The 741323-nt window shown below is 46.6% G+C and carries 729 protein-coding genes, 18 tRNA genes, 2 rRNA genes, 9 pseudogenes, 13 riboswitches and 2 other annotated features (1 of these 773 running past the window's edge); of the genes and pseudogenes, 544 read left to right on the top strand and 214 right to left on the bottom strand.

The genetic code is table 11. From position 1 onward, the window contains the following. From ACWJJ5_RS10045 to thiC, 21 genes are all read left to right on the top strand, one after another. Positions 1–125: ribosomal RNA gene (locus ACWJJ5_RS10045) — 23S ribosomal RNA — on the top strand; the annotation flags it as partial. 100 nt (positions 126–225) lie between these two features. Further along, positions 226–341 (top strand): 5S ribosomal RNA (rrf, locus tag ACWJJ5_RS10040). Positions 342–350: 9 nt separating this feature from the next. Then, positions 351–425, top strand: a tRNA-Asn gene (locus ACWJJ5_RS10035). 5 nt (positions 426–430) lie between these two features. Next, a tRNA-Ser gene (locus tag ACWJJ5_RS10030) sits at positions 431–521 on the top strand. A gap of 36 nt (positions 522–557) precedes the next feature. Further along, positions 558–629 (top strand) — tRNA-Glu (locus ACWJJ5_RS10025). Between the two features lie 10 nt (positions 630–639). Then, positions 640–715: transfer RNA gene (locus ACWJJ5_RS10020), tRNA-Val, on the top strand. Positions 716–722: 7 nt separating this feature from the next. Next, positions 723–799, top strand: a tRNA-Met gene (locus ACWJJ5_RS10015). An 8-nt stretch (positions 800–807) separates the two neighbouring features. Continuing rightward, positions 808–884 (top strand) — tRNA-Asp (locus ACWJJ5_RS10010). A 10-nt stretch (positions 885–894) separates the two neighbouring features. Next, positions 895–970: transfer RNA gene (locus ACWJJ5_RS10005), tRNA-Phe, on the top strand. Positions 971–973: 3 nt separating this feature from the next. Next, positions 974–1046: transfer RNA gene (locus ACWJJ5_RS10000), tRNA-Thr, on the top strand. An 11-nt stretch (positions 1047–1057) separates the two neighbouring features. Then, a tRNA-Tyr gene (locus tag ACWJJ5_RS09995) sits at positions 1058–1142 on the top strand. Positions 1143–1152: 10 nt separating this feature from the next. Continuing rightward, positions 1153–1226, top strand: a tRNA-Trp gene (locus tag ACWJJ5_RS09990). A gap of 29 nt (positions 1227–1255) precedes the next feature. Continuing rightward, positions 1256–1331, top strand: a tRNA-His gene (locus ACWJJ5_RS09985). A gap of 9 nt (positions 1332–1340) precedes the next feature. Beyond that, positions 1341–1412 (top strand) — tRNA-Gln (locus tag ACWJJ5_RS09980). A 54-nt stretch (positions 1413–1466) separates the two neighbouring features. Beyond that, a tRNA-Gly gene (locus ACWJJ5_RS09975) sits at positions 1467–1541 on the top strand. A gap of 6 nt (positions 1542–1547) precedes the next feature. After that, positions 1548–1618: transfer RNA gene (locus tag ACWJJ5_RS09970), tRNA-Cys, on the top strand. A gap of 7 nt (positions 1619–1625) precedes the next feature. Further along, positions 1626–1714: transfer RNA gene (locus ACWJJ5_RS09965), tRNA-Leu, on the top strand. Positions 1715–1960: 246 nt separating this feature from the next. Then, positions 1961–2042 (top strand) — tRNA-Leu (locus ACWJJ5_RS09960). 399 nt (positions 2043–2441) lie between these two features. Beyond that, positions 2442–2768, top strand: coding sequence for a hypothetical protein (locus ACWJJ5_RS09955; RefSeq protein WP_223883531.1), 327 nt, complete (start codon positions 2442–2444; stop codon positions 2766–2768). An 85-nt stretch (positions 2769–2853) separates the two neighbouring features. Next, positions 2854–3552, top strand: a complete 699-nt coding sequence (locus ACWJJ5_RS09950) for a Type 1 glutamine amidotransferase-like domain-containing protein (RefSeq protein ID WP_454022383.1) — start codon at positions 2854–2856, stop codon at positions 3550–3552. 49 nt (positions 3553–3601) lie between these two features. Beyond that, positions 3602–3712, top strand: a riboswitch (TPP riboswitch). A gap of 121 nt (positions 3713–3833) precedes the next feature. Further along, on the top strand, positions 3834–5606 hold the full coding sequence (gene thiC / locus ACWJJ5_RS09945; RefSeq protein WP_069473211.1) for a phosphomethylpyrimidine synthase ThiC: 1773 nt from the start codon (positions 3834–3836) through the stop codon (positions 5604–5606). Between the two features lie 40 nt (positions 5607–5646). Here the strand turns inward: thiC and ACWJJ5_RS09940 are convergent, their stop codons facing one another. After that, positions 5647–7002 (bottom strand): FAD-binding oxidoreductase, encoded by a 1356-nt coding sequence (locus ACWJJ5_RS09940; protein ID WP_069473670.1) that lies wholly within the window; start codon positions 7000–7002, stop codon positions 5647–5649. 259 nt (positions 7003–7261) lie between these two features. Here ACWJJ5_RS09940 and ACWJJ5_RS09935 point away from each other — a divergent pair, with 259 nt between their 5' ends. The 6 genes from ACWJJ5_RS09935 to ACWJJ5_RS09910 all read left to right on the top strand — a co-directional run bounded on the left by ACWJJ5_RS09935 (position 7262) and on the right by ACWJJ5_RS09910 (position 13049). Further along, positions 7262–7441, top strand: coding sequence for an FbpB family small basic protein (locus ACWJJ5_RS09935; RefSeq protein ID WP_058906655.1), 180 nt, complete (start codon positions 7262–7264; stop codon positions 7439–7441). Positions 7442–7443: 2 nt separating this feature from the next. Further along, a complete protein-coding gene (locus ACWJJ5_RS09930) occupies positions 7444–9165 on the top strand; it encodes an ABC transporter substrate-binding protein (RefSeq protein WP_317461337.1) in 1722 nt (573 codons plus the stop codon). A 68-nt stretch (positions 9166–9233) separates the two neighbouring features. After that, positions 9234–10190: an ABC transporter permease gene (locus tag ACWJJ5_RS09925; protein ID WP_077721970.1), complete on the top strand. Its 957-nt coding sequence runs from the start codon at positions 9234–9236 to the stop codon at positions 10188–10190. 12 nt (positions 10191–10202) lie between these two features. Beyond that, positions 10203–11108: an oligopeptide ABC transporter permease gene (gene opp4C / locus ACWJJ5_RS09920; RefSeq protein ID WP_058906657.1), complete on the top strand. Its 906-nt coding sequence runs from the start codon at positions 10203–10205 to the stop codon at positions 11106–11108. After that, positions 11105–12091, top strand: coding sequence for an ABC transporter ATP-binding protein (locus ACWJJ5_RS09915; protein ID WP_165408831.1), 987 nt, complete (start codon positions 11105–11107; stop codon positions 12089–12091). Before opp4C (ACWJJ5_RS09920) ends, ACWJJ5_RS09915 begins: the two co-directional genes overlap by 4 nt. Then, positions 12084–13049, top strand: a complete 966-nt coding sequence (locus tag ACWJJ5_RS09910; RefSeq protein WP_454022382.1) for an ABC transporter ATP-binding protein — start codon at positions 12084–12086, stop codon at positions 13047–13049. Before ACWJJ5_RS09915 ends, ACWJJ5_RS09910 begins: the two co-directional genes overlap by 8 nt. Before the next feature lie 71 nt (positions 13050–13120). Here ACWJJ5_RS09910 and katA read toward each other — a convergent pair whose 3' ends face one another. Then, complete coding sequence (gene katA / locus ACWJJ5_RS09905; protein ID WP_003155420.1) at positions 13121–14566, bottom strand: catalase KatA; 1446 nt, start codon at positions 14564–14566, stop codon at positions 13121–13123. Positions 14567–14822: 256 nt separating this feature from the next. Between katA and ACWJJ5_RS09900 the strand changes: the two genes are divergently transcribed. The 6 genes from ACWJJ5_RS09900 (at position 14823) to rpsN (ending at position 20191) form a co-directional block, all read left to right on the top strand. Further along, on the top strand, positions 14823–15758 hold the full coding sequence (locus ACWJJ5_RS09900) for an amidohydrolase family protein (protein ID WP_454022381.1): 936 nt from the start codon (positions 14823–14825) through the stop codon (positions 15756–15758). 222 nt (positions 15759–15980) lie between these two features. Next, positions 15981–16748 (top strand): ABC transporter ATP-binding protein, encoded by a 768-nt coding sequence (locus ACWJJ5_RS09895; protein WP_003155413.1) that lies wholly within the window; start codon positions 15981–15983, stop codon positions 16746–16748. A 15-nt stretch (positions 16749–16763) separates the two neighbouring features. Continuing rightward, positions 16764–17753, top strand: coding sequence for an aliphatic sulfonate ABC transporter substrate-binding protein (locus tag ACWJJ5_RS09890; RefSeq protein ID WP_454022380.1), 990 nt, complete (start codon positions 16764–16766; stop codon positions 17751–17753). Further along, a complete protein-coding gene (locus tag ACWJJ5_RS09885; RefSeq protein WP_454022379.1) occupies positions 17753–18586 on the top strand; it encodes an ABC transporter permease in 834 nt (277 codons plus the stop codon). Before ACWJJ5_RS09890 ends, ACWJJ5_RS09885 begins: the two co-directional genes overlap by 1 nt. Positions 18587–18610: 24 nt before the next feature. Next, positions 18611–19747 (top strand): FMNH2-dependent alkanesulfonate monooxygenase, encoded by a 1137-nt coding sequence (gene ssuD, locus ACWJJ5_RS09880; protein WP_454022378.1) that lies wholly within the window; start codon positions 18611–18613, stop codon positions 19745–19747. A gap of 174 nt (positions 19748–19921) precedes the next feature. Beyond that, positions 19922–20191 carry a 30S ribosomal protein S14 gene (gene rpsN / locus ACWJJ5_RS09875; protein ID WP_014417259.1) on the top strand — a complete coding sequence of 90 codons (270 nt, stop codon included), beginning with the start codon at positions 19922–19924 and terminating at the stop codon, positions 20189–20191. Positions 20192–20211: 20 nt separating this feature from the next. Here the strand turns inward: rpsN and ACWJJ5_RS09870 are convergent, their stop codons facing one another. Together ACWJJ5_RS09870 and ACWJJ5_RS09865 are read right to left on the bottom strand one after the other, a co-directional pair. Continuing rightward, positions 20212–20679, bottom strand: coding sequence for a hypothetical protein (locus ACWJJ5_RS09870; RefSeq protein WP_173612596.1), 468 nt, complete (start codon positions 20677–20679; stop codon positions 20212–20214). Next, on the bottom strand, positions 20676–20879 hold the full coding sequence (locus tag ACWJJ5_RS09865; RefSeq protein WP_003155407.1) for a helix-turn-helix transcriptional regulator: 204 nt from the start codon (positions 20877–20879) through the stop codon (positions 20676–20678). Before ACWJJ5_RS09865 ends, ACWJJ5_RS09870 begins: the two co-directional genes overlap by 4 nt. A 188-nt stretch (positions 20880–21067) precedes the next feature. Here ACWJJ5_RS09865 and ACWJJ5_RS09860 point away from each other — a divergent pair. Continuing rightward, positions 21068–21141: transfer RNA gene (locus ACWJJ5_RS09860), tRNA-Gly, on the top strand. 89 nt (positions 21142–21230) lie between these two features. Here ACWJJ5_RS09860 and ACWJJ5_RS09855 read toward each other — a convergent pair. Next, complete coding sequence (locus ACWJJ5_RS09855; protein WP_022552809.1) at positions 21231–21854, bottom strand: hypothetical protein; 624 nt, start codon at positions 21852–21854, stop codon at positions 21231–21233. Between the two features lie 84 nt (positions 21855–21938). On the opposite strand from ACWJJ5_RS09855, the gene queG reads away from it, so the two are divergent. The 18 genes from queG to ACWJJ5_RS09765 all read left to right on the top strand — a co-directional run bounded on the left by queG (position 21939) and on the right by ACWJJ5_RS09765 (position 38186). Next, the gene (gene queG, locus ACWJJ5_RS09850; RefSeq protein WP_454022377.1) at positions 21939–23099 is read left to right on the top strand and encodes a tRNA epoxyqueuosine(34) reductase QueG; all 1161 of its coding nucleotides are present in this window, start codon (positions 21939–21941) and stop codon (positions 23097–23099) included. Positions 23100–23175: 76 nt separating this feature from the next. After that, positions 23176–24087: an amidase domain-containing protein gene (locus tag ACWJJ5_RS09845; RefSeq protein ID WP_454022388.1), complete on the top strand. Its 912-nt coding sequence runs from the start codon at positions 23176–23178 to the stop codon at positions 24085–24087. A gap of 36 nt (positions 24088–24123) precedes the next feature. Continuing rightward, complete coding sequence (gene trmL, locus ACWJJ5_RS09840; RefSeq protein WP_007610253.1) at positions 24124–24606, top strand: tRNA (uridine(34)/cytosine(34)/5-carboxymethylaminomethyluridine(34)-2'-O)-methyltransferase TrmL; 483 nt, start codon at positions 24124–24126, stop codon at positions 24604–24606. A 137-nt stretch (positions 24607–24743) separates the two neighbouring features. Beyond that, positions 24744–25376, top strand: a complete 633-nt coding sequence (locus ACWJJ5_RS09835) for a YhbD family protein (protein ID WP_077721979.1) — start codon at positions 24744–24746, stop codon at positions 25374–25376. Beyond that, positions 25367–26080, top strand: a complete 714-nt coding sequence (locus ACWJJ5_RS09830; RefSeq protein ID WP_071392070.1) for a polymer-forming cytoskeletal protein — start codon at positions 25367–25369, stop codon at positions 26078–26080. The genes ACWJJ5_RS09835 and ACWJJ5_RS09830 overlap by 10 nt, the downstream gene beginning before the upstream one ends. A gap of 11 nt (positions 26081–26091) precedes the next feature. Beyond that, positions 26092–26802 (top strand): hypothetical protein, encoded by a 711-nt coding sequence (locus ACWJJ5_RS09825; RefSeq protein ID WP_094247123.1) that lies wholly within the window; start codon positions 26092–26094, stop codon positions 26800–26802. A 358-nt stretch (positions 26803–27160) separates the two neighbouring features. After that, positions 27161–29056, top strand: coding sequence for a serine/threonine protein kinase PrkA (prkA, locus tag ACWJJ5_RS09820; protein WP_069473222.1), 1896 nt, complete (start codon positions 27161–27163; stop codon positions 29054–29056). 190 nt (positions 29057–29246) lie between these two features. Next, a complete protein-coding gene (gene yhbH / locus ACWJJ5_RS09815; RefSeq protein ID WP_014417268.1) occupies positions 29247–30425 on the top strand; it encodes a sporulation protein YhbH in 1179 nt (392 codons plus the stop codon). 185 nt (positions 30426–30610) lie between these two features. Continuing rightward, the gene (locus ACWJJ5_RS09810; protein WP_003155389.1) at positions 30611–31075 is read left to right on the top strand and encodes a MarR family transcriptional regulator; all 465 of its coding nucleotides are present in this window, start codon (positions 30611–30613) and stop codon (positions 31073–31075) included. A gap of 36 nt (positions 31076–31111) precedes the next feature. Further along, the gene (locus ACWJJ5_RS09805; RefSeq protein WP_007610259.1) at positions 31112–31777 is read left to right on the top strand and encodes an HlyD family secretion protein; all 666 of its coding nucleotides are present in this window, start codon (positions 31112–31114) and stop codon (positions 31775–31777) included. A gap of 40 nt (positions 31778–31817) precedes the next feature. Next, complete coding sequence (locus ACWJJ5_RS09800; protein WP_003155387.1) at positions 31818–33413, top strand: MFS transporter; 1596 nt, start codon at positions 31818–31820, stop codon at positions 33411–33413. Between the two features lie 24 nt (positions 33414–33437). Continuing rightward, on the top strand, positions 33438–33971 hold the full coding sequence (locus ACWJJ5_RS09795; protein ID WP_003155386.1) for an NAD(P)H-dependent oxidoreductase: 534 nt from the start codon (positions 33438–33440) through the stop codon (positions 33969–33971). 12 nt (positions 33972–33983) lie between these two features. Then, positions 33984–34355: a hypothetical protein gene (locus tag ACWJJ5_RS09790; protein ID WP_003155385.1), complete on the top strand. Its 372-nt coding sequence runs from the start codon at positions 33984–33986 to the stop codon at positions 34353–34355. A 119-nt stretch (positions 34356–34474) separates the two neighbouring features. Next, positions 34475–35242, top strand: coding sequence for a hypothetical protein (locus tag ACWJJ5_RS09785; RefSeq protein WP_094247121.1), 768 nt, complete (start codon positions 34475–34477; stop codon positions 35240–35242). A gap of 2 nt (positions 35243–35244) precedes the next feature. Further along, positions 35245–35622, top strand: a complete 378-nt coding sequence (locus ACWJJ5_RS09780) for a GntR family transcriptional regulator (RefSeq protein ID WP_069473671.1) — start codon at positions 35245–35247, stop codon at positions 35620–35622. Further along, a complete protein-coding gene (locus tag ACWJJ5_RS09775) occupies positions 35612–36328 on the top strand; it encodes an ATP-binding cassette domain-containing protein (protein WP_454022376.1) in 717 nt (238 codons plus the stop codon). The genes ACWJJ5_RS09780 and ACWJJ5_RS09775 overlap by 11 nt, the downstream gene beginning before the upstream one ends. After that, positions 36329–37246 (top strand): ABC transporter ATP-binding protein, encoded by a 918-nt coding sequence (locus ACWJJ5_RS09770; protein ID WP_454022375.1) that lies wholly within the window; start codon positions 36329–36331, stop codon positions 37244–37246. After that, positions 37239–38186 (top strand): ABC transporter permease, encoded by a 948-nt coding sequence (locus ACWJJ5_RS09765; protein WP_454022374.1) that lies wholly within the window; start codon positions 37239–37241, stop codon positions 38184–38186. The genes ACWJJ5_RS09770 and ACWJJ5_RS09765 overlap by 8 nt, the downstream gene beginning before the upstream one ends. Positions 38187–38277: 91 nt before the next feature. On the opposite strand, the gene cspB is transcribed toward ACWJJ5_RS09765, so the two are convergent. Further along, the gene (gene cspB / locus ACWJJ5_RS09760) at positions 38278–38478 is read right to left on the bottom strand and encodes a cold shock-like protein CspB (RefSeq protein ID WP_003155376.1); all 201 of its coding nucleotides are present in this window, start codon (positions 38476–38478) and stop codon (positions 38278–38280) included. A gap of 382 nt (positions 38479–38860) precedes the next feature. Between cspB and ACWJJ5_RS09755 the strand changes: the two genes are divergently transcribed. Further along, positions 38861–39691: a MetQ/NlpA family ABC transporter substrate-binding protein gene (locus tag ACWJJ5_RS09755; RefSeq protein WP_176283213.1), complete on the top strand. Its 831-nt coding sequence runs from the start codon at positions 38861–38863 to the stop codon at positions 39689–39691. A gap of 16 nt (positions 39692–39707) precedes the next feature. Here ACWJJ5_RS09755 and ACWJJ5_RS09750 read toward each other — a convergent pair whose 3' ends face one another. Continuing rightward, positions 39708–40787 carry a GGDEF domain-containing protein gene (locus tag ACWJJ5_RS09750; RefSeq protein WP_326355112.1) on the bottom strand — a complete coding sequence of 360 codons (1080 nt, stop codon included), beginning with the start codon at positions 40785–40787 and terminating at the stop codon, positions 39708–39710. A 151-nt stretch (positions 40788–40938) separates the two neighbouring features. Here ACWJJ5_RS09750 and ACWJJ5_RS09745 point away from each other — a divergent pair, with 151 nt between their 5' ends. Continuing rightward, a complete protein-coding gene (locus ACWJJ5_RS09745) occupies positions 40939–42330 on the top strand; it encodes an L-cystine transporter (protein WP_079898187.1) in 1392 nt (463 codons plus the stop codon). A gap of 57 nt (positions 42331–42387) precedes the next feature. Here the strand turns inward: ACWJJ5_RS09745 and ACWJJ5_RS09740 are convergent, their stop codons facing one another. Next, complete coding sequence (locus ACWJJ5_RS09740; RefSeq protein ID WP_094247116.1) at positions 42388–42960, bottom strand: hypothetical protein; 573 nt, start codon at positions 42958–42960, stop codon at positions 42388–42390. A gap of 144 nt (positions 42961–43104) precedes the next feature. On the opposite strand from ACWJJ5_RS09740, the gene ACWJJ5_RS09735 reads away from it, so the two are divergent. Together ACWJJ5_RS09735 and ACWJJ5_RS09730 are read left to right on the top strand one after the other, a co-directional pair. Continuing rightward, on the top strand, positions 43105–43644 hold the full coding sequence (locus ACWJJ5_RS09735) for a YhcN/YlaJ family sporulation lipoprotein (protein ID WP_003155362.1): 540 nt from the start codon (positions 43105–43107) through the stop codon (positions 43642–43644). A 120-nt stretch (positions 43645–43764) separates the two neighbouring features. Next, positions 43765–44709 carry a hypothetical protein gene (locus ACWJJ5_RS09730; RefSeq protein WP_003155360.1) on the top strand — a complete coding sequence of 315 codons (945 nt, stop codon included), beginning with the start codon at positions 43765–43767 and terminating at the stop codon, positions 44707–44709. Here the strand turns inward: ACWJJ5_RS09730 and ACWJJ5_RS09725 are convergent. After that, positions 44669–45334, bottom strand: coding sequence for a spore coat protein (locus ACWJJ5_RS09725; protein ID WP_014304688.1), 666 nt, complete (start codon positions 45332–45334; stop codon positions 44669–44671). The two genes, ACWJJ5_RS09730 and ACWJJ5_RS09725, sit on opposite strands and share 41 nt — an antisense overlap. 193 nt (positions 45335–45527) lie before the next feature. On the opposite strand from ACWJJ5_RS09725, the gene ACWJJ5_RS09720 reads away from it, so the two are divergent. Together ACWJJ5_RS09720 and ACWJJ5_RS09715 are read left to right on the top strand one after the other, a co-directional pair. After that, the gene (locus tag ACWJJ5_RS09720) at positions 45528–47582 is read left to right on the top strand and encodes a 5'-nucleotidase C-terminal domain-containing protein (protein ID WP_146276412.1); all 2055 of its coding nucleotides are present in this window, start codon (positions 45528–45530) and stop codon (positions 47580–47582) included. Next, the gene (locus ACWJJ5_RS09715; protein ID WP_167860013.1) at positions 47579–48175 is read left to right on the top strand and encodes a class D sortase; all 597 of its coding nucleotides are present in this window, start codon (positions 47579–47581) and stop codon (positions 48173–48175) included. The genes ACWJJ5_RS09720 and ACWJJ5_RS09715 overlap by 4 nt, the downstream gene beginning before the upstream one ends. On the opposite strand, the gene ACWJJ5_RS09710 is transcribed toward ACWJJ5_RS09715, so the two are convergent. Beyond that, positions 48172–49080: an RluA family pseudouridine synthase gene (locus ACWJJ5_RS09710; RefSeq protein WP_173612603.1), complete on the bottom strand. Its 909-nt coding sequence runs from the start codon at positions 49078–49080 to the stop codon at positions 48172–48174. The genes ACWJJ5_RS09715 and ACWJJ5_RS09710 overlap by 4 nt on opposite strands. 109 nt (positions 49081–49189) lie before the next feature. Here ACWJJ5_RS09710 and ACWJJ5_RS09705 point away from each other — a divergent pair, with 109 nt between their 5' ends. The 13 genes from ACWJJ5_RS09705 (at position 49190) to ACWJJ5_RS09645 (ending at position 63318) form a co-directional block, all read left to right on the top strand. Further along, complete coding sequence (locus ACWJJ5_RS09705) at positions 49190–49585, top strand: DUF5365 family protein (protein WP_007408448.1); 396 nt, start codon at positions 49190–49192, stop codon at positions 49583–49585. Positions 49586–49715: 130 nt separating this feature from the next. Further along, positions 49716–50138 carry a CBS domain-containing protein gene (locus ACWJJ5_RS09700; protein WP_063174151.1) on the top strand — a complete coding sequence of 141 codons (423 nt, stop codon included), beginning with the start codon at positions 49716–49718 and terminating at the stop codon, positions 50136–50138. Positions 50139–50265: 127 nt separating this feature from the next. Continuing rightward, the gene (locus tag ACWJJ5_RS09695) at positions 50266–50955 is read left to right on the top strand and encodes an HAD family hydrolase (RefSeq protein ID WP_003155347.1); all 690 of its coding nucleotides are present in this window, start codon (positions 50266–50268) and stop codon (positions 50953–50955) included. Next, positions 50948–52486 (top strand): bifunctional GNAT family N-acetyltransferase/carbon-nitrogen hydrolase family protein, encoded by a 1539-nt coding sequence (locus ACWJJ5_RS09690; protein WP_003155346.1) that lies wholly within the window; start codon positions 50948–50950, stop codon positions 52484–52486. Before ACWJJ5_RS09695 ends, ACWJJ5_RS09690 begins: the two co-directional genes overlap by 8 nt. 242 nt (positions 52487–52728) lie before the next feature. Further along, on the top strand, positions 52729–54081 hold the full coding sequence (locus ACWJJ5_RS09685; protein WP_454022373.1) for an aminotransferase: 1353 nt from the start codon (positions 52729–52731) through the stop codon (positions 54079–54081). 16 nt (positions 54082–54097) lie between these two features. Beyond that, positions 54098–54673, top strand: a complete 576-nt coding sequence (locus ACWJJ5_RS09680; protein ID WP_003155344.1) for a glycerol-3-phosphate responsive antiterminator — start codon at positions 54098–54100, stop codon at positions 54671–54673. Positions 54674–54845: 172 nt separating this feature from the next. Beyond that, positions 54846–55673 (top strand): MIP/aquaporin family protein, encoded by an 828-nt coding sequence (locus ACWJJ5_RS09675; protein WP_077721989.1) that lies wholly within the window; start codon positions 54846–54848, stop codon positions 55671–55673. Between the two features lie 16 nt (positions 55674–55689). Continuing rightward, positions 55690–57180, top strand: a complete 1491-nt coding sequence (gene glpK / locus ACWJJ5_RS09670) for a glycerol kinase GlpK (protein WP_007610291.1) — start codon at positions 55690–55692, stop codon at positions 57178–57180. A gap of 138 nt (positions 57181–57318) precedes the next feature. Beyond that, positions 57319–58986, top strand: coding sequence for a glycerol-3-phosphate dehydrogenase (gene glpD, locus ACWJJ5_RS09665; protein WP_003155341.1), 1668 nt, complete (start codon positions 57319–57321; stop codon positions 58984–58986). A gap of 139 nt (positions 58987–59125) precedes the next feature. Next, entirely contained in the window at positions 59126–60868 is a 1743-nt protein-coding gene (locus tag ACWJJ5_RS09660; protein ID WP_454022372.1) for a phospho-sugar mutase, read from the top strand. A 145-nt stretch (positions 60869–61013) separates the two neighbouring features. Beyond that, the gene (locus ACWJJ5_RS09655) at positions 61014–62150 is read left to right on the top strand and encodes a GAF domain-containing sensor histidine kinase (protein ID WP_230014214.1); all 1137 of its coding nucleotides are present in this window, start codon (positions 61014–61016) and stop codon (positions 62148–62150) included. Next, positions 62150–62797, top strand: a complete 648-nt coding sequence (locus ACWJJ5_RS09650; protein ID WP_176283217.1) for a response regulator — start codon at positions 62150–62152, stop codon at positions 62795–62797. Before ACWJJ5_RS09655 ends, ACWJJ5_RS09650 begins: the two co-directional genes overlap by 1 nt. Next, on the top strand, positions 62794–63318 hold the full coding sequence (locus ACWJJ5_RS09645) for an NADPH-dependent FMN reductase (RefSeq protein WP_071392055.1): 525 nt from the start codon (positions 62794–62796) through the stop codon (positions 63316–63318). The genes ACWJJ5_RS09650 and ACWJJ5_RS09645 overlap by 4 nt, the downstream gene beginning before the upstream one ends. A gap of 13 nt (positions 63319–63331) precedes the next feature. Here the strand turns inward: ACWJJ5_RS09645 and ACWJJ5_RS09640 are convergent, their stop codons facing one another. Continuing rightward, positions 63332–63574 (bottom strand): YhdB family protein, encoded by a 243-nt coding sequence (locus ACWJJ5_RS09640; protein ID WP_070081560.1) that lies wholly within the window; start codon positions 63572–63574, stop codon positions 63332–63334. A 191-nt stretch (positions 63575–63765) separates the two neighbouring features. On the opposite strand from ACWJJ5_RS09640, the gene ACWJJ5_RS09635 reads away from it, so the two are divergent. After that, the gene (locus ACWJJ5_RS09635) at positions 63766–64089 is read left to right on the top strand and encodes a DUF3889 domain-containing protein (protein WP_003155332.1); all 324 of its coding nucleotides are present in this window, start codon (positions 63766–63768) and stop codon (positions 64087–64089) included. 42 nt (positions 64090–64131) lie between these two features. Here ACWJJ5_RS09635 and ACWJJ5_RS09630 read toward each other — a convergent pair whose 3' ends face one another. From ACWJJ5_RS09630 to ACWJJ5_RS09620, 3 genes are all read right to left on the bottom strand, one after another. After that, entirely contained in the window at positions 64132–65586 is a 1455-nt protein-coding gene (locus ACWJJ5_RS09630) for a C40 family peptidase (RefSeq protein ID WP_017417343.1), read from the bottom strand. Positions 65587–65764: 178 nt separating this feature from the next. After that, positions 65765–66199: a nitric oxide-sensing transcriptional repressor NsrR gene (gene nsrR / locus ACWJJ5_RS09625; protein ID WP_007610306.1), complete on the bottom strand. Its 435-nt coding sequence runs from the start codon at positions 66197–66199 to the stop codon at positions 65765–65767. A gap of 133 nt (positions 66200–66332) precedes the next feature. Continuing rightward, a complete protein-coding gene (locus ACWJJ5_RS09620; protein WP_031378438.1) occupies positions 66333–67847 on the bottom strand; it encodes a mechanosensitive ion channel in 1515 nt (504 codons plus the stop codon). 169 nt (positions 67848–68016) lie between these two features. Between ACWJJ5_RS09620 and ACWJJ5_RS09615 the strand changes: the two genes are divergently transcribed. Beyond that, on the top strand, positions 68017–69423 hold the full coding sequence (locus ACWJJ5_RS09615) for a SpoVR family protein (protein WP_043866955.1): 1407 nt from the start codon (positions 68017–68019) through the stop codon (positions 69421–69423). A 37-nt stretch (positions 69424–69460) separates the two neighbouring features. Here ACWJJ5_RS09615 and ACWJJ5_RS09610 read toward each other — a convergent pair whose 3' ends face one another. Continuing rightward, positions 69461–70840, bottom strand: a complete 1380-nt coding sequence (locus ACWJJ5_RS09610) for an alkaline phosphatase (protein ID WP_033574463.1) — start codon at positions 70838–70840, stop codon at positions 69461–69463. A gap of 458 nt (positions 70841–71298) precedes the next feature. On the opposite strand from ACWJJ5_RS09610, the gene ACWJJ5_RS09605 reads away from it, so the two are divergent. Further along, positions 71299–72123, top strand: a complete 825-nt coding sequence (locus ACWJJ5_RS09605) for a C40 family peptidase (RefSeq protein WP_070081564.1) — start codon at positions 71299–71301, stop codon at positions 72121–72123. Between the two features lie 68 nt (positions 72124–72191). Here the strand turns inward: ACWJJ5_RS09605 and ACWJJ5_RS09600 are convergent, their stop codons facing one another. Further along, positions 72192–73067 (bottom strand): LysR family transcriptional regulator, encoded by an 876-nt coding sequence (locus tag ACWJJ5_RS09600; protein ID WP_146276422.1) that lies wholly within the window; start codon positions 73065–73067, stop codon positions 72192–72194. A 109-nt stretch (positions 73068–73176) separates the two neighbouring features. Between ACWJJ5_RS09600 and ACWJJ5_RS09595 the strand changes: the two genes are divergently transcribed. The 4 genes from ACWJJ5_RS09595 (at position 73177) to ACWJJ5_RS09580 (ending at position 78433) form a co-directional block, all read left to right on the top strand. Beyond that, positions 73177–74280: a citrate synthase/methylcitrate synthase gene (locus ACWJJ5_RS09595; RefSeq protein ID WP_024085068.1), complete on the top strand. Its 1104-nt coding sequence runs from the start codon at positions 73177–73179 to the stop codon at positions 74278–74280. Positions 74281–74359: 79 nt separating this feature from the next. After that, positions 74360–75229 carry an SDR family oxidoreductase gene (locus ACWJJ5_RS09590; RefSeq protein ID WP_033574464.1) on the top strand — a complete coding sequence of 290 codons (870 nt, stop codon included), beginning with the start codon at positions 74360–74362 and terminating at the stop codon, positions 75227–75229. A gap of 330 nt (positions 75230–75559) precedes the next feature. Then, positions 75560–76963: an amino acid permease gene (locus ACWJJ5_RS09585; protein WP_014304702.1), complete on the top strand. Its 1404-nt coding sequence runs from the start codon at positions 75560–75562 to the stop codon at positions 76961–76963. A gap of 114 nt (positions 76964–77077) precedes the next feature. Beyond that, on the top strand, positions 77078–78433 hold the full coding sequence (locus ACWJJ5_RS09580) for a sodium-dependent transporter (protein ID WP_014304703.1): 1356 nt from the start codon (positions 77078–77080) through the stop codon (positions 78431–78433). A 36-nt stretch (positions 78434–78469) separates the two neighbouring features. Here ACWJJ5_RS09580 and ACWJJ5_RS09575 read toward each other — a convergent pair whose 3' ends face one another. Genes ACWJJ5_RS09575 through sigM form a run of 3 tightly spaced genes read right to left on the bottom strand, consistent with a single transcriptional unit; the run spans position 78470 to position 80305 of the window. Further along, positions 78470–78760: an anti-sigma-M factor gene (locus tag ACWJJ5_RS09575; protein WP_003155315.1), complete on the bottom strand. Its 291-nt coding sequence runs from the start codon at positions 78758–78760 to the stop codon at positions 78470–78472. Further along, the gene (locus ACWJJ5_RS09570) at positions 78748–79824 is read right to left on the bottom strand and encodes an anti-sigma factor (RefSeq protein WP_088005355.1); all 1077 of its coding nucleotides are present in this window, start codon (positions 79822–79824) and stop codon (positions 78748–78750) included. The genes ACWJJ5_RS09575 and ACWJJ5_RS09570 overlap by 13 nt, the downstream gene beginning before the upstream one ends. Then, positions 79814–80305, bottom strand: coding sequence for an RNA polymerase sigma factor SigM (gene sigM / locus ACWJJ5_RS09565; protein WP_003155312.1), 492 nt, complete (start codon positions 80303–80305; stop codon positions 79814–79816). The genes ACWJJ5_RS09570 and sigM overlap by 11 nt, the downstream gene beginning before the upstream one ends. A gap of 238 nt (positions 80306–80543) precedes the next feature. Here sigM and ACWJJ5_RS09560 point away from each other — a divergent pair, with 238 nt between their 5' ends. Then, positions 80544–81143, top strand: a complete 600-nt coding sequence (locus ACWJJ5_RS09560) for a lysophospholipid acyltransferase family protein (protein WP_003155309.1) — start codon at positions 80544–80546, stop codon at positions 81141–81143. A gap of 45 nt (positions 81144–81188) precedes the next feature. Here the strand turns inward: ACWJJ5_RS09560 and ACWJJ5_RS09555 are convergent, their stop codons facing one another. Both ACWJJ5_RS09555 and ACWJJ5_RS09550 read right to left on the bottom strand, forming a co-directional pair. Then, positions 81189–82523, bottom strand: a complete 1335-nt coding sequence (locus ACWJJ5_RS09555; RefSeq protein ID WP_017417354.1) for a hemolysin family protein — start codon at positions 82521–82523, stop codon at positions 81189–81191. Positions 82524–82584: 61 nt separating this feature from the next. Further along, a complete protein-coding gene (locus ACWJJ5_RS09550) occupies positions 82585–83010 on the bottom strand; it encodes a MerR family transcriptional regulator (RefSeq protein WP_014304704.1) in 426 nt (141 codons plus the stop codon). A gap of 179 nt (positions 83011–83189) precedes the next feature. Here ACWJJ5_RS09550 and ACWJJ5_RS09545 point away from each other — a divergent pair, with 179 nt between their 5' ends. From ACWJJ5_RS09545 to ACWJJ5_RS09535, 3 genes are all read left to right on the top strand, one after another. Continuing rightward, the gene (locus ACWJJ5_RS09545) at positions 83190–84374 is read left to right on the top strand and encodes a pyridoxal phosphate-dependent aminotransferase (RefSeq protein WP_003155305.1); all 1185 of its coding nucleotides are present in this window, start codon (positions 83190–83192) and stop codon (positions 84372–84374) included. A gap of 32 nt (positions 84375–84406) precedes the next feature. Next, complete coding sequence (locus ACWJJ5_RS09540; RefSeq protein ID WP_024085071.1) at positions 84407–85651, top strand: beta-ketoacyl synthase N-terminal-like domain-containing protein; 1245 nt, start codon at positions 84407–84409, stop codon at positions 85649–85651. A 229-nt stretch (positions 85652–85880) separates the two neighbouring features. Beyond that, positions 85881–87269 carry a hemolysin family protein gene (locus ACWJJ5_RS09535; protein ID WP_454022371.1) on the top strand — a complete coding sequence of 463 codons (1389 nt, stop codon included), beginning with the start codon at positions 85881–85883 and terminating at the stop codon, positions 87267–87269. 13 nt (positions 87270–87282) lie between these two features. Here the strand turns inward: ACWJJ5_RS09535 and crcB are convergent, their stop codons facing one another. From crcB to ACWJJ5_RS09520, 3 genes are read right to left on the bottom strand one after another with little or no spacing between them, the layout of a single operon-like run. Further along, on the bottom strand, positions 87283–87642 hold the full coding sequence (gene crcB, locus ACWJJ5_RS09530) for a fluoride efflux transporter CrcB (RefSeq protein WP_121984134.1): 360 nt from the start codon (positions 87640–87642) through the stop codon (positions 87283–87285). Beyond that, a complete protein-coding gene (locus ACWJJ5_RS09525) occupies positions 87639–88034 on the bottom strand; it encodes a fluoride efflux transporter FluC (protein WP_070081569.1) in 396 nt (131 codons plus the stop codon). The genes crcB and ACWJJ5_RS09525 overlap by 4 nt, the downstream gene beginning before the upstream one ends. A 1-nt stretch (position 88035) precedes the next feature. Further along, entirely contained in the window at positions 88036–88752 is a 717-nt protein-coding gene (locus ACWJJ5_RS09520; RefSeq protein ID WP_121984135.1) for a glycerophosphodiester phosphodiesterase, read from the bottom strand. Between the two features lie 169 nt (positions 88753–88921). Here ACWJJ5_RS09520 and ACWJJ5_RS09515 point away from each other — a divergent pair, with 169 nt between their 5' ends. The 3 genes from ACWJJ5_RS09515 (at position 88922) to ACWJJ5_RS09505 (ending at position 91100) form a co-directional block, all read left to right on the top strand. Next, positions 88922–89026, top strand: a complete 105-nt coding sequence (locus ACWJJ5_RS09515) for a YhdX family protein (RefSeq protein WP_003155299.1) — start codon at positions 88922–88924, stop codon at positions 89024–89026. A 163-nt stretch (positions 89027–89189) separates the two neighbouring features. Continuing rightward, positions 89190–90305: a mechanosensitive ion channel family protein gene (locus ACWJJ5_RS09510; RefSeq protein ID WP_003155296.1), complete on the top strand. Its 1116-nt coding sequence runs from the start codon at positions 89190–89192 to the stop codon at positions 90303–90305. A 24-nt stretch (positions 90306–90329) separates the two neighbouring features. Continuing rightward, on the top strand, positions 90330–91100 hold the full coding sequence (locus ACWJJ5_RS09505; RefSeq protein WP_217904172.1) for an NAD-dependent protein deacylase: 771 nt from the start codon (positions 90330–90332) through the stop codon (positions 91098–91100). Between the two features lie 33 nt (positions 91101–91133). Here the strand turns inward: ACWJJ5_RS09505 and ACWJJ5_RS09500 are convergent, their stop codons facing one another. Then, positions 91134–91982 (bottom strand): polysaccharide deacetylase family protein, encoded by an 849-nt coding sequence (locus ACWJJ5_RS09500; protein WP_025649537.1) that lies wholly within the window; start codon positions 91980–91982, stop codon positions 91134–91136. A 256-nt stretch (positions 91983–92238) separates the two neighbouring features. On the opposite strand from ACWJJ5_RS09500, the gene dat reads away from it, so the two are divergent. Continuing rightward, on the top strand, positions 92239–93090 hold the full coding sequence (dat, locus tag ACWJJ5_RS09495) for a D-amino-acid transaminase (protein ID WP_146283673.1): 852 nt from the start codon (positions 92239–92241) through the stop codon (positions 93088–93090). Positions 93091–93131: 41 nt separating this feature from the next. Here the strand turns inward: dat and ACWJJ5_RS09490 are convergent, their stop codons facing one another. Beyond that, positions 93132–93716: a TetR/AcrR family transcriptional regulator gene (locus tag ACWJJ5_RS09490; protein WP_265210048.1), complete on the bottom strand. Its 585-nt coding sequence runs from the start codon at positions 93714–93716 to the stop codon at positions 93132–93134. Between the two features lie 108 nt (positions 93717–93824). Between ACWJJ5_RS09490 and ACWJJ5_RS09485 the strand changes: the two genes are divergently transcribed. After that, positions 93825–94376, top strand: coding sequence for a hypothetical protein (locus ACWJJ5_RS09485; protein WP_060657740.1), 552 nt, complete (start codon positions 93825–93827; stop codon positions 94374–94376). A 38-nt stretch (positions 94377–94414) separates the two neighbouring features. Here ACWJJ5_RS09485 and ACWJJ5_RS09480 read toward each other — a convergent pair whose 3' ends face one another. Then, complete coding sequence (locus ACWJJ5_RS09480) at positions 94415–94915, bottom strand: universal stress protein (RefSeq protein ID WP_003155289.1); 501 nt, start codon at positions 94913–94915, stop codon at positions 94415–94417. A 421-nt stretch (positions 94916–95336) separates the two neighbouring features. On the opposite strand from ACWJJ5_RS09480, the gene ACWJJ5_RS09475 reads away from it, so the two are divergent. Further along, positions 95337–97094, top strand: coding sequence for an ABC transporter ATP-binding protein (locus ACWJJ5_RS09475; RefSeq protein WP_071392047.1), 1758 nt, complete (start codon positions 95337–95339; stop codon positions 97092–97094). Then, a complete protein-coding gene (locus ACWJJ5_RS09470) occupies positions 97091–99112 on the top strand; it encodes an ABC transporter ATP-binding protein (protein ID WP_278071696.1) in 2022 nt (673 codons plus the stop codon). Before ACWJJ5_RS09475 ends, ACWJJ5_RS09470 begins: the two co-directional genes overlap by 4 nt. A gap of 41 nt (positions 99113–99153) precedes the next feature. Here ACWJJ5_RS09470 and ACWJJ5_RS09465 read toward each other — a convergent pair whose 3' ends face one another. The 6 genes from ACWJJ5_RS09465 to ACWJJ5_RS09440 form a co-directional block, all read right to left on the bottom strand. Continuing rightward, positions 99154–99774, bottom strand: a complete 621-nt coding sequence (locus ACWJJ5_RS09465; RefSeq protein ID WP_003155285.1) for an NAD(P)-dependent oxidoreductase — start codon at positions 99772–99774, stop codon at positions 99154–99156. A gap of 28 nt (positions 99775–99802) precedes the next feature. After that, a complete protein-coding gene (locus ACWJJ5_RS09460; protein ID WP_003155283.1) occupies positions 99803–99928 on the bottom strand; it encodes a hypothetical protein in 126 nt (41 codons plus the stop codon). Positions 99929–100029: 101 nt separating this feature from the next. Continuing rightward, entirely contained in the window at positions 100030–100236 is a 207-nt protein-coding gene (locus ACWJJ5_RS09455) for an alpha/beta-type small acid-soluble spore protein (protein ID WP_003155280.1), read from the bottom strand. A 224-nt stretch (positions 100237–100460) separates the two neighbouring features. After that, positions 100461–100676 carry a YheE family protein gene (locus ACWJJ5_RS09450; RefSeq protein ID WP_012117190.1) on the bottom strand — a complete coding sequence of 72 codons (216 nt, stop codon included), beginning with the start codon at positions 100674–100676 and terminating at the stop codon, positions 100461–100463. 82 nt (positions 100677–100758) lie between these two features. After that, positions 100759–102117, bottom strand: a complete 1359-nt coding sequence (locus ACWJJ5_RS09445) for a YheC/YheD family endospore coat-associated protein (RefSeq protein ID WP_053573527.1) — start codon at positions 102115–102117, stop codon at positions 100759–100761. Further along, the gene (locus tag ACWJJ5_RS09440; RefSeq protein ID WP_033574471.1) at positions 102107–103198 is read right to left on the bottom strand and encodes a YheC/YheD family endospore coat-associated protein; all 1092 of its coding nucleotides are present in this window, start codon (positions 103196–103198) and stop codon (positions 102107–102109) included. Before ACWJJ5_RS09440 ends, ACWJJ5_RS09445 begins: the two co-directional genes overlap by 11 nt. Before the next feature lie 237 nt (positions 103199–103435). On the opposite strand from ACWJJ5_RS09440, the gene ACWJJ5_RS09435 reads away from it, so the two are divergent. Together ACWJJ5_RS09435 and ACWJJ5_RS09430 are read left to right on the top strand one after the other, a co-directional pair. Beyond that, complete coding sequence (locus ACWJJ5_RS09435) at positions 103436–104569, top strand: DUF445 domain-containing protein (protein WP_033574472.1); 1134 nt, start codon at positions 103436–103438, stop codon at positions 104567–104569. An 85-nt stretch (positions 104570–104654) separates the two neighbouring features. Beyond that, complete coding sequence (locus tag ACWJJ5_RS09430) at positions 104655–105005, top strand: YlbF family regulator (protein ID WP_007409239.1); 351 nt, start codon at positions 104655–104657, stop codon at positions 105003–105005. Between the two features lie 38 nt (positions 105006–105043). On the opposite strand, the gene ACWJJ5_RS09425 is transcribed toward ACWJJ5_RS09430, so the two are convergent. Then, on the bottom strand, positions 105044–106183 hold the full coding sequence (locus tag ACWJJ5_RS09425; RefSeq protein WP_454022370.1) for a DNA alkylation repair protein: 1140 nt from the start codon (positions 106181–106183) through the stop codon (positions 105044–105046). 383 nt (positions 106184–106566) lie between these two features. Between ACWJJ5_RS09425 and ACWJJ5_RS09420 the strand changes: the two genes are divergently transcribed. The 3 genes from ACWJJ5_RS09420 to ACWJJ5_RS09410 all read left to right on the top strand — a co-directional run bounded on the left by ACWJJ5_RS09420 (position 106567) and on the right by ACWJJ5_RS09410 (position 110439). Then, the gene (locus tag ACWJJ5_RS09420) at positions 106567–107433 is read left to right on the top strand and encodes a Cof-type HAD-IIB family hydrolase (RefSeq protein WP_031378450.1); all 867 of its coding nucleotides are present in this window, start codon (positions 106567–106569) and stop codon (positions 107431–107433) included. A gap of 112 nt (positions 107434–107545) precedes the next feature. Further along, positions 107546–109048 (top strand): coproporphyrinogen III oxidase, encoded by a 1503-nt coding sequence (locus ACWJJ5_RS09415; protein WP_007409236.1) that lies wholly within the window; start codon positions 107546–107548, stop codon positions 109046–109048. 101 nt (positions 109049–109149) lie between these two features. After that, positions 109150–110439: a lysine N(6)-hydroxylase/L-ornithine N(5)-oxygenase family protein gene (locus ACWJJ5_RS09410; RefSeq protein WP_003155267.1), complete on the top strand. Its 1290-nt coding sequence runs from the start codon at positions 109150–109152 to the stop codon at positions 110437–110439. A 26-nt stretch (positions 110440–110465) separates the two neighbouring features. Here the strand turns inward: ACWJJ5_RS09410 and ACWJJ5_RS09405 are convergent, their stop codons facing one another. The 3 genes from ACWJJ5_RS09405 to ACWJJ5_RS09395 are packed head-to-tail and all read right to left on the bottom strand — an operon-like array spanning position 110466 to position 112566. Beyond that, positions 110466–111680 (bottom strand): cation:proton antiporter, encoded by a 1215-nt coding sequence (locus ACWJJ5_RS09405; protein WP_454022369.1) that lies wholly within the window; start codon positions 111678–111680, stop codon positions 110466–110468. 7 nt (positions 111681–111687) lie between these two features. Beyond that, positions 111688–112185, bottom strand: coding sequence for a cation:proton antiporter regulatory subunit (locus ACWJJ5_RS09400; RefSeq protein ID WP_003155265.1), 498 nt, complete (start codon positions 112183–112185; stop codon positions 111688–111690). Between the two features lie 27 nt (positions 112186–112212). Beyond that, the gene (locus ACWJJ5_RS09395; RefSeq protein WP_454022368.1) at positions 112213–112566 is read right to left on the bottom strand and encodes a hypothetical protein; all 354 of its coding nucleotides are present in this window, start codon (positions 112564–112566) and stop codon (positions 112213–112215) included. A 184-nt stretch (positions 112567–112750) separates the two neighbouring features. Here ACWJJ5_RS09395 and ACWJJ5_RS09390 point away from each other — a divergent pair, with 184 nt between their 5' ends. Then, positions 112751–113518, top strand: coding sequence for an enoyl-CoA hydratase (locus ACWJJ5_RS09390; RefSeq protein WP_007409232.1), 768 nt, complete (start codon positions 112751–112753; stop codon positions 113516–113518). A gap of 24 nt (positions 113519–113542) precedes the next feature. Here the strand turns inward: ACWJJ5_RS09390 and ACWJJ5_RS09385 are convergent, their stop codons facing one another. Further along, a complete protein-coding gene (locus tag ACWJJ5_RS09385; protein ID WP_003155259.1) occupies positions 113543–113728 on the bottom strand; it encodes a YhzD family protein in 186 nt (61 codons plus the stop codon). Between the two features lie 105 nt (positions 113729–113833). Between ACWJJ5_RS09385 and ACWJJ5_RS09380 the strand changes: the two genes are divergently transcribed. The 6 genes from ACWJJ5_RS09380 (at position 113834) to ACWJJ5_RS09355 (ending at position 121555) form a co-directional block, all read left to right on the top strand. Further along, complete coding sequence (locus ACWJJ5_RS09380; RefSeq protein WP_454022367.1) at positions 113834–114730, top strand: ABC transporter ATP-binding protein; 897 nt, start codon at positions 113834–113836, stop codon at positions 114728–114730. Then, positions 114723–115982, top strand: coding sequence for an ABC transporter permease (locus tag ACWJJ5_RS09375; protein ID WP_146276445.1), 1260 nt, complete (start codon positions 114723–114725; stop codon positions 115980–115982). Before ACWJJ5_RS09380 ends, ACWJJ5_RS09375 begins: the two co-directional genes overlap by 8 nt. A 110-nt stretch (positions 115983–116092) precedes the next feature. After that, positions 116093–117316 carry a metallophosphoesterase family protein gene (locus ACWJJ5_RS09370; RefSeq protein WP_070081578.1) on the top strand — a complete coding sequence of 408 codons (1224 nt, stop codon included), beginning with the start codon at positions 116093–116095 and terminating at the stop codon, positions 117314–117316. Further along, a complete protein-coding gene (locus tag ACWJJ5_RS09365) occupies positions 117313–120195 on the top strand; it encodes an AAA family ATPase (protein ID WP_454022366.1) in 2883 nt (960 codons plus the stop codon). Before ACWJJ5_RS09370 ends, ACWJJ5_RS09365 begins: the two co-directional genes overlap by 4 nt. Before the next feature lie 73 nt (positions 120196–120268). After that, positions 120269–121213: a 3'-5' exoribonuclease YhaM gene (gene yhaM, locus ACWJJ5_RS09360; RefSeq protein ID WP_003155251.1), complete on the top strand. Its 945-nt coding sequence runs from the start codon at positions 120269–120271 to the stop codon at positions 121211–121213. Positions 121214–121327: 114 nt separating this feature from the next. After that, positions 121328–121555 (top strand): sporulation YhaL family protein, encoded by a 228-nt coding sequence (locus tag ACWJJ5_RS09355; protein ID WP_025649547.1) that lies wholly within the window; start codon positions 121328–121330, stop codon positions 121553–121555. Between the two features lie 38 nt (positions 121556–121593). Here ACWJJ5_RS09355 and ACWJJ5_RS09350 read toward each other — a convergent pair whose 3' ends face one another. Further along, complete coding sequence (locus ACWJJ5_RS09350; RefSeq protein ID WP_003155249.1) at positions 121594–122445, bottom strand: peptidylprolyl isomerase; 852 nt, start codon at positions 122443–122445, stop codon at positions 121594–121596. Positions 122446–122603: 158 nt separating this feature from the next. Between ACWJJ5_RS09350 and yhzE1 the strand changes: the two genes are divergently transcribed. Continuing rightward, positions 122604–122690: a sporulation protein YhzE1 gene (gene yhzE1 / locus ACWJJ5_RS09345; protein ID WP_017417375.1), complete on the top strand. Its 87-nt coding sequence runs from the start codon at positions 122604–122606 to the stop codon at positions 122688–122690. A 124-nt stretch (positions 122691–122814) separates the two neighbouring features. Further along, positions 122815–122901, top strand: coding sequence for a sporulation protein YhzE2 (gene yhzE2 / locus ACWJJ5_RS09340; RefSeq protein ID WP_003155248.1), 87 nt, complete (start codon positions 122815–122817; stop codon positions 122899–122901). Positions 122902–122957: 56 nt separating this feature from the next. Here yhzE2 and ACWJJ5_RS09335 read toward each other — a convergent pair whose 3' ends face one another. Beyond that, positions 122958–123176: a hypothetical protein gene (locus ACWJJ5_RS09335; RefSeq protein ID WP_003155245.1), complete on the bottom strand. Its 219-nt coding sequence runs from the start codon at positions 123174–123176 to the stop codon at positions 122958–122960. A 60-nt stretch (positions 123177–123236) separates the two neighbouring features. After that, a complete protein-coding gene (locus ACWJJ5_RS09330; RefSeq protein ID WP_007409225.1) occupies positions 123237–123767 on the bottom strand; it encodes a DUF3267 domain-containing protein in 531 nt (176 codons plus the stop codon). 211 nt (positions 123768–123978) lie between these two features. Between ACWJJ5_RS09330 and ACWJJ5_RS09325 the strand changes: the two genes are divergently transcribed. After that, complete coding sequence (locus tag ACWJJ5_RS09325) at positions 123979–124320, top strand: YhaI family protein (protein ID WP_015388481.1); 342 nt, start codon at positions 123979–123981, stop codon at positions 124318–124320. Here the strand turns inward: ACWJJ5_RS09325 and ACWJJ5_RS09320 are convergent. Both ACWJJ5_RS09320 and ACWJJ5_RS09315 read right to left on the bottom strand, forming a co-directional pair. Further along, positions 124317–124928 (bottom strand): HTH-type transcriptional regulator Hpr, encoded by a 612-nt coding sequence (locus ACWJJ5_RS09320; protein WP_003155240.1) that lies wholly within the window; start codon positions 124926–124928, stop codon positions 124317–124319. The two genes, ACWJJ5_RS09325 and ACWJJ5_RS09320, sit on opposite strands and share 4 nt — an antisense overlap. 179 nt (positions 124929–125107) lie before the next feature. Beyond that, positions 125108–125464, bottom strand: coding sequence for a YtxH domain-containing protein (locus ACWJJ5_RS09315; protein WP_007409224.1), 357 nt, complete (start codon positions 125462–125464; stop codon positions 125108–125110). A gap of 117 nt (positions 125465–125581) precedes the next feature. Here ACWJJ5_RS09315 and ACWJJ5_RS09310 point away from each other — a divergent pair, with 117 nt between their 5' ends. Beyond that, a complete protein-coding gene (locus ACWJJ5_RS09310) occupies positions 125582–125773 on the top strand; it encodes a hypothetical protein (RefSeq protein WP_007409223.1) in 192 nt (63 codons plus the stop codon). Positions 125774–125830: 57 nt separating this feature from the next. Here the strand turns inward: ACWJJ5_RS09310 and ACWJJ5_RS09305 are convergent, their stop codons facing one another. The 3 genes from ACWJJ5_RS09305 to ACWJJ5_RS09295 all read right to left on the bottom strand — a co-directional run bounded on the left by ACWJJ5_RS09305 (position 125831) and on the right by ACWJJ5_RS09295 (position 128123). Beyond that, entirely contained in the window at positions 125831–126349 is a 519-nt protein-coding gene (locus ACWJJ5_RS09305; protein WP_003155234.1) for a tryptophan transporter, read from the bottom strand. Between the two features lie 120 nt (positions 126350–126469). Further along, positions 126470–127549, bottom strand: a complete 1080-nt coding sequence (gene serC, locus ACWJJ5_RS09300) for a 3-phosphoserine/phosphohydroxythreonine transaminase (RefSeq protein WP_441394596.1) — start codon at positions 127547–127549, stop codon at positions 126470–126472. A gap of 136 nt (positions 127550–127685) precedes the next feature. Next, entirely contained in the window at positions 127686–128123 is a 438-nt protein-coding gene (locus tag ACWJJ5_RS09295) for an HIT family protein (protein WP_057080120.1), read from the bottom strand. 489 nt (positions 128124–128612) lie between these two features. Here ACWJJ5_RS09295 and ecsA point away from each other — a divergent pair, with 489 nt between their 5' ends. Genes ecsA through ACWJJ5_RS09280 form a run of 3 tightly spaced genes read left to right on the top strand, consistent with a single transcriptional unit; the run spans position 128613 to position 131322 of the window. Beyond that, positions 128613–129356 carry an ABC transporter ATP-binding protein EcsA gene (gene ecsA, locus ACWJJ5_RS09290; RefSeq protein WP_003155231.1) on the top strand — a complete coding sequence of 248 codons (744 nt, stop codon included), beginning with the start codon at positions 128613–128615 and terminating at the stop codon, positions 129354–129356. Then, positions 129349–130575: an ABC transporter permease gene (locus tag ACWJJ5_RS09285; RefSeq protein ID WP_007409219.1), complete on the top strand. Its 1227-nt coding sequence runs from the start codon at positions 129349–129351 to the stop codon at positions 130573–130575. Before ecsA ends, ACWJJ5_RS09285 begins: the two co-directional genes overlap by 8 nt. Before the next feature lie 42 nt (positions 130576–130617). Then, positions 130618–131322 carry an EcsC family protein gene (locus ACWJJ5_RS09280; RefSeq protein ID WP_025649550.1) on the top strand — a complete coding sequence of 235 codons (705 nt, stop codon included), beginning with the start codon at positions 130618–130620 and terminating at the stop codon, positions 131320–131322. A gap of 20 nt (positions 131323–131342) precedes the next feature. Here ACWJJ5_RS09280 and ACWJJ5_RS09275 read toward each other — a convergent pair whose 3' ends face one another. The 3 genes from ACWJJ5_RS09275 to hmoB form a co-directional block, all read right to left on the bottom strand. Continuing rightward, complete coding sequence (locus tag ACWJJ5_RS09275) at positions 131343–132530, bottom strand: M20 family metallopeptidase (protein WP_058906678.1); 1188 nt, start codon at positions 132528–132530, stop codon at positions 131343–131345. Between the two features lie 68 nt (positions 132531–132598). After that, a complete protein-coding gene (locus ACWJJ5_RS09270; protein ID WP_182068759.1) occupies positions 132599–133984 on the bottom strand; it encodes a hypothetical protein in 1386 nt (461 codons plus the stop codon). 118 nt (positions 133985–134102) lie between these two features. Further along, positions 134103–134603 (bottom strand): heme-degrading oxygenase HmoB, encoded by a 501-nt coding sequence (gene hmoB / locus ACWJJ5_RS09265; protein ID WP_003155224.1) that lies wholly within the window; start codon positions 134601–134603, stop codon positions 134103–134105. 122 nt (positions 134604–134725) lie between these two features. Between hmoB and ACWJJ5_RS09260 the strand changes: the two genes are divergently transcribed. From ACWJJ5_RS09260 to ACWJJ5_RS09235, 6 genes are all read left to right on the top strand, one after another. Continuing rightward, entirely contained in the window at positions 134726–136867 is a 2142-nt protein-coding gene (locus ACWJJ5_RS09260; protein ID WP_033574485.1) for a transglycosylase domain-containing protein, read from the top strand. A gap of 123 nt (positions 136868–136990) precedes the next feature. Next, the gene (hemE, locus tag ACWJJ5_RS09255; RefSeq protein ID WP_032875175.1) at positions 136991–138052 is read left to right on the top strand and encodes a uroporphyrinogen decarboxylase; all 1062 of its coding nucleotides are present in this window, start codon (positions 136991–136993) and stop codon (positions 138050–138052) included. 115 nt (positions 138053–138167) lie between these two features. Beyond that, on the top strand, positions 138168–139103 hold the full coding sequence (hemH, locus tag ACWJJ5_RS09250; RefSeq protein ID WP_003155221.1) for a ferrochelatase: 936 nt from the start codon (positions 138168–138170) through the stop codon (positions 139101–139103). A 27-nt stretch (positions 139104–139130) separates the two neighbouring features. Beyond that, positions 139131–140564 (top strand): protoporphyrinogen oxidase, encoded by a 1434-nt coding sequence (hemY, locus tag ACWJJ5_RS09245; RefSeq protein ID WP_003155220.1) that lies wholly within the window; start codon positions 139131–139133, stop codon positions 140562–140564. Between the two features lie 148 nt (positions 140565–140712). Next, positions 140713–141285, top strand: coding sequence for a TetR/AcrR family transcriptional regulator (locus ACWJJ5_RS09240; RefSeq protein WP_454022365.1), 573 nt, complete (start codon positions 140713–140715; stop codon positions 141283–141285). 74 nt (positions 141286–141359) lie between these two features. Then, on the top strand, positions 141360–143693 hold the full coding sequence (locus tag ACWJJ5_RS09235; RefSeq protein WP_454022364.1) for a YhgE/Pip family protein: 2334 nt from the start codon (positions 141360–141362) through the stop codon (positions 143691–143693). A gap of 50 nt (positions 143694–143743) precedes the next feature. On the opposite strand, the gene fabHB is transcribed toward ACWJJ5_RS09235, so the two are convergent. Then, entirely contained in the window at positions 143744–144721 is a 978-nt protein-coding gene (gene fabHB, locus ACWJJ5_RS09230; protein ID WP_025852087.1) for a beta-ketoacyl-ACP synthase III FabHB, read from the bottom strand. Positions 144722–144858: 137 nt separating this feature from the next. Next, complete coding sequence (locus ACWJJ5_RS09225) at positions 144859–145077, bottom strand: hypothetical protein (RefSeq protein ID WP_070081583.1); 219 nt, start codon at positions 145075–145077, stop codon at positions 144859–144861. Between the two features lie 131 nt (positions 145078–145208). On the opposite strand from ACWJJ5_RS09225, the gene ACWJJ5_RS09220 reads away from it, so the two are divergent. Beyond that, a complete protein-coding gene (locus ACWJJ5_RS09220; RefSeq protein WP_007409206.1) occupies positions 145209–146240 on the top strand; it encodes a M42 family metallopeptidase in 1032 nt (343 codons plus the stop codon). 40 nt (positions 146241–146280) lie between these two features. On the opposite strand, the gene ACWJJ5_RS09215 is transcribed toward ACWJJ5_RS09220, so the two are convergent. Together ACWJJ5_RS09215 and yhfH are read right to left on the bottom strand one after the other, a co-directional pair. Further along, positions 146281–147570 carry a cation:dicarboxylate symporter family transporter gene (locus ACWJJ5_RS09215; RefSeq protein ID WP_003155211.1) on the bottom strand — a complete coding sequence of 430 codons (1290 nt, stop codon included), beginning with the start codon at positions 147568–147570 and terminating at the stop codon, positions 146281–146283. A 234-nt stretch (positions 147571–147804) separates the two neighbouring features. Next, entirely contained in the window at positions 147805–147927 is a 123-nt protein-coding gene (yhfH, locus tag ACWJJ5_RS09210) for a protein YhfH (RefSeq protein WP_370465857.1), read from the bottom strand. Between the two features lie 169 nt (positions 147928–148096). Here yhfH and ACWJJ5_RS09205 point away from each other — a divergent pair, with 169 nt between their 5' ends. The 4 genes from ACWJJ5_RS09205 (at position 148097) to ACWJJ5_RS09190 (ending at position 152237) form a co-directional block, all read left to right on the top strand. Beyond that, complete coding sequence (locus ACWJJ5_RS09205) at positions 148097–148831, top strand: MBL fold metallo-hydrolase (protein WP_182068761.1); 735 nt, start codon at positions 148097–148099, stop codon at positions 148829–148831. Positions 148832–148843: 12 nt separating this feature from the next. Further along, positions 148844–149839: a lipoate--protein ligase LplJ gene (lplJ, locus tag ACWJJ5_RS09200; RefSeq protein WP_003155205.1), complete on the top strand. Its 996-nt coding sequence runs from the start codon at positions 148844–148846 to the stop codon at positions 149837–149839. An 80-nt stretch (positions 149840–149919) separates the two neighbouring features. After that, positions 149920–150564, top strand: coding sequence for an SDR family oxidoreductase (locus tag ACWJJ5_RS09195; RefSeq protein ID WP_003155203.1), 645 nt, complete (start codon positions 149920–149922; stop codon positions 150562–150564). 131 nt (positions 150565–150695) lie between these two features. Continuing rightward, positions 150696–152237 carry a fatty acid--CoA ligase family protein gene (locus ACWJJ5_RS09190; RefSeq protein ID WP_007409202.1) on the top strand — a complete coding sequence of 514 codons (1542 nt, stop codon included), beginning with the start codon at positions 150696–150698 and terminating at the stop codon, positions 152235–152237. Positions 152238–152284: 47 nt separating this feature from the next. Here the strand turns inward: ACWJJ5_RS09190 and ACWJJ5_RS09185 are convergent, their stop codons facing one another. Next, positions 152285–152680 carry a hypothetical protein gene (locus ACWJJ5_RS09185; RefSeq protein ID WP_048368015.1) on the bottom strand — a complete coding sequence of 132 codons (396 nt, stop codon included), beginning with the start codon at positions 152678–152680 and terminating at the stop codon, positions 152285–152287. A gap of 154 nt (positions 152681–152834) precedes the next feature. Between ACWJJ5_RS09185 and ACWJJ5_RS09180 the strand changes: the two genes are divergently transcribed. Then, positions 152835–154085, top strand: a complete 1251-nt coding sequence (locus ACWJJ5_RS09180; RefSeq protein WP_326355105.1) for a M48 family metallopeptidase — start codon at positions 152835–152837, stop codon at positions 154083–154085. 44 nt (positions 154086–154129) lie between these two features. Here ACWJJ5_RS09180 and ACWJJ5_RS09175 read toward each other — a convergent pair whose 3' ends face one another. Continuing rightward, positions 154130–155278, bottom strand: coding sequence for a S8 family peptidase (locus ACWJJ5_RS09175; protein ID WP_077722018.1), 1149 nt, complete (start codon positions 155276–155278; stop codon positions 154130–154132). A gap of 487 nt (positions 155279–155765) precedes the next feature. Here ACWJJ5_RS09175 and ACWJJ5_RS09170 point away from each other — a divergent pair, with 487 nt between their 5' ends. Next, entirely contained in the window at positions 155766–156644 is an 879-nt protein-coding gene (locus ACWJJ5_RS09170; RefSeq protein ID WP_182068763.1) for an ABC transporter substrate-binding protein, read from the top strand. A 15-nt stretch (positions 156645–156659) separates the two neighbouring features. Here ACWJJ5_RS09170 and ACWJJ5_RS09165 read toward each other — a convergent pair whose 3' ends face one another. The 7 genes and pseudogenes from ACWJJ5_RS09165 to ACWJJ5_RS09135 form a co-directional block, all read right to left on the bottom strand. Next, positions 156660–157235 carry a histidine phosphatase family protein gene (locus ACWJJ5_RS09165; RefSeq protein WP_007610462.1) on the bottom strand — a complete coding sequence of 192 codons (576 nt, stop codon included), beginning with the start codon at positions 157233–157235 and terminating at the stop codon, positions 156660–156662. Positions 157236–157285: 50 nt separating this feature from the next. Next, a complete protein-coding gene (locus ACWJJ5_RS09160; protein ID WP_454022363.1) occupies positions 157286–158377 on the bottom strand; it encodes an acetyl-CoA C-acyltransferase in 1092 nt (363 codons plus the stop codon). Beyond that, positions 158365–159801, bottom strand: a complete 1437-nt coding sequence (locus ACWJJ5_RS09155) for an acyl-CoA synthetase (protein WP_454022362.1) — start codon at positions 159799–159801, stop codon at positions 158365–158367. Before ACWJJ5_RS09155 ends, ACWJJ5_RS09160 begins: the two co-directional genes overlap by 13 nt. An 11-nt stretch (positions 159802–159812) precedes the next feature. Next, the gene (locus ACWJJ5_RS09150) at positions 159813–160370 is read right to left on the bottom strand and encodes a biotin transporter BioY (protein ID WP_102421696.1); all 558 of its coding nucleotides are present in this window, start codon (positions 160368–160370) and stop codon (positions 159813–159815) included. Between the two features lie 130 nt (positions 160371–160500). Then, positions 160501–161016 (bottom strand): methyl-accepting chemotaxis protein, encoded by a 516-nt coding sequence (locus ACWJJ5_RS09145; protein ID WP_369719112.1) that lies wholly within the window; start codon positions 161014–161016, stop codon positions 160501–160503. 243 nt (positions 161017–161259) lie between these two features. After that, a pseudogene (locus ACWJJ5_RS09140) lies at positions 161260–162000 on the bottom strand (protoglobin domain-containing protein); the annotation flags it as partial. After that, positions 161916–163439 carry an FAD-dependent oxidoreductase gene (locus tag ACWJJ5_RS09135; RefSeq protein WP_454022361.1) on the bottom strand — a complete coding sequence of 508 codons (1524 nt, stop codon included), beginning with the start codon at positions 163437–163439 and terminating at the stop codon, positions 161916–161918. The pseudogene ACWJJ5_RS09140 and the gene ACWJJ5_RS09135, both read right to left, overlap by 85 nt. Before the next feature lie 124 nt (positions 163440–163563). On the opposite strand from ACWJJ5_RS09135, the gene ACWJJ5_RS09130 reads away from it, so the two are divergent. Next, complete coding sequence (locus tag ACWJJ5_RS09130) at positions 163564–164421, top strand: SDR family oxidoreductase (RefSeq protein WP_007610477.1); 858 nt, start codon at positions 163564–163566, stop codon at positions 164419–164421. Between the two features lie 30 nt (positions 164422–164451). On the opposite strand, the gene ACWJJ5_RS09125 is transcribed toward ACWJJ5_RS09130, so the two are convergent. Next, positions 164452–164685, bottom strand: a complete 234-nt coding sequence (locus tag ACWJJ5_RS09125) for an IDEAL domain-containing protein (RefSeq protein WP_003155181.1) — start codon at positions 164683–164685, stop codon at positions 164452–164454. A 315-nt stretch (positions 164686–165000) separates the two neighbouring features. Between ACWJJ5_RS09125 and ACWJJ5_RS09120 the strand changes: the two genes are divergently transcribed. The 3 genes from ACWJJ5_RS09120 to ACWJJ5_RS09110 all read left to right on the top strand — a co-directional run bounded on the left by ACWJJ5_RS09120 (position 165001) and on the right by ACWJJ5_RS09110 (position 166491). After that, the gene (locus tag ACWJJ5_RS09120) at positions 165001–165579 is read left to right on the top strand and encodes a competence protein ComK (RefSeq protein WP_003155179.1); all 579 of its coding nucleotides are present in this window, start codon (positions 165001–165003) and stop codon (positions 165577–165579) included. A gap of 145 nt (positions 165580–165724) precedes the next feature. Then, positions 165725–166093: an iron chaperone gene (locus tag ACWJJ5_RS09115; protein WP_063174179.1), complete on the top strand. Its 369-nt coding sequence runs from the start codon at positions 165725–165727 to the stop codon at positions 166091–166093. 26 nt (positions 166094–166119) lie between these two features. Further along, positions 166120–166491 (top strand): iron chaperone, encoded by a 372-nt coding sequence (locus tag ACWJJ5_RS09110; protein ID WP_077722024.1) that lies wholly within the window; start codon positions 166120–166122, stop codon positions 166489–166491. Between the two features lie 133 nt (positions 166492–166624). Here ACWJJ5_RS09110 and ACWJJ5_RS09105 read toward each other — a convergent pair whose 3' ends face one another. Continuing rightward, positions 166625–167335, bottom strand: a complete 711-nt coding sequence (locus tag ACWJJ5_RS09105) for a YrpD family protein (RefSeq protein WP_003155170.1) — start codon at positions 167333–167335, stop codon at positions 166625–166627. 195 nt (positions 167336–167530) lie between these two features. Between ACWJJ5_RS09105 and ACWJJ5_RS09100 the strand changes: the two genes are divergently transcribed. Continuing rightward, a complete protein-coding gene (locus ACWJJ5_RS09100) occupies positions 167531–167800 on the top strand; it encodes an excalibur calcium-binding domain-containing protein (protein WP_003155168.1) in 270 nt (89 codons plus the stop codon). Between the two features lie 32 nt (positions 167801–167832). Here ACWJJ5_RS09100 and ACWJJ5_RS09095 read toward each other — a convergent pair whose 3' ends face one another. The 4 genes from ACWJJ5_RS09095 to ACWJJ5_RS09080 all read right to left on the bottom strand — a co-directional run bounded on the left by ACWJJ5_RS09095 (position 167833) and on the right by ACWJJ5_RS09080 (position 170337). Beyond that, positions 167833–168150 (bottom strand): YbjQ family protein, encoded by a 318-nt coding sequence (locus ACWJJ5_RS09095; protein ID WP_003155166.1) that lies wholly within the window; start codon positions 168148–168150, stop codon positions 167833–167835. A gap of 40 nt (positions 168151–168190) precedes the next feature. Next, positions 168191–169660, bottom strand: a complete 1470-nt coding sequence (locus tag ACWJJ5_RS09090; protein WP_317461360.1) for a sodium:solute symporter family protein — start codon at positions 169658–169660, stop codon at positions 168191–168193. Then, positions 169657–169857, bottom strand: a complete 201-nt coding sequence (locus tag ACWJJ5_RS09085; RefSeq protein WP_003155162.1) for a DUF3311 domain-containing protein — start codon at positions 169855–169857, stop codon at positions 169657–169659. The genes ACWJJ5_RS09090 and ACWJJ5_RS09085 overlap by 4 nt, the downstream gene beginning before the upstream one ends. A gap of 120 nt (positions 169858–169977) precedes the next feature. Continuing rightward, positions 169978–170337 (bottom strand): hypothetical protein, encoded by a 360-nt coding sequence (locus ACWJJ5_RS09080; RefSeq protein ID WP_012117241.1) that lies wholly within the window; start codon positions 170335–170337, stop codon positions 169978–169980. A gap of 152 nt (positions 170338–170489) precedes the next feature. On the opposite strand from ACWJJ5_RS09080, the gene ACWJJ5_RS09075 reads away from it, so the two are divergent. The 4 genes from ACWJJ5_RS09075 to ACWJJ5_RS09060 all read left to right on the top strand — a co-directional run bounded on the left by ACWJJ5_RS09075 (position 170490) and on the right by ACWJJ5_RS09060 (position 173866). Next, positions 170490–171116, top strand: a complete 627-nt coding sequence (locus ACWJJ5_RS09075; protein ID WP_003155159.1) for a TVP38/TMEM64 family protein — start codon at positions 170490–170492, stop codon at positions 171114–171116. Then, positions 171113–171628, top strand: coding sequence for a signal peptidase I (lepB, locus tag ACWJJ5_RS09070; protein WP_077722026.1), 516 nt, complete (start codon positions 171113–171115; stop codon positions 171626–171628). The genes ACWJJ5_RS09075 and lepB overlap by 4 nt, the downstream gene beginning before the upstream one ends. A gap of 97 nt (positions 171629–171725) precedes the next feature. Continuing rightward, on the top strand, positions 171726–173255 hold the full coding sequence (locus ACWJJ5_RS09065; protein WP_341276233.1) for a monooxygenase: 1530 nt from the start codon (positions 171726–171728) through the stop codon (positions 173253–173255). An 89-nt stretch (positions 173256–173344) separates the two neighbouring features. Continuing rightward, positions 173345–173866 carry a MarR family transcriptional regulator gene (locus ACWJJ5_RS09060; RefSeq protein WP_033574497.1) on the top strand — a complete coding sequence of 174 codons (522 nt, stop codon included), beginning with the start codon at positions 173345–173347 and terminating at the stop codon, positions 173864–173866. A 36-nt stretch (positions 173867–173902) separates the two neighbouring features. Here the strand turns inward: ACWJJ5_RS09060 and ACWJJ5_RS09055 are convergent, their stop codons facing one another. The 5 genes from ACWJJ5_RS09055 to ACWJJ5_RS09035 all read right to left on the bottom strand — a co-directional run bounded on the left by ACWJJ5_RS09055 (position 173903) and on the right by ACWJJ5_RS09035 (position 178608). Next, positions 173903–175060 carry an AbrB family transcriptional regulator gene (locus ACWJJ5_RS09055; RefSeq protein WP_025284526.1) on the bottom strand — a complete coding sequence of 386 codons (1158 nt, stop codon included), beginning with the start codon at positions 175058–175060 and terminating at the stop codon, positions 173903–173905. 167 nt (positions 175061–175227) lie between these two features. Beyond that, positions 175228–176424, bottom strand: coding sequence for an MFS transporter (locus tag ACWJJ5_RS09050; protein ID WP_058906688.1), 1197 nt, complete (start codon positions 176422–176424; stop codon positions 175228–175230). A 15-nt stretch (positions 176425–176439) separates the two neighbouring features. Further along, positions 176440–177060 (bottom strand): TetR/AcrR family transcriptional regulator, encoded by a 621-nt coding sequence (locus ACWJJ5_RS09045; protein ID WP_071392022.1) that lies wholly within the window; start codon positions 177058–177060, stop codon positions 176440–176442. Between the two features lie 250 nt (positions 177061–177310). Further along, positions 177311–177820 carry a ferritin-like domain-containing protein gene (locus tag ACWJJ5_RS09040; RefSeq protein ID WP_014304752.1) on the bottom strand — a complete coding sequence of 170 codons (510 nt, stop codon included), beginning with the start codon at positions 177818–177820 and terminating at the stop codon, positions 177311–177313. 74 nt (positions 177821–177894) lie between these two features. Further along, positions 177895–178608, bottom strand: a complete 714-nt coding sequence (locus ACWJJ5_RS09035) for a DUF421 domain-containing protein (RefSeq protein WP_077722028.1) — start codon at positions 178606–178608, stop codon at positions 177895–177897. 141 nt (positions 178609–178749) lie between these two features. Here ACWJJ5_RS09035 and addB point away from each other — a divergent pair, with 141 nt between their 5' ends. The 5 genes from addB to ACWJJ5_RS09010 all read left to right on the top strand — a co-directional run bounded on the left by addB (position 178750) and on the right by ACWJJ5_RS09010 (position 190876). Beyond that, complete coding sequence (gene addB, locus ACWJJ5_RS09030) at positions 178750–182250, top strand: helicase-exonuclease AddAB subunit AddB (RefSeq protein ID WP_454022360.1); 3501 nt, start codon at positions 178750–178752, stop codon at positions 182248–182250. Then, positions 182237–185941: a helicase-exonuclease AddAB subunit AddA gene (gene addA, locus ACWJJ5_RS09025; RefSeq protein ID WP_454022387.1), complete on the top strand. Its 3705-nt coding sequence runs from the start codon at positions 182237–182239 to the stop codon at positions 185939–185941. Before addB ends, addA begins: the two co-directional genes overlap by 14 nt. Positions 185942–186005: 64 nt before the next feature. Continuing rightward, complete coding sequence (sbcD, locus tag ACWJJ5_RS09020; RefSeq protein ID WP_454022359.1) at positions 186006–187178, top strand: exonuclease subunit SbcD; 1173 nt, start codon at positions 186006–186008, stop codon at positions 187176–187178. Continuing rightward, positions 187175–190567 (top strand): exonuclease subunit SbcC, encoded by a 3393-nt coding sequence (sbcC, locus tag ACWJJ5_RS09015; RefSeq protein ID WP_454022358.1) that lies wholly within the window; start codon positions 187175–187177, stop codon positions 190565–190567. The genes sbcD and sbcC overlap by 4 nt, the downstream gene beginning before the upstream one ends. 15 nt (positions 190568–190582) lie before the next feature. Then, entirely contained in the window at positions 190583–190876 is a 294-nt protein-coding gene (locus tag ACWJJ5_RS09010; RefSeq protein WP_070081602.1) for a hypothetical protein, read from the top strand. 43 nt (positions 190877–190919) lie between these two features. Here the strand turns inward: ACWJJ5_RS09010 and ACWJJ5_RS09005 are convergent, their stop codons facing one another. The 7 genes from ACWJJ5_RS09005 to ACWJJ5_RS08975 all read right to left on the bottom strand — a co-directional run bounded on the left by ACWJJ5_RS09005 (position 190920) and on the right by ACWJJ5_RS08975 (position 193268). After that, the gene (locus ACWJJ5_RS09005) at positions 190920–191138 is read right to left on the bottom strand and encodes a spore germination protein (protein WP_003155143.1); all 219 of its coding nucleotides are present in this window, start codon (positions 191136–191138) and stop codon (positions 190920–190922) included. A gap of 39 nt (positions 191139–191177) precedes the next feature. Continuing rightward, positions 191178–191573 carry a spore germination protein GerPE gene (locus tag ACWJJ5_RS09000; protein WP_003155142.1) on the bottom strand — a complete coding sequence of 132 codons (396 nt, stop codon included), beginning with the start codon at positions 191571–191573 and terminating at the stop codon, positions 191178–191180. Further along, complete coding sequence (locus ACWJJ5_RS08995) at positions 191573–191749, bottom strand: hypothetical protein (protein ID WP_003155141.1); 177 nt, start codon at positions 191747–191749, stop codon at positions 191573–191575. Before ACWJJ5_RS08995 ends, ACWJJ5_RS09000 begins: the two co-directional genes overlap by 1 nt. Beyond that, the gene (gene gerPC / locus ACWJJ5_RS08990; RefSeq protein WP_031378472.1) at positions 191746–192363 is read right to left on the bottom strand and encodes a spore germination protein GerPC; all 618 of its coding nucleotides are present in this window, start codon (positions 192361–192363) and stop codon (positions 191746–191748) included. The genes ACWJJ5_RS08995 and gerPC overlap by 4 nt, the downstream gene beginning before the upstream one ends. 35 nt (positions 192364–192398) lie before the next feature. Further along, a complete protein-coding gene (locus tag ACWJJ5_RS08985) occupies positions 192399–192635 on the bottom strand; it encodes a spore germination protein GerPB (protein WP_003155138.1) in 237 nt (78 codons plus the stop codon). A gap of 12 nt (positions 192636–192647) precedes the next feature. Then, entirely contained in the window at positions 192648–192869 is a 222-nt protein-coding gene (locus tag ACWJJ5_RS08980; RefSeq protein WP_003155135.1) for a spore germination protein, read from the bottom strand. 189 nt (positions 192870–193058) lie between these two features. Beyond that, a complete protein-coding gene (locus ACWJJ5_RS08975) occupies positions 193059–193268 on the bottom strand; it encodes an aspartyl-phosphate phosphatase Spo0E family protein (RefSeq protein ID WP_025649564.1) in 210 nt (69 codons plus the stop codon). Positions 193269–193485: 217 nt separating this feature from the next. On the opposite strand from ACWJJ5_RS08975, the gene ACWJJ5_RS08970 reads away from it, so the two are divergent. Then, positions 193486–194391: a fumarylacetoacetate hydrolase family protein gene (locus ACWJJ5_RS08970; protein WP_454022357.1), complete on the top strand. Its 906-nt coding sequence runs from the start codon at positions 193486–193488 to the stop codon at positions 194389–194391. Positions 194392–194484: 93 nt separating this feature from the next. Beyond that, positions 194485–194841: a YisL family protein gene (locus ACWJJ5_RS08965; RefSeq protein WP_003155128.1), complete on the top strand. Its 357-nt coding sequence runs from the start codon at positions 194485–194487 to the stop codon at positions 194839–194841. A 252-nt stretch (positions 194842–195093) separates the two neighbouring features. Here the strand turns inward: ACWJJ5_RS08965 and ACWJJ5_RS08960 are convergent, their stop codons facing one another. Continuing rightward, positions 195094–195636 (bottom strand): DUF2777 family protein, encoded by a 543-nt coding sequence (locus ACWJJ5_RS08960; RefSeq protein WP_448197439.1) that lies wholly within the window; start codon positions 195634–195636, stop codon positions 195094–195096. A 175-nt stretch (positions 195637–195811) separates the two neighbouring features. Between ACWJJ5_RS08960 and asnB the strand changes: the two genes are divergently transcribed. Continuing rightward, the gene (asnB, locus tag ACWJJ5_RS08955) at positions 195812–197653 is read left to right on the top strand and encodes an asparagine synthase (glutamine-hydrolyzing) (RefSeq protein WP_278071713.1); all 1842 of its coding nucleotides are present in this window, start codon (positions 195812–195814) and stop codon (positions 197651–197653) included. An 85-nt stretch (positions 197654–197738) separates the two neighbouring features. Further along, positions 197739–198479, top strand: a complete 741-nt coding sequence (locus tag ACWJJ5_RS08950) for a squalene/phytoene synthase family protein (protein WP_454022356.1) — start codon at positions 197739–197741, stop codon at positions 198477–198479. A 36-nt stretch (positions 198480–198515) separates the two neighbouring features. Here ACWJJ5_RS08950 and ACWJJ5_RS08945 read toward each other — a convergent pair whose 3' ends face one another. Next, positions 198516–199883 (bottom strand): MATE family efflux transporter, encoded by a 1368-nt coding sequence (locus tag ACWJJ5_RS08945; RefSeq protein ID WP_003155121.1) that lies wholly within the window; start codon positions 199881–199883, stop codon positions 198516–198518. A 122-nt stretch (positions 199884–200005) separates the two neighbouring features. Here ACWJJ5_RS08945 and ACWJJ5_RS08940 point away from each other — a divergent pair. The 3 genes and pseudogenes from ACWJJ5_RS08940 to iolG form a co-directional block, all read left to right on the top strand. Further along, a pseudogene (locus ACWJJ5_RS08940) lies at positions 200006–200866 on the top strand (AraC family transcriptional regulator); the annotation flags it as partial. Between the two features lie 37 nt (positions 200867–200903). Then, a complete protein-coding gene (locus ACWJJ5_RS08935) occupies positions 200904–201929 on the top strand; it encodes a LacI family DNA-binding transcriptional regulator (protein WP_024085105.1) in 1026 nt (341 codons plus the stop codon). A 226-nt stretch (positions 201930–202155) separates the two neighbouring features. Further along, complete coding sequence (iolG, locus tag ACWJJ5_RS08930; RefSeq protein WP_063174190.1) at positions 202156–203187, top strand: inositol 2-dehydrogenase; 1032 nt, start codon at positions 202156–202158, stop codon at positions 203185–203187. A gap of 45 nt (positions 203188–203232) precedes the next feature. Here iolG and ACWJJ5_RS08925 read toward each other — a convergent pair whose 3' ends face one another. Together ACWJJ5_RS08925 and ACWJJ5_RS08920 are read right to left on the bottom strand one after the other, a co-directional pair. After that, the gene (locus tag ACWJJ5_RS08925; protein ID WP_058906695.1) at positions 203233–203727 is read right to left on the bottom strand and encodes a DinB family protein; all 495 of its coding nucleotides are present in this window, start codon (positions 203725–203727) and stop codon (positions 203233–203235) included. A 54-nt stretch (positions 203728–203781) separates the two neighbouring features. Continuing rightward, positions 203782–204390 (bottom strand): annotated as a pseudogene (locus ACWJJ5_RS08920) (LysE/ArgO family amino acid transporter). Positions 204391–204515: 125 nt separating this feature from the next. Between ACWJJ5_RS08920 and pdxR the strand changes: the two are divergent. After that, complete coding sequence (gene pdxR / locus ACWJJ5_RS08915; RefSeq protein WP_454022355.1) at positions 204516–205958, top strand: MocR-like pyridoxine biosynthesis transcription factor PdxR; 1443 nt, start codon at positions 204516–204518, stop codon at positions 205956–205958. Positions 205959–205965: 7 nt separating this feature from the next. Here pdxR and ACWJJ5_RS08910 read toward each other — a convergent pair whose 3' ends face one another. The 4 genes from ACWJJ5_RS08910 to ACWJJ5_RS08895 all read right to left on the bottom strand — a co-directional run bounded on the left by ACWJJ5_RS08910 (position 205966) and on the right by ACWJJ5_RS08895 (position 209958). Next, positions 205966–206592: a pentapeptide repeat-containing protein gene (locus ACWJJ5_RS08910; RefSeq protein WP_454022354.1), complete on the bottom strand. Its 627-nt coding sequence runs from the start codon at positions 206590–206592 to the stop codon at positions 205966–205968. A 198-nt stretch (positions 206593–206790) separates the two neighbouring features. Beyond that, the gene (locus tag ACWJJ5_RS08905) at positions 206791–207231 is read right to left on the bottom strand and encodes a GNAT family N-acetyltransferase (protein ID WP_007409151.1); all 441 of its coding nucleotides are present in this window, start codon (positions 207229–207231) and stop codon (positions 206791–206793) included. An 81-nt stretch (positions 207232–207312) separates the two neighbouring features. Beyond that, the gene (locus ACWJJ5_RS08900) at positions 207313–209154 is read right to left on the bottom strand and encodes a bifunctional homocysteine S-methyltransferase/methylenetetrahydrofolate reductase (protein ID WP_070081610.1); all 1842 of its coding nucleotides are present in this window, start codon (positions 209152–209154) and stop codon (positions 207313–207315) included. An 89-nt stretch (positions 209155–209243) separates the two neighbouring features. Continuing rightward, a riboswitch (SAM riboswitch) is annotated at positions 209244–209366 on the bottom strand. A gap of 100 nt (positions 209367–209466) precedes the next feature. After that, positions 209467–209958, bottom strand: a complete 492-nt coding sequence (locus ACWJJ5_RS08895; protein ID WP_003155112.1) for a YajQ family cyclic di-GMP-binding protein — start codon at positions 209956–209958, stop codon at positions 209467–209469. A 99-nt stretch (positions 209959–210057) separates the two neighbouring features. Here ACWJJ5_RS08895 and ACWJJ5_RS08890 point away from each other — a divergent pair, with 99 nt between their 5' ends. The 3 genes from ACWJJ5_RS08890 (at position 210058) to ACWJJ5_RS08880 (ending at position 213749) form a co-directional block, all read left to right on the top strand. Beyond that, positions 210058–210954, top strand: coding sequence for a CvfB family protein (locus ACWJJ5_RS08890; RefSeq protein WP_454022353.1), 897 nt, complete (start codon positions 210058–210060; stop codon positions 210952–210954). A 171-nt stretch (positions 210955–211125) separates the two neighbouring features. After that, positions 211126–212103, top strand: coding sequence for a BMP family lipoprotein (locus ACWJJ5_RS08885; protein WP_182068774.1), 978 nt, complete (start codon positions 211126–211128; stop codon positions 212101–212103). Beyond that, entirely contained in the window at positions 212100–213749 is a 1650-nt protein-coding gene (locus tag ACWJJ5_RS08880) for a methyl-accepting chemotaxis protein (protein WP_060675034.1), read from the top strand. The genes ACWJJ5_RS08885 and ACWJJ5_RS08880 overlap by 4 nt, the downstream gene beginning before the upstream one ends. Positions 213750–213809: 60 nt before the next feature. Here the strand turns inward: ACWJJ5_RS08880 and ACWJJ5_RS08875 are convergent, their stop codons facing one another. Both ACWJJ5_RS08875 and ACWJJ5_RS08870 read right to left on the bottom strand, forming a co-directional pair. Next, positions 213810–213932 carry a hypothetical protein gene (locus ACWJJ5_RS08875; RefSeq protein WP_003155105.1) on the bottom strand — a complete coding sequence of 41 codons (123 nt, stop codon included), beginning with the start codon at positions 213930–213932 and terminating at the stop codon, positions 213810–213812. 48 nt (positions 213933–213980) lie between these two features. Further along, positions 213981–214832: a DegV family protein gene (locus tag ACWJJ5_RS08870; protein WP_173612773.1), complete on the bottom strand. Its 852-nt coding sequence runs from the start codon at positions 214830–214832 to the stop codon at positions 213981–213983. A gap of 124 nt (positions 214833–214956) precedes the next feature. Here ACWJJ5_RS08870 and ACWJJ5_RS08865 point away from each other — a divergent pair, with 124 nt between their 5' ends. Both ACWJJ5_RS08865 and ACWJJ5_RS08860 read left to right on the top strand, forming a co-directional pair. Then, positions 214957–215799 carry a YitT family protein gene (locus tag ACWJJ5_RS08865; RefSeq protein WP_003155101.1) on the top strand — a complete coding sequence of 281 codons (843 nt, stop codon included), beginning with the start codon at positions 214957–214959 and terminating at the stop codon, positions 215797–215799. Between the two features lie 14 nt (positions 215800–215813). After that, positions 215814–216275, top strand: coding sequence for a BsuPI-related putative proteinase inhibitor (locus ACWJJ5_RS08860; RefSeq protein ID WP_003155099.1), 462 nt, complete (start codon positions 215814–215816; stop codon positions 216273–216275). Between the two features lie 37 nt (positions 216276–216312). On the opposite strand, the gene ACWJJ5_RS08855 is transcribed toward ACWJJ5_RS08860, so the two are convergent. From ACWJJ5_RS08855 to ACWJJ5_RS08845, 3 genes are all read right to left on the bottom strand, one after another. Further along, entirely contained in the window at positions 216313–216510 is a 198-nt protein-coding gene (locus tag ACWJJ5_RS08855) for a DUF3813 domain-containing protein (RefSeq protein WP_003155097.1), read from the bottom strand. Continuing rightward, positions 216510–216659, bottom strand: coding sequence for a hypothetical protein (locus tag ACWJJ5_RS08850; protein ID WP_003155094.1), 150 nt, complete (start codon positions 216657–216659; stop codon positions 216510–216512). Before ACWJJ5_RS08850 ends, ACWJJ5_RS08855 begins: the two co-directional genes overlap by 1 nt. 85 nt (positions 216660–216744) lie before the next feature. Next, positions 216745–217557: a Cof-type HAD-IIB family hydrolase gene (locus tag ACWJJ5_RS08845; protein ID WP_077722045.1), complete on the bottom strand. Its 813-nt coding sequence runs from the start codon at positions 217555–217557 to the stop codon at positions 216745–216747. 120 nt (positions 217558–217677) lie between these two features. On the opposite strand from ACWJJ5_RS08845, the gene ACWJJ5_RS08840 reads away from it, so the two are divergent. Together ACWJJ5_RS08840 and ACWJJ5_RS08835 are read left to right on the top strand one after the other, a co-directional pair. Further along, positions 217678–218445, top strand: a complete 768-nt coding sequence (locus ACWJJ5_RS08840; RefSeq protein WP_077722046.1) for a prolyl oligopeptidase family serine peptidase — start codon at positions 217678–217680, stop codon at positions 218443–218445. Between the two features lie 62 nt (positions 218446–218507). Beyond that, positions 218508–218816 (top strand): metal-sulfur cluster assembly factor, encoded by a 309-nt coding sequence (locus ACWJJ5_RS08835; RefSeq protein WP_003155088.1) that lies wholly within the window; start codon positions 218508–218510, stop codon positions 218814–218816. Between the two features lie 107 nt (positions 218817–218923). Here the strand turns inward: ACWJJ5_RS08835 and fosM are convergent, their stop codons facing one another. Then, entirely contained in the window at positions 218924–219346 is a 423-nt protein-coding gene (gene fosM / locus ACWJJ5_RS08830; protein ID WP_003155086.1) for a FosM family fosfomycin resistance protein, read from the bottom strand. Between the two features lie 343 nt (positions 219347–219689). Between fosM and ACWJJ5_RS08825 the strand changes: the two genes are divergently transcribed. From ACWJJ5_RS08825 to ACWJJ5_RS08780, 10 genes are all read left to right on the top strand, one after another. Continuing rightward, positions 219690–221126 (top strand): FAD-binding oxidoreductase, encoded by a 1437-nt coding sequence (locus ACWJJ5_RS08825; RefSeq protein ID WP_070081613.1) that lies wholly within the window; start codon positions 219690–219692, stop codon positions 221124–221126. Next, complete coding sequence (locus tag ACWJJ5_RS08820) at positions 221123–221665, top strand: MFS transporter (RefSeq protein WP_003155082.1); 543 nt, start codon at positions 221123–221125, stop codon at positions 221663–221665. Before ACWJJ5_RS08825 ends, ACWJJ5_RS08820 begins: the two co-directional genes overlap by 4 nt. Positions 221666–221831: 166 nt before the next feature. Next, positions 221832–222869, top strand: coding sequence for an N-acetyl-gamma-glutamyl-phosphate reductase (gene argC / locus ACWJJ5_RS08815; protein WP_146276493.1), 1038 nt, complete (start codon positions 221832–221834; stop codon positions 222867–222869). 22 nt (positions 222870–222891) lie between these two features. Further along, on the top strand, positions 222892–224109 hold the full coding sequence (gene argJ / locus ACWJJ5_RS08810) for a bifunctional ornithine acetyltransferase/N-acetylglutamate synthase (RefSeq protein WP_416406233.1): 1218 nt from the start codon (positions 222892–222894) through the stop codon (positions 224107–224109). Positions 224110–224123: 14 nt separating this feature from the next. Next, positions 224124–224900: an acetylglutamate kinase gene (gene argB / locus ACWJJ5_RS08805; RefSeq protein ID WP_454022352.1), complete on the top strand. Its 777-nt coding sequence runs from the start codon at positions 224124–224126 to the stop codon at positions 224898–224900. Further along, positions 224897–226054 (top strand): acetylornithine transaminase, encoded by a 1158-nt coding sequence (locus ACWJJ5_RS08800; RefSeq protein WP_070081616.1) that lies wholly within the window; start codon positions 224897–224899, stop codon positions 226052–226054. Before argB ends, ACWJJ5_RS08800 begins: the two co-directional genes overlap by 4 nt. Before the next feature lie 68 nt (positions 226055–226122). Further along, positions 226123–227181 carry a carbamoyl phosphate synthase small subunit gene (locus ACWJJ5_RS08795; protein WP_077722049.1) on the top strand — a complete coding sequence of 353 codons (1059 nt, stop codon included), beginning with the start codon at positions 226123–226125 and terminating at the stop codon, positions 227179–227181. Continuing rightward, a complete protein-coding gene (locus ACWJJ5_RS08790) occupies positions 227174–230269 on the top strand; it encodes a carbamoyl phosphate synthase large subunit (protein WP_454022351.1) in 3096 nt (1031 codons plus the stop codon). The genes ACWJJ5_RS08795 and ACWJJ5_RS08790 overlap by 8 nt, the downstream gene beginning before the upstream one ends. Further along, complete coding sequence (argF, locus tag ACWJJ5_RS08785; protein WP_015388451.1) at positions 230257–231228, top strand: ornithine carbamoyltransferase; 972 nt, start codon at positions 230257–230259, stop codon at positions 231226–231228. The genes ACWJJ5_RS08790 and argF overlap by 13 nt, the downstream gene beginning before the upstream one ends. 75 nt (positions 231229–231303) lie before the next feature. After that, a complete protein-coding gene (locus ACWJJ5_RS08780; protein WP_003155070.1) occupies positions 231304–231483 on the top strand; it encodes a YjzC family protein in 180 nt (59 codons plus the stop codon). A gap of 36 nt (positions 231484–231519) precedes the next feature. On the opposite strand, the gene ACWJJ5_RS08775 is transcribed toward ACWJJ5_RS08780, so the two are convergent. Further along, positions 231520–231705: a YjzD family protein gene (locus ACWJJ5_RS08775; RefSeq protein ID WP_032874447.1), complete on the bottom strand. Its 186-nt coding sequence runs from the start codon at positions 231703–231705 to the stop codon at positions 231520–231522. 260 nt (positions 231706–231965) lie between these two features. Here ACWJJ5_RS08775 and ACWJJ5_RS08770 point away from each other — a divergent pair, with 260 nt between their 5' ends. From ACWJJ5_RS08770 to ACWJJ5_RS08755, 4 genes are all read left to right on the top strand, one after another. Beyond that, positions 231966–232700 (top strand): lipase family protein, encoded by a 735-nt coding sequence (locus ACWJJ5_RS08770; RefSeq protein ID WP_070081619.1) that lies wholly within the window; start codon positions 231966–231968, stop codon positions 232698–232700. 82 nt (positions 232701–232782) lie between these two features. Then, positions 232783–233349: a hypothetical protein gene (locus tag ACWJJ5_RS08765; RefSeq protein WP_077722051.1), complete on the top strand. Its 567-nt coding sequence runs from the start codon at positions 232783–232785 to the stop codon at positions 233347–233349. A gap of 89 nt (positions 233350–233438) precedes the next feature. Beyond that, complete coding sequence (locus tag ACWJJ5_RS08760; protein ID WP_070081621.1) at positions 233439–234392, top strand: BMP family ABC transporter substrate-binding protein; 954 nt, start codon at positions 233439–233441, stop codon at positions 234390–234392. Positions 234393–234404: 12 nt separating this feature from the next. Then, entirely contained in the window at positions 234405–234596 is a 192-nt protein-coding gene (locus ACWJJ5_RS08755; protein ID WP_003155061.1) for a ComZ family protein, read from the top strand. A 29-nt stretch (positions 234597–234625) separates the two neighbouring features. Here ACWJJ5_RS08755 and ACWJJ5_RS08750 read toward each other — a convergent pair whose 3' ends face one another. Beyond that, positions 234626–234844, bottom strand: coding sequence for a hypothetical protein (locus tag ACWJJ5_RS08750; protein WP_003155059.1), 219 nt, complete (start codon positions 234842–234844; stop codon positions 234626–234628). A gap of 167 nt (positions 234845–235011) precedes the next feature. On the opposite strand from ACWJJ5_RS08750, the gene ACWJJ5_RS08745 reads away from it, so the two are divergent. The 9 genes from ACWJJ5_RS08745 to ACWJJ5_RS08705 all read left to right on the top strand — a co-directional run bounded on the left by ACWJJ5_RS08745 (position 235012) and on the right by ACWJJ5_RS08705 (position 244783). Beyond that, positions 235012–235950, top strand: coding sequence for a beta-ketoacyl-ACP synthase III (locus ACWJJ5_RS08745; protein WP_007409122.1), 939 nt, complete (start codon positions 235012–235014; stop codon positions 235948–235950). A gap of 22 nt (positions 235951–235972) precedes the next feature. Continuing rightward, positions 235973–237211 (top strand): beta-ketoacyl-ACP synthase II, encoded by a 1239-nt coding sequence (fabF, locus tag ACWJJ5_RS08740; RefSeq protein ID WP_003155056.1) that lies wholly within the window; start codon positions 235973–235975, stop codon positions 237209–237211. A gap of 83 nt (positions 237212–237294) precedes the next feature. Then, a complete protein-coding gene (locus ACWJJ5_RS08735; RefSeq protein WP_414094049.1) occupies positions 237295–238080 on the top strand; it encodes a DUF2268 domain-containing protein in 786 nt (261 codons plus the stop codon). 173 nt (positions 238081–238253) lie between these two features. Further along, positions 238254–239240 carry an ABC transporter ATP-binding protein gene (locus ACWJJ5_RS08730; RefSeq protein WP_029325950.1) on the top strand — a complete coding sequence of 329 codons (987 nt, stop codon included), beginning with the start codon at positions 238254–238256 and terminating at the stop codon, positions 239238–239240. Beyond that, a complete protein-coding gene (locus ACWJJ5_RS08725; RefSeq protein WP_003155053.1) occupies positions 239237–240226 on the top strand; it encodes an ABC transporter ATP-binding protein in 990 nt (329 codons plus the stop codon). The genes ACWJJ5_RS08730 and ACWJJ5_RS08725 overlap by 4 nt, the downstream gene beginning before the upstream one ends. 77 nt (positions 240227–240303) lie before the next feature. Then, positions 240304–241932, top strand: a complete 1629-nt coding sequence (locus ACWJJ5_RS08720) for a peptide-binding protein (RefSeq protein ID WP_003155052.1) — start codon at positions 240304–240306, stop codon at positions 241930–241932. A 66-nt stretch (positions 241933–241998) separates the two neighbouring features. Further along, the gene (locus ACWJJ5_RS08715) at positions 241999–242949 is read left to right on the top strand and encodes an ABC transporter permease (RefSeq protein WP_003155051.1); all 951 of its coding nucleotides are present in this window, start codon (positions 241999–242001) and stop codon (positions 242947–242949) included. Between the two features lie 21 nt (positions 242950–242970). Beyond that, a complete protein-coding gene (gene opp4C, locus ACWJJ5_RS08710; protein WP_070081623.1) occupies positions 242971–243885 on the top strand; it encodes an oligopeptide ABC transporter permease in 915 nt (304 codons plus the stop codon). A gap of 145 nt (positions 243886–244030) precedes the next feature. After that, the gene (locus tag ACWJJ5_RS08705) at positions 244031–244783 is read left to right on the top strand and encodes a YjbA family protein (protein ID WP_014304784.1); all 753 of its coding nucleotides are present in this window, start codon (positions 244031–244033) and stop codon (positions 244781–244783) included. 33 nt (positions 244784–244816) lie between these two features. Here the strand turns inward: ACWJJ5_RS08705 and trpS are convergent, their stop codons facing one another. Continuing rightward, the gene (trpS, locus tag ACWJJ5_RS08700) at positions 244817–245809 is read right to left on the bottom strand and encodes a tryptophan--tRNA ligase (RefSeq protein WP_014304785.1); all 993 of its coding nucleotides are present in this window, start codon (positions 245807–245809) and stop codon (positions 244817–244819) included. A gap of 55 nt (positions 245810–245864) precedes the next feature. Next, positions 245865–246076: a binding site (T-box leader), on the bottom strand. Between the two features lie 476 nt (positions 246077–246552). Here trpS and ACWJJ5_RS08695 point away from each other — a divergent pair. From ACWJJ5_RS08695 to spx, 8 genes are all read left to right on the top strand, one after another. Next, entirely contained in the window at positions 246553–248187 is a 1635-nt protein-coding gene (locus ACWJJ5_RS08695; protein ID WP_069013066.1) for a peptide ABC transporter substrate-binding protein, read from the top strand. Positions 248188–248293: 106 nt separating this feature from the next. Then, positions 248294–249229 (top strand): ABC transporter permease, encoded by a 936-nt coding sequence (locus ACWJJ5_RS08690; RefSeq protein ID WP_003155043.1) that lies wholly within the window; start codon positions 248294–248296, stop codon positions 249227–249229. Between the two features lie 3 nt (positions 249230–249232). Then, entirely contained in the window at positions 249233–250150 is a 918-nt protein-coding gene (oppC, locus tag ACWJJ5_RS08685) for an oligopeptide ABC transporter permease OppC (RefSeq protein WP_003155041.1), read from the top strand. A 12-nt stretch (positions 250151–250162) separates the two neighbouring features. Further along, positions 250163–251239, top strand: a complete 1077-nt coding sequence (locus tag ACWJJ5_RS08680) for an ABC transporter ATP-binding protein (protein WP_101562895.1) — start codon at positions 250163–250165, stop codon at positions 251237–251239. Next, the gene (oppF, locus tag ACWJJ5_RS08675) at positions 251232–252149 is read left to right on the top strand and encodes an oligopeptide ABC transporter ATP-binding protein OppF (RefSeq protein WP_017417453.1); all 918 of its coding nucleotides are present in this window, start codon (positions 251232–251234) and stop codon (positions 252147–252149) included. The genes ACWJJ5_RS08680 and oppF overlap by 8 nt, the downstream gene beginning before the upstream one ends. A gap of 106 nt (positions 252150–252255) precedes the next feature. Next, positions 252256–253443 (top strand): putative glycoside hydrolase, encoded by a 1188-nt coding sequence (locus tag ACWJJ5_RS08670; protein WP_454022350.1) that lies wholly within the window; start codon positions 252256–252258, stop codon positions 253441–253443. A gap of 117 nt (positions 253444–253560) precedes the next feature. Continuing rightward, positions 253561–254139 (top strand): GNAT family N-acetyltransferase, encoded by a 579-nt coding sequence (locus ACWJJ5_RS08665; RefSeq protein WP_003155035.1) that lies wholly within the window; start codon positions 253561–253563, stop codon positions 254137–254139. 178 nt (positions 254140–254317) lie between these two features. Then, positions 254318–254713, top strand: a complete 396-nt coding sequence (spx, locus tag ACWJJ5_RS08660) for a transcriptional regulator Spx (protein ID WP_003155034.1) — start codon at positions 254318–254320, stop codon at positions 254711–254713. 57 nt (positions 254714–254770) lie between these two features. On the opposite strand, the gene ACWJJ5_RS08655 is transcribed toward spx, so the two are convergent. Next, positions 254771–255427, bottom strand: a complete 657-nt coding sequence (locus ACWJJ5_RS08655; RefSeq protein WP_173612645.1) for a TerC family protein — start codon at positions 255425–255427, stop codon at positions 254771–254773. 275 nt (positions 255428–255702) lie between these two features. Here ACWJJ5_RS08655 and mecA point away from each other — a divergent pair, with 275 nt between their 5' ends. From mecA to pepF, 3 genes are all read left to right on the top strand, one after another. Next, entirely contained in the window at positions 255703–256359 is a 657-nt protein-coding gene (mecA, locus tag ACWJJ5_RS08650) for an adaptor protein MecA (protein WP_003155032.1), read from the top strand. Positions 256360–256509: 150 nt separating this feature from the next. Then, on the top strand, positions 256510–257670 hold the full coding sequence (locus tag ACWJJ5_RS08645; protein ID WP_094247076.1) for a competence protein CoiA family protein: 1161 nt from the start codon (positions 256510–256512) through the stop codon (positions 257668–257670). Positions 257671–257897: 227 nt separating this feature from the next. Then, positions 257898–259727, top strand: a complete 1830-nt coding sequence (gene pepF, locus ACWJJ5_RS08640) for an oligoendopeptidase F (protein ID WP_003155028.1) — start codon at positions 257898–257900, stop codon at positions 259725–259727. Positions 259728–259764: 37 nt separating this feature from the next. Here pepF and ACWJJ5_RS08635 read toward each other — a convergent pair whose 3' ends face one another. The 5 genes from ACWJJ5_RS08635 to ACWJJ5_RS08615 all read right to left on the bottom strand — a co-directional run bounded on the left by ACWJJ5_RS08635 (position 259765) and on the right by ACWJJ5_RS08615 (position 262999). After that, entirely contained in the window at positions 259765–259932 is a 168-nt protein-coding gene (locus ACWJJ5_RS08635; RefSeq protein ID WP_003155026.1) for a hypothetical protein, read from the bottom strand. 285 nt (positions 259933–260217) lie between these two features. Next, positions 260218–261120, bottom strand: coding sequence for a protease adaptor protein SpxH (gene spxH, locus ACWJJ5_RS08630; protein WP_173612646.1), 903 nt, complete (start codon positions 261118–261120; stop codon positions 260218–260220). Beyond that, entirely contained in the window at positions 261117–261515 is a 399-nt protein-coding gene (locus ACWJJ5_RS08625; RefSeq protein WP_003155023.1) for a globin domain-containing protein, read from the bottom strand. The genes spxH and ACWJJ5_RS08625 overlap by 4 nt, the downstream gene beginning before the upstream one ends. A 229-nt stretch (positions 261516–261744) precedes the next feature. After that, on the bottom strand, positions 261745–262419 hold the full coding sequence (locus ACWJJ5_RS08620; RefSeq protein ID WP_173612647.1) for a lytic transglycosylase domain-containing protein: 675 nt from the start codon (positions 262417–262419) through the stop codon (positions 261745–261747). Positions 262420–262423: 4 nt separating this feature from the next. Continuing rightward, entirely contained in the window at positions 262424–262999 is a 576-nt protein-coding gene (locus tag ACWJJ5_RS08615; protein WP_146283634.1) for a CYTH domain-containing protein, read from the bottom strand. Between the two features lie 124 nt (positions 263000–263123). Between ACWJJ5_RS08615 and ACWJJ5_RS08610 the strand changes: the two genes are divergently transcribed. The 4 genes from ACWJJ5_RS08610 to ACWJJ5_RS08595 are packed head-to-tail and all read left to right on the top strand — an operon-like array spanning position 263124 to position 265878. Next, positions 263124–263489, top strand: coding sequence for a UPF0738 family protein (locus tag ACWJJ5_RS08610; RefSeq protein WP_070081630.1), 366 nt, complete (start codon positions 263124–263126; stop codon positions 263487–263489). Between the two features lie 27 nt (positions 263490–263516). After that, positions 263517–264152: a GTP diphosphokinase gene (yjbM, locus tag ACWJJ5_RS08605; protein WP_003155019.1), complete on the top strand. Its 636-nt coding sequence runs from the start codon at positions 263517–263519 to the stop codon at positions 264150–264152. A 17-nt stretch (positions 264153–264169) separates the two neighbouring features. Then, on the top strand, positions 264170–264970 hold the full coding sequence (locus ACWJJ5_RS08600) for an NAD kinase (RefSeq protein WP_003155018.1): 801 nt from the start codon (positions 264170–264172) through the stop codon (positions 264968–264970). 14 nt (positions 264971–264984) lie between these two features. Continuing rightward, positions 264985–265878 carry an RluA family pseudouridine synthase gene (locus ACWJJ5_RS08595; protein WP_102421729.1) on the top strand — a complete coding sequence of 298 codons (894 nt, stop codon included), beginning with the start codon at positions 264985–264987 and terminating at the stop codon, positions 265876–265878. A gap of 32 nt (positions 265879–265910) precedes the next feature. On the opposite strand, the gene prpE is transcribed toward ACWJJ5_RS08595, so the two are convergent. Beyond that, complete coding sequence (gene prpE / locus ACWJJ5_RS08590) at positions 265911–266660, bottom strand: bis(5'-nucleosyl)-tetraphosphatase PrpE (RefSeq protein ID WP_070081632.1); 750 nt, start codon at positions 266658–266660, stop codon at positions 265911–265913. 227 nt (positions 266661–266887) lie between these two features. Between prpE and ACWJJ5_RS08585 the strand changes: the two genes are divergently transcribed. The 10 genes from ACWJJ5_RS08585 (at position 266888) to ACWJJ5_RS08540 (ending at position 275799) form a co-directional block, all read left to right on the top strand. Further along, a complete protein-coding gene (locus ACWJJ5_RS08585; RefSeq protein ID WP_454022349.1) occupies positions 266888–268732 on the top strand; it encodes a monovalent cation:proton antiporter family protein in 1845 nt (614 codons plus the stop codon). 53 nt (positions 268733–268785) lie between these two features. Further along, positions 268786–268894, top strand: a riboswitch (TPP riboswitch). An 87-nt stretch (positions 268895–268981) separates the two neighbouring features. After that, on the top strand, positions 268982–269689 hold the full coding sequence (tenA, locus tag ACWJJ5_RS08580; RefSeq protein WP_077723146.1) for a thiaminase II: 708 nt from the start codon (positions 268982–268984) through the stop codon (positions 269687–269689). Continuing rightward, positions 269667–270284 carry a thiazole tautomerase TenI gene (gene tenI / locus ACWJJ5_RS08575; protein WP_077723147.1) on the top strand — a complete coding sequence of 206 codons (618 nt, stop codon included), beginning with the start codon at positions 269667–269669 and terminating at the stop codon, positions 270282–270284. The genes tenA and tenI overlap by 23 nt, the downstream gene beginning before the upstream one ends. After that, positions 270268–271377, top strand: coding sequence for a glycine oxidase ThiO (gene thiO, locus ACWJJ5_RS08570; RefSeq protein WP_454022348.1), 1110 nt, complete (start codon positions 270268–270270; stop codon positions 271375–271377). Before tenI ends, thiO begins: the two co-directional genes overlap by 17 nt. After that, positions 271374–271577 carry a sulfur carrier protein ThiS gene (gene thiS, locus ACWJJ5_RS08565; RefSeq protein ID WP_003155008.1) on the top strand — a complete coding sequence of 68 codons (204 nt, stop codon included), beginning with the start codon at positions 271374–271376 and terminating at the stop codon, positions 271575–271577. Before thiO ends, thiS begins: the two co-directional genes overlap by 4 nt. Continuing rightward, the gene (thiG, locus tag ACWJJ5_RS08560) at positions 271574–272344 is read left to right on the top strand and encodes a thiazole synthase (protein WP_088005363.1); all 771 of its coding nucleotides are present in this window, start codon (positions 271574–271576) and stop codon (positions 272342–272344) included. The genes thiS and thiG overlap by 4 nt, the downstream gene beginning before the upstream one ends. Beyond that, positions 272341–273351, top strand: a complete 1011-nt coding sequence (gene thiF, locus ACWJJ5_RS08555) for a thiazole biosynthesis adenylyltransferase ThiF (RefSeq protein WP_014304797.1) — start codon at positions 272341–272343, stop codon at positions 273349–273351. The genes thiG and thiF overlap by 4 nt, the downstream gene beginning before the upstream one ends. 22 nt (positions 273352–273373) lie before the next feature. Continuing rightward, positions 273374–274186: a bifunctional hydroxymethylpyrimidine kinase/phosphomethylpyrimidine kinase gene (gene thiD, locus ACWJJ5_RS08550; RefSeq protein ID WP_454022347.1), complete on the top strand. Its 813-nt coding sequence runs from the start codon at positions 273374–273376 to the stop codon at positions 274184–274186. A gap of 130 nt (positions 274187–274316) precedes the next feature. After that, complete coding sequence (gene fabI, locus ACWJJ5_RS08545) at positions 274317–275093, top strand: enoyl-ACP reductase FabI (RefSeq protein WP_003155001.1); 777 nt, start codon at positions 274317–274319, stop codon at positions 275091–275093. 97 nt (positions 275094–275190) lie between these two features. After that, positions 275191–275799, top strand: coding sequence for a CotO family spore coat protein (locus ACWJJ5_RS08540; protein WP_077722066.1), 609 nt, complete (start codon positions 275191–275193; stop codon positions 275797–275799). A gap of 58 nt (positions 275800–275857) precedes the next feature. On the opposite strand, the gene cotZ is transcribed toward ACWJJ5_RS08540, so the two are convergent. From cotZ to ACWJJ5_RS08515, 5 genes are all read right to left on the bottom strand, one after another. Next, positions 275858–276301, bottom strand: a complete 444-nt coding sequence (gene cotZ / locus ACWJJ5_RS08535; RefSeq protein ID WP_061890539.1) for a spore coat protein CotZ — start codon at positions 276299–276301, stop codon at positions 275858–275860. A gap of 147 nt (positions 276302–276448) precedes the next feature. Continuing rightward, positions 276449–276931, bottom strand: coding sequence for a spore coat protein CotY (cotY, locus tag ACWJJ5_RS08530; protein WP_061890540.1), 483 nt, complete (start codon positions 276929–276931; stop codon positions 276449–276451). 150 nt (positions 276932–277081) lie between these two features. Continuing rightward, positions 277082–277582, bottom strand: coding sequence for a spore coat protein (locus ACWJJ5_RS08525; protein WP_044802820.1), 501 nt, complete (start codon positions 277580–277582; stop codon positions 277082–277084). Between the two features lie 92 nt (positions 277583–277674). Further along, on the bottom strand, positions 277675–277989 hold the full coding sequence (locus tag ACWJJ5_RS08520) for a spore coat protein (protein WP_070081638.1): 315 nt from the start codon (positions 277987–277989) through the stop codon (positions 277675–277677). A 37-nt stretch (positions 277990–278026) separates the two neighbouring features. Continuing rightward, the gene (locus tag ACWJJ5_RS08515) at positions 278027–278413 is read right to left on the bottom strand and encodes a spore coat protein (RefSeq protein WP_003154992.1); all 387 of its coding nucleotides are present in this window, start codon (positions 278411–278413) and stop codon (positions 278027–278029) included. 170 nt (positions 278414–278583) lie between these two features. On the opposite strand from ACWJJ5_RS08515, the gene ACWJJ5_RS08510 reads away from it, so the two are divergent. From ACWJJ5_RS08510 to ACWJJ5_RS08495, 4 genes are all read left to right on the top strand, one after another. Further along, on the top strand, positions 278584–278940 hold the full coding sequence (locus ACWJJ5_RS08510; RefSeq protein WP_015388440.1) for a DUF1360 domain-containing protein: 357 nt from the start codon (positions 278584–278586) through the stop codon (positions 278938–278940). A gap of 287 nt (positions 278941–279227) precedes the next feature. Continuing rightward, positions 279228–279425, top strand: coding sequence for a hypothetical protein (locus ACWJJ5_RS08505; protein ID WP_070081639.1), 198 nt, complete (start codon positions 279228–279230; stop codon positions 279423–279425). A 91-nt stretch (positions 279426–279516) separates the two neighbouring features. Continuing rightward, positions 279517–279675 (top strand): YjcZ family sporulation protein, encoded by a 159-nt coding sequence (locus ACWJJ5_RS08500; protein WP_070081640.1) that lies wholly within the window; start codon positions 279517–279519, stop codon positions 279673–279675. A 166-nt stretch (positions 279676–279841) separates the two neighbouring features. Next, positions 279842–280096 (top strand): stage VI sporulation protein F, encoded by a 255-nt coding sequence (locus ACWJJ5_RS08495; RefSeq protein ID WP_003154986.1) that lies wholly within the window; start codon positions 279842–279844, stop codon positions 280094–280096. 68 nt (positions 280097–280164) lie between these two features. On the opposite strand, the gene ACWJJ5_RS08490 is transcribed toward ACWJJ5_RS08495, so the two are convergent. Next, entirely contained in the window at positions 280165–282450 is a 2286-nt protein-coding gene (locus ACWJJ5_RS08490) for an ATP-dependent helicase (RefSeq protein ID WP_454022346.1), read from the bottom strand. Between the two features lie 120 nt (positions 282451–282570). Between ACWJJ5_RS08490 and ACWJJ5_RS08485 the strand changes: the two genes are divergently transcribed. Further along, positions 282571–282825, top strand: coding sequence for a hypothetical protein (locus ACWJJ5_RS08485; protein WP_070081642.1), 255 nt, complete (start codon positions 282571–282573; stop codon positions 282823–282825). Between the two features lie 68 nt (positions 282826–282893). Next, a complete protein-coding gene (gene bla, locus ACWJJ5_RS08480; protein WP_454022345.1) occupies positions 282894–283643 on the top strand; it encodes a subclass B1 metallo-beta-lactamase in 750 nt (249 codons plus the stop codon). Positions 283644–283684: 41 nt separating this feature from the next. On the opposite strand, the gene ACWJJ5_RS08475 is transcribed toward bla (ACWJJ5_RS08480), so the two are convergent. The 6 genes from ACWJJ5_RS08475 to ACWJJ5_RS08450 all read right to left on the bottom strand — a co-directional run bounded on the left by ACWJJ5_RS08475 (position 283685) and on the right by ACWJJ5_RS08450 (position 287231). Continuing rightward, entirely contained in the window at positions 283685–284407 is a 723-nt protein-coding gene (locus ACWJJ5_RS08475; RefSeq protein ID WP_077722070.1) for an ABC transporter permease, read from the bottom strand. Continuing rightward, positions 284400–285137, bottom strand: coding sequence for an ABC transporter ATP-binding protein (locus ACWJJ5_RS08470; protein WP_060675068.1), 738 nt, complete (start codon positions 285135–285137; stop codon positions 284400–284402). The genes ACWJJ5_RS08475 and ACWJJ5_RS08470 overlap by 8 nt, the downstream gene beginning before the upstream one ends. Continuing rightward, positions 285138–285371 (bottom strand): AbrB/MazE/SpoVT family DNA-binding domain-containing protein, encoded by a 234-nt coding sequence (locus ACWJJ5_RS08465; protein ID WP_003154973.1) that lies wholly within the window; start codon positions 285369–285371, stop codon positions 285138–285140. Positions 285372–285531: 160 nt separating this feature from the next. Beyond that, positions 285532–285963 carry a GNAT family N-acetyltransferase gene (locus ACWJJ5_RS08460; RefSeq protein WP_454022344.1) on the bottom strand — a complete coding sequence of 144 codons (432 nt, stop codon included), beginning with the start codon at positions 285961–285963 and terminating at the stop codon, positions 285532–285534. Between the two features lie 4 nt (positions 285964–285967). Further along, positions 285968–286483 (bottom strand): YjcG family protein, encoded by a 516-nt coding sequence (locus ACWJJ5_RS08455; RefSeq protein ID WP_003154969.1) that lies wholly within the window; start codon positions 286481–286483, stop codon positions 285968–285970. A gap of 25 nt (positions 286484–286508) precedes the next feature. Beyond that, positions 286509–287231, bottom strand: a complete 723-nt coding sequence (locus tag ACWJJ5_RS08450) for an esterase family protein (RefSeq protein WP_003154967.1) — start codon at positions 287229–287231, stop codon at positions 286509–286511. A 174-nt stretch (positions 287232–287405) separates the two neighbouring features. Beyond that, positions 287406–287531: riboswitch (SAM riboswitch) on the top strand. Between the two features lie 69 nt (positions 287532–287600). Between ACWJJ5_RS08450 and ACWJJ5_RS08445 the strand changes: the two genes are divergently transcribed. From ACWJJ5_RS08445 to ACWJJ5_RS08435, 3 genes are all read left to right on the top strand, one after another. Next, on the top strand, positions 287601–288722 hold the full coding sequence (locus ACWJJ5_RS08445) for a methionine biosynthesis PLP-dependent protein (protein ID WP_052585709.1): 1122 nt from the start codon (positions 287601–287603) through the stop codon (positions 288720–288722). Further along, entirely contained in the window at positions 288715–289890 is a 1176-nt protein-coding gene (gene metC, locus ACWJJ5_RS08440) for a cystathionine beta-lyase (RefSeq protein ID WP_454022343.1), read from the top strand. Before ACWJJ5_RS08445 ends, metC begins: the two co-directional genes overlap by 8 nt. Positions 289891–290027: 137 nt before the next feature. Continuing rightward, positions 290028–290100: transfer RNA gene (locus ACWJJ5_RS08435), tRNA-Val, on the top strand. Between the two features lie 61 nt (positions 290101–290161). On the opposite strand, the gene ACWJJ5_RS08430 is transcribed toward ACWJJ5_RS08435, so the two are convergent. Next, positions 290162–290407 carry a tyrosine-type recombinase/integrase gene (locus tag ACWJJ5_RS08430; RefSeq protein ID WP_238785794.1) on the bottom strand — a complete coding sequence of 82 codons (246 nt, stop codon included), beginning with the start codon at positions 290405–290407 and terminating at the stop codon, positions 290162–290164. Between ACWJJ5_RS08430 and ACWJJ5_RS08425 the strand changes: the two are divergent. Further along, positions 290400–290684, top strand: a pseudogene (locus tag ACWJJ5_RS08425) (DinB/UmuC family translesion DNA polymerase); the annotation flags it as partial. The gene ACWJJ5_RS08430 and the pseudogene ACWJJ5_RS08425 overlap by 8 nt on opposite strands. A 76-nt stretch (positions 290685–290760) precedes the next feature. On the opposite strand, the gene ACWJJ5_RS08420 reads toward ACWJJ5_RS08425, so the two are convergent. The 4 genes from ACWJJ5_RS08420 to ACWJJ5_RS08405 all read right to left on the bottom strand — a co-directional run bounded on the left by ACWJJ5_RS08420 (position 290761) and on the right by ACWJJ5_RS08405 (position 292577). After that, the gene (locus ACWJJ5_RS08420; protein ID WP_160182572.1) at positions 290761–291027 is read right to left on the bottom strand and encodes a YgiT-type zinc finger protein; all 267 of its coding nucleotides are present in this window, start codon (positions 291025–291027) and stop codon (positions 290761–290763) included. A 40-nt stretch (positions 291028–291067) separates the two neighbouring features. Next, positions 291068–291655: a hypothetical protein gene (locus ACWJJ5_RS08415; RefSeq protein WP_160182573.1), complete on the bottom strand. Its 588-nt coding sequence runs from the start codon at positions 291653–291655 to the stop codon at positions 291068–291070. A 224-nt stretch (positions 291656–291879) separates the two neighbouring features. Next, a complete protein-coding gene (locus ACWJJ5_RS08410; RefSeq protein WP_224759933.1) occupies positions 291880–292080 on the bottom strand; it encodes a hypothetical protein in 201 nt (66 codons plus the stop codon). Between the two features lie 329 nt (positions 292081–292409). Next, positions 292410–292577 carry a phage holin gene (locus ACWJJ5_RS08405; RefSeq protein ID WP_160182574.1) on the bottom strand — a complete coding sequence of 56 codons (168 nt, stop codon included), beginning with the start codon at positions 292575–292577 and terminating at the stop codon, positions 292410–292412. A gap of 148 nt (positions 292578–292725) precedes the next feature. Here ACWJJ5_RS08405 and ACWJJ5_RS08400 point away from each other — a divergent pair, with 148 nt between their 5' ends. The 9 genes and pseudogenes from ACWJJ5_RS08400 (at position 292726) to ACWJJ5_RS08360 (ending at position 297719) form a co-directional block, all read left to right on the top strand. Continuing rightward, complete coding sequence (locus tag ACWJJ5_RS08400) at positions 292726–292932, top strand: hypothetical protein (RefSeq protein ID WP_160182575.1); 207 nt, start codon at positions 292726–292728, stop codon at positions 292930–292932. 64 nt (positions 292933–292996) lie between these two features. Further along, the gene (locus tag ACWJJ5_RS08395; protein ID WP_160182576.1) at positions 292997–293215 is read left to right on the top strand and encodes a hypothetical protein; all 219 of its coding nucleotides are present in this window, start codon (positions 292997–292999) and stop codon (positions 293213–293215) included. Positions 293216–293361: 146 nt separating this feature from the next. After that, positions 293362–294189, top strand: coding sequence for a DUF3895 domain-containing protein (locus tag ACWJJ5_RS08390; protein ID WP_160182577.1), 828 nt, complete (start codon positions 293362–293364; stop codon positions 294187–294189). A 40-nt stretch (positions 294190–294229) separates the two neighbouring features. Beyond that, the gene (locus ACWJJ5_RS08385) at positions 294230–294400 is read left to right on the top strand and encodes a hypothetical protein (protein WP_191389662.1); all 171 of its coding nucleotides are present in this window, start codon (positions 294230–294232) and stop codon (positions 294398–294400) included. An 811-nt stretch (positions 294401–295211) separates the two neighbouring features. Beyond that, on the top strand, positions 295212–295355 hold the full coding sequence (locus tag ACWJJ5_RS08380; RefSeq protein WP_160182578.1) for a hypothetical protein: 144 nt from the start codon (positions 295212–295214) through the stop codon (positions 295353–295355). Positions 295356–295449: 94 nt separating this feature from the next. After that, entirely contained in the window at positions 295450–295653 is a 204-nt protein-coding gene (locus ACWJJ5_RS08375) for a helix-turn-helix domain-containing protein (protein ID WP_095272808.1), read from the top strand. Between the two features lie 135 nt (positions 295654–295788). After that, positions 295789–297030, top strand: a complete 1242-nt coding sequence (locus tag ACWJJ5_RS08370) for a hypothetical protein (protein WP_454022342.1) — start codon at positions 295789–295791, stop codon at positions 297028–297030. A gap of 41 nt (positions 297031–297071) precedes the next feature. Next, positions 297072–297293, top strand: coding sequence for a hypothetical protein (locus ACWJJ5_RS08365; RefSeq protein ID WP_165408919.1), 222 nt, complete (start codon positions 297072–297074; stop codon positions 297291–297293). Positions 297294–297351: 58 nt separating this feature from the next. Beyond that, positions 297352–297719: pseudogene (locus ACWJJ5_RS08360) on the top strand (UPF0715 family protein). A gap of 13 nt (positions 297720–297732) precedes the next feature. On the opposite strand, the gene ACWJJ5_RS08355 reads toward ACWJJ5_RS08360, so the two are convergent. Next, positions 297733–297951, bottom strand: coding sequence for a hypothetical protein (locus ACWJJ5_RS08355; RefSeq protein ID WP_160183194.1), 219 nt, complete (start codon positions 297949–297951; stop codon positions 297733–297735). A gap of 927 nt (positions 297952–298878) precedes the next feature. Between ACWJJ5_RS08355 and ACWJJ5_RS08350 the strand changes: the two genes are divergently transcribed. Beyond that, positions 298879–299241, top strand: coding sequence for a hypothetical protein (locus ACWJJ5_RS08350; protein WP_454022341.1), 363 nt, complete (start codon positions 298879–298881; stop codon positions 299239–299241). Positions 299242–300326: 1085 nt separating this feature from the next. Here the strand turns inward: ACWJJ5_RS08350 and ACWJJ5_RS08345 are convergent. Continuing rightward, entirely contained in the window at positions 300327–300518 is a 192-nt protein-coding gene (locus tag ACWJJ5_RS08345) for a hypothetical protein (RefSeq protein ID WP_454022340.1), read from the bottom strand. Between the two features lie 98 nt (positions 300519–300616). On the opposite strand from ACWJJ5_RS08345, the gene ACWJJ5_RS08340 reads away from it, so the two are divergent. From ACWJJ5_RS08340 to ACWJJ5_RS08310, 7 genes and pseudogenes are all read left to right on the top strand, one after another. Continuing rightward, the gene (locus tag ACWJJ5_RS08340; RefSeq protein WP_267542949.1) at positions 300617–300907 is read left to right on the top strand and encodes a flagellar type III secretion system protein FlhB; all 291 of its coding nucleotides are present in this window, start codon (positions 300617–300619) and stop codon (positions 300905–300907) included. Positions 300908–301355: 448 nt separating this feature from the next. Beyond that, complete coding sequence (locus ACWJJ5_RS08335) at positions 301356–301487, top strand: sigma factor-like helix-turn-helix DNA-binding protein (RefSeq protein ID WP_370530881.1); 132 nt, start codon at positions 301356–301358, stop codon at positions 301485–301487. A gap of 124 nt (positions 301488–301611) precedes the next feature. Continuing rightward, positions 301612–301833: a helix-turn-helix domain-containing protein gene (locus tag ACWJJ5_RS08330; protein WP_454022339.1), complete on the top strand. Its 222-nt coding sequence runs from the start codon at positions 301612–301614 to the stop codon at positions 301831–301833. A gap of 171 nt (positions 301834–302004) precedes the next feature. Further along, entirely contained in the window at positions 302005–302202 is a 198-nt protein-coding gene (locus ACWJJ5_RS08325; RefSeq protein ID WP_454022338.1) for a DNA-binding protein, read from the top strand. A gap of 422 nt (positions 302203–302624) precedes the next feature. Next, positions 302625–302888: pseudogene (locus ACWJJ5_RS08320) on the top strand (phage terminase small subunit); the annotation flags it as partial. A 121-nt stretch (positions 302889–303009) separates the two neighbouring features. After that, positions 303010–303930 (top strand): class A beta-lactamase, encoded by a 921-nt coding sequence (bla, locus tag ACWJJ5_RS08315; RefSeq protein WP_154066718.1) that lies wholly within the window; start codon positions 303010–303012, stop codon positions 303928–303930. A 110-nt stretch (positions 303931–304040) separates the two neighbouring features. Next, a complete protein-coding gene (locus ACWJJ5_RS08310; protein WP_077722075.1) occupies positions 304041–304322 on the top strand; it encodes a putative quinol monooxygenase in 282 nt (93 codons plus the stop codon). Between the two features lie 99 nt (positions 304323–304421). Here the strand turns inward: ACWJJ5_RS08310 and ACWJJ5_RS08305 are convergent, their stop codons facing one another. From ACWJJ5_RS08305 to lacG, 9 genes are all read right to left on the bottom strand, one after another. Continuing rightward, positions 304422–305834 (bottom strand): MDR family MFS transporter, encoded by a 1413-nt coding sequence (locus ACWJJ5_RS08305; protein ID WP_454022337.1) that lies wholly within the window; start codon positions 305832–305834, stop codon positions 304422–304424. A gap of 132 nt (positions 305835–305966) precedes the next feature. After that, a complete protein-coding gene (locus ACWJJ5_RS08300; protein ID WP_146283625.1) occupies positions 305967–306440 on the bottom strand; it encodes a MarR family transcriptional regulator in 474 nt (157 codons plus the stop codon). A 285-nt stretch (positions 306441–306725) separates the two neighbouring features. Next, complete coding sequence (locus ACWJJ5_RS08295; RefSeq protein ID WP_327968420.1) at positions 306726–307838, bottom strand: glycoside hydrolase family 53 protein; 1113 nt, start codon at positions 307836–307838, stop codon at positions 306726–306728. 51 nt (positions 307839–307889) lie between these two features. Beyond that, positions 307890–309389 carry a UDP-glucose--hexose-1-phosphate uridylyltransferase gene (gene galT, locus ACWJJ5_RS08290; protein ID WP_077722079.1) on the bottom strand — a complete coding sequence of 500 codons (1500 nt, stop codon included), beginning with the start codon at positions 309387–309389 and terminating at the stop codon, positions 307890–307892. A 1-nt stretch (position 309390) separates the two neighbouring features. Further along, positions 309391–310383, bottom strand: a complete 993-nt coding sequence (gene galE, locus ACWJJ5_RS08285) for a UDP-glucose 4-epimerase GalE (RefSeq protein ID WP_173612660.1) — start codon at positions 310381–310383, stop codon at positions 309391–309393. 3 nt (positions 310384–310386) lie between these two features. Next, the gene (locus ACWJJ5_RS08280; RefSeq protein ID WP_326243595.1) at positions 310387–311556 is read right to left on the bottom strand and encodes a galactokinase; all 1170 of its coding nucleotides are present in this window, start codon (positions 311554–311556) and stop codon (positions 310387–310389) included. A 15-nt stretch (positions 311557–311571) separates the two neighbouring features. Continuing rightward, positions 311572–313269 carry a PTS lactose transporter subunit IIBC gene (locus ACWJJ5_RS08275; RefSeq protein WP_327968411.1) on the bottom strand — a complete coding sequence of 566 codons (1698 nt, stop codon included), beginning with the start codon at positions 313267–313269 and terminating at the stop codon, positions 311572–311574. Between the two features lie 11 nt (positions 313270–313280). Beyond that, positions 313281–313595 (bottom strand): PTS lactose/cellobiose transporter subunit IIA, encoded by a 315-nt coding sequence (locus ACWJJ5_RS08270; protein ID WP_063636834.1) that lies wholly within the window; start codon positions 313593–313595, stop codon positions 313281–313283. A gap of 62 nt (positions 313596–313657) precedes the next feature. Continuing rightward, complete coding sequence (lacG, locus tag ACWJJ5_RS08265) at positions 313658–315058, bottom strand: 6-phospho-beta-galactosidase (protein ID WP_454022336.1); 1401 nt, start codon at positions 315056–315058, stop codon at positions 313658–313660. Positions 315059–315310: 252 nt separating this feature from the next. On the opposite strand from lacG, the gene ACWJJ5_RS08260 reads away from it, so the two are divergent. Both ACWJJ5_RS08260 and ACWJJ5_RS08255 read left to right on the top strand, forming a co-directional pair. Next, on the top strand, positions 315311–316072 hold the full coding sequence (locus ACWJJ5_RS08260) for a DeoR/GlpR family DNA-binding transcription regulator (protein WP_003154937.1): 762 nt from the start codon (positions 315311–315313) through the stop codon (positions 316070–316072). 17 nt (positions 316073–316089) lie between these two features. Continuing rightward, positions 316090–316773, top strand: coding sequence for an HAD family hydrolase (locus ACWJJ5_RS08255; protein WP_070081657.1), 684 nt, complete (start codon positions 316090–316092; stop codon positions 316771–316773). A gap of 189 nt (positions 316774–316962) precedes the next feature. On the opposite strand, the gene ACWJJ5_RS08250 is transcribed toward ACWJJ5_RS08255, so the two are convergent. Together ACWJJ5_RS08250 and ACWJJ5_RS08245 are read right to left on the bottom strand one after the other, a co-directional pair. Continuing rightward, entirely contained in the window at positions 316963–317310 is a 348-nt protein-coding gene (locus ACWJJ5_RS08250; RefSeq protein WP_015388376.1) for a DUF3147 family protein, read from the bottom strand. Further along, complete coding sequence (locus ACWJJ5_RS08245; RefSeq protein ID WP_063636830.1) at positions 317294–317719, bottom strand: MarR family winged helix-turn-helix transcriptional regulator; 426 nt, start codon at positions 317717–317719, stop codon at positions 317294–317296. Before ACWJJ5_RS08245 ends, ACWJJ5_RS08250 begins: the two co-directional genes overlap by 17 nt. A gap of 359 nt (positions 317720–318078) precedes the next feature. Between ACWJJ5_RS08245 and ACWJJ5_RS08240 the strand changes: the two are divergent. Next, a pseudogene (locus ACWJJ5_RS08240) lies at positions 318079–318475 on the top strand (MgtC/SapB family protein); the annotation flags it as partial. Positions 318476–318758: 283 nt separating this feature from the next. Here ACWJJ5_RS08240 and ACWJJ5_RS08235 read toward each other — a convergent pair. The 4 genes from ACWJJ5_RS08235 to ACWJJ5_RS08220 all read right to left on the bottom strand — a co-directional run bounded on the left by ACWJJ5_RS08235 (position 318759) and on the right by ACWJJ5_RS08220 (position 320340). Next, positions 318759–318941, bottom strand: a complete 183-nt coding sequence (locus ACWJJ5_RS08235; RefSeq protein ID WP_071543315.1) for a hypothetical protein — start codon at positions 318939–318941, stop codon at positions 318759–318761. A 113-nt stretch (positions 318942–319054) separates the two neighbouring features. After that, complete coding sequence (locus ACWJJ5_RS08230; RefSeq protein ID WP_012117340.1) at positions 319055–319228, bottom strand: YjfB family protein; 174 nt, start codon at positions 319226–319228, stop codon at positions 319055–319057. Positions 319229–319271: 43 nt separating this feature from the next. Next, positions 319272–319673 carry a ribosomal maturation YjgA family protein gene (locus ACWJJ5_RS08225; protein WP_063636828.1) on the bottom strand — a complete coding sequence of 134 codons (402 nt, stop codon included), beginning with the start codon at positions 319671–319673 and terminating at the stop codon, positions 319272–319274. A 97-nt stretch (positions 319674–319770) separates the two neighbouring features. Beyond that, the gene (locus ACWJJ5_RS08220; protein ID WP_071391972.1) at positions 319771–320340 is read right to left on the bottom strand and encodes a YjgB family protein; all 570 of its coding nucleotides are present in this window, start codon (positions 320338–320340) and stop codon (positions 319771–319773) included. Between the two features lie 122 nt (positions 320341–320462). Between ACWJJ5_RS08220 and fdhF the strand changes: the two genes are divergently transcribed. From fdhF to ACWJJ5_RS08200, 4 genes are all read left to right on the top strand, one after another. Continuing rightward, positions 320463–323420, top strand: a complete 2958-nt coding sequence (gene fdhF, locus ACWJJ5_RS08215) for a formate dehydrogenase subunit alpha (RefSeq protein ID WP_454022335.1) — start codon at positions 320463–320465, stop codon at positions 323418–323420. Further along, entirely contained in the window at positions 323413–323955 is a 543-nt protein-coding gene (locus ACWJJ5_RS08210) for a DUF1641 domain-containing protein (protein WP_182068792.1), read from the top strand. Before fdhF ends, ACWJJ5_RS08210 begins: the two co-directional genes overlap by 8 nt. Positions 323956–324162: 207 nt before the next feature. Beyond that, entirely contained in the window at positions 324163–325383 is a 1221-nt protein-coding gene (locus tag ACWJJ5_RS08205) for a cytochrome P450 (protein ID WP_063636825.1), read from the top strand. Beyond that, on the top strand, positions 325380–326564 hold the full coding sequence (locus ACWJJ5_RS08200) for a macrolide family glycosyltransferase (RefSeq protein ID WP_063636824.1): 1185 nt from the start codon (positions 325380–325382) through the stop codon (positions 326562–326564). Before ACWJJ5_RS08205 ends, ACWJJ5_RS08200 begins: the two co-directional genes overlap by 4 nt. Positions 326565–326602: 38 nt before the next feature. Here ACWJJ5_RS08200 and ACWJJ5_RS08195 read toward each other — a convergent pair whose 3' ends face one another. Continuing rightward, a complete protein-coding gene (locus ACWJJ5_RS08195) occupies positions 326603–326788 on the bottom strand; it encodes a hypothetical protein (protein WP_003154919.1) in 186 nt (61 codons plus the stop codon). 175 nt (positions 326789–326963) lie between these two features. On the opposite strand from ACWJJ5_RS08195, the gene ACWJJ5_RS08190 reads away from it, so the two are divergent. Next, on the top strand, positions 326964–327782 hold the full coding sequence (locus ACWJJ5_RS08190) for a uroporphyrinogen-III synthase (protein ID WP_063636823.1): 819 nt from the start codon (positions 326964–326966) through the stop codon (positions 327780–327782). A gap of 24 nt (positions 327783–327806) precedes the next feature. Here ACWJJ5_RS08190 and ACWJJ5_RS08185 read toward each other — a convergent pair whose 3' ends face one another. Genes ACWJJ5_RS08185 through ACWJJ5_RS08175 form a run of 3 tightly spaced genes read right to left on the bottom strand, consistent with a single transcriptional unit; the run spans position 327807 to position 330316 of the window. Beyond that, entirely contained in the window at positions 327807–328568 is a 762-nt protein-coding gene (locus ACWJJ5_RS08185) for an ABC transporter permease (protein WP_003154915.1), read from the bottom strand. 1 nt (position 328569) lies between these two features. Further along, entirely contained in the window at positions 328570–329307 is a 738-nt protein-coding gene (locus ACWJJ5_RS08180; RefSeq protein WP_454022334.1) for an ABC transporter ATP-binding protein, read from the bottom strand. 25 nt (positions 329308–329332) lie between these two features. After that, complete coding sequence (locus ACWJJ5_RS08175) at positions 329333–330316, bottom strand: DMT family transporter (protein ID WP_070081663.1); 984 nt, start codon at positions 330314–330316, stop codon at positions 329333–329335. A gap of 129 nt (positions 330317–330445) precedes the next feature. Between ACWJJ5_RS08175 and ACWJJ5_RS08170 the strand changes: the two genes are divergently transcribed. The 8 genes from ACWJJ5_RS08170 (at position 330446) to ACWJJ5_RS08135 (ending at position 340044) form a co-directional block, all read left to right on the top strand. Continuing rightward, positions 330446–330943, top strand: a complete 498-nt coding sequence (locus ACWJJ5_RS08170) for a cupin domain-containing protein (protein WP_123117751.1) — start codon at positions 330446–330448, stop codon at positions 330941–330943. A gap of 386 nt (positions 330944–331329) precedes the next feature. Then, complete coding sequence (locus ACWJJ5_RS08165; protein WP_003154908.1) at positions 331330–331746, top strand: DUF1641 domain-containing protein; 417 nt, start codon at positions 331330–331332, stop codon at positions 331744–331746. Between the two features lie 39 nt (positions 331747–331785). Then, entirely contained in the window at positions 331786–332964 is a 1179-nt protein-coding gene (locus ACWJJ5_RS08160; RefSeq protein ID WP_003154907.1) for an NAD(P)/FAD-dependent oxidoreductase, read from the top strand. A gap of 186 nt (positions 332965–333150) precedes the next feature. Further along, positions 333151–334548, top strand: a complete 1398-nt coding sequence (gene uxaC, locus ACWJJ5_RS08155) for a glucuronate isomerase (RefSeq protein ID WP_454022333.1) — start codon at positions 333151–333153, stop codon at positions 334546–334548. A gap of 24 nt (positions 334549–334572) precedes the next feature. Then, on the top strand, positions 334573–335964 hold the full coding sequence (locus ACWJJ5_RS08150) for an MFS transporter (RefSeq protein ID WP_128574765.1): 1392 nt from the start codon (positions 334573–334575) through the stop codon (positions 335962–335964). 70 nt (positions 335965–336034) lie between these two features. Then, positions 336035–337033: a LacI family DNA-binding transcriptional regulator gene (locus tag ACWJJ5_RS08145; protein ID WP_146276561.1), complete on the top strand. Its 999-nt coding sequence runs from the start codon at positions 336035–336037 to the stop codon at positions 337031–337033. A gap of 75 nt (positions 337034–337108) precedes the next feature. After that, complete coding sequence (locus tag ACWJJ5_RS08140) at positions 337109–338554, top strand: tagaturonate reductase (RefSeq protein ID WP_454022332.1); 1446 nt, start codon at positions 337109–337111, stop codon at positions 338552–338554. Continuing rightward, positions 338551–340044 carry a UxaA family hydrolase gene (locus ACWJJ5_RS08135; RefSeq protein ID WP_070081667.1) on the top strand — a complete coding sequence of 498 codons (1494 nt, stop codon included), beginning with the start codon at positions 338551–338553 and terminating at the stop codon, positions 340042–340044. The genes ACWJJ5_RS08140 and ACWJJ5_RS08135 overlap by 4 nt, the downstream gene beginning before the upstream one ends. Before the next feature lie 33 nt (positions 340045–340077). On the opposite strand, the gene ACWJJ5_RS08130 is transcribed toward ACWJJ5_RS08135, so the two are convergent. Both ACWJJ5_RS08130 and ACWJJ5_RS08125 read right to left on the bottom strand, forming a co-directional pair. Beyond that, the gene (locus tag ACWJJ5_RS08130) at positions 340078–340842 is read right to left on the bottom strand and encodes a sulfite exporter TauE/SafE family protein (RefSeq protein ID WP_015388360.1); all 765 of its coding nucleotides are present in this window, start codon (positions 340840–340842) and stop codon (positions 340078–340080) included. Positions 340843–340990: 148 nt separating this feature from the next. After that, positions 340991–341458, bottom strand: a complete 468-nt coding sequence (locus ACWJJ5_RS08125; RefSeq protein ID WP_025851837.1) for a DinB family protein — start codon at positions 341456–341458, stop codon at positions 340991–340993. Positions 341459–341662: 204 nt separating this feature from the next. Between ACWJJ5_RS08125 and ACWJJ5_RS08120 the strand changes: the two genes are divergently transcribed. The 3 genes from ACWJJ5_RS08120 to ACWJJ5_RS08110 all read left to right on the top strand — a co-directional run bounded on the left by ACWJJ5_RS08120 (position 341663) and on the right by ACWJJ5_RS08110 (position 344018). Beyond that, positions 341663–342799 carry a Rap family tetratricopeptide repeat protein gene (locus tag ACWJJ5_RS08120; RefSeq protein ID WP_087920760.1) on the top strand — a complete coding sequence of 379 codons (1137 nt, stop codon included), beginning with the start codon at positions 341663–341665 and terminating at the stop codon, positions 342797–342799. Further along, complete coding sequence (locus ACWJJ5_RS08115) at positions 342789–342923, top strand: PhrA family phosphatase inhibitor (protein WP_003154881.1); 135 nt, start codon at positions 342789–342791, stop codon at positions 342921–342923. The genes ACWJJ5_RS08120 and ACWJJ5_RS08115 overlap by 11 nt, the downstream gene beginning before the upstream one ends. Before the next feature lie 141 nt (positions 342924–343064). Continuing rightward, a complete protein-coding gene (locus ACWJJ5_RS08110; protein ID WP_003154880.1) occupies positions 343065–344018 on the top strand; it encodes an N-acetylmuramoyl-L-alanine amidase in 954 nt (317 codons plus the stop codon). A 38-nt stretch (positions 344019–344056) separates the two neighbouring features. On the opposite strand, the gene ACWJJ5_RS08105 is transcribed toward ACWJJ5_RS08110, so the two are convergent. After that, a complete protein-coding gene (locus ACWJJ5_RS08105; protein WP_007610770.1) occupies positions 344057–344434 on the bottom strand; it encodes a PH domain-containing protein in 378 nt (125 codons plus the stop codon). A gap of 108 nt (positions 344435–344542) precedes the next feature. On the opposite strand from ACWJJ5_RS08105, the gene ACWJJ5_RS08100 reads away from it, so the two are divergent. Together ACWJJ5_RS08100 and ACWJJ5_RS08095 are read left to right on the top strand one after the other, a co-directional pair. Then, the gene (locus tag ACWJJ5_RS08100) at positions 344543–345148 is read left to right on the top strand and encodes a poly-gamma-glutamate hydrolase family protein (RefSeq protein WP_454022331.1); all 606 of its coding nucleotides are present in this window, start codon (positions 344543–344545) and stop codon (positions 345146–345148) included. Next, positions 345138–345287, top strand: coding sequence for a hypothetical protein (locus ACWJJ5_RS08095; RefSeq protein WP_172614616.1), 150 nt, complete (start codon positions 345138–345140; stop codon positions 345285–345287). The genes ACWJJ5_RS08100 and ACWJJ5_RS08095 overlap by 11 nt, the downstream gene beginning before the upstream one ends. A 15-nt stretch (positions 345288–345302) precedes the next feature. Here ACWJJ5_RS08095 and ACWJJ5_RS08090 read toward each other — a convergent pair whose 3' ends face one another. Both ACWJJ5_RS08090 and xre read right to left on the bottom strand, forming a co-directional pair. Beyond that, the gene (locus ACWJJ5_RS08090) at positions 345303–345893 is read right to left on the bottom strand and encodes an ImmA/IrrE family metallo-endopeptidase (protein ID WP_003154873.1); all 591 of its coding nucleotides are present in this window, start codon (positions 345891–345893) and stop codon (positions 345303–345305) included. A 148-nt stretch (positions 345894–346041) separates the two neighbouring features. Further along, positions 346042–346380 (bottom strand): HTH-type transcriptional regulator Xre, encoded by a 339-nt coding sequence (xre, locus tag ACWJJ5_RS08085; RefSeq protein ID WP_003154871.1) that lies wholly within the window; start codon positions 346378–346380, stop codon positions 346042–346044. Positions 346381–346571: 191 nt separating this feature from the next. Between xre and ACWJJ5_RS08080 the strand changes: the two genes are divergently transcribed. The 36 genes from ACWJJ5_RS08080 (at position 346572) to ACWJJ5_RS07905 (ending at position 373884) form a co-directional block, all read left to right on the top strand. After that, positions 346572–346751, top strand: coding sequence for a hypothetical protein (locus ACWJJ5_RS08080; protein ID WP_173612670.1), 180 nt, complete (start codon positions 346572–346574; stop codon positions 346749–346751). After that, a complete protein-coding gene (locus ACWJJ5_RS08075) occupies positions 346741–347568 on the top strand; it encodes a phage portal protein (RefSeq protein WP_454022330.1) in 828 nt (275 codons plus the stop codon). Before ACWJJ5_RS08080 ends, ACWJJ5_RS08075 begins: the two co-directional genes overlap by 11 nt. After that, the gene (locus ACWJJ5_RS08070) at positions 347468–348268 is read left to right on the top strand and encodes an ATP-binding protein (protein ID WP_063174228.1); all 801 of its coding nucleotides are present in this window, start codon (positions 347468–347470) and stop codon (positions 348266–348268) included. Before ACWJJ5_RS08075 ends, ACWJJ5_RS08070 begins: the two co-directional genes overlap by 101 nt. Then, on the top strand, positions 348268–348435 hold the full coding sequence (locus tag ACWJJ5_RS08065) for a hypothetical protein (RefSeq protein ID WP_095836059.1): 168 nt from the start codon (positions 348268–348270) through the stop codon (positions 348433–348435). The genes ACWJJ5_RS08070 and ACWJJ5_RS08065 overlap by 1 nt, the downstream gene beginning before the upstream one ends. A 97-nt stretch (positions 348436–348532) precedes the next feature. Further along, positions 348533–348874: a hypothetical protein gene (locus tag ACWJJ5_RS08060; protein WP_039251797.1), complete on the top strand. Its 342-nt coding sequence runs from the start codon at positions 348533–348535 to the stop codon at positions 348872–348874. Next, entirely contained in the window at positions 348864–349067 is a 204-nt protein-coding gene (locus ACWJJ5_RS08055) for an XtrA/YqaO family protein (protein WP_003154859.1), read from the top strand. The genes ACWJJ5_RS08060 and ACWJJ5_RS08055 overlap by 11 nt, the downstream gene beginning before the upstream one ends. A 113-nt stretch (positions 349068–349180) precedes the next feature. After that, positions 349181–349693 carry a sigma-70 family RNA polymerase sigma factor gene (locus ACWJJ5_RS08050; protein ID WP_146283609.1) on the top strand — a complete coding sequence of 171 codons (513 nt, stop codon included), beginning with the start codon at positions 349181–349183 and terminating at the stop codon, positions 349691–349693. A 112-nt stretch (positions 349694–349805) separates the two neighbouring features. Further along, positions 349806–350603: a terminase small subunit gene (locus tag ACWJJ5_RS08045; RefSeq protein WP_165408939.1), complete on the top strand. Its 798-nt coding sequence runs from the start codon at positions 349806–349808 to the stop codon at positions 350601–350603. Further along, positions 350600–351898, top strand: coding sequence for a PBSX family phage terminase large subunit (locus ACWJJ5_RS08040; RefSeq protein WP_454022329.1), 1299 nt, complete (start codon positions 350600–350602; stop codon positions 351896–351898). Before ACWJJ5_RS08045 ends, ACWJJ5_RS08040 begins: the two co-directional genes overlap by 4 nt. A gap of 48 nt (positions 351899–351946) precedes the next feature. Then, positions 351947–353338, top strand: a complete 1392-nt coding sequence (locus tag ACWJJ5_RS08035) for a phage portal protein (RefSeq protein ID WP_088005490.1) — start codon at positions 351947–351949, stop codon at positions 353336–353338. Between the two features lie 19 nt (positions 353339–353357). Then, a complete protein-coding gene (locus ACWJJ5_RS08030) occupies positions 353358–354203 on the top strand; it encodes an XkdF-like putative serine protease domain-containing protein (RefSeq protein WP_015417286.1) in 846 nt (281 codons plus the stop codon). 26 nt (positions 354204–354229) lie between these two features. Beyond that, on the top strand, positions 354230–355165 hold the full coding sequence (locus ACWJJ5_RS08025) for a phage major capsid protein (protein WP_007407274.1): 936 nt from the start codon (positions 354230–354232) through the stop codon (positions 355163–355165). A 16-nt stretch (positions 355166–355181) separates the two neighbouring features. Beyond that, the gene (gene yqbG / locus ACWJJ5_RS08020) at positions 355182–355565 is read left to right on the top strand and encodes a protein YqbG (RefSeq protein WP_070081674.1); all 384 of its coding nucleotides are present in this window, start codon (positions 355182–355184) and stop codon (positions 355563–355565) included. Then, the gene (locus tag ACWJJ5_RS08015; RefSeq protein WP_007610806.1) at positions 355562–355918 is read left to right on the top strand and encodes a DUF3599 family protein; all 357 of its coding nucleotides are present in this window, start codon (positions 355562–355564) and stop codon (positions 355916–355918) included. Before yqbG ends, ACWJJ5_RS08015 begins: the two co-directional genes overlap by 4 nt. Then, the gene (locus ACWJJ5_RS08010; protein WP_173612675.1) at positions 355915–356418 is read left to right on the top strand and encodes an HK97 gp10 family phage protein; all 504 of its coding nucleotides are present in this window, start codon (positions 355915–355917) and stop codon (positions 356416–356418) included. The genes ACWJJ5_RS08015 and ACWJJ5_RS08010 overlap by 4 nt, the downstream gene beginning before the upstream one ends. Further along, entirely contained in the window at positions 356415–356861 is a 447-nt protein-coding gene (locus tag ACWJJ5_RS08005) for a phage portal protein (protein ID WP_069473357.1), read from the top strand. The genes ACWJJ5_RS08010 and ACWJJ5_RS08005 overlap by 4 nt, the downstream gene beginning before the upstream one ends. After that, positions 356858–357067, top strand: coding sequence for a hypothetical protein (locus ACWJJ5_RS08000; protein WP_003154839.1), 210 nt, complete (start codon positions 356858–356860; stop codon positions 357065–357067). Before ACWJJ5_RS08005 ends, ACWJJ5_RS08000 begins: the two co-directional genes overlap by 4 nt. Further along, on the top strand, positions 357067–358464 hold the full coding sequence (locus ACWJJ5_RS07995; RefSeq protein WP_121984195.1) for a phage tail sheath family protein: 1398 nt from the start codon (positions 357067–357069) through the stop codon (positions 358462–358464). Before ACWJJ5_RS08000 ends, ACWJJ5_RS07995 begins: the two co-directional genes overlap by 1 nt. Position 358465: 1 nt before the next feature. Beyond that, positions 358466–358909: a phage tail tube protein gene (locus ACWJJ5_RS07990; protein ID WP_003154837.1), complete on the top strand. Its 444-nt coding sequence runs from the start codon at positions 358466–358468 to the stop codon at positions 358907–358909. 75 nt (positions 358910–358984) lie between these two features. Further along, complete coding sequence (locus tag ACWJJ5_RS07985; protein ID WP_003154836.1) at positions 358985–359431, top strand: phage tail assembly chaperone; 447 nt, start codon at positions 358985–358987, stop codon at positions 359429–359431. A gap of 41 nt (positions 359432–359472) precedes the next feature. Beyond that, positions 359473–359625, top strand: coding sequence for a hypothetical protein (locus ACWJJ5_RS07980; RefSeq protein ID WP_015239684.1), 153 nt, complete (start codon positions 359473–359475; stop codon positions 359623–359625). After that, on the top strand, positions 359613–365063 hold the full coding sequence (locus tag ACWJJ5_RS07975) for a transglycosylase SLT domain-containing protein (protein ID WP_454022328.1): 5451 nt from the start codon (positions 359613–359615) through the stop codon (positions 365061–365063). The genes ACWJJ5_RS07980 and ACWJJ5_RS07975 overlap by 13 nt, the downstream gene beginning before the upstream one ends. Continuing rightward, entirely contained in the window at positions 365056–365715 is a 660-nt protein-coding gene (locus ACWJJ5_RS07970) for a LysM peptidoglycan-binding domain-containing protein (protein WP_094247023.1), read from the top strand. The genes ACWJJ5_RS07975 and ACWJJ5_RS07970 overlap by 8 nt, the downstream gene beginning before the upstream one ends. Before the next feature lie 13 nt (positions 365716–365728). Further along, positions 365729–366706, top strand: coding sequence for an XkdQ/YqbQ family protein (locus ACWJJ5_RS07965; protein WP_146276581.1), 978 nt, complete (start codon positions 365729–365731; stop codon positions 366704–366706). Next, positions 366706–366972 (top strand): DUF2577 family protein, encoded by a 267-nt coding sequence (locus ACWJJ5_RS07960; protein ID WP_146276583.1) that lies wholly within the window; start codon positions 366706–366708, stop codon positions 366970–366972. Before ACWJJ5_RS07965 ends, ACWJJ5_RS07960 begins: the two co-directional genes overlap by 1 nt. Before the next feature lie 103 nt (positions 366973–367075). Continuing rightward, complete coding sequence (locus ACWJJ5_RS07955; RefSeq protein WP_020955689.1) at positions 367076–367501, top strand: DUF2634 domain-containing protein; 426 nt, start codon at positions 367076–367078, stop codon at positions 367499–367501. Further along, positions 367494–368540, top strand: coding sequence for a baseplate J/gp47 family protein (locus ACWJJ5_RS07950; protein ID WP_070081679.1), 1047 nt, complete (start codon positions 367494–367496; stop codon positions 368538–368540). Before ACWJJ5_RS07955 ends, ACWJJ5_RS07950 begins: the two co-directional genes overlap by 8 nt. After that, positions 368524–369102, top strand: coding sequence for a YmfQ family protein (locus ACWJJ5_RS07945; protein ID WP_007407262.1), 579 nt, complete (start codon positions 368524–368526; stop codon positions 369100–369102). The genes ACWJJ5_RS07950 and ACWJJ5_RS07945 overlap by 17 nt, the downstream gene beginning before the upstream one ends. Beyond that, the gene (locus ACWJJ5_RS07940) at positions 369099–369371 is read left to right on the top strand and encodes a hypothetical protein (RefSeq protein WP_003154822.1); all 273 of its coding nucleotides are present in this window, start codon (positions 369099–369101) and stop codon (positions 369369–369371) included. Before ACWJJ5_RS07945 ends, ACWJJ5_RS07940 begins: the two co-directional genes overlap by 4 nt. Before the next feature lie 2 nt (positions 369372–369373). Then, on the top strand, positions 369374–370996 hold the full coding sequence (locus ACWJJ5_RS07935) for a pyocin knob domain-containing protein (RefSeq protein WP_146276585.1): 1623 nt from the start codon (positions 369374–369376) through the stop codon (positions 370994–370996). Positions 370997–371008: 12 nt separating this feature from the next. Beyond that, positions 371009–371380 carry an XkdW family protein gene (locus tag ACWJJ5_RS07930; protein WP_070081681.1) on the top strand — a complete coding sequence of 124 codons (372 nt, stop codon included), beginning with the start codon at positions 371009–371011 and terminating at the stop codon, positions 371378–371380. A 4-nt stretch (positions 371381–371384) separates the two neighbouring features. After that, positions 371385–371582, top strand: coding sequence for an XkdX family protein (locus ACWJJ5_RS07925; protein WP_003154819.1), 198 nt, complete (start codon positions 371385–371387; stop codon positions 371580–371582). 56 nt (positions 371583–371638) lie between these two features. Then, positions 371639–372400 (top strand): phage portal protein, encoded by a 762-nt coding sequence (locus tag ACWJJ5_RS07920; protein WP_146276587.1) that lies wholly within the window; start codon positions 371639–371641, stop codon positions 372398–372400. A 51-nt stretch (positions 372401–372451) separates the two neighbouring features. Continuing rightward, positions 372452–372715 carry a hemolysin XhlA family protein gene (locus tag ACWJJ5_RS07915; protein WP_146276589.1) on the top strand — a complete coding sequence of 88 codons (264 nt, stop codon included), beginning with the start codon at positions 372452–372454 and terminating at the stop codon, positions 372713–372715. A 13-nt stretch (positions 372716–372728) separates the two neighbouring features. Next, complete coding sequence (locus tag ACWJJ5_RS07910) at positions 372729–372992, top strand: phage holin (protein WP_003154813.1); 264 nt, start codon at positions 372729–372731, stop codon at positions 372990–372992. A 13-nt stretch (positions 372993–373005) separates the two neighbouring features. Then, positions 373006–373884, top strand: a complete 879-nt coding sequence (locus ACWJJ5_RS07905) for an N-acetylmuramoyl-L-alanine amidase (protein ID WP_045207177.1) — start codon at positions 373006–373008, stop codon at positions 373882–373884. Positions 373885–373918: 34 nt separating this feature from the next. On the opposite strand, the gene ACWJJ5_RS07900 is transcribed toward ACWJJ5_RS07905, so the two are convergent. The 6 genes from ACWJJ5_RS07900 to ACWJJ5_RS07875 form a co-directional block, all read right to left on the bottom strand. Next, positions 373919–374044: a hypothetical protein gene (locus ACWJJ5_RS07900; RefSeq protein ID WP_003154809.1), complete on the bottom strand. Its 126-nt coding sequence runs from the start codon at positions 374042–374044 to the stop codon at positions 373919–373921. Positions 374045–374140: 96 nt separating this feature from the next. Then, a complete protein-coding gene (locus tag ACWJJ5_RS07895) occupies positions 374141–374311 on the bottom strand; it encodes a type II toxin-antitoxin system SpoIISB family antitoxin (protein WP_003154807.1) in 171 nt (56 codons plus the stop codon). Beyond that, positions 374312–375058 (bottom strand): type II toxin-antitoxin system SpoIISA family toxin, encoded by a 747-nt coding sequence (locus ACWJJ5_RS07890; RefSeq protein ID WP_057079950.1) that lies wholly within the window; start codon positions 375056–375058, stop codon positions 374312–374314. Between the two features lie 103 nt (positions 375059–375161). Beyond that, positions 375162–376160 carry an inorganic phosphate transporter gene (locus tag ACWJJ5_RS07885; RefSeq protein WP_003154805.1) on the bottom strand — a complete coding sequence of 333 codons (999 nt, stop codon included), beginning with the start codon at positions 376158–376160 and terminating at the stop codon, positions 375162–375164. Positions 376161–376172: 12 nt separating this feature from the next. After that, a complete protein-coding gene (locus ACWJJ5_RS07880; RefSeq protein ID WP_003154804.1) occupies positions 376173–376790 on the bottom strand; it encodes a DUF47 domain-containing protein in 618 nt (205 codons plus the stop codon). 285 nt (positions 376791–377075) lie between these two features. Beyond that, positions 377076–378392, bottom strand: coding sequence for an APC family permease (locus ACWJJ5_RS07875; protein ID WP_003154801.1), 1317 nt, complete (start codon positions 378390–378392; stop codon positions 377076–377078). Positions 378393–378715: 323 nt separating this feature from the next. Here ACWJJ5_RS07875 and ACWJJ5_RS07870 point away from each other — a divergent pair, with 323 nt between their 5' ends. From ACWJJ5_RS07870 to ACWJJ5_RS07860, 3 genes are all read left to right on the top strand, one after another. Further along, positions 378716–379666: a ring-cleaving dioxygenase gene (locus tag ACWJJ5_RS07870; protein ID WP_176283281.1), complete on the top strand. Its 951-nt coding sequence runs from the start codon at positions 378716–378718 to the stop codon at positions 379664–379666. A 183-nt stretch (positions 379667–379849) separates the two neighbouring features. Continuing rightward, positions 379850–381988, top strand: coding sequence for a glycosyltransferase family 39 protein (locus tag ACWJJ5_RS07865; RefSeq protein WP_454022327.1), 2139 nt, complete (start codon positions 379850–379852; stop codon positions 381986–381988). A gap of 11 nt (positions 381989–381999) precedes the next feature. Further along, a complete protein-coding gene (locus ACWJJ5_RS07860; protein ID WP_204530487.1) occupies positions 382000–382971 on the top strand; it encodes a glycosyltransferase family 2 protein in 972 nt (323 codons plus the stop codon). 86 nt (positions 382972–383057) lie between these two features. Here ACWJJ5_RS07860 and ACWJJ5_RS07855 read toward each other — a convergent pair whose 3' ends face one another. Next, on the bottom strand, positions 383058–383234 hold the full coding sequence (locus ACWJJ5_RS07855; RefSeq protein WP_165408949.1) for a hypothetical protein: 177 nt from the start codon (positions 383232–383234) through the stop codon (positions 383058–383060). Positions 383235–383334: 100 nt separating this feature from the next. Then, on the bottom strand, positions 383335–384684 hold the full coding sequence (gene htrA, locus ACWJJ5_RS07850) for a serine protease HtrA (RefSeq protein ID WP_152036128.1): 1350 nt from the start codon (positions 384682–384684) through the stop codon (positions 383335–383337). A gap of 287 nt (positions 384685–384971) precedes the next feature. On the opposite strand from htrA, the gene ACWJJ5_RS07845 reads away from it, so the two are divergent. From ACWJJ5_RS07845 to ACWJJ5_RS07800, 10 genes are all read left to right on the top strand, one after another. Then, the gene (locus tag ACWJJ5_RS07845; protein ID WP_454022326.1) at positions 384972–386531 is read left to right on the top strand and encodes an MFS transporter; all 1560 of its coding nucleotides are present in this window, start codon (positions 384972–384974) and stop codon (positions 386529–386531) included. Positions 386532–386686: 155 nt separating this feature from the next. Then, positions 386687–387511: a M55 family metallopeptidase gene (locus ACWJJ5_RS07840; protein ID WP_094247015.1), complete on the top strand. Its 825-nt coding sequence runs from the start codon at positions 386687–386689 to the stop codon at positions 387509–387511. A gap of 14 nt (positions 387512–387525) precedes the next feature. Then, positions 387526–388452 carry an ABC transporter permease gene (locus ACWJJ5_RS07835; RefSeq protein WP_044053133.1) on the top strand — a complete coding sequence of 309 codons (927 nt, stop codon included), beginning with the start codon at positions 387526–387528 and terminating at the stop codon, positions 388450–388452. A 5-nt stretch (positions 388453–388457) separates the two neighbouring features. Continuing rightward, positions 388458–389405, top strand: a complete 948-nt coding sequence (locus tag ACWJJ5_RS07830; protein WP_024085201.1) for an ABC transporter permease — start codon at positions 388458–388460, stop codon at positions 389403–389405. A 5-nt stretch (positions 389406–389410) separates the two neighbouring features. Further along, positions 389411–390439: an ABC transporter ATP-binding protein gene (locus tag ACWJJ5_RS07825; protein WP_025851774.1), complete on the top strand. Its 1029-nt coding sequence runs from the start codon at positions 389411–389413 to the stop codon at positions 390437–390439. Then, positions 390436–392055, top strand: coding sequence for a peptide ABC transporter substrate-binding protein (locus ACWJJ5_RS07820; protein WP_094247014.1), 1620 nt, complete (start codon positions 390436–390438; stop codon positions 392053–392055). Before ACWJJ5_RS07825 ends, ACWJJ5_RS07820 begins: the two co-directional genes overlap by 4 nt. Positions 392056–392142: 87 nt before the next feature. Then, positions 392143–393078 (top strand): S66 peptidase family protein, encoded by a 936-nt coding sequence (locus ACWJJ5_RS07815; RefSeq protein WP_007407244.1) that lies wholly within the window; start codon positions 392143–392145, stop codon positions 393076–393078. A gap of 36 nt (positions 393079–393114) precedes the next feature. After that, the gene (locus ACWJJ5_RS07810) at positions 393115–394182 is read left to right on the top strand and encodes a dipeptide epimerase (RefSeq protein ID WP_205747600.1); all 1068 of its coding nucleotides are present in this window, start codon (positions 393115–393117) and stop codon (positions 394180–394182) included. Next, the gene (locus ACWJJ5_RS07805) at positions 394179–395078 is read left to right on the top strand and encodes a C40 family peptidase (protein ID WP_166706526.1); all 900 of its coding nucleotides are present in this window, start codon (positions 394179–394181) and stop codon (positions 395076–395078) included. Before ACWJJ5_RS07810 ends, ACWJJ5_RS07805 begins: the two co-directional genes overlap by 4 nt. Before the next feature lie 3 nt (positions 395079–395081). Further along, positions 395082–396053 carry an ABC transporter ATP-binding protein gene (locus ACWJJ5_RS07800; protein ID WP_007610864.1) on the top strand — a complete coding sequence of 324 codons (972 nt, stop codon included), beginning with the start codon at positions 395082–395084 and terminating at the stop codon, positions 396051–396053. Positions 396054–396079: 26 nt separating this feature from the next. On the opposite strand, the gene ACWJJ5_RS07795 is transcribed toward ACWJJ5_RS07800, so the two are convergent. Beyond that, positions 396080–397129, bottom strand: a complete 1050-nt coding sequence (locus ACWJJ5_RS07795) for a lactonase family protein (RefSeq protein ID WP_416406269.1) — start codon at positions 397127–397129, stop codon at positions 396080–396082. Between the two features lie 70 nt (positions 397130–397199). Continuing rightward, positions 397200–398060 (bottom strand): dimethylarginine dimethylaminohydrolase family protein, encoded by an 861-nt coding sequence (locus ACWJJ5_RS07790; RefSeq protein WP_167860078.1) that lies wholly within the window; start codon positions 398058–398060, stop codon positions 397200–397202. A gap of 188 nt (positions 398061–398248) precedes the next feature. Here ACWJJ5_RS07790 and ACWJJ5_RS07785 point away from each other — a divergent pair, with 188 nt between their 5' ends. The 8 genes from ACWJJ5_RS07785 (at position 398249) to ACWJJ5_RS07750 (ending at position 404492) form a co-directional block, all read left to right on the top strand. Next, entirely contained in the window at positions 398249–398767 is a 519-nt protein-coding gene (locus ACWJJ5_RS07785) for an acyl-CoA thioesterase (RefSeq protein ID WP_017417623.1), read from the top strand. A 99-nt stretch (positions 398768–398866) separates the two neighbouring features. Continuing rightward, positions 398867–399412: a GNAT family N-acetyltransferase gene (locus ACWJJ5_RS07780; RefSeq protein ID WP_094247010.1), complete on the top strand. Its 546-nt coding sequence runs from the start codon at positions 398867–398869 to the stop codon at positions 399410–399412. Positions 399413–399424: 12 nt separating this feature from the next. Next, positions 399425–399533: riboswitch (guanidine-I (ykkC/yxkD leader) on the top strand. Positions 399534–399599: 66 nt separating this feature from the next. Then, positions 399600–399938 (top strand): DMT family transporter, encoded by a 339-nt coding sequence (locus ACWJJ5_RS07775; protein WP_454022325.1) that lies wholly within the window; start codon positions 399600–399602, stop codon positions 399936–399938. Further along, positions 399938–400252 carry a DMT family transporter gene (locus ACWJJ5_RS07770; RefSeq protein ID WP_454022324.1) on the top strand — a complete coding sequence of 105 codons (315 nt, stop codon included), beginning with the start codon at positions 399938–399940 and terminating at the stop codon, positions 400250–400252. The genes ACWJJ5_RS07775 and ACWJJ5_RS07770 overlap by 1 nt, the downstream gene beginning before the upstream one ends. Positions 400253–400325: 73 nt before the next feature. Further along, the gene (purU, locus tag ACWJJ5_RS07765) at positions 400326–401228 is read left to right on the top strand and encodes a formyltetrahydrofolate deformylase (RefSeq protein ID WP_017417625.1); all 903 of its coding nucleotides are present in this window, start codon (positions 400326–400328) and stop codon (positions 401226–401228) included. An 86-nt stretch (positions 401229–401314) separates the two neighbouring features. After that, positions 401315–401528 (top strand) — a binding site (T-box leader). 69 nt (positions 401529–401597) lie between these two features. Next, a complete protein-coding gene (gene proB, locus ACWJJ5_RS07760) occupies positions 401598–402710 on the top strand; it encodes a glutamate 5-kinase (RefSeq protein WP_014304874.1) in 1113 nt (370 codons plus the stop codon). Continuing rightward, entirely contained in the window at positions 402707–403954 is a 1248-nt protein-coding gene (gene proA / locus ACWJJ5_RS07755) for a glutamate-5-semialdehyde dehydrogenase (protein WP_094247009.1), read from the top strand. Before proB ends, proA begins: the two co-directional genes overlap by 4 nt. 112 nt (positions 403955–404066) lie before the next feature. Next, complete coding sequence (locus ACWJJ5_RS07750) at positions 404067–404492, top strand: organic hydroperoxide resistance protein (RefSeq protein WP_230014287.1); 426 nt, start codon at positions 404067–404069, stop codon at positions 404490–404492. A 27-nt stretch (positions 404493–404519) separates the two neighbouring features. Here ACWJJ5_RS07750 and ACWJJ5_RS07745 read toward each other — a convergent pair whose 3' ends face one another. Then, positions 404520–404966 carry a MarR family winged helix-turn-helix transcriptional regulator gene (locus tag ACWJJ5_RS07745; RefSeq protein ID WP_070081699.1) on the bottom strand — a complete coding sequence of 149 codons (447 nt, stop codon included), beginning with the start codon at positions 404964–404966 and terminating at the stop codon, positions 404520–404522. A 137-nt stretch (positions 404967–405103) separates the two neighbouring features. On the opposite strand from ACWJJ5_RS07745, the gene ACWJJ5_RS07740 reads away from it, so the two are divergent. From ACWJJ5_RS07740 to ACWJJ5_RS07725, 4 genes are all read left to right on the top strand, one after another. Continuing rightward, positions 405104–405514, top strand: a complete 411-nt coding sequence (locus ACWJJ5_RS07740; RefSeq protein ID WP_003154758.1) for an organic hydroperoxide resistance protein — start codon at positions 405104–405106, stop codon at positions 405512–405514. A 140-nt stretch (positions 405515–405654) separates the two neighbouring features. Next, positions 405655–406239 carry a hypothetical protein gene (locus ACWJJ5_RS07735; RefSeq protein WP_225979747.1) on the top strand — a complete coding sequence of 195 codons (585 nt, stop codon included), beginning with the start codon at positions 405655–405657 and terminating at the stop codon, positions 406237–406239. Positions 406240–406258: 19 nt separating this feature from the next. Beyond that, positions 406259–406723, top strand: a complete 465-nt coding sequence (locus ACWJJ5_RS07730) for a hypothetical protein (protein ID WP_454022323.1) — start codon at positions 406259–406261, stop codon at positions 406721–406723. 4 nt (positions 406724–406727) lie between these two features. Next, positions 406728–407855, top strand: coding sequence for a glycosyltransferase (locus ACWJJ5_RS07725; RefSeq protein WP_024085212.1), 1128 nt, complete (start codon positions 406728–406730; stop codon positions 407853–407855). 20 nt (positions 407856–407875) lie between these two features. Here ACWJJ5_RS07725 and ACWJJ5_RS07720 read toward each other — a convergent pair whose 3' ends face one another. Then, positions 407876–408991 carry a BclA C-terminal domain-containing protein gene (locus ACWJJ5_RS07720; RefSeq protein ID WP_146283594.1) on the bottom strand — a complete coding sequence of 372 codons (1116 nt, stop codon included), beginning with the start codon at positions 408989–408991 and terminating at the stop codon, positions 407876–407878. A gap of 239 nt (positions 408992–409230) precedes the next feature. After that, entirely contained in the window at positions 409231–410415 is a 1185-nt protein-coding gene (locus ACWJJ5_RS07715) for an MFS transporter (protein ID WP_146283593.1), read from the bottom strand. 81 nt (positions 410416–410496) lie between these two features. On the opposite strand from ACWJJ5_RS07715, the gene yeiL reads away from it, so the two are divergent. Then, entirely contained in the window at positions 410497–411168 is a 672-nt protein-coding gene (yeiL, locus tag ACWJJ5_RS07710; RefSeq protein ID WP_094247004.1) for a transcriptional regulator YeiL, read from the top strand. Between the two features lie 48 nt (positions 411169–411216). Here yeiL and metE read toward each other — a convergent pair whose 3' ends face one another. Further along, the gene (metE, locus tag ACWJJ5_RS07705) at positions 411217–413505 is read right to left on the bottom strand and encodes a 5-methyltetrahydropteroyltriglutamate--homocysteine S-methyltransferase (RefSeq protein ID WP_077722117.1); all 2289 of its coding nucleotides are present in this window, start codon (positions 413503–413505) and stop codon (positions 411217–411219) included. Positions 413506–413588: 83 nt separating this feature from the next. Beyond that, positions 413589–413743, bottom strand: a riboswitch (SAM riboswitch). 139 nt (positions 413744–413882) lie between these two features. Further along, positions 413883–414842 carry a S8 family peptidase gene (locus ACWJJ5_RS07700; RefSeq protein WP_025851741.1) on the bottom strand — a complete coding sequence of 320 codons (960 nt, stop codon included), beginning with the start codon at positions 414840–414842 and terminating at the stop codon, positions 413883–413885. 219 nt (positions 414843–415061) lie between these two features. On the opposite strand from ACWJJ5_RS07700, the gene ACWJJ5_RS07695 reads away from it, so the two are divergent. Next, entirely contained in the window at positions 415062–415895 is an 834-nt protein-coding gene (locus ACWJJ5_RS07695; protein WP_146276620.1) for an STAS domain-containing protein, read from the top strand. A 45-nt stretch (positions 415896–415940) separates the two neighbouring features. Here ACWJJ5_RS07695 and ACWJJ5_RS07690 read toward each other — a convergent pair whose 3' ends face one another. The 3 genes from ACWJJ5_RS07690 to ACWJJ5_RS07680 are packed head-to-tail and all read right to left on the bottom strand — an operon-like array spanning position 415941 to position 418900. Then, positions 415941–416702, bottom strand: a complete 762-nt coding sequence (locus ACWJJ5_RS07690; RefSeq protein ID WP_146276622.1) for an energy-coupling factor transporter transmembrane component T family protein — start codon at positions 416700–416702, stop codon at positions 415941–415943. Further along, on the bottom strand, positions 416677–418314 hold the full coding sequence (locus ACWJJ5_RS07685; RefSeq protein ID WP_454022322.1) for an ABC transporter ATP-binding protein: 1638 nt from the start codon (positions 418312–418314) through the stop codon (positions 416677–416679). Before ACWJJ5_RS07685 ends, ACWJJ5_RS07690 begins: the two co-directional genes overlap by 26 nt. Continuing rightward, positions 418301–418900 (bottom strand): ECF transporter S component, encoded by a 600-nt coding sequence (locus tag ACWJJ5_RS07680; RefSeq protein WP_146276626.1) that lies wholly within the window; start codon positions 418898–418900, stop codon positions 418301–418303. Before ACWJJ5_RS07680 ends, ACWJJ5_RS07685 begins: the two co-directional genes overlap by 14 nt. 182 nt (positions 418901–419082) lie before the next feature. Continuing rightward, positions 419083–419196: riboswitch (TPP riboswitch) on the bottom strand. A 148-nt stretch (positions 419197–419344) separates the two neighbouring features. Between ACWJJ5_RS07680 and ACWJJ5_RS07675 the strand changes: the two genes are divergently transcribed. The 3 genes from ACWJJ5_RS07675 to mgtE all read left to right on the top strand — a co-directional run bounded on the left by ACWJJ5_RS07675 (position 419345) and on the right by mgtE (position 422697). Further along, positions 419345–420607: a glycoside hydrolase family 18 protein gene (locus tag ACWJJ5_RS07675; protein WP_070081707.1), complete on the top strand. Its 1263-nt coding sequence runs from the start codon at positions 419345–419347 to the stop codon at positions 420605–420607. Positions 420608–420697: 90 nt separating this feature from the next. Beyond that, positions 420698–420835: a transcriptional regulator SplA domain-containing protein gene (locus ACWJJ5_RS07670; protein WP_003154740.1), complete on the top strand. Its 138-nt coding sequence runs from the start codon at positions 420698–420700 to the stop codon at positions 420833–420835. A gap of 106 nt (positions 420836–420941) precedes the next feature. Continuing rightward, a riboswitch (M-box (ykoK) riboswitch) is annotated at positions 420942–421107 on the top strand. A gap of 234 nt (positions 421108–421341) precedes the next feature. Then, positions 421342–422697, top strand: a complete 1356-nt coding sequence (gene mgtE, locus ACWJJ5_RS07665; RefSeq protein WP_014304888.1) for a magnesium transporter — start codon at positions 421342–421344, stop codon at positions 422695–422697. A 35-nt stretch (positions 422698–422732) separates the two neighbouring features. Here mgtE and tnrA read toward each other — a convergent pair whose 3' ends face one another. Continuing rightward, a complete protein-coding gene (gene tnrA, locus ACWJJ5_RS07660) occupies positions 422733–423065 on the bottom strand; it encodes a MerR family transcriptional regulator TnrA (protein ID WP_003154734.1) in 333 nt (110 codons plus the stop codon). A 193-nt stretch (positions 423066–423258) separates the two neighbouring features. Here tnrA and ACWJJ5_RS07655 point away from each other — a divergent pair, with 193 nt between their 5' ends. The 4 genes from ACWJJ5_RS07655 (at position 423259) to ACWJJ5_RS07640 (ending at position 425025) form a co-directional block, all read left to right on the top strand. Next, on the top strand, positions 423259–423414 hold the full coding sequence (locus tag ACWJJ5_RS07655) for a hypothetical protein (protein ID WP_003154733.1): 156 nt from the start codon (positions 423259–423261) through the stop codon (positions 423412–423414). Positions 423415–423502: 88 nt separating this feature from the next. Next, positions 423503–423685 carry a Fur-regulated basic protein FbpA gene (locus ACWJJ5_RS07650; RefSeq protein WP_003154731.1) on the top strand — a complete coding sequence of 61 codons (183 nt, stop codon included), beginning with the start codon at positions 423503–423505 and terminating at the stop codon, positions 423683–423685. A gap of 142 nt (positions 423686–423827) precedes the next feature. Beyond that, positions 423828–424292, top strand: coding sequence for a MarR family winged helix-turn-helix transcriptional regulator (locus ACWJJ5_RS07645; protein WP_007610911.1), 465 nt, complete (start codon positions 423828–423830; stop codon positions 424290–424292). A 178-nt stretch (positions 424293–424470) separates the two neighbouring features. After that, the gene (locus ACWJJ5_RS07640) at positions 424471–425025 is read left to right on the top strand and encodes a YkoP family protein (protein WP_003154727.1); all 555 of its coding nucleotides are present in this window, start codon (positions 424471–424473) and stop codon (positions 425023–425025) included. A gap of 9 nt (positions 425026–425034) precedes the next feature. Here the strand turns inward: ACWJJ5_RS07640 and ACWJJ5_RS07635 are convergent, their stop codons facing one another. Both ACWJJ5_RS07635 and ku read right to left on the bottom strand, forming a co-directional pair. Continuing rightward, positions 425035–426870 (bottom strand): DNA ligase D, encoded by a 1836-nt coding sequence (locus ACWJJ5_RS07635; RefSeq protein ID WP_025851728.1) that lies wholly within the window; start codon positions 426868–426870, stop codon positions 425035–425037. 2 nt (positions 426871–426872) lie between these two features. Further along, complete coding sequence (gene ku / locus ACWJJ5_RS07630) at positions 426873–427754, bottom strand: non-homologous end joining protein Ku (RefSeq protein WP_025851726.1); 882 nt, start codon at positions 427752–427754, stop codon at positions 426873–426875. Between the two features lie 662 nt (positions 427755–428416). On the opposite strand from ku, the gene ACWJJ5_RS07625 reads away from it, so the two are divergent. From ACWJJ5_RS07625 to ACWJJ5_RS07610, 4 genes are all read left to right on the top strand, one after another. After that, positions 428417–428986 carry a DedA family protein gene (locus ACWJJ5_RS07625; RefSeq protein WP_025851722.1) on the top strand — a complete coding sequence of 190 codons (570 nt, stop codon included), beginning with the start codon at positions 428417–428419 and terminating at the stop codon, positions 428984–428986. A gap of 246 nt (positions 428987–429232) precedes the next feature. Then, positions 429233–430015 (top strand): TerC family protein, encoded by a 783-nt coding sequence (locus ACWJJ5_RS07620; RefSeq protein WP_454022321.1) that lies wholly within the window; start codon positions 429233–429235, stop codon positions 430013–430015. Positions 430016–430291: 276 nt separating this feature from the next. After that, positions 430292–431047, top strand: a complete 756-nt coding sequence (gene sigI, locus ACWJJ5_RS07615) for an RNA polymerase sigma factor SigI (protein ID WP_003154719.1) — start codon at positions 430292–430294, stop codon at positions 431045–431047. Next, on the top strand, positions 431044–432222 hold the full coding sequence (locus ACWJJ5_RS07610) for an anti-sigma-I factor RsgI family protein (protein ID WP_070081713.1): 1179 nt from the start codon (positions 431044–431046) through the stop codon (positions 432220–432222). The genes sigI and ACWJJ5_RS07610 overlap by 4 nt, the downstream gene beginning before the upstream one ends. 6 nt (positions 432223–432228) lie before the next feature. On the opposite strand, the gene ACWJJ5_RS07605 is transcribed toward ACWJJ5_RS07610, so the two are convergent. Together ACWJJ5_RS07605 and ACWJJ5_RS07600 are read right to left on the bottom strand one after the other, a co-directional pair. Next, positions 432229–432423, bottom strand: coding sequence for an alpha/beta-type small acid-soluble spore protein (locus ACWJJ5_RS07605; protein WP_003154717.1), 195 nt, complete (start codon positions 432421–432423; stop codon positions 432229–432231). Positions 432424–432557: 134 nt separating this feature from the next. Beyond that, a complete protein-coding gene (locus tag ACWJJ5_RS07600; protein WP_025851714.1) occupies positions 432558–433259 on the bottom strand; it encodes a DUF1836 domain-containing protein in 702 nt (233 codons plus the stop codon). Positions 433260–433407: 148 nt separating this feature from the next. On the opposite strand from ACWJJ5_RS07600, the gene htpX reads away from it, so the two are divergent. From htpX to ACWJJ5_RS07580, 4 genes are all read left to right on the top strand, one after another. After that, a complete protein-coding gene (gene htpX, locus ACWJJ5_RS07595) occupies positions 433408–434301 on the top strand; it encodes a protease HtpX (protein ID WP_007407207.1) in 894 nt (297 codons plus the stop codon). A 159-nt stretch (positions 434302–434460) separates the two neighbouring features. Beyond that, positions 434461–435813, top strand: coding sequence for a TrkH family potassium uptake protein (locus ACWJJ5_RS07590; RefSeq protein ID WP_025851710.1), 1353 nt, complete (start codon positions 434461–434463; stop codon positions 435811–435813). Between the two features lie 95 nt (positions 435814–435908). Next, positions 435909–436583, top strand: a complete 675-nt coding sequence (locus ACWJJ5_RS07585; RefSeq protein WP_146276630.1) for a DUF421 domain-containing protein — start codon at positions 435909–435911, stop codon at positions 436581–436583. 1 nt (position 436584) lies between these two features. After that, positions 436585–436755 (top strand): hypothetical protein, encoded by a 171-nt coding sequence (locus ACWJJ5_RS07580; protein ID WP_454022320.1) that lies wholly within the window; start codon positions 436585–436587, stop codon positions 436753–436755. Positions 436756–436796: 41 nt separating this feature from the next. Here ACWJJ5_RS07580 and ACWJJ5_RS07575 read toward each other — a convergent pair whose 3' ends face one another. Then, positions 436797–437819, bottom strand: coding sequence for an acyltransferase family protein (locus ACWJJ5_RS07575; protein ID WP_173612696.1), 1023 nt, complete (start codon positions 437817–437819; stop codon positions 436797–436799). Positions 437820–438074: 255 nt separating this feature from the next. On the opposite strand from ACWJJ5_RS07575, the gene ACWJJ5_RS07570 reads away from it, so the two are divergent. Beyond that, positions 438075–440294: a PAS domain-containing sensor histidine kinase gene (locus ACWJJ5_RS07570; protein ID WP_070081716.1), complete on the top strand. Its 2220-nt coding sequence runs from the start codon at positions 438075–438077 to the stop codon at positions 440292–440294. Beyond that, positions 440291–440788 carry a methylated-DNA--[protein]-cysteine S-methyltransferase gene (locus tag ACWJJ5_RS07565; RefSeq protein ID WP_070081717.1) on the top strand — a complete coding sequence of 166 codons (498 nt, stop codon included), beginning with the start codon at positions 440291–440293 and terminating at the stop codon, positions 440786–440788. Before ACWJJ5_RS07570 ends, ACWJJ5_RS07565 begins: the two co-directional genes overlap by 4 nt. A gap of 241 nt (positions 440789–441029) precedes the next feature. Here the strand turns inward: ACWJJ5_RS07565 and mtnA are convergent, their stop codons facing one another. The 3 genes from mtnA to ACWJJ5_RS07550 all read right to left on the bottom strand — a co-directional run bounded on the left by mtnA (position 441030) and on the right by ACWJJ5_RS07550 (position 444418). Beyond that, the gene (gene mtnA / locus ACWJJ5_RS07560; protein WP_102421844.1) at positions 441030–442091 is read right to left on the bottom strand and encodes an S-methyl-5-thioribose-1-phosphate isomerase; all 1062 of its coding nucleotides are present in this window, start codon (positions 442089–442091) and stop codon (positions 441030–441032) included. 6 nt (positions 442092–442097) lie between these two features. Beyond that, positions 442098–443282, bottom strand: a complete 1185-nt coding sequence (gene mtnK, locus ACWJJ5_RS07555; protein ID WP_102421845.1) for an S-methyl-5-thioribose kinase — start codon at positions 443280–443282, stop codon at positions 442098–442100. 109 nt (positions 443283–443391) lie between these two features. Beyond that, positions 443392–443547: riboswitch (SAM riboswitch) on the bottom strand. 91 nt (positions 443548–443638) lie between these two features. Beyond that, entirely contained in the window at positions 443639–444418 is a 780-nt protein-coding gene (locus ACWJJ5_RS07550) for a carbon-nitrogen family hydrolase (protein WP_101562952.1), read from the bottom strand. Between the two features lie 92 nt (positions 444419–444510). On the opposite strand from ACWJJ5_RS07550, the gene ACWJJ5_RS07545 reads away from it, so the two are divergent. From ACWJJ5_RS07545 to ACWJJ5_RS07520, 6 genes are all read left to right on the top strand, one after another. Next, positions 444511–445683 (top strand): aminotransferase class I/II-fold pyridoxal phosphate-dependent enzyme, encoded by a 1173-nt coding sequence (locus tag ACWJJ5_RS07545; protein ID WP_454022319.1) that lies wholly within the window; start codon positions 444511–444513, stop codon positions 445681–445683. A gap of 60 nt (positions 445684–445743) precedes the next feature. Continuing rightward, positions 445744–445843: riboswitch (SAM riboswitch) on the top strand. 81 nt (positions 445844–445924) lie between these two features. Beyond that, the gene (gene mtnW / locus ACWJJ5_RS07540) at positions 445925–447139 is read left to right on the top strand and encodes a 2,3-diketo-5-methylthiopentyl-1-phosphate enolase (RefSeq protein WP_454022318.1); all 1215 of its coding nucleotides are present in this window, start codon (positions 445925–445927) and stop codon (positions 447137–447139) included. Beyond that, the gene (gene mtnX / locus ACWJJ5_RS07535) at positions 447136–447840 is read left to right on the top strand and encodes a 2-hydroxy-3-keto-5-methylthiopentenyl-1-phosphate phosphatase (RefSeq protein WP_070081721.1); all 705 of its coding nucleotides are present in this window, start codon (positions 447136–447138) and stop codon (positions 447838–447840) included. Before mtnW ends, mtnX begins: the two co-directional genes overlap by 4 nt. Continuing rightward, positions 447798–448427 carry a methylthioribulose 1-phosphate dehydratase gene (locus tag ACWJJ5_RS07530; protein ID WP_069473372.1) on the top strand — a complete coding sequence of 210 codons (630 nt, stop codon included), beginning with the start codon at positions 447798–447800 and terminating at the stop codon, positions 448425–448427. Before mtnX ends, ACWJJ5_RS07530 begins: the two co-directional genes overlap by 43 nt. A 15-nt stretch (positions 448428–448442) precedes the next feature. Further along, positions 448443–448979: a 1,2-dihydroxy-3-keto-5-methylthiopentene dioxygenase gene (locus ACWJJ5_RS07525; protein ID WP_454022317.1), complete on the top strand. Its 537-nt coding sequence runs from the start codon at positions 448443–448445 to the stop codon at positions 448977–448979. Between the two features lie 280 nt (positions 448980–449259). Next, entirely contained in the window at positions 449260–449520 is a 261-nt protein-coding gene (locus ACWJJ5_RS07520; RefSeq protein WP_007408464.1) for an aspartyl-phosphate phosphatase Spo0E family protein, read from the top strand. A gap of 210 nt (positions 449521–449730) precedes the next feature. Here the strand turns inward: ACWJJ5_RS07520 and ACWJJ5_RS07515 are convergent, their stop codons facing one another. Further along, positions 449731–451248, bottom strand: coding sequence for an ATP-binding protein (locus ACWJJ5_RS07515; RefSeq protein ID WP_050556563.1), 1518 nt, complete (start codon positions 451246–451248; stop codon positions 449731–449733). A gap of 198 nt (positions 451249–451446) precedes the next feature. Between ACWJJ5_RS07515 and ACWJJ5_RS07510 the strand changes: the two genes are divergently transcribed. Beyond that, a complete protein-coding gene (locus ACWJJ5_RS07510; protein WP_454022316.1) occupies positions 451447–451893 on the top strand; it encodes a MarR family winged helix-turn-helix transcriptional regulator in 447 nt (148 codons plus the stop codon). A 36-nt stretch (positions 451894–451929) separates the two neighbouring features. Here ACWJJ5_RS07510 and motB read toward each other — a convergent pair whose 3' ends face one another. From motB to clpE, 3 genes are all read right to left on the bottom strand, one after another. Then, positions 451930–452715, bottom strand: a complete 786-nt coding sequence (motB, locus tag ACWJJ5_RS07505; RefSeq protein ID WP_069473375.1) for a flagellar motor protein MotB — start codon at positions 452713–452715, stop codon at positions 451930–451932. Beyond that, positions 452687–453502, bottom strand: a complete 816-nt coding sequence (motA, locus tag ACWJJ5_RS07500; RefSeq protein ID WP_003154684.1) for a flagellar motor stator protein MotA — start codon at positions 453500–453502, stop codon at positions 452687–452689. Before motA ends, motB begins: the two co-directional genes overlap by 29 nt. Before the next feature lie 168 nt (positions 453503–453670). After that, positions 453671–455767: an ATP-dependent protease ATP-binding subunit ClpE gene (gene clpE, locus ACWJJ5_RS07495; protein ID WP_454022315.1), complete on the bottom strand. Its 2097-nt coding sequence runs from the start codon at positions 455765–455767 to the stop codon at positions 453671–453673. Between the two features lie 401 nt (positions 455768–456168). On the opposite strand from clpE, the gene ACWJJ5_RS07490 reads away from it, so the two are divergent. The 6 genes from ACWJJ5_RS07490 (at position 456169) to queF (ending at position 461012) form a co-directional block, all read left to right on the top strand. Further along, positions 456169–457206 (top strand): YkvI family membrane protein, encoded by a 1038-nt coding sequence (locus ACWJJ5_RS07490; RefSeq protein ID WP_326360039.1) that lies wholly within the window; start codon positions 456169–456171, stop codon positions 457204–457206. Between the two features lie 97 nt (positions 457207–457303). After that, complete coding sequence (locus tag ACWJJ5_RS07485; protein ID WP_454022314.1) at positions 457304–458425, top strand: hypothetical protein; 1122 nt, start codon at positions 457304–457306, stop codon at positions 458423–458425. Positions 458426–458534: 109 nt separating this feature from the next. After that, a riboswitch (PreQ1 riboswitch) is annotated at positions 458535–458579 on the top strand. A gap of 96 nt (positions 458580–458675) precedes the next feature. Further along, complete coding sequence (gene queC, locus ACWJJ5_RS07480) at positions 458676–459335, top strand: 7-cyano-7-deazaguanine synthase QueC (RefSeq protein WP_003154679.1); 660 nt, start codon at positions 458676–458678, stop codon at positions 459333–459335. Beyond that, on the top strand, positions 459336–459776 hold the full coding sequence (queD, locus tag ACWJJ5_RS07475) for a 6-carboxytetrahydropterin synthase QueD (RefSeq protein ID WP_454022313.1): 441 nt from the start codon (positions 459336–459338) through the stop codon (positions 459774–459776). Beyond that, on the top strand, positions 459769–460500 hold the full coding sequence (gene queE, locus ACWJJ5_RS07470; protein ID WP_085341938.1) for a 7-carboxy-7-deazaguanine synthase QueE: 732 nt from the start codon (positions 459769–459771) through the stop codon (positions 460498–460500). Before queD ends, queE begins: the two co-directional genes overlap by 8 nt. Before the next feature lie 17 nt (positions 460501–460517). Next, complete coding sequence (gene queF / locus ACWJJ5_RS07465) at positions 460518–461012, top strand: preQ(1) synthase (RefSeq protein ID WP_003154673.1); 495 nt, start codon at positions 460518–460520, stop codon at positions 461010–461012. A gap of 222 nt (positions 461013–461234) precedes the next feature. Here queF and ACWJJ5_RS07460 read toward each other — a convergent pair whose 3' ends face one another. Then, positions 461235–461444: a helix-turn-helix domain-containing protein gene (locus tag ACWJJ5_RS07460; RefSeq protein WP_101562959.1), complete on the bottom strand. Its 210-nt coding sequence runs from the start codon at positions 461442–461444 to the stop codon at positions 461235–461237. 286 nt (positions 461445–461730) lie between these two features. On the opposite strand from ACWJJ5_RS07460, the gene ACWJJ5_RS07455 reads away from it, so the two are divergent. Both ACWJJ5_RS07455 and ACWJJ5_RS07450 read left to right on the top strand, forming a co-directional pair. Further along, positions 461731–462210, top strand: coding sequence for a GNAT family N-acetyltransferase (locus ACWJJ5_RS07455; protein ID WP_101562960.1), 480 nt, complete (start codon positions 461731–461733; stop codon positions 462208–462210). A gap of 396 nt (positions 462211–462606) precedes the next feature. Next, positions 462607–462882 (top strand): DUF3219 family protein, encoded by a 276-nt coding sequence (locus ACWJJ5_RS07450; RefSeq protein ID WP_014304904.1) that lies wholly within the window; start codon positions 462607–462609, stop codon positions 462880–462882. Positions 462883–462954: 72 nt separating this feature from the next. Here the strand turns inward: ACWJJ5_RS07450 and ACWJJ5_RS07445 are convergent, their stop codons facing one another. After that, positions 462955–463140: a YkvS family protein gene (locus ACWJJ5_RS07445; RefSeq protein WP_003154669.1), complete on the bottom strand. Its 186-nt coding sequence runs from the start codon at positions 463138–463140 to the stop codon at positions 462955–462957. Between the two features lie 163 nt (positions 463141–463303). Here ACWJJ5_RS07445 and ACWJJ5_RS07440 point away from each other — a divergent pair, with 163 nt between their 5' ends. From ACWJJ5_RS07440 to ACWJJ5_RS07415, 6 genes are all read left to right on the top strand, one after another. Beyond that, positions 463304–463498, top strand: a complete 195-nt coding sequence (locus ACWJJ5_RS07440) for a hypothetical protein (protein ID WP_014304905.1) — start codon at positions 463304–463306, stop codon at positions 463496–463498. A gap of 274 nt (positions 463499–463772) precedes the next feature. Then, complete coding sequence (locus ACWJJ5_RS07435; protein ID WP_070081729.1) at positions 463773–464396, top strand: cell wall hydrolase; 624 nt, start codon at positions 463773–463775, stop codon at positions 464394–464396. A gap of 115 nt (positions 464397–464511) precedes the next feature. Beyond that, positions 464512–465852 (top strand): polysaccharide biosynthesis protein, encoded by a 1341-nt coding sequence (locus ACWJJ5_RS07430; protein WP_039251635.1) that lies wholly within the window; start codon positions 464512–464514, stop codon positions 465850–465852. Between the two features lie 62 nt (positions 465853–465914). Next, complete coding sequence (gene stoA / locus ACWJJ5_RS07425; RefSeq protein WP_039251632.1) at positions 465915–466409, top strand: endospore biogenesis thiol-disulfide oxidoreductase StoA; 495 nt, start codon at positions 465915–465917, stop codon at positions 466407–466409. Positions 466410–466652: 243 nt separating this feature from the next. After that, the gene (locus ACWJJ5_RS07420; protein WP_454022312.1) at positions 466653–468566 is read left to right on the top strand and encodes a heavy metal translocating P-type ATPase; all 1914 of its coding nucleotides are present in this window, start codon (positions 466653–466655) and stop codon (positions 468564–468566) included. A 114-nt stretch (positions 468567–468680) separates the two neighbouring features. Beyond that, positions 468681–469775, top strand: coding sequence for a M24 family metallopeptidase (locus ACWJJ5_RS07415; RefSeq protein WP_007611047.1), 1095 nt, complete (start codon positions 468681–468683; stop codon positions 469773–469775). Positions 469776–469832: 57 nt separating this feature from the next. Here the strand turns inward: ACWJJ5_RS07415 and ACWJJ5_RS07410 are convergent, their stop codons facing one another. Next, entirely contained in the window at positions 469833–469958 is a 126-nt protein-coding gene (locus ACWJJ5_RS07410) for a hypothetical protein (RefSeq protein ID WP_003154659.1), read from the bottom strand. 97 nt (positions 469959–470055) lie between these two features. On the opposite strand from ACWJJ5_RS07410, the gene ACWJJ5_RS07405 reads away from it, so the two are divergent. From ACWJJ5_RS07405 to ACWJJ5_RS07365, 9 genes are all read left to right on the top strand, one after another. Beyond that, positions 470056–471021, top strand: a complete 966-nt coding sequence (locus tag ACWJJ5_RS07405) for a LacI family DNA-binding transcriptional regulator (protein WP_146276658.1) — start codon at positions 470056–470058, stop codon at positions 471019–471021. A gap of 50 nt (positions 471022–471071) precedes the next feature. After that, complete coding sequence (gene glcT, locus ACWJJ5_RS07400; protein ID WP_012117426.1) at positions 471072–471938, top strand: glucose PTS transporter transcription antiterminator GlcT; 867 nt, start codon at positions 471072–471074, stop codon at positions 471936–471938. Between the two features lie 230 nt (positions 471939–472168). Beyond that, on the top strand, positions 472169–474265 hold the full coding sequence (gene ptsG / locus ACWJJ5_RS07395) for a glucose-specific PTS transporter subunit IIBC (RefSeq protein ID WP_070081734.1): 2097 nt from the start codon (positions 472169–472171) through the stop codon (positions 474263–474265). Between the two features lie 96 nt (positions 474266–474361). After that, the gene (locus tag ACWJJ5_RS07390; protein ID WP_003154654.1) at positions 474362–474628 is read left to right on the top strand and encodes a phosphocarrier protein HPr; all 267 of its coding nucleotides are present in this window, start codon (positions 474362–474364) and stop codon (positions 474626–474628) included. Next, on the top strand, positions 474628–476343 hold the full coding sequence (gene ptsP, locus ACWJJ5_RS07385; protein ID WP_007409600.1) for a phosphoenolpyruvate--protein phosphotransferase: 1716 nt from the start codon (positions 474628–474630) through the stop codon (positions 476341–476343). Before ACWJJ5_RS07390 ends, ptsP begins: the two co-directional genes overlap by 1 nt. Positions 476344–476430: 87 nt before the next feature. Beyond that, positions 476431–476670, top strand: a complete 240-nt coding sequence (locus tag ACWJJ5_RS07380; protein ID WP_202331652.1) for a transcriptional regulator SplA domain-containing protein — start codon at positions 476431–476433, stop codon at positions 476668–476670. Between the two features lie 86 nt (positions 476671–476756). Continuing rightward, complete coding sequence (splB, locus tag ACWJJ5_RS07375) at positions 476757–477785, top strand: spore photoproduct lyase (protein ID WP_003154644.1); 1029 nt, start codon at positions 476757–476759, stop codon at positions 477783–477785. A gap of 126 nt (positions 477786–477911) precedes the next feature. Beyond that, entirely contained in the window at positions 477912–479879 is a 1968-nt protein-coding gene (locus tag ACWJJ5_RS07370) for a methyl-accepting chemotaxis protein (RefSeq protein WP_044053153.1), read from the top strand. A gap of 80 nt (positions 479880–479959) precedes the next feature. Then, positions 479960–480826, top strand: a complete 867-nt coding sequence (locus ACWJJ5_RS07365; RefSeq protein ID WP_053573387.1) for an NAD(P)-dependent oxidoreductase — start codon at positions 479960–479962, stop codon at positions 480824–480826. A 35-nt stretch (positions 480827–480861) separates the two neighbouring features. Here ACWJJ5_RS07365 and ACWJJ5_RS07360 read toward each other — a convergent pair whose 3' ends face one another. After that, positions 480862–481638, bottom strand: a complete 777-nt coding sequence (locus ACWJJ5_RS07360; protein ID WP_073982065.1) for a CAP domain-containing protein — start codon at positions 481636–481638, stop codon at positions 480862–480864. 336 nt (positions 481639–481974) lie between these two features. Between ACWJJ5_RS07360 and ACWJJ5_RS07355 the strand changes: the two genes are divergently transcribed. Both ACWJJ5_RS07355 and ACWJJ5_RS07350 read left to right on the top strand, forming a co-directional pair. After that, on the top strand, positions 481975–484107 hold the full coding sequence (locus ACWJJ5_RS07355; protein WP_024085235.1) for a peptidoglycan D,D-transpeptidase FtsI family protein: 2133 nt from the start codon (positions 481975–481977) through the stop codon (positions 484105–484107). 177 nt (positions 484108–484284) lie between these two features. Beyond that, the gene (locus ACWJJ5_RS07350) at positions 484285–486105 is read left to right on the top strand and encodes a PAS domain-containing protein (RefSeq protein WP_003154628.1); all 1821 of its coding nucleotides are present in this window, start codon (positions 484285–484287) and stop codon (positions 486103–486105) included. Here ACWJJ5_RS07350 and ACWJJ5_RS07345 read toward each other — a convergent pair. Both ACWJJ5_RS07345 and ACWJJ5_RS07340 read right to left on the bottom strand, forming a co-directional pair. Beyond that, positions 486081–487300, bottom strand: a pseudogene (locus tag ACWJJ5_RS07345) (aminotransferase A). The gene ACWJJ5_RS07350 and the pseudogene ACWJJ5_RS07345 overlap by 25 nt on opposite strands. Before the next feature lie 200 nt (positions 487301–487500). Then, positions 487501–487662 (bottom strand): hypothetical protein, encoded by a 162-nt coding sequence (locus ACWJJ5_RS07340; protein WP_007409608.1) that lies wholly within the window; start codon positions 487660–487662, stop codon positions 487501–487503. Positions 487663–487850: 188 nt separating this feature from the next. On the opposite strand from ACWJJ5_RS07340, the gene cheV reads away from it, so the two are divergent. Next, entirely contained in the window at positions 487851–488762 is a 912-nt protein-coding gene (gene cheV / locus ACWJJ5_RS07335; protein WP_003154623.1) for a chemotaxis protein CheV, read from the top strand. A 42-nt stretch (positions 488763–488804) separates the two neighbouring features. Here the strand turns inward: cheV and ACWJJ5_RS07330 are convergent, their stop codons facing one another. The 4 genes from ACWJJ5_RS07330 to ACWJJ5_RS07315 form a co-directional block, all read right to left on the bottom strand. Further along, complete coding sequence (locus tag ACWJJ5_RS07330; RefSeq protein WP_454021674.1) at positions 488805–489269, bottom strand: YkyB family protein; 465 nt, start codon at positions 489267–489269, stop codon at positions 488805–488807. Between the two features lie 122 nt (positions 489270–489391). Next, positions 489392–490684 carry an MFS transporter gene (locus tag ACWJJ5_RS07325; RefSeq protein ID WP_454022311.1) on the bottom strand — a complete coding sequence of 431 codons (1293 nt, stop codon included), beginning with the start codon at positions 490682–490684 and terminating at the stop codon, positions 489392–489394. 75 nt (positions 490685–490759) lie between these two features. Continuing rightward, on the bottom strand, positions 490760–491254 hold the full coding sequence (locus ACWJJ5_RS07320) for a L,D-transpeptidase family protein (RefSeq protein WP_088037173.1): 495 nt from the start codon (positions 491252–491254) through the stop codon (positions 490760–490762). Positions 491255–491328: 74 nt separating this feature from the next. Continuing rightward, on the bottom strand, positions 491329–492192 hold the full coding sequence (locus tag ACWJJ5_RS07315; RefSeq protein ID WP_077722139.1) for a metallophosphoesterase: 864 nt from the start codon (positions 492190–492192) through the stop codon (positions 491329–491331). 143 nt (positions 492193–492335) lie between these two features. Between ACWJJ5_RS07315 and fadH the strand changes: the two genes are divergently transcribed. The 14 genes and pseudogenes from fadH (at position 492336) to ACWJJ5_RS07245 (ending at position 502631) form a co-directional block, all read left to right on the top strand. Further along, positions 492336–493100, top strand: coding sequence for a 2,4-dienoyl-CoA reductase (fadH, locus tag ACWJJ5_RS07310; RefSeq protein WP_003154618.1), 765 nt, complete (start codon positions 492336–492338; stop codon positions 493098–493100). 110 nt (positions 493101–493210) lie between these two features. Further along, positions 493211–493759 (top strand): annotated as a pseudogene (locus ACWJJ5_RS07305) (hypothetical protein). Positions 493760–493901: 142 nt separating this feature from the next. Further along, entirely contained in the window at positions 493902–495122 is a 1221-nt protein-coding gene (locus ACWJJ5_RS07300) for an EAL domain-containing protein (RefSeq protein WP_003154615.1), read from the top strand. Positions 495123–495566: 444 nt separating this feature from the next. Then, on the top strand, positions 495567–495806 hold the full coding sequence (locus ACWJJ5_RS07295) for a YkuJ family protein (RefSeq protein WP_003154613.1): 240 nt from the start codon (positions 495567–495569) through the stop codon (positions 495804–495806). Between the two features lie 122 nt (positions 495807–495928). Beyond that, complete coding sequence (locus ACWJJ5_RS07290) at positions 495929–496447, top strand: ribonuclease H-like YkuK family protein (protein WP_020955744.1); 519 nt, start codon at positions 495929–495931, stop codon at positions 496445–496447. 140 nt (positions 496448–496587) lie between these two features. Further along, complete coding sequence (abbA, locus tag ACWJJ5_RS07285) at positions 496588–496779, top strand: antirepressor AbbA (protein ID WP_007409618.1); 192 nt, start codon at positions 496588–496590, stop codon at positions 496777–496779. Between the two features lie 143 nt (positions 496780–496922). Beyond that, the gene (gene cbpB, locus ACWJJ5_RS07280; RefSeq protein WP_003154608.1) at positions 496923–497366 is read left to right on the top strand and encodes a cyclic-di-AMP-binding protein CbpB; all 444 of its coding nucleotides are present in this window, start codon (positions 496923–496925) and stop codon (positions 497364–497366) included. Positions 497367–497506: 140 nt separating this feature from the next. Then, positions 497507–498388, top strand: coding sequence for a transcriptional regulator CcpC (gene ccpC, locus ACWJJ5_RS07275; protein ID WP_007611101.1), 882 nt, complete (start codon positions 497507–497509; stop codon positions 498386–498388). Between the two features lie 111 nt (positions 498389–498499). Continuing rightward, positions 498500–498973, top strand: a complete 474-nt coding sequence (locus ACWJJ5_RS07270) for a flavodoxin (RefSeq protein ID WP_454022310.1) — start codon at positions 498500–498502, stop codon at positions 498971–498973. After that, the gene (locus ACWJJ5_RS07265; protein WP_278071799.1) at positions 498963–499856 is read left to right on the top strand and encodes a WD40/YVTN/BNR-like repeat-containing protein; all 894 of its coding nucleotides are present in this window, start codon (positions 498963–498965) and stop codon (positions 499854–499856) included. Before ACWJJ5_RS07270 ends, ACWJJ5_RS07265 begins: the two co-directional genes overlap by 11 nt. 26 nt (positions 499857–499882) lie before the next feature. Further along, positions 499883–500338, top strand: coding sequence for a flavodoxin (locus tag ACWJJ5_RS07260; protein ID WP_077722141.1), 456 nt, complete (start codon positions 499883–499885; stop codon positions 500336–500338). A gap of 81 nt (positions 500339–500419) precedes the next feature. Then, positions 500420–501130, top strand: coding sequence for a 2,3,4,5-tetrahydropyridine-2,6-dicarboxylate N-acetyltransferase (gene dapD, locus ACWJJ5_RS07255; RefSeq protein ID WP_007409623.1), 711 nt, complete (start codon positions 500420–500422; stop codon positions 501128–501130). Positions 501131–501200: 70 nt separating this feature from the next. After that, positions 501201–502325 carry an N-acetyldiaminopimelate deacetylase gene (locus ACWJJ5_RS07250; RefSeq protein ID WP_014304923.1) on the top strand — a complete coding sequence of 375 codons (1125 nt, stop codon included), beginning with the start codon at positions 501201–501203 and terminating at the stop codon, positions 502323–502325. A gap of 60 nt (positions 502326–502385) precedes the next feature. Continuing rightward, positions 502386–502631, top strand: coding sequence for a YkuS family protein (locus tag ACWJJ5_RS07245; RefSeq protein WP_003154596.1), 246 nt, complete (start codon positions 502386–502388; stop codon positions 502629–502631). A gap of 33 nt (positions 502632–502664) precedes the next feature. On the opposite strand, the gene ACWJJ5_RS07240 is transcribed toward ACWJJ5_RS07245, so the two are convergent. Continuing rightward, positions 502665–503471 carry a mechanosensitive ion channel family protein gene (locus tag ACWJJ5_RS07240; RefSeq protein ID WP_060386912.1) on the bottom strand — a complete coding sequence of 269 codons (807 nt, stop codon included), beginning with the start codon at positions 503469–503471 and terminating at the stop codon, positions 502665–502667. Positions 503472–503758: 287 nt separating this feature from the next. Between ACWJJ5_RS07240 and ACWJJ5_RS07235 the strand changes: the two genes are divergently transcribed. Together ACWJJ5_RS07235 and rok are read left to right on the top strand one after the other, a co-directional pair. Continuing rightward, on the top strand, positions 503759–504217 hold the full coding sequence (locus ACWJJ5_RS07235; RefSeq protein WP_454022309.1) for a redoxin domain-containing protein: 459 nt from the start codon (positions 503759–503761) through the stop codon (positions 504215–504217). Between the two features lie 451 nt (positions 504218–504668). Beyond that, positions 504669–505265 carry a transcriptional regulator Rok gene (gene rok, locus ACWJJ5_RS07230; protein WP_069473385.1) on the top strand — a complete coding sequence of 199 codons (597 nt, stop codon included), beginning with the start codon at positions 504669–504671 and terminating at the stop codon, positions 505263–505265. Positions 505266–505285: 20 nt separating this feature from the next. Here the strand turns inward: rok and ACWJJ5_RS07225 are convergent, their stop codons facing one another. Beyond that, positions 505286–506278, bottom strand: a complete 993-nt coding sequence (locus ACWJJ5_RS07225) for a coiled-coil domain-containing protein (RefSeq protein ID WP_069473386.1) — start codon at positions 506276–506278, stop codon at positions 505286–505288. A 145-nt stretch (positions 506279–506423) separates the two neighbouring features. Between ACWJJ5_RS07225 and ACWJJ5_RS07220 the strand changes: the two genes are divergently transcribed. The 14 genes from ACWJJ5_RS07220 to sipT all read left to right on the top strand — a co-directional run bounded on the left by ACWJJ5_RS07220 (position 506424) and on the right by sipT (position 519210). Next, the gene (locus tag ACWJJ5_RS07220) at positions 506424–507026 is read left to right on the top strand and encodes a molybdenum cofactor guanylyltransferase (RefSeq protein WP_077722144.1); all 603 of its coding nucleotides are present in this window, start codon (positions 506424–506426) and stop codon (positions 507024–507026) included. A 51-nt stretch (positions 507027–507077) separates the two neighbouring features. Beyond that, positions 507078–508097: a molybdopterin-synthase adenylyltransferase MoeB gene (locus ACWJJ5_RS07215; RefSeq protein ID WP_007611113.1), complete on the top strand. Its 1020-nt coding sequence runs from the start codon at positions 507078–507080 to the stop codon at positions 508095–508097. A gap of 17 nt (positions 508098–508114) precedes the next feature. Next, on the top strand, positions 508115–509407 hold the full coding sequence (locus ACWJJ5_RS07210; RefSeq protein WP_454022308.1) for a molybdopterin molybdotransferase MoeA: 1293 nt from the start codon (positions 508115–508117) through the stop codon (positions 509405–509407). Next, positions 509368–509889, top strand: a complete 522-nt coding sequence (mobB, locus tag ACWJJ5_RS07205) for a molybdopterin-guanine dinucleotide biosynthesis protein B (protein WP_041482361.1) — start codon at positions 509368–509370, stop codon at positions 509887–509889. Before ACWJJ5_RS07210 ends, mobB begins: the two co-directional genes overlap by 40 nt. Beyond that, positions 509890–510360 (top strand): molybdenum cofactor biosynthesis protein MoaE, encoded by a 471-nt coding sequence (locus tag ACWJJ5_RS07200; RefSeq protein ID WP_003154579.1) that lies wholly within the window; start codon positions 509890–509892, stop codon positions 510358–510360. It begins immediately after the preceding gene. Next, entirely contained in the window at positions 510357–510590 is a 234-nt protein-coding gene (moaD, locus tag ACWJJ5_RS07195) for a molybdopterin converting factor subunit 1 (RefSeq protein ID WP_007409633.1), read from the top strand. The genes ACWJJ5_RS07200 and moaD overlap by 4 nt, the downstream gene beginning before the upstream one ends. A 324-nt stretch (positions 510591–510914) precedes the next feature. Beyond that, positions 510915–511613: a Yip1 family protein gene (locus ACWJJ5_RS07190; RefSeq protein ID WP_063174791.1), complete on the top strand. Its 699-nt coding sequence runs from the start codon at positions 510915–510917 to the stop codon at positions 511611–511613. Between the two features lies 1 nt (position 511614). Continuing rightward, the gene (locus tag ACWJJ5_RS07185; RefSeq protein ID WP_043867055.1) at positions 511615–512751 is read left to right on the top strand and encodes an efflux RND transporter periplasmic adaptor subunit; all 1137 of its coding nucleotides are present in this window, start codon (positions 511615–511617) and stop codon (positions 512749–512751) included. Then, complete coding sequence (locus tag ACWJJ5_RS07180; RefSeq protein WP_071391894.1) at positions 512752–513444, top strand: ABC transporter ATP-binding protein; 693 nt, start codon at positions 512752–512754, stop codon at positions 513442–513444. Next, positions 513441–514634: an ABC transporter permease gene (locus tag ACWJJ5_RS07175; protein WP_071391893.1), complete on the top strand. Its 1194-nt coding sequence runs from the start codon at positions 513441–513443 to the stop codon at positions 514632–514634. Before ACWJJ5_RS07180 ends, ACWJJ5_RS07175 begins: the two co-directional genes overlap by 4 nt. A 281-nt stretch (positions 514635–514915) precedes the next feature. Further along, positions 514916–515671, top strand: a complete 756-nt coding sequence (locus tag ACWJJ5_RS07170) for a DeoR/GlpR family DNA-binding transcription regulator (protein ID WP_014417627.1) — start codon at positions 514916–514918, stop codon at positions 515669–515671. Next, positions 515668–516579, top strand: a complete 912-nt coding sequence (pfkB, locus tag ACWJJ5_RS07165; RefSeq protein WP_003154572.1) for a 1-phosphofructokinase — start codon at positions 515668–515670, stop codon at positions 516577–516579. Before ACWJJ5_RS07170 ends, pfkB begins: the two co-directional genes overlap by 4 nt. Before the next feature lie 14 nt (positions 516580–516593). Continuing rightward, entirely contained in the window at positions 516594–518498 is a 1905-nt protein-coding gene (locus ACWJJ5_RS07160; RefSeq protein ID WP_003154570.1) for a PTS fructose transporter subunit IIABC, read from the top strand. Positions 518499–518628: 130 nt separating this feature from the next. Next, a complete protein-coding gene (sipT, locus tag ACWJJ5_RS07155) occupies positions 518629–519210 on the top strand; it encodes a signal peptidase I sipT (protein ID WP_003154568.1) in 582 nt (193 codons plus the stop codon). A 37-nt stretch (positions 519211–519247) separates the two neighbouring features. On the opposite strand, the gene ACWJJ5_RS07150 is transcribed toward sipT, so the two are convergent. Continuing rightward, complete coding sequence (locus tag ACWJJ5_RS07150) at positions 519248–519517, bottom strand: hypothetical protein (protein WP_021493749.1); 270 nt, start codon at positions 519515–519517, stop codon at positions 519248–519250. Positions 519518–519679: 162 nt separating this feature from the next. Between ACWJJ5_RS07150 and ACWJJ5_RS07145 the strand changes: the two genes are divergently transcribed. Together ACWJJ5_RS07145 and ACWJJ5_RS07140 are read left to right on the top strand one after the other, a co-directional pair. Next, on the top strand, positions 519680–521299 hold the full coding sequence (locus ACWJJ5_RS07145) for an ABC-F family ATP-binding cassette domain-containing protein (protein WP_454022307.1): 1620 nt from the start codon (positions 519680–519682) through the stop codon (positions 521297–521299). Between the two features lie 112 nt (positions 521300–521411). Further along, entirely contained in the window at positions 521412–522320 is a 909-nt protein-coding gene (locus ACWJJ5_RS07140) for a ketopantoate reductase family protein (protein WP_182068824.1), read from the top strand. Positions 522321–522349: 29 nt separating this feature from the next. Here the strand turns inward: ACWJJ5_RS07140 and ACWJJ5_RS07135 are convergent, their stop codons facing one another. From ACWJJ5_RS07135 to mreBH, 3 genes are all read right to left on the bottom strand, one after another. Further along, positions 522350–523582, bottom strand: a complete 1233-nt coding sequence (locus ACWJJ5_RS07135; RefSeq protein ID WP_070081754.1) for an aminopeptidase — start codon at positions 523580–523582, stop codon at positions 522350–522352. A 100-nt stretch (positions 523583–523682) separates the two neighbouring features. Next, positions 523683–523817, bottom strand: a complete 135-nt coding sequence (locus ACWJJ5_RS07130; RefSeq protein ID WP_003154559.1) for a protein YkpC — start codon at positions 523815–523817, stop codon at positions 523683–523685. Positions 523818–523888: 71 nt separating this feature from the next. Further along, positions 523889–524896, bottom strand: coding sequence for a cell shape-determining protein MreBH (mreBH, locus tag ACWJJ5_RS07125; RefSeq protein WP_003154558.1), 1008 nt, complete (start codon positions 524894–524896; stop codon positions 523889–523891). Positions 524897–525165: 269 nt separating this feature from the next. Here mreBH and ACWJJ5_RS07120 point away from each other — a divergent pair, with 269 nt between their 5' ends. The 5 genes from ACWJJ5_RS07120 (at position 525166) to ade (ending at position 530344) form a co-directional block, all read left to right on the top strand. Further along, positions 525166–525450, top strand: a complete 285-nt coding sequence (locus ACWJJ5_RS07120; protein WP_024085249.1) for an AbrB/MazE/SpoVT family DNA-binding domain-containing protein — start codon at positions 525166–525168, stop codon at positions 525448–525450. A gap of 172 nt (positions 525451–525622) precedes the next feature. Next, positions 525623–526927 carry an ATP-binding protein gene (locus ACWJJ5_RS07115; RefSeq protein WP_014304932.1) on the top strand — a complete coding sequence of 435 codons (1305 nt, stop codon included), beginning with the start codon at positions 525623–525625 and terminating at the stop codon, positions 526925–526927. 1 nt (position 526928) lies between these two features. Then, the gene (locus ACWJJ5_RS07110) at positions 526929–527756 is read left to right on the top strand and encodes a gamma-glutamylcyclotransferase (protein ID WP_077722153.1); all 828 of its coding nucleotides are present in this window, start codon (positions 526929–526931) and stop codon (positions 527754–527756) included. 40 nt (positions 527757–527796) lie between these two features. Next, entirely contained in the window at positions 527797–528462 is a 666-nt protein-coding gene (gene ktrC / locus ACWJJ5_RS07105; protein ID WP_003154554.1) for a Ktr system potassium transporter KtrC, read from the top strand. Between the two features lie 148 nt (positions 528463–528610). Then, the gene (ade, locus tag ACWJJ5_RS07100; RefSeq protein ID WP_146276683.1) at positions 528611–530344 is read left to right on the top strand and encodes an adenine deaminase; all 1734 of its coding nucleotides are present in this window, start codon (positions 528611–528613) and stop codon (positions 530342–530344) included. A 32-nt stretch (positions 530345–530376) separates the two neighbouring features. Here the strand turns inward: ade and rnjA are convergent, their stop codons facing one another. After that, positions 530377–532044 carry a ribonuclease J1 gene (rnjA, locus tag ACWJJ5_RS07095; protein ID WP_007409649.1) on the bottom strand — a complete coding sequence of 556 codons (1668 nt, stop codon included), beginning with the start codon at positions 532042–532044 and terminating at the stop codon, positions 530377–530379. A gap of 5 nt (positions 532045–532049) precedes the next feature. Beyond that, on the bottom strand, positions 532050–532259 hold the full coding sequence (locus tag ACWJJ5_RS07090) for a DNA-dependent RNA polymerase subunit epsilon (RefSeq protein WP_003154548.1): 210 nt from the start codon (positions 532257–532259) through the stop codon (positions 532050–532052). Positions 532260–532613: 354 nt separating this feature from the next. On the opposite strand from ACWJJ5_RS07090, the gene ACWJJ5_RS07085 reads away from it, so the two are divergent. Then, a complete protein-coding gene (locus tag ACWJJ5_RS07085) occupies positions 532614–533387 on the top strand; it encodes a Cof-type HAD-IIB family hydrolase (RefSeq protein WP_454022306.1) in 774 nt (257 codons plus the stop codon). A gap of 34 nt (positions 533388–533421) precedes the next feature. Here ACWJJ5_RS07085 and def (ACWJJ5_RS07080) read toward each other — a convergent pair whose 3' ends face one another. Then, positions 533422–533976 (bottom strand): peptide deformylase, encoded by a 555-nt coding sequence (def, locus tag ACWJJ5_RS07080; RefSeq protein WP_071391889.1) that lies wholly within the window; start codon positions 533974–533976, stop codon positions 533422–533424. Positions 533977–534088: 112 nt separating this feature from the next. After that, the gene (locus ACWJJ5_RS07075; RefSeq protein ID WP_003154542.1) at positions 534089–534262 is read right to left on the bottom strand and encodes a YjcZ family sporulation protein; all 174 of its coding nucleotides are present in this window, start codon (positions 534260–534262) and stop codon (positions 534089–534091) included. A gap of 246 nt (positions 534263–534508) precedes the next feature. Here ACWJJ5_RS07075 and ACWJJ5_RS07070 point away from each other — a divergent pair, with 246 nt between their 5' ends. From ACWJJ5_RS07070 to lpdA, 14 genes are all read left to right on the top strand, one after another. Then, positions 534509–535147 (top strand): YkyA family protein, encoded by a 639-nt coding sequence (locus ACWJJ5_RS07070; protein ID WP_077723151.1) that lies wholly within the window; start codon positions 534509–534511, stop codon positions 535145–535147. 447 nt (positions 535148–535594) lie between these two features. After that, on the top strand, positions 535595–537901 hold the full coding sequence (gene fabD / locus ACWJJ5_RS07065; protein WP_077722155.1) for an ACP S-malonyltransferase: 2307 nt from the start codon (positions 535595–535597) through the stop codon (positions 537899–537901). A 21-nt stretch (positions 537902–537922) separates the two neighbouring features. Next, positions 537923–550177, top strand: coding sequence for an SDR family NAD(P)-dependent oxidoreductase (locus tag ACWJJ5_RS07060; RefSeq protein ID WP_454022305.1), 12255 nt, complete (start codon positions 537923–537925; stop codon positions 550175–550177). After that, positions 550177–554943: an SDR family NAD(P)-dependent oxidoreductase gene (locus ACWJJ5_RS07055; protein WP_454022304.1), complete on the top strand. Its 4767-nt coding sequence runs from the start codon at positions 550177–550179 to the stop codon at positions 554941–554943. The genes ACWJJ5_RS07060 and ACWJJ5_RS07055 overlap by 1 nt, the downstream gene beginning before the upstream one ends. Before the next feature lie 47 nt (positions 554944–554990). After that, positions 554991–563696: an SDR family NAD(P)-dependent oxidoreductase gene (locus ACWJJ5_RS07050; protein WP_454022303.1), complete on the top strand. Its 8706-nt coding sequence runs from the start codon at positions 554991–554993 to the stop codon at positions 563694–563696. After that, complete coding sequence (locus tag ACWJJ5_RS07045) at positions 563689–570690, top strand: SDR family NAD(P)-dependent oxidoreductase (RefSeq protein WP_454022302.1); 7002 nt, start codon at positions 563689–563691, stop codon at positions 570688–570690. The genes ACWJJ5_RS07050 and ACWJJ5_RS07045 overlap by 8 nt, the downstream gene beginning before the upstream one ends. A 23-nt stretch (positions 570691–570713) precedes the next feature. Then, positions 570714–576425: a type I polyketide synthase gene (locus tag ACWJJ5_RS07040; protein WP_454022301.1), complete on the top strand. Its 5712-nt coding sequence runs from the start codon at positions 570714–570716 to the stop codon at positions 576423–576425. After that, positions 576425–583807: an SDR family NAD(P)-dependent oxidoreductase gene (locus tag ACWJJ5_RS07035; RefSeq protein ID WP_454022300.1), complete on the top strand. Its 7383-nt coding sequence runs from the start codon at positions 576425–576427 to the stop codon at positions 583805–583807. Before ACWJJ5_RS07040 ends, ACWJJ5_RS07035 begins: the two co-directional genes overlap by 1 nt. 50 nt (positions 583808–583857) lie before the next feature. After that, complete coding sequence (locus ACWJJ5_RS07030) at positions 583858–587709, top strand: alpha/beta fold hydrolase (RefSeq protein ID WP_454022299.1); 3852 nt, start codon at positions 583858–583860, stop codon at positions 587707–587709. Between the two features lie 32 nt (positions 587710–587741). Next, entirely contained in the window at positions 587742–588833 is a 1092-nt protein-coding gene (locus tag ACWJJ5_RS07025; RefSeq protein WP_176283306.1) for a serine hydrolase domain-containing protein, read from the top strand. Between the two features lie 471 nt (positions 588834–589304). Further along, on the top strand, positions 589305–590420 hold the full coding sequence (gene pdhA, locus ACWJJ5_RS07020; RefSeq protein ID WP_003154530.1) for a pyruvate dehydrogenase (acetyl-transferring) E1 component subunit alpha: 1116 nt from the start codon (positions 589305–589307) through the stop codon (positions 590418–590420). A gap of 3 nt (positions 590421–590423) precedes the next feature. Then, positions 590424–591401, top strand: a complete 978-nt coding sequence (pdhB, locus tag ACWJJ5_RS07015) for a pyruvate dehydrogenase complex E1 component subunit beta (RefSeq protein ID WP_003154528.1) — start codon at positions 590424–590426, stop codon at positions 591399–591401. Positions 591402–591525: 124 nt separating this feature from the next. After that, positions 591526–592854 (top strand): pyruvate dehydrogenase complex dihydrolipoyllysine-residue acetyltransferase, encoded by a 1329-nt coding sequence (gene pdhC, locus ACWJJ5_RS07010; protein ID WP_003154526.1) that lies wholly within the window; start codon positions 591526–591528, stop codon positions 592852–592854. 4 nt (positions 592855–592858) lie between these two features. Continuing rightward, on the top strand, positions 592859–594271 hold the full coding sequence (lpdA, locus tag ACWJJ5_RS07005) for a dihydrolipoyl dehydrogenase (protein WP_033574600.1): 1413 nt from the start codon (positions 592859–592861) through the stop codon (positions 594269–594271). Between the two features lie 47 nt (positions 594272–594318). Here lpdA and ACWJJ5_RS07000 read toward each other — a convergent pair whose 3' ends face one another. Next, a complete protein-coding gene (locus ACWJJ5_RS07000) occupies positions 594319–594693 on the bottom strand; it encodes a hypothetical protein (protein WP_014304946.1) in 375 nt (124 codons plus the stop codon). A 248-nt stretch (positions 594694–594941) separates the two neighbouring features. Here ACWJJ5_RS07000 and ACWJJ5_RS06995 point away from each other — a divergent pair, with 248 nt between their 5' ends. After that, complete coding sequence (locus ACWJJ5_RS06995; protein WP_025851434.1) at positions 594942–595733, top strand: polysaccharide deacetylase family protein; 792 nt, start codon at positions 594942–594944, stop codon at positions 595731–595733. A 113-nt stretch (positions 595734–595846) separates the two neighbouring features. Then, positions 595847–595966, top strand: a complete 120-nt coding sequence (locus tag ACWJJ5_RS06990) for a GapA-binding peptide SR1P (RefSeq protein ID WP_003154518.1) — start codon at positions 595847–595849, stop codon at positions 595964–595966. A 47-nt stretch (positions 595967–596013) separates the two neighbouring features. Here ACWJJ5_RS06990 and ACWJJ5_RS06985 read toward each other — a convergent pair whose 3' ends face one another. Further along, positions 596014–597486, bottom strand: a complete 1473-nt coding sequence (locus ACWJJ5_RS06985) for an aminotransferase class I/II-fold pyridoxal phosphate-dependent enzyme (protein WP_128574609.1) — start codon at positions 597484–597486, stop codon at positions 596014–596016. Positions 597487–597665: 179 nt separating this feature from the next. Between ACWJJ5_RS06985 and ACWJJ5_RS06980 the strand changes: the two genes are divergently transcribed. Further along, positions 597666–597932, top strand: coding sequence for a UPF0223 family protein (locus ACWJJ5_RS06980; protein WP_007409667.1), 267 nt, complete (start codon positions 597666–597668; stop codon positions 597930–597932). Between the two features lie 34 nt (positions 597933–597966). Here the strand turns inward: ACWJJ5_RS06980 and ACWJJ5_RS06975 are convergent, their stop codons facing one another. Continuing rightward, positions 597967–598599, bottom strand: coding sequence for a DUF1054 domain-containing protein (locus tag ACWJJ5_RS06975; protein ID WP_070081768.1), 633 nt, complete (start codon positions 598597–598599; stop codon positions 597967–597969). Positions 598600–598835: 236 nt separating this feature from the next. Here ACWJJ5_RS06975 and ACWJJ5_RS06970 point away from each other — a divergent pair, with 236 nt between their 5' ends. The 3 genes from ACWJJ5_RS06970 to ACWJJ5_RS06960 all read left to right on the top strand — a co-directional run bounded on the left by ACWJJ5_RS06970 (position 598836) and on the right by ACWJJ5_RS06960 (position 600394). Further along, positions 598836–599024, top strand: coding sequence for a hypothetical protein (locus ACWJJ5_RS06970; protein ID WP_003154513.1), 189 nt, complete (start codon positions 598836–598838; stop codon positions 599022–599024). A 133-nt stretch (positions 599025–599157) separates the two neighbouring features. Next, complete coding sequence (gene suhB / locus ACWJJ5_RS06965) at positions 599158–599955, top strand: inositol-1-monophosphatase (protein WP_173612723.1); 798 nt, start codon at positions 599158–599160, stop codon at positions 599953–599955. Next, positions 599942–600394: a GNAT family N-acetyltransferase gene (locus ACWJJ5_RS06960; protein WP_173612724.1), complete on the top strand. Its 453-nt coding sequence runs from the start codon at positions 599942–599944 to the stop codon at positions 600392–600394. The genes suhB and ACWJJ5_RS06960 overlap by 14 nt, the downstream gene beginning before the upstream one ends. 51 nt (positions 600395–600445) lie before the next feature. On the opposite strand, the gene ACWJJ5_RS06955 is transcribed toward ACWJJ5_RS06960, so the two are convergent. After that, positions 600446–602011: a M4 family metallopeptidase gene (locus ACWJJ5_RS06955; protein ID WP_077722166.1), complete on the bottom strand. Its 1566-nt coding sequence runs from the start codon at positions 602009–602011 to the stop codon at positions 600446–600448. A gap of 322 nt (positions 602012–602333) precedes the next feature. On the opposite strand from ACWJJ5_RS06955, the gene ACWJJ5_RS06950 reads away from it, so the two are divergent. The 4 genes from ACWJJ5_RS06950 to ACWJJ5_RS06935 are packed head-to-tail and all read left to right on the top strand — an operon-like array spanning position 602334 to position 605342. Beyond that, a complete protein-coding gene (locus tag ACWJJ5_RS06950; protein ID WP_146276704.1) occupies positions 602334–604271 on the top strand; it encodes a hypothetical protein in 1938 nt (645 codons plus the stop codon). Further along, the gene (locus ACWJJ5_RS06945) at positions 604261–604530 is read left to right on the top strand and encodes a hypothetical protein (RefSeq protein WP_070081772.1); all 270 of its coding nucleotides are present in this window, start codon (positions 604261–604263) and stop codon (positions 604528–604530) included. Before ACWJJ5_RS06950 ends, ACWJJ5_RS06945 begins: the two co-directional genes overlap by 11 nt. Beyond that, complete coding sequence (locus ACWJJ5_RS06940) at positions 604531–605052, top strand: sigma-70 family RNA polymerase sigma factor (RefSeq protein WP_024085267.1); 522 nt, start codon at positions 604531–604533, stop codon at positions 605050–605052. Further along, on the top strand, positions 605049–605342 hold the full coding sequence (locus tag ACWJJ5_RS06935; RefSeq protein ID WP_146276706.1) for an anti-sigma factor family protein: 294 nt from the start codon (positions 605049–605051) through the stop codon (positions 605340–605342). The genes ACWJJ5_RS06940 and ACWJJ5_RS06935 overlap by 4 nt, the downstream gene beginning before the upstream one ends. A gap of 37 nt (positions 605343–605379) precedes the next feature. On the opposite strand, the gene ACWJJ5_RS06930 is transcribed toward ACWJJ5_RS06935, so the two are convergent. Continuing rightward, complete coding sequence (locus tag ACWJJ5_RS06930) at positions 605380–605997, bottom strand: hypothetical protein (RefSeq protein WP_017417716.1); 618 nt, start codon at positions 605995–605997, stop codon at positions 605380–605382. Positions 605998–606307: 310 nt separating this feature from the next. After that, positions 606308–606496, bottom strand: a complete 189-nt coding sequence (locus tag ACWJJ5_RS06925; RefSeq protein ID WP_003154504.1) for a YlaF family protein — start codon at positions 606494–606496, stop codon at positions 606308–606310. A gap of 111 nt (positions 606497–606607) precedes the next feature. Between ACWJJ5_RS06925 and typA the strand changes: the two genes are divergently transcribed. Both typA and ACWJJ5_RS06915 read left to right on the top strand, forming a co-directional pair. Then, positions 606608–608446, top strand: a complete 1839-nt coding sequence (gene typA / locus ACWJJ5_RS06920; protein ID WP_003154502.1) for a translational GTPase TypA — start codon at positions 606608–606610, stop codon at positions 608444–608446. Positions 608447–608502: 56 nt separating this feature from the next. Next, positions 608503–608823, top strand: coding sequence for a YlaH-like family protein (locus ACWJJ5_RS06915; protein ID WP_014304952.1), 321 nt, complete (start codon positions 608503–608505; stop codon positions 608821–608823). Between the two features lie 41 nt (positions 608824–608864). Here the strand turns inward: ACWJJ5_RS06915 and ACWJJ5_RS06910 are convergent, their stop codons facing one another. Continuing rightward, entirely contained in the window at positions 608865–609074 is a 210-nt protein-coding gene (locus ACWJJ5_RS06910) for a YlaI family protein (protein ID WP_003154499.1), read from the bottom strand. Between the two features lie 101 nt (positions 609075–609175). Next, positions 609176–609799, bottom strand: a complete 624-nt coding sequence (locus ACWJJ5_RS06905) for a YhcN/YlaJ family sporulation lipoprotein (RefSeq protein ID WP_003154498.1) — start codon at positions 609797–609799, stop codon at positions 609176–609178. A gap of 154 nt (positions 609800–609953) precedes the next feature. On the opposite strand from ACWJJ5_RS06905, the gene ACWJJ5_RS06900 reads away from it, so the two are divergent. Then, a complete protein-coding gene (locus ACWJJ5_RS06900; protein ID WP_146276708.1) occupies positions 609954–611282 on the top strand; it encodes a PhoH family protein in 1329 nt (442 codons plus the stop codon). Here the strand turns inward: ACWJJ5_RS06900 and ACWJJ5_RS06895 are convergent. Further along, entirely contained in the window at positions 611277–611753 is a 477-nt protein-coding gene (locus tag ACWJJ5_RS06895; protein ID WP_146276710.1) for a peptidyl-prolyl cis-trans isomerase, read from the bottom strand. The genes ACWJJ5_RS06900 and ACWJJ5_RS06895 overlap by 6 nt on opposite strands. Before the next feature lie 104 nt (positions 611754–611857). On the opposite strand from ACWJJ5_RS06895, the gene glsA reads away from it, so the two are divergent. The 4 genes from glsA (at position 611858) to pyc (ending at position 618115) form a co-directional block, all read left to right on the top strand. Beyond that, complete coding sequence (glsA, locus tag ACWJJ5_RS06890; protein ID WP_003154495.1) at positions 611858–612787, top strand: glutaminase A; 930 nt, start codon at positions 611858–611860, stop codon at positions 612785–612787. Positions 612788–612894: 107 nt separating this feature from the next. Further along, the gene (locus ACWJJ5_RS06885; RefSeq protein WP_003154494.1) at positions 612895–613176 is read left to right on the top strand and encodes a YlaN family protein; all 282 of its coding nucleotides are present in this window, start codon (positions 612895–612897) and stop codon (positions 613174–613176) included. Positions 613177–613381: 205 nt separating this feature from the next. Further along, positions 613382–614593, top strand: coding sequence for an FtsW/RodA/SpoVE family cell cycle protein (locus ACWJJ5_RS06880; RefSeq protein WP_070081777.1), 1212 nt, complete (start codon positions 613382–613384; stop codon positions 614591–614593). A 75-nt stretch (positions 614594–614668) separates the two neighbouring features. Further along, positions 614669–618115 carry a pyruvate carboxylase gene (gene pyc, locus ACWJJ5_RS06875; protein WP_454022298.1) on the top strand — a complete coding sequence of 1149 codons (3447 nt, stop codon included), beginning with the start codon at positions 614669–614671 and terminating at the stop codon, positions 618113–618115. A 97-nt stretch (positions 618116–618212) separates the two neighbouring features. Here the strand turns inward: pyc and ctaA are convergent, their stop codons facing one another. Further along, positions 618213–619139 carry a heme A synthase CtaA gene (gene ctaA / locus ACWJJ5_RS06870; RefSeq protein WP_007611205.1) on the bottom strand — a complete coding sequence of 309 codons (927 nt, stop codon included), beginning with the start codon at positions 619137–619139 and terminating at the stop codon, positions 618213–618215. A 343-nt stretch (positions 619140–619482) separates the two neighbouring features. Here ctaA and cyoE point away from each other — a divergent pair, with 343 nt between their 5' ends. From cyoE to ctaG, 6 genes are all read left to right on the top strand, one after another. Beyond that, entirely contained in the window at positions 619483–620400 is a 918-nt protein-coding gene (gene cyoE / locus ACWJJ5_RS06865) for a heme o synthase (RefSeq protein ID WP_003154486.1), read from the top strand. A gap of 217 nt (positions 620401–620617) precedes the next feature. Continuing rightward, complete coding sequence (coxB, locus tag ACWJJ5_RS06860) at positions 620618–621688, top strand: cytochrome c oxidase subunit II (protein ID WP_003154484.1); 1071 nt, start codon at positions 620618–620620, stop codon at positions 621686–621688. 31 nt (positions 621689–621719) lie between these two features. Beyond that, a complete protein-coding gene (ctaD, locus tag ACWJJ5_RS06855) occupies positions 621720–623588 on the top strand; it encodes a cytochrome c oxidase subunit I (protein WP_172614668.1) in 1869 nt (622 codons plus the stop codon). After that, positions 623588–624211, top strand: coding sequence for a cytochrome c oxidase subunit III (ctaE, locus tag ACWJJ5_RS06850; protein WP_003154482.1), 624 nt, complete (start codon positions 623588–623590; stop codon positions 624209–624211). Before ctaD ends, ctaE begins: the two co-directional genes overlap by 1 nt. A 2-nt stretch (positions 624212–624213) precedes the next feature. Further along, a complete protein-coding gene (gene ctaF / locus ACWJJ5_RS06845; RefSeq protein WP_015388278.1) occupies positions 624214–624546 on the top strand; it encodes a cytochrome c oxidase subunit IVB in 333 nt (110 codons plus the stop codon). Positions 624547–624570: 24 nt separating this feature from the next. Continuing rightward, positions 624571–625455 (top strand): cytochrome c oxidase assembly factor CtaG, encoded by an 885-nt coding sequence (ctaG, locus tag ACWJJ5_RS06840; RefSeq protein WP_003154480.1) that lies wholly within the window; start codon positions 624571–624573, stop codon positions 625453–625455. 34 nt (positions 625456–625489) lie between these two features. On the opposite strand, the gene ACWJJ5_RS06835 is transcribed toward ctaG, so the two are convergent. Continuing rightward, entirely contained in the window at positions 625490–625849 is a 360-nt protein-coding gene (locus ACWJJ5_RS06835; protein WP_044053184.1) for a YugN family protein, read from the bottom strand. A 140-nt stretch (positions 625850–625989) separates the two neighbouring features. Here ACWJJ5_RS06835 and ACWJJ5_RS06830 point away from each other — a divergent pair, with 140 nt between their 5' ends. The 9 genes from ACWJJ5_RS06830 to coaD all read left to right on the top strand — a co-directional run bounded on the left by ACWJJ5_RS06830 (position 625990) and on the right by coaD (position 630580). Further along, entirely contained in the window at positions 625990–626433 is a 444-nt protein-coding gene (locus tag ACWJJ5_RS06830) for a CBS domain-containing protein (protein ID WP_003154478.1), read from the top strand. Between the two features lie 84 nt (positions 626434–626517). Then, positions 626518–627558: a CAP domain-containing protein gene (locus ACWJJ5_RS06825; RefSeq protein WP_003154477.1), complete on the top strand. Its 1041-nt coding sequence runs from the start codon at positions 626518–626520 to the stop codon at positions 627556–627558. 163 nt (positions 627559–627721) lie between these two features. Continuing rightward, the gene (locus ACWJJ5_RS06820; RefSeq protein ID WP_071391875.1) at positions 627722–628132 is read left to right on the top strand and encodes a YlbD family protein; all 411 of its coding nucleotides are present in this window, start codon (positions 627722–627724) and stop codon (positions 628130–628132) included. Between the two features lie 15 nt (positions 628133–628147). Continuing rightward, entirely contained in the window at positions 628148–628387 is a 240-nt protein-coding gene (locus ACWJJ5_RS06815) for a YlbE-like family protein (RefSeq protein WP_003154475.1), read from the top strand. Between the two features lie 70 nt (positions 628388–628457). Continuing rightward, the gene (locus tag ACWJJ5_RS06810) at positions 628458–628907 is read left to right on the top strand and encodes a YlbF family regulator (protein WP_003154472.1); all 450 of its coding nucleotides are present in this window, start codon (positions 628458–628460) and stop codon (positions 628905–628907) included. Between the two features lie 59 nt (positions 628908–628966). Further along, positions 628967–629239: a YlbG family protein gene (locus ACWJJ5_RS06805; RefSeq protein ID WP_003154470.1), complete on the top strand. Its 273-nt coding sequence runs from the start codon at positions 628967–628969 to the stop codon at positions 629237–629239. 90 nt (positions 629240–629329) lie between these two features. Next, entirely contained in the window at positions 629330–629539 is a 210-nt protein-coding gene (locus ACWJJ5_RS06800; protein ID WP_094246961.1) for a hypothetical protein, read from the top strand. Continuing rightward, positions 629539–630093 (top strand): 16S rRNA (guanine(966)-N(2))-methyltransferase RsmD, encoded by a 555-nt coding sequence (gene rsmD, locus ACWJJ5_RS06795; RefSeq protein WP_173612727.1) that lies wholly within the window; start codon positions 629539–629541, stop codon positions 630091–630093. The genes ACWJJ5_RS06800 and rsmD overlap by 1 nt, the downstream gene beginning before the upstream one ends. Positions 630094–630097: 4 nt before the next feature. Further along, on the top strand, positions 630098–630580 hold the full coding sequence (gene coaD, locus ACWJJ5_RS06790) for a pantetheine-phosphate adenylyltransferase (RefSeq protein ID WP_003154467.1): 483 nt from the start codon (positions 630098–630100) through the stop codon (positions 630578–630580). Positions 630581–630598: 18 nt separating this feature from the next. On the opposite strand, the gene ylbJ is transcribed toward coaD, so the two are convergent. Next, complete coding sequence (ylbJ, locus tag ACWJJ5_RS06785; protein WP_003154466.1) at positions 630599–631825, bottom strand: sporulation integral membrane protein YlbJ; 1227 nt, start codon at positions 631823–631825, stop codon at positions 630599–630601. Positions 631826–632004: 179 nt separating this feature from the next. On the opposite strand from ylbJ, the gene ACWJJ5_RS06780 reads away from it, so the two are divergent. Together ACWJJ5_RS06780 and ACWJJ5_RS06775 are read left to right on the top strand one after the other, a co-directional pair. Further along, positions 632005–632784, top strand: coding sequence for a patatin family protein (locus ACWJJ5_RS06780; RefSeq protein ID WP_014304961.1), 780 nt, complete (start codon positions 632005–632007; stop codon positions 632782–632784). 5 nt (positions 632785–632789) lie between these two features. Next, positions 632790–633812, top strand: coding sequence for a SepM family pheromone-processing serine protease (locus ACWJJ5_RS06775; protein ID WP_003154464.1), 1023 nt, complete (start codon positions 632790–632792; stop codon positions 633810–633812). A gap of 18 nt (positions 633813–633830) precedes the next feature. Here ACWJJ5_RS06775 and ACWJJ5_RS06770 read toward each other — a convergent pair whose 3' ends face one another. Then, the gene (locus ACWJJ5_RS06770) at positions 633831–635078 is read right to left on the bottom strand and encodes a nucleotidyltransferase (protein ID WP_454022297.1); all 1248 of its coding nucleotides are present in this window, start codon (positions 635076–635078) and stop codon (positions 633831–633833) included. 208 nt (positions 635079–635286) lie between these two features. Here ACWJJ5_RS06770 and ACWJJ5_RS06765 point away from each other — a divergent pair, with 208 nt between their 5' ends. The 3 genes from ACWJJ5_RS06765 (at position 635287) to gerR (ending at position 636743) form a co-directional block, all read left to right on the top strand. Further along, positions 635287–635805: a YceD family protein gene (locus ACWJJ5_RS06765; protein ID WP_003154459.1), complete on the top strand. Its 519-nt coding sequence runs from the start codon at positions 635287–635289 to the stop codon at positions 635803–635805. 21 nt (positions 635806–635826) lie between these two features. Further along, the gene (gene rpmF / locus ACWJJ5_RS06760) at positions 635827–636006 is read left to right on the top strand and encodes a 50S ribosomal protein L32 (protein WP_003154457.1); all 180 of its coding nucleotides are present in this window, start codon (positions 635827–635829) and stop codon (positions 636004–636006) included. A gap of 161 nt (positions 636007–636167) precedes the next feature. Next, positions 636168–636743, top strand: coding sequence for a sporulation-specific transcriptional regulator GerR (gerR, locus tag ACWJJ5_RS06755; protein WP_003154450.1), 576 nt, complete (start codon positions 636168–636170; stop codon positions 636741–636743). A gap of 40 nt (positions 636744–636783) precedes the next feature. On the opposite strand, the gene ACWJJ5_RS06750 is transcribed toward gerR, so the two are convergent. Continuing rightward, positions 636784–637266, bottom strand: coding sequence for an N-acetyltransferase (locus tag ACWJJ5_RS06750; protein ID WP_015388272.1), 483 nt, complete (start codon positions 637264–637266; stop codon positions 636784–636786). A gap of 162 nt (positions 637267–637428) precedes the next feature. On the opposite strand from ACWJJ5_RS06750, the gene ACWJJ5_RS06745 reads away from it, so the two are divergent. The 51 genes from ACWJJ5_RS06745 (at position 637429) to ACWJJ5_RS06495 (ending at position 694799) form a co-directional block, all read left to right on the top strand. Further along, on the top strand, positions 637429–638310 hold the full coding sequence (locus ACWJJ5_RS06745) for a 2-dehydropantoate 2-reductase (protein ID WP_032868805.1): 882 nt from the start codon (positions 637429–637431) through the stop codon (positions 638308–638310). A gap of 86 nt (positions 638311–638396) precedes the next feature. Then, entirely contained in the window at positions 638397–640016 is a 1620-nt protein-coding gene (gene bshC / locus ACWJJ5_RS06740; protein ID WP_454022296.1) for a bacillithiol biosynthesis cysteine-adding enzyme BshC, read from the top strand. A 125-nt stretch (positions 640017–640141) separates the two neighbouring features. Further along, positions 640142–640573 (top strand): division/cell wall cluster transcriptional repressor MraZ, encoded by a 432-nt coding sequence (gene mraZ, locus ACWJJ5_RS06735; RefSeq protein WP_013352164.1) that lies wholly within the window; start codon positions 640142–640144, stop codon positions 640571–640573. 69 nt (positions 640574–640642) lie between these two features. Continuing rightward, positions 640643–641578: a 16S rRNA (cytosine(1402)-N(4))-methyltransferase RsmH gene (gene rsmH / locus ACWJJ5_RS06730; protein WP_003154444.1), complete on the top strand. Its 936-nt coding sequence runs from the start codon at positions 640643–640645 to the stop codon at positions 641576–641578. A 39-nt stretch (positions 641579–641617) separates the two neighbouring features. Further along, positions 641618–641971, top strand: coding sequence for a cell division protein FtsL (gene ftsL / locus ACWJJ5_RS06725; protein WP_454022295.1), 354 nt, complete (start codon positions 641618–641620; stop codon positions 641969–641971). Positions 641972–641977: 6 nt separating this feature from the next. Then, positions 641978–644122 carry a penicillin-binding protein 2B gene (gene pbpB, locus ACWJJ5_RS06720; protein ID WP_015388269.1) on the top strand — a complete coding sequence of 715 codons (2145 nt, stop codon included), beginning with the start codon at positions 641978–641980 and terminating at the stop codon, positions 644120–644122. A gap of 113 nt (positions 644123–644235) precedes the next feature. After that, entirely contained in the window at positions 644236–646155 is a 1920-nt protein-coding gene (locus ACWJJ5_RS06715) for a stage V sporulation protein D (protein WP_003154438.1), read from the top strand. A 195-nt stretch (positions 646156–646350) separates the two neighbouring features. Further along, the gene (locus tag ACWJJ5_RS06710) at positions 646351–647823 is read left to right on the top strand and encodes a UDP-N-acetylmuramoyl-L-alanyl-D-glutamate--2,6-diaminopimelate ligase (protein ID WP_014417717.1); all 1473 of its coding nucleotides are present in this window, start codon (positions 646351–646353) and stop codon (positions 647821–647823) included. Positions 647824–647930: 107 nt separating this feature from the next. After that, positions 647931–648905, top strand: coding sequence for a phospho-N-acetylmuramoyl-pentapeptide-transferase (gene mraY, locus ACWJJ5_RS06705; protein WP_007409707.1), 975 nt, complete (start codon positions 647931–647933; stop codon positions 648903–648905). Then, positions 648906–650261, top strand: a complete 1356-nt coding sequence (gene murD / locus ACWJJ5_RS06700; protein WP_003154432.1) for a UDP-N-acetylmuramoyl-L-alanine--D-glutamate ligase — start codon at positions 648906–648908, stop codon at positions 650259–650261. A gap of 58 nt (positions 650262–650319) precedes the next feature. Continuing rightward, complete coding sequence (gene spoVE, locus ACWJJ5_RS06695; protein WP_003154430.1) at positions 650320–651420, top strand: stage V sporulation protein E; 1101 nt, start codon at positions 650320–650322, stop codon at positions 651418–651420. 116 nt (positions 651421–651536) lie between these two features. After that, positions 651537–652628 (top strand): undecaprenyldiphospho-muramoylpentapeptide beta-N-acetylglucosaminyltransferase, encoded by a 1092-nt coding sequence (gene murG / locus ACWJJ5_RS06690; protein WP_003154428.1) that lies wholly within the window; start codon positions 651537–651539, stop codon positions 652626–652628. Between the two features lie 25 nt (positions 652629–652653). Beyond that, a complete protein-coding gene (murB, locus tag ACWJJ5_RS06685) occupies positions 652654–653565 on the top strand; it encodes a UDP-N-acetylmuramate dehydrogenase (protein ID WP_015388267.1) in 912 nt (303 codons plus the stop codon). Between the two features lie 129 nt (positions 653566–653694). Beyond that, positions 653695–654483, top strand: coding sequence for a cell division protein FtsQ/DivIB (locus ACWJJ5_RS06680; protein ID WP_024085278.1), 789 nt, complete (start codon positions 653695–653697; stop codon positions 654481–654483). A 548-nt stretch (positions 654484–655031) separates the two neighbouring features. Beyond that, positions 655032–656345 carry a cell division protein FtsA gene (gene ftsA, locus ACWJJ5_RS06675; protein WP_071391863.1) on the top strand — a complete coding sequence of 438 codons (1314 nt, stop codon included), beginning with the start codon at positions 655032–655034 and terminating at the stop codon, positions 656343–656345. Between the two features lie 35 nt (positions 656346–656380). Further along, positions 656381–657529, top strand: coding sequence for a cell division protein FtsZ (gene ftsZ / locus ACWJJ5_RS06670; RefSeq protein ID WP_070081790.1), 1149 nt, complete (start codon positions 656381–656383; stop codon positions 657527–657529). A gap of 274 nt (positions 657530–657803) precedes the next feature. Further along, positions 657804–662099: a S8 family peptidase gene (locus tag ACWJJ5_RS06665; protein ID WP_173612734.1), complete on the top strand. Its 4296-nt coding sequence runs from the start codon at positions 657804–657806 to the stop codon at positions 662097–662099. Positions 662100–662314: 215 nt separating this feature from the next. After that, positions 662315–663244: a sigma-E processing peptidase SpoIIGA gene (spoIIGA, locus tag ACWJJ5_RS06660; RefSeq protein ID WP_003154422.1), complete on the top strand. Its 930-nt coding sequence runs from the start codon at positions 662315–662317 to the stop codon at positions 663242–663244. Positions 663245–663301: 57 nt separating this feature from the next. Beyond that, positions 663302–664021: an RNA polymerase sporulation sigma factor SigE gene (gene sigE, locus ACWJJ5_RS06655; RefSeq protein WP_016936200.1), complete on the top strand. Its 720-nt coding sequence runs from the start codon at positions 663302–663304 to the stop codon at positions 664019–664021. Between the two features lie 140 nt (positions 664022–664161). After that, positions 664162–664944, top strand: coding sequence for an RNA polymerase sporulation sigma factor SigG (sigG, locus tag ACWJJ5_RS06650; RefSeq protein WP_003154420.1), 783 nt, complete (start codon positions 664162–664164; stop codon positions 664942–664944). 128 nt (positions 664945–665072) lie between these two features. Continuing rightward, positions 665073–665870: an ABC transporter ATP-binding protein gene (locus ACWJJ5_RS06645; protein ID WP_070081793.1), complete on the top strand. Its 798-nt coding sequence runs from the start codon at positions 665073–665075 to the stop codon at positions 665868–665870. A 4-nt stretch (positions 665871–665874) separates the two neighbouring features. Then, positions 665875–665983, top strand: a riboswitch (TPP riboswitch). A gap of 77 nt (positions 665984–666060) precedes the next feature. After that, complete coding sequence (locus tag ACWJJ5_RS06640; RefSeq protein WP_070082708.1) at positions 666061–667341, top strand: acetylornithine deacetylase; 1281 nt, start codon at positions 666061–666063, stop codon at positions 667339–667341. 60 nt (positions 667342–667401) lie between these two features. Continuing rightward, positions 667402–667653, top strand: coding sequence for a YlmC/YmxH family sporulation protein (locus ACWJJ5_RS06635; protein WP_003154415.1), 252 nt, complete (start codon positions 667402–667404; stop codon positions 667651–667653). 154 nt (positions 667654–667807) lie between these two features. After that, positions 667808–668644 (top strand): peptidoglycan editing factor PgeF, encoded by an 837-nt coding sequence (gene pgeF / locus ACWJJ5_RS06630; RefSeq protein ID WP_032868803.1) that lies wholly within the window; start codon positions 667808–667810, stop codon positions 668642–668644. Positions 668645–668648: 4 nt separating this feature from the next. Continuing rightward, on the top strand, positions 668649–669341 hold the full coding sequence (locus ACWJJ5_RS06625; protein WP_070081795.1) for a YggS family pyridoxal phosphate-dependent enzyme: 693 nt from the start codon (positions 668649–668651) through the stop codon (positions 669339–669341). Next, positions 669338–669796, top strand: coding sequence for a cell division protein SepF (gene sepF / locus ACWJJ5_RS06620; protein WP_003154410.1), 459 nt, complete (start codon positions 669338–669340; stop codon positions 669794–669796). Before ACWJJ5_RS06625 ends, sepF begins: the two co-directional genes overlap by 4 nt. Positions 669797–669802: 6 nt before the next feature. Next, positions 669803–670081 carry a YggT family protein gene (locus tag ACWJJ5_RS06615; RefSeq protein WP_003154408.1) on the top strand — a complete coding sequence of 93 codons (279 nt, stop codon included), beginning with the start codon at positions 669803–669805 and terminating at the stop codon, positions 670079–670081. A 61-nt stretch (positions 670082–670142) separates the two neighbouring features. Further along, positions 670143–670913 carry a YlmH family RNA-binding protein gene (locus ACWJJ5_RS06610; protein ID WP_070081796.1) on the top strand — a complete coding sequence of 257 codons (771 nt, stop codon included), beginning with the start codon at positions 670143–670145 and terminating at the stop codon, positions 670911–670913. Between the two features lie 94 nt (positions 670914–671007). Beyond that, on the top strand, positions 671008–671502 hold the full coding sequence (divIVA, locus tag ACWJJ5_RS06605) for a septum site-determining protein DivIVA (protein WP_003154406.1): 495 nt from the start codon (positions 671008–671010) through the stop codon (positions 671500–671502). A gap of 341 nt (positions 671503–671843) precedes the next feature. Then, positions 671844–674609 (top strand): isoleucine--tRNA ligase, encoded by a 2766-nt coding sequence (gene ileS, locus ACWJJ5_RS06600; protein ID WP_173612738.1) that lies wholly within the window; start codon positions 671844–671846, stop codon positions 674607–674609. A 149-nt stretch (positions 674610–674758) separates the two neighbouring features. Then, positions 674759–675130: a TraR/DksA family transcriptional regulator gene (locus ACWJJ5_RS06595; protein ID WP_173612739.1), complete on the top strand. Its 372-nt coding sequence runs from the start codon at positions 674759–674761 to the stop codon at positions 675128–675130. A gap of 101 nt (positions 675131–675231) precedes the next feature. Further along, a complete protein-coding gene (gene lspA, locus ACWJJ5_RS06590; RefSeq protein ID WP_003154398.1) occupies positions 675232–675693 on the top strand; it encodes a signal peptidase II in 462 nt (153 codons plus the stop codon). A gap of 1 nt (position 675694) precedes the next feature. Further along, positions 675695–676609, top strand: coding sequence for an RluA family pseudouridine synthase (locus ACWJJ5_RS06585; protein ID WP_003154395.1), 915 nt, complete (start codon positions 675695–675697; stop codon positions 676607–676609). A gap of 188 nt (positions 676610–676797) precedes the next feature. Continuing rightward, complete coding sequence (pyrR, locus tag ACWJJ5_RS06580) at positions 676798–677343, top strand: bifunctional pyrimidine operon transcriptional regulator/uracil phosphoribosyltransferase (RefSeq protein ID WP_003154392.1); 546 nt, start codon at positions 676798–676800, stop codon at positions 677341–677343. A 154-nt stretch (positions 677344–677497) separates the two neighbouring features. Beyond that, a complete protein-coding gene (gene pyrP / locus ACWJJ5_RS06575) occupies positions 677498–678808 on the top strand; it encodes a uracil permease PyrP (protein ID WP_007409727.1) in 1311 nt (436 codons plus the stop codon). Between the two features lie 141 nt (positions 678809–678949). Next, a complete protein-coding gene (locus ACWJJ5_RS06570; protein ID WP_070081798.1) occupies positions 678950–679864 on the top strand; it encodes an aspartate carbamoyltransferase catalytic subunit in 915 nt (304 codons plus the stop codon). Next, on the top strand, positions 679848–681134 hold the full coding sequence (locus ACWJJ5_RS06565) for a dihydroorotase (RefSeq protein ID WP_102422458.1): 1287 nt from the start codon (positions 679848–679850) through the stop codon (positions 681132–681134). Before ACWJJ5_RS06570 ends, ACWJJ5_RS06565 begins: the two co-directional genes overlap by 17 nt. Next, positions 681131–682225, top strand: a complete 1095-nt coding sequence (locus ACWJJ5_RS06560) for a carbamoyl phosphate synthase small subunit (RefSeq protein ID WP_007409730.1) — start codon at positions 681131–681133, stop codon at positions 682223–682225. Before ACWJJ5_RS06565 ends, ACWJJ5_RS06560 begins: the two co-directional genes overlap by 4 nt. Beyond that, on the top strand, positions 682210–685425 hold the full coding sequence (carB, locus tag ACWJJ5_RS06555) for a carbamoyl-phosphate synthase (glutamine-hydrolyzing) large subunit (protein WP_278071828.1): 3216 nt from the start codon (positions 682210–682212) through the stop codon (positions 685423–685425). Before ACWJJ5_RS06560 ends, carB begins: the two co-directional genes overlap by 16 nt. Continuing rightward, the gene (locus tag ACWJJ5_RS06550; RefSeq protein ID WP_128574594.1) at positions 685422–686192 is read left to right on the top strand and encodes a dihydroorotate dehydrogenase electron transfer subunit; all 771 of its coding nucleotides are present in this window, start codon (positions 685422–685424) and stop codon (positions 686190–686192) included. The genes carB and ACWJJ5_RS06550 overlap by 4 nt, the downstream gene beginning before the upstream one ends. Beyond that, entirely contained in the window at positions 686192–687127 is a 936-nt protein-coding gene (locus ACWJJ5_RS06545) for a dihydroorotate dehydrogenase (protein WP_003154377.1), read from the top strand. Before ACWJJ5_RS06550 ends, ACWJJ5_RS06545 begins: the two co-directional genes overlap by 1 nt. Further along, a complete protein-coding gene (gene pyrF / locus ACWJJ5_RS06540) occupies positions 687096–687815 on the top strand; it encodes an orotidine-5'-phosphate decarboxylase (protein WP_102422461.1) in 720 nt (239 codons plus the stop codon). The genes ACWJJ5_RS06545 and pyrF overlap by 32 nt, the downstream gene beginning before the upstream one ends. Further along, entirely contained in the window at positions 687812–688444 is a 633-nt protein-coding gene (gene pyrE / locus ACWJJ5_RS06535; protein WP_007611309.1) for an orotate phosphoribosyltransferase, read from the top strand. The genes pyrF and pyrE overlap by 4 nt, the downstream gene beginning before the upstream one ends. Positions 688445–688545: 101 nt before the next feature. Further along, positions 688546–688650: riboswitch (SAM riboswitch) on the top strand. 127 nt (positions 688651–688777) lie between these two features. Beyond that, positions 688778–689479 carry a phosphoadenylyl-sulfate reductase gene (locus ACWJJ5_RS06530; RefSeq protein WP_003154369.1) on the top strand — a complete coding sequence of 234 codons (702 nt, stop codon included), beginning with the start codon at positions 688778–688780 and terminating at the stop codon, positions 689477–689479. Between the two features lie 12 nt (positions 689480–689491). Then, positions 689492–690556, top strand: coding sequence for an inorganic phosphate transporter (locus ACWJJ5_RS06525; RefSeq protein ID WP_003154367.1), 1065 nt, complete (start codon positions 689492–689494; stop codon positions 690554–690556). Between the two features lie 48 nt (positions 690557–690604). Further along, a complete protein-coding gene (gene sat / locus ACWJJ5_RS06520) occupies positions 690605–691753 on the top strand; it encodes a sulfate adenylyltransferase (protein ID WP_070081801.1) in 1149 nt (382 codons plus the stop codon). 13 nt (positions 691754–691766) lie between these two features. Beyond that, positions 691767–692360 carry an adenylyl-sulfate kinase gene (gene cysC / locus ACWJJ5_RS06515; RefSeq protein WP_003154363.1) on the top strand — a complete coding sequence of 198 codons (594 nt, stop codon included), beginning with the start codon at positions 691767–691769 and terminating at the stop codon, positions 692358–692360. Positions 692361–692484: 124 nt separating this feature from the next. Next, positions 692485–693258, top strand: a complete 774-nt coding sequence (gene cobA, locus ACWJJ5_RS06510) for a uroporphyrinogen-III C-methyltransferase (protein WP_077722182.1) — start codon at positions 692485–692487, stop codon at positions 693256–693258. Beyond that, a complete protein-coding gene (locus tag ACWJJ5_RS06505) occupies positions 693259–694044 on the top strand; it encodes a sirohydrochlorin chelatase (RefSeq protein WP_173612740.1) in 786 nt (261 codons plus the stop codon). Further along, complete coding sequence (locus ACWJJ5_RS06500) at positions 694025–694513, top strand: precorrin-2 dehydrogenase/sirohydrochlorin ferrochelatase family protein (protein WP_454022294.1); 489 nt, start codon at positions 694025–694027, stop codon at positions 694511–694513. The genes ACWJJ5_RS06505 and ACWJJ5_RS06500 overlap by 20 nt, the downstream gene beginning before the upstream one ends. Continuing rightward, positions 694491–694799 carry a hypothetical protein gene (locus tag ACWJJ5_RS06495; RefSeq protein ID WP_229154048.1) on the top strand — a complete coding sequence of 103 codons (309 nt, stop codon included), beginning with the start codon at positions 694491–694493 and terminating at the stop codon, positions 694797–694799. Before ACWJJ5_RS06500 ends, ACWJJ5_RS06495 begins: the two co-directional genes overlap by 23 nt. Positions 694800–694905: 106 nt before the next feature. On the opposite strand, the gene ACWJJ5_RS06490 is transcribed toward ACWJJ5_RS06495, so the two are convergent. Beyond that, a complete protein-coding gene (locus ACWJJ5_RS06490; RefSeq protein WP_077723153.1) occupies positions 694906–696612 on the bottom strand; it encodes an Rqc2 family fibronectin-binding protein in 1707 nt (568 codons plus the stop codon). A gap of 119 nt (positions 696613–696731) precedes the next feature. On the opposite strand from ACWJJ5_RS06490, the gene ACWJJ5_RS06485 reads away from it, so the two are divergent. From ACWJJ5_RS06485 to spoVM, 17 genes are all read left to right on the top strand, one after another. Continuing rightward, entirely contained in the window at positions 696732–699404 is a 2673-nt protein-coding gene (locus tag ACWJJ5_RS06485) for a calcium-translocating P-type ATPase, SERCA-type (protein WP_353574944.1), read from the top strand. Between the two features lie 81 nt (positions 699405–699485). Next, on the top strand, positions 699486–700361 hold the full coding sequence (locus tag ACWJJ5_RS06480) for a YicC/YloC family endoribonuclease (RefSeq protein WP_032856820.1): 876 nt from the start codon (positions 699486–699488) through the stop codon (positions 700359–700361). Between the two features lie 76 nt (positions 700362–700437). Next, positions 700438–700707, top strand: coding sequence for an extracellular matrix/biofilm regulator RemA (gene remA / locus ACWJJ5_RS06475; protein WP_003154355.1), 270 nt, complete (start codon positions 700438–700440; stop codon positions 700705–700707). A 7-nt stretch (positions 700708–700714) separates the two neighbouring features. Further along, a complete protein-coding gene (gene gmk / locus ACWJJ5_RS06470) occupies positions 700715–701329 on the top strand; it encodes a guanylate kinase (protein WP_025851320.1) in 615 nt (204 codons plus the stop codon). A 3-nt stretch (positions 701330–701332) separates the two neighbouring features. Continuing rightward, positions 701333–701536: a DNA-directed RNA polymerase subunit omega gene (gene rpoZ, locus ACWJJ5_RS06465; RefSeq protein ID WP_003154346.1), complete on the top strand. Its 204-nt coding sequence runs from the start codon at positions 701333–701335 to the stop codon at positions 701534–701536. A gap of 90 nt (positions 701537–701626) precedes the next feature. After that, the gene (gene coaBC, locus ACWJJ5_RS06460; protein WP_070081806.1) at positions 701627–702847 is read left to right on the top strand and encodes a bifunctional phosphopantothenoylcysteine decarboxylase/phosphopantothenate--cysteine ligase CoaBC; all 1221 of its coding nucleotides are present in this window, start codon (positions 701627–701629) and stop codon (positions 702845–702847) included. Continuing rightward, on the top strand, positions 702844–705255 hold the full coding sequence (gene priA / locus ACWJJ5_RS06455) for a primosomal protein N' (RefSeq protein WP_014304990.1): 2412 nt from the start codon (positions 702844–702846) through the stop codon (positions 705253–705255). Before coaBC ends, priA begins: the two co-directional genes overlap by 4 nt. A gap of 24 nt (positions 705256–705279) precedes the next feature. Beyond that, on the top strand, positions 705280–705762 hold the full coding sequence (def, locus tag ACWJJ5_RS06450) for a peptide deformylase (protein ID WP_003154343.1): 483 nt from the start codon (positions 705280–705282) through the stop codon (positions 705760–705762). 4 nt (positions 705763–705766) lie between these two features. Then, entirely contained in the window at positions 705767–706720 is a 954-nt protein-coding gene (gene fmt, locus ACWJJ5_RS06445) for a methionyl-tRNA formyltransferase (protein WP_062623345.1), read from the top strand. Beyond that, positions 706707–708050 (top strand): 16S rRNA (cytosine(967)-C(5))-methyltransferase RsmB, encoded by a 1344-nt coding sequence (gene rsmB, locus ACWJJ5_RS06440; protein ID WP_003154341.1) that lies wholly within the window; start codon positions 706707–706709, stop codon positions 708048–708050. The genes fmt and rsmB overlap by 14 nt, the downstream gene beginning before the upstream one ends. A 3-nt stretch (positions 708051–708053) precedes the next feature. Continuing rightward, positions 708054–709145 (top strand): 23S rRNA (adenine(2503)-C(2))-methyltransferase RlmN, encoded by a 1092-nt coding sequence (gene rlmN / locus ACWJJ5_RS06435; RefSeq protein ID WP_003154339.1) that lies wholly within the window; start codon positions 708054–708056, stop codon positions 709143–709145. A 5-nt stretch (positions 709146–709150) separates the two neighbouring features. After that, positions 709151–709912, top strand: coding sequence for a Stp1/IreP family PP2C-type Ser/Thr phosphatase (locus tag ACWJJ5_RS06430; RefSeq protein WP_070081809.1), 762 nt, complete (start codon positions 709151–709153; stop codon positions 709910–709912). Next, positions 709906–711849 carry a Stk1 family PASTA domain-containing Ser/Thr kinase gene (pknB, locus tag ACWJJ5_RS06425; RefSeq protein ID WP_454022293.1) on the top strand — a complete coding sequence of 648 codons (1944 nt, stop codon included), beginning with the start codon at positions 709906–709908 and terminating at the stop codon, positions 711847–711849. The genes ACWJJ5_RS06430 and pknB overlap by 7 nt, the downstream gene beginning before the upstream one ends. Positions 711850–711863: 14 nt before the next feature. Next, positions 711864–712754: a ribosome small subunit-dependent GTPase A gene (gene rsgA, locus ACWJJ5_RS06420; RefSeq protein ID WP_317461459.1), complete on the top strand. Its 891-nt coding sequence runs from the start codon at positions 711864–711866 to the stop codon at positions 712752–712754. Between the two features lies 1 nt (position 712755). Then, positions 712756–713409 (top strand): ribulose-phosphate 3-epimerase, encoded by a 654-nt coding sequence (gene rpe, locus ACWJJ5_RS06415; RefSeq protein ID WP_003154331.1) that lies wholly within the window; start codon positions 712756–712758, stop codon positions 713407–713409. A 65-nt stretch (positions 713410–713474) separates the two neighbouring features. Then, positions 713475–714119 carry a thiamine diphosphokinase gene (locus ACWJJ5_RS06410; protein WP_094246948.1) on the top strand — a complete coding sequence of 215 codons (645 nt, stop codon included), beginning with the start codon at positions 713475–713477 and terminating at the stop codon, positions 714117–714119. A gap of 86 nt (positions 714120–714205) precedes the next feature. Beyond that, positions 714206–714286: a stage V sporulation protein SpoVM gene (spoVM, locus tag ACWJJ5_RS06405; RefSeq protein ID WP_003154329.1), complete on the top strand. Its 81-nt coding sequence runs from the start codon at positions 714206–714208 to the stop codon at positions 714284–714286. A 77-nt stretch (positions 714287–714363) separates the two neighbouring features. Here spoVM and rpmB read toward each other — a convergent pair whose 3' ends face one another. Beyond that, entirely contained in the window at positions 714364–714552 is a 189-nt protein-coding gene (gene rpmB, locus ACWJJ5_RS06400; protein WP_003154328.1) for a 50S ribosomal protein L28, read from the bottom strand. Positions 714553–714810: 258 nt separating this feature from the next. On the opposite strand from rpmB, the gene ACWJJ5_RS06395 reads away from it, so the two are divergent. From ACWJJ5_RS06395 to sucD, 28 genes are all read left to right on the top strand, one after another. Beyond that, positions 714811–715173 carry an Asp23/Gls24 family envelope stress response protein gene (locus ACWJJ5_RS06395; protein ID WP_003154327.1) on the top strand — a complete coding sequence of 121 codons (363 nt, stop codon included), beginning with the start codon at positions 714811–714813 and terminating at the stop codon, positions 715171–715173. A 15-nt stretch (positions 715174–715188) separates the two neighbouring features. Further along, positions 715189–716856 carry a DAK2 domain-containing protein gene (locus ACWJJ5_RS06390; protein WP_003154326.1) on the top strand — a complete coding sequence of 556 codons (1668 nt, stop codon included), beginning with the start codon at positions 715189–715191 and terminating at the stop codon, positions 716854–716856. A 142-nt stretch (positions 716857–716998) separates the two neighbouring features. After that, positions 716999–717661: an L-serine ammonia-lyase, iron-sulfur-dependent subunit beta gene (gene sdaAB / locus ACWJJ5_RS06385; protein ID WP_003154325.1), complete on the top strand. Its 663-nt coding sequence runs from the start codon at positions 716999–717001 to the stop codon at positions 717659–717661. A 20-nt stretch (positions 717662–717681) separates the two neighbouring features. Continuing rightward, the gene (gene sdaAA, locus ACWJJ5_RS06380; protein WP_003154324.1) at positions 717682–718584 is read left to right on the top strand and encodes an L-serine ammonia-lyase, iron-sulfur-dependent, subunit alpha; all 903 of its coding nucleotides are present in this window, start codon (positions 717682–717684) and stop codon (positions 718582–718584) included. Then, positions 718562–720610, top strand: a complete 2049-nt coding sequence (gene recG / locus ACWJJ5_RS06375; RefSeq protein ID WP_014417753.1) for an ATP-dependent DNA helicase RecG — start codon at positions 718562–718564, stop codon at positions 720608–720610. The genes sdaAA and recG overlap by 23 nt, the downstream gene beginning before the upstream one ends. Positions 720611–720716: 106 nt before the next feature. After that, the gene (gene fapR, locus ACWJJ5_RS06370) at positions 720717–721283 is read left to right on the top strand and encodes a transcription factor FapR (RefSeq protein WP_003154320.1); all 567 of its coding nucleotides are present in this window, start codon (positions 720717–720719) and stop codon (positions 721281–721283) included. Positions 721284–721296: 13 nt separating this feature from the next. After that, positions 721297–722295: a phosphate acyltransferase PlsX gene (gene plsX, locus ACWJJ5_RS06365; RefSeq protein WP_003154319.1), complete on the top strand. Its 999-nt coding sequence runs from the start codon at positions 721297–721299 to the stop codon at positions 722293–722295. An 18-nt stretch (positions 722296–722313) separates the two neighbouring features. Then, on the top strand, positions 722314–723267 hold the full coding sequence (fabD, locus tag ACWJJ5_RS06360) for an ACP S-malonyltransferase (protein WP_003154316.1): 954 nt from the start codon (positions 722314–722316) through the stop codon (positions 723265–723267). Continuing rightward, on the top strand, positions 723260–724000 hold the full coding sequence (gene fabG, locus ACWJJ5_RS06355) for a 3-oxoacyl-[acyl-carrier-protein] reductase (protein ID WP_003154312.1): 741 nt from the start codon (positions 723260–723262) through the stop codon (positions 723998–724000). Before fabD (ACWJJ5_RS06360) ends, fabG begins: the two co-directional genes overlap by 8 nt. Positions 724001–724084: 84 nt before the next feature. Further along, entirely contained in the window at positions 724085–724318 is a 234-nt protein-coding gene (acpP, locus tag ACWJJ5_RS06350) for an acyl carrier protein (RefSeq protein ID WP_003154310.1), read from the top strand. A 138-nt stretch (positions 724319–724456) separates the two neighbouring features. Continuing rightward, positions 724457–725206, top strand: coding sequence for a ribonuclease III (gene rncS, locus ACWJJ5_RS06345; RefSeq protein WP_003154303.1), 750 nt, complete (start codon positions 724457–724459; stop codon positions 725204–725206). Positions 725207–725307: 101 nt separating this feature from the next. Then, complete coding sequence (gene smc / locus ACWJJ5_RS06340) at positions 725308–728868, top strand: chromosome segregation protein SMC (RefSeq protein ID WP_003154302.1); 3561 nt, start codon at positions 725308–725310, stop codon at positions 728866–728868. 19 nt (positions 728869–728887) lie between these two features. After that, entirely contained in the window at positions 728888–729877 is a 990-nt protein-coding gene (gene ftsY / locus ACWJJ5_RS06335) for a signal recognition particle-docking protein FtsY (RefSeq protein WP_003154301.1), read from the top strand. Positions 729878–729960: 83 nt separating this feature from the next. Continuing rightward, positions 729961–730731: a phosphotransferase family protein gene (locus ACWJJ5_RS06330; RefSeq protein ID WP_003154300.1), complete on the top strand. Its 771-nt coding sequence runs from the start codon at positions 729961–729963 to the stop codon at positions 730729–730731. Between the two features lie 119 nt (positions 730732–730850). Continuing rightward, a complete protein-coding gene (locus ACWJJ5_RS06325) occupies positions 730851–731183 on the top strand; it encodes a putative DNA-binding protein (protein ID WP_003154299.1) in 333 nt (110 codons plus the stop codon). Positions 731184–731196: 13 nt separating this feature from the next. Further along, a complete protein-coding gene (ffh, locus tag ACWJJ5_RS06320) occupies positions 731197–732537 on the top strand; it encodes a signal recognition particle protein (protein WP_003154298.1) in 1341 nt (446 codons plus the stop codon). 105 nt (positions 732538–732642) lie between these two features. Further along, positions 732643–732915, top strand: coding sequence for a 30S ribosomal protein S16 (rpsP, locus tag ACWJJ5_RS06315; RefSeq protein WP_003154296.1), 273 nt, complete (start codon positions 732643–732645; stop codon positions 732913–732915). Then, the gene (locus tag ACWJJ5_RS06310; RefSeq protein WP_007611392.1) at positions 732915–733160 is read left to right on the top strand and encodes a KH domain-containing protein; all 246 of its coding nucleotides are present in this window, start codon (positions 732915–732917) and stop codon (positions 733158–733160) included. Before rpsP ends, ACWJJ5_RS06310 begins: the two co-directional genes overlap by 1 nt. A gap of 90 nt (positions 733161–733250) precedes the next feature. Continuing rightward, a complete protein-coding gene (locus ACWJJ5_RS06305) occupies positions 733251–733637 on the top strand; it encodes a YlqD family protein (RefSeq protein WP_003154291.1) in 387 nt (128 codons plus the stop codon). Between the two features lie 4 nt (positions 733638–733641). Beyond that, a complete protein-coding gene (rimM, locus tag ACWJJ5_RS06300; protein WP_003154290.1) occupies positions 733642–734166 on the top strand; it encodes a ribosome maturation factor RimM in 525 nt (174 codons plus the stop codon). Continuing rightward, the gene (gene trmD / locus ACWJJ5_RS06295) at positions 734163–734894 is read left to right on the top strand and encodes a tRNA (guanosine(37)-N1)-methyltransferase TrmD (RefSeq protein ID WP_003154289.1); all 732 of its coding nucleotides are present in this window, start codon (positions 734163–734165) and stop codon (positions 734892–734894) included. The genes rimM and trmD overlap by 4 nt, the downstream gene beginning before the upstream one ends. A gap of 140 nt (positions 734895–735034) precedes the next feature. Then, a complete protein-coding gene (gene rplS, locus ACWJJ5_RS06290) occupies positions 735035–735382 on the top strand; it encodes a 50S ribosomal protein L19 (protein ID WP_003154288.1) in 348 nt (115 codons plus the stop codon). 142 nt (positions 735383–735524) lie between these two features. Next, the gene (gene ylqF, locus ACWJJ5_RS06285) at positions 735525–736373 is read left to right on the top strand and encodes a ribosome biogenesis GTPase YlqF (RefSeq protein ID WP_007611396.1); all 849 of its coding nucleotides are present in this window, start codon (positions 735525–735527) and stop codon (positions 736371–736373) included. A gap of 72 nt (positions 736374–736445) precedes the next feature. Then, positions 736446–737213, top strand: a complete 768-nt coding sequence (locus ACWJJ5_RS06280; RefSeq protein WP_007611398.1) for a ribonuclease HII — start codon at positions 736446–736448, stop codon at positions 737211–737213. A gap of 16 nt (positions 737214–737229) precedes the next feature. Beyond that, a complete protein-coding gene (locus ACWJJ5_RS06275; RefSeq protein WP_173612747.1) occupies positions 737230–738933 on the top strand; it encodes a glycosyl transferase in 1704 nt (567 codons plus the stop codon). After that, positions 738930–739211: a FlhB-like flagellar biosynthesis protein gene (locus ACWJJ5_RS06270; protein WP_007409769.1), complete on the top strand. Its 282-nt coding sequence runs from the start codon at positions 738930–738932 to the stop codon at positions 739209–739211. The genes ACWJJ5_RS06275 and ACWJJ5_RS06270 overlap by 4 nt, the downstream gene beginning before the upstream one ends. Before the next feature lie 174 nt (positions 739212–739385). Beyond that, positions 739386–740543 (top strand): ADP-forming succinate--CoA ligase subunit beta, encoded by a 1158-nt coding sequence (sucC, locus tag ACWJJ5_RS06265; RefSeq protein ID WP_003154283.1) that lies wholly within the window; start codon positions 739386–739388, stop codon positions 740541–740543. A 28-nt stretch (positions 740544–740571) separates the two neighbouring features. Further along, positions 740572–741323 carry the 5' portion of a succinate--CoA ligase subunit alpha gene (gene sucD / locus ACWJJ5_RS06260; RefSeq protein WP_003154281.1) on the top strand. Its footprint extends 151 nt past the window's final position, so the window shows 752 of its 903 coding nt (coding positions 1–752); it begins with the start codon at positions 740572–740574; its stop codon lies off the right edge, out of view.

The raw sequence follows: 741323 nt of genomic DNA, 5'->3' as shown, positions 1-741323 counted from the left end.
AAGATGAGATTTCCCATTCCGCAAGGAAGTAAGATCCCTGAAAGATGATCAGGTTGATAGGTCTGAGGTGGAAGTGTGGCGACACATGGAGCTGACAGATACTAATCGATCGAGGACTTAACCAATTTGAATGTATGCTTTCTGTTATCTAGTTTTGAGAGAATTTTTAAAAAAACTCTTGCTTTTTCTGAAATACATAGTATAATAATACATGTCACTAAAACGTCTGGTGATGATGGCGAAGAGGTCACACCCGTTCCCATGCCGAACACGGAAGTTAAGCTCTTCAGCGCCGATGGTAGTCGGGGGTTTCCCCCTGTGAGAGTAGGACATCGCCAGGCAGACTTCATTCCGCAGTAGCTCAGTGGTAGAGCTATCGGCTGTTAACCGATCGGTCGTAGGTTCGAATCCTACCTGCGGAGCCATTTATGGAGAGCTGTCCGAGTGGCCGAAGGAGCACGATTGGAAATCGTGTAGGCGGTAACCCCGTCTCAAGGGTTCGAATCCCTTGCTCTCCGCCACTAATTATCAATACATAACAAACGAAAAAATACCAGGGCCCGTTGGTCAAGCGGTTAAGACACCGCCCTTTCACGGCGGTAACACGGGTTCGAATCCCGTACGGGTCACTTATATGATGGAGGATTAGCTCAGCTGGGAGAGCATCTGCCTTACAAGCAGAGGGTCGGCGGTTCGAGCCCGTCATCCTCCACCATTATCATCGCGGGGTGGAGCAGTTCGGTAGCTCGTCGGGCTCATAACCCGAAGGTCGCAGGTTCAAATCCTGCCCCCGCAACCAAAAAAAATGGTCCGGTAGTTCAGTTGGTTAGAATGCCTGCCTGTCACGCAGGAGGTCGCGGGTTCGAGTCCCGTCCGGACCGCCATTTATAAAAAGGCTCGGTAGCTCAGTTGGTAGAGCAACGGACTGAAAATCCGTGTGTCGGCGGTTCGATTCCGTCCCGAGCCACCATTTGCCGGTCTAGCTCAATTGGTAGAGCAACTGACTTGTAATCAGTAGGTTGGGGGTTCAAGTCCTCTGGCCGGCACTCTAAATGATGGAGGGGTAGCGAAGTGGCTAAACGCGGCGGACTGTAAATCCGCTCCCTCAGGGTTCGGCAGTTCGAATCTGCCCCCCTCCACCATTTTATAAATAGGGGCATAGTTTAACGGTAGAACAGAGGTCTCCAAAACCTCCGGTGTGGGTTCGATTCCTACTGCCCCTGCCACTATATTATTTATTCATCTTCAGATTATGGCGGTTGTGGCGAAGTGGTTAACGCACCAGATTGTGGCTCTGGCACTCGTGGGTTCGATTCCCATCAATCGCCCCATATTATCATTGGGCTATAGCCAAGCGGTAAGGCAACGGACTTTGACTCCGTCATGCGTTGGTTCGAATCCAGCTAGCCCAGTTGCATTTTTTAAAAAACAACAGCATAAGATGTAATAAGTTCTTTTTACATGTTGCGGAAGTAGTTCAGTGGTAGAACATCACCTTGCCAAGGTGGGGGTCGCGGGTTCGAATCCCGTCTTCCGCTCCAAATTACGGCGGCATAGCCAAGTGGTAAGGCAGAGGTCTGCAAAACCTTTATCCCCGGTTCGAATCCGGGTGTCGCCTTTCTATTGCCGGGGTGGTGGAATTGGCAGACACACAGGACTTAAAATCCTGCGGTAGGTGACTACCGTGCCGGTTCAAGTCCGGCCCTCGGCACCAATTTAACTTTGGACGCACCATGTTAAATTGGTCATCAATTTTCACATTATAAAACATATATGAGAGTGATTTGCATATTGCAGGTCACTTTTTTTATATAATAAAAGCGTGAAGACTATCAATATAAGTTTCTTGCTTGTATCGTATATACTGCATTACCATTTGAAAAAACTTTACTAAAACCATTGACACCTTATAAAATGCATGTTATATTTATATACGTCGGTTGAACACGACGCATTACATGCCGGTGTGGCGGAATTGGCAGACGCGCACGACTCAAAATCGTGTTCCTTCTGGAGTGCCGGTTCGACCCCGGCCACCGGTATACAAAGGCTTCTACATATTGTAGAAGCCTTTTTTGTTGTATGAAAATATCCTCCAAGGCTTGTGAAAACATGATACCTGCAGCAGGAGGAGCTGGATTCGGCGCACCGTGCTTATATTAAGGAAACACCGATTCGGCCGTGGAGTTTAATCTTTCCGATCGGCTGCTTTTGCTATTAACACTGTTTCTCAGCTGGTGGGGCGGCCATTCAAAAGCGATATGCTTGAGGTCATGTTAATCGCATTATTGGCAGCGGTTATTGCAGCATTAGCTCTTTTTATGTTTCAGCGCTTTCCTGCAGGCGAGCTTGTTACCCATTTTATTAAGGGCGGAAACGAATTGGTCAACGTTATTATTATGTTATCGCTGATTTGAGCCGTAACAGCAGTAGCTGAAAATCTGGGATTCTCGAAATATGTTACTTCTCATTTAACATCATGGATCCCTCATATGTTTATTGCGCCGTCTCTTTTTATACTGGGGGCTGTTATATCCTATTTTATCGGGTCATCCTGGGGGACTTGGGACGCTGGCGGTTCAGTTACATACCAGCTTATTATTAGCGATCGGGGCCGTGTTTGTGAGCGGAACATTTGGTTTGCTTCTCCCCTCAGTGATAATACGGTGTTGGGGATCAATGTTGTGAAGTATGCCCGTTCGAAGCTTGTTCCGGCGATTATCGCCGCGGGGATCTCCGTTATGTTATACGGTGCGTATTTCAGATAATAAATACTTTTTGAAGGCGTTATCCGAAATTGGGATAACGCCTTTTTAATGAGCTGTTATACTTGAGAAAAAAGAGGTGATGACATTGAAGCAGATTATTACAATGGGCGGCGGGGGGTTTTCCATGGAGCCGGATCATCTTGTGCTGGATCAGTATATTTTAGAGCAGTCGGCGCGGTCAAAGCCGAAAGTTTGTTTTTTGCCGACGGCAAGCGGAGATTCGGAGAATTATATCGGCAGGTTTTATCAGGCCTTTCAAAAGCTGCGGTGTGAGCCGGATCACTTGTCGCTGTTTAAACCGCCGGGTTCTGATCTCAGATCCTTTCTCATGAAGAAAGATATTATATATGTCGGCGGCGGAAATACGCGCAATATGCTTGTCTTATGGAAAGAGTGGGGGCTTGACCTTATTCTTCGTGAGGCTTGGGAAAACGGCATCATCTTGGCGGGTCTCAGCGCCGGAGCGGTTTGCTGGTACGAAGAAGGGGTGACGGATTCAGCGGGGGATTTGCGAGAGTTAAGAGCTTTAGGATTTTTGCCGGGCAGCTTTTGTCCGCACTATGACGGAGAAGCGGAGCGCCGGCCGGTGTATCACCGCCTGATTTCCGAAAAGAAACTCAGGGAGGGCTATGCCGCTGATGACGGCGCTGCGCTTCATTATAAAGACGGTCAGCTGTTCCGCGCTGTCTCTTCCCGGGAAACCGCAAAGGGTTATCGGGTTTTTAATACCGAAGAAGGCGTTCGGGAAACAGAGCTTATGACCGTCTCGTTATCTGAATTTTGATAATATGCTTTTTTTTGTACACAACTTATGTTACGATGAGAGCGAAATCAATAGTTACTGGGGGTGCCCGTCTGAGCGGGCTGAGAGAGAAGCGGCGGCTTCTTAACCCTTTGGACCTGATCTGGTTCGTACCAGCGTGGGGAAGTAAAGGTTTTATTATTGTTGATGAAAACAATAATAGTTTCTTTCTGACTGCAAAACCGGGTTCTTCTTTGAACCCGGTTTTTTTGTGCTGGTGCTGAGCTTGGTTCTGTTATTCAAATGATAAAGGAGAGATTTGTATGCAAAATCAATCAGTACAGCAAGCGAACATTTCCATTATGTCGAGCTTTTCCGGCAGTAAAAAGGTTTATGCAGAAGGTTCTTCGCCCGACATACGAGTGCCGATGCGGGAAATCAGCCTTAGTCCGACAACGGGGGCGTTCGGGGAAGAGGAGAATGCGCCGGTCCGTGTTTATGATACGAGCGGACCGTATACAGACCCGGATGTACAGATTGATATTCATGAAGGTCTGGGGGCGCTCCGCACAAAGTGGATTACCGGGCGCGGAGATGTAGAAGAATATAACGGCCGGACCGTGAGACCTGAAGACAACGGCTATAAAAAAGAGGGCCGTGCCGCCGAATACCCCGGCCTGCAGCGGAAACCGCTTCGGGCCAAGCCGGGGAAAAATGTAACACAATTGCATTATGCGAGAAAAGGCATCATTACGCCGGAAATGGAGTTTATCGCAATTCGCGAGCATGTGTCTCCCGAATTTGTCAGAGACGAGGTAGCCAGCGGCCGGGCGATTATTCCTTCTAACGTCAACCACCCGGAAAGCGAGCCGATGATTATCGGCCGGAATTTTCATGTGAAAATTAATGCCAATATCGGCAACTCGGCTGTTACATCTTCTATCGAAGAAGAAGTCGAAAAAATGACGTGGGCGATTCGCTGGGGCGCCGATACGATGATGGACTTATCCACGGGAAAAGACATTCATACGACGCGTGAATGGATTATCCGCAACTGCCCCGTGCCTGTGGGGACGGTGCCGATTTATCAGGCGCTTGAAAAAGTTAATGGCATTGCCGAGGATTTAACGTGGGACATTTATCGTGACACATTGATTGAGCAGGCGGAGCAGGGCGTGGATTATTTCACCATCCATGCCGGCGTATTGCTTCGTTACGTCCCGTTAACGGCTAAACGCACGACGGGAATCGTATCCCGCGGCGGGGCAATTATGGCGCAATGGTGCCTGGCTCATCATCAGGAAAGCTTTCTGTACACGCATTTTGAAGAAATTTGTGAAATCATGAAGACCTATGATATCGCTTTTTCACTTGGTGACGGGCTTCGTCCCGGTTCGATTGCGGATGCCAATGATGAAGCGCAGTTTGCGGAATTGGAGACTCTCGGAGAATTGACGGAGATTGCGTGGAAGCACGATGTGCAAGTGATGATCGAAGGGCCGGGTCATGTGCCGATGCATAAAATTAAGGAAAACATGGACAAACAGCTGGAAATTTGTAAAGAGGCGCCTTTTTACACGCTCGGCCCATTAACGACGGATATCGCTCCGGGCTATGACCACATTACTTCAGCGATCGGCGCGGCGATGATCGGCTGGTACGGGACGGCGATGCTTTGCTATGTCACGCCGAAGGAGCATTTGGGGCTGCCGAATCGTGATGATGTAAGAGAAGGCGTCATTACGTACAAAATCGCGGCACATGCCGCAGACCTTGCTAAAGGGCATCCGGGTGCACAGATCCGTGACGATGCTCTGTCTAAGGCGCGGTTTGAATTCCGGTGGCGTGATCAATTTCATTTGTCGCTTGATCCTGAAAGAGCAATGGAATATCATGATGAAACACTGCCGGCTGAAGGCGCAAAAACGGCTCACTTCTGTTCGATGTGCGGCCCGAAGTTCTGCAGCATGAGAATTTCTCAGGATATTCGTGATTATGCGAAGGAAAACGGACTTACTGAAGACGAGGCCGTCAATGAAGGGCTGAAAGAAAAAGCAAAAGAGTTTGCAGAGAAGGGAAGCCGCTTATATCAATAAAAGAAAAGATGAAGATGGAGTGTGTCCATCTTCATCTTTTTTAGAAAAACGGTGAACGGCGAAGCGGCGGAATGCTCTGCTCGAAGCGGAATATATTTTCCGGATCATATTTCGTTTTGACTTGACGGAGGCGGTGAACATTTTCTCCGTAATACGTTTGCAGCCAGTTTCTGATTTCTCTATCAGGCCAATTCACATAATCTCCCATCGTTTCTCTTGATAGGGACGTTCTCAGTCCTTCGATCCAGCGGACATTTTGTCTTTCTTCTTCAGCAGATGTCCAAGTTGTAATATATTCTTGGGCAATGATTGCGTTGCGATAGTAGAATGCCGTTTGGTCCGGAGCGATCCGTCCGGCCGCCCCGCCGAGAGATTGCTGCCAGACACTGGCGTTTTCGTTCGGAGCGTGCTCTAAATAGCGCTTTAAAGTGGATATTGCGCGTGTTGATAATGGTTTTTCAATAAAGGATCCTGACCGCTTCATCTTTTGCGGCTGATTGCCTCCCGGGCTGTTAAAAAAGGCTGCCGCTTTAATAAATGGCACTGTCTTGACCATGCCGCTTGTCGGTTTTCCCGCTTTCATTAACGGAGCCAGCAGTTCTTTCAGCTCCTCTTTTGTCCCGGTAAATTGACCGAGCGCTTCTATGCGGTTGACTTCCTTAGGCCAAAACTGAATTGATGAGGTAAGCCGGTTGTCTGTAAATGGAGCCCAGCGCTGCCACGTGTTAAATACTTCCTCGAAATCATCCCAGCCCCAAGTGACAGAAAAAACAGACACGCACGAGATCGGCACGGCTTTAAACATCATGGATGTGACAATGCCGAAGTTGCCTCCCCCTCCGCCCTGAGATGCCCAAAATAGATCAGAGTGCTTTGAGCGGTTGACCGTGATCAAGTCAGCACCCGCTTTTTCGTCCGCTATGATCATTTCGAGCTGGAGGAGACGATCGCAAGTAAGTCCGGCAGTCCTTGTTAAATATCCGATTCCTCCCCCGAGCGTCAGCCCCGTGATTCCCACATTCGCAATGGTTCCCGCAGGAAGGGTCAAGCCGTACCGCCAGAGTGTCCGGTAGACTTCCCCCAATTCGGCTCCCGCTTCAATCGAGACCAGCCGCTTATCCTCATTTACTCTTATTTTCTTCATTTCACTGAGATCAATGACTAGTCCGTCATTTAACAGAGAAAAATTTTCGTAGCTGTGTCTTCCGCCTCTGATACGAAAAGGCACATTGTTCTCACGCGCCCATCTCACCGCATTGAGGGCGTCATGTTTGTTTTGACAAAACACAATGATGTCTGGATATCTTTGCAGGCTTAAATTGATATTGGTTCTTGCAGCATTATAGTCCGGATCATCTTTTTTGACGATGCGACCGGTCAATGTTGTCTTTTCCACATTCTCACTCACTTTCACTTGTAATCTGCTATGTTTTCTAGCATATGCGGAAAAATGAGAGAGTGTATGAGGAAAACCCCCGGAAGGACACGATATTTTAAATTATAGTTGACAGGTAGGGATTGTATGAATTAACATAATCATTACATATTTCCAAACGATGGCTGATCGGATCACCGAAGGCTCTTATCTATTAAACAGATAAGGGCCTTTTTTGCGTGAAAGTCATTGAATGAAATGAAAAGCGGAGGGATGAAAAGTGGGTTTAAAAAAGGTGACACATGTTCGCAAAAAGAGCAAAAAACGGAAAAAGTACAGAAAACACACATTGAATTTCGAACTGCTTGTAGAGAAAAACAAACGGGAGATTATGAGAAATGAGGAACAGATGGAGCAGATTTATATAAAGATAGATGAAAAGCATGCGGGGGTTCGATAAAGATGAAGGAGAGAAAATGGAGGATAAAAACAACGGTACTCGCGCTGTCGGTATCCATCGTGTTATCAGGGTGCGCGTTAGGGAGTGCCGGGGAAGAACCGTCATCTGAGGCTGATAAAAAGGAAGAAACACGTATCGCCCATGTCAAGACAAAGGAATTTAAAGCTTCTCATCCGGCGGCGATTCCCGCTAAATCGAAAGCCAGAACTGACACTTTTGTTGCTGGGATTTCCGCGCCGGGCGGCGTGTTTCTGCCGTACTTCTACGAAAACGGCTGGGATGGAAATGCGACAGATCCTATTTTTGAACCGTTAGTCAAACTGGATAAAACGGGAAAGCCTGCCCCGGCTCTTGCGGAAAGCTGGAAAATTTCCAAAGATCAGCTAACATACACGTTCCGTTTAAGAAAAAATCTCGTTTTCAGCGACGGTTCACCGTTGACCGCAAAGGATGCCGCATTCACTTTAACACTGCTGCATGATCCTGCATACGCGGGCTATGAAGATATCACCACGGCTTATATTAAAGGCGGTAAGGCTTACAAAGAAGGAAAGGCAAAGACGATAGAGGGCATTCGCGTCCTTGATGACAGAACCATTCAAATCACGACTGAGAAAGTCAGTGCGAAGTCGCTGCTTCTTTTGGGCGGGCAGGTGCTGTCAGAAGCCTACTACGGGAAGAAATATCAATTCGGCAAACTGGATTATTTAAAAGAGCTTTATGCCAAACCTCTCGGAGCGGGACCTTATCAATTTACAGAATACCTTCCGGGACAGGAAATACGCTATCAGGCTAATGAACACTATTATGCCGGAAAACCGAAAACGGAAAAGCTGATTTATAAAATTATCGATCCGTCAACTTCCCTTCAGCTTTTTGAAACGGGTGACCTTGATTACGCTTCTTTCTCACCTGATGATGATACGGTTCAGCATTTAAAAAGTCTCGGTTTTGCCAATATAAGCGTATCTGTCGTGAATGATTACGGGCTTGTATACGTCAATCACAAGCGTCCGCCTTTTCAAGATAAGAAAGTGTCCCAGGCGCTTATTTACGGACTTGACCGTCAAAAAATCGTCGATGTCCGCTTTAAACGCTACGGAGAGGTCGCGAATGTTCCGGTGTCTCCGGTTTCGTGGGCTTATGATGACAAGGGTGTCAATCGGTACGCGTTTAACCCTGAAAAAGCCAAAAAGCTTCTTGATGAAGCAGGCTGGAAAACGGGCAAAGACGGTGTACGTGAAAAAAACGGCAAAAAGCTTGAAATCAGCTATTACACATCTAAAGCGGATGATGATTTCATCCCGATAGCGAAAGAAAATTATGCGGACATCGGAATCTCATTAAAACCGGAAGTGATGGATTTTAATACAGAAGTAGCGAAAATCAATGACAAACAATATGACCTTGCCGCCGTTTCCACCTCGCAGATCCTTGATCCGAATGACACGGTGGAAAAGCTGGCTTCCGGCCATCCCAATAATGTGACGGGGTATTCCAATCCGAAAGCGGACCGGCTGATAGAGAAAGGAGCCGGCACGCTTGATATCAGCGAAAGAAAAGAGATTTATCACCAGCTGTACCGGGAGCTCGGGGAAAACCCGCCTTACATTCTGATTCATTACCGTCAGAGCGCAAGGGCGGTCAGCGGAAAAATAAAAGGGCTTGAGCCTGACAATTATTCTGGAATCAGTTCAAGTCTATCAAATGTCTCAATTCGATAGAACGGTTGGGCAAAATACCCGATGCATCCTGGGGATTTTGCCCTTTCAGCGGAAAGGAGGGGCTTTTTATGAAACGGTATGCCGCAGAACGATTCATTCAAATGCTTGTGATCTTATTCGGTACGTCCTTTATTATTTTTTTCTTATTCGCCATGCTGCCGGGCGATTATATTGATTCCAATGTAAATCTGACTCCGGAAAGAGCGAAGGAGTTAAAAGCGCTTTACGGGCTGGATCAGCCGATTTGGAAGCGTTATGTGACGTGGCTCGGAAATGTGCTCAGCGGAGATTTTGGGTTTTCTTTGAAATATCAGGAGAACGTCCTGTCACTGCTTCGGAAATATGTCTGGAATTCGTTTTTTGTCGCCTTTTTGGCGTTGCTTGTCACATGGTCAGCCGCGATGATAACGGGTGTCATATCCGCTGTCAGGAAATACTCATGGTTTGACGGGATCGTGACGTTTCTTGTTTTTGCTTCCATGGCGTTTCCGTCTTTTTTTATCAGCCTTCTGTTTATTAAGTGGTTTGGGGTGGATTTGAAAATATTTCCTGTCGGCGGGATGATTGATACCGGAAGCACGAGTACAGGTTTTTCGTACGTGCTTGAAGCCGCCAGACATATGATTCTTCCGGTCGTGATTTTATCTATGCTCGGCATCGGCTCGCTGACAAGGTATTTCCGCTCCGGCATGCTGGACGTGATCAGACAGGATTATATCAGAACGGCGAGAGCGAAGGGATTGAAAGAGCGCACCGTCATCTGGAAACATGCGTTGAAAAACGCGCTTATTCCGGCCATCACCCTGCTTGCTTTTGAACTGCCGGGACTGTTTTCCGGAGCCATCATTATTGAACAGATTTTCGGGTGGCCGGGTGTCGGCCGTATTCAGCTTGAATCCGTGCATTATCGTGATTATCCGGTTTTGATGGCGTTTACCTTGTTTTTGTCTTGTTTAACGATAGTAGGGAACTTCTTGGCGGATATCGCTTATGCCGCGGTTGATCCGCGGGTCAGACTGAAATAGGGGGTGTGCGGAATGAAAAAACAAAAAGGGGTGCCGCCTTCTCTTTGGAAGCAGACGTACCGCCGCCTGCTGCAGCATAAGCTGACGGTCATCAGTCTTCTTTTCTTATGTTTTATGTTTTTATTGTGCTTTATCGGGCCGTCTTTTTCTCCGTACATAACAGATCGGACGGATATTTCAAATGCCAATCAGCAGCCGGGGGTTCATCATTGGCTTGGAACCGACCAGTACGGGAGAGATGTGCTGACGAGGCTGATGCTGGCGGGGCAGATTTCTCTGACCGTGGGGCTTGCTTCAATGGTGCTGTCGCTTGTCATCGGCTCTTTACTCGGGGCTGCGGCCGGGTTTTATCGGGGAGCCGCTGATATGATCATTATGCGCATTGCTGATATGCTCATGTCCATCCCGGGCCTGCCGCTGCTTTTGATTTTGGCTGCGGTGATGTCGGAGTGGAAAGTGCCTTCTGAATACAGAATGTACCTGATTATGATGATGTTAAGTCTGATCGGATGGCCCGGTTTGGCGCGGCTTGTACGCGGACAGATTTTGTCGCTGAAGGAGCAGCCGTTTATGATGGCCGCGGAAGTTTTGGGGCTTAGTGATAAACGGAAAATCCTCTATCATTTGCTTCCCAACACATTGCCGTTATTACTGGTAGCGGCGACTTTGCATGTGGCGGGAGCGATGCTGAGTGAATCTGCGCTGAGTTTTCTCGGGCTTGGCGTTGCTCCGCCGACACCTTCTTGGGGAAACATGATGGAAGCGGCGAATCATTTTATGGATTTTACACTCCGCCCGTGGCTGTGGATTCCGCCGGGAACGGCCATTTTTCTGACCGTTGTGGCGATTCATCTGCTTGGAGACGGTTTAAGAGACGCTTTTGATCCTAAGGTAAAACGGCAGGTGAAAATGAAATGAAAAAACCGCTTTTAGAAGTGAGGCATTTGGAAACGGCTTTTTATACAGAGGAGGGTGCGGTAAAGGCCGTGGACGGTGTCAGCTTTACGATACATGAGGAGGAAACGGTTTGTATTGTAGGAGAGTCCGGCTGCGGGAAAAGCATGGCGTCATTGTCCATTATGCAGCTTATTCCCGAGACTGGGAGAATCGAACGGGGAGCGGTGCATTTTTCCGGACGGAACCTGTTGGAATTGAAACCAAAAGACATGCAGAAAATCCGCGGCAGCGAAATCGGGATGATTTTTCAGGAACCGATGACATCTTTGAATCCGGTATTTACAATCGGTGAGCAGCTGACCGAACCGATTCGCGAACATTTGTTTCTGAGTAAGAAAGAGGCATGGCGGAGGGCCGTTGAACTGATCACGTTAGTGGAGATCCCGAATGCCGAGCAGGTTATGCACCGATATCCTCATGAGCTGAGCGGCGGCATGCTGCAGCGCATCATGACGGCTGTCGCGCTAAGCTGCGATCCGAAACTGATCATTGCCGACGAGCCGACGACAGCGCTTGACGTAACCATTCAGGCGCAGATATTGGATTTATTGCGGGATATGAAAAAGCAATTTCGCACGTCTATTTTATTCATTACTCATGACCTTGGCGTGGTTGCTGAAATGGCTGATTATGTGATTGTTATGTATGCGGGAAAAATTGTGGAGGAAGGACCGGTTGCAGAGCTGTTTTCTGATCCGAAGCATCCGTATACGAAAGGGCTGCTCGCGGCCAAGCCGGTTATCGGTCAAAAAAGGGAGACGCTTTACACCATTCCGGGGCAGGTCCCCGAGCTTGCGGACCTGTCCGGATCGTCTTGTTATTTTGCGGAGCGATGTGAACACAGCACAGAAATATGCCGGAGATCGAGCCCGCATTTTACTGAATTCGGGAAGGGGCATCAGGCGGCGTGCTGGCTTTACAGAGAGGAGAAAGCAGATGAGTGATGTGTTGCTGGAGGTCAAGGGGCTGAAAAAATATTACGAGGAGCATGGGGGGATGAGAAAGACTCATAAAAAACCCGTAAAAGCGGTCGACGGCGTCAGTTTTACGATAGGAAAGGGAGAAGTGTTCGGCTTAGCGGGAGAATCGGGCAGCGGAAAGTCATCAATCGGCAAGACCATTTTGAGGCTTCATGAGAAAACAGGGGGAGAGGTGTTTTTTCAGGGGCGTGATGTGTTTCGGATGAGCCGGCGCGAGCTCAAAACTTTCAGATCGGAAGCGCAGCTCATCTTTCAAGATCCGTTCAGTTCTTTAAACCCCCGGCGCCGGATCGGAGAAGCCATCGGTGAAGCGATGATCGAGCATCAATTGGCGGTGAAGCGGAACGCGCGTGATAAAGCGGCGGAGGTTCTTGAAGCCTGCGGACTTTCCGCAAACTTCATCGATCGTTATCCGCATGAATTTTCCGGAGGGCAGCGGCAGCGGATCGTGATTGCAAGAGCGATGGCGCTCAAGCCGCAATTTATCATTATGGATGAACCCGTGGCGGCGTTAGATGTCTCCATCCAGGCGCAGATGATCAATTTGTTCAGCAGCCTTCAAAAACAGCACGGGCTGTCATATTTGTTCATTTCTCATGATTTAAGCGTGGTGGAGCACTTATGTACGAAGGTCGCCATTATGTATTTAGGGACGATTGTGGAATACGCGTCAAAGGAGGAGCTCTTTTCACGGCCGCTTCACCCTTATACGAAAGCGCTGTTATCAGCCGTGCCTGTTCCTGATCCCGGAGCGAAAAGGGAGCGGATAATTTTAAAGGGTGATATACCGAGCCCCTCTGATCCGCCTTCAGGCTGTAAATTCCGAACGAGATGTCCGGAAGCCAAGAAGATATGTGCTGAGAAAAGTCCGGCGCTGTCAGAAAAAGGGCTTCATCATTTTGCGGCATGTCACTTCGTGTAATTGAGAAAAAAACTGTTTTATTGATAATAAACAGGAAAAACCTGCCGGGCAGACCGGCAGGTTTTTTGATGTTATTTTGGTGACGGCAGTCCGAGTCCTTCGGCAACGCGTCTGCCGTATTCAGGATCAGCCTTGTAGAAGTGGCCGATCTGGCGCAGCTTAATTTCTTCTTTTTCCACAGGTTTCATCGCACTGACGATATTGGCGACAAGGCGCGCGCGCTCTTCCTCGCTCATCAGGCGGTACAGGTCGCCGGCTTGTGTGTAATGATCATGATGATTATAGCTTACACTGTCAGCGAAACCTGATACAGGATATGCCGCCTGTTTATCTTCAGGTGACTCTTTAGGGCCCCCGAAGCTGTTAGGCTCGTAATAGACGGAGCGGCCGCCGTTATCATCAAAACGCATTTGTCCGTCACGCTGATAGTTTTTCACTTCATTGCGGGAACGGTTGATCGGCAGCGCCTGATGGTTCGCGCCGACACGGTAGCGATGCGCGTCATGGTATGCGAACAACCGGCCTTGAAGCATTTTATCAGGTGAGACGTCCACGCCGGGGACTAATGTGCCGGGAGAGAACGTCGCCTGTTCTACTTCCGCAAAGTAATTTTCCGGATTGCGGTTCAGAACCATGCGGCCGACTTCGATGAGCGGATAGTCTTTTTGAGACCATACTTTTGTGACGTCAAACGGATCAAAGCGATATGTGTTTGCATCTTCTAACGGCATGATTTGAACATATAATTTCCATGCGGGGAAATCGCCGTTTTCAATCGCATTGAACAAATCTTCCGTATGGTAATCGGGATTTTCGCCCGCGATTTTTGCGGCTGTATTAACATCAAGGTTTTTCACGCCTTGCTCTGTTTTAAAGTGATATTTAATCCAGACGCCTTCGCCTTTATCATTTGTCCATTTAAATGTATGGCTTCCGAATCCGTGCATATGGCGAAGAGTCGCCGGAATGCCCCGGTCTGACATCAGAATGGTTACCTGGTGCAGGGATTCGGGTGACAAAGACCAGAAATCCCAAACGGCCGTCGGATTTTTCAGATGTGTTCTCGGATCTCTTTTTTGTGTATGGATAAAGTCAGGGAACTTGATGGCATCGCGGATGAAGAACACGGGTGTATTATTTCCGACGATATCGTAGTTTCCTTCTTCTGTATAAAACTTAACGGCAAATCCGCGCGGGTCGCGCACTGTGTCACTAGAGCCCAGTTCGCCCGCAACGGTTGAGAAACGGATGAAAAGCGGCGTGCGTTTACCGACTTCTGACAGAAATGCGGCTTTCGTATATTTTGTAACGTCATTTGTGACTTCAAAATAACCGTGTGCGCCCGCGCCTTTTGCGTGAACGACACGCTCCGGAACGCGTTCTCTGTTAAAGTGCGCCAATTTCTCAAGAAGATGGACGTCTTGTATTAAAGCAGGACCGCGATCGCCGGCCGTCATTGAGTTTTGGTTATCTCCGACAGGAGCGCCCCAGCTGGTTGTCAATTTATTTGAACTCATGTGATCACCTCTTTAAATTTATAAGAACATAATATCACCTATCAGTAAAAAGTCAATATTATTTTATAATGATTATAAAATAATTATTTTTATTATCGAAAAGAAAGTTCGGGTTTGAAAGACCACTTGACTGAGGGGAATAATGGGTTTAATATGAGAAAAAATAGAAACCGCTGACTTGGACACAAGAGGCTCTTATTCTTCACTGGATAAGGGTCTTTTTTTATTGTCAGGCGGTAAGGGAGGCGGCGATTGTATGCTTTTCCGGCAGCATTTTAAACCTGTCGATATTCACGGTCATCTGCCGTACAGCCTTAATTTCGGCAAAAACGATAAGACATTTTCCGATTATAACCGGGAGCGGTCGGAAAGAATGAATCTCACTTGGGATTTTCCTGATCCGCATGATGTTGATGGCGATGACGGCGAAATCGCTTTGATGACAAGATGGGAGAAAGAATTAGATAAGTACGGCATTGATGTGCTGAATTTTTTAACTGCAGAGAGCAATGACCGGATGGCGGCGTTTATTCAAGCAAATCCGGCGAGGTTTACCGGATTTGCATATCATCCTTTGGAACAAAAGGATGCGTATGAGGAGCTGAAAAGAGCGGTTGAAGAGCTCGGTCTGAAAGGATATAAACTGTTCGGGCCGCTGACAGACATCGAGTTTCATGATCCGTCGCTGAAAAAGCTGTGGACGTATCTGGCTGACAAAAGACTGCCTGTATTAATTCACTTCGGACTTTTAGGGAGAGCGGGGGGCATTGTCAGCCATCGCAACATCAACCCGCTCTCCATCTATCGCGTCGCGAGAGAGTATGCTGATATACCGTTCATCATTCCGCATTTCGGCGCCGGATATTATCAGGAACTGCTGCAGCTGTGCTGGAGCTGCCCGAATGTGTATATTGACACGTCCGGCTCAAATCAGTGGATGAGGTGGATGCCGTACCCGCTTGATTTGGAAATTCTGTTTCGAAAGACATCTGAATTAATCGGTGCTGAACGGATCATCTTCGGGACGGATTCGAACGGATTTCCGAGAGGATATGTATACAGATATCTTCAGGAGCAGGTGAGGACCTGCCGGGAAATCAATATGCGGGAAGAAGATATAGAAAACATTTTCGGCAACAACGCGCGGACATTATTAAAAATCGCCCGGCAAGAAAAGGAAGTAAATACGTGATACAGCCGATGCGCTCTCTGGCAGGGTTATGCCGGAGGGCGTATTTTAATCCTTATAAAAAACAGTTGACAAGTCGGAATAAATTGAATTAACATGATATTCAAATTTAAAAACAAACGGGTTGCCGATCGGACCGCCGAAGGCTCCCATCTCTGCAAGCAATCGGAGATGGGGGCCTTTTTGTTTTTCGATCGCATGCGGCAGAAAGAGAGGGGAAGACAGATGGCTGTAACCATCAGCATACAAGAAAAAGCTTTTGAGCATGAAGGCCGGAAAACACCGGTGCTGAATGATATTGAGCTGTCAATTGCATCGGGAGAATTTTTGACTGTCATCGGGCCGAGCGGATGCGGCAAAAGCACGCTTTTAAAATTGATTGCCGGTCTTGATACCGATTATAAAGGCTCTGTCGCAATAAACGGCCGCAATGTGTCGGGACCGGGCATCCGGCAGGGATTTATCTTTCAGGAGCACCGGCTGTTTCCCTGGCTGACGGTAAAACAAAACATCGCTGCCGATCTCAATATGAACGACCCGGCCGTTCGGAAAAAAGTGGATGATCTGATTGAGGTTGTCAGGCTGCAGGGAGCGGAGAACGCTTATCCGCGCGAATTATCCGGCGGCATGTCGCAGCGGGTTGCCATCGCCAGAGCCCTTTTGCGTGAGCCGGAGGTGCTGCTTTTAGATGAACCGTTCGGGGCGCTTGACGCTTTTACGAGAAAACATTTGCAGGATGTGCTGCTTGATATATGGCGCGAGAAAAAAACGACGATGATTCTGGTCACGCATGATATTGATGAATCCGTCTATTTAGGCGATAAGCTGGCGATCCTCAGGGCAAAGCCCGGCCGGCTGCACAGCCTGATGCCGATTCAGCTTCCGCATCCGCGCAATCGGACGTCAGCGGATTTTCAGGCCGTCCGGCAGAAGGTGCTTTCTGAATTTGAGAAAACGGAAGACCTCCGGTTTGCGGACGGGTCCGGGATATAGAAGGGACGAAGCGAAGTGAAAAAAATCATCATTCTTTTAGCCGCAGCAGTCATGATGTCAGCCGGATGCAGTGCAGACGGGACAGGGGGGAGCGGGAAAACAGTGAAAGAAATCCGGATCGGCATCCAGCAGAGTTTAAGCCCGCTTCTCATTGCCAAGGAAAAAGGCTGGTTTGAAGAGGCCTTCAAAAAAGACGGAATAAAAGTAAAATGGGTCGAATTCCAAAGCGGTCCTCCGCAATTTGAAGGTCTTGCCGCCGATAAGCTTGATTTTTCCCAGGTCGGCAATTCACCGGTCATTTCCGGCCAGGCGGCAGGAATTGATTTTAAAGAGATCGGGCTGTCTCAGGACGGGTTAAAAGCAAACGGCATTCTCGTAAACAAGGACAGCGGGATTCAGAGCCTGAAAGAATTGAAAGGTAAAAAAATCGCCGTAGCCAAAGGGAGCAGCGGCTTTGATTTTCTCTATAAAGCTTTAGATAAAGCGGGGCTTTCCGCCGATGACGTCACCATCATTCAGCTTCAGCCTGATGAGGCGGTTTCCGCTTTTGAAAACAAATCAGTTGATGCATGGTCGATTTGGGAGCCGTATTTGTCGATTGAAACGCTGCAGCACGGGGCGGAAATATTAGCGAACGGAGAGAGCACGGATTTATATTCTCCCGGTTTCACGTTAGTCAGAACGGGATTTTCCAAAGAACACCCGGATGAGGTTGTCCGTTTTCTGAAAGTGTTCAATAAAGCAGTTACATGGCAAAAGGAACACAAAGATGAAGCCGTCTCCTTATATGCGAAAATCAAACATCTTGATCCGAAAGTCGTCAGAAACGTGCTTAACAATACTGAGCCTCTCAATGAACCGATCAATGATGATATTGTCAAAGCCCAGCAGGAAACCGCTGATTTTCAATATCGAACAAAAGCGATTCGTAAGAAAATTCATGTAAAAGACGTGGTCGACAATTCATTTATTAAAAAAGCGCGTGAAACGGGGGATGGCAAGTAATGAAAGCAGAAGCACCAACGGCTGCCGGCGCAATAAGCCAATCAGAAAAGAAAGCTCTGGCAAGATCCCGGAAGTATTCATACCAATGGATGAAAGGGATTGTACTCCCGGCTGCGGTCATCGCAGTATGGCAGTTTATCGCAAGTCTGGGCATCGTCTCTGCAACGGTGCTCCCGTCACCTGTCGTCATCTTGCAGACGTTTCAGGAACTTCTTCTTTCAGGTGAGCTGTGGGGTCATTTAGAGATCAGTTTATACCGGGCGGCTGCCGGATTTCTGCTTGGCGCGGGCCTCGGACTTGTTTTCGGGCTGCTGGTCGGTTTCTCAAAGCGGACGGAAGCGTATCTCGATCCGTCTCTGCAAATGCTCAGAACGGTTCCGCACTTGGCCGTGACTCCTCTGTTTATTTTGTGGTTCGGATTTGATGAGACATCAAAAATTCTGCTGATCGCATTGGGGGCTTTTTTTCCCGTGTACATTAATACGTTTCTCGGAATCCGCAGTGTGGAAGCGAAGCTGTTTGACGTCGCGCGGGTGCTGGAATTTAATTGGTATCAGCAGATGACGAAATTAATTCTTCCGGCATCTCTGCCGAATATCCTGCTCGGCATCAGGCTCTCTCTAGGCATTGCGTGGCTCGGTCTTGTGGTGGCGGAACTGATGGGATCGAGCGAGGGCGTCGGTTATATGATTATGGATGCCAGACAATTTTCACAGACAAATAAGGTGTTTGTCGGCATTATCATTTTTGCGGCTGTCGGCAAGCTGACAGATGCATTGGTCAGAATGCTCGAGCGGAAACTATTAAAATGGCGGAACAGTTATGAAGGGTAACCTATTAAAAAAGGAGAGATTCATATGGAGATTCTTTGGTTTATTCCGACGCATGGTGACGGCCGGTATTTAGGGACGCAAACGGGAGGGAGAACAGCGGATCATCTTTATTTTAAGCAAGTGGCACAGGCGGCGGACAGACTCGGGTATACGGGGGTTCTGCTGCCGACGGGGAGATCATGTGAAGACCCGTGGCTGACGGCTGCCGCTTTAGCGGGGGAAACGAGTGACTTGAAATTTTTAGTGGCGGTCCGGCCGGGACTGATGCAGCCGTCTGTCGCCGCGAGAATGGCGTCGACAATGGACCGGCTGTCAGACGGCCGTTTGCTCGTAAATGTCGTAGCGGGCGGAGATCCTTATGAACTGGCGGGAGACGGCATGTTTATCAGCCACGATGAACGTTATAAGGCGACTGAAGAATTTTTAACCGTCTGGCGCGGGCTCATGCGGGGCGAAACGGTGACATATGAAGGGGACCATATCAAAGTGGAAAACAGCAACCTCCTGTTTCCGCCAAAACAGTCTCCGCATCCGCCATTATATTTCGGCGGTTCATCACAGGCGGGAATTGAGGCTGCGGCGAAACATACAGATGTCTATTTAACATGGGGAGAGCCGCCGGAGCAGGTAAAAGAAAAGATTGAAACCGTTAAAAAACAGGCTGCCAAGGAAGGAAGGACGATGCGTTTTGGCATCAGACTTCACGTGATTGTTCGGGAGACTGAGGAAGAGGCATGGGAAGCGGCTGAACGATTAATCAGCCACTTAGACGAAGAGACAATTGCGAAAGCGCAGGCTGCGCTCCGGCGCGCTGATTCATCGGGACAAAAACGGATGGCCGATCTTCATAACGGTGACCGCTCGAAGCTTGAGATCAGCCCGAATCTCTGGGCCGGAATCGGACTGGTCAGAGGCGGAGCGGGCACGGCGCTTGTCGGTGATCCGCAGACTATCGCTGATCGAATTTTAGAGTATCAGGCACTCGGCATTGAGTCGTTTATCTTTTCAGGCTATCCGCATCTGGAAGAAGCTTATTATCTGGCTGAACTCGTGTTTCCGCTTCTGCCGTTTCAGAATGAGCGGACTAAAAAGCTTGAGCGCAGATTGGGTGAAGCAATGGGAAACGACCATTTTGCAAGAGGAAATAAAGCGACAGTCTGATGACGTCGCAAGGCGGATCATTGACGGCGGGTGCTTTCTGCGGATTCATTTCCGGGGAAATGCCGGCAGTGAAGGCGGGTATTCACCCGCCTTTTTAAGCGCTTAGCTTGCACGATGCTCATCTGGATGATATGATACAAAACGTAATTATTACGATTTGTTAGGAGTGCTGAAATGGCAAAAAAATCAAAAGTAATCAAAGAGCTCAAGCGGCAGAAGCTTGTTGAACAATATGCGGACATCCGAAGAGAATTAAAGGCAAAAGGCGACTGGGAAGCGCTGAGCAAACTGCCGCGTGATTCTGCTCCGGCCAGGCTTCATAACCGCTGTACGGTGACGGGGCGGCCCCGCGGATATATGAGAAAATTTAAACTGTCCAGAATCGCATTCAGGGAGCTGGCCCATAAAGGCCGGGTTCCCGGGGTGAAAAAAGCGAGCTGGTAACATAAAAAACTCCGGATCTGTCATGAACCGGAGTTTTTGCCGTGCTTATGAAAAGTGAAAACATAAGCCAAATGCTGAATCATCATCAGAATGAAAATCAAAAGTATCGGAAAAAAAGGTAGATGCGGCTGAATCAGCGGATAAAACAAAAGCAGAACGGCTGCGGCCGGCAATGAGAAGTAAACGGCGATATACGAGGAACGGCAAGCTTTAGCCGTCATCATTTGTTCTCTTTCATCCTGTTCCTCAAATTCATCGGGCACAAGCCTGTGCTTTTTGCCGTTTCGTTTTTTCTTTTCGGCATAGATATACAATGCGGCACAAATGATAAACAGCAGAAACGGAGTGATATTCAGCTCAAATGAACTGCTCCCCTCCGTTTGGAAAAACTGAGCGATCCGCGGTGCCGCTTCCATAAAGGAAATAAGCGTCCAGCAGGCCAATCCGTAGAGTGCAAGGTGAAAACACGCTTTTCTTTTCAAACTCATTTTTTCTCCTCCTCCAGCCAGAAAACTTCCTCCATCGGCAGTGAGAAAGCCCGGCAGATGTTAAGCGCCAATAAGAGTGAAGGCACATAATCTCCTTTTTCAATCGCTGCAATCGTCTGTCTGGTGGCTCCGGCTTCTTTTCCGAGCGTTTCCTGAGAATAGCCGAATCTGGCTCTCAGCTCTTTTACTTTATTTTTCATCATCAGGGCGTACCTCAAGTTTTCTTCTTTTTTATATTGTATGAGATTCTTAACAAAATGTAAACCTAACTTAACATGTGGACAAAAAAAGAATTTTTTTCGACAAATTTTTTAACATTCCCTTGACGAAAAAAAAATATACATGTAATATTAGAAACATCAAATCGGTACTGACAAAAAACTTTGATGCGGGTGTAGTTTAGTGGTAAAACCTCAGCCTTCCAAGCTGATGTCGTGAGTTCGATTCTCATCACCCGCTCCATACATACGTTATTAACGCAGTGTTTCGTTTCTCTGATAAACGAAGTATTGCGTTTTTTTATGTGAAAAAAGACACGAAGGCGTGTCTTTTTATGAAAGCCAAGAGACGGTATGCGTGCCTCCGTGAATTTGTTCAAACATTTTGGTTAAAGATGATAGCAGCTCATCCGCCGCGTCGGCATGAAATGAAGGCGGGAAAAAGATCAGCTGCAGCATTTTCTTTGTGCCGGTTGTTACAGGGCGGGTGTTGATATGTCCGGTAAGGCCGCCGAAAATGCCGCCAGAGTCGGAGAAAGCAAGTACGTGTTCTTTTTCTCCGATTGTAATCGAAATCGGTTCATCTATTTCTGCGGCGTCATACGCCATGATGGGCAATGAATATTTCAAGGAGAAAAAAAGTATGGTATCATGGGCTGAATTCACACTTTCAATGAATCGTTCCCGGGAAATATCGCCGAGCATAAGCTCCATCGGCGTTTTTTGTCCTGAAAAGGCGGGACTGAGCTGTTCCATCATACGCGCCCACTCTTTAACAAAAGGCTGCTCATCTATACCGCCGTCAGCATAATCAAAGTAAAGAGATTCTTGAAATAAACGGAGGCGGCCTTTCAGCATTTGCGGAGCAGGCCCGACTTCGATCTGTTCATATAAGACGGCTGCCGCTTTGATCCCCGGCACCCGTTCAGCAATAAGTGGATCTAAACTGATGTTCAAGTGTGTTCACTCCATTTCGGGATGATAAAACTCTATTATACCCGTGCGGGAGCCTGATCACAAAGAAAGGAGGCTGTGCAAAAAATGAATATTCATAAACTGAAAGAGGAATTAATCGAATACGCCAAAAGCATCGGAGTTGACAAAATCGGGTTTACAACGGCTGATACGTTCGACAGTCTGCGGGACCGGCTGATTCTTCAGGAATCACTCGGCTATTTATCCGGTTTTGAAGAGCCGGATATTGAAAAACGGGTTACTCCGTCTTTGCTTCTCCCGAAAGCCAAATCAATCGTCGCCATCGCCCTTGCTTATCCTTCCAAAATGAAAGATGCGCCGAGGAGCACGAGGGACGGGCGGCGCGGCATTTTTTGCAGAGCTTCCTGGGGGAAGGATTATCATGATGTGCTGCGGGAAAAGCTTGATCTGCTGGAGAATTTTCTCCAAAGCAAACATGAGGATATCCGCACAAAGTCAATGGTGGATACAGGAGAATTGTCCGACAGGGCCGTGGCTGAACGGGCGGGAATCGGCTTCAGCGCCAAAAACTGCATGATCACCACGCCTGAATACGGTTCTTACGTCTATCTGGCTGAAATGATCACCAATCTGCCCTTTGAACCGGATGTGCCGATTGAAGATATGTGCGGTACGTGCACAAAATGTCTAGACGCTTGTCCGACCGGCGCACTCGTCAATCCCGGACAGCTTAACGCCCAGCGCTGTATTTCGTTCCTGACCCAGACAAAGGGATTTTTGCCGGATGAGTTCCGCACGAAAATCGGAAACCGTCTGTATGGCTGTGACACGTGCCAGACGGTCTGTCCGATTAATATGGGGAAAGATTTTCATCTTCATCCGCAGATGGAGCCTGATCCGGAAATCGCAAAGCCGCTGTTAAAGCCGCTTTTGACCATAAGCAACCGCGAATTCAAAGAAAAATTCGGACATGTATCGGGATCATGGCGCGGCAAGAAGCCGATACAGCGGAATGCGATTTTAGCTTTGGCTCATTTTAAAGACGCCTCGTCTCTTCCGGAATTAACGGCCTTGATGCACCAAGATCCGCGCCCCGTCATCAGGGGTACGGCCGCCTGGGCCATCGGGAAAATCGGTGATCCTGATTATGCGGAGGAATTAGAAAAAGCGCTTCAAAAGGAGCAGGATGAGGACGCCATACGGGAAATTGAAAAGGGACTGGAGCTGTTATCGGTTTCTGAGAAGACTAAAACCGGCCGGTCCTGACATATGTATAGAGAAAAAGCACTTGACCGGAGTTCAAGTGTTTTTTCTTTATAAAATCGTATGGTGGGTGGAGCGCTTGAAGCATATTATTGAAGATTTAGCGGAGGCCCGGCTTCATTATTTAATCAACGGAACCGAGATGAGGCAGAATGGGCAGACCGTCGATCTTGAGGTCCTGACGAGAAAAAAAGAGCTGTTTGAAAAACGGAAAGTTGATATCGTGAAAGCGAAGGCAAAAGCCGTCATTGTCAAAAGCCGTCTTGAGGACGACGGCACGTTATGTGTCATGTACACGATTCATTTCGAATATTTGTGCAAGGAGCATGACGGACACCTTTACTTAGAAGAGCAGATTGAGGAACGGACTGCATTTCTCTATGATGAGCTTTTGATTAAAGACCGGGAAGTAAAGAAAAAACCGGCTGGATTTTCTGACGGAAACAGCGTAATTGAATATGAGCGGAGTGAACGGGAAGATTTCGGGCGGGCGTTTCAATACGACCGTCTGGCTGCCGTGCAGTACGCGGAGAAGTTTTGGAATAAACGAAATCCCGCTTATAAAAATTTCAGCGATAATTGCACCAATTTTATTTCCCAATGTTTACATGCCGGAAAAGCACCGATGCGGGGGCATCCGAACAGAGGCTCAGGCTGGTGGATGAAGGCAAGCTCGTGGAGCTACAGCTGGACGGTCGCGCATTCGATGAAGATGTATCTGGCCCAATCCAAGGCAGGGCTTCGCGCATTGCAAGTATCAAGAGCTGAAGAACTGATGCCCGGAGATATCATTTGCTATGATTTTGAAGGAGACGGCCGTTTTAATCATACGGCGATCGTGGTCGCAAAAGATAAAAGCAATATGCCGCTCGTCAATGCCCAAACGTATGACAGCAGAATGAGATATTGGTCATATGAGGATTCAACGGCGTATACTCCTTCCATCAGATATGCGTTTTTTCATATTACGGATGATACGACAAAAGAGTAATTAATGATATAATGGTGGGCGGAATAAAAAACAGAGGTGAACATCGTGGCATTACATGTCGTTTTATATCAACCCGAAATCCCGGCCAATACGGGAAATATCGCACGTACTTGTGCGGCAACAGACACAACGCTTCATTTGATCCGCCCGCTCGGATTCTCAACCGATGATAAAATGCTGAAGCGAGCCGGACTCGATTATTGGGAGTTCGTCAACGTCGTATATCATGATTCATTGGAAGAATTATTTGAGGCATATGAGAACGGAAAGTTTTTCTTCATTACAAAATTCGGCCAAAAGCCGCACACATCATTTGATTACTCAAATACAGAGGAAGACTTTTTCTTCGTATTCGGCAGAGAAACGAGCGGACTTCCGAAAGAATTGATCGAAAACAATATGGACCGCTGCCTGCGTCTGCCGATGACCGAGCATGTGAGATCATTAAACCTGTCCAACACGGCCGCGATTCTTGTATATGAAGCGCTGCGCCAGCAAAATTACAGAGATTTGACGTGAGAAAAAACGCCCGCATCCGGGCGTTTTTTTATTGAATAAAAAAGACGGGCAGCAGCGGTTCACGGCATTTTTATATTTTCAGGCTTAACAACGTAACATTGTTATGTTACAATGCATTCATCGAAGGAGCTGGATTCATGGAGGAACAACTGATTTCTAAAAAAGATTTGCTGGAAGAAACATCAATTTCATACGGGCAGCTGTACCGGTGGAAACGGAAAAATTTAATTCCTGAAGAATGGTTTATCCGAAAATCGACGTTTACAGGCCAGGAAACATTTTTTCCGAGAGCGGAAATATTAAAACGCATCTCAAAAATACAGAAAATGAAAGAAAATCTGTCTCTGGATGAAATGAGAGAAATGCTGTCTCCGCAAATGACTGATGTCAATATAACGTCTGCGGAACTGCTTCAAAAGGGACTGATTTCAAAAGCCGCGCTGCAAGTTTATGGCGAAGACGGCGTGACATTCACGTCCCGCGCGCTGCTGTCTTTATATGTGCTTGAAGGGCTTTTGCAATCGGGCAATATCAGCCTTGAGGAAGGAAAATTGGCGGCAGGGGTGCTGAAAACGTATGAGGCTTCCGAGCTGAAAGCGAATACGGAGCTTGTCATGCTCCGAAAGCTTGGCGTAACGACGTGCTTCATCGCAGACGCGGAACATATTTTGTTTGAACCGACTGTCAAAGTGGTTGAACGGGTGGCGCTTGCTGCGGCATCGGAAGAATTAAAAACGAAATGGATGCAGGAGGACCATCAATGGAAGTAACAGATAAATTAATCATTAACGGTTCGGGAAGTTCAAAAGGAGGCCGTTTTCATACAGTGGAGATCAACGGAAGCGGCACGGTGTCAGGTGATGTGGAGTGCACGAGCCTTTTGTTTAACGGCAGCGGAAAAACAGACGGACATGTCAAGACGCAAACGCTGACGATCAGCGGTTCGGGGAAAATTTCCGGCAGCGCCGAAGCTGAATCCATCCGTATCAACGGAACGGGTGTCATTAAAGGTGATGTCAAAACGGAGCGGCTGAACGTCGCGGGATTTTCATCTTTCGGCGGCGGTGTGAAAGCTGATGATATTTTCATATCCGGGAAAGCCGGGATTGAAGGCGATTGCGAGACAGAGACGTTCCGTTCGGAAGGCAAATGCAAGATCGGCGGCCTGCTGAATGCTGATGAAGTCAGTATTAAGCTGGCGGCGGGAGAGAGCCGGGTGAAAGAGATCGGCTGCCGCCATTTGAAAGTGATGAGCAGAAAGAGCGTGCTTACGCGTTTTAAGCTGATGCCGGCTCCGGTGCTGACAGCAGAGCTGATTGAAGGTGACATCATTGAATTGGCGGACACGAACGCGAAGACAGTCCGCGGGAATCATGTGCGGATCGGCGCAGGCTGCACCATTGGAACTGTGGAATACAGCGGCGATTTTACATGTGATCCTTCCGCTTTGGTTAACAAAGTTGTGAAACGATAGGAGGAGCTGCGATGGAAACGACAAAAAAATTGAGTCATTTAAAAATGTACGGAGCCGGACACGCCTCCGGCGGTTCCTACCAAAATGTAAGTATTAAAGGGGAAGGAACTGTCGGCGAAGGACTTCAAAGCGAACGCTGCCGGATATTCGGTACGGGACTTTTTCTCGGAGATGCCGAGATCAGCAGGCTGAAAATTTTCGGAGAGCATGAAGTTGCAGGAGATTTATCAGCACATTCAGCAAATGTGATCGGCACATTGAAAGTCGGCGGCTCCATGCGTTTCGCCAGGATGAGGCTGAAAGGACTTGCTGAAATTGGCGGCGGGGCCGCGGGAGAGCAGTGTCATATGAAAGGCAGTCTCACCGTCGGCGGCGATTGCGAGACGGAGCTGCTTCATGTAACAGGATGTATCAATGTGGCGGGATTGTTAAACGCAGGGGACGTAAACATCCATTTGCGTTATGACCGAAGCCGTGTGAAAGAAATCGGCGGCACATCGATCACCGTCAGACGGAAACCTGGTTTTCTTAAACGGAAAGCCGGCATGCTTTCTGCTGAATTGATCGAAGGAGACGCAATTTACCTCGAATACACGGAAGCGGACATCGTCAGAGGGAAGCGTGTGGAAATCGGCCCGGGGTGCAAAATCGGAAAAATCGAGTATCAAACAAGCTGCAAGTCTCATGAAAAATCAACTGTCCAAGAACATATTCAAATATGAAACATTGTTATGTTGTACAGGAAAGGGTGCTCTTCATAAAGAGCACCCTTTTGCCGTTATTTGTTTTCAGGTTTGCTGTCGTAACCCGCAGTAAAAATGGATACTAAAAAAGTGAGAATGACCCCAAGTAAAATGATCGTTTTCATCATGTCTCCTCCTCTTTGCTTTTCCATTTGATGTCCGAGTCTGGATGAAACTGTATTTCTTTCATTATGAACGGTGCACCGGACCCTTGTCAATGACGGCCTTATAACGTCTTTATTTTTAAGAAACGAAAAGCATGTATTATCACGTCACCGCATAGATTGTAACAAAGTACCTTATTTCTAGTGCATTAACCATGATAGAGGAGGTTCTTATGGATATATTAAAGAAAATTGAAAAGTACAGAGAGGAAGAGCAGCGTCTCAAATGGGAAGGGACGTTCGCTGATTATTTGGAGATCATAAAAGAAAATCCATTGGTCGCGCAGTCTGCTCATTCTCGCGTTTTTAATATGATAAAAGACAGCGGAATCGAGGAGGATGACGGGAAAAAGACATACAGCTTTTTCTCGAGGGAGCTGTTCGGCCTTGAGGAATCTCTGGAACGGCTCGTGGAGGAATACTTTCACCCGGCTGCCAAGCGGCTCGATGTAAGAAAAAGGATTTTACTATTGATGGGACCCGTCAGCGGCGGAAAGTCAACTCTTGTCACCATGCTGAAAAAAGGGCTTGAAGCCTACTCATTGACAGACAACGGCGCTGTTTACGCCATTAAAGGCTGCCCGATGCATGAAGATCCTCTCCATCTCATTCCCCATCATCTGCGCGACGACTTCTACAGAGAATACGGCATCAGAATTGAGGGCAGCCTTTCTCCGCTTAATGTCATGCGGCTTGAAGAAGAATACGGCGGCAGAATTGAGGATGTAAAAGTTGAACGTATATTCTTCTCGGAGGACAAACGTACCGGAATCGGAACCTTCAGCCCGTCTGATCCGAAATCACAGGATATCGCCGACTTGACGGGGAGCATTGATTTTTCGACGATTGCCGAATACGGCTCGGAATCAGATCCGCGCGCTTATCGGTTTGACGGTGAATTAAATAAAGCGAACCGCGGAATGATGGAGTTTCAGGAAATGCTGAAATGCGATGAAAAATTTCTGTGGCACCTTCTGTCACTCACGCAGGAAGGGAATTTCAAAGCCGGACGGTTTGCGCTCATCTCCGCCGACGAATTGATTGTTGCGCATACGAACGAAACGGAGTACCGCTCGTTTATTGCCAATAAGAAAAATGAAGCCCTTCACTCCAGGATCATCGTGATGCCTGTTCCTTATAATTTAAAGGTGTCAGAGGAAGAACGGATTTATGAAAAAATGATTTCTGAAAGTGATGTTTCTGACGTACACATCGCCCCCCATACATTAAAAGTGGCCGCGATGTTTTCTATTTTGACCCGGCTGAAGGAACCGAACCGCTCTGATATTGATCTCGTCAAAAAAATGAGGCTCTATGACGGAGAAAGCGTTGAAGGTTACAATTCCGTTGATCTGGAGGATATGAAGAAGGAATTCCATGATGAAGGAATGAGCGGAATTGACCCGCGCTATGTCATCAACCGCATTTCCTCAACGATTATCAGAAAAAATATGGAATCCATCAATTCGCTTGACGTGCTGCGTTCCTTAAAAGAAGGACTCGACCAGCATCCGTCCATCTCCGCCGAGGACAAAGAGCGGTATATGAATTTTATTTCCGCCGCCAGGAAAGAGTACGATGACATCGCCAAAAAGGAAGTGCAGAAGGCGTTCGTCTATTCATATGAAGAATCCGCGAAAACTCTCATGGACAATTATTTAGATAATGTGGAAGCGTACTGCAATAAAAATAAGCTTCGCGATCCGCTGACGGGTGAAGAAATGAATCCTGACGAAAAACTGATGAGATCCATTGAAGAGCAGATCGGCATTTCAGAAAACGCCAAAAAAGCGTTCCGCGAAGAAATCTTAATCCGCATATCCGCCTATGCAAGAAAAGGAAAACGCTTTGACTATAATTCGCACGAAAGACTCCGCGAAGCGATTCAGAAAAAGCTGTTCGCAGACTTAAAAGATGTAGTGAAAATTACGACCTCCACCAAAACGCCGGATGAACAGCAGCTTAAAAAGGTCAATGAGGTAGTGGCAAGGTTAATAGATGAACATGGCTATAATTCGACAAGCGCTAATGAACTGCTGAAGTATGTCGGAAGCTTGTTAAACCGCTGATATTTGATTTCATCGAGAGGCCCGTCTGTAAAAGGACGGGTTCTTTTGTCTGTTTTTCGCAATTGTTTGTCAATTGGAGAGTCCGGCCGGCATAAGATAAAAATAAATCTTTTCGCCGGACTTGTTTCATAAACAGGACCAAGCCGGAATACACATGTAAAACGACCATAACGGTTAAGGAGGGGAATTCATGTCCCGTAATGACAGCGGAAATTTTTTGATTTCAGAGGAAGACTGGTCCCTCCATCGCAAAGGCTTTGACGACCAGCAGCGCCACCAAAAGAAAGTGCAGGAAGCGATAAAAAACAACCTTCCGGATCTTGTCACTGAGGAAAGCATTATTATGTCCAACGGAAAAGATGTCGTGAAAATCCCGATTCGTTCGCTTGATGAATATAAAATCCGTTATAACTATGATAAAAATAAACATGTCGGCCAAGGCGACGGCGACAGCGAAGTCGGCGATGTCGTCGCAAGAGACGGCGCAGATAAAAAGCAGGGTGCCGGAAAAGGCCAGGGAGCAGGCGATCAGGCAGGCGAGGATTATTATGAAGCGGAAGTTTCATTGATGGATCTGGAAGAAGCGCTGTTTCAGGAATTAGAACTGCCGAATCTGCAGCAAAAGGAAAGGGACAATATCGTCCATACCGATATCGAGTTCAATGATATCCGGAAAACCGGGCTGACAGGGAATATCGATAAGAAAAGGACGATGCTGTCGGCCTATAAACGAAACGCTATGACAGGCAAGCCATCGTTTTACCCTATTTATCCGGAAGATCTGAAATACAAAACATGGAATGATGTGACGAAGCCGGAATCGAAAGCTGTCGTTTTAGCCATGATGGATACAAGCGGTTCGATGGGCGTATGGGAAAAGTATATGGCGAGGAGCTTCTTTTTTTGGATGACACGATTTTTACGGACAAAGTATGAAACGGTTGATATCGAATTTATCGCCCACCATACGGAAGCGAAGGTTGTGTCGGAAGAAGATTTTTTCTCGAAAGGCGAGAGCGGAGGCACCATCTGTTCCTCCGTTTACCGGAAGTCTCTTGAATTAATTGATGAAAAATATGACCCCGCCCGCTACAACATCTATCCGTTTCATTTTTCAGACGGAGATAACCTGACTTCGGATAACGCCCGATGCGTAAAGCTCGTCAATGACATCATGAAAAAATCGAATCTGTTCTGTTACGGTGAGGTCAATCAATATAACAGGCATTCCACCCTCATGTCCGCCTATAAAAATGTCAAAGATGATAAATTTAAATACTACATCCTGAAACAGAAATCGGACGTATTTCAAGCGCTGAAAAGCTTTTTTAAAAATGAGGAAGCCGGTATAAGCAAAGCATCGTATTAAATATAAAGCCGAGTGAAGAATCGTGCGGCGCGGTTCTTCACCCGGCTTTTTTAAATTAAAAATAAAGAGAAAAAACGGCATAAAAAAAATCCTTAAAAAATGAAACTTTTCTCTTTACAAACCTTCTTTCATTTATTAATATTTTATCTTGTGAACTATTATTAAGGGAATGAGGTGAAAATACGGTGATTGAATCAGAGCTCGCTTTGCTCAGTTTTGAACAGCTGTTTGATACTTCCAGATCGATTTACAAAAAGCAGAAAATGATTCTGGAGACAGTGCTTGAACCTTTTGATATTACAGTGCTGCAGTATCTGCTGATGTTCAAAATACATAAGAGCAAAAGCACGCAGCTTTCAAGGCTGGCTTTGTCGCTTGATCTGAAACCGGCGTCTGTCACGAGAATGACCGATATTCTGTATAAGCGCCGCCTAATGGTTCGGAGCGACTATCACGACGACCGGCGTGTTGTTATGATTCAGTTAACCGAAGAGGGGGAAGAACTTCTAAAGAAAGCTGCTGTTCAATATGCCGAAAAAGCGGCGGTCTTATACCGGCAGCTCAATACCGCTGAACTGCAGTACCTGCGCAAGCTTGCGGAAAGTTTAACGAAGCTTGCAAACGGCTGTGCAGTGAAAAACGGAAAATAAAAAAATCCCCACATATTTTTATCATCATTCCACAAAATGATAGAGGAAGAAACGAAAGGAGAAAACAAAATGAACAGAGGACGTTTAATTCTGACCAACATTATCGGTTTGATTGTTGTTCTTGCAATTATAGGCGGAGGTGCTTACTACTATTATCAAAGCACACACTATGTAAAAACCGATGAAGCGAAAGTTGCCGGCGACATGGCTGCTATCACAGCTCCTGCTGCGGGTAAAGTAACTGACTGGAACCTTGATGAGGGGAAAGAAGTAAGCAAAAACGACGTTGTTGCAAAAATTAAAGGACAGCAAAATGCTGACGTAAAAGCCATCATGGATGGAACAATCGTGAAAAACGAAGTGAAAAACGGCCAAATGGTGCAAGCCGGTACGACAATTGCCCAGGAAATTGACATGAAACACCTTTACATCACTGCAAACATTAAAGAAACAGACATTAGAGACATTGAAGTAGGAAACAAAGTAGACGTAATTGTTGACGGCGATCCTAATACAACATTTGACGGAACAGTAGAAGAAATCGGTTATGCGACAAATTCAACATTTGATATGCTGCCTTCTTCAAACTCAAGCGGCAACTACACTAAAGTAACGCAAAAAGTTCCTGTTAAAATTTCACTCAGCAACCCATCTGACAAGGTGCTTCCTGGTATGAACGCATCTGTAAAAATCTCTGAATAATACAGATCAGTCATCAAACCATGAAGGGAGGTTGTCTTAGGTGGCTAAATCAGATAATCAAGTAAAAAGTCCTAAAACATTGCTTATTGTGCTTATGGCCGGGTTATTCCTGGCGATCTTGAACCAAACGCTTCTTAACGTGGCAATGCCGCACTTAATGACCGAGTTCGGTGTGAGTGCGACGACGATTCAGTGGCTTACGACCGGATACATGCTGGTCAACGGTGTTTTGATTCCGTTATCTGCGTTCTTAATTACCCGGTTCGGACAGAGAAGCCTCTTTCTCGTAGCCATGTTCTGTTTTACAGCGGGAACGTTAGTCTGCGGAATCGCGCCTAACTTCTCAACCATGCTGATCGGCCGGTTAATTCAGGCGGTCGGCGGCGGTATCCTGCAGCCGCTGGTCATGACAACCATTCTGCTTATCTTCCCGCCTGAAAGCAGGGGGAAAGGAATGGGGATTTTCGGTCTTGCGATGATGTTTGCTCCGGCGGTCGGACCGACTCTTTCCGGCTGGATCATCGAGCATTACACATGGCGCATTATGTTCTACGGCCTTGTTCCGATCGGGGCAATCGTTATTATCATAGCGTTTTTCCTCTTTAAGAACTTGGTGGAACCGCAAAAAATCAAACTCGACAGCTTGGGTGCGATTCTATCTATTGTCGGATTCGCCTCATTGCTTTACGGAGTCAGTGAAGCGGGCAGCGACGGCTGGGGAGATCCGATCGTGCTGTCTACCGTCATTGTCGGTGTCATCGCGATTGCCGCGTTTGTCATTCAGCAATTGCGCTCTGAAAAACCGATGCTCGACTTCCGGGTATTTAAATATGATATTTTCTCACTTTCCAGTGTCATTAATATCATTATTACCGTTGCGCTTTACACAGGAATGTTCCTGCTTCCGATTTACCTGCAGAACTTAGTCGGCTTTACGGCGCTGCAATCGGGTCTCTTGCTATTGCCGGGCGCGATTGTCATGCTGATCATGTCGCCGATTTCCGGTATTCTGTTTGACAAAATCGGTCCGAGACCGCTTGCGATTATCGGGCTGGTCATCACGGTCGCAACGACATTCCAGTACACAAAATTGACAATTGACACACCTTACACGCACATTATGCTTGTCTATGCCATCCGCGCATTCGGTATGTCACTGTTAATGATGCCTGTTATGACAGCCGGAATGAACCAGCTTCCGGCACGGTTGAACAGCCACGGCACGGCGATGAGCAACACGCTCCGCCAGATCAGCGGATCAATCGGAACAAGTTTGATCACAACGATTTATACGAACCGTACGACAATGCATTATTCGCAGATTGCGGATAAAACAAGCACGGCTGATCCAAGCTTCATGCAGTCGTTCCAAAGCGCGGTTTCGAATTTAATGGTCAACATGAACATGTCGCTTGATGCGGCGAAACAAACCGTTTATTCATATCTCTACAAAACAGCTTCACTTAATTCCAACGTTATGGGGATTAATGACGCGTTTATGTGGGCGACGATCTTTGCGGTTATCGGCGTAGTCCTGAGCCTGTTCTTGCGTGACGTACGGAAAGACAAACAGCGGGCGAAGAAAAAAGAGGAGCTGTCATTGCTTCCGGCCCCTAAAGAAGTGAAGGAATCTTAATCATCTGAATGGGAGGTTTCCTGAATGAAAATTTACGTAGTGTACGATAGTGAAGGCGAACACACAAAACACCTTGCTGAAGCCATTGCCGAAGGAGCACGAGAAAACGCTGAGGCTGAAGTCCTGATCGACCATGTCGATCAAGCAGACATCCGCAAGCTGAAAGACATGGATGCCATTATCTGGGGATGCCCGGGACATTTTGGCACCATCAGTTCAGGCTTAAAAGCGTGGATCGACAGACTCGGCTATCTGTGGGCTGAAGGCGAGCTGATTGATAAAGTCGGCGCTGTATTCTGTACGACGGCGACAACACACGGCGGATTAGAAATGACAATGCACAATCTGATTACTCCTATGTTTCACCAAGGCATGATTGTTGTCGGTCTTCCCGGCAACGTTCCTGAAAACGCGCTGTACGGCTCTTACTACGGCGCGGGCGTCACATGCCCGGTTGACAGCGATGTGCTGATGACGGAAGAAGGCCTTCAATTAGGCCGTGCGCTTGGCAGACGTGTCAGCCAGGTCACTGGTAATCTAACTGCCGGACGACAGTAAGGAGAGGGTTATATGGCCATTATTATAGCGGTTATTGCTGCTGTCATTGTGATTGCACTTCTTATCACATTCAATGTCCGCAGCACTTCTGCAGGACAGGATGTCAAAGAAGAAAAGAGAGAAGCGATCGGCACTACAGCCGAACAGCCGGAAAAGCATGATCCGGCCGAGGAGCGCTCAGCCGAGCATGCTCCCGTCGTTGTAAAATCTGAATCTCCCCGTGAGAAAAAGAATACAATGGGCGATGATGTGTACCGTCAGGCGCTTCAGAAGTTTAAGACTTCTGAGACGGATCAGGAACCAAACGATCCTGATAGCGGCGGCAAAATGCAGGATAGCAGCTATCGTGATGCGCTGCTCTCCTTAAAAAACAAAAAGAAGTAATTGAAAAGGCAAATCCGCGTAAGAGCGGATTTGTCTTTTTTTTATTGAAGATATTGTAATACATGATGATCTAGTGTACTATGTTACTCATACACTTGATCCGAATGGAGAGAGAAAGAATGACATCGTTTTTAGGTTTGCTGAAAAAAGATGCGAAAGTTTCATGGATTTGGCTCGCGGTGTGGCTTTGCGGCATGATTTGCTGGGCGTTTGCAGCCCACGTCATCGCTGCCCGTCAGAAAGAACCGCTCGTCATTTTCGGCTTTTTTACGGCAATGGGGTTTTTTCAATTTCTTGTAGCGCCGCTTTTTATGTATTATCACCTTCATAAAGAAGGAAAAAACCAGCTGTGGCTTTACAATCCGAATGGGGGATTTTATCTGCTGGCTTCCAAGCTGACGGCCTCACTGCTGTATCAGTTGATCGGGCAGCTGGCGCTGACCGGTTACGGCATTTGGATGTACCGGATGCTTTCTGCAAAAGGAGCGCTGGAACACGCCATTCCCCTGGCCGGCACATTAACCGGGCTGAATGCTTACCTGCTGATCAGTTCAGCGTACTTATCTGTGATCGTGGCCGTATTTTGGACTGTTTTTCACTCATTAAAACATTTTCCCGTCCTCCGTTGGGTGATCTGCATCGTGCTTGCGTTTGTCTGGACCTATATTGACGATAAAATCATTACGCCTTTCACTTCATCTCAACATGATTTATGGCCGGTAAAAGTGTATGCGAATTTTCATTTTCATTATACAAAATTGACCGGATGGACGATGGAGCTGAAAGCCGTCCACATTTCGCTTTTCAGCTTCCTGGCAGTGATCGTGCTTGCAACGCTCTGTCTCGCGCTGGCCTCTATGCTGCTGAATCGAAAGGTTGAGGTGTAATGATGGAGAATGAATTTCGGTCATCCAAGCCGATTTATCTGCAGATTGCCGATCGTATATATTACCGGCTGATCAGAAGTGAGCTTTCACCGGGGGACAAACTGCCGTCCGTAAGGGAGATGGCCGTACAGATGAAAGTGAATCCGAACACGATACAAAGAACGTACAGTGAAATGGAAAGGCTGGGGATCGTGGAGACGAGAAGAGGACAGGGAACCTTTATAGCGGAAAGATCCGATCTGAAAGCAGAGCTGAAAGACAGGCTGACAAAAGACGTTTTCAAACGCTTTATTCAGGAAATGGCGGAGCTGGGGTTATCTCCTGAGGAAATGCTCGACGGGATCAAACAATATGCGGAGGAAGCAAACGATGAATCTTGATTTTGAACGCGTAACAAAAAAATACGGCCGCAGGATCGCGGTCAGCGATGTATCATTTTCATTGTCTCCGGGTAAAATCTACGGAATTTTAGGGCCGAACGGAAGCGGTAAATCAACAACGCTTAAAATGCTTGCCGGGCTTGCGTTCCCGACATCGGGCGCCGTCCGGATGGGAGACTGCGCAGTAAGCAGGAACATGCTGTTTCGTACGGCTTATTTAACCGAACATGATATGTTTTCCGCCCGGACGACTGTCGGTGATATGCTCACATTTTATCATTCGCAATTCCCGGATTTTCAGCTGGAAAAAGCACATAACCTATTAACGGAAATGAATCTTTCAGCGGAGCAGAAGATAAAAGAGCTGTCCAAAGGCAGCCGGGGCAGGCTGAAAATCGTTTTGGCCCTGTCGAGAAAAGCATCGGTCATTCTGCTGGATGAGCCGTTTTCAGGTCTTGATCCGGCGGTCAGGGAGTCGATTGTCAACAGTCTCGTATCTTATATTGATTTTGACAGCCAGATCGTCGTCATCGCCACGCATGAGATCGGCGAGATTGAGACGCTGTTAGACGAAGTGATGGTTTTCATAAAAGGGAAAATCGCTGAACGGCGCGAGGTCGAAGAAATTCGGGAACAGGAAGGAATGTCTGTGCTGCAATGGTATAGAAGCGTCATGCAGGCGCACGAAATAGAAGGGGGATTCTAATTGGAAACCGTATTAGAACTGCAACAGGTAAAGAAAACGATAAAAGGACGAACGATTATTCATGATCTGAGCTTCTCCGTCCGGGCGGGCGAAGTGTTTGGATTTTTAGGGCCGAACGGAGCGGGGAAAACCACTACGATCAGAATGATGGTCGGATTAATGAAACTGTCTCAGGGAGACATCGTAATCTGCGGGGAATCCATTACGAAAAACTATGCAAAAGCGGTCAGGCACGTCGGAGCCATCGTGGAAAACCCGGAGCTGTACAAATTCTTGAGCGGCTATAAAAATTTACAGCAGTACGCAAGAATGGTAAAAGGCGTTACGAAAGAAAAAATAGATGAGGTCATCGAGCTCGTCGGGTTGCAGGACAGAATACATGACAAAGTAAAAACCTACTCTCTCGGAATGAGACAGCGTCTCGGCCTCGCCCAAAGCCTGCTGCATAATCCTAAGGTGCTGATTCTGGATGAGCCGACAAACGGCCTCGATCCCGCCGGCATCAGAGAAATCAGGGACCATCTGAAAAAGCTGACACGTGAAAAAGGAATGGCTGTCATCGTCTCAAGCCATCTTCTGTCAGAAATGGAGCTAATGTGCGATCGAATCGGCATTCTGCAAAAAGGAGAGCTTGTCGATATTCAAAAAGTAAGGGATGAAGGAAAAGAGGATAAAGATACATACTACTTCCATATTGAACAAAGAGAAGAGGCTCTTGCCGTTTTGAGTCAGTTTGACTGTGTGAAGAAGACAAACGGCATTGAGATCCAGCTGTCCAAACAGGAAGTGCCTGATGTGATATCACTGCTCGTCCGTGAAAACATCCGCTTATATGAAGTGAAAATCATGACAAAATCTTTGGAAGACCGTTTCTTGGAGATTACCGGCGGGACGAAAGAGGAGGTTCAATATGCTTAAGCTAATCTATAATGAATGGATAAAAATTTTCAGCCGTGTCGGGACGTGGGCTATGATTGTGATTTTAGGCGTTTCGATGATCGGTTTTGCGCTTTTGTCAAACCATTTCACCTCGAGTGAAGCCAATCCGAATTGGAAACAGGAGCTCCAGGCCGAAAACAAAGAAATGAAACAGCAGATGAAGGAAACCGGAAATCAGACGCTCATTGATAACCTGAAACAGAATGTCGCGATAAATCAATACCGTATGGATCATAACATCCCCGAGGATACAGGGTACACAGTGTGGTCATACGTAGCTGATTCTTCGATGATGACTGTTTTGACCGGGCTGTTTACGATTATCATTGCCGCAGGCATCGTGGCGAATGAGTTCAACTGGGGGACGATCAAGCTGCTGGCCATCCGTCCGCTCAGCCGTTTTCAGATTTTGCTATCTAAATATATGACGGTGCTGCTGTTCGGACTGCTGATGCTTGTGATTTTATTTGCCGGCTCCGCTCTGTTGGGATTGGTCTTTTTCGGTACAGGCGGAGATACTGCGGCTGATGTTCATCTCGTATACAAAGACGGCCATGTTTTTGAGCAAAATATCATCGCTTTCCTCGCTAAAACATATGTCTATGAATCTGTCTCCGCTTTTATGCTTGCGACGATGGCGTTTATGCTGTCTGCGGTATTCCGGAACAGCTCATTAGCGGTCGGATTTTCTATTTTTCTATTGGTTATGGGGAACACGGCGACGGTATTTCTTGCTGCGAAATTTGAATGGACCAAATATATTTTATTTGCGAACACGGATTTGTCGCAATATATGAACGGGACTCCTTTAGTAGAGGGGATGACGATGACATTTTCTGTTGTGATGCTTGTGATTTACTTCGTTATTTTTCTGGCGCTCGCATTCGGCGTCTTCTTAAAACGGGATATTGCCACCTGATATAAAAAAGCTGTTTTGCCTTTGCAAAACAGCTTTTCGTTTTAGATGAAAAAAACCTGCCGGCGTACACCGGCAGGTTTTTTAAAACAATTTATGCTTTTGTTACGTTAGCAGCTTGTGGTCCGCGGTTTCCTTCAACGATTTCGAAAGAAACAGATTGGCCTTCTTCTAAAGTTTTGAAGCCTTCGCCTTGAATAGCAGAGAAGTGAACGAATACATCGTCTTGACCTTCTACTTCGATGAATCCGAATCCTTTTTCAGAGTTGAACCATTTTACTTTACCTTCTAACATGAAATTTCCTCCTAAAGCGACATAACGCTTAAATTCACTATTCTTGCTCTAAAACAAACTTCCAAGACGAAAACTCTTACAAAACTTTCTTCTTAAAGATAGTTCGAACAAAAATAATTACCTTTACTCTACCAGCAATCCGAAGAAAAAACAACTGCTAAATGTAACTTTTTTCGAAATAACATGTTTTAAGAGGAAAATGCTCTGATACGGAAATCTGATTTGAGACCAGAACGGCCCATTTTCAGCTGATAAAAACCGCATTGCAGCCTCTTAAGGAAGCAATTGACAACCCTTTTTTTAATCGGTATTGTATGTAATCATGAGCCCGAATACCATGGTGCAGCTTCTGTACATAAAAATAGATAGGGAGTAGGTCAACTTGAACCTGCGGCTTATAAACAGTCTGTTTCTTTTCATTTTGATCATGTCACTTACTTCATGCCATTATCCTGATGGGAACCGGACCATTACTATCGGAATCAATGAATCTGATCAATCGATCTGGGAGTTTGTCGCGAAAAAAGCCGGTGAGGAAGGATTGCGGCTTTCTTTGGTAACGTTTTCGGATTATGCCGAGGCCGATTTGGCACTTGCCGGCGGGGATCTCGACGCCAATGCGTTTCAATCCGTTACTAATTTTAAATCTTTGCAGCCTCATGTGAAAAAGAAGCTGGCTCCTTTAGGAACGACATATGCGGCATCGCTGGGGGTGTATTCCAAGCAACATAAACGGCTGAAAGATATACCGGACGGAGCGGTCATTGCCGTGCCTGATGAAGCGGCGGCCTTCGGCAGGGCGCTTTTTCTCATGCAGGAGGCCGGACTGATTACATTGAAAAAGGGATTCACCGGTACGGGTTCAACGGATATGATCAAGGACAACCCGAAGCATCTGACCTTAAAAACGGAAACAAAAAAGAACGCCTATCAGGCGGCGGAACATGCTGACGCAGCAGTTCTCAGTCAAAGCGAGGCGAAAAAAGCAGGATTTCATGCGGAGAAGGACGCGCTGATCCGATCGGCGCAAATGAAGGAAGCGTATATTCATCTGATCGCCGTCAGAGCTGAGGATAAAGATGATGAACGGCTGCAAAAACTCCTGTCTTTGTATCAATCAGACGATACCGCGGCGTTGATTGAAAAAGAATATGAGGGCAGCCTGATTCCCGTTTTCCTGAGGGGCGGCTTTCTCACTGAAAAGAAAGAATGATTTCCTCTTCGGGCGATCATTCTTTTTTTTCAGTGCTGCACACTTGATTGCGCCCTGATGTTTTCGCTTTGTACAGCATCCGGTCCGCGATCAGGGGCAATGTCTGAGGATCCGGTGTATTTGTCGGATAATGCGCGATGCCGAGGGAAACGGTCACGGGAATTGTATCTCCGCTCGTCAGCAGAATCGGGTTCGCGTCAATCGTGTGCCTGATTTCCTCTGCGAGGTGAAGCCCTTTTGTATAGGTGCAATTGGGCATAAGCACGGCAAATTCTTCCCCGCCGATGCGGGCTGACGTATGAGAACTGCTGAGTAAGAACCTCAGGCGCGCGCCCAGTTCCTTCAGCACTTGGTCCCCTTCATAATGCCCGTATTGATCATTGATCTGCTTAAAGTGATCAATATCCAAATAAATAAGCGCGAGCTGAGACGAGGGGGATTGAGACGCCCGATCGTACAGAACGCGCGAGACGTCCTCGAATTTTCTCTTATTAAAAATCCCCGTCAGAAAATCATAATTCGCTTGAAACTTGTATTGCTTGAACAAAACGCGGGCATCGGCTTCGTGTTTGATGATATACAGTGACAGCATTCCGCCCAAGATGGAAATGAGCCAATAATAAACGAGGGCCCCGGCAGGCTGTTCAGGCATAAGAAACAGCAGCGTCAAGGTGAAAATAACATTTGAAAAAAGCAGCATAACGAACGCCATTTTGTGATCCGGCTTTTTTCCTCTGAGGACGGCTGCCGAAAGTATCGCAATAACCCCGACTGCGGCGATGGAAAAAATGGCGCTGGCATTGAAATTGATCAGGATACGGCCTGCGACGATAATCGCAAAGGCGGCTGCCGTAGACACCCAGCCTCCGTAAAGAGCTGCGATGATAATGGGGATATTTCTGAGATCAATGATGGAATCGGAGTAAGAAAAGCCGAAAACAATCAGAAAAACCCCTAAAAGCCCGCAGACCGTCCCCTTCAGTAATTGAAACATCGGACGGTCTTCTTTATACGAAAGCGACTCTTTAAAAAGAAGGGTGAACAGATAATTAAATGTGATTAAAATCGTTAAATTAAGAAACAGTTCCTTCAGCATAACAATCACCCTTATATAAGTTACTAGAGAAAGGGTGGAAAGAAAAGAGAAAAATCAATAAAAATACATATATTGTCAATCCTTACTTGACCGATCGGAATTGATATAATATAGTGTTAAAGGATAATGAGCAAGGGAGTGTTTACCTGTTTTGGAGAATTTATTTGTAGTCTTACATGTTTTTATTATGCTTTTGCTTATAGCAGGTCTGTTTGTCATGCAAAAAAAACACGTTTCCTTTTCTAAACGTGTCTTTACCGCGCTCGGACTAGGCATTGTATTCGGTTTTGCACTGCAATTGATTTACGGGCCGGCTTCACATATCGTGACACAAACGGCCGATTGGTTTAATATCGCCGGCGGCGGTTATGTCAAATTGCTTCAGATGATCGTCATGCCGCTAGTCTTTATTTCCATTCTCGGCGCATTTACGAAGCTGAAACTGACCCATAACATCGGGAAAATCAGCGGACTGATCATCGGAATTTTGATCGCCACGACAGCAATTGCCGCGGCAGTCGGAATTGTTTCGGCGCTATCCTTTGATCTGAAAGCCGTCCATATCGACCAGGGAAGCACCGAGTTATCAAGAGGCCAGGAGCTGCAGCAAAAATCTGAGGATATGACGGCCAAAACGCTGCCTCAGCAAATCGTTGAGCTTCTGCCGGGAAATCCGTTTCTTGATTTCACGGGAGCCAGACCGACTTCCACCATCGGAGTCGTTATTTTCGCCGCTTTCCTCGGCATCGCTTTTCTGGGCGTGAAACGGAAGCAGCCGGAGCACGCTGCGACGTTTAGCGGAATTGTCGATGCGGTATACGCGATTATTATGCGCGTCGTGACGTTAATTTTAAGATTGACGCCTTACGGGGTATTGGCGATTATGACAAAGACGATCGCGACAAGCGACATCGACAGCATTGCGAAACTGGGGATGTTTGTGATCGCTTCATACGCCGCGCTTATCGTCATGTTTATCATTCACTTGCTGCTGATTACGTTCAGCGGTTTAAATCCGATCACATACGTGAAAAAAGCATTTCCTGTCATGGTGTTTGCGTTTACGTCCCGTTCAAGCGCAGGGGCTTTGCCGCTTAATATTAAAACGCAAAAAAGCTTGGGCGTCCCGGAAGGAATTGCGAACTTCGCCGGTTCATTCGGTTTATCGATCGGTCAAAACGGCTGTGCCGGCATTTACCCGGCGATGCTCGCGATGATGATTGCGCCGACAGTAGGGCAAAACCCGTTTGAACCGGGATTTATCATCTCCGTCATCGCCATCGTGGCAATCAGTTCATTCGGTGTAGCAGGCGTGGGGGGCGGCGCGACATTTGCGGCTCTGCTCGTCCTATCCGCTTTGAACATGCCTGTCGCGCTTGCCGGGCTGCTCATTTCAATTGAGCCGTTAATTGACATGGGGCGCACCGCCTTAAATGTCAGCGGCAGTATGACCGCAGGGCTGTTAACAAGTAAAATGACGAAGGAAACCGATACCGCGGTGTACAATGATTCCTCAATCGTCATTGAAGCTGAAGAAGCTTAAGTAGCGCTAAAACGAAAAAATCCTTCAACGTTGAACGAATGAAGGATTTTTTTGTTTCTAATGATTTCCGGGTTCAATTTCTTCCAGCATATTCATCACGGTGCTGTCATTTAAAACATTCACCGCGCTTTCTTCGAAGTGAATCGGCTCGGTATAGTGAGGCTTCGGCGAAGTTTTTTTACTGCGGTCTGCCTGTCCGTCCGTATGGGATGAGCCGGAGTGGTTGCGGGAAGTCTGCTCATGCTGCTGTCCGCCGGATTCCCCGCCGAAAGCCTGTTTGATCAGCTCGGCAGGCTGCATGGAGCCGGTTTGTGAATGCCGTGCTTTGTCCGTGTGCTGCTGTCCGCCGGATTCCCCGCCGAAAGCCTGTTTGATCAGCTCAGCAGGCTGCATGGAGCCGGTTTGTGAATGCCGTGCTTTGTCCGTGTGCTGCTGTCCGCCGGATTCCCCGCTGAAAGCCTGTTGAATCAGGTCAGCAGGCTGCATGGAGTGTGTACCATCTTTATGCTGCATTCGGCCTGAAACCATTCCGGAGATTTTCCGGCGGATTTCGGGTGATAAAGCTGCGATCAGAATCGATGATCCGATCAGCAGCGCTGTCGGGCTGATGCCGCTTTTTTGTCTGAACAAGTTAAATCCCTCCTCATTCAATTGATTACGCTTACCTTTCCCTTTCCTTCTGATATTTATCCAAACCGCTCAGAATGCAAACGGCGTGCATAAATCCCGCCGAATAGAAAAACCTATACGTAAAGTGAGAAAGGAGGAATTCACATGATAAAAAAACAAGCAGTTATTTCTGCCCTTCTTCTGCCGATGCTGATTACCGCAGGGTGCAGTATGGGGAACCAGGGAGAAGGAAAACGAAATGACAACCGCACCCAGAATGTAAATTACCGCAACACACCTAACGACGGTGCGACAAATATGAATACAGTGAACCGTCATAACCAAAACACCGATCACAATGACAACCGTAACCTGAGAGTGGCTGATAAAGCCGCCGACAAGGTGACTGATTTAAAAGAAGTTAAAAATGCGACTGTGATCGTTGCCGGAAACAGCGCTTATGTAGCCGTTGTTCTGACAAACGGACAAAAAGGCGCCATCGCCAACCATTTGAAAAATAAGATTACCGATAAGGTGAAATCAGCCGATAAACATGTCCGGACTGTATATGTATCAGCGAACCCGGACTTCGTTGAACGTATGCAAGGCTACGGAAAACGAATCCAAAACGGCCATCCGGTATCCGGACTGTTTGATGAATTCGGCCAAATGGTACAGCGTGTATTCCCAAACCCCAATAAATAAATGAATGGAAAAGCCGCATTTGCTGCGGCTTTTTTATTTTATCTGCCGTCACGACCCAGCGCTCCTGAGCATAAAGTAAAGAATGAGATGAAAATTAAAGGATCGGGGAGGGGAGCTTGTTTGCGTGACGGCATGGGGAAACGGGCGGCATTCACTCTGATCCTGTGCGGAGTCCTTGTCATATTGGCTGTCAGTTCAGCCGTTTCAGTAAGTATGATGTACGTCCTGTCAGGCCAAAACAGCCGCTCTGTTCCGACGAAGGAACAAGTGACTGAACACATGAATAAAGAAATTTACAAACATACAGCGATTTATTATACGGCGGATGAAAAGCCGCTCTTGGATCTGACCAAGCTTACGCTGGACCACGCAAAGCGTATCAACCAAATCATTGTCGGCTATAAAGGAGCGGCGCCTCTGGAACTCATTTTCTTTTCGGATGAAGCTGAAATGGAGCAATACTCAGGATTGAAAAATGTAGTCGGTTTTTATTCAGAGCAGGAGCAGATGATGGGGCTTTTGCCAGAAGAGAAAAAACAGCTTTTGAAAAAAGATGAGCTGGCCGTTTTCATGTATAAGCAATTGATTATACATGAATATACACACTACGCGTTTCATCAAAAAACACGGCAATTGGGGACGGATACGTCTGTATTTCCGCTTTGGTTTCATGAGGGGCTGAGCGAGTGGGTTGCGCATTATGATGTGGTCATTGATCCGATTGCATTTTCCGTCGTGCCGTTTGATCAATTAACGACCGACCGAAAATGGCAGAAATCGCGTATGGAATATGAAACGGATGTCTATTTGCAAAGCTTCTATATGATAAAGGATTTAACCGAAACATTCGGAGAAGGCATTATCTTAACCATTATCAATAAAACCGCCGAAACACAGGATTTTGAAAAAGGCTTTGAAGCAGCTACGAAAGAAAGCCTGAAACAATTTGAACATGATTTCACAAAAGCATATGAAAAAAAGAAAACGGCATTGGAGAGTCAGGTTTCCAACGCCGTTTTTTTCATTAATGGAGGTTTTGCTGCTGCTGTCCCATTTGTCCTTTAATCGGAGGCATTTGCGGCTGTCCCTGCGCCGGTGCAAATGAATTCAGCATGGTCTGCATATCTTGTGCATTGAGCTGAGGAACCTGATAATAACCGTGTTTGTTTTGGTATAAGAAGATTTCATACGCCATTTCGACATATTGCTGAATTTGGGCGGAGAGCACTCTTCTTGTAACGGGATTGGTCATTTCAAGCGAGCTCATCGTCAAGAGAGAAGCTTGAGCTTTAATCAGGCCTAGCATATGGCCGCTTATTCCGAGATCTTTGACATCATTTAATGATTGATTCGGTTTTTTCGGCTGAGTCGGTTTTATACCGTAGACGGCCTGGTTCTGTTCCTCCATCATATATGTCGATGTTTCCTGAGAAGGCTTTTGGCCGGTCTTAAAGCATTCTGCCGTCAGATTATAGAGTCCGAGAATGAATTGATATTGGCGGTCAAGGATGTCGGCCAGCTGCTGATCCTGTATAAACTGTCTGAGCATCATAAATTGATCCAAAACGCCGACTGTTCCGGCCAGCACTTCATGCATATCGAAAAGCTCATGTCCTCCGTGATTCACTTGCGGTGAACCCGGAATCCCCTGATTTACTGGCGGCTGCTGCTGATTCTGCTGCTGTTCCACTGGTTGTTTTCCTCCTTCATGTCAAATCACATTTAAGATGTGAAAAAAGCCGATCCGTTATACATCAAGACATATTTCGTTACGTGGGGATTATTTACTATTTTGCGCCAGCGAAGACAATCTTTACAAAAAAGTGATGTGATTTTTAAGAAAATAAGCTAACGTATTTCTTAGAAGACAAGGGGGGAAATGAATGAAGAAAAAAAGGGGTTTGCGTCTTTCGTACTGTTTGCTGACGGTTTGTTTTATGATGTCCAGCGTGAAAGATGCGGAAGCAATCGGGCAAGCCGGATCACTGAATGAAGCTGGAACGGATAAAGCGTATAAAGAACGGCAGACTGAAGACTCCGGCCGTGTCCCGCTCAGAATCATCAGCATGAATGATCTGCACGGAAAAATTGACCAGCAATATGAGCTTGACCTTAACGGAGACGGTAAACCGGATGGCACTTTCGGACGGATGGACTACGCCGCCGCGTACATTAAAAAGGCGAAAGCCGAGAAAGAACACGCCTTTGTCGTGCATGCGGGCGATATGATCGGGGGCAGCTCTCCCGTGTCAGCCCTTTTTCAGGATGAACCGACAGTAGAACTGATGGAAGACATCGGTTTTGATGTCGGAACTGTCGGCAATCACGAATTCGATGAAGGAACGAATGAGCTTAAACGGATCATCAATGGAGGAGATCATCCGGACGGTAAGGGGACAAGCGGTTATGACGGCCAAAATTTCCCGCTCGTCTGCGCCAACTGTAAATTGAAGTCAGGGGAGTCCTTTCTGCCGCCGTATGAAATCAAATACGTTTCCGGAATTCCGGTCGCATTTATCGGGGTTGTAACCAGATCGGCCGCGGGCATGGTCATTCCGGACGGAATTAAAAATATTACGTTTACGGATGAGGTAAAGGCCGTCAATGACGCCGCCGCTGACCTGAAGAAAAAAGGAATTAAAGCAATCGCCGTGCTCGCCCATATGTCTGCTGAACAAAATGGCTCAGCCATCACGGGAGAATCCGCAAAGCTTGCAAGCGGAACAGACTCAGAGATTGACGTGATTTTCGCCGCGCACAATCATAAAGTCGTAAACGGAGAAATCAACGGCAAGCTGATCGTGCAGGCATTTGAATACGGAAAAGCAATCGGAATCGCCGATCTCGAACTAGATAAAGAATCGAAGGATATCGTGAAAAAATCAGCGGAAATCCAATATATCGATCAAAGTAAAATCAAGCCTGATCCGGATGCGGCAGGCATATTAAGCAAATATGAAGAGAAAGTGAAACCGATTATCAGCGAAGCGGTCGGGGAAGCGGCCCATGATATAACGGGCGGGTATTCAAATGACGGCGACACGGCGCTCGGAAATCTGATTGCCGACGGTATGAAAGCGAAGATGAAATCCGATTTTGCGCTTATGAATGGGGGAGGCATCCGGGACGGCATAAAAAAAGGGACGATCACATGGGGAGACCTTTATAATGTACAGCCGTTCGGCAATGTGCTGACGAAGCTTGAAATCAAAGGAAAAGATTTGCGGGAGATCATCAACGCGCAAATATCTCCGGTGTACGGACCGGATTACAGCATCAGCGGATTTTCCTATACATGGAACCCGGAAACCGGACAAGCGGTGGATATGAAGATGGCGGACGGCACAGACATACAGCCCGAAAAAGGATATACAGTAACAGTCAATCAATTTATGGCGACAGCGGCGGGGGCAAAATACGGTCCGATCGGGAAACTCGGCAAGAATCCGGTGACGGGGCCTGAGGATTTGGAAGCGACAGTAGACTATGTCAAAAGCTTTTCCGCACCGATTTCTTATCAAACCGACGGCCGCATCCGCACGGCATCAGCCGCCGAAACACCTGATGACACCGGCAATCAGCCGGGAAGCGGGGAAACACCGGGCGGCACCGGGCCTGATAAAGGAGAAAAACCTCAAGCGGAAAAACCCGCTAAAAAACCGGATGCAGCAGAACAGCCTGATCAAGCCAAAAAACTTGAACGTCCTGTCGCAGAAGAAACAGCATCTGATACAGTGCAGTCAATTCCCGAATCCCGTCCGGCGTCTGCTGCAAATTCGGAACAAAGTACAGAACAGACTGAAAGCGGCACACAAAAAGGCCGCCCATTGCCTGATACTTCAGCGGGCAGCCATCAGACGGCATTGGCCGGCCTGGTGATCACGGGTGCCGGCGTATATTGGCTTTTCAGAAAGAAAAGGGGAGCCCGCACACGATGAACAAACTGAAACATATTCCGCTTCTCGTCATCATCGCAGGTGTTATCATCACTTGTTACGGAAGCTGGAAGATCATTGATTCACATATGAAAACGAACCAATCGCTTGAAGAAGCAAAAAAAGCAACAGAACCTGTCTTGGAAAAGAACGAAACAAAAAGCGCTGTGCAGGCACAGCGCAAAAAAGAATTTCACCCCAAAACGGGTGAGGCAAGCGGCATTTTAGAAATCCCTGAAATTGACGCTGAGCTCCCGATCGTCGAAGGGACTGACGCAGATGATTTAGCAAAAGGCGTCGGACATTATAAGGACAGCTATTATCCTGGCGATCACGGCCAAATTGTGTTATCCGGCCACAGGGACACGGTGTTCCGCCGGACCGGCGAACTGAAAAAAGGAGACAGACTGAACGTGATTTTGTCTTACGGCACGTTTTCTTATAAAATCAGCCGTACAAAAATCGTCAGCCGGGATGATACGTCTGTCATCACCCTTCAACACGAGAGGGAGGAATTGATCCTGACCACTTGCTATCCGTTTTCTTACATTGGAAATGCGCCGAAACGATATATTATATATGCCGACCCGGTTTAAGAAAAATACGTTTCGGTAAAATGAGCCAGATCAGCCGGCATCGGCGCCTCGGCAACGATTTCTTCTCCTGAGATCGGATGGACGACACTGACTTTTTTGGCGTGAAGCGCCTGCCTGTGAAACAGCGCCCTGCTTCCGCCGTACAGGTCATCGCCCGCCAACGGATGGCCGATGCTTGCCATATGCACCCTGATTTGATGTGTTCTCCCGGTTTCCAGTTCAAGCTCTGCCAATGTAAGCTGCGCACCGGGATGATAGCCTTTCACTTTGTAATGGGTGACGGCGGCTTGTCCGCCGGGTGAGACGCGCCGTCTGACTGAATGTGACCTGTCGCGGCCGATCGGCGAGTCAACCGTGCCTTTTTTCGGCGTGACTTTTCCTTCCGCCGCGGCGATATAGGTGCGTTTTAATGTTTTGGTTTCGAGCTGACGGTCAAGGATTGCATGGGCCAGGCGGTGTTTCGCAAAAACGACCGCGCCTGACGTGTCACGGTCAAGACGGTGAACGTGGCGCACTTTCGCCTGTTCGCCGTTGATTTGAAAATGATAAGCGATCAGGTTGCTGAGGGTTCCGGTCTGACCCTCTTCATTTGGATGAGTCGGCATTCCCGCCGGCTTATTTGCAATCAGCATATGACTGTCCTCAAATAAAATGTCCGGCTCTCCGTATTCAGGAATCACCGAAGAACCCGTTCTTTCCTGAAGATCAATGAATAAGCGGTCTCCGGTTTTCAGTATGATGTTGTTTTTCGGGGATGTCCGATTCACCTGAATGCTTTTTTGGTTCATCCATTCCGTTATCACGGGTTTTGACGCCTGGAATTCAGATTTCAGGACTGAAAACAGCCATTGTCCGGCGTGTTTTTCCGTAATCAGGAGTTCCAGACCGCGGTCATTTTGTTTCATATCATAAAGCTCCTTTTCAAGCGGAAAGCGGCTGTTTCAATAGGAAACACTTACCTTAGCTTTCGCGTTTTTTTCTATGCTATTCTTGATAAAGATTAAGGATATTCACATGGCAAGAAAGGTGATTGATGTGAGAATTGTGAACGCAGCGACAGACGGACAAGAAAGCGCGATACAAGAACTTTCCTCTGAATTGTTTCAAAATGTCTTTCCTCTTTATTTCTCCGAACTGGAAATTCAGCGCTTTAAAAAAAGGGGCGTATTGTCTTTACAAAACCAACGTTACCAAGGAACTTTAAAAGAAGCGTTTCAAATTATGGCTTGTCTGCAAACGGTACATATCATGCTGTCAAAGCCGCACCCCGTATATGACGTCAAAGAGCGGGCGCTGTTTGATAAAAATTGCGCTTTGCTGAATGAATGCGGAATGAATTTTCCCTTTACCTATGATGATTTCGAGACAGGGGCCGGATCAGAAGCCTGCGGTCACAGAAGGCTGATCTGACGGGTATAAAGAGCCTTTTGACAGGCTCTTTTTTGCTTCCTTGACATGATACCACAATTTCTTTCCTCTAACTCCCTTTATAATGAGTCAAACCCCCGAGCATAATAAATGGCGAAAGGGGTGCTTTACAATGAGTTCAATCAAACAATCAATGACTACCCACGTGGCTACCGTTTCTCCCAACCAAACGATCCAGGAAGCGGCTGAGCTGATGCACCAGCATAATGTCGGAGCAATTCCCGTCGTTGACGGAGGGGAATTAAAAGGAATGCTGACAGACCGTGATATCGCATTGAGAACAACGGCTCAAGGCCGCGACGGCCAAACACCTGTTTCACACGTGATGTCTTCTCAAGTTGTATCCGGAAACCCGGAAATGAGTCTTGAAGAGGCGTCACATCTGATGGCCCAACACCAAATCCGCCGCCTTCCCATTGTCGATCAAAATCATCTGGTGGGGATCGTTGCGCTTGGAGACTTAGCGGTCGATCAGCGTTCAAATGAGTCTGCGGGAGCGGCTCTTTCTAATATTTCCAGTCAAAACACACAGTAACGGATGAAGAGAGCTTGCACTCATGCAGGCTCTTCTTTCCGTGAGAATGTTACATTTTGAATGCAAAAGAAATTCACGGTATAGTGTATACATAGGTCAGTACGTTTAGCTAAAGGAGCTGTAACCATTGATAAAAGCATTAATCTTTGATTTTGACGGGTTAATTTTAGATACAGAAACCCATGAATATGAAGTGTTGCAGGAAATGTTTGAGGAACACGGTTCAACATTGCCTTTATCCGTCTGGGGAAAGGTGATAGGAACGGCGGCGGGGTTTAAGCCATTCGCATATTTAGAGGAGCAGCTGGGAAGAAAGCTCGATCATGATGAACTGACGGCGATCAGGCGCGGGCGCTTCGAACAGCGGATGAAGACGGAAACGGCGCGCCCCGGGGTGGAGGCTTATTTAGCCGCGGCAAAAGAATTAGGATTGAAGGTGGGGCTCGCTTCCAGCTCAGATTTTAAATGGGTGTCGGGCCATCTGAAGGAATTAGGCCTGTTTGATGAATTTGAAGTGATTCAGACGGCTGACGACGTAGAAGAAGTGAAGCCCAATCCGGAACTCTATCTGAAAGCTGCGGAACATTTAGGCGTTGAACCTTCTGAATGTCTTGCCTTTGAGGATTCGGTCAACGGCTCAATCGCAGCCAAACGCGCCGGCATGAAATGTGTCATCGTCCCGAATAAGGTAACGAGCGCCCTGTTATTTGAAGAATACGATCACAGACTGGAATCGATGGCGGAAATGGAACTTGAATTACTCTTACAGCGATTGAACGATCAAAACGAACCGGCAGGGGGAAGCAGCATTGTCTGAGAAACTTGATCTGACCCGTTTTGAAAAGAAAATGGTCATACGGAATATGGAAGAGAAAGATATCAACAAAATTATTGAGCTGCAAAAGGATTGTTTTCCGGGGATGGAGCCGTGGGAGCCTGAGCATTTAATCAGCCATCTCGCGCACTTTCCGGAAGGTCAGTTTTGCGCCGAGTATGAAGGGGAAATTATCGGTTCATGCTCAAGCCTGATCATCAATTTCGATGAATATGATGACCGCCACACGTGGCAGGATATTACAGACGACGGTTATATCACGAACCACAACCCGGACGGATTGAATCTGTACGGGATTGAGGTAATGGTTCACCCGGAATACAGACGGATGAAAATCGGACACCGGCTGTATGAGGCGAGAAAAGACTTGGCGAGACGATTGAATCTGAAAAGCATCATTATCGGCGGGCGGATTCCGAATTATCATAAGTATGCGGAAGAAATGACGGCGAGAGCCTATGTCGAACAGGTGACGCGCCATCAGATTTATGATCCGGTGCTTTCTTTCCAGCTGATGAACGGATTTACGCTCATGCGGATCAATCCGAATTATCTCCCGGATGACACCGCGTCCATTAAATATGCGACATTAATGGAATGGAACAATGTCGATTACCTGCCGCAATCGAAGCGCTATTACAAATCGGCATTTCCGGTGCGCATCTGCGTCATTCAATATGAAATGAAGAAGATTTATTCCTTCGAGGAATTTGCCAATCAGGTTGAATATTATGTCGATGTGGCTTCAGATGCGAGATCTGATTTCGCGGTATTCCCGGAGATTTTCACGACGCAGCTCATGTCATTTCTCGAAGAGCGTTCTCCGAGTCTGGCCATTCAGAGGATTACCGAATATACCGAGGACTATATCAGCCTCTTTACAGATCTCGCGGTGAAATATAATGTGAACATTATCGGCGGCTCCCACTTCGTTGAAGAAGAGGGGAAAATTTATAACATCGCCTACTTATTCAGACGTGACGGCACGATTGAAAAACAATATAAGCTTCACATTACGCCGAATGAGCGGAAATGGTGGGGCATCAGCGCCGGAGACAGGGTGCGCGTATTTGATACGGACTGCGGAAAGATCGCCATTCAGATCTGTTACGATATCGAATTTCCGGAGCTTGCGAGAATTGCCGCGGATCAAGGGGCGAAAATTATCTTTACGCCGTTCTGCACTGAAGACCGCCAAGGCTATTTGCGCGTAAGGTACTGCTCTCAGGCGAGAGCGGTTGAAAACCAAATTTACACCGTCATCTCAGGTACGGTCGGAAACCTGCCGCAAACAGAAAATATGGATATTCAATACGCGCAGTCAGCCATTTTTGCTCCGTCTGATTTTGAATTCGCCAGAGACGGAATCGTCGGTGAAACGAATCCGAATATCGAAATGGTCGTGATCGGGGACGTGGACCTTGAAATCTTAAGAAGGCAGCGTGAAAACGGAACCGTGCGCCAGCTGAAAGACCGGCGCAAAGACATTTACCGGATTACGCATCTGAAATAAAAAAACGCCCGCTCCGCTTAAGGGCGGGTTTTTTTATAAAAACACTTGCACCGGCCCCGGTTTCGGGATATGCTCTTGTAGCCCTTTCGCTTTCTGGGAGAAAGCGTTTTTTTAATTGCCGCCGCTTTATTGACTCGCCCATGCCGCGCCTTTATATTCTTATTAAGAGGAAAACTTCACCATGAGAATCGGCGTCAGAAGCCGGGCAGCTTTCGATACAGTGCAATGATATTGAAAGGGAGATGAGCGGTGTGGAACATGTACAAAAAAATCAGTCACTCAAACAAAAGGATAAAGAGCTGATTTGGCACGCGATGAAAGGGGCGGAGCCGGATGACAGCATAATCGTCCAAAAAGGGGAAGGCGCCTGGGTTACGGACATTGACGGCAGACGGTATTTGGACGGCATGTCAGGACTGTGGTGCGTCAATATCGGATACGGGAGAAAGGAGCTTGCCGATGCGGCTTACAGCCAATTGAAGGAGCTTCCTTATTATCCGCTGACCCAAAGCCATCAACCCGCGATTGAGCTTGCGGAAAAACTGAATGAATGGCTCGGCGGCGATTATGTAATCTTCTTTTCCAACAGCGGATCGGAAGCAAATGAAACCGCGTTCAAAATTGCCCGCCAATACCACATTGAAAACGGCGATCACAGCCGCTTCAAATTCATCTCCCGGTACAGAGGCTATCACGGCAATACGATGGGGGCGCTCGCCGCTACCGGTCAGGCGCAGAGAAAATATAAATATGAGCCGCTCTCACAAGGTTTTTTGCACGCGGCGCCGCCTGATCTCTATCGGAATCCCGGCGATGCCATCACATTGGAAAGCGCGCATGAAATCGACCGGATCATGACGTGGGAGTTAAGCGAAACGATTGCCGGCGTTATAATGGAACCCATTATTACAGGCGGAGGGATACTGATGCCTCCGGACGGGTATATGGCAAAGGTAGAGGACATTTGCCGCCGCCACGGCGCGCTTCTGATCAGTGATGAAGTCATTTGCGGTTTCGGCCGCACGGGAGAGCCGTTCGGATTTCAGCATTACGGCGTTTCACCGGACATCGTCACAATGGCAAAAGGCATTACGAGCGCTTATCTGCCGCTGTCGGCAACGGCAGTAAAACGGGAGATTTTTGAGGCGTATTCAGGCGGTGAGCCGTACGGCCGCTTCCGGCACGTGAATACATTCGGAGGCAATCCGGCAGCCTGCGCCCTTGCTTTGAAAAACCTGCAATTGATGGAGGACGAAAATCTGATCGCCCGCTCCCGGGAGCTTGGAGAACGGCTGCTCCGTGAGCTTGAGCCGCTCAAAGAACATCCGGCGGTCGGCGATGTACGGGGCAAAGGCCTTCTTGCCGGCATTGAGCTCGTCAAGGACAAAATCACGAAGGAACCCGCTGATGCCGCTCTTGTGCAGCACGTCATCACCGCGTGCAGAGAAAAAGGCCTGCTTGTCGGGAAAAATGGTGATACTGTAGCGGGATATAATAATGTCATTCAGCTGTCTCCGCCTTTTTGCCTGTCCGACGAGGAGCTCTCTTTCATCATTTCGACCGTCAAGGAAAGCGTGCTGAGCATTGATTTTTAAAGTAAAGGAGTAAAACATGAGTTTTCACAACCAGAAGATTCTACCGGCTATCCGGAACATGAAGCAATTCGATGCATTTTTAGAGAGTCCGTTCTTATACGGCGTCATTTTAGATATCCACCTCGGTCAATTAAAAGGTGTCGTGAATGAAGCGAAAAAACACGGAAAACTTCTGATGGTTCACGTCGATTTAATTCACGGCATTAAGCATGACGAATACGGTGCGGAGTTCATTTGTCAGGACATCAGGCCCGCGGGCATCATTTCGACGAGGTCCGCCGTCATCGTCAAAGCGAAACAAAAGAAAATATACGCGATCCAGCGTCTGTTTCTCTTGGATACGAGCGCCATGGAGAAAAGCATGGAATTCGTCGGAAAGCATAAGCCTGACTTTATCGAGGTTCTCCCGGGCATCGTTCCGACTTTAATCAGAGAAATTAAAGAAATGACGGGGATTCCGATTTTTGCCGGCGGCTTCATCCGCACGGAGCAGGACGTTGAAAACGCCTTGCAGGCAGGAGCCACGGCTGTGACGACTTCAGACACCGAACTATGGGCTAAATATGAACATTCTATGACAAAAAAAGATTGACACCGCTTACACCCGTTGTTACAATAGACCTAGGTTAATACTATGTGATGGAGATCCGGAGACCCACAACAGCTCTTTACGGAAGCAATAAAGCGTAAAGCGGTTTGTTGTGGGTTTTTTATTCTCTATAACTCTGTCAAACCTGCTATTTTGTCATTTAGGAGGAATGGTGATGACAGCATTTTGGGGAGAAGTAATCGGTACAATGCTGCTTGTTATTTTCGGCGGCGGCGTTTGTGCGGGAGTCAATTTAAAGAAATCGCTTTCATACCAATCCGGATGGATTGTTATTGTATTCGGCTGGGGATTGGGAGTAGCCATGGCGGCATATGCCGTCGGCAGCATCAGCGGCGCTCACTTGAATCCGGCTTTAACGATAGGCCTTGCGCTTGAAGGCAGCTTTCCTTGGAAAGACGTCCCTGTTTATATTACGGGACAGATGATCGGAGCAATGATCGGTGCTGTTGTTGTGTACCTTCATTATCTGCCGCATTGGAAGGCGACGGATGATCCGGCCGCTAAACTGGGCGTTTTCTCGACCGGCCCGAGTATTCCTCATACATTTGGGAATATGATAAGTGAAGTCATTGGTACGTTTGTGCTTGTGCTCGGCATTTTGGCAATCGGAGCGAATGAATTTACAAAAGGGCTGAACCCGCTGATTGTCGGATTCCTCATCGTTGCCATCGGGATTTCTCTTGGAGGGACGACCGGATATGCGATCAACCCTGCGCGGGATTTGGGGCCGAGAATCGCTCACGCCTTTCTGCCGATCCCGAAAAAAGGGCCGTCAAATTGGAAATATGCCTGGATTCCCGTAATCGGTCCGATCATGGGCGGTGCGTTCGGCGGCGTATTTTACAATGCCGCGTTTAAAGGAAATGTGACACCTAGCTTTTGGTTTGTAAGCGTTATAATGGTTGTAGTGCTTTTTATACTCTATATTTATACCAAGAAATCTCAATCACAGAAAACATTATCAAATTCTGAATATATTTAAAAAGGAGAGCGGCATCATGGAGACCTATATTTTATCAATTGACCAAGGCACAACAAGTTCAAGAGCGATTCTTTTTAATAAAGAAGGAAAAATCGTGCATTCCGCTCAAAAGGAATTCACACAGCATTTCCCTCAGCCGGGCTGGGTGGAGCACAATGCGAACGAAATCTGGGGATCGGTGCTCGCCGTTATCGCGACTGTGATTTCCGAGTCCGGAATCAGCGCTGATCAAATTGCCGGTATCGGCATCACGAACCAAAGGGAAACGACGGTCGTATGGGATAAAGATACCGGAAAGCCGGTATACAATGCGATTGTGTGGCAATCGAGACAAACATCCGGCATTTGCGAAGAGCTTCGTGAAAAAGGATATAATGATACATTCAGAGAAAAAACGGGACTTTTGATCGACCCTTATTTCTCAGGAACGAAAGTCAAATGGATTCTTGACAATGTAGAAGGCGCGCGGGAAAAAGCGGAAAATGGAAATCTTCTGTTCGGAACGATTGATTCATGGCTCATCTGGAAAATGTCCGGAGGCGCGGCGCACGTAACGGATTATTCAAACGCTTCAAGAACGCTGATGTTTAATATCCATGAATTAAAATGGGATGACGAGCTTCTTGATATTTTAGGCGTGCCGAAATCCATGCTGCCGGAAGTGAAACCGTCTTCTCATGTGTACGCGAAAACGGTTGATTATCATTTCTTCGGTAAGAACATTCCGATTGCGGGAGCGGCCGGAGACCAGCAGTCTGCGCTGTTCGGTCAGGCGTGCTTTGAAGAAGGCATGGGGAAAAACACATACGGCACAGGCTGCTTTATGCTGATGAATACCGGAGAAAAAGCCATCACTTCTGATCACGGCCTTCTGACGACAATCGCCTGGGGATTAGACGGAAAAGTCGAGTATGCATTGGAAGGAAGCATCTTTGTCGCAGGTTCTGCCATCCAATGGCTGAGAGACGGCATGCGGATGTTCCAGGATTCGAAAGAAAGCGAGACATACGCAGAGCGTGTGGATTCCGCTGACGGTGTTTATGTCGTGCCCGCTTTCGTCGGATTGGGCACGCCGTACTGGGACAGTGACGTGCGCGGCTCAGTTTTCGGCCTGACACGCGGAACGACGAAGGAGCATTTTATCCGTGCCACGCTTGAATCTCTCGCATATCAGGCGAAAGATGTGCTTGATGCCATGGAGGCTGATTCAGGCATCTCTTTAAAAACATTGCGTGTAGACGGCGGAGCGGTAAAAAATAACTTCCTCATGCAGTTCCAGAGCGACTTGCTTGATGTGCCGGTCGAACGTCCGGAAATTAATGAAACGACGGCGCTCGGTGCCGCGTATTTGGCCGGAATCGCTGTCGGCTACTGGAAGGACAGCACTGAAATCGCCGATCAGTGGAACCTTGATAAGCAATTCAAACCGGAAATGGAAGATGAAAAACGCGATGAATTGTACGGCGGATGGAAAAAAGCAGTAAATGCAGCTATGGCTTTTAAATAAGATAAAATTATGGTATACTGAAAACAAGTTAATAGGAACGGTCCTGAGATGAGGAGAGACCACAGCACCAAAGTGATGACATGCGCTTTGGCTGTTGTGGTCTCTTTTTCTATACCGTGACAACAAGGAGGAAGCGTAATGATGAATCACCAATTTTCAAGTTTGGAACGGGATCATATGCTGGAAGACATGACTAAAAAAACATACGATCTGTTTATTATAGGCGGAGGTATTACGGGTGCCGGTACGGCGCTTGACGCTGCTTCAAGGGGAATGAAAGTCGCTTTGAGCGAAATGCAGGATTTCGCGGCCGGCACATCAAGCCGATCCACAAAGCTTGTCCACGGCGGTTTGCGTTATCTGAAGCAATTTGAAGTCAAAATGGTGGCTGAAGTCGGTAAGGAACGCGCCATCGTGTACGAAAACGGCCCGCACGTCACGACGCCGGAATGGATGCTGCTGCCGTTTCATAAAGGCGGCACGTTCGGTTCATTCTCTACTTCCATCGGCCTGCGTGTGTATGACTATTTAGCGGGAGTAAAAAAATCAGAGCGCAGAAGCATGCTGTCTGCTAAAGAAACGCTGCAAAAAGAGCCGCTCGTCAAAAAAGACGGCTTAAAAGGCGGAGGCTATTATGTAGAGTACCGGACGGACGATGCGAGACTGACGATTGAAGTCATGAAAGAAGCCGTTAAATTCGGTGCTGAGCCTGTCAACTATTCTAAAGTGAAAGAACTGCTTTATGAAAAAGGAAAAGTTGTCGGCGTTTTAATTGAAGATCTGCTGTCAGGCAAGGAATACAAAGTGTACGCCAAAAAAATCGTCAATGCGACAGGTCCGTGGGTCGACGAACTGAGAGAAAAAGACCACAGCAAAAGCGGAAAACATCTCCAGCACACAAAAGGGGTCCATCTCGTATTCGACCAATCCGTATTCCCGCTTAAACAGGCGGTGTACTTTGATACGCCGGACGGCCGGATGGTGTTCGCCATTCCGCGTGAAGGAAAAACATACGTGGGTACGACCGATACGGTTTACAAACAAAAACTTGAGCACCCGCGCATGACGGTGCAGGATCGCGATTATGTCGTCAGCTCCATCAATTATATGTTCCCGGAACTGAACATTACGGCGGACGATATTGAATCAAGCTGGGCCGGCCTCAGACCGCTTATTCACGAAGAAGGGAAAGACCCGTCTGAGATCTCCCGTAAAGATGAAATCTGGACATCTCAATCAGGCCTGATTACGATCGCCGGAGGAAAACTGACGGGCTACCGTAAAATGGCTGAGCACATTGTCGATCTTGTCCGCGACCGCTTGAAAGAAGAGGGCGGCCAGGACTTCGGCGGCTGCAAGACGAAGACGATGCCGATTTCCGGCGGACATGTCGGCGGCTCTAAAAACTTCGAGTCATTTGTGGAAGCAAAGACAAAAGACGGCTTGAAAATCGGTTTATCACAGGAAACCGCTAAGCAGTTAGCCATCAGATACGGCTCTAACGTTGAAAATGTATTCAGCCGGATTGAAGGCCTGAAAGATGAAGCGGAAAAACGCCAGATTCCGGTTCACATTCTGGCGGAAGCGGCTTACAGCATCGAAGAAGAAATGGCTGCGACACCTGCCGATTTCTTCGTCCGCAGAACGGGTAGACTGTTCTTCGACATCAAATGGGTGCAAACGTATAAAACGGCCGTGATTGATTACATGAGCGACCGATTCCAATGGAATGACGAAACGAAAGAAAAACACACTGAGTGGTTAAATACACTGCTGCACGACGCGGTTGTTCCGCTCGAACAATAATAACCGGAGGGCTGTGCCGAAAAGGCATGAGCCCTTCTTTTATCTTTTTACATAAAGCATTTGGTTAAGTTATCAAGTGACACGGGCAGCCGCTTCATATTAAAATATGGTCATAAGCTGAAATTATAGGAGGACGAACATGAGTTGGAGTAAGAGTTACGAACGCTGGAATCAGGCCGAACAATTAGATTCAGAATTGAAAAAATTATTGGCGGACGCAGAAGGAAACGAGCAGCTGCTGGAAGATTTTTTCTACAAAAATCTTGAGTTCGGAACAGGAGGCATGAGAGGAGAAATCGGGCCGGGTACGAACAGAATGAACATTTACACGGTCCGCAAAGCATCCGCCGGACTTGCGGCGTATATCGCGAAACAGGGGGAAGACGCGAAAAAAAGAGGGGTTGCGATCGCATACGACTCCCGTCATAAATCTCCTGAGTTTGCGATGGAAGCTGCAAAAACCCTTGCTTCCCAAGGCATTCAAACATACGTATTTGATGAGCTCCGCCCGACGCCTGAGCTGTCTTTTGCGGTGAGAAAGCTGAACGCTTATGCCGGCATCGTCGTGACGGCCAGCCATAACCCGCCTGAATATAACGGATATAAAGTGTACGGCGATGACGGCGCACAGCTGCCGCCGAAAGAAGCGGACATCGTCATTGCGGAAGTGAATGCCATAGAAAATGAATTAACGATTCAAGTTGAAGATGAACAGTCGCTGAAAGAAAAAGGTTTGATTAAAATAATCGGTGAAGAAATTGATAAACCGTATACTGAAAAACTGACTTCCATCTCCGTACATCCCGAGCTTTCGGATGAAGTGGATGTCAGCGTCGTGTTCACTCCGCTGCACGGCACGGCAAATAAACCGGTGCGCCGCGGTCTCGAAGCACTCGGTTACAAAAACGTCACCGTCGTAAAGGAGCAAGAGCTGCCGGACCCGGATTTTTCAACCGTCAAATCGCCGAATCCGGAAGAGCACGCGGCATTCGAATATGCCATTAAGCTCGGAGAAGAACAAAATGCCGATATTCTCGTCGCTACGGACCCGGATGCCGACCGTCTCGGCATTGCCGTAAAAAACAGCGAAGGCAAGTACACAGTGCTGACGGGAAACCAGACAGGCGCGCTTTTATTGCATTACCTGCTTTCCGAGAAGAAAAAACAGGGCACCCTTCCTGAAAACGGTGTCGTCATGAAAACGATTGTCACGAGCGAATTGGGCCGCGCCGTCGCTTCATCGTTCGGATTAGATACGGTTGACACGCTGACAGGCTTCAAATTTATCGGTGAAAAGATCAAAGAATATGAAAAATCAGGCCAATACACGTTCCAGTTCGGGTATGAAGAAAGCTACGGCTACTTAATCGGCGATTTCGCGCGTGACAAAGACGCGATCCAGGCTGCGCTGTTAGCCGTCGAGGTATGCGCCTTTTATAAAAAGCAGGGCATGTCGCTTTATGACGCGCTGCTGTCCATTTTTAAAGAATACGGATATTACCGTGAAGGCTTGAAGTCATTGACGTTAAAAGGAAAACAGGGAGCAGAGCAGATTTCCGCTATCCTGACTTCATTCCGAAACGATCCGCCGAAGCAGATGGCCGGAAAACAAATCACGCAGGCTGAAGACTATTCAACGGGAAAACGGACTGTATTTGGCGATCATCATGAAGAAGATATTGATCTGCCGAAGTCAAATGTCCTGAAATATTTCCTTGAAGACGGCTCTTGGTTCTGCCTTCGTCCATCAGGAACGGAGCCGAAAGTGAAGTTCTATTTCGCCGTGAAGGGAACTTCTTTACAAGACAGCGAACAGCGTCTTGCCGCATTATCTGAAGCCGTCATGAAAACGGTGGATGACATAGTGGAAAAAACGAAATAAACAACAAACCGCCGGAAGCGACATCCGGCGGTTTTTTTATACGCCTCATCCGAAAGTATGAGGAAAATTCATGCTGAAAACAAAGGAATATACAGAAAAGAATTGATATAATATGGATAATTCTGATTGGCCGGAGTGAGGGAAATTGACGAAAACGACGGTAGAAACGTTAAAAACGTTAAAAGCGATTGCGGAAACCTTAAACCAAAACCACGATTTAAAGGAAGCGCTTGATAAAGTGCTCCGCGAACTGCTCAGCCTGACCGGACTGCAGACAGGGTGGATTTTTCTGATTGAGCCGGACGGGTCTTATACGCTCGCCGCATCCGCTTATTTACCGCCGGCTCTCGGTCAGCGGGAAAATGCACTCATGTGCAGCGGGGAATGCTATTGTCTGACCAAATTCAGCAATGGCGGATTGACAAAGGCCGTAAACATAATGAATTGTAAACGGATTGAATTTGCGGAACAGACGACGAACTGCCGCGATACGGAGGGCATTACCCATCATGCGACCGTACCGCTTGAGGACGGCGGCCGGAAGTTCGGTTTATTAAACGTCGCCGCAAGTGAAAAGACATTTTTCAACGAAGAAGAACTGCATCTGCTTGAAGCGGTTGCATTTCAAATCGGAACGGCGATTCAGCGGATGAAATTGGCCGAATTTGAGCAGCAGAACGCCCTGTTGATGGAACGAAGCAGACTTGCGCAAGACCTGCATGATTCCGTCAATCAGATGCTGTTTTCTGTCAGCTTAACGGCAAAAGCCGCAAAGAGCTTTACAGATGATGATCGGCTCCGGCAGATGATTACGTTTATTCAAGAGCTGTCTCAGGATGCGCTAACAGAAATGAGGGCGCTCATTTGGCAGCTGAAGCCGGAAAGCTTAACGAAAGGGCTGTATGCGTCGATCAAAAGCTACGCCGCTCTTATCGGCCTGGAAGCCGTTTGTGAAACGGAGGATGAGCTGGAGCTTACGGATGAACAGGAACACGCGCTTTGGCGGATCGCCCAGGAAGCCTTGAATAACTGTAAAAAGCATGCGGGAACGGACCGGGTTATCATTTCCGCCGTTAAAAAGCCGGGTTGCGCTGAGCTTCACATTAGCGACCGTGGAGCGGGCTTCAGCGCTGATGCGCATGCTGTGCTCCCATCGCTCGGCGTGGCCGGCATGAAAGCGCGGGCTGAAGCGATCGGAGGCCGCTTTACACTGCAATCCGAGCTTGGCGCCGGAACGATTGTCTCCGTTCGGCTTCCGTTTCGGGACAGGAGGTCTGATTGATGAAAATTGTGATTGCTGATGATCATCATGTTGTCCGCAAAGGACTGCGCTATTTCTTCGCCACTCAGGAAGACATTGAAGTTGTCGGTGAGGCGTCCACCGGTGCTGAAGCGCTTCAGCAAGCTGAAAAGACGGAGCCGGACATCATTCTGATGGATTTATCAATGCCTGATATGGACGGCATAGAAGCGGCAAAAATCGCGGCTGAACGATTTCCGGACATCAGTATCGTCGTTTTGACGAGCTATTCTGATCAGGAGCACGTCATTCCCGCCCTTAAAGCCGGCGCAAAAGCGTATCAGCTGAAAGACGCTCAGCCCGATGATTTAGTGAAAACGCTCCGGGAAGTGTATTCCGGACGTTACCGGCTGTCGGCGGATATTGTGCCTCACGTGCTGACCCATATGGTTCAGGATGATCAGGATAAGGAAAAATATTATCAGCTGACCCCCCGTGAAAAAGATGTTCTTCAAGAAATAGCCAAAGGAAAAAGCAATAAGGAAATTGCGGCGGCACTGTTTATTTCAGAAAAAACAGTGAAGACCCACGTGTCCAACCTGCTGTCAAAGCTGAATCTTTCCGACCGGACGCAGGCGGCATTGTATGCGGTAAAATATAATGTTTTTGGAAAGGCGGTAAAATCATGAGCATATTAGTGATCAGCGGCACACCGAGAAAAAACGGGCGGACTAGAATTGCCGCTTCTTATATCAGAGATCGGTTTCATACCGATTTTATTGATTTGAGCGAAAGTGAACTGCCGCTTTATAACGGTGAAGAAGAACAGAACGAGCTGTCTTCAGTGCAAAAGTTAAGGCGGCAGGTGAAAAAGTCGGCGGCCGTCGTCTTATTATCTCCCGAGTATCACAGCGGCATGAGCGGCGCTTTAAAAAACACCATCGATTTTTTAAGCAGCGATCACTGGGCATACAAACCGGTGGCCATCATTGCCGCGGCGGGCGGAGGAAAAGGAGGCATGAACGCGCTGGCGAATATGCGGACGGTCATGCGGGGCGTCTATGCAAATGTCATCCCGAAACAGCTGGTATTAGACCCGATTCACATCGACATGGAGCGCCGGACCGTATCTGAGGATATGGCGGTCAGCCTGAAAGACATGATCGAAGAGCTGAATATGTTCACAAACACAAGAAATCCCGGCGTCTGACGCCGGGATTGTTTTATGTCAAAATGGCTAATTGATCTTCATAAGCGAGCTCTGTCGCATGATCAATATACCCGAGAAGGGAATACAGCTCTTTTTCAAGCACGGCATGATCATATTCGAAATGATACGCGTGCAGAAAGTGCTCAATACGCTTTGATAATAAATCATCTTTTGTACGAACCATCAAAATTAATAAATTGTCCCATTGAGACCGGTGTGTGTAATACAAGGCTTTATCATAATCGGCATGATCCATCTTACGCTTCTCCTTTCAATGAGAAGTTCTCCGTTAGTTTATGCCGCCGAAGCCCGGATGCAACGGGGGAAAACTTGGTGTCCTTATCATTGCGGCATAGCAATATGAGGGAGACATAAAATAAAACCGCATATCCGTCTCTTCTTTGGACACGCTAAGATTGACAAAAAACGACTCAGGAGAACATAAAGATGAAATCCCTTCCATTTGCGCTTGCCCTCTTGTTTTGCGGCATTCTCATTGCCTCTATCGCTGAAAAAGGGCATACAGAACACCTCGATCCGTCAGTTGAAAAATGGGAACAGCTCGCATGGAACCAGCTTGAACGTGAATACAAGGGGGCCGAGCTTACCGATTATTCGTACATGGGCCGTACAAAAGTGAACCGGGAACAGACGAAAGACGTGTTTCGCGTAACGGTGCAAACCGCAAAAGAAACGTTTTCATCCCGTGCTGAAGTGTATTTCCATCCCGTAACAAAACACGTGATCAGCATCAATATTTTCAGACTGTAAAAAAGCTGCACAGCCTTATGCGGCCGTACAGCTTATCAGATATCAGAAGAAACGTTTTGCGCCGAGGTAGCGCTGTTTCCAATAGGAATTGTTCATGCTGGAAATAACGACACCCGAATCGTTGGCATTAATAAACTGGCCATTCCCGAGATAAATACCGACGTGGGAAGGTCCGGCTTTATAAGTTGAGAAAAAGACAAAGTCACCGACCGCCGGCTGGCTGACTGATGTCATCGTATTCCAGTAGCCTGCGGCTGAAAGTCTGGATACAGAAGTGACCTTATTGAGAACGTAATAAATGAAACCGCTGCAGTCAAAGCCTCTCGGCGTCGTCCCGCCCCATACATACGGTACGCCCAGCTGAGCTTTTGCGGCATCGATCATTACATTAATCTTCGCGCTTGTTGAACCTGTGCCGCCTGTGCTGCCGGACTGATTCGGTGTCGTGTTTGTCTGCTGCCCGGTAATCGTCAGTTTCTGTCCGATTTGAAGAACGTCTGTTTTCAGATTGTTTTTCTCGCGGATCTGCTGGGCGGTCACATTGAACTTTTGGGCGATCACCCATAAAGAATCCCCGCTTTTCACGGTATATGTAGTGGTTTTCCCTGTATTTCCGGACTGGTTCGGAGCTGACGGTGAAGACGAAGAGCCGGAAGAAGACGTTTTGGTCAGCTTCAGCACTTGTCCGACCCGCAGCATGTCTGACGTCAGTTTGTTGATGCTTCTGATTTGCTGAACCGTCATATTGTATGCGTTTGCGATTTTCCAGAGTGAGTCTCCGCTTTTTACTGTATAGGAGGACGTTTGCGTCTGGTTTTTATTTTGGTTTGAATTGTCTTTTGCCGGCGTGTTTCCCGAAGAAGACGTTCCTTTTGTTTTCAGGACTTGGTTTACGTAGATCGTATCCGTTTTTAAGTTGTTTAATACTTTGAGTTCCGCAATGGTCATATTGACGCTGTTTGCGATCTTCCATAGGGAATCGCCGAGTTTTACTTTATAGGTCCCGGAAGATGATGACTGATTTTTGCTGCTGTTTGAGCTGCTGCCCGGCGCGGTTTTTTTCTGATCGGTGCTTGAGGAAACTTTCCCCGTCACTTGCAGCTTCTGTCCGGCGCGGATTAAGTCGCTTGTCAGACCGTTCAATTTTTTCAGTTCCTGTACGGACATTTTAAAATCAGATGCGATCAGCCACAGCGAGTCTCCGCTTTTCACTGTATAGACGCTTTTAGTCGTGCCGCTGTTCTTTGAAGATGGCTTTTTGCTGCCGGAATCTGATTTGCCGTTAGGAATGTTGAGCGTCTGCCCGATAGAAAGAACGGTGGATTTTAGATGATTCGCTGATGTAATGGCATCCACGCTTGTATTGTAGTTTTGGGCAAGCTTCCATAATGAATCTCCGCTTTTGACCTTAATCGTTTGTGCTTCTGCCGGTGTTACAGCTAACGCAGACCCGACGATCGCAGATGCAGTCAAACCGACCGCTACCTTTTTTTTCATAGTGAATCTCCCTTTTCCTGCGATAATTTTTCTATCCCCATTCGTTGCAGCCGCAAGGTGAGGATATCAGTAATGATAATCTTTATATCGGCACTTGTCTGCAATCGTTTATCATATTAATAGAAATAGTCCTTTTTTCTTATGCCGGCATAAAAAAAGAAGGAATGCGGACATTCCTTCAGCTTCTGAGCAGTCTCATAATCTCCTCTTTGTTTTTGACCAGATCCCTTAACGTATATTTGTCTAAAACGGCCAGGTAAGCTTGCAGGGCTTCATTCAGAAGGTTCTTTAAGTTGCAGGCGGGAGATATGATACAGAGATTTTTTTTGGAGTCAAAGCATTCTACGATGTTAAAGTCGTCTTCTGTATTTCGAACGACTTCTCCAATGTTTATGTCTTCCGGTGTCATTCCTAATCGAATTCCGCCTCCCCGGCCCCGGATCGTTTCGACATACCCGAGCTGGCCGAGACGGTAAATGACTTTCATGAGGTGGTTTTTAGAGATGGAATAAGTATCTGCGATTTCTTTTATGTTGGAAAGTTCGTCGGAATGTCTGGAAGCCAAAAAAATCAAAACGCGTAAAGAGTAATCGGTATAGTTCGTTAATTTCATAGAATGACCTCGAAAAAAGAGATTTTGCTTCTGTTACAGTCTATCATATATGAATCTAAAATGAAAAAAAAGGAATTTGCTCCCTTAACTTTTAAAAAAAACGTGCGCTCCTTCTGAGCACACGTTTTTTTCGTTAAGACATCGGCGGCTTACGATCGTCAGCCGATTGATGTTTTTCAATTTTGCGATCCAATTTTGCGAGATAACGGGAGGCAAATTCTTTTCCGCCAAGCCCGAATGAAAGTCCGAAGGCAAGCGCGAAACCGCCCAGAATCAGAATAAACGCGGCATTTACGATCGTGTCGGCGACACCGAGCTGATCCAGCGCCATAAAGATTGAGAGAGTGATAATGGTATATTTCGCAAGCGGCGCCAGGAATCTGAATTCCTTTCCGCTCAGCATGCCGGCAAGCAGCCTGCTGACGAGCTGTCCGGCCAAAAGTCCGATTCCGAGAATAAATACAGCGGCCAGAACATTAGGCAGGTAAGCGATAATACCGGTTGCGATAACGACGAGAAATTCGAGATGAACAAGCTGCAGCGCCTCTGCCGTAAAGAGCAGGACGATGATGATCTGAACAATCATGCCGACCGTCTGAGAAAGCGTCAGCTTCGGGGTGCCCGCCTGTTCAAAGCCCATTTTACCGAGAAGAGAGTCGAAACCGGCCCGGTGCAGGAGCCCGGATACAATGCTGTTGACCCATTTTCCGACCCAGATGCCGGCGATGATCAGCACAATACCGATGATGATATTGGGGAGCATTGTGAAGACCGTGTGCAGCATGGCTGACGCCGGTTCAGAAATACCCGCCACATCAAGCCGGTCAAGCGCAGAGATGATCACCGGAATGAAAATCAGCACGTAGACAATCGTTCCGATGATTGCCGACAGGCTCGTATCCTTCAGATAAATAGAAAGCCCCATACGTGCGGCGAGCCTTTCCGTGCCGATACTCGCCAGAAAGTTTGTGACGATATCACGGACGAGACGGGCAACAAGCCAGCCGATTAAAACAATCAGCGCCGCGGCGAATAATTTCGGTATAAAGGACAAAACGCTTTGGATCATATTTGTAAACGGCCCTGATACTCCGCTGATTTGGAGAGCGGACAAGACGCCGGGCAGGAACAAGAGCAAGACGAAGTAAAAAACGATTCGTGAAGCGGCCGTAACGGATCTGCTCATCTCCGCTTCTTCAGACACCATTGTCCATTTTCTGAGCCGGCCGTTTTCAGCGAGTTTCATGCCCGCTTTTTTGACGAGATAGCTGAAAAGCGAAGCGGCCGCCCAGCCCACGAGCAGAATCAAGCCGGCTTTTAAGACGCTCGGCACAGCCGCCGTTATCGCCGACAGCATGCTGACAAAAGGCGAAGCCACGGTTGTCAGATGCAGAATGTTAAAGAATAGAATAAAAACGATGATTAATGCGATAAAATAAATGACTTTACTGATGACTTTTTCTGAGGAATAGCGCGCCGGCTTTTTTTCGGCAAAGAGCCTGTCGTCGATTTTTGTTTTTTGCAGGCCTTTGTATACGGCTTTTTCAATGATTTTGGCAATGCCCCAGCCGATAAGCAGGACGAGCAGTGCAATGATCAGATTCGGGAGTTTGCTGAGATACGTCGTAAGCATGTCTGCTGTATTCAAGTAGAATCGCTCCTTTTCTTTTTGGGGTATGGTGTGTGTTTTACCCACTTACATATAAAGCAAACGGGGCGGATGTGCCGAAAGTTTTCAGTCGGAAACCGGCCTGTTATTTCATCTTTTGAGAGGAGGGGTCATACATTATAAATAAGTCCAAGTAGGGGGGATTCGCTTGAACGCGGAGGAGACAAAAGGTTTACAGCGGGCAATTGAGGAAATAACCGATATTGCGAAGGGTTTCGGCCTTGATTTCTACCCGATGAGATATGAAATTTGCCCGGCTGAAATTATTTATACATTCGGCGCGTACGGCATGCCGACGAGATTCAGCCACTGGAGTTTCGGCAAACAATTTCATAAGATGAAACTCCATTATGATCTCGGTTTGAGCAAAATTTATGAACTTGTCATTAATTCCAACCCTTGCTACGCTTTTTTGCTGGACAGCAATTCGCTGATCCAAAATAAATTAATTGTAGCCCATGTTCTTGCCCATTGTGATTTTTTCAAAAATAACTGCCGCTTTCAAAATACGAACCGGGACATGGTTGAGAGTATGGCGGCTGCGGCGGAGCGGATTAAGCATTATGAAAGAATTCATGGGATAAAAGAGGTGGAGTCCTTTTTAGATGCCATTCTGGCGATTCAGGAGCATATCGATCCGTCGCTTGTCAGGCCGAAGCTGCTGTGGAGCGTCGATGACGAAGAGGAGGACGAAGAAGAAACCGCGCCATCGCCTTACGATGATTTATGGGGAATGGATAAGCCGAAGCAGGTGAAAAAGAAAAAAGGGAAAAAACCGTTTCCGCCCCGGCCGGAAAAAGATATTCTGCTGTTTATCGAAGAACATTCGCGGGAGCTTGAACCGTGGCAGCGTGACATTTTAACCATGATGAGAGAAGAAATGCTGTATTTCTGGCCTCAGCTGGAAACGAAAATCATGAACGAAGGCTGGGCATCCTATTGGCATCAGCGGATTATCCGCGAGCTTGACCTGACTTCAGATGAAGCCATCGAATTTGCGAAGCTGAACGCAGGCGTCGTTCAGCCGTCAAAAACGGGAATCAACCCGTATTATTTAGGGCTGAAAATTTTTGAAGACATCGAAGAGCGTTATGACAACCCGACAGATGAAATGAAAAAAACAGGGGTAAAGCCCGGTTCCGGCCGCGAGAAAATGTTTGAGGTCAGGGAAATTGAATCGGATATCTCATTTATCCGCAATTATTTGACGAAAGATCTCGTCATGCGTGAGGATTTGTATTTATTCCAAAAGCAGGGCAGGGACTATAAAGTGATCGACAAAGAATGGAAGGCCGTGCGCGACCAGCTCGTGAACATGCGGGTCAACGGGGGATTTCCTTATCTGACCGTCAATGACGGGGATTACCTGAAGAATAATGAGCTTTATATTAAACATTGGTATGAGGGAATTGAGCTTGATCTGAAATACTTGGAGAAAGTGCTGCCGTATCTGTACCAGCTGTGGGGCAGGAGCGTGCACATCGAATCTGTTCTTGAAGACAGAGAAGTGATGTTCTCGTATGACGGCAAAGGAGTGCACCGGAGATATCTGTAAAAGAAGAAAGGATGCGGGGAAACCCCCGCATCCTTTTTTATTTTCCGTGTTTCAGGATGTGAAAAATCTTTTTGGCCTGGTCCGTGTTGTTTAAAAGCCCCGTAAATGACTCTCTTCCCGGACCGTATGCGTAAACGGGAACTTCTTCGCCCGTATGATCGCCGGTTGTCCAGCCGCTGTTGGTTTTCGCATTAAAAAGCTTAATGATCGATTTGTAGACGCTCTTGTCAGCATCCTGTTTTGCGGCCGTTTCGATCTGTTTAATTTCAGCTTTTGACCATTTCAGGTCTGTATAACGCGCAAGCACGGAAGATACGGATTTGCCCGCTTTGATTTGGTCAGCCATAAATGCCGGGGTTTTCTTGGCGGCAAGAATCGGTTCAACATGCCAGTTTTTATCGTCATTTGCGCCGATCGTCAATCCGCCGGTGGTATGATCAGCCGTGGCAACGACAAGCGTATGTTTGTCCTTTTTGGCAAATGCGATCGCTGCTTTATATGCTTTTTCAAAATCCTTCATTTCACTCATTGCGCCGACTATATCATTGTCATGTCCCGCCCAGTCTATTTGGCTGCCTTCGACCATTAAGAAGAACCCTTTTTTATTCTTGTTCAGCCTGTCGATCGCCGCCGTTGTCATGTCTTCTAATGAAGGGACGGCGTTTGACCGATCGATTGCTTTATCGAGTCCGCCATCGGCAAACAGGCCGAGAATCTTCTTGTTACGATCTTTTTTCAGCTCCTGTTTTGATGTCACATAGCTGTATCCCGCTTTTTTGAAATCCTTTGTTACATTGCGGTCTTTACGGATAAAGTTTGATTTGCCGCCTCCGAGGAGCACATCGACTTTTTGTTTTCCGTTGATGCGGTCATCAAAGTAGCTGCTTGCGATGTCATTCATGTTCTTTCGGGATTTGTTATGGGCTCCGAATGCCGCAGGGGTGGCGTGGGCAATCTCCGAAGTTGCGACAAGTCCGGTGGATTTCCCTCTTTGTTTCGCTTCTTCGAGGACGGATTTGACCCGCTTTCCTTTTTTATCGACTCCGATCGCCGCGTTATACGTTTTCACGCCCGTAGCCATTGCCGTGCCAGCCGCCGCGGAATCGGTAATATTGGAATCAGGATCGTCAGGATAAGTCATCATCATACCGGCGAGATTGGGGTCGAATGCCGTCAGTTTCATACCATCCGAAGGCTTTCCTTTGTTAATGACCGAACGGTAGGCGTTCATATAGGGAGCGCCCATTCCGTCGCCGACCATGAAGATGACGTTTCTGATCTCGTTTTTGTCAGGCTGTTTTTTTGCCGCAGCCTGTTCAGAGTGCTGAAACCCCGCGCCCGCAATCAGACCGGCTGTCAGCACGGATACGGCTGCCGCCGGCAGAAGTTTTGATCGAACCTGTTTAAATAGACTCATTCTCACTCGTCCTCCTTTAATCGTGTCTGCATGTCTAATGGTAGGGGGTGTTTGTAAAGAGCGCCTGTTTCTCCTGTAAATTTCAGGTGAAACATTGTTAGAAATGTAAATTCCGGTGTAACTTATGTTTTCAAGAAAGGGTGAAAACCATTCACTTTTTTGAAAAAGACGAGGATTTTTTTAACAAGGAGTTATTTGGAAAGTAAACTGCTTTGTTTTTCCAAAATACGAGGATCACAGGAAAAAAACATGACAAATTGACTCGTTTTTCGTCACGTTTGAAATCAAATTGAAATATTTAATACCCTTAAAAATTTTTTTCAAAAACGAATTAGTAAGAAATTTGTCACGGGAAGTCAAGTCTATTTCTAGTGGAAATTGAACCTTATAATAGGAAACAGATAAAAACTTTAAAAAAGAGACACATAAAATAGATAGAATCATTCGGGGAGGAAAATATGAAAAAGCAACTTGTTACAGCAACAACGGCAGTGGTTTTGGGGACGACTTTGTTTGCGGGCGCGGCGTCTGCGCAAACGATTAAGGTAAAAAAAGGCGATACATTATGGGGACTTTCAAATCGGTATGGAACGTCAATTAATTCCATTAAATCTGAGAACAAATTAAAATCGGATATCATTTACATCGGTCAGACGCTTTCGATCAACGGTAAATCATCTTCAGGTTCAAATTCGGGCAGCAAGTCATCATCGTCTACATATAAAGTCGTAAAAGGCGACAGCCTTTGGAAAATTGCGAATAAATATAAAATGACGGTAAACCAATTAAAAAGTTTAAACGGTTTAAAAACGGACCTGATCCGCATCGGGCAAGTGCTTAAAGTAAAAGGATCAACTTCCGGTTCAACGTCTTCAGGATCTTCGTCATCAAAGAAGCCTTCATCCAGCCATAATATTGCACAGACGAGCCTGAATGTAAACAAGCTGATTTCTGATGCGCAATCTTTAATCGGCACGCCGTATGTATGGGGCGGAACAACGACTTCCGGCTTTGACTGCAGCGGATTTATCTGGTACCTGTTAAACAAACAGACGAGTGTCGGCAGAACAAGCACTGCGGGATACTGGAGCTCAATGAAGAGCGTGTCCAGCCCGTCAAGAGGAGACTTCGTCTTCTTTACAACATATCAGGCCGGCCCTTCACACATGGGTGTGTACATCGGAAACAATAAGTTCATCCATGCCGGTTCTGACGGCGTCACAACAAGTGATCTGAATAACAGCTACTGGAAGCCGCGCTACCTGGGCGCGAAAAGATTCTAGCAGTGAGAGAAACCCGTTCATCCGAACGGGTTTTTTATTTAGACGGGGCAGAGCTCCATTTGTTTCACCTAAAAATGAAAATGTGATAAAAAATCTAAAAAGGTTTTCTTTTTTTCATTTTCATAGAGGGCGATGGCGTACGCGCCCGCGCTCGGCATCTGGGCGAATTCGCACGGAATTTCAATCATGCTGCCTGCGGCGAGTTCGGACCGTACCGCTGACAGCGGCAGAAATGAGACGCCCAGCCCCTCTTTAATAAATCGTTTCGTAATATGCGTCTGTGTCACCTTCATTGTTCTGACGAAAGGGAACTGTATTCTGACCTGGCGGAGCAAATCATCCCAATAGTCAGGATGGTTATGGGTCAAAAGCAGATATTGTCCGAACAGGTCTTTCACTTCATCCGTCTTCCCTGTCCCGGGTTTTCGGCCGGGTGGCGCGACGAGGACAACGGGGTCATTGTACAGGGGACGGCAAGTGAGGGAAGATGATTGCACCTTTAAGCAGCTCAGTCCGATATCGGCTGAGCCGTTTCTGATTTGAGAGGCGATTTCTTCCGATTCGAAAATGGTGACCGTCATTTCGGTTTCTTTATTGTCCTCTGTATAACGCTTCATGACAGACGGGAGAACGGTGTCGGCGATAAGCGGCGAAACAGCGAGTGTCAGCGTGTGCGAGTAGCCCTGGCGCACCCTGTGCAGCTCCGCCATGCTGTTTTCATAGTCTTCCAAAAGTCTCATGGCAAACGGCACGTATGCTTTTCCTTCTTCCGTCAATTGTATTTTCCGGCCGCTCCGCTGAAACAGCTTGCAGCTGATTTCTTTCTCTAATAATTTTATATGAACGGTGACGGTCGGCTGAGATAAAAAAAGCGTTTCCGCCGTTTTTCTGAAATTCTCATATTTTGCCGCGGTGACGAAGGTGTGAAGCCATTTAAAATCCATAGATGCACTCCTCTGATTAAAAGTTTTAATTAATTCCCTTAAAAATATTCATTATTTTTTAAATATTATATTTACTATAATAACAGAAAGAGGATAAGGGGGAATGAAATTGATTTATCGTGGATTGAAAGGGATTACTTGTGCAGAAACGGCGATCAGCCACATTGACGGAGAAAAGGGGCATTTAATATATCGCGGCTATGACGCGAAGGATATCGCATTGCAATTCAGTTTTGAAGAAGCGGCGTATCTCATTTTGAACGGGGCGCTTCCTGATGAGCGGCAATTGCTTGCGTTTCAGGAAGAACTTGCAGCCGAGCGCGGGCTTCCGAAACATTTGATCGGCTTACTGGAAACGCTTCCGGATGAAATGGACGACATGGCGGTGCTGAGAACGGCTGTTTCGGGTTTGGGCACAGATTCATTTACATATCCGCCCAAGCCGGAAGAAGCGATTAAACTGATTGCCGTCACACCGACGATTATTGCGTACAGATACCGCCGTAAACAAGGGCAGGAAGCGCTGTCACCCGAGGCGCGATACGGACACGTTGAAAACTATTTGTATATGCTGACAGGCAGGCAGCCGTCCGCAGCCCAAAAGAAAGCGCTTGAGACGTATATGATTCTGGCGATGGAGCACGGGATGAATGCATCGACTTTTTCGGCGAGAGTCACCGTTTCGACTGAATCGGACTTAGTGTCTGCCGTCACTGCCGCACTGGGTACGATGAAAGGGCCGCTGCACGGAGGCGCTCCTTCAGGTGTCACGAAAATGCTTGAAGACATCGGGGAAAAAGAAAATGCAGAAGCGTATTTGACAGCGAAGCTTATGAGGGGAGAACGCCTGATGGGCTTCGGGCACAGGGTGTACAAAACAAAAGACCCGCGGGCGGAAGCGCTGCGCATAAAGGCTGAAGAAGTGGCGGGAAATGATCCGTCGCTTGACTTGGCGCTTTATGTGGAGAAGGAAGCCATCCGCTTGTTAGAGCAATATAAGCCCGGACGGAAGCTGTATACGAATGTGGAGTTTTACGCAGCGGCTGTGATGCAGGCCATTGATGTCGACAATGATTTATTTACGCCGACCTTTTCAGCAAGCAGAATGGCAGGCTGGTGCGCACATGTGCTTGAACAGTCCGCTGACAACATGATTTACAGGCCGTCTGCGAAATACACCGGCGCTTTTCCCGAAACGGCTCAGCAGCTTTAATTACCGGCATATTTGTCCGTTTAATTCCCCGCACTGCGTGGTATCGTCTCAGTAATAACAATTGCAGGAGTGTGAGAATATGAATCCGATGGACAGACAGACGGAAGGACAAAAGCCGCAGGTGCAAAACCGCCAGCCCGGCATTGAGGCAGACATGGAGCCAAAACCGCTCTTGGAGGACCCGGATGTAAAAGGATCGGGCAGATTAAAAGGAAAAGTCGCCGTCATCACGGGCGGAGACAGCGGCATCGGCGCAGCGGCTGCGATCGCTTACGCGAAGGAAGGGGCGGATCTTGCCATCCTGTACCTAGACGAACATGCCGATGCCGAGAGAACGAAAAAGCGTGCGGAAGAATACCAGGCCGAATGCCTGTTAATTCCGGGAGACGTCGGTGATGAGGCGCATTGTCAGAAGGCGGTCCGGCAAGTCTTAGATCACTACGGAAAAATAGATATTCTCGTTAATAATGCGGCTGAGCAGCATCCGCAAAACGGGATTCTTGATATTACGGCTGAACAGCTGGAGAAGACATTCCGTACAAACATGTTTTCCATGTTTCATATGACTAAAGCCGTGCTGCCTCATCTCAAAAGAGGGAGCGCCATCATTAATACAACGTCGATTACCGCTTATCAGGGAGACACATCATTGATCGACTATTCGTGCACGAAAGGCGGCATCGTTTCCTTTACGCGTTCAATGGCGATGTCATTGGCCGATCAGGGGATCAGAGTAAATGCGGTGGCCCCCGGGCCGATCTGGACCGCCCTGATTCCGGCAACGTTTACTGAAGAAAAGGTGGAAAAGCACGGTCTGGACACTCCGATGGGAAGACCGGGACAGCCTGCGGAACACGCCGGAGCTTACGTGCTTCTGGCTTCAGACGAATCTTCCTATATGACTGGGCAGACCATTCACGTAAATGGCGGCAGGTTTATTTCAACATAATACGCAAGTCTTATCCCGCGCTTTTAAAAAGTGCGGGATTTTTATTTGATTACATATGAATACGATTTTTAAAAAATGGAAGTCTCCAGCCGAATCACTAATGTTAATATTTCACAGCAGAGAATCCGCTGAGTTCTGTTTTATGAAAACTGAAATAATAAATAGAATTTTCAAAAAAGTTATTTTCATTTTTATATTTTTCGCTATAATATGATGTAGGAGAAAGGAATGATGTGCTGAAACATTTCATGCGAAAAATAAGAATTTAGTCATTATTGCTATTGTTATCTGAATATTCTAACATATATTGATTTACAAGGAGTGAAGCAGATGAAGGGGAGCATATTCAGAAAGAAAAGCATTCAGGACCTGCTTGCCGCAACGGGCGGGGAAAAGTCGCTGAAAAGAGAGTTAGGGGCCTTTGATCTGACCCTTCTGGGGATAGGGGCCATCATCGGAACGGGAATTTTTGTATTAACCGGAACAGGAGCTGTCACGGCGGGGCCGGGGCTGACTGTTTCATTTGTCATCGCCGCTCTTGCGTGTTTATTTGCGGCTTTATCATATGCCGAATTTGCTTCAAGCGTCCCGGTTTCCGGTTCCGTCTACACGTTTACTTATGCGACACTGGGTGAACTTCTCGCATTTATCATCGGATGGGATTTAATCTTGGAATATATGCTCGCCGTCAGCGCGGTTTCGGTCGGCTGGTCCGGCTATTTTCAATCATTCTTGGCGGGCTTCGGCATTCATCTTCCGACTGCATTAACGGCCGCGCCGGGATCCATTAAAGGCACGGTCACATTCTTTAATCTCCCCGCATTTGTTATCGTGCTTGCGATTACATTCCTCCTCTACTTAGGCATTAAGGAATCGAAGCGGGTCAATAATATTATGGTCATTTTGAAGGTTCTGGTTGTTCTATTGTTTATCGCCGTTGCGGCCGTATATGTCAAACCTCACAACTGGCAGCCGTTTATACCGATGGGGTTCGGCGGTGTTTTCAGTGCCGCGGCGCTCGTTTTCTTCTCTTTTATCGGTTTTGACGCCGTCTCTTCCGCCGCTGAAGAAACGAAAAATCCGGCGAAGGATCTGCCGAAAGGAATTATCTTTTCATTAATCGTCTGCACCGTGCTGTATGTGACCGTATCGGCGATTATGACGGGCGTCGTTCCGTTTGCCCGCTTTGAAGGCGTTGACCATCCCGTGTCTCTCGTCCTGCAGATGGCCGGACAGAATTGGGTGGCCGGGATTATTGATATCGGCGCAGTGTTGGGAATGACAACGGTGATGCTCGTCATGCTGTACGGCCAGACGAGGGTGATGTTTGCCATGTCCCGGGACGGTTTGGTGCCGGGGGCGCTTTCAAAAGTCCATCCGAAGCATAAAACGCCGCACGTGGTGACATGGGTGTTCGGCATCCTGTCGGCATTACTCGGCTCGCTCGTCCCGCTTGATGAGCTGGCGAAGCTGGTGAACATCGGCACGCTTGCCGCGTTTGTCCTGATTTCAGTGGCGGTTATCGTATTGAGAAAGAAACAGCCTGATCTGCCGAGAGCTTTTAAATGTCCGGGGGTTCCCTTTATTCCGATATTGTCCATTCTGTTCTGCGTATTTTTGATTATTAACCTTGGCGCCACCACCATATTCCGTTTCTTTATCTGGCTGATCATCGGTCTGGTGATTTATTTCTTATATTCGAGAAAGCATTCGAAATTAAACGGGGATTTGTAAGGAGCGGCACCCGCCGCTCCTTTTTATTTTTCGGAATAATGAAACATATTGAAATGGGCTTAAGTTATCGCAGTGAATAAGGGATAATATAGGGCGGAAGGGAAGTGGAAAGTCGTGTCTGACCAAAAAAGGGTTCAATGGGCCTCAAAAATAGGATTTATTATGGCCGCTGCCGGTTCGGCGATCGGCCTGGGAGCCATTTGGAAGTTCCCTTACGTAGCGGGTACGAACGGAGGAGGCGCTTTTTTTCTTGTATTCGTCCTCTTTACCGTGCTTTTAGGCTATCCGCTTTTGCTCGGTGAATTTATTTTCGGAAGACGGAGCCAGACAAATGCGATTGATGCCTACAAACAAGCCGCGCCGAAGTCGGTATGGCACCTCACGGGTTATGTGGGTGTGGCGGCCTGTTTTTTAGTTTTGTCTTTTTACAGTGTTGTCGGCGGGTGGATTTTGCTTTATGTGTTAAAAGCTGTTACGGGTTCTTTATCCGGGCTCACTCAGGAGCAGTACGGAACGGTGTTCGGGACGGTCATTGAAAATCCGATCCAGACTCTCGCCGCGCAGCTTGTATTTATGATCTTGACAGTGGCGGTCGTCGCAAAAGGCGTGCAGAAAGGGATTGAACGTGTCAGTGCGGTGCTGATGCCGGTTTTATTCGTGCTGTTTCTATTGCTTGTGCTGCGATCAGTCACGCTCGATCATGCCGTTGAGGGGATTAGATTTTTATTGGTTCCGCACTTTGAAGATTTGACGCCGGAATCCATCCTATATGCTTTAGGACAGGCGTTCTTTACATTAACGCTCGGCGTTTCGGTCATGGTGACATACAGTTCGTATCTGCCGAAAACCCAAAACCTTCCGGGATCGGCGGGTTCCATTGTTGTGATGAATGTGCTCGTCACGCTGTTTGCGGGACTGGCCATTTTTCCGGCGGTTTTTTCGTTCGGATTTAAACCGGATGAAGGGCCTACACTGCTGTTTACCGTACTGCCGGCTGTGTTTGACCGGCTGCCGTTCGGCTCGCTGTTTTTTATCAGCTTTCTGGCGGTCTTTTTCTTTGCCGCGCTGACTTCGGCCTTTTCGATGGTGGAAATTATCGTAGCGACTGTCGGGAAAGGTGATGAAACGAAAAGGAAGAAGCTGTCGTGGACAAGCGGTCTGCTCATTTTCTTGGTCGGAATTCCGTCGTGTTTATCATACGGTGTGCTCGGTGATGTTCATTTGTTCGGAAAAACGTTTTTTGATCTAGCGGATTTCACAGTGAGCAATGTGCTGATTCCGCTCGGCGCTTTATTAATATCAATCTTCATCCCGCTGAAAATACCGAAGCGGGAGCTGTTCGCCGAGATGAAAAGCGGTTCCGCCATCGGCTATCGTTTCTTTCAGGTGTGGTATTTCCTTCTGAAATACCTCGTGCCGCTGGCTATCATCGTCGTATTGCTGCATTTAATCGGCGTTCTTTCATTTTAAAAAAACAGGCCCCCGTAAAAGGGCCTGTTTTTATGTTTAAAAACCGAATTGCAGATTCGTATCAACGGCAACGATCGTATATACACAAACAATGACGAAAAGGTTGAGGATGACACCGAGCAGTCCCGGGCCCGTCCGTCCTTTTTTAATAAACAGCTCAATGATGCCGAACGGCACGGCGGCCATCGCAAACGGCAGCATCTGATAAGAATAGAAAGTCACATTGCTGATGATTGCCACGTTCAAAAGCAGCAGCGACAAAATCGCGGTACCGACTGATATCCAGCCGAAGACATTATGCTCTTTAAAAATTCTTACCAATTCCATAATTCCACCTCACCGATGTTTGCTGCTTTTACTGTTTTGTTTTTCAGCAGACGTTCGATTTCTTTTGTCGGCCCCGTCACGACAGAGCCGTATACGTTCATTCCGTGATGTTCAACATAATCGATTCGGCTGCCCAGATTCATGTCTTTGCGTTTCGATATTGCATGAGCCCATTTTTTATGGCGGGACATAAATTCAAGGGCATTGATAAATTGTTCACGGTCTGTCTGTCCTTGCGTTTCGAAAGAGGACACCATCTTGGAATCTTTCCCGGGAAATCCTAACGGCTCGGCATAAGGACTGTCTTTCAGATTTTTCTCCGTTTCGACCGCGTTCCATAAAAACTTCACATCGTATTTTTTAAAAGTTGAATATACTTGAGAAGAAGGGTAGGCCCGGTCATAAGAAAGATAGACCTCCGCCACGCTTCCTTCAGGCAATTTTTTCAATGTCTGTCCGGCTTTGTCAATCGTGCGTTCCTTTAAGCCGGAAGGATGGGCAAAATAATGCTTTGCCTGTGCCGCGTCTAGATCATAGTAGTTAACGGCAGGCGATTTGACCGTATCTAAAAACATTTCAATCCGTTCTCCGCCGACGGATTTCGTTTTTGTGCCGATCTGCTTTTGCAGCGGAAATTCTGTATTCATTCCAAACAGCTTCACCTGGCTTTTCAGTCCGGAGGTATCGACGAGGACGTTCGGCATGGTGGTCGCGACCGTCACGGCCGCGGTTTCCATTAATTGATTGCCGGTGCTTTCCTTTCCTCCCAGACCGTAATAGAGGTAGCTTCCCAAAGTGCAAAGCGGCAAAATCATCAAAGTGGAGATGACGGCGAGAACTGAAATCCGCAAATACGATTTGCGTTTTCCGTATGACAAAATGGCCTTCTGTTTTTCCGGGCTGATGCCGACGTCCCATTCCCGGTCGTCCTGCATTTCGCTTTCAATCAACTCCTGATAGACTTCCAGCTTTTCCAGCTCTTCTTCAAAGGCGGCCATTTCCCGGTCGCTCATTTCTCCATTTTTGTATTGGTAAAAACGCTTTTTAAATTCTTCATTCATCATTAACACCTCTATTATAAAGTGCTTTCAGCCGCTGTCTGGCACGAAATAAAACACTTTTAAAATTAGCCTCTGAAATATTCATAATATGGGATGCTTCTTTGTAATTCAGTTCTTTTAAATAATACAGTGTTAAGGCCTCCCGATAATTGTCGGGAAGTTCGGACATATACCCTGTCAGCACTTCCTTGATTTCAATCTGATGAGCCGGGCTTTGAACAGCCGTCTGAAAAAGGCTCCCAATTAAGTCATCGGAAATGGTCACTTCCTTTTTATGTTTTCTGACATAATCTATAAACGCATTTCTCGCCACTTGAAAAAGCCATGGCTTTACTTTGCTGTGGTCGTAGGAGTGAATGTGTATGTATGCCCTCATAAAGGTTTCCTGCAGCAAATCTTCAGCGAGATGCTTGTCTTTTGTCATGGAGAGCAGGAACCGGTAAACATCATTCATATACATTTGGTAAATTTCATCGATCGTCACTGCCTTTTCTCCCCTCTATGTTATACACGCATAAGAAAGGTTTAAAGTTGCACGTTCCATGCAAACGGCTTAAATTCATTTTCACCTCATCAAACACCATTTCTCTATAGTACCCAAAATCCGTCATAAAAGATAGAGATCGGCGGAGGAAAAATATATTTATTAGTACCAGGTAATAAAAAATATTGTTATAATAGAGAGAGAACACTTTTGATCATTACAACAAAGGAAGTGCGTTATGTATAAGTTTTGTGCAAATGCCATCAAATTCATTCTTTCTCTGCGCGGAGGAGTCAAAGTATACAATAAAGAGAATCTTCCGTCTGATAAAGGATTCGTTATCGCGTGCACGCATGCGGGCTGGGTGGACGTCCTCACGCTCGGTGTCGGGATATTGCCCCATCAGATTCATTATATGGCGAAAAAAGAGCTGTTTCAGAAAAAGTGGATCGGAAGTTTTTTAAAGAAGATTCACGCGTTTCCGGTTGATCGTGAAAATCCGGGTCCGAGCAGCATTAAAACGCCGATTAAGCTACTGAAGGAAGGGAAGATTGTCGGGATTTTTCCGAGCGGCACGAGAACTTCTGAAGACGTCCCGCTGAAAAGAGGGGCCGTGACCATCGCCCAAATGGGGAAAGCGCCGCTCGTTCCGGCCGCATATAAAGGGCCGTCTACGGGAAAAGCGCTGTTTAAAAAGGGAAAAATGCGGCTTATCATCGGCGAGCCGATTTTTTTGGAGGACTTTTCCGATCTTGCGCCGAAGGAGAGGCTTGCGGCCATGACAGAAGAGCTGAATGCCAGAATTAAAGAGCTTGAGAAAAAACTTGAACAACTGTAAATGAAAAAAAGCTTGCCGTCTGTATCAGACGCGCAAGCTTTTTTGTTATGCTTCTTTTTGTTCGGCGGTTTCCAGCAGTTCATCAAACGCCAGTTTTTTCACTTCGATATATGCGACGTGGTGGCCGTCAATTTCATTAATGATAAATTCGCAGCCTTCTTCGATAATCGAGTCGTATTGTTCGACGTCGTATTTCTGGGTAAGGAACCAGCCGCCGATGGTGTCGACCTCGTCATTTTCTAAATGGATGCCGAGGAGTTCGTTCACTTGATCAATCAGGACCTTGCCGTCAAGCATGTAATGGCCGTCGCCGAGTTTGCGGATTTCATTGATTTCATCGATATCAAATTCATCACGGATTTCTCCGACGATTTCTTCAATAATGTCTTCAACGGTGACAAGCCCCGCGGTTCCGCCGTATTCATCCGACAGAATCGCCATATGAACCCGTTCCTTCTGCATTTTTACAAGCAGATCGTGAATCGGTGCCGACTCAATCACATGGATGATCGGATTGACAAAATCCGTAATCGGCGAGTCGACTGATACTTCGCCGCTGATGCAGGCGGTCAGCACTTCTTTAATGTTAATAACGCCGATAATATTATCTTTGTCACCCTCTTCGACAGGGTATCGGGTATATTTTTCAATCTGAATGATATCCATCATTTCAGAAATTTTAATATCATGCGGCAGACTGACGATTTCCGTACGCGGAATCATGATTTCTTTTGCAAGTCTGTCGTCAAATTCAAAGATTTTGTTCACATATTTAAATTCAGACTGGTTGATTTCACCGCTTTTATAGCTTTCCGATAAAATGATGCGCAGCTCTTCTTCAGAGTGGGCAAGCTCATTTTCAGACACCGTCTCCAGACCGAACATCTTCGTTAAAAGACGGGCGGAGTTGTTCAGAAGCCAGATAAACGGGAACATGATGCGGTAAAACCAAATGAGCGGTTTCGAAAACAGCATTGAAACGGCTTCCGCTTTCTGGATGGCGACTGTTTTCGGCGCCAATTCTCCCACGACCACGTGTAAGAATGTAATGATCGCGTAGGCGAGAATAAATGAAATAATATGCGATAATGAGCTTGGTACGTTTATCTTTGTGAAAAGCGGATGAAGCAAGCGTTCAATCGTTGATTCGCCTAAGACACCAAGACCGATGGAAGTCAATGTTATGCCGAGCTGGCACGCCGATAAATACTCATCTAAATGCGTGGTCACTTTTTTGACACCGATTGCGGCTTTATTTCCTTCTGCTATAAGCTGGTCAACCCGTGAGCCTCTGATTCTGATTATCGCAAACTCAGATGCTACGAAAAATGCCGTCAGCGCGATTAAAACCGCGACTAAAATCAAATTCACAATGTCCAATTAGAACCTTCACTTCTTTTGGGAAGATGAAGGTAACACCTCCTGTTAGTAAGATAATGGTTTAACTTAACAGCAGCATAAATGATTGAAGCACTGCAAGCTTTTCAGGAGCCAGCCTTTTTTTCAGCTGGGCGCGCTCCTCTGGTTCAAGCTTTTCAAACCGATTCAAGATCCCGGAGATGTTTTGATTCATGTGATCAATTTCCGATGCCAGGTTTCCAACATCGTCAGGCAGGGCTGAAGAGGGAAACTGGTTCTCCAGTCGATCTTTTATATCAGACAGGGCCAATCGCTGCTTTTTACAAGCGACTATAAACTTTAACCGATTAAGTGCAAGTGTATCGTAGTAACGATAGTTCGAACAAGACCTGTCAGGCTTTAAAAGCCCGAGGTTTGTGTAGTAATCCACCGTGCGTTTCGTTACACCGGCAAGCTCTGCTAATTCACTGATGCGATAAGTCTCAGCCCCATCTAAATCCCTCCCCAACCATCACGTTATAGTTATGAGAATAGTTTAATATATGAAGGGGAGTTTGCACAAGTTTATTGTTTTCCGTCTTTCTCCTGAAACGGGGCGGCAGGCTGTCTGAAAAAGCGTTGACTGCGCCATGTAAATCTTTCATAATCATTGTAAATAGAAACGGCAGAAAAAGACAGAAGGGACAGATGACAGTGGCCGGTTTATCAAGGGAAGTGACACAGAATCTGGAGAAAGGTTCATGGATACGCAAACTATTTGATGAAGGCGCTCGGCTGAAAAAAGAGTTCGGCGCCGATAAGGTGTTTGACTTTTCGATAGGAAATCCGGTTGCGGAGCCGCCTGAAACATTTAAAAAGGCGCTATGCGAAGCGGCTGAAACAGGACGGCACGGATACATACAAAACCAAGGGCTTCCGGAGGCGAGAGAAAAGGTTGCCCGCTTTTTGTCAGAGCGGTTTCAGACAGAAATTTCCGCCAGGCATACAGTCATGACGGTCGGAGCCGGCGGGGCGCTGAATGTTGCGCTGAAGAGCATTTTAAACCCGGAGGAAGAAGTCATCCTTCTTTCGCCTTATTTTGCGGAATATAAAGCGTATGTTGAAAATTACCGCGGCAGACCCGTCATCTGCCCGCTGACTGACTCATTTGAGATTGATATTGAAGCGGTTAAAGGTGCGATCACCCCCCGTACGAAAGGACTGATCGTCAATACGCCGCATAATCCGACGGGGACTGTGCTCAGCCAGAAAAACCTTAACGAATTGGGCGCCTTATTAAAAGAAGCCGAAGAGCGGAACGGCCAAAGCATATTTATTTTATTTGATGAACCGTACAGCCAGCTGATCTACGGAGAAGAGCAGGCGAATCCGTTTCAGGCGTATCACCGCGTGATTTTAGTCAGTTCGTTCAGTAAAGATCTCGGCATTGCGGGGGAAAGGCTCGGGTATATCGCGGCGGACGCCCAAATGCCTGAGGGCGATCTTCTGACGGATGCATTCGTTTTCTGCAACCGGACGCTCGGCTTTGTGAACGCTCCGGTCATGATGCAGCGCGCCGTGGCGAAAATGGATGATCTTTCGATTGACGCTGAACCTTACAGAAAGCGGAGAGACCTTATGGTGGACATCCTCACAGAAGCCGGCTTCGAATTTGAAATGCCGAAAGGAGGCTTTTTCGTCTTTCCGAAATCACCGATTGAAGACGAGGTGGCGTTCTGCATGCATGCCGCACAGAAATACAGACTATTGATCGTACCCGGCAGCGGATTTGGAAAAAGCGGCTATTTCCGATTATCTTTCAGCGTGCCTTCGGAACAGATCAGACAGTCGCGCGATATTTTCAAAGCACTGTATCAAGATTTTTCTTCATAGCTTCCAATACATAAAGATGGGAGAACGGACACATGTCGAGGAGAAATAATGGCACATCAGACATCAGCATTACAGGAATCGGAGTCTTAACCGCGGTCGGACAAGGCAAGGAGGCGTTTCTCGATGCGCTCATGGAGGGGCGGCACGCCTTTGATGTGATGAAACGCCCCGGCCGGCAGAAAGGCAGTTCGTTTATCGGCGCGGAGCTTAGCGAATTAACGCCGCCGGACGCGCTGTCGAAGCGCTTGTACCGAAGGGCCGCATTATCAGGAAAGACGGCGCTTATCGCTTTATATGAAGCGTGGCATGACGCTCAATTAGACGGCGCTGATCACAGCCGCACCGGTCTGATCATCGGCGGGTCGAATATGACGCAGCGCGAATTGCTGCAGGCCTTTGAGAAAAACGGTGAAACGCCGCAATTTGTAAATCCGACATACGGGCTTTCTTTTATGGATAGTGATTTGTCGGGGCTTTGCACGGAGCAATTCGGGATAAAAGGGCCGGCCTTTACGGTCGGCGGCGCGTCGGCAAGCGGCCAGGCGGCGGTTATCCAGGCTGCTCAAGGAATCATAGGAGGCCTGTTTGACCGGTGCATCGTGATCGGGGCGCTGGCCGATCTGTCGTACATGGAGTGTCACGCTCTCCGTTCTTTGGGAGCGATGGGCACTGATACATACGCTGAACGGCCTGAAGCCGCCTGCCGCCCGTTTGACCGGCATACGGACGGGTTTATATTCGGAGAGGCGTGCGGGGCGATTGTGCTGGAACGCGCTGAATCTGCCGAAGAGAGGGGCGCACGATCGTGGGCCGGCTTAAAGGGCTGGGGGATGGCTTCCGATGCGAACCGCAACCCGAATCCTTCAGCAGAGGGCGAAATGACGGTGATCCGCCAGGCGCTGGAGCGGGCCGGTCTTTCAGCGAAAGAGATCGATTACATCAACCCGCACGGCACCGGTTCGCCGATCGGAGATAAGACTGAATGCCGGGCGCTTTCTGAAAGCGGCCTGTCGCACGCGCGGATTAATGCGACAAAATCGATTACCGGACACGGTCTGAGTGCGGCCGGAACGGTGGAAATCATTGCTGTTCTCTTGCAAATGCGGGAAAACAAGCTTCATCCGATCCGAAACTTAACGGAGCCGATTGACGATTCATTTCAGTGGGTGACCGACGGGCCGAGCGCCCATACCGTACACCATGCGTTAAGCTTAAGCATGGGATTCGGGGGGATTAATACGGCGCTTTGTTTAGAAAATCATTTCCGAAGCAGATAACGGCAGCCTTCTTTTTGAAGGCTGTTTTTATATGATGAAAAATCTGAAAATGATGAAAGAATGGAGTTGTGATACAATAAACTATACAAATGACAATCATGCTTTGACTTAGGAGGTGGCAGGATGGGGCCCTCTGTGTAGTCAATCACCCATTTCGTTCCTCTCGCTTAAGAAAAAACGATGAAATCAGGAGGTGACGTCCTTATCCTTCAATTCGGGATAAGGTGAAATGGACGATATTGACAGTTTGATTTTAATCGGTGTGCTCATTGCGTTAACGGCATTTTTCGTGGCGAGTGAATTTGCGATCGTCAGAGTGAGGAGATCCAGAATCGATCAGCTCATCTCAGAAGGGAACAGACGGGCGGTGCTCGCAAAGCGTATCATTACGGATCTTGATGAGTATTTATCCGCCTCGCAGCTTGGCATTACACTCACATCCATCGGGCTCGGCGTACTGGGAGAGCCTGCATTTGAGCGGATGCTTCATCCTGTGTTTCAGGGTATGGGGCTGCCGGATTCTGCCGAGCATGTGATTTCTTTTGCTGCGGCGTACGGGCTGATTACGTTTTTACATGTCGTCGTCGGTGAGCTTGCGCCTAAAACGGTTGCGATTCAAAAAGCGGAAAAGCTGACGTTATGGATCGCCGGACCGCTTCGGTTATTTTACGTGTTCATGTTCCCGTTTATTTGGGTGCTGAACGGCTCCGCGAGAATTCTGACCGGTTTGGCCGGATTAAAGCCGGCATCTGAGCATGAAGGCTCCCACTCTGAAGAAGAGCTGCGGATCCTGCTGTCAGAAAGTTTAAAAAACGGAGAAATCAATCCGTCTGAATATACATTTGTGAATAAAATTTTTGATTTTGATAATCGGATCGCCAAGGAAATCATGATCCCGAGAAAAGAAATCGCGGCTGTTTCCACTGATATGGACGTGCCGGAAATGCTTGATATGATGCTGAAAGACAAATATACGCGCTGGCCCGTAACGGACGGGGACAAAGACAGTGTCATCGGCATGATCAATACGAAGCATCTCTTTTCAGATCTGCTGTTTATGACAGAAGATGAAAAAGCGGAAGTATCCATCACGTCTTACGTCCGCCCGGTGATTGAAGTCATCGAGACGATCCCGATACACGACCTGCTGATAAAAATGCAGAGAGAACGGATTCATTTGGCGATATTGTCTGATGAATACGGCGGAACGTCCGGTCTTGTGACGACCGAAGACATACTTGAAGAAATCGTCGGCGATATCAGAGACGAATTTGATGAGGACGAACAGCCGCAGATTCAAAAGCTGTCCGAACGCCATTATGTGCTGGACGGAAAGGTTCGGATCGATCAGGTGAATCATCTTCTCGGCGCAGAGATTGAAGAGGAAGTCGACACGATCGGCGGTCTTGTGCTGAAACGGAATATTGACATTTGTGCGGGTGAGTCGATACAAATCGGGGGATACACTGCCCTCATATTAGAAATGGACGGCCGGTTTATTAAACAGCTTGAACTCAAAGAAGAACAGGGCCGCCCGGGCGGTCAGGGGACAATAAACCGCCCGCTGCCCGTGCCGGAAACGGTCATGCTTCATAACGCAACCTTGAGCGAAAAATAAGCTCAAGGTTTTTTTAAATGGATATCATAACAAAGCCGCACCAGAATGCCAAAAGGCTTCCGGCTGCTGAAACAGCGATGTAGAGCAGACTTTCCTTTATGCGATTGTTCATCATCAGCTGCACGGCTTCAATACTGAAGGTGGAAAAGGTCGTAAACGCACCGAAAAAGCCCGTCGCGATGATGATGCCGGCAGAAGGATTATCCAGACCCAATCCGGTGAATATGCCGAGGCCGAAGGAGCCGAGCAGGTTGACCGCAGCCATTCCAAGCGGAATCGGAAAACCTTTTGTTCTTTCTGAAATTGTTTTACTCAGCAGAGACCGTAATACCGCTCCGATACCCGCCGCGATAAGCATCAGGACAATCGTCATGGCGTATCATGCCCCCTTCCCGCTGCGTGAAGGGCAATCCGCCGTCCCCAAAAAATGCCGGCGTATGCAAGGGCAAGACCAGCGAATAAAGTCGCGGCAGCATAACAAAAAGCCGCTGCGGGAGACGATTGCAGCAGAAAAATGGTTTCTTTTGCGAAGGTTGACATCGTCGTGAAACCTCCGCAAAAACCGGTTCCTAAAAAGGCGGTCAAAAGAGGGCGTTTAGCCCGAATGATGAAATAACCCGTAATAAGACCGAGTAAAAGGCTTCCCGCCGCGTTTTCGAGGAAAGTGGCACCAGGGAAAGATCCGCTGTGAATGTGCGCGCTCATTTCAAAGCGGAGCAATGCGCCAAGCGCGCCTCCGATAAAAATTGCGATGTATTGTTTCATATCAGCCATCCTTAGAAATAATATCCGGAAAATCAGTTACAATGCCGTCAACTGCCATCATTTGCAGCTTTTCGGCCGTCTTGTGATTTCTGACCGTCCAGGCAAATACTTTCAGGCCGTGTTTGTGAGCGGTGGAAATCAAGAACCGATTCAGGCGGGTATATTTAATATTGACATAATTTGCGGCTGATTTGTAAGCGGCCAGCTGGCTTTTGGAAAACATCCCGAAGCTGGGTCTTGCGATAATTGCAGTCGGAACGGACGGATACATGTCGTGAAAGGTCTGAATCGACTTGAGACTGAATGATTGAACGATAGGGTGGGTGGAAAAGGTAAACCTGCTTAACAGCTGGCCGACTGCTTTTTCAAGACCGACTTGAGAAATGTGCCCTTTCAGTTCAATTAAAAAACCGATTTCAGAATGATAACGCTCCAGAACCTCTTCGAGCAGGGGAATCCGCTCCCCTTTAAACTCAGCCCCATACCAGCTGCCGGCGTCCAGAGACTGCAGCTTCTTCAGCGTAAAATCTTTTACAAAACCGGAGCCGTCCGTCGTCCGGTCGACTTTGTCATCATGGATGACGACAATCTGGCCGTCTTTTGTGAGCTGGACGTCAAGCTCAATGAAATCAGCGTTCATTTCGGCAGCGATATCAAATGCCGCAAATGTATTTTCGGGCGCGTAACCGGATGCGCCGCGATGAGCGATGGTATACAAGCTTGTCAGCTCCCCTCATGGGCATTTCTGTTATTATATCAGATTCGTATATGCACAGCGATTCAAACTGGTGAATGTGCAAAACAGTATTTTTTTGGAATAAAGATAGTGCTTTTTTCGGTTTACAATCCGCAGTGATGTTTTATAATGGCAAAAAGGAGGCGAGATCATGGGAAAAGGGAGATTGAAAGTGGAAGAAAGAATTAAGGCCGAAACCGATGCTGAAATCCAAAAAGCGACTCTCCTGAAACAGACACAATCAAAGAAGAAATAGTGCCTGACCCTGTTGTATCTGGCTGAACGATGAACGAATGTGTGAAAAACCCCGGCTGTGCTCTGATGCCGGGGTTTTTCAGGCTGCCTAAAGACAATAAAACAAGCTGATGTCCGAATGTTTTAGTATAATAGATTTTCGACAAGACAAAGGAGCATATGCCATGATGACACAATTTCAGAGCTTTTTTACTCTTGACCATATTTTGCAGATCAGTATCAGCATCGGAATTTTAGCGGCTTTTCTCGTTTTGAGAAAACTGTTTGTCAAATACTTTTTTCAGCTCATTTACAAATTGGCGAACAAGCCGAAAACCGACATATTCAAACAGATTGCCGTAGCGTTTGACAAGCCGGCCAGATGGTTTTTCGTGGCGCTGGGTCTGTTTTTGGCGATTGAGTATTCGCCGTTTTTAGACGGGCAGATGGACATTGTCAAAAAAATGTACCGCTCTTTGATCATAGCGCTGATCGCCTGGGGGCTTTGCAACCTGACATCGGCGTCTTCGTTTTTATTTCATAAAGTCAATCAGCGCTTTGAGCTGGATATGGATGACATTTTGGCGCCGTTTTTATCCAAGGTGCTGCGCTTTGTCATTCTCGCGCTCAGCGTCAGTGTGATCGCGCAGGAATTCAATTATGATGTAAACGGGTTCGTGGCCGGACTCGGACTTGGCGGCTTGGCCTTCGCGCTTGCGGCTAAAGATACGATCAGCAATTTTTTCGGCGGCATTATCATCATTACGGAAAAGCCGTTTACGATCGGCGACTGGGTCGAGACGTCATCTGTGACGGGGGGCGTTGAAGATATCACATTCCGAAGCACAAGGTTCCGGACGGCGCAGGGGGCGCTTGTTACCGTACCCAATTCAACGCTGTCCATGGAAGCCATCACAAACTGGACGAGGATGACGAAGCGCCAGGTCACGTTTTCCGTTCGTGTTTCTTATGCGACGCCGATTGATCGTTTAGAGCGGTGTATCACAAGGCTCAGAGAAATGCTTCGTGAACATGAAGGCGTGCATGATGATACGATTATGGTTAACTTTGACGTGTTTGCGGACAGCTATTACAATCTGTTTTTCAACTTTTACACAAAGACCATCGTCTGGGCGGAAAGCCTGGACGTGCGGCAGGATATCAACCGCCGGATTATTGATATTTTTGCTGAGGAAGGCGTGGAGTTCGCCTATCCGGGCCAGAATGTATTCGTAAAACAGAAGAGCCACGATGATCCGGTTCATGTGAAGGATCATTCCGGAGAAAAAGAACGGGCATAACAGGCGCCGTTCTTTTTTCATGATATGATAAAAAGAAAAGGCGGTGGAAGAGTGGAAGCGTTTATAACATTGATCAATCAGGCTGAACGTATCCTGGTGCTGACGGGAGCGGGAATGAGCACGGAATCCGGCATTCCCGATTTTCGTTCGGCGGGCGGTATATGGACCGAAGACACCTCCAGAATGGAAGCGATGAGCAGGGAATACTTTGAACGCCGTCCGCGTGAATTCTGGCCTAAATTCAAACAGCTCTTTCAGATGAAAATGAGCGGAAGCTATGAGCCGAATGCCGGCCATACGTATTTGGCGGATCTTGAAAAGCGGGGAAAGCAGGTAGACATTTTCACGCAGAATATTGACGGGCTGCATAAGAAAGCGGGAAGCAGCAGTGTCTATGAGCTTCACGGTTCAATTCAGACCGCCGCATGCCCCCGTTGCGGAGCGCGCTACGGGCTTTCTCATCTGCTGAAGGACGAAGTGCCGGAATGTACGGCTGAAATCGGTGATCATGCGGTATGCGGCACCGTATTAAAGACGGATGTCGTGTTGTTCGGCGATCTCGTTCAGCATTTTGAAACCCTTTATGAAAAGCTTGATAAAGCTGATCTTCTTCTTGTGATCGGCACTTCGCTTGAAGTGGCGCCGGCAAGGTTTGTCCCTGAGGATGCGGGCCGGATTCCCGGTTTGAAGCAGGTGATCATTAACCTTGAGCCGACATATTGCGACCATTTATTTGATCTTGTCATCCATGAGAAGATCGGTGAATTTGCAAAACGGATCAGCGCTTCGACATAAAAAAAGCCGGATCATATACAGATCCGGCTTTTTTTATTCATGGACGGGAATCATTTGATCCGTCAGAACATCAAAGGAGTAGCCCTGGGCTTTCAGTTTTTGAATCAGGCTCGGTAAAGCGTGCACCGTCGCAGGCAGATCGTGCATTAAAATGACATGCGGCCTGCTCGTATGAACGCTTTCCAAATATGCGAGCTGATTCAATACTTCCGGCACGTACCGTGCGTTTTTGTACTTCCAGTCTTCACTGTCTATCGTCCAGTCCCAGTACACGAATCCGCCTTTTTCGAGATTCTTAATCTGGGCATCCGTCAATGACGGTTTACTGCCGTAAGGCGTGCGGACAAGATCCGTTTTTACTCCAGTGATTGCCTCGAGCGTATCGCGTCCCTGCTGCATTTCGTTCAGCGGCGATGTCGGTGTTTGATAAAACAGGTGATTATCGTGCGTCACGCCGTGCAGGCCGAGCGCGATTCCTTCCTGCTTCGCTCTTTGCACGGAATGCTTATAGGCTTTCATCCGCGGTTCAAGCATAAAAAAAGTGGCCTTTGCGCCATTTGCCTTCAATACATTCAACAGCTGTTCAGTATATGGAGACGGCCCGTCGTCGAAGGTTAAATATACCGTTTTTTTCCCTGGGTCACGCTCTTTCTGCAAATGTTTCATTAAGACGTCGGGAGAATCATTTTTCAGCCGCAGGCTTTCTGCTTCATCCCGAAGCTGCCCGTTTGCGGTCACGGTGACCTGTTTGTTTTTTGCGGCGGAAGCGGAATATCCCATTATGACGATTACCAGAAGCAGTCCGCACAAAACTGCTAAACTCGTAAGTTTAAAAGCTAATGAAAACAGAGAAGGGGAAGCACCTTCTTTTGTGTTGCGCATAACAATCTCTCCAGTAGCATAAGTTTCTGCATAATGCCGATAACAGCGGAGGCTTGCGAAGTGCCATAAGTTAACAGCATATGTATGTCGAATCAAGTATACAGGAACAAAACTGGAAAAGACATAGAAAAGATGTCGAATAATAAGATTTTAAGAAAAAAATAAACTCCGCAGCCGGCTCGTTCAGTATGATAGAATAGTTGACAATAACAGCTGAGAATGCACATCACGGCAGATAACGATTAGGAGGGTTTACATGAAGACATTAGTAAACGGCCAGTTGATTGATCGTGAAGAAGCGGCAGTTGATATTGAGGACCGCGGATATCAATTCGGTGACGGTGTGTATGAGGTCATCAGAGTGTATAACGGCGCCTTATTCGGTCTGCGTGAGCATATCGTCCGTCTTTTCAGAAGCGCCGCAGAAATCGGCATCACCCTGCCGTTCTCCGCAGAGGACATAGAATGGGATCTGCAAAAGCTCGTACAGGAAAACAAACTCATTGACGGCGGGGTCTATATACAGACGACGAGAGGGAAGGCGCCGCGGAAGCACCAGTATGACGAAGGTTTGGAGCCGCAGACGACGGCATACACCTTTTCAGTGAAAAAACCGGAAAATGAACAAAAAGCCGGAGCGCAGGCCATCACGGCGGAAGACAAACGCTGGCTGAGGTGTGACATTAAGAGTCTGAATTTACTGTATAATGTGATGGTAAAACAAAAAGCCTATGAAGCAGGCGCTTATGAAGCGGTGCTGATAAGGGACGGGGCGGTCACGGAAGGAACCTCATCCAATGTATACGCCGTCATAAACGGCACCGTCCGGACGCATCCTGCAAATGAGCTGATTTTAAACGGCATTACGCGGATGAAACTGTTAGAGCTGATGAAAGAAAACGGGATTGAGGTGCGGGAGAAGGCTCTTACCGAAGACGAACTCAGAGATGCGGATGAAATTTTCATCTCGTCAACGACGTCTGAATTAATCCCGATCGTAACCCTTGACGGAAAACCGGTCGGAAGCGGATCGCCGGGACCTGTAGCCAAAACGATTCAGGAGGCATTTCAGTCGCACATTCAGCAGGAGCTCGGCGTTCAGTCATAAGCTGAAAAAAGGCCGGAACACATCCGGCCTTTTTGCTTCAGTCAGATAAAAAGAGATTCGATATGCTGAACGAGTACACGGGAGATCTTCTCTTTTGAAAGACGATCAGGTTCAAGCATGGCATGCAGCGCCAATCCGTCGGCGATAGCGTACATTTTCTCCGCTTCGGTTTCTTTATCAAGATTTGGTTTCAGAAGCTTATTTTCATCCAGCCAGTCAATCAGGCCGCGGATATATGCCAAGATCCCGTCCTGCTGGGGTTGAAACTCTTCTCCCTTATGTCTGGCATAAGCTGTGAAAGCGAACCATACCTCCATTTCAGCCATCGTTTCTTCGTCTGTCGGGATAATTTCAAGCATCAGACGCACCGCTTTTTCTTTCGGCGGCAGATCTTGCATGGCAACTTCGTTAATTCTGGCGGCCGCTTTTTCTTTTACGAGTGTCATCGCATACCCTAAAAGCTCATCCTGGGTGGTGAAATAGTGCCTCAGCGCGCCTAAAGAAAGACCCGCTTCTTGGGCGATGTTTCTCACTGTCGCTCCTTCCATTCCCCGCTCCAAAATCGTCCGCCAAGTGGCTTCGGCTATTTGTTTTCTTCTTTTTTCATGATCGATTATTTTAGGCATGGTTCCAGTGTAACAGGAAATATTTTTTCTTGCAATTTTGTAATACAGTTGTATTAAATAAAAAGCAGTGATACAATGCATTTTAGAAAACGATAAGGGGGAACCGGATTGAACGCGATTGCTTGGTTGATTGTCATTTGTGAGGCTGCTTTTTGGGCGGCTGTCATCTTCGGATTGGCGGCGCGCTATATATTCAGGCGGCAAAAGCTCGGAATGTTTTTTTTCGCTCTCATTCCTATATTGGATGCCGTACTGTTTCTGGCGGCCGCAGCTGATTTATACAGAGGGGCGGCGGCGACTATGGCGCATGCAGTGGCGGCCGTTTATATCGGAGTGTCTGTCGCCTTCGGAAAAAGCATGATTCAATGGGCGGATGAGCGGTTCCGCTATTATGTGGTAAAGGAAGGGGCAAAACCGGTCAAGCGGTACGGACTGGATTATGCCAAACATTATGCAAAAGGATGGGGAAGACATGTATTAGCATTTGTCATCGGCGGCGTTCTTTTAGCCGGAACGGTATTTCTCATTCAGGACGCTTCCCGCACTGAAGCGCTCAGCGGACTGTTAAAGGGCTGGTCTGTCGTATTGTGCATCGATTTTTTGATCATGGCGAGTTTTTTTGTGATGCCGAAAAAAAGAAAAAACAGCCGGGAGCTGTAAAAAAAGCAGCTTTTGATTAAGCTGCTTTACAGAAAGAATTATTTTACGATCAGCACGGGAATATCGGATTTCGATGACAGTTTTTCACTGACGCTTCCGAATAAAAGTTTTTTCAGCCTGTTCTGGTCCCGGCTCCCCATGACGATCAAATCCGCCGATATACGGTCGGCATGCTCGATAATGGCATCAGCGGGATCACCTTCTAAAATGTCGATATCCCCGTCAATCTGGCTGTCGTTCATCAGCATTCTCGCTTCCGCAACGATTTCTTCCGTACGGTCTTCATAAATCATCGGATCAGGGGAGATTCTTTCCGCCTGGAGCGGGTCAGGAACGCTTGCAATCCCGCCGCCGATATACGTTGCCCCGGCTCCCGGCCTCGGGGGATCAACAATCGTCTGGGTATCTTTTGCATTGTGGGAATGTACGACCGTTAAATCTGCGTGAAACGTTTTTGAAAGGTCTATGGCTTTTTGGAGCGCTTTTTTACTATCATCACTTCCGTCAAAAGCTGCTATCAACCGGTCTGCGTGAAACATCAGCCTCATCCTTTCAGTAAAAAAGGTTTGTTTTACAATACCCGTGCAGCAGAAATGTAAAACCTGCATTGACAAAAAAAGGATTTGTTTATATGATGAAGGAACAATATAGGGAAAAAGGAGGTATGGATCATGTCAAAACTAAAGCTTGTCAACTCATCTTCAGCTGAATACCGGCGTGACTCCCATACAGCTTCCGTTTTCTGAACATTTGCTTAAAAACGGGGCAGTCGCGTATAAACGGCGGGTCTGTACCTTATTTATAATAATAAGAGGCATGGAGCTGAGGCTTCATGTCTTTTTTTATACAAAAAAATGAAAGAAAGACAGGTGTGATGCATGTGGCGGCATTAGCGAAAACAATGAAAAACAATCCGGAAAAGCTTGAGGGCGGCTGATTGATGAAAGGGGATGACGGTATTTGTTTACTGTATTAAAAAAGCTCGCGTGGTTTTTTAAAGCCTATTGGCTGCGCTATACGACAGCGATTGTTCTGTTATTAATTGTGAATGTCATTGAGATGTTTCCGCCTAAACTTCTCGGTAACGCGATAGACGATATGAAGGCGGGCGTGTTTACGAAAAGCGGGATGCTGTTTTACATATGTGTTTTTCTCGCATTAACGGCAGCCGTCTATTTACTGTCTTATTTTTGGATGTATCAGCTTTTCGGCGGGGCGAATGTCATGGAGAAGATTCTCCGATCAAAACTGATGGGAAGGCTTCTTCAAATGTCACCGCCGTTTTACGAGAAATACAGAACGGGCGATTTAATGGCGCGGGGGACAAATGACCTGCAGGCCGTCAGTATGACGACGGGCTTCGGGGTCTTAACGCTCGTTGATTCGACGATGTATATGCTGACGATATTTTTGACAATGGGGCTTCTCATCAGCTGGAAGCTGACATTTGCCGCGATTATTCCGCTGCCGATAATGGCGGCTGCGGTCAGCCTGTACGGAAAAAAGATCCATGAGCGGTTTACGGAAGCGCAGGATGCTTTCGGATCATTAAATGACAAGGTGCTGGAGTCGGTATCCGGCGTCCGGGTCATCCGGGCTTTCGTACAGGAAAAAAATGATGTCAGCCGGTTCGGTGATATGACGGCGGATGTATATGAGAAAAATATGAAGGTGGCGTTTATCGATTCACTTTTTGAACCGACTGTGAAACTTCTCGTCGGCCTCAGCTATCTCATCGGTCTCGGCTACGGCGCTTATCTCGTTTTTCAAAACCGGCTGACGCTGGGAGAGCTGGTATCGTTTAACGTGTACCTTGGAATGATGATCTGGCCGATGTTTGCGATCGGAGAATTAATCAATATCATGCAGCGCGGCAATGCCTCCTTGGATCGTGTCAATGAGACGCTTTCCTATGAGCCTGACGTGATCGGGCCCAAGCGCCCCGCCGGCATCAAGGAGCCCGGGCGTCTTGTTTTTGAACAAGTGACTTTCACGTATCCGAGCGGAGCGGGACCGGCGGTTTCCGATGTATCTTTTTCCGTAGAAAAAGGGCAGACACTCGGCATTGTCGGGAAGACGGGAAGCGGAAAGACGACGATCATTAAGCAGCTGTTGCGTGAATATCCGCCCGGGGCGGGAGCAATCACGTTTACAGGCGTTCCGATTCAGGAGATCCCGCTTGAGGAGCTCCGCGGGTGGATCGGCTATGTGCCGCAGGATCATATTTTATTTTCTAAGACTGTAAAGGAGAATCTGCTTTACGGACGGCAGGATGCAAACGAAGAGGAAATCGGCGGCGCGCTGAAAGATGCGCATTTTGAAAACGATATCGGCATGCTTTCCGACGGGCTTGAGACGCTTGTCGGCGAGAAGGGCGTAGCGCTCTCGGGCGGACAAAAGCAGCGCATATCAATTGCGAGAGCGCTTTTGACCGATCCTGACATTCTCATATTAGATGATTCGCTTTCTGCCGTAGACGCGAAAACGGAAGCCGCCATCATTGACAGCATCCGTAAAAAACGGCGGCATAAAACAACGATTATCACCACCCACCGGCTCTCGGCAGTTGAACACGCAGATCTCATTCTCGTCATGGATGAAGGCCGGGTATCTGAAAGAGGCACGCACCGGGAGCTATTGGAGCAGAACGGCTGGTATCGAAAACAATATGAGAGGCAGCAGCTGTTCTCTCTTGAAGAAGGGGGGACGGGCGCATGAAGACCGGGAGAAGATTATGGAATTACGCGCTTCAATATAAGAAGCTGCTGATATGGGCGGTCGTCCTGCTCATTATTGCGGTCGGCACTGAGCTGACCGGCCCGTTTATCGGAAAAAAAATGATTGATGACCACATTCTCGGCATTGAAAAAACATGGGTTAAAGCCTCTGCGGACGATCCGGGCGCCGTCAGGTTCCGGGGGCATGATTATGTCAGGGAGGACCGGCTCAAACCGGGGGCGGATAAAACCGGCGAGGCGCACATTTATCAAGTCGGTGCGGGCTACTATTTTGTTGACCGTCCCGTCAGTTTTGACGGAAACCGTTCGGTGGCTGACGGCCGGCTGACAATATCAAACGGTAAAGAAAGCAGGTCATATCCCGCCATTACGTTATCAAGACAGGAGATTTTTGAATTTTACCGTCCGGAAATAAAAGGATTGCTGACGTTGACCGCCATTTACGCGGGACTGCTCATGTTTTCCGTATGTTTTCATTACGGTCAGCATTATCTGCTGCAGATGGGAGCGAACCGGATCATACAGCGCATGAGGCAGGATGTATTTTCACACATTCAGAAAATGCCGATCCGCTACTTTGATAATCTGCCTGCCGGAAAAGTCGTGGCCCGCATTACGAATGACACAGAAGCGGTCAGGGATTTATATGTAACGGTGCTGTCGACATTTATCACAAGCGGCGTTTATATGCTCGGCATTTTTACGGCGCTGTTTATGCTTGACGTCAGGCTGGCCGCCGTTTGCCTTCTGATTATTCCGATTTTAATGATCTGGTCGGTTGTGTACCGCAAATACGCATCCGTCTTCAACCAAAAAATCCGTTCCATTAACAGTGACATCAATGCGAAAATGAATGAGTCCATTCAAGGGATGCCGATTATTCAGGCGTTCCGCCGCGAGAAGGAAACGATGAAGGAATTTGAAGAATTGAATGAAGCTCATTTCCGATACAAAAACAAAATGCTGTCCTTAAATTCTCTCATGTCCCACAGTCTTGTCAATGTGTTGCGCAATCTGGCGTTTGTCGGGCTGATCTGGTATTTCGGAGGCGCGAGTCTGAGTGCGGCCGGAATTGTTTCGATCGGTGTTTTATATGCATTTGTTGATTATTTAAACCGTTTGTTCCAGCCGGTTACGGGGATTGTCAACCAATTTTCGAAGCTTGAATTGGCCCGTGTCTCTGCCGCCAGAGTATTCGAGCTTTTACAGGAGGAGGAAACGGAAGAAGAAGGCGCTCCCGCAGACAGAAAGGCGGAAGGGACAGTGGAATTCCGCGATGTTTCTTTTGGATATCGAAAGGGAGAAGAGGTGCTGAAACACATCAGCTTTACAGCTGAAAAAGGGGAGACGGTCGCCCTCGTCGGCCATACGGGGTCCGGCAAAAGCTCCATCCTGAATCTTCTGTTCCGTTTTTATGATGCCCAAAAAGGGGATATCCTGCTGGACGATAAAAGCATATACAGCATGTCAAGGCAGGAGCTGAGATCCCATATGGGCATTGTGCTGCAAGACCCGTATCTTTTCTCTGGAACGATCGGCTCCAATGTGACCCTCGATGATCAGCGTATTTCTTTGGAGCAGGCGGAAGAAGCGCTTCGCCAAGTCGGCGCCGCAAGTCTTCTGCAATCTTTGCCGAAGGGCATCAGAGAGCCCGTCACTGAAAAAGGCGGCACACTGTCCTCAGGCCAGCGTCAGCTGATTTCTTTTGCAAGAGCGCTTGTGTTCGATCCGGCCATTTTAATTTTGGATGAGGCGACGGCGCACATTGACACCGAAACAGAAGCAGTCATTCAAAAAGCGCTGCAAGTCGTTCAAGAAGGGCGCACGACATTTATTATCGCCCATCGGCTTTCCACGATCAGACACGCAGACCAGATTCTCGTGCTGGAAAAGGGCCGCATCATTGAAAAGGGAAGCCATGACGAATTAATGGCGCAAAAGGGGCAGTACCATCAAATGTATGAATTGCAGAAAGGAACGGCGAAATCCGCGGTGTAATCGGAAAGGGTGAATCTAAAGAGATTCGCCCTTTTTTTCATTCAGTAAGCCAGTCCTACCCGTTTTCTGACAAACTGCGGGCTGATCAGCTCGCGGTACAGAAAATGCGCCGTGTCTCCGACTGTGATTTCGGCGCCGTCTTCAGGAAGGCGATCCTGTTCGAACCGGTAAACTCCGGCAGCGTCTCCGTCAGGAAGGTAGGTAGGGCAGATGATCGTCCAGTCAAGATCCTCTGCCAGCAGCATCTCGTATACGCGGGCGTGTTCCTTTGCGGCTCTTGTTGATTTTCGTTTTGATTCTGCCGATTCAAAACGGTATTGATCAGGCATAAGCCGTGATTGAAGGATACCCGCGGTGCCGATCGTAATCAGACGCTGAACATGATGCCGTTTCATGCCGTCTATTATATGGGTCATAGCGGCTGAAAGGGTATCGTCACCGTCCGTGCCGAGACAGCTCACGACTGTGTCCGCTTTGGAAATCAATCGGCTTACATCTTCCCGCCGCCTCGCATTCCCTGTTATGATCTGTTTTTCAGGAATGGGAAGGACTGTTCCGGCTGATCTGACAAGAGCGAATATTTCCATGTGTCCATGTTTCTGCGCTTCTTTTATAAAAGCCTGTCCGACTCTTCCCGTTGCTCCGAGTAAAGCGATGTTCATGTAAAAAACCTCCTCGCCGCTCATTATATCATTCAAAGCAGCGGGGAAAAGAATGCCTGTGAATAAACGGGAAATGGTGGGCAACATATTCATTGACCAAAGAAACACTTACGAACTGAAACAGCTCCCAATTGACTGAGGCAATGAATGACATGTTTTCCCTCCTTTTTTCCTAGGGTATGTGAAATAGGAAAAAAGGGTGACGGCATAAAAGAAGACGCGGTATCCCGCGCCTTCTGTAAGCCATTTATTGAGTTATTGTACGCCTTGGCCGCCCATGTTCTGCTGTGCGAAAGATACTAAACGTTTCGTGATTTCTCCTCCGACAGAACCGTTTGCACGAGAAGTTGTTTCTCCGCCAAGGTTTACGCCGAACTCAGAAGCAATTTCGTATTTCATTTGGTCGATTGCTTGAGCAGCGCCGGGTACTAATAGTTGGTTTGAAGAGTTGTTGTTTGCCATTTGTATGATCTCCTTTATTAAGTAGTATGGTTGGGTTTGCTGGATTTGCACCAGCCGATGATTTTCGGAATGAAAACCATTGCCAGCTCGGCTTCACCCAATGCTGTTTGCCGCTTTGTACTACGTATTATGGTGAATCAAACGGCATCTCATTCGGAAAACCGGGTGGTAAATAGCGGAAGGGAAAAGAAAAGCCCAGCCTGATGCGGCTGAGCTTTTAGCTTTCAGTCATATATGTGATAAAGCATTAATTCATGCAGCTCTTTTACGAGAGCCGGCTCTTCTTTTCCCGGATGTGTGTGTCCCCATTCAATGTCACCGGACTTATGGTAAATCCCTTCGTAATGCGTACCCTGCCAGTAAAATGAAATCCGCCATCCGGGCAGTTTCTCTTTTTTGAATAACGGTTTCCAGCTGAAGTGCGAAATCATGACGTTCACGCTCCTTGTAGGAAATGTTGATCTTGTTCATTGTAGCTCATCATTCTGTGCCTGTCCCGGGTAAACCCAAAAAAAGACAGCCTCACCGCCAAAGTTTTTCCGGGGCGGTGATGGACCGTTCTGATAAATAGGACGCGTATTCAAAATTTCTCCGTTTTGTCAGGTAATCGACCGATCTCAGCTTCGGATGGGAAAAAATGCTGCGCCCGGGGCGGGAATTGGCTTCAAACATCCAAACTTTCCCTGAATGATCGACGCCGAGGTCAAAACCGATTTCGCCGATAAAACCTTCAATGTGCTCATTTAACACGCGGCTGACCGCCAAGGCGGCTTTTGAAAGTTTCCGCATCATGCCGACTCTCTCTCGCGGATCGCCGTATAATTCAGCTAACGTCCTGACTTCTCCGCCGGTTGCCAGATGCGTCGTGATGCTGTTTTCACCGGAAATTTTTGCCGCGATGGCCGTCACTGTCCATTTTCCCTCGGCGTTTTTATTCGTGTGCACCCTGAAATCGACGGGGCGTCCATCCAGCCGGATCAGGTCAATGCCTTGCTGAATTAAAAATGCGGACGGGTCATTGTTTTCTTTAAATGATTTCATGAAGGATGCCGCATCTGAATACTCTGCCGTCACCACCGTTTTTTCCTCATTCGTGTGTTTGACAGATAAGCCGGCATCTGTTTTTTCCACCCTGTAAATCCCCGTTCCGAGTGCGCCGTCTGCAGGTTTGATATAGACGGTGTCAAATGTGTTGCATAACGTCTCTAACGCTTCTGCATTCGGGTGCAGGACAGATTTTGGCAGAAGTGAAGCGGTGAGGCTGTTTTTTTCCAGAAGCTTATGAATGTCCCATTTATTAAAGAATTGAGGATTAAACCACGGAATCTGATAGTCATTCATCAGCCTCTGTTTTGTCTGCTGTAAAAGCGGAACTCCTTCCGTTTTTCGGCTCGGAAGCCTGTCATATACGACATTCGGAAGCGGGACGGCCGTCCGTTTCCAGCTGTTTTCTTTATAAATCAGCGCTTGGACGGTGCCTTCTTCCCAGTTGATCTGATGAGCCCCGAAAACGAAACAATATCCGTTCGCCTGTTCATGAAGTGAGAGCATCTTGGAAAAGAAGGCTGTACGGTCTCTTAACGGGCGGGACGGCGATGATGTGAACCCGGCTGTGAAAACGCCGATCAGCGGTCCGATGTGCACCGTCTGGCCGTGTATGAGAAAGTCAGCCCGGCTTTTATACGGTATCAACAGCTCCTCAAACAAATCTTCAGAAAGGAGCGCGCTTTTTTCAAGTGATTGAGAAAAGGCTACACGGCATTTGACAACCTTGGTCCCGAAGGCAGCGGATAAAAGCCCTTCCCGTTTCATGGAGGAGGGGAGAAACAGCGTATTTTTGCTTTTTTTATCGATGCCGACAATCATCCCTTTATGATTCACGCGGTAATACTCCTTTCCTGCTTTCCTGTGACTGAAGTTCGCGGAAGCGTCTCAGCGGACCCGTATACAAATCCTCTTTCGCCTCCGGAGCCACGCTTAAAATAGCTTTCCGTCCCGGCTTTGAATTGACATCCAAAAGCCAGATGCGTCCGTCTTTGGCATAACAAATATCGAGCCCCAGCTCAAACAGCGGTCCGAACCGTTCATCAAGGAAATAAGGGACGGATTGGGTGATCGAAAAGACATCATCCAATAAAACGGCCTGCTGCTTTCTCGGAATTTCCTCAAACCATGTGTCAAACTTAATCGGTTCTGATCCTCCGGGCAAATGAGATAAAAGACCGTTCTGATAACCCCTTCTGACCGCTTTTCCGACCGTTTCCCAAACGCCTGACTCCGTTTTGCGCATGAAAATGCGGATGTCGCACGGATGCCGTTCTTTATCCTGGATATTTAAGTAGGATTGAAGCAAATAGCGGTGCTGCAGCACTTTTTTGCACCAAGACTTAAAAGACACGTGATTGGAAAATGATTTTGTTTGTTTGTTTTTTCCGATATAGTAAGTGGCCGTAATTGATTTTTTGCCTGTTTCAAGCAGGATGATGCCTCTGCCTCCCGCGCCGAAAGCGGGCTTAAGTATACATGCTTTTTCCTTGGCTAAGTATGATTGCACCTGTTCATAGCGGCTGACTTCGGCCGTTTCAGGAATATAGGGACTGATCAGGTGATGCTTTTGGAGCGCATCCGTGACCGTCCATTTATCAGGAAGCCCCCGCCCGATAAATTCCGTTTTCGGATATTTTTTCAGCCATTCGACGATCGGTTTGGCTTTTTGCGCTTCAGCGGATTTTCCGTAAAAACAGCGGTCGTAAATATATTCGGGAATATCGATTTCCGTTTCGTTCCACTTTCTGCTTTGCGGGTGATAGACGAGCGCTTTCACGCGCAAAGAATCCGGAAATATATCAAACGGTGTAAAGCGGGCTAAGCGCACATTATATTGAGGCGCTCTTTCAGCCAATTCCCCGGCGTAATCTTCTTCGTGCCGGCGGGATACAGACATAAAACCGAGTGTTGTCATATTATTACTCCCCCTTTATTCAAAAAGCCGCTGATGGAACGGCCCTTCCATCCAATAAATATGCTAAGCGCATCATAAAAGATGATCTACTGTAAAGAGTACGAAACAGCATCTTGCCTTATTCCTCACAAACAACAATTCAGGTTCTTCATTTGCCCGCATGCCCGCCAGCCTCTATAATACGAATAGATATATCATCAAGAAAATAGAACATAAGATGGAGGCAGAAGAAAAGGAATGGGCATAGCAGGAACGTTTCTATTTATGATTGTGATCGGAGCCGCGATCGGCGCGGTGACGAATCATCTTGCCATTCAGATGTTATTTCGTCCGTACCGGCCGTATTACCTGTTCGGAAAACGGGTTCCGTTTACGCCGGGGCTGATCCCGAAAAGACGGGATGAATTGGCAAAACAAATGGGGCTCATGGTGACGAACCACCTTTTAACCCCGGAAGGAATAAAAAAGCGGCTTTTATCAGATACCGTTAAAAACCAGGCGCTTCTTTTCGCCGAACAATTCACGCAAAAAATGGCCGCTTCCGAGATGACGGTGCACGAAGCTTTGGCCGCCGCGGGCATCCGGAATCCGCAGGAAAAGACGGATGCCTGGATTGATCGTTTTACCGATGAAAAGCTTTCGGACCTGTACCGGAAATATGAGCACCGCGCCATAAAAGACTGGCTTCCTGATGAGCTGCAGGAAAAGCTGGATGAAAAAATCCCGCTGGCCGCAGATTATATCCTGAAGCGGAGCATTGATTATTTTGAGAGCGAAGAAGGGAAAGACAGGCTCGGAAATATGATTGACGACTTTTTGAATTCCCGGGGGATGCTCGGCGGCATGGTGCAGATGTTCCTCGGCAATTCAAGCTTGGCAGACCGTGTGCTGCCTGAGCTGTTAAAGTTTTTGCGCAATGAGGAAACGAAAAAGCTTCTGGCTGATCTGCTTTCTCAAGAATGGGGCAAGCTCAAATCTTATACACTTTATGAGGCCGATGAAAAGTGGAATGCGAAAGATCTGCTGTTCAGCATGAAAAAGCGGGCTTTGGCCGCACTTCAAACCGCGCCCTTTTTCGAATGCCGGATCGGTGACATCATCTCCCGTTATGAAGGGGAGATTACGGGGACGTACGCGCCGAAGCTGCTTGATGCGGCACTCGGCAGTATTGCCGCTCATTTGGAGGATGTGCTGAAACGGCTGCGTCTTGAGGAAGTGGTCAAAGAGCAGGTTGATCAGTTTCCCGTTGAACGGCTGGAAGAAATGGTGCTGTCGATTTCCAAGAGAGAATTTAAGATGATAACGTATTTAGGCGGTCTGCTCGGCGGGATAATCGGAGCAATTCAGGCTTTGTTTGTCATTCTTTTCTAAGGAAAACATACGCCGATGATGAAAGTCGCTCCGCAGTCTGTTATAGTGGAGTGGTATGTCCGAAAGGAAGAAAGGAGCGGTTACTATGGCAGTTCATTTTTATGATGCAGCATATGATCTTGAAAAAGCTTTGCGAAACAGTGATGAATACAGCCGTCTGAGAGGGCTTTATGATCAAGTAAACGCAGATGAATCCGCAAAACGCATGTTTGATAACTTCCGCAATGTACAGCTGCAGCTGCAGCAGAAGCAGATGTCAGGTGAAGAAATCACTCAGGAAGAGGTAGAGCAGGCACAAAAAACCGTTGCTCTCGTACAGCAGCATGAATTGATTTCTCAGCTGATGGAAGCGGAACAGCGCATGAGCATGCTGATCGGCGAGTTAAACAAAATCATTATGAAACCTCTTGAAGAGCTTTACGGCAGCCCGCAATAAGCTTCAAACCCCTCCATCTATGAAATGGAGGGGTTTTTTTATTCAACAGAAAAATCAAGAGAACCTTTTACCGTTCCGTTAATGATGACAGACAGAGTGTGAATTCCCCGATAATGCTTGCGGGTGGTTAAATCTTTAAGGGAATGATGTTTGCTGAAGGCTTTTACGTCTCCGTTATCCATGGCGGACTCCGACATCTTAAACACCTTGCGGCTGCGGTGCCCCCTTTTCTTTACAAAATCAATCGCGTATTCAACCCTGACTTTTTGCCGGGCGGATGAGCGGATCTGAAAAGAAAAATGTATGCTTGTTCCGATGGCGGCCGTTTCCGGATTCAGTGTAAAACGTTCCAATGAAATCCGGGAGGCGTCTTCAAACCCGAAAATCGCAAGCGCCTGTTTGTCTCCTCTTTTTAACAGTGTCCTGCAGGCGTGCTTCAAAATCCAATCCGTGTGCGGACAGCTTCCGAACCGCTCGGCTGCGATCTGTGCCAGAAGATCCGGATGTGTTTTGGAGATGTCATTCAGGTTATTCGCCACGCTTTTTCTGACATATAACGAGTCATCCTGCATCAAGCGGTCCAGAACAGGGAGAATCGGAGAAGGATCTTCAAGAAGAGCCGGAATGGAGCTTCCCCACGGCAGTCGCGGTCTTGAGCCTTCGCTGGCAAGCCTTCTGACATGTTCGTCCGGATGCTCCGTCCAGGAAAGGAACTCTTTGAACATCCGCTCCCGGTCAAGCCTGATATACGGGCGGACCGCAAATTCGGAAGTGGAAAAACGAGTGAAAAACTGAAGCGCCTTCATTGATTCTTCCCAGTGATCCGTTCCGTACTGTTGGACATAATCGGGAAAAATAATCCCGGCGAGCCCTGTGAAATGGGGAGCTGTCTCATATAAGACGTCAAGCGCCCGTATGTAATCCTTCGGCAGTGTTTCATATAAAGAGTCTGTGATCCGGCGCATCCGCTGTTTTAACGTCAGTCCGGGCCAATCTTCCTGAAATATCAGCGCCCGGCACTTGTCCCGCTCAAAAGCCGGGTACGCCGATTTGATTCTGTTCAGAAGTGCTTCTGCAAATTCTTCGTTATAAATATCTTTTAATAGAGACATAACAGTCACCGCTTTTTTTCTCTTATTATATGCGAATATACGTTCCCTTTCAACTTTATCATACATTCAGCACAGATATTTCCCCTGATTTTTTTAGTTAAAAAAACCCTTGTTTTTTAACAATATTATTGAGATAATAACTCTGAAAGCGCCTACACTTACAGATGATCTAAGGATACGGTCGCCTATACTGCCTGGTATGTTAAGGGGTAGCAACAGAGAGTAAGTGAAACGAGCGCATCAACGGTCAAATAAGGGGTTCCTGATATATTTCGTAAATAGAAATGCACATTGGGGAGAAGGCAGCAAATCGATCGTATCCCAACAAAACGACAGTTCAAAGTCTGCTTGAGGCAGGCTTTTTTGCTGCGGAGAAAAGGTTGTTCTAAACAAAGAGACAGGGTCATATCCTAATGACAAGTACAGTCATCAAGGAGGGGGACTTCTCTGTGTCAAAACAAATGCTGGCGTTAAATATAGACGGAGCGCTTCTTCGCTCCAACGGCAAACTTCATCAGACGACAAAGGATGCCATCGAATACGTCAAGAAAAAAGGGATTTACGTCACACTGGTCACAAACCGCCATTTTCGCTCCGCTCAAAAAGTGGCGAAAATATTAAAGCTTGATGCAAAATTGATTACCCACAGCGGCGCATACATTTCTGAAAAAATAGATGAGCCGTTTTTTGAAAAGAAAATATCAGAAGATCACACGTTTAATATCGTTCAGGTGCTGGAAAGCTATCAATGCAATATCCGGCTTCTTCACGAAAAATATTCGATCGGAAACAAGAAGAAAGTGAACTCCAATCTGGTCGGAAAAACGATGATTCATCCGTCTGACCCGATTTTTTATCCGGTGCAGTTTGTCGAATCATTAAGTGACCTGCTCCTTGATGAGCCGGTTTCAGCGCCCGTCATTGAAGTGCATGCTGAAGATGGCCTGCAGGCTGATATAACGGATACGATAATGAAAGCATTCCCGGCCGTCGATGTGATCCGCGTCAACGGAGAAAAACTGAACATCGTGCCTAAAGGGGTTTCAAAAGAAAGCGGACTTTCGATGGTCGCCGCTGATCTCGGGCTTTCAATGGAAGAGGTTGTAGCTATCGGCCATCAGGAAGATGATCTGCCGATGATCGAGCTGGCCGGTCTCGGCGTCGCGATGGGGAATGCCTCAAATGAATTAAAAAGAAAAGCGGACTGGGTGACAAGGTCAAATGATGAACAGGGAGTCGCCTATATGATTAAGGAATATTTCCGCATGCAGCACCGCAAAGGCTTTCTCGATAAGTTCCATATGAAACGGCCGTAATCAAGAGCCGCAGACGCGAAACGCCGGTCTGCGGCTTTTTCGCGGATTGATTTTAGCCTGTTCTTTCTGTACACTAAAGAAAGTTTTGAATCTGAAAAATAAGGTGATCACATTGCAAATAAAAATAGACGGCATAACGGATGACAGGCTGCATCGTCCGCTGCAAAACATCGCGAATTTATTTTTTGAAGAGTGTGTTCTTGCGTACGGCGAAACGGAGGAACCCTCTGATCTCGTCATCTCACTTGCCATTTCTCAAGATGCAGACAGCGTGTCGGTATCCGGAGAAATCAAAGGAACCGGCGAAAAGGAACATCACACGAAACCGCTTCTTGCCGGATGGAGCGAAAAAGAAGTATTTAAACAGGTGAAAAACACGCTGTCATATGTCTACTTAAATCTTCTTCAATCACATACGGGCATGACACAAAAATGGGGAATCTTAACCGGCATCAGGCCTACTAAACTTCTTCATAAAAAGCTGCAGAGCGGCCTGACAAAAGAAGAGGCGCATGCCGATCTGAAAAAAGACTATCTGATCCATGATGAAAAAATCAATCTGATGCAGGAGATTGTCGACCGCCAGCTCGCTGCGGTTCCCGATCTGTACCGGGTCAAAGATGAAGTCAGCATATATATCGGCATCCCGTTCTGCCCGACGAAATGCGCCTACTGCACGTTTCCGGCTTATGCCATTCAAGGACAGGCGGGAAGAGTCGGCTCCTTTTTATGGGGGCTTCACTATGAAATGCAGAAAATCGGAGAATGGCTGAAGCGGCATGATATCAAAGTGACGACCATTTATTTCGGCGGCGGCACGCCGACAAGCATTACCGCTGAAGAAATGGATCTTTTATATGAAGAAATGGTCCGCTCTTTCCCGGATGTCGCGAATATCAGGGAGATTACCGTTGAAGCGGGCCGTCCCGACACGATTACGGAGGAAAAGCTGGCCGTTTTAAATAAGTATAAGATTGACAGAATCAGCATCAACCCGCAATCTTATGAAAACGAAACGCTAAAGGCCATCGGCAGACACCATACAGTTGAAGAAACCATCGAAAAATACCATCTTTCCCGCAAACACGGCATGAATAATATCAACATGGACCTGATCATCGGCCTGCCGGGAGAAGGGACGGCTGAGTTCAGGCACAGTCTTGAAGAAACGGAAAAGCTGATGCCTGAATCTTTGACCGTTCATACGCTTTCTTTTAAACGGGCGTCAGAAATGACGAGAAACAAGCATAAGTATAAAGTTGCCGACAGGCAGGAAGTATCCCGCATGATGGATGACGCCGTCCGCTGGACAAAAGAGCACGGCTATACGCCGTACTACTTGTACCGGCAGAAAAACATTCTCGGAAACCTTGAAAATGTCGGCTACTCCTTCCCGGGTCAGGAGAGCATCTACAACATTATGATTATGGAAGAAGTGCAGACGATTATCGGTATCGGCTGCGGCGCGGCAAGCAAATTCATTCATCCGGAAACCGGAAAAATCACGCACTTCGCCAATCCGAAAGATCCGAAATCATATAATGACCGATTCGAGCATTATACAGAAGAGAAAATCAAATACTTAGATGAGATGTTCGTCAAATCTGCATTATAATATCAAAAACGGCACAGAATCAGCGTGCCGTTTTTTTATGTTTAACCGTCTGTAAAAACGGGAAAAGTTCATCAGACTGTTATTCGCAAGAGGTGCATAATATGTATGATGTCATAGGAGCGGGAATCGGGCCGTTTAATTTAGGGCTTGCCGCATTGTTAGAGGATATACCCGGAACAGACGCTCTTTTTTTCGATAAAAAGAAAGAATTTGCGTGGCATCCCGGTCTATTAATTAAAGGGACGGATTTACAGGTGGCGTTTCTGGCGGACCTGGTCACGCTCGCCGATCCGAAAAGCCGCTACACGTTTTTAAACTTTCTCCATGAACATGACCGGCTGTACCGGTTTTATACGTTTAATGAATTTGATATTCCGAGACGGGAATTTAACGACTATTTAAGCTGGGCGGCTTCAGAAATCAAATCATGCCGTTTCGGCTCAGAGGTAATCGGCGTGAAAAATGCCGGCGGACATTATGAAGTCAGCGTCAAAAACATTGAGGACGGAAGCATCAGTGTCTATCAGACGAAGCATTTCGTCATGGGGACGGGGTCTGAACCGCTTATTCCCGCAGAGATTGATGACGGGGCGCGTCAGGACACGATGGTCAGCACGGAATATTTGTTCCGGAAAGACGAGCTCGCCGGCGCCGAATCAATTACAGTGGTCGGCTCCGGACAGAGCGCCGCGGAGATCTTTTCTGACTTATTGCATGATGAACAATACCGCCGCAGCCGGCTGCAATGGGTGACACGCTCCGCCGGATTTCGAGAATTGGAAACCGCCAAGCTCGGGCAGGAAATGTTTACACCTGATTATGTGGAATATTTTAACCGCCTGCCTTTTAAAGAACGGCTGAACACACTCCCTGAGCTGGACGGACTGCGCCACGGCATTGATTCTGACACACTTGCCGCCATTTACGATGCCCTGTATCACAGATCGATCAGCGGAGGTTCACCTGACGTGTATATTCAGCCGATGGCGGAGCTTGAAAAAATTGAAAAGCAAAACGGGCGCTGCGTACTGAGCTTTCATCAATGGCAGATGGATGAAACCTTTACGGCCGATTCAGAAAAAGTGATATTGGCGACCGGCTTTAAACCTCATATTCCGGAATGGTTTACGGCAATCGCCCCCGATATTGAATGGGAGGATGAGAAACGGTTTAAAGTGACGGCCGATTCCCGTCTTGTCTTTAAGGACGACAGGCGGCATCACTTTTTCACATTAACGAATCTTGATCATGCTCACGGAACGGGCGCTACGAATTTGAAGCTGTCTGTTTACAGAAACCAAAAAATCATCAATACCATTCTGGGAAAAGAGCATTTCTCCATTAATAAAAAAACGGCTTTTCAGCAATTTCTTCCCGCTCAAAAAAACTGACCTCTTATGAAGAGGTCAGCTTTTTTTTATGATTTCTGCGGCTTCTTTTCAGGCGTCTTCCATTTGAATATGCTGTTCAGCAGGAGATATATCCGCTTCGATTCTTTCGTGAGCAAAGGGCCGAAGATGGCCAGTATCAAAACATATAAGGCGGCGAAAGGTTTAAGTGAAGCGGACAGGCCGCCGGCGATGCCGAGATTTGCGACGATAATGGAGAATTCGCCGCGGGACACAATGGTCAGCCCGATATTGGACGATGCTTTATGAGAAAGCCCCGCCCGGCGTCCGGCGATCATGCCGGCGATAAAGTTTCCGGCAATCGTCAGCAGAACGGCGCCGAGGGCGAGCCATACCGCATCTCCGAGTGAAAACGGATCAATGCTGAGGCCGAAGCTGAAGAAAAACATGGCGCCGAAAAAGTCACGGAACGGCATGACAAGATGCTCAATCCTGTCAGAATGGGCCGTCTCCGAAAATACGAGTCCGAGCAAGAGCGCGCCGATCGCTTCAGCGACATGAATCGTTTCGGAAAAGCCGGCAATGAAAAAGAGCGCGGCGAAAATGACGATGACAAATACCTCGTTTGAACGGATATCAAGCAGCTTGTTCAGCAGAGGCGGCAATTTCCGGGCGGCAATGAAAAACAGCAGCATATATCCGAAAGCGATCACGATTGACATCAGCGCGCCCCCGACAGACGTCGCGTCTCCCAGAACAAGCCCGGAAACGACGGACAAGTAAACCGCCAGAAAAATATCCTCAAACATAATGATGCCGAGAATCAGCTCCGTTTCCGGATTGGCCGTGCGCTTTAAGTCGACAAGCACCTTTGCGACAATGGCGCTTGATGATATCGTGATGACGCCCGCCAATACAAGCACTTCCAAAAAGGAAAAGCCCGTGATAAAGCCGTAGATCAGCCCTAAACTGAAATTAATCAGAATATAAATCGTTCCGCCGGCGGCGATTGAACGTCCGGATTTGACTAATTTTCCGACCGAGAATTCAAGCCCGAGGTAAAAGAGGAGGAACAGGACGCCCATCCGTCCGAAAAACTCAATCACTTCCCGGCTTTCGATAAACGTCAGGTCAATGATGCCCGCTTGGGGCGCGTGCGGCCCGACAAGCATTCCTAAAATGATCAGGAAGGGGATGATCGAGAATTTAATTTTATTGGCGATGACACTCGCAATGGCCACAAGAACTAACGCCGTACCGACTTCAAATACGAGATGATCCATAAACAGATCACACTCCGTCTCTGGAGAGGAAGTCTTGGATCAGTTTTTTCAGATGCTTTCTTTCACCTGAGAGGACGAGTGTATCGTTTGCTTCAAGGAGCGAATCAGCGCCCGGGTTTAAAAACTTTTTCTGGTCATGCTTAATGATGGCGATAACAGTCACGTCATAGTTTTGGCGCACATCCAGTTCGCCGAGCGTCCGCCCTGCCGCTTTTGCCCCTTTTTCAACTTTAAACCATTCGATAATCAGATCGCTGAACGCCATTTCAATCGATTCAAGCGCCTGCGGTTTGTACACCATCCCGCCGATAATCGCGGCAATCTGTCTTGCTTCCGCATCATCAAGTGAAATGCTTGCCAGAAGCTCATCAGGGTCGCGGTCATCAAATCTGTAAATTTCCCGCCTGCCGTCATCATGAATGATGATCGTCATTTTTTCATGATTTCTCGTTTCGATTTCGAATTTTTTCCCGATGCCGGGCAGATCGTTTTCTTTAATATTCATAAAAAATCCCTCCGGAATATACTGTTTTTACACCGTAAATACAGATTGGCAATGAGAAATGGTCTGATGCCGGAGGTAATTTGACTGGTATTGTATCGGAATGGCGCATGTCCTTTCCAGTGTGGAATCAATGAATTGATCAAGAGGTTTGACAGATAACAGGGAGATTATCCGGGATAACGCACCGTATCCTTTTGACAGGCCTTGCGGAGCGGTTTTGGTTTGAACCGGCGTCTTTGCCGATTCCGTTTCCTGCGGGTAAACCGAAATTTGTACATGGCTGTCTGTTTCTGTCACCAATTGGGAAGGAAGAGCAACATCCGAAGGGGGGAACAGCACCATAAAAAAGCTCAGTAACAAGCTGAGTATCACATATTTCATTATCGGTGTTTTTCCCCCCTTTTGTTTTGTATATCAATTTCACTATATAAAAATGTATGTTCAGTTTCAAATGATATGCATTTTTCGGTATCTGTTGACCTTGAAAAATAAAGGAGTTTCGCTTTGGGGGAAGGAATATATCATTTGAACAAAATATGTAAGCGGATTCAAGGAGGGAGTAAACATGCAGTATATTCGTTATGAAGAAAAGGGAAAGATCGCAGAGATTGTGCTGAACCGGCCTGACAGTTACAACGCGCTGAATGAACAAATGCTCCGGGAATTGGAAAATGCATGCGTTATGGCAGCCGACAGTGAAGCGCTTATCGTCCTCTTGCGGGGGGAAGGCAGGGGATTTTCCGCGGGCGGTGATATCCAGATGATGACGTCTGATCATGATTCGGGAGAATATGAACGGCTCATGAAAATGATTGAATCCATTACGCTGACGCTCTATGATATGAAAAAAATTGTGATAGCCGCCATCCACGGAGCCGCGGCGGGGCTCGGGCTGAGTTTCGCGCTGTGCGCCGATGTGGTGCTCGCCGAAGAAAACGCCCGACTCGCGATGAATTTCATCGGCATCGGATTGGTTCCCGACGGTGGAGGCCATTATTTATTAATGAGACGCGTCGGTGAGATCGAGGCGAAAAAACTGATTTGGAGCGGTGAAAAATTGCCGGCTGAAAAAGCGGTGCGGCTCAAGCTTGCCGACGGGCTGTTCAGCGGCGGCCCTGCGGAGGGGGCACAACCGTATATCGACCGATTGCTGCATGCGCCGCTGTCAGCGATGATTGAAACGAAGGCTATTTATCAAAGTCTCCATATCAGCCGGTTAAAAGACGTTTTGTCTCTTGAACGAAAGGCCCAGGAAAATATGAGAAAAACGGATGATCATAAAGAGGGCATCCGCGCCTTTTTAGAAAAACGGACGCCTCAATTTAACCGGTAAAATACAGAAGCCGGAAAGCTTCTGTTATCTGTGGAATAAAATCAGCTTTCCGGCTTCATTTACCAAGCGGTGAGTACTGTTCTCAAGCTTTTTTTCCTTTAACAAAGCCTCTCCGGCGGCCTTCGCCTCCGCCTCATTATCTGCTTCGATCCGTTCATCCAGCAGCGTTTCTCCCGACGCATGGAATGCGGTCAATACATATTGTCCCATCATGTCACCCCCTTTATAGAATGATATTCTGATAAAGAATTTAAAATCCTCCATTAATTTTTACCCATTATTAGTATATAATGGGTCAAGGAAGGAGTTGGATTCGTGCTTACAATTGAAAATGTAACGAAAACATTCGGCAGCTTTACCGCTGTTGACAATTTGAACCTGCAAATACCTGAAAGGGAAATGTTCGGGCTGCTCGGCGCAAACGGCGCGGGAAAAACGACGACCTTTCGGATGATTTTAGGTCTTTTAAGCCTGACTGACGGGCATATCACCTGGAAAGGGAAGCCGGTCAATTATTCCATCAGTGAAAAAATCGGCTATCTCCCGGAAGAGCGGGGGCTGTATCCGAAAGTGAAGGTGAGTGACCAGCTTGTCTATCTGGCGAGATTAAAAGGAATGAGCAAAAAAGAGGCGGAAAAAGAGCTCATGACATGGCTCGAACGCTTCGGCATTACAGATTACAAGAATAAGAAAGTCGAAGAGCTGTCAAAAGGAAACCAGCAGAAAATCCAGTTTATTTCGGCCGTCCTGCATAAGCCTGAACTGCTGATTCTCGATGAACCTTTCAGCGGTCTTGATCCGGTGAATGTCGAGCTGCTGAAAGAAGCGGTTATTTCTTTGAAAAACAGCGGCGTTTCCATCGTTTTTTCAAGCCACCGAATGGAGCATGTGGAAGAACTTTGTGAGAATTTGTGCATTCTCCAGAAGGGAAAACCCGTCGTTCAAGGCAATCTGAAAGACATTAAGCGGTCTTTCGGCAAAAAAAATGTCACCGTTCATTCAGATGATGACCTCAGCTTTTTAAAAACGCATGAAGGTGTCGTGAAATGGAAGGAAACAAATGACGGAATCAGACTGCAGGTCGCGAATGAACCGGTTTCGCAGGATATTTTCCGGGTGCTGCAAGGGAAAGGTTTTATACGGAAGTTCGAATTGGAAGAGCCGTCACTGCATGATATTTTTATAGAAAAGGTGGGGGCCGTATATGAATAAATTTTGGATTATGCTGTTTCATACATATAAAAACAAAATCACGACAAAGTCATTCATTATTTCGACCGCTATTACCGTTTTATTAGTATTAGCGGTGACCAACCTGCAATCGATTATTTCCGTGTTTCAATCGGATGACGGCAAGCAGCAAATCGCGGTGATTGATGAAACGGGCGGGCTGTACCCGGCGTTTGCAAAACAGCTTAAAGCGGCCGATACAGACAATGATCTGCAGGCAATGGAGACGAAGGAGTCCGAAAAAGATGCCGTAAAGCGTGTCAAAGACGGTGAATGGGACGGACTGTTTATCATCAGACAAGATCAAAAAGGAACGATAACAGGAGCCTACAAAGCGCTGACCATTTCTGATGAATCAGCGTATAAACTTCTCAAACAGGCTTTAACCCAGACAAAAACCGCTGTCGAAACCGCCAAGCTCGGCATTTCGGCAGAAAAAGTCAGCAGCCTCTACACTCCGCCGGAAGTCAGCAAAAGCGCGCTGGAAAAAGGGGCGAAATCTGAGGAAGAGCTCGGTCAGGTAATGGGGCTTGTCTACATCATGCTGTTTGTCATCTACTTTTCAGTCTTCATGTACGCAAGTATGATTGCGATGGAAGTGGCGACGGAAAAATCGTCCCGCGTCATGGAAATTTTAATTTCAAGCATGCCGCCGATTCAGCAGATGTTTGCCAAGCTGTTCGGTATCGCGCTCGTGGGGATCACACAGTTTGCGGTGCTGATTGCAGCGGGTTATTTCTCACTGAAGCTGAACCCTCAAAATGATGCGTCGTCGCCGATCAGTGCATTTCTTAATTTTACGGATGTTCCCGTCTCGACGATTGTCTATGCCGTCATTTTCTATTTGCTCGGCTATTTTCTTTACGCGACGCTTGCCGCGTTTCTCGGCAGTGTTGTCAGCCGGATAGAGGACGTGCAGCAGACGATTCAGCCGATGATTTTTTTAATCATGGCAGGTTTTATGATCGCCATGTTCGGCCTCGGCAATCCTGACGCCGGTTTTATTACCGTTACCTCTTATATACCGTTTTTCACGCCGATGATTATGTTTTTGCGTGTCGGGATGCTTGATATCCCGTTTTGGCAGGCTGCGGCCGGAATCGCCCTGACACTGCTCACTATCGTGATCTTTGCGGCGGTCGGCGCGAAAATTTACAAAGGCGGCGTTTTGATTTACGGAAACGCCGGCGGATTCAAAGCGATCAAACAAGCGCTGCGCATCTCCAAAAAATAAGTGAAACAGCCCGGAACAGCCGGGCTGTTTTTTTATTTTGCAGAACGTGCATTCGTATAAAAACGGTGCTAAAATAAGGGTAATTCAATTTGCAGAAAGGGGAGGGCGAGATGGCTGATCTGACGTTTATTCATGCCGCTGACCTGCATCTGGACAGCCCGTTTTACGGCATTTCGAATCTGCCTGAACCGGTATATGCGCGTATTAAAGAAAGCACATTTCACAGCGTCCGCCGTCTGACGGACGGGGCACTGCGGGAGCAGGCAGATTTCGTGCTGCTTTCGGGGGATCTGTTTGACGAAGCCAACAGAAGTTTAAAAGCCCAGCTGTTTTTGAGAAAACAGTTTACGAGATTACAGGAAGCGGATATCCAAGTGTTCGTCATATTCGGCAACCATGATCATTTGGGCGGTAAGTGGACGCCGATTGAATGGCCGGAAAATGTACATATATTCACCTCGGGTACACCGGAGGAAAAATCTTTCTTTAAAAACGGAGAGCTTGCGGCAAGCATATACGGATGCAGCTATCAGGAAAGAAGCGTAACGGTCAATCAGGCGGCCCGTTACCGGAAAATGACCGGCGCGCCTTATCATATCGGCATGCTCCACGGCATGTTATCAGGAGCGGAAGGGCATGACCCGTACTGCCCGTTTACGAAAGAAGACCTTGAAAAAAGCGGCATGGATTACTGGGCGCTCGGACACATTCATAAACGGCAGGTTCTGTCCGCCCAGCATCCCGCCGCTATTTACCCCGGGAATATTCAAGCCCGGCATTTAAAAGAAACCGGGCCTAAGGGATACTATCTCGTCCGGGCGGCAAACGGTGAGATGTCTTGGGAATTCAAAGAAGCGCATGATGTGTTATGGGAGGAAATTGATCTTGATATCTCCGGAGCTGAACATATGACTTCACTTCTGAAAGCCGCATCGGATACATTCTCAGGCTTGCGCGCGGCGGGCCGCCCGGCATGTGTCAGGCTGGTGCTTCGCGGCGCGGCGCCCCGCTTTTGGACGGAGGCGCCCGCAGGCATCGCAGAGGAGTTTCTTTCCGCTTTACAGGAGGAAGAGGCCGAAGAGGAATGTTTCGTCTGGCCGCTCGCGCTTGAGGATCGGACGGATGATACAGACAGCGTGCCGCCCGATCCGTTTTTTAAAGGGCTGCTTCAGGACATAGAACAATGCGCGGACATGAGCGGTGTATTTGAAGCCCTTGAGCGTCACCCCGTATATCGGCGTCAGATCACTTCATTTACAGATGAAGAGATACTGGATATTAAGCAACAGGCTCAAGCCGTTTTAAGACGCCAGATGAAGGAGATTCAGCGATGAAAATAACGGCGATGCATATTTACCAATACGGAAAATTTTCCGATCGAAGTTTTCAGCTGTCAGATTCTCCCGTGCAAGTGATCTACGGATTAAATGAAGCGGGTAAAACGACATTGATGTCCTTCATCAAAAGCGTGCTGTTCGGTTTTCCGAAATCAAAAAAATACGAACCGAAAAACGGCGGGGTTTACGGCGGCACTGTGGAATTGAAGCATGGCGATCACGGTGCCGTCAAAATCGAACGGACAAAAGGCGCTGCCGAAAAAGTCAGAGTGTATACGGCTTCAGGCGAAATCAAGGACGGAGAATGGCTCAAACAGCTTCTCTCCGATACAGACCGGGCGCTGTACGAAGCGATCTATTCGTTCGATGTATTCGGACTGCAGGAGATTCAAGCTTTTAACCGGGACAAAATCGGCGAGTTTCTCCTGTATTCGAGCTTATTCGGGTCGGAAGCGGCGGCAAAGCTTGACGGGCGGCTGGCAAAAGAACTTGACAGGATGTATAAGCCGAACGGGCGGAACCCCCGCTTAAATCAGGAGTTGGATACATTAAAGCGGCTCAGCGCCCAGCTGAAACAGGCGAAAGCTGCGGAAGCGGGCTATCACAGCCTTCTGGAAGAGAAAAAAAGCGCCGGCGGCCGTTTGCAGGATGCCGAAGCACGATTGAAAGACATAACTGAAGAAATCAAAACAGTAAAATCGGCGATAGAAGCAAAGCCGCTCGCAGACAAAAAAACAGCCTTGGAAAGTGAACTTTCATCTTATCCGGAAGCATTGAAGCAATTCCCGAAGGACGGGATGCATCAGCTTGAAAAATACGAATCGCATCTCCATCCGAAAGCGGCCCGTCTTGAGGGACTTCGGGCAAAAGCGGCTGAACTCAGGCGGCAGGCTGAGCTGCTCGCTCCAAATGAGGACTTGCTGCAAACAGAGCGGCAGCTGCAGGAGCTTTCCGGCGAGCAGCATATGTACGAATCGCGCGGTGAACAGCTTGCCGCCATCCAATCACAGATCCGGCAGACATCTGCCCGTGTTTCGTCAGGATTGCAGCAGCTCGGAAGACATGAGGAAGACGGCATTCTTTCGCTGAACACCGATTATGAATATGAATGGCGGCTGCAGGAAGCCGTGCAGAGCGCCGGACAGGCAAGAGAAAGAAAGACACAGCTTGATGCGATTTTCGAACAAGCGCGGCTGGAGCTGGAAGAAGCCGAACGAAAACATGCCTTGACGGCGGAAAACATTTTGGACCCCGCTGTCAGGAAAGAAAAAGAAGCCGCTTTACAATCATATAAGCAAACAGCTGATACAGAAGGAAACGAATGGCAGGCACATGTACAGCAGCTGGAAAAACAGCGCGCCAAACAAAAAAAGCTCTTTCTCGGTGCGGGCATTCTGTTCATTGCGATTTTCGCTATGTTAAAGGAATGGCTGCCCGCCGCCCTTTTTACCGGCGCTCTGCTGCTGTATATGCTGTCCGGCATACAAAAGCCGCTGCCGTCAAAAAGAGGAGGGCCCGGACACAAGAAAAAGAAGCCGACGATCTCCAAAGAAGCGGCTGATCTTCTGCAGGAAGAGCTTTGGCGTGACGGCCGGCACCGGCAGCAGCTGATTGCGGATCAAGCCGTGCTTGAACAGAAAGAAGCGGCATATGAAAGAGTCATCCGCCAATATGAAGAATGGGAGGCGGAAATGGCGCCGTCTGAAAAACAGGCGGAACTTTTTATGAAGGAACTGGGGTTTTCAGGAAGTCCTTCCCATCTTCTTGACGCATATCATGTGATGAAAGATGTCAAAAAAGAAATCCTTAACAAGCATGAGCTGACCATTGAAGCGGGCCGGCTGCAAAAGCTGCAAAGAGCATTTGAGGACCGGGTCAAAAAGCTGAGTCCTTCAGACGGAAGGGAGCTGTCCGTAAAAGAAAGACTGCGCGTTTTGCTGGCGCAGGCGGAACGGGCCCGTGAGGAAGCAAAACGAAAGCAGGCGCTCGAAACGGATCTGCTGCATGCACAAGAGCAAATGCGTGAATTAAATGAAGAAGTTCATTACTACGAACAGCAGGTCAAACAGCTTTTCATGGCGGCAGGCGCAAAAAACCGCGAACACTTTTGTGAACTCGCCAGGCTGAATGAAAGCCGCCGGGAAACAGAGCGGCAGCTGCGCGAAATCAAAACGCACTTGTCCGGCATAGGCGGAAAACAGCTTGAGCCGTATATGAGCCGCACAGTGTCCGAACTTGAACATACAGTCGTTCAGAAGGAAACAGAGAAAAAAACGCTTGAGGAAAAAAGCGCGCAGCTCCGTGAGAAAACGGCTTTATTAACGGTGAAACAAGAGCAGCTGGAGTCCTCGGGACTTGTATCCGATTTAAAACAGCAGACAGAAATGCAGAAGGAGCGCGTGAAAAAAACCGCTAAAGAGTGGGCCGCATTACAGACGGTCAGACACATCATCAGGGAAAAAATGGAGCGGCATAAAAAAGTGACGCTTCCCCGTCTGTTAGAAACCGCCGGTGCATTATACGGACCGCTTACGGACGGACGCTATCACAAATTGTATTTCTCCGAGGCGGATGATTCCATTATGGTCATGCGGAAAGACGGAACGGTGTTTTCTGCAGGCGAACTGTCACAGGCGGCATGCGAGCAGCTTTATGCGGCGATCCGTTTTGCCCTTGCGTCAGAGAGAGAATCTGCGGTATCATTGCCGTTTTTACTTGATGACAGTTTTGTCCATTTTGACAGGCAGCGGCTGCAGCGGCTGTTTGATGTGCTGAATCAGCTCTCAGAAGGCGGGCGGCAGATACTTTATTTCACCTGCCATGAGCATGTCAGCCGGTCTTTTCACAGCGGACAAGTCATGCGGCTCCTGTCATAAAAGAGTTTATTTTCAAAAAAGAGGTATGTGCTATACTGGTATTATGTAAGATATGGAGGGAGCTTTTAATAGAATGGCAAAAGGTATTATGCTGCACGAGGTCGGCGAGCAGGTCGATCAGTACTTTCTGATTAAATCTTCGACTAAAGGAATCGCAAGCAACGGAAAACCATTCCTGACGTTAATGCTGCAGGACCAATCAGGAGATATCGAAGCGAAGCTGTGGGATGCCAAACCGACTGATGAAGTAACGTACGCGGCGCAGACGATCGTGAAGGTGATCGGAGATGTCCATCACTATCGCGGACGAAACCAGCTTAAGCTGAGAAACATCCGGCCGGCCGGCGAGAACGAAAATGTCAGTATTGATGATTTTCTGGAAACGGCGCCGATTCCGAAAAATGAAATGATGGAAACCGTCACTCAATACATTTTTGAAATGAAAAATCCAAACATCCAGCGGATCACAAGACATCTGGTCAAAAAATATGCGGCGGAGTTTATGGATTACCCGGCGGCGGCTAAAAACCACCATGAGTTCGTCTCCGGGCTCGCGTATCATGTAGTGTCCATGCTGAACCTGGCAAAAGCGATTGCCGATCTGTATCCGTCTCTTGACCGGGATTTACTGTATGCCGGAGTCATTCTGCATGATCTCGGCAAAGTAAAAGAGCTTTCAGGCCCCGTCTCCACGACGTACACCGTGGAAGGGAACCTGCTCGGGCACATTTCGATCATGGTGACAGAGCTTTCAAAAGCGGCCGAAGAGCTTCAGATTGACGCTGAAGAAGTGCTGATTCTGAAGCATTTGATTTTAAGCCATCACGGAAAAGCGGAATGGGGAAGCCCGAAACCGCCGATGGTGAAAGAAGCGGAAATTCTGCACTACATTGACAATCTGGATGCAAAAATGATCATGATGGACAGAGCGCTGGAACGGGTGAAGCCGGGCGAATACACAGAGCGTGTATTTGCGCTTGAAAACCGTTCTTTCTACAAACCGACGTTCCATCAATAAGATAAAAAGGCCGATTCTCTATGATCGGTCTTTTTTACGTTCAGCTCTCATAACTTGTCTTTATCAAGCATAGCTTAGAATAAAGACTCTTGGTGAAAAAGGGAGGAAACCGACGTGCTATTTTTTCCTTGGTGGGTATACCTTTGCATTATCGGAATTATTTTCAGCGCCTATAAGCTTTTCACAACAGCTAAAGAAGAGGAAAAGCTTGACCAGTCGTTTATTGAAAAAGAAGGAAGGGTGTATATTGAACGGATGGAACAGGAACGCGAGCGCCGTATGGCGGCGCCCGTAAGTGAAAACGCGGATGCGGAAGAAAACTCCAATCATTCCATCGCATAAAAAAACTGTGCGGCTCGCCGAGAGCCCGCACAGTTTTTTTATTTAGATTCAGAAGAAGTTGAAGTGTTAAACGTGTCTTTTAAGTCTTTGTCTTCCACTTTTACGTCAGCTTTTTTCATGACTTTTTGAATTGCCGCCTGTACAGCTGAGTTGTCGTTTAATTTCTGTTTAAGAACTTCTTCTTTCAGTTCTTTTTTCATGTCATCATATTTGCCGCGTTCTTCTGTCTTTTTGATGATATGATAACCGAATTTTGTTTTGACCGGATCGCTGACTTGTCCGACTTTCAGACCGAATGCAGCTTTGCTGAATGTTTCATCCATTGACTTTTTATCGAACCAGCCAAGGTCGCCGCCGTTGTCTTTTGAGTTGTCAGTTGAATATTCTTTCGCAAGCGTTTCAAACTTCTCGCCTTTTTTCAGCTTTTTCTCCACTTCGTCAGCTGTCTTTTTGTCAGCGACAAGGATGTGGCTCGCACGGATTTTACCTTTTAAGCCGTCGTAATATTCTTTCGTATCAGCGTCAGTCACTTTGATGTTGTCTTTCGCCGCTTTTTGTGCAAGCAGTTCGTACTTCACCTGATCTTTCAGGTAATCTTCGCCGTACTGCTGTTTAAGGGCGCTGTACTGATCGCCGAGCTGCGTTTTGTACTCTTTCAGCTTGTTATCGATTTCTTTATCCGATACTTTGTATTTTTTTGCTAATACTTTTTCTTGTACGAGCTGTGTCAGCACACTTGCGCCCGCGGTTTTTTTCATATTCGTGTAGAGCTCGCCTTTTGTTACATTTCCGGCATCCGTCTTGGCAATCACGTCGTTGTCGCCGCTGCTGCAAGCGCTGAGAGCCAGGACGCTCGTTGCCGTAATAGCTGCTATCGCGATTTTCTTCATTCCTTTAAACACTCCTAATCATCCAAATTAAATTGCATATGCGTATCATAACATATTGTGGCTTTCTGTAAAAAGATTTTAAATAAAGGGCATTCGTCTAGTCAAACTTTTTCCTGATACATACAAATATATTGATCATGAAAAGGAGGTAATGAACCATGGGCGGAGGATATTCAAACGGTTTCGCACTGCTCGTAGTACTGTTCATATTGCTTATCATCGTAGGTGCAGCTTACATTTGTTAAGCGAAACGGATCGCTTTTTCTAAAAGCGGTCCGTTTTCTTACCCGGGCGCCTAATCGTTTCAGAAGTAAATTGCATATGATGTAATTGGAAAAATAAAACGTTTTGTAGGAGGTGCTTTTGGAGATGGGTGAAGTATTTGCAGGCGGTTTTGCATTATTGGTTGTTCTGTTCATCTTATTGATCATCATCGGCGCTTCTTGGCTTTATTAAGAAAAAAATATGGCTGTCGGGGGTCAGACCTCCGTCAGCCATATTTTTTTGCCTGTTTACACAGTAAAGGAGATCTCGACGAATGAAGAGATCAGTAAAATTAAAATAGATACATTAATAAAACGGAATACCTTATCCTGCCGGTCTTCAGGAATCTCTCTGACAAGGCATAATGTATTTGTGAGCCTGTTTATGAAATAAAGAATAAACAGGGCAGCCACGATAAAATAGAATAAAATGATGGGAGATTCCCCCTCTCTCTGAACTGCTCCCATATTACATTACCAAATATTTATTAAAAAAGATAGAATGTAACCTGAAAAATCAGCGGGATATCAAGACTCCGGCACTTTTTTTACTAATATATCAAAACCGTCGGATTCCTGGTCAATCAGACATGATTTGGGCGCTTTGACCAGGTGCAGCGCAAACAGAAGATCAGGCAGGCAATAACCCGCATGAATGCTCGAAATCATATAAAAGTAATGAGCGTGTCTCGGAAATGCCAGTCCGGCATAAAACAATAACGGCGTAATGAATAAAAACGGGCTGATCGTAGAAATCAGCATCGTCGTTTTCGGTATGCCTTTCCATGTCGGCATCCGCAAGAAGTACATTTTCATTTCCTTTTTTCTTTTTTTACAGATCATCGGCAGGACATGTATGACTTTATGTACAAATAAAGTAACAACGAGCAGAACACAAAAAGCAAACACGTGCCCGTCACTTAAACTGATATTCGGACGCAGCAGCCCGAATGCCAAGAAGTTGCATATAAAAAACAGGATCATAAAACCTACAGCAGTCAATAATAAACGAACCGCACCATAATCTTTGATCAGATTAATGGTTTTCCAGCAATTCATCAGAGTCATCCTTCCGTACAAAGATGGAATACAATCTCAAAATAATTTACTCTCTTCAGGAGAAAAAATCAATCCTTTTTTAAAGAAAAAAAATAACCCCGGAAAGGGAAGAACAGAAGAGCTCGGTGAAACATGGAAATGTACGGTTTAACCTTTCTTCTCTATTCATTATCAGCTAAAATAAGATTAAAGATAGAAAGAAGTGAAACGGATGGATTCAATGGATCAGCGTATCGGGCGTTTAGAATATTACATACAATTGCTGGTGAAAACGGTGGATATGGATAAGTACCCTTTTTATGCGATGATGATTGAAAAAGGGCTGACCGAAGAAGAAGGAGAAGAGGTCGGGCGGATCTGCCGCGAATTGGAGGACGAGCTGAAGTCGCAAAAAGCGCAAGGCTTTGTGACGTTTGACAAGCTCCTTGCGCTTTTTGCGGGACAGCTGAACGAAAAATTAGATGTTCATGAAACGATTTTTGCTCTGTATGAGCAGGGGCTTTATACAGCGCTGATGGAAGAATTTATTGAGATTATGAAGCACTTTGATTAACTGTTGATCGGTTCCAGCTCTTCAGCCGTTTCATGGACAGCCGATTCGTCCGTTTTTTTCTTCAGCCTTCCGTCTTCACTATCAAAATCATTGTTTATGTTTGTCAATGATTTCTCGAATATCTCCATAAAATCTTCGCCGTAAATGTGGCGGATGACACAGGTTAATTCTTCAACTTCCGGAAACTTCCCGAATAAGTGGTAGATCGGCTGTGAGCCTTTAAACACCGCGTTTCTCGACGGGTCAAACTCCTCAAGCAGGCTTTCGAATACATTTTCCCCTTCTTCTGTTAACTGAATGTACGTGTTCCGTTTATCATTCAGCCGCTTGGAAAATTTCAGATATCCCCGTTCTTCAAGCTTTTTTGAAAAGTTAAATGCAGTTGATACGTGCATAACGCCGAATTTGGCGATTTCTGAAATAGAAGCTCCTTTAAGCTGATAGGCAATCCATAATATATGATGCTCATTAATATTAAGGTCGTACGGCTTCAGCCAATTCTGCCAGTCTTTCTCGATAGATTTCCAGAGCGCTTTGGACAGCTGCGCCATTTTTTGGGTATAGATTAAAGCTTCTTTTAGATCGTAAGGCGGTTCAACACGATTCAATACAGATCACCTGCTTCACATTTTCTTTTCCTCTATTATGCCAATAAAATAAAGATTAATAAAGATGAAAATTTAAGAATTTTATAATAAATTCTTCATCCGTTGCTGTGAAAGGCTTTAAACCGCAAAAAAAAGTGCGGAACGCAATATGTCCGCACTTTTTTTGGTTGTATAGGATATTAGTTTTGTAAGGTTTTCTCCAGCTGTCTGATTTTCTCTTCAATATCAGCGATTTCCTTTTGGAGATCCTGCTGGTGCGGCTTGATTTCCTCCTGCCACCTTTTAATGCTGGTCTGAAGCTCTCCGCCTACGTCTTTAATGACTTCTGCGCTTTCTTTCGCCGTTTGGACAAGCTGGTCCTTAAGTGCCATTCCGTCTTTTTTTAACCGTTTGATTGTGTCCTCAATTGAATTGCAATTTGCTTTGATTTTGCCCCGCAGCTCTTTTCCGGATGAAGGAGCCGAAAGTAACACCGCTGCGCCTCCGATCAATCCGCCTACGAAAAGGCCTGTTAAAAGGGAACGTCCGTCAGCCATTTGAAATCACCCCGTTTTTTTTCTCATAACTTTTATCATTTTTGTTTAGAAGAATAAACTTCTATACATAGCTTGCTTTATTTTAGCATATTTTTTAAGGGAAAAGGAGGGAGAAGGTTGTCTGTCTTTATGATTGTTTTATCTTGTATGGCTCTTGTCTTTGCGGCGGGCGCCGTTTATTACCTGAAACTGCTCGGCCAGGCCGCTTCTTATCCGCCGAAGCGGGTCGTCCGCCAAAAGGCCATCGTCTGCTCAGCAGGAACCGCCCTCGCATTGTTCCTTATCTTTTTCACAAAACTTCTCGTATAAAACATGCTGAAACACATTAAAAAACCTCTTCCGGCCGGAAGAGGTTTCGGTATGCGGTTATTTCACCGTTTCAATCATATTGGACCGTTTTAAGATCGTCTGCACAATCGGATGCATAATGATAATGGCGATCGCATTCAGCGCAGCCGCCGGAAGGACGACCGCGAGCACCAAGGCGGTGAATCCGCCCGGCAGGCCGACAATCAGAAGGGCCAGCGCCAGAAAGAGCAAACCGGAGATGAAGGTGCCGGCTATTGTAATGACGGCGGCGGCCGCTGTCTTTACGCTCTTTTTCACCAAAAGCGCCAGCGCGAGAAACAGAAACGCCGTTACCGGTTTTTCAATGATATTCGGAAGCTGTCCGCCCGGAAAAGATGTCGTGAGTGCGGAAATGATTCCCGTTACAATCCCGATCATCAGCACGTTCTGCACACGGGGGAATAACAGAATACCCATAAACATCATCACAAGCATCATATCGGGTTTCATTCCGAATAATACCGGCGGCATAATGGAATGAAGCACCGCTCCGATTGCCGCAAACAGGGCCATAATGACTAATTCTTTTGTTTTCATACTAAGCTCTCCTCTGCTAAGCTTTTTCGCCATCCAATAATATGCTCGTCATTTATTGCGATGGCCGGAAAAATTGATATGCAAACAGTATATCAAAGGAACCGTTATGTTAGAAGAAATTTATTCGTTTTCCTGCTGGAACTTTTTCATAAACTGAGCCAGTTTTTCACAATCAGCCAGGCTGACGGCGTTGTAGATAGACGCCCTGCATCCTCCGACTGAGCGGTGGCCTCCGAGTCCGGTCATTTTAGCCGCTTTCGCTTCTTCAACGAATTTTTTCGTGAGGCTGCTGTCGCGGAGGGTGAACGTGACGTTCATGTGAGAACGGCTGTCTTTTGCGGCATGCCCCGCGTAAAAACCGCCGCTTGCGTCGATTGTGCCGTACAGGACGTCGGCTTTTTCCTGATTGCGCCGTTCAGCCGCTTCGACACCGCCGTTTTCAGCCAGCCATTCAAGGACGAGGCTCAGCATATAAATCGCAAATGTAGGCGGCGTATTATACAGTGAATCGGCTTTTGTGTGAGTGGAGTATTTCAAAATTTTAGGGACGTTGGCGTTTTCGTTTTCAAGCCATGATTTTTTCATGATGACGACCGTGACGCCGGACGGACCGAGGTTTTTCTGGGCTCCGCCATAGATGACATCAAACGTTTTGACATCAATTTTTCTGCTCAGGATGTCGCTTGACATGTCCGCTACGAGCGGGATCGGTGAATTCGGGAACTCTTTCCACTGCGTTCCGAAAATCGTGTTGTTGGACGTAATATGCAGGTAGGCGCCGTCTTTGATTCCTGTGAGGTCCGCTTCCGGTATGTGGTTATGGTTTGAATCTGCGCTTGTTGCCGTGACAGATGTGTTTCCGAACAGTTTCGCCTCGGCGAGTGCTTTTTCAGACCATGCGCCCGTTACGATGAAGTGCGCCGTTTGCTGCGGCGTTAAAAAGTTCATCGGCAGCATGGAGAATTGAAGGCTTGCGCCGCCTTGAAGAAATAAAATATCATAATCGTCGGGAATATCCATCAGTTCTTTCAGAAGGCTTTTTGCTTTTTGATGCACCGCATCATATTCTTTGCTCCGGTGGGACAGCTCCATGACGGACATGCCGGTGTCATTGAAGTTGACAAATTCTTTCTGTGCTTTTTGCAGCACATCCAGTGGAAGGGCTGCGGGTCCTGCATTGAAATTCGTTGTACGTTCCATGTTTGCGATCTCTCCCTGTTTTCCGCTTTAGTGTAAGAAATAATACAATTATCCTATCACAATTTTTTGATTTTTTTGATATGAAAAAATATAATTTTATGTTTTTTGTGTTACCGGACGCAAAAAAACCTCATCTTTAAGATGAGGCAAGCCGTTTTCTGACGGTTGAAGCGATCTCCTGAAGATCGTCAGGCGCATAGTCTTCGGCGTGGGTCTTCCAGACAGCCCCGAAACCGTCGCCTTTTCCGTAACGCGGAATGATATGCATGTGAAAATGGAACACCGATTGGCCCGCTTTTTCACCGTTGTTATTGAGAATATTCAGCCCGATCGGCTCGAATTCATCGCGGATGGCGCGTGCGATTTTCGGCACCGCTTCAAAATATTCTTTAGAAAGCTCAGGCGTAAACTCGTACACGTTTTCGATATGTGTTTTCGGAATTACGAGCGTATGGCCTTTTGTGACCTGACTGATATCAAGAAACGCCACAACATGTTCATTTTCGTATACTTTTGAAGACGGAATGTCACCGGCAATGATTTTGCAGAAAATACAATCGTCCGCTTTGTGCATAGATGGGTTTCCTCCCTGAAAAGAAATATATGTATATTCTCATCGTACCACAAAAACGGCCAAAACAAAAAACAGGGTGAACGGCTGCGCGTTCACCCTGATGCAGAAGTACGAGCTTTATCACAGAAAATTAAATATGCCTTTTGTAAGCACCTCATTTGTTTTTAAAATGAAGACTTATGGGTCTGCTTAATCATTCCTGGGACAAACACCTCATTTGATTATTTCATCATGAATGAAGAACATCATCAAAGCAGTGTGTGAAGAAATTGTAAGCACAGGACATGTTGATTTTCATCCAACTGTTCTAAGACGTCTTTTATAAACACCTCATTTTCAGTTGATTAAAGCTGTTTCCTTCTACATACATATGATGTCCGCCAAAACGATAACTATGCACGCTTTTCACGTGAGAAAAAAAGGGAATCGTTTCAAATCAGACTTTATTTTTGGTACTATGAAGAAAAACGAATCAGAAGGGGAGAAATTATGTCTCTGCTATCGGTAAAAGACTTAACCGGCGGTTATACGAGAAACCCGGTCTTAAAAAATGTTTCATTCACCCTTGAGCCGAACCAGATTGTCGGACTCATCGGATTAAACGGCGCGGGCAAAAGCACGACGATCCGGCATATTATCGGATTAATGGACCCGCATAAAGGCTCGATCGAGCTGAACGGCAAGACGTTTTCGGAGGATAAGGAAAGCTACCGCTCGCAATTTACGTACATCCCCGAAACGCCGGTGCTGTATGAAGAACTGACGCTCAAAGAGCATCTGGAGCTGACGGCCATGGCGTACGGCCTTTCCAAAGAAACGCTTGAAAAAAGGCTTCCTCCGCTTCTGAAAGAATTCAGAATGGAAAAAAGGCTGAAATGGTTTCCCGCTCACTTTTCCAAAGGGATGAAGCAGAAGGTCATGATCATGTGCGCGTTTCTCGCGGAGCCTTCGCTTTATATCATTGACGAGCCGTTTCTCGGCCTTGACCCGCTGGCGATCAATGCATTGCTGGAGCGGATGGACGCCGCGAAAAAAGCCGGATCAAGCGTGCTGATGTCAACCCATATCCTGGCTACGGCAGAGCGCTACTGTGATGCTTTCATTATTTTACATAACGGCGAAGTGCGGGCAAGCGGCACACTGGAAGAACTGAGAGAGCAGTTCGGCATGAAAGACGCAGCTCTTGATGACTTGTATATTGAACTGACGAAGGAAGACGCCGGCCATGAATAATATGTCTACTATTTGGCAGTCCCGGCTTGAAGAGCATATAAAGGAAACCAGAATGTATATGAAATATATGCTCAATGATCATCTCGTCATTGTGCTGATCTTTTTTATTGCCGGCGCGGCGAGCTGGTACAGCAAGTGGGTCAAAGACATTCCCGTTCATTTTCCCTCATTTTGGGTGATGGCGGTGCTCTTTTCATTTGTGCTGACCGGTTCATACGTCCGGACGCTTTTAAAGGAAGCGGACCTCGTGTTTCTGCTGCCGCTTGAACCGAAAATGGGGACTTACTTTAAGCATTCATTTAAGTACAGCTATCTGTCACAGCTGTTTCCGCTTATTGCTCTGTCGCTTGTATGCATGCCTCTGTTTTTCGCTGTAAGTCCGGGGGCGTCGCTTGCGTCGTATGCCGCCGTATTTATTCAGATGCTAGCGGTAAAAGCGTGGAATCAGGCCATGGAGTGGCGGATGACGTTTATGAATGACAGAAGCATGAAAATGATGGATGCGGTCATACGCTTTATCTGCAATATGCTGCTTTTATACTTCGTCTTACAGTCGTTTTATGTGTACGCTGCCGCCGTCTACATTGTGATGGCCGGCCTTTATGTGTATTTCACATCGGCCGCAAAACATAAATCATTAAAATGGGAAGCTCATATTGAATATGAATTAAGAAGGAAGCAGCGGTTTTACAGAATCGCCAATCTGTTTACCGATGTGCCTCACCTGAAAAAACAGGCAAAACGCCGTGCGTATCTCGACTTTTTGCTCAGAATGATTCCGTTTGAGCAGCGGAAAACGTTCTCCTATATGTATGCGCGGGCCTTTCTGCGTTCAAATGATTATCTCGGCATTCAGGTCAGGCTCACGATTATTTTTATCCTGATTATTATGCTCGTTTCCGCCAATCCGTGGATCACGGCGGCGTTAACCGTATTTACCGTCTTTATTACGGGAATACAGCTTCTTCCGCTGTTCGGGCATTTTCATCATCTTTCTCTGCAGGAGCTTTACCCGGTCAATCAGAAAGCGAAGCTGCAAAGTTTCTTTTCGCTGATGAAATCGGCATTAACCGTGCAGGCGCTGCTGTTCTGTGCAGCGTCAGCCTATGCCGCGGGAGTCAGCGGGGCGCTGTATGCGGCCGTTGCTTCAGCCGTTCTGATTTTTGTGATCATGCCTTCGTATATGGGCGGAAGATTGAAAAAGTACGGCAAGCTGTAATCAATCGGGTTTTTGAAACCTCAATGAAAGAAGGAGACACAGATGACCGACGATCAGCAGCTGATACAGGAAGCACTGCAGTGGAAAGCGCGTTTTTTGCGCAAGGATTCCATGCTTGAACGCTTTTCTAAAGGAATGCAGGCGAAAATAAATGAGCGGATTCCCGATAAAATTCATGCCGTCATCACAGAAAGCATTAAAAAAATGACCGAAGCAACAATGGCGGGTTCAAATCTGGTGAAAAGCAAGCGGGATACAAACGGTATGACGCTTGCTGAAAAAGATGCCCTCGCCAGACAAACCATCGCATCGTACCAAAAGGTCGCGGCAGCCGAAGGTATCGGTACGGGGGCCGGCGGAATTTTTTTAGGGATGGCTGATTTTCCTTTGCTGCTATCCATTAAAATGAAATGTCTGTTCGATCTTGCCTCCATTTACGGCTATGATGTGAAAGACAGGGATGAGCGATTGTTCTTGCTGTTTATTTTTCAGCTGGCTTTCTCAAGCGGTGAACAGCGGAAACGCATATACTCAATGATTGAACAGTGGGATTCGAAAAAGCATGATGTCGATTGGAGAGTTTTTCAGCAGGAATACCGCGATTATCTGGACGTGGTCAAATTGTTTCAGCTTTTGCCGGTCGTCGGAGCCGCCGTGGGCGGAGCGGCCAATTATAAACTGCTGTCACAGCTCGGTGAGACGGCAAGGCACGTTTTTCATTTAAGAATTACAACAGCCGGTACGTAATGTACCGGCTGTTTTTTATGTCAGCGGGGGTAGCTTACCGCGGCGCCGATAAGCACCTTGGCGGCCGTCAGCATCGCTTTTTCATTAAAATCAAATTTCGGGTGGTGATGAGGATAAATGGTTTCCGCGTTTTCTAAAGCGGCGCCCGTAAAGAAAAAAGCGCCTTTTGTATGCTGCAGATAATAGGAAAAATCCTCTCCCGCCATCTGCGGCTCTCCTTCAACGACCTTCGTAACACCGTCTGTTTCCGCTGCGGCTGCCGCAGCGTGCGCCGCTTCCTCAGGATGATTGACGACGGCGGGATAGCCGCGTTTGAAACGATATTCATAGGAAGCGGAGTGCATGGAGCAGATTCCTTTTACGACGGCTTCTATTTCTGCTTCGAGCAGGCTGCGCACACTTTCGTCAAATGAGCGGACGGTGCCTGATATGACTGCCTGATCGGCAATCGCATTAAACGGATTTTCAGCGGTGAACGAGCCGGCTGAGATGACGGCCGGCTGCACCGGATTTACCCGCCGGCTGACGATATGCTGAAGAGCTGTGACGATTTGTGAGCCGATTAAAACGGCGTCTTTCGTATCGTGAGGGATCGCGCCGTGGCCGCCTTTGCCGATGACTTTAATCGTAAAGCCGTCAGCGGCGGCCATTACTGGGCCCGGGCGGCATAAGACCGTTCCGACGGGTTCAGTCGCCCATAGGTGTGTGCCGAAAATGGCATCGACATGTTCGAGGCAGCCGTCCTCAATCATTGCTTTTGCTCCGCCGGGAGATAATTCCTCAGCGTGCTGGTGGATCATCACAAATGACCCTTTCAGTTTTTCCCGGTTGCGGTACAGCACTTTTCCGGCCGCGAGGAGAGCCGCCGTATGGCCGTCATGCCCGCAGGCGTGCATGACGCCGGGAATTTGTGAAGCATAGGGCACATCTTTTTCATCCTGTATCGGCAAAGCGTCAAAATCAGCTCTGAGTGCCACGACCGGTCCCGGTTCACCGCCTTCAATACAGGCTGTGACACCGTTTCCCCCGACATTCGTCCGGATGGGAACGCCAAGCTTTTCATAAAATGAGGCGATGAACGCCGGTGTTTTTTTCTCCTTAAAGGATGGCTCGGGATTCATGTGAAGGTGACGCCTGATTTCAACCATTTCCTCATACAGCCCGTCAAGCTGAGCGTTTAAGCTTTTTTGAAGTGTCGTTAACGTCAAAAGCGATGCCCCCTCGTCTGCTTTTCCCATGATTGTATAGAAAATGTCAGAAGATTTCAATCTTTTTGCTACGGGAGAATGATGATGGCGGCGATCGTCGTGACGATAAGTCCGGCCGCAACCGGGATAAAGTTTTTCCTGGCAAGCTCAAACGGGTCAACTTTACAAATAGCCGCAGCGGGAATCAGTGCCCAAGGGACCAATGTTCCGCCCCCGACCCAGATCGCTGAAATCTGGCCCAGCGCCGTTAAAACGGACGGGTCCGTATGAAGCGCGGCGGAAAACAGCTTTGCCATCGAGCCTGCAAGAGATATACCGGAAAACCCAGACCCGTCGAGCCCGGTAATCGCACCGACTGCGGCCAGGGCGATGCCGGCGAATTCTCCGGACATCGGAAAAGAATGGGACAGGGCCAGTCCGAGGTCATTGACGATTCCCGCAGACCCTTTCGGCAGCGGGGTGTTCAAAATATTTTTAAACCCCGCGTCACCGAGATAAAAGAAGGCCGCGATCGGAATGACGGGGCCGAATACTTTAAATCCGAATTGAAAACCGCCGATAAAATACTCGGTGATCTTTTCTAAATGCCGCTCTTTATATACAATGAAATGAATGATCAGGAGAATGCCGATCGCGGTTCCTCCGACGAGTGCCGTCGCATCGTTTCCTTGGAGGCGGTATACGATCATGCAGATAATATCGGCGAGAAAAACAAGCGGAATGAAAACCGCCAGGATCACCCTGAGTTTTTTCGGCAGATACATACTTGTGTCCAAAGAACCGGAGCTGTCCAAGGAGAGGGGGGCCTTCGTTTTTTTTCGATCCCGCATGATGAGGAAGAAAGCGGTGATTGTCGTCGTTAACCCCATGATCAAAACGAGCGGAATACTTGCCTGCATGACATCGCTCACGGGAATGCCCGCGGCGTCGGCCGTTAATTTCGGGGCCGCCTGAATGACGTAATCGCCCGATAAAGCGAATCCGTGGCCGAACAGGTTCATCGCCATAGCCGCGGCGATCGGAGAAAGGCCCGCCCGGATCGCTGCGGGAAGCAGCACAGCGCCGATCAGCGCCACCCCGGGTGACGGCCAGAAAAAAAGAGAGATGGCAAACATCAGACAGCCGATAACCCAATACGCGACAGCCGGCCCTTTCATCAGCTTTGCAAACGGAGAAATCATCGCTTCATTAATACCGGTTTCGGTCAAAAGGCCGCTCATCGCCACGATAAAACAAATGATGAAAATCGTCGGCAGCAATTCTCCGGCGGCATACGTAAAGCTGTGAAACAGGCTGCTGACCGAAGCGGAGAATGAATGCGTCGTCCATAGCGCAATCACAAAAATGCCGGCGAGTGAAATAAAGGTTGTATCTTTTCTGAGAAGCATAAAAACGATAATGGCCGCGATAAAAGCAACATAAAGCAGATGTACCGAGTAGACGCCGATCCCCAATTGAACCACTCCGTTTATAAATAGGATTGCTACAGGGTATTCATAGGCGGGCGGAAGGTGCAAAGAAGGATGCGTAAAATCGGGACATCAAAAAAGCCGGAGAATCTCCGGCGGTTTTTTAGTCTATTGCGTAATAAGCGGTTACATAAGACGGACGGGAAAAAATAGACGTCGTGTCGATACCGGCAGATGTTCCGCGTTTTTTATGAGCTTCCTGATAAGAGTTTGACTGCTGCCAATCCTGAAAGGCTTTTTCCTCTTCCCACAAGGTCAAAATGACATACGTATCGCCTTCGAGCGGTCTTAATACGCGGATGGCTTTAAAACCGGGTTCATTTTCCACTTTGCCGGCGCGGTTTTTAAACCGGTTTTCAAACAGCGGACGGCCTTCCTGGGTAACGGCGATGTTGTTGAGGACGGCGTAGCCCGGATTTTTGATTTCCCCGACGCTGTCGATGCTTTCATAGGAATGGGGCGCCTGAAAAACGGTTTCTCCATTTGTTTCATGAATTAAAACCGCATTATCCTCCCCTTGCATCAGCACCATATTCTCACTCGGGTGTTTCTTGGCAATCGTCTTTAAAAAATCGGCTGTCCCGTATGTAATATAAACCTTCATATCAGCCACCTCCTGCTTGCTAGTATATCAAAAGAGTGGTATAAGTTTCTATTGGCGACTCATTCTGACATAATTCGAAACAATATTTCCCATACTACAAGTTAAGAAAGGCGAGGTGACTTATGCTGAAAAAGAAAAAAAGATTCTTTATTCCGGCTGTAATTGCGGCGGCAACCGCTTTTCTCGCGTTAATCGGATACATTATCATTATATTTCTCGGCCATTATGTCATCGATGAAAAGAAATTAATACTGCACGCATCTTCAAAAATCGTCGATCAAAACGGTGATGAAATCGCGAGCCTCTATACGGAAAATCGCGAGCCGGTATCCATTCAGCAGGTTCCGGAAGATGTGAGAGATGCCTTTATCGCCGTTGAAGATAAACGGTTTTACGAACATCACGGCATTGATGTGAAGTCTGTCGGCCGGGCGGTGTTCCGGGATGTTTTAGCAGGCGGCAAGGTGGAGGGCGGAAGCACGATCACCCAGCAGCTGGCGAAAAACATTTTTCTGACTCATGATAAAACATTTTTGCGCAAGACGAAGGAAGTCATTATCGCCATCAATCTTGAGCGTGATTACAGCAAGGACAAGCTGCTTGAAATGTACCTGAACCAGCTTTATTTCGGCCATGGCGTTTACGGCATTCAAGCCGCGTCCCACTACTACTTTAATAAAGAAGTAAAAGATTTAACCGTTGCAGAAGGAGCCGTTCTGGCAGCGATTCCGAAGGCGCCATCTCTTTATTCGCCGATTCAGCATCCGGATAAAAATAAAGAACGCCGCGATACGATTCTTGCAATGATGAACGATCAAGGCTATATCAGCGCCAAGGAAGCCGTCAGAGCCCAGGGCCGGACATTGGGGCTTAATGTCAAGAAAACATCAGAAACGCCTTGGTTTGACAGTTATATCGATCTTGTCATCAAGGAGGCGGAAGACCGTTATTCGATGTCAGGAGAACAGCTGCTTCAAGGCGGCTATACGATCCGGACGTCACTTGATTCCAAGCTGCAGAAAACGGCATATACCCTGATGAAGGAAAGCGGCTATTTTCCGGGGACGGATCAGGCGGCAGAGGGAAGCGCCGTCTTTATTGATAATAAAACCGGAGGCGTGCGCGCGGCGGTCGGCGGACGCGACTATGTGGCAAAAGGATACAACAGGGTTACGGCGAAGCGGCAGCCGGGCTCAACGTTTAAGCCGATTGCCGTATACGGGCCCGCCATGCAGGAAGACAAGTTCAAACCGTATTCGCTTCTCCAAGACAAACTGACGTCCTATGACGGGTATGAACCGAAAAATTATGACGGACAGTACAAGGGGGAAGTGACGATGCAGGATGCGATCACTTACAGCATAAATGCGCCCGCTGTCTGGACATTGAAGCAGATCGGCGTGGATACGGGAAAATCGTATCTTGAGAAAAACGGCATGAACATTTCTGACAACGGACTCGCGATTGCGCTGGGCGGTCTGTCTGAAGGCGTCACTCCGCTTCAGCTTGCCGGAGCTTATCATACCTTTGCGGCAAACGGAATGTATACGAAGCCATTTTTTATAGAGAACATCACGGACGAAGACGGAGAAACGTTATCCGGGCCTAAAAATGGCAAAACGCGCGTCTTCAGCGGACAGACGGCATGGAATATGACGAGAATGCTTCAGCAGGTCGTAAAAGAAGGAACCGCTTCACAAGGCAGCTATCAAGGCGACCTGGCGGGGAAAACCGGCACGACCACATTTACCGGCATCCCCGGCGCGACAAAGGACGCCTGGTTTGCGGGATACACTCCCGGACTGACGGGAGCCGTCTGGATGGGCTATGACAAAACGGATAAAACCCATTATCTGAAAGGCGGCAGCCAATACCCGGTCAGACTCTTTAAAGATATCGTCACAAAAGCGGGGGAAAACGGCCGGACATTCAAAAAGCCTGAAAATGTGAAGGAACTGGGCAGCCCGATTGAGCTGGAGGCGGTAAAATCCCTGTCGGCCCGTTATACATTTAAGGCGATGGGACTGATTACGGTTCAATTAAAATGGGATATTCAAAAGGATGATCGGGTTGTTTACCGAATATATGAGAAGAAAGACGGAAAAGACAAGCTTCTGGATTCGGTGAAAGGAAAAGGCAGCTTTGACATACCGTACGCCAATCTGTTTTCAGGGGCTTCATACAAAGTCGTTCCATATAATTCACAGACGAATCAAGAAGGAGAGGGAACGGAATACGTTCAGCCGAAGCTTTTTTCTTCTTAATCATGAATTCGGCGATTTTTTGAACATTAAGCCTCAATTCTATACCATTCTGAAAAAACAAGGTATAGTGTAATGGGCGAAGAACACGAACGTATGGTTGCAGGAGGAAAGGTGGAAATTCAGATGAGTAAACGAGAAGCGTTTAATGATACGTTTTTAAAAGCGGCACGGGGAGAAAAAACAAATCACGTCCCTGTCTGGTACATGAGACAGGCGGGGAGGTCTCAGCCGGAATACCGCAAGCTGAAAGAAAAATACGGCTTAGTCGAAATTACGCATCAGCCCGAGCTGTGCGCGTATGTGACGAGGCTCCCGGTCGAGCAGTACGGAGTGGACGCTGCCATTTTATATAAAGATATTATGACGCCTCTTCCTTATATCGGAGTGGATGTTGAAATAAAAAACGGAATCGGCCCGGTGATCGATCAGCCGGTGCGCTCTGCTGCGGATATTGAAAAGCTCGGCGAACTGAATCCCGAACAGGATGTTCCTTACGTGCTGGAAACGATCCGATTACTCGTAAACGAACAGCTGAATGTTCCGCTCATCGGTTTTTCGGGAGCGCCTTTTACGCTGGCCAGTTATATGATTGAAGGCGGACCTTCTAAAAATTACAACAAAACAAAAGCGTTTATGCACAGTATGCCGCAAGCGTGGCAAATGCTGATGGACAAGCTGGCGGACATGATTATCGTTTATGTAAAAGCGCAGATTAATGCCGGCGCAAAAGCCATTCAGATTTTTGATTCATGGGTCGGCGCGCTGAACCGCGAAGATTACCGGCAGTTTATAAAACCGGTGATGGACAGAATATTCCGGGAGCTTTCAGCAGAGCAAGTTCCGCTGATCATGTTCGGCGTAGGCGCAAGCCACCTGGCCGGGGATTGGCATGACCTTCCTCTTGATGTCGTCGGTCTTGATTGGAGACTCGGCATAGATGACGCCAGAAAACAAGGCATTACAAAAACGGTTCAGGGCAATCTTGATCCGTCGCTTCTTCTTGCGCCTTGGGAAGTCATCGAGAAAAAAGCGAAAGCGATACTTGATCAAGGCATGAAAACGGACGGGTTTATTTTCAATTTAGGGCACGGCGTATTCCCTGATGTCAATCCGGCAACGCTGAAAAAGCTGACGGCGTTTGTACATGAATACTCCGCGGCCCAAAAAACGGAACAATCTTCCTGAGCAGATCGTTGGTTATAAGAAGATTTTCCTGTCAAACTGAGCAGATCGTTGGTTATAAGAAGATTTTCCTGTCAAAATCAAGGTAGACAGACCATCAAAAGAGGTGTTTAACTAAATGAGCAGCAAAAAGAAAATGGGACTTCTCGTCATGGCTTACGGAACGCCTTACAAAGAAGAAGACATAGAACGCTATTATACACATATCAGACGCGGAAGAAAGCCTGAGCCGCACATGCTTCAAGATTTAAAAGACAGATATGAAGCGATCGGAGGCATTTCTCCGCTGGCAAAAATCACGCAGGAGCAGGCGGAGAAGCTCGCACAGCGTTTAAATGAAATCCAGGACGACGTAACATTCAAAGTGTACATCGGATTAAAACATATTGAACCGTTTATTGAAGATGCGGTGGCGGACATGCATAAAGACGGCATTACAGAAGCTGTCAGCCTTGTGCTCGCCCCTCATTTTTCAACATTCAGCGTCCAGTCATACAACAAACGCGCGAAAGAAGAAGCGGAGAAGCTCGGCGGCTTGACCATCAAGTCTGTTGAAAGCTGGTATGATGAACCGAAATTCGTTGATTATTGGGTCGGCCAGGTGAAGAAAACGTATGAATCAATGCCGAAAGAAGAACGGGATGACGCGATGCTGATCGTCTCAGCGCACAGCCTTCCTGAAAAAATTAAAGAATACGGCGATCCGTATCCTGACCAGCTGGAGGAATCCGCAAAACTGATTGCCGAAGGCGCCGGAATTACCGATTACGCAGTCGGCTGGCAAAGCGAAGGGAACACCCCTGATCCGTGGCTCGGGCCGGATGTGCAGGATCTCACGCGCGAGCTGTATCAAAAGCATCCTTATAAAGCATTTGTATACGTGCCCGCAGGCTTCGTTGCCGATCATTTAGAGGTGCTTTACGATAATGATTATGAATGCAAAGCTGTGACCGAAGAAGTCGGCGCAAGCTACTATCGTCCGGCCATGCCGAACGCACAGCCTGAATTTATCGACGCGCTTGCAGCGGTCGTGCTGAAAGAGCTGGACAAGTAGAATTAAACGGTAAAGAAGGCGATAAAAATGAGTGGCGATAAAAAACATCTGGTCATCATCGGCGGCGGCATAACGGGATTAGCCGCCGCCTTCTACATGGAAAAAGAAATCAAGGAAAAACAGCTGCCGCTTGAGGTCACCCTGATCGAAGCGGGCCCGAGAGCGGGCGGCAAAATTCAGACGGCGCATAAAGACGGCTACATCATTGAGCGGGGGCCGGATTCTTTTTTGGAAAGGAAAAAAAGCGCGCCGCAGCTCGTTAAGGATTTGGGGCTTGAGCATCTGCTCGTCAACAATGCGACCGGACAGTCTTACGTGCTCGTCAATGAGACGCTTCATCCGATGCCGAAGGGCGCGGTGATGGGCATTCCGACCAAAATCGCTCCGTTCATCTCCACCGGTTTATTTTCTGTTCCCGGAAAAGCGCGGGCGGCGCTTGACTTTGTCCTGCCTGCGAGCAAACCGAAGGAAGATCAGTCTCTGGGTGAATTTTTCCGCAGACGCGTCGGTGACGAAGTCGTTGAGAATTTAATAGAACCGCTATTATCAGGGATTTATGCCGGAGATATTGATAAGCTGAGCCTCATGTCCACGTTTCCGCAATTCTATCAGACTGAGCAAAAGCACAGAAGCCTGATTCTCGGTATGAAAAAATCACGTCCGCAGCCTTCGGGACAGCAGCTGACGGCCAAAAAGCAGGGCCAGTTTTTAACGCTGACGACAGGACTTCAAACGTTGGTGGAGGAGCTGGAAAAGCAGCTTACGCTGACAAAGGTGATGAAAGGAACGAAAGTCACCCATATCGGCCGCGAGGAGAAAGGATATTCCGTGACGCTTGATAACGGCAAAGTGCTCTATGCGGAAGGATGCATAGTGACAGCCCCGCATAAAGCCGCGGCGAAAATGCTTTCTGATCTGCCGGCGGTTTCATGTCTCAAAGACATGCATTCTACGTCCGTTGCCAACGTCGCCTTAGGTTTTCCTGAGGGAGCCGTCAAGATGGAGCATGAAGGTACGGGATTCGTTATCTCAAGAAACAGCGATTTCTCCATCACGGCCTGCACATGGACGAATAAAAAATGGCCGCACGCGGCGCCGGAGGGCAAAACGCTTCTCAGGGCGTACGTCGGAAAGGCCGGAGATGAATCCATCGTAGATCTTTCAGATAACGAGATCATTAAAATCGTAATGGAAGATTTGAAAAAAGTAATGAAAATAAATGGCGAACCGGAAATGACCTGTGTGACCCGCTGGAACGAAAGCATGCCGCAATACCATGTCGGCCATAAGGAGCGCATCAAAGAGTTCAGAGATGCGCTGAAAGCTTCCTATCCGGGCGTATACGCGACGGGCGCGTCTTTCGAAGGGGTAGGCATCCCCGACTGTATCGACCAGGGAAAAGCCGCCGTATATGATTCACTGGCTTATTTATTTGAAACGTACCAGCCTCCGTTATCGTAAAACGGAGGTTTTTTTGCATGTTCCCGTTCTGTAAAGGGAACACCAATAAAGAGAAAAAACATTTGAATCTTCTTTGCGACTGTGATAAGTTATCTTATGTACAAAATGACTAAAACGTTCAAACGGTCAATTTAACGAGGTGGGAAACATGTCCGTCGATCGGAAAAAGCTCATTCTGGAAGCGGCAACGAAGTCTTTTACACAATTCGGCTACAAAGCAACGACAATGGATCTGGTGGCAAAGCTTGCAAATGTGGGGAAGGGAACCATCTACACGTTTTTCAAAAACAAAGAAGAACTGTTTGATGATATTTTCACCACTATTTTAAGAGAAATGAAGGAACACGCAGACGAAGCGATGAAACCGGAGCTTTCATTTCACGAAAATGTTCACCGGGCGCTTGTCGCGATTTTGGAATTCAGAAAAACACACCAGCTGACTATTAAAATTTTTCAGGAGAACGCCGAGATTGGTACAATAGCCGTTCAGGATGTCATTGCGAAAATGGAGCGGGCCATTCTGTCATACATTAAAGAAAAGATAGAAACAGCCATTGAAAACGGAAGCATTAAACCGTGTGATCCGGAACTGACCGCTTTTGTGATGCTCAAGCTCTACATCGCGCTGATATTTGACTGGGAAAAAAACCATCTGCCTCTTGAAAAAGAGACGATCGCCGAATTGCTGGAAATGTATGTTGGTCAAGGATTATCTAAATAATAGATGATCCTTCACTTTTTAGGTGCCGTGACCGTTTTGTCAAATGAGTCAGTTTGCGGAAGGAGGCAACAGGGTTGAATACAATAAAAAGCCAGTGGAAAGACATTGTAACGAACAAGAAACTGTTAATCCCCATCATTGCCATATTATTCGTTCCGCTGATCTACAGCGGAGTGTTTTTGAAGGCGTACTGGGACCCGTACGGCACGGTGGATCAGCTGCCGGTTGTCGTTGTCAACCAGGATAAAGGGGCGGACTACGAAGGGAAACATCTTCAGATCGGTGACGATCTTGTGAAAGAGTTAAAGAAAAATGATAATTTTGATTGGCATTTTTCAAGCGATCTTGATCAATCGTTAAAGGACTTATTAAATGCTAAATATTATTTATTGGTCGAGATTCCTGAAGATTTTTCTAAAAACGCCAGCACGGTAATGGATAAAAATCCGAAGAAGCTGGATCTGAAATATCATACGAATGCCGGATCAAACTATGTCGGCGCGACAATCGGAGAAAAGGCGATCGACAAGCTGAAAGCCTCCGTGTCGAAAGAAGTGACGGAGCAATACGCAAAAGTCATTTTTGACAATTTTAAAGATATTGCCAAAGGACTCGGCAAAGCCAGCAGCGGCGCCAAGAAAATAGACGACGGCACGAAAAACGCGAAAGACGGCAGCGCCAAGCTGAAGGAAAATTTAGCGAAGCTTACTGAAAGCACCGCCACCATCGGCGATAAAACGCAGCAGCTTGCAGACGGAGCGGCGAAAGTGACAAGCGGAATTCAAACGCTTGACAGCTCTATCGCAAAACTTCAGAGCGCAAGCGCCGAAATTCAAGATAAATCAGGACAGATTGCTTCAGGAGGAGGCCAAGTGGCCAGCGGGCTGAAAACGAGCCTTGACGCACAAAAGCAGCTCCAGCAAAAGCTTCCGGATTTAACGAATGGATTAAGTGCGTTAAACAGCAAGGCGCAGGAAGTGTCGCAAAAAGCGGCGGTATTTGAAGATGCGATCAATTCAGTCAACCTCTCAGATATTGAAAAAGCGGTTGGGGAGCTTGAGCAGACTGAAAAGGAATTGCAGCAGTTTAAGAAAAAGCTTTCTGATCTGAAAAACAGCCTGGATGCCCGGGATGACGCGGTCAAAAAGGTGATTAAGGACAGTGATTTCTTAACGGATGAGCAAAAAGCGAAACTTGTTCAGCTTCTGAATGAGAAGCTTCCGAAGGCTGACCTTCCGGATTTAGACAATATCGTCAGCCAGCTTCCGTCCGGCGGAGATATCCAGCTTCCGGATATGTCAGTCATAAAAAGCGCGCTGGCAGATGTAAAAGCGAAGGCTGATCAGCTGAAAGCACTGCCTCAGTCCACATCGAAACTGTATAACGGCGCGGCGGCGGTACAAGACGCGATTAACCAGCTGACGGCTGGAACTGATAAATTGTACAGCGGAGCGCAGACCGTCTTTGAAAGCCAAAACAAATTGACGGCCGGTATCGGCGAATACAACAGCAAGTTCGGACAGCTCAAATCAGGATCAGAAGCGTTAGTGTCAGGGAGCGGCCAGGTGTCTGGCGGCTTAACGAAACTGCTGGACGCGCAAAACAAAATCCATGATGGCTCGTCCAAAATTGAGCAGGGTCAAGCGTCTCTCGGCACCGGTTTAAGCAAACTTTTAGACGGCACCGGACAATTGTCCAGCCAGCTGAAAGATGCGGCTGATCAAACCGGGGACATTAAGACAGATGACAAAACGTACAGCATGTTTGCCGATCCGGTAAAAACGGACGATAACGCGATTCATTCCGTGCCTAACTACGGTACCGGACTGACGCCTTATATTCTCTCTATGGGCTTGTATGTCGGCGGATTGATGCTGACGGTCGTATTCCCTCTGAGTGAAGCTTCAGGGCGTCCGAGAAACGGTTTTGAATGGTTCCTCAGCAAATTCAGCGTCATTCTGCTCGTCGGACTGATTCAATCCGTAATAGTCGCCACGGTTCTGTTAAAAGGAATCGGGCTTGATGTGGAAAGCACTTGGAGATTCTATCTCTTTACGATGATTACCAGCATCGCGTTCCTGTCGATGATTCAATTATTGGCGACAACGATGGGAAATCCGGGACGCTTTATCGCTGTCATCATTCTGGTGCTCCAGCTTGGGGCAAGCGGAGGAACCTTCCCGCTTGAACTCCTGCCGGGATTCTATCAAGTGATTCACGGGGCACTGCCGATGACTTACAGCATCAACGGGTTCCGTGCCGTCATTTCAAATGGCGATTACGGCTATATGTGGCAGCAGGCATCCATTCTGTTGGGCATCGCCGTTGTCATGATCGCGCTGACCATCGTGTATTTTACGGTGCAAAGCAAAAAAGAACACAAAACGGAAGAAGAAATAACAGCATAAGAAAAAGAGGCGCTGAGCAGATGCTCAGCGCCTCTTTTTTTTGATTTCGATTAAAATCCCCATCTCACCAACAGTCCGGTATACGTCAATCCGCCGCCGAACCCGAACAATACCAGCGTCTGGCCTTCCGACAGTTTTTTTGCTTTCACAGCTTCATCCAAAGCGAGAATAATAGAAACCGATGAAGTGTTGCCGTAATATTCAACGCTTGTCAATGTCCGTTCAAGCGGGAAGGGCAGTTTTTCACAGATGGATTCGATCATCCGCATGTTGGCGCTGTGAGGAACGAACCAATCCAGATCGTCTTTTGAAAAGCCGGCTTTTTCTAAAAGGGCATTGCATTCCTCAGGCACGGTTCTGGCCGCCCATTTATATACTTCGCGCCCGTTTTGCACCATATTTCCTCCGCCTTTAAGCGGCTTGCCGTTTAATTCTGCGCTCAGTCCCGTGCGATACAGCACGTCCGCGCTTCCTCCCGCTGTTCCTTGCACGGCTGCCAAAAAGCCCGGCGCTGATTCGTCGCGTTCCACCAATAGGGCGCCTGCAGCATCTCCGAAAAGAACGCAGGTCGTCCGGTCAGTATAATCCGTTACCTTTGATAATGTTTCACCGGCAATGACAATCACTTTTTGATGGGAACCGGCGGTAATTAATGCGTCTGCGAGCTGAAGGCCGTAAGTGAGTCCGGCGCATGTGGCGTTAATATCAAGCGCTCCCGTGTGCGGCCAGCCGAAGTAAGCCTGCACGCGTGCCGCGGTGCTTGGAAACGCATAGTCCGCCGTCGTTGTGGCGACAAGAATCATATCGACATCATCAAGAGTTCCGCTGTATCGTTCTGCAAGGTTTTTCACCGCTTCCACACACAAATCCGATGTGAATTCATGTTCGCCGGCAATGCGTCTTTCCTTCATACCGGTGCGCTGGACGATCCATTCATCAGACGTATCGACGATGCGCTCCAAATCCGCGTTTGTTAATCGGCGTGCCGGAGCATATGTACCGATTGCTGTAATTTTAGATTTTGACATGAAAAAATCACTCCTTTATATCAGATTATAACACCTGATATTATTACTTGGTACTAATTTTAATAAAAAAACCCAAGCAGCATCCGCTGTTTGGGGAGCATGAGAAATTTATTTGTAAAACGGGCTTGTGTGAACGATTACCAATGACGGCAGCGGCAGCATGAATGATGATGCTTCTTTTTATCTTTCTTCTTTTTTTCTTTCTTCTTTTTACAAGGGTCTTCTTTTTTCTTTTTACAGTGATCTTTTTCTTTTTTACAGCCCCAGAAGGCTGCACCAGACCAATCATCCTCAAACCAATCCTCAAACCAATCATTATGAAACCTTTTCCGCTTGTGCGGTTTACGGCTGATCATACATTTCCCTCCTATGCTCATGCTCCCTTCATTCTATGAAAAAAGAGCAGGAAAAGATTGGACGGGTTATGGATCAAAAGAGTATATTTTAAGAAGAATAAAATTGATAGGAGGAATGACCTGTGGCAAATATGAAACATACGATGGAACTGATTAAAGAACTGGTGTCGATTCCGAGTCCGACGGGCAATACATACGAGGTTATCGCCTATACAGAAAGCCTTTTAAAAGAATGGGGCGTCTCCTCTTACAGAAACCGCAAAGGCGGTCTTTTTGTCACAATTCCCGGCCGTGATGACAAGAAACACAGATTGCTGACGGCGCATGTCGATACGCTCGGCGCGATGGTAAAGGAGATAAAGGCGGACGGCCGGCTGAAGATTGATTTGATCGGCGGCTTCCGATATCACTCAATTGAAGGGGAATATTGCGAGATCCAAACTTCTTCCGGCAAAACCTATACAGGCACCATCTTAATGCATCAGACTTCAGTGCACGTCTACAAGGACGCCGGCAAGGCAGAGCGGAATCAGGAGAATATGGAAGTCCGCCTTGATGAACCTGTCCGGACGAAGGAAGAGACGTCCGATCTCGGCATCAGGGTCGGCGATTTTATCTCATTTGACCCGCGTGTGCAGATTACGCCTAGCGGCTTTATTAAGTCCCGTCACCTTGATGACAAAGCGAGCGTGGCTCTGCTCTTGAATTTAATCCGCCGCATCACGGAAGAGAAAATCGAACTTCCGTATACGACGCATTTTCTGATTTCTAATAATGAAGAAATCGGCTACGGAGGCAATTCCAACATTCCTCCTGAGACCGTCGAATACTTGGCTGTTGATATGGGAGCGATCGGCGACGGCCAGTCTACGGATGAATACACCGTCTCCATTTGCGTGAAGGATGCGAGCGGCCCGTACCATTATCAGCTCAGAAAGCATCTGGCCGGGCTTGCGGAGCGCTATGGCATTGATTATCAGCTTGATATTTATCCGTATTACGGTTCTGATGCCTCAGCAGCCATCCGTTCGGGCCATGACATCGTCCACGGGCTGATCGGACCGGGAATTGACGCTTCACACGCTTTTGAACGCACGCATGAATTATCGCTTCTTAATACGGCGAAGCTTTTGCACAGGTACGTTCTATCGCCGATGGCATAAAAAACCCTGCGCGGAAATCATTCCGTGCAGGGGTTTCATTTTAACCTGAGATGGTTGTGTTTTGTTCTGTTTTGGCGAGGCTCATGACCTTCGCGCCTTTAACGGGATCATATTGGCCTTCCCATTTTGACATCACAACGGATGCCAGCGCGTTTCCGGTCAGATTGACGACCGTGCGGGCCATGTCCATAATCCGGTCAACACCGGCGATGAATGCAAGGCCTTCTGCAGGAATGTTGAATGCGCCTAATGTCGCAAGCAGGACGACGAAAGAAGTCCCGGGCACGGCAGCCATTCCTTTGGAAGTGACCATCAAGACAAGCACAAGGGTAATCTGCTGCCAAATGGACAAGTCAATGTGGTATACCTGAGCGAGGAATAAAGCGGCGATAGATTGGTACAGCACAGATCCGTCTAAGTTAAAGGTATATCCGATCGGCACAACAAAGGAAACAATACCTTTCGGACAGCCGATTTTCTCCATTTTTTCCATAACGCGGGGGAGTACGGTTTCGGAGCTTGACGTACTGAACGCTAATAAAATTTCATCCTTCATATAGGCGAGGAATTTGAAAATGTTTACTCCGGCAAGCTTTCCGACGATTCCGAATACAACAATGAGAAAGAAAGCCAAAGCTACATATACTAAACCGACCAGTTTACCGAGTGAAAGCAGGGAACTGAGCCCAAATTTGGAAACGGTAACACCAATCAACGCAAAAACACCAAACGGCGCAACTTTCATGACGAGGTTCACAACATGGAACATCGCATGAGAAACACCTTCAAAGAAGGCCAATACGGGCTTTCCTTTTTCACCGATTGCCGAGATGCCGAGTGCAAACAGCACGGTAAAGCAGATGATGGCAAGCAGATCTCCTTCGGCCAATGATTGGAAGAAGTTTGTCGGTACGATATGCAGGAATGTGTCTGCGATAGATTTGTTATTTTGTTCTTTTTCTGTTTCAACATATTGACTGATATCTGTTTTTTGAGCTTCATGTATATTAACGCCTGTTCCCGGATGAAACAGATTCGCCAAAGCCAGCCCGAGAATAATGGCAAAAGTGGTAATGATCTCAAAATACAAAATCGTTTTGAAGCCTAATTTTCCGACTTGTTTTCCGCTTCCCGCGCCGGCAACGCCGATGATTAAGCTGGAGACGACAATTGGAATCACTATCATTTTGATTAAGCGTAAAAACAAATCGCCGATAGGCTGTAAATATGTTGGAATGGCAGGATTGCCGTACCAGATGACACCGACTACAACCCCTAGTATGAGTCCGACGAAAATTTGCGTCGCTAGTCCAAAGCGTAATTTTTTCATAGATTACCTCCCGAAGAAAAAAGTGCAATAAGTATCTAAAAAGATAGCTATTAGAACAAATTATAATAGAAAAGAAAACAATCCGTCTATAGAAAAATATAGATTGAAAATACTGAATCTTTTAAAACGTACAGATAATTGCTAATAATGGTGAATAACTCCCTATTCAGAAAGTATGATGACGGCCGAAAAAAACGGGCGCCGCACAACTTAGAATTGTGCGGCGCCCTATTGTCACATATCCTTAATTTTCAAGCAGTCATTGCACAAATTAATGTGACACTCATACTGCTCAACAATCTCATTTCCGCATTCTTCGCATTTCTTACCGGGTAAATTTCTGAAAAAATCCGACATCTTTTCCAACATACCCATCCCTCTTTCATTGTTTTGTCTCTACATTGTATTATAACAGTTTTGGAAAATCAACGGCTGTTTTGGCACAATGTTTAAAACATGCAATTTGTACGAAAAATAGGTATATTGGAGGAAAGGATCTTTTTATCATAAACATTCGGAGGGTCATATGAAAGTTACAGTTATTGGATGCTGCGGCGGGTTTCCGGCCGCAAACGAAGCAACTTCAGGCTATCTGTTTCAGTCCGGCGGCTATTCTCTGCTCGTTGATTGCGGAAGCGCCGTATTATCAAAGCTGTTTGCCTATGTTCCAGCAGAAGAGCTTGATGCCGTCATTTTGTCCCATTATCACCATGATCATATCGCTGATATCGGGCCGCTTCAATTTGCCAAACAGGTCGGCTCCTTTCTCGGAAAAGGGACGCATGCACTGCCGATTTACGGGCATGATGCTGATATAGAACAGTTTGAGCGTCTTACATATAAAACGCATACGAAAGGAGTGGCCTATCAGCCGGACCGCCCGCTTTTTGCCGGGCCGTTCACCATTACCTTCCTGAAAACGGTGCATCCGGTCACTTGTTATGCGATGCGGATTACTGACGGTGCAGCTTCTGTTGTGTATACGGCTGATTCAAGCTACCAGGACGCGTTTATCCCGTTTGCGGAAAATGCCGATCTGCTGATCTGCGAGTGCAATTTTTACGCGGACCAGGACGGCACGTCAGCCGGCCATATGAACAGTTTGGAAGCCGGACGTATCGCGGAGGAGGCCGGAGCGGGGGAGCTGATTCTCACACATCTGCCTCATTTCGGCGAGCACCGGAAGCTGAAAGAAGAAGCGGAATCCGTGTTCGGGGGCGAAGTGACAATCGCCGCTTCCGGATTGAAGTGGGAGAAATAAAGGAGGAGCACCATGTTATTTATCGACAACCAAAACATAACCGACCCGAGGATCAACCTCGCGATCGAGGAATATTGCGTGAAGCATCTCGACCCTGAACAGACATACCTGCTGTTTTATGTCAATCAGCCGTCGATTATCATCGGGAAGAACCAAAACACAATAGAAGAAATCAATACGAAATACGTAGAAGATAACGGAATCATCGTCGTCCGCAGGCTGTCAGGAGGCGGCGCGGTTTACCATGACCTCGGGAATCTGAATTTCAGTTTTATCACCAAGGATGACGGCGACAGCTTTCACAATTTTAAAAAATTCACCGAACCCGTTATTCAGGCGCTGCGCCAGCTCGGTGTGGAAGCTGAATTAAGCGGCCGAAACGACATCGTCGCGGACGGCAGAAAAATTTCCGGCAACGCTCAATTTTCGACGAAAGGGCGTATTTTCAGCCACGGAACATTAATGCTGGATTCCGCCATTGATCATGTCGTGTCAGCCTTGAAAGTGAAAAAAGACAAAATCGAATCAAAAGGCATTAAGTCAATCAGAAGCCGTGTCGCCAATATCAGCGAGTTTCTTGATGACAAAATGACGGCGGACGAATTCAAAAAGCATCTGCTGCACCATATTTTTAATACAAATGATCTTTCCGAAGTGCCGGAATATAAACTGACCGATGAAGACTGGAAAGCGATCCGAAAGATTTCCGAAGAGCGCTATCAAAACTGGGACTGGAATTTCGGCAGGTCGCCCGCATTCAACCTTCAGCATTCGAAACGTTATCCGGTCGGATCGATTGATCTGCGTCTTGAAGTGAAAAAAGGAATCATTCAGGACTGCAAAATTTTCGGTGATTTCTTCGGTGCGAAAGATGTGAGTGAAGTCGAACAGGCGCTGACCGGAAAACAGTATGACAGAACCGCTATCAGGGAGGCGCTGGCCGGAATCGATCTGAAACAGTATTTCGGCAAAATAGAGCTGGAAGATTTCCTCGAGCTGATTTATTAGAACATTTGCCGAACGCATGATTTGAATCAGCGCCCGTTTTTGTGAAATGATAGAACCATAATGAATGGGGAGGGATCATGATGAAAGTATTTCTCATCGGAGCAAACGGACAGATCGGACAGCGTCTGACCGGGCTGTTTCAAAAAGACGGCACGCATACGCTGCGGGCGATGGTCCGGAAAGAAGAGCAGAAAGAAGCGCTTCAAGCCGCGGGAACAGAAGCCGTTCTTGCAGATTTGGAAGGAAGCACGGAAGACATCGCGAAAGCCGCTGAAGGCTGTGACGCGATTGTGTTTACCGCCGGATCAGGAGGAAGCACCGGATACGATAAGACGCTTTTGATTGATCTTGACGGAGCGGCGAAAGCGATAGAAGCGGCAAAGAAAGCCGGCATCAAGCGGTTCATTATGGTAAGCGCCCTTCAGGCTCATAACCGCGACAATTGGAATGAAGCGCTGAAGCCGTATTATGCCGCAAAGCATTATGCGGATAAAATTCTTGAAGCGAGCGGTCTGACGTATACGATTATCCGGCCGGGCGGGTTATTAAATGATCCCGGCACGGGAAATATCAAAGCCGCAGCCGATTTAGAAAGAGGCTCCATTTCAAGAGACGATGTCGCCAAGACCGTTATCGCATCCCTTGATGAACCGAATACGTATGAAAAAGCGTTCGATCTGACAGCAGGCGGCACGCCGGTCAGTGAAGCGCTGAAACAATTATAGTTTCCGGTTTTCAGGCACTCGGGGCTTTTTGCCCTTGAGTGTTTTTCTATATTTTTCTATAATAAAAGTGAACGTTTATTCCGGAGAAATGAATGACTATTCATTCATTACATTTTTAAAGGGGTGGGAAAATGAATCTGGTTTCCAAATTGGAAGAAACGGCATCGCAGAAACCGGAAAAACCAGCTTGTCTGTTTCAAGATCAGTACATGACGTATGAGGAGCTGGCAGGTAAAATCAAAGCATTTGCAAACGGCTTGGAGGACAGGGGACTGAAAAAAGGGGATCATCTCGCGCTGCTGCTCGGAAATACGCCTGACTTTGTTATTGCGTTTTTCGGCGCGTTAAAAGCGGGAATTGTCGTCATACCTGTTAATCCGGCATACACACCTTCAGAAATCGCATACATGCTGAAAAACGGCGATGTCAAAGCGATCGCCGGCATCGACCTATTAATTCCCGTATTTGAAAGCCTGCACGGCTCGCTGCCGCTGCTGGAGCATATCATTATCAGCCAGACAGCAGAGAACGCTCCATCGACAGAAGACCCTCAATTGCGCTTAAAAATGACAACGTTTACAAAAATGCTCCGTCCGGCGGAGCGCAGCAGAACTTATCCGACATTGTCCAAAGACGATACTGCCGTCATTTTATACACCTCAGGGACGACCGGAAAACCGAAAGGCGCCATGCTCACCCATCAGAATCTTTTCTCCAATGCAAATGATGTCGCCGGATACTTAGGAATGAATGAGAAAGACAAAATTGTGGCGGCATTGCCGATGTTTCACGTTTTTTGTTTAACCGTTTGTATGAATGCGCCTCTGATGAGCGGAGCGTGTGTCTTAATTGAGCCGCAATTCAGTCCGGCTTCTGTGTTTAAACTGATTAAAAGCCGTCAGGCAACCATTTTTGCCGGCGTTCCGACGATGTATAACTATCTGTATCAATACGAGCACGGCAAGGCGGAGGATTTTGCGTCCGTCAGACTGTGCATTTCAGGCGGGGCCTCCATGCCGGTCGCTCTGTTGCAGACGTTTGAACAAACCTTTGACGTCACCATTCTGGAGGGGTACGGACTTTCTGAAGCGTCTCCGGTTACTTGTTTTAATCCGTTTGATCGGGGGAGAAAGCCCGGCTCGATCGGGACGAATATTTTACATGTCGAAAATAAAGTCGTCGATACGCTCGGACGCGAATTGCCCGACCATCAAGTGGGAGAATTGATCGTGAAAGGGCCGAATGTGATGAAAGGCTATTACAAGATGCCCGAGGAGACGGAGCACGCGCTGAAAGACGGCTGGCTGTACACGGGTGATTTGGCGAAGCGCGACGAAGACGGTTATTTTTATATCGTCGACAGAAAAAAAGATATGATTCTCGTCGGCGGATACAACGTCTATCCCCGCGAAGTAGAAGAAGTGCTTTACAGCCATGAGGGCATTAAAGAAGCCGTGGTCATCGGCGTTCCTGACGCCAAAACGGGGGAAGCGGTGCATGCTTATATAGTGCCTGGGGACGGTGAGCTGACAGAGCAGGCGGTTTTTGATTACTGTGAAACACATTTGGCAAAATATAAGCGGCCGGCGGAAGTGGTTTTTCTTGATGAGATTCCGAAGAACGCGACCGGGAAGCTGCTGAGAAGGGCGGTCCGGGACATGCTTCCGAAATGACGGACGAAAAGCGAAGCCGGGGGCTTCGCTTTTACATGCTGATCCGGTCAGCTCTGCGATTCTTCCTTAATGATGCTTTGCACAAGCTTCGTATCATGCCGGGTCAGTTTGTAATACGTGTTTTTATGCTTGTACATCATATAATTGCCGCTTTCGAGCCACATGCTGAATGAATCAAAACGGTCTTCATGGTATTTGACCGTTCCGTCGTAATCGGGAGACACGCTTTTGGTCAGTTTGACTTGTTTTCCTTGGTTCAAGATATCGAGCATATCTTTTACATTCTGCCTGTCTTTAATTTTGATTTCTTTTTTTCCGTGCTCTGACAGAATAATCAGATCTGCGTTGCTTGATGGAAACACATCGCCGGTCCGGCTGTATACATAGAAGAAAGCAATAACCAAAAGGGCGATTACTACAATAAACGCGATTATTTTTTTCATATTCATCACTCCGTCTTTTAGTCTTTCCCGCTTCCTGTTGTTCCATTCTTTTCTGTTGTGAAAAGATTAACATCCGTTTCGGAGGCTTGGTTCTATTTATTTGCATTTATGCTTACAATAGGAGTAAGTCATAAGGCTAAGGAGGGAGACTTCCATGCGCAAATGGATAGCGGCAGCGGGACTTGCCTATGTGCTGTATGGCCTTTTTTTCTATTGGTATTTCTTTATGACAGGAGACTCCGCCGTCCCGGAGGCCGTAAAGGGAACGAAAGCCGATCCGTCCTCGTTTATGGAGCCGGGCCGCCTGGCAGCCGCTGAAAACTTTTCAAATGTAAAGGATTTTTTATTTTTCATCGGAGCGCCGTTAGATTGGTTTTTATTTTTTCTGCTGCTCATTACGGGGCTTGCCAAAAAAATAAAGCATTGGCTGGAAGCCGCGGTGCGCTTTCGGGTGCTGCAAATCGTAAGCTTCGTATTTGTGATTTCACTCATCGTTACGGCGGCTTCGCTTCCGCTAGAGTGGATCGGATATCGGGTTTCGCTTGCGTATCATATTTCGACGCAGACAGCAGCAAGCTGGATAAGAGACCATGTCATTGATTTCTGGATCAGTTTTCCGCTGTTTGCCGTGTGTGTGCTTGTGTTTTACTGGCTGATCACAAAGCATACAAAAAAATGGTGGTTTTACGCTTGGTGTCTTACTGTGCCGTTTACCCTGTTTTTGTTTTTCCTGCAGCCGGTCGTGATTGATCCTTTATACAATGATTTCTATCCGCTGAAAGACAAGGAGCTGGAAAGCAAAATTTTGTCGCTTGCCGACAAGGCCGACATTCCGGCCAGCCATGTGTATGAAGTGAATATGTCGGAGAAAACGAATGCGCTGAATGCGTATGTGACGGGCATCGGTTCGAATAAGCGGATCGTTTTGTGGGATACGACGCTTAACAAACTGAAGGATCGGGAAATTTTGTTCATTATGGGGCATGAGATGGGGCACTATGTGATGAAGCACGTGTACATCGGACTGGCCGGGTATTTGCTGCTGTCATTAGCCGGGTTCTATATCATTGACAAGCTTTATAAGCGGCTGTCCAAATTCTTCGGCCGAATGCTTCATATAAAGGGGCCTGAAGATCTGGCCGCCCTCCCGCTGTTATTGCTGCTCTTATCTGTTCTCAGTTTTGCTTCTGATCCGATTACGAATGCCGTCTCCCGGTATCAGGAAAACGCCGCCGACCGTTACGGCATCGAGCTGACCGGAAACCGGGAAGCGGCGATTGAGACGTTTCAGGACTTGGCCGATACGGGACTGAGCCGGGTCAACCCGCCGTTTCTCGTCAAAATTTTCAGAGGGAGCCACCCGTCGATCATGGAGCGGATTGAACATGCGGAGGAAGAAAAATAATAAAAAAACCGGCGGGGCCATGCCCGACGCCGGTTTTTTATGTTTTACTGAGCTGCCGCCTGTACGTTGATCAGCCCTTTTCCGTAGTAGAAAGCATCACCAAGTTTTGTAGTGGTGTTTTCTAAACTGCTGCGGACTTGAGTGTTTGTCCAGTTCGGGTGCTTAGAAAGAATCAAAGCAGCCGCTCCGGCAACGTGCGGAGATGCCATTGACGTACCATTGTACGCGCCGTATTTGTTTCCAGGAAGCGTGCTTTGGATAGAGACGCCTGGTGCCATGACATCAAGCTCAGAACCTACGCTTGAGAAAGATGCTCTTTGGTTGCTGCTGTTAACAGCGCCTACCGCAATGACAGAAGGGTATTTACCAGGGTAGCCCACTGTGCTTGAGCCGCCGGAAGTGCCTTCGTTACCGGCTGCCGCAACCACTACGACGCCGGAAGCAACGGCTTTGTCAACTGCCGCTTTTAACGCTGCAGAACCAGAAGGTCCGCCGAGGCTCATGTTAATAACGTCCATATTGTTTGCGATCGCCCACTCAATTCCGTTAATGATCCAGCTGTACTGGCCGGAACCGTCAGCGCCGAGAACTTTTACAGCGTAAAGAGATGCGCTTGGCGCAACGCCTAATACACCGACTGAGTTATTAAGAGCCGCAACTGTACCGGCAACATGAGTTCCGTGAGAGTTGTTGTCTTGGAAAGGATTTGTTTCAGAAGGAACCATGCTGGCTCCGCCTGCTACCTTTAAATCAGGATGAGAAGAATCGATACCGCTGTCGATAACCGCTACTTTAACATTTGATCCGGTGAAGCCTTGAGAGTGCAGAGCAGGGGCTTTAATCTGTGATACGCCGTAAGGCACGGACTGCGCGTACGCTTGTGCAACGTGATCTTCTTCAACGTAAGCGACGCTAGGGTCTTTTTTCAGCTCTTTTACAGCTTTTTCATTTAATGTAGCTGAAGCTGCGTCTACATATTTGAATTGCTTTTGCACTTTCCCGCCTTTTTCAGAAATGACATCTTTTTTCTTGGCGGCGCTCATCGTGCTCATTGTCTGCTTAAATCCGACAATATATTTCTTTTCCCCGTTTGATTTCCCTGCAGCCTGGGCAGAAGTCGTGCTGCCGAACGCCATCGTAAAGATTAACGCTAAAGCAAACAGCAAACTGATCCATACCTTTTTGCCTCTCACTCTTTATCCACTCCTTTTTTCATTTGCAGAATAACCAATAGACAGATTATTCTGTGGATTAATTGTATAGTATGGAATAATATTTTAGTAGACCCAATTTTTTTCAGTTTGTTTTATTTCTATTTAGGTATATCATCTCTCTTTCGTTTAATAGGAACCCGAAATATTTAAATTTTAATGGAAAAAACCGATGGAAGGACATGAGTATTTGTACACAGCCGCAATCGCTCTCTTGTTTACTGGGTCGAACGGTTTGATTCCATTTTTGGGAGCTGCGGCAAAAACAGGATAAATGTCACCTTTTGTTGAATGCAGAAGTCTGATGGAATCGAAAGCGGAATGAAATAAAGCGGCCGGCATGAATCAGTCTTTGGCTTTCTTGACGGAGAAAGCTGTGAAACCATTTTATGAAAATAATGATATTGAATATCATTGATACTTATATTGTCAATGATATAATTGCGGAAAAACGAAAGAGGGGGAACAGATGAAACCAATTTTCAGTATGCTGATGATCTTATCCGTTCTCTTCATAACGGCATGCTCAGAACAGGAACATGAAACCGCCGTCAGGCACGATCTGGGGACGGCGCATGTGGCTGCGCACCCGCAGCGCATCGCCGTATTGAATGAGGGCTTTATTGACACCCTCCATGATCTCGGCATAAAGCCGGCGGCCGCGGCGGATAACCGGAAAGAGCGAAACGACGGCAGTCCGTCCGTCGGGCCCCCGTCACATCCCGATTTGAAAAAGATCACTTCGTTAAAACCCGATCTCATCATTGCAGACTCAAGCCTGAACAGGGGGATATACCATGAGCTGACAAAGATCGCTCCGACAATCGCTTTGAAAAATGAAGCTGCGGATTATCAGGATGCGGTTGATGCTGCCCTTACCATTGAAAAGGCGGTCGGTAAAGAGGGCATCATAGAGAAACAATTGTCGGCTCAGGAAGAAAAGCTGAATGACATCAAAAGAAAGCTGGATGCAGAAGGCGGCACGATTTTATTAATTGACGCTGCAAATGGCAGCATTTCCGTAAAGGATGATCAGTTTTTTACGTCCCGGCTTTTGACGCTCGCAGGATTTACATATGCGGTCCAGACAGATTCCGGCGGGAAATCAGACGCTATCAAAATGACGCCCGGGCAGCTTTTGCATATCGATCCTGATTACATCGTACTGCTGGACGGTGAGAAAGAACTCGAAAAAAATCACCTCTGGAAACAGCTGACTGCCGTAAAAAACGGCCACGTTTACCGCGCGGACAGGGCGGCATGGACGGAGCGCCGGAGCATTGACGGTGCGGACGCCATATTACATGATCTGGAGAAAAAAATGCTCGCCAAAAAGGCCCAAAACTGAATTCGGGCCTTTTTGTTATGATTCTGATAGGTGGCTGCTTACATTGTAATCTTTGACGCGCCACTTATTTTCAATTCGTTCGATATTGCTCAGGCACGCATTGACAAGCTTTGCGTTTTGTATGTCGGTATCACCGTCAGAAATAGCGGACAAGAGGGCGTGAATGGCTGCGCCGTGAGCGACGATCAGTACTTTTTGCTCAGGAAACCGCTCCTGAACTTTCACTAAACCGGCAAGCATTCTGTCTGTCAGCTCTTCTGCGGTCTCCATATTCGGGTAGTTTTTATCCGGGTAGCGCTTCGACCGTTCCGGTAAAGACATTCCTTCCGCATCACCGTAGCTCCGTTCTCTGAAATCTTCCATGACGACAATGGGAAGATTCAAAAACCCGTTAATAATGTCAGCCGTTTTTCTGGCCCGTTTCATCGGGCTTGAGACGATGACATCCCATTCGGACCCCTTTAAGTACTCTCCTGTCTCTTTCGCCTGACGCTCTCCCGTCGCATTTAACGGAATATCCGATTTGCCTTGAAGCTTCTTTTGGGCATTCCAATCAGTCTCTCCATGTCTTACTAAACAAACGGCAGTCATAAAGTCTCCACTCCGATCATTTTTTATCGATATCATCTATTATACTGCCGTTACGTTAACACTTCAAAGAGAAGCGCCAGTCCGACTCCGCCTCCGCTGCCGATCGCTGCTGCTGCATAGCGGGCATCAGGGCGTCTTTTTGCTTCATAAAAAAGCCGGGTGATAAGCGCCGCCCCGGAAGCCCCGTACGGATGCCCGACGGCCAGAGCGCCGCCCCGGACATTTATTTTAGAATACGGCACTTGAAGCTGCTGTGAAAAAACGCATATTTTGACGGCAAACGCCTCGTTGATTTCGTATATATCAATATCATCCGGTGACAGGTCCCGTTCCTTCAAAAGCTTTTTGACGGCATAAACCGGAGCTGCTGACGGATAATGCGGATGGACGCCGCTTACCGCGCTTCCGATAAAACGCAATCCCGGCTTTAAACCGAGAGACCGCGCTTTTTGTTCTTCCATCACACAAACTGCCGCCGCCCCGTCAGAAATTCCGCAGCTGTTGGCGGCGGTGACAGAGCCTCCGGGCTGAAAGACGGGTTTGGCGCGGGCGATGAGAGGCGCCATGTTCCGCTTTTTCAGCATATTTTCGTCAGAGGCGAATCCGTGGCAGGGGAGAATTTCCCGGCGGTACAAGCCGTCTTCGTGCGCTTTGACGCTCCGTTCATAGCTGAGAAGGGCATATTCGTCCTGCATCTTTCTCGTTACGCCGTAAGCCTGTGCCGTATACTCGGCCGCTATGCCCATATCAGGATCGCCGATGTGTTCAGGAGAAAAGCGCGCCCGGGATGAGAAAGGGGAACGGCTGCTGCTCTCCGCTCCTCCCGCGATGTATGTGCTCCCCGCGCCGGCTTTAACAAAGTGGCACGCGACCCTCACGGCGTCCAATCCGGAACCGCACTGCCTGTCGATGGTCGTACCGGACACGCTCAAAGGAAGCCCGGCGGCCAAGGCTGACAGCCGGGCGAGGTTCCCGCCGCGGCCCGTCGCGTTTCCGATCAGGACTTCATCAATGTCTTCGGGCATGTTCCGGCTCAAATGTCGGATCAGCGGAGCTGCCAAATCTTCGGGGAGACAGTCTTTTAACAGGCCGTTTTCCCGGGCGAAAATCGTCCGCTTCGCATCCGTAATTACAGCTTCCATTCCATCATGTCCTTTGCCTGCTTTTGTACGGCGGCACGGGCGATCTTTCCGCCGGCTGTTTCCGGTATTTCTGAAAACAGCCATTTTTTCGGGATTTTATATGCCGCCAGCTGCTCGCGGCACTGTTTCTTCAGTTCCTTTACATTTGCATGTCCGTCGATCACCGCAACGGCGATGCTGCCCCAATAATCATCAGGAATGCCGATGACGGCCGCTTTTCTGACGCCCGGACAGCGGTTGAGCACACGTTCTATCTCTTCCGGGAATACATTCAGGCCGCCTGATACGATCATCCCGTTTTCACGTCCTTCGATATAAAGATAGCCTTCACGATCGATATATCCCATGTCATCAACCGTCATCCAGCCGGAATCATCAGGTTTTGCGCCGTTGATGTATCCGGAAAATTTCATCGGGCTGTTCACAAAAATCTTCCCCGTTTCGCCCGGCATGCAGCGTTCTCCGCCGGGCCGGCGGATTTCGATTGTAACATTTTCAAACGGACGGCCCGCCGCGTCAGGCTTCCGGACGCTGTCTTCAGGCGATAAGAACGCCACGAAACTCAGCTCAGACGTTCCGTAAAAATCGTACAACCGTAAATGGGGATAGCGCTCTGACAGCGCTTGTTTAGACGAAGCGGGCCAGTCTGCACCGGAAGAAATCACCTTGAGCGGTGTATCCGGAAACGCCTCTAGTGAGAGCAGGGCGTCCGTCATTGTCGGAACGGTATATAGAACGTCAGCTTGTCTGAGCCGGTCTTTCATTCCGGCCGGATTGAATTTTCTTTGAAGGAGGACGGTTCCGCCGATAAACAAAGTGCTGACGGCGCCGTATAAAAAGTGTGACGAGCGAAGCGTGCCCGGTACCAGCACTTTGTCATCAGGGGAAATGCCGAACTCACGTTTCGTACAAGAAAAGCTCTCCAGCCACGAACGGTGAGAGCGGGTGAAGGCTTTCGGCTTACCGGTCGATCCCGAGGTGAATCCGGTATAAAAGGGCAGGCCGGTGTTTTTGATAAAAGTGCCTTCCGTTTTTTCCGCCTCGATCAAAGGCCCGCATTCATCCCACAGGATGACAGGCGTTTTGATGCCGTCCAGTCTGCCGCTCAGCCGGCGGTCACAGATGACGAGGTCGGTTTTGCTGATGTGCAGCTGGTCCGCGAGTTCCGCCGCAGCCGAGCGGGGATCTAACGGAACCGCCGTGCAGCCGGCATGCGCCGCCCCTGCGAAAAGTTGTAAAAATGGGATGCCGTTCGGCAGTAATATCGCAAGGTTTTCCGGTTTATCTGAAAGGCTGCCAAGCCAGTTTGCGGTTTGGTTTACTAGCCTGTTCCAAGTTTGATAGGTGATCTGTTCTGTTTCTGTCTGAATCGCGATCTGTTCCGGCGCTTGTCCGGCTGTATCTGAATATGATGATGTAATCATGATGACTAAAATCAGCTTCCTTTCGTCGGCAAAAGCCGGCTAGCTTGAAGAGTTTTTCTGATTCTTACGGCTGCGAATGAGGCTGCGGCCGCTTTAAGCAGATCTCCGGGCACATAGATGAGGCTGAGCTTTACGGCAGTCAAGATATCAATGTGCATTATAAAAGCCTGAACGGGAATGCCGATGACATACAAAAACAGCACGCCGAACAAGAACTGTCTGATAAACAAATGGGGGACAGCAGCTGAGCGAAGGCCTTGGATGCTGAGGCTCAGCAGGAATGCCGCCAGCGGATATGCGATGAGATATCCGGCGCTCGGCCCGAAAAAAACCCCGAAGCCGCCTCTTCCGCCTGAAAGGAGAGGCGCTCCGCATGCCACAATCAGCAAAAAAAGCAATTGGCTTAAAAACGCCGCTTTCGGTTTCAGGATGCTTCCCGATAAGAGCACACCGATCGTCTGGAGCGTAATCGGAACCGGCGTAAAGGATAAGAAAAGCGGCGGGAGCAGCCCCAAAAGTCCCATAATGGCGGTAAACACGGCAATATGCATCATTTCTGTCAATTTCATTATGTATTCCTCCAGCTTATCAAAATATGTTTATACAATAAAGCGAGTCTTTACATATGTCAACTCTATTATATTTTAAGTTAACAATAAAAAGACCGGCCCTTTATGAAAAAGGCCGGTCGGTTTATCTTTATTCTTCTGTAAGGATAACAAGTGAATCAACGGATGATGCAACGTGGGAAACGGCGCGGCTGACTTCTTGAAGGCCGCCGAGAAAGGCCTGCAAATCAACGTCGATTTTGCCTGTCTGGTCTTTGCTCGTTTTCATGCTTTGGACGATGTCATCAAACAGACGGTTGATCTGCGTCATTTTTTCTTTCGTTTCGCTTACAAGTCCGTTTACATCTTTGATATGTTTGGACACGATGTTGATTTGTGTATTGGTATTGTTCACAAGCTCTGATACGGTGGAAACGGTTTTTTTCGTATCCTCTGAAAGCTTCCTTACCTCCGTCGCCACAACGGCGAACCCTTTGCCGTGCTCCCCGGCTCTCGCGGATTCTATTGAAGCGTTGAGTGACAGGAGATTCGTTTGCTCGGCGATCCCCGTCACGATGCCGAAGATTTTTTCGATCTGTTGGGCGATGTCATTCAGCTTGTCCATTTCTTCTTCAATCTGCAGAAGGCTGGCGTCGATTTTATTCATCTGCTGCTGCTGGCTTTCAAGCTCTTTTTTCCCGCCGATTGATTTTTCTTCGACATGTACGGAAGTGACGGTGCCGGCTTTTGACGCCTCGGAAATGCCCTCGGATTTATCGACCAGCTCCTGCACGGCTCTGCTCGTTTCTGAAAACAAATCAGCGAGTGATCCGGATGTTTCCTGGATTTTCTGATGAAGACGGGCTTTCTTTTCTTCTTGTTCGTCACGCTGGCAGTTATATTCAGTCTGGAATGCTTCAAGGACGAGCTGCTGTTCAAGATTCAATATTTTCGTCGTCGCTTTGATCGCTTTTAAAAGCTCATGCAAATCCGGAATGGTTGCTTCATATATGTTCATCATCGACAGAAGCAGATCCTGAAACGCTCCCATATACCATTTCGGTTCAAGGCCGATCCGCAAGTGGATGGAAGCGATGCGCTGTCTTTTTTCAATGAATTCATCATCAATCGTGCCGGCGAACATCTCATGGATATGACGCCGTAATGTTTTTTTCAGTCGCTCAACCGTGCTGTGGTCGTTAATGATCGTCATTAATGATTTTTCGTGATCCAGATTTCGGTAAAAGGAATCGACGATTGTTGAGATATGTTCTTTAATTAACGGCTGCAGCTCTTCAAGCACATGAAGTTCTTCGTTTCCGAGCCTGACCATTTTCAGCTGTTTTTGGACATCTGCATATTGATTTGAAAGCGCGATGCGTTTTTTTCCATCGGCTTCTGAAAAATATGCTGTTTCTTTTTTGCGGTCTTTTTTAAATAACAATATAAGTTCCCCCAGATATTCTCTTTTTCTTTTTATCGGTTTGGAAGGAACTTGAATGAAGGAATCTGATAAAAATATTTTAATGCGGAAAAAAATAAAACCATTCGTACAGAATGGTTTAGTCAATCTTGGGTGAGACGTTTCAGCGGCTTGATGGCGGGACCTTCGGCAACCCCGCCGTCGGGTGTGAACCGAGACCCGTGACATGGACAGTCCCACGTCCGTTCGCCGTCATTCCATTCAACCTCACAGCCTAAATGGGTGCATGTCGTATCGACAAGATGCAGACAGCCTTTTTCATCTTTATAGGCGCCGGCCCGTTTGCCGTTTACCGTTACGATTTTTCCCTCCCCGGGCCCAAGACTCTCAGGCGAAGCGTCCGGCCTCTCAAGTTTGCCCGAGATAAGGTGTTTGGCCACGTCGGCATTATAGGAAATCAGTTTTTTCAGTCCGGGATCTGCGTGGAAGCGTGACGGAATAAACAGGCCGGAAAACGGGTTCTTTTTGTTTTGGATATGATCAGCCAAAAGCTTCGCGGCGAGCGCTGAGCTTGTCATTCCCCATTTTTTAAAACCGGTCGCCGCCAAAATATGTTCTTCATCGCCTGAGATGGGACCGATGAACGGAATTTTGTCAATGGTGACAAGGTCTTGTGCAGACCAATGATATGGGATGCTTTCAACTCCGATTGTGTCTTCCGCAAATTGTTTCAGCGCTTCGTAATGCCCGGACATTTCTTTTCCTTGGCCTGTTTTGTGGCTTTCACCGCCGACAAGCACCAGTTTTTCACCGTTCAAATCGGTGTATCGCAGTGATCTGGACGGCTTGTCTATGCTGAGATACATCCCGTCCGGATACGCTTGTTTCGGTTTTACCGCGAGTACGTAGGATCTGCTGGCATACATTCTGGCGGCATAAAGCCCGCCTCCGTCATAAAAAGGAAAGTGGGAAGCGCAGACAATGTAGCTGCACTTGATGCCGTGTCTGTTTTTCGTGACCACTTCCGGCTGCGGTTCTTTTTTTATGTCGATCGCAGCCGTCTGTTCAAAAACCCGCGCCCCGTTTTTAATGATCTCTTTCACGAGCGCCGCACCATATAAAAGCGGATGGAATTGTGCCTGATTCTTCATCGCAAGGCCGAGCCTGCAATCAACGGGGACGGGAAGTTCTTTCACAAGCTCATGTTCAATACCGAGCTTGGTATAAGCTTCCTGCTCACTGCGGATTTTTTTGACGCCTGATTCTGTATTGGTGTAAAGATATGCGTCTTGTTCAATCAGTCTGCAGTCAATCGAAAGGTCCTTGATGATCTGCTTCATGTCTTCCATGGCGCGGAGGTGGGCTTCGAAATACAGCCTTGCACTGGTCAGGCCGATCTGCTGAATAAGATCGGCATAGATGAAATCATGCTGGGCGGTGATTTTTGCGGTCGTGCCCGCGGTCGTCCCGTTTAAAATCCGGTCTGCTTCAATGACAGCGACACGGAAACCTCTTTTCGTCAGTTCGTATGCCGTTGTCAGACCCGTAATTCCTCCGCCGATAACCGCAACGTCGCATTCCGTATCTTCAGTGAGGGCGGGAAAGGAAAGAATGTCAGCTGTTGCTTTCCAATAGGAAGCCGGTTCCTCGTTTGAAAAAGTAGTCAATTCAGATTTACCTCCTCTGTTGTATATTCTTAATTTTTCCAATAAGGCTCTGTTCATACATGAAATTCGTATAAGATGCTCAAATTACTCATAATATAGTAATTAATGTAAAGGAGTGATCAAAATGGCGAATCAGAAGAAGAAAACCTTGCCGCCGCAGCATCAAAACCGGCAGCCGGGCTTTGAATATGTAATGGACCCGCGCCCCGTTTTTGACAAACCGAAAGCGGCGAAAAAACTTGAAGGGAAAACGGCGATCATCACGGGCGGAGACAGCGGGATCGGCCGCGCCGTATCCGTTTTATTCGCGAAGGAAGGCGCTAATGTGGTCATCGTTTACTTTGATGAGCATCAGGATGCCGAAGAGACGAAGCAATATGTAGAAAAAGAGGGGGCGAAGTGTCTGCTGATCGCAGGGGATGTCGGCGACGAAGCCTTTTGCAATGATGTCATCCGCCAGGCGGGCCAAGCCTTTCCTTCCATTGACATCCTGGTCAACAACGCGGGTGAGCAGCACGTGCAGCCGGGGATTGAGAAAATCACGAGCCACCAGCTCATCAGAACGTTTCAGACGAATATTTTTTCAATGTTTTACTTAACGAAAGCCGCGCTCCCTCACCTGAAAAAAGGAAGTTCAATCATTAATACGGCCTCCATTACCGCCTATAAAGGCCACAAAACATTGATTGACTATTCAGCGACAAAAGGGGCGATCGTCACGTTTACAAGATCTCTTTCCCAATCTCTTGTCACTCAGGGCATCAGGGTAAACGCAGTGGCGCCGGGGCCGATCTGGACGCCGCTGATCCCGGCGAGCTTCTCGGCGAAGGAAGTGGAAGTCTTCGGCTCAGACGTGCCGATGCAGCGCCCGGGAGAGCCTGTTGAAGTGGCGCCGAGCTATTTGTACTTAGCAAGCGATGATTCTTCCTATGTCACGGGACAGACGATTCATGTGAACGGCGGCACCATCGTAAACGGATAATGTAAAAAAAGCCAATCCATATGGATTGGCTTATTCACTCTGTTTGAGAGCGGCATATTCTTTTGAAAGCGTGAGGAACGCTTCTTTATTTTTATCATCAAGCGCCTTATTAATCTGCATTGTCAGCATGGCGATCCGGCGTTTATACAAGGATTCATCAAGCACCATTTGAATGTAAATATCGGCCATTGTCACATCGAATTCGTTTGCTTTTTCCGTGTTGCGGGACTTCATGAGCTCAGTGTACGACTTTTTCTCTTTCATAAAGAATCCCCCCAATGCCTTTTTTATAGTATATGGATAACGGCCGGAAAAATCAATTAATTTTTATAATCTTTAGACAACTAATACTTGGAAATATATCGACATATCCTGCAAATTGACGAAAAAACGAAAATGATCATTGTATAAATGAGGTGAAATGAAAAAGAAAAATAATATTTAAATAGTAATTTAAGACTAAATTACAGCTTTAAAAGGTGATTTTTAGCTATATTCAAAAAAAACCTGTCGTTTTCCAATGACAGATGATAGATTATTAGTATAAATTTTCAAGAAAAGGATTGGAGGCTGCACATCATGTGCCAGAAAACACACGCACCCTTAGAAAGCTACGAAGTAAATCGTTCAACCATCGCTGTTTTGCCTGAGGAAATAGACGGTAAAATGGGGTCGAAGGTCATTGAAAAAGATTGCATTCTGTATGTCAGCATGAAGCCGATTCACATCATCGACAGAAGCTGCCGCTACTTTGGCTCCAGCTATGCCGGGAGAAAAGCGGGAACATATGAAGCGATTAAAATTTCTCACAAGCCGCCGATTATGGTGGACCCTTCAAATCACATCTTTTTATTCCCTACACTTTCTTCTGCAAGGCCTCAATGCGGCTGGATATCTCATGTGCACGTTAAAGATTTTCAACCGACGGCATTTGATGACACAGCGGTCACGTTCTCAAACGGCAAAACGATGGAACTGGAAGTATCCTATCATTCTTTTGAAAATCAGGTTTACAGAACCGCCTATCTCAGAACCACTTTTCAGGACAGGATGGGCAGTCATATCCCGAAGCGGCAGGAATTCATGCTGTATCCGAAAGAAGAGCGGACAAGAATGATCTACGACTTTATTTTGCGGGAGCTGGGGGAGAGATATTAGAGAAAGCTGTGATGTGAAGGGACGGGCCCTTTCCTTTTGGGAAGGGCTTTTTTCGATTTACATGCCCGGATAGAGTTGTATCGTGTCCGTCTGTTGGCTATGATGATGTAAAGAGTAATGATATTTCATTTTAGGAGAGATGGGCATGGATGTGTTTGCAAAATATGTATCAGAAATCGATAACCCGGATCACCGTCTCAAAGCAGAGGAAATTTTGTCGTGGACGGCTGACCAATTTCCGAACTTAGAAGCACAGATCAAGTGGAACAAACCGACATTTACCGATCACGGCACCTATATCATTATGTTTGCCGCGGCAAAAAATCATTTGAGCATTTTACCTGAAAAAGAGACGATGGAGCATTTTGCCGATGACATCGCCCAAGCCGGGTACAGCGCTTCTTCACGCCTGTTCAGAATTCGGTGGACTGATCCGGTGCACGATGATCTGCTTAAGAAGATCATCGAATTTAACATCAAGGAAAAAGCTGAAAATCCGGGGTTTTGGCGCTAGCGGACGTGATGTTGAAGGAGGAAGACATGGACGTTTTCAAAGACTATTTATCAAGTATCGACAGCCCTGATCATCGTCTGCGAATGGAGGAAATCCTGTCATGGACGGCTGAGCAATTCCCGGGTTTAACACCTCAGATCAAGTGGAACACGCCGATGTTTACCGATCACGGCACGTTTATTATCGGCTTTGCGGCAGCAAAGCATCATGTAAGTGTTTCCCCCGAAGAAGCTGGAATTGCGCATTTTGCCGACGACATTGCCCGTGCCGGCTACAGCGCTACTTCCCGTTTGTTCAGAATTCAATGGACTGAACCGGTGCATTATGAGCTGCTTGAAAGCATGATTCAATTCAATATCCAGGATAAGGCGGACTGCTCAGCGTTTTGGCGGAAATAATGAAAGAAATGTTAAAAAACAACCCTGAGGAGGGCTGTTTTTTTATTAAACGTAATCCGAAAAATAAGGGATTTGCGTATCCGGCAGACCCTCACGAAACGCACGATGACAGAAATCGTGCGTCCAAAATTCTTTATTTGACGACAGACATGCTGACGCTGCTGCCTGACACTGTCAATTTGGCAAAATCCTGTGTATCAATCACAGGGGTGACTGCTTTATTGTCGATCGTGATGTTCGTAAAGGCTGTTGAGAAGTTTGATTTGATGTAAGGGCGCTGATCCTCTGATGTGACCGCGACGGTGGCGAGCGCTTTCCATTTTGAGACAGAGCCTACATTTGTTTGGGCGAGTTCTGAGATGATGCGGCCGGTGTATCCGTCATTATTCGTGCCCCAATATGTGGCGCGGGTATTGCCGTTCAGATTTTTGTAAATGGTCAGCTGTACGGTGCTGCCGGGCCGGAAGCCTTTCGTATAAGTGAATTGGCTTTCTCCTTCCAGATACCGGACCTGGCCTTGTCCCTTTGAACCGACTTTCATGATCGGTTTCCATACATGATAGGTGTCACTGTACTGAAGCCCGATATCAGCCTCTGTGCCTCCGGTAAATCCTGAGTAAATATAGGCTGTCCCATTTGACACCTGAATCGAGCTTGGAAGCTGAATTTTCGTGACGAGAACTGAGCCCGTGCTGTTCAGATAGGCCCTTCCGCCGATTCCTTTACTGAGCTGGGACGCCGCTTCCGCCGTATTTGGACTGATCACCCCCGGAATATCCGCCGTACATGCGCCGAATAGAACGGCTGTAGTGAGAACACCCGCAACAAGCCCTTTTTTCATCATCATTTCTCCTCCTATCATCATAGTCAGATAGCGCTATCAATTCATATTATAAAAGGTTTTGGGAAAAATTCCATAAAAGATATACGGGCGGACATAAATTAAAACTATTTTCCTATTTATCTTGTAAATGGAGATTATTTGAACTATGATATGTTCAGCCATACAACATGATTCAGGAAAGGGGATAGGATAGAAATGAAAAAGACGGCAGCTGTGCTTTTGTCTTTCGGCCTGGTGTTCGGTTGTTCATACGGAGCGGGGCAGACGGCAGAAGCGAAAACAAAGGTAAAAACGTATCAAAACTGCAAGGCGCTGAATAAGGTGTATAAGGGCGGCGTGGCCAAATCGTCGAAAGTGAAAAACAAGGGCGGCAGAACAAAGTACAAGCCGTATGTATCAAAAGCGCTTTACAATGCAAATAAAAGACTTGACCGGGATAAAGACTATATCGCATGTGAGAAATAAAAAAACAAGCCTCTTTAAAGAGGCTTGTTTTTTTAAATGGATTCGGCGGTGACGGCGGTTCCGTATCCGATTAATTCGGATGTGTTCTGTCCTGCGGTCAGTTCGAACCGCAGGCCGACGATGGCGTTCGCTCCGAGCTGCTCCGCCTCTCTGATCAGCCGCTCTTTCACCGCTTTTTTGGAGTCTTCCAGCATTTCGGTATAGCTTTTCAATTCGCCGCCGACGACAGATTTTAAGCCTGCAAGCAAATCTTTTCCGATGTGACGGGACTGGACGATACTGCTTGTCACTAAGCCTTTTACTTCCGTAATCTGTTTTCCGGCGACGGTTTCGGTCGTTGTCATGATCATGCGGCTTTCCCCCTTCATGTGTCTTACCGCTATTTTATCATTAAGCCGCCTTTTCGGCTGCGCTGATTTGTTTTTTTCTGACTGCGGCGCTGACTGCAAACATGACGGCAATGTTCAGAACCAGCGCGATGATGCCTGTATTCATATCCTTAACGATCTGCGGAAGAAACGGAAAGAGGGTTCCGACGGTTGATTCGGTCAGCGTAATGAAGGCCACCGTTCCGACCCCGGCCGTTATGCCGGCAAAAGCGCCGTGGCTTGTGATGAAACGCCGCTTCGGCAGGCTGAATAAGAGGGCGGGGAAAAGCTGGGTGACAAGGCTGTAGCCCATTAAAAGCAAGGTGACGATGGTATTTCCGCCTTTCAGCGTAAAATATACGGATATCAGCGCGATGACGGGTACGGCGTATTTTGCGAGCCGTGAGACTTTTTCGTCAGTCGTGCCGGGCCGAATGGCTTTGTACACGTTTTTGGCGAACAGCGTGCTTGAGGCCATTAATATCATTGAACCGGGCACAAGCGCCGTCAGAATGCCCGCCGATCCGATCAGTCCGACAAACCAGGGATCAAAGGTTTTCACAGACAGCTTTAATAAGGCGAGATCCGTGTCCGCCCCTTTTAAACCGGGCACCTGCAGAATCGCCGCAAATCCGGTAAAGATGACAAACAGCAGGACGAGCTGATAAAGAGGCATGATGATCGCGTTTTTCCGAAACACCCGCGGATGCTCCGCCGAATAGGAAGCGGCAAAGGTATGAGGCCACATATAAAAGCCGAGGGCGGTCAGCAAAACCGTTGAGCTGAACCAGGAAACGCTCTGTCCGGTTTCCGGCAGCGTGAGAAAACCGGGTTTTGCGGCGTCAATTTGTTTGAACATCTCCGTAAACCCGCCATAGTAATGAATGGGCAGATAAATGCCTAAATACAGGACGATGCCTAAAATCATGATATCTTTGACGACGGATATCCACGCTGAACCATGGATTCCTGAAATCATCACATAAATCGTGATGGAGACAGCGCCGATCCAGACAGCGGCGGAGGGCGGAATCTGTCCGTATGATGTTGCTGAAACAATTAATCCGAGCCCTTTCAGCTGCAGAACGAGATAGGGGATGAGGGATGCGATGCCGACGAGCGATACGAGAATGCCGAGGAGCGGGCTGTTGTATTTTGAAATAAAAAAATCTGATTGCGACATCAGTTTGTGTTGTTTGGCGTAAGTCCACACGGCTGGCAGAAGCCAATATGACAAAATGTAGGCAAGGCAGCCGTACGCGATAATATAAAAGGCCGGGCCTCCTTTTCCGTAAGCCCATCCGCTTCCGCCGAGGAATGTAAAGGTCGTGTATATTTCTCCCGCCATTAATAAAAAGACAAACATCGTGCCGAAGCCGCGTCCGCCCACCGTCCATTGTTCAAGGTCCATGCGTTTTCCTTTTCGGGCCCGGATTCCGAGATATACACAAAACAGGAGCACGGCGGCCATTACGGGAAATGCTGCGTTCATTCCGTCTCACCCGCCTTGTTTTCTTTGTCCAATTTGTAAACGGCGGCCATCAGAACGGAAGTCAGCACCGCCCAGATGACGACATATGCGAGAATGAAAGGCATTCCGAAAACATAAGGCGTCACCCGGTTGGCAAATGGAATGCCGGCGAGAATTCCGAAAAAGGGCAGGGCGGCGAGAACATGAATCAGTTTCATAACATTCCTCCTTTTCATTGAAAACAGCGTGTCCCGATTATAAAGAAAATCATGTCGAATGTATAGTGTGAATAGTCTGAAATTTATCAGCTGAAAAGGAAAAGCAGTCCCTGATGCTTTTTAAATGGTCGCAAGAGACAGGTAATATTCCAATAAGGCGGTTACCTGTTCCCGTATTCTCGGGTTGAAATAACGGTGTTTTTCTTCATAGCCGTTAATGGTGCATATATAAAGCGTAAATGCTTCGTCTCTTTCCGCTTCGTATATTTTAATTTTACGCTTTCTTAACTCTTTTCGAACATCACTCAAATCCTTTTGTGCTAATTTTAAAGAGCAGCTGATAAGCTGTTTATAGGGTTGTTTTAATTTGAACGGGCACGAATCAAGCGCTTCGAGGTCCCGGTTCAGGATGGCAGCCGCCATGGGCAGAAACAGCCCTTTTTCGATGAGATCGCGGGTGCCGCTCCGAATGTCAGGCATAAATACTCCTTCTTTCTTAAAAAAGAGAACATTTGTTCTTATTTTATACTCGCTTACACGATATTTCAAGTCGGAAAATCTCGTAAACATTTTCGTTTTTTGGAGATAATGTGTAGAATAAGGATAGACAAACTCGTTAAGGAGTATAAACGTTGGAGCAATTTTTATCATATTTGACTGAGGAACAGCTGACGGAATGGTTCCAAAGCTATAGAGCTTTCGGCCCGGCTGCTGCGGCTGTACTGCCTTTTATTGAAGCGTTTCTTCCGTTTTTGCCGCTCGTTGTATTTGTGGTGGCGAATACGAATGCATTTGGTTTGTGGGAAGGTTTTTTTCTGTCATGGCTCGGGTCTGCGTCAGGATCGATGCTGATGTTTTATGCCGTCCGCCGTTTCGGACAGAAGAGAGCTTTCGGTTTCATCCGCAGGCATCAGACCATAAGGCGGATGATGCTCTGGGTTGAGCGGCACGGTTTCGGTCCGCTGTTTATTTTACTTTGCTTCCCCTTTACGCCGTCCGCTGCGGTTCATATCGTTGCCGGTCTGTCACGGGTGGGAGCGCTGCAGTTTATATCAGCAGCCGCTATGGGGAAAATGGTTATGATTTTTATGATCAGTTTTATCGGGTATGATCTTCACGCACTCATTACACAGCCTTTCAGGATGGCGGGCGCCATAATGGTGATCGCGGTGCTGTGGTATGCCGGAAAGCATATCGAACGGCGTTTACAGACGAGAATCAGTCAGCATGAGAAAGACGGAGGGAGACAGGAATCTTGAAAAAACGATTTTGGTTTATAGCCGGCGTGCTTATCGTTGTTTTGGCCATACAATTAAAGAATGCCATTTTTATTGATTATAAAGTCGAAGGAATCAGCATGAATCCGACCTTTAAACAAGGAAATGAGCTGATGGTCAACAAGTTTTCCCATCGTTACAAAACGATCCGCCGTTTCGATATTGTTCTGTTTAAAGGCCCGCACCGCAAAGTGCTGATCAAACGTGTCATCGGGCTCCCCGGCGAGACAATCGCATACAGGGAGGATCAGCTGTATGTGAATGGAAAACGGGTGGCGGAACCGTTTTTAAAACCGTTAAAGTCATCATTGTCCGCCGGGAGCCATGTGACCGGTGATTATACGCTGAAGGAAACGACCGGGCGCAAAAGCATACCGAAGGGACAATACTTTGTTATTGGCGACAACCGCATATACAGCCTCGACAGCCGTCATTTCGGTCCGATTAAGGATAAAGACATTGTCGGAGTCATCAGTGAATCAGACGCCAAGTGAACGGCGTCTTTTTTTCGGAAATGATTGTAAAAAAACAGAGGAAAGACTATAATGAAAATTGTTACGCACGAAACAAAAAAAGGAGGCGTTTTATTTTATGTTTTTTGTTACGTGTGCAACAAAAATACGAAAGAGGGCTGATGAAATGAAAACACAGGCTGCCATTATCGGGGGAGGTCCGGTCGGGCTTATGCTTGCATCAGAACTGGCGCTGGCCGGAGTGAAAACGACTGTCATTGAACGATTGAAGAAGACGGTGCCATATTCCAAAGCGCTTATCATGCATCCGCGCACACTTGAGCTTTTTGCCATGAGAGGCATATTGGAACGCTTTGTGGATCAAGGGACGAAGGTGTCTTCCGGCCATTTTTCCATGCTGGATACACGGCTGGATTTTTCTCGGCTGGATACGAAGCAGAATTATTCGTTAATGCTTCCTCAGGCAGAAACGGAGCGGATGTTGGAGGAGTATGCATCAAGTCTCGGCGCAAATATCATCCGCGGGGCGGAAGCGGTGGCTGTCACCCAGACGGATGACGGAGTGGAGACGGTGTTCCGGGACGAAAGCGGAATCCGCACTCTTCACAGCTTATATGCCGCGGGTACAGACGGAGCGGGGAGCATTGTCCGGAAACAGGCGGGCATCGCTTTTTCGGGCACTGATGCCGACTTAACAGGAACCCTTTGTGATGCCGTTTTGAAACATCCGCCCGAATCTTCCTTTTTTTCAACGTGCCGCCTGGAGGGATCGGTTGTGATTATCCCTCTTACGGACGGACTTTTCCGCGTCCTCATCGTTTCTCCGCACGTCCTGCAAAAGCGGAAGGAAGAGCCGGTCACCGAAAATGAGCTGAAAGAAGACCTGCGGCGGATATGCGGCACTGATTTCGGATTGAGTGATCCGGTATGGATGTCGCGGTTCGGCAATGCCGAGCGTCAGGCTGAGCAGTACCGCTCCGGCCGGGTTTTTGTGGCTGGGGATGCGGCGCACATTCATTTTCCCGCAGGCGGCCAAGGCCTGAATACGGGGCTTCAGGATGCCGTCAATCTCGGCTGGAAGCTGGCGGCGCAAATGAAGGGAAAAGCGGCGCCTCATCTTCTGGACAGCTATCATCAGGAAAGGCACAGCACAGGAAAAGAAGTGCTGCACAATATCAAAACGCAGATCAAGCTCATGGATTTTACCGAGTCGGGGATGGCATTAAGAGAAACGATGACCGCTTTGCTGGATTTTCAGGAGTCCAACCGTTTATTGGCGGGAAAAGTATCCGCGCTTGATCTGCATTATGAACCGGATGCGGAGCTGCCGCCGCATACCCTGAACGGAAAACGCCTGCCGGATATCGAACTGACCCTTCATGACGGGCGGCCGGCCCGGCTGTATGATTTTCTCCGCAAGGGCGGCTTTGTGCTTCTGTCATTAAGAGGGAGCATTCCCGCCGGTATTGATACGGAAAGCGTGGCGGCAGTCAGGGCGGAGCTTGCTGAAACACGTGCCGATTGGAACGACGTCCACACCGTTTTAATCCGGCCGGACGGCCATGCGGCATGGGCAGCCGGCGGCTCGGGACGTGAAGCGGAAGAAGCCGTTCTGGCCGGTTTGGAGAGATGGGGATTATTCATCTGATAACCTTTTTATGCGTCTGTGTGATTGTTTCTTGTGTAACAAAACGTTATAGTAAAAGAAACAATCAATACGGAAGGGTGACTCAGCAGTTGGACAGAAGACAGCCAGACCATGCAAAACACATGATTCTTGAAGGGCTGACAGATATTTTTCACGAGCAGGAGAGGTGCCAGGAGGATATCAGGGCGTCGTTGGCCGGACGGATGGATGAACTCCGTGAAGGAAACGGGAAAAAGTTACAATTGACCTTGACGGAAATTCACATTTTGTCGTGTATCGGAGATCATGAACCGATCAATGTCACGTCAATAGCGGAAAAAATGAAGACGACAAAGCCGACCGTGTCGAGAAGCTGCGCGAAGTTTTTGGAAGCCGGCTTCCTGCGCAGAACCCGGCTGAGCGACAATAAAAAAGAAGTCTATTTCCGGCTGACTCCTGCCGGGAAAGAGCTGCATTCCCTTCATCATGAATATCATGAATTGATAAAAAAGCGGCTCTTGGCGTTTTTAGACCGCTATACAGATGAAGAACTGTTATTTGCTGAACGGCTGTTCCGTGATCTTTCAGCAAACTGGCGGTCTGTAAATGGCGGCGGAGAGCTGTTCAAATAAAAAACACGCATATGGATGCGTGTTTTTTTATTCGGATCATGTTCCTCTTTCTGCCCGGCCTCTTTCGCCGTGTGCCCGTTTCAGCTGAGAAAGGTGGTGCAGCAGCCGATAGAAGGGCGGAAGCATGGCGATGACGAGAACGATCCGGATGACCTGAACCGCGACGACGAAAGTCGAGTCTTCGTGCAGGGTAATCGAAGTCGCCGCCATCTCGGCGATCCCGCCGGGAGAAAAGGCGAGAACAGATGTAATCATGGAGATGCCCGTTAATTTAGAAACCGCAACCGCGCTCAGAATCATGGCGGCGATTAATCCGACGGAAGAAATAAACCCGACGGTCAGCACTCTCGTCACGCCGGTGAACATGCTTTTGTACATTTTTGATCCGATTGTGGCGCCGAGAAAAATTTGTGACAGCTGGTTCGCTTCCGGCGGCCACCAGGCCAGCATGTCTTTGCCCGCCAAGGCGGACACGCCGATTTCCGCAGCAGCAACGCCGATCATGCTGCCGAGCAGCCAAGGGGCGGGAAATTTCAGCCGTTTTGCGCCTTTACTTGCAAGCCAGGCAGCCAAAATAAATCCGGCCGTTAACAAGACGGGAGTAAGGCCCGGATGTGAAGCTCCTGCCGAAACGGCTCCGGCTGATGTCTGAGCCGCACCGTTTTGTTTGGTAAATAAGAAAATGACGAGAAACGGTATTGTCATGACGACCAAAAGGACGCGCGTCAGCTGAATAAGGCTTACAATCGCGGTGTTTGCGCCGACTTCCTGGGCGATACCGGGCATGGCGGATAAACCACCCGGCGCCGTGCCTACAAAGCTTGTCATCATGTCCGTCCGGCTGAACCGAAAGAGCACATATCCGGAAACAAGCGCCATCACGATAGAGAAAATCAGCATGAAGCCTACCGGAAGCCAATGCTCCCGTAAAACCGACAGAACGGACAGGTTCAGTTTCTGGCCGAGTTCGATGCCGAGGATCATTTGTCCCGCCGCAAGCCATCTGCGGTGAATCCCTCTTCTGTCAGGCGCCATGAACAGCCAGCGGGGCCTCGTCATGGAGAGGATGCAGCCGGCGGCAAGCGTTCCGAGCATCCAGGCGATCGACATCCCTGTGAGCGAAAGAAGAAACCCCCCTGCCGCACTGATGAGAATAAACCAGATATCCGTAAGGAGATGTTTGTCTTTCTTCAATGAAAACCCTTCTTCCTGAAACATTCATATTAAATTGTTAAGCTCGTTAACCTTACTATTACTATAGTATAGATTTTGAGATAAATAAATAATGAATTATTTCTCATAATCCATTCATTTTTCTTATCGAAAACACAAAAAAAGCTCCGGAGATGGGTGAGTGCACCCTACTCCGAAACCTCGCCCGCTTTTCCTTTCCACACAAGCGTCAATCCCAGACCGAGAAATAAAACCACACCTGCGAACAGAAACGGGAAGTGAATATTCATATCAAATAAAATACCGCCCAGAGCCGGGCCGAAAATGGTGCCCAAACTCGTGTATGTTGAGTTCATACCGGCAACAAACCCCTGCTGATTTCCTGCGATCTTCGATAGATAAGTAGTCAGTGCCGGGCGCAGTAAATCAAACGCAAGGAAAATGATGCAGGTGACAGCGAGCACGGGCAAAAACCCTGACATCAGCGTAGAAACGAAAGCCAGCACAGCGCCGATGATCAGACAAAGCTGAATGACTTTTTTCTCCCCGAGGAAGTTGACAAGTCTGCCGAACGCGAGCACTTGAATGAGGACTGCCACAATGGAGCTGAACGTAATAATAATGGCGATATCCTTTGGCGTGAAGCCGAATTTATGGTTTGTAAATAAGCTGAATACCGTTTCGTACGCCGACAGCCCGAATGCCAAAACAAAGACGATGATAAAGGCGATCAAGTAGCTTGGGTGAATCGACTTTTTCAAATCTTTTAAGAAGGTTGATTCTTTGGCGCTTTCCATCTGCTTTGCACGTTCTTCTTTAGTTAACGGCTCTTTCAGCATAAAGACAGAGGAAATCACTGCGATAAATGCAATTCCCGCCGCAAAGAAAAACGGCATACGAACGCCGTGATCGGCAATAAATCCTCCTATGCCGGGCCCGATGATAAACCCTGTGCTGATGGCGGCAGATACATAGCCCATCGCCTTCGATCTTTCCTGCACCGTCGTAATATCTGCGACATACGCTGTAACAGCGGGCATGATAAAAGCGGCACTGATGCCCCCCAGCACCCTTGCGAAATATAAAATGGAGACATGTGTGCCCAATCCGAAGGTCAGTTCGGATAATGCGAATAAAAACAGTCCGGCGAGAATCATGATTTTTCTGCCGAAGCGGTCAACCCATCTCCCCGCAATGGGGGATGCAATTAATTGCGCGACGGCGAAGGCAGCGACAAGGTATCCCATTGTGCTGCCCGTCAAGTGCATCACATTCATAAACAGCGGCATAACGGGAATGATCAATCCGATGCCTAAAAACGCAATAAATATGTTGCTTAATAAGATGATGAGTACAGCCTTTTGTTCTCTGATCGGTTTTTGCATGTTGTTTCTCCTTTGTCAGCTGTCATTCTGTTTATCAGCGTTGATCGACCCGTGAATAAACACGGAGATGGCTTCTTTTTGCAATTCGATTCTTTGCTGAATGGTATCGTTTTTATATAACACATCTAAACCGTAGAAGACGGATAGCAGGATTTTTACTTTTGATTCGACATGAGGAATGGACCAGCTGCCGTCTTGATTTCCCTCTTCTAAGATCTCTCTCATCACATCGTCATATTCAATATCAATTTTGTTGAGCCGCTTTACGACCTCCTCTGACGTAAACGCACTCGCATAAAACTCTTCACTTGCTCTCATAAGCGGGTAATTGATGCTCATCCGGCTCAGCAGCTCCGCAAAGCCCGTCAGCTTTTCGGCAGCATCTTTCAGATCGGATTCCATTTCCCTCCACGTCTCGATCATCACGCGGTGATCCTCTTCCATGATATGAAGAAACAGAAACTCTTTTCCTTTAAAATGGTGATATAGATTGCCTTTACTGATCTCGGCCGCCTCTAAAATATCCCGAATCGATGTTTCTGAATATCCTTTTTTTGCAAATAAGTCACGCGAAGCGGATATGAGCCTGTTCTTCGTCTTTTCGCTCTTTCCGGCACCGCCTTTTGTATTTGTCACTTCACACAGATCCTTTCCGCCTCATTCATATCGTTGTCCCGGCAAAGCGGGTTCGGGTCGTTTAAAACCGACCAGTTGGTTTATTTTATTATAAAGGGTTTTTGCTGACTATACAATGAAGAAGTTATCCATTGTTTAGTGGAAGTATAAAAACGGCTCGAAAAATAAACCCCATTCTCTCCTGTTGAAAGAACGGGGTTTGTCAGCCGTCTGAAGACTCCCGGCGGGGGAGCGTGATCTGCCTGAATCGTTATTTTCCGGTATTTACCTCGGTGTAGCTTGTGTTCGGCGCGTTTGATACCGTTCCCCCTGTATGGTGGAAAGGAGAGTGGGCCATATCGTATAAAAACCAGACGGCATGACGCTGCTCGTCAAATGCCGTGCGGGCAAATAACCGTTTCGCTTCCGGATGCACCGCTCTATCGGATGCCTGCAAATAAAAATCATTCGTTTTCTGCTCATCATAAAACGCCGCCCTCAGTCCTTCTCTGTATGTGTGCGGACAATGCTCCGTCTGTTTCGGCGTCAACTGTTTTCCGGTAATTGACGTATACAGTGAAGAGAAAGCGTGCATGTGGCGCACTTCTTCCTCTCTGATATGTTCGATTCGTCTTCTGATTTCTGCGGTCGGCGCTTTTTCGGCTAATATTGAGTAGCAAATCACAGCGCTGTATTCACCGTTTATGGATTTTACCAGATCCTTTATAAGCACAGAATCGTCACTGCAGATGGCTGTATAATGAAAAAAATTCTCGTGCATTGGACTCACCCCCGGATGTTTATAGGGTATTATACGGCGGCAGCCCGTGACATGTGCGGATGTCATTCTTATTCTTATTCTTGATCCAGCGGCGATGTAATATGGTCGTCGTATGTGTCGACAAAAAGCCGGCCGTTGCTTCCGCGCACAGCGTATACGACGTCTTCCGGTTTGAGGTTTCTCTTGTCCAATTCTTCTCTCAGCCATTTTTCCGATACGTGGTTTTCTTCCAGATTTTTCATCACCAGCCGGCCGTCCATAATCAGCTCAACGGCAAAGTTCTTTTCATGTCCGGCAAAGATGCCGAGATCCTGTCTTGTAACGGGCGCAAATTCCGGTTTGACCTCCACTGACATGCTGCCGTTTGTTTCAATGATGGCAGTCTGAACCTGAGAAATGTCAAATACATCATTTTCACGAAGCTGCTGGTTCAAGTAGTCGAGGGTATAGCGCATCGTTTTCATATTATGCTCAAGTATTTTTCCGTTTTGAATGATAATGGTCGGTTTGCCCGCAAAGAAACCCCTGGCGGTTCTGTTTTTCATAGAAAGATATGCGACGAGATAAATAATGACCACGAAAATCGTGTAAGCACTGACAGTAAAATGAATCGGCAGTTTTGTATTAAACGACAGATTTGCCGTGATGGCGCCGAGGGAGATGGCCGCAATGAAATCAAAAAGCGTCATCTGTGAAATGGTTTGTTTTCCGAGTATACGGGCGCCGATAAACAGAATGCTGAACGACAGAATCGTTCGCACAATCACTTCGAGATATTCTGACATCATATTTAATCCTTTTTTTCTTTAATTTGGTCAAAAACGATATATTTTAAAACAGTCATCCCGTTTTTACCAGCAGATGAGATTGGTCATTTTCGTCAACTTTCGATAAAATGTAGAAAGATAAAAAGAGAGGGGTCTTCTAATTTGGGTGTTGAGTTTTTAGTAGGCAGATCGGGGAGTGGGAAAACGAGGCTGATTATCGACAGCATTCAAGATGAACTGCGCCGGGAGCCGTTCGGGAAACCGATCATTTTTCTAGTCCCGGATCAAATGACGTTTTTAATGGAATATGAGCTTGCTAAAACGCCGGATATCGGCGGCATGATACGCGCTCAAGTGTTCAGTTTTTCGCGTTTGGCGTGGCGCGTGTTTCAGCATACCGGGGGCATGAATCGCCCGTTTGTGACGACGACGGGTGTGCAGATGCTTTTAAGGAAACTGATTGAAGAACATAAGCACGATTTTAAAGTGTATCAAAAAGCGAGTGACAAAGCCGGATTCACTGAGCAGGTGGAACGGATGCTGACAGAGTTTAAGCGATACTGTATTGAGCCTGAAGACGTCCGCCGCATGGCGGAAAGCGGAACGGCGTCAGAATATCGCGGAGAGCGGATGCTGTCTGAAAAACTTCATGATTTAGGGATTTTATATCAGCAGATGGAAAGAAGCCTCGCCGGACACTATTTGCATTCAGAGGACTATTTGACGCTGCTCGCTCAGCAGATTCCTTTGGCGGACGTTGTAAAAGGCGCCCGTGTTTACGTCGACGGATTCTATCAATTTACGCCGCAGGAATTAAGGGTGCTGGAGCAGCTGATCATGCATGCTGAACATGTCACATTCTCGCTGACGGCGGACAGCCCTTCGGCGGAACAGGCACCGGATGAGCTCGATCTGTTCAGAATGACGGGAAGCACATACTATAAGCTTTATCAGACGGCAAAGGAATTGAATGCCGATATTTCCTGCAAGGAACTGCATGGCACGAAGCGGCATCGGCATGTGCCGGAGCTTGCCTGTATAGAGTCGCAGTACGATGTGCGTCCCGCCGCGGCATATACCGGCGGACAGGAAGCTTTTACCGTCATGCAGGCGCAAAACAGAAGAGCTGAGCTTGAAGGTATTGCCCGGGAAATTCAATCGCTTGTCCGGGACGGAGGATACCGGTACAAAGATATGGCGATTCTCATCCGCCAGCCGGAAGATTATAAAGATTTGCTGAAGGAAGTGTTTGCCGATTACGGGCTTCCTTATTTTATTGACGGAAAAGCTTCTATGCAGCATCACCCGCTTATTGAATTCATCCGTTCAAGCCTGGATGTCGTGAAGGGGAACTGGAGATATGAAGCGGTGTTCCGCTGTGCGAAAACCGAACTGTTATTCCCGCTTGATCAGCCGGAGCAGAACATAAGAGAGCAGGTAGATCAGCTTGAAAATTACTGTATCGCCTACGGCATTAAAGGGGAGCGCTGGACGAACGGCGAGCGGTTTGTATACAGGCGCTTCGTATCGCTCGATGAGGATTTCGCGCAGACGGATCAGGAAATCGAGATGGAACACATGCTGAATGAGACGAGAGAGTGGATAGCTGCACCCCTTGTCCGGCTTCAAAACCGGATGAAAAAAGCGAAAACGGTTCAAAGTATGGCGGAGGCTCTTTATCTCTTTTTGGAAGATACCGATGTTCCCCTGAAGCTGGACCGGAAAAGGCAGCGGGCCGAAGAGGCCGGAAACATGATCGAAGCGCAGCAGCACGGCCAGGCGTGGGACGCCGTTATCCAGCTTCTCGAGGAGTTTGCCGGCATGATGGGTGAAGATGAAATATCTTTAGCGCTGTTCCAGCAAATGCTTGAAACGGGAACGGAATCGCTTCATTTTTCTTTAATTCCTCCTGCGCTTGACCAAGTATTTGTAGGGAATATGGATCTCTCAAGAATATACGGCACGTCCTGCACATTCGTCATCGGGGCCAATGACGGCGTTCTTCCGGCGCGCCCGGATGAAAACGGCGTGCTGTCTGATGATGACCGGGAGTGGCTGAAAGCAGTCGGAGTGGAGCTGTCTTCCGCGGGGCGTGAGCGGCTGCTTGATGAGCATTTTCTCATCTATATGGCGCTGTCGAGTCCGTCTGACCGTCTTTATGTGTCATACCCGATTGCCGATGCGGAAGGAAAAACGCTCCTGCCGTCAATCGTTGTAAACAGGCTTGGCGAGCTGTTTCCCGATCATCAGGAAAAGCTGTCAGCGGCTGATCCCGAGCAGGTAAGCGAAGAAGAGCAGCTTCAGTATCTCGTCAATAAACAGGTGGCTCAGACGTATACGGCAAGTCAGCTCAGGCTGTGGACAAGAGAGTACGAGATCAGTGACGTATGGTGGAGCGCATACAATGTGCTGATGAAAGAGTCTGATCACCAGCGTGCGAAAAAGCTGTTTTCAAGCCTGTTTTTCCGCAATGAGGCGAAGCGTCTTGAACGGCCTGTTTCGCGCCAGCTTTACGGCGAGCATATTAAAGGAAGCGTCTCCCGGATGGAGGCGTTTAATGCCTGCCAGTTTTCTCATTTTGCATCTCACGGGCTGCAATTAAAAGAGCGGCAGTTTTTCAAGCTGGAAGCGCCGGATATCGGCCAGCTGTTTCACTCCAGTCTGAAGCTGATTTCAGACCGGCTTCGTGAGCAGAAGCTGGAATGGCGCGATCTGACGAAAGATCAGTGCCGGAATTTCTCCTATGAAGCGGTGGAACGGCTTGCGCCAAAGCTGCAAAAAGAGATTCTGCTCAGCTCAAACAGACACTTTTATGTGAAGGAAAAACTGCAGAAGATCGTCACGCGTGTTTCTGGCATATTAAGCGAGCATGCGAAGGCGAGCGGTTTCGTCCCGGTCGGTCTTGAACTCGGTTTCGGCGGAAGCGGACCGCTGCCTCCGCTCACTTTCACGCTGAAAAACGGCTGTACGATGGAACTCGTCGGACGGATCGACCGCGTGGATAAAGCGGAAAGTTCAAAAGGCCTGCTGCTGAGAATCGTTGATTATAAATCAAGCGACAGGGGGCTTGATCTGGCTGAGGTGTATTACGGGCTCGCTCTGCAAATGCTCACATATCTTGACTTATCGATTACACATTCTGCGGATTGGCTCGGCATGAAAGCGACCCCGGCAGGCGTTTTGTATTTCCATATCCATGATCCGATGATTCAGGCCAGTCTGCCGATGGGGCTTGATGAAATCGAGCAGGAAATTTTCAAGAAATTTAAAATGAAAGGCCTTCTCCTCGGTGACCGGGAGGCGATCAGCCTGATGGACACGACTTTGGAGGAAGGGCGTTCAAATATCGTCAATGCCGGTTTGAAAAAGGACGGGTCTTTAAGATCCGACTCAGCGGCGGTCAGCGAACAGGACTTTCATCTGCTGACAGACCATGTGCGGCGGACATTTGAACAGGCGGGCGAAGCGATAACGGACGGACTTGTGTCCATTACCCCGTATAAGCTGAAAGATAAGACGCCTTGTACGTACTGTGCGTTTAAATCGGTGTGCCAGTTTGATGAGTCGCTTAAGGAAAATGAATACCGCAGCCTGAAAGCGGAAAAAGACGGCACCATACTGGATTGGCTGAAAAAGGAGGCGGATGATGATGCAAATTCCTAAACCGAAAGACAGCATATGGACGGATGACCAATGGAGCGCCATCGTTTCTTCGGGCCGCGATATTCTTGTCGCTGCCGCAGCCGGATCAGGTAAAACGGCCGTGCTCGTGGAACGGATGATCAGAAAGATAACCGCGGAGGAAGATCCGGTTGATGTTGACAGGCTCCTTGTGGTGACCTTTACAAACGCCTCAGCAGCAGAGATGAAGCATCGGATCGCGGAAGCATTAGAAAAAGAGCTCGCCAAAAATCCGGGATCTCTGCATATCAGACGGCAGCTCTCTCTATTAAATCGGGCGAGCATTTCGACGCTTCACTCGTTCTGTCTGCAAGTGCTTAAAAAATATTATTATATGATTGATCTTGACCCCGGCTTTCGCATGGCTGACCAGACGGAAGGCGAATTGCTCGGAGACGAAGTGCTTGATGAGCTGTTTGAAGATGAATACGCAAAAGGGAATCAGGCGTTTTTTGAGCTTGCGGACAGATATACGACAGACAGGCATGATCTGGATCTTCAAGACCTTGTCAAACGGGTGTACGAGTATTCCCGGTCGCATCCTGACCCGGAAGCGTGGCTGCAGAGCTTTGTCCGTCTGTATGACGTGACGGAAGAAAGCAAAATGGAAGAGCTTCCGTTTTACCAGTATGTGAGAGAAGATGCGGAAATGGCGCTCTTCGGGGCAAAACAAAAGCTTGAGAAGGCGCTTGAACTGACAAAAGCGCCCGGCGGGCCGGCCCCGCGCGCTGATAATTTTCTGGATGACCTTCAGCAGATAGAAGAGCTGATCAGCTGCCGGCATGACTTCGATGCGCTGTATGAACGGGTTCCCGCAGTCTCATTTAAGCGGGCGAAGGCGGTAAAGGGTGATGAATTTGACAAAGCGCTTTTGGACGAAGCGACCGATTTGCGAAACGGCGCGAAGAAACTGATCGAAAAGTTAAAGACCGATTACTTTACAAGAAGTCCGCAAGATCACTTGAAGAGTTTAACAGATATGAAGCCTGTCATCGAAACGCTCGTTCAGCTCGTGATATCGTACGGAAAACGATTTGAAGCGGCGAAACAAGAAAAATCAATTATTGATTTCTCAGATTTGGAACATTACTGCCTGGCAATTTTAACTGCAGTTGATGAAGAAGGCCGGCGGGTGCCGAGCGAAGCGGCCGTTTATTATCAAGACCAGTTTCATGAAGTTCTGGTTGATGAATATCAAGATACCAATCTTGTGCAGGAGTCTATCCTGCAGCTTGTGAAAAGCGGGGATGAACAGGCGGGAAATCTGTTTATGGTAGGCGACGTCAAACAATCGATCTACCGTTTCAGACTTGCTGAGCCGCTGCTGTTTCTCGGGAAATATAAAAGGTTCACAGAAAGCGGGGAAGGCGCGGGGCAGAAAATTGACCTGAACCAAAATTTCCGCAGCCGTTCCGATATTTTGGACAGTACGAATTTCTTGTTTAAGCAGCTGATGGGCGGAAAAATCGGCGAAGTGGACTACGATGAACAGGCGGCATTGAAGCTCGGCGCATCGTATCCGCCGAATGACGCGGCAAAAACGGAACTGCTGCTGATTGACAGCGCTGATGACGCAAGCAGCTCCGAGGATGCCGAAGACTTTGAAACCGTGCATTGGGAAGCGAAAGCGATAGCCGGGGAGATCCGAAAGCTTGTCTCATCTCCGTTTAAGGTCTATGACGGGAAAACAAAAACACACCGGAATATCCAGTACCGGGATATCGTGATTTTGCTGCGCTCCATGCCGTGGGCGCCGCAATTAATGGAAGAGCTGAAAAACCAGGGCATTCCGGTGTACGCCAATTTGACGTCGGGTTACTTTGAAGCCGTGGAGGTGGCTGCGGCGCTTTCAGTCTTGAAGGTGATTGATAATCCGTATCAGGATATTCCGCTTGCTTCCGTGCTGCGCTCGCCCATCGTCGGCTGTGACGAAAATGAACTTGCGCTGATACGCCTTGAAAAGAAAAAAGCGCCGTTTTATGAAGCGCTGAAAGCATATATAGCGAACGGTGACAGGCATGATGAACTGTATCAAAAACTGAGAACCTTTTATGACAGTCTGCAAAAGTGGCGGTCATTTTCGACGAATCATTCGGTGTCTGAGCTGATTTGGGAAGTATACCGCGATACCGGATATTTTGACTATGCAGGCGGCATGCCCGGCGGAAAGCAGCGCCAGGCCAATCTGCGCGTCTTGTATGACCGGGCGCGCTCGTACGAAGCGACGGCGTTCCGCGGGTTATTCCGCTTTTTGCGGTTTATTGAACGGATGCAGGAGCGCGGCGATGATCTGGGGACCGCCCGTGCGCTCAGCGAGCAGGAGGATGTCGTTCGGCTGATGACGATCCACAGCAGCAAAGGACTTGAATTTCCCGTCGTTTTCACCGCCGGACTCGGCAGAAGTTTTAATATGATGGATCTCAACAAATCATACCTGCTTGATAAAGAGCTCGGTTTCGGCACGAAGTATATTCATCCGGAACTCAGAATCAGCTATCCGACTCTTCCGCTTGTGGCGATGAAGAAAAAGATGCGCAGAGAGCTCTTATCCGAAGAATTGCGCGTATTGTATGTGGCGCTGACCAGAGCGAAGGAAAAGCTGTTTCTCGTCGGTTCCTGCAAAAACCGGGAAAAACAGCTGGCCAAATGGCAGGCGCAAGCAGACCGGGCCGATTGGCTTCTTTCTGAATTCGACCGCTATCAGGCGTCATCTTATTTGGACTTTATCGGGCCGGCGCTCATCCGCCACCGTGACATGGAGGCGCACAGGACGCCGGGACTTTCTTCGACTGAGGATATCGCGCGCGACCCGTCGCGTTTTCACATCCGGATGCTTCAGCAAAGTGAATTGCTGGAAGAGAATCCAAAAGAACGTGCTGAAGAAAAGAGCAAACGTCTCAAAGCGATACAGCAGGGCGAGCCGATTCCTGGTTCGTTTTCATTTGATGATGAGGCGCGCCGTCTGCTTGAATGGGAATATCCGTACCGAGAGCTGACGGCTATCAGAACGAAGCAGTCAGTTTCTGAGCTGAAGAGAAAGCAAGAATACGAGGATGAATACAGCGGCCGCTCTCTCATCAAACCGTCAGGAGACACGCTTTTATACAGGCGTCCCGGTTTTATGATGAAAAAAGGGCTGACAGCCGCCGAAAAAGGGACGGCGATGCATACGGTGATGCAGCACATACCGCTGACGCACGTTCCGACTGCCGAAGAAGCGGAGCGGACGGTCCGGATGCTTTACGAAAAAGAGCTGCTGACAGAAGAGCAGCAGGAAGCCATTGATATAGAAGAAATTGTCCGGTTTTTCGGAACTGAAATCGGTAAAGACCTTCTCGGGGCGCTGCGGATTGACCGCGAAGTGCCGTTCAGTATGGCGCTTCCGGCCGGCGAGGTGTACAAGGATGCCGAAACGGCCGGTGAGCCGCTGCTCGTGCAAGGGATTATTGACTGCCTCTACGAAACTGCGGACGGTCTCTATTTGCTGGACTATAAAACAGATCGGATAGAGGGGAAATTCCGGAATGGATTTGAAGGCGCGGCTCCGATTCTGCAAAAAAGATATGAAACACAAATCGAATTGTATACAAAAGCGGTTGAACAAATTACAAAAACGAAAGTAAAAGGGCGTGCGCTCTATTTCTTCGATGGAGGTCACGTTCTTACACTGTAACAAGATCCGAAGCTCCTTTTTGGAGCGGATCTTTTTTTCTATCAAAAAGTGAGGTGAATGCGGTATGCGCATTTTACATACAGCTGACTGGCACCTCGGCAAAACGCTGGAAGGCAGAAGCCGGCTGAGCGAGCAGGCCGAAGTACTGGAAGAGCTGAATACCATTGTCAAGGAAGAAAACATTGATGCGGTCATTATGGCAGGGGATGTATTCGATACGGTCAACCCGCCTGCGCTCGCTGAACAATTGTATTACGAAAGTCTTTCCGCGCTTTCTGACGGCGGAAAACGCCCGGTTGTCGTCATTGCCGGAAACCATGACAATCCCGACAGGCTGGCGGCGGCTTCTCCGTTAACAAATGAGCGCGGCATTCATTTAATCGGCTATCCGCGGACAGAACCCGTGCATATTGAGGTGCCGTCGGCGGACGAGCTGTTAGCCGTAGCCGCGCTGGCATATCCGTCAGAGGCGAGATTAAACGAAGTGCTTTCCGATACGTTTGAGGAAACGCTTCTTCGCGATCATTACGATGTGAAAATCAGAGAGGCGTTTGCTCACATGTGCGGACTGTGCCGGAACGATGCCGTGAAAATCGCGGCGAGCCACATTTATGTCGCGGGGGGAAATCAGACCGATTCAGAGCGCCCGATTGAAGTCGGGGGCGCTTACACGGTCGCCGCTGACAGCCTGCCGGCTGATGCGGCTTACGTGGCTCTCGGCCATCTCCACCGTCCGCAAACGATCAAGCGCGCCAAGACGGCTGCCCGTTATTCAGGCTCTCCGCTCGCATACAGCTTTTCGGAAGCCGGTTATGCCAAATCGGTGACGGTGGTAGAAGCGAAGCCCGGCGGAGAAGCGAAGTGGGAAGAGATTTTCCTGTCTTCCGGTAAACCGCTCGTCAAATGGAAAGCGCAGGGGCTGGGCGAGGTTCACGGCTGGCTTGATGAAGGGCGTGACCGGAATGCCTGGATCGACCTTGATATCCATTTGACGGATCAGCTTTCTCTCGAGGAAATTCATCGGCTGAGAAAGGCGCATCCCGGTTTTATCCATATCAGGCCGGTTTTTGAAGAAAAAGAGACCGAAAATGACCGGATTGAAGTGAAACACACATCAATTGAGGATCGATTTAAGAAGTTTTATGAAAAACAAACGGGCGGCGGTGTGCCGGATGAGGAGATGGTCAAGCTGTTTTTAGAGCTTGCGTCAGCAGATGATGAGGAGGATGCGACATGAAGCCGATTCTGTTAACGATAAAAGGGCTCCACAGCTTCAGGGAGGAACAGACCATTGATTTTGCCGGACTGTCAGGAGCCGGGGTGTTCGGGATTTTCGGGCCGACCGGAAGCGGAAAATCGTCGATCCTTGATGCCATGACACTCGCTTTATACGGAAAAGTGGAGCGCGCCGCAAATAATACGCACGGCATCCTGAATCATGCCGAAGATCAGCTCGCCGTCTCATTTACATTCGCGCTTCAATCCGGCCACCGGGTTTCCTACAAGGTCGAGCGCGTTTTTAAGAGAACGGATGAAACGAAAGTAAAAACCGCCCTCTGCCGCCTGATTGAAATCAAAGACGAACAAACGGTGCTGGCCGATAAAGCGAATGAAGTGAACAAAAAGGTAGAGGAGCTTCTTGGCCTGACCATTGACGACTTTACAAGAGCCGTCGTGCTGCCGCAAGGAAAGTTTGCCGAGTTTCTGTCGCTTAAAGGCGCGGAAAGAAGACATATGCTCCAGCGCCTGTTTAATCTGGAACAGTACGGGGACAGGCTTGTCAAAAAATTGCGGCGGCGGGCGCAGGAAGCGGCAGCGAAAAAAAATGAAATGCTGGCCGAACAATCCGGCCTCGGAGACGCAGGAGAAGATGCGCTGAAGCAGGCTGAACAGCAGTTTCACGAAGCGAACGAACGGCTTGAAGCAGCTGAGAAGAAACGGGTCCGGGCAAAAGAGCGTTTTGAAAATCACCAGGAAATTTGGAACTTGCAGACAGAAAGAGATGAGTATGAGCGCCGGGAGAAAAAGCTCGAGGAAAGACGCCCGTACATCACGGATTTGACTGAGCGTCTTAAAGAGGCGGAAACAGCTCTCGCCCTTGAGCCGTACGCAGACCGCTGCACAGAAGCCGTCCGCCGGAAGCAGCGCGCCGAACAGGAACACGAACTGGCCAAACGGAAATCAGAGGCGGAAACCGTTTCATTTACCCGGCAAAATGAAGCCTATGAAGCATGGCGGGCCCATAAGGCCGAACAGGAGCCGAAACTTGTCAAGGAAGAAGAGCTGTATCAAAGACTTTCAGCCATTGAACAAAAACTGCTTGAAGCGAAAAAAGAAGCGGAAAAAACAAATGCGGAGCACAGCAAAAAAGAGGAAGAATACGAAGCCGCCTCGAAACAGCTGGCCGCAGTGAAAGACCGCCTGACCCGCGGTCAAAACAGGCAGAATGAGCTGAAAGAAGAGCTGAAAGCAGTTCAAGTGACCGCCGATGAACGGAAAAAATGCCAGACCGCAGCACAGCTGGCGGCAGGCTTTCAGCAGACACAGGAACAAATCACGAAAGAGCGGGCTAATCTGACAACGCAGCTGAAAAACGTGGAGAAGCTCAACGGAGAAAGCGAGTCGCTCACAGCGAAAGCGAAAACGGAAGAGGAAGACATTACGCGCGCTTATCAAACGCTGCAAACCGTTTACCATATGGTCTGTGAAACGGAACGTTCACTGAAAGCCGCAGCCGAACGGGCTGAAAAAACGCAAGCCGATCTCCGCAGGCGCTCAGAGGAAGCGAGAACGGCCGCATTAACAAAAGAATTATCGGAAAAACTGATCGAAGGAAAGCCTTGTCCTGTATGCGGCTCGACGCAGCATGACCGCCCGCGTTCCGCTCATGAAACATTCTCGCCTGATACCGCTGTGCAGGAACATTTGCAGCAGGTGGAAGCACTGCTTTCTGAGGCGGCGGCTCTTTCTCAGGAAGTGCTGACAGCCAAGGTTGCATTAGAAGAACAGTCGGGGCGTTTTACCGAAGAATGTCCGTTTCTGCAAAGCGCCCGGGTTCCGGAGCTGGAAGCCGCTTCTTCCATCAGCGGACGCCCGCTTGATGAAGCGTTCAGCGCCGTCCGCTTGGAATGGAAACAAATGAAACAGGATATGCTGTCGGTAAAAGAGAAGGTCACAAGACTGATCAGCGCGCATCAGCAGACGGTGAAACAAGCTGAGCAGCTTGCCGAACGAATCCGCTACGAGGAAAAAGAAGCCGGCCGTCTCAGACATTCATTAGAAGAGCTTGAATCGCTGTCAAAAAGCCGATTGAATCAGTACAACGAAGTCTGCGGTGATATTCCGCCAAACCGGATTGACGCCTGGCAGGCTTCGATAGATGAGAAGGACAGACAGGCAGAAGAATGTGAGAAGCGCATTGAAACAAGCATCGCATTCCTCAAGGAACATGAAGAGGAGAAAGAACGCCTGCAGGAGATGAAGCATCGTCTTGAACGGGAACGGCTCGAGCTTCACTATGCGTCTGAGCGCCTGCAGCAGGTGATTGACGGATATGAACAAGAGCTCGGAACAGCAGCTGAAGAAACATCAATTTCCGCAAAGCTTGAAGCGGTGCGGCAGGAATTACAGCTGTTAAAATCGAAAGAACAGTCCCTATTCGATGCGCTGAAGCAGGCGCAGCAATCACTGAATGACGCAAAAGGCAGGGAATCCGGGAGTCTCATGTCACTCAGGGATGCTGAGACCTCCCTTGAGAAAGCGCAAAACGACTGGCGCGTGAGGTCAAAAGACACCGGGTTTACCGAGCCGGACCAAGTTAAAAAAAGTCTGCTTCCGCAAGGGCGTGCAGAGGAAATGAAAAAAGAAATTGATGAGTTTCTGGACACCTCAAAACAGCTATCGGCAAATATCAGCCGTGTTACTGATAAATTAGCCGAGCGCCGGATATCGGAGGAAGAATGGACAGCATCGGTTTCTCTGCTGAAGCAGGCAGAGGCTGAGTCAGGCGCCGCCATGGAGGAAAAAGGGGCACAGGCAAAAGCCTTCGCGGTTATGCAAAAACAGCATAAGCGCTTTAAAGAGATTGAAGCCGAACTGAAAAGCTGGCAGACACAGATTGACAGGCTTGATAAGCTCCAGTCTGTATGTAAAGGCAATACATTCGTCGAATTTTTAGCGGAAGAACAGCTGGAAAGCGTGGCTCGAGACGCCTCTGCCCGTCTCGGAGCGCTGACAAGGCAGCGGTATGCCATATTAGTCGATTCAGAAGGCGGTTTCGTCATGCGTGATGACGCGAACGGAGGCGTCAAACGGCCCGTATCAAGCCTTTCCGGCGGGGAGACGTTTCTGACATCGCTGTCGCTTGCGCTTGCCTTGTCCGCCCAGATTCAGCTGCGGGGGCAATACCCGCTGCAATTCTTTTTCTTAGATGAAGGATTCGGGACTCTTGACCAAGGGCTCTTAGACACCGTTGTCACAGCGCTCGAAAAGCTGCAATCGGACAACTTATCCGTCGGAGTGATCAGCCATGTGCAGGAGCTGAGAGCGCGTCTGCCGAAAAAATTAATCGTTCATCCGTCCGAACCGGGCGGGAAAGGCACCCGGGTCACATTGGAGATCATGTAGAAAGGAGAAGGAATTATGGCCGATTCTGCCGAGGGCACATGTGAATTATGCGGCCGCCATCATGTGCGGCTGACGGAGCACCACTTAACGCCTAAGGAAGAAGGCGGGACATTCCTTCCGACCGCAATGCTCTGCATCCCTTGTCATAAACAGATTCACGCGCTCTATACGAATCAGGAGCTTGCGGCAAGGCTCGCGGGAATAGAAGAGCTGCGGCGTGACCCGAAACTCGCGCGGTTTGTGAAATGGATCAGAAAACAGCCGCCGGAAAAGCTTGTAAAAACAAAAAAAGCAAATGAACGAAAATAACGCTGAACCAAAAGCAGCCCTCTTCTGAAAGAGCGGCTGCTTTTTAGGCGTTTCCGACCACATTTTGATCGCTGACATCGGGGTCTATATAGTTTGTCGCATTGACAACGTTGTTTAATAACAGGAAATCTCCGGTATTGCCTGCTCCCGAACCGAGCGCAGATTTAGAAGAGCTTTTTGGAGAAAGGTAAAAGGAATCACCAAAGTTTACGACTCCGCCCGATATGGAATTGATAGCTATAGGTCCGGTAATTGCTGGCATAAACGACACCCTTTATAGAAGTCTCACCGTCATTATATGTCAGGGCTGCTGTGATTGTGAGCTTGGCGTGAAGATCTGCCTAATATGTTTCAGCCGCGAATCTCCCAGAACGACCGACGTCGATCCGATTTGAACCACGGACGCTGACGATACCCCTTGAACTTTCACATTCCTTACCCGAATTGAAGGATTTTCATGGCAGAATGCGCTTTGGACTCCCGTTTCCGGTAACGGCATGACGGCCGGCTGCCGAAAGATCTGGTATTCTTTTTTGTTAAATGAGCCTTCATCATCTCTGTATACAGCAAGACTACGCTGATCGGCCAATACTTTGATCCGCATATTGATTTCATTCGTATCGCCTGCTTGAAAGACACTCGCAATCCCGACTGAATTGATTTTGGCGTTCCGGAGGCGTGAAATGCGCTTTAACATTATTCCGGCGCCAGCGGCACATAAGGCCCGATAATAAGAGATTCCGGAGGCGTGTCAAAGATGGAAGACAGATAGACGGAATCGGTGTCGCCGATTAATAATAAGGAAGAACTGGATACACCGGTAGACCGGATGTCGCCGACTTCAATGTTCCGGTTAATCACTGTAAAAATCATGACGGATCATCACCTTTCATTTCACCAGGTATGTGTTTAATAAAGTGCTCGACGGCCCTGACAATATCACGCTTCACATGTTCGGCAATCTGCTCGGCATATTGCGCGGGCGCCGTATTTTCTTCTTTCGGGACATGGGACAGATAATACTGAATCCGGCTGTCCATCTGCTTTCTGATATCTTCAATAATATGATATTTGTTCGCTTCGTCCAGCCTGCTCTCATACTGAGTTTCGAGCTGCTCTAAAAGCGCGGGGATTTCTTCATTCAGGTACATATCGACGTTTTGACGGATTTGCTGCATTTGCTGGCCCGCCTGTTCCTGCTGCATCATTCCGACCTGCGGAGATGTCTGGCCGACTTCGAAGTTTTGCACGGCATTCGGATCAGTCGGATTCAATCCGATATTCAGCGTTCCTTCCAGCCGTTCAATTTTCAGCTGATCAAATTTATACTCGAGCCGATCAATTCTTGTAGAAGGCTGCTGCTTCAGCGTTGAAATTTCATTTTGGAATTCTTTCAGCTGCCGTTCGAGCTCCTGAATCTGCTGCGCCTGCTGCTGGACGAAAGAATTTAAATTCTGCAGGTAGGATGAAACGGATTGATCATACATGACATTCACCTCGCGTCTCGTTTCCTTCATTAAAACTACCGGCTTGGCGGCTGGAGCGGTACAAATGATGAGGTGCCGGGACCTCCCCCTGTTGTTACAGCCTGCTGCCCCGCGGTGACAGGCGGCGCCGGCTCGACATAACTCCCTGTGTTGTACAGATTGGAAAGAGATTTAATTGAACCGGCGCTTCCGATTTGCAGTATGGAGGAATTACTGACAGATTCTACACGCATGTAATTGATATGGATCGACTGATTGACGTAAAAATTCATACGGCGCCTCCTTTATGCGTTTCCTGCCATCGGCTGATCGATTACATCATTATCGTACACATTCGTTGAATTCCTGTAATTCGTCAGTGTGAGATTGTCTCCGGTATTGAAGCTGCCCGCTCCGGCAAATGTCTTAACCTCTGCTTTTGGAGAAATGGTGATGCAGTCGCCTATATGAACGACTCCGCTCGTACCGACGGCATTAATTTTAAACGCTCCGACAATTGCGGGCATACGAGCACATCCTTTTCGTGAAGATTTTCATGACTGCACTCCAGGAGCTTATCTGGGCTGCCTGCCTAAAATAGCTTATGACAAATGCACATTTTTGTGAGCGGAAAAAACTTTAGACGTAAAAACACCGGCGCTTTACGCATGCCGGGTCTTATACATAAATGATACAGATTTATATACATATCACGTTTATGAGAAAGCCTCTTTTTTTTCGCGGCCGTGCTGAATCTGTGCGGCCGGGTTCGGCCCGCTGTCTTTCGTTTGTTGGATGAGCCCGCCCCGGCACCCGTTTAAAAGGCTGTCCAGCTCCTGGCTGCACCTGATGGTCTCCGTTGCATTGATTCCGAATTTTTGCGCTGTCTCGAATAAAGTTAATCTTTTTTCTTCAATTTTGTTCATCGTGTGATCTCCAATTCTCGATTATTTTGGAAAACATAGGATGATAATAGTATAACCCATTTTGGCCAAGAAGGTTTTATTTCGTCAATATGACTAAAAAAGTGACAATTTTTGATACTCTTTTACACTTATTTTCAGCCTGTTTAAAAGAGGGATTTCCCGCCCGGAGGAAGAATACATAAAGGAATGCCAGATTTAAAAATGATGGGGGATTAACATGAAATTTGCGACAGGGGAACTGAACAGCCGGAAATTTGTCGGTCTGATTATTGATGATAACAAAATTTTAGATCTGCAAAAGGCTGAAAAAAAATTGTTTGAACTTGAGACGATTCCGGGTTCGCTGATCGAGTGCATTCAAAAAGGAGATAAGTTTGTCGCGCATGCCGGACAGCTTGCGGAATGGGCGAAAAAACCGAATGACGAGTCGGGTTCATTTATGTATGCGCTGTCTGACGTAAAGCTTTGCGCGCCTATTCCGAGACCTTCAAAGAACGTGATCTGCATCGGGAAAAATTATCGTGATCATGCCGTTGAAATGGGGAGTGAGGCGGATATACCGGAGCATCCCATGGTTTTTACGAAAGCCCCGGCTGCCGTTACAGGACACGGAGAAACAGTGAAGAGCCACTTGGACGTAACGGAGCAGCTTGATTATGAAGGGGAGCTTGCGGTAATCATATCAAAAAGCGGATCGCACATCTCCAAAGAACATGCGCTTGATCATATATTCGGCTATACAATTGTAAATGATATCACAGCGCGCGATCTGCAGAAAAAACATAAACAGTTTTTTATCGGCAAAAGCCTCGATACGACATGCCCGATGGGCCCGGTCATTGTACATAAGTCGGCCGTCAGCGATCCGCAAAGCCTGAAAGTTGAAACGCGGGTGAACGGTGAACTGCGCCAATCAGGATCAACGGGTGACATGATATTTCCGATAGCTGAATTAATCGAGACGCTGTCAAAAGGAATGACGCTTGAAGCCGGTGACATTATAGCGACGGGGACGCCGTCCGGTGTCGGAAAAGGATTTAAGCCCCCGAAATTTTTAAAGCCGGGGGACCGTATTGACATTACAATTGAACCGATCGGCACGCTGTCGAACCAAATCGGATAATTGTGTGTCTTTCGCACGATTGATAATGCTCCGATCGGCTTGTTGTGGTACCATAAGTGAGGCAGATTGATCTGATAGGGGGAATTGAACATAATGACACATTGGCATATTACTTCATGGGTCGTTGCGCTTATCCTGGTGTTTGTCAGCTACGGGCTGTACGGTGCCGGAAAAGCGAAGGGCGCAAAAATTACGCATATGATTCTGCGCTTATTCTACATTATTATTATTCTGACCGGAGCTGAGCTTTTTGTCCGTTTTGCGAATTGGAACGGAGAGTACGCCGGAAAAATGCTGCTCGGCATCATTACCATCGGACTGATGGAAATGCTCGTCATCCGTAAGAAAAAAGGCAAATCAACCGGCGGACTGTGGATCGGTTTTATTATCGTGCTCGTCCTGACGGTGCTGCTCGGCCTTCACTTGCCGATCGGCTTTCACGTATTTTAATCAATCGCTTGAAAAACCCGGATGCATCCGGGTTTTTTTAGTTGCGCAACTGTGCCGCTGAATGAGAAATGCCGTGACAGGGGGATGGTGATGAGGCGAAGGAGATGTGCAGGATGCCAAAAGCATCAATCACTCTTGTTGCCGTAAAAGCTACGGCTGTGAAGGGTAAAAGCAAACGCCGGCCGTCAATCAGCGTGAAAAACAAAGCTGAATACATCAGGCGGCACCTATTTAAAAGGTGCCGCCTGTTTGTTACGCGGTGCCGTCTTGTTTTGCCGCTGAATACATAATGGAGCGCCGCCCGTCAGATGCCGTCCATTCAAATCTGTCGTGTTTACCCGGGCTGCCGCGATGATGCTGAAGGGCGCATTGTGCGTCATCCGCCGAGAAGTGATAAAACGAAACGCCTTCACCGGAAAACAGCGCCTGATTGTAGGAAAATACGCAATCATATACAGACAGGCCGAACCCGTGCAGATGGCTGAGAAACAGCAGAAACGTTTCATCGTCCAGCGAATCGAGCAAGGTTAACAGCGGCCGTTTGACCGCTTTTTCATAACGGATTTCTTCCCCGCCGAGCAGGGGGATGGTGTCTGCGCCGATTTCGGCCGCACCGCCGCAAATCCGTGCCGGCTGCCATCGGCCGCCGCGTTTCATCAATACGGCTGCGTTTCCGAGACTGTCTGCAAGCAGGATATCGCCTTCATCGTTTTCGACGAGGCAGATGCCGTCCTCTATCATCAGTGTGCCGCGCCCCCATTTGTTTTTTTCTGAGAAAAGCTGTTTTCGTTTCATAACCGTGCCGGTCTCCTTTGTTTGTTTCTTCTCTTCCGTTCTTTCCAAATCAGGCTTGTCTCATACAAGTCTTAGTGGGACAAATCAACTATCAGCGTTTCTTTGCATAAACTGGGTAAAGTGCTGATAGAAACGAATTTGATACCGACAGAAACGGGATTGGAGCTGATATCACATGTGTGGAATTGCGGGTTGGGTCGATTTTCAAAAGCAGCTCGTCCAAGAGAAACATATTATGAACAATATGATAGACACTCTTTCAAAACGAGGGCCTGATGATTCAAACGTCTGGGGAGAGCCCCATGTTTTATTCGGACATAAAAGACTTTCGGTCGTTGACATTGAAGGCGGCCGCCAGCCGATGGCCTGCACGCATCAAGAGGAAACGTACACCATCATTTATAATGGCGAGCTGTATAACACGGAGGAATTGCGGAAGGAGCTTCAGGCGAGGGGCCACCGTTTTGAGAGGACCTCTGATACAGAAGTGCTGCTGCACAGCTATATTGAGTGGCGGGAGGAGTGCGTGGACCGCTTGAACGGTATTTTCGCTTTTGCCATCTGGGATGAAAAGCGCAAGCGGCTGTTCGGGGCAAGAGACCGGCTCGGCGTCAAACCGTTTTTTTATAAAGAACACGGCTCTTCCTTTCTGTTTGGGTCGGAATTGAAAGCCATCCTTGCTCATCCTGATGTGAAAGCCCGCACAGACAGCGGCGGACTTGCGGAAGTATTCGGACTCGGGCCGTCCAGAACTCCGGGCTGCGGGGTGTTTAAAGGAATTTACGAGGTGCGTCCCGCCCATGCGTTCACTTTCTCAAAGGACGGTTTGTCCATATGGCGTTATTGGAATGTAAAGAGCGAAAAGCATACAGACAGCTTCGATGAAACCGCCGCTCACATTCGGTACTTATTTCAGGATGCAGTGACACGCCAGCTCGTATCTGACGTGCCGGTTTGCACGTTTTTATCAGGGGGGCTTGATTCGAGCGCGATAACCGCGATAGCCGCCGCTCATTTTGAGAAACAAGGAAGAGATCCCCTTCATACTTATTCAATTGATTATGAGGAGAACAGCAAATTTTTTAAAGCGAGCGCCTTTCAGCCGAATGATGACGGCCCGTGGATCGATAAAATGACAAATGCATTCGGCACACAGCATCATAAATGCGTGATTACGCAGGATCAGCTGGTTGAACATCTGGAGGAATCCGTTCTCGTCAGAGACCTGCCGGGCATGGCTGATGTTGATTCATCGCTATTATGGTTCTGCCGGGAAATTAAAAAAGATTTTGTCGTGAGTCTTTCCGGAGAATGCGCGGACGAAATTTTCGGCGGATATCCGTGGTTTCACACCGCGGCAGAAGAAGACGGATTTCCTTGGATGAGGTCGACTGAGGAGAGGATCACGCTCTTGGATGAAAAGTGGCAAAAACGGCTGAATCTTAGAGAATACGTGAATGCGAGATATGAAGAAACCATTGCGGAAACGCCGCTGTTAGACGGTGAGACGGGAACAGATAAAGCGAGACGGCAGCTGTTCTACTTAAATATGCTTTGGTTTATGACAAATCTGCTCGACCGCAAAGACCGCATGAGCATGGGCGCAAGTCTTGAAGTACGGGTGCCGTTCGCCGACCACAGACTTGTGGAATACGTTTGGAATATTCCTTGGGAAATGAAAATGCATGGCAGCCGGGAAAAAGGCATTTTGCGGAAAGCGCTTGAAGGACTGCTTCCTGAAGATATTTTGTACCGCAAAAAAAGCCCTTATCCGAAAACGCATCACCCGAAATACACGCAGGGGGTCACAAAATGGCTGAAAACGATTTTGCAACAGAAAGATTCCGTGCTTCACACCCTGCTTGACAGAAAGAAGCTGGAAATGCTGCTGGAGACAGAAGGTTCATCTTTTCAGGTGCCGTGGTTCGGCCAACTGATGAAAGGCCCGCAGCTGATCGCCCATCTTGCCCAGATCCATACATGGTTTGAGGCGTACCGTATCGATATAGAAGAATAACAGTGCCGCGACCGGTTTCCGCTGAAGGATATCGGTCTTTTTATTGTGAAACATATGGTACACTAAAAAACAGAGGAGTGATACCATGACCGAATATGAAACATGCGCCCAGCTTGCCGAGGCGCACTTTCCTTTATATAAACGGACTTTCTCATCCCTGCCGCCAAAAAACAGGCGGGCCGCATGGGCGGTGCTTGCTTTGTTTCACGAAGCTGATCGGCTCGATGTGCAGGAACTTGGGGGATTTGAACAGGCGGCACAAGACTTTCTGAACGGGGCACGCGCCGACGGCTTTTTGTGGGAGGCGCTCACCGATGTGCGGCAGCAATTTGCGCTTGAAGAAGAGCCGTTGCGTGAGTTTATCGCCGGCCACATCTCTGACAGAGAAAAAGTAACGTATCAAGAGTTTGATGACCTGCTGATGTACGCGGGCCGAACAGGCGGAGCCCTCGGCCTGCTTCTGCTGCCGGTTTGCGCGCGCCGGAACCAAGAGAAACTCCGCCATGCAGCCGTTTCATTAGGAGCAGCCATTCAGCTGACCCGGGTGCTTCTGGGGATTCATACGGACGAGCTGGCGAAAAAGCGTCTCCCGCGCCAGGTGATGAAGCAATTCGGCTATACGGAAGAAGAGCTGGAGAGCCATACCGTCAACAAAGCTTTTATGAATGTATGGGAGTACATCGCATTTGAGGCCGAGGCGTATTTCGAGGAGGCGTCTGAAGAGCTGGAGCTGTTTCCGTTATACTCAAGGCCCGCCGTTACCGGTTTGCTGGCACATTACCGGCCAGACCTCGGTGACATGAGAAAACGGCTTTCGCAAGCATAAAAAAAACGCCCGGCTTCTTAACGAAGCTTCGGGCGTTTATGCAATCCCTTTTTGAATCCAAATCCGCGACCGCCATCTTCTGTACATAAGAATGCCTCTGACCCATTCATCCGCGATAAATGAAATCCAGATGCCCATAAGCCCCAATCCAAAATGGATGCCGAACAGATAAGCGAGAGGCAGTCCGATACCCCACATGGAAATCATCGCCATGTAGACGGGGAATTTTGCATCTCCGGCAGCCCGCAGCGAGTTGATGATAATGACATTGAATGAACGGCCGGGCTCAAGAATGATCGTCATGGCGATCAGCATGCTCGCCGTCGCAATAATGTCAGGGCTGCTTGTGAAGATTCCGATCAGCTGCTTTGAAAACAAGGTCATGATCACGGATGTCAAAGCGGCAATGCCAAGCGCCCAGTACAGACTTTTCATGCAGCGGTCATAAGCGTCGTCAAACCGTTTGGCGCCGATATATCTGCCGATCAAAATCTGTGTGCCCTGGCTGATCGCCGTTCCGAACAGCAGGATAAACATGGTGATGTTTTGTGTATAAACCTTTGTTGTAAGCGCCTGAGCGCCCATAATGGCGATAAAATAAGTGACAACCATTTGTGAAATGTTGTAAGACAGCTGTTCGCCGGCAGACGGAATCCCGATTTTCAGGAGTTTCCGCAAGTGCTCTTTATGGACGTGAAAAATCTTTTGCCATGTCAGACCGAGTCCGATGCGTTTTTTGACGATTACAATCATCGCGATCAGCCCGATGATCCGCGCAAAGGACGTTGACATCGCAACACCGGCGACGCCTAACACCGGAAGGCCGAGCGGCCCGAAAATGACAAGAAAGTTTCCGGCAATATTTAAAATATTCATCCCGATCGTAACGAACATCGTATCCTTCGTATGACCGTAGCTTTTTAAAATGGCGCTGAACGTCATAATCAAAGCCTGAATGAAGGACAGCCCGCCGACCACCTGCAAAAAGACTTTGGCATCCGGCATCAATTCATTGGAAAGACCCATCACATGAAGCAGCGGAACGGCCGCAAAAAATATGGCGGCGCTGATGGCGAGACTGATGACAAAGTTCGCTCCTATTGATACATAAGCCACTTCCTGCGCCTCTTTTTTCTGTTTAGATCCTAAAAACTGTGAAATCACAATTGTCGTACCCGTTGCGATAAAGCTGAACATCACGATAATTAAATTTAAAATCTGATTGCTGACACCCACGGCCGCCACACTGTTGTCAGAGTATTGGCTAAGCATAAGAGTGTCGGCGTTTCCCATAAACATATATAATGAAACCTCAATAAATATCGGCCAAGTCAGCGCGTATAATGAGAGTTTGTGATCAGAGGATTGTTTGAATGCAGCCCGTTTTAAAATCGCTTGTTTCATTTCTTTTAACCCCTTTCCTGAAAAAATCAACGTTTAAAAGTGTACCTCCATTTTCTTATAATAAAAAGGGAGAGAAACGAAACTTCTTGCAAAAATCCGACTTAAAAAGGAGGGCCGGAAATATGTCCTTTCTCGAGTTCACAGTCCCTCCGTTCCCGGTCTTTATCGCTGCGGGAGAAGGAGTGTTCAAAAAAGGCGAAACCCATGTGAGACGGGTCTTCCCGGTGTTTGATCTGCTGTATGTGAAAGAAGGCGTCCTCTACATTACAGAAGACGAAAACGCCTTTTCCGTTGAAGCGGGAGAATATATTCTGCTTTCTCCCGGGCTTGAACATTACGGAACAAAAGGCAGTGAAGAAACGACATCCTATTCGTGGCTTCATTTTGAAGGAGCGGATTATGAGGTGACGGAAACAACCGGGAACAACTGGTCGGAGCTGAGGCGAAAAAAAGGGAGCTTTGAAGAGCCGTCCCGCTACCGGCTGTCCCTGCCGCAAAAAGGGAAGGTGAGACGCCCGCAGTTTATGGCCGGGCAATTCAGTGTGCTGACAGATGACAGCGCCGAGAACTCCGACCTGCCGCTAAGAAAGCAGATTCTGTTTGAAGAGCTGCTGCTCCATCTTCAGAAAGAAGCGTTCCAAATCCCGTCCGCAAAGGAAAGAGTCGCATGGGAGGCCGCCCGGTACCTGCAGGAGCACTATCAGGAGAAAACAACCATCAAAGCGCTCTCTTCGGCTCTTCATTACAACCAAGACTACGTGACCCGCTGCATGCAGCAGGTGCTCGGCGTCACGCCCGGCCAGTATACGAACAAAGTCAGAATGACGGAGGCGAAACGTCTTTTGTCCGCAACCAATGACAAAATGGGGGCGATCGCAGACGCCATTGGCATGGAGGACCCAACCTATTTTTCCAAACTGTTTAAACAGATTGAAGGCATTTCGCCGCTTGAATACCGCAAATTCGTAAGCCGGAAAACGGAGGACCTAATACCAGAGAACAGAAGAGGGATCGGTAAGCATGAAAATGACAATTTACGACGTGGCCGAAAAAGCGGGCGTCTCCATCTCGACCGTCTCGCGGGTCATCAACAATACGGGGAGAATCAGTGACAAAACCCGCCGGATGGTGCTCCGTGTCATGGAGGAGATGGACTATCATCCGAATGTTCACGCATCCGCTTTGACGGGCAAAAAGACGAATATGATCGGCCTGATCACCCCGGACATTTCAAACCCGTTTTTCGGGGAACTGGCGAAAAGCATTGAAGACAGCGCCGGTGTACTTGGGTTTCATATCATTATCTGCAGCACCGATTATCAGCCTGAAAAAGAAACGAAGTATTTTTCGATGCTGCGGCAGAAGCAGGCGGACGGCATTATATTCGCGACGGGACTTGATCATGATGACAGCGTCACGGCGCTTGATGATATTGTGAAATCGGGCATCCCGCTTGCGATGATTACGCAGGATAAACCGCTCGCGCCGATGGACGTCGTCATTATCGATGACTTTCTCGGCGGCTATACGGCGGCTGAGCATCTCATATCTTTAGGCCATGAAAGAATTGCCTGTATCGTCGGAAACGGTTCGACCACGGGTGAAAGAGACAGAATCAAAGGTTTTCAAAAAGCGCTGCGGGAAGCGGGGATGACACTAGATGAATCGCTGATCATACCGACGGAATATTCGCTGGAAAGCGGAAAACAGGCAGCGGGCGAGCTGTTTGACAGAGACCTTCCGACCGCCGTTTTCGCCTTTAATGATGTCTTGTCATGCGCGGCGATACAGGCGGCGCGCTCCCGGGGCATTCGAGTGCCGGAAGACTTGTCCGTCATCGGCTTTGACAATACCATTCTCGCTGAAATGACGGCACCGCCGCTCACGACGATTTCTCAGCCCATCCGCGAAATGGGGCGGCGTGTCGTTGAACTTCTCATTGATGAGATTCAAGGGAAGAAAAAAACAAAAAGCAAAATCATTTTATCTCCGGAACTCGTCATCAGGCATTCTACGGCACCGGTAAAAACGCGCCCTCAGCGATAAGGGCGTTTTTTTCTGTGAAAAACATTGTCAAACGAGCGAAAAGCATTGTAAAATTAAAACAGCTTTGGAGAAAGCGCTTGCGCAAATACTGCGGGTTGCACAAGCAAAGAAAGCCAACAGCTTGAGTTATAAATAAAACGCTTTCAAAATAATAATTTCTGTTTAATAAGGGAAACCGCTTGCTCAATTACGGCATGCGGCCTCAAGAAAAAAGGAGCGGTGATAGATGACAGATCAAGTCAGATGTGCAGTGCTGGGATTAGGACGATTAGGGTATTTTCATGCGAAGCATTTAGCCGGCGAAGTGCGGGGAGCCGAACTTGCGGCCGTCTGTGACCCGATGAAGGGGAAGGCGGAAGCGTGTGCGAAAGAATTAGGAATCGCCAAATGGACGGAGAGCCCGTATGAACTGCTGGAAGATCACACGATTGACGCCGTCATCATTGTCACGCCGACAAGCACACATGCGGAAATGATCATGAAGGCTGCTGAAAACGGCAAGCACATCTTTGTTGAAAAGCCGCTCACCCTGAGTCTTGAGGAATCGATTAAAGTCATGAAAAAAATCGAAGAAACGGACGTCATCTGCCAGGTCGGTTTTATGAGGCGGTTTGATCCGGCATACGCCGACGCGAAAAGAAGAATCGACGCCGGGGAAATCGGCAGACCCATTTATTATAAAGGATTTACAAGAGATCAAGGCGCACCGCCCGCGGAATTTATCAAACATAGCGGAGGGCTTTTCATTGACTGCTCGATTCATGATTACGACATCGCGAGATATCTCATGAATGCTGAGGTTACGTCCGTGAGCGGGCACGGGAGGGTTTTAAAGCACCCGTTCATGGAGGAGTGCGGCGATGTCGATCAGGCAATAACGTATCTTGAGTTTGATTCAGGCGCGGCCGGCGATGTGGAGGCAAGCCGAAATTCTCCGTACGGCCATGACATCCGCGCCGAAATAATCGGGACGGCGGGAAGCATTTTAGTCGGCACGCTGCGGAACAGCCATGTCACCATTTTAACGGAGTCAGGCAGCAGCTACGAAATTATTCCGGATTTTCAAGCCCGCTTTAAAGACGCTTACCGTCTGGAGCTTGAGCACTTTGCCGAATGTGTGAAAAAAGGGGAAACGCCGATTGTGACAGACATCGATGCCGCGATTAACTTAGAAATCGGGATCGCCGCGACGGAATCTTTTAAAACCGGAAGGCCTGTAAAGCTTACCCCGGGCGCCCCCAACTATGCCGGATTATGATAGATTCGAAGTGAAAAAGCAAAGGCACGGGAGGCCTTTGCTTTTTTATGATTCGTATGAGAAAAAAATGTAGTCAGTCGGCACACCTTTATAGCCCATTTGGTGAAGCATCGCGCTTATATTGCCGCGATGGTATGTGCCGTGGTTCACAATATGCCGGATCACATCGGCATATGTCGTCTGGAGCGTTCCCATGCGCGGATGAGAAATGGAGATCGGGCCTTCCGTGTTCTCCAAGTCTCTTAAAAATTCGCTGTATTCTTTGTCCAGTTCAGTCATTCTATGTTCAACCGCCTCAAAATCTCCGTCAAGCTTTTCAAATTGATCAAACTGCGAGACGATTTGTTCGTAAGTTTCTCCGTAAAGCACGTGAAGCCAAATGTAATCCGCCCGGTATATATGCACAAGCACGGCGTTCACAGTCGGAAAAACACTATCCAGTTTCTGCTGTAAGCTTGCCGCGGGCAGGCTCTTCAGATGCTGAATAACTTGCTCATTTGCCCATCTGTGGTAGTGATACAGCTTTAAAATGTCTGACATTCCAATTCCCCCTCTTCCTACCGGTACATTCAACATGACCTGGCCGAATTCCTTTTATCGAAACAAAAGCGCCGCAAAATAAAAAGCAGCACCCCACATCACCAATGCCGAGCATTGATACAGGATGCCGAGGAGCCGGCCGCCTGTATCCGCCGTTTGGACGAGCCGTCCCGCGAATGCCAGTCCGGCGAACCATACCCAGGAAACCATGATACAAGCACCGGCAAACAGTCATTTATCAATTCCCGGATAGGCGGCGGAGCTTGTGCCGATGACACTGACAGTATCCAAAATCGCATGCGGGTTCAAAAGGGATACCATGGCGGCCGTGACCGCCTGTTTTTTTGCCGTGAAAACTGTTTTTTTCGCCTGTTCGGCCTGCGGTTTGCTTCTCCAAGTCTGCCAGCCTAAAAAACTGAGAAACAAAAAGCCGCCTATAAGCATGACGGTCTGAAAAACGGGAATCTCTGCAATAATCATTGACACGCCTGCGACGGCCGCGCTGATGAGAATCGTATCGCATACCGCCGCGGCAATCACTGCGGGAAACGCCTGCCACACATGTTTTTGCCAGGCTCCCTGCTGAAAAATAAACACGTTTTGCGCGCCCAATGGCAAAATAAGGCCGAAAGCGAGCATCACTCCGTGAAGAATGGCATTCATATCGTAAAACCCTCCAATCGTCAACTACATCTCATTGTAGCCGCACTGTGTGCTGATGTCTCCGGCCATTTGGCTGGTACTTAAACCAGCCAAATGTATAATAAATAAAGAAGGAGGGATGACGTATGAACAGCTGGCGTCCGGATCGGGAGTCGCACATACCGCTTTATCTCCAGATCGAACAGCATATAAAAGAAAAAATACTTCATGGCGAATGGACCATTGGCACGAAAATTCCCTCACAAAGAAAGCTCGCCGAGGAGCTTCAGGTCAACCGAAGCACAGTGACGGCAGCAGTTGATGAGTTAATCGCCCAAGGTCTTCTGGAAGGAAAAAGAGGGGGAGGCACAAAGGTCGTCAACAATACGTGGAGCATCATGGCAGCGGCTAAGCCCCTTGATTGGAGCACGTACGTTACATCGGGGAGTCATCAGCCGAATTCATCCTTGATTCAGGCCATTAATCAAAACGAGCCGCGTCCGGATCTGATCAGGCTGGGGACGGGTGAGCTGAGTCAAGAGCTGCTGCCTGAGCAGGAGATGGCCGAACTGTTCCGTGAAGCGGGAACTAACATTTTTGCGCTCGGCTATGAAGAACCGAAGGGCAGCCTGCAGCTTCGGCAAAGCGTCGCGGAACATTTGAAAACAAAGGGGATTCACGCGTCCCCGGCATCCATCGTAATCGTCTCAGGGGCGCTGCAGGCGCTTCAGCTCATTTCAATCGGGCTGCTAAAACCAAACTCCGTCATGCTGGCTGAAAACCCGTCGTATCTCCATTCCCTGCGTGTGTTTCAATCAGCGGGCGTCAGGCTTAAGGGAGTGCCGATGGATGGGAGCGGAATCAAAACGGATCATCTTCCCGCTTACCGTCGGCAATACGAAGCGGGGCTGCTGTACACCATTCCGTCATTCCATAATCCGACCGGAACGGTAATGTCACTCAAGCGGCGGAAGGAACTCATCGCGCTCGCAAGAAATCACCGTCTGCCTGTCATTGAAGATGACGCATACGGTGATATATGGATCGATAAAGAACCGCCGCCTCCGTTAAAATCCATGGACGGTGAGGGGAATGTACTGTATATCGGTACGCTGTCAAAAACCGTAAGCCCGGGTCTGCGCATCGGATGGGTCGTCGCCCCTGAGCCGGTTGCAGACAGGCTCGCCGATATTAAAATGCAGACGGATTACGGCTCCAGCGCATTATCTCAATGGGCGGCATGTCAATGGCTGTCAAGCGGCCGCTATGAAGCGCGTCTTTTGCGTCTCAGAAAGGAACTCAAAATCAGGAGAGATGCGGCATTGTGTTTTCTTGAAAGATACGCGGGAGATATTGCGGAGTGGCGGGTGCCGGAGGGGGGCTTTTATATTTGGGTCACCTTTCATAAAGCATTCGCCGTTCAGACGCTTTTCACCCGTGCCTTGGAGTCCGGCGTGCTGATCAATCCGGGAGCTCTCTATCTTCCCGAAGACCGGCAAAGCCTGCGTCTTTCCTATTCGTACGCATCTTTACCGGACTTGGAAAAAGGCATTCAAACGATAGCGGATATTGCCCGCCGTTTCGTTTAATAAAAGATCACGTCACAATGGCTCCGAGCGCTTCTGCGAATGTAGCGGCATGCGCCGGAGAGATGCGGCATCCTTTCAGCTTATCAAGCGAGACATGCAGATGATCAAATGTGCACGTGCTGATATCCATATTAAAAAGAGACGTGCCGATGAAGTTTGCGCCGTTCAAATCACAGACGTCAAGATCTGTGTATTCAAGAACGGAATCATTCCACTCACTTTCTGAAAGGCCGCACGAGTCAAAACGGACATGCTTCATATTGGAATAGCTGAAGGAGCTGTAATTTGCGAGGCAGTCTTCAAACCGTACATGACGCATGGCGGAATCCGCCAGATTCAAGCCGAGAAGTTTTGAATGCTGAAACGCCGTTCTATGGATGATGCTTCCGCTGAAATCAGCGTTTGAGACATCGCATTTGTCAAACAGGACATCCGTACATTCCATATGTCTGAAAGAGACATCCGTAAAAACGATGTTTCTGAAAATGACTTTTTCGGCACGCAGGCCGTCCAGTTTGCCGTTTACGATGCCGTTTTCAATGATGACTTCTTTGAGCTCCTCATCCTGAAGCGCTTCAGTGAAAGAAAGCACCGGCAATTCTTTCGGGATTTTCGGTTTTTGGATCGTATTCATCTCATACTCCCTTTTCTAAACATAATAGCTGAAATCGGCAATTGGCAGATATCGCTTTCTGCCTGCCATCCTTGCTGTTGCGTAATGCACAAAGGGTATTAAAAAAGCGGGAGGGCGTCAATAGTGTCGCATATAAAAGCAGACGTGACATTCAAGGTAATACCCTTAGAGACATGTCCCCAAGGGCTTTTGTCTGTTTCAGGCGAGTTCTTTATACATGATCACATGCGGGCCGATGCCGGGTATGTCAAAGGGGCTGCCCGTGCTTTTCCAGCCGAGCTTTTCGTAATATCCCTTCACGTGGCATCTGGCGTTGCACCAGACAAGCGCCGCCCCCATATCTGCCAGTTTTCGTTCCGCATAGGCGATTAACGTGCTTCCCGCTTTTTGCGTCCGGTATTCTTCAAGCGTCGCCATGCCGCGCAGCTGGTAGGCGGGCGCCGCCTGTAAAGCCTGCTGGTTCTGCGGGTAGAAAGAAGCGATGCTGATCAATGTCCCGTCGTAAAAACCTCCGAGATGAAATGCTCCTTTGACGCTGTCCTGATCATATTTACAATCCTCAATCGTCTGATGGGGGCGCAGCACGCTGTGTCTGATGGCGTATGTGTCTTCTGCGGTGATGGGTTTTACTTCAACCATAAAAAATCCTCCTTTGCTTGATTCTTTTTCTGTATCGTACCATGAAAAAGCCGCCTGTCATATCAGGCGGCCTCTTCCGCGTCAATGCAAATATACATCAGCCCGCTTTTCATCCTTTTGCTTAATATAAGCTGCAAGCTCTGATGTCAAATCAGAACGGAGAAACGGGGTGATTAAATAAATTCCGTTAAACAGTTCGCACGCCGTGTCGAGAAGCGACTTGGCGATGGCGAGGCCTTCGGCTTTCTGCTTTTGCTTGTCTTCGCCGGCGAGCGCCATTTTTTCCCGGATGCTGTCTGACAGCTTAATGCCCGGGATTTCATGATGAATGAACTCTGCGTTGCGGCTGCTCGTTAACGGCATAATTCCGATATACACCGGTGTTTTGAGATGTTTCGTTTCATGATGAATGTCAATGAGCTGCTGCTCGGAGTAGACAGGCTGGGACACGAAGTAGTCAGCTCCGCACTCGATTTTTTTCTCCAGCCGTTTTACTGCTTTATCAAGATGGCGGACATTCGGATTAAATGCTCCGGCTACGGAAAAGTTCGTTTTCTTGCCGAGCGGTTTCCCTGATAAAGAAATGCCCTCGTTGAATTGTTTAATCAGCCTGATCAAGTCAAAGGACGTTAAATCATAGACGGAGGTAGCCCCCGGAAAGTCGCCGATTTTTGAAGGATCACCCGTGATGGCTAAAATGTCGGTGAGCCCGAGCGTATCCAGCCCCATTAAATGTGACTGAAGGCCGATGATGTTGCGGTCTCTGCATGTAATGTGAACGAGAGAACGGATATCAAGGCGTTCTTTCAGCAATGAACCGCAGGCGGCATTGCTGATCCGCGGTGTCGCCAATGAATTGTCGGCGAGCGTCAGCGCTTCTATGCCGGTTTCTTTTAATTCAGCCGCCGCTTGCAGAAATTTGTCAAAATTCAATTTTTTCGGCGGATCAAGCTCTACGATAATTGACCGTTTTTGAGCGGCGATTTCGTTTAAACCAGGCTCGGTCCGTTCATTCCGGACGGAGATGATTTCTTCTTCCCGTCTGATTTTCACTTCTTTATCAGTGACGGGAGAAAGTCCGCGGACCGCTTCAGCCATGGCTCTGATATGGTTTGGCGTCGTACCGCAGCAGCCGCCGATAATGCGCGCGCCCTGAGTGCGGAACTGTACGGCGCTCTCCCGGAAATAGGCATCGTCCGTATCATAAACAAGCCGGCCTTCTTCTAAAGACGGAAGGCTGCTGTTCGGATAGACCGATAAATAAGCGTCACGGAAAATCGGCACTTCGGTGAGCGCTTCAATCATGTGGTACGGGCCGAGCCGGCAATTGATTCCCGTTATGTCAGCGCCGAGATCGGCAATTGACCTGAGGGCTTCCCGAAGCGGCGTTCCGTCCTGCAGCACGCCCTGTTCGTGCATGGATACGTTCAGCATAATCGGAAGTTCCGTTTCTTTTCTCGCTATCTTCAGCACTTCGCGCGCCTCTTCTAAATCATAGTATGTTTCCAGGAGCAGACCGTCCGGCTCTTCGTGAAGCAATAAATAAAGCTGCTCCCGAAAGCTGCGTTTAATCTCCTCCAGGCTGTAGGCGTTTTTGTTAAAGGTGCGGATGCCGCCCATCGTTCCCAATACATAAGCGCCGTCTGAGGAAGCGCGCGCGATTCTGACCGCCTCCTGATTGATTTTTTTCGTTTCATCCTCAAGTCCGTATCTTGAGAGCTTAATAAAATTCGCGCCGTACGTATTTGTCTGGATGATGTCTGCCCCGGCTTCGACGTAAGCCTTATGTATCCGCTTGATTTCCTCGGGCTTTGATACGTTCAGTTCCTCAAAACATCTGTCAATGCCGTAGGAATAGAGGAGAGTGCCCATCGCGCCGTCTCCGATTAAAATCCGTTCTTTTAAGTCTTGTAATAGTCCCATTGTTTGCCTCCTTCGTCACATTCAGCAAGGAAAAAAGAGAAATAAAAAAAGTCTTCTTAAGAAGAAGACTTTGTAATCATTTGTCTCTCTTCTTATCTTCCAAGCTGTTTTTAGCTTGCTGGATTTAGCACCTTGGTCATGGTTTGGGTTAAACCATTACACCGGTTGCTGAAGCGTCGTCGGGCCAGTCCCTCGGCTTCTCTTGATAAGAACGTTCATATAATTGTCATGGGTTTCCAAAACTTAACTGTGAAAATCCCTTTCTCCAAATTTACCGAAAATAGAGACAATAATCAATAGGAATCACATAATTTATCTAAAATTAATAAATTGAACGTCAATCGGCAGGTCTGCCCCGCGGACGGCTGCAATAATCTGCTGCAGATCATCTTTATTTTTTCCGGTGACGCGCACTTGGTCGTCCTGAATCTGAGACTTGACCTTCAAGCCGGAGTTTTTAATCACCGCGTTGATTTTTTTGGCGCTGTCTTTATCAATGCCCTGTACAAGCTTCGCGCGCTGGCGCACCGTGCCCCCTGAGGCATTTTCGATTTTGCCGTATTCAATGTTTTTCGTCGGCACGTCCCGTTTGATCAGCTTGCCGCTCAGCACATCTTTGAGCTGATTCAGTTTAAACTCGTCATCAGAAATCAGGACAAGTTCTTCCTTTTCTAAAGTTACATCGCTTTTCGATCCTTTAAAGTCATAGCGCGTGCCGATTTCTTTCAGCGTCATCTGAATCGCATTCTGCACTTCGGGAAATTCAACTTTGGATACAATATCAAAAGAACTTTCTTTTGCCATGAGAAAACCTCCTATAACATTTCACTTATGAGTTGATTATAGTAGAATAAAGAGAAATGTCCAACTGCATAAAGCATGAATTTATGCATATTGGAAAAAATGAGAAAAACATCAGCCCCATACGGGCGAATCAGGAAGGACGATAACATGAGACCAGGGCAGCAGCTCACGCTTAGTATAGATCACCAAACCGATTTCGGTTATTTTTTAACCGACGGCGAGGATACGGTTCTTTTACATAACAGTGAAATTACAGAGGATATTGAAGACAGAGATGAAGTGGACGTATTTATTTACGTCGATCATCAGGAAAGACTCGCGGCGACGATGAAAAAGCCGCTCATCAGCTTTTATGACTACGGATGGGTGGAAGTGACGGACGCTGTGGAGGATATGGGCGTATTCGTCGACGTCGGTCTGTCAAAAGACGCGCTCGTCGCAACGGAGCACCTGCCTCCGTACAAATCCGTCTGGCCGCAAAAAGGCGACAGACTGTATTGCATGCTGAAGGTGACAAGCAGCGGACGCATGTTTGCCAAGCCGGCGCCTGAGGATATCATCAGTGAATTATTTACGGATGCAGAGGAAGACGTCATGAATAAAGACCTGACAGGCACGGTGTACAGACTGATCGCATCAGGCTCTTTTCTGATTACCGATGAAGGCATCCGCGCGTTTATTCACCCTTCAGAAAGAAAAGAAGAGCCGAGACTCGGCAGCCGCGTGACGGGGCGTGTTATCGAGGTGAAGGAAGACGGCTCCGTCAACATGTCCCTGCTGCCGAGAAAGCAGGATGCGCTTTCGGTTGACGCGGAGGAGATTCTGACCTATCTGAGATCAAGAAACGGCGCGATGCCTTACGGAGACAAAAGCGATCCTGACGATATCCGCGAACGGTTTCATTTAAGCAAAGCCGCCTTTAAGCGGGCGCTCGGGCACCTGATGAAAAACGGCAAAGTGTATCAGAAAGACGGCTGGACATACGAAAAACAATAAATTTTCTGCAAAAACATCGGTGAACCAAAACCGGTGTTTTTTATTTTCTCAAAAGCTCCTATATCCCTCATTTGTTTATCACCCTGCCGAACATACATATTTTATTGAAATAAAATATTCTGACATCCGAACCGATATATAACTATAGAAAAAAACAAAAGGAGAGTTTCAATGAGAAAAATGGCGATATTTGCGGCTGTACTGCTGCTTGCGCTCAGCACGGCGGGATGTGCCGGCAAATCCGAGGGGGCGGCGGCCGAAAAAACGAAAACAATCGGCATCATGCTGACAGACAACGGCCTCGGCGACCAATCATTTAATGATTCAGGCTTTCAAGGATTGATGAAAGCAAGAGACGAGCTCGGCATCACATTTGATTACAGAGAAATAAAAGACACCGGTACGTACGAAAAAGGACTGACCCAGCTTGTCCGGGAAGGCAATGATCTTGTTGTGGGGCTCGGTTACAGCATGCAGGCGGATTTAGAAAAGGTCGCCAAAAAATATCCGAAGCAGCGGTTTGTGCTGATTGATTCTGTATCAGGACTGGATAATGTCACCTCCGTCACGTTTAAAGAGGATGAAGGAAGCTTCTTAGCCGGAGCGCTGGCGGCTATGACGAGCAAAACCGGCACGATCGGATTTATCGGCGGTTCAGATGCCGACGTCATTAAACGGTTTAAGAAAGGCTATCTGAAAGGCGCGGAATCAGTCAAACCGAACATCCGCGTGCTGTCGGAAATCAGCGGTACGTTTGATGATGATAAGCTCGGGAAGCGCATCGCCCAAAACATGATCCGAAAAAAAGCCGATGTCCTGTTTACGGCGGCCGGCTTCACGGGTGTCGGCGCACTGAAAGAAGCGGAGGCGCGAAAAGTATACGCCATCGGTGTTGACAGCGATCAATATTACACCGCCGAGCACGCCGTTATCTCTTCTTTAGTGAAAAACGTCGACCATGTCATCTATGAATTGGCGAAAGATTTAAAAGACAACAAGGAGATCAAAAGCGGTGAGATCGTTTATGGACTGAAGGAAAACGGCATGGACTTAGCCAAGATCAGAGTTGTCAAAAACGCAGGCGGGCTGACGAAAAAGATCACGGATATGAAAAACAGTCTGATTGAAAAAGGAGGCGATCTGAAGTGACATTACGGACAAGGCTGCTCGTTAACGCAGCCGTTACGATGATTTGCTTCGCCGCCGTCATCGGCTTTACCATCGTAAACATGATGAAGATTCAGGCTTCAAATGAAGATGAAGTGGACGCGCTGTTAAACGTCCAGGAAGCAAAAGCCGACCTTAATACGTTAAAAGAAAGCATCACCGGCTATTCCTATACGCTCGCAGACGCCCAGAAAGAAGATGTACGAAGCTATATGAAAAGCAGCTCAGACAAACTGGCGGCGCTCAAAAAAACGATGAGGGACGATGCGGACAAAGCCGCTTATGACAAACTCGCCAAAAAATACGAATCATGGCAGGCGGAGGCGGACGCTGCCCTTGATTCGAAAAGCCCGGCTGAAGCGACAAGGACGGCGGCCCGCATCAACGGTCTCCTGAATGATATTTATATGCTGAATCTGAAAAGCCGGGATCACTATGAAGACATGCAGAAGCAGACGGCTGACCAGATTCAGTTTATCGTTTACAGCGCAGCCGTGCTGACCATCGTGATACTTGCCGTCACCGTCATATCTTCCATCAGGCTGACGAAGAGAATTGCAGGGCCGATCCGCCGCATGGCTGAAAATGCCCGCCGTATTGCAGGAGGGAACCTTGCTGTTGAAATGCTTGATTATAAAGGGAAGGACGAACTGAAAGAGCTGAATGACTCATTCGGAATGATGGCTGAACAGCTCCGCACCTTAATTCAGGCGATCGGAGAGGTCGGCCGTGAAGTCGAGACTTTTGCGGAAGGTTTGACGAAGGAAAACCAGACGCTGAAGGACATGACCGAGCAGGTGTCCGTATCGACGGAAGAAATGGCGCAAGGCTCCCAAACCATTTCAGAAGATCTGCAGCATGCGGTGCAATTCATTGAACAAATGGATGAACATTCAAAGGCGAACGCCGAACGTTCAAAACAAACGACGAGAAGCAGCGAAGAGACGATTGCTGCGGTGGCTGCGGGGCGAGGTGCTTTAGCCGAGACCAAGCAAGCCATTGATAAAAGCAATGAGACATCAAAAGAGATTTCCGAAGCCGCCGATCTCTTCATAGAGCATGCGGCAGGCATCAGTATGATGGCGCAGACCGTTTCCGACATTGCGGGCCAGACCAATCTGCTGTCATTAAACGCCGCAATCGAGGCGGCCAGAGCAGGCGAGGCCGGAAAAGGATTTGCCGTCGTTGCCGAGGAGATACGGAAGCTCGCAGACGGATCAGCCAAAGCGACCGCGCAGATTTTCGATATGGTAAAGCAAATTGAAGACGGCATCACATCTATTACCGGAGCTGTCACGACCGGCGTCGCTTTAGCGGACAGACAGCAGGAGCTGATGGAGAAAACGTCAGAATCATTCGCCCATATTGAACAAAAAGCCGCCCATATTAAGGCGGAGCTTACTCAATTGGACGGACGGATCATCGAATCGAAACAGCTTGGTGAGCAAGTGCTGCATCATGCCGAAAGCATCAGCGCCGTCGTTCAGGAAACGGCTGCAGGAAGCGAAGAGATTTCTGCCTCCGCGCTTGAGCAGCTGTCTTCTTTTCATAAAATGGCGGAAAGCGTCAATAATCTGGTGAGCCTGACAGAGCGGTTAAACGATCAGGTCCGCCGGTTTACTTTGTAACGGACATCCGTGCGCAAAAAACAGCCCTCTTTCTTCTAAGACAAGAGGGCTGTTTTGCTTTTACAGATGGTCCGGTTTTTTGGAATTCTGGTTTTTTCCCGCCTGCCGGTTTTTTTCGGCAAGCCGGTTCTTTTTCTGATTTACGGCGTTATTGTCCAACGGTTTTTTGTCATCATCTTTCATGCGGCAAAGCCTCCCTTCTGTCCGTTAGGATGCCCGCCCGCATTAAAATTATGGTTTCAGGAAAAAAATCGCGAGCGTGCCCGGCCCCGAGTGGGCGCCGATCGCAGAGCCGATTGAATGAAGAATGATCTCTTTCGGATGGAACGCTTCTTCAATCATTTCCTTCATCCCAATCGCCGTCTCTTCATTATCTGCATAGCTGATTCCCACGGTTTGATCCGCCCAATCGCCGCCTTCTTCCTTCATCATTTCTATAATCCGTTTAAACAGTTTCTTCTGTCCGCGCAATTTTTCGAGCGGCACGAGCCTGCCGTCATCCACATGCAGAATCGGTTTGATGTTCAAAAGCCCCCCGACAAAAGCGGACGTTTTTGAAATTCTGCCGCCCCGCGCGAGATAGGCGACGTCATCGACCGTAAATATATGTTTCATCCGTGCGCAAAAGTTCTTTACAGACGTTTCGATTTCTTGTATTGTATTCCCGTTAACACAGAGTGTTTGCGCGTGCATCACCGCGAGGCCGCAGCCCAGTGAAGCGCAATTGGAATCTACAATCCGTAAATCAAAATCGGGAAATTCCTCTTTTACTTCATTGGCGATCATTACGGCCGTCTGATAGGTGCCGGAAAGACCTGAGGAAAAGGCGATGTATATCGCCGGTTCTCCCAGTTCCGCGTATTGTAAAAATACTTTTTTTATCGTATCCGGTGATGCCTGGGATGTTTTCGGAACTTTCCCGTCCCGCATCGCTTGAAAGATATGATCCGCCTGAATGGTGACCGCGTCCTCATATTCGTTTCCGTCAAGTGTTACGTGCAGCGGAATGAACCCGATCCGGTTTTCTTCAATATAAGATTTCGGCAGGTCAGAGGCGCTGTCAGCAATAAGGTGAACTGTCATCATAATTCCCTTCTTTCCGGTTGGTGAGAGTATGCCAACTATATCATATAAATTTGGCAAAATAGTGTTCAAAACTTTATTTTAAGGGAAAAGCTAATAATGAAAATGAGCGGAGGAGCAAGCCATGGTACTAGAACAAGTAAAAAAATTAGCAATCGTCGTCATCGGCGCGTTTCTGTATGCGGCGGGACTGAATTTATTCCTGATACCGGCGAATGTATATGCCAGCGGTTTTACCGGTGTCGCCCAGCTGCTGTCAAGCGTCGTTGATCAATACGCCCCCTTTTATATTTCGACAGGAGTTCTCATGTTCCTCTTAAACATTCCCATCGGTGTGTTAGGGTGGCTGAAAGTCGGCAGATCATTCACCGTATACAGCATATTAAGCGTAGCGCTGACGTCCGTCTTTATGGGGATTCTCCCGGAAATGAGACTGTCACACGATATTCTTCTGAATACCGTATTCGGAGGAGTCATCTCAGCTATCGGCATCGGTTTAACGCTGAAATTCGGCGCTTCGACAGGCGGTCTTGATATCGTGTCGATGGTGCTGGCCAAATGGAAGGATAAACCGGTCGGCACATATTTCTTCATTTTGAACGGGATTATCATTTTGACGGCAGGATTATTGCAAGGATGGGAGAAAGCATTATATACCCTTGTTGCTCTGTATGTCACAACAAGGGTGATTGACGCCATTCACACCCGCCACATGAAACTGACCGCCATGATCGTTACAAAAAAAGCTGATGAAATCAAAGAAGCGATTTACGGGAAAATGGTCCGAGGCATTACGACGGTGCCGGCAAAAGGCGCTTACACAAACGAACAGAAAGAAATGATGATCATCGTCATCACGCGGTACGAATTGTATGACCTTGAGAAAATCGTAAAAGAAGTCGACCCGAAAGCCTTCACTAACATCGTGCAAACGACGGGGATCTTTGGTTTCTTCAGAAAAGACTGATAGGAGCGGATAGAATGAAGTGGCTGTTTGGCCTGTTATTACCGGTCATTTTATTGATCGGATGCAGCAGTCAATCCGGGCAGAAGGAGCCCGCTGAGGAGGTATCCGGAGAGATGAATGAACAGCAAGCGGAATTAGCCGTAAATCCTGTGCAGACAGATCAGCAGATCGAATTTCAAATGTCTTTAAAAAACAAAAGCGAAAGCCCGATCGATTTCACATTCAGCTCAGGGCAGAAATTCGAACTGACCGTACATGACCAACATCACAAAGAACTGTACCGCTATTCAAAAGACAAAATGTTTACCCAGGCGTTTCAGACCGTGACCTTAATGCCGAATGAAACGTATGACTTTTCAGATGTGTGGAAGAACGTGCCCGGTCCGGGAACATACACGGTGACGGTGACGTTTTTAGGGAAGTCCGATCAGATCGGAAAAAGACTGAAAACGGTAAAAACATTTGAAGTAAAATAAAAAAGCGGCGCCCTCATCTCAAACGGGGCGCCTTTTTTTATTGCAATTTCTCCAGCTGATCCTGAAATTGGTGCAGCTGCTGACGTTCTGCATCCGTCGAATTGGCGTACGCGGAAGACACGGCATTTTTGGCGCGTGAGACAGCTTTTTCCTGGTCGCCGTCCTCGAAACCGTTAGCAATCATGACGGCCTGCTGGACAAATGACTTGGCTTGAGAAAACAGTTCGTTTCTCATTAAAAGTCAACCTGCCTTTCAGCCGAATCTTTTGCTGCATCATGCTGTGCTTCCTCTAATGTAGACCGATATGGAAATCTTGCGTCATGAAGACTGACAGAGTCCTTGCCTTGCTGAATAAACCGTTTTGATTTGTTTCGTTTACCCATTGCAATGTCCCCCTTCCATATTTAGACGAGATGAGTCGTCTGTTTTAGTATGGGCGGAAGGCTTTGTGTTATGAGCGGGAAAACCTCACAGGGAGAAATAGGATTTTAAAAAATCGGCGATTCCGTCCGCTTCATTTGAACCCGTGACGCGATCGGCGGCCTGTTTGACTTCATCCGTGCCGTTTCCCATCGCTACGCCGCACCCGGCAAATCGAAGCATTTCAAGATCGTTGTCTTCGTCGCCGAACGCGATGATCCGTTCTCTCGGCACTTGGTAATAGTCGCTGATTTTCTTCAGGCCGACCGCTTTATTCATCCCGTGTTTAATAATTTCAATCACATGCCAAGGAGCCGCCCATCTTCTGTGGTCAATGACCTCGGCGTGCACATCGGATAAATGCGCGCGTATGTCCGCGACGTCCTCTTCCTTCGCGTGAATCAATACGGACGTCACATCCTCTTGGACCGTTTCGCGCAGATCGCCGAATGTGACATTCGCCGTATTCATATGAAACGCCTCAATTAAATGCTCATCATGATAATGGAAGTAAACATCATCAATGATCTCAGCGAGCACATTATGTATTTGGTAGGTCTCTGTAAGTTCGGCAAGCTGTCTGACCACATCGACAGATAAAGACGTGTGGTATCGTCCCCATGACTCGTCTTTCGGGTGGTGGACAAACGCTCCGTTAAAATTGACAATCGGCGTTGTCAGCTCAAGCTCGTCATAATACATCGAACTGGAACGGAAAGGGCGGCCGGTTGAGATGCAGACATGATGGCCCGCTTCTTTCAGCGTCTGAATCGTCCGTGCCGTTTCAGGGGAAATGGTTTTATCATCTTTTAATAAGGTTCCATCCAGATCTAAGGCGATGAGGTAAGGTTTTGTCTCCATAAATAACTCCTTTTGTCATATAATTTGCTGTTTTTCTCTTATGTACAGTGTAGCTTTTTACCATCTTTATTGTCTACATGTTACACTTATGATTATGGTTATCCTAAGGAGGGAGTCAACGTGATTCTTATTGATCATCAAACCGTATCAGGCATTCCGTTTTTACATATTGTAAAAGAAGAAAATCGGGACCGTCCCGCTCCCCTTGTTTTCTTTATTCACGGTTTTACAAGCGCGAAGGAGCATAATCTTCATTTCGCTTACCTGCTTGCTGAAAAGGGTTTCAGAGCCGTGCTGCCGGAAGCTCTTTACCACGGTGAACGCGCTGAACGGCTGTCAGCAGAAGAGCTCGCTGTCCATTTTTGGGACATTGTCTTAAATGAAATCGAAGAGCTTGACGTGCTGAAAAAGGATTTTGAAGCGCGCGGTCTGATTGAAGACGGGCGGATCGGTCTTGCGGGGACGTCAATGGGCGGAATTACGACATTCGGCGCGATGGCTGCGTATGATTGGGTCAAAGCCGGCGTCAGTCTGATGGGAAGTCCGAACTATACGGCATTTTTTCAGCAGCAGATTGACCATATTCAAAAGCAGGACATCGACATTGACGTCACAAAAGAACAGGTCGATGAACTGTTTGCGCGGCTCAAACCGTTCGATCTCAGTCTGGAACCGGAAAAACTCCGCAGCCGCCCGCTGCTGTTCTGGCACGGCGTTCAAGACAAAGTCGTTCCGTATGCACCGACCCGCGGCTTTTATGAAACGATTAAACCTCATTACAGCAGCCGGCCCGACCATCTTCAGTTTCTGAAAGACGAACGGGCTGATCATAAAGTCCCGAGATATGCCGTTTTAGAAACCGTCGCCTGGTTCGATAAGCATTTATAAAGCACAAAGGTGTTAACAAAACCCGCTTTTACGTTATACTGAGGAAAAAGGAGTGATGGAACGTGGAAGAAGCATTAAAAGAAAACATCATGGGCGCCTTGGAGCAGGTTGTTGACCCTGAGCTCGGCGTCGATATCGTCAATCTCGGCCTTGTATACGATGTTGATATGGATGACGACGGCCTCACGCACGTTACGATGACACTGACATCAATGGGGTGCCCGCTCGCTCCGATCATCGTCGACGAGGTGAAAAAAGCGCTCGCCGACATTCCGGATGTAAAAGAGACGGAAGTCCACATCGTCTGGAATCCGCCGTGGACAAGAGACAAAATGTCACGCTACGCAAAAATCGCATTAGGGATTCAGTAATAAGAAAATGCACCCCGGATTTTAGGTACATCCTAAAATCCGAGGTGCTTTTCTTTTGTCTGCATATAAGCGACAGTGAGGGCTTGTTTTGGATCGCAAACGAACCCTTATATATAAAATTTCATATGAGGTTTATCTTTTTTGTAATAGGACAGTCTGTCCTGGAGTGTACCTGTGTGGAATTCAAACTTATGTCCATCGGGATCAGTAAAATAAATTGACTTTTGATCTTGCTTATCTCTAGGACGCCCATTTAATATATTTACATTTAGATTTTTTAACCTTTGAAGTATTGCATCAAAATCTTTTGGGTCAATTGTAAAGGCCGTATGCGTATAGGATTTATGTATTTCATTTCTTGGTATATCCGCCTCTAAGTTAAGTGCAAGCCAAAGCCCGTTCAGATCAAAATATGCTGTCTTTTGTCCTTTAACCAGGAGTTGTGCATGAAATACTTTCTCATAAAATTCTATAGATTTTTCCAAATCTGAAACAGAAAAAAGAAGATGATTGATCCCTTTTATGTTCATTTCCCCCACCTCATTTAACATCTTTGTTTTAAACAATCCCTTTGGTAATACATCTGCATATATATCGATTATATACTGACTAAAAAATCATTTTTAGGGATTTCTGTGTATTTTTTATGCCCGGTGTTTTCCGGATGACCGTTTCGAACTGTACTAAACATGATTCTGCCGGGCGCCGTTTTGTCTGCTTTGTCGCTGCAGACCGGCGTGCGGAAAGAAGGGCGAGTCACTAAAAAACCCGAGTTTCCCGCCATTCGGGGGTTTTTGCGGTATCGGGTTAAAAAGGAAAAAAACGGACGTGAGGCATGATATAATAGACCGGCTGCATGCGAGGGAGGAACCCATGAAGAAAAAATTACTTCTCATTATCCTTAGCATTCTTGTTTATATGGCGCTGTTCGCTGTTTCCGCCTTTCACAAAGAGCCGGAGCGGCAGGCAGGGACAATGACGGATGTCAGCCGTCTCATGCCCGTGAAAATTAAGCAGACGGTCAAAGGAAAAGAGAAAGAAACATTGGTCGAAACGATTAAGGAAGCAAAGAGAAAGCATTTGAAGATCTCAATCGCAGGCGCCCAGCACTCAATGGGCGGCCAGACGTATTATGAAGACGGTATCGTTCTCGACATGACGGGCTACAACAAAATACTCGGTCTCGACCGAAAGAAAAAAATCATCAGAGTGCAGGCGGGAGCGACGTGGAATGATATTCAGCGCTATGTCAATCCGTACGGGCTCGCGGTAAAAGTCATGCAATCGCAAAACATTTTTACGATCGGGGGCTCACTGAGCGCCAACGCCCACGGCCGGGATATCCGGTACGGTTCGCTGATTGATACGGTCAAATCGTTTCATCTTTTAAAGGCGGACGGCAAAGTCATCACCGTTACTCCGAAAGATGACCTGTTTTCAGCCGTCATCGGCGGCTACGGCCTGTTCGGCGTCATCCTTGACGCGGATATTGAGCTGACGGATGATGAGCTTTATGAAATGAAAACGAAACGCATGAACGCTGATACATACAGTCAATATTTTACGCAGCATGTTCAGCGCAACCCCGCCGTGCGCATGCATCTCGCGCGGATCGCAACAGGGGATAAAGGCTTTTTGCACGATATGTATGTGACTGATTACACACTCTCAGACAACCAGAAAGAATTAAAGCGGCACAATGAACTGAAAGAAGACGAGCATCCGGCGCTGACGAAATTCGCGCTCGGCCTCTCCCGCCGGTATGACTGGGGAAGAAATTGGTTCTGGTCCACCCAGCAGTCTTATTTTCTCAGCCAAAACGGCGTGAAAGTCTCCAGGAACAATGTCATGCGGTCAGAATCGAAGTTTTTGGAATATGAAAACACGGACAACACCGACGTGCTTCAAGAATACTTCGTGCCCGTCGGCGAATTTGCGCCGTACATTCATGATTTACGCAAGACGCTGTCACATGAAGATCTCAATCTCGTAAATATTACGATCCGCTACGTGCAAAAAAATGAAAAAGCCGATCTGTCATACGCAAAGGAAGACATGTTTTCACTCGTTCTTTTAATCAATGAAGGGTTTTCAAAAGACAGCCAGGCGAGTACGGCGCGGATCGTCAGAAAAATGACGGATACGGCATTGCGCCACCGCGGCAGTTATTATCTGCCGTATATGCTGTATCAAACGAAAGAGCAGATGCGCGAGGCATATCCGAAAAGCGATATGTTCTTTCAGAAAAAACACAAATATGACCCGGATGACTTGTTTATGAATTATTTTTATCAGAGGTACAAATCATGAAACACAACCATTTAAAATGGCTGATCCTGTCTCAGAGCAGTGTCTTTTTTGCCGGCAGCCTGATCTTTCCGTTTTATATTTTATTTATTAAAAACATCGGTTCCAGCTACACGCAATTCGGTCTATCATACGGCTTGTTCGGCCTGAGCGGCGCATTGATTCATCCGCTGCTCGGCCGGCTGTCGGCGAGACTGGACCCCCGCTGGTTCCTGATGGCGAATTCGTGGGGCATGGCGGTGCTTCTTCTGACGCTCCCGCATATTACCGGCGTGCACCAGGTTTATGTTGTGCAGGTGCTTTTAGGTCTGTTCGGCGCCATGCAAAAACACGGCGAGAAAATCATGATCGCCGATTACACCGACGGCGGGGAGCGGGGGAAAAAAGTCGGCAGCTATCATTTCTGGACGGCCGTATTTTCCGCTGCCGCCATTATTCTCGGCGGGTTTCTCGCTGATTTCTTTACGGTTTATATTATTTTTTACGCCAGCTCCGTGCTGTTTTTTATAAGCGGGCTGATGATGCTGAAAAAAACAGGCTGATCCGATCAGCCTGTTTTTCTTATGAACCCCCCTCGATCGAGAGGGGGTTTTTTGTCAGTGAAAACAGATGGAAAATGAATGAAAAAATATTAAATATACAATTGAATTAATTTTTATTCATGTTATAATGTTAAATAATTTCACAAAAACCAAGAAGGTGAACCCGTTGAAAATAGGTATTATAGGCGCAACTGGTTATGGAGGCGCCGAACTTGTCAGGATTCTTAACCATCACCCTTATGCAGAAGATTGTATATTATATTCATCGAGCGACGAAGGAAAAGAATATGCCGCTTCATATCCGCATTTGAGGAATATAGCGTCACAATCACTTCAGCCGCTTCATATAGAAACGATTCGAAACGAAATTGATGTCATGTTTATAGCCGCGCCGCCCGGCGTTTCCGGAGAGTGGTCGCCCAAGCTGGCGGAGGCGGGCATCCCGGTCATTGATCTATCCGGTGATCTGCGGATTCAAAACCCGGCCGTGTATGAAAAGTGGTATAAGCGGAAGGCCGCGCCGAAAGGAACGCTTCAAAGCGCGGTTTACGGTTTAGCCGAACTGCAAAAAGAAGAGATTCAGACTGCTAAGCTGATTGCCAATCCGGGATGTTTTCCGACGGCTGTGCTGCTCGGGCTCGCCCCGCTGGCGAAAAATAAGCTTTTACAAGATTCATTTCTGATTGTTGATGCGAAAACAGGCGTATCCGGTGCCGGCCGAAAAGCATCCATGGGCACTCATTATTCTGAGCTGAATGATAATTTCAAAATTTATAAGGTTAATGAGCATCAGCATACTCCGGAAATTGAACAGCAATTGGCGGCATGGCAGCCCGGCACAGGTCCGATCACGTTTTCCGCTCATTTGGCGCCGATGACAAGGGGCATTATGGCGACGATGTATACCGACGCCCCTCCGGGTATGTCTGCTGCACAGGTAAGAGAATTGTATTCCGAATTCTACAAAGATTCATATTTTGTCAGAATCAGGCCGGAAGGTGAATTTCCGGCGACGAAAGAGGTATACGGCAGCAATTTTTGTGATATCAGTGTCACCGTGGATGAGAGAACAAACCGTGCCACCATCGTTTCTGTCATAGATAATCTGATGAAAGGCGCCGCAGGGCAGGCGGTTCAAAATTTAAATATCATGAATGGCTGGCAGGAAGAAACGGGACTTACGATGACGCCAGTCTATCCATAGAACGAAAGAGGGATTCGAAAATATGATTCAGCTGAGTGAGGAAATCACGAAAGTAAAAGGCGGCGTATCTTCGCCGAAAGGGTTTGAGGCAAAGGGCGTGCACTGCGGTCTGCGCTATTCAAAAAAAGATCTCGGAGCGATTATCAGCGAAGCGCCTGCAGTCAGTGCGGCGGTATATACGCAGAGCCATTTTCAGGCAGCGCCCTTGAAAGTGACGCAAGAGAGCTTAAAAAAAGAGGCCGTGCTTCAGGCGGTTATTGTCAACAGCGCGATTGCCAACGCCTGTACGGGAGACCAAGGATTAAAGGACGCCTATGAAATGCGGGACGGCTTCGCGAGCCAGCTCGGCATTGAGCCGGAGCTTGTTGCGGTTTCGTCAACCGGGGTGATCGGCGAGCTTTTAGATATGAAAAAAATTCAGGCGGGCATTGAACAGCTCGGTCAAGCGCCGTCAGTGTCCGGAGCATTTGAAGAAGCCATTTTGACGACGGATACAGTGACGAAACAGACGTGTTATGAACTGGTGATCGGCGGAGACATCATCACGATCGGCGGAGCGGCGAAAGGCTCCGGCATGATCCACCCCAACATGGCGACAATGCTCGGCTTTGTCACAACGGACGCGGCCGTGGAAGAACAGGCGCTCAAAAACGCGCTCAGAGAGATTACGGATGTTTCATTTAACCAAATCACCGTTGACGGTGAAACATCGACGAATGACATGGTGCTTGTGATGGCGAACGGCTGCGCGGGGAATGATTGCCTGGCGGAGGATCACCCTGACTGGCCGGCTTTTAAAAAGGGATTAAAGCTTGTATGCGAAGACCTTGCCAAAGATATTGCCAGAGACGGTGAAGGAGCGACGAAATTAATTGAAGCCAGAGTCGAAGGCGCGAAAAATAACCTTGAGGCGAATATTATCGCAAAAAAAATCGTCGGCTCAAGCCTTGTGAAGACCGCCGTTTACGGCACAGACGCCAATTGGGGGCGCATCATCGGCGCAATCGGGCACAGTGCGGCAAGCGTAACGGCCGAACAAGTGGAAGTTTTCCTCGGCGGTCAGTGTCTGTTTAAAAACAACGAACCTCAGCCATTTTCGGAAACTGATGCCAAGGAGTACTTATCAGGTGATGAAATTACGATTGCAGTCCGCCTGCAGGAAGGCTCCGGCAGCGGCCGGGCATGGGGCTGTGACTTAACCTATGATTATATCAAAATCAATGCGAGCTATCGCACATAACAAAGGGGAGCGGCATGAAGAAAACCATCGTTTTTAAGTGCGGCGGCAGTGTAATCCGCGAGTTATCCGCCGATTTTTTTCAAAATGTAAAAGAGCTTATGCAATCGGGCTGGAACCTTGCCGTCGTGCATGGAGGAGGCCCGGACATTTCAAGAATGCTGAAAACATTGCAGATTGAAACGGAATTTGTCGATGGACAGCGGAAAACGACCAAACCGGTGCTGGAAACAGCGGAAATGGTCTTGTCAGGGACGATCAATAAATTTTTCGTAACCGAACTCGCGAAAAACGGGCTGAAAGCCGCGGGAATATCAGGAAAGGACGGCGGTCTCCTTCAAGCATCTTACCTTAACCAAGACAAATATGGAGAAGTTGGCGAAATACAAAAAACCGATCCGTCAATCATCCACGCATTAATGAAAGAAGGCATCATCCCCGTTATTGCTCCGCTTTCCATGACAAGTGATTTCGAAACGCTGAACGTCAATGCAGACGCCGCAGCATCGGCCGTCGCTTCAGCCTTACACGCCGATAAACTTTTATTTGTCACGGATGTCGAAGGAATTATGGACGGAGAGAACAGGCTGGATACTTTGTCGCCGCAAGAAATTCAGGCTCTCATCGATGACGGCGTGATTTCAGGGGGGATGATTCCGAAGGTAAACTCGGCATTATCGGCACTGAGTGAAGATGTCGAGGAAGTGATGATCGTAAACGGAAAAGGAGCGTTTTTCACCAATCAAGCCTTCCGAGGAACAAAAATCGTCAAAGAAAAGGAGAGCGTGTCATGAGCAGCCTATTTCAAACCTACAGCCGCTGGCCTATCGATATTAAAAAAGCGAAAGGGACAATCGCAGAGGATGAAAACGGAAAAACGTATCTCGATTTTATTCAGGGCATCGCCGTTTCCAATCTCGGCCATTGTCATGATGCGGTGACAGAAGCGGTGAAAGAACAGCTTGACAGCGTATGGCACGTTTCCAATCTGTTTGAAAATGATCTTCAGGAAAAAGCCGCGGCAAAGCTTGCCGGACATAGCGAGGGGGATCTCGTTTTCTTCTGCAACAGCGGAGCCGAAGCGAATGAAGGCGCCATTAAGCTTGCCCGCAAAGCAACGGGAAAGACAAAAATCGTAACATTCCATCAATCCTTTCACGGACGGACCTATGCGGGGATGGCCGCCACCGGACAAGACAAAATCAAGACCGGTTTCGGACCGATGCTTCAAGGCTTTCACTATCTTCCGTTCAATGATCCGTCGGCATTCAGCACGCTTTCAAAAGAGGATGATATCGCCGCCGTCATGCTTGAGACGGTGCAGGGAGAAGGGGGAGTCAATCCCGCCGATCGGGAATTCATCGAAGCCTTACAGACATTTTGCAAAGACAAACAGGCGCTGCTTATCGCAGACGAGATTCAAACCGGAATCGGCCGGACGGGCAAGGCATTCGGCTATGAGCATTTCGGCATTTCCCCGGACATTATCACTGCTGCGAAAGGGCTTGGAAACGGTTTTCCCGTCGGAGCCGTGATCGGCAAAAAGAAGCTTGGCGACGCCTTTACGCCGGGTACGCATGGTACGACTTTCGGCGGCAATAAGCTCGCCATGGCAGCTGTGAAAGCAACTTTGGACATTGTGTTTCAGCCGGACTTTCTCCAGGCGGCGGCAGACAAAGGCTCTTTTTTAAAAGCGCAGCTGAACCGTGAACTGACAGGGCCTTTTGTAAAAGAAATCCGCGGAAAAGGGTTATTAATCGGCATTGAATGCGCAGGTCCCGTGTCCGGCATCATCGGAGATCTGCAGGAACGCGGGCTTCTCGTGCTTCCGGCCGGACCGAATGTCATCAGGCTGCTCCCGCCGCTTACGGTTTCTGAAGAAGAAATGCTGTCGGCCGTCAGTATGCTGAAAGCAGCGATCGAAGCGCATTCGGCAGTGAAACGGTAATTTTTTTCGATATAAAGGTATAAAAATTCATATTTTTAATTAATTATTCATCAAGAGGTGGGCTTTAGATGAAAGGCTATTTAGTATTGGAAGACGGAACATCATTCGGCGGTGAACTTGAAAAAGAGGCCCGCTGTGTTGGCGAAGCTGTTTTTTTCACCGGAATGACGGGCTATCAGGAAGTGCTTACAGACCCGTCATATAAGGGTCAGATCATCGTCTTTACGTATCCGCTGATCGGAAACTACGGAATTAATGAAAAAGACCTTGAAAGTAAAATTCCACAAGTCAAGGCTGTTGCCGTCTATGAAGCGTGTGAACATTTTTCTCACCATGAAGCAGTCTCAAGCTTGAGAGAGTATTTAAATAAATGGAACATCCCGCTCTTAACCGAAGTGGACACACGGGCCGTCGTCAAAGCCATCCGCTCCGGCGGCACGATGAACGCTGCCGTGTCAACAGCAGGAGAAATTCCCGCAGCATCCGGAACACAAAATCCGGCGGAGCTGGCGCAGTCTGAAGACATCACTTCAATGGGGAACGGAGACCGGCATATTGCGCTGATTGATTTCGGTTATAAAAAATCAATCGCCTCGTCACTTGTAAAGCGCGGCTGTAAAGTAACGGTCATTCCGTATCAGCAGATGGACGCCGTTTATGACATTCAGCCTGACGGAATCGTGCTCTCAAACGGCCCGGGCGACCCGAAAGCGATTGCGCCGTACATGAACCGGATTACATCTTTACTCAGTGATTTCCCTGCACTCGGCATTTGCCTCGGGCATCAGCTGATTGCCCTGGCTTTCGGAGGAAATACGTATAAGCTGCCGTTCGGCCACAGGGGTGCCAACCATCCGGTCATTGACCGGAAAACGAAACGGGTGTTTATGACAAGCCAGAACCACAGCTATGTCGTCGATGAAGCGTCAATTGACGAAAACGAGCTGTCCATCAGATTTCATCATGTCAATGACACATCAGTGGAAGGGCTCATTCATAAGCGCCTTCCCGTATTAAGCGTCCAGTTCCACCCTGAAGCTCACCCCGGACCGGCTGAGAGCGAGTGGATATTTGATGAATTTCTAGAGAAAGTGATACCAGCAAGGAGAGAAATCGCTCATGCCTAAAGATACAACCATTTCCAGCATATTAGTCATCGGCTCCGGCCCCATCATCATCGGCCAGGCGGCAGAATTTGATTATTCAGGAACGCAGGGCTGCATGGCTCTGAAAGAAGAAGGATACCGCGTTATTCTAGTCAATAACAACCCGGCAACGATTATGACGGATGAGGCGTTTGCCGATGAAATATATTTTGAACCGCTCACAACCGACAGCATCGAGGCCATTATTGAAAAAGAAAAACCCGACGGTCTGCTTGCCAATTTGGGCGGCCAGACGGCATTGAATTTAGCCGTTAAGCTTGAAGAAGCAGGCGTGCTGAAGAAGCATCACGTCAAGCTATTAGGAACATCGGTGGAAACCATTCAAAAAGGCGAAGACCGGGAGCAGTTCCGCGCTCTGATGAAAGAGCTCGACCAGCCCGTTCCGGAAAGCGAAATCGTCGATAACGAAGAAGACGCCCTCCGCTTCGCTGAGTCTATCGGATTTCCGGTTATTCTGAGACCGGCGTACACGTTAGGCGGAAAGGGAGGCGGAATCGCGAAAACGAAAGAAGCGTTTCAGACGCTTATTAAACAGGCGCTGTTAGCAAGCCCGATCAGCCAATGCCTCGTCGAGAAAAGCATCGCCGGATTTAAAGAAATCGAATATGAGGTCATGCGCGACAGCAATCATACATGCATCACCGTCTGCAATATGGAAAACATCGATCCCGTCGGCGTGCATACAGGAGACTCTATCGTCGTCGCACCGTCCCAGACGTTAACGGATGAAGAATATCAGATGCTGCGTTCAGCAAGCCTGGCGATTATTTCGGCGCTGGATGTGGTCGGCGGCTGCAACATTCAATTTGCGCTGGATCCGTTCAGCAAACAGTACTATGTCATTGAAGTGAACCCGCGTGTCAGCCGTTCATCGGCCCTCGCGTCAAAAGCAACCGGCTACCCGATTGCCAAAATGGCGGCGAAACTTGCCGTCGGCTATACGCTCGACGAACTGAAAAATCCGCTGACGGGCTCTACTTATGCAAGCTTTGAACCGGCGCTTGATTATGTCATCGTCAAATTCCCGCGCTGGCCGTTTGATAAATTTAAACATGCCGACCGCACGCTCGGAACGAAGATGAAAGCGACGGGAGAGGTCATGGCGATCGAAAGAAATATGGAAGCGGCCATTCAAAAAGCGGCGGCCTCCCTTGAGCTGAAAACGATCGGCACCCGCCTGCCTGAACTCGGCGGCTGTACGATCAATCAGCTGTGGGAATTAGCGGTAACGCCGGATGACCGGAGATTTTTCGTCGTCATGGAACTGTTAAGCCGCGGTGAAACGATAGAAGATATCCATGCCAAAACGAAAATTGACCCGTTTTTTCTCCATGTATTCCGAAATATCATCACATTAGAAAACAAGCTGATGGAAGAAGGGGATCATCTGTCTGTCCCGCTTTTAAAGCAGGCGAAGGTAAAAGGCTTCACGGATGTCATGATCGCATCTCTCACGGGAAAAACGGAAGAAGACATCCGTGCTCTCAGAAAGAAATCAGGCATCGTCCCGTCGTTTAAAATCGTAGATACATGCGCCGCTGAATTTGATGCCAAGACGAATTATTTCTACTCCACCTACCTTGGGGGAAGCGACGGAGATGTCAGCCGAAAAGAGAAAAAACGCGCTCTCATCATCGGCTCAGGCCCGATCCGCATCGGTCAGGGAGTGGAATTTGATTACAGCGCCGTCCACGGCGTTCTGACCCTGCAAAAGCTGGGATATGAAACGATTATGATCAATAACAATCCGGAAACAGTAAGCACGGATTATGAAATCGCCGACCGGCTTTATTTTGAACCGCTGACGACAGAACATATTTTAAACGTGGCGGAACATGAAAACATTGATTTTGCCATCGTCCAGTTTGGGGGACAGACCGCGATCAATGCCGCTGAACCGCTGGAAAAAGCGGGCATTCCGCTGCTCGGAACATCCTTTGAAACCCTTGATGCACTGGAGGATCGGGATCTGTTTTATCAGCTGCTTGACGATCTTGACCTCAAACATGCCAAAGGCGAAACGGCTTATTCAAAAGAAGAAGCAACGGAAAAAGCAAGCCGAATCGGCTACCCCGTGCTGATCCGTCCGTCTTATGTCATCGGGGGGATGGGCATGATCATCGTTCATTCAGAAGCGCAAATGTCAGAACTGCTGGGAAAAGAAGCGGGCATGCCGTACCCGATTTTGATCGATCAGTACATTACAGGAAAAGAATTGGAGATCGATCTGATTTCCGACGGACATGAAGTATTCGTGCCGACTTACACAGAGCACATTGAACGGGCCGGCGTCCATTCGGGCGACAGTTTTGCGATTCTTCCGGGTCCGTCTGTCACACCTGATATGCAGCGGAATATAAAAGAGGCCGCCGAAAAAATCGCGGTAAAACTGGCTTTTAAAGGCATTATGAACATTCAGTTTGTCATTGATGACAAAGGGGATATTCTCGTTCTTGAAGTGAATCCCCGGGCAAGCCGCACGGTTCCTGTCGTGTCTAAGGTGATGGGGGTGCTGATGATCCCGCTTGCCGCCAGATTGCTGGCCGGCGCTTCCCTTAAAGACATCAAGCCCGAGGTTCAAAATCAGCACGGAACGGCAGTGAAATTCCCGGTTTTTTCTTCTCACGCCATTCAGGATGTGGACGTAAAGCCCGGGCCGGAAATGAAGTCGACCGGAGAAGGCATGTGTGTCGCGTTTGACGCAGAAAGCGCCCTGAAAAAAATCTACGCGCACGTCTGGGAGAAAAAAGGCAGCATCTATCTGGAAGGCTGTGATGCGGAATTGGAACGTCAGGCTCAAGAGGCGGGATTTACCGTATGCAAAGATGCGTTCCCGGCATGGGCAGAGCGAAAGGATAAAGCGGTCCATATTAATTTCAATCACTCTGAAGAAGCGCGTAAACAACGGATCGAAGCCATGACGCACGGTGTGACGGTCTTTACTGAACCGGAAACCGTAAAGGCATTTTTAGCAAGCGGCTCCGGCAAACCTCAGCCTGTATCGCTCAAAGATCTTTATCAAAAGGAAGTGGCATCATGCACACAATAAAAGCGGAACACACATTAACCCATTTGTACGGCAAAGATTTTCTTTCATTAAAAGATGTCAGCCCGTCAGACATCAATGCGCTTCTGACAGAAGCTTCATTATTAAAACAACATCCGATACAGCCGATTTTCCAAGGGAAAACATTGGCGATGATTTTTGAAAAATCTTCAACCCGCACACGTGTGTCTTTTGAAGCGGGAATGGCCCAGCTCGGGGGAACGGGACTATTTCTTTCAAGCAGCGACCTGCAGCTTGGGCGGGGGGAGACGGTCGCGGATACGGCGAAGGTGCTGTCCGGCTTCGTTGATGCCATTATGATCCGCACCTTTGAGCATGAAAAAGTCGAAGAGCTTGCCGAGCATGCTGATATTCCCGTCATAAACGGGCTGACCGACCGGTATCACCCGTGTCAGGCACTCGCGGATCTGTTAACAATACAAGAAATAAAAGGAAAATTAAAAGGAGTAAAAGTCGCCTATATCGGTGACGGAAATAATGTCGCGCATTCACTTATGATCGGCTGCGCAAAAATGGGCTGTGACATTGCGGTTGCTTCGCCGAAAGGCTATGAAGCAGAGGAAGAGGCGGTGAATGCCGCGAAAGAAGCAGCGGCTGTTTCCGGAGCGAAAATCACCCTTACCGAAAATCCGCAGGAAGCGGTGCGGGATGCAGACGTGATTTACTCTGACGTCTTCACGAGCATGGGGCAGGAGGAAGAGACGCAGCAGCGGCTGAATGTGTTTGCACCGTATCAAGTCAATGCCTCACTCGTTAGTCTCGCCAAACCCGACTATACATTTTTGCATTGCCTGCCGGCGCATCGGGAAGAAGAGGTCACGTCCGAGATTATCGACGGTCCGAACTCTGCGGTATTCCAGCAGGCGGAAAATCGGCTTCACGCGCAAAAAGCGCTCCTGAAAGCTCTTCTTTACAAACAGGATGAACAAAAAAACCGCTGAATCTCATTCAGCGGTTTTTGATATTTCTCCGCATACAAGCGCATACTACATAAAAAAGAAAAAGGAGGAAATGACGTGGGACAGCAGCATCAATTCCGACCGGGACAAAAAGCGCCGAATAACGGTGTGTACGTTGAAATCGGCGAAACGGGAAGCATGGTCAAAAACCCGCAAAAAATCAAGCTTACGGTGGGAGAAATGTTCCCTGAAACTTCAAACCACAACAGATTGTGGACGTACCAACGAAAACCGTGAACACAAAAAAACCTGCTGAATAGCAGGTTTTTTTATTTAATGCTGGTTTGCATCCTGTTTGACAGGCATGATCTCCGCAAGAACAAAGACTAGCACCGCAATAACCACGGCAATAACGGATGATTGCTTGAAATTGTACGCCGCGCTGTTCATGGAGGCGATCAAATAACAGGCCATATGTGTTAAAAGGAACGTCCAAATAAAACCGATAACTAACCGCACGTTTCCACCTCGTCCTTCATTTTATTCTACGTTGTATCATACCATACATAAAGCGCGGGCGGAAGGTCATTTTCTCATCAAAAAGCGCGCCTGAAACTGACATGTGCCCGCCTGTCCGGCCGTCTGACGGAAAATTCGGTTCCCGTGCTTGGGATAATAGCCAAAACATAGCAGCAAATAGGAGTTTATCCGATCCGTTTTCATTCTTCTTACATATGATAGCCAATAGAGAGATTAGGAGTAAAAGGAGGCGGGCAGGCATGGGGATAACGGAAAGATTTTTCCAATTCGGATCTGAGCTGAACGTCATCCATCTGCCGTATCGGCCGAACGGCTTCTGTGTCTTTATTCTGGGGGACAGAACCCACTTTGTCAGCCGGGACTCAAGCTTTTGGCTCGAACATGAAGGGAGAAACCGGCTGTTAAATACGCTGCTTGACAGAGGGTACACCATTTTCAACAGCAATTTATACGGACGGCATTGGGGTTCGGAAAAAGCCGCCCTTTACGCCAGACAGCTGATTCATTATGTGCTGAAACAAGAAACCCTCAATCCGAAAATACATTTGCTCGCAGAAGGCATGGGCGCCCTCATCGCCGATCAATTGCTGCAGTCTTCACCGGAGCATATCCGTTCAGCCGCAATGTTAGATCCTTGTCTTGATCTTCAAGCCCATTTTGAATCAGAGAAAGAAAATAAGTTTTTTTATAAGCAGTTTCTGAGGGAAACGGCACAAAGCTTCGGTGTTTCTGAAAAAGAGGCAAGCTCACTGAGCTATCAGACCATTACCGGCTGCCGCACCCGCGTGCCGGTACATATATGGCAAAGAACGACCGGAGCGCCGTACCCGTACACCCTGCATGCGAACGCGTATAAAGAAGCCCGGGAAAAGACCGGAAGCAAGACTGATATCACGTATCACCTGCTTGAGAACCCTGCACGTATTTACAGAGCCATCTGCCGGTTTTTCCGCAGTCATGAAAAAGACCTGTAATGAATAGAATACAACAGCCATCTCTTTTCAGAGGGCTGTTTGGCTTGTGTGTGAATGAAAAACCGGAAAGGCGGCAGATGTGATGAAAACAGCGCTGATCATTGGAGCAGATGAATTTCTCGGCCTTTCATTGTGCGAACGGTTGATGGATGAGGGTGTGCACGTTGATGTCATTTTGGCAGAACCGGAGGACAAAACGAGGCAGCTGTATTTAGAAGAACGTTTAATGTGGCTCGCGAGGAACGGGCTTTTTCAAATAATAGGTGAAATCAGTGAAAAGGAATACGATCGTATCTGCGTTCAATACGGGAGCGGGTGTCTGCCCGAAGAAAGGGCTGAGCCTTTATATTGGATTGTTTACAGTGAGGATCAAGGAGACTGGGAAAAAAACGGTCAGCGGGATACGGCAAAAGCGATTATCCTTCCTCCCCTTTACGGTCCGTGGACGGAAGAAAAAGAAGATGGCGAAAGCAGGATCTTTTTAGAAGACGCGGTCTGCGGGCTGATGAATAAGCTGGAGGCTGACGGCACAGAAGACGAAAATCAGATTATTACCCTGGAAATAAAAGAAAAAACGCAAAAAACAGAAGCGGAAGAAAAAATTAAAGAATGGAAAAGACAATTTTCATCAATATTCGACATTTTTTAAGAAATACCTTCCATGTTATGTGCATTACCGCTACAATAAACGTATATCAATTATATATGTTATGAGTTTGAAAAGGGGTTGAACATGGCTTGATCACCAGGCTTGTCATGATCTTTTCTGTTCTCCTTTTATTGAGCGGATGCGCACAAACTCCGTTTAAAGGAAAAATTGAGAAGGTCGGAATGCTTTTTCCCGATACCATCAGTGACTTGGTATGGGGCACAAAAGGTTACAAAGGTTTATTAGCGATACAATCTGAATTTAACGTTGACGTTTATTATAAAGAAAATATCAGATCCGATGAAGATATTTTAAAAGCGATAGATGATTTTCATAAAAAAGGAGTCAATCTTTTATACGGGCACGGAAATGAATACGAGGAAATCTTCAATATGATCAGCAAGGATTATCCCGACATGGAATTCGTCGTCGCAAACGGAACGGCGAAAAGCGATAATGTCACAAGCGTTCACCTTATGGGAGAAGCAATGGGCTTTTTCGGGGGAATGACGGCCGCCCATATGTCAAAAACCAATGAGGTAGGTGTCATCGCCTCCTTTCTGTGGCAGCCTGAAGTAGACGGCTTTATCAAAGGGGCGAAATATGAAAAGCCTGATATCACCGTCAATACTGAATTTACGGACCACTGGGATAACGGCAATGAAGCGCTGCATCTTTACGAGAAGTTAAAAGCGGAAGGCACGGATGTTGTATATCCGGCCGGAGACGGGTATAATGTTCCTGTCATTCAGCAAATCAAAAAAGACGGGCTTTACGCCATCGGCTATGTCGCCGAGCAATCGAATCTCGGCAAAAACACGGTGCTGACAAGCACGGTGCAAAACGTAGATAAAGCCTATACATTAATTGCCGAGCAATATAATAAAGGTACGCTCAAGAGCGGAGATCACGACTTTGATTTCAGGGAAGGAGTCGTTGAAATGGGGACGTTCAGCCCGCTGGTGGACAAAGCGTTTCAAGACAAAATCTCAGACCTTGTAAAAACGTATAACCAAACAAATGAACTGCCGTCAAATGAATAGAGGTGGATACACATGCAGCATGAAAAGTCTCTTGAATTTATGCAGATCGCGATGAAATACCTGCCGGAAGCAAAGGCGGAGCTTGAGAAATCCGGCATAGATCTGTCTATGGAAATGATTCAGCCGTTTATGGACCTGTTTACATCGGTCATGGCGGAAGCGTATGAGCTTGGCAGATCTGATGCCGGGGAGCTGAATAAATAAAGAGAGCCACTTTTTCATGAAGTGGCTTTTCACATGATTTTTTTCTTTATGGCGGACACCATCGGCGCAAAGTCTTTAAATACGGGCTTTAATTGATCCAGGGAGTTCATGATGGACCCCAGCTGATTCAACACGTGGTTGTAATCGATCTCTTCTTCGTTTTCAGCCTGAGGCTGCTCCGGGTTTTCTTCCGGCTCTTTATCCCGGTCTCTGGAATCGCCGAACATCATTTTGGAGAAAATATCCATAGTGAAGCCTCCTTTCGTCTTCCTTTTATTCTATGAGGAGCAGCGTCCGATAGTTTAGACGAATATATTGCCAACAGAAAAAAAATAGGGTAGAATTAGTACCTGATACTAATAATTGATCATAAATAATTAGTTTTAAATTCATTATAAAAAAGGAGTCTTTTCCAATGAAAGCTGGAATTCTTGGCGTCGGCCGTTACATCCCGGAAAAAGTGCTGACAAATCATGATCTTGAACAAATGGTAGATACATCGGACGAGTGGATTCGTACGAGAACAGGTATAGAAGAAAGAAGAATTGCCGCGGAAGATATGTATTCATCCGGCATGGCCGCCGAGGCTGCTCAAAAAGCGCTTGATCAGGCCGGCATTTCCGCTGAGGAGCTTGATATGATCCTCGTGGCGACGGTTACTCCTGACCAGTCTTTCCCGACCGTTTCCTGTATGATACAAGAGAAGCTCGGGGCCAAAAAAGCGTGCGCGATGGATATCAGCGCCGCATGTGCGGGTTTTATGTACGGTATCGTAACCGCCAAACAATTCATTGAATCGCAAACATACAAACATGTCCTCGTGGTCGGCGTGGAAAAGCTCTCAAGCATTACCGACTGGGACGACCGTAATACGGCTGTGCTGTTCGGAGACGGAGCCGGAGCGGCGGTCATCGGACCGGTCAGCGACGACAGAGGCATACTGTCATTTGAGCTCGGAGCAGACGGTACAGGCGGTCAGCACTTGTACTTAGATGAAAAAGGGCATACAATCATGCATGGAAGAGAAGTATTCAAATTCGCCGTCCGGCAAATGGGTGAATCGAGTGTAAATGTTATTGAAAAAGCCGGCCTCTCCAAAGAGGACGTAGACTTTTTGATTCCGCATCAGGCAAACATCCGCATCATGGAAGCGGCACGGGAACGTTTGGAGCTTCCGGTTGAAAAGATGTCTAAAACAGTCCATAAATATGGAAACACATCCGCAGCATCCATTCCGATTTCATTAGTAGAGGAACTGGAAGCAGGCAAAATTAAAGACGGCGATGTCATCGTCATGGTCGGTTTCGGCGGAGGATTGACATGGGGCGCCATAGCAATACGCTGGGGACGATAAAAAAAGGTGAGGTGCACACAAGATGAGTAAAAAAAGAGTAGTCGTTACAGGGCTTGGAGCCTTGTCTCCGCTTGGAAACGACGCCGAAACAAGCTGGAAAAATGCAATCGGCGGCGTATCCGGAATCGGACCGATCACACGTGTGGAATCGGACGAGTATCCGGCGAAAGTAGCTGCTGAATTGAAAGATTTCAATATTGAAAATCACATGGATAAAAAAGAAGCGCGAAAAATGGACCGCTTCACGCAATACGCTGTCGTAGCCGCGAAAATGGCCGTTCAAGATGCCGGTCTGAACATCACAGACGAGATCGCGCCGAGAGTCGGCGTTTGGGTCGGGTCCGGAATCGGCGGTCTTGAAACGCTTGAATCCCAATTCGAAATCTTCCTGACAAAAGGGCCGAGAAGGGTCAGCCCGTTCTTTGTTCCGATGATGATCCCGGATATGGCGACAGGCCAAATCTCAATCGCTCTCGGAGCAAAAGGAGTCAACTCCTGTACGGTGACGGCATGTGCGACGGGAACGAACTCTATCGGTGACGCGTTTAAAGTCATTCAGCGCGGCGATGCCGATGCGATGATTACGGGCGGAACGGAAGCGCCCCTGACAAGAATGTCATTTGCGGGCTTCAGCGCAAACAAAGCCCTTTCTACAAATCCTGATCCGAAAACGGCAAGCCGCCCGTTTGATAAAAACCGTGACGGCTTTGTCATGGGAGAAGGCGCGGGGATCGTCGTGCTTGAAGAGCTTGAGCATGCCCTTGCCCGCGGTGCGAAAATCTACGGGGAAATTGTCGGCTACGGCTCAACGGGTGACGCCTACCACATTACCGCGCCTGCCCAAGACGGGGAAGGCGGTGCAAGAGCGATGCAGGAAGCAATCAAAGATGCGGGCATCAAGCCTGAAGAAATTGATTACATCAACGCTCACGGCACAAGCACGTACTACAATGATAAATACGAGACAAAAGCCATTAAGACCGTTTTCGGTGATCATGCGTACAAGCTTGCCGTCAGTTCGACAAAATCAATGACGGGTCATTTGTTAGGCGCTGCCGGAGGAATTGAAGCAATCTTCTCCGTCATGGCAATTAAAGACGGCATTATCCCGCCGACGATTAACATCGAAACACCTGATGAAGAGTGTGATTTAGATTATGTACCGGATAAAGCGCGCGAGCAGGATGTCAACATCGTTCTCAGCAACTCGCTCGGCTTCGGCGGACATAATGCCACTTTGATCTTTAAAAAATATCAATAATACAGTTTTTGACCGGCTGCCTGAAAAAGGTGGCCGGTTTTTTTGTGCGTGCATATGATAACAACAAGAGGAGGCGAACCGGTATGAGCGTCAAGCAGACATATCAATGGATGGAAAAGGCGGCATCCGTAAATGACCTGGCCCCGCATCTTTTGCCGCTTTTTTCAGGGGCCGATAAGAAAGAGTGGAAGCCGATACTCGGGATGCTGCAAAACCACGGCATGTTCCGCCATCTGAAGGACGGCGTTAGGACCAGTAAACGGCTGGAAGAAAAAGGATGCTACAGCCATATACAAAAGGAGGAAGCCTATTTAAAGGAGAAGTGGAACGGGCCGGACGTGCCGATCGTAGTTTTGCCCGTCGATGAACGAAACCGGAAAATCCGTCAGGAATTCGGATCAAAATCCGGTCTGGCCTTTCGGGACAAAATGTTCCTCTTTCTATCGTCGGATAGTTCCAATTCAGCTGTATCCGCCCTTATGACACATGAATATAATCACGTCTGCCGGTTAGAACATGTGACAAAGGACGAAAAAGATGAGACATTTCTTGATACAATCATGATGGAGGGGCTGGCAGAATATGCTGTATATGAGCGGTTCGGCTCAAGTCTTACGGCGGAATGGACGTCCTACTATACGCCTGAGCAGCTTGATTTTCTGTTTGAAAAAAGAGTCAAGCCGAACCTCCGCTTAACGAGAGACAGCAGAATGTTTTCCCAGCTGTTATACGGAAAAGGATACTTCCCCTCAATGCTCGGCTATGCTGTCGGATTCAATATAGTAAAAAAATATTTAACCGATCATCAAAAAACAGTAAAAGAAGCATTGGCCATCCCTTCAAAAACCTTTCTGGAAGCAACGCTTTAATAGATTAAAAGAATGGAAATTATTTAAGGATATTACATTTATCCTAAAAAATTCTTGCTTTTGTAATAATGATGTAATAATATACAACTATAAAATTTTTCGACTATTCTATATTTTGTGATAGCGAAACGTATGTTTCCCTCTGCTTCAGCGGAATGAGAAAGGGGCGTATCATGAGCACACTATTAGAAGTGAATAATTTAAAGACCTATTTTTTCAGAAAGAAACAGCCGATCCCCGCAGTCGACGGGGTTGATTTTCACATTAACAAAGGCGAAACCGTCGCTCTTGTAGGAGAATCCGGCTCGGGCAAAAGCATCACCTCGCTTTCTATTATGGGACTTGTCCAAGGCTCGGGCGGAAAAATTATGGACGGCTCGATTAAGCTAGAAGGCAGGGACCTGGCCTCCTTCACCGAAAACGAATATTGCAAAATCCGCGGAAATGACGTCTCTATGATCTTTCAGGAGCCCATGACTTCCCTGAATCCGGTGCTGACCATCGGCGAACAAATTACCGAAGTGCTCGAATACCATAAAAAAATGAATAAAAGAGAAGCGGCTAAAAAAGCCGTTGAGCTTCTGGAACTCGTCGGATTCTCCAGAGCGGAACAAGTGATGAAAGAATATCCGCACCGTCTTTCCGGAGGGATGAGACAGAGGGTGATGATCGCCATTGCGCTCAGCTGCAATCCGAAACTTCTGATCGCTGATGAGCCGACGACGGCGCTTGATGTGACGATACAAGCCCAAGTATTGGAGCTGATGAAAGACCTCTGCAAAAAATTCGATACTTCCATTCTGCTGATCACTCACGATTTAGGTGTGGTTTCCGAAGCCGCCGACAGGGTGATCGTTATGTATTGCGGACAAGTCGTAGAGAGTGCGAGTGTGGAGGACTTATTTTTAAACCCTCTTCATCCGTATACCGAAGGGCTGTTAAACTCCATACCGGTGATAGATGGAGAGATTGATACATTAAAAGCGATCAAAGGCAGTGTCCCGACACCGGATAATCTTCCGGAAGGCTGCCGATTCGCCCCGAGGTGTTCAAAAGCGATGGACAAATGCAAAACAGGGCAGCCGGAGCTGATAACGCATGAAAGCGGCCGTTCTGTAAGATGTTTTTTATATGAGGAAGAGGGTGCCCAATCAAAATGACAGCTGCAGGCCAAGAAACGATTTTAGAGCTGAAAGACGTAAAAAAATATTTCCCGATCCGCTCCGGTTTTTTTCAAAGGAAAGTCGGTGATATAAAGGCTGTTGACGGCGTTTCTTTTTCACTGAAGCGCGGGGAGACGCTCGGCATCGTCGGTGAATCAGGATGCGGCAAATCAACGGCGGGAAGGACGATGATCCGTTTATACAAGCCGACAGACGGCCGGATTCTTTTTAAGGGTCAGGATATCTCCGGCTTATCTGAAGAAAAGCTGAGAAAAAGCGTCCGCAAAAACATCCAGATGGTCTTCCAAGATCCCTTCGCATCCCTTAACCCAAGGAAAACGCTGCGTTCCATTATTAAAGAGCCGTTCCAGACTCACCATATGTACAGCATGAGCGAGCGGAACGAGCGAGTGGAGGAGCTGCTGGCGAAAGTCGGCCTTCACCCGAGCTTTGCAAACCGCTATCCGCACGAATTTTCCGGAGGCCAGCGCCAGCGGATCGGGATTGCGCGGGCTCTGACGTTGAATCCCGAGCTGATTATTGCGGATGAACCCGTTTCCGCACTCGATGTCTCCATTCAGGCCCAGGTCATCAATCTGATGGAGGAACTGCAGGATGAATTCAACCTGACCTATTTGTTTATTTCTCATGATTTGAGTGTTGTCCGCCATATCAGCGACAGAGTCGGCGTCATGTATCTGGGAAAAATGATGGAGCTGACCGATAAACACGAGCTGTACGGCAATCCGCTTCACCCTTATACGCAAGCGCTTTTGTCTTCAGTGCCCGTCACGAGAAAAAAAGACGCCGTCAAGCGGGAACGAATCATCCTGAAAGGAGAACTGCCAAGCCCGGCAAACCCGCCGAAAGGCTGCGTGTTCCACACGCGGTGCCCGATGGCCAAACCGATCTGCAAGGAACAAATCCCGGCATTTGAAGAAGCCGCTCCCGGCCATTACGTCGCCTGCCATTTATATGCCTGAAATGACAAGCATCGAGAGGGGGTATGCCGGATTACATAACCAGTTTGCTGCATATATATCACAAAGGGGGAATTGATATGAAATTACGTAAAAGCGCACTGATGATGCTAAGTGTTTTTATGGCGCTCGCCATCTTCCTGTCAGCCTGCTCCGGCTCAAAATCCACAAGCACCGAATCCAAACCGGCAGGAAAACCGCAAAAAGGCGGAGATTTGGTTGTCGGGTCAACCGGGGAACCCACACTTTTTAATCCACTTTATTCTACCGATGTTGCAAGTTCTGATATTGAAGGCATGATTTACAGCACATTATTGGAAACGGATGAGAAATTAAACGTCAAGCCGTCGCTGGCTGAAAAAGTAACAGAAGCTGACGGGGGATTAACGTATGATGTAAAACTGAAAAAAGGCGTTAAATTCCATGATGGGAAAGAGCTGACGGCCGATGATGTTGTTTTCACCTACAGCATCCCTCTTAACAAGGATTACAACGGTGAGCGTGGCTCGGGTTTTGAGTCCCTTAAATCCGTAACGAAAAAAGGAAAATATGAAATTCAGTTTAAAATGAAGAAAAAAGATGCCTATTTCTATAATGTCGTTCTCGACAGTTACGGCATTTTGCCAAAACATATATTGGGTAAGGTGCCGGTTGCAGATCTGGGAGAGAATGAATTTAACCGTAAAAATCCAATCGGCTCCGGTCCGTTTAAGTTTGTTGAGTGGAAAAAAGGCGAGTATGTCAAACTGGAAGCAAATGATGATTACTTTGGCGGCAGACCTTACCTTGATACAGTGACAGTCAAAACAATTCCTGATTCTAACGCGGCCGTGGCCCAGTTAAAAGCGGGAGATATTGATTTCTTCGTTGTGCCGGGCACAGATTTTGATACGGTTAAAACGTTTGGAAACGTGAAGGTCAAATCTGATCTTGGCTTAAACTACAGCTATATCGGCTGGAATGAGAAAAAAGAGCTTTTTAAGGACAAAAAAGTGCGTCAGGCATTGACTTACGCTCTTGACAGGCAGGCAATGGTGGATCAAGTGCTGAACGGAGACGGTAAGGTAGCGGATGTTCCTGAGAGTCCGCTGTCATGGAATTATCCGAAGTCTAAAGTGCCGACATTTGATTATAATCCGAAAAAAGCAAAGCAGCTGCTAAAAGAAGCCGGATGGGAAGACCATGACGGTGACGGCTACCTTGATAAAGACGGAAAAAAATTCTCATTTGAAATTAAAACGAATCAAGGCAATAAAATTCGTGAAGATTTAGCTGTTGTCGTTCAGCAGCAATTAAAAGAAGTGGGAATCGAGGCTAAACCGCGAATTGTTGAATTCAGTGCGTTAATCGAACAGACAAGTGCCCCTAATTGGGATTATGACGCTCTTCTTCTCGGATGGAGTCTTGCAACGTTCCCGGATCAATTCTCTATCTTCCATTCAAGCCAATCGAAAAACGGGCTGAATAATATCTGGTATAAAAACCCGAAAGTCGATAAGCTGCTTGAAGAAGCGAAGACAATTACAGACAGAAAAGAATACCAAAAGAAGTATGAAGAGATATACAAATTGATTGCTGAAGATCAGCCGTACAGCTTCTTATTCTATTACAATTACCACAGAGCGATGCCGAATAATTTACAAGGCTATGTATTCCACCCTAAAAATGACTTGTACAATATTGAAAAATGGTGGCTGGATCAAAAATAGCAAAAGCCCTGGAGAGGGAAGGAGGTTCCTTTCCTCTCTTATCCTATTTAAAAAGGGGACAAGAATATGGTTACATATATTTTACGGCGAACATTAATGTCCTTGCCGATTCTCTTAGGCATTACAATTTTGTCGTTTGCCATCATGAAAGCAGCGCCGGGAGACCCGATGTCACTTATGATGGACCCTACAATCAGTCAAGCGGACAGGGCGAAATTCATTGAAAAATACGGGTTGAATGATCCGGAACCTGTTCAATATGTGAAATGGCTGGGGAATATGCTGCAAGGGGATTTTGGGACTTCTATCGTCAAGAAAGGCACTCCGGTTTCTGAACTTATCTTATCCCGCTTACCGAATACGATTGTGCTTATGCTTTTCTCAACCCTTGTCGCTCTTCTGATTTCTATTCCATTTGGTGTTCTGTCAGCGAAACGTCCTTATTCAAAATTGGATTACGGGATAACTGTTACTTCATTTTTAGGGCTTGCCATTCCGAATTTTTGGTTCGGTTTGATTTTAATCATGGTTTTATCTGTAAATCTGGGGTGGTTTCCCACTGGCGGAGTAAGCACTTTGAATGCTGACTTTAACATATTTGACCGATTGCATCACTTGATTCTGCCTGCTTTTGTGCTCGCCACGGCAGACATGGCAGGGATAACGAGATACACAAGATCCAGTATGCTTGATGTGTTAAAACAGGATTATATAAGAACGGCGCGTGCGAAAGGATTCCGAGATAATAAAGTGATTTTTAAACACGGTTTGAGAAACGGACTTCTTCCTGTCATCACTATTTTTGGTTTGATGATACCGTCATTTATCGGGGGAGCGGTAGTGGTAGAACAGATTTTTACTTGGCCGGGTCTCGGCAAATTGTTTATTGATTCAGCCTTTTCACGGGATTATCCGGTTATCATGGCCATGACGGTCATTTCAGCTGTTTTGGTTGTAGTGGGGAATTTAATTGCGGACATCTTATATGCGCTGGTTGATCCCCGCATTGAATATTAACAAAGAGAGGTGAGAGGTCAAATGTTACAGCCAAATACCGGCACACCCCCCAGCGATGTGAAATTAAAGGAAAATATTCAATCTAAACCGGAAACAATGACGAAGATTTTTTTCGAAAAGTTCTTTCAAAATAAACTAGCTGTAATCGGAGCCGTTATATTAACCATCATTATCTTGTCAGCTTTATTCGCTTCGGTAATCGCTCCTTACTCTCCGGAGAGTCAATCTCTCATCAATCGTTTGAAGCCGCCGAGCTTAAAACATCTAATGGGAACTGATAAATTCGGAAGAGACATCTTTACGAGGGTTCTGTACGGGGCGCGCGTCTCCTTGCTTGTCGGATTCGCTTCTGTGATCGGCGCGATTACAATCGGGACAGTTGTCGGAGCCGTTGCCGGATATTTTAAAGGGTTTGTCGATGCCGTTCTCATGAGAACCGTTGATATCGTATTATCCATACCTGATATATTTTTGCTAATTACACTTGTTACGATTTTTCAGCCCGGAATGGATAAATTAATTTTAATTTTCTCCCTTACAGGCTGGACAACAACGGCACGCCTTGTCCGAGGAGAGTTTTTATCGCTTCGTTCCAGAGAGTTTGTATTAGCTGCAAAGACGATCGGTACAAAAAACCATCACATCATCTTTTCTCATATACTGCCGAATGCGCTCGGACCGATTATCGTCTCAGCCACATTAAAGGTGGGAACGGTTATTTTGGCGGAATCTACATTAAGTTATCTCGGTTTCGGGATTCAGCCGCCGATCGCAAGCTGGGGCAATATGCTTCAGGATGCACAGAACTTTACGCTTATGATACAGGCTTGGTGGTACCCGTTATTCCCGGGTTTGTTGATCCTTCTTACCGTATTGTGCTTCAACTTTGTCGGAGACGGGCTGCGTGATGCGCTTGATCCGAAAAATGTGAAATGATCTCCCGGACGAACGGGAGATTTTTTGTTGCAATGCATTCGGAAATCCAGCTCCGTAAAACGGAAATCTCATATTGAAATGGAATAATTTATCTATCCCTTGCCTATACTGTGGACAACAGTTTTTATAAAGTGAGGGGTCGAATATGTTATTTCTTCATGATGTATGGGTCAATTGGTTTGAAGGGGAAGAAAACGGCTACAATGTATGCCATTTTCACGAATGGCGGAAGGAAGACACGGTTGAGCTTTTGGATCAGACGCCGCTGCTCAGAGTGCCGTCGGTATTATTTCATTACATAGAAAACGACTTATCAGAGCTTCCGAAAGAGCTGCTTGACCAAGTCCACCAGAAGTCATACGTGCGAAAAAATCATGAGCGGACAAAGCTGGAGTACTGTTTTGTCGTGACAGACGGGATCGGCATCATTGCCGTGGATACGATCGGGTATACCATTCCGGTCAGAAAGAGCCGCCTGATTCCGAGACAGGAGCAGCTTGTTTATGAAATGGTAAAGGATGTAGAACCGGAATCGTTTCAATTTGAGCCGTCGCAATTGGAGTCTTCAAAGGAATATCACATTTTGTCATTGGCGCCGGAGCATGTCAGAGGTCTGACGAGAAAAGAGCGGCAGATCAAGCAGCTGATGTTTATGGCGCTCGACCAGCTGAAAGGGCTGAAAAACCGTGCGGAAATTGTGTATTGGTACACGGAATGGAATCCGCATATGTATGAGCAGATCAAACGGATGAGTTTTGAAGAGATCTGGGACATGCTTTACAATGAAACAATTGAAGGCTGGTCGGATAAACATCTTGCGTTCTGTGAAAATTTGATTAAAGGGCAGCCGTTTTTCGAAAAGCTTTGGGAAATGGAACAGGAATCAAAAGTGAACTAAAAAAAGAGGCGGGGATTCTCCCGCCTCTTTTTTTTATCTTCTTTTCCGTCCGAGACCCATGGCGTTTTCCATTTTCTTCACCATTTTGCCGGCCGTTTTGTTTGCGCGCGCCGCCCCTTCGTCGAGAATGCGGTCAAGCTCGTCGCTCTCAATTAATTCACGGTAGCGCTCTTGGATCGGTGTCAATGCGCCGATAACGACTTCGGCTAAATCGCTTTTGAATTCACCGTACCCTTTGCCTTCATATTTAGCTTCTAATTCTTCAATTGATGTGTTTCCTAAAATAGAATAAATCGTCAAAAGATTAGAAACGCCCGGTTTGTTTTCTTTATCATACTTTACAATGCCTTCAGAATCAGTCACGGCGCTCTTGATTTTCTTCTCGAGCTGCTTCGGCTCATCAAGCAGCGTGATGAATGCCTTTTGGTTCGGATCTGATTTGCTCATTTTTTTGAGCGGATCAGCCAGTGACATGATGCGCGCGCCTGATTCAGGAATTTTCACCTCAGGAATCGTGAAGATGTCATTGTATTTTTTATTAAAGCGTTCCGCCAGGTTGCGGGTCAGTTCAAGATGCTGTTTTTGGTCTTCTCCGACCGGAACAAGGTCCGTTCCGTACAGTAAAATATCGCCGGCCATCAGCGGCGGATAGGTTAACAGTCCGGACACGACGGCTTCTTTGCCCTTTGACTTATCCTTAAATTGCGTCATCCGCTCAAGCTCGCCGATATATGCGACGCATTGGAGCATCCACCCCGCCTGGGCATGAGCGGGAACTTCCGACTGGATAAAGAGGGTCGCTTTCTCGGGATCAAGTCCGACGGCCAGGTAAAGAGCCGCGAGATTGCGGATGTTCTTCCGCAGTTCAAGCCGATCCTGCGGAACCGTAATCGCATGCTGATCGACAATACAGAAGTAGCCGTTGTAGTCATGCTGCAAATCAACAAATTGCTTCATTGCGCCGATGTAGTTGCCGAGGGTAACGGAACCGCTCGGCTGAATGCCTGAAAAAATCGTTTTTTTCATAGTTCTTACCTCATTTCTTAAAACATAATAAAAAAAGCCCATTCTTCCCGTAGAAAAAAGGGACGAATGAACCGTGGTGCCACCCTGATTATTCCATTACAATGGAATCGCTCGAGACGTTGGTAACGGAGGCTGCTCCGGCTGGGCCTACTAACGTTCGGTCAGCTGCTCAGAAGTCCATTCCACATCGCCCGTTACCTGCTCCCAGCACCGCAGACTCTCTTCAAACGGATGAAAATGTGTACTACTCTTCATCATCGCAATCACAACAAATGTATTTGATTGATCTATTATAAATCAATTATAGCCAAATGTCATCAGAGGAATACAAGCTTATTTCCAGTTTGCTTTAGGGGTGGAAATCCTCAAAAAGAACTGAAAATGCTTAAATGATAACGTATATCAACATTTCGTATAACGAATATTATATGTAAAAAGCAATATGAACTGGAAATTACATTAAAAAAATTTAGTTAGGTCATGCTTTAAACTATAGAAGTGTATCACCTTTTTGACAGAAAAACTGACCAAATTTAAATATTTTAAATTGAGAAAATAGTATTGCAATAAATTATTCATTTCATTATAATGAACTTGTTCACTCTATTGTTACAGCTTCTTTACATAAAATAATCAGAAAAGACGGAACACAATTAAAGTTTAGAAAAATATTAAGTTATTTTGTCTGATATTTCTGAGTATTTAGTAGTAAAGGCTGAAAAATTTGATTAGGGGGTTAGTGCATGAAAAAGCGTTGGTCTATTGTAGGTTTGATGCTTATCTTCTCGCTTGTATTAAGTGCGTGCGGCGGATTCAGCGGCGGATCAGGCGGCGGTAAAAAAGACACCAAAGGACAGACTTCACTTAATATCAATATTAAAACCGAGCCGTTCTCACTGCATCCGGGTTTAGCGAATGATTCCGTGTCAGGAGGCGTAATCCGACAGACTTTTGAAGGATTGACACGCGTAAACTCCAAAGGTGAGCCTGAAGAAGGAATGGCATCTAAAATTGAAACAAGCAAAGACGGAAAGACCTATACATTTACGATTCGTGACGGTGCGAAATGGTCTAACGGCGACCCTGTGACGGCGCAGGATTTTGAATATGCATGGAAATGGGCGCTTGACCCGAACAACGAATCACAATACGCTTATCAGCTCTACTACATCAAAGGCGCTGAAGCTGCCAATACAGGAAAAGGCAAGATTGATGATGTAGGCGTAAAAGCCGTAAATGACAAAACATTAAAGGTTGAACTGAATAACCCGACACCTTATTTCACGCAATTAACTTCATTCTATACGTATATGCCGATCAACAAGAAAATCGCGGAAAAACATAAAAACTGGAATACAAACGCGGGCGAAAATTATGTGTCAAACGGCCCGTTCAAAATGACGGCCTGGAAACACAGCGGTTCCATCACGCTCGAAAAGAACGATCAATATTGGGATAAAGACGCTGTGAAATTGAAGAAAATCAATATGGTGATGATTAACAATAACAACACCGAACTGAAAAAATTCCAGGCCGGTGAGCTTGACTGGGCAGGAATGCCGCTCGGCCAGCTTCCGACTGAATCTCTGCCGACATTGAAAAAAGACGGATCTCTTCACGTTGAACCGATCGCAGGCGTGTATTGGTACAAATTCAACACAGAAGAGAAACCGCTGAACAATGTCAACATCCGTAAAGCCCTTGCTTATGCGATCGACCGCTCGTCCATCGTGAAAAATGTAACGCAGGGCGAACAAATCCCGGCCATGGCTGCGGTGCCGCCGTCAATGAAGGGATTCAAGGATAACACAAAAGGTTATTTCAAAGACAATGACGTCAAATCAGCTAAAGAATTCTTAAATAAAGGACTGAAGGAATTAGGCGTCAAGAATGCCTCTGACCTTCCGGCGATCAAACTGTCCTACAATACGGATGACGCGCATGCGAAAATCGCGCAGGCCGTACAGGAAATGTGGAAAAAGAACTTGGGCGTCAAAGTTGAGCTTGATAACTCCGAATGGAATGTTTACATCGACAAGCTGCACAGCCAGAACTACCAAATCGCGCGTATGGGCTGGCTCGGCGATTTCAACGATCCGATCAACTTCCTTGAATTGTTCCGTGATAAAGAAGGCGGAAACAATGATACCGGGTGGGAAGATCCTGAGTTTAAAAAGCTGCTGAACCAATCTCAGCTTGAAACGGATCCGGATAAACGTATCGAAGAGCTGAAAAAAGCAGAAAAGATCTTTATTGACGCAATGCCGGTCGCGCCAGTTTATTTCTATACGGATCCTTGGGTGCAGGATAAAAACCTCAAAAATGTGATCTTGACAGGAACAGGCGAAGTTTACTTCAGAAACGCTTCTTTTGAATAAAAGCCGGTTCTGAAAACAAAAGACCCAAGGTATATGGGGAGGATGTCCCCATATACCTTTCTTACTGATTACGTATAAAATTGTAAAAAACATGGAGGTGTTCACCTTGCTGAAATATATCGGTAAACGATTCATTTACATGATCATCACATTGTTTGTGATTGTGACCGCCACGTTCTTCTTAATGCAGGCAGCGCCGGGAGGACCATTTTCCGGCGAAAGAAAGCTGCCGCCTGAAATTGAGGCAAACTTAAACGAACACTATGGTCTGGACAAGCCTCTTTTCGTTCAATATGTCAGCTACTTAAAATCTGTGGCGATGTGGGACTTCGGGCCTTCTTTTAAATATAAAGGCCAAAGTGTTAATGATTTAATCAATTCAGGCTTCCCCGTCTCATTCACTCTCGGTGCAGAAGCTATTCTCCTCGCTTTAGCGTTCGGTGTGCTTTTCGGGGTGCTTGCTGCCCTGTACCATAATAAATGGCAGGATTATACCATTGCGATTTTAACGATCTTTGGGATCTCAGTTCCGAGCTTTATATTGGCGACGATTTTGCAATATATTTTCTCAATTAAATTAGAACTGTTCCCGGTCGCAGGGTGGGAATCCTGGGCATACACCTTTCTGCCCTCCATTGCGCTCGCTTCCATGCCGATGGCGTTCATTGCCAGACTCTCCCGTTCAAGCATGATTGAAGTGTTAAACAGCGATTACATACGGACTGCAAAAGCTAAAGGACTTTCCCGTCCGTCAGTCACCGTGCGCCATGCGCTGCGAAACGCACTTTTGCCGGTCGTGACATATATGGGGCCGATGGCGGCATCCATTTTAACGGGAAGTTTCATCATTGAATCCATTTTCGGAATTCCCGGTTTAGGCGCGCATTTTGTAAACAGCATTACAAACCGTGATTATACGGTCATTATGGGAGTTACCGTGTTTTTCAGCGTGCTCCTGCTTTTATGCGTATTAATTGTAGACGTGCTGTACGGATTAATCGATCCGAGAATCAAGCTTTCCAAAGCAAAGAAAGGAGCCTAGACCATGCAGAACATTCCTAAAAATATGTTTGAACCAGCTTCAGCTAATGCCGGCGATGCCGAAAAAATAAATAAAAAAAGCCTTTCCCTCTGGAAAGACGCCATGCTCCGCTTCCGCAGCAATAAGCTTGCGATGGTCGGGTTCGTACTGATCGTTCTTATTATTCTGATGGCGATTTTTGCGCCTATCTTTTCAAGATATGATTATGCCACTACCAATCTATTAAATGCGGATAAAGCGCCGTCGAAAGATCATTGGTTCGGCACGGATGACCTTGGAAGGGATATATTCGTCCGAACATGGGTAGGCGCGCGGATTTCCATCTTTATCGGTGTCGCAGCTGCCGTGCTTGATTTATTGATCGGCGTAATCTGGGGCAGCATTTCCGGATTCCGCGGCGGACGCACAGATGAAGTGATGATGCGCATCGCCGACATTTTGTGGGCTGTTCCTTCATTACTAATGGTTATTTTGCTGATGGTTGTCCTGCCGAAAGGATTGCTCACCATTATCGTCGCCATGACGATCACGGGCTGGATCAATATGGCGAGGATCGTCCGCGGACAGGTGCTGCAATTAAAGAATCAGGAGTATGTGCTTGCTTCACAGACACTCGGTGCCAAAACCGGCCGGCTTTTGTTTAAGCATATCGTCCCGAACGCGATGGGCTCTATCCTCGTAACGATGACACTGACGGTTCCGACGGCGATTTTTACAGAAGCGTTTTTAAGTTATTTGGGCCTCGGCGTACCTGCGCCGCTTGCGAGCTGGGGAACGATGGCCTCAGACGGATTGCCTGCATTAACCTATTACCCTTGGCGTCTGTTCTTCCCTGCCGGCTTTATCTGCCTGGCGATGTTCGGCTTTAACGTTGTCGGCGACGGGTTAAGAGACGCGCTGGATCCTAAGTTACGCAAATAAGGAGTGATATGAGTGACACGTTTGCTAGAAGTAAAAGACTTAGCCATTTCATTTAAAACATACGGCGGAGAGGTACAGGCAATCCGCGGCGTGAATTTCCATTTGAATAAAGGAGAGACGCTGGCGATCGTGGGGGAGTCGGGTTCCGGAAAAAGTGTGACCTCCCAAGCGATTATGAAGCTGATCCCGATGCCGCCGGGCTACTTTAAAAGAGGACAGATTCTTTTTGACGGACGTGATATCGTGCCGATGTCCGAAAAAGAAATGCAGACTATAAGAGGAAAGGACATCGGAATGATTTTCCAAGATCCGATGACCTCTCTGAACCCGACGATGAGAGTCGGCAAACAAATTACGGAAGTGCTTTTCAAACATGAAAAAATCTCAAGTGAAGCGGCGAAAAAGCGCGCCATAGAGCTGCTTGATCTCGTCGGAATTCCGATGCCCGAAAAACGGATCGGCCAATTCCCCCATGAATTTTCAGGCGGGATGAGACAGCGTGTCGTCATCGCGATGGCGCTTGCGGCAAATCCGAAACTGTTAATTGCCGATGAACCGACCACAGCGCTTGATGTGACGATTCAGGCACAGATCCTTGAGCTGATGAAAGATCTGCAAAAGAAAATTGATACGTCTATCATTTTTATCACGCATGATCTCGGCGTTGTCGCCAATGTCGCCGACCGGGTCGCCGTCATGTACGCGGGTCAGGTCGTCGAATCGGGCACGGTGGATGAAATCTTTTATGATCCGCGCCATCCGTATACGTGGGGGCTGCTTGCCTCAATGCCGAGTCTGGACAGCACCGATCAGGAAAAACTTACGGCCATCCCGGGCACGCCGCCTGATCTGACGAATCCTCCGAAAGGGGATGCATTTGCGCTCCGCAGCTCATATGCGATGAAAATTGACTTTGAACAGGAACCGCCGATGTATAAAGTGTCTGATACGCATTTTGTGAAATCGTGGCTTCTGCATCCTGATGCGCCTAAGGTCGAGCCGCCTGAAGCGGTGAAGGCTAAAATCCGTCAGCTTCCGAATGCGTATCAGCATCCTGTTTTAATGAAGGAAGGTGAAAAAAATGACTGAGAAACTTCTCGAAATCAAACACTTAAAACAGCATTTTTTCACGCAGAAAGGAACAGTAAAAGCCGTAGATGATTTGTCATTTGATATTTATAAAGGTGAAACGCTCGGCCTTGTCGGAGAATCGGGCTGCGGTAAATCAACGACGGGCCGCAGTATTATCCGGCTGTATGAGGCAACCGGAGGGGAAGTTCTCTTTAACGGGGAAAATGTCCATGGGAAAAAATCCCGCAAGAAGCTGCTGGAGTTTAACCGGAAAATGCAGATGATTTTCCAGGATCCGTACGCATCTTTAAATCCGAGAATGACAGTCGCCGACATTATTGCCGAGGGAATAGATATCCACCGCCTGGCAAAAACGAAAAAAGAGCGGATGCAGCGGGTTCACGAACTGCTGGAAACGGTCGGTTTAAATAAAGAGCACGCCAACCGCTACCCGCATGAATTTTCGGGCGGACAGCGCCAGCGTATCGGAATCGCCAGAGCGCTGGCGGTTGATCCGGAGTTTATCATCGCGGACGAACCGATTTCGGCGCTTGACGTCTCCATTCAGGCGCAAGTCGTCAATTTAATGAAAGAATTGCAGAAAGAAAAAGGGCTCACTTACCTGTTTATCGCCCATGATTTATCAATGGTCAAATACATCAGCGACCGCATCGGCGTCATGTATTTCGGAAAATTGGTGGAGCTTGCGCCGGCGGATGAGCTTTACGAAAACCCGCTTCACCCATATACGAAATCATTGCTGTCCGCTATCCCGCTTCCTGATCCGGACTATGAAAGAAATCGCATGCGAAAGAAATACGATCCGGCAGTTCATCAGCTCCAAGAAGGAGAAAAAATGGAATTCAGAGAAGTGAAACCGGGACATTTTGTCATGTGCACAGAAGCTGAATTTAAAACCTATCTATAAACGTATCATCCTCCAAGACTCAGTCTTGGAGGATTTTTTTGCGCACATTCAAGTTTATTAAGCCTGCTCCCGTTTTTCTATAATGGAAAAAAAGGGGGAGATCAGTATGAAAACCATTTTGTGCGCCATTTGTGCGGGACTGTTTATCAGTGCAGCCGCTTATCCGGCCCGCGCCGCTGTGAAAGAGGAGCAGCCGCTTGTAAAAATAGCGCTGGCTGAAAAAGAACTGCCGAAATCAAATGCACGGTTCGCTTATCCGTCAGGGCTGCATTTTACACATCCTGATAAGGTGCGGGGCATTTACGTCACAGGACATTCAGCGGGAGGAAGCAAATTCGGGGAGCTGACAGACTTTGTGGACAAAACGGAGCTCAATACAATGGTGATTGATGTCAAGGACGACAACGGGAACCTCACCTTTAAGCCGGACGGCCATTCTGAGTATGCCAAAATCGCCAAGCCGTACATCAAAGACCCAAAAAAGATGATGAAAAAGCTGGAGGAAAAAAAGATCTATCCGATCGCGCGTATTGTCGTATTTAAAGACAGCGAACTCGCGAACAAAAAGCCGGAGTGGTCCTTTAAAGAAAAAAACGGAAGTGTCTGGAAAAACGGCCGCGGCGAATCGTTCGTCAATCCGTTTATGAAAGAAGTATGGGATTACAATGTAAAGATTGCAAAACAAGCCGTAAAGATGGGGTTTCAAGAAATTCAGTTTGATTATGTCCGTTTTCCTGAAGGGTTTGAAAAACGTGATGACGAACTGACATACGGACACGGCGATTACGGAAAAACAGCAGACAGCAATGTGCAAAAACGCGTTCACGCCGTCACCGATTTTGTCGGTTATGCGAAGAAAAAACTCAAGCCGTACGGCGCGGATGTGTCGGTTGATATTTTCGGCTATTCAGCCACGCTGCCGGAAGCGCCTGGTATCGGCCAGAATTTCAGCAAAATTTCAGACCAGGTCGATGTCATTTCATCCATGATTTATCCGAGCCATTGGACAAGCTATTTCGGCATTGATAAACCGGATCTTGAGCCTTACAATGTCGTCAAAGAATATGCGAAGGTGGAAAATAAAAAGCTGTCTAAGCTGAAACACCCGCCTGTATCGCGCCCGTGGCTTCAGGACTTCACGGCATCATATCTCGGCAGCGGAAATTATCAAAAGTACGGGAAACGCCAGGTGGAAGACCAGGTTAAAGCGCTGCATGATGAAGGAATTGACGAATTTTTATTGTGGGACGCGGCAAACCGTTATACCAAAAACGTCGATTACACACCATTTTAAAAAAATTGAAACCATGTTAAGGGATCACACGTCTTAATAGATGTAAGATTGTTTAAACAATCGGAAATGGGGTATATCTAAAAGTGTGAAGACAACGAACCCATAAGGAGCAAATGAATGAACTGGTACGAAAAGCTGAGTGAATATTTTCCGATTGAAGAAATGAAATCAAAAGCGCATATGGAAGCTCTGTTAAAGGAGCAAAGTGATGTTTATCATAAAGAAGAGGGGCAGTACCACGTGCTGATGTATGCGGAATTTGACTCTTTCATCTTTATTGATTACCTGTTTGTGTCAAAGAAATCCAGAGGACAAGGCCTCGGAAGCAAGCTGATCGGCAGACTGAAAAAGAAGAACAAGCCGATTCTGCTTGAGGTGGAGCCTGTTGACGAGGATGACACGGATACACAGAAACGCTTGCGTTTTTATCAAAGAGAGCATTTCAAGCACGCGCAGTCAATCGGGTATCGGCGCCGGTCATTGGCTACGAATGAAGTGAACAAAATGGAGATTCTGTACTGGTCACCTAAGACGGAATCAGAAGAAGAAATATTTGAAGCGATGAAACAGACATATGAAAACATTCACACTTATAAAGATGAAAAATGGTACGGAGAATCATACGAAAAAACGGATGAAGTTCTCAAAGTCATTGATGAGAAAAAACAAAAAAACATTTTCGATCAGCTGAGCTAATTGAGAATGGGGAAAAATCCGCCAGCCGTAAATTTGCCGGATTGACACATTTTTTTCTCAGGAGACTGTTCACACTTACTTTTTTATAGTATAATACCTATAAAGATTCCTTTTTTAAAGTCATTTCAATTTGAGAATACAAACATGTTCATCCTACTAATTAGAGGAGTGAAGATTAATGGTTACATTATACACATCACCTAGCTGTACGTCATGCAGAAAAGCAAGAGCTTGGCTTGAAGAGCACGAGATTCCGTTTGTAGAAAGAAACATTTTCTCCGAGCCGTTATCAATTGATGAGATCAAGCAGATTCTGCGTATGACTGAAGACGGTACGGATGAAATTATCTCTACCCGTTCTAAAGTATTCCAGAAACTGAACGTAAATGTTGAATCTATGCCGCTTCAAGACTTATATACTTTGATCAATGAGCATCCGGGACTGCTCCGCCGTCCGATCATCATTGATGAAAAACGTCTGCAAGTCGGCTATAACGAAGATGAAATCAGACGATTCCTGCCAAGAAAAGTGCGTTCTTTCCAATTAAGAGAAGCACAGCGTCTTGCCAACTGATATAAGCTTACGATAAGCATGGAAAAAGCCCAAAACCATCGCGGTTTGGGCTTTTTGTTATTTTTCAGTCTGCTGGTAAATCATACTGGCGAGGATAACAAAAACGACGGTCAAAATCGGCAGCATCATCTGTATCATGCCGTGTTCTGCCATGAAAAATGACAGCTTGCTGTCTCCGGCAATCATTTCACCGCCGGTAAATGCGAGAAGACCGCTCCCGGCATACATCAATAAAGGCATTTTTTCCATGGCGGCATGAACGAGCTTGCTGCCCCAAATAATAATCGGCACCGAGATGAAGAGACCGATCACTACAAGTGTCAGCTCACCGTGAGAAGCGCCGGCTACTGCGATGACATTGTCAAGCGACATAAAGATATCAGCCAGAACGATTGTGCGGATGGCTTTCCAAAGAGAAGAACTGCTTTTCACATGCTGCGCATCTTTCTTCTCAATCAGAAGCTGATAGCCGAGATACAATAAAAATACCCCGCCTGCGCATTGTAAAAAAGGAACATTCAATAAATAGACCGCAGCGCTCGTCAGAACGATTCTCAAGATGACTGCGATAAATGTTCCGAAGATGATCGCTTGCTGTCTTTGTTTATGGGCCAGATTCCGGCTGGCCATCGCGATGACGACGGCATTGTCACCGCCGAGAATAAGGTCAATCCCGATAATAAGCAGAAGGGACAGCAGGTAATCGTGCGGCATGGTAACACCTCGCTTATAGATCGATTGCTTGTACAGCTAATATATGAAGCAGTGCGCTATTTATGATGGGAACCGGGAGAAAGCCTGTTTTTCAGTGTGAAAATGCTTTTTTATTTCTTTTATAACTGTTTTATCATAAAATAGAAATATAAAGAATTTGCGCTGTCTTCTATAAGGTTAAGATGTGGACGGAATGGGTAAAGTGTAGTAAAGTACTATTCATCGGGAGCTTAGATGTCCCTTCAACATCTTATAAAGAAGGGAAGGTTGGCAAAATGGAAATAGAAAGAATTAATGAGCATACTGTAAAATTTTATATGTCTTATGGTGATATTGAAGATCGCGGTTTTGACAGAGAAGAAATCTGGTACAATCGCGAGCGCAGTGAAGAACTGTTCTGGGAAGTCATGGATGAAGTGCATGATGAAGAGGAATTCGCTGTCGAGGGTCCTCTTTGGATTCAGGTTCAGGCATTGGACAAAGGACTGGAAATAATCGTAACAAAAGCCCAGCTTTCCAAGGACGGACAAAAACTCGAACTGCCGATCCCGGAAGATAAAAAACAAGAGCCGGCAGATGAAAATCTCGATGCTTTACTTGATGATTTCCAGAAAGAAGAGCAGGCCGAGAGCCGGGAAGATAAGGAGCAAAAGCTTCAGTTCACTTTGCGGTTCGATGATTTTGAGGATCTCATCTCGCTATCAAAATTGAATCTTAACGGAATCAAAACGACCTTGTATTCGTTTGAAGACCGATATTATTTATATGCAGATTTTTATGAGCAAACTGATGAAGAGGTTGAAAATCAGCTAAGCATCCTGTTGGAGTACGCGCACGAATCATCAGTCAGCATTCACCGTCTTGAAGAATACGGCAAATTGGTGATCGCTGATCATGCGTTATATACAATAAAAAAACACTTTGCATCATAACAAACCGATTTCTCTCAGCAGAAATCGGTTTTTTTTGTTCTGAATGACAGGATGAACGGCTGAAAACCGTATAACGGCTCTCATCCGCAAACAGGATTATGCCTTCTTCCTGCTGAATACAACAAGATTCAGGAAAGGAGAAGATGCAACATGTTCAGTGCTGTGACTGCCGACGGACGGCTCATTCAGCTGGCCGGAAGCTATTCAAAGGAAAAAGCGGCCGAGCTGAGAAAGAAACGCTGGTTCTGCCCCGTTTGCAAAAGTGAGCTTGATATCAAACTGGGACGGGAGAAACTGCCGCACTTCGCTCATAAAAAAAGCAGGCTGTGTCCCGGGGAATCCGAACCTGAAAGCGAATACCATCTGGAAGGAAAAAGACAGCTTTTTCTCTGGCTGAAGACACAAGGGTGCAGTGTCAGCCTGGAACCGTATCTGACTTCCGCTGGACAGCGGCCTGACTTGACGGCAGAAAGCGGAGAAGAAAGGCTGGCTTTTGAATTTCAATGTGCGAACCTTTCGGCGGACTCTTTAAAGAGCCGGACGGCAGGCCTGAAAAACGCCGGGTACCGGCCGGTCTGGATCATCGGGGCAAAACGGTTAAAACGGATGGCCGCGCAATTTTTCCGGCTTTCTGCTTTTCACTGGCAGTTCTTTGAAGTCAATTCATTTTCCTCCTTAATGTTTTACTGCCCCGACGCCCGCTCCTTTTACAGGCTGCATTCCATCACTCCGTTTTACACCGGCTATTCTTATGCCGGCTTAACCACAATCCCTCTTCACAAAGCAAACCTGAAAGACATTTGTCATCCGGAAGGGCGGCACAGCGTCAGACTTCCCTCGTGGGGGCGTGCCGTTGCCGGCTTCCGCAGCAAAAGCGGGCGGTTTTTATCAGAAGATGCCGGTCTTATCCGGCGTCTTTTTTACGAAAGACATCAGGTTGCATTTCCATTTCTCCCCTCTGAAGTGTTTATTCCCGTTTCAGCGGGCTTTGTGTTTGCAAGTCCCGTTTTTGTGTGGCAGGGCCATTTATACTTGCGGCTTGCGGAACTTTTTGAAAAAGGCGCTCCGATCCGATTATCCGGCATGGTTCATGATTTACGGCAAAAAATCAGGCATAAGGAGATCCGGATGCGGTATGGTTCACAAGACAGCCTTATCGGAATGGCGGTAAAACAATATGCTGATTTCTTATGCTTGCAGGATTTTTTAAGGGAAATTGAGAATGAAGTATATATGCCCTCATCTCAGCAGAAGCGCCCTCAAACGGCAGAAGAGCTGCGCCGGCGGGACCTGCTCTTTTTTGGGGAATGAGAATGCTTCATTTCGTTCACCCTAACGTCAAGGTGGTGGCGAATGTGAGGGGCGTACAAGCATTTTGTTTTCGTTTTTTCACTGTATTATTGGTATGCTCGGTCTTATATGCCGCATATGATTTGACAAAAGGCAGTGAAAAGCCGGAAGATAATCACAACACAAGTTTTTGGAGAAACAATCGTTTTTTCAATTGGCTTGAAGTAAAGAAAACGAGGGGGATCACCATGACTGAGGAAAATAAAGCAGCACAGCTGCCTGACAGAAGTGAAGTAAAGGCAGAGCATACATGGAGACTAGAGGATATTTTTCCTAGTGATGAGGCCTGGAATAAAGAATTTCAAGCAGTTAAAGAATTAATTCCGAATTTATCTTCTTTTAAAGGTACGCTTGCTCATTCGGCTGATAATTTATACGCGGCGCTTACGGCACAGGATGAAGTGACGAACCGCCTTGGGAAACTTTATGCATACGCACATATGCGCTCAGACCAGGATACGGGAAATTCTTTCTACCAAGGGCTGAACGACAAAGCCGCAAGCCTGTATTCTCAGGCTGCCAGCGCGACTGCTTACATTGAACCGGAAATTTTGGCGATTCAGGAGGACAAGCTGCACCAGTTTATTCTGGAAAAAGAGGAGCTTAAGCTTTACTCCCATGCAATTGAAGAAATTACAAAACAGCGTCCGCACGTGCTGAGCGAACAAGAAGAGGCCCTGCTTGCGGAAGCCTCAGAAGCGCTGTCGTCACCTTCCAATACATTCAGCGTTTTAAATAACGCCGATATTACGTTTCCGTCGATTAAGGATGAAAACGGCAAGGAAACTCAAATCACACACGGCAACTTTATTAATTTCCTGGAAAGCAGCAATCGTGAAGTCCGCAAAAACGCATTTGAAGCCGTATATAAAACATACGGACAGTATAAAAACACGATGGCGACTACACTCAGCGGCACTGTGAAAAAAGATAATTTTTACGCCCGTGTGAAAAAATATAAATCAGCACGGGAAGCGGCGTTATCCAATAACAGCATCCCTGAAGAAGTTTACGATAACCTTATCAAAACGATCAATAAACATCTTCCGTTATTACACCGTTACATTGACCTGCGGAAAAAGGTGCTCGGCCTTGATGAAGTCCATATTTATGACCTGTACACACCGCTTGTAAAAGATTCGGGAATGAAGGTCACATATGAGGAAGCGAAAGATTATATGCTCAAAGGACTTGCTCCGCTGGGCGAGGAATACGCGTCTATTTTAAAAGAAGGACTTGAAAACCGCTGGGTCGATGTATACGAAAACAAAGGAAAACGCAGCGGTGCTTATTCGTCCGGTACATACGGCACGAATCCGTACATCTTGATGAACTGGCATGACAATGTCAATAATCTGTTTACGCTCGTTCACGAGTTCGGCCATTCCGTGCACAGCTACTATACGAGAAAATATCAGCCGTATCCGTACGGTAACTACAGCATTTTTGTCGCTGAAGTCGCTTCAACGACTAATGAAGCGCTGCTCGGTGAATATATGCTGAACAGCTTAAAGGATGAAAAACAGCGTCTGTACCTGCTCAACCACATGCTTGAAGGATTCAGAGGCACAGTGTTCAGACAGACGATGTTCGCTGAATTTGAGCATCTGATTCATACGAAAGCGCAGGAAGGCGAGCCGCTAACGCCTGAACTGCTGAACGAACTTTATTATGATCTGAATAAAAAGTATTTCGGTGACAACATGGTGATTGATAAAGAAATCAGTCTGGAATGGTCAAGAATTCCGCATTTCTATTACAATTATTATGTGTATCAATATGCGACAGGCTACAGTGCGGCCCAAGCGCTGAGCAGCCAGATCTTAAAAGAAGGCAAGCCTGCGGTGGAGCGCTATACCGAATTCTTAAAAGCGGGAAGCTCGGAATATCCGATCGACATACTGAAAAAAGCGGGAGTCGATATGACATCGCCTGAACCGATCGAGGCGGCCTGCAAAATGTTTGAAGAGAAACTGAACGAAATGGAAGAGCTTCTTTCGAAAGTGAACCCTTCGTAATTCAAAAAAGCCTGTGCATTAAATGCGCAGGCTTTTTCTAAAACCCCTTAAACGTTTTTCGGTGATTCAGCCGGTACAAGGCAAACAATATGGACAGAAACAGCAGGGGAGATGTAATGTAAATCGGCAGCATGTGCATCATGGCCAGCAGGTTTAAAAAGAAGAAAAACACAATCATTCCGATGATCAATACGGTGCGGAGCATTGATTTCCCTCCTTGTTTATGATTGATATATTCTATGAAAACAAGCAGTCAGTTATGTTTTGTGACAAAAATATGAACATTAATCTTATGGCTTGTCAAAACTCGACAAGATTTGATATGATAAGGATGTGAAATTGATCACAAACAAACATTACCCCTTTGTTTGACCGTGAAAAATTTCTCCCATCCCCTTTGTTGTCGTTAAGACATATGAAACCGCGCTTATCCCGGCGCGGTTTCTTTATTTGCACAAAAAAAGCCGGCTCCGTAAGGAATCAGCTTTTTTTAATGATCACAACAGGTGACATCCTCCTGGATGCCGGCCAGAGATTTCCAAAACAGACCGTGCTTTGCTTCCACTCTGGCGACCTTTTTGGCGAATGCCAGTTTTTTCATTTCTTTTTCAACTTCTTCTAGACTCAAATCATAAACGAGTGCGATTTCTTTCGATGCGACAAACCGGAAATATTCAATGAAACATTCCAAAGGCGGCGTTTCAGAAGGCTTCGGTTCATCCCCGAGCATTTCGAATAAGATCTCTTCGTATACGTCATAAGAATAGTTGCCGGGGACCTTCAGCCCTTCATCATCATGCAGACTGTTAAAGAACGTCAATGTCGGGTTGACGGTGACGTCCATTTCCGCCGCGATTTTCATATCGCACTGAAGCGCTTTTACCGCGCTTTGCGAATGGAGGTCGCGCTTGAATTCTTCAACATCCAATTTCGTCTTTTCGGCAATTTCTAAAAGAACGTCTTCATCCGTAATATTCTGCTTGGAGACAAACAGGCTTTCCTGCATGCTGCGGAGAAACAGAATGCCCGCTTTTCTTCCCTGCAGTTCGGCCGCTTTTAAAGCGAGTGCGGCAAGGTAGGGCGATGAAAGAGGCTGATCCTGCTCAAGCCAAAGGCTTCCGTCACAGGGCATCCCGGAACGGTTCGCAATTTTTTCCCAAGCTTCGGCAAGAAGGTGTTTTTTCCGCTTTTGCTTATTCAGCGATGTAATGCTCGCGGAAACAATGATCCGCAGGGTGAAAAAACGTCCGTATTTGATTTTTAATTTTTTTATGGCGGGCTCCAGCGACCAGCATTCAGGACATAAAGGGTCGACAAACATGTAAATTTCGAGCGGTTTTTTTGGATGTCCGTGGCAATGGGCGAAGTATTGCTCATGCTGATAATTCGTCAATATGATCGATCCTCCGCTTCTGACTGGTTTACCATATGCCTGGCCGTCAGTTCCAGACGCCCGTACAGAAATTCACGAATATCGCCCTCCAGCCCGACCTGATCCATCGCTTTGCTCATACAGCTTAGCCACGCATCAGCCCTCTCGTCCGTAATCGGAAAGGGGAGATGCCTTGCCCTGAGCATAGGATGTCCGTGCTCTTCAGTATAAAGAGGAGGTCCACCCAAATACTGGGTTAAAAATTGCTTTTGTTTTCTGGCCGTTTCAGTCAAATCACTTGGAAATATCGGCTTCAGCAAGGGATGAGACGAGACACGCTCATAAAAAGTATCAACAAGTTGCGATAGAAGTTCCTCTCCAATCGCTTCATATGGTGCGTTAAACGATTGTCCCATGTTGACTACTCCTTTATATGGCTAATAGGAATCATAATTCCCATTGCGAATTTATCTTTCAGTTTTACTATCTTCAGTTACTGTATATTTTAGCAATAACATTTTATTTCTACAAACAAAGTGCCTTTCTGTCAGGCGCTTGTATTTCATATCATATCACATCGCCTTCATTCATGTGTAAGATTTCACTCCGCAAAAAAAACCAGAGGGCGAAGGAAGCCTCTCTGGTTTACGCGTAATACTGCCGGGTTATGTTTTTGACATATTGCTGTGTTTCCTTAAACGGCGGAATGCCTCCGTACCGATCTACGTTGCCGGGGCCTGCGTTGTAGGCGGCTAACGCGAGAGATACATTTCCGTCGTATTTCGTGAGCATCTGCTTTAAGTACTTTGTGCCGCCCTCAGCGTTCTGGACGGGATCAAGCGGGTTTGACACCCCGAGTGATTCTGCCGTGGAAGGCATGAGCTGCATCAGTCCCATTGCCCCCGCACCGCTGACAGCTTTCGGATTAAAGCCTGATTCCTGTTTAATAACCGCGCGGATCAGCTTTTCGTCCACTCCGTATTTTTCGGCCGCTTTCTGAATGGCGCTGTCTATTGAAAAGTTTCCGGTGCTGATATCAGAAGCCGCATCCGGAGACTTTATGCCCGGGGAAGCTGCCGCGGAACCGGATGAAACGGGAATTCTCGGTGAATATGAAGCGTGAGCGGTCCGCACACCGTTTAAAATCCCTGATTCCGGCTGCTGCCGGACGGCTGTGTCCGTATACTGGCTGAGCAGCGCGCTGAAATTGGCAAGCGGGCTTTCTGAAGATTGTCCGCCTGAAGCCGTGCTTGTATGAGAGATTGATTGCAGCGCCATTGACTGCAGCTGGAGAAGGGCCGCCCAATTCGTTATATTCACTGTGTCATTCCACCTTTTTTTGTTTCTGTTCATAAAAACGCTGGATTTTATTTTTCGTGATCCGCTCTGGGATGCCGAATTGCTTGAGCAATTGTTCAAACGCCCGTTTTCCTTCATCCCAGTCAGCAGCCTCGAATTCCAATTCAAAGTCTTCTTTCTCTAAATATCGGCTGTGATCTAAAATGATTAAGCCTTTTTCTGATTCTTTTTCCGCGCGTGCGGTCGACAGCGTCCCGAAATAGCAAATGTGTTCTGAACGGATTCCTAGACCGTCCAGCTGCCGTTTGACGGGGCCATCCGGAATCTTGAAGACGTCAAGATCCGGTGCCGCCGCAAGCTGTTGGTGCGTTTCCAGCAGACCGACCGCGGCAGGTTCTTTTAAAGTCAGAACGAACGAGCCGTCTTTTTCTCGGATGCGGAGTGCTGATTTTTTTTGTTTCAGGGAAAAATCTTTCGTGTCGAAATAATGATTGACCTGCTGTTTAAAATCATGTTCTTTCATGCAGAGTGCTTCACTCAGCTTCAGAAATTCTGATTTTGTCAGCAGGTTTTTGAATTCAATTTCTATTTCTTGGGTCATGACAGTCTTCCTTTCAGGACGAAAAATTGTATAATTCCCATTATCTCTTTAGAGGTTACGTTTATCAATATCGACCTTGATATGATAAAATAAATGCTGTACTTTGTTAAAAAAGGAGAACATTATGCAAAAGAGAATTGAAATCCAGAATGCATCATTAACAGAAGACGCGCTCCGCTTGAAGTGCGGAGAAGACTTAAGCGGAGCGGAACGCAAAGCCTCAGGTCAAATGCTTGTTGATTCCGATCACTTTGCTTTTGTATACATACTTGAATCAGCTGACTCTTTTGAATATGTCATTATAAAAGAACATGTCTGGCCGGATCTGAAAGAAGCCTTAGACCAAGGAAAACCGGCGGTCCTTGAGGCCGGCGGAAAAACGGTTGAACTTTCAGGGCTGCATGAAGAACTCGATTATCTTCTTGAAAATATTAAAGATAATGCAAACTACGGAGATATGGAAGAAAAAGTGAAAAACGTATTTCTTTAGAACAGGTTCGGAATTGGGGGATGTACGATGGATGACAAACAATGGGAGCAATTTCTAGCGCCATACCGCCAGGCTGTTGAAGAATTAAAGGTGAAGCTGAAAGGCGTCAGAACCCTTTATGAGTATGAAGATGACCACTCACCGATTGAGTTTGTGACTGGCCGCGTGAAGCCGGTGGCGAGCATACTTGAAAAAGCGAGACGAAAAAGCATACCGCTTCATCAGATTGAAACGATGCAGGATATCGCGGGGCTGCGTATTATGTGCCAATTTGTCGATGATATCCAGATCGTCAAAAATATGCTGTTTGCCAGAAAAGATTTTACCGTTGTCGATAAGCGGGATTACATAGCAGAGCATAAGGAAAGCGGATATCGGTCTTACCACCTTGTCGTTTTATATCCTTTACAAACAACGTCCGGAGAAAAGCACGTTCTTGTGGAAATACAGATTCGGACGCTTGCCATGAACTTTTGGGCAACCATTGAGCATTCACTGAATTACAAATACAGCGGGAACATTCCCGAAAAAGTGAAGCTGAGGCTGCAGCGGGCCTCAGAAGCCGCATCCCGGCTCGATGAAGAAATGTCAGAAATCCGCGGAGAAATCCAGGAAGCCCAAGCCGCGTTCTCGCGAAAGAAAAAAGCGGGAGACCGCCAGTAGGAAAGGAGGGGAATGGCATGAAATTTGCCGTTTCTTCAAAAGGAGACGAGGTTTCAGATACACTGAAAAGCAAAATACAGGCGTATTTACTCGATTTTGATATGACCTTGGATGAAAAAGAGCCGGAAATCGTTATTTCCGTCGGCGGTGACGGAACGCTTCTTTATGCATTTCACAGGTACAGCGACCGTCTTGATAAAACGGCTTTTGTCGGAGTTCACACGGGGCATTTGGGTTTTTATGCCGATTGGGTTCCGCAGGAGATAGAAAAGCTCGTTCTGGCCATTGCCAAAACGCCGTATCATACCGTGGAGTATCCCCTTCTTGAGGTGATTGTCACTTATCATGATGAAGAGCGTGAGGAGCGGTATCTGGCTTTGAACGAATGTACGATCAAAAGCATAGAAGGCAGTCTCGTCGCTGACGTGGAAATTAAAGGCCAGCTGTTTGAAACGTTCAGGGGAGACGGTTTATGTCTGTCCACGCCTTCCGGAAGCACGGCTTATAATAAGGCGTTAGGCGGCGCGATCATCCACCCTTCCATCAGGGCGATTCAGCTTGCGGAAATGGCATCCATCAACAACAGAGTGTTCAGGACTGTCGGCTCGCCGCTTTTGCTTCCCGATCATCATAACTGTGTCATCAAACCGAGAAACGACGTCGACTTTCAAGTCACAATTGATCATTTAACCTTGCTGCATAAGGATGTCAAGTCCATTCTATGCCGTGTGGCAAATGAAAAAGTCAGATTTGCAAGATTCCGCCCTTTTCCGTTTTGGAAAAGGGTGCAGGATTCCTTTATCGGAAAAGGCGAATAGAAAGAGGAAACGGATTGGACAACTTTTTTATCCAAAAGAACATGACTGCCCGGGAAGCCGGCATGACGGTAAAAGAATATACGGCGCAGCTCGGCATTTCAAAGCGGCTTCTCGCTGACATTAAATTCGGCGGGGGAGACCTGCTTGTGAACGGAGAGCATGTAACCGTCCGCACCGTGTTAGCGGAGGGAGACGTGCTTAAGATTGAATTTCCGAAGGAGCATGTGAGTGAAACGCTTTTGCCTGAGCCGGTTCCGCTTGATATTCTTTATGAAGATGACCATGTGCTTGTGGTCAATAAACAGCCGTATGTCTCCTCAATTCCATCAAGAGAACACCCGTCGGAAAGCATCGCTAACGGAGTGATCAGCCACTACCGAAAAAGCGGCGTGCCATCAACGGTTCATCTTGTCACCCGCCTTGACAGGGATACATCGGGGGCGATGCTCATCGCCAAACATCGGCTTTCCCATTCTCTTTTGTCGGCAGCGCAGAAAAAGGGGCTTGTCAGCAGGCGGTATCTCGCTGTCGTACACGGGATCATGCTGCAGAAGGAAGGAACGGTGGACGCGCCCATCGGAAGAAAACACGACAGTATTATTGAGCGGATGGTAACGCCGGATGGACAACGAGCGGTGACGCATTTTCAAACGGAAAAAGCGGGACATGCGTTTACGCTTGCAGCCCTGCGGCTGGAAACGGGGCGGACGCATCAAATCCGGGTGCACATGAGCTACCTCGGCCATCCGTTAGTCGGTGATACACTGTACGGCGGAAAAAATGAGGGAATTGCCCGGCAGGCTCTTCACAGTGAGCGGCTTTCATTCGTACACCCCATGACCGGAGAAACGCTCGTTTTTCACGCCCCGGTGCCTGACGATATGAAAACATTAATTGAACACTTGTAAAGCCCGAACCGTTTATCGGTTTCGGGCTTTTTTCATGCCTGCCTGCCGTGATCCTCGCGAAATCGTGAAGCATCATAGGGCATTGAGCTTTCCACAGAGACGGTTTCATGCTCCGGAAAACGAAAGCCTGTCAGCTGATTGCCGAAGACGCAGCCTGTATCAATGTTGATCGTATGGTTGACGATCCGGGGGCGTTTTACCGGGGTATGGCCGTACACAACCCACGCTTTACCTTCATAGTCGGCAGCCCAGTCTCTTCTGACGGGTCTGCCGTCGGGATGCGTTTCACCCGTAATATCGCCGTACAGAACAAATTCTTTTACCTTACGCGAGTATTTACCGATATCGTCAGCTTTTATGCCGGCGTGAGCGACAACGAGATCGCCATTATGTAAAATATCATAAAGCGGCGCTGACTCATATAATCGGATAAATTGTCTGGAGACTTCCGTTCTGTCGGCGGGAGACAGCTCTTTCAGTTCGGCTGCCGTCGTTTCCAGTCCGTGCATCACTTTTACGGGGTTTCCTTTTAAGTAACGATACAGTTTGTTGCAATGATTTCCCGGGACATAACGGACGGCTCCTTTTTCATATGCTTTTGCCACAAAACGCATCACTTCTACGGATTTTGGGCCTCTGTCCGTTAAATCCCCCGCAAAGACAAGCGTTCTGCCTTCAGAATGGACGGGCGTTCCGTCTTTCACTTCATATCCGAGCTTTTGCATTAAGGCGATCATTTCGTCATAACATCCGTGTATATCGCTGATGATGTCGTAAGCCATTCGTGTCAGCCTCCTTATTAACGGTTTTTTATTTATTATGGGGCTAATTCCTATACCTAATTACGCTGTTTTTGCACAAATTAAAAAAGAATTAAAGAAATAAAGCCTTATCACTTTTTTTTCGCGTTCAGCCTTGTTAGAATATGCGTTATGTTTTTAAAAAAAAGTAAGGTTTCGCCCGCTTAAAGCGGGCTTTTATAACCCTTGTTTTAAGGAGGTATTTACAAATGGAACACACATCAGTCGCATCTTTAGTCGTCGTTTTGATCGTCGCTTTTTTGACGCCGCTCCTTTTACATCGGTTTAAGCTCAGCATCCCCGTCGTCGTCGCGGAGATCATCATGGGGCTTATTATCGGAAAAAGCGGCCTGAATCTTGTCGTTCAGGGAGACACGTGGCTGGAGACGCTGTCTGTTCTCGGCTTTATCTTTTTAATGTTTTTAAGCGGCTTGGAAATTGATTTTTCTTCATTTGAGAAAGGGAAGAAAAAACAACTCCTTCCGAACGGCAAGGAAGCGCCCAACACGTTTTCTGCCGCACTGATTATCTTTTTCGGCATCTTTATTTTATCATTGCTGCTGTCCTATGCCTTTGTATTAGCCGGTTTTATACAAAACGCATTTTTAATGACGCTTATTATTTCGACGATATCACTCGGTGTGGTGGTCCCGACTTTAAAGGAAGAACGGATCATGAACTCCAATATCGGCCAGATCATCCTGCTTGTCGCCGTTATCGCGGACTTGGCTACGATGATTCTGCTCGCTTTCTTCTCTTCTCTTTACGGAGAAGACAGCGGAAATATGTGGCTTCTGTTGATTCTCTTTGCCGCGGGGGTCGTGCTGTATTTCTTCGGCAGGATCTTTAAACACCGTTCATTTGTGCAGTCGATGTCTAAAGGCACCGTGCAGATCGGCACGAGAGCCATTTTCACACTGATTATCGTGCTTGTCGCTTTATCGGAATCTCTCGGGGCGGAAAATATTCTCGGCGCGTTTTTGGCAGGCGTTCTGGTATCGCTTCTGTCTCCGAATAAAGAAATGGTGGAACAGCTGGATTCCTTCGGCTACGGGTTTTTAATTCCGATCTTTTTCGTCATGGTCGGGGTGAAATTGGACATTTGGACGCTTTTCCAAGATCCGAAAACATTAACGATGATTCCGCTGCTTCTGCTTGCGCTGTTTATCAGCAAAATGTTCCCTGTGTTTTATTTAAAGAAATGGTACGACAAAAGAACCGTGTTTGCTTCGGGCTTTTTGCTGACGTCCACGCTGTCGCTTGTTATCGCGGCGGCTACGATCGGAGAAAGGCTCCACATTATCAGCGCCAATATGTCCGGCGCGCTGACTTTAGTTGCGGTTATTGCCAGCATCATCACGCCGATCGGCTTTAAGAAATTATTCAAACGGCAAAGCGCGCCGCAGGAAAAAAAGCGCATCACATTTATCGGTGCCAACCAAATGACGCTCCCGGTTACGCTGGAATTGCCAGAGGAGGAATATGAAGTACGGGTCGTCCATGTGTATCAGGAAAATGCCGGGGAAACGCTTGCGGAATCCGTATTTTCGGTTGACACGATTTCTGATTACGAGCCCGGCACGCTTGAGTCGCACGGTATTTTTAAAACGGATATTCTTGTCGTGGCGACGGGAAATGAAGATGTGAACGCTGAAATCGCCTTACTAGCGAAAGAGAAAGGGACTGAGCGTATCATCGCAAGCGTCGGCTCGGTTGAGCATGAAACAAAACTGAAAGAAGAGGGCATCAGTATTTTTTCTATCCTTCTGTCTACAAAAACGCTGCTGCGCGCGTTAATTGAGGCGCCGGGCGTGATGAGCCTCCTGACGAATGAGGAGTCTTCGTTATATCAGATCAATCTGGAAAACCCGGCGTATAACGGCATCATTCTGCGGGAATTTCCGCTGATGGGCGATGTGATTTTCGTCCGGATTTTCAGAGGTGTGGACAGCATCGTTCCGCACGGAGACACGCGGCTGAAAACAGGAGACCGTCTCATCGTCACGGGCTCGCGCAACTACGTGTCGGAACTGAGAAAAATCCTTGAAGCTTGACCAAATTGCAATTCGTGATAATATAGAAGGCATAACAAATAAATCATTAATCGTATGACCACTAGGGGTGTCCTTCATAAGGGCTGAGATAAAAGTGAGACTTTTAGACCCTCATAACTTGAACAGGTTCAGACCTGCGTAGGGAAGTGGAGCGGTATTTTTTTGGGGTTCCTTTTATCCATTTAAATTCCAAACCACTTTTCCGATGCGGGAAAGTGGTTTTTTTATTTTATCAGGGGGGAAGACATGATGACATTTTCTGAAGAATGCAGACAGGCGGCTGCCGAATGGTGGGACGGAAGTTTTGTTCATCCGTTTGTAACGGGAATCGGTGACGGAAGCCTGCCGATAGACCGTTTCAGCTATTACGTGCTGCAAGATTCCTACTATTTGACGCATTTTGCAAAAGTTCAGGCGTTCGGCGCCGCATATGCCGAAGACTTGTTTACGACGGGCAGGATGGCGGGCCACGCTCAAGGGACATATGAAGCGGAAATGGCGCTGCACCGCGAGTTTACGGAGCTTTTAGGAATTACGGAAGAAGAGCGTGCGGCATTTAAACCGGCACCGACCGCTTATTCTTATACGTCTCATATGTACAGGTCGGTGATGAGCGGCAATTTTGGAGAAATATTAGCTGCGCTTCTGCCCTGTTATTGGCTTTATTATGAAGTCGGCGAACACTTAAAAGAGTGCGAACCGGAGCATCCGATTTATGAAAAATGGATCGGTACATACGGCGGAGACTGGTTCAGACAGCAGGTCGAAGAACAGATCAGCCGTTTTGACGAGATTGCTGAAAACAGCACAGAGGAAATCCGCGCGAAAATGAAAGAGAATTTTGTGATTTCAAGCTATTATGAATATCAATTTTGGGGAATGGCTTATCAAAAAGAAGGCTGGTCCGAGAAGGACGGAAAAGAGGTGGAATCCTTTGGAGCTGCACGCGGTAACTGATAATCGCAAACCCGTTGCCGAGCTGGCCGAGGATATTCTATCGATTCAGCGCGAAGTGAGCTTTATCCATATCCGTGAGCGGGATAAAACAGCGGGAGAGATCATGCAGCTTTTGTCCCTTTTGAAAAAGGGCGGTGCGGATAAGGACAAATTGATCATCAATGACAGGGCGGATATCGCGCTTTTTGCCAACATACACCGTGTTCAGCTTCCGTCCCGCAGCTTTTCCGTAAAGCAGGTGCGAAGCAGATTTCCCCATCTTCATATCGGACGTTCGGTTCATTCGCTGGAAGAAGCCATCCAAGCTGAAAAGGAAGATGCGGATTATGTGGTGTTCGGCCATATATTTGCAACCGAATGTAAACAAGGACTTGAAGCAAGAGGCATCAGCCTGCTTTCAGAGATCAAACGCACGCTTTCCATCCCCGTTATCGCAATCGGCGGAATGACACTGCAGACGATCGGACACACAAAGCAGGCGAAGCCGGACGGAATTGCCGTCATGTCAGGCATTTTCTCAGCTGAAAATCCCGAGGAGGCGGCAAAACGGTATGCACGCGCGGTAAGGGAGGCCGATTATGAAGAAGCACTATGATACGGCGGTGATCGGCGGCGGAATTATCGGGTGCGCCATTTCTTATGAGCTGGCGAAGACGCAGCAGAACGTTGTCTTGTTTGAAGGCGGAGAAGTCGGCCGAAAAACGACAAGCGCTGCCGCGGGAATGCTGGGCGCTCATGCGGAATGTGAAAAACGGGATGCGTTTTTTGATTTTGCCATGCACAGTCAAAGGCTGTATGAAGCGGCTGGGCAAGAGCTTGAGGAAGCTTGCGGCATTGACATCAGGCGCCATAACGGCGGAATGCTTAAACTGGCGTATACCGAAGAAGATATCGCCCGTTTACGGAAGATGGATGATCTGCCTTCCGTCACTTGGCTTTCAGCGGAAGATGCCCTTGAAAAAGAGCCTTACGCTTCAAAAGACATTCTCGGCGCCAGTTTTATAAAAGACGATGTCCATGTCGAACCGTACTATGTTTGCAAAGCGTATGCAAAAGGGGCGCGGCGCTATGGCGCTGACATATATGAGCATACACAAGTTACTTCCGTAAAACGGGTGAACGGAGAATACTGCATCACAACGTCCGGCGGGGATGTTTATGCTGACAAAGTCGCAGTTGCAAGCGGTGTATGGAGCGGCCGGTTTTTCAGCCAGCTCGGCTTGGGACAGCCTTTTTTTCCTGTGAAAGGAGAATGCCTTTCCGTGTGGAATGACGATACCCCGCTGACCAAAACCCTTTACCATGATCATTGTTATGTCGTCCCGAGAAAAAGCGGCCGGCTTGTCATCGGCGCCACGATGAAACAGGGTGACTGGAGCGATACGCCTGACATCGGAGGAATTGAGGCCGTCATTGCAAAAGCGAAAACCATGCTTCCCGCCATCGAACATATGAAAATAGACCGGTTTTGGGCGGGGCTCAGGCCGGGAACAAAAGACGGCAAGCCGTTTATCGGGCGGCATCCTGAAGACAGCGGCATCATCTTCGCCGCCGGCCATTTTCGGAACGGCATCCTGTTGGCGCCGGCAACGGCTGTAATGGTGCGGGATATGATCTTGGGGCAACAAGTCAAACGGGAATGGGAAGAAGCGTTTCGAATCGATCGCAAGGAGGCTGTTCATATATGATCCTTCAGCTGAACGGAAAACAAATTGATTGGAATCGAAAAGAGGGGACGGTTCAGGATTTGCTTGAATCGTACCAGCTTGATCAAAGAATCGTAGTTGTGGAGAGAAATAAAGAAATCATTGAAAAAAAGAATTATGAAAATACAAGTTTGTGTGACCGCGATGTCATAGAAATTGTCCATTTTGTAGGAGGCGGATGAGGATGTTAACAATAGGCGGAAAACAGTTTCGGTCAAGATTGCTGTTAGGAACGGGAAAATATCCGAGTTTTGAGATTCAGAAAGAGGCGGTGGCCGTCTCGGAATCAGATATTTTAACCTTTGCGGTGCGGCGGATGAACATCTTTGAAGAGTCTCAGCCTAACTTTCTCGAACAGCTTGACTTGTCTAAATACACGCTTCTGCCGAATACGGCCGGCGCCGCAACGGCTGAAGAGGCGGTCCGAATCGCAAGGCTTGCCAAAGCTTCAGGGCTTTGTGACATGATAAAAGTAGAAGTCATCGGATGCAGCCGGTCACTTTTGCCTGATCCGGTTGAAACGCTGAAAGCATCAGAACAGCTGCTCGAAGAGGGATTTATCGTGCTTCCGTATACGTCAGACGATGTCGTGCTCGCAAGACGTCTTGAGGAGCTCGGAGTGCATGCCATTATGCCGGGCGCTTCGCCGATCGGTTCCGGTCAGGGAATTTTAAATCCGCTGAATCTTTCTTTTATCATTGAACAGGCGAAGGTGCCGGTCATTGTCGATGCCGGCGTCGGATCTTCAAAAGACGCCGCCTACGCGATGGAGCTCGGGGCTGACGGCGTGCTGTTAAATACCGCTGTATCAGGCGCTGATGATCCGGTCAAAATGGCCCGGGCGATGAAGCTTGCCGTAGAAGCGGGCCGTCTTTCTTATGAAGCCGGGAGAATTCCGGTGAAAGATTACGGAACTGCAAGCAGTCCGCGAGACGGTCTTCCGGTATGACGGACAGATATTCCAGACAGGAGCTGTTTCAGCCGATCGGTCCTTCCGGCCAAGAGAAGCTCCGGTCATCTCATGCCGTGATTATCGGCGCGGGTGCGCTTGGGACGGCAAGTGCGGAGATGCTTGTCAGAGCAGGGGTCGGGAAGGTAACCATCGCTGACAGAGATTATGTGGAGTGGAGTAATCTCCAGCGCCAGCAGCTTTATACCGAAGACGATGTCAGACAGGAAATGCCGAAAGCCGCGGCGGCTGAAAAACGGCTTCGATCTATAAATAGTGATGTAGAGGTCGAGGGATTTGTCATGGATGTCACTGCGGAAAATGCACCCGGATTGATTCGTGATGCCTCCCTCATCGTGGATGCCGCCGACAACTTTGAAACGAGACTGATTGTGAATGATGCGGCTGTGCAGAAAGGAATTCCCTTTCTGTACGGCGCCTGTGTCGGCAGCTACGGGCTCTCTTTTACCGTCATTCCCGGTGTCACGCCGTGCCTTCACTGTCTGCTTGAGACATTGCCTTTAGGCGGTATGACATGCGATACGGCGGGAATTATCAGCCCGGCTGTATTGCAGACGGCCGTTTTTCAGGCAGCAGATGCGCTGAAGCTGTTAACGGGCGGATCTATCGAGCATGTTCTCCGTTCCTTTGATTTATGGAAAAATGAACGGTCAGAAATAAACGTCGCCCGTCTTAAGTCGGCTGATTGCCCAAGCTGCGGCACAAACGATTTTCCGTTTTTATCCTATGAAAATCAGACAAAGGCGGCGGTTCTGTGCGGACGGAACACGGTGCAGATCAGAACGGGGATTTCCGAACAGTTTGATCTGCAAAACCTTGCGGGACAGCTCAGACGGGCAGGGCTTGATGTTTCAGCCAACCCGTATTTAATTTCGTTTTGCACAGACAATTTCAAGATGGTACTGTTTCGTGACGGCAGAGCATTAATACACGGCACAAGTGATATCAGCAGAGCGAAATCCTTTTATCATAAATGGATCGGATAATGCGAAAGGAGCGAAAAACATCATGAGCATATGCAAAGCATTGACGATTGCCGGATCAGATTCAGGAGGCGGCGCCGGTATACAGGCGGATCTCAAAACCTTTCAGGAGCTCGGCGTTTTCGGAATGTCAGCCATTACAGCGGTAACCGCCCAGAACACGTTGGGCGTTCACGGCATTTATCCGCTCACCCGGGAGGCGCTGGGCAGCCAGATTGACGCGGTGGCGGAAGATTTGCGGCCTGACGCTGTAAAAACGGGAATGCTGTGGAGCGCGGAAATGATTGCGGAAATTGCGGAAAAAACGGATCAGTACGGGCTTGATCATCTCATCACCGATCCCGTCATGATTGCCAAAGGAGGCGCTTCCCTGCTGCGTGAGGAATCTCAGGCCGCGTTAAAAGAGATGTTAATTCCGCGCAGCTATGCGGTGACGCCGAATGTTCCGGAAGCTGAGGTATTGACGGGGATGGAAATCCGCACGTTTGAGGACCGGAAAAAAGCGGCAGAACGCCTTTGCAAGCTTGGGGCAAAGCATGTCATCATAAAAGGCGGACATCAGCCTGAACAGGGGAGAATCGTTGATTTATTATTTGACGGTTCGTCTTTTACCCAAATCAGCCACGCTTATATTGACACGAAACACACCCACGGAACAGGCTGCACGTTCGCAGCCGCGCTGACGGCGGAAACGGCAAAGGGGAAAAACATTCAGACCGCGTTTGAGACAGCCGTCAATTTTGTGCGGGAAGCCGTGGAACATACGCTCGGCATCGGAGCGGGACACGGCCCGACCAATCATTTTGCCTTTAAAAGGAACAGTCTGCAGACGAGATAAAAAAGAGGCCGCGTCAACATCCGCGGTCTTTTTCCCATGCTTTCAATCTGGACAAGGTTATGATATGATAAAAATTAAGATCAGGTACTAAAACTATGTCTTTAAGACGATTACAGGAGGCTTTATACATATGAATTTCTCACTTGAAGGCCGCAACATCGTTGTGATGGGCGTTGCCAATAAACGCAGTATCGCATGGGGAATCGCCCGTTCGCTGCATGAAGCCGGAGCGCGCCTCATTTTCACTTACGCGGGAGAGCGCTTGGAAAAATCAGTTCATGACCTTGCGGCTACATTAGAAAGAAATGATTCCATCATCCTTCCGTGTGATGTGACAAATGACGCTGAGATCGAAACTTGCTTTGCAAGCATTAAAGAGCAGGTCGGCGTGATTCACGGCATCGCGCACTGCATCGCGTTTGCAAACAAAGAAGAGCTTGTCGGCGAATATTTAAATACGAACCGCGAAGGATTCCTGCTTGCGCATAACATCAGTTCTTACTCTCTGACAGCGGTCGCAAAAGCGGCGCGTCCGATTATGACTGAAGGCGGAAGCATCGTTACACTCACTTACCTCGGCGGAGAGCGCGTCGTTTCAAACTATAACGTAATGGGTGTGGCAAAAGCGTCTCTTGATGCGAGCGTGAGATATTTAGCCGCTGACTTAGGAAAAGAAAACATCCGCGTCAACAGCATTTCAGCAGGGCCGATCCGTACGCTGTCTGCAAAAGGAATCAGTGATTTCAACTCTATCCTGAAAGAAATTGAAGAGCGCGCGCCGCTGCGCCGCACGACAACACCTGAAGAAGTGGGCGACACGGCTGCATTCTTGTTCAGTGACCTGTCAAGAGGCATCACGGGCGAAAATCTTCACGTGGATTCAGGATTCCATATTACCGCACGTTAAATGACAAGCAATCCCTTTCAGGGATTGCTTTTTTCTTTCTTCTGATTTTAATCATTCCGTCATATAAATAAAACATGACAGAATCGGAGGGATGAAGATGTCAAAACAAAACAGAAACGCGGAAAAAAAACCGCTCATGTATATTGTTCAGGCGGATTATTCAGACACGCAATCATCAATGCAGGACATATTAATCAAAAAAAGGAAAGCGCCGCAGCCGCCGGAAGAAGAGCCGATGCATGGAAAGCGGGAGGAAGAATGTAAAACTCAGCCTGAAGGAGCAGTGGCTGTCGAACCAGAAAAGCAAGTACCTGAACAGCACAGCCGGTCAGAAGAAGCCGTTCAAGAAGTTCCGGTGCAAGCGGAGCAGGACACTGCCAAGCCTGACGCCGCTAAAAAAGAGCCTGATGCCGCTGAAAAAGAGCCTGAAGCGGTTCACAATGCCGCCCCGGAGGAAAAGGTTCCGCCAAAGCGCGTGAAAAAGCCGATGAGCAGAATGTCCATTCTTGAAAAAATTGATTTCTTAACGAAGCTGCCGCATAATATGCCGCGGACCCTTTGTCTGATAGAAGCCAACGGGAAAACCTACAGAGGCGTAATCGTCGGCAGAAAAAATAATGCGATCTTCCTGCGGACGACAAGCAACGGAGCGCCGGCAGAACTCGCAATAGACGATATCACCTCGCTGCATCCGCTTGGATTTTAACCATACAAAAAGCTGCCTGAATTCTTTAATCCGGCAGCTTATTTTTATGCTTTTTGATTTAAGAATGTGTGCGGTTGATCAGTCTCGGGTTCAGGCAATTGATGGCGCAGAAGCTATTAAGATCGACTTCAACGCAATAGTTCGTTTTTTCTAAACGGAATACATCGCAGAGAGAGTCTTTATCTGTAAAATCAAGAATGTGTTTATGCTCATCAAAAGCAATAAGCAGGCTTAATGTGGCACAGCCGTCACAGACCCTTTCAACTCTGAAAAAAACGGTATTAAAACACGGACCGTTATCCAGCTCGCCGACGTTTCCGAATGCGGTGAACGGTTTCGATTTTGAGGTGAAGATGGCGAACGGCACTGTATTGCCTAATGTATAAGCCGGAGATAAAAGGTTAGAATAACAGCCTGTCGGGCAATCTTCTTCGACCGCATTTTGCAGGTCTTCAATATTTTCTACCGCTTCACGCACACAGTATGTTGTTTTCTGGTTCATAATATCCCTCCTGCCTTAACGTTTTAAATGGGACCGGATTAAACGATATCGGAGAGTCAGCCGCCCGGAAGTCCGGGCGGGCTGATGATTGCATCTGTAATAGAAGATTGGAAGGGGATTCTCTTTAGAAAAGATGCGAATCAATGACTATCCGTGATGCTTTTTCTCTTTGTGCGGCTCAGGCCGGTTAACAAGCTCCGGTGAAAGGCACTGAATGGCGCTGAAGCAGCTCAGATCAACTTCAATGCAAAATTCTGTTTTTTCTAAACCGAAGAAATCAGGATCACAAGGATGGCAGACGCTGAGGGTGTCGCCGTGCACATCTACGGGGCGCAATACTGACAGCGTCGCGCAGCAATCGCATAGTCTTTCTACACGAAAGAAAATGGACTCAAAGCACTGGCTGTCATCCGCAAATCCTCCGACGTTCCCGAATGTGGAGAACAATCCGCCTTTTTTATCAAATACGAGAAACGGAATGGTGTCTTTACCTGCAATCGTCGGGCTCAAAAGATTCGTATAGCATCCAGTCGGGCATTGTTCTTCAACAGCCTCTTGTTCTGCTAAAATCTTCTCGACTGCATCGCATACACAACTTTCATCTCGGCCATGGTGTTTTCCGCAGCTCATGGATTTCAGCTCCTTCTTTTAGGGTATTTGACTTTTGTCTTTAACAACATATGTACGCGAGCCTCACTTGGTGTGGGTGAACGTCTATATATTCATCATATGCGGAGAAAATAAGAAAAAGCAGAGCATTTTTAGCTCTGCTTTTTCTTTTTAGAGGACGAGGGTGATGACTAAGACAGCAATCAGTAAATTTGTGGCTGTTGAGATCAACACTGCGATATCGGCATCTACTGTTGTCACGTTTACGCCGCGGGAGTTTTCGATGAGCAGTTTTTGACGGTTGATTTGTTTGTTAGCTGTTAGCTGCAATAAGTCTTGTGCGACCAATTCGGCGATGACTCCGTCAGCAATTGAAGTGAGAGTGGCCGTTACGACTGCTGCATTAATCGCTGTCATGACTGAAGCGACTGCTTGAACGTCTGTTGACGTCACGTTAATATCACAAGAGTCTCTGATAATAATCGCTTCTTCAGAAACTTGTTTGTTGAGATTCGCCTGAGCCAGGTCTTGGTCAAGGAAGGCATTATCTTCGCCAAATCCATGTCCGTTACAGCAAACATTACATCTTCTTCCTTCTTTTTCTTCTTTTTCTTCTCGCGGATGTTCGCATTCAGGATCAAGTGCAACCCAAGAGTATGGTCTGCTTTCCATATCTATTCCTCCTTTTCTTTTACTATTATTAAATGAGCCGGCCTCTTATTTTGACTCAGGCATCTATCCTGATAAAAATCACTATTTTTTAGTTATTGACCGGGATTTTGGCGTCTTTGCCGGAGCTGTTCGATTAATTGTTCTCTGCGGGTTTGCGGATTTGTCTGCTGTTCTTGCGCTTTTTCCTGCTCTTTTTTCTGTTTCTGGCTTTCAAGAAAAGCTTCTGTTTTTGCCTGCATGTCTTTGACTAATGCGATCAGCATTTCTTTTTCTTCATCAGGGATATCCCGCATTTTATCCTTTGTCACGCCGTGTTTTTTGAAGACATTGCTGACAAGCACCTTTAAAAGCGGATCCACTTCTGGTAGATTTTCGAGTTCTTTTTTTAATTTTTCGTTATCTGCCATTTGTTCTCACCTCTATTTAAATATTTGAAAAGAAAGGTTAAAGGATGTCTAGTTCAGCAAAAAGTATATTTAATAATTGAAACAAAATTTGTACAAAGGCCATGATATCGTCTGCTGTCAGTGTGATTTTAATATTGCGGCTGTTCAGGACTTGAATGACGGTCCTCTTTTTTATTTGGCAATCATCCAGGATCAGCAGTTCGGTTGCGATTTGGTCGGCTGTGTCTTCATCTGCGATCGCGAGCTGTGTCGCGAGGATAATCGCCGTAGTAACTGAGGCTTGTATAGAAAGAGCGGCCGTTATATGTGTTGTATCTATTGTGACATTTTCGCAATCAATCACTTCGATCGTCTGCTCGAATTCGTTGGATAATTGTTCGTATATTTGCGGTTGCAGTGTTTCGACTTTTTCTTCAAACGACATAACCTTCACTCCTTTCTCATTCATACTCTATATAATGCAAATGAAACGCCGAGCGGAATAAGAAAAACAACTAAACCGCACCTATTTTTTTACCGGACAAGGTGCGATTCATGAAGATCAGGGTTTTCGCATATGTATAAAGAGGTCAAGTTTTGAAAAGGAGTGAACAGGTGGTTATCAATTGGCTTTCATTTATTCTGTTATCGTTTGCCGTTTTCCGGCTGGCCAGGCTTTTCGTATTTGACACCATTATGGCGCCGCTTCGGAGTCTTTTTCACGAGGAAAAAACAGAAACCGCACCCGACGGCACGACAGAAACCTACATTGTCATAAAAGGAAAAGGCATCAGGGCATTTATCGGTGAACTTCTCAGCTGCTATTGGTGTACGGGCGTATGGTGCGCCGCCTTTTTAATTGCGGCGCAGATTGTGATCCCCGAGGCCGCGCAATGGCTGATTTTGCTGTTAGCCATAGCCGGCGCGGCCGGGATCATTGAAGCTGCGGTTTCTCGTCTTCTGCAGGAATAAGGCGGTTCCACCAGCAACTTACCGTCACTTTCGGCATAAACTGGCATATATGACATAAGGAAAGGAAGGATCACCATGAATCAATCAAGCAAACCTTCCCAACACTCTCCATACAAATCAACTGTGCATCAGCCTTACGAAAAAAAAATTAAGAAAAAAGGCTGCGGCTGCGGCCAAAAGAAAAAACCGAAATAGCCGTTTTCTAAAAAACCGGAGCTTCCGGTTTTTTTTGTTTTATGCCGAACGCCTGCCTCTGTCCGGCATAGATCATAGGAGGAGGGGATGTTATGAATATATTTGAATCATTCATAAACGGTAAATACCGCCGGCACAATCAAAATCAGCGGGAGCATGACAACTATATCTTATCTATTGAAAAACAGCTGTCTGAGTTTGATGAAGCGGGGTCGCGCTTTGAGGAATGGATAGATGTGTTTGCCGCCGAAACAGAAGCGAAATTGAAGAAAAATGAGCATTCTCACTAAAATGAATGAAATCCGCACCGGCCCTATGCATTTATCCAAGCCAAACAAGTCGGCTCACATAGAGTATAGAGAGTAAAGGAGGTGCTTAGATATGGGATTCGGATATGGCGGATTCGGCGGCGGCTACGGTTACGGCGGCTGCGGCGGATACGGAGGCGGCTATGTCGGAGGCGGCTACGGCTCAACATTTGTTCTTGTTGTCGTATTGTTCATCCTTCTGATCATTGTCGGTGCATCCTTTTTTGGCTAAACCTTAGCAAGACTTTGGATAAGCGCGGGACCGTTCAGTCCCGTGCTTCCCTGATGTATGAAGGAGTATAGAGACGGGGCACTCTGAATTTTTTCCTTGTCTTACGGGCACATGTTCCTCTCTTTATTCATACAATATCGTATTACTCCACAAAAGGAGGCACACCATGGATAATCAATTTTTCAAAAATATTGAGAAGAAAACAGGCGTCAGCATGAAGGATGTCATGAACCTTGCAGGATCATTGCAAAATGCCAATTTCAAAGATGAAAACACGGTGAGAGGCGTCATTCAGAAGGTGTCCCAGCTGGCTAACAAGCGTGTTCCGAAAGAATTGGAAGACAAAATCGTTCAATCGATTACAAGCGGTAAAGAGAAACTTGATTTTGGCACCATTTCTAAAATGTTGAACAATAAATAGGCGTCAGCCGGCCTTGCTAAAAAGGCCTTTTTATGTGAGAAAAACCCGGCAGTGATCTGCCGGGTTCTTTATATCCTGAGTGCGCTCCGTCTGTCCGTCCGGAGAAGGGGCTCGAGAAATCTTGAGCTGCGCGCTGTTTTTCCCCGCCTGTACGCGGGACAAGATACATATAAATGCTGCATGGCCCTTGTCATTGCGACATACAGGAGCCGTCTTTCTTCTTCGAGCGGAGCGGGATCGCCCTGTCTCGCCGTCTCAAGCGCGAAGTCATGGGGGATCGAGCCGTCAGCCGCGCCTAAAATATAGACCGTATTGAATTCAAGACCTTTAGAGCGGTGAATGGTCAGCAGTTCGACGCCGTTTTCATCGGTTTTCTGATTCTCAGCGGCGCGCATATGATCGACATGCGCAAGAAAATCGGGAATGGTTTTGAATTTTTTGGCGGCCACTTTGACATCCCTGAGATCATCAGAGCCTTTTTCCAGTTTGTTTCCCTCATTGCCCCGTTTTTTTAAATACTCGGAAAAACCCATTTTGCTTTCTGCAAAGGTGATGGCTTCAACCGGCTTCATTGTCCGGATGCTTGCGAAAAACGGAACGATCTGCTTGATCTTCCCTATTTGAAAAGGCTTCAGGTCAGGCAGTTTCGTCAGTGCCTTAATCATCGTGCAATCTTCCGTGATTGACAGCGCCTTTAACGTTTGCAGGGCGGATTGCTTTAAAAATAAGGCGGGCAGCAGGTCTTTCACCGCATCCGTATCATCTTCATTCTGACTCGCATATAAGTAGGCGAGGATCTGGCGTACGATTCTGCGGCTGTAGAACGTCTGCACGCCACGGTCGGCATGATAAGGAATCGATGATTGGTGAAGTCTTTCATAAATGGCCCGTCCGGCGCTGTTTGTCCGGTAAAGCACGGCAAAATCGTCAGGACTCGCCCCGTTTTGAATTTTCTCTTTCATATCCGAAACGATCATGGTCGCCTCTTCTTCTTCATCGTAAGGATAAAATATCACGGGATTGTGAACGCCGTCTTTGACGGCAGAAAGTATTTTTTCATACCGTTTTTTATTTTTCTTTACGACGGCATGAGCGCTTGAGACGATCGGATGCGGCGAGCGGTAATTTGCCGTTAAGTAAATGGTCTTTGCTGCCGGATAATCCTTTTGAAAATCTAAAATGAAAGATGGGCTGCTGCCGCGGAACGCATAAATGGATTGGTCGTCATCACCCACGCAGCACAGGTTATTCTCCGGGCTTGCGATCATTTGCATAATGTTGTACTGGACAGGATTAATATCTTGAAACTCATCAATCAAAATATGAGAAAATCTGTTTTGGTACTGCGCGAGAATATCAGGCCGGCTTTGAAACAGTTCATAACAGCCTTGGGCCATGTCATCAAAATCAAATTGCCGTTTTTCCTGCTTCTGCTGTTCGTAACGTTCGTAGAGCCGGTACACTTTTTTCTCCCAGTCGTCCGCAAGCGGAATGGTCTCATGGGGGAGATATGTGTTTTTCCAGCAGCCGATAAGCTGTAGCGCCTGGTCGACGGGAAACTCTTTTTCATCCAAATTTTCTTCATAAAGCGCCTTTTTCACATATTGCTCTTTTTGCCACTCCATTTTTAAAAGCTGGCTGCCGTTCCATTTTGAAGAATCATAATGATAGAGTATTTTATAGAAAAAACTGTGGAATGTTCCGGTCACGAGACGGGAGACTTTTCCGGCTGCCAGCCCGTACTCATTCGCCATCCGCTCTTTCATTTCGGCGACGGCTTTTGTCGTAAAGGTCACAAGCAGCATATTCTCAGGTGAAATGCCGAGGTGTTCAATCATATGGGCGGCGCGGGCTGTCAGCACCCTTGTTTTTCCGCTTCCCGCTCCGGCGAGCACCAGCAGGGGCCCGTCCGTTTCAGTGACTGCCTTCATCTGTTCGCGGTTCAGGCCGATGCCGGGGAACAAAGATGTATCAGCCGCCTCGGATGTTGGTGAAAACGGTTCGGCCGCAGGCACTTTTTTCGGGCTTTTCCATTCTGAGACGATCGGTTTCGGATTCTCTGAAATCGCTTTTCCTTTCGGCAGGCGGAACATGCCTGCCTCCTTATACTCTTCTTTTTCTTTCTCCGCTTGCGGTTCCTCGGCCGCACATGCTTTTTCACAGGCGGTGAAGTCTCCCTTTTGCCGGTGATAAAATGCCGGCTGCTCTAAAATCGAAAGCCGCATCAAGACGGGCTGGTCACAATGTGCGCAAAAAATATTTCCTTTCTGAGCTTCTTCAAAAAGGAATTGGTAATGTTCTCTAGAATATGTATGTAAATGTATCGTTCGGTTATTCAGTCGGGCGCATTTCAAAAAGGGGTCCTCCCATTAAAAGGTGTTCATCCATTTGATAGACAAAGAATATCATAACAAAAGAACCGCGTTTCAAAAAGTAAGATTAAGGGAAATAAAAAGCGAAGGGGAGGGGTACATATGATTTATGCAGGACGGATTCAAAACCAGCAGTATTCTCAATACGCAAACCGGGCAGCGGGTTATAAGCCTGATTACGCCGGTATTACGAAAGCGGCCGCCCTCGCCAATGACAGGGTGTACAGAGAGGTGGAGCGCCGCCAGGAAAACACCGCAGCCGCAGCAAAGAAAGTGCATGAAGAAAAACGTAAGCGCTCTCTTTCCCGTCTGCCGCAAATCATGGGAAAAGGCCGGTTGATAAATCAATACGTGTGAAAAAGCCCGGAAATCTCCGGGTTTTTTTGAGCCGTATAGATGAAAGATGCGGAAAGGAATGATTCAATTTGAGAAAGCTTTCATTATTAATTGCGGGGTTATTTCTATTCAGCCTCTTTACTTCCGGAATGATACCGGCACACGCGGCGGAGAGCTCCGCAGCAAAAGATGTCACTCTTACACAGCTGGCGCCGCATGTCTGGATGCATACAAGCATCGGTACGGCAGACGGAAGTCCCGTCCCTGCGAACGGATTGCTTCTTGAAACTTCCAAAGGAATCGTACTGATTGATACTCCGTGGAATGACAGTCTCACAGAGCAATTAATGACACAAATAAAACAGCGGTTTCCCGGCAAAAGGATGACCGATGCCATTGTGACACACGCCCATGACGATCGCATCGGCGGGCTGAACACACTGTACAAATACGGTGTAAAGGTGCACAGCACGAAGCTGACCGTCGACTTCGCCCGGCAGCAGGGATATCACCGGCCGCTCGGAGATTTGAAAAACGTGACAAAGCTGCAGTTTGGCGATATGAAAATTGAAACGTTTTATCCGGGAAAAGGGCATACGGAAGACAATATTACCGTCTGGCTGCCTGAGGATAAGCTCTTATTCGGCGGTTGCTTAATCAAGGCTTTAGAAACAAAGGAAATCGTGCCAACTCCGGGCCTTTATCCGGATCAGTGGCCGCGCGCCGTCCGCAAAGTCATGAAAAGATATCAGGACATCAGCATTGTCGTTCCGGGCCATTGCAGTCCGGGGGATGACCGTCTGCTGCCGCATACGATAAGCCTTCTGAAAGAAACGTAAAAAAGAAGACCGGCGCTCCCATTACGGAGTGCCGGCTTTTTTTATCTCTTCCTGATTTTCATAAAACTGAGGAAAGCAAGTGCAAGCGCCAAAACGGTATATCCCGCTATCGGCCAAATATGCTGATGAAAGGAAGAATAATCTCCGGATATGACTTCCTGGGCCAGCTCGATCGAGTGAACAAACGGTAAGGCATAAGCGATATGTTTGAATGTGTCACCGAGCAGGCTCACCTCCATCCAAGCTCCGCCCAGAAATTGCACGAGTGTAATATAAATCGTTCCGATACCTGAAATTTGTTTGTCCGTAAACACAGCCCCTAAACATAAACCGAAGAAAACGGACATCATCGCAATCGGCAGCAAGACAGCGATACCTGCGAGAAGATTCATCCACTCGGCGGATAAACCGGCAGCAGCAGCTGCGATAAAACAAATGATGATTTGTAAAATGGCTAACGGCAGCATCGGCATTGCGTAACCGATAACATAATCGGCTGTTTTTAAAGGGGAAGCAAACAAACGGGTCAAAAGGGCGGTCTGTTTGTCTTTTGCGATCAGCAATGCAGAGAACATCGTAAGGAAAGCGAAACCGAAAACAATGAGTCCGGGTGCTAAGTGCTGAATTTTAAAGGTATCAAGTGGCGCATTTTTTTCAATCGCCGTAAACAGAAACAATAGAATAACAGGCAGTGCGATTCCAAGGATAATAGACAGGGGGTCACGAAAAATCTCTTTGCGGTTGCGAATGGCGAAATCAAGCATAAAGACCCGCCTCTCCGTCACAAATCGCTAAAAAGGCATCTTCAAATGTGGCTGAATGAGTTTGTTTTTTCAGATCCTCCGCCGTGCCCAGTGCTTTTAGAGTCCCATTTTCTAAAATGCAAATACGGTCTGCCAGGGCTTCAGCCTCTTCTAAATAGTGTGTTGTTAAAATAATCGTCATGTCTCCCTTTAATGTCTCAAGATTTTTCCACAACTCGCGGCGTGAACGGACGTCCAGCCCTAATGTCGGCTCATCTAAGAAATAAATATCCGGTTTTGTAATCATGCCCATTGCGATGCTGAGGCGGCGCTGCATTCCTCCTGATAAGGTTTTGGTTTTTGCTCTTTCTTTCTCTTTTAATTGAAACAATTCGAGCATCTCATCTGTTCTTTTTTTTGCTTCTTTTTTCGGAATTCCGTAGACTCCGGCTATAAACTCTAAGTTTTCCCGTACGGTTAGATGAGGAGCGATGGCTGTTTCCTGCGGGGACATGTTCAATTTCGGTTTTATTTTATCCAAATCAGTCAAAATACTGTGTCCAAGCACTGATGCATCACCCTCATCCGGAGAGAGGAGTCCGCAAAGCATACTGATTAATGTCGTTTTTCCGGCTCCGTTCTCACCGAGTAAAGCGAAAAATTCCCCTTTCTCAACTGAGAACTCAAGACGGTCAACGGCGGCGGTTTCTTTATAATGTTTCGTTAATTGCTTCAGCTCAATCGCGTGCATTTACTCATCCTCGCTATCTGCGTCGATTTGCTTAGCGTTTAAAATATCTTTTGCAAACTCGAAAAAGAGTTCTTGTTTAACAAGTGCGATACCTTGCTGGTCATCCCCAAGCATAAGCAGTGAATCCCCCGGATTTATATCGAAAACATCCCTTGCTTCTTTAGGAATGACAATCTGTCCTTTTGTGCCCACTTTAACAGTCCCGAATATGTGTTTTCCTTTTGGTGCCGTCATGTTTATCCCTCCGAAATATGAATTGTATTTTTTGTATGAATTGTAATACTTAGTATACTAAACATACATTAACCTTCCATAAAATGCAATAAATTTCATGAAATAGTATGATTTTCATAAAAAAAGCACTCCTGCCATATCAACAGGAGTGCTTTTGATTTTATTGTTTGTATTCCTTTATCATTTCCAGATGGGGGATGCCCGCATCGAGAAATTCTTCGCCGGATGTGACGCGGTATCCTTGTTTTTCGTAAAACGGAACCGCCTGCGTCTGCGCATGTAAGATAAAGCTGCCGGCGCCCTTGGCTGCAGCCGCTTTTTCAAGCGCCTGCATCATGATGGCCCCGACGCCTAAAGAACGATGGCTTTTCATTACGCAGATGCGCTCTAATTTTCCATGCCCGTCTTTCAAGCGCCATCTGCCGGCTCCGACCGGCTGGCCGCCGTCATATATGACTATATGCTCTGACGTGTCTTCGAATTGATCAATTTCCTCTTCTTCCGGAACATGCTGTTCTTTCACAAAGACCTCTTTTCTGACGAAAAAAGCGTCGTTCAGCTGTTTTTCAGTTTTTGCGATGATGGATTCCAAGCAGTTATTCTCCTCCGCCTAATAAAAATGTTTCGTACACAGTCCATGAGCCGTTATCCAGCTGATAGAGCAGGTGAAAACGGTCGATGACTTCTTCGTGGGAAATGTCCTGCATTTTCAGCTGTCCGAGTACGTCGGAATGTTCATCTGACGACAGCTTCTGGCCGACCGTGACATGCGGAACGAAGCTGTATTCCGGCTCGCCGGATAATGCTCCTGAGTAGCATTTCTCACTCAGAGATTTTAATTCCTCCGTCGGCTCTGCTTTCATATATATCACATTATTCACAGGAGAAAACGAGCTGTATTTTGTAATTTTCAGAACGAGCGGATGCGACTCTTTCGCCGTCTGTCTCAGCTGTGATACGACCTGCTCGATTTCCTGTTCTGTCGCTTCAAACGGATCTCTTACCGTCAGATGCGGCGGAATGAGCGCGTAGCTCGGGTCGTAGCGTTTCCGGTACGAATTGGCGAGATCCTGTAATTTTTTTGATGGAAATAAAACAATACCGTATTTCATGAAAGTTCCCTCCTTAAATGAATGGTTACAGCATTTTTTTCAGCGCCGGCGTGATGAGCGGCTGCCAATAGGTCCATTTATGATCCCCGTCGAAGGTTTCATACGTGTATTCGGACTGTTTGCTTTCCAGCAGCTGTTTGAGCTCTTCGTTCGGCGCGGTGAAATCAAGAACCTGACCGTCCGTCGTGTGGACGCCGGTTTCTTTTTCTCCGATTTGATGATAAACGGAAATCTGTTTGAGATCCTCCGACTGCCGGACGGCATCCAGCACGTGCCCGTCAACATACGGAGACTGCATGATGACGTTTCCAAACATATTCGGATAGTCAATCGCCGTCATGAGCGAAACGGTTCCGCCGAGGGAATCCCCGATCATGGTGCGGCCGTATCCGACTTGATAAGTCGGGTATTCTTTGTCGATAAAAGGAACGAGCTCATTGGCGATAAACCGCTTATATGAGGCGAACTTAGAGCCTTCTGGATGGTATGTGTTTCTTCGCTCCCGCACATTTTTATAAGGGACGCCGATAATGATGCAGCGGTCAATTTCCCCTTTTGACATAAGCTCTTCCGCCTGACGCCCGATTCTCCCTAATCTGAAATAATCATGGCCGTCCTGAGCGATGACCGTATGATATTTATACAGGGGGGAGAAGGTGGCGGGCAGGTAGACCAAAACGGTCATTTCCTCTTCAAGCTCATGGGAGAAAAGTGTTTTCTCATGAATGATTCCGTTTTTTGATGCCACTTCGCATTCCTCCAGGCCGCTTCTTGTCTTGATGGTTTTTTCCTATTGTACCATGAATTATTAGAAATTTCTTTCTTCAGATGCACTTCTTGCGAGAGTTCAGATAAATAAAAAGTTGTTGAAATCCATTTTATAGTGCGTTAATATAGAACAATCAGAAAATACAAAACAATATTCTTATCACGAGAGGTGGAGGGACTGGCCCTTTGAAACCTCAGCAACCGGTTTGCTTTGCCGCGGGAAGGCAAAGTGCCAAGGTGCTAAATCCAGCAAGCGATTCACATGCTTGGAAGATAAGAGGAAGAGAAAAGCTCCTTCTTCTTATGAAGAGGGGGCTTTTTTATTTTTGAAAAAGGATGGTGCTTACTGATGACGCAGCATGTTGAAACAAAATTAGCCCAAATTGGAAATAGAAGCGAAGAAGCAACGGGAACGGTCAGTCCGCCGATTTATCTGTCCACCGCTTACCGCCATAGAGGAATAGGAGAATCTACAGGTTTTGATTACGTGCGCACGAAAAACCCGACACGCCAGCTCGTCGAAGACGCCATCGCCGTGTTGGAAAACGGTGCGAGAGGATTTGCTTTCAGCTCGGGAATGGCAGCCATTCAAACCATTATGGCTTTATTTAAAAGCGGGGATGAATTGATTGTATCCTCCGATTTATACGGAGGCACGTACCGTTTGTTTGAAAACGAATGGAGAAAATACGGCTTAAGCTTTATTTATGATGATTTCAGCGATGAAGACTGTTTACGCTCCAAAATAACGGAAAACACGAAAGCGGTATTTGTTGAAACGCCGACAAACCCGTTAATGCAGGAGGCGGACATTGAAAAAATCGCCCGGATTACGAAAGAAGCCGGCCTGCTTTTAATTGTGGATAATACGTTTTATACCCCGGTGCTCCAGCGCCCGCTTGAACTGGGAGCGGACATCGTCATTCACAGCGCCACAAAATATTTAGCGGGGCACAATGACCTCCTTGCCGGTCTGGCTGTCGTTAAGGATGAAGAGCTCGGCGACATCATGTTTAATCACCAAAATGCGATCGGCGCCGTTCTCCCGCCGTTTGATTCGTGGCTTTTAATGAGAGGGATGAAAACACTCGGACTCAGAATGCGCCGTCATGAAGAAAACGCCCGTGAACTTGCAGAATTTTTAGAACAGGAAGAGGAAATCGCCGACGTGTTATATCCCGGAAAAGGCGGGATGCTGTCTTTCCGGCTGCAAAAAGAGGAATGGGTCAATCCGTTTTTAAAGGCGCTGAAAACGATCTGTTTCGCAGAAAGTCTCGGCGGGGTGGAAAGCTTTATTACATACCCCGCGACACAGACGCACATGGACATTCCGGAAGATATCCGTATCGCAAACGGCGTCTGCAACCGCCTGCTGCGTTTTTCAGTGGGCATTGAACATGCAGAAGATTTGAAGCGGGATGTAAAGCAGGCATTACAGCAAGTAAAAGAGGGGGCCGTGTCATATGAGTAATCACAATTGGACGCTGGAAACCCAGCTCGTGCACAATCCATTTAAAACAGACGGAGCCACCGGAGCCGTCAGCGTGCCGATCCAGCATGCTTCCACATTCCATCAGTCTTCATTTGAAGAATTCGGGACATATGATTACAGCCGCTCCGGCACACCGACAAGAACAGCGCTTGAAGAAACGATCGCAGGTCTTGAAGGCGGAACGAGAGGTTTTGCTTTCAGCTCCGGTATGGCGGCGATTTCGACGGCATTTCTGCTCTTATCCCAAGGCGACCATGTTCTCGTCACGGAGGATGTGTACGGCGGAACATTCCGCATGGTGACTGAGGTTCTGTCCCGTTTCGGAATCGAACATACCTTTGTCGATATGACGGACACAGAAGCGGTCGCCCGCACCATCCGTCCGAACACGAAAGCCATTTATATGGAAACACCGTCAAACCCGACGCTCGGCATCACGGATATTAAGGGCGTCGTCAAACTGGCAAAGGATCACGGCTGTCTGACATACCTTGACAATACATTCATGACGCCTGCTCTGCAGCGTCCGCTTGATCTCGGTGTAGATATCGTGCTTCACAGTGCGACGAAATTTTTAAGCGGCCACAGTGACGTGCTGTCAGGCCTTGCTGCCGTAAAAGATGAAGAGCTCGGCAATCAGCTGTATAAGCTGCAAAACTCGTTTGGAGCGGTGCTCGGCGTTCAGGATTGCTGGCTCGTATTGAGAGGCTTAAAAACATTGCAGGTCAGACTGGAAAAAGCGAGCCGGACGGCTGAGCGGCTGGCTGCCTATTTTGACGGGCATCCCGCCATCAAAAACGTTTACTATCCCGGCCTTGCCGGACACCCGGGAGCCGATACCCATAAACGTCAAGCGAGCGGAGCGGGCGCCGTCCTGTCCTTTGAATTGGAAAGCAAAGAAGCCGTCAAAAAGCTGGTCGAAAACGTATCGCTTCCGGTATTTGCCGTCAGCCTCGGCGCTGTCGAGTCCATTCTCTCATACCCTGCAGCCATGTCGCATGCCGCCATGCCGAAAGCAGAGAGGGAGAAACGCGGCATCACAGACGGCCTTCTGCGCCTGAGCGTAGGAGTCGAAAACGCCGAAGATTTAGAACGGGACTTCGAACAGGCATTGAAAAAAATAACCCCCGCCCAAGTGAGATCATAAACGAAAAGGGCGTCGTCAATTTTGCGACGCGCCCTTTTTTATTTTAGATAAAAAAAGTGTTGACGAATGAGAAATCAGGATATATAATTATAAATGTCAGAGAGACAACAACATACCCAGCAACACATACATATCATGATTCCGTAGCTCAGCTGGGAGAGCGCTACCTTGACAGGGTAGAGGTCGCTGGTTCGAGCCCAGTCGGAATCATCAAGGGTTTCAACGTGTTGGACACTTACTCGTGTCACACTGGAGTCACAAAAAAGAGGAGTCACAATTTAATGTGATTCCTCTTTTTTTGTTTGCCTTGTAAGATGCCACTGATAAATGTGGAAGCGTCCTTTTGCATGTTTGGCATTAAATGCGAGTAGGTGTTAAGTGTAACTTGGATATCCTTATGCCCTAACCTTTCTTGAACGACTTTAGGATGAAACTTTGTTAACAGTAGGGATGCGTGAGAGTGTCTAAGGTTGTGGAGTGGGATATCAGGTAAATCAAGCTGCTTTAAAAATATCAAAATGGATATTTATCGATATTGCTTGATGCTTTTTAAGAAATTCTATATAGGCAAAAAGGTACGAAGTGTTTCAGTGACTTTATCCAATATTGAAGACGATGTGAATCAACAATTAAGTCTGTTTGAAAAGGATAATGAGAAGAGAAGAAAGCTTGGATTTGTTATGGACAGGATAAAAAATAAATACGGATCTAAAACGATCTTACGAGCTGTTTCATATACACCTGGGGGTACGGCGTTATACAGAGCAGGTTTGACAGGAGGATATAAGTCATAAAAAGGTAGTTATTAAATGAAAAAGCTACTCCTATAGGGAGTAGCGCTCAAAAATTACGCAATTATGTAGGGAAAATTTATTCAAATTCAATCTCAGTTAATCCTTTTTTTACTGCTTCTTTAGTTTTTTCAAAAAACTTTAATGAATCTGCTCCTCTGACGATTTCTTCATCACATTCTGAGCACTTATAGACTGGCACATTCTTCACCGTCACGAAGGTCTCACCAAAACGCCCAACTTTATTAAAGTAACCAAGAGGTGCTCTTTCACCACATTCACATAATTTTTCAGCAGGTCTAATACTACCACCAACTTTACTTGCTGATACAGTCAGTGTCGCCATATTTTCCCCTCCCCATTCGGGTCTTTACACAATGATACCATCATAAAATGGTTACTACAAGAACAGAGTCCTCAGAATCCTTGATTACAACAACCGATAATTTACCTTTATCCTTATTTCGTTTATACCCTAGAATTGTAAAAGTAAACGTTGGCTTGGTCTTTTTAGTTTTTGGATTAAATTTTAATTTAGCTTTCTCTACATCAAATGCTTCTTTCACAGCACTTTCTATTTCTTTTCTAATTTCATCATTGTCCTCATGGTACCAACCTCTATGTTTTAATAACCTTGGGTTGTTCATGTGATCAAATTCTACATGAGCACTAAGATCTATTAAACCTTCAGCAAAAGGGTTTTCAGACTCTCCTACTATATTCAAAATCTCGCCTAAGATAGCCTCTATTTGTTCATGAGTTAATGTTTTAATATCCACGCCTTTTTCTTCAACAGAGGAAGATGTTCTTTTTAACACTTCACTCTCCACTTGCTTGAATTGTTCTTCAGTAAGATTGATTATGTCTTCTGTTTCAATAACATAGCTAACCCCATCTTTAGTTTGAACTATTTGGGGCACGAACACGTCTTCAATGTATGCAAAATCAAACTCATCTGTTTTTTCAGTTGGCAAGAAACTCCCCCCTACAGGACATTAATTGCCTATAATTCTACATTATTCCTTATTAAATTACAATAAAAACAAGTTTTGTAGTCATTTTGAATTCGCACAAATAGATGGCAAACGTATGACAATATAAAATACCCTCCTCGTGGGAGAAGGGTACGTGATCAATTAGGCGTTGCTTTTAGTGGGCAAGCCACTCATCTAATGTTCCCGAAAACCTTGTTGAACAGCTAATTCATATGCTGATTTTCCATCTTTACCAGTAGAGCGGTAGCACCTTTAGCTCCGTTTGCACCAGTATTACCTTTTTTACCTTTTAGTGAAGCTAACCACTCCTCTACAGTTCCTGAAAAACCATTGTCCACAGCAATATCATAAGCAGACTTCCCAGTGACAATTGAGACATTAACCATTGGATTGAAGAAGCTCATTTATGCGCCCCAAAAAGTTATATGTTATTCCTGACTCAGAAATCTTGAAGCTTGTGATAGGTGAATCATCAGCGTCCATTTGAAAGCTTTGTCCAGCTCTTAAATAGATAGGATCGCCACCATTGATTGATACGTGGCATTCCTGATCATTTGTAAAGCTGAACTTATAGAAAGAATATTTAATCGTCCATGTCTCATGTGGAGAAGGGATTACTTCATGGTTAGATTCTGACTTCTCAAGCATTGGGCTCCCGATATATCCAGATCCTATTTGCATGATCAATAATCATTAATTAAAAATGAAAAAAAGGGGAGATAAACTCCCCAAGCTATTTTGGTTCTGTGTATTCCATTGCTTGATCACTATCTGAGATACCTGTAGTGGTTGAATCCACTACAATTCCCATGGCAGTTAGAAATGCCAACAGTGCATTAAATTTCTCAGTGAGATCATCACTAAACACAGAAATATCGTATCCAAAGCTCTGGTGTCTCAATCATAAAATAGGTCAGAAACCTGCAAAGAATTATGCAGATATTGAATGGGATTGGGAGAAAGTAAAATCTTCCTTTGCTGAGTCGAATGGTTGGCAAGTTTGGAAAGCTAAAGGTTAAAAATTTTAAACAGAATGGAGAGAATCGCCAATGGATGAATACAAAGTTAATAGATTAAATGGGTATCTCATCTTAAGTGGCGGTCTTCCTATAATAGATATCACTGCTGAATATTATGTGGTTGCCTGTGCTAATTTTTTTGGAGACCGACCTATAATCTCAAGAAGTGATGGTAAAAGTTTTGAAGGGGAAACTCGTTGGGGCGTTGATCTTCACAACTTAATACCTTTAAATTAGATAAAACCAACAATTTCACAGGGACTTGTTAGCCGATACTAAAGCGAAGAGGGGAGAGAGCTCAATGAATTTTAAAGTTGATGACAAAGTAAAGTCAATTAACAAGACTGCTGGACACTGTGATTTTGATAATAGTGCTACTCACTATAAGATGTTGGAAATAAAGCAAAACTTTTTATATGTAATCGGAGTCAATGAAGAAGAATCTAGGAATGTAATAGGAAATTTATTATTGGTGTGGGGTGTATTCAGGTGCATCGATGGATATATACAAGTGTTCTGACATAAAATAAAACGCAGTTTAATCTAACATGATCAAACTGTATAATAAAGGGAACAGACGATAAATGACTATAACAGATTAGGACATACTGCTTTCAGCAACTTTTGTACATATCAATCGAAAATTATATGGAGGGATGAGAGAACTTGTTTAAAGAAACTTCATTTCTTAATGATGAGCAGAAACAGTATTTAGTGGACTTTGTTAAAACAAAAAAGGTTGAAGCATTTAATAGGGTTCAGAAGGAAAAAACTTATGTATCCGCAGGACTTGAAAATGCTTCAAGTGAGAATATGCAATTGAAAGAGGAATGGGTCTTAATTGACTACATCGACAACGGTTATGTAAACAAAAACACACCATGTGAGTGTGGAAGACCCCTAAGATATCAATACATCGTAAAAAACAAAAATGGTGGAGAAATCAAAAGGTTGGGAATAAGTCATTTTGAAGAACATATCTCTTTAAAGAAACATGTTTTCAAACAAATAAAAGATGAATTTGATCTAATAGAAAAAGAAATAACAGAAATATTAGAAAGAACAAAAATGAAGTGGTCAATTGAATATGAGATTAATATTCCTAATGATTTTGAATTCAATACAACAGACAATATTAAGAAACAATTAGATATGGGTCTAGCCTTATCGGCTAGACAGGTTAATTTTTTAAGAAAAGAAGTTAATCAAAAGATCATCTCGGCAAACAAGACAGTTAATTTAAATACACGTGAAGTATCAAACAATATCTTGTTAAATAATGAGCAGTCAAAAATAACTTCAACAGTTTCCTCTCTAAATGATTTTCAAAAAGAAATGATACGAAAGTTATATAATAGTGGTGTTAAAAATCCAGAGACTATCTGTGATTTTTTAATTAAAAACAAGGTGGCCCCAGCGTATCGGTATTCTACAGGGAAACTGAAAATATTCCCATGTGTTTGTATGTTTCTTGAAACTATCGAAGGCAACTAATCAAGAAAACACTCAAATTTAAAAAATGGAGGATGATTTTATGTCTATGAGCGTAAAGCAATTAATTGATTCATTGCAAACCATGTTGGAGAAAGGTGGAATAAAGGAGGATACAACTGTGCTACTCAATACATATGACGACTGTATGTACGAAGTAGCATGTGTTGAGCCACTGGGAGAGTTTGTACAAATTGAAGCTGAGATTAAATAAAACATTATTTTAGGGAGGTTTAATCAATTGAATGCCATGGAAGATCAAATAAACGACTGTTTTGTAGATGCTTATAGAAGAGTGCCAAGTAATTCTGAAATACAAACTATTTGCTAAGATTTTGTCTGAAGAAATTAAATCTCTTGCTGAAGATTGGGGTTGGCATGATACAGAGGTTGGGGATAGATTGTTTGGTTACATAAAGAAATTGAAAGCTGAGGAGGTTATAAAGTGAACACAAAAGAACTTAGGGATTTTATGATTGATGTTAGTGAAAATGGAATAGGGGAGTTAGCCAAAAGAATGTTTTTAGAAGAGTAGACAAAACGAGTGAAGACGATTTAGTTATCACAAGTGCCATAGCTAAAAAAGCGTTTGTAGATGCTTTTGATATAGAGTATGAGAGACTTTTATAATGACTGACGCAGACAACAAATAAGACGGGCTTTATAATAAAAACACCATTTCATATTAACTATTTCTCTCCTCTTCATTTTTAATGTTGTATAATTTGGAAGGAGGGGGAATGAATAAGAAAAAGTTGGGTTTGAGTATTGCAACAGTCTTTTTAACCTGGTGTTTGAGCAGGCGGAGCTGTTTCGGCCAAAATTACCAAAGATGAACATAGGGTCAACTTTAAAATGACAGAGAATGAAACGGGCTTTTTTTATGGCTGATGACACCTATCTCGAATATTGGCCAACTAAATTGGGATACAGGTTCACCATCTACAATGCTGAAGGGTGCACATTGAATTTTAAACTGCAGAGAATAACACTGGCAGAGTGAAAAGAATTTCACGGGTAATCAATTGAACCTGAGCTCAACAGATAAGGTGGATGGAGACGCAAACAGAAACCATTACTTAAGTATCACTAAAGGAGCCGGCTACGGTGACGTCCGGATTAAAGGCTTTTATGGATTCGAACATGATGAGCCGGATGAAGATTGGTAAGCTTTAAAACATAGTCAAGGTATATCCTTGACCTTTTTTATGTATATGATGATAATTTAAAGTGATCATACATAATGAATGTGGGGTAGTTAAATTGATTAAATCAAATTTAAAGCCGATAATAGACGAAAGGAATATCAGTATTCGAAAGCTGTCCAATGATATTGACCATGGTTTTAACACAGTTAGGAAGCTTTATCATGATGAAATGGAGCGGTATCCAAGGGATCTGCTTGATAAAGTCTGTACATATTTAGACATTGAGCTGCATGAGCTGTTGATTTACAAAAAAGATTAAAAAGATATCGAACACTTAAAGTGATCGTTATATGCTAAATTTACAACAAAAGTAAATTACTACAAATTTTCTAGGTGTACATAAAATCATTCTTTTATATAGAATCCATGTTGTTTAGGGAAACGGAGGGTGGATATGGGGCAAAGTAGTGACTCTATGTATGATGCAATTTATATGAAAAATGGAAAAGCAAAGCCGATAGATCCAAAGGAAGCATTAATCAAAAGAGATATTAAGAAAGAGATAGGTTATACACTTTATTGCAAAAACTATTTCAAATCTAAATGCCATGCAAAGCTAAAGGTAGTCAATCGTAAAGAGGGATTTTTCTCTCTATTACCAGGAGAAGAACATGCTTTGGATTGCGGATATAGCACACCATATATACCCTTAAGAGAAAGAATAAAAGGGAAATCTAGAGAAGAGAAAACTGTCATAAAAATTGATAACAGCGATATCTTTTCACCTATAAAACAAGGAGTATCGAATTTCGGTAGTGATGAGAAAAAGAATCACAATTACCGAAGTGGTCTGAAAAATACTCTTAGGAAACCTACTGTAGGAATAAATGTAGAGTACATAAGGTTTGTGACTGATTTCGTTGAATTTTTAAACTGCAGTAACCGTGAAGTAATCAATTATGTAAAGAGTCAATTGAAAGCAAATAATCAATATTACTCTATTGATGACTATAACAAAGCTTGGACTGATATGGCTTCTGGGAATACTTTTTTAGTTGAAGGGTTCCTTGATATTCGAGATATTGGTACCCTAGAAAATAAGGGATATGTTTATTTGTATCCAACTGCAAATAAACAAAAAGATACTAAGCGTATAATGCTAGTTCAACGAGGTAATGGGAAATCTGGCTTCGAGAGGACATTAAAGTTTCTTTTAAATTGGATTAAGGATAGAAATAAAGAAAGTCGAAAAATGGCTATTGTAAAGGGTTCTTTCTTAGGTAATTATAAAGACAGTAACATTATTAGAGTATTAGTGAAAGATATAGACATTAAATATAGAATTTACGAATATGAACCGAAAACAAGTAACATAAAAAATGATCCATCAAAAATAATTGTAAGAAATGATAATAAGACATTTGACAATAAAAAGAGTAAGGCAACGTTTGTGGTTGAAAATAAAGAAAATGATAATAAAGATAATATGAAAAATGAAACATATGAAATCTCAAATACTCCTGTCGATTTGCAACCAAAGAAAACAGGGGGATGGAAGGATCAAGAAGGCATTTTATTTGAAAGCTATGAAAAAGAGCAAAAGGAACAACCGTTAAGCAAAGAATCCAAAAGTGAATTGAAAGGGAAACAAGACAACATATTTAAAAAAATTCTCAGCCTTTTTAAAAAAAGATGAATGACAAACTACGATCTTAAAGGGCAGTAGGTGGGACAATAATGTTAAAAATGATTACTGGTTGGTATAAATATTACGATGATAATGACCCTAAGTTGAATCATATTGAAGACGGCTGGTCAAAGGACGAGTACCCACAACCAATTAAACCATCATTTGCAAACCAAGAGGCTTGGAGAAAGAGCGAGTGGGATAGAAAATATGTATATCTTGATGAAAAATCTAGAGTAATAGATGCTGCTAAAGCTATTTGGCTTAAGTAAAGTTCTTCAAAGTTATAGGTTTTTCTAAGACGGGAGGATAAACTTGCTATCTAATAAAATGGTAAACAGTTATGTTTATACTCTGATAATCTCTAGTTTGTCATATGGCCTAATCTTTGGTCTGTATATGTTGTTTACTCTGGCTTTATGGCAATCGCATTAGTCACTATTGGCATCATAGGATTTTATGCTTTAATCACTTACTTGGTGTTTGCTGTCTCTTTGGTGTGGCTAAGAAGAAGGCCTAGAAAATTCAATTTGAACAATTTTTTAATTTATATTGCAGTAGCCTTTTTAGCTGTGTTTTTGTTCTGATTTTTTGATTATCCCCCAAACGTTCTTACCGTATTCAGAAGCCTTGAGTACTACATTATGAGTATTGTAGCCGCGTTAATTTTTTGGTTCTGGGATTCAATATTCCTATAATTAAAACATTAAATTAAATCATGATTTTCACCCCGTTTACAACGAGTAAGAAAGCTGCTGTTCCAAACAGTAAATATCCAGACAGTTTTTGTTTGCTTAATATCGCTTTAACTCCGACTAATGATAAAAGGGCTGCAACAAATAATCGCGCAACAATCAACAATAATTCATTTTGATTAAACAGTGAATATGCGCGTATTGGCGTGTCATCATACAAGGCCTTTTTGGCCAGTGCGTTTTGTAGTTATTCCAAAAAACACATCTCTTTTTTAATAACTTAGGAAGAAGACGACCTTGCTCGAGTTGCTGGGTGTGAATAAAAAGGTGCGGAGAACAAAAGAAAATGGTTCTTGCAGGGTACTTACAAAATCGAAGAATCTGAATTAAGCAAGTACTTTATGATTCTTCTCCATAGCTCTGAAGTACGTTAATTTGAAACATCTAACCCTTAGTTTTATTCTTTTCCTTTTTAATTAAATATTTGTATATTAACATGGCGGCAAAATCATCACCTCTTCAATCCATCTTTGCATCTCTAATTCAGTTGTTACCTTATCCGTGCTTAAATATTTCAAACTAGAAAAAGTATATCTGCAGACACTATTGAGATGCAGACATTTGGAGTTCAATAAAAATATCGGCTACTTACTAAATAACCCCCTCACCATTAACTGTGAAGGGGTCTATTTTTATTTATCTTATTAATTTGAAACATGCGTTGACCAGCAATTCATATTCAGAAAGATCAATTGTTTTTAGATTCACCGTTCTTTTTGCTATCGGCGATCTTTTTGTCGACTAAATCACTTTGTTCATGTTGAATCGGTTGTTAGAACATTATGTGATGCACCTCCTTTAAAAAGCATACACACATATGAGAGGGCTGAAATTTACCCATATGAATTGGGTATGGATGCCCAAACGGCTTTCCGCATGGAACCAACATGGGCAACTGGTCAACAGCTTTAGAAACTTCATCCTAACAGGGAAGTGCGGCAAGCATTGGGAATATAAAGGAATATAGGCTTATAGCTATGAAGGATGTATGAAAATCCGTCAGATGGCGGTGTCGTGACAGTTCGAATGCGGGGGTATGGAACTTCCCATTCATCCGGAGTTATGTCAGGGGACGAAAAGACTTTTTTGAGGAGGAAACGGAATGATTGAATTTACACGGTCATCACCTATGAAGAAAACATGCACGATGCACCCGGAAAAGGAATCTGTCAGATCGGTTTCGTTTACTGATTTTAACGGCAATTCTGTAACAGTAACACTTTGTCAAATGTGTCTGGCTGAATTAAAAATGAAAGCCGCGACTGAATACAGGAGCATGACCGAGGAGCGGGCCAAACAGAATCGTTTCAAGATTGGTGATCATGTGTATTTAGAGCATTTGGGAGTAGTCAGCGAGATAAAAAATATGGAAGGCGTTCAAGTGGCAAACAGGACAGACGCAGACGGAGTCCGGAAGGCTACCCCTAAGGAAATCGCAGAATACAAAAAACAGGGGAAGCAATGACGGTGAAAAAACGATTCAGTCAATCATTTATCAGTTGTGTTACTTATGGGAGCGGCGGCCGTTGCGCCGCCTGCTTCCGCTGCATGAGACAAGTAAAAAGGTGCGGGTATACACGGATGCAACAACCTATTCCTATCGAGCAACCTCTGTCGATTGGAAAGCAGAAAAAACAACGGCCAGCCGTATTTATTACACAGCAATGCTTGTTAGATCGGATAATTACAGCAATTCGGGTGCACAGTGGGGCAACTTCACAATAGCAACCCCGTTGAAAAGGTTCAGCCTTTCAGAGTTGAAGCGGGCGCATACAGGGTAATCGTCAATTTATACTCGGATGCAATGAACAGAATTATGCCGGCTCGGCCGGTTGAGCGAAGATATATAATAGGGGGATTCAATGATGCTGGGAATAGTTTTTATGCTGACGGGGTTAGGATTCTGGTTTTATCCCCAGTACGAATATAGGCCGGACATGAAAGCGAACAACACGTTAATGGTGCAATCATTGCATTCACGATCGCGGCGCTTTATCAAAATATTGATAAGTATATAGAGAAAAAGCGTTGAATATTACAATGTTAATCAAGGACAATCAAAGTAAAAAGCAGGCCTGATGGCCTGCTAATTAAAAGTGATATTTTTTTGTGTATGAATCAGGGAATTTAGCTCCCACTGATTGTCCACCAATGCTTACGCCCAATAAAAAGGACCCTTTTATGTGAATCTTAACTCCTCTATTTTTATCGTAAAAAGAGTAGTTAGACATTGACTGATGCCAAGAAGATGGGAAGCTTGAAGAGTCAGACTTGATAGATGTCACTTTTTTGAATTTTTTTGATTTTCCTGACCCCGTGTATGTATATTTGAAGTCGATCCACATACTATATGGCAACCAAAATGAATATGCCCATCTTAAACTTTCTGAATTAGTCCAACGTATTCTTTTTGTTCCTGTCTTTGTAGCAGATGCAGCTAAGAATGTAATGCTAGCTGGAGTTGTGCTATCATTGTATTCTTGAACGTTTTGCTTCTTATTTTTAGAAGCTTTTTCAAAATCAGCAACAGCTTTCTTAAATTCTTCTACATTATCGAATTTGATAGTAGGTGTACCTTTGTAAGTTATAAACTAGCTCCACACTATCTGTTTGTTTATCAAACTTTTGAAGTTCTTGTTTGATTGTTTTTTGATCTTTTTGGACTGCTGTTGTAGCTTTAGTATTAAATGGAGTAAATATTAAAGCTGTACAGAGTGCGACTAAAACTGCGACTTTTTTCATGTTGAAGACTCCTTTGTATAATAATGTAACGTATGATGTAATAACATGTAAAACTATGGAAGTCTATATTTTTTTGAAAAAAAGGAGAAGTTATGAAGTTGTCAAGAAAAAAAGTATATTCTCTTTTAAGTATTATCACAGTTGTTATCTTGTCTCTTATTCCTGGATTAGGTCTATTTTCTGATAATGAATTTTCCAAGCCTCATTATTTATTTGGCTATCCAGCTAGATGGTTTGGTTATTCTGGTGATTTTCTTTTTAGTTTTCAAGTATTTAATTTGTTGTTCAATTTTGCTCTTTTCTATTTTGTTTTTGCCATATTAGATAAACTGCGTAAAGTTCTATGGGAAAATCTATTAGACATTAAAAATAGACTCTCAAACAGGTGATATAAAATACCTGTGCTAGACGAAAAGCCTGCGGACACTGAACTTACAGCATTAGCGCTGTTTGTTCGGTGTCCGTTTTTGTTTGAACGGATGGATGACATGAAGCAGGAAAAGAAAAATCCCAATAAAAACACGCAGGAGCGATCTGAACGCCCGAGGCAAGGGTGGCTCATTTAAGCGCAAATAAGGGGACGAATTAGAATGCAAGATTTAATCATTGAATACAAACGAGCTTTAAGAGAAACTGCAGAACGGAAGACAGCTCGGCGCATGCCGAGGCGCTGACAGAAGAGACCAAAGGAAGATTCTTGCTAATCCGCGCTTAATTGATGCGCTGCCGGAAGAATACGCAATCGTTCAAGAAGCTGAGGGAGAGGTAAGTGATTGGGATAAGGAAAGAATCGCTGACGCCCTTTCTGTCCTCACAGAAAGTGAAAAGACGCATGCTGTGCAAAACATGTCATTCGAAGAGATAGCGCAGTTATTAGGGGTTAAAAAAGGAACTATGCAGAAGAATATTGAGCGTTCCCGCATGAAAATGAAAAATAGAGCAGATCACAGCCTATTCTGTTTAGCATGAATAAGTTGTTTATTTATTGAAATATAAGAAAAGTTTGCAAAAAATCCTTTAAAGACTACTATTGTTATAGGTATAATGGTATTGTTTGTTGTTACAAATTAGGGGATTCAAAGAGGATGATATTATGTACAATCTTAAAGAACGCGATGCAATTAAACGGTTCTTAAATGAGGAAACCGTTAATACAAGCGAAGCAATTGAAATATTGGGCTTCACTCGTCAATACCTAAACCAGTTAGTTAAAAGCGGGGAATTAGAGCCGATGAAAGAAAAGCCTCGGGACAGGCTTTTTCTGAAAGAGGATATTTGGATTTTCAAAAACATAGAAGGAAATGAGCGAATATGAAAAAATTAATCGACGGTTCAACGGTCTTATTCTTTATTCTGTTTGTTATATTGTTCACTAATTTTAATTATGGTCATCTCAGTACTCTCGATATTATTACTATGATTTTGGCAATGATCTGGTTGGTATTGACTATAATTAATATAGCTCTAAAATGGAGAAACCTCCGAAATGGCTAAATTTATTTTTGAGAGTATAGAAGAGCTGAGAGATTTTATGGATAAAGAAGTCATATCGACATCTGAGGCCATTGAGATAATCGGATGCAGCCAACAGAACCTAAAGCACTGGTTGATTAAAACTACAAACAGAGATCGCCTATTCTTGAGAAGATATTTAGATATTGAAGGTTACCAAAAGAAACGTTAGATTGGCCCAATCTTGCACCCCTAAAGGGTGTTTTTTTTCATGATTTCACTGTTCGTGTTCCATCGTAGTACGATAAATTCTCAGACGGTTCATAAGTTAAATAACCCAAAACGTAAAATTATAAAAGATGGATTAGAAATTATTGAAATCACATTTAGAAATCTTTATGAATCACAAAAATATGACATTGTCTTTAAAGATGTAACACATAACTAGAAAAAAGACACAATGAACTCTATTCGATATAAATCATATCAAATGCAAAAGCATCCTGGGGGGTGCTTTTTTATGTTCTCTGTAAACTGATTCCGGTAAATCTCAGAAAAACAATTGGCGGTTAACGGTCTGAGTGCGGCGGCGGTTTAGAGGGAATATCTTTTCAAAAACAAACACGAATCAGAAGGGGGCGGCGGTGGATGTAGATGGCTGAAAAGCACATACAGGAGGATAAGGATTACGTCAAAGGCATGAAATACAAGGGCCTTGCCGAAAAGTAAGGGGTGACAGTGAACATCATTAAATCGTAAAAACAGCGGCATGGTTCGGAAAGGAAAAAGGGTGCACACAAAAATAGGCGGGCAACCCGGCAGTAAAAACGTATTAGGAAACAGCGGCGGGGCGGCTCCGGCAAGAAATCAAACTCAAACTCTGTATCACATGGGTTCTTCTCGAAATATCTGCCGGAAATTAAAATTTCAGCTGATTTCCTAACTGTCACGGAAAACATCTCACAGGAAATATATTGACTTTCATCCTGTTTGTAATGTTAATTAGAAGATGTATACAAAAACATTATAATGAGGAGGTCTGGATGTGAAAAATAAAACGAGAATACAAGTTGGACTATGCATTGGACTTTTATGTTTAAGCTTTACCGGTTTCAATCCTTTATTCGGCTCAGCGCATGCTGAAGCGAAGTCTATAGAAAACACAAAAATGACAAGCTGTATAACGAATCAAAAATTTGTTCAGCTTGAGAAAAAATTTGATGCCAGGCTTGGGGTTTATGCGATTGATACGGGGTCAAACCAGACAATCGCCTATCGGCCGAATGAGCGGTTTGCTTACGCATCAACCTATAAAGTTCTGGCTGCAGCTGCTGTTCTGAAGAAAAGCTCAAATGAAAAACTTAATGCCATCATCCGCTACAGTAAAGACGATTTAGTTACATATTCTCCAATCACAGAAAAACACCTGGATACAGGCATGAGCCTGAAAGAAATCTCAGAAGCCGCTGTCCGTTACAGCGATAATACTGCCGGGAACCTATTGCTGCAGCAGCTTGGCGGCCCTAAAGGTTTCGAAAAATCACTGAAACAGATCGGGGATCATGTAACGAAAGCGGATCGATTCGAGACGGATCTAAACTCTGCGATTCCCGGGGATCGTCGTGACACAAGCACAGCAAAGGCACTGGCAACTGATCTTAAAGCGTTCACTTTAGGTAACACTCTCACGACTGACAAGCGCACGATCTTAACGGATTGGATGCGGGGCAACGCTACCGGCGACGAACTGATTCGGGCAGGCGCTCCTGCAGGATGGGAAGTCGGCGATAAATCCGGAGCCGGAAGTTACGGGACGCGAAACGACATTGCGATCGTGTGGCCGCCTGACAGAGCTCCAATCGTTTTGGCAATCCTGTCAAACCGATTTACGGAAGATGCCGATTATCATAATGCTCTTATCGCTGAGGCTGCAAAAGTCGCTCTTAATGATCTTAAATAAACATTGCCGTTCATTTTTTATGGACGGTTTTTTATATGTTGAGAATGCGGTATGCCGGTTTCGATGTTATAATGTAAAGCCATAAAATGATGGGAAGAGGGGGAGTTTCGATGCATTACATAACGGCATGCTTAAAAATCATCAGTGATAAAGACCTTAATGAAATAATGAAGGAATTCAAAAAACTTGAGGAAGAAACGAACAAAGAAGAAGGCTGTATTCAGTTCCATGCTCATCCGCTTGAACCATCAGAACGCAAAATTATGCTTTGGGAGATTTGGGAAAACGAAGAAGCTGTTAAAGTCCATTTTACGAAAAAACACACAAAAGACGTTCAAAAACAAGAATTAACGGAAGTAGAATGGTTAATGAAAAGCAATGTGAGTGAGTAAAAGGCTTTGTCTGTTGTTGGCCGACTCTGCCGGTAACAATCATCAGTTTCATTCATTAAAACCCTTGCTGCGCAAGGGTTTTTTTCTTTGAAAAGTTCTTTATATCGCAGTCTTTTTATGGGTAAGGAACAGACTTGGAATGAAGATGGCCGCAAGGATGATGACGGATACTAAGAATCCGGCATGGTAGCCTTTTAAACTGTTCGGAATCGTTGGCTGCAATCCTTGTATGACAGTTGCGGTAACGGTTGCGATCACAGCTGACCCAAAGCTGGAACCGAGGTTTTCAATCATATGAATACCGACACCTGCTTCCGGAAGCTGTTTGCTGTCAAGACCTGTATAAGCGTCACTCATTAATGGGAGCATAATTCCTCCAAAACTGGTGCCGCGGATAAATAATACGACGGAAATCCAAATCATACTTGTGTTATCGGTGATAAAAATAAGCGGGATAGATCCGATCAGCGAAAGAACAAGACTGACCGTAACCACGTATTTCGCACCGATCTTATCAATCATTTTTCCGATCAGCGGACGAGTCACGAGCATTCCGACTCCTTGAGGGATTAAAGCGAGTGCTGCTCCGACTGCCGTGAACTGACGAATGTTTTGAAAAAACAGCGGAAGGATTAACATCGGCCCCATGATGGCAATATTCGCTAAGAACAACCCAATTGAAGAAGCTAAGAAGCTCTTGTTTGCAAACAAATTCATAGGCAGCACGGTTTGGTTTTTCTTGATCAGATTATATACAAGATAAATGACTGCTGAAACAAGACCGATGCCCGCCCATAAAATGGTGTCGCTATTGTTAAATGATGCATGATCCGTCGCTTTCGTAATACCGTACATCATTGCCGCGCTCATTAATGATAAATTGATAATCCCGAAAATATCGAGTTTACGATCTTTGTTGAATGGTTCAAAGTCTGGAATGGTTTTCATCATAAGCGGTGCGGCAATCAAAGTGATGAACACGTTGATGTAAAAAATCCAATGCCATGAAGCGCCTTGGACGATGAAGCCTCCGATGACAGGTCCTAAGATCGGGCCGAAGATCATAGGGGTGCTGACAATTGCCATCACTTTTCCCAGGTTTTCCGGACCTGCCGTTTTAACCAAGAGTGTTGACATAAGCGGAGTGATAATGCCGGCGCTGAATCCTTGAAGCAAACGGAAGAAGATGAAGCTGGAAACGTCACGGCTCATTCCCGCAAAAACAGAAATGACACCAAAGGCGATGACTGAGCCGATGAAGATTTTCTTACCGTTATATTTATTCATAAGCCAGCCGGATACGGGTACTGCAATTGCAAGTGCTAACATATAGCCTGTAACGGACCACTGAATGGTATCCAATGTTGTGTTGAAGTCTTTGGTCAGTTTGGCGATGGCGATGTTTACCATCGTAGAGTCAAGCATTGGAGCAATTGCTCCCAGTGCAATAGCCCAGGCGGCTGTGAGAACTTCTTTTGGCAGCCGAAGTTCCTTTCTTTTATGTGTTGACATATTATTCTCCTCTCAAAATTGCTGTATTTGTTTCCTTGTCAACAAAATAATAGAGCGATTTTGTTTCTTTGTCAACAATAAGAGGGATATAAAAAGGCAGCCCGTTTTCATGGAGCGGGGCTGCCTATGGTTTTATTCCGATTTGATGTCTGCACCAAGTTTCTTTATTTCTGAATCCAAATGCCTGCTGTATGTTTCCACGAAGCTCAGCATTGTGTCAAATTGTTCATCAGTTACTTGTTCAAACACGATTTTGTCCCGTTCTTGAAACTCTTTGTGCAATTCCTCGTGAATTTTATAAATGACTTTTCCTTGCTCGGTAAGCCTGAAATAGATTTCTTTCTTGTTAAGCGGCTTCTGATAGCTTTCGATAAGGCCTTTATTGATAAGCTTCTTCGTTAATTTACTTATAGCGCCTCTTGTCATATAAAGGGACTCCGCAAGTTTTGTCACATTGGCGTCTTCAATTTTTTCGATGAATTCGATGCAATGCACTTCAGAAGGTTTATGCCCCTTGAGGCTTTCTTCCATCTTCAGCCTATTCAGCCACACCATCTTGTTAAAAAAGTCCCTGAAATCCGTGAGGAGCTGTTCTTTTTTGTTCATGGCCCGTCCTCCTGCTCGGTGGTGCTTACACAATATTATAAAATGTTTGTTTCTTTTTCAACAATCGTAAAGTTATTATTTAGGAACTGAGAGATAGTGCGCAGAAATAAGAAGGAGGGGGAACAGAAGAAGTTTTTTATTTAAAAAGCGGTTTTTTAACCGAAACGTGGTTTTTCGGGTATGTTTCTTTCCGTATTCGTTACTTGCTCTTTTTCATAACAGGCCAACTCTGCAGCCTTACAAAAAAGCAGGCTGCGAAAAGAGCCTGCTTTAGAATTGCATCAATCATTTTCCTGTTGCGGCGTCATGAAAAGCGTCAATTGCGGTTGTGTATTTCAAGACGTTTTTAGACACTTTGGCGGTTGCGCCTAATGGATACGCGTCTGACAGAACGCTGGAGTGAGCTTCGGGTTCCCAGTAAAATACGCCGGTTCCTTTGCCGTTCGGAACGGCTTTCACCAGTTTTATGGTGTCTTTTATGGTCCAGTAGGAATCTTTCGGATTATTTTCATCTCCGCCCAGTTCAACCACCATGACTTCCTTGTTATAGCGTGAGGCGATATCATTCAAATTAGATGATAAATGGCCGGTGAGCTCCCAGTACGGCTTACCTTCCCAATAGGGATAGAACGAAACGCCGATGATATCGGTTTTTCCTCCGTTTTTAAAGAATTGATCAAACCACCATCTGAATAGGCTGTTGTCCGTGCCGTGTGCCAAATGGCTGATTACCTTGGTGGCCGGGCTGACGGATTTCACGGCGTCATAGCCTTTGTTCAGTAAGCCGGTCAATTTGCTGAAATCGCTCGTGCTGCCGTCGGGCAGTAAAATTCCTGAATTCATTTCATTTCCTACTTGCACCCAATCAGGGGAGATGCCGTGATTTTTAAGTTCTTTCATGACATCGTACGTATGGTTATACACGGCTGCCTGCAGCTGGCTGTTTGAATAGCCGGTCCATTGGTTCGGCTTGATCTGGTGGCCGGGATCAGCGAACACGTCACTGTAATGGAAGTCAACCATTACTTTCATTCCTAACGCTTTTGCCCTTTTGGCCCCCGCAAGTACGCCCGCTTTGTCACTATAGCCGAGCATGGTCCATGTTGTGCCGTCTTTCAGCCAATAATAGCTGCTTGGCGGATTCACAAACACTCTCAGTCTCACGGCATTTATTCCGTGATCTTTAAGAATCTGCAAGGCATCTTTCTGTTTCCCGCCGTCAACCAGCCAGCGCACACCTTCATCCTCCATTTGTTTCAGCCATCCTATATCAGCGCCATAGGCAAACGGGGCATCCGCTTTTGCTTTAGGAGACTTCTCAAGAAATGTAAAAGCGGTGAAAATGAGAGAAAGACAGATTGCGTTTACAAATACACGTTTCAATCGGTTTTTGAACATCACAATACCTCCTGATAAAAAAGATTGTTGATTGATTTCACTCTGAATGTTTCAGCTGTCATTCTCCAATAACGTCGTGAAACGCTGAAACGCCTGAATTCCTTCGGGTGTCATTTTAAAAACGCCTGCATCGGTCAGCGCGCGTAAAAATACATTCGCGGTTTCTTTTTGTAAAACAGCGGCTGCATTTTCCGGTGTCACGTCTTTATCCGCTTTGATGTTTTCAGCCCACGGAAGATGAATGTCTTTGATGTCATGAGGTTCATTCAGTAAATACTTTTTCACTTCTGCCAGCTCATCTTTCAGGCGGGGAGGTAAAACGGCGAGCCCCATCACTTCAATCAGACCGATATTTTCTTTTTTGATGTGATGGACATCCTGATGCGGGTGAAAAATGCCATCCGGATAATCTTCTGAGGTGCGGTTGTTTCTGAGAGCGAGATCAATTTCAAAATCCGTTCCCCTGCGTCTGGCAATCGGGGTGACGGTATTATGGGGTTCATTTGTCTTCGCGATGATGCTGACGGTTTCGTCTGAATATTCCCGCCACTTTTCAAAAACATACGCAGCGGCATCTGTCAGCAAATCCGGATCTTTTGCGCGAAGGCGGATCACTGATACCGGCCACTTCACGGTTTCGGCCTGAACGTCTGGAAAATGACGCATATGAAAAGGGTAGAGGGAACCCGCTTTTGCCATCGGAAACTCATGGGCGCCGCCTTGATAATGATCGTGAGAAAGAATGGAACCTCCTACGATCGGCAAGTCTGCGTTTGATCCCGCGAAATAATGCGGGAAAATTTCCGTAATGGCCAGAAGCCTTCTGAAGCTGTCGCGGCTGATGTTCATCGGCTTGTGCACGCTTGAAAGAAAGATGGCATGCTCGCTGTAATACGCATAAGGAGAGTATTGAAACCCCCACTGTTCTCCCGCTAAGTCAAGCCTGATGATGCGGTGGTTTGAACGGGCGGGGTGATGCGGTGTTCCGGCATACCCCTCGTTTTCCATACAGAGCAGGCATTTCGGATACCGGTTTTCCGGACTGTTTTTTACCGCGGCGATGTCTTTGGGGTCTTTTTCGGGCTTTGATAGATTAATGGTGATGTCCAATTCCCCAAAAGGTGTTATTGAGCGGTACACGATATTTTTTCGAATGGCCCGCGTCTTAATATAGTCGTTGTTTTGGCTCAGTCGGTAAAAATAATCTGTTGCTTTTTTCGGGCAATCTGATAACAATTCGCTGAAGGCGGCATTGATCAGAGAAGGGGCCGGTGTGATCACGTCCATGATTCTGCTTCCCAGCATGTCTCTTTCAGCCGGCGTATCGTTTATGATTGACCGTTTTACCGCGTCTTTCACCATTTCGTCCACATAGTGAAGCCTGTTTTGTTTCTTGATACGTTTCGGTTCTGCATAATCCGTCAGTCCGAGCAGATCGAGAAGTCTGTTTCTTGTATAAATCACATCTGTTCCATTTATGTCGCCTAAGACAGTGCTTTCTTTCAGAAACCCTGCCACTGATTCAAAAACGTCAATGACCGCCGCCTCCATTTCATTTGTCCTTGTATCCGTTAGGATGATGCCGATGCCAATTCCATGCTGACGCAATGATTTCCGATATGTCCGTTTGTTTCGGATTCCAGCCGAGAATGTTCCGCGCTTTATCGCTGGAAGCGATGAGGGCGCTTGGATCACCGGGTCTTCTTGCGGCCGCTCTTACTTTTATGTCTCTTTCGGTCACTTGCCGGGCCGCTTCCGCCATTTCTGATACGGAAAACCCGCTGCTTGATCCTAAATTGAAAATGCCGCTGTCTCCGCCGTTTTGCAAATATTCCAGAGCGAGAATATGGGCATCGATTAAATCGGAAACATGAACATAATCGCGGATGCACGTGCCGTCTTTTGTATCATAGTCAGTGCCGAATATCAAAACCTCCTCGCGCTGACCGAGCGCGGTTTGTAAAAGGATAGGGATAAGGTGGGTTTCCGGATGATGATCTTCTCCGATGGAACCGTCCGTTTTCGCGCCGGCAACGTTAAAATACCGAAGCGAGACATATTTTATGCCGCAGGCGGTATCGCACCACTTCAGCATTTTTTCTGCCATGAGTTTTGATTCGCCGTATGCGCTTTCCGGCTTTTCCGGCATGTCTTCTGTGATGGGCACTTTTTCAGGTTCGCCGTAAACAGCGGCGGATGAAGAAAACACAATGTGTTTCACCCCGAATTCCTGCATGACCTCCAGCGTAATTTGCGTACCGTACACATTATTATTGAAATATGAAAGAGGGTCTTTCATTGATTCGCCGACAAGGGATTGAGCGGCAAAATGAAGAACGCCTGTTACGTTCTCCTTCGCAAACACAGAGCGAAGAAACGGTTTGTCACGGATATCTCCATGGTAAAAAACGACTTTTTCATGAACGGCTTTCCGGTGGCCTGTCTGGAGATTATCCACAGCTATCGTTTTAAATCCTTTGTTTACTAATTGATCAACCGCATGAGAACCGATATAGCCGGCTCCGCCGAGAACGAGAATCGCCATGGTTTATTTTTCCCTCCATTCAGCCGCGCCATCGCTTATATCCGCGATGTAGAAAGAAGCTTCAAGACCTGTCCTGCTGCGGTAGTGAGATGAAACGGCCCGGATAAAGCCGGCGGTTTCTTCACTTTCCACAATGGCTATGGCGCAGCCGCCGAACCCCGCGCCCGTCATCCGCGCTCCGAGTGCTCCTTCTTTCCAGGCTGCTTCAGCCAGCGCGTCTAATTCGTCACCGGTCACTTCGTAGTCATCACGTAAAGAACGGTGCGACGCATTCATCAGCTCCCCGAACGTTTTCAAATCATTCGATTTGAGAGCTTCCGCCGCTGAGAGGGTCCGCTCGTTTTCATTGACCGCGTGCCGGGCTCTTTTACGCAAAGTTTCACGGGAGAGAAGAGGTTCGAGTTCGTTGAATTCTTCTCCCGTCAATTCCGCAAGTGATGCGATATTCCGATATTGCCGCAGTTCCGTGAGAGCCGCGTCGCATTCGCTGCGGCGTTCATTATACTTTGAAGCCGCCAGCTCCCGGCGTTTGTTCGTATTCATAATGACGATTTTATATCCGTTAAAAGCAGCCGGAATCATTTCGTGCTCAAGCTTATCGCAGTTTAAAAGAATGGCCATGTTCTTTTTGCCTTTTTGCACTGCGAATTGATCCATAATCCCTGAATTCACGCCGATAAATTCATTTTCGACTCTTTTTCCGATAAGCGCCAGTTCAGTATCGGAAACATCCAGGCTGAATAACTTTCTTAAAATGGAACCGGTTAACATTTCAATGGAAGCAGAGGAGCTTAAACCGGCTCCGTTTGGAATCGTACCGTGAAAAAGAATATCCATTCCGCTGTCTATTTGGCCGCCGGCTTCAAGAAGATAATGGATCATCCCCTTCGGATAATTGGCCCAGCCGTCTTCTTTTTTGTATGCTGTGGCGGAAAGATCAAGGCAGACAATGCCGCTGTCAGGAAAGTTTTCTGAGTATAACCGGATCTGGTGATCTTCGCGTTTTGCGCATACGGCATATGTTCCGATCGTAATCGCGCAGGGAAGAACGTGGCCGCCTATATAATCCGTATGTTCCCCGATCAGGTTGATCCGGCCGGGTGCGAAAAACAGTTCTCCGTTACTTCTCTTGAAAATGTCTTCGAATCTTGATTTCAAAAGTTTGGCATCCATGATAAACCTCCGATTCTATTTTGAGGTATGCTCCAGTATGAACTGAATGGCTTTTTGTGAATTTCTGGTGAGGCTGATATATTCCGCTCCTTTCGTTGCGATGAGTTTCACTTGCAGGCGATCCGCATCTTCTTTAATGTCATCGTAATAAGAGCCGACCTGCGGAGCCAAAATGATCATATCGAAGTCTTTCATGATGTCGTAATGGGAACCGTAGGCGCCTGCTGAGGCGGTAATCGGCACGTTGTATTCTTCGGCTCCTTCTGTCAGTGCGTTCGCAAGCATGGCGCTCGTTCCCGCTCCGGCGCACAGCACTAGCACATTGGTGCCGTGTTCCAAGGCGGATGAGGATTCCTGAAAATTTGTGCTGATGACGGAGGACGCGTCTTCTGAGGCGCCGGCCATGGCGGGCTGTAATGTTTGCAGCGCGGTTTCAGGCTCGGTGTGTTGGGCTTCTTCCGCCGCTAATACTTTGTCATAAGCTTTACAGAATGGCAGGTATATCAGGAAATCGACAATGATTAATACAGCCGTCAGAACAAAAGCCGAGAGCCCCATGCCGGTTCCGAGAATCAAGCCGGCGGGCGCCGGGGTGGCCCACGGAAGAACATACATAAAACTGTTCATTCCGATGACATCCACGAAAAATTTAAACAAACAGACATTCACCATCGGCGTTACAACAAACGGAATGAAAAAATAAGGATTTAAAATGATCGGCGCAGCAAAGAGAAGAGGTTCGTTTACTGCGAAAGACACCGGAACTGCGGATGCTTTTCCGACTGCTTTCAATTGCTTGGATTTCGCGAAAAGCAGAAAGATAAACGGAACAACAAGGGTTGCGCCGGTTCCTCCCATTGTGCCGACGAAGTTCCCGAGTCCGACGGTCAGCACGTTGGACGCCTGCTCGCCGGCATTATGAAGCTGCAGGTTCGCCTCCACATTTGCGTAAATAATAGCTGCGATGGCCGGCTCTACAATAGAAGGCCCGTGAACGCCGACAAACCAGAACAGCGCCATCATTCCCCAAATGACACAAATCCCGAGATAACCGTCTGCGGCGGTAAAAAACGGCGATAAGAGAGAGGAGAGAGCCTCCGCAAAAGATACGTTCAGCGTATTCCTGATCAATAAATCAACGATCACCATGGCCAAAACGGAAAAAGCGAACGGAAAAACATCTTTAAATGTTTGTGAAATGGTACCCGGCACTTCTTTAGGCATTTTAATCGTAATATTTTTCAGCACGCAGAATCTGTAAACGTTCACCGTTATGAAAGCGGATACAAAAGCAGCTAAAAGACCTTTTGTGCCGAGATATTCCGTGGAGAATCCGCCGTCGATTTGAGTGACGCTTAAAATGAGAAACCCGACGACTGAAGCAAGCATCGCTGAAACGGGGTTGATCCCTTTGTTTTTCGGCATTTTTCGGTTCATTGATTCACTCAGGCACTTCGCACTTGTTGCCGCAACGATCAGGCCGAGGGCGCCCATTGAAAAGTTATAAACTTTCCAAAGCCATTCAGAAACACTTTTAGGCCAAGTGAAACCCAACACTTCCGGCACAGCGGCGGTGAGGATGAAAATGCTGGCGAATAAAATAACAGGCATGGCAGTTAAGAAGCCGTCGCGGATCGCGCCTAAATAAATGTTTCTTGAGATTTTTTCAAAAAACGGTTTTCCCTTTTCGATTTGCTTGATGATACCGTTCATTTTTCCACTCCTTATCGGCGGCTTCGGTAGAGTTCTATAAAATCCTGAATAAGATCACGGAGCAAAAGGGTTGTCATCAAGTGGTCCTGACCGTGAACGAAAATAAACCCTAATTCCATGTCCTTGCCGTCAGCTTCTTCAGCTAACATTTTCGTTTGCGCATTGTGGGCGAGGGTTAAATTTTCATCGGCGCTTTTCAATGCTGCTTCCGTGTTTTCGAAGTTTCCGCCACGGACTTCTTTCAGGACTTTCAATAAAGTGCTTCTGGCGTCGCCGGCATAGGCGACGATTTCAAAACCGAGCATCTGCAATTCTTCCTTTGTCATGAAAAAACCTCCTAAAGATGGCACACATGATGAAAAGATACTCTTTTCACCATGTATGATCGTTAAATGATTGTTTTTGTTTCACTTACAAGTTTGTACCAGTAGGCCGATTCTTTCGGATACCGTTTTTGGGTGTCGAAGTCGACGTAAAAAAGACCGTAACGTTTGTTGTAGCCGTTGGTCCATGAAAATAAATCCATTAAGGACCATAAGAAGTACCCCTTTACATTGACTCCGTCGGTAATCGCTTTACTGACGGCTTCTAAATATACTTTTAAATAGTCGATTCTTGCCTTATCCATAATGATGCCGTCTTCAAACTCATCTTTATAGCCCATGCCGTTTTCGGTAATGTAAATTTTGTTATATTGCGGATAGTCCCGTTTGATGCGCATCAGCATGTCATACATGCCTTCAGGATAAATGAGCCAATCCCAATCGGTCCGCTTCAGGCCTTCTTTGTAAATTCGTTCGCCGATTCCTTTTACTTTATAGACCGAAGTGCCCTTATCGCCTGTTCCGTTATGGTGAATAATGGTTTCTCCGTCGTACGCTTTGACGAAATGGCATTGATAATGATTGATGCCGAGATAATCATTGCGCGTCGAGGCTTTTTTCATCACGTCAAAGTCACTGTCTGAAAACTCGTATGAAGCGCCGTTTGCCTCACAGATTTCATCCAGAGCACGCATGGTTTCCTCAGAATAATAGCCAAGGTAGGTGGCATCGAGGAGGAATCTCACTGATAACGCGTCATCCAGAAAACAGGCGTGGCGGTCTTCTTCTGTGCCGCTGGCGGGATATTTTGTTTCCAATGAGTGGACGACCCCGATTTCTCCCGGATAACCGCCGTCTTTAAAAAGATTGACGGTCATCGCATGCGCTACCATCATGTGATGGAGGCATTGAATGACTTTTGTAATATCACTTTTAATAGATGGCGGGAAAACCCCGAGTAAATACTGGTTGGTGGCTGTGGGATAAATTTCGTTAAACGTGCTCCAATATCTGATTTCGCTGAATTCTTTAAAGCAAAACTCCGCATAGCTGACGAACGCTTCTATTGCAGCGCGGTTGAGGAAATCTCCCTGATCAAATAATCCTTTCGGTGTATCGAAATGATGCAGCGTGACAAAAGGGGTGACGTTGCGTTTATGGCACTCTGAGAAAATACGATGATAGTAGTCAACACCTTCCTGATTGATTTTGCCCGTGCCGTCAGGGAAAATTCTCGTCCAGGCTATAGAAAGGCGGATGCCGTTTATTCCGAATTTTTCACATAGTTTAATATCTTCCGGAAACTGGCGGTAAAAATCACTTGCCGGATCAGGGCTGAATCTTCCCTGTTTTTCAAGAAATTCATCCCAGGCCACAGGCCCTTTGCCGCCTTCTTTTGTGGCGCCTTCCGCTTGATATGCCGCAGTCGCTCCGCCGAAAATAAAGTCATGAGGTAATTTGAGCATTACTGAATCCTCCTTCGCCAATGTGTGAATTGTAGTTTGTTAATGTTTGTAATTGTTATCTTTTGTTTAATAGTAAACGCATACATTTTTGTTGTCAATAGCTTCATAAAGAAATAACATCTGTATTTATAGGGGTTATGTAAGTTTGTCGTTGTTTTTTATGTTGATTGTGTTGTTTATTAGTGTTTGTTTTTGTTGACCGGATTGCCGCAGTATGTTAGATTGTGTGTAAAGTTGAGGGGATGATTGAACATGTTAAAAAAAGAGCGACTTTTAAAAATCATCGATATCGTAAACTCGCGGGGGTTTATTACGGTGAGTGATATTATCGATGAACTGGAAGTTTCTGATATGACAGTGAGAAGAGATCTGGACGAGCTGGATAAGGCCGGAAAAATCGTACGTATTCACGGAGGCGCACAGAGCATATCTTATTCCATTGATCACGAATTATCGCATAATGAAAAACTCGGTGTTCAAATGGAGGAGAAGGGGAAGATCGCGGAACTCGCAGCTTCCTATGTAAATGACGGCGATACCGTTTTTTTAGGGCCCGGCACGACGATTGAACTTTTAGCGAAACACCTGCTGCATAAGCGAATCAGGATTATCACAAACAACTATCCCGTATTTGATATTTTGAAACATGGTGACACTGCGGATACCATCCTGATTGGCGGCGACTTCCGAAAAAATACCGGTGCCTTCGTCGGCCCCATCGTGAACGGCAATCTGCAGAAATTCAATTTTACGAAAGCTTTCATCAGCGCCAACGGCATACATAATGATGAGATTTCTTCTTACAGCATTGAAGAAGGGGAAGCTCACCAAATCGCGCTGAATAATTCGCGGACGAAATTTTTGCTGGCGGATAATAAAAAATTCAACCGGGAAGATTTTTACGTGTTCTATAACTTGCACGATATGGACTATCTGATTACGGATGATAAAGTCATGAAAGATGTTCAAATTCATTACGAGCAATATGTAGATGTCAAAATCGCAAAAAAATAAAAAAGGCGGGCGGTTCGATGAAAGGGGTTATTTTTGATTTCAACGGCACGATGTTTCAAGATTCGCATCTGCACGAAAAAGCATGGTTTTTCATGGTGAAAAAATACGCGCCGAAAACCATTTCTGATGAAGACATTTTCGTTAACATTCACGGGAGAACAAATAGTGAAATCCTGACGTATTTTATTTCCGGCGATTTAACAAATGAAGAAATCAAGAAGCTGTCTTTTGAAAAAGAAGCCTACTACAGAGAATTATGCCTTGAAAACAAAGACGAGTTAAAGCTGACGAAGGGACTGACCGGCGTATTGAACCATCTGAAAAAATCGGAAACGCCGATGACCATCGCCACGGCTACGGTAAAGGAAAATGTCGAGTTTTACTTTGACGTCTTTCATTTGGATCAGTGGTTTGATTTTGACAAAGTCACGTTTGATGACGGGAGCTTCCCCGGAAAACCGGCGCCGGATATTTTTCTCATCGCATCGGAAAAATTAGGCCTCAAACCTGAAGAATGCTTAGTCATTGAAGATGCCTTTTCAGGGCTCACAGCGGCGAAAAAAGCAGGTGCGGGCAAGATTATGGCCATTGACCCGCTCGGAAAAAACCGCGCGCTATTTGAAGAAAAACAGCTGGCGGGTGACGGGATACTGACAGATTTCACCTCGTTTTTTGAGGTGATTGCCGGACATTCTGTTTGAGAGATCAGCCGGTTTTCATGCGGGTATGGCTGTACAGGCTGCAGACTCCGTTCGCAACACGGGATGTTTTTGTGTTTGGCGCTTCTCGTGAAGAAAGGAGTTTCGCTTTTTATTCGGAGTCACTTTTAAGACAGGGATATCCCTGTCTTTTTAATTCTTCTTATTTCTTCCAAAGAAGCGCTAAGGTGCCTATTGCTGACTGTTTATATGTTTCACGATAAAATCCTGAGCATACAAGAAAACCAGCCATCCTGTAAGTCCAAGCCCTGATGCGGCAATGAAAGACAGTGAATGGCGAAGGGCGATGCCGATAATGACCAGCATAATGACTGTAGAGGGGATGCCGGAAGCCACGCTGAATGCAAAATGACTTAATGTCTCCTTCGTTTCGCCTTGGATGTACAGCCAAATCATGCTCAGCATACTGACAATTGGTAAAGCCGCTATAATACCTCCATAACTCGGGCTTCTTCTTGATATTTCAGTGATAACCCCAATAATAGCAGCGGAGACAATGATTTTAACGATCGTAAACATCTTCAGCACGCTCCTTCATCAAACTGAATGCTTTTAAGACAAGTGTTCGTTCTTCATTATTCATGTTGTCAAAAAGAAGCTGTTTAAGCTTTTCTTCATCAAGACCGGAATGCCGGTAAAGGACATCCGCCCCCAAACTGGTAAGTTTTAAAATGACTTTCCTCTCATCTTCAACACTTCTGGTTTTATAAACATACTTTTTCTTCAGTAACCGCTTTATATGTTCCGAAGCGGTATTATGCGATACTTGAATCGCTCCGGCAATGTCTTTTATTCCGACTGCCTTCTCTTTTTGAATGACTTGCAGAATCCGTACACCTTGGTGAGTGATTTTTTCATGGTGCTGATAACGGAGCCGATAGTAAATATCTGTCCAGAGGTCATTTAATCGTATAATTTCGTTAGACATCATAAGCCACCTTTTATCGTTTATTAAGATTATATCTTATATTACGATATATTTTCGCGGATTGAAAGCAATTTTTGAGCTGAGGGAGCGGCATTCGTTCTGTTTTTAGAAGATTGGAAGAGACAAGCGGCCGCAGTTTCAACGAATAAACTTATTTAATATACTCTCAATAAGTCATTTTCCTTATTTTAAGAAACGGCAGCTTAATACCTTCCGCATATAAATAAGAGCACTGACAATATGATAAAGAACCAAAGTATATATTCAAATGCAGTTTTTTTCAGCAGGCAGTCCTGTGCTATTGAAAAAGATACGGGGGGTAAAAAGCGGGTAAGAAGATAAGGAAAGGAGAGAGACGGATGGAACTTGATTTTGTGATTCGTCTGGCGGTTGCGGATCTGCTTGGGGCTCTTATTGGATTGGAGAGAGAATTCAGGGCGAAGGAAGCCGGTTTAAGGACGCATTTTTTAGTGGCCGTCGGCAGCGCCTTGATGATGATCGTTTCCAAATACGGCTTTTTTGATTTGTTATCCAACAGCCATACGTCCTTTGATCCGAGCCGGGTGGCGGCGCAGGTCGTCAGCGGTGTCGGATTTTTAGGAGCCGGCACGATTATTTTGCAGCGGCATGTCGTGCGGGGGCTTACGACGGCAGCGGGGATTTGGGCTACGTCGGGGATCGGGCTGACGATCGGGGCAGGTATGTATGTCATCGGCATCAGCGGCACGATTTTGGCGTTAATCGGGCTTGAACTGTTAAATTTTCTGTTTAAACCGGCGGCGCATTCTTTGTCTGTCAGTTTCAGGATTGAAGAGAAAGCCGTCATGCATGATATTTTAACTTCTCTTGAGGAAAAAGGAATTCTGATTACGTCCTATGAATTGAATAAGGCGGTGCTTGAAGTGAAGGGAAGGGTGAAAAGCAAAAGCGGGAAAGCAGCGGTAATGGAGAAAGTTCAAGCCCTCCCGTATATCCTGTCGGTCAAAGTTGAATAGCAGACAGGGGAAGCCTCCTGTCTGCAGTCATTTCTTTTCAAACATTAATACCAAGGATAGAACGGGATATACGGCCGCGGATAGTATGGGTATGGTCTGGGGTAATAATAAGGCGGCCGCGGATAGTATGGATATGGTCTGGGGTAATAATAAGGCGGCCGCGGATAATGATATGGCACCCGTTCGTGGCTCTCGGCTGTGTATTCATGATCGAAAGGATCGTACAAGAGGAAAACCTCCTTTTCAAATGTTGGTTCCGTTTACCTTATTCCTGTATGCCCGGTACGGTGTATGTACAACGGGCAAAAAAAAGACGCCGGTTATCATCCGGCATCTTTTTTTACACTTTCACATCAATTGAATGGCCGGCAGTCGGGTGCTGGGACGGCAGCATTTTCACTGTTTCTTCCGCCGCAGCCTGTGCATGCTGCATGACCGTTTTTGTTAAAGCGATATTTACATTCTGCGCCAGAGATGCCTGATGCATTGCGATTGATAACGCAGGGATATCCATAGCTTCCACCTCCTTATCCCTTCATATCGGCGGCGTGCTCCGATTATGAAGAGGGCTGGCGGTTTCTTTTTACGGCCCATTCTAAAAGTGCGGCAGCGCATACCCCGAGGGTATAGGCGAAAATGTCACTCCAGACAAATTGCCAGCCGAGGATCAGCCCGCCGAGCGTGCTGCTTCTGATCGCGTCAATCCACGGCGCGTGATACAGCTGGCTGCATTCAATCAGAAAGCAAAACGAGAGGCTCAAAATTGCGGCTGTTTCCGTCCGGATGTGCCGAAACAAAAGCCCGAATCCTGTAAAAATCATGGCCGCCCACAGGGCATCTCCTAAATAAGCGTTTATGATGCCGGGCAATAGGGCGGTGATGTATGCGGTTCTGGACAGCAAACCGAGGGCGATGATAAAAACGGTACATATTCCGTATGTCAATGGATGTCTATTCACTTCACACTGTTCCCCTTTTTTTGTACTCCCATGTATTGTAAGGAACGACGGAGAAGCTGTCTATGAAAAAAACGGCCCGGGAGGCCGCTTTTTTGCGTTATCTGGCTTTTAGGTTGACATGATCTGCTTTTTGATCACTGCCGATGACGAAGCGGAGCTCATACTGCCCCGTATGGTAGACGTAATCTGTTTCACCCGTTTTTGGCACTGTCAGGATTTTGTCAGCGCTGCCGATTTGTTTGCTTAAGACGTCAGGTGTGACGCTGCCGAGGTTTAAGCGCCGCTCGACCCCCGTTCCAAAATAGCGTATTTCCGAGATTTTTCCGTTTTTATGATAGGAAAATCCATAACCGGGGTTTCCCATGTTCCAGCTGTATAAATCAAATGGATTGCGGCTGTCTGCTTTTTGTTCCGGCTCGCCGATTTTATCGTAAACGTCCTGTCTTGTGCTTTGGTTGATTTTCAGGCCTTTCACATTTTGCGGCATTTCCCCTTTAAATGCCGATTGGTAAAGGCTGTTCACCAGTTCTTGTGCACGCTGGTTTTCCGTTTTTGAAGCGGCTGCGGCATGGACGGGCTGTGTATCCGAAAATGCTTCTGCTCCGAAAGCGCATCCCGTGAGCATCACTGCCGATAATCCCGTGACGAGTGTTTTTTTCTTCAACATGTGAACGCCTCCTTTTTAACGCTCATACCCGTATGTTTCCTGAGATAAACCAGATGTTTTAGTGAAAGGCCGGTTGGGAATCATAGAGGATGTATAGAGGGGTACAGAAAGGGGAAAAGAAAATGGCTGATACAAAGAAAGTTACAATCAATGGGGTTGAAATGGAAGCGCCGGACGGCCAAACCGTTTTGCAGCTTTTGAACAATAGTTCAATTGACGTACCGCACGTGTGTTATCACCCGAGTCTCGGGCCGATTGAAACGTGCGATACCTGTATCGTCAATGTTAACGGGGAACTGGTGCGTTCGTGTTCCGCGCAAATAAAGGACGGAGATGTCATCGATACGCTTTCGTCCGATGTAAAAAAAGCGCAGATTATCGGCATGGACAACATTTTGCACAACCATGAATTGTACTGTACGGTCTGTGATTACAACAATGGGAGCTGCGAAGTACATAATACTGTAAAGGAAATGAAAATCAATCATCAAAGCATTCCGTTCGATCAAAAACCGTATCCTAAAGATGAATCAAATCCGTTTTACCGATATGATCCCGATCAGTGCATTTTGTGCGGACGCTGCGTCGAAGCCTGTCAGGACGTACAGGTAACCGAAACGTTAAGCATTGATTGGGAGCGGAAACGCCCGCGGGTCATTTGGGATCAGGATGTGCCGATCAATGAATCATCATGTGTTTCCTGCGGACATTGTTCGACGGTATGTCCGTGCAACGCCATGATGGAAAAAGGCATGGAAGGCGAAGCGGGCTATTTAACAGGTATCAGCCAAGAGACGCTTCGGCCGATGATTGACATCACAAAAGGCGTCGAAACCGGATACGGATCAATTTTAGCCATATCGGATATGGAATCGGCCATGCGGGATGAAAGAATCAAGAAAACGAAAACCGTATGCACATACTGCGGTGTCGGCTGCAGTTTTGATATATGGACGAAAGGAAGAGACATTTTAAAGGTCGAGCCTCAGGCTGAGGCGCCCGCAAATGGAATTTCGACGTGTGTGAAAGGGAAATTCGGCTGGGATTTCGTCAATAGTGAAAAGCGCCTTACCAAACCGCTTATCCGGGAAGGAGACTCGTTTCGGGAGGCGGAATGGGATGAAGCGCTGCTGCTGATCGCTGATAAATTTACCGATATAAAAGAACATTTCGGTCCGGACGCGCTTGCTTTTATCACATCTTCCAAATGCACGAATGAAGAATCATACGTGATGCAGAAGCTTGCAAGAGCCGTTATCGGAACAAATAATGTCGACAACTGCTCACGCTACTGCCAGTCTCCCGCCACGGCCGGATTGTTCAGAACGGTCGGATACGGCGGCGATTCAGGATCAATTACAGATATAAAAAAAGCTGAGCTCGTGCTGATTATCGGTTCAAATACATCTGAGTCTCACCCCGTCTTGTCCACACGCATTAAACGTTCTCATAAGCTGCACGGACAGAAGCTCGTCGTCGCTGACTTGCGAAAACATGAAATGGCCGAGCGCTCCGACGTGTTTTTCCAGCCGCGTGCCGGATCAGATATTGTCTGGCTGAATGCCGTATCGAAATATCTGCTTGATCACGATTTGGCGGATACTGCATTTCTGAAGGAGAGAGTGAACGGATTAGATGAATTCGTGAAAAGCCTTGAACCTTATACGATGGAATATGCGGAGAAACATACCGGTGTGGACAAGAATACCTTAATCAAAGTGGCCCGGATGATTCATGAAGCCGGCAGCGTATGCGCACTGTGGGCGATGGGGGTCACCCAGCATATCGGAGGAAGTGATACGAGCACGGCCATTTCCAACATGCTTCTTGTGACCGGAAATTACGGCAAGCCCGGCGCAGGCTCATATCCGCTTCGGGGCCATAATAACGTGCAGGGAGCCAGTGATTTCGGCAGTATGCCTGACAGCTTTCCCGGCTATGAAAAAGTAACGGATGAAAAAGCCCGCAAAAAGTATGAACAGGGCTGGGGAACAGACCTGCCGAAAGAAATCGGAATGACAAATCATGAAATGATCGAGGGCATCCACTCGGGAAAACTGAAGTGTATGTATGTAAAAGGGGAAGAAATGGGGCTTGTCGACTCCAATATCAACCATGTTCATGCCGCCTTTGAAAAGCTTGATTTCTTCGTTGTGCAGGATATTTTTCTCTCGCGGACGGCCGAGTTCGCCGATGTGGTGCTCCCGGCAAGCCCGAGCCTTGAAAAAGAAGGAACGTTTACGAATACGGAACGGAGGGTGCAGCGCCTTTACGAAGTGTTTGAACCGCTGGGCGATTCAAAGCCTGATTGGCAGATCATTACGGACATCGCCAACCGGCTGGGCGCTGATTGGCGCTATGAACATCCGGCAGACATTATGGAAGAAGCGGCAATGCTTTCACCGCTCTACGCAGGCGTCACTTACGAACGTCTCGAAGGCTACAATTCACTGCAATGGCCGGTTGCAGCGGACGGAACCGATTCACCGCTTTTATTTACGGACAAGTTCCCGTTTTCAGACGGCAAAGCGATTCTATATCCCGTTCAGTGGACCGAGCCGAAAGAATTTGGTGAAGAATATGATATCCATGTGAATAACGGGCGGCTGCTCGAGCATTTTCACGAAGGGAATCTGACTTACCGATCAAAAGGAATATCCGAAAAAACACCGAGTGTGTTCCTTGAGGTCTCGCCCGAACTCGCCGAAGAAAGAGGGCTGGAAGACGGAACGCTTGTCCGTCTGACATCACCGTACGGAAATGTGAAAGTCAAATGCGTCATCACAGACAGGGTAAAAGGCAAACAAGTCTATCTCCCGATGAACGATTCAAAAGACGCCGCCATTAACCTTTTGACAAGCAGCTATGCGGATAAGGATACGGATACACCGGCTTATAAAGAAACATCAGCGAAGATGGAGATTTTGAAAAAAGAAGGCGTTAATCCGCTTCCGAAAATCAATTTCCGTTACGGAAACCCGCAGCCGCAGATCGGTGTCCGGGTTGATCGGAAATGGGCGCGTCAAGATTATGTATTTCCGGGAGACGCCGTAAAAAGGGGGAAACAGCAAAATGGCTAAAGCAACCAGCGGCATCCGAAAACAGACCGTCACAGAAGAAGACAAACGAAAAAAGGACTTAGAAGAGATCGAGACGGCTCTTTTACGAAATAAAGACGCGATTTTGGAATCTCTGCACATTCTTCAGCACATGAACGAGCGCGGCGTTTTGGCGCTTCTGCGCGGGCTCTTCGGCCAGGGAGACAAAGTGATGGATATCCTGGTGAAGAAGGCGAATACGCCGGAAACGGCCAATATGCTGAAAAATCTCCTGCTGTTAAGCGGCGTTCTCGGCATGCTCGATGTAAAACAGCTTGAGCCGTTTATCGTTAAAATCAATGCGGGCGTCACAAAGGCCGTCGAAGAAAAAGACAGCGGCAGGAAGACGGGGTATTTTGATATCGTCCGCGCTTTAAAAGACCCGGAAATCAACAAGGCCGTCACTCTGCTGTTTTCTTTTCTGAAAGGCATGGGCGCTGATACGGACGATATGGAAAGAAATACGCAGCCTCCTGAAGACCAAAAGCAGCACCAGAAACCGCAGACGAATGAGTGAGCATTTCTCCCGAGCCTGGCCGAAGGCTCGGGTTTTTTGTGCACTTCTGCTGTTTTCTTGGGAGAAATTTCACCTCCGGATTCATGACTTTTGTTGTGTTATGTTAATAGTTAAGGTTATGAATAGAAAAAAATTGAAAATATGTGCTAGGATAAAATTCAAGGTACGTCAACTATTCAAATATGAAACAATCAGGAGTGATGTAACATGAGTAAGCTGAGGAGCACGAGACAAGCCATCCAAAGAACCCTGATGAAAGGAAAAAACGGCCTGGACGTATACAACCCTTTTCCTTGGTATGAAAAAATGAGACGGGAAAGCCCTATATACTTTGATGAAGAAACGAAGGTTTGGAGTGTGTTTTTATACGATGATGTCAAAAAAGTCATCAGTGATAAAGAGACGTTCTCAAGCCGCATGACTGATGTGAAAAGCTCGATTGCAAAGTCCATGCTGAATATGGACCCGCCGAAACATACCCAAATCAGATCTGCCGTCAATCGCGCTTTCACTCCCCGCGTCTTGAAGGAATGGGAGCCGAGAATTAAAGACATTACCGATCATCTCCTGAAACAGGCAAAGAACAAAGGGCGGATTGATATCGTTAAAGATCTCTCTTACCCTTTGCCGGTCATGGTGATTTCAGAATTATTAGGCGTTCCGTCCGAACGTATGGATCAGTTTAAAAAATGGTCGGATATTCTCGTCAGCATGCCGAAAGATGCGAGTCCTGAAGCGGCGGAGAAAAATCAGCAGGAACGTGACCAATGTGAGGCGGAGCTGGCGGCGTTTTTTGCGGGAATAATAGAAAGCAAACGAAAACAGCCCGGCCAAGATATTATTTCTATTTTGATAAAAGAGGAAGAAGAGGGAGAGAAGCTCACGCCAGAAGATCTGATCCCGTTTTGCAATCTGCTTTTAGTGGCGGGAAATGAAACAACGACTAATCTCATTTCAAATGCGGTTTACAGCATATTAGAGACGCCCGGCCTTTATGAAGAGCTGAGACAGGACCCTTCTCTCATCGCGCAAACGGTGGAAGAAACGCTGCGTTTTCGCGCTCCCGCTCCGTTTGTCAGAAGGACGGTCCGGCACGACACTGAGCTGCGCGGACGCCGCTTGAAAAGCGGAGAGATCGTTCTCTGCTATGTTGCATCTGCCAACCGTGATGAAAACAAATTTGAGAAGGCGGGCGTATTTGATATTCATCGCCAATCGAATCCGCACCTTTCCTTCGGATTCGGCGTACACTTCTGCTTAGGCGCTCCGCTTGCCAGACTTGAAGCGGAAGCCGCGCTGAAAGGAATTGTAAAAACCTTTTCACACCTTGAGCCCGTCCGGATTGAACCGATCCGAAACAGTGTCATGTACGGGCTGGAGTCTTTAGAAGCGGAGATAAACGAAAATGAGGGAGAGGAAAAAAGATGAGAAAAACACACATCGCCATTATTAATGTGGCCGCTCACGGTCATGTCAATCCCACGCTGCCTGTGGCCGAGGAACTTGTCAATCGCGGGTATAAAGTGACATTCGCTACGACTGAGGAATTTGAAGCTTCCGTTGCCAAAACGGGCGCCATTCCCGTTTTATACCGTACAAGCATAAAGGCGGACCCTAAGACGATAAAAGAACGGGTAAATAAAAGTGACGCGTTTGTAATGTTTCTGGAAGAAGCGGTTGAAGTGCTTCCGCAGCTGGAAGAGCTGTACAAAGACGACCTTCCTGACATCGTCCTGTTTGATTTTTTAGCGCTTGCCGGAAAATTGTTTGCGGATAATGGCGGCATCCCGGCCGTAAAGTTCTGCCCGAGCTATGCAATGAATGAGTATTTTCAATTAGGAAGAGACGAAGAAACGATGGAAGCGGCCAAACAGGCGATAGAAGAATATCAGGAGAAAATTGAAAATGAACAAGTGAAACGGATGACAATGGAAGAATTTTTCATGCCTGAAAAATTGAATATCGTCTTTATGCCAAGGGCCTTTCAGCCGAAACAGGAAACCTTTGATGAACGATTCTGTTTTGCGGGTCCGTCTCTTGGAGAACGCACAAATACGGGAAGTCTGGAAATTGATGCAGCCGATGACCGTCCGCTTATGCTCATCTCACTGGGAACGGCGTTTAACGCCTGGCCTGAATTTTACCGGATGTGTATTGACGCGTTTCGGGACTCGGACTGGCGGGTTATTATGTCAGTCGGCACAACAATTGATCCGGAAAGTTTTTCGGATGTGCCCGATCACTTTATCATCCGCCAGCACGTTCCGCAGCTTGATGTGCTGGAGAAAGCAAAGCTGTTCGTATCTCACGGCGGGATGAACAGTACAATGGAGGCGATGAATGCGGGTGTTCCGCTCGTTGTCGTTCCGCAAATGCACGAACAAGAGGTTACCGCAAAGCGTGTGGATGAATTGGGTCTTGGCGTGCATCTGCCGCCGAAAGAAGTCACTGTGGCCCGTCTGCAAAAAGACGTTCAGAACGTATACGGCGATAAAAACATCCTCAGCCGCGTGAAAAGCATGCAGGAGAAAATAAAAGAAACCGGCGGCCCCAAACAGGCTGTTTGCGCCATTGAAGAATTTTTGGAAAAGGCGTCCGTCGAAAATTGATTAGGAAAACAGGCAGCACCGGACGGCTGCCTGTTTTGTTATATATTTTTCTTCATGCCGCATCTCCGGCATTCCCTCAAAAATTTTCCGCCCTTCACTGAACTTTTAAACAGCGTGTAATCGCAATTGTCACATCGGCCGCTGTGAACATCAGGATATTCATTGAACTCATAAATGACCGAAGTATCGTATCCTTTTGTCTCGAACTCTTTTTTTGTTTCCATGATTGAAAGTCCCTCCGCGAATCAAATCGTTCTGCCCGGTTAATGATACAGCAACTGCACGGGGGATTCAACGGGAGCATAGCTTGATTTTCCCGGCTGATTGCGTAACAATAATAGAAATAAATGACGGCCTGCCATAGGGCGCCCGGCATCTGAAGGGAAGAAGAAAACAGCGATGGGAAAAGGATTGAACGGGAAACGGATTGCCATCGGCGGTTCGCGGAAAACAGAAGAGATCACAAAATTAATAGAAAAGCAGGGCGGAACGGCAGTCATCCGTTCCCTCCAAGGAACCGTATACCTGGCGGAGGATCAAATGGAACCCGACGTAAGAACATTTGCCGAGCAAAAAGCCGACTGGGTGATATTCACCACAGGCATCGGTACGGAAACGTTATTGTCGGTATCGGAAAAAATCGGTCTGAAAGAAGAATTTTTAGCGGCCGTTCATGAAGCGAAAATCGGCTGCAGAGGCTATAAAACATATGCGGCCTTAAAAAAGCTCGGCATCACACCGCATGCCTCAGATGAAGACGGTACAACAAGAGGGCTGATCCGCTCCTTGGAACGATTTGACTTTAAAGATAAAAAAGTCATGATACAGCTTCATGGCGAGAAAGCGCCGGTTTTAACGGAGTTCCTTGAGAAAAACGGAGCGGAGGTATTCCCTGTTCTGCCGTATCAGCATATTCCGCCTGAAAGAGAGACGGTCGATAAACTGCTGGGAGAGCTGTTAAACGGAGAGGTCGATGCCGTATGTTTTACGACAGCCATTCAAGTGCGCTCTCTCTTTGATTATGCAAAAGAAAAAGGATCCGCAAAGGAATTGCAGCAGGCATTCGAAAAACACGTGCTTGCCGCCGCAGTCGGCAAAGTGACGGCTGAAGCGATCCGGGATGAAGGGGTAAAGAGGGTCCTTGCTCCGGACATTGAGCGGATGGGAGCGATGATTATTGAATTATCCCGTTACTATGAATCTCTGACCTTGTCATGAACCACCATTCAGCAGGGAAAAAGCTTACGCTTCCCTGCTGAATTTTTTTAATTGCCAGTGTTCCGTGAAAAGGGAAGGATATGTCAAGGCGCTGAGTATGATACATGTAAGAAGAGCGGAGGCCATCGTTGTAAAAACGATCAGCAGCTGAAAGCGCACCGCCTGTATCGGATCAGCCCCCGCTAAAATCTGCCCCGTCATCATGCCGGGAAGCTGAACGAGACCCAATGTTTTCTGGCTTTCAAGCGTCGGGATCATACTGAGCTTCATACTGGACGTCAATATCTGCCGGACGGCCTGCTTAGGCGTTCCTCCGAGAGAGAGAATCAGCTGGATTTCTTCTTTCCGCAGGTCTGCTTCCGAACTGAGCCGGCTTAAAAACAGGCTTGAGAGCACCATGGAGTTTCCGATGACCATGCCGCTTATCGGAATGACATATCTTGAAGTGAACGGAATGATGTGAAGGGTCAGTAAAAGTCCCTGCGTCACGGTTTCCGCGATTGCCAGTGTCAGAAAAACGCGCCAAAATGAGCCGATCCGCATTTTTTTCCGTTTGGCGACATTGTGCGAAGCGGCCGTGAGCATGAGAAGCACCATTAATATGATAAATATCGGGTGATCACCGCGAAAAATCAGCGACAGCACATAGCCGATGATGAGAAGCTGAATGACGGCCCTGACGGTTGCGACGATCATATCCTTTTCGACGCCGGCTTTAAAAGATTTAGACAGGAATAAAGCGATAATGACAAATATACTTGTTAGTAACAGTGAAAGATCATTCATATCAGCACCCGCTCCCTTGTAAAAGCGCCCGGGCCTTTTCGTGTTTCGGTTCCTTAAAGAACGTTTTCGTTTCCGCGGTCTCTAAAAGCCGTCCCTCAGCCATAAACCATACCGTATCGGATAATCGTTCCGCTTGTTCAAGGTTATGGGTGATCCACAGGATTGTCAGCTGTTTTTGCCGATGGAGTTTCGTAATCAGTTTCTCAATGGTGAGAACGGATGAGGGGTCGAGCGCCGCGGTGATTTCATCCAGCAGCAGGATGGACGGCAGTCCGGCGAGAGTTCGCGCTAATGAGAGCTTCTGCCGCTGACCTCCGGATAATTCCTTTGCATTCCGATCCAGAAGCCCGCGCGGAAGGTCTGTAAAATCTGCGAGCTCTTCAGGGGTATAGTGCTGCGCCCCGTGGAGTTTTTCTGCGAGCAGAAGGTTGTCCTGCACCGTGCCCTCCGTGACGGGAGCTGATTGAAATGCAAGGCCCGCGGTTTTTCTGAGCTCCCTGATATCCCAGCGCCTTATTTCTTTTCCGAATACAAGCACTTCCCCTTCATCAGGTGTATTCATCAGATTGCAAAGTGACAGCAATGTGCTTTTTCCCGCGCCGGAAGGCCCTATCAACGCCGTGATAGAACCTTTTTGAATATGTCCGGTTACACGGCTTAGGACATCAAAGGACGTATTGTTTTGTTCAAAGCGTTTGCCGGCTGACAGAAAAGATATTGCCGGAATTTCTTCTTTCATATAGGATGACACCTTTCGTAAAAAATCAGGAACCGGTGAGATTGGCTGACGTTTGCTCCGCCGTTTTCTGGTCTGTCTGCCGGGAAGCGAATGTATGCATGACCATTCCCCCAATAATAATGAACAGTCCGGCAAATGAAAGAAGTGACGGAAACGCTGCGGATAAAAAGACGATTTCGCCGATCAGTGCAAAAAGAACCTCTCCGGACTGCGTCGCTTCAACAGCAGCGAGCTTCTGCGGCTCATTCCTCACCATATCGGTGGCGCGGAAAAATAATACTGTTGCGATAACGCCCGAGCTGAGTGCGACGATAAAGGATTGGAATGTCTGTCCCATTGAGGGAAGCCCGTCTCTATGCCAGCCGAAAGCGGCGATCAAAAGCCAAAACGGAAGGCTTGCGAGCGTCATGCCGAGCACCCGCTGAAACGTATCGAGTTTTCCGCCGTATTGTTCCAGCATTTTGCGGTTGCCGAGCGGATAGGCAAAAGCCGCGATGACGACCGGCGCCACGCTGAATAGTATCGTGCGGCCGGACAGAGAACCCGCATGCTGAAGCTGAATCAGCCCGGCTCCGATCAGGATGATGACGGAAGTAACCAGCGAAATCAGCGGGATCTTTTGTCTGACGGAAACCGGGCCCGCCGGTGAATTTTTTGTTTCGTAGAAAAACGGCGACAGAAGCACACCCGCGACAATTGTAATCTGCCACGTGCCGGCGATCAGCCAGCCAGGCCCATATGCCGCCGCAAACGTAATCGGGGCATAAAAAAGCACGAACCCGGTAAAACTCCACTTCAGCCAAAAAAACGGTTTTTTCCGGATTTCATGCCAGAGCGGCGCCCATTTTCCTTTCGCATAAACGATCAAGAATAAAAACGGAATCATAAAAAGAAAACGCAGGGAAGAGCTCCACATCCAGCTTCCGCCGGAAAGCTCCATCGCCCTGTTTAAAATAAATGTGACTGCAAAAAACAGAGATGCCAATATTCCGATCACGATGGCTTTCATTAAATCCCTCATTTTGACACATATTTTTTTATACTATACTATTCACCGGCAGGCTTCGCAATGGAATATGAGAAAATAGCGTTTTAATAAATGATGAATGGGAAACAGACATATACGGAGGTGAACACAATGCAGAAAGAGGATATTCAAGTGCTTTATTTCGAAGATGACGGCCGCATTCCGAATAACCCGAATCTTCCGCTTGTTATTTATAAAGCGGTATTTAATGAAGAAACGGTACAGAAAGCAGAGTCCGTCCTCAGCCGGCACGATTGGTCGAACAACTGGACGGGCGGAGTATTTCCGTATCATCATTTTCACAGCACCACGCACGAAGTTCTTGTCGCGGTAAAAGGAACCGCGGTTTTGAGGTTCGGCGGGGAACAAGGGGCGGACGCCGTTCTTCAAACGGGAGACGCAGCGGTCATTCCGGCCGGCACCGGACATAAAAAACTGTCGGGCAGTTCTGATTTTACCGTGATCGGGGCTTATCCGGGCGGCCGGCAGTACGATACAAAAACGGAGAAAAATGATAGAACTTCAGAAGAAATCAGCCGTGTCCCGCTCCCGGAATGTGACCCCTTTACGGGAAAATCGGGCCCGCTTTTAAAATTGTGGGAAAAATGACAGGGGAAAAGCGGACGGTCTGTAAAAAAATAGCCTAAAAGAAACGTTATTACACCCCCGCCATATAAATAATTTCATAAACGAAACAATTCACGTTCAAATTTTGTTCAAAAAGTGTTATTATATAAGAGTAAATCAAATTGGGGTTTTTTATGTTTGCTATTTTCAGAGAGGAAAAAGAAATTTTGACTTATTCAATTGTTTTTGTTGATATAAAAATAATACTGGATATGGCAAAGTGAAAAACTGGGTAGTAAACATTTATTTTTGTAAATGATTGTGCATGAATTCACAATCTTGCTTTTTCATGCTTTTCTGCATGAAGGGGGAAAGGCTACCCTTTCCAAAAAAATCAGCATACTGCTTATAGTAAAGGAGAATCGGATATGCCAGAAACAATCGATCAAACAAATGCATCTGTCAGCCAAGGCCAACGCGATCTTATTGATCAGCTGCTAAAACCTGAAGTTCAAGAATCACTGACTGTTTTAGTGGATCAGCTTCCAAAACTGACTGAGTTAGTAAATATTTTAACGAAGTCTTATGATTTTGCACAGTCTGTAGCGACAGACGAAGTATTGAAGAGCGATACAGTGGGTGCGCTTACAGAAATTCTTGAGCCGGTGAAAGAAACAGCGAAAGAAGTTGCGGCTACTGCGATCGAAGCAAAAGACCGCGCGGATGCAAGCAATGAAACGATCGGACTTTTCGGCCTGCTGCGCATGCTGAAAGATCCTCAAGCTCAAAAGCTGTTCCGTTTTGCTAACAGCTATCTTGAAATCATGAACGAAAAACAAAAATAATCTCAGATTCAAATTGATATAAAGGACGGAGGATATACGATGTCAAAACATATTGTCATTTTAGGCGCTGGTTACGGCGGAGTTCTTTCTGCTTTAACCGTTCGCAAACATTACAGTAAAGATGAAGCACGCGTAACCGTTGTGAACAAATACCCGACTCACCAAATCATTACGGAACTGCACCGCCTTGCAGCAGGCAACGTGTCTGAACAGGCTGTTGCTATGCCGCTTGAAAAACTTCTGAAAGGAAAAGACGTCGACATTAAAATCGCAGAAGTCAATTCTTTCTCAGTTGATAAGAAAGAAGTTGCCCTTTCTGACGGTTCTAAGCTGACTTATGACGCGCTTGTTGTCGGACTTGGTTCTGTTACGGCTTATTTCGGCATTCCTGGACTTGAAGAAAACAGCATGGTGCTGAAATCTGCTGCTGATGCCAACAAAGTATACAAACACGTGGAAGACCGTGTGCGTGAATACTCTAAAACGAAAAACGAAGCTGATGCAACAATCCTTATCGGCGGCGGCGGCTTAACAGGCGTCGAGCTTGTCGGTGAGCTTGCTGACATCATGCCGAACCTTACGAAAAAATACGGCGTAGATCCGAAAGAAATCAAACTGAAATTAGTAGAAGCAGGTCCGAAAATTCTTCCTGTTCTTCCTGATGACCTTATCGAACGCGCGACAAAAAGCCTTGAAAAACGCGGCGTTGAGTTCTTAACAGGTCTTCCTGTTACAAATGTTGAAGGAAACGTTATTGATCTGAAAGACGGTTCAAAAGTCGTTGCCAACACATTTGTATGGACAGGCGGCGTACAAGGCAACCCGTTAGTCGGCGAATCCGGCCTTGAAGTGAACCGCGGCCGTGCGACGGTTAACGATTTCTTACAATCTACTTCTCACGAAGATGTATTCGTTGTCGGAGACAGCGCTGTATACTTTGCGCCGGACGGCCGTCCGTACCCGCCGACAGCGCAAATCGCTTGGCAGATGGGTGAACTTGTCGGTTACAACCTGTTCGCTTACTTAGAAGGAAAAACGCTTGAAACATTCAAGCCTGTAAACTCTGGTACGCTTGCAAGCCTTGGACGTAAAGACGCGGTTGCCATCATCGGAGCGAACTCTACTCCGCTGAAAGGCCTTCCGGCATCTTTAATGAAAGAAGCAAGTAACGTACGTTATTTAACACATATCAAAGGATTATTCAGCCTCGCTTACTAATCCTTAAGATCACACAGAAGACATTGCCGGACTTTTCTCGGCGATGTCTTTTTTGCATGAAAATGTTAACGGATGCAATTTTCTGAAAAATAAAATAAAAATGATTGATATGTGAGAAAGAGGAAGCTAAAATAAAAAAGAACCATTTTGTTAACGTTAACATTTTATAAGAGGGAGGATGAAAGTGTGAAAGCTTTTATGGGTGATGACTTTTTACTGGATAGTAAAACGGCCGTAAAGCTGTACCGGGAATACGCTGAAAACATGCCGATCATTGATTATCACTGTCACTTAAGCCCAAAGGAAATCTATGAAAATAAAACCTTCGCAACCATTACGGAGGCATGGCTTTACGGTGACCACTACAAGTGGCGGATTATGAGGGCCAACGGCATTGAAGAGCGCTGCATTACCGGAAACGCTTCAGATGAAGAGAAGTTTTTCGCCTGGGCAAAAACGGTGCCGATGGCGATAGGCAATCCGCTGTACAGCTGGACGCATTTAGAGCTGCAGCGCTGGTTCGGCATTTATGACGTATTGAATGAAAAAACGGCCGCGGCAATTTGGAAAAAAACGAATGAGCTCCTGCAGGGAGACGGGTTTGGCGCAAGGGATCTCATTCTGAAATCAAATGTCAAAGTCATTTGCACAACCGACGATCCTGCCGATGCGCTGACATACCATGAACTGTTAAAAGAAAGTGATTTTCCGGTTCAAGTGCTGCCCGGATTTCGGCCTGACAAAGGACTGGACATCAGCAGCCCGGGTTTTGCCGATTGGGTCCGGTCGCTGGAGAGCGCTTCCGGAATGGCTGTCACCACCTACCAATCGTATTTGGATGCGTTGGAATCCCGCGTCCGCTTCTTTCACAGTGCCGGGGGAAGAGTGTCGGATCACGCATTAGATCAAATGGTTTATGCCGAGACGACCGAAGAGGAAGCGGCCCGGATTTTTGCCGCCGGATTAAGCGGAGAGCATGTGTCTTTTGAAGATGAAAAGAAATTCAAAACACGGACGCTGCAATATCTTTGCGGTCTTTACGCCGAACTGGACTGGGCGATGCAGTTCCATATTAACGCGTTAAGAAATACCAATACAAATAAGTTCAGCAGCCTCGGTCCTGATACGGGATATGACTCGATTAATGATGAACGTATCGCAAAACCGCTTGCCCGGCTGTTAGATTCCGCCGAAAAAAAGCGGCAATTGCCTAAAACGATTTTGTATTCTCTGAATCCGAATGACAACTATATTATCGCCAGCATGATCAACAGCTTTCAGGATGGGAAAACACCGGGGAAAATTCAATTCGGCACAGCCTGGTGGTTCAATGACACGAAAGATGGAATGCTCCAGCAAATGAAAGCGTTATCAAATATGGGTCTGTTCAGCCGTTTTATCGGGATGCTGACGGATTCAAGAAGTTTCCTGTCCTATCCCCGCCATGAATACTTCAGGCGGCTTGTCTGCACGCTGATCGGCGGCTGGGCGGAACAAGGCGAAGCGCCCTGCGATATGGAGCTTTTAGGGAGGATTGTCGAGGGAATTTGTTACCGGAATGCTGAGGAATATTTCCGCTTTTAAAAAATGGAATGAAAGAGGTGGCCTATGAGTAATGTGCCTGTCGTGACAGCACCTGCCGCAAAAGTGAAGGAGCATAAGCTGAGTCTGAAAGAAAAAGTATCCTATGGTTTCGGAGATTTTGGGAACGGATTTATGTTTGATCTCGGGCAGATCTATTTGCTGAAGTTTTTCACAGATGTCGCAGGCATTCCGGCAGCGTTCGCCGGCAGTATTTTTTTGGTCAGCAAGCTGTTTGCGGCTTTGACTGATCCGATTGTCGGCTCGGCCATTGACTACAGAAAAAAGATCGGACCCCGGGGGAAATTCAGGCCGTACTTATTATTCGGAAGTATTATTCTTGCGGTCATGACCGTATTGATTTTTGTGTCACCGGACGTGAGTGTCACCTGGAAGCTTGTGTACGCCTATGCGTCTTACATGCTGTGGGGGGTCGCTTATTCTTTCGTCAATATTCCGTACGGCTCCCTCGGTGCAGCCATTACACAGGATGCGGAGGACAGAACGGCGCTTTCCGCATTCCGCCAGATCGGTTCTCTCGGCGCGCTGCTCATTACAAGTGTCATCGTCATCCCGATTCTCGTTCATTTTGATAACGTTCACATCGGCTACCCGGCAGTCATGGGAATGATGGCCGTAATCGGAATCGCGGGATTTATGATCTGCTACCGAAACTGCATAGAAAGAATTATCGTCCGTGAAGCGCCGAAAGAAAAGCTGTCCGTCATGTCGGTTTTCAAATGCTTTATCGGCAACAAACCGCTTCTGACTGTCGTTTTCATGACGATTTTCTCAATATCGGCATACAACATTAAATCCGCTATGCTTGTTTACTTCGCCCAATACAATCTCAACAATGCGGAGCTGATGTCCTACATGAGTTTTATCATCATCGGCTCTTCATTTTTAGGTGTGTTGTTTATGCCGAAACTCGTCAAACGCTTCGGAAAAAAGCAAACGGTGATGATCGGTTTTGCCGTCAGCGCCGCGGCTGATGCGCTGAATTTCTGTCTCCCGTCAAATGTATATATCTTTACGGCGTTAGCGAGCATTGCTTTTATCGGGATCAGCATACCAAACGGCATTACGTGGGCGCTTGTGTCGGACATTATTGATTACGGAGAGTGGAAGACGGGTGAACGGAAGGAGGCGACGACATATTCGCTTTTTAACTTCTCCAGAAAACTCGCCCAATCTTTATCAGGTTTTCTTTCAGGCATCGGGCTGAGCGTTATCGGCTATATCCCGAATGCCTCTCAGACAAAAGGCACGTTAATCGGGATTAAAGGGCTTCTGCTGCTGTACCCGGCTTTCGCTTTAGCGTGCGCCATGCTGATTATCGGTTTAATGTATAAACTGACGGACCGGCAGCATGCCGAGCTCGTTCAGGACTTACATCATGCAAAACCTCAACTTTAGTGATTTTATGGACTGTCCGTTAATGGTACAATAGAAATAAATGCCAGCATACAGAAAGAAAGGAAAAACGATGGTAACCATAAAAGATATCGCAAAACTCGCCAACGTATCCCACACAACCGTATCCCGGGCACTTAACGGCAGCCCCCACATTAAAGAGCATACAAAACAGAAAATATTAGAGCTCGCTTCACAGCTGAATTACACACCGAATGTAAATGCAAAAAGCCTTGCCATGCAAAAGTCCCATACGATCGGACTGTTTTTTACAAGCATCACCAACGGAACCTCACACAGCTTTTTTTCCGATACCATCAAAGGTGTAAACCGCACAATCAGTGAGGAATACAATTTGTTCGTCCGCGCGATTGACGATCTGAAAAGCTTTGAAACCATTACGCCCATGAGATATGACGGAATCATTTTAATGAGCCAAAGCGACAGTGATAATTCATTTATTTATCATATCCGCGAGAAAAACATCCCGCTCGTCGTGCTGAACCGGGACATTGATGACCGGAGCATCACGAATATCCTGTCAAACGATAAAGAAGGCTCCAGACAGGCGGTCGACTGCCTGATCGCAAACGGACACAGAGATATCGCGATCATTGAGGGAAAGGAAGGATTCAGGTCAACTTCTCAGCGGAAAGAAGGCTATTTGACATCTTTAATTGATCATTCTATCCCGATTAAGCATGAATACAGTGTAAAAGGCCGCTATGATATGGAAAGCGGCAGTCAGGCGATGGAAAAACTCTTGTCGCTTCAATCACCGCCTACGGCTGTTTTTTGTTCAAACGATGATATGGCGATCGGGGCGATGAATACCATTTTCGCCAAAGGCCTGAACGTTCCGGAAGATATATCCGTTATCGGGTTTGATGACATCGGCATTTCCCAATACATGACGCCGAGGCTTTCGACCGTAAAACGCCCGGTTGAAAAAATCAGCATACTCGGCGCAGAGAAGATTTTGGCGCTTATCACCGACCCGGATACGGCGGCGGAAAAAATATACGAAAACACCGAGGTGATGATAAGAGACTCAATTAAAAAACTCACATAACAGCCCGTCTGAATATCCGGATTTTCGTACGGGAGAATGTTAACGTGTGCATAAATGCAGAAGGAGGCGGACAGCTTGCGGCAGCTGAATAAAAAGATGTGCGGTGAATACATTCAATATCCTGAAAAAGTCCTTCAGTTCGGCGAAGGCAACTTTTTGCGGGCCTTCGCTGACTGGCAGATCGATCAATTGAATCAATTGACGGATTTTAACGGAAGCGTTGTCGCCGTACAGCCGAGAGGCTCTGAGAAAATCAAACGTTTAAACGAACAGGACGGTTTGTTTACGCTTTTTTTGCAGGGGATAAAGGATGGAAAACCGGCTGAAGAACACACGATCGTCAAATCCATCAGCCGCGGCATTGATCTTTTTTCTGACTATGATTCCTTTAAACGGCTGGCAGCACAAGAGGATATTCGATTTATCATTTCCAATACGACAGAAGCGGGAATTACGTTTGAGAAAGGCGACCGGCTTGAGGATAGACCTCAAAAAACATTCCCTGGGAAATTAGCGGCGTTCCTTTATTTCCGCTATAAGGCATTTGCGGGTGACGCCGAGAAAGGGTGCATTGTGCTTCCATGTGAACTGGTCGAAGAAAACGGACGGAAACTGAAGGCGGCCGTGCTTCAATATGCCGGGCTGTGGGAGCTGGAGCCTGAGTTTACTCAATGGATTCATGATGCGAACATCTTCTGCAATACCCTCGTGGATCGGATTGTTCCCGGATTTCCTGTTGATACCGCGGAAGAACTTACCGATTTTCTCGGATACGAAGACCGTCTGCTTGTGGTCGGTGAGCATTATTATTTGTGGGTGATAGAAGGGCCGGAACAGCTTCAGAATGAGCTTCCTTTTGCTGATGCCGGGCTGAACGCACTGATCACGTCTGACCTTACGCCTTACAGGACAAAAAAGGTGAGAATCTTAAACGGCGCTCATACGGCATTGGCGCCAGTGGCTTTATTATACGGACTGCAAACCGTCCGGGAAGCGGCTGAGCACGAGGTGACGGGCAGATTCATCGAAGAGCTGATCAATGAAGAAATCCTTCCCGTGCTGCAAATGGAGGGTGTCACCCAGTATGCGGCAGATGTGTTACACCGGTTTAAAAACCCTTATATCCAACATTATCTGCAAAGCATCACCCTTAACGCCGCCGCAAAATTCAAAACAAGAAACCTGCCGACGCTGAAGGCTTATATCGAACAGGAGGGCCGGCTTCCTGAGAGGCTGGTATTTTCATTCAGCGCCATGATCTATTCATACTGGAACGGGCTGAACAAACCGGCAGATGGCGAGGAGGTTCTGAACCGTTTTCAAATGGCGCGGTCCCGTTGCAAAGATGATATGTTTCAAGCGGCATTTTCTATATTAGGAGAAGAGCGATTGTGGGGAAAGAATCTGAACCATCTTCCGGGGCTGACTGAACGAACGGCTTTTTTTCTCTCTGTCATTCATAAGCGGGGGATGAAGCATGCGTTACATGAATGCTGCGGCAATAAGGGGGAAGTGAAATGAAAGAGGTCATAAAAATCCATAAAAACGATAACGTGCTTCTCGCTATGCGCCATTTTAACAAAGGGGAGCGGCTGCATACAGACGGACTGACGATTGAAGTGAAGGACCCTGTAAAGCGGGGGCATAAAATCGCGCTGCAAACCATTGAAGAAAACGGCAGCATCATTAAATACGGTTTTTCGATCGGGCGTGCGACAAGGCGGATTTCGGCCGGCGAGCATATTCATACCCATAATCTGCAAACGAATTTATCCGATGTGCAAGAATACACGTATTCACCGCGCTTCGAGGACAATCCTTTTACAAATGAGAACCGGACATTTCAAGGCTACAAAAGAGAAAACGGTACATCCGGCGTTCGGAATGAACTGTGGATCGTGCCTACAGTCGGCTGCGTAAACGGCGTCGCTGAGAAAATCTTGCAGCGCTTCGTAAAAGAGGCGAAAGACATTGCCCCCTTTGACAATGTGCTGGTTTTAAAACACCAATACGGCTGCTCCCAGCTTGGCGATGATCATGAGAATACGAAACAAATACTGATTAACGCCATTCGCCATCCAAATGCGGGCGGTGTGCTGGTTTTAGGGCTGGGCTGTGAAAATAATGAGCTGGCGGCAATTAAGGAAACGCTTTCTGAAGTGAACGGAGATCGGGTGAAATTTCTCGAATCACAGGCTGTCACAGATGAAATTGAAGCGGGGACAGCGCTTCTTAAAGAGATACACCTTGCGGCAAAGGGAGATAAACGTGAGGAGATTCCGCTGTCAGAATTGAGCATCGGATTGAAATGCGGCGGGTCGGACGGTTTTTCCGGCATCACCGCAAACCCTTTATTAGGGAGATTTTCAGATTACTTGATTGCACAGGGAGGGAGCACGGTCTTAACGGAGGTGCCTGAGATGTTCGGCGCTGAGACGATTCTCATGCAGCGTGCGGCGAGCGAAGAAGTGTTTCATAAAACAGTCCGATTGATCAATGATTTCAAGCAATATTTTATGAAGCACGAGCAGCCGATTTATGAAAACCCGTCACCAGGGAATAAGGAAGGCGGCATTTCAACTCTCGAAGACAAGTCGCTCGGCTGCACCCAAAAAGCCGGTCTTGCACCGGTTTCTGATGTGCTGACATACGGTGAAACACTGAAAACAAAGGGATTGACACTGCTCAGTGCGCCCGGCAATGATTTAATCGCTTCTTCAGCGCTCGCCGCGGCTGGCTGTCACATCGTGTTGTTTACAACCGGAAGAGGCACGCCGTTCGGCACATTTGTCCCGACTGTGAAAGTATCAACAAATACCGATTTATTTCAATCAAAGCCTCATTGGATTGATTACAACGCGGGGAGATTGGCGGAAGACGAAACAACAGAAGATCACATTGTAAGAGATTTTATTCAATACATTATTAACGTTGCAAGCGGACAATTCGTCAATAACGAAAAAAACGATTTTCGGGAGCTTGCAATCTTTAAGTCCGGTGTGACGTTATAAGGGAAAAGGCGATCTGACAACAGACCGCCTTTTTTAGATTAATTTTATCCCGCTGATTAAAATAATCGCCGCCATCACAAACTGCAGCGGGCGCGGTGAGAATTTCGGCGAAAAGAAGCTGCCGAGAAGCACACCCGGCACAGAGCCGATCAACAGATTCAATACAAGCAGGTAATCGACGCTTCCGAAGCTTGCGTTTAACAGACCGGCAACAGTTACGAGCAGAAAGGCATGTGCGATATCCGTTCCCACCACTTCTGCCGTTTTCATTCTGAACAGGTATAACATGGCGATCGCAAATAATGAGCCGGACCCAATAGATGTCAGGCCGACGATGAAGCCGAAAATGACGCCGATCAGTATCATGAGTGTCCGCTTTTCTTCAAGTGTTTTTTGCTGCCAGCGGTTCGGCCGCAGTTTTTTATCGAAAAAAAGGCGGGCGATAATGGAAATAGCGACAAGGGTCAGCACGTAGCCGAGCGCCTGTTTGATAATCTGCTCCTGATGCTGGTGAAAAGCGGGAAACAAGTGAAGAATACCGATGGCGGCTGTTGCGCTGGGAATGCTCCCGAGCGCCAAGTAGCCGACAAGTTTAAATTGAACGGTGCGCTGCTTCCAATGAGAAACGACACCGAACAGTTTGGTGATGGAATTATATAAAAGGTCAGTGCCGACGGCGATTGAGGGGTTGATCCCTAAAACGATCAGTAAAGGAGTCAAAAGCGCCGCTCCTCCCACACCCGTCAATCCGACCAGCGTTCCGACAAAGAAACCCATAAACACAATGCTTACAGTCATCTGTGTGCCTCCTGAATAATCCTACTATTTTTATCAGATTATATATGATTAAGAGGCGGTAATCAATTAAATTTTCGGAAAATTTTATACAGAACAAAAAAATCCGCCTGCCTGCTGTTATTTCGCAGATCGGCGGATGATGGCCGGATTATGATTTTTGCTGATAAAACGGAAGTTCCGTGTGGCCCATTTCTCTGACATACACGAAAAGATTGCCTTTATGATGAATTTCATGCTCCATGGCAAGCTGAAGGAGAGCCGCGCCGGTTATTTTTCTGCCGAAAGAGGCAGTCAGGTCAATTTCGCGGTTCAGCTGCTCTTCAGTCAGCTGTGACAGGATGTTTATCGTTTTTTCAGTACATGCTTCAGCCAGTTTGACGAGGTCTGTTTCCGCTTCTTCTTTCGGTTTGTTCTGGATAGCTGATCCGTTTCCGTCGTTAATGACGTTTGCAAACATAAGAAAAGAATAAACGATGTGTTTTACAAGTTCCTGAGCGGACATTGATGTCTCTGCCGGCTTGTAGTCGTAATGCTCGCGGCTGATTTTTTCCGCCAGCTCAATCGTCACGTTTCGATGTGACAGAAAGTGGCTGACCAATTGATTTTGTGCTGTCATGTGAAAACCCCCATTTAATACAGAATAAAAGCTGCAAGGATATGCTATATCAACGGCACGGAAGAAACAAGCAATAAGCTTGTGATGAAGATAAATCGTTGCGGATATCCGAAATTCGACAATTGCGGTCTTTTTGCGTTCTTCTTTTTCTAGCAATTATGATAAAATATGACATATCTCGGTCATTCCAAAAGGGGGGATTTATTGAGGATGAAGCAGACTATTCCGTCCTCTTTTGTCGGGCTCAAAATTAATGAATGGTATACCCATATCCGGCAGTTTCACGTCCTTGAGGCGGAGCGCGTCAAACGTGAAGTAGAGAGAGAGATTGAGGATATGGAAGAAGATCAGGATCTGCTGCTGTATTATTCATTAATGGAATTCAGACACCGCGTCATGCTGGATTACATCAAGCCCTTAAAGGAGGACCCTTCTCAGCCTGAGTTTTCAGAATTATTGGAAGACATTGAAGGCAACCAGTATAAACTGACAGGACTGCTTGATTACTACTTTAATTTTTTTCGAGGAATGTACGAATTTAAACAGAAAATGTTCCTAAACGCCATGATGTATTACAAACGGGCTGAAAAAAACCTTGCACTCGTTTCTGATGACATCGAGAAAGCTGAGTTTGCTTTTAAAATGGCCGAGATTTTTTACAACCTGAAACAAACCTACGTCTCCATGAGTTATGCCGTTCAAGCCCTTGAAACGTACCAATCGTATGAGACGTACAACGTCCGCAGAATCCAATGTGAATTCGTTATTGCAGGGAATTATGATGACATGCAGTATCCAGAAAGAGCATTGCCCCACTTAGAACTTGCTTTAGATCTTGCAAAACAAGAAGGCAATCCCCGTCTTATCAGTTCAGCCTTATATAATCTCGGAAACTGTTACGAAAAAATGGGAGACCTCTCTAAAGCAGCCGAATATTTTGAGACATCCGTTTCCATTTGCAGGTCAGAAAAGTTCGATAATCTTCCGCATTCTATTTACTCATTAACACAGGTTCTTTATAAACAGAACACTACAGCCGAAGCAGAGAAGCAATATCGCCTCGGGCTCAGTATCGCCCGCGAATACAATGATGAATTGTTTGTCAATCTGTTCCAATTTTTGCATGCGTTATACGGCAAGGAAATGGATAACGCATCCGTCAGGCACACGTTTGATTTTCTGGAAGAACACATGCTGTATCCGTATGTGGAAGAATTGGCGCATGACGCTGCCAAATTTTACATGAAACACGGACAGCCTGAAAAAGCGCTCACGTTTTATGAAAAAATGGTGCACGCCCAAAAACAAATCCAGAGAGGAGATTGTCTATATGAAATCTAAACTGTTGTCAGGATTGCTGCTTGTTGCTGTCGGGTTCAGCTTTACACAGGTGATCGGCCATGAAAGCCATTTGGAAAACCAAGCGGACGGCACATTCCATATTGCCGCGCGCAACCAAACATAACATAAAGACCCTTCTTTGGAAGGGTCTTATTTTTTGCATGCGTATCCATTCCATTTTTATCCGAATGCAGGGTCTATATACTCAGTTATCTGTCCTACGAATGCCACCTATTGATGAAAAAGGCATAAGGAGAGATGAAGAGTGGGGATTGAAGTGAAAAAACGGCTCGTATCGGCTGATAAATATGCGTTAAAATGTCCGAATCCGATGACGCCGGAGTATATTACCATTCATAACACGGCAAACGACGCATCCGCCGCTAATGAAATTAGCTATATGACGGGAAACAGCGAATCAACGAGCTATCATTTTGCGGTTGATGACAAAGAAGTGATCCAGGGAATTCCGTTGGACCGGAATGCCTGGCATTCGGGAGACGGCACGAACGGTACCGGAAACCGAAAGTCGATTGCTATAGAAATCTGTTACAGCAAGTCAGGCGGCGAACGGTACAGAGCCGCAGAAGAACTGGCGATTGCGTTTGCGGCGCAGCTTTTGAAAGAACGGGGCTGGGGGATTGACAGAATCAGAAAGCATCAGGACTGGAACGGAAAGTACTGCCCGCACCGCATTTTGTCTGAAGGCCGCTGGGATGAAGTGAAGGCGAAGATTGAAAAGAAATTAAGCGGAAGTATGCCGGCGAAAAAAGCCTCTATTTCTTCTTCTGCGTCTGAATACCATGTGAAAAAAGGCGACACCTTATCGGAAATCGCCGCATCGCACGGTGTCAGCGTAAAATCGCTGCAAAGCATCAACCATATCACCGATCCGAATCACATTACAGTCGGACAAGTGATCAAGCTCGCTCAGACGGGTTCTTCTTCAAAAAGTCAGGCTGTGTCTTCCTATCCGCTTCCATCCGGTGTGATCAAAGTGACGAAACCGCTGACGAAAGGGACAAACGTAAAACAAGTGCAAAACGCTTTATCCGCACTTTATTTTTATCCCGATAAAGGAGCAAAAAATCATGGGGCGGACGGCGTTTACGGACCGAAAACGGCAAATGCCGTAAAACGTTTTCAATCCGTCAGCGGATTAACGGCAGACGGAATTTACGGCCCGAAAACGAAGGCGAAAATTGAAGAAAAACTGTAATCAATAAAACGGAAGCTCCCCGGGCTTCCGTTTTATTCTTACATACAAACTGCGGCAAGGGCCTTTTGAATATCATAAATGCTTTCATCTTTTTTAAACTGCTTTGAGACAGCGGGAAGTTCCGCGCCTGAAATCCAAATTTTCAGCTCTGAATCAAGGTCGAAGCGGCCGGCGGTTTCTACGCTGAATCTGGAAATGCTCTTGTACGGAATGGATTGAATCTCCGTTTTCTTCCCCGTTAGTCCCTGTTTATCAACAAGAATAAGACGCTTATCCGTAAAGACAATGATATCTCGGACAAGCTTAAATGCGGCGTTGACATTCTCACCTTCCAGCAAAATACGGGCCAGTTCTGCTTTTGCTTCAGCCGTCGATATTGTCGACGCATTGCCCAGCAATCCGTTGATGAACCCCATAATATCTCCCCCCTGATACGTATTCTATCAATCATACTATAAAAAGGTTTCCATTCCCAGATGAGTAGAGTAAACTGGTGCTGACTGGAAAAGGAGAGCATGTTACACATGAAAGACAGATATGACAGCTTCGCAGCTCTTTCCGCTGCTGAATCGGAATACAGAATTATTTATGAAGAAAAAGAGGGAAGTAAATGTATCGTCCTCGCTCCCCACGGCGGCAGGATTGAGCCGGGTGTCAGTGAGCTGGTGCAGGCATTTTCTGACCAAAGCTCAATTTATTTATTTGAAGGGACGAAGCGGTGCGATAACCGTTCTCTCCACTTGACAAGCACACGCTTTGACGAGCCCCTGGCTTTAGAAAAAGTGACCGCCCATCATTACGCATTGGCTTTTCACGGGTATCATGATCTGAAAAAGGCAAATACACTCGTCGGGGGCGCGGATCTGGAAAAAGCAAGACTGATTTGTGATCTGCTGCGTGAAGCGGGATTTGATGCCGAGCTGACAGAGAAGAATGATCGGCTGGCAGGTGTAAATCCCGGCAACATTGTCAATCGGACAAAAAGGAAAATGGGGCTGCAATTGGAAGTGAGCACGGCGCAGAGACACGCGCTGTTCAGCAATTTTGGCTGCCGGGTAGAAAAATACACGCCAACCGATCTGTTTTTTCGGTATGTAGAAACCGTGAAGGCCGGTTTTTATGATAAATGAACAGGGGGCCCGTTCTTACATTCACTGGAGCTATGCGGTGCATGAAGTGCTTGGCGGGCAGCACGGTGATTACAGCGTCATGATGCAAAAACCTTTTCTCCGATGTCAAAATGATGACATTCTGCCGGCTGTGTTCTAAGCCGGCGGAGAATCGCTAATTTTCAATAAAATACGGCGTTTTTTCTTCAGCGGCATGCAAGTGTGTCTGTCCGCTTCCATAATACACATTCGGCCGCTTGTCGGATAACAGACAAGCGAGCCGCTTCTGAAATTGAATACCTGCTTTACGCCGTTCAAACAGCTCGAGCCTTTTTTCCGCAAATGATGCCGTCACCCGGAAAGCGGCTGCGATTAAAATAACGGCGTGGCTCCTCCGCTGGGGCAGCTCCATGTTTAACAGCATAAAGGTCGGCACACAGAAGTGGTACATAAAATGGTTGGCCTGAAATTCCTGCAGTTCCCTGAACAGCTTGTTCATATGAAAATGGTTCCCGGTATGCTTCAGCACATGGCACAGTTCGTGCGCAAAATCCTGCCATTGCTCTTCGGGTGACTTTTTTTGATTCAGGACGATGCTGTACATGCCGTCCCGCTTCAGCATCATACTGTGCGTATCTTCAAAATGAATCCAAATGTCAAGCTCCTTGGCAATCATCTGCATATCAATATGGAGAGGGGCGGTCATTCCCATGCGGCAATATAAGTTTTTGACGTATTCCTCAAGATGTGTTAAAAAATCGCCCAATTGAATACACCCTTTCGAACATATGTTCTTTTTTAAGCGAGAAAGAAAAGCCCTGATCGGACTTTGAATCAATTCCCTTTTCTTTTAAAAATAAACATTCAGCTTTTATATCGGCTGAACGTTAAGCAGTTTAAAGGAAAAGAGCGGATTATTTATGTTTCGGCCTGCGGTTTTTCTCTTTTTCTTTTAAATAATTAATGAATTCAATGGCCTGCTGCTTGCTTTCCGGGGAAAAGTCCTGCATGTCCCGATATGCGATCTGCAGGTCGGGATCGGCAAACATGTCTTCATCTGAAGGTTCTTTTCCGGTTAACAAATAATCAGTCGACACTTTGAAATAATCCGCAAGCTTTTGCAGCGTGTCGTAATCGGGTTCAGATCGGCCGTTTTCATAATGAGAATATCTGGCGCGCGAGACACCGATATGATTTGCGACTTCTTCCTGCGTTTTCTTACCTCTGAGACTCTTTAATCTTCCGCCTATCATCCGAAATGACCTCTCTTTTTTCAACACCCTAAGTTACTTATGATTATAGATACAAAATGTATCAAAAGAAAGGGATGATAAAAAAAGTATCAAAAAGGTCTTGATGATACGAAATGTATCGTATATAATCAACATCATAGGGATACAAAATGTATCGAAATACGATAAGAAATTGATCAGGAGGGTGAGAGATGCAGGCGATAATCATCCGTTTCAGCAGCAATCCGGCTGACCAGAGATGTTTAGGAAAAGCAGGCGGTTCGATATCTTTTACCGCTTGCGGACTACCGGTATTCCGATTTGATAACCGATTGCAGTATGAGCGCTATATACGTCTGAAGAAAAATGGAGACGTCCCTTATGAATCGTAAAAGCTACCCGTTTTTCATCTATTCCGGATTATTGAATTCAGAACATTATGACAAAATGGGATCCGCCATTTGGCTGTTTTTATGGTTCATCAGCTCAACGACAAAGGAACATGTAAAAGACGGCGTAAAGTGGGGGATCGTCCTCGGACATAAGCCCGTAAAAGCAAGAGAAATGGCCGATGTATTCGCGGTCAGCGAAAAAACCGTCAGGCGGTGGCTCGAGAGCTTGGAACAGCATGATTATATCAAAACCGTCCGCGCCCCTTACGGACTCATCGTCTCCGTAAAGCACTCGAAAAGATTCACGCCGAAAAAGACATTGACCCGTCCGGAAGTTACAGACCGGACAATATCGGCGGATCACGGGGACAAAAATGTCCGGAGAGAAATAGATATAACAAAAAATCATACTGCTGAAGAAGCGATTAACGACATTGCCGCCCATTTTATCAGGTTAAGGTCTGCACAGGAGGGGCGGAGCGTATACCCGTCGCCCCGGGATTATCAGGCCATCGCCCGTATTGTTTCCCTCGGTGCGTCAGCACAAGAAGCAATCAAATGGCTAGGCGAATGCTTTACCGCTTTTGAACAGCGGCGCACCTCTTCAGCTGAAACGATCAAGGCTTTCAGCTATTGCGCCAAGTATATGGAAGACCGCTTGAATGCACGAATTGCGGGAAGGACAATCACAACAAAAAAAGAGAGGAATACGATACATGACAAAACGAACGATCGAGCAGATTCTTGCCGACCTGAAAAACGGAAAACGTCCATTACTGGCGGACAGACCGGAAGAATCAGACAAAAGCCGCTTTGACTGCCCGCTCTGTAAAGATCAGGGCGGTTATCTCAAAAACCAGCTGGGAATGGAAGTATGGGTTAAGTGCCGCTGCGCCGCCGAACGGAAAGTAGAACGCATTCTCGGCGCAAGTGAGATTACAGATGCCTTTCGGAAGCTGGATTTCAAAGGATTTATCACGCGGGGCAAGCCTCAGGCAGTCGTCGACGCATATGAGTGCGCCCTTGAATATGTTGAGAACTTCGACAAGATGAAAAACTGCCGGAAAAACAGCATTGCCCTTTTAGGGCGTCCGGGATCGGGAAAAACCCATCTTTTGACCGCTCTCAGCAATTATGTCATGAGACAGAAGCAGACACCGGTGCTGTATTTTCCTTTTGTGGAGGGCTTTACGGATTTAAAAAATGATTTTGATCTGCTCGATGCAAAGCTTGGCCGTATGAAACAGGCGGATGTGCTTTTTATTGACGATCTGTTCAAACCGCTGAACGGAAAACCCCGGGCGACCGATTGGCAGATTGAACAAATGTACGCCGTCGTGAATTACCGCTATTTAAATCATAAGCCGGTTCTTATCTCGAGCGAGCTGGCCTGTGACGGATTGGTGCAGGTTGATGAAGCCTTGGGCACAAGAATTTATGAGATGTGCAGCGATTATTTAGTCATCATTAATGGCAATTCATTTGACGTAAACCACAGATTAGAGGGGGCGAGATAATGTGTAAGCTGTGCGGGCCGAAGAAGGTCATTGTGATGGAAACGGGTTTCGGCGCTGTCTTTCACCCTTGCCCGAACTGCAAAACAGGCACTGATTTAACGCCGGTCATTAAACGGCTTGAACGAATGGTTCAAGACGCAAAAGCGAGGCTTGATGCACGTGTGTAAATATATCAAATGGCTTTTTTGCCTGCTGTTCAGGGCAAAACGGATAGAAAAGCAAATTGAAGCATGGCATGAGGCTGATGGAAAGTGAGGATCACCATTGCAAGAAAAACACAGCCCCGCTCCATGGCGGGCCGTACACAGCGGAGAAGAAAAACCCATTTACATTTATTCCGCTTACAGCGAAGCGGATAAAGAGAAGTTCCCTTATTCAAACGGAAGGCTCATCGCGGCCGTTTTCAACTTAAGTTCATACTCACAGCAGATCAACGCGGCATTGATGGCGAAAGCCCCGGAACTCTTTGAGGCGGCCGAAACGGCTCTCCGCCTGCTCCGGGGAGAAAGTTCTGAAGAAAAAGAAGCGTTCATAAATAAGCTCGGAAGCCTCATACATGAAGTGAACATTTTGAAAAAGACGGAGGACGTAAAACATGAATCCTAAAAAACTGACTGACATTGAACATACAACATTAAAAAGCCAGCTGGAAGAAGGCAAGGTTCGGGTGATTATAGTAGACGGACTGAAGAAGGAAGCATGGCTCGCCGAAGCGCCGGAGCACGGCAAAACGCTTGTCGAAACGCGAAAAGGGGATCTGGCCCGGGTCGAATATGAAATCGGCTTTAAATTGAATTAATCGAAAAAAACAGAATACGTCCAAGACGGAAAGCCTGCGGACACTGATCAATCGCGCACATGCTGCGCATTGGTTGGTGTCCTTTTTTTGTTCCGAAAAAGAGGAGGATTTACATGGAAGACTTACTATTTGACTATAAACGCACGCTGAAAGAGACGAAAAAGTGGTACAAGCAGCTGGAGGAAGCCGATGAAACGGTGCTTACTTCAGAAGAACTGAAAGATAAAAAAATCATCAGAACGATTATTACAGATTTGGAGTATGTCATCGAATGGCTTGAAAAAGGCCGGCAGCCCGGCATAAGAAGAGCGATAGACCGCAGAGACGCTTATCAGAGAATGCTCATTAAAGATCCGAGAATCATGGAAACCTATTCGCAGGCGCTGATGTTTGAACCGTCCGCAAATGTGACTGAAGAAGACAGAATCAGACTGCGGGACGCATTAGCCGTTTTAACGGATAGAGAAAAAGAAATGCTGCTGCTCCACAAAGCGGAATGCTTTTCGTATGAACGGATCGCCGCCTTGCTGAATGTAAAGAAATCAACCGTACAAACGACGGTCAAACGGGCGCTTCTAAAAATTCAAAAACAGCAGGAACAAAGAAATCAATCGCCTGCTTCATAAGTTGTCATACGTTTGCCACCTAGAAGTGAATAGACGATCAGAAAAAGCGGCCCGATTAGAAGCCGCTTTTTATTATAGACAATCATGTCGGAGGTGGCGGTGATGCCGTAGCATGAAAAACGCAAAAAGAGAACAGGCATTTACAATCTATCAGTCTCATAAAGGCCGCATCACAAATCGCGCCCTTGCCGGCAAATCAGGCGTATCCGCAAGAACGATCGGCAGATGGAAAAAAGAAGGGCGCTGGGACGAGGCGCTCAATAAGAACGCGGAAAGCGGCGGAAAAAACACCCCGGGCGAAGGTGATGAGTTAAACGAACGCCAGCGGCTGTTTTGTCTTTATTATGTGAAAAGCTTTAACGCCACCCAATCTGCGATAAAAGCCGGGTATTCACCGGAAAGCGCGCATGTGACGGGAAGCAGGCTGTTAAAAAACGAAAAAGTCGCTAAAGAAATCAGCCGCATGAAAAAGGAAATGGTCAATAAAGTGTTTGTCGAAGCGATGGACGTTCTTCAAGTCTATGTGAAAATCGCTTTCGCCGACATTACCGATTATGTAACCTTCGGAAAAAAAGAGGTTCAGGCCTTCGGAAAATCAGGGCCGCTCTTTGACGAAAATGATAATCCGATTATGCAGGAGATCAGCTACGTTGACGTTAAAGATTCGCACCTTCTGGACGGAACCATCGTCACGGAAGCAAAACTCGGGAAAGAAGGCATTGCAATAAAACTTGCCGACAAGATGAAGGCTCTTGAAAAGCTGTCCTTGTACTTTGATCTTTTCCCCGATCAATTTAAACAAAAAATCGAAAATGAAAAATTAAAGCTGGCTCAGCAGAAGATGGAAAAAACAGAAGACAGCCAAAAGCCGATTGACATTGTCATTACGCGGAAAGAGGAACGGACATGATTGAAAAAGCGGTCAACCCGCGCTTTGAAGATTATTTGTTCAATTGGAATGAAACGTACCAATTTCTCGTTGGAGGCTACGGCTCGTCAAAAAGCTATCATACCGCGCTGAAAATCATCCTGAAGCTGCTTCGTGAAAAGCGGACGGCCCTTGTCGTGCGGGAAGTATTCGATACGCACAGGGATTCTACTTTTGCCTTGTTTGAAGACATTATCGAGGAGCTTGAGCTGGGACATGCCGTAAAGGCCGTTTCTTCGCCGATGCAGCTGAGATTTTCAAACGGAAGCCGGATTATGTTTAAAGGGATGGACAACCCGGCCAAATTGAAATCCATTCATCATATTTCACTGATTTGGATTGAAGAATGCTCTGAAGTGAAGTATGAAGGCTTTAAGGAGCTGATCGGCCGTCTGCGTCATCCCGAGCTTTCGCTGCATATGATATGCACCACAAATCCCGTCGGCACCTCCAATTGGACGTATCGGCATTTTTTTCGTGATGAGCAAAAAAAACGGTTCGTATTGGATGATCAGACGCTGTATGAAAAAGGCACCGTCGTTAAGGGAGATACGTATTACCACCATTCCACAGCGTGCGATAATCTGTTTTTGCCGAAAAGCTATATTAAGCAGCTGGACAGCTTACGGCATTACGATCCCGATTTATACCGGATCGCCCGCAAAGGACAGTTCGGCGTCAACGGCATCCGCGTGTTTCCGCAGTTTCAGGTCATGGAGCACAACGAAGTAACGGAGCGGATTGCTTCCATCAGGCGCCCCCTGTTTCGGACGGGCATGGATTTCGGTTTTGAAGAGTCATACAATGCGGTCATTCGGCTTGCCGTCGATCCGGATCAAAAAGATCTTTATATTTTCTGGGAGTATTACAAAAACAAAATGACCGATGATCAGACAGCTGAGGAGCTTCAGGAATTGGCGGATCAAAAAGAGCTGATCAAAGCGGATTCGGCTGAGCCGAAAAGCATCCAATATTTCCGCAGGCAGGGATTTTGCATGGTCGCGGCCAAAAAGTTTCCGGGCTCAAGACTTCAGTATACAAAAAGGCTGAAACGGTTCAGACACATCTATTGCTCAGACAGCTGTGAAAATACGATCCGCGAATTGCAGAACTTAACGTACGCAAAAAACAAAAACGGCGCTCTGTCGGAAGATGAGTTTTCGATTGATCCCCACACACTTTCAGCCATTTGGTATGCGCTGGATGACTATGACGCGGCGGATCTGAAAGATGCATCACAAAAACGGAGACGTCCGAATCGGGAAAGGAGGAGATAGGCGTTGCCGAACTATCAAAACGTTAGAGCCACCGTCTTTAAATCAAAAATGGCCGCGCCGCAGGCAAGGCAGATGAACGAAGATCAATTTGCCGATCTGTACGGCGAAGACATCATTTCACCGCCCTATAATCTCATTGAACTGAAAACAATCGCCGAATACTCGACGATTCTTCAGCAGTGCATTGACGCGTATCGGGTCAATATTACGGGTTTTGGGTTCGATGTGGAATATACCTTTGATGTAAATAGCCCAGATTGCTCCCCGTCAAAAAAGGCCCGGGCCGAAAAAAACTGGATGAAGCTGGAGAGCTTTTACAAATGTCTTCATTTTGATGAATCGGCCGAGACGGTCCTCGGATATGCGATAGAAGACCGCGAAAAAACGGGCAACGGTTTCCTCGAAGTGCTTCGGGACGGCGCGGGAAAACCGGCGGGGATTGAATATCTGGATGTAAAACATATGCGCGTCTGCGGTGTGACTGATCCCGTTGAAGTTACATTTTCATATGAAGAAAACGGCGCATCCAAAACGATTAAAAGGCAAAAACGGTTCCGTAAATATGTTCAGATGCTGAACGGACGGAAAGTGTTTTTTAAGGAATACGGCGATCCCCGCATGATGGACATGAGAACCGGCGAATACGTAAAGACCCTGTCTGAAGAATACCGGGCAAATGAAGCCATTCACTTAAAAATCGGCAGCGGCACTTACGGCATTCCGCGCTGGGTCGGCAATATCGTCAATCTGTACGGCGCCCGGAAAGCGGAAGAACTGAATTTTATGTATTTCAAGCAGGGCCGTCATGTGCCGGCCGCCATTACGGTTGAAAACGGCATGCTGTCAGAAACCTCGTACAAAGAGCTTCAGGATTATATGAATGACCTGGAAGGGGTGGAAAACGCCCACAAATTTCTGCTGATTGAGGCGGAAGGCATTGCGAAGGAAAAAGACCTACACGGAGGCGAAGACATTACGCCCGTGTCTGTGGAAATTAAATCACTTGCGGAAATTCTGCAGGATGATGCGCTGTTTCTTGAATATGACGACAAAAGCAGAAATAAACTCCGTTCCGCTTTCCGTCTCCCGCCGCTTTATACGGGCGAGGCGCAGGAATACAACAAAGCCACAGCCGATACGGCACGGAAAATCACGGAGGAGCAGGTGTTTCAGCCGGAGCGGAAAACGCTGATTAATAAGCTCAACACGTTATTTTTGCCTGAACTGGGTCTCCACGATGTACAGCTCACATTAAAAGGGCCTGATTTTCGCGATCCGCTTGAAATTGCGAAGGTGCTTACGCCATTTATTTCCGCCGGCGCGGTCTCTCCTAATGACCTCCGTGATCTGGCGGGAAGAGTGCTCGGCAAGACGCTTGAGGAATGGCCTGAAGAGTACTACAGCAGGCCGGTGCTGAAAGGGAAAAAGGAGCAATCCTGAAAGGGGGTGAAAACATCTCGTGCCGAGAGAATTGAGAAATGCCGTCATCAGTTTTGTGAGCTATGTCGATAAGGCGGCGAACCAAACGGAATTCTTTTTTACAAAATCAGCCGGAGGCCTTCCGTCATTTGAAAAAAAGGTGCAGGTGTTTACAAAAAACGAATCGGATGAGCAGAAGCTTGTTTACGGCATCGTTTACGAGCCGGATGTCCCCGATGCACATGGCGATTATATGACGGCTGAAGAGATTGAAAAGGCCGCTCACGGTTTTTTGGCGGACGCCCGCAACATCGATACAAATCATAACTTTGAAGGCGGGACCGGCGAGGTGGTGGAGTCGTACGTCGCCCCGGATGACTTTGAAATCGGGAATGCTGTGATCCGGAAAGGATCTTGGGTGCTTGTCACCAAAGCTTCCGATGAAGTATGGGATCAGATTAAAGCCGGTATCATTACGGGCTACAGCATGGCGGGAACCGCTGACGTTTACGAAGAGCCGGCAGAAAAGCAAGCCGGCTTATTCGGCGCGGTCAAGCAATTTCTCGACCGTGACCGCAAATCAAGAAACCGCAAGGGAGAGGACTTGAACAAGATGAGAAAAGAAGACGTAAGAGAATCGATTGAACACGCGCTGCACCCGCTTTTAAAGCGGCTTGACAGTTTGGACCAGAACACGGAAGACAAAGACGGGGCGGCTGCGCCGTCTGATGAAGAAAAGCTGAAAACGCTTGTTGAGGACATGCTGGCGCCGATTATTAAACGCATTGAAGCGCTTGAAAAAGTAAGAGGCGCATCAAAGCAGCCGGAAGAAGAGACGGGCGGGCAAGAGCCTGTTAAAAAATCCATTTGGAGCGGACTGCTTTAAGCCCAGTCAGAAGGAGGAACTGTAGAGTGAGAAATCAAGATATCATCAGAAAGGCGGAAATGTCACTTTCCGCTTTAAAAAGCGGCGGTTTAATGAACCCCGCACAAGCTTCAGCATTTATCCGCATGGTGCAGAACACGCCGACCATTTTCAGCGAATCGCGTGTGATTCAAATGGAAAATGACTCGCAGAAATTTGAAAAAATCGGTTTCGGCCAGCGTATTCTGCGTGCCGCTGAGGAAGGAAAAGCTTTAACTGACGATCAGCTGACCGTCCCGGCAACAAGTACGGTGCAGCTGAATACGAAAGAAGTCATTGCGGAAATTAATATCACCTATGACACGCTTGAAAACAATATTGAAAAAGACGGCCTGCAGCAGACGATCATGCAGATTTTGGCGGAGCGGGCGGCAGTCGATATTGAGGAGCTTGTCGTAAACGGCGATACATCTTCTTCTGATCCGTACTTGGCACAGCTTGACGGAATCCGAAAGCAGACTGTATCTCACGTCATTGACGGAAACGGGGAAGAGCTGTCCAGAGCGACATTTAAAAAAGGCTTAAAAGCCATTCCGGCAAAATATTTGCGACTGCCTCAGGAATTCAGATTTTACACATCTCAAGGCATGGAGATTGAATGGAAAGACCGTGTGGCTGACCGTCAGACCAATCTGGGAGATCTTGCGGTGCAGGGCGGTTTGTCTTCAGCATTCGGCGTTCCGGTCAAAGGAGTGTCCAATCTGCAGCCGTACTCAGTCGGAGAAGGTGATTCCCAGTACGATGCGTCTGACATCATTTTGACTCACCCGAAAAATATCATTCTCGGTTTTTCAAGAAATATCCGAATCGAAGTAGATAAAGATATTCGCAGCCGCAAATTTATTATCGTACTGACGGCTAAACTTGACAGCAAATTTGAAGAAGAAGATGCAAGCGCCAAAATCGTAAACGTTAAAGAATAAGACGGGGGTGGCAGTTATGTTAATTCAGCCGTCTGACGTTGTTTCATATTCAGTTTATGATCAAGTCAAAAACAGGCCGGAGGCGCTTCTTATACAGGACATTCTGGAGGCGGAGGCGGAAGCGGCCAGAATAGCGGGGCATTCGTTCACTGACCCTGTTTACTCACCGCTTCCCGAAAAGATTAAGCTTGCGTTATTAAAGCTTTCTCAATATTTTGCGCTGATCAACCAGAATGAAGCAGCCGCTTCCGCCTATCAATCTGAAAAGATAGGCGACTACTCGTATACGGTGGCAGGTGAAGGCGGAATCAGAAAACCGGCGGTGCATCATCTGCTCTGTGAATATATCGCGCCGGGTTATTCCCCGGTTTCTGCACACGCAAAGGTGAGACCTTTATGAGCTACGAACGGCTGCTCACTGACAGATGCGATATTTATCATGAGACGGTGTCAGTTCCGAAGGCCGGACGCTTCGGGATTCCCGCCGAAAAGCTCCAGCCTGTCTTTTCTTATCCGGAAGTGCCCGATGCTGAAGACGTGCCGTGTCTGTTTGTTGAAAAACAGCAGCAGCTTATTCAGCTTGAGCCTGATCATAAGGTATATCAGCGGTTTCTCGTTCATTTTCCGAAAGAGGCCGTTGTGCGTGTCAATGACAAAATCATTTGGGAAGGCCAGGCGTATATTCTGGAAATGCCGAAGAAAGCAAGACAGCACCATTGGGAGGTTATCGCTGTGAGAGATGACAGACTATGAGCATAAAAAACCTTGAACAATGGAATCGGTCGCTGCAAAAGCAATCATCCGGAGAATTTGCCCGTCAGGCAGGCGAATGGCTGGAACAGTCAGGAGAGGATTTTCTCGACTTGGTACGGGAGGAGCTTATTCATTCGGGAGGGATTGATACAGAAAGCCTGCTGTCTTCTTTCCGAAAAGGAGCGCAGAATCACGTATGGATCATTGAAAACGGGGGACTGACCCTTGAAATCGGCACCAATGCAGAGTATGCCTCATTCATAAATGACGGACATTGGACCGTCTCAGATGAAAATGTCAGATGGGTGCCCGGGTATTTTCAAGGCTCCCGGTTCATCTATGATCCGTCAGCTTCAACGGGAATGGCGCTCAAAAAACAGTGGATCAGCGGAAATGGGTTTTGGGACAAAGCCCTTCTTTTGTATGAAACACTCTTCGCCGAATCGCTGGATAAGCGTTTCAATCAGTGGCTTAACACGTTGGGGGGAGATATCGGATGAATCGCGAAACCGGTTCAATCGCCGCTTTTTTGTATCAGCAATGCGGCGTGCCCGTATATGAAAATGAACTGCCTGAACAATTTCAGGTGCCGTCACTTTACATCCCGCCCCCGTATGCTTTTGACGAGAATGACACAGTCTCCACCTTTAAGAAGACATACAGTCTGAATGTGAAGCTGTTCCATGCCGACTCGGTGCAGGCGCTCTATGCAGCCGACCGGATCGCCGATGCGGTGAGAGAATCAAGACAGCTGATTCCGCTGCTTACGGAATCAGGGGAGGATACCGGTGATTTCGTCCGCATCAGCCGTATCGAAACAAGAGTCGGAGACAAAGGCGAGGCAGTGATCACCATCCGCTGGACGAGCCGCTACTACTATCAGAAACAAACATCACCCGCACTGCGGGATGTGGACATTAACAGCGGGGTGAAAGAAAAGTGAAACAATATAAAAAGAAAAACGCCGCAACTGCGGAACGAGCGGTTCTTTATGACACGGCGGATTTAACAAAGCACGCGAAGGAGCTTTTCGGCGTAAAACCCGAGATTCTCCAGGGGGCTTTATTCGGCGTGAAGCAAAAACAAATGACAAAAGCGCAAGCCAAGTCTTACATTGAAGCATTTTTAACCAAGGAGGTCATGCAATAATGAACGGCGGAACATTTACGCAAGGAAAAGAAAAAGAACGTGCCGGGATCTATTTTAACTTTAAAACAACCGCCCAGGAGCGGGTATCGATCGGTGAACGCGGGATTGTCGCCCTTCCCGTCGCATCCGGCTGGGGGGAAGCGAAAACATTCGTTTCCATTTCAAGCGTTGAAGATTTGAATAAAAAAGTGGGGCTCAGTATTGAAGATCCGTCACTGATTCTGCTTCGTGAGGCGAAAAAGAAAGCAAAAACCGTTTTGATGTACCGTCTGACAGAGGGAATCAGAGCGAGCGCAGATCTTTCGCAAGGTGTTAAAGCAACCGCTTTGTACGGGGGTTCAAAAGGAAATGACATCATCATCCGCATCAGTGAAAATGTCCTTGATCAGACCGCTTTCGATGTGACCACTTACATGGATGAAGCGGAAGTTGACAAACAAACGGTGAAAAAAGCCGAAGAATTAAAAGCAAACGGCTATGTCACATTTACGGGAACGGGCGAACTGTCGGCTTCCATCCCGCTGACAGGCACTGAGGAAGAATCCGGGGAAACGTTAAACCCGCAGGCAGGCATCCGTCTCGCGGGAGGAACTGATAAAGCACCGGTCAACTCAGACTATACGGATTTTTTAGTTGCGGCTGAAACGGAGAATTTCGATGTCATCGCTCTTCCTGTCGCGGAAAACGATCAGCTGAAAGCGACATTTGCCGCATTCATTAAACGCCTTCGCGATGCGCAGGGACAGAAAGTGCAAGGGGTGACTGCCCATTACAGCGGAGATTATGAAGGCATTATCAATGTGACTGAAGGTGTGCTGCTGGAAGACGGAACTGAGATTAAAGCTGAAGATGCGACCGCCTGGGTGGCAGGCGCAAGTGCCAGCGCCGCATTTAATCAATCCTTAACATTCGTTGAATACGAAGGCGCCGTCGATGTGCTGCACCGCCTGACTCATGATGAAGTGATCGAACGTCTTTCCAAAGGTGAATTCCTTTTCTCTTATGATGCCCGTGATAAGTCAGTCAGCGTTGAAAAAGATATCAACTCATTGGTGACATTTACGGCAGAGAAAAACAAAAAGTTCGCGAAAAACAAAATCGTCCGTGTGCTTGATGCGGTGAATAACGATTTGACACGTGAACTGAAAGCCTTAATCAAATCGAAAAAAGGCACCGGAAGCGATCTTCCAGCGACAAATGACGGCCTTCAATTCGTCAAAACGATGATTATTCAATATTTGACAACGCTTCAGGATGCGGGCGGCATCGCTAACTTTGATTCAGACAAAGACATTACAATCGGCCTTAATGAAGACCGCGACGGCTTTTTAATCGATCTCGCCGTGCAGCCTGTAGATGCGGCAGAAAAATTCTACTTTAATGTGGAGGTAAACTAAGATGGCATTAAAAGCGCAAAACACAATTTCAGGAAAAGAAGGCCGTTTATTTCTCGACGGAGAAGAGATGGCGCATATTAAAACGTTTGAAGCAAACGTGGAAAAAAACAAATCAGAAGTAAACATCATGGGCCGCCGCATGACGGGACATAAAACAACAGGCGCCAACGGAACGGGCACGGCAACATTCTATAAGGTCACATCCAAATTCGCTGTGCTTATGATGGATTACGTGAAAAAAGGCAGCGACCCGTATTTTACGCTGCAAGCCGTTCTTGACGACAAATCATCAGGCCGCGGAACAGAACGCGTCACCCTGTATGACGTCAACTTTGATTCTGCAAAAATCGCTGGACTGGACGTAGACTCAGAAGCGCTCGAAGAAGAAGTGCCGTTTACCTTTGAAGATTTCGATGTGCCGGAAAAGCTTTCTGAAACGTTTTAATCAGAATCATTATGAGTGAAACAGGTCTTTAACAGGCCTGTTTTTTATAAAAAAAAGAGTAAGGGAGTTTTCATCATGAGCGAAAAAAACGAACAAGTATATGATCTGTCATTCTTTATGCCGGGTAAAACAGTCGAGGCTGAGGAGATCCGGGTTCCGCTTTCAAAGCGTTTTGTCGATAAAAAAGGAAACATCGTGCCTTTTATTTTTAAAGCCATTACGACTGAGCGCATTGACGAACTGGAGAAGGAAAGCACGACATATAAAAATGTGAAGGGCAGAGGCCGCGTAAAAGACTTAGACAGCCAGCGCTTCTATGCGCGGATCGCGGTTGAATCTACGATTTACCCTGATTTCCGGTCTAAGGAGCTCCGCGACGCTTACAAAACGGCAGATCCGGTCGAGGTGGCAAAACGCGTTCTTTCAGTCGGCGGTGAGTATGCAAATTGGCTGAATAAAGCGATTGAGATCAACGGTTTTGAAGATGAATTAGAAGATCTGGAGCAAGAAGCAAAAAACTGATAAAAGATGGGAATAAGGAAGCCGTGTATCTCTATTACGCGATGCATGAGCTTCATTATTCTCCATCAGAACTGAAAGAGTTATATGAAGCACCGAGACATTTTAAGGCGCTGTTGTACGGTTTAATCGGTTACAAGCTGGACATTCTTGAAAAACAAGCGAAGAAAGGGGGAGCGACATCATGGCAAAGCTGACCGCCCGTTTTGAATTGGAAGATCGGGTTTCAAAGAAAATAAGGAAAATCCAAAATGGCTTCAGAGCGCTTGAGAAATACAGGAAAATGACAAAACGCCAAAGTGAAATTGATATACGCAAAGAGAGTAAATCTGTTTTAAGAACAATTGACCGCATCCAGCGCTCTATGAAAAGAAAGCTGGGCGCACAAATGATCTCTATTTCAGCTGAAGACGGAGCCAGTGCCGTCATTCAAAAGGTGCAAGCCCAATTAGCGGGTCTGCCTGCGTCTTTAACCGTTAAAATAGGAGCAAAAGACAGCGCGACAGCGGCATTTGAGAGATTGCGGGATCTGGCTGCCGGTTTTAAAGGATTTACCGTTTCACTGTATGCGTCAGACGAAGTGACTCCTGCCATGGAACGTATCAAACGCTACATGCAATCTGCGTTAAAGAACGGGTACTCTGTCACTATACGCGTCATAGATCACGTCATGAAAACAGTCGGCCGAATTTCAGCGGGGATGGATTCGCTGACGGGGAAAAACAATGTCATTCAATTATCGTTAAACGAAACGGTGACAGCACAGCTGTCTGCAATGCAAAAGAATATGCCGGACGTCGGAAAAGCTTCTGCATCTGCTGCTCCTGCTTCGCCGAAAAATGATTTTTCAATGCTTGACTCCATTGCAGACACCTTCATGAAAAAAGTCAATGACATCGCATCCAAATTTTATCCGGAAACAATCATAGCGGAACTGGATAAATTCGCTGCAAGCTTTATGAAGAAAGCGGACGAAATCGCAAGCAAATTCAGTCCGGCAACGATATTAGCCGAACTGGACAAGTTCACGACCTCATTCATGGGAAAAGCGGACGAAATCGCAAGCAAATTCAGTCCGGCAACGATATTAGCCGAACTGGACAAGTTCACGACCTCATTCATGGGAAAAGTGGACGAAATCGCGAGCAAATTCAGCCCGGCAACGATTTTAGCTGAACTGGATAAGTTCACGACCTCATTCATGGGGAAAGTGGACGAAATCGCAAGCAAATTCAGCCCGGCAACGATATTAGCCGAACTGGACAAGTTCACGACCTCATTCATGGGGAAAGTGGACGAGATTGCAAGCAAATTCAGCCCGCAAACGATATTAGCCGAGCTGGACAAGTTCACGACCTCATTCATGGGAAAAGTAGATGAAATCGCAAGCAAATTCAGCCCGGCAACGATATTAGCCGAGCTGGACAAGTTCACGACCTCATTCATGGGGAAAGCGGACGAAATCGCAAGCAAGTTCAGCCCGGCAACGATATTAGCCGAGCTGGACAAGTTCACGACCTCATTCATGGGAAAAGCGGACGAAATTGCAAGCAAATTCAGCCCGGAGACGATATTAGCCGAGCTGGACAAGTTCACGACGTCATTCATGGGGAAAGTGGACGAGATTGCAAGCAAATTCAGCCCGGCAACGATATTAGCCGAACTGGACAAGTTCACGACCTCATTCATGGGGAAAGTTGATGAAATCGCGAGCAAATTCAGCCCGGCAACGATATTAGCCGAGCTGGACAAGTTCACAACCTCATTCATGGGAAAAGTGGACGAGATTGCAAGCAAATTCAGCCCGGCAACGATATTAGCCGAACTGGACAAGTTCACGACCTCATTCATGGGGAAAGTGGATGAAATCGCAAGCAAATTCAGCCCGGAGACGATATTAGCAGAGCTGGATAAGTTCACGACCTCATTCATGGGAAAAGTGGACGAGATTGCGAGCAAATTCAGCCCGGAGACGATATTAGCAGAGCTGGACAAATTCGCTGATTCGTTTATGAAAAAGGTAGACGGGGTCGTGAGTAAATTCAGTCCGGAAGCCATATTGAAAGAACTGGATAAATTCACTGATTCATTTATGAAAAAGGTAGACGGGGTCGTGAGTAAATTCAGTCCGGAAGCCATATTGAAAGAACTGGATAAATTCACTGATTCATTTATGAAAAAGGTTGATGACGTTGTCAGCAAATTCAGTCCGGAGACCATATTGAAAGAGCTGGATCATTTTACTGATTCGTTTATGAAGAAAGTCGACGACGTTGTCGGTAAATTCAGTCCTGATAAGCTAATCGACCGTGCTGAACAATTTGTAAATGACACGATTGACCGAATTTCTGAGAAATTCGATTTTCTCAATCCGGATAAGATTTTGGAAAAAGTGGAGCAGTTTACTTCCTCACTGTTCGGAGGCATTGATAAAAAGTTCGGCAAATTCAGTCCTGATGCGATCATCGAAAAAGCTGAGGCATTTGTTGATAAAATTGTCAGCAAGATTGCCAAGAAATTTGAGAAATTCAGCCCGGACAAAATCATCGAAAAAGCCGGGGAATTAATAGAAAAAATATTTTCAGGAATCGCTGAAAAATTAGGCAAACTCAATGTCGGCGGATTATTAGGAGGCGGCACGAAAAAAGAAAAGAGTAAGGGGAGCCTTTCTGCCGGCGGCACCAACAGCCCGAAGCGTCCTGATCTGACAAAGGGTCCGCAGCGCACGGGACCATCACCGAAATCTTCAGGAAGGTCAGCCAAAAAAACAGGCGGGGCTTTGGGGGGCGGCTGCTGCTGTACCGGAGTGACGAGGGGCAAAAGCAGTAAAGTCGAAGGGCGGAATAAATCTTCGAAAAGAGGTTCCTCCGTAAAGGAAAGCAAACAGGCATCCGTAAACACGCCGAAAACAAAAGGGGCAGGTAAAGGCATCGGCGGGCTTTTGAAAGGCTTAGGGAATTCAAAGGCGCTGAAAGGCGGTATGAAAGGGTTAAAAGGTGCCGCTAAAGGAATTCCCGGCATAGGTGAATTGTTATCACTTACTGATTTAGCCGGCATCAATAAAGATAATGCAGGAGAGAAGGTCGGCTCAGCAGGCGGCGGTCTTGCAGGAGCCGCGGCCGGAGCGGCAATCGGCAGCGTTGTTCCCGGAGTGGGCACATTAATCGGCGGCGCGGTAGGCAGCATCGCCGGCAGTCTAGGCGGTTCCAGCTTGGGAGAGGCCTTTGATTCAGGGGCTTTGAAAGACACATGGAATGATATTTCCGAAGCGGCGCAAAGTGCTTGGACAACAATACAAGATACTTGGGGAAGCGTTTCATCCTGGTTCATGGAAAATGTATGGACGCCGGTTTCATCGGCTGTCGCCGGAGTGGCGACAAGCATCTGGTCAAATATCGTGAATGCGTGGACGACGATTCAAGGGATTTTCAGCACGGTGTCATCCTGGTTCATGGAGAATGTATGGACGCCGGTTTCAACGGCTGTCGTCGGAGCGGCGACAAGCATCTGGTCAAATATCGTGAATGCATGGACGACGATTCAAGGTGTCTTCAGCACAGTATCCGTCTGGTTTATGAGCACTGTCTGGGAGCCCGTAAAATCGGCTGTCGTCGGAGTAGCGACGTCCATTTGGAGTAAAATCACAGGAGCTTGGGATAAAATTAAATCTGTTTTCAGTACGGTATCCGGCTGGTTCATGGATATTGTCTGGAACCCGGTGAAAAACATGGTGGAAAAAGTCGGAAAAGGAATATCAGACGCTTTCACGACTGCTTTAGATACGGTAAAGGATATATGGAAAGGGTTAAGCGGCTGGTTTGAGAAACATATAAAAGAACCTCTTGTAAAAGTGGGAACAGCCATATCAGATGCTTTTTCTGCAGCATTCGACTGGGTGAAAAAGATTTGGGATAAAACCGGCGGCAAATTGATTTCAGGCGTAATGGACTTTGTCACAGGAGGCGGCGGAGATAAAAAGAAAAAAACGGACAAAAACGCCACGGGCGGCTACATTACAAAGCCGACCATTTCCTGGATCGGTGAAGCCGGTAAAGAATTTGTCATCCCCGTCGACAACAATCGCGGCCGCGGGAAGATGCTGCTTTCACAAGCTGCGTCTAAGCTCGGCATGCGTGTTGTCGATGATATGGGTGCGGCTTCGGCTCAGTCTTCCGCTGTGCCGGCGGGAGCGGGCGGTGTTTCTTCTTCTGCATCTGTATCGGCCGCAGCGTCTGTAGAGGCATCCGGACTTGGCGGGACGGCTTCATCACTCGGCAAACACTTTACTGAAGGCTTTGACAGCGGAATCAGCAATAAATCGGTGGATATGGACGGCTGGAAGGAGAAAAACATCGGAACGCCGTTCAATGCCCTCATTTCGTCTTCACCCGGTTACGGAAAGCAAGTCGCTGCGGGCTATGCCAAAGGTCAGAATACATCGCCGACGGGCACCGATTCGTTTTTAAAAACAAAGGTGAAAACACCTTATCAATCGGCGGTTAATCAATCGTCATCATGGGGCGCCGCCACAGTGAAAGGTTATTCGGCCGGACAGAATGCAAAAGATACGGGAACGTCGCAATACGTAAGCACACATATCAATAAACCGTTTGTGCAATCAAGAGATTCCGCGAACGGCTGGGGATCAGGCCTGATCGGACACTTCGTATCAGGGATGAATGCGAAGGGAAGCGAAGTCAAACAGGCGGCCAAAGATTTGGCCAAAAAAGTCGAGGACGCATTCAGGGAAGAGCTTGATATTCACTCTCCTTCCCGTGTCATGATGAGTCTCGGACGCTTTGCTTCAGTCGGCGTCGTCAAAGGGCTCAGCTCAGTTGACGTGAAAAAATACGCCGAAAAACAGGCAGGCTCGCTTGCAGCGGCCTTTTCCGGCATGGGTGCAGCGGGAGGAAGCGTCAAAGAGTGGCTATTGGCCGCAATGAAAGCGACCAATACGCCGATCAGCTGGCTTCCCGGATTAATGACGATCGCACAGAATGAATCAGGAGGCAACCCTAATTCCATTAATCTATGGGACAGCAACGCCAAAGCCGGACACCCGTCACAGGGGCTTATGCAGACGATTCCGAGCACCTTTGAAGATCACAAAGCGCCGGGCATGAATGATATCAGAAATCCAATCCACAACGCCGCTGCCGCTATCGGCTATATTAAAAGCCGATACGGCTCGATCAGCAATGTCCCCGGGATTAAAAGTATGGCTCATGGCGGCCCGTACGTCGGTTATGCCAATGGGGGTCTGATTACCAAGGAGCAGATCGCCCGTGTCGGCGAAGGGAACAAACGGGAGTGGATCATCCCTGAAGAGCGGGGCATCCGCGGCCGTTATCTGCTGCAAAAAGCGGCTCAGGCGCTCGGCATGGAAGTGTCCGATCCGTCCCAGACGGAACCGGCGGCGCTTTCAGCCGGCACGGTATCCGCAGCCGTTAAAGGCGGCGGACAAACCGTTCAAAAAACGGGAACAAAAGAAATTAAAATCGAATTCAGCGGCGATCAGCATTTCCATAACGGACAGGACGCCGACAGCCTCGCCGCCAAAATCAAACAGGCGCTGATTGATGAACTGCAAAAAGACATTTATACCGGAGCAAAGGGGGCCGTTGCTTTTGACTAAATCTGTTTACGAATTTTGGCTGTCTCAGGGGAAGGACAAGCTCCGGCTTCCCGTTCTCCCTGAAGCGATTGATATCGCAAACAGCGTGCAGAATGATTCCGTGAAAGTCACCGGACTTGGAGAGGTGACGTTTATCGAAGAACCTGGAGCGAAAGAAATTTCGTTCTCTTCTTTTTTACCGAAACGGTACAGCCCGATTGCCGAATATCAAAGCATCCCTTCGCCGGAAAAAGCCATTTCAGCCATTGAAACATGGATGAAAGCGAAAAAACCCGTTCAGTTTTTGATTACAGGGACAAAAATCAATGTCACATGCAGTATTGAAAGCTTTAATTACAGCGAAGGTGACAATGAAATCGGCGACCGGAATTTTGATATCGTACTGAAAGAATATAAAACCGCTTCGCCAAGAAAAATCAAACAAAAGAAAAAAACGAAAGCGAAGCGCCCGTCCAAAGCTTCACCCAAAACATATACCGTCAAAAAAGGGGATACGCTTTGGGACATCGCCGGCAGGTTTTACGGAAAACACACAGAGTGGCGGAAAATCTGGAACGCGAATAAAACCGCCATGATTAAGCGCAGCAAACGGAATATCCGGCAGCCGGGGCATTGGATCTTCCCGGGGCAGAAGCTGAAGATACCGCAATGAAACGGGTGAAAAGATGATTGAACTATTTGTCATAAAAGAAACGGAGTGGCTTGAGCTTGTCACAGAAAGCGTAACGCTGGAAGGACACAGATATCAGGCGCCCCGCTCCATCGAAGCGACGATTGTCGTAAAGCAGGGCAGCCAGACGTATTACGGCGTATCAGAAGGGGATACGGTTTTGTTCAAATGGAACGGAAAAGAGCTGTTCCGCGGCATTGTTTTTGCAAGAACGCCCGATGAGCATACCGTCGCCTTCACCGCATACGATATGCTCCAATACCTTGTGAAAAACCAGGACGTTTACGTGTTTTCCAACAAGCGCGCCGATCAAATATTAAAAAGGATCGCCAGCGATTTTCAAATTCCCGTCACATCCATTGCCAACACAGGCCATACCATTAAATCACTCGTTTTTAAAAATGATACAAGCCTTTACGATATGATGATAAAAGCGTTAAAGCAGACAAAAAGCCAGACGGGGCGCAATTATCAGCTCTATTCAGAAAAAGGCAGGCTCGGCTTGCGTGAATGGCCGGAGCCGTCTGACATATGGGTGCTGGAAACAGGAGTTAATATTACAGGGTATCAATACAGCACCTCAATTGATGACACCGCAACCCGTGTCGTCATGCGGCTGCAAAAAGACAATAAAACGATAAAGGCTTCTGCCTCAGACAGCGCCGGCATGAAAACATTCGGCGTTTTGCAGTATACCGAAACAGTTTCTGACGACATTAACGAAGCCCAGCTGAAACAGCGCGCAAAAGTGAAGCAGGCTGAGAAAAAAGGCATTAAGAAAGAGCTGAAAAATATACAGGCGATCGGTATTCCTGGGTTGGAAAGCGGATTGCCCGTCTATATTTCAATTCCGGAAATCGGGCTGAAGAAAACCTATTATGTAGATACGGACCGCCATGAATTCCAAGGAACAAAACATACCATGACGATTGACGTCACGGAGAAAAATTCACTTCCGGAGGGGACAGCCTGATGAGATTAAGTGATGCCATTAAACATTTAGCCGTCGGAGCGGTTGACGCTGAAGCGCCGGTGGAGCTGATGCCGGCCGAAGTGACCTCCGTTTCGCCGCTCGAGCTGAAACTGAAAGATCACGACAAACTTTTGATTCCGTCTGATGCACTCATTGTGCCGAAGCGGCTGAGAGCCGGGGGAGAGGATCAGCTCCAGGCGGGTGATCGGGTGATGACCGCCGCTTTAACAGGAGGACAGTCTTTCTTTGTACTGGACAAAATTTAACCGTCATCCGGACGGAGATATACGAGAATATCAGCCTATTAAAGCCGCTTCATCTGCCGAAGAGGGCTTTTTTACATGAACAAATCTAAAAGGAGCGGGTGCAATGGCCCTGACACCGGAAATCGAATTTGAAGATTTGGAGGATGCGAGTGAGGCCGTTGAGACTTCACAAACCTACCGAATTGATTTTGAAAACAACCGGATTACCAATGAACTGATTAACGGACTGGACGCAATCAGACAATTCGTCTATATCGCTCTTCACACAGAACGGTATTCATATTCGGTTTTCAGCCATGATATCGGAAACGAACTTCAGGAAGTGCTTTCAGATCAGAACACGACGGATGCTTATAAAAAAATGGAGATTCCAAGACTGATAGAAGAAGCCTTGCTGTATGATGACCGGATTTTGGCCGTTACCAATTTTGAGATTGAGAAAAAAGATGATGCCTTCACCGTCTCTTTTACCGTTGAAACTGATGAGGGCATGCTTGAGATAGAGGAGGTGCTGGGTGAGGATGTTTGAAGCTCAGACGTTTGACGACATTATGGACAGAATGCTGGCGCGCGTTACGGCGGACATTGATACGAGAGAAGGCAGCGTCATTTACAATGCGCTCGCGCCTGCGGCCGCTGAGCTCGCAAAGTCTTATATTTGGCTGGATACCGTGCTGGAGCTCGTGTTTTCCGATACGGCTCAGGGAGAATTTCTGGACAGGCGTGCTGCTGAAGCGGGAATTGAACGAACACCTGCCACAAAAGCGGTCAGAGCCGGAGAATTCACAGCGGGCATCACCATTCCGCCAGGCTCCCGTTTCTTCGTTGATAACCTGTATTTTCAATATACGGGGGATGGAACGCTTGAATGTGAAACAGCCGGTGAAGCGGGCAATGCCGGCATTTCAGGGCAAAACCTGCTGCCGCTTGATACGATACCCGGGCTTGAGAAAGCAGTCGTGCGCGATATATTGATTCCCGGCCGTGAGGAAGAAGACGACAACAGCTTAAGGGCGCGCTATTTTACCCGTGTCCGCCGGGAAGCAGTCAGCGCAAATAAACAGCATTATAAACAATGGGCCGAAGAGGTTGACGGCGTCGGCAGGGCGAAAATCTTCCCGCTTTGGAACGGAGACGGAACGGTGAAAGTTGTCATCACAAATGCGAATTTGGAACCGGCATCAGATATTCTGATCAAAAAAGTAAAGGATTATATTGATCCGGACGAAGGGCAGGGAGAAGGACAGGCGCCGATCGGAGCGGCAGTAACGGTGGAAAGCGCCGTATGGAAAGAAATCGAAATCTCCGCTTCCGTGCTGCCTGAGCTGAACAGCTCGATCGATGACGTAAAAGCGGAGATTGAAAAAGGCGTCCTGAATTTATTTAAGAAAATGGCCTTCGAAGAAAACACCGTCCGTTTATCACAAATTAACAACATCGTTTATAACTCGGCATCCGTCAGTGACTACGCCGATATCAAAATGAACGGTGCGGCGGAAAACCTCGTGCTCAGTGACGTGGAAATTCCTAAACTCAAAGAGGTGAGAATCCTTGAGCAGACTCGATGAGATGACGGCGTACCTCCCGCCGTTTTTAACCCGATTAAAAGAGATGGCACAACTGCTTGAGGCGGAAGCTCCTGAGTTTGAGCGGCAGAATAACGATATTTTCGATTTGACCGATCAGCTCTTTATCACGACGGCGACATGGGGGCTTGACCGCTGGGAAAAAATATTAAAAATACCGCGGGAATCAGGTGACACGGAGGATATGAGACGGCTCAGGCTGATTTCGAAGATGTCGAATATTCCGCCCATCACCCATCAAGCGATCGAGCAGGCGCTAAACCGTTTTTTAAAACATCCGTCAGCTTATGTTCGGATGTTCCCGGGGCAGTATCGTTTTTATGCCGATATCGGGCTTGATGACCTGCAGCACATGAACGAGCTGATTGAAACGCTTGAAAAAATCAAACCCGCTCATTTGGCGTATACACTGAGAGCCGCATTAAACGAAACACTGGAAATCAAAGACCGGGTCATTCTCAACAATCGGAGATACCGAAAAGTCAGTGAACTGAAGGTCGGTTATTCCGTCACACTCAACAATAACGAGGTGGTCTTACCATGATATCAGCCGCTTACAGACAGCGTGCCGCAGCCGATCTGAAAAACAGGATCACAAAAGTGCTGTTAAACGGCAAAGAAACTCCGATTGCGGACATTTCCGTAAAAGATGCCGCAGTCACCGTTCTCACACGCAGGGAAGAAGACGTCAAACACATTGAAACCGTGCAGATGCTTGACGAAACAGGAAGCGTCATTACAGAACGAAAAACAAATTTAGATCTCAGCAATAACAGAACGCTTGATTTAAGATTTACCTTTGAGGTGGTGTAACGATGGCTTACGAAGAAAAAACAGACTGGCTTCCGGACGATCCGATTAATGAAGATGATGTCAACCGCTGGGAAAAAGGCATAAAAGACGCCCACACGGATCTGGCGGCCCATAAAAACGACATGAACAACCCGCACAAAACGACAAAGGCGCAAATCGGCCTCGGAAACGTGGACAACGTCCAGCAGGCAGCAAAAAAAGATTTCGACCAGCACAATCAAGATCTGGACCGGCATGTGACGAAAGAAGAGCGGGCTGTTTGGAACGGTGCTCAGCTTTCTAAAATCACAAAAGATAATGGCTCCGCTTTTATTAATATCTCTGACGGACAGGATTTTCATCAGACCGCTGCCAGCCAGAATAAGACCTTTACTTTCTCGGCAGCTGCAACTGGAATAAATACCCCGCCTAAACCGTCAGAGGGTATATACCTTTATTCTTCAAAGAATAACGGAGAGGCGGTCGCTTTCTCAGATGACGGGGGATTTTGGAGAAAAACGCTGAAAAACGGCATCTGGACGGAATGGATGCCATTTGAAACAGCTGCCGGAGCACAAGCAAAAGTAAATGAGCATGCCGACAAAACAGATCTTCATGTAACCAAATCTGACAAAGACAAATGGAATGCAGGGCAGTTATTCAATCTGACTGACAATGACGGGAATGCTAAAACGGTAACGGAAACAAACTTAGACAATATAAAAACGTCCGGCATCTACTATATATCAGTTCAGCATACGGAAAATAAGCCTGCGGAATACGGACAATTAATTGTCATGCAAAGAACCCGCGGAGCATCACCGACTTTTGTCCAAATGTTTATAGACACAGTGGCCGCCGGAAATCCCATATACGTCCGAAGTTTCAGCACTAAAGGCGTATGGTCGGAATGGAGCCAACAAGAAACAGATTCAGGCTCTCAAGCAAAAGTAGACGCTCACGCCAATAAAAAAGATATTCATGTCACACAGGCGGATAAAGATATGTGGAACGGCGCACAGCTTTCGAAAATAACAAACGATAACGGCGGCTATCTTCTGACAATTGGTGATGATGATAACTTTCTTGAAAAAATCGTTAAAAACGGCAGGGCGTTCGGCACCTTTTATTCAACCGGCAAAGCGGCAAACAGTCCGAGCAACGCTTCAACCCGCGGCATGTTTCATTTTACCTCTCTTGACAGTGAGGGGAAAGGAACGTTTGGGTATGTCCTTGCCGTCGATTATAAAAATAATATGTTCACGAACTATTTGGATTTGAACTTGGGCTGGCAGGGCTGGCGTCGCCTCGTTACCGAACTTGATACTGAGAATGTACCTTGGATAAATGTTCCTTATAAAAATGGGGCTAAATCAGGAGACAGGCCGCTTCAATACCGCAAAGTGGGAAACACCCTTCACCTGAACGGACACGTTCTTACGGACAGAGAAGTGGTGTTCGGGAGTGTGCCGTCCTCTTGTGCGCCGGCCAAAGGCGTTGTGACTATGGTTGCAGCCAGCGGCACCACCGGTTACAGCAAATTTATTATCTATTCTAATGGAGATATGAAGCTGACGGGAATTATGGCCAATATAGAAAATAACGTGAACGGCTATTATATTGACCTTGTTTTGGCACTCACGTAAAGGAGCGAGAATATGAAATTAATATTTCCGTATGACAATGACAACATTTATACAGGCACTCCGGTTGAGCTTTATCCGGATTCTGAGACAGGAGATTATATGATGCCGCCTAACGCTGCGGACTTTCCGCCGGAAATAAACGGCGAAGGCATGTGGCGCCCATTTTTTGATGAAGAGAAACATGAATGGGTGGAAACCGCTGACGAAGCATATAAAGAGAGCTTAAAAAAAGATACGGCTCCCGATTCAAACCAGCTTGCGGGCCTCGGCGGACAGCTGGCGAATGAGAAATTGGCCAGAAAAGCAGCCGAACAAGCGCAGCAGTCACTCGGCAGGCAATTAGCGTCTTTAAAACTGGAACTCTTACACGTAAAAGGAGAATGAAAAAATGAAAAAGCTTAACTTTTGGGTTTACGCCTTGTTTTATGAGTGGGCCTCAACAGAAATGGTAAAACAGGCTATGGGCTATGATGACTGCTCTGCCGAAGATCTGGCTGAAGGTGTGGCCGCGAAGTATATCACGCCTGAGGAATTTCAAGAAATAACGGGTGAAACATACGAAAACTATAAAAATGCTGTGTCATAAGCCAAACGGCTTTTTTTATTTGTCATTTTTAATAAATGAGAAAAGGAGGACGGCCGATGAAAAAGCATTCATTTGAATTTCCCGCCGATCAACTTGGCAGGCCCGGCGCCGTAAAAGCTTATCGCGGTAACAAAAACGATTATGTCACACCGATTGCTGATTTGTCCGGAATGGCAGAGCTTCTTACCAATACGCCGCTAGAAGCGATTGAAGTCTACAGCCAATTCGGACAAGACCGTTTAGGAGCCGTCTTAATAGACAGAGCACAGGGGTGGGCTTATTCGGACCGCAGCGGAACTCTTTTTATCGAAGAGAGCGAGGATAACAATTCGTGGACAGCTTCACATTCTGTCGCAGTAAAAGGCGGAGTGCTGACCGCTTCGGGGTGGGTCTGCCTGACAAAAAGATATTACCGGTTCCGTTTTGAAAATGGAAATCAAAAACAGTCCGAATTTGTTTTATACCAATCTGTCGGTTCGGGCGGTGATATGGCGTTTTCATATACAGACGTGATTTTTCATGAAAATGCAGCAGAGGCGGGCGAGGGAAGCATCTTCTCAGCGGGCGCTTGGAAAAAACTTCTCGTCGAAATCACCGGCACGGCTGAGTCGGGCCATGTCGCGTTTTGGGGGAGATCCATCTCGGGAAAAAATGTGCCGATCAGAGGAATCAGGTCTGATGACGGGACATCAGCCGCCGGTACGTCAGGCACAGAAGAAGTGTGGTCATTTGATATTGCCGGCTTTAAGGAAATCCTCATGGAAATCAAAAGCATTTCCGGCGGGAGCCTTTCTGTCAAAGGCACGGCATTTTCTTAAGAATGAAGCTTCCGAAGGGAGGTGAGAACAATGTAAGAGGGGGGAGCGGAAGTGCTTCTGGATGAACAAGCGGTGCAAAAAGAATTCGCAGGCATCAAAGGTGAACAAAAGGTGCTTGAACAGCGGGTAGCCGTATTAGAGCGGGTATCAGACCGGCAGGGTCAGCAAATCATGACGCTGAATGAAAAACTGAACAAAATTGACGAAAACACAACATGGATTAAGCGGACCATTACAGGAGCGATCGTGACAGCAATCTGCACGGGCGTCATTGGCGGAGCCATCGCCATCATGTACAATCTGCTGCAAAAGTAAGGGGGAAACCGATATGAAATTTGCGGACAAAGGCACGGTCGTCAGGACGGTGCTTCTTTTGCTTGCTTTATTGAACCAAACTTTGCTGATGTTCGGCAAATCGCCGCTGAATATTCAGGAGGACCAGGTCAGCCAGCTTGCAGATACGCTGTATGCCGCCGGGTCGGCCGTTTTTACAATCATAACGACTGCCGCCGCCTGGTTTAAAAACAATTATGTTACAGCAAAAGGGAAAAAACAGCAGGCTTTATTAAAAATAAACAATTTATCGAAATAGGAGAGATGAGAATATGGTAAAAATCACACAGGATTTTATCCCGGCAGGAAACAATAACCGCCCAGGCTATGCAATGACACCGATTTACATTACGGTGCACAATACAGCCAATACCGCAGTCGGAGCTAACGCCAAAAGTCACGCAAGCTATGTGAAAAATCCCGATACACCGACAAGCTGGCATTTCACAGTCGATGATACGGAAATTTATCAGCATCTTCCGCTGAACGAAAACGGCTGGCATGCCGGTGACGGAAACGGGGACGGCAACCGTAAATCCATCGGTATTGAAATTTGTGAAAATGCAGACGGCAACTTTTCACAGGCCGTGGCAAACGCCCAATGGCTCATCCGCACATTAATGACGTCGCACGGCATCCCGCTTGCGAATGTCGTTGCGCACAAGCATTGGTCAGGAAAGCTTTGTCCGAGAAGACTGCTGGATACATGGGATGAGTTTAAAGCGGGAATCGGTTCTGAGGAAAGACAGACGTATACCGTCCAAAAAGGAGATACGCTGTCGGCGATCGCGCGGAAATTCGGCGTCAGCGTGGCCGATCTGCAGAAATGGAATAACATCGCTGACCCGAACCTGATTAAAGTCGGACAAGTGCTGATCGTCAGCCCGCCGGTTGAAGCACTGTATTCTCTTCCGGACGAGGTGATTCAGCTGACAGAGCCGTACACGTCCGGTGAAAAGGTATACCAGGTGCAAAACGCGCTCGCCGCGCTTTATTTCTATCCTGAAAAAGGAGCTGTCAATAACGGCATTGACGGTATCTACGGTCCGAAAACGGCAGATGCCGTGGCCCGCTTCCAATCTGTAAACGGACTGACGTCTGACGGCGTCTACGGTCCCGCTGTAAAAGCGAAAATTCTGATGCAGCTTTAACAAAAAAGGCTGAGTCCCGTTCACATTGCGGGATTCAGCCTTTTTTCTTTTTTAACCGGTTCAATAGCCCGAGATTCCTCGCCCGCATCCTCAGCGAATAAGCGGAAAGCCCGAAGCGTCCGTAATCCACAAACTTTACACGCCTGACAATTTTCTTCACATCATCACCTGTCGCATCTCTTTGTTGGTTTTATTATATGAAAGATAAGGAAAAAAGGAATAAGGACAAGAGCCGTGTCTCCTGTCCTTAGTGTAATCAAGCTTTTTTTTGTTTATACTTGTCAATCAGCCGCTCGTTTTCTTTGAAAATTCTGGCGGTATGAGGGCTGACCTGGTAACTTGCGATACTTGTCATTGAACGTTTTTTAAACATTTTGAACGGTTTCGCTCTTTGTTCCGGCTGCCCGTTTTGAAATGCCTGCTCCATTTAACCGTCACCTTCCTCTTCTATTGGCAGCATTAAATCATAAATGCTCGTTAGCGATGTGAAAAGCAAATAATCGAATTCCGTCAACAGGTTTTCCGACGTGAGTTTGATCACGTAATGGCGGTTCTGGACTGTAAACGGAATAAGCACAAGCCTGCCTTTTTGATCATAGTAGACGTCTTTACGGTTAAGACGGGACTGAACGTCCGCCGCATCAGGCATATGCTCCGTCAAGCGGTCCTTATCCGATTGTGCGGAATAGTCGCACAAGGAAGCCGTGACATTCATTTTTTCTCCATAAGCTGCCAGCAGTCTGCTGATGCCTTCCGCATAAGCTTCTGTACTTCCATAATATACATGGATCGGTTCATTTTTCAACAGATATTGATAGGTTTTCAGTTTTTCAAGATAGGAGTGAAGCATTTCGTTATTTTCTTCTAAAATTTCCCGCGTATCCGTCTCTAATTCATTGCCGGCGAGCTTTTTGATATACGCGCTCAAAAAGATAAACGCATCAATAAGGGCAAAGCAGACGGCAACAATCAAATATTGTCTCCATGCGGCAAAGAGCGATTCGGGATCATATGTCCAATAGACCATGGCGCCTACTACAAATAGTAAATACCACGTTTTACGGATGGCAAACATTTTTTCTTTTACCTTTGCCTCATACCGCCAGGATGCGTACACATATAAAATGAGTGCGGCCGCCATCGTCCACACCATGATCTGAAAAAACAAAAGCATGAGCATCCCTCACAATTCGAAAAATGGTCTGCTATGTTCATTCTATGTCATGACATCATTTTCCTGTCACAAAAAAACCGCTTCTGTAAAGAAGCGGATGTCATCAGAAAAAGAGATCTAAGATGAAAAAGGCGATGGCGCCGAGTGTACCTGCAATCGGCAGGGTGATGACCCATGTAATGAGCATCCGTTTAGCCGTTCCCCAGTTTACGCCTTTTACGCGGTGGGAAGCACCCACACCGAGAATGGAAGACGAAATGACGTGCGTCGTGCTGACAGGGAGATGAATAAACGTGGCCCCGAAAATAATGGCTGCGCCGGTTAAGTCGGCAGATACGCCGTTTACCGGACGGATTTTCATAATTTTTCCGCCGACGGTTTTAATGATTTTCCAGCCGCCGATGGATGTGCCGAGGCCCATTGCCAGGGCACAAGAGAGCTGCACCCAAAAAGGAATGGCATCACTTTTATGTAAATTGGCCGTCATAAGCGCCATCGTAATGATACCCATCGCTTTTTGCGCGTCGTTTGTTCCGTGTGTATAGGACTGAATGGCAGCCGTCAAAATCTGCACTCTGCGGAAGCGTTTATTTGTTTTCGCCAGATTGCTGTCTTTAAAAATCAGCTTCACGATCGAATATACGATAAAGCCGAGAACAAAGGCGATAATCGGCGATAAAATAAGTGCTTCGATAATCTTAATGAACCCTTTATAATTAAGCGTCGCAAAACCTGACGCTGCAATGGCCGCTCCGGCGATCGCTCCGATAATCGCATGTGAAGAGCTGCTCGGAATGCCGAAATACCATGTGATCAAGTTCCAGGCGATTGCGGCGAGTAGAGCCGCCAGAATGACAACTGACCCGTTGTCTAATGTATAAGGATTCACAATGTCCTTCGTAATGGTTTTCGCCACACCGGTAAATGTCATCGCTCCGAGAAAGTTCATGATGGCGGCCATGACGATTGCGTGCCGCGGCTTCAGCGCTTTTGTCGAAACTGAGGTGGCGATTGCGTTTGCGGTATCGTGAAATCCGTTAATGAAGTCAAATACCAAAGCGCATATGACAATTAATATCGTTAAAAGTAATAGAGTATCCATTATAACCCCTCGTTACGCGTTTTTCATAATAATGGTTTCAAGGTTATTGGCAACGCTTTGGCAAGAGTCGGCAATTTCCTCAAGCGTTTCGTAAATCTCGCGGTACTGAATCACTTTAATCGGATCGGTTTCTGTGCCGAACAGATTTTTTAATGATTTACGGTGCAGGTTATCACAGCTGTGCTCGTATTCCTTAATTTTAATGGCGTGAGGGTGAATGTCCTTCAATCGGTTTTCTGCAAGCAGCTCAATCGTGATTAAAATTTCCTTCGCGCACTCTCTGATGTATCCGCTGAACTTATCGATATGCTCATCTGAAGAAGTGATCGAGAAAATCTCCATCATTGCAGAAAAATGTTCGATTCCGTCAAGCACGTCATCGAGGCTGTTTGTCAGCTCAAGGATGTCTTCACGTTCAATGGGAGTGATAAAAGCTTTGTTCAGCTCTTTAATCATGACATGAACATGATTATCTCCTTTTGTTTCAAACTCTTTTAACGTATCGGCAAATTCCTTTAAAGTCGTCTGGTTCGTCACTTTAAAGTTGACAAAGTATTCTGCGGTTTCGTCTATGTTTTTTGCGATTTCTGTTAAAAGGAGTGAGAACTTATCTTTTTTTCTTTTTATCATTAAAAACCCTCCATTGTTTGAATGAGACAATGCACACATCAAATTATTATATAGCCTTTTGTCGAAAAAAAACAGATAAAGTCGAAAAAAACGCCTCTTGATTTTTTCGTAAAAACGTGTCTCATCCTGTTTTTCTTATGTTACCCACTTCGCCAAAAAAACGTAACATACTTCGAATTCAGACATCTTGCTTAAAAAGTATAACAAAAGATGTGAATTTGCTGTCAACTTTTGCACGTGATTTTGCCAGAAAAAAAACGGCTCCCGTAAAAGGAACCGTTTTTATCAGTTTTTTCTGCCGTTTTTCAGCCAAAAATAAAGCGGCAGCCCGGCGAGGCCGATCAAGAGGGACAGCGCGCAGCTGAGTGTATCTGTAATGATCGTGCTGATCAGCACAAACAGTGAACCCGCGATGGCCAAAACAGGAATGATCGGATACAAAGGCACGCTGTAGGCGCGCGGTTTTCCGCCGCTTTTTTTTCTGAGAATAAACACGGCGAAAAAAGCCATGACGTAAAAAATATAAATCATGAAAATAGAGATTTCAGACAGCTTATCGGGATTGCTGGCGATCATGAAAATAATGGCCAGCGCGATCTGAAATGACACGGCAATCCACGGAGTGCGGAACGTCGGATGCACCCGCGAAATCTGTCCGGCAAACGGCAGCTGTTTCCGTTCCGCCATCGCAAACGAGACACGCGGAAAAGCGAGAATCTTTCCGTTTAAACAGCCGAAGATGCTGACGATGATTCCGACGCTGATCAATTTTCCCCCGATGTCGCCAAACAGCATTCCGGCAGCGGTGCCGGTCGCATTTTCACCGAGTTTGACGATGTCGGTCGCAGGAAGAATGTGCAGCAGCGCAAAGTTAATGAAAAGATAAATGGCGGTGACGACCAAAAGTCCGCCCGTCATCGCTCTCGGGAGCAGCTTTTCCGGATTTTTCATTTCGCCGCCGAGTGCCGCAAGCAGAATCCATCCGTCATAAGCAAACAAGGTGGCCAGTATGGCAGCGCCGAAATTCATTTCCGACATGCTGCTTGTGACGGCTGTGAAAATATGCTGATCGCCTTTCCAAAGGCCGAACACGATCATGCAGATAATCGGAATCAATTTGCCGACAGTCGTAATTCCCTGTACGATGCCGCCATATTTCGTTCCGATAATGTTAATGATGCTTAAAAACAAAACGGCTGAAATTCCGATCAATTTAGACCAGCCGGAATCCCAATTGAACAAGTGCGCCATCAAAGAGCCGAAATACAAGCCGATTGCTCCGATAATGGCGGGGCCGTAAATGATAATTTGAACCCATCCGCACAAAAAGCCCCAAAATTCGCCGTACACTTCTTCGAGATATGTATAAAGTCCGCCCGTTTTCGGAATCTGAGTGCCGATTTCCGCAACGGTCAAGCCGCCGGCAAGCGTCAAAATGCCTCCTAACAGCCACGCGATAAGCGCGGTTTTCGCATCACCGGAGTAGGCAAGCACGGCGCCTGGTTTCATAAATACGCCGGAACCGATGATGGTGCCGATAACAAGTGAGAGGGCGATGGTAAGGCCGATCTCTTTTTTAAGTCCATTCTCTTCAATCTGCATATCCTTTCCCTCCAGATGTAAAATCGTTATGCTGAAAAAACTATTTTCCATATTGTAAACCCTAATTGCTGAAACACGAATAAAATAAATTTTCTGATTTTGGTGTTTTGCCTAAAAGATAAAGGTTTATGCTTTTGAGAAGGAAAAAATACTGTTTTAAAAGCGAACGTTAATGGTTTTTTTAATATCAAAAGTTCGTTATTTTGAGAACGGCAGTCTGCAGACCGTCTGTGAAGCAGATGGGTTGACTTTACGATCCGGATAACATAAATTGTATATATAAAATATCTCGAAATCGAGATAATTGACTGGAGGATAACATAATGAAAGTTAATGGAATACACCATGTATCAGCATTGACGGCTGATGCGCAGAAAAATTTAGATTTTTATCGAAATATCCTGGGGCTGAAGCTTGTGAAAAAATCGGTAAACCAGGATGAACCGACGATGTATCACTTATTTTACGGTGATGAATCAGCCAATCCGGGATCGGAATTGACGTTTTTCGAGATTCCTCGGATCGCGCCGTTCCATGCGGGGACAAACAGTATTTCTTCAATCGGCCTGCGTGTTCCGGATGCACAAGCGCTTCAATATTGGAAAAAACGATTTGAAGAGCATCAGGTCTCTCACAGTGAGATCGTGAAAATAGCGGGCAGGGACACACTCGCTTTTCAGGATCATGAAGGACAGCGGCTTGTGCTGACAGCTGACGAAAAAGGAAAAGACATCGGTGAAGCGGTGAAGCAAAGCGGCATACCGGAAGAATATTCTTTCCGCGGTCTTGGTCCCGTTGAATTGACCGTCCCGTACCCAGAACCGACGCTGCGTGTGTTAACCGATGTGCTGGGCTTCACTGAAATCGGGAAAGAAACACATGAAGACCGGGGCATGGTTACGGTGCTCGAATCCGGAAACGGTGGCGCGCGTACAGAAGTCCATCTCATTGAAAGAAACGATCTTCCGCGCGAGCGTCCTGGAAAAGGCAGCGTGCACCATGTGGCCTTCCGTGTTCAGAATGAGGAGGAGCTTGCTTTATGGCACCGCATCATTACGAAAGAAGGTTTCAGCAACTCAGGCATTGTAGAGCGTTATTATTTCAAAGCGCTGTACTTCCGGGAACCGAACGGAATTCTGTTTGAATTGTCAACGGACGGTCCGGGATTTATGGTTGATGAAAAACCTGAAGAGCTAGGCAAAACGGTTGCGCTCCCGCCTTATCTCGAACACCGCCGTTCTGAAATAGAAGCGCGGCTGAAACCGATTCAGTAAATCAGAAATAATGAAAGATGCCTCCCGGCTTGACGGGGGCATCTTTTTTTTGCTTTTTTACCCGTTTTGTCATTCTTTTTACCTATTTGTAAACGGCAAAATAATTGTCTTTGTTTATTAATAAATTTTTCACATTTGGTTGTTACACTTGTTCAAAGTTAAACAAAAGGAGTGAAAACACAGGTGAAAATGAAAAAACGCGAGATAGACGCGGTCTTAATCCTCATTTTACTCGCTTCCGCATTCTTGAATATGTACAACATCTGGAATGACGATACGGTGAATCCTTATTACACCGCAGCGGTAACGAGTATGCTTCAAAGCTTTCATAATTTCTTTTACGCTTCATTTGACGCAGCCGGATTTATCACGGTAGATAAACCGCCTGTTACATACCAGATTCAAACGATCAGCGCGCTGATATTCGGTATGCACGGGTGGAGTGTCATCCTGCCTCAGGCATTGGCGGGGGTAGGTTCAGTTCTATTCATGTACTTATTAATAAAGCCGACGTTCGGAAAAACGGCGGCGCGCATCGCTTCGTCTGTCATGGCGTGTACGCCGATTGCTGTAGCCGTAGCGCGCACAAACAATGTCGATGCGTTACTGGTCTTTTTCCTCTTGTTCGCCACATGGCTTCTCTTTAAAGCGATTCGAAAAGGAAAACTGATCTGGCTTTTGGCGGCATTTTTTGTCGTCGGAGTAGGCTTTAACACAAAAATGCTTCAGGCTTATATGATCTTACCGGCCTTCTTGCTGTTCTATATGATGGCGGCAAATACCACGATTAAGAAAAAAATCATTTCACTGGTAAGCGCGCTGGCCGTATTAGCAGCCGTTTCATTGTCATGGCCGCTCATTGTTGACAATATTCCTGCCGGCAAAAGGCCATATGTCGGAAGCAGCCAGACAAACTCCGTATTGGAATTGGCTTTCGGATATAACGGGATTCAGCGGCTGACGGGGCAAAGTTCCGGCGGCCAGGGCGGGCCCGACGGAAACGCATCGAAAGAGATGTCTTCTTCCGGCGGTTCTTCACAAATGCAAAAACCGCCCGGCCAGTCAGCAAGCGGAGACAAATCACAAACCGGCAGTATGACGGCACCTCCATCTAACGGCCAAATGCCAAGCGGCGGTCAAGGAGGCCCTCCAAGCGGCGGAGACGGCGGCAATGGCGGTCCTGGCGGAGGAAAAAGCGGTACAGGCACCGGCTCGAAAATGCAGTCAGGTTCAGGAATGTTCGGTACGGGAACACCCGGTCCGCTGAGACTCTTCCAACAAGAATTATCAGATCAGATCAGCTGGCTCCTGCCGTTTGCGATTTTTGGATTGGCCGGTTTATTGATCGCCGGGGCGAGAGAAAGAAGAAGATTATCAGCAGAACAGAAGGAAACGATCTTTTGGGCAGCGTGGCTTGTGCCGATTGCCGGATTCTTCAGTGTGGCGGAATTTTTCCACCATTATTATCTCATTATGCTGGCGCCTCCGATTGCTGCTCTTACCGGTGCGGGATGGGTCGCCCTCGTTCATCTGTACCGCGAGCAAACAGGCTGGAAAACTTGGCTTCTGCCGGCCGCTATTTTTGTGACAACCGGATTTGAGCTGTTTATCCTCAGAAACTACAATGATCAAATCGGCGCGGGCTGGAGCATCGGAGCAGGTGTTATCGGCGCAGTGGCTGCAATCGCCCTGTTCGTGTTCAAACAGCGTCAAAAACCGCTCAGTTACTATGTTTCACTTGCAGCCCTTCTCGTCTTGATGGTGATGCCGATTTATTGGGCGAGCACACCGCTTCTGTACGGAGGCAACAGCTCATTGCCTGAAACAGGCCCTCAGCTTGCGTCAGCAAGCGGAAAAGGCATGGGAATGGATAACGCATCTGTCAATACAAAACTGATCAACTATTTAGAGAAACATAACGCCGGAGCAGACTATCTATTTGCTACAACCGATTCCAACACAGCGGCGCCTTACATTATAAAAACGAAAAAAGCGGTCATGGCGATCGGCGGATTCAGCGGGTCTGACCCGGCCATTACGCTGACTCAATTTAAAAAGCTCGTAAAAGAAGGGAAAGTAAAATACTTCTTAACATCCGGAATGGGCAAAGGCGGAAACAACGATATTGTTGAATGGGTTGAGAAAAACGGAAAGAAAGTATCTTCAGACAAATGGCAATCAAGCACAGATCAGAAAACGAAAAATCATGATGCAGCTGATACAAAAAGCAGCAAGGCCGCGGGTAAAAACAGCCGGATGAGCGGCGGGCCGGGCGGAATGAATCAGTCAGCTTCACTATACGAACTGCAATCTGATGAATAGGAGGAAAAAACATGAGCAGACATATTCAATATTCAATAGTCGTCCCGGTTTATAACGAGGAACTCGTCATTCAGACAACCTATCAGCGCCTGAAAGAAGTCATGGATCAAACAAAAGAGAATTATGAATTGATCTTTGTCAATGATGGAAGCAAAGACCGCAGTATTGAGATTTTAAGAGAGCAAAGTCTGATTGATCCGAGAGTGAAAATTATTGATTTTTCCAGAAACTTCGGACATCAGATCGCGATCACAGCGGGCATGGATTATGCAGAGGGGAATGCAATCGCCGTCATTGACGCCGATTTGCAGGATCCTCCTGAATTAATCCTTGATATGATTGAGCAGTGGAAAGAAGGCTACGATGTGGTGTACGCCGTCAGAACGAAACGAAAGGGAGAAACCTTTTTCAAGAAACAGACGGCTTCTCTGTTTTACCGGCTGCTGCGGAGCGTGACTGATATTGATATTCCGCTCGACACCGGGGATTTCCGCCTGCTGGACAGAAAAGTCTGTGATGAGATGAAAAGATTAAAAGAAAAAAATCCTTTTGTCAGAGGACTCGTCAGCTGGGTCGGCTTTAAGCAGACTGCTGTAGAATATGAACGAGATGAGCGGCTTGCGGGGGAAACGAAATACCCGCTTAAAAAAATGCTGAAGCTTTCCATGGACGGGATCACAACGTTCTCTCATAAACCGCTCAAGGCGGCAAGCTATGCGGGAATGCTCATGTCCGGAGCGGGTTTTCTCTATATGTTTATCGTTTTATACATGAAGCTTTTTACAGACAGCACCATTACGGGCTGGTCCTCTCTGATTGTGATACAGCTGTTATTCAGCGGCATCGTTCTATTAATGCTCGGAATGATCGGCGAATATATCGGAAGGATTTATGACGAAGCAAAAGACCGTCCGCTCTATATCGTGCAAAAAGCGTACGGTATGAAAAACGAAAAGATTTATCGGGACCAGCATATGTCTTAACAAACACCCTGTCCGGCCAGCGGACAGGGTGCTTTTATGTAAAATAAAAGCCACGGGATGACAGAATGTCCCGCGGCTTTTTTCATTCATCTGCGGCCGGTCTGCGTGTGCAGAGAGCGCATGATCAGTCCGGTTCCCGAAAGGTTCAGTAAAATGCTTGCACCAAGCGTCATTCCCCAAGCAGTGTTTTGCTGAGGAAGCTGAATGCTCAGCTGCAGCAAGATCAGGCCGGTAACGACCAGCAAAAGTCCGGTTTGTTTCATGTGTATGTATCCTCCTTTGTACACTGAGTCATACGGCTGATCCAGGCCTAAAGTTTCAGCTGTATATAAAAAAATCCAAGGCGGCTGCCTTGGATTTTTGTTAAGAAGAGGTTTCTTCTTTTTGAGTCAGTTTCATTTTTTTCGTCATTTCCTTGCCGTTTCTGATAATCTTCACGTCAACGGTGCTGCCGACTTTCGTATTCTTGTAGAGAATATTGCGAAGTTCGCTGCCCGTGTCAGTTTCTTTCCCTTTTAAGCTGATAATGATGTCTTCTGCTTTTAATCCGGCTTTGGCAGCAGGGGATCCCTGCGCCACTTCGCGAATGTAAACCCCTTTATTCAGCTGTTTGCCGAAGAGGCCGAGTGTGCCTTCCTGATAGTTTTGCGGCACTTGTTCCAAGTCGATCATGCTCACGCCGATATAAGGGCGCTCCACCTGTCCTTTCGTGAGAAGCTCTTCGGCGATCGGTTTTACATCGTTGCTCGGAATGGCAAAGCCGATGCCTTCTACATCATTTTCGCTGATTTTCATGCTGTTGATGCCGATGATTTTGCCGTCTGTATTCAAGAGCGGTCCGCCGCTGTTTCCGGGATTGATGGCGGCATCGGTTTGGATGACGTTGATGCTTGACTCACCGGCTGACGTGGAGATCGAGACGGTTCTGTTTAAGCCGCTCACGATGCCCTGTGTGACGGTGCGGGAAAGGTCTTTTCCGAGCGGATCACCGATGGCGATGACGGATTCACCCGTTCTGAGAGCGGATGAACTGCCGAAGCTTGCCGTTTTTGTTACGTGTTTATCACTGATTTCTAAAACGGCCAAGTCTGTCAGAGAGTCGCTGCCGACGAGTTTAGCTGTTACATCAGTGCCGTCATATAATGACACTTTAAGGGAAGAGGCGCCTTCGACCACGTGGTTATTCGTAATGATATACGCTTTGCCGTTTGCTTTCTTAAAAATAACGCCTGAACCCGATCCCGTTTCCGCATCATCACCCGACGAATTAGAGTTTGAATCCGAGCTTGATCCGAATCCGAATAAATCGGAACTGCTTTGCTGCTTTTGCAGATTGGTGATTCCGACAATCGCCGGTGAAATGTCTTCCACCATATTCGAAATGCTGCTTGAATTTGCCGATGAGCTGTTTGCCGATTTGCCGCTGCCGGATTCAGAAGATGTCTGCTTAGCGGTTACCGATGACGTTTCCTGAGCGGGAGCCGGATTGGAAGTATCTTGAGTCTGATGGTCTCCAAGCGGCGTAAATGTATAGATGCCGAGGGCGAGCCCTCCGCCGATCACTCCGCCGAGAAGCGGTCTGAACCAGCCGAAGCTTCGTTTTTTCTTGTCCTCGTCCGGCGCGGAATATCCGGCCGGCTGCGGGTTTTCTTTTACTAAAAGGACTTCCTGTTCTTTTTGGTCTGTCCGATTTTCATCACGATAGTTATCCATCATGTTCACTCCGTTTCTCTATTTCATCATAGCATGATTTGCCTATTATTACTGACTCCATCTTAAACAAAAAGTGTGGGATAATAATGAAAAGATTGTGGGAAATTGTGAAAAAGACGAAATCGGACGGCGGCGCTTTATATTGACAATTTCCATCGGATTTGAAATAATAATGAGATATTATGTTCAATCCTTCACATGAAAAGATATGAAAAAATTCTGTCAAGCTAATGGGGGAAATCTGTTAGCTTTTTCACTTTGTCAAATAGTAAGAAAGGAGCTGTCAAATGAAAGAAAAACATCACTGGATCATTTCTCTGCTTGCTGTGCTGGCGGTCGGGCCGGGGCTGATGTCGAATACCGCTCTTTCGGCTGTCCAAAGCCTTGTCCGGCAGACGGTCGGCGGGGAAAACTTTGACTCTCTTCATCCGATTATTATCGGTAATATGGCATTTGCCTTATTCGTGCCGGCGGGGCCGTATTTAAGAAAAAGATTCGGCTCCCGGCCTGTCTATATGATTTCGATGGCCGCGGGTGTCATCGGAGCGCTGCTTGCTGCTGTGACAAATGATATTTATCCGCTCGCCGCGGGCCGTTTTTTACAGGGAGCTGCGGCGGGCACTATGCTGATGATTATGATTCCGATGCTGGTGCTTTCGTTTCCGATTGAACGCCGGAATTACGCATTATTTGTGTTAATCGGCGGATTTTACGGGTCCGTCATTATGGGGACCGTTTTAGGCACGGCGGCGGCAAGCGCCGGCCATTGGCATTTGCTGTTCGGCATTTTTGGCCTGCTGTCTTTTTTCGGCCTCATTTTCAGTTATATGTGGCTGCGGGATGACGCTCATAAAAATACTGAAAAATCTCCATTTGACGGCATCGGTTTTCTGTTAGCGGGTGTATCAGCCGTGCTGACCGCCTATACATTTATTCATCTGCCGAAATGGGGCTTTTCATCATGGCAGACATTGGCGGGATTTGGAGGAAGCATCGTCATTCTTCTGATCTTGCTGATCATGCAGTACAGAAACGAACATGCGCTGATTTCGATTAAACTTATGCTGATTCCAAAGCCGATTTTGGGTGTTTTCATGATCGCTGCGGGCAGTATTTCCATAGCGGTCAGTCTTTCTGCATTTCACGGGGAGCTTCAGACCGCATATCACATGTCACAAACTCAACAGATATTCCTTTATGCGAGCCTTTTGGGAGGCGTGGCCATCGCCGCTGTTATCAGTGCATTAGCATATGATAAAGTCGGTCCGGGCATGCTCGGCATAACAGGCTCTGTTATACTGGTGTTCGTGAATTTCCAATGGATGACGGCGGATCATCATATACCCCTTATTCTATTTGCGGGGCTTTTCGTGATGCTGGCGGCCGGGACAGGGCTTATCGTAGCAGCCGGACTGATGGGCGCCGCGTTGGGCGGACCGCTTCCGGAACTGGTGAAACGCATGACGGCCGTTCAGTTTTTAAGGCTGTTCATTTATATGGGTGCACCTGTTTTAATAGGGTATTTTACGAAAAGAGATGCTTCCGGCATGCTTCGGGGCGCACGCGGCACACAATCGCCGCATGACCTGCTGATGGGGACATACAGCGATTTGTTTCTTATTGCTTTCATCTTAAGCTTGCTTTTAGTGTGTTTATCATTTGTCATGAATGCGACCGGCATGGGACATAAGCTGGCGCATAAACCGCATGCCGTCCGTAAGCAGGCGGATGAAGAGCCTTCGCCGCAGGCTCCTGGACCGATCAGGCATCAGGTCATTCCCGATCGCGAATACAGAAGTGCGGTCAGACAGTTTCGGGGTCACCCTATAAACAAAAACGGTATGTAACTTTTTCTATCAGCAAACCCTTTTCCCGGTGAAAAGGGTTTGTTTTTTCCTATAATGGCAGAATGGTATATTGCATGTTTCATCCTTTTTTAATATAATTTGTTAGAATATTCATAATTTAATATCGAAATTTTAAGTAAAAAAGGAGGCATTACATGAAACTGTATCTATCTGTGGATATGGAAGGGATTTCCGGACTGCCTGATGAAACATTTGTCAATTCCCGCATGCACAATTATGAGCGCGGCAGGGTTCTGATGACCGAAGAAGCAAACTGGTGCATCGCAGAAGCGTTTAATAACGGATGCACGGAAGTGACCGTGAATGACAGCCACTCAAAGATGAATAATCTGCTCGCGGAAAAACTTCACCCTGAGGCAGAGCTGATTACGGGGGATGTCAAGCCGTTTTCCATGATGCAGGGGCTTGATGAATCGTATTCAGGTGTGATGTTTATCGGCTATCATGCGAGAGCGTCGATGCCGGGCGTCATGTCGCACAGCATGATATTCGGCGTCCGCCACTTTTACATAAATGATAAGCCGGTCGGTGAACTGGGGTTAAATGCCTATCTCGCCGGATTTTACGATGTCCCGGTCATCATGGCTGCCGGAGATGATTGCGCCGCAAAAGAGGCGGAGGAGCTGATCCCGAATGTGACGACTGCCGCCGTCAAACAAACCATTTCAAGAACTGCGGTCAAATGCCTGTCCCCTCAAAAAGCCGGACGGCTCCTGACGGAAAAAACAGCCTATGCGCTCAAAAATAAAGATAAGGTCAAACCGCTGACTCCGCCTGAAAGACCTGTATTAGGCATTGAATTTGCCAATTACGGACAGGCTGAATGGGCCCATTTAATGCCGGGCACAGAAATCATCCCGGGAACGACAATCGTTCAATTTCAGGCAAAAGACATGCCGGAAGCCTATCAGGCCATGCTCGTCATGACAGAACTCGCCATGAGAACAACATTCTCTTAAAGGGGTGAACGGCATTGCTGCGGTATTTTATCAAACGTTTTATCGCCATGATTATGACCGTCCTCGTCATCACCACTCTGACATTTGTCATGATGAAAGTGATACCCGGCTCGCCTTTTAACGAAGAGCGGGGCACAAACGAAGCGGTCCAGCGAAATCTCGAATCCTACTACCATCTGAACGAACCTCTTATCACTCAATACGCCATCTATCTAAAATCCATTCTTACCTTTGATTTCGGTCCTTCAATCAAAAAACCGTCAGACAGTGTAAACGCCATGCTTGAACGCGGATTTCCCGTCTCCTTCGAGCTTGGGATAACGGCGATCATCATCGCTGTGATTTCCGGACTCGCGCTCGGCATAACGGCCGCTCTCAGGCGCGGCGGCTTTCTCGATTATGCGGCCATGAGCCTTGCGGTGCTCGGGATTTCCATTCCGAATTTTATTATGGCTACGCTGCTGATTCAGCAATTTGCGGTTCATCTGAAGTGGTTTCCGGCAGCTACCTGGACGAGTCCCGTTCACATGGTTCTGCCGACTGTTGCGCTTGCCGTCGGTCCCATGGCCATTATCGCGCGGCTGACAAGATCAAGCATGGCCGAAGTGCTGACTCAGGATTACATCCGCACGGCAAAAGCAAAGGGGCTTTCTCCCGTCAAAATTGTGATCAAACACGCATTGAAAAACGCTCTTATGCCTGTTGTGACAGTGCTCGGGACGCTTGCCGCAAGTATTTTAACGGGCAGTTTCGTCATCGAGAAAATTTTTGCCATACCGGGAATGGGCAAATATTTCGTAGAAAGCATCAATCAGCGTGATTACCCGGTCATCATGGGAACGACCGTATTTTACAGTGTGATTCTGATCGTCCTGCTGTTTCTGGTTGATTTAGCATACGGCCTGTTAGACCCGCGCATAAAACTTCATAAGAAAGGGTGATCCTGATGAATCTCCCGCAAGAAACGGTAAAACACACAGAAGTGCCTGATGACTGGTTTCAGCCGGGCGCGGAAAGAAAGGGTGAAACCGAGTCGGTCAAGCGTCCGAGCCTGTCTTACAGTCAGGATGCGTGGCGGCGGCTTAAAAAGAACAAATTGGCGATGGCCGGACTTGTGATATTATGCTGCCTGTTTCTAGCGGCTGTGTTCGGCCCGCTGATATCACCGCACAGTGTGACAAGGCAGACGCTCGCCGAGCAGAATCTTCCGCCGTCTTTTTCACACTGGTTCGGAACCGATGAACTTGGCCGGGACGTGTTTACAAGAACGTGGTACGGAGCGAGAATCTCTTTATTTGTCGGTGTGATGGCGGCACTGATCGACTTTTTGATCGGCGTTATCTACGGAGGCGTCGCCGGCTACAAAGGGGGCCGGACAGACAGCGCCATGATGAGAATCATCGAGGTTCTCTACGGTTTGCCTTATCTGCTCGTTGTCATTTTGTTAATGGTGCTGATGGGGCCAGGGCTCAGTTCCATTATCGTCGCTCTGACAGTAACGGGATGGGTCGGCATGGCGCGGATTGTGAGAGGGCAGGTGCTGAGGATGAAGCATGATGAACACGTATTGGCATCGAAAACATTTGGAGCGAAAACATTTCGGATCATTAAGAAAAATCTGCTGCCGAATACGATGGGAGCCATTATTGTCCAAATGACGCTGACGGTGCCGGCGGCGATTTTTGCGGAATCATTTTTAAGTTTTCTCGGACTCGGGATTCAGGCGCCGTTTGCAAGCTGGGGAGTCATGGCAAATGACGGGCTGCCGGCGATTTTATCAGGCCATTGGTGGCGGCTGTTTTTTCCCGCTTTTTTCATTTCCTTAACGATGTACGCGTTTAACGTGCTTGGAGACGGCTTGCAGGACGCGTTAGACCCGAAACTGAGGAGGTAGGAAAAATGGCGCAGCAAGTTCTTTCCGTTCAAAATCTGCATGTTACTTTTTCAACATACGGAGGCACTGTAAAAGCCGTAAGAGGCGTCAGCTTCGATTTATATAAAGGTGAAACGTTTGCGATCGTCGGTGAATCGGGATGCGGAAAAAGCGTGACGTCACAAGCCGTGATGGGTCTTCTTCCGAAACATTCGGCAAAGATTGAATCCGGAAGCATACAATTTAAACAGAAAGACCTTTGCCGAATGTCGGATCGGGAAATGCGGGGAATCCGGGGGCGCGATATTTCTATGATTTTTCAGGACCCGATGACGGCGCTCAATCCGACTTTGACCATAGGGGATCAGCTTTCAGAAGCGCTGTTGGAACACCGCGCCATGACAAGAAAACAAGCTGAATCCGAGGTTCTCGCCATGCTGGATCTGGTCGGTATCCCGGACTCGAAATCCCGCCTGAAGCAGTACCCCCACCAATTAAGCGGGGGCATGCGGCAGCGGATCGTGATCGCGATGGCTCTGATCTGCGAGCCGGAAATTATGATCGCCGATGAACCGACAACGGCTCTTGATGTGACGATTCAAGCACAAATCCTTGAATTATTTAAGAAGATTCAAAGAAAAACAGGCGTGTCTATTATTCTGATCACCCATGATCTCGGCGTCGTCGCTCAGACCGCCGACAGAGTCGCCGTCATGTATGCGGGGAAAATCGCCGAAATCGGCACGAGGCATGATATTTTTTACCATCCGGCTCATCCATACACAAAGGGGCTGCTTCGTTCAGTGCCGCGGCTGGATATGGAAGATAGTGAGCTTTCGCCGATTGACGGGACGCCGCCTGATTTATTCGATCCGCCGCCGGGCTGCCCGTTTGCCGCCCGCTGCCCGGACAGGATGATCGTCTGTGAAAAGGTATACCCGGCAACAACCGTGAAATCCAAAAGCCATATCGTCAACTGCTGGCTTCAGGATCACCGTGCAGAGCGGCTGAAGCAGCAGCTGACTGCAGCAGAGGAAAAAGGGGGATTGAAATGAAAAAGAGATGGGCGATTGGTGTGATTGCTGTTGTTTCGTTTGCTCTGATGGGCTGTACAGCCAATGAACAGGCGGGGACAGAACCCGGCAAAGCAAAAGAACAGGAGGGTGAGACGGTGCTGCGGCTCAATAACGAAAATGAGCCGACCTCACTTGATCCGCCGATCGGATTTAATAATGTTTCCTGGCAGCCGCTGAATAACATCATGGAAGGATTGACGAGGCTCGGAAAAGATAATAAGCCCGAACCGGCCATGGCGGAAAGCTGGGAGGTGTCCGCTGATAAGCTGACATATACCTTCAATATCCGTGATAACGCCGAATGGACAAATGGCGATCCCGTCACGGCGGAAGACTTCGTCTACGCCTGGAAGCGGATGCTCGATCCGAAAACGGGCGCATCTTCCGCTTTTCTCGGCTACATGATCAAAGGCGGAGAAGAATTTAACAGCGGAAAAGGCAAACGAGAAGACGTGAAAGTCACGGCAAAGGATAAAAAAACGCTTGTCGTCACATTGGCGGCCCCGCAGGATTATTTTTTGAGCGTCGTGTCCAATCCGGCGTATTTCCCGATTAATGAGAAGGTCGCCAAGGCTGATCCGAAATGGTTCACTGAAGCAAAAACTTTTGTCGGCAACGGGCCGTTCAAACTGACGGAATGGAAGCATGACGACAACATGACGATGGTCAAAAACGAGACGTATTGGGATAAAAAGACGGTGAAACTGGATAAAGTGACATGGGCGATGGTCAGTGACCGGAATACCGACTATCAGATGTTCCAGTCGGGGGATTTGGATACCGCCTTTGTGCCGGCAGAGCTGAGCGAGCAGCTGATGGGAGGAAAAAATATCCGCACGTGGGATCAGGCCGGACTCTATTTCTATCGTTTTAACGTTAAAATGGAGCCGTTTCAAAATGAAAAGATCAGAAAAGCGTTCGCTGCAGCGATTAATCAGAAAGAAATCACGGATTATGTGACCAAAAACAGTGAAAAGCCGGCACATGCCTTTGTATCCCCGGGATTTACTCAGCCTGACGGGAAAGATTTCCGCGAAGCGGGCGGCAGTTTACTAACTCCGGATGAATCAGAAGCCAAAAAACTGCTGGAAAAAGGCATGGCAGAAGAGCATTATGACAAGCTGCCCGCCGTTACATTGACATACAGCACAAAACCGGAGCATAAGAAAATAGCGGAAGCGATTCAGCAGAAGCTCAAAAGTGTGCTCGGTATAGACGTTAAGCTCGCCAATATGGAATGGAACGTCTTTTTAGAAGAGCAGAAAGGACTGAAGTTCCAGTTCTCTCAAAGCTCATTTTTACCGGATTACGCAGATCCGATCAGTTTTCTTGAGGCTTTCCAAACGGATAATTCCATGAACCGCACCGGCTGGGGCAGCGCGGCATACGACGGCTGCATCAAGCAGGCAAAACAGGAAGCCGATGCCAAAAAACGTTTTGCGCTCATGCATAAAGCGGAAAAGCTGCTCATGAACGAGGTTCCGATCATTCCGATTTACTTTTACAATCAGGTGCATCTGCAGAACAGCGGCGTGAAGGGCATTGTCCGGCACCCCGTCGGGTACATTGATCTGAAATGGGCGGAAAAGTCTTGATCTTACAGCGGAAACATATGCCGCTCTTTTGCCGTTAAAGGAGCGGCGTGTTTCACTTTTCAATCCGGAAAGGAGATTGAAAAAGTCATGAACCATAAACCGAAAGCACTGCAAAAAGGCGACACGGTCGGTGTGATTGCGCCCGCAAGCCCGCCTGAGAGCGGGACGCTGCAAACCGCGCTGCTGTTTTTAGAGAATGAGCTTGGCCTTCAAGTGAAACTCGGCCGGGCGCTGAAGACCCGTCACGGCTATTTGGCGGGAGAAGATCGGGCGCGCCTCGATGATCTCCATGACATGTTTAGTGATCAGAATGTCAAAGCGGTGATATGCGCGTGCGGAGGATTCGGCACGGGCCGCATTGCCGCCGACATCGATTTCGGCTTAATCCGCCGCAATCCGAAAATTTTCTGGGGATACAGCGATATTACGTTTTTACATACCGCCATTCATCAAAATACGGGGCTCGTCACATTTCACGGCCCGATGCTGAGCACGGATGTCGGGCTTGAAGATGCTGATCCCCTGACAAAAGCGTCGTATCATCAGCTTTTTACAGAAACGGAATTCACCTATACGGAGGACATTTCTCCGCTGGAGGTGCTGACAGGCGGAAGGGCCGAGGGAGAGCTTGCGGGCGGCAATCTGTCGCTCATTACATCCACACTCGGCACGCCGTTTGAAATTGATACGAAAGACAAATTGCTGTTTATCGAGGATATTGATGAGGAGCCGTACCAAATCGACAGGATGCTGAATCAATTAAAGATGGCCGGAAAACTGTCAGACGCAGCCGGAATACTGGTCTGTGATTTTCACCAATGCGAACCGAAGCATAAAGAAAAGTCGCTTACTTTAGAGCAAGTGCTGAACGATTACATTGTCAAATCAGGGAAGCCTGCGCTTAAAGGCTTTAAAATCGGCCATTGTTCACCGAGCTTCGCCGTTCCGATCGGAGCCCGCGCAGTTATGGATACGGCGGCCAAAGCGGTAACGATTGAATCGGGGGTTTCCGGAAGGGAGTGATCAGGCGTGAGGATTACAGATATTCAAACGGGACGGATGTCCGTGCCGCTGAAAAAGCCGTTTAAGACTGCGTTGCGCACGGTTTACAATGCTGAATCGGTCATTGTGAAGCTCACTTTTGACAACGGTCTGACCGGCTGGGGCGAGGCGCCGCCGACGGTTGTCATTACAGGCGACAGCACGGACGGTATTGAAAGCGCCGTCCGCGATGTGCTGAAGCCTGCTCTCTTGGGGCGGAGCCTTTCCGGCATGGAAGCTGTTTTGTATGATATCAGCCGGCTGTTGGAAAGAAATCAAAGCGCAAAAGCCGCGGTGGATATGGCTGTATATGACGGATGGGCGCAAATGCACGGACAGCCGCTTTACCGGCTTCTCGGCGGCTATCGGAATACACTGGAAACAGATTTTACCGTCAGCGTCAATTCTCCTGAGGAGATGGCGGGGGATGCAGACCGTTATGTGAAAAAAGGATTTCATATTTTAAAGATAAAAGTCGGCATAGGTGACATATCGGACGATGTTGCCCGGATTCAGGCGATCAGATCACGTGTCGGCGGAAACGTCAAACTGAGATTGGACGCCAACCAAGGCTGGACGCCGAAAGAAGCCGTGACTGCGATCCGAAAGATGGAAGACGCCGGCCTCGGCATTGAGCTGGTCGAGCAGCCTGTTCATAAAGACGATATCGCCGGGCTGAAGCAGGTCACCGATGCCGTAGACACGCCGATTATGGCGGATGAGAGCGTCTTTACCCCCCGTCAGGCCTTTTGCGTGCTGCAGACGAGAAGCGCCGATTTAATCAATATTAAGCTGATGAAAGCGGGCGGCATAAAGCAGGCGGAAACAATCAATGCGATGGCCGAAACATGCGGCGTGGAATGCATGGTCGGCAGCATGATTGAGACCAAGCTCGGCATCACCGCCGCGGCTCATTTTGCCGCGGGCAAACGGAATGTGACAAGGTTTGATTTTGATGCGCCGCTTATGCTGAAAGATGATTTGATTAAAGGCGGCATCACATACAGCGGCAGTCAGATTACGATTCCCGATGAACCGGGTCTCGGCATTATCGGTGTGTCGATACAAGAGGAGGCGAAAAGATGAGAGCAGCCGTTACAGCGGCGGCAGCCAACGTATGGACGCTGCCGTCATCTCCCCGTTCGTATGATGCGCCGATGCTTGAAAACCCGCCGCAGATCAGAAAATGGTTAGCGTCTATGGGATATGAAGAGCGGCTGCAATTATGCACAGACAACCTTGTCCAAACGCAAGCGCTTTTCGGGGAAGAGGTGATCATTCTCAAAGAGGAAGGGGAATGGGCTTTTGTTGCCGTTCCCGGCCAGCCTTCAAACAAGGATGCGCGCGGATATCCGGGCTGGATGAAAAAAAGCCAGCTTTCAAAAGACGGCTTTTATACATCTTCCCCCGCCGTATGGATTACCAAACCGACAGCTTTTTTATATCACACAAACGGCGAACCGGACTTGGAAGTAAGTTTCTTAACGCGTCTTCCGGCATCAGGACGTGAGAAAGGCTTTTTTCGGGTTGTGACGCCTCTCGGAGAACGGTTCGTAAATGAAGCTGACGCAGACGAGTGCCGGCATACGGAAGGACGGGCAGCCGATGTCATCGAAACGGGCATGATGTTTCTCGGGCTTCCGTATTTATGGGGAGGACTGAGCGGTTTCGGGTTTGACTGTTCCGGGTTTATGTATTCGATATTTAAAGCAAACGGCTATACCCTTCCCCGTGATGCAAAGGACCAAGCAAAAGCCGGGTGCGGCGCGGCGGTAAACGATATCCGGCCGGCTGACCTTTTGTTTTTCGCCTATGAAGAAGGAAAAGGCGCGATCCACCATGTCGGTTTGGCGCTGGGAGACGGCCGAATGCTGCACTCCCCGAAAACGGGAAAAACAATCGAAGTGCTGTCTTTGGAAGGAACGATCTATGAAAAAGAATTATGCACCGTACGCCGCTGTATAAGCGAAAAGGGGGAATAGAAAATGACGGCATCTCCGCTCCTTGAAGTCAGCGGGCTGAAAATGCATTTTGACGCAGGAAGAAAGAAAGCCGTAAAAGCAGTCGACGGTGTCAGTTTTCACATTAAAAGAGGGGAAACATTCGGACTTGTCGGAGAATCGGGATGCGGTAAATCGACGCTCGGAAGAGTTATTCTCCGTCTGTATGACCCGACGGCCGGTTCGGTATCATATGAAGGGACGGATATACACCGTGCCGCGGCAGAACAGCGGTCGGTCTTCTTCCGCAAGCTGCAGATGATTTTCCAAGACCCTTACGCCTCGTTAAATCCGCGCCTGACCGTAAGGGAAATTATTATGGAGCCGATGGAAATCCACAATCTTTACAATACAAGAAAAGCCCGTCTGATGATGGCGGATGAACTGCTTGAAGCTGTCGGGCTCCATCCCGATTTCGGCAGCCGGTATCCCCACGAATTCAGCGGCGGACAGAGGCAGAGAATCGGAATTGCCAGAGCGCTCTCTCTGCATCCTGAATTTATCGTGGCGGATGAGCCGATTTCCGCACTGGATGTGTCGGTACAGGCTCAGGTCGTCAACCTATTAAAAAGGCTTCAGAAAGAGAAAGGGCTGACATTTTTATTTATCGCCCACGATTTATCAATGGTCAAGCATATCAGCGACCGGATCGGCGTGATGTATTTGGGCCGCATGATGGAAATTACAGAAAGCGCTGCGCTTTACCGGGAACCGCTTCACCCTTATACGAAGGCGCTTTTATCCTCAATCCCGATTCCTGATCCGCTTCTTGAGGACAAGCGTGAACGGATTATTCTGAAAGGGGAGCTGCCGAGCCCCCTTAACCCGCCGAGCGGCTGTGTATTCAGGACGCGGTGTCCTGAAGCGATGGAGCTCTGCGGTAAGATAACGCCTGAGCTTGAAGAAGTGAAGGCGGGGCGTTTTGTCGCCTGCCATTTATACAAAAAAGAAAGCTGACAATATAATGTCAGCTTTCTTTTTGATTAAACCTGATGCAGAAATGACACGCAGACCGGATACGGAACCGGAATGTCAGATTGAAGCAGAGTCAGTCTGCCCGTTTCGGAGTCGCGTTCAAACAAAACCAGATTTCCCGTTTCTTCGTTTGACGCGACAAGGAATGTCTCGGAAGGGTCAAACGCGAAATCACGCGGCCAGTTGCCTTCTGTCGGCACCCATTCAATAAGAGACAATTCACCGGAATATTGGTTGATCTTAAAGATGGCGATGCTGTCATGTCCGCGGTTGGCGGCATAAAGAAATCTGCCGTCTTTAGATATTCGGATCGCGCTGCCTTGCGATTTGTCCGTAAAGCCTTCAGGCAAAGCGGAAATGACCTGCAGCTCTCTGAATTCACCTAAGGTCGGGTTGTATTCAAGCGCGATGACTTCATTGCTGATTTCCGTCATGACATAGGCGTATTTTTCCGCCGGATGGAAAACGATGTGGCGCGGCCCTGAACCCGGTGCGAAAGAATGAGTTTTCACCTCTGTGAGCGAACCGTTTTTCATTTGGTACGTATACAGCGTATCCGTCCCTAAATCGACGGCTGCAATGTAGTTATGCTCTGGTGTATAGCCTGCGAAATGGGTATGCGGTTTCTCTTGTCTTTCATGAGGACCTGTTCCCGTATGAGCGGCTTCGGCAGCCGGCTCCTGCAGACTTCCGTCCTCATTGACGGGAAAGGCGTGCACTTTTCCGCTGTGGTAATTAGCGGTTAACACATATTCATGTTTATCATCAATGCTGACGTGGCATGGAGACGGGCCTTCAATCAGCTGGTGGTTTACAAACGTTAATTCCCCGCTGTTCTGATGAATCTGATAGGCTGCGACGCCGCCTTTTCCGTCTGCCTTTTCAATGGAATACAGCATGCTGTTATCAGAATTCGGAGTGACGTATGTCGGGTTGCCGAGCTTTGCTGCCAGCTTCGGTCGGCTGAGCCTTTTCGCTTCTGTATCAAGTTCAAAACAATAAATGCCTTCGCTTCCGCCTTTTGTATATGTTCCCGCGTATCCTATGTACTTAGCCATTCGGTTTCCCCCTTTAGAGTCTTGTCTTCTCTATATTAACGTATCTTGAAGGAAACTGCCTTGTAAATGTTTAAGATGTTCTGACAAGCGGCAAGGTGCAGCAGCGGAAGGAACCGCCTGATTTGATAATTTCGGAAAACTCGGTTTCGATGACCGTATAACCTCTTTTTCTGAGCTCGCGGTTCGTATGACGGTGCTGCGGCAGGCTGATAATTGTCTGATTCCCGATGGACAGGATATTCGGGCCGAGCGTGAATTGCTCTTCTTCAGGCACTTCTATCATCTCAAAACGTTCGGCGAGAAGATCAATTTCTTTCTGCCGCAAGCCATTTTTGCAGTATAGCGCTTCCGTTTCCGAGATCATATTAAATACACAGTCCAAATGTAAGAAATCCTCCTTGAGAGGGATCGGCACAACATTCATCTCCGGCAGCGCCTCCCGCAGCTCCCGGACAGCCGCTTTATCCGTGCGCTTGCTCAGCCCGGCGTAAACGGTGCCGTCTGCGATCAAGATGTCGCCGCCTTCAATGTTCGCTTTTTTCAGTTGCGTATAAGGGATTTTCTTATCGTCAAGCAGGTCTTGAAACACTTTTTCTTCTCCCTGCCGGACTGAAGCCGCCATGTTTGAAATAAACGCCGTCTCGCCTAAGACAAATCCGATATCCCGGGTGAATACCTGCTCAGGCAATGCGGGATCGGCAGGCAGCAGGACGACTTCAATCTGATGAGATCTTAAAATGTCAATAAACTCACTATGCTGTTTGAGGGCAACGGGTATGTTAATATTTTCTTGTTGGAAATGTTTCTGCGTTCCGTTAATAATATCCTTGATGGTCATGTGTTCCGGCCGGCATAAGATGACTGTCTGCAAAGCATCAAACTCACTGCGGCAAGCTGGTTCCCGCGTGGATTTGGGAATGGATACGTCCATGTGATATCCTCCTATCGGTATTCAATGTGCGTTTATTATTCCCGGATGTGATGAATAATGAAACATTTCTGATAGAATATCTAACCAACTTAATATTTAAAATTTTAGACAAAACGAGCAAAGTATTGTTTAATAGGGTACAGATGAAATGTCAAAACGACCAGACACCAAAGGGGAGTTTAAATCATATGAAGTTGCCAGAATCAAGATTTTGCAAAGAAACAAGGGTTGTCAAGACAAGCAGGGTTTTTCCGCTTGATACGAATAATCACAATACGCTGTTTGGCGGAAAGCTGATGAGCTATATTGATGATATCGCTTCAATTTCCGCGGCCCGCCACTGCCGGTGTGAAACAGTCACGGCCTCAATGGATTCTGTAGATTTTTTGCGCCCGATCGGCCAACAGGATTCCGTATGCCTTGAATCCTACGTCACATGGGTCGGCACATCCTCTATGGAGGTGTTTGTCAAAGTCATTAAAGAACACCTGATGACGGGTGAACGCGAGCTTGCGGCAACGTCGTTTCTGACATTCGTCGCGCTCGATTCAAACGGGAAATCGGTGCGCGTTCCGCGAATCGTGCCGGAAACCGAGGAAGAAATCATGCTTCACAATACGGCCGTACAGCGCGCCGGAGAACGAAAAAACCGTTTAAAACACAGCAAGGCCCTGGCCGAGGCGCTCGGAACAGATAAGCCTTGGTAATCGTCAAACCGCTTTTTTAAAAAGCGGTTTTTTTATGCTGAAAAAGGACTTTTCCTGCCGGATCCATAATCTATTACAGGGAAAGGAGACGTGGCGTGCATGATGAAACATAAGTCTTCCGGCACCATCCTGACAACCGGGCGTATCCGTCTGCGGACTATGCGGGATGACGATGAAGACAATTTGTACGGGCTGTTTACCGACAGAGAGGTCATGAAATATTATCCTTCTCTTAAAAGCAGACGGGAAACGAAGGAATGGATTGCCTGGAACAAACGATTGGCCGCAGGATACGGCGTCAGTCTTTGGATCGCAGAGGATAAAGTGTCGGGTGCATTTCTCGGTCAATGCGGAATCGTTCCGCAGACGATAAGCGGAAACACTTTGATGGAAATCGGCTATATGTTTGCCCGCCGCCGCTGGGGCTGCGGCTATGCGACAGAGGCGGCGAACGCCTGTCTGGACTACGGTTTTCATACGCAGCAATACGGACGCATAGCGGCGCTGATTGATCCGGAAAACGCTGCCTCCGTCCGCGTCGCGGAAAAAATCGGCATGGTGCCCGGTGAGACCGTTACCAAATGGGGGAGGCGGCTGACGGTATTTGACATCACATCTGACGTTGAACGTTTCGGCGAAATGTAGTATGATACGAACAGACATGTTTTCTAGGGTTCCGCATATTCATACATGGCCTGGTCCGAGAGAAAACACATATGCGGACATATCCCGCATATGCACACGGAGGGAAAAAAGCCCGGGAGAGTCAATCTCATGTGAGACGACTATTCCGGGCTTTTTGTATTGTCCGGAAACAGAAAGGATGAAGAACATGAAATGGGGTTTAGTGGTCATAGCGGCCGTATTTGAAGTGGTATGGGTCACCGGCCTGAAACATGCTGATTCAGCACTGACGTGGAGCGGTACGATTACGGGAATCATCATCAGTTTTTATCTATTAATCAAGGCGACAGACAGCCTGCCCGTAGGAACGGTATATGCGGTCTTTACCGGACTCGGAACAGCAGGCACCGTGCTCAGTGAAATCCTGCTTTTCAAAGAACAGGCCGATCCGGTGAAAATCGTGCTGATCGGCGTTTTGCTGATCGGCGTCATCGGATTAAAGCTGGTCACACAGGGTAAGCCTGAGACGAAGGAGGAGAAGGCGTAATGCATTGGATCAGCCTGATAGCCGCGGGTCTTTGTGAAATGCTCGGGGTCATTTTAATGAATCAATTTCAAAAAGAAAAGAAAGTCAAGTGGATTCTTTTCATTATCGTCGGATTTGCGGCTTCTTTTTCCCTGCTTTCTTATGCGATGGAGACGATTGCGATGGGCACGGCCTATGCGATCTGGACCGGTATCGGCACGGCGGGCGGCGCACTAGCCGGCATTCTTTTCTACGGCGAGCAGAAGGATGCGAAGCGCATCTTTTTCATTGCGCTTATTTTGTGCGCAGCCGTAGGGCTGAAAGTTCTTTCGTAAATTGATTTTTATCAAATTTTCAGTATAATCTATAATAAGTTACGAATTATGAAGATACGAGGGATTAAAACAGATGAATTCATATATGACACAGCGGCTGAAAGAATACCGCCGCGGGAATGAGGAAAAAGGGCGCCTGCTTGTCAGCTGCCCCGATCAGCCGGGAATTGTATCGGCTGTGTCCGCGTTTTTGTTTGAACACGGCGCGAATATTATTGAATCAAATCAATATACGACTGACCCTGAAGGCGGACGTTTTTTTCTCAGGATCGAATTCGACTGCAAGGGCATTCGTGAGAAAAAAGAGGATTTAAAGCAGGCGTTCGCCTCAATCGCCCAGACATTCGGCATGACATGGAGCCTCTCTCTGGCAAGTGAGCTGAAGCGAGTGGCGATCTTTGTATCCAAAGAGCTGCACTGCCTTCATGAACTCATTTGGGAATGGCAAAGCGGCAATATGATGGCCGAAATTGCGGTCGTCATCAGCAACCATGAAGAGGCGAAAGAAGTGGTCGAGCCGCTGAATATTCCGTTCCATTACATGAAAGCTAACAAAGACATCCGCGCCGAAGTGGAGCGGCGCCAGCTTGAGCTGCTGGAGCGGTATAAGATTGATGTGATTGTTCTGGCCCGCTACATGCAGATTTTGACGTCTGATTTTGTATCTGCCCATCCGAATCGGATTATTAACATCCACCATTCATTCCTGCCGGCCTTTATCGGCGCTAATCCGTATAAACGGGCTTATGAGCGCGGAGTGAAATTAATCGGCGCGACCTCTCACTATGTGACGGACGATCTTGACGAAGGGCCGATTATTGAACAGGATATTGAACGCGTCGATCACAGAGATCACGCAGAGGATCTGAAGAATATCGGCAGAACGATTGAGCGGAGCGTGTTGGCAAGAGCCGTAAAATGGCATCTCGAAGACCGCGTCATCGTTCACGGAAACAAAACGATCGTATTTAATTAATGACGGTCCGCCGGGGAGGCGGGCTGTTTTTTATGGATGAAAATGTCTTGACAAGAACCTGTTTTCTTTGCATAATATAAAAAAATCATTGAGCGTTGAAGAGGATCAGTACGCAGAACTTTCTGTGACAGAGAGCAAAATGGCCCGCTGAAACATTTTGCCGCATGAAACCTGCCGAACCTGCCTTGGAGTCCTGAGGGGAAAACTCAGGCGCGATAACCTGGCGTTACAGGAAAGCGGGACGCGTGAAAAACGCGTTCAAACAAGGTGGTACCACGGAAAGCCCATTTCGTCCTTATTTTTCAGGACGGAATGGGCTTTTTTTATTGACGAGAGCCGGTTTGGATTGATTGCCACGGAGGAGAAACGATGAAAAAACAAAGAATTGTTGTGAAAATCGGGAGCAGCTCGCTCACCAACAGTAACGGAAGTATTGATGAAGCAAAAATCAAGGAACATACGGAAGCCATTTCTTTATTAAAAGAAAACGGGCATGAAGTGATCCTCATTACCTCAGGCGCGGTGGCAGCGGGTTTTTCCGCTCTCGGCTATCCGTCGCGACCCGTTACGATAAAAGGAAAGCAGGCAGCTGCCGCAGTCGGCCAGACGCTTTTAATGCAGCAATATATGGATCATTTAAAAAGATACGGTCTGACGCCGGCACAAATTTTATTAACAAGAAATGATTTCTCAAAAAGAGAGCGGTACAGAAATGCCTATGCCACCGTAATGGAACTGTTGGAGCGCGGCGTCGTGCCGATTATTAATGAGAATGATTCCACATCAGTCGAAGAGCTGACGTTCGGTGATAACGATATGCTGTCGGCGCTTGTAAGCGGTTTGATTCATGCAGACCAATTAATGATTCTCACAGACATTAACGGGCTGTACGATGCCAATCCGAATGAAAACCCGGACGCAAAGCGGTTTGACTATCTGAATGACATCACACCTGAATTGCTCGGATATGCCGGGTCAGCAGGCTCAAAGGTCGGCACCGGAGGCATGAAGTCAAAACTTCTCGCCGCCCAGACCGCATTGTCGCTCGGGGTGAAGGTGTTTATCGGAACCGGCTCCGGACGTGAAAAACTGATGGTGATTTTAAACGGAAAAGGCGACGGCACTTATATCGGCGATAAAGATCTGTCCTCAGTGAATAATACACGGCAATGGATCATGTTTCATTCTCCGATATCAGGGGAAATCATCATTGATGGGGGAGCGGAGCAGGCGATGATCCATAACGGGTCAAGTCTACTCCCGGCCGGCGTCGCCGATGTCTGCGGCAGTTTTCCGAAAGGAGCCGTAGTGGAAGTCAGAGGGCCCGGCGGCATTATCGGCAAAGGGCAGACGCAGTACTCATCCGATGAAATTTTAGAAGCCAAAGGGAAGCGGAGCGACCAGCTTTCAGGAACGAAGCAGGTGGAAGTGATTCACAGAGATGATTGGGTGAATTTATTTGACGAGGGGGAACACAAATGAGTGAAGTATTGCAAAAAGCAGCTTTGGCAAAAGAAGCAGCTGCCGAAATGGTCATGAAAACGACGGCTGAAAAAAACGAAGCGCTCCAATGTATTGCAGACGGCCTCAGAAATGAACGGCAGCTGATTTTAACAGAGAATCAGAAAGATATTGAAGCAGGACAGAAAAGAGGATTGACACCTGACATTATTGACAGGCTGACGCTTGATGAAAAACGCCTGCTCGATATCGCGGACGCTGTGGAACTGTTAATCGGTCTTGAAGATCCCGTCGGTGAATCATTGGAGACCATTCAAAAAGAGAATGGATTATTCATTGAAAAAATCCGCGTGCCTCTCGGAGTAGTAGGCATGATCTATGAAGCCAGACCGAACGTTACCGTAGACGCGGCCACACTCTGTCTGAAAACCGGAAACGCGGTTGTGCTCAGAGGAAGTTCTTCCGCCATCCACAGCAACATAGCGCTTGTCAGTGTGATGAAGCGCGCACTTGGGCTGTCAAAGCTTCCGATTGATGCCGTTCAGCTCATAGAAGATACAAGCAAAGAAACCGCCAAACAGCTCTTTACATTAAATGACGGGCTGGATGTATTGATCCCGCGCGGCGGTAAAAATTTAATTGATCTTGTGGTCAGGGAATCAACCGTACCCGTTTTAGAAACCGGAGCGGGCAATTGCCACGTGTACATAGATGAGTCAGCAGATCCTCAAATGGCAAGCGAGGTCGTCATCAATGCCAAAACACAGCGTCCTTCGGTCTGCAATGCGATTGAATCTCTTTTGATTCATGAAAAATGGGCCGAAGAACACGGGCGAAAGCTGCTGAATCAGCTGACAGAAAAAGGGGTGGAGCTCCGAGGAGATCAGGTGATATGCGGGCTGGAGCCTCAAGCGAAACAAGCAGAAGAAGCCGATTGGGGAGCGGAGTACCTGGCGCCGATTCTCAGTGTGAAAACGGTGCAGGACGTACAGGAGGCGGTCCGCCACATTCAGCAGTACGGCACAAACCATTCAGAAGCCATTCTGACGGAGAACGCCGAGCATGCGGCTTACTTCCAGACCGCCGTGGACGCCGCCGCCGTGTATCATAATGCTTCAACCCGGTTTACGGACGGTTTTGAATTCGGATACGGAGCCGAGATCGGCATCAGCACGCAAAAGCTTCACGCGAGAGGGCCGATGGGGCTTCCGGCGTTAACATCTACAAAAATCATCATCAAAGGAAACGGACAAATCCGGATATAATCTTTTAAGCTTATCCTTCAAAAGGGTAAGCTTTTTTTATGCGGAAAGATTGACGGCTTCTATTATATTTTGTAAAATTAAGTTGTACACAATATAATAGAGGTGAATTTATATGACAAAACCATTATTTACTGCAACCGTATCAGCCGCAGGCGGACGTGAAGGGAAAGTCACGTCTTCTGACGGGGCGCTGAATCTTGATGTTGCCATGCCGGGAACGCCAAGAGCAAAAAAGCTCGAACAAGCCACAAACCCTGAACAGCTGTTTGCCGCAGGATATTCAGCCTGCTTTGACAGCGCTCTTCAACTCGTAGCAAGAAAAGAGCGTCTGAGTATTGAAACAGAGGTCACTGCGCATGTCAGTCTGCTGAAAGATGAAAGAGACCAAGGATATAAACTCGGCGTTACGCTTGAGGTTAAAGCTTCCGGCATTGAGAAACAGCAGCTCGAAGCCCTTATCCAAAAAGCGCACGGTGTCTGCCCGTATTCAAAAGCGACAGCGGGAAATATTGAAGTGAAGCTTCTGGCAGCAGAATAAAAATAAGGATGCCCATTCGGGGCATCCTTATTTTTTGCCGTGCAGCGTTTTCAAAACCTCATAAAGCGACTGTTTTACCTGCTTTAATTCCTCTTTTGACAGTCCCGTCTGTTCCAGCATGGCAATGGGGATATCCGCCGCTGTATTCTGCAAGGCCCGTCCTTCATCTGTGAGCCTGATCGTCACGGATCGCTCGTCTTCAGCCGACCGCTTTCTCATGATGATTCCGTGCTGCTCCATCCGTTTCAGCATCGGTGTCAGCGTTCCGGAATCCAGGTGCAAAAGCTCACCCATCCGTTTCACATTCAGTTCTTCGTGCTCCCATAATAAAAGCAGCGTCAAATACTGGGGATAAGTTACGTTGAGCTTATCAAGCAGCGGTTTGTACCGTTTCGTCATTTCCCTTGAGCTTGCGTACAGCAAAAAACAAAGCTGATTCTCCAGTTTCATATGTTCAAAATCTTTTTCTGCCATTACTTCTTTCACCAACTCTTTTTTGTTAACGTTACCCCTATTGTAGCCGAAAAACGGCCCATTTCCTATTGCAATCATGTTTAAAAATATGAGCAGGGGCAATATATACAGTAAGTACAATGAGGAGGCTGATAATAATGGCATTATTTACTTCAAAAGCGACCGCAGTCGGCGGACGAGCAGGACATATTAAATCCGAAGACGGGGTGCTGGATTTTGACATCATCATGCCGAATGCAAAAAAAGACGGAGAAACCGGCACAAACCCTGAACAGCTCTTTGCGGCAGGATATGCCGCCTGCTTCGGGGGAGCGCTTGAGCTCGCCGCCCAAAAACAAAAAATCGACATGACCTCTGAAATTGAAGGACAGGTCAGCCTTTTAAAAGATGAGAGTGACGGAGGTTACAAAATCGGTGTAACGCTCGTCATTGATACAAAAGATCTTGATAAAGAAACGGCGGAGAAGCTAGTGCACGCCGCTCACGAGTTCTGTCCGTATTCAAAAGCAACAAGAGGAAATGTAGACGTCAAACTTGAATTGAAATAAAGAAACGAACGAATATCCCGGATTTCATATCCGGGATATTTTATTAACGAAAACATCAGTAATGATCTCTTCCCTCCCGGAATAAGAATACGATATAGCACTTTTGCATAATGACACCAAGAGAAAAGAGGGAGAAATCGATGTCTCTTCCAAACATACCGAACATCACCCCCGACATTACACTCTCCAGATGTGAGACCCTGAACCTCCTTCTTTCATCCGTGGCTATGGAAGAAATCGGACTATCCCATATTCTGCAGGCGGAAGCGGAAAGGATTCAAATGTTTCTCAGCGCTTCCGGCGATCCCTCCTTAGGGGAATTATCATCAATCAATAGAAGCACTGAACGGCTCCTGCGCACCGTCATGAAATCACAACTCCTTTTGCAGACGAAGCTTGAAGACATTATCTACTTACAGGATGCTGAAGCCTGTATAGACCCGGACGATCCAAGTAATCCGAGTGATCCAGGCGATCCTGATGACCCGTGGAATCCGGATGATCCAAGTAATCCGAGTGGTCCGGGTGATCCTGATGACCCGTGGAATCCGGACGACCCAAGTAATCCGAGTGATCCGGGCGATCCTGATGACCCGTGGAATCCGGACGATCCCAGTGATCCGGAAGATCCGTGTGACGACCTGTTTTACGGCCGCATTGGCTGCTGTGAGTGCGGGGATTGTGAGGAATGCGATTGGAAGAAAAAAGGCGGGGAGCGTTCATAAAAAAAGACGGGTGAAGCATATGCCGTATCAAAGCATCTCAAAAGCGAAACAGACATCTTTTGAAGCCTTGCATTGTCTCACGATGGCGCTGTTACATATATTATCTGTGACCGTGGATAAAAGAAGGGGTTCAAATTACAAAGAAGAAATCAGGCTGTTCTCCGCATTGTGCCGCTGGCAGATGGAAACAGGCGGCCGGCTGTTTTTAATGATCAGCTTGGAAGAAGAACAGAAGCAGATGTATGAGCGGCACTTTCATGAAATGAAGACAGTGACGGAACGAACGAAAAAATTCATTTGTGAAAGCCCGCGCGAATTTCGGGCGCATCCCATTACGAAGCGGGCTGTCAGGCAGCTTCAGGAATGGGATGCAGAATCAACTGCCGAACCTGCCGTCAGATGGGTGCGGCCTGTCATCATAACGATGAACGGCACTCCTGAACGGCCTTGGTTCAATCAACAACTCCAAAATCGGGAAAGGTGAGAAAATGAGCGGAAATGCTGAATGTAAGCTGACTCTTTGCATGATTGTGAAAAACGAGGAGAGATACATCTCCCGTTGTTTATCAAGTGTACAAGACATCGCTGATGAGATCGTCATCGCAGACACCGGATCACAAGATAATACAAAAGATATATGCAAAAGCTTTCAGGCAAGAGTGTTTGATTTCGAATGGGAGAATGATTTCGCAAAGGCCAGAAATTACGCCCTTCAGCATGCCGAAGGGGATTGGATTTTAGTGCTTGACGCGGATGAAGAGCTCGATCAGGAGACGGGCCGTTTTTTAACTTCGCTGCTTCATGACGGATTACCGAGCCGGGGACTTTTGAAAATCATCAATTATACGGGGAAGCAGCTCGATGAAAACGAAGCGTTTGAAAGCATGCAGCCGAGACTGTTCCGCAATCATAAAGGCCTTCTGTATCAAGGCAGAATTCACGAGAATATCTCGGCTCCCAATGAGGAAGAAAACAATGCTTTTTTCACGCTCCCATGTGTGATTCATCACTACGGCTACTTGGAGCAGGAAGAAAAAATCAAGCAAAAACATAAACGGAATATCAGCATATTAAATGAAGAACTTTCAGAGGAAAATCCTGATCCGTGGCTAGTCTATCATTTGGCAAGTGAATGTTACAGAATAAAAGACTATGAAAAAGCATTACATCTTGTCAACGGCTCGATATTTCAATTTTTAAGTGAGAAACGAATGCCTCCGTCTCTTCTGTATTTTCTAAAATATACAATATTGCTTGAGCTCAAGCGATATGAAGAAGCCGAACAAGGGATTGAAAAAGTGCTCAAGCTTTATCCTGATTACAGCAATCTTCATTATTATAAAGGCCTTGTATTATATCATTTGGAAAAGTACAGAGCGGCAATCAAAGCATTTGAAGCCGGAACGCAGGTTGAAGGAGAAAACGCTGATCACTTCATTTTAAAAGGTGCCGCCGATTTCAGAGCTTTTTATTATATGGCGAAATGCCATGCTGCATTAAACCATGATATGACGGCCATCGCTTACGCCAAAAAATCCGTGAAATTCAATCCGCAATTTAAACCCGCGCAAGAACTTCTGTCTCAATTAAAAAAGGATCAGCGGACAAACGCCTGATCCTTTTTTTGCATGTTCCATTAAGATAATCGAATAATGTTTAAAGCTGCGCCGGCACTTCCTCCAAGCAATGTGGCCGCACCCAATAATCCGAACAGCTGGAGCTGAATGGTGCTGCCTGCTGTCAAAGTCACAATAAAGGAGTTATTGAAGTTTGCCAAAGACGCGACCGGGGCAATAATCGAACTTGCAGCCGGAGTGCCGTTGATTAAGATGCGCGAACTTACTAGCAGGCCGGCCGTTAAATTAATATGGTAGGAAATATAGTACCGTCCTGCCGGAGCAACGGTGAATACAGTATTTGCGGCATTAGCGGTAATATCCGCTGAGAGGTTTTGTTCATTCGGTAAGGAAATGGCCGTGCCGCCGTTAATAACTGCGACAACACCGCCGCCCGTATTGCTCGCATAGCCGGAAGTGGCTGTCAGACTTGTTCCGGTGCTTCCCGGAGGCCCTGTAATGCCGGTAGCCCCGGTAACACCGGTCGGTCCTGTAACGCCAGTAATTCCAGTTGATCCAGTACCGCCAGTAACCCCGGTAACACCGGTAGGTCCTGTGGAGCCAGTAGCGCCGGTGCTTCCCGCCGCAGCTAAAAGTGTATAGTCAGCTGAGGTTCCAGGGGTTCCCGACGGGCTGTTTACGTTTGCCACATAAGAGCTGCCGTTATACAAGACAACCTGTCCGGTCGTGTAAGTAGGGGCGGTCAGCGGATTAAAAGCAACAATCCCTTGAAGACCCGCACCGGTGACCCCTGTCGGCCCGATCGGTCCGGTTGGCCCCGTCGCTCCGGCCGGGCCGATTGCTCCCGTCGGCCCCGTGGCACCAGTCGGCCCCGCCAGTGTAGGGATATTTGAGATACTGTCCAATTTTGAACCGAGAAGAAGCTCCTGTTTCATTAAGCTGTCAAGCGTATCCCGGACGCTCTCATTCAGATTAAGAATATCCGCAAGACTTGACGGGGGTCCTGTTAATCCGGGAATCGTCCCGAGCGCGTATTGGATTTTTTCCCCTTCCGCATTCAGAATATGTGCCATTCCCAGCTCTTCCATAGCAATTGACGAAAGAAGAAGGTTAATGGTATCGTCTCTGGAAAGTGTAACGACAGGGGTGATATTGGGCAAATTAGGCTGTGACACAATGTCCCTCCTTATGAGTTGGCTGAAAATCATTTTATTACGAACAAAGTTCCCCCAAATGAGCGTAAGCAGTACTGTATCATTATATTCACTGATTCTGTCCAAGTTTCTGAACGAATTCCCTTCATTACTTTCATCATATATGAAGGAAATACTTTAAATATAGAGAAAATACATCGCACAGCATTCGCAAATCGTCAAAATGACAGCGGGACATGTGATCGTCTATAAAGCGATGGCTATATATCTTGTGCGTTTCCTGCAAAAACGCTCTTTTTCATTTCAAGTTTTCTGTATAAAAGGGCGAGAAGCATGGACGGTATCGTACAAACAATCATTCCGATAAAGGCATACCGGGGTTCAATTTCATATAAAAAACCTCCGAAAATAGTAAATACCGCAGTGCTCCAGCTGAGAGCAAGCGCTGAATATATGCCTTGGGCTTTCGGGATTTGCGCGGGTGAAATATTTTTAATTAAGTATTTCATAAATGCATAGTGTCCCATCGCGAATGAACAGGCATGCAGCGTCTGCGCAATACAGAAAATGATGACATGCGGAAAGGCAAATACGAGTAACCAGCGTACGGTAGCACCAAGCGCCGCCAGGGCGAGCAAAGAGCCTGCCGTAAATTGATGAAAGTATCGGTCAGCGATTGCAAAGAAGATAATCTCCGCGATAACGGCGATGTTGATGATGATTCCGATGGCATATGCGGGCGCATCGATTTCCTGCAAAAAGAGATAACCGTAATTGTAGTAAGATGCATGTGCCGCCTGCAGTAAGATAACGATTGCGAGCACCAGACCGAAATATTTGATGCGAAATAAGGCAAACATGCCCTCTTTTCTTGCGCGGTCTGTTTCCGGCCGTTTTGAAAGAACAGCTGGCGCATGCATAAAGCTGAGGCATGCGAATATCAGGGCGCCCAAAAGCAGTGCCCATAAAATCGCTTGGTCTCCGAATATACCTGTAAAGACGGACAGGATGACGCCGGCTGAAACAAAACCCGCAGACCCCCACTGCCGGCTAGTCCCATAAGCCTTTAATTCGTTATGCTGTACAAGGACGCCGCAAGCGGTGTCTAAAGCAGGCATTAAAGCCGGATAGAACACATGCAGCACTAATGTGACAAGAAGCAGGCTTTGAAAAGAATCAGCGGGAATATAACATAAAAGTGCGAGAAGCGTCCCGATTCTGGCGCCGTTTAATAAGGCTTTGCTGCTGAATTTTCCTGATAAATAAGGGAAGAAAAATAATGTGGAAATCCCTCTTGCCGCCAGGCCCAGACTCATAATGAAACTGGCTTCGGATACGGAAACCCCTTTTATATGCACCATCCATCCCGTCCAATAGGGCAGAAAAACACCCCATGTCATAAAAAAACAAAAAAAATGCAGACTCATCCAGCGATATGCTTTCATTCCCGTTCCTCCTTTCATTGGCATGTTATCATGTAAGGACATAAAGACAATATGAGATATCTCATATTTTTGGGGTGGACGATGGAAATTTATAAAGGCGAGAAAAAGCGGCATCAGTTAAAAAAACACTCAATCGCGCATTTATTCTCTTTCCCCGCTGAAGAGTTTATGGAAGTGCGCGAATATGAGCGGGACGAATGGATTATTCAAGAGGGCAGGAGACCTGACTTCCTGTTTTACGTGATTGAAGGAAAAGCGAAAATATATGTAACCCACCAAAACGGGAAAGTCTCTTTAATTAATTTTATCAACAAAAATGATTACATCGGAGAGATGGAACTATTACATGAAGGGTATTACACAAAAGGAATTCAAGCCTCAGCGAAGACTGTTTGTTTTGCTCTGCCTATTTACCGCTGCCGCGCGCAATTGCTGCAGGATGCGAAATTCCTGCGTGAGCTGGCTAAGTTTTTAAGTGCTAAGGCAACGCTTATGGCTTCGAAATATTCACAAAGTCTGGCGTTCCCGCTTGAAAACCGGCTTGCTGATTTTATTTTGCAGACGGCTTATAAAGGGGTTTATAAAGAGAAGCACGTAACGGTCTGTGATTATTTGGGTGTATCTTACCGTCATCTCTTGCATGTGCTGACGCAATTCTGCCAAAAAGGGTATTTGCAAAAAGAGGGGCGGGGCTATCAAATGAAGCAGTATGATTCATTGTATGAACTTGCAGAAGCGCTGCAGAATAAGTAGCATGCCCAGAAAAAACAGCCACCCGCAATTTACGGATGGCTGTTTTCATTATACAAGCTGAGCTTGTTTTTTTCGTGCCTGTTTCGCGGCGTCGACCATATTTTTTAATGCCGCAACGGTTTCTTCCTGCTGTCTTGTTTTCAGTCCGCAGTCCGGGTTTACCCAGAAGCGGTCAGTCGGACACACTTCAAGCGCGTCATCAATAATTTGATAGATTTCTTCAGTTGCCGGCACACGCGGGCTGTGAATGTCGTATACACCGAGTCCGAGGCCTTTCACGTAAGGATGTTCTTTCAGGTACTCTAAAAATCCTCCGTGGCTTCTGCTGTGTTCGATTGTAATGACATCCGCGTCAAGATCATTGATCGTATCTACGATATCTTCAAAGTTGCTGTAACACATATGCGTATGAATCTGCGTCTCGTTTCGCACAGAAGATGTCGTTAACCGGAATGCTTCTGCGGCCCAAGTTAAATATTCATCCCAATCCTGCGTTTTTAACGGAAGTCCTTCGCGGAGCGCGGGTTCATCCACTTGGATAATCTGAATACCGGCATCTTCAAGCGCTTTTACTTCTTTTCTGAGCGCAAGCCCGATCTGGAAGGCGATTTCTTTTCTTGAAATATCCACACGCGGGAATGACCAGTTTAAGATGGTGACAGGTCCCGTCAGCATGCCTTTCATGTGTTTTTCAGTCAGCGATTGGGCGTAGACCGTATCTTTTACCGTCATCGGTTCGATAAATTCGACATCTCCGAAAATGACAGGCGGACGTACGCAGCGTGAACCGTAAGACTGCACCCATGCATATTTCGTAAAGGCGAATCCGGCCAGTTTTTCACCGAAGTATTCGACCATATCCGTCCGCTCAAATTCTCCGTGAACGAGCACGTCTAAGCCGATTTCTTCCTGAATGTCAACCCAGCGCTTCGTTTCCGCATTAATAAAGGCTTGGTACTGTTCATCCGTCCAATCTTTTTTCCGCCATTTTTGCCGTGCGCTCCGCACCTCGGCAGATTGAGGGAAGCTTCCGATTGTCGTCGTCGGCAGAAGAGGAAGACCGAGTGATTCATTCTGCAGCGCCAATCGTTCTTCAAAGCTTGCCGGACGGGAGAAGTCTTTTTCCGTCAGCTGATTCAGCTCTTCTTTTTGAGCTGAGTTCGCTCCTGTTGCGAATGCTTTTAAAGCCTTAAGTGCCGCTTTTGATTCTTCGATCTGCTCATTGACGGCCGCTTTGCCGGACAGAAGCCCTTCTTTTAAGACGCCGAGTTCCGCCAGTTTTTCTTTAGCGTATGACAGGCCGTTCAGCAAATCCTTTTCAAGATGCTCGTCAGGGTGTTTCGCCACCGGCACGTGCAGAAGACTGCTTGAAGGCTGAATCCATAACTCCTCAACATCAGCGTGGCTGAGGATATCCAAAGCTGCATCAAGGCGTTCTTCAACATCGATTTTCCAAATGTTCCGGCCGTCGACCACACCGGCTGCCAGCACTTTATCTTTCGGGAAGCCGTGCTTTTTCAATTGCTCAAGGTTTCTGCCTTTATCATGCACGAAATCAAGTCCGATTCCTTGTACAGGATAAGAAACGAGTTCTTCATATGCATCAACCGAATCGAAGTATGTCTGCAGGAGGACATTCAGTCCTGAAAGCTCTTTTGTGATCGCTTCATAGAGGTCTTTGGCGGCGCGGACATCTTCAGAAGAAGCTGTCACAAGGGCAGGCTCATCAATCTGAACCCATTTGACGCCTTCTGCTTCAAGTTCTTTCAGAAGCTGCACATAAAGAGGAACAAGGCGTTTTTGAATCGCTTTCGCTTCTGATTCTTCGTATCCTTTCGCAAGCGTGACGAATGTATACGGACCGACGATGACAGGTTTCGTTTCCGCTCCGAATTCTTCTTTGATCCGGCGGTAGTCATCAAGCTGTTTATTTCTCGTCAGACGGAATTCAATACTTTCGTCATATTCAGGAACGATGTAATGGTAGTTGGTATTGAACCATTTCGTCATTTCACTGGAAACGGCGTCTTTTACACCGCGGGCAATCGCAAAGTATGTATCAACGGGATCCGTGATGCTGCGGAATCTCTCCGGAATCCAGTTAAAGCTGACGGCGGTATCAAGCACATGGTCATAATGGGTGAAATCAGAGACCGGCACGATATCGATATGTTGGTCAAGCTGGGTTTTGACAGCTGATAAGAATAAGCCGTCAAGCTCTTTAAGAAACGTTTCTTTATCAGTGTTTCCTTTCCAATAAGCCTCAAGTGCTTTTTTCCATTCTCTGTTCAAGCCGATTCTCGGAAAACCGAGGTTCGAAGTTTTGATTGTTGTCATTAAGTCTCCTCCTTTAAGTGAGATGTAACAAAAAAGCCTCTTTCTCATGAGAGAAAGAGGCTTTAACTTCAAAATGCAAGCCTCTCTTATCTCTCAGATCACGTCTGATGGAATTAGCACCGTGCCTTATGAGACAATTGTCTCGGCGCAAAAATCACGCGCCCCATTTCACAATGGAATTACGGTCGGTTGCTGTTGGGGTCAAAAGGCCAATCCCTCGCCCAACTCTCGATAAGAGAAAGTATTTCAATTTTTTTGAAAAGTTACATCATTTGTTGGTTATCTTATCAGCTTATTCAGATCACTGTCAATAGAAAATCTCACAATTTAAAAATTGGTGATGTGACAAACTGATCAATCATTATACGAGAAAAATATCAGAAAGACAGCAGCTGTGCCTGTTCGGCTCTTTCCATCAGCACTTCAGGTGCGTCTAAATACAGAAATCCGTTCCCGGCCAATGTTTTGGCGATGTCCAAAGGAAGGGTCCGCCGCACGAGCTGGGCGTAGACTTCAGCCTCAGAAAGCGTCCGCTGAAACGCGTCCTGTTCAAGCCCTTTTATTAAGGCAAGCGCACCGCTCACATGCGGGGCGGCCATTGAAGTGCCCGTCAGCTTCCCGTATTTATGGTTGGGAAGGGTGGAGAGAATATTTTCTCCCGGAGCCACCAGGTCAATCTCTTTATTAGCGTTTGAAAATTCAGACGATTTACGGGCGATTGAGACTGATCCGACTGCGATTACTTCGTTGTAAGCGGCCGGATATGACAGTTCCTCTGTACGCTCGTCTCCGTCGCCTTCGTTTCCTGCCGCGCAAACGACCAGAACACCGCTGTTTACCGCATTTGTGACGGCTTCTTTCAATTCAGGCACATCGTTCGGCCCGCCGAGTGACATGGAAATAATGTCCGCCTTTTGTTCAACGGCGTAGTTGATGCCGTTAATGATCCATTCGTATTTGCCGCTGCCGTTTTGACCGCCGAGAACTTTAACGATTAAAAGGCTTGCTTCCGGCGCGACACCCGAAATTCCGCCGTTTGAATCATTGGCGGCAATCGTTCCGGAAACGTGTGTCCCGTGTCCGTTGTAATCGGAAATCACGTCTTCTTTGCCTCCGTCATCATCGGTGAAGTTTTTCCCGCCGACAATCCGGTCTTTCAAATCAGGATGATTGATGTCGCAGCCTGTGTCAAGCACCGCGATTTTAATATCCTTGCCTTTAAACCCTTTTGCCCACAACTCTGGCGCCTTAATCACTTTAATCCCCTCAGGAAGCTCGTTCACATCCATGATCTGTTCATCCGTGACATAAGGAATCAAATGCATTTCACCATTCATAAAAAAGCCCTCCTTTTTTATGCTTGCGAGTGGATACAAGGGTGTTGCTACTATTTTATGGCAGAGCATGCCGGCCGGAAAGAGTCATTTGAAGCATTTTCATAAAAAAGGCGTAATCTATCGTACTAAAAAATTTCAAATAAATGGATAGTTTAACAGCTTTCATTTTCATTCATGACCCGCTGACGCTATAATTGGAAATGGGAAAGGAGAAGAGATATGAAGATAAGTGAAGCATTATACAGCTATTTTTCAGAACAAGTGGATCAAATTGCGAAAGAGTGGATCGAAACGATGGAAGATTCGGATCCTAATTCGATTTATTCTTTGACAAATCCCGTCATCACAGAAGAACTGACGGAGCAGGATAAAGAATTTTACCGGCATATTAATAAAATGTATATCATGCCGGAAAAAGAATTTTTAGAAGAGTTCGAGCGGTGGGTGATTGAGCTTGCGAAAGACCAGAAGCATCTGGATACTCCCGTCCAGTATGTGGTCCGTGAATTCATGAGAAACCGGAGACTATACATCAGTTATTATGATGCGTTTGCCGATAAACATGAATCTTCGTTTGCTCAGGGAGAAAGGAAGAAATGGGAGAATTTAATTGCACAAGTATTTGATTTTACGATTTACACGTTTGTCGATCATGCTGAGCATAACTCAAAAATGCAGCTGAATGCGCAAAGAGAAATGATTTTGGAGTTAAGCTCGCCGGTTATCACGCTGAGCAAACGGACGGCGCTGCTGCCGCTTGTCGGCGATATTGACACGGAGCGCGCCAAATTCATTCTTGAGAATACGCTGAGCACATGTGCAAAACGGCTGATTGAACATCTGTTAATTGACCTGTCGGGTGTAGTGGTTGTCGATACGATGGTGGCGCATCAGATTTTTAAATTAATTGAGGCGCTGAAATTGATCGGCGTCACGTCCACTTTATCCGGAATCAGGCCGGAAATCGCTCAAACCGCCGTACAGCTCGGCATTAATTTCTCAGATATTACGGTCAAGTCCAATCTCGCTCAGGCTCTCAATTATCATCAATAACATACATAACAAAACAGGCTGCCGAATCACTCCGGCGGCCTGTTTTTATACAAACAACAATGAAATGAGCCAGCTTGCGCCGAATAACAGAAGCACGAGCAGGAAAAAGCACCAGTCGGCGCGGCGCACAGTAACAGTTCTGTAAAACGTGCGGTTTCGGCTCCCCGTAAAGCCTTTAGATTCCATCGCGATCGCCGTGCGTTCCGCCTTTCTGATTGCGCCTGCCAATAGCGGAATGGTGAAGCGCCTGAAGGCGGAGAGCTTTTCTTTCAGCCCGGAATCAGACGCCGCACCCCTGATTCTGTGCGCCTGCCGGATGATCAGGATTTCATCTTTCAGAAGAGGGAGAAACCGGAATCCCGCGATAACGCCGTATGCAAGCTTGGGCGGCAGCTTACACTGCTGAATCAGACTGAGCATGAACAGAATCGGATCGGTTGTAAAAAGAAACATCATCGACAAAGCAGAAAAACATAAAATACGAAACGCGATAGAAATCCCGAGCGCCGCATTATCACTGTTGACGGCAATCGGCCCGAGCTTAAACAGCAGATTGCTTCCGGTTGTCGGGACGTTTCCGAATACGGCGGCTGTCCATAAAGAACCGAAGGCCAGAATGACAAACGGAATCGTGAACAGCAGCCATTTTTTCAGCGGCACACGCCCCGCTGAGAGGACGCCTCCCGCAATGATGATATAAAACAAAGCAGGGGTGTACGGATTATAAATAAACGACAGCATAATGACGCATAACAATACAGCCGCCGCCTTTATTGACGGGTTAACAGCCTCCAGCCGCAAGTTCATTTCTCCGCCTCCTGTCGTGTTTCATCCATTCATACCGCAGCGGCAAAGCCAAATGTGCCTGCTCGGCGATCCCGATGTTATCAGAAAACAAAGCGTCGGGAGTTCCCCGGAATACCAGTTTCGTGCCGCAGAGCACAAGGATCGTGTCGGCATAATCCGAGACGAGTTCCATATCGTGTGTCACCATCAAAACAGCCGTTCCTTCCTTTTGAATCTCACGGAGCATTTGCATACACTCCCGCGCCGTTTTGGCATCCTGTCCGAAAGTCGGTTCATCAAGCATCAAAACGTTCACATTGTGCATAAGCATCGTCGCGACGCTGAGCCGGCGTTTTTGTCCTTGGCTTAAAGAAAACGGATGCTGTGAGGCATGGCGTCTCAAGCCGAATCGGGTTAACAGCTGAAGAGCTTTCTCCTTTGCGGCTCTGTTGCTTTCAAAACCGAACATCAGCTCTTGAATGACGGAATCTGTGACAAACTGGTGTTCAGGATTTTGGAAAACATATCCGATCTGTCGCCGCAGCTCTTTTTCAGAATAGGAATCAATCGGTCTGCCGCCTATTTTGATGTCTCCGCCCAGCGGACGGATGAGCTTGGCCGCGGCAGAAAGGAGCGTGGATTTTCCTGTTCCGTTAGGGCCGGCAATCGCGGTGATTGACCCTTTTTTTACGGAAAAGCTCACATCCTGAAAAATGACGTCAGCTCCTCTTGAGAATGACAGCCCGTGAACGTTCAGCGCGTCTTCTGCTGAAAGCGCAACGGGCCTGGGTTGGGGCAGAGATGGTACAGGTTCGTGAAACAAATTTTCTTTACACAAGGTAAAAGGAATGCTGACGTGCTCCTGCAATGAGATTACACGCGGAATCGCAATGCCGAGCTGCATCAGCTCTTCAATCTTTGTTTCAAAGATAACGTCCGTCTCTCCGTCCATCACCTTCTGACCCGTTTCGTCAAGGACAATTGTCCTATCCATCCACGGCGCCCAGTGATCAAGCTGATGTTCGATAACGAGAAGGCCGAAGCCTTTTTTTGCTTGAAGATCTTTGATCAGCCGCACTAATTCACGTGCCGAATATGGATCAAGCTGTGCCGTCGGTTCGTCCAAAATAATGAGTTTCGGTTCCATCGCAATGATACAGGCAAGCGCCACTTTTTGTTTTGAACCGCCTGACAGAGAAGCGATCGTTCGCGTTTTCAGATGAGTGATCTCTAATTTTTCTAAAACGTCATCGATGATTGCGTCCATATCTTCTTTTGTATATTGCAAATTTTCCAGGCCGAAGGCGATTTCATCTTCAACCGATAGCATGCAAAACTGCTGGTCCGGATCTTGAAACACGACGCCGATGGATCTGGCGGCGGGTTCTGTCAGATGTGAAAGAGGTGTTCCGTATAAAGAAACGGTTCCCGATTGAACCCCATCGCATGCTTCCGGGTACAGACCGTTTAAACAGAGAGCGAGCGAGCTTTTGCCGCATCCGCTCGGCCCGAGCAATAAAGCCCGCTCTCCTTTGCGGAGCTGAAAGGACACGTTTTGAAAAATCGGCTTTTCATCCTGATCATAAGAAAAGGTAAGACGGCCGGCGGATAGAAGGGGTTCAGATGCCTGCATCTTGGTTCACCTGTTTCTTTTTCTTCTTGAATTGTTTTCCGAGCGCCATGCCGTTCAGCACTCCTGTGTAAGCCAGCGCATCACTGATTGCTTTGCCGAGAAGGCCGGCAAGAAGCGCACCTGAGACCAGCCGGATGAGAAGCATGACGGCTAATAAACCCGGATTCAAAACAGAGTATCCGGAAACGAACAAGTCATAAATGAAGCTTGTCACAGAAGACCCCATACCGGATAAAAGAAGCACGGGCAGGGTATACACCCCCCAGCGTGTCGCTAAAAAGACCGCTTCCGCACCGATTCCCTGTGCGATCCCGATCAGAATCACCATCGGTCCTGACGGATTTCCGAGTAAGCACTCCACAAACGCGGCGATGATTTCAGAAACGAGAGCCGCTCCCGGTTTTTGAATAATGTACGCGGCAATCACCGAGACGATAAACCAGATACCGTAAATCGGTTCATAACTCATCCTGCCGAAAAATCCTGCCGCTATATTGCTTGCATGAGTTGATACTAAATAAATGACAGCAAATACAACACTGATGACGGACATGACGACAATTTCTCTCATTTTCCAATTTTTCATTGTGATCTCCTGCTTTCTTATCGGATAGTTGTTTGTATGAAAGAGTTGATTTTACGAAAGACGATTGATCGTAAGTTTCATATTGCGGTGTCCTCCCCCGTTTTTTAATGAAAAATAAAAAACTGCATATCCGAGGGAATATGCAGCAGCAGAACGAAAACGCATGGGGAAAAACCCTGCGCTCCGGTCAATCTGCACTTCCCCACGCTGGTATTATCCAGATCGGGTTATAAGGGATCAAAACACGCCTGCCGCATGTTTTATCTCAGCCGATAACAGCACCCCTAGTGCGTTTCCTATACAGTTTTTTATGATGACATCATCATAGTTGATCATGTCTGATTTGTAAACAGCCTTTCTCCGAACAGAGTTTGGAATCGGACCGGAGGATCATTCATAAAGATAAGAAGACCCCTTTTGATCAAAAGGAAACGGAGGACATCTATGTTTGTTCATACAGTGCAGTCTGGCGACTCGTTATTTTCCATCAGCAGAAAGTACGGATATCCTGTTGACAGCATCAGAAGCGTCAACGGGCTTGAGGAAACGAATATCGTGCCGGGACAGGCGCTTTTAATCCCCATTAATGAATATACGGTTCAGCCGAATGATACGTATGCCGTTATCGCAGGTAAGGCTTATGTGCCGCAGATGCAGCTGATGCAGGCAAACCCGGATATTCCGCCGAACCGGCTGCGGACGGGTATGAAAGTGAAGATCCCTGATATCTCTAACTATCTTGCGGGAACCCTGCAATTTTATGTCATTCGGACGCCTGAAGCGGATAGAGAGCTCATTAATGATTTTGCGCCGTATTCTTCGGCGATTTCTTTGTTTGAATATCATTTCGGCCCGAACGGAGATATCATGAACGATTTAAACGACAGAACCGCAATAGAAACCACATGGCAGAACAGAGTGCGCCCGCTTGCCGTCATTACGAATCTGACAGAAGGGGGATTCAGTCCGGAATTAGCCCATCAAGTGCTGCAAAATCCGGCGGCAAGAACGAATCTCGTCAACAATATCGTCTCCTTAACCGTAAGAAAGGGATACGGCGGTGTAAATATCGATTTTGAACGGGTCAGAGAAGCTGACAGGGATCTCTTCACAGGATTTCTCCGGCAGTTAAAAACCCGGCTTTCAGAGCATCAGCTCGCGTTAACGATATCGGTTCCGGCGAAAACAAGTGATGCAGTGCCGTGGCTGAGGGGATATGATTACGGCGGAATCGGAGCCGTCGTCGATTATATGTTCATTATGGCGTACGACTGGCACCACGCCGGCAGTGAGCCGGGACCCGTGGCGCCTTTAACAGAGGTCAGGCAAACGATCAATTTTGCCATCAGCAGGGTGCCGAGAAGAAAAGTGATTCTCGGTGTTCCGCTGTACGGGTATGATTGGGTGATTCCGTACCGTCCGGGAACGATCGGATCCGCCATCTCCAATCAGCGCGCCATGGAAACGGCGATGAAGCATCAATCAATGATCCGTTATTCCCAGCAGGAGCGTTCCCCTTACTTCCGGTATACTGATGAAAATGGAAGAACGCATGAAGTGTGGTTTGAGGATGTACGGAGCATGAGTGAAAAAATGGTTCTCGTTCGGGAGTTCGGACTGCAGGCGATCGGCGCGTGGCAATTAACGCTCGGTTTCAAACCGGGCCCGTGGCTGCTTAGGAACTTTTTCACGATCCGAAAAATATAGCTGCATGTCCCTCTCCGTAAGTGATTTTTTCTTTCCTATGATAACGGAGCTTCTTTTGGACAATCTAAAATTGAAAAGGAGGTCTGTCATATGAAGAAAAGGGAAGAGCAGTATATCAACGAGGCTGAGTATGTACCGCACCCGACGAAAGAAGGGGAATACGCGCTCATGCTGCATGAATCCTATCATTTCCTTTCAGAAGAGGATGAAAGCGATTTGCCGGAATAAGGGTTTTATGCCTTTATTCCGTTTATTTTATAGGCATGTGCTGAAATCACAAATTTAAGGTTGACACATTCCTTTTTTTTCTGTAATCTCAGTGTGTCAATTCAAATAAGAACTTCGTTAGGTGAGGCTCCTGTATGGAGATACGCTGCTGCCCAAAAATGTCCAAAGACGCCAATGGGTCAACAGGAATCATCGACATAAGGTGATTCTTAACGCAGCTGGATGGCTGTCCTATGCCATACAGTGCTAAAGCTCTACGATTGGAGGCCCCGCACGTTTATTTGCCGTGCTTGTTTTCGCCTTCGTATCGGAAGGTTTTTTTTATGCCTCAAAACGTACACGACTGAGCATGATAAGGAGGTGCGGAGTATGGATTCTCCCCATTCGAGTATGTCAGAAGAAGTACCCATATACAGCCAGATAACCAGTGACGACATGATGAGGAGACAAACCGCCGCACTTCCCTTGACGGACGGCGCGTCTCCGTAAAGGAGGTACGAGTCCCGATGGTCCAAAACATGACCTATGACGAACTCATATTACGCATTATCATTTTATTGCGGGACGGAAAAATAAAAGAATTCCGAAACATGATAGATGAGCTTCAGCCCTATGACATGGCATTTTTATTTAAAGAAATGCCGGAAAAGCACCGGGCCCGCTATCTGTCATATATGACGGTTGATGACATCACCGACATGATCGGAGAGCTGGAGCGGGAATTTCAGCTTGCCGTTTTGCATAAAGTCGGTAAAACGAAAGCCACTCTCGCAATGAATAAAATGGATAACGACGATCTCGCCGCATTGCTGGAAGAGATGGATGAAGAACTGAAAGAACAGCTTTTATCCAGTATGGAGGCTGAGGAATCAAAGGCCGTACAGCTTTTGATGAACTATCCGCAAGAATCGGCGGGCCGGATGATGACGAACCGCTTCGTCTGGATTCCGCAGCATTATACAGTAAAAGATGCGGTCGTGAAGCTGAAAAGCTTTGCGGAAATCGCAGAATCAATTAACTACTTGTACGTGATTAATGACAGCAAGCAGCTTGTCGGGGTGCTCTCTTACAGAGATTTAATTCTCGGCGAGCCTGACGATAAAGTGCAGGATCTCATGTTTACGCGTGTCATCTCGGCCGGGGTGCTCCAAGACCAGGAAGAAGTCGCCCGGCTGATCCAGCGGTATGACTTTTTAGCCATTCCCATCGTGGAAGAAAATAATGTGCTTGTCGGTATTGTCACTGTCGATGATATTATTGACGTCGTGATTAAAGAAGCCGATGAAGATTACGAAAAGTTCGCAGCCTCCGGTAAGGCGATTACATTTGATACGAAAGCATACGTGGCGGCGTACCGACGTTTGCCGTGGCTCATTCTGCTTTTGTTTATCGGATTGATTTCCGGAAGCATTCTGAATTATTTTGAAGATACATTGCAAAAAGTAGTCGCCCTCGCGTTTTTCATGCCGATGATCGCGGGAACGACGGGTAATACAGGCACACAGTCACTCGCCGTCGTCATCAGAGGACTGGCTAAAGAAGAAATGAATAAAAAAACCATTTTTAAACTGATTTTCCGTGAATTAAGAACCGGTATCTACATCGGCATCGTCTGTGCGATCGCGATAACGATTGTCGCAACCGTCTGGCAGAAAGACTTAACGCTCGGTTTTGTCGTCGGTTCATCGCTGCTTGCAACGTTGATTATCGGTACGATGGCCGGAACGATCGTCCCTATTATTCTTCATAAACTGAACATTGACCCGGCGATTGCGTCAGGCCCGCTGATTACGACGCTGAACGATATTTTGTCCTTATTAATTTATTTCGGCATTGCAACTGCATTTCTTCATGCTTTATAAAAAAAGTCCGTCTCACAGGAGGCGGACTTTTTTGATCAGCGGTTTTTATACTTAAAATGAGCATTAAGCTGTCCTTCCAGCATTTTTTTGCGGAGCTGCGGGTCGTTTTTGAGAGCCTGTTCTTTTTTTCGCATGTCTTTTAAAATCTCGGCCGTCTGCACGCCGTCTTCCCGTTTGTTGGCAATATCCATCAGCCGCTCAACGTCCGCGAAGGAATACTTTCTCGTTCCCCGTGATGATCGCTGCGGGTAGATTAATTTCCGTTCTTCATAGTATCTGATCTGTCTGACTGACAATCCGGTTAATTCGCTTACAATGCCGATCGAGATTACTTTTTTATCTTTGTAAGATTGTTCGTCTGTCGTCATTTTTCCACCCCTGGATGTCTTTTACTCATATTATATAAGAAAAAAAGAGAAAAAACCTGACGCTTGTCAGGTTTTCTGACGCGGAATAGAAAATTTTAGAAAAAAAGCGGCAGAAAAATTGACAAGGTTAATGCATGGTTCTGTGCCCCGTCTTATGCTTATTATACAGACACAATGAGGAGGAAGGATAGGAATGGAGAAAGAAAAAGCGGTTTCACTGGCAAAAGAAATCATTGAATTAGATATGAAACGCGATGAAATGCTGGAGGCGTTCATGCAGCTTGCCGGGGAACACGCTTTTCCGCTGCTCAGAGCCGTCCAGAACGGTCTTTACCGAAAAACATCATAATCTACAGAAGTTTTACAATGGCTTTATACGTCTTTGATATAAAAGCGTTATTCTGATCATAGAATAACGGAAAACAAAGGAGGCTGTCATGAGTCGTTTGCTTCAAAATGCATTGGATAAAGAGAGAAACCATTATTCCAAAAAGCTTCTGCAGATCGGAGTCTATACGAAAGAAATACTTAATTCCATGACAATTACGGAGCTGAGAAAGGAATACGCGTATTTTTTTCGGAACATTCCCTATAAAGAACGGAACCCTTATACAAATTAAATGATGTATAAGGGTATTTTTTTATATAAAAAAGAAGGAATTCTGAAAAACGGCACGAATAGAATATAAAACAAAGAACGACTCTTATGAATTGTAAGGGTTTACATTATTTTTTTATAAAAATCTTAAATACGGGGTAGATATGATGAGATTATCATTTAACGAAGAAGAAGTGATGCGTTCGATGAATTTGTACAAAGTTTTTGCAAGGGCTTTCAAGAGTGTGTCTGAACACAGCATCCGCGACAGTAAAGAACACGGTTTTAATCCGACTGAATTTGCCGTTTTGGAGCTGCTCTATACGAGAGGACCGCAAAAGCTTCAGCAAATCGGGTCGCGTCTTTTGCTTGTCAGCGGGAATGTCACCTATGTCATCGACAAGCTTGAAAGAAACGGGTTTTTGGTCAGAGAACAAGACCCGAAGGACAAACGGTCTGTTTACGCCCATTTAACTGATAAAGGAAACGAGTATTTGGATAAAATTTATCCGATTCATTCATTGAGAATTGCGAGAGCGTTTTCAGGACTTATGCCTGAGGAACAGGAACAGCTGATAGCCTTACTGAAAAAAGCGGGAATTCACAGCCAGCATTTGCTTTTCCGTTAAAAGAAAGCGGATACAGACACTCTTCTTCATGAAGAGTGTTTTTTTCTGTTTCGGACAGTAGAGCCTGAAGCGGTTTTTGCATAAGCTGATACAGGGCGGCATCATTATTTACCAATCATAATGTGACATGCCCCATGCCAAAATATGAGGGTGCTTTGAATATAAAGAAGGTGAACATGTGAGAAGCTGTCTGCTGTCTATATGGTACTTACTTGATCCGCTTTATTTCTTCTTTACCCGGCTGACGCTGATTGATAAACGGCAATCGAATGTATTCCGCGTCCGTTTGACTAGATATAAAGGAAAAGAAGTCATCCTGAGCGACGGAACCAGAATTAAAAAAAACGACGTGTTAGTTAAGATTCATCTTCATAATGTCAAACTCCTGAAAGAGCTGCAGCCTATTGAAAGCGCGGTCAGAAGGGGGATTATGCTATATCAGAAGGTATATCAATCCATGCCTCATTTAGCGGATTATATTAACCAGCATAAACGGAAAGACGAGATTAAGGGAGTCGTCGGCATTACAATGCTTCATAAAGGAGCGGCGAGACTCGGTTTTGATGTGATAAAACCGTCCAGCGGCTGCTACAGGCTGTTTAAGAAAGCGGCCCATCTTCCGATTTTATACTTTACTGCAAAACAGCTCACCCTCAAAAACATTCCTTACTCCTGCTATTTATTTATTTCCAAAGAAAAATTGATGTGCACGTATCAGACTGAAAAGAGCTGACAAAAAGCGTCAGCTCTTTCTCTTGATTTGCTCAAGCACGATTGAAAGCGGGCCGTCCTGCGGATTCCGGTAAAAATCATAAAACGGATCTCCCTCTGTCCTGACGCGGTTCACTACTGTATCGATCGTATAATCATCAGGTGTTAAAGAGGAGTTGACTTCGCTCCAATAAAGGGGAGCCGCAACCGTTCCCAATTCGTTGCCCCGGGTCGAATAGGGGGCGATAATGGTTTTCCCTTCGGCATGCTGCAAATAATCTAGGTAGAGCCTGCCGTTTCGGTTTTTGATAAACCGCTCTGTCGTAAAAAGATCCGGGCGCGTCCTGACGCAATAATCGGCGATGAGCATTGTGAACGCACGGGTTTCTTCATAGGTGAATGCTTCCGGTGAAAGCGGGATGTAGAGCTGAATGCCTTTATTTCCGGAGAGCTTCGGGAATGACGTCATGCTGAATGAGTCAAACAGCTGTTTCAGCACATGCGCAGCCTCCACTGCCATAGGAAAATCATTCCTTGACGGAGGATCAAGATCAATGACGATTTCTGCGGGCCTTTCAGAATGCACTTTCTGAAACGGAACGTGAAATTCAAGCGCCAGCTGATTAGCCAGCCATAGAAGTGACGGTATGCTGCTGCATACGATGTGCTCGTGGCTCCCGTCAAACACGCTTGAGACAAAGTCCGGCGTGTAGTCCGGTTTGTTTTTTTGAAAAAAAGATTCGCCAGGCGCGCCGTGCGGATAACGGATCACCGTGACGGCCCGATCTTTAAGAAAGGGCATAAGAAAATCGCTCATTTTCACCATATAACTAAGGAAATCTGCTTTCGTTTTTTCATGTTTTTTAAAAACGATCTTATCCAGGCTTGTGAACTGCAGCTTCGGCGGCAGCGTTTTAGAGCGGAGGATAAGCTGCTGATACGTGCATTCCGTCCAATCCATTTCAAACTGAAAAGAAACAAAAGATACTTCACGCAGCGTGTCCTGCAATATGGTTAAATACTGCACGGTCATGCAGATAGAAGGCTCAAGTGTATACTCACCGCTTTTTTGTTTTTTTCCGTGGGTCTCCATAATGGTTCTGACGGCGTTTTTTTCTTCCGCCTGCATGCCATGGGAAACGGAAGCGATCGGGACGACGGTGCCGCCTTTTAAAACAGAGGCCGTCACATACCCGTTCTTCGGATTGAATCCGGTTAATAGCACGTGAGCCGTTTTCATATGTTTATACTTCTGCCAGTCGGGAGACCGTTTATTTTCCGACCAGCCGCTGGAAGCCCTTTTGGCTACGATACCTTCTCCGTCATGGCGGACGACCTTGTCCCAAAGCGCATTAAAGTCAGTGTGCTCCGGAATGTATTGAATCGCTTCTTCCGCTAAGTGATGAGGGCAGGCGGGAAGATTTGCTTCTTTAAGCAGCTTGGAAAGGGCGCGCTTCCGTTTCACATACGGTAATGAGACGGTGCCGGCGCCTTCCAGAACGAGGAGATCAAATGCCAGAAAGCGGCACGGCCGTCTATCAGCGGTGCTTTCAATTGCTTCCGTCCGTTTTAAACGTCCGCGGATTTGAAGATGCTCAAAGTCCGCTCTGTACGGATTGATTAAATAGACAAGCTCTCCGTCAAGCGTAATGGGGAACCTGTCTTTCATGTGCTGAAAACACCGGGCCGCAAAAGCCGTGATTTCCGGAAATTGATTCGTCAGCGTCTGTCCGTTTCTGCTGGTTAATGTAACACCGCTTTCGTCTATGCGGAGAAGACAGCGGAATCCGTCATACTTTACCTCATAGCGCCACTCGCTGCCTTCAGGCGGTACAGAGGTCAGAATCGGCTGCATCGTCAGCACCATGATTAAGACGTTCCGGCTTTTTGTCTGGTCGTCTTCTGCTTTTTGCCTCCGCCGCCTGCTGACGCTGTGTCTTTTGTCCGTGCCGGTGCAGCCTGTTCGCGATTCGGCCGCTTCGTCCGGTCAATGCTTGCCTGAAGCGCGCTGACAAGATCAATGACATCTTCTCGCGGGCCGGCAGGAGCAGGTGTCACACCCGCTTCTTCATGTTCGAGCTTATCGTTAATTTTGGCGAGAAGGGCTTTCCGGTATGTGTCTTCATATTGTTCTGGGTCAAACTCGGTTGTCAGCTCATTAATTAACGTAATCGCCGTCTGCAGCTCTTTTTCATTAATGGCTGTCTGCTCAGGAACGCCCGGCACATGTCCGGCATTTCTGACTTCATCCGGATAATGAATGGATTCCATCACGATACAGTTGTCATACACGCGAAGAATCGCAAGCTGCTGTTTAGAGCGGATCGTAATGGAGGCAATCCCGATTTTACCCGTCGTCCTCAGCGCTTCCCGCAGAAGTGTATAGGCTTTTGTGCCGTTATCTCCCGGCCCGACATAATATGATCGGTTAAAATAAATCGGATCAATTTCCTGCAGCTGGACAAAGTCAACAATCTCAACCGCTTTTTCTTCATGTTCCTGTTTTACGTCTTTCAAGTCTTCGTCTGTCATAATGACGTATTTCCCTTTTACATACTCATAGCCTTTCACGATTTCATCAGGCTCCAGACTCTTTTCACATCCGGTGCAGATTTTTTCGTATTTAATCGGCGCATGGTCTTCTTTATGAAGACTGCGGAATTTTATATCTTTATCTTCAGTGGCCGCAAAGAGCTTGACCGGGATATTGACGAGGCCGAAACTGATCGAACCCTTCCACATCGTGTGCATGAATAAAAACTCCTTTTTGTCTTTATTGTGGATAAACGGGTCCGTTCCATGTGTAGCAACTTATGGGTGATGCGGCGCTTCATGGAGCGGCTGTTCCATTTCCTCATGCGGTAATGCCCGGCTGAAAAGGAAATCGCATTCTTATTCATCTATTTACAATCAGTGAATCGGTAAGTTCTTTAAAGCGCTGAAGTCCCCGAAAATCATCAATGATAATCAAAAAGAGTATACAGAATCATTCCCCGGGAAATGCCCACACATTTCCATGTAGTGACTGAGAGTTTCCCGCTCCCATAAAACAGATTCGGTGGCAAAGATCCCGGCAAAACGCACTGCCCATATGAACTGAATCCCGGTCAGCCGCCGCTTACCGCGAAGGGTAACTTTTCCAGAGATCTTAAGTGATGTAACCGCCGCCAGACGAGCAATCAGGAGAAAGGCGGGATGTTGTATTGCGCATGTCATTCCCTCCCGCTATACCGATCTGAAACGACTCACATTTATAACGGGCATGTCTAAAAGATATTTCAGCCTCAAGGTTTTGTGTTAAAATCATTCTTAAGTTTCAGAATATAGACGTAAGCCGGGAGTGATAGATCATCGAAGATTTCATCATAACAATAATTGAAGCGTTTAAAAGCTTATCTTACGCCGGAATTTTTTTGGCGCTCAGTATAGAATTCATCCCGGCGGAAATTGTTCTTCCGCTTGCGGGCTATTGGGTCTCAAAAGGGGATATGACGCTTGCCGGAGCCGTGTTTGCCGGTTCGCTCGGCGGTGTTTCAGGTCCGCTTGTCTTATATGGGATCGGCAGGCTGGGCGGTCGGCCGTTTTTGCTGAAATATGGAAAGTGCATATGGATAAAACCCGAATCCCTGCAGAAATCAGATGATTTCTTTCAGAAGCACGGAGGTTTGGTAGCGTTCAGCGGCCGTTTTATACCGGGGGTCAGGACGCTGATTTCTTTGCCGTGCGGCATTGCAAAGATGAATATCTGGGTGTTCTCTCTATATACATATGCAGCGATGCTGCCGATTACATTTGCTTACGTATACCTCGGAATGAAACTCGGGGAAAATTGGAAAAGCGTCGGTTCCATTCTCGATCAATATATGCTTCCGCTAGGTATATTCATTGTGTTGCTTCTCGTTCTTTGGATGTTTTTGAAGAGAAGAAAACAGCGGATCAAAACAGAAAAAATTTCTCAATTTGTTAAAAAAGTTAAGCGTTGACAAATGATGAAACAGGCTTTATTATGAGCGTATAAACAAATATTTCTTGAAATCCCAAAGGGGAGTAGCGTCCGGATATTCCGGAAACAAAGTCGTCAATTCATGGATCATATCCATCGGCTTTGTTGGCATGCCAATCATTCATGTCTAGCAAGACCTTTGCCTTATATCGGCAAAGGTCTTTTTTGCGTAAAAAAACCGCCGGTATAAGCTCGGATGATAGAAAAAAGAAACGGAGGGAATGGATTGGACTTTGCATTATTATTGGAGTATGGATGGGTTCTTCTTGTTTTAATCGGGCTGGAAGGGATTTTGGCGGCGGATAACGCGCTGGTGATGGCTGTGATGGTGAAGCATCTTCCAGAAAAACAAAGGAAGAAGGCTTTATTTTACGGATTGGCGGGCGCATTTATTTTGCGTTTCGGGTCGCTGTTCGCTATTTCTTTTCTGGTGAATGTTTGGCAGGTCCAGGCCGTCGGCGCTTTATATCTGTTTTACATTGCGGTCAGCCATTTGCTGAAGCGGTATGTATTCAAAGATAACGCCGGTCAGAAAAAGCAGAAAGAAAGCGGGTTTTGGCAGACTGTCTTGAAAGTGGAGCTCGCAGACATCGCTTTTGCCGTTGACTCCATTTTAGCGGCGGTCGCGCTTGCCGTAACGCTTCCGGGGACACGGCTTCCTGCCATCGGCGGCTTGGACGGCGGTCAGTTTCTCGTTATTTTAGCCGGCGGCGTAATCGGTTTAATCATTATGCGTTTTGCGGCATCAATGTTCGTATCCTTACTGAAAACCAGGCCGGGCCTTGAAACGGCGGCATTTGTGATTGTCGGATGGGTAGGCGTGAAGCTCGCTCTTTATACGTTGGCCCATGAGGAACTCGGTATAATTCCGGCAGATGTCATCCATTCGGCGGCCTGGAAAATCATTTTCTGGGCGGTTCTGGCTGCCATTGCGGTTTGCGGATGGTTTATGTCAGGAGCAAAACAAACAGAGTCCGGCGCGGAATCGGAAAAAAGAGAACACGCGTAAAATGATCAAAAAGGGAGTCTGGCTTTTTAAAAAGCAGGTTCCCTTTTTTGTTTGAAACGCTTACATTTAAGACATATGATAACAATTTTATAACAGCATTGTTACAAAAAACACAGAGAAAACCCCCTTAATTCTGCATGGGGGCACGAAATCATGTATAGTACGTCTTATTGGCTTGTCATAATTGAGACAAATGAAATCGATTTCTCTTTTTCTTCCTTTGCGAATCCCTACTAAATTAGCTATGATTATGAGTAGTTATAGGGAGGAACTGAGGTGAAACCAGTGCTTAGCCTTTTGTTTAAATTGGGAAAAAAGAAGCAAACGCTTGAAACATCTGTTGAAAAAATACAAAAAGGCGACAAAGATCTGCAGAACGATTTAATACAGCAATATAAGCCTTTTATCGCGAAGACGGTTTCATCCGTTTGTAAACGATATATAGATGAAAAAGACGACGAATTCAGCATCGGGCTGATCGCGTTTAACGAAGCCATTGAAAAGTATTCGGCTGAAAAAGGTAATTCGCTGCTTGCATTTGCAGAGCTGATTATAAAAAGAAAAGTGATAGACTATATCAGAAAAGAAGCAAGAACCGCTCAGCATATCAATATGGATGTGCAGGAGGGCGACGACCAGGAATCTTCGCAGAGCCTTATCGAAGCGGAGCTTTCCATTGATGAATACCGCAAACAGATAGAGCAGGAACAGCGCCGGGAAGAAATTCTTTTTTTTCAGAAGCAGCTGAAAGAATACGGCCTGTCTTTTAAAGAGCTGCTGGAACAATCGCCGAAGCATACAGATGCGAGGCAGAATGCGATTAAGGTAGCCTATACGCTTGTTGAAAATGAAGAGCTGGCGTCCATTTTGCACCAGAAAAAACAGCTTCCTGTCAAACAGCTGGAGCAGCTCGTATCGGTCAGCAGAAAAACGATCGAACGGAACCGAAAATATATCATCGCCATGAGTATTATTATTACAGGTGATTATATTTATTTAAAAGATTATCTTAAAGGGGTGTTGCACTCATGAGAAGAGGGATCATAGTAGAGAAAAATAAAAAATTCGTCACGTTGCTAACCCCTGACGGACAATTTTTAAAAACAAAAAATGATCACCGCACTTGTGAAATCGGAGAGGAAATTACGTTCGAAGGCGAAACGCGTATGGGAAGAAGGGCCAGCTTTTTTGATTTTCTGAAACTGCGCCCTTTTAAATTGGGAGTGTTTACGATGACTGCTATTATTTTGTTTATTTTAATTTTGCTCCCGGTTTTTTCTGATAACAAAGCTTACGCGTATATGACGCTTGACATTAATCCCAGCATTGAAATGGCTTTAAACAGCAAATATGAAGTCATTGAACTGACACCGCTGAACCATGACGCCAAACAGGTCATCAGTGATATCGGAGATTGGAAAAGCAGCGATTTTAAGGAAGTCATCAGTAATATTATTACCGATTGCAGCAAGCATGGATATGTAAAGGAATCAAAAGAGATTTTAATTTCCACGGTTTATGAAAATACAGATGACAATACATATAAAAAAGGCGTTAAAAAACAGCTGGCTGACATGACTGAAAAATATAAGGGCACCTACCAGGTCCAATCGCTTGAATCTGATATGGAAACAAGAGAAAAAGCAAAACAGGAAGGGATGTCAACAGGCAGCTACATAAGAAGAAACGAAAAGAAAACAGAAGAAAAACAGTCTGAAAAGCAAACCGACAGCAATGAAACAGATCAGAAAGATACCGAAACAGACGCTGATCAAAGCAAGCAGCCGGACACAGAAAAGCCGGCGGCTGATGAAAAGACAGCTCCTGATGAAGAAAAGGCAGCAGAGAAGCCGGAAAACAATGAAACAGCGCCCGGCACGGAAGAAGCGAAGCCGGACAGTCAGGACGGCAGTCAGCAAACCGACAAAAATGCAGCTTCCGGATCAGAAGAAAACACACAGAAGGAACAAGATGGGGAAACAGAGCAGCCCCCAACACAAAATCCTCAGGAAAACGGAAATGACAAAGAGCCTAAGCAAAAGTATTACAATCATTACTGGAATCAGCGGAATCATGATCGCAATGAACATTGGGACTCCTATCGGCATCATGAAGATTCGTCAGACCGCAGGAATCCGAACGGCTACCGGCACGGAAAGGAGAATGCCGAAAAATATCAAAATTCGCCGAGAAGTCCCGGCGAATAAGCTGCATTATTGATTTTTCCCGTTTAATTGTGATTGAGCCTGCTGTACAAGACGTTTTGTCATTTCCCCGCCTACAGAGCCGTTTGCGCGTGCTGCTGTATCAGAGCTAAGGTTCACGCCGAATTCTTGAGCCACTTCGTATTTAAATTGGTCAAGTGCCTGCTCAGCCCCTGGAACTAAGAGTTTATTTCTGCTCGCCATCTTTTTCATCTCCTTTTCTCTGGCAAGATGTGTTTACGCATTTTAGTTTCAAACGGAACGGTATTGATTATGCTGGCAATTGTTGTACAGCAAAAAACCCCGGCGCAGACACCGGGGCGAAGAAGCGTTATGAATTATAATAAATGGCTGGTCATTTTGTAGGCTGAGGCTTGAATATGGAAAGTCAAAACGGAGAGCACCGTGACCGCGATGATGGATCTGATATCGTTCCATTGTCCGCTTCCGAGTTCTTTAAAGCAGCCTTTGAGCTTGTCCGTCTGCTCTTCGACGAGCTCCTGCAGGCTCGTTTCCTTCATCGGCGGGTTTGCCTTATGATGAAGATAATCAATCACTTGGGCGCAGCTTTCATAGTAGCTGATCGGGCTGATGACGTCGTCTGATCTGTCTGTGATCGTGTTAAAAGCGATTTTTAATATGCCGCGTATATGTTCGAAGTCATAAATTGATTTTAAATCACGTACAATGAGAAGGATGACAGCTTGTTCAATTGTATATTTTTTGCCGAGTAAGGGGTGGCCGATTAAATCTTTAATATCGCGTTTCACCCAGTTTTGGACGGCGGTTGATTTTAAAGACGTCAGCTCGCACAGATTTCCCAGCTCGACAATCTCGTTAGTTGAAAGCCCGTATTCCTTTTTCTCTTTTTTTCGTTCGAATCTCGTCAGAAATTCAGGGATATGCAGACGGCTTTCCGCTTCATCCAATGTCATATCCGCTGATTGCAATAAGATTTGGAGAGGAGTTGCGTCTCCTTGGCCTTTTAACGCGTAAAGAAGCCGGACCATATCAGTTCGGGTCAGTTTAAACGTGTTCATGGTTCACCTCTGATTGATTACGTGTTCACTTTCTAATATCACTGAGAATTACATTAACATCATACGTCGAAATTGTTGCATTTTCAAACAGATCATTTATAATTTAATTAAATAAGTTCTTTTGATCTTAAAAAAGACGGAGGTAATTATGGCGAAAAGAATATTTCTGTTTATTTTAACGAACCTTTTGGTCATTACGACAATCGGAATTGTGCTTACGATTATTACAAGCGTTACCGGTGTCGGCTCGTATATACAAAATGGCCGCATTGATCTGATGGCATTGCTCGTGTTCAGTCTTGTCGTCGGTTTTGTCGGTTCTTTTATTTCTCTCGGAATGTCCAGATGGATGGCCAAAACGATGATGGGCGTCCGGGTGTTAAATCCGAAGAAACAGTCACTCAGCTATGAAGAACAGCAATTGGTTGACCGTGTGCACAGATTGTCCCGTGCCGCAGGGATGACGAAAATGCCTGAAGTCGGCATTTATCATTCCCCGGAAGTCAATGCTTTTGCGACCGGACCTTCTAAGCGCCGTTCGCTTGTCGCGGTTTCTTCAGGTTTATTGCAGCAGATGGATGATGCTGCGGTGGAAGGGGTTCTTGCCCATGAAGTCGCACACATCACAAACGGTGATATGGTCACGATGACGCTGCTGCAGGGAATCGTCAATACGTTCGTCGTATTCCTTTCCCGAATCGCGGCATGGGTTGCAAGCCGCTTTGTCAAAGAAGACCTCGCACCGGTCGTGCATTTTATCGCGATGATCGTATTTCAGATTATCTTTTCCATTCTCGGCAGTCTTGTCGTCTTCGCCTACTCGCGGCACAGAGAGTTTCACGCTGACCGCGGCGGTGCAGACCTTGCCGGCAAGGATAAAATGATTCACGCTCTGCGTACGCTGAAGTCTTATACAGGACATGTGAATGAAGAAGACCAGACGGCGGTGCAGACGTTAAAAATTAACGGCAAAAAGCATTCGTCACTGTTCTCCACACACCCTGATCTCGATGAGCGTATCCGCAGGCTGGAAGCAAAATAATAAACAAAACCTCTGACAATCGTTTCAGAGGTTTTTTTGTTTAAAGATCGGCAAATTACATAAGGTAATGAAAAATCTTTCTAAAAAGACCTTTAAAAATTCTCCCAATATCATTAGAATAATTACGTACTACATTTGAGAGGCAGAAGGAACTATCTTATGAAATTAAAACTGAAAAAATTCATACAGATCTTGTCGCCTGCACAGCTGATTGCATTATATTATTTTCTTGCTGTGACGGTGGCATTTATTTTGCTAAGTCTGCCGGCCGCCCACAAACAAGGGGCCAGCTGGTCGTTTATAGACGCGCTGTTTACGGCTGTCAGCTCAGTCAGTGTCACCGGTTTAACGGTCGTCAACACGGCTGATACATTCAGCACGGCCGGGATTATCATTTTGGCTTTCGTGCTTCAATTCGGCGGAATCGGCATTATGACGCTCGGAACATTCGTCTGGCTCATTATGGGCAAACGGATCGGTCTTAGGGAACGGAAGCTCATTATGGTGGATCAGAATCAATCGCAGTTTTCCGGTATCGTCAACCTGATGAAACAAGTGCTGTTTTTGATTTTATTAATCGAGTTTTTAGGCGGCATCATCTTAGGAACATATTTTTTAACGTATTATGATTCGTTTGAACAGGCGTACTTGCACGGATTCTTTGCGAGCGTCAGTGCCACGACAAACGGCGGTTTTGATATTACGGGAAATTCACTCGTCCCGTTCAGACATGACTATTTCGTGCAGTTTATTACGATGCTTCTGATTATTTTCGGTGCGATCGGTTTTCCGGTGCTCGTAGAAGTAAAAGACTTTTTGTTTTCAAAACAGCGCAGATACTCATTCACGCTGTTTACGAAAATTACGACCGTTACGTTCGGAATGCTCGTTTTGTTCGGAGCCGTGGGCATTTACGCGCTTGAAGCAAGCCATGTTATGAAGGGGAAAAGCTGGCATGATGTTTTATTTTTATGTCTCTTTCAATCAACCGCTACGCGAAGCGGCGGGCTTGCAACAATTGATATCAGCCAGCTGTCGGCGCCGACATTATTTTTCATCTGTGCCCTCATGTTTATCGGCGCATCACCGAGCTCGGTCGGCGGCGGAATCCGTACGACGACGTTTGCGCTTAACCTTCTTGCTCTGTTTCATTTTGCCAGAGGGAATAAAGCGGTCAAGGTCTTTAAACGCGAGCTTCATCAGGCTGATGTCATGAAGTCGCTGGTCGTTACGATGATGGCGATTCTGCTCGTGTTCGGGTCGACGCTGATTCTTTCCGTGACGGAGACAAATCAGACGCTGCTCGGGCTGCTTTTTGAAGTGTGTTCCGCTTTCGGAACGACCGGCCTGTCGCTCGGGATTACTCCGCATTTAAGCGACATCGGAAAATGTGTGATCATGATTGTGATGTTTATCGGCCGGATCGGCATTTTGACGTTCCTTTATTTGATCGGCCGAAAAGAAATCGAAGCAAATTATCATTATCCGAAGGAAAGAATGATTATCGGCTGACACCGCTTTTCAGAAAGCGGTGTTTTTTTATTGCCGTAAAATGGATGAGTGGAAACAGTTTCTTTGGAGATTCTACTTGTAAAGAGGTGACGTCATTGTTTGCCGTATTTTGGAAGTCGGTAGTTATGATAGCGGTCGGTACCTTTTTATTGCGGATCGCCGGACGGAAATCAATCAGCCAGCTGTCGGTGACCCAAACAGTCATCATGATTTCGATCGGTTCGATTATTATTCAGCCGTTTATTGAACATAATTTATGGGAAACCATTTTCGCGGCGGCGATTTTTATTGCGGTACTGATCCTGATGGAATATTTAGAAATCAAATCAAGCTTTTTTGAGTTTTTATTTTCAGGAAAAACCGTCGCCGTTGTCAGAAACGGAAAAATCATCCCGGAAAACTTAAAAAAAATGCGTTTTACCGAAGACCAGCTGTCAATGAGGATCAGGCAGGAAGGCCTCGGAGACATTCAAGATTTTAAATATGTGCTGCTTGAGCCGAACGGACAGATCGGCTATGAACTCATTGATGAGGCCAAACACGTGACAGTGCGCGACTTAAAAAAAATGCTTAATGAATTCAAAACAGATTTGCTGACAGAAGGAGGAAATCAAATGAAACGCAAAGCAGCAAAGAATGAAGCTTTGACCAACAACAACACACCGACTGAGAGCATGGACAAAGATGCATACAAAACACAATACGACGGTGATCCCGGACTGAGAGGCGCAAACCGCAAATCAAAACACGGCAAACAAGGAGGCGAGTAACATGACGAAAAAAAACCGCCACAGCAAAGACATGCAAAACCATAAAAAGCCGATGGACCCTAAATTGCTTGAAGAAGAGTTTTCAAGCGAGTTCGGTGATTATAACGCCGGAAAATGGATTGAAACGCTTGAACAGACGAAGCCGAAGAAAAAAGAAGACGGCAAAAAATAAAAAATACCTCTTAGGCGGCAACGCTTAAGAGGTATTTTGCATTATTTCGAATAAGCACCGTTTCTTGTTCCTTTCACCGCTTGAAGCAAGCCTGTTATCCGCAGCTCAATAAATGGCTGTGCGGCCGTTTTCACCGCATTGCTGGAGAGAATGGACGTAAGGGCGGCCGTTAACATTAAGAGTATGACTAAATTCTGATAATCAGACAAGTGATCTTCAAGCCCGATCTGCCGCAGCGTTTTTATAATGAATCCATGCAGCAGATACACGTAAAACGTTCTCGTACCCCATTTCGTAAAGAAATAACGCTTTTGCGGAACGAGCGCCAAAAAGCTGAAAGTGGCGGCAAAGGCCAAAACATACCAGCCGATCCGTGACAGACCGCTCAACAGCGACACTGTGCCGAATGTAGAATAAGGCTCCGATCCGAACAGCCACGAGTAATCAAAATCAATGCACCAGCATAAGAGGAAAACAATCCCCAGTACGCCCGCGGCAATCTGCCTGCCCCTTTTAGCCCGAAGTAAATCAAAGTGCTGTTTTTTCAAATAAAACCCGACGAGGAACATCGGAAGAAAGACAAACGTCCGTGAAAGACTCAGCGTGCTGCTGATGAAATCGAGATACCCGATCATGACGGCAAGCCCGCAGCTTGCCCCAAGCGCCCACATTTTCGGCAGCTTCGTAAAGGGATAAAGCAGCAGATTCCAAAAGAATAAGCTGACTAAAAACCAGAGAGACCACTGCGGATCAATCGGATTGACGCTTGTCATGCTTTCATCCTGAATCAAATAGTAAAAAACCGAGTAAATGCCCTGAAAAATCAGGTACGGAATAATCAGCTTCACAGCCAGCTTCTTCACATAACCTTTCCGCTTAAAGTTTTTTGCGAAATAGCCGGAAACCAGGATAAAGGCCGGCATATGAAAAGTATAAATGAATTTGTAGAGATGGAGCATAAACTCATTTCCGTTAATAAATGACCGGAGGATATGGCCGAACACCACCAGAAAAATCAAGATAAACTTGGCGTTGTCAAAGTAACTGTCTCGCGATTTTGTCATAGCATCACCTTCTCTTCAAAAATCATCCACTGCATGATTATTTCCTGTTGGTGTTCATTTTAAAATAAAAAACAAAAAATTGAAGGAGGACAAAAGGGATTGTTAGGATGATGTAACGGGGAGGTAAGGATCGTAGAAAAAGACTTTAACTTGTCATATCATTGAAATTTTCTGAAATGTATAGGGCGAATGAAGGAAGATGAGGTATTTTGTAGAAATATTGAAGGATAGGTTTTTGAAGAAGGAGTGTACTGAATGGCTGAAACTCTGGATTTGCAAACAAACGAGTCGCTGAAAGAGCAGCTGAAGCGGATGAAAGAGGAAAATGACCGCCTGAAGAGTGAATTGAACCGGTATCATGTGATTATGAATAACACGCTTGATGCCATTTTTATATGCCGTAAGGAAATGAAAATCGTCCAGGCGAACGAGGCTGCGGCCCGGATGATGCAGATTGAGGCAGAGAGCCTTATTAACCGCTCCGTCCTGGACTTTTTATATTCCGTGCCTCAGGAAGAACTGAATAAGGCCGTGAAAAGGTTTTTAAAAAAAGGCCATCTGTGGAAAGAGGTGCCGATTAAGCTTGACAGCGGCGCGACGAAATACATTGAATTCCTCGCCAGAGACGGAATTGGGGAGGATTATTTTTTTGTGGTGATGAGGGACATCTCCTCTAAAAAAATATTAGAGCGCGAATTCTCCATGAACGAGCAGCTGTTTAAAGATTTGTTTGACAGGGCTGTCGACGGCATCGTGCTGTTTGATAAGGACGGCGGGTTTATTGATGCGAACCTCTCTTTTTGCAAAAGCTTTGAGATCGGCCAGAATGAATTGTCCCATCTGTCGCTCCGCCATTTTACCGACGGAGAAAACAAAAAGCATCTGAAAGAAATCTGGGAAACCCTCCGCAGAAAAGGAAACGCCAAAGGAGAACTGCCCGTCAAGCTTCGGTCCGGCGAAGAGAAGCTGTTTGAATTTACGATTACGTCCAACTTAATCAGCGGGTTCTACATGTCCATTATGAGAGACATAACAGAGAAACGGTTGATGGAATTGAAACTCTTTAAAAGCGAAGAGCGATTCCGCGAAATTTTTGAAAACGCCATGGACGCGATTGTCATTTGGTCTGATGACGGAAAGATTGCCAAAGCAAACGAATCGGCTTGCCGCATTTTCGAACTGCCGATGGATAAGCTGGTGGAGACGAATTTATGTACGTTTATCGTTGATCCGCAGAAAAAATACAAGCAGATTAAGAAGAAATATGAAAAATACGGGGAAATCCGTGAAGAAATGCTGTTTCAGATGGCAAACGGCCAATACAAAGAGCTTGAGTTCACATCAAAACGAACCATACTTGAAGGTCAGCATTTAACCATTTTAAGAAATGTCAGCGATCGTAAGCGGATGGAAAAAGAATTGCGGGAAAGCGAGCTGAAATTCAGAAAAGTATTCAACGGCTCAATGGACGGCAAGGTCTTATTTGACAACCAATTCCGTATTATTGACGCGAATCCTCTCGCAAGCCGTATACTCGGCATGCCGGATGAGGAGCTGAGAGCGTACACCGTTCCGGATATTCTTTCTTTATTTGATATTGAAAACGCTGGTGTTCCCGCCAGAAAGATTGATTTAGAAGGAATGGATAATGAAATCCCCTTCCTGTTAAGCAGCAGTGACAGCCGCAAACTGGAATTCTCCTTCAAAAGAAATATCATTCAAAATATGAATCTGGCCATCTTTAAAGATGTCACAGAGGCCAAAGAGCTTGAAGAGAGGCTGCGGAAATCCGACACTCTTCATGTTGTAGGGGAGCTGGCGGCGGGCATCGCCCACGAAATCAGAAACCCGATGACGGCGCTGAAAGGGTTCATTCAGCTTCTTCAAGGAAGCATTGAAGGCGAATATTCCCTGTACTTTAACGTCATTACCTCAGAATTAAAACGCATCGAGTCTATCATCACTGAATTTTTAATTTTAGCGAAACCTCAGGCGATATTATATGAAGAAAAAGACGTGACGCAGATTATGAAAGACACGGCTGATCTTTTGAATGCCCAGGCCAATCTTGTCAATGTGCAGATTCATCTGAATCTGACCGGAAACATCCCGCCGATTTACTGTGAACCGAATCAATTAAAACAGGTGTTTATCAATATTTTAAAAAACGCCATTGAAGTCATGCCGGGCGGCGGCAATATCTATGTGACCATCCAGCCTTCTGATCAAGACCACATTTTGATTTCTTTTCAAGATGAAGGAACGGGTATTTCCGAAGACAAATTAAAACGTCTGGGCGAGCCATTTTACACGACAAAAGACAGGGGAACGGGCCTCGGTCTCATGGTCAGCTATAAAATCATCGAAGAGCATCAGGGACGCATTCATGTGGAAAGTGAAGAAGGGAAGGGCACGGTTTTTCATTTGACACTTCCGATCCGGCAGAATACGGAAGAAAGAAGGAGCGGGGAATGATCTGTTTTACAAGTGTAAAAGCGCCATTTGGAACCGTCATCGTAACAGAGGAAGAGAGCTTTATTACCGGCCTGTTTCTCACCGGGGAAGATTTTGAGGAATGGCAAAAAGACGCACCCGGCGTAAAGCCGTGCGAAACCGCTTTGCTGTCGGAGGCGAAACAGCAGCTGGCATCATATTTTTCAGGAGAAAGAAAGCAATTCTCTCTGCCTCTTAGACAAAAAGGCACAGCCTTTCAGGAAAAGGTATGGAACGCGCTGACGATGATTCCTTACGGGGAATCCCGAAGCTACGGCGATATGGCTGAAGCGATCGGAAAACCGAAAGCGGTGCGAGCCATCGGACAAGCCAATAAACGAAACCGGCTGCCGATTTTTGTCCCGTGCCATCGGGTAATCGGCAAAAACAGCGCCTTAACGGGATACGCGGGCACGAAGACGGATGTAAAAGCGGTGCTGCTGAACATCGAACAAATATCCTATAAAGAAAAATAAAACATATGGCACGTTCCGTTTTTTCGCGTCCGACATATCATTTTATTAAGTGAAAAAAGTTGGTCTGGTGAAAAAGGAGGACGAAGCCTGATGAAAATGAGCCGTCCGCAAAAGATAGCCGGTTATGCAGAGCTGTTTTTTAAAATGCATCTCATTACAGCCGCCCAAAAAGATGAAGTGATTACATTGTGCAGACAAAAAAACCGCTGACATTGCCTGAGGCAACATCATCAGCGGTTTTTCAGCTCAACTGGCAGTCAGCGAATAATTGTTCAATTTCTTCCGTGTAAGAACCGGTCACAATTCCTTTCTCGGTGATAATGCCTGAAATCAGGCTGCCCGGTGTGATGTCAAAGGCCGGATTGAAGACCGGCACATCTTCGGGAGCGGTGGGTATGCCTGAGATCTGTCTGACTTCATCCGGATCTCTTTCCTCAATCGGAATCTGATCGCCGTTTTCAATCTGCAAGTCAAAGGTCGAAAGCGGTGCGGCCACAAAAAACGGAATCTGAAAGGCGTTTGCCAAAATAGCGAGGCCGTACGTTCCGATTTTGTTGGCCGTATCTCCGTTTTTAGCAATTCTGTCAGCGCCGACAATGACTGCTGAAATATGTTTTTCCTTCATTGTATGGGCGGCCATGCTGTCCGTAATGAGGGTGACATCAATTCCGCCCTGCATCAGCTCCCACGCCGTCAGCCGTGATCCTTGGAGAACGGGTCTTGTTTCACATGCGTAGATATGAAGGCCGAGGTCTTTTTGTTTCGCTAAGTAAAAGGGAGCAAGCGCCGTACCGTACCGGCTTGTAGCAATCGAGCCCGCATTGCAGATGGTCATGATCTGATCGCCTTTTTTAAAAAGGTGCAGCGCATTTTGGCCGATCATTCGGCAGGTTTCTTCATCCTCAATCTGAATTTGAATGGCTTCATGAACGAGTGTTGTCTTCGCTTCATTGATTGAAATCGCATCCCTGATGGAATCCGTCAGTCTGTCAAGCGCCCACGCGAGGTTGACGGCAGTGGGCCTCGAACTGTTTAAATACGCTTTGACATCCGCGAACTGACGTCGGAAATCTGAAAGGTCGCGGGCTTCAAATGACTTGGCGGAGAGCGCGAGTCCGAATGCCGCGGTTATACCGATGGCAGGGGCGCCCCTTACTTTCAGCGTGACAATCGCGTCGAATACATCTTCCTTTGTTTCAAGTTCCACATACTCAGTGACGTCGGGAAGCTTTTGCTGATTTAAAATGCGGATGTAGGTTTCTTTCCATTCCACAGAACGGGGGATGGCAAATTCATTGGTCATGCTGCATCATTCCTTTACACGGAGCTTAAATTGGTCCAGAACCTCGGTGATATGCTTCAGTTCTTTTCTGTTTTCGATATAATAGGCGCCGATCTCAAGCGCCAGCTTCTTCCGTTCGATTCGTTTGTCAAACGGAGTGATTTCATCTAAGTCAGCCACATGGGCGAGTCCGATCGTGCGCCGGATCAATTCGCATCCCGCAAAACCGACCGCTTCTTCAAACGCGTTTTTCAGTGTGTCTTCCAGCAGGTGTCTGCGGGAAGGCAGGCAGTCTTTCTCCCATGCTTCACTGAATGTTTTCACAAATGTATCCCATACGGCGGCAGTATGGTCATATAACGGCTGTCTGTCGTCACCGTCGCGGCTGAGGGCGTTTAACAGCAGATTGGCGATAAATTGGCCGATATCAAACCCGATCGGTCCGAAGAAAGCAAACTCGGGATCAATCACCTTTGTTTCAAGTTCATCGGCGAAGATGCTTCCCGTGTGCAGATCGCCGTGAACCAATGTTTCCGCGGAATTCAGAAAGATGGCTTTCAATTCGTCAGCGCCTTCTTTCAGCCGGGAATTGTTCCAAACTTTTTCTGCGTATGGGCGCAGCTCCTCTTCAAAATCGTTTGTCTCATGGTCGAGAAACGGTTCTGTAAACACAAGCCTTTCTGTAATATTGCAAAGCTCAGGATTTGTAAACTGCTTTGCGAGCTGCTGCTTTACTTTCGCATCGAGCGCATAATCGGATGAGTAAAAAAGCGTTTTCCCTAAAAATTCACCGATATGAACCGATAAGTTCGGATAATGCTGCCCTTCCAGCAGCCCTTTTCTTGAAATCTGCAAATGTGAGAGGTCTTCCATTACCGTGACGGCCATTTCAGTATCGGAATAGTAAACGGCCGGAACGAGGTGCGGCACGTGTTCGCCCTGGCGGATGAGGGCGCTGCTTTCGATTCTCGCCCGATCAATTGTAAGCGGCCAGCTTTCACCGACGACTTTCGCGTAAGGAATCGCCTGTTTGATAATCAGTCCTTTTTGGTTTTCTTTATCGTAAACATGAAAGACGTAATTTAAATTGCCGTCGCCGATTTCACGGCATGTCAGAGTGCTTTTGCTTTGGAATAAGCCGAGCTTGACGGCTAACGCGGCGGCGGAGCTTTCTGTTAATTGTTCATAAAGACTTGTTTTAGTTGCTGACATGGATTTACCCTCCAATTATGTAGTGGCAGTAAGAGATCGTGACGGAGAATACGCCCGAAAAAAAGCCTCCTTCTCTGAAAGAGAAGGAGGCTGAAACAGTGCAGTCCGCCTCTTATCTCTCAGATAACATCTGATGGAATTAGCACCGTGCCTTATGAGACAATCGTCTCGGCGCAAAATGTACGCGCCCCATTTCACAATGGAATTACGGTCGGTTGCTGTTGGGGTCAAAAGGCCAATTCCCTCGCCCAACTCTCGATAAGAGAAAATATATTGATTTGTATCACAATTCGGATTAATCAGTTGATGAAAATATTAGCAGGTGCCGGATATTCTTGTCAACGTTTTTTTGAAAATTAATATAAATCACGCCGCAAGTCTTGGAAAACCGGAATGGTTCCGCGGACGGCCGCGCTTTCTGACACATCAATTTCCGCCCGGACTGCGCCTTCCGTCCGGTCTCCTTCGGCTAAAATCCGGCCCCACGGGTCAATAATCAGGCTGTGGCCGGCAAATTCATTATCGGGATTGGACCCCGTGCAGTTAGAGGCTGCGACAAAACATTGGTTTTCAATTGCTCTGGCGACAAGCAGGCTTCGCCAATGATCAAGGCGGGGCAGAGGCCATTCCGCAGAGATAAACAGGACATTCGCGCCCTGGGACGTATGCTTTCTGATCCATTCGGGGAAACGGATATCATAGCAGATCAGCCCGGCGCACTTGACACCGTCAAGCTCAAAGGAACCGTCGCTGTTTCCTGCTGACAAGTAAAGGTGTTCATCCATCAGCTGAAACAGATGGGCTTTCTGATACCGCTTCACGATCTGTCCGCTGTTATCGGCGATGTACATGGTGTTATAGACATTTTCGCCTTCTTTGACCGCAAAAGATCCGGCAACGAGGTGTACGTTGTATGTTTTTGCCGTTTCTTTAAGCCACTGTTCCGAAACTTTGCCGTTTTCATCCGCCAGCTGGTCTAGCCGTGTGAGATCATAGCCGGTCGTCCACAACTCAGGAAGCACGATTACATCCGCATGGCGGCTTTCTTGCTCAATCAAAGATTCTGCTTTTTTAAAATTTTCTGAAGGATTTCCGTATGAAATATCAAATTGCAAACAGGAAACGGTCCATTTCATTTTTTAACACCTCAAGTTTCTCTTTACTTTTTTTATTTAACCATATATGATGATGGACTATCATTTCAAGACATTTTTAGAAGGTGAAAAATATGAACTTTGAAATCTCAGATGTACTCAAACAGCTGCCGGAACAATTTTTCGCATCATTGGTGCAAAAAGTGAATCAAAAGCTGAAAGAAGGCAGAGACGTCATCAATTTAGGGCAGGGAAACCCTGATCAGCCGACGCCTCAGCATATCGTTGAAGAAATGAAGCTCGCCGTCGAAAGGCCGGAAAATCATAAATACTCCTCATTCCGGGGCGCTTACAGCTTCAAAAAAGCAGCCGCTGCATTTTATGAAAGGGAGTACGGGGTCACGCTTGATCCGGAAACGGAAGTCGCCGTGCTGTTCGGAGGCAAGGCGGGACTTGTTGAGCTTCCGCAATGTCTTTTAAACCCGGGAGATACCATTCTGGTGCCTGATCCCGGATATCCTGATTACTGGTCGGGCGTCGCCCTTGCGAAAGCGAAAATGGAAATGATGCCGCTGACGGAAGAAAGAGGGTTTCTCCCTGATTACAGCGTAATTCCTGAAAAGGTGCGGAGCGAGGCGAAGCTGCTGTATCTCAATTATCCGAATAATCCGACCGGTGCTGTGGCGACAGAGGCGTTTTTTGAGGAGACGGTCGGTTTTGCGGAACAAAACGGCATTTGTGTCGTTCATGATTTCGCGTACGGAGCCGTCGGTTTTGACGGGCATAAACCGCTGAGCTTTTTGCAGACGGAAGGCGCAAAAGAGACGGGAATCGAAATCTATACCTTGTCCAAAACGTATAATATGGCGGGCTGGCGGGTCGGATTTGCCGTCGGAAACGCTTCTGTTATCGAAGCGATCAACCTTTATCAGGATCATATGTTTGTCAGCCTGTTTCCCGCGGCGCAGCAGGCGGCGGCAGCCGCTCTTTTAGCGGATCAGGCATGCGTCGCAGCGCAAAATGACAGATATGAATCAAGACGCAATGCATGGATTAAAGCCTGCCGCGGTATCGGCTGGGATGTGACGGCTCCGGCGGGCTCCTTTTTTGCATGGCTCCCTGTGCCCGACGGTTATACGTCACAGTCGTTTTCAGATCTGCTGCTCGAGAAAGCGGATGTCGCCGTCGCTGCCGGAAACGGGTTCGGAAAATGGGGGGAAGGCTATATAAGAGTCGGTCTTCTGACAAGTGATGAAAGACTTAAAGAAGCTGCGGAACGGATCGGGAAACTGAATCTTTTCACCTGAAAAAGCATTGACATATCAGGATAACAATGCGATAATTCAAAATACTTTATAAAATCATTATTCTTATCAAGAGCAGGCAGAGGGACGAGCCCGATGAAGCCCGGCAACCGACTGATAAAGCACGGTGCTAATTCTTGCAGCAGGAGCTGAGAGATAAGATTCGGACATAACACGAAGCCTCTTTCTGCTCATACGGAAGAGGTTTTTTTATGTTTTGTGAAAGAAAGAGAGGCGTTCACGCATGAGCGAAGTATTGGCAACATATCTTCTGACAAACACAACGGACAGTGAAAAGCGGGCGGAACAGATTGCGGCGGGGCTGACGGTAGGCTCCTGGACTGACCTGCCCCTGGTGAAGCAGGAACAGCTCAGAAAACATAAAGGCCGGGTCGTAAAAGTTGAGGAGAAAGAAGGAACCTCAGAAAACGAAACACAATCTGTCATCACTATCGCCTATCCTGAGGCGAACTTTTCAAGAGATATTCCGGCCGTCCTGACGACGGTATTCGGAAAGCTGTCACTGGACGGAAAAATAAAATTGACTGATCTTGAATTTTCCGAAGAGTTTAAACGCTCCCTTCCCGGGCCGAAATTTGGTATATACGGCATCCGCAAACTGCTGGGCGAATTTGAAAGACCGCTTCTGATGAGCATATTTAAAGGCGTGATCGGACGGGATCTCGCCGACATTAAAGAACAGCTCAGACAGCAGGCGCTCGGCGGCGTGGATCTGATTAAAGATGACGAAATTTTCTTTGAAAATGAACTGGCTCCGTTTGAAACCCGCATTATCGCAGGAAAACAAGTCCTGAAGGAAACCCGGGAGGAGACGGGGCATAAAACGCTGTATGCCGTAAACCTTACGGGAAGGACCGCTGAACTGCGGGATAAAGCGAGGCGCGCGGCAGAACTCGGGGCGGACGCGCTTTTATTGAATGTGTTCGCTTACGGTTTAGATGTGATGCAGAGCCTTGCCGAAGACAGGGAAATCCCGCTTCCGATCATGGCGCATCCGGCAGTCAGCGGCGCGTTCACATCATCTCCCGTTTACGGCTTGTCGCATGCGCTTTTGCTCGGCAAGCTGAACCGCTATTGCGGCGCTGATTTCAGCTTATTTCCGTCACCTTACGGATCCGTTGCTCTTCCGAAGGAGTCCGCGCTTGCAATCCATGATGAATGTGTAAAAGACGATGTCTTTCATCCGTCGTTTGCCGTCCCGTCAGCAGGCATTCACCCCGGTATGGTGCCATTGTTGATGCGCGATTTCGGCATCGATCACATCATCAATGCCGGCGGTGGCATTCACGGCCATCCGAAAGGAGCCGAGGGCGGCGGAAAAGCGTTCCGCGCCATCATTGATGCGGTGCTTGAAGCGCAGCCGATTGAAGAAAAAGCCGCGTCGTGCAAAGATCTTCAGCTCGCATTAGACAAATGGGGAAGGGTGGAAGCCGTATGACCCGCACACCGCTGATTATTTGTGATTTCGACGGCACGGTCACCATGAACGACAACATTGTCAGCATGATGAAAGAATTCGCGCCTCCTGAGTGGCTTGAATTAAAAGACGGTGTTCTGTCTAAAAGCATATCAATCCAAGAAGGGGTCGGCCGGATGTTCGGACTGCTGCCGAGCAGCTTAAAAGAAGAACTGACCGGCTTTATTCTGAAGGATGCGAAAATACGGGACGGCTTTTTGGATTTTGTCTCGTTTGTCCGGTCAAACGGCCTCCCGTTTTATATCGTAAGCGGAGGAATGGACTTTTTTGTGCATCCGCTTTTGGAAGGGATCGTAGAAAAGGAGCGGATTTTCTGCAATCATGCATCCTTTGACAATGAATATATTCATATAGACTGGCCGCACGCCTGTGACGGAGGCTGCACCAATCAATGCGGCTGCTGCAAACCGTCAGTCATCCGGAAGCTGTCCGATCAGCAGAAATTTCTCATTATGATCGGTGATTCGGTCACGGATGTCGAGGCTGCAAAGTTATCCGATATGTGTTTTGCGAGAGATTATCTTTTGACTGAATGCAAAGAACTCGGCCTCCGGCATCTGCCTTTTCAAGATTTTCATGAGGTGAAAACAGGCATTGAAAACATCGGGGAGGTGCAGGCATGGCTGCAAAAGAAGAACGCTGGCGCGAACTTGCCGAGGTAAAGCGCGAGCTGGCCGAAAGAGACTGGTTCCCGGCAACGAGCGGGAATCTTTCCATCAAAGTATCCGACGCGCCGCTGACTTTCCTCGTTACGGCGAGCGGAAAAGACAAACGAAAAGAAACAGACGAAGATTTTCTCTTAATCGATGAGAACGGGAAGCCCGCTGAGACCGGCCATTCTTTAAAACCTTCAGCGGAAACGCTTCTCCATACTTACTTATACCAAAAGACAGACGCAGGCTGCTGTCTGCATGTCCATACCGTTAATAATAATGTCATCTCAGAGCTTTACGGGGATGAAAAACAAATCACTTTTCAGGGGCAGGAGATGATTAAGGCGCTCGGATTATGGGAGGAAAACGCGTCCGTGACCGTTCCGATCATTGACAACCCGGCGCACATCCCGGCATTGGCCGAAAGCTTCGCGCACCATGCGGACGCCGGCTCAGGCGCGGTGTTAATCCGCAATCACGGCATTACGGCATGGGGGCGGACCGCATTTGAAGCGAAAAGGGTGCTGGAAGCCTATGAATTTTTATTCAGCTGCCACCTCAAGCTTCTGTCACTTCGGCCGCAGCTAGTAAAATAAAAGGAGGAATAGAAAATGGCGACCATCAGAATTCATGACGAAAAGAATACGCTCATTGAAAAACAGGAAGAAGTAGCGCGCTTCTTAGACGAACAAGAGGTGATCTATGAGCAGTGGAACATTGAAAAACTTCCGTCTGAGCTTTCGGAGAAATACAATCTGACAGAAGGTGAAAAAGAAAGGATTCTCGCAGTGTTTGACAAGGAGATTCAGGATATTTCAGCCCGGCGCGGATATCAGTCTCAGGATGTCATTTCTTTATCAGATACCACGCCGAATCTTGATGAATTATTAAAAAATTTCCAAAGAGAACATCACCACACGGATGATGAAGTCCGCTTTATCGTCAGCGGACACGGCATCTTCGTCATTCAAGGCAAAGACGGCACATTTTTCGACGTCCGTTTAAATCCGGGAGATTTGATTTCAGTTCCGGAGAACATCCGCCACTACTTTACGCTTCAGGAAGACCGCCGGGTCGTCGCAATCCGAATTTTCGTGACGACAGAGGGCTGGGTGCCGATTTACGAAAATGAAAGTGTGCAAAACTGATAGACGCCCGAACCTCTCATGCCCCCGCCGGCATGAGAGGTTTTTTATTGTAATATAAAGTCAGCTGTGGCTGTTTTTTAAATCTTGAATATGCCGCATTCTGTTTATATCATTACCTGAATGGGTATTATTCTCGTATTCATGCTAAAGATTCCAATATGAAATGAAAAAATAAGTTATTTAGTAAAAAAATGTTTACAAATAAAGTATAATCTGTAATAATGCTCAATAACCCAATCAAACTTGTTTCCTATTCTTTTAGCGGTGAGGGGTGAAGTGAATGGGCAGTTATTCTGAACAAGAAAAATTGCTTCTATCTATTGATAAAAAAAGAAAAATGATGATAGATGCGGCTAACAGGCAAGGGTTTACAGGATATGACACGATCAGGCACAGCCAGGAACTGGACTGTCTGATGAACGCGTATCAGCAGCTGGTAAACCGTGATCGCACACATCACCAAGGAATACAGGGCCTTGTGAAGAAAATAGGCTTGTTCTCCCGCGGTGACGTCATGCCTGCATATGAAGCAAACAAATGATTGATGATAAAACAGATAACGAAGACTGAATGCGCTTCCTGATCAAGCGCCGCATCCGAAAGATGACCGCGTACAGTCAGCAGATTTTTCCGCTGGCACGGCTCACGAAGCGCCTCGTACTATCTGCCGGCTATGATGCCGTTCCTCTGGTATATCCTCTTACACATATTCTTCTTTAAATAAAAAACACCCCGATCCAGGGTGTTTTTTTCATCGTGAAGCGGCAGGGAGGGTAATGGTGACCTCTGTCCCCTTATCGACTTCGCTTTGAATGTCAATCGAACCGCCGTACATCAGCATGATTCGTTTACATACGACAAGGCCGAGGCCGGTGCCTTTTTCCTTTGACGTTACAAACGGAAGAAAAATGTGTTCAAGCATATCTTCAGAAATGCCCATTCCGTTGTCGGCCACCTTAATGACTGCTTTATGGTCGCGGGCTTCTAAATAGATGGACAGCCGGCCGCCTTCCTGCATGGATTCCAGTGCGTTTTTTGCGACATTTAAAATCACCTGTTTAATATGGTCTTTCGTACAGTTGACCTTGAGCGGCCGATTGACGAGAATCTCCACATTCACTTCCACATTATACAGATTCCCTTCAGAATAAATAATCGGCATAATTTCATCAAGAATATCCTGCAGCGAGTTCACTTCCAACCGTTCAGCAGTAGGTTTACCGAGCACTAAAAACTCACTGACAATCTGATTGATCCGTTTAATCTCCTGCTCAATAATTGAGAAATACAGCTGATCTTCCTCCGATTTGTATTTTTTCTGCAAAAGCTGAATGAAGCCGCTGATCCCTGTAAGCGGGTTGCGGATTTCATGGGCGGTGCTGGCGGCAAGCGTTCCGATCAGCTCCAATTTCTGCGCTTCATTTTGAGCGCGCTCCAGCTGGGTCTTGCGCTTAAGCAGATAATATTGAACGAGGATGAACAGAATATTCAGCAGCACGGCAATACTGGACATCGGCAGCAGCACGCTTTTGGTCAGCTCGTTCAGCTCAACCGGTTTCGGATAAACATTGATATTCCAATTAATATCATCCAGATAGCCGCTGACCGGTTGCACCCCTTCTGATTGATCAGCCCGTCCGCTGGCAAATATCACTTTATTCTGATTGGTTGCCTTGACATAAACGTCAGGGCTCAGCATATTGATCATATTTCTCAAATAATCGACTTGAATGGCGGCTACTAAATAATCCGTGACTTCCCGTTTTGCGTCTAACACCGGCACGCAGATCGTGAAGATGCGCTGGCCTGTAATTCTGCTGGAGTAGTCATTTGTGATAACCGTTTTTTTCGTCTTTTTCGCCTTCGTAAAATACGGTCTGTCGGCCAAATTCACCTTTGATTTCAGATCAGTCGTGCTTGCGATGACATCACCTTTGGAATTCAGCATATACAGACCGCTGAATCTGGGTTCATCCTCAAAAGCCTGATCGAGAATATCAATGATCTTTTCTTCATTGACAGGCTTATCGACAGCGATCGCAAGTGTTGTCATCCGGGCTTTTGTTTCACCGATTAAATAATTGAGCTTATTGCGGTGAAGGTTGAGCATCATACTGGCTTCCTGTATGTGTTTATCGGCTATTTTCTGCTTTTCTTTTTCATAAATGAAAAAGCTGATAATAAGTGCCGGGATGATCACCAATATGAGATAAAGTTTGATCTTTCCCCGGGCACCTTTAAATGTATTCACTCTGCATCGCTCCAACATTACACTTGAATAGAGGTATTATATCATTTTTATACTTCTTTAATAAGAAAAAATAACCAAAATGATAGAAAAACAAATTATTTTATTAAGGCCAGACAAAAAGAAGAGAAATTTTGGAAACATTTTTGTTGACATTTTTCATTTTGTTTATTAATGTTTCTCTGTAACGGTTTCTTTTGTAAAAGGATGATTGAATGTATGACGGATAAAACAGAAAACTCATTGAAATTATTTATTGTACTGTCACGTGCGTACCGATCTATTAACGACCATATGAATAAACATATTCATAAGCACGGTCTGAACCCGACGGAATTTGCGGTGCTTGAGCTGCTGTACCACAAAGGCAACCAGCCGCTTCAGCAGATCGGCGACAAAATTTTATTAGCGAGCGGAAGTATTACATACGTTGTTGACAAATTAGAGAAAAAAGAACTTCTCATCAGAAAAGCCTCGCCGACTGACAGAAGAGTGACTTTCGCACAAATTTCCGAAAAGGGAATCCGTCTTTTGAACGATATTTTCCCTAATCATGCTGAAGAAATTAAAGAAATGATCAGTGTGCTGAGTGATGAAGAGATAGAAATGTGTACGGAAATGCTGAAAAGAGTGGGGTTAAACGCTAAACATTTTCATCAGAAATAAAAAAAGGAAGCCGTTTGAAAGGCTTCCTTTTTTATATTACTGATTTTGGTCAGTCGCGGCGTTTCTAGGCTGTATCAATACCTCGACGCGCCTGTTTTTGCTGCGCCCTTCAGCGGTTTTGTTCGACACGGCCGGTTTATACTCTCCGAAACCTTTGGCGCTGAATACTTTTGCGTCAAGTTTCGGGTTTTCCGTGAGAATAGCCATGAAGTTGACGGCCCGCATGACGCTTAAATGCCAGTTAGATTGATATTGTGAGTTTTTAATCGGCACATTGTCCGTATGTCCGCTGATGATAATGTTCCTCGGCGGATTCAGCACAAGGAGATTCGAGATTTCCTTGGCAAGCGGAATATCTTCCTGACGGATATCCGCCCGTCCGGAATCAAAAAAGATACTGTCTTTAATGGTAATTAAGAGCCCTTCTTTAGTCATCTTTGTTTCCAGCTGAGTTTCAAGCTTTTTGTTTTTTATAAATTGATTGACTTGCTTTTGCACGCCTTCAAGTTCTTCGCGGTCGGCTGCTTCTCTTTCTTTCTTTTTCTGTTCTTTATCTTTTTCCTTGTCTTTTTTTAACTGATCAATGCCGTCTTTTTCGTTTTCAGGAGGGGTGACGCTTGAATATTCAAGAACACCCGTGCCTCCGGTAAACACGGCGTTAAATGATTTAGACAGCATTTGGAATTTCGCCGCATCGACCGAGCTCATGGCGAACAATACAATGAACAGAGCCAAAAGAAGGGTGAGCAAATCCGCGTACGGGATCAGCCAAGACTCATCCACATGCTCGTCATCATGCTTCTTCTTCTTTTTTCTCGCCATTGTTTGCCTCTCCTTCTTGTTCAGCGACTTTTGCGCGTTCATTCGCAGGAAGATACATGAGAAGTTTTTGTTCGATCACTTTCGGGGCCTGTCCTTCAAGCACTGACAGAACGCCTTCGATCATGATTTCACGCAGTTTGACTTCCTGCTTTGATTTGCGTTTCAGTTTGTTGGCGAAGGGATGCCAAAGTACATACCCTGTGAAAATCCCGAGAAGGGTGGCGACAAACGCCGCACTGATGGCATGTCCGAGCGCCTCGGTATTGTTCATGTTGGAAAGAGCGGCGATAAGGCCGATGACCGCACCCAAAACGCCGAGTGTCGGCGCATATGTGCCGGCTTGTGTAAAGATGGCTGCGCCGGCCTGGTGTCTGTCTTCCATCGCTTCAACTTCCTCAGTCATAATATCTCTGATAAATTCTGCGCTTTGTCCGTCAACCGCCATGCTCAGGCCGTTTTTCAAAAATGCGTCATCCACGTCTTCAATGCTTGCTTCTAATGCGAGCAGACCTTCACGTCTGGCGATTTGCGCCCATTGAGAGAACATAGGAATTAATTGCGCAATTGTCAGCTGTTTGTTTTCTTTAAACAGCACTTTAAAAAGGGCAGGCACTTTTTTGATTTCTTTTCCGGGGAATGCGATGATCACCGCAGAAATCGTACCGAACAAAATAATCAGAATAGCTGCCGGGTTAGCGAGTGCGCTTAAGCTGACCCCTTTCAGCACCATGCCCACGCTTAAAGCAATCACGGCGAGGATGATACCGATAATCGATGTTTTATCCATAGTTTTCACCAAATCCTTTATACTAGCTTTCTATGGTTAATATCGGTGGCAGTGCATGGAACTTTAGGGTGATTGAGAAATTGTTCCCGAATTCTTCACAGTTTCTCCCTTCCGGCATGGAGAAATAACAAAAAAGCGGCTCCCCGCGAGGAGGGAACCGCTTTTTTGTTATTGTGCCCGGACTTTGATGCCGCCCTCTTCCATTACGACATGGAAGGCTTTGATTTCGTTGTCATCCAATAGAAGATCTGTCATTTCGTCCTCGATCAATTCTTGGATGGTTCTTCTGAGCGGGCGTGCTCCGAAAGCGGGGTGGTAGCCGATTTCAGCGATTTTTTCTTTCGCATCATCGGTGACGCTCAGGCTGATGCCGCGCTCTTTTAATGTGTCTTCAAGCTCTGTGAGAAGCAGGCTGACGATTTTCACGAGATGTTCTTTTTTCAGGGATTGGAATTCAATAATGCTGTCAAACCGGTTTAAAAACTCCGGTTTGAAGAACGCGCTCAGTGAATCAATCAGCGTTTGTTCTTCCATGACGCTCTCTTCAGATTGGAATCCGACTTTCACCTGTTTTTCGCCGGTTCCAGCGTTGCTAGTCATAATCAAAACGGTATCTTTGAAGCTGACCGTTCTGCCCTGGCTGTCTGTCAGACGGCCGTCCTCCATAATCTGCAGAAACATATGCTGGACATCAGGATGGGCTTTTTCAATCTCGTCGAGCAGCACGATGCTGTACGGATTGCGGCGCACTTTTTCCGTTAATTGACCGGCTTCATCGTGTCCGACATATCCCGGCGGTGAACCGATAATTTTTGATACGGCGTGTTTTTCCATGTATTCACTCATATCGAGACGGATAATGGAATCTTTTGTACCGAACAGTTCATCTGCGAGTGTCTTTGATAACTCGGTTTTTCCGACTCCGGTCGGTCCGACAAAGAGGAAGGAGCCGACAGGTCTGTTTTTGGATTTTAAGCCGGCGCGGCTTCGTCTGACCGCTTTCGCCACTTTTTTCACGGCTTTTTCCTGACCGATGACACGCTGATGAAGATGCTCTTCAAGTTCCTTCATTTTGACTTGTTCATCAGCCTGGAGTTTTCCGACCGGAATGCCTGTTTTCTGTTCAATGATGGCTTGAATATGCTCCGCACCGATTTCAGGTGAAGAGGCCGGTGTTTCATGCGCCAGCTGCTTTTCCAAAGCCGCTTCTTCATCACGCAGTTTCGCGGCAAGCTCATAATTTTCTTCCCGAAGCGCTTTTGTTTTCTCCGCGTCAATTGCTTTGAGTCTCTCAGCCGCATCTTCTTCATTTACGGTATCAAGTTCCAGGTTCGCCTTAGAGCCGGCTTCATCTAATAAGTCGATCGCTTTATCCGGCAGGTGGCGGTCCTGAATGTAACGGGATGAAAGCGTAACACAGGCGTTTATCGCTTCATTGCTGAATGTGACGCCGTGGTATTTCTCGTATTTATCTTTAATGCCTTCCAGAATGCTGATGGCTTGTTCTATTGTAGGCTCGTGAACCATGACAGGCTGGAAGCGTCTTTCAAGCGCCGCATCTTTTTCAATCTGGCGGTACTCTTTCAGCGTTGTCGCCCCGATGACCTGCAGCTCGCCTCTGGCAAGGGCCGGTTTCAGGATGTTCCCGGCATCCATTGATCCCTCGGCAGAGCCGGCGCCTACGAGAAGGTGAATCTCATCAATGAACAAGATGACATTTTTCCGTTCTTTTAATTCGTTCATTAATTGTTTCATTCTTTCTTCAAACTGGCCTCTGATCCCTGTATTGGCGACGAGAGAAGCGACGTCAAGCAGGTAAAGCTCTTTGTTTTTCAATTTGTTCGGCACATCGCCTTCAGCGATTTTAAGCGCGAGGCCTTCTGCAATAGCCGTTTTACCGACGCCCGGTTCACCGATCAGCACCGGATTGTTTTTATTCCGGCGGTTCAAAATTTCAATTACGCGCGCCACTTCATTATCGCGGCCGATCACAGGGTCAATCAGACCTGCTTTTGCGCCGTTTGTGACGTTTTGAGCGAGCTCGTCGAGCAGGCCTTTTTCAGGGCCGGCCTGCTGTTTATTTTGATTGGGAGCGAAACCTTGCTCAAACGGGAATCCGAATGATTGCGGCCCCATGCTCATAGACGGTTTTCGGGTTAATTCTGTATAACATGTTTCACATAAAACGAATTGTTTTTGAATGGAATTGACTTGCATGTTCAGGCGAATCGTCGCCTCGTTTTTCTGACAATGTTGACAACGCATTTGCCAAAACCTCCTCGAAAAATGTTTGATCATCTTTGACCAAATGGGTTAGAAAATAAGGCCAAAACTTTGACCTTCTTTGATTATTAGTATACTCTGATCTTCTTTGACTTTCAAGTATTTTGTTTCAAACCCCGAAAAATAAATGTTTACAGCATGATAAGTGATATTCGTGAGGTTTGATTATTTTTGACCAATATAGTCGGAAAGGAAATGAAATGCTTTGACCTTTCTTGATGAAGAGTATACGCCGGCCCTTTTTTTCTTTCAATATTTTTGCTTAGAGGAGAGAGCTGAATCTGTTTTTTCCGGGGAAGGACGATTTGTTCGTCTTTTCGGGAGACTTGTCTCATAAGCATATATAAAGGCCTGGACAAATCTGCGTTTAGCCGGAGGGTGAAATGGGACAAACAAAAGGTTCTGCAAGTCAGCTTGCATTTGTATACGTAGGCACGGTTGTAGGAGCCGGTTTTGCCACGGGACGGGAAATCGTTGAGTTTTTTCTGAAGTTCGGCTGGATCGGTCTGTTCGGTATCGTGGTAAGCGGTCTGATGTTTACATATTTAGGCGCCAAAATCATGATTATTTCCAAACGGATTCATGCAGCATCTTATCAGGAATTGAACACATATTTATTCGGCCAGTCCATCGGCCGCGCCGTGAACATGTTTATGATGTTTATATTGCTGGGAGTGACCTCTGTCATGCTGTCCGGAGCTGGAGCGCTATTTCATGAACAGCTTGGCTGGCCCGCACAAGCGGGGATCCTTCTGACGATCGTACTGAGCCTTGCCGTCATGACAAGCGGTGTTAAAGGTGTGTTCGGCGTCAATATATTGGTGGTGCCGCTTTTAATTTCTTTCTCTTTTATCGTGACAGCTGATTCATTTGTATTTACAAGCACGAGAAACGCGGACGAATGGGTATGGCCTGACAAGTGGAACTGGCTTTTGTCCGCCGTCTCTTACGGCGCGTTAAATTTATCGCTCGCCCAAGCCGTCCTTGTGCCGCTTGCGAACGAAATGTCTTCAGAGAAGGTGATCAGAAGGGGAGCTTATATAGGCGGCGTTCTGTTGACACTGGTGCTTGCCGCGAGCTTTTTATCATTATCGGTGCTGCCGGATGTGCTGGAGTTTGACATTCCGATGGCTCAAGTTGTCTATTCGTATTCGCGTTCGCTTCATATCATTTATTTGTTTATTATTTTCGGGGAAGTGTTTACGTCGGTTATCGGCAATTTATACGGATTGGAAAAACAATTAAACAGTTTTCTTCATATAAAAAGTACATATATTTACGGCGGCATTTTGGCGTTTGCTTTCATTATCAGCCAAATCGGTTACGGACAGCTGATTTCCACCGTTTATCCGGTGTTTGGGTATGTGAGCCTCGCTTTCATCGGCGCATTGATTTGCAAAAAAATCCCGAAAGAAAAATAAGGATATAAGGAAAATGTCTGTATTTTTTGGGAATTCCCCTTCTTTTTTCCTGCCATTTCTGTATAATGAATTGGGAAATGATGGGGAGGAGTAAGAGATGAAGGCTCGACGTTTATTATTGGGATTTATTTTTATTTGTATCGGCATTGCGTTTTTTTTACAGAAGGCGGGAGTTATACATATATCCGCAGGTTCGGCGTGGCCGTTTCTTTTCATTATAATGTCCGCAGGATTTCACGCCGGATTTATTTTTGCGAAAAAAACGCCTGAACAGGCGGGACTGCTCGTTCCCGGCGGTATGTTTCTTGTGCTGGGCTGCCTGTTTTGTTTTGAGACCGCAACGGGATGGACGTATTCAGGCGTGACGTGGCCTGTTTATATATGGGCGCCTGCTCTCGGTCTGTTTGAGCTGTGGTATTTCGGCGGGAGAAAGATCGGCGTATTGATTCCTGCTTTCATCCTGACAGCCGCGGGAGCACTATGCTTTGCCGGAATGCTGATGACGGGGCTGTGGCCGCTTTTGATCATCGCAGCCGGGCTTTTGTTTCACGCCGCTGCCTTTATGCAGCCGAAAAAAAGATCGGGCCTTCTTATTCCGGGCGGCATTTTGCTTGTGACGGGCGGCTTGTTATGGTTTGAAACGCTGACGGATTGGACATACGCAAATGTGACATCGCCTGTCTACCTCTTTGCCGTTGCGTTCGGCCTGTTTGAAGCCTGGCTGTTCGGCAGAAGGCAAAGAGGGCTTTTGACTGCTGCGGCGGTTCTGTGCGCCGCGGGCATTTTCGGCATATTCACCAATGCAAATGAAGTCATCAGCGAACGCGGCTGGCCCGTTCTCATTCTTTTGCTGGGCGCCGCTTTTCACATTCCGATTTTCGGCCCGAAACCTGTCAAAAACGCGGGGCTTCTCGTACCGGGCGGCATCTTATTGATTACGGGGTTCTTGTTTGTCTTTGAAACGGCAACCAATTGGTCTTACTCCGATGTGACATGGCCTGTTTACCTGTTGGCAACGGCATTCGGTTTATTTGAGCTGTGGCTGTTCGGCGGGAAACAGAAGGCGCTGCTCATCCCGGTTGCGGTGCTGACCTTGACAGCACTTTGCTTTATGATGACGTATCAGCCGATCATTCCGGTTTCTGTTTTCTGGCCTGCTCTATTTGTTCTGATCGGGATTGCGCTGATGGTATTTCCGGGGAAGAAACGCGGGGCTTAAACCCGCTTTTGCAGCCTGACACAGGTTTCAGGCTGTTTTTTTATTGTCACGGGAAACAACATTATGGTATGATAGCAAAAGTGAAAAAAAGAAGAAAATCCGTATTGATGCGGGAGAGGTTCTAGCTACACCCTCTATAAAAAACTAAGGACGAGCTGTATCCTTGGATACGGTTTTTTTATGTTTTTTAGGGCGCCTTCTCCGAAAAAGGCGCTTTTTTTATGGAATGATAGATAAGGGAGAGAAAGACATGAAAAAAGAAAAAGCGGTTGTGGTGTTCAGCGGAGGCCAAGACAGCACGACTTGTTTATTATGGGCTTTGCAAAACTTTGAAGAAGTGGAAACTGTTACATTCCATTATAATCAGCGTCACCAAGAAGAAATCGATGTGGCAAAATCGATTGCCGAAAAGCTCGGTGTCAAAAACCACTTGCTTGATATGTCTCTTTTAAATCAGCTTGCGCCGAATGCGCTGACAAGAGATGATATCGAAATTGAAGCGAAGGACGGGGAATTGCCGACAACCTTTGTGCCGGGACGCAACCTTGTATTTTTATCCTTTGCATCGATTCTTGCATATCAAATCGGCGCGCGCCACATTATTACCGGTGTTTGCGAGACTGATTTCAGCGGCTACCCGGACTGCCGTGACGAGTTTGTCAAATCCTGCAATGTCACCGTCAACTTGGCGATGGAAAAGCCGTTCGTCATTCATACGCCGCTTATGTGGCTGAACAAAGCAGAAACGTGGAAACTTGCGGATGAGCTCGGCGCGCTTGATTTTGTAAAGAATAATACACTGACTTGCTATAACGGCATCATTGCGGACGGATGCGGCGAATGCCCGGCATGCCTGCTCCGCAATAAAGGATATGATGAATATATGAAAATGAAAGGAGAGCGGAACTAATTGCTTTCTCAAATTTACCCGCAGGTTCAGCATCCTTATTCGTTTGAGTTAAATAAGGACATGCACATTTCAGCCGCGCACTTTATTCCCCGCGAAAGCGCCGGAGCGTGCAGCAGAGTCCACGGGCACACGTATACAGTAAATATTACAGTTGCGGGGGATGAACTGGACGATTCAGGCTTTCTCGTGAATTTCAGCGTGCTGAAGAAATTGGTGCACGGCGCTTATGACCATACATTGCTGAATGACCATGAGGAATTTTCTGATGATGACAGATATTCACTGCCGACGACCGAGGTCGTAGCCAAAACGATTTATGATAAGGTGCAGTCCTACCTCGAAACACTGGAGAATCAGCCGGTCTGCGTGCAGGTTTTTGTCAGGGAAACCCCGACAAGCTATTGCGTATACAGCCCGAAAAAAGGTGATAGGAATGGCTAAAGGAATTCCGGTATTAGAAATTTTCGGACCGACGATACAAGGGGAGGGCATGGTTATCGGCCAGAAAACCATGTTCGTCCGCACGGCGGGCTGTGACTACTCCTGCAGCTGGTGCGACTCCGCTTTTACATGGGACGGCTCAGCCAAAAAAGATATCCGCTGGATGACGGCGGAAGACATTTACCGCGAGCTGAGAGAAATCGGCGGAGACGCTTTTTCCCATGTCACCATCTCAGGAGGAAACCCGGCGCTGTTAAAGCAGCTTGACGCGCTGATTCTGCTGCTGAAAGAGCACGGGGTGCGCGCCGCTTTAGAAACGCAGGGAACGGTCTATCAGGATTGGTTCACAATGATTAACGACCTGACGATTTCACCGAAGCCGCCAAGTTCGGGGATGATAACCGATTTTGCAAAGCTCGATCACATTGTGTCTTCGCTTGATGCGGCAGAAAGGCTTAACGCGGTCAGCTTAAAGGTCGTCATTTTTAATGATGAAGATCTGCAATTCGCGAAAACCGTGCACAAGCGGTATCCGAATATTCCGTTTTATCTTCAGGTCGGAAACGATAACGTCCATACGACGGACGACCGGGCATTGATCGCACATCTGCTCGGAAAATACGAAACACTCGTTGATAAGGTTTCTGCCGATTCGGATCTGAATCTCGTCAGAGTCCTGCCTCAGCTGCATACATTGCTTTGGGGCAATAAACGGGGAGTTTAATAGAAAGGGAGATTTATATGACAAGAAAAGAATCAGAATTAGAAGGAGTTACGCTCCTGGGGAATCAAGGGACAAACTATTTATTTGAATATGCGCCGGAGGTTTTGGAATCATTTCCGAATAAACACGTGAACCGTGATTATTTCGTTAAATTCAACTGCCCGGAATTTACGTCGCTTTGCCCGAAAACGGGACAGCCGGATTTTGCAACCATCTACATCAGCTATATTCCGGACGAAAAAATGGTGGAAAGCAAATCGCTGAAGCTGTATCTTTTCAGCTTCCGCAACCACGGAGATTTCCACGAGGACTGCATGAACATCATCATGAATGATTTGATCGAATTAATGGACCCCCGCTACATTGAAGTATGGGGCAAATTCACGCCAAGAGGCGGAATCTCCATTGACCCGTATACAAACTACGGCAGACCGGGAACAAAATATGAAAAAATGGCCGAACATCGGATGATGAATCATGATATGTATCCGGAGACGATTGACAACCGTTAATTTCAGACGGAGTACGGACTCGGAATATAACCTAAATACCCCCGGTTGCGGTCCGAAGTGTGAAACGGAGTGAGGTCACGGTAAAACCCGAACATTTAGCGTCAGTTTTAGACGGAAATGTGAGCGAGTCACAGCGAAGTGTGACCCGACTGTGACCCGAAGAAGCCATAGTGTGACCACGATCCCTGTCTTTCTAGGCGGGGATTTTTCAATACGTTCTATTTATTCAGCGTCCTCAATTTCGAATAGCTCATCGACTTCTACGTCGAGCGCTTTCGCAATCGAAAAAACGTGCCAGTCTTCGTGGCGACTATTCTTATCGAAGCGCGATATCGAACCTTGTGGCACACCAGATGCTTCCGAAAGTCTTACCTGCGTCCACCCTTTCGCCTTCATAACGGCGTTTAGGCGCGGCGCTGCATTTAGTTTCATTTTGACCACCTCTGCGACCATTATAAGTCTTTTTAAAAGAGCAAGTATAGTCTATTCAGTTTATTTCTAAGGTTGCTTACGCTCAGGTATAAAAATATATAAAATGCTATTCACCTAAATGGTGAAAACGAAAGCAATTGCAATAAGAGCAGTTGCTTTTTTTAGCCGGGCAGCATTTCTGTAATAAATAAAAATTTAATTTACGGAAGAAACATGGCAGTTAGCACAACAGAAAATTATAAAAAAGATATAATAGTTCTAAATAACATCAACTTGGAGGGAAAAAATGAAGTTAGAAATACGATTAGCAAGTGCAGAAGAATATCAGATTGTGCATAAAATTATGTTAGAGGCATTTGAAGAATATAGATTTCTTGAAGTTCCCTCTAGTGCATTAAATGAACCGTTAGATCATCTATTAAATGCAATGAAACAAGGATTAGAAAAAGCATTGTTGTGCTTTGTAGATGGGGAACCAGTTGCTTCTTCTAGAATCACATTAAAAGATACCTCGATATATTTTTCAAGATTATCCGTTACATCACACGCAAGAGGAAAAGGGATAGCGAAAGCAATATTATTATGGATTGAGAATTATGCTATTGAAAATAAAAAAAAGAAAATAGAATGCCGTGTTCGTGCATCATTACCAAAAAATATAAGCTTGTACGAAAGAATGGGTTACATAGTTTATAAAGAAGAAACGGTTACCAACCCTAATGGTTATGAAGTTAAAACAGTAGTAATGGAAAAACCTATACTTTAGAAACTAGGTGAACTTCTTGTAACAAATGAACTGCAAATTGGATAGTTTGTGAAGTAATACACTTAACAATCGGGTGCATTTGCATATTATATATGTCTAATATGTATGACCCCTTATTTTAAATGTAGTCTTGATAACAGCAGGACGATGTGATAACTGCGACTATAAGGAAAAGAGAGATCATTTGGAGAAAAGAAAAAGACGAGTAAACCCGGGGGGAGTGTACTCGCCGCTTCAATACGTGACGGGTGCTGGATGGCAGCTCGTCTGTTTCATTATAAAATAGGGAACGTATGTTTGTAAAGGCCTGCGCTGTTTTTTCTTATTCGGAGCGGATCAATTGTAAAGGAATGGCCAGCATGGTAGCATGTCCTGTAAAAAGAAGGAGTGTTCGTTATGGAGCCGTTAGAGTTAAACGGTGTAAGGCTGAAAATGTATGATTGTAAAGAAAGTGCGGGTAAAAACGGCCGTATGATTTCATTCGTATTGAAGGTGACCTCTGAAACGTATCATGATATTGCCGTCCTTTTGTACGAAAAAACATTTGACATCAAGGCGCCCGAGCGTGGGCTTGAATTCCGCGGTAAAATAACCAACTACTATACATCCGTCACAAATCTTTACAATAAAGATGAGACCGGTGATTTTTTTGTGGAAATGACCGAGATCTGAATTCATTTGAAAAAGCTGCCGGGCGGCAGCTTTTGTGCGGGATATGTAAATGGTTCGGATTGTTCGGGGGGTTTAATAGGAGTCTCTGATGATTTTATAATTCTTATGGTTGACGACAGTGAGGGAATCTAATTCAAGGTCACGATAATTATCCATGATGGTTACATCAACGATGACGGAGTTTTCATTTACTTTTTCAACAATACCGGTTAATCCGTTTTTAAATTCAATGACGTTTCCAACCTTAGCAATTTTCACGAGCTTCCTCTCCTTTATCATAAATCCTGTTTGAAAATATTTTGCAGTATTTTCTTTAAGAAGTAAAGCGATATGGGTATCAGCCCGCTCAATCATTGTCCCGGCGGGGGAAAGATGGTATATTGTTTTTCGGGAAAAAGCCGAGAAAAGGAGGCTGTATTCGTTGCTGCCTGAGGAAATTTCAGAACGTATCAACCAAATGCGCACCGGTGAAATCAAAGAATTCAGGGTGCAGAAAGAACATTTTCTTGCATTTCGAGCAGTTTTATCGAAGCAGGAAGATTTTAAGCATTTCCGCGGTATTGCCCAGCAAGGCGGAGATGTTATATTCCAGTATTTAGAACAGCCAAGAAGCTGACGGCTCCTCCCACTTGAGGAGTCTTTTTTTTGGTTTCAGTTTCTCATTTCATCTGGCTGTAACAGATGTAAACAAAATGTAAAATCCCTCCGATGGATACTTTTACTGCTATTTGGTTAATGTTGTGAAAATGACGGCTGTTTTCCTGCCAATAACAAGGCTGTTAACAAACTTCTTCCATTATAAAAGCTGATTGGGAGCACTGGAAAATCTTTAAACGTGAATTTGCGCACAGCTCTTGTTAAGGTAGTGAAGTATTTAAGGAGGAAATCGTATGACGACAAAATTTGCTGCCTTGGCTGTCTTTTTTCTATGTTTTATGCCTGCATCAAAAATTGAACATACAGAAGCTCTGTTTACTTTTGCGAAGAAGCCAAAGCAAGAACCCAGCACCCTGGTTGCTGATTTAAATAAAAAAAGCCCGGTTCCGAAGCTTTCAAAAACGGATCATAAGCATTCTATCCAACCGATAAAGCTTTCATCTCACCAAGAGATGAAAGCAAAACCGGAAGAGACGGCTTATCAGCCGCCGAAAAAAACGTATTCCCGCGCTGACAGACAACTCCTGTCACGTCTCGTTCACGCAGAAGCGAAAGGTGAATCTTATAAAGGGAAGGTTGCGGTAGCCAGCGTAGTGCTGAACCGCACTGAAAAAAACGGTTTCCCGGATACCATTCGGGGCGTGATCTATCAAAGGAATGCATTTGAACCGGTAGCAAACGGAAGCATTAATCAAAAGCCGGATAAGGATTCCATCGCCGCCGCAAATGAGGCGCTTGACCATCCGGGCAGAGAAACGAACGCGTTGTTTTTCTACAATCCGAAAACGGCATCTGATCACTGGATCCGTTCCCGAAAAATTATCGAACGGATCGGCAGACACGTATTTGCGATGTAAGCATAGCGGGATCAAAAATATCCCCGCTATGCTTTTTTCAATTTTGAGAAATCGAAAATATTTTCAGAACTTGTCTCATATGATGATGGAAGAACGAGAGACAAGGAGAGACACCATGAATCGATTTGTGAAAGGGATCATTCTTTTATCCATCGCCGCCTTTTTCGCGGAATGTCTGGAATTTGTCGTGAATATGATACTGGCGCGGGAGCTTGGCGAGCATGGGATGGGGCTTTACATGAGCATTCTGCCCACCATCTTTTTAATTATCGTGATCGCCAGTCTGGAGCTTCCGATCTCTATTTCAAAATTCATCGCGGAATCCAATCAGAAGCTGCATGAAAGCATGCTCCGGCATGCCTTCAGAATGACCGCCGTTTTTACCGCGTTTTCAACCGCGGCCGCAAGCGTCGCGCTGCCGTTCATTCCTGTATTCGATACGTATCACCCCTTTATTAAAGGGATTGTCATCGGGCTGATTCCAGTCGTCGCTTTTACATCCATCGCCAGAGGTTATTTTATGGGTGTGCAGCAAATGGGAAAAATCGCGGTTGCGAATGTCTTGAAAAAAATCATTCAAGTGCTTTGTCTGTTTATCTTTTTTCAATGGTACTCTTTTGAAATTGATATGGCCGTGCTTATTTCGTTATTTGTGCTGGTCGCAAGCGATGTTGTGGTGTTCGTTTATTTGTATACGCAGTTTATTTTGGCGCGGAGGGCGCTTTCCGGCCATCAGCACATTCATCTTCGCGGGAAAGACGTGCGGAAACGCCTCCTGGCCGTATCCATCCCGACAACGGGACTTCGTATATTTCATGCGGTGACAAACGCAGTTGAACCCTTCTTGGTTAAAGGAGCGCTGCTGGCGTCCGGGGCAGCCGGGACAGCCGCGATTGATCAATACGGCATGCTTGCCGGTGTAGCGATGACAATCGGTTCGTTTCCCGCATTTATCGCCCATTCGCTGATGGTCGTCATGATTCCCAGCATTTCAGAAGCGTATGCGCTGTCCCAATATGATATTGTGCTGAAACGGCTGAGACAAGCGATTTTTATTACATTCGGCTATGGCATTCCGGCGGTCTGGGTCATGTTTCAGTTCGCGGGCCCGCTGACCCATTTGTTTTTTCAGTCTCCGGAAGCGCAGTATTATTTGCAGCTTTTGTGGCCGTTTTTTCTTTTTCATCTGTTTGTGATGCCGCTTCAAGCCTGTCTGATCGGCATCGGCCACGTGAAAACGGCGTTTTATCATAACGTATGGAGCAGCATTGTAGGGCTTTCGATGATGTATGTGCTCGGTTCTATGCCGGAATTGCAAATGCTCGGCATTATACTCGGTATGAATACCGGCATGATTCTTCTGACAAGTTTACATTACGCGACGATCTGCAAAGACCTCGGTGTCTCCGTGTTTTTGACGGGCGGCGGAAGAACAGCGCCCCGGATCGAAAGCTGAAAAGGCTGATACATTTCAATAAGGAAGGGCAAGCTATCCGAAACGCGTGAAAGGAAGATCGTATGCATAAAACCCGCCTAATTGTATGTGCAGTCCTTTTGATAGCTGCCGCCGTCTGGATGCCTGAAGCAAAAGCCTCATCAGAAAAACAGGCAGTTCCCGCCGTGTTTCTGATGAAGACGATTGAAGGAGACGAAATATCGATTCCGAATAAAGGGCAGAAAACGATTTTACATTTTTGGACATCGTGGTGTCCTCCGTGCAAAAAAGAACTTCCGCAATTCCAAACCTATTTTGAACAGCATCAGTCTGATGATGTAAGCCTTGTAACGGTAAATTTGATGAATGCCGAGCGAAATAAAAATACCGTTCAAAACTTTGTCACTCAGCACCATCTCACATTCCCGATTGTTCTTGACACGAAAGGCGAGCTTATGAAGGAATACGATGTCATGACGATTCCCACGTCATTTCTGCTGAATGAAAAAGGAGAAATCGAAAAAAAGATCGTCGGTCCGATGACCGCCTCACAATTAAAAGAATGGTCAGAGAATTAAAAAGGTGCGGGAGGAATTCCTCCCGCACCTTTTTTTGCATATAATGAACAGCTGAAGAAACGCTAATGATAATTATTATCAAAAAGAAATTAAAACAATTATAATTGAAATCTTCCGCCGGCATGCTATAATAAAGAAAACACTGCGATAACACTGTGAAAATGCTGCCTGTCAGGCGGCTGTTTTACTTTTATCGGGGAATTGAAGATGATTTGCGTTCTCAATTAGAGAGGAGAATTCATAATGAATGAACAAGTGATGACACAAACCCATTCACAACAGCAGATACAAGAAGAGCGGGCCGGAAAAAAGTGGATCCAGCATGCAGAACTCATTGCGGCGCTCGTATCCGGCGTCCTTATTCTTGCGGCCTGGTTTTTTACCGAAACAAAAGGCCTGTCCGTCACTTTGTATATCCTTGCCTTCCTGATCGGGGGATTTGCAAAAGCGAAAGAGGGAATTGAGGATACCATTGAGACGAAGGCGTTAAATGTGGAACTGCTGATGATTTTTGCGGCTGTCGGCTCCGCCCTGATCGGTTATTGGGCGGAAGGCGCTGTTCTTATCTTTATTTTTTCGTTAAGCGGCGCGCTCGAAACATATACGATGAATAAAAGCAGCCGTGATTTAACCTCCTTGATGAAACTGGAACCGGAGGAAGCGACCCTGCTTGCGGACGGACGGGAAAAGCGGGTGCCGGCTGCTGAACTTAAGAGCGGTGACATGATCGTCATTAAGCCGGGCGAACGCGTAGCGGCAGACGGGATCATTGAGTCTGGCGTGACGAGCCTCGATGAATCGGCGCTGACGGGTGAAGCGATGCCGGCGGAAAAAACAGCAGGAGATTCTGTGTTTACAGGAACGGTAAACGGAAACGGCTCCTTAACGGTCCGTGTGACGAAAACAAATGAACAGTCTTTATTCAGAAAAATCATCCGGCTGGTGGAATCAGCCCAAAACAGCGTGTCACCGGCTCAGGCATTTATTGAGCGATTCGAAAGTGTCTATGTCAAAGGCGTGCTGTTAGCCGTGGCTGTGCTTTTATTCGTTCCTCATTTCGCTTTAGGCTGGAGCTGGAGTGAAACCTTTTACCGGGCGATGGTGTTTATGGTGGTCGCCTCCCCGTGCGCGCTTGTCGCTTCTATTATGCCCGCTGCGCTCTCCCTTATCTCAAATGGGGCCCGCAACGGATTATTGGTTAAAGGAAGTGTGTTTTTAGAGCAGCTGGGAAGCGTACGGATGATCGCATTTGACAAAACCGGCACGGTCACAAAGGGACAGCCGGCAGTCGCGGCATTTCAAGCAGCGGAACATGTGAGTGAAGATGAGATCATGCGGGCGGTGTATGCGATAGAAAAGCAATCAAGCCACCCGCTTGCAAAAGCGATAGCTGAATTTGCCGAAAGCCGGGGCGCCGCGGCCGCAGGCCATCTATCGATTGACGAGACGTCGGGATTCGGCGTTCAGGCTGAAATAGAAGGCGTCAAATGGATGGTCGGAAAAGCGGGATTTGCAGGCGAACATGCGGCAGATGCTTTTTTGCAGACATCGGGAAAAGAATTAAAGGATAAAGGCTTTACACTGGTCTTTGTTAAAAAAGATGACCGGATTGCAGGCTGCTTCGCCTTAAAGGATCAAATCCGCCCTGAAGCCAAAGCCGTGATGGCTGAGCTTGAATCACTGGGCATTCAAACAGCCATGCTCACCGGCGATCAGTCTGAAACTGCGGCTGCCATCGCGAAAGAGGCGGGCATGACGACGGTTGTTGCCGATTGTCTGCCGGACCAAAAGGCAAAAGAAGTGAAGAAGCTGAAAGAAACGTACGGCACAATCGCCATGGTCGGAGACGGCATTAATGACGCGCCCGCTCTGAAAACCGCTGACGTCGGTATTGCGATGGGCGGGGGCACGGACGTGGCTCTAGAAACGGCTGACTTAGTCCTTATGAAAAATGATCTTCACAAGCTTGTGAAAATGTGCAGACTCTCAAGGAAAATGAACCGGATTATTAAGCAGAATATTGTTTTCTCGCTCTCGGTCATCTGCCTTTTGATCTGCGCTAACTTTCTGCAGGTGATGGAACTGCCGTTTGGCGTAATCGGGCATGAGGGGAGCACGATTCTGGTCATACTGAACGGACTGAGATTATTAAAATAAAGATGACAGCCGCACATCGGGCGGCTGTTTTTTTAAATGTTCGTTCACAGCATAAACGCCGGAAAACTGATAGAATGAATAAAGAGTCACTTTGGTAAGGAGGAAAAGCAAAAAATGAACAGATTAGAACGTGTTTCATCTTGGCTGAAAAAAGAAGGACATGATGCGGCGTTTATACATACAAAGGAAAACGTATTTTATTTAACTGATTTTTACACGGACCCGCATGAGCGGTTAATGGGATTGTTCCTGTTTCAGGAACAGGAGCCGTTTTTCGTTTGTCCGGGAATGGAAGCCGGACAAGCCCGAAGCGCCGGATGGGAGCATGGTATTATCGGCTACGGCGATCACGAAGATCCGTGGGAGCTGATCAAAGCCGAGCTCACAAAACGAAATGTGCGGCTTGATTCCATCGCGGTTGAAAAGGATTCGATCTCTCTTTCCCGCTCAGAACAGCTCAAACAAGCTTCAGGGGGCGCGGCATTTGTTTCGGCAGAAGAAACGCTCAACCAATTCCGTCTCGTAAAAGATGAGAAGGAAATCAGCATTCTCAGGGAAGCGGCAAAACTCGCAGATTACGGAGTTGAAGTCGGTGTCGCGGCGCTTAAAGAGGGTGTGAGTGAAACCGAAGTACTCGCGCAGATTGAGTTTGAGCTGAAGAAAAAAGGTGTGCAGGGCATGTCATTTTCAACGATGGTGCTGTTCGGGGAAAAATCAGGCCAGCCCCATGGGAATCCGGGTGCAGACCGGTTGAAAAAAGGCGATTTTGTTCTGTTTGATCTGGGCGTTATTCTTGACGGCTACTGTTCAGACATTACGAGAACATTCGCATACCAATCAATCAGCCCGAAACAGGAAGAGATTTACGAAACGGTGCTTAAAGCTGAACAGGCGGCGCTTCAATTAAGCAAACCCGGCGTCAGAATCGGTGATCTTGATTTAAAAGCCCGCGGCATTATTGAAAAAGCCGGATACGGAGACTATTTCCCGCACCGCCTCGGCCACGGACTCGGGATTTCGGTTCACGAATATCCATCAATGAGCAGCGCGAACGACACACTCCTCAAAGAAGGCATGGTGTACACGATAGAACCGGGGATTTACGTGCCGGATGTCGGCGGCGTGCGCATAGAAGACGATGTGTTTGTCACAAAAGACGGCGCCGAAGCATTAACGCAGTATCCGAAAGAATTAACGATTCTGAAATAGAAAGCTTTGTGATAAAAAAGGACGGTTCTGGAACGCAGCGTCCTTTTTTATCACCTTTTAAATGAAAAAATCATCAAAATGCTGAAATGGTTTGATGTCATGCTTTTCATTCAGGGGCCGCAGGGCAAGGTAACTGCCGCCGAGTATGGCCAGACACAAACCGATTAAGCAAAGAATCCCCATCGCTGTTCTTCTCCTTTCAAACGAATAGGATGTATCTGTTTCTAGCTTACTGTATGAAACGCATTCCAGATCAAGGGAAAAAAAGAAAGGGGACGCCATGGCTACGATCAGAGACATTGCCGGCGCTGCCGGGGTTTCCGTTACAACGGTATCAAGAGTTTTAAATGATCATCCTTATGTAAGTAAGGACAAAAGAAAAAGAGTGAAAAAAGCGATGCAATCGCTCGGATACACGCGCAACATTCATGCTGTGCATTTATCCAAAGGTTTTTCCGATATGATCGGCGTTGTGCTTCCGTCGGTGAACCTTCCGTATTTTGCTGACCTTGTTGCAGGTATTGCCGAGGCTGCCGAAGCGTCAGGCGTGCATCTTTCTTTATACCAGACAGATTATCAGCAGCAAAAAGAACGTTTTGCCTTATCACAATTACAGGAGCGCCAAGTGGACGGCCTGATTATCTGCTCCAAAGCAATTCCTGATGAGCATCTGCTTACCGTGAAAGAACCGCTCATCCTCTGCCAGTACACTGATGCGGCGGGGCTTTCCTCCATCAGTAATCCGCATCGGGAAGCATTTCGGCACGGTCTGGATTATCTGATAGAAAAGGGACACCGGAAAATAGCGATCAGCCTGGCCAGAAAAAAGGGAAAAAACAGTCAAGTCCGCATCGCCGCATATAAAGAGGCGCTGAAGAAGATCGGGCAGCCTTACAGGGAAGAGCTGGTTGTGGAAAAGGTGCTGACGCTGCTTGACGGGAAAGCCCTTTTTCATAGATGGAAGAGCTGGGATGACAAACCGACTGCGCTGTTTGCGGCGAATGATCAAGTATCCGCAGGTCTTTACCTTGAAGCCAAGGCAAACGGGACGCGCATCCCGGAAGAGCTTGCGATTTTGAGCATCGACAATCATGATATCAGCAAGATGTTAGGTATTTCCACAATAGATATACAAACGAAAGAAATGGGAAAGCAGGCTTTTCACATGCTTGAGGACCGGATCAGCGGCGGGCCTCCGGGAAGGAAAGTTCTTGATTACCGCCTTATTGAACGATCAACCGTCTAAAAAAAGAATTGACGCGCTTTCCGTTCGTTTTGTACGATATGAGGTATTGAATGACAAAGGAGCTGAGGATCATGAAGGGGTCCTTTACAGTTGAAAAGGTATTAAATAACAATGTGCTCATCGCAACACATGATAGATACAGTGAGGTCGTCTTAATCGGAAAAGGGATCGGCTTTGGAAAAAAACAAGCGGATGTCATTGAAGATAAAGGGTATGACAAGATGTTCATCTTAAAGGATGAAAAAGAACAAAAACAATTTAAAAAGCTCCTCGGTTATGTGGACGAGACACTTGTCGACATCTCCAATGACGTCATTTATCATATCAAGAAGCGGACAAGCCAACCGTTAAATGAGCATATCCATATTGCGCTGACTGACCATATCGCCTTTGCGGTAAAGCGGCTGCAGCAGGGTTTTGACATTAAAAACCCGTTTCTCATGGAAACCGAAACGCTTTATCCGGAAGAATTCCAAATTGCCCGTGAAGTCGTCGGCATGATTAATGAAAAGACGGGAATCTGCCTTCCGGAAGGAGAGATCGGCTTTATCGCTCTACATATCCATTCCGCCCTGACGAATCGGCCCCTTTCAGAGGTCAATCAGCATTCACAGCTGATGTCCCGCCTCGTTCAGGTGATTGAGGAATCTTTCCAGATGAAAGTGAATAAAGAAAGCGTCCACTATTTGCGGCTGATCCGGCATATCAGATTTACCATAGACAGGATTAATCGGGAAGAGCAGACAAAAGAACCAGAAAAGTTAATGTTATTATTGAAAAATGAATACCCGCTATGCTACAATACTGCTTGGAAACTGATAAAAATCTTGCAGCAAATACTGAAAAAACCAGTTCATGAGGCGGAAGCGGTTTATCTCACGCTTCATTTGTACCGATTAACCAATAAAATTTCATAATTTCAGTTGAAACCTTAAAAACGTGTCACTGATTCGATCAGGCATGAGTGATTGAGGGTAAAAAACGGGAAGAACGATCCCGTTATTTTGCACACCCTTTTTACTCATGCCTTTTTTGTTGTGTAAAAGGGCAAATGTAAACGGTTAAACTGAAGACTTGCGCCAGTGAATTCGTTGTCATGAATTTTCGCTGTAAGGTCACACTAGCTAACAGAGGAGGTACATCTTTTATGTTTAAAGCATTATTCGGCGTTCTCCAGAAAATCGGCCGTGCTCTTATGCTTCCGGTTGCGATTTTACCGGCTGCGGGGATCTTGCTTGCGTTAGGGAATGCCATGCAGAACAAAGATATGATTCAAGTCATGCATTTCTTAAGCAATGATAACGTTCAGCTTGTGGCGAACGTCATGGAAAGCGCCGGCCAAATCGTATTTGACAACCTGCCGCTTCTTTTTGCAGTAGGGGTTGCGATCGGTCTTGCTAACGGAGACGGTGTTGCCGGAATCGCGGCCATTATCGGATACCTGGTCATGAACGTATCCATGAGCGCCGTGCTTATGGCGAACGGCAGTATTCCGTCTGACAAAATTGAACGGGCAAAGTTTTTTGCGGAAAACCATCCGGCCTATATTAACATGCTGGGGATACCCACTTTGGCGACGGGCGTGTTCGGCGGTATTATCGTCGGGGTCCTGGCCGCGTTATTGTTCAACAAGTTTTATAAAATTGAACTTCCGCAGTACCTCGGATTCTTTGCGGGTAAGCGGTTTGTCCCGATTATCACATCAATTTCCGCATTAATTCTCGGTCTTATTATGTTAGTGATCTGGCCTCCGATCCAGCACGGTCTGAATTCCTTCTCCACGGGTCTTGTGGAAGCGAATCCAACCTTGGCGGCCTTTATTTTCGGAATGATTGAGCGGTCATTGATTCCGTTCGGTCTTCATCACATTTTCTACTCGCCGTTCTGGTATGAATTTTTCAGCTATAAAGATGCGGCCGGAGACATCATCCGCGGAGATCAGCGGATTTTCATGGCTCAGATCAAAGACGGCGTACAGCTGACGGCGGGAACATTTATGACGGGGAAATATCCGTTTATGATGTTCGGTCTTCCGGCGGCAGCGCTTGCAATCTATCATGAAGCGAAGCCTGAAAAGAAAAAACTTGTAGCCGGAATCATGGGTTCTGCCGCTCTGACAAGTTTCTTAACGGGAATTACCGAGCCGCTTGAATTCTCATTCTTATTTGTGGCTCCTATCCTGTTTGCGATTCACTGCGTATTCGCGGGACTTTCCTTTATGGTTATGCAGCTGCTGCATGTAAAAATCGGTATGACGTTCTCAGGCGGTCTGATTGACTACTTCCTGTTCGGAATTCTGCCTAACCGGACGGCTTGGTGGCTTGTCATTCCGGTCGGCTTAGGACTAGCACTCATTTACTACTTCGGTTTCCGGTTTGCGATCAGAAAGTTCAATCTGAAAACGCCGGGCCGTGAAGAAGAGGCTGCGGATGAAGGTGCGGGCGCCTCAGGCGAAGCCGGCGACCTTCCTTATGAAATCCTGCAGGCAATGGGTGACCAGGAAAACATTAAGCACCTTGACGCTTGTATCACGAGACTCCGCGTTACGGTCAACGACCAGAAGAAAGTGGATAAGACTCGTTTGAAACAGCTTGGCGCCTCAGGCGTTCTTGAAGTCGGAAACAACATTCAGGCCATTTTCGGCCCGCGTTCTGACGGTTTAAAAACACAGATGCAGGATATTATCGCCGGACGCACGCCGCGTCCTGAACCGAAAGTATCCGCGCAAGAAGAAGTCAGCCAGCAGGTTGAAGAGGTTATCGCAGATCCGCTCCGAAACGAGCAGGGTGAAGAAGTGTTCGCTTCTCCGATCACCGGCGAAATCCATCCGATTACCGATGTGCCTGACCAGGTGTTCTCAGGAAAAATGATGGGTGACGGTTTTGCGATTCTTCCTGAAGAAGGAATCGTCGTATCGCCTGTCCGCGGAAAAGTGCTGAATGTTTTCCCGACAAAACATGCGATCGGTCTTCAGTCTGACGGCGGAAGAGAGATCCTGATTCATTTCGGAATCGACACAGTCAGTCTGAAAGGCGAAGGATTCACTTCTTTTGTTTCTGAGGGTGACCGGGTTGAACCGGGGCAAAAGCTGCTTGAAGTTGATCTTGAAGCGGTTAAACCTCATGTTCCTTCATTAATGACACCGATTGTCTTTACAAATCTTGCCGAGGGTGAAGCGATTTCCCTTTCGGCCGAAGGTACCGTAAAACGGGAACAAAAAGATATTGTGAAAATCGGAAAATAAGCATATAAATACGCCGTGCTTGTCAGATGACAAGTACGGCTGTATGATATAATATTGTGTAGTAAAATAGCTTTAATTTAAAGGAGAATGATAATCATGGCACAAAAAACATTTAAAGTAACAGCAGATTCCGGAATCCACGCTCGTCCTGCGACAGTTCTTGTACAGACTGCAAGCAAATACGATGCTGACGTAAACTTAGAATATAACGGCAAAACAGTAAACCTTAAGTCAATCATGGGCGTTATGTCTCTAGGTATCGCTAAAGGCGCTGAAATCACAATTTCCGCTTCAGGCGCTGACGAAAATGATGCTCTTAACGCTTTAGAAGAAACAATGAAAAGCGAAGGACTCGGCGAGTAATGCAAGAATTAAAAGGAATAGGCGCTTCAGCCGGAATTGCGATTGCGAAAGCATACCGGCTTGAAGAGCCGGACTTAACGGTTGAAAAGAAAAACATTGCTGATGCTGCGGCTGAAGTAAGCCGTTTTGATGAAGCGATTGTACGTTCTAAAGAAGAGCTTGAAAAAATTAAAGAGCATGCTTTAAAAGAACTGGGACAAGACAAAGCTGACATTTTCTCCGCGCACCTTTTAGTTCTGAGTGATCCTGAGCTGTTGAACCCGGTAAAGGAGAAAATCAGCACAGATTCAGTCAATGCTGAATTCGCTTTGAAAGAAACAGCTTCCATGTTCGTTACTATGTTTGAATCAATGGATAACGAATACATGAAAGAGCGTGCGGCGGATATCCGTGACGTAACAAAACGTGTGACGGGGCACCTGCTGGGCGTGGAAATTCCGAACCCGAGCATGATCTCAGAAGAGGTTGTTATCGTGGCTGAAGATTTGACACCGTCTGATACGGCGCAATTAAACCGCCAGTTTGTAAAAGGTTTTACAACTGATATCGGCGGACGCACTTCACACTCCGCGATCATGGCCCGTTCGCTTGAAATTCCGGCTGTTGTCGGCACAAAAGCGGCTACAGGGACAATTGAAAACGGTGTTACGGTGATCGTAGACGGCATCGATGGTGATGTGATCATCGATCCTTCCAGTGAAACGTTAAAGAAATATGAAGAAAAGCACAGTGCTTACCTGGCGCAAAAAGCTGAGTGGGCGAAGCTCGTCAATGAACCGACTGTTTCAAAAGACGGCCATCATGTAGAGCTTGCCGCAAACATCGGCACACCTGACGATGTAAAAGGCGTTCTTGAAAACGGAGGAGAAGCTGTAGGGCTTTACCGTACGGAATTCCTTTACATGGGACGCGACCAGCTTCCGACAGAAGACGAGCAGTTTGACGCTTATAAAACGGTTCTTGAGCGTATGGAAGGAAAATCAGTTGTCGTGCGGACATTGGATATCGGCGGCGACAAAGAGCTTCCTTACCTGCAGCTCCCTAAAGAAATGAACCCGTTCTTAGGCTACAGAGCCATCCGCCTTTGCCTTGAAGAGCAAGAAATCTTCAGAACTCAGCTTCGTGCGCTGCTTCGTGCAAGTACATACGGAAACTTAAAAATCATGTTCCCGATGATTGCGACAGTAAACGAGTTTAAACAGGCGAAAGCGATTCTTCTCGAAGAAAAAGAAAAACTCGTCGAAGCCGGCGTAGCGGTTTCTGACGATATTGAAGTCGGTATGATGGTAGAGATTCCGTCTACAGCCGTTATCGCAGATCAGTTTGCTACAGAAGTTGACTTCTTCAGTATCGGAACAAATGACTTGATCCAATACACGATGGCTGCTGACCGAATGAACGAGCGCGTAGCTTATCTGTATCAGCCATACAATCCGGCGATTCTCCGTCTGATCACCCTTGTTATTGAAGCCGCTCACAAAGAGGGCAAATGGGTCGGCATGTGCGGAGAAATGGCGGGAGACGAAATTGCGATTCCGATTCTTCTCGGCTTAGGCTTAGATGAGTTCTCAATGAGCGCTACATCCATCCTTCCGGCAAGAACGCAGATCAGCAAGCTTTCTAAAAAAGAAGCTGAATCATTCAAAGAAACAATCTTGTCTATGAGCACGACAGAAGAGGTTGTCGCATTCGTTAAAGAAACATTCAATAAGTAATACAACAGCCAGACGGTGTAAGCCGTCTGGTTTTTTTCATATTCGGAAAAAAGGGGGGAACAATAACGATCAACAGGAGGGATTATTATGACAAAATCATTTGCAGCGGGGGATACGGTCTATGTGATTTACCGCAATCCGCATGCCGCCAATGTTGCCCATATTAAAGAGGCGGAGATCGTCCATCACCCGTATCATGAGGGAGAACTGTCTCTGTTTTTATACGAAACCTATCATCCGCTGGCCGAAGATGACGCGGTCTTTTCGACATATGAGGAAGCGGAAGCGATTTACAGCGAGCTTTTTGAAGAAGACCGGTACCATTGATCAAAGGAAATGTTTACAACGCATATTCACTCTCTTTTAAACGGAAAGTAACAACATGAGAAAATGTAAAAAGGGAGTGTCAGTTCATGCTGAAGCCGTTTGTGCCCCAGCTTGTTTATATAGAACCGAGAGCGCTCGAATACCCGTTAGGACAAGAGCTGAAGAATAAGTTTGAAAACATGGGGCTTGAGATCAGAGAAACAACATCGCATAATCAAGTCCGGAATATTCCGGGGAAAAATCACTTGCAGCAATACCGGAACGCGAAATCAACATTGGTAATCGGCGTCCGGAAAACACTGAAATTCGATTCTTCAAAGCCGTCCGCCGAATATGCCATTCCATTTGCGACGGGCTGTATGGGGCATTGCCACTATTGCTACCTGCAGACGACGATGGGATCAAAGCCTTACATCCGGACATATGTCAATGTGGAAGAGATTCTGGATCAGGCTGATGAGTATATGAAAGAACGGGCGCCGGAATTTACAAGATTTGAAGCCTCTTGTACGTCTGATATCGTAGGAATCGATCATCTGACACATACATTAAAAAGAGCCATTGAACATTTCGGACAAAGCGAATTGGGACAGCTCAGATTCGTGACTAAATTTCACCACGTCGATCATTTGCTCGATGCAAAACATAACGGAAAGACTAGGTTCAGATTCAGCATCAATGCGGATTATGTCATTAAGAACTTTGAACCGGGAACTTCTCCGCTCGACAAACGGATCGAAGCCGCCGTCAAAGTCGCTAAAGCGGGCTATCCGCTCGGTTTCATCGTGGCGCCGATTTATATTCACGATGGCTGGGAGGAAGGCTATAAGGAGCTGTTTGAGAAATTGGATGCGGCGCTTGATGAAGACGTTCGGCATGACATCACATTTGAACTGATCCAGCATCGTTTTACAAAACCGGCCAAACGGGTGATTGAGAAGAACTATCCGAAAACAAAGCTTGAGCTTGATGAAGAAAAGCGCAGGTACAAATGGGGACGCTATGGAATCGGCAAATATATATACCAAAAAGACGAAGAACATGCCTTAAGGGAAACACTCGAATCTTATATCGAAACCTATTTTCCGAAAGCAAAAATCGAATATTTTACGTAAGGCGGAGCTGTCGGCATGACGGCTCTTTTTTTGCTGCGCCAAATGACGGAAATGTTTGATATTTATTTCAAGATTTATTCATTTTCTTGGCCGAAAGACCGATATAACTCTCAGGAGGGGATGGTTATGTTTAAAAAAATGCATATCAAAATTGCTGTGTTTGTCTCGGCAATGCTTATTGTAACGGTTGTTTTTTTAACGGTTTCTTCATATTTGACATTAAAGCCGATGATGACGGAGGAAGCAAAACGTACGACAGAGAATGTCACCAATTCACTCGGTCAGAACATTGAGCTTCAGCTGAAAAATGATGAGACCGTATTAATGAGATTAGCAGACGGTGAATTGTCCCGGTCTTTTCTATCAGATGGGAAGAAAGAAACCGCGCGGCTTTTTAACGATGAGTTAAAACAGATCGGACAGAATGACAAATATGTCGCGCTTGCGTACGTCGGAACCGCAAACAAACAAATGTTTACATATCCAAAGGCCGATTTTGCCAAAGACTATGATCCGACAAATCGAACGTGGTATAAGATGGCGGCTGAAAAACCCGATAAGGTTGTCTGGACTGACCCTTATAAAGATGCAGTGACGGGAGACATGATCGTGACGGCGTCAAAAGCCATTCAAAACAGCGGAACCGTCGTCGGAGTGGCGAGCTTAGATTTGAAGCTGTCCTCTATTCAGAGCATGGTCAACGAGCAAAAGGTTCCGTATAAAGGATTTGCCTTTTTAGCGGATGAAAACGGCTCTCTTCTGGCCCATCCGGCAAAACAGGGAAAAAATATTTCGGAAGATCAGACGTTAAAAGACATCACTGCGGACAAAGAAGGCATCAAAGAGCTGCAGGGGAACATGGTCGTCTACCAAACGGTAAAAGAAACAGGGTGGAAAGTCGGAACGCAGTTTGAAAAAGATCAGCTGATGGGAGTAGCCGACAAAATGAACACGGTGAGCATTTTTATGTCACTGATCGCCCTTGTGATTACGATCGGACTCAGCTATTTCCTAGCAAAAACGATAACCGGGCCGATTCAGCAGCTGATCGCAAAAACAAATTCAGTCTCAGCGGGAGATTTAACCGTCCGCGCTCAGACGAAATCAAAAGATGAAGTAGGCGAGTTAACAAAAGACTTTAACCAAATGGTTGAAAATATGAAAGAGATGGTCGAACAGGTCAAGGCCTCCTCAGAAAATGTGTCTGATACATCTGACCAGCTAACCGTCATTTCACAAGAAACAAATGAAACGAGCGGACAAATCGCAAAAGCGATAGAGGAAGTTGCCGCCGGAGCGACAGAGCAAGCGTCAGAGGTTGAGACGATCAACGAAAAATCAGAAAATCTCTCAGTCAAAATAAAAGGAATCGCAGATCGCGCAGGCAGCATAAAACAACTCTCAAAATCTTCAGAGGATGCCAGCTACAAAGGATTGGACGCGCTCGGGCAGCTGCTGATGAAGTCAAACGAAGCCAATTCAGAAACGAAAAAAGTAGAGGCAATGCTGAATGACCTGGAAGAACAAACGAAAAACATAGAAGAAGTCGTGACGGCAATATCCGCTATTTCAGACCAGACGAATCTCTTGGCGCTGAATGCGAGCATAGAAGCCGCAAGAGCGGGAGAAAGCGGACGGGGCTTTGCCGTCGTCGCGGAAGAAGTCCGCAAGCTTGCTGAACAATCAGCTCTTTCTTCCGGCCATATCAGTGAGACGGTCCGTCTGATTCAATCAGAGACAAAAGAAGCGTCACACGCGATGATTGAGGCAAGCAGAATGAATGATGAACAAAACAGCGCCATTCATGAAACGGGTGAGGTTCTCAATCTGATTACGACGGAAATGCAGTCTCTCGTTCAAGGTATAGATCATATTTACAATGACATTCAAAAAATGAGTGAAGAACAAGCCGCGATTCAAGAAGCGATTCAAAGCATCTCCGCCATTTCTCAAGAATCTGCGGCAGCGGCGGAAGAAGTGAATGCTTCTACTGATGAACAGCTCGTTACGCTTGAAAAAGTGAAGCAATCGACTGATATGTTAAAGAGCGCAAGCGAAGATCTGATCAGCGCCATTTCTAAATTCACCTTGTGACGCGGTCTCTATCAGCCTATAATATGGTAATATAGACATGAAAGAGTGATATATGAATCGCATCAGGGGAGGAAAGCGCAGTGAACAAAACGGTCGGATTTATCGGTTTGGGCGTCATGGGAAACAGTATGGCATCGCACATTTTAGAAGCGGGCTATCCTGTTTTAGTCTACACGCGGACGAAACAAAAAGCGGAAGAGATTCTGAATAAGGGAGCGGTCTGGCAGGAGACGGTCAAAGACCTTTCGGAAAAAGCAGACATCATTATTACCATGGTCGGCTATCCGAGTGATGTCGAGGAAATCTATCTCGGTGAAAGCGGCATTCTCCGTCATGCAAAAGAAGGGGCGTTTGTCATTGACATGACGACATCAAAACCGTCTCTGGCGAAGAAGATAGCGGAGAAAGCCAAAGAAAAATCCATTCACGCCCTGGATGCACCCGTTTCCGGCGGAGACATCGGCGCGCGGAACGGAACGCTTGCCATTATGGCCGGAGGAGAAAAAGAAGCGTTTGAAGCATGCCTGCCGCTTTTCTCCGTTATGGGGGAAAATATTCAGTATCAAGGGCCGGCTGGCAGCGGCCAGCATACGAAAATGTGCAATCAGATCGCGATTGCAGCGGGGATGGTCGGAGTGGCTGAAGCGATGGCTTACGCGGAAAAATCCGGTCTGAACCCGGAACAAGTGCTGAAAAGCATTACAACCGGAGCGGCTGGCAGCTGGTCATTGTCAAACCTCGCTCCCCGTATGCTGAAAGGCGATTTTGCGCCCGGATTTTACGTGAAACACTTTATTAAAGACATGGGCATTGCCCTTGAAGAAGCGGAGCTGATGGGAGAAGAAATGCCCGGATTGGCGCTTGCCAAATCATTATACGACAAGCTTTCCGCGCAAGGTGAAGAAAACAGCGGAACTCAAAGTATTTATAAGCTTTGGGTGAAATAAAAAAGATTGCCCGCCGGGGCAATCTTTTTTATTATTTATTTTCCGATAAATTGCTGTGTCCAGATGTTTCCTGATTCTACATAACCGACACCGATTTGAGTGAACTCAGGATTCATGATGTTCTTTCTGTGGCCTTCACTGTTCATCCAAGCTTTAACGACGGCTTCAGGAGTCGTCTGCCCTTTGGCGATATTTTCACCGGCAGTTTTATAAGTGATTCCGAAAGACTTCATCATATCGAAAGGTGAGCCGTAAGTCGGACTTTGGTGATCGAAATAGTTTTTGTCTTTCATATCTTGTGATTTTGCGTGAGCTGATTTGCTTAATTTTTCATCAATCTGCAGAGGTTTTAAGCCTTGCTTTTGTCTCTCTGCATTTGTCAATTCAACGACTTTCTTTTCGTACGCACTGACAGATGAAGGAGTTTTCTCGCTGCTGTTGTTTGTGTTATCTGTCTGCTTTGCATTGTCAGCCGTCTTGTTTTGATCGGCTTTCGGTTTTTCAGCAGCTGCCGGAGCCGTTTTTGCCGGTGTTTCTTTTTGAACGTCTTTAACTGTCATATCAGAATGCTTGGCGTGTTTTTGCAGCAGCTGTTTCAGTTCTTTCTCATTTTTAACGTTCAGCTGTTTCGCGCTCGTTTTCATATGTAGTTTTTCAACAGCCTCTTGAAGAGTCAGATGCTGTACGGTGTTTCCTTTTTTTACGGTAACGACGTGCTGGCATGACAGCTCTTTTGCAGATGCCTGCTGAATGCCTCCGAATGTAATCAAACTGACTGCCGCGGCGGCAGATAAGAGAAATGCTTTTTTCATAGTTAATAGCCTCCCAGAGAAGTTTTTTTCTACATGAAAAATCTTATCACAGCTTTTTTGTCATAATGCAGGCAGCCATTTCCTTTGACAACAAACGTTTGTCATAATTGTAATTGAGCACAGAAAAATGGCTTTATATCAGGAAAAACGATCTGTATTTATTTTTTAAAATCCGTTACATCTCTTCAAATTATTTGAAGTGTTAGATATATTTTAAGATAATTTGATCTTGACAGTTTTTTTTACCCGTTTTCGCTGTAACAACTTTTACAAAAATGTTACAATTAAAATCTGTTTATGTAAATATATTCAATGATTTGAGAGGTGTAACAGAAAGTGGCTGAAGTCGCGCGCGAACCAAAGAAAAAAACGAAACGTTACAGAGCGCTGAGAATGAATCTCTATTTTTTGATTGTTTTTCTTCTCTTTACGGCACTGATTTTTAAACTCGGCATCGTCCAGATTGTCGAAGGGGATAAACACCGCCAGGATGCAGAGAAGGCAAATGCAAAAACCGCCTATTATCCGACACCGCGGGGAAAAATGTATGACAAGCGGAACAGGGTGGCGGTTGATAACCAGGCTGTGCCTGAAATTGTATACGTTTCTACCTCAAAAACCTCGGCAAAGGACAAATTGAAAACGGCAAAAAATCTCGCCGCACTGATCCATATTGATACTGAATTTATGAAGGATCGAAATATCATTGATTACTGGCTTGCGGCACATCCGAAGAAGGCGGAAAAGCTTATGAAGGATTCAGAAAACAGCCTGAAACCGCAAGAAGTATACAAACGCCAGATTGAACGCGTCCCAAAGCAGGAGATTGATGCGATCAAACAAAATAAAAAAGAGCTGGAAATCGCGGCGATTTATACGCGTTTTTCAAGCGGCAACGCCTATCAGCCGCAAGTCGTCAAATCAATGGACCCGAATAAGCTGAACGGAAACGGAAACAGCGGGTCACTGCTTGACGAACATGAAAACAACAAACAGAAACCGAAAAGCGACCTGACATATGAAGAAGTTTCTGTCGTATCCGAGCACCTGAAAGAGCTCCCCGGCATTGACGTAATTAATGACTGGACGCGGAAATATCCGTACGACAAAACGCTGTACTCTCTGTTCGGCGGTGTGACGACACCGGAACAGGGATTGTTGGGCGAACGGAAAGATTATTATGTTACAAGAGGATACTCACTGAATGACCGGGTGGGAAAAAGCTACATTGAATATCAGTATGAAGACTATTTAAACGCACATAAAGAAAAAGTAGAGTATGTGGAAAACAGCAAAGGTGAAGTCGTCAGCCAAAAGCCCGTCGATGAAGGCAGCAGAGGCTACGATCTGCAGCTCTCGCTCGATATGGAATTGCAGTCGAAAGTTGAAAAAGTCATTGAAAAAGAGCTGAGAAGAAGCCGCGCCGCAGGCAACTATATGGTTGACAGAGGATTTGCCGTCATGATGGACCCGAACAACGGGGATATCCTCTCAATGGCGGGGAAACGCATCGATCTCGAAACAAATAAAATACAGGATTTTGCGATCGGATCATTTACGACCCAATATGAGATGGGCTCTGCTGTTAAAGGAGCGACTGTTCTCGCGGGTTACCAAAGCGGCCTCCCGCATTATAAAACGTTTGTCGATGCACCGCTTGTATTTAAAGGCAAAACGAGAAAACAATCGTGGACACAAATGGGAGCCATTACTGAGCTGACCGCGCTGCAAAGAAGTTCAAACGTATATATGTTTCATGTGGCCATGCATATCGCCGGCATTAACTACAGGCCGTACGGTACACTGCCTGCCGGATTAGACGATATTAAAAAAATGCGGAACTACTATGCCCAATTCGGTTTGGGTGTGAAGACCGGGATTGATCTTCCGCAGGAATCAGCGGGCATGCAGTCAAATCCGCAAATGGTCGGGGGATTGCTGCTTGACTTTGCGATCGGACAGTTTGATACGTATACGCCGCTTCAAATGGCTCAATATATTTCAGCCATCGCAAACGGCGGGTATCGCGTCCAGCCGCGGATCGTCACAAGCATTCATGAACCGGACAGCAAAAACAAGATTGGAAAAGCGATTGAACAGCGAGATAGTAAAATTTTGAACAAAGTAAATAACAGCCCGAGCGATTTTGACCAAGTTCATAAAGGGATGAAATTGGTTACAAGCTCACCTCAGGGAACGGCTTATTCAACATTTCAAGGTTCAGGCGCTGATGTATCCGGTAAAACGGGAACCGCGGAGACGCACTATTACGGCACGAACAAAAACTGGTGGGGGAAAGACACGTATAACCTGACCTTTGTCGGCTATTATCCGTCAGAACATCCACGAGTGGCATTCAGCGTCGTCGTACCGACTGTTCAGGATGATCACGATCATGTCAGCAAAAACATTGCTAAAGGAGCAATTGACGCTTACAAAGAACTTGAAAAGAAATACAATAAAAAATAACAAATGAAAGGGCGGCCGAACATCTCGTGCGCCCTTTCTTTCATTCAGGAAAATTGACGTTCACAATAAGAATAGAAGGAGAATGCTCATTTTTTAGCGAATCAATCTAGTGGAATTTCTTTTTATATCAGTCCGTGTCCAGCCTGCAGTGCGAGTATAATGCAAAGGAGGGATTCTGTGGAACAGGATACTCAGCATGTCAAACAGTTTCAATCGAAAACCGATCTTCATGCCGTTTTGACGTCTAACGGGCGTATTATGTATATTTCTGCAAACTGCAAATCGTATTTCAGTTATTCTCAGGAAGAGATGATCGGGTCATTTCTCAAAACGTTCCTGCATGAAGAAGATCAATTTTTGGTTGAAAGTTACTTCTATAATGAGCATCATTTGATGCCTTGCACCTTTCGTCTTATTAAAAAAGATCATACCATCGTATGGCTTGAAGCGGGTGTGGAAATTGTCACACCGCAAATGGAGGGGACGGATCGGGAAATCATCCTCAAAATCAAGGTGCTTGAGGAGAAGACACCCCGCCGGCCTTATATGTATGAACAAAAGAAGCAAAAGGCAGAACAACAGTCGGAAGATGCGGCTGGAAACGGCGAATTCGAGCGTCTTGTCGAAATGCTGCCGAATCCTTTATATGTCAGCATCAACGGCACAATCGCCTACGCCAACAACGCGATGCTTGCCATGCTGGGAGCCGAAAGCAAAGACGAGGTAATCGGCAGGCGCTCTTATGAGTTTATTGAAGAAGAGTATCACGACATTGTGAAAAACCGAATTGTGCGGATGCAAAAAGGAATGGAAGTCGGAATGATCGAACAGACGTGGAGAAGGCTCGACGGCACGCCCGTTCATTTAGAAGTGAAGGCGGCACCGACGACATATAAAAATCAGCGGGCGGAATTGCTGCTTCTGATTGATATTTCTTCACGGAAAAAATTCCAAACGATTCTGCAAAAAAGCAGAGAGCGTTATCAGCTCCTCATTCAGAATTCAATTGACACGATCGCCGTGATTCACAATGATAAGTGGGTATTCATGAATGAATCGGGCATTTCGCTGTTTGAGGCTGAAACATATGAAGATTTAATCGGGAAAAACGTCTATGATCAGCTTCATCCCTGTGATCATGACGGCGTGAAACAGCGGATCCAAAATATTATCAACCGAAAGACCGAGTCAGAAATTATTAAGCAATCGTGGTTTACCTTTAAAAACCGGCTGATCTACACGGAAATGGTCTGCATTCCGACGACGTTTTTCGGAGAAACGGCCGTGCAGGTCATTCTGCGTGACATTTCTGAGCGGAAGCAGACGGAGGAATTAATGCTGAAGTCGGAAAAGCTGTCTATCGCAGGGCAGCTGGCAGCGGGGATCGCTCACGAAATCCGCAATCCGCTGACGGCGATCAAAGGATTTTTACAGCTCATGAAGCCGACGATGGAGGAAAACGAACATTACTTTGAAATTGTGTTTTCTGAACTGAGCAGAATCGAATTAATTTTAAGTGAGCTTTTAATGCTTGCCAAACCTCAGCAAAACGCCGTGAAAGAGCGTGTAAACTTAAAGAAAATTATAAGTGAAGTAACCGCTCTTTTAGAGACGCAGGCGAATCTTAAAGGGATTTTTATCAAAACGGATTACGAACATGACAGCATGTATATTAACGGTGATCAAAATCAGCTGAAACAGGTGTTTATCAATCTGATTAAAAATGCCGTTGAGTCGATGCCGGATGGGGGAACGGTTCACATCATCATGACAGAAGATGAGTATTCCGTTAATGTGACGGTGAAAGACGAGGGTGACGGGATACCGGAAAACGTGCTGAAACGAATAGGCGAACCGTTTTTGACAACGAAAGAAAAAGGAACCGGCCTGGGGCTGATGGTTACATTCAACCTTATTAAAAACCATCAGGGAGCCATCCAAGTAGACAGCAAACCGGACAGAGGCACGGCCTTTCACATTACATTCCCGAAACAATAAAAAAACAACGGCGTTATGCCGTTGTTTAAATAGTCTGCATGGATTCTCTCGTTTTTAAAATAAATGCTTCCAGCCGGTCCAAGCCTTCTCTCAATGTATCCAGTGAATATGCGAATGACAGCCTCACATACCCTTCACCCAATTTTGAAAACGAGCTGCCGGGCACAAGAGCCACACCTGCATCCTCTAAAAGAGCCATACTAAAATCAAACGATGACATTCCGAATGACTTAATGGAAGGGAAGATATAAAATGCGCCTGACGGCTTTACGACGTCAAGCCCCATTGAAACAAGACGGTCATATACATAGTCAAGCCGCTTTTTATACTGTTCTCTCATAATAAGCGCATCATCAACACCGTTTGTCACCGCTTCAAGAGCCGCTTTCTGAGAGATTGAAGACGCGCATGTCACACTGTATTGGTGAACTTTTAAGATGTGCTTGGCAATTTCTTTCGGTGCGAAAATGAAACCGATTCTCCAGCCCGTCATGCTGTGTGATTTTGACAGGCCGTTGATGACGATCGTCTGGTCTCTCAAATAAGACGCGATCGAATAATGCGGTCTGTCATAGGTTAATTCGCTGTAAATCTCATCAGACAGGACAAAAACATTTCTGCCCTTCAGGACGGCTGCGATGTTTTGCAGCTCTTCCTCAGACAATGTCACACCGGTCGGATTTGACGGATAAGGAAGAATGACGCATTTTGTTTTTGGTGTCAGCGATTCTTCAATGAGCCGCGCCGTCAGCTTAAATCCGTGTGTCGTCGTATCCACATGAACCGGAACGGCGCCCGACATGCGGATGATCGGTTCGTAGCCCGGATATATCGGTCCGGGGAGAATTACTTCATCGCCTGGAGATAAAATTGTCCGCAAAGACGCGTCAATCGCTTGGCTTGCCCCGGTTGTGACAATGATTTCAGTTTCAGCTTCATAATTCAAATCAGCTTTTTTCTTCATATAAAGCTGTACGGCCTGTCTCAGCTCAAGGCCGCCCGCGTTCGGAGTATATGCCGTTGCGTTCTCGTCGATTGCCTTTTTGGCAGCCGCTTTGACATGGTGCGGCGTGAAGAAATCCGGCTGGCCGATCGTAAGCGAAATGACATTGTCGTGCTGAGCTACAAGATTTGAGAATTTGCGAATTCCTGAAATTTCAATTTCTTTTACATTCGGATTAAGCAAATGTTCCATAATTCATCACCTTATACTATATATTGAGTTTATCCTATTTTACCACTAGCTGAGCATTTGTCATCTTTTTATTGAACTATCCCGAGTATATGTCCGATATGTGAAAACATACCTTCTTTCAGAAAAAAATAAGACAACCAGCTGAAATGATTGTCTTCATTGTATCATGATCTATCTATTGTGATATGTGGCGAATGTCATTAATACCCGTATTCAAAGCTGACGTCTTCCCGCCATAAGATGTATGGAGCAGGCTTGTCGGGACGCTCTTTCGCCTCTTTTTTCATTTGCAGGTAAGCCGTTTTGCTGATATCTTCTAACACCGTCATTTGATCTTGGTCGAATATGACTACTGTACCCATTTATTACACCCTTCTTCCTGAAAAATCCTTGACTATTTTACCACTCGATGTCAAAAAGTCAATGGGATATCAGAAAAAAGCATCTTTTTATAAAGAGTTCATGGCCAGTTGGCCCGAATACATTCACTTTTTCCGTTTACAGCCGATATATACAGTACAATACTGAATGCGGATAGCGAGGGATTGAATTGTCTTTACAACAATACGATATTTTATTGGATTCAGGCACAAACGAATTAGAAATCGTCAAATTTGAAGTAGGCGTCAATACATTTGGCATAAATGTGATGAAAGTCCGGGAAATCATTCAGCCGGTAGATGTCACATCTGTGCCTCAGTCTCATAAAGACGTAGAAGGGATGATTAAGCTGAGAGGCGAAATTCTTCCCGTCATCAGTCTGTATACCTTTTTCGGCGTTGATGCCGAAGGAGCAAAAGACGATAAATATATCGTAACGGAATTCAACAAGCGGAAAATCGTCTTTCACGTCGGTTCCGTTTCACAAATCCACAGGGTGTCCTGGGAGGCGATTGAAAAGCCGACTTCCCTGAACCAGGGCATGGAGCGGCACTTAACGGGAATCATCAAACTGGAAGACACGATGATCTTTCTGCCTGATTATGAAAAGATCATTTACGATATTGAATCAGCATCCGGTGTTGAGACTTATCATGTCCATCAGGAAGGATTTGATGAAAGACGGGCGGGTAAAAAACTGATTATCGTTGAAGACTCGCCGCTTCTGATGCGTCTTTTGACGGATGAGCTGACTGAGGCGGGGTACAGTGAAATCGTTGCGTTTGAAAACGGAAAAGAAGCGTATGATTACGTCGTGGAACTGACGGATAACGGAGCAAACCTGTCAGATCATATTGACATGATTATCAGTGACATTGAGATGCCGAAAATGGACGGGCATCGTTTGACGAAGCTCCTTAAAGATAACCCGCAAAGCTCTGATGTGCCGATTATGATTTTCTCGTCCCTCATTACGGACGACCTGCGCCACCGGGGCGAAGTAGTCGGAGCGGATGAACAGATCAGCAAGCCTGAAATCAGCGAGCTCATTAAAAAAGTGGATACGTACGTGATTGAATAGAAAAAAGCCGATGCATGACGCATCGGCTTTTTTGCGGCGGAATTAAAAATAACTCTCACCAAGTTTTTTAAATACGGGTTTATGATAAGTGGGCTGCTGCCTGTTGGCGGCAAGCGGTTTTTCCTTTAAGCCCACATATTTTTGCAATACGTTTTTCGCTTTTGTCAAAGACATTTGTGCTTTAGGATTGCGGTACGATTGATTTAACGTACCTAAATGCGGAAGATGCTGGAAGTCTTCTTTTGTTGGAGGCATGTGAAAATAGTAGTCTCCGATAGAGATAAGTACGTCTGACTGCTGTTGGCTAAACCTGGGATTATTTGAAAAGTGAAGCCCTATTTTTTTCCCTTTGCCTTCTTTCACAAGCTTTTGTAATGCCCGTTTTTTCAGCAGATAAAGGTATTTAGGGTTGGGGGCGGTTTTTGCATGGCGGTTCACAGTATAAACAGCTTTTGAAAGATTCTCGATGGTTGGCTGCAGCTCTTTCGAATAAGCGTGGTCGTCCATTATTTCTCTCCTTTGCATTGATCAAGTTCATATATAGATTATACTTTTTTAGCGTTGAAATGCAAATATTGATTATAAAAATACGCCTTTTTCTGATGAAAAGGGCGCATTTTTTTCCTTTATTAGACAGGTTTCGCATGTTTTTCGGAATCAGCCTTTAATGATTGCTGCACATCGACCTCTGCTGCCTCGGCGCTGTATTTCGGAAGAGCGATAAAATAGAACACAAATACCGCTAAAATCACAATTCCCATGCCGTAATAAAGGTAATCAATATTGGCAACGAATTTCGGAAATAACAGGGCAACCAGTCCGAGTGTAATCGATTGGGCAAACATCATAAAAGGGTCCTGCCAGCCGCTGACCCGGCCCATTATTTTCGGATGAACGATTTTCGGCATCCAGCCCCCGATGGCGATATTGACGGGGCCGATGCACATGCCGAGGATGAAAGCCGCCGCATAATAAATCCACAGCTTATCCGTATAGCCGAGGACAAAAATGAGCAGTCCGGCTGCCAAAATAGGAATCGACATCAAATGATGCGGTTTGACTTTTTTTGCGATCATCGTTCCGATCACACTTCCTGCAAGCAGGCCGAAGCCGAGTGCGACGGTGAAGATGGAAGTATGTGATTCGTAATGATCCGGCGCAAGTCCGTATTTCATCGTAAACATCGGCAGTACGGCAAAGCCGCCGTTGACAAAACCAAAGATAAAAAAGCCGAAAATAAGGGAAGCAAGCAATTTGTTTTTAACAATATATACGATCCCTTCCTTAAAATCAGCGACCGAGTCTTTCAGAAACGAATCTCCCCATTTAAAAGGGCCGTTCGGCTGACGGGCTTCTTTCGGAATGCGGCAGGCGCGGATCAGAAAGCCTGATACAATAAAGCTGACAAAATCAAGGATAATGGCTCCGTGAATACCGATCGTTTTATACATAAACGCGCCCATACCGACGCCGAATACCATAAAGATGCTGAACAGGATCTGGTTAAGTCCCGCCGCTTTCGCATAATGCTCCTTAGGCAGAATAGCTTGTACAAGGCTGGCTTCCGCCGGGAAAAAGAACTTGGTCACGGCGCTTCTGATGAACAAAATACAGAACACGAGAGGGATGCTCCCAGTGTATAATGCGGCAAACAATATGATCGTCAGTCCGGCTCTGATCCAGTCACAATTCTCTGCGACCTTTTTCCTGTCAAGCCGGTCAGCTGCGACACCGACAATCAGAAATACGAAAACTGTCGGCAGTGAATACATCAGCTCAGCCAAAGTTGTGTATGCCGGCTGGTTTGAAAAATGGTCCAGCAAGTAAAAAGCGAAAGCCATATTACCTACAGTCGTTCCCATTTGAGAAGCGAGTGCTGCGAAAAAGAGACGGACAAAATTGCGATTTTTAAATATATCCATAAACACGCTCCTTACCCTAAAGGTCCCACTGTAATATATTATCATCAGCTCGTTCCATTAACAAATAAGATCTTTCTATCTTATAATGGTCACCCTTGTTCCATTAGGCACGGTAGCGGCAAGTTCAGTGACGTCCTGATTATACATCCGGATGCATCCTTTTGATACCGCTTTGCCGATGGAGGAAGGATTATTTGTTCCGTGAATGCCGTAATGAATTTTAGAGAGGCTGAGCCAATAAGCGCCGAACGGGCCGCCGGGCTTAGGCTGGCGGTTCACAATGTAAAATTCTCCGGTCGGCGTGGTCGTCAATATTTTTCCGACTGCGATGGGGTACGTACGGATGAGCCTGCCAAGGCGGTATAACTCCAGTTTCTTCGCTCCGATATACACGACAATGGAATAGGGGATGGTGGATGGGTCGGGAAGATTCGGTATGATAATATGCTGTCCCGCGTATATGACCGATTGGATTGAGGGATTTGCCTGAAGGAGAGCAGCAGTGCTTATTCTGAAGTCTTGCGCAATGCTTGAGATGGTTTCTCCTTGTTTCACTTGATAGGTCAGCAGTTTCATCACCCTCCTTTTTGCTCTTTTCCATATACATATTACGGAGGGGGTGTCTGTGCATCGGGATAAAAGTCTTATTTTTGTACGGTTTTCAATGTGAACAGCGTGATTTCCGGTCTGGCTAAAAATCGATACGGCAGTCTTGTCGTACCGAGCCCGCGATTAACGTAGACGGTTGTGTCATGCAGCGTATACATGCCGTCGGTATACGTTTTTCCGTATGGAGGCGTAATGAGAGGGCCGAAAAACGGGAGCTGGACCTGGCCGCCGTGAGTGTGTCCCGACAGCTGGAGGTTTACGGGATATCCGCCGATCTTGAGAGCGGCATCAGGCTCGTGGACGATTAAAATGGAAAACGCATCTTCGGAAAGGCGGGACAGGGTGCCTTCATAATCGGGTTTTCCGAGCATTACATCATCCAAAAACGCGAGTTCAATCCGGCTTCCGTCTGTCAGCTGCACCTGACGGCAGCCATTTCGAAGCACTTGAAAATCAGCCGCTTCCATCAGAGCCTTGTACGTGTTCGTACCGTAGCCTCCGTGGTCATGGTTTCCGTAAACACAAAGTTTGCCGAAGGGAGCTTCAAGATTTTGCAGCACGGCCAGTGCTTGCTGGTGATCATTAAATAAATGCGGCTTATCAATTAAATCTCCCGTAAAGATAAGCAGATCGGGTTTCAGCTGATTGATCTTTTCCGCTGCTTTATTCAAGTCACCGGATGTAAACACATCACTGAGATGCGTATCGCTGAATTGAACGATTTTAAAATTGTCAAAGCCGCGGGGGATCAGGCGGCTGGTGATTGTATGACGGGTGATCTCAATCATGCGCGGTTCAATATACCGGGCATAGCCGTAACCTCCGCAAGCCGTTGCAAGAGTTGCACCCAAAATGCCGAATCCTCTTTTTAAAAATGTTCTTCTCGTCATTTTCTCCATCTGTAAAACCAACCTTTGTCAGAGTTGTTCTATTATATCATCAGCTTGGCTGAAAAATCCCTTCTCAGCATGTAATGACGCGGAAAGACATCTATGATAAGATTATGAATGATTATTCATTCAATATAAGGGGTGGGTTTGTTATGGATAAGAAAGCGGTAATCATTACAGGCGGTTCAAGCGGCATGGGAAAAGCAATGGCGAAAAAACAGGCTGAATTAGGATGGCATGTCATGGTGACAGGGAGGAACCATGAAGCACTTGAGGAAACAAAAAAAGAAATTGAGACCTTTGAGGGGCAGGTCGCCTGTTTTCAAATGGATGTCCGTTCTGATTCCGCCGCTTCAGACATGATTACAGAAGCGAAAAAAGTCTTTGGCCGGCTCGATGCGCTGATTAACAATGCGGCCGGCAATTTTATTTGCCCGGCAGAGAAGCTGACGCCCAATGGATGGAAAGCTGTTATTGAGATTGTTTTAAACGGCACATTTTTCTGCAGCCAAGCCGCGGCAAGGCATTGGATCGAGCAGGAGCAGAAGGGCGTCATCTTAAATATGGCCGCTACATACGCATGGGGAGCGGGAGCGGGTGTCGTTCATTCCGCTGCAGCCAAAGCGGGGGTATTGTCACTGACAAGAACGCTGGCCGTTGAATGGGGGAGCAAATACGGCATCCGGACAAACGCGATAGCCCCCGGCCCGATTGAACGGACAGGCGGTGCGGAAAAGCTGTTCGAATCGGAAAAAGCCGTGTCCCGCACTATGAACAGTGTACCGCTCGGCCGTCTGGGGACACCGGAGGAAATCGCCGCTTTGGCAGCGTTTTTGCTATCCGATGAAGCATCCTATATAAACGGGGATTGTATCACAATGGACGGGGGGCAATGGCTGAATCCTTACCCGTTTTAATTTACATGACATATTTTGCGAAGCAAGCGAACGTTAAAGGTGAACGTTCGCTTGTTTTATTTTTCTATTCAAAATTATGATATAATTTTTAAAGATTAAGAGGTGAATAAGTGAAGAAATTATTAAAATGGTTCATTGTACTATTTGTAAGCAGTTTCGTTATCATCTTTAATATTTGGTACTTTATCATTTGCGCTTTTACTCCGGAGTATTATCAAAATACCAATCTTACATCTGATGAAATAATCAGATTTGAAAAGCTATATCACATAGATTTTCCTGATGAAACGAAATTTATTAAAGCCAGGGAGTATTTGAGTGGGCTCGGAGGCGATACATCGGCTGTATGATATGTGTCTCTGCCAACCAAGCTGGCGGAAACAATTTTATCTGATTATACGTATATGCCAATAAATCATACTGATCATGCCGGTTCAATGTATGGAGTTGACGTTTCCAAGAGTGCTGGCGGGTTAACAACTCTTACATTTGGCACTTTAGATAAAAAAGGAACTTTCTTTCAGTTGAAATATGATGATGATTGGATATTTAACAGTACTGATTGGAGCCATTATTTTTGGACAGCCGCCGGTTATCATGCTCTTATATTTATCCTTTTATTTGTGATTGTGAAACAAATGAATAACGTCCTTAATTAACCGGTCTGAAGAGTGATCTTAAAAATGTCCCCCTTTTATTTTAAACTGCTGCCATACTGCCTCCTTTTTCCCCTAATCTAAACATTTGTGGTGCTGATATAATTGTGTATAATCAGACAAAGATAGAGAAGCAGGTGATAACATGTTGGACCCACTTGATATACTGACGAATATTGATGATGTCATTCCGTATTACCAAGCGATTTTTAACGCTGAGGAACAAAGAGTCGTAGGCTACGAAGTGCTTGGGCGGATTTTGGCAGATGCGGAGATTGAGAGCCTCGGGCCGTTTTTCTTAGATTCCGGCATTCCGGAAGAATATAAGCTTGAGGTCGATGACAGAGTCATCAGGCAGGCGCTGGAGAGGTTTAAAGAAGCTGATCGCGATCTGTTGATTTTTATCAATCAGGATGCGAATGTATTGATGCTTGACCACGGAGAAAGCTTTCTTGAGCTTTTGAAAGAATACGAAGAGCAGGGCATTGAATTGAACCGTATTGTACTTGAGATCACCGAGCACAATTTCGAAGGCGACATTGAACAGCTGTACCATATGCTTGCCTACTATCGTACATACGGCATTAAAATCGCGGTGGACAATATAGGTAAGGAGAGCAGCAACCTGGACAGAATCGCGCTCCTTTCACCGGACCTTCTGAAAATAGATTTGCAGGCGCTGAAGGTATCTCAGCCGTCACCATCATATGAGCATGTGCTGTACAGCATTTCATTGCTGGCGAGAAAAATCGGCGCCGCGCTGCTGTATGAAGATATAGAAGCTGATTTTCAGCTCCAGTACGCATGGAGAAACGGAGGCCGATTTTTTCAAGGCTATTATCTGCAGGCGCCGAGCGGCGATTTTATAGACCGGAGCCTGTTAAAAGCACGCTTGAAAACGGAGTTTCAGCAATTTATCACGAGAGAAAAAAAGAAGCTGGAGACAGTATACGAACACTCTGAGAATTTTTATAAGCGGGTAAATCAGGCAGTTTCCGAGCTGAAGAAAACCCATCAGGCGGACGATGAGTTTATTAAAAAACTGGCGGAAAACCTGACCGACTGCTGTTTCAGAATTTATATGTGTGATGAAGAAGGCTATCAGCTGACGGGAAATGTGTTCAAGCAGTCCGGCGAATGGCTTTATCAGCCTGAATACGTGGAGAAAAACTGGAGCTGGCGTCCGTACTTTTTAGAAAACATTATGAAGATGCGGAATTCAAGAAAAGGCTTTTTCAGTGACCTGTACAGTGATATTGAGACGGGTGAGATGATCAGAACCTTTTCATACCCGATGGATGACAATATGTATTTATTTATCGATCTGCCTTACTCTTATTTATATGAACAGGACGGGTTACTTTAAAGCGGCTGCTGTATGCCGCTTTTTTTTATAAATGTGAAAAAGTTTTAAAAAACGATTGACAATGATAGTGATAATCATTATCATTTAGTTATAGAGAGAAGTTACTCTCTGTTCCCCAACCCCTCTATCAGATCAAGATCCGAAAAAGCTTGGCGCTACCCCCGCCAAGTTTTTTTATGCTGTCTCCTCATAAAAAGGCTTCTCCTCACATACATCTGACAATGGCGGCTCAAAAAGCGAAAAAATATTTTTGAAAGGTGTATGACATTCCGAAAAAAGCTTCAAACTATTCGAAAACACAGTTTTCCCGTTTATTTTCTTATTGAAAATCCAGCGGGAAAATGCCATCCCGGTCTACTTTATGGTATGATGCTCTGTAGGACTTGTATTATAATAAATACTTGTTGATTTGAAGTTGTTTTTTGAAAGGAGTCTTTTTTTAGAATGTCACAATTAATGGGTATCATCACGCGGCTGCAAAGTCTGCAAGAAACAGCGGAAGCGGCTAACGAGCCGATGCAGCGTTATTTTGAAGTTAACGGCGAAAAAATTTGCAGTGTTAAATATTTCGAAAAAAATCAAACGTTTGAACTGACGGTTTTCCAAAAAGGTGAAAAACCTAACACATATCCGTTTGATAACATTGACATGATTTCTATTGAAATTTTTGAGCTCCTTCAGTAATGTGATTTGATTTTTCAGGCTGACCAAGCTTCCGGTCTTCCGCAAGCGGAGCTTTATTAAATCATGCAAAGGAACGTGCTTGTTCGTTTGGTTGTAGACTCTGGAAAGAGGAGTGTCCGTACATGGCTGATTCTTTTCTGTTTTATAATCTTTCTGAGGCACAGATGACCTTTCAAGACGTGACGGAGCGGCTGAAACGCTTTGTCAATAAAGACCCCCGTTCAGCATACGTGCTGTCTGTAGGGACGGATTCACAAGTTTACCGCGACTTCACAAAGTTTATTACGGCTATACACTTGCACCGTACAGGCAAGGGAGCTTGGGGCTGTTTGAAAAATCACGATCTTGCAAGACCGATACATAGCCTTCGCGAAAAAATTTCGCTGGAAACCGCGTTCAGCCAGGAGATGGCTGCGCATATCCTCGACGGCCGTCTTATGGAACTGACAGATTTGCTCTTGCCTTTTGCGGATGAAGGGGCGGATCTTTCATTTGAAGTGCATCTGGATATCGGTCAAAAAGGGCTGACAAAAGAATTGATACAAGAAATGACCGGCCGCATTACCTCGATGGGCATTGAAGCGAAAATCAAGCCCGATTCCTGCACAGCATTCAGTTATGCCAATCGTTACACAAAATAATATTTCATACAGAATCCGCAAAATGTCGAATTATGCGGTTGACGATTTTTTTCTGTTTACTTATTCTAGCGGTAGAGCTGAAAGCAAATTTCACCTTGCTTTCGGAGGTATTCAGTTAAAAATAGGGGGCCTGATTACGTATGAGTCTTATCGGTGAACGATTTACGGAAGAAGAACAGAAACTTCTGCTGAATATCCTGATCAATCAAGAATATGCCATTGAGCTTTTGACCAGCGAAATCAACGATATAGAAGCAGGGTCAAAAAGCGTTGATGGAACCACTTATAAAAAACTCGTAACGCTCTATGACCGTTTTCGGAACGAAAATTAATCAGCGGCCTATAAATTGATACTCGATTGCAAAGAGTATCTTTTTTATTGACGGAAACTTTTCGACAAAAAATGATAATGTTTATATTATTGCAATATAGGGAATACATGCTTTGATGAAAAATGTAAAGGGGTCGAAGTGACATGATTAGCTTACAATCAGATCAGCTTCTTGATGCAACAGTCGGACAATTTATGATCGAGGCGGATAAAGTGGCGCACGTTCAAGTCGGAAACAACCTTGAGCATGCTCTATTAGTGCTGACGAAAACCGGCTATACCGCCATTCCCGTCCTTGACGCTTCGTACCGTCTGCACGGTTTGATCGGGACAAATATGATTATGAACAGCATTTTCGGACTTGAACGGATCGAGTTTGAGAAGCTGGATCAAATTACGGTTGAGGAAGTCATGCTGAAAGACATTCCCCGTCTCCACATCAATGATCCGATTATCAAAGGGTTCAGCATGGTCATTAACAACGGCTTTGTCTGCGTTGAAAATGATGAAGGCGTCTTTGAAGGCATTTTCACGAGAAGAGTCGTATTAAAGCAGTTGAGCAGTCATATCAGATCATTGAATAAGTAGGCTCGCACGATCAGCCTATTTGTTCTTTCGCATGCCAGAAAAAGAAAACGCATACATATGAGTGGCGCTTGCCTCGGCAGCCTTTATTTGATTAGAATGGTAGATAAGAAATATGAAAAGGCATTGAAAAGGAGGACGACATGCAGCTTCAAGAGCTTCATATGCTCGTAGTTTTAGCTGAGGAATTAAACATGAGGAAGGCTGCCGAACGGTTATTCGTGTCACAGCCGGCTCTGTCCCAGCGATTGCAGACCATTGAAAAAGCCTGGGGAACAAAGATCTTTCTTAGGTCTCAAAAAGGACTTACGGTAACGCCGGCAGGAGAAAAAATCATACAATTTGCAAATGACGTCACGGATCGGCAAGAAAGAATCAGAGAAAACATTGATGAACTTGAGGGTGAGATTCACGGCACATTAAAGCTTGCCGTCGCCTCGATTATCGGGCAGCACTGGCTTCCGAAAGTGTTAAAAACATATGTGGAACGATATCCGAATGCAAAGGTCTCTCTCATTACAGGGTGGAGCAGCGAAATGCTGAAAAGTCTGTATGAAGATCAGGTACATATCGGCATTATCCGGGGAAATCCGGAATGGAAAGGCCGGAAAGATTATTTAATGACCGATCATTTATATTTGGTCGATACGGAAATTTCCTGTATTGATGATATTGCCCATACCGATCGGCCGTTTATTCAATTCAAAAGTGACAGTACATATTTTCAGGAAATTCAGCATTGGTGGCATCAAAAATTCAAAACTTCGCCGAAACAGACCATCCTTGTCGATCAGATTGAAACGTGCAAGCAGATGGCGCTGCACGGGATCGGTTATGCCATTCTGCCGTCAGTCACCTTAGAAGAGGAAGACAAAGTAAATAAAATGCCCCTGCTTGATACAAAGGATCATCCCATCGGCCGTGACACATGGCTGCTCGGTTATGAGCCGGCATTTGAATTAAAACAGGTGCAGGCTTTTGTTTCTGTCATTAAAGATATGCTGAAGCAGGAACGCCCATTTTAGAAAGACAGCAATCATGCTGTCTTTTTTTATTTTTTATTGACAATGAAAATCATTATCATTTAAAGTGTTATATATGTTAATGAAAATCATTATCAATTACGGGGTGATCATATGCAGAAAGCATTAATGATATACGCAAGCATGTCGGGGAATACAGAGGATATTGCCGGCATTATAAAAGAAACACTGAGCGGGCATCAGATAGCGGTTGACTGTCTTGATATGGACGAAGCAGATGCGGATTCTCTCAAAGCATATGATTATGTTTTTGTCGGCACATACACATGGGGGGATGGTGATCTTCCTTACGAAGCGGAAGATTTTTACGAAGATATTCTGCACAGCCAGCTCAACGGACTGAAAACGGCCTGTTTCGGTTCAGGCGATCACGCCTACCCGAAGTTTTGCGAAGCGGTCACGCTGTTTTGCGATGCGTTTGAACAGGCCGGAGCCAATTTATACCCGGAAACGCTGAAAATTGAGCTGGTGCCCGAGACGGCTGAAGATCAAGAATGCTGCAAAGAATTTGTCCGCGGTTTTCTTGCATGGGCCGCTCACCACGGAGACCGGTGCCATGTTTCATAAAGGCGCGACGGCTGTCATGGCATCAGTATCTTCGGGATTTTTTGTGGCTGTGAAAGGCGAAGGTATTTTTCATTTTTCGGCGGAAGAAGGCTGGAAAAGACTATTCCGAGTGAAAAGCAGGATTCATGTGCTGACTTATATAGGGCCCTACATATTCGCAGCTGGAGAAAAAGGCGCCGTCCTCAGATCGGCCGATCAAGGAAAGACTTGGACGGCCTCCCGATTTCCGACCGGCGCCTCCGTATGGGCCGTTGCCGGACGGAATGACGGATTTGTCTGTGCGCACGGCACATACTGCCTCTACTTATCTGATGATTTCGGCGTCACTTGGCATGTGGCTAAGCCCTTTTCACAATTAAAGGAGCCGCCTGTCATCCGTTCGCTTTGTTTACACGGTCAGACGATTTATATCGGCACCCGGATTCATATGAATCATGGCGGCATTTGGGCGTATGATCTGACGGAAGGCCGCATCCGGCGTATAAGCCGCGAAAGGCAGCGCATGACGGCTTCAATGATGATGTATCAGAATGACTGGCTCATTGCAGCAAAGGGCGCGGCAAAGGGAGAACGGGGGGAGCTTGCCGTCCGAAACGTGCGGACGCAAGAGGAGTTTTCCCTTACAGCCGGGGACGCTGTAAGGGAAAAGTCATTTCTCGACGTTTCTGAGGATAACGGGACTATTTATGTCACATCGTCACAGGGCGAAAGCGGATTTTCGCGTATTTATCAAGCTGATCTTGCTGCCGGTGAATTAAAGTGGTTTGATACGATCCGCGGTCACGGATGGCGGGTGGCCAACCGGGAAGAAAACTTTTTTTGCGCGGGCCTTTACGAAAGTAAGTTTGTCAGACCGTATGAGGCGGTTCGGCTCGCACATTAGTTTTTATGCATAAAGGAGAGACGAAGATGGGGAATGTATTGCTTGTTTACGCTACAATGTCAGGAAACACCGAGGCGATGGCGGATTTAATTGAAAAAGGGCTGATCGAAGCACAAGCATCCGTAGACAGATATGAAGCGATGGATATTCATGCCGAACTTTTTAATGATTACGAGTATATTTTATTAGGCACATATACGTGGGGAGACGGGGATCTTCCTGATGAAATGCTCGATATTGTAGAAGATATGGAAAACCTGGAGTTTACGGGAAAAACATTTGCTTTGTTCGGTTCCGGAGATACGTCCTATGAGTTTTTTTGCGGAGCGGTTGACGAATTGGAAAAAGTAATCACGGCCCGTGGCGGACGGGTGGTGCTGCCGTCGGTCAAAATTGAAAACAACCCTGAGGGCAGTGAGGAAGAAGAGCTCCGGGAATTCGGAAGACAGTTTGCCGCGCTGTGCAGCCAGCCGGCAGAATAAAGGCTTGTTCCTTTTTTTCTTGTCTTTGTATCCTTCCTTTGTTACAGTAATGAGGTAGAAAATCAGAGGAGGACAATACATATGAAAATGATGGATGCAAATGAAATTATTTCATTTATTCAAAATAGTACAAAATCAACGCCTGTAAAAGTGTATGTAAAAGGCGATCTTGAAGGAATCAGCTTTGGCGATTCCGCTAAAACATTCCTGAACGGCCAATCCGGCGTCGTTTTTGGCGAGTGGGCTGAAATTAAAAGCGCAATCGAAGAAAACAAAGACAAAATTGAGGATTACGTCATTGAGAATGACCGCCGCAACTCTGCGATCCCGATGCTTGATTTAAAAGATGTTAAAGCGAGAATCGAGCCCGGCGCTATTATCCGCGACCAAGTCGAAATCGGCGACAATGCCGTTATCATGATGGGTGCATCTATTAATATCGGTTCAGTCATCGGCGAAGGTACGATGATTGATATGAACGTTGTTCTCGGAGGACGCGCGACTGTAGGCAAAAACTGCCACATCGGAGCGGGTTCTGTATTAGCGGGCGTTATTGAGCCGCCTAGCGCTAAGCCTGTTGTCGTAGAAGACGACGTTGTGATCGGCGCAAATGCGGTTGTGCTTGAAGGTGTAACAATCGGTAAAGGCGCGGTTGTCGCCGCCGGAGCCATCGTTGTAAATGACGTCGAGCCATATACCGTTGTAGCGGGAACACCAGCGAAAAAAATCAAAGATATCGATGAAAAAACAAAAGGAAAAACAGAAATCAAACAGGAATTACGCCAGCTGTAAGGAATGGTTTGATAGAATGGGCGTGGATGATAAAATCCACGCCTTATTCTTATCTCAAGGAGGAATACATATGGAAAAAGAGCGGCTCATTGCCATCCGAAGAGATCTGCACCGCATTCCGGAGATCGGCTTTCAGGAATATAAAACCCAGCAGTACCTGCTGAATCTTTTAAACCAATATCCGGAAGAAAGAATTGAAATCGAAACTTGGAGAACCGGCATCTTTGTCAAAATCAACGGCACGGCTCCGGAAAAAATGCTCGCCTACAGAGCGGATATAGACGCTCTGTCGATTGAAGAGCAGACGGGGCTTCCGTTTGCATCTGAGCACCCCGGTTTTATGCACGCATGCGGCCACGATATGCACATGACCATCGCGCTCGGCATTATTGATCATTTTGTCCATCATCCCGTCAAACATGATCTGCTCTTTTTATTCCAGCCGGCTGAAGAAGGACCGGGCGGAGCGGCACCGATGCTTGAAAGCGATGTGCTGAAAAAATGGACGCCGGATTTGATCACCGCCCTCCATATAGCACCTGAGCTGCCGGTCGGCACCATTTCCACCAAAAGCGGATTGCTGTTTGCCAATACGAGCGAGCTTGTCATCGATCTTGAGGGGAAAGGCGGACATGCGGCATATCCGCATACAGCAGACGACATGGTCGTTGCCGCGAGCACGCTTGTCACGCAGCTGCAAACGGTCATATCCAGAAATACGGATCCGCTTGACAGCGCTGTGATAACTGTCGGAACGATTACCGGGGGCACGGCGCAAAATATCATCGCAGAGCATGCTCATCTGGAGGGAACCATCCGGACGCTTTCCGAGGAATCAATGCGTATGGTGAAAAAGCGGATTGAAGAGCTTGTCAAAGGAATTGAAATCGGCTTCCGATGCAAAGGAAAAGTCACGTATCCGTCCGTTTATCATCAAGTTTATAATACAAGCGGCCTGACCGAAGAATTTATGCAATTTGTCAGCGATCATCAGCTTGCTGACGTGAAAACGGCGAAAGAAGCGATGACCGGAGAAGATTTCGGATATATGCTGAAAAAATATCCCGGCTTTATGTTCTGGCTGGGGGCCGATTCATCCCACGGGCTTCATCACGCCAAGCTGAACCCGGATGAAGATGCGATGGAAACCGCGGTAAATGTCATGGTTGGATATTTTTCGAAGTATGCCAATTAAATCCGAAAAGAAGAATAATCTAACAAAAATTGAGCATTCTACATAACGGAGGTGTTCAATATGACGAAAAAAATTGGAATTGAACAATCTTTATCGGATGTAGAACAGGCGTTAAAACAAAAAGGATATGACGTAGTGATGATGAAGACTCCTGAGGATGCGAAGAATTGTGACTGCTGTGTCGTAACCGGACTTGACAGCAATGTTCAAGGAATTGCCGATACGTCAACTCAGGCTCCCGTCATTACGGCTTCCGGAATGACCGCCGATGAAATCTGCAGCGAAGTGGAAAAAAAATTTCATTAAAAAGAAAAAACCGAAGCTTACGCTTCGGTTTTTCTATTCGGCGGAAGCGGCGTTTTTAAAACGGTCAAGCGCGATTTTTATTTCTCTCCGCAGTACGCGTTCAACCCGCCATTGCTCCATATTTTCTGTTTTGGCAATGATTCTGATCACCATTTCTGACGTGCTTAAATCTTGAACCCCGATGACGTCCGGCCCTTCCTTAATCTGCGGGAGCTCAGCGGCTGCTTTGTCACACGCGGTTTGCAGGATTTGAATGGTTTCATCAAGATTTTTTTCAAGCGGCACTTTAATATCGACAAGCGCCTGCATCGTTCCGCGGGAATGGTTGCTCACATTCGTGATGCCCCGGTTGGGAAGATAGTGAAGCGTGCCGTCAAAGCTCCGGATTTGCGTTGTACGGAGACCGACCTGCTCGACAATGCCGCTGTAGCCGGCAACCGTAATATAATCACCGACGTCAATCTGTTTTTCCAAAAGGATAAAAAATCCGGTGACGATGTCACTGACAAGCCCCTGAGCCCCGAAGCCGACTGCGAGACCGACCACGCCGGCGCCGGCAATGAGAGCGCTCGGATTGTAGTGGAATAAATCCAAAATCATCACGATAAAAACGAATATCAGGATGTATCCATACACATTGAGCGCGAGGCTTCGCAAAGTATAAGCGCGGCCCGTGGAGAGGTTGTTTTGTTGCTCGAATTTCTGAAACAGATGCTTGATCAGCTTTTTTCCTGCCGTCCGGAAAATAAAGTACGCTAAAATAATGAGAGCCAGCTTTATGATGAAAATCCCGGCAGATGTGAGAAGCCCGGCCCAATCAAAGTGTTTTAAATCAATCATAGTGATGTCTTCCTTTCAAGTCTATTGCAGAAAAAGCTAAAAGTGATATACCCGTTTTTTAAATAAGATAAACCTTTTCATAGAAACCAGTTATTACATTTATGATTTGTTCATATTGCCCCGGTTTCAATATCTTCATTTTTGTGAAGATATGTACTAAAGAATCTCCACACTCATTTTAACATGGTGATTCAGCCAAATCATATCCTTTGGAGAGAAAACAGGAGGACGTTGCCCGGCGGACTGAAAGCCCCGGCAAAAAACTTTTTCATAAGGAGGGAAATGAGATGAAATTACATCAGCAAATGCCTGAATTGTCCGGCGCTAAAGCATGGATTAACAGAGAAGTCACGAAGGAACAGCTGGTCGGCGGAAAGCCGGCACTGATTCACTTCTGGTCCGCCAGCTGCCGCATGTGTAAAGAAGCGATGCCTGAGGTGAACGGGTTTCGTGATAAATATAAAGATCAGCTGAATGTGTTGGCCGTCCACACGCCCCGTTCCGAAGACGATCTTGATCTTGAGAAAATCAAGAAAACAGCGGCTGAGCACGATATCTCTCAGCCGATTTGCGTCGACAGCGATCATACGCTGACTGACGTATTTGAAAATGAATATGTGCCGGCTTATTACGTTTTTGATAAAAACGGACAGCTCCGCCATTTTCAAGCGGGAGAGAGCGGGATGAAAATGCTTGAAAAACGCATCAGCCGGGTACTTTCAGAAACGGAGCAGGCTTCTGAGTAATCGGGACAATCTCCGTCGGACTATTGTCTCGGTTCTGCAAACCCTTTGCCGTTAGGTAACAGGGTTTTTTTGTGTCTATTGGATAAAAAATTCCAATATGACATGTGTGGCTTAAAAAATAAGAGAAACAGCGGTAAACACGCTGTACCGCTTGTTTTATCCATATCATTATCTTTTACATATTATAGTCGAAAATTGTAGATATCACGCTAATTTTCATTAAACAAGTAATTTCAAGTTATATTTTGAAATGGTTGAATAAATTGGAACTTTGTCCAGAATCCCCTATATGATAAGGGATTTTTGTATATAAAGTACCATTTTCAGAAAATAAGCAATTTTTCATAGAGTAAATAAAATAGTAAAATGATAAAATAATAGTTGATAAAATTACTTTTGTAATCTAATATCTTAATAAAAGCGTTTAAATTTTTGACAGGGGGTTTTACACATGTTTAATGAAAGAGAAGCGCTGCGCTTACGTTTAGAACAATTGAACGAAGCAGAGGTAAAAGTCATTCGTGAATATCAAATAGAACGTGATAAAATATATGCAAAACTGAGAGAATTAGACAATACGGGCAGCCTGTCCGATACAAAAAAAGAGTTTCGTCCGGAGAAAAAAAGTGACTCCCTCCCGGTACTTGCAGAGCTTGCAGCACAGGAAATGAGAAGCTATCAAAAGCCGCAGACACAGCCTCAATCCTCCCAGCAGCAGATGCAGTCTATTACGTCTCTTCCCGCAGGCATTCCAGACGGTTCTACAAGAAGAAGAAGAGGGACGGCGAGACCGGGATCGAAAGCGGCAAAACTGCGCGAAGCAGCGATTAAAACATTGAAACGCCACAATGCAGCGATCAAAAGTTCCGAACTGCAAAAGGAAATTGAAAAGGAAAGCGGCCTTGAAATTCCTAATATGACAACATTTATGCAAAGCTTAATTAAAATGTATCCGGAAGTGAAAAAACCATACCGCGGCCAATATATTCTTGAGGGAGAAATTTCTCAGGAAACAGCAGAAACGGCAAATGATACGGCTGCTGAATAAAACAGTAAAAACTGCTTGCGTTACTCAAGCAGTTTTTTTGCGCTTTCCCGCTTATTCTGCGGAAGTGACGCATCTTTTCCAGGCTTTTTTTCAAGCTTGACAACATATTTTTGGAAAGGCTTTTCGCCGTCAGCGCGTTCTTTCAACGCATCCAGTTTTTCATCAAACGACTGATCGCGGGACTCTGATTGTACAAATTGTTTTTGCAGGGAGATGACTTGTTCGGTAACGGCTGTAAGCAAGTCTTCTGCCTGAACAGTCTCTTTGGAAACGGAAGGAATTTCCAGAGTTTGTTCCGCCGGTTCCGCCGTGCGGCTGTCAATATCAGCAAAATGGCCGGCAATCCAAGCATCACTTTCGTCCAGCTGCCGTTTATACGAAAGAATGGTTTCTTGAAATAACTTTTCTTTCGTTTTTTCTATTTCTACAAGCCGTTCTTTTGTTTCTAGTATTCGATCTCTCATATGATTAATTTCTATTTTAATATGTTTGAGCTGGTATTCTTTTTCTATCATTTGTGTTTGGAGCCGGGTATTTTCGTCTGCAGCGGCATGATAACGCTGTTTCATATCTTCGTGAGAAGTCCGTTCGGTTTGAATGGCGGTCTCAAGTGAGCGGATGCGGGTATGTAAGTTTTTATTTTCTTCTTCAAATTTTATATTTGTAAGATGCAGACGATGCTTTTCTTCCATCTCATTTTTCCGCCGAAACGTTTCCTGCTGAAGCAATTCTTGCAGAATGACGATTTTATCGAGCAGCCCGGCTCTGATTTCATGCAAAGAACGCTCCGTGTCACTTGTCTGTTTGTGTTTTTGAGCCATGGCTTCCAATTCGTCAGAAAGCTTGTGAAGCCGCTCTTTAATATTGGCGTTTTCCTCCTGAAGCTTATTATTTTTTTGATGGAAGTAGCTTGCTTCAAATTCTGAAATTATTTTTCTGCATCTGGAAAGTTCGGATTTCAAGTAAAGGTTCTCTTGAGAAGTGTCGTGGAAAAACGGACCTGATATTTTCATAAGAACCATCTCCCTCATGATGTTAACACTACAATATGGGAAAGGAACAACGGCTATTCCTCTTAATTAAACAGACAAGCACCGTAATATTGTATTTCGGCTGAGGCGTTTGCTATGCTTTTATATAGAATGGGAGAGAGATGACATGAAACGGGTGAATGTAATATTAGCGGGGGGAGCTTCCCGAAGATTCGGAGAACCGAAAGCTTTTGCAAAGTGGAAGGGCGGCATGTTTTATGAACAGGCGAAAAAAGCCTTCGGCGGCGGAGAAACGGTAATTATCAGCCGCCCTGAGCATATAAAAAAGTTCTTATCAAACAGGGAGCGGCATGTTTTTGCCGATGAGCCGCGGTTTCGGGGAATGGGCCCGCTTGCCGGCATATATACGGCAATGGAACAAACGGAAGGCGAAACATATACGGTCATATCCTGTGACACGCCGCTCGTGACAAGAAAAACGATGGCTGCGCTTGAAATGAAGCTGACCGGAAACCTGGACGCTGTCATACCGGTTTGTGAAAACAGAGAGCAGCCCCTCTTGGCGGTTTACCATAAACGGGTGCAGGATGTGCTTTTTGATCAGCTGACACAAAACAAACTGAAAATGACAGACACGCTGAAACGGCTGTCTGTCTGTTATGTGCAGGCTGAAGACATCGGCGCCGGGCCGGAGGAGTTCGCTAATGTCAACACACGGGATGATTACACCAGACTTTTGGCGCATGTCGAGTCTTCAAATCAGGACTGATCGGGAAGAAACATGGTATGATGGAAATAAAAATGCAAGGGGACAACACAGATGGAAGAGCGCTATTCGCGGCAGACAAGATTTAAGCCGATAGGGGAAAAAGGGCAGCAGGCGCTGGCTGACAGCAGTGTCCTGATTGTCGGAGCCGGAGCCCTCGGAACAGCCGCGGCAGAGGGCCTGGCAAGAGCCGGAGCGGGCCGTATGGCGATTATTGACCGGGATTATGTGGAATGGAGCAATTTACAAAGACAGCAGCTGTATACAGAAGAAGACGCGAGACAGCGCCTGCCGAAAGCAATGGCGGCCAAGGCGCGTCTTTTAGCGGTAAACAGTGATATACATATCGATGCTTACGCGGCGGAAGGTACGGCGGAAACGCTCGAACCGCTGATCGAACAAGCGGATTGCATCGTGGATGCGACAGATAATTTTGAAACGAGAATGGTCATCAATGATCTGGCACTGAAAACGAAAACACCTTGGATTTACGGTGCCTGTGTCAGCAGTCAGGGAATGTGCATGACGATTATTCCGGGGGTTACGCCGTGTTTATCCTGCCTGTTTGAGCAAATGCCCGTGGGCGGAGCGACATGTGATACAGCAGGCATCATACCTCCGGCGGTTCATATCGTCTCCGCTTATCAGCAGGCAGAGGCGCTGAAATTGCTGACAGGAAATCATGCGGCGGTAAATCGGCGCTTTTTCACGTTTGACGTGTGGAATAACACCAATATGAGCATAAATGTGGATCAGATCAAACGGGATCATTGCCCTTCCTGCGGCGCGGAGCCCGTATATCCGTATCTGCAGCCTGAAAACAGGCCGAAAGCAAGCGTGCTGTGCGGAAGAGACACCGTTCAAATCAGATCGGAAGCCTTAAAGAGGCTGGATAAAGAAGAGCTTGTCAAACGTCTGAAGCAGATCGGTAAAGTGGAAGCAAATGAGTTTTTGCTGCACATGGCGTACGAGCGCTTCAGAATCGTTATTTTTCAGGACGGACGGGCTCTGATTCACGGTACAAACGATATAAAAGAAGCAAATTCAGTTCTGGCCAGAGTGATCGGACTGTAGGAAGGGGATGTATTGCTATGCTTGAAAAAAGAACGCCGATTCAGGTGGACGAAGCAGTCCGCCGGGTGAGCCTGTATAAAAAAAAGGGGGATACCGAATGGGTGGCGCTTGAGGACAGTCTCCACCGCTATTTGGCGGAGGATGTTAAGGCGGATCATGATGTGCCGGCCTTTAACCGTTCCCCGTATGACGGGTTTGCCATCAGGGCGAGCGATTCAAAAACGGCTTCCCGTGACAATGCCGTCACCTTTGAAGTCATTGACCATATCGGAGCAGGCGCCGTGTCAGAAAAAGAACTCGGGCCTTATGAAGCGGTCCGCATTATGACGGGGGCGCAGATTCCCAGAGGCGCCGATGCCGTAGTGATGCTTGAGCTGACAAAAACGTTTTCTGAAAGCGGCACGAATTACATGTCAGTGAAACGCCCTTTTCATGCGGGCGATAATATTTCATATCAAGGAGAAGATGCGAAAAAAGGCAGCTCGCTATTAAAAAAAGGGACGAAAATCACGCCGGGCGTAACCGCTCTTTTAGCAACCTTCGGCTATGCTTCCGTTCCCGTGGTCAGAAAGCCGGTTGTCGGCATTATCGCAACGGGAACCGAGCTTCTTCATGTCAGCGATCCGCTTGAGCCGGGGAAAATCCGCAACAGCAACGCTGCCATGGTGTATGCCCAGGTCATTGAAGCGGGTGCGGTACCGCTGAACTTAGGGAAAATTTCCGATGATTTTGATGACAGCTATGCTGCGGTGAAGGAAGCTATGAAAAAAGTTGATTTTCTGATCACGACCGGCGGCGTGTCAGTCGGCGATTTTGATTTTCTTCCGGACATTTATAATAAGCTCGGAGCGGAAGTTCTTTTTAACAAAGTGGCAATGCGCCCGGGGAGCGTGACAACTGTCGCCCGGGCAGATGACATGCTGCTGTTCGGCCTTTCAGGCAATCCGTCCGCATGTTATGTCGGATTCACCCTGTTTGTTAAACCGATGATTCAGACGTGGCTTCTGAATGAAAAACCTCATTCCGGATGGGCGGAAGCCGTGTTAACAAACGACTTTCCGAAGCCGAATCCGTTTACGAGATTTGTGAGGGCATTTGTTTATCATAAGGACGGAAAAATGATGGCGTCACCGGTCGGTCTCGACAAATCAAGCTCAGTCACATCTCTTGCCGAAGCAAACGCGTTTATCCTTCTGCCGGGAGGAACGAGGGGGTATGAAGCGGGCCGGACGGTTCACGCGCTCCTTATTCGTGATGAGAATGGAAGTGAATGGCCGTGGTCAATTCTTTCCCGATCGTCCAGATCGTAGGTTTTCAAAACAGCGGTAAAACAACGTTTATTGAACGTGTGCTGAAAGCGGCGCCGAAAGAGTGCGATATTGGATGTTTAAAACATCACGGACATGGCGGAGAACCGGAACCTTTTTCTGACGGAAAAGACTCGGAGCGTTTTTCAAAAGCCGGAGCCGCGGTTACGGCAGTAGAAGGGGACGGCGTCCTGCAGCTTACGGCGCGAAAAAAATGGGATCTGGCGGGTTTGATCAGTCTGTATGAATGTCTGGGAATTGACGGTCTTCTCATAGAGGGGTTTAAACATGCACCGCATCCGAAAATCATTATGATCAAAAACAGCGAAGATTGGCAAAAGCTGAAGCATTTGGAGCGCGTGATCGCGGTTGTCAGCAGAAATACGGAGCATATGCCGACAGATGCAGGCAAGCCCGTATTCCATGCGGACGATCCGGCTGCCATTATGTTTGTGCTTTCGCAGCTGAAAGGGGAATCTGCTTAAATGGAACGTTTTCAAATTACAAGGGAACCTATCATTGCGGAAAATATCGTAAAAAAAGTTGAAAAGCGTGAAGCCGGCGCCATCACAACGTTTATCGGCACGGTCAGAGAGTGGACTGCAGGACGGCGGACAGTGCGTCTAGAATATGAAGCGTATGAACCGATGGCTGTTCAAATGCTTTCTCAAATCGGCAGTGAAATCAGCGCGAAATGGGAAGGAGCCGAAGCTGCAATCACTCACCGTGTCGGCGTCCTTGATATCGGTGAAGCAGCGGTCGTAATCGCCGTGTCTTCTCCGCACAGAAAGGCGGCATATGAGGCGAATGAATATGCAATTGAACGGATAAAACAGATTGTGCCGATATGGAAAAAGGAAATCTGGGAAGACGGGGAAGAATGGATAGGCGATCAGCTGGAAACAACGCCCTATCCGAACGGAAAACCGGATTTGGATAAAGGGGAATCGCGATGATTAAAGTATTATTATTTGCCGGGCTTGCGGAGCAGGCGGGAACACCGGTCATTGAACTTGACGAAAAAGAGACGGCGGCGTCTGCTGTAAAAACGCTGTTAAAGGAACGGTACGGCCTTCAGACAATTGACAATGCCATGATCGCAATCAATGAAACATATGTAAAAGACAACAGCATCGTAACAGAAGGTGATACCATTGCCTTTATCCCTCCTGTAAGCGGAGGGTGAAAAAAGAGCCGGGTGTGCATCATTGCCATCCGGCTCTTTTTGTATATATGGGCTGAATTTCAGAGAATATTTAAATGGGATTTAAAGGGTTTTGCAATTGAGGCGGTTTTCACTGCATGAATAGGCTGATAACAGTGCCTTTACAAGGTTTTGAGCCACCCGTCATACCGGTCTGACGATGCTTTTTTTTACATAATTATGGAACGTAAAGCTGAGAATTTGTGTTACAATTTAGCATAAATACGCAAACGGCAAAAAAATTGAAACTTCTCTCAGCCTAAAGCGTACGTATAAACAGAATAATACATAGGAGGCATCAGCTATATGGAACCAAACCTGGAAAAAAGCAATGCGGCAGTCACGGAAAAGCCGTCAATTTTCGGCGTCATTACAAGTCCTGTTGTGCAGTTTAAAAGATTAAAAGAAAAGCCGGTCATCGGCATACCTCTCCTGATTGTCATCATTCTCATCGCGGCCGGCAGTATTTTGCGCGGACTGGGGATGAATTATGAAGAAGTGCTGAACAGCTCATCTCTTGACGGTTTGACGGATGATCAGATTGAAATGACCAAAACCTTCGCTAAATTCGGCACGATGTTCGGAGGAATCTTCGGGGGCATTATCGCTCTGTTTATCGTTCCGCTCATTTACTGGCTGTGCGTCAAAATGTCAGGCGGCGTGACAACTTACAAAAAAATGCTCTCACTCAGCCTGTTTACGGCGTTTATTACCAATATCGGCTTAGTTATTAACGGTCTTGTCACTTATTTTACCGGTGCGGGCTCATTGTACGCCGTTACATCTTTGGCGAGTGTCATACCGGCCGGAGACGGCGTCGCGGTCTTTTTAAGCGCGTTCGACATTTTCAGCATCTGGAGCTATATTCTGCTGGCTTTGGGACTTCGCTATACAGGCGGCATTTCGAAAAAAGCGGCCTGGACTTCCGCGATTGTCCTGTTTGTTATTATGCTTTTGGTTTCGGCAGTCGGAGGACTGTTAAGTTCAGTGACAGCAGGTGTATAACATGAAAAAAATTTGGATCGGAATCGGCATCGCCGTAATTGTTGCAGTATTCATCGGTATCAATATTTATAAGTCTGCCGCTCCCGCGGGCGGCAGCGCCGGAAAAAAAATCGAAACCGGAACCATGGAAAACAGAGAAATCTCATCTACGGTTATGGTTCCGGGAACACTTAAATTCTCTAAAGAACAGTATGTTTTTTATGAAGCAGATAAAGGAACTCTTGATAAAGTGAAAGTAAAAGAAGGCGACAAAGTAAAAAAAGGGTCGTCGTTAGTCACTTATACAAATGAGCAGCTCAACCTTGATAAAGAACAAAATGAGTTGACAGAACAATCAAAACGGATGCAAATCGAACAAGTTGAAGAAAAACTCAGAGCATTAAACAGCAAGGAACAAGATCTGGCAAAACAAGTGGGAGAAGCTGAAGCCAAAAAACAAATTGAATCCGAACGGACTGATCTGCAGCTTCAGCAAAAAACGGCGGAAATCGAATTAAAGCAATCTGATTTGCAAAAGCAGTCTCTTGAAAATCAAGTGTCGAATCTCAATGTTAAGAGTGAGATGGACGGGACGGTTATCTCGGTAAATCAAGAAGCGGCTTCTAAAAAATCGGATATTCAAGAACCGGTTATACATATAGGAGACCCGGAACACCTGGTCGTTGCCGGCAATTTGTCCGAATACGACACGCTGAAAGTGAAAAAGGGCCAAAGCGTTACAATCACCTCAGACGCCATCCCCGGCAAAACGTGGAAAGGGAGAGTGGCGGCTGTCGGCCTCGTTCCGGATCAAAAGTCAAGCGCTGCTTCGGGGGAAAGCACGGAACAAGCCGTCCAGTATCCGTTTCAGGTTAAGCTGATCGGAAACCTTCCGGAAGGCAAGCCGGGATTTAAATTAATTATGAACATTGAAACCGACAAACGGAAAGCCGATACGCTGCCGTCCTCCGCAGTCAAAAAAGACGGAGATGAGCACTGGGTCTTTACGGTAAAAGACGGGAAGGCCAAACGCGTGAAAGTTAAAGTCGGCGATACCGCAAATCAGCTTACGGAGATAAAAGAGGGGCTTTCAAAGGATGATAAAGTCATTCTGAATCCGGCTGACGGTTTGACTGACGGAACGGATGTGAAAGCATAGATGATTCAGCTTTCAAAGGTGAAAAAAAGCTATCAGATCGGCAAGGAGACGTTTGATGTTCTCCGTTCAATCGACCTGACGATTGAAGAAGGAGAATATGTGTCAATTATGGGACCGTCGGGATCGGGAAAATCTACGATTATGAATATCATCGGCTGTCTGGACAGACCGACGTCCGGCAGTTACAGTCTTGCGGGCGAAGATGTTTCTTCATGCACCGAAAAAGAGCTTGCGGCGGTCCGGAACAAATCAATCGGATTTGTCTTTCAGCAGTTTCAGCTGCTGCCGCGATTGAATGCAAGAAAAAATGTCGAACTCCCAATGATCTATGCCGGTATCGGCAAAAAAGAGCGTGAGGAACGGGCTGAGCACGCGCTGGAAAAAGTCGGTTTGGCGGATCGGATGCGTCACATGCCGAATGAGCTGTCCGGCGGCCAGAAGCAGCGTGTCGCGATTGCAAGAGCCATCGTGAACGAACCGAAGCTCATTTTAGCTGATGAACCGACCGGCGCGCTGGATACGAAAACAAGCATTTCCATTATGGAGCAGTTCACAGAGCTTAATGCAGAGGGCGTGACCGTGGTGCTTGTCACTCATGAGCCTGAAGTGGCGGACTGTACAAACAGAGTGATTTTCGTCCGTGACGGCATGATCGTTTCCCGCGATTCTGAGCAGAGGAGAGTGGGGGAATGAGCCTGTCAGAAAATCTCCGGATGGCCCTCAGTTCCGTAAGAGCTCACAAGCTGAGATCGATTCTGACAATGCTCGGAATCATTATCGGCGTCGGTTCAGTAATCGTTGTTGTGGCTGTCGGCCAGGGCGGAGAGCAAATGCTGAAGCAATCCATCAGCGGGCCGGGCAATACGATTGAATTGTTTTACCTGCCGAGTGATGAAGAATTAACAGCCAATCCGAACGCCTTACAGCAAGCGAGTTTTACAGAAGAAGATATTAATGGATTAAAAGGAGTGGACGGCGTAAAGCAGGTTGTCGCTTCCGCGGTAAAATCCATGACGGCCCGTTACCATGAAGAAGACACGGATATTACGCTGAACGGCATTAACAGCGGCTACTTGGACGTAAAAAAGCTGGACGTTCAAGATGGACGGACATTTACGGACAATGATTTTCTTTCCGGGAAAAGAGCGGGAATCATCTCGAAAAAAATGGCTGAAAAGCTGTTCGGGAAAACGTCTCCGCTCGGAAAAATCGTCTGGGCCGGCGGACAGCCCGTAGAAGTAATCGGCGTACTGAAAGAAGAGAGCGGCTTTTTATCGTTAGGACTCAGTGAAATGTATGTGCCGTTCAACATGCTGAAAACGTCTTTCGGTACTAACGACTACAGCAACGTTTCCGTTCAGACGGAGTCCGCTGATCAAATCAAAACAACAGGAAAAGAAGCGGCCCGTCTCTTAAATGACAATCACGGTACAAAAGAGGCCTATCAAGTCATGAATATGGAAGAAATCGCGGCGGGAATCGGTCAGGTCACGACCGTTATGACGACGATCATCGGTTCGATCGCCGGTATTTCTCTCGTTGTCGGCGGGATCGGGGTCATGAATATTATGCTCGTATCAGTGACGGAACGGACAAGAGAAATCGGCATCCGCAAATCGCTCGGTGCCACGAGAGGACAGATTCTGACACAATTCTTAATTGAATCTGTTGTGCTTACATTAATCGGCGGCTTAATCGGAATCGGTCTCGGCTACGGGGGAGCAACACTCGTTTCCCTTATCGCAGGCTGGCCGTCGCTCGTTTCCTGGCAGGTGGTTTGTATCGGCGTGCTGTTCAGTATGCTGATCGGTGTCATTTTCGGCATGCTGCCCGCCAACAAAGCATCACGCTTAGATCCGATTGAAGCGTTACGGTATGAATAACCGGCGCCCCATGCAGTCTGCATGGGGTTTTTTGTGTTTTAATGATTGAATGAATATAATAGACTTTTTTCATTTATGATAAAAAGAAAATGTCATACAATTGTCCCCCTTTTTGTCGAATTTACAGTTTACAAACCCTATGTACATACGTTAATATGAACAAATGTGAAAGATTTTGATAGTTATTGAATGAATTTGAGTGATTTTAGTTGCTTGAAGTAAAAAAAGCGTTTACAATTATCTTGCAGCCGAAATGAATACGTTTTCAAAGGAGGCGGAATATGCTCACTCCTGAAAGGTATCAGCTGATTATGGATCAGATTGAAAAGCGAGATGTGGTGAAGATTCAAGAGCTGATAAGCATGACAAACGCTTCTGAATCAACGATCAGAAGAGATTTATCAACACTTGAAGAGCGCGGGTTTTTAAAGCGCGTTCATGGCGGGGCGTCTAAACTTTCCAATAGCAGGCAAGAACCCGATATGCTTGAAAAATCCTCCAAAAACCTTCAGGATAAACTGAAGATCGCTGAAGAAGCGGCATCTTTATTAGAAGAAGGTGACTGTATTTACCTTGATGCGGGAACAACTACATTGCACATGATTGATTTTATAGATCATACAAAGGACATTGTGGTTGTCACAAACGGGGTTATGCATATCGACGCTTTAATAAGGAAGGGGATTCCTTTTTATCTTCTCGGAGGATATGTGAAGCATAGAACAGGTGCGATGATCGGCGGCGCCTCATTAACGGCGGTCAGCCAGTACCGTTTTGACAAAAGCTTTCTCGGGGTGAACGGCGTGCACATTGAAGCCGGCTTTACAACACCCGATCCGGATGAGGCTCTTCTGAAGACAAAGGCTGTGAGACAGGCGAAAAATGCGTATGTTTTAGCCGATCCTTCTAAATTCGGCGAGATTTCTTTCGCAGCGTTCGCCGCCTTGGGCGATGCAGCTATCATTACCACTGAAGCTGAAGAACTTGCATTCGATAATTACCAAGAAAAAACTGTCGTAAAGGTAGTGAAACCATGATTTACACTGTAACCCTCAATCCGTCTGTTGACTATATCGTTCACGTTGAAGATTTTGCCGTAGGCGGTTTAAACCGTTCCAGCTATGACACGAAGTATCCCGGCGGAAAAGGCATCAACGTTTCGAGATTACTGAAAAGACACCATGTGCCGTCAAAAGCATTGGGGTTTGTCGGCGGATTTACCGGAAATTATATCACGTCATTTTTGCAGCAGGAAGGTCTGGAAACGGCTTTTTCTGAGGTGGATGAAGACACGCGTATAAATGTAAAACTGAAAACGGGCGATGAAACGGAAATTAACGGACAGGGCCCGACGATTTCAGACGAAGTGTTCAATGCCTTTTTAGAACAGTTCTCCGCTCTGGAAGAGGGAGACATCGTCGTTTTAGCGGGAAGCATCCCTTCTTCCCTGCCGCATAACACGTATGAAAAAATTGCTGAGGCATGCAGAAAGCAGAATGCCCGGGTAGTGGTGGACATCTCCGGTGAAGCGCTGATGAAAGCGACAGAAATGAAACCGTTTTTGATGAAGCCGAATCATCATGAGCTTGGGGAAATGTTCAATACGGTCATTGATTCAGCCGAAGCTGCCGTTCCTTACGGTAAAAAATTAATTGAACAAGGCGCTGAACACGCGATTGTTTCGATGGCTGGCGACGGTGCGCTTTTATTTACGAAAGAGGCGGTTTTCCTCGCCAATGTTCCTAAAGGAAAGCTTGTCAATTCGGTAGGCGCGGGTGATTCCGTCGTCGCGGGATTCCTTGCGGGAATTTCAAAACAGCTGCCTTTGGAAGATGCGTTCCGTTTAGGAGTTGCTTCCGGAAGCGCGACGGCATTTTCTGAAGAACTCGGAACTGAAGAGTTTGTACAGCAGCTTCTTCCTGAAGTTAAAGTCACACGTCTATAGAGGAGGAAAGAAAAGTGAAGATAACTGAGCTGTTAACAAGAGATACAATTCATCTCAATATAGAAAGCAAAGAGAAAGAAAACGTTATCGATGAAATGGTGACAGTGCTTGACAAAGCCGGCAGATTAAATGACAGAGAGGCTTACAAAGCAGCCATTTTAAATCGTGAAAGCCAAAGCTCGACGGGAATCGGCGAAGGTATTGCCATTCCTCACGCGAAGACGGCGAGCGTCATTAACCCGGCCATCGCATTCGGCCGTTCAAAAGATGGTGTGGATTATGAATCATTAGACGGTCAGCCGGCACACTTGGTCTTTATGATTGCGGCAACCGAAGGAGCGAACAATACGCACCTTGAGGCATTATCAAGACTTTCAACGCTTCTTATGCGTGAGGAAATCCGCAAACAGCTTCTTGAAGCTGAATCAGAAGATGCGATCATTGACATCATCAATCAGCATGACAAAGATGACGATGAGGAAGAAGAAGAGCAGGAAGAACAGGCAGCGCCGTCAGGAAAAGGGAAAATCCTTGCGGTTACGGCATGCCCGACAGGTATCGCTCATACGTTCATGGCAGCTGACGCATTGAAAGAAAAAGCGAAAGAGCTCGGCGTTGACATTAAAGTCGAGACAAACGGTTCAAGCGGTATTAAACATAAGCTGACGGCTCAAGAAATTGAAGACGCGCCTGCGATTATCGTAGCGGCTGATAAACAGGTTGAAATGGAGCGCTTTAAAGGCAAACATGTTCTTCAAGTGCCTGTAACGGCCGGTATCAGACGTCCTCAGGAACTGATTGAAAAAGCCGTTAACCAAGATGCGCCGATTTACGAGGGCAGCGGCGGAGGATCTTCCGCTTCAAATGAAGACGGTCCGAAACAGAAATCAGGCACAAGCATCGGAAGTACTTTCTATAAACACTTAATGAGCGGTGTCAGCAACATGCTGCCATTTGTCGTCGGCGGCGGAATTCTCGTTGCGATTTCATTCTTCTGGGGAATTCATTCAGCTGATCCGAAAGACCCGACATACAACACGTTTGCTGCCGCGCTGAACTTTATCGGTGACGGTAATGCGTTAAAGCTGATTGTTGCAGTTCTTGCCGGATTCATCGCAATGAGTATTGCGGACCGTCCGGGATTTGCGCCGGGTATGGTCGGCGGATTTATGGCTACGCAGGCGAATGCCGGATTCTTGGGCGGACTGATTGCCGGATTCTTAGCCGGTTATGTCGTAGTCCTTTTGAAAAAGCTGTTTGTCTTTATCCCTCAGACTCTTGACGGATTAAAACCTGTATTGATTTATCCGCTGCTCGGTATTTTTATCACCGGTGTCCTGATGCAGTTTGTCATTAACACACCTGTAGCAGCGTTTATGAATTTCTTAACAAATTGGCTTGAAAGCCTTGGAACTGGAAACCTTGTCTTAATGGGTATTATTTTAGGCGGTATGATGGCTATCGACATGGGCGGCCCGCTCAATAAAGCGGCGTTCACTTTCGGTATCGCGATGATCGATGCCGGAAACTATGCGCCGCATGCGGCCATCATGGCGGGCGGAATGGCTCCGCCGCTTGGAATCGCACTGGCGACAACATTCTTTAAACACAAATTCTCTAAACGTGACCGTGAAGCCGGTATTACGTGCTACTTCATGGGAGCAGCTTTCGTTACAGAAGGCGCCATCCCGTTTGCAGCGGCTGATCCGCTTCGCGTCATCCCTGCAGCCGTTGTCGGTTCTGCGGTAGCGGGCGGACTGACAGAGTTTTTCCGGGTAACGCTTCCTGCACCGCACGGAGGGATATTCGTTGCATTCATTACGAACCATCCGCTGCTTTACTTAATGAGCATCGTGATCGGAGCGATTGTAACGGCGGTTATCTTGGGAATCATCAAAAAACCGGTAGTAGAGAAATAAGCGAAAAGCGTCCTTTACGGGCGCTTTTTTCAATCATATGCGCATAGAAGCGTTATGTATTTTGTGATGAGTTGTGATAAAGTAAAGATGGTACATGAACCGAAACAGTGATCGTCTAGGAGGAACCACGTTGACTGAAGAACAAAAACCTACTTCTGAAAAATCGGTAAAAAGAAAATCCAACACATATTGGGAATGGGGAAAGGCCATCATTATAGCGGTTGCACTTGCGCTGTTAATCCGCCATTTCCTGTTTGAACCGTACTTAGTGGAAGGATCATCAATGTACCCGACATTACATGACGGTGAAAGACTGTTTGTCAACAAAAGCGTCAATTATATCGGAGAAATCGAGCGGGGGGACATCGTCATTATTAACGGCGATACGTCGAAAGTCCATTATGTAAAGCGGCTCATCGGAAAACCTGGAGAAACGGTGGAAATGAAAAATGACACGCTTTATATAAACGGCAAAAAAATCGCAGAACCGTACCTCGCAAGCAATAAAAAAGAAGCGAAAAAACTGGGAGTCAACCTGACGGGAGATTTCGGCCCCGTAAAGGTTCCGAAAGGCAAATACTTCGTCATGGGCGACAATCGGCTGAATTCAATGGACAGCCGGAACGGCCTCGGCTTAATAGCCGAAAACCGGATCGTCGGCACCTCGAAGTTTGTGTTCTTCCCGTTTCATGATATGCGTCAGACAAAATAAAAACGCCGCGCTGCCCGATTCGGACAGCAGGCGTTTTTTATTTGGCAAACGAGGCGGCGACGGCGATGAACAATACTGTGGCCAGCACTGATCCGACAATGGCCAGAACGCTGAAAAAAAGATTCACCTGCTTCTTCTCTTTGCCGCGTTTTTCAAGCATCCGTTTTGAAAAGAGATGCGAAAACGTATAAATGAGGGCGATTCCGACGTACAAGCCGATGTCACGTGCCGTAAAGCCTGTGACGGCCAGAAAAACCCCGGTGAAGAAAATCATAAGACAGTATTCTGTGAGTGTTAAAAGCTTCAACTTGTTCCTCCGTGATGAATATGTATATATATCTATTGTATCACAGCGCTCCGGGTTTGACGCCTGCATCTTTTCAAACCCGTATATTCGCAGGGAAACATTTCTCTTCCCCTTTATTCATGGTATACTTTTAATGATGATAGACACGATGGAGGATTCTAAATGATTGCTGTAAATAATGTGAGCTTGCGTTTTGCGGATCGCAAGTTATTTGAAGATGTCAATATTAAATTTACGCCGGGCAACTGCTACGGATTAATAGGCGCAAACGGTGCCGGAAAATCAACATTTTTGAAAATTTTATCCGGTGAGCTGGAGCCGCAGACCGGCGATGTCCATATGAGCCCGGGCGAACGTCTTGCCATTCTGAAGCAGAACCACTTTGAATATGAAGACTGTGAAGTGCTGAAAGTCGTCATCATGGGGCATAAACGTTTATACGAAGTCATGCAGGAAAAAGACGCGATTTATATGAAGCCTGATTTTTCAGATGAAGACGGCATCCGCGCCGCTGAACTTGAAGGAGAGTTTGCGGAATTAAACGGATGGGAAGCTGAAAGTGAAGCCGCTATTTTGTTAAAGGGGCTGGGCATCTCTGAAGACCTGCATACGAAGAAAATGGCCGACTTAGGCGGTTCAGAAAAGGTGAAAGTGCTTTTGGCACAGGCGCTGTTCGGCAAGCCGGACGTTCTGCTGCTTGATGAACCGACCAACCACTTGGATCTGAAAGCGATTCAGTGGCTGGAAGAGTTTTTAATCAACTTTGAGAACACAGTCATCGTCGTATCCCATGACCGTCACTTTTTAAATAAAGTGTGCACGCACATCGCCGATCTTGATTTTAATAAAATTCAAGTGTACGTCGGCAACTATGATTTCTGGTATGAATCAAGCCAGCTTGCTTTAAAGCTTTCTCAGGAAGCCAACAAGAAAAAAGAAGAGCAGATTAAACAGCTTCAGGAGTTCGTGGCCAGATTCAGCGCCAACGCCTCTAAATCAAAGCAGGCGACATCAAGAAAGAAACTCCTTGATAAAATCACGCTTGATGATATTAAACCGTCATCACGCCGTTATCCTTATGTCAATTTCACGCCGGAACGCGAGATCGGAAATGACGTGCTGCTGGTTGAAGGCTTAACAAAAACGATTGACGGGGTTAAGGTGCTTGATAACGTCAGCTTTATTATGAACAGAGAAGACAAAATTGCATTTACGGGCCGCAACGAACTTGCCGTTACGACATTGTTTAAAATCATTTCCGGGGAAATGGAAGCAGACAGCGGCACATTTAAATGGGGCGTGACCACTTCTCAGGCGTACTTCCCTAAAGACAACAGCGAATATTTTGACGGCAGCGATGCGAACCTTGTCGACTGGCTCCGCCAATACTCGCCGCATGACCAAAGCGAAAGCTTTCTGCGCGGTTTCTTAGGACGCATGCTGTTCTCAGGAGAAGAAGTCAACAAAAAATCAAACGTCCTTTCCGGAGGAGAAAAAGTGCGCTGCATGCTTTCAAAAGCGATGCTTTCCGGCGCGAATATCTTAATTCTGGATGAACCGACAAACCACTTAGATTTGGAATCCATTACGGCGCTTAACAACGGCTTAATCAGCTTTAAAGGCGCTATGCTGTTTTCATCTCATGACCATCAGTTTGTACAGACAATTGCCAACCGCATCATTGAATTAACGCCTAAAGGCATTGTTGATAAACAAATGTCTTATGACGAATTTCTTGAAAACGCGGATGTGCAGAAAAAGCTTGAAGAGCTATACGCGTAATAAAGAAGCAGGGGAGACTCTGCTTTTTTATTTATGAAAAAAGTTTTCAATCTTCTGACTTCCCGTTACAATAAAGGAATACATAAATTGAAAAGAGACGGAGGAATGCATCATGAAGTTTTTAGTTGTCGGAGCTGGGGGAGTGGGCGGATATATCGGCGCGCGACTTGCAGAAAAGGGAAATGACGTTACGTTTCTCGTCCGTCAGAAGCGGGCGGAACAATTAAAAGAGACGGGATTGACCGTCAAAAGTGCAAATGGTGATGTTTCAATCAAGCCGAAAATAATCATGGCGGGCGAAGATGGAGAGTTTGACGCCGTTATCCTCGCATCAAAAGCGTATTCTTTGCAGGACGTCATTGGGGATGTCAAACCGTTTGTCAAACCTTCGTCGGTCATTATTCCTTTTTTAAACGGATACAGGCACTATAACCAGCTGTTTGAAGCTTTTTCAAAACGGCAGGTGCTGGGCGGCCTCTGCTTTATTGAGAGCGCCCTTAACGACAAAGGGGACATTCTTCATACGAGCGCTGCCCACCGCTTCATTTTCGGTGAATGGAGCGGGGAACGCACGGAACGTATAAATGAGCTGGAAAAAGCGTTTGCGGGTGTGAAAGCGGATGTCATCATCAGCCGGGAGATTGAAAAGGACATTTGGAAAAAATATATGTTTATTGCCGCGCAGGCGGGCGTGACCACTCTGTTTCAACAGCCGGTCGGACCGATTTTAGAAACAGAAGGCGGCCGCAGCACGGCAAAGCGCCTCTTTGCTGAAATCGGAGCCATTTTCAAGGCTGCCGGCATCCCGAAAGATCCTGGTCTGGAAGAAGAGAGTTATCGCACATTGACAAGCATGTCTTACCATATGAAATCGTCGATGCTGAGAGATATGGAAAAGGGCAGGGTGACGGAAGGTGATCATTTACACGGCTTTTTGCTTGAGAAAGCGAAAGGCTTGTCAATTGATACACCTGTTTTGGAAACCGTCTGCGCCAACTTGCAAATGTATGAAGCGAAATAAAAAGGAGGCCTGATCGCCTCCTTTTTTTATTAAAATGCCCAGTTTCCGTTTCTGAAGATCGGTTCTCTTTTCCCGTCCGCGGTAATACCGTCGATATTCATGTCTTTGGAACCGACCATAAAATCTACGTGTGTAATGCTTTCATTTAAGCCCTCTTTAACAAGCTCTTCCCGTGTCATTTGTTTGCCGCCCTCAATATTAAAGGCATACGCACTGCCGATCGCCAAGTGGTTAGAGGCGTTTTCATCGTACAGTGTGTTGTAAAATAAAATATTTGATTGTGAAATCGGTGAATCGTAAGGCACTAAGGCCACTTCACCGAGATAGTGTGAGCCTTCATCGGTTTCGACGATGCCTTTTAAAATCTCCTCGCCTTTTTCAGCCTTCACATCGACAATGCGGCCGTTTTCAAAGGTAAGAGTGAAGTTATCAATAATGTTGCCGCCGTAGCTCAGCGGTTTCGTGCTGGAAACCGTGCCGTTCACCCCGTCACGCTGCGGAAGGGTGAAAACCTCTTCTGTCGGCATGTTGGCCATGAATTCGTGCCCGCTTTCATTCACGCTTCCCGCGCCTGCCCATACATGTTTTTTCGGCAGTTCAATGGTTAAGTCTGTTCCTTCAGCCTGATAATGCAGGGCGCTGTAATGTTTTTTGTTCAGGTGTTCCACTTTTTCATGAAGATTTTGATCATGTTTTTTCCATGCTTCCACAGGGTTTTCTTCATTTACGCGGGTCGTTTTGAAAATTTCTTCCCATAAAAGCTGAACGGCTGTTTCTTCCGGCTGATCCGGGAACACTTTTTTCGCCCAGCCTGTTGAAGCAGCTCCGATCACCGTCCAGCTGACCTTATCTGATTGAATATATTGTCTGTATGTATGCAATGCTTTTCCGGCGGCTTTTTGGAACGCTGCAATCCGTTTGCCGTCAGTGCCTTTTAACAGGTCGGGGTCGGATGAGACGACAGAAATAAACGCAGCCCCTTTTTTCGCGAGCTCTTCTTTTCCTTTTGCTTCCCATTCAGGATACTCTTCAAACGCTTCAAAAGGTGCCATCTCGTATTTTAATCTGGACAGTTCATCGTCCTGCCAATTTACGGTGACGTTTTTTGCGCCTTTTTCATAAGAATGTTTGGCAAGCAGTCTGACAAGTTCCCGGACATCAGTTGAGGCATTGATTACGACATGCTGTCCTCTTTGGACATTGACGCCGACTTCTACCGCCAGCTGAGCATATGTATTTAACTTTTCAGTAAACGAACTCATCGTTCATTCCTCCTCATCGGTTTTTCTCATCATATCAAATAACGCCTCATAAAGGAAAGAAAGGAGCACAAACGAAAAAGACACAGCTTTTGCTGCGTCTTTACGGGTGATTCAGTTTTACGGCGCCGCCGGCCGGAGAATGGGGCATATTGGCCAGTGAAATGCTCATACCCCCCAAAATAATTCCGCTTAAAATGACGGCTACTGCTACGCGTCTTCCCACATCTCTAAGCATATGCTTCCTCCTTAATGTTTCTCCAGTTCTCACAATATGAGCCGGCTGGAGAAAAAAGAAGCACAATCTTATTATTTAATCGCTTTTTGCAGCTTGTCGATGACGTCTAATGAACGCCCAGTGCCGATAGCCACTGATTCAAGCGGATTTGCCGCCAAATGAACGGGAACGACGATTTCATCTGTCAGCCATTCTTTCATCCCGTTTAAAAGGGAGCCTCCGCCGGTTAACACGACGCCGCGGTCAACGATATCACCGCTGAGCTCCGGCGGACAATCTTCAAGCGTCGCTCTGATCGCTTCAAGAATATGCAGGAGCGACTCACGCATCGCGTGCTGAATTTCATTAGACTGCAGTCTGATTGTCTTCGGCAGACCGGTTACAAGGTCACGCCCGCGGATTTCCATCGTTTCCGGCACGTGTTCGATCAATGCAAATCCGATTTCCATTTTCACTTGTTCTGCCGTGCGTTCCCCGATCAGCAGGTTGTATTTTTTTCTGACGAACGAGGCGATATCTTCATCAAGCTGGTCGCCGCCGATTCTGATCGAATGGCAGGATACAACTCCACCGAATGAGATGATGGCGACTTCAGTCGTACCGCCGCCGATATCTACGACGACGTTTGCGACCGGCTCGTCAACAGGGAGGTCGGCCCCGATTGCAGCGGCTACGGGTTCTTCAATCAAGTGAACGTTTTTCGCTCCGCAGTTTTTGACAGCGTCACTGATGGCGCGGCGTTCAACGGCTGTTGAGCCTGAAGGCGTGCAGACGACGACATTCGGTTTGCGGAAGGTCATTCCGATTTTTTTTCCGGCTTTTTTCATAATGTGTTTTAATAAGTCAGTTGTCATATCATAATCAGCAATGACACCGTCTTTCATCGGCCGTACGGCGACGATTTTCCCCGGCGTCTTTCCGATCATGCTTTTGGCATCCGTTCCGATGGCAAGCACCGCTTTCGTTGTTGTATCTACAGCGACAACGGAAGGCTCGTTTAAAATAATACCTTTATTTTTACTGTAAACAAGTATATTAGCGGTTCCTAAGTCGATTCCGATCTCAGTTGATTGAAACATGTTTTCACCCAATCCCTATCCTGATTTAATTGATTCTACATTTAAAGTTTCTGAGAAAAACCACGATTTTTGGGGGTTTCCGCCGGGAATGAAATGTTTTTGTAAAAAAGGAGGGAAAGTCTGTATCCCGTATTTCAAAAGGCTTTTTTTCTGTAAAAAACATTCATTTCCGGATGCTGAGAAACTTTTGCTCCGTTCCTTTCGTCTACGTTTATGAAGGATTTTCCTTGGACATAAAGAAGAGACATTAAAGGAAGTAGGGGATTTCTATGAAATCAATTGGTGTAGTAAGAAAAGTAGACGAACTCGGGCGTATTGTCATGCCGATTGAATTGAGAAGAGCATTGGATATCGCTATTAAAGATAGTATTGAATTTTTCGTTGACGGAGACAAAATTGTCTTAAAAAAATACAAGCCGCACGGCATTTGCTTAATGACCGGGGAAATTACCTCCGAAAATCAGGAGTACGGCAACGGCAAAATTATTTTAAGTCCTGAAGGAGCGAAAATGCTGCTTGAGGAAATCGAGGAAGCGTTAAAAGATAGATCATAATCAGCAAAAAGGGCGGGGCATTATTCCGTCCTTTTATTATGAACTTGTGCAAAAACTCACGGGAAAAGTAAGCGAACCTGCTCAATTAATTGGGAATAGTTATCATTTTTTAGTCAATAATGCAGTCAACAATGTTACAATATATGTAGAAATGCTAGCGGCAGGTGGGACTATGGGAAAATATCAAGCGCGTATCATTTCCTTAATCTTGGCAATGATTTTTATTATGTTTTGGGATTATTTATTTTATATGATTGAACGGAATCCGATTAACTGGCCCGTTGACATCACCTTTACCGCCGTCACATTAATCAGCGTCTGGCTGCTGGCTTATTATGTGGACAATAAAAAGCAGCTGCTGGCGGAGCTGAAGGACAGCGAGCAGAAAGCAAAGGCGCTTTCAGATGAGAAAAACCGGATCATGGACAATTTGCAGGAAATCGTTTTTCAGACGGATTCACAAGGGAATATTACATATTTGAATCAGGCCTGGACGACGATTACGGGCCACTCCATCAGCGAATGTATGGGCACGATGTATAATGATTATTTTATAAAAGAAAAACATATCATTGATTATATTATCTCCCAAATCAAGCAGCAGTCCCCGTCAGGAATGTTTACGGCCAAATATATTAAAAGAGACGGCACGATTTTTTGGGGGGAAGTCCATTATAAGCTGTATTATGACCGCAGACAGAAATTTGTCGGGAGCCTGGGGACGATGTCTGATATCAGTGAACGGAAAAAAGCGGTCGACGAGCTTCTGGAAACGAACGAACGCCTTGCCATGCAATCTCAAAAGCTGGCCATTGCCGGAGAGCTTGCGGCAGGAATCGCCCATGAAGTAAGAAATCCTTTAACGTCAGTCAGCGGCTTTCTCCAGCTGATGAAAGCCCAGTATCCGGAAAGAACGGATTATTTCGATATTATTTTTTCGGAGATTAAAAGGATTGATCTCGTGCTGGGGGAGCTGCTTCTGCTCGCCAAGCCGCAGACCGTGACGTTTACCGCTCATCATCTCAACCATATTTTAAGGCAGGTGGCGACGCTTCTTGACACGAACGCGGTGCTGTCGAACACTGTGATTGAGAAGGATTTCAGGCAGACTGAGTCCTGTATGGTCAACGGTGACGAAAACCAGCTGAAACAGGTATTTATCAATATTATTAAAAATGCGATTGAAGCGATGCCTGACGGCGGGAATATTCATATTTATACAGAACGGGATGAAGAATACGCGGTGATCAGCATACAGGATGAAGGAAACGGCATGTCGAAAGAAAAGCTTGAAAACATCGGGAAACCGTTTTTCTCAACAAAAGATCAGGGAACGGGTCTCGGGCTTCCGATTTGTTTGCGAATTCTGAAGGAGCATAATGGTAAACTTAACATTAAGAGCAAAAATGGAGAAGGCAGTACGTTTCAGGTGATTCTGCCGTTAGAAGCGGCTGCTGTCCAAAAGGAGGAAAAATAACTTGCTTCTTTTTGTATACGGTTTGTTACGGAAGCGTGAAGAAAACCATGAACTGCTGAAAGGCGCTCCGTGTGTGTGCGAGCAGGCCGCGATAAACGGTGTGCTGTACGAAACGGATAAAGGTCAGCCTGCGGCGTCTTTAGCAGAAACAGCTTTTGTGTACGGGGAATTGTATGAAACAGATCATCAGATGATCCGTAAGCTGGATATGTATTATGCTGATTTTGACCGGAAAGAGGTTGCCGTGACGACGGATGCCGGGAATAAAACCGCCTTCGCATATGTCGTAAAGCCCGACCAGTGTGCCTCATTCAGCCGTATCAAAAGCGGAGACTGGAAAGAATACCGTTTTATGAAACGGGAGGATGACAGTCCGGTTTATTATTTTGCTTACGGCTCCTGTATGGACAATGCCCGGTTTAAACAGGCGGGGGTCGACCACTTCTTTGCCGAGCCGGTCGGAGGGGCGGTTGTTGAAGGGTATTCGACGAGATTCACGTTAAGGCGTCCTGACGGTTCCAGAGCCGATCTTGTTGAAGACGGGGGACGAACTGAAGGCGTGCTGTACAAGCTCCCGTTTGAAGCGGCAACCTATCTGTACAAAAGAGAAGGTGTTGATAACCACACATACCGTCCCGCGTTCATAGAAGTGTGTGCCGGCGGCCGTGTATACAGAGGCGTCCTGACGTTTCTGGTTCTTGATAAAGCTGAGGAAATTGCGCCTCCGGGTCACTATCAGGAAGAAATCGAACGCGGAGCGGACCTGTATTTATCACCCGCCTTTTCAGAAAAGCTTAAACGCTATATGAACTCATTGCCGAAAATGTGATACTATTCCTATTAGAGATATTGTTTAAAGGAGTACTGTTATGAGAAAAGAGTTTGCCGTTATCGGTCTCGGACGCTTCGGCGGAAGTATTTGCAAAGCATTAAGTGAAGAAGGCCTTGAGGTCATGGCGATGGATATTGATGAAGATAAAGTAAATGAATACGCCAAAATCGCATCACACGCGGTCATCGGCGATTCAACCGATGAATCGGTGCTGAAAAACTTAGGGCTGCGCAACTTTGACCACGTCATTGTGGCAATCGGCGAAAATATACAGGCGAGCATTTTAACGACGCTGATCTTAAAGGAACTCGGCGTGAACACGATCACGGTTAAAGCGCAGAACGATTATCATGAGAAAGTGCTTGCGAAAATCGGGGCCGATCACATCGTCCACCCTGAACGTGACATGGCAAAACGCATCGCCCACAACATCGTATCAAATAATGTGCTTGATTATTTGGAGCTGTCCGACGAACACAGCATTGTGGAGATCGTGGCCAACAGCAGGCTTGCGGGCAACACACTGCTTGATCTGGACATCCGGGCGAAGTACGGCATTAATATCGTGGCGATCAAGAGAGAAAAAGAAGTGATCGTATCTCCGCTGGCGACTGAAATGATTCAAAAAGAAGATATTCTCATCGTTATCGGCTCTCTTACGGACATTTCCCGATTTGAAAAAAGAGTGCTTCATACAAAGTGAAAAGCCGTCCGTAAAAGGACGGTCTTTTATTATGTCAGAATAGAAAGACATTTATCATGTAAGCGGTATATTCTGCAATTTTTATTGACTATGATCAGGCGATCCGATAGCATATTGTACCATATAAAGAAAAAGAGGAGGCCTCATTTTGAACAAAGAAACACTGGCTGAACGGCTGAATGCATCAGCCGGCAGACAAAAAGCCGATACCGTCATTAAAAACGGAAAAATCATGGATGTATTTAACCAGGAATGGATCTCTGCAGATATCGCCATTACGGACGGAGTGATCGTCGGGCTGGGCGAATATGAAGGGGAAGAAGTCATTGATGCAGAAGGCCAAATGATCGTTCCGGGCTTTATTGACGGACATGTTCATATCGAGTCCTCTATGGTTACTCCGATTGAATTTGCTAAAGCCGTCCTCCCTCACGGAGTGACGACTGTCATTACTGATCCTCACGAAATTGCGAATGTTTCCGGAGCAAAAGGCATTTCATTTATGATAGAGCAGGCGAAAAAGGCGCCGCTGAACATCCGTTTCATGCTTCCTTCCTGTGTTCCCGCCGCTAGCTTTGAACGCTCGGGAGCTGTATTAAAAGCCGAGGATTTAAAGCCTTTTTATCAGGAGAAAGAGGTGCTCGGGCTTGCGGAAGTAATGGATTATGTGTCTGTTGCGGAAGGTGAAGAGGATATGCTTCAGAAACTGCTTGATGCCAAGCGTCACGGAAAACGGATCGACGGGCATTTAGCCGGACTGTCTTCAGATATCATCAATATATACAGAACCGCAATGGTGTCAAATGATCATGAAGTGACGACAAAAGAAGAAGCGCTGGACAGAATCAGACGGGGAATGTACGTCATGCTGCGCGAAGGATCGGTGGCCAAAAATACGCTCAATGTGCTGCCGGCGGTGAATGAAAAAAACGCGCGCCGCTTTTTCTTTTGTACGGATGATAAGCATGTAGATGATCTGCTTTCAGAAGGAAGTGTGAACCACCAAGTCAAAATGGCGATAAAGGCGGGACTTGATCCATTCCTTGCGTATCAGCTCGCCAGCTTAAATGCGGCTGAGTGCTACGGCCTTGAAACAAAAGGGGCGGTAGCGCCGGGTTTTGACGCAGATCTGCTGTTCATTTCAGATGTACGGGAGGCTGCCGTCACGAAGACCATGGTCGCCGGCCGGACCGTTGCCGAGAACGGGCGAACGGTTGATGAACAGTCTGCCGGTTCCTATTCGCCGGACCAGGCACTGTTGGATACAGTGCGGCTGAAATCGCCGCTGACTGAATCTGATTTTCATATACCGATTCAAGAGGGCAGGAAAATGAAAGTAATCGAAATGATACCGAATCATTTGGAGACGAGAAAAAAAGAAGTGCCTGCACCGTCTGCTGACGCGTTTCGTTCTGATACAGATAATGATTTATTAAAAATCGCCGTCGCAGAGCGGCACAGCGGCGAAAAAATGATAGGACTCGGGATTGTACATGGGTTCGGGTTAAAAGAAGGCGCCATCGCCACAACCATTTCTCACGATTCCCATAATATCATCGCCGTCGGTACAAACGATGCCGATTTGGCAAAAGCAATCAACAGGCTCCGTGACACCGGGGGCGGATTAACAGCCGTGAAAAACGGAGAATTGCTTCACTCCGTTCCGCTTCCGATCGCCGGGCTTTTGTCTGATAAGTCGGCGGAATGGGTCAATGACAGCTTGGGCGTGCTTCATGAAAAGCTTCCTCTGCTCGGATTCACCGGTGATTTCAATCCGTTTCTCACCTTATCGTTTTTAGCCCTTCCGGTGATTCCGGATATTAAAATGACGGCGGCCGGTCTGTTTGATGTCAAAGCCTTTCAGCATATTCCGCTGCAATAAAAAAACTGCACTCGTAATGAGTGCAGTTTTTTTTAGACCTCCATAATGATCGGAAGGATCATCGGGCGGCGTTTTGTTTTTTCGTATAGGAACGGAGCAAGCGTATCGGTAATTTCGTTTTTAATTTCGGACCACTGCGTTGTTTTCCGATCCATTACTTTCTCCAGATGGTTCGAAATGAGCTGCTGCGCGTCATTGATCAAATCACCGGATTCTCTCATGTATACAAAACCTCTTGAGATTAAATCAGGTCCCGCCGAAACCTTAAAGTCGTCCATATTGATGCTGACAACAACGATAACAAGGCCTTCTTCTGAAAGAATGCGGCGGTCGCGGAGCACGATATTGCCGATATCACCGATTCCGCTTCCGTCAATGTAAACGGAGCCGGACGGAATTTTGCCTGCCACAGCGGCTTCTTCGCCTTTGAGGGCCAGCACTTCGCCATTATCCATGATAAAGCAGTTTTCTTCAGGTATGCCGCAATCAGTCGCGAGTTTGACGTGCATTTTCTGCATTCTGTACTCACCGTGAATCGGCATAAAGAACTTCGGTTTGATCAGGCGGAGCATTAATTTCTGCTCTTCCTGTCCGCCGTGTCCGGATGTATGAATGTCATTCAATGAACCGTGAATGACTTCTGCGCCCGCACGGTACAGCTGGTTGATGGTGCGGCTTACGCTGATTGTGTTTCCGGGTATCGGAGAGGAAGAAAAGACGACTGTATCTCCGGGATTAATGGAAATCTGCCGGTGCGTCCCGTTAGCGATGCGTGATAACGCCGCCATCGGTTCACCTTGGCTCCCCGTACATAAAATCGTTACCTTATTGGCAGGCAAACGATTGATTTCGTTATGCTCAATAAACGTATTTTTAGGACAGGTAATGTAACCGAGATTTTGTCCGATTTCAATAGCCGATTCCATACTGCGTCCGAATACGGCAACTTTTCTGCCGTTTAAAACGGCTGCTTCAATCACCTGCTGAAGACGGTGTATATTCGAAGCGAATGTCGCAAATATAATTCTGCCGTCCACTTTTCGGAAAATATCGTGAATGCTTTCGCCTACGCGGCGTTCTGACATGGTGAAATCAGGCACCTCACTGTTTGTACTGTCAGAAAGCAGGCACAAAACGCCTTCTTTCCCGATTTCAGCCATCTTTGTCAAGTTGGCCGGTTCGCCTACCGGTGTGAAATCGAACTTAAAGTCCCCGGTATGTACGATATTGCCCGGCGGTGTTTTGACGACGATTCCGTATGAATCCGGAATGCTGTGTGTCGTTCTGAAGAAGGATACAGACGTCTTGCGGAACTTCACGATGTCGTCTTCACCGATGATGTTTAATTTGGTCTGTCTTAACAGCCCGTGCTCTTCAAGTTTATTCCGAAGTAAGCCGATCGCGAGTTTACCGCCGTAAACGGGAATATTTACTTGTCTGAGCAGGTACGGAATACCGCCGATATGGTCTTCATGACCGTGGGTGATAAACAGACCTTTAATTTTATCTTCATTTTTTACTAAATACGTGTAATCGGGGATTACGTAATCAATGCCGAGAAGTTCATCTTCCGGGAACTTGATTCCCGCATCAATCAGTACAATTTCATCCTGAAACTGCACCCCGTACGTATTTTTCCCGATCTCGCCCAATCCGCCGAGGGCGAAAACGGCAGTCTGGTCATTTTTTACAAATTTCATTCCGCTCATAACTCCAATACTTTAAAATTTTCGCTCTGCTTCTCATATTCTAAAAAAGCACCGTCCACAGGCTGAACAAATTCAATGTTGTATTTCTGATCTTTCAGTTTCGTTCTGACGTCCCGTTCTGAAACGCCCTCAATGTAAAGTGAATCTGTTTTTTCCCGAACAGGTACTTCGTCAGCCTTCTCTTGATAAAATACCTTATAAATCATCCAAATCTCTCCTTAAATGCCGTATGTTAGACTCGCTTATTCTATTATATTCGAAAACGGATTATAAGGAAAGTCTCGAGCAAAAAAGGGACTTTCAAAAACCGAAAGATCCCTTCTACGCGATGACTTTTTTCCGGAGCATTCCGCCCCACTGTCTTCTGAGTTTCTTCCGTAATCGGCGCAGCATCGTATACCTCCTTTAAAGCCCTTTATAGCAGTAGTATGCGGAAAAAATGAATTTGTTTTCGTGGGTAAAACTGGAATTTGATCAAGGCGGTTTTCCGGAAGAAAAACTTTCTGTATGATGATATTGAAAAAGACACGACTGATAAACGGGAAAAAGGAGAAATTGACATGAATCCAAAACTGATCTTTTTTGATATTGACGGCACGATCTATGACCATGATAAACATATTCCCGATAGCGCAAGAAACGCCGTGACGGCGCTTAAAGAGGCTGGACATCACGTTTTTATCGCCAGCGGAAGGTCCCCGTTTATGGTAAAACCGATTCTGGAAGAGCTTGAGATTGAATCATTTATTTCATACAACGGCCAGTATGTCGTATTTGAAGGTGAGGTCATTTATAAAAATCCGCTTTCTGAAGATGCGGTTGCGCGTTTATTAAAGCAGGCGGCAGAAGGGGAGCATCCCGTCGTATTTATGGCGGAAGACACGATGAAAACAACCGTCCCCGGACATCCGCACGTCTCGGAAGGTATCGGCAGTCTGAAAGCGCCTTATCCCGAAGTTGATGAAACATTTTATAAAGGAAAAGAAATTTATCAGCTGCTTTTATTCTGCCGCGGACATGAAGAAAAAGCATATGCCGCTTTTCCGGAGTTTGATTACGTCCGCTGGCATGAATTGTCCACGGATGTGCTTCCGAAAGGCGGTTCAAAAGCGGAAGGCATTAAAAGAGTGCTTGAGCGGCTTCCGTACGGCGTAAGTGACACTTATGCATTCGGCGACGGACTAAATGACCTTGAAATGATCCGTTTTGCCGGCACCGGGGTGGCGATGGGAAATGCGGTTCCGGAATTAAAAGCTGCCGCCGATTTCGTCACAAAGCCGGTGGATGAAGAGGGAATCAGCTGGGCTGTCAAAGAACTGGGCCTTTTGAAATAAAGAAAACCGGCACTTTGGGAAGTGCCGGTTTTTTTTAACGGTCAATGGCAATGGCGTTTTCAGGTTCTTTGAACGGATCTTCTTTATCGATATGGTCGTAAAACATCACGCCGTTCAGATGATCGATTTCGTGCTGAAACACGATGGCCGGAAAACCTTTGAGGCGGATGTCAATCTGTTCTCCTTCAAGCGTCACCGCCTTCACGCGGATGCGGGCGTAGCGCGGCACATAGCCGGGAATGGGTTCGTCTACCGACAGGCAGCCTTCTCCGCTCGTCAAGTAGCTTTTTTCCACTGAGTGGCTGACGATTTTAGGGTTAAAAAGAGCATAGCTGTATAAAGTGCCTTTCGCATCTTCTGCATGGACGGCGATCATCCGTTTTTTTACGTCTGTTTGCGGAGCGGCAAGACCGACGCCCGGACGAAGGTTGTATTTCTCGGCTAATTCAGGATTTTGGCTGTTTTTCACAAACTCAATCATATCAGCAAGATGCTGTTTTTCTTCGTCAGAAGCGGGAAGCTGAACCTCTTCAGCGATCTCTCTGAGCGCGGGATGTCCGTCGCGTACAATATTTTCCATAGTAATCAAGAAACTTCACTCCTAAAGCTTAATATGTAAATTATAGCGAATTTCTTTATCGCGGCGCAACGAAACAATTGGCCGGCCATAGCAGGCCGGCCGATTTTCATGGTGTATAAGGTCAGCAGCCGCAGCCTAAATAAGCGGCACCGACGATGATTAATAAGATAAACAATACGACGATTAATGCGAATGTGCGGCCATATCCGCCGCCGCAGCCATAACCGTAACCGCCATAACCGTATCCGCCGCAGCAACCGCCGCCAAATCCGCCGCCAAATCCATATCCGTACATAAAAAAACCTCCTCTTTTAATTACGCTGACCCTTTGTCAGCAGGGCCGGCGTCTACTATAAACTATGTAAAAGCCAAAAAGATGTATGGTCATCCGCCCTGTTTTCTCAATTTTTTACGCCAGTATTCTTTGACAGCACCGTAAGCGTCTTTTTACCCGGTCATGCCAATTACAGCTCAGCTATTGTCAAAAAGCGTTCGGGCTTCTATAGTGGAAATTGTCAAGATTGGGGGATTTTAAGTGAATATGATTCAAAAAAAGGTATTAGCAGGAATCGGAGCGCTCGGCGCCGCAAGTATGCTGCTTGCGGGCTGCGGGGGAAAAGATCCGGTTGAATCGCTTCATGACTCGATGGAAAAAGCCGTTCAAGCGGAAAAACCGTTTCAAAAAGAGCAGAAAACATTGGAAAAATTGGAGAAAAAAGAGCACAAGCTTTACGACAGCGCGGTTAAACTGAATATGGATGATTACAAGAAAATCGTCACACTGTCTGATCAGGCTCTGAGCAATGCAAATCAGCGAAAAAAACATCTGAAAGCAGAAAAAGACAGTATTGATGATTCAAAAAAAGCATTTGAATCCGCAAAAAAAACTTCTCAAGAAATAAAGGATAAGAAAGTAAAAGAAAAAGCCGGGCATGCTGTCGCTTTAATGGAGAAAAGATATGCATCTTATGATCTTTTGTACAAAAAGTACGAAAAAGCCATTTCACTTGATAAGGACCTTTATAAACTGATTAAAGATAAAAAGCTCACATTAGCGCAGCTGGAAGAGCAGATCAGCAAAGTAAACTCAGTTTACGAAAAGGTGCATAAACAAGCAGAGGAGTTCAATCAATTTACTAAAGACTACAACAAAGAGAAAGAACTATTATTCCGCGAATAGTATAGTGAAGGCATATCGGCATGGGCTGATGAACTGATAACAACCGAGTTCAGCCGCCTGTAAAATGGCGGCTGAAGAATTGGTATATACGTGTGTTTCCCATTGACAACATGTAAATCATGGTATAGTATTTATTTAGGGAAATATTCACATAAAACCAATCGTTGTTTCGGCACGTTGGAATGTTTTTATTATATTGATATATAAAAAACGGAATGAAAATGTGGTTTTAATTATCAGAAAATTCTATCTATTTATATTTGCGGCAATATGATATTTGCACATGCTTTTTGCTTTTAAACCTTTATCCGGCATAAAGGTTTTTTTATTTTGCTTCGTATTGCTTATTAAGTAAATGACAATTTTAAAATTGAAGTGAAAAATGTTAATCAAATAACAATCGGAACGAAAAGAAACGGCAGAAATACGGAACAAGGAGGAAAACAAATGCTTGCTTACGTCTTTCCCGGACAGGGAGCGCAGTTTAAAGGAATGGGCAGAGACTTATTCGATGAATTCAGTGAGCTCATTAAAAAGGCAGATCATATTTTAGGATACTCCATAAAGGATTTATGCCTTACAGATGAAAAAGAGAGGCTCACTGATACGAAGTATACACAACCTGCAATTTATACAGTGAGCGCACTGCAATATTTAAAGGGTTTAAAAGAAGGTCATACACGCCCTGATGCTGTTGCAGGACATAGTCTGGGTGAATATACTGCGCTTTTTGCGGCCGGCGTTTTTAATTTTGAAACAGGTCTCCGGCTGGTTGCTAAAAGAGGCGAGTTAATGAGTGAGGCTTCCGAGGGCGGAATGGCTGCCGTGATCGGACTGGATGAGCATCACATAAAAAAAATACTTCAAAAGTATGAATTCGGCCAAATAGATATCGCCAATTACAATACATCTTCACAAATTGTGATAGCAGGGGCTGCAGAAGAGATAAAGCGGGCAGCCTCTTTTTTTGAAAAAGAAGGGGCGAAAGCTTATATCGTATTGCAAGTCGGCGGAGCTTTTCATTCTCGTTTTATGGAAAGTGCACAGCGTGAATTTGCGGAATTTATCGAGGAGTTTCATTTTTCTGAATTGAATTTCCCGGTCATCTCTAACTATACGGCAAGACCTTATAAACAAGAAGATATCAAACGGAATTTAATTGAACAAATAACAAACTCGGTGAAATGGACTGAAAGCATCAGGTACTTAATGGGACAAGGCGTCACTGTGTTTGAAGAGATCGGTCCCGGAAACATTCTGACTAAATTAATTCAAACCATACAAAGAGATGAGGAACCGCTTAATATTAGTGCGCCGGAAGACAGTCTCTTGTTTTCTGAAGGGAACAAGGACAATTCGGAAAGCGGGAAAGAGAAGGGCCTCTTGGCCGAAAATATAGAAAGCAGTGCGGCTTCACCGGTGTCCCAATTGGGTGATCAATCTTTCAAAGAAGATTACGGTTTGACATACGCGTATTTGGCAGGTGCGATGCATAGAGGGATCTCTTCCGCTGAAATGCTGATCCGCCTCGGGAAGAAAGGAATGCTGGGGTTCTTTGGCACAGCGGGTTTAACTATAAGGGAAATTGAACAGGCTCTTATTACTATTAAGAAGACACTCAAAAGTGGCCAGCCCTACGGAATGAATCTGCGATTTGAGCCGGATCATCAAGATAGAGAAAAGGAATTGATAGATTTATATATCAAGCATGACGTACGGGTAATAGAAGCGTCTTCGTATCTTTCCGTCAGCGCGCCATTAATTTATTACAAAGCGCATCAGTTGAAGATGGACAAAAGCGGCAGGGTCATACCTCATAATCGGATCATTGCCAAAGTTTCACGGCCGGAAGTTGCGGCCGCATTTCTGAGTCCGCCTCCTCAAAGTATCGTAAAGAGAATGTGTCAGCAGGGTATGCTGACGGAAGAGCAGGCGGAGTGGCTCAGCCGTGTTCCGGCAGCAGACGATATCATTATTGAAGCAGATTGCGGCAGTAATACCGAACAGGGCTCATTGACGGCGATGCTGCCGTTTTTTGTTAACCTGCGGGATGAAATGATGGAAACACACAAATACGCAAGGAAGATCAGAGTCGGGGCCGCGGGAGGAATCGGAACTCCCGAGTCTGCGGCGTCTGCTTTTTTAATGGGCGCTGATTTTATTATGACGGGATCCATTAATCAATGTACAGTTGAAGCCGAAACAAGCGGTTTTGTTAAAGAAATGCTGAGTGAGACAGGAATATGCGACACTGCTTATGCGCCTTCGGAGACTCTGTTTGAGTTCGGAACAAAGGTGCAGGTGCTGAAAAAGGGCACGCTGTTTCCGGTCAGGGCAAATAAATTATTTCAAATCTACCAACAATATGAGTCTTTGAGTGAGATAGATGAAAAGACAAAAATTCAGCTCGAAAATGTTTATTTTAACAAGACTTTTGATGAAATCTACGAAAGCATAATAGAAAAACAGCCGAACCTGGCCCAAAAAGCTGAGCGCAATCAAAAATATAAGATGCTGTTACTATTTAAGTGGTATTTGCAGAGAGGATGTCTGCTTGCTTTGGAAGGGCAGGAAGAACAAAAGGTGAATTTCCAAGTTCATTGCGGCCCGTCTTTAGGCGCTTTTAATCATTGGGTAAAGGGCACGGATTTGGAATCATGGAGAAACAGACATGTCGATGACATTGGTGAAAAAATGATGAATGAGACCGAAAGTCTGCTAAGGCGCAGATTGGATACGTTATTTCTACACTAAAGAAGGGGCGGGTGGAGGCCAATGGTTCATTTGAATAAACAGAGTGCGGATATCGCGATAATCGGGGTTGCTTGCAGATTCCCCGATGCAGATCATTATCATGAATTCTGGGAAAACATAAATAGCGGCAAAGATTCCATCCGGGAAGTGCCGATTGAACGGTGGGATCCCGATCTTTATTATTCAGCTGATATCAGTATACCGAACAAAACAATCAGCAAGTGGGGAGGTTTTATTCATAAAGCTGACCATTTCGACCATAAGTTTTTTAATATCTCTCCCCGGGAAGCGAAAAACATGGATCCTGAGCAAAGAATCCTTTTAGAAGAAACTTGGCGGTGCATCGAAGATTCCGGGGTCTCTTTGCGGGATCTCCAGCGTAAAACCACTTCTGTTTTTGCGGGTATTATGAATTCTGACTACCGGCAGACAGGTCATGCTGAATCGGAAATCGACAGTTACGCCTGTTTAGGAAGTTTCGAAGCTATGCTCTCCAACCGGCTTTCATACACATTCGGTTTGACCGGAAAAAGCATGTCTGTAAATGCCGCTTGTGCATCGTCGCTTGTAGCTTTACATGAAGCGGTTAAGTCATTGCGGACAAAAGAAAGCGATTATGCGATCGCATCGGGAGTAAACTTGAATTTCCAACCCGGAAAATATATTTCTTTTTCTAAAGCCAGAATGCTGAGTCCTGACGGCAAATGTAAAACCTTTGACGCAGCGGCGAACGGTTACGTTCCCGGAGAAGGGGCAGGCGTTGTATTGCTGCAGCGCCTTGGTGATGCAGTAAAAGCCGGTCACCATATATACGGGATCATAAAAGGGACAGCTGTTAATCATGGCGGTAAATCCCGTTCCATAACCGCTCCCAGAGCAGAAGCGCAGTGCCGGGTCATCTCAGAAGCTTTACACAACGCTGCTGTTGATGCTGCGACGGTTTCTTATGTAGAAGCACATGGCACAGGTACATCTCTGGGCGATCCGATAGAAATAGAAGCATTGACAAAAGCATATCGGCAATATACTGAGGATACTCAATATTGCAGGATCGGAAGTGTGAAAACAAATATCGGTCATACAGAAGCAGCGGCGGGAATGGCCGGATTGATAAAAGTTCTAATGATGATGAAACATCGGAGGGTGCCGAAAAGCCTGAATGTACATACGGTAAATCCAATTATACAGTTTGAAAAAACACCGTTTAGGCCGGCGCTTGATTCAAGTGATTGGAAGGCGGCAGACGGGGCTCCGCTCAGGGCGGGAATCAGCTCCTTCGGTTTTGGAGGTGTTAACTCTCACGTCATCATCGAAGAATTTATACATACAAAAGACGAATCTGACAGAAAGGGAAGGGTTCCCTTCCTTTTTTCCGCTAAAAGTGAAGAAAGCATGAAACAAATGATACATCATTGGAGAACCTTTTCTGACGATTCTGAGGAATTTTGCAAAATATCAAATGAAGTGATCAGCAGCACCCTTTTAACAAGGGCATCGTTTGATTACAGGGCTGGTTTATTGGCAGGCAGCAAGGAGGAATTTAAAAATCAGCTTAAAGAGGGATTAAGTTTTCGGAGGAAACAAGATTCTGAATGGGCGCTTGCCATCGGTGACTTCAAATGGGAAAGTTATAAACAATTTGCCGTTTTGAAACGCGTGTTCCCTGATTTAGAAAAGAACGTAAGGTCGGTGCTGAAGGGTATACCAACATTGCACAGTTCATTTAAAAGAAAATGGACGCCTGAGAAAATCCGCTTGTATTCTTTAGTTATTAATACGGAAATCATAAAAAGTATCCTGGCATCCGGTTTTAAGCCAAGCCTCATTACAGGCGCCGGAGACGGATATTACGTCGCTCTTGCAGCAGCGGATATCATCAAAATTGAAAAGGCCATTTCTGTCATCACAGGCGCTGAAAAACCTTCGCACTTATCCTGTGAGCCGCCGACCATTCCATTTGTCAATCCGTACACTGCAAAAACGTACCCGCCGGTTCGATTAAATGAAGAATATGTAAGGATGCTGCTGAACGGTCTGAGCTTCCCGGCTGATTTTACAGACCGCCTGTACGGGAAAACACGGCTGCTTCTTGAGCACCAATATACGTTTAAAGGGTTTTTAGAAGAGTGGGATAAAGCGGGAAAGACTCAGGAAATCGAGATTTTATCTTATATTGTGAATCGCACGGCGGATAAAAGAAACGCATTGCCGGCTGATGAGGAAGCGGCGATCATGGCTATCCTTGCCTCTATGAGAAGACTGTATAAGAGATGGGATTTAACAGATTATGATGGATTCTTTGATAATGATTATGTTCTGGAAATATTAAATTTACTGGATGAGGGAATCTTGTCTAAAGAACTTTTTCTGAGCATGTTATTGAAAAAGCAAGACGGAATTAAACAGGCTGTTGCTTGTATGAATGAGCAGCCGGCAGGTTTTTATGATAAGACTCGTTTTCCGCTGATGACAGAATACAATCAAATGGATGCCGTGTCTCAGGAGATAGCTGACCATATGCCGCTTCACACGGAAGAAAAGGGAACGGAGCCGGATGTGAATATCTCTGATTTTTCAGTTTTTCAATTCGGATCGCTCCCTTCATCAGCAAAACTAAACAAAGCGGCTGCTTTTGAAGCGGACAAACCAGCCGATGAGGCTCTTTATCATTCATTTATGCAAATGTGGCTTTCAGGAGAAGAGATTGAATGGGCGAAACTAGGTGATTATCATAAAAGAAAAGCCCCGCTTCCGCCTTATCCGTTTGAGCGCTCTCAATTTTCTTTAAACCCTCAGCCGGTAAAATCAGACGCGGCTTTTTCAGAAAAGAAGAATCAGGCACTTTATACGCCGGTATGGAAAGAAACCGAACTTGAGAATGAAGCGGGCAGCGGACAAGCCTGTACTATTTTGTTGTTCTCCGGGAATAAAGACTATTTTGAAGAGCTGAAAAAAAGAGAGAATACGTCCGCATATCTTATTATGCCCGGTGACCGTTTAGAGCAGATAAGCGACAGTGTTTTCACCATCAACAGGCAGTGTCCCGAAGATTATCAAGGTGTCATTCGTCTGTTAAAGGAAAAAGGCGCAGCGCCCGATGCAATTTTGCATACTTGGTCTGAAAAACAGCCTGAACTGGAAGAAACACTCGAATCAGGAATTTATTCCGTGTTTTATCTGACTAAGGCTTTAATCAGCGAGAACCTTATAAACAAAGTAACGTTCATTTATACATTCAGCGCAGATCAAAAAGAAAAATTGCCGTATTTTGAAGGTGTGAACGGTTTTTTAAAATCGGTAAAACAAGAGTACCCGCAGCTGCATTGTAAGACGGTTTGCTTTGAACATGATTCTGCATTCGTTTCATGTTCAGAGAAGGCTGACATTCTTTATAAAGAAATAAACACAGCGCCTGATCGGCATATTCATATCACTTACAGAGGCTGCGTAAGATATGCACGGATGTTAGAGAAGCAGAGAGAAACAAACAGAAAGACCATTCAATACCCTGAAAAAGATAAAGTATATTTAATTACAGGGGGATTTGGGGGGATTGGCAGTAAAATCGCTGAATATTGCGCGAAAACTGAAAGATCCACCATTATCCTATCGGGGCGATCTGTTTTAAACGGAGATAAGCAGAAACATTTAGAATACCTGAACAGCTTTAAAGCGAAGGTTTATTATATACAGGCGAATATATCCGATAAAGAAGCGGTAAAAAAAATGATTGACGATATTACCGATCAGCATGCAGGTCTTCATGGCGTCATTCATTGTGCAGGAGTTATCAGAGACTCGCTGCTTTTTCGAAAAACAAAGCAGGAACTTTCAGAGGTGATTGCTCCGAAAGTTCATGGCGCATTGAATCTTGATCATGCAACGAAGTCGCTCGAATTGGATTTTTTCGCCGTTTTTTCTTCAGTCGTCTCTATTGCAGGGAACGAAGGACAGTGTGATTATGCATATGCAAACGGCTTTTTAGATCATTTCGCCGAATATCGGGAACAGAAACGGCAAAATTCTCTGCGCAGCGGCCGCACCCTGACAATCAATTGGCCTTTATGGCAAGACATCGGAATGGGGGCGAACCTGTCAGGTCAAGGGCGGACGTCTCTTTTTCATGGTTCAGGGCTCGAAGAACTTCCTGCTGAAGACGGAACGCAATGGTTTTCGCGGATTGTAACTTCGGGTCAGCTGCATAATATTGCAGTTTGCGGTGATCACGAACGCTTTGAACAATTTATGCAGCAGAGATTTTTGACGGACGAAACAGAGACAGGCAGTGCCGTTCCTTTGGCTCAAGGCGATATTTTGGATCAGACAGTTTTGTTTTTAACCAATATCATCTCCTCTGAGGTCGGTGCAGAACGGGAAGAGATCGATCAAGATGTGCATCTGGCTGAATATGGAATGGATTCGGTTATGATTCATCAATGCAACACAAAGCTGGAGCAGTCACTGGGAGCAATTTCGAAAACGCTTTTATTTGAATTTCATACAATCAGAGATTTAGCAGATCATCTTGTAAAGGAATACCCGGATCGGCTGGGACGTTTATTTTCACGGGAGGAAAAAGGAAAACAGATTCAGAGCATTACCCCCGCCAGGCCGGAACAAAACATCACTGCACCTGCGGCGGAGGAAAAAGAACATCTTGACGGGATAGCGGTAATCGGTATCAGCGGCCGTTATCCCGGGGCTGAAAATATCGAAGAATTGTGGGATCTTCTATCAAAAGAGAGAACCGCAATCACAGAAATTCCGAAAGAACGATGGAATTATGAGACCTACTATGATCCAGACCCCGCTAAAGCGCATGAGGGGAAAATTTATTGCAAATGGGGCGGATTTTTAAAGAATGCTGAATCATTTGATTCTTTGTTTTTCCAAATATCGCCGAGAGAAGCAGAAGCGATGGATCCTCAGGAACGAATATTTCTCGAAACCGTATGGAAAGCATTTGAAGATTCGGGATATACCATTGACGGGTTGAGAAAGCAGACCGAAAAACATGTCGGTGTATTTGCGGGAGTTACAACCAATTCTTACAAGCTGCTCGGCGAAAGAATACCGACGGACAAAAACGATGTACTTCCAAATTCGTTCCCATGGTCTCTCGCGAACAGAGTGTCTTACACATTTGATTTTACGGGTCCCAGTATCCCTGTAGATACGGCTTGCTCTTCATCCTTAACGGCAATTCACATGGCTTGCCAAAGTTTAAAAAAAGGTGAGTGCTCGGTTGCGGTTGCGGGAGGAGTAAATTTGTATCTTCATCCTTCTGACTATTTATACCGGTGTCAGATGGGAATGCTTTCAAAATCGGGAAAATGCAGAAGTTTTGGAGAAGGCGGCGACGGTTTCGTGCCCGGGGAAGGTGTCGGGGCCGTTATTCTTAAACCGCTTAAAGATGCCGTACGTGATAATGATACTGTGTACGCCGTCATAAAAGGAACGGCAATTAATCATGGCGGAAAGACGAATGGCTATACGGTGCCTAATCCTGCCGCACAGGCGGATTTAATCCAAGGAGCTCTTAAAGCGGCCGGTTGGAGCGCCAGAAGTGTCAGCTTTATTGAAGCCCATGGCACGGGAACGCCGCTGGGTGACCCGATTGAAGTCCGAGGTCTGACCAAGGCGTTCAGAGCTTATACCGAAGATGTTTCATATTGTTCTCTCGGATCGATTAAATCTAACATCGGTCATCTCGAAGCGGCCGCGGGAATTGCCGGCCTGACAAAGATTATTTTACAAATGAAGTATAAAAAAGTAGCCGCAACACTGCATGCTGAACGGGTGCATCCGGATCTTTATCTGGAAGAGACACCTTTTTGTCTCCAGCAGGAAACCGCCGACTGGATAAAACCCGTGAATGAAAAACATTCTGACAGCAAATATCCGCGGCGTGCGGGATTAAGTTCTTTCGGAGCGGGCGGGGCAAATGCACACATCCTTGTGGAAGAGTATGAGTCTGCTGCTGACTGTCAAACGGATTATGAGGAAAGTGAGGAACTTATCGTACTCTCAGCCAAGCATTCACTGAGTTTACGGGAATCAGCAAAACAGCTGGAGGAATATCTTCAAAAGGCTCGTCATAAGCAGGGCGAGTGTTTACAGCCGGCGGGAACAAATAAGCCGCTTCACCTTTCTGATATTGCGTATACCCTTCTTGAAGGGCGTGAAGCCATGCCGGAAAGGCTTGCTGTCATTTCAAATAATATCGATGATCTGATATTGAAATTGAATCACTTTTATAATGGAATTGACGATCACGAAATATTCAGAGGGAAAAAACCGAATCATAAACGCGGACAGCGGCAATCAGATCTTCCGCTCAAATCCGGCAGAACCACATTAGCCGAAATGGCTGAATTCTGGGTATCGGGAGGGAATTTAAGCTGGGAAGATTTCCGCACCGGCAGAAAACCGGCAAAAATTGCGCTGCCGACTTACCCTTTCTTAAAAAACAGACTGTGGGTGTCAAATAAGGCGCAAACAACATCAGCAGCCGGTACAGCTCCTTTATTTGATTTTTCTGCAGGTGAGTGCCGATTTTATAAAACGCTTTCAGATTCTGAATATTATTTAAAAGACCATGTTGTGCATGGGAAAACGGTTCTGCCCGGAGCGGCAATCATCGAAGCGGCCAGAGAAGCGGGAGAGAGGCTGTACGGAAAATCAGTCATAAAACTGAGTCAGGTTGTATGGGCGGTTCCGATAACCGTTGAAAAAGAAAAGACGATAATGATAGATCTGCTGCCGAATCAAAAAGACGGCAGATTTGTGGTGAAAACCGATATGCAGCCTGAAGCGGCAGTTCATTGCCAAGGAAACATTATCACATGCGGAGATAAAGATGCCACTCATACAGAGCATTTTAAATTGGACAGCTGGTTAACCGGACAGAAAAGATTAATCAGCGGCGCTGAGTGTTATAGGAACTTCCGGAAGAGCGGTTTGGACTATGGAGCCGGCTTTCAGGTAATAAAACAGCTGTTTATCCATGAAAACGCTGTTCTTGCACGAATATCACTTCCTGAGAGCATTCATAAAAAATCCGGCGCGCTGCTGGAACCGTGTTTATTGGATGGCATTTTTCAATCCACAATCGGGTTTACGTCCACTCAGGAAGACGATCACACCGCATATTTGCCTTTTGAATTAGGTGAGCTGGAAATTCTTCAACCACCTTCGGCAAACGGCTATGCTTACATTACTGCTGCAGATGAAAGACAACATGATGATGTCAAAAGGTTTCATATACTATTTATGGATGAAAACGGATCTGTAAGTCTTAAAATAAAAAACTTAGCGTTGAAGGCATTAAGGGTTACACCGCAGACTCAAAATGAGCGGCATTCAGCTAAGTATTACACTGATATGTGGAAGCGGGCCCCTATGCTTCATCAGCCTGAAGCCAGCGGTTTAAACAGCTGCCTTGTGATTTCACTCCGTCGGGATATATCAGAACCGCTGATCCGCAAGGCATATAAAGATATCGGCCTGAACATGATCTTTGTCCGCCATGGCGGCAGTTTTCAAGAAAAAGAAGCTGATTCCTTTGAATTGAACAGCGTCAAACTTGAAGGCTATAAGAAATTGCTGGCGATTCTTAAAGAAAGACAAGTGACAATTGACCGCGTCATTTTAATCGGGATGAGCCCTGAAACGGGAATTGAGCATAACATTCATGAAAAGCTGGAAGAGGCTGTTTTGCCGGTTTTCAATGTAACGAAAGCTCTGTTAGCCACCATCCCAAGGCATAAAATCCTGATATCACATGTATTTTTCACAAGGAACAATCAAATCTTACCTTATCAAATGGCAATGAGCGGCTTTTTTAGGTCGCTTCATTTAGAACATCCTATGTTGTCCGGTAAAAATATTGAAATACACAGCGACGATATTCAGTTACAGCTGAACACCGGTCTGCCTGAATTAAAAAACCTTGTGAAAGAAACAGTCATCAGCGATGATGCTTCAGAGATCAGATACAGAGATGGAATCAGGCAGGTGAAACACTCTGCAGAAATTGAAAGGGCAGAGCCCTCCAAAAAGATGGAAGTAAAAGAAGGGGGAGTTTACCTTATTACAGGAGGAACAGGCGGCCTGGGCCTGATTTTTGCCAGACATCTTGTGCGAAAAGGGAGAATAAAACTTGTGCTTATCGGCAGGTCAGAGCTTTCTGAGGAAGCCGTAAGCAATGTAAAAGAGCTCGAAAAAAACGGATCAGAGGTTTTTTATGTAAGAACCGATATTTCTGATAAGGAAAATGTCAACAACCTGATAAAACTCGTCAAAAACAAATTAGGTCCTGTTAAAGGAGTTATTCACAGCGCCGGAGTGATAAAAGATTCATTACTCATCAATAAGCGTGAAGAGGATCTCGATTCAGTCTTGGCCAGCAAGGTTTACGGAACGATATGGCTTGACCGGTATACAGACAGAGAACCTCTGGACTTTTTTGTTATGTTTTCATCTATCAGCGCAATAATCGGGAATGCCGGACAAACTGACTATGCTTATGCAAACCGGTTTATGGATTATTTTGCGGAAATGAGAGCGGCGGAAAATAAACCTGGAAAAACAGTCTCGATTAATTGGCCTTTATGGAAAGAAGGCGGTATGCAAATTGACATTCATTCAGAGAAGTTCCTTTATGACCGTTTCGGAATGCTGCCTCTGGAAAAACGGGAAGGCCTTGCAGCATTTGATCAAGCAATGACAGGGTGTGAACATCAAATAATGGTATTTAGCGGTAATGAATTAAAGCTGGAACGAATGATAACGATTGACAGCGGAAAAAGTGACCCGGCAATCGCCGACGAAAATCACGAACCGAAAGAGCTGTCAATAACTGAATCTTTAAAAAGCACTTTGACGCGCATCATCACCGGCGTATTAAAAATTGAAGAACGGGAATTTGATTTTGAACTGCCGATAAGCGAATACGGATTTGATTCAATTATGTTTACAATGCTGGGCAACGAATTAAACGAAACATTAGGAATATCAATGATGCCGTCAGATTTTTTCGGTCTTACTGATTTTAATGAACTTCTTGAGTTTTTAAAGAGTGAGTATTCCGAAGAGCTTCATCTCTGCGGATCTTTTTCTTCAGATGAATCTGCGGCGAAAGACAGGAGAGAAAATCTGATTGAGGGCATCGCAAAGATGATGTCAAGTATTTTAAAGATTGACAGAAAGGAAATAGAAGAAGAGACTTCATTCGGCGAGTACGGATTTGATTCTATTACGTTTACCAGACTCGGAAATGAAATCAATCAACAATATGGTACGGAATTATTGCCGTCCATTTTCTTTGAATGCAATTCACTGGATGAACTGACTGATTATGTAATCGAGCAATACGGAGAAATCCTTTTTGCTGAGACAGAACCTTTTTCTGCAGCAGACGAAAAAACATTGTACAGCACGCCTCCGCCCGAATCCTATGAACATTCCCCTGAGCCTGAAAACAAAACCAGGCAAGAGGAAAGACATATGAATGAGCCGGTTGCAATAGTGGGAATAAGCGGCCGTTTCCCCCAAACAGATACGCTGGAAGACTTTTGGGAAGGAATTGAAAAAGGGCGGGATATGATTACAGACATTCCTGAAGACCGTTGGGACTGGAAAGAGTTTGACGGCGATCCGATCAGGGACGTCAATAGAACAAAAATAAAAAAAGGCGGGTTTATCAAAGGCGCGGACAGTTTTGATCCGTTGTTTTTCGGGATTTCTCCCGCCGAAGCAGAATTAATGGATCCCCAGCAAAGAATTTTTATGGAGACTGTATGGAAAACAATAGAAGATGCGGGCTATAAGCCGTCTGATTTGGCAGGGACGAAAACTGCGGTGTTTGCAGGGGTCGCCACAACGGACTATGCGGAACGTCTCAATGAAAATGGCGTCTCTGTTCAGGCGCAGACCGCAACCGGTTTAAATCATTGTATATTGGCTAATCGTATTTCTTACCAGCTGAACCTGACGGGTCCGAGTGAACCGATTGATACTGCCTGTTCAAGTTCGTTAGTTGCACTCCATCGTGCGGCTGAGGGGATTCAAAGAGGCGATTTTGAAATGGCGATTGCAGGCGGAGTGCATATTATGACAAGCCCTACTCTGTTTATAGCTTTTGATAAAGCAGGTATGCTTTCCAAAGACGGAAAGTGCAAAACGTTTGATAAAAGCGCTGACGGCTATGTAAGGAGTGAAGGGGCGGCTGCAGTATTGCTTAAGCCGCTCAGCAAAGCACAGGCAGACGGTGATCATATTTATGGTTTGATTAAAGGGTCAGCTGTAAATCACGGCGGCCGCGCCAATTCTTTGACAGCTCCGAATCCGAACGCACAGGCGGACTTATTAACCGAAGCTTGGCGGAAGGCGGGGGTCAGTCCCGCCACTGCGGGATATATAGAAGCGCATGGCACAGGGACAAGTCTTGGCGATCCGATTGAAGTAAACAGCATCATAAAGGCATTTAAAACGTTATATCAAGAATGGGACATTCCTTTTGAGAAACAGAAAAGCTGCGGAATCGGGTCTGTGAAAACAAACATCGGCCATCTCGAAACCGCTGCCGGAATAGCCGGAGTGCTGAAAGTATTACTGGCTTTTAAATATCGCAAACTTCCGGGACTCGCCCATTTTTTAGAACTCAATCCATACATCAAACTGGAAAATACGCCATTTTATATCACAGAAACCGCTCAAAAGTGGAATCCGATAAAAGATGAAGAGAACAACGATCTGCCGAGGAGAGCAGGTATCAGCTCATTCGGATTCGGCGGTGTGAACGCGCATATTGTTTTAGAGGAATATAGGAAACCTCAAAAAGAAGTGCCGGAAAACAACGGTAAAACACACATTTTTGTTTTATCTGCGAAAACCAAAGATCAATTACTTGAGTATATCCGGCTTATGGTTCAGTACTTGGATCGCGTGATTGCCGGTGACATGACCGTTAATGCCAGTGACATGGAATTTACATTGCAAAACGGCCGGGAAGCAATGAACGAGAGAATTGCCGTATGTGCAGTGAGTCTGACTGAGCTGAGAGATAAATACGTCAGCTTTCTTGATAAAAGCAAGGTGCAAAATGGCGTATTTATAAGCGAAAACACTGTAGAGCGCGCAGCTGTCTCTGAATATATGATTCAGGAGGCTCTTCAAAGCGGAAAAGAGGAGCTTCTCGCGCAATGTTGGGCCAATGGAGCCGAGTTTGAATGGAAGACAATCGGCAATAAGAAATTGAATAGAGTGCCGCTGCCGTCTTATCCGTTTGCAAAAGAGAGTTATTGGTTTACTCCGAAAAAGAACAAAAGCGAGGTTAATAGCAAAAGTCTTCACCCATTAATCAGCGAGAATGTCTCAACATTAAAGAAACAAGCATTTAAAACTGTTATTTCCGGAACTGAATTTTTCGTCACTGATCACCTTGTTTCAGGAGACTATGTGTTGCCGGGAGCCGCTTCGCTTGAAATGGCTCTTGTTTGTGCGGAAATAAGCGGAGAAAGTAAAGTATATAAAATAAAAGACGTGATGTGGAACAGACCTATATTATATAAAGGAAAAACGCTGCACATTTATACCGGCTTGGAAATGAAACAAGATAAGTTGAACGTAACGATATGTAAAGAGGGCCCGGATGGCGTGCAGCAAATCTGCACACAATGTGAAACAGTATTCGGAGACATAAACAGCAATCCTGAGTATGTCGATATTGATAAGTTCATACGCAGCAGTAAAACGGTCATAAGCCGGAAAGAGTGTTATCACCGCTTCAGTCGTATGGGCCTGACATATCAGAGCGGTTTTCAAACGTTGAAAGCCGTATATCGCGGTGATGTGGAGTTAATGGCAGAATTGGAGCTTCCGGATCATTTAGCGAACGGGTTTTCACATTTTACACTCCATCCTTCATTAATTGACGGCGGTTTTCAAGCGGCGGCATTTTTGTTAAGAGAAAATGAGAAAGACGGCTTATTTGTTCCTTATTCACTTAGAGAGCTTCACATTAAGAGGGCGCTTACTGCCCGATGCCATGTTTCGGTGAGAGAAACCGGTTTTTATACGTATAACATTGATTTTATTAACGAGAGCGGCGAAATAGCCGTGAGCATGAAAGACTTCTCTGTCAGAAAAGTGACCGGGGGAGAATTAACCGCAGGTCATAAAAATGAAGACCAGGAAATTCTCTTCTTATTGGAACAATTGAAAAACGGTGAACTTTCTGCTGACCAAGTTTATCAGCTGCTGGAGGGAAAATAGTGCAGATCAAACAAATACTTTCCTTAATTGAAGAACAGCAAATGTCTCCTGATGCAGGACTGGAGCTAATTCGTACTTACAGAAAACAACAAATGGAAAAAAAGGCGGAGCCGGGATCACAAGCTCCGTCCCCAACCATTTTTTTTAAGACCGATTGGGTCAGGACAAATCACATTGATATGCCGAATCAGCAGGCACCGGGGAATATGCTGATTTTTGATCAGGATAACCGTCTCTTTCAGCATGCCGAGATGATGAATGGAGAACATAACCGTGTCATTCTCGTAACGCCCGATTCTGATTACAGAATTGAACGGAATAGATGCACAATCAATCCTTCTGATGAACATCATGTCGAAATGCTGCTGTCTGATTTGGCTGAAAACGGATTTACACCTGATGTCGTGCTTTATTTATGGAACGGAGAAATCAGAGAAATCACTGAAGAATCCGTTAATGAAACTCTTCGCAGAGGGATAAACTCGCTCTTTTTATTATCAAAAGCTTTAATGCGAAGAAACGAACCTGTTACGTTATTGCATATTTATTGGACAAGCGGTCTGAATCAGCCGTTTCATGAAGCTGTCGGAGGGTACATGAAGACGGTAAACATGGAAAGCTCCAAGCTTAAAGCGAAAACCATACAGATACGCCACGTGGATTCTGACATAAATCCTCCGGTTTCCGAGATGTGGGATGCTGCAATCAGTGAAATGCAGCGCTTTCAAACGGATGAATGTGAGGTTTTAATAGACTCATATACCCGTTATGTGAAAGGGCTGCAGCCTATTGATATTCCGGAACACGATCACGGATCTGTAACGTATCAAAAAGGCGGCATATATATCATTACCGGAGGAGCCGGAAAACTCGGGCTGCTGTTTGCGGAACACATCGCTAATGAAAACCAAGCCGTGATTATACTTACAGGCCGTTCTTTTTTAACAGCTGATCAAAAAGAACGGATCAGTAAGCTTAATGAGAGCGGCTCTATTGTTGAATATCAGCGGACGGACATAACAGATCGAACAGAGGCAGAGCGATTCATTTTCGGCGTTAAACAGCGGTACGGCAGCATAAACGGGATCATCCATGCTGCCGGCATCCTTCGTGACTCATTTCTTGTAAATAAAAGTCTCAGTGATTTTACGGACGTACTGAAACCGAAAGTTTACGGGACAATCTGGCTGGATGAGCTGACAAAAGACGAAGATCTTGATTTTTTTGTTCTCTTTTCTTCTTTTTCCGCTTACGGAAATGCCGGCCAAAGTGACTATGCGTACGCAAATCATTTTATGGACAGTTTTGCAATGCTTCGATCCCAGCTCTCTCGAAACGGAAAAACACTATCAATCAATTGGCCGTTATTGAAAGATGGCGGAATGAGTCTCGACAGCAATGGAATCATTCAAATAAAAGAAAAATACGGAATGACTCCGATGCGAACTTCCTCTGTTCTGGAAGCGTTTCTGAAAATGCTGGGGTCTTCATTTACCAGCTTAATGCCTGCAGAAGGTGAGCGGAATAAAATGATAAAAGCGCTTTCGATTCAAAGAAATACAGCTGCAGCAGATCAAGATACACTCACGGCGGAATACGATGAAGAAGAGGAATATGCTGCGAAAGAAAAAGTCAATGACTATTTAATCAAGATCATCAGCGGTGTCTTGAAAATCCAAGCTCATAAAATAAATGCGAAAGACTCTTTTGAGAAGTTCGGAATCAACTCACTTATGATCATGTCACTTATTTCAAAGCTTGAAGATACTTTCGGGGATCTTCCGAAAACAATCTTTTTTGAATATCAGAACATTGAAGAGCTTTCAAACTTCTTCCTAACATCTTTTAAAGAAAAAGTCCTTAAGGCCGCAGGGGCAGCTCCGGTAACAAGAGTGCAGAAGAAAAGAGAAAATCCGAGTAAAAAACAGCACCGGCAGCAGAAGGATACACCTGCACCGAGCATGGTTCAGCCGGGTGAGGATATTGCCATTATCGGTGTGAGCGGAAGATATCCGAATTCCGATACTCTTGAGGAGTTCTGGGAAAACATTGCCGGAGGGAAAAACTGTATTATTGAAATCCCCGAGGAACGTTGGGATTTCAGATCAATTTACAGTCCCGACAGAATGGAGAAGGGGAAAATCAACAGTAAGTGGGGCGGTTTTATCAGCGGTGTTGATCAATTCGATCCGCTGTTTTTCCACATTTCTCATAAAGAAGCTGAGCTGATGGACCCTCAGGAGCGAATTTTTCTCGAAACCTCCTGGCATACGTTTGAAGATTCAGGATATACAAAAGAGAAGCTTAACGGTATGAAAGCCGGTGTGTTTGTCGGAGCCATGTACGGACAATATCAATTATTCGGCGCAGAAGAAACTGCGCGGGGCAATCCGATTGCGCTCAGTTCCTTCTTTTCATCTATTGCCAACAGGGTTTCATACTTTTTTAATCTCTCCGGCCCGAGCATTGCACTGGATACGATGTGTTCATCATCGCTGACGGCCATTCACTTGGCATGTGAGAGCATTAAAAGAGGGGAAAGTGAAATTGCGCTTGCGGGCGGCGTTAATGTGTCCATACACCCCAGCAAATACCTTTGGCTGAGTCAAGGTAATTTTGTTTCCACCGAAGGATTGTGCAGAAGTTTCGGAGAGGGCGGAGACGGCTATGTCCCGGGAGAAGGTTCGGGAGCCGTCCTGCTGAAACCTCTGGAAAAAGCAATTGCTGATCAGGATCATATATACGGAGTGATTAAAGGAACATCTGTAAATCATGGCGGAAAAACCAATGGGTTTACGGTTCCGAATCCGAATGCACAAGCTGAGCTGATTGCTGAAAATTTCAAGAAATCGGGCATCAGTCCGCGATCCGTCAGCTACTTGGAAGCACACGGAACGGGTACCTCGCTCGGAGATCCGATTGAGATCGCAGGATTGACAAAAGCTTTTGAGAAATTTACGGATGATAAACAATTTTGTGCCATAGGTTCAGTGAAGTCTAATATCGGACATTTGGAGTCTGCCGCAGGTATAGCAGCCCTTACAAAAGTTCTTTTGCAATTTAAGCACCAGAAATTGGCGCCATCCATTCACTCGGAACAGCTGAACCAAAATATCCGATTTGAAAAGACGCCTTTTTACGTTCAGCAGAAAGAAGAAGAGTGGCGGAAAGAATCAGGCGCCTCTAACAGGAGAGCAGCAATCAGTTCGTTCGGAGCGGGAGGAGCAAATGCCCATGTCATTGTGGAGGAATATCAAAACCATACGGACACACAAACAATAAGCGGGCCGTTTGCCGCAGTTCTCTCTGCCAAAAATGAAGACAGACTGAAAGAATACGCCCGGCGCCTTCTGCAATTCACAGAGCGGGAGACAAAGGTCTCGGCAGCTGATATCGCTTTTACATTGCAGACATGCAGGGAGCCGATGGAAGACAGACTTGCTGTTGTAGCTTCCGATTTGCCGGAACTTAAGCAGAAGCTGAGAACTTTCTGTACTGAAGGAACAATTGGAGAGGGCGTATACAAAGGCAATGTTACGAAAGATTTTGATAAAGTCTTTATCTTTCATGATCAAAAGATGAAAGATAAATTCCTCGAGGTGATGATGGAGACAAAGGACTTGAATCTTCTAGCAAAATTATGGTCTTTCGGGGCTGATATTCAATGGAGAGAGTTATATGAAGAGTATACCCCGCAAAAGGTCAAGCTTCCTTTATATCCATTTGCTGAGGAGTCTTACTGGGTGCCTCGAAATCAAAGTGCAATATTTCCGGAAATATTGCCGCGGCAGTCTTCACTGCACCCGCTTCTGGATTCGAATGAATCTACTCTGGAACAGCAGTTTTTTAAAACGACATTAAGAGAAAAAGAGATTTGGTTAAAAGACCACATCGTAAAAAACAAGAGCATTCTCCCGGCCGCTGCTTTTCTAGAAATGGCATGCGCAGCAGGAACGCGGTCATATCGAAAGAAAGAGGTCTCTCGTTTAAAAAACGTGATATTTGCAAGACCGGCCATGCTTTTGCAAGAGAGCCTGACCATTTACACTCACATTTCCGTAAAAGACGGCAAAATATTATTTAATATGTCATCTGACGAGGATGCTGCTGTAAGGACTGGATTTGTGACGGGGGAATTAGATTATGATCATCATTACGGTGATATAGAGAATATCGACAGACAAGAGATGATAAACAGAAGTGCTTTTGTCCGTGAACAAGATGAATGTTACAAGTATTTTCAGGAAAACGGGTTCCTGTATGGGCGCGCTTTTCAGCCGATTCAACGTTTATGGGGCGGAAAAACAGAAGCGGTTGCACACTTATTGCTGCCAAAAGAAGCCGCATATGCTCTTGAAAATTATACATTGCATCCGTCTTTAATTGATGGGGCTCTGCAATCTTTGTTCGGGATTACGGACGGAAGAGAAGAGGCATCTGTTTATGTTCCTTTTTCAATAGGAGAGATTACGATTCGGAAAAAAGTTTCAGCAGAATGCTGGGCTTATGCGCGTAAAACAGGCCAAAAAGGTCAATCCGAGCTTATTTACGATATTCAGCTGCTTAATGAACAAGGAGAAAGACTTGCAGGTTTGAAGGATGTAACCATTCGTAAAAAAGAAACGTTTTCCGCGGAGGCACAGACTCGTGCAACAGCGGATTCCAATGGAAAGAACGAGAGAGTAAAAGAGCTTCTCAGACAATTAAAAGCGGGCGAACTGACTGCGGAGGAAGCTGATTATGTGCTGGAGCGCATGCAGGATTAGTTTATCATTTTGCGGAAGTGCCATTTGTAAAGGGGATGAAGATTTTTATGAAAGAAGCCCGTCATATTAGAAAAAAAGTACTTTCTGACATAGAAAGCGGCAACATTTCTTTGGAAGAAGGAGTAAAGCGGATACAGCAGCTTGGTTTTCATTCCGCAGGGGTTAACGGACAGGCGATATATTATCAGACGGTCTGGCAGCGGACAGATCTCAGCATTCATGTAAAAGGCGGCCGGCGTGAGGGCAGCCTTTTATTATTTGATAAAAATGAAGATGTGAGTAAAGAACTTGCTGCATTGCATGATACAAGGGTTATTTTGGTTAAGCCGGGGAAAGAGTTTCGAAAAACCGGGGACGGTGTATTTGAAATCGACCCCCGCTCTGAAAAAGATTACATAGACCTGTTAGGATGGCTTATAGAAGAAGAAAAGTCAGATATACGGGAAGCGGTGCATTTATGGTCAGACATGCCGTTTGAAAAAACAGAGAAAGCGATTCGTGAACAATGCGACAGCGGAGTCAATTCTTTGTTTTTATTACAACAGGCGCTCTTCAAAAATAACTGCCGCAAACCGATCAAGCTGTTATATGGATATTTTTCGCATCTTTCCGGAGAACAGCCTCTTTACGCGGCGGCAAGCGGATTTTTGCGGACATTGCAGCTGGAAAATCCGTTAATCTCAGCAAAAAGCATTGAAATGGAGCAGTCAATAGCAGCCGTTCACGCAGCTGATATCATACGCAATGAGCTGAGTGATTTCCAGCCTTCAGATGTAGAGATCCGTTATAAAGACATGCAGCGTTATGTCAAACACCTCAAAACGTATGAACCCGAAAAAAATTCCGGAAGCGGAGATGTGCCGCTGAGAGAAAATGGAGTATATATTATCGCGGGCGGCGCGGGCGGATTAGGATTTACCTTTGCAGAATATTTGGCTTTTCAAACAAAATGCTGCCTTGTTTTAACAGGAAGATCTCCGCTTTCAGACCATATAAGAAAACAGCTGAGGCGATTGGAGGATGCCGGTTCTTCAGCTGTTTATGTTCAGGCTGATATTACCAATAAGGAAGAAGCCGAATATGTAGTCAAAAAAGCCAAAACTTCTTATGGAAAAGTAAACGGGGTCATTCAGGGCGCGGGAATCATCCGGGACTCTTTCCTTCTTAACAAGTCACGAGAGGAATTCGATCAGGTAATCAGACCGAAAGTATTGGGTACGATGTGGCTGAATGATGCTGTTGAGAAAGAAAATCCTGACTTTTTCATTTGCTTCTCCTCTACTTCCGCAGTGTTGGGAAATGTCGGGCAATCTGATTACGCGTTTGGAAACAGTTATATGGATCATTTCATGAATATGCGTTCTGCCCAGCATTCTGATACGATTTCTCTCTCTCTGAACTGGCCGCTGTGGAAAGAAGTCGGCATGCAAGTGGATGAGCGAACGGTAGAGACAATGAAAAAGGCGGGTTTTTATCCTTTAGAAAAAGAAGAAGGTAAAGAAGCGTTTGCAGTCGCATTGTCCTCCGGTTTTTCGCAATTTACTGTATTTTACGGAGATGAGCAAATTGACAATCATGTTCATCAATTATATGAACGAAAAGACAATATTCAGGCAGATGAAGGAACAGGGAGAAATATCGAATCATTTGATTCAGAGAAACTGACAGCTGAAACATCTGATTTTATCATAAAAATAATTGCTGCAGAATTCAGGATGCCTGCGGACAAAATAGATGCAGAAGAGGCATTGGAAAAATACGGACTTGATTCCGTTATGATTATCAATATGACGAATGAGCTTGAAAAACATTTCGGCGCGCTCTCAAAAACGCTGTTATTCGAATATCAGACTGCGGCAGAATTGTCACAGTATTTCGTTGAGGAGCACAGGGATACTCTTCTTCATAAACTCCGGTTAGGAGTAAACGGGAGCAGCACCCCATCTCAGAAGAAAAAAGATAATAAACAGACAGCCGATGTTAACGGGAAACAGAAAATCCAGATGAAAAATCAGGTGCAGCAGGAGAAGTATCATGACAATGATATCGCTATTATCGGTATCAGCGGACGTTACCCGATGGCAAATGATCTTGATACTCTGTGGGAAAACTTATTGAACGGTAAAGACTGTATAACTGAGATACCTGAGGATCGGTGGGATTCGGGGCTGCACTATCAGCCTGCGGCGGGCGACGAAGTAAAAAACCAAAGCAAATGGGGGGGATTTATTGACGATGTGTATCATTTTGATCCGTTGTTCTTTAATATTTCTCCTGCTGAAGCTGAATTAATTGATCCGCAGGAGAGACTGTTTTTAGAGACGGTTTGGCACACCATAGAAGATGCCGGGTACGCAAAGAAAACGCTTGAAAGAAAAAACGTCGGTGTTTTTGCAGGGGTTATGTACGGCCAATATCAGCTGTACAGCGTTGGTCACGAAGCGGCCGTTTCTTCCTCATATGCATCAATCGCAAACCGGGTATCCTACTTCTTTAATTTCAGCGGGCCAAGTATTGCTTTGGACACGATGTGTTCCTCATCATTAACGGCTGTTCATTTTGCCTGTGAAAGTTTAATCAGGAATGAATGTGAAATTGCAATTGCAGGAGGCGTCAATTTATCCATTCATCCTCATAAATACGAACTCCTGACTCAAGGCGGATTTTTATCCAGTGATGGCCGGTGCAGAAGCTTCGGTTCAGGAGGAGACGGCTATGTGCCGGGAGAAGGGACAGGTGCCGTGCTGCTGAAACCTGTAAAAAAGGCTATTGCCGACGGTGATCAGATTTATTCAGTTATTAAGGCAACAGCGATCAACCACGGTGCTAAGACGAATGGATATACTGTGCCGAATCCAAAAGCTCAAAGTGAGGTCATTACGAGAGCCTTAAAAAAAGGATGTATTGATCCAAAAAGCATCAGCTATATAGAGGCTCACGGAACAGGCACCGCGTTAGGAGATCCGATTGAAATCACCGGTCTGACCAAAGCATTTTCAGGTGCCGAACGCGATAAGAAGACATGCGCGATCGGGTCGATTAAATCAAATATCGGACATCTTGAGGCTGCTGCAGGCATAGCGGGCATTACGAAAGTTATTCTTCAAATGAAGCATAAAACGATTGTTCCGTCACTGACTCATTCTGCTGAATTGAATGAGAATATACCGTTTCAAAAAACACCTTTTTATGTACCGGACAGTGCAGAAAAATGGGAGTCATCCGTTCCCAGGCGTGCCGGAATCAGTTCTTTCGGGGCAGGAGGAGCTAATGCCCATGTTATTTTAGAAGAATTTGCGGATGAAGCTACCTCTCCTCTCGCGGCTGAAGAACCTGAACAGCTTTTATTTGTTTTTTCTGCAAAAAATGCCGAAAGGCTGGCAGAATATGCAAAACGCGCAAAAAAACATATAGCAGCCAGAGATTATCCATTAGAAACACTTAGAAATACAGCATTTACTTTACAAACCGGGAGAGAAGAAATGCCGCACAGATTGGCTGTTATCGCCTCCACAAGAGATGAATTGCTTAAAGGGCTGACAGACTATACTCTCGGAAATGCGAGGGATCATATTTTTACAAGCGGCAAAGACACAACAGAAGCTCAAAGGATGAACAAAGCTGAAATTGAAGAAGCAGCCGCAAACAGGGATCTTGTGAAGATTGCTGAATACTGGGTTGGCGGTAACGGAGTAGATTGGCCGTCACTTTATAAAGATGTCACTTTGAGACGGGTATCAGCACCGGGATATCCATTTGCCAAAGAGCTATGCAGAATAGATGCGCAAAATACGGGAAGCCGCCGGATGAACGTAAATAACGATCTGCATCCTTACATTTCATGCAATATATCTGATTTTAAAGCCCAGAAGTTTCTTATCAATGTAAGCAATACCGATTTGTATATAAAAACAAAGTATCAAGACAAGGAAATGTTTCCGTTTCTCAGCCAGATTGAAATGGCGAGAGCTGCCGGAGCGATGGCTTCAGGGAATCCGATTATTAAATTAACTGAGCTCTCCTTTAGAGAACCGATGTTACAAAGCGGAAGCAATGAGCAGATCCGGATTGTATTAACCCCGGATAATCAGGGTGCATCGTATTCTATAGAAAAACAGAGCGACTTATCCATTTATTCCTCAGGGCGGCTCGAATTAGAAGGCGGGGCGTACGAGAACGGAAATATTCATCTTGAGCCGTTCCTGTCTCAGGGCGCAGACCGTATACCGTACGAAGCGTTTTATCAGCGGCTTGCCGAATTCGGATACAGCTGCAGTGACAGTCTGAAAGCCGCAGAGCACTGCGTCAGCAGGAACGGACAGGTGCTTTTAAAGATAAAAGCAAAGGCCGGGCCGAAAGGGTGCATAATCAAACCGGAAGTGATTGAGAGCGCATATCAAGCCGTCGTATACCTTGCGGGGGAAAATGCCGGAGAGACCCCGGAAAATATTAAAGAATGTACGATTTTTGATCATGAGACTGAACCCGTTTATGTATATGCAGAACAAACTGAAGAAAGCGATTCGGCTTATGATGTGTATGTATTAGACAATGCCGGCGGGATTTTGATGGAACTGAGCGGGCTGGTTTTTGGCGAAAAGCCTAATAAAAATGTACGTTTTTATGAGCATAAGTGGGATCAAAAAAACCCTCTGATTGAAATGAAAGATAGGGAGCCAAAAACAATTCTGGTTTTTGCAAAAGATGAAGCATTGGCTGGAGCTCTGAAAAATCAATCAGACAGCCGTGTCATTCTCGTCACGCCGGATCAGCGGCAGACCGATCAAAATCTGCTGACATTCTGTATAAACCCGGAAGTGACGTCAGATTATATTCGTTTATTCGAAGAATTGGAGAAAAAAGGGTTTTCTCCTGATGTCATCTTGCACACGGGAGAAACATTTTACGCGGGTGACCGCCTTCTCAGCGGCCTGGAATCAATTTTTTATTTATTAAAAGCCCTGAGCGCCCGCAGTGACGCCTCTCTTTATCTTCATTCTCTGCTTCTTGTTCACTCTTTTAAAAAAGGCGTGAATGATCCGTATACGGGCGCTCTTGCAGGCTGTTTAAAAACGGCAAATATGTTGGTGCCATCCGCAGAGAATGTGAAGTCAATCGGTTTTTCAGAACGTATATCAATTGAAAAAATGGCTGAATTTTGTCTTAACGAAATGGTTTCAGGCGTGGAACGGCAGGCGGAAGAAGTTAAATATATAAATGACAAGAGGTATGTTAAGACATTAAAGGAGTATGTATTCAATCATACAGAGCACTCTCATCAGCTGAAACAGAAAGGGATTTACCTCATAACGGGCGGTTTGGGCGGTCTGGGCCTGATTTTCGCAAAATATTTAGCCTCTCAGTATCAAGCAAAATTGGTATTGACGGGAAGGTCACCGTTAACAGCTGATAAACGCCATAACATTGACCGGCTGCAGGCGCTTGGAGGGGATGCGGTATATTATCAAGCTGATGCCGCAGATCAAAAGACGATGGGACGGGTCATAGAAGAAACGAAACGGACTTGGGGCTCCCTTCAAGGCGTTATTCATTCAGCTGGTCATGCCGATGATCGGTTATTTACAGAGATGAATCTGACTGATTTTACGGAAGGCATGACTGCTAAAATTGAAGGAACGGTATGCTTAGATGAATTAACGAAAGATGAGCCGCTTGATTTCTTTATCGTATTTTCTTCTATTTCTTCGGTCTTCGGAGATTTTGGACAGGTTAACTATGCGTTGGGCAATTATTTTCAAGATCAATATATAAATTGGAGATCCGAACAGAGCCGCCGGCAAGAGAGACAAGGCAAGAGCATTTCGATTAACTGGCCGTTGTGGCGTAAAGGCGGAATGCATTTAAACAAAGAAGCTGAAGACGCATATCTTTCCGCATCCGGGTTTGATTATTTGGAAACGGAAGAAGGGATAGCGGCTTTTGAGACGATTTTGGCATGTGACTGTCCGCAAATTTCGGTTGTTACCGGGGATGCCGGAACAACACCAGCAAAAAAAGATCTGCCGCATCAAAAAGTAAATACACTTCCGGCTCGTCAAGAGGAAAGTTCTTATACAGGACCGGATTCTGCAGACAATGTCCTTGAAGAACTGAAGCAAATGGTATCGGAATTATTGAAAATTAACATTGAACAGCTGGATACGGCAGAGAATTTCGGCAATCTCGGCTTTGATTCTATCAGTTTGAAAACATTAGCTGTCCGACTGAATAAAAAATACAAGCTTAAGCTGACACCTGCCGTTTTCTTTACTTACAGCCATATAAAGTCTCTTTCGGAATTTCTAAACAGTGAACTGCGTACTGTTGCAAAAGGGAATACAGATGCAGAAAAAAACATTTCTGAAAAAAGGAAAGTGCACGCCGGGAAAACCGCAGGGAAAACCGTGAAGCCGCCGCGAAGTTTTCCGTTTGAAAAAAAGACAGCAAGACAGGCTGACCATCATCCGGAGAAGCAGCCGGTTGCCATTATCGGGATGAGTTGTGTTTTTCCGGGAGCAAAAAATGCAGATGAGTTTTGGATCAATTTAATCAATGAAAAAGATTCGATTCAGGAAATTCCCCCGGATCGATGGGATTGGAAAAAATACGCCGAAGGCAAAGGAAGCAGCGAAGTACATTCGAAATGGGGCGGATTTATCACAGATGCCGATAAATTTGATGAGGCGTTTTTCAATATTAATCCGCGGGAAGCAGAACTCATGGATCCTCAGCACAGAATTTATTTGCAGGAAACCTGGAAAGCGATAGAAGATGCGGGTTACAAAGCTTCAAAGCTGTCCGGCAAACATATCGGGGTGTTTACGGGCATTCAATTTAATGATTACCGCCAGCTGCTGATGAGGCATTCGGACGGGGCGCATGCGTTTGCGGGAACCGGAAACAGCCAGGCGCTCATCAGCAATCGTGTATCCCACTATTTTAATTTCAGAGGTCCGAGTGAGTCCATTGATACAGCCTGCTCAAGCAGTCTTGTAGCAATCCACAGAGCTGTGCGCTCGATTCAAAATGGTGAAAGTGAGCTGGCGGTAGCAGGCGGGGTTTCGCTGCTTTTAGATCCAGTCACGCATATGTATACCGATAAACTCGGTATTTTGTCTAGGGACGGCCGGTGTAAGACGTTTGATAAACTTGCCGACGGTTATGTCCGCGGTGAAGGTGCAGCTGTTCTGTTATTGAAACCATTGCAAGCGGCAATGAATGACAGAGACAATATTTACGGAGTCCTGAGAGGAACCGGAGAAAATCACGGAGGAAGATCTGCTTCATTGACCGCTCCGAACCCGGAAGCTCAGGCAGAACTGTTAACGTCTGTTTATAAAAATGCCGATATTCCTGTTGATACGATATCTTATATTGAAGCACACGGAACCGGAACAGAACTGGGAGATCCGATTGAGATTGAAGGCTTGAAAAAAGCGTTTGGATCTTTTGAGCCGCATCCAGGAAAGAATCATGACCAATATTGCGGCATCGGTTCAGTAAAAACGAATATCGGTCATTTAGAGCCCGCCTCTGGAATGCCGGGGCTGATTAAAGTATTACTATCCATGAAGTATAAAACATTGCCTGCCACACTTCATGTCAAGGAACTGAACCCTTACATTCAATTAAGCGGAACACCGTTTCATATTGTCAATAAAACTATGAAGTGGGCCAGATTAAAAGATCGAAAAGGAAATGAAATTCCGCGCCGTGCCGGAGTCAGTTCCTTTGGATTCGGCGGGGCAAATGCTCATGTCATCGTGGAAGAATTTGAATACGGACAAGATAAAGCAGTAACTGCCGAGCGGGATCAAATCATTGTTCTATCGGCCAAAACAAAGGAAAGGCTGATGGTTAAAGCCAAAGAGTTAACAGCGTTTTTACATGAAGAACTATCAGTTCAATTCAGTCAGCAAGAGGTGCAGGAACGTGATGTGCAAGAGGCGGTTCGGGAAGCGGCAACGGGTATCCTGCGTTTAGATACCGCAAATATAGATGCAAAGACACCTCTTTCGGAATTCGGATTTGATCCGTTGGCTTATTCCGAATTAATCTCTTTTATAAACCAAATGTACGGCACAGAAATATCACTAGACATATTTCAGGAATTAATGACCCTGAGCGAGCTGTGCCGCTATATCAGCAGCGTGCGGAATCGATCAGCTGATAAACCGTATAACGGCAATTTTAGAGAAAAGTCCGGAATCGGTCTTGAAGAAATAGCATATACGCTGCAAACCGGAAGGGAACCATTTGAATGCCGCCTTGCGATCACTTGCTCGAATATCGGAGATCTTCTTGAAAAATTAAACGGTTACATTCAGGGGAGCAGGCTGCAAGGTGTTTATGAAGGAAATGTAACGGATTTTGATAGTCTGTACGCTCCTTTATTCGGCGGCCCCGAAGGTCATGCATATGTTCAATCACTGATTCAGCAAAACAAGCCGGCCAAACTGGCTCAGTTGTGGACGATCGGTTGTGAAATCAGCTGGGAAGACTTGTATGAGGAGGAACTCAAACCGGTTAAACGGCCTCTTCCTCTTTATCCTTTCAGCAAGAACAGACATTGGATTCATTTAAATAAAGATGAAGCGCAGAAGGCTGAGGCTTTCTCGAACACTGAGCTTCACAACTCAAATAAAGATACAGCAGATGGAGAAATCATGTCGCTTCTTGAAAAAGCACAAACAGGTGAGATGAATACGAAAGAGACGTCAGAGCTGATAGAGGAGTTGCTTTTCCATGAATGAAAAAACGATGCAAATTGAGCAAATCGTGAAAAAGGTGAAAGAAGGCAGCCTGACGCGTGAAGAAGGGCTGGAATTAATTAAGAGCTTGGGGAAAACCCATCTATATGAAATGGTATGGGATAGACATGAATTTAAAGGCAGTGAAAAATTCCCGAATACGAAAGAGCCAATTTTATTTTTTTGCAAAGACGACAGCATGTATACCGTAATGAAGAGACAGCTTGAAGGTTATGAGGCGCCTTTCATTTACGTGACTTCCGGCGAGCGTTTCGAAGATTGCCGGAACGGTCGTTTTAAAATGAACTTTGCAAAAGATGAGGATTATGATGCGTTATGCGGGGTTTTGCGTTCTCAAAATATAAGACCCCGCCATATTATTCATTTTTTAGCTGCCGGGCTCTTCAAAAATACAGAAGATGCAATGAGAAAGCAGCTCAATAAAAGTCTTTTTTCCTTGTTTCAAATGTTTCAGGCCTTCATGGCGAACAAACTTTGTCCGAAAGCAGAAATTTTGTATCTGTATGAAAATGCCGAGGGCGAGGTTCAGCCCATTTATAACGCGGTTGAAAGTTTTCTTAAGACCGTACAGGCCGAAAACCCGAATTTCACATGTAAGGCTGCAGAGCTGAAATCAATGTTTGACGAGCCGTTTACAAAGCAGCATATTGCAGATGTCATCTCTTTTGAATGGAACAATCAATGCAAGACGGACCACTTTACCTGTTATGAGCCGAGGCATTATTATAAAAGGCAGCTTAAAAGAGTAAAAAAAGAAGATGGGGAGAAACATAGTTTCAGTGTAAAAAAGAACGGTGTGTATTTAATTACGGGAGGAGCCGGCGGTCTCGGGTATCTGTTTGCGGAATATCTGGCGAAACAGGCAGAAGTCAAGCTGGTATTAACCGGGCGTTCCCCGGCATCCCGTGAAACGGCGCAAAAATTGAGCGCTCTTGAAAATCTCGGCGCTGAAGCCTTATATGTCCCGGCAGATATTTCAAAGGAAAAAGAGGCGGACGCGTTAATTAAGCACATTAAGCAGACATTCGGAGAATTAAACGGAATTTTGCACAGTGCCGGACTTGTTAAGGATGCATTTATCATAAAAAAAGCGAAAGAAAGCATAGAAGAAGTTATAGCGCCTAAAGTATTCGGAACCGTTTGGCTGGATAAAGCAGCTGAAGAAGAGCCTCTTGATTTCTTCGTTATGTTTTCATCCCTTTCGGCCGTTCTGCCTAATGCGGGTCAGAGCGACTACGCCTTCGCTAACGGATGTATGGACGGATTCACCCAGTATCGAAGCATGAAAGGACGTCCCGGGAAAACACTCTCTATTAATTGGCCTTTATGGGATGCGGGGAATATGACAGTTGGTCCGGCAGAGCTGCAGGCTTTAAGACACACGGGGCTGGAACTTTTATCTGCCCAAGCAGGGCTTGCCGCTTTTCAGGACAGTATGAGCCGTTCTGCTTCTCAGCTGGCTGTTATCAGCGGAGACAAAGATAGAATAAGTGAATTACTTTCAACTGACCATAAAAAGATAGAGACTGTGCCTGAAAACAACAGTCTGCCGCAATTAAATGAAAAAGATCTGAAAAAGCAAACGGTCCGTCTATTGACAGAGATTGTCGGTGCGGAAACGGGAAGACCGGCGGACAGCATTTTACCCGAGGATACATTTGACCGTTACGGAATTGATTCTCTAACGATTTTAGGTCTTAACTCCCGTCTGGAAAAGTATTTTGGAAGAGTGTCTAAGACTCTTTTCTTTGAATACAGCAGTGTTGAAGAGCTGTCAGAGTATTTTCTTGAACACTATCAACATGAGTTGAAGAAGGCGTTTTTACCGGCAGCCGAACAGCGAATTGATCATTCGGCGCCGGCGAAACGGGAGAAGCTTTCCGTTTCCCGCATACCATCCGCACCTTCCGAGGAAGATATTGCAATTATCGGTATAGCCGGCCGCTACCCGATGGCAAAGGATGTGGAACAGTTTTGGGAAAATATTTCTTCCGGAAAAGATTGTATAACGGAAATACCGAAAGAGCGCTGGGATTTTCGGAAATATTATCACACAGGTGACAATGCCCGTCATGACAGCAAATGGGGAGGTTTTATAAAAGACGCTGATAAATTCGATCCGCTGTTCTTCTCAATTTCGCCTCGTGATGCCGAGTTAATTGATCCTCAGGAACGGTTATTTTTAGAGACAGCATGGCACACGTTTGAAGATGCGGGTTACACAAAGAAAAAGTTGAAACGGCATAAGACAGGGGTATTTGTCGGCGTCACCTACAGCCACTATCAGTTATTTGCAGCCGGTGCTTCAGATGATGAGGGGCGTCAGGCGCTCTTGTCTTCTTATTCGTCTATCGCAAACCGGGTGTCATATTTCTTTGACCTGCACGGACCCAGCCTTGCAATTGATACAATGTGTTCTTCTTCACTTTCTGCTGTTCATTTTGCATGTGAAAGTTTAAAAAGGGGAGAATCCACCCTCGCCATAGCCGGAGGAGTGAATTTATCCTTACACCCGGATAAATATACTTTACTTTCTCAAAATCATTTTGTTTCAAGCGATGGGCGCTGCAGAAGCTTTGGAGCGGGAGGAGACGGATATGTGCCGGGAGAAGGAGTCGGGGCCGTTCTTTTGAAATCGCTTTCTGCCGCAAAGGCTGACGGGGACAGGATTTACGGTGTGATTAAGGGAACATCTGTAAATCACGGCGGGAAAACAAACGGATACACTGTGCCAAATCCGGGCGAGCAGGCAAACGTCATCAGTGAAACTCTTGATAAGGCGGGGATTGATGCAGACAGCATAAGTTATATTGAAGCGCATGGCACCGGGACATCTTTGGGAGACCCGATTGAAATTTCAGGTTTAACCAAAGCTTTGCACAGCTCGAAAAGCGATTATCGTTGTGCAATTGGTTCGGTTAAGTCAAATATCGGACACCTAGAGGCCGCGGCTGGAATTGCTTCTATCACAAAAGTGCTGATGCAAATGAAGTATAAACAGCTTGCTCCTTCCCTTCATTCCGATAACTTAAATCCTAATATTGATTTTGAGGAAACACCGTTTTACGTGCAGTCTGAACTGACTGATTGGAAGACGCCGCAAAATCAAGCAAGAAGGTCGGGCATCAGTTCGTTCGGCGCTGGAGGATCTAATGCCCACATTATCATCGAAGAGTATAAGAATGAAGAAAAGATGGAAACGGTACAGAGCAACAAGGCGCAAATTATTCTGCTTTCTGCCAAAAATGAAGAACGGCTCAGACTCTTGATTGATGCATATATAAAAGAACTGGAGCCAAAAACGTCACTAGCTGATGCCGCGTACACCTCGCAGACCGGGAGAAACGCTATGGAAGAGCGGCTCGCTGTTGAGGTTAGCAGCATTGACGATCTTCGCAATAAGCTGACGATGTATTTGCGGTCAGATCATAAGTTAAACGGTTTATATAGGGGAAAGGCCCGCCGAGGCTCTGGTCAAAAGGATGCCCTGTCAGCCGCTCACTTTGAAAATGCAAGAGAAATGGCCATTCACTGGGTGAACGGAGGAGACGTTGAATGGGAAGAGATGTACACTGCGGAATTACCGAAGCTTATCTCTCTTCCTGCATATCCTTTTGAACGGAACAGATATTGGGTGCCTGCCGCAAAAGCAGCACAGAAACAGAAAAAAACAGGTGTACCGCAGAGTCTGCCCCATGCACCGACTGACTTATCATTTGATGTATTAAAAAAATCGTGGAAAAAACAAAAGGCTGCGCCTTCCGCTTTTACGAAAGGACAGGTGATGATCCTGGCTAATAGTGAAAGTGAGCGGCTTGCATTCGAATTGTTTGATTCAGATCCTCTGATTGAATCCGCTGTCATTTGCGCAGATAACTGGGATCAATCGGATGGGGAAGCCAAAAAAACGGTTCTAGCAGTCATAGAAGAAAATCCGGAAATCATCGGCATGATTGACCTGTCAGATTTGCGGAGTAATCAAAACGGGGCACGCACCGGCACAATCGGGAAGCTGACACTGCTGCAGGAAATCATAAAGACACGTAAACAGCTTTTCGTTTTACATGTGACAAGAGGGCTGCAGACATTTCTGAATGACAAGCCGTCGTTAGCCGGAGCCGAAACAGCCGGACTATATAAAATGCTGAGCGCGGAGTATCAAAAGATAAAATCAAAAACAATAGATGTAGACGGGCATGTCGGGACTGCGGCGGAACTGAGACAGGTAATCACAGATGAAGCTTGCGCTGACGGGCTGTATAGTGAAATCTGCTACCGGAACGGTGAACGTTATATTCCATACGTCGAGAAATTACATGCAGCGGAAATAAACCGGAAACTATCCGGTCTGCCGGTCTGCCGTACGGATCAAACCTTGGTTATTACAGGGGGAACAAGAGGGATCGGGGCAGAACTTGCCAGACATTATACCGGCAAGGGAGTCAAAAAACTTGTGCTGATGGGAGTAACCGACCTTCCGGAATCTGATAAAATAGCCGGCATGTTAGAAGACACCGATGAAAAGTCACCTCTTTATTCGAAATTACAACTGCTGCATGAGTTGGATCAAAAGGGAGTTCAGGTGGAAGTGTATTCCGGGCCGCTCACGGAAAAAGAAAAATTACATCGCTTCTTTTCAGAGGTGCGAATGAAGTTCGGCAAAATCGGCGGGGTGATTCATTGCGCTGGTGCAGCCAATCATTCGAATCCGGCTTTTATTCATAAATCTGATAAAGAAATAAGAGAAGTATTTGAGCCAAAGGTGCAGGGGATGCAGGTACTTCATGACATTTTTATTGATGACGAACTTGATTTCTTCATTTTGTTTTCATCTGTTGCGAGCGCTTTTCCTTTATTAGGCGCCGGAACAAGTGACTATGCCGCGGCGAACGCTTTTATGGATTACTTTGCGGCGTATCAGCATGCAGCCGGCAGAACATATTATCAATCCATTAACTGGCCGAGCTGGAAGGACATTGGAATGGGCGAGGTGACAAGTCCATCATATCAGGCACTCGGTTTACTTTCACACTCAACAGAAACAGGTATTTCCATGCTGGATGAAATCAGGACGATAAACGGATATCCATGCCTTATACCGGCAAAGACACATCCGGAGAAATTCAAGCTGCAGCAGCTGCTTCAGACAAGAATTCAAGCTGCTAAAAATAACCCGGATGCTGAGGAAAAAGTGATCTCTGGTCATGGAGACAATGAAGCTATGATCAGGAAGTTAATGGAGATTTTTTCCACGGAGCTGAAAATACCTTACGGGAATTTAGATCAGGATACGTCTTTTGCGGATTACGGAGTTGATTCAATCTTACTGGTTCAGCTTGTCAAAAAAGCGGAAGATGCATTTCAAATAAAAATTGAACCTTCAGCTTTTCTGGAGTATCCGAGTTTTTCACAACTGGGCGTCTATTTGAACGAGTTATTTGCAAGTGAGGGGATCAGTCCTCAAATTGATTCAGAAAACATTGAGGGTCGGAAAAAAGAGCAACATATAAATCAAAATGCTCCCGAAGTACGGGACAGCGGATCTCAAATGCAACAAACCAGTCTGAACCAAATCGCTATTATCGGAATGGGCTGTGAGTTTCCGGATGCTCCGGACACAGAAACGTTCTGGAGAAATTTGAAGAAAGGACAAAATAGTGTCCGTGAAGTCCCGGCGTCGCGATGGGATATTTCTTCATACTACTCTGACACCTATGAAAAAGGAAAAAGTATCAGTAAGTGGGGCGGATTTCTTCAAGATATTGAGTCTTTCGATCCCGCGTTTTTTAATATGAACAAAAGTGAAGCATCAGAGCTTGATCCGTTAATCAAAAAATGCCTTGAGGTCAGCGTCCAGACATTGAGAGACGGCGGCTATACAAAAGAAGAAGTATCAAACAAAGAAGTCGGCGTCTTTATCGGTTCGCGGACCGGGACGTTTATGTCCAAAATAGGTTCACCTTCAAAAAATACGATCGTGGGTATAGGACAAAATTTCATAGGCGCGCATATCTCACATTTTTTTAATCTGAAAGGACCGAATCTGGTTGTAGACACGGCATGTTCTTCCTCATTGGTCAGCGTCCATCTCGCTTGTCAAAGCCTGATGTCAAAAGAGTCAGATATGGCGATTGCGGGCGGGGTTGACATTTTGCTGGATCAAAAGCCTTACGTCATGCTGAGTGAGGCTCGGGCGCTTTCACCCGAAGGAAAATGTCATACATTTGATGAAAAGGCAGATGGATTTGTACCGGGAGAAGGATGCGGCGCAGTCCTTTTGAAAAGACTTGATGACGCCCTTGCCGAAGGTGACAGAATTTACGCGGTAATTGACTCCTCCGCGGTTAATAATGACGGACAGACAATGGGGATGACAACACCTAATCCGAAAGCGCAAAGCGCAGTGATAAAAAAAGCCCTGAAAAAAGGCGGAATTGATGCAGATACTCTCAGTTATGTCGAAACGCATGGCACCGGTACGATGATAGGAGATCCGATTGAATTAAAAGCGCTGACTGAAGTGTTCCGGGAGGTTACGGAAGAAACGCAATTTTGCGGAGTAGGCAGCGTAAAAACGAATTTCGGACATTTAATGAGCGCAGCGGGGATAGCGAGTATTATAAAGGTTGCCTTATCCATAAAAAATCAGATGCTCCCGCCGACATTACATTGTAAAACGCCAAATCCGCGTTTTAAATTTGATCAGTCGCCATTCTTTCCGAACACGTCTTTAAAAGAATGGCGTCCCAGAAAAGGGGTTTTGAGAGCCGGAATCAGTTCTTTTGGATTCGGGGGCACGAACGCACATATGATATTGAGCGACAGCCATCTCACGTTAGGATATGGAGAGACAAAAAGACACCCGCTTTCTCCGGTTATATTCAATAAGGAACAATGCTGGATCGACAATGGAGAAACTCCAGAAAAGGAAGAGTCAGAATTGCAGATTCCTTTACTTGATTTCAAAGAATTATAAAGAAAAGAAAAGGAATGAGACAGGTGGCCAGTAATCAAAACTATCAGTTCACATTAACAATTAAACATACGGACTATATTGTCAGGGATCACCGGGTGCATGGCACCCGGATTATACCCGGTGTCACATTTTTAGATATGATATACCGTATGGCGCTGAGCAAAGGTTTGCCTATTGAAGAACTCGAGTGTCAGAATATTTTGTATTTGGAACCTGTAGCAACATCGGATACCTTTGACAGAGAAATCCGCATCCGTTTTCAGGGATTGGAACAGGGATGGGAAATTCAGGCGAAGAGCAGAAAGGTAAAAGATGACCGCATTCTGGATGAAAGCTGGGATGAGAATATGAACTGCAGGCTCATGCAGAAATTCCCGGAAAACATGAGTTCAATTCATATCGATGAAATCAAACATGCCTCCGTCCGTGAAGCCGATATGGAGATATGTTATGACTATTTAAAAAAGGTTGATATAGAGCATTTTGAATTTATGAAGAGTCTGGGGAAGGTTTATGCGTCTGATCATTCTGTACTTGCAGAGTTGTCGCTCAGCCAAATTGCCAAACAATATACCGGCTGTTTTCAATTGCATCCCACTTTTCTTGATGCGTCTACCATCATATCGATCCTTTATCAGGCATGTCCCGAATATTTTACACAAGGATCTCCGGCAAGCCGGATGAAAACGTATATTCCCATTCATATTGAATCTTTTCGTATGACGAAGCGCCTGGAAGACAGGTGTTATGTGTACATAGAGAAGCAAGACCAACATCATGATTCAGGGGATGTCATCCAAGTAAGTTACGGTTTGTACGATGCACACGGGGAGATGATCGCTTATTTTACCCGGCTGTCTGTGAAACATATTCGCTCAAAAGATTTAATTGAAAATCTGAAGCAGACTCGTTTAGAAACTGAAGCGGCTTCTCAGCCAAAAGACGGCCTGATGAGAAAAGATTCAATCATAGATCGAAGCGAAAGCATTGAGACACACCTTAAAGAATTAATATCCGGGGTTTCAAATATAGATCTGCGTGACATAAGGACAGACATTGGTTTTTATGAACAAGGCCTGGATTCCGCTTCTTTGCTTGCCATTGTCAAAGAACTTGAAAACAAAACAGGGGAACAGCTGTATCCTACACTCCTGTTTGAGCAGAAAACGATCCGGGAACTCGCCGCGTATATTAAAGAAAATCAAAAAATGTCCAGTTATTTCTTAACGCAAAATCAACCGGCTGAAAAGCCTGACATGAAAGAAAGTAAGAACGAAAATCTTTCCGCTCTTATAACAGAAGGAGACATTCAGCAGCTGATCGCAGACATCAAAGGGACTGCCCCTGAAACACTCTCTGTGGTAAAAGGTTTTTATGAACAAGGCCTGGATTCCGTCACACTAATGCAAGCCGTAAAAGCATTGGAGGAGAAAACAGGCAGGGAACTGTATCCTACTTTATTGTTTGAGTATCCGACGATTCAAAAACTTGCAAATTATTTTGCAGAGAGCGGCGAAAAGACTTCCGTTGACAAAGACCTCCCTCTTCATCATGGAGAGAATCATACGGCTCTGACCTATTTAACGCCGTATTGGAGACAAAAGGCTGCCGCTTGGGACCCGCATTGCGGAAATAAAAAGAAAAGAACATGTCTGCTGTTTCAATATAACAGAGAGCTTTTTCATTTTATGCGGGAAAATGCTGAAAATGGATTCGAAAATACACAGATCATTCTCGTTTTATCAGGGAATCGTTTCTCCTATCACGGAGACGGTGTTTATGAGATAGATCACAGGGAGGAAGCCCACTTTGACAGGCTTGCAGCTGATCTGAAAAAAAGGGGGCAAATGCCCGACACCGTGGTGTACGGGTGGCCGGAAGGATCATTTGCCGGCCCGGAAAAAATAAGTGAACAGCTTTCTAAAGGGGCTTACCCGCTATTCTTTTTCAGCCGGGCATTGATGCGCAGCAAGGCGGAAAAAAAGGTTGTATCGCTTTTCCTTTATCCGGCGGATCATAAAAATGATCAGCCGCTTTACGCTTCAGTCCATGGCGCAGGGCAGTCTATTTTGCTTGAGAACCCGAAACTGGCCCTTAAGACAATCGGGATATCAGTTTCAGACAAGTCATCGTTGCCGGCTCTTACAGCTGAAATCATCAGATGCGAATCAACTGAAGCGCATCCGGGAGAAACCGATCTTTATTATGAAGGAAATGTGCGCTGGGTCCGTGCCTTACGGGAAGCAGAACCGGCTCAAAACTCAAGTTTCTCCTTTAAAGAAAACGGAGTATACATGATTACAGGAGGGGCCGGCGGCTTAGGCCTTATATTTGCAGAACATATCGCAGCGCAAACGAAAGCCAATATTATTTTAGCGGGCCGTTCTGACCTGACGGAAGACAAAAAGAACAAAATCAGCCGAATGAAAGCAGGCGGTTCTTCGGTTCAATATATAAGAGGAGATTTTTCAGATAGCCGCGATGCAGAGCGAATCATAAAAACCATTAAAAGGCAATTCGGAGAAATCAACGGTGTGATACACAGTGCCGGTGTGACGCACGACGCTTTATTGATTCAAAAATCAAAAGATGAAATTCAGGAAGTGATCGCTCCGAAAATAAATGGGACGGTCTTATTGGACAGCTTGCTGCAAACCGAACCTTTGGACTTCTTTGTGATGTTTTCATCAAGCAGCTCAATGTACGGGAATATCGGACAGACGGATTACGCATTGGCCAACCGGTTCATTGATCTTTTCGCTGAGTGGCGTGAAGGAATGAGGCGGAAAAAAGAACGCTCCGGCGTCTCAGTAGCCATCGGCTGGCCCCTATGGGAAGACGGCGGCATGAAAGTGGATAAACAAACTGAAAAATGGATGAAACAAAAAATCGGTATGGTTCCCCTTAGTAAAACCAATGGGATCAAAGCTTTTCAAGATTCACTCTCTCTGAACGCATCACAGCTGATCGTGTTTGAAGGTGACAAAGAAAAATTGGAATCTGCACTTCAAGATACCTTCATAGAGGATAAAAGCCGTGAGATCCAAATAAATGAAACGGCTGATATAAGGCATCAAGACATTGCCATTATCGGTTTAAGCGGAAAGTATCCGATGGCTGAAGACTTACCTGAATTTTGGGAGAATTTAAAGAGCGGAAAAGATTGTATTACAGAAATCCCGCCTGACCGCTGGAATATGGATGATTTCTTCAGCGAAGACAGAGATATGAAAGGGAAGTCTTACAGCAAGTGGGGAGGTTTTATCAGCGGAGCCGATCAATTTGATCCGCTTTTCTTTCATATTTCTCCAAGGGAAGCAGAACTTATGGATCCCCAGGAAAGGCTCTTTTTAGAAACGGCCAAAAATTGTTTTGAAGACTCAGGGTACCCGAGAAACATGCTGGAAAAGATGAAAGTCGGTGTATTTGTCGGTGCAATGTGGGGCCAATATCAACTATTTGAAGGAGAAGAAAATGGAGTGGCTTTCTCGCCGGCTTCCGTCTATTCTTCAATTGCCAATCGGGTGTCTTATTACTTTCATTTAAAAGGTCCGAGTTTGGCTCTGGATACAATGTGCTCTTCATCACTGACCTCTATTCATTACGCATGCCAAAGCATACATTGCGGAGAGAGCGATATGGCATTAGCCGGCGGAGTGAATTTGTCAATACATCCGAATAAATATAAGTTCCTCAGCATGGGACAGTTTCTATCAAGTGACGGCAGATGCCGGAGTTTTGGAAAAGACGGAAGCGGTTATGTTCCCGGTGAGGGAGTCGGAGCTGTATTGTTAAAACCATTGAAAAACGCAATAGAAGATCAAGATCAAATATACGGTGTGATTAAGGGAAGCGCCGTTAACCATGGAGGAAAGACGAGCGGGTATTCCATACCGAATCCGGATGCACAGGCGGAGGTCATTTCAGAAGCGCTTCGTAAAGCTGACATTGATCCGAACACCGTCAATTATATTGAAGCGCATGGAACAGGGACGTCATTAGGCGATCCGATTGAAATTCAAGGACTGAAAGATTCTTATCAATTGAACCATCCTTGCGCCATCGGTTCGGTGAAATCAAATATCGGACATTTAGAATCTGCGGCAGGAATCGCTGCGGTAACGAAAGTGCTTCTCCAAATGAAGAATAAGCAGCTTGTTCCCTCTCTGCATTCCGATATTGTTAATCCGTTTATAGATTTTGATCAGGTTCCTTTTCAAGTGCAGCGGAAAGCGGCTGAATGGAATATTCCGCAAAACAGCCATGCTGTTCATCCTTTAAGAGCCGGGGTAAGCGCTTTTGGGGCAGGAGGGACAAACGCGCATCTTATATTGGAAGCGTATGAGCCGCCAAAAGCTTTTGATCATCAAAGCGGCCGAGTGATCTTTGTTTTATCGGCTCAAGACAAACAACGGCTGATAAAATATGCGAAGGTTATGGCTGATTTTCTATCAGAAAATGAATCGAAGGATAACAATCATAAACTGCGTCTTCAGGATATTGCCTATACACTTCAGACGGGACGCGATCATATGGAAGAACGGCTGGCGATAGTGGCAGATTCCGGGCAGGTCATTGCTGAAGAGCTTTCAGCTTATACCAGGGGTGAAAAAAGCAGCTTAAGCTATACCGGTAATACATTCGAATCAGAAGTTCACAATGAAATGCCTCACGTTTGTTCAGATTACGCCGAAGCAGCATCCAAATGGGTAAACGGAAGAAAGATAGATTGGGAGACTTTTGAGGTGAATCGGAATGCCCGCAGGATTTCTATTCCGGGACAACCGCTGATCAAACAGCGGTATTGGATAGCGGAAAAAGGGGAAGCACTTGTTTCAGCGGATGTGAGTAAGACGGGTCACCCTTTCTTGGGGAGTAACACGTCCGATTTTCATCAGTTCAGTTTCACGAAAAAAATCAGCCGTAATCATCCGTTCGCACTAAGTCTGACTGAAGGAAACGTGTCCTTTTTCCCTTACGCATCTTTGGCTGAAATGGCTATCGTTAATGCAGCGGCGGCATTTGGACAACCAGTTCAAACATTGACCGATTTATTGTGGACCGAAAGCATGAACGGAATGACTGATATACGGGAACTGATGATTACGCTGACGCCTGAGCGTGACTTTGCGCGGTTTGACATATATGTAAACACAAAAAATGAGAATAAAGTACGTCTTGCCAAGGGAAATGCGCATATGGTTAAGCCTGAAAGCGGTATGCTTCCTGAAGCGCTTGATATTGCTGAAGTCAAATCAGAAATGACTGAACATCGGGCTGAAGCGCCTTTTGTCATTGAATCAGCGAAAAACAGTTACGGAATGCTGTCGCTTCATTCATTGCCGGATGAGCTTTATGCAAAAAGAGAAAATTTTACGATTTCTCCTGAAGCGCTTGAGTCCGCGATTCAAGCCAGTGCATTTTTTGTCAGCGGAGAAACCTTCCCGGAATTGATCGGAATGGGAGCGGCGGATGTCTATCAGCCTCTCGCTCAAAATTTTTACGTTTATACTCAAAAAGTGAACCGGCAGAACAGCCGTGATGTAACGTGTCATATGACATTTACAGATGGAAACGGAAGCATTCTGGCGGAGTGCAGAGATGTGAGATTCAGATATGGTCATGAAAAAGACACTGTTCAGACGGACGATGAACTCATTCGTCTCCTGCGTAAATTGGAAACCAATGATATTGATCAGAAGGCTGTATTGAAACAATTAATGGGGGAAGAATGATGAACGGAAAACGTGAACAAATCAGCGATATTCTTGATCTGATTCAAACAGGACAAATGTCGGCTGACGAAGGCTATGCCCGTGTGACATCCATTCAGAATCAAAAATCACGGGCATCGAACCATCCGCTTTTATATTACAAGCCGGAATGGACAGAATCGTTCATTCCGAGTAAGAAGAGCGTGTCCTTGACGGGATTGCTCCTGATTTTTGCAGAAAATGAACGGCAAATACAAGAATTGAGCGGTTTGTTTAAGGACTGCACTCTCTTGTTTGTCATCCGCGGAAAAGAATTTGCTGTTTTACATGATGATACGATTTGTATGAACCACGTGAAAAAAGACGATTATCTAAAGCTGTTCCGATACATTCATGATCATTATCAGCCGCCCGAAAAGATTCTTCACTTGTGGTCTGATTCTCAGGCTGACATGAGTAAGGGAGGTATACAGAAACAATTGGAAAACGGATTGTTTTCTCTTCTGTATATTACACAGGCGCTGATTGAACTAAAATGGAAAAAGATACTAAAACTGACGCATGTTTTTCAAACTGAGAATAAAGAACAACTGCCGCTGCATCATGCTCTCGGCGGATTGGTGAAAACCGTTCACCAGGAACACCCCAATTTTCACTATCAGATTATCAATATCACTCTTTCAGAGGGTGCGGGAGCCGCTCTTCCAGCAATAGCTGATATATATCAGAGAGAGTGTGACGAAAAACGGGATATCCATTTTGAAGTGCGCTATGAAAACGGCAGACGTTTTACGAAAAGCTATAATAAAGCCGGCTCATTCGATTTAACCCAGCCGCTGAAACATCATGGGAATTATCTGATTACAGGAGGCCTGGGCGGTCTCGGTTATATACTGGCAAAACATCTGTCGGAAAAATGGAAAGCGAATCTCATATTGACAGGGCGCTCTGATTTAACTGAAGAGCAGAAAAAAAAGATCGAATATTTAAGAAGCTCAGGTTCAACAATTGAATACATCCGATCTGATGTTTCAAAACAAAGTGATGCTGAACGGATGTTTGCTTTTGCAAAAGAGCAGTTCGGCACCTTACATGGAGTATTTCACAGTGCCGGCGTACTCCGTGACTCTTTTATCTTAAGAAAGACAAAAGAAGAAATCGATCAAGTCACAGGTTCGAAAGTTTATGGCACGCTCTGGCTGGCGGAAGAAATCAAAAAAATGAAAGTTGAATTACTTGTCTTGTTTTCATCCACATCGGCAGTCTTCGGATCAGCCGGCCAATGTGACTATGCTTTCGCCAATGCCTTTTTGGATCAGTATGCAGCAGTTATGACCGCAAAAGAGTCTGCCGAAAGGGTGGTGTCAGTCAATTGGCCGCTATGGACTTCCGGCGGGATGAATATTGACGATGAAGGAATATCCTACATGAAACAGGAACTCGGCCTTGACCCGCTAGATGACAGTGACGGAATACAGGCTCTGGAGAACAGCTTGTGTCAATCATCTGAACAGCTGATTGCCCTGAAAGGCCGAAAAGAAAAGATTGAGGATGTGCTGAAGCGTGCCGGCACAATCAGCTTACATTCAGACCGGCAGGAAGATGCCGATTTGCAAAACGATGAATTAAGACAAAATATCATCAGTTATCTAAAAAATATAATGTCAGAGGAATTGAAATTACCGGCCTCACTCATAGATGAAAAACAATACCTGGAGAAATACGGCATTGATTCAGTGATGATCATGCGTCTGACCAAAAAGCTGGAGCAAAGTATCGGCAGATTGTCGAAAACATTATTTTTTGAATATCATTCAATATCGCAGTTAGCCGAATATTTCCTGAGTCATCACAGCGAACGAATGATGAAACTGCTGAACCCGGCCGGCAGATCTGAACTTGTTTCATATCAAAAAAAGCAAAAAAGAAAACCGGTGGAAACAAAAGCGCCGGCACGCTCTGAAGGAGAAGATTCAAAAGAGCACATTGCGGCCGATCCCCTTTCTGCTGATATAGCCATTATTGGTGTCAGCGGCAGATACCCGGGTGCGGAAAACATCAGAGAGTTCCAGAATGTGCTGATGAATGGACGGGATTGCGTAAGCGAAATTCCTGATGACCGGAAGGAAATGCTCGAGGGAAGCTGCTATAAGTGGGGAGGTTTTCTGAAAAATCCAGACCGGTTTGATCCTTTATTTTTCCGGATATCACCGAAAGAAGCGGCTTTTCTTGATCCTCAGGAACGTCTCTTTTTAGAGACAGTGTACAATACCATAGAGGATGCGGGTTATAAACCTTCAGATCTGACCCGCAAAAAGGTCGGAGTATTTGCAGGCGTCACATATGGAAGCTATCAATTTTTCGGCGTTGAAGAATCACTTAAAGGAAATGAACTGGCCGTCGGGTCTCCATTTTCTGCAATAGCAAACAGAATATCGTATTTCTTTAATTTTAAGGGGCCGAGTATGGCGGTGGATACAATGTGTTCATCCTCTCTTAACGCCATTCACTTAGCCTGTGAAAGTATACGGAGAGGGGAAAGCACACTTGCTGTTGCGGGCGGGGTCAATCTTACACTTCATCCGAATAAATATACATTATTAAATCAAAGCCGCTTCTTTGCAAGTGATGGCCGATGCCGTACATTCGGCGAGGGCGGTGACGGTTATGTACCGGGAGAAGGAGTGGGCTCCGTACTTTTAAAGCCGGCGGCGGAAGCGGTAAGGGACGGAGATCATATTTATGCGCTGATTAAAGCGACAGCGGTCAATCACGGAGGGAGAACAAACGGTTTTACGGTTCCTAATCCAAATGGTCAGTCTGAACTGATACAGGACGCGCTTCAGAAAGCTTGTATTGACCCTCGTACAATTAGTTATATTGAAGCTCACGGAACGGGAACCGCACTGGGAGACCCGATTGAGATCACCGGATTAACAAAAGCGTTTCGGGAATTTACGGAGCACACTCAATATTGTTCAATTGGTTCTGTCAAATCAAATATCGGCCATCTTGAGGCCGCAGCGGGAATTGCCGGTTTGACAAAGGTTCTTTTGCAAATGAAATTGAAAAAACTGTTTCCTTCCATACATGCGGAGACGTTGAATCCAAATATTGATTTTAAAGCATCTCCCTTTTATGTACAGCGGTCATTGCAAGACTGGAAGAAACCGAAACTGCAGGAAAACGGAAAAACAGTAACTGTTCCGAGAAGAGCGGGAATCAGCTCATTCGGAGCCGGAGGAACGAATGTTCATATCATTATAGAAGAATATGAAGAAACAAACGTCTCAACAGAACATGTTGAGAACGAACCGCATATTGTCCTGTTATCTGCCAAAGACAATGAACGTCTTCTTGAGTATGCCGAAAACATGAAAGATTTTATTCAGCGTTCACTAAGTCCTGAAGTAAAGGATAAACAGCCTGATATGAAAGAAAAGGTGAATGAAGTACTCAAACCGTTTGTTTCGGAATTGCTTCATATCCATCCGGAAGAAATTAATATTTCTGATCACCTGAGTGAATTTGGCGTAGGGCCTTTGGAATTAAGCCGGATGGCGGATTTTATTAACGAAATGTTTCATATTGAACTCACGATGTATGAATTAACGGATTGCCCCTCTATTCAAGCGGTTACTGAATACTTACTGAAGGAATATGCCGGAGCGATAAGAGACATGTTCCCGAATGAAGTGATGGAAGGCGGCCAATCGGAAAGCGTCGTTTTACGGGATCTGGCATACACTACACAATCGGGCAGAGAAGCGATGGAGGCCAGAGCGGCGATTACCGGTACCTCTCTTAAAGAAATGAAAGATAAATTATCTGAGTTTTGCCGCGGTGACAAGCAAGTTCCAGGCGTATATGTTAATCAGCAATCAGATGCATTTGCTGAAAAAATGAAGGCGTTAACAGAAGGCAGAGCAGGTGAATTGTTTGTAAAGACCATTATTGAGAACGGTGAAGCGGAAAAGCTGGCTCAATTATGGGTTTGGGGGGCGAATATCGACTGGAAATCCGTTCATCAACATTTACAGCAGCCGGGTAAACGGATCTCAATTCCGACTTATCCGTTTGCAAAAGAACGTTATTGGGTTCCGGTCAGGACTGAGAGGGCAGAGATCCCTCAGCATTCTTTTCAACATCACTTGCAAAAAAAATGGAGGGAGAATCCGTTTGTAAATCCTTCCGAAACAAAAGAGTACGGACTGACAGTTGTATTTGTGAATCAAGACACAGAATCAATTGCCCGCACCATTTGTTCGGATATAGATCAGGAGAATCTGATTGTCATAAAACATCACTCTTCATTTATAAAACACTCTGATCAAATGTTTGAGTGTTCTTTATTAGATGAAAACCACGCATACGACGTTATCTGTGAGGTCTTTTCGGGCGGTGAGCGGCAGGTCGAAAATATATTTGATTTCTCAGATATCGGAAACCAGAGTGAAAATCAGAACGGCATCCCATATGGTAAATTCTTATTTATACAAGAAATAATTAAGCGGAGTAAAAAGGAAACACCATTATCCATTTTACAACTAACCAATGGCTTGCAGGTATTTAAAGCGGAAAAACCAAAGCTGACGGGTGCAGAATCAGCTGCTTTTCTGAAAGCCCTTTCTGCGGAATACGGCTTTGTTCATGTGAAAACAATAGATATAGACAGCATGAAAGAAACGCATGAGCTGAAACAAATCTTTGAGATTGAAAGGGCGCAATGTACAGGAGAGAATGAAGTATGCTACCGCAGCGGCGTCAGATATGTTCCGTATTTTGAAGAAGAAAGAATCCATACCGGCGGCGGGCCTGTTTCATTTCCTGCGGATAAAGCCATCGTCATTACCGGCGGAACAGGGGGCATTGGCAGAGCAATAGCTGAAGATTTGGTGAAACGGGGAGTGAAAAAACTCGTGCTGACGGGTACGCGTCCATTACCTTTGCGAAGTGAATGGGATCATTTGCTGAAAGAGGGCAGACAGGACGAAAAGACAGTCAGCAATATAAAACTGTTTCAAAGTTTTGAAGAGAAAGGTGTCGACTATCTGTATTACAGCGGTTCTCTCACAAATGAAGAGAAGCTTCGTTCATTCTTTCACCAAGTAAGTCTTGAATTTAAAGATATTAGCGGTGTCATACACTGTGCAGGACTGCACAGCGGCGGAAATCCGGCCTTTATTCATAAAAGAATGAGTGAATTTAAGACGGTGTACGGGCCGAAAGTCACTGGACTTCAGAATTTGGAGCGGATTTTTAATAATAGGCCGCTGGATTTCTTTATTCTATTTTCATCAATTGCAGCACAGTCACCCAAACTGTCAAAAGGAATGACTGATTACGCGTCTGCAAATGCATATATGGACTATTTCGCGGCTTATCATTTTCAAAAGGGGAGAACGTATTTTACGTCCATCAATTGGCCGAGCTGGAAAGAAGTCGGAATGGGGACTGTGACGAGTCCTTTATATGATGAATTGGGATTGGACTCTCTTTCCACGCGGGAAGGACTGGCGATTTTGTATCATGCACTGGAGAAAAAATCGGCCAATATCATTCCTATCGTGAAAAAAGGAACAGTGTTTCATGCAGACAGTCTCCTGAACATCAATAAAACCGGCAAGGCTTCATTTCCAGCCCGAAGACAGGAGACTCCCGGCACTTTTGATCGTTCAGAAGGGCTTGTCAGTGAACTTTCTGCCGTATTTGCCGAGGAATTGAGCATACCCCTTGAAAAGCTTAACCCAAATACGGATTTTCAGGAATACGGTGTGGATTCTATACTTCTTGTCAGCATTATACATCGTATAGAAGCAATGATTCAGAAAAAAATCGACCCTACTGTGCTTCTTGAACACAACACGATTCATGGTCTTGCGGAATATATCGGTAAGACGGCGCCGCCGTTGAAAAAACAAATCGAACAGACTGATTCTCAAAGCAGCAATCAGCATGATATGCAGTCTGTGACGAGCCGAGATACAGAACCGCAGACGCCTTCCTCTGCAAAGATAGCTGTTATCGGAATCGGATGTAAGTTTCCGGGCGCGGCTGATAAAGAGGAATTTTGGGACAATCTGAGAAAAGGGAAGAATCATATTAAAGAAGTACCTGATTCCCGGTGGAATATAGAAGAAAATTACTCTCCGGTGCAGCAAAAGGGAAAAAGCATCAGCAAATGGGGAGGATTTATCAATGGAATCGGCAGCTTCGATCCGGAGTATTTCCGCATGGAAGAGGAGAAAGCCATCCAAACGGACCCGCTGATAAGACATTTCTTGGAAACGAGTGTACAGACTGTACGGGATGCCGGTTATGAAGAAACAGAATTATCGGGAAAAAAAGTCGGCGTATTTGTCGGTTCCAGAATGGGCGGCTACGGTCACAAACTGCCGAAAGAAAGCAGCAGCCACATCGTCGGGCTTAGTCAAAACTTTATTGCTTCACATGTGTCGCATTTCTTTAATTTTCACGGTCCAAGCATGGTTTCTGATACCGCTTGTTCTTCTTCATTAGTCAGCATTCATTTAGCCTGCCAAAGCATAAAAAACGGTGATTCAGAAATGGCGCTGGCAGGAGGGGCGGATCTGCTTTTGGATGAAATTCCTTACCTGATGTTAACAGAAGGAGGAGCTCTTTCGCCGGACGGTCAGTGTTTTACTTTTGATGAAAGGGCAAACGGCTTTGTACCCGGAGAGGGTTTTGGCGCTGTTCTGTTAAAACCGCTGGAGAAAGCAAAAGCTGACGGAGATCGGATATACGGTATCATTGAAGCATCAGCTATTAATAACGACGGTGCGACAATGGGAATTACGACTCCGAATCCTAAGCTTCAAGAGCAGGTTATTCAAGATGCATTTGAAAAAGCCGATATCACTCCCGGATCAGTCAGCTACGTCGAAACTCACGGCACAGGCACGATGATTGGAGATCCGATTGAGCTTCAGGCTCTGACAAAAGTATTCCGAAGAGACACAAACAAAACGCAATTTTGCGGAGTAGGAAGTGTAAAAACCAATATCGGACACTTATTAAGCGCCGCCGGAGCGGCAAGTTTCATTAAAGTGATTTTATCAATATGGCATAAGGAAATTCCGCCTACATTGAATTGTGAAACGCCAAATCCCCGCTTTGAATTTGAAAAGTCGCCTTTTTATCCGAATACAGAACTGAGAAGCTGGAAGGATGGAAAACGGAGGGCGGGCATCAGCGCTTTCGGTTTTGGCGGAACAAACGCCCACCTTTTGGTAAGCGGCCTGGATGATTCATATCATTCCGTCAGAACTCCGCTGCCGCCTGCCGAGTTTGTCAGAAAAGAGTACTGGCCGGATTCAAATCGGAAAAAACAAATCAAACAGAATAAAAAACGGCTTCTTGAAATTATTGATGAAACAGAGTAGCACCTGCTCTGTTTCTTTACTTTGTAAAAGAAGAAAGGTTGTCGAGTTGCATGAGGTTCAGCGTATTAGTCAAACATGACGATTATATTGTTTCAGACCATGTCCTTCATCAAGTGCGTACGATACCCGGCGTAACGTATCTGGATTTAATAACACGATTTTTAGCTGATAAAGGGATATCACCCCGAAGTTTTGAAATCAAACATGTTTTATTCCGTGAACCTGTTGCCACGTCAGTCCATTTTGATAAAAAAGTCACCTTCCAGTTTACGGAACAAGAAAACGGCTGGCTTGTTGAAACAACAAGCAGGAAATGGGTCGCTGAAAAGGCGGAAGGTGAAGCGTCAGTCAACTTGCAGGCGGAAATCATAAGAAAAAATGCGATAAACGAAAAGACAATTTCAATCGAAGCATTAAAGAAAGGGGCCGTCCGGACTTCGGAGGCTGAAGCCGCCTATCGTAATTTGCGCAGGGGCGGCCTGATTCATAAAGATTTTATGAAATTGGAAGGTACGGTATATGAAGGTGAAAATTATATTCTGGGAGAGGTCAGTTTAAGCGGACTTTCAAAAGAATATACAAATGACTTTTACATGCATCCCGCATTTTTGGATGGGTCTCTCAGCCTGTTGGGAATCCTTACATCAGACTTGCCGGATGAAGGAACAAATGCGTTTATCCCTATATATATTGAGACATTCCGGGCACTGCATAAAACAACCGGATCTTGTTTTGTGTATATTAATAAAAACAGTATAACGCAGCCGCCTTCTAAAGACATTTTATATGCGGACATAGAAGTATACAGGCCTGATGGAGAGCTTGCTTTTTATTATGAACGATTCGGTGTGAAAAGAGTCAGAAATGAAAAATCAATACAAAGGCTGGAGCATTCCCATAAAGCAAAAGAGGTCGGCAGCGTAACGAACAATAAAGAAATGATCAGAAATAATTTGATCCAAGAGATAGCCGGCATGATTGAAAAGCCTGCTGAAACGGTGAAGAATGATATTTCCTTTTACGAGATGGGCTTGGATTCTAAACAGTTATTAGACTTATCCAAAAAATTAGAACTGATGTTAGGTTCAAAGCTGTACCCGACTTTATTATTTGATTACTCCACAATCGGTGAATTGACGGAATATCTGCAGGAGAAATACGGAGCTCGCGTTACAGACTCTATCTCTGATACAGTTCAGCACCAAGACAGTCAAAAAACATTAACAGATGAGCTGTCATCCATTATTGGAGATGTTACAAACACGCCGCCAAATAAAGCGGACAAACATCAATCTTTTTACGAACTGGGTCTTGACTCAAAACAGCTGCTGCATATATCGAAAATGCTCGAGGAAAGATTGGATACACAATTGTATCCGACATTGCTTTTTGATTATAACAATATTCATGATTTAGCGGCTTATTTAGAAGAAAAATATGATGTGCGTAATACGCCGGCCGCAGCTGTTAAAGAAAAAACGCAAACGAAAGAGCCGTCTGAAAAGCCGATGCTTGAATCTTTGTATTTACAAAAAGAATGGATTGAATCGCCATTAAAGTCCGGAGAAGTGCCTAAGGAAAATACATTGATTTTCGATTTTGACAGTTCATTGAGTGATGAAATCCGAAAGTACATCGGCAGTGAAAATGTTATTTATGCGGAAGCCGCCGCTGAATATGAAATGGTAAATGAAAAGCATTATAAATTTAATCCGGAGCAGTCTGCTCATTACACCAGACTGTTAGATGATATGAAAAAGTCCGGAGCGTTTCCGGCGTCAATCATTCATTACCTGTCAAAAAAAGCTTATACTGAGGCAGCGTTAGATTTGACTCACAGCTTTTATTCAATCCTTTATTTAAGCAAAGCGTTGATCCGTCAAAAAATAAAAGATAACATCAACATTTTGTACGTACATGACAAGGATCAATATACAAATCCGGTTTACTCCGCGATTGGAGGCTTTTTTAAAACGCTGAATGCGGAGCAGCCGAATATAAAGTGTAAAACGGTTGAGATTTCTTCAAGACAGACCATTGAAAAAGCACCTTTGCTTCTCAATGAATTAAGCGCCGGACATCATGAGGCTGTGAAATATGACGGCGATCAAAAAAGGCGGGTGACAGCATACAAAGATGCTTCGCTGCAATCAGGGCAAAAGGCCGCAAAGTTTGTAAAAAACGGAGTGTATCTCATCATCGGAGGGTTAAGCGGCATCGGCTGGATTATTTCAGCGTTTATTTATGCAAATCACGGAGCCAGCGTTATCATTGCCGGACGATCGAAAATGACAGCAGAAATGGAAGAAAAATTAGACAGCATCCGATATGACGGGGCAAGCATTTCTTACATCCAGGCTGACATGTCAGATAAACAGCAGGTCATCAATTTAGCGGAAAAAATTCATGCTGATTATTCCGAAATCAACGGGGTCATTTACAGTGCAGGCGTGTTGAAAGACTCTTTCATTATGAATAAAACAGACGCAGAAGCTCAGGCGGTGCTGCAATCAAAGGTCAATGGTGTGATTCATTTGGATGAAGCGCTCAGAAATATGCCTTTAGACTTTTTTGTTTTGTTTTCTTCCATCTCATCAGAAATCGGAAGTCTGGGTCAAGCCGATTATGCCTACGCCAATCGTTTTCTGGAGCATTTTGCCGAGTGGAGGGAATGTATGAGAAAGGAAGGGGGGAGATCAGGAAAAACCATCGCTGTAAATTGGCCTTTCTGGAAGGACGGAGGCATGTCAGTTGATCCCGGCATTCAAGACATTATGAAAACGGAGTACGGACTTCACCCATTAGAAAATAATGCCGGAATCAAAGCTTTTGAACACTCGCTTCTCGGCCAAGGCCACCAGCTGATCGTGTTATACGGAGAAAAAGAAAAAATACAAAATGATTTCAATCCGTTATCCGCCCGTTCAGCACCGCCTCTAGTAAGAGATTCAGCGATTGCAGCCGATTTTGATGCTTCGTCAATCGTTACGGAAGAAGCTGAAAGTCCATTCCGAATACTCGGCACAGCTTCCAATCGTCATCTCGACGATTATTTGCATTATTGGAGCAGACTGAAGAAAGGAGCCCTTCAGCACGATCAAAGCGATGCCGCAAAAAAACTCATCGCTTTTTACCAGACAGAAGAAACGGAAACGGTTCATTTTCTGGCAAACACAGAAAATGCCCGGCATATGGAAATATTGATGAGCGGTAAGGGTGAAACAATTTTACTGATTTGCGGTTTTGCTACCACTGCTTACATGTGGAAAGAACAAATGAAGGAGTGGGCAGACCAATTTAATGTAATTGTCATCCACACACCGGGTTACGGGCTGAGTGAGGGGAGCGCCGATTTTACATTGAGCGGGCTGGCTCAGACTTTTATCGAAGTGCTGAACGAGATAGGGGTTGCTTGGCCGATCCACATTGCGGCAGCTTCTTGGGGAGGCATGATAGGGCAGAGGATAGCCTATGAATACCCTGAAAAAGTAAAAACACTCATTCTTTCCGGAAGTTACACCGAATACGAAGAAGACCCTGAAAGCAGTGTTGAGGAAAAACTGAAAAATGATTTTATAGCTATAGGAAAATCGCATGAATATGAAAGTTTATACAGGAATCAATTCTTAAATGCTTCTATTGAACGTTTTATGAAGATACATCAACAAGAAGGCTATTCTACGATCTGCTTTTTAAAAGACATTCATACAAGAACGCTTATCCTTACGGGTGAGAAGGAAAGCGTAGTTGATCAGAAAGAAACAAAAAGGCTGAAGAAACTGCTGAGCAATGCAGAATTAAAGAAAATTAAGGGAGCGGGGCATCTTCCGAACATCACACACCCGGAAGAATTTAATAAAGCGGTGTCAGAATTCATCAAGAAATCAGTAAGTAAGGGATGAAAACGATACATACAGTACAGGGGGAGAAAACAATGAAACAAACAATAAGCAATCCGGCATTTGATATGAAACAAATTAACGCTCTTAACAGCCATTATCAGACGATGATAGACAATGGAGATCTGCAATGTGCGAGTTATATGATGTCAAGAGGAGGCGAGGTTTTTGCAGCTGAGTCGTTAGGGGAATTTACCGGCGGACAAAAAGAAAAGCAAACATTTCAGCTTGATACAATCAGAGAAATCGGTTCTTTGACAAAAGTGTTTACCGCTGTAGCCGTCATGCAGCTCGTCGAAAAAGGTCTGCTCGATCTGAAAATGCCGGTCAAGCTCATTTTGCCTGCGTTTGATAAACCGGGTTTCGGAGACATTAAAATTTTACACCTTTTGACTCATACGGCGGGATTAAGTTTTGAGCTGGATATTCAAAAGGCTGAAGCGATTGACTTAACGAATGAGGAAGAATGGATAAACTATCTGATCAGTACGCCTTTAGAGTACGGAGTGGATGAAGCATGGAACTATTCCAGAACCGGCTTTGTTATACTTGGCATCATTATTTCAAAAGTAACAGGCGTATCCTACGAACAGTATGTGACAAAGCATATTATTGAAGCGCTCGGATTAGAAAGAACGTTTTTTTATGTGCCTGATGCGTTAAAAGAAGAAGTTTGTGTGATCAATGAACACGAGTGCGTACAGCTGGAAAAAAGTCATCACCCGTATTTTCCGAATAAAGCGACAAGCGGTCTGTACTCTTCGCTGGAAGATATTTGGAAGTTAGCTGAAATGTTTAGAAATAAAGGCAGATTGAAAGATAAGAAGCTGCTTGGAAGAAAAACAGTCGAGGCCATGCTGAGAAATCAAATAAAGCCCGGTCTTCCTTTTTACTTCTTCGGAGCGCCCAGAGAGGAAGGCGGCTTTGGTTTAGGCATTAATTTGTGGCCGGCCGGTGACCATTATTTCATGACAGAAGGCACCTTCTCACATCTTGGAATGGGTTGGTGCGGCATGTTTTCTGATCCAGCCGAAGATTTTACGTATGTATTTTTCACTCCGATTTCCGAGTTTCATCCTCATGCCGTGCTGACGCCGCTGAATATCGTGTGGGCGGGTATTGAATAATTAGACAAAAGCATCGTCCCGTCTGTCCGGCAGGCGGGACGATTGCTAACTGCCCGTTTTTATCCCGCGGCATCTTCTCAAAGCCCGCCCTCGAAGTTAAATAACTTAATTTACTCTTTGTAATTTTTTTTAATTATAGTACAGTAGAGCCTTTTTATAATACAGTTTAAAGTCTTTTATAGTACAGTTTGGCGCAGTATGATCTTAAGTTTTATAAGCGGTTTCAAAATAAGGTTATAAATAATTGACGGCTTTGTTTAATTACTGTAAACTATGGTTGTTGATCATATTGTACTAATAAAAAATCTTTTTTTATTAGTACAGTTTAAACGTCATTATCTTTGCTTAAGCGCTATGTGAATTTCTGAATGATTATTTTTAGAATTGCAGAGCATGATAAGACTGTTTTTAATACGGATGGCTAAACGGTATCCTAACCCTGTTAAATCAAAAGAAGAGGTGGTTTAAAAAATGGCTGCAAAGACAAAAACTTCAATTGTTGATAGCAAAAAACAATTTGATGCTATTAATAAGCAGTTTGAAACGTTCCAAATTTTAAATGCTGAAGGAGAAGTCGTAAATAAAGACGCAATGCCTGATCTTTCAGATGATCAGTTAAAAGAATTAATGAGAAGAATGGTGTATATCCGCATTTTAGACCAGCGTTCAATTTCTCTTTCCCGTCAAGGACGTTTAGGTTTCTATGCACCGACAGCGGGCCAGGAAGCTTCTCAAATTGCATCACACTTCGCGCTTGAACAGGACGACTTTATCCTTCCGGGTTATCGTGACGTTCCTCAGCTGATTTGGCACGGGCTTCCTTTACATCAGGCATTCCTTTTCTCAAGAGGCCATTTTAAAGGTAATCAGATGCCTGAGGGAGTAAATGCTTTATCACCTCAAATTATTATTGGTGCTCAAATTATTCAAACCGCAGGTGTAGCTTTAGGTCTTAAAAAGCGCGGTAAAAAAGCGGTTGCTATTACTTACACTGGTGACGGCGGAGCTTCTCAAGGTGACTTCTATGAAGGAATGAACTTTGCCGGAGCATTTAAAGCGCCAGCGATCTTCGTTGTTCAGAATAACCGCTATGCGATTTCAACTCCTGTAGAAAAGCAATCATCCGCGCAGACAATTGCCCAAAAAGCAGTTGCTGTCGGTATTACAGGTGTTCAAGTAGACGGAATGGACGCACTAGCCGTTTACGCTGCAACCGCAGAAGCACGCCAGCGCGCAATTAACGGTGAAGGTCCGACTCTGATTGAAACTCTTACATTCCGTTACGGACCTCATACAATGTCCGGTGACGATCCGACTAAATACCGTACGAAAGAAATAGAAAATGAATGGGAGCAAAAAGACCCGCTCGTACGTTTCCGCAAGTTCTTGGAAAACAAAGGACTATGGTCTGAAGAAGAAGAGAACAAAGTGATTGAACAGGCCAAAGAAGAAATCAAACAAGCTATCAAAAAGGCTGACGGCGAATCAAAACCGAAAGTAACAGAGCTGATTGAGAATATGTTTGAAGAGCCGACGTTCAACTTGAAAGAACAACTTGAAATTTACAAAGCGAAGGAGTCGAAGTAAGCCATGGCGCAAATGACAATGATTCAAGCGATCACTGATGCGTTACGCACAGAACTGAAAAACAATGAAAACGTTCTGCTTTTCGGGGAAGATGTAGGCGTTGCCGGAGGCGTATTCCGTGCAACTGAAGGCCTTCAAAAAGAATTCGGTGAGGACCGCGTATTTGACACGCCGCTTGCTGAATCCGGTATCGGCGGTCTCGCTCTCGGTTTAGGCCTGCAAGATTACCGTCCTGTTATGGAAATCCAATTCTTCGGATTCGTATATGAAGTAATGGATTCAATCTCAGGACAAATGGCTCGTCTCCGCTACCGTTCCGGCGGACGCTGGACTTCTCCGGTGACAATCCGTTCTCCATTCGGCGGAGGGGTTCATACACCTGAACTTCACGCTGACAGTTTGGAAGGCCTTATCGCTCAGCAGCCGGGTATTAAAGTTGTTATCCCTTCCACTCCTTACGATGCAAAAGGACTGCTGATTGCCTCTATCAGAGACAATGATCCGGTTGTTTTCTTAGAGCATATGAAACTTTACCGTTCTTTCCGTCAGGAAGTTCCTGAAGAGGAATACACAATCGAGCTTGGCAAAGCTGATGTGAAACGCGAAGGTACTGACCTTTCTATCATCACATACGGCGCGATGGTTCATGAGTCGCTTAAGGCTGCTGAAGAGCTTGAAAAAGAAGGCGTTTCTGCTGAAGTTATCGACCTTCGCACTGTAAGCCCGCTTGATATTGATACGATTATTGCTTCTGTTGAAAAAACAGGCCGCGCAATTGTCGTGCAGGAAGCTCAAAAACAAGCCGGCATCGCTGCCAACGTTGTAGCTGAAATCAATGACCGCGCGATTCTGAGCCTGGAAGCTCCGGTTCTGCGTGTTGCGGCGCCTGATACAGTATTTCCTTTCTCGCTTGCTGAGAGCGTATGGCTTCCAAACCATAAAGACGTTCTTGAAACTGCGAAAAAAGTTCTTGAATTTTAATCAGGCATCATAAAAGACGGTAAAGAGAGTCCTTTTCTCTTATGATGAAGGAGTCTGTTTACTAGGTTCAATGCTTGCGTATGCATAACTAAAATTTGCTTAATCAACTAGGAGGTCGAAAACTGTGGCATTTGAATTTAAACTTCCGGATATCGGGGAAGGTATCCACGAAGGCGAAATCGTAAAATGGTTTGTTAAGCCGAACGACGAGGTAGAAGAAGACGATGTTCTGGCTGAAGTGCAAAATGATAAAGCAGTGGTAGAAATTCCTTCACCTGTTAAAGGAAAAGTATTAGAATTAAAAGTTGAAGAGGGAACAGTTGCAACTGTTGGACAAACGATTATTACGTTTGACGCACCTGGTTACGAAGATCTTCAATTTAAAGGAAGCCATGATTCAGGAGAGGCGAAAACTGAGGCTCAAGTTCAGTCGTCTGCTGAAGCAGGGCAGGATATCTCTAAAGAAGAGACTCCTAAAGAGCCTGCAAAAGAAACCGGCGCAGGACAGCAGGACCAAGCGGAAGCTGATCCGAACAAACGCGTGATCGCGATGCCTTCCGTACGCAAATATGCCCGTGAAAAAGGCGTGGATATCCGTAAAGTAACAGGTTCAGGCAATAACGGACGTGTTGTAAAAGAAGATATCGACAGCTTTGCAAATGGAGGAGCGGCTCAAGAAGCGGCACCGCAAGAAACAGCTGCACCTCAGGAAACAGCTAAACCTGCAGCGGCTCAGGCTCCTGAAGGCGAATTCCCTGAAACACGCGAAAAAATGAGCGGTATCCGTAAAGCGATCGCGAAAGCAATGGTGAACTCTAAGCATACTGCACCGCACGTAACTCTTATGGATGAAGTTGACGTAACAAATCTTGTTGCTCACCGCAAACAGTTCAAACAAGTTGCTGCTGATCAAGGCATCAAGCTGACTTATCTGCCTTACGTCGTCAAAGCATTAACATCCGCTTTGAAAAAATTCCCTGTTTTAAACACATCGATTGATGATAAAACAGATGAAGTGATCCAAAAACATTACTTCAACATCGGAATTGCAGCGGATACCGAAAAAGGCCTGCTTGTGCCGGTAGTGAAAAATGCCGACCGTAAAGCCGTTTTCGAAATCTCTGATGAAATCAACAGCCTTGCTACAAAAGCGCGTGAAGGCAAGCTTGCACCTGCGGAAATGAAAGGCGCTTCTTGCACGATCACAAATATCGGTTCTGCCGGAGGCCAATGGTTCACACCGGTTATCAACCACCCAGAGGTTGCGATTCTCGGTATCGGCCGTATTGCTGAAAAAGCGATCGTCCGTGACGGTGAAATTGTAGCTGCTCCTGTCTTAGCTCTTTCTCTCAGCTTTGACCACCGTATGATTGACGGAGCAACTGCACAAAATGCGTTAAACCACATCAAGCGTTTACTGAACGATCCACAACTTATTTTAATGGAGGCGTAATGTTATGGTAGTAGGAGATTTCCCTATTGAAACAGATACTCTTGTGATTGGTGCGGGACCCGGCGGCTATGTAGCTGCCATCCGCGCTGCTCAGCTTGGACAAAAAGTAACAGTCGTTGAAAAAGCAACGCTTGGAGGCGTTTGTCTGAACGTCGGCTGTATTCCTTCAAAAGCGCTCATCAATGCAGGCCATCGTTACGAGAATGCAAAACATTCAGATGACATGGGAATCACTGCTGAGAACGTAACGGTTGACTTTACAAAAGTCCAAGAATGGAAAGCTTCTGTTGTAAATAAGCTTACCGGCGGTGTTGCAGGCCTTTTAAAAGGAAATAAAGTGGACGTTGTAAAAGGGGAAGCTTATTTCGTAGACAGCAACTCTGTCCGCGTAATGGATGAGAACTCTGCGCAAACATACACATTTAAAAACGCAATCATTGCTACTGGTTCTCGCCCTATCGAATTGCCAAACTTCAAATATAGCGAACGCGTTCTGAACTCTACAGGCGCACTTGCGCTTAAAGAAATTCCGAAAAAGCTCGTTGTTATCGGCGGCGGATATATCGGTACTGAGCTTGGAACAGCGTATGCGAACTTCGGAACTGAATTGGTTATTTTAGAAGGCGGAGATGAAATTCTTCCTGGCTTCGAAAAACAAATGAGTTCCCTCGTTACCCGCAGACTGAAGAAAAAAGGCAACGTTGAAATCCATACAAGCGCCATGGCTAAAGGCGTTGAGGAAAGACCTGACGGCGTAACAGTTACATTCGAAGTAAAAGGCGAAGAAAAAACGGTTGATGCTGATTACGTATTAATCACTGTCGGACGCCGTCCGAACACTGATGAGCTCGGCCTTGAGCAAGTCGGTATCGAAATGACTGACCGCGGTGTCATTAAAACAGACAAGCAGTGCCGCACAAACGTACCGAACATTTACGCAATCGGTGACATCATTGACGGACCTCCATTGGCTCACAAAGCGTCTTACGAAGGTAAAATCGCTGCGGAAGCTATTTCAGGAGAGCCGGCTGAAATCGATTACCTCGGTATTCCGGCGGTTGTATTCTCTGAGCCTGAACTGGCTTCTGTCGGTTACACTGAAGCACAGGCGAAAGAAGAAGGCATTGAAGTCGTTGCAGCTAAGTTCCCGTTTGCAGCAAACGGACGTGCGCTGTCTCTTAACGAAACTGACGGCTTCATGAAGCTGATCACCCGTAAAGAAGACGGTCTTGTAATCGGTGCGCAAATTGCCGGCGCAAGCGCTTCTGACATGATTTCTGAATTGAGCCTGGCGATCGAAGGCGGAATGACTGCTGAAGATATCGCAATGACAATTCACGCTCACCCGACATTGGGCGAAATCACTATGGAAGCTGCCGAAGTAGCAATCGGAAGCCCGATCCACATCGTAAAATAATGATGTAACAAAGAAACAGCCCCCGTTTGTAAAAGCGGGGGCTGTTTTTATTGTGCAAGCACATGCTGCATAGGTTTGATGATATCCTCTTTTTTCTTTACGGATCCCTCAATCTTCATGACCACATGCCGATGATTGATCACCATCAGCGCAGGGAACGTGTTGATTTCCTCTTCCCATCCCTTTCTGTTGTCATAAACCTTCATTTGATCGACATGATGGGGATATTTCTTTTCTAAATCAAGAATCGCATCGTAATAAGGAACTTCTTTATCTATATGATTTTCATCGGAAAAAAACAAGATTTGAGTGTGATGAATGCTGTCGATCCGGTTATTTTTGAATGGAATGACAGTAGAAACCGAACAGCTTGACAGAACGAACAGCATCAAAAAAAAGGGAATCACCGTACGGTAGCGCATCTATCTTACTCCTCTGTTTTATATAATATATTGGTTCATCCATTTATAAGGACTATATTAAGTGTATCACGAGAGGTGAAAAACCTAAGGCTTGTTACTGAATTGTTATATAATTGAAACCGTTTTTAATGAAGAAATAATACGTGTGACAACTTGTACAGCCGATGTGTAAAAAAGGCACATTGTTTTTCGTGAGAGCGCTGTTTTTTCGTTATACTGGGGGCAAAACCATATCAGGAGGGATTGTCATGTATAAAGCCGCTGCAGCCGTCATATGTATGTGCTTACTCGCCGGCTGCCAATCAAATGAAAAGATGCAAACAAACAAACCCCATTCTCAAGCCGCGGCCAATCATGCCAAACGGGAAAACCATCATACAAAAGAGAAAAAACAGAAGGCGGAGCCCCGTTACTATATCAATCCGAAAACCTTTTCTGTGGAAAAAATGGATGAACAGAAAGAAAAAAAACCGATCGCATTGGTAACGATCGATGACGCGCCTGATCAGCATGCCGCTGAGATTGCGGACAAACTGCATGATCTCAATGCGTCAGCGATCTTTTTTGTAAACGGACATTTTTTGAAAAAAGATGAAAATAAGAAAGCGCTTAAGCATATTCATGAGTTAGGCTTTATGATCGGAAATCATACAATGACTCATCAAAACTTAAAAGATCTTTCCGAACAAAAACAACGGGAAGAAATCATTGGCGTCAATAAAGCGGTTGAAAAGGTAATAGGAGAGAAACCCGCATTTTTCAGGGCGCCTTTCGGAAGCAATACGGACTACAGTGACAGACTTATAAAAAAAGAAGGAATGGTGAAAATGAACTGGACCTTCGGGTATGATTGGGATCAGAAATATCAATCAAAAAAAGCGCTTACCGATATCACCCTGAGCAGTCCTTACCTGCGGGACGGCGCCAACATATTGATGCATGACCGGAAATGGACGGCTGAAGCCATGCCGGACATTGTAAAAGGATTGCGTCATAAAGGATATACCGTGATTGACCCTCGAGCTATAAAAAGACCGTAAAAAATAAATGTGTTATACAATTTATCAGTTGACATATTAAATGTGACATAATAATATAATAACAACAAGTGAAAATTAAGCGTTTTCAAATTCTGAGAAATGGGGAATGACAGATGGGTACAATTGTTTGCCAAGACTGTAACGAAGCGATTCATTACTTTGAGGATGAGAAGGTCACGACGTTATACGGAACATGCTGCGGACAATGCCAGTGTCATCTTGAAGAAGAGTAAAAAGCGTAAAAAGGCCCGAAACGATTTCGTTTCGGGCTTATTTATGTTTATTGGATGGCTTTTTGCTCTTTGATGACTCTGATCATTTCAAGCGTCGCATCTTCGGGACCCTGCACAGGAAGGCCGGCGTCCAAGTTTTTAAAAATGTAGCTGATATTTTCTTCAGTAATGATCTCACCCGGAATAAAGATCGGAATTCCCGGCGGGTACACCATGACAAACTCTGCAATGATCCGTCCCGCGGATTCTGTTAACGGAATGACTTCCGTATTTGCGTAAAAAGCGTCTCTTGGCGTCATCGCTAACAGAGGAATCTCAGGAAGCAGAACTTCCGCTTGCTGATGAGCATAGTCATTTGCAGAAGCCTGCTTTGAAATGTCTGTAAGCGCGCTTACAAGACGGTCGGCATCTCCTGCTCTGTCTCCGGGGGTGAAAATACATAAAATATTATACAAATCGGACAGCTCGACTTCGATATTAAATGATTCGCGGAGCCATTTTTCAACGTCATGACCCGTCAGGCCGAGGTTTTTGACCGAAATGATTAATTTAGTCGGATCATAACTGAAGGCAGCTTTTGACCCAGTGATTTCTTCGCCGACACAGCGGATGCCTTCAATTTGATTGAGGCGTTCCCGTGTCTGATCCGCCAGCAGAATCGTTTCTTCAAGAAGATCGCGGCCTTCTGTAGCGAGGCGTTTTCTTGCGACATCCAGTGAAGCGAGAAGCAGATAGGATGTTGACGTTGTCGTCAGCATGCTTAAAATCGACTGTACTCTTTCTTTGGAAACAAGGCCTTCTCTCACATTTAAAATGGAGCTCTGCGTCAGGGAGCCTCCCAATTTGTGCACGCTTGTGGCTGCCATATCAGCGCCCGCCTGCATGGCGGACAGAGGAAGCTTATCATGAAAATGAATATGCACGCCGTGCGCTTCATCGACAAGAACAGGCACATCGAAAGAATGCGCGAGCTTTACAATGCTGCTCAAGTCAGCTGCCACACCGAAGTATGTCGGATTGATGACAAGCAGGCCTTTTGCGTCAGGGTGCTCCGTCAGAGCCCGCTCGGCGGACTCAAGCGTAATGCCGTGAGAAATTCCGAGCTCAGCGTCAATTTCCGGGTGTATAAAAATCGGCACCGCTCCGGAAAATACAATGGCCGACATAATGGATTTATGAACGTTTCTCGGGATGATGATTTTATCTCCGGGTCCGCATACGGCCATGACCATCGTCATAATGGCGCCGCTCGTCCCTTGTACGGAAAAGAAGGTATGGTCTGCGCCGAATGCTTCCGCGGCCAGATCCTGGGCTTCTTTAATGATGCCCTTTGGCGCATGTAAATCATCCAGAGGTTCGATATTAATTAAATCTATGCTTAACGCGTTTTCTCCGATAAATTGTCTGAATTCCGGGTCCATTCCCGCGCCTTTTTTATGGCCCGGAATGTGGAATTGGACAGGCTGTCTGTCCGCGTGCTTTTTCAGTCCGCTGTACAGGGGTGTTTCATGTTGCGGCAATTGTTTTCCCACCTTTATCATAATACCTACGGATTAGTTTGTATTACATTCAGTTTTATTACCCGTTTTTTAAACGTAAAACAAATGAATTATATTATGAACTTGAAAGAAAGTAAAGAACAATTTATGATCTATGGAAGATGCTTATTTTGAGCATGATGATAAAGGAGTGAAGACATTTGGAATATCAATATCCGATGAATGAGGACTGGACGACAGAGGAGGCCGTGGATGTCATTGCTTTTTTTCAGCAGGTGGAAAACGCCTATGAAAAAGGAGCTGACCGAGACAGACTTCTGAATGCGTACCGCCGCTTTAAAGAAATCGTTCCCGGGAAAGCGGAAGAAAAGAAAATCTGCAGCCAATTTGAAGCTGACAGCACCTATTCCCCGTATCGGACTGTGAAACAGGCGAAACAATCAGATCAAGCGATTATCAAAATGTAGACAAAGCGAGCCGGCAATCGGCCCGCTTTTTATGTTATGAGACTTTCTGAGTCAGTGTGTATAAAAAGGAAAGCTTCCTAAAAGCATCTTCAATGGTTTGCAGGAATTCATTGTTGTTCATGTTGATCACGTCTTCTTTTTGCAGCTGAATGCCGCATAAAAGCTCTGCTTTTTTCACTGTCTGCAGGCGTTCAAATAATGTTTTCAGCTGCTCCTGATCCATGTCGGACTGCTTGTACGCACCTGGCTTCGTATGATCCGGCGACCATACAAAATGACCGGGAATCTGTTTTGTGATTTCCTCCTGCTTCGCTTCCAGCAATCTGCCGTATTCCTCTTTTATCGGAGATTCATAAATGATGGCAAACCATACAAACATATGGGTGTCCCATAAACCGATCTGAAAGTGAGGGAGTTTCTTATAGCCGCGTTTGCTGTTGGCAAAGGCAACCCAGCTGTCAGCCGGCGGGTTGACAGATCTTCTCGCGTGCTTGGCGACATGCGGGAACATTTCATCTCCTGTCAATGCTGACAATGTCGGTGCGAAATGCTCTCCTAACAAGGTCAGCTTCGGACGGACTTGTTCTTTTAACACCTCCATGCGCGGATCTAAACCTTCTATTGTAAATGTATCGAAGTTTTCTTTTGTAAAACGCATCTGAGTCATCTTTTTCCTCCTTATCGTAAGTATTCATATTTTACCACAGCCGCCGCCGGCCGCAAAAACATTGAGAACGTTTGAGACGAGAGGATTGGTGGTAAAAAACGAATAGGTAAACACACAATTTTAAGAATGTTGTTACAGCCGAATATAAGTTTCCATACGATATAAGAAGTATCATTAATAAATTGGAAAAATGGGATGCTTTTTTAACAAATGATCTCTGGAAGGGGCGAAAGACAATGAGGCAAGTGGTGAAGGAAGGATTCAGGGAGGAAAAAAATAACCGTGTAGCTGTCTGGAGACTAGAGGTTGATTATGAATTGGCAACCCTGTATGAGGCCATGCAAAAAGAGAATGAAGATCAAATCGATCTCAGCAAAAGAAAACTGGAACGTCTCAGAAAAGAATGGATTCGGCTTAACGGATAAAGAATAGTAAAAACGAACCGCAGGAAATGGTTCGTTTTTACGTGAGAAGGCATTTTTTTCATTTTCCTTGCTTTTTCATCGCCTTTATCAGTATGCTATAGAATAAGCTATACATAGAAAAGAGGTACACGGTATGACAAATTGGACGGAAATTGATGATATCGCAAAACAATGGGTAAAAGAAGCCGGAACGAGAATCAGACAATCCATGCAGGAAAGCTTGACGATTGAAACAAAATCAAATCCGAATGATTTAGTCACAAATATTGATAAAGAGACGGAGCGCTTTTTCATTGACCGTATACAAGGAACTTTTCCCGGACACCGGATTCTCGGAGAAGAAGGGCAGGGGGATAAACTCCGCTCCCTTGACGGAATCGTCTGGATCATTGATCCGATTGACGGGACGATGAATTTTGTCCATCAAAAGCGGCATTTCGCGATCTCCATCGGCATCTTTGAAGACGGAAAAGGCAAAATCGGCTTAATTTATGATGTGATGCAGGACGAACTGTATCACGCATTCAGCGGAAAAGGGGCTTATCTGAACGATGCGCCGCTTGCTCCTTTAAAAGAAGCTTCCATTGAAGAAGCCATTATTGCAATCAATGCCACATGGGTGACGGAAAACAGAAGGATTGACCCGAGTATTTTGGCGCCGCTCGTAAAACGGGTCAGAGGAACGCGTTCCTACGGTTCGGCGGCACTTGAGCTGGCCAGTGTTGCGGCCGGCCGCATTGACGCATACATTACGATGAGGCTCGCGCCGTGGGATTACGCTGCCGGCTGCGTGCTGCTGAACGAAGTCGGGGGCATTTACACGACCACAGACGGCGAACCGTTCACGTTTTTAGACAACCACAGCGTGCTTGCGGGCAATCCGGCTATACATAAAAGTATCTTTGACGACTATTTACATGCTGACAGGTAGAGATTTTGAAGAAGAAGATCTCGGGTTTCTGGAGCAGCTGGCGGCATCGCACCCGGTGTGGAAAAAGGAAGAGTTCGGAACAAAAAATGCGGCGGAGTTTATGCTTGCATACTCCATGTACAATGGAACGTGGCTCGTATGGGAGATTGACGGCGCTCCTGCCGCCGTCAGTTTTCATTTGGAATGGGCGCCTTCAAACGGAAAACCGTGGCTCGGAACCGTGGCCGTCGCTCCGGAGGCAAAAGAGAAAGGAATCGGACGCGCGGTCATTGAAGAGATTGCGGGCCGGCTGAGAGGAGAGCATAAAGCGATGTTTTCAGCCGTTCCCCTGGAAAAGCAGGAATGGGTTTTGTTTTTAAGTCAATGCGGCTTTGAACAGCTTAAGCTTGAAAAAGACGATCGGGAAAAGACATATATGATCATGGTGAAGCCATTGTGAAATGTTGCAGATATAAAAAAGAGACCGGATTTCTCCGGTCTCTTTTCTTGTTTACAAGCCGACCGCATTCCAGGCCGCTTCTACGCTTGCAGCGTCTTGAGAGCCGTAAAGGTCCCGCGCTGATTGAATCAAAGCTGCTTTTGCATCTTTAAAGCTTGATGACGGAGTGAGATATACCGTCAGTGCGCGATAGTAAATCTGCTCCGCTTTTTTCACGCCGATTTTTGTAATCGTGTTGTAAGCGGCTTTGTTCGGAATTCCGCTGTTTGTATGCACGCCGCCGTAGTCGCCGGCATCAGTGTTCGGAAGGTTTTGATAATTTTTGTAATGGTCGGGCTGTCCGTATTTTGTCGGATTGGATAAGCTGCGGAGAGCCGGCTGGCTGACCGTAATATCCTCACCGATATCCCAGTCCTCAGTATCGGTGAAGTACCCGAATACATCAGAGAAGGATTCGTTTAAAGCGCCCGGCTGATTTTCATAGTTCAGGTTGGCTGTTTCCTGTGTAACGCCGTGTGTCATTTCATGAGCCGTGACGTCCATTGAACCGGAAAGAGGCGAGAAGAATGAACCGTCACCGTCTCCGTAAATCATTTGGTCGCCGATCCAGGCCGCGTTATTGTATTTGCTGCCGTAATGAACAGAAGATACGATTTTGCCGCCTCTATTGTCGTAGCTGTTGCGTTTAAACGTCTGATAGAAATAATCATACACTTTGCCGAGATTGTAATGCGCATCAACCGCAGCGCGCTGAGAAGAAGTTGTGAACTGGTTTGTAGTGCTAGATACGAGCGTGCCCGGCAGGTTATATTGTCGGTTTTGCAGATCGTACGTAATAATTTGTGTTCCGGTAGGCTTCGAAAGATCGCGCATTACATATTTGCCGTTTTCAGAAGAAATATTTAATGAGACCGTTTTTCCTTTAAGAGTCGTACCTGTTCCGGTTGCAGCGGCATGCTCCACTTTGTTTTGCTTTTTCAGGATTTTCCCTGTTTCCGCATCAACGGTTACTTCCCAGTTAGCTGGTTCCGGTTCGATGTAGCGGATGGTTACATCATAGGCGAGGCGGTATTTACCGTCTTTTGTGGCCGCTGCTTTCAGCTCGGCTTTGTTTTTGTTTGCAACGTTGCCGTTAGAGACGGCTTCAGGTGATTTGCCGATTGCTTTAAAAGCATGATCCAGCGCCTGATTTGCAGATAATTTTTTGCTGTTTGCCGTTTTGGCAGAAGCATCGTTGTTTAATTCACCGTTAATCGCATAGACATTGTTGGATTTATCGACGTGAATAATGACTTGCGAGTCCTTCACAGGCACACCGTTAACGACAGGCACATAACGGAAGTGCTTGTAGCCGAGATCATCGGTCGTGTGGTCAATCAGCTTCAGTCTCTCAGAAGGGTTGCCTTTGAAGACTTTGCCGTTTTGTTTCAAGTATTGCTTGATTGCTTTGTCACTGACTGAAGGCAATTCAGATTGCACCAAAGAATGCTTCGGCACAAAGTTCGTCAGGTTTTCTTTAAGCTGAGGATTCTCAGCGGCCTGAACACCCGGAAGACTGATGGTTAAACTCATAAAGGAAGCGGCGACAGCAACAGACAATTTCTTACCTAAACCCACAATAAATCCCCCTTTTTGAAAATAATGAAAACTTATATTGTTATAATAAACCAGCATTCTCTCATTCTGCAATATAAAACTAGACTCCGCTGATGAATTGATAGAATCGTCCCGTAAAGGCTTCCGGCGGGCAGCGTCAGGGGATAAGCCGAGAGACACGTGTTGAATCAGACATGAGTCGAATGATGCGATTTATTCTGAAAAAAATGACAAATGAAGTCGGGAAAAATGATAGAGGAAAAATGTTCCGATCTGTAAAACTTTTTTTATAGCCGTTTGTCTAAACAGGTGAGGCCTTAATAAACGAAAAGGATTGTTTCAGATGTCAGAGATTTTCAGTCATTTTATTCAGCATTTCGACAGATATTTCATTTTAAGCAGACAAAGCGTGTTGATCATTCAGTGGTCAGCCGTCTGCCTTGCTGTTTTATACGCGCTGACTTTTCATCCGAAAATCAGCCGTGAGAGAGTTTGGTTTTATTCAGGAATTCTGCTCAGGGCCGTATTATTGGCGGGCATAACAGTTGAATTGGTTCATCAGGTGCAGAGTACTCGCTTTAGCGCGAACTATTTGATATCGGAAGAAAGAGAGCTTCTTCCGATCGTTCATCTCTTAATGTATGGGTATGTGCTGCTCACCGCGTTTCACTATATGCTCATGCCGCAGAAGCAGAGGGGAAAGGGCATATTTTATACCTTTGATCTCACTGTGGTGACACTGCCCGTCATTCAGCTGATCTTCAGTTTTTTCACTTTCTGGAATAACAGTCCCGATGCGATGGCGGGGGAGGATATAGTTTCGATGCTATGTTTTATTACGGTTGTTTTACTACTTCTGATTTCTATGAATGTTTTATTCTTTAAAATGTATTGGAAACCGAGACCCGTTTTTATCGGCGTGTTTTATGCCGGGGTCATCGGGCTGTTGGTGTGGGTGCTCGCTGCGCCCTCGGCAGGTGTAACAAAAGATTACGGCAGACTTCTCCCATTTACGGTGTATTTAACGATGGTCGGTTTTCTGATGACCCATCATTTATTTCATCGGTCAGACAGGATCAGACAGCGGACGAAAAGCTTTCTTGCGGCGGCAACGGCCGCTGGTTTTATTGTCTTTTTGAACCCGGTATACAATGCGGGCGATGCAGCTTTTGCGGTTTCAAAGCCGATAGCTGAAGATTCTGTTGATAATGTGGGTGAACATATCACTTCAGACCAAGCGGAACGGATCCTTACGTCATTTTTTCCGGCTGAGAATCCGATTTATTTAACAGAGACCAATCAGGACCTCCATTACTTTTACCGTTTTAAAACGGAAGATTATGAAGCGGAAGTGGACGAGGTTTCCCGATTGATTACAAATTATCAATATCTTAAAAAACCGGAAGGCCGCACTTTTACAGAAGAGGAATACCGGAAAAAGTCGCTGGATTTCTTGTCGGCGCACGGCCGAAAAATAAAAACACAAGGCATTCAGACAACAGTGAAAAAAGAAGACGGACAGTTTATCGTGGAGATTGCGCCGAAAAGACAAGGGACGAAACACGAAGATTCAGGCACAGTATTTTACTGGGAAAAAGACACCATTATGGGTTTTTCAGAAGATCCGTCTATTTATCAGTTTGAGTCCCTGCCGCAGGTGCATATGAAGGAAAAAGACATAGTGAAAGCAACAAAAGCCGCCTTTCGTACGCTGCAAATGCCTGATCAGACATTTGAAATTACAAATACAGCTATAAACAGCCTGATCGGCAGCAGTTTGACCGTAACTGCGACTAACGGAACGGAGCTGATATTTGATGCAGCATCCGGACGTCTTATGAAAATCAGAGTCTCACCTGACAGCACCGTTTTAACAAAAACAGAACTTCAGAAGAAGCTCTTTTCATTGCTGCTGGGCGCGGATACTTCAAAACTTAGACAAATTGACAAATCGGAAGGCACTCTCGTTTTTGAAAACTCTGAAGGCACATTCGTTACGCTCCGGAATGAAGAAGGCATGAAAGAGGTCTCATTCTACGGACAGGTAAGCGCCAAAACATTCCCGCATACATACAGAGACGGGGAAACAGCCTTCAAAAGAGTGGCGGGGGCATATAACGGCATCATTTACAAAAAGCGGGTGAAGCCTGTCATAGCGGTGAAAGCCGGCGTAACATATAACGCATGGCTCGTCATTATTCAGCCGTTCGGTTCAAACCGTCATGACGTATATGTAGTGAACGCGGATACTTACGAGGCGGTGAACCTTTATGAACAATAAAGAAAAAAAGGCTGTCTTCTTCGATTTATACGACCTTTATAAAGAAGGAGAACTTGAAGGCGGCACGCTCCAGTGGATGAAAGAACATGAGCATTTATTCGGAGCAGAGGCGGAAAACAGAAAACGGCAGAATGAACATGGCTTGAGTGCGCCGTCCGGCGATATCCGCCAGATTAAATACATGAAATGCCTGACGTATGGATTGTACGGATTCTTCATTGTGCTCTCAATCTGGATGACAGTGTGGTTTTACTTTTAAATGAAAAACAAGATGTCAATTGAACAGCTGTATCGTGAACATTATCAAGATATTATGTATTACCTTTACAGACGCACACAACATGCTGAAACCGCTAAAGACCTCGCTCAGGATACATTTATGAAAGCATTTAACGGGCTTGATTCATTTAAGGGCCACTCGTCTATCAGAACGTGGCTCTATGCAATTGCCCATCATACCTTCATCAATTGGTACAGACGTGATAGAAAATATCAATTTTCAGATATCACTCTGAATGAAGGGCTTCAGCAAACAACATATGAACTGCCGGAGAATTACGTCGCCCGGACAGACACTCAGAATGCGCTGACCGGGCAGATTCAGCGTTTGAAAAGCGATCAGCAGACCGTTTTAATTTTGAGGGAATTTCAAGAGCTGTCTTACGAAGAGATTGCTGATGTTTTGGACTGGAGTCTTTCGAAGGTGAAGAGCACCCTGTACAGGGCGAGAATGCAGCTGAAACAGCACTTGGCGGAAAAAAGGAAGGACGGACAGATATGACTTGCTGTTTAGTGAGAGATTTACTCCCTTTATATATTGAAGGCGATTGTGAAACAGAAACGGAGCGGTTTATTTCCCGCCATCTTGAATCATGCGGTAAGTGCGGGAGTTTATATCATATGATGAAGGCGCCGCTTGACCTCGGCATCCCTGAGATGAAGGCGCCCCCCTGTTATGCAGAAGAAGAAAGGCGGTTTAAGGAACGGTATTACGGGAAGCTGCTGATAAAAGCAGCCGGTTTGTTCGGCGCTGTTTTCTTTATCATGCTGATCCTTAAACTGCTGATTTAAAAAAACGCCCGGCTGAATGACCGGGCGTTTTATCCGTTTACTCAGCCGGATGAAAGGCTGTATAAATGCCTTCAAGCAATTCCTGCGGCAGTGAATTAAAGAATCCGGCACACAGCTTTGCTTCTTTTTTTCCTGCTCCTGCTTTTTCAGCAAGGTCCTGATCAAACGTATACACACCGTCTTCTTCAATCAGCGCAGATTGAAGGATATGAAGACTTTGGGAAAAAGCGGTGAACAGCTGATCAACGATAAGGGCCTCTTTTTCCGTAAATCCGAGCTCCACCGCTTTTTCTTTATTAAATGTATATTCGCCGTCCGTTTTCTCAATACATTGAGAAAGAACGGTTAAAAATTCGGTTGAACTGTCCCACAGCTTTTGAATGGTCTGTGCGGTTTCTTTATCTAATCCCAATTCAACCGCTTTTTCACCGTCAAAATAATAGACGCCGTCTTTTTCGTAAATGGATTGGCTGATGATGTCAATGAGTTTTGCCGCGTCTTCCGGTGTTTTCTCTCCGGAAGCCTGCAGGGCATGTGGTTCATTTGCCTGGATCGTTTTTGCGCCGGCAGAATCAAGCGGACTGAATGCAAGCAAGGCGGCTGAGGCGGTTGCGGCGGCAGTTACAGCGGTTTTCTTCAAAAAAGATGTTTTCATTTCATTCTCTCCTTGTCATGTGTATTTGCTTACAGTCACAAGTATAAAAAGACAATGATGGAATTGATATAGGAGGTATGGTATTTTCTGCATAACGATGCCGGACTATTTCAGACTGTATATTCTGAGGGAATCTGCTGATGTAACTAGAATGGGGGCCGTCATTTCCGGCTTCCTGACTAGGCTGCGGGGGAGATAAGCCTTACATCTGGAGCCTGTTTTGAGGATATAAAAAAGCCTGAATCTTTGATTCAGGCTTCATAAGATATTGTCTTTCCATGTTTACGGAATTTTGCAAAGGGTCATGCTTTTAATCAAGCAGTCCCTGTTCGCGCATTTTTTTCTTTACGGTGAAACCGCTTCCCATCATGGCGATAACGAGAACAATGCTTCCGATGATGCCCCATGCGCTTTTCTCAGCGATTGATACGCCGATCAGCATCATGCTGAAGACTGCTGCGAATGCAAATAATAATAAGAGCCAATTCAATTTTTTCATATTTCCATCCCCTTTAACGTCATACTTTCAGTTTACAGAAAAACGTAACGCTTTTAAAGAGGATGTGTGGTATAATATGAAAGTTATCTAATTTTTTTAGGAGATGAAAATGTGAAACTTCGAAACGATCTTCGCAACATCGCGATTATTGCCCACGTTGACCATGGGAAAACGACTTTGGTAGACCAATTGCTTCACCAAGCCGGAACATTCCGTGCCAACGAAAATATTGCCGAACGCGCAATGGATTCAAACGATCTTGAACGTGAACGCGGTATTACAATTCTTGCGAAAAATACTGCGATTAACTATAAAGATACACGCATTAATATTTTGGACACTCCGGGACACGCCGACTTCGGCGGAGAGGTAGAACGGATTATGAAAATGGTTGACGGCGTTCTGTTAGTCGTTGACGCATATGAAGGCTGCATGCCGCAAACCCGTTTCGTACTGAAAAAAGCCCTTGAGCAGAACTTAAATCCGGTTGTCGTCGTAAACAAAATCGACCGTGATTTCGCCCGCCCGGAAGAAGTCATTGATGAAGTGCTTGATTTGTTCATCGAGCTTGACGCAAACGAAGAACAGCTTGAGTTCCCTGTCGTCTACGCTTCTGCGATTAACGGAACGGCAAGTCTGGATCCGAAAAAGCAGGACGAAAACATGGAATCACTGTATGAAACGATTCTTGAACATGTCCCTGCCCCGGTAGATAACGCCGAAGAGCCTCTTCAATTCCAAGTGGCGCTGCTTGATTACAATGATTATGTCGGCCGTATCGGTATCGGACGCGTTTTCCGCGGCACGATGAAAGTGGGTCAGCAGGTTTCATTGATGAAACTTGACGGAACGGTTAAATCATTCCGTGTAACGAAAATCTTCGGTTTCCAAGGATTGAAACGCGTGGAAATTGAAGAAGCGAGAGCGGGAGACCTTGTTGCCGTTTCGGGCATGGAAGACATCAACGTCGGTGAAACGGTTTGTCCGGCTGACCACCATGAGCCGCTGCCGGTTCTGCGCATTGATGAGCCTACGCTTCAAATGACATTTGTCGTAAACAACAGCCCGTTTGCAGGCCGTGAAGGCAAATATGTCACAGCCCGCAAAATTGAAGAGCGTCTGAATGCGCAGCTTCAAACTGACGTCAGTCTTCGTGTCGAACCGACTGCATCACCAGACGCATGGGTTGTTTCAGGACGCGGTGAGCTTCACCTGTCCATTTTAATTGAAAACATGCGCCGTGAAGGCTATGAGCTTCAAGTGTCTAAACCTGAAGTTATCATTAAGGAAATCGACGGCGTCAGCTGCGAGCCTGTTGAGCGCGTGCAGATTGACGTGCCTGAAGAGCATACTGGTTCTGTTATGGAATCAATGGGTGCGAGAAAAGGCGAAATGCTTGATATGATTAATAACGGAAACGGCCAGGTCCGCCTGATCTTTACCGTACCATCACGCGGACTCATCGGCTATTCTACTGAGTTTCTGTCACTGACACGCGGTTTCGGTATCCTGAACCACACGTTTGACAGCTATCAGCCGATGCAAAAAGGCCAAGTCGGAGGCCGACGTCAAGGTGTGCTCGTTTCCATGGAAAACGGAAAAGCGACATCTTACGGAATTCAAGGTATTGAAGACCGCGGCGTCATCTTCGTTGAGCCCGGAACAGAAGTATATGAAGGCATGATTGTCGGCGAACATAACCGTGACAATGACCTTGTCGTCAATGTCAGCAAAATGAAACAGCAGACAAACGTCCGTTCCGCTACGAAGGATCAAACGACTACGATTAAGAAAGCGCGCATTATGTCGCTTGAAGAATCACTCGAGTACTTAAACGAGGATGAATACTGCGAAGTAACGCCGGAATCCATCCGTTTAAGAAAGAAAATCCTGAATAAAAACGAACGTGAAAAAGCGGCGAAAAAGAAAAAAACAGCAGGAATGTCTTAATCACTTGCAGAATTTGAAAAGGTAGAACCCGAACGGAAAAGGGGAGGGGGATCTTTTTGAATGAAGTAAGTGAACGGCTGTCGTTCTTTGCGGCTCTTTACCAAGTGGATGAGCATCCGCTGGCGGGAATGTGGCTGTTATACGGAACGATCGTCGTGCTTTCGGTGATTGTATTTAAACTCGGCTTTGCCAAACGGCTGCCGGTGTTGAAGGCTGCGGCAGTTTATCTCTTTCTCGTGCTCGGCTGCACCGTGCTGACTTTTTTCGGTGTGTTTCTGCCGGTCGGAGAAGGGCTTGTTGTCGCCGCCTTGATTTTGATCATTTACAAAATCCGTCTGCACCAGTCTAAAAAAAGCCAGTCAGCTAAACCGCAATAAAAAAATGACCTTGCCTTCCGGCGGGTCATTTTTTATTCGGTTTATTTTTTCAGTTTATCTTTTTTCGCTTTTTGTCCGGGATGAAAGGAAAAGTGTCCGGTATTCAGCCGCGCCTCCGTTTTGATTTTGATTCGGTCATGGCATTCCCGGCACATATATGTATGAATCGGACGATTGCGGAGGCGTTTGGCTGTCAGTGTTTCATCATCAATTTGTTCGATTTTGTCGCAAATGGAACATTTTACTCTCATTGATTTTCACCTCTTTCACTATGACAAGCATTATATCATGGATGCCCCTCCTGCCAAAGGGAAAGAAAGCAGCGCCCTTCCTTTGGAGCGGGCGCTGCTTTTTACTGGCGGTTTTTCATATGATGATCCGATTGATCGTTCTGTTCGTTCTGCAGCTTGTTCTGGTCTCTTTGGTTCAGCTGATCATCATTCGATTGAGTCGGTGATTCTTTTTCATTGTCGGTCACATCATTCGGGACTTCCGGCATGACACGACCGACGATGGCGGCAAGTTCGTCCAAAATGCCTGAAACGGGGCGGCCGGCTTTAATGTCGCTGCCCATGCCTCTCAGACGGGAAACCGTATCAGGATCAGCCACGACAACGGCATTGGCGCCGTAAGGATCGTTTTTTAACGCCTGGGCAACCGTGTATTTAATGCTCTCCACTTTGCTTCTTTCTAAATTGTCATCCACATCGATTCCGACAACGGAGTATCTTCCGAGTACAACCGCGGTGGCATCTGAAATGCCGGGGATTTTTTCGGTTACTTCGACGAGATGCTTAGCGATGTCTGTCCGGCCGGGATTTTCAGCTGTCTCAGGAGCCGTATTTTTCACATGAATCGGTTTTGCATCACGCTGATCGGTTGATTCGTTCTGGATATTGCGGCCGCGGCCGTCCTGTACAGCAGTGCAGCCGGTCAGGATAAACAAGGCTTGTATGATAATGAAAAGAATTCGCACGTCAGATTCCCTCCTTGAATGCTTTCATTTATTTTATTGTTGAATTAACCTTCTATCTTTATTCACCAAATCATATATTTTAGCAGGCATCCCCGTTTTTCGCGGAAAGAGAAGCACACGATGGGCTTTGATCCTTATTTCAGGAGGCTGAGACTTGAGTAAAATTTATGTGTTAGATACGAATGTACTTTTGCAGGATCCTAACGCCATTTTTTCCTTTGAAGAAAACGAAGTTGTCATCCCCGCCGTCGTGCTGGAAGAGGTCGATTCAAAAAAGCGGTATATGGACGAGGTCGGGAGAAATGCGAGGCACGTATCTAAGCTGATAGACGGGCTCAGGGAGAAAGGAAGGCTGCACGAGAAAGTTCCGCTTGAAAGCGGAGGAACGCTCAGAATTGAACTGAACCACCGGTCATTTCATCAGCTCCAAGAAATTTTTATCGAAAAAACGAATGATAACCGCATTTTGGCGGTGGCAAAAAATTTAAGCCTTGAGGAGGAAACGAAAGAAAACGGCCGCCTCGTCATCCTGGTCAGCAAAGATGTGCTTGTCAGGGTAAAGGCGGATGCCATCGGGCTTTTGGCGGAGGATTTTTTAAACGACAGAGTCGTTGACCATGATGAAATATATAGCGGGTACAAAGATATATTTATGAATAAAGAGCGGTTTGCCTCGTTTTATAAAAACAAACAAATTTCAGTCAAGGAGCTTCAGCAGCATCAGGTTTATCCGAATCAATTTGTGCTGATGAAAGATGAATTAGGAGGATCATCGTCTGCGGTCGGCATGGCGGATAAGAAAGGCGAGACCGTAAAAAGACTCGTTTTCGATGATGAGCACGTATGGGGTATCAGGCCGAAGAACGTCCAGCAGACAATGGCGCTCGAACTTCTGCTGAGGGAAGATATCCCGCTTGTCACCCTGATTGGAAAAGCGGGAACGGGAAAAACCTTGCTTGCTCTCGCGGCAGGGCTTCTGCAGACGGAGGATCTCGGTATTTATAAAAAGCTGATCGTCGCGCGTCCCATCGTCCCGGTGGGAAAGGATATCGGATATTTGCCGGGCGAAAAAGAGGAAAAGCTCAAGCCGTGGATGCAGCCGATCTTTGATAATCTTGAATTTTTATTCAATGCGAAAAAGCCGGGTGAACTTGAAGCGATTTTGGCAGGAATCGGATCGATTCAGGTGGAGGCGCTGACATACATTCGGGGAAGAAGCATTCCGGATCAGTTTATTATTATTGATGAGGCTCAGAATCTGACGAGGCACGAGGTCAAAACGCTTTTGACAAGGGTGGGAGAGGGAAGCAAAATTGTCCTGATGGGCGATCCGGAGCAAATAGATCACCCATACTTAGACAGTTTAAACAACGGACTTGCTTATGTTGTAGAGCGGTTTAAAGGACAAACCGTCTCCGGCAGCGTGAAGCTTGTGAAAGGTGAGAGATCCGGCCTTGCACAGCTTGCCGCCGATTTGTTATAAAACTTCGATTTCTGTGACGCCCGTTATCGGTTTTTCAAAGTCTCCGTCCACGTAAAAATGGACCGGACCGCCGTCTTGAAGCGGTTTTCCCGCATCGCTGAAATGCGCGATTGCGTCCATCGCCTTTTCGAGCGGCACTTCGGTTCTTTCTGATTTTGAAATAAATGCGCACAGGACAGCGCTTTTTTTCGGCTCGGCATTTGCTAAAACAGCGCCGAGCTTCATGGCGAAGCTGCCGTTCATCAGTCTTTCTTTTTCATAACGTTTTTCGCTTTTTAAAGTCGGCGGCGAAATGCGCCCTTCTCTGATCACCCGTTCCGGATCAAGCGTATGCTCCTGGGTTTCTGCAGAGCCGTCCGGATGAACGGGCTGATTGTTTTCAAACGGAAACTTGCGGTCATCGAAAATCCAGACACTCGGATCAATTGTAATCGGGTATGTAACATTGCCTTTTACTTGAATAACGCTCATGTTGAAGCCCCCCTTTACTTAAAGTATAAAAGTTTTCGCATGAATTGTCACTTTGCGTCGCAAACTTAGATGTATACAACGGCAGCGAAGTGAGGATGATCGACATGGTATGCCGGCATTACCAAGAGCTGGACGCATTAGTTCAGGAAGCGAAAAAAAGGACTGAAGAAGGCAAAGTGGCAGACTATATTCCGGCTCTGGCTGAATCTGAACAAGACAGCCTTTCGGTCACGATTTATCATGCGGAAAATACATGTCTGACGGCAGGAGACGCCGACCGGACATTTACGCTGCAGAGCATTTCGAAAGTGCTTTCTCTGGCGCTCGTACTGATGGATTACGGAAAGGAAAAGGTGTTCAGCTGCGTGGGTCAGGAGCCGACCGGCGACCCGTTTAATTCCATGATTAAGCTTGAAACAGTGAATCCGGGCAAGCCTTTAAATCCGATGATTAATGCGGGAGCTCTCATCGTTACGGGTTTAATTAAAGGGCATTCGCCGAAAGACCGCCTGGATTACCTGCTCGGATTCATCAGAAGACTTGCGAACAATCAGGACATTACATATTGCAGACATGTCGCGGAATCGGAATTCAAATCTTCCATGATTAATCGGGCCATGTGTTATTACATGAAGCAGTATGACATTTTTAAAGGCGATGTTGAAGAGGTCATGGATTTGTATACAAAACAGTGCGCGATTAAGATGAGCAGTCTGGATTTAGCCAAAATCGGCTGTGTATTCGCCCTTGACGGGAAGCATCCGGAAACCGGGGAGCAGGTCATTAAAAAAGATGTGGCGAGAATCTGCAAGACGTTTATGGTGACATGCGGCATGTACAATGCGAGCGGGGAATTCGCAATAAAGGTCGGCATTCCCGCTAAAAGCGGCGTTTCGGGAGGAATCATGGGCATTTCGCCGTACAACTTCGGAATCGGTATATTCGGCCCGGCGCTTGATGAAAAAGGCAACAGCATCGCGGGTGTGAAGCTTTTGGAAATCATGTCTGAGAAATACAGGCTGAGTATTTTTTGAAACATTTTTTATCATAACATCTGCTTAAATCCTCTTGCAATTTCATCTGATACCCTTTATGATAAATAGAAGAATTAGGTACTCGCCTGGGGAACGGAGGGATACTTTTGGCTTCAGAGATTATAGTTGACCATCAGCAGAAAGCATTCGAGCTGTTGAAGTTAGATGCTGAGAAGATTTTGAAGCTGATCCGAGTACAAATGGATAACTTAACGATGCCTCAATGTCCTCTGTATGAAGAGGTCTTGGATACTCAGATGTTCGGACTGTCGAGGGAAATCGATTTTGCTGTCCGCCTGGGATTAGTTGACGAAAACGACGGCAAAGAGCTGCTGGACAGACTTGAAAGAGAACTGTCTGCTTTGCATGACGCGTTTACAGGAAAATAAATGATCAAACTCAAACTATTCAACGGTTTGGGTTTTTTTATAACCGTAAACCGTTTTTTTTGCATCTTCTTTTCGTAAGACGGTCTCTTAATCTGCATTTCATCCGAAAAACTATAAAGAAACTGCGTAAATTGTTTATGAATTATAGTAAAATATAATACGCAATAGGTATTAAACGTAAGCTTTAAGCAGGAAAGAGGATGTTATGTTTAAAAGAATGTTAAAATCTTACGATTATTCATTGATATGCGCTATCATTCTGCTGTGCAGTTTCGGGTTGGTAATGGTATACAGCTCAAGCATGATTACCGCCGTTATGCGTTACGGCGTGAGCAGCGACTATTTCTTTAAACGGCAGCTGTTCGCCGTCATCGCGGGGTTTGTGCTGTTTATTATCGCCGCCGTTTTTCCGTACAAAGTGTTCGCCCATCAAAAGATTCAGAAAATCATACTGCTTGCGTCAGTGGCTGCGCTTTGCGCGCTGTTTGTTTTCGGACATGTTGCCGGAAATGCGCAAAGCTGGTTTAAAATCGGCGGAATGGCCATTCAGCCGGGGGAATTTGTCAAGCTGTCCCTGATACTGTATCTTGCCGCGGTGTACGCAAAGAAACAAAGCTACATCGATCAGCTTTTGACGGGGGTTGCGCCGCCGGTGATCGTCACCGTAGTCATTTGTGCGCTTATCGCTATTCAGCCCGACTTCGGAACGGCGATGATTATCGGTCTGATTGCGTTTTGCGTCATTATGTGTTCGGGATTCAGCGGAAGGACCCTGCTCAGGCTGGTTCTCATGGCGGGAATCGTATTACTCCTTGTCAGCCCGATCATCTATCTGAAATGGGACGATATTTTGACACCCGGGCGTATGAGCCGGTTTGAAAGCCTTGAAAATCCATTTAAATACGCCAGCACATCAGGTCTGCAGATTATAAATTCGTATTATGCGATCGGCTCAGGCGGTTTTTTCGGTCTCGGTCTTGGAGAAAGCATTCAAAAATACGGTTATCTGCCTGAATCACATACAGACTTTATTATGGCGGTTATTTCAGAGGAGCTCGGCATTTTCGGCGTCCTGTTTGTCATTGTGCTGCTGGCTTTTGTGGTGTTAAAAGGTTTTTATATTGCGAGAAAATGTGAAGATCCGTTCGGAAGCCTTTTGGCAATCGGGATATCCAGCATGATTGCGATTCAGACCTTTATCAATCTCGGCGGTGTCAGCGGTTTAATTCCGATCACAGGTGTTCCGCTGCCGTTTATCAGCTACGGGGGATCATCAATGTTTTTGTTATTAACGAGCGCCGGTATATTGGTGAATGTCAGCATGCATGTCAAGTACTCAGAAAAGAAGAAAAAGAGGGAGCCCGTTCCGTCTAAGGGGGTAAAAAGACGGCAGACGGAAAAATCTGTGTATCTCTAAAAAACAAGTGTATACACAGGGCGGATATTCCTTTATTATAAACTACATATTTATTAGGCCAAGGGGGAGAAAAGTTTGTCACAACAATCCATCCAAAAAGTGTTAGTAGCAAACAGGGGAGAAATTGCGATCCGGATTTTCCGGGCGTGCACAGAATTGAACATCAGAACGGTAGCCGTTTATTCAAAAGAAGATTCGGGCTCCTATCATCGCTATAAAGCGGATGAAGCTTATCTTGTGGGGGAAGGCAAAAAACCGATTGACGCGTATCTTGATATTGAAGGGATTATTGAGATCGCAAAAAGAAACGGCGTTGATGCCATTCATCCGGGCTACGGATTTCTCTCTGAAAATATCCAATTTGCGAGACGCTGTGAAGAAGAGGGCATCGTATTCATCGGACCGACGTCAGCGCATTTGGATATGTTCGGAGATAAGGTAAAGGCGAGGGAGCAGGCGGAAAAAGCCGGTATCCCCGTTATTCCGGGGAGTGACGGACCGGCTGAAACAATAAAAGATGTCGAACAATTCGCAAAAGTCCACGGATTTCCGTTTATTATTAAAGCATCGCTCGGAGGCGGAGGCCGCGGAATGAGAATCGTCCGAAGCGAAAGCGAATTGAAAGAATCGTTTGAGCGGGCCAAATCAGAAGCGAAAGCCGCATTCGGAAACGATGAAGTGTATGTTGAAAAACTGATTGAAAATCCTAAGCATATTGAAGTTCAGGTGATCGGAGATAAAGAAGGCAATGTCGTCCATCTGTATGAGCGGGACTGTTCCGTTCAGAGACGCCATCAAAAGGTCATTGAGGTGGCGCCGAGTGTATCTTTGCAGCCTGAATTAAGGGACGAAATCTGTGAAGCGGCTGTGGCGCTCGCGAAAAATGTCGGCTATATCAACGCGGGGACCGTGGAATTTCTCGTAGCGGGCGGTGAATTTTACTTTATTGAAGTGAACCCGCGCGTACAAGTAGAGCATACGATTACGGAAATGATAACGGGGGTTGATATCGTTCAGACGCAGATTCTCGTTGCGCAGGGCCACGGACTGCACAGCCGTGCCGTCAATATCCCAGAGCAGAAAGACATTTTTACAAACGGGTATGCGATACAATCACGTGTGACCACTGAAGATCCGCTGAATGACTTTATGCCTGACACGGGTAAAATTATGGCTTACCGCTCAGGCGGCGGTTTCGGCGTCCGCCTTGATACGGGAAACAGCTTCCAGGGCGCCGTCATCACGCCTTATTATGATTCATTGCTCGTCAAGCTGTCGACATGGGCGCTGACGTTTGAACAGGCATCAGCGAAAATGGTCCGCAACCTGCAGGAATTCAGGATCAGAGGCATTAAGACCAATATTCCGTTTCTTGAAAACGTGGCAAAGCATGAAAAATTTCTGACGGGCCAATACGACACATCGTTTATCGACACAACGCCTGAGCTGTTTGTTTTCCCAAAACAGAAGGACCGCGGAACAAAAATGCTTTCTTATATCGGCAATGTCACGGTGAATGGTTTTCCGGGAATCGGGAAAAAAGAAAAACCTGCATTTGATAAGCCTCAGACCGTTACGTTAGGTATCGGGGAAAAGCCGGCAAGCGGTACGAAACAAATCCTTGATGAAAGAGGCGCTGAGGGGCTTGCAGACTGGGTGAAAGAGCAAAAATCCGTGCTCCTGACCGATACAACGTTCAGGGATGCCCATCAGTCCCTGCTTGCAACCCGGATCAGATCCAATGATTTGAAAAAAATCGCGAATCCTACGGCTGCCCTGTGGCCTGAACTGTTCAGCCTTGAAATGTGGGGAGGCGCGACATTTGATGTAGCGTACCGTTTCTTAAAAGAAGACCCTTGGAAACGCCTTGAAGATCTTCGCAAGGAAGTGCCGAACACATTGTTCCAGATGCTGCTTCGTTCATCAAATGCCGTCGGTTATACAAACTATCCGGACAATGTCATCCAAAAATTTGTCCGGCAGTCAGCGGAGTCAGGTATTGACGTATTCCGGATCTTTGACAGCCTGAACTGGGTAAAAGGGATGACGCTGGCCATCGATGCCGTCCGTGAAACCGGAAAAGTGGCGGAGGCTGCGATTTGTTACACGGGAGATATTCTTGATAAGACCCGGACGAAATATGATTTGCAATATTATCTTTCTATGGCGAAAGAGCTTGAGGCGTCTGGTGCGCACATTCTCGGCATTAAAGACATGGCCGGTCTTTTGAAACCTCAAGCCGCATACGAACTTATCTCAGCGCTGAAGGAAACGATTGATATTCCCGTTCATCTTCACACGCATGATACGAGCGGCAATGGCGTCTTTCTCTATGCCAAAGCTGTTGAAGCGGGTGTGGACATCGTGGATGTCGCCGTCAGCTCAATGGCGGGTCTGACTTCACAGCCGAGCGCAAGCGGATTTTATCATGCCCTTGAAGGAAACAGCCGCCGTCCTGAAATGGATGTCCGGCAGGTGGAAAGACTGTCACAATATTGGGAATCCGTCCGTCAGTATTACAGTGAATTTGAAAGCGGGATGAAGTCTCCGCATACTGAGATTTATAATCATGAAATGCCGGGCGGCCAGTACAGCAATCTGCAGCAGCAGGCAAAAGGAGTCGGCCTGGGCGATCGCTGGAATGAGGTGAAAGACATGTACAGCGTCGTCAACCGCATGTTCGGCGACGTCGTGAAAGTAACACCTTCTTCCAAAGTCGTCGGAGATATGGCGCTTTACATGGTGCAAAACAATTTAACAGAACAAGATGTTTATGATAAAGGCGAAACGCTTGATTTTCCGGATTCAGTCGTTGAGCTCTTTAAAGGGCAGATCGGCCAGCCGCACGGCGGATTTCCGGAAAAACTGCAAAAGCTCGTTCTGAAAGGACAGACGCCGATCACGGTAAGACCGGGGGAGCTGCTTGAACCGGTATCTTTTGAAGGCATTAAAGAAGAATGGAAAGAAACGCATCAGATGGAATTGAGTGATCAGGACGCAATCGCGTATGCTCTTTATCCGAAGGTGTTTACTGAATATGTTAAAACGGCTGAACGCTTCGGTGATATTTCCGTATTGGACACACCGACTTTCTTCTACGGCATGACACTCGGTGAAGAAATCGAAGTGGAAATCGAGCGCGGAAAAACGCTGATCGTGAAGCTTGTATCTATCGGTGAACCGCAGCCAGATGCAACACGTGTCGTTTATTTCGAATTGAACGGCCAGCCGCGCGAGGTGGTCATTAAAGATGAAAGCATTAAATCGTCCGTGCAGGAAAAATTAAAAGCAGATCGGACAAACCCAAGCCACATTGCGGCATCTATGCCGGGAACAGTCATTAAATTGTTAACGGAAACCGGGGCAAAGGTGAATAAAGGCGATCATCTGATGATTAATGAAGCGATGAAAATGGAGACGACGGTACAGGCGCCGTTCTCCGGGACGATACAGCAGATTCATGTGAAAAACGGTGAACCGATTCAGACAGGCGATTTACTGATCGAAATTGAAAAAGCGTAAAAAATGAACATAAAAAACCCTGATCCGCCCCGTGTGCGATCAGGTTTTTTATATGTAAAAAGGCCGAAGCTCTGATGCTTCGGCCTTTTCGTGTGCCTCAGATGTTCCGCTGTTTTGATTCATAGCGGAAGCGGGCGATTAATAATAAGAAATAGCATAAGACGCCGAACAGGCCGGCAATAAAGAGCGAATGGGCAAGTGCAAAGCCGGTGGCCATTTCTGAATAAACAACCATAATTCCGGACAGCGCCTGTAATACAACAAAGGCAAGAGCCGCTATCCAGCCCCCAAGAATCTGTTTTTGGTCTTTGTAGGAGCGCACCGCATGCGCAAAAGCGACAAGAATCCATACGAACAGAAGCAGCGCTGCCGTTCTGTGGCCCATCTGCACCCATTCCTGAAAATGGGACGGAAGACCGTGATTCAGCCTGCTGCAAAGCGGAACGTCAGGGCAGGCAAGGCTTGATTTCGTATGGCGGACATAAGCCCCCGTATAAACGACGATATACGTGTAAATCGAAAGGCCGATCATATGAAACTGCATTTTCCTGCCGATTCTGAGCGGCTTGACGAGCTTTTTGTCTGATTTATCAGCTTCAAATATGAGCAGCGTCAAAATCAGAACAGAAGCGAAAGAAATCAGCGATATGCCGAAATGAAGCGCCATAACGAGCGCATTTGATCCGAAAACAACCGCTAATGCGCCGAGAAGCGCCTGTAAAAATAAAAAGATAATGGACATAATGGCGAGAAAGGTTGTTTCACGGAAAACAGGCGTGACTTTTCTCCATGCCCAAAAAGCGAGACTCAGCACGAGAACGATTGAGACACCGCTTGCGAGTCTGTGGCTCCATTCAATGATAGAAGCGGCGTTAAGCTCCGGGAAAAACCGGCCGTGGCAAAGCGGCCACTGCCTTCCGCATCCGAGACCCGATCCTGTTTTTGTGACAAGAGCGCCGCCGATCAGCACGACGAGCATAACGAACGTCGTCAGCACGCCGAGCGCTTTCAAAGCTTTATTCATTTTACATTCACCTTCTTAACAAACTGGACAAAATGATATACGTACCAAGTGTAAGCGAATATGTGTTTTGTGGCAATTCTCAATTCTGTTTGTTCACAAAAATATAATAGAATCAGGACTTCTTAGATAATGGGGTTGATTATTCCAGATGGGTCTGATAGAAATAAAGTAACCGCTTTATTATGAAACCGGCGGATTTGGTAAAATTCATAAAAAGTTCACAAATAAATTCCTGTTTCTCGTTTAATATTTAAGAGGATGTTTTTTTACAGGTCATTATCTTGTATGATAGAGTTGCAGGTCTTAAAAAACCTGCTTTAGGTTTGTAAGGGAGGTTTACGTTATGGCTAATTCCAGAATTTTAAACGATACAGCTATAGACGGACAGATTGAAGAGACGACGGCATGGAAGGATTTCCTTTCGCTTATCAAAATAGGAATCGTCAATTCGAATTTAATTACGACTTTTACCGGCATGTGGCTTGCGTTACATATATCCGGTCTGAGTTTTTTAGGCAATTTAAACACCGTGCTTCTTACATTAATAGGATCTTCTTTGATCATCGCCGGTTCTTGTGCGGTTAACAACTATTACGACCGTGATATTGATCATTTAATGGAACGCACGAAAGTAAGACCGACGGTAACCGGAAAGATTCAGCCGAATCAAGCGCTGTGGTCAGGAATTTTACTCATTGCTTTAGGACTTATCATGCTTTTGATGACCACCGTGATGGCAGCAGTCATCGGTTTTATCGGCGTGTTTACGTACGTTGTTCTTTATACAATGTGGACGAAACGCCGTTATACGATTAATACGGTTGTCGGAAGTGTATCAGGCGCCGTGCCGCCGTTAATCGGCTGGACAGCGGTTGAAGGGCACATCGGTGTTGTCGCGTGGGTTTTATTCATGATTTTATTCATCTGGCAGATTCCGCACTTTTTAGCGCTTGCGATTAAAAAGACGGAAGATTACAGAGCAGCGAATATTCCGATGCTTCCGGTAGTGCACGGCTTTGAAGTGACGAAAAGACAGATTATCGTCTGGGTCGCATGCCTGCTGCCGCTTCCGTTTTTCCTCGGCAGTCTCGGTCTTCCGATCGTTATTCTCGGCACTTTGCTTAATGTCGGATGGCTTGTTCTCGGACTGATGGGATTCCGCATGAAAAACATCATGAAGTGGGCAACTCTTATGTTTGTCTATTCGCTTAACTACATGACCATTTATTTTGTAGCGATGGTGGTCTTCACGCTGTTTTAATTGAATAATGAGCTTGTTTGATCGCCAAAACAAACAATGACAACTAGTAAACGCCGCCTTGACCTTTTGTTTAATCAGGCGGCTTTGCTTTTATACATAGATGGAATTTTAAGTAAAAAATCTCATATTTTAAGAAATGAGGAAATGAAGTATTTCGGCTGGAAGCAGATTTACTGCTTGTGCATCTCGTACTGATTCAAAAAAGGGGTTGGGTGAAATGTTAAAGCGTTGGCGTCTTTTATCATTATTAGCCTTAGTGCCGCTTTTATTGAGCGGCTGTGGAAAACCGTTTCTGTCCACACTCAAGCCTGCCGGCGAAGTGGCTGATAAACAATATGATCTGACGGTGCTCAGCACACTTATCATGGTTGTAGTCGTTGCGGTCGTAGCAGTTATTTTCTTTTACGTCATTGTGAGATTCAGACGGTCGCGTATAGGGGAAGACACGATACCGAAACAGGTGGAGGGGAACCGTTTTTTAGAAATCACCTGGACCGTTATTCCGATCCTGCTTTTGATTATTCTTGTCATCCCGGTTGTCATCGATACATTGGCGCTGGCGGATACGTCGCCGATGGATAAGAAAAACCGTAAAGCAGAGGATGCGCTCGTGATTAATGTAAGGGCGAATTTATACTGGTGGGAATTCGAGTATCCTGATTACGGGTTTGTGACAAGTCAGGAGCTGATCGTTCCCACAGATGAACGCGTCTATTTCAAGCTGAAGTCCTCAGATGTGAAACACTCTTTCTGGATTCCGTCAGCGGGGGGGAAAATCGATACGAATACGGATAATGACAATACTTTCTTTCTGACCTTCGATTCTAAACGCAGCAAAGAAGCGGGAGAATATTTCTTCGGGAAATGCGCAGAGCTGTGCGGGCCTTCACATGCGCTGATGGATTTCAAAGTGAAACCGCTGCCGTCAAAAGAATTTAAACAATGGACGAAAGCGATGAAAAATTATAAGCATACAACAGATTCCGGTTTAGCCGCGCAAGGAGAAGAGCTGTTTAAGGAAAAAAACTGCCTGAGCTGTCATGCGGTTGAGCCCAATGATAAACGGGCTGAAGCGGCAAGAACGGCTCCGAACCTCGCTACATTCGGTGAACGGGTCAAAGTGGCCGGCATTAAGGATGCGAATAAAGAGAATATAAAAGCCTGGCTGAAAAATCCGGACAGCATTAAACCGGGCAATAAAATGACAGGCACTTATCCGAAGCTCTCGGACGCTGAAACGGATGCGCTGTATGAATATTTAAAAGGGCTGAAAGCGGAGAACAAGTGAGGACAGGGAGATATCAGGGGGGAGGTCGCAAATGATGAATACGCTTACAGGACAGCAAAGAAAAAGCTCTTTGCTTTGGGATTATTTGACGACGGTTGACCATAAGAAAATCGCGATTTTATATATGATCGCTGGGGGATTTTTCTTCGTCGTCGGCGGACTTGAGGCCATGCTTATCAGGATTCAGCTCTTGAGGCCGGGGAACGATTTTATGGGTGCTCAGCAGTTTAATGAAATTATGACGATGCACGGCACGACAATGATCTTCCTGGCAGCGATGCCGCTGTTATTCGGGCTGATGAACGCGGTTGTGCCGCTGCAGATCGGGGCGCGTGACGTATCATTCCCATTTCTGAATGCGCTCGGATTTTGGCTGTTTTTCTTCGGAGGCATCTTTTTGAATCTGAGCTGGTTTTTAGGGGGCGCTCCTGATGCAGGCTGGACGTCGTACGCGTCGCTTGCGCTGAATTCGAAAGGGCACGGCATAGACTTTTTCGTGCTCGGTCTGCAAATATCAGGCTTAGGGACGCTCATTGCGGGAATCAATTTTCTCGCCACGATTATAAATATGAGGGCACCGGGTTTAACGTATATGAGACTGCCGCTGTTTACGTGGACGACATTTGTGGCGTCGGCACTCATTTTATTCGCATTTCCTCCGCTCACCGTCGGTTTGGCGCTGATGATGCTGGATCGTTTGTTCGGAACGAATTTCTTTAATCCTGAATTGGGCGGCAATACGATAATCTGGGAGCATCTGTTTTGGATTTTCGGGCATCCGGAAGTATACATTTTAATTCTTCCCGCCTTTGGGATTTTTTCAGAAATCATTCCCGTATTTGCGAGGAAACGTCTGTTCGGTTATTCGTCTATGGTCTTTGCGATCGTGCTGATCGGCTTTCTCGGGTTCATGGTATGGGTTCACCACATGTTTACAACGGGACTCGGACCGATCGCTAATGCGATATTTGCGGTTGCGACGATGGCGATCGCGGTGCCTACCGGCATTAAAATTTTCAACTGGCTTTTGACCATCTGGGGAGGAAACGTCAAATTCACGACGCCTATGCTGTATGCCGTCGCCTTTATTCCCTCTTTCGTACTCGGAGGAGTCACGGGTGTCATGCTGGCGGCCGCAGCGGCAGATTATCAGTTCCACGATACGTATTTTGTCGTAGCGCATTTCCACTACGTCATTATCGGCGGCGTTGTGTTCGGCATCCTGGCGGGCGTGCATTTCTGGTGGCCGAAAATGTTCGGGAAGGTGCTTCATGAAACGATGGGGAAAATTTCGTTCGTCTTATTTTTTATCGGGTTTCATCTTACCTTCTTCATTCAGCATTTTCTCGGCTTGATGGGAATGCCGCGGCGCGTTTACACATATCTGCCCGGCCAGGGGCTTGATACCGGCAACCTGATCAGTTCAATCGGCGCGTTTTTCATGGCGGGCGCGGCTGCTTTACTCGTCGTCAATATTATTTATACCTCAATAAAGGGGGAATACGTCGGGAACGACCCGTGGCTGGACGGTCGTACGCTTGAATGGGCGGTCTCTTCGCCGCCGCCGGAATATAATTTTAAACAGCTTCCGTTTGTCCGGGGACTTGACCCGCTGTGGATTGAAAAGCAGGCCGGAAATGAAGGGATGGCGCCTGCAGAGCCTGTAGAGGACATTCATATGCCGAACGGCTCCATCATGCCGTTTATCATATCTTTCGGGCTGTTTGTCGCAGCGTTCGGGTTTTTATACCACTCCGATTATTCATGGGGGCTTCCGGTTATCTTCATAGGGCTCGGCATCACATTCTTTACCATGCTGCTTCGCTCTGTGGTCGATGATTACGGCTATCATATTCACAAAGAAGATCTGCCGAATGATGATAAAGGGGTGAAGGCGTAATGCAGCTGCAGGAAAAAATGACGGCTGAAACCTTTCCGGCTTCTCCTGAAAAAGCAACGCTGGAGGGGAAAAATAAGTTTTTGGGATTTTGGCTGTTTCTCGGCGGCGAAACAGTTCTGTTCGCCTCGCTATTTGCGACATTCCTTGCTTTACGGGAATCAAAAGCCGGAGGGCCGTCAACGGCTGAGATGTTTGAGCTGCCGATCGTGTTTATCGCGACGATGCTTCTTTTGACGAGCAGCTTAACGAGTGTGTATGCGATGTATCATATGAAAAATTTCTCCTTTAAAAAAATGCAGGTGTGGCTTCTGGTTACCGTATTATTGGGAGCGGGATTTTTAGGGGTTGAAATCTATGAATTTATGCATTACACTCACGAATTCGGCTTTACCATTACAAGCTCTGCGCTCGGCTCAGCGTTTTATACGCTCGTCGGCACACACGGAGCACACGTGGCGTTCGGGCTGTTGTGGATCAGCGCGCTCATGATCCGGAATGCGAAAAGAGGGCTCAGCCTTTATAATGCGCCGAAATATTATGTGGCCAGCTTATATTGGCATTTTATCGATGTCGTGTGGGTCTTTATCTTTACCGTTGTATATTTGATGGGGATGGTGGGATAACGATGGACGATAACAAAAACAGAGGGACTGTCAGTACGGATCTCGAATATCGGAGAAGGAAAAATGCCGAGGAGATGAAATATCAGGTCATATCCTTCGGCTTGATGATCGGCCTTACGCTTGTCGCGTTTTTGACGGTGGCTGCAGACGGCATTGCCGGATGGTTTACGATGCCGTTTCTGATCCTGCTTGCGGTCATTCAGGTCATCTTTCAGCTGTTTTACTTTATGCATATGAGCCAGAAGGGGCATGAAGCGCCGTCATTATTTCTGTATTCGGGAATATTTGTCGCGTTTATCACCGTGCTTGCATTTGTCACGATTATTTGGTGGTAATCGGGGCGGCGGGGAGTGAGAGATTTGATTAATTTGGAAATGTTCGGGTTTCGCGCAATGTGGAGCCCGTATCTGTTTTGTATAACTGCCGTGATAACAGGTGTTTACTTTTACTGGTGCAGCCGGCATAAAGGACGTGTGGCCGTTAAGGAGAAGGTGCTGTTTGTGCTTTCCGCGCTATTTTTTTACGCGGCTGCGGGAAGTCCGGTTGATTTATTGGGCCATGTGATGTTCAGCGCCCATATGGCGCAGATGGCGGTTCTGTTTTTAGTCGTACCGCCGCTGTTGATTTCCGGAATTCCCGGCTGGGCATGGAAAAAACTGATCTTCCGTCCTGTCGTAAAGCCGCTGTTTTCGTTTTTTTCAATGCCGCTTATCGCTTTAGTGCTGTTTAACGGTATTTTTTCGCTGTATCACATCCCGTTTATATTTGATTTCGTCAAAACAGATTCGCTGTATCACACGCTGATGAACGGACTCATCTTTGTAACGGCGTTTTTTATGTGGTGGCCGCTTGTGCATAAGGTGGACGGTCTGCCCCGTCTCAGCGGTTTAATGAAGCTGGGGTATATTATGGCAGACGGGATTTTGTTAACGCCGGCCTGCGCGCTCATTATGTTCAGCGGGGCGCCCATGTATGCCACGTATACAGATCCGGCGGCTTGGGCCGAAGCAATGAAGCTTTGCGTTCCTTTAGATTTGCTGGAGGAGATCCCTTTATCCGGACCGGAGATGTTTAACACGCTGCCTCCTCTGGAAGATCAGCAGCTTGGGGCAGTGCTGATGAAAATCATTCAAGAGGCGGTTTACGGAATATATTTGGCTGTCATCTTTTTTCAGTGGGTCAGAACGGAACGGGAAAAAGATACGCTGTCAGAGCCGCCGTATATCGAGCATACCGTCTCATAAAAAAAAGTACAGCAGAATATGCTGTACTTTTTTATTACATTTGCACTGTTTTTAATGACTCTTCCAATTCAAGCAGTAAAGCTTTGCTTTCAGCGATGACATGTTCCGGAAATTCTTCAGCGCTGCCGTATTCTACGCCGTGCGGATAATAATGCTTTCCTAAAAGAGGGGCCTTCAGCTGAATCACGGCCCGTCTGCCGCCGACATCGCCCTCTTTTGCCGTTCCTTGAATCCGCAGATAAAATGTCCCCTCAGGTACTGAAAACTTTTTGTCGTAAGTCACTCTTTCATAATCCCATTGTCCAGCCAGAATGAGCCCTTTACCTTCCATCAGATCATTCAAGCGGCTGAGCTCCGCTGTTACCCCTTCAAGACCGCTGTTTTCAAACTTCAAACCTTCCCCCTCCTTTTAAAAATGCCCTTTCCTGACAATCATAGTATGAAAGCGTTACACTTTCAATGATTCATACGGTGAAAGTATGCAAAAAGAAAAATTTGACGACAATAGTAGCAGAAAAAAGGAGGAATTCCGCAATGACAAAGATCAATAAGCTCATGACGTCAGACTTGCAATATTGTACAGTATTAGATAATGTATATGAAGCTGCGGTGAAGATGAAAGACGCGGATGTCGGCGCCATTCCGATAGTGGATGAAGACGGCGCCACACTTGTCGGGATCGTGACAGACAGAGATCTCGTATTACGGGGAATTGCTTCAAAAAAGCCGAACTCTCAAAAAATAACCGACGCAATGACAGAGCGGGTTATCAGTGCAGAAGAAGACGCCTCTGTGGAGGAGGTGCTCCATTTGATGGCTGAACATCAGCTCAGAAGAATTCCCGTCACAAGGGATAAAAAACTGGTCGGCATTGTTACGCTCGGCGATCTTTCGTTGGCCGAGCAATCAAATGAGCAAGCAGGCCGGGCGCTGTCTGACATTTCTGAAGACGGAGGTCCGGAGGGGTTTATCCATTAAACATAAATCACGGACGATGCAAATAGGCTGTACTGTATAAGAGTACACAAAAACAGAACGGTTTGATGATATGGGGGTGAGAGGTTGAAAAATATCGCAAGGGCTCTCGTTATCCTTTTGCTTATTTACGGAGCGTATGTTCTGTTTATACAATATGGATCGGCTCCTCAGAAAAAGACCAATCAGGAGGAGCCTCAGGTTTCCAATGAAGAAGAGAGCGGAAAACGGCTGAAAATGCCGTCATCCGGACTGCTTTCTCTCATGGGCAAATCTGCCGCCGATGTGAAAAAGAAACTTGGGGAACCGTCCCGGAAAGATCCTTCTGCCTACGATTACGAGTGGTGGGTGTACAACCAGGGGAAAGACCAATACGTACAAGTCGGTATTTTGAATGATAAAGCCGTGACTTTATACGCTTCGGGAAGCGGCATCAACGCAAAACCGTTTAAGATCGGCGAATCGACGGGCGAAGTTTTTAAAACGACGCAGGTTTCTCCTTTTGTCAATGTGACTGACAAGGGAAACACGTATCGGTTTGAGTTTTCCGAAGAAGATATCAATACCCGTCCCACCGTCAAGATAGGCGGAATGTATGTTCAGCTGTACATGGACAAATTTGACGGGAATCTGTCAAGCATCAGGGCATTTGATGCGGAAACGCTTGTGAAACAAAGGCCGTATGAGGTCATGTACAGAGGAAAGCTGACAGAACCCGAGCCAGTTTCTGATAAAAAATGGAACGACATTGAACGAGCGAGTGAACAGCAGATTCTCGACATTACAAATGTCATCCGCGTGAAACACGGACTGGCAAGGCTGAAATGGGACGAAGGCGCCGCGAAAGTGGCATTCGGCCACAGCAAGGACATGAAGGATAACAAGTATTTCTCTCACGTCTCAAAGAAATACGGGACTCTGAAGGACCGCTTGGAAAAAGGCGATGTGAAATACCGGGAGGCCGGTGAAAATATTGCCTACAACTATGTGGACGGTCCTGCAGCCGTGGAGGGCTGGCTGAACAGCGAAGGCCACAGGAAGGCGCTGTTAAGCCCGGATTATACGCACCTCGGTGTCGGCGTGGACCGGAAGTATTATACGCAAAACTTCATTAAGCCTTGGCAGTAAAAAACCGCAGAGGGGCGCGTCCCCCGCGGTTTTTTTATGTTTTTTCACGAGCGGCGCTCCTGCTGAAAAAATATACCTGCTTTTTTTCGCAATTTAGGCGAACATTAAGGCGCATGAACCGATACATTATAGCAGGCAAAACTTTTCGGAGGGGGTGAGAATTGTGGCGAATCAGCAATCACGGCAATCAATCGATGATTTTAAACAATTCGTAAAAAAGCATCCCAAACTGATCCAAAATGTTCGCAAGGAACAAAGAAGCTGGCAGGAAGTCTATGAAAACTGGGTGCTCCTAGGCGAGGATGATCCGATGTGGGACCCTTTTAAAGACGAGGCCGTTCAGCCTTCTTCCGACGCGGAAACCAAACAGGAACCAGCTGAAAAGAATGATTTCGTTTCAAAAATGGTCACTGCCGTCAAAAAGATGGATATCAACCAAATGAATGAGCAGATCAATAAAATGAGCCAGTCCATTTCATCATTGCAAAGCCTTTTAAGCCAATTTTCGGGGAGCAGCACGAAGCAGCCCCGGCAAGGCTCCGGACAACATCCTTTTTCATTCAGAAAGGATTAAAGAAGGGGATCGTGTATGCGAAAAGAGGTTCAGGAATTCATATCCGCAGATGAGGAACGGAAACGGTTTATACGGCAGCGTCCCGTCTGGTACCGCAGACTTGCGAGAAAACCGGACGATCTCAATTCCTTTCAGCTTGACATGATGAATTTTTATGAAAAGACGATACCGCATCGGGTAAGTCAATTCTCAAACGGGATTCAAATGGCGCAGATGATGATGCAGATGGTACACGCCATGCGTTCGCAGGATTAAAAAGCGTTTAAACGCCGCATTTTCCAATTGGGTGGTTTCATGGTAAACTAGCAACTGGAGGTGCGTATTTATGTATGCAACAATTGAGTCCGTCAAGCTTCAAAGTGAAGCGGAGCAGCTTGCCGGCATGATTCTGCAGTCTGAGACGGCTGAAAATTACCGCGATTGTTACAAGCGTCTCCGTGAAGATGAAGAGGCAGGGCGGATCATTCGTTCTTTTATGAGCGTTAAAGAGCAGTATGAGGATGTGCAGCGCTTTGGCAAATACCATCCTGATTATAGAGAGATTTCCCGCAAAATGAGAGAAATGAAGCGGGAGCTCGATTTAAACGATAAGGTGGCCGAATTTAAAAAAGCGGAGACTGAGCTTCAGTCGCTGCTTGACGAGATCAGCATTGAACTCGGAACGGCCGTCTCGGAGCATGTAAAAGTGCCGACGGGGAATCCTTATTTTGACGGCCTGTCATCCTGCGGCGGCGGCTGCGGTTCCGGCGGCGGCTGCGGATGCAAAGTTTCCTGACGAGACGGCCGTCTCGTCTTTTACATAAAAATGAACAGAAAGTCAGGCGGGTGATCATGATGGAAAATAAGCGCCAAGGCATAATCGTATATCTGCATTCCTTAAAACACAGCAAAATGCTGAGAAAATTCGGCAACGTTCATTATGTTTCCAAGCGGCTGAAATACGTTGTGCTGTATTGCGATATGGACCTGATCGAAAAAACAATGGAAAAGATTTCTTCTTATTCTTATGTGAAGAAGGTAGAGCCTTCTTATAAACCTTTTTTAAAGCTGGAATTTGAATCAAAGCTTGATAAAGCGAAAGAGTACGATTATAAAGTCGGTATATAAAAAAATCCCCGCAGATACCTGCGGGGTCCTTCTATTCCTTAACAAGTTAAGGAGAAGGAAAAGGGAGAGGAGAAACCGGAGGAAGAACTTATGGGGAAACGTAAGTCTTCTCCGCGGTTGGCAACAACATCATTCTTTGATGCTGTTACACGTAGTCTTGACAGGAATGTGAATATGTATACACGTTTTTCACGTTCATTGTTTGAAAGAATGCTTTATGATAAGATAGGGATTGTTTTTATACATAACGGCTCAGCCGATGAGAAACATCAAAGTTTTCAGAAAAAGTGGTGTGAATAATGAGAGTGATTTCCGGTTCAAGAAAAGGACGAGCCTTAAAGGCGGTGCCGGGCACATCAACAAGGCCGACGACGGATAAAGTAAAAGAGTCTATTTTTAATATGATCGGCCCGTATTTTGACGGAGGAACGGGGCTGGATTTGTTTGCGGGGAGCGGCGGTCTCGGGATTGAAGCGCTGTCGCGCGGATTTGACCGCTGTATCTTTGTGGACCGTGATTTCAAAGCCATCCAAACGGTAAAAGCAAATATCAAAGCGCTCGATCTGCTGTCTTCAGCGGAAGTATACCGCAATGATGCAGAGCGGGCCCTCTATGCCGCGGCGAAACGGGAAAAAGGTTTTGAAGGGATTTTCTTAGATCCTCCGTATAAGGAACAAAAGCTGAAAGCGCTTATCGAAATGATTGATGAGCAGAACATGCTGAATGAAGACGGTTTTGTCGTAGCCGAGCATGATAAAGCCGTTGTGCTTCCGGAAGCCGTCGGCGCGCTTTCTGTAACAAGAAGGGAAATTTACGGGCTTACAGGAGTGACGATATACCGAAATAGGGGGTAATGATGTGGCAAGTATAGCTGTATGTCCCGGAAGTTTTGATCCCGTCACCTACGGACATCTGGACATTATCAGACGGGGGGCAAACGTGTTTGAGCATGTGTACGTATGCGTGCTCAATAATTCTTCTAAGCAGCCGCTGTTTACAGTCGAGGAACGCTGTGAGCTGTTAAGAGAAGTGACAAAAGACATTCCGAATATTACGGTCGAGACGTCACAGGGACTGTTAATCGACTATGCGAAAAAAAAGCGGGCGAAAGCGATTATCAGAGGGCTCAGAGCCGTTTCTGACTTCGAATATGAGATGCAGGGGACTTCCGTCAACCGCGTGCTTGACGAATCAATAGAAACTTTTTTTATGATGACGAACAATCAGTACTCTTTTTTAAGTTCAAGCATCGTAAAAGAAGTCGCAAAATATAACGGGCCTGTTTCAGAGTTTGTTCCTCCGGAAGTTGAACAGGCGCTGAAGCAGAAATTTAAAGGATGAGAAGCGCTGATCGGCGTCTCATCCTTTTTTTGTCCGTGCTGACAGCCTGTAACAATAAATCAATGCGTATACGGCGAGAGCTGTCAGCGTGATGGCGGGCCCGGTTTCAACAAGTGTATTCCATCCGCTGACGGCAGCAGATCCCGCGTCCTGATCGCGGAAAGGGAGGAATACGGACTGGTAAGGTTCGTCCAATGCAAGGTAAAGCGGCTTCCACAGTAAGAGAATAAAGAGTGCAGCATAAATGCCCTGAAGGATACGCGCCGCGAAAAACGGTTTAAAGCGGATATCTGTTTCCGATAAAATGCCGGCTACCTGGGCCTGTACGGAAAGGCCGCTGAACCCGAGAATAAAACTCACAATCATGGCTTTCGGCAGCAAGGCGGCATCAGCTTCACTGACCAGCTTGCTCCCAAGTGTAATTTCAAACATTCCGCTGATAAGAGGGATGTCCAGATTTGCCGGAAGATGAAAAAGGGAAAGCAGCGCGTTTGTAAATACAGAAAGCACATCCATGACTTGTACGATTGATAATAACCGGCTGAAAACCGAAAACAATATAATAAAACCGCCCACCATCAGCAAGGTTTGTACAGAAGAGGTGACGGCGTCGCCCAAAATTTTTCCGAGCGGCCGCTTTTCCGAAAGCCGCGCCTTGTGGAGGGCCAGAAATGCTTCCTTCAGAGAAGGGAGAGCGATCGTCTTTTTACCGGTATACGCCGCCTCTTCTTTCCGTCCGTATGAACGCATCGTCAGGCCGACGGCGATGTTTCCGAGATAGTGAGCCGATGCCAGCAGAATGCCGAGAGACGCGTTATGAAAAAAGCCGACCGCCACGGCAGCGAATATAAATAACGGATTGGATGAATTGGTAAAAGAGACGAGGCGTTCAGCCTCTACTCTGGAGATTTGTTTATCCTGGCGCAGCCGTGCAGTCAGCTTCGCGCCGGCCGGATTGCCTGAAGCCATGCCCATAGCCAGTACAAATCCGCCGACCCCCGGCACTCTGAAAATGGGACGCATAAAGGGTTCGAGTAAAAGGCCGACAAATTTGACAATGCCGAATCCGATTAAAAGCTCAGATAGAATAAAAAACGGAAGCAATGAAGGAAAAACGACCTCCCACCACATGGAAAGACCGGTTTTGGAGGCTTCGAATGAGGCCTGAGGGTGTGAAATAACCGTCGCCGTCAAAAAAATGAAAAACAATGAAATCAAAAATGTATGAAACTTAGACAAATTCATTCTTACCTCCCCGATGCTAAAATTGCACACTGACATTTATATCATGATAAAATATAGAACAGACCTTAAAGGCGGCCGGGCAAGTACCTATTTGTCATCCTGTACTAATATACGAGCATAGGGGTTCAATTTAGACCATAGAATTCATGTATAGGATGTCTATTAGGGGGTTCGTCGCGTTGGCCAAACCTACAATCGGGTTAGCGTTAGGTTCGGGAGGGGCAAGAGGCATCGCTCATCTCGGAGTGTTATCCAGTTTACATAAGCATCAGATTCCAATTGATATGATTGCCGGCAGCAGCATGGGAGCATTAGTCGGAAGCTTTTATGCGGCCGGGCATGACGTGGCTACGATGAAAAAAGTCGCCAAAGCATTTAAGCGGCGGCTGTACGCGGATTATACGATGCCGAGGCTCGGATTTTTAAAAGGAGACCGCATCAGGCAGCTCGTTCATGCCTATACGTACGGCAAGCCGATAGAAGAACTGCGGATCCCGCTCGGCATCGTGGCCTGCGACCTTCAGACCGGCGAAAAACTCGTTTTTACGAAAGGTTCAGTGTCCGAAGCCGTCCGCGCGAGCATCAGCATACCGGGCGTTTTCGTCCCGCAAAAAATGAACGGACGTATGTTAGTCGACGGCGCGGTGGTTGACAGAATCCCGGTTTCCGCCGTAAAAGATATGGGTGCTGATATCGTCATCGCCTCTGACGTATCCCGGGTGAAAAAAACGGAAAAAGCGGCACATATTTTTGATGTAATCATGCAAAGTATGGATATACTGCAAAATGAATTGGTCCGTCACCAGACCATTGCCGCAGACGTCATGATCCGCCCTTCTCTTGAATCATTCAGCTCAAGTTCTTTTGCCAACATTGATCATATGATCACAGCGGGCGAAGAAGCCGCAGACCGGATGATCGGCCGGATTAAACAAGAAATAGAGAACTGGGAGGGCTAACTCATATGAAAGCAAAACATTTTCGCTGGGTGTTTATCATCCTGATCTTATTAATTGCTGTTACATTTATTAAGCTTCCGTATTACATTACACAGCCGGGAGAAGCATCAGAGCTGAGACCGCTGATTAAGGTGGACGGAGGCTATCCTGAAAAAGGAAGCCTTTCCTTGATGACTGTCAAAGTAGGCCCCGCCAATCCGTATACATATCTTTGGGCGAAAGTGCATCCTTACGATGAAATCGTCCCTGATGAAAGCATAAAAGAAGAGGGCGAATCGGACTCGGATTATATGAAGCGCCAGCTGCAAATGATGAAAAGCTCCCAAGAAAACGCGGTCATTGCCGCTTATCAAAAAGCCGGGAAACAGGTGAAATACTCATTTAACGGGATTTTCGCCAGCTCAGTCGTCTCTGACATGCCGGCAAAAGGAAAAATAGAGGTCGGTGATAAAATCATCAGCGCGGACGGGAAAACATACGAATCCGCTGAAAAGCTGATTGATTATATCAGCAGCAAAAAAGCGGGGGAAAAAGTAACGTTTCACATTGAACGGGACACGAAAGAAAAGACCGTTGACATTGTGCTGAAATCATTCCCGGACGACCCGAAAAGAGCGGGAATCGGCGTAGCGTTATATACGGATCGGAACGTGAAAGTAAAGCCGGATCTCCATTTCAGCATTGAAAACATCGGCGGGCCTTCTGCGGGTCTCATGATGTCTTTAGAAATTTACAACCAGCTGACAAAACCTGACGAAACAAAAGGCTATAATATAGCCGGAACGGGGACAATCGACGTGGACGGCAAGGTCGGACCGATCGGCGGAATCGATCAGAAAGTCGTCGCCGCAGACAAAGCGGGAAAAGATATTTTCTTTGCGCCGAATCAAAACGGAGCTGAAAATTCTGATTACAAAAATGCGGTAAAAACGGCGAAAGCAATCAAGTCCGATATGAAGATCGTCCCTGTCGACACCATGCAGGACGCACTTGACTATTTGGATCAGCTGAAAGTAAAAAGCACCTGATACAGGCAGGTGCTTTTTTTACGCATTCAAAAAACGCTTTTCGTCTTCATCATAGCGGATCGGCGCTTGTGAAAATTCCTGTTTCTCAAACAATGTGCGTTCAGGTTCTTTTATCGGCAGGCTGTAAACCCGTCCCGCCAGTATGTCCAGATCCAGAGCGGGATGAGAGAAAGAAGAGAGCTTGCTGACGAGAGGTGCGGTAAGCTCTTTTTTCTTTGCCGACAGGTACCCCTGTCCTTTTTTCGTCATTCCGAGAAGACGGATATAAGGAGCGCTTGAAGGCTGTAAAAGCCGATGCATGTCTTCCTTTTTCGTCCGTGTCAGAATGTGCGTGTTCATCCGCTGCAGCCTCGTCCACGTGTATCGTTTTGTTTTCAATCGTTCCATCATTTCGCGATAGGATCGGGCTTGTCTGATGGTGCGCAAAATTCTGTGCTCAAGGCCTTCTTCCACTTCGTAGATTCGGCTCAATTCTTCAGCGGACAGAGTGCTGAGGCTGTATTTTACATATGAAAAATAGTCTTCCGTGCTGTGCCATATCCCGTATGCATTTCTGTATGCCTCCAGCTCACGCGCAGACGCTTCCGGGAGAAAGCTCCTTGCGGCCGCCGTTCCTTTTTCTATCAGCGCTTTCCGGATGCTTGTTGCGCTGGCTATCCGGCTGTTATCTCCGGGAAGCTCGTCGTCATGATACTGGGAAGCGATTCTGGCTGTCGTATAAGGCTTCATAGCGGAACCGAAGGCGTGTATCGCTCTAACGTAGTGAAAACCGAGAATATTGTTCGGCTTGGACAAATCGAGCATGTCCCGCCCTTTGAATATGTGTGAAAAAGCTTTTGAGGCGGCGGCCGGATAGCTGAGACCCTTTTTCATCTCCTCTTTCAGAATCAGGCTGCAGTCGTCTTCTTTTCGGCTGAACGCTTCAGACGCTTCAATAAAGGGTTCGATCCGCCCGTTTTCGCTGCCGAAAAACAAGCTGCTGCATCCTAAATGATGAAGAAGCGAAACGCTGCCGCGCGCGAATAATTCCGCTTTTTGTACGGCATATATATAAGGGAGCTCAATGACGATATCCACGCCGTTTTCCAGCGCCATTTTTGTCCGGGCCCACTTTGAGACGGCGGCCGGTTCCCCGCGCTGCAAAAAAGGGCCGCTCATCACCGCCGCCGCGACGCTGCTGTCCGTTTTGATTTTTGCTTGTTCCGCATGATAGCGGTGTCCGTTATGAAAGGGATTATATTCAACAACCAGCCCGACTGCTTTCATATTTGTCCCGCCTTTCTTGCTATGTTTTGCTTCGTGTGGTACATTTGCAAATGAAGTGCATATTTTAGTCCGCTTCGTTTAGTGTATGCATAGCCTATCCGGCTGTCAACGATTGCATGACGGCGGCATTATGCTGTAAAGAAAAAATATTGACAAAAACATTCTGAAAAGCTATAATCATGTTTGTTGCTTTCCTGAGGTGATACAAATGAAATGGACGATTTATCAGCTTCATCAAATGGCGAAAAAGAGCTTTGAATTTGATGAAACAGTTGAGTTAAATGAGCTGACAAAATTGAATTCTGACATCCGCCGCATTTCTCCCGTCCGGGTGAAGGGCCGCGCGGAGATTGAATCCAAGCAAGTTTCGTTTGACTTTACGATTTCAGGCGAAATGGTTTTGCCGTGCTCAAGAACTTTAGTTGATGTGCCGTATCCATTTACAATCGCGACAAAAGAACTGTTTAGATTTCATAAGTCGGATGATATAGAAGATGAGGACGTTCATATTGCTGAAGACGATATCGTTGACTTAACTCCGATCGTAAAAGAAGAGATTCTTTTAGAAATTCCTATGCAAGTCTTTTGTGAAACTGAACAAAAAGAAGGAGCCGCTCCCCAAGTGGGGAAGGATTGGCAAGTGATTTCTGAGGAAGACAAGAAAAATCAAATCGACCCCAGACTTGCGGATCTGAAAAAGCTCTTAACACAAGATGATGAATCTTAACTCTTTAAGGAGGTGGGAATAATGGCTGTACCTTTTAGAAGAACTTCTAAAATGAAAAAAAGATTGCGCCGTACACATTTCAAACTAAATGTACCTGGTATGACAGAATGCCCGTCATGCGGAGAGATGAAATTGTCTCACCGTGTATGTAAAGCATGCGGATCATACAACGGCAAAGACATAAATGTTAAAAGCAATTAATGTATGAAGAAAAGCGCGGGAATCTCGGTTCCTGCGCTTTTCTTTTTTTTTTTTGCCTCTCCGGCCTGCTTCCGCCGAAAAAATTGTGAGCGCCAGTAGTCTATCTAATCTATCAGCGGCATATGTATGAGGTAAATGAGCAAATATGGAGGGAGATACGATTGACGATAACGAGACAAGACGCGTGGACGCAAGATGAAGATTTGCTGCTGGCCGAAGTGGTGCTCAGGCATATTCGGGAAGGCGGGACCCAGCTTTCCGCTTTTGAAGAAGTCGGCAGAGCGCTGACGAGAACGGCTGCCGCCTGCGGGTTCAGATGGAATTCTTATGTCAGAAAACAATATCAGTCAGGGATAGAACTGGCGAAAAAACAGCGGAAGGAATTAAGAAAGCAGATCGGGGTGCATTCCGCCAATCTGCCGGGAACCGTCAAACAGCCTCCGATCCGCAGGGCGGAAGGAGAAAAAGAGCTGTCCATTGATGATGTCATTTTGTTTCTTCAGCAATTTAAAGAGTCGCCGGCCGCAGCGGATGTTCGTCATGAAAAAGAAAAACTCACAGAACAGCTGACCGCGCTGCAAAAAGAAGTCGAGGATCTGCGTGAGGAAAATGAAAGCTTGAGAAACAAGCTGGAGATGACGGAAGAAGATTATAAAGCGTTAATTGACATTATGGACAGAGCGAGAAGGATGGTCAATTCAAAAGAAGACGACAGGAAATCGGCGCAGAGCCTGTAAAATGAACCGGCCTGAGGGCGGCGGCCCGGCCGGTTTTTTATTATGCCGTTTCTCCGGATGTCATTTCACCGTCCATATCGGGATGCCAGATGTAAGGATTTTCTCCTTTATCACGCGCCATATCATATTTAACGGGCTCGAAATTCATCTTATCCCAGAATTCTGCTGATTTCATGCGTGAATTTGTCCTGATCGGCATTCTGAAGGATTTTGCAAAATCAACAAGCGCTTTTCCGTATCCGTTGTTTTGATAGCCCGGAAGAACCTCAAGCTTCCAAAGTTCCAAAAAGTCCTGACGCTGATCAAAATACGGATTCGCACCTCCGTTTACCTGATATAAACTCATTCTCGCCACTAGTTTATCCCCGAAGTAAATCCCGTAAAAAGGCGAGGTGCTGTCATTTTCAATGATATTATCCTGAAGATCTTCAAGCATCGACAGCTCCTGCATCCCGTATTCCTTAAACCTTTTAAATTCTTCGAGTGTCTTAAAGTTGATGAGCAGGCGCTCTATTTTCAACACAAACTCCCCCTTTGTTGTGTTCTACCATTATTGTAAACGCTTTAATTGAAAAATCCAACTATAATATGCTTGCCTGTCTTTTTGCTCAAAACGAAATTGAAGTAATTTGCGGCGGCTTCTGCTATGATAATATGGAAAAATGCAGATATAGGGTGTGACAGTGTGAAAATCGGAATTATCGGCGGCGGAGCGGTAGGCCTTTTATGTGCTTACTACTTATCGTCCCGCCATCAGGTAACGGTCATTACGCGGCGGACGGAGCAGGCTGATGCGATTAACTCAGGCGGTATACGGCTTTTGAAAGACGGAATAGAATGTACGGCGGCATGCAGAGCGCAAACAGGCATCACTTCCGGATTCGACCTCTTAATTGCAGCCGTTAAACAGCACCAGCTCAGTGCTGTGCTGCGGGATCTTGAGACGGTAAAAGGGACGAATGTGCTGTTTTTGCAAAACGGCATGGGACACATACACGACATTAGAGATTGGCATACGGATCATTCGCTTTATGCCGGCACAGTTGAGCACGGAGCAAAAAAGATATCGGATCATGCCGTTGAACATACGGGAGCGGGAGCCGTAAGATGGAGTGTATTCAGCGCATCCCGGCCGGAAACGCTCAAAAGCATCTTTTCCGGCATGCACCGGGATTTTCCCGTATATGATGAAAACGACTGGTATCGGCTGTTAACGGGAAAACTGATCATCAATGTATGCATCAACCCGTTAACTGCATTGCTGCGCGTGAAAAACGGAGAGCTGTTAAGAAATGACGCTTACAAAAAATATATGAGAAACGTGTTTGAAGAAGCGGAGACAATACTTGGCCTCGCCGATAGAGAAAAAGCGTGGAACAAGGTTTGCGAAGTTTGCAGACTGACGGAAAAAAATCATTCTTCCATGCTCGTCGATATCATGGCAGGCAGGCGGACAGAGGCCGATGCGATTATCGGCTATCTTGTAAAAGAAGCGGAAAGCCGCGGATTGCCGGCCGTTCATCTCACGTTTTTACACCGCAGCATAAAAGCGTTAGAAAGAAATTGAAACAAAGTCTTTTGAGGTTTTCCGGTAACATGCTATACTCATTTCGGAAACCTAACTATTTATTGGAGAAAGGAAGTTCCAGACAGATGCAGCTAACTGAACTTTCCATCAAAAGTCAAAATAAGTTTGTGCAGCACTATATAGATGGAGAAAACATGTCTTCATTTTTTGATTATGATATTCATTCAGAGGACGTATGGCAAAAGCGGCTTCATGACCTCTCTTCGCGGCCGTTTGCCAGAGAGGAATTAGCGGATTATTTATCCTCCTATCACGAAAAATTTCATTCCGACGCCATGCAGGCCTCCATCGAAAAACTGAGAGATCCAAAAAGCGCAGCGGTTGTAGGCGGCCAGCAGGCCGGTCTTTTAACAGGGCCTCTTTACACCATACATAAAATTATCTCCATTATCGTACTTGCCAGACAGCAGGAAGAGGCGCTGCAGATTCCTGTCGCTCCGATCTTCTGGGTGGCGGGTGAAGATCACGATCTGGAAGAAATTAATTATGTGCATACGTCAACAGAGAATAAAGGTCCGGTGAAGCGGAAACTGCCGCAGTCGTACTGGAAAAAAACATCGGCGGCTAAAACCGAGCTTGATCAGGAAAAATGCGCGGCTTGGATTGATGAAGTGTTCGCTGCTTTTGAGGAAACGGATCACACAAACACACTCCTTCAAAACGTGAAGCGATGTTTACGCTCATCAGAGACATTCACGGACTTTTTTGAGCTGTTGATCGCCGACTTGTTTCAAGAAGAAGGCCTTATTCTGATGAATTCGGGAGATCCGGGGATTAAAAAGCTGGAAACGGGTATGTTTCAGCAGATTTTAAAACACAATCACGAGCTTGCCAAAGCCGTGTCAGACCAGCAGGTTCTTATGCGGGAAGCCGGTTATCACCCGATTATTGAATCGGACAAAGATCAGGCAAATCTGTTTTACGAACACGAGGGAGAGCGTTTCTTAATTGAAAAAGAAAACGGCGTTTTTGTCATTAAGGAGCTTGACCTGAAGTGGACGAACGACGAGCTTCATACCCATATGGAAGAAAAACCGGAATGTTTCAGCAATAACGTTGTGACAAGGCCGCTTATGCAGGAGTTTCTCATCCCGACTCTGGCGTTTATCGCGGGACCGGGGGAGATCAATTATTGGGGTGAGCTGAAGCAGGCTTTCTCATTAATGGGCTTCCGCATGACTCCGGTAGTGCCGAGACTGAACATTACGATTCTTGAGCGCCATATTGAAAAGAAGCTTTCAGAACGGAATATCCCGCTTCAGGAAGCGATCGAACACGGCACCGGACACCTGAAAGACACTTATTTTGAAGAGCAGATTCCGGAAGAGTTTTCTTCTGTAATGGAACAGGCGAAGTCGCAGATTGAAGCCGTCCATAAACGTGCAAGGAACGAAGCGCTGAAGGTCGATTCAAGCCTTGAGCCGCTCTTACAGAAGAATGCCGCCTTCATTCAGGATCAGCTCTTGTTTTTAGAACGGACGGTAACGAAAAGAATTGAAGCAAAAGAAGGTTTTGTGCTGCGTGACTATGAAAGAATCCAAAACAGCATCAGACCGCTCGGCGCTCCGCAGGAACGGATTTGGAATGTAATGTATTATTTGAACCGTTACGGTCCAAAATTCTTCACAACCTTCAAACATCTGCCATTTTCTTTTCAAAACCAACATCAGATTGTCAAACTTTGAAATAAAGTTTTAAAGAACCCTGAATAGTTCAGGGTTTTTTTTTATGTGTAAACAGTGTAAAATGAGGTTGTGGAGAGAAGTGGCGGATAGTGGTGAGTTTAGGGGAGAAAGTGGGGGTCCTTATCATGTTTATGGGTGAATACCAGCATACAATTGATGCAAAGGGCCGCATGATCGTACCCGCAAAATTCAGAGAAGGCCTCGGTGAGCAGTTTGTGCTGACAAGAGGACTTGACCAATGCCTTTTCGGCTATCCGATGAATGAATGGAAGCTGATTGAAGAAAAGCTGAAGGCTCTGCCGCTCACCAAAAAAGACGCCCGCGCATTTACCCGATTCTTTTTTTCCGGTGCGACCGAATGCGAACTGGACAAGCAGGGAAGGGTTAATATTGCGTCATCTCTTCTGAATTACGCAAAACTGGAAAAAGAATGTGTTGTCATCGGGGTTTCCAATCGAATTGAATTGTGGAGTAAGGTAATATGGGAACAATACACAGAAGAGCAAGAAGATTCATTCGCTGAAATTGCTGAAAACATGATTGGATTTGATATATAATGGATCTTCGTGCATCACAACAACAACTGACAATTCAATTCATTCCTGATAAAGGTGGGACCGACACAAATGTTTCAGCATAAGACAGTACTTCTTCGTGAAACCGTCGACGGTTTAAATATCAAACCGGACGGAACCTATGTGGACTGCACCCTTGGCGGCGCCGGGCACAGTACATATTTATTGCAGCAATTATCGGAAAAAGGACGCCTGATCGCCTTTGACCAAGATGACACGGCGCTTGAAAACGCACAGAAAACATTGTCCGAATACAAAGGACAGCTCATTCTGGTAAAAAGCAACTTTCGTTATTTAAAAGAGTGTTTACATGAACACGGCATTACGAGTGTCGACGGAATTTTATTTGATTTAGGAGTATCCTCTCCGCAGCTTGATACACCGGAACGGGGATTCAGTTATCATCATGACGCACCGCTGGACATGAGGATGGACCAGTCGGCCGCCCTTACGGCGAAAGAAGTCGTAAATGAATGGCGGTATGAGGACCTTGTGAGGATTTTCTTTAAATACGGAGAAGAAAAATTCAGCAAGCAGATCGCCCGGAAAATTGAAGAGGCAAGAGAAAAATCGCCTATTCAAACAACCGGCCAACTGGTCGATCTAATAAAGGACGCGATACCGGCTCCGGCAAGAAGAAGCGGAGGTCATCCGGCTAAACGTGTATTCCAAGCCATTCGAATCGCCGTAAACGACGAGCTTCAGGTATTTGAAGAGGCCCTCTTGCAAGCGATAGAGGTGCTGAAGCCGGGCGGAAGGGTGTCTGTGATCACTTTTCACTCGCTGGAAGACAGAATGTGCAAGACGACATTCAAGGAAAAATCATCACTTCCCGAACTGCCTCCGGGTCTTCCCGTGATACCGGAAGAATTTGAACCGGAATTAAAACTGATTACGAGAAAGCCCATTACGGCATCAAAAGAGGAGCTTGAAGAAAATAACCGCGCCCGGTCAGCGAAGCTCCGCATTGCGGAGAAACGAAAATAACGGGCAGCAAATGACAACATTAAAGGAGGTCATCAGCCTATGAGCAACTTAGCTTACCAGCAGGAAAAACAACAACGGCCAGTGATAAGTCCCGAAAAAAAGGTGATTGTCAAAAAGAGGGCTTCCATTACACTCGGGGAAAAGGTGCTGCTCGTCCTGTTTGCCATTGCCGTTCTCTCCACATCAATGTTTATCGTATCAAAGGCATACGCGGCGTACCAATCCAATATTGAGGTGCAAAAACTGGAGGAGAAAGTATCTGAGAAGAATAAGCAGATCGGTGATCTCGCAAAGACGGCTGCTGACTTAAGCCAGCCGCAGCGCCTGATGGATATCGCTAAAAAGCACGGTTTGAATCTGAAAGATAAAAAAGTGAAAAACATACAGGAATGATAACCCATGCCGAAAAAAAATAAGTTTATGAACAGAGGAGCAGCGATACTCAGTATTTGTTTCGCTCTCTTTTTCTTTGTCATTCTCGGGAGAATGGCGTACATTCAATTAACCGGTAAAGCAAACGGAGTAGAACTTGCAACAAAAGCGACCGAGCAGCACGAAAAAAAGCGGACGATAGAAGCGAGCCGCGGCTCTATTCTTGACCGGAACGGCAAAGTGCTTGCAGAGGACACGGCGACATATAAGCTCATTGCCGTGCTTGATAAAAAAATGACGAGTGATCCGAAGCATCCTCAGCATGTCAAAGACAAAGAGAAAACGGCGGAAAAACTGGCGACCGTTATCAATCTTGATAAAAGCGAGATTCTGGACATCTTAAACAGGAATGGCGCGAAGCAGGTGGAATTCGGTTCAGCCGGCCGCGATATCTCTTATGCGAAAAAACAAAAGATCGAAAAAATGGATCTTCCGGGTATTTCTTTCTTAAGAGATACGAAGCGCTACTATCCGAACGGTATATTTTTGTCAAATGTTCTCGGCTATGCCGATGTGAATGAAAAAACAAACGAGATACAAGGCTCTTTAGGGCTTGAAAAAATACTGAATAACTATCTGACGGAACGTGACGGGTCCGTCACTTACGAAAGTGATAAATCCGGCTGGAAACTTCCGAACAGCAAGGAAAAAATCACCGCACCTAAAAACGGTGACAATGTATATTTAACCATTGATCAGAAAATTCAAACCTTTCTAGAAGACAGCATGACGAAAGTAGCGGAAAAATATAAACCGAAAAAAATTATGGCGGCTGTCGTAGAACCGAAAACAGGCAAAGTGCTTGCGATGGGGCAGCGTCCGAGTTTTGACCCGAATATCAGAAACGTCACCAATTATTACAACGACTTAGTGTCGTACGCGTATGAACCGGGTTCAACGATGAAGATCTTTACGCTTGCCGCGGCGATTCAGGAAAATGTGTTTTCCGCAAACGAGAAATATAAATCAGGAACATATAAAGTGGGAGGCAAACCTGTTAAAGATTGGAACGATGGCGCCGGATGGGGTATGACAAGCTTCCATGACGGCCTCATGAGGTCATCGAATGTTGCTTTCGCCAAACTGGCCAACGAAAAACTGGGGTTTGACCGGTTTAATGAGTACCTGCACAAATTCGGGCTCTATCAAAAAACAGGGATTGATCTGCCCGGTGAAGTATCAAGTAAAATTAACTACAAATATGATTTTGACAAAGCGTCTACGGCTTACGGCCAAGCATCGGCGATAACACCGATCCAGCAGCTTCAGGCCGTCACGGCGATTGCTAATAACGGCAAAATGATGAAACCTTACGTCATTGATCATATTGTCGACCCCGATACGAAAAAAGTCGTCAAGCAGACAAAACCGGAGCAAGTTGGCACGCCGATTTCAGCCGATACGGCGAAAAAAGTCCGGAACCTGCTCGGAGAAGTCGTGACATCAGACATCGGAACGGGAAAACCTTATAAAATTGAAGGTTTTGACGTCGCGGGTAAAACGGGAACCGCACAAATCGCCGGGACGGGCGGATATTTAAGGGGAACGAGCAACTATGTGTTTTCATTCATGGGCATGGCGCCGAAAAATGATCCTAAGCTCGTCATCTATGTAGCCGTGCAGCAGCCGCAGTTAAAAGCGGGTCAAAGCAGCTCTGATCCTGTCGCGGAAATCTTTAACCCGACGATGAAAAACAGCCTCCACTACATGAATATCGAACCGACGGAAAAAACAGATTCCGGTCAGGAAGAAACGAAAAGCCAAAAGATGCCTGACCTGACAGATAAAACGGTCACGGGCGCTGAGAAGGAAGCGAAAAATGAACACCTCACACCGATTGTCATCGGCAGCGATGTTGCCGTAAAAGAGCAGTATCCGACAGCCGGAGAAGATGTGATCACCAATCAGAAAATCTTCTTGAAAACAGACGGAAAGATGACGATGCCGGATATGTCCGGATGGTCGAGACGGGAAGTGCTTCAATTCAGCAAAGTATCAGGCATTCACATCGATGTGAGCGGTGAAGGTTACGCTTCAAGCCAAAGTGTGAAAAAAGGCAAAGAACTGAAAGAAAATACCGTGATTAAGGTGAAATTTAAAAATCCTGATTAACGGGACAGAGAAGTCCGCGGATGCCCGCGGGCTTCTTTTTTATGCGCGGCCGTTCTATGTGTCCAAGCTGAGGCATAAATTGAAACAAGCCTAAATAAGGAGTGGACGGTCCCTTGCGCGTTTCAAATGTAACGGTTCGAAAACGTTTATTACTGGTTTTGCTTTTTGGCGTAATCATTTTTTTGATCATTGACAGCAGATTAGGCTATGTCCAATTTGTGATGGGGGAAAAGCTGACTTCTCTGGCTAAGGATTCCTGGAGCCGGAATTTGCCGTTTGAGCCTGAGCGGGGAGAGATCCTTGACCGAAACGGCGTGAAGCTGGCTACGAATAAAAGCGCGCCGACCGTCTTTGTCGTACCGCGCCAGATTCAAAATCCCATAAAAACGGGCAAGCTTCTCGCGTCAGTTTTAAATATGTCGGAAGAGAAGGTCTACAAACACATTACTAAGAAAACCTCCATAGAAAAAATCTCACCCGAGGGGCGGAAAATTTCCAATAAAAAAGCGAAAGAAATCAAAGCGCTCGACTTAAAAGGGGTTTATGTGGCTGAAGACAGCATCCGCCATTATCCGTACGGAAGCTTTTTGTCCCATGTTCTCGGTTTTGCCGGTATTGATAACCAGGGCCTTCTCGGATTGGAGGCTTATTATGATGATGACTTAAAAGGTGTAAAGGGATCCGTGAAATTTTATACGGATGCCAAGGGGAAGAAAATGCCTGATGAAGCGGATGATTACACCCCTCCGAAAGACGGACTTGATATGAAATTGACGATTGACGCCAAGGTTCAGACGATTATAGAAAGAGAGCTTGACAATGCAGCGGCGAAATATAATCCGGACGGAATGATTGCGGTCGCAATGAATCCGAAAAACGGGGAAGTGCTCGGTATGTCAAGCCGTCCTGATTTTGATCCGGCTGACTATCAATCGGTGGATCCGTCCGTTTACAACCGGAACCTGCCGGTATGGAGCACATATGAACCGGGTTCGACCTTTAAGATTATTACGCTTGCGGCGGCTCTCCAAGAGCAAAAAGTAAACTTGCAAAGAGACCACTTTTATGACAAAGGATTTGCCGAGGTTGACGGCGCCCGACTCCGATGCTGGAAAAAGGGCGGCCACGGTTCGCAATCTTATCTTGAAGTCGTTCAAAATTCCTGCAACCCTGGGTTTGTACAGCTGGGGGAACGGCTCGGAAAACAAAAGCTGTTTCAATATATTAAGGACTTCGGCTTTGGAAAGAAAACAGGCATTGATCTGCAAGGGGAAGGAACGGGGATCTTATTCCCGCTTGACAGAGTCGGCCCGGTCGAACAGGCGACAACCGCTTTCGGACAAGGGGTTTCCGTCACGCCGATTCAGCAGGTGGCAGCCGTTTCCGCAGCAATAAACGGCGGAACGCTTTATACTCCGTTTATCGCCAAAGAGTGGGTTGATCCCGTTACGAAAAAAACCGTTAAGAAACAATCGCCGATTGCGAAAAGACAAGTTATTTCCCAGGAAACGTCAAAGCAGATCAGATATGCTTTAGAAAGCGTCGTCGCTCAGGGAACGGGGCGGAATGCCTTTGTGGAAGGATATCGCGTCGGCGGAAAAACAGGTACCGCACAAAAGGTCAAAGACGGCAAATATCTCGAAAACAACCATATCGTCTCCTTTATCGGTTTTGCGCCGGCTGATGACCCGAGCCTTGTCGTGTATGTCGCGGTTGATAATCCGAAAGGCACGATTCAATTCGGGGGAACCGTCGCCGCGCCGATTGTCGGAAATATGATGAGAGACAGTCTGCCGGAGCTCGGCGTGAAACCGCGAAAAAATCAAATCGAGAAAAAATATCAATGGAACGACACAAAAACAATAGAGGTTCCGAATGTTGTAGGGATGTCTGTCTCTGATCTTGAGTCGCTGCTTGTCAATTTGAATATTGACTCCTCAGGAAAAGGAAGCAAAATTGTGAAACAATCACCTGCAGCCGGAACGAAAGTAAAAGAAGGCTCAAAGATCCGTGTTTACTTGAGTGAAGAATGAGTCTTTTTGAGGCAGCCGATTGTTTTCGGCTGCCTTTTATCATAAAGAGAAAAAAAGAAGATAACTTTTAAGATTAACTGGATGTATCCTTTTATTTACGCTAAAATATGAACTGTATGTTTAAAAGCCATTCTGACTTTTATAAACGGTTATCATGATAAAAGAATGAATAGAATTTCTGAGAGGTTTGATACAATGAAACTTACAAAGCTGCTTACATATTTAATGGCCGAACCTGTTCAAAATGACTTTCATGACCCTGACATAACTTCAATTGAGATGGACTCCAGGGAAGTGAGAAAAGGGAGTCTTTTTGTGTGTATAAAAGGGTATACGGTAGACGGACATGATTTCGCTCAAAAAGCCGCAGAAAACGGCGCAGCGGCCATCGTTGCCGAGAAAGAGCTTGACGTCGATGTCCCTGTCATTATCGTCCGCCGGTCACAGCGGGCGCTCAGCGTTCTTTCTGACGCGTTTTACGGGCAGCCGACAAAGCAGCTTCAGCTTATCGGCATCACCGGCACAAACGGCAAAACATCAACGACGCACATGGTTGATGAGATTTTCAAAAAAGCGGGAAGACAGACCGGTTTAATCGGAACGATGTACATTAAAATCGGGGATGAGACATTCCCGGTCAAAAATACAACGCCCGAAAGCGTCACACTGCAAAAAACGTTCAAGAAAATGAATGATGAGCATGTTGACACAGCTATTATGGAAGTGTCTTCTCACGCTCTGTCACTCGGCAGGGTTCACGGCTGCGATTATGATATTGCCGTATTCACGAACCTGACGCAGGACCATTTAGACTATCACAAGACGATGGAAGACTACAGACAGGCTAAAAGCCTCCTGTTTTCCCAGCTGGGCGGCTCCTTTAACCATGAAAAGCCGAAGCGGGCCGTTTTAAACGCAGATGACAAAGCCAGTGCTTACTTTGAAAAAGTGACGGCGGCGCATATCCTTACATACGGAATCGAGAACGATGCCGATGTCATGGCGAAACAAATCGAGATCTCTGCGCAAGGCACAAGTTTTGAACTTGTTACGCCAAAAGGAACAAAGCAGATCACGGTTTCACTCGTCGGCCGCTTCAACGTGTATAACGTACTGGCTGCAGCGGCGACAGCGATCGCAGCGGGTCTGCCGTTTGATACGATCACAAGCGCTCTTGAAGAGCTGCAAGGTGTCAGAGGCCGGTTTGAACTGGTGAATCATAATCAGCCGTTTCCTGTGATCGTCGATTACGCGCACACGCCTGACAGTCTGGAAAACGTCCTGAATACATGCAAAGACATGACAGAGGGCAAGCTTTTCGTCGTCGTCGGCTGCGGCGGAGACCGGGATAAAACGAAACGCCCGAAAATGGCGGAAATTGCGGTGAGGATTGCCGACGAACCGATTTTCACTTCAGATAACCCGAGAAGCGAAGACCCGCTGGCCATATTAAGAGATATGGAAAGAGGGGTAGAAGGCACCTATTATCACAGTATCGCAAACCGCGAGCAGGCTATCTTTTTTGCCATTGCCAACGCGAAAAAGGGAGATGTGGTTCTGATTGCCGGGAAAGGGCATGAAACCTATCAGCAGATCGGCAATGAAACATTCGACTTTGATGACGCCGAAGTAGCGGGAAGAGCTATTGTTGAGCTGAATAAAAAGTAAAACAGGAAAGAGTGTTAGAATGAGGGAAATGAAAAGAATTACGGGGACACAATGTGAATATGATAAATACGTATGTCGTTTGAACGAAACGGGAGGAGAAAAGAGCAATGCTTGAGCAAGTGATTTTATTTACAATAATAATGGGATTTTTAATCAGTGTTCTGATATCTCCGATTCTTATCCCGTTTTTAAGACGTTTAAAATTCGGCCAAAGTATCAGGGAAGAGGGGCCGAAATCACATATGAAAAAATCAGGGACGCCGACGATGGGCGGGGTCATGATTATCGTATCCATCGCCATTACGGCGATTGTCATGACGCAGAAATTTTCGCATCTGAGCGCGGAAATGTTTCTTCTGCTGTTTGTTACGATCGGATACGGCCTGCTCGGCTTTCTGGATGACTATATTAAAGTAGTAATGAAACGGAATCTCGGATTGACGTCGAAGCAGAAATTGATCGGCCAGATCATTATTGCCATTGTATTTTACGGAGTATATCATTATTGCCATTTTTCAACCGGCATCAGGGTGCCCGGCACACATCTGTCAATCGATCTCGGCTGGGGATACTTTATCCTCGTTCTCTTTATGCTTGTCGGAGGTTCAAATGCCGTCAACCTGACAGACGGTCTGGACGGTCTCTTGTCCGGTACCGCGGCTATCGCATTCGGCGCTTTCGCCATCCTTGCGTGGAACCAGTCACAATATGACGTTGCGATTTTCTCGGTTGCCGTTGTCGGCGCCGTTCTCGGTTTTCTTGTATTCAACGCCCATCCCGCCAAAGTATTTATGGGGGATACCGGTTCGCTTGCGCTCGGAGGAGCGATCGTGACCGTTGCCATTCTGACGAAGCTTGAAATTCTGCTCGTCATTATCGGCGGAGTTTTTGTTATTGAGACCTTATCTGTTATCTTACAAGTCATCAGCTTTAAAACGACAGGAAAACGAATCTTTAAGATGAGTCCGCTTCACCACCATTACGAATTGGTCGGATGGTCTGAATGGAGAGTTGTCGTCACATTCTGGACTGCGGGACTGCTGCTTGCCGTTTTAGGAATTTACATCGAGGTGTGGTTATAAGTGGAAAACGAACTTTTTTTGCGAAAACAAAACTTTCTGGTCCTCGGACTGGCGAAAAGCGGATATGCGGCTGCGTCGATTCTTCATGAAAAAGGCATTAACGTCGTCGTAAATGATCAAAAAGCCTTTGAAGAGAACGAACCTGCCCAAAGGCTTTCAGAAAGAGGGATCGAGGTCATCTGCGGTGAGCATCCGACGTCACTTTTTGATCAGCATCACATTACCATTCTGATCAAAAATCCCGGAATCCCGTATGAAAATATCATGGTGGAGGAAGCGCAAAGAAGAGGCATCCCGGTCTGGACGGAAATCGAGCTTGCGTATTATATCACCAATGCAAAATTCATCGGCATTACAGGTTCAAACGGGAAAACAACAACGACGACCCTGATTTATGAAATGCTGAAAGCTGACTCGATAAAGGCGCTGATCGCAGGGAATATCGGCACTGTCGCCAGTGAAGTGGCTTATCATGCTGACGGTGATGAATGGATCGTCACAGAGCTTTCTTCGTTCCAGCTTATGGGGACCCATGCGTTCAGACCTGAAATCGGCCTGATTTTAAATGTGTTCGACGCTCATTTGGATTACCATCACAGTCGTGAAAACTATGAAAAAGCCAAGCAGAACGTGTATCTTCATCAGCTTGAGAGTGATACGGCCATCGTGAATCAAAGCGATGAAACAGTCGTGCGGCTTGCCGAAAGCGGAAAAGCCGGCACCGTTCCGTTTTCAGTTCACCAGGAACTGTCAAGCGGCGCATTTATTAAAGACGGAATGCTGATGTTCGGTGATGAAGCGATTCTGCCTGTTGATGACATCGTGCTGCCGGGCGCGCACAATTTAGAAAATATATTGGCCGCTGTAGCCGCGGCAAAAACGGCGGGCGCGTCTAATAAAGCGATTCAGAAGGTGCTGACAAGCTTTACCGGTGTCAAACACCGTCTGCAGTATGTAACAGCGATCCGGAATCGTAAATTTTATAATGACAGCAAAGCGACGAATATTTTGGCCACAAGCAAAGCGCTCTCCGCGTTCAAAGCACCGGTTATTCTGCTTGCAGGCGGACTGGACCGCGGCAACGGTTTTGACGATCTGAAACCGTATATGGACAATGTCAAAGCGGTCCTGACGTTCGGACAGACAGCGCCGAAGATAGAAAAACTGGGCAATGAGCTGGGAATACAACATGTCAAACGTGTCGATAATGTTGAACAAGCAGTATCTGCGGCGTTTGCGCTCTCAAATGAAGGAGACGTCATCCTCTTGTCACCCGCGTGTGCAAGCTGGGATCAGTTCAAAACATTTGAAGAACGCGGTGACATGTTTATAGATGCCGTGCATATGCTTAAGTAAGGGCTTGTCTCTGTTCATCGGCAGCCCTAAATGACTTATGCTTGGGGTGTCGATTGCTTTGACTACTAAAAAAACAGCGCCTGATTTGTTATTAGTTATTATTACGTTATTGCTTTTAACAATAGGATTAATTATGGTCTACAGTGCAAGTGCGGTATGGGCGGATTATAAATTTGACGACTCGTTTTTCTTCGCGAAACGGCAGCTGCTGTTTGCGGGGATCGGCGTCATTGCCATGTTTTTCATTATGAATGTGGATTATTGGACATGGCGCACATGGTCGAAGCTGCTTCTGATCATTTGTTTTTTTCTGCTTGTGCTTGTGCTGATTCCGGGAGTCGGAATGGTGCGGAACGGTTCAAGAAGCTGGATCGGAGTGGGAGCGTTCAGCATTCAGCCTTCGGAGTTTATGAAACTCGCGATGATTGCGTTTCTGGCTAAATTTCTTTCTGAAAAACAGAAGAATATTACGTCATTCAGACGCGGATTCGTTCCCGCGCTCGGAATCGTGTTTTCTGCATTTATTATTATTATGTGCCAGCCGGACCTGGGAACGGGGACGGTAATGGTGGGCACGTGCATCGTGATGATTTTTGTATCCGGTGCGCGAATCGCTCATTTCGCGTTTCTCGGACTCATCGGTTTAAGCGGATTTGCGGCGCTTGTTCTGTCCGCTCCTTATCGGATTAAACGGATTACCTCTTACTTAAACCCGTGGGAGGACCCGCTTGGAAGCGGATTTCAGATCATTCAGTCGCTCTATGCCGTAGGTCCGGGCGGACTGTTCGGGATGGGGCTCGGCCAAAGCCGGCAAAAGTTTTTTTACCTGCCGGAGCCGCAAACCGATTTCATTTTTGCTATTTTATCTGAGGAACTCGGCTTTATCGGCGGTTCGCTCATATTGCTGCTGTTCAGTATTTTATTATGGCGGGGCGTCAGGATTGCCCTCGGCGCGCCGGATTTATACGGAAGCTTTGTCGCCATCGGTATTATTTCTATGATAGCTATTCAAGTCATGATTAATATCGGCGTTGTGACGGGGCTGATCCCGGTGACAGGAATTACGCTGCCGTTTTTAAGCTACGGAGGCTCATCACTGACGCTGATGCTCGCAGCGGTCGGCGTGCTTTTAAATGTCAGCCGGTACTCGAGGTATTGATCTGTATCTTGCCTCATCACTCATGATCTATTCGTTATCTATAAAAAAACAGACAACATCAATAACCCTGTCCTAAAAAACAGGGTTATCGCTATGTGATTAAGGGGGACATACGAATGCGTATTGCAGTAAGCGGAGGCGGAACCGGAGGACATATTTATCCGGCCCTGGCCTTTATTAAAGAAGTTCAGCGCCGGCATCCGGATGTGGAATTTTTGTATATCGGAACAGAGAACGGTCTTGAGAAAAAAATTGTTGAACGGGAAAATATCCCGTTCCGCGCCATTGAAATTACAGGTTTCAAACGAAAACTTTCTTTTGAAAATGTAAAAACCGTCATGCGTTTCTTAAAAGGCGTGAAGAAAAGCAAATCATATTTAAAAGAGTTTAAACCGGATGCCGTTATCGGTACAGGCGGCTATGTATGCGGTCCGGTTGTATACGCGGCGGCAAAAATGGGAATTCCGACGATCATTCATGAGCAAAACAGCCTTCCAGGCATCACAAATAAGTTTCTCTCGAAATATGTTAATAAGGTGGCAATTTGCTTTGAAGAGGCAAAATCGCATTTTCCTGCTGAAAAAGTTGTGTTTACGGGAAACCCGAGAGCCTCTGAAGTCGTCTCAATTAAGACAGGCCGCTCATTAACTGAGTTCGGGCTGAAAGACAATCAAAAAACGGTGCTCATTTTCGGCGGAAGCAGAGGCGCGGCTCCCATTAACCGTGCCGTTATAGATATGCAGGAAGAATTGAAAACGAGACCTTACCAAGTGCTTTATATTACCGGGGAAGTGCATTATGAGAAGGTAACGGCTGAGCTGAAAGGCGGAAAAGCCGCTGATAATATGGTGACAAAACCGTTTTTGCACCAAATGCCGGAGTACTTACAATCAATTGATGTCATTGTGGCAAGAGCCGGAGCGACGACGATTGCGGAGATCACCGCTCTCGGCATTCCGAGCGTGCTTATTCCGAGCCCGTATGTGACAGCCAATCACCAGGAAGTCAATGCGAAGGCGCTCAGCCAGCATGACGCTGCAATCGTACTGAAGGAAACCGAGCTCAGCGGAGAAAAACTGATCGCTGCGCTGGACAAAATCGTCATGAATGAAGAAACCTTAAAAGACATGAGTGAGCGGACAAAATCACTCGGTGTTCCGGATGCGGCAGCCAGACTGTACAGTATCATGGAAGACATAAAAAAATAGAGCAAATGGAATGCGGAGGTTTATGATGGAGAACGTAATTCAGGAATTAAGAGACCGCGAAGTCGGCAAAGTGCTGGAACAAGAACCGCTCGCGAACCATACAACGATGAAAATCGGCGGTCCGGCGGACATTTTAATCATCCCCAACCGTGTGGAAGCGGTCAAAGATATTATGGATATTGTGAAGAAACATGATCTGCCATGGACGGTTATCGGCCGCGGTTCAAATCTGCTCGTGCTTGATGAAGGCATAAGAGGAGTTGTCATCAAACTGGGCGCAGGTCTGGATCATTTGGAGATTGACGGTGATCAGGTGACGGTCGGAGGCGGCTATTCGGTCGTCCGGCTTGCGACTTCCATGAGTAAAAAAGGAATGTCCGGTCTCGAATTTGCAGCGGGCATCCCCGGATCAATCGGCGGGGCCGTCTATATGAATGCCGGGGCGCACGGATCTGATATGAGTGAGATTCTTGTGAAAGCCCGTATCTTATTTGAAGACGGCACAATCGAATGGCTGACAAACGAAGAGATGGATTTCAGCTACAGAACGTCTGTTTTGCAGAAAAAACGCCCCGGCGTCTGTCTCGAGGCAGTTCTTCAGCTTGAGCAAAAGGAACGGGAAGCCATTACGGCGCAAATGCAGCAGAACAAAGATTACAGAAAAAATACGCAGCCGTATTCAAGCCCATGCGCCGGAAGCATATTCAGAAATCCGCTGCCGAATCATGCCGGAAACCTCGTTGAAAAAGCGGGATTAAAAGGACATCAGATCGGCGGAGCGAAAGTATCCGAAATGCACGGAAATTTTATCGTCAATGCCGGCGGAGCGACTGCCAAGGACGTTCTCGACCTGATTGAGTATGTGAAAAAGACAATCCGTGAGCAGTATGATGTTGACATGCATACAGAAGTTGAAATCATCGGAGGGAATCGTTAAAAGGTTCTCTGATTTACATGAGCTCATGTGATATACTTTTAACAAATGTCAAACGGCATCACAGCATGCCGTTTGTTTTTCAATCAGACGAATGTCAAGCTGTTTCATTCTTAGTGAGGTGGACAGGCAGTGAACCCAAATCATGAAAGAGAAAAAATCGTAAATATTGAAGAGCGGATTCCGAAAATCAAAGAGCAGCGGAAACAAAAAGCAAACCGCCGGCTGATTTCATTCATTGTGCTCTTTTTTATGATGGTGCTGATCATCGTGTACTTGCAGATGCCGATCAGCAAAGTGTCTTCTGTCACCGTTTCCGGAAACGAAAACGTGTCTGTAAAAGAGATCAACGCGCTTTCTGATATACATAACGGACAAACCGAGTTCTGGAGTCTGAACAAGAAAAAAACAGAAGAAAAGATTGAGCAGAATAAACTGGTGAAAAAGGCGGATCTTTCAAAAGTATTTCCTAATAAAGTCAGCATTCACATTGAAGAATACAAGACGATCGCGTATCTGCAGCGGAATGATGTGTATTATGAAGTGCTGGAGAACGGCACCGTGCTGCCGAACGAAGTCACGCCGGATGACGCGGGCCCGATTTTGGTTGACTGGACAAACGCGAAAAAGCGGGTCAAAATGGCGGAACAGCTTGATAAGCTTTCCGGTTCGCTAAAGCAGTCGATTTCTGAAATCTATTATACACCGGTAAAAATGGATCAGGACCGGATCAAGCTGTATATGAACGACGGGTATGTAGTTACCGCTTCTATTAAAACATTTGCCGACCGGATGAAGACCTATCCTTCTATCGTTTCCCAGCTGGACGGCGGGAAAAAGGGGATTATCCACTTAGAAGTCGCTACGTATTTTGAAGAATTTAACAAAGGTAAATCCGGCAAGAAAAAAGAAAATGATTAATAGTTCTAAAGAACTAATTTAGAGGTGATTCAAAAGAATCTATTATAATCAGCGGGGCAGCCGATATAACCGATAGCGGAATAATTATGACTATGTTTGTTTTTGCCTGGGATAGGCTGCCGGACAAGCGGAAAATTCTCAATGCAATGGGCGTGTCTTCTTTAATGAGCATTGCATTTGGAATTTTCCTCCTGTTTCTTCTTTTTTCGGATGTTTCTGGCAATATCTATAGCTTTTCTGGAGGTTCATCTTAGTGTAGACTAATGGAAAGCGGGTATATTTGCATCTGGTTTACACATTATGGCACCGTGACAGGAAATCTTACGGTAAGGTGGTCCGTCTCTAAAAAAAATAAAAAAAATGCGATATAAAAGAGGATATACATAGAATATAACGAATAGTTTCATTAAACATAAATTGTGAGAAATCAGATAGAAATTTGTTGATGCTGTTGTTTTTGTTACACACTTGTAAAGCCACATCCATTGTATTGTTGTTCCGCAAATAATAGAATAGAATTTGATCGAAATGTGAGGAGGTGCCATAGAATGAACAACAATGAACTTTACGTCAGTCTTGACATCGGTACGTCCAATACAAAAGTGATCGTCGGAGAAATGACAGATGATTCCCTTAACATTATCGGAGTGGGAAATGTACCGTCTGAAGGGTTGAAAAAAGGCTCAATCGTTGATATAGATGAAACCGTTCATTCTATAAGAAAAGCGTTTGACCAAGCTGAAAGAATGGTAGGTTTTCCGCTGAAAAAAGCCATTGTCGGCGTTAATGGAAATTATATTCATATTCAAGATACGAACGGCGTTGTCGCTGTTTCCAGTGAAAACAAAGAAATTCACGTTGAAGACGTCCGCAGGGTAATGGAAGCGGCACAGGTCGTGTCGGTTCCGCACGAGCAGCTGATCGTTGACGTCATTCCGAAACAGTTTATCGTTGACGGAAGAGACGAAATTACCGATCCGAAAAAAATGCTCGGTGTGCGCCTGGAAGTAGAAGGCACGCTGATTACCGGCTCCAAAACGATCTTACATAATTTACTTCGCTGTGTGGAGAGAGCGGGCGTTGAAATTACTGATATCTGCCTGCAGCCGCTTGCGGCCGGTTCGGCGGCTTTGTCAAAAGACGAAAAAAACCTCGGAGTCGCCATGATTGATATCGGCGGCGGCTCGACGACGGTGGCGGTATTTGAACAGGGGCACCTGAAGGAGACAGCCGTCATTCCGCTCGGAGGCGAAAACATCACGAAAGATGTATCGATCGGATTGCGCACTTCCACCGAAGAGGCTGAAAGAGTAAAAAAACAATTCGGACATGCATTCTACGATGAGGCTTCAGAAGATGAAGTATTTGAAGTCACCGTCATAGGAACGAATCAAAAGCAATCTTTTACACAGCAGGAAATTGCCAATATTATTGAAGCAAGAGTGGAAGAGATTCTTGAGATTGCCGCAGCCGAAATTGAGCAGATGGGAATTACAGATCTGCCCGGCGGCTTTGTGCTGACCGGCGGACAGGCCGCAATGCCCGGAGTGCTTTCATTGGCACAGGAAGTGCTGAGGCACAATGTAAGGGTCGCAAGCCCGAATTATATCGGTGTAAGAGACCCTCAGTATATGACGGGTGTCGGCTTGATACAATTTGCCTGCCGAAATGCCAGAATTCAGGGAAGAAAAATAGGCTTTCATATGCCGGAAGAAGCCGTGCAGGAAATCGCGGTCTCTCACGAAGAAGAACATCATCAGCGGCCTGAGGCGCAGCAGCGTCCAAAAGCAAAACAAAAAACACAAGCCGAACACAACAAACCGAGCAAAATGAAAAAACTATTAAGCATGTTTTGGGAATAGATTGATAGTCATTCGGCAGATTAGGAGGATTTAGCATGTTGGATTTCGAAACAAACATAGACGGCTTAGCATCAATTAAAGTAATCGGAGTAGGAGGCGGCGGTAATAACGCGGTCAACCGAATGATTGAAAATGAAGTGCAGGGTGTAGAGTACATTGCGGTAAACACGGACGCGCAAGCTCTTAACCTGTCAAAAGCGGAAGTGAAAATGCAGATCGGGGAAAAGCTGACCCGCGGTCTCGGAGCGGGAGCGAATCCGGAAGTCGGCAAAAAAGCCGCTGAAGAAAGTAAGGAACAAATCGAAGAAGCGCTAAAAGGCGCTGACATGGTGTTCGTTACAGCCGGAATGGGAGGCGGTACCGGAACGGGAGCCGCACCGGTGATCGCGCAAATCGCAAAGGACTTAGGCGCTTTGACTGTCGGTGTCGTAACAAGACCGTTTACATTTGAAGGAAGAAAACGCCAGCTGCAGGCTGCAGGCGGTATCACGGCAATGAAAGAAGCCGTTGACACACTGATCGTTATTCCGAATGACCGCATTCTTGAAATTGTCGATAAAAACACACCGATGCTTGAAGCATTCCGTGAAGCTGATAACGTGCTTCGCCAAGGGGTGCAAGGTATCTCTGACCTCATCGCAACGCCTGGTTTAATCAACTTGGACTTTGCCGATGTCAAAACCATCATGTCCAACAAAGGTTCAGCATTGATGGGTATCGGGATCGCTACGGGCGAAAGCCGTGCTGCTGAAGCCGCCAAAAAGGCGATCTCCAGTCCGTTACTGGAAGCGGCAATCGACGGAGCGCAAGGTGTTTTGATGAACATTACGGGAGGTACAAACCTGAGCCTCTACGAAGTGCAGGAAGCAGCCGACATCGTCGCTTCTGCATCTGACCCTGATGTCAATATGATTTTCGGTTCAGTTATCAATGAAAATCTGAAAGATGAAATCGTCGTCACCGTTATTGCGACCGGTTTTATCGAACAGGAAAAAGATGACTCAAAACCGCAGCGTCCGAATTTAAACCAAGGATTGAAGTCTCAAAGCCAAAACGCTGCGAAACGTGAGCCGAAACGAGAAGAAACACAGCATCAAAACACGGTGAACCGCCATACATCACAGCCGGCGGATGATGCTCTCGACATTCCTACATTTTTAAGAAACCGCAACAAACGCGGCTGATGTAAAAAAGGACAAGACCACATGGTTTTGTCCTTTTTCTTTTTTGTGCACAGTCTTCCTTCCTATCCCTCATGATCTATACAGTGAAAAAAGAAACTTTATACCTATGACGAATTGATTGTTTTTTAGTTTCATACGGCTTTCTACAGAATGTGACAATATCTGAATGGAAGATTGTCTACATTTAACGTACAGCATCGAAATGACAAACGATTCCAATTATGAAGGAGGGATACACATTTTATAGGGCGTTACCAAATAAGGGGGGATACGATTGAAGAAAAAAACAAGAAACAGATGGACAGGCTCCGTTTTAAGCGCGATTGTCGTCAGTTCACTGTTGTTTCCGGGTGCAGCCGGAGCGAACAGCACACCGGGGGCAGTTTCTTTCACCAAAGATCTTTCTTCCTCTAAGAGCATTCAGCATAAGATTTCCGATTCAGTCAAGAAGCGTTTTGAAAAAAATGATAAAGTCACGTTTCTTATCAAATTTAAAGAGAAAGCCAATACGAAAAAAGCGGTCAAAGAAGCAGAAAAAAATGCCGAGTCTCAATCGCTTTCCGCAGCAAAAACCGAATATCAAAAGCGGTCAGCCGTCGTTTCTTCTTTAAAACTGGCGGCTCATGATGCGCAGCAGAATCTGAAAACATATTTGGAAAAACAAAAAAAGAAAGGAAAGGCTGATCACATCCATTCCTATTATATTGTCAACGGAATGGCAGTCACTGCTTCGAAAGAGGTAATGGAAAAAGCCGCCTCATTTCCTGAAGTAGAAAAAGTTCTTCCGAATGAAAAACGTCAGCTTACTCAACGGCAATCAAAAGCTCCTTTTCAAATGAAGAAAAAACAAAAAGAGATTAAAGCAAAGGAAGGCATCGAATGGAATATCAGCCAAATTGATGCGCCGCAGGCCTGGGCCTCAGGATACGACGGAACCGGCACGGTTGTCGCCTCCATTGATACGGGAGTTCAGTGGGATCATCCCGCGCTTAAGGAAAAATACCGGGGTTACGATCCTGAAAATCCCGCAGCACCGAATCATGAAATGAACTGGTATGATGCCGTATCCCATAAAGACGCTCCCTATGATGACCTTGAACACGGCACTCATGTAACAGGGACCATGACGGGTTCAGAACCTGACGGCTCAAATCAAATCGGTGTGGCTCCGGGGGCGAAATGGATCGCAGTAAAAGCATTTTCAGATGACGGAGGAACCGATGCCGATATTTTGGATGCCGGTGAATGGGTGCTCGCGCCTAAAGATAAAAACGGCACGCCGCATCCCGAGATGGCGCCGGATGTTGTCAATAATTCCTGGGCAGGCGGTTCGGGAATGGACGAGTGGTATCGCGATATGGTGAATGCGTGGAGAGCGGCAGGGATTTTTCCTGAATTCTCTGCTGGAAATGAAGACTTATTTACACCGGGAGGACCGGGTTCAATCGCAAATCCGGCCAATTATCCTGAAGCATTTGCGACAGGTGCGACTGACATCGACAAGAAACTCGCTGATTTCTCACTTCAAGGCCCCTCACCGTATCATGAAACAAAACCGGACATTTCGGCTCCGGGAGTGAATATCCGTTCTTCTATTCCTGGAGGAACATACGAAGGCGGCTGGGACGGAACTTCAATGGCCGGGCCGCATGTGGCGGCGACGGCGGCTTTGTTAAGGCAGGCGAACGCCTCTATTACGGTCGATGAAATGGAAGACGTTTTGACGCGCACCGCCGAAAAGCTGACAGATTCCGTTTTTCCGGAATCACCGAATAACGGTTACGGCCACGGTCTCGTTAACGCTTTTGATGCCGTTTCTGCCGTAACGGACGGAATCGGAAGCGTAGAAGGCAAGGTATCTTCTGCGGGCGAAGATCACAATCCGCCCAGCTTTCGTCATGAACCGGTCTCAGAGGCTTACAAAGGGACAAGCCTTCCGTTAACGGTTACAGCAGAAGATGATGTAAGCGTAACTGAGGTGATCCTCTCCTATCAGTTTGATGAAGGAGAGTGGAAAACGACAGCCGCCGTTCAAAAAAGCGGTGATGAAAAAAAGGGAACATACCAGGCGGAGATTCCGGACATAACGGGAAGCAAGATAAGTTATAAATGGACCATAAAAGATTTCGGAGGTCATTCTGTAGAATCTGATACGTACCGGGCTGACGTGAAACCGAGCATTACGGCGGGATACAAAGAGGATTTTGAATCACAGCCGGCGGGCTGGTCAAGTTACGGGACACATGACCAATGGGAATGGGGTATCCCGGGTTCAGGGCCAGGCGCCGCATTTTCCGGAGAAAAAGTGTATGCGACGAATCTGTCCGGCCCTTATGCCGATTCGGCCAACATGAATCTGGTGATGCCTCCGATACAAGTTCCGGAAACAGGGCGGCTGTTTTTACAATTTAAAAGCTGGCACAAGCTCGAAGAATTTTTTGATTACGGGTATGTGTTCGTTCTGCCGGAAGGGAAATCAAATTGGGAGCAGGCGGCCGTTTACAATGGTGATTCCGCAGGATGGAATGATGAAGAGGCAGATTTATCTGCGTATAAAGGCCAAAACATAAAGCTCATGTTTAATATGCAGTCTGACGAAGTACTCAATGAAGACGGATGGTATATCGATGATGTCCGGCTTTCAAGCAGCCCTCTCGGCAATGCGGCTAAAAAAAGTAAACACAATAGACAAACACCTCCCGGCCACCTGAAGAAAAAAGCCATCAGTCCGAAACAGGCCAAACCGGCAGTGAAATCGCCCGGAAAAAGAGTGAAACGTGAAACAAACCTCCTGCCGCTCAGAGCGCAAATCAGTGTCGCCGAGACGGGGAAATCTGTATATTCCGACCCTGCAAGCGGAAGCTACAGCCTGTCACATAAAGCGGGAAACTATACGCTGAAAGCCGAGGCATACGGATTTAAGTCCGCTTCGAAACAAGTTTCTGTTCAAGCAGACAAAACCGCGCAGGCAGACTTTACACTGGAGCAAATGCCGTTCGGCACGCTAAAAGGAACCATCACCAATCAGTCCACAGGCGAACCGGTAAAAGGGGCTGCGCTTTATGTGGCCGAGGATGCCGCAATTGAACCGGCGGTGACAAACGATAAAGGGGAATATTCGCTTAAGGCGTACGAAGGCTCCTACACAATCAAAGTAGCGGCAAAAGGCTTTTACAATAGCGAATTCTCTGTCGACATCAAAGGAGATGCTGAAAAAAACGTCAAGCTTAAGCCGTATGTCGGTTATGAAGGGGAAATCGCCTATGATAACGGGACGGAAGAAGCCGCGCTGTCATATTTTAAAGCCGGCAGCAAATCTGCCGTTAAGATGACCCTCAAAGATGGAAAAGAACACGGTATGCTGACGGGAGGCCTTTTTAAATTTTGGGGCGCCGACTGGCCTGATCCGGGCGGTACCGAATTTCAAGCAGAAGTATATGATGCATCCGGCCCTGCTGGAGCTCCTGGCAGCAAAATTGCCGGCCCGTTCCAAGCTGAAGCGCTTCGAAACGGCGAGTGGACCAAAGTGGATCTCAGCTCAAAAGGAATCGCGGTCGGAAAGGATTTTTATCTTGTGTTCCGTCAGACGAAACCCGATCCTTATACACCTGCCCTGTCATCTGATGACGGCAGTCCGTACTCGAACAGAAACTGGCAATACCTCGACGGCCGCTGGTCAAAAGCCGATAAATCAGACGGAAACTTTATGATCAGGGCTTTGGTCGACTACGAAGCTTCTGTGCCTGAGATAACGTCGCCTGAAGACCGGTCATTTACAAACAAGAAGTCAATCACGGTGAAAGGAACGGCTTCACCAAAAACCGCTGTCCGTCTTACCAATAACGGTAAAACCGCCGCAGAAACGAAAGCAGATGCAGACGGCAATTTCCAGGCCGGTGTCACACTCACTAAAGATGCCAATAGGCTGACGGCGGCATCTGTGACAGACAGCGGGTCAACCGACGAGTCACGCCCTGTCACGGTTATACTGGATGAGGATAAGCCTGATGTGACGATTGACAGTCCGGCAAACGGTGATAAAACAAATAAAGAAGCAGTGACTGTAAAAGGAAAAGTGCACGACGACCATTTAAAACGGGTAAAGGTGAACGGAAAAAAAGCTGAAGTAAATAACGGTTCTTATCAAGCGAGAACCCTTCTGGAAAACGGCAGCAATGAGATCAAGGTCACGGCCTCAGATGAAGCGGGTAACAAAACAACGAAAAAGACGGTAATCGATGTCAATTACAATGCTCCCGTCATTTCCGGATTGGTTCCCGGAGCGGATAAGGAATTAAAAGCCGGAGAATCAGTGAAAATCGCTTTTTCAAGCGGAAAGAAATTAGACGCTTCCTTCGTGATCCGTCTGCCTCTGACAAACGCCCGGGCAGGGAGCCAAAACGCAACAGAGCTTCCGCTGAGAGAAATTTCTCCGGGACGATATGAGGGTTACTGGACGGCGGCTTCTTCCATCAAAGCAAGCGGAGCAAAAATTGACGTTATCGCAAGAGATGACTACGGAAATGAAACGAGACAGACGGCTAAAGGAAAACTTTATATCAATGAGTAAAACAGAGCGCTGCCAGATCACGGCAGCGTTTTTTTAGTTGAAGGGGACAATAGAAAATCAACCTTTTCGGCCCTCGACAAATAAAACGGTTATCCCTTAAAAATTGTACTTTACCCTCAACATTAATTGACAGACTTTCCCACAGAGCTTGCTTTATACTTATGAAACAAGAGAGAGAAACAGATATGTAAGACAAAAGAGGAAAGGGGTCAGATGTGAAAATCTATTTGGATGTCATTTGGCTGTTGAACTTTTGTTTTGATTCTCTTTTGCTTTTATTGACCGCCTTTATTTTAAAACGCCAGGTGAAAAAAAGAAGAGTGGCCGCCGGCGGTTTCATCGGGTCAGCCATTGTGCTTCTGATGTTTACGCCTGTTTCTCCCTTTGTGGAGCATCCGGCGGGAAAAATGGCGTTTTCGGTAGTCATCGTGCTTACGGCTTTTGGCTTTAAACGGTTCCGATACTTTTTTCAAAATTTGTTCGCCTTTTATTTCGCGACTTTTCTCGTCGGCGGGGGAATGATCGGCGTACATTCCCTGCTGCAAACAGAATCAATTGTGCAGCAAGGCGTAATGGTCACAAGCCAGACCGGATTCGGCGACCCGATCAGCTGGATGTTTGTAGTTATCGGATTTCCGGCCATATGGTTTTTTTCGAAAAAGAGAATTGAAGACATCGAGACGAAGTCCATTCAGTACGATGAACTTGTCATGGTGCAGGCGGAATTCAGCGGACAGACAATCCGCGCGAAAGGATTGGTGGATTCCGGGAATCAGCTGTATGATCCGCTGACGAAAACGCCGGTCATGATCCTTCACATTGACAAATTCGCTCCGATTCTCAGCGAAAAGGAAACGGACCTCATCAAATCCGCCAGTCCGCTTGAAGTGATAGAGCAGCTTGATGATTCGTTCCGTCATGCGGATAAGCTGAGGCTGATTCCATACAGGGGCGTCGGCCAGGACAATCAATTTTTACTCTGTTTAAAGCCGGATTACGTCACGATTTTAACAAAAGACGAGATGATCGCATGTGAAAAATGCCTGATCGGCATCAGCACGAAGCCATTATCCGCTGACGGTGAATTTGACGGAATCGTTCATCCGAAGATGCTGACAGGGAAGGCTGTAAAACATGTTTCCTGACGAAAAGTCTGTTATTCATCATACTCAAAACGCGTTGTATTTAGAAGGGGGAGGAAGATGAAAAAACTTAAGCTGCGTCTGACATATTTGTGGTATAAATGGCTGATGAAACTCGGACTGAAAAGCGATGAAGTGTATTACATAGGAGGAAGCGAGGCGCTGCCGCCGCCTTTGTCTAAAGAAGAGGAGCAGGTGCTCTTATTAAAGCTGCCGAGCGGGGATCAGGCGGCGCGGGCCATCCTGATTGAGAGAAACTTACGTCTTGTCGTTTACATTGCCCGCAAATTCGAAAACACCGGCATCAATATCGAGGACTTAATCAGCATCGGCACCATCGGTTTGATCAAAGCGGTAAACACGTTTAATCCGGAAAAGAAAATCAAACTCGCCACCTACGCATCGCGATGTATTGAAAACGAAATTTTAATGTACTTGCGCCGAAACAATAAAATCCGTTCAGAGGTGTCCTTTGATGAACCGCTGAACATTGATTGGGACGGAAACGAACTGCTGCTTTCGGATGTGCTCGGCACAGATGATGATATTATTACAAAAGACATTGAAGCCAATGTGGATAAAAAACTTTTGAAAAAAGCGCTTGAGCAATTAAATGATAGAGAAAAGCAGATCATGGAACTGCGATTCGGGCTTGTCGGTGAAGAAGAAAAAACACAAAAAGATGTAGCCGACATGATGGGGATTTCACAATCTTATATCTCCCGCCTCGAAAAGCGGATTATTAAAAGACTGAGAAAAGAGTTTAACAAAATGGTGTAAATTTTTTTCCATCTGACAGCCCTTACTGCTGCAAGGATTGCCGGCGCCGGATGTTTATTTCTGTAAAATGGCGGTGCATATTTTTCCCACCCGAGGAGATACTTAACGTTGTACAGCAGCTCCTAGTGGGAGGGAAAAACGTGTCAAGAAATAAAGTCGAAATTTGTGGGGTGGATACCTCCAAATTACCGGTGCTCAAGAATGAAGAGATGAGAAAGCTGTTTAGGCAATTGCAGGATGAGGGCGATGATTCAGCGAGGGAAAAGCTTGTAAACGGTAATCTGCGCCTTGTCTTAAGCGTCATTCAGAGGTTTAACAACAGAGGAGAGTATGTTGATGACTTATTTCAGGTCGGCTGCATCGGACTAATGAAATCCATTGATAATTTTGACCTAAGCCATAATGTTAAGTTTTCAACATACGCTGTACCGATGATCATCGGAGAAATCCGCAGATATTTGCGGGATAACAATCCGATCCGCGTCTCGAGGTCGCTTCGCGATATCGCATATAAAGCGCTTCAAGTAAGAGAGCGGTTAATCAGTGAGACAAGCAGGGAGCCGACAGCAGAGGAAATCGCCAAAGTTCTTGAAGTGCCCCATGAAGAAATTGTGTTTGCCCTTGACGCCATTCAGGATCCGGTTTCACTGTTTGAGCCGATTTATAATGACGGCGGCGATCCGATCTACGTGATGGACCAGATCAGCGATGAGCGCAACAAGGATACACAATGGATTGAGGAGCTGGCTCTGAAAGAAGGCATGAGAAGACTGAACGAACGGGAAAAAATGATTTTGCGAAAGCGCTTTTTCCAAGGGAAAACCCAAATGGAGGTCGCTGAAGAAATCGGGATATCCCAAGCTCAGGTCTCAAGGCTTGAAAAGGCAGCCATTAAACAAATGAATAAGAATATCCATCAATAACGGAAAAAGCCTTTAAACCTTGTTTAAAGGCTTTTTTCATGCGATGGTTTACGTTTGCAAAAAAGTGATGTATTCTAATGTGTAAAAGTTTTTAGAAAATTTAAATAAAGTAAACGGGGGAAACTGCAATGATTTTACAGCTGGACAGTGTGTCATTAAAAAGAAACGGGAAATGGATTTTGAAAGATATTAACTGGCGCGTCGAGAAAAACGAAAATTGGGTGCTGTACGGATTAAACGGAGCCGGAAAAACAGCCTTGCTGAATATGTTATGCTCTTATTACTTTCCCACTTCAGGAGAGATGCAGGTGCTCGGCCATCAATTCGGCAAAACAGAGCTCGGTGACAGGCTCAGAAGGAAAATCGGCCTTGTTTCGGCAGGTCTTCAGCACAAATTATATGCCGCGGATTCTGCTTTTGAAATCGCCCTCAGCGGCGCGTACGCCTCAATCGGGCTGTACGAAACTCCGAGTGAGCAGGTAAGGGAAAAAGCGATCGGTCTTCTGAAGGATTTAGGCGCCATTAGTTTCGCGGACAGACGGTATGAAACGTTATCTCAGGGGGAAAGGCAAAGAGCGCTGATTGCGCGGGCGCTTATGGCTGATCCCAAACTGCTGATTTTGGATGAGCCCGTGACGGGTCTTGATTTTATGGCAAGGGAGCAGCTGCTGGACACGATTACGTCGATCGCCGAAAAAGAAAATGCGCCGTCCATCCTTTATGTCACCCATCACGCTGAAGAAATTCTGCCGGTATTTGATCAGGCGCTGCTTTTAAAACAAGGCGAGGTGTTCGCCTCCGGGAAAATCAGGGACATGCTTTCTGACGAGCGGCTTACAGCGTTTTTCGATATGCCTGTCAATGTCTTATGGAACAATGGCCGCCCGTTTTTAACACGTGCAAAAGAGGCATCATCCGTCAAATAACATCAATTCACCCTGGGGGTGCTGCTGACATGCAGCTGAGAGAGACGTTGGTCTCAACCCTTAACGGACCTGATCCGGATCATGCCGGCGGAGGGAAGCGGTGAAAAAAAGCGGAGGAAGATCCGTTTTTTACCCGTTTCATTTCATGAATGAAACGGGTTTTTTGATACAGCAAAAGGGGAGATTTCCAATGCATCAGATTGATATGCTGTTACACCAGGCGGAGAAACGGAGGCACGACTTCATACATATTGCTGAAAGGTTGATCGCCTTTCCCACTCCGGCCCCGCCTGCAAGAAATACAACAGAAGCCCAAAAGTGGGTGGCCGGCTTTTTAAAAGAAACGGGCTGCTCGGTCGATATGTGGGATGTGTATCCGGAAGATCCGAATGTAGTCGGTGTTTTAAAAGGGACAGATTCAAGCAGGCATCAAAGCCTGATTTTAAACGGACACATTGATGTGGCAGAAGCCGGGGGCGAAGACTGGAACTCTAACCCGTTTCAGCCGCTCGTAAAAGACGGCATGCTGATCGGAAGGGGCGCCGCTGATATGAAAGGGGGTTTGGCGTGTGTTCTTTTCTCTCTGAAGCTGATCCATGATGCCGGCATTAAGCTTCCGGGCGACCTCATTGTACAGTCTGTAATCGGAGAAGAAGTCGGCGAGGCGGGGACGCTGGAATGCTGCAAACGCGGCTATCACGCGGATTTTGCGGTTGTCGCGGATACGAGCAGCCTGCATATTCAAGGGCAGGGCGGTGTCATCACCGGCTGGATAGAATTGAAAAGCAAACAAACATTTCATGACGGCATGAGGCGCAATATGATTCATGCGGGCGGAGGCACATTCGGAGCGAGCGCCATCGAAAAAATGGCGAAAATCATCACTGCCTTGGGAGAGCTGGAGCGTCACTGGGCGGTAACGAAAAGCTATCCCGGCATTGCGCCCGGCACCAATACGATCAACCCCGCCGTCATTGAAGGCGGAAGACACGCAGCGTTTGTCGCCGATGAATGCCGGTTATGGATCACCGTCCACTTTTATCCGAACGAAACGCACGAACAAGCAGCCGCAGAAATCGAAGACTATATTAATCGTGTCGCTGACAGTGATCTGTGGCTCAAAGAAAACAGGCCGGTGTTCAAATGGGGCGGATCTTCGATGATTGAAGACAGAGGAGAGGTGTTCCCGGCGCTGGAAATCGATCCGGATCATCCGGCAGTTTCTGTCTTGGCTGCATCACACTCTGCCGTCAAAAAACAGGAGCCCGTCATTGATGTTTCCCAAACCGTAACAGACGGAGGATGGCTTTATCAGGCCGGGATTCCGAGCGTCATATACGGCCCCGGCGATTTAAAAAACGCCCACTCCGTAAACGAGGAAGTGTCCGTTGATGAGCTTATGGACTATACGAAAATCATGCTGAGATTTATTCTCGACTGGTGCAGCCGCAAAAAAGATTGCCCGATGTGACAAGGTTCAGCCCGGCCGTTCATATAATAGGAAAAAGAACGGGCAAAGGGCGTGATACGGATGATCAGCATATCTGAATTTCAAATAAAAGATGTGGTAAACGTGTCGAACGGAAAAAAACTCGGAAGCATCGGGGATATTGATATTAACGTGACAACGGGAAAAATTCAGGCGATTATTTTAGGCGGCAGCGGAAAAGTTCTCGGTTTTTTCGGAAAAGAAGAGGAAATGATCATTCCTTGGCGAAATATAGTTAAAATTGGGGAAGATGTCATCTTAGTGCGTGTAAATGAACCAAAGGGGGGAGCGTAATCCTCCCTTTACTTGTAAAAAGCCGGAAATCTCAATGTTTCCGGCACATTTATTTATCTCATTTTTCAATCAGCCGCTAAACGTATGCTTAAAATTGTGTTAAAATGAGTGGGAAATTACGCTTTTTTAATGTTTGTCGAAAGGTTGGATCTCCATGAATACATATCACCCGTTTAGTCTTACCACCCCCTCGGCACTCATGATAGAAGACTGGAACTGTGTGAATCAGCTTAACACAAAGGTCATCGCCGGATTCACAACGAAAAACGGCGGTGTCAGCAATCCTCCGTATGAGTCATTAAATACCGGATTGCACGTCCGGGACGAAGCTCATGATGTTGTGACAAACCGTGAAGTCATAGCGTCCTTATGCGGTACTGATCTGGATTCCTGGGTGTTTGCCGACCAGACACATGAAAACCGCGTCCGGCGCGTGACAGCCGGGGATAAAGGAAAAGGAGCGAGAGACTATTCTTCCGCATTCCGCGGGACGGACGGGCTCTACACGAAAGATGCGAATCTTTTTTTGGCCCTTTGTTTTGCGGACTGTGTGCCCTTGTATTTTTATGACCCGGTGAAATCCATTATCGGCGCTGCCCATGCCGGATGGAAGGGGACGGTCAAACAAATCGGACGCATCATGACGGAACGCTGGGTAAACGAAGAAGGCTCCCGTTTAACAGATATTCAGGCTGTCATCGGTCCGTCCATCAGCGCGGGAAGCTATACAGTCGACGACCGCGTCATCAATGAAGTGCGGGCGCTGCCCTTTACGGCTGAATCCGCCATATGCGAAACGGAAAAAGGCCAGTATCAGCTTGATTTAAAAGAGGTCAACCGTCTTCTTCTGATACATTGCGGCATTCCGGAAGAAAACATTTCAGTCAGCGGTCTATGCACCGAACGAGAGCATGAACTATTCTTTTCACACCGCCGCGACAAAGGGAAAACGGGACGCATGATGTCCTTTATCGGAATGAAGGAGGCATAAGATCTTGCGTGTTGCTGATCAATTACGACATATAAACGAAAGAATAAACGAAGCATGTAACAGATCGGGCCGAAGCCCCGAAGATGTAACCGTCATCGCGGTTACAAAATACGTATCAGCTGAAAGGGCTCAAGAGGCCGTTGATGCCGGTATTACAAGTCTGGGAGAAAACCGGGATGCCGAGCTTATCCATAAGCAGGAAGTCGTCAAAGGAAGCCCGGAGTGGCACTTTATCGGCAGTCTTCAGTCCAGAAAGGTGAAGGCCGTCGTTGACCGTGTATCTTATATTCATTCCTTAGACAGACTGTCATTGGCAAAAGAGATTGAAAAACGGGCGCAGCATGCGGTTCGCTGTTTTGTGCAGGTGAATACTTCGCTTGAACCGTCTAAGCACGGTTTGAAAACAGAGGAGGTCATCCCCTTTATCAGAGAGCTTGCTGAGTTTAGAAACATTTCTGTAGAGGGCCTGATGACGATGGCTCCCCTGACAGACGATACAGAAACGATCAGAGCCTGCTTCCGGCAATTGCGTGATCTGAGGGATCAGGTGCAAAAACTGAATCAGACAAACGCACCGTGCCGGGAACTGTCAATGGGCATGTCAAATGATTATGAAATCGCTGTTGAAGAGGGCGCAACTTTTATCAGAATCGGCTCTTCATTAGTCGGAAATGAACCGGGGGGTGTAAACAAATGAGCATGAAAAATAAACTGAAAAACTTTTTCTCAATGGATGAGGAGGAGTATGAGTACGAATACATTGAAACGGAGCAGGATCATCAGGAAGAGCATGAACAGCAGAAAGATAAACAGCCTGCTTACGCTCAGAAGCCGCAGGGCAAGCAGAACGTAGTAAGCTTGCAAAGTGTTCAGAAATCCTCTAAAGTGGTGTTGAGTGAACCGCGTGTATATGCGGAAGCGCAGGAAATTGCCGATCATTTAAAGAACAGGCGGGCGGTTGTCGTCAATCTGCAGCGCATCCAGCATGATCAGGCGAAAAGAATCGTCGACTTTTTAAGCGGTACCGTCTACGCCATCGGCGGCGACATTCAGAGAATCGGTTCAGATATTTTTCTGTGCACGCCTGATAATGTCGACGTTTCCGGCACGATTTCGGAGCTTATAAATGAAGACGAACATCAGAGGTGGTAAAGCAGGATGATTCTTTATCAAATTTTTTCCGTTCTGAGTTATTTAATTTACATCTACTCGTTTGCCCTGATCATCTATATCTTTATGTCATGGGTGCCGAGTACGAGAGAAACGGCGGTCGGACGATTTCTCGCAGCGATTTGCGAACCGTATTTAGAGCCGTTCAGAAGGATCATTCCGCCCATTGCCATGCTGGATATATCCCCGATTGTAGCGATTATCGTGCTTCGGTTTGCCACGACGGGGCTTTGGGGCCTATACCGCATGATCGCAATGTATACTTGAATGCGACAGTTTGATACGGGCTTGGCACCAGCCAAGCCTCTTTACATAGAAAGGAAAGAACATGAGCGATATTTACCAGCACTTCAGACAAGACGAGCGGCCTTTTATTGATCAGGTGCTTGAATGGAAACAGATTGTCCTGGACCAGTATCGGATGAAGCTGACTGATTTCTTAGATCCCAGGGAACAGGTGATTGTAAAAGCCGTTATCGGCGACGCCTGCGGTCTTGCGTTTTTCGGAGGATATGACAGAGCTGAGCGCAAACGCGCGATTTTATACCCTGAATATATGGAACCTGAACAGGATGATTTTGAGCTCCGTGCTTTTGACGTCCAATACGCTGAAAAATTCGTCAGCATTGACCACCGCTCTCTTCTCGGATCATTAATGGGGATCGGCTTAAAGCGGCAGAAATACGGCGATCTGATTTTCTCAGAGGAAGCCGTGCAGCTCATCGTCTCCGGTGAAATCGCCGATTTTGTCAGCACTCAGCTGACCAAGGCGGGCAAAGCGCCGGTAAAGCTTGAGAGAATCGAGCTTTCCGCTCTTCACATTCCCGCTTCAGATGTCGAAATAAGGGATGACACGGTTTCTTCATTGCGTCTCGACGCCGTCTGCGCCTCAATGAGCAGGCAATCCCGGCAGAAAGCGCAGGCGCTTGTGAAAAACGGGCTCGTTAAGGTGAATTGGAAAGCTATTGAAGATCCGTCTTATCAGGTTGCTGAAGGGGACATGCTCTCGATTCGCGGCTTCGGACGATGCAGTTTGGCAAAAGTTGACGGAAAAACGAAAAAAGACAAATGGAAAGTTACATTTGAACGGCAAAAATGAGTCGTTTTTTCAGTTTTTTTCTCCATCTGTGCCGTATTTGTTTTATAATGTGAACTAGATAACCGTACTGAAATGTAAAAATGGAGGTGGCAATATGCCATTAACGCCGAATGATATCCATAACAAAACGTTTACAAAAGGTTTTCGCGGATATGATGAAGATGAAGTAAATGAATTTTTAATGCAGGTCAGAAAAGATTACGAAATCGCACTCCGTAAAAAAACGGAGCTTGAGGCGAAAGTGAACGAGCTGGACGAAAAAATCGGCCACTTTGCCAATATCGAAGAAACGCTGAATAAATCAATTCTCGTAGCCCAGGAAGCCGCAGAAGACGTAAAGCGCAACTCGCAGAAAGAAGCGAAGCTGATCGTCCGTGAAGCAGAAAAAAATGCCGATCGCATCATCAATGAGTCGCTTTCCAAATCAAGAAAAATCGCAATGGAAATTGAAGAGCTGAAAAAACAGTCTAAAGTCTTCAGAACACGTTTCCAAATGCTGATTGAAGCGCAGCTCGACCTGCTGAAGAACGATGATTGGGATCATCTGTTGGAATACGAAGTCGACGCGGTATTTGAGGAAAAAGAATAATTTTCAGATTTTCTTGACATTCTCCGGCCCGTTCGAATATAATACGTTCATAAATTCAGATGAAAAGACGATTGAAAGGGACCGGCATGACTCAAAACAGGCTATAAAGCGAACCGGGGAAGGTGTAAGCCCGGGATGGCCGGAATCATGCAGATCAGCCCTTTAGTTTCCTTTCTGAACCGAGAGTAGGAAAGGACGTTCCATCACGTTACGATGTTCGAGAGGAAAAGGCGGATGATCCGTTTTTTCTAAAAGGGTGGTACCGCGAGATAAGCTTTCTCGTCCCTTATGGGATGAGAGGGCTTTTTTTATTTTCTGAAAAATGTTGTGGAGGAATGAAAATGGATTACAAAGATACGCTGTTAATGCCGAAAACAGATTTTCCGATGCGGGGAAATCTGCCGAATCGTGAGCCGGACATGCAAAAAGACTGGGAGGAGCAGGATATTTACCGTCTTGTTCAAGAACGGACGAAAGACCGCCCGAAATTCGTGCTGCATGACGGACCTCCTTATGCAAACGGAGACATCCACATGGGCCATGCCCTGAACAAAATCCTGAAAGACTTCATCGTCCGCTATAAATCAATGAGCGGCTACAACGCACCGTACGTGCCGGGATGGGATACGCACGGACTGCCGATTGAAACGGCGCTGACGAAAAACAAAAAAGTAAACCGGAAAGAAATGTCCGTCGCTGATTTCCGCAAGCTTTGCGAAGATTATGCATGGCAGCAGATCGAAAGACAGCGCGAACAATTCAAGCGTCTCGGCGTCAGAGGCGATTGGGAAAACCCGTATGTTACGCTTCAGCCTGAATTTGAAGCGCAGCAGATCCGCGTTTTCGGCGAGATGGCGAAAAGAGGCTATATTTATAAAGGTCTGAAGCCGGTCAACTGGTCGCCTTCAAGTGAATCTGCCTTAGCAGAAGCGGAAATTGAATATCAGGACAAACGTTCCGCGTCTATTTATGTTGCGTTTAAGGTGAAAGACGGTAAAGGCGTTCTGGAAAACGGAGAAAGCTTCATCATCTGGACGACGACGCCATGGACGATGCCTGCCAACCTCGGAATTTCCGTTCATCCTGATCTTGAATACAATGTCATCAAGGTTGGAGACAAGCGTTATGTAGTGGCGGCTGAACTGATCGAAAATGTAGCGGAGGCATGCGGCTTTGAAAATCCTGAAGTTGTCGCATCATATAAAGGCAGAGAATTAGAATACATCACTGCAGAACATCCGCTGTACGGCAGAGATTCACTCGTCATGCTCGGTGACCACGTCACAACCGATGCCGGAACAGGCTGTGTTCATACTGCCCCGGGCCACGGGGAAGATGACTTTATCGTCGGCCAAAAGTACGGCTTAGAAGTACTGTGCCCCGTTGATGAAAAAGGAAACATGACCGACGAAGCGCCGGGCTTTGAAGGAATGTTTTACGATAAAGCCAATAAACCGATCACGGAGAAGCTTGAAGAAAACGGCGCGCTCTTGAAACTCGAGTTTATTACACACTCCTATCCGCATGACTGGAGAACGAAAAAACCGACCATCTTCAGAGCGACAGCGCAATGGTTTGCGTCAATTAAAGATTTCAGATCCGATCTGCTTGATGCCATCAAACAAACGAAGTGGGTGCCGGAGTGGGGCGAACAGCGCCTTTACAACATGGTTCGCGACCGCGGTGACTGGTGTATCTCAAGGCAGCGCGTGTGGGGTGTTCCGATCCCGGTATTTTATGCAGAAAACGGTGAGCCGATCATCACTGACGAAACGATTGAACATGTGTCTGAGCTGTTCAAACAGCACGGCTCAAACGTCTGGTTTGAAAGAGAGGCAAAAGACCTCCTGCCGGAAGGATTTACACATCCGGGAAGCCCGAACGGAATCTTCACGAAAGAGCAAGACATTATGGATGTATGGTTTGATTCGGGTTCTTCCCATCAGGCCGTTCTTGAAGAACGAGATGATCTTGTCCGTCCGGCTGATTTATACCTTGAAGGCTCTGACCAATACCGCGGCTGGTTTAACTCATCTCTTTCCACCGCTGTTGCAGTCACCGGCAAAGCGCCGTATAAAGGCGTATTAAGCCACGGATTTACACTTGATGCAAACGGCCGTAAAATGAGTAAATCACTCGGCAATACGATTGACCCGACAAAAATCGCAAAACAGCTTGGAGCTGAAATTCTGCGTTTATGGGTATCTTCCGTAAACTATCAGGCCGATCACCCGGTTTCTGAAGATATTCTGAAGCAGGTCGCGGAAGTATACCGGAAAGTCCGCAACACGTTCCGCTTCCTTCACGGCAACCTGTTCGATTTCGATCCAAGCGTCAATGCCGTGGATGTAAAAGATCTCCGCGAAGTGGATCAATATATGCTGATCAAGCTGAATAAGCTGATCGACAAGGTGAAAAAAGCGTACGATGAATACGAATTTGCGGTTGTTTATCACAGCATTCACAATTTCTGTACGATCGAGCTCAGCTCATTCTATCTTGATTTTGCAAAAGATGTTGTGTACATCGAGTATGCGGATCATCCGGACCGCCGCAGCATGCAGACCGTCTTTTATGAAACGCTGCTGGCATTAGTGAAGCTGACGGCGCCGATTCTCCCGCACACGGCGGATGAAATGTGGTCTCATTTATCATTTGTTGAAGAAGCGAGCGTGCAGCTGACAGATATGCCGGAAACCATTGCTGTTCCGGACAGTCAAGCGACAGAAGAAAAATTCGACCGCTTCATGGAGCTTCGAAACGACGTGCTGAAAGCTTTGGAAACAGCCCGTAACGAAAAAATTATCGGAAGATCATTGGAAGCGAGCCTGACTTTGTATCCGAACAAAGAAAACCGCGACCTCTTGTCATCCATTAAAGAAAACATCGCGCAGCTGTTTATCGTCTCAGAACTGACAGTAAAAGACGAAAGTGAAGCGCCGGAAAACGCGCAAAGCTTCACAACAGGAAAAATGACCGTAGAAAAAGCGGAAGGCCAGATGTGTGAGCGTTCCCGCGTAATTTCTAAAGATGTCGGAGCCAATCCGAAATATCCGACATTATCACTGCGCAATGCGGAAATCGTTGAAAAATATTATCAAAAATAATAAATGAGAAAGCGCCCGGTGTCAGCCGGGCGCTTTTTTACATGCCAGCAATGTCATCGATTAGAACGGCAGGAAAATTCTTATGGGCTTCAAATGGCGCTCTGAGGGCAACAATAAAGCTATAACATCAAGAGCAGGAGTTGTGATGAATGAATGATCAACTGACCGCAATCCACACGGAGCTTCTCATGATGAAAGAAGAACTTCAATCAAGATTATTCGAATATTCTTGCTTTCAAATGTCAGCATCTGTTGAACCTTCAATGAACTACCAAGAAGCAACTCTGATCTATCATATAAAAGAAGAACTTCAGGATGTTCTTCTTGCCCTGTCTAAGTTTGAAAACAATACGTACGGTTATTGTGAAAAAACAGGCGCCCCCATTCCGATTGAAAAACTTGCGGTGCTGCCGACGGCCAGAACCGCTGATGATTTTTATTATCCCGCTCAATTTGAAAAGAAAACCCTTCCATATTGGGAACCCGGAGATTATGCATATGATCAGGCGCTGTATGAGTGACAGCGTCTGTTTGTATACGCTTATGATCTGCCTTTACTCTGGCATCTTTTACTGATAAAATTCATAAAGGATAAAAGTAACTGTATACTGGAGGAACGTGTGTGCTTTATTATCTTATCGCTCTTTTTATTATTATTGCCGACCAATTGACCAAATGGCTTGTCGTCAGCCATATGGAATTGGGACAAAGCATACCTGTCATCGACCAGGTGCTTTATATCACATCTCATCGCAACACGGGAGCGGCGTGGGGGATTTTAGCCGGCCAAATGTGGTTTTTCTACGTCATTACCATCGCCGTGATTATCGGAATCGTTTATTACATACAGCGTTATGCAAAAGGGCAGATGTTACTCGGAATTTCTCTCGGCTTAATGCTGGGAGGTGCGGCCGGAAACTTTATTGACCGGGCGGCGCGCCAGGAAGTGGTGGATTTTATTCATGTCATCATCGTGGATTATCACTATCCGATTTTTAATATCGCGGACTCCTCACTGTGCGTCGGTGTAATACTTTTATTTATTCATATGCTGTTTGACAGCGGGAAAAAGAAGGAGCAATAACATGAATCAATTTGAGATAACCGTTCAGCCTGAACAAAAGAGCGAACGGATTGATAAATTTTTGGCTTCAACGGGAGAAAACTGGTCACGCACTCAAGTGCAGCAATGGGTAAAAGAGGGACTGGTATCCGTTAACGGCAAATCCGTAAAAGCGAATTATAAAATGCAGCCCGGCGATCAGGTAAACGTCACCATTCCTGAACCGGAAGAATTGGACGTGCTTGCAGAGCCGATGGATTTGGACATTTACTATGAAGACCAGGATGTCTTGGTTGTGAACAAACCGCGGGGCATGGTCGTACACCCGGCGCCCGGCCATGTGACAGGGACGCTCGTAAACGGACTGATGGCTCACTGCAATGATCTTTCAGGCATTAACGGCGTCATGCGCCCGGGAATCGTCCACCGGATTGATAAAGATACCTCCGGCCTGTTAATGGTCGCTAAAAACGATATGGCGCATGAATCACTCGTTAATCAGCTCGTCAATAAAACCGTGACGAGAAAGTACACAGCGGTTGTCCACGGGTTGATTTCACATGATGACGGAACGATTGACGCTCCGATCGGAAGAGATAAGAAAGACCGTCAAAGCATGACCGTAACAAGAGAAAGCAGCAAAAACGCCGTCACGCATTTCCACGTGCTTGAGCGGTTTCAAGACTTCACGCTCGTAGAGTGCCGTCTTGAAACCGGAAGAACGCATCAGATCCGTGTTCATATGAAATATATCGGATTTCCTTTGGCAGGCGACCCGAAGTACGGACCGAGAAAAACCATTGATTTCAACGGTCAGGCGCTTCATGCCGGAATATTAGGTTTTGACCATCCGCGGACGGGCGAATACATGGAGTTTGAAGCGCCCCTTCCTGAAGATATGAAAAAACTCATTGAACATTTGAGAAATAGCCATTGACAGCGAGTTTCTTTTCTGGAATAATAAAAACAAGCTGAATAGATTCTTTAACACAGTCCAGAGAGGCTGAGAAGGATAACGGATAGGACAGAAAAGATACATGTGTGTCTTCGTCCTGGAAAGGAACCCCTCTATGCTCTGGCAGGAGGGGTTTTTTCTTCTTATATACGAATGGAGAGGTGTCACGAGTGAATCAAAAAGCTGTTATTCTCGACGAACAGGCGATCAGGCGGGCGCTGACAAGGATAGCCCATGAAATGATCGAACGGAATAAAGGAATGAATGACTGCATTCTTGTAGGGATTAAAACAAGAGGTATTTATTTAGCGAAGCGGCTGGCCGAGCGGATCGAACAGATTGAAGGAAATCCGGTCACCGTCGGGGAAATCGATATCACCCTTTACCGTGACGATCTCACAAAAAAAACGAGCAATGAAGAGCCGCTTGTAAAAGGCGCGGACATTCCGGCCGATATCACAGACCAAAAGGTCATTGTGGTTGATGATGTGCTTTATACCGGCCGGACGGTGAGAGCTGCGATGGATGCTCTCGTTGATGTCGGGCGGCCGTCATCGATACAGCTTGCCGTGCTTGTCGACAGAGGACACCGGGAGCTGCCGATCAGAGCGGACTATATCGGGAAAAACATTCCGACCTCAAAAGCTGAAAAAGTGATGGTTCAGCTGAGCGAAGTTGATCAGACTGATATGGTCGCCATTTACGAAAATGAATAATCACCCTTTTTAAATGCATTCCAGAGAGTTTGCAAAGAGGATTTTAAAACACAAAGCCGGGCGGATCGACGCGGCCGGGCTTTGTATGCCTCTTTGCGCAAAAAGCAAAGAGGTTTTTTTATACCATTTGAAAGTCAACCGGGAGGAAAACGCCATGAGTAAGAAAAAAGTAAACCTGGGAGTCAGGGACGTCCCCAATCCATTGTCCTGGCTGTCATTCAGCCTGCAGCATTTATTCGCCATGTTCGGTTCAACTATACTCGTGCCGAAACTGGTCGGAATGAGCCCGGCAGTGGCGCTTGTCACGAGCGGAATCGGGACACTCGCCTATCTCTTGGTGACAAAAGGCCAGATTCCCGCTTATCTCGGCTCATCATTCGCCTTTATATCACCGATTATCTTGGTGAAGGCGACGGGAGGGCCGGGGGCTGCCATGGTCGGCGCTTTCCTGGCGGGAATTGTGTATGGCCTGATCGCGCTTCTCATCAGGCAGCTTGGAACGGGGTGGCTGATGAAGCTGCTGCCCCCCGTGGTCGTCGGGCCGGTCATCATCGTCATCGGCCTCGGACTGGCAAGCACAGCCGTCAATATGGCAATGTATGCTGATCCGAATGCGAAGGAACTCGTCTACAGCCTGAAACATTTCAGTGTAGCCGGCGTCACTTTGGCCATCACCATTATCTGCGCCATCTTTTTACGGGGATTTTTAAGCTTGATTCCGGTATTGATCGGCATTATAGGCGGATATCTGTTTGCGCTGACACAGGGCATCGTCAATTTTCAGCCGGTCATTGATGCAAAATGGTTCGCCGTTCCTGAATTTATCATCCCTTTCAAAGACTACACGCCGTCAGTGACATTGGGCATTGCCGCTGCGATGGTGCCGGTCGCTTTCGTGACGATGTCAGAACATATCGGCCACCAAATGGTGCTGAGTAAAGTTGTCGGACAGGATTTCATTAAAAAGCCGGGACTGCACCGCTCCATAATGGGGGACAGCGTAGCGACGATTATCGCTTCGTTAATCGGCGGCCCGCCGACGACAACATACGGCGAAAACATCGGTGTCCTGGCAATTACGAGAGTTTTCAGCGTCTTTGTCATCGGCGGCGCGGGAGTGATTGCGCTGTGCTTCGGATTTATCGGCAAAGTTTCAGCGCTGATCAGCTCTGTTCCGTCCGCGGTTATGGGAGGCGTTTCCTTCCTGCTCTTCGGAATCATCGCCTCCAGCGGCTTAAGAATGCTGATTGACAACAACATTGATTATGAAAACAAGCGAAATTTAATTATCACATCCGTCATCCTCGTGATCGGCGTCGGAGGGGCTTTTATTCAAGTATCAAAAGGCGGGTTCCAAATATCCGGCATGGCGCTTGCGGCAATCGTCGGAGTCATCCTGAACCTTATCCTGCCGCATGCAAATGAAGAAGACGCGATTGCATCAGAAAAACAAAATCATATGTAAACCTTTTAAAGAAAGTCCAGAGAGGCTTGGAAGGGTTATAACGGGAAGAAGCTGTACGGCTCTTCTCTCTTTAACCGCACCCCGAGTCTATAGACCGGGGTGTTTTTTACGGCCTTCAAGCGGAAACGGAGGAGAAAAAACATGAATCATTTAACGGCGATGTCTGAACTGAGCGCGGCTGAAATTACAGAACTGCTGCGAGAGGCAAAAGCGATAAAAGAGGGTGCAGTCCGTCCCGATCTCGCGGGAAAATTCGTTGCGAATCTGTTTTTTGAACCGAGCACGAGAACGCGGTTCAGCTTTGAAGTGGCGGAAAAGAAACTCGGGATGAACGTGCTCAGCTTAGACGGCACGAGCACAAGCGTTCAAAAAGGCGAGTCCTTATACGACACGGTCAAAACACTGGAATCAATCGGAGCGGATGCCTGCGTCATCAGGCACAGCACGGATGAATATTACAAAGATCTGACCGGCAGAGTCAATATTCCGATCTTAAACGCCGGCGACGGCTGCGGCCAGCACCCGACTCAGTCATTGCTCGATTTAATGACGATTCAAGAGGAATTTGAGACCTTTCAGGGCCTGACGGTTTCCATTCATGGCGATATCAAACACAGCAGGGTGGCAAGGTCAAATGCCGAGGTGCTGACAAGGCTCGGCGCACGTGTGCTGTTTTCTGGTCCGCCGCAGTGGCAGGATGAGAAAAACGCCTTCGGCACCTGTGTTCAGACGGATGAAGCCATACAAGCTTCAGATGTCGTCATGCTGCTCCGCATCCAAAATGAAAGGCATCAGACAGAAGCCGACCAAAAAGGCTACCTGGAAGCATACGGGCTGACCGCAAAGCGGGCGGAGAGCATGAAGCGGCATGCCATCATCATGCATCCCGCACCGGTGAACAGAGGAGTCGAAATTGACACAACATTAGTGGAATGCGGAAAATCAAGAATCTTTAAACAAATGGAAAATGGTGTGTATATCAGAATGGCAGTCTTAAAAAGAGCACTGCAAACCAATGTGAAAAGGGGAGAAGCGGCTTATGTCTTATCTCATTAAAAACGGCTGGATGTTAAATGAACAGGGAGAAAAAGCGGCACAGGATATCCGGGTAACGGGTGAATTCATTTCGGAAACCGGGCTTCTGACAGCGAAAGACGGAGAAACGGTGATCGACGCTGAGGGACTGTTCGTTTCACCTGGGCTCGTAGACCTTCATGTCCACTTCAGAGAACCGGGCGGCGAGAAAAAAGAAACCATTGAGACGGGCTCTAAAGCCGCGGCGCGCGGCGGTTTTACCACAGTCGCAGCCATGCCGAATACAAGACCGGTGCCGGATACGAAAGAGCAGATGGAATGGCTGCAAAACAGGATCAAAGAAACCTCATCTGTCAGGGTCCTTCCTTACGCATCGATTACGATCAGACAAACCGGCGAAGAGATGACAGATTTTGAGGCGCTTCATGAAGCGGGCGCATTCGCCTTCACCGATGACGGCGTCGGAGTTCAGACGGCCGGAATGATGTATGAAGCCATGAAACGGGCGGCTTCAATAAATAAAGCGATTGTCGCTCATTGTGAGGATAACTCGCTTATTTACGGCGGAAGCGTGCATGAAGGATCTTTTTCAAAAGCGAACGGCCTGAACGGCATACCTTCCATTTGTGAAGCGGTACATATCGCCCGTGACGTCCTGCTGGCGGAAGCGGCGGGCTGCCATTACCATGTGTGTCATATCAGCACGAAAGAATCCGTCAGAGCCGTAAGAGACGCAAAAAAAGCGGGCATCCGCGTGACGGCGGAAGTATCGCCGCACCACCTGCTGCTTTGTGACGAAGATATCCCGGGACTTGATACCAATTTTAAGATGAATCCGCCGCTTCGCAGCAAAGAGGACAGAGAGGCGCTGATTGAAGGGCTTTTAGACGGCACGATTGATTTCATCGCCACTGACCATGCGCCGCATACAGAAGAAGAGAAAAACACGGACATGAAGCTTGCGCCTTTCGGTATCGTCGGGTTAGAAACTGCCTTTCCGCTTCTGTACACACATTTTGTGAAAAACGGGACGTGGACGCTGAAGCAGCTGGTTGATTTCATGACGGTAAAACCTTGCGAGGCATTCGGTCTTCCGTACGGAACGCTTGCACCGGGGGCGCCGGCTGACATCACCCTGATTGATCTGGACAAAGAAGCGGCCATTGACAAAGATACATTTTTATCTAAAGGAAAAAATACGCCATTCAACAAGATGAAGTGCTTCGGCTGGCCTGTTGCAACGATGGCTGCCGGTAAGCTTGCATACGAAGAAGGGAGACTCGTCAAATGAAAAGAAGACTAGTGCTGGAAAATGGAGCGGTATTTGAGGGTGAAGCATTCGGGAGCCTGGAGCATACCGCGGGTGAAGTCGTATTCAACACGGGAATGACCGGTTATCAGGAAATTTTATCAGACCCTTCTTACTGCGGGCAGATCGTGACGCTGACGTATCCGCTGATCGGCAACTACGGAATTAACAGAGATGACTTTGAATCTATCACTCCTTTTGTAAAAGGGCTGATCGTAAAAGAACTGTGCGAGCTGCCTTCCAACTGGCGCTCGGCTTACACGCTTGATGAGTATCTGAAAATGAAAAATATCCCCGGCTTACAAGGGATCGACACGCGAAAACTCACCAGAATGATCCGCACGGCCGGGGCATTAAAAGGAACGTTTGCTTCAAGTGAGGAGAATGTCGGAGAGGTTCTTGCAAGGCTGAAAGAAACGGAACTGCCGAGAAATCAAGTCGCTCAAGTATCGGCGAAAACGGCATATCCGAGTCCGGGCCGCGGCAAACGCATCGTGCTCGTCGATTTCGGTATGAAGCACGGCATCTTAAGAGAGTTAAACAAAAGAAAATGCGATGTCATCGTTGTACCGTACAATGTAACGGCGGAAGAAGTGCTTCAGCTCAAGCCGGACGGCATCATGCTTTCTAACGGACCCGGAGATCCGAAAGATGTGCCGGAAGCCATTGAAATGATAAAAGGCATACTCGGGAAGGTGCCGTTATTCGGAATCTGTCTCGGCCATCAATTATTTGCGCTGGCATCGGGAGCGGAAACGGAAAAAATGAAATTCGGACACAGGGGTTCCAATCATCCGGTTAAAGAGCTTGCGACAGGGAAAGTCGCTTTAACAGCCCAAAACCACGGATATACGGTTTCTTCAATAGATGAGACAGAGCTTGAAGTGACGCACATTGCGATCAATGATCAAACGATCGAAGGACTCAAGCATAAAACATTGCCGGCATTTACGGTTCAGTACCACCCTGAAGCTTCACCGGGACCGGAAGACGCCAATCACTTATTTGACAGATTCATTGACTTGATCGAAACAACTGAGAAAGAAGGGGAAGCGGTATGCCAAAACGCGTAGATATTAAAAAGATTTTAGTGATCGGATCAGGCCCGATTATTATCGGACAGGCGGCGGAATTTGATTATGCGGGCACACAGGCGTGTCTCGCTTTAAAGGAAGAAGGCTATGAAGTCATTCTCGTCAACTCGAATCCGGCAACGATTATGACGGATACGGAAATGGCTGATCGGGTATACATAGAACCGCTGACGCCGGAGTTTCTCACGCGTATTATCAGAAAAGAACGGCCGGACGCCATCCTGCCGACTCTGGGAGGACAGACCGGACTGAATCTTGCCGTCGAGCTGTCTGAACTCGGGGTTCTTGAGGAATGCGGAGTGGAAGTGCTCGGCACAAAGCTGTCCGCCATCCAGCAGGCTGAAGACCGCGACTTATTCCGTACGCTGATGAATGAGCTGAATGAACCGGTGCCGGAAAGTGAGATCATCCGCACTTTACAGGAAGCCGAGGAATTTGTCGGCCGGATCGGGTTTCCGGTTATCGTGCGCCCCGCTTACACATTAGGCGGAACGGGCGGCGGCATCTGCTCGAATGAAGCGGAACTGAAAGAGATCGTCGAAAACGGATTAAAGCTCAGCCCCGTCCATCAGTGCCTTCTGGAAAAAAGCATCGCCGGTTACAAAGAGATCGAATATGAAGTCATGAGAGACAGCAGAGATCACGCGATCGTCGTCTGCAACATGGAAAATATCGATCCGGTCGGCATCCATACGGGCGACAGCATCGTCGTTGCCCCGAGCCAGACTTTGAGCGACCGGGAATATCAGCTTTTGCGCAATGTTTCATTAAAGCTGATCCGCGCGCTCGGCATTGAAGGCGGCTGTAATGTTCAGCTCGCGCTCGATCCCGACAGCTTCCAATATTACATTATCGAAGTGAATCCGCGGGTGAGCCGCTCATCTGCCCTCGCTTCAAAAGCGACGGGTTACCCGATCGCAAAGCTTGCGGCGAAAATCGCAGTCGGGCTTTCTCTTGATGAAATGATGAACCCCGTAACGGGAAAAACATATGCGGCTTTTGAGCCCGCGCTTGACTATGTCGTTTCTAAAATCCCGCGCTGGCCGTTCGACAAATTTGAGTCGGCAAACCGCAGGCTCGGGACGCAAATGAAAGCCACCGGAGAGGTCATGGCCATCGGACGCACCCTTGAAGAATCGCTGTTAAAGGCGGTCCGCTCACTGGAAGCCGATGTCTATCACCTGGAACTGAAGGATGCGGAAGAGATTTCTGACGGGCTTTTGGAAAAACGGATCAGAAAGGCCGGAGATGAACGGCTGTTTTATCTCGCAGAAGCGTTCAGAAGAGGCTACACAGTGGAGCAGCTTCATGAGTTTTCCGCAATTGACGTATTCTTTTTGCACAAGCTCTCTAAGCTGGTCGCTTTTGAAACCGAGCTGAAAGCGGAAAAAGGCAGCCTCGCCGTCCTGCAGACAGCGAAGGAACTCGGTTTCTCCGATAAATATATCAGCCGGGAATGGAATATGCCGGAACAAGAGCTGTATCAAATGCGAAAAGGAGCAGCCATCAAGCCTGTATATAAAATGGTGGATACATGCGCGGCGGAATTCGAATCAGAAACCCCGTACTTCTACAGCACATATGAGGAAGAAAACGAGTCTGAGGTAACATCAAGAAAAAGCGTCGTCGTCCTCGGCTCCGGCCCGATCCGCATCGGACAGGGCGTCGAATTTGACTATGCGACCGTTCATTCTGTCTGGGCCATCAAGCAGGCAGGCTATGAAGCGATTATTATCAACAACAACCCTGAGACGGTGTCCACTGATTTCAGCATATCAGACAAACTGTATTTTGAACCGCTGACGGTAGAAGATGTCATGCACATCATCGATTTGGAGCAGCCGGAAGGCGTTGTTGTCCAATTCGGCGGCCAGACGGCGATCAACCTTGCGGAAGAATTGAGCGCCCGCGGCGTCAAAATTCTCGGTACATCACTTGAAGATTTAGACCGTGCGGAAGACCGGGATAAGTTCGAGCAGGCGCTTGTGGCGCTGAATGTGCCGCAGCCGCTCGGAAAAACCGCCGTGTCGGTGAACGAAGCGGTCAAAATCGCTGCATCCATCGGCTATCCGGTACTTGTCCGCCCTTCGTATGTGCTCGGCGGCCGGGCGATGGAAATCGTCTATCACGAAGAAGAGCTGCTTCACTATATGAAAAATGCGGTCAAAATCAACCCGCAGCATCCGGTGTTAATCGACCGTTATCTGACGGGGAAAGAAATCGAAGTCGATGCCGTATCTGACGGCGAAACAGTCGTTATTCCGGGAATTATGGAGCATATCGAGCGGGCCGGCGTCCATTCAGGGGATTCAATCGCCGTCTATCCGCCTCAGTCTTTAAGCGGAGACATTAAGAAAAAAATCGAACAATACACTGTAGCCTTGGCAAAAGGCCTTAACATCATCGGATTGCTGAACATCCAGTTCGTACTGTCGCAAGGTGAGGTGTATGTGCTTGAGGTAAATCCGCGGTCAAGCAGAACCGTGCCGTTCTTAAGCAAAATCACTAAGATTCCGATGGCGAATCTGGCGACAAAGGTCATTCTCGGCCAAAAGCTTGCTGATTTCGGCTATCAAGAGGGGCTGCAGCCTGAACAGCAGGGGGTATTCGTGAAAGCGCCTGTCTTCTCATTCGCGAAGCTGAGAAGAGTGGATATTACGTTAGGCCCTGAAATGAAGTCGACGGGAGAGGTCATGGGCAAAGATTCAACCTTGGAAAAAGCGCTCTATAAAGCGCTGATTGCCTCTGGCATTCAAATCCCGAACTACGGCTCAGTGCTGTTGACCGTTGCTGATAAAGATAAAGAAGAAGGACTGCTGATCGCCAAGCGGTTCCACGCCATCGGCTATAAAATCTTGGCGACGGAAGGAACGGCGGCTTATTTGAAAGACGCTCAGATTCCGGCTCAAGTCGTCGGGAAAATCGGCGAAGAAGGGAAAAATCTGCTCGATGTGATCAGAAACGGCGAAGCGCAATTTGTCATCAATACGCTGACAAAGGGCAAACAGCCGGCCAGAGACGGCTTCAGAATCCGCCGCGAATCCGTTGAGAACGGAGTCGCCTGCCTGACATCTTTAGATACGGCCGAAGCCATTTTGCGGGTATTGGAAAGCATGACATTCCGGGCGGATCATATGCCTGCATCCGAAACCAATCAAAAGGCGGCAGTCACGATATGAAAAAAGCGCATTTGACTGTTCAATCCAACTTAGAAATTGCCGACCGGATTTATAAGATGGTGCTGAAAGGAGAGCTTGTCCGGCACCTTACCGAGCCGGGTCAATTTCTTCATCTGAAGGTGAGTGACGCGGTCACGCCGCTATTAAGAAGACCGCTCAGCATTGCGGACGTCAATTTCGCCGCAGATGAAGTATCCGTTATCTACCGAGCTGACGGTGAGGGAACGCGTCTTTTGTCCGGGAAAAAAGCGGGCGGCAGGATAGACGTTCTCGGCCCTCTCGGCAACGGATTTCCCGTCCGGCGGATTGAACCCGGCAAAACCGCTCTGTTAGTCGGAGGCGGAGTGGGGGTTCCGCCTTTGCAGGAACTGTCAAAGCGCCTGACGGAAAAAGGCGTAAACGTCATTCATGTGCTTGGATTTCAATCAGCAAAGGATGTTTTTTACGAACAGGAATGCCGTGCATACGGAGACACTTATGTGGCGACGGCTGACGGAACATATGGAGAGAAAGGATTTGTCACCGATGTCATCCGTGAAAAGCAGCTCGAATTCGATGTCCTGCTAAGCTGCGGACCAACACCGATGCTGAAAGCTCTGAAGCAGCAGTACGGCCATAAAGAGGTTTATCTTTCGATGGAAGAGCGGATGGGCTGCGGCATCGGGGCCTGCTTCGCCTGCGTGTGCCGCACGGGTGAAAGCGATACATCCTATGTAAAGGTCTGCCTGGACGGGCCTGTATTTAAAGCTGAGGAGGTGGCGCTGTAATGTTAGAGGTGAATCTGCCGGGTCTCCAATTGAAAAACCCGATCATCCCCGCTTCCGGATGTTTCGGTTTCGGGAAAGAATATGCCGGATTTTACGATTTATCATGCCTCGGAGGCATTATGATTAAAGCAACGACGAACGAAGCCCGCTTCGGAAATCCGACACCGAGAGTGGCGGAGACAAGCGCGGGAATGCTGAATGCCATCGGACTGCAAAATCCCGGCCTTGAGCATGTGCTCAATCATGAGCTGCCTTGGCTCGAACAATTTGACACGCCGATTATCGCAAATGTCGCCGGTTCTCAGGTGGACGACTATAAAGAAGTGGCCGAGCACATCAGCCAAGCGCCGAATGTGCATGCGCTTGAGCTTAACATTTCATGTCCGAATGTCAAAACGGGGGGGATTGCTTTTGGTACTGATCCCGTCATGGCGGCCGAACTGACAAAAGCGGTGAAAGAAGTTTCCGCAGTGCCTGTGTATGTGAAGCTTTCGCCTAATGTCGCAAACATAACCGAAATTGCCAAAGCGATTGAAGCGGCCGGTGCTGACGGTCTGACGATGATTAATACACTCATCGGGATGAGGCTCGATCTCAAGACCGGACGGCCGATTTTAGCAAATAAAACGGGCGGACTGTCAGGCCCGGCGATCAAACCGGTCGCCATCCGGATGGTATACGAAGTCAGCCAGGCCGTTCAAATTCCGATTATCGGGATGGGCGGCGTTCAGACTGCAGAGGATGCATTAGAATTTCTTCTTGCGGGAGCGAGTGCGGTTGCCGTCGGCACGGCGAACTTCGTCAATCCGTTCGTCTGCCCGGAAATCATAGAACAGCTCCCCCGTGTGCTGCGCCAACACGGCTTTCAATCTGTAAGTGAATGCATCGGAAGGAGCTGGAAACATGAAAAACAACCTGCCCATCATCGCGCTTGATTTTGCATCAGGGGAAGAGACTTTAACGTTTTTAGACTTGTTTGAAAAGGAAAGGCTTTTTGTCAAAACGGGGATGGAACTTTTTTATCAGGAAGGCCCCGCCATCATTCACCAATTAAAAGAGCGGAACTGTGATATATTTTTAGATTTAAAGCTTCATGATATCCCGACTACGGTCAATAAAGCGATGAAGCGGCTGGCCCGCCTCGGCGTTGATCTCGTCAATGTGCATGCGGCAGGGGGCGCACGCATGATGCGCGCGGCCCTTGAGGGGCTTGAAGAAGGCACGCCGGCAGGCAGAAAACGCCCGTCTTTAATCGCGGTGACTCAGCTGACCAGCACTTCAGAGCAGGTGGCGAAGGAAGAGCTTCTGCTGCAAAAGCCGCTGTTAGAAACGGTTGTGCACTACGGCAAAATGGCGGAAGAGTGCGGGCTGGACGGAGTGGTATGTTCGGTCCATGAAACAAAAGCCATTTATGAAGCGGTCCGGCCTTCATTTCTGACAGTCACGCCGGGCATCCGCACGGCCAGTGACGCAGCTGACGATCAAGTCCGGACGGCGACTCCGTCATTTGCGAAAGAAAACGGTTCGTCAGCCATCGTCGTGGGCCGCTCAATTACAAAAGCGGAAAACCCCGTTAAAGCATATGAAGCAATTAAACTGGAATGGGAGGGCGTTCGCCGATGAAACAGGCTATCGCAAAACATCTATTACACATTGAAGCTGTCTTTTTACGTCCGAATGAGCCGTTTACGTGGGCGAGCGGCATTTTATCACCGATCTATTGTGACAACCGTCTGACATTGTCGTATCCAAAAGTGAGAAATGATGTGGCGGACGGGCTCGGCAAACTGCTGAAGGAGCATTTCCCCGAGGCGGAGATGATCGCGGGCACTGCAACGGCGGGCATTCCGCATGCTGCGCTTCTCGCAGACCGTACAGGCGCGCCGATGTGCTACGTCAGAAGCAAACCGAAAGCGCACGGCAAAGGAAATCAAATAGAAGGCGCCATTAAGAAAGGACAAAAAACAGTCGTGATTGAAGACTTGATTTCTACCGGAGGCAGCGTGCTTGAAGCTGCGGCGGCCCTTCAAAGAGAGGGCGCGGAAGTCCTCGGCGTCATTTCCATTTTTACATACGGACTGCCGAAAGCAAAAGAAGCCTTTAAAAAAGCGGGTCTTCCTTATTACTCGTTAACAGATTATGACACGCTGATTGAAGTCGCGCTTGAAAACGGAACGATTCATTCAGCTGACATTGAAAAACTGAAATCATGGAAACTGAATCCCGAGTCAAAAGATTGGTTTAAAAAATAACGACAATAAAAACAGGCCTCAGGGCCTGTTTTATTATTCCTATCAAAAAACTCGGGTTGACTTCTGTTAGAATTGTGCTAAAATTTAGTACAAATCTAAAAAGCTTATCAAGAGCGGCTGAGGGACTGGACCGATGACGCCCGGCAACCTGCGTGTATTGCAAGGTGCCGCATCCAGAAAAATGCACAGCATTTTGAAGATAAGGGCTATACCGGGTCACTGTCTTTCATTCCGCTGGATTGAAAGTTTTTTATATAAAAAAAAGATTGAGGGATAAGACAACCGGCAGAGAACAACAGCTGTTTGATTGTCTCCGGGAGGAGGAAAGAAAAAATGCTAACGTATGACACATGGGAAGAGCCGGCGATTACATTTCCGGAAGACGATTCCTATAAAGGCGCGCTGTCCGTTTTAAAATGGGCATACGGCCACTACGGAGACCAGCTTGTTTACGCGTGCAGCTTCGGGATTGAGGGCATCGTCCTGATCGATTTAATTTCTAAAGTAAAGAAAGACGCGGAAATCGTGTTTCTCGATACGGGTCTTCACTTTAAAGAAACATATGAAACGATCGAAAAAGTGAAAGAACGTTACCCGGGGCTGAACATTATCCTGAAAAAGCCCAGCCTTACTCTTGAGGAACAGGCCGAGGCTCACGGAGATAAACTGTGGGAAAGAGAACCGAACCAGTGCTGCTACATCAGAAAAATTCTGCCGTTAAGAGAAGCACTCGCAGGGCATCCGGCATGGCTGTCCGGCCTTCGCCGGGATCAAGGGCCGAGCCGGGCGAATACGAATTTCCTGAATAAAGACGACAAGTTTCAATCGATTAAAGTATGCCCGCTGATCCATTGGACATGGAAAGACATCTGGAGATATACTTCCAAGCATGAGCTGGATTACAATATCCTCCATGATCAGGGGTATCCGAGCATCGGCTGTGAACCGTGCACTTCACCTGCGTTTACCGCGGAAGATTTGCGGAGCGGCAGATGGAACGGCATGGCGAAAACCGAATGCGGACTGCATGAATAAAGGAGCTGCCCGATGGAATTAGCCGCTATTTTATTCTGCCTGTTTTTTGCCATGAATATCGGAGCCAGCGGAGCCGCGGCATCAATGGGAGTCGCTTACGGGTCCGGCGCCGTTAAAAAGAAAACATATGCGCTGATCATCTGCGCGGCCGGAGTCCTGTCAGGGGCGGTTATCGGCGGCGGTGAAGTCGTTAAGACGATCAGTGGCGGAATCATTCCCGAACAAACCATTACGCTCACCATTGTCTGCATTATAATCGGAGCGGCGGCGCTATCGTTATTCACGGCGAATGTGCTCGGCATTCCGCTGTCGACGAGTGAGGTCACTGTCGGGGCGATTGTCGGTGTCGGCGTCGCGTACAAAGTATTGTTTTTACAGCATCTTTTGGTCATCGTGATTTTTTGGGTGCTCGTACCGTTCGTCGCGTTCTGTTTCACCTTTCTCGTATCGAAGGTATTCAGTTCTCTGAATATTCGAGTCATTTCGAAACGGAAACAGAAGATTTTAGGGATTGTGCTGCTTTTTGCGGGGTTTTGGGAAGCTTTTTCAGCCGGAATGAACAATGTCGCAAATGCGGTGGGCCCTTTGGTGGCTGCGGGCGTACTCAGCGTGTCAAAAGGAACGCTGTACGGAGGCATCTTTGTCGCTCTCGGCGCTCTGCTTTTAGGACGTAAAGTGCTTGAAACCAACGGGAAAAAGATTACGAGATTTTCAGCCGGAGAAGGCATACTGCTTTCAGGAACCGGCGCGGGGCTTGTCATTATCAGTTCCGTCTTCGGTCTGCCGGTCCCATTGGCGCAAGTCACATCATCATCAATTATCGGTATCGGAATGGCCAAAAACGGGCCGAACGTTTTTCATAAAGAAGTCGTGAAAACGATGCTCAAAGTTTGGGTCGTTTCGCCGTTTTTGTCACTGTCGATTTCGTATCTGCTTGTCTCCCTGCTGTTAAAAGGAGATTACTATTCCATCTTTATGATGGCCAGCGTGCTTTTGGCAGCTGGCGGAGCCGCCAGTCTGATGAAAGCCATCCGAAAAGAGAAACGCTCTGTCCATGAACAAGGCGGGGGCATTTAACTATTAATCTGAGTTTATTTATCTGTTAACTGGGAGGAATCATGTATTATGAGTTTAGCACCGCACGGAGGAACATTAATTAATCGGGTGAATGAGCAGTATGATCTTACATCCGTCCACAAAGAAATTGAGCTTGATTTGATTTCGTTCGCTGATTTAGAGCTGATCGGGATCGGGGGGTACAGCCCGATTGAAGGATTTTTCACAGAAAAAGATTACGTGTCAGTCGTTGAAAATATGCGTCTGGCATCAGGGGTTGTCTGGTCCCTGCCGATCACGCTTCCGGTCGATTCAGAAAAAGCGGCTGAGCTTGCCGTCGGCGACACGGTGAAACTGACTTACGGCGGAGAAACATACGGTGTCGTCGACATCGAAGATATTTATACGCCGGATAAACAAAAAGAAGCCGTTCACATATATAAAACCGATGATGCCGCGCATCCGGGCGTGAAAAAATTATTTTCACGCGGCGATACGTATGTCGGCGGGCCGATCACATTAATTAAAAAAGCGTCAAAGCAGTTTCCTGAGTTTACATTTGAACCTGCCGATACAAGACGAAGCTTCGAAGAAAAGGGCTGGAAAACCATCGTCGGTTTCCAAACGAGAAATCCGGTCCACCGCGCCCACGAATATATCCAAAAAACCGCGCTTGAGACAGTTGACGGCCTGTTTTTGAACCCGCTCGTCGGTGAAACAAAATCAGATGACATTCCGGCGGATGTCAGAATGGAAAGCTACCAGGTGCTGCTCGATCATTATTATCCGAAAGACCGCGTTTTCCTCGGCGTGTTTTTGGCGGCTATGCGGTATGCGGGGCCGAGAGAAGCCATTTTCCACGCGCTTGTCCGCAAAAACTACGGCTGCACACATTTTATCGTCGGCCGCGATCATGCCGGCGTCGGTGATTACTACGGCACATATGAAGCGCAAGAGCTGTTTGATCAATTTACAGCGGATGAACTCGGGATTACACCGATGAAATTCGAGCACAGCTTCTTCTGCCAGAAATGCGGCAACATGGGAACGGCCAAAACATGCCCGCATGACAGAGAAGACCATGTCATTCTGTCAGGAACAAAGGTCAGAGAAATGCTGCGAAGCGGCGTCATGCCGCCGGCGGAATTCAGCCGTCCTGAAGTTGTCGAGGTGTTGATTAAAGGGCTGAAAACGAAAGAAGAAGCAGGCGTTTCTTAAGGAGGAAAATAGAGTGACAAATCGTGATATCGTATGGCATGAAGCCTCAATAACGAAAGAAGAATACCAGCAGAAAAACAAGCATAAAAGCTCTATCCTCTGGCTGACGGGCTTAAGCGGTTCAGGGAAATCCACAATTGCAAACGCCGCAGCGCGCGAGCTGTTTGAACAAGGCTATCAAGTCATTGTGCTTGATGGTGATAACATCCGCCACGGCTTAAACAAGGACTTAGGTTTTTCCGATGATGACCGCAAGGAAAATATACGCCGCATCGGGGAAGTGGCGAAGCTTTTCGTTCAGCAGGGAACCATCGTCATCACGGCTTTTATTTCTCCGTTCCGTGAGGACAGAGATCAGGTGAGAGAGCTTGTGGCAGAGGGCGAATTTAATGAAATCTACGTGAAATGCGACCTCGATATATGTGAAAAGCGCGATCCGAAAGGTTTATATAAAAAAGCAAGAAATGGTGAAATTCCGTTCTTTACGGGGATCGACTCACCGTATGAAGAGCCGAAAGCGCCTGAGCTCGTACTTGATTCAGGCAAATTTGAACGTGAAGAATGCACCGGAAGACTGGTTGACTTTGTGAAAAACAGCTTAGCATAATAGGTCCAAAAAGGCCGCGCAATCAGCCGGATATCCCCCGCAATGGCGGGATATGGTAAAATAGCTGAAGTGCGGCCTCGCGGCTGTTCTGGGAAGATTTCAAAACGGATCGGGGAGACATGCTATGGGGAAAGTATTTATCGTTGGAGCCGGTCCGGGAGATCCGGACTTATTAACGGTGAAGGCAATGAAAGCCATACAGAAAGCGGACGTTATATTATATGACAGATTGGTAAGCAAAGAGATTTTACAGTACGCCGGAGAAGAAGCGGATCTGATTTACTGCGGCAAGCTCCCGGATTTTCACATTATGAAACAGGATACGATCAACCGTTTCCTTGTGAAGTATGCGAAAAAGGGGAAAACCGTTGTAAGGCTCAAGGGGGGCGACCCGTTTGTTTTCGGCCGCGGAGGCGAAGAAGCGGAGGCTCTCGCACAAAACGCCATTCCGTTTGAGATCGTTCCCGGCATTACATCAGGAATCGCGGCTGCTGCTTATGCCGGCATTCCGGTGACGCACAGAGAGGCGAGCTCCAATGTCGCATTCGTTACGGGGCATTATAAACAAGAAGACGACTTTGAAGAAAAATGGAAAGCGCTGGCGACGGGTATTGATACGCTGGTGATTTATATGGGAATTAAAAATATCCGGCAGATTGAAAGAATGCTGCTGGAAAACGGCAGAGACGGCGGCACTCCGGCAGCCTTTATTCATTGGGGAACGACGGACAGGCAAAAAACAGTCGTCTGCACCGTCGGCACGCTTTCAGATACAGTGATAAAAGAAGAAATCAAAAACCCGAGCTTAATTGTTATCGGTGATGTCGTCAATTATCACTGCAAACTGGACTGGTATGCATCTGAACAGAAAAATCCGGATTTGAGCGAGGCGTTGTAAATGAAGCAGGCGATTTTATACATCGGGCACGGAAGCAGGCTTAAAAAAGCGCAGACAGAGTCGGCGGCGTTTTTAAAAGGGTGTCTGCCGCACGCTGACGCTCCCATTCAGGAAATCTGTTTTTTAGAACTGCAGGAACCGTCTATTGAAGCGGGTTTTGAAGCTTGTGTCAGACAAGGCGCCACTCATATTGCGGCCGTGCCTTTGCTGCTCTTGACCGCTGCCCACGCAAAACATGACATTCCGGCTGAAATCGCCCGTGCGGCGGCCCTGCATCCCGATATAAAAGTGACATATGGTGTTCCGATCGGAGTGGACGATGAAGTCGTAAAAGCGGTCCATCATCGCATTGAAGATACCGGAGTGCTCATTGAGCAGGCGAAAGTGGTGCTGATCGGAAGAGGAAGCACAGATCCGGCCGTTAAAAACGCAGTCAGTGAGATTGCCGGAAAACTTGAGGCGATTACACCTGTTAAAGAAGTCATCCCTTGTTTTTTAACAGCATGTGACCCGCACTATAAAGAAGTGTTTGCCGGCCTTGAAGAGGATGACGGAGCACCCGTTTTTATCGTTCCATATCTTCTGTTTACCGGGCTTTTAATGACTGAGATTGAACGGGAAGTTCAAAAGCTTCAAACGATCAATCAAAATGTTCATCTCGCTTCATACTTAGGTTTTCACCCGCATATTAAGCAGGCGTTTTTGAACCGTGTGACAGAAGCTGTCCGAAACCCCGGCGGTCAGTTTGATTTTAAGGGGGGACAGTATGCTGCCTCTGCACATTAATTTAAGCGGAAAAAGAATTATCATCGCGGGCGGAGGCAATGTTGCCTTAAGAAGGCTCAAAACAGTGCTTCCGGAAGGCGCGGATATTACTGTAATCAGTCCCGAGGCCCTGCCTGAAATTAAACAGCTGGCAGATGAAGGACGTATCCGCTGGGTTTCCCGTAAAATTGAAATGAAGGATCTCGCGCCCGCTTTTTTCATCATTGCCGCGACAAATGACCGCAGCGTGAATCGGGAGATAGCCGCGGGCGCTTCTGAAACGCAGCTGGTCAATTGTGTAAGCGAGGCTGAACGGGGCAGCGTGTATATGCCGAAGATCATCCGCAAAGGGCGCATTCAAGTATCCGTATCAACAAGCGGCGCAAGCCCGGCACATACGAAAAGACTGGCTGAGGACATAAAGCCTCTCGTTACTGCTGATTTGGCTGAAGAAGTGGATCGATTATTTGAGAAAAGAAGAAGATCATAAAAAACACCTTGTCTGTCATCAGGCAGGGTGTTTTTTATACTGTCCTGACAGTCCGCCGAATGTGAAAAATTCAAAACGAAAGCGGTCAGGATTGCGAAGTGATGAGGAATATGTATGTGATCCCGATGCCGCCTGGATTCCGCCCGCATACAAAGGAAAGGTCAGAGACCCGCCCGGATGTGCTCAGGTTCGGCGAGGGAAGGTGAAAGTATCCGCCGCCAAATCAGGTGTGACTGTTTTAATCACAGACGGCCCGGCGGATCAGGCAGACATGACGGGAAACTGATCAGATATTGTAAAGATGATTCTGACGGCTGGGAGAGTTTCGTCTCCGTTTATACGTAATAAAAAACACCTCCAAGCTGAGCGCGGGTTTCAGCTTGGAGGTGCGTTTATTTTTTCAGCCGTATGACAAGGTCGGCATCAGGTGTGACAAATACGGTATGCTGGCTGTCATAGGTGACAAATCCGGGCTTTGCGCCGTTTGGCTTTTTCACATGTCTGATTTTTGTATAATCAACCGGAACGGAGCCGGAATCTTTCGCTTTGGAAAAATAAGCGGCGATCGCAGCGGCCTCCAGTATGGATTGTTCATCCGGATCGCTGCTTTTAATCACAACGTGGGAACCCGGAATGTCTTTCGTGTGGAACCATAAATCATCCCTTGCGGCAGCTTTTGTCGTTAAGTACTCATTTTGTTTATTGTTTTTGCCGACAAGAATCGTCAATCCCTGTGAAGATTCATATTGCTCCAAAACAGGAACGTGCTGCTTCTGTTTTTTCTGTCCTCTCTGCTGTTTCGGCCGCAGATATTTGCCTTCCACAAGCTCTTCCCTTATTTCGTGAATATCCTTTGTGGAGGCGGAGGAGAGCTGCTGGATCAGCTGATCGAAATAAGCGATTTCCTCCTCGGCCAGACGGATCTGTTCTTTTACCACCTCGACGGAATTCTTCGCCTTTTGATACTTTGTAAAATACATCTGTGCATTTTCTGACGGTGTTTTGTTCGGATTTAAAGGGATGGTCACCGTCTTACTTTCTTCATCATAATAATTGATGACTTCCGCTTCTTTGTCACCTTTTTTCAGCATATACAAATTCGCCGTCAGCAGTTCGCCGTATAGCTGGAATTCCTTCGCATTCTCTGAGTAGTCGAGCGTCTTTTCCAGCTTTTTTATCTTATTGGCGTTCTTTTTCCGTTCATTTGCGACAAACCGCTCGAGATCCTGCGCCTGCTGTTTGACGCGGTCGCGTTCCGCTTTGCCGAAATAAAACCGGTCCAACAGCTCACTCAGTGAGTGAAAGGTGCGCTCCTCTCCGTTTACATGTGTGAGAGACAGGAGATAAAAGTATTCCTTTCCGCCGGCTGTCGTAATGTTCGGTGTAAACCTGCAATCTTTCACGGCATGGAACATTTCAAGCAGCGTCTTCGGCAGCGTTATTTTGTTAGCGAGACCCGCTCTGTGAACGGCTTCTTTTGCAAACAGCGGAGAAACACCGGAGAAATGTCTGACGATCTGCTGGTCAAGCCGTCCTTCCTGAAAACTGAGATAACGCAAAACGTCCTCTTCATCCGCGGCAAGCGGCGAAATTTTTTCCTGAGCGGGAGGAAGCTTGTAATCATATCCCGGCAGAACGGTCCGGTAGCTGTTCATCGACGGAGATAAATGTTTCAGCCCGTCGATGATGGCTCCTTCTCCGTCAGTCAGAATAATATTGCTGTGCCGTCCCATAATTTCAACATACAGCGTTCTTACGGTTTCGTCGCCGATTTCATTTCTGCTTTTTATGCGGAATATCATAATCCGGTCTAATCCGGCCTGCTCTATTTTCTCAATAAATCCGCCTTCTATATGCTTTCTGAGCAGCATACAAAACATCGGCGGCTCGCTCGGATTTTCATAGGCCTGGTTTGTCATGTGCACCCGTGAATAGCTCGGGTGCGCCGACAATAATAATTTGTGGTTTTTTCCGTTGGCGCGGATATGGAATATCACATCGTGCTTAAAAGGCTGATGGACTCTCGTGATCCGGCCTCCGGCAATCCGGCTGTTTAATTCATGTGTCATTCCGTATGTAAACATGCCATCAAAAGACATATAAAACACCCTTTCCTTCTTCCTGCATTCGATAATTATAGCATGAAAAGGGGCGAGTCAGAATAAGCTTGTTTACAGAGTGACATCTCTAAAGCGAGGCAGGGGAGTGGACGAGAAGAATGAAGTTTCATGAAATGGGACAAACCGATTTGCTGAAAGCAACAAATACGTCCATTAAACAGGGGTTGACCGAAAAAGAGGTGAAAAAACGCCTTGAAAAGCACGGACCGAACGAGCTTCAGGAGGGCAAGAGGACACCGGCGATCGCCGTGTTTTTCGCCCAATTTAAAGATTTTATGGTGCTCGTGCTGCTGGCGGCGACCTTAATATCCGGGTTTTTAGGCGAATATGTAGATGCCGTAGCGATTATGGCGATTGTATTTGTCAATGGGGTTCTCGGTTTTTTTCAAGAGCGGCGTGCGGAAAAGTCATTACATGCACTAAAAGAGCTGTCAACGCCGTATGTGTCAGCGTTGCGGGACGGGAGCTGGAAGAAAATTCAGTCCAAGGAGCTCGTTCCCGGCGATATCATGAAATTTTCAAGCGGCGACCGGATTGGCGCGGATGTGCGGATCGTTGAAGCGAAAAGCCTTGAAATTGAGGAATCGGCGCTGACCGGGGAATCAATTCCGGTGGTTAAACAAGCTGATAAACTGAGAAAGCCGGATGTTTCGTTAGGCGACATCAGCAATATGGCGTTTATGGGTACGATCGTAACGCGCGGCAGCGGTGTCGGCGTTGTCGTCGGTACAGGAATGAATACGGCAATGGGGAAAATCGCCGATATGCTGGAATCCGCCGGCAGCCTTTCAACACCGCTGCAGCGAAGACTTGAAGAGCTCGGCAAAATTTTAATTATCGTCGCGCTCCTTTTAACGGTATTGGTCGTTGCAGTCGGCGTCTTACAGGGACATGATCTTTACAGCATGTTTTTGGCCGGGGTGTCATTGGCCGTCGCCGCGATTCCGGAAGGGCTTCCCGCCATTGTTACGGTGGCATTATCAATCGGCGTCCAGCGCATGATCAAACAAAAATCAATTGTCAGAAAGCTCCCGGCGGTTGAAACATTGGGCTGCGCCTCTGTCATTTGTTCTGATAAAACCGGCACGCTGACACAAAACAAAATGACCGTCACCCATATGTGGTCAGGCGGCAAAATTTATAAAGTGTCAGGCATCGGCTATGAGCCGGAGGGCGTTTTCACCCGAGATGAGCGGGAAATCAAGCCGAAAGATGAGAAGATTCTTGAACAGATGCTGGTTTTCGGCGCGTTGTGCAACACATCTGAAATCGCACTGAAAGACGGCCGTTATGTACTCGACGGTGATCCGACAGAAGGCGCGCTGCTGACGGCTGCAAGAAAGGGCGGCTATTCAAACGATTGGCTCAGCGGGCAATACCGCGTGGTTGCCGAGTTTCCGTTTGACTCCGTCCGCAAAATGATGACCGTCATTGTAGAGGATAAGGAAAAAAAGCAGTTCGTCATCACTAAAGGAGCGCCCGATGTGCTGATTGACCGCTCGTCACATCTGATGCACGGCGCAAGAAGTACGCCTTTTTCAGGAGAAAAGAAAGCAGAAACGGAAGCGGTTCTGAAAGAGCTGGCGTCGCAAGCTTTGCGTACGATCGCGATTGCTTATAAACCGCTTAAGGCCGGAGAAAAGCCGACAATGGAGCAGGCGGAAAAAAATCTGACGATGCTCGGCTTGTCAGGCATGATTGATCCGCCCCGTCCGGAGGTCAGACAGGCCATTAAAGAATGCCGTGAGGCCGGCATTAAAACGGTTATGATCACAGGGGATCACGTCGAAACGGCAAAGGCCATTGCAAAAGATTTGCGTCTTCTTCCGAAAAAGGGGCGTGTGATGGACGGCAAGACGCTGAATGAGCTTACGGACAAAGAACTTATCGAAACGGTCGATGATGTCTACGTCTTCGCACGCGTGTCACCTGAACATAAATTGAAAATCGTCAAAGCGTTTCAGGAAAACGGACACGTCGTCGCCATGACGGGAGACGGGGTTAATGACGCGCCGGCCATAAAGCAGGCAGATATCGGTGTTGCCATGGGCGTGACGGGAACGGATGTGGCAAAGGAAGCCTCTTCTCTCATTCTGGTGGATGATAACTTTGCTACGATTAAATCAGCCATAAAAGAGGGACGGAATATCTATGAAAATATAAGAAAATTCGTCCGGTATTTGCTCGCCTCCAACGTCGGTGAAATTTTAGTGATGCTGTTTGCGATGCTTCTCGCTCTGCCGTTGCCGCTCGTCCCGATTCAGATATTGTGGGTGAACTTAGTCACTGACGGGCTGCCGGCGATGGCCCTCGGTATGGATCAGCCGGAAGGAGACCTGATGAGGCGGAAGCCGCGGCATCCGAAAGAAGGAGTGTTTGCGAGAAAACTGGGCTGGAAAGTCGTATCAAGAGGGTTTTTAATCGGAGCCGCAACCATTTTTGCGTTTATCATCGTCTATCACCGCAATCCTGAAAATCTGCCCTACGCACAGACCGTTGCATTCGCGACTCTTGTCCTGGCTCAGCTTATACACGTGTTTGACTGCCGGAGCGAAACGTCTGTTTTCTCCCGGAATCCGTTTGAAAATATCTATCTGCTCGGCGCCATCATTTCTTCTGTCTTCCTGATGGTCATCGTCATCTATTATCCGCCGCTGCAGCCAATTTTCAAAACAGTGCCGATTACGCCGGGCGATTGGATGCTGATTATCGGTATGTCTGGCATACCTACTTTTTTGCTGGCGGGTTCACTTTTGACAAGAAAAAAATAATTCCATATGATATAATCTTAGGGGTAATAGCATGTCTATTGCCCTTTTATTTTGATAACGGGAAAGAATTGGGTGTTTCATATGATACGGAGTATGACAGGCTTCGGCAGCGCAAGCAGCACAAAAGGCGATCTCTCGGCAACCGTTGAATTGAAATCCGTCAATTACCGGTTCAAAGAAGTGAACGCCCGCCTGCCACGGCCTTTGCTATATGTAGAGGATAAGCTGAAACAAACGATATTGCAGCATATACAGCGCGGAAGAGTAGAGCTGTTTCTCACTGTAAACAGTGACGCGCTCATAAAAAGAAGCCTGAACATCGATTGGGAGCTCCTTGATGAATATGTGAGCGCCGCACGCGTCATGAAAGAGCGCTACAGCCTGGCCGCAGAACCCGATGCAATGGATTTCTTTAGATTTGAACACATTGCGCAGATTCACGAAGAACAGATGCGTGATGACAAGCTTGAAGAAGTCATCAGGGAAGCCGCTGAGCTGGCTGTAAAAGAACTTTGTGACATGAGGGAAAAAGAAGGCCGGCTTTTGGCGGAAGACTGCTTTCTGCACATTGAGCGGCTTGAGACGCTGTCCGAACAGGTGAAAGAGCGCGCTTCGGCCGTTGTTATTCAATACCGCGAGCGTCTTTACGCCCGAATGAAGGAATGGACGGAGGACGCGCTCGACGAAAGCAGGCTGATCACGGAATGCGCCATTTTCGCCGATCGTTCCGATATAACGGAAGAAATTACCAGATTGAAGAGCCATTTTGTTCAATTCCGTGATATATTAAAAGAAGGCGGGGCAGTCGGCCGCAAACTTGATTTCCTTGTTCAGGAGCTTAACCGGGAAGCGAACACGATCGGCTCAAAAGCCAATGATCATCAAATCACAAAGCTTGTCGTTGAAATGAAAAGTTCTATTGAAAAATTGAAGGAACAAGTGCAAAATATAGAATAGCGACTGTGCGTATTGTTTACAGACGGTCTCTTCAGGTTACACTAGAGACGTCTATTTTACAGGGGGAACGTAGAAGATGACGATTAAACTGATTAATATCGGATTTGGCAATATCATCTCCGCCAATCGGATGATTTCGATTGTCAGCCCGGAGTCTGCGCCAATAAAGCGAATGATCCAGGATGCAAGAGACCGCGGAATGCTAATAGACGCTACATACGGACGAAGAACCCGTGCAGTTGTCGTCATGGATAGTGATCACATTATCTTATCTGCCGTCCAGCCTGAGACAGTTGCACACAGACTTTCTGTGAAAGAAGAAATTATGGATGAAGGGCAGGGGTAATTGCCGCATGAAAGAAAGAGGGTTATTAATCGTTCTCTCAGGTCCCTCCGGAGTTGGAAAAGGAACGGTTCGGCAAGCAATATTTTCACAACAGGACACGAAATTTGAATACTCAATTTCAGTCACGACGAGAAACCCGAGAGAGGGCGAGGTCGACGGCGTCGATTATTTCTTTAAATCCAGAGAAGAATTCGAACGCATGATTGAAAACAACAAACTGCTTGAGTGGGCAGAATATGTCGGCAACTATTACGGAACGCCCGTTGATTATGTCGAACAGACGCTTCAAGAAGGAAAAGACGTCTTCTTAGAGATTGAAGTGCAGGGCGCGCTCCAAGTGCGGAATGCATTTCCGGAAGGCCTGTTTATCTTCTTAGCGCCGCCGAGTCTTTCTGAGCTGAAAAACAGAATCGTGACAAGAGGGACTGAAACCGACGATTTAATCGAAAACAGAATGAATGCCGCAAAAGCTGAAATCGAAATGATGGACGCGTATGATTATGTCGTTGAAAACGACGATATCCAAACGGCTTGTGATAAGATTAACGCAATCGTTCTCGCCGAGCACTTAAAACGTGAACGCGTCGCTCCGAGATATAAGAAAATGCTGGAGGTAGAATAACTTATGTTAGATCCGTCAATTGACTCTTTAATGAATAAATTAGATTCTAAATATACGCTGGTGACTGTGTCTGCAAGACGCGCGCGTGAAATGCAGATCAAAAAGGACCAGCAGATTGAACATACCATTTCTCACAAATATGTAGGCAAAGCTTTAGAAGAAATTGACGCGGGCCTGCTTTCGTTTGAAAGAGAAGACAGCGAATAACAAGCACACGTAGCAACCTATCTCTACATAGGTTGTTATTTTTTTCCGTTTGGGATTTGTCCAATGCTTTCATAAAGGGGAGAAGACTTCATGAAAAACCGAAACATTTTGCTATGCGTAAGCGGGGGAATTGCCGTTTATAAAGCTTCCGCACTCACGAGCAAGCTGGTTCAGGCCGGCGCAAACGTCAAAGTGATTATGACTGAGTCCGCGCGTGAGTTTGTTTCTCCGCTGACATTTCAGGCGCTGAGCCGGAATGAAGTGTATACAGATACATTTAATGAACAGAATCCGAAGGTGATTTCTCATATTGATGCCGCTGACTGGGCGGATTTAATTATTGTCGCGCCCGCTACGGCAAATATCATCGGCAAGCTTGCCAATGGAATTGCTGATGATATGCTCACAACGACGGTGCTGGCGGCTGAGGCCCCGGTCTGGGTGGCGCCTGCGATGAATGTCCATATGTATGATCATCCGGCGGTGAAACGGAACATCTCTGTGCTTTATCAGGACGGGGTCCGCTTTATCGAGCCGAGTGAAGGCTATTTGGCATGCGGATATGTCGGCAAAGGAAGGCTGGAGGAGCCGGAGCTTATTGTTGAGCGTGTCAGTGAGCATTTTAAGGAGCCTGAAGACGATGCGCCGCTGAAAGGAAAACATATTGTCATTACGGCCGGTCCGACGCGCGAAGCCGTGGACCCTGTCCGCTTCTTCACAAATAAATCCACCGGCAAAATGGGCTACGCTGCTGCTGAAGCCGCCGTCCGTCTCGGGGCGCGGGTGACGCTGATTTCAGGCCCGGTGTCAATAGAGCCGCCAGTCGGGCTGTATCAGTTTCTTCCTGTGCAATCGGCAGCTGATATGAGAGAAGCCGTGCTTTCTGTGTTTGATTCATGCGACATGGTGATTAAGACGGCGGCCGTGGCCGATTTTACGCCGGCGGCTGTTTCTGATCACAAAATGAAGAAGAAAGACGGTTCGCTCGTGATCGAATTCAACCGTACGGCAGACATACTGAAAGAACTCGGCGAACGGAAAACACACCAGCTGCTGGTCGGATTTGCGGCTGAAACGCAAGACGTCGAACGCTATGCGCGCAGAAAACTCGAACAGAAAAACCTTGATATGATCGTGGCGAATGATGTGAAAGCGGAAGGGGCCGGATTTGGCACGGATACGAATGTCGTCACCTTCTATTTCCGGGACGGAAGAAAACGGGAGCTTGCGCTTATGTCTAAACTTGACGTTTCCTTTGAAATGCTGAAGGAAATGACCGCTTTGAAAGCCGAGGACCGAAAACCCGTATGAATGTAGCAGAAGTCATTGTCGATGTCAGCTCCAAAAACATTGACAGACCCTTTGATTACAAAATTCCCGATCATTTAAAAGGGATGATCGAAGTCGGCATGCGGGTGATTGTCCCGTTTGGCCCGCGCAAGCTTCAAGGATTTGTGACCGGTTTGAAAGATTCGTCCGAATTAAACGGCGGCTCAATGAAGGAAGTCGAGAAGCTTCTTGATTTGACGCCAGTTCTGACTGAGGAACTGATGCAGCTGTCTTCATGGCTTTCTGACAAAACGCTGTCGTTTAAAATCACGGCGCTTCAGGCAATGCTGCCCGCCGCACTGAAGGCGAAGTACGAGAAAGAGCTGAAAGTCGTTGACGAAGAAGCGCTGACCCCGGACATCAAACAGCTTTTCAGGAATCAAAAAAGTCTTCTGTACTCGGATATTACCGATGAAAGCATTCTTTCGTCACTTCAGAAATTCGTGCGCAAAGGAAGCATTGATGTCACATATAAAGTCGCCCAAAAAACGAATAAAAAAATGATCCGCATGATCGAAGCGGGGGCAGACAAAGAAGAACTCGCCCGGCACGCAGATTCATTGACAAAGCAGGCTTCTAAACAGCTCGCCGTGCTTACTTATTTTATCGGCGGGGGAGAAAAGATTTCCGCGGCTGAACTTTGCAAAAAGACCGATTCCAGTTCCGCGACGCTGAAAACGCTTCTTAAAAAGGGGCTTCTTACGGAAAGCTTTGAGGAGGTTTACCGCGATCCTTATCAGGACAGAATGTTCAAAAAAACAGAGCCGCTCTCTCTTACAGAAGAGCAGCAGGCCGCTTTTGAGCCGATTAAACAAGCCGTAGCCGATCATGTCCACCACGTCTTTCTGCTTCACGGCGTCACGGGCAGCGGCAAAACGGAAATTTACCTGCAATCCATAGAAAAAGTGCTGGCAAAAGGACAAGAAGCGATCGTGCTCGTTCCGGAAATCTCGTTGACACCGCAAATGGTCAACCGTTTTAAAGGCCGCTTCGGCTCACAGGTTGCGGTCATGCACAGCGGATTATCCACAGGTGAAAAATACGATGAATGGCGGAAGATTCAGCGCAAGGAAGTCCGGCTTGTCGTCGGAGCCAGATCGGCCATCTTTGCCCCGTTTGAAAATCTCGGCATGATCATTATTGATGAAGAGCACGAATCTTCCTATAAGCAGGAGGAAATGCCGCGGTATCATGCAAAGGATGTAGCCATCCGCCGGGCCGAGCATCACAGCTGTCCGGTCGTCCTCGGGAGCGCCACGCCGACATTGGAGTCATTTGCGCGGGCGAAAAAAGGCGTTTATGAGCTGCTTCCGTTAAAACATCGCGTAAACCGCCAGCTCATGCCTGACGTTTCTCTCGTTGATATGAGAGAAGAACTGAGAAACGGCAACAGATCAATGTTTTCAAGAGAGCTGATGGAACAGCTGGAAGAGAAGCTCGCAAAAAAAGAGCAGGCCGTCCTTTTTCTGAATAAACGGGGGTATTCCTCGTTTGTGATGTGCCGGGACTGCGGTTATGTGCCGCAATGTCCGCATTGCGACATTTCCATGACTTATCACCGCTACGGACAAAGGCTGAAATGCCATTACTGCGGCCATGAGGAACCTGTCCCGGGAACATGCCCGGAATGCGGCAGCGAACATATCCGCTTTTTCGGCACGGGCACGCAGCGTGTGGAGGAGGAGCTTACCAAAGTGCTGCCTCAGGCGCGCGTGATCAGGATGGATGTGGATACCACTTCAAGAAAAGGCGCCCATGAAAAACTGTTGTCAGCGTTCGGTGAAGGGAAGGCGGATATCCTGCTCGGTACGCAAATGATCGCAAAAGGGCTTGATTTTCCGAACGTGACGCTCGTCGGAGTATTAAGCGCAGATACGACGCTTCACATCCCAGATTTCAGGGCCGCGGAGAAGACATTCCAGCTGTTGACGCAGGTAAGCGGACGGGCCGGGCGGCATGAAAAGCCGGGAACGGTGGTCATTCAAACGTATACACCGTCTCATTACAGCATTCAGCTGACGAAAACGCACGACTATGAAACTTTTTTTCAGCAGGAAATGGCGCACAGACGGGCCCAGTCATACCCGCCGTATTATTACGTGGCGCTGGTGACCGTTTCTCATGAAGAAGCGGCAAAAGCCGCGGTCACCGCAGAAAAGATTACAAACTATTTAAGAGCGGGATGCGGGCCTGATACGAAAATTCTCGGGCCGGCGGCTTCCCCGATTGCCAGGATCAAAGATAGATATCGCTATCAATGCGTGATAAAATACAGACAGGAAAACGAGTTGCAGATTCAGTTGAAAAAGATACTGGAGCACTATAAACGCGACATTGCGCAAAAGCATGTAATGATTTCAATCGATATGAATCCGTACATGCTGATGTAACATTAGTTTTTGGAGGGCAAAATTTTGGCTGTGAAAAAAATCGTCACACACCCGGCGGAGGTTCTGGAAACACCCGCCGATGAAGTGACAGTGTTTGATAAAAAATTAAAAAAACTGCTTGACGATATGTACGATACGATGCTCGAAATGGATGGCGTCGGTCTCGCCGCGCCGCAAATCGGCATTTTAAAAAGAGCGGCCGTCGTGGACATCGGTGAAGAAAGCGGCCGGATCGACCTTGTAAATCCGGTTATTCTTGAAAAGAGCGGTGAACAGACCGGAGTCGAGGGCTGCTTAAGTTTTCCCGGGGTTTTCGGTGATGTCACCCGCCCGGATTACGTAAAGGTAAAAGCCCACGACCGTAAAGGAAAACCGTTTATTTTAGAAGCGGAGGGTTTTTTGGCCAGAGCCGTTCAGCATGAAATGGATCATTTAGACGGCATTTTATTCACATCAAAAATTACGGCTTACTACACTGAAGAAGAACTGGCAGAAATGGAAGGATGATTGGATGACAAGGATCGTTTTTATGGGAACGCCCGACTTTTCAGTTCCCGTCCTGCGCACGCTTATTGAAGACGGATATGAAGTGGTTGGTGTCGTTACGCAGCCTGACCGCCCGAAAGGCAGAAAAAAAATCATGACGCCCCCTCCTGTAAAGGCTGAAGCTGAACGTCACGGCATTCCCGTGCTTCAGCCCGAAAAAGTAAGGCTCGAAGAAGAAATAGAAAAAGTGCTCAGCCTGAAGCCGGACCTGATTGTTACGGCGGCATTCGGACAGATCCTGCCCAAGCAGCTGCTGGACGGCCCGACATACGGCTGTATCAACGTACACGCGTCACTATTGCCTGAATTAAGAGGCGGAGCGCCGATACATTATTCGATTCTCCAAGGCAAGAAGAAAACGGGCGTGACGATCATGTATATGGTTGAAAAGCTTGATGCGGGCGATATGATTTCTAAAATCGAAGTGGAAATTGATGAAACGGATAACGTCGGCACGCTGCACGACAAATTAAGCATAGCTGGGGCAAAGCTTTTGTCAGAGACCGTCCCGAACGTCATTTCCGGAAATATTAAACCGATCAAACAGGACGAATCAAAAGCGACTTACGCGCCTAACATTAAGCGTGAGCAGGAGCGGATTGATTGGGCAAAGCCCGGAGAAGAGATCTACAACCAGATCAGAGGTTTAAACCCTTGGCCTGTCGCCTATACAACTTTGAACGGTCAAACTATTAAAGTATGGGCTTCTGAAAAAGTTGCTGCAAAAACTGAAGCTGCGCCCGGAACAGTCATCCGCACGGAGCAAAACGGCATTGTCGTCGCATCAGGAAACAGCACCGCCCTTTTAATCACTGAACTGCAGCCGGCGGGGAAAAAACGGATGAAGGGCGAAGATTTTGCAAGAGGCAAAAATGTGCAGTCCGGTGACGTGTTAGGAGCAGCAAATGAAGAAAATTAATGTCCGGGAGCTCGCCCTTGAAGCGCTTGAGAAGCTTGAGCAAAATCAGGCATACAGCAACCTGCTTCTTACATCGGTTATCAAAACGAACACGCTCAGCGATCAGGACAGAGGACTGCTGACAGAGCTTGTCTACGGAACGCTGCAAAATAAAATCGCCTTAGACTATATGCTGAAGCCTTTTATCCGCAAGCCGAATAAGGTGAAGCCGTGGGTGATTCAGCTGCTTCGTCTGTCCGCGTATCAAATGGAGTATTTAGAAAAAATTCCGGATCGCGCCGCCATCCATGAAGCGGTTGAAATCGCCAAAAAACGCGGGCATAAGGGCATTGCGTCCTTTGTCAACGGCATTCTCCGCTCCCTGCAGCGTGAGGGGGCGCCGTCATTCGCTGAAATTGAAGACCCGGTTCTCCGTCTTTCTACAGAGACAAGCCATCCCGAATGGCTCGTAAAAGAGTGGGTCGAGGCGTACGGCTTTGAGGCGGCTGAAAAGATCTGCCGGATTCATCTCATTCCGCCGAAGCAGACGCTCCGTGTCAATCACATAAAGAGCGACAGGGAAACGGTGCTGAATGAGATGGAGAATGCCGGTCTGGAAGCGGAAGCCGGAGACCTTTCTCCTGATGCGATTAAGCTTTTGAAAGGAAGCATCGCGAACACGGCATTTTTCCAAAACGGCCGGGTATCCATACAGGATGAAAGCTCAATGCTTGTCGCGCGGGCGCTGGACCCGAAGCCGGGCGAAACCGTTTTAGATGCATGCGCCGCACCGGGCGGAAAGTCGGCTCACATTGCGGAACTGATGGAGAACGAGGGGAGCCTCACATCGCTTGATCTTCACCGCCATAAAGTGAAGCTGATTAAAGAGGGCGCAGAACGGCTCGGACTTACGATCATCGACGCGCAAACGATGGATGCGCGAAAAGCGGGAGAGGCCTTTGGCGCAGAACGGTTTGACCGTATTCTCGTTGATGCGCCTTGCTCAGGTTTCGGTGTCATCAGAAGAAAACCCGATATGAAATATACGAAGACGCCGGAGGACAGCAGACGGCTGTCAGAAATCCAGCTCGGCATTTTAAGGGAAATCGCCCCATTAGTAAAAAAAGGTGGCACACTCGTATACAGTACGTGTACAATGGATCGGACAGAAAATGAAGAAGTTATGCATGCGTTTATACAAGAACACCCTGAGTTTGAACCCGATTTGTCTCTTGAAAAGCGGCTGCCTGAAAAGGCGAGACCCTTTGTTCAGGATGGAAGCCTTCAAATTCTTCCGCATTATTTCGGAACAGACGGTTTCTTTATTAGCAGCATGAGAAAGAAGGGATAAAAAATGACACAATTAAAAAAGACAAGCGTACGGAAAGAGCTGCGGACTGAGCAGCCGTCCATTTACTCTTTTGAATTAGATGAAATCAAACAATGGCTGACCGAGAATGGCGAAAAGCCGTTCCGCGCAGCACAGATTTTTGAATGGCTCTATGAAAAGCGGGTTTCTTCATTTGATGAAATGACAAACCTCTCAAAAAGCCTGCGTGAAAAACTCGAGAGCAATTTTGTGCTGACAACGCTGAAAACGGCTGTAAAACAGACATCTCAAGACGGCACGATGAAATTTTTATTTGAGCTTCATGACGGTTATACGATTGAAACGGTTTTAATGAGACACGAGTATGGTAATTCTGTATGTGTAACGACACAGGTCGGCTGCCGGATCGGCTGCACATTTTGCGCGTCAACACTCGGCGGACTGAAACGGAATCTTGAAGCGGGAGAAATCGTCGCTCAAGTCGTGAAAGTGCAAAAGGCGCTTGATGAAACGGATGAACGCGTCAGCTCAGTCGTCATCATGGGAATCGGAGAGCCGTTTGATAATTTCAATGAAATGCTCGCTTTCTTAAAAATCATTAACCACGATAAAGGGCTGAACATCGGAGCGCGTCATATCACAGTTTCCACCAGCGGAATCATTCCGAAGATTTACGATTTCGCCGATCAAAAAATGCAGATCAATTTCGCAATTTCTCTGCATGCTCCGAATACGGAAATCAGAAGCCGTCTGATGCCGATTAACAAAGCCTATAAGCTTCCTGACCTTATGGAGGCCGTCAAATATTACATCGAGAAAACAGGCAGACGGATCAGCTTTGAATACGGGCTGTTCGGCGGCGTAAATGATCAGGTCGAACATGCAGAAGAGCTTGCAGAACTGTTAAAAGACGTGAAATGCCATGTCAATTTAATTCCGGTAAACTATGTACCTGAACGGGATTACGTCCGCACACCGAGAGATCAGATTTTTGCATTCGAAAAAACGTTAAAATCCCGCGGTGTAAATGTCACGATCAGAAGAGAGCAAGGCCATGACATTGACGCGGCCTGCGGTCAGCTTCGCGCGAAGGAGCGTCAAGACGAGACGAGGTGAAGAGGTTGATTACAGCCTTGAAAACAGATACAGGTAAAGTCCGCCGGCATAATGAAGATGCGGCGGGCATTTTCACAAAAGAAGACGCGGTGCTTGCGGTTGTCGCCGACGGCATGGGCGGTCATCTTGCCGGAGATGTAGCGAGCAGGATGGCGGTTGCGGCGATGGAAGAGCAGTGGAACCGGACCGAAACGGTTCCTTCTCTGCCGTCTGCTTGCGAGGATTGGCTGAAAGACCGGATTCATGAGGCGAATGTCAAAGTACATGACCACGCTAAAGCGAATGAAGAATGCCGGGGAATGGGCACCACCATTGTTTGCGCCTTATTCACGGGGAAGTTTGTCACTGTGGCTCATATCGGAGACAGCCGGTGCTACCTGCTTCAAGAGGGGGAATTCACTCAGCTGACTGAGGACCATTCGCTTGTGAATGAGCTGGTCAAGACGGGGGAAATTTCGAAAGAGGACGCCGAGCACCATCCGCGGAAAAATGTATTGACGAGAGCGCTGGGGACAGATGAAACCATCAGCCCCGACGCCCGTTCTTTTGAGCTGTCTGACGGCGATCAGCTGCTTTTATGCTCTGACGGACTGTCAAATAAAATAGAAGATCACGAGATCAAACAAATGCTTCAAGCCGGATCTGATCCTCAGGAAAAAGTAGACCTTCTCATCAGCAAAGCGAATCAAAACGGCGGCGAAGATAACATCACGGCTGTGTTGATTGAGTTTTCCGCAGATGAAAAAGAGGGTGAAGACAAGTGCTAACCGGCAAGCGGATCAGCGGGCGTTATCATATCCTCCGGCCCATTGGCGGCGGCGGAATGGCAAACGTTTTTTTAGCTGAGGACATCATTCTCGAACGTGAAGTCGCAATTAAAATTCTGCGGTTTGACTTTGTGAATGACATTGATTTTATCAGGCGTTTCAGAAGAGAAGCACAGTCGGCATCAAGCCTCGATCATCCGAATATCGTCAGTATTTACGATATCGGGGAGGAAGGCGATATTTATTACATTGTCATGGAATATGTGGAAGGCATGACATTAAAGGAATACATAACCGCACACGGACCGCTCCATCCGAAAGAAGCGCTGTCCATTATGGAGCAGATCGTCTCGGCCATCGCCCATGCCCATCAAAACCATATCGTGCACCGGGATATTAAACCGCACAATATATTGATAGATCATTTAGGGCATATCAAGGTGACGGATTTCGGCATCGCCACAGCGCTTACGTCTACGACAATCACACATACGAATTCTGTGCTGGGCTCGGTTCATTATTTGTCTCCGGAGCAGGCGAGAGGCGGTCTGGCAACGAAAAAATCAGATATTTACGCGCTCGGCATCGTGCTGTTTGAGCTTTTAACAGGCAAAATCCCTTTTGACGGAGAATCAGCCGTCAGCATAGCGCTAAAGCACCTGCAAACAGAAACGCCTTCCGCCAGAAAGTGGAACCCTTCCATTCCGCAGAGCGTTGAAAACATTATTTTAAAGGCAACCGCCAAAGACCCGTTTCACCGCTATGAAAGCGCCGAAGACATGGAGGCGGACATCAGAACGGCTTTTGACGCCGGCAGGCTGAATGAACAAAAATTTACCGTGCAGGATGATGAGGAAATGACAAAAGCCATTCCCGTTATTACTGACGGCGCAAAAGCCGCTCCTCAGGCGGAAACGCCGGGGGAGACGGATGATAAGGAACAGCAGCCAGCCAAAAAGAAAAAACGGAAATGGCCGTGGGTTTTGCTGGCCGTCTGTTTCATTTTCATTATGGCGGCTGTTCTTGCGGTCACCGTGTTCCCGTCTTTATTTATGCCTAAAGATGTAAGCGTCCCCGACGTACGGGGCATGAAGTACGAAAAAGCGGAAGCCCTGCTTGAAAAGAACGGGCTCCGGGCTGATCCTGATATAACGGACATTGAAGATGAAAAAATAGAAGAGGAATTAATGGTCAAAACGGACCCAAAAGCGGGGTCTACCGTTAAAGAAGGCTCTTCTGTAAAACTGTACAAAAGCATCGGAAAACCGAAAACCCAGCTGATCGACGTGAAAGGACGGCAGATCGGCGACGCAAAAAAAGCGCTGAAGGAAAAAGGCTTCAAACATGTCAATGTCAAAGAAGAAAACGATGACAGCGAGGCCGGCACCGTAATTGATCAGGACCCGTCAGCCGGCACCGATATGGTCGCAAGCGACGATGAAGTCAATCTAACGGTCAGCCTCGGCCCGGCGGACGTTACGCTGAGGGACTTAAAGACTTACAGCAAAGAAGCGGCTTCAGGGTATCTTGAAGATAACGGCCTGCAGCTTGTTGAAAAACAAGCCCATTCAGATGACGTGCCGGAAGGACAAGTCATGAAACAAGAGCCGTCAGCCGGCACTGCGGTTAAGCCGGGAAGTAATGTTGAAGTGACGTTCTCGCTCGGACCTGAAGAAAAACCGGCGAAAACGGTAAAAGAAAAAATCAGCATTCCTTACGAACCTGAACATGAAGGGGACGAGCTTGAAGTGCAAATCGCCATCGATGATAAGGACCACAGCATCTCTGATACGTATGACTCATTTAAAATAAAAGAGCCGACTGAAAAAACAATTGAACTGAAGATTGATCAGGGACAGAAGGGGTATTATCAAGTGATGGTCGATCATAAAGTCGTCAGCTACAAAACGATTGAATACCCGAAAGATAATGACTGACAAGGAGGGACCCTATGCCTGAGGGCAAAATTATAAAAGCGTTAAGCGGATTCTATTATGTCTTGGATGAATCACAGGACAAGATCATTCAATGCAGGGGCCGGGGCATTTTCAGAAAAAATAAAGTAACGCCCCTGGTCGGCGATTATGCCGTTTATCAGGCTGAAAATGATAAAGAAGGCTACCTGCTGGAAATCAAAGAACGAACAAACGAGCTGATCAGGCCGCCGATTTCAAATGTCGATCAGGCCGTTCTCGTCTTTTCTGCCGTTCAGCCGGCGTTCAGCACGTCTTTATTGGACCGTTTTCTCGTCCTTGTGGAAGCCAACGGCATTCACCCGATCATCTGCATAACCAAAATGGACTTAGCTGCAGACGGGGAATCGAAAGAGGCGATACTTTCTTACGTGAAAGACTATCAGGCGATCGGTTATGACGTATATGTGACGTCATCAAAAGAAAACAGCGGTTTAACAGGCATTGTGAAACACTTCGAGGACAAAACGACGGTGTTTGCCGGTCAGTCCGGAGTCGGAAAATCTTCGCTTTTAAATGCGATCAGCCCGGAGCTTGAGCTGAAAACAAACGAGATTTCCGCGCATTTGGGACGCGGAAAACATACGACGCGCCATGTGGAGCTCATTCATACATCAGGCGGTCTGGTTGCGGATACTCCGGGGTTCAGTTCGCTTGAATTTACCGGCATTGAGGAAGAAGAGCTGGGCAGCACGTTCCCTGAGATCAGAGAAATAAGCGTCTCTTGCAAATTCAGAGGCTGTCTGCATCTTAAGGAGCCGAAATGCGCGGTAAAGCAAGCGGTGGAAGAAGGAGAGATTCAGCCGTACCGCTATGAGCATTACAAAGAATTTATGCAGGAAATAAAAGAGAGAAAGCCGAGGTATTAATATGATTAAGGTTGCGCCATCAATTCTTTCCGCCGATTTTGCTTCACTGGGCGAGGAAATTAAAGACGTGGAAAAAGGAGGGGCAGACTATATCCATATTGATGTCATGGATGGCCATTTCGTCCCTAACATTACAATCGGGCCGCTTATCGTTGAAGCCGTCCGTCCGGTGACTGATCTGCCGCTGGATGTCCATCTTATGATTGAAAACCCGGACCGCTACATCCCGGCATTCGCAAAAGCCGGTGCGGACATCCTTTCCGTTCATGCTGAAGCGTGTCCGCATCTTCACCGGACCATTCAATTGATAAAAGAGCAGGGGGTAAAAGCGGGAGTTGTGCTTAATCCGCATACGCCCGTCCAAATGATTGAACATGTGATCGAGGAGCTTGACCTTGTGCTGTTAATGACGGTTAACCCCGGTTTTGGCGGACAGCGCTTCATTCATTCGGTTCTGCCGAAAATCCGTCAGGTCAAACAGCTGGCTGAGGAGAAAGGCCTGTCTGAGCTTTTAATCGAGGTGGACGGAGGCGTTAATAAAGAAACAGCCCCTTTATGCGCTGAAGCGGGCGCCAATCTGCTTGTTGCCGGGTCTGCCGTATATAATCAGCCGGATCGGAAAAAAGCCATCGCTGACATCCGAAACGCATCATAAACATGCTGAAAAAGAGCCCGGTGAAAGCCGCCGGCTCTTTTCGCGTCTAAGAGAGAGGATAGCATATGAAGACAATCAATATCGTTGCGGGCGGCCCGCGGGAGCTTATTCCCGATCTATCCGAATACACAGACGGAGATACGACGTGGGTCGGAGTTGATAAAGGGACGGTTGCTCTTTTGGAGGCCGGAATCATTCCGCAGGAAGCTTTCGGTGATTTTGACAGCATTACGGAAGAGGAGCTCATGCAGATTCAAAAAGCGGCGCCGGCCCTCCATGTGTATCAGGCGGAAAAAGATTATACCGATCTTGAACTCGCCCTTGACTGGGCTTTACAAAAAGAACCGGAAAACATTCGGGTATTCGGTGTGACGGGCGGAAGAGCCGATCACTTTTTAGGGAACATCCAGCTGCTGTATAAAGCCTTACATAAGAATACCGATGTCAAGCTGATCGACCGGCAGAATGACATTCAGATGTTCGGGCCCGGCCGTTATACAATTGAAGAAAAAGCGCGCAGACGCTATATTTCTTTCATTCCGTTTACGGAAGCGGCAGACGGCCTGACACTCGACGGTTTTAAATATCCCCTTGATAATTGTCATATTCCTCTGGGTTCCACACTATGTATTAGTAACGAACTCATTCATTCACGAGGTACTTTTTCGTTTGCAAAAGGCATATTAATAATGGTAAGGAGCGCGGATTAGAAAAGCGGCTTCTGCCATATGCGGAAAAAACCATGAATCCTAAAGTGATGAACGCAGCGGATACGGGACTTATAGGAGGGGACAAAATGAAATTTTATACCATTAAATTGCCGAAGTTTTTAGGAGGAATTGTCCGGGCGATGCTGGGCTCATTTAGAAAAGAGTAAGCCCAAGAAGCTGAAATTGCCCTCTTTGAACGCATAAAAAACGCCTGCCGCATAAAAGGGCAGGCGTTCATTTTTGCTTATACACGCTCAACTTTACCGGATTTTAAAGCCCGGGCAGATACATACACTTTTTTAGGTTTGCCGTCAACGAGGATGCGGACCTTTTGAAGGTTGGCGCCCCAAGTACGCTTAGAAGCGTTCATTGCGTGAGAACGGTTGTTTCCGGCTTTTGTTTTTTTACCTGTAATAAAACATTTACGTGCCATTTGTTTCCCTCCTAACTGCGCGAAACATCTTTTTAAACATAGTGTCTCAGATGCTTTCGTTATACAATACTTTAAATAATTTACCACAGCTAAAAACCGTTTGCAACTATTGTTTCCCTTACTTTCAAGAAAAATCACTTGACATGTAAAACCAATCACATTTCCGCGCTGAAGGCCGCTGTCTGTATCTTTTCTTTTCATAATGGGATACATATAGTAGAATAATGATAACTCTATGCATCTGAAGGAGGAACCTGTGTGTCCATTGAAATGAAGACAAAATACGGACAGATTGATATATCCAACGAAGTCATCGCAATGGTTGCCGGAGGCGCTGCCATTGACTGTTACGGAATAGTGGGGATGGCCTCAAAAAACCAGATTAAAGACGGTTTGTCTGAAATCCTCCGGAGAGAGAACTTCGCAAAAGGCGTACATGTCCGTCAGGAAGCCGAACAAATACATATCGACATGTACATTATTGTCAGCTACGGCACTAAAATATCCGAAGTAGCCCACAATGTTCAGACGAAGGTAAAATACACAGTAAATCAAACAATCGGACTTGCAGTTGATTCTGTAAATATTTATGTCCAAGGCGTACGAGTAACGAACCCGTAGTGAGGAGGATGAGTATTGTCTAGACGAAACTTAGATGGGAGAGCTTTTGCGGCAATGATTCTGGCGGGGGCTGAGACATTGTCTCAAAACGCATCCGCAGTGGATGCGCTGAACGTGTTTCCCGTGCCTGACGGCGATACCGGAACAAATATGAATTTATCGATGTCATCCGGTGCAAGAGAGGTAGAGCACATTGACTCACCCGACATCGGCAAAGTCGGCATCGCCCTGTCAAAAGGCCTGCTTATGGGAGCGAGAGGAAACTCAGGGGTGATCTTGTCCCAATTGTTCAGAGGTTTCACAAAGAGCATTGAAAACAAAAACCAAATAGATGCCCAAGAATTTGCCGCAGCACTCCAAGCGGGAGTGGATATGGCATATAAGGCGGTTATGAAACCGGTTGAAGGAACGATTTTAACCGTGGCCAAGGATGCGGCTAAAAAAGCGGTCGCCTCGGCCAAAGAAGAAACCGATATTATTTCGGTCATGGAGGCCGTTATTGAAGAAGCGGAAGCGTCGCTCAACCGCACGCCGGATCTGCTTCCTGTTTTAAAGGACGTCGGTGTCGTTGACAGCGGCGGAAAAGGTCTGCTTTGTGTATATGAAGGCTTTTTGGCTGCTTTAAAAGGAGAGGCCGTACCGAAAAAAGCGGTTCTTCCGGCACTCGATGATATGGTGAATGCCGAGCATCATAAAAGCGCGCAGAGCATGCTGAGTACAGAAGACATTGAATTCGGATTTTGTACGGAAGTGATGGTGAGGCTGGATCAAGATAAACGGACGTTCAAGGAAGAGGCGTTCAGAAACGAACTGAGCCGTTTCGGCGATTCATTGCTGGTCGTGGCTGATGATACGCTGGCGAAAGTTCATATTCATGCCGAAGAACCAGGGAACGTACTCAATCTCGCACAGCGTTACGGCGATTTGATTAAAATTAAAATTGAAAACATGAGGGAACAGCATACTTCAATCATCAGCCAAGAACATGATGAAAAAAAGCCGGCCGGCGTTATGAAAGAAGCCCGTAAGCCTTTTGGCATCGTGACTGTGGCAATGGGAGAGGGCATTTCTGAATTGTTTACGAGCATCGGCGCTTCACACGTAATCGAAGGCGGCCAGACAATGAATCCGAGCACGGAAGATATTGTTGAAGCCGTTCAGTCTGTCAATGCGGAGACGGTTTTCATTCTTCCGAACAATTCCAATATTGTGATGGCTGCCAATCAGGCGGCGAGCGTGGCTGAAGAAAATGTCATTGTCATTCCGGCAAAAACGGTCCCTCAAGGCATGACCGCCCTGCTTGCGTTTAACCCTGACCAGCCGGCTGATGTAAATGAAGCCAATATGCTTGAGGCCATCCGGAATGTGAAAAGCGGCCAGGTGACATATTCAGTCAGAGACACCCATATTGACGGCAAAGATATTAAAAAAGGTGATTTTATCGGCATTTTAAACAGTTCAATTATCGGCAGCGCCGAAGATCGGATAAGTGCGGCGAAATTGCTGCTGGATGAAATGATCGGGGAAGAAGATGAAATCGTCACCATCCTGTACGGAGAGGACGCGCCGGAAGAAGAAGCTGAGAAACTCGCTGAGTATATTGCTAGCGTCTGTGAAGATATCGAGGTTGAAATCCATAACGGCAGACAGCCTCTGTATCCATATATATTTGCGGCAGAATAGAAGGGCTTATGAGGCCCTTCTATTCTTATGCCTTTATTTACCTGTGGCAGTGCGGCAGTGTGCCTGCTTGCCAATTGAGAAATGTTCAATTAGTCTAAAGAAAAGCGCTGAATGTAGTGATGTTAAGGAGGAGCAAACCAGCATGAAGTATAGAAGCGTTTTTGATATTATCGGCCCGGTCATGATCGGGCCGTCCAGTTCACATACCGCAGGCGCCGCCCGGATCGGCAGAGTGGCCAGAAGCTTATTCAGGCGGGAGCCCCGCCGGATCGTTGTGTCTTTTTACGGATCATTTGCAGAAACGTATAAGGGTCACGGCACTGATGTCGCGATTATCGGCGGCCTGCTTGATTTTGATACATTTGATGAACGGATTAAAACAGCGATTCAAATTGCGGAAGAGAAGGGCATATACGTAGAGTTCCGTACAGAGGATGCCGTGCCCGTTCATCCGAATACGGCGCGTATCGTCATTTCTGATGATGAGGGAGAGCTTGCCCTTACCGGTATTTCCATCGGCGGCGGAAAAATAGAAATCACGGAGCTCAACGGCTTTGAGCTGCGACTTTCCGGAAACCACCCGGCTATTTTAGTCGTTCATAATGATAAATTCGGCACGATTGCAGGCGTTGCCAATGTGCTTGCGAAATTCTCCATCAACGTCGGGCATATGGAAGTGGCGCGTAAGGACGTCGGCCAGCTTGCGCTGATGACGATTGAGGTCGATCAGAATATTGAAGAAGAAGTGCTTGACGAACTTTCAACACTTCCTAATATTATACAGGTTACTAAGATAGCTGACTAAAAAGTCAGGAGGAAAATGACATGTTTCGTAATGTAAAAGAATTAATAGAAATCACTCAAGAAAAACAAATTCCGATTTCGGAAGTGATGATCACCCAAGAGATGGAAGTGACGCAAAAAACACGGGAAGAAATCTTTCAAGGAATGGAGCGCAATCTCTCCGTCATGGAAGCAGCTGTTGAAAAAGGGCTGAAGGGCGTCACGAGTCAGACCGGTTTAACAGGCGGAGATGCCGTGAAACTTCAGGCATACATCCAATCGGGAAGAAGCCTGTCGGGCAATCTGATTTTAGACGCCGTTTCTAAAGCTGTGGCGACAAATGAAGTCAATGCGGCGATGGGAACGATCTGCGCTACACCGACCGCCGGCTCTGCCGGAGTTGTGCCGGGAACGTTATTCGCCGTAAAGCATAAGCTGAACCCTACGACAGAACAAATGATCCGTTTTCTGTTTACAGCCGGCGCGTTCGGTTTTGTCGTAGCAAATAATGCGAGTATTTCAGGAGCGGCAGGAGGCTGTCAGGCGGAAGTCGGGTCAGCATCAGGCATGGCAGCGGCTGCGATTGTGGAAATGGCGGGCGGAACGCCTCAGCAATCAGCGGAAGCAATGGCGATTACACTGAAAAATATGCTCGGTCTCGTATGTGACCCGGTCGCCGGATTGGTAGAAGTGCCGTGTGTCAAACGAAACGCAATGGGAGCATCCAACGCGATGATCGCGGCGGATATGGCGCTGGCCGGGATTACAAGCCGCATTCCTTGCGATGAGGTGATTGACGCGATGTACAAAATCGGCCAGACAATGCCGACAGCACTGCGTGAAACGGGACAAGGCGGTTTAGCCGCGACACCGACGGGAAGAGAATTAGAGAAAAAAATTTTCGGAGGAGCGCTGAAATCAAGTGACACACCATCAGCAAACTAGTATAGCGGAAATTAAGGGCATTGGGCCGGAAACAGAAAAAACATTGCACGAACTTGGTATCTATGACATTTCTGATCTTCTGAATTATTTCCCTTACCGTTATGACGACTATGAGCTGAGGGATTTAGAAGAAGTAAAACATGAAGAAAGAGTGACGGTAGAAGGGAAGGTTCATTCAGAACCTTCTCTTACCTATTACGGCAAAAAACGAAACAGGCTGACATTCAGGGTGCTTGTCGGCAATTATTTAATTACCGCGGTCTGCTTTAACCGTCCCTACTTAAAAAAGAAACTGACGTTAGGTTCTGTCGTCACGATATCCGGGAAATGGGATAAACACAGACAGACCGTTTCCGTGCAGGAATTAAAAAACGGTCCTCATCAAGAAGATAAAAGCATTGAGCCTGTTTATTCCGTTAAAGAAAACGTCACCGTAAAAATGATGAGACGGTTTATTAAGGAAGCGCTGCAGCATCATTTGGACAGTGCGGCCGATCCGCTTCCTGAAAAATTGAGAATCCGCTATAAGCTGCCTGATTACAAACATGCCCTGCAGACGATGCATCAGCCTGAAACGAGGGAATCGTTACAGCAGGCAAGACGCCGGTTTGTTTACGAGGAATTCTTATTATTTCAGCTGAAAATGCAGGCGTTCCGTAAAGCGGAAAGGGAACAGTCAAAAGGCATCAGCCATGTGTTTCCTGCTGAAAAGCTCGCCGCTTTCACAGACAGCCTGCCGTTTTCGCTCACGACCGCACAGACGCGCGTGCTTCGGGAAATTACCGCTGATATGACATCCCCTTACCGAATGAACCGTCTGCTGCAAGGTGATGTCGGTTCAGGGAAAACAGCCGTCGCCGCCATCGCTTTGTACGCTGCGATTCTGTCGGGGTATCAGGGGGCATTAATGGTGCCGACTGAAATTCTGGCCGAACAGCATGCCGACTCTCTCGTGTCGTTGTTTGCAAATGAAGATGTAAATATCGCGCTTTTGACGAGTTCTGTAAAAGGAAAGCGGCGCAGGGAGCTTTTGGAGCGGCTTGCTCTCGGAGAGATTGATATTTTAGTAGGGACCCATGCTTTAATCCAGGATGAAGTGGAATTCAAAGCGCTGAGTCTTGTTATTACGGACGAGCAGCACCGGTTCGGGGTCGAACAGCGCAAAAAACTCAAGAATAAAGGTCAGGATCCGGATGTGCTGTTTATGACAGCCACCCCGATACCGAGAACGTTGGCCATTACCGTCTTCGGAGAAATGGATGTTTCCGTGATAGATGAAATGCCCGCGGGGCGAAAACAAATCGAAACGTATTGGGTGAAACACGACATGCTGGAGCGGATTTTGGCTTTTATAGAAAAAGAGCTGAAGCAGGGAAGGCAAGCCTATATTATCTGCCCGCTCATTGAAGAGTCGGATAAACTGGATGTACAGAATGCGATTGACGTATATAACATGCTGTCTGACGTATACCGGGGTAAATGGAATGTCGGCCTGATGCACGGGAAGCTCCATTCTGATGAAAAAGATCAGGTGATGAGAGAATTCAGCGCCAATCAATGTCAGGTACTTGTGTCAACAACCGTCGTAGAAGTCGGGGTGAACGTGCCGAATGCGACGATTATGGTCATCTATGACGCCGACCGTTTCGGATTATCTCAGCTCCATCAGCTCCGCGGCCGGGTCGGGCGGGGAGACCACCAATCTTTCTGCATCTTGATGGCCGATCCGAAATCCGAAACCGGGAAGGAACGGATGAGAATCATGTCAGAGACAAACGACGGCTTCGAGCTGTCTGAAAAGGACCTTGAACTGCGCGGCCCCGGTGATTTCTTCGGAAAAAAACAGAGCGGTATGCCCGAGTTCAAGGTAGCGGATATGGTTCATGACTACAGAGCTTTGGAAACGGCCCGCCAGGATGCGGCCAACCTGGTGTCTTCAGAGGCTTTTTGGAAAGATGACGAATACCGCATGCTGCGCGGTCAATTACTTTCAAGCGGCGTCCTAGAAGGGGAGAAATTAAGCTGATTCTGTAAAATTCGGCGGCTTTCAAAAAACAATCATTGCATTCCAATCTATGAGATTATATACTACTATTAGTACCTAGTCTTAATTGTCCGGATGGTGTTTACAGATGAGAAGAAGCAAGAAAGAACGCCAAAAATTATTGCAGCAGACGATCAAATCGACACCCTTCATCACAGATGAAGAATTAGCGGGGAAATTCGGCGTCAGCATTCAGACGATCCGTTTAGACCGCTTAGAGCTCTCAATACCGGAGCTGAGGGAAAGAATTAAAAACGTGGCAGAACAAACGCTTGATGATGAAGTGAAATCATTGTCTTTAGACGAAGTGATCGGTGAAATCATTGATCTGGAGCTTGACGGCCAGGCCATTTCCATATTAGAAGTAAGACGCGAACATGTCTTCAGCCGCAATCAAATTGCGCGGGGGCATCATTTGTTTGCGCAGGCGAACTCACTCGCCGTAGCCGTCATTGATGATGAGCTGGCGCTGACCGCAAGCGCAAATATCCGCTTTACAAGACAGGTGAAAGAAGGCGAGCGCGTCGTTGCGAAAGCCAAAGTGACGGCAGTCGAAAAAGAAAAAGGCAGAACGGTAGTTGAAGTCAACAGCTATGTGGGAGAAGAAGTCGTGTTCTCCGGCAGCTTTGACATGTACCGTTCAAAACAATCATAAAGGTGGAGCATGCATGAGAATAGCTGTAGATGCAATGGGAGGCGACAACGCACCCAAAGCTGTTATTGACGGAGTAATGAAGAGTATTGAGGCATTTGACGATCTTCATATTACGCTGGTCGGTGACAAGACAACAATAGAATCACACTTGCCAACAACATCAGACCGCATCACTGTGTTGCACGCCGATGAAGTGATTGAACCGACGGATGAACCGGTCCGCGCCGTACGCAGAAAGAAAAACTCTTCTATGGTGCTGATGGCGCAGGAAGTGGCTGAAAACAGAGCGGACGCCTGCATCTCAGCGGGGAATACAGGCGCACTCATGACAGCGGGACTGTTTATTGTCGGCAGAATTAAAGGAATCGACCGGCCTGCGCTTGCGCCGACGCTTCCGACCGTTTCAGGCGACGGTTTCCTTCTTTTGGACGTGGGAGCCAATGTCGATGCCAAACCGGAGCATCTCGTCCAGTACGGAATTATGGGATCTGTATATGCCCGGCAGGTTCTCGGAATCAGCTCGCCCCGCGTCGGCTTGTTAAATGTCGGCACGGAAGAAAAGAAAGGAAACGACCTGACAAAAAAGACGTTTGAATTATTAAAAGAAACAAACGTGAATTTTGTCGGAAACGTTGAGGCGAGAGACTTGCTCGAAGGCGCTGCTGACGTCATCGTCACAGACGGCTTTACGGGCAACGTCACGTTGAAAACATTGGAAGGTTCAGCGTTATCGATTTTCAAAATGCTGAAAGATACACTGACTTCAAGTTTTGTTTCTAAGCTCGCAGCGGGAGTGCTGAAGCCGAAGCTGATGGAAATGAAACTGAAAATGGACTATTCTGAGTACGGCGGGGCGAGTCTTTTCGGTTTGAAAGCGCCCGTCATTAAAGCGCACGGCTCTTCTGACGCACGCGCTGTTTACCATGCGCTGCGCCAGGCGAGAGAAATGGTCAGCCAAAACGTGGCCGCATTTATAGAAGAAGAAGTAAAAGAAGAAAAAACAGATGAGTAGTCTGGAGGTTACCGCATCATGAGTAAGATTGCATTTTTATTTCCCGGACAGGGATCACAATATATCGGTATGGGAAAAGACCTGTACGAACGCGAAGAAGCGTCAAAACGTATTTTTGATGAAGCGGATGAAACGCTTGAAACAAAGCTGAGCTCGCTCATTTTTGAAGGTGACGCTGAAGAATTGACCCTTACATACAATGCGCAGCCCGCGCTGTTGACAACGAGCATCGCCGTATTGGAAAAGTTTAAAGAATCAGGCATCACCCCTGATTTCACCGCCGGCCACAGCCTCGGAGAATATTCGGCGCTTGTTGCGGCGGGAGCGATGACATTTAAAGATGCCGTTTACACGGTAAGAAAACGGGGAGAATTCATGAATGAAGCCGTGCCGGCCGGAGAAGGCGCCATGGCAGCTATTCTCGGAATGGATGCGGAGTCCTTGAAAAAGGTGACGGATCAAGTGACGGAAAACGGTCATCTCGTACAGCTTGCAAACCTGAACTGCCCCGGCCAGATCGTCATTTCCGGAACGGCAAAAGGCGTGGAGCTGGCTTCAGAGGAAGCGAAAAACAACGGAGCAAAACGGGCGATCCCATTAGAAGTAAGCGGACCGTTCCATTCTGAATTAATGAAGCCGGCAGCGCAAAAACTCGAGGAGGTGCTCAGCGCCTGTGAGTTAAAAAATGCGGCTGTTCCCGTGATTTCAAACGTTTCGGCTGACGTTATGACAGAAAAAGACGATATCAAGAAAAAACTGATCGAACAGCTGTATTCGCCTGTTCGCTTTGAAGAAACCATTAACAAACTGATTGACGAAGGCGTCACGACGTTTGTTGAAATCGGGCCCGGAAAAGTGCTTTCAGGCCTTGTGAAAAAAGTGAACCGCCGCCTTAAAACAATCTCGGTTTCTGACCATGAAACCATCGAACTGGCGATTCAAACGCTGAAGGAGGAGAATCAGGATGCTTAATGAAAAAACAGCAGTGGTAACGGGAGCGTCCCGCGGAATCGGTCGGGCGATCGCGCTTGATCTTGCGAAAAACGGCTGTAATGTAGTAGTCAACTACTCCGGGAATGAAGCGAAAGCGAACGAAGTCGTAGATGAGATCAAATCTTTGGGCCGAAACGCGATCGCCGTAAAAGCCGATGTATCAAATTCCGAAGAAGTACAAAACATGATGAAAGAGGCTGTCGCTGCATTTTCTTCAATCGACATTCTCGTGAACAATGCGGGGATCACCAAAGACAATCTTCTGATGAGAATGAAAGAAAATGAATGGGATGATGTCATTAACATTAACTTAAAAGGTGTATTCAACTGCACGAAAGCCGTTACAAGACAGATGATGAAACAGCGCTCCGGCCGGATTATCAACGTATCATCAATCGTCGGCGTCAGCGGAAACCCCGGCCAGGCAAACTATGTGGCGGCAAAAGCCGGAGTAATCGGCTTAACGAAGTCATCAGCCAAAGAGCTTGCGAGCCGAAATATTACGGTCAATGCCATTGCTCCGGGCTTTATTTCCACGGATATGACGGACAAGCTTTCTAAAGAAGTCCAAGATGAAATGCTGAAGCAGATTCCGCTCGCGCGTTTCGGTGATCCTTCCGATATCAGCAGCGTTGTTACGTTCCTTGCTTCTGAAGGATCGCGTTATATGACGGGCCAAACCCTTCATATTGACGGCGGAATGGTGATGTAAAGATTTGTTTTTAAAATTTCATCCTAGTTTCTCTAGTTTTTTAAAAACGAATCCTCTATAATACTTGAGGGGAGGTGAATTGCTATGGCAGATACATTAGAGCGTGTAACGAAAATCATCGTAGACCGCCTTGGCGTTGATGAAGCTGACGTCAAACTTGAAGCTTCTTTCAAGGAAGACTTAGGTGCTGATTCCCTAGATGTAGTTGAGCTTGTTATGGAACTTGAAGACGAGTTTGATATGGAGATTTCTGACGAAGATGCTGAAAAGATTGCAACAGTCGGCGACGCTGTGAACTACATACAAAACCAGCAATAAGCTGATGCTAAAAGTCCCGCCTGACAGCGGGGCTTTAGCCCTTTAATCGTTCGGTTACCGGCGTCTGACGCTGTACGCGCTGCCGATTCCGTTTACGGCGGGGAGCGCGGTGAACCTGATGTGCCTATGGAGGTTACTATGTCAAAACACTCACATTTTAAAGATAAAAAAAAGTTCTATAAAAAAATAGAGCAATTTAAAGAGTTCCAAGAACGGATTTCGGTTCATTTTCAAAACGAGAAACTTTTGTATCAAGCATTTACACATTCATCTTATGTGAATGAGCATCGGAAAAAGCCGTATGAAGACAACGAAAGGCTTGAATTTTTAGGTGACGCTGTTTTGGAACTGACGATCTCCCAATTCTTATTTGCCAAATATCCGGCCATGAGTGAAGGAGATTTGACGAAGCTGAGAGCCGCTATCGTATGCGAGCCGTCACTCGTCTCACTTGCCCACGAATTGTCATTCGGCGATCTTGTTCTCTTGGGAAAAGGAGAAGAAATGACGGGCGGCAGAAAGCGTCCTGCGCTTTTAGCGGATGTGTTTGAAGCGTTTATCGGCGCACTGTATCTGGATCAGGGCCTTGAGCCGGTTCAGCAATTCCTGAAAGAGTACGTGTTCCCTAAAATAAACGATGGTGCTTTTTCTCATGTGATGGATTTCAAAAGCCAGCTTCAAGAATTTGTACAGCGGGACGGAAAAGGATCGCTTGAGTACAAAATTCTCAATGAAAAAGGGCCTGCCCACAACCGGGAATTCGAGGCGCTGGTCTCTCTTAAAGGTGAGGCGCTCGGCATCGGGAACGGACGTTCCAAAAAAGAAGCCGAGCAGCATGCGGCACAGGAAGCTCTTGCAAAATTGCAAAAACATCATACGAAACAATAAAATCCCCCTGTATCCCTAGGGGGATTTCAGTATGTCTGCGCCTGATATAAGCGGGTGATTATGATAATATTGAGATACTTATACGATAAGGAGGATCTGGGATGTTCCTCAAACGTTTAGACGTTATAGGATTTAAATCATTTGCAGAACGGATATCCGTTGACTTTGTAAAAGGCGTCACGGCCGTTGTCGGTCCGAACGGCAGCGGAAAGAGCAACATTACCGAAGCCATCCGCTGGGTGCTCGGCGAACAATCGGCACGCTCGCTTCGGGGCGGAAAAATGGAAGATATCATTTTTGCGGGAAGTGATTCGCGCAAGCGGCTGAACCTTGCCGAAGTCACGTTAACGCTTGATAATGAAGATCAATTTCTCCCGATCGATTATCACGAAGTCAGCGTGACGAGACGGGTGTACCGTTCCGGAGAAAGTGAATTTCTCATCAACAATCAGCAGTGCCGCCTGAAAGACATCATTGACTTATTTATGGACTCCGGGCTTGGAAAAGAAGCATTCTCTATTATCAGCCAGGGGAAAGTCGAAGAGATTCTCAGCAGCAAAGCGGAAGACCGCCGCAGTATTTTTGAAGAAGCGGCCGGCGTGCTGAAATATAAAACACGAAAGAAAAAAGCGGAAAACAAACTGTTTGAGACGCAGGATAACTTAAACAGGGTGGAAGATATTCTCCACGAGCTTGAAGATCAGGTCGAACCGCTGAAAATCCAGGCATCAATCGCCAAAGACTACTTAGAAAAAAAGAATGAGCTTGAGCATGTCGAAATCGCCCTTACCGCCTTTGACATCGAACAACTGCATGGCAGATGGTCGGATTTAAAAGACAAGGTGCAGGCTGCTAAAGAAGAAGAATTGGCGGAATCATCGGCTCTGTCCGCAAAAGAAGCGATGATAGAAGAGACGAGAGATAAAATCCACGCGCTTGATGAATCCGTCAACGAACTGCAGCAGGTTCTGCTCGTGACAAGTGAAGAGCTGGAAAAGCTGGAAGGCCGGAAAGAAGTGCTGAAAGAGCGCAAAAAAAACGCCGCTCAAAACCGGGAACAGCTAGAGGAATCCGTTACACATTACACGAACAAAGAAGCCGAACTGAAAGCGGACATTGAAAAACAGTCTGCCGTCTATGATAAACTTCGTGCGGAAGTGAAGCGGTTAAACGCCCAGGTGAAAGAAAAACAGCAGGCTCTCAGTCTGCATAATGAAAATGTAGAAGAGAAAATCGAACAATTAAAAAGCGATTACTTTGAATTGTTAAACAGCCAGGCGTCGATTCGCAACGAGCTGCAGCTTTTAGATGACCAGATGTCCCAATCTGCGGTCCAGCAGGCGAGACTGACCGCAAACAATGAAAAATACCTTGAAGAACGTAACGATATTGCAGTCCGCAAAGCGGCGTGCGAAGAAGAATTGGCCGCCGTTGAAGAGGATATTCACAATCAGGTCGTCCGCTTTCGCGAAGTCCAGACAGCATATGAACAGAAAAAACGCCAGTATGAAAAGAAAGAATCAGCGCTGTATCAGGCATATCAATTCGTCCAGCAGGCCAGATCCAAAAAAGATATGCTTGAAACGATGCAAGGCGATTTTTCAGGATTTTACCAAGGCGTAAAAGAAGTGCTGAAGCAGAAAGAGCAGCTTGGCGGCATCCGCGGCGCCGTTCTCGAACTGATTGCCACCGAACAAAAATATGAGACGGCGATCGAGATTGCACTCGGCGCAGCGGCGCAGCACGTTGTCACAGACGATGAGCAGGCGGCGCGGAAAGCGATTCAATATTTAAAACAGAATTCCTTCGGCCGCGCGACGTTCCTGCCGCTTACGGTTATGAAACCGCGCCAGCTCCAAACCCGTGATGAACAGACGGCTTCAAAGCATCCGTCTTTCCTCGGCACAGCGAGCGGGCTTGTCACATATGACGCGGCGTATCGGAATGTCATTCAAAACCTTCTCGGCACCGTGCTGATCACTGAAGATTTAAAAGGCGCGAATGAACTGGCCAAGCTTCTCGGGCACCGCTACCGCATCGTGACGCTTGAGGGCGATGTCGTCAATCCAGGCGGATCAATGACAGGGGGCGCGGTCAAAAAGAAAAACAATTCTCTGCTCGGCAGAAGCCGCGAGCTTGAGACGGTGACTGCGCGGCTTGCCGAAATGGAAGAAAAAACAGCTCTGCTCGAAAAAGAGGTCAAAGCGCTGAAGCAGGCCATTCAAGAGCTTGAACATACGCTGAGCGGCCTCCGTGAAGACGGTGAAGCTTTCAGAACAAAGCAGCAGGATGTAAAAGGCAGGCTGTATGAACTCGAAGTTGCTGAAAAGAACATCAATACCCATCTGGAGCTTTACGATCAGGAGAAAGCATCACTGACGGAAAGCAGCCGGGAAAAAGAGACGCGCAAATCAGCTCTGGAAGAACAGCTGAGTGAGGCATCCGGCCAGCTGAAAGAGCTTGAGGAAGAGATGGAAAGGCTGACAAAACAAAAGCAGACCCTATCCTCAACAAAAGAAACGCTCTCTCATGAACTGACGGAATGTAAAGTGGCCGCTGCGAAAAAAGAACAGGCGTGCTCGAGTGAGGAAGACAACCTCAAAAGGCTGAAAAAAGAGCTTGAAGAAACGCAGCTCGCTCTGAAAGAAACACGGGAAGATTTAAGCCTCCTGACCTCAGAGATGACGTCCAGCACAAGCGGTGAGGAGCAGCTTGAAGAAGCAGCCCATCATAAGCTTCACGATAAAACGAGAACGATCGAATTGATCGCCAGCCGGCGCGACCAGCGTGTGAAGCTACAGCGGGCGCTTGATACGAACGAGCTTGAGCTGAAAGAGATGAAGCGTCTGTACAAGCAAAAAACGGACATTCTGAAAGATGAAGAGGTAAAACTCGGCCGGATGGAAGTTGAGCTTGATAATCTCTTGCAATATTTACGCGAGGAGTACAGCTTATCCTTTGAAGGGGCAAAAGAACAATATCAGCTTGAACTCGAGCCTGAAGAGGCGAGAAAACGGGTCAAACTGATCAAGCTTTCAATTGAAGAGCTCGGAACGGTCAATCTCGGCAGCATCGATGAGTTTGAAAGGGTAAACGAACGGTATCAGTTTTTAACAGAGCAGAAAAATGACCTGACGGAAGCGAAAAACACACTGTTTCAAGTCATTGAAGAAATGGATTCTGAAATGACGAAGCGATTCCATGAAACGTTTATCCAGATCCGTTCTCAATTCAACGACGTGTTCCGTTCTTTATTCGGAGGAGGACGGGCTGAACTGAAGCTGACTGATCCGAATGATCTTCTTAATTCCGGGGTGGACATTATCGCGCAGCCTCCGGGCAAAAAACTGCAAAACTTAAATCTTTTGTCAGGGGGAGAACGGGCGCTGACTGCCATTGCCCTTTTATTCTCTATTCTGAAAGTAAGGCCCGTGCCGTTCTGCGTCCTTGATGAAGTGGAAGCTGCGCTTGATGAAGCCAATGTATTCAGGTTTGCGCAATATTTAAAAAAATACAGCGGCGACAGCCAGTTTATCGTCATCACCCACAGAAAAGGCACCATGGAAGAAGCGGATGTCCTCTACGGTGTTACGATGCAGGAATCCGGCGTTTCCCGAATGGTTTCGGTCAAACTGGAAGAAACAAAAGAATTCGTTCAGTAACGAGGAAAGAGGTTGAAAGATGAGCTTTTTTAAAAAATTAAAAGAGAAAATCACGAAACAGACAGACTCCGTCTCTGAAAAATTTAAAGATGGTCTTGAAAAAACAAGAAATTCCTTCTCAAATAAAGTGAACGAACTCGTCTCCCGCTACCGGAAAGTCGACGAGGATTTCTTCGAGGAGCTTGAGGAAGTGCTGATTGGCGCTGACGTAGGTTTTACAACCGTCATGGAGCTGATTGATGAGCTCAAAAAAGAAGTGAAGCTGAAAAACATCCAGGATCCTCAGGAAGTGCAGTCCGTCATTTCTGAAAAGCTTGTCGACATTTATAACAGCGGCGACGAACAGATTTCCGAATTAAATATTCAGGACGGGCGCCTGAACGTTATTCTGCTTGTCGGGGTAAACGGCGTCGGAAAAACGACAACGATCGGAAAGCTTGCTCATAAGCTGAAGAATGAAGGCAAATCGGTTGTGCTCGCTGCCGGAGACACCTTCAGAGCCGGGGCGATTGAACAGCTTGAAGTGTGGGGAGAGCGTACAGGCGTGCCTGTCATTAAGCAGGCTGCCGGAAGCGACCCTGCGGCGGTTATTTATGATGCCGTACACGCGGCTAAAGCAAGAGGAGCGGATGTGCTGATTTGTGATACGGCCGGCCGCCTTCAGAATAAAGTTAACTTAATGAAAGAGCTTGAAAAGGTCAAACGCGTCATCGAACGCGAAGTGCCTGAGGCTCCGCATGAGGTTCTCCTCGCGCTTGACGCGACGACAGGTCAGAATGCGATGGCGCAGGCGAAAGAATTCTCCAAAGCGACGAATGTGACGGGTATCGCATTAACGAAGCTTGACGGCACCGCAAAAGGCGGTATCGTCCTGGCGATCCGCAATGAGCTTCACATCCCCGTGAAACTGGTCGGCCTTGGAGAAAAGGTTGACGATCTCCAGCGGTTTGATGCAGAATCTTACGTATACGGTCTCTTTTCGGATTTAGTTGAAAAAGCCGAGGATTAATGAATAAAAAACGAGTATAAAATGGACGGTTTTATACTCGTTTTTTTATACGCATTGATAGATCGGAATGGAGGGGACAGTTGTTGGACAAATGGCTGAAAGCTGAATTGGAAAGTAAGATCGGCGCGATAAACCATATGTCGCTGCTGGATGAACAGGGAGGCACTTCAACCGTTCGAAAAATAGTGACCGGCCAAGACGCATTTCTGCTGAAAAGTTCTTTTCAACAGAAGTATCGGGAATGGTTAATGAGAGAAGCCTTCGTTTTACAACAACTGACGGAAACTCGTCGTCTGCCTGTTCCTATTTATTATGGGATGATACAGGAACAGCATGCCAGCCATATCATCATGTCATTTGAGGATGGAATCACCCTGACTTCGGCTTTAAGAAAAGCAAAAGGGGATACTGAAAAGAAAAAGCTGATCAAAAGTTTCGGCCAGTTTCTGCAACGGCTGCATGAAACCGAAATGGTCTCTGGTTTACAGCCGGAAACAGACTGGCTCGATCTGCAAATCAAACGAGCCGGGGAATATGTCAAAAAAGGACAAGCTGAAGGAAGTGCAGAGCTTTTGAAGGAATTGGACAGGTACAGGCCTGTTCCTGTTCAGCAGACAATGATTCACGGTGACTGCACGACTGATAATGTGCTGGTGAAAGACGGAGAGGTCTATCTGTTTATCGATGCTGCGGGAATATCGGCGGGAGATCCGCGATATGATGAATCATTAGCGATCAGTCGTTTTGTCACAAATGAAGCATGCCTCAATGCTTTTTACGAAGGTTATTGCCGCTATCGTGTATCAAAACAAGAATTCGAGTATTTTAACGACGGTCTGTATGAATTTTTTTGAAAACTTATTATGTAAAAAGAGCATCATGCTTTGACAAGATAAAAACTTGACACACGCTCTGAAACCATGTAAACTAAGTTTTTGTAAAGGGATTTGACTTAACAAAGGGGAGAGCTCAAATGTCGCTCGAAAAAACGACGAGAATGAACTATTTGTTTGACTTCTATCAGTCGTTGCTGACGTCAAAACAAAAGAGCTATATGTCGCTTTATTATCTGGACGATTTCTCCCTTGGTGAAATAGCCGAAGAGTATGACGTTTCAAGGCAAGCCGTTTACGATAACATCAAACGGACTGAAGCGATGCTTGAACAATATGAAGAAAAACTGCTCCTTTTTAAAAAGTTTCAGGAGCGTAAAGAAATGTTTACAAAGCTGAAAGAGCTTGCTTCCGGCTTGCAGGAAGAGGAAAAAATGACGGCTCTGATTGAAGCGCTTGAGAAATTAGATTAGGAGGCGGCAAACAATGGCATTTGAAGGATTAGCCGACCGACTGCAAAAGACGATTTCAAAAATCCGCGGAAAAGGAAAAGTCAGCGAACAAGACGTAAAAGAGATGATGCGTGAAGTCCGTCTTGCGCTTCTTGAGGCTGACGTTAACTTTAAAGTCGTAAAGGATTTTGTGAAAAAAGTAAGTGAACGGGCTGTCGGACAGGACGTCATGCAGAGTCTGACACCCGGTCAGCAGGTTATTAAAGTCGTAAAAGAAGAGCTTACCGAGCTGATGGGCGGCGAAGAAAGCAAAATTGCCGCCGCCAAACGCCCGCCGACCGTTATTATGATGGTCGGGCTCCAAGGTGCCGGTAAAACGACAACCACGGGGAAGCTTGCCAACCTGCTGCGCAAAAAACATAACCGCAAACCGCTGCTCGTGGCTGCGGATATTTACCGCCCCGCCGCGATTAAACAGCTGGAAACACTGGGGAAACAGCTTGATATGCCGGTCTTCTCGCTTGGCGATCAGGTCAGCCCGGTGGAAATTGCCAGACAGGCGATTGAAAAAGCGAAGGAAGAGCATCATGATTATGTGATTTTAGATACCGCCGGACGGCTGCACATCGATCATGAACTGATGGATGAGCTCTCCGGCGTAAAGGAAGTCGCAAATCCTGAGGAAATTTTCCTTGTCGTCGACTCAATGACCGGTCAGGATGCGGTAAACGTCGCCAAAAGCTTTAACGACCAGCTCGGTTTAACGGGCGTCATTTTAACAAAGCTTGACGGGGATACCCGCGGAGGTGCGGCGCTTTCTATCCGCGCGGTCACCGAAACGCCGATTAAATTCGCCGGAATGGGAGAAAAGCTCGATGCTCTTGAAGCGTTCCATCCTGAACGGATGGCATCCCGGATTCTCGGAATGGGTGACGTGCTGACGCTGATTGAAAAAGCTCAGGCGACCGTTGATGAAGACAAAGCCAAAGAGCTTGAGCAGAAAATGAGAACGATGAGCTTCACATTGGATGATTTTCTGGAGCAGCTCGGCCAGGTCCGAAACATGGGGCCTCTTGACGAACTGCTGCAAATGATGCCCGGCGCAGGCAAAATGAAAGGCTTAAAAAACATCCAAGTCGATGAAAAACAGCTGAATCATGTGGAAGCGATCATTAAATCAATGACTGTTCTTGAAAAAGAACAGCCGGATATTATTAACGCCAGCCGGCGGAAGCGGATTGCCAAAGGAAGCGGAACATCCGTTCAGGAAGTTAACCGTCTTTTAAAGCAGTTTGAGGAAATGAAAAAAATGATGAAGCAGATGACCAACATGTCAAAAGGGAAGAAAAAAGGCTTTAAATTACCTTTTATGTAATCGGTTATACATGATAAAACCGTTGTTAAGAAAAAACACTTTACAAACACTTTTATCATTGTTAATATACTATCTTGTTGAAATATTTTCGGAGGTGCTAGTAAAATGGCAGTAAAAATTCGTTTAAAACGTATGGGAGCAAAAAAATCTCCTTTCTATCGTATTGTTGTAGCAGATTCTCGTTCACCGCGTGACGGCCGTTTCATCGAAACAGTCGGCACATATAACCCGGTTGCAAAGCCGGCTGAAGTGAAAATCAACGAAGAGCTTGCTCTTAAATGGCTTCAAACAGGAGCTAAACCTTCTGATACAGTCCGCAACTTGTTCTCAAGCCAAGGAATTATGGAAAAATTCCACAACGCTAAACAAGGCAAGTAATGACTGATCAGAACTTGGAAGATTTGATTGTCAGCATTGTGGCTCCGCTTGTCGACCATCCGGAAGACATAACGGTCACAAAGGAAGAGACTGATCAAAAGATTGCGCTGCGCTTATCTGTCAATAAGTCAGATACCGGTAAGATTATCGGAAAGCAAGGCCGGACTGCAAGAGCGATTCGAACCGTCGTTTTTGCAGCTGGCGCACAGTCTTCTAAGAAAGTTCAATTTGAAATATTTGACTGAAAAAGGGAGAGGGCCGGCACCTCCCCTTTTTTTACACGTAAAAAAGGCAAATGAACAGAAATATGTTGGAAGAGTGGGGAGTCTGGTCCTATGCAGATTATTCACAGGGTAACCGTTATGCAGGTTCTGACCGAGCAAAGCAAGGAAAAGCTTTTGGCCTCTTTTGCAGAAAAAAAGCAAACGCTTGAACGAGAATGCAGCCAGCTCTATTTTCAGCTTAGAAAACATGAAAAAGATCAGCAGAATCCCGATGTAGCGGAATCTTTTAAAAAAGCCATTGAAAAAAGACAAGACAAAATCAAAATGATCGATTTCCAAATAAGCCAGACAGAGTCGCTCCCGCTTGGAAGCGAAGTGAAGGAAAAGGAGATCGATGCGCTGCTTTCAATCAATGTCGGTGATAACTGGCATGAAAAAACAGCGGCAAATACCATCGTCATAAAAGACGGGGTAGTAATTGAAATCCGCCCGAGGTGATAATATGACAAACAGATGGTTTAATGTAGGCAAAATTGTAAATACCCACGGCATTAAAGGCGAAGTGCGGGTCATTTCTAAAACGGACTTTGCCGAAGAACGGTACAAGCCCGGCAATACGCTCTATTTGTTTGCGGAAGGGGCTGCGGAGCCAATCAAAGTAACGGTCAGCGCCCACAGGCTTCACAAGCAGTTTCACCTGCTGCAATTCAAAGAAATGCCGAGTCTCAATGAAGTCGAACACTTAAGAAACATGGTGATCAAAGTCCCTGAAGAAGACTTGGGAGAGCTTGAAGAAGATGAATTTTATTTTCATGAAATCATCGGCTGCGAGGTTGTGTCAGAAGACGGGGAACTGATCGGCACAGTGAAGGAAATCTTGACGCCCGGGGCTAATGACGTATGGGTGGTTGCAAGAAAAGGCAAAAAAGATGCGCTCATTCCGTATATTGCTTCTGTGGTAAAGGATATTAATATAAATGAGAAGAAAATTAAGATTCATGTAATGGAAGGGTTAATAGACGAATGAAAATCGACTTTTTAACACTGTTTCCCGAAATGTTTCAAGGGGTGCTCGGCTCATCCATTCTGCAAAAAGCACAGGAAAAAGAGGCTGTCCGTTTTGACGTCATCAATTTCCGGGCTTTTTCGGATAATAAACACCAAACGGTTGATGATTACCCGTACGGCGGGGGAGCCGGGATGGTGTTAAAGCCGCAGCCCGTATTTGATGCGGTTGAAAAGCTGACAGCCGGTACGGACGCCAAGCCGCGCATTATTCTCGTCTGCCCGCAAGGTGAGCGTTATACGCAGAAGAAAGCCGAGGAGCTGGCGGAAGAGGAACATCTCATGTTTATTTGCGGACATTATGAAGGGTATGATGAACGGATCCGGGAACATCTTGTCACTGATGAAATCTCCATCGGGGATTTTGTGCTGACCGGGGGAGAGCTCCCTGCCATGATGATTGCCGACAGCGTTGTCAGGCTTTTGCCGGGCGTCCTCGGAAAAGAAGCATCCCACGTGGAGGATTCCTTCAGCACGGGGCTTTTAGAGCATCCGCACTATACGAGGCCAGCAGATTATAAAGGCTTAAAAGTGCCTGAGACCCTTCTGTCCGGCAACCATGCCAAAATACAAGAATGGCGCAATAAAGAATCAATCAGAAGAACCTTTTTAAGACGTCCGGATCTTCTTGAAAACTATCCTCTCACTGATGAGCAAAGAAAATGGATTTCCGAGTGGGAAAACGAATAGATTCTATTGCGCAGGTGATGAAGATATGATAAGATACTACTTGTGGCTTAAGGAGGCTTATCCTTCAGAAGCTTGAAAACGATGTTCCGCTGTGCCTTGCAGTTGTGGCCAAGAGCATCTGTTGGAAGGAGTTGAAAACGATGCAAAAACTAATTCAAGATATCACAAAAGAACAGCTTCGCACTGATCTTCCTGCGTTCCGTCCTGGTGACACTTTACGTGTACACGTAAAAGTTGTTGAGGGTAACCGTGAGCGTATCCAGATCTTCGAAGGTGTTGTGATCAAGCGTCGTGGTGGTGGAATCAGCGAAACGTTCACAGTTCGTAAGATTTCTTACGGTGTTGGCGTTGAACGTACATTCCCTGTACACACACCAAAAATCGCGAAAATCGAAGTTGTACGTTACGGTAAAGTACGTCGCGCTAAGCTTTACTACCTGCGTGAACTTCGCGGAAAAGCGGCTCGTATTAAAGAAATCAGACGATAATGATAACGAACGAAAAGAGCTTGTTACCCGTAACAGGCTCTTTTTTTATATGAAATTTGTAAAAGCGGAACAAGCAACGTAAAATACATAAGAGATCATCGGAACATCCGGTTCCGGTAAATAAGGCAGGTGTCGAAGTCACATGACCATTCAATGGTTCCCGGGCCATATGGCTAAAGCGAGACGGGAAGTAACAGAAAAACTGAAATTAATTGATATCGTATACGAATTGGTGGATGCGAGAATCCCGATGTCATCGAGAAATCCGATGATTGAGGAGATTTTAAAAAATAAGCCGCGCATTATGCTTTTAAATAAAGCCGATAAGGCGGATGCGGCTGTGACTGCCCAGTGGAAGGACCACTTTCAGGAACAGGGCATTCCCTCTCTTTCAATAAACTCCGTTAACGGGCAGGGACTGCATCAAATCGTGCCGTCCTCGAAAGAGCTGTTGAAGGATAAGTTCGATAAAATGAAAGCAAAAGGCATTAGGCCGAGAGCAATCCGCGCATTAATCATCGGCATTCCGAATGTCGGCAAGTCTACGCTCATTAACCGGCTGGCCAAAAAAAACATTGCCAAGACGGGAGACAGGCCCGGCATTACCACTTCACAGCAGTGGGTAAAGGTAGGCAAGGAATTAGAGCTGCTCGATACACCGGGAATTTTATGGCCTAAATTTGAAGATGAGCTTGTCGGCTTGCGCCTGGCGATCACCGGGGCGATTAAAGATACGATTATCAACCTGCAGGATGTGGCTGTTTTCGGGCTGCGCTTTCTGGAAGAGCATTATCCCGACCGCTTGAAGGAGCGCTACGGACTTCAGGAAATCCCTGAGGATATCGCCGCTCTTTTCGACGCGATCGGTGAAAAACGCGGCTGTTTGATGGGCGGCGGAATGGTTGACTATGATAAAACAACGGAAGTCATTATTCGGGACATCCGTACGGAAAAATTCGGCAGGCTTTCATTTGAAACACCATCAGAATAAAGACGCGCAGCGATGCGGGTCTTTATTTTTTCCGCAGAATACCGATATACATAATGTAAGGGAGAAGAGAACGTGAATACATTAACCGTAAAAAGCGTAAAAGAACGCCTGCAAGAGGTCAGGGACGAAAGCGACCCCTTCCTTGCCCAATGTGAGAAAGACCCGAGAAAAAGCGTACAGACGCTTTTAGAGCAATGGCTGAAAAAGCACGCGAAGGAAAAAGCTCTTAAAGAGCAATGGCTGAACATGACGGCATACGAAAGACTGTCATCCAAAAAGGGCTTCCGCCTGATTGCGGGTGTTGACGAAGCCGGAAGAGGGCCGCTTGCCGGACCGGTTGTCGCCGGCGCCGTCATTTTGCCGGCAGAATGCGAGATTCTCGGTCTCACGGACTCGAAGAAATTGTCGGAAAAGAAGCTCGAGGAGTATTACAGCCGGATCACGGAAGAAGCGGCGGCTGTAGGAGTCGGCATTGTCCATGCGGACGTTATTGACCGGATCAACATTTATGAGGCCGCGAGACTGGCGATGGTAAAAGCCGTCAATGCTTTAACGGAAACACCTGATTATCTGCTTGTTGATGCCATGACCCTTCCGCTTGACATTCCGCAGTCATCAGTTATAAAAGGGGATGCCAAAAGCGTGTCAATTGCCGCCGGAGCCTGCATAGCAAAAGTAACGCGGGACCGTCTCATGGCTGAGTACGCCAAAACCTACCCCATGTACGGCTTTGAAAAAAATAAAGGCTACGGAACGAAAGAACATCTTGAAGCTCTTCAGGCATACGGACCGACAACTATTCACCGAAAAACGTTCGCTCCCGTTCAATCTTATTGTTAGAAAAGAGGCTTAAGACATGAACATTAGCGGCGAAATCCAAGCGGCTTTCAGACAGCTGACGGCGGAAATCCCTCCGGACCGGCAGGACGGCGGTAAAGACAGCGGCGCTCAAAGGCTGCTGTTAGGGAAGGTTCTCCGTTTGCTGGACGATCAAAGCGCTCTTATCCAGATCGGCGGCCGGACGATGCAGGGAAAGCTTGAAACCGCCCTCCGACCGCAGGCGTATTACTGGTTTTCTTATGACAGACAGCCGGCGGAAAAAACGGGCCGGCTTCATGTCATCGACCAATTCGAAGGAAGCCCGAAAACCGTTCAGGAAGCGGCGGGTAGACTGTTAAACGCACTTTCCGTCAAACCGGGCCCTGTGTCTCTGCAGATTGCCGAAACGTTTATGCAGCAGAAGCTGCCGATGACGGAAAACAGCCTCAAAGCCTGCATCCGCTGGGCTGAATCGCTTCCGGCCTCCGAATTGAAAAAAGCGGCGGAAACAATCGTATTTGCGCTGAAACGGGAACTGCCCGCACATCCGGAAGTCTTGTCAGCCATTCATGCCGTTAAATATCCGGTTCCGACCCGTCGCCTCCTCTCAGGACTGCTTCAGGCAATCAATCAGGCTCCGCAATCGGCAAAAGAGCTGTCTGTGCTCAAAGAGGCGGTTTCTGACGTGTTAAACGCGGAAACGGATCTTCATGCAGAACGTCTCTTGAAGAAGCTTGCCGGGGCTGCACGCATGCCGATCTCAGAAACCGGGCTGATGGATGAAGGAGAACGGACGGAATCAAAACAATCACCATTTGTCCGGGAGACTCGTGAAAACGGAAAGGCAGTCTCAAGCCAACCTTCTCCTCCGAGTGCGCGGACAGATCCGGAACTTCCTGAAAAAACGGCAAAACAGATTATAGAGAAATTAATGACATCGGCAGAAAAAACTGAAAACCGCCCCGTAAAAGTAACGGCGGAGATCATTAAGGCTTTCATTTCTCAAGAAAAAACATTTAAAACAGCACCTGTTCTTCAAAACGCACATCTGACAGAACAGGAGGCGGCTGTTTTCGAAAAAGCCGTTCAGCTCACCGAATTGAAATATGCGGAAAAACATGATGTATTAAGCCTTTTGCAAAAAATCAAAAAAGGATTGGGCACGCGTGATGAATTATCATTCATTACAGCGCTTGAAAAAGGCGTATCTCTGCAGCCGGAGAAACAAGCGCTGAAAACGGCCCTCCAAGCCGTCCGGACGCTTCAAGAAGCGCCCCAATCCGTTAAACAAGAGGCGGAACCGCTTATTCATAAATTAAACGGCCAGCTGTTTATTGAGCAGCATAACCCTTCTTTTACGCAGATGGTGCTGTCATTTCCGCTGGGAGCGTCCGCGTATGAGAATGATATCACAGTTCTCTTTAAAGGACGGAAGAAGCCGGACGGAAAACTCGATCCGTCACATTGCAGGCTCCTGTTTTTGCTGCATCTTGAAACACTGCAAGAAACCGTTGTGGATTGCATGATTCAGCAAAATGTAATGACCATTACGGTTGAGACTGATTTTGAGCTTCAGGCGGCCATCGACCCTCTCGTACCGGCTTTAAAAGAAGCCGTAAAAGAAACGGGCTTCAGCCTGTCAGGCGTCACGTCTAAAAAACGGCGCCCGAAAGACCAGAGCGCTCTTGTGGAAGAGTTTATAGAAAAAGACGGCGGAAGAAAAGTGGATGTGAAAATATGAAAGAGCAAACGCCGTTAAGAAGAGCTGTCGCCCTGCATTACGACCGGCAGAAAGACCAAGCCCCGAAGGTTGTCGCAACAGGCAGGGGGCATGTGGCGGAAAATATTATAAAAGAAGCTGAGAAGGCTGGGGTCCCCATTCAGGAAGACAGAACCCTTGTCGAATTAATGCGCCATTTGACGGTTGACGATCAGATACCGGAGGCGCTCTATGAAACCGTTGCCGAAATTTTTTCATTTGTTTACAGACTGGACGAAACCCTGAAAAACGAAAAATAAGGACCATTCATTTCCCGGACTCCATTTAAATTTATATTTTCAATAAAATAAAAGTTAGAATGTTTGGAAGGATATAAAGATTTTGTTTTGAACCCTAGACAATTCTTCCAGTATTATATAGAATGAAAGCGCAGTCTATTTTTAGTTTTGCTACATAAGTTAGGAGGATGGGAAATGAATATCCATGAGTACCAGGGAAAAGAAGTCCTCAGAAAATACGGGGTGTCTGTTCCTGAAGGTAAAGTGGCTTTTACAGCAGAGGAAGCAGTTGAAAAAGCAGAGAGCCTGTCAAGCTCGGTTTATGTCGTAAAGGCGCAAATCCATGCTGGCGGCCGCGGCAAAGCTGGTGGGGTAAAGATTGCAAAAACAAAAGATGAAGTGAAAGAGTATGCCGAAGAACTGTTAGGCAAGACGCTCGTCACACATCAAACGGGTCCGGACGGACAAGTAATAAAACGCTTACTTATTGAAGAAGGCTGCGATATTAAAAAGGAATACTATGTCGGGCTTGTACTTGACCGCGCTACTTCAAGAATCGTTTTAATGGCGTCTGAAGAAGGCGGAACGGAGATTGAAGAAGTAGCGGAAAAAACACCTGAAAAAATTAAAAAAGCGGTAATTGATCCGGCTGTCGGCCTTCAGGGCTATCAGGCAAGGGAAATTGCATTCGCAATTAACATCCCGAAAGAGCTTGTCGGCAAAGCCGCTAAATTTATGCTCGGTTTATATAAAGCATTTGTTGAGAAGGACTGCTCCATCGCCGAGATCAACCCTCTCGTCGTTACGGGGGACGGAAACGTCATGGCGCTGGATGCTAAGCTGAACTTCGACAGCAATGCGTTATACAGACAAAAAGACATTATGGAATACAGAGATTTAGATGAAGAAGATCCGAAAGAAATCGAAGCGTCAAAATACGATTTAAGCTACATTTCCCTTGATGGAAATATCGGCTGTATGGTAAACGGCGCGGGTCTTGCAATGTCTACAATGGATATCATTAAACACTACGGCGGAGAACCTGCAAACTTCCTTGATGTCGGGGGCGGCGCAACCGCAGAAAAAGTGACGGAAGCTTTTAAAATCATTCTTTCCGATCAAAACGTAAAAGGAATTTTCGTTAATATTTTCGGAGGCATCATGAAGTGTGATGTCATCGCCGAGGGCGTTGTTGAAGCGACGAGACAAGTCGGATTGACATTGCCGCTGGTCGTGCGCCTTGAAGGGACAAACGTAGATTTAGGAAAGAAAATCCTGAATGAATCAGGCTTAAACATCACATCTGCGGAATCAATGGCAGACGGCGCACAGAAAATCGTATCCTTAGTTTAGGAAAGAATGAAAGGCAGGGGACCAGATAATGAGTGTTTTTATCAATAAAGATACAAGAGTTATTGTACAGGGGATTACAGGTTCTACCGCTTTATTTCATACAAAGCAGATGCTGGAATACGGCACGAATATCGTTGGCGGTGTAACACCTGGAAAAGGCGGAACGGAAGCGGAAGGCGTACCGGTATTCAATACGGTCGCAGAAGCGGTTCATACAACGGGCGCTGATGCGTCAGTCATTTACGTGCCGGCTCCGTTTGCGGCGGACGCAATTATGGAAGCGGTTGACGCAGAAATAGATCTTGTCATTTGTATCACTGAGCACATTCCGGTTTTGGACATGGTGAAAGTGAAGCGCTTTATGGAAGGCAAGAAAACGAGATTAATAGGGCCGAACTGCCCGGGTGTTATTACACCTGAAGAATGCAAGATCGGCATTATGCCGGGATACATTCATAAAAAGGGTCATGTAGGCGTTGTATCCCGTTCAGGAACATTGACATACGAGGCCGTCCATCAGCTTTCAGAAGCCGGCGTAGGCCAATCTACCGCTGTAGGGATCGGCGGCGATCCGGTCAACGGCACGAACTTTATTGACGTGTTAAAAGCGTTCAATGAAGATCCTGAAACACATGCCGTCATCATGATCGGAGAAATCGGCGGCACAGCTGAAGAAGAAGCGGCTGAGTGGGTGAAAGCGAACATGACGAAGCCTGTTGTCGGCTTTATCGGCGGTAAAACCGCGCCTCCGGGAAAACGCATGGGCCATGCGGGCGCCAT

Source organism: Bacillus sp. JK74 (assembly GCF_053663395.1).
The sequence above is the reverse complement of the archived record's forward strand: the minus strand, read 5'-3'. Positions and strand labels throughout refer to the sequence as shown.

Bases quoted from the DNA above. Each gene is read 5' to 3' on its own strand.
- thiC (WP_069473211.1), top strand. From the start codon at position 3,834: ATGCAAAATCAATCAGTACAGCAAGCGAACATTTCCATTATGTCGAGC.
- ACWJJ5_RS09930 (WP_317461337.1), top strand. From the start codon at position 7,444: ATGAAGGAGAGAAAATGGAGGATAAAAACAACGGTACTCGCGCTGTCG.
- ACWJJ5_RS09925 (WP_077721970.1), top strand. From the start codon at position 9,234: ATGAAACGGTATGCCGCAGAACGATTCATTCAAATGCTTGTGATCTTA.
- opp4C (WP_058906657.1), top strand. From the start codon at position 10,203: ATGAAAAAACAAAAAGGGGTGCCGCCTTCTCTTTGGAAGCAGACGTAC.
- ACWJJ5_RS09915 (WP_165408831.1), top strand. From the start codon at position 11,105: ATGAAAAAACCGCTTTTAGAAGTGAGGCATTTGGAAACGGCTTTTTAT.
- ACWJJ5_RS09910 (WP_454022382.1), top strand. From the start codon at position 12,084: ATGAGTGATGTGTTGCTGGAGGTCAAGGGGCTGAAAAAATATTACGAG.
- katA (WP_003155420.1), bottom strand. From the start codon at position 14,566: ATGAGTTCAAATAAATTGACAACCAGCTGGGGCGCTCCTGTCGGAGAT.
- ACWJJ5_RS09900 (WP_454022381.1), top strand. From the start codon at position 14,823: ATGCTTTTCCGGCAGCATTTTAAACCTGTCGATATTCACGGTCATCTG.
- ACWJJ5_RS09895 (WP_003155413.1), top strand. From the start codon at position 15,981: ATGGCTGTAACCATCAGCATACAAGAAAAAGCTTTTGAGCATGAAGGC.
- ACWJJ5_RS09885 (WP_454022379.1), top strand. From the start codon at position 17,753: ATGAAAGCAGAAGCACCAACGGCTGCCGGCGCAATAAGCCAATCAGAA.
- ssuD (WP_454022378.1), top strand. From the start codon at position 18,611: ATGGAGATTCTTTGGTTTATTCCGACGCATGGTGACGGCCGGTATTTA.
- rpsN (WP_014417259.1), top strand. From the start codon at position 19,922: ATGGCAAAAAAATCAAAAGTAATCAAAGAGCTCAAGCGGCAGAAGCTT.
- ACWJJ5_RS09870 (WP_173612596.1), bottom strand. From the start codon at position 20,679: ATGAGTTTGAAAAGAAAAGCGTGTTTTCACCTTGCACTCTACGGATTG.
- ACWJJ5_RS09865 (WP_003155407.1), bottom strand. From the start codon at position 20,879: ATGAAAAATAAAGTAAAAGAGCTGAGAGCCAGATTCGGCTATTCTCAG.
- queG (WP_454022377.1), top strand. From the start codon at position 21,939: ATGAATATTCATAAACTGAAAGAGGAATTAATCGAATACGCCAAAAGC.
- ACWJJ5_RS09835 (WP_077721979.1), top strand. From the start codon at position 24,744: ATGGAGGAACAACTGATTTCTAAAAAAGATTTGCTGGAAGAAACATCA.
- ACWJJ5_RS09830 (WP_071392070.1), top strand. From the start codon at position 25,367: ATGGAAGTAACAGATAAATTAATCATTAACGGTTCGGGAAGTTCAAAA.
- ACWJJ5_RS09825 (WP_094247123.1), top strand. From the start codon at position 26,092: ATGGAAACGACAAAAAAATTGAGTCATTTAAAAATGTACGGAGCCGGA.
- prkA (WP_069473222.1), top strand. From the start codon at position 27,161: ATGGATATATTAAAGAAAATTGAAAAGTACAGAGAGGAAGAGCAGCGT.
- yhbH (WP_014417268.1), top strand. From the start codon at position 29,247: ATGTCCCGTAATGACAGCGGAAATTTTTTGATTTCAGAGGAAGACTGG.
- ACWJJ5_RS09805 (WP_007610259.1), top strand. From the start codon at position 31,112: ATGATAGAGGAAGAAACGAAAGGAGAAAACAAAATGAACAGAGGACGT.
- ACWJJ5_RS09795 (WP_003155386.1), top strand. From the start codon at position 33,438: ATGAAAATTTACGTAGTGTACGATAGTGAAGGCGAACACACAAAACAC.
- ACWJJ5_RS09790 (WP_003155385.1), top strand. From the start codon at position 33,984: ATGGCCATTATTATAGCGGTTATTGCTGCTGTCATTGTGATTGCACTT.
- ACWJJ5_RS09785 (WP_094247121.1), top strand. From the start codon at position 34,475: ATGACATCGTTTTTAGGTTTGCTGAAAAAAGATGCGAAAGTTTCATGG.
- ACWJJ5_RS09780 (WP_069473671.1), top strand. From the start codon at position 35,245: ATGGAGAATGAATTTCGGTCATCCAAGCCGATTTATCTGCAGATTGCC.
- ACWJJ5_RS09775 (WP_454022376.1), top strand. From the start codon at position 35,612: ATGAATCTTGATTTTGAACGCGTAACAAAAAAATACGGCCGCAGGATC.
- ACWJJ5_RS09765 (WP_454022374.1), top strand. From the start codon at position 37,239: ATGCTTAAGCTAATCTATAATGAATGGATAAAAATTTTCAGCCGTGTC.
- cspB (WP_003155376.1), bottom strand. From the start codon at position 38,478: ATGTTAGAAGGTAAAGTAAAATGGTTCAACTCTGAAAAAGGATTCGGA.
- ACWJJ5_RS09750 (WP_326355112.1), bottom strand. From the start codon at position 40,787: ATGCTGAAGGAACTGTTTCTTAATTTAACGATTTTAATCACATTTAAT.
- ACWJJ5_RS09735 (WP_003155362.1), top strand. From the start codon at position 43,105: ATGATAAAAAAACAAGCAGTTATTTCTGCCCTTCTTCTGCCGATGCTG.
- ACWJJ5_RS09720 (WP_146276412.1), top strand. From the start codon at position 45,528: ATGAAGAAAAAAAGGGGTTTGCGTCTTTCGTACTGTTTGCTGACGGTT.
- ACWJJ5_RS09715 (WP_167860013.1), top strand. From the start codon at position 47,579: ATGAACAAACTGAAACATATTCCGCTTCTCGTCATCATCGCAGGTGTT.
- ACWJJ5_RS09710 (WP_173612603.1), bottom strand. From the start codon at position 49,080: ATGAAACAAAATGACCGCGGTCTGGAACTCCTGATTACGGAAAAACAC.
- ACWJJ5_RS09705 (WP_007408448.1), top strand. From the start codon at position 49,190: ATGGCAAGAAAGGTGATTGATGTGAGAATTGTGAACGCAGCGACAGAC.
- ACWJJ5_RS09700 (WP_063174151.1), top strand. From the start codon at position 49,716: ATGAGTTCAATCAAACAATCAATGACTACCCACGTGGCTACCGTTTCT.
- ACWJJ5_RS09685 (WP_454022373.1), top strand. From the start codon at position 52,729: ATGAGCGGTGTGGAACATGTACAAAAAAATCAGTCACTCAAACAAAAG.
- ACWJJ5_RS09680 (WP_003155344.1), top strand. From the start codon at position 54,098: ATGAGTTTTCACAACCAGAAGATTCTACCGGCTATCCGGAACATGAAG.
- ACWJJ5_RS09675 (WP_077721989.1), top strand. From the start codon at position 54,846: ATGACAGCATTTTGGGGAGAAGTAATCGGTACAATGCTGCTTGTTATT.
- glpK (WP_007610291.1), top strand. From the start codon at position 55,690: ATGGAGACCTATATTTTATCAATTGACCAAGGCACAACAAGTTCAAGA.
- glpD (WP_003155341.1), top strand. From the start codon at position 57,319: ATGATGAATCACCAATTTTCAAGTTTGGAACGGGATCATATGCTGGAA.
- ACWJJ5_RS09660 (WP_454022372.1), top strand. From the start codon at position 59,126: ATGAGTTGGAGTAAGAGTTACGAACGCTGGAATCAGGCCGAACAATTA.
- ACWJJ5_RS09650 (WP_176283217.1), top strand. From the start codon at position 62,150: ATGAAAATTGTGATTGCTGATGATCATCATGTTGTCCGCAAAGGACTG.
- ACWJJ5_RS09645 (WP_071392055.1), top strand. From the start codon at position 62,794: ATGAGCATATTAGTGATCAGCGGCACACCGAGAAAAAACGGGCGGACT.
- ACWJJ5_RS09640 (WP_070081560.1), bottom strand. From the start codon at position 63,574: ATGGATCATGCCGATTATGATAAAGCCTTGTATTACACACACCGGTCT.
- ACWJJ5_RS09635 (WP_003155332.1), top strand. From the start codon at position 63,766: ATGAAATCCCTTCCATTTGCGCTTGCCCTCTTGTTTTGCGGCATTCTC.
- ACWJJ5_RS09630 (WP_017417343.1), bottom strand. From the start codon at position 65,586: ATGAAAAAAAAGGTAGCGGTCGGTTTGACTGCATCTGCGATCGTCGGG.
- nsrR (WP_007610306.1), bottom strand. From the start codon at position 66,199: ATGAAATTAACGAACTATACCGATTACTCTTTACGCGTTTTGATTTTT.
- ACWJJ5_RS09610 (WP_033574463.1), bottom strand. From the start codon at position 70,840: ATGAGTCTATTTAAACAGGTTCGATCAAAACTTCTGCCGGCGGCAGCC.
- ACWJJ5_RS09605 (WP_070081564.1), top strand. From the start codon at position 71,299: ATGAAAAAGCAACTTGTTACAGCAACAACGGCAGTGGTTTTGGGGACG.
- ACWJJ5_RS09600 (WP_146276422.1), bottom strand. From the start codon at position 73,067: ATGGATTTTAAATGGCTTCACACCTTCGTCACCGCGGCAAAATATGAG.
- ACWJJ5_RS09590 (WP_033574464.1), top strand. From the start codon at position 74,360: ATGAATCCGATGGACAGACAGACGGAAGGACAAAAGCCGCAGGTGCAA.
- ACWJJ5_RS09585 (WP_014304702.1), top strand. From the start codon at position 75,560: ATGAAGGGGAGCATATTCAGAAAGAAAAGCATTCAGGACCTGCTTGCC.
- ACWJJ5_RS09575 (WP_003155315.1), bottom strand. From the start codon at position 78,760: ATGGAATTGGTAAGAATTTTTAAAGAGCATAATGTCTTCGGCTGGATA.
- ACWJJ5_RS09570 (WP_088005355.1), bottom strand. From the start codon at position 79,824: ATGATGAATGAAGAATTTAAAAAGCGTTTTTACCAATACAAAAATGGA.
- ACWJJ5_RS09560 (WP_003155309.1), top strand. From the start codon at position 80,544: ATGTATAAGTTTTGTGCAAATGCCATCAAATTCATTCTTTCTCTGCGC.
- ACWJJ5_RS09545 (WP_003155305.1), top strand. From the start codon at position 83,190: ATGACAGTGGCCGGTTTATCAAGGGAAGTGACACAGAATCTGGAGAAA.
- ACWJJ5_RS09540 (WP_024085071.1), top strand. From the start codon at position 84,407: ATGTCGAGGAGAAATAATGGCACATCAGACATCAGCATTACAGGAATC.
- ACWJJ5_RS09535 (WP_454022371.1), top strand. From the start codon at position 85,881: ATGGACGATATTGACAGTTTGATTTTAATCGGTGTGCTCATTGCGTTA.
- crcB (WP_121984134.1), bottom strand. From the start codon at position 87,642: ATGACGATTGTCCTGATGCTTATCGCGGCGGGTATCGGAGCGGTATTA.
- ACWJJ5_RS09525 (WP_070081569.1), bottom strand. From the start codon at position 88,034: ATGAAACAATACATCGCAATTTTTATCGGAGGCGCGCTTGGCGCATTG.
- ACWJJ5_RS09515 (WP_003155299.1), top strand. From the start codon at position 88,922: ATGGGAAAAGGGAGATTGAAAGTGGAAGAAAGAATTAAGGCCGAAACC.
- ACWJJ5_RS09510 (WP_003155296.1), top strand. From the start codon at position 89,190: ATGATGACACAATTTCAGAGCTTTTTTACTCTTGACCATATTTTGCAG.
- ACWJJ5_RS09505 (WP_217904172.1), top strand. From the start codon at position 90,330: ATGATAAAAAGAAAAGGCGGTGGAAGAGTGGAAGCGTTTATAACATTG.
- ACWJJ5_RS09500 (WP_025649537.1), bottom strand. From the start codon at position 91,982: ATGCGCAACACAAAAGAAGGTGCTTCCCCTTCTCTGTTTTCATTAGCT.
- dat (WP_146283673.1), top strand. From the start codon at position 92,239: ATGAAGACATTAGTAAACGGCCAGTTGATTGATCGTGAAGAAGCGGCA.
- ACWJJ5_RS09490 (WP_265210048.1), bottom strand. From the start codon at position 93,716: ATGCCTAAAATAATCGATCATGAAAAAAGAAGAAAACAAATAGCCGAA.
- ACWJJ5_RS09480 (WP_003155289.1), bottom strand. From the start codon at position 94,915: ATGTTTCACGCAGACCGGTTGATAGCAGCTTTTGACGGAAGTGATGAT.
- ACWJJ5_RS09470 (WP_278071696.1), top strand. From the start codon at position 97,091: ATGAAGACCGGGAGAAGATTATGGAATTACGCGCTTCAATATAAGAAG.
- ACWJJ5_RS09465 (WP_003155285.1), bottom strand. From the start codon at position 99,774: ATGAACATCGCTTTACTCGGAGCAACGGGAAGAGTCGGACAGGCTTTT.
- ACWJJ5_RS09460 (WP_003155283.1), bottom strand. From the start codon at position 99,928: ATGTCATTCATTGCCTCAGTCAATTGGGAGCTGTTTCAGTTCGTAAGT.
- ACWJJ5_RS09455 (WP_003155280.1), bottom strand. From the start codon at position 100,236: ATGGCAAACAACAACTCTTCAAACCAACTATTAGTACCCGGCGCTGCT.
- ACWJJ5_RS09440 (WP_033574471.1), bottom strand. From the start codon at position 103,198: ATGACAACACTCGGTTTTATGTCTGTATCCCGCCGGCACGAAGAAGAT.
- ACWJJ5_RS09435 (WP_033574472.1), top strand. From the start codon at position 103,436: ATGGGCATAGCAGGAACGTTTCTATTTATGATTGTGATCGGAGCCGCG.
- ACWJJ5_RS09430 (WP_007409239.1), top strand. From the start codon at position 104,655: ATGGCAGTTCATTTTTATGATGCAGCATATGATCTTGAAAAAGCTTTG.
- ACWJJ5_RS09425 (WP_454022370.1), bottom strand. From the start codon at position 106,183: ATGTATGATAAAGTTGAAAGGGAACGTATATTCGCATATAATAAGAGA.
- ACWJJ5_RS09410 (WP_003155267.1), top strand. From the start codon at position 109,150: ATGTATGATGTCATAGGAGCGGGAATCGGGCCGTTTAATTTAGGGCTT.
- ACWJJ5_RS09405 (WP_454022369.1), bottom strand. From the start codon at position 111,680: ATGGATCATCTCGTATTTGAAGTCGGTACGGCGTTAGTTCTTGTGGCC.
- ACWJJ5_RS09400 (WP_003155265.1), bottom strand. From the start codon at position 112,185: ATGAATATTAAAGAAAACGATCTGCCCGGCATCGGGAAAAAATTCGAA.
- ACWJJ5_RS09395 (WP_454022368.1), bottom strand. From the start codon at position 112,566: ATGAAATATGTGATACTCAGCTTGTTACTGAGCTTTTTTATGGTGCTG.
- ACWJJ5_RS09390 (WP_007409232.1), top strand. From the start codon at position 112,751: ATGCAGTATATTCGTTATGAAGAAAAGGGAAAGATCGCAGAGATTGTG.
- ACWJJ5_RS09385 (WP_003155259.1), bottom strand. From the start codon at position 113,728: ATGGGACAATATGTATTGACCGCATTCCATGCGTCGGGAGAAACGCTG.
- ACWJJ5_RS09375 (WP_146276445.1), top strand. From the start codon at position 114,723: ATGAATAAATTTTGGATTATGCTGTTTCATACATATAAAAACAAAATC.
- ACWJJ5_RS09370 (WP_070081578.1), top strand. From the start codon at position 116,093: ATGGCTGATCTGACGTTTATTCATGCCGCTGACCTGCATCTGGACAGC.
- ACWJJ5_RS09365 (WP_454022366.1), top strand. From the start codon at position 117,313: ATGAAAATAACGGCGATGCATATTTACCAATACGGAAAATTTTCCGAT.
- yhaM (WP_003155251.1), top strand. From the start codon at position 120,269: ATGGCAAAAGGTATTATGCTGCACGAGGTCGGCGAGCAGGTCGATCAG.
- ACWJJ5_RS09350 (WP_003155249.1), bottom strand. From the start codon at position 122,445: ATGAAGAAAATCGCGATAGCAGCTATTACGGCAACGAGCGTCCTGGCT.
- yhzE1 (WP_017417375.1), top strand. From the start codon at position 122,604: ATGGGCGGAGGATATTCAAACGGTTTCGCACTGCTCGTAGTACTGTTC.
- yhzE2 (WP_003155248.1), top strand. From the start codon at position 122,815: ATGGGTGAAGTATTTGCAGGCGGTTTTGCATTATTGGTTGTTCTGTTC.
- ACWJJ5_RS09335 (WP_003155245.1), bottom strand. From the start codon at position 123,176: ATGGGAGCAGTTCAGAGAGAGGGGGAATCTCCCATCATTTTATTCTAT.
- ACWJJ5_RS09330 (WP_007409225.1), bottom strand. From the start codon at position 123,767: ATGAATTGCTGGAAAACCATTAATCTGATCAAAGATTATGGTGCGGTT.
- ACWJJ5_RS09325 (WP_015388481.1), top strand. From the start codon at position 123,979: ATGGATTCAATGGATCAGCGTATCGGGCGTTTAGAATATTACATACAA.
- ACWJJ5_RS09315 (WP_007409224.1), bottom strand. From the start codon at position 125,464: ATGGCTGACGGACGTTCCCTTTTAACAGGCCTTTTCGTAGGCGGATTG.
- ACWJJ5_RS09305 (WP_003155234.1), bottom strand. From the start codon at position 126,349: ATGAAAACAAAAGAATTAGTCATTATGGCCCTGTTTGCGGCAATCGGA.
- serC (WP_441394596.1), bottom strand. From the start codon at position 127,549: ATGGAACGTACAACGAATTTCAATGCAGGACCCGCAGCCCTTCCACTG.
- ACWJJ5_RS09295 (WP_057080120.1), bottom strand. From the start codon at position 128,123: ATGCACAAAGCGGACGATTGTATTTTCTGCAAAATCATTGCCGGTGAC.
- ecsA (WP_003155231.1), top strand. From the start codon at position 128,613: ATGTCTCTGCTATCGGTAAAAGACTTAACCGGCGGTTATACGAGAAAC.
- ACWJJ5_RS09285 (WP_007409219.1), top strand. From the start codon at position 129,349: ATGAATAATATGTCTACTATTTGGCAGTCCCGGCTTGAAGAGCATATA.
- ACWJJ5_RS09280 (WP_025649550.1), top strand. From the start codon at position 130,618: ATGACCGACGATCAGCAGCTGATACAGGAAGCACTGCAGTGGAAAGCG.
- hmoB (WP_003155224.1), bottom strand. From the start codon at position 134,603: ATGAAGGTTTATATTACATACGGGACAGCCGATTTTTTAAAGACGATT.
- ACWJJ5_RS09260 (WP_033574485.1), top strand. From the start codon at position 134,726: ATGCTGAAAAAGAAAAAAAGATTCTTTATTCCGGCTGTAATTGCGGCG.
- hemE (WP_032875175.1), top strand. From the start codon at position 136,991: ATGAGTAAACGAGAAGCGTTTAATGATACGTTTTTAAAAGCGGCACGG.
- hemH (WP_003155221.1), top strand. From the start codon at position 138,168: ATGAGCAGCAAAAAGAAAATGGGACTTCTCGTCATGGCTTACGGAACG.
- hemY (WP_003155220.1), top strand. From the start codon at position 139,131: ATGAGTGGCGATAAAAAACATCTGGTCATCATCGGCGGCGGCATAACG.
- ACWJJ5_RS09240 (WP_454022365.1), top strand. From the start codon at position 140,713: ATGTCCGTCGATCGGAAAAAGCTCATTCTGGAAGCGGCAACGAAGTCT.
- fabHB (WP_025852087.1), bottom strand. From the start codon at position 144,721: ATGTCAAAATCTAAAATTACAGCAATCGGTACATATGCTCCGGCACGC.
- ACWJJ5_RS09225 (WP_070081583.1), bottom strand. From the start codon at position 145,077: ATGATCAGCCGTAAACCGCACAAGCGGAAAAGGTTTCATAATGATTGG.
- ACWJJ5_RS09220 (WP_007409206.1), top strand. From the start codon at position 145,209: ATGAAACATACGATGGAACTGATTAAAGAACTGGTGTCGATTCCGAGT.
- ACWJJ5_RS09215 (WP_003155211.1), bottom strand. From the start codon at position 147,570: ATGAAAAAATTACGCTTTGGACTAGCGACGCAAATTTTCGTCGGACTC.
- yhfH (WP_370465857.1), bottom strand. From the start codon at position 147,927: ATGTCGGATTTTTTCAGAAATTTACCCGGTAAGAAATGCGAAGAATGC.
- ACWJJ5_RS09205 (WP_182068761.1), top strand. From the start codon at position 148,097: ATGAAAGTTACAGTTATTGGATGCTGCGGCGGGTTTCCGGCCGCAAAC.
- lplJ (WP_003155205.1), top strand. From the start codon at position 148,844: ATGTTATTTATCGACAACCAAAACATAACCGACCCGAGGATCAACCTC.
- ACWJJ5_RS09195 (WP_003155203.1), top strand. From the start codon at position 149,920: ATGAAAGTATTTCTCATCGGAGCAAACGGACAGATCGGACAGCGTCTG.
- ACWJJ5_RS09190 (WP_007409202.1), top strand. From the start codon at position 150,696: ATGAATCTGGTTTCCAAATTGGAAGAAACGGCATCGCAGAAACCGGAA.
- ACWJJ5_RS09185 (WP_048368015.1), bottom strand. From the start codon at position 152,680: ATGAAAAAAATAATCGCGTTTATTGTAGTAATCGCCCTTTTGGTTATT.
- ACWJJ5_RS09180 (WP_326355105.1), top strand. From the start codon at position 152,835: ATGCGCAAATGGATAGCGGCAGCGGGACTTGCCTATGTGCTGTATGGC.
- ACWJJ5_RS09170 (WP_182068763.1), top strand. From the start codon at position 155,766: ATGAAACCAATTTTCAGTATGCTGATGATCTTATCCGTTCTCTTCATA.
- ACWJJ5_RS09165 (WP_007610462.1), bottom strand. From the start codon at position 157,235: ATGACTGCCGTTTGTTTAGTAAGACATGGAGAGACTGATTGGAATGCC.
- ACWJJ5_RS09160 (WP_454022363.1), bottom strand. From the start codon at position 158,377: ATGGAAGCTGTAATTACGGATGCGAAGCGGACGATTTTCGCCCGGGAA.
- ACWJJ5_RS09155 (WP_454022362.1), bottom strand. From the start codon at position 159,801: ATGATTACATCATCATATTCAGATACAGCCGGACAAGCGCCGGAACAG.
- ACWJJ5_RS09150 (WP_102421696.1), bottom strand. From the start codon at position 160,370: ATGAAATTGACAGAAATGATGCATATTGCCGTGTTTACCGCCATTATG.
- ACWJJ5_RS09145 (WP_369719112.1), bottom strand. From the start codon at position 161,016: ATGAATAAAATCGACGCCAGCCTTCTGCAGATTGAAGAAGAAATGGAC.
- ACWJJ5_RS09130 (WP_007610477.1), top strand. From the start codon at position 163,564: ATGGCGAATCAGAAGAAGAAAACCTTGCCGCCGCAGCATCAAAACCGG.
- ACWJJ5_RS09125 (WP_003155181.1), bottom strand. From the start codon at position 164,685: ATGAAAGAGAAAAAGTCGTACACTGAGCTCATGAAGTCCCGCAACACG.
- ACWJJ5_RS09120 (WP_003155179.1), top strand. From the start codon at position 165,001: ATGTGCCAGAAAACACACGCACCCTTAGAAAGCTACGAAGTAAATCGT.
- ACWJJ5_RS09115 (WP_063174179.1), top strand. From the start codon at position 165,725: ATGGATGTGTTTGCAAAATATGTATCAGAAATCGATAACCCGGATCAC.
- ACWJJ5_RS09110 (WP_077722024.1), top strand. From the start codon at position 166,120: ATGGACGTTTTCAAAGACTATTTATCAAGTATCGACAGCCCTGATCAT.
- ACWJJ5_RS09105 (WP_003155170.1), bottom strand. From the start codon at position 167,335: ATGATGAAAAAAGGGCTTGTTGCGGGTGTTCTCACTACAGCCGTTCTA.
- ACWJJ5_RS09100 (WP_003155168.1), top strand. From the start codon at position 167,531: ATGAAAAAGACGGCAGCTGTGCTTTTGTCTTTCGGCCTGGTGTTCGGT.
- ACWJJ5_RS09095 (WP_003155166.1), bottom strand. From the start codon at position 168,150: ATGATCATGACAACGACCGAAACCGTCGCCGGAAAACAGATTACGGAA.
- ACWJJ5_RS09090 (WP_317461360.1), bottom strand. From the start codon at position 169,660: ATGAACGCAGCATTTCCCGTAATGGCCGCCGTGCTCCTGTTTTGTGTA.
- ACWJJ5_RS09085 (WP_003155162.1), bottom strand. From the start codon at position 169,857: ATGAAACTGATTCATGTTCTCGCCGCCCTGCCCTTTTTCGGAATTCTC.
- ACWJJ5_RS09080 (WP_012117241.1), bottom strand. From the start codon at position 170,337: ATGCCTGACATTCGGAGCGGCACCCGCGATCTCATCGAAAAAGGGCTG.
- ACWJJ5_RS09065 (WP_341276233.1), top strand. From the start codon at position 171,726: ATGTTTTTTGTTACGTGTGCAACAAAAATACGAAAGAGGGCTGATGAA.
- ACWJJ5_RS09050 (WP_058906688.1), bottom strand. From the start codon at position 176,424: ATGCAAAAACCGATCAGAGAACAAAAGGCTGTACTCATCATCTTATTA.
- ACWJJ5_RS09040 (WP_014304752.1), bottom strand. From the start codon at position 177,820: ATGCACGAGAATTTTTTTCATTATACAGCCATCTGCAGTGACGATTCT.
- ACWJJ5_RS09035 (WP_077722028.1), bottom strand. From the start codon at position 178,608: ATGATGTCAGAATATCTCGAAGTGATTGTGCGAACGATTCTGTCGTTC.
- addA (WP_454022387.1), top strand. From the start codon at position 182,237: ATGCAAATTCCTAAACCGAAAGACAGCATATGGACGGATGACCAATGG.
- sbcD (WP_454022359.1), top strand. From the start codon at position 186,006: ATGCGCATTTTACATACAGCTGACTGGCACCTCGGCAAAACGCTGGAA.
- sbcC (WP_454022358.1), top strand. From the start codon at position 187,175: ATGAAGCCGATTCTGTTAACGATAAAAGGGCTCCACAGCTTCAGGGAG.
- ACWJJ5_RS09010 (WP_070081602.1), top strand. From the start codon at position 190,583: ATGGCCGATTCTGCCGAGGGCACATGTGAATTATGCGGCCGCCATCAT.
- ACWJJ5_RS09005 (WP_003155143.1), bottom strand. From the start codon at position 191,138: ATGCCAGCAATTACCGGACCTATAGCTATCAATTCCATATCGGGCGGA.
- ACWJJ5_RS09000 (WP_003155142.1), bottom strand. From the start codon at position 191,573: ATGTTAAAGCGCATTTCACGCCTCCGGAACGCCAAAATCAATTCAGTC.
- ACWJJ5_RS08995 (WP_003155141.1), bottom strand. From the start codon at position 191,749: ATGATTTTTACAGTGATTAACCGGAACATTGAAGTCGGCGACATCCGG.
- gerPC (WP_031378472.1), bottom strand. From the start codon at position 192,363: ATGTATGATCAATCCGTTTCATCCTACCTGCAGAATTTAAATTCTTTC.
- ACWJJ5_RS08985 (WP_003155138.1), bottom strand. From the start codon at position 192,635: ATGAATTTTTACGTCAATCAGTCGATCCATATCAATTACATGCGTGTA.
- ACWJJ5_RS08980 (WP_003155135.1), bottom strand. From the start codon at position 192,869: ATGCCCGCAATTGTCGGAGCGTTTAAAATTAATGCCGTCGGTACGAGC.
- ACWJJ5_RS08975 (WP_025649564.1), bottom strand. From the start codon at position 193,268: ATGAACAAAATTGAAGAAAAAAGATTAACTTTATTCGAGACAGCGCAA.
- ACWJJ5_RS08970 (WP_454022357.1), top strand. From the start codon at position 193,486: ATGAAATTTGCGACAGGGGAACTGAACAGCCGGAAATTTGTCGGTCTG.
- ACWJJ5_RS08965 (WP_003155128.1), top strand. From the start codon at position 194,485: ATGACACATTGGCATATTACTTCATGGGTCGTTGCGCTTATCCTGGTG.
- ACWJJ5_RS08960 (WP_448197439.1), bottom strand. From the start codon at position 195,636: ATGAAACGAAAACAGCTTTTCTCAGAAAAAAACAAATGGGGGCGCGGC.
- asnB (WP_278071713.1), top strand. From the start codon at position 195,812: ATGTGTGGAATTGCGGGTTGGGTCGATTTTCAAAAGCAGCTCGTCCAA.
- ACWJJ5_RS08950 (WP_454022356.1), top strand. From the start codon at position 197,739: ATGACCGAATATGAAACATGCGCCCAGCTTGCCGAGGCGCACTTTCCT.
- ACWJJ5_RS08945 (WP_003155121.1), bottom strand. From the start codon at position 199,883: ATGAAACAAGCGATTTTAAAACGGGCTGCATTCAAACAATCCTCTGAT.
- ACWJJ5_RS08935 (WP_024085105.1), top strand. From the start codon at position 200,904: ATGAAAATGACAATTTACGACGTGGCCGAAAAAGCGGGCGTCTCCATC.
- iolG (WP_063174190.1), top strand. From the start codon at position 202,156: ATGACAGATCAAGTCAGATGTGCAGTGCTGGGATTAGGACGATTAGGG.
- ACWJJ5_RS08925 (WP_058906695.1), bottom strand. From the start codon at position 203,727: ATGTCAGACATTTTAAAGCTGTATCACTACCACAGATGGGCAAATGAG.
- pdxR (WP_454022355.1), top strand. From the start codon at position 204,516: ATGAACAGCTGGCGTCCGGATCGGGAGTCGCACATACCGCTTTATCTC.
- ACWJJ5_RS08910 (WP_454022354.1), bottom strand. From the start codon at position 206,592: ATGAATACGATCCAAAAACCGAAAATCCCGAAAGAATTGCCGGTGCTT.
- ACWJJ5_RS08905 (WP_007409151.1), bottom strand. From the start codon at position 207,231: ATGGTTGAAGTAAAACCCATCACCGCAGAAGACACATACGCCATCAGA.
- ACWJJ5_RS08900 (WP_070081610.1), bottom strand. From the start codon at position 209,154: ATGGGACTATTACAAGACTTAAAAGAACGGATTTTAATCGGAGACGGC.
- ACWJJ5_RS08895 (WP_003155112.1), bottom strand. From the start codon at position 209,958: ATGGCAAAAGAAAGTTCTTTTGATATTGTATCCAAAGTTGAATTTCCC.
- ACWJJ5_RS08890 (WP_454022353.1), top strand. From the start codon at position 210,058: ATGAGAAAAACATCAGCCCCATACGGGCGAATCAGGAAGGACGATAAC.
- ACWJJ5_RS08885 (WP_182068774.1), top strand. From the start codon at position 211,126: ATGAGAAAAATGGCGATATTTGCGGCTGTACTGCTGCTTGCGCTCAGC.
- ACWJJ5_RS08875 (WP_003155105.1), bottom strand. From the start codon at position 213,932: ATGAAAGATGATGACAAAAAACCGTTGGACAATAACGCCGTAAATCAG.
- ACWJJ5_RS08870 (WP_173612773.1), bottom strand. From the start codon at position 214,832: ATGACAGTTCACCTTATTGCTGACAGCGCCTCTGACCTGCCGAAATCT.
- ACWJJ5_RS08865 (WP_003155101.1), top strand. From the start codon at position 214,957: ATGGTACTAGAACAAGTAAAAAAATTAGCAATCGTCGTCATCGGCGCG.
- ACWJJ5_RS08860 (WP_003155099.1), top strand. From the start codon at position 215,814: ATGAAGTGGCTGTTTGGCCTGTTATTACCGGTCATTTTATTGATCGGA.
- ACWJJ5_RS08855 (WP_003155097.1), bottom strand. From the start codon at position 216,510: ATGAGAAACGAACTGTTTTCTCAAGCCAAGTCATTTGTCCAGCAGGCC.
- ACWJJ5_RS08850 (WP_003155094.1), bottom strand. From the start codon at position 216,659: ATGGGTAAACGAAACAAATCAAAACGGTTTATTCAGCAAGGCAAGGAC.
- ACWJJ5_RS08845 (WP_077722045.1), bottom strand. From the start codon at position 217,557: ATGGAGACAAAACCTTACCTCATCGCCTTAGATCTGGATGGAACCTTA.
- fosM (WP_003155086.1), bottom strand. From the start codon at position 219,346: ATGAACATAAAAGGGATCAATCATCTTCTTTTTTCTGTTTCAGATTTG.
- ACWJJ5_RS08825 (WP_070081613.1), top strand. From the start codon at position 219,690: ATGAAGAAAAAATTACTTCTCATTATCCTTAGCATTCTTGTTTATATG.
- ACWJJ5_RS08820 (WP_003155082.1), top strand. From the start codon at position 221,123: ATGAAACACAACCATTTAAAATGGCTGATCCTGTCTCAGAGCAGTGTC.
- argJ (WP_416406233.1), top strand. From the start codon at position 222,892: ATGATTCAGCTGAGTGAGGAAATCACGAAAGTAAAAGGCGGCGTATCT.
- argB (WP_454022352.1), top strand. From the start codon at position 224,124: ATGAAGAAAACCATCGTTTTTAAGTGCGGCGGCAGTGTAATCCGCGAG.
- ACWJJ5_RS08800 (WP_070081616.1), top strand. From the start codon at position 224,897: ATGAGCAGCCTATTTCAAACCTACAGCCGCTGGCCTATCGATATTAAA.
- ACWJJ5_RS08795 (WP_077722049.1), top strand. From the start codon at position 226,123: ATGAAAGGCTATTTAGTATTGGAAGACGGAACATCATTCGGCGGTGAA.
- ACWJJ5_RS08790 (WP_454022351.1), top strand. From the start codon at position 227,174: ATGCCTAAAGATACAACCATTTCCAGCATATTAGTCATCGGCTCCGGC.
- argF (WP_015388451.1), top strand. From the start codon at position 230,257: ATGCACACAATAAAAGCGGAACACACATTAACCCATTTGTACGGCAAA.
- ACWJJ5_RS08770 (WP_070081619.1), top strand. From the start codon at position 231,966: ATGGGGATAACGGAAAGATTTTTCCAATTCGGATCTGAGCTGAACGTC.
- ACWJJ5_RS08765 (WP_077722051.1), top strand. From the start codon at position 232,783: ATGAAAACAGCGCTGATCATTGGAGCAGATGAATTTCTCGGCCTTTCA.
- ACWJJ5_RS08755 (WP_003155061.1), top strand. From the start codon at position 234,405: ATGCAGCATGAAAAGTCTCTTGAATTTATGCAGATCGCGATGAAATAC.
- ACWJJ5_RS08750 (WP_003155059.1), bottom strand. From the start codon at position 234,844: ATGGATATTTTCTCCAAAATGATGTTCGGCGATTCCAGAGACCGGGAT.
- ACWJJ5_RS08745 (WP_007409122.1), top strand. From the start codon at position 235,012: ATGAAAGCTGGAATTCTTGGCGTCGGCCGTTACATCCCGGAAAAAGTG.
- fabF (WP_003155056.1), top strand. From the start codon at position 235,973: ATGAGTAAAAAAAGAGTAGTCGTTACAGGGCTTGGAGCCTTGTCTCCG.
- ACWJJ5_RS08735 (WP_414094049.1), top strand. From the start codon at position 237,295: ATGAGCGTCAAGCAGACATATCAATGGATGGAAAAGGCGGCATCCGTA.
- ACWJJ5_RS08730 (WP_029325950.1), top strand. From the start codon at position 238,254: ATGAGCACACTATTAGAAGTGAATAATTTAAAGACCTATTTTTTCAGA.
- ACWJJ5_RS08725 (WP_003155053.1), top strand. From the start codon at position 239,237: ATGACAGCTGCAGGCCAAGAAACGATTTTAGAGCTGAAAGACGTAAAA.
- ACWJJ5_RS08720 (WP_003155052.1), top strand. From the start codon at position 240,304: ATGAAATTACGTAAAAGCGCACTGATGATGCTAAGTGTTTTTATGGCG.
- ACWJJ5_RS08715 (WP_003155051.1), top strand. From the start codon at position 241,999: ATGGTTACATATATTTTACGGCGAACATTAATGTCCTTGCCGATTCTC.
- opp4C (WP_070081623.1), top strand. From the start codon at position 242,971: ATGTTACAGCCAAATACCGGCACACCCCCCAGCGATGTGAAATTAAAG.
- ACWJJ5_RS08705 (WP_014304784.1), top strand. From the start codon at position 244,031: ATGTTATTTCTTCATGATGTATGGGTCAATTGGTTTGAAGGGGAAGAA.
- trpS (WP_014304785.1), bottom strand. From the start codon at position 245,809: ATGAAAAAAACGATTTTTTCAGGCATTCAGCCGAGCGGTTCCGTTACC.
- ACWJJ5_RS08695 (WP_069013066.1), top strand. From the start codon at position 246,553: ATGAAAAAGCGTTGGTCTATTGTAGGTTTGATGCTTATCTTCTCGCTT.
- oppC (WP_003155041.1), top strand. From the start codon at position 249,233: ATGCAGAACATTCCTAAAAATATGTTTGAACCAGCTTCAGCTAATGCC.
- oppF (WP_017417453.1), top strand. From the start codon at position 251,232: ATGACTGAGAAACTTCTCGAAATCAAACACTTAAAACAGCATTTTTTC.
- ACWJJ5_RS08670 (WP_454022350.1), top strand. From the start codon at position 252,256: ATGAAAACCATTTTGTGCGCCATTTGTGCGGGACTGTTTATCAGTGCA.
- ACWJJ5_RS08665 (WP_003155035.1), top strand. From the start codon at position 253,561: ATGAACTGGTACGAAAAGCTGAGTGAATATTTTCCGATTGAAGAAATG.
- spx (WP_003155034.1), top strand. From the start codon at position 254,318: ATGGTTACATTATACACATCACCTAGCTGTACGTCATGCAGAAAAGCA.
- ACWJJ5_RS08655 (WP_173612645.1), bottom strand. From the start codon at position 255,427: ATGCCGCACGATTACCTGCTGTCCCTTCTGCTTATTATCGGGATTGAC.
- mecA (WP_003155032.1), top strand. From the start codon at position 255,703: ATGGAAATAGAAAGAATTAATGAGCATACTGTAAAATTTTATATGTCT.
- ACWJJ5_RS08645 (WP_094247076.1), top strand. From the start codon at position 256,510: ATGTTCAGTGCTGTGACTGCCGACGGACGGCTCATTCAGCTGGCCGGA.
- pepF (WP_003155028.1), top strand. From the start codon at position 257,898: ATGACTGAGGAAAATAAAGCAGCACAGCTGCCTGACAGAAGTGAAGTA.
- ACWJJ5_RS08635 (WP_003155026.1), bottom strand. From the start codon at position 259,932: ATGCTCCGCACCGTATTGATCATCGGAATGATTGTGTTTTTCTTCTTT.
- ACWJJ5_RS08625 (WP_003155023.1), bottom strand. From the start codon at position 261,515: ATGGGACAATCGTTTAACGCACCATATGAAGCGATTGGAGAGGAACTT.
- ACWJJ5_RS08615 (WP_146283634.1), bottom strand. From the start codon at position 262,999: ATGACCCAAGAAATAGAAATTGAATTCAAAAACCTGCTGACAAAATCA.
- ACWJJ5_RS08610 (WP_070081630.1), top strand. From the start codon at position 263,124: ATGCAAAAGAGAATTGAAATCCAGAATGCATCATTAACAGAAGACGCG.
- yjbM (WP_003155019.1), top strand. From the start codon at position 263,517: ATGGATGACAAACAATGGGAGCAATTTCTAGCGCCATACCGCCAGGCT.
- ACWJJ5_RS08600 (WP_003155018.1), top strand. From the start codon at position 264,170: ATGAAATTTGCCGTTTCTTCAAAAGGAGACGAGGTTTCAGATACACTG.
- prpE (WP_070081632.1), bottom strand. From the start codon at position 266,660: ATGGCTTACGACATCATCAGCGATATACACGGATGTTATGACGAAATG.
- ACWJJ5_RS08585 (WP_454022349.1), top strand. From the start codon at position 266,888: ATGGAACACACATCAGTCGCATCTTTAGTCGTCGTTTTGATCGTCGCT.
- tenA (WP_077723146.1), top strand. From the start codon at position 268,982: ATGACATTTTCTGAAGAATGCAGACAGGCGGCTGCCGAATGGTGGGAC.
- thiO (WP_454022348.1), top strand. From the start codon at position 270,268: ATGAAGAAGCACTATGATACGGCGGTGATCGGCGGCGGAATTATCGGG.
- thiS (WP_003155008.1), top strand. From the start codon at position 271,374: ATGATCCTTCAGCTGAACGGAAAACAAATTGATTGGAATCGAAAAGAG.
- thiG (WP_088005363.1), top strand. From the start codon at position 271,574: ATGAGGATGTTAACAATAGGCGGAAAACAGTTTCGGTCAAGATTGCTG.
- thiF (WP_014304797.1), top strand. From the start codon at position 272,341: ATGACGGACAGATATTCCAGACAGGAGCTGTTTCAGCCGATCGGTCCT.
- thiD (WP_454022347.1), top strand. From the start codon at position 273,374: ATGAGCATATGCAAAGCATTGACGATTGCCGGATCAGATTCAGGAGGC.
- fabI (WP_003155001.1), top strand. From the start codon at position 274,317: ATGAATTTCTCACTTGAAGGCCGCAACATCGTTGTGATGGGCGTTGCC.
- ACWJJ5_RS08540 (WP_077722066.1), top strand. From the start codon at position 275,191: ATGTCAAAACAAAACAGAAACGCGGAAAAAAAACCGCTCATGTATATT.
- cotZ (WP_061890539.1), bottom strand. From the start codon at position 276,301: ATGAACCAGAAAACAACATACTGTGTGCGTGAAGCGGTAGAAAATATT.
- cotY (WP_061890540.1), bottom strand. From the start codon at position 276,931: ATGAGCTGCGGAAAACACCATGGCCGAGATGAAAGTTGTGTATGCGAT.
- ACWJJ5_RS08525 (WP_044802820.1), bottom strand. From the start codon at position 277,582: ATGGAAAGCAGACCATACTCTTGGGTTGCACTTGATCCTGAATGCGAA.
- ACWJJ5_RS08520 (WP_070081638.1), bottom strand. From the start codon at position 277,989: ATGGCAGATAACGAAAAATTAAAAAAAGAACTCGAAAATCTACCAGAA.
- ACWJJ5_RS08515 (WP_003154992.1), bottom strand. From the start codon at position 278,413: ATGTCGTTTGAAGAAAAAGTCGAAACACTGCAACCGCAAATATACGAA.
- ACWJJ5_RS08505 (WP_070081639.1), top strand. From the start codon at position 279,228: ATGAATATATTTGAATCATTCATAAACGGTAAATACCGCCGGCACAAT.
- ACWJJ5_RS08500 (WP_070081640.1), top strand. From the start codon at position 279,517: ATGGGATTCGGATATGGCGGATTCGGCGGCGGCTACGGTTACGGCGGC.
- ACWJJ5_RS08495 (WP_003154986.1), top strand. From the start codon at position 279,842: ATGGATAATCAATTTTTCAAAAATATTGAGAAGAAAACAGGCGTCAGC.
- ACWJJ5_RS08485 (WP_070081642.1), top strand. From the start codon at position 282,571: ATGATTTATGCAGGACGGATTCAAAACCAGCAGTATTCTCAATACGCA.
- ACWJJ5_RS08475 (WP_077722070.1), bottom strand. From the start codon at position 284,407: ATGCTTGATTTCGCCATTCGCAACCGCAAAGAGATTTTTCGTGACCCC.
- ACWJJ5_RS08470 (WP_060675068.1), bottom strand. From the start codon at position 285,137: ATGCACGCGATTGAGCTGAAGCAATTAACGAAACATTATAAAGAAACC.
- ACWJJ5_RS08465 (WP_003154973.1), bottom strand. From the start codon at position 285,371: ATGACGGCACCAAAAGGAAAACACATATTCGGGACTGTTAAAGTGGGC.
- ACWJJ5_RS08455 (WP_003154969.1), bottom strand. From the start codon at position 286,483: ATGAAATACGGTATTGTTTTATTTCCATCAAAAAAATTACAGGATCTC.
- ACWJJ5_RS08445 (WP_052585709.1), top strand. From the start codon at position 287,601: ATGACGCAGCATGTTGAAACAAAATTAGCCCAAATTGGAAATAGAAGC.
- metC (WP_454022343.1), top strand. From the start codon at position 288,715: ATGAGTAATCACAATTGGACGCTGGAAACCCAGCTCGTGCACAATCCA.
- ACWJJ5_RS08420 (WP_160182572.1), bottom strand. From the start codon at position 291,027: ATGGCGACACTGACTGTATCAGCAAGTAAAGTTGGTGGTAGTATTAGA.
- ACWJJ5_RS08410 (WP_224759933.1), bottom strand. From the start codon at position 292,080: ATGAGCTTCTTCAATCCAATGGTTAATGTCTCAATTGTCACTGGGAAG.
- ACWJJ5_RS08400 (WP_160182575.1), top strand. From the start codon at position 292,726: ATGGATGAATACAAAGTTAATAGATTAAATGGGTATCTCATCTTAAGT.
- ACWJJ5_RS08395 (WP_160182576.1), top strand. From the start codon at position 292,997: ATGAATTTTAAAGTTGATGACAAAGTAAAGTCAATTAACAAGACTGCT.
- ACWJJ5_RS08385 (WP_191389662.1), top strand. From the start codon at position 294,230: ATGTCTATGAGCGTAAAGCAATTAATTGATTCATTGCAAACCATGTTG.
- ACWJJ5_RS08370 (WP_454022342.1), top strand. From the start codon at position 295,789: ATGGGGCAAAGTAGTGACTCTATGTATGATGCAATTTATATGAAAAAT.
- ACWJJ5_RS08365 (WP_165408919.1), top strand. From the start codon at position 297,072: ATGTTAAAAATGATTACTGGTTGGTATAAATATTACGATGATAATGAC.
- ACWJJ5_RS08350 (WP_454022341.1), top strand. From the start codon at position 298,879: ATGATTGAATTTACACGGTCATCACCTATGAAGAAAACATGCACGATG.
- ACWJJ5_RS08345 (WP_454022340.1), bottom strand. From the start codon at position 300,518: ATGAAAAAAGTCGCAGTTTTAGTCGCACTCTGTACAGCTTTAATATTT.
- ACWJJ5_RS08330 (WP_454022339.1), top strand. From the start codon at position 301,612: ATGTACAATCTTAAAGAACGCGATGCAATTAAACGGTTCTTAAATGAG.
- ACWJJ5_RS08325 (WP_454022338.1), top strand. From the start codon at position 302,005: ATGGCTAAATTTATTTTTGAGAGTATAGAAGAGCTGAGAGATTTTATG.
- ACWJJ5_RS08310 (WP_077722075.1), top strand. From the start codon at position 304,041: ATGCATTACATAACGGCATGCTTAAAAATCATCAGTGATAAAGACCTT.
- ACWJJ5_RS08305 (WP_454022337.1), bottom strand. From the start codon at position 305,834: ATGTCAACACATAAAAGAAAGGAACTTCGGCTGCCAAAAGAAGTTCTC.
- ACWJJ5_RS08300 (WP_146283625.1), bottom strand. From the start codon at position 306,440: ATGAACAAAAAAGAACAGCTCCTCACGGATTTCAGGGACTTTTTTAAC.
- ACWJJ5_RS08295 (WP_327968420.1), bottom strand. From the start codon at position 307,838: ATGTTCAAAAACCGATTGAAACGTGTATTTGTAAACGCAATCTGTCTT.
- galT (WP_077722079.1), bottom strand. From the start codon at position 309,389: ATGGAGGCGGCGGTCATTGACGTTTTTGAATCAGTGGCAGGGTTTCTG.
- galE (WP_173612660.1), bottom strand. From the start codon at position 310,383: ATGGCGATTCTCGTTCTCGGCGGAGCCGGCTATATCGGTTCTCATGCG.
- ACWJJ5_RS08280 (WP_326243595.1), bottom strand. From the start codon at position 311,556: ATGGATGCCAAACTTTTGAAATCAAGATTCGAAGACATTTTCAAGAGA.
- ACWJJ5_RS08275 (WP_327968411.1), bottom strand. From the start codon at position 313,269: ATGAACGGTATCATCAAGCAAATCGAAAAGGGAAAACCGTTTTTTGAA.
- ACWJJ5_RS08270 (WP_063636834.1), bottom strand. From the start codon at position 313,595: ATGACAAAGGAAGAATTGCAGATGCTCGGTTTTGAAATCGTCGCCTAT.
- lacG (WP_454022336.1), bottom strand. From the start codon at position 315,058: ATGCTCAAATTACCTCATGACTTTATTTTCGGCGGAGCGACTGCGGCA.
- ACWJJ5_RS08260 (WP_003154937.1), top strand. From the start codon at position 315,311: ATGTTAAAAAAAGAGCGACTTTTAAAAATCATCGATATCGTAAACTCG.
- ACWJJ5_RS08255 (WP_070081657.1), top strand. From the start codon at position 316,090: ATGAAAGGGGTTATTTTTGATTTCAACGGCACGATGTTTCAAGATTCG.
- ACWJJ5_RS08250 (WP_015388376.1), bottom strand. From the start codon at position 317,310: ATGTTTACGATCGTTAAAATCATTGTCTCCGCTGCTATTATTGGGGTT.
- ACWJJ5_RS08245 (WP_063636830.1), bottom strand. From the start codon at position 317,719: ATGTCTAACGAAATTATACGATTAAATGACCTCTGGACAGATATTTAC.
- ACWJJ5_RS08230 (WP_012117340.1), bottom strand. From the start codon at position 319,228: ATGGATATCCCTGCGTTATCAATCGCAATGCATCAGGCATCTCTGGCG.
- ACWJJ5_RS08220 (WP_071391972.1), bottom strand. From the start codon at position 320,340: ATGTTGAAGAAAAAAACACTCGTCACGGGATTATCGGCAGTGATGCTC.
- fdhF (WP_454022335.1), top strand. From the start codon at position 320,463: ATGGCTGATACAAAGAAAGTTACAATCAATGGGGTTGAAATGGAAGCG.
- ACWJJ5_RS08210 (WP_182068792.1), top strand. From the start codon at position 323,413: ATGGCTAAAGCAACCAGCGGCATCCGAAAACAGACCGTCACAGAAGAA.
- ACWJJ5_RS08205 (WP_063636825.1), top strand. From the start codon at position 324,163: ATGAGTAAGCTGAGGAGCACGAGACAAGCCATCCAAAGAACCCTGATG.
- ACWJJ5_RS08200 (WP_063636824.1), top strand. From the start codon at position 325,380: ATGAGAAAAACACACATCGCCATTATTAATGTGGCCGCTCACGGTCAT.
- ACWJJ5_RS08195 (WP_003154919.1), bottom strand. From the start codon at position 326,788: ATGGAAACAAAAAAAGAGTTCGAGACAAAAGGATACGATACTTCGGTC.
- ACWJJ5_RS08190 (WP_063636823.1), top strand. From the start codon at position 326,964: ATGGGAAAAGGATTGAACGGGAAACGGATTGCCATCGGCGGTTCGCGG.
- ACWJJ5_RS08185 (WP_003154915.1), bottom strand. From the start codon at position 328,568: ATGAATGATCTTTCACTGTTACTAACAAGTATATTTGTCATTATCGCT.
- ACWJJ5_RS08180 (WP_454022334.1), bottom strand. From the start codon at position 329,307: ATGAAAGAAGAAATTCCGGCAATATCTTTTCTGTCAGCCGGCAAACGC.
- ACWJJ5_RS08175 (WP_070081663.1), bottom strand. From the start codon at position 330,316: ATGAAAGCCATCGTGATCGGAATATTGGCATCTCTGTTTTTTGCAGTC.
- ACWJJ5_RS08170 (WP_123117751.1), top strand. From the start codon at position 330,446: ATGCAGAAAGAGGATATTCAAGTGCTTTATTTCGAAGATGACGGCCGC.
- ACWJJ5_RS08165 (WP_003154908.1), top strand. From the start codon at position 331,330: ATGCCAGAAACAATCGATCAAACAAATGCATCTGTCAGCCAAGGCCAA.
- ACWJJ5_RS08160 (WP_003154907.1), top strand. From the start codon at position 331,786: ATGTCAAAACATATTGTCATTTTAGGCGCTGGTTACGGCGGAGTTCTT.
- ACWJJ5_RS08150 (WP_128574765.1), top strand. From the start codon at position 334,573: ATGAGTAATGTGCCTGTCGTGACAGCACCTGCCGCAAAAGTGAAGGAG.
- ACWJJ5_RS08145 (WP_146276561.1), top strand. From the start codon at position 336,035: ATGGTAACCATAAAAGATATCGCAAAACTCGCCAACGTATCCCACACA.
- ACWJJ5_RS08135 (WP_070081667.1), top strand. From the start codon at position 338,551: ATGAAAGAGGTCATAAAAATCCATAAAAACGATAACGTGCTTCTCGCT.
- ACWJJ5_RS08130 (WP_015388360.1), bottom strand. From the start codon at position 340,842: ATGACTGTAAGCATTGTGTTTATGGGTTTCTTTGTCGGAACGCTGGTC.
- ACWJJ5_RS08125 (WP_025851837.1), bottom strand. From the start codon at position 341,458: ATGACAGCACAAAATCAATTGGTCAGCCACTTTCTGTCACATCGAAAC.
- ACWJJ5_RS08115 (WP_003154881.1), top strand. From the start codon at position 342,789: ATGAAATCTAAACTGTTGTCAGGATTGCTGCTTGTTGCTGTCGGGTTC.
- ACWJJ5_RS08105 (WP_007610770.1), bottom strand. From the start codon at position 344,434: ATGGGGTTCATCAACGGATTGCTGGGCAATGCGTCGACAATATCGACG.
- ACWJJ5_RS08100 (WP_454022331.1), top strand. From the start codon at position 344,543: ATGAAAGACAGATATGACAGCTTCGCAGCTCTTTCCGCTGCTGAATCG.
- ACWJJ5_RS08095 (WP_172614616.1), top strand. From the start codon at position 345,138: ATGATAAATGAACAGGGGGCCCGTTCTTACATTCACTGGAGCTATGCG.
- xre (WP_003154871.1), bottom strand. From the start codon at position 346,380: ATGATAGGCGGAAGATTAAAGAGTCTCAGAGGTAAGAAAACGCAGGAA.
- ACWJJ5_RS08080 (WP_173612670.1), top strand. From the start codon at position 346,572: ATGCAGGCGATAATCATCCGTTTCAGCAGCAATCCGGCTGACCAGAGA.
- ACWJJ5_RS08075 (WP_454022330.1), top strand. From the start codon at position 346,741: ATGAATCGTAAAAGCTACCCGTTTTTCATCTATTCCGGATTATTGAAT.
- ACWJJ5_RS08070 (WP_063174228.1), top strand. From the start codon at position 347,468: ATGACAAAACGAACGATCGAGCAGATTCTTGCCGACCTGAAAAACGGA.
- ACWJJ5_RS08065 (WP_095836059.1), top strand. From the start codon at position 348,268: ATGTGTAAGCTGTGCGGGCCGAAGAAGGTCATTGTGATGGAAACGGGT.
- ACWJJ5_RS08055 (WP_003154859.1), top strand. From the start codon at position 348,864: ATGAATCCTAAAAAACTGACTGACATTGAACATACAACATTAAAAAGC.
- ACWJJ5_RS08050 (WP_146283609.1), top strand. From the start codon at position 349,181: ATGGAAGACTTACTATTTGACTATAAACGCACGCTGAAAGAGACGAAA.
- ACWJJ5_RS08045 (WP_165408939.1), top strand. From the start codon at position 349,806: ATGAAAAACGCAAAAAGAGAACAGGCATTTACAATCTATCAGTCTCAT.
- ACWJJ5_RS08040 (WP_454022329.1), top strand. From the start codon at position 350,600: ATGATTGAAAAAGCGGTCAACCCGCGCTTTGAAGATTATTTGTTCAAT.
- ACWJJ5_RS08035 (WP_088005490.1), top strand. From the start codon at position 351,947: ATGGCCGCGCCGCAGGCAAGGCAGATGAACGAAGATCAATTTGCCGAT.
- yqbG (WP_070081674.1), top strand. From the start codon at position 355,182: ATGTTAATTCAGCCGTCTGACGTTGTTTCATATTCAGTTTATGATCAA.
- ACWJJ5_RS08015 (WP_007610806.1), top strand. From the start codon at position 355,562: ATGAGCTACGAACGGCTGCTCACTGACAGATGCGATATTTATCATGAG.
- ACWJJ5_RS08010 (WP_173612675.1), top strand. From the start codon at position 355,915: ATGAGCATAAAAAACCTTGAACAATGGAATCGGTCGCTGCAAAAGCAA.
- ACWJJ5_RS08005 (WP_069473357.1), top strand. From the start codon at position 356,415: ATGAATCGCGAAACCGGTTCAATCGCCGCTTTTTTGTATCAGCAATGC.
- ACWJJ5_RS07995 (WP_121984195.1), top strand. From the start codon at position 357,067: ATGAACGGCGGAACATTTACGCAAGGAAAAGAAAAAGAACGTGCCGGG.
- ACWJJ5_RS07990 (WP_003154837.1), top strand. From the start codon at position 358,466: ATGGCATTAAAAGCGCAAAACACAATTTCAGGAAAAGAAGGCCGTTTA.
- ACWJJ5_RS07985 (WP_003154836.1), top strand. From the start codon at position 358,985: ATGAGCGAAAAAAACGAACAAGTATATGATCTGTCATTCTTTATGCCG.
- ACWJJ5_RS07980 (WP_015239684.1), top strand. From the start codon at position 359,473: ATGCATGAGCTTCATTATTCTCCATCAGAACTGAAAGAGTTATATGAA.
- ACWJJ5_RS07975 (WP_454022328.1), top strand. From the start codon at position 359,613: ATGGCAAAGCTGACCGCCCGTTTTGAATTGGAAGATCGGGTTTCAAAG.
- ACWJJ5_RS07965 (WP_146276581.1), top strand. From the start codon at position 365,729: ATGATTGAACTATTTGTCATAAAAGAAACGGAGTGGCTTGAGCTTGTC.
- ACWJJ5_RS07960 (WP_146276583.1), top strand. From the start codon at position 366,706: ATGAGATTAAGTGATGCCATTAAACATTTAGCCGTCGGAGCGGTTGAC.
- ACWJJ5_RS07955 (WP_020955689.1), top strand. From the start codon at position 367,076: ATGGCCCTGACACCGGAAATCGAATTTGAAGATTTGGAGGATGCGAGT.
- ACWJJ5_RS07950 (WP_070081679.1), top strand. From the start codon at position 367,494: ATGTTTGAAGCTCAGACGTTTGACGACATTATGGACAGAATGCTGGCG.
- ACWJJ5_RS07940 (WP_003154822.1), top strand. From the start codon at position 369,099: ATGATATCAGCCGCTTACAGACAGCGTGCCGCAGCCGATCTGAAAAAC.
- ACWJJ5_RS07935 (WP_146276585.1), top strand. From the start codon at position 369,374: ATGGCTTACGAAGAAAAAACAGACTGGCTTCCGGACGATCCGATTAAT.
- ACWJJ5_RS07930 (WP_070081681.1), top strand. From the start codon at position 371,009: ATGAAATTAATATTTCCGTATGACAATGACAACATTTATACAGGCACT.
- ACWJJ5_RS07925 (WP_003154819.1), top strand. From the start codon at position 371,385: ATGAAAAAGCTTAACTTTTGGGTTTACGCCTTGTTTTATGAGTGGGCC.
- ACWJJ5_RS07920 (WP_146276587.1), top strand. From the start codon at position 371,639: ATGAAAAAGCATTCATTTGAATTTCCCGCCGATCAACTTGGCAGGCCC.
- ACWJJ5_RS07910 (WP_003154813.1), top strand. From the start codon at position 372,729: ATGAAATTTGCGGACAAAGGCACGGTCGTCAGGACGGTGCTTCTTTTG.
- ACWJJ5_RS07905 (WP_045207177.1), top strand. From the start codon at position 373,006: ATGGTAAAAATCACACAGGATTTTATCCCGGCAGGAAACAATAACCGC.
- ACWJJ5_RS07895 (WP_003154807.1), bottom strand. From the start codon at position 374,311: ATGGAGCAGGCATTTCAAAACGGGCAGCCGGAACAAAGAGCGAAACCG.
- ACWJJ5_RS07890 (WP_057079950.1), bottom strand. From the start codon at position 375,058: ATGCTTTTGTTTTTTCAGATCATGGTGTGGACGATGGCGGCCGCACTC.
- ACWJJ5_RS07885 (WP_003154805.1), bottom strand. From the start codon at position 376,160: ATGGATACTCTATTACTTTTAACGATATTAATTGTCATATGCGCTTTG.
- ACWJJ5_RS07880 (WP_003154804.1), bottom strand. From the start codon at position 376,790: ATGATAAAAAGAAAAAAAGATAAGTTCTCACTCCTTTTAACAGAAATC.
- ACWJJ5_RS07875 (WP_003154801.1), bottom strand. From the start codon at position 378,392: ATGCAGATTGAAGAGAATGGACTTAAAAAAGAGATCGGCCTTACCATC.
- ACWJJ5_RS07870 (WP_176283281.1), top strand. From the start codon at position 378,716: ATGAAAGTTAATGGAATACACCATGTATCAGCATTGACGGCTGATGCG.
- ACWJJ5_RS07860 (WP_204530487.1), top strand. From the start codon at position 382,000: ATGAGCAGACATATTCAATATTCAATAGTCGTCCCGGTTTATAACGAG.
- ACWJJ5_RS07855 (WP_165408949.1), bottom strand. From the start codon at position 383,234: ATGAAACAAACCGGACTTTTGCTGGTCGTTACCGGCCTGATCTTGCTG.
- htrA (WP_152036128.1), bottom strand. From the start codon at position 384,684: ATGGATAACTATCGTGATGAAAATCGGACAGACCAAAAAGAACAGGAA.
- ACWJJ5_RS07845 (WP_454022326.1), top strand. From the start codon at position 384,972: ATGAAAGAAAAACATCACTGGATCATTTCTCTGCTTGCTGTGCTGGCG.
- ACWJJ5_RS07840 (WP_094247015.1), top strand. From the start codon at position 386,687: ATGAAACTGTATCTATCTGTGGATATGGAAGGGATTTCCGGACTGCCT.
- ACWJJ5_RS07830 (WP_024085201.1), top strand. From the start codon at position 388,458: ATGAATCTCCCGCAAGAAACGGTAAAACACACAGAAGTGCCTGATGAC.
- ACWJJ5_RS07825 (WP_025851774.1), top strand. From the start codon at position 389,411: ATGGCGCAGCAAGTTCTTTCCGTTCAAAATCTGCATGTTACTTTTTCA.
- ACWJJ5_RS07820 (WP_094247014.1), top strand. From the start codon at position 390,436: ATGAAAAAGAGATGGGCGATTGGTGTGATTGCTGTTGTTTCGTTTGCT.
- ACWJJ5_RS07815 (WP_007407244.1), top strand. From the start codon at position 392,143: ATGAACCATAAACCGAAAGCACTGCAAAAAGGCGACACGGTCGGTGTG.
- ACWJJ5_RS07810 (WP_205747600.1), top strand. From the start codon at position 393,115: ATGTCCGTGCCGCTGAAAAAGCCGTTTAAGACTGCGTTGCGCACGGTT.
- ACWJJ5_RS07805 (WP_166706526.1), top strand. From the start codon at position 394,179: ATGAGAGCAGCCGTTACAGCGGCGGCAGCCAACGTATGGACGCTGCCG.
- ACWJJ5_RS07800 (WP_007610864.1), top strand. From the start codon at position 395,082: ATGACGGCATCTCCGCTCCTTGAAGTCAGCGGGCTGAAAATGCATTTT.
- ACWJJ5_RS07795 (WP_416406269.1), bottom strand. From the start codon at position 397,129: ATGGCTAAGTACATAGGATACGCGGGAACATATACAAAAGGCGGAAGC.
- ACWJJ5_RS07790 (WP_167860078.1), bottom strand. From the start codon at position 398,060: ATGGACGTATCCATTCCCAAATCCACGCGGGAACCAGCTTGCCGCAGT.
- ACWJJ5_RS07785 (WP_017417623.1), top strand. From the start codon at position 398,249: ATGAAGTTGCCAGAATCAAGATTTTGCAAAGAAACAAGGGTTGTCAAG.
- ACWJJ5_RS07780 (WP_094247010.1), top strand. From the start codon at position 398,867: ATGATGAAACATAAGTCTTCCGGCACCATCCTGACAACCGGGCGTATC.
- ACWJJ5_RS07775 (WP_454022325.1), top strand. From the start codon at position 399,600: ATGAAATGGGGTTTAGTGGTCATAGCGGCCGTATTTGAAGTGGTATGG.
- ACWJJ5_RS07770 (WP_454022324.1), top strand. From the start codon at position 399,938: ATGCATTGGATCAGCCTGATAGCCGCGGGTCTTTGTGAAATGCTCGGG.
- purU (WP_017417625.1), top strand. From the start codon at position 400,326: ATGAATTCATATATGACACAGCGGCTGAAAGAATACCGCCGCGGGAAT.
- proB (WP_014304874.1), top strand. From the start codon at position 401,598: ATGAAAAAACAAAGAATTGTTGTGAAAATCGGGAGCAGCTCGCTCACC.
- proA (WP_094247009.1), top strand. From the start codon at position 402,707: ATGAGTGAAGTATTGCAAAAAGCAGCTTTGGCAAAAGAAGCAGCTGCC.
- ACWJJ5_RS07750 (WP_230014287.1), top strand. From the start codon at position 404,067: ATGACAAAACCATTATTTACTGCAACCGTATCAGCCGCAGGCGGACGT.
- ACWJJ5_RS07745 (WP_070081699.1), bottom strand. From the start codon at position 404,966: ATGGCAGAAAAAGATTTTGAACATATGAAACTGGAGAATCAGCTTTGT.
- ACWJJ5_RS07740 (WP_003154758.1), top strand. From the start codon at position 405,104: ATGGCATTATTTACTTCAAAAGCGACCGCAGTCGGCGGACGAGCAGGA.
- ACWJJ5_RS07735 (WP_225979747.1), top strand. From the start codon at position 405,655: ATGTCTCTTCCAAACATACCGAACATCACCCCCGACATTACACTCTCC.
- ACWJJ5_RS07730 (WP_454022323.1), top strand. From the start codon at position 406,259: ATGCCGTATCAAAGCATCTCAAAAGCGAAACAGACATCTTTTGAAGCC.
- ACWJJ5_RS07725 (WP_024085212.1), top strand. From the start codon at position 406,728: ATGAGCGGAAATGCTGAATGTAAGCTGACTCTTTGCATGATTGTGAAA.
- ACWJJ5_RS07715 (WP_146283593.1), bottom strand. From the start codon at position 410,415: ATGAAAGCATATCGCTGGATGAGTCTGCATTTTTTTTGTTTTTTTATG.
- yeiL (WP_094247004.1), top strand. From the start codon at position 410,497: ATGGAAATTTATAAAGGCGAGAAAAAGCGGCATCAGTTAAAAAAACAC.
- metE (WP_077722117.1), bottom strand. From the start codon at position 413,505: ATGACAACAATCAAAACTTCGAACCTCGGTTTTCCGAGAATCGGCTTG.
- ACWJJ5_RS07700 (WP_025851741.1), bottom strand. From the start codon at position 414,842: ATGAATGGTGAAATGCATTTGATTCCTTATGTCACGGATGAACAGATC.
- ACWJJ5_RS07695 (WP_146276620.1), top strand. From the start codon at position 415,062: ATGAAGATAAGTGAAGCATTATACAGCTATTTTTCAGAACAAGTGGAT.
- ACWJJ5_RS07690 (WP_146276622.1), bottom strand. From the start codon at position 416,702: ATGAACTTGCGGCTGGAGGCTGTTAACCCGTCAATAAAGGCGGCGGCT.
- ACWJJ5_RS07685 (WP_454022322.1), bottom strand. From the start codon at position 418,314: ATGCAGGCATCTGAACCCCTTCTATCCGCCGGCCGTCTTACCTTTTCT.
- ACWJJ5_RS07680 (WP_146276626.1), bottom strand. From the start codon at position 418,900: ATGAAAAATTGGAAAATGAGAGAAATTGTCGTCATGTCCGTCATCAGT.
- ACWJJ5_RS07675 (WP_070081707.1), top strand. From the start codon at position 419,345: ATGTTTGTTCATACAGTGCAGTCTGGCGACTCGTTATTTTCCATCAGC.
- ACWJJ5_RS07670 (WP_003154740.1), top strand. From the start codon at position 420,698: ATGAAGAAAAGGGAAGAGCAGTATATCAACGAGGCTGAGTATGTACCG.
- mgtE (WP_014304888.1), top strand. From the start codon at position 421,342: ATGGTCCAAAACATGACCTATGACGAACTCATATTACGCATTATCATT.
- tnrA (WP_003154734.1), bottom strand. From the start codon at position 423,065: ATGACGACAGACGAACAATCTTACAAAGATAAAAAAGTAATCTCGATC.
- ACWJJ5_RS07655 (WP_003154733.1), top strand. From the start codon at position 423,259: ATGGAGAAAGAAAAAGCGGTTTCACTGGCAAAAGAAATCATTGAATTA.
- ACWJJ5_RS07650 (WP_003154731.1), top strand. From the start codon at position 423,503: ATGAGTCGTTTGCTTCAAAATGCATTGGATAAAGAGAGAAACCATTAT.
- ACWJJ5_RS07645 (WP_007610911.1), top strand. From the start codon at position 423,828: ATGATGAGATTATCATTTAACGAAGAAGAAGTGATGCGTTCGATGAAT.
- ACWJJ5_RS07635 (WP_025851728.1), bottom strand. From the start codon at position 426,870: ATGGTGCTGACGATGCAGCCGATTCTGACCTCTGTACCGCCTGAAGGC.
- ku (WP_025851726.1), bottom strand. From the start codon at position 427,754: ATGCACACGATGTGGAAGGGTTCGATCAGTTTCGGCCTCGTCAATATC.
- ACWJJ5_RS07610 (WP_070081713.1), top strand. From the start codon at position 431,044: ATGAGAAGAGGGATCATAGTAGAGAAAAATAAAAAATTCGTCACGTTG.
- ACWJJ5_RS07605 (WP_003154717.1), bottom strand. From the start codon at position 432,423: ATGGCGAGCAGAAATAAACTCTTAGTTCCAGGGGCTGAGCAGGCACTT.
- ACWJJ5_RS07600 (WP_025851714.1), bottom strand. From the start codon at position 433,259: ATGAACACGTTTAAACTGACCCGAACTGATATGGTCCGGCTTCTTTAC.
- htpX (WP_007407207.1), top strand. From the start codon at position 433,408: ATGGCGAAAAGAATATTTCTGTTTATTTTAACGAACCTTTTGGTCATT.
- ACWJJ5_RS07590 (WP_025851710.1), top strand. From the start codon at position 434,461: ATGAAATTAAAACTGAAAAAATTCATACAGATCTTGTCGCCTGCACAG.
- ACWJJ5_RS07580 (WP_454022320.1), top strand. From the start codon at position 436,585: ATGACGAAAAAAAACCGCCACAGCAAAGACATGCAAAACCATAAAAAG.
- ACWJJ5_RS07575 (WP_173612696.1), bottom strand. From the start codon at position 437,819: ATGACAAAATCGCGAGACAGTTACTTTGACAACGCCAAGTTTATCTTG.
- ACWJJ5_RS07570 (WP_070081716.1), top strand. From the start codon at position 438,075: ATGGCTGAAACTCTGGATTTGCAAACAAACGAGTCGCTGAAAGAGCAG.
- ACWJJ5_RS07565 (WP_070081717.1), top strand. From the start codon at position 440,291: ATGATCTGTTTTACAAGTGTAAAAGCGCCATTTGGAACCGTCATCGTA.
- mtnA (WP_102421844.1), bottom strand. From the start codon at position 442,091: ATGACCAATGAATTTGCCATCCCCCGTTCTGTGGAATGGAAAGAAACC.
- mtnK (WP_102421845.1), bottom strand. From the start codon at position 443,282: ATGTCAGCAACTAAAACAAGTCTTTATGAACAATTAACAGAAAGCTCC.
- ACWJJ5_RS07550 (WP_101562952.1), bottom strand. From the start codon at position 444,418: ATGAAATGGACCGTTTCCTGTTTGCAATTTGATATTTCATACGGAAAT.
- ACWJJ5_RS07545 (WP_454022319.1), top strand. From the start codon at position 444,511: ATGAACTTTGAAATCTCAGATGTACTCAAACAGCTGCCGGAACAATTT.
- mtnW (WP_454022318.1), top strand. From the start codon at position 445,925: ATGAGCGAAGTATTGGCAACATATCTTCTGACAAACACAACGGACAGT.
- mtnX (WP_070081721.1), top strand. From the start codon at position 447,136: ATGACCCGCACACCGCTGATTATTTGTGATTTCGACGGCACGGTCACC.
- ACWJJ5_RS07530 (WP_069473372.1), top strand. From the start codon at position 447,798: ATGGCTGCAAAAGAAGAACGCTGGCGCGAACTTGCCGAGGTAAAGCGC.
- ACWJJ5_RS07525 (WP_454022317.1), top strand. From the start codon at position 448,443: ATGGCGACCATCAGAATTCATGACGAAAAGAATACGCTCATTGAAAAA.
- ACWJJ5_RS07520 (WP_007408464.1), top strand. From the start codon at position 449,260: ATGGGCAGTTATTCTGAACAAGAAAAATTGCTTCTATCTATTGATAAA.
- ACWJJ5_RS07515 (WP_050556563.1), bottom strand. From the start codon at position 451,248: ATGTTGGAGCGATGCAGAGTGAATACATTTAAAGGTGCCCGGGGAAAG.
- ACWJJ5_RS07510 (WP_454022316.1), top strand. From the start codon at position 451,447: ATGACGGATAAAACAGAAAACTCATTGAAATTATTTATTGTACTGTCA.
- motB (WP_069473375.1), bottom strand. From the start codon at position 452,715: ATGGCGAGAAAAAAGAAGAAGAAGCATGATGACGAGCATGTGGATGAG.
- motA (WP_003154684.1), bottom strand. From the start codon at position 453,502: ATGGATAAAACATCGATTATCGGTATCATCCTCGCCGTGATTGCTTTA.
- clpE (WP_454022315.1), bottom strand. From the start codon at position 455,767: ATGCGTTGTCAACATTGTCAGAAAAACGAGGCGACGATTCGCCTGAAC.
- ACWJJ5_RS07490 (WP_326360039.1), top strand. From the start codon at position 456,169: ATGGGACAAACAAAAGGTTCTGCAAGTCAGCTTGCATTTGTATACGTA.
- ACWJJ5_RS07485 (WP_454022314.1), top strand. From the start codon at position 457,304: ATGAAGGCTCGACGTTTATTATTGGGATTTATTTTTATTTGTATCGGC.
- queC (WP_003154679.1), top strand. From the start codon at position 458,676: ATGAAAAAAGAAAAAGCGGTTGTGGTGTTCAGCGGAGGCCAAGACAGC.
- queE (WP_085341938.1), top strand. From the start codon at position 459,769: ATGGCTAAAGGAATTCCGGTATTAGAAATTTTCGGACCGACGATACAA.
- queF (WP_003154673.1), top strand. From the start codon at position 460,518: ATGACAAGAAAAGAATCAGAATTAGAAGGAGTTACGCTCCTGGGGAAT.
- ACWJJ5_RS07460 (WP_101562959.1), bottom strand. From the start codon at position 461,444: ATGAAACTAAATGCAGCGCCGCGCCTAAACGCCGTTATGAAGGCGAAA.
- ACWJJ5_RS07455 (WP_101562960.1), top strand. From the start codon at position 461,731: ATGAAGTTAGAAATACGATTAGCAAGTGCAGAAGAATATCAGATTGTG.
- ACWJJ5_RS07450 (WP_014304904.1), top strand. From the start codon at position 462,607: ATGGAGCCGTTAGAGTTAAACGGTGTAAGGCTGAAAATGTATGATTGT.
- ACWJJ5_RS07435 (WP_070081729.1), top strand. From the start codon at position 463,773: ATGACGACAAAATTTGCTGCCTTGGCTGTCTTTTTTCTATGTTTTATG.
- ACWJJ5_RS07430 (WP_039251635.1), top strand. From the start codon at position 464,512: ATGAATCGATTTGTGAAAGGGATCATTCTTTTATCCATCGCCGCCTTT.
- stoA (WP_039251632.1), top strand. From the start codon at position 465,915: ATGCATAAAACCCGCCTAATTGTATGTGCAGTCCTTTTGATAGCTGCC.
- ACWJJ5_RS07420 (WP_454022312.1), top strand. From the start codon at position 466,653: ATGAATGAACAAGTGATGACACAAACCCATTCACAACAGCAGATACAA.
- ACWJJ5_RS07415 (WP_007611047.1), top strand. From the start codon at position 468,681: ATGAACAGATTAGAACGTGTTTCATCTTGGCTGAAAAAAGAAGGACAT.
- ACWJJ5_RS07410 (WP_003154659.1), bottom strand. From the start codon at position 469,958: ATGGGGATTCTTTGCTTAATCGGTTTGTGTCTGGCCATACTCGGCGGC.
- ACWJJ5_RS07405 (WP_146276658.1), top strand. From the start codon at position 470,056: ATGGCTACGATCAGAGACATTGCCGGCGCTGCCGGGGTTTCCGTTACA.
- glcT (WP_012117426.1), top strand. From the start codon at position 471,072: ATGACAAAGGAGCTGAGGATCATGAAGGGGTCCTTTACAGTTGAAAAG.
- ptsG (WP_070081734.1), top strand. From the start codon at position 472,169: ATGTTTAAAGCATTATTCGGCGTTCTCCAGAAAATCGGCCGTGCTCTT.
- ACWJJ5_RS07390 (WP_003154654.1), top strand. From the start codon at position 474,362: ATGGCACAAAAAACATTTAAAGTAACAGCAGATTCCGGAATCCACGCT.
- ptsP (WP_007409600.1), top strand. From the start codon at position 474,628: ATGCAAGAATTAAAAGGAATAGGCGCTTCAGCCGGAATTGCGATTGCG.
- ACWJJ5_RS07380 (WP_202331652.1), top strand. From the start codon at position 476,431: ATGACAAAATCATTTGCAGCGGGGGATACGGTCTATGTGATTTACCGC.
- splB (WP_003154644.1), top strand. From the start codon at position 476,757: ATGCTGAAGCCGTTTGTGCCCCAGCTTGTTTATATAGAACCGAGAGCG.
- ACWJJ5_RS07370 (WP_044053153.1), top strand. From the start codon at position 477,912: ATGTTTAAAAAAATGCATATCAAAATTGCTGTGTTTGTCTCGGCAATG.
- ACWJJ5_RS07360 (WP_073982065.1), bottom strand. From the start codon at position 481,638: ATGAAAAAAGCATTTCTCTTATCTGCCGCCGCGGCAGTCAGTTTGATT.
- ACWJJ5_RS07340 (WP_007409608.1), bottom strand. From the start codon at position 487,662: ATGGGTACAGTAGTCATATTCGACCAAGATCAAATGACGGTGTTAGAA.
- ACWJJ5_RS07330 (WP_454021674.1), bottom strand. From the start codon at position 489,269: ATGGACGACCACGCTTATTCGAAAGAGCTGCAGCCAACCATCGAGAAT.
- ACWJJ5_RS07325 (WP_454022311.1), bottom strand. From the start codon at position 490,684: ATGGATATATTTAAAAATCGCAATTTTGTCCGTCTCTTTTTCGCAGCA.
- ACWJJ5_RS07315 (WP_077722139.1), bottom strand. From the start codon at position 492,192: ATGGAGAAAATGACGAGAAGAACATTTTTAAAAAGAGGATTCGGCATT.
- fadH (WP_003154618.1), top strand. From the start codon at position 492,336: ATGGATAAGAAAGCGGTAATCATTACAGGCGGTTCAAGCGGCATGGGA.
- ACWJJ5_RS07300 (WP_003154615.1), top strand. From the start codon at position 493,902: ATGTTGGACCCACTTGATATACTGACGAATATTGATGATGTCATTCCG.
- ACWJJ5_RS07295 (WP_003154613.1), top strand. From the start codon at position 495,567: ATGTCACAATTAATGGGTATCATCACGCGGCTGCAAAGTCTGCAAGAA.
- ACWJJ5_RS07290 (WP_020955744.1), top strand. From the start codon at position 495,929: ATGGCTGATTCTTTTCTGTTTTATAATCTTTCTGAGGCACAGATGACC.
- abbA (WP_007409618.1), top strand. From the start codon at position 496,588: ATGAGTCTTATCGGTGAACGATTTACGGAAGAAGAACAGAAACTTCTG.
- cbpB (WP_003154608.1), top strand. From the start codon at position 496,923: ATGATTAGCTTACAATCAGATCAGCTTCTTGATGCAACAGTCGGACAA.
- ccpC (WP_007611101.1), top strand. From the start codon at position 497,507: ATGCAGCTTCAAGAGCTTCATATGCTCGTAGTTTTAGCTGAGGAATTA.
- ACWJJ5_RS07270 (WP_454022310.1), top strand. From the start codon at position 498,500: ATGCAGAAAGCATTAATGATATACGCAAGCATGTCGGGGAATACAGAG.
- ACWJJ5_RS07265 (WP_278071799.1), top strand. From the start codon at position 498,963: ATGTTTCATAAAGGCGCGACGGCTGTCATGGCATCAGTATCTTCGGGA.
- ACWJJ5_RS07260 (WP_077722141.1), top strand. From the start codon at position 499,883: ATGGGGAATGTATTGCTTGTTTACGCTACAATGTCAGGAAACACCGAG.
- dapD (WP_007409623.1), top strand. From the start codon at position 500,420: ATGAAAATGATGGATGCAAATGAAATTATTTCATTTATTCAAAATAGT.
- ACWJJ5_RS07250 (WP_014304923.1), top strand. From the start codon at position 501,201: ATGGAAAAAGAGCGGCTCATTGCCATCCGAAGAGATCTGCACCGCATT.
- ACWJJ5_RS07245 (WP_003154596.1), top strand. From the start codon at position 502,386: ATGACGAAAAAAATTGGAATTGAACAATCTTTATCGGATGTAGAACAG.
- ACWJJ5_RS07240 (WP_060386912.1), bottom strand. From the start codon at position 503,471: ATGATTGATTTAAAACACTTTGATTGGGCCGGGCTTCTCACATCTGCC.
- ACWJJ5_RS07235 (WP_454022309.1), top strand. From the start codon at position 503,759: ATGAAATTACATCAGCAAATGCCTGAATTGTCCGGCGCTAAAGCATGG.
- rok (WP_069473385.1), top strand. From the start codon at position 504,669: ATGTTTAATGAAAGAGAAGCGCTGCGCTTACGTTTAGAACAATTGAAC.
- ACWJJ5_RS07225 (WP_069473386.1), bottom strand. From the start codon at position 506,278: ATGAAAATATCAGGTCCGTTTTTCCACGACACTTCTCAAGAGAACCTT.
- ACWJJ5_RS07220 (WP_077722144.1), top strand. From the start codon at position 506,424: ATGAAACGGGTGAATGTAATATTAGCGGGGGGAGCTTCCCGAAGATTC.
- ACWJJ5_RS07215 (WP_007611113.1), top strand. From the start codon at position 507,078: ATGGAAGAGCGCTATTCGCGGCAGACAAGATTTAAGCCGATAGGGGAA.
- ACWJJ5_RS07210 (WP_454022308.1), top strand. From the start codon at position 508,115: ATGCTTGAAAAAAGAACGCCGATTCAGGTGGACGAAGCAGTCCGCCGG.
- mobB (WP_041482361.1), top strand. From the start codon at position 509,368: ATGGCCGTGGTCAATTCTTTCCCGATCGTCCAGATCGTAGGTTTTCAA.
- ACWJJ5_RS07200 (WP_003154579.1), top strand. From the start codon at position 509,890: ATGGAACGTTTTCAAATTACAAGGGAACCTATCATTGCGGAAAATATC.
- moaD (WP_007409633.1), top strand. From the start codon at position 510,357: ATGATTAAAGTATTATTATTTGCCGGGCTTGCGGAGCAGGCGGGAACA.
- ACWJJ5_RS07190 (WP_063174791.1), top strand. From the start codon at position 510,915: ATGGAACCAAACCTGGAAAAAAGCAATGCGGCAGTCACGGAAAAGCCG.
- ACWJJ5_RS07185 (WP_043867055.1), top strand. From the start codon at position 511,615: ATGAAAAAAATTTGGATCGGAATCGGCATCGCCGTAATTGTTGCAGTA.
- ACWJJ5_RS07180 (WP_071391894.1), top strand. From the start codon at position 512,752: ATGATTCAGCTTTCAAAGGTGAAAAAAAGCTATCAGATCGGCAAGGAG.
- ACWJJ5_RS07175 (WP_071391893.1), top strand. From the start codon at position 513,441: ATGAGCCTGTCAGAAAATCTCCGGATGGCCCTCAGTTCCGTAAGAGCT.
- ACWJJ5_RS07170 (WP_014417627.1), top strand. From the start codon at position 514,916: ATGCTCACTCCTGAAAGGTATCAGCTGATTATGGATCAGATTGAAAAG.
- pfkB (WP_003154572.1), top strand. From the start codon at position 515,668: ATGATTTACACTGTAACCCTCAATCCGTCTGTTGACTATATCGTTCAC.
- ACWJJ5_RS07145 (WP_454022307.1), top strand. From the start codon at position 519,680: ATGATTGCTGTAAATAATGTGAGCTTGCGTTTTGCGGATCGCAAGTTA.
- ACWJJ5_RS07140 (WP_182068824.1), top strand. From the start codon at position 521,412: ATGAAGTTTTTAGTTGTCGGAGCTGGGGGAGTGGGCGGATATATCGGC.
- ACWJJ5_RS07135 (WP_070081754.1), bottom strand. From the start codon at position 523,582: ATGAGTTCGTTTACTGAAAAGTTAAATACATATGCTCAGCTGGCGGTA.
- ACWJJ5_RS07130 (WP_003154559.1), bottom strand. From the start codon at position 523,817: ATGCTTAGAGATGTGGGAAGACGCGTAGCAGTAGCCGTCATTTTAAGC.
- mreBH (WP_003154558.1), bottom strand. From the start codon at position 524,896: ATGTTTCAATCAACTGAGATCGGAATCGACTTAGGAACCGCTAATATA.
- ACWJJ5_RS07120 (WP_024085249.1), top strand. From the start codon at position 525,166: ATGAAATCAATTGGTGTAGTAAGAAAAGTAGACGAACTCGGGCGTATT.
- ACWJJ5_RS07115 (WP_014304932.1), top strand. From the start codon at position 525,623: ATGGGAAAATATCAAGCGCGTATCATTTCCTTAATCTTGGCAATGATT.
- ktrC (WP_003154554.1), top strand. From the start codon at position 527,797: ATGAGAAAAGAGTTTGCCGTTATCGGTCTCGGACGCTTCGGCGGAAGT.
- rnjA (WP_007409649.1), bottom strand. From the start codon at position 532,044: ATGAAATTTGTAAAAAATGACCAGACTGCCGTTTTCGCCCTCGGCGGA.
- ACWJJ5_RS07090 (WP_003154548.1), bottom strand. From the start codon at position 532,259: ATGATTTATAAGGTATTTTATCAAGAGAAGGCTGACGAAGTACCTGTT.
- ACWJJ5_RS07085 (WP_454022306.1), top strand. From the start codon at position 532,614: ATGAATCCAAAACTGATCTTTTTTGATATTGACGGCACGATCTATGAC.
- ACWJJ5_RS07075 (WP_003154542.1), bottom strand. From the start codon at position 534,262: ATGTACGGATATGGATTTGGCGGCGGATTTGGCGGCGGTTGCTGCGGC.
- ACWJJ5_RS07070 (WP_077723151.1), top strand. From the start codon at position 534,509: ATGATTCAAAAAAAGGTATTAGCAGGAATCGGAGCGCTCGGCGCCGCA.
- fabD (WP_077722155.1), top strand. From the start codon at position 535,595: ATGCTTGCTTACGTCTTTCCCGGACAGGGAGCGCAGTTTAAAGGAATG.
- ACWJJ5_RS07060 (WP_454022305.1), top strand. From the start codon at position 537,923: ATGGTTCATTTGAATAAACAGAGTGCGGATATCGCGATAATCGGGGTT.
- ACWJJ5_RS07050 (WP_454022303.1), top strand. From the start codon at position 554,991: ATGAAAGAAGCCCGTCATATTAGAAAAAAAGTACTTTCTGACATAGAA.
- ACWJJ5_RS07045 (WP_454022302.1), top strand. From the start codon at position 563,689: ATGAATGAAAAAACGATGCAAATTGAGCAAATCGTGAAAAAGGTGAAA.
- ACWJJ5_RS07035 (WP_454022300.1), top strand. From the start codon at position 576,425: ATGAACGGAAAACGTGAACAAATCAGCGATATTCTTGATCTGATTCAA.
- ACWJJ5_RS07030 (WP_454022299.1), top strand. From the start codon at position 583,858: ATGAGGTTCAGCGTATTAGTCAAACATGACGATTATATTGTTTCAGAC.
- ACWJJ5_RS07025 (WP_176283306.1), top strand. From the start codon at position 587,742: ATGAAACAAACAATAAGCAATCCGGCATTTGATATGAAACAAATTAAC.
- pdhA (WP_003154530.1), top strand. From the start codon at position 589,305: ATGGCTGCAAAGACAAAAACTTCAATTGTTGATAGCAAAAAACAATTT.
- pdhB (WP_003154528.1), top strand. From the start codon at position 590,424: ATGGCGCAAATGACAATGATTCAAGCGATCACTGATGCGTTACGCACA.
- lpdA (WP_033574600.1), top strand. From the start codon at position 592,859: ATGGTAGTAGGAGATTTCCCTATTGAAACAGATACTCTTGTGATTGGT.
- ACWJJ5_RS07000 (WP_014304946.1), bottom strand. From the start codon at position 594,693: ATGCGCTACCGTACGGTGATTCCCTTTTTTTTGATGCTGTTCGTTCTG.
- ACWJJ5_RS06995 (WP_025851434.1), top strand. From the start codon at position 594,942: ATGTATAAAGCCGCTGCAGCCGTCATATGTATGTGCTTACTCGCCGGC.
- ACWJJ5_RS06990 (WP_003154518.1), top strand. From the start codon at position 595,847: ATGGGTACAATTGTTTGCCAAGACTGTAACGAAGCGATTCATTACTTT.
- ACWJJ5_RS06975 (WP_070081768.1), bottom strand. From the start codon at position 598,599: ATGACTCAGATGCGTTTTACAAAAGAAAACTTCGATACATTTACAATA.
- ACWJJ5_RS06970 (WP_003154513.1), top strand. From the start codon at position 598,836: ATGAGGCAAGTGGTGAAGGAAGGATTCAGGGAGGAAAAAAATAACCGT.
- suhB (WP_173612723.1), top strand. From the start codon at position 599,158: ATGACAAATTGGACGGAAATTGATGATATCGCAAAACAATGGGTAAAA.
- ACWJJ5_RS06960 (WP_173612724.1), top strand. From the start codon at position 599,942: ATGCTGACAGGTAGAGATTTTGAAGAAGAAGATCTCGGGTTTCTGGAG.
- ACWJJ5_RS06950 (WP_146276704.1), top strand. From the start codon at position 602,334: ATGTCAGAGATTTTCAGTCATTTTATTCAGCATTTCGACAGATATTTC.
- ACWJJ5_RS06945 (WP_070081772.1), top strand. From the start codon at position 604,261: ATGAACAATAAAGAAAAAAAGGCTGTCTTCTTCGATTTATACGACCTT.
- ACWJJ5_RS06940 (WP_024085267.1), top strand. From the start codon at position 604,531: ATGAAAAACAAGATGTCAATTGAACAGCTGTATCGTGAACATTATCAA.
- ACWJJ5_RS06935 (WP_146276706.1), top strand. From the start codon at position 605,049: ATGACTTGCTGTTTAGTGAGAGATTTACTCCCTTTATATATTGAAGGC.
- ACWJJ5_RS06930 (WP_017417716.1), bottom strand. From the start codon at position 605,997: ATGAAAACATCTTTTTTGAAGAAAACCGCTGTAACTGCCGCCGCAACC.
- ACWJJ5_RS06925 (WP_003154504.1), bottom strand. From the start codon at position 606,496: ATGAAAAAATTGAATTGGCTCTTATTATTATTTGCATTCGCAGCAGTC.
- ACWJJ5_RS06910 (WP_003154499.1), bottom strand. From the start codon at position 609,074: ATGAGAGTAAAATGTTCCATTTGCGACAAAATCGAACAAATTGATGAT.
- ACWJJ5_RS06895 (WP_146276710.1), bottom strand. From the start codon at position 611,753: ATGAGCGTTATTCAAGTAAAAGGCAATGTTACATACCCGATTACAATT.
- glsA (WP_003154495.1), top strand. From the start codon at position 611,858: ATGGTATGCCGGCATTACCAAGAGCTGGACGCATTAGTTCAGGAAGCG.
- ACWJJ5_RS06880 (WP_070081777.1), top strand. From the start codon at position 613,382: ATGTTTAAAAGAATGTTAAAATCTTACGATTATTCATTGATATGCGCT.
- ctaA (WP_007611205.1), bottom strand. From the start codon at position 619,139: ATGAATAAAGCTTTGAAAGCGCTCGGCGTGCTGACGACGTTCGTTATG.
- cyoE (WP_003154486.1), top strand. From the start codon at position 619,483: ATGGCTAATTCCAGAATTTTAAACGATACAGCTATAGACGGACAGATT.
- coxB (WP_003154484.1), top strand. From the start codon at position 620,618: ATGTTAAAGCGTTGGCGTCTTTTATCATTATTAGCCTTAGTGCCGCTT.
- ctaD (WP_172614668.1), top strand. From the start codon at position 621,720: ATGATGAATACGCTTACAGGACAGCAAAGAAAAAGCTCTTTGCTTTGG.
- ctaE (WP_003154482.1), top strand. From the start codon at position 623,588: ATGCAGCTGCAGGAAAAAATGACGGCTGAAACCTTTCCGGCTTCTCCT.
- ctaF (WP_015388278.1), top strand. From the start codon at position 624,214: ATGGACGATAACAAAAACAGAGGGACTGTCAGTACGGATCTCGAATAT.
- ACWJJ5_RS06830 (WP_003154478.1), top strand. From the start codon at position 625,990: ATGACAAAGATCAATAAGCTCATGACGTCAGACTTGCAATATTGTACA.
- ACWJJ5_RS06815 (WP_003154475.1), top strand. From the start codon at position 628,148: ATGCGAAAAGAGGTTCAGGAATTCATATCCGCAGATGAGGAACGGAAA.
- ACWJJ5_RS06810 (WP_003154472.1), top strand. From the start codon at position 628,458: ATGTATGCAACAATTGAGTCCGTCAAGCTTCAAAGTGAAGCGGAGCAG.
- ACWJJ5_RS06805 (WP_003154470.1), top strand. From the start codon at position 628,967: ATGGAAAATAAGCGCCAAGGCATAATCGTATATCTGCATTCCTTAAAA.
- ACWJJ5_RS06800 (WP_094246961.1), top strand. From the start codon at position 629,330: ATGGGGAAACGTAAGTCTTCTCCGCGGTTGGCAACAACATCATTCTTT.
- rsmD (WP_173612727.1), top strand. From the start codon at position 629,539: ATGAGAGTGATTTCCGGTTCAAGAAAAGGACGAGCCTTAAAGGCGGTG.
- ylbJ (WP_003154466.1), bottom strand. From the start codon at position 631,825: ATGAATTTGTCTAAGTTTCATACATTTTTGATTTCATTGTTTTTCATT.
- ACWJJ5_RS06775 (WP_003154464.1), top strand. From the start codon at position 632,790: ATGAAAGCAAAACATTTTCGCTGGGTGTTTATCATCCTGATCTTATTA.
- ACWJJ5_RS06770 (WP_454022297.1), bottom strand. From the start codon at position 635,078: ATGAAAGCAGTCGGGCTGGTTGTTGAATATAATCCCTTTCATAACGGA.
- ACWJJ5_RS06765 (WP_003154459.1), top strand. From the start codon at position 635,287: ATGAAATGGACGATTTATCAGCTTCATCAAATGGCGAAAAAGAGCTTT.
- rpmF (WP_003154457.1), top strand. From the start codon at position 635,827: ATGGCTGTACCTTTTAGAAGAACTTCTAAAATGAAAAAAAGATTGCGC.
- bshC (WP_454022296.1), top strand. From the start codon at position 638,397: ATGCAGCTAACTGAACTTTCCATCAAAAGTCAAAATAAGTTTGTGCAG.
- mraZ (WP_013352164.1), top strand. From the start codon at position 640,142: ATGTTTATGGGTGAATACCAGCATACAATTGATGCAAAGGGCCGCATG.
- rsmH (WP_003154444.1), top strand. From the start codon at position 640,643: ATGTTTCAGCATAAGACAGTACTTCTTCGTGAAACCGTCGACGGTTTA.
- ftsL (WP_454022295.1), top strand. From the start codon at position 641,618: ATGAGCAACTTAGCTTACCAGCAGGAAAAACAACAACGGCCAGTGATA.
- pbpB (WP_015388269.1), top strand. From the start codon at position 641,978: ATGCCGAAAAAAAATAAGTTTATGAACAGAGGAGCAGCGATACTCAGT.
- ACWJJ5_RS06710 (WP_014417717.1), top strand. From the start codon at position 646,351: ATGAAACTTACAAAGCTGCTTACATATTTAATGGCCGAACCTGTTCAA.
- mraY (WP_007409707.1), top strand. From the start codon at position 647,931: ATGCTTGAGCAAGTGATTTTATTTACAATAATAATGGGATTTTTAATC.
- murG (WP_003154428.1), top strand. From the start codon at position 651,537: ATGCGTATTGCAGTAAGCGGAGGCGGAACCGGAGGACATATTTATCCG.
- murB (WP_015388267.1), top strand. From the start codon at position 652,654: ATGGAGAACGTAATTCAGGAATTAAGAGACCGCGAAGTCGGCAAAGTG.
- ftsA (WP_071391863.1), top strand. From the start codon at position 655,032: ATGAACAACAATGAACTTTACGTCAGTCTTGACATCGGTACGTCCAAT.
- ftsZ (WP_070081790.1), top strand. From the start codon at position 656,381: ATGTTGGATTTCGAAACAAACATAGACGGCTTAGCATCAATTAAAGTA.
- sigE (WP_016936200.1), top strand. From the start codon at position 663,302: ATGAAAAAACTTAAGCTGCGTCTGACATATTTGTGGTATAAATGGCTG.
- ACWJJ5_RS06645 (WP_070081793.1), top strand. From the start codon at position 665,073: ATGATTTTACAGCTGGACAGTGTGTCATTAAAAAGAAACGGGAAATGG.
- ACWJJ5_RS06640 (WP_070082708.1), top strand. From the start codon at position 666,061: ATGCATCAGATTGATATGCTGTTACACCAGGCGGAGAAACGGAGGCAC.
- ACWJJ5_RS06635 (WP_003154415.1), top strand. From the start codon at position 667,402: ATGATCAGCATATCTGAATTTCAAATAAAAGATGTGGTAAACGTGTCG.
- pgeF (WP_032868803.1), top strand. From the start codon at position 667,808: ATGAATACATATCACCCGTTTAGTCTTACCACCCCCTCGGCACTCATG.
- sepF (WP_003154410.1), top strand. From the start codon at position 669,338: ATGAGCATGAAAAATAAACTGAAAAACTTTTTCTCAATGGATGAGGAG.
- ACWJJ5_RS06615 (WP_003154408.1), top strand. From the start codon at position 669,803: ATGATTCTTTATCAAATTTTTTCCGTTCTGAGTTATTTAATTTACATC.
- ACWJJ5_RS06610 (WP_070081796.1), top strand. From the start codon at position 670,143: ATGAGCGATATTTACCAGCACTTCAGACAAGACGAGCGGCCTTTTATT.
- divIVA (WP_003154406.1), top strand. From the start codon at position 671,008: ATGCCATTAACGCCGAATGATATCCATAACAAAACGTTTACAAAAGGT.
- ileS (WP_173612738.1), top strand. From the start codon at position 671,844: ATGGATTACAAAGATACGCTGTTAATGCCGAAAACAGATTTTCCGATG.
- ACWJJ5_RS06595 (WP_173612739.1), top strand. From the start codon at position 674,759: ATGAATGATCAACTGACCGCAATCCACACGGAGCTTCTCATGATGAAA.
- ACWJJ5_RS06585 (WP_003154395.1), top strand. From the start codon at position 675,695: ATGAATCAATTTGAGATAACCGTTCAGCCTGAACAAAAGAGCGAACGG.
- pyrP (WP_007409727.1), top strand. From the start codon at position 677,498: ATGAGTAAGAAAAAAGTAAACCTGGGAGTCAGGGACGTCCCCAATCCA.
- ACWJJ5_RS06570 (WP_070081798.1), top strand. From the start codon at position 678,950: ATGAATCATTTAACGGCGATGTCTGAACTGAGCGCGGCTGAAATTACA.
- ACWJJ5_RS06565 (WP_102422458.1), top strand. From the start codon at position 679,848: ATGTCTTATCTCATTAAAAACGGCTGGATGTTAAATGAACAGGGAGAA.
- ACWJJ5_RS06560 (WP_007409730.1), top strand. From the start codon at position 681,131: ATGAAAAGAAGACTAGTGCTGGAAAATGGAGCGGTATTTGAGGGTGAA.
- carB (WP_278071828.1), top strand. From the start codon at position 682,210: ATGCCAAAACGCGTAGATATTAAAAAGATTTTAGTGATCGGATCAGGC.
- ACWJJ5_RS06550 (WP_128574594.1), top strand. From the start codon at position 685,422: ATGAAAAAAGCGCATTTGACTGTTCAATCCAACTTAGAAATTGCCGAC.
- ACWJJ5_RS06545 (WP_003154377.1), top strand. From the start codon at position 686,192: ATGTTAGAGGTGAATCTGCCGGGTCTCCAATTGAAAAACCCGATCATC.
- pyrF (WP_102422461.1), top strand. From the start codon at position 687,096: ATGAAAAACAACCTGCCCATCATCGCGCTTGATTTTGCATCAGGGGAA.
- pyrE (WP_007611309.1), top strand. From the start codon at position 687,812: ATGAAACAGGCTATCGCAAAACATCTATTACACATTGAAGCTGTCTTT.
- ACWJJ5_RS06530 (WP_003154369.1), top strand. From the start codon at position 688,778: ATGCTAACGTATGACACATGGGAAGAGCCGGCGATTACATTTCCGGAA.
- ACWJJ5_RS06525 (WP_003154367.1), top strand. From the start codon at position 689,492: ATGGAATTAGCCGCTATTTTATTCTGCCTGTTTTTTGCCATGAATATC.
- sat (WP_070081801.1), top strand. From the start codon at position 690,605: ATGAGTTTAGCACCGCACGGAGGAACATTAATTAATCGGGTGAATGAG.
- cobA (WP_077722182.1), top strand. From the start codon at position 692,485: ATGGGGAAAGTATTTATCGTTGGAGCCGGTCCGGGAGATCCGGACTTA.
- ACWJJ5_RS06505 (WP_173612740.1), top strand. From the start codon at position 693,259: ATGAAGCAGGCGATTTTATACATCGGGCACGGAAGCAGGCTTAAAAAA.
- ACWJJ5_RS06500 (WP_454022294.1), top strand. From the start codon at position 694,025: ATGCTGCCTCTGCACATTAATTTAAGCGGAAAAAGAATTATCATCGCG.
- ACWJJ5_RS06490 (WP_077723153.1), bottom strand. From the start codon at position 696,612: ATGTCTTTTGATGGCATGTTTACATACGGAATGACACATGAATTAAAC.
- ACWJJ5_RS06485 (WP_353574944.1), top strand. From the start codon at position 696,732: ATGAAGTTTCATGAAATGGGACAAACCGATTTGCTGAAAGCAACAAAT.
- ACWJJ5_RS06480 (WP_032856820.1), top strand. From the start codon at position 699,486: ATGATACGGAGTATGACAGGCTTCGGCAGCGCAAGCAGCACAAAAGGC.
- remA (WP_003154355.1), top strand. From the start codon at position 700,438: ATGACGATTAAACTGATTAATATCGGATTTGGCAATATCATCTCCGCC.
- gmk (WP_025851320.1), top strand. From the start codon at position 700,715: ATGAAAGAAAGAGGGTTATTAATCGTTCTCTCAGGTCCCTCCGGAGTT.
- rpoZ (WP_003154346.1), top strand. From the start codon at position 701,333: ATGTTAGATCCGTCAATTGACTCTTTAATGAATAAATTAGATTCTAAA.
- coaBC (WP_070081806.1), top strand. From the start codon at position 701,627: ATGAAAAACCGAAACATTTTGCTATGCGTAAGCGGGGGAATTGCCGTT.
- priA (WP_014304990.1), top strand. From the start codon at position 702,844: ATGAATGTAGCAGAAGTCATTGTCGATGTCAGCTCCAAAAACATTGAC.
- fmt (WP_062623345.1), top strand. From the start codon at position 705,767: ATGACAAGGATCGTTTTTATGGGAACGCCCGACTTTTCAGTTCCCGTC.
- rsmB (WP_003154341.1), top strand. From the start codon at position 706,707: ATGAAGAAAATTAATGTCCGGGAGCTCGCCCTTGAAGCGCTTGAGAAG.
- rlmN (WP_003154339.1), top strand. From the start codon at position 708,054: ATGACACAATTAAAAAAGACAAGCGTACGGAAAGAGCTGCGGACTGAG.
- rsgA (WP_317461459.1), top strand. From the start codon at position 711,864: ATGCCTGAGGGCAAAATTATAAAAGCGTTAAGCGGATTCTATTATGTC.
- rpe (WP_003154331.1), top strand. From the start codon at position 712,756: ATGATTAAGGTTGCGCCATCAATTCTTTCCGCCGATTTTGCTTCACTG.
- ACWJJ5_RS06410 (WP_094246948.1), top strand. From the start codon at position 713,475: ATGAAGACAATCAATATCGTTGCGGGCGGCCCGCGGGAGCTTATTCCC.
- spoVM (WP_003154329.1), top strand. From the start codon at position 714,206: ATGAAATTTTATACCATTAAATTGCCGAAGTTTTTAGGAGGAATTGTC.
- rpmB (WP_003154328.1), bottom strand. From the start codon at position 714,552: ATGGCACGTAAATGTTTTATTACAGGTAAAAAAACAAAAGCCGGAAAC.
- sdaAB (WP_003154325.1), top strand. From the start codon at position 716,999: ATGAAGTATAGAAGCGTTTTTGATATTATCGGCCCGGTCATGATCGGG.
- sdaAA (WP_003154324.1), top strand. From the start codon at position 717,682: ATGTTTCGTAATGTAAAAGAATTAATAGAAATCACTCAAGAAAAACAA.
- fapR (WP_003154320.1), top strand. From the start codon at position 720,717: ATGAGAAGAAGCAAGAAAGAACGCCAAAAATTATTGCAGCAGACGATC.
- plsX (WP_003154319.1), top strand. From the start codon at position 721,297: ATGAGAATAGCTGTAGATGCAATGGGAGGCGACAACGCACCCAAAGCT.
- fabD (WP_003154316.1), top strand. From the start codon at position 722,314: ATGAGTAAGATTGCATTTTTATTTCCCGGACAGGGATCACAATATATC.
- fabG (WP_003154312.1), top strand. From the start codon at position 723,260: ATGCTTAATGAAAAAACAGCAGTGGTAACGGGAGCGTCCCGCGGAATC.
- acpP (WP_003154310.1), top strand. From the start codon at position 724,085: ATGGCAGATACATTAGAGCGTGTAACGAAAATCATCGTAGACCGCCTT.
- rncS (WP_003154303.1), top strand. From the start codon at position 724,457: ATGTCAAAACACTCACATTTTAAAGATAAAAAAAAGTTCTATAAAAAA.
- smc (WP_003154302.1), top strand. From the start codon at position 725,308: ATGTTCCTCAAACGTTTAGACGTTATAGGATTTAAATCATTTGCAGAA.
- ftsY (WP_003154301.1), top strand. From the start codon at position 728,888: ATGAGCTTTTTTAAAAAATTAAAAGAGAAAATCACGAAACAGACAGAC.
- ACWJJ5_RS06325 (WP_003154299.1), top strand. From the start codon at position 730,851: ATGTCGCTCGAAAAAACGACGAGAATGAACTATTTGTTTGACTTCTAT.
- ffh (WP_003154298.1), top strand. From the start codon at position 731,197: ATGGCATTTGAAGGATTAGCCGACCGACTGCAAAAGACGATTTCAAAA.
- rpsP (WP_003154296.1), top strand. From the start codon at position 732,643: ATGGCAGTAAAAATTCGTTTAAAACGTATGGGAGCAAAAAAATCTCCT.
- ACWJJ5_RS06310 (WP_007611392.1), top strand. From the start codon at position 732,915: ATGACTGATCAGAACTTGGAAGATTTGATTGTCAGCATTGTGGCTCCG.
- ACWJJ5_RS06305 (WP_003154291.1), top strand. From the start codon at position 733,251: ATGCAGATTATTCACAGGGTAACCGTTATGCAGGTTCTGACCGAGCAA.
- rimM (WP_003154290.1), top strand. From the start codon at position 733,642: ATGACAAACAGATGGTTTAATGTAGGCAAAATTGTAAATACCCACGGC.
- trmD (WP_003154289.1), top strand. From the start codon at position 734,163: ATGAAAATCGACTTTTTAACACTGTTTCCCGAAATGTTTCAAGGGGTG.
- rplS (WP_003154288.1), top strand. From the start codon at position 735,035: ATGCAAAAACTAATTCAAGATATCACAAAAGAACAGCTTCGCACTGAT.
- ylqF (WP_007611396.1), top strand. From the start codon at position 735,525: ATGACCATTCAATGGTTCCCGGGCCATATGGCTAAAGCGAGACGGGAA.
- ACWJJ5_RS06275 (WP_173612747.1), top strand. From the start codon at position 737,230: ATGAACATTAGCGGCGAAATCCAAGCGGCTTTCAGACAGCTGACGGCG.
- ACWJJ5_RS06270 (WP_007409769.1), top strand. From the start codon at position 738,930: ATGAAAGAGCAAACGCCGTTAAGAAGAGCTGTCGCCCTGCATTACGAC.
- sucC (WP_003154283.1), top strand. From the start codon at position 739,386: ATGAATATCCATGAGTACCAGGGAAAAGAAGTCCTCAGAAAATACGGG.